This window comes from Tahibacter amnicola (assembly GCF_025398735.1).
In the GTDB taxonomy this organism is placed as follows: domain Bacteria; phylum Pseudomonadota; class Gammaproteobacteria; order Xanthomonadales; family Rhodanobacteraceae; genus Tahibacter; species Tahibacter amnicola.
The window spans coordinates 4,316,787-5,239,532 of sequence record NZ_CP104694.1; the positions used below are offsets into that span (position 1 = coordinate 4,316,787).

Sequence of the window (922,746 nt, forward strand, 5' to 3'; positions counted from 1 at the left end):
CGGCCAATGCGGACGTGCCGTATCTGGTTTCTTCCGGCAGAAATGAAGCGGGGCCCGTCCGGGCCCCGCGGGAATACCGTGCAGCCACGACGGCCATGGCGTGCGCTACTGGCTGATCGGCGGAACGACGACGCCATCGTCGTCGTCATTGTCGTCGTTGCGTCTCTCGAAGTAATAGGCCGTCGGGATCAGGAGGACTGCTGCAACCAGCCATTTCTGGCCATCCGTCAGTGTGGTGGTGGCGTCGCCGGTTGCGGCGTCCGTCTCGCCCAGGGCTTGCCGGAACGAGGTCGGCTTGCCGCCGAACTGCAGGCAATCGGACTTCTCACCGATCGTCACCATCGAATCGCCTGCCAGGGTCTGCTCGCAGCCATCAGCGAACGCGACCAGGGCCTTCGAATCGCTGAGGGTCATGAGGCGGTCGCCAGCAGCGAGAATGGCGCCCTCCTGGGCTGGCGTGAACTCGCTGCCCCTCGACAAGAGTACTTGTCCCTTCACGGCCATGACCGTGGCGACGGCAGGGGCCAGCTGCTGGCCCGTGGCGACCGTGGCGGCCAGCGCCAAGGTCAGTGACAACGCTACTCGATCGAACATGACGTGCTCCCTTTCTGCCTTTGCCATTCGGGGAGTTTTCTGCCGCGAATGGCAGTCTATTGCTGCGTTTCACCTGGCGCAAGCGAACTGACCGAAGCGGGATTTTCCGCCGGAAAACCGGCGTTTTGCCCGGCGTTCCCGAAGTCACCGGCGGTGATGACCCGCAGGTCGTCGAACCATGCGGTGCCGCTGATCTGTCCCTCCGCCGCGATGCGCGCGCGCGTCGCCAACGTCAGTCGCTGTGCCTTGCAGTCGGCGGGAACGTCGACGCCGAACTGGAAAGACTGCCAGCCCGTCGTACCCCGCATCGGTTCGCTGCGTCCCAGGGAGCGCGTCGGCGTTCCGAGGCAGTCGAGTACCCATTCGAGCCCCCGCTCGGATTGCAACGCGTCGAGTCGCACCTGTCCCATCACCGCAAAACGTCCGGGCGGCAGGAGCAGGATCTGGGAAACATGGGTGAACGCCACGCGCTGGTTCGAAAAATGCACCCTTAGCGCGTGACCGGCCCGGTCCCGTTTGTCGGTCACCGTGGCTGACGCACCGGCGAGCGACTGTATCCGCCAGTCAAATCCCGTGTTGGTCGGCGCACGCTCGAAATCGCCGTTGTGAATCGCATTGCCCGGCGCCATCGGTGCAGGCAACGACTGGCGCCACAGGATGTACGCCGGCTCCACCGCCTGGTCGCGTATCAGCCGCTCGACCAACGCAGACAACTCGTCGGACGTCGGTGGAAAAACGGACTTACGCAGCCCTTTCACTACTTCGACCGTAGAAGCGATGACGGACGAATCGCCCTGTGCGCAAGCCAGGAGAAACGCGGTTCGCCAAGGGGGATTGCCCGCCAGCACGTCGACGAAGGCCGCCGGCGCACCCGGTTGCGTCAACCACACCCTCAACGCGGGAAACAACTTCTTCGCCCGCACGGGCGTCAGCCGCAGGATGACGTCGACGTGTTCGAGTGCCGAACGCCACTGGCCGCGCAGCAACGCCGCATCCGCCAACCAGATACGCGCGGGAATATCCGCTGGCAACAAACGGATCGCGCGCTCCAGCTGCGTCTGCGCCACGGCGGTTTCGCCCCGTCGGTGGGCTACTTCGCCAAGGACGCGATACACCCGACCGTCCGCCGGCCTCTGCAGAAGCAGCGCGCGCGCGCGCTGTTCGGCCTGCGGCAGATCCGGCGTGGCGGCGCCCGCGGCCCTCTCGGCCAGACGCAGCTGCGCTCGCGCATTGTCGGGCTGCCACGACAGCGCCAGCGCCGGATCGGCGTGCTCGAACGCGGCGCCCATTCCCATCTGCAGCGATCGCCATCCGATGAGCCCGGCGATGATTGCGACCACGGCCACCCGCAAGACCGCGCGGCCCTGGCGTGCCTCAGCCGCGATGACCACTGACATTGTGCTGCAGCTTGGTTATTCGAAGGTTGCCGCCGGTGCGCCGAAGACCCAGCACGATCGCTCCGGTCACCGGCTTCGCGTTTGCGTCGCGCGCCCCCACGACGGCTTCGTAGCGGCCCCGGCCAATCGCCGAGTCCGCCGCGATTTCCCATTGCATGCCGCTGAGGGTCAGGCGCCGCGGTTCGCTGCGTTCAAACAGGCGGCGATAGTCAGTACGAATGCGCTCGATGCCCCCCTCGTTCGCCTCGACATCTTCGCTGAAGAGAGAAAGGAAATCATCCACATTATCGGATGAGTACAGCTGCTGGAACCGCTCCTGCCAGGCACGCACCTCCGCTTCCGAAAGACGCGACGGAAGCGGGACTTCGCTCGGTAATCCAGCAGGTGGCCCACGATAGCGTGGAGGCCCGGCGCCCGACGACGCGGAACCCGGCATCGCTTGGACTTCAGTGGCACGCGCAAGCGGTTCCGCCACCACCGCCTCGACGGCCGGCCTGGCGGACACCGATTCGTTGCCCGCCCCGACCTGCTGCAGCACTTGCAACGTCGGCGCTCCGGAAAGGGCGATGTCGCTCACCCGGACTGGCAAGGCTTCGACCTCGAGCCCGATGGCCGCGGCAGCCAAGGCGGAGCGCACCGTTGGTACGGCCCGCGGAAGGACCTCGCCAGCAGGTTCTGCGTGTTGCGCAACGGGCACCGAATCCGCCGCAGTGGCAGGCGTCACTCTCGCCTGCCAGCCGTCATCTTTGGCACTCAACCAGATCCACAGTCCAAGGACCGCCACGCAAGTCACCGCACTGGTTCCGATCACTACATTCGGCAGGCGACGCACCCAGCGTCCAGGCAACATCGGCACTGGCCAGCGCTCGGCGTCATGCAGATGCAACGGCGGCAATCCCCCCTGCCAGTGACTGCGTCCTGCAGCAATCCCGGCGACAACGACAGGTCGTAGGCCCTGCGCCGCTGCGGCGTGCGCAGCGAGTTCCAGGCACGTGTCACCCGGTCTGCGAACACGGCATGATCGTTATGCGGGTGCCGATCCGGGTGCAGCCATCGCATCAGCCAGCGGTAGTGTGCTTTGACACACTCGGCGGACGCGTCCGGCGCTACGCCCAGGATCCGGTAACTGTCGGCCTTTTCGTCGAACAGCAATTGCGGCAGGAAAAAGATGGCCGCTTCACGCAGCTGCTGCGCCGGCACGTGCGTGCTGAGCGCGATGGCATTCGCGGTGGCCACATCACCGGCCGCCAGCCGGATCACTTCGATCAGGTTTCCGGGCAGCGCACGATGGCACAGCTGCCGGCCGAGACTCGGCGTGCGGTACACCCCCAGCATCAGATCCAGTGCATCGCTCACGACGGCGCCTGGTCAATGCCGCACAAGGGATTCTGCGGTGGCCTTCTGGGCCAGCTGCCGGGCCGGCGGCGCATTGCCGTAGGCGTAGCCGTAATCGCCGTATCCATAGCCATAACCGTATCCATAGCCGCGTCCGCTGGAACGCGAATCCAGCTTGGTCAGCACGACTCCGAGCAGGCGCGCGCGCGCCGACAGCAGGCGCTTGAGCACGCCCCGGGCGTAACCCAGCCGTGTTCCGCCAGACTCGACCACCAGCACTGTTCCCGCTGCCAGGTTGGAGAGAATGGCCGCGTCGGCGATGCCAAGCACAGGCGGGCCATCGATGATCACCTGGTCGAACGACTCGGCGGCCAATCGCAGCAGCGCGGGCATTTTCGGCCCCGCCAGCAATTCGGCGGGGTTCGGCGGCAGCGGGCCGGAACACAGGCAGGCCAGCCGCTTCTCGTGTGTCGGACGAAGGAACTGCAGCGGACGATTGGCGCCGGACAGGTAGTTGCTCAGCCCCCCTGCATTGCTGATGCCCAGTGCCTTGTGCAGCGACGGGTTGCGCAGGTCCGCATCGATCAGGAGAACGCGTTTTCCCAATTGCGCGAAATGCAAACCCAGTGTCAGCGCGGTCGTGCTCTTGCCCTCACCGGGCGTGGAGCTGGTGACGAACAAGGTGCGCGGAACGCCGGTTTCGGTGGAAAACTGCAAGGCCGTACGCACCGACCGGTAGGATTCGGAGAACGCCGAGCGCGGGTCTTTCACTTCCACCAGCGGCGAACTGCGGCGCACGCGCGGGATCACGCCCAGCACCGCCAGCCCGAACTGGCGCTCGACATCTTCCGGCAGCTTGATGGTGTCATCCAGGTGCTCGAACAACAGCGCCAGCAGTATGCCACCGGCCATCCCGGCGAGGAGCGCGAGCAACAGGTTGCGGGTAAGGCTGGGACTGAAACGGCTGAGCGGAGGGCGCGCGCGATCCACAATGGAAATATTATTGGCGCCGATACCGCCGGCAACGCCGATCTCCTTGTAGCGCTGCAGAAGACCGTCGTAGAGCTGGCGGTTGGTATCGACCTCGCGTTTGATGATGTTGTACTTGATGCTGCGTCCCTGCATGTCCAGCACGGCGGTCTTCAGTTCACCCAGTCGCGCGGTGAGCATCGATTCCTTGCCCTGCGCCGCATCGAACTCGGCCTTGACCGCTCCTTTGACGCGGCCGATTTCGCTGCGCAGCTGGGCGTCGATCTCGTCGATCTGGCCCTTGAGCTGTTCCATGGCCGGATAGCCCGGCTTGTAGATGCGCAGTTTTTCCTGGTATTCGGCGTGCAGTTCCGCACGACGCTGCTTGAGCTGTCCGATCACCGGGCTCGCCAGCACTTCCGGCAGCGATTCGCCACTGGTCTGCAGCGAGCGCCGGAACTTGGCCTCTGCCTCGATGCGCTGCTGCTGTGCCGTGGCCAGGCCCTGGTTGATCACTTCCATTTCCTGCGACGCCAGCGACTGGCGCTCGTCGATGTTGATGATGCCTTCCTGCTGGGCGAATTCGACCAGCTGCTTCTCCGAATCTTCCAGCTTGAGCTTGAGCTGCTGCAGGCGATCTTCCAGGTACGTCTTGGCATAGGCCGACGCGTCAAAGCGGCGGTCGATATTGGAGGCGATGAAGGCGTCTCCGACGGCATTGGCCATCGTTGCGGAGAACTGCGGATCGAGGCTGTTGAAGTGCACGCGGACCAGGCGCGAATTGCGAATCGGTTCGATCAGCAAATGCCCGAGGACAAATTGGGTCAGTGCGTCGCGACCGACAACCTGCGCCGCGTCTTCCGAGGCGACCGCGGGTGTGGAGCGGAACAGGGCGAGCATGCCCGCCAGGACCGACGGCGCAGACATCCGTTGCACCACCGCGTTCTCTCCCAGCGCGTGCTGTTCCACCACACGCTCGGCAAGCGTCCGGCTCTTCAGCAACTCGTACTGGGTCTGGTAGAAGTCGCGATCACCCAGCCCTTCGGCCGGCATCAGGCCATCCCCCTGGATCACCTTGATCGTGTCGCGATCGATCTGCAGGGTCGCCGTGGCGCGGTAGGTTGACGGGGTCATCAGCGTGATCAGCAGCACCACCACGACCGTCGTCGCAAGCACCGACAACACCACCCATTTGCGCTTGAGCAGGATCTGCCAGTAGCTGAGGAGGTTGACCGGATCGTCCGGCGTCACCTCCTGGGCACGCACCTCCAGCAGTCCGTGCGGCGGCCGCAATGCCACGACATTGGAGGCCGCCGGGCGCAGCGCCGGCACGCGCGGTACCGGCGAGTGGCCCTCGGAATGCCCTACCAGGTTGTTGTGATCACTCATGACCGCCCACCTTGGCTGCGTGTCAGAGGCCTTCCGGGCGAGACGCCTAGAATGGCCTGAACAGGGCAAACACGGGCACGGATTCGATGAACCGCCGCAGCGCCGTCTTGCGACCGGATTGCTCGACGACGACGATGTCGTCGCCATAGATCAGGGGGTCTTCCGCCCGCCCGGCGCGGATGGCGGCGATATCGAACACCGCGGCCATCTTCTGCCCGTTCACGACGCGGAAGATCACAACGCCTTGCAGATTGGCCAGTTGGTCCAGCCCCTCGGACATCGCCAGTGACTGCAGCAGCGTGGTCCTGCCAGTCAGGGAATAGATACCCGGCTTGCGCACGGCGCCTTCGACCGTGACGCGCTGGCTGGTGAATTCTTTAATAAATACACTGACCTGCGGGTTCTGGATGTACCCGTCAGCGAGCTTCTTTGCGATATCGCCTTCCAGCTCGCCGATGGTCCTGCCCCCGGCCTGCAGGGTGCCGATAAGGGGCAGCGAGATCTGCCCCTGGGTGTTCACGCGGACCGATCGCGTCAGCTCCGCGACCTGGAACACGTTGATCTCGATCAGGTCGTTCGGACCGATCCGGTATTCGGACGCCGCCTTGAACTCGCCCGATTGACCGATGGCGTCTGGCGGCGGCATGGCGGCGGTGCCGCTCTTTGCGACGGGACGCGCTTCACGCGGCTGCAGGCTCGGCTGTGTGGCGCAGCCAGCGATCAGCATGCTGACGAGCGCAGCAAGCCCGAGTGCACCACGCCACGTTTTCCATTTCGCTGCAAACCCGGATGCGCTCAACGCCATGGCAGCAGCTCCTGGATGCGTCCCCAGGCGGGGACTTTTCGGGCAGGCGACAGTTCGACCGGCATGGCAACCCGATCGGGCAGTTCGTTACGCAACACCGCTCGCGGACGGTCGTTCACCAGCCGGCTCGCCTCAGCCTCGCCGACACGTTGGGCCGCCGCGTCGCGCCCTTCCGCCAGGCAGGGCGGCCGCTTGTCGGGGCTGTGTGCGTCGGTGGCAAGCAGGTGCACCAGCCCTTCGGCAAGCATCCGGTCTGACCAGTAGCGTGGCCGCCGTCCAAAACGCCCGGTCAGCGACCCGGCGGTGAGCTGCATCCACACGCCACGCCGGGCCAACCGTTGCATGACGTCGTAGTGGCTTTCGATCCAGGTCAAGCGCTCGGGATGCGTCAGGATCGGCACGTAACCCGCCGCCGCCAGCTCGAACACCGACGCCTCGAATCGCGGCGGCGCCACGTGATGCGGCGGTTCCAGGAGGAAGTAGCGCGAACGATGCAAGGTCGGCACGGTGCCGGCACGGAGGCGCTCGAGCAGGTCCGGCGCCAGGTGGACATCCGCGCCGACCACCAGCTGCAGTGAGATATGGCGCCTGGCGAACGCGGCGCTCAGCTGCGTGACCGCCCGCTGGATGCCTACCGCCGTGTTTTCATACAGGCCCGGGTAGATATGCGGTGTGCACGCCACCACCCGAATGCCATCCGCTACTGCCTGGGCTGCCATGGCCAATGACACTTTCAGGTTCGCGGCACCGTCATCGATGCCGGGCAGCAGATGGCAATGCAGGTCGATCATCGGAACCCCGTGGGGCGACCGCGTCGCGACGCGTGTTCGGGATCAGGCTCCACTTCGATGGCGCGTGTCACCAGCTGATCCGGCGACCGCAGGATTCGACGCGAAGCGCCAAGCCAGTCGACGACCCGTTCGCGACGTCGTGTCAGCACAAAATGCAGGGCGAGGATGGCCAGGAACACCACCACAAGAATGGCCTGGCCGCCCGTCGTATCGTGCCAGGCCAGGGCAAAGGTGCCGCCGAGCACCGACAGCATCGCCAGGAGGCCGACCATCGCCTGGGTCGAGAAGCCAGCGTCGAGCATCAGGTGATGAATGTGATTCCGGTCGGCGCTGAACGGGGAGCGGCCAAGCGAGCCCCGGCGCGCAAACACCACGACGCAATCGATCAACGGAATGGCAACAAGCCACGGGGCAATGATGCCCACGGCCGACTGGCCCGGCTCGCGGGCCAGGCAGAACGACACCCAGGCAATCGTCAGCCCCAGATAGGCGCTCCCGGAATTGCCGAGGAAGGCACGGGCCCGCGGCTGTCCGCGATGGCGCACATTCAGCGCCAGAAAGCCCACCACGGCGCCAAGCAGGATCAACGCGATCGTCAGCAGCTCGTTGTTGCCGAACGCAGCGGCGATGGCGGCGAAGTAAGCGAGCGCAATCGCCACCTGGCTGGCGGCCAGTCCGTCGGCTCCGTCGATCATGTTGATCGCGTTGATCACGCCGACAGTGGCAAAAACCGTAAACGGCACCGACCAGGCACCCAGCGTCAACAAGTCACCGACGCTTTCGGCGCGTGCGCCACCGATAGCGATGATCAGTGCAGCGAGTACCTGCGCCAATCCACGCACCCACCAGCGCAGGTCGCGCAGATCATCGATCACCCCGACCAGGACGATCAGCGCGGATGCCGCGATGTAGGTCACCACGGCGTCGCTGATCGGCACCGACAATGCCAGGGTCACGCTGGCGCCAGTGAAGATGGCCACGCCGCCGACGACAGGTGTCGGCACAGGGTGATTGTGGCGTCCACACGGAACGTCCACCAGGCCATACCGGTGGGCCAGGGGCAGCAGCGCCAGTGTTCCGCCAAATGCCAGGACACCCGCCGCGATCACGCTTGCGATATTCGTCAGCATCGCGGCTCCCTTGCGTCGGCAGACGCCAGACCGGTGCACAACGTACTCGACCAGACGACAGCCGCCGCGGCGGCCATTTCGCGAATTTCGTGCCAGCCCGGCGATTTAACTCCTCAAGCCGCCCAGGCCGCAACTGCCGCGCCCCTTGCCGCGAGCTGCGCTACTCCAATGCATGGCCTGTGCTCAGCACGTGAAGGGTTGACAGATCAATATGATAGCAACCACCCCGCTCCACGGATGCGCAGTACGCATCTTTAGATAATGGGACAAATTCCGAAGCGGCAACCGGCCGCTGGAGCCTCTTGCGGACTGCGTAATGCGCACCGAACGGTCGAGGCTGCCAGACGCACGACAGGCCGGGACGCACTGCGCCCCGGCCCGTCCCGCTTCACTCAGAGCCGACGGCAGGATTCGCGTTCGACGACACGCGGCGACGACACGGCATCCATGTCGGCTTCACCGCCAATCAGCATGGAAACGGCCTGTCCGGCGATTTCGCACAACGGCGAATGCACCGACGTGAGTGCCGGCGACAGCAGGCGCGAAATGGCGCTGTCGCCGAAACCGACGACCGAGACTTCGCCCGGCACATCGATGCCAAGTGTCCGCGCCGCCTTGAGCACGGCTGCCGCCATTTCGTCGCTGGCGGCGAAAATGGCGCTCGGACGCGATGGATCGCGCAGCAGGCGGGTGGCACCACGCAGCGCCGCGTCGAACCCGTAGTCGGCCGACACCAGATGCTCGTCAGCTACCTGCACGCCGCGCAACCCCAGCCGCTCCAGAAATCCGGCGCTGCGTTCACGGGCCGAGGCCAGGCTTTCCGGGCCGGCGATGAACCCGATCCGCCGATGCCCCAGCGAAACGAGGTAGTCCGCCACTTCGGCAGCGCCCGAGCGATCCTGCGTCAGCATGGCGCTGGACGACGCATCGACCGGTTCCGCCTGAATGCGCACGTGTCGGCATCCCAGCTCCTCGGCGAGCGCGCCGAGCTCCGGCAGGTCCGACAGGGGCGGCGCAAAGATCACACCGTGCGGACGGCGCTGGATAATGAACTGGCGGATGCTGCTGATCGGATCTTCCCGCCGGCTGTCACAGCCGTGCAGCACGGCGGCGAAGGCGCTGCCGCGCAGACCGCTGACCAACCCCTCCTGCAGCAGTGGAATGTCCTGCATTGCATTGGAATCGTATAGAAGGCCGACGAGGAAGGATTTTCCAAAAGCCAGCGCGCGCGCCATCGGGTCGGGCACGTAGCCAATGTCGCGGATCAATGCTTCGACGCGTTCGCGCGTCTGCTGCTGTACCAATTGCGAACGATTGATGACGCGGGATACGGTTTTCTTTGATACGCCGGCCATGCGGGCGATGTCGTTGATGGTGGCGGGCTTGCCGGGACGCCGGCCGGGTGCGATCGATCGGGCGCTGTTGTCGCCGGGGTTGGCGGGTTGATCCATGCTCATGGTTTTCTCCTCGCAGCGTTTCGTGGTATCGGCGTTGGGAGCGCAGCACAGGCAATACCGCCTGGGCACCGTGGCTGCCCGTATGACGGGGCCGGCTGCGGCGCGCGCATCCACAATTATGTTTTTTGCCTGAAGCGTCAAGGTAAATAGCCGTTCGATCGCATATTGATCCGCACAATGGGACCTGCGATCTCCGCTTGCTACAGGCAAGCGGACGTAGCGTCGACATCCCCGGCAGCCGAGCCCGCCACGACCATATACATATTCATCTTATTCTATGTATACCTTATAAATAAAGTCACTCTCGCGACATTTTGCCTCAGGTTGCACCACTCGCACTGGACGGGCGCGTATCGCGCGGAATCGCGGAATCGCGGATGCGCTTCAGCTACCGCGCAAACGCCGACGCGCGAACGCACAGCGGCGCAGGCCGCACAGCGATATTCGCGCTGCGATCACAGAAAGGGTCAGAGCTGGCGGCAATGGCCAGATGGGCGTGCGGGCCCGAGCACCGGCCGCCGAGCGAGCAGGCCGGACCGTCATTACTGCGCCGGGGGGCGCAGCGTCAGGCGAATTACCAGTCGGGCCGGATCTTGTTGCCTTCGTGACGACGGTCCCAGGCGCGCAGTTCGTCACGGATGTGGGCGATGCGCTGCCGCCCGAGGGCATTGCGCTCTTCGTCCAGGACGACGGCATCGAGAAGTTCAGCCAGGCGCTGCGTCGTCGGCAGCATCGTGTCCCAGGCGTCGAGCGCGGGCAACGGACCGGGCAGCGCCATGAAAAAGCTCAATCCCGGCGTCACCAGTTGGTCGATGCGGCTCATGTCGAAGTGGCCGGGCTTGATCATGTTGGCTGCACTGAAGATCGGGCCGGCTTCCGGCTTTCCGTCCACCAGGCGATGAAAGATGCCCATGTCGCCAAATTCCAGCCCGCACTTCTCGGCCGCCACGACCAGATCGCTGCCATGAATGCTATGGCCGGCCCGGGCAGCGACGAACAAAGTGACAATGCGCTCGACCGGTTGGTCCGGACGGGAACCGACCTGGGACCGCGGCGGTGCCGTCAGCGGCGGTGCAGGCCGCGCCGGCGTTGCCTCATCCAGGCCGTCGACGCTATCGCGATCGAACGCGTGCGGAGCGGGTTCCTCCTCGTCCGGATCAATCGCCCGCATGGAGGGCAGGCCGTCGTCCTCGGGGTCAGGCGCCTGCCCCAGGGTGGGCTCGACACGCTCGCCGGCGGATGACCGCACCGAGGTACGTCGTCCCTGGGTGGGACGCGCCGGCGCCCCCAGGAAATAGATCAATCCGAGGATCACCGCGCCCGCAATCGCGATGATGAGACGTAATTCGTTGGGACTGAGTGCCTGCTGTTCCATCGCAATGATTCTCCGTAATGGTCAGCGACAGTCAAATGATCGCCGTGAAGGGAATGATGACCGGCGCGGCTGCGCCCGGCGCAACACCCGCATCGCGGCACAGTCCACTAGGCCGCACCGACCAGTTTCGAGGCCTCGGCGAGGTCCACCTGCACCAGCCGCGAGACGCCCGGCTCGCGCATCGTCACGCCGCACAGCTGGTGCGCCGCCTCCATGGTGGTCTTGTTGTGCGACACGAAGAGGAACTGCACGTGCTCGGACATCTCGTTCACCATGTTGGAGAAACGGCCGACATTGGCCTCATCCAGCGGCGCATCCACCTCGTCGAGCAAGCAGAACGGCGCCGGGTTCAGACGGAAGATCGAGAACACCAGGGCTACCGCCGTCAGCGCCTTCTCACCACCGGACAACAACGAAATCGAGGTCACGCGCTTGCCGGGCGGTCGGGCCATGATGGAAACACCCGTGTCGAGCAGGTCTTCGCCGGTCAGCTCCAGGTAGGCGTGACCGCCGCCGAACAGGCGCGGGAAGAGCTCCTGCAGGCCCGAATTGACCTTGTCGAAGGTTTCCTTGAAACGCTGGCGCGTTTCCCGGTCGATTTTCTTGATCGCGCCTTCCAGGGTTTCCAGCGCGGTTCCCAGGTCAGTCAGCTGCGCGTCGAGGTATGTCTTGCGCTGTGACTGCTCCTCATATTCCTGGATGGCGGCCAGGTTCACCGGCTCCAGGCGACGGATCTTGGCATCCAGCTCCACCAGGTGCTGCTGCCAGTCGCCGGCGTCCGCAGTGGCAGGCAGGCCCGCGAGCACCGCATCCAGTTCCAGGCCGGCTTCGGCAATAGCCTCGGCCAGGTTCTGCGCGCGCAGCTTGAGGCTGTGCTCGGACAGGCGTCGCTCGGAAAGCGCCTCGCGTCGCTGGGTCAGGACGTGCTCGACCCGGTGCCGTTCCTGCTCAAGGCGACGGAATTCCGCGTCGCAATCTTCCAGCGCCCGGCGGGCTTCGACGAGCTGGCGATCGACCAGGAGGCGCTGATTGAGGTAGGTCTGCCGTTCGGCGTCCAGCTCGGTGAGCGGGTCTTCGTCAGCGACCAATTGCGCGGCGATCTCCTCGCGACGCGCGTCCAGCTGCTGCAACTGGCCCTGCATGCGGCCCAGCGCCTGCTCCAGCGACTGGATCGCCGAACGCTTGGATTCGAGCGACAGCGCCAGCTGGTGGGCCTGGTCGCGGGCCTCGCGGGCGTTCATCCGGGCTTCTTCACGCTGTTCCAGCGTACGGCGACGCTGGCTGTCCAGTTCCTGGCGCCGCTGTTCCAGGTCGCCCATGCGGATGACGGCCGCGTCCAGGCGGCCGCGGGCCTCCTTGGCCTGTGCCTCGTCCTCGGCCAGCTTGGCGGACAGCTGGGTGATTTCCCCATCCACCTTTTCCAGGCGGGCCTGGGCGGTTTCCATCTTGCCGCGGTGGCTCTGCAGCTGGCCGGCGATCTCGGCCAGGCGGCGATGGGCCATGTACAGCTCGCGCTGGGCGTCATCGCGCTCGCGCTCGGTCTCAACCTTCGTGGCTTTCAGCTCGTCGATCTGGTCAGCGAGTTCACGTCCCCGCTCATCCAGGCTCTCGATCTGGCCCTGCACGGCCTGGATCTCCCGCTCGCGCGCCAGCACGCCCGCCTGGGCGCCGCCGCGGCGCAGTACCCGTACGAAACCGCTGCCGAACCATTCCCCGCTGCGGGTGATGACGCTTTCGTTCGGCGCCAGCGTCGCCGCCAGCCGTCGCGCATCATCCAGCGAATCTGCCGTATGAATCTGGGCCAGCAAGCCGACGACCGCCGCCGGACCACGGGCGTGCGCGGAGAGCGTGCCACTCACCGCCTCACCGCCGGCCTCCGCCGCGATGAGGACCATGTCGGCTTCGCGCAGGCCGGCGATTTCATCGGCATAGGCGGCCGGCTGGTCCACCAGCACGCCTTCGAGGAATCCGGAAAGGACGGTTTCCACCGCTGTTTCCCAACCGGCATCGACATCCAGCGACTCACCCAGGCGCTTGGCCGAGGACAGGCCTGAGCGATCCAGCCACTGACTGGCCGCGCCCTTTTCCTGCCCCAGCGCAGCGTGCTGCAGGGCCTCCAACGAGGACAACCGGCCGCGCAATGATTGCAGCTGCTGCCGCACGTCATTCTGCGTGGCCTGCGCCTGGCGCTCGCTTTCGAGCACGCGCTCGTAGGCCAGCTTGCGCTCGTCGAGCAGGCCGGTCAGGGTCTCGACGCGTTCCTTGTGGGTTTCCTGCTCATCGCCCAGCGACTCGGCAGCACTGCTGAGCGCGCCGATGTCCGCCGCCCGCTTTTCGTTTTCCAGGGTTTCCAGACGCCGCGAGATATCCAGGCACTGGCGGTCAAGGTAGTCCAGGCGCGTGCGCTCGACTTCCGCCGCCTGCGTGGCCTCGGAACTCGATCGGGAGTAGTCGTCCCAGGCGGCCTGCCATTCGGCCAGCTTCGCCTCGGCGTCACGCAGGACGTCGCCGGTCGTCTCGTCGGCTTCGCGCAGGGCTTCGAGCTTCGGCTCGCCATCGGCCAGGGCCAGGCGGAGCGTTTCGATCTGCTCGTTGTCGGCGGCGATATGGTCGGCCAGTTCCTTGTAGGCGCGGTCGGTTTCTTCGCGACTTTTGTCCAGCCGCTCGCGCAACTGGCGATTGTGTGCAATCTGCTGCTCGACCCGGGCGATATCCGCGCCCACTTTGTACACCTCGCCCTGCACCGCCCCCAGGTGCTCAGTGGCGAGCTGGTGGCGTTCGCGGCTGGCTTCCAGCTGGGCTTCGACCTGGCGCTGGTCAGCGAGAAATTTCTCGATCTCCGTCTCGGCCTGGCGCAACGCCGAGCCCTGCCCTTCCACTTCGTCAGCGATGGCGCGGTAACTGAGCGCCCGCAGCTCTGCTTCTTTCTGCTTCTGCTCGGCCTTCAGCTCCTGCCAGCGCGCGGCGGCCTTGGCCTGGCGATTGAGGTGTTCGAGTTGCTTGTCCACTTCGTCGCGCACGTCACGCACGCGATCGAGATTTTCACGGGTGGACTTGATGCGGCTTTCGGTTTCTTTCCGGCGCTCCTTGTACTTGGAAATGCCGGCTGCCTCTTCCAGGTGATGGCGCAGGGCTTCCGGGTCGGATTCGACGACCTGGGAGATCATGCCTTGCTCGATGATCGAATAGCTGCGCGCCCCCAGGCCGGTTCCGAGGAAGAGGTCCGTGATATCACGCCGGCGGCAGCGGCCGCCGTTGAGCAGGTACTGGGACTGGCCATCGCGGGTGACCACGCGCTTGACCGAGATTTCGTTGAACTTGGCGTATTCGCCGACGATGGTTCCGTCGGAATTGTCGAAGATCAGCTCCACCGACGCCTGACTGACCGGCTTGCGCGCACTCGAGCCGGAGAAAATCACGTCGGTGAGCGAATCGCCGCGCAGGCGGCTGGCCGCACTTTCGCCCATCACCCAGCGGATGGCGTCGATGATGTTGGATTTGCCGCAGCCGTTCGGACCGACGATGCCGGTCATGTTGGTCGGCAGATGCAGCGTGGTCGGATCCACGAACGACTTGAATCCGGCCAGTTTGATCGTAGTCAGGCGCATGGATTTACCGCGGCGGACGCCGTCACGGCACGCACGGGGCTATCGCGAACGAAGGCGGGGAAGAACCCGTGCCGCCGCTCGCGCCCGGCAAGCGGACGGGGCGTACGCCTGGATTGAGGACGTTGCCCATACCCGACCGGGAGGCTCGCATCCCCGCCAGGGGACGCGTCCGGTTCAGGCTCCAGTCCCGTGGCCCGGCCTGGCCGGGCCACGTGGTGCGGCAGTATAGCCGACGGGTCCGCGACGCGCTCAGCCCTGCTTGGCCGCACCTTCGGTGGCGGCCGGCGCGCCCGGGGCGGCCGCCTGGCCGGTCGGATTGGCGCCCTGCGGGTTTTTCAGGTCGAGAATCAGCGATTCGCCGCGCAGTTTCTCCATCCAGGCATCACCCTGCCGGCTAAGCATGATGCGGCGCAGGTCGTTCTTGACCTGGTCGAACGGCGGCGGCGTGTAGGGCTGTACGGCCTCCACGCCCACCAGGTGCCAGCCGAACTGGCTCTTGACCGGAATCTTGGTGGCCTCGCCCGGTTTCAGGCCCTTGAGCGCAGCGACCAGTTCCGGCGCCGGCAGCTGGGACAGGCGCACTGCCTTGAAGCTCTTGCCCTGCTTGGCCTTGGCGCGCCAGGCGTCGTACACCTGCTGGAAAGGCTTGCCGTCGAGGATCTCCTTCGAGGCGGCGAGCGCATCACCCTCGTTGTCGAACATCAGCTGGGTGAAGTCATAGACTTCGGCACCCGACTTGGCCACCTGCTGCTCGTACTCGCCTTTGAGCACATCGTCGGTGACCGGATGCGTCCGCGCGTAGTGGGCCATCATCGCATTGGCCACACCCTGCAGGCGGCTGGCCTCCACTTCGGCCAGGAATTCCGGAGACTTCTCGGCATTCGCCTTCTCTGCGGCCTGGGCGAGAAGGATGTAATCGGAGAGCTCCTTGATCGCCACCTTGCGCTGCTCCGGATTGGAAAGATCCAGGCCGCGCCCATTGGCAACTTGTTGCAAAAGCAATTCCGATACCGGCAACTTGTTGACACTCAGCGCCGGCTCGCCAGCGTTGAAACGCAACAATGACGCCGCGTCGCCGGGTTTTTCAGTCGACGAACAGGCCGACAGCACGGTCATCGCAACGAGGGGAAGCAGTTTGCGCATGGCGGATTCCTCAGGCTTCGTCCGGAGTGCGTGCCTCGATGGACAGCGCATGGATGTCGGTTTGCATCATGTCACCCAGCGCCTCGTAGACGAGACGGTGGCGCGCCAGGGGCGCTTTGCCGGTGAATGCGACGCTGACGATGCGTACCTTGTAGTGCCCTCGCCCATCACGGGCGCCTTCGTGACCGATGTGCTTGTGGCTTTCGTCGATGAGATCGAAGACCTGGGGCTGGAGCGCCGATTCGATGCGTTCACGCATGCGGGACAGGCGATCAGTCACGGAAATACCTTGCGGAAGGGACGAACGGAAACCCTAGCATAGACGCCGGCGGCCACGTAAGGATCGGCATCCGCCCAGGCTTGCGCCGATGAAAGATCCGTGAATTCCGCGACGATCAGGCTGCCGGTGAAACCCGCCGGGCCCGGATCTTCCGCGTCGATCGCCGGAAACGGACCGGCCACCAGCAAGCGACCTTCCTGCTTGAGCTGTTCCAGTCGCGCCAGGTGCGCCGGGCGGGAGGCTTTGCGACCTTCGAGGGAATTCGGCACGTCGTCACCGACGATGACATACCACATGGGAACCGTCCTGTTTGGTGTGGGTGCGCGACGCGGCGAATGTCCCGCTGGAGCTCCGTGCAGACAAAGTCATCGGAACGACAACCCGACGACGCGCGTCACGTCATAGGGAGCGTAATGATAGCCCAAGCATCGACGCGCATTGACGGCGCCGTCCGTCAACGCGCTTGCATGCCGGCGAAAACGGCATAGGCGTCGCCGCCGTCATCAGCACGGTAAATGACGTGTTATTGCGGACCCCTTCGCCTAAAACCACAAACGCCGCGGCAATCACTTGCCGCGGCGTTTGTGCTGCAACTCACATCACGGGGCGGCCAATCAGTCGCGAAGCGGCTGTCCGTCGAACCCATTGGCGAAAATGCTGCGCTCGAGATCGACGTGACCGGCGTTATCGAACGGGACGAGGTCGATTTCATCGCCACCACCCGCGCCGAGGTAGGCGTGGACCGTGGCCGGCGCATCCGTCGTGGAATCGATCACGAACTGGCCGCCAATGGTGATGTAATCGTCCGCGAACATCACCTGCGGCACAGACGACCAGCTGTCCGGCTTGCCCGTGCCGTCGCACAACTCGGGGCGGCTGGAGAAACACTGCCAGCCCGTTGCTGCCAGCCCCGTCACGAAAAACGCCTGGTTCGGGAGCACTGCCGCAGCAGGGCCTTCGTTGCGGAACTCCGCCCGGCATTGCACGGTGTTGCCAACGGCGATGCCCACCTGGTCGCAGACCAGATTGACCTTCAGATTGTTCTCGGCCAGCACCTGCGACTTGAACAGGGCTATTTCGTCGCCGGGCGCCGTTTCGGTGTCATCGGACTGCGCGGTAATCGCCATCTGGACGTGGCGCCGGGCCGTCTGCGGCACCTCCATGCGGATCAGGTAGTCGTCGCCGGTGTTGGACGGCATCTTCTGCGCGATCAGGCACTGGGGATAGGCCTGTGAATCACCGGAGCATCCCACCGTCATGACGGGATTCCAGCCAATGGCGGAAGAAATCGTGCGTACGCGGTGCGCCAGATCCGGTCCACCGTTACGCACCGACACGTAGACGTCGACTTCCGTACCCGCACGCACGACGGGGGGCGCAACGACCTGAATGGCGAGATCGACATCACCGTAGTAGCCCTGTGCCTTGAGCACGCGGGCCCAATCGGGACTCAGGGCCGCAACGCCAGCTCCGGCGAGCGAGCACAGAAACACTGCACGGCGAAGCGCGCTGCTGCGAGCAACCGTCATCGTCAATTCCTTTTTTATTAGACTCGATTCGTTTTCGCTGACACGATCGCCACTAGCAGGGTTGGCAATACCCAGGTGTACTGGCGAAGCAGGGTCAATTCGGTCAACGAGATGATCGCGACGCAAAACAGCGACGCAACGAGCGCGCATTCTAACGGAAACCGCTCGTCGTTCATGAGACGAAAAACACGCGAGAACACCCTACCTGCCAAAAACGCGAATGCCGCAAACCCTGCCACGCCCAGCTCGCAGAGCACTTCCAGGGGCAGGCTGTGCGGCCAGGGTGTGAGGCGCGGATCGACCCATTCGTAGTAGGTGAGCGGATTGGCATCGCGGTAGACCAGCACGAAATTGTGCAGGCCGACGCCCGACGGGTGCGCCAGGAACACCTTCCAGGCCGATTCCCAGAGCTGGGCGCGCGCCTGCATCGAGCGCATGAAAACGACCGAGAGCACGATCGCGGTAACGACCGATACAAAACTCATTGCTGTTGCGCGAACCGACAACCGCCCCTGCCCGCGCTGCACGAAGAGCACCAGCGCCGCAGACATCAGGGCCAACGCGGCCGACGTCCACGAACGCAGCACAACGGCTGACAGCAACGACATTGAAACACCCAGCGTCAACGCGAGCCGCGGGCGCGGCAACGTCACCGCCAACGGCAGTACACATGCCATCCAGGCAACGTCATTGGGTACGACCAGCCACGTCGCACCAGCCAGCTTGATCCATTCGGCTGGACGCGCCTGCGACTCCTGGACAACGACATAGGCAATGGCCGCCATCTGGGTGGCGGCGCAAATCGCAAGCGCGACGGCGAACCAGCGAGCGTTGGCATCACGCCATGGCGTACGCGCCACTAACACCCACAGAACAAAGGCCGACACGGCCGGCACACTCAGGCGAAACGATCGGCCGGGATCAAGGCCAAATGCCGAAACGCCGGCGGCGGTCACGAGCAACGCCAGCAAGGCCCACTCAACCGTCGACAATCGCCTGGCCAGGTCAATCTCGTCACGCCAGACGGCGATACCGCCAGCGAGGACCAGGGCTATCCAGGCCGGTGTGAGCAGGATGTCCAGCCCCTGCAAGGCCAGGAAGGCGGCGACGCCGAGCGTCGCCGCCGTAGGACGGGGCGTCATGCGTCCCCGTTACGCTTCCGGCCGCATATACGGAAACAGCAGCACGTCGCGAATCGAGGGTACATCCGCGAACAGCATCACCAGACGGTCGATACCAACGCCCAGACCACCGGTCGGCGGAAGACCATACTCCAGTGCACGAATGTAATCCGCATCAAAGTGCATGGCCTCGTCGTCGCCGGCATCCTTGGCGTTCACCTGGGCCAGGAAACGGGCGGCCTGGTCTTCCGGATCGTTCAACTCCGAGAAGCCGTTGGCCAGCTCCTTGCCACCGATAAAGAGCTCGAAACGGTCAGTGATGCCCGGATCCGTATCGTTTTCGCGCGCCAGCGGCGACACTTCGGTCGGATACTGGGTGATGAAGGTCGGCTGCACCAGGGTGTTTTCCACTGTCGCCTCGAAGATCTCCAGCAACAGCTTGCCCCAGCCGTAGCCGTCCTTCACGTGAATGCCCAGTCGCGCGCAGTGGCGCGCGAGCGCATCGCGGTCACGCAGCTCGTGTGGCTGGATCTCCGGATTGTGCTGCCGCACGGCCTCTTCCATCGGCCAGCGCTTGAACGGCGCACCGACGTCGATGGCCCGGCCTTCCCAGGTGAGGTCCTTCGTTTCCAGGGTGGCGCGAGCCGTCTCGCGGATCATGTTCTCGGTCAGATCCATGATCTCGTTGTAGGTCGCGTAGGCCTGGTAGAGCTCCAGCATCGTGAATTCGGGATTGTGCCGCGTGGACACACCTTCGTTGCGGAAGTTGCGGTTGATCTCGTAAACACGGTCGAAACCGCCGACGACCAGGCGCTTGAGGTAGAGTTCGGGCGCCACGCGCAGGTAGAGATCGATATCCAGCGCGTTGTGGTGCGTGACGAACGGACGCGCCGTGGCGCCGCCGGGGATCACGTGCATCATCGGCGTTTCCACTTCCATGAAACGGCGCGGCGCAGCTTCCAGCCACTGGCGCATGAAGCCGATCATGGCCGAGCGCAGCTTGAACACACGGCGCGCATCCGGCGTGACGACGAGGTCGACATAGCGCTGGCGATAGCGCTGCTCCACGTCGGCCAGGCCGTGCCACTTGTCCGGAAGCGGACGAAGTGACTTCGTCAACAAACGCAACTTATCCACCTTGACGGACAGCTCACCCGTCCTGGTGCGCGTCAGGACACCCTCCGCCCCGAGGATGTCACCCACGTCCCATCCCTTGAAGGCGTCGTAAGCGTCGTCGCCCAGCGCCGCCTGCTGCAGAAACAGCTGAAGCCGGTCGGTGACATCCTGGATCTGCACGAAGCTGGCCTTGCCCATCTGGCGCTTGGCCAGCATGCGGCCCGCAACGCGGACACGGCGGCCGAGCGCTTCGAACGCTTCGGTCGTCCAGCGTTCCTTGTCGTCGTATTCCTGCTGCAGGTCACCGGCGAACGCGTCCGGCGCGAAGTCGTTCGGAAACGCGATGCCGCCGGTGCGCAGCGCCTTGAGCTTGTCGCGCCGCTCGGCAATCAGCTTGTTCTCGTCCTGCGGAATGGGAGTGTTGTCGTTCATATCGCTGGATACCGCAAAGGGGGAAAGGCCGGATGGGCCAGGAAGGTGGAGGCACCGGCGCCCGTGAGGGGCGCCCGCCCTGATCAGGCGTCCAGACGTTTGGCGCCCGCTTCCAAACCCTGTTTGAGGCTGGCTTCGACGTATTCGTCGAGATCGCCATCAAGCACTTTCTGGGTGTCGGTACGCTCCACGCCCGTGCGCAGGTCCTTGATGCGGGACTGGTCGAGCACGTACGAGCGGATCTGGCTGCCCCAGCCGATGTCCGATTTGGTGGCTTCCAGCGCGTCCTTCTCGGCATTGCGCTTCTGCATTTCCATTTCGTACAGGCGGGCCTTGAGCATCTTCATGGCGCGATCGCGGTTGGCATGCTGCGAACGCTCGGTCTGGCAGGCCACGACCGTATTGGTGGGCACGTGGGTGATACGCACGGCCGATTCGGTCTTGTTCACGTGCTGGCCGCCCGCGCCCGAGGACCGGTAGACGTCGGTCTTCAGGTCAGCCGGATTGATCTCGATATCGATGTCATCGTCCACTTCCGGCGAAACGAAGATCGAGGAAAACGACGTGTGACGGCGGTTGTCCGAGTCAAACGGCGACTTTCGCACCAGGCGGTGCACGCCGATCTCGGTCTTGAGCCAGCCGTAGGCGTAATCGCCCTCGACGCGGAACGTGGCGCTCTTGATGCCGGCGACGTCGCCCGCGGAGACTTCCATCAGTTCCGTCTTCCAACCCTTGTTCTCACACCAGCGCAGGTACATGCGCAGCAGCATTTCGGCCCAGTCCTGCGCCTCGGTGCCACCGGCGCCGGCCTGCACGTCGACGAAAGCGTTGGCGCTGTCCATCTTGCCGGAGAACATGCGCTGGAACTCCAGCTTCTCGACCTGGGCGGAAAGGTTTTCGACGTCCGCCGCGACGGCGTCGACCGTGCCGGCATCGCCCTCGGCCACCGCCAGTTCCAGCAATTCCGCAGCACCGTCGAGGCCTTCGGTCAGGCTCTTGATGCCGACGACGATTTTTTCCAGTTGGGCGCGTTCCTTGCCCAGGTCCTGCGCCCGCTGGGGGTTGTCCCAGACGGTCGGGCTTTCCAGTTCACGACTTACTTCTTCGAGACGTTCACTCTTGGTCTCGTAGTCAAAGATACCCCCTAAGCGACAGCACCCGACCCTTCAGGTCGTCGATGCGCGCGGTGATCTGGTTCGTCTCGATCATGGCGTGGCGTTGTGCGTTGCAAAAGAGGCGCAGGATAGCAGCAACGCGGCGCATGGCAACCACCGGCGGTCACCGTTGCCCACCCGGCGCCAGGTGCACGGAAAGCGGTCCTCAGGCCGCCTCGATGTGCCGGACCAGCAGGCGCAATCGCTCGCGTCCGTTCCAATCGTCAATGCCCAGCTGGAACACGGCACGGATACGCGCCGGCGGAGGCTGGCCGGCATAGCCGCCAAACATCACGGCGTCCAGCGTGGCAGCCTGGCGGGCATGCCGCAGCGAAAGGCGCAGGTGGGTCTGCCCCATCAAGCGCCAGTCAGTGACGGTGAACTCATCGTCGAACAGCGGTTCGGGGAACGTCTGGCCCCAGGGGCCGGCAAAACGCAGCTGGCGGGCCAGGTCGATGTCGTAGTCCTGCGGATGCAATTCGCCGTCGGTGTGAAGCACCGGGTCCAGCAACTCGGGGCCGATGAGGCGGCGGGCGACGGCATCGAAAGCGGCAGCGAATTCGCCCAGCCTGGCGGACGGCAGGCTCAGCCCCGCCGCCATCGCATGGCCGCCGTAGCGCGTCATGAGACCCGGAAAACGGGCATCGACCTCGGCGAGCGCATCGCGCAGATGAAAGCCCGGAATCGACCTGCCCGACGCCTTGAGCTCGTCGCTGTCATCGCCCGCAGGAGCACAGGCGATCACCGGGCGGTGCAGTCGTTCTTTCAACTTCGAGGCGACCAGGCCGACCACGCCGACGTGCCATTCGGGCTGGTGCAGGACAACCCCCACCGGGAACGCCGCGTCGCCGTGCAGGCCGAGAAACCGCCCCACCATCGCTTCGCCCTGCTCCACCATCTGCGCCTGCAGCTCACGCCGCTCCGCGTTGATCGACGTGAGGAGATCGGCCAGCTCGCGCGCACGTCCCGGATCGTCGGTCAGCAGGCACTCGATGCCCAGCGACATGTCTTCCAGCCGTCCGGCCGCATTGATGCGGGGGCCAAGGGCGAAGCCGAGGTCGGTCGCATTGACCGTGGCGGTGCTGCGCTTGCTCGCCTCGACCAGGGCAAGGACCCCGGCCGTCGCCTGCCCGGCGCGGATCCTGCGCAGCCCGGCCTCCACCAGGATGCGATTGTTGTAGTCCAGCGGTACAAGATCGGCCACCGTACCCAGCGCCACCAGGTCCAACAGTGTCGACAAATCGGGTTCGCGCCGATGCTCGCCCTCGAACCAGCCACTCTGTCGCAGGCGCGCACGCAGCGCGAGCAGCACGTAGAAGACCACGCCGACGCCGGCCAGGGCCTTGCTCGGGAAGCCATCGCCAGCCACGTTGGGATTGACGATGGCGTCGGCCGGCGGCAGCGAATCGCCCGGCAGGTGGTGGTCCGTCACGACCACGTCGATGCCGTGGGCCTTGGCAGCGGCGACGCCGGCATGCGCGGCAATGCCGTTGTCGACGGTGACGATCAGGTCCGGCCGCAGCGGCAGGATGGTTTCCACCAGCGCCGGACTCAGCCCGTAGCCATGGGTGAAGCGGTTGGGAACCTGGTAGCTGACCTGGCGCGCGCCCAGCAGGCGCAATCCGCGGATCGCGACCGCCGTTCCGGTGGCGCCGTCAGCGTCGAAGTCACCGACGATGAGGATGTGCTGATGGGTCCGGATGGCCGCGTCCAGCCGTTCGCAGGCCGTCGCCATGCCGCCCAGGCGGTCCGGCGCGATCAGGCGGGCCAGGCGATGCTCGACCTCTTCCGGGCTTTGCACGCCACGCGCCGCGTAGATGCGTCGCAGCACCGGGTGGATGGCGTCCGGCCAGGTCTGCCCGGACGCGACGGCGACACGTCGCTCGATGCGCAGCGCCCTCATGCGGTCAGCGGCTTGATGCGGCGCCAGAAACGCCAGCGATGGCCGGGTTGGAAGGTGTAGCGCTGCCCGCTGGCAAAATGCAGGTGGATCGCCGAAACGCGCTTCGTCGAAAGGACGTCCGCGAGCAACGGTTCCCAGCGCGTGCTCCAGCCCGCGAGCGCATCCGCATCGTCAAGGTCAAGCAGCGGCGTCGGCGTGGCCGACAGGGTTTCCACCGCGGCCTCGCCGCGTCCGGTCGTGCGAACCTGGGCGATGCGCGCCAGTGCGGTGAGGATCGGATCCTCGCAATAAACTGCCGAATGGCGCGTCTTGACCCAATCGGGCAGCACGCCAAATCCCCAGAACCACAGGCTGTTGACCGGCACCTGGCCACGCGCGATGCGCTCGGCGTTGAGCGGATGATTGTGCAGGACGATCTGCACCTCGTTGAGCAGCGCCCGCCAGCGTGCCCCGGCCGGCCCTTCGGGCATGTGCTGGCGCAGGTCGTCGCCCAGCACGCGGCCGGGTTCGGCAAAGACGGGCAACTTCGCATCGGCTGCCGCGCGCAGGTACCAGCGCGACGGGACGGGCGCATCGATGGGAAAACCCGCGTCGCCCAGCAAGGGACGCAAGGGACGCAGCAACTCGGCGCACTCCTCCGCGCTCAGGCCCATGTCACCGCAAGCCATCAGGCGGGCGGTTGCCATGTCGGCGCGCAGGTAGGCGGGATCCGCGCGCAGCCACCCGGCGCCGGCGGCGTCCGGGGCGTCGAGGTAGCGCGTCAGTGCGGCGGTCGGGATGCCTGTCCCGGTGAACTGGAAGTGTTCCCGGATCAGGGCTTCACGACCGGGGGCCGACGGATCGCGGCGGTCGCCACGCGCCACCATCACGGCCAATGCACCGCGTGCGGCATCGCCATGGCGTGCCAGGCGATCCAGCGGTGGCAACAGAAGCGACAACTCGGACATTCCCTGCTCTCCCACGAAGGTGGTACCGCATCGTTTCGCCGACGGCCTCCGGGCGCTGGAACGAAAACGCCGTGCGGTCGTCAGACAGCACGGCGTCGGTGAACCAGCCGTGAGGCCGGATCAATCGTAGCGGACGGCGGTGATCTCGTAGCGCTTGACGCCATTGGGCGCCTGGAACTCGAAGGAATCACCCTGGCTCTTGCCGATCAGGGCACGGGCGATCGGCGAACTGACGGCGATCAGGCGCTGTTTGATGTCGGCCTCGATGTCACCCACGATCTGGTAAGTGACGGCATCGCCGCTGTCTTCGTCTTCCAGCTCGACGGTGGCACCGAACACGATGCGCTGGCCGGCAGTGAGCTTGGCCACGTCGATGACCTCCGCATAGCTGAGGGTCGCTTCCATTTCCTGGATGCGGCCTTCGACGAAGCCCTGCTGTTCACGGGCGGCGTGGTACTCGGCGTTTTCTTTCAGGTCGCCATGGGCGCGGGCCTCGGCAATCGCCTCGATGATGCGCGGGCGCTCGACGGACTTGAGCCGTTCCAGCTCTTCGCGCAAGCGCTCGGCGCCTTTGAGGGTGAGCGGTGGACGCTTCATGCTTTCAATTCCTTGTGTAGCTCTTGCAGGCTGTGCACATTGCCGCCCTCGCGGAAGTCCAGCGAATGCAGCAGCGCGCGCGCGCCGGCGATGGTCGTCGAATAGGTGATACGGTGCTGCAGGGCCTCGCGCCGGATCGGGAACGAGTCGGCGATGGCCTGCTTGCCTTCCGTCGTGTTGACGATGAAAACGATTTCGCCGTTTTTGATCAAGTCCACCACGTGGGGGCGGCCCTCGATGACCTTGTTGACCCGCTCGCAGGCGACGCCCTGCTTCTGCAGCCAGTCACAGGTGCCGCTGGTGGCCACCAGGGAATAGCCGCGCCGGACGAGGTCCTGCGCCACCGGCAGCAGGCGCTGCTTGTCCGGGTCGCGCACCGAGACGAAGGCCTTGCCCGTCGGCGGGGCGGAGATATTGGCTGCCTCGTGGGCGCGCGCAAACGCCGCGCCGAAGGTGCGGCCCACGCCCATCACCTCGCCCGTGGAACGCATTTCCGGCCCCAGGATGGGGTCGACGTTCTGGAATTTGAGGAACGGGAAGATCGCTTCCTTGACCGAGTAGTAGTCGGGAATGACTTCGCGCGTCGCGTCCTGCTCGATCAAGGTCTTGCCGACCATGCAGCGCGCCGCGATCTTGGCCAACGCCACGCCGGTCGCCTTGGACACGAACGGAACGGTGCGCGAAGCGCGCGGGTTCACTTCCAGAATGAAGACGTTGTCGTCCTGGATCGCGAACTGCGTGTTCATCAGGCCCACGACCTTGAGCTCGCGCGCCATCGCGCGCACCTGCTCGCGCAGGCGATCCTGCACGTCGGCCGACAGCGAGTAAGGCGGCAGCGAGCAGGACGAGTCGCCCGAATGCACGCCGGCCTCTTCGATGTGCTCCATGATGCCGCCGATCAGCACGTTGCCCTGGGCGTCGGCGACGATGTCCACATCGACTTCGACCGCGTTGTCGAGGAAGCGATCGAGCAGCACCGGCGAATCGTTCGACACGCGCACGGCTTCGGTGATGTAGCGCTTCAGGTCAGCGTCCGAGTGCACCACTTCCATCGCGCGGCCGCCGAGTACATAGCTCGGGCGCACCACCATCGGATAGCCGATTTCGCGGGCCAGCGCCATGGCTTCGTCAGCCGTGCGCGCGGTGCGGTTCGGAGGCTGGGTCAGCCCGAGCTTCGCCACCATCTGCTGGAAGCGCTCGCGGTCTTCGGCCAGGTCGATGGAGTCCGGCGAGGTGCCGATGATCGGCGCACCGTTGGCTTCCAGCGCGCGCGCCAGCTTGAGCGGCGTCTGGCCGCCATACTGCACGATCACGCCCTTGGGCTTTTCCTTGTCGATGATCTCGAGCACGTCCTCGAGGGTCAACGGCTCGAAGTACAGGCGATCAGAGGTGTCGTAGTCCGTCGACACCGTCTCGGGATTGCAGTTGACCATGATGGTCTCGTAGCCGTCTTCGCGCAGCGCGAGAGCGGCATGGACGCAGCAGTAGTCGAACTCGATCCCCTGGCCGATGCGGTTCGGGCCGCCGCCGAGCACCATGATCTTGTCTTTCGTGGTGGGCGCCGCTTCGCATTCTTCCTCGTAGGTCGAATACAGGTAGGCGGTCGTGGTGGCGAACTCCGCCGCGCAGGAATCGACGCGCTTGTATACCGGGCGCACGCCGAAGGCGCGGCGCAGATGGCGAATGGCGTTCTCGTCGGTACCCAGCAAGGTCGCCATGCGCGCATCGGAGAAGCCCTTGCGCTTGAGCTGGCGCATGCGCGCCGCGTCGATGGCGCCGAGGCCCCGCGCGCTCAGCTCGCCTTCGATCTTGATCAGATCTTCGATTTGCGCAAGGAACCAGCGGTCGATGCGGGTCAGCGCGTAGATCTCTTCCAGGCTCAGGCCGGCGCGGAAACCATCGGCCACGTAGAACACCCGATCGGGACCCGGCTCCTTGAGCTCGCGCTTGAGCGCGGCGACGCCTTCGGCGCTGTCGAGCTGCAGGCGTGTGGGGTTCAGGCCGTCCTTGCCGGTTTCCAGGCCACGCAGGGCTTTCTGCAGCGACTCCTGGAAGCTGCGGCCAATCGCCATGACCTCGCCGACCGACTTCATCTGCGTCGTCAGGCGGGCGTCCGCGGCCGGAAATTTCTCGAACGCAAAGCGCGGGATCTTGGTGACGACGTAGTCGATCGACGGCTCGAAGGAGGCCGGGGTCAGGCCACCGGTAATTTCATTCTTCAGTTCATCGAGCGTGTAGCCCACGGCGAGCTTGGCGGCGACCTTGGCGATCGGAAAGCCCGTGGCCTTGGAGGCGAGCGCCGAGGAACGCGACACGCGCGGGTTCATCTCGATGACGACCACGCGTCCATTTTCGGAATTGACGCCAAACTGCACATTGGAACCACCGGTATCGACGCCGATCTTGCGCAGCACGGCGATCGAGGCATCACGCAGACGCTGGTATTCCTTGTCGGTCAGCGTCTGGGCCGGCGCGACGGTGATCGAGTCACCCGTATGCACACCCATCGGATCGAGATTCTCGATCGAGCAGACGATGATGCAGTTGTCCGCGGCATCGCGGACGACTTCCATCTCGAATTCCTTCCAGCCCAGCACCGATTCCTCGACCAGTACTTCGCCCACCGGCGACAGCTCCAGGCCACGACCGACGATCTCGACGAACTCCTCGCGGTTATAGGCGATGCCGCCACCGGAACCACCCAGCGTGAAGGACGGCCGGATGATGGTCGGAAAGCCGACCTTGGCCTGCGCATCCAGCGCCTGTTCCATGGTGCGCGCGATCTCGGCGCGCGGGCATTCCAGGCCGATGTCCTTCATGGCGTGGCGGAACAGTTCGCGGTCCTCGGCCATGCGGATGGCTTCGCGCGAGGCGCCGATCAGCTGCACCTTGTACTTTTCCAGAATGCCGCGATCGGCAAGGTCCAGCGCGCAGTTGAGCGCCGTCTGGCCACCCATTGTCGGCAGCAGCGCGTCGGGCTTTTCCTTGGCGATGATGCGCTCGACGGTCTGCGGGTTGATCGGCTCGATATAGACGGCGTCGGCTGTTTCCGGGTCCGTCATGATCGTGGCCGGGTTGGAGTTGACCAGGACGACCCGATAGCCCTCCTCCTTGAGCGCCTTGCACGCCTGTGCGCCGGAGTAATCGAATTCGCAGGCCTGGCCGATGACGATCGGCCCAGCGCCGATGATCAGGATCGTTCCGAGGTCAGTTCTTTTTGGCATCGTGGGTTCCTGGTGCAGAGGCCGGCGGCGCCGTGACGATGTTGACGTCCTTCACGGTGCCGCGTGGAATGGAAAGTTGGTAGCCGCCTTCCCGCGCGGAAAGCTGGATATCGAGTCCGGAAGACGCAAAATGCACCAGCTGGCCGCGTCGCGTGGTGCCGTTGGTGGTGCGCACAATGATTTCCTGGCCGATTGCCGCACGCAGGTCCTCATAGGGCACCGTGCGTACGAAGACCTCGCCCATCTTGATGACAGCGGCATCCGGTGGCGCGGCAGCCGGCGCAACAGGTGCCACCGGCGCTGCGACGGACGTTTCCGCGGGTGCGGCCGCTGTGGTGACAGGCGCATCCGCCGTGGCGGCGGCAGCCGTCTCCACGGGAGCGGCCGTCAGCGGGCCGATCGACAGCAATAGCGGTTCGTGGCCGGGAATTTCGACGATGGGGCTCATCAACCCGCGGAACAGCTCGAAGTTGGCGCCCTTGAGCGCCGGAATCGTCAGGCCCTGCTGCGGGCGCGCCCGGATGGTGAGTTCGCCGCCCTTGCTGGCGTAGGTACGATAGCCCGCCTCAAGCGGGGCGTCGGCCTGGAGCCCGCGCCGCGCTAGCCGTGCGCGGATCGCCGCCATGTGCTGCTCGACGTAGCCGGCTTCGTCGATGGCAGCTTCCTTGGCGCAATAGGCGTTGCGGGCAGCGATGAATCCGTCGTCACGGAAGGTCAGCGCCCCGGCGGAAATCGCCGCGGCGGCGATTCCGGCAGGATTGCTGTCCAGGCCGGGTGCCTTCAGGTTCAGCGTGCCGTTCATCGCACCAGCGCCTGGCGTCGCCTGGACGACTTCGATGTCGATGCCGTCGCTGCCGACGCGGCGCATAGTGAGTGAATGGGTAGTGTCGCCGATCGCGAGCCCCATTTCCCGAAGGTCAGCCCGCGACCAGAGGGCACTCTTGCAGCCGTCCGCCTCGAACAAGGTGCCCGAGTAAGTACCGGTCACGCTCTCCTGCACGGCGGCGTCCGGAAGCCCGTCGATGACCAGGTTGCGGAAAGAAAATCCCAGCATCTCGGGAACGGCCTCTTCCGGCCCGAGAATGCTCGTGCGCAGCAACCACATCAGGCCTGGCGTCTGGATCGCCACGCGATCGGTGGAAAAGGTCAGCGGCCCGGTAGGCAGCGGCAGAACGACCTTGACGTTACCGACGCCCACTTCGCCCTTCAGATTGAAGAACGCACGCCCCCGCTCGGCCTGGCCGACGCGACGGACCTGGGCAAACACTTTCTCGACGGCGGCATCCACTCGCCACCAGAACAGGCCGGCCAGTATGGCCAGCGGGAGCCCGATCCGGGTCACGATCCAGAAGATGACGCGACCGATACCGCCTTCCTCTTTCCGTCTGCTGGTGGGTTTGCGTTGCGCCATGGCCATGTACCGTCGGTGATGGGATCAAGCCGGTAAGGGCATCCTGCCGGTGCGACCACCGCCGGACTGGTGGTCAGCGGCGACGGTCACCAGACCGCCGCCGCATAGTGCGATGCCGCGCCGTCCGGGGCGCGTGGAGCTCAGTCGGCGGCGCCAACCGTCGGAGACGCCGGAGCGCTCTCGATGACCACTTCCATTTCTTCCACGGTGTCGCGCGGAATATCCAGCTCCATGCCGCCATCCTTGGCGCTCAGGCGCAGGCGGACGGACGTGCTGGTGCTGCGCACCAGCGTCCCGCTGCGACGGGAACCCAGGGTGGTCTTGACCAGGAGTTCATGACCCACGTGCTGGGGCAATTTCTCGAAGGTGACCGGTTCAAACAGGCGGACACGGCCCTGCTGGGCCTCGGCCTGCGGCGTGCTGGAAAACAGCGCGGCCGCCAGGACCACCCCTGCGCCGAAAACGCGCGAAAGCGAATGCAATTTCATGGAACCTCAGTTAGGCAGCGGCACTCTGGCGCGACTGCATCATGTGGATGAACGGATCGAACATCGCGGCCACGTCCTGTGGTCCGGGGCTTGCTTCCGGATGCCCCTGAAAGCTGTACGCGGGTGCATCGGAAAGGGCGATACCTTGCAGGGATCCGTCAAACAGCGAGCGGTGCGTGGCCCGCACATTGCCCGGCAAGGTGGCTTCGTCAACCGCGAAGCCGTGATTCTGGCTGGAGATCATGACCCGACCGGTGCCCAGGTCAATCACCGGATGGTTCGCGCCATGGTGGCCGAACTTCATCTTGAGGGTTTTCGCGCCGACGGCCAGCCCCAGCAACTGGTGGCCCAGGCAGATGCCGAATGTCGGCAGGCGGGCCTTCACGAATTCGCGGATAGCGGCAATGGCATAGTCGCAGGGTTCCGGATCGCCCGGTCCGTTTGACAGGAAGACGCCGTCTGGCTGCAGCGCGAACACCTCGTTGGCCGGCGTCTGCGCGGGCACTACCGTGATGCGGCAGCCCCGATCGGCCAGCATGCGAAGAATGTTGTGCTTCACGCCGTAGTCGTAGGCGACCACGTGGAAGCGGCCACTGGCCTGCGCAAAGCGCGTTTCGTCGAGGTCGTAGCTGCCTTCGGTCCAGGCATAGGGCTTGGTGGCGCTGACGACCTTGGCCAGGTCCATGCCCTTGAGACCGGGGAAAGCGCGCGCGGCGGCGATGGCTGCTTCGCTGTCAATATCCGCGCCGGCCATGATGCAGCCGTTCTGGGCACCCTTGTCGCGCAGGATGCGCGTGAGGCGGCGCGTATCGATGTCGCTGATCGCGACGATGTTGTTGCGCTTGAGGTAGGCGTCGAGCGTTTCGGTGCTGCGCCAGTTGCTCGCGGCCAGCGGCAGGTCGCGGATGATCAGGCCAGCGGCGGCGATGCTGTCCGATTCAACGTCGACCGGGTTGCACCCGGTGTTGCCGATATGCGGATAGGTCAGCGTGACGATCTGACGCGAATAGGACGGGTCGGTCAGGATTTCCTGGTAGCCGGTAAGCGCGGTGTTGAACACCACTTCGCCGGTGGTCATCCCTTCGGCACCGATCGAAAGCCCGTGGAACAGGCTGCCGTCGGCGAGTGCAAGAAGAGCGGGCATGGACATTCTGTCGCCTTATGCGTTAAGGGCCCGGCACCTGGCCGAATCAGGTGCGACAAAACCCGCGGGCTGGTGGAACCAGTCCGTGGATTCGGGCGAAAAGGGAATCGAGGCGAGGCGCGATTTTAGGGCGAGGTGACGGATGTGTCCACCCGCTTTATGAACATAACCGCACGGATCGCCGGGGTTTTGTCGGGTCTATTCGTCGAGGAGGTCGTGCATGCCGTACATCCCCGGGGCCGCCCGGGCCAATCGTTGCGCGCCAACCAGGGCGCCCTTGGCGAAGATGTCACGATTGTTGGCACGGTGAGTCAGCTCGATCCGCTCGTCTTCGCTGACGAACATCACCGTATGCTCGCCGATGACATCACCGCCACGCAGGGCATGAAAGCCGATCTCCCCGGCCTTGCGACTGCCGCGCCCCACGCGGCCATGCACGGCGGCAGCCTGGAGTGCGACACCCCGCCCGGCCGCGACCGCCTCGCCCAGGGTCAGCGCGGTACCCGATGGCGCATCCACCTTGCGGCGGTGGTGCATCTCGACGATCTCGCAGTCCCAGGTCGGCAGGAGCTGGGCGGCCATGCGCGCGAAGCGCTGCATCAGGGCGATTCCGAGGCTGAAATTCGATGCCCAGAGCACCGGAATATGCTGAGCCGCCCGGTGCAAGGTCACGTGCTGCTGTTCACTCAGTCCGGTGGTGCCGCAGATAAAGGCCACGCGCCGCTCCACGGCCAGGGCGATGGCCGAATCAAACGCGTGCGGGCTGCTGAAATCGATCAGGGCGTCGAGCTGGGTGTCCGGGTCAAGCGAGGCGCGGAAATCGATATCGGCGACGTCGTTGCCGACGAGGGCGCTGATCGGCGTGTCCTCGAGGCTGGATCCGGGCCGCACCAGCGCCGCACTGATCCGGACATCCGACTGGAGGGGCGCTGCGCGCAGGATGGCCTGTCCCATGCGCCCGCCAGCACCGTGAACGGCAACCATGGTGGGCGTCTGGCTGGACAAGGACATAGGGAACTCCCGGGCAGTAGCTGGCAGGCGCGAGGGTGCGCCAAACCGGGGGCCGTTGTCACCTCATAAGACTGTCAGGAGTTCGGTGCAAGCCCCGGATCGGGCTCGCCGCCGACAGTCCGCATGCTTTCAGGAACGTAGCAGGCGTGCGGGAGCCGGCCTGGGAACGGGCCAGCAATCCGCCACAGCGATCAGGACGTCATCCGCTCCCAGAACTGCTTGACGCCGTCGAACCAGGAGCTGGCCCGCGGTGTATGGGCGCCGGGTTCGCAGCCTTCGAACGTTCCCTCAAACTCCTCGAGCAGCTCGCGCTGGCGCTTGGTCAGCTTGACGGGAGTTTCGACGACTACGCGGCAATGCAGGTCGCCCAGGCGACCACTGCGCACGTTTCGCACGCCCTTGCCGCGCAGGCGGAAGAGCTTGCCGGTCTGCGTCTCGGGCGGCAGCGTGATGACGGCCTCGCCATCCAGCGTCGGCACCTTGAGTTCCGAGCCCAGCGCCGCCTGCGAGAAGCGGATCGGCACCTCGCAGTAGAGGTCGTCACCTTCGCGCTGGAAGATGGGATGGTCGCGCACGCGCACTTCCACATACAGGTCACCGGGCTCGGTGCCACTTGGGCCTGCTTCGCCCTGCCCCGTCAGGCGAATGCGGTCGCCGGAATCGACGCCAGCCGGAATCTTCACCTGCAACTTGCGCTCGTCTTCGACGCGGCCTTCGCCACGGCAATCGCGACAGGGGTTGCTGATCGCCTTGCCGGTGCCCGCGCAGTGCGGACACACCTGCTGCACCGAGAAAATACCCTGCTGCATGCGCACGCGGCCATGCCCCCGGCAGGTGTTGCAGGTGGACGTCTTGCCGTCCGCCGATCCGGTGCCGGTACAGGTCTTGCAGCTGACCAGGGTCGGTACTTCGATTTCGCGGTCGATGCCGAAAACGGCTTCTTCCAGGTCGAGCTCAAGCATGTAGCGCAGGTCGGAGCCGCGCCGGGGCGCTGCGCGCCACCGCCACGGCCCATGCCGAAAATGTCCGAGAAAATGTCTCCGAAGATGTCGCCGACATCGCCGTGGAATCCAGCACCACCGCGACCGCCCATGCCGGCCTCGAAGGCGGCGTGGCCGTGCTGGTCGTAGAGCGCGCGCTTCTGCTTGTCGCAGAGCACCTCGTAGGCCTCCTTGGCCTCCTTGAACTTCTCCTGCGCGTCGGCGTCCGGATTACGGTCCGGGTGGTACTTCATCGCCAGGCGGCGAAACGCCTTTTTCAGGTCATCGTCGTTGACGTTGCGTTCGACGCCGAGGACTTCGTAGTAATCGCGCTTGCTCATTTCGAATCAGCCTGGAAATTCACGTGTTCACGAAGCAGCGCAAGCAGAGCGATGTCTTGCTTTCGCAGAAACCAAAAGACAAAGGGAACCGCGGCACGCAGCAATGCATTGACCAAAAGCGTCCCGTGCAAATGTGAAGAGCGCGGTAGTCCTCATCATATCCAACCGCTGAGAAGCGCCCTGCTTCGGCCCTACAACGTCGACCAGGATGCGACGGGATTCCTCCTGCATCGAGGGTTCCCAAGTCTCGCGGCCGACACCTATTGCCATCAGAAGCATTCTCGTCCCCGCGCGCAGTCTTGAGTGCGGTTGCGACGGTTCATGGCGTCAACCCATTCGACGAGCCGTCCGGCCATACGCCCCACCACCTCAGCCAGAATCAAAACGAAAACGGACAGCCATGGCTGTCCGTTTTCGTTGAGCGCATCCCGCGCCTTACTTCTTGTCGTTCACTTCCGTGAACTCGGCATCGACCACATCGTCGTTGCGCGCACCGCCAGCAGCGCCGGCACCGGCCGAAGCCTGCGGGCCCGCACCCGGGGCGTCGCCGCCCGCCGAAGCGGCGGCAAACAGCGCCTGCGCGGTTTCTTCCAGCTTGGTCGTGCGCGATTCGATGGCCGCCTTGTCGTCGCCCTTCATGACCTTTTCCAGGTCCGACAGGGCTTCTTCGATACGGCCGATCTGGTCGGGCACCTTGCCGCCGTGATCCTTGATGGCGCTGCGCGTGGCGTGGACCAGCTGGTCCGCCTTGTTGCGCGTGGCGACCAGTTCATGGAACTTGCGGTCTTCTTCCTTGTTGGCTTCCGCGTCACGGACCATGCGCTGGATTTCGTCATCGGACAGGCCCGAACCGGCCTTGATCTCGATGCGCTGTTCCTTGCCGGTCTTCTTGTCCTTGGCGTGGACGTGCAGGATGCCGTTCGCGTCGATGTCGAAGGCGACTTCGATCTGCGGCATGCCGCGCGGCGCCGCTTCGATACCGGCGAGATCGAACTTGGCCAGCGACTTGTTGAAGCGGGCCTGTTCGCGCTCGCCCTGCAGCACGTGCACGGTCACGGCGGACTGGTTGTCTTCCGCAGTGGAGAACACCTGCGACGCCTTGGTCGGAATGGTGGTGTTCTTCTCGATCAGCTTGGTGAACACGCCACCGAGGGTTTCGATACCCAGCGACAGCGGGGTCACGTCGAGCAGCAGGACGTCCTTGACGGTGCCACCGAGCACACCGCCCTGGATCGCGGCGCCGACGGCGACGGCTTCGTCCGGGTTGACGTCCTTGCGCGGCTCCTTGCCGAAGAAGTCCTTTACGGCTTCCTGCACCTTCGGCATGCGGGTCATACCGCCGACGAGGATGACTTCGGTGATGTCCGATACGCGCAGCGACGCATCGTTGAGCGCGATGCGGCAGGGCTCGATCGTCTTCTTGATCAGGTCATCCACCAGCGCTTCGAGCTTGGCGCGGGTCAGCTTGATGTTCAGGTGCTTCGGACCGGAGGCGTCCGCCGTGACGTACGGCAGGTTCACTTCGGTCTGGTGGCTGGAAGACAGTTCGATCTTGGCGCGCTCGGCAGCATCTTTCAGGCGCTGCAGGGCCAGCGGGTCGTTCTTCAGATCGATGCCCTGGTCCTTCTTGAATTCTTCCACAAGGTAGTCGATGACGCGCTTGTCGAAGTCTTCGCCGCCCAGGAAGGTGTCGCCGTTGGTGGCGAGCACTTCGAACTGCTTCTCGCCGTCGATATCGGCGATTTCGATGATCGAAACGTCGAACGTACCGCCGCCGAGGTCGTACACGGCGATCTTGCGGTCCTTGCCACCGGCCTTGTCCAGGCCGTAGGCCAGGGCGGCCGCGGTGGGCTCGTTGATGATGCGCTTGACTTCAAGGCCCGCGATACGGCCGGCGTCCTTGGTCGCCTGGCGCTGCGAGTCGTTGAAATAGGCCGGCACCGTGATCACGGCTTCGGTCACCGGTTCGCCGAGATAGTCTTCGGCGGTCTTCTTCATCTTCATCAGCACCTTGGCCGAGATTTCCGGCGGTGCCATCTTCTTGCCGTCGGAGGTCGCCACCCAGGCGTCGCCATTCTCATGGGCGACGATGCCGTAGGGCACGAGGTCCAGGTCTTTCTTGACTTCCGCGTCGGTGAACTTGCGGCCGATCAGGCGCTTCACCGCGTAGAAGGTGTTCTTCGGGTTAGTGACGCTCTGCCGCTTGGCCGGCGCACCCACCAGGACTTCACCGTCCTTCGTGAAGGCCACGATCGACGGCGTCGTGCGGTCTCCTTCCGAATTCTCGATCACCCGCGCGGTGGTGCCTTCAATCACCGCTACGCACGAGTTGGTCGTGCCGAGGTCGATGCCGATGATCTTGCCCATTTGTCGCTCTCCTCAAATCTTTCGAAGCCTGTGGCGGCTTCCACTGTCGCGCTATTTAGGGGTGCCTAAGGTCAAATCAAGTGTGCTTACTTGGCCACGGCAACCAGCGCCGGGCGCAACAAACGCTCGTTGAGCACATAACCCTTCTGCATCGTGCTGACCACCGTGCCGGAAGCGTGATCGGGACTATCGATCATGCTCATGGCCTGGTGGAGTTCCGGATTGAACGGCTGTCCGACCGGATCCACCGCTTTCAGGCCATTGGCCTCGACCACCTTGTTCAGGGTCTTGAGGGTCAGGTCCATGCCTTCGCGCAGGGCTGCGCTATCGGCCGTCTCGATGGCCAGGCCCCGCTCCAGGCTGTCGCACACGGGCAACAGGTCAGAAAGCAGACGTTCGTTGGCGAACCTGCGCGCCTGCTCCAGGTCGCGCTGCAGGCGGCGGCGCTGGTTCTCCAGCTCGGCGCGTTCACGCAACAGGACATCACGCATGTCGGCCACGGCAGATTCGGCCTGGGCCAGCTGCTGGCTCAGGGCCTCGATGTCCGCATTGACGGCGGCTTCGGCGTCGGACAAACCACTGTTAGGGCCGTCCGCCCTTGCGGACGCGGTCGGATCGATGTTTTGCATTAAGACTCCGGCGAGTTCGGTCCCGTACCCCACGGGGCGCGGGATGATACGGTTTGGCGAGCGGCCTTGCTATTGGGGCGTGTGCGCCCGGTTCAAGGCACCCGACAAAATCTGTGCCGTAGCCTCCACAACCGGGATCACCCGCTCGTAGGCCATGCGGGTCGGCCCGATCACTCCGAGCACCCCCAGGACCCGCCCGCCGATACCATACGGCGCCGTCACCAGGCTGCAGTTTTCCAGGGCGGCAAACCCGGATTCCTCGCCGATGAACAGCCGCACGCCCTCGGCCCGGGCGCACCGTTCCAGCACGGCCAGCAGGTCGCGCTTGCGCTGGAAGGCTTCGAAGAGGTCACGCAGCCGTTCGAGGTTGGAAAGGTCCTGCACGCCCATCAGATTAGTCTGGCCGGCCACGAAGACATCGGGCTGGGGAGCGGCGTCGAACGCGCGCTGTGCGACATCCACCGCCGCGCTCATCAGGCGGTTGAGCTGGGCACTGGTTTCCTGCATTTCCCGCAGGAGGCGCAGTCGGATCTCGTCCAGGCGCTGCCCGGAAAACTGGGCATTGAGGTAGTTGGCCACCTGCTCCAGCTCCGATGCCGAGTAGGCCCGCTCCAGTTCAATGACCCGGTTCTGCACCTGGCCGTCGGTGAAGACCAGGATGACCAGCGTCCGGCGGGCGTCCAGCGGAACGAAGTCGATGTGGCGGAACGGTACTTCCTGGTGCTGGGGCACCGTCACGACACCGACGAAATGGGTGAGCTGCGACAGCAGCGACGAGGCGCTGTTGAGAAGGTCCGGCGTCGGCGCGACAGCCGACAGCTCGCGGCGCAGCTCCTCCACCTGCGGTTCGCCCAGCGGCCGCAGTTCCAGCAGGCTGTCGACGAAGACGCGGTAGCCCTGGGCTGTCGGCACCCGGCCTGCCGATGCATGCGGCGCGGCGACCAGACCCAGTTCTTCCAGGTCTGACATGACGTTGCGGATCGTCGCCGGACTCACATCCAGCCCGGACGACCGGGCCAGGGTGCGGGAGCCGACGGGCTGGCCGTCAACGACGTACTGGGCGATCAGCGTCCGCAGCAGCTGGCGAGCGCGGGGATCCAGGGGTGGGTCGAACTGGTACGGGACATTGCCCCGGAGGATACACGGCGCGCGGCACTCGGCAAGCCGTCGTCCACCCCGGTAACCCGCGGGGCTGTCTCTCAACCTGCGACAGCATCCTGCTAGAGTTTGTGGTCTGCCGATATCACGGACCCGGGCATGCTGCGTTCCCTGTACGTCAAGGATTTCGCCATCGTCGGCGAGGCCGACATCAGCTTCCAGAACGGATTGACCGTCGTCACCGGCGAAACCGGTGCCGGCAAGTCCCTGATGGTCGACGCACTGCTCCTGTTGTCCGGCACGCGCGCAGACGCCGGCGTCGTGCGCCAGGGCTGCGACCGCGCCGAGCTGGCTGCCGAGTTCGACCTGACGACCACCCCCGCCGCCCAGGCCTGGCTCAAGAGCGAGGACCTGGACGACGACGGCGCCTGCCAGCTGCGCCGCGTCATCCGCGTGGAAGGCAGCTCGCGCGCCTGGATCAACGGCCGTCCGGTCACCCTTGGCCAGCTCGGTACGCTGGCCGAATTCCTGATCGAGATCCATGGCCAGCACGAGCACCAGGCCCTGCTCGACCGTACTCACCAGATGGCTCTGCTGGATGCCTACGGCCAGCACGCCGACGCAACGACAGAAGTGGCCGCGGCGGCGCGGCGTTGGCGCGACATCGGCAAGCAGATCGATGCCATCGCCGGCAGCGGCGACCACTCCGAACGACTGGGGCTACTGGAGCGCCAGCTCGACGAACTGGACCGCCACGCCCTTACGGCGGAGCAGCTGGCGGAGCTCAATGACACCCACAAGCGGCTCGCCAACGCAGGGCAGTTACTGCAGGGCAGCTCAAATGTCGCGGAACTCATTGATGGCGATAGTGAATTCGCCGTTCGGCGGTCGCTGGTGCGGGCCCGCACGGAACTGGCCCGGCTGGCCGAACTGGATCCTTCCCTCGCCGGTGCCGCGGAGCTGATCGAGGCGGCCGAGATTCAGCTGGGCGAGGTCGCCGATTCACTCGGGCGTTACCAGGACAGCCTCGACCTGGATCCGGAACGGCTCGGAGAAGTCGAGTCGCAGCTGTCGAAGTTGCACGAGCTGGCCCGCCGGCATCGCCTGTCGATGGCTGATCTCAAACCACACGCCGAAGCCCTGCGCCATGAAGTGGAGACGCTGCGCAATGCCGGCACTGTGCTCGCCGAGCTGCAGCGCGAACGGCAGGTCGTCCTGGAGCAGTACAAGCGCGCGGCCGCCCTGCTGTCCCGGCTGCGCCGGGAAACGGCCGAGCGTCTCGGACAGGAAGTCAGTGCATTGATGGCGGAACTGGGCATGTCCGGCGGCGTGTTCAGCGTCGACCTGGAACCCCACGGTAAAGATGACCCGGACGCCGCCGGCGCAGAGCGTTGCGAGTTCCTGGTCTGTGCGAACCAGGGCCAGGTGCCGCGCCCTTTAAGAAAGGTCGCGTCCGGCGGCGAGCTGTCCCGGATCAGCCTGGCGATCGAGGTGGCCGCGCTGGGCCTGGACGAGGTCGGCACGATGGTGTTCGATGAAGTCGATTCGGGGATCGGCGGCGCGACGGCCGAGGTCGTCGGCCAGAAGCTGCGCCGCCTGGGCGCCAGCCGACAGGCCCTGTGCGTGACTCACCTGCCGCAGGTCGCCGCCCAGGGGCACCATCATTTCCGCGTCAGCAAGGACAACGACGGCGGCACCACGCTGACGCGGATCGAGGCGCTGGGCGACAAGGCCCGTCGCGAGGAGATCGCACGCATGCTGGGCGGCATCGAGATCACGAAGGAAACGCTGGCTCACGCCCGCCAGATGCTCGATCGCGCCACCAAGTAGTCCCCGCAAACCGCAGCCGCGCAGATACGACAAAGGCGACCGAAGCCGCCTTTGTCGTCCTCACCAGAGGCGATCAGCGCTTTTTCTTGGGGCGCACGTACAGCACCAGGCTGTGTTCTTCCAGCACGTAGCCGTGCTTGTCGGCGATCTCCTTCTGGAGTCGCTCGATCTCCTCGCTGGTGAACTCGATCACCTTGCCCGACTCGATATCGACCATGTGGTCGTGGTGCTTGCCGCGGTCGAGCTCATACACCGCCTGGCCGCCTTCGAAATTGTGCTTGAGCACCAGCCCCGCCGCTTCGAACTGGGTCAGGACGCGGTACACGGTGGCAAGCCCGATGTCGTCCTGGTGCGAAAGCAGTTCGCGATAGATGTCTTCCGCGGTGAGATGCTTGCCGTCGGCATCTTCAAGGATGCCGAGAATACGAACGCGCGGATGCGTGACTTTCAGTCCGACCTTGCGCAAATCCTGCGATTCCATGATGTCTCCTGTTTGCGCCTGCAGCGGGTGAATGGCGCGACACTGCCGATGTCGGCCGGCTCCATTTCGCGACGATTCACCTTGCGCGGGGCCTTTCGCCGCCGGCAAGCTGGAAAATCGTTGCAGATCAAGAGCAAGGGCGCGGGGTGTCGTCCTTGGCTCCCGCGGCGGGACCCGCGCCAGGATGCCAATTCGCGCTGCGCCCTTAGTGTATCATCCGCGCCTTCCATGACTGACCGGATCGTCGCAATGACGCGTTTTGCCCGCCCACTCTTGGCTGTCTGCGTAGCAATTGCCCTCAGTGGCTGCGGCCTGATCTACCGTCCCGACGTCCAGCAAGGCAACCTTCTCACCAAGCAACTGGTGGATCAGCTCAAGCCCGGCATGAGCAAGCGCCAGGTGTCCCTGCTGCTGGGCACGCCTTCGATCACCAGCCCGTTCGAGCGCGATCGCTGGGACTATGTCTCCTCGATCCAGCGCCGCGGCGGCAAGATCGACACCAAGAACCTCACCCTCACCTTCGAGAACGAAGCCCTGGCCCGCATCGAAGGCGACTACTTCCCCGAGAACGCCGAGCAGCTCATCAAGGATGCGAAGAAGTATCGCATCGAGTTCCCGGACGAGAAGCGCCCGGGCCAGGACAAGAAAAAGCGTCGCGGCTGATTCGTCGCCGCCCTGCCCGCACCGCGCCCTACTTCCGGGCGCGCTGCCGGCGTACTTCCTTCGGATTGGCGATCAGTGGCCGGTAGATTTCGACGCGATCGCCATTTCGCAACACGGTTTCGAGCGTCGCCGGGCGATTGAAGACGCCCAGGCGGCTGGCCGCCAGGTCCAACGCTGGCACCAGCGCAGTCACGGCGGATTCGGCTATTGCCTGGGCGACTGTTGCCGGCTCCGCCAGCGACACCGTTCTGCGGAACAGCTGATCCGGTGTCGCGTACACGACTTCGACCTCGATCTGTTCAGCCATAGGCGCGCGTTGCCTCGCGGCAGAATTCATCGACCATGCGATCCGCCAGCCCCTGGAAACCCAGCCGCAGGGCCGAGCCGACGAGCCGCCCGGAATACTCGAAATCCAGCGCCAGCGCGATCTTGCAGCCGATATCGCCCAGCGCGGTGAACGTCCACACCCCTTCGAGTGTCTTGAAGGGCCCGTCAACCAGATGCATGGCGATGCGGTCGGGACGCTCCAGTGTGTTGCGCGTGGTGAAGGCCTGGGTAATTCCCGCGACCCGCACTTCCAGCCGCGCGCTCAGGGCGTTTTCCTCGCGGGCCAGCACCGTGGCAGTGGCGCACCAGGAGAACCGCTTCGGATATGCTTCGACTTCATTGACCAGATCAAACATCTGGCTCGGACTGTAGCGCACCATGGCGCTGCGACGGATCTTGATCACTCGACAGGCTCGATCGCTCCCGGCCGCGGTATTGCCGCCGGCGTTCGTTCCGGAGTGGAACGTCTACGGATTCTAACGAAGATGGCCAAACCCAAGGACAAGAAAGACAAGGATGGCTCGGGAACGATCGCGCTGAACAAGCGCGCCCGGCACGAGTACCACATCGACGAGCGCTACGAAGCCGGCATTGCCCTGGAAGGATGGGAGGTCAAGAGCCTGCGTGCCGGCCGCATCAACTTCGGCGACGCCTACGCCCTGATCAAGGACGGCGAGATCTACCTCTTCGGCGCACAGATCACCCCATTGATTTCCGCCTCCACCCATGTGGTGCCCGAGGATCGGCGTACCCGCAAGCTGCTACTGCATCGCGAGCAGATCGACAAACTCGTCGGTGCGGTGGAGCGCAAGGGCTATACGCTGATTCCCACCGCGCTCTACTGGAAGAGCAACCGGGTCAAGGTGGAAGTGGGCCTGGCGCGCGGCAAGCAGGAACACGACAAGCGCGCGACCGAGAAAGAACGCGACTGGAACCGGGAAAAGCAGCGCGTCATGCGCTCGCACAACCGCGATGCCTAGCCGCCGCGGCCTGATCCGCGCCCGTCGCCAACGCGACGAGCGCCGCCGCCAGGAGGCCCTCGTCCAACAATCGGCGACAGCCACCATTGAAGACGACGGCACCGACCTCATATACTCCCGCGGTGATCAAGAACCCCGGGGGCGATCGGCTTCGACGGGGGCTTCGAAATCACTTGGTGCATGCCGAGGGGGCAGCTTTCCTCGTTAATCCAGCGGCAAAACTCATAGTTGCCAACGACGACAACTACGCTCTGGCCGCTTAAGGCCTAGCCCGGAACCCACTTGTGCCTGTGCTCGTGGATGTACGGTCATCATCACAGGATCGCTGATGCTTGCCGCCTGACGGTCATCGGCTAACTCCAATCGGGCTGGTTGTCCGGTGCGCTTCGCACGCTGTGTTGCCGGAGAACGAGATCAAACAGTGCGCTATGCATGTAGAGCCGGGGACGTAGGGCCTTCGGACGCGGGTTCAATTCCCGCCGCCTCCACCATCTGCAAAACCCGGGTGAAAGCCCGGGTTTCTTTTTGGCCAATGCCTGCGACAGCACTTCGGCGAATCCGCCACCGCACTCAACGCTGCCGTCCTCACTTGCGCACTGTGCCAATCGCATCCGACCTCGTCGTGGCGTCACCGCGCGCGATGGCCATCGACGCGTATCCGCGTCCTATCTAGGCGCCAAAGAGGGGTTTCCGGGAATGCCATTCGCACGACCACGCCACACGCCGACAGCAGCCAGCACGCACGCCAGCAACGCCTATCGATCGATGCCGGCCGGGGCCGCGATCGTACCGGACAGCGCCCCCCTGCTCCACCTAAAGCAAGCGAATGCGCTCGAGCGCCCCCATCATGACCGTATCGTTGTTCCAGCGTCGGAACTCCTGCCTGGCGGCATCCGTGCCATCGATGTAGAAGAAGGTCTCGAGGGCTTCCCTGACGCCAGCATCCGATGTCGATTGGTAGAGCTCGCGCGCCCAGTCCAGGCCGATATCCGGCCAGCCCGGCTCACCCGCCCAAGCCTTGGCCACCAGGCACGCCGCCTCCCGGCACGCTTCACTGCGCGAATGCACATCGCCGGCCCACGTCGACACATTTTCCACAACGCAACGAACCAGGTATTGGCGGACAAATTGCACGATCCGGACATCGGGATACTCCGGATGAATCCGTCGGCTGCGCGGTACGAGGATGTCGTAGACCAGTGCCATCGCCTCCAGGTTTTGCACCGCCAGAAGTTCGTCCAGATCCTCCTGGCTCAACCGATCCACGCCATCCAGCACGACGATCAGTGCTTCGCCGGCGAGACCGCTCGAAAATCGCATCAGGCAGATCCTCCCGGGCGGAACGCCCGACGGACCCGAACATAGTCTCTGAACCGGGCGTGCTCAAACGCATGCGCGCCACCAGGGCTGGCCAGCAGTACGATAGGCCTGCGGCAACTGCCACGGAGGCACCTTGTCATGACGTCCCTGCCCGACACCGTTCGCCTGGAAGCCACCGACGTGACCTTCCTTTCCCTCGGCGACGAAACAGCTTTCTTCACCTGGCTCAAGAGCCTGCCATTCGTCGCCCACGTCGACGGGCACCATAAGCTTCTTCACATCGACATCGCCACTTCGCTTCTTGACGAAGAAGGCCTGCGCGAGCTGCTGGCCCTGTTCCAGCGGTACAGGCTGCCACTAAACCAGTTGGCGGCGCTTGATGCCGACGAATTCGCACTGTGGTTCCGGAACCCGCGCGCCGACTGGTTTCGCGGCGTGTTCGGCAGTGACGCGGCACCGGCGCTTCGGGCAAGATGACTCCGCCACCCCTGTAGCGGTGTTCGCATGGCCACCGACCACGTCGCTCCGGATCTTCCCGCCAAGCTAGGCGACCTCTGTCGCAACCTGGCGACGCTCGCCATTCATCCGGACTTGGCAGTCGCGCACCTCGCCGCTTCTCTCAGCTTTCGATTGACGCTCGCGCTGCACGACATGGCCTTTGGCCCGACCGAATGGGCCGGCGTGCCGGATGAATCCCTGCTGCGCGCCACCGAGGTCGTCAAATCCGCGCTGGGTGTCGTCAGCAAGACGTCGGAATCGCCATCCATGGACGAGATGGTGAACGTTGTGATCGCGGTCGACCAGGTCATCCGGATATTGAGAACATTGGCGTAACGGTGCCGACGCGTCGACCATAGGCAACCGCCACGATCGAGGCGCCAGCGGGCGCTCGGCCGCCCCCACGCCTGGCTGCTGATACGTGATGGACTACGGCAGCGTCGACGGCGCCCTTCCACACGGCCCGGGCATTGCCAATCTGCCGCGTTCTCTAGCCTGAGGGAAAGCGAGCACTCTCCAGGCTTTCTGCACAGCGATGTGACATAGCGTGACCGGGCTGTTCAATAGGGTCGAAATTTACCGGGTTCACAAGATCCCGAGGATGTGCCAAAGCAGCCCTTACGGCGCAGACGCCTGGAAATCCCACCGGTACGGCGTTTCCCGCAGGATCCATGTCCCTCCGGTCTCGCCTTTCGGGCCGATGGAAGTGACCTCGGCCACAGTGAAGCGCAAGCCGCCGTCGATCGGCGTAATGGCTTCGACGAGACTGTCTCCGGCGACCTGGAAGCGGCTTTCCACCGGAAAACTGCCCTGGACGCGCCGCACGAGGTGCCCATTGCTCCGGGAGAACTCCGCCCACGACAGCAGGGCGCGATCGCGCACGTCCGGCGCGTATTGCCAGATCACCGCCAGTACGCCGATGCGATCGCCCAGGTCGTAGAGCCGGATGGGGCGCTCGTGAACACCATAAGGCTGCCCTTCCAACCACGCCATGCGTGTGCGGACATAGGTTCCCTCCGACGTCCATTCGAGGTAACGCTTCCAGGCGGGATGCACGACGCCCTGGTTTCCTGCATCCAGCTCGCTGGCGCCGTCGAGGAACACGTCGAACCCATCCACGGTTGCGGCCTGCGAGCGTTTCTGCCGCTCCTCCACTGCAGCCCGGGTGGTTGGCTGGTGCGCGATGCCGGTTGATGACTCCGCCACCGGGTCGCGTTCGAGTACAGGCACCTCCGCGGGCTCGACAATCGCGACGGACCCTCCCGGCGAACGCGCCTTGGAAGGATCGCCGCGGAACAATCCCTGTTCCATGCGACGCATCTCATCCAGTCGCAGGCAGCCGAAGGGGATGTCGAACGCATCGTGTATGTAGCCGTAGCCGCGCGCGAGTTCGTAGGCCACCTCTCCGGTAGCAGCGTTCTTGACCCGGATGCGCAGGCGATGCTGGGTCATCGGAAGGCCCGAGAGATCCGGCAGCCCTTCCGTCACCGGGTCCACCGTGACGCGATACTCGCTGGTAAGGGACGCGACACGTTCCGCCGCCAGGCATTCGTCCGCGCGCAGACCGAGGTCGATCCAGCTCGCCGGATTGCGCATCGGTCCCGGCGGCGCTGGCGCCCGGTTCGCATATCGCAGACAGGTCGCCTCGCCCGCCTTGCCAATACGAAACCGCACATATTGGCCCGTTCCCGGCGCCTGGGGCGCGATCGATGCGTTGCTCTCGACAAAATCGACGCCGTCACGCAGCATCAACCCCACCGCCCAGTGCGCCGCCGTCGTCGTCAGCGCGTGAGGATCCGCATAGACGGACCTGGCAGTGATCGGCCCCAGGGATGCGGGTACCGGATTGGCCTGGCACCAGGCATCTGTCTCGGCGATTGCCGCCTTGGCCCGCTGCTCGGAATTGCAGCCCTGCAGCACCGCGGATACGGCAAGGGACATGGCAAGCAGGCAACGATGATTCCGGCGGGCGCGATGCATGGTCTCTCCTGGAAGGCAACGGCCCGATGGTACCGGCCGGCAGGTAGGAGTACGAGACGGCGCGCAGAAATTTTCGGCGATGCCAACCGTTTCACACGGATTGAGAGCCCCGGAATTCCGTTGGGGAGACCAACGCTCCTACGTCCAGAATGGGAATCCGCTCAGGTATCTGTATGTCGAGCTCCTGCGCAGCCCTCCGCGCATCGTTGCGCAGTCGACGCCAGTCGTCGCTGGAAAGTACAGCGGCAGCAGAGCAACTTGCCGCGTTCGCATGCGCCATGAAGACATCTAGGCGATGATTGAAATCCATCAACGCAGACGCGTCCGCGTCACCGGGGAAAATGTCCCATAACGCGCCGACGTATGTCTTGAACACACAGGCAACACCGTAAAAATAGTCAGAGCCGATATTGCCGAAGTCTTGATCATCGAAGTAGCAGGGGAACGCCGGAACCGAAACCCGGGAGAGACTGGCAACTTGCTCCTCGCCATCGAAGCAGAACACCATCAATGCGTCAATTGCATTGACATGGGCGGCACTGGTTCTCACGAGAAGCCTTGGTCGAGTTTCGACTGCGGTACCTAACGTTGCCAGACGGCGGATGCTGCCGCAACGCTACGTGCAAGATCCAGCCACCTCTCGCTGTCGCGATGCGGTGCGTGCTGCTGCCACTCCATCGCATATCGACGCCACGCCTGGTGAGACGTGACGTGCGGCCAACTCAGGGGCCGCACGTCAAGCGCGCGACATGTCACGCCACGAAGCAATCACCTATCGCCCACAGATCAACTTGAGCTGATCCACCACACCTCCTCGGCGCACCGCGAATCCCGTCGCCGCCAGTCGCGCCGGGCACTCGATGCGACCGAATTCCGCGCCACCATTTCCGCCGGCGCCACCCAGCAGCGACGACGTATCGGTGACCGTGCTGGCAGACGCCAATGGCGAACAGCGCACGCGCAGGCGGTCGACGAGTGCCCCCGCCCGGCCGGAAATCGCGCTGACGGCCTGGTCGCGGGCACAGGTCAGCCGCGTTGCCGTTCCACCGCTGCCACCGACGACGGTTGCGTTCGACGGTGTTCCGTCCCAACGGCCACCTGCCGTCGTCTTCACGCAACGCGGTGCTATCGCATCGATGACGGCGCCGCTGCGGACGAAAACCCCGGCCATGACTTCACCCCGGCCGCACTTCGTCGTCGTCGCCACGCCGCCATTGCCGCCGACGGCGCGGCTGGTCCACGGTGTATCCACGGTAGCGTCGGCTGGCTTGGTGGTGCAAAGCAACTGCAGTTGATCGATGTAAGCCCCGGCCCGCCCCTTGAAACCCGCGGCCAGTCGCCCTTCGGGGCAACGGACCGGGCCGAACACCGCGCCGAATTCGCCACCGGCGGTATCGGTCGTGCGGCGATCCTCCGGATCGGCCGACGGCGCGCATTCCAGTTGCAGCTGGTCAACAAAGGCACCGGAGCGGCCCCGCATACCGACGACGACACGCCCATCCTGGCAGCGGCGGGCAAATGCCTCGCCGCCGGTCCCGCCAACGCTCGCGGTGCTGCTGTCGCTGCCGTCGGCGAAGGCACAGACAGCCTGCAGCTGGTCGATGAACAGTCCGGCGCGACCGCGCACCCCGACTAGCAGCTGGCCCTGGGGGCAACGCAACTGGAATGGCGATCCACCACTGCCACCAACGGCGATCGTCACGCTGTCGAAATCGGCCAGCGCGCGACGCAGATCCGGGCGCCCGCCGATGCCGGCTCCCACGAGCGCGCCACCGGCGTTGCTCGTTTCCACCAACAGCCGACGCATCTGCTCCGGCGTCAACACGCCATGCCCGCTGGCATTCATCACACCCTGGATCGACAGCACCGCACCCGCCACGATGGGTGAGGCCGACGACGTACCGCCGAATGCCCGGGTATAGAACTGATTGACGTCACTGCCGTTCACGCGGATGTTCACGTCGCTGTCGTCGCCTTCGCGATCGACATGGCCTGCCGCCATCACGCCGCTGCCCCACCCGTTTACATCCACGCGACCGCCGTGATTGCTGAAACAGGCACGCTCCCGGCGCCCACCGACCGTCGCGCCCACGAGGATCGCACCGGAATCCCGGCGTGTCCGGTCGAACCGGTTCTCGTACTCGGCGCGGTCCAGATCCATTTCGCCGTTGCCGGCAGCCTCGACGACGATGATGCCAGCAGCCGTTGCCGTGCTGATGGCGTCAAAACTGTCGGGAAAATATTCCATGGGCACGAACTCGAACTGTCTGCAGTCCTCGCCGTCGCCACGGCACGAACAGGCCGCCCCCACCGGAGGCCCCGGCGAGTGCTGCTCGATCAGGATCACGTCGCCCGGGCGCAACGGCTCGGTTGCGCGGATCACGGCGTCCGCGACGCTGGCGTCGTGGATCGCCGAACCGCCCCCCAGTACCGCCCGCAACGCATTGGGCGAAATCGTGGAGGCGGCACCCCAGCTGGCGTCACTGGCGATGCCCGTTACCCCATGGCCGTCGTCCTTGGCGACCAGCTCGCTGACCACGGATGTGCCATGGTGAGTCTTCAGATCGCCGGCGTTGACGCCGCTGAGGATCTCGTTGAGAAACGGCACGCCGGAGTACCAGAAAGGCTTGGGCAGATCCTCGTGGTCCACGTTCCAGTTGCCTTCGATATCGATGATGCGCATGCCCGCGCCCCGGCCACCGGCCAACTCCCAGGCAGAGACGGCGTCGATACCGCCGTCCGCCGCCGGTCTCAGGTAACCCTGCCCGCTTTCGAAGTCAGGCGTCTGCGGTGGCACGTCGGCATTGCGGGGAAACGGCGGCAGGTAGGCCACCTCCACGAGCGGCGACTGGTTCAGGCGTGTCGCGATGGCCTCGCCCTGCACGGAGGGATCCAGGTAAATCCAGTAGTAACTGTCCAGGCGCGGCATCTGGCGACAGGAGCGCGCCTGCGCCTGCTCGTGCAGTGCCGCAAGGCGGGATGGTGGGTCGGAAAAATAGGGGCGCACGCCGCGCACCGCACGATCGGCCAACAGTCGATTCAATTCGTCGATTTGCATTCCGATCACCCCGGCCATCGGCGAGGACGCTGCAAACGTCGCAGCGCGAGCGCCGTCGCCGCCATAAAGCCGCCCGCCATCCCGGAGCTTCACCACGACGCGGTCCCGGTAGAGCCCTGGCCAGAAACGCACGCGATCGGGCTTTACGTGAGGTGTGCGCGGCCGTGGACACAGCGCCTCGTCGCCAGCGGAAAGTGAGGGAGCAAGTGTCGGGCGGTCCGGAAGCGTTACAAGCCCCGGTCGTGGCTGGGCCGGCAGCAGCCCGGGCGCCAGTAACGCACCCAGCAACAGCCAGCGACGCAGGGTGAATAGAGGAAGGATCATGGCACTCTCGCAGCGTGGGGGCGGCCTATCCGCCGCGGCCGACACTGGTTCAAGGCGCCAGGGAAGTCTTCACGAAGGTCATTCCTGCACAACAGCAAAACCTCACGAAGATCTCACGGGCCCCGGTGACGGCGCCGCCACGCACGGTTAGGCTCATCGGCCATGACTCTCACCGCGTCCGCGACGCCTGCACCGACGGCTGATGCCTACCGCTTCGGCCGCTTCCGGCTGGATCTGCGCCGCCAGCAATTGTTCGTCGACGAACGCGAGGTACCGATCGAGCCCAAGCCCTTCGCCCTGATGGCGGCCCTGGCCGAAGCTGGCGGCACTGTCGTCAGCAAGCCGTCGCTGCATGCGCGGCTATGGCCACGCCAGGCCGTCACCGACGCCGTGCTGACCCAATGCATCCTGCGCGCCCGGCAGGCACTGGGCGACGATGCGCATGAGGTCATCGTGACCGTGCATCGGCAGGGGTACCGCCTGGGCGTTGACGTGACGGCCGAACCAACGCCAGCGCGCGCGGTGCCCGGCGATAGCGCGGACACTGGATCGCCGGCGCGTCGGCATCGACGCCTGTCCACCTTCGCGCTGCTGGGGTGCCTGGCGACGGTGCTGGTGCTCGGCATGGTGGTTCGGCGTCAATCCGCGACCGCGCAACGCCCGTCGGTTGCCGTGATGCCAATCGAGATCCGCAGTGAATCGGAGGAGGACCGACGCATCGCCGAAGGATTGAGCGATGCCCTCCTCATTCGCCTGGCGCAGGAACCGGACCTGCGCGTCCCCGCCAGGACCTCGGTCCGGGTCGCCTCCACGCATCGGGATGACGTCCAGCGGGTCGGCAGGGAGCTGGGCGTCACGCACGTGTTCGATGCGGTGATGTCGCGGACGGCAGAAGGGTTCACGCTGCACGCCAGCCTGGTTCGCAGCGATGACGGATTCCAGTCCTGGGCGCAGACCTTCCCGATTGCGACCGGCGACCTGGCATCGGCCGAGCAACGCATCGCCCAGGCCGTGGCTGGCGCGCTGGATGCACGTGCCGGCACTGCCAGGCCACCGCCGATCGGCACGGACTCCGATGCGGCCTATCGCGCCTTCCTCACCGGACGCAGCTTGCGCCACCACCGCACCGAAGCAGCGCTGCGCTGGTCGATCGAACAGTACGAAACCGCGCTGCGCATCGACCCACGATTCGCGTCGGCGCACGCGGAACTGGCCACCAGCTGGCTGCTGCTCTACGAATACAGCAACCTGTCGCTGACCGATGCGCGCCGGGCGGCGTCGCCGCACATCGACGAAGCGCTGCGACTGGCGCCCGATTCCGCCGACGGGCATGCCGCGCGGGGTCTTCTCGCCCTGGACGAGGGTCGTGCTGTCGACGCCGAGCAATCGCTCCGGCGCGCCGCCTCGCTGGCGCCGCAGGACGCCACGATCCGGATGTGGCTGGGAACATCGCTCAGCTATCAGGGCAAGGTCAGCGAAGCCCTTCACTGGCACCAGCAGGCGCTGGCGCTCGATCCCTTGTCGGCGGTCGCGCATGTCTACGTTGGCGTCGATCATGCGCTGGCGATGCGATCCGACGCCGCGATCCTGTTCCAGAAAGCGATCACCCTCGAACCGCGCCTGCTGGAGGGCCATTGGCAATGGGCTCTGTTCGAACGGTTCCGCGGCGATGCCACGGCCGCACAAGCGCGTCTGGAGGTGGCCCTGCGCGTCGACCCCAGCAGCGAGTACACCCGCGCACTGCTCGCCGACGCCTTGCTCGACCTGGGCCTGCCCGACAAGGCAGCCGAGGCGCTCGGCAACGGCAGCGACGGCAGCCTCGCCATCTGGCTGCGCAGCGCCATCCGGATTGCCCTGGCGCGCGGTGAGTCCGAGCGCGCCCTGGCCTTGTGGCGGTTGTGCCTCGACCGACCTGCGCCACACCCCGACGACCGGTTGCTCGCGGCCGCCGCAGCGGCCGCGCTGGGTGATCGCGCCGGCAGTCTTCGCGCCTTCGAAGCACATGTGGCGGAAAGTGGAAAGAACGATGCGTTCGTGCGCCTGTCGCAGCCGGACCTGGGCATGGCGGATGCGCAGCTCTATCTGGAACTCCTTCGCCAGCAACGCGGCCATGCCGCCGCCGATGCGGCGCAAGCCGCCCTGCGCCAGCGATTGACTGCACTGCGCGATGAAGGCGTGGCACTGCCCGTGCTCACGCGGTTCATGGCTCAGCTCGCTACCGTGACGCGTGCACCTGTGGTGCCGTCCTAGTACTGTCGCGACCGCTTGATGGCAGCATGACCATCAGCATTGCCACCCAACGGGAGAAACGCGCAGACTGCGGCGGGCGTCGGTGCGGCCACGGAACGGCGGCTCCGGCTCACACCACAGGGGAGCACACCATGTCGCGCATGAGCCGGGCGTTAGCTGCGCTGTTCGTGAGTCTGTCGTTTGCGTCGCCGGCCGTGGCCGGAACGGTTTCTGCAGTTTCGCGCAGTGCACCCGACTCGATTTTCCTCGCCGGCAATGGCGCCACGGCCGCATCGCTCCGAACCGCCACGAGCGCGGACGGCACCAAGGTCGTCTTCACCAGCGTCGCCACCAACCTGGTTCCCGGCCAGTTCGACGTCAATGGCCAGGCCGATGGCTTTCTGCTCGATCGCACCACCAACACGATCACCTTGATCACCCACCGCCACGGCTTGCCCACTGTTCCGGGCAACGGCAGCACGATCACCCCCATCATCAATGCGAACGGCACGCGCGTCGCATTCATCAGCACCGCGACCGACCTGCTCGAAGAAGAACTCCCCAGTGACAGCTCGCAACGCCTGTATGTCTACGACATCGCGACGGCAACGCTGACCCTGGTCGACCGGCACCTGAGTGATCCCGAACTCACCGTAGCCTCGTTCTCCGGCACGCCCAGCTTCAGCGCCAACGGAACCTGGCTGGCGTTCGGCTCCAGTGCGACAGATCTGGTCGTCGACCAGGACGATTCGAACAACAGCTTCGATGTATTTTTGTACAACACCAACACCCAGGCGTTGCGCCTGGTCAGCCATACCCCCAATCTCTTTTCAGACACCACGGCAGGCGATGGCGGATCCGGCATTCCCCAGATCAGCGCGGACGGCAACTACATAGCCTACGCCAGCTCCGCCACAAATCTGATATCGGGCCAGAGCGACCCGAACGGCGGTGTCGACATCTTCGTATTCAGCCGCTCCGCCGCCAGCAACAGCGCAACCGCACTGGTCAGTCACAACGCGAGCGGCTTCACCCAGGCCGCCAACGGTGCATCGGACAACCCCACGATTTCCGCGGATGGTTCGACAGTCGCCTTCACCACGCAGGGAACGAATCTCGTCACCGGTGTAAGCGATTCAAACGGCGACAGCGACGTGTATGTCTACGATCGCGTCACGCGCGCCCTCACCCTGGTCAGCCACAACGCCGTCAGCAACACCCAGGCGAGCGTCATGTACTCGGGCAATCCGTCGCTCAGTCCGGATGGGCGCTACGTTCTGCACACCAGCGCATCGGCCGATGTGATTGCCGGCCAGGTGGATGGCTCACGTTCCGACGACCTGTTCGTTTTCGACCGCACCAACAGCAGCCTGACCCTTGTCAGCCACGCCGCGGGCGCACCGACCACCGCTGGCAGCAACGAAAGCAAGCTGGGGTTCTTCAGTGGCGACGGCACACGCATCGTGTTTCACAGTCGTGCCGAGAATCTCGTGGCCGGCCAGGTGGACACCAACGATGACGACGACCCGTTGCTCGGCGACGACGTGTATCTCGCCGAACTGGCCACTCTCTCCTCGGACGCACGCCTGATCAGCCACGTGCCAGGCCAGCCTGCGGTTGCCGGCAAGCGCATGTCCTACCTGCCGTCGGCGAACCTCGATGCCAGTGAGATCTTCTACATCAGCGAATCCGACGAGATGCCGGGCGCTGGAATGGATGCCAACGCCGCGACCGACCTGCTGTTGTGGCGCAGCGCCACGGATGTGTCGGTTCTTCTCACGGCCCACGCCAGCAATGCCGACAATGCAACGATGATGGGCGCCAGCCAGGTGCAGGTCAGTCGCGACGGCAACTGGGTTGCGTTCGTCAGCCGGTCACCGGCCATCGTGGCTGGACAGATCGATACCAATCGCGAGGATGACCTGTTCCTGCTCGATCGCGCCACCGGCCAGGTGCGCCTGGTGAGCCACCTCCCCAACCAAGCCTTGCAGGCCGGCAATCGCGGTGTTGCGCTGACGACCAGCACCAATGTCTCCATGAGCGCGGACGGACGCTGGATCGCGTTCGAAACCAATGCCAGCGATCTGGCCGATGGTGAGCTCGACAACAACCTGCGACCCGACGTCGTGTTGTTCGATCGCGACGCAGCCCCCGGAACCTCGCTGCGGCTGCTCAGCCGCAAGTCCGCCGGCGGCGTGGGCAACGAAGAAGCCACGACACCACGAATTTCCGCCGATGGCAGCGCTGTTGTTTTCCTGAGCCGTTCCACCAACCTGATCGCCGGCGTGATCGACACCAACAGCGTGAGTGATCTCTATCGCTACGTCATCGCGAGCAGCACACTGCAGCTGGTATCGCACACGGCAGCTGCCAGTACCGCGACGGCCAACGGCCAGGCGCGTTCGCCGGCCATCAGCGATGACGGCCGCTACGTGGCGTACCTGGACAGCGCCACCGACCTCGTCACCGGCCAGTCCGACATCAACGGCGCGATGGACATCTTTCTCTACGACGCCCAGAGCGACAGCAGCCGGCTCATCACCCATACGTTCGGCAGCACGACAACGGCCGCTGGCGGGTTCGGCCTTGCCAACCAGGCGCCGGTTATCAGCGCCGCCGGCGATTTCGTCGTCTACGCCAGCGAGGGCACCAATCTCGTCAGCAATTTCCAGAACAATATCGGCTTTCCGATTGGTCTGCAGACGCAGATCTATCGCTGGTCACGCGCCAGCGACACTAATCAGCTCATCAGCAAGCGACCCGACGGAATCGGCAATCCCAGCGGCGATGGCGCAGCCTCCGTACCCTCGGTCAGCAGCGACGGATCGCTCGTGGCCTACACCAGCGCAGCGACGGATCTGATCGACGGACAGCAGGACGACCCGCTCACCGACGATGCCTTTCTCTGGTCGGCCGTATCGGGCACCAATCGCCTGGTCAGTCATCTGGCCGGACAACCGACAACCGCCGCGCAGTCCGTCCGCGAGTCGCCAACGCTGAGCGTTGACGGAAACGTCCTCGTGTACGGCAGTGACAGTGCCAGCGTGGCCTCCGGCGTGAGCCATCCGGATTCACAGCAGCGGTTGTACCTGTATTCACTCGCAGGCGATGTCAGCGTCCTGGTGTCGACACGCCTCAACGACAGCCACCTGGCGCCCCGCACCTATGCCGAACGGGCTGCGCTCGACGCGACCGGCGCATCCATCGTGTTCCTCAGTCCCGCCCCGGACGTCCTGGACTTCGACGGCAATGCCGTCACCGATGCCTTCCTGTTCCGCCGCGGCACCGGCGTTCCGACGCTGACCGCACCCGGTGATCTCACGCTGCCCGAGGACCAGGTCGCCGGCCCGCTCGCCGTGAACGTCTCCGATCCGGACACACCGCAGGGGCAGCTGGCGCTCGTGGCAACCAGCTCGGACACCACCGTCCTGCCCAACGAGAACATCGCGATCTCCGCGCAACTGCAAGGCTACGCACTTACCGCAACACCCGCGACGGAGGCTGCGGGCAGCACCACGATCCAGCTCACGGTGGTGGATCCCGATGGCAATGTGCAGCAGGACAGTTTCGACCTGACCTGGAACGCCGTGAACGATGCCCCGACGATCGACGGCACGAACACTGAGTCCATGAACGAAGACACTGTACTCGGGCCACTGAGCTACACCGTCGGCGATGTCGAATCCGGGCCCGACGATGTCGTGCTCTCCGCCAGTTCGTCCAACACCGGAATCGTTCCGCAAGGTGGCCTCGTCGTGAACGGCACGGGCGCTGACCGCACGCTCACCATCACACCGGCGCAGGACGCTTTCGGCACCGTCACGATTACCCTGACGGCCCAGGATCCGGTCGCCGGTGGTACCAATGGCGTAGCAACGCTGACGCTCACCATCAACCCCGTCAATGATGTTCCCTTCGTGATTGCGCCGGGCAACACGACCGCGCCGGAGAACGGTGCGACTGCCTCGCTGTTCTTTGCCATGTCCGACATCGAAACAACGCCGGCGCAGCTGGTACTGAGTTTCGACTCCACCAACCCGGCCCTGCTTCCGCCGGCCGCCTTCGCCGTGACCGGCAACGGCGCCATCCGCTCGCTGGTCGCCACGCCGCTGCCCAATGCGAGCGGCAGTGCCACGGTGACCATGACGGTAGCCGATCCACAAGGCGCCATGCGCAGCGCCACGTTCGCGATCGACGTACCAGCGGCAACCGTGAACGCCGACCTGCAGGTCACTGTCGGCAACGGCCGCGACTGGGTCACCGTCGATCAGCCGGCCACCTGGACGATACACGTGCACAACGCCGGACCCGATGCCATCACGGGCGCGCGACTGAGGGACCAGATGCCCGCCAATGTCGGCAGCGTGAGCTGGACCTGCCAGCCCTCCGCCGGAGCCAGCTGCGCGCCGGCCAATGGCGCGGCGGCCATTGACCTTTCGCTGGATCTCCAGGCCGGAGCCGATGTGACGCTGCTAGTGACGGCAACGCCAACTGCCGCCGCGACCTCACCGCTGCAATACATGGTTACGGTCAGTCCCGCCCCTGCTACGCACGAAGTGAACCTGTCGGACAACAGCGCCACCGACAGCGATGCGCTGGGCGACTTCGTGTTCCAGGACGGTTTCGACGGACTCGAATAACCGGGGAGGGCGGACGGCGCCTGCGCGTCGTCCGCCCGGGGAAACAATCAGAATTCGCGGCAGGTCCAGCCGAACCGCACGACGACCTTCATTTCCGTATCGACATTGGTCAACGGACGCGACGGCATCTTGGGCGTGATCACCAGCGTGACAGTGTCGTTGGGACCCAGGCCGATCTTGTGCACCGTATCCGAGCACGTCGGCAATGCATTGGACATGTTGCAGGCCAGCAACGTGTCCAGGCCGTTGACATTGAGGAGGATCGTCGTGCCGGTGTAGGTCGCTTCCGTCGAATGCAGCTGCGCGTAGAGCGTGCTCGCTTCGCAGTTGCGGTCTACCCGCAGCCTGGCGTTCACCGGCGACGCCATCGCATCGCTGCGCCCATTGGGCAAGCCATAGCTGTCGGGCGAGCCGAAGTAGGGAGACTCCTGGATCACGCCGGAAAAGACGTGGGTATGGCGATTGTCGAAGCCATTGGCGAACAGGCGGTCGGTCACCTGGGCCTGGGCGGTCGCCGCGAACATCCCGCAGACGGCGACGAACAGGCACCGTCCCCGCACCGACGTAAGGAGCGCGTAAGGTCGGATCGTGGCCATGGCCTACTCCACGCAGCGCCAGGAGAAGGGAATCTTGACCTTGATTTCCGAATCGTCGTTGGTCAGCGGCCGCTGTGGAAGCCCGGGTGAAATCTGCAGGGAGATGCGATCGCCAGCCAGGATCAACACATTGGTGGCGGTATTTGCGCAGCTGCCGCCCGCGGTCGTGCAACTGAGCGCCGTGGGCGTGTCATTTCGGACCAGGGTGACGGTCGCATTGGCGTAGGAAAGATCCGTCGAAGATACGCTCACGCGCAGGTTGTTTGCCGTGCAGGCGATCGGCATGAGCATGGCCGCGCGACTGTTGTCGGTGACCGCATCGCCCTGCCCGTTCGGCGTACCAAAACTCACCGTCACGCCCGGGGTGTAATACGGTGCCTCGTGCACGATGCCTGCGAACAGGTGGCTTTCACCGACGACCGCGAGCGCCGGTGACGCCGCTGCGCCGGCGCAGAGCGCCAGGAAGACGACAAAACAATGACGCCGGGACGTACTACGCATGGCCACCCCCGTGGTTGCTTCGGCATAAGCGTCCCGCGAGGCTAGATCCGCTTGTCCTGCGGGACAAGTGCCGGAGGTCAGCGCCGCGGCGCTGCACTGCAGCACCGCTAGCGGGCTCGACGTCAGCGTGCGACGGCGACGCTGCGTGGAGCGCCGCCGCGACGGCGCTCGTCGAGCTGGCGCTGGCAGTTTTCATTGATCAATTGCAGCTCTGCCAGCAGGGCGTCGATATTGGCGCGTTTCTCACGCAGCTCCTGCATGAGCGCATCGGTACGTGTGACGACGTAGGTCAGCTGCTGCACGCGGCCTTCGCCATGGTCGCCGTAGAGATCGAGATAGTGGCGAATTTCTTCCAGCGGCGAGCCGATTGCCTTGGCACGCAGGATCAACGCCAGCCGCGCGCGGTCACGCCGGCTGTAGATCCGGGTGCCGTTGATACGTCGCGGCGCCAACAGGCCCTTGTCCTCGTAGAACCGCAGCGCGCGCGCGGTGACGTCAAATTCACGGCACAGGTCGGCGATGCCAAACAAGTCGCCATCAACGGTCTCGCGGTGGGTATCCAGGGCTTTCTGCGCCGCGGCAGCCTGGTTCTTGGAAGGGGTTTTCCCCCGGCGGGTCATGGGTGATGGCTCCAGCGCTCGACGGACACGCGGAGCCACCGTAGCAACGGTCGCCGTGACGGTCAAATTTCTGCCGAGTCGGAAAGCAGGTTGACGTTAACGTCAGGCTATGGCCGAATCCGGCAATCCCTACGCCAGCGTCCGGAGCGTACCGCCCATGCTGATTGCCGTGCCAATGTGGAACTGTGCGACAGCACGCCGGGATACGCCATGCACCCGCTGACGTCACATCTGCAGTCCGCCTCGCCCGCCTTCGCCGCCAATGCCGGCCGCATGCAAGCCCTGCTCGATGACGTGCGGGGGCTGGAACTGCGAATCGTCGCCGAGTCCAACAGCCGTCGTGAGAAATTCGAACAGCGCGGCCAGTTGCTGCCGCGCGAGCGCGTCGCGCAACTGCTCGATCCGGGCTCGGACTTCCTCGAACTGTGTACGCTGGCCGGCCTGGGCATGCACGACGACGATGGCCGGAAGTCCGTGCTGGGCGGCGGCATGATCGTCGGTGTTGGCACTGTAGCGGCCAAACGCTGCGTCATCATCGCCAATGACAGCGCTCTCAAGGGCGGAACCATCTCGCCCATGGGTTTGAAGAAGTTCCTTCGCGCGCAGGAAATCGCCGCGCGCTGCCGGCTGCCCCTCGTCTATCTGGTGGAAAGCGGCGGCGCCAACCTCCTGTACCAGAGTGAGATTTTCGTCGACGGCGGCCGCAGCTTTGCCAACCAGGCACGCCTTTCGGCCGCCGGCATCCCGCAGATTGCCGTCGTGCACGGCGCGTCGACGGCCGGCGGCGCCTACCTTCCGGCGCTGTGCGACTACATCGTGCTGGTCCGCGAACGCTCCAGCATCTACCTCGCCGGGCCGCCCCTGGTGAAGGCGGCAATCGGCGAAGAGGCCTCCGAGGAAGAGCTGGGCGGCGCCGAGCTGCATGCCCATCACACCGGCCTGGGCGAGTACCTGTGCGAGGACGATGCGCACGCCATCGCCGTGGCGCGCGATCTGCTCGACAAGCTGCGTTGGCAGGCTGCTGGCGCGACATCCGCCGCAGATCCGCCGCGTTATCCGCCCGAGCAACTGCTGGGCGTCGTACCCGTCGACGACCGGCAGGGGTACGACGTCCGCGAGGTTGTCGCCCGGCTCGTGGATGCGTCGGATTTCCTCGAGTTCAAGGCGGGCTATTCCGCCGACACCCTCTGCGGCCACGCACGCATCCACGGCCATATCGTCGGCCTCATCGGCAACAATGGGCCGATCCAGCCGTCGGGCTCCCTCAAGACCGCGCAGTTCATCCAGCTGTGTGACCAGAGCGGAACGCCACTGGTGTTCCTGCAGAACACGACCGGCTACATGGTCGGCACCGCCGCGGAACGCGACGGCGCCGTGAAGCACGGCGCCAAGATGATCCAGGCTGTCGCCAACGCCCGGGTGCCGAAGCTTACCGTCGTGCTCGGCGGGTCCTTCGGCGCCGGAAACTACGGCATGTGCGGCCGCGGTTTCGATCCGCACTTCATCTTCGCCTGGCCCACGGCCCGGACAGCGGTCATGGGAGGAGCCCAGGCCGCACAGGTGATGGACATCGTCAGCCGCGCGAAGCTGGCCGGCGCCGCGCTCACAGCGGCCGAAGGCGCATTGCGTGCGCAATCCGACGCGCTGCGGCAACGACTCGACCACGAATCCACCGCGCTCTTCGGCACGGCACGCCTGTGGGACGACGGCATCATCGATCCGCGCGATACCCGCCGCGTGCTCGGACTCTGCCTGGACATCCTGGCCGAAGCCGGATCCCGCACGCTACACCCCAACACATTCGGAATCGCCCGTCTTTGAGGAACGCCCATGCGCTTGACGGAGGAACACCGGCAGCTGGCGGACACCGTCGCCCGCTTCGTGGAAAAGGAAATCGACCCCTTCGCGGCCGAGTGGGAAGCCGCAGAAACCTTCCCCGCCCACGCCCTGTTCAAGAAGCTGGGTGACCTGGGCCTGCTCGGAATCAAGTATCCCGGTCAATTCGGCGGATTGGGGCTGGATTTCAGCTATTCGCTGGTGATGGCCGAGCGGCTGGGCGCATGTGCCAGCACCGGCGTCGCCATGGCAATCGGTGTACAGACTGACATGTGCACGCCAGCGCTGGCACGTTTTGGCAGCGATGCCCTGCGCGCGGAATTTCTCGCGCCGGCGATCGCCGGCGAACGCGTGGGTTGCATCGGCGTCACCGAGGCGGGAGGCGGCTCCGACGTCGCCGCGCTGCGCACCACCGCGCGACGCGATGGCGACGACTACGTCATCGACGGTTCCAAGATGTGGATCACCAATGGCATGCAGGCCGACTGGTGCTGCCTGCTGGCCAACACGTCCGAAGGCGCGCCCCACCGCAACAAGACACTGATCATCGTGCCGATGGATGCGCCGGGCGTAAGCCGGCAAAAGCTGCGGAAACTGGGCATGAACGCCTCCGACACCGCCCAGATCTTCTTCGACGGCGTGCGTGTGCCGCGTCGCCACGCCATCGGCGACGAAGGCAACGGCTTTACGCTGCAGATGCTGCAATTTCAGGAAGAACGCCTCTGGGGGGCCGCCAATTCCATCGGCCTGCTCGACAACCTGATCGACCTGACCATCGCCTACACGCGCGAGCGCAAGGCATTCGGGCGTCCCATTCTCGACAACCAGAGCGTTCACTTCCGCCTCGCCGAACTGCGCACCGAAGTGGAAAGCCTGCGTGCCCTCACCTACCGTGCAGTAGAGGCCTACGTGGCCGGTCAGGATGTCACCCGCCTGGCGTCCATGGCAAAGCTCAAAAGTGGACGCCTGTGCCGCGAGGTCGCCGATGGCTGCCTGCAGTACTGGGGCGGAATGGGTTTTGCGTGGGACAACCCCGTGGCACGGGCCTACCGCGATGGCCGCCTGGTATCGATCGGCGGCGGCGCCGACGAAGTCATGCTTGGCATCATCGCCAAGCTCGAAGGCACCCTGCCCAGGCATTGACCGCGCCGGAGACTGAATCGTGCAGACGCTCCTGATTGCCAACCGCGGCGAAATCGCCTGCCGCATTGCCCGCACCGCGCGAGCCATGGGCATCCGCACCGTCGCCGTGTACAGCGATGCCGACGCCGACGCCCTTCACGTTCACGGCGCTGACAGTGCTATCCACATTGGCGGGTCAATGCCGGCGGAGTCCTACCTGAACATCGACGCATTGATCGTCGCCGCACGCCGCTGTGGGGCCGATGCGATCCATCCCGGCTACGGATTTCTTTCCGAGAACGCGGCATTTGCCGCCGCGTGCCGCAATGCCGGCATCACCTTCGTCGGCCCCTCTCCCGAGGCGATTGCCGCGATGGGATCCAAGGCCGCCGCAAAACAACGCGCGGCCACCGCCGGCGTACCCACCGCGCCAGCTAGCTATGGCCCGATGCGCGACGACGCCCAATGGCAGGCCAGCGCCGAAACGCTGGGCTACCCGTTGCTGGTCAAGGCCGTTGCGGGCGGCGGCGGGCGCGGCATGCGCCGGGTCGATCAACCGGAGGCACTGGCCGCGGCATTGGCCAGCGCACGCCGTGAAGCACAGATCGCCTTCGGCGACGACGCGCTGCTGCTGGAAAAACTGATCGAGGACGGACGGCACATCGAAATTCAGATCGTCGCAGATGCACATGGCCACCTGGTGCATCTGGGAGAACGCGACTGCAGTACGCAGCGACGCCGCCAGAAGATCATCGAGGAGGCCCCCTCTCCGGTGCTGTCGGCGGCGCTGCGTGAACGCATGGGCCAGGATGCCATCGCAGTCGCGCGGGCAGTGGGCTACTGCGGCGCCGGCACCGTGGAATTCATCGTCGATCCCCAGATGCGTCACTACTTCCTGGAAATGAACACGCGAATCCAGGTGGAACACCCGGTCACGGAACTGATCACGGGAATCGACCTGGTGGAATGGCAGCTGCGTATCGCCGATGGCGAGCCGCTGCCGCTGGCGCAGGATGCCATCCGCTTCCGCGGCCACGCCATTGAGGCGCGACTGTACGCCGAGGATCCATATGCCGGATTTGCGCCACAGACTGGTCGGATCGCCAGGCTGCGGCCGGACGCCGCCGCCTGCGGCACCACCATCCGCATCGACGCTGGCGTGCGCGAGGGCGACCTCGTCACATCACACTACGACCCGTTGCTGGCCAAGGTCATCGCTCACGGCGCGACGCGCGAGGAAGCCATACGTAAGCTCGCCTGCGCCCTCGAAGACGTCGCCCCGCTGGGGATGTCACACAACGGCGCCTTCCTGCGTGCGCTGGTCGCCGACGATCTCTTCCGGAAGGCTGCGATCACGACAGCCACGCTCGACTCCTGGTCGCCGGAAAGTCATCCGCTGCTGCAGCCACCCGCCGTTCCGTCCGAACTCTGGGCGCTGGCTGCCACCTGTTTTGCACTGGGACAGGGCAACGGGCATCGCCCACCGTCGGTCAGCGCATTCGAATGGCGTGTGGCGACGGAGCGCGACGTGCGCCGACTGGGGCTGCGCCAGGTGGATGCCGATACGGTCGCCGTGACCGACGGTGGCGTCACCACTACCGTGCATCGCGTGGCGCAGACGGCCGACACGGTCATCTACCGGATCGACGGCCTGCAACGTCGCTGCGCCATCGCGATCGACGGCAATGTCGTGCACCTGTCGCACCACGGCGGAAGCCTGCGGTTCGAGCGCCAGCTGCCGCCGTACGTCGATCGAACATCCGCAAAACAGCGCGGCCTGCAGGCGCCGCTGAGCGGCACGGTGGCCCAGGTGCTCGTGCAGCCAGGCGACCGGGTCACGGCCGGCCAACCGCTGGTCTGCGTGGAAGCCATGAAGATGGAAGTGTGGTTGTCGGCCCAGGCCGATGCAACCGTTCGCGCAATCCACACGGCCCAGGGACAGAATGTGGACCGCCACGCACTTCTGGTGGAACTGGAATTCGATACGACGGAGGCATGATGGAAAAGGCCATTCTCACCTGCGCGCTGACCGGCGTACTCACCGATCCGCGCCAGCATCCGGTACCGGTCACGCCCGCGCAGATGGCAGCCGAAGCGCGCGACGCCTACAACGCCGGCGCCGCCGTGATGCATGTCCACGTACGCCGGCAAGAGGAAGGCGCAGGGCACCTGCCCAGCTGGGATCCGGCCGTATGCGCCGACGTCGTTGCGGCGATTCGCAATGCGTGTCCCGACGTCATCATCAACCTGAGCACCGGGGTCGTCGGCAATGACATCTCGGGCCCGGTGTCCTGTATCCGCACGGTGCGGCCGGAAGTGGCCGCGTGCAATGCCGGCACGCTCAACTACCTCAAGATTCGCGACGACGGTCGCTGGGCCTGGCCGCCGATGGTATTCGACAACCCGGTGAGCAAAGTGCAGGCCTATCTCGACGTCATGACCGAATGCGGCGTGCGGCCCGAATTCGAATGCTTCGATGTCGGCATCGTGCGGTCTGTCGCGATGTACATCCGGGCCGGCATGACCAGCAAGGCCGACTACAACTTCGTCATGGGCGTCGCCTCGGGCATGCCGGCGGACGAAGATCTCCTGGCGCTGCTGCTACGCTGGATCGTACCGGGCTCACATTGGCAGACGACATTGATCGGCCGCGCGGAAATCTGGCCGGTACACCAGCGCGCGGCTGAGCTGGGCGGCATGCTGCGTACCGGATTGGAGGACACGTTCTATTTGCCGGACGGATCGCGGGCCTCCGGTAACGGCGCCCTGGTCGAAGCGCTTGCCACCTGTGCCCATTCCGCCGGCCGCGGCATCGCCACGCCAGCCGAGGCACGCAAGATGATGGGATTGTCCCGCGACGAGAACGCGCTACAGACCAGCTAGCGCTCCGCACGTCGGCCCGGAGGAACCTGCGCGGGATCATGCCCAGCCGGGCGCAGCCTTCAACGCGCCTGTCGGCGGTGGATCGCGTCAGCGGATCACCGTAGCAGGCCACTTGCGAACGATTGTCTCGGCGCGGCGGACGAAGGATTCGAACCGTTCTGGCGATACTTTCTCCGCCTCATACAGCGACAACATCGAGAATTCGCACTGCGGCGCACAGGTCTTGAACAACGCCCAGCGCAACACCCGGCGAACCGGTCGCCAGAGGATGAAGCGGTCGATCCATGCGGGGGCACCGAGCGTGGTAATCGCCAGTGCGTGCCTGAGCTGCGTCAGGCCCGGGCGGATGCGTCCCAGGTCGGCCGCGTGGTGGAATGCGGCGCCGGGCGCCCAGACGCGATCGAACCAGCCCTTGAGCATCGCCGGGAAACTGAACCACCAGGTAGGAAATACCAGGACCAGCGCCTCAGCCACCTGGAGGCGCGCGATCTGTGCCTGCACGTCGGCGCTGCGGTATTCACTGCTGTAATAGCTGGCGCGTTCGGACTCGGTCAACGCGGCTGGAAACTGTGCGTCGTAGAGGTTTTCCACCACGACGTTGTGACCGGCTTCCTCCAGCACATCAGTCACCCGTCGCGCGATCGCCCGGCACAGGCTCGATTCCAGTGGATGGCAGATCACCACGAGTGTGCGCATGGCAGCTCCCTGCAGGCTCGGCAATCAAATGCCCGGACTTCCATCGTCTTCCGCACGCGGCGCACCCGGCGCGCACGCGGGGCTGCATCCGTATCAGCGCGCCAGCAACTGCGCGCCCGCACGTTGGCGCGGCGCTGTACGGTTTACCAGAATGGGAATCGTGCAGCAATCTCCCGGCGCACCCAGGGATCAGCGGCGCCGGGCCCCACCAGCGTCGTCCATCGCGTCCACCGAACCGAATCAGCCGACGGCTTCGCCGCCCGTCTGGCGCTCGCGTTCGCGGAAGGCCAGACGGATCTCCTGCCGCAGGTCCTCGTCAGACCATGGCTTCATCAGGTACTTGAAAACCGCCCCGTCATTCACTGCCGAGGAAATCGCACGAATATCCGCGTAGCCCGACAGCACCATCCGCACCGTGTCCGGATAGAGCTGGCGCACGCGGCTCAAAAATTCCGTACCGGTCATATTCGGCATGCGGTAGTCAGAAACGATCACGTCGATCGGCGATCGCGCCAGCAGCGCAAGTGCCTCCGCTGCCGAATTGGCGAGATGGATCTCGTACCCGTCGCGGCGCAGGCAACGGTGCAGGGATTTGAGGATGGCCGGCTCATCGTCGACGAGCAGCAGGGATCGACCGGTAGTTTTTGCGGTCCACAACGCTGTCGGGCGCACCCGCGACGCAATCAGCGCGGGAAATTCCGCTCCACTGACCGGTGCACTGACAAAGTATCCCTGGATGAAATCGCAGTGATTGCGATGCAGGAAGCCCGCCTGCTCGGCGGTTTCAACACCCTCTGCCACCACTTTCAAATGGAGCTGGTGCGCCATGGCGATCACCGCGCGTACGATCGACGCATCGCCCGTATCCGTTGACACATCCGTGACGAACGCGCGATCGATCTTGATCTTGTCGACGGGGAACTGCCGCAGGTACTTGAGGCTGGAATAACCCGTTCCGAAGTCATCCAATGTGAGAGTGACACCGAGCTGGCGCAATCCGAGCAGAACATCGTGAAGCCCGGAATGCCCCTCCATGGTGACCGACTCGGTGAGCTCCAGCTCCAGTGCGGACGCCGGAAGGCTGTGCCGGTGCAGAGCCTGGCTGACTTCCGCGAGCAGGTGCCCGCGATGGAATTCGAGCGCAGACACGTTCACGGCCATCGCCAGGTCGGTATAGCCGGCGCGACGCCACAGGGCCAATTGGGCGCAAGCCTGGTTGAGGGTCCAGCGACCGATATCCGCGATCAGTCCGATCTCTTCCGCCACTTCGATGAAATCCGCCGGCCGTAGCAGCCCACGTGCGGGATGGTGCCAGCGCAGCAGCGCCTCGACCGCGACGATGCGTCCGCTTTCCAGCTGCGCCTGCGGCTGGAACACCAGCTCCAGCTCACTGTTGGCGATGGCGCGGCGCAGGTCGCTCTGCAGGCCGACAAAATGACGCGTCCGCGCATTCAGCGCCTCGTCGAAGAAGCGCATCGAACAACCCGTGGCGTCACGCCCTCCTACCATCGCCGCCTGCGCGTTGCGCAGCAGTTCGTCTGCCAGCGGGCTGTCCTTGGGATACACGGCCATGCCACAGGTGGCGGCCACGGTGATCGGTGAACCATCGACGACCACAGGCACCGCCAGTGCGGACTGAATCGCCGTCGCCTGCGCCAATACATCGTTCGGTCCGTCGATGGGCGCCAGCAGCACGCCGAATTCATCGGCGCCTAGCCGCCCGAGGATTGCGTCGCCACGCAGTGCTGCTTCGATTCGGCGCGCGGCCGCGAGCAGCAGGCGCTCCGCAGACTCGTGTCCCATGCGATCGCGCAATGCCGCGAAGCGGCAGATCTGCAAGTAAATAATGGCCGCCTGACGTCCCAACCGCTCGGCGGACGCCAGTGACTGTTCGATGCGATAGAGAAACAAGTCCCGATTGGGCAGCCGCGTCAGGCGATCGAACTGGGCGAGAAAACTGGCCCGGTCGTCCGAATGCTTGCGACTGATTGCCATACCCAGGAGCGACGAGATCGTCTGCAGATAAGCGACCGACTCGGGCGAGAACGCGCAGGCGGTCCGGCTGTAGGCGCCGAAGACGCCGAGCAGCCCCGCAGGTCCCGTGATCGGCACCAGCACTGCGCTGCGCACACCACCCTGCGCGGCCGACGCCGAACGCATGAAGCGCGTTTCCGTGTCGAAGTCATCGACGATCAGCGACTCGATGCGCACACGGACTTCGTCATCCTGCGTCGCCAGGGCGCGCGTGTCATAGCTTTGTCCGACGGCTGAACTGTCACCACCGCAGGTTGCCGCCAGCCGCAATCCGGATTCGTCACCGGTCAACTCGAAGATCTCGGTGAAATCCGCACTCAAGGCTTCCAGGGCGATCTGGGCGGCCTGCGGCATCAACTCCTGCGGCGACGCAGCCGACAACGCCAGCTGGCCAAACTGCGCGGCGAGATCCTGGCGACGCGCATGCGCCCGAAGCGCGCGCTCGGACTGGCGCCGCTCGGTGACGTCGCGCGCAAAACTGACAATGTAACGCCGGCCTTCGTAATGCAGCCGATGCCGCATGACTTCGACATCAATCAGCGTGCGATCCTTGGTGAGAAGCGCCAGATCCGAGCGGTGCATCTGCGCACTGCCCTGAAATACCGCTTCGTACTTCTCGCGCAGCACATCGGCCGGCTCAATCGCGAAATCGGCCGGTCCGCGCGCCAGCAGGTATTCCCGCGTGCAGTCGAGCATCGCCATGGTCGCGGCGTTGGCATAGACAAACCGCATGCGGTCGACGTCGATAATGCACAACGCTTCGGAACAGACATCCAGCGCCGCATGCAGGCGGTGCAGGTGCATGACCAGATCGCGCTCCGCCGCATCGGCCGCACGCGATCTTGCTTCCTCGAGCCATGCATCCAGACTGAAGGGACGCTCCTGCGTCACGTCAGCCGCCTCTGCTCACGGTGACGGGCATACGGAGGACAAGGTCGTATCGGTGCGCGCGCATCGAGATGATCGAAATCCGGTGGCTGAGACGGTCAATCGCGCAGCGAGCCAGCTGGCTGCAACCATTCGTCGAGCCCGCTGCGGTGTCGACGATGTCATGCGGTCACACCCCGCTGTTTTCGCGTCGATCGGAGAATGCATGAAGGGCGCCACGCCGGGCGCAACAGATTGTAACCTCCAGCCTTCGGATGACCCATGGCATCCGTCGAACCCGTCGTGCGATTTGCCCAGCGGGCAAACCCGTCAAAACGGGATTCAGCACGATGTTTCGCGAGTCGATCCGGCGGCGATTACGGCGATTCCCACAACAAAAAAACCTGCGGCATCCGGCCGCAGGTTTCTGGCTAACTTTCTCGAGGGATGCTGCCCTGCTCAGTACACTTGCGACCAGATGTCGTTGCCGGTGCGGCGGTCCAGCACCTTGCGACGGCCTGCTTCGAAGCGGATGCCATTACGCCGGTCCATATCGACCCGACGCATCGCACTGCGGCGATCGGTAAACGGTTCGTAATGGCAGGTGCAGCTGGAATGACCACAGCCCAGTTCCACCAGACTCGGCGCCGTCGCGGCATTGAACGGTCGATTGCGCAGCAGGGTTGAAGCCGGGCACGTACAGCCGGGCTCGCTACGCAACCAGACCAGTTGCGCCCGAACCGGACGCGAGGCCGCGTTGGCAATCACGCGCGCCGTTGACGGGCTCGGTCGGCGTAGGTGGGAAGCCGGCGCCAGGTCGGACTGGGCTTGGTGGCGGGTCCAGAACACGTAGCCCACCAATCCAACCGCCAGGATCATCAGAGTCATCATCATGGCCGTCCCCTCGCTGGTCGATGGTTACAGACTACAAGCGGAATATGGAGGAACGATGGAGCACGCCACCACCCATCCGATCGCGATGCGCCCGGCGGCAGGCGGCTGCAGCTACTGCCCCTGCGCCATCGCCACGAGCTGGTCCAGCGCCTTGCCCCACCCCTCGTGAAAGCCCATTTCCTCATGCCGGCGGCGGTTGTCGGCGTCGGCGTGCATGGCCAGGACCACGTAGCGTGTCGAGCCTTCCTGGCGTTCCATCGTCACGACCGCCGTGAAGCCGATGCTGTCGCATTCCTTCGGGCCCGCCTGCAGGTGCGGCCGAAACCCGGGAGCGAGGACATTGGTGAAAGTCAGGCGCTTGTTCTCGATCACTTCGAGGTAGCAACCTGCGCTCGGGAAGTCCTGCCCTTCGGGCGAGCGCATGACGGTGCGAAACATGCCGCCCGGGCGCAGATCCAGTTCCGCATCAACGGTAGACCATGGTGCGGGCGTGAACCAGCGCTTGAGCTGGTCGGGCACCGTCCACGCTGCCCAGACGCGTTCTACGGGCACATCGATCGTGCGCTCAAGAACCAGGTCAGTCTCCGGATTCGCGGAAAATGAGATCGGATGACTCATGATGGGTTTTCCTTCTGGCTGAGTAGGAATGCGTCCAGCTGGTCCAGGCGCTGCTCCCACAGCGCCCGTTGCCGGGACATCCATTGCTCGGCGGCCTTCAACCGCCGCGGAACGAGGTGATAGGTGCGGATGCGGCCGGTTTTGTGCGAGCGCACGAGCCCGCAACGCTCCAGCATGCCCATGTGCTGCGCGAACGACGGCAGCGCCATCGAGAACGGCTGAGCCAGTTCCGTGGTGGTGGCAGGCCCGCAGGTAAGCCGCTCGACCACAGCGCGACGCGTCGGGTCGGCCAGCGCCTGGAATACCTGGTCCAGCGGCGATGATTGGTTAGGCATGCGCCTAACTATAGGGCGATGCGATGCTTAGGTCCATACCTTTGTTTCAGCGTGACCACGCGAGCAGCCACGCAGGGGCGCGGCTGCCCTGCGGGAAGCCTATGGCAGGTCCGACTCCGCCATCTTCTTGCGCAGACTCAGCGGCCGCATGTCCGTCCACACCTCGCGGATGTAGGCCAGACATTCCTCCTTCGGGCCGGATTTTCCGGCATCGCGCCAGCCCAGGGGGTTCTCCCGGTCGACTGGCCAGATCGAATATTGCTCTTCGTGATTGACGACGACTTTGTAGATCGTGTCGTCGGTTCTGTCGGCGGACATGCGTAGATCCTTTCAATCGCTGTTGGTGGGGAGGACGGCACCTGAGTGGTACTGCGCATGCAGTTTCGTACACTTTTCCGTTTGTGTCTATGTGAGCGCGCACCGGCGCGCGGTGGCACTGCATTCGCCGTCGACTCGCCTCTCACGTATGCTTGCCCGCTTTCGCCCTGTCCGGTAGGCAGACCGTATGATGATGGCGTGGATCTTCCTCCTGGCTGGCGCCGCAATGCTGTGCATCGGCCTTGCGCTGATGGCACGGACCCGCCGTTTCCTGCGCCGCGCAGAACGCGCCACCGCGACCGTCACTGGTACGACGACCGCCAGCGTGATGCCCGCAGAACCGTCGACCTGTTCCACACTTCGTTTTCGCGCCGCGGATGGCACCGAGCACGCGTGCGAGTCACGTATTGGCGTGCCCGGTGGCGCCTACGCGGAGGGACGGCAGGTCGCGGTGCTCTACGATCCGCAAGACCCCGCCAACGCCGTGGTGGACAGCTGGATCGAATTGCACCTGCCATGGCTGATCTTCACCCTGGTGGGAACCGGACAGTTGCTGGCTGCGATGGCGGTGTTAGTCCTCGCCTGATCGGGCGCTCCCGCACGCGCCGATTTCCGCGACAGCGAGATCGCCCCCTTGGCGGTGACGGAAACCCGGCGCTAAGCCAACGGACATCCGCGCGAGCGCGGTCTGGCCGATGGCGAAGTCGACCAGACTCAAGCGTCCCCTCCGCTCCAACAACACGGCAAGGTTCTTGCTGACTGCGACCTATCGCCCCCAACGAATCGACCTTTGCCGGACATTCACGCCGCCTGCCCCGGAGCAAGGGAATGCCACGGTCATCAGCGAAGGCCGTGGCCGGGGAGCCGTGTGTCCACGGCCGCTGCCTCTCCTTCGCCCAGCACCATGCTGCTACGCCTGACCTGGCTCGTTTGCCTGCTGTCCGGCCTGCTCGTCCCGCTCAGTGCGCAGGCTGTTGAGGAAAGCACCGAACGCGCGCCGCCCGGCCGCTACGTATTCAAAAGCTATGGCGCAGACGAGGGCCTGGCCAATATCGGCGTGCTGCGTCTGTTGCAGGATCGCACCGGTTTCATCTGGGCTGGAACGGAAGACGGTCTCTACCGCTACGATGCCTATCGATTCGACGCATTCGGCCTCAACGAGGGCCTGCCATCGACGTCGATCGACGCCCTGCACGAAGATGCGTCCGGTGTTCTCTGGGTCGGCACGCATGCGGGATTGAGCTATTGGAACGGCCAGTCGTTCACCCCGGTCACACGCCAGCAGGGACTGCCGGACATTGCCGTCACCGGCCTGGCAGACGGGCCGGCTGGCATATGGGCCACGACAGCGCAGGGACCGTTCCGACGCGCCGGCACGACGACGTACGCCGCCGTGGAAGACTGGCCCGGCGGCGAAGCAACGGCAATTCATCGCGGCGCCGTGAGCCAGCAGCTGTGGCTGGGTCACTGGCGCGGCGCAGCGACGGTGCTTTCCTGGAAGGATGGTCGCTGGCAGACCTGGCCAGGGGTTGACGCGCGCGAGCGCATCGACGCCATCGTCGAGGATGGCCAGGGCCGCGTCTGGGCCCGCACGCCCACGCAGCTGTGGCAGCTGCTGCCTGGCGCCAGTCAGTTCGCGCCGTACCAGACACCGGTACCGCTGCAAAGCAGCCGCGGCTATCTCTACCGGGGCCGGCACGGCGAGCTGTGGGTTTCCACCGACCAGGCGCTGATGACGCTCGACGGCGACCGCTGGAGCGTTATCGGCCCCCAACAGGGATTGCCCGGCGCTCCCTGGCCCGTCCTGGAAGACCGCGAGGGATCGATCTGGATCGGCTCTGTTGGCTTGCACCGTCTGCTCGGCCGCGGCGTGTTCCACGCCTACACCACGAGCGAGGGGCTGCCTTACAACGTCGTCTGGAGCATTTTCCGCGACCGCCAGGAGCGTCTATGGGTCGGCACCAGCCATGGATTGGCCGTACTGGAAGGCCAGCGGTTTCAGACCATTGCCGGCACCGAGCCGAATACGATCCGCTCCATCGTGCAGCGCAGCGACGGCATCCTGTATACCGCCGGCGTTCCCGGCAACGAGCTGCTGGTTTACGACCCCGAGCAGAAACGGCTGGAACGCCGCGAGTTGAGCCCTGAAAATCCGATCAAACGCACCTTCCGGCTGCTGCTCGACCGCAATGGCTACCTGTGGGCCAGCACCGACGGCGCCGGCCTGTTCCGCGCCGATACGAAAGATCCGGCCTTGAAATTCGAACCCATTGCCGTGCCGGGCGGCACATCCAGCGAGTACATGAGCGATGTGCGCGAAGACAGCCACGGCCGCATTTGGGTCGCCGGCGAACAGGGACTGGCCATGCTCGAGAACGGCCTCTGGCAACGCTTCACCACGCAGCATGGTCTGCGCCGCGACTACGTCGCCTATGTGCGCCCCTTGCGTGACGGCACCGTGCTGGTGGTGTACTTCGATCCGCTGGGCGTGGCAAAAATCCGCTACGAAAACGGGCAGTTCGCTGTCCTGGAGCATTTCGATTCGGCATCCCGGCATTCGGCGGACAAAGTCTTCCTGGTCGGCGAAGACCGCGAGAACCGCCTGTGGATCGGCGGCGGCAAGGGTATCGACCTGATCAGTCCCAACGGGACGCAGCACTTCGGCGAAACGGACGGTCTGATTGGCGAAGACACGGCCAGTCAATCCTTCCTGGCCGAGGACAACGGCAATATCTGGTTCGGCACCACGAAGGGACTGGCGCGGTTCGACGACACCGCCAACAACGCACTGCCAGATCCCGCGCCGCCGCGCGTCGCCCTGATCCGCGCAAAACTGGGAGAGTCGCAGCCCCCGCTGGATCGACCAGGTGCACAAACCCCCTATTCCGCCAACACCTTCGAAATCCATTTCAGTGCTCTCACCTACCTGGCCGAAGGCAAGCTGCTCTACCGGGAAAGGCTGGTCGGTCGCGAAACCGAAACCAACATTACCGACAGCCGTGATGCGCGCTACTCGGCGTTGCCGCCGGGGCATTACCGGTTCGAGGTTGCCGCGCGCGTGGCGCCCCGCGGTGAATGGGGCCCGATCTCGGCATTCGAATTCGACGTGCTGCCCGCGTGGTGGCAAACCTGGTGGAGCCGTGCGCTGGCCGGACTCCTTCTGACCGGCGCGGCGCTGTTGCTGCTGCGCTGGCGAATGGCGGCCCTGCGGCGCAGGAACCTGCAGCTGGAAGCGCTGGTGGAAGCACGTACCACGGATCTGCGTGACGCAAACACGCAGCTTAGCCAGGTCAACCAGCAGCTCCACGCGGAAGTCCAGGTGCGCCAGGCTGCACAGCAATCCTTGAGCGAACGCAACCAGGAACTGGAAACCCTCAACCAGCGTCTGGTCGGCACCCAGAATCAACTGGTCCAGTCGGAGAAGATGGCTTCGGTGGGCCAGCTGGCAGCGGGTGTCGCCCACGAGATCAACAATCCGATCGGATTCGTGCGCTCTAACCTGAGCAGCCTTAAACGTTACTGGGATGACCTGCAGTCGCTGCTGGACGCCTACCTCTCGCTGGAGCACTCCTCCGACAAGCACAATGCCGCACTCGAACGCGTGCAGCAGACCAAGGCGCGCGTCGAATACGACTACTTGCGCAGCGATACCGACAGCCTTCTGGAGGAAGCGCAGGACGGCGTCAGTCGGGTGCAGAAGATCGTGTCAGACCTGCGTTCCTTCTCACACGTGGATGAAGCCCAGTTCCAGATCGGCGTCGATGTGCATGAAGGACTGGAAAGCACGCTCAACCTGCTCGACTACCAGTTGCGTGAGCGCATCAGCGTCATCAAGGCCTACGGCACTATCCCGCTGATCGAATGCCAGCCGTTCCAGCTCAACCAGGTATTTCTGAGCATTCTGACAAACGCCATACAAGCCATCCCGGCTACCGGGGAGATCACGCTGCGCACGTCGCTGACGGTCGAAGACCGCGTGCGGATCACGATCACGGACACGGGCATCGGCATTCCGCCGGCCAATATCCGGCATGTCTTCGAACCGTTCTTCACCACCAAGCCCGTTGGATCGGGAACGGGCCTGGGATTGTCCGTCGCCTACGGCATCGTGCAGGCCCACGGCGGAACGATCGAGGTGGTGAGCGAACCGGGCAAGGGCAGCGCGTTCACGATCGAGCTGCCACGACGGCATCCATCCGGCCAGCCCCGACCGTCCGCCGATCCGGATCCCACGTGAAGCAACGGTAATCGCCGGCCCCTGGCACGACCTCACGGGTGCGGCGATGCACGCCCCTGCATGGCAGCCTCACGGGAAAATTGCGGCGCCTGCCGCAACCAGGCATGCAATGTGGATTTGTCCAGCGGCCTGCTGACGTAGTAGCCCTGCACGATATCGCATCCGTATTCGACCAGCCGGTCGAGCACCTCCTGCGTCTCCACGCCCTCGGCAACGATGGCGCGGCCCAGTTCGTGGCACAGGTCGATAATTGAACGCACGATGGCGGCATCGTGCGCATTCGCCAGCATTTCATTGGTAAACGAGCGATCGATCTTCAGCTCGGTGAACGGCAGGTGCTTTAGATGCAGCAAGGATGAATAGCCCGTGCCAAAGTCGTCGATGGACACGCCTACGCCGAGATCGCGCAGATGCTGGAAAGTGCGTGTCGCCCGTGCGATATCGCCCAGGATGCCACTCTCCGTGATTTCCACTGTCAGCTGCGAGGGCGCCAAGCCATGTTTGACCAGCGCCGTGGCGATGTCCGGTCCCAGCCGATCGTCGTGCAGATTGTGCGGCGACAGGTTCACCGACACCCCCGCCGCAATACCGGCCTCCTGCCACTCGCGGCAGTCGGCCACTGCCTTGTCCAGCACCCAGCGTGAGATACGGTCGATGGTCTCGGAAGACTCCACCAGCGGCAGGAACTCGTCCGGCAGCAGCCGGCTGCCGTCTGGTCGCTGCCAGCGCAGCAGCGCTTCGACGCGAATCACGCGCCCGGTCGCCAGGTCAATCTCCGGCTGGTAGTGCAGACTCAGGTGTTCGTTGTCGATGGAACCGCGCAGCTCGTTGATCAACTGGATTCGCGCGGGCGAATGCACGTCGTGGCGCGCGTCATAGGTCATCGAACCGCTGCGTGCGGCTTTCGCCGCGTACATGGCAACGTCGGCGCGCCGCATCAGCGTGGTGGCATCGGTGCCATGCTCGGGACAATGCACGATCCCGATACTGGCGCCGACGACCAGCTTGTGTTCCTCGATGAATATCGGCTGCTTGAGGGCCACCAGCAGCTGGCACACGAAGTCGATCACGTGCGACCTGTCGACGACTTCGGTCAGCACGATGGCAAACTCGTCACCGCCCAGCCGGGCAATGGTATCGGTAGCCCCCAGTTGCGCGCGCAGCCGTTCGCCGACCTTCGACAGCAGCACGTCGCCGGTGTAGTGGCCGAAGGTGTCGTTGATTTCCTTGAAACCGTCCAGGTCCAGCAGGAGCAGCGCAAAAGGCGTTCCCTGCCGCCGCATGGCATGAATGCGTTGCTCGATCCGCTCGTGCAGCAGCAGGCGGTTGGGAAGCCCGGTCAGGGCGTCGTGCATGGCCTGGTGCTGCAACTGGTCCAGGTGCAGCTTGCGGTCGCTGATATCGCGCAGAATGGCGATCCAATGCGCCGTTCGACCACCGCTGCGCACCGGCATGAGATGGATTTCCAGCGCGTAGGTGCTGCCATCCGGACGCCTCGCAGTCACCTCGGCTTCAAAGGACACATCGCGGCGCACGCTGTCGTAGAGTGACGCCCAGGTGGCCATGGCGTTGTCGACCAGCACCAGGTGCTCGGGCGGTTGATTGAGCATTTCATCCGCGCAGTAGCCGGTGATGCGGCAGAACCCCTGATTCACGAAGGAGATGCGCAATGCCAGATTCGCGGTCGTCTCCAAGATGACGAACCCTTCCAGGGCGTTCTCGATCGCCGAACCGAGGATCCCCAGCTGCCGGTTCGCCGTTTCCAGTTCCGCCGTACGTTCCTTGACGCGTTGTTCGAGCTGCTCGTTGGCCTTCTTCAGCTCATCCTCCAGGCGCTTGCGCTGGAAGAATTCCGGCACGACGGCCGCCATCGAATGCAAGGCTGCTGACGTCGCGCCGCCGTGCCGCGCCGCATACTCGGCCAGGTGCGCCTCGAGCCGGGAGGGCGGCGCCATGATGAACCGGCAATGGCGACCGCCACTGGCCAGGCACTCCACCTCGGCGGCAGCCAGTGGGAGGCCGAAGCTCTCTTCGCACCAGCCGGAGGAATAGCCGGCATTCATGATGCACACCGGTACATCGCTGCGCTTGCCCTTGGCCAGCCAGGAATGCGACTCGAACGAAAACGGATGGTCGTAAAGCAGGAAGTAGTTCTCATCGGGCGAGGGGCGCGACTCTTCACTGATGTCGACGAATGCCCAGCCGGAGAACGCGAAATGGATCGGACCGGCCGACAAATTGTCGATCGGGTCACTGACGGCCATCTTCTGCTGGAAACTGCGCGCGTCCGCCTTGCCCAGGGCATGGGCGAGGTCGAACAGCAGGTTGTTTGCGACGCTGCGTGCCTCCGCTGTCCCTTTGTCCTGGTACAGCTTCATCACCATTTCAACGAACTCCACCGACAGCGATGCAGCGCGCAGCAGCACATAGCGCTCGCCGGCAATGGCGATAGTGGCGGTGTCTGGCTGTTCGATGCGGTCGGCGAAATACCGGGCGACGTATTCCTGCGCGCGCAGGAAGGGCGTGACGAAGGGAGAAGGCACCTTCACCGTCGTCAGCGCGGCACCGCCTTCGACGCTGCCGATCTGCCGGCGCAGCTGCGCCAGCTCGGTCTCCAGCTCGCGGATGCGCGCCTGCAGCGCGCCGCGCGGGTCTTCCGCGGTGTCCGGGGGCCGGCACCGTCGCCTGGCCGGCCAGATTGCGCATGCTCGTTCATCGAGCGGCCGCGGTGGGAAGGTGGCTAGAGTCTAGACCAGCATATTTTTGCTCGCCACGTGGCCGCATCGGCAGGCAGTGCGACTCAGCGATCGTCTTCCAGGGCCTGTTCCTTGCCGCCGATGCGCACGTTCTCCCCGATGCTGACGTTGTCGCCGATATGCACGCCGGCTGCTTCCGCTTCGGCCTTGTCGTTCCCGGCATCCTGCAGCCCGTAGTAGCTACGCATGAGGCCGGTATCGCCGGCCATCGCCGCGATCGTGACCTTTCGCGACCACCAGTTATGCGCGATCACGTAGTCGTAGTAGCTCAGCCCGTGCTCGGCCAGCACCTCTTTTTCGGCCGCGGCCTGAGCCGCTTCGTCCAGCGAGGGGGCTCCGCGCGCCTGCATCGCTGCAAACAGCGCCCGGCCGGTTTCCAGGGCATAGGGTGGCTCCAGCGTCAGCGGCTGCCCCTTCTCCAGCGAATCGGCGAGGTCGCGCCCGTAGCTGGCCAACTTGCCCTGGCTGGCGCGGAAGAATCCCACGCTGTAGCGCATCGACAGGGCCGGATGCTCCGACATCCGCGCGTTGTAACTGGCGGTGAGCCGTGCCAAGCGGCTTTCGTCGAGTTTGTGGCTGGCCAGCACCTTGGCCTTGCCCTTGTGGCCCGCATGCAGGAGTTCGTTACCCAGCGCCGCATAGGTGTCGAAACTGATGCCGTCTACCGGCATCAGCGCGGCTTCGGAGGGCGTTTGGATATCTGTCTGCAGTGCCTGCGCCAATGCCTTGTCCTTGTCGGCCTTGATCGCCGCAGTGGCATCAGCCAGCGATGACGCGGTGACCAGCGGTGAGACGTCGCGGGCCAGGAGATCTTCCGGTGGCGCCAGCGACGCAATCACCTTCCCCGCCGACTGGTAGCGCTTCGTGCTGGTGGGATGGGTCGACAGGATGCTGGCACCGCGCTTGCCGGACAGCTCACCCAGGCGCTTCTGCAAACGTAGCATGCCCTGCGGGTTGTAGCCGGCCGCCACCATCCAGCGCACGGCCAGCCGGTCCGCCTCCAGTTCCTGATTCCGGCTGAACTTCAACGCGAGCAGCTCACCGGCGACGCCCACGGCCGCACCACTGACGGCACCCGCCAGTTCGCCGCTGTTGCGCCCCACCTTGGCGCCCACCACCGCGCCGAGGATCGCGCCGAACACCCGCACGCCCTGCTGCTTGCGACGGCCGGCACGGATGTGGTCGGCCTTGTGGTGAGCCAGTTCGTGTCCCAATGCGGCGGCGACCGCATCGCGGTCGTCATCCATCGATGCCAGCAAGCCTTCCTGCACGATGACCACCTTGTCCGTGCCCACCTCGGTCGCGAAGGCATTGATATCCGGGTCCGTGGAATAGATCAGACGCGCGTCCACGCCGGCTTCGCGGGCGAGGTCGTCGTAGATGCGCTCCAGCGCCTGCGCCTGGGCGCGCAGGTCGGCCTCCGGCGCCTGTTCGGCCACGGTGTCGACGAGGTAGTAGTCTGCCGCGACAGCCGGTAGCGCCGACGATACGGCCAGCAGCAGGATCAACGCCGGAAACTTCATGGAACGCCCCCTGGGAATCCGTACGGCCACCCGAAGGTACCCGTAGTGCAAATCGTAACGGCCACGGCGGGCCTCCGGGCAATGGATCGCTCCGGCTGCCCCACAATGGCCCCGGCGGCGCCATGCCGCCGGTTCTCTTCCCAGGAACGACAAACCGGGCCCAACGGGAACATCCGGGCCGCAGACGCTTCCCGCACTTGAAACTTCCGGCAACTGCACGCACCCTTACGCGCGCTTCGGAGGAGAGGTCGTGCTGCGCGTCGCCGTAAAAATCCTGCTTGCCCTGCTTCTGGTGCTCAATGGCGTTCCGGCTGCCGCCGCGGGCCACGGCACCGGCGCGCACAGGACGACGGCCCCTACGGCGCACTGCCAGCCTGCGGACGACGTAGCAGAGGCCGCGTCGCTCCACCACGATGCGATGAATCACGCCACCCATCACCCGTCCACAACAGCCGGCGACACGAAAGACCACTCCTGTTGTGCCAAGGGCCAGTGCGCCTGCGACGGACTGCTCTGGCCGGGCCTGCCGTCCCTGGCAGACCTGGATCTGCGCCTTGAGCCCGCGCACGCCGCGCCGATCCACGGCGCCCCGCAACGCGACGATCTGCGTCGTCCAGTGCCCCTGCGACCGCCCATCGGCTGATTGCCGCGCAGCGATCCGTCCCGGATCGCCCGATGCGCCTCAGCGCGAGGCGCCCTTGCGAACCGCAACGCTGGCAGCGGCCTCGTCGGCCGTCTGGCGTTGCTCCGATCGAGCCTGAGCATGAAACGTCTTCTTGCGCGAACGCCTGCGGCGTTCGCCTCGCTTTTCCTTTGTGGCTGCGTCGCCACGGCACCACGCGACGATGCCGCCGTGGAACGCTGGCTGAGCGAGCGTCTGCCAGCCACCTTCCAGTGGGCAGCCACACCCGACGCACGTGGCGCCATCGACGCCCGCGTCGCCGAGTTGACCCGAACACCGCTGACGCCCACCACCGCCTTTTCCGTGGCGCAACTGGCCAGCCCCGAGATCACCCATCACTATGCACAGCTGGGCATTGCGTGGGCGGACGTGATCGAGTCCAGCCGGCTGGAGAACCCGGGCCTTTCGCTGTCGACCCAGAAAGGCGGCGGCATCCGGCGCGTCACCACGGGGATCACGGCGGCGATCGGCGACCTGCTGCTGTTGCCGTCCCGCCGGCAATGGGCCCAGGGCGAATACGAGCGGGCCCAGCAGACCATCGCCAGCGCGCTGCTGAACCTGGCTGCCGACATCGAGGACGCCTGGTATTCCGCGGCGGCCGCCGAACAGGTCGCGCAACTGCGCGAAGCCGTCGCCAAGGCCGCGGGGCTGGGGGCCGAACTGGCTTCCCGGCACCGCCAGGCGGGTACCTTCAGCGCACTCGAATCCAGTCTTGCACAGGCCGAAGCGGCCAGCGCACGCATCGCGGCGACGACAGCGCGGGCCGAAGCCACCCGGCGCCGATTCACCCTCAACGCCAAACTGGGATTGACCGGCACCGCGGCACACCAGTGGAAGTTTGCCTTGCCCCTCGGCCTGCCGGTGGCGGCGGAAGACCCGCCAGACGCCCTGCTCGCACTCGCCACGGATTCTCGCCTGGACCTGGCTGCGGCACGTCGCGAAGTGGCTCTTCTGGCCGATGCGCTACGCCTGGCGAAGCGCTGGCGTCTGCTGGGCAGCGTCGAAATTGGCGTCGAGCAGGAACGCGAAACGGGCAGCGCGCGAATGACGGGCCCGACACTGTCGCTCGCGCTGCCCCTGTTCCACCAGGGCCAGGCAGCCATCGCCCGTGCCGACGCGCAACTGCTGCTGGCCCAGGCCGGGCTTGCCACGCTGGAGCGCCAGATCGACAACGACGTCCGGCAGGGCATCGAACAGGTCGCCGCCATCCGCGGCATCGTCGAGGAGTACCGGAAAACGCTGCTGCCGGAGCGGGAAGCCATCGTGCAGCGCCAGGGCGAGCGGCAGAACTACATGCTGGTGAGCACCTTCGAGCTGCTACTGGCGAAACAGCAGGAGTTCGACGCCTACCAGGGCTATATCGAGTCCGTGCGCGACTATTGGCAGGCACGCACTGCACTGGCGCGGGCCGTCGGCACGCAACTGCCCAGTGCCGCTGAAGCAGCGGCACCGATGATCGACATCGACACCATCGTCACCCCGCCCCAGCCTGAGGGTGGGCATCATCACGGACACGGCAGCACGCCAGCCGCGACGCCCAAGCACGAAGACGCGGTGAAAAAGTCCGCGCAGCCGGAACAGTCCCCGGAACACCACCATCACCACGACCATGCCCCGGCACCGGAGACCACGCCATGACCTCCCGACGTGAATTGCTGCAGTGGATGGGCGCTGCCGGCAGCGCCAGTCTCCTGGCCTCCACCGTGCGACCTGCTACGGCCCAGGTGCAACCGGCGACGGCCCCCGCACGGCCGCATCCACCCGGTGCGTACCGGCCCGTGCGCACGCTCAATGGCTGGACCCTGCCCTATCACCTCAACGAGGGCGTAAAGGAATTTCATCTCGTCGCCGAGGAGATCGTTCACGAGTTCGCCCCCGGATCCCGCGCCGTTTGCTGGGGCTACAACGGCACCACGCCCGGCCCCACGATCGAGGCCGTTGAAGGCGACCGGGTTCGTCTTTTCGTCACAAATCGCCTTAAGGAACCGACATCCGTGCACTGGCACGGCATTGACCTTCCCAACGGCTTCGACGGTGTCAGCGGCCTGAACCAGCCGATGATCCAACCGGGCGAGACCTTTGTGTACGAGTTCACGTTGCGCCAGAACGGCACGCACATGTACCACCCGCATGCCGACGAAACGACGCAGCTCGCCTTCGGCATGATGGGCCTTTTCATCATCCATCCCCGCGACGGCGAAGCGGTACCTGTCGATCGGGACTACGCCTTCCTGCTGCACAACTGGGCGCTGCACCCGGGCACCTACCGGCCCGACCCCAACGTGATGCTCGACTTTGACCTGTGGACTTTCAACTCGAAAGTCTTTCCCGCCATCGAGCACCTGGTGATGCGTACCGGCGAGCGCATGCGCATCCGGATCGGCAATTTGTCGATGTGGAATCATCCGATCCACCTGCACAGCAATCCGTTCTGGGTGACCGGCTCCGACGGCGGACGCTGGCCGCAGTCGCAATGGCGCCGGGAGGTGACCGAACTGGTCGGCGTCGGCCAGATGCGTGACCTGGAGTTCGTGGCCACCGAGCCGGGCGACTGGGCGCTGCACTGCCATATGGCGCACCACACAATGGGCCCCATGGCGCACGACATTCCCAACGTGGTGGGTGTGGACCAGTCCGGCGTGGAAGCCGAGATCCGTCGGATGCTGCCCGGCTTCGCGGCGATGGGCGAGCACGGCATGGCAGAGCATTCGGAACATGTCGCCATGGGGCTGCCAGGCCCTGAAAACACGCTGCCTATGATGGGTGGACGCGGCCAGTTCGGGCCGATCGACATGGGCGGCATGTTCACCGTCGTGAAAGTACGCGACGACCAGGCGCCAGGCGACTATTCCGACCCGGGCTGGTACCGCTATCCCAAGAACGCCATCGCACGACGTGTCAGCGCTGATCCGGATTTCGGACGACCGCACCGCCGCCATCCCTATGGAACGGAAAAGCCGACCGATGCCCTGAAGCCATCAATGCCGGCAAAGCAGGACCATTCCCATCACGGCAGCTGATACGGGGGCCCGCGTCCGCCTTGTGGACGCGGGCCCACCATGCTACGGATCGCGCGGCGCCGACTCATCTCCCGACGGGCCTTTCGCGTCGGCGCGCAATCCCTCGGCCAGGGCATAGAGCGTCGCCCCATCAGCCAGGGTACGGCAGCTCAGCACGCCACACGACACCAGGCGGTCCAGCGTCCGCTTGATCCGGCCGCGTTCGGTCTCGTAGCGCTGTTGCGGAAGCCACCAATCCACAATGCCGTCGAGCGTATCCGCTGCCTGCGGATGGCTGACGACATAACTCACGATAGCGTCGGCAACTTCAGAACGGGTTGACAGGGGCGAGGTGATGGATGTCATGGCGGCCTTCCTCTTCGGGCGGTGTTTTCCGCGAAGGTGCAACCGCCATGCCTGCCTGATGAGGCACGAAATTCCGGAAATAGCGCCATTTCTGCCGGACGCAGGTCAGCCGCGCGGGGAATTGGTGACCCACCTTGCGCGCTGACCGGGACCGGGACGACCCACGGCTCATGCTTCGTGGGTACGGAAACGCTTGCTTTCGATATGGTGCTTCTTGAGCAGCTTGCCCAGTTGGCGACGTTCCGTGCCGGACAGTCGTGCAGCGGCACTGACGTTACCCTCGGTGCGACGCAGCAGGTCAGTCAGGTAACGGCGTTCGAAATGCGCAACCGCCTGGGACTTCGCTGCACTGAACGCAATGCCGCAGTAATTGCAGATATCCATCCATGCAGCATCCACATCGCGCGTCACGGCCGGCGCGGCGACGCCGATATCCTGCAGTTCGACAACCGGCTCTTCGGCATGCAGGTATGCCCGGAAGACGACGTTGTCCAGTTCGCGCACATTACCCGGCCAGGCGTAGCTGGAGAGAACGCCGAGTGCGCGTTCGGACCAGGTCTTGTGATTTCCGCGCAGACGTTGCGCGGCTGCGTCGAGAAAATGCGCCGCCAGCAGGGGGATGTCACTGCGCCGTTCGCGCAGGGGCGGAACGCGGATATGCAGGGAATTGAGCCGATAGAAGAGATCGCGGCGGAATGCTCCCTCGTTGACGCAGGCCTCAAGGTCCGCATTGGTGGCGGCGACGACGCGGACGTCCGCCTTGCACACTTCGGTCCCTCCGACCGGACGGTAATGCGAGTCCTGGAGAAAGCGCAGCAGCGAGACCTGGGCCTTTTGCGAAAGACTATCGACCTCATCGAGAAACAGGGTGCCGCCGCGGGCGCTTTCAATCAGGCCTGGCTGCGATGTCTTGGCGTCGGTGAATGCGCCACGCCGATGTCCGAATAACTCGCTTTCCACCAGCGTGTCCGGCAGTCCGCCGCAATTGATCGGCACGAATGGATGGTGACGCCGTGCACTGCCGTAATGGATTTCCCGGGCGGCCAGTTCCTTGCCGGTACCGGTTTCGCCTTCCAGCAGAACCGGCGCGTCACAGCCGGCAAACCGGCGTAATTGGGACAAGAACGTCTGGAATGCCGGCGACTGACCAATCATCATGAGGTACTCCCACTTTCGTCACGGCCGCCGCGAAAGGCGGCAACGGCGATGCCTGGAACGCCCCCCTGACGGCGACCATCGGCTGCCTGCCAGTTCGGGTCGCCTGCGGCGACGATGCGTGTTCCACAAGGCGTCGTCGTCATCCCCATGGAACGATGCACACTGGCAATACCGAACAGCGAACGCATCGGCGCGGGTTTCCACAACGCGAGCCTTCTGCCTAGCGTCCCGCCCGTCCCCACTCGCTCAGCCGCATGATCCAACGGATCCGGCGCATGTCGTCGAGCGACTCGACCTGGCCGACCAGGGTCGTCCGGATGGGTCCGAAACCGCAAAAGGAAAGAATGTTGCGACGCAGGCTGCGCACGCTGTGTGCGCCGTAGAACCACCGGTAGATCAAGGCCGGCAAGCCCATGGTGACCACGACACGGATCGACCTGCCCCCCAGCTGTCGCCGCCAGGACGTGCCGCCATCGTTGCTCTGGAACGCAAAACCGGGCCGCAGCACCTGCTCCAGAAAGCCCTTCGTCAACGCGGGAAGATCACCCAGCCAGAGCGGGTAGATCAGCAGGACATGGTCGGCCCACTGGATATCGTCCTGCGCCTGGTGCAGCGATTCCGGTACTTTTCCGCTATAGAAATCCAGCTTGCTGCGCAGCAGCGGAAACGCCATGGTCGCCACGTCGATACGTCGCACCGCGTGCCCCCCTCGGCGGCACCACGCGCGTATGCGTCCGCAAGGCCGTGGCAGAAGTGAGCGGCAGTGGAATCGGGATGTCCCTGGATGATCGTGATGCGATGCGCCACGGCAGTACTCGGAAGGAAAGGCAGCACGGATGGCTGGCCGGCCTATCCTGCGTCGGCGACAGCGCCAGCCACTTGATCCGCATCAACCCGGGCCCTGCGGTAGATCAAGCGGATTCGACAGGATCAGCGCACACTATCCCCACCCCCACATCCCGGGAACCCCCTCCGCCACCAATGGATCCCCTCACGCCCGAATCGCTGTACGGACTGCTGAGCGCGCTGGGCGGCGGACTGCTGCTGGGTATCGAGCGCGAGCAGCGTAAGAGTGAAGACGGCAACGCCGCACAGGCCGGCGTGCGCACCTTCGCCGTCGTGGCCCTGACGGGCGCCGTGGCCGCCCTGCTTCACATCTTCGCGGTAGTCGCCGGGAGCCTGGTCATCGGGGCTATTGCGCTTGTCGGCGCGCGGCGCCCACCCGGACAGCAGTCGGTTGAAACCACACACTACGCCTTGCTTGCCACCTACTTCCTCGGCGCACTGGCGATCGGCCATGCGCAGATTGCCGCAGCGTTGTTCGTCATCGTCGCCGCGCTGCTGCAGAGCAAGGACGCCCTGCACCATTTCACGCGGAATGTCCTTTCGGAGCGCGAACTCAACGATATCCTGCTGCTCGCGGCATCAGTGCTGATCGTGCTGCCGCTGCTTCCCGACCGCGTCGTCGATCCGTGGCAGGCGCTCAATCCGCGCCAGATCTGGCTGGTCGCCGTACTCGTCATTGCGATCAATGCCACAGGGCATATCGCGTTGCGGCTGCTGGGCGCTGGCCGCGGACTGGCACTGGTCGGGTTGTTGGCCGGTTTTGTCTCCAGTGCGGCGACCGTGGCGGGCATGGGCCACCGTGCCGCCCGGGAACCGGGAATGCGCGCAGCGGCCATCGCGGCGGCCCTGCTTTCCTGCGTTGCAACGATCACGCAGCTGGCGCTGATTTTCGCCGTGCTGTCGCCGCTTCTGTTGCGGGAACTGGCCTTGCCACTACTCCTGGCCGCTGCCGTCACGCTGGCGACCGCCGGCTACTTCACCTGGAGCGGCCGAGGCTCCCCGCAGGAAGGGCCGCTGCCCGCGCTGGGATCGCACTTCACCCTGGCGCATGCGTTGCTGTTCTCGCTGATTGTCGCCGGGTCACTGCTGTTCTCGTCCTGGCTGCGCAACTGGTTGGGCAGCACCGGCGTGATGGCCACGGCGGCGGCAACTGGCTTCCTGGATGTCCATGCCGCGGCAGTCAGCCTGGCCAACCAGGTCAATGCGAAGGCCCTGGCGGCTGCCGACGCCGGACTCGCACTGGCTGTCGCGTTCACCGCCAACTCGATCATGAAATGCATCGCCGCGCTGGTCGGAGGCATCCGCTATGCACTGCCGGTGATAGCGGGCGTGGTGGCCATCAACATCGCCGTAATCATCGGCGCGTGGTTGTCCTGACCGTGAAGAAGGCCAGACCTTCCTGACATCCCATGACCAACGCCGCCACACCGATTACTGCTGATCTGCGCAGCGCCCTGGACCTGATGACGGAGATTTTCGAAGCAGCTCCGGTCGGTCTCATCGTCGCCGACACACGCGGCATCATCCGGCTGCTCAATCGCGAAGCCGAAAGCCTGTTCGGTTATGCGCGCGATGCGCTGATCGGCGAAGCGGTCGAATGTCTCGTGCCCGATGCCTACCGTGCCGGCCATCAAACCCTGCGTGAAGCCTACGCCGCTGACCCAAAACCACGCCCGATGGGCCGCGATCGCCCGCTCTTCGCACGTCGTCGCGACGGCACGCTCGTACCAGTGGAGATCGCACTCAAGCCGTTGCAGGTCGGCCAGTGGCGTCTCATCCTGAGCGTCATCATGGACGTGACCGTCCGGCGCCGGCTTGAGGACGAAGTCCATCGGGCCCACGATGATCTGGAACAGCGCGTGCTCGACCGGACTGTGGCACTGCGACGGGCCAACGAAGAGAACGTCGCCCTGCTGCACGAGCTGGAGCAGCAGAAGGCGGACCTGGAACTGTTGAGCCGGCAAGATCCCCTGACCGGTCTTGCCAACCGACGCGATTTTGACCAGCAGCTGCAGGTGGAGATCCGTCGCTGCGAGCGCGCCCAGTCCGCTCTGGCGGTAGCGATGCTGGACCTGGACCTTTTCAAGCGGGTCAACGACGAGTTCGGCCACGCCATGGGCGATGTAGTCCTGCGCACAGTGGCGACACTGATCCGTGAGCATTGCCGACCGTTCGACCGCGTGTGCCGCTATGGCGGCGAGGAATTCGCGCTGGCCCTGCCCGATGCCGGCCCGCAGGACGGCATCACCATCTGCGATCGCATCCGCCGTGCCATTGAGTGCTACGACTGGACGTCACTGCAGCCAGGGCTGCGGGTTACGATCAGCGCCGGCGTGTGCGCCTGGCATGCCGGCCTGAGTCCGGCAGAGTTGCTCGCGGGGGCGGATATGCAGCTGTACCGTGCCAAGCGGGCCGGGCGAAACCGGGTCATGCCGGAAAGCTGAGACGGCGTCGATGCGTGTTGAAACACCGGCGACAGCTTGCGCAGCGACGCCTCAAGCCAGGCCCGCAGAACGCCCATCAATGGCGGAACAGAACCGGAACCGGGCTGTTCGCCAGCACGTGACGCGTAGCGCCGCCCAGTACCCACTCGCTGAAACGGCTCCGTCCGTAGGCCCCCATCACCAGCATCTGGGCGCCGCACCGCGCGGATTCGCGCAGTAGCTGGGGACCTGCGTGCTCGCTATCGACGAGGACATCGTGACGGCGCGCGCGACAGCCCGCGTCAGCAAGGTAGCGCACAAGATCAAATGTGTCATCCCACACCGGCGGCTGCGACTGGACGGGATGCGCACTGGCGAGAATGACCACTTCCTGCGCCTGCAAAAGCAGTGGCATAGCCGCGCGGAGGACGCGCACTGATTCGGCGGACCCGTTCCAGGCGACGGCGACGCACCGTGGGACCGGTGCCGTCGCGGCAGCGTCCGGCACAACAATGCAGGGGATGCCACAAGTGAGCAGTACTTCGCCCAGGGCATGCAGTGAGCCTGCGTCCGAGTCCGTCGTGGCGCGTACCACGACGCAGTCGTGCCAGGCCGCGGCACGGGCAATAGAAGCGGAATACGGGCCGGTAATCACCGACCAGCGCGCCGTTCCCACACCGTGGCTGCGTGCCCAGGCAAGAAATGGTACCTCGCCCTCGGCCGCGGCACGCCGTTGCTCCAACAGGTACGCGACGGCCGTGCCGATCGCCGACGGCGTGTTCAGCTCTGGTCCGTCGAGGAAAGGCTGCAGGGCATACAAGCCCGTCAGGCTGCCCGACATCGCTTTTGCCAACCGCGCAGCATATTCCACATGAGGCTGGAGCGGCAGCACTGCCGTCATCGGAACGAGAATGTCGCGCATGCCCGGCTCCTTCAGCGCACGATCAGTACGGGAACCTGGCAACCGCTAAGCACCTTGGTCACCACCGAACCAAGCAGCAAATTGCCGAATACGCCGCGGCCGTGCGAACCCATGACCACGAGGTCGTACTTGCCCTGCGTCGCAGTGCGCGTGATCACGGCGGCGGGGTCGCCGACCACCGCCTTGTGGTCGATGGCGATGCCCGCACGCTTGAAGCTCGTCCGCGCGTAGCGCAGCGCGGCTTCGGCGTTGTCGGCGTGGTAGCGGTCGATATCCTCGCGGCCGAGTGCGTTCGCGACGCGACGCATCAATGGTGGATCCACGTTTAGCACCGTGATGGCAGCTGCGGGATCGTCGCGCCAGTGCGACAGCACATATTTCACGGCCCGCTTGCTGTGCTCGCTACCGTCAACGGCGAGAAGAAGTTTCATGCTCGATACCCTCCAGGGGGTTTTCCAGGATCCGGCAAGATGCCAGCCTACGACGCCAGGATGCCACTGCTTCCAGCGAACCGATTGACACGGATCAACTGTGTGGCTGGTGGAACCCCATCCCGGCAGCTGCCGCCGCTTGATAGACTCGGCGGCAGTCCGCCTGCTATTGCGCCCTATGTCCACAACGGGAACACCATCCGCGGCCTCCGCGCACATTCTGATCGTCGACGACGACGATGAAGTTGTCAGCCTGCTGCAGAGGTATCTGGGTTCGCATGGCTATCGTATCAGCACGGCCAGCGACGGCAACCGCATGCGCCAGATCATCGTGAGCGAGGCGGTCGACCTGATCCTGCTCGATCTGGGCCTGCCCGGCGACGACGGCCTGGACCTGACCCGCGAACTACGCCGCGAGTGGCACGGTGCCGTGATCATTGTCAGCGGCCGGGGCGAATCGGTGGATCGCGTCGTGGGCCTGGAGCTGGGAGCCGACGACTACGTCGCCAAACCCTTCGACCTGCGCGAATTGCTCGCGCGCGTGCGCAGCGTGTTGCGCCGTGCGGCGCCCGCGCGCGTCGCCCTGCCCGAAGCGACCGCGAAATCGGACAGCCGGCTCACCTTCGCCGGCTTCGTCATGGATATGCGTAGCCGTACACTGGCCGGCCCGACCGGCGATATCCCGCTCACCACCGGTGAATTCGATCTGCTTTGCGTGTTCGTCGGGGAACCCGGCCGCGTGCTCTCCCGTGACGATCTGATGAGCCGCCTGCACGGCCGCGAAGCCGGCCCCTACGATCGCGCCATTGACATGCAGATCACGCGCCTGCGACGCAAGATCGAGGTGGACAGCAGCAAACCGGCGCTGCTCAAATCCGTGCGCGGCGCCGGGTACCTCTTCGCCGCCGAGGTGTCGCGCTCCTGATGACCACACCCACCCGCCCCGCCCTGTTCGAAGCCCTCTTCGAAACCGCGCCCGATGCGATGATCGTCGTCGATCGCAACGGCCGCATCGTGCTGGCCAATCCGCAGGCCGAACGGCTGTTCGGCTACGCACCTGGCGAGCTGGACGCGCAACCGATCGAGATTCTCCTGCCGGAATCAGCACGGCAGGCGCATCGCGGTCACCGCGAGCGCTACGCCAGCTCTCCGCGGGTGCGTCCGATGGGCGCCGGCCAGGAACTGATCGGCCTGCGCCGGGATGGCTCGCAGTTTCCGACTGAGATTGCGCTGAGCCCGTTGCTGGTCGACGGCGAGTCGCTGTTTGCCGCGTCCGTACGCGACGTATCGGAAACCCAGCGTGCGCGCCAGGCGCTGATTCGCGCCGGCTACGACGCCTGCGTCGCGCAGATCGGACAGCTGGCCCTGGAGGCCCGCGACAATGCGGCGCTCCTCGACAGCGTGCCCGAACGCGTCTGCCAGGCGCTGAAGGTGAGCGCGGTGGCGATCCTTCTCGTCAATCGCGACCAGGGTGAGTTCGTGGTGCAGGCCGAACATGGCTGGACAGACACGCTGCCGTCCAATCTGAGCGCCGCCGAATTCCAGCCATCCACGGCAACGCCAGCGAGCACTACCGCCCTCTTCGCGCATGCCGGTTACGCCAACGCCGTGTCGGTGCCCTTGTTCGACCGGGGCCAGACAATGGGCACCCTGGTCGCACTGAACCAGGAGCCGCGCGTGTTCGATCGCGACGCCATGCATCTGCTGCAGTCAATTGCCAACCTCATCGCAGCGGCCGTTCAACGCAGCCGCACTGAAGACCAGCTATCCCATGCGCAGCGCCTGGATGCGATCGGCCAGCTCACCGGCGGCGTAGCCCACGATTTCAACAATCTGCTGACGGTGGTATCGGGAAACCTGCAGCTGCTCGAAGCAGAGCTTCCGGAAAATTCTCCCGCGCAGACCACGATCGGCGCCGCGCTGCGCGCGGTTGATCGGGGTTCCGCCCTCACCCGCAAGCTTCTGGCATTTGCCCGTCGCCAGCGCCTCACGCCGCGCTCGCTTGCCCCGCAGGCGCTGCTCGACGAGCTGGGTGTGATGCTGCGACGCACACTCGGCGAGCAGATCGCCGTTCGCATCACCTGCGACGAACGCGTTCCCAACGTGCATGCCGATCCGGCGGAACTCGACGCCGCCCTTGTGAACCTGGCGCTCAACTCGCGCGACGCGATGCCGCGCGGCGGTCGGCTGGATATCAACGTGCGCAAGGTCGCCGTAACCGAGCCCGCGCACGCCGGCGAAGCCATTACGCCAGGTGATTATGTCGTCTTCAGCGTGACCGACACCGGCACCGGCATGACCCCGGAAACGCTGTCGCGCGCGCTAGATCCCTTCTTCACCACAAAGGAGTACGGAAAGGGCAGCGGACTGGGCCTGAGCATGGTCTACGGATTTGCCAAGCAATCCGGCGGACACCTGAGTATCGACAGCCAGCTGGGCTACGGTACCCATGTGGATCTTTACCTGCCGGTCCACCAGGGCGAGGCACGGTCCCAGGCAATCACCAAGCTGCCGATCGAAGGAGGCCGGGAAACCGTTCTCGTGGTGGAGGACGAACCGCTGGTACTCGACGTCGCCGTGGCCTTCCTGCGCAGCCTGGGCTACGACGTCATCGTCGCCACCGACGCCCGCGGTGCGCTGGAACAGCTGGCCAGATCGCCAGCGATCTCGATGCTGTTTTCGGACGTGATTCTCGGCGACGGCATGACCGGCGACGAGTTGGCGCGGACCGCGCGGCAATCGCGTCCAGACCTTCCGGTGCTGCTGACCTCCGGCTATGAGCGCACGCCGCACCGTCCTGACGCCGGTGACACCTTCGATCTGCTACGGAAGCCGTACCGCCGCGAAGAACTCGCCGCGGCGCTGCGCAGGGCACTGGACGGGGCCTGACCCCTCGGATGGCACGCGCAGCTATTCACGCACAGCGCAGGCAGGCATCGGATGGCACGCGCAGCTATTCACGCACAGCGCAGGCAGGCAATGGCACGCAGACGTCGCTCGTCGAGGAGGGTGACGTCGCGCCGTTGCACCTGGATGCACCCGATATCCGACAGGTGGGTGAGGATGCGGCTGACCGTTTCATGCTTGAGGGCCAGGAAACTGGCGATATCCATGCGGCTCATACGCAGCACGTAGCTTTTCGCGCTGTAACCCAGTCCTGCATGGCGCTCGGCCAGGTCCAGCAGGAAGGTTGCGACGCGCTGTTCGGCGTTGAGCGTTCCGAACACCAGCATCCACTGACGATCCCGGCGCATCTCTTCGGCCATGGCTGCTGTCAGCCGTGCCTGCAGTTCCGGCATTTCAGCGCAGGTGCGAAGCATTGCCGGATACGGCAGTTCCCACACTTCGGCCGAGTCCAGCGCAACGGCGTCGCAGACATGCGCGCGCAGGCCAATGGACTCCGCACCCAGCAGTTCGCCGCGCATGCGGAATCCCAATACCTGCTCGCGACCATCTTCGCTGACCTGCGATACCCGCAGGAAGCCAGCGTGCACCAGGTACAGGGCGTCGAACTTCTGCCCGGCACGATAAAGTGACTGGCCAGCCTTGAGACGACGACGCGTCAACGGCAGACGCTGGCGCAACTGTTCAAAATCAAGGCCCTTGTCAAAGCCGACGTCGTTACCCACGAGCGGCCAGACCAGGGCGGCAGATTCGGTCGTCGGAGTGGCAAGGGCGGCGTTCATGGCAAGTCCTGGGTAAGCGTTGGTGTGGGATCAGGCTACCCGTCGGCTCCGCCAGGACGACAACGAAGCTGCAACCGTGCGTAACGGTGTGTAACTGGCCGGCCGGAATTGACCTCGCTCAAGTAGCCCGCACGCGGTTCCGGCAACACTCACGCCATGCAAAGGCTACCCTCGCCCTCCCCCGCGCTGGCCCTTCCGGCCGGTGTTCCGTTCAGCGACCCGGCTTCCGTGGACGCCTGGGATGCGTGGTTTCGTTGGCGTGAAGAGGGACAGCTGCGGGATATCTCGATCGATGCAACCTGGCAGCGCGTTGCCATCGCCTTGTCCAAGGCGGTGCCACCAGACGAGGCGCCGCACTGGGAACAGCGTCTGCGGGCGGCGCTGACCAGTTGGTGTTTTCTGCCGGACGAACGCATTCTCGCCACCGCCGGCACCCGCCGCATCGGCTGGACGCGTGAGCTTAGCGGCGTGATCAATGTCGCGGCCGCCGTGCGCTATCCGCTATCGCCCCGCAGCAACTGGGACGCCGCCGCATATTTCGCCAGCGCGCAAACCGGTCTTTGTGCCCTGCGCTGCGCCGCCGCCCTCGTCAGCGGCCCGTGCGCACCGGTTAGGCTCACACTGGGGGTCGTGGGCTTCGCCGACGCGCTGGCACTGCTGGACATTCCCTATGCATCCGACAGAGCCATCGAACTGGCGCGGCAAGTCCGCGAACACATCCGGCGGGCAGTAGCGAGCACCCGCCACGCGCCGGCTTCCGCCTGCGCCGTTGCCGTTGAGGCCGACGACGGAAACGCGGATTCACCGGGCGTGATCGCCGTCAGCGGTGAACCGTCGCATCCGCGCCTGGCGTTGCTCGCCAACAATCTCACCGACGGCCTGGAACCCCTGAACATCACCGACCAGCAGGTTCGTATCGACGGCAGCCATCGCACCTTGCGCTCCAGCGGCATGGCCCTGGAATTTGCGCGACGTCATTCGGATGCGGCACACGTCAAGCGCCTCATCGAGGGCGCCCAGGCCACCCTCGAAGGGCGTCGGGCGATCTATCTCGCCTTTGGTGCAGATACCTGAGCCAATCGCATCCAGGACGAGCCAAGCTGTGCGATCACGGCACCACCGATAGCCAGCGCCATATCCTTGTGCGCGTCCCAGACATCCCCCTGTGTCCCAAGGTAGGCCTGCCCCAGGTCGCCACCAAAGAGGATCGCCGCGCCCCATTCAATCAACTCGAACACCGCCGAAAGAAATCCGATCATCGCTACCGGCACCAGGAACCGCCAGGCGCCCTGCTGGGGTGAACGCTGATCGACCAGCTCGCCCATGACGGGCGTCAGCAACAAGCCGAACAGGAAGTGCGCCAGCCGGTCAAAATGATTGCGTTCCAGGTCCAGCAGGCCGCTGAGGGTGTGGCCGCTCAGCGCCTGGAACCAGGCGTCGTACGGTACTTTTTCATAGGTGTAGTGCGCACCGGTTTCGTGCAGCACCAGGAACAGGAACAACAGCGAGTAGCTCGCGTTGGAGAACCGGTGCCGGCGATACGTCGCGACCAGGAGCGGTACGCTGATCGCCACCAGCACGTTCTCCAGGATCCAGTCGGAGCGGTACCACGGTTTGATGGCCAGGATGATCCAGTAGGCCAGGAACGCACCCAGCAACCACAACGGGTAGCGCGCCCCGCTGGCGGCAGGTCGAACTGCCGATGGCGGTGACGTAGGCGGGCGGCGCTGGCGCATCGGCATTTCCCGGGTTGACCGCGTGCATGGTGATCGATCACGCTGGCGCCGCCAATGGGTAGGGCACCCTCCTTCGGGAAACGGGATGACAGCCACCTCGCATGCCATCGTCGCGGCAAACCTTCTGGCCCTGCGCGTGTTTGACGTCGCTTACGCCATCGACCTGGCCGTCGCGCAGGCCACATGGCATCGGCGAACCGGTGGAACCGCCGAACGTGCCTGTCTGAGCACGACCCCGGCCAAGGCCCTTGCCTTCGAGGTCGCGCCGCTGCAGCTGGACCTGGGCACTGTCCTGGTGACGCTAGACAATCAATCCTGCCGCGGTGAGGTCACCGCACGCCTGTACGACTTCGGCGTCATCGCCCTCTCGCTGCGCATATCGCTGGAGCATCTGGACTGGCCGGCGTTCGCCAGTCGGCTGGATGCGCTGGACGCCTGTGCCGGCCACGATGCGGGGGCATTCTGGACGCCGCTGCTCGCGCAGGTGCGCGACGCCGTCGCAAGCGCACTCTACAAGCCGTCCACCGAAACGCTCGACGAGGAATACCTGGTCGGCGTCATCCGTCGGCTCGACGTACCACCGGTACACGCCACCGAGCTGCTGACGCAGCCAGTACTGCCGCGCCTGCTGTCGGGCGAGATGCGACCCTTGTCCGCTTCGGCGCAGCGCGAAATGCTGCAAAGGCACTTTTCTTACTTCGATGAGGATCTCGTCATCCTCGGCTGGGACCGCGCCTTCCTGTACGACCCGCACGCGGACAGCGACATTCTCGACGTCCTGGAGGTCGCCAACGCGCAGCTGGTCGAGTTCCGCTACTACGACGCCCTGCTGGACGAGGAGCTGGAACAGATGCACCGGGGCCTGGGCCAGGCCTACCGGCACGCGGCCTTCCCGATCGCGCGGCGCTTCGCCAAGCTCGCCCGCAAGCTGCACACCCTGGTCGCGGAAGTGACGGAACTGACCGGCAAGGTCGATAACGCCCTCAAGGTCACCGAGGATGTGCATCTGGCCCGCGTGTACTCGGCAGCACTGGAGCAATTCCGCGTGCTCAATGTTGCCGCGGCGGTGAACCGCAAACTGGCCACCATCCGCGACACCTACACCGCGCTCTACGACGAAGCCTCGAGCCGACGCGCCGAATGGCTGGAAGTGGCCATCGTCCTGCTTATCCTTATCGAGATCGTGCTGGCCCTCCTTGGCCATTGACGATGGTGGCGCGCAGTTGATCCGCGTCAATCACGGGCGCCCGACTTGCGCGATGCTGGTCCCGAACTCATCGGGAGCACCCACGTGTCCACCCCTTCCCACGCCGATCCGAACCTCCTTCCGCCGACCACGGACATCTCCGCGATGGCGCTGGCCGCCCTGGCATTTCCAGGCAACCAGCCGCATTGGATCGAACAGCTCAAGGATGGGCGCCATGTGCTGATCCGTCCGATACACGCAAAAGACGCCCCACTGGAGCGCCATTTCCTGGAATCACTGTCGCCCGCCACACGCCGGATGCGCTTTCTCGGCCAGGTCGGCCAATTCAGTGAAACGTTTGTCCGCCAACTGTGCGACCTCAACTACGCCACCTCCGCGGCCTTCATCGCGCTCGTGCACGAAAATGGAGAAATCCGCGAAGTCGGCGTTTCCCGTTTCAGCGAGACACCGGATCACGCCGCGTGCGAATGCGCCGTCACGGTTGCGGACGAGTGGCAACGCCACGGGCTTGGCACGATCCTCATGCGCCACCTGATCCAGCAAGCCCGGATCCGCGGAATCCGGACCATGGTGTCCATCGATCTGGCCGACAATGTCGCCATGCAGCACCTGGCCCGGGACCTCGGATTCGAACGCCGGGTCTGCAGCGACGACCACACCCTCGTCACCCACGCGCTGACCCTGTGACCATGCCAGCCAGCCCTATCGCCAGCGAAACGCTGGTCCACCGTTCCCACCTACGGATGCGCTGCGTCGTGTGTGGCGAGCGCGTCATGCCGGACCAGTCCTGGCCGCTTTCCTCACTCCGGCCGGCTTTGCGCCTGTACCTGCACCAAAGCCATCCGTCTTACCGTACCAGTGGCCGCATCTGCGAACGCGACCTGGATCAGCTCCGCCAGGCATACATCCGCGATTCGGTCGCTCGCGAACGCCACGGCAGTTCCCATGCGGGTCACGACATACAGGCAGGCCCGGAACACGTCACGTTCGGCGAACGATTGTCGGACCGTATTGCCGCCTTCGGCGGCAGCTGGACGTTCCTGGCCAGCTTTGGCGGAACGCTGGTAGCGTGGATCTGCATCAACAGCCTGTTACCTGCGGGCAGTGTCTTCGATCCGTTCCCCTTCATTCTTCTCAACCTGGCATTGTCCTGCCTGGCAGCCATACAGGCGCCGATCATCCTCATGAGCCAGAACCGTTCGGCCGCCCGCGACCGCGAGCGCGCCGAACATGACTATCGCGTCAACCTCAAGGCAGAGCTGGAAATTCGCCACCTCCACGAGAAGATTGACCACGTGCTGCATTTGCAGAACGACCGCAGCCGGCGCGTGGAGAGATCCACTGCCGTCGAAGCAGCCTGCGACGAATCCTAGGCGGACGGTGCAAATCGCGCGGATTGATCCTGGTCAACGTGTCACCAGGCGCGCGGCGGCACAGTGGGGTACACGCCTAAGGAGCGCCCCATGTCCAGCTCTTCGATCCCATTTCGCGTCACATTCCTTGGCGCTTCCGGCACCGTGACCGGCTCGAAATACCTTGTCGAAACCCATGGCAAGCGCATCCTGGTCGATTGCGGCCTGTTCCAGGGCTACAAGACGCTGCGCCTGCGCAACTGGTCGCGGTTCCCGGTAGAGCCCGCCTCGATCGACGCCGTGGTGCTCACCCACGCGCACATCGACCATAGCGGATATTTGCCGCGGCTGGCCCGCTCGGGATTTCGCGGCGCGATCTGGGCCACGCCGGCGACGGCGGCCTTGTGCGAGATCCTGTTGACCGATTCGGCGCGCATCCAGGAAGACGATGCGGACTTCGCCAACCGCCGGCACTTCTCCAAGCACAACCCGGCGCTGCCCCTGTACACCGAAGCCGACGCGCGCCGCTGCCTGAAGCAGTTTCGAACCGCATCGTTTGAAGAACCGTTCGAACCGGTGCACGGTGTCCACGCGCAGTTCCACACCCAGGGGCATATCCTCGGCGCCGCGCGCGTCGCGTTGCGGTCACACGGTCGGTCGCTGGTCTTCAGCGGCGATGTGGGCCGGCCGGACGACGACCTCATGGCGCCGCCATCCGATCTGGGCGACGTGGACTGGCTCGTGGTGGAATCCACCTACGGCGATCGCCTGCATCCACAGTTTGATATCGCACAGGAATTAGGCAGTGCCCTGCGCCGCGTTGCCGCGCGCGGCGGGGTCGCTGTCATTCCCGCATTCGCCGTCGGCCGTACGCAGCTGCTGCTGCACCACATCGCCCAGCTCAAGCGCGCCGGCGCGATTCCATCGATACCGGTATATCTGGACAGCCCGATGGCGATCGACGTCACCGGCCTGTTTCACCGATACCGCAAGGAACACCGGCTCTCGCGCGGCGACTGCGAGGCGATGTGCAAGGCCGCCCATTACGTCAATTCAATGGAGGACTCGCGCGCGCTGCACAGCCGGCCGGGCCCCATGGTCATTATTGCCGGCAGCGGCATGGCGACCGGCGGCCGCGTGCTGCACCACCTCACGTCCTACGCGCCACATCCGCGCAACATGATCATTCTCGCCGGCTACCAGGCGGGAGGGACGCGCGGCGCCGCGCTGGCCGCCGGCGCCAGCACACTGCGGATTCACGGCCAGGATGTCGACGTCCGCGCCGAAGTCGTCGCGCTCACCAGCGCCTCGTCCCATGCGGACGCGAACGAACTGATCGCCTGGATGCGCACCGCGTCGCGGGCACCGCGCCATGTCTTCGTCACCCACGGCGAACCGGCAGCTGCCGATGCCTTGCGCTCGCGCATTGCGCATGAACTGGGATGGCCGGCCAGTGTGCCCGAATACCGGGACGAAGTTGAACTGGGCGCGCAAGGACCTGGCGAACAGGCCCCTGCGACGGAGCGTCGCAGCATTCGCCCACCCGCCGCACTGTGATGACGGCGCGACTGCTGCGGAATTGATCGAAATCAAAAGGACCAGTGCGCCGCAACGGCACACTGCTCCGCGATAGCCGAGGATTCCCATGCACACGCCGGACGTCTACAACGACAAAGTCGTACGCCAGTTCATGATCGCCACGCTCGTCTGGGGCGTGGTCGGCATGGCACTGGGCGTTTTCATCGCCGCGCAACTCACGTGGCCGTCACTCAATTTCGATGTCGCCTGGCTGTCCTACGGGCGATTGCGGCCCTTGCACACGAACGCAGTGATTTTCGCCTTCGGTGGATGCGCGTTGTTCGCCACCGCTTATCACGTTGTGCAGCGTACCTGTCATGCACGCCTCTTCAGCGACCGGCTGGCGGCCTTCACGTTCTGGGGCTGGCAGGCCGTCATCGTGCTGGCCGCGATCACGCTGCCGCTGGGGCTGACGCAGGGCAAGGAATACGCCGAACTGATCTGGCCGATCGACGTTCTCATCGCGCTGGTGTGGGTGGCTTACGCCGTCGTCTTCTTCGGCACCATCGCGCGCCGGCGGGTCAAGCACATCTATGTGGCCAACTGGTTCTACGGGGGTTTCATCCTCACCGTCGCCGTGCTGCACATCGTCAACAGCCTGGCGATTCCGGTCAGCTGGACCAAGTCCTATCCGATCTACTCCGGCGCAGTGGATGCGATGGTGCAGTGGTGGTACGGCCACAACGCGGTCGGATTTTTCCTGACCGCCGGCTTCCTCGGCATGATGTACTACTACGTGCCCAAGCAGATCGGGCGTCCGATCTACTCCTACCGTCTGTCGGTGGTGCACTTCTGGGCGCTGATCTCGGTCTACATGTGGGCAGGTCCGCACCATCTGCACTACACCGCCCTGCCCGACTGGGCGCAGTCGCTGGGCATGGTGTTCTCGCTCATTCTCCTGGCCCCCAGCTGGGGCGGCATGATCAACGGCATCATGACGCTCTCGGGCGCCTGGCATAAGCTGCGCGACGACCCCATCGTCAAGTTCCTGATTGTGTCCCTGTCCTTCTACGGCATGGCCACCTTCGAGGGGCCGATGATGTCGATCAAGACCGTCAATGCACTCAGCCACTACACCGACTGGACTATCGGCCACGTACACGCTGGCGCGCTGGGATGGGTCGCCTTCATTTCCATCGGTGCGATCTACGCCATGTATCCGCGCCTGGTCGGCGCCGAGAAGATGTACTCGATCAAGGCGATCGACCTGCACTTCTGGATTTCAACCCTGGGCGTTGTCCTCTACATTGCCGCGATGTGGATTGCCGGCGTCATGCAAGGCCTCATGTGGCGCGCCACCAACACGGATGGCACGCTGACCTACGCCTTCATCGAGTCCGTCCGCCAGACCTGGCCGTACTACGCCACCCGCATGGTCGGCGGCGTGCTCTTCCTCGCCGGCATGCTGGTGATGGTGTGGAACTGCCGCAAAACCTGGACCACCGCGCGTGAAACCCAGCCCGCCCTGCCCGTCGCGGCGGTTCCCATGGCCGTCGCCGCCTGAGGCCCACCATGATTTCGCACGAGAAACTCGAAAAAAACATCACCCTGATGGCGATCCTCATCGCCGTCGCGATCAGCTTCGGCGGCATTGTGGAAATCGTTCCACTGATGTTCGAGGCCCAGGCCATCACCCCGGCACCCGGCGTCAAGCCCTACACCGCCTTACAGCTGGCCGGACGCGACATCTACATTCGCGAAGGCTGCTACGGCTGTCATTCGCAGATGGTGCGCACGCTCGAATCGGAAGTGCAGCGCTATGGCGCCTATTCCGTGGCCGGTGAATCGGTATACGACCGCCCGTTCCAATGGGGCAGCAAGCGCACCGGACCGGACCTGGCCCGGGTGGGTGGCCGCTACTCGGATGACTGGCACCGCGTGCACCTGCTCAACCCGCGCGAAGTGGTGCCGGATTCGAATATGCCGGGCTATCCCTGGCTGACCCAGTCGCTGATCGATCCGGATGACATCGAAGCATCCATGCGGGCGCTGCGCGCGCTGGGAGATCCCTACACCGACGCGGATATCGCGGGCGCCAAGAAGGCGGTGACCGGGGTCGTCGAAATCGAAGCGTTGATCGCCTACCTGCAAGGGCTGGGCGTGAAGTCGAAGGAGTAGAACATGGTCAGCGGCATCATGACTGCGCTGCTATTGGTGATGTTTCTGGGAACCGTCGGCTGGGCCTACAGCCGCCGTCGTGTCAGCGACTACGAAGAGGCAGCCTTGCTGCCACTGCACGACGCGCCGCGGGAGAAGCAGCCATGACGAGCGCCTGGAGCTGGTTTGTCATCGCCGTCACGCTGCTCAACGTGATCGGATTGGCCGTCCTGCTGTTCGCCACGGCGAAGAAGCGCACCGCCGGCGACGAACAGGGCGCCACCACAGGTCACGTGTGGGACGAGAACATCACCGAACTCAATCACCCGTTGCCCCGCTGGTGGCTGGGACTGTTCGTGCTGACGCTGGTGTTCGCACTGGGATACCTGGCGGTTTACCCGGGGTTTGGCAATTTCGCGGGCCTGAAGGGCTGGACGTCGGCGCGTGAAGTCGAAAAGGACCTGGATACCACGCGCGACAAGCTGGAATCGCTCTACGCCCAGTTTCGCAACCGCCCGGTCGATGATCTGGCACGGGATGCGGCGGCGTTGAAAGTGGGCCACAGCATCTTCCTCAACAGCTGCGCGGCATGCCACGGCTCCGATGCACGCGGCGCGGCGGGGTTCCCGAACCTCGCCGACCGCGACTGGCTCTGGGGCGGCAGTGCGGAGGCGGTTCTTCACAGTGTCTCCGACGGCCGCGTCGGCACGATGCCGCCGCTGGCCAGCGCGCTGCCGCCGGACGGCGTCGCGGACGTGGCGCACTACGTGCGATCGCTCTCGGGACTACCGCACGATGGCCGCATGGCGCGGGCGGGCAAGGACGCATTTGAAGGAATCTGCGCGGCATGCCACGGCAAGGACGGCAAAGGCAACATCGCCGTCGGCGCACCCAACCTGACTGACGAGGCGTGGCTGTACGGTTCCAGCCAGGCGGCGATCGAACGCGCGATCCGCCAGGGCCGCAGCGGGCGCATGCCAGCATGGTTGCCGCTGCTGGGCGAGGACCGCGTCCGACTGGTTTCCGCCTGGGTACTGGCGCAGTCGCAGGCGGACAATCCGACGGGCAGCCAGGCCGGCGCCCCGTGACGACCTACCGCGCACCGCCCGGCGCCCTGCGCGCCGATCCCCTCGCCCAGCCGCCCGGAAAGGCCTGGCAGCTTGGCGCTGTGGTCTGGCCGTCGTTCTTCGCGGCAGGTGTCGCTACAACCGTATTTTTTGCCATTGTCGATCCCATCCTGCTCGGCCAGATCACCTGGCCGCAGCTGGCCATTTCGCGCGAGGCGGGTTACACGCTCGGCTTCTTCATGTTCTGGGCCTGTACGTTCTCCGCCTGCAGCTTCACGCGCTTCCTGCTCGCACCGCCGACGCGGAAGAACTCCTCTGCCAAGCAATGAAACCGATCCCGCTCAAGCTCGTCGAACCCCCGTCGCAAGCGCTCTATGTATCGGAGGCCAAGGTCTACCCACGCGAGATCGACGGACGATTCCAACGCCTGCGCACGTTCTGCGTGTTCTGGCTGCTCGGCATGTTCTACCTGTTTCCCTGGCTGAACCTGGGCGGCCGGCAACTCGTTCTGTTTGACCTGCCGGCGCGCAAATTCCATGTATTCGGGCTGACCTTCTGGCCGCAGGACTTCTACCTCCTCGCCCTGCTCCTGATTATCTGCGCCGTCGGGCTGTTCTTCGTAACGGCCCTGGCCGGCCGGATCTGGTGCGGCTACGCCTGTCCGCAGACCGTGTGGACCGAAGTGTTCCTGTGGCTGGAGCGCTGGACAGAAGGCACGCGCAACCAGCGCATGAAGCTGGATGCGGGCCCATGGACGCGCAACAAGGTCCTGCGCAAGTCGGCCAAGCAGTTGCTGTGGGTGAGCTTCGCCCTGTGGACCGGCTTCACCTTCGTCGGATTCTTCACGCCCATTCGTGAACTGGCAGTCCGGGTGGCCACCGTCGACCTGGGTGGCTGGGAGACGTTCTGGATCCTGTTCTACGGATTTGCGACCTACGGCAACGCCGGCTTCCTGCGCGAGCAGGTGTGCAAGTACATGTGTCCCTACGCCCGCTTCCAGGGGGCGATGTTTGACACGCATACGCTGATCGTCAGCTACGACAGCGCCCGCGGCGAACCCCGCGGCGGCCGCCGGCGCGAAGCGGACCTGGCCCAGTTGGGCCTGGGTGACTGCATCGACTGCAACGCGTGTGTGCAGGTATGTCCGACCGGCATCGATATTCGCCAGGGCCTGCAATATGAATGCATCGCCTGTGCTGCCTGCGTCGACGCCTGCGACAGCGTGATGCAGAAGATGGATTACGCGCCTGGCCTTATCCGCTACACCACCGAAAGCGGCCTTGCGGGCGGAAAAGCCCGCATCGTGCGTCCGCGAACCCTGTTCTACGCGGGCCTGCTGGTCGTCCTGGTCAGCGGATTTGCCATTGGCGTCGGGACGCGCACGCCGGTGCTCGCGGAGCTGCTGCACGATCGCAATGCACTGTTCCGCGAAACGGCCAAGGGCATCGAGAACAGCTATACCGTGCGCCTGGTCAACAAGACAGACAAAGACCTGACACTGCGCGTTTCCCTGGTGGACGCCGGCCCATTGCGCCTGTCCGGGTCCGACGTCGTCTCGCTGGCAGCCGCGGAAACCCGGCAATTGCCGCTGACGATTGCCACCGCCGCCGATGCGGTGACGGCCAACCGAAAGATCCACATCCAGTTCGTCGACGACACCGGCCAGACGCTGGCGATCGGACGATCCAACTTTTTCGTTCCCCGTGAACGTCGGGACCGCTGACATGCAAACCCGCTGGTACGAAGTTCCCACCGCCTGGCTCGTCATCGCTGTCCTCGGGGCAACCGTGATCGGATCAGCCTGGCTGATCCACGCAGCGATGGCGCAGCGCGATCGCAACGTCATCGAGCACTCACGCAGCTCGATGCCGCCCGCGCAGAAACCGGAAACGGCGCACTGACGTGCCGGCGACCTGTTTCCACTGCACCGAACCCTGCCCCGACGACGGCATGTTGCTCGCCCGCGTCTGCGGCGTGGAACACCCCGTGTGCTGCATCGGTTGCCGTGCAGCGGCGGAATGGATTGAAGGACTGGGCCTGTCGGACTACTACGCCCTGCGCCAGCAGCCGGCGGACACCGCACTGACGGACACGCCGGACTACAGCGTCTGGGACAACGCGGCATTCGAGCAGCGCTACGTACGGCGCAGCGGCACGGAAGCCGAAGTCTGCGTGCTGGTCGAGGGCCTGCGCTGCGCTGCCTGCACATGGCTGGTCGAACAGGCGCTCGGCGGAATGCGCGGCGTGCGTGACGTTGCGGTGCAGGCCGCAGCCCGTCGCCTCCGGCTGCGCTGGGACACGCAGGAAACCGCGCTGTCGCACATACTGGGCGCTCTCGCCCGGTTGGGCTATCGGCCGCATCCGCTGGACGCATCGGCAATGGGTTCCCTGGTCCGGCGCGAACAACGGGACGCCTTGAAGCGCCTCGTCGTCGCTGCAGTCGGCATGATGCAGGCAATGATGTACGCCGTTGCCCTGTACGCCGGCGTCTTCGAAGGCATGGAAGAACCGGTGCGCGACTTCTTCCGCTGGCTCGGCTTCTTCGTGACGACGCCGGTCGTCGTCTATGCCGCACAGCCCTTCTTTGTCGGCGCCTGGCGCGAACTGGCACAACGCCGTCTCGGCATGGACGTTCCTGTCGGTGCGGCGATCGCCTTGGTGTACATCGCAAGCCTGGTGGAAGCCCTGCGCGGCGGCGACTCGGTGTACTTCGACTCGGCCGCCATGTTCGTGTTCTTCCTGCTGGCCGGCCGGTTTCTCGAAATGCGTGCCCGCCATCGCGCCACAGACCTGGTCGACGCTCTGGCGCGGCTGCAGCCCGCACTGGCCACTGTGCAACGCGCGGACGGCAGCACGCAGGCGATTGGCGTGCACGAGTTGTCGCACGATGACACGGTGATCGTGGCCGCCGGCGACGCGATTCCTGCTGATGGTGAATTGTTGTCGGAGCGTTGCCGTGTGGACGAGTCGCTGCTGTCGGGCGAGTCCGCCGCCCAGACACGCCGCCGCGGCGATCGACTGCTCGCGGGCAGTGTCCTCGTGCAGGGGCCTGCGCTGATCCGCGTCACGCAGTGGGGCGCCGACACAGTGCTTTCGTCGCTGCTGCATCTGGTGATGCAGGCAGGCACGACACGACCGCGCTGGGTCCGCGACGGCGAAGATGCAGCGGCACGATTCGTCGCGTGGATTCTCGCGCTGACCGCGGCTACCGCGCTGGCCTGGCTGAGCGTCGATCCGTCACGGGCGTTTCCGGCCGCCATTGCCGTGCTGGTCGTTGCCTGCCCGTGCGCCTTTGCCCTCGCCGTTCCCGTCGCCCTCACCCGTGCCCTGGCCGTGCTCGCTCGACGCGGGGTTCTCGTGGTCCGGCCCGATGCGTTGCAGCGATTGACGCAGGTGCGCCGCGTGCTGTTCGACAAGACCGGCACGCTCACCAACCCGCAACCGCACATCATTGCCGTCCAGGCCTCACGCGAAACCCCGTCCACGGCATTGGCGTGGGCCACCGCATTGCAGCAGGGCAACCGGCATCCCGTTGCCACCGCGCTGCGCGACGCCAGCGTCGGCCTGAGCATTCCGGTCGCCAATGCACTGGCGACGCTGCCTGGGCAAGGTGTCACCGGCATCGTCGCCGGCCGTGCACTGAAGCTCGGTCGTGCAGACTTCGCCCTGGGCGACCACGCACCCGACGACGATGCACTCGTTCTGGCCGATGACGAAGGCGAGATTGCACGCCTGCGCCTGGGTGAGCGATTGCGCGACGACGCGCAGCGTACCGTGCGCCAGCTGGCACACCGGGCGATCCGCTCGGAGATCGCCAGCGGCGACGCGGCGGAAAAAGTGGAGCACGCAGCATCGATCCTGAACGTGGATCACTGGCAGGCGCGGCTGTCGCCAGCGCAGAAGCTGCAACGGCTGGCGCAGCTGCGCGCCGAAGGCGAATGCGTGGCGATGGTGGGCGACGGCGTGAACGACGCGGCCGTACTGGCAGCAGCGGATGTGGGCGTTGCAATGGCCGGCGCCGCGGACCTTGCCCAGGCCCAAGCCGATATCGTGCTGTCCGGCGGGCGCCTGTCTGGCCTCGTCGACGCCTTCGAAACCGCGGAGCTGACGCGCCGCATCATGCGCCAGAACCTGCGCTGGTCCATGGCCTACAACCTCGGCGCTGTTCCGCTGGCCGCACTGGGACTAGTCCCTCCCTGGCTGGCGGCCATCGGTATGTCGGTCAGCTCGCTTCTGGTCATTCTCAATGCATTGCGCATCCGCGTACCGGCAGCGTCGATCGACGCCGTTGCGGTGACGGCGCGCGAGGTGACGGCATGAATATCCTGCTTGCCCTGATTCCGCTGAGCTTCGTCCTGCTCCTTCTTGCGGTGTGGGCATTCTTCTGGGCCGTCAATCACGCCCAGTTCGACGACCTCGAATCACCGGCGCTGTCGCCGCTGGTCGACGACCGTCCGTCCCGGCCACGCGCCCCCGAATCGCCGCCGTCCACATGATCGATAACGCCATCAGCCTCGGTTCCGCGCTGCTACTGGGATTGGCGGCGAGCGGCCACTGCGCCGTGATGTGCGGCGGTATTGCAGGTGCCCTGTCCCTGGCGATACCGCGTGAGCTCGGTGCGCGCCGGCGCAGCGTGTTGCTGGGCGCCTACCAGCTGGGTCGTATCAGCTCCTATGCACTGGCGGGCGCCAGCATCGGCGGCCTGGGATGGGCGCTGATGCCCTTGCTCGATCACGCCGGGGTTCGCCTGGCATTGCGCGGCGGCGTGGCCCTGCTGCTCATCGCCATCGCCGCTGCGCTACTGCTTGGAAAGCGCGAACCGGGCAGCCGGCTGGGTGGGCGGCTATGGCTGCGCGTCGCGCCGCTCGCACGCCGATTGATGCCGGTTCGCCAGTTTCCGTCGGCACTGCTCTTCGGCGCGATCTGGGGCTGGATGCCCTGCGGATTCGTCTATTCAGTCCTGATCCTGGCCTGGCTGCATTTTGACCCCGTGCAGAGCGCGATGACCATGCTTGCGTTCGGGGTCGGGACGTTGCCCGGCGTCGTCGCGGCACACCTGGGCGCGCCGTGGCTCATGCGCCGGTTTGGAACCGTCGCCGCGCGGCGCGCGACGGGAGTCCTCCTCGTGCTGTTCGCCCTCGTCACGATAGCAGCGCCCCTCGCCGGTACCGGCCACGGCGCCCTGCACGCTCAGACATCCGTCGACTGTTCCGTCGCCCCCTGATCTGCGGACCGAGGCGTCACCCGGAGATCGGGCACGTCCGGGCGACGGCGTTCCAGCTACGCCAGATTCTTGACCATGACGTAGTCGTCCATGACATAACCATTGCCGATGTCGAACACGGCTTCTTCCCGCACGGTAAATCCGGATTTGCGGTAGACCGCGATGGAGTTGGTGTTCTGCTTGTTGACGGTCAGCATGATGCGAGAACAGCCGACATCACGGGCCCGCTGCTCCACATGGCGCAGCATGAAGCCGCCCAGCCCGCGTCCGTGCCAGTCCGGGAGCAAATAGAGCTGCTCCAGCTTGAGCTCATCCGGATCCGCTGTTCGCGCATAGCTGCAATAGCCGACGAGCTCGTCGCCAACCCAGAGCAGCTCCAGCCAGCACTCGGATGAATCGATGTAGCGCTGCAGCTTGTCGGCCGTATAGCGGCCATTGAGCATGTATTCGATCTGTTCGATCGTGATGATGGATATGTAGTGGGCGCGCCAGATCGTCCGCCCCAGCTCACCCAGGGTGTCGAAGTCGGCAACGGTCAGTGCGCACAGGCGGGCATTTTGCGGAGTCAGGTTCATCGTGTCGTTCTTGGCGTTGGAAGAAGTCATCAGTGGATGGGGCGCGGATCGGGTGCCGGCAGCGCGGAGGCCTTCTCGACCCGGCTGCTGATCCGGTGTACGAGGAAGGCCAACCCGGCGCAGGCGGTCATCACCAGAGCCATGCCGTCCGTGCGATCGCTCAATGCACTGGCCCCCGCGGTGGAAACGACGGCGACGGCAAAACGCACCGTACCGAGGGCCGCCGAAGCGGTCGCCGCATTGTCACCCTGGTCCGCCATCGCGCAGGCCGAGCCATTGCTGTGGACAAAGCCCAGGGCGACCAAGTAACCCATGAGGGGTGCGGCTACCGCCCACCACACCGCACCGGCGATGGACATGCCGAGCGTCACCAGCGAACAGGCAACCAGGGCAACCAGACCCCGGCGCAGCAACTGCTCGGGACGATAGTGCCGCAACAAGCGGTGGTTGATCTGTGCCGCAGCCACGAGAGCCAGTGCATTCGCGCCGAACAGCACGGCATAGGCGGTCGGCGACAATCCAAAGTGGCTCATGAACAGCGCCGGCGACGCAGCGATATAGCCGAACATGCCCGCGGACGTCAGCGCCAGGGCCAGGGCCAGCCCGACGAAGCGACGGTCGCGCAGCAAGCGGCCATAGACCTCGATCGCCGGGGACGGCGCCGCCCGTTGTGGCGTCGCGCCAGCCGGTGCCAGCGCTCCGGCCACCATCACCAGTGCGCCCAGCGCGTAGAGTGCCTGGAAACCGAAGATCGCGCGCCAGCCCACGGCTTCCAGGAGGCAGGAGCCGGCCAGCGGCGCCAGCATGGGGGCCAGTCCCATTACCAGGACGAGTCGCGACAACACCTGGGCCGATTCGCGCGGACCGTACCGGTCGCGCACGATGGCCAGCGGCACCACGATGCCGATGCTGCCACCCAGGGCCTGGATGAAGCGCAATGCCATCAGCTGGTGAACCGTCGTCGCCATGGCGCAGGCGATCGAGGCGGCGACATACAGGCCGAGGCCGATGTGAAGCATCCGAAGGCGACCGTGGCGATCCGCCAGCGGCCCGCCGACGAGTGGCCCTAACGCCATGCCGGCGAAGAACGTCGACAAGGTCAGCTTGACGCCGGCGGCGTCCGTGCCCAGCTCAAGGGCGATGGCGGGGAACGCCGGCAGGTACATGTCCACGGTCAGCGGCCCCAGTGCGGCCAGCACGCCCAGCACCAGGATCAACCACGCCGGAGAATCCGGGCTCGCCACCGTATTTCGTGAATGCATAAGGATTCCAGCAGGAGTACGTGCCTGCCAACCATCGCCCGCGGCAAATCGGTTGACACTATCAACCAAGCCTAGCCGGCATGGTTGATAAGGTCAACCAATATAGACCAACGTCGAGTCCCGCCCGTCACCTCAGGCGGACCCGTCGCCCGGCGCCATGCGCGCGTTGAGACGGGTCAGGTAGCTCGCCAACCTGTCCTGCTCCGCCGGGCTCAGGTCGGCAACGAGGTCCGCGGCGAGGCGCCTGCGGTGCCCCTGCACCTTCTTCTGCAACGCGCGCCCGGCGACCGTCAGCGCCAGGCGCTGGCTGCGCCGGTCCGCGTCGTCGGTCTGGCGCGTGAGCAGGCCGCGTTCGGTGAGTGTCTTGATCAGCCGGGCCACTTGCGCCTTGTCGCGACCGCTCTTCTGGGCGATATCCGCCGCGGTGCACCCGGGGTTGCGCGCGACAAAATTCAGCGCGCGCGCTTCCATCGGTGCCAGCCCGTCCTCTTCATCGCGCAGCACCTGGGCGTGGCGCGCCTTGATCGCGTGGAAGAGCGAATGCAGCAATTCCAGCACGTCTTCCGGGGACTGGCTCATCGCGACTCCGTATGACGCCACGATGCCATTGAATCGTGAGCATCGCGCGCCGCGGTGATCCATTCCAGCACAGATTCGACGCTGGCCGCGCGCAGGAGCACCGTGAATGGCGCCTTCCCGCCGTGCCGCAGGCCCACCGCCATCTGGTGGCGCTCGTCGGGTCGGTGCAGTTCAAACTGCCAATGGGCCGGCGTATCGTCGAGCGCGGGGTCAAACCCGATGCCGATGCTGTCGCCGTCAAGTGCAAAGCTGAACTGGTCCAGCGGTATCGACAATCCCATGCCACGCGCCTTGATGTAGCTTTCCTTCAATGTCCAGTACTGGAAGAAGCGATTCTGACGCTCCGACTCCGGCAGTGCGAAAAGCGCCTCTACCTCTGTGGGCGAAAAATGGTGCTCGGCGATGCCGGCAATATCGGTGAGCCGCTCGCACCGCTCGACATCAACACCCGCGTCAACCTCGCGTCCGACCAGGCAGGCCACCAGGCTGCGGGAATTGGACAGGTTGAAGCGCAGGTCGCCGGTGTCATGGATGGCAGCAATCTCCGGCCGCCCGTATTCGTTGGCGACAAACGTCCATTCCGACGGCAGCGTCGCCGCATAGCGCGACAGCACGCCGCGGCATAGCGCTCGCGTCACCAGGTACTCCAGCTTGAGGTAGTCGAACACATACCGGTCATGGCGCTGGCGTTCCTCCGTGCTGAGCAGGGCCAGCGCCGCCGTCCGGAAGGCCGGTGTGTCAAATTCCGCCGACCACGCGTACCACACATGGACCTCATCGGCGGGGAGCGGCTGCAAGCCGGTCCTTTTCGGTACGGCAAAACCCTCGGTCACGTACTCTTCCTGCAGCATGGTCATTGCGGTCGAAGCGGCCAGCCTAGCAGGCTGCGACACGCGGCGCGAGCCGCCGGCGGAGCGCACGGTGGCGGGCGCAACGCCAGGCCGTTCACCCGCCCGGACCTACACTGCTTGCCATGGCACAGCAACGCGGTCGTGCGTACATCGGGATTTCCGGCTGGCGCTACGCGCCCTGGCGGGGCGTCTTCTATCCGCCAGGCCTTGTGCAACGGGAGGAGCTGGCATTTGCCGCCGCCACCTTCTCGACGATCGAAATCAACGGCACGTTCTACAGCCTGCAGCGTCCCGACTACTTCCGCGAATGGCGCCAGCAGACCTCAGCGGCATTCCGGTTTGCGGTCAAGGCCCCGCGTTACATCACGCACATACGCCGGCTCAGGGACATCGAAAAACCGCTCGCGAACTTCTTCGCATCCGGCGTGCTGGCCCTGGACGATCGTCTGGGACCGCTTCTCTGGCAATTTCCGCCGAGTTTTGCTTACGACGAGGCCCGCTTTTCCCGGTTCCTCGATCAATTGCCGCGTACGACGCACGAGGCGCTGGCACTGGCGCGGCGTCGCGAAACGACGCGAATGCGCGGCCGCACCGCCCTGCCCCGCCTGCCCGAACGCCCCCTGCGTCATGCGGTGGAGATCCGGCATGAAAGCTTCCGCTCAGCCGCATTTGCGCAGGCGCTGCGACAGCGGGGCGTCGCGCTCGTTGTTGCCGACACCGCCGGGCGCTGGCCCCTGATCGAAGAAGTCACGGCGGATTTTGTGTACTTGCGCCTGCACGGCGACAAGGCACTGTACGAAAGTGGCTACAGCGCCCAGGCACTCGACTGGTGGGCGACACGCATCGACGCCTGGCGCCTTGGCACTCAACCGGATGACGCCCGACGCATCGACACATCGCCCCTCTCGCGCCGGCCGCGGGACGTCTACTGCTATTTCGACAACGACGTCAAAGTGCACGCGCCGTTCGACGCCTATGACCTGAGCGTGCGGCTCGGCGTCGCTGCGGGCACGCCACCCCGGCGCCAGTCGGACGCGGCCGACGGGGAAACCGCCCGCACCGACTGGCCGTGGCGGCGGACGTCGCACGCCACGCGTCCGCGTGAAGCACGCCGGCCGAAGTCTAGAGGGTGAGCAAGTAAGCGTGCAGGTTCTTCTTCTCCGCGTCCGTCAGCTTCAGCTGTAGCACCAGATTGAAGAATTCCACAGTGTCATCCAGCGTCAGGAGGCGGCCGTCGTGCAGGTACGGGGGCGAGTCCTTGATACCGCGCAGGGTGAAGGTCTTGATCGGGCCATCCGGAATCATCTTCTGTCCGTTGATGACTTCGCCGGTGCGGTAGAACCGCTCCAGCTTCAGGTCATGCATGGCGTTATCGGTGAAGGCCATCACAGGCACATGGCATTCGGCACACCGCGCCTTGCCCAGGAACAATGCCTCGCCGGCCAGCTCGCTCTCACTGGCCTTGGCTTTGTCGAGGCGCCCGGTGGGGTCGAGCTTGGGTGCCGGCGGAAAATCGATGATGTTCTGCATCTGCGCCATCATGGCAACCTGACTGGCACGATCTGGCAGGTGGACACCCTTGCGCTGCGCGCTGACGTGGTCGCCGTTGAAGTAGGCGGTGCGCTGCTCGAACTCGGTGAAATCCTCGATCGACCGCAGTGACCGCTTCGATCCATGCAACTGCTGCGCAAACATGCCGCGCAGACTGACCGTGTCGAGACGGAATCGCGCATTCTGCGGCCGAACGTCCGGTGTAAGGTGGAAGGTGGCGTTGGTGTGGAAGTTCGCGTGACAGTCCAGGCACGTGACGCCAAGACTCTGCTCGGCGCTCTTGCGATCCTCGGTCTGGTTGAATTCCTCCTGAGGGAATGGCGTCAGCAGCAGGCGCAATCCTTCGATCTGCACCGGCGTCAGGACACCGACCACCAGCGGGTAATAGTTCTTGATCGTCAGCAGCTGGCCGCGCGAAATATCACCCAGATCCGGACGCGTCGTGAGGAAGATGGGCGCCGGGAATTCCGGCGTGAAACGCTCCGGCAGGTCAAAGTCGACATCGAACCGGCGCAGGTCACGCTTCTCCTGGCGCAGGATCTCGTCGATCTGCTGCTGCAGGAACACCTGGCCGCCGACCGCATGCTTGACGTGCGGCAAGGGCTTGAAGCCTTCGGGCAACAGTTGCCGGTCGCGGATGGCATCCGGCGTCAGTTGCGAAAGACTATCCCACGTCTGGCCGTCCTTGAGCTTCACGCGGACGCCGCCTTGCACGGCCTTGCGCCCCCCGGACATCATCACCCCGGCGATGGGCCTGTCAGCAAGGTCATAGCGCGCTTCCAGCAAGGCGCGCTGACGCTGCATGACACCGGGCTTGTCGGCCTCGTCCTTGCGCTTGACGGTCTCGAACGGCTGCGTGGGTAGTGGCCGGTACGAATCCGCCGGATCGACCGCAGGCGGCGGTGCGATCACCGGCTCTTCCGCCATTGCCGTTGCAGCCAACAGGCTGATCCATACCGCATGAAAGCGTGTAATTTTCACGATTGCCCCTCCTGGCAGGAAATGCGGATGATTCGACAGGACCTCCACGCATTGGCGCGCTTGCGGCCAGTGCTCACGCTATCGCTGTGCCCACAGAACGGACCGAGGCCCTTTGTTTACTTTGCGGCATGAAGTGTCGCTGCACTGTGTAGCGGCGCTGACGCCCCTTCCCGCCCGGTCCGTTGCGCGCGCCAGCAACGCCACCATTCCTCCAGCGTGGGGGCCAGGCCAAAGAGCGCACTGGCAGCGAGCACGAGAACAGTGACCGGCAATGGCAGCGGTACGGACTTCAGGCGAACGCTCCAGTCCGCAACACGGTGCGCCCCGTCCAACAGGAGCATTGTCAAGGCGATGATCGGCAGCGTCACCAGGAATCCGTGGGCAAGGTGCTCGCCCGCGCTGATGACGCGCCGGACCTGCGTGTAGCGGATGTCCCACCAGGCGGTGACCGTATGCGCAACCACCGCCACCGTACACAACGCGAGCACCAGGCGGTTCACTTCCAGAAAGAGCACCGCGATAACCGGAATACCGATCTGCGCCAACTGCACCACGTGCAACCACGCCTCACCCAGGCCGGACGTGTGGGCGATCGCACTGCGGCGATGAAACAGGTAATCCGCACAACCTGCGATCAACCACAGCGGGAGCACCACACCGAGCAGATAAGTGCGTACCTCAACCACTACCGACGACCTCCGCGGCGGCACTTTCCACCTCCACGGTGTTCACGGCCTCCAGCCCCTTCGCCGCGGGACCGTTGATCACGTGACCGTCGTCTGCCGCAAAGCGCGAACCGTGACAGGGGCAATCCCAGGACTTCTCCGTGCCGTTCCACCGCACGCAACATCCCAGATGCGGGCACCTCGCCGAGTACGCCTTCAGCGCACCGCCGGGCTCCCGGTACAGCGCGAAACGGTGCAGTCCGTGACGCACGACCGCGCCGTCCCCCGGGGCGATCCGGGCCGCGGAGGTGGCATCACCCGACTGCAGCCAGTCGCGGTACTGGGCCGCTACGTTGGCGTTCTCTTCCAGCCACGTACCATTTAGCCGCTTGCGCGAAGGGTCGTAGAGCGACTGCCACGTATGGTGACCCTCCTTGATGAGGCCGGCGATCAGCAGACCCGAGAGCGTGCCATGGGTGAGGCCATTGCCGGAGTCTCCGCTGACGACGTACACGTTTTCGCGGCCGGACTCCTTGCCGATGAACGCCAGCCCGTCCACCGGCTCGATGATCTGCCCGGACCATGCATATTCCACGTTGCTGAATTCTGGACAAAACCCGCTCGTCCAGCGCCGCAAGGCATCGAAGCGCGCCCCTTCCTCCACATCCTGGCCGGTCTTGTGATCCTCGCCGCCGACGATCAGCCAATCCATTTCTGCGTCGGGCTGAATGCGCGCGTAGAAGTACGGGTCGCCCGTGTCCCAGTACAGACCATCGGCGATACTGCCCTTGGGGATCCGACCGGCGATGACCAGGCTGCGGTAGGCTGCCTGCTTGGTGTGAAGGAACACGCGGCGGTCGAACGGCACATTGGTAGCAACGACGACGGCGTTCGCCGTGATCTGCGCGCCGTCGCGCCACTGCACGGCCGGGTTTGCACCATCCTCCACGCCGACGACGTCGCCGCGGACGAACCGCCCGCCCGCCTGCCGGATCACCCGGATCAGGCCGGCGAGGTAGCGGCTGATATCGAAGCGGGCCTGACGGTCAAATCGCAGGACACGACGTCCCTTCAGGAACGCCACCGGTCCGTCGGGCAACAGCTCCACCGTCAGTCCGGCCTCGCGGGCCGCTTTCAGCTCGCGCGCCAGCTCGTCTGCATCGCTGTCCGGCGCGCGGAACAGATAACCCGGCACGCGGGCGAAATCGCAATCAATCGCGTAGCGCGCCACCCACGCCTCGATCTGGTCGATCGCCACCGCATGGCTCTGCGCAGCCAGGCGTGCGCCGTCTCCGCCATGCCAGTGCGCCAGCTGGTGAAAGCGGTCGTCCAATGCACTGGCAAGGTGTGCACTGGTCCGGAGCGTTTCTCCGGAACCGACGCCGTCGCGCTCGACGATCAGCGGAGAACGACCCGACTCCAGCAGGCACAAGGCAACGGAAAGGCCTGCGATTCCACCGCCCACGATGCACACGTCGGCACGGGAAGGTACCTGCGCTTCCCAGATATCGCCCGGATCCGCCCACCGCGACTGCCAGTAGGATTGTGTGTGGTTTTTCATGGTGCACCTCATGACGATCAGCTCGAGCGTTCCATGCAACGGCGTTGGTCAGGGTTTGCGCGCGCGGTAGGGCGAGACGTGGCGGTCCGTGAGCATCGCCGAGACGACCAGCACGGCGCCGAGGCAAAAGGCGCCGACAAACATCACCAGGGCCAACGCCGGGTAGCCCCACAGCCGCGTGCCGGCATCGACCCGCAGCGCCAGCGCGGCGCCGATGATCAGGCCAGCCGTGATGATTCCTGCCGATATGCGATTGGCGATCTTCTGAAGGTTTTCCAGCAATCGCGACTCCTCCAGTCCGGCCAGGCGAACACGGACGCGATTGCGCGCGATGTTCTCCAGGATGGCGCGGGCCTGGCGGGGGAAGTCCTGAAGCAACTCCAGCAGATCGACCGAACGGGTCATCAGTGCGGCGGGGCGAAATGCGCTGCCGACCCGGCCGCGCACCAACGACGCCATATGTCGGCGCACGATGTCACGCACGGCGATTTCCGGATCCAGCAGCCGCGCCACGTTGTCGAGGTTGAGCAGCGTCTTGCCCAGTAGTCCCATTTCCGGTGGTGGCCGCAGGCCGGATTCGATGCCAACCCGGGTCAGCTCGATCAGTAGCTGCCCTTCGCTGATCCCATGCCCTGGCTCCTGCGTCGCATAGCGTCCGATCAGCCGGCCGCAGCGGCGGCGCCAGACGACCTCGTCGAACATCGCCAGACGTTCGCTGATCGACGCACATTCGTCGGCCACCTGGTCGTCGTCGCCTTCTACCGCTGCAAACAGCACTTTCATCAGCGCTGTCCGCATGCGGGGCCCGAGGCGGGCGACCATACCCAGGTCGACCAGAGCAATTCGACCGAAATCATCGATCATCACGTTGCCCGGATGGGGATCCGCGTGCACCAGCCCATGTACAAACACCTGATCCAGATAGCCCCTTATCAGCTCCGTGGCCCGATCGCCCAGCGGCTGGTCGAGGCGGCGCAAGGCGATAGCCTGGGAAACCTTGGCCCCACGAATGCGTTCCATTGTCAGCACGCGCGCCGACGACAGGTCGCCATAGACGCGGGGCACGACCAGATTCCGATGCTCGGACAGATGCGCGGCAAATACGCGCAGGTTCTCCGCTTCCAACCGATAGTCCAGTTCTTCCTTCAGCGTATCGCTCATCTCGGCGATCCACTGCTTGAAGCGGACGCGACGGCCGTGCTCGGTGCAGCGATCCGCTGCGTCAGCCAGATGGGAGAGAATCTTCAGATCCGTCGCGATCTCCTCGGCGATGTGCGGCCGCTGCACCTTCACGGCGACCTCCGTGCCGTCACGCAGTTGCGCCGCGTGCACCTGCGCCAGGGATGCCGCCGCCAGCGGTTCCTCGTCAAAGCGCGAGAACGCCTTGGTCAGGCGCACGCCCAGTTCGCTTTCAACGAGTTGGCGGATCTGCGCAAACGGCACGACGTCCACGTCGTCCTGCAGCTTCTCAAGTGCCAGGCGATAGTCGGGAGGCAGAAGATCCGGGCGCGTCGACAAGGTCTGGCCAATCTTTATGAAAGCCGGCCCGAGCGCCTGCAGGTCCGCGACGAACGCCTCCGCGCCAGGCGCGTCGTGCGTCGCATCCTGGTGTTCACCTATCAAGCCCGCCAGCGCACGGTGCTTGATCACAAAACGCGTCAACCGCGCCGTACGGGACCACGCGCCACCGCGTTCGCCGGCCGTTGACGCATCCATTGCAGTCACGCGCTCATCCATGACAGTCCACCCAGAAGTCGTCCAGAGGAGTTCATCAAGGACCGTGCCATCGCCACCCCCGGCGACAAACCCCGCAGCCGGTCCGCACACAGGGCGTTGTGCCCAGCGCGGCAGAACCCGTCGCGCAAAATTCACGACCGGCCGCGCCCGCTCGCACAAAGCGCCGCTACCGCTAACTGCTCCGCCACAGATCCTGGCACCGAAGACAGAAGAAGGATCGGCGCTGTGTCCTGCCGAGCTTCCCATTCTCCAACTCGGATCCGCAGCGCGGGCAGATACTCCGCGTGTGCACCAGCCAGTGCTTTTTCAGCACGAAAGCTCTTTTCCACGCGAGGAAATCGAAACTGTAGTTGCGTGACTCGCGGACCAGTCGCCCCAGGCGCCGTGCAGGGAGGGCTCCCACCTCCGACAAGGGATGGACGCGGATGCGGAACAGCACTTCGTTCTTGATGATGTTGCCGACCCCGGCGAAGATTTCCTGGTCCAGCAGCGCATCGCATGCAAGCAGGCCGGGGTGTGCACGCAGCTTGCGCAGCGCCAGGCGTGGATCCCACGCATCGGCCATCACATCGCTGCGCCAGTCGTAGACCGAGTCCAGCGGCGCATCGATGTATCGCACGGAACAGGCGTACAGGTTCAGTTCGCCGCGCTTGCCGCGCAGGCTCAGCCGCGGCGTGACACCTTCACGCCGTTCGTCGATCCGGTACGTTCCAAAAAGAAGGAAATGGACGCGCAGGCTGAAGGCCCGGAACTCGACCAGGAAGTGTTTTCCCCAGCTGCGCAATGCAAGGATGCGCTGACCTTCCAGCCGCCCCTTGTCGAGCCGGGTATTCCCCTCGACGGCATCAATGCGCATGCCGACCAGATGCGCGGCCTGCTCCCGGAGGATGACAATGGAAGGCCCTTCCGGCATCAGCCTGTCCCGCGCTACTTCCGTCCCCGCGGCAGCGCATTGCCGTCGCCGTCGTAGGCGGGTGGCACGTAGAGATTCACCGTGCGCAGCATGGCCCTGCCGGTATTGCGGATCTCATGGGAAGTCCCGCGCTCGATCAGCAACAGCGTACCGGGTCGCAGTGCTCGCCGCTTTCCTCCGATGATGGCGATGCCCGAACCATCGACGACGAACAACCATTGGTCCGCGCCGCGATGGCGGTTGTCTGCCCCACCCTCCCCGTCACCGGGCCCGATGACCATTTCCGCCGCCTGCGCGCGCCGATTGCCGAAGACCACCCTGAAACCTTTGCCAAATCGCAGCGTCTTTGCCGGCATGGTGCCTCCCTGCTCGCCAATGTGTAGTGCGCGACTCCAACGCTTCCCTGGCACGCTCCGTGCCAGTCCGACGGCATGAAGCCTGCGAAAAGATCCACAACCGGAGAACCCCGCAATGCCGGTGCACGGCCTGCTATCGCGCAGGGAGTGAATCGCCAGAGCACGACGGTGGCGCGCGGCTGCCGGCTTCTGCGCCAGGCCATTCGCGAAAGACGCCCCGTCACCGCGATGTACGACGGACTGCAACGCAGGATGTGTCCGCATGTTCTGGGCCGCACCGCGGACGGACACTGGCATGTACTGGTGTACCAGTTCGACGGAAGGACGCGTGGCCGCCCCCTCGGTTCGGAAGGATCGCCCGGGAACTGGCGGTGCATCCAGGTAGCCGGCTTGTCCGCGCTGCGTCTGGTCGACGGCGCCTGGCGCAGCGCAGCCAACTACGCCTGGCAGCGCCAGCACTGCGTCCTGGAGGTTGACGTACATGTCTAGAGGAATGGCACGTTTGTTGCCATTTTCTGCGGACAAACCGCTGTGTCGGTTCCCATGAAAGGCCACGGAGCACGCCATGGACGAGGACGAAGATATCCGCGACGGGCAGAACACCGCCGATGCAAGCGTGGATGACGCGTCGGACGATCCGGATCCGACGGACGAGACCGGACGCGCCGCCGTGATGGACCACCTGGATCGTGCGGCAGAAGTACTTCGCCAGCACCCGTTGTGCACGCTTGCGGTTGTCTTCGCCGCCGGGATCCTCCTGGGCAAATGCATCGGCCTTGCCGAGACCCGATCACGCCGCTTTCCGCTGTGGTGAGCAAACGGCGCAGCCGTCACCGTCCTACGCAACGGTTTCCCACTTCTTGTAGGAATTACATCGCACGGAATTCACCCGACAGCCCGACGAGCCCGACATATCCACTCCTATACAGGTGGATCCGGATGGCATGCGACTTGCTCTTCTGAGCCGCGGCCGTTTTTGTGCGGCCGCCTTCTCCATCCCTGAAAGGAGTTCCACATGCAATCACGAAACTACGAGGACAACGGACTCGGCCGCGGCCGCGGCCGCGATGGCGAGTACGAAGGCGGATTCGGCCAAGGTCGCGTGGAAGGTCGCGGACAGCAGTCCGAATACGGCCGTTACGGTGGATACGAACGCGACCGGGAATACGGTCAGGGCGGCCAGGGCGAGGGCCAGCAGGGACCCGGCGGCTACGCCTCCCAGTACGGCCAGAGCCAGGGTGGCCAGTACGGCGGTGGCATCGAGCAGGAGTACCGGCAGGACGATCGCTACGGTATGGGTAGCAGTCGCCAGGAGTACAGTCAGGGTTTCGGTGGACAGTACGGTGGCCAAGGCTACCTGGGCTCGCAGTACGGTCAGGGCGGCCAGCAGAACCAGGGTTACGGCCAGAGCATGGGCGGCCAGTACGGCAGCCAGAGCCATCTGGGTGGGCAGCAGAACCAGGGCTACGGCCAGGGCATGAGTGGGCAGCACGGTCAGAGCCATCTCGGTGGCCAGTATGGCCAGGGCTACAGCCAGGGCACGGGTAGCCAATACGGCGGCCAGAGTCACCTCGGTAGCCACTACAGCCAGGGCGTGGGCGGCCAGTACGGCAGCCAGAGTCATCTCGGTAGCCAGTATGGCCAGGGCTACGGCCAAGGCATGGGCGGCCAGTACGGTGGCCAGTACGGCCAGGGCTATAGCCAGGGCGTGGGCGGTCAGTATGGCAGCCAGAGTCATCTCGGCAGCCAGTATGGCCAGGGCTACGGCCAAGGCATGGGCGGCCAGTACGGTGGCCAGTACGGCCAGGGCTATAGCCAGGGCGTGGGCAGCCAGTACGGCAGCCAGAGTCATCTCGGCAACCAGTATGGCCAGGGCTACGGCCAAAGCATCGGTGGCCAATATGGCGGCCAGAGCCACCTCGGTAACCCGTATGGCCAGGGCTACAGCCAGGGCATGGGTAGCCAGTATGGTCAGGGCATAGGCAGCCAATATGGCGGCCAGAGCCACCTCGGTAACCCGTATGGCCAGGGCTACAGCCAAGGCATGGGTAGCCAGTACGGCCAGGGCATGGGCGGCCAGTACGGCGGCCAGAGCCATCAGGGCAGCCAGTACGGCCAGGGTTATGGCCAGGGAATGAGTGGGCAGTACGGCGGCCAGAGCCAATACGGCAGCCCGTACGGCCAGGGCCTCAGCAGTCAGTACGGCGGGCAGAGCCAGTTCGGCAGCCAGAGCCAGGGTTACGACCAGGACAGCGGCAGCCGCTACGGCCAGGGTGGCCAATCTTCCCGCTACTCTAGTGGTAGCCAGCCGTATGGCAGTGAGCGTGGCGGCGGCAGCTATGGCGGTTCGCAGCGTCTGGGTGCGGGACAGTCCGGATCACGCTGGCAGGGCTCGGGCCGCGGTTCCGGCATGCAGACCGACAGCCACCGGGGGCGCGGGCCCAAGGGCTATACCCGTTCCGATGACCGCATCAAGGACGACATCAACGAACGCCTCACCGACGATGACCGCATTGACGCAAGCAATATCGATATCGAGTGCAGCAACGGCGTGGTGACGATTTCCGGCAGCGTCGACCAGCGCTGGATGAAGCATGTGGTCGAAGACTTGATCGAAGGTTGCAGCGGCGTGAAGGATATCGAGAACAAGCTCACCGTCCGCAATCGCAACGACGAGAGCAGCAGCTCGCGGTTGGGCAGCTCCGATACCAGCTCACGCCTTGGTGGTTCGGCGCCCAGCACCTCCGGGGCCTCCTCCACGACGTCCGCCACCAGCGGCGCGAAGAAACTGCAGTAACGTCTTGCGGGCCGTGGCGCTTTGCGCCACGGCCTTTGCGCGCGACACCGCATCGCGCAGGCCCTGTCAGCGCAATCATCCGAAAAGAAAAAGAAGGACTGGCTCCAGCGGCCCCGTGGCGCGCACTGGAGGCAGTCCTTCAAAGAGACATGCCAAACTGCGGTGAAGCAGACTACCTCAGGCAGGCGTCAAACTCGTTGCGTGTGATGCGCCCATCCGCGTCGCGGTCGCAGTCGGTCATGTTGTTGCCCGAAACCTTGAACTCCTCAAGCGACAGTACGCCGTCCGTATTGGAATCCAGTGTCACGAAACTGTGCGTGCCGCGAACATCCTGGCGGCTGGCCAGCTGCTGGTTCGGCGCGACCGGGTTGCGGCCGGTGGGCGTCGCGCCGGCAATCGGTGGCGTCTGACGGGGATTGGGCGGCGAAACGGCCGGTGGCGGGTTTGAACTCGGCGGCACGGTGCGCGTATCGACCGGATCCTGCCTGGACGGCGGCTGCGCCACGGGCGGCGCCGTCGCGGGATGCTGCGCCGGAGGCGTCTGCTGCGCCATCGCGGTCATGGTCAGTGCAATGCCGGCAAACAGCAGGGACGGCGTAATACGAAGGTACTGCGTCATGAAGTCTGCTCCTCGGCTACCCGTTCGGTTGAAAAGCGTGACGAAACGCCAGGCCGACGGCACGCTTCGCCGGCCTCTCTTCCGTGAGAGGCCGGCCTCTTTCGCATACCACGTCCGTGTGCGGCCAGCGGCCGGGCTTGCGCGGGCGTACGCCAATTGGGGGTGCATCCTGTCAGACACCCGCGCAATCCACTGCGAACTGCGCCGGTTGCCCACATCGCAACAACCATGCCACGAAAAACCGCCTGCATTGGCGTTCGACACCGCAGGGCAATGCATCACCCAGCGGCCATTTTTACAATTTATCGTAAAGTATTCAGCAGCTGCATCGTCGCATCAGGCGGCGCGGTGACCGTGCGCTACCGGCCGGCCCCGCGGCCGGGCACCGACCGGCGTGGCCACATCGACCACATTCACGCGTCCGCTCGTCGCAGGTGCTTCCTCGTCGGCCACGCGGGCTTCCAGCTGGCGTTTCAGGGCTGACATCTCCACGCCCAGGGCTTCCAGATCCAGATCCGTGCGCTCCGCCGCCGGAAAGAGTTCGTGCTCTTCCTCCTGTACGTGGTGCTTGACATACTCCTGCAGCACACTGACTTGCGCGCAAAACATCGGCTCGTTCGGACTGGCGCCGTTGAGCAGGCTGATCAACCCCTTGAGCGTGCCGTGTTCGACTGCCGCCTCGCGAATCAGTTCGGCATCCTCCTTGTCGAGTGCATTGAGCACGCGCGGATAGAACACGGTTTCCTCGACTTCCGCATGTATCACCAGCGCCTGACAGATCTGACTGACCAGTTTGGCGGCGGCGCCGTTGTTCGGTGCCTCCTCCCACTGGCGGAACAGATCTTCGACGAGGCGGTGATCACGCTTGAGCAAATTGACGGCATGAGTTTCGGATTTGCTGGAAAACAGCATGAGCGGCCTCCTGACGGAATTCCACGGACGAAACGCGCCTGGATCACCAGGCGCGATGGAGGAGCGGGGGCAAGAGACAGGCCAACGGAACCGGAACGGAACGTTCGCGTTTCTGGGTGGAATCGCCGGGAGAAATGCATGAATTGCGTCGCCGACAGGGCGAGGTGCATGCGACACGGACGTGCCGACCGTGTTGCGGAACAGCAGCCGGTGGCACTGGGCAAGTTCGCCGCCGGGGCCTTGCGAAGGCCCCGGCGGCGCAGCGACGGCTGCTACTGGAAGCCGTTGGCGAAAATGACGTCGGAAACGGGCGGCACGGTCACGGCATAGTTGCAGGAGGTATTGAACGCCTGCGCGATACCGTTGATCTGCGTGGCGTTGTAACCCAGCGTACCGGCGGCATTGATGATCGCCTGTGCGGTTTGCTTCTGCGTCGAGTTCTCGTTCGTCATGGCGAGCCCGGCCAGGAAGGCCTTGTCCATCGCCTGGCCGCCGATGGCGTCACGGGCGACGATATTGCACGAGGCAAAGTACTGGCCGGCCGTGTGCCCGCTGCCGATATTGTTCGGATAGCTATGGCCGACGTGGTAGTTGGTAATGCGGCCAGGCCAGAACGGATTGTGGCCATCGTAGTTGAACACCCAATGGTAGGCGGCATCGGCGCTGGTCCACTGGTTCGGGAAATCGCGACTGTAGGCCTGCGCAAGGTAGTCGCCGACACCTTCCGACAGGCCTTCGACCTGCGACAGGCCACCGTCGGTGATCCAGTCATGCAGGCCATGGCCCAGCTCGTGGATGATGACGTCGGCGTCCTGTGCATCATCAACACCGCCTTCGCCAAATACAAGCTCGCCCGTGGCACCGTTGTAGTGCGAATTGTCTGCGCCTTCTTCGCCGTGCGGATCAATCTTCACGCCGCCGCTGTACTGGATCGGCATCACCGCAATGCCCAGCGTCAGGTTGACGTAGCGCATGAACGTGTCGACGTGGTAGTACACCATCGTCGCATCAAACGTCATCGCCGAACGCGTGACGCTGAAATTGGTCGATGCCTGCGTCGGGCACGCTGCGTCGGCAGGTGCCTCCCATTCGGTGCACACCGCGTACGGACCCGCCAGGGAGTACTGCCCGCCATTGCTGGTGATGTCGCGCAGCACCACGCTCTGGAGGGCCGCCGTCAATTGCGGCGAGTCGGCATTGTTGTTGTCCGCGTAGCCGGCCGTCGAATAGGACACCTTGGCGAACGAGAGCGGGTCCGGCTTGAAGACGGTCGCCGTACCGTCGACATTGTGTTCGATCGTCTGGGAACGCAGGATGCGTCCGTCTGTCGCATCCACCAGGATTTCCCAGCCGCCCACGCGCGCGTCGACGCTGGTGGCCAGCACGCGCCATACGGGACGGGTGCCGTCCTGGGTCTGGTACAGCATCTGCACGGCATCGCTGTGACGCAGCGGCTTCATCTCCAGGTGGCGCATTGCCGCGGCGATCGCCTCGCTCTGCGCAAGCACGGCACGCGCAGCAACCGTCGCCACACCGCGAACCGAACCGTTGGCCACGTAGACGATGGTTCCGTCATTCTTCGCCGTCACGACGATGCTGCTGCCGTACACCGGCAAACCGTCGACCTGCTGCGTGAACCGCACGATGCCCATGGTGTCAATCGAACGCTCGGCGCGGACGACCAGGCCGGCCAGGTCTGCCTGGTTCAGGCCGAGCTCTGGTCCGCGTGCGGTCAGGTATTCCAAAGCCGCCGCGCGCGGCGTGCGGGCCGTAGCCTTGAAACGCGGCGAGAACACCGTCGCCGGCGTGCCGTCGGTGCGGTAATCACCATCGACGCCAGCCAGAAAGACGGGTTTTTCTTCCACACCACGCGTCAGCGACAGCGCGAGGGTAGAACCCTCCGGGCTGGCTGGCGACAGCGCGAGGGCCACAGGCGCTGCACCGGTTGTCAGGGCAAGGGCAAGCGCTGCGGAGAGTGAACGGACAAGAATAGCCATTGAAAAAGGGAACTCCACTTCAATTTCGATTGCGAACAATCACGACCGAGTCGCGGTGCGAGCACCGCGACACCACTGCATCACGCGTCATTGGCGGGGTCTATGGCGAGCCTCTCCGTGAGGACATGTCCGGTCCTGACGCGTGATCGGGCCGAGCATAGCCCAGCGCGTCCCGCCGTACCGTTGACGATTGTGGAAATTCATATCGCGCAACGCACGCCGGAAGCGGACTCAACCGGCCGCTTCCGCCTGCAGACAGACCGTTCTGCTACTCAGGGCGGAGCAGACGCTCACGTGCCGGTACACACCCATGCAGGGGTGTGGAAAGCCCTCCCTTCACACGGTCGGCGCGGGACACCCCCGATTGCCGTTCCTGGCAGGTGACCACCCCGCCCCCCGGCGCACCGCCCGAACCTCACTCTCCCCGCATTGACGGCGCGATTCCGCCAACCGGTTCCTGGTTTCCCCGCGAACCGCGTCGCGCTCCGCCTCCGGACCGAGCCCGACCGAATGCACTAGAATGGGGGCCATGGGCCAAACCGACTCCGACACGACCGTCCTGCTGGCGCAGTGGAACGACGGCAGCGCCGCCGCAGGCGATGCGCTGCTCAAGCGCTTCTATGACGAATTACGCAAGCTGGCCGCCGCGCAGCTGGGCCGCGAATGGGGCGGCAAGACACTCCAGGCGACCGAGCTGGTGCACGAGGCCTGGTTCCGCCTCTGCGGCGACCAGCAGCCCAGTTTTGCCAATCGCCGGCACTTCTTCGGCAGTGCCGCGCGCGCCATGCGCCAGGCCCTGATCGATCGGGCGCGCGGCCGGCAGGCAGAAAAGCGCGGCGGGTCGGCCGAGAAGATCCAACTCGATGAAATTCTGGAATTGTCCGGAAATCCCGATGTGGACCTTCTCGAACTCGACAATGCCCTGCGCCAGCTGGAGCTTCTGGACGAGCGCCAGGTGCAGATCGTCGAACTGCGCTATTTCCTGGGCTTGTCCATCGAGCAGACGGGCGAAGCGCTCGGCCTGCATCCCAGCACCGTCAACCGCCAATGGGAGAGCGCCCGCGCATGGCTGCTTCGGACCCTCAGTCCCTAGAGGCCGCCCGTCTTCGCCACCGGCGGCTGTGTGAGGCGTTTGACCGGTTGCACACCCTGACGCCCGATCAGCGCGAAGCGGAGCTGGCCGTGGTGGCGCAGGAAGACGCCGGCCTTGCTGCCGAACTGGCCGCCATGCTCCATGCGAGCGAATCCGATGGTTTGCGCCCGCGCGAAACTCCCGTCCCGGTGACGGTCTCGGAAGACCTGGGCACCGAACGGGGTTATCGCATCCTGCGCCAGCTGGGCCACGGCGGCATGGGCCGCGTGCTGCTGGCCGAGCGCTCCGACGGCCGGTTCAGCCGGCAGGTCGCGATCAAGGTGCTCGACAAGTCGCCAGACGATGACGGCTGGCGGCGCCGTTTTGCAGCAGAACGCGAAATCTTGGCGCGCCTGGTACATCCGAACATCGCCCGCTTGCTGGACGCCGGCGAAGACCCGAACGGCGTGCCGTATCTGGTGATGGAGTACGTCGACGGCGTGGCACTCGACCGGTGGATGCAGCAGGCGGCCCCGTCGCTGCCAACCCGGCTGGACGTGTTCGTCCAGATCGCCCAGGCCGTGGCGCACGCACATCAGTCCCTGGTCGCGCATCGCGACCTGAAGCCGGCCAATATCCTGGTTGATCACCAGGGCAAACCGCACCTGCTGGACTTCGGCATCGCCCGCCTGCTTTCGGAACAGAGCGCGACGATGACCGATACGCGAGCGCTGACGCCACGCTATGCCGCGCCGGAACAGGTCGCCGGCGCGCCGGCGACCGTCGCCGTGGATATCTACCAGCTGGGCGTGCTGCTGTTCGAACTGCTGACCGGCAGAACACCGTTTTCCGACCTGTCCGGCCCTGCCCTGCTCGATGCCATCGTCCGGCGCGAACCGCCCACCCCCAGCCATCTGGCCGAGTCCGAGGACAGCGTGCCGTGGGCCCGGCGTCTGCGTGGCGACCTGGATGCCATCGTGGCCAAGGCCATGCGGCGGGAACCGCTGGAGCGCTACCGCAACGTCGATGCCATGATTGACGACGTACAGCGCTGGCGACGCGGACAGCCGGTGCTGGCACGCCAGGGCGGCACGCTGTATCGCACGCGGAAATTCGTCCGTCGCCACTGGCTGGCGCTGGCGACGGTAGGCCTGATTGCCGCCCTGATTGCCGGGTTTGTCTGGCGGCTGCAGCAGGAACTGGCGCGCAGCGAACGCGAGCAGGCAACGGCCAAGCAGGTCACCGAGCTGATGATCGATGTGCTGGGCAGCGTGGACCCGCGTCGGGCCAAGGGCCAGGAACTCACCCTGCGCGAGGCGCTCGACCAGGGCGTCGCCCGGATCCGCGAGCAGAAAGACCTCCCCGACGCCGTACGCGGCCGGCTGCTGCACGCCCTGGGCGGCGTCTATCTGGAACTGAGCCAGTTCGACGTCGCTGGCCAGATGCTTGAGGAGGCCCTGCCCTATCGCAAACGCGCGGGAACACCGACCGACGCGATCAACACGGCCTATTCCCTGGCCGTGCTGCGCCAGCGCCAGGGCCGCCTGGAGGAAGCCGAACGCTGGGTGCGCCACAGCCTGGATCTGGTGGCGGAATTCACGCCCGACGACTACGAGATGGCGGCGGAACTGCACAACGGCCTGGCCATCGTCAGCCGGATGCGGGGCCGCGACGATGTCGCCGCGGTCGAATTCGAGCGCGCTATCGACCTGGTACGGAACAAGGTCACGAACAAGGTAGAAGAGGACCTGGCCCCGCTCCTGCGCAATTTCGCCGAGTTCATCGACGACAGGGGTGATCACGACCGTGCCCGGTCGCTCATCCGGGAAGCCTTTGCCGCCGCCGAGATTGGGTATCCGGGCGAGAACCCCGAACGTGCCCGGCTGCTGCGCGTCGAGGCGCGCAACGCGCTTTACCGCAAGGACGCCACGCTCGCGGCGACACGCGTCGGCGAGGCCTGGGCGATGGCACAGCGCCTGTTTCCGGAAGCCCATGAAGAACGCATTCGCATCGCCGACCTGCATGCGCAGGAACGCTGGTCGGCCGGCGATACCGCCGCAGCCGAGGCCTTGCTGCAGGAAGTACTCGCAAAGGGCCAGATCATCTACCCCGACGGACACCCCCGCCTGATTTCCGCGGCCACACGTCTGGCGGCGCTCTACCTGTTGCGCCAGAACGATGCGAAGGTGCCGGCGCTGCTCGAACTGGCCGAGCGATCGCGGCACATACACGGCGTTTCGTCCGCCGATACCAAGGCGCTGGATCTGCTGCACGCGCTGGTCGATTGCATCAAGCAAGGCTCGGAAGACCGCCACAACGCCGTGGAAATCGCGGTCAGCGCCGTCGTCGGCGACCCGCAATTCCTGGTCTGGCTCAAGCCCGGCTGGCAGGCGGTTGCCCTGCGCTGCGAGCGCAAGCCCTAAAGACCGCCAGAGCACGCCGCGACGGTCCAATTCCTCCGCCGGAAAAAATTTCCGGCGGGTGCGAAAAATTCTTCCCGGTTTGTCGCACGTGTGGACAGGGACAACACACCCTGTACACCACCGGCGAGAAAACCTTCATGAAAATCCTCATCCTGCGTAGCCTTCTTACCGCACTGCCTGTGCTTTCGCCGATGGCGAATGCCCAGACGGTCTACACCGATTCGTTCGACAGCATCGGCGGCTGGCCCGACTCCGACGCCACGGGCGACCTCAGCGCCGTCTACACCGTGGTCGGCGGCGAATACCTGATCAACCCGCTACAGGATCGCCACTACGCCCTGGCGACGGCACCGGCGCGGACCGACTCCACCAACCAGGTGGTCGAAGCCGACGTGCGCCTGGCCGCTTCGCACAGCGATTCCCGTGCGGGCGTGGCCTGCCGCGTGGGCCGCGGGCTGACGTTCTACGCGTTCAACCTGGTCAAGTCCGGCGGCGTGGAAATCGTGCGCGTCGTTGACGGCGATGCGTCGCTGCTGGCCACCGGCCACCTGGGCGTCGACCCCTCCGAAGGCGTGAAACTGCGCGGTGAATGCCGCGGCAGCTCGCTCGTGCTGTCGGTCAATGGCCGCGAACTGGCGCGCACCACGGACGGGTCGCTCGGCGATGGCACTGGCGCCGGCCTGCTCAGCGTGTCGCCGGTGATCGCCGCGACCAATGCCGCCTTCGACAACTTCCGCCTTTCCGACGGCGGCGGCAGCAGCGGCGCGATTTCCCATTCGTCATCGGCGCCGCCGCCACGTTCGAGCGGTCGCCAGCTGGACGGCGGCTCTGGCTCAGGCGATGGCTACTCGGGCGGCATGCCCGTCGTCGACGACATGGCCCTCTACAATGACGCGTTCGGCAAGCCGGGTTCGCGCCAGAGCCTGTTCGATGCCGGCAACCGTCGCGTCTACATCGTGATGGAGCTGGGCAATCGCGCCCGTGCGCAGTTCCGCGCCGAGTGGCGCCGCATTGCGGGTACGGACGAGTCGTACATCATGGACAGCAAGATGGATAACGCCGCCGGCCACTCCCGCGTCTGGATGTACGCGGACCGTTCCTGGCAGCCGGGTCTGTACCGCGTGGACGTCTATGCGGATGGCCGCCTGCTCGACCAGCGCGAATTCTCTGTCACCGACTGATCACACCGTGCCGGTGAGCGATCGGCCAGGGAAGGCCGATCGCTTTTTTCGGAGGTTCTTCACTTATTTCCGCAGATGCCGCCCGACTCGCGTCGGACGGCATCTGCGCTTACTGGAACCCGTTGGCGAAGATGCGGTCACCGCCGGTCGTATCGAGCGAGATCGCCAGGTTGATGGCGCCGCCCGTCGCGTTGGCCGCCGCATTGGCCACGGCAATGACATAGGTCGTACCGGCAGTGACCGGGAAGTCCACCTGGGACGTCGTGACGCCCGCTGCCGCGTCGTTGTTCATGGCCACCGGAACCAGCTGGGCGAGCGAGGTGCCCGTATACACCGCGACGACGCTGTCGAACGCGGTACCGGCCAGACTCACCCGCGCCAGGCCCGCCGAGGGTGCCGTCCAGCGCCACCACACGGAACCGGAACCCGGCAGGCGGGCGTTGTGCGGCGGTTCCAGGTATTCCATCGTCGCGTACAGGTTGGTGCCCGTCGTCGTGACGTTCGCGCCCGACAGGGCGATCCGATTGACGAACGCATCGTTTGCCGGTCCGGCAACGCCGGTGATGGCGCCCTGCGCGCGACCCGGGTAGGCCACTTCGTAATCAATGCCGTCCGCGATATCCACAATGACCGACTCATCCGCCTCGTTGGGCGAGGTGTCCGAGTTGGCCGTCGCGACAATGTCGGCGCTCGCCGCTCCAGCGGGGATATCGACGAACAGCGCCGTGCCAGTGGAGATCTTGTAGTCGTCCGAAGTGTTGGTGGGGTTGCCCGACGTAAAGGCGGTACCGCCCCGCTTGAACCAGACTTTCAGCGGATTGGTCGTTGCGCCGGTGCGCGCCACGCGGAAGACCAGCGTGTCGGTGCCGTTGGGTTGCGCGGTGGTATCCACTGCCGTCACCGACACCACAGGGTGCGCGGTGGCCGTGAAATTCACGTCCGTGCGATCCGCCGTCAGGTTCACCGGATTGGTGAACTGGGCCGCCATGTCCATGCCCTTCTTGCTGGCCTGGAAGGTGATCGAGCCGGACGCCAGCTTGTTGATCTGGAACGTGCCATCGCTGGCCGTATACGCGCCGCGATAGTTGCTGCCCGTCGCGCCATTCCACACGTGCACGCCTTCCACGCCGACACCGCCGACGGTCACGCGTCCGCTGGCGCGAAGCGCCGTCGCCGGCGGGGTGCCGACCGTCACCACGACCGCCGCGCTGGCGGTGCCACCCTTCATGTCGCTGGCTGTTACACGAACGCGATAGTGACCGGCGCTGCTCCACGACTTGGTCGCTGTACGCGCATTGATGCCGCCATAGGTGCCATCGCCCCAATCCCAGGTGTAGGCCAACGAGTCACTGTCCGCGTCCGCCGCCGTTGCCGTGAAGGTGACCGTGGCCCCGGTTGCGGCTGTCGTGGTGTCCGCAACCACGCTCACCGTCGGCGCGCGGTTTCCGGCAAATTCGCCATTGTTCACCTGCAGCGTGATCGTCGCGGGCGTACCGTCCTGCTTGGCCACGGGCGTGACGTGCAGACCCAGCATGCGATCCGAATACGTCCGACCGAGCATCAGCGCACCGTCGCCCACGCCGCCGCCGCTTTGCGGCGTCATGTCGACAAACCAGTTCTCGGTTCCCTGCAAATTGACATGCACCGCGCGATCAAACGCCGGGAACTGCGTGCGATGTTCGAACCAGGCGATGCCGTTGACCGGTTCGGTCGCATCGGCCGCCATCATCCAGTAGCGTTCACGCGGGTAGAACGCAGCGGCGCCCAGCGTGTTCGACAAGGTCGTCACGTCGTGCGACGCAAACCGGTACTCACCCGACCCCCACACGCGCACCAGCTGGCGATTGAACAGCCAGGTCAGTTTTTCCTTGGCACTGGCCGTGAAATGCGCTGTCAGGGCGCCGCCGCTGCCCATGCGATCGAAGATGTTGCCGTACTCGGAATTGGTACCCGGGCCGACCACGTCGTTGCCGGCGGCGATATAGGCATTGGCATGAAACAGGCCGAGGTTATGACCGAACTCGTGCGCCAGCACGCCGGCGCTGTTGGTCTTGAGCCAGATTCCCGTGGCGCCGACGTAGGCCTTGCCGCCGTAGCTGCCCGGGCCATCGCGGAAACGCACCGCGTAGAAATTGAAGTTCGCCGTATTGAACCCGGCGGCCGCCGCCGCGGCGCGGGCGTCGCTCAATATGCCGCCGTCGCCATTGTCGAGGTAGTGTTGCTGCGTGTTGGGTAGCACCAGGATCGGCGTGATGGTCGGCACTACGTCGCTGATCGCGTTGTAGCTGAAGGCACGCGAAAAGTCGCGCAGGCCGCTCATGGTCGCCGCCGCGGTGGCGTCGTCGGGCAGCTGGGAGGCGTCCTGGTCGCTGAAACGGACGCGAATATAGAGAAACGTCTTGGAACCGGTGGTCCAGGACGATGCGACGTCGCCCAGGCGCAGATCGGCATTGCCGGTCCTGGCTTCCTGTTCGGCGATACCCCACTGCTGGACAATCTGCTCGAGTTCGGCCGCGCTGCAGAGCGTTCTGACCTGGTTGCCGGTCACGATGCGCTGGCGCGCAGCCGGTTCGCTGCACGTCCTGGCCGGATCGGCCACCTGGGCCGCGGCCACGGACTCATCCGCTTCCAATACGCGATAAGGCCATTCAGAGATCGCCACGTCACCGTCGATCGCGATGCCATGCACCGGCAGTGCACGCAAGGTAGCCAGCGATTTCCGGCGTCCGTAGGTGAACGGCAGATAGCGCTCCTCGCCCATCACCAGCGCCGGAACGCGTACCGCGCGATGAAACGGCTGCTCGACGCCATCGGCGTCGGCGCGGTGTTCGTGATACATCTCGATGGCGTGCGTGAGCACACCCATGCCGTCGATCGGCTGCTCCAGTTCCGCCTGCACGGTCGCCGGCAACCCGGCACGTACCGATGCCGGCACGGCGTGCTGCAGAGCCTGCGCAGGATCCGTCGTGATCAGCGCATGCAGCGCAACGCGGCGCGATTGCGCGAGCCGTCGACCCTCGGCCAGCGATTCTGCAGATCGCTCAGTGGTCGTGGCGCGCGCGTAGACCTGCGCCCAGTCGTCGAAGGCCCGGATAGCCGCGGTGTCTGCCCCTTGGGCCCCGTGGGCCACGTGGGACACGGCAACAAGCGCGGCGAGGCCGATTCCCCACCGGCGGATAACGCCATTCAAGCGGTGCATGCTGATTCCCCGATTCAGTTCGTCCATCGGCGCCGTTGCTGTGACGGCGCCAGCCCATATAAGGCGACGGATATTGTTTCCGGATTAACCCAACCGATCCCTAATACGCCGCACAAAAATGACATCTGGTTATTTCGCGCGCCCTGGCCGACTGGCCAGGCTGGCGGCCGAGACTGGTTGTCCGGACGTGATCGGCGTAGGCTGGCTCCACCCTGGCTGGACCGACGGGCGGGCCACACACCCTGGGGGACAACGTATGCTCTTGTACGGATTGGGCATTGCAGCCCTGCTGTTCGTCAGTGCCGTGGTCCTCGGCGCGCTTCACCTGCGCGAGAGCCGGCGCCGCGCGCTGGCGGCGATCGCCATGATCACCCTGCCCCAGATCGAATCATTGCGCCGCGAATGCGAAACCGTATTCCGCGACAGATTCGGCAAAACGCTTTCACTGGGCGACTTCGAATCCAGCGCGCTGTTGCTGAGCGAATATCTGGATAATTCCCAATTATTGAAATCCGCTTTTGCACGACCGGATTTCTATTGGTATTTCATATTGCCGGTCGGCGCCTATATCGGCGAACTGGTGCGCACCCACGGCAAGGGCACCTGGCGGACGTCGCGCGGTGGCGGCGTCGAGATGTCGATCGACCTCGACGATGGCCACGCGACGATGTATCCCTTCGAGAAGATCCTCAAGCACTTGCTGATGGGCTCGGCGGGCGATATCTACGCTTACCTGAAGTCCGCCGCGACGATGGAACAGGTCGTCAGCCGGATCGCACCACTGCATGATCCGGCCGGATCACCCTGAAAACGCCCCTCGGCCGTCCCGCGTCGCCCAGCAAGGGCGCTTTCGCCTGAACGCGTGACCCGGCGGAACGTCCGCAGGCGCGGGTGTGCATCACGCCACTGCCGTTCGCCTGCGGCTATGCTGTGCCACTTTGCGCCGGGATGGCGCTGTAAAGCGGTAACCGTGTCGCCACTCTGCCAAGGATACGAGCCATGTCCGACCGACTTCTCCGCGCCCTGCTGCCGGCCGCCCTGGGTGCCGCGCTGGCCGTTCCCGTCCGTGCCGACGAGTCGGTCTTCGTCACCCCGGAGCTGACCGTGACGGCGTCGCCGGCGATCGCGTCACACTGGGCACTGCCTGCCGACGAGAAGGTGATCGATTTCGACATCTGGCCAGACCGTCCCGTCGCCGTCGCCCTCGTTCGCGGCGCAGACGGCGCAGTCGGCGTGCGGGAATGGACGATCGGCACCACGACCGCAAAACTGCTGGTTGCCTTGCCCGGGGACGTGAAACCGGCCAGCCTCACCGTTCATCCGCTGGGCCGGAAGGTATTCCTGACAGCGCGCCGCGGGGAGGAGTCGGTGATCTTGTCGGCCGCCGAGCAGGAGGGCTGGCAATGGAAGACGCTACGCCAGGGCAAACGCGAGCTGCGGCGCCTCCTGGTCGCGCCGCGCCCCTTCGTCACCGGCTACGAAGCCGCCACGAACCAACCGATCCTGCGCTACCGCATCGTCTTTGGCGAGCGCCTGGAGAACGGCAGCTATTCCACCCGATCGATTACCGAAGAAGGTGATCGCGACTACCAGGTCGTCGGCCCGGCTTCCGACTACACCGCCATGCCGGACGTCGACATGGAACCCACGCGCAACGAGGCGGCCTCAGCCCTGCCTTCGGCGTTCCATCCGGCGGGCCACATCCTGCTGTGGCAGGACCCACACGGCTGCTTCCAGCAATTGCCCTACGACAGCATGAACTGGGGTTCACCCAGACCCGTCGCCGGAAAGCCCTGCGGCGGCTCGGTCACCGTCACGCCCAACGGCCTGGGACTGCTGCACTGGAAGAAGGGCACGCCCGGCGTCACGCTGATCACCGGGCATGGACAGGTGAAATCCTCCGTCGCCGCCACGCAGACGTTTACCGGCACGCCGTCGTCCGTTGCCGACGGCAAGGGGCTGGTGGGGCTGGTCGACCAGGGCGGCACCACGGCCATGCACTACGTACCGATTTCGGTGCCGCTGGCGGATGTTGTCAACGCCTGGATGTTCGTGGAAGACCCGACGGACGAAAAGCAGCTGACCGCCAATAACGGGCTGTTTCGTCCGCTCGATCACGAGCAGCTCTACCAGCTGTACGAATCCGAAAACTATGCCTGCGGCGGCTACGAGGCCAGCATCCCGACGCGTCCCTACTTCATCACGACCGATGTCTTCCTGGAGCTCGTCGGCGCCGCGTACGAAGGCATTTTCGTGATGCACGAGCACCAGGCCGCGGTGCCCGCATTCTGGACGTTCGTCGACGCCGCCGCGGCCGACCTCGCGACCCGCCAGCCGGATAGCCCCTGGGCCAAGGCGTTTGCCGCCGTGGCGGCACTGCGCCAGGACGGCACCCGCAACGCCGAGACCCAGCGCATCCGTGCCGCCAACGCGCGCGCGCCGTCGGACGCACTGGAGTCGGACTTCAACTTCGCCGAGCTCACGCCGCGCGGCCACTACACCGGTTCGCCGGAAATGGAAACCTACTTCAAGGGCGTGCGGTATCTCACGCGGATGGCGGCGCTGCGAACGGACTCCGCCGTGCTGTCGTCGGCCTCCGCCGAGGTCAAGACCCGCGCATTGCGCTGGACCGATGCCTATCGCGCCTTCATCGCACCGGGCCGCGCGCCCCTGGCCTGGAGCGCCGGCAGCCGCGCCCTTCCCGCCTACGCACGGCATCCGTTGACACAGCCACAGGTATTCCCGCTTTCCTGGGGCTACGACAACGAGATCCTGCTATCAACGGTGTATCACCCCGACTGGCCCGAGGCGGAACAGATCAAGGGTAAAGACGGGCCACGCCTGCTGCCCTCGGGGCTCGACCTCGCCGCGGCGTTCGGCAGCGAGCGGGCACGCGAACTGTTGCGGGAAGATCTCGGCCGTTATCCGGCCCTGGGTCCCGTCCTGGATAGCGTCGGCCGCCGCGCACCGACAGCCGGGGCCGGCGACAGCCTTTACGATGCCTGGATGCTCCTGCTCGGACGCCAATGGCGCACTGCCGATCTTCCCGGCGCGGCGGAACTGGACCGCACCTTCTGGCAGACCAAGCGGTTGCAGACCGGCCTGGCCTCCTGGGCGACGCTGCGCCACGCCACGGCCCTGGTCAATGAGCTGGTTGCCGCCGAATGCGGCGAGGGTGGTTTCGAAGCCATCGTGCTGCGGCCGCCGCGCGGCTACGTCGAGCCGGATCCGGAGTTCTTCGCAACTGCGGCGCGCCTGTTCGAGCAGATCGACCGTGCCGTCGCCGCACTGGAAAGCGCCCCCGGCGGCAAACCACTGGAAGTCAGCGACAACGGTGTTTTCAGCGGCGTCAATGAAGGTGTGTCGCGTCGCCTGAAGGCCACCGCCGAACAAGCCCGCCTGTTCGAAGCCATAGCCCGCAAGGAACTCAAGGGCGAGCCGCTGACCGATGCGGAGTACGAGGCAATCCTCTACATCGCGCGTATCGCCGAGCACCACCTGCTGATCTTCAAGAGCCTCAACAACAAGGATCTCGCGCTATCGAATCCGGAGCCGATGATGAAGATCGCCGAAGTGGCTGGCGAAGGCCCCTGGCTGATGGCCGCGGTGGGACGGCCGCTGGAGTGGGACCAGGTTGTTCCGTTCTATGGCCGGCGCGAGATCGTGAAGGGAAGCGTCTATTCCTACTATGAGTTTCCGTCCGACACCGTCATGACCGATGCGCAATGGCGCGATCGCGTGGACCAGGCCACGCGACCGGCGTGGATCTCGCGGCACCTGTCGAGCAAGGGGCTGTCATGTCCTGCCGTCGCGCCGTTCTGATCCTCGCGCTGGCACTGGCGAATACCGCACCGGCATTCGCCAACGAGTTGCGCCTGCTGTTTACCGGCGACATCCTGCTGTCGCGCCAGGTGCATGAAGAGTGGCGCCGACGGGGCACCTCGCCCTGGGAGTCGCTGGCGCCGCTCTTCCAGGCGGCAGACTGGGTGGGGGGCAACCTCGAAGGTGCCTTCGGCAACAGCGAGGGCTGCGCCGGCGCAGCCGGTCCCTGTTTTGCCATTGATACGGCGACAGTGCCGCTGGTCGTGCAGGCCGGCTTTGATGTTCTCACCCACGAGAACAACCATTCCGGCGACCTGGGAACTGCGGGCCGCAGGGAAACCATCGCGGCGCTGCATCCGGCCGGCGTGCTGGCGCTGGATTTCGCGCAATCGCCCCGGTTTTTTCAACGCGGCGAAACGACGCTCGCGCTTATTGCCGTTAACACTGTACGCGGCCGCGACGGTCGCACGCAGGCAATACCGTCCGTCGAGCTGGCGCAGAAGTTGCGCCTGGCCCGTTCCGTTGCGAGCGTCGTCGCGGTATCGATTCACTGGGGCCCGGAACTGGTCGACTGGCCCAGCTCCACCCAGCGCGCCCAAGCGGCATGGCTGGTGGACCAGGGCGCCGACGTCATCTTCGGCCACCATCCGCACGTGGTGCAGCCGGCCGAATGCGTCAGCGGCAAGCCGGTGTTCTATTCGCTGGGAAACCACCTGTTCGACCAGAAATACCCGCAGACCAAACTCGGCGCCATTGCCGATTGCCGCGTCCGTGACCACACGCTGCGCTGCGCGGCGCTGGCCACGCGAACCTCACCGGGCAGCACGTACCCGCGGCTGGCGGATATCACGCCTGCGAACACGTTGGCTGACTGCGCCGCGCCCCTGCGCGCCGGGCTCGTCGTCGATGGCGTCGCGATCCGGCCGGAACCGTGGTCCTCTGAGCTGCCGCCCGATGGAATGGCGCTGGAAGGCTGGCGTGACGGAAAACGTCTCTGGCGTTCGCGGCGCCAGCACGTGCTATCCCTCGAGCAGGCCCGGCTGTCCGGCGACAATGCGCCTCCCCTGCTGTTCGCCCTGGAGCGGCACGCGTCGCCGCTGGACATGACCACCGGTGTACGTCCGTACGTGTACGCAGTTGGTCCGCGCGGGCTGATTGCCCGTTGGCGCGGATCCGCTCTGGCCTGGCCGCTGCTCGACGCCGTCACGCAGGCTGGCGACGATCGCAGCATCCTGTGTGCGCTGCATCGTGGCGACTCCTTCATTGCACCGGATCCGACGACGCGACAGACTCGCGTCGCTGCCTACCGCTGGAACGGATTCGGCTTCGCCGGACTGGACCCGGCCGGTACCGATGCCTGTGCGCGCCGCTTCGCCACCGTGCCGACGGGCGATGCCGCGAAGGCATCCCCTTGATGCGGCCGGATTATCCAAAGGCGCGATTTGAGCTATCAAATCATCCCGTATTTTTCATACTCTTTTCCGGTTCCGCGCCGCGCGGCTGCGACGCGCTAACTGCTTACTTTTCTCACCTCCAAGGAGCTTCACCATGAAAGCGTGGATTGGCCGCTGGTTGACCGTTGTCGGCGTACTGCATTCGGCCTTCGCCGTGCTCATCATGAAGCCGGTGTTCCCTACGATCCTGGAACGCGGCGTGATTGATTCGGTAGGCAACGAAGCCCTGATCGGCGCGCCGGTGTGGTTCATGTTGTTCAGCTTCCCGCTCCTGACGACAGGCCTGGCGATCTCCGCACTGGAAAAGTCCCGCGCGGACATTCCCAAGTCGACGGGCTGGCTGCTGCTCCTGATGTGTGCCGTCGGTGCCGCGCTGTTTCCCGCATCGGGTTTCTGGCTCGCCATCCCGGCCGGCATCGCCATCCTGGTGCGCAAGCCCGCGCGCTCGAAGCTATCCATGACCCCCGCCTGAGTTCGCATTGTCGCTGTGAGTCAATGCACGCCGGCTGCCCCGCAGGGCAACCGGCGTGACGACAGAAAGGCAGCACCCGTGAGGCCGTTGCCGGCCACTGCAACCACGTGGCACGCGCCGGTATCTCTTCCCCGGACGTCCTTGGTCACCCGGCTAGCGGTGACCAAGGAAACCACCTCCGCGCCGGATCCCGGCGTGGACCACACGGGAAACTGCCATGCACCGACGCTACCTGCTCGCCTTCCTGCTCCTTCCATCACTGGCCATGGGGGGCGACCCGCTCGTCACGCGCACTCTGGCCGACGGACACCAGCTGACCGACGGACCGCGATCCAGCGCCGCCCTCGAGCAGGAAATCCGCGCCCTGGACGCACAGTTGTTCGACGCGGCCTTCAACCACTGCGATGCGGATCGCACCGCCGCACTGGTTTCCGCCGATTTCGAGTTCTACCACGACAAGTGGGGCCAGACCGCGGCATCCGGACAGGCTTTCATCGATGGCGTCCGCGCCATGTGCGAGCGCCGCCGTACGGGCCAGGACTTCCTCGCGCGACGGGAGCTGATCCCCGGGAGCCTGCGCGTCTACCCCATGAACGATTACGGCGCAATTGAAACCGGATCGCACCGGTTCTACCGCGTCGAAGCGGGCAAGCCCGACGTCCTGACGGAAACCGGGCAGTTCACGCAATTGTGGAAGAAGGAAGCCGGCGCATGGAAGCTGACGCGGGTACTCAGCTTCGATCATGTGCTGGCAAGCCCGTAGAGGATTCCGGCCTTTACCGACCCTGCCGACGAAGCGCGGCGTCGCTGCGTCGGCAGGAAGCACGCAATGCTTCAAGCGTGGCGAAGCCTGATCGTTCAGATCCACGCGCTGTCTGCGCGCAAGACCACACGCTACGCCATACATTTCGCAACGTGTGGTCGCGAAATCGACCGCACGGAAGAGCGGTCGCGGAATCGGCCAGGCCCAATCGCGCGGTACAATCCAATCCTGGGTTGGCGGCACCGCGTGTATCCTGCTTGTGCGTGTCGGCCCTGGAGCGAAAACCTCCTACTGTCGAATCGCAATCGGCCGATTCCCACCGCCCCCGAACAGCGACGTCAGTGTCGTGACGCCAACGCAGACGACGAACAACAGTCCCCACCCGTTGGCCATGCGTCCGGCCGACGGGAATGCGCGCTGGGCCTGGTCCAGCCATTGACCGCCTTCGGTAAGGCCAAAGAACAGCGCGACACCGGCCAGTACCAGCACGGACAACCACAAACCGCCGCGCTCCAGGCGGGATTCGGGCCCCGGGTCCGCCATCGCTGCCCGCTGCGCCACCCGCCGCGCGAAATCCGGGGGGAGTACCGTCACCGGCGGCTGGCTCAGCACCTCAGCCATCAGACGGTAGACCTGCGCCTCGGAATCGACTTCGCCTGCGGGGAGCTTCCACGCCGCCGCCAGCCGCCCGCGCTCCTGCGCCTGCCATTCGCGCTCCCGGCGCGGATCGGAAAAAGAAGGGGTATTCATGCCATCACTCCAAGACGGTTTTCCAGCCACTGGCGCAACTGCAGGCGCGTGCGGAACAGGTGGCTCTTGATCGTGCCCACGGCCATGCCGGTGACCTGGGCAATATCCGGGATGCTGAGTTCTTCCAGGTGATACAAGGTCAGGATCGTGCGTTGCACCGGCGGCAGCGCGTCGATCGCCGCGTGCAGGTGGCCGGCCAGCTCGTGATCGACCAGGGCTGACTCCAGGTCGAAGCCGTCGCTGTGACTGGCCAGCAGATCCCCGTCATCGTCCGCGTCGGCCGATACGACCGGGATGCGCTGCTTCTCCAGGTGCCGCAGGGCCACCATGTAGGCCACCCGGCCGATCCAGGACTTGAGCGCGCAGTCGTAGCGGAACTGGTGCAGGAACTGGTGGACCCGCAGGAACGCCTCCTGGCACAGGTCGCGGGCATCTTCCGGATGCCGAACCAGGCGCAGGATGATGTGCCAGCACAGCCCCTGGTGAGTGGCGACCAGGCGCTCGAAAGCCCCCGGTTTCCGGGCCAGTACGGCTTCGACCAGTTCCTGGTCCGGATTCATTGCGGGCAGCACTCCATGCTCGCAAAGATACGGGGTGTTGCGCGCCGGTTGCAGCCGTTGCAACCGACGCTGCTTCGGCCGTATCCCTATGCCTGTCGCCGTCACTGCCTGCCGCGGAGCCTGCCATGGAACAACGCATCCTGATTCCCATTTTCATGTTTGGCTGCATCACCTACGTGGTCAAGCTCCTGATCGATGCGCGCATGCGTTACCTGCTGCTGCGCATGGCGGCGGCGGAGGACGTGGTCCGTGGCATCGTCGCCAGCGAGCAGGTGCAACGCCGGCACGCCTCGCTGCGCACGGGGATCACGCTGGGAATGGTGGCGTTGGGATTCGCCCTGATCGAGAGCTTCGGCTGGCGCGACGTGACGCCGGGGGTGATTGCGGTGCTGGCCGGCGCCCTGAGCGCGGGCAACCTGATCTACTACCACCTGGCCCGGCGCTGGGCGACGTCCCCGGATGCGTAAGGAAGAATCCAGACCGGCTGGTGCGCCCTATCCCGCAGCCAGTGACCTGAACGCCGCCGAAGCGTCTTACCCGTAGCGACGCGCGTTGCGCCAGCGCCGACGCAGCATCGGCACGACGCCCCAGGCAACGGCCCCGTCCAGTGTCCGGATCGGCAGCAGATTGATCGCCAGTACCAGGAGATTGATCGGGATCCAGACGAAAAACGCCGGACCAATGACCTGCGCCAGCCCGGCTGGCAGGCGCGGCATGACGACCAGCAGCAGGACCGCCGCCACCAGTACGGCCGCCTGGGCCAGTGCCCCGCCCCAGGCCACGAAGATGTGATCTTCCAGGTGACGGGGCTGCTGGAAAATACAGCGTCCGTGAAAACCGACGAGATTGATCTCGATGACGCGCAGTCCTCGCCAGCGCGCCATCAGTGCGTGCCCGGTCTCGTGCGCCAGGATGAGTCCGAAATAGGCCAGCGTTGCGGCGAGCGCTCCGAGGAACCGGCCCGTTGCGGCAAACGCCACGGGAAGCATCAGCAGCACGGACCAGTGCACGACCACAGCGACGCCGCCAAGGCGCAGAATGCGTGTGCCGCGAGCACCAGGACGCATGAAGGATCCGGACTTCCCCAACTGTCAGTGGCGCCATTAGGCCCCAAGGCCCGATGGCCTGGCAATGACAGCGGGGTATTTCGTGACGCGATGTAGCAATCCGGCGCGGCTCGGGCTCACGGCGCGGATTCGAATCCGTCGATGAACAGCGCATCCGTATCGACGATGACGCGCATCACGCCGAAGTCGGCGATCCCGGCAGCAGCGTGTTCGGGCATGTAGCCTGCCACCAGCACACGCCCTTGCGCGTCCATTACGGGCCTGGCGGCGTAAAAAAGGCCGCTGGGTTCGAAGATCACCTGCGCGACGCCATGGGTGCCGAAGGTGTCATCCCGCTCGCCTTCGGCCGTGAAGCGCGCAACAAAGGCGCCGGTCCCGTTGTCCGGTCCCGCGGCGACCCACCGGCCCGCGCGGGTTTTCGCCAGCAGAAGCGCTTCGGCCGGTGCGGGCGCCGTTGCAACTCCAGCCTGGCCGAAGCTCGTATCGACGCTGCCGTCGGCATTCAGGCGCAGCAGTACCAGGCCGAAGGAATCGCTGGTTCCGGCAACCATCGTCCGGCCGTCCGGCAGGGCAACCGCTGCGGTCAGATGCAGTATCTGGGGTCCAAAGACCACGGAGCCGCCATTGCCGAACGAGAGAACCCGCGCACCGCGCGCGTCCACATGCAGTGCCCCGGCGCTGAACGCTTCTGCCGTGTACTCGGTGCCGACGACCGTGATGCCGCCGCCGGCCTCCATGGCGATGGACTGGGCGTGCGCCTGATGGCCCGCGCTTTGCGGCGCGTAGTGAAATTCAGCAAGCCCGCCGTATCCGAATCCCGTGGCGAACAGGCCGTCTGCGGTCATCCGTGCCAGCATCACGCGCCCTTCTGCCAACGCACTGCCGACCGGGCGGTAGAGTGCCTCGCCAGCCAGCAGGACGCGGCCATCGGCGGTCAGGCTGCTGGTCGCGATCGTCGTGGAATCGGCCTGGAACAGGCCGAAATGGGTGCTGCCTGCCGTCCCGAACCCTGTATCCAGCGCACCTGCCGGGGTCAGGCGGATCACGGCGGCATGCCCGAACCGGCCGCCAAAGAATGCATTTCCCGCCACGAGCAGGGAACCATCGGGATACACATTGACGGACGTGGCGCGATCCTCGCTGTGCCCGGTCAGTCCGCTGAGATTGAAGGCAAACGTTCGCCAGCCGTCCTGGTCAGTGGCGAACGCCGGGTCGCGGGCACCGTCGGGCAATAGCCGTGTAATCAGAAACTGTGGATTGGTGTACCCGGCGTGCCTCGTGCCGGATCCGGCGACGCCGATGCGCCCTTGTGCATCCACGGCGATCGCGCGCGGCTCCGCCCAGCCGTCGGGCCAGTCGAATGTCGCCCGCCCCTGGGTACCAAAGGTCGGATCCAGCTCACCATCAGCAGCCCGCGACGGCAATGTGCAGGCCATGCTGATCGCGGCGATCGCGCCGCAATGCGCCAGGTACCGCCAGAAAGCCGTTCGATGCATTGCCGCTTCCCACGATGCTTTGCAGCAGACGTTGCCAGCATAGCGGATGACGACGCTGATCCTGCTGGCAGCACGCGAATCAGCGACTACTGTCCCCGCCCATCGGCAGAACGCCGACCACGACGCCATCCCCCAGTTTCTCCGCGACGGCACTCAGCGGCGGCACCTGGGCCAGCTGGCGCTGCTTGTCCTCTTCGGTGGCGCCTTCGCTGCTCTGGATATGGGCGATGCGTTCCCTGCGCGTGCGGATGGCCACCAGTTCTTCCGGCAGGCGCACGGGGGCGGAAACCGGCACGTCCGCGAGCGTGAGCATCGCGAGGAAGGTGCTGCCGACGCGGGAAGAGCCGCCTTCGATGTAGCGCAGGTCCGTTGCACCGCGCAGGGTCCAGTGGAGATCGAAGGAGTAGACGGTCTTGCGGTCGGCTGACAATTGCGCGAGGAGGCGATTGCCGTGCAGACGGACGGGATAGTCCTTGCGTGACTGGAAATCGTAGATCACCGATTCCAGTCCCGACGCCAGCAAGGCGTAGCGACCATCGCTGCCCAGGGCAAGTGCCCGATAGGAACCATACCGACCCCAATAGCGTGCAGGCACGGTGAATGTGTGGCGCTCGCCGTTGGCGGCAATCCGGGTCAGTTCACCGGTCGGGTCCAGGCCGTTCTCGGTGCCACTTTCGTTGTTGAAGCGCGCCAGCAGGATATCGCCGTTGGGCCAGCAATCCTGCACCCAACCCGACCGCAGTTCTTTCGCGCGGGCCGCCGGCGTGTCCAATGGCGGCGGCGCCGGTAACAACGAAAGGGTGTAGTCGAAACGACGAAACCAGGCGTTGCCGAGAAAGGCCTGGCTGCCGGCGACATGACAGGCCCCGACCATTTCGCCACTATTTTCCACACCCCTGCCAATTACCGTGGAGGGCTCCGAGCGGCGACGCACTTCGCCGTGCACGCGGTCGGATGCGTCGAACATCAGGTAGTCGATGCTGTCTTTTCGCGGCGCATCCGGCCCGGAAACCACATGAGTGGACGTCAGAATCACGTCCGCGCGGGGGTCAGCCGGTATCTCCACTTCCGTGACGCCGGGCAGGAAGCCGATACGCTGGAGATTACCCAGCGCGAAGACGGCCGTTCCACGGTGGTTGTAGGGCGCATCGATCACCACGTAGGCCTTCTGCTGTGCGTGGTCCACGGTCACGGAGTACACCCCGCGGGCTTGCGCCGGAAGGTCCAGCTTCACCGCCTCGCCGGCGATCTGGCTGCCGTCGCCGCTCAGGGGCACTGTCCAGCCATTTTCGAAGACCAGCCGCAACGGCGCTGCCGCTCCGGCCAGTGGCAGTGTGACCAGCGCGAATGCCACTGCACGGATGATTCCTTTGCCTTGCATGCGTCGATTCCTGGTCACTGGCCTGCCGCTGGGCAGGGACGACCGGCGGGATCCGCTACGCGTAGGGCCCATCCCGCACCTCGTGCAGGCGGGCCTCGACTTCCAACGGAGCACGTTCATACCCGAACGTCAGCAGCTGGCGCAAATACACCGGCAGGAACCGGGCGATCGATCCGGCCTCCTCGTACTGGTGAACATGCCGCAATTCATGGGAAAGCAGCCGCATCCCCGCATAACCTTCCCGCAGGAAGATTCCATGGCCCAGCGTCAGCCCGAGGGTGGATGGCCTGAGAAACCCCAGCGCCCGCGCCGCCAGGCGCAATCGCCAACTGTCGGGAGCCGGGATGACGGTGACCACAAGCACGCGCACGCGTTCCGGCTCACGGACCCCCATGCGCCGGGCCACTGCCGTGCCACGCTGCGTCAGGGGCTTGCCATCGCGTGCGATCACGGCGGCCTGCTGTTCGGCCCATTGGATCGCCAGCGCAGCCAGCGAAGGCAGGCGCGCAAGCAGCAGACGTCGCAGCAAGTGACGAATCACGGCTCGTCTCCGCAACGCCGCGCGCTGGCGGCACGCGGCCGGTCAGAAACTCCACAGGACCGTCGTCACCCATTGCCGACGGTCCATCGGCTTGGTCACAGTGCCCATTGCCGGTGAATTTGTCCACAACAGTGACGTGTACAGCGTGACGTCACCCAGCGCATAGCTCAGTCCGGCATTGCCGTAGGCGTAGTCCTGGGCCGGCAGCGGCCGCACGTCCGCGTAACCGGCACCCAGCTCCAGCGACAGTCCGGCAAACAGAGGCTGGTGCCAGGTGGCTTCCGCGTATACCACGGTGCCGCGCCGGTAGAAGCCACGCGGCTTTCCCTTGCCGGCGTGACGACCGGTGTAATCGGTCATGTCGTAGAGGGCCTGGTTCGGCGATACCGCCACGGACATGCGCCATCGATCACGGTAACCCACGGCAGCGACCGCCTCGTCGTAGTGGGAGTAGATCTCCCAACGGTTGCGCGGCGACTCGTAGTGCACCACGCCAAGCTTTGCCGCCCAGTCGTCGCCGAGCCGGAAGCGCCGATCCGCATAGGCCGCAAGCTGGACACCGGCCTTCTGGCCCGGCGGACGCTCGGCGGTTGCGCCCAGGCCAAAGAGCCAGCGCTCGCCGCTGTAGTGCGCGTCCGCCAGCCAGGCCGGAAGCCCGCTGCTCAGGCTGCGGCCGCGCTGGACATTGTCCGTGGCCATTCCGAGACTGCCGCCCCATTGCTGGGCCGTGGCGGGCGCGCACAATCCGGCCAGCAGGGCCAATCCCGAGCCGGCAAGGCGTGCGTTCCGGCGTTGGCTGCCTACCCTGTCCGACCCGACCGTATCCATCACAATCCTTTTGGTATTCAATGTTCTGGTTCGTTCTGACGCAACAGAAGACCGCTACCCCACCCTGGGTGGCGCGCCACCATGACCTGCCGCACGGCGATCCGCAACCTTTTGGCGTGGCACCGGCACTCATCCCCGAAACAACAGGTTCTGCAGTGACGCAATGAAACCGATTTCGGACTTACCTGATGCCCAGTGCCACCCCCAGCGCCCTGACGAGGCGTCCGGCGACGGCGCGGAGCGTGCCCTGCTCACGGCCGTCGCAAATGGCGACCGCGTCGCATTCCAGCGCTTGTACACGCACTACTACACCCGCCTGATCCGCTTCCTGACGCGCCATACCTCGCGCAGGGACCTGCTCGACGAAATCATCAACGACGTGTTCTGGATCGTCTGGCGCAAGGCACCGGAATTCCGGGGCGACTCCAAGGTCGGCACCTGGATCATCGGCATCGCCTACCGGTGCATGCTCAAAACCCTGCGCTTCGAGCCGGCCTCGCGCGAGAGCGCCGAATTCACCGACGACGACATGGACGGCGGCTGCACTGACACGCCCGAAGCCGAGCAGCGCGAACTGCGCGACTGGGTCATGCGGGGCCTGGCCACGCTGCCGCCCGAGCAGCGCATGACACTGGAGCTGGCCTATTACCTCGGCCAATCCTGCGAGGAAATCGCCGCGATCATGAATTGCGCGGTGGGCACCGTGAAAGCCAGGATGTTCCATGCCCGCCTCCGTCTTCGTAACACCCTTCCGGCCATCGGCGGCGACACCGCCGTGCCAGTCCGTTTTCCGGAATCTGCACCATGAGCGTTGAAACTCCTCTCACCCATCCGGAAACCTGGGAACTGATTCCCTGGGTCATCAACGGCACCGCCGACGCCCACGCAAAGGCGCGCGTGGAAGCGCATCTGCGCCACTGCGCCGACTGCCGCGACGAATACGCGCTGCAGTTCCAGCTGCACGCCGGCATGCAGGTACCGCAGGCCGGTGCACCGGATCCGCAGCCGGCCCTGCAGCGTCTGCTCGCCCGCATCGAAGCGGGCAGCGCAGATACAGAACCGGCTTCCGCCGCTCCACACACGGTGGTTGCGAACGGGGAACCTGCCCTCACCGTGACGCGCGGCAGCCGGCGCTGGATCTCGGGCCTGGCTGCGGCGGTGGCGGTGCAGGCGGTGGGCCTGGCATTGCTGGGCACGGCACTCGTCCAGCGTGACGACACCCCCGACACCCGCGCCGGATTCCACACCTTGTCGAGCGCGGCAGTGCCATCGGCCGCACTGGTGCGTTTCGTGCCGGCGCCGGGAATGACAGTCAGCGAGATGCAATCGCTGCTGGCTGAGGTAAAAATGCATATTGTGGAAAGCAGCGAGGAGAGCGCGATCTATGGCCTGGCCCCCCGTCGCGATCCGGCGGCACCTGGCGCCGTCGCAACAACCGACGTTGCCGCAGTGGTGACGCGTCTGCGCGCCCATCCGCAGGTGCTGCTGGCTGAACCCATTGCCGGCAGCCAGATCCGATGAGGCAGGCCGTGACAGCCGCCCGACGCCCTGGTCGCCTCGTCCTCGCGGTGGGACTCTTGCTGACTGCCACGGGCATCTCGGCAAAGCAGGTCCAATGGCCCTCCGGTGAACCCTCAGAAGCGATGATCGTGGTGGCGCTGGCCGACAAACCGGATCCCGCCATGGCCGCCGGGGGGACTCCGCGAGGCTACGGCGCCTTGCCCAGCTACGCAGGAAGCCAGCGCGCGGCATCCGCGTCCGCCCGACTGGCAACCGACTTCCAGCTGCGCGAGGTGTCGGCCTGGACGATCGAACCGCTGCGGCTGCGCTGCATGGTCTACGCACTGGGTGATCCGGCAAAGCGCGACGACATCGTGGCCGCATTGCGCCAGGACCGGCGCGTGAAACTGGTCCAGCCGCTGCAGGAATTCGAAACCTTCGCCAGCCCGTCTCCACAGACGGAACCAGCCTCTGCTGCAGTGCGCCCGCGCTACAACGATCCCTACCTTGGCCTGCAGCACAGCTTCGCGGCGATCGAAGCGGCGGACGCCCAGCGCTGGGCGCGCGGCAAAGGCGTTACCGTCGCCGTGATCGACACCGGCGTGGATCCCCGGCACCCGGACCTGGAAGGTCGCATCGTCGCCTCCAAGGATTTTGTGGCGCAGACGGCATCCCCCGCCGCCACGGACCGCCACGGCACCGAGGTCGCGGGCGTGATCAGCGCCGTTGCGGACAACGAGGTTGGAATCGTCGGCGTCGCGCCCGAAGCACGGCTGTTTTCCTATCGTGCCTGCTGGCCGGTCGCCTCGCAGGCCAGCGCCGCACGCTGCAATTCGTACACATTGGCACTGGCACTGGGTGCGGCCATCCATTCCGACGCGCGTATCATCAACCTGAGCCTGGGCGGGCCGAAAGATCCACTGCTCGAAGAGCTGGTCCGTTACGCGATTGACCATGGCAAGGTGGTGGTCGGCGCGGTGCCGCCATCGCGCAACATGACCGGCTTTCCGGTCGGCATCGACGGCGTGATCGCCGTAGATACCGGCGAGGCCGGTCCTGCCGCACCCGACGTGCTCGCGGCACCCGGCAAAGACATCCTCACCCTCGAACCGGGTGGCCACTTCGATTACGCCTCGGGCAGCTCGCTGTCTGCGGCTCACGTATCAGGGGCCGCCGCACTGCTGCTCTCGCTGCACCCACGGCTGGACGCCGCCCAGTTGCGCCAGCTGTTGCTGCGCAGCCGACGCGATGCGGGCGCTTCCATCGATGTCTGCGCCGCGATGGCCGAGCTGCAGCGGGCGGTGCCCGGCGACCGCAACGTCCCCCAAGGATCCCCTGCCTGTGGACACTCGACGGATGGCTGACCTCACCCGCCGTATTGCCGCACGACTGATTCGCCTTTCCACCCTGCTGCTCTTCGCCTGCGCTACACCCGGCGTAACAGCCCAGACCTTCACCGCCGACGCACGGCCGTGGCTGGCTGCTGCCGGCGCCGCGGGCGGCGATGCGCCGGCCGGCTTCGCCCAGGCGCGCGTGGCGCGCAATCCCGGCGCGGCCCAGGCCGTGCCGATCGGCGAGAAGGCGTGCATTGCCTGCCACCAGCTCGAAAGCGAGCATTTCACCCACACCTTGCACGCCCTCGGCCTGCACGCCGCCGCCAAGGCAGACCCTTCTGTTCCGGTGTGCGAAACCTGCCACGGCCCCGGTTCCGAGCATGCCAAGGCGCCGACGCAGAAAGGCAGCATCATCGGCTTTACGCGCGAGTCCGGCACGCCGATCGCCCTGCAGTCGCAAACCTGCCTCGGCTGTCACTCCGGCGGCGCCCGCGATCATTGGCTCGGGTCGGTCCACCAGCGCAATGACGTAACCTGCAGCGATTGCCACAACCCGATGGCGAACTTCTCCGGCGAGGGACTTCTGGCGAAGAAGTCCGTCAACGAGACCTGCGCGCAATGCCACACGGATGTTCGCGTCCAGTTCGACCGCCGTTCGCACATGCCACTGCCCGAAGGACAGATGAGCTGCGTGGACTGCCACAACCCGCACGGCTCCACCGGCAAGTCGCTGCTCAAGACCGACAGCGTCAACGAGACCTGCTACGAATGCCACGCGGAGAAGCGCGGCCCGTTCCTGTTCGAACACGCCCCCGTGCGGCAGAACTGTCTCAATTGCCATACGCCGCACGGTTCCAACGAACATGCCCTGCTGGTCACCTCGGTGCCCCAGCTGTGCCAGCAGTGTCATTCCGGGCTGGGCCATCCCAATGACCTGCAGACGCCACTGTCGCTGGGTTCCGGAACCCATCCGGACGAACGACTGATGGGGCGCGGCTGCGTCACTTGCCATGCGCAGATCCACGGCTCGAACGCGCCGTCGGGCCCGAAATTTCACGAGTAATCCGGAGCCGACATGCCGAACACGGAATCCCGTATCGCGCTGCCTGCCTCCTACCCGCCGGGCATCGGCCGGTGCGGGGCCTGTCGCGCCGCCGTGCCACTGTTCATGGCGTTCTCGCTTGGCTGGGCGGCCACTGCTTGCGCTGACAGCGGTGCAGGGCTACGCAACGGGCCTCGCGAAGCAGGCGGCGTATCCGCACCAGGCGCCCTTGATCCGCGCGGCACGAGCTGGCTTCACGCCGGACAGCGGCGCAGTCCCGGCGGGCAGTTGTACGAGTGCCCCGCCCCACCGCCTGCCGACGCGGATGCCCCCTGGCTGCACGCCAGCGTCACCATCGGCTACGCCGCCACGGCTGGCGACGAACGCAATGCCCAATGGGGCCGGTTCCGCGGGTGGGACGACGGCGTCGTTGGTCGCGTCGCCGTGCGTGCGCAGGATCCGCTGGACGCCACCTACCTGCAGGCCGATGCCGCCCGGCTGGGAGAAGACGACGCCTATCTGCAGGCGCTATTCGGTCGCGCCGGCAGTTTCAAGGTCAAGGCCATCCTCGAACGCCGCCCCAACCTGCTCAGCCACACTGCGCGTCCGATCTGGAACGGGGTGGGAACCAGCGCACTGACCTTGCCGGAAATCCTGCCCGCTGCAGCAAGCAGTGTCGGTCAGGTCGAGGCAGTGTCATCCGCCACGCCGGCCATCACGCTGGGGGTACGGCGCGAACGGCAGGCGCTGGAGTGGAACAGCTATCTGTCACCACGCTGGAGCCTGTATGCGCAGGTGCGCAACGAGCACCGTAAAGGCGCGCGCCCCTTCGGCGGTCCCTTCTATTACGGATTTGCCTTCCCTGACAACGCCGGCGCGCTCGAATCGGTCAAGCCGATCGACGACGACACCCTGGCGCTCCAGGCCGGTCTCCGCTTCGCCGGCGACGACTGGCGCATGGCGTTTTCCTACGCCGGCTCGTTCTATCGCGACCGCTACCGCGGATTCACGTTCCAGATGCCGTATCCACTGACGCCATTCCTGGCCGGAGCCACATCACCGGGCATTGAACGCGGCCAGTTCGCCAGCGAGCCGGACAACGATCACCACCGCATTGCGGCCACCTTCACGCGCCGCCTTCCATGGAACGGCGAAGCCTCTGTCACCACGGCGCTCGGGCGGATGCACCAGAATGACACGCTGATTGCCCCTGTCGACTGCACCGGCGTATTCGGTGTCGACATCCTCGGCAATGGACAGCCCGGACCCGACAATCCCTATCTGTACAACTGCGCAGACTGGAATTCGCCCGCTTCGCTGTCCCGCCCGCGGGCGGGACTGCAGATCGACACGTCCACCGTCAACGGACGCATTGCGCTGCGCCCTTCCGACAGCTGGAATGTGTATGGCGAATGGCGTTTCCACCGCCAGGACTACCGTGGTGAATACCTTGCCTTCAACCCCCTGACGGGACAGTTCGGCTACATCGCGGAAAACGGCGCCCAGGGCAGCATCCTGCCGGGGCAGGCCGGGTTCTGGGATCCGCTCACGGCCGCCTCGGTCGTGACACGCATCCGCAGCATTCCACTGGACCAGGAAACCACCGAAGCCACGATCGGTGCCGACTGGTACCTGCCGGGTCGAAACACGCTCGGTGCCACCGTGACGGCGCAGCACGATGCGTTCACCCATCGCGAACGGCGCGACCTGGATGACGTGCGCGGAAAACTGACCTGGATCAACCGCACGCTGGACGGCCTCACCCTGCGCGCCAACCTCAGCATCGGCGACCGCTCCGGCGGCGCCTACGACTACGCGCCGCACGCCTATGGCTATTCGACCAGCCTGCCCGGGTTTGTCGTGCCGGATACCGGTATTCCCGCATTGACCGTCGACGCGATGCGCATGTACGACCTGTCCGATCGTCAGCAGCGCAAGGCGGATGTCATGGTGACGCTGGCCACGGGCGCACGCTCGACCGTGAATCTGTCGGTCCGCCACGATGACCAGGACTACGACGCGAGCATCGGACGCCAGGGTTATCGAACCCAAGGCATCACGCTCCAGTGGGAATGGCAGCCCATTGCATCGACGACGCTGTCGGTGCACGCGGGTCATGATCGCTCGCGCCTGGATATCGCCAACATCAACGACCAGGATATCGGCTCCGATCCGACGCTCGGTGGACCCACCTACCCGGAAGCCGGCCGCTGGTGGTCACGCGACCAGCAACGCAACCGGCATGCCGGCGCCACGTTCCGGACACAGTGGCGCGGCGTACATCTGGATGCCGGATGGAACTGGATGCAGTCGCGCGGCGTGACTTCCTATCGCTTCGAGACCGCCGCAGCCCTGGCCTATTTCCCCGACGGAACGCGTGTGCCGGGCAATCAGTTTCCGGCGATGACGTACCAGCGAAATTCACTGTCGATCGGCGTCACGTTTCCGGTGGCCAGCGACTTCACGGTACGGGTGTTCGACACTTACGAACGCGCGCGGATCCAGGACTGGCACTACAGCGGATTCGGTCTGGATCGCATTTTCGGCCGCCGCGTCTACACCGACGGCGGGCCGGAAAGCTATGGCGTCAACTGGTTCGGCGTCACCGCCGAGTACGTCTGGTAAGGGGACGCCGATGAGAATGCCCGTGCACCGTGTTTTTCGATGGCCGATGGGCCTGCTGCTGATGGTTTCGGCCACGGCGTGCGTCGCCGACGATTTCCTGGACCTGCGCGCGGTCAAGCCCGTGCAGGGCGACGCTGCGCGCGGGGAAACGCTCGCGGCCACCTGCGGTGCCTGCCACGGTCCTGGCGGCAACGCCGTGATTCCTACGTTTCCGAAACTCGCCGGCCAGAAGGTCGGATACCTGTACTGGAAACTGGTGCAGTTCAAGCGCGAAGGCCGGCAGGAATCGCCTATGACGGCGCTGGTCAGCCCATTGTCGGATGCCGACATGCGCGATCTCGCCGCCTACTTTGCCAGCAGCAAGTCAGTGGCGCCGACAGCCGCGCCGAAGCCATCTACCGGCGCGACCTTGTTTCGCGACGGCGCCGCCGAGCGCGGTATTCCGCCGTGCCAGGCCTGCCATGGCGACCACGGCGAGGGCATCGATATCGCCGGCGAGCCACAGTACGCCGTGTATCCACGCCTGCAAGGCCAGCAGCCTGCCTATCTCACCCAGCGACTGACCGAGTTCCGCGACGGCAAGCGCCGCTTTACCAGTAGCGAACAGGTCATGAGCGGTGTTGCCAGGTCGCTGAGTGACGAGGACATCCGCGCCGTCTCCGACTGGCTGCCGTACGCGCAGTGACCTAAAGCGGCGGCGCGGGTGCGCCGCCAAGTCATCCCCCCTGAAAACGAGGATTCCATGCTCATTCGTTCGTCTCGCAATTGGCTCGCCGGCGCCGCCCTGCTCCTGCCAATGTCTGGCTTCGCCGCCAATCACACGATCCAGGTCGGCGGTGCCGGCGGCCAGGTCTTCGATCCACCGACGTTGAGCATCGCCGCGGGCGATACGGTCACTTTCTTTAACGCGGGCGGTTTCCACAATGTCCAATCCGATCCCGGCGCTGTCACCAGCTTCCGCTGCGCTGCGGGCTGCGACGGTGCGGGCGGCAACGGCAACCTCAGCTCCGACGCCTGGACCGCCACCGTCACCTTCAACGCGCCGGGCACCGTTGGCTACTACTGTGAAGCACACGGAGCGCCCGGCGAAGGCATGTTCGGATCCATCACCGTGAATGTACCGGTCGATCTGCAGTCATTTGATATCGAGTAGGTAGCGGTTGCATCGCCCCCTGCCGGCGGCTCTGCGCGGCACATTACGAATGTCGACGCAGATTCACCCCGGGTGAACCCTGCGGGTTCGCCCGGGCTACATAGTGCGTAGCGAATGTGTACTTTGCAGCACAAGTCCGGGTGGTCGGCGACGCGCTGGCCCGCGCCCCCAGCCCTTGCGGCGAGCACAGGCACGCCATTTCCAGCTTTACCCAATTTGCTGCCAGACCGGGCACACTCGCCCAGCAACCATTCGGCCCGCACCCGGCACTCACCGTCCGTAGCACCCCAACGGATACCCCACGGAGGAACCTCATGAACCCGCTTATTCGCCGAATCCTTGCCGGCATTGCCCTGCTCACGGCTTCGGCCTGCGCCACGGCTGCCAATCATGCCGTCCGCGTCGGTCCGGGACTGACTTTCAGCCCGGCCAATCTCACGGTCCAGGCCGGCGACACGGTGACGTTCACCAACGCCGGCGGCTTCCACAACGTCGTCGCGGACGACAACTCATTCCGCTGCGCCGCCGGCTGTGACGGCGCGGGCGGCAGTGGCGCGCCCAGTTCCAACGCCTGGTCGGCCACGGTGACCTTCAATACCGCCGGCACCAAGGGCTACTTCTGCGAAGTGCACGGCAGCCCCGGTGTCGGCATGGCCGGCCGGATCGTGGTCGAAGGCGGCGGCAATACCTTCACCATTCCGCCGGGCATCTCCGGCAACTGGTACGACCCCAACCAGAACGGACACGGCTTCCAGTTCGAAATGGTGACACCGACTGTCATGACGGCGTTCTGGTTCACCTTCGACAACAACGGTGCACCGGCCTGGATTTCCGCTGCCGGCACCATCGAAGGCAATCGCGTCGTCATGCAGGCCAATCGCCTGGGCGGCGGGCGCTTCCCGCCGAACTTCAACCCGGCCAACGTGACCACCCTGCCCTGGGGCACCCTGACCTTCACATTCACCAGCTGCACCAGCGGCCGCGTCGACTGGACGTCGACCGATCCGGCCTTCACGCCCAGCGGAAACATGACCCTGACCCGCCTGACCCAGATCAACGGGCTGGCTTGTCCATAACGATGCCACTCCCTGGCGGACGGGGGCGCCATGCTCCCGTCCGCAGAGGACTCACCAGGGCTGCCGTAAACCTTTCTGCCAGGGGAAACCGGATGCCACCCGGGCAGCCCCCTCGGTTACACTGTGGCAAAGCCGACCTGGGACGCCGCGTGGAGTCGGATCAACCACTACGACGTGACCGCCTGAGCATGCGCCTGACGCGCATCGTGCTGCTTTGGACGGTACTGATCGGCCTGGCGCTCGCCCTGATCCAGATCGCGCTCGATGCGCACACGCAGAATGCCGAACTCGACCGTTCGGCCCGCCAGGCCATGCGTGCACTGCAGCACGCGGCCGCCGAGGCCGTCTACGAGATTGACAACGACCTCGCCGCCCAGGTGCTGGATGGCCTGAGCGTCTATCCGGGTGTCTACGCCAGCACGATCGTGATGAAGCCGGACATGGTCCTGGCCAAGCGCGACGGCAGCCCGGTAACCAGCCGCTGGCGCGTAGTCACCGACCTGCTCTTCGATCCGCAGCGCAGCTATCTCGAATCCCTGCCGAACCCGCGCGGTGGTGAGCCGCTGGGTGAAATGCGCATGGACATCGATACCTATGTCGCCGGCCGAATTTTCCTCGAACGATCGCTGATCACCGCCGGCACGGCGCTGCTCTGGTCCGCCCTGGTCGGTCTGGTACTGCTGGCCGTGATCTATCGTTTCCTGACCGCGCCGCTGATGCAGCTGGCGTCGGCACTCGGGCGTGTTTCGGTCGCCAATCCCGAATCCGCGGCGGTGCCGGTGTCACCGCGCCACCAGCGCGACGAACTGGGCCACGTGGCGCGCACCATCAACGGCCTGTTCGACGCCATCCGGGAAAGCCTGGCACGCCGCGCCGAGGCCGAGGCGCGCGCCAGCTACCTGCAACAGTTCGATGACCTGACGGGCCTGGCCAATCGCCAGCTGTTCATGACCCGTCTGACACATGCGATCGCGACCGCTCCGACACGCGGTGAATCCCTCGCCCTGCTGATGCTCGACCTGCGGGCCTTCCGCGACCTGAACCAGTCCCACGGCAGTGCGCTGGGTGACGCGGTGCTGCGGGAAGTGGCGCGGCGCCTGGAATCATTCTGTCGCGGCAGCCTGTTCGTGGCGCGGCTGGTCGACGACAAATTTGCCATGCTGGTGCACGAGGGTGTCACGCGCGACACGGTGCGAGCCCTCGCCAATCGCGTGCTGGACGATCTGGCGCTGCCGATGTCGCTGGGCCACGGTCACTTCGTGCTGACCGCATGGGTCGGCGCGGCGCTTTACCCGGACGACGCGTCGTCTGCCGAGATGTTGCTGCAGAGCGCGGAAGCGGGACTTGAAATGGCCAAGCGCGAAGGCACGGACAGCGTGGGCTTCTACGACGCCATCCGGGACGACGAAACCTCGACCCGCCAGCGCTTGAGCCTCGACCTGCGCCGGCGCGAAGTCATCGACGAGCTGGAACTGGTTTTCGAACCGCTGGTCTCGGCGGGAGACGGTCAGGTAACGGCGCTGGAAGCCCTGCTGCGCTGGCGCCATCCGGAGTACGGACTGCTGCGGCCCGGCAGCTTCATCCGCCTGGCGGAAGAAAACGGAGCGATCCAGGTGATCGGCGACTGGGTGCTGCGGCACGCCTGCGCCAAGGCGGTCGCCTGGCGCCTGACGGTGCGCGACAACCTGCGCATTGCCGTCAATGTATCGGGTGCGCAACTGCGTCACGGCCATCTGGACGCGCGCATCGCCAGTGTCCTGGAAGCCACCGGGCTACCGCCCCAGAACCTCGAGCTGGAAATTACCGAAACCGCCATTGTGGACAACATCAAGATGGCGGCCGCCACGCTGCAGCGCGTCCGCGAGCTGGGGGTGGGTATCGTCATCGATGATTTCGGCACCGGCCATGCATCGCTCGGATACCTCAAGCGGCTGCCAGTAACCAAGCTCAAGATCGACATGAGCTTCGTGCGCGATGTGCTGACCGACGCCAGCGATGCAACCATCGTCCGCGCCATCGTCGGGCTGGGCCACAACCTGGGCCTGGTGGTGGCCGCCGAAGGCGTGGAAACCGCGGCGCAGCGCCGTTTCCTGCAGGACATCGGCTGCGATGTGCTCCAGGGCGGCTTGTTCGGTATTGGTATGCGGGAAACCGAGGCTCTGGCCTATGCCACCCGCTGGGCCGGCTCCACGCGCGAACTGCGGGTCGTACCGCCCCGCTGAAGCCGGCCTAGCGGCCGCCGATGCCGTGCTCGGCGCGTAGGCGAAACAGGGTTCCGTCGGCGGTGATTTCCGCAAGTCCCGCATCGCACCGGGCGCGCAGCTGGGCCATGTCTTCCGCGCGGCGCGACCAGGCGATGTACAGCGGCTTTTCTTCAATGGCCGGAGGCAGCATTTCCAGCACGCCGGGCTGCAGGCCGGTCGAATGCGCCATCAGGTATTCCGCGACGGCGCTGTCGACGAACACGAGGTCGACCCGTCCATACGCCAGCTTGCGCAGGTTCACGACATCGCTGGCGGCTTCCTCCTTGGCGAGGTAGTCGGCAGCGTCAAACGAGGGGTTGTTGAGGTAACCGCGGACGACGCCGAAGCGGTAGGACGTCAGGCTGCGCCAGGCGGCTTCCGGATCCCGGCGCGGATCCGCGCCGTAGGTGATGGCTTCGCCGCGTCGCTTGTACAGGGCGACCGGCCCACCGGGAAACCCGGCGGAAAATTCGAAATCGGCCAGGCGCGAAGCATCGTAGTACTCGGGCATCAGGCCGGCATAGTCACCGCGCACAGCCTGCAACAGCGCCCGCGCCCAGGGCAGGAAATCAATTTCCACGTCGACCGCGTGGCGTGCGCAAGCGGTACGGACCACATCCGCGGCATAGCCCTGGCGCCGCATGTTCTCACCCACATACGGAGCCCACTCAAGGCTGGCCAGCCGGGCGTACAGACGCGTTTCCCGCGGTGCAGGTGCTGCGGCGGTGTCCGGAAGGGTCCCGGCCAGCAGGCCCAGGAACCCTGCTGCCGCTAGTGCAAGACACTGCATTGGACTCGGGCGTCGGCGCATGGGCGTCATGCTAACGCGCGAGCGCCACGGCGCCTATGTTGGCAGACCGCCCCTACGGGCGGGCGCGCGGCCAGACTTGCCAGGTTCCGATCGCGTGGAACAATCCGTAGACGAGACAGATGAGCGAACTCCAGATCGCAAACGCATCGATGGCGTCGGGCTTGATGATGGCGGCCGGTACGAGGATCAGGCCACGCAGGAGATACACCGCGGAAATTCCCACCAGGGCCGTGCGCAACAAGGGAAGGCGCCGCATCAGGCCGGCGCCGGACCAGGCGTAGCAGCCCCAGCTGACCAGCACCGCCGTAATGCCGAGCGTCAGCAGGGCAGGAACCGGCGAACCCTGCTCCGCCATCGTGGCCATGCCTTCGCCCGCCCCGAAAAACCGGTACCACGCGGGGCCGCCAAGAATGCAGCCAACGTGCAGCAACGCAGCGACAAAACTCAGCACGCCGCCGACGACCAGGGCCCTGTTCTTCTTCATACGAATCGTTCCATCGAGTGGTTCAGCGGGTGCACCGTCGCGCCCGCCATTCCCGATGCTATCCCGACGCGCGACAGCCCGTGAACTGACGAATGTCATTCGCGCGTCCATCAGCGGCCGGGTACGCCGGCGCTCAGCTCTCCAAGGTACCCGTTGCCTTTGCCGGCTCGGCGGCGCCGGTGGCCGGCACGCGCAGCGGAAGGTGCATGCGCACGGTGCTCCCCTTGCCCTCGCCCTCGCTGGACACACTCAGCGAGCCGCCGTGAAGAATGGCCGCGGCCTGTGCCGTGGCAAGACCGATTCCCAGGCAACCGCCACCGAATTCCGAGGCACGGCGTTCCACACTCATCGGTTCAGTCACCACCGGCAGCAGTGCCTCGGGAATGCCGACTCCCGAATCGGTAACGGCAATGGTCACGCCGTCGCCCTGCTGGGTGACACGGATGCCGACCGTCCCGCCCGGCGGCGTGAAACGCACTGCGTTGTCGACCAGAGCGCCGAGCGCGCGGGCCAACAAGTGAAAATTACCACTCAAGTAGAAATCGGTTTCAGGCAACTCGACGTTCAGGGTGTGCCCGGCCGACGCGACCAGGCGCGAATGCGAGCCGACGACCGAATCGAGCACCATGCCGAGCTGGACGTCGCGCATCTCGATGTTCCCGCGTAACTGGGCCAGGTCGCTGATCTGCTCCACCAGGCGCAGCAGGTGCGAGATCTGCCGTTCGGCAGTGCCCAGCAGATCGCGCGAGCGGTCATCTTCCAGCGACCGCTTGAGCATCTGCACGGACATCATCAACGGCGAGATGCCATTGCGGATGTCATGCACCAGGCCCGTGAGGAATTTTGTCAGATGCGCCTCGTCCGACGCGAACGTAGGTGGCTTACCCGGCATTGGCACGATCCAGCGAAGACTTCTGGAAACTGCAGATTTGCTCAATATCGGTCAAATCGACGGGTTTGACCAGATGGAAATCAAACCCCGCCAGACGCGACCGCCGCCGGTCCTCATCCTGGCCCCAGCCGGTCAAGGCGACCAGGACGATACCGTCACCGTTAGGCGCGGCGCGCACCATTCCTGCCAGTTCCAGTCCGTTGAGCTTGGGCATGCCCACATCGAGGAAGGCGAGGTCCGGGCCGAACTCGGCCAATGCGTCCATCGCCAGCAGAGGATCATAGATCGTCCGCGTATCGTGCCCGAGCAGGTTGAGCGACAGTGCCAGGGTATCAGCTGCATCGCGGTTGTCGTCGACCACCAGGACGCGACGCTGCGGCACCTCGATCCGCAGTTGCATCGCCGGCACGTTCACCACGGTGGCTGACGGCACTTCGGCCAGCGGCAGGCGAACCTCGAATTGCGAGCCCTGCCCCGCCCCACCACTGCGCGCAGCAACGACGCCGCCGTGCATTTCCACGAGACGTTTGACCAGGGTCAGCCCGATACCCAGGCCACCCTGCGACCGCTCCAGGGATGTATCCACCTGCACGAAAAGATCAAATATGCCGTCGAGCTTCTCGGCAGGAATGCCGATACCGTTATCACAGACCGTCACGACCACCACGCCATTCTCGATGCCGGTGCGAAGCGTGATCGCGCCGCCGGTATCGGTGTACTTGCAGGCATTGCTGAGCAGGTTGCCGAACACCTGGGCCAGGCGCTGGGCATCGCCGTCGACATAGATCGGTGAATCCGGCACCTCGACCGACAGCTGGTGATTCATCGCATCCATCTGCGGCACGACCATTTCGACCGCGGCCGTCAGTGTCGTCGTCAGGTCGATGCGCTCGCGCCGCAGGTCGATCTTGTCGCGCGTGATGCGCGAAACATCGAGCAGGTCATCCACCAGGCGTACCAACTGCCGAAGCTGGCGATCGATCACTTCGGCCGCGTGGCGCGTGGCCGTGGGTTCCGCCCGCGACAGCTGCAACAGGGACAAGGCGTTGCGGATCGGCGCCAGCGGATTGCGTAGCTCGTGCGCCAGGGTGGCCAGGAATTCATCCTTGCGCCGGTCGGTCTCGCGCAGCTTTTCGGTCAGGGACAGCGACGTCTCCTGGGCCCGGCGCCGTTCGGCGACTTCGGCCTCGAGCAACTGGTTCGCCGCATAGAGTTCGGCGTTGGCGGCCGCCAGGGTTTCCGACAGTTGCTGGAATTCCAGCAGGCGCTCGGCCTGCAGCGCCATGTTGGCCTGCGTGAGGCTGGCGTTCTCGCCCGCCAGCGCCTGGTTGAGCGCCTTGAGCTCACGCCGCTTGCGGTAAAGCTCGACCAGTACGGCGATCTTGCTGCGCAGAATGTCGGGGATCACCGGCACCTGGACGTAGTCGATGGCGCCCAGCCGATAGCCCTGCAGCCGATCCAGCTCGTCGATATGCACGCCCGTGACGAAGATGATCGGCGTGCTTTCAAAGCGCGGATGCTGGTGGATCAGCTCCGCCGTTTCGAATCCGTCCATTCCCGGCATGCTGACGTCCAGCACGATCACGCCGAACTCGGCTTCCATCAGGCGCTTGAGCGCCTCCTCGCCCGAACGGGCCGAAACCAGGTTTTCCCCGAGTTCCTCGAGGATGGCTTCGTAAGCCAGCAAGCGGGCGGGCTGGTCATCGACCAGCAGGATGTTGACCTTGTCCTCGTTCACAGTCATCGATTCGTGCTCAACGGTGCAACCACTGGCGTAGCACGGACAGCAGCTGGTCCGTATTCACCGGCTTGGCCAGATAATCGGAGGCGCCCGCCTCCAGGCATTTCTCGCGATCACCCTTCATCGCCTTGGCGGTCAGTGCAACGATCGGCAACGTGCGGAAGCGCGCATCCTCACGGATCGCACGCGTGGTTTCGTAGCCGTCCATCTCCGGCATCATGATGTCCATCAGCACCAGCGAAATGTCGGGCGTGGATTGAATCATGGCAATGGCTTCCTGGCCCGTCGATGCGGTCACGACTTTCATCCCATGCCGTTCCAGCACACTCGAGAGAGCGAAGATGTTGCGCACGTCATCATCTACCACCAGCACGCGCTTGCCGATCAGTACCTCATCCGTGTCGTGCAGGCTTTCGAGCATGCGGCGCTTGGACGGCGGAAGGTCGGCGATCACACGGTGCAGGAACAAGGCTGTTTCGTCCAGCAGGCGTTCGGGCGACTGCACGCCCTTGATGACCACGCTCTTGGCGACCTTCTTCAGCTGCGCGTTCTCCGCATCGGTCAGTTCCTTGCCAGTGAAGACCACGACCGGGATATCCCGCAGACGCGTATCCTTGTGCACTTCGGCAAGGAGATCGAAGCCGGAGATATCCGGCAGGCGCAGGTCCAGCACGATGCAATCAAAGCCAGTGTCGCGCATCGCCGCCAGCGCGTCGGCGCCGCTGCCCACGCTGGTGATCTCCACGTCGTCGTGGGCGATCAATTCCACGATGCTCATGCGCTCGACATCGTTGTCCTCGACCACGAGCAGCCGTTTTGGCCGCGGCGCGACGAAATCCTTGATGCGCTCCAGGGCCGACTTCAGACCTTCGGTCGTCACCGGCTTGTTGATGAAGGAAAACGCGCCGCGCTCCAGGCCTTGCTGGCGCTCATCCTCGATGGTGACCACCTGCACCGGGATGTGGCGCGTGGCCGAATCCTGCTTGAGCCGGCTGAGCACCGTCCAGCCCAGCACATCGGGCAGGAAGATGTCGAGCGAGATCGCCGTCGGCGCATATTTGCGGGCCATCGCGATCGCCTCGGTGCCGCGCATCGCCACCAGGCCCTTGAAGCCGCGTTCGCGCGCCAGGTCGAGCATCACGCGGGCGTAGTGCGGGTCGTCCTCGACGATCAGCAGTACCGGCTCGCCTTCGACCAGGCTGGCGCGATCATCCGGTACCTCCTCCAGCCGCGGCGTCGGCAACGACGGGGCTGGCGAGGCGGCACCCAGGGACTTCTGCCGCTCGCGGTCCGTGACGGTCGGCCCCACGTAATTGAGCGGCAGGTACAGGGTGAACGTGCTGCCGATTCCAACGGCACTCTGCAGGCGGATCTCACCGCCCAGAAGATTGGCCAGCTCGCGACTGATCGCAAGACCCAGGCCGGTGCCACCGTACTTGCGCGAGGTTCCGGCGTCTGCCTGCTGGAAGGCCTCAAAGATGATGCGCTGTTTTTCCGGCGGAATACCGATGCCCGAATCGCTGACCGAGAAGGCGACGACCGTCGGCACGCGGCTGAGCACGGGGTGGTCCGGCGACCAGCCGGACTTGGCCAGGCTGACATCGAACTCGATCGTGCCCTGGTCGGTGAACTTGAAGGCGTTCGAGAGCAGGTTCTTGAGCACCTGCAGCAGGCGCTTGGGGTCGGTGCTGATCGCCGGGCCCAGGGTCGGGTCCACACGCGATACGAAGCTGAGCTTGCGACGCTCCGCTTCGTGGGCGAAGTTGCGATCCACGGTGTCGCGCAACTGGGCGAAGCCCAGCTCCTCGCTCTCGACGGTCACGGTGCCCGATTCGATCTTGGACAAGTCCAGGATGTCGCTGATCAGATTGAGCAGGTCGGTGCCGGCGCCGTGGATGGTGTTGGCGAACTCCACCTGCTTGTTCGTCAGGTTGCCTTCCACATTGTCGGCCAGCTGCTGGCCGAGGATCAGGATGCTGTTGAGCGGCGTGCGCAGCTCGTGCGACATGTTGGCGAGGAATTCGGACTTGTAGCGCGACGTCAGCGCCAGTTCGGCGGCCTTCTCTTCCAGCGCGCGACGGGCCTGCTCGATCTCGCGGTTCTTGCGCTCCACTTCCGCATTCTGCTGCGCCAGCAGCATGGCCTTCAGACCGAGTTCTTCATTGGTCTGCTGCAGCTCCTTCTGCTGCGTCTGCAGTTCGCCGGCCAGCTGCTGCGACTGGGCCAGCAGACCTTCCGTTCGCATGGTGGCTTCAATCGTGTTGAGCACGATGCCGATACTGCCGGTGAGCTGCTCCAGGAACGCCAGGTGCGACGGCGTGAACTCGCCGAGGCTTGCCAGCTCGATCACGGCCTTGACCTGGTCCTCGAACAGCACCGGCAGCACGATCACGCTGCGCGGCACTGCCATCACCAGGCCCGAGACGATACGGATGCTCTCCACGGGCACGTCCGCCAGCAGGAGGCGATGGCGAAGTTCCGCGCACTGGCCGACCAGCCCTTCGCCGATGCGATAGCGACGCGGCTCGGCGCCCGAGGCCTCGTCCGCGTAGCCGGAGATCTGCTGCAGGAAGGGTCCGTGCGAGGTGTTCTCCATGACGTACATCACGCCCTGGTGCGCTTCCACCAGAGGCGCCAGCTCCGACAGCAGCATGCGCGCCACGGTGAAGAGATCGCGCTGGCCCTGCATCATGCCGGAGAACCGGGCCAGGTTGGTCTTGAGCCAGTCCTGCTCGGTATTGCGCTCGGTCGTCGCGCGCAGATTGCCGATCATGGCGTTGATGTTGTCCTTGAGCTCCGCCACCTCGCCGCGGGCATCGACCTGGATCGAACGGGTCAGGTTGCCCTGGGTCACCGCAGTGGCTACCTCGGCGATAGCACGTACCTGGGTGGTGAGGTTGGCCGCCAGGAGGTTGACGTTGGCCGTGAGATCCTTCCAGGTACCTGCCGCGCCCGGCACGTTGGCCTGGCCGCCCAGCCGCCCCTCGACGCCGACCTCGCGCGCCACCGTGGTGACCTGCTCGGCGAAAATCGCCAGCGTGTCGGTCATGCTGTTGATCGTTTCGGCCAGCGCCGCGACTTCGCCCTTGGCTTCCACGGTGAGCTTCTGGCGCAGGTCGCCATTGGCCACGGCGGTCACCACCTTCACGATGCCACGCACCTGGTTGGTGAGGTTGGCGGCCATGACATTGACGTTGTCGGTGAGGTCCTTCCACGTGCCCGCCACGCCGGGCACGGCCGCCTGGCCACCCAGCTTGCCCTCGGTACCTACTTCACGCGCGACGCGAGTCACTTCGGCCGCGAAGCTGTTGAGCTGGTCCACCATGGTGTTGATGGTGTTCTTCAGTTCCAGAATCTCGCCCTTCACGTCCACCGCGATCTTGCGCGAGAGGTCACCGCGCGCCACGGCAGTGGCTACTTCGGCGATGTTGCGCACCTGGCCGGTGAGATTGGATGCCATCGAATTGACGTTGTCGGTCAGATCCTTCCAGGTGCCGGCCACACCCGGCACGATGGCCTGGCCGCCCAGCTTGCCCTCGGTGCCCACCTCGCGTGCGACGCGGGTCACTTCGGCCGCGAAGCCGTTGAGCTGATCGACCATCACGTTGATGGTGTTCTTCAGTTCCAGGATCTCGCCCTTCACGTCCACCGCGATCTTGCGTGACAGGTCACCACGCGCCACCGCCGTGGTCACTTCCGCGATATTGCGCACCTGGGCCGTCAGGTTCGAGGCCATCGAATTGACGTTGTCAGTGAGGTCCTTCCACACGCCTGATACACCCTTGACCTCGGCCTGCCCGCCCAGCTTGCCTTCGGTGCCGACCTCGCGCGCCACGCGCGTGACCTCGGCGGCAAAGCCGTTGAGCTGGTCGACCATCGTGTTGATGGTGTTCTTCAATTCCAGGATTTCGCCCTTCACGTCCACCGCGATCTTGCGTGAGAGGTCGCCGCGCGCCACGGCCGTGGTCACCTCCGCAATGTTGCGTACCTGCACCGTGAGATTGGTGGCCATCGCGTTGACAGAGTCGGTCAGGTCCTTCCAGGTACCCGCCACGCCGGGCACTGTCGCCTGCCCGCCGAGCTTGCCCTCGGTACCGACTTCGCGGGCCACGCGGGTGACTTCCGCCGCAAACCCGTTGAGCTGGTCCACCATGGTGTTGATGGTGTTCTTCAGCTCGAGAATTTCGCCCTGCACGTCAACGGCGATCTTGCGCGACAAATCGCCGCGTGCAACGGCCGTGGTCACTTCCGCGATGTTGCGCACCTGCGCCGTCAGGTTCGAGGCCATCGAATTGACGTTGTCGGTGAGATCTTTCCAGGTTCCACCGACACCTGGCACCTGGGCCTGGCCGCCCAGCTTGCCCTCGGTACCGACTTCACGCGCCACGCGCGTCACTTCGGAGGCGAACGAGCGCAGCTGCTCGATCATCGTGTTGAGCGTTTCTTTCAGTTCCAGGATCTCACCGCGCACGTCGACGGTGATCTTGCGCGACAGGTCGCCGTTGGCAATGGCGGTCGCGACTTCCGCAATGTTGCGCACCTGGCCGGTGAGATTGGAAGCCATGGAATTGACGTTGTCGGTGAGATCCTTCCACACGCCCGACACGCCCTTGACCTGTGCCTGCCCGCCCAGCTTGCCTTCGGTGCCGACTTCGCGCGCCACGCGCGTGACTTCCGCCGCGAAACCGTTGAGCTGGTCCACCATCGTGTTGATGGTGTTTTTCAGCTCCAGGATCTCGCCCTTCACATCCACGGTGATCTTGCGGGAAAGATCGCCGCGTGCCACGGCGGTGGTCACTTCCGCAATGTTGCGAACCTGCGAGGTCAGGTTGGTGGCCATGGCGTTGACCGAGTCGGTCAGGTCCTTCCACGTTCCCGCCACGCCCGGCACGATGGCCTGGCCGCCGAGCTTTCCGTCCGTGCCGACCTCGCGCGCCACGCGCGTGACCTCCGAGGCAAAGCCGCGCAGCTGGTCCACCATCGTATTGATGGCTTCCTTGAGCTGGAGAATTTCGCCGCGCACGTCGACGGTGATCTTGCGCGAAAGATCACCACTGGCCACGGCGATGGTCACCTCGGCAATGTTGCGCACCTGCGCCGTGAGATTGGACGCCATCTGGTTGACCGATTCGGTCAGGTCTTTCCAAACGCCGGAGACGCCCTTGACCTGCGCCTGGCCGCCCAGCTTGCCGGCGGTACCCACTTCGAGCGCGACGCGCGTCACTTCGGAGCTGAATACGCTCATCTGCTCGATCATGGTGTTCACGATCGAGGCCGAGCGCAGGAACTCTCCCTGGAGCGGTCGCCCGTCGACTTCCAGGCCAATCGTCTTGCTCAGGTCGCCGCGCGCTACGGAAGAGATGGCGCGGGTCATGCGCTCGGTCGGCCAGAGGAGATCGTCGATAAGGGTATTGACCGAGCGCTCCATCGCGCCCCAGGCGCCACGCCGGCTGGCGGCAACCACGCGTTCGCGGGTCTGGCCCTGCTTGCCGACCACCTCGCCGACGCGCGCCAGCTCTTCGGCGAGTCGACGGTTGTCGAAGATGATCTCGTTCAGCGTATCGGCGAGTTTTCCGGTCAGCCCTTCCCAATTGCCGGGCATATGCACGGAGAAATCGCCGTCGCGCACCGCCTGCATGACACGGAGCAGTTCCTGCAGTCCGTCGGGCGGTGTCATCGCAGCACCCTTCTTCACGGCCGAGGCCGTCACCGAGCGCGAAGCACGCGTGCCCGTTTTTCCTGGAGCTGTCATCTGAAGCCTCTCCGATCACCCGTACCGTTGTCCTACGATAGTCGCCTGACCTGCCTTTTGCGACTGCTTGCGCGGAGAATTTTCCTCTGGCAGGCGCGTCCATTCCATCTGCACGACGAGACCGGCAGATCGTGCGCGCTGCACGCCGCAAATCCGCGAAAACCCCGCCATTGCGCGCAATGCCGATGGCATGACGGTTGCGTGAAGAAAGGAGGGCTATCGACCCGGCAGGCGCTGCGGCCTGCGTCATTGTGGAGGTCACTATGCAACTGTCTCAGCTTATTCCCATAGTGCTGTTTTCAACGATCGGCCTTGTGCTGGTGTCAGGACCAGCCTGGGGGGATCTTCCACCACCGGTGGACCCGAAGACGCACCCGGTAGATCCGCCGGACTTCCGCCAGCCCCCGATTGCGCCGCCCAATCCGCAGCCGATCTCCAGCGAACAGAAGGAGCAGGCGCGCACGGGCAGCTTTGCCGGGCTTGATACCAATGGCGATGGCACGCTGTCGCGCTCGGAGCTGGCATTCGACGTGGCCAAGGCGAGCCGCTTCGACGCACTGGACGCCGATCGCGACGGCAAGATCAGCGAGCAGGAATGGAAGAAGAATCCCGACGCCACGCGGCGCTAGACACGGAGGTAACCATGCGCATCCACACGTCCAAGGGAGAAACCACGGCGTCCGGTCCCGGCGTGACGCCGGGCGATCCCCAGCCACAGCCGCCCGGCACGCCACCGCCCGCCCCCACCACGACGCCACCGAATCCGCCTCCCGCCGGACCGCCACCCATCACTGCACACGCACCGGTCGGTGCGGAGCCGGATGATGGCCCCAAGGGAGCACACTGATGGCCATGCTGCGGTTGCAGGTCACAGCAACCCAGGCCGAGGCGGCGGCGCTGGCCAAGTGCCTGGAGGCCATTGATGGCATCGAGCATGTGGAGGAAGTGGGCGACCTGATGCCGCACATGGATGACGCCGATTCCAGTTCAGCCGGTCTCCGCAGCGACATGGCTGAAGGCTTCTTCGCCTTCGACGTCGGTGTTCCCGACACGGACGCCGCGGAGAACGTCCGCAACGTGGTCACGCTGGCCGCGCGCGACCTGGGCATTGCCGTGGAATTTGACGATGCGATCTGACGCTGTGCGCAGCGCGGGCCACGTTCCCGCACTCCGCACAGCGCCGGCAAACCCGTCACGCAAGGGGGGCCAGGGATGTCCGCACTGACGCAACCGCTGCCGCAGGTATTGCTCGCGCCACCGGCCCATCCGCAGGCCCAGACGCGATGGGCTGTATTCCTTGATCTGGACGGAACGCTGGTTCCCTTCGCCCCCGCTCCCGACCTGGTTGTCGTGGACGAGGGACTGCGCCAGGCCGTACATGCGCTGCACCAGGCGCTGGGCGGCGCGGTCGCAATCGTGAGCGGACGGCGGCGCGCGGATCTGGTCGCCTATTTCGGCGAAACGGGGTTGCGCTTGATGGGTGAGCACGGGGCGGACGGCGCGGGCCTGCCCGCCGCGGAGATTCCCGCAAACCTGCGATCGGCACTGCATCATTACTGTGCGGCGCATCCGCCGCTGCTGGTGGAGGACAAGGGCGCCACGATCGCCGTGCACTACCGCATCTGCCCCGAGAAGGCCGATGCACTCATTGCACATATGTCAACGCTACGTGAAGAGATGGCGACACACTACGAGTTGCTACGGGGCGACCACGTCTTTGAATTCCGTCCGCGGGGCATCACCAAGGCGGCCGCCATCGCCCGCTGTATGCAGATGGATCCTTTCCGTGACCGCATACCGGTGATGGTCGGCGACGATGTCACGGACGAAGATGCGTTCGCCGAGGTGCAGGTCGGCGGGGGCTTCGGCATTATCGTAGGGCCGCGTCGCCCGACGCTGGCGGAGTTCGCCCTGCCTGACCCGCGCGCCACGCGGCAGTGGCTCGACAACCTCCTGTCGCATTTGCGCGAGCGTGCGGCGTGACCCGGCCGGCGTCGCTCAATCTCGGCGTGATCGGCAACGGCACGATCGCCGCGCTGATCGATGAGCACTCGCGCATCGTCTGGTGTTGTCTGCCTTATATCGATGGCGATCCGGTGTTCTGCTCACTGCTTTCACCGCTTCTTCACGAAGCGGGCTACACCGAGGTGGTGCTCGAAGGCCAGGTCGCCAGCCGCCAGTACTACGAAAAAATACGGCGATCCTGATCACCGAAATGACCGACGCCAACGGGGCCATGGTGGAAGTGCTCGACTTCTCGCCCCGTTACCGGCAGTACGGGCGCTACTACCATCCGGTGATGCTCATGCGGCAACTCCGCCCACTGTGCGGCGAGCCGCGCGTGCGCGTGCGGGTCCGGCCGCTGGTCGAGCACGGTGCCCGCATCCCCGAGCGAACCTGGGGCAGCAATCATCTGCGCTGGCTGCTGGACCAATACGTGCTGCGCCTCACCACGGATATCCCGGTCGACTTCGTGCGTGACGAGATGAGTTTCGTGCTCGACCGCGAAATCAGCCTGGTCTTCGGCCCGGACGAAACGGTTTCGGAGAACGTCGGCCGCCTCCTGCGCGACCATCTGGAACAGACCCGCCAATACTGGCATCACTGGGTGCGCAACCTGTCGGTTCCGTTCGACTGGCAGGACCAGATCATCCGCGCCGCGATCACGCTCAAGCTGTGCCAGTACGAGGGTTCCGGCGCCATCGTGGCGGCGCTCACGACGTCCATTCCCGAATGTCCCGGCAGCGTGCGCAACTGGGACTACCGCTATTGCTGGTTGCGGGACGCGGCGTTTGTCGTGCGCACGCTGAACCGGCTCGGCGCGACGCGCTCGATGGAGGAGTACCTGCGCTTCATCACCAACGTCGCCACGCACGACCACGACCTGCAGCCGCTCTACGGCATCCACTACGAACGCGAGCTGCACGAACGCGTGGGTGAACACCTCAGCGGCTACCGTGGCATGGGCCCGGTGCGGATCGGTAATGCGGCATGGATCCAGCGCCAGCACGATATCTACGGCAGCGTGCTGCTGGCCACCTCGCAGCTCTTCTTCGACCGGCGCATCATCAAGGCCGGTACCGAGGCCACCTTCCGTCGCCTGGTGCCGCTGGGCGAGACGGCATTGGCGCGCTACAACCAACCGGACGCCGGAATCTGGGAATACCGTGGCCGCGCCGAAGTGCACACCTACTCGGCCGTCATGTGCTGGGTCGCCTGCGATCGGCTGGCGCGGATCGCCGGGCACCTGGGCATGACCGAAGCGCATCACCGCTGGCGCAGCGAGGCCGACCGGATGCATCTGGAGATCCTGCGCGCCGCATGGAATCCGGCCCGCAACGCCTTCACCGGTGCATTCGGCAGCGACATGCTCGATGCGAGCGTGCTGCTGCTCAACGACGTGGGATTCGTCCGGGCCGACGACCCGCGCTACGTTGCCACGGTCGAGGCCATCGGTCGCGAACTGGCCGACGGCGACTACGTGTTCCGCTACCGCGCACCGGATGATTTCGGCCATCCGGAGACGGCATTCACGATCTGCACGTACTGGTACATCGACGCACTCGCCGCCATTGGCCGGCGCGAGGAAGCCGAACGCATTTTCCACACAATGCTTTCCCGCCTGAACCCGCTCGGCCTGCTGTCGGAAGACATGGATCCGCGCAGCGGCGAGCAGTGGGGCAACTATCCCCAGACGTACTCCCTTGTCGGCTTTATCCAGGCCGCCATGCGACTGAGCCGACGCTGGGAGGAGGTGACATGACGCGACTGGTGGTGGTTTCCAACCGGGTAGCCTTGCCCAATGAACTCAAGCCGGGCGGCCTTGCCCATGCCATGCGCTCGGCCCTGCGTGAAATCGGCGGTATCTGGTTCGGCTGGAGCGGGCGCACGACATCGCAGACCGCATCGATGGCGCAGATCCAGCGCGAGGGCAATGTCACCTTCGCCACACTGGACCTCGGCAAGCGCGACCACGAGGAGTACTACGCCGGTTTTGCCAATCGCACACTATGGCCACTTTTCCACTTTCGCCCAAGCCTGGTCGACTTCACCCGGCAGACCTGGGCCGCATACCGGCGCGTCAACGCCATCTTCGCCGAGCACCTGGCCCGCTTCATCGAGCCGGACGACCTGGTCTGGATCCACGACTACCACCTGATTCCATTGGCCAGCCTGCTGCGCGAGCGCGGTATTCGGGCCCGGCTCGGTTTTTTCCTGCATACACCTTTTCCACCACCGGAGCTGCTCAACATGCTGCCGGTACACCGCGAACTGTTCGAGGCGCTGGCCGACTATGACCTGGTCGGATTCCACACCGCCGACTACCTTCGCGCATTCCGCGACTACATCCTGCTCGAAGCCCACGGCGAGGTGAACGATACGGGCGTGATCAGCGTACGCGGGGGACGCCGCAGCTTTCGCGCCGGCGTCTTCCCCATCGGGATTGACGTACCCGAGGTCTCCAATCTTGCGGCGGCGGCGCATGCGCATCCAGGCTGCGCGCAGCTGCATGAAAGCCTGCAGGGACGTGCCCTGATGATAGGCGTTGATCGCCTGGACTATTCCAAGGGCCTGCCGGAACGTTTTCGTGCCTTTGGCCGCCTGCTGGAAGAGTATCCCGAGTTCAAGCGGCAGGTGACCTTCCTGCAGATCGCGCCGGTGTCCCGCACGGAAGTGGCCGAATACCGGCAGCTCAAGCGGGAGCTGGAACGCATCGCCGGCGGTATCAACGGACGTTTCGCCGAACCCGACTGGACGCCGGTCCGCTATCTCAACAACGCGTACCCGCACGCGGCACTCACCGGTTATTACCGGCAGGCGCGTGTCGGACTGGTCACACCACTGCGCGACGGCATGAACCTGGTGGCCAAAGAATACGTCGCCAGCCAGGATGGCGATGATCCCGGCGTGCTGGTGTTGTCGCGCTTCGCCGGCGCGGCCCGCCAGATGGGCGGCGCCATCCTGGTCAATCCGCACGACCAGGATGGCATGGTCAACGCCATGCGCGCGGCGATCACCATGCCGCTGGCCGACCGCCGCGCGCGCTGGCGGGAACTGATGGACGGCCTGGAACGCGAGGACATCACCGCCTGGCGTCGCAGCTTCCTCGCAGCCCTGGATGTCACCGCGGAGGCCCGGGATGGACGCCTGGCTGGCCTGGCTGCCTGACGGGCCGCTGTTCCAGCCGCTCGTCCTGCTGCTGGCGGGCGCTGCGGGTGCCGTCGCCTGGCGCCTGGCCGCCGCTGCTGCGCGACGCGTAGCACCGGCGGGCAGCTATTCGCGCGCTGCGATCGAGGCGATGCGCCATCCCGGGCGTGTCCTCGGTCCGATCGTCGGCATGGTCATCGTACGCACGGCGGCAAGCCTGGATCTGCCCGACGCCTCCAGCCGCATGCTCACCGTCACGTTGATCCTCGGGCTGGCCTGGAGCGCGGTGCGCCTGGTACGAAGTTTCGTGGCCTGGGTCATCTTCACGCACCCGCTCAATGTCTCCGACAACCTGTCGGCGCGCCGCATTCACACGCAGACCGAGGTGCTGGCACGGGCCGTGGTCGTGCTGATCGTCGTTCTTACCAGCGCGGCCATCCTCATGACCTTCCCCGGTGCACGCCAGTTTGGTACGAGTCTGCTGGCCTCCGCCGGGGCCGCGGGCCTGGTGATCGGTTTTGCGGCCAAGCCGGTACTGGCGAACCTGATCGCCGGTATTCAGATCGCACTGAGCCAGCCGATCCGCATCGACGATGTGGTCATCGTCGAGAAGGAATGGGGGCGGATCGAGGAAATCGGCGGAACGTATGTCGTGGTGCGGCTCTGGGATGAACGCCGGCTCGTCGTTCCCCTGAACTATTTCCTCGAACATCCGTTCGAGAACTGGACGCGAACCAATTCCTCGCTCCTGGGAACGGCGCAGATCTGGGCGGATTACCGTATAGACGTCCAGTCAGTGCGCGCGGAACTGGAGCGCATCTGCCAGGCCTCGCCCCTATGGGACAGGCGCACCTGCCTGCTGCAGGTAACCGAAGTGAGCGAGTACGCCATTGCCTTGCGCGCCCTGGTCAGCGCCGCCGATTCCGGGCGCAATTTCGACCTCCGCTGTGAGGTTCGGGAGGGTCTGGTGGCCTTTATCAACCGGCACCAGCCCCAGGCCTTGCCGCGCCGGCGCAACGAGCAGATCAGCGTGTCCGCCGCCGATCTGCCGGCCCGCGGCGCAAGCCCGGTGCCCCGCCCGATGACTACCGATGGGCAAATAACTCGCTAGCCGGCCGAAGCTCCTGTACCATCCGCGCCGCTCCACGGTGGCGGATGGGTCTTGGGCCCTGCCGCTTAAACGGGAAGCCGGTGCATATCCCGGCGCTGCCCCCGCAACGGTAAACGAGCAAACGCACGGCATGAGCCACTGGATGTGATCCGGGAAGGCGCCGCGCGGGATCAGGACGATCCACTCGTGAGTCCGGAGACCGGCCTTGGAGCGGTCCGCACGGCGGATCTGGTGGTGCTGCGGAGGGCAGCGCCGCGGCGTGCATCCTGCCCGTTCGCCCTGCGTCCTCCGCAAACCGTGTCTTGTCTTACGAAACCGCGCGGGTGAGCGCGGAGGAACCCATGAAACTGAACCTGCTTTCCGCCGCAGTGATCGCGCTGCTGGCCCTGCCCCATGCTGCCTCCGCCGCCACCGGCGACGAAGAACTCGACGATGTCATCGTCACCGCGACACGCACCGCCGTTACGGTCGACGACACGCTCGCGCCGGTCAATGTGATCACCCGCGCCGACATCGAGCGCCTGCAGGCCCGGTCGCTACAGGATCTGTTGCGCGGCCTGCCCGGCGTGTCGGTTTCCAACAGCGGCGGGCCCGGCAGGAACACCTCCCTGTTCCTGCGCGGCACCGAATCGGATCACGTCCTGGTGCTGATCGACGGCATCAAGGTCGGCTCCGCCACCTCCGGCAATGTGGCCTTCCAGGATCTGCCGGTCGAGCAGATCGAACGCATTGAAATCGTCCGCGGCCCCCGTTCGAGTCTCTACGGTTCCGAGGCGCTCGGCGGCGTCATCCAGATCTTTACCCGGCGCGCCCACGGCGAATTCGCCCCGCACTTCAGTGTGGGCTATGGCTCGGAAAACTCCCGCGAGGCCGCTGCCGGCCTGAGCCTGGCGGGCGACCAGGGCTGGTTCGCCGCCAATGCCGCCTACTCGGACACCGATGGCTTCAACGCCTGCAACGGCAAGCCCTTCCCCGGCGGCGCCGGCTGCTTCACCTATGAACCGGACAACGACGCCTACCGAAATGTCTCCGGCGCGCTGCGCGGCGGCTGGCGCTTCAGCGAGGCAGTCGAGGCGGAAGCCAACATCCTGCGTACGGAAGGCCACAACTACTTTGACGGCACCTTCGTCAACGAAAGCCAGTACCGCCAGCAGGTGATCGGCACCAAGCTCACCGTCACGCCGTCCGAGGCGTTCAAGCTCACTGTCACGGCGGGCCGCAACAATGACGATTCGGACAACCTGCTCAACGGCGTCTTCTCAAGCAAGTTCAATACGCGCCGCGACAGCCTCTCCGTACAGGGCGACATTACCCTGGCCCCGCATCACCTGCTGACCCTGGGTGGCGACCGGGTCGACGACAAGGTCGACAGCACCACCACCTTCGACGAACGCTCGCGCGAGGACATCGGCGTGTTCGCCCAGTACCAGGGCCAGTTCGGGCGCCATGACGTGCAGCTGTCGGCGCGCAATGACGACAACGAGCAATTCGGCAGCCACGCTACCGGCGGTGCTGCCTGGGGCTACGGGCTCACCGAAAATCTGCGCCTGGTGACCAGCTACGGCACGGCCTTCAAGGCACCGACCTTCAACGAACTGTACTACCCGAACTTCGGAAACCCGACGCTGCAGCCGGAAGAATCACGCTCGTTCGAGGTGGGCCTGCGCGGCCAGGCGGGCAACCTGCGCTGGTCGGTCGATGCATTCCATACCCGCGCGGACGAGCTGATCGCCTATGACGCGTCCATTTCCAAGCCGGGCAATGTCGAGGAAGCAACCCTGCGCGGTATCGAAGCCAGCGTGGGCGCGCAGTTCGGCGACTGGTCCATCGACGCCAGCGCCACCGGCCTCGATCCACAGAACGATGCGAACAATAGCTACAAGGGCAACGATCTGCCGCGTCGCGCCCGCGTGTCCGGCCGCGTCGACGTGGATCGCGCCGTCGGCGACTTCCGCTTCGGCCTGACGTTCGCCGGCGAAGGCCGTCGCTACGACGACCTGGCCAATACCCGTAGCCTCGGCGGCTATGGCACGGTTGACCTGCGCGCCGAGTACGCCCTGGCCCCCGACTGGCTGGTCCAGGCCAAGGTGGTCAACATCGCCGACCACGACTACACGACCGCGGCGTTCTACAATCAGCCCGGTCGTAGCCATTTCGTGACGCTGCGCTATCGTCCCGCCCGCTGAGCGGGCGCGGAAACCGCGTCAAACGGGCCGTCACGGCGACGGCCCGGTCCCATCACCCTTTGCCAGGAGATCCCCGATGAAGTTCCTGCCTACCAAGAAGCAATGGCCTGTCCTGATCCTTCTGATGGTGCTGATGCTGGTCACGCGCTATCACCCGTGGGGTGAAGTGCTGCACGTCAAGGACGCCTCCATGGCCGTGTTCTTCGCGGCGGGCTTCTACCTCGGCGGTACCTTCGCGCTGCCGCTCCTGCTGCTCCAGGCGGGTCTCATCGACTATGTCTCGATCACGCAGTCGGGTATCAGCGATTACTGCGTCACCCCGGCCTATTCCATGCTGGTCGTTGCCTACGCGGTGCTGTGGTATGGCGGTCTGCTGTTTTCCCGTTACTACCGCCAGTCCGTGTCGACCCTGCTGCCGCTGGCCGGCGTCGCCCTGGCCAGCAACCTGGTCTCGTTCTGGATCTCCAACGGCTCGTTCTACTGGTTCGGCGGTCGCGTCGGCGAAGCGACGTTCGCCGGCTACATTGAGAACTTCCTCAAGTACATGCCGTGGTTCGTCACGGTGTCGATGCTGTGGATCATCACCATGGCCGCCGCCCACGCCGTCGCCGTGTGGGGCTTCGGCTACCGGTACGAGAGCCCGCGCCAGAACCGCGCCTGATCCGGCATGGAAAGCGACGCACGCGCGCAGCGCCACCGCGAGCGGATGCAGCGCAAGAAAGCCCTCGTGGACGCGGGTATTGCCCGCGCCACGATCGAGCGCGGCATCATCGTGGTGAACACCGGCAACGGCAAAGGCAAGAGTTCCTCGGGCTTCGGCATGGTCGCGCGCGCGCTCGGCCACGGCTTGCACGTCGGTGTCGTGCAGTTCATCAAGGGCAGTTTCTCCACCGGCGAAGAGGCCTTTTTCCGGCGCTTTCCCGGGGAAGTCAGCTACCACGTGATGGGTGAGGGCTTCACCTGGGAAACGCAGGACCGCGAACGCGACATCCGCGCGGCGCAGAAAGCCTGGCAGCTGGCAGCCGACATGCTCAGCGATCCCGAACTCGATCTGGTCCTGCTGGACGAGCTCAATATCGCGCTCAAGTACCAGTACGTCGACGTTGCCGACGTCATCGCGGCGTTGACCAGCCGGCCGCCCAACCAGCACGTTGTCATCACCGGGCGTGCGGCGCCACAGGCACTGGTGGATATCGCCGACACGGTCACCGAGATGCAGGTGGTCAAGCACGCCTTCGCAGCAGGCATCAAGGCGCAGAAGGGAATCGAACTGTAGCGGGCCCGGACACCGGCGCGTGCCGGTGTTGCATCGAGGGAGATCACGGTGGACATCTGGAGCGTGGCCCTGCTGGCGTTTGCGATCGATGCCCTCATCGGTGAACCGCGGCGATGGCACCCACTGGTCGGCTTCGGCCGCTGGGCTCGCGCGCTGGAGGATTGCCTGTACGCCAATCGTCGTCGTCGCGGCCTGGTGGCACTGGGGCTGGCCGTCCTCCCGCCGGTGCTGCTGGTGACCCTGCTCTCATTCATCCCGTCGATGGCGACTCTCGTCAGCGTCCTCGCCTTGTATGCAGCCATCGGCCTGCGCAGCCTGCACGAACACGGGTATGCCGTCGCGCACGCGCTGGAGACCGGTGACCTGGACCAGGCGCGCACCTGCCTGTCGCACATTGTCAGCCGCGACACGGCAGCGCTCGAGCCATCGCAGGTCGCCGCCGGCGCTACGGAATCCGTACTGGAAAACGGCAACGACGCCGTGTTCGGTGCGTTCTTCTGGTTTCTGCTCGCCGGCGCACCCGGCGTCGTCTTTTATCGACTGGTCAACACGCTGGACGCCATGTGGGGCTACCGGAACAGCCGTTACGGTCGCTTCGGCTGGGCCGCGGCGCGCCTGGACGACGTGCTCAACTGGATCCCCGCCCGGCTGACGGCCCTGACTTATGCGGTATGCGGCCGGTATCGCCGTGCCCTGGCGTGCTGGCGCACCCAGGCACCCGCGTGGGACAGCCCCAACGCCGGGCCGGTGATGGCGGCCGGTGCCGGCGCCCTCGGGGTTCGCCTCGGCGGCCCTGCGCCCTACGAAGGGCAGTGGCACGATCGTCCCATGCTGGGCGAGGGCTCGGAACCGGAATCCGGGCACGTGCATGACGCGCTGTCACTGGTGCGGCGCGGCGCCGTCCTGTGGCTGATCCTCGTTTTCCTGGTCGAATGGTCGGGCCTGGCCCACTGGATGCTCCATGCTTGAACACGGTGGCCGCCTGCTGCGCGCAGCCCGCCAATACGGGATCGATGCCACGCAGTGGCTCGACCTCTCGACCGGCATCAATCCTGACGGCTGGCCGGTGCCGGACATCCCCGCCGCGGTGTGGCGGCGTCTGCCGGACGATGACGACCCGCTGGAAACGGTTGCCGCGGCGTACTACGGAGCGCCCCGGGTGCTGGCTGTCGCCGGCTCGCAAGCCGCGATCCAGGCGCTGCCGCGGCTGCGGAGGCGGTCGCGGGTGGGCGTCATCGCGCCCGGCTATGCGGAACACGCGCACGGCTGGAGCCGCGCCGGCCACGATGTGCTGCGTTGTCCGGCACAGGACCTGTTCGAATCCGCGCACCGCTTCGACGTCGTCGTACTGATCCACCCCAACAACCCCGGCGGCGAGACATTCGATCGCAACGCCCTGCTCCACTTGCATCAGACGCTGGCGATGCGCGGTGGATGGCTGGTGGTCGACGAGGCGTTCATGGACATGAGTCCCGACGTCTCGCTGGCGCCCGACACCGATCGCGAAGGCCTGGTAGTGCTTCGATCACCCGGAAAATTCTTCGGGCTGGCCGGTGCCCGCGCGGGATTCGTCGCCGCAACGGCGTTCCTGCTGGCGCAGCTGCGCGTCGAGCTGGGTCCCTGGACCGTTGCTGCGCCGACACGCTGGCTGCTCCGCCAGGCACTGGAGGACAAGGCCTGGCAAGACGCCGCTCGCGACCGGCTCCAGCGTGACGGTGCGCGGCTGACGCAGCTGCTCGGCGAACACGGATTGCCGCCCGACGGCGGCACCGCCCTGTTCCAGTGGATCCGAACACCGTATTCCCGCGAAATCCACGAGCAGCTGGCGCGCATGGGCATCCTCACCCGCTTGTTCGACGAACCGCCCAGCCTGCGTTTCGGACTGCCGGGCGACGACGCCGGATGGCACCGGCTCGGCACCGCGCTCGCACAGCTACCCCAGACGTTGCGGAGTCCCTGCGCATGACCGCGCGTGTCCTGATGGTGCAAGGCACCACCTCCGATGCCGGCAAGAGCACGCTGGTTACCGGCCTGTGCCGCTGGCTGCGCCGCCGCGGCGTCGCCGTCGCGCCGTTCAAGCCGCAGAACATGGCGCTTAATTCGGCTGTCACGGTCGACGGCGGCGAGATCGGTCGCGCCCAGGCGGTGCAGGCACAGGCCGCCGGATTGGCGCCGCACACCGATTTCAATCCGATCCTGCTCAAGCCCACGACCGACATTGGCGCACAGGTGATCGTGCACGGTCGCGCCGTGGCCACGCTGCAGGCACAGGCGTATCACGACTACAAGAGAATCGCACGGGAGGCCGTGCTGGCGTCGCATCAGCGCCTGGTCGAGCGCTATGACGCCGTGATCGTCGAAGGGGCCGGCAGCCCGGCCGAGATCAACCTGCGCGCCAACGACATCGCCAACATGGGCTATGCCGAAATGGTGGACTGTCCGGTGATCCTGATCGCCGACATCGACCGCGGCGGTGTGTTCGCTCATATCGTCGGCACGCTCGCCCTGTTATCCAGCACGGAGCGCGACCGTGTAGTTGGCTTCGTGATCAATCGCTTCCGTGGCGACCTGGCCTTGCTGCAGCCCGGCCTGGACTGGCTGGAACAGGAGACAGGCAAGCCGGTCCTGGGTGTGCTTCCCTACCTGATGGATCTGCATATCGACGCCGAGGATGCCCTGCCCCGCACTGCTACGGGCAGCACCGACGCAGCGCTGCGCGTGGTGATCCCGGCACTGCCGCGCATCAGCAACCACACGGATTTCGATGCACTGCGCCTGCATCCCCAGGTCGCCGTTACCTATGTGGGGCCTGGCCAGCCGGTTCCGCCGGCAGACCTGATCGTTCTGCCCGGTTCCAAGGCGGTGCGCGCCGACCTGCACTGGCTGCGCCAGAACGGCTGGGAGACAGCCCTGCAGCGCCACTTGCGCTACGGCGGGAAAGTCATCGGCATCTGCGGCGGGCTGCAGATGCTCGGCACGCACGTACACGACCCCGATGGTATCGAAGGTCCGGCCGGCAGCACGCCCGGCTTCAGCTGGCTCGACCTCGAAACCGTCCTGGAGCCGGAAAAGCAGCTGCGCAACGTGCGTGGACGGCTGGCACAAAGTGATGCGCCCGTGACAGGCTACGAGATTCACTGCGGCATCAGCACGGGCCCGGCCTTGGCACGGCCGGCGCTGCATCTGGATGCGCGGGGTCCTGACGGCGCGCGCTCGGCGGACGACCAGATTCTCGCCACCTATGTGCATGGCGTCTTCGACTCGCCTCCGGCTTGCCAGGCGATCCTGCGATGGGCCGGATTGTCGCAGCCGCAATCGCTGGACATGGTCGCGCTGCGGGAGCGCGGCATCGACCGCCTGGCCGACGCGGTGCAGGAACACCTCGACATTCCTCGCCTGGAGCGACTGCTCGCCGTGGACGCATCCCCGTGCATACCTTGATCCTCGGCGGCGCACGCTCGGGCAAGAGCCGTCACGCGGAACTGCTGGCGCAGCAATCGGGCGCCGAGGTCCGCTACATCGCCACCTGCGTGCCGGGTGACGCCGAAATGGCCGAACGCGTGGCACACCACCGTGCACGCCGCCCCGCCGAGTGGGCCGTCATCGAGGAACCGATTGCATTGGGTTCGCTGCTGCGCCGCGAGGCGGACACTACGCGCTTCCTGCTCGTGGACTGTCTCACGCTGTGGCTGAGCAACCTCCTGTGCCATCGGGATCCGCACTGTTTTGCGCGCGAACGACAGTCGCTACTCGATGCCCTCTCCACCCTGCCCGGCACGGTCCTGTTCGTCAGCAATGAAGTCGGCCAGGGTATCGTGCCCATGGGGGAACTCAGCCGCCGGTTTGTCGACGAGGCCGGTCGCCTTCACCAGGACATCGCCGCGTGTGTGCCCCGCGTCATCTTCACGATCGCCGGAATTGCCGTGCCGGTGAAGCCACCGCGCTGAACGCTCGTTCCCGATTGATTGCCACGGATTCATCGCCAAGGAGTGACCCATGTCGTTGCAGTGGTTGCAGCAACCCGCCAAGCCCGTCGACATCAGCAGCCGTGACGCCGCAGCGGCACGCCAGGATGACCTCACCAAGCCCCGTGGCGCCCTGGGCGGACTGGAAGCATTGGCGATCCAGCTGGCCGGCCTGCAGGCGCGCCCCTGCCCGGCGATCGATCGCGTGCACATTACGGTGTTTGCCGCCGACCACGGCATCGCGTCCGCAGGCGTTTCGGCCTATCCACAGGTAGTGACCGGCGAAATGGTGCGGAATTTTGCCAGCGGCGGCGCGGCGATCAGCGTGCTGGCGCGCCAGCTGGCCGCTACGCTCGACGTGGTGAACCTGGGAACGGTAAACGACCCCGGCGAGATCGCCGGCGTGCGCCGCGCCATCATCGCTCCCTCCACGGCCAACTTCCTCGACCAGGCCGCCATGTCAGACGACCAGTTGGTCCGCGCGCTGGACGAAGGCGCACAGGCCGTGCGGCGCGCACAGTCGGCCGGCTCGGAACTGTTCATTGGTGGAGAAATGGGTATCGGCAACACGACTGCAGCCACGGCGCTGGCTTGCGTCTTGCTCGAAGCAGGCCCGCCGGAGATCACAGGCGCCGGCACGGGACTTGACGAGGAGGGAGTGCGCCACAAAGCCGAGATCATCGCCCGGGCGGTCGCATTCCATCGCGGGTTTGTCGCCGATCCCCTGGAAGCCCTGCGTCGGCTCGGCGGATTTGAGATTGCAGCACTCGTCGGCAGCTACGTGAGTGCCGCGCAACACGGTATCGTGGTGCTCGTTGATGGATTCATCAGCTCGGTAGCGGCCTTGGCCGCCGTTGCCATCAATCCCGGTTGCCGCGAATGGATGCTCTTTGCCCATCGCTCCGCCGAGCGCGGTCACCAGCGCGTACTCGATGCACTGGCGGCAAATCCCCTGCTCGATCTCGGCATGCGCCTGGGCGAAGGCAGTGGCGCGGCACTGGCCGTGCCCATCGTGCGCCTGGCCTGCGCCCTTGCGCGCGATATGGCCACGTTCTCGCAGGCCGGCGTGAGCAACCGCGACTGAGCACGACGCCGGAGGTGCGTAACGGGCGCACCTCCGGCGCAGTACTTCACCGCGGTTACGGTGACTGGAATCCGTTGCGGAAGATGACATCCGTCGGCGGCAGGCTGGCGGTTTCATCGCGCAGCGCATAGGTACTGCCGCCAAAGGTCACCGTCCAGTTCGACGGCGCCACCATCGGCAGGTAGTACACCCATTCGACTTCCATCGACCCGCCCGGCGGCAATGCACTCCAGCTGGACGACAGCCGCGCGCGGTGGAAGTCGCCCTGCAGGCCGCCGACGTTGCTGCCGGAGTGGCCCGTCTGGTGCACCGCCAGCGTGGCCCCGGACCAGTTGGTCCAGTTTGCCGGCGCCGTCGTGGCCGCGTCGAACTCGAACTGCGCGCCAGCCGGTATCGTCGTCGTAGAATTGTTGACAATCTTCAATTTCGGCGAAATAGGATAATTGCTGTCGCCGATGTCGAACTCGCTGACGGTGATCGTCGCGTCCAGCGTGCCGGCCACGGTGATGGGTTGGGGCACCCGCCGGTTGCCATAGGGCGATGCCGTCTGGAATCGCTGGAAGTAGATGTCGGTGAGCGTGGTTCCGATGAAATACTCGCCCTGCCCGCCGCGGCGGACCGGATGCCAGGCGTAGTCGCCGGCCAGTTCCCAGAACATCACACCGCCGATGCCCTTGTTGACGATGTAATTGGCCTTCGTCGTCGTGGACTCATCGTCTTCCGTCGACAGGAACACGTTCTTCTGGGCGTTCCACAGCCACGGCGACACCAGCGTGGTGTCGTAGTGGCGCGTATAGGTGCCCGTCAGGCGGTCGTCCGGGTCGTTCGTGGGATCCAGCCCGTAGCTGGCGATGTAGCTGGGCAGGATGTTCTGTTGCAGGTTCTTCGCATGCCACAGCGGATTGGAACCTGCCGGCATCTCCTGGCCGTTTTCCAGGTCATGCCAGAGATTGTCGATGCCGACCGCACCCTGGCCGCAGGTCGTAAGGCCCGTCGGGCAGCCGCTGGACTGCAACGCGGTGCCCCACAGTCCGTTCGTGCCGCCGCTGACGTTGCGCCAGCCACGCGTGTAGTAGGGAACGCCGATATTGATACGGCCGGCCGGCATTGCGCCGCGGAAATAGTGATACGCCCAGTCGGTATTGAGATAGCCGATGTTGCCGTACTGCGGCGTGGAATACACATTCCAACGCACCAGCTCGGCATCGCGTCCGTCGTCGTACAGTGCCGCGTTCGGGCCGACGAATTCGTTCCAGGCGCCATGCAGGTCGTAGGACATGATGTTGACGTAGTCCAGGTACTGGGTGACCTGGTAGGTCTCCATGCCACGGAGCAGGTAGCCCGACGCGGGCGCAGCGACTGTCAGAAGATAGTACTTGTTGTCCTGCGCCGAGGCTGCGTCGAGCTTTTCACGCAGTGTCTTCATCAGCGCCACATAACCTTGCATCAACGCCGCGCGACGCGGATTGGCAATGCTCCAGTCGAGCGGATTGCCGGCGTTGTTCATCGACGTGGCGTACTCGTAGTCGATATCGACGCCGTTGAATCCGAAGCGGCGCACGAAGGCCACCGCCGAATCGGCGAATGTGTTGATTGCTGCCTGGTTGACCTGGTTTGACGGCGTCACGGTCATCGTGAAGAAGCCGCCGCTCGGAATACGGGCGCCCGTGGCGTCGAAATAGCCGCCTGTTTCCGCCCAACCACCGACCGACACCAGCGTCTTGACGTTGGGATGGGTCTTCTTGAATTTGTTGAGCAGGTTGAAATGGCCTTTGTACGCGTACTCCGGATCCATCGTTGCACCGGCGACGCCCGGCCATTGCAGACCGGTCGCCGGATTCTGCGGATCCGATTCGTTGCCGATGGAAACGCGGTTGTTTTCATCCACGTGTGCGAAGGCGTAGTTGATATGGGTGATCTTGGTCCACGGAATATCGCTGGCCAGGTAGCGCGGCGCGTTGTTCGCGCCTGTTCGCCAGCTGGTGAAGTAGCCAATGATGCGGCGCGGATGGCCCGCACCCATCTGTTCGCGGCCGTTGGCGTCGTACACCAGGCAATACGGCGTATTCACGCCGGCCGTCTTCTTCATGCCATCGGGACGGCATTGGTCGTGGTTGACCGCCTGGCCGACGGCCAGCGTCGATGACAGGCCAGCAACGAGTGCAATAGCGGCCGCGTACAGCCGCGCGTGCCGTGAGCGAGCAGTGATCATGGTGTTCCCTCAGCGTCCGGTGATGAGTTCGTTCTGGGTCAGGGGATTGCGTGATACGGCGCTACGGCGACTGGAAGCCGTCGCGGAACAGCAGATCGGAAGGCGGCTGCAGCAGAACCGGGGCGTCGTAGTAGTCCTGCACGCGGGAGATCCACCAGTAGTCATCCGTCGGCGGCGAACCGACGCCATCAGTGCTCGCACCGACGCCGGCACCAAAGAGAATCATGCTGACACCCGCATCGCGCGCCTCCTGCATGCGGGAGGGCCAGGTCACCTGGTCTGTTCCAACGACGATGCCGGGGGCAGCGCCCTCATTGCGGCTGAACCACGTCCGCCGTATTCCGCTGACCTGGAAGGTATCGCCCAGGAAGAAACTCGGCGCCGAATCCTCGTACCGCGTGACGGTATTGGAAAGATCCGGGAACGGCGCATTGTTTGCGTACGGATTCGGTAGCAACGAACGATTGATGCGACCCACCGGCAGTTGCCACAACACGACCGGCAAGCCGCTCTGCGCGCGCATGGCGCGAACGAAGGTGAGGTAGTTGAACCAGTGGTCGCTGTGCCAGAACCAGGGCGCCTGCGATGGATCCGTCGCACCGGCAGCCGCATGGCCAACGGCATCCAGGCCGTATTTGTCGATCGAGATGAAATCGGCACCATGGCTGGCTACGCCGGCCTCCACGTAGTAGCGCGTGATGGCAGCCGCCTCGTCGTAGATGAGTGGCCGCCCGGCCACCACGCCGACCGCATCGGTCTTGTGCATCAGGCCGTTGCCCGGCACCGTCGTGGTAAACCCGCCCGGCGGCGAGGCCCACAGGTTGACCTGCCACCCGAACTGCACCTGCGGTGCTGTCTTTGCCACCAGATAGTTGATGGCAGAGACCAGGCCGGTCAGCGTGTTCGGAAACACCGGATCGCTTCCTGCGACGAGGATGCCCGCATCATAGGCCGCATGCGTCGCCGCCTGCAGCGTGGCCGGGCGTTGGCCGGACTGCTGCGCCATGTAACCGATGAAATCAGGCTCGAACAGAAACCCGACCGTATCATCGGGCGATTCTTCGTTGGCGATGCGCAAAGCCAGCGCGAGATTGCGGAAATACGCCGCCATGTACGAAGCGCTTTGCATGTGCGCCAGGTCCAGCGTGTAGTCCTCGCCCGAGTCGGGAATATTGTAAAAAACAAAATAAGGTATAAAACCCAGGCGGCGACTTTCGCGGATGAAGCTGCGCGCGCGACCACCGGGTTCATTGCTCCAGGTATCCCAGCCAGCGAACGACCCACCGTTCAGATAGATGTAGCGCACATCGACGCGACGATTGCGGCGGCCGGCGCCGATGTCCCACCAGAAATCCAGGTCGGCCGGCGTATCCTCGCTGACTGAGCCGATGGCCAGGTGCGGCGGCATTCCCGGTGCCGAAGCGCCCGCGCCAACGGCCACGCCGATCCGGCGCACCGCATTGCCCGCGACCGACTTGAGCAACACCCCTGCCCGCCCGGCAGCAAGTCCACGCAGCTGCAGCGTCGCTCCGTTGACGATGCGCGCGTCAACCACCGACGGGTTGTTGCTGATGACGGTGAACGTCGCCGACGGATCACCGCCGACACTGAGCCCGTGGCTGGTCATCGCACCCGCCGCAACATTCACGCGAATCGCGGAAGCCGGCACGCCTGCCAGGCTGATCGCCGCGGCACCGCCGCTGCCGCCGGCCTCGTCCACGTAGGTCACCGTGCAGGCAGCGCCGTTGAAACGGCAGCCGCTGATGCTGCCGTCCACCAGCTCGCCCGTGCCGCCGAACCCGATGGCCACGGTCGTCCCCGGACCGATGGTGCCGTTCCATGACGCGTTGCCCAGCAGCCAGTCGCCGCCGGAAGCACTCAGGGTCACCGCGTTCCATACGCTGGTCAGCGTCGTACTCGCATGAAACCCCAGCTGCCATTCGGAAACAGCCGCCGCCTGATCGTTGCGCAGGCGGATCTGTCCGTTGTAGCCGCCCGACCAGGACGAAGTGCGTGCCACCGTGACTTCCACGGCGGCGACGGCGCTACAGAAGAGAAAGCAGGCGGCCACGCCGGCCAGGGCGATCCGGCGTGTCATGGCGCCGCCTGGAAACCATTGGCGAAGATGCGGTCGGCGACACCGCCGTGCCCGAGTCCTTCGTGCATCGCATTGAGAATGCGGCCGTTATCCGCGTCAATTTCCCAGGCGAACACACCGGCCAGGTTGCGTGACAGCGCATACTGCGCCTTCGCCCGTGCCGAGCGCGGGCTTTCAAAAGTGACGAGCTTGCCGGCAGAGGCATTCCAGGCCCACGCGGCCTGCGCGCCGGCGTCGTAGCCCACGCTGTAACCGTTGACGCCCGTGCCCGGGTCGCCGCCGGTGTAGGCCGATTCGATCTGGCGGTAGTCGAGCACGCCGGGCTCCCAGGTTCCCGGGTTTATGGGACCGGCGCCCGTGCCCGTGAAGGGATTGCCGCCCTGAACCCCGGTCACGCCGTTCCAGCCGCGGCCGTACATCGCCACGCCCAGCGCAATCTTGCCGGCGGGCACGCCGGCGGCGAGCAGGTTGTCGACCGTCGCGTTGCCGCTGAATCCGCTGACCGGCTCGTTCGGCACGGCATAGAGGCCGGCCTGGTGTCCGAGTACGCCGTTCCAGCCACCGTAGTAGTCGTAGCTCATTGCAAAGACCAGGTCGAGCTTCTGCCCGGCTGTGGCGTAGTCCACCGCGCTGATCTTCGCCGGCGCCGCGCCGACGGCAGCCGTCATGAGGTAGGTGCGGCCGGTCTGCGTACCCAGGGTATCCAGTGCGGCGCGAAGCTCGGTGAGCAGCGCGGAATAGCCCGTCCGGTCCGCTGCGGAGCCCAGCGTCACGTTGGCGCCACCGCCACCGGGATATTCCCAGTCGAGATCGACGCCGTCGAAAAAGGTGTAGGTCTGCAGGAATTGCACAACCGAAGCGATGAAGGTCGCGCGCCGGGCCGGATCGTTTGCCAGGTGGTGGAACGGATCGGAAAGGGTCCAGCCACCGATCGATGGAAGGATCTTCAGCTGCGGACGGGCGGCTTTGAGCCGGATCAGCTGGCCGAAATTGCCGCGGACGGGCGTGTTGAAGGTATCGCCGGGATAGGACATCTCCAGCGCGGCCCAGCGGTCGTGGATCGTGACGGTGTAATCCTGCTGGTCCGCACATTCCTGCACGAGCGCGTTGTAGCCCTGCGGATTAGCCTGCTGCAGCGAGGTATTGGGGCCACAGATGGCGATGAACGCGTAAAGCAGGTGCGTGAGGTTCTGCGACGGAATCTTGCGCACCGGAAACGCGCGGCCGTACACGCCCCACTCCACAAAGTAGGCGCCGACGACCTTGTTGCTGCTGTTTGTGTAGGGCTGGTTGAACTCCTGCAACGGCGAGGGCCAGGTCAGGCCGTCATCGCCGCCACCGGAGCTGCCGCTTCCCACCGTCACCGTACGCGGATCGCTCGCCGTGCATTGCTCGGCCTGCCCCGCGCCATTGCACAGTTCCACCACCAGTGTCTGCGCGCCGGACTGCGTCACCACCAGGCTGCGGTCCCCCGACTGCGCGCTTTGGCCGTTCGGCGTCAACGTTGCGGTGTGGACGACAGTGTTGTTGTGGCGAAGCTTCCAGTGATCGCCGTTGGTTCCCCACCACAGGTCCCAATGCAGGGCGAGCGTGGCCTGGCCGTTGGTCAACGGCACCGACTCGGGCATCCAGGCGATGGTGGGCTTGGCAGGCGCATCGGCGCACGCCGTCGAGGACACAAGCACCGTCGCTCCGGCAAGCAGCAGGCAGGCGGCACGGCGTGGCAGGGCGAGGCGATCAATCGACATGGTGGCTTCCCAGGGGGGCAGGAGAAACAAGGCCGCAGCACGCAGGTACTGGCGCAGCGGAATGGGATCCGGTGGTGGCACGGTCCGGCGCGCGGGCGCAGCGGCGGCGAAGGCGCGGGCCCGGGTTTCGTTCGTGGCGTGCCCGGCGGGCGTGCAGCACCCGTCGGCAAGACCGCTGTCGCTGCGTCATTCCACCCTCCCCGACGGAATCGCTGGACAAACTGGGCTCCCCAGCCCGGCGCGAACCATTAACCGGATCTGACAACGTTGTCAAATACACGTCGGAAATGTCCGATCCGGCGGCCTGTACACACCGCATGGCGTGCTGACCACCGAGACAATTGTCAGATTCCGGCGCAGCGGCAGTATCCAGATCCAAGGCGTGGCTTCAGTGACTGGAGTCACAGGGAATGACAACGTTTCCCGAGGCCATTGCCTGCCAACCACCGGGCGCTGTTCGCGCACGCATATCCGGCCTGCCACGAGTCCGGCGGCCCGGCGTTCAAAGGTGCGTGCCAGACACACCGGGAAATCCGGGACCTGCGGCCGAGTGGCCTAGCGCGGTGAACGTCACGCCTCCATTCGCAAGGACCGGTAGGGGGAAAGCCGTCTGGCCCCGTTGTAGGGCGGACGGCTGTGTAGAAGTGTCACAGGATCATCCACGCAGTCGCATATACCTTAATCTGCCTGTACCACTTGGATTCCGCCCATGGCCAAACGAGCCACTTCGTTCGCGTTGATGCTTACCCCCGCCCGGTTGGCGTTCCGGCGTATCGCTGGCTCTACGACACGGTCAAGCAGCAGATTCTCGACGGCCGCCTGACGCCTGGCGCACGCCTGCCGGGTACACGCGACATCGCCGCCCACTACGGGCTTTCGCGGGGAACCATCGTCAGCGCTTTCGAACAGCTGACGCAGGAGGGCTATCTGGAAGGTAGCGTCGGCTCTGGCACCTACGTCAGCAAGTCGCTGCCGCAGGAGCCGCTCAACGCCGAACGCGCCGGCGATTCGGTGGAGACACTGGCGCAGCGACGAAACCTGTCGCCGTACGCACGACAGGTAAAACCCTTCTTTCATCTCGATCCGCGCGCACCGCGCAGTTTCCGGCCTCACCTGCCGGCGATGGATCTGTTTCCGATCGGGCAGTGGGCGCAGATCGCTGCCCGCCGTATCCGCAGTTACACCGTGACGCAGATGGTCGGCTGCGACGCGATGGGGTATGGGCCACTGCGCGAGGCGATTGCCAACTACCTGCGTACGGCGCGCGGCGTGCGCTGCGAAGCGCACCAGGTTGTCATCGTCTCGGGCACGCAGGAAGCGCTTGACATCATTTCCCGCCTCTACCTCAACGCGAACGATCGCGTGGCGATGGAGGATCCGGGCTATCCCGGCGCAGCACGTGTGTTCGAATCGCACGGCGCGCAGGTCTGTCCGATTCCCGTAGACGAGGACGGCATGGCATTTACGCCCGCCCTTCTGCGCGGTGCCCGCCTGGCCTACGTCACGCCGGCACACCAGTTCCCCACGGGCGTCGCGATGAGCCTTTCGCGGCGACTGGACCTGCTGGAGTGGGCACGTACCAATCACGCGCTGGTTTTCGAGGACGATTACGACAGCGAATACCGCTACAGCGGACGCCCCATCCCTGCCCTGCAGGGACTGGATCGCCACGGCGTCGTCATCCACGCCGCCAGTTTCAGCAAGGTGCTGTTCCCGTCTCTGCGCCTGGGCTACTTCGTCGTACCACCCGACATGGTGGACCAGGTCGCCGCTGCTAAGGGCGTGACGATGCGGCACGCACCACTGCTGGAACAGCTGGTGCTCGCCGAATTCATTGCCGAAGGCCATTTCGCACGGCACATCCGGCGCATGCGTGACGTGTACTCGGAGCGCCTGGGCATCCTGGCCGAAAACGCGCGCTCCCATCTGTCCGGGCTGCTGGACCTTTCCACGATCGAAGCCGGCCTGCAGACGATCGGTTGGCTTCGTCCGGGGCTGGCCGAAGCGGATGCCTGCGCCGCTGCACAGGCCCGCGGCATCGAAGTGACGCCACTGGGACGCTACACGCGTGGCCCGGTGCGCCGGAATGGGCTCATGCTGGGTTTTGCCGCCATTGACGCGAATGAGATCCGCCGCGGCACGATCGAACTGGCAATGGCGCTGGAAGGCGCCCAGCGACGACTGGCCGTCGCCTGATCCCGCCGCGCGGCAGCCGGCACTGGGCCGGCTGCCGCTGACAGCGTTGTTACTGACACATAAACAGCGAGGGTTCGAATCCGTCGAAGAACAGCCTGTCCGGATTGCCGATGCGCACTTCATCCAGGAAGAAACCGGCGAAGGTCACGCCACCGTCGGATGCCAGGCGCCAGCGGATCTTGACGTTCTGGCCGGCGTAGCTCGACAGGTCGACCGTAAACGGCTTGAACACGGCGGTCGCGGTGCCATTGTTCGGATCCGCGTTGGAACCGGCGGTCGAGACACCCGCAAACGCACCGTGCGAGCCGGCGTAGCCGCACGCATTGCCCGTGTTGGTGAAGGTCGTCGGATAACCACCGGCCGGCGGCAGGTCAGACCAGTTCGTGCCACCGTCGGTCGAGATTTCCATCACCGCGCCGTCGTACTGCCATTCCAGGTTGTACTTGGCCTGGAAGCTCAGCTGGGCACCGGCCGGCAGCGTCATCGCCGGTGTTTCGATGCTGGCGCAGACCGCGTCCGGATAACTCTGGCCATCCTTGCCGCTGTGGTAGCTGTAGGTGCTGCCGGCGGCGGCGGTGGTGTTGGTGATCTGCCAGGGCGTCTGCATCGTCATGTACGCGCGCTGGTCGCCCGCCGAATCGTAGAAGGAGTTCGGATCCGGCCCGGTCGCGCCGGTGGGCGTCACCGGAATGGTCCGCGACTGCTGCGGGGTGGTCGTATTGCCCAGGTCGTCCGTTGCGGCGACGCGGTAGTAATACGTCGTGCCGCTGGTGACGGTCGTGTCGTCGTAGGTCAGCACCGAGAGATTGCTGGCTACTGTCGTCGCGCCGGTCATGTACGGATTGGTCGCACGCTGGATCGAGTAGGTCACGCCGGTCGCCAACGGGCAGGTCGCCGAGCCGGCCGGCCAGTCCAGGTCGACCTTGCAGGTCGCGTTGGTGCCCACCGCCGTCAACGTGGTGCCGTCAAACTGCGGCCGCAACGTGCAGGTGTCGGCCGAGACGACGTCCACGCAGCCGGAGATCGCGCCTTCCACGTCACCGCCGACGCCACGCACCTTGTAGGCGTAGCCAGTGCCGCCCTGCGTCTTGTCATCGACCAGCGGTGATGCCGCGCCGGTGGCGACCATGCGGAAGTCGCCGGCGGACGCACTGGCACAGGTACCGTTGGCGCGATACAGCTGGAAGCCCTGCGGCGCCGAACCGGTGAAGCTGACGCCAACGCCACTGGTGTTGTTGCTGGCGATGGCCAGGCCTGTCGGTGCCGCTGGCGCTACCGGATCAGGCAGGGCAAACGCACCGGAAACCGCTACCGCGTAACCCTGGTAGTCCGTTTCCGGACGCCCGTTTCCGGGAACGGCCGTACCCTTCACGCGTACCGTGTAGGAGCCCGCCGCCGGCGCATTCAGGCGTACCTGCTCGACCGTGTTGAGCGCGTCGGCCGTGCCGCCCGTCGTCGAGACGCCCAGGGCGAACACGTTGCCCTTGTAGATCTGCGCGGTCGGACCTTCCACTTCCAGGTCAAGGTTGTTGACAAGGGTCGAGCCGGCGCCCGGCGCACCTTCCGGATCAAACCAGGCCAGGGTGACGCGCAGTTCCGCACCCGCCGCCACGTTGGCGATCGTGTAGGAGTGAACGTCGGTCGTCTTCAGGCCTGCGGCGTTGGGCCGCTCGAACAGGCGCAGCCGGCGCGTGTCGTCGCTGCTGCCTGCCGGCGTGGCGAACCACAGATTGGAATCGAGCCAGGCGCGGCCCCAGCCGTAGTTGTTGTCCGGCCAGGTCGTGGTCGCCAGCGGGTTGGTGCCATTGACCATGACCGCCTTGAGCACGGCGCCGCTCGGATTGAAGGTATCGGCCGCTGTCTTGCTGCCGCGCGGATAGAAACCATCCTGGAAGAACTGGCGCACCAGCGCTGCGCTGCCCGCGATCGCCGGCGTGGCCATCGACGTGCCCGTCTTGGTGGTCACCGCCGCATCCTCGGCCGTGGTGCCGTTGTTGGTATCGGCGGCAGCGGAAACAACCGACACGGCAGGCGCGACGATGTCGGGCTTCAGACGTCCATCCGCAGCGGGACCGCGGCTGGAAGATCCATACATCGAAGTGCTGCCGGCGTGGGCCGTACCGCCCACGGTCAGGGAATTCTTCGCCGTACCGGGCGATCCCAGGGTGGACGCGCCCGGGCCGTCGTTACCCGCAGCCACGACAAACAGGAACTCATCGTGCGTGTTGGTGAAATAGTCCACATCCGCCGCAGTGGAGTCGTAGGCACCGGTATTGCCGCCGCCCCAGCTGTTGGTGTGGATACGCACGGTGGCGTTGTAGGCCTGCTGCAACGTGCCGACCAGATTGTTCAGACCGGTCAGGCTGCTGCCGGAGCCGATGTCCTGAACCAGGATCTGTGCATTGGGCGCATTGCCGTCGGCCAGGTCGTGGCCTGCAGTCGTCGGCGTCGAGGCGGTATAGGTCGCCGTGAAGGTACCGGCAGCGTCGCCCGCCACCGTACCGGCAACGTGAGTGCCATGGCCGCTGGTGTAGTCGTAGGACGTCGCGCCGGGCTGCACCCAATAGCCAAACACCTTGCGCGTGGGGTACTGCGTTCCGGGCGTGGGCAGCGAAGGCGACTCGGCGTCGGTAATCGCCACCACCGGGCCCGAGCCCTTGTCGAGGGTGGTGAACCAGGCTTCGTTACGGTCCAGGCCCGTATCGGCGACGGAAACGATCTGGTTCGTACCGAGGATGCCGTGGGCCCAGATCGGGGTGTTACCGCAGATGGTGCCACTTCCCGGGCAGGTGCCGGTGAAATTGCCCTGCAGCGTGCCGGGATCGCCCGAATTCTTGGTCGTCGGCGCGTTGTAGCGCTCAATCCAGGCGAGGTCGTCAATGGCGGCGGCAATTCCCAGGAACTCATCCAGACGCGACTGCGGCACCATCACGCGTACGCGGTCGCCGTGTTCGAAATTCTCGTTCTGGTTGGTGATCACCGCGGCCGGGAACTGCTTGCCCAGTGCATTGATGACCACGCTCGAAGACGCTTCGCGGAACGTCATCAGCTGCAGCTCGACCAGCGACTCATCCGCCGCTGGCGCGTGAGCCCGGTTGGCGACCCACAGGGCCGGGTCCACCTTCATGCCACGAACCATCGGGCCGGCCCAGCGCACGCCGGGAATGGCACGGATGCCGGCGACGGTCGCGCCATTCAACCGTACCTGGTAGGTGTTGCTCGGCAGGTAGCCGACGATGACGACGCCCAGTTTCTTCAGGCCGTCGCGCACGGGCAATGCCTTGCTGGCATTGAACTGGACGATCACATACTGGGCGCTCGGAATGCTTTCCACACCCGCGCCACTGAAGTCCATCTGCTGGGTCAAGGGGTCGAACGCGCCTGCACGCAGCACGATCAGTCGCGGGTCCTGCACCGCCTCGGCAATGGCCTGCGGCGTCGGCTGACTGGCGTACACCACCGAAAGGGCTTCAGCGGCGGAAAGATCGGCAAGGGCAATACTGAGTGCGGCGGCCAACGCCGACCGTCGAAGCAAGTGCTGCATACGGACGAAACTCCTCAGGGTGGGTGAGGTTCGATCCCTTGAACAGCAATATGCGATCTCCCCAACCGCATACCCGGCCTCCGCCGTCCGGCGACGATATACCATCCGCAGCGTCCGCGTCGCGTCATCATGGGATGGAAGGCGTATGGACGATGTCTGGCGGGTCGCCGGTCGCACACGCCAGAAGGTACACAGGCGGATTCGCTGCACTGCAGCACAGCGGCGCTGGATCCGGCCAGGCAGGCACCACGAATGCGGCGTCTGCATGTCGAGTCGCCGCGCCCGATTGCGTGGCCAAAGCCGCGGCACGCTGCTATCGTCGCCGCTTTTCCGTGCGCCCAGACATGTCTGCCCGCGACTACACCCTTACTGTCCCGGACACCGCCTGCACTGCTGTGGACCTGCTGGCAGCCCGGAGCGGCCTGTCCAGGTCCCGGATCAAGGACGCCATGGCCAAAGGTGCCGTCTGGCTGCGCCGCGGCAGCAAGGAAAAGCGACTGCGCCGCGCCACCGCCCCGCTGATGCGGGGTGACGTGCTGTCACTGCACTACGACGAAAAAGTACTGGCGGCGGTCGCCGCGGATCCGACCCTGCTCGCCGACGAGCGCCAGTACAGCGTCTGGATCAAGCCCGCCGGTGTTCTGGCACAAGGCACGCGAACCGGCGACCACTGCGCGCTGCTGCGCCTGGTCGAAGCAAAACTGGGGCGGGAAACATTCCTGGTGCATCGGCTCGATCGCGAAGCGGCCGGCCTGATGCTGATCGCCCACAACGCGAAAGCCGCCGCCGCCCTTTCGGACTTGTTTGCACGCCGGCAGCTGGAGAAAACCTATCGCGTCGACGTCCGCGGACGACTGCCCGAAACCGGCCAGTTCGACGCGCCGCTCGACGGCAAGCCATCGCGCACGACGTATCACTGCACGCACTATGACGCCGACTCCGATTGCAGTACGGCACTGGTGCAGATCGAATCGGGCCGCAAGCACCAGATCCGCCGCCATTTCGCGGACGCGGGATTCCCGGTCCTTGGCGATCCGCGATATGGCCAGTTCAACAGCGACTCGCGCGGTCTTCGGCTGGCCGCGATCGAGCTGCGCTTCCGCTGCCCGCTGAGCGGACGCGAACGTCACTACCAATGGCGTAGCCAATAGCGTCCGCTGCCGCGTGACACACCCGGCGGACAACGACGGCACGTGCCGCCACACGACGACCCGCAAGCCGCCTCGCGCCCGTCAGTTCTTGTACGCCACGACGCTGGTCACTGGGTGCAGGTGGGCGTCAGCGACTGGCGCTAAGCCCGACGAGGAAAGCAACCCGCGCAAGGATCCGCGCGACACCTTCCGGGAGCCCCCTCCGTCAAATGAATGAAGTGCACGCAGCGTAGTCTCGGCCAGGCCGCCAGCCCAACGACGGATGCCCAAGCAAGTTCCAGGCGCAAGTGGACGACGACGAGCGCCGCCCCGCAGGCTGATCACAACGACATAAATACTCTTTTCCCTTTCTAATTTTGTAACCACCACATAAGACCTGCAACGCCGCGGCAGCTTTACGCGTCCTGTGTCCGGCGCAATACTGGCTCGGTTCACGGCAAAGGCGATTCCCATGCGACTGGCGGTTCTGGCATTGGACGGCGTATTCGACACGGGGCTGGCAACGGTGCTGGACGCCTTCACGACCGCGAACGAACTGGCGCAGATGCATGAAATTCCAGCGCCGGCGCTGTCACTGCAGGTCATCGCCCTGCGCCCCGTCGTGCGCAGCGCGCTCGGCCTCCAGGTGCCGGTAGTTCCGATCGACGCCTGCGAACGACCGGATTGGGTCGTGGTACCCGCCATCGGGTACAAGATGCCCGAAGCCCTGGTCGCCGCGCTGGGCCGCGACGACCTGGTCGAAGCCTACGCGGCGTTGCAACGCTGGTCCGCAGCAGGCGTCCGCGTCGCCGCCGCCTGCATCGGGACCTTCGTTCTCGCCGAAAGTGGCTTGCTCGATGACAAGGAAGCCACGACGACCTGGTGGCTGACGCCCTTGTTCCGGCAGCGCTACCCGCGCGTCCGGCTCGACGCCAAGCGCATGCTCGTGGCCAGCGATGGCGTTCTCACCGCCGGTGCCGCGCTGAGCCACATGGACATGGCGCTGTGGTTGATACGCCAGCACAGCCCTGCCCTCGCCAGCGTGGTCGCCAAATACCTGGTCGTCGACTCGCGCCCCTCGCAGTCGGCCTATGTGATTTCCGACCACCTGGCCCGCGCAAACCCGTTGGTAGAACAGTTCGACCGTTGGGCACGCAACAACCTCGATCGCCCCTTCAACCTGGACGCGGCAGCTGCGGCCCTTGCCACCAGCAAACGCACGCTGGCCCGCCGCCTCGACGATGTGCTGGGCAAGTCGCCTACCGAGTACGTCCAGGATCTGCGGATCGAACGCGCCGTGCACCTGCTCAAGACCAGCAACAGCAGCGTGGACCAGATCGCTGCGCAGGTCGGTTATGCCGATGGCGTCACCCTGCGCACCCTGATGCGCAAGCGGCTGGGAATGGGCATCCGGGAACTGCGCCGTGCCTGATATCCGGCAGGAAGATCCGCACGGCCCGCATCTACTCGCCGGCCAATTCCTTCAACATGACTTCGCGCTCACGGGTGAAATGCTGGCGCCAGGCGTCGGCGGCGACCCCGGGATATTTGAGCGCACCGAAAGCCACCCAGGCGTCACGATAGGCAATCCAGCGACGTTCCGCCTCGCGAATGCCTTCGGGCCTGATGCTGCCCAGGCCCAGGTCGCCGTCATCCGCCTTCGCAGCCTTCATCGCCCTGGCATAGGCCGCATTCAAGTCCGCGTCCGCCTGCTTGAACGACGCCGGCGTGGCGCTGGGCAACTGCCCGTCCTCAAACCGTTCCAGGTTCCCAGCGAAAGCTTCTTCCAGCGACTCACGGGCACCGATGGCGAAAACAGCACGCGCCGTACCGCTCATGTCAACCTCGTTTTCGACGACGGCATCGATGAAAGCCGTTGAAGCAGCCTGCAGCGCAGCAAACGCTTTCCTGTGTCCGGCTGTCCAGCGGGCGATCAGGGTATCGATGCGCTGCTTGCGCTTGTCGCTCGCCTTCACCGCTTCCCGGGCCGCACATTCGCCCATCATGTAGCCGCTGGTGATGTCGTCACAAACGTCGAAGACTTCATGGGGATCAGTGTTGCCGCGCATCGATTCCAGATGACGCAGCCGCCCTTCGGTTTCCGCCGGCGCCGCAGCTTCGATCTCACAGGCGAACTTTTTCGCCAGATCCACGTCGCGGGCCACGCCGTGGCCGTTGGCGTACACCATCATGAGCACCGCGACGCTGCTGAACTCCGCTTGATTGCCTTCCTCACGCTCGATGTACGCGCACAGGCGCGCGCGCTCGTAGTCGGCATCGTCGTAGTACAGCTTCTGCGAATCGCAACCGGAAAGCGACGCTTTCCGTGCCTGCGTTGGCTGGTGTGTTTGCGGTGCAGCCAGCCCGCCCGCCATTACACAATCGGCACTGATTTCCTGTGCGACAGCGGGAGCGGCTGTCGCTGCAACCATCAGGACGAACCGGTCGCGCCACCGTCTGTTGCGCATCACCATCATCACACTCCTGGCGAAAGCGTCAGTGTAGCGATTGGACGCGCGCACGGACAAAGGTCTCGCCGGATCGACGCGCAAAAAAAACCGGGGCCTTTCGGCCCCGGTTGATTTACAGCCACTACTGCGGTCGAAACCGCTCGGGATCAGAACCGCATCAGCCCGCGTCGGCGTGCGACAGATCCCAGGACACCCAGGAGACCGGCAAGGAACGCCAGCATCTGCCACGACAACATCGGCAGTTGCACGGGCACCATTGCACCGAAGCCGGCGAACACGACGACATTATCCGTGCTGGTGGAGGCGGTATTGGCATTGCCAGCACCATCGATAGCGACACCGGCCGCGATCGAGACGATCACTGTACCGTCCTGCGTCATGCCGGAAACAGTGACGGTGTAGACCGTCGGCCCGCCGGTGACGACTGCGGTGGTGGCTCCTGCTGTTCCACCGATCGTGATGTCACTGGAGTCGAAGCCCGTCACCGGCTCACTGAAGGTCACCGTGTAGGTGATCGTCGGCGATACAGCCGGATCGGCCTGACCCACGGCCTGCTCGACGGTCACCGTCGGCGCGGTCACGTCAAAGCCGTTGAACGTCACCGTGTTGTCCGTGCTGGTCGAGGCCTGGCTCAGGTTGGTGCCATCGGTCGCTGCACCGGCGTTGATGCTGGCCGTCACGGTACCGTTGGTGGTCATGCCGGAAACCGTCACGGTGTAGATCGTCGGACCACCGGATACGACCGCTGTCGTTGCACCGGCCGTACCGCCCAGCACGATGTCGCTGCTGTCAAAGCCGGTCACGCTTTCGCTGAAAACGACCGTGAACAGGATCGGCGACGTTGCCGTCGGATCGGCCTGGCCGGCGTCCTGGTCAATTGTGACCGTCGGAATGGTCGCATCGGCGCCGGTAAAGTTGACCGTGTCGTCGGCGCTGGTCGATGCGCTGCTCGGGTTGTTCAGGGCATCCAGTACCGCCCCTGCGTTGACCGAGGCCGTCACGGTACCGTTGGCAGTCATGCCACTGACAGCGACGTTGTAGGTCGTACCCGAACCGGTGACGACAGCGGACGTCGGCAATGCGGTTCCGCCAACCGTGACGTCGGTGGCATCAAAGCCCGTCACCGCTTCGTCGAATATGACGGCGAAATTGATCGGCGAAGTCGCGGTCGGATCAGCCTGCGCGCCATCCTGGTTGAGGGTGACGGCCGGTCCGGTCTTGTCGATATCGTAGACCTGGCCGACGAAGTCGCCGTCATCCACTGATGGCCCGCCGAGTGCTGCAGATCCGGAGACGATGGAGTTGTCGTCGTTCAGGTCGAGTCGCAAGGTGCCCGAGCCAGTACCGGTGTTGACCGTCACCGTGTAGGTGGCGTTGGAACCGGTCACGCCGGTGACCGATGCGCCACTGATGCCGGTGTTGGTCAGCACGAAATCGGTCACATCCACGCCGGTGACCGACGTGTTGAACGTCACGGTGTAATCCACCGTGGTGGCCGACGTCGGTGTTGCATTGACGCGATTGATGGAAAGAACACTCGGACAATCCAGCGTGCAGCCTTCGATCTCGACCCCTTCGCCGGTAAATCCGAGTGCCGGCAGACCCTCGGGCACGATGCCGAGCTTGTAGTAGCCGTTCTGCTGGATGCCCAGGAGGAAGCGAAGGTCAACGGAAGCGCCGTTGGCAATCGGCGTTGCCAGGGTCACGACACCCGCGCTCATGGAACTGTTGAAGCCACCGCCGTTGGGTTGCGACGGCGGCTGTTCCAGGGTGGTGCCTTGCACCGTGACGTTGCTGGTACCCGATCCGCACGGCGGCCGGTCGACCGTGACCACGACTGCAGTGGATGTCCGCGGACGAAGATCGGCAATACCTGACGGCGCCGGGAACGTGGTCAGGTCGATCACGCGGAAACGCAGTCGCGTGAGGTTCTGGCCGGTGTTGTTGACGAAGGTGTAGCGGATGTCCAGTGTTCCAAACGTGGAATTGTTTGGCGGATCACTGGTGAAATCCCGCACGATGTTCGGCGGCGAAGCCTGTGCGACGCAGGTGTCGAGCAGGTTCGCATCCATGTTGCTGCCATTGGTGATCGGACTGGACGAGTTCTCCGGTCCTGGCGCACCCAGGCGCTGCCCCGCCCCGGCACTGGTGCCGTTCGTATCGACGAACACCAGATCTGCCGCGTTGTTGTTCGAATCCACGATCGTGCCTGCGGCCGGGCAGTTGCCGAAGGTCGTGATGCTTCCATCCTTGCCGCATTCGTCGCGGTGGAAGGCGTAGTCGATCGAGAACGGCGTCAGCGCCGGATACCCGGTCGCTTCCTTGTAAAGCGTATTGGCTTCGCTGGTCGAACCGATGGCATCCATGCGGGTCGCCAGCGCGAACTCGCCCGGAACATTCGTTGTGAACAGCGCGATACCGGCGTTATCGGGGATATCCGTGGTGTAGGTCGCGTCACCCGTGGCAGTCGTGCCGTTGCCGGCAGGGTAGGAAGCCAGGGAATAACCAACCGAATTGACGATGAGATAGTGGCCGTGGGCCGGGATGACGGTGCCGTTTGGAATGGTGCCGCGAACGGTTCCGTCCGACGCCGCAATGCCGTAACCCGTGCCCGTTCCCGAAGCGGAGACGGTGTGATCCGCAGCAGTCTCGTTATAGATCTCGATGAATTCGTCGTTGGCGCCGTTGGGGCCGCGGACGCGGAATTCGCTGATGACGAGTGGCGCTGCCAATGCCTGCGCCGATGCAATTGCTGCCAGTACCGCCGCACTCAAACGTAATACACGTTCTACTGCCATCGGTTTCTCTCCCCATGCGGCCAAGCCGCGGTCGTCACCTCAGCAGCACGAGCCAACCCGGTTCGCGCTGGCTCGCCGACTATACGCGCGGTCATCGGCATGGTCTATCCTCTTTCCGGCAGCGGGCGCAGCCAGATCGGTCCACTACTGCAGGGCGAAAAGGCGACGGATTTTTGACACCCTGAACAGGTGGCCGCAGCCGAACAACAGCCAATGTGGACTTTTGATTTTAAGACTTTGTTCTTTTTGTGCTGCAACGACGAACCGCGCGCTTCGCCTCAGCGCGCCGGCACCGGACTTTGGGAATACACTGTCGGGCCTGTCCGGCGGTTACGCCGGCACCACCCCCTGGACTTCCCTGGAAATCGCTTGAAAGTCGAATACATTACCGACCCGTCGGACGCGCAGCTGGCGCGAAGCCTTACAGTCCGCAGTGTCGCCAACGCGACCGGCATCGCGACGAGCAGCGCCATTGCGCAGTTTCTGACGGTCATGCTGTTCTTCATGGCGCTGTTCGCCAACCTGACCGTTATCGCCATCGGAAAGGACAGGACGCGCTCTCACGCCATTGCCGCCGCCAGCCTGGCTCTCGCCGGCACGGTACACCTGGCATGGCGTTATCGATGGCGGCGTCGCTGCGAATCGCTGATGACCGGAATCAGCCAGCGGCCGTCGACGCCTGTCACCATCACCCTGGGCGACGACGGCATTTCGGTGACATCGCCCCTGCGCCATGCGCACTGGCCCTGGACAGGCGTGCGGGGCGTGCGCACGCTTGAGCGTCACACGGCTCTGACCTTCTTCGACTACGAAACCTGTGCCATTCCGGACCGTGCTTTCGCCACGCCAGAGGAAAAGGCGGAATTTTCGGCCCAGGTGCGCCGGCATTTGCCGCTGGCAGCGAACGCCTGACGATCCGCCAGGGTGTATCCCTCAGTTCACGTCCGACCGGCGCAACGCCGAGAGAATCTGGGTCTGATTGTTGTAGAGATCTTTGGGGGTGGTCAATTCGACCCGATCCGCCAATAGCCGGATCACCTCCGCCAGGTACGCCTCGGGGGTATCGTCCTCGGGCGCCCACATCCGTGCGCTGCCGGCCTGGGGCGAGGTGATCCGGTAGGTCACGCTGTCGGTTTCCACCCGGCCCGACGGCACGGCAGCGGCGATGGCGCGGCGATAGCGATCGAGGATCCGCTGCACGGCATCACCATCCATGACGGCCCGCTGGGCGAGCGGTCGGAATGCGGGCGCGACGGCCACCGTCGCGTCGGGATGGCGCATCTGCTGGATTGCCACTTCCGTCCAGTAGGACTTATCCAGCCGTACGCGGATGACCTCGTTGCCGACAAGGCGCAGACCCCATTCCGGCGCATAGGCGGGCAGCACGGTGATCGAAAGGGATGCCGCGCCGGGCGCTGCATCGTTGAGGAGCCGATCGACTCCCTGGTAGTAGGCAGACAGGAAGGTTGAATCGCAAGGTTCCATGGCCATGGCGCGGATGCCTTCGTGACGAGACCCGGGTTCATTGGACTGCCACCGGCAATAGTGCACGAAACCGGGCGGCGCGACGAGTCAGGCCGACAGCCAGTAGCGCGCGAGCGATGATCCATTGACCTTCAGGCCGGCGCGAAGCCTGCCCCCTGCCGACGCGACCGGCTGCCGCTGCGGCAGCCAGCCCGCGCATCGGCCGACGCTTACCGCCGCCAGTCCAGTGCCATCCGGAACCCGAGCGCCGCCAGCACTGACCCCATCACCCAGCGCTGTAGCGACATCCACCGCGGGCGCCCCGCCAGGAACGAGGCTACGGCTCCGGCAGCCAGGATGATCAGCGCGTTCATCGTGACGCTGATGAGAATCTGCACGCCGCCGAGCACCAGCGATTGCGTCAGCACGTTGCCGGCCGCGGGGTCGATGAACTGCGGCAGCAGCGACAGATACAACATGGCCGCTTTGGGATTGAGCAGGTTTGTGAGGAAGCCCATCACGAACAGCCGGCGATCGCTGTCCGGCTCGAGGGTCTGCAGAGCAAAGACAGCGCGACCGCCCGGCTTGAGGGTCTGCCAGGCCAGGTACAGCAGATACGCGGCGCCCGCCAGGCGCAGCGCATCGTAGGCAAAGGGTACGGTCACGAGCAGCGCGGTGATACCGCACACGGTGGCCAGCATGTAGAGAAGGAACGCAGCCGCAACGCCTCCGAGTGACACCAGGCCGGCTTTTCGCCCCTGGCAGATGGAACGCGAGGTCAGGTACATCATGTTCGGCCCGGGCGTCAGCACCATGCCGAAAGCGACCAGCGCGAAACCCGCAACAGCTGTGGATGAGATCATGCGCCTGCCTGCCAGACCGTCGGTAGCTAACCGGTATCAATGCATTGTGTTCGCGCGGGGCAATGGGCACATAGAGCCAATTCGCGCGGAAATCCGGCGCCAATTCCAACGGAAAATCCTGCAGTGGCGCGAATCTCGGGTACAGAGCCCGACACGCGCCCCGAAATAGCGCGGAGCGCCGTCACCCCGGAGCAGGTGCTGGTTGGTCCAGCGCGTAACCGGATGCCGGCTGATTCCCGGAACGAGCATGATCGCCGCGTCGTAGGAATTCTCCGGCCATGCGACCACCGGGCAGTCACATTGCCGCCGAGCCTCACCGCCAGGGGGATCAGCATCGATGCCGTCAGCAGATCAGGCAATGTCCCGGATGGCTGGGAACCAACGACGACACACCCGCAAAGTCCGCATCATCGACGGTATGAACCTGGCGCGTCATCACGGTTCCAAGCGGCTCCACGGTCAGACGTGGCCTGCAGGAATCATCGTTATCACTCGCGGCGATGAGACAGGGCACCTCTCCGGCGAGAAGTCCGCCGGGATCGCACATCGCCCACGCCAATGCCGCGCGGCGGGACCGGCCGCGCCACGACAGCCCGCGATCGCTGTCGCTATCCGGTTCTTCCGCGTGACGGATCAGTACAAGACGATGCTTCATCGCCTTTGCGCCTCGCCCGGCCGAGTCGCTGTCGACGCCCTCCTACCTGTATGCTTTCTCAACAGTAGCATCGCGCGATCGCATCGTCGTGGACGTATTTTCGATCACCTCCAGGATGTACAGCTCGCCTTCGCCGGCCGAACTGCGGTAAGTGATCACCTCCCCCGCACGGCAGCCCAGTAGCATCCAGCACGCCGGCCCCGATGCATCGGGCGGCAAGGTGTCGTCCAACGGCGTACGGCCGAGCGTGAACGAGCGGAGCTGTCCCTGGGCGTCGACGGCCAGTACCGTGCTGAGGGGGCCGGCGCATTTGCCATGCGGCGTTGCCGTCCACTGTGGCGCCACTTCCAGCATGCGTTGTTCAAGCCGTCGTATCTCGCACTCGGCGATGGCGCGCTTGAGTTGGACATAGGGCACACTGCCTACCTGTTCCGCGGTGCGGCGCCGGAGGTCGGCGATCCGGCGGCGCAGCAGCGCCAGCGACTGCGCGGCGCAGGCTGCGGCCCGTTGCAAGGGCAGCACGGGCACGCTCATCGCCGCCACGCCGGCAGATCCTGCATGCTCCGCATCCATTCGGTCCGACAACGTCATCGGCCTGAACATTGCCATAGTTCACCCCTTTGTAGACGACAGATAGCTCAGACGGGCAAGTGCCCCGGACAAAGCGACTGCAACCGGTGTGCCGGATGATCGGCCGGGCAAGCCGCAGCGATGGCGTGGGGTCCAGCGCGGGCATCCGTGCAATTCGCGATGGCTGGCTGAGGCGGCGTTGCGGATTGCGCTGCGCGGCAAGCTCAAGTGCGCCGCGCGGTACGGAATCGGCGATGGCATGCGGCGTGCTGTAAGTCCCGGTATCCCCCGTCAGGTCATCCCATGGACGGCGACGCCGAGACGAGACCGCCACTGCTTCAGCCCGGTAGCACGTGCTGGCGCATCGAAACAGCCGGTCTTGCCGCTTGCCTGATCGACGCACAGTGCTGTTTTCGCGCCATGCGCGAGGCGCTGTGCCAGGCGCGTCGCTCAGTGTTCCTGCTCGGCTGGGACATCGACAGCCGGATGACGCTCACGCCCGAGGACTCCGGCGACGGATTTCCACAGCCGCTGGGGGAATTCTTCGATGCATTGGCGCACGCCAGACCGGACCTGAACATCTACCTGTTGTCGTGGGACTACGCCATGCTATTTGCGATGGAGCGCGAATGGCTTCCGGAATACCGTCTGAACCAGCGCACGCACCGGCGGGTGCACTTTCGCCTCGACAGCGCGCACCCGTTGGGCGCCTCGCACCACCAGAAGGTGCTGGTCATCGACGACGCGCTGGCCTTTGTCGGCGGCCTTGACCTCACGCGTTGCCGCTGGGACACCACCGAACACGCAGTCCATGATGATCGACGACGCGACGCGGCCGGCAAGCGGTACGCGCCCTTTCACGACGTCCATTTCCTGGTCGACGGCAACGCCGCCTGCGCCTTGGGTGAGCTGGCGCGCGAGCGCTGGCGCCGGTGCACCGGCGAAACTCTCGCACAGGCGCAGCCGCACCCCGTCGCATGGCCGCCTTCTGTCACGCCCGACTTCAGGGATGTTCCGGTCGCTATAGCGCGAACCGAGCCGGAATTTCCGCCCTATCCGGCCGTCAACGAAATCCAGCGGTTACTCCAGTCCGCCATTCTCGGTGCGCGTGACAGCGTATTTATCGAGAACCAGTACTTCACCTCCAAGCTGATCGGCGATGCTATTGCCACGCGACTGCAGGAGTCGAACGGACCGGAAATCGTCGTCATCGCGGCACGCGAGCAATGCGGCTGGCTCGAGCAGAACACGATGGGCGTCCTGCGCAGCCGGCTGGACCTGCGTCTGCGCGCCGCCGATTCGGGCGGCCGATATCGCACGTATTGCCCGCAGCTGTGTGAAGAGAGCAGCGTTTGCCTCAACGTGCACAGCAAAGTGCTGATCGTTGACGACACATTCCTCACCATCGGGTCGGCGAATCTCAGCAACCGCTCCCTGTTCCTCGACACGGAATGCAATGTCGCCATTGTCGCCGACGGCGATCGTGCTATTCAGGAAGGCATTCGTGCCATCCGCGATCGGCTTCTTGCCGAGCACCTTGATACCCCCCTGCTGTTGTCCGGGAGCACCTGCCGGGAAGCCGGGGCTTGATCAAGGCGATTGAAGCACTGCGCCGCGACGGTCGGAGTCTGGCTCCCGTTTCCCTGACGGTGCAAGCCGAGGTGGATGCGCTGGTTCCAGGGCATGCGGTAATCGACCCGGAGCGGCCGTTGGATCCGCGTACGCTGGTACAGGATCTCCTCGCGCATGAAGACCGGCGTCCGGTCGCGCGACGGTTGACGCGATGGGTCATCTTCATGGCCTGGGCGGCGGCGTTGCTTGCGCTATGGCTGGCGACGCCATTGCGGGAGTGGATGGACGGCCCTGCCCTGGTTGCATCGGCACGTGGACTGGGGACATCACCCGTCGCACCCTTGCTGGCGGTGTTGATCTTCGTCGCCGGCAGCCTGGTCTTTTTTCCCTTCAACGCCATGGTCGTGCTGAGCGTGATTGCGCTGGGCCCCGTCTCCGGCGCGGGCTGCGCATTGATCGGAGGCCTTTGCGGCGCGAGCGTGACGTATGAAATCGGCCGGCGCATTGGTCGCGACACCTTGCATCATTGGCTCGGTGCGCGATTTCACCACTATTCCCGACGGTTTCGCACACGCGGCCTGTTGGCCATCCTGGCGGTTCGACTGCTGCCAGTGGCGCCATTCACCCTGGTCAATCTTCTGGCTGGTGCCGCCAACGTGCGGCGCGTCGACTTTATCGCCGGCACCCTGTTAGGCATCGTGCCCGGCGTCATACTCGCGGCGCTCGTCGTGGACAGCGCCATCGCGGCACTGCGTGAACCACGCTTCGGCAACTACCTCGTGTTCGTGGTGGCCGCGATCACGCTGGTGGGAGCGACGGTAATGATGCAACGCTGGCTGAGTCGCCGCCTGCGCCGGTCGGAGGGCAGGTAATGCGCGTGGCAACTTACAACATTCACGCTGGCGTCGGCACCGATGGAAGACACGACATCGAGCGCATATGCACCGTGATCGAGGAAATCGGTGCCGACGTCCTTGCATTGCAGGAAGTGGAGCTGCACGACGCCGAACACGGTGCCATCGCCCTGTTGTCGCAGCGCTACTATGAAATTGGTTCGTCGCCGGTCTTCACCAAACGGGGGCACCCCTACGGCAACCTGTTGCTCAGCCGGTTTCCCATCTCACACATCCGTCACTTGTCGCTGTGCGTCATGGGCTGCGAGCCGCGCGGCGCCGTCGACGTGGACCTGGACGCCCCTGGAGGACTGCGGGTCATTGCCACGCATCTGGGCTTGAGCCCGGGCGAGCGGCGTGACCAGGTACGCCGGCTGCTGCGCGCGTGCAAGGAACCGCAGGTCAGCGCGGGCTTGACCGTACTCCTGGGCGACCTGAACGAGTGGCTGATGTGGGGGCGACCGCTGCGGTGGCTGCACCGGCATTTCGGCGAAACGCCGGGATACCGCACATTTCCGACGTTTTATCCGCTGCTCGCGCTGGATCGGATCTGGGTCGCTCCGCGATCCGCCCTTATCGCCTCATGGGTGCACTCAACCCGTACCGCACGCCGTGCGTCGGATCATCTGCCGTTGGTCGCCGATCTCCTGTTGCCCGACCTCACCACAGACGCAGCGCCGGAAGCAGCAGGCCGAAGCAGCAGGCCGCCGTCACGCCTGCGTTGAACCGATTCGTGCGTCATCGTCCGGATGCAGGTGCACGGCCAGCCACAGGGCATCGGCCGAAACCCGTTGCACGGTGTGCGGTGTCGACGCCGGCAGGAACACGTAGTCGCCGACCGTAAGCTCGACCACACGATCGTCGATGAGCAGCGTGGCCTCGCCGCGCAGCAGCACGACCCATTCATCCTGCGTCTGCACGTAGGGGGTTGGCGTGACCACTCCGGAACTGACGATACGTTCGACGACGAGATTGCGATGCCGCAGCAGCACGTCAAATCGTTCGCCCGACCGGGGTGGCAGAGCGTCGCCAAAGAAGTTGCCGGAAGCCTGTTCGCTCATGGATGTCACGCCGTGCACTCACATATCGAAACCATCCGCGAAGATACGCTCATAGGCTTCCGTCGCGCCACGGTCGCAGCGCCCGCCGGACCGGCGCGGCAGCCCATGCGCATCCACCGGCTCGCAGTGCGGTGCGCCGGACGGGAGTGCTGGATCGCCCGTATCGAACGCCGGGCTGGTCACCATCGGCGGCTGGGTATCGATGTCCCCCAGGTACAGGGCCAGCGGCATCAGCTGAGGATTGAGAATATTTGCCGCAGATCCAAACAGATCGCCTGTCGACGGCGATACGTTGCAGGCCGTTCCGATATTGCCGATGAGGTTGTAACCGGCAGAAACCAGGGTGCCAGGCGCGGCGACGCAGTCGGGATTGTTGGCTCCACCGGTTACGACGCTCAGATCCGCATTGCCGGCAAGTATCGAGTTGGACATTTGCACCGACAGCGCGGAAACCAGGGCCCCGTCGCCGGAGCCGTTGAAATCCGCGTCGGTGACAGTCTCGGTGACAGTGACGTTGTTGAGCATCGCCGGCCCGTCAAAGCGCGCGAATCCGCCATCCGTGAAGCTCTCGTTGCCGTTGAAGGTGGCATTGCGCAACGTGGCCGTCGTGGCACCCACGTAACGGATCGCGCCTCCACCTGGCCCTGCCGGGTCTGTTGCGGCATTTGCGTGGAACGTCACACGGTCGATCGAAAGCGCACCTTCCGCGTAGATCGCCCCGCCCGTGGACGCCTCATTGTTGGACAGCATGCTCTGCGACAGCTGCACAGAGGCGCCGGCCCGCACGCGAATCCCGCCTCCTGTTGCGCCGCCACCATCGCGCAATGTAAGGCCGCTCATGATGACCGACACCGTTGTCGCGTTGGCATCACCGATGTCCAGGACACGTTCGTCCCGGTCGCCGCGCAGCGTGGTCGTTTGCGCGTCGTCACCGCGCAGCTCGATGAAGGCGGCGCGCAGGTCAAGGTCACCACCCGCATTGTTGTCTTCGTTGACCGCCACACGAGTGATGCGGTATGTGCCGCTGGGCACGTCAATGCGCGTGTAGGGCGCCGCGAGCCCCCGTCCGCATTCTCCAGGGGCCATTCCCGAGGGCTGTCCCGTGTTTGCTGCCGTGATCGCTTCGCGCAACGAGCAGGCGCCATCGTTGGCAACCACGTCGTCGACCACCGACACCGTTATCGTGGCAGCCCCGACACCGGTCGAAACCAAGGCGGCTGCGAGAATTGCCGTCTGAAACCAATGACACCGATGCATGAGCCCTCCTCGGCACTGCCAGGACGTCGGACGCCGATCACCTTGGCTTCGCGCAGTGTGTTCTACACCTCCCGCCGGAAGAGGATGTGATGCGGATCAATTGATCGCCAGATACCGCACGATCTCCGGAGCAGTCCTGCGAGGTCACCGGCCGTCCGCGGCAATCCTTGCTGTAGTGGCTTTGCCGTGCAGGCGAAACACACCCGTCATCGACGATTCGTACCGTATTGGCCGATAACGAGACTCCCGTCAGGTTCGAGCTGGTCAATGCGCAGGAGTCAATTCGCAACGCGTGTCGCAGACGCTGAGACCGCAGCCTGCGAAACTTGTGATGTGGGTGATCAATCAGCGTTCGCACCGATCTGCACCGACGGTTCGTTAAAGAGACGTTAGGAGATTATTCACCTTACGCGACAAGGGGTCTGTATAATCAGCGTTCTCGGCCGCCGTCTGGACGGCCGAAGCAAGCTCGAAACTTCGAGCATTCTGTGCCGATCGGCACATCGTAACGCCTCCGGACACACCGACTTCGTCGGTTTACTCATGGAAGAGCGACTTCGTTCGCTCCTGTAGCAACGAATGCTGGCGACAGCCATTTCGAAGCTCCCGACTCACGCAGCGGCTCTCCGGTGCGACGGAATCGTGCGCCTTCGCGATGACTCGCCGGCTCATTGGAAAATATACTATGTTTACTTTTATTGATCTAAACCGTAATCCGTCCGTCGGTACGTCGCGTCGTCGTCACTACGCCGGCACCTACCGCTCCCGCGACACCTACAAGCGTCCGGCCCGGTATGCCAAGACCGACCTGACCGACTTCTTCCCCCTCGCCGCCGAAGCGGTCGAACCGACCGAGCCGTCGGCTGCCACCGAGGCGACACAGGCGTAGTTCCACCAATGCGCTTTGGCGCTGAAGCCAGCCAACCGCTCGCAAGCTCGCCTGACTGACGGCGCCAACGCAACAACACACGCCGGCCATCCGAAAGGGTGGCCGGCGTTTTTCATGATGGCGGATGCCCGCCAGACAGGGGACCGGGCCCCGGCAACACCAGTCGTGAATGGGTGATCAGAAGCCCTTCACGGCATAGCGCCGGCCGATTTCTGCTCGTCGGCCAGACGCTTCTCCAGCCGGTCCGCTGCGCCCTCTGCATAGGAACGACAGGCACCGGCAGCATGCAATGCCTCCGGCTCTCCACGGTCCTTGCGCGCGATTCGTTCGAAGAATCCACTCGCTTCTGGATGAGGCGTGATCAACAGGTCACACGGCAGGTTCTTCAGCATTTCCAGCCCCCGACGGAAGTCGGCCACGCGATGGGGATGTGCCGGATCGCCGTAGCGATACGAGGGGGCGCCCATTGCCGTCAGGCTGTCGGCGTAGACCATCTCAAGACACTGTTCCCCTTCGCAGCTTTGCCAGGTCCAGGTGGTGCTACCCGGTGTGTGGCCCGGCGTGGCGTGCGCGGTGAAAGCATTCGGCCCGATCCGGATCGTCTCGCCGTCAGCAACCACGCTGACCGGCGAAACAGCGGGAAACGTCGCGGCCAGGCCGTGCTGGGGATCACTGGCGTCATCACCGCCGGATTTCAGAAGTACGGCGGAATGCGCACTCGCATGGACGACCGCACCGCTATCCCTCACCAGCTTCGCGATACCACCGGCGTGGTCGTGGTGCGCGTGCGAGTTGAGCACAATCCGTACGTCTTCGATCTTGAAGCCCAGCGAGCGGATATTGGCCTCGATCAGGTCCGCATTCTCCGCCATGGGAACGTCGATCAACACATGCCCCTTTGGCGAGGTGATCAGCAGTGCCGTCAGACCCTGCGATCCCACATAGTACGTATCGCCGTGCACCCGGAATGGCTTGTGTGGCTGGCTCCAGGACGGTGGAATCGTATTCTCGGGCGGTGTCGCCGGCGTAGCGCCGGCGAGCACCGCCAGTATGGGCATCATCGTGAGCATATCGACCTCATCAGACTGGGGCCGTGATCATACGCGGCAAGCGACTCGGAAAATGGCGGGGAACCGCCGGCGGAGTGGCATTTGGCGGGCAAGCATCCGGCACATTTCGCGCGCTGCACGCCGGACGCGCTGGCATGCAATCGGCCGGCACACTAGGATCCGCCTGAAGCAGCGGAGGCAGGCGCATGACGACTCATCTGATCGGTCCAGCATCGCCCAACCGGTCCCTGCCGGCCGTCACGGTCGTTCCTGTCCTGCACTACGCCAACGTCAATGAAGCGGCGCGGTGGCTATGCCAGGCATTTGGGTTCGTGGAGCGACTGCGGATCGGGGATCATCGGATCCAGCTGTCCGTAGGGGACGGCGCCGTGGTGGTCGCCAGCCGCCCGGCATCCGCGACGGAAATGCCCACGGCGCATTCAGTCATGGTCCGCGTCATCGACGTCGATGCCCACCTGGCGCATGCCCTGGAGCAGGGTGCGCGCGTCATTGCAGAAGCAAACACGTACCCCTACGGCGAGCGCCAATATACGGCCGTCGATATCGGCGGCCATGTGTGGACGTTCTCCCAGACCGTCGTGGACGCCGATCCCGCCTCCTGGGGCGGCGTCCTGCTGGCAAGCGAGAGCGGGGCCGCCAGCGACAACAGTATCAACGAGCGGAATTGAGGTAGTCCGGATCGGCATAGGCAGCGAAGCGGTAATACTTCGGCCGCCAATCCAGTCGGACATGCAACCAGGCGACGCCAAGCCCGGCGGTGCTGAGCCATAGTGGACGCGGGCCGCATCGCGAAGCGAATGCCGCGGCGACAGCTACCCAGAGTGCCTGCGCAGTCCGCTCGTCCGCCGTGCGCAGAAATCCGGCCAGGTGCGCGTAGTCAACGCCGCGCTGGCGCGGACACGGGGCGATCAAGCAGGCGTCCTTCGCCAGGCTGTCGAACGCGACACAATCCACACCGTGGCGAAACTGGTCCCGGAACGGATGGCTGTCTGCGCAGGTGTTTGCCAGACGCGGGCTGTCGACCATCACACATTCGAACGGTGCGTGCAGCACGTTGGCCGATAGCGCGGGAAGCTCCAGGCACCATGCGGGCCACGGCGTGCCGAGCAACGTGTCAATCCAGTACTGCCGGAATGCCGCGTCCACCGCCCAGCTTTGGATCACCTCGGCAAAGGTCATTGCACGCGACTGTCGAAAGAGGCCACAACCCAGTACCCGCCCCGCGCCCACTGTCGTCGTACGGCTGGTCCACATCCGTCTCTCCCAATCGCGGCAATACGTGGAATGACCTCCGTCATCGCTTGCGGTTCAATCAGCGGCCAACCGTGCCCCTGCCCGTTCGAAGCAGAACAGGGACTCACCTTTGCATCGACCGCCAGACGCTACCCCATCCACCAAAGCAGCAACGTATCCATGCTGTCGCGCACAGGCACGCACGCACGTGTCCGGCAACGACCATCGGAACGGCTCGCCACTCAGGCGAAGCAACCGGTTGACCCAGCGCGATTGCCCCTCGAATCCCACCGCGCCCCGGCATTCCGAGGTCATTGCACTGAACACCAGCATCTGCGCACCGCTTACGTCCGCCACAGACCGCAGCAAGCGCGCAACCGCCTCCGCTGGCAGGTACATCAGGACGGCCTCGGCAATCCAGAGGGTATCGCTCGTGTTACGCAGTACATCAGCAACGTCGGAAAACCCCCGCGCGAGGTCCGCTGGACGCACCTCGATCGGGCTATCCTTGCCGAGCAATCGCCTTCGCGGATGAACCTCATCGGGATGCACCAGCTCGGTCACCTGTACGCCGCATTGATGCAGCGCCACGCCAAGGCCATCGAAACCCGGCGCCAGGATCACCGCACGCGCAAACCCTTTCCGGACAGCCGCCTCGGCCACGCGCCAGATCCACGCCTTCCTCGCCACGTAGTGAGCGGCGATGCCTGGCAGCACCAGGCCTTCCATCCAACCGAGTGTTTGTCGCAGGGCGCGAGTGGCGAGGATGGACGGCGTCACCGCCTCCGCAAAGGCGCGCGTCGCATCCGGCAGCTGCAACGCGCGTCCGGCGCGATCTTCATAGTGAACGCCCAGCGCCACCAGGCGGGCCGTCATGCTCATGGCTCACCCGTTTCCACCCGTGTCGCCGACAACCGGCGAAACCAATCGCTGCAGAACTGGCGGCGCGGATCGATCTCACGCTTGAGCGCCAGAAAGCGCTCCATCTGTGGATATGCGCGACGCACCTGCGTCGCCGACGCGTAGCCGTGGTACGTCAGGTAGTAGCTGCCCCCCAGATCCAGCGCCTCGTCAATCAGGGATCGAAACACATCACGGGCCACTGCGATACCCGCCGGATCGTGTCGCACGTGCAGGTTGAACACGACGCACAGGAAATCCTCGCGCGCCCACGCCAGCAGTGTTTCCCGGTCGGCGCGAATGCGTCGTACCGTCCCATAGATCACATCCGCCCTTCCAGGCCGCAGTACATCCGCTGCGCGTGACAGGAACAGCGGCAGCGCCGGCGCCGGGACGTACAGTTCGGTGATCATCTCTGAGCCGCAGTGGCCCAATGCGCGATCAAGCTCGGCGTGGTATCCGTCGGGATAGATGCCAAACTGATGGTCATCGGAGGCATAGCGCTGGCCATCCGTGCGCTCGTAGAACGCGCAGTAACGCCGGAACGCCTCGCGTTTGTCCACGTGAGCCAGGCGCATCAGTTCGCGCCACAGCGCATCGTTCAGTGCAACGGCCGGCTCAGGCATCAGTGCCTCGTCCGGGAGGGGCCGGTAACACGCGAACACGCCGTGTCGCAGAAACGTTTCGTCCGAAGGATCGATCGAAAACTGGAAGTCGCCATAAAGGCTTCCGCTGGCCACCTCTGCCTCGAATGCTGCGGGCACCAGGTCAACGTCCAGCAGGCGCACGCGCCGTTCGAGTTTGCAGCGACGCGCCAATCGCAACGTCACGGTGTCGACGACACCCAGCAGGCCGTATCCACCGATAGCGGCAGCGAACAGTCCGGGGTACCGGCTGCGATCCACATCCACAGAGGTACCATCGGGAAGTATCAGCCGGAACGCTTCGATGTCCTGCACCAGCGGCGCGAAATCCAGGCCCCGTCCGTGCGCGTTCGCCGAGAGAGAGCCGCCCAATGTGAAGTCGTCAGCGCCACTCTGTTTCTGTCGGATACACCATCCCTGCCCGTCGCCACGACGGCGCATCGTCAACCACTGGTGGAGCGCTGGCCAACGGATGCCGGCTTCCACTTCGATCAGCCCACGCTGCGAATCGTGATCGAGCACACGGGCATGGCGTGTCATGTCCAACAAGCCACCGCCGTCGCAGAACTGCTGGCCACCCATGGCATGTCGTCCGCCTGCGACGGAGACTGTCATTCCAGACCGGCGAAACCGGGCCAGCGAGCGTCGCAGAGCCACCGGTCCAGCGGGACACTCGACCCAGGCTGGACACGACGCATTGAGCGCACTGTGCCGGTCATTGACCAGCAAGCCTTCCGAACGAGCATTCACGGTGATCTCTCCGGCGTTGGGTGAGACCACGATCCGTCGCAGGCGCCGCTGTTTCAACACCTTCTGGCGAAGTATCGTACGATGATACCGATCGTTCGGAGGCACTCATGGACCGCACCGACATTTCGCGCCGCCTGCTGGATGCGCTCAAGCAGGCACTGCGGGCACGCGGGATCACCTACGCACAGGTCGCCAAGGCGCTTGAGCTCTCCGAGCCATCGATCAAGCGGCTGTTTTCCCGCGGCGACTTCAGTCTGGAACGGCTGGGCCGCGTCTGTGCCATGGCGGAACTGGACTTTCTCGACCTGGCCAAGCTCGCGCGGCAACGCAGCGAGCGCACGTCGCAGCTCACGCTCGCGCAGGAACAGGCACTCGCCGACGACGAAACGCTGATGCTGGTATTCCACCTGCTCCTCGCCGGATGGAAATCCGCCGATATCCGCGCGCACTACGGGCTGACCCAGGCACAGACCATCCGCGCGCTGGCCCACCTCGACCGTCTTCGGCTGATCGTTCTTGAGCCGGGGGATCGGGTTCGTCTGGTGGTACCACGCAACGTCGTGTGGCGCCGGCAGGGTCCTGTGCGACGACGCTACGGCGACGCCGCCCTGCGGGAGTTTATCGACTCGTCCTTCGAGGGAACCGACGAAATGCTGTTTCTCGAAACGCGCGAGCTCGGTCCGGCTTCGCGCGTCCTCATCCGGCGCCGGCTTGAACGTCTTTCCCAGGAATTTCTCGAACTGGCCGAACTGGACGCCGGCCTGGCACCGTCGTCGCGTCGCAATGTGGGCCTGGTTCTGGCCATGCGGCCATGGGTATTTTCTCTCGCCCGTTCCCGCCCGGAGAAGGCAGGCTCAGCTACCGGCGGTCACAAACCAGCGCCGCAGCGGCGCTGACTCATGGAACTAACGGGCGGCCAATGTCCGTACCGACGCGCCATTGCAGCAGATCTGACAGCAGGTCCTCTTCACGCGCCGGGGCTGCGACACCTTCCAGTCCCCCGCTCGAACCTGCCACGCGCGCCATGCTCAACTCCTGCAGCCAGGAAACGGCCACGCCCAGCGGTTCCGCAGGATCGGGCTTGCTCAATATCAGACCGAGCATCTCCTTCGCCGGGCTGTACGACTGTCGCGCAGACAGGCGATACAGGCGCATCGCCTCCGAATAGTCAATCGGCACCCCTTCTCCGCGGTGATAGCGGCGGGCCAGTTCGAACTGCGCTACCGGATCAGAAGCAGCCACGCGATCCCGAAGGGCCCGGACGGACTGCGCGGCACGCTCCCGGAACACTGCAACCCGTTCCAGATTCTCCAGTGCCGGTGCATGCCCCTGATCTGCAGCGAGCCGGAACCACAGCTCGGCGGTCGTGAAATGACCTAGGCCCTGGTAGTAGATACCCAGCTCGTTCTGCGCGAAGGGATCCCCCGCTCCGCGCCGGTCTCGACCAGCTGGCGCCAGTCCAGCCCGCGCCGCGACCCGCTGCGCTCCAGCATCGCCTGCATCAACCAGGCACGCACCACACCACTGCCTTGCCCGCCGGAGAATACCGTGCGCGCCGCGTCGGGATTGCGCGGCATGCCGCGCCCTTCCGACGCCAGGTAGCCCCAGGCGACAGCCGCACGCCAATCGCCCTGGTGCCGCGCCTGATCCAGCCAACGGGCTGCCTCCACGTAGCTGCGCGTTACCCGGTCGCCACGGTAGTAGGCCAGCGCGACAGCCAGCATGGCCTCGACATTGCCACCATTGGCCTGTTGAAGCAGCCGGCGAGGAATACCACGCGAACGCACTCCAGGCGCAGCCTCCGCCTCTACCTCGACGATCACCGCAGGCGTCTCCTCTGCATCACGCGGCACCGCCGAAGGTACGATCTCCGCGACCGCAGCCGCAGCGAAGAGGCCCGCCAGCAATACCAGAATCGTGCTCTTCAGCAGCCGCATGGCGTTCCCCTCAGTCAGCGCTTCTTCTGCACTTTCCACTCGATCATCTGGCGCCCCAGGCCGGGAATGACCAGCGCATCAAAGGACTGTGAGATCTTCTCCAGCGTCCAGGATGGCAGCGGGGTCAACGGCGCTGCGCGCAACGGCTCGGGCAAGGATGCGGTGACGTCACGGTCACTTGCCACGCATAGCACTGCCTCCTGCCCGGCCTTGGTCAACTCGATCACAAAGCTCTGTGGATCCGCCGGGTCGGGTACGCGTACCAGCCGCCGGGCGTGGAGAGGCTGCTCCAACTGCCGTGGATTTGGATAGATCTGGGCCACGGTGTTGGCTACGTCGCGGTAGTAGCAATAGACCCAGGAACTGCGATCGACACTGATGCCCAGCTGCAACGTTTCGCCCACGAGGAAGTTCGGGTCGGCGCGCGGCAGGGACAACTTCACGGCAATAGCGGCCGGCGACAGCGTGTCGAGCGGCTGCGCGCCGTTACGCGGCTGCCCAGCCAGCGCCGGGTCCAGTCGGCCTTCTTCATCGATGACGGCGTTGTCCAGCCCCACCGCCGTGAAGTGCCCCTGCCCATCCGTACGAACATAGTTCTTGGCAAGCTCGGCGTAGGTCTGGAAGCCGAGGTCACCGCTGGGTACCAGATCGTGATCGGCCTGGAAGCGCTGGATGGCATCACGCAGCGCCGTGTCGTAATGGGTCGAATCACCACCAGCAAGATATCCACGTCCGTGCAGCGCTTTGCGGAAAAACGCCAGGCGTGCGTCGATATCCATTGCGCGGTACCAGTCGTGCAGCTGGCGCTGGAATTCCGGATGGGCCTGATCCAACGACAGGCACTGCCAGTACGGCAGTTTCGCCCACTTGCCCACCAGCTCCACAAGTCCCAGCTCCACCAGCGTGCGAACCGCTGGTCCCACACCCTGCGAAACATCGTTACCGATGTTGAACTGCACGCCGTTCTTGCGGATGCGGCCGCCCAGGTCCATTCCCGATCCCTGGTTTGCCAGCACGATTTCGTTGGCGGCATCGACGCCCGTCAGTAGCGTCCGTGTGTTGAAATCGCCCAGGTGCAATTCCATGCCGAAGGCGGTGCCGATGAGGTCGCGCGAATAGCCATACTCGTAGTTGGCACCGGCAACTCCGATACCGCGTCGACGGACCAGCACATTCTGGTCCATATAGCTGATTGCGCCAGACACATACAGCTGCGGCTTCGGAACATCGAGCTGCCCGGCGCCAATCAACATTGAGCTCAGGGTCTGCACCGTGTCCTGGCGCAGCGGATCCACTTCGAAGTCGACAAAGCGGAACGCCTCGCTCGTGCGCGACATCGCCGACAGCGCCGTCACGATCATCTCCTTTGTCGCAACGTACACCTTTCCGGAAGCGTCGGGGATGTTCTTGCTCGTGATGATTGTCGTGCCGCGATGACTCTCGCGCAGCAACCCATCCATGCATGCCAGGCTGTCGGTGAATCCGGAAATCGAACGTTCCGCCTGGACAACGGGCCTGTCTTCAACGCCTACGCGCTCAAAGAACGGCACGTCGCGCCGAGGATCAGCCGCCACACAACCGCCCAGCACGGCCACCGCCGCAATCAGCCCTACGACTCTACCCTTCATCACCACCCCACCGCCCCCGACAAGGTCATGCTACTTGCACAGATTGATCACGTTTCCATTCACGACAACAATGCGCTCGTTGCGCGTCTCCGACTGCGGACCGTAGCGCGGCGCCATCGGCCCGCTGGGTGCCTGCGTCGTGCCGACATTGGTCACGCAAACCTTGGCGCCGACCGCCGACGGCACCATGGTGGTGTCCGTAGTTCGCTGTGTGGAGCCGAAGCCCAGCCATCGCTTGGCCTGGACCTGATTGACCGCCGCACGGTCCCACGGGTCAATCTCCTTGCGCGGCGTGACATCATTCTGCTGCGCCTGCGCCACGCGCAAAGACAGCAGCGCTGCAACGGCGACCAACGCCGCGGCCGTGACTATGAGCCGTTTCATGGCATCTCCCGGCAACGGCGGACCCACAAGGCGGGCCCGCCGGCACACGACTGTGCGTCTATCAGTTTCCGTCGTTGGACGACAGGTTCTGCTCGGCCTTGGACATCGGGCCGACGGCGGCGTTGATCACCGCACCCTTGACGTCGGTCGACTGCTTGTTGTCACCGCCAATTTCCACCTTTCCCTTGTTGGACGAAAGGTTCTGGCGGGCCGTGGCGCTCGGACCAACGGCGGCGTTGATCACCGCACCCTGCACTTTCACGCTCTGGTCGTTCTTCCCCTTGATCTTCACTTCAGCATTGGCAGCACCGGCGAAAGCCAGGGCAACGACGGCCACCATTCCAAGCAGATTCTTCGTGTTCATGCACTTTCCCTCTACGTAACGTACGACCCCTGCGAGACTGCGCGGCGTGGGGGCCAGCGCCGCCGCGCCGGTTCAGTCGTCTTCCTCGACTACCGACCCGATATTGATTTCCGACTTGGAACCGCGCCCGTTCGCCTCGTTGACGATGGAACCGGAAACCTGCACTGACTGCGTGTTTCCCGCGGATATCGTGGCGCCTACGACCGAGCCGATGCTGATTTCAGCTTTGCCGCCGTTGTTGGCCTTGTTGACGATGGAACCCTTTACCGTCACCGTCTGGCTGTTGCGGCCACCGATGACGACCGTGTCAGCGCCAGAGACGGCAAAAGGCATGCAGGCGGCCAGCGCCAGCATGGCGATTCGACATTTCATCGATGTCCCCGACAGGTGCGAATTGAAGACGCGAATGGACTGCACGACTCCCCCTTCTGTAACCGGCATCCGGCCAGTCACTCAGTAATTCGCAGGGGCGTCAGTCAAAGTGCCAGCGGGGGTGGCAGAAGGTTGCGGGACTGTGCGCGACGGCGCGTTTCAGCGTCGCGCCAGGGCACAGCCTGCGGCGGATCTGGACGGCCGCGGCGCAACAAATGGCGGAGTTTGTGCTCTTCTGTACTCAATCGCTGCTGTAGCTGCTGCTGGAACCAGAATCCGAAGCACTGCTGCAACCGGAAATCGACGTCGACGAAAAGTCCGACGAGAACACTATGTCATCAGCGCATTGGCCAGATTCGGTCGATGGCTTTGCCACGTCATCATCGCTCCGACCGGCACTACCGGTCATGGCCGCCGAATCGCCGACCGCTGCACCAGGGAAAGGAGCAGACGTGTCTGTGCCCGGGGGAAATAGACGAGGGCCGCATCCTCGACCGTCCCCGCCGCCGACGAAGCCTCCCGCGCGCCAGGACGACGCGCATGAACACCTCTCGGAGTGCCACTGCGGGCACGCCAGCCGAACAGACGCGTGAGGAAATCCCACATGCGGAACTCCCGAATGGATACAAAGGATGCGCCGGCGCACAGGGCGCCAGAGTCAGGATCGTATCACCCGGAAACGACCGCACAGACGCGCCAGAGCGGTCAGACGCGATCAATACGGGCCGCAAAACAGCCGCGGCGCGCGTAGTGCGCGTGCAGGTACGCCACGCGTGCATCAGCGAAGAAGCGGTTGATCAACGTCGGCAGCTGCTCCCCCTCGGTGATATCGGCATCCACCATCCAGTCGTCCTTGTCGTAGGCCCGCAGGGAAATCAGACGCACCTTCATCACTTCCGGCACCTCGCCCACGGCGTCAAACGGGTGCTCCGCCCCTTCCTTGACGTAGATGGCGTGCGATGCGCGATACGGGCTCCGAGCGGGCAAATGCGTGAAATTCAGCAATAGCACTGACTCGCCCGGCTCAAGGTCGCGCAGCTCGATCCGGTCGGGAAACGCCCCCTTGCGGTCGACGGTATAGCGGCGCACGCCCTGTGCGGCCAGCGCCTCGTCGGACAGGCCAAATAGCGCGGAGAACGGTGCGGTTTCCAGGCCGCGGATGCGATACGTCATGGTGGAACTCCGTAGCAAGGTGTATTCGCAGTCTCGCCATTGGAGGCGCTGTCCACCATCCGGATCTTGCGTTGGCCAGCCGCAGGGTCGCCTGTTGCGGATCTCGCGCCGTGACGGCATCGGCCATGGCCATGACGGAACTTTTCTACCGCCCGGAGTGACAGATTGCGCCGGCGCGACCAACGGGCCACGGCCACGCCTGATCACCCTCGAACCCTATTCCCGCGTTCGTCCAGCCAGCCACTCCATCGTCATGGGGAATCCCCGATGAAGCGACTTTCCGTTGTCGCGTTGCTCGCCTGCAGCTTCGCCCTCACTGCCTGCGCCACCACCAGCCACGTCACCTCGCGCCAGCCCGGCGCGGAACTGTCGTTGCGCAACCACCAGGTTGCCCTGCCCTCGTCGCATCGACTCCGGGTAACCAGCTTCGGCAACTACGCATTCAAGGTCGTTGCCGCGGACGGCGAGCCGTTCTATGGCGTGCTCCCGCTGGCCTTCAAGGGCGGCCATCTTGCGGCCGACATCCTGCTGTTTGCACCTGCCGCGTTCTTCAATGTGCGGGGAGCCTACAAGTACTACGAGTTCGACACCGGCAAGGGCATCGTGCGTTTCAGAGACCACCCTTCCGACCCCTGGACTGAATACGCGCCCAAACCCGAAGAAGTCGCGCGTGCGCGGGGTTACTTCGCGTCACGCGCTTTCGGCAAATAGTCCATCGTCACGAACGATCCGTAACGCCACTACGGCATTCAACCACCGTGAAAGGGAGCCGGATTGCCCGGCTCCTTTGTGATTCAGCGATCAGTGGCCGCCGAGGACTGCACAGCTTCTTCGTAGCCGTCGAAGCTCATCGCCGCGCCGGCCCGTCCCTGGGTCAGCGAACGGAGCGCCGTCGTGTACCCGGCGAGACGGGCCAGCGGCGCGCGAACGACGATGCAGGTGCGCAGCCCCTGGTCTGGCCAGTCCCTGTGCCAGGCGAAGCAGGTCTTCCGAGCGCTCCGGATGGATACGCCAGGACAGCACGACAAGCGGCACAGTCCGACGGGGCCTGACCTGAAGATCCCGCTTGATCCGTATCAAGGTCGACCCGGCCAGAGCGGCCTAGGCTGCGGTCATGGAAACCTCGCCCGTCATCCCCACCGATCTCCTGCGCCGCTACGATCGGCCCGGGCCGCGCTATACCTCCTATCCGACAGCGCCACAGTTCAGCCCGGCTTTCGGCGAAGAGCAGCTGCGCCAGGCGGCCACGGCCAGCAATGGCGATCCGATTCCCCGGCGCCTTTCTCTGTATGTCCACGTTCCATTCTGTGCAAGTCCATGCTTCTACTGCGGCTGCAACCGCGTCATCACCCGCGACGTGAAGCGTGCGGAGCCTTACCTGGCCTCCCTTGAGCGCGAGATCGCGCTGACGGCCCCCTTGTTTGATCCAGACCGCGAAGTCATCCAGCTGCATTTTGGTGGTGGCACGCCCAATTTCCTGTCGCCGGGCCAGCTGCGCGCCGTCGTCGGGACCTTGCAACGCCAGTTCCATTTCTCGACCGCAGAAGACCGCGATATCTCCATCGAGCTCGATCCCCGCCACGTCACGCCCGACGAGATCGCGATGCTGGCGGACATCGGATTCAATCGCGCGAGCCTGGGCGTGCAGGATTTCGATCATGACGTCCAGGTCGCCGTCAATCGCATCCAGCGCGTCGATGAGACGCTCGCCATCATCGACGCCTGCCGTCGGAATGGCATGCGGTCGGTCAACGTGGACCTGATCTACGGGTTGCCGCGGCAAACGCCGGAAGGATTCTCGCGCACGCTGGACACCATCATCGCGGCGCGCCCCGGCCGGCTGGCCGTGTACAGCTACGCGCACCTGCCGGCATTGTTCAAGGCGCAGCGGCAGATCGACCCCGCCCAACTGCCATCGCCGGACGAAAAGCTCGGCCTGCTGCAACTGGCGATTTCGCGGCTGACGCACGCAGGTTACGTCTACATCGGCATGGATCATTTCGCCTTGCCGGACGACGAATTGGCACGGGCCCAGACACGCGGCGGATTGCACCGCAATTTCATGGGCTATACGACGCACGCCGACAGCGACCTCATCGGACTGGGCGTCAGCGCGATCAGTCATATCGGAAACACTTTCAGCCAGAATCCCCGCGATATCCCCACGTGGGAAGCCGCGCTGGCCGCGGGACGCCTGCCCGTTGTCCGCGGCATGCGCCTGTCAGAAGATGACCAGCTGCGTGCCGATCTCATCCAGCGGCTGATGTGCCAGGGCGAGATTCCCACCAACGCGCTGGAACGCCGCTACGGAATCGATTTCGACACCTACTTCCGAGCCGCACTGGAGAGTCTGGCACCGCTGGTGGCCGATGGTCTCATCACGCGTCCCGACCGGAATTTTCGCGTTACGCCGCAAGGGCGTCTTCTGCTGCGGTCAATTGCCATGTGTTTTGACCGATACCTCACCGCCACACCGGCGTCGACAGCGCCGACGTTCTCGCGCGCTGTCTGACGCGCATCGGCGTGCCTGGTGGCCTGTAACACTCGAATCGGAAGTGCCTGACTCGTTCTGGCCGCGCTGGACGTGCTTCTCATTCGGGCTGTAGCGCTGCTACAGCCCTCACTCCGAAGCCACGCCCAGCACGACCAGCCCTTCGCCAGTCACTCCCGATTCTTCGGCTGCAGGCCACTGGTCCTTTGTCGCAAATGCGTCGCAACTGACCTGGATCAGTGCCGCCCGTCTCGTCGGAGCGCACGCTGGCACCGAGTAATCGGAGACGATCATGAGCAATGTCCGCAAGTTATGGCTGGGCCTTACGGCCCTGCTGATCGTGTCGTTCTCGGTGCTGCTATGGGCCGGCGGCGAGATCTTCCGCGCTGCGCCGCCCGTACCCGAGAAAGTGGCCGCCGAAGGCGGTGCCGTCATCTATACCCGCGCCGACATCGAGCGAGGCCGTACCGTCTGGCAATCCATGGGTGGCATGCAGCTGGGTTCCATCTGGGGCCACGGCGGCTACGTCGCGCCGGACTGGAGCGCCGACGGCTTGCATCGCGAAGCGCTCGGTGTACTGGAGATCTGGGCGCGTGACAGCGGCGCAGAGAATTACGTATCGCTGTCGACCGAACAGCAGGCCGGGCTCCAGGCGCGACTGGCCGCCATGATGCGCACGAACACCTACGACGCCTCGACCGGCACCATCACGATCACACGCGACCGCGCAGCCGCTGTCGCGGACGTTGCTTCGCACTACATCAGCCTGTTCGGCAATGATCCGGCCACCGCGTCGCTGCGCGAGGCCTATGCCATGAAGGACAACACGGTCGACACGGCCGAACACCGCCGCGATCTTGCGGCGTTTTTCTGGTGGACGGCCTGGGCTGCGACGACCGAGCGCAGCACGACGAGCAAGGTCACCTACACGAACAACTGGCCCGGCGAGCCGCTGGTGAACAACACGCCGCCGGCCTCCTTGTGGGCCTGGTCGGCCTTCAGCGTGCTCTTCCTGATCGCGGGCATTGCCGCACTCGGCTGGCACTACGCTGTATCGCACGACCGCGACGAGGGCACGCACCGGCTGCCCGCCAGCGACCCGTTCGCCACGCTGCGCATTACCCCGTCCATGCGTGCCACGGCCAAGTATTTCTGGGTCGTGCTGGCGTTGTTCCTGGTGCAGATCCTGATGGGCGCCATCACGGCTCATTACCAGGTTGAAGGACAGAATGCCTACGGATTTGCGCTGTCGAACGTGCTGCCCTATTCGCTTTCCCGTACCTGGCACACACAGCTGGCGGTGCTGTGGATTGCGGTAGCCTGGCTCGGTACGGGCCTTTACATCGCACCGGCACTGTCGGGCCACGAGCCACGGTTCCAGCGGCTGGGCGTCAATGTGTTGTTCGGATGTCTGCTGATCATTGTGGTCGGGGCCTTCGCAGGCCAGTGGCTGGCGGTGATGCAGAAGCTCGGCCTTGCCAACAACTTCTGGTTCGGCCACCAGGGCTGGGAATACGCCGACATCGGCCGGTTCTGGCAGTGGTTCCTGTTTGTCGGCCTGCTGCTTTGGCTGGGGCTCGTCGGCCGCGCCCTGTGGCCGGTACTGCACGGCCCGCCGTCGGAATCCAAGGCGGTGGTCGGCCTGATGTTCCTCTCGACGGTGGCGATCGGCCTCTTCTTCGGCGCAGGCCTGATGTGGAACGAACACACGCATATTTCCGAAGTCGAGTACTGGCGCTGGTGGCTGGTGCACCTGTGGGTCGAAGGCTTCTTCGAAGTGTTTGCCACCGCCGTGATGGCGCTGATATTCACGCGCCTCGGCCTGGTCAAGGCCAGTTCCGCCACGGCAGGCGTGTTGTTCGCGACCATCGTGTTCATGGCTGGCGGCGTGCTGGGTACCCTGCACCACCTCTATTTCCTCGGCACGCCAACGGCTGTCGTTGCATTGGGCGCCAGCTTCAGCGCGCTGGAAGTGGTGCCGCTGGCCTACATCGGCTTCGAGGCTTACCACACCTGGAAGATGGGTCGCGCGACGCCGTGGATGGCCCGCTATCGCTGGCCAATTCTCTTCTTCGTCGCAGTCTCGTTCTGGAATCTCGTCGGTGCCGGACTGTTCGGCTTCCTGATCAATCCACCGCTGTCGCTGTACTACATGCAGGGTCTGAACCTCACCCCACTCCACGGGCACACGGCATTGTTCGGCGTCTACGGCATGCTCGGCATCGCACTGATGCTGTTCTGCCTGCGGGGGTTGCGCGGCCAGGTCGAATGGAATACACGCCCACTGCGCATAGCCTTCTGGACGCTCAACATCGGCCTTAGCCTGATGGCACTGCTGACGCTGCTGCCGTTGGGCGTCATGCAACTTCTTGCGGCGATTGACCACGGCTATGTCTACGCCCGTTCGGCCGAATTCATGCAGCGGCCGATCGTGGACCTCCTGGTCTGGATGCGCGTACCGGGTGACACCATTTTCAGCGTTGGTGCCCTGGCGCTATCGTGGTTTGTCTTCCGGCTCTGGGTGAAGCCCCGTCGCATGGCGGCCGGCACACCGGCGCTGCAGGCGGTCAGGAGCTGAGCGCAGGGCCCGCGGCGCGCCTGCGCCGCGGGCCCTGGTGCTGGTACGAAGGACACCCCATGATTGCTTTCTACGCACAGATCAAGTTCGTCCATATCGCAGCGGTCCTGGTCAGCGGACTACTCTTTCTCTTCCGCGGCGTACTGGTCCAGGCTGGACGGGAGCGCCTGGCCATGGCGGCTCCGGTGCGCTATCTGAGCTACACCGTCGATACGGTACTGCTGACCGCCGCGCTGATGCTGGTGACCATCCTGCCTGGTGCGCTGTTCGCGAACGGCTGGCTGTGGGCAAAGATCATCCTGCTGGTGGCGTACATCCTGTTCGGCGCACTCGCACTCAAACGCGCGCAGACGGCTCGCGCCCGACTGCTCAGTTTTGTCGCCGCGCTGGGCGTCTACGGCCTCATGCTGAGCATTGCCCGCGCACACCACCCGCTGGGCGTGCTGCATTGGTTGTTGCAGCAGTAGCGGCGACGCACAGAGAACGCGTTTGCAGGCGGCCACATGCCGCCGTTTTTGCTTCTGCGCCGGCAATTGATGCGAGTCAATCGTTTTCCACAACGCGCCATCACCCGCGTCTGCTATTGACTCAGGTCAACGCGCGCCTGTCCGGCAGGGCCCAGGCTTGTCCCAGACACATTCCAGTTTTTCAGCAGAGGGGATAGCCATGAACCGCCTGATGATTGCCCTGGCCATCGTGCTAGGCCTGCCCTTGGCATTGTCGAGCTGCGACAGCCCGCGCGCCGTTGCTGCGCCCACTACCGCCGACGATACCGGCGGTTCGCTCAAGGGCGATCTGGGTCCGCCGCAAGGTGAACCGGTCAAGGCCATCCTGACCAGTCCACCGGAAGTTCCGCCGCCGACCAACCGCACCAAACCGGCCAAGGTCATCGTCGAACTGGAAGTCGTCGAAAAGGAACTGCCGATCAGCGAGGGAGCGACCTATACCTTCTGGACCTTCGGCGGAACCGTCCCGGGCAGCTTCATTCGCGTGCGCACCGGCGACACCGTCGAATTCCACCTGCGCAACCATCCCAGCTCCAAGATGCCCCACAATATCGACCTGCACGGTGTCACAGGTCCCGGTGGCGGTGCCGCATCGAGTTTCACGGCGCCAGGCCACAGCTCGCAGTTCACCTTCAAGGCTCTCAACCAGGGACTCTACGTCTATCACTGTGCCACCGCTCCGGTCGGCATGCACGTGGCCAACGGCATGTACGGCCTGATCCTGGTCGAACCGCCCGAAGGCCTGCCCCCCGTTGACCGGGAGTATTACGTCATGCAGGGCGACTTCTACACGGTCGGAAAATTCCGTGAGAAGGGTCTTCAGGCGTTTGACATGCAGAAGGCCATCGATGAACACCCGACCTATGTGCTGTTCAATGGATCCGAGACCGCGCTGACCGGCGACCGGGCGATAAAGGCAAAGGTGGGCGAGAAGGTGCGTCTGTACGTGGGCAACGGCGGCCCTAACCTTGTTTCCAGTTTTCACGTGATCGGCGAGATCTTCGACAAGGTGTGGTACGAGGGTGGCACGCGCTTCCAGGAAAACGTCCAGACCACGATCGTGCCGGCCGGCGGCGCAATGATTGCCGAGTTTCACCTGGAAGTACCGGGCAGCTACGTGCTGGTCGACCATTCGATCTTCCGCGCCTTCAACAAGGGTGCGCTCGGCGTGCTGAAGGTCGACGGCCCCGAGAACAAGGCCATCTACTCGGGCAAGGAAGTGGACTCGGTCTACCTCGGCGAGAAGGTGGCGAGTCTCGAGGCGGTGTCCGCCGCAACCGCATCGGCTGCCGCCGGTACGCTCACGGAAAGCGAACAGGTGAAGGCAGGCCAGTCCATCTACACGGGCACCTGTTCGGTTTGTCACAAAGACGACGGTACCGGCATGCCGGGCGTTTTTCCGCCCATTACCAAGTCGGACTATTACTCGGCACTGAGCCCCGAAGAACGCATCAAGGTCATCCTCAATGGCCTCAGCGGCCCAATCAAGGTGAACGGCAAAGACTACAACTCGGTAATGCCCCCGATGAGCCAGTTCACGGATGATGAAATCGCCAACATCCTGACGTACGTGCAGAGTGCGGCGTTCGGAAACGGCGGCGGAAGGGTTACCAAGGAAGATGTCGCGAAGGTCCGTGCCTCGACACCTGCTGCGAAAGGCGCAGCGCACTAGAGCGCGTCACGCAACGCGGGCCTGCGGCGCCGCAATCGAACTCCCACATCGACCGTTCTTTTTGAGCATCGACAATGATCGGCATTGCGCTACTGATGACGTTGCACGCAAGCTTGACCGGAACGCCGGCGGAAAACGACTGGGTCCGGCTGCCGGGCAACCCGGCGTTCGCAACCGTGCTCGACTATGCCGACAGTGGCGGCAAGGCCCGTGTGGCGCCTTTTGAAATGAGCCGGCGGCCCGTGACAAACGCGCAATTCCTGGCGTTTGTCACGGCCAATCCCCGCTGGCGCCGCGGCGCGGTGCCAGCGGTCTTTGCCGAAGCACGTTACCTCGACCACTGGCGCGGGCCGCTGCAACTGGGCAACGATGTACGGCCGCAGCAGCCGGTTACGCGTATCAGCTGGTTTGCCGCCAGAGCGTACTGCGAATGGCAAAGTGCGCGACTGCCCCGGTGGGCGGAGTGGGAATACGCCGCAGCAGCCGATGGATCCCGCAGCGACGCACGCGCCGATCCCGCCTGGCGCGAACGCATCCTTTCCTGGTACGCCAAGCCGTCGACGCACGCGCTGGCTGATGTAGGCACAGGCAGTGCTGACGTCAACGGCATCCATGACCTGCACGGCCTGGTCTGGGAGTGGGTGGACGATTACGCAGCCATGCTTGTCTCATCCGACAATCGCCAGCAGGGCGACAAGGACATTCTCCAGTTCTGCGGTGCCGGCGCCCTCTCCACCAAGGACCGCGAAAACTACGCGGTGCTGATGCGTATCGCCATGCTGTCCGCACTCGAAGCAGATGACACCACCGCCAACCTCGGCTTCCGCTGTGCGCGGGAGATTCCCGGAGCAACGCCATGAAGGCCCTGCGTCGCTGCCTTGCACTGTTCCTGATCGCCACGTCCGCGGGCGCCGCCGAAATCGCGCTGCCTTCCGACTCCATCTATTGGCTGGACGCCACGCTCAGCGACCAATCGGGCGTCACCGCTCCGCTCAGCGCGCGGCGCGGCAAGCCGCAGCTGGTGGCCCTGTTCTACACATCGTGCAAGTTTGTTTGCCCTCTGATCATCGATAGCGCCAAAGGCGTGGAACGCGGCCTCGATCCACGTGAACGCGAGGCGCTCAATGTCTTGCTGGTCAGCCTGGACCCTGCTCGCGACGATACGGCCGCGCTAGCCTCGGTCGCCCGGAAACGCCGGCTCGATCCCGCGCACTGGACCCTGGCCCGGACCGATGACGGTTCCGTGCGCAAGCTCGCGGCACTGCTCGGCGTGCGCTACCGCGCACTCGACGACGGCGAGTTCAACCACACCAGTGCGCTGTATCTGATCGACGCGGAGGGCCGGAAAGTCGCCAGCACCAGCCAGCTCGGTCCTGTTCCCGACCCCGAATTCCTCACCCAGGTGCGCGCCGCCCTCTCGCCGCGTCCTTGATCGCCTACCCATCCAGGAGCTTGTCCATGCGTCGAATTGTCGCCTTTTCCCTATTTGCTGTTGCCGGCATCGCATCTGCGAAGAACTGCACCATCGACCTCAAGGCCGATGACCAGATGAAGTTTGACCAGGCGACCGTCACGGTCGCAGCCAGTTGCCCCACGATCACGATCAAGCTTGCGCACACCGGCAAGCTGGCCGTCACCGCCATGGGTCACAACGTGGCAATTTCGCCCACGGATTCCTACCAGGCTGTCGCACAGGACGGACTCAAGGCCGGTGCGGCCGGCCACTACCTTCCCGCCGGTGACACCCGTGTGCTCGGCTCCACCCCGCTGATCGGCGGTGGCGAAACGATCACGGCAACCTTCCCGGGCAACCGGCTCAAGGCGGGTGGCGACTACACCTTTTACTGCTCTTTTCCAGGCCATTGGAGCCTGATGAAGGGCAAGCTCGTCGTCGAATGACCCTTGCCATCGACCTGCTCCGGAATTGATCACCGTCAATCTGAGGTCCGGCGCTCTGTCCTAGCATGGGCCATGAGCGTCGTATCCCAACGGACAACTCCCTCGCACCGCCAGGCATCGCCGACGACGGCGATGCCATGGCCTTCTGCACCACCTGTGCCTTCGGCGCCGCCTGTACGGCGGAGGGCTACGACAAGAACGCCCTGCGCGAACTGCACTGCCTGGTGGAACACACCGGGATCTACCACGAAGGCGACTACGTCTTCCGCAAGAACACGCCCTTCACCGCCATCTACGCGATGCGCGCCGGCATGGTGAAAACCTGCCTGGTCGACGAACGGGGGCGCGAACACGTGCTCGGCTTCTTCCTGCCGGGCGAGATGATCGGTCTGAACGCGATCTATCCGGAGCGCTACCCCTGCGATGCGATCGCGCTGGATACGGTCACGCTTTGCCAGTTCTCCTTCCCGGCGATGGTCACACTGTCCACGCGCATGCCCACCTTGCAGCAGCAGCTATTCAAGCTCATGAGCAAGGACATCGGCAACGCCTCGCTTCTGGCTGGCGACCACTCCGCCGACGAACGTCTTGCAGCCTTTCTGATCGACCTTGGCGCCCGCTATGCTGCCCGCGGCTTCTCAGCGACGCGGTTCCGCCTCTCGATGTCGCGCACGGATATCGCCAACTACCTGCATCTGGCCGCCGAAACCGTCAGTCGCGTCCTGCGGCGCTTGCAGAATCAGAACCTGATCCATGTTTCCGGACGCGAAGTCGAAATCGTCGATCCGGCCGGCATGAATGCCCTGGCCCGCTGCATACTGCAGCCGTAGTTTCGCCTGACATGCGTCAAGGCGTCGCAGGCACACGCCGGGCAGGATGGATTCACCGACCACGGACACTGCCCATGCCCACCGAGATCGACACCCTGTACGCCTACCTCGGGGCCCTGGAGAACGCCGCCGAGGCCATCGACCAGGCGCGCCGCATCCGGCCCGATATCGGCCTGGATCACGCCATGAGCCAGCTCCGCGCCATGGTCGCGCGGGGCGGCATGGAGATGCAGCGCCTGCTGGAAGCCACCGAAGCAGCCATGCCGTCCGGCGGCTAGCAATGCCAACGAACTAACGACGGCTGCGGAAGAACCGGCGCAACAGGTCGCCCGCTTCGTCGGCAAGCAGTCCGCCCGCCACGGCGACGCGATGATTGTGACGTTCGGAAGTCAGCGTATCGAACACGCTTCCGGCCGCGCCGGTTTTCGGGTCCGTGGCACCGTACACCACGCGGCCGATGCGTGCGTGGATGATCGCCATGGAGCACATCGCGCAGGGTTCCAGGGTCACGTACAGCACCGCACCCGGGAACCGGTAATTCGACACCCGCTGCCCGGCATCGCGCATCGCGATGATTTCCGCGTGGGCGCTGGGGTCATTCAGCGTGATGTTGCGGTTCCATCCCTCGCCGATCACGTCACCGTTGAGCACAAGCACCGCGCCGACGGGGACCTCGCCTTCGGCGGTTTCCGCATGGCGAGCCAGCGCGAGGGCGCGGTGCATGAAGTGAATGTCAGGTTCGGAAAAGACGTCGGTCATGCGGAACAATCATCACTCATTCGCGCTGCGGATGCAGAGGCATCCGCGTCGCAGTTCGAAAAGGAACGGCTGCCAGCGCCGGTGACGCATCCATTTGCACGTCGCTGAGCCAGCGCTGGATCGGGCCAGCCGTGGAAGGATACCGGAAGCCCAGGCCAGCCCGGGAGTTCCAGGCCCATGGACGCAGACGCGCTTTACCGGAAACAGGTCATCTCATTGACTCTGCGCCGCACAGCCGCGCCCGTAGGTTCCCCCGGCGCCGCTGAACGGGGCGATCACGCTTCCCTCGCACGCTCCCTGGCGGCAACGGCAACGAGTTTCACCCTGGCTCCGTAGGGAAGCCCTGCGGCCTGCGCCACGGTCCGGGCGGGACGTTTTCCGGGCTCGAACAGGGACTCGAAGACCACATTGACGTCGGCGATGTCGCGAAGGTCGATCAGGTCGACCTGCACGAAACTGATGTCCTCGCGCGCAAATCCGGCTTCTCGCACGGCCGCGAAAACGTTCTGGAACGCCCGCGCCGTTTCCTCCTTCGTCGTGCCCGCAACGTACCTTCCTTCCTCATCAATGGACAGTTGGCCACTGACGAAGCACAGATTGTCCACGACCACCGCGTGGCTGATAGGAGCGCTCCATCTCGGCAGCCCTTCTCCGCTGGTGATGAATTTTCTCATCGCACGCCCCCGCGCCCTTGGCGCTGTTGTCGACCTTTCATCCACCTTCCTGCAGTACCAGGCGACGCGCCATGCCGGAAGGGATGAGATTTCCGACGTGGCGGCATTGTCGATGATCCGTCACCCAGGTCGCCCAGTCTGCAACACGACGCCGCACTTCACCACCCTCGAACGATGGCTTGTACGCCTGTACCACCGAAGCCGTTCCTACGTTCGTGCTACGCGACGCGTATCAGTACGCGAGCGTTCTCACGAGATCAACGCCATCAGTGAGAACATGCTTTCGGCGTCTGCGCAGCCGACAGCACCCACGCACCACGCGGCTGGAAAGCAACAGTGGAATCGTGGAAAGCACGGCATCCGTTCACTCTTCCCGCATCACTGCGCGTCAACCGCGCCCTGCGCGGCACGTTTGAAGCAATGACATCTGCAGCAATCCGCGCCGGCAAGTGTCACCGCATTACATGGCCGCACCCGCCTGCAAACCCCATCTCTTACTGAGCAGCGACACCAATGGACGCCTTGCAACTGGCCCGCATGGAATTTGCGCTAGCCGCCATTCTCCACATTGTGTTTCCCGTCATCACCATCGGTCTGGCGTGGTTCCTGGTTCTTTTCGAGATCCTGCGACGACGCCATCGTACCGAACACTGGACCGGCCTCTATCGGTTCTGGACACGCATACTGGCTATCAACTTCCTCGCGGGCATCGCGACCGGAATACTGCTGGGTCACCAGTTCGCAACGCTGTTCCGACCGTTCGTCGAATTCGCCGCGCCGGTACTCGACCCCCTACGCACCGCGGAGACACCCCTGCTGGCCGTGGTCGAAGCAGCATGTATTGGCGTCATGCTGATGGACGGACGGCGCGGCGTGCCAGCGTGGCTGCGGGCGGGTGCCACGGTCGTTGTGGCGGTCATGCTCACCAATGCAGGGTATTGGATTCTGTGTGCCAACACCTTCATGCAGCATCCCACCGGTGTTGCGGTTGTTGCCGGAAAACTCGTCCCGGTGGACTGGAACGCGATACTGCTCAATCCCCTGCTGCCAAACCGATTCGCACATGTGGTGCTGGGAGCGCTGTTCACCGCCGCACTTGTCCTGGCAGGCGTGGGCGCGTGGCAGTGGCGCCGCACCGGTAGCGCCAGTGGCCGCCTGAGCGTGAAGGTCTCTCTCCTGGCACTGGCTCTCGTCGTTCCGGCGCAAGTACTGACCGGGCACCTTAGCGGGCTGCACGTCCGTGAGCATCAGCCGGCGAAGTTCGCCGCGATCGAAGCACTGTGGGAAACGCAGCACGGCGCGCCACTGGTGCTCTGGGCCTGGCCCGACCAGGTCCGGCAACGCAATATGGCTGCGCTGGAAATTCCGCGGATCGGCAGCCTGATCTTCACGCATGACTGGAACGGATCAGTCGATGGCCTGGACAAAATTGCACCGCAGAACCGTCCGCCACTGATACCCGTATTCTTCGGCTTTCGGCTGATGGTGCTGATCGGGCTGTGGTGCGCGGGATTGACGTGCTGGGGGGTGTGGCTGCTGTGGCGCGGACGACTGCGCAGCAGCAGCAGATTCTCGAGCGCCCTCATCTATTCCGCGCCTCTGGGCTTCGTCGCGACGATAGCGGGCTGGATCGTCGCCGAATGCGGACGCCAGCCCTGGACCATCGTCGGACTGCTTCGCACAGCTGATGCGGCTACGCCGACGCCCCCTGTCATGTCGCACACCCTGGTCGCTGCCGTGGTGGCGACAGCGATCATCGGGCTCACGGTCTATGGCAACCTTCGCGTACTGCGGAAGACGGAAGCCTGACAGGACCCGCCAGTGATTCGCGATCACGACTGGCAACGCGACCCGGGAAATCAAGCGCCCGCGCGCCCGATGAACACAAAGGAGGAGTGGCACGGATCGTGAAACCCTTCGCGGCACAACGGGTTCACGCCCATCCTCCTCAGGCCCAATTCCGCCGCCTGCCCGGCAGGCGAATGGGCAGCTGCTCACGAGATACACAATGGATCACTGGGAAAAAATCCGTCGCATGGAGACCCACCTGTCTTCCATGGGACTGAAAAGCCTCGACTACGCCCCACCCGCCTACCGGCTGCTCTGGCGCCTGGGCGTCAAGATCACGCCGCCGCTGTTCGCCAGTTTCTGGCATCTGGCGCTGGTTCCCGGCGTTCTGTTCGCATTCGGCTGGGGCACCTTTATGTCGATGCTCGCCGCCTCACGCCAGGTTCCCCCCGTTTCCGGCTGGCGATTCCTGACATTCTGCGTTATCGCCGGCGCGCTGTTTGGCGCCTTTCTGGCGCGCCCCGCGTACCAGAAGATCCGCACCCTCGGGCTTCCGCGCTGGGCGGAGTATCGTGGCGGGCCCGGCAGCTAGCGCCACCATTTACCGAATCCGTCGCGACGCTTCTTCGACGCAGTCTTGCGGTATCCGTACTGCGTCGAAATCGCGCAGACATCGCACTTCCAGTGATCTGTTCCGCGTTGCAACGTGTCTGGCGAACACATCAGCATGCCATCGGCGCGATGAAAACAAGATCGTTCGGCAACAACGGAAAGAGCAGATCCTGCCCCGGACACAGTTCTTGCCCGTCACGCTCGATGTGCAAATCGACCTCGATCGCTCCGAATCGCTCGGTGTCGTGTACGAAGTAGTCGGGGCCTTCGGAAGGGACGATCTTGAACCCTGTTGCGGCGTAGTAGCTGTCAAGCAGTTCCCCGAGCGTTGACGCTGGCAGATCCATTCCCGGCAGTGACTTGCGGAGTACAGCATCGTAGGTGGGCATTCCGAATGGGTAAAACCGGGGCATTCTGATTCCTCGACCCAGAAAGGTGTTGGCAGGCACCTACACTAACCCGGCCACATGCCTATGGCCGGCTGTTGGTCTACTTCGGTGGTGATTGTCGTCGAATCTCGCGCATCAGCGCCGGCCCTGCCACCGCCCCCCTGATGCCGCGCCAAATTGCCAGGGTGTCCAATGAGCCTCATAATCTCCGCATGAATTGCGGAGATAAGACCTATATCTGGCAGGCCGACGATTGGCCCCACTGGCGCTATGACCTGAATGCCCTCGCCGGCCCGCTCAGCCTCGCCAGCAAAGCCCAGGGCCTTCTGCTGGGCCGTCTGGCCGACGCGGGGATGGGACTGCGCGACCTGGCACAGCTTTCCGCCCTGACCGAGGACGCTGTGAAAACCAGCGCGATCGAGGGAGAAATTCTCGATGTCCAGTCGGTCCGGTCGTCGATCGCCCGTCGCCTGGGCGTTAACATCGGCGCACTCGCACCGGTGGACCGCTCGGCCGAGGGTGTCGTCGACATGATCATGGACGCCACGGCGCATTATGACGCTCCCCTGACGGAGCAGCGCCTGTTCGGGTGGCACGCCGCCCTGTTCCCGACCGGGTACAGCGGGATGAGCGCGATCCGGGTTGGCCGGTGGCGCGATGACGGCAATGGACCCATGCAGGTGGTGTCGGGTCCGCATCATCGCCAGAAAGTGCACTTCCAGGCGCCGCCGGCAGATGTGTTAAATGAAGAAATATCGTCTTTCCTTGCCTGGGCAAACAACGACCTGTCGCACCCACCATTGATCAAAGCCGCGCTGGCGCACCTGTGGTTTGTCACACTGCATCCGTTTGACGACGGAAACGGGCGCATCGCGAGGGCCGTGGGTGACCTGTTCCTGGCGCGTAGCGACAGCAGCCCACAGCGGTTCTACAGTCTGTCCGCGCAGATCCAACGGGAACGGAAGGACTACTACGACATACTGGAACGCACCCAGAAAAGGTCGCTCGAGGTGACCCCCTGGCTCATGTGGTTCCTGGCGACATTGCAGCGTTCCATCGATAACGCACATGTCACGCTGGACAGCGTGCTGCGAAAGTCGCGCTTCTGGCAGCAATGGGCCGAAGTTCCCATGAACGCGCGGCAGATCAAAGTGCTCAACCGGCTGCTCGACGGTTTCGAGGGTCGGCTGACGAGCAGCAAATGGGCGTCACTGGCCAAGTGCTCCGCAGATACGGCACTACGGGATATCAACGAGTTGATAGGCGCCGGGGTGTTACGGAAAACTGCGGGGGGCGCAGCACGGCTTACGAAATTTTCTAGCAGAGCGAAGCGGCCTGCGAGTAGACATCTGCTGCTACATTTAGCCAAACGACACATTGCGCAAAGGCCTGAAGTCGTACGACATCCGCCTACGCACAGTTGGCTGCATTGACTCGCGAGAATTGCACCGACACAATCCCCGCGCTGCCCACCTGCTCGGCAGCCCGGGATTGGTCTCCTGGCTCAAAGAGGCGCACCGAGCGCCGTCCATTGATGCAGCGCCTTTGTGCGTTCGCACGACGGATGGGCGCATCCATGGAATTCGTTTCAATGGCGGGCGGCGCTTGGCAGCCGCAAGGCTGGCCGGTCCTCTTTGCCGGTAGACCAACCCTGCGTCGTCCGTCACCGATTCGGGTCCGGTGACGAGGTCACTTCACTCGTCGAGGACATCTCATGTTTCTCAGCAAGGAACGCCCGTTCGCTGCCGGCGAACGTCTGCCTTCGAGCCGTACCCGCCGCCCGTATCCGTTGTCGCGCCGCTACGCGGGCTTGCCCTGCCCTGCCGTTTCCGGGGGAGTCCACTCGCATGAATAAGTTCAGGGATGATGACGGCCCGACCTACGACATGGAGGACGTGATCGCCGCAGCCTATGCGGGGACGTGCTTCATTGTTCCGCGAGCCCCCGGCGCCGCGCGGAAAGAGCGCGAGAAGTCGGAGGCCGGTGTGCGCGCGCTGTCCGGCCTCGTCCGCTGCGTGACGGCGGGCAAGAACCCGCTGCCTCCCGACCTGAAGCGGGACGTCGATGCGCTACTGGCCGCCCTCACGAAACATGTGGAAGCCTGCGCGAAGGTCGAAAGGGGTTCACTGCACTAGCGCAGGAGCGACACGGCCACTGTTTCGGTGCCGTCGTGCCCGGCACCTGACTCGTCTCCCCGCCGGCCGACGACCGGCAAAAGAGTGACAAGCATCGCCGGCACCGCGTCATCATCATCCGCAGCGGCGTCCAGGACGCCGCTGCGGCATGACGCTTATTCCCACTCAATCGTCGCCGGCGGCTTTCCGCTGATGTCGTAGACGACACGGGAAATGCCGCGCAGCTCGTTGATGATGCGGCGCGAAACGGTTTCGAGAAACTCGTACGGCAGCCGCGCCCAATGGGCGGTCATGAAGTCGATGGTTTCGACCGCGCGCAGGGCGATGACCCACTCGTAGGCGCGGCCGTCGCCGACGACGCCGACGGACTTGACCGGAAGGAAGACCGCAAACGCCTGGCTGGTCTTGTCGTAGAGGTTCTGGGCGCGCAGCTCTTCGATGAAGATGTGGTCGGCCCGCTGCAGCAGCTCCACGTACTCGGACTTGACCTCACCAAGGATGCGCACGCCCAGCCCTGGACCAGGGAACGGATGGCGATAGACCATCTCGCGTGGCAGTCCGAGTTCGACACCCATGCGGCGGACTTCATCCTTGAACAGTTCACGCAGCGGTTCGACGAGGCCGAGCTTCATATGCTCGGGCAGGCCACCGACGTTGTGGTGGCTTTTGATGACATGAGCCTTGCCGGTCTTTGATCCGGCCGATTCGATCACGTCGGGGTAGATGGTGCCCTGGGCGAGCCACTTCACGTCGGTGAGCTTGGCCGATTCTTCTTCGAAGATCTCGACGAAGAGCTTGCCGATAATCTTGCGCTTGGCTTCCGGATCCTGCACGCCGGCCAGCGCCGCGTAGTAGCGGTCGGCCGCGTTCACGCGGATGACGTTGACGCCCATGTTCTGGGCCATCGTCGCCATGACCTGGTCGCCCTCGTTCCAGCGGAGCAGGCCCGTATCGACGAAGACGCAGATCAGCTGGTCGCCGATCGCCTTTTCGAGCAGCGCGGCAACGACCGACGAATCAACGCCACCGGAGAGGCCGAGCAGCACCTTGTCGGTACCGACCTGGGCGCGGACGCGCTCGACGGCATCCTCGATGATGTTGGCGGGTGTCCAGAGCGTCTGGCAGGCACAGATGTCGACGACGAAGCGGCGCAGCAGCTCCGCGCCCTGCTTGGTATGAGTGACTTCCGGGTGGAATTGCACGCCGTAGTAGCGACGCGATTCGTCGGCCATGGCGGCAAGGTCGAGCGAATCGGTGGAACCGACCGCCGAGAAACCCGCCGGCAGCCGGGTGACACGATCGCCGTGGGACATCCAGACATCGAGCGCGACGCGATCCGGCGTCGCGGCCACCGGCGTGCCACCCTGATCGCCCATCCAGCTTTCGCCTTCGCCGAACGTCGGCGAGCCCTCGGCATCGTTCACCAGGCCCTTGAACAGGCTGCAGTGAGTCTGCGCGGTGAGGCGGGCATAGCCGAACTCGCGATGGTGTCCGCCTTCCACGCGGCCGCCGAGCTGTTCAGCCATGGTCTGCATGCCATAGCAGATTCCCAGCACCGGCAGGCCGCTATCGAAGACTTCCTTCGGCGCACGCGGGGAATTGGCTTCGGTCACCGACTCGGGGCCGCCGGAGAGAATGATGCCTTTCGGCGCAAACGCGGCGATGTCGGCCGGATTGTGGTCCCACGCCCAGATCTCACAGTAGACGCCGATCTCGCGGATGCGACGGGCGATCAGCTGGGTGTACTGGGCGCCGAAATCCAGGATGAGAATCTTATCGTTGTGAATATTCTGCATGATCGGGGTTTTTCGCTGGACGTTGCTGCTGGAGAGGTTGCCGGGCCTGGCCCTTAAAGCACTTGGGGACCCGCAGGTCCCCAAGTGTGGTGTCAATCAAGACGGTAGTTCGGCGCTTCTTTGGTGATCGTCACGTCGTGCACATGCGACTCGCGCACGCCGGCACTGGTGATGCGCACGAACTGGGGCTTGCGCTGCAGGTCTTCGACCGTTGCGCAGCCAACATAGCCCATCGACGCGCGCAGACCACCAAGCAGCTGGTGCACGATGCTGCGCAGCGGGCCGCGATACGGAACGCGACCTTCGATGCCTTCGGGCACGAGCTTGTCGGCGTCGGCTTCGTCCTGGAAGTAGCGGTCCTTCGAGCCCTTCTGCATCGCACCGAGCGAACCCATGCCACGGTAGCTCTTGTAGGAACGGCCCTGGTACAGCTCGACTTCGCCCGGGGCTTCCTCGGTACCGGCAAACATGCCGCCGATCATGACGGTGGAGGCACCGGCGACCAGCGCCTTGGCGATATCGCCGGAGTAGCGGATGCCGCCGTCGGCGATGAGCGGAACGTCATGCGGGCGCAGGGCTTCGGCCACCATGCTCACCGCGCTGATCTGCGGCACGCCCACACCGGCGACGATGCGCGTGGTGCAGATCGAGCCGGGGCCGACGCCGACCTTGACCGCGTCCACGCCGGCATCGACCAGGGCGAGCGCGGCATCAGCGGTGACGATGTTGCCGCCGATGACCTGCATGTTCGGGAAGTTCTTCTTTACCCAGCGGACGCGATCGAGCACGCCCTGCGAATGACCGTGGGCGGTATCGACGACGATGACGTCGACGCCCGCTTCCACCAGGGCGGCCACGCGGTCTTCCGTATCGCCACCGACGCCGACGGCGGCGCCGACGCGCAGGCGCTCGTGGGAGTCCTTGGCGGCGTTGGGATTGTCGCGGGCTTTCTGGATGTCCTTGACGGTGATGAGGCCGCGCAGGCGGAACTCGTCATCGACCACCAGGACCTTTTCGATACGGTGCTTGTGCAGCAGCGCGAGGACGTCGTCTTCGGAAGCACCTTCCTTCACGGTAACCAGGCGATCCTTGCGGGTCATGATGTGGCGGACCGGATCGTCCGGCTTGCGCTCGAAGCGCAGGTCACGGTTGGTGACGATGCCGACCAGGCCGTTGTCCGCGTCTACCACCGGCACGCCGGAGATGTTGCGTGCACGGACGATCTGCATCACTTCGCGGATCGAGGTTTCCGGATTGACGGTGATCGGGTCGCGGATCACGCCGGCCTCGAACTTCTTCACCAGGCGCACTTCACTGGCCTGGCGCTCGACCGGCATGTTCTTGTGGATGATGCCGATGCCGCCGCTCTGCGCCATGGTGATGGCGAGCCGGGCTTCCGTGACCGTATCCATGGCCGCGGACACCACCGGGATGTTCAGGCGGATCGAGCGGGTCAGTCGCGTGGAGGTGTTGACGTCCTTGGGCAGGACGTTGGAATAGGCGGGAACGAGGGAGACGTCGTCAAACGTCAGGGCTTCGGCAAGGATGCGCATGCGGTTTCGGCCGTCGCAAAAACGGGATTATACGGGAACCCGGCCGCGGCTCAAACTGAAATGCCGAAGGCTCTGGCCGTACAGCGCGGAATGGTACCGCGACGCCCGACCAGGCCGGCCCGTTGCGCCGATCCGCCGCGGAGGAATCCCCCGCGGCCACACGGGTTTATCGCGCCAGCCAGAGCGAGAGCCCTGGCCAGTAGGTGATCACCAGGGTCGCCGCCAGCATGATGAGGAAGAACGGCACGGCGGCGCGAACCAGGGTCATCACGGGCTGGCGGAAGCGCGCGCTGGCGATATAGAGGTTGATGCCCAGCGGCGGCAGGAAGATGCCCAGCTGCAGGTTGGCCAGGAAAATGATGCCCAGGTGTACCGGATCGACCCCATAGCGCAGGGCAACGGGCAACACGAGCGGCACCAGCAGGATGATCGCCGGGAAACCCTCCAGCAGCATTCCGAAGACCAGCAGGAACAGGTTCAGGGCCAAAAGGAACAGGAACGGCTGGCTTTCCGGGATCTGCGTGCGCAGGAACTGGAACAGTTTGTCCGGCACCTCGGCATCGATCAGCCAGTTGGTCAGCGCCAACGAGAAGCCCAGGATCACCAGGATGCCGCCCACCAGCACCATCGCGTGGCGAATCACCCGCGGCAGCTGCCCCAGCGGAATTTCGCGACGAATCAGCACTGTCACCACCAGCACGTACAGCGCCGTGGCCGCGGCTGCCTCGGAAGCCGCCAGCGCGCCGGAATAGATGCCGATCAGCACCACGAACGGCAGCGGGATTTCCCAGGCTGCCGCTTTCACCGCCGCCCACACCTCGCGCACACCGGCACTGGGCGGACGCGGTACCTTGCGCACGTGCCAGGCGCTGTACGCACCGAGCATCACGACCATCAGGAGGCACGGCAGCACACCGGCCTTGAACAGCGCATCGATTGTGACCGGCGGCGTGGTCTGGAACTGCTGCGCGACGACCCCGTAGAGGATCAGCGGCATCGAAGGCACCAGCAGCAGGCCGAGGCTGCCGGAAGCCGTCAGCAGGCCCAGGGTGAAACGCTGTTCGTAGTGCGCCTGGCGCAGCGCCGGATACAGCACCGCCCCGAGCGCGATGATGGTGACGCCCGTGGCGCCCGTAAACGCCGTGAACAGCGTGCACGCAAGAATGGCCACGATAGCGAGCCCACCCGGCATCCAGCCGACCAGGGCGTTGGTCAACCGCACCAGTCGCTGGGGCGTCTGGCTTTCCGCCAGCAGATAGCCGGCGAGCGTGAAAAGCGGAATCGCGATCAGCGCCGGCATGTCGGAGAGGCGGTAGAACTCGACCGCCACCGCGATACCCTCCTGCCCTGCGCTGCTGAAACCCAGCAACGCGATCACGCCGAGCAGCGCGAACAGCGGCGCGCCGAGCGCCGCGAGGATCAACAGCGCCCCCACGATGACCCAGATCATGCGGCCGCTCCCGGTTCTTCACCGTGACGGTCGTGGGGCGGCATGAACGCGCGGATCAGAAAACGGATGGCCATCAGCCCAAAACCGATCGGCAGCACCAGCTCCAGGCCCCAGGCGGGAATTCCCAGGACGCCGGGCGTTCCGCCTTCCTTGTCCAGCTGGACCAGGGCGAGGCTGTGCCAGGTCATTGCGGCGCACAGGCCACCGGCGAAGGCCAGCGCAAGAAAGCGCGCGACGCGGAGCTTCCAGCCGCTGACGAAACGGGCGATGAAATCCAGACCGATGTGCTGGTCTTCGCGCGTGGCGATGACGGCGCCAAGCATGGCGCTCCAGAGCACCAGGGCGCGCAGCAGCGGCTCGGCCCAGGCAAAGCCGCTATCAAACACGTTGCGCAGCAGGATCTGCGCACCGGCCAGGACAACCAGTACGAGCACGAACGCCGTCAGCACCCAGTCTTCGATCAGGTGCACACGCGTCACAAGGCGCCGAAGGCGATCGGTCACGAACAGGGCTCCTGGTTACTGCCTGGCGCGTACGGCCGCCAGCTCGTCATTGAGCACTTTGTACAGCTCGGCCGAAAACGCCTTCTCGCCCTCCAGTTGCCTGGAGGCGTCCTGGCCGACGGTCTGCCAGGTTTTCTGTTCCTCGGCACTGGGCTGATAGATCGTGATGCCCTGCCCCTTCAGCGTTTCCAGTGCGGCCTTGTTGTCTTCGATGCTGACCTTGTCCAGGCGCGCGAAGGCCTTGGCCATTTCATCCTTCACGGCGGCCTGGTCATCCGGCGTCAGCTTGTCGAAGGCTTTCTTGTCGACGGTGAGCACGCCGACGACGTAGCTGACCGGCAGATCGACCACGTGCTTGATCTTGGTGTGCCACTGGAACGCGATGCTGCCGGCCATGGTGTTGGCAGCCGTATCGATCAGGCCGGTCTGAAGGCTGGTGAACACGTCGGCGAGCGGCAGCGAGATCGGCGTCACGCCAGCCGCCTTGAACGCCACTTCGGCGATGTAGTCGCCCTGCGGCACCCACACCTTGGAGGCCTTGAGGTCATCGCGGTTCTTGATCGGCTTCGTGCTCATGATATAGGCGAAACCGCCTCCGGACAGACCCAGCGCGACGAAACCCTTCGGTTCAAAGCCAGCCTTGATCTTTTCGTCCAGCTTGGCGCGGACGGCGTCGACTTCCGCCTGGCTGCGGAAGATGAACGGCAGGCTGTAGATCTGGACATCGGGATTCACGCCGGAGATCTCGCCACCGGTGAAGGCGCCGCCGTGCAGCTGGCCGATCTTGATCTTGCGCAGAACCGTGGCCGGATCGCCCATCACGCCGCCCGGGTAGTACTTGATCTCGACACGGCCTTCCGTGCGCGTCTTGACCGCGTCTGCACCCGCGCGCATTTCGCGCATCCAGGCGGTGCCGTCCGGCGCTACGGTCGCGATCTTGAACACTTCCGCCGCGGATGCGACGCCCGACAGCAGCGCCAGCGCGAGCAGACTCCACCGTCCCATCTTTCGGATCTTCATGATGTGCTCCACGTTCCGGTGCCTGCGAGCGGCACGCGGTTGTCTAGAAATAATCTTTGCCGGTCTGCAGCAGGAGTTTTCCGCGCTCCTGCGCCAGCGTGTTCATCAGCGTGAGCGTGGGCGCCTCGGCCGGCGCGGCGATCACTTCGTTGAGAAGCCGGTCGTGCAGCTCCTGGTCGAACACCAGCCGCGCGTAGTACTGCGCGTAGAGTGTCTTGGCCATGAGGTTCTTGCCGCCGGACATGGCAATGGCTTTCTCGAAATAGGTCTTGCCCAGTTCCGGCTTGCCGCCGAGCGACTCGGGGCGGAGCGAGTGCAGCACCCCCATCACCATGTTCGGTGCACCCGCTTCATAGTCGGGACTGAGCGCCAGAATGCGCTCGAAGATCAGCTGCACCTTGGGAAGATCGGCAATGGCGTTCCAGTCGCCACTGTCCTGCTGGATGCGGCCAGCCCAGGCAGAACCCAGCCCGTACAAAATGTCGATCTCTTTTGCCCCGGCCCTGTTCACCGCCGCCGCGAAGGTTTCATAGGGCTGCGCCAGCACATCGCACAGCGGCTTTGAACGAATGCAGGTGGCGCGCCTGGCGTAATCGAAGGCCTTGAGCGAAAGACGCTTGCCGCGCTCGGGCTCGGTCACGAAACCGCCAGCGTAAGCGCCGTAGAGTTTCGCACCGGCCAGCAGGGTACCGGTATTGTTCGGATCACCCTGTATCAGCGCGTCGAGCAACAGCAGGTACGCGGGCACGCCATCGCGCACCGTGGCGGGATCGTTCTCGTTGAGAATGGCGGTACCGAGATTGTCGGCAAAGCGTTGCGTCGCCTTGTTGACGATCCCGGCGCAGCCGCTCAGGGCGACCGCGGCCAGGCACAGTCCGGCGAACTTCCGTGGGAGCGAAGTCTTCACGTGATTATCGTCCGTCGAAGAAGGTTTCGGCCGCTTCGAGGGTGTTCTCGATCAGCGTCGCCACGGTCATCCGCCCGACACCGCCGGGAACCGGCGTAATCCACGACGCGCGCTCGGCTGCGACATCGAATTCCACGTCGCCCACCAGGGTTCCATCGTCGAGCCGGTTGATGCCGATGTCGACCACGATGGCACCGGGTTTGATCCATTCGCCCTTGACCAGCCCTGGACGTCCGACGGCGACCACGACGATGTCGGCCTGGGCAACGAACCCCGCGAGATCGCGCGTGAATTTGTGGCAGGAGGTGGTGGTGCAGCCCGCCAGGAGCAGCTCGAGCGCCATCGGCCGGCCGACGTGGTTGGAAACGCCGACGATGACGGCATGTTCGCCACGGATTGGTTTGTCGGTGTGGGCCAGCAGGGTCATCACGCCCTTGGGCGTGCATGGGCGCAGGCCACGTTGGCGCAGGACGAGGGAACCCACATTGGCGGCGTGGAAGCCATCCACGTCCTTGCGCGGATCGATGCGATTGATCAGCGCCGTCGCGTCGATATGCGGCGGCAACGGCAGCTGCACCAGGATGCCGTGAACCTTCTCGTCGGCATTGAGTTTGTCGATCAGGGCGTAGAGATCGGTCTGGCTGGTGTCAGCGGGAAGGTCGTAGTCGAACGAGCGGAAGCCGACCTGCTTGCAGGCCTTGCGCTTGTTCTTCACGTAGACGCCGGACGCCGGGTCGCTGCCAACGAGCACGACAGCCAGTCCGGGACGTGATTTGCCGAGGGTGGCCCGTTCGGCGACCCGGGCCTGGATCCGGGCGAGCAATTCGTCGGCGATGCGTTTGCCGTCCAGGATGCGGGCGGTCATGGTCTAGCAAATCCCGTACCGGCCCGCGGCCGATCAGATGAGTGCATACGATGCGCCACGCTTCGAAGACGCCGAAGGGCGGCGGGCAAGGCGCGCATTATCCACGGTCGGACGGGGGGCCTCAAACCGCCCCGACACCTCGACATGGCTGGAGGAATCGTTCGCAGGCGGCTTCGCGGCCTACAATTCCCGCTCTTCTGCCCCCTGGACGATCCCACCGACATGAACACCACTGAACTGGAAGCTGCCGCGTTCCGTCGTCTCCTGGCCCATCTGCGCGAACGCAGTGATGTGCAGAACATCGACCTGATGATCACGGCCGGCTTCTGTCGCAACTGCCTGGCTGACTGGTACCGCGACGCCGCCGCCGAGCGTGGCGCGGACCTGTCCAAGGACCAGGCGCGCGAGCACATCTACGGCATGCCTTTCGGCGAGTGGAAAAGCCGGTACCAGAAAGACGCCACGCCGGAGCAGCTCGCCGCGTTCGAGCGCAGCCAGAAGAAAACGCACGGCTGAGGGACAGCGTGGCGCTTCAGTGCGCCGCGCAGATCTGCTCGATATCGACATAGGGCACGAGCCCGGGTGCGCTGCAGCCGGGACACTGTGGATCGCGCCCCAGGCGCAGCGTCCGGAAGCTGGCTGCCAATGCGTCGTAGCACAGCAGCCGCCCGACCAGGGGATCGCCCCGCCCCAGCAGGAGCTTGATCGCCTCGGTCGCCTGGAGCAGGCCGATGACGCCCGGCAGCACGCCCAGCACGCCCGCCTCCGCGCAATTGGGTGCTTCCGCCGCTGACGGCGGTTCCGGAAATAGACAGCGATAGCACGGCGACGCGGCGTCACGCGGGTCAAACACGCTGACCTGGCCCGTGAAACGGTGCACCGCACCGTAGACCAGCGGCTTGCCCAGGTTCAGGCAAGCGGCATTGAGAAGATAACGGGTCGGGAAATTGTCCGCGCCGTCGATCACGACGTCGGCGTCGGCGAGGACCGACTCCACGTTGCCCGCCAGCAGGCGCTCGTTGACGACGTCCACCTGGATGCGGGGGTTGAGGCCGGTCAGCGTCATTCGCGCCGACTCCGTCTTGAGCATCCCGACACGGGCATCGGCGTGCAGGATCTGGCGCTGGAGATTGGACCGCTCGACGTGGTCGTCATCCACCAGGCACAACCTTCCAACACCGGCCGCGGCAAGGTAGTACGCCGCCGGAGACCCCAGGCCGCCAGCGCCGATCAGCACCACGGTCGACCGGGCCAGCCGCGCCTGCCCTTCGGCGCCGACTTCCGGCAACAGCAGATGGCGCGAATAGCGTTCGGCGCTGTCCGTATCCAGCGCGCTGCGCTCGATCGGCAATGCGCCGGCAAGCCACGCCGCGTAGCCACCCGCGACGGACGCGACAGTGGCGTAGCCGAGCTGGCGCAGGGTGTCGGCCGCAAACAAGGAACGCGTGCCGCTGCCGCACAGCGCGTATATGGGCGTCGCCCGGTCGGGTACCTGCTCGCCGACGCGCAGCTCCAGGAAACCGCGGGAAATACCCAGCGCGCCGCGGGGCATGCCGGCGGAACGTTCGCCGTCGTCACGCACGTCGATCAGCACCGCACCGGACTGCGTGGCCTCCCAGGCCTGGACCGGCGTCACTTCGCGAACGCGCGTCCGCAATTCGGTGAGCAGTTCTTCGCGGCTGGGCATGATCAGCAATTCTCCGGCAGGGGAAGGATCGGGACACAGGACCCTTCCGGCAGGTGTTCGTCGCTTTCAGACAGCACAATCAGGCAGTCGGCTTCGGCGACGCTGCGCAGGACCCCTGAGCCCTGGCGCAAGAACGGCGTCACCCACACGCTGCCGTCGCCACGGCTTTCCCAGCGCGCACGCTGGAATTCGGCACGGCGGTGATTCTTCACGATAGCGCGGGACAACCGCGCGTGCCACGGCCGTGGTGGCGGGCGCCCCGCCAGGGCATCCAGCGCCGGCCGCACCAGGGCGAGGAAGGTGGCCATGCTCGATACCGGATTACCCGGCAGGGCGAATACCAGGGCCTCGCCGACGCTGCCAAAGAGCATCGGCATGCCGGGTTTCATGCGCACTTTCCAGAAATCGACCGTCCCGACCTGCTGCAGCAGGCGTGGCAGGAAATCAGCCTCCCCGGCCGACACGCCGCCCGAGCTGATCACGATATCGGCCTCGGCGGCGGCGTTCCGGAGCGCCACGCGCAGCGCCTCCGGATCGTCGCGGACGTGCTGGTGGCGCAGCACCTGGGCGCCGGCCTGTTCGAGCAGGGCCGACAGGGTGAACTGGTTGGAGTTGTAGATCTGTCCGTGGCCCAGCGGGAATCCGGCGGCGGCGATCTCGTCGCCGGTGGTCAGCACGATGGCTCGCACAGGCTCAACCACCTCGACGTGCGACATCCCGAAGGAGGCCAGCACGCCGAGCCGAGCCGGCGTCAACACCGTGCCGGGTGCGAAGGCCAGATCGCCAACGAGGTAGTCCTCGCCGGCCGGGCGCACATGCGAACCGGCGGTCTCGCCGGCCGCGATCCACACGGTGTCGCCGTCGACGCGCACGTTTTCCTTGATGACGATGGTGTCCGCGCCAGGCGGTACGGGCGCGCCGGTCGTCACCCGGACGCACTCGCCCGGCTCGACGCAAATGGGTGACCCATCACCGGCCAGCCGGGTACCCCGCAGATGCAGGGCCCGTTCGCCCAATCCCGGCAGGTCGCTGCCGCGCACTGCAAATCCGTCCATCGCGGAATTGGCAAAGGGCGGAACCGACAGCGGGGCATGCACCGCAACCGCCAGGATGCGGCCACGCGCCTGCCCCAGCGTCAGTTGCGCAGTACGCGGCGGGCAGCCGCCTGCCCGGCGGAGGATGCGCTCGCGCGCATCGTCGACACTGATGCCCGTGGCGAACCGGGACGTTTCTGTCGATTCGGTGCCCCCCTGCGATGAACTCATCGATTCCCTCCTCCCAACGGTTGGTCGCCGGCGGGGGCGCTGCCGGTTGCGGCGCTGGCCGCAAAGGCGCGCAGCTCTTCCAGCGTATTCAGGTTATGGAATCGGCCAGGCGTATCGGCAAAGGACACTTCCCGGATACCCAGCGCATCCTGCCATTGCCACACGGATCCCGATTGCGCCGGGAGCGCCGCGGCGCGCAGCGCGGGCACGTGGTAGAGCGCGAACAATGGCTGGCGGCGAACGCCGTCAAACGCCACCGTGCCGGCACACCCCGGGACGACGGCGCTCGCCAGGCGCGAAGCCAGGTCGCTGCCGGGACGCGGGCAGTCGACGGGAACGGTGAGCATCCACGGTGTGAGGACTGCGCCAAGAGCGGCGCGAATGCCTTCCAGTGGCCCCGGAAAACCGGCTTGCGCGTCAGCGACGACGGGGCCGAGCTCCGCGTAGCGGTCCAGGTTGCGGTTGGCGACGATCAGCAGCGCCTGGCACTGTGGCCGCAGCGCCTGGGTGACCCAATGCACCAGCGGGCGACCACACAGGTCGACCAGTCCCTTGTCCTGCCCACCGAACCGGCTGCCGGCGCCCCCCGCCAGGATGGCGGCGGTCACTCCGCCCCGGGGCTCGGCTGGCGTCGTCGTCACTGCTTCTTGGCGCGCCGGATCATCCGCTGGCGTTTGCGCTGCTGGCTGTCGGTCAGCTCGTTCTTGCGCCCGGCAAACGGATTTTCGCCGTCGCGGAACTCCAGCCGCAGCGGCGTGCCGACCAGTTTGAAGCGCTTGCGGAAAAAGTTCTCCAGGTAGCGCTTGTAGCTGTCGGCCAGATGTTTGGTGCGTGAGCCATGGATGACCACGGTCGGCGGGTTGGTGCCACCTGGGTGCGCGTAGCGCAACTTGGGCGCATGGCCGCGGACCAGCGGTGGCTGGTACGACTGGTAGGCCGTTTCGAGCGCGCGATTGAGTTCCGAAGAGCTGAATTTCTTGATCGCGGACGCGTAGGCGCGATCGACGGCTTTCATCAGTTCGCGCAGACCCGAGCCATGCTTGGCGGAGATGAAGATGCGCTCGGCCCACTGCACGAAGTCCAGCCGTCGCTCGAGCGAGACTTCGCATTGCTCGCGCTGGTACTTGGTGAGGTTGTCCCATTTGTTGGCGACAACGACCAGGGCACGCGATTCATTGAGGACGTGCCCGATCAGCGTGGCGTCCTGCTCGGACACGCCTTCGGAGGCATCCAGCAGCAGGATCACGACCTGCGCCGCGGCGATCGACTGCAGCGTCTTGATGATGCTGAATTTCTCGATCGCTTCTTCGACGCGGGCGCGGCGACGGACGCCGGCCGTGTCGATCAGTGTGTAACGCTTGCCGTCGCGCTCGATCGGCACGCGGATGGAGTCGCGCGTGGTGCCGGCAATATCGGAAACGACCACCCGGTCTTCACCCAGCAGGCGGTTGACCAGGGTGGACTTGCCCACGTTCGGGCGACCGACGATCGCGACGCGGATGCCCTCTTCCGTCGCGGGGACTTCCTCGGGCGCTTCGTCAGGCAGGTGCGGCTCGATGGCATTCATCAGGCCGTCGACGCCACGACCGTGCGAAGCGGCGAGCGGGACGAGCCGATCCACGCCCAACGCGGCGAAGTCGGCCAGGCTGGCGTGTTCATCGAGGCCATCGGTCTTGTTGACGGCAACGACGAAGGGTTTGCCGCGTTTGCGCAGGTCGCCGAGGATCTCGCGATCCTGCGCCATCAGGCCCGCGCGCGCGTCCGTGACGAAAACGACGATCGTCGCCTCGCCGATGGCCAGTTGCACCTGCCTGGCCATGAGGACATCGATGCCCTCGTCTTCCCCGGAAAGACCGCCGGTATCCACGACCACAAACGGCCGCGAACCGTGATGGCAAATACCGTAGTGACGGTCGCGGGTGAGGCCCGGTTGGTCGGCGACCAGGGCGTCGCGGGTGCGGGTGAGCACATTGAAGAGTGTCGACTTGCCGACATTGGGACGACCGACGAGAGCGACGACGGGCAACATGCGCAGGACCTGTTTCGTGTGGCGCACCGGCGCGATGCGGGTGCCTGCCACGATGGACCGACGGGGCGCTGGAGCGCGGATGTCGGTGAAGAAAACGAAGGGGCCCGACGCGAGCCCCTTCCAGCTACAGAGAAAGGATACCGCGATCTGCCGCGGTATCCGAAGTTGTCAGGCTTGACCCGGATCAGAGCTGGGCGCGATAGGCGCCAAGCTTGCCTTCCACGTCTTCCACGTAGACCACGTCACCGGACACAACGGGGGTTGCCCGGATCGGGTCCTTGGACAGGCGCTCGCGGGCCACTTCGGTGCCATCGGCGATTGCCAGCCAATGGACGAAGCCTTCCAGGTCGCCCACGACCACGTAACCGCCCTGGACCGCCGGGCCGCTGAGCCAGCGATGCTGGAAGGCGTCCTGTTTCCACATCGAGGAACCGCTGGTGCGGTCCAGCGCCCAGACCTGGGATTCTTCGTCCACGGCGTAGACCTGGCTCGCCGATACGTCGACGTTGGTGTAGCTCGACAGCGGGCGATTCCACAACGGACGGCCGTTGGCCGCGCCAAGGGCCACCACCTGGCCATGATTGGCAACGCCGAAGACGACATCCGATTCCACCGCCAGGGTGCCGTCGGCGTCGCTCAGGCGCTCCACTTCACTGCGGCCTTCGCTGGCGGCCAGGGCCTGTTCCCAGACCGGGGCCCCGTCGCTCAGGCGCAACGCCACCACCTTGCCGGCGTCCGTGCCCGAGAGCACGAGGCCGTTGTTGATGACGGGCGCACTGTTGCCGCGCAGGCTCAGGAGCGGAACGGTGGGACGGTCGTAGATCCAGCGCTGCTTGCCATCGGCAACATCAAAGGCGTAGATGCGGCCGTCGTTGCAGCGGACCACGGCAAGGCCGTCGCCGATTGCCGGTGCAGTGATGACTTCGGCCGAAACCCGGGCGCGCCAGCGTTCCTTGCCCGTACTGGCGTCGAGGGCAAGAACGTCGCCGTCCAGTCCGCCGATCACGAGCAGGTCACCGCTAACACCAGGACCACCGGTAAAGCGCAGCTTGAAGTCTTCGTTCCAGAGGGTGCGCCCGGAAGCGGCGTCGATCGCCGTGATCTCGCCGTCGACGCCGGCGGCGTACAGCTTCCCGTCCGCGACAGCCGGACGAATACGCACGCCTGACTTGCCAGCGCCTTTGCCGGTGCCCTTGGTCCACAGCTCGGTCACGCTGAGCGTCGGTGTCAGTTCACGCAACTCCTTCGGAGCGGCGATGTTTTCTTTCTTGGTGGAGCGATCTTTCATCCAGTCGCAGCCACCGAGCAACCCCACGCTGATGGCGAAGGGAAGAATCAACGCGGCTTTCTTCATGAGCTTTTGGTCTCCGTCGCCGATGCAGATGCACCCGGCTGGAGCAGGTCATCACGCTTCATCTCAAGCGTTGCGCGGTTCGGGGCGGTGGCGTCCAGTGCGTCAATCGACGCCTGGTAGGCCGTGCGCGCTTCGTCGCGCTTGCCCAGGGCAACGAGGATATCGCCGCGCAGCTCGGCGATCGCCGCGGCGTAGGCGCCTGCCGGGAGCTTGTCGAGCAGGGCGAGCGCATCCTGGCCCTTGTCCATCGCCACCTTGACCCGGGCCAGTCGCTGGCCGACCAGGGTTTTCATCGCGTCCGAGGATGCTTTGTCCAAGGCGCTCTGGAGCTGGGTTTCCGCTGTGGCGAGATCTTTCTTCGTCACCGCATTGTTCGCTTCACGCAGCAAGGTCAGCACCGCATAGGCAGACTTGCCGAAGTCGCGTTCGATACGACCGGCGGCGGCTTTGGCCATCTCGTCGTTCTTTGCCTCGAGGGCGGTGGTGAACAGACGAAATTCTTCCGCCGCACGCGCCTTGCTGAGCGCCTGGTGGCCCCAGTACTGATGCAGGCCGAAAACCAGCAGCAGGCCCAGGACAATCCCGACCGCGATCGATGCGTAGTTTTCGCGCATCCATTTGCGGACTATTTCGCCTTGTTCGTGTTCGTCGAGTTGGTCGAAAGCCATGTTGCGATATCCGTTCCACGCCCGCCGGATGGCGAGTCAGTTCTAGAAAGTAAATCCGCGTCCGTCGGCGCGAGCCGGAGGCTCCAGGGGATGCCGTGCGGACAGGCCCGGCGGTGCACGCTCGCTGACGAGGGAACACCGCACTTGCCCCCGGCCATCGGCAGGGGCGGCGTAGAGTAACAGGAAGCAGAGGCCGCGGACGCGGGGTACCGGCGGCAGCCGTTTGGTGTTCAGTTATCCGACGTGACTGTCGGCGCCTGGGCAGCGCCGCCCACCAGCTTCAGGTGCGCCACGTTGGAACGGCGGAACGCCGCGAGATCAACGGGCTTTCCGTCCACGACCAGCTCGGCCCCGATCGCATTGCCCAGACGGATACTGACGATCTGGTCGGTGGTATAGGACTTTTCCGTACCCGCTGCCAGCAAACCGTATTCCAGCTTGCGGCCGTCCGCTCCCACCAGCTCAACCCAGCTGGCGTCCTTGAGCTTGAGCTGAACCCGGTGGCTGCCAGCTGGCGCAGCCGGCATCGGCTCGTGCTTTATGGAAGGAACCATCGAGGCCATCAGCGGCGACTCGACGCGCGGCGATGGCTGCGCGGGCGCCGCCGACTCAGCGGCAGGCGGCACGGTATCCACCATCGACGTGGCCGGCGGAGCAGCCTCCGCGGTGCTGGGGGCATCGAGCGGCACAGTCGCACCCGGCGTCGGACCGGGGGTCGTCACAACCGGTTGTTCCACGCGGGCGGGTTTGTCGTCCAGCGGCGCCAGACGCGCAAGGTTCTGCTCGAACCGGCCATGGCTGGCCAGCCACACGGCTGGCGCGACGATCAGGCCGGTCAGCACGACATAGACGGCGGGAACCGAATACCGTTCGTATAGATAGCGAGAGCGCGAGATCCGGCCAGTGGCCACGAGGGCCGGCTGGTTCTGCCCCCGGTCACGCAGCAGGCTGTCGACGTCGGTCGTCGGAACGCCGAGCAGGCGGGCGTAGCTGGCGAGGTAGCCACGCAGGTACACGTCGTGTTCGATGCGCTCGAAATCGCCACGCTCCAGCGTCGCAAGCACGCGCTGCGGCAGGCGCAATTTCAACGCGGCTTCGTCGACGGTCCAGCCGCGGGCTTCACGCGCGGCGCGCAGGCGCGAGCCAAGGCTGGGAGCAACTTCCACCGAGGTGGTCGATGCCGGCATGACGAACAACTCGCGACCGTGGTCGACGTCGCGGGGATCTTCCGGCGAGGCAGGCTCGTTGCTCTGCACATCTACGGCCAGGGACATATCGCTTGCCACATCGTCACTGCGGTTGTCGTCGTGCGGGTTGGCGGTCATCGGCAACGATTCTTCGGCGAGGTCGAGAGGGAGTTGGCTGGCTGGGCCAACTGGGGCTGGTTCAGGGCTCGCGTGCAGTGGGCTTGCTGGCGGATCGTTGGCGGAGGCCGCGGTGCCAGCTTGCTTGGGTTTACTCCGTCGTTTCATGACGGAGTGCTCGATTCGAGTTCTCTGGCCTGGGTCGAATCCGGGAACTCGGTCTTGAGGCGTTTGGTATATTCGTTGGCTTCACGCGTATTTCCCAGTTTCTCCTCGATGTCGCGCCCCAGCAGCAGCGCATCGGGACTGGCCTGCCCCAGCGCATCGAATCGCTGCAGGAAGGCCCGGGCACGCAGGTAGTCATTTTTCTGGAACAGCACGCGCGCCAGCTGGTACAGCGCCTCGGCATTGGTCGGGTTGATCTCCAGCGCCTTGCGGAACTGCTGCTCCGCCGGATCAAGGCGCTCACCCTGGAGGTAGCAGGTTCCTGCGTTGGTGCGCGCGACGTCGGGCGTCTTGTAGAACGGATCGGCCAGCGCCTTTTCGAAGTAGCGCGCCGCGTCATCCAGCTTGCCCGAACGGCACAGAAAGGCGCCGTAGTTGTTGTTCACGGCGCCCAGCTTGGGCGACAACTCGGACGCCCGGCGATAGTGCTGCTCGGCCCGTTTCGGGTCGTTGATGCGCTCGTACAGGACGGCGATCACGGTGTGCGCGTTGGTATTGGACGCATCGTATTCGAGCGCCTTCTGCAGTTTTTCCAACGCGAGTTCGAGCTTGCCCTGTTCCAGGTAGCGCTGGCCGAGGCTGACGTTGACCTCTGCCGCAGCGCGTGCTTTCTCCGCCGACTTGGACCGGGACCCCGCCGCCGACGCATCGACGGCAAGCATGGTCAGGAGGAGCGCCAGGGCGAACTTACGCGGCATCAGCCTGCCCTTTTTCCAGCGAGCGCCGGAATTCGGCCTGGCGGCGCGTGCGGTCGAGCACCTGGCCCTTCAGCTGGCCACAGGCAGCATCGATGTCGTCGCCGCGCGTGCGGCGAACCGTGGTCAGTACCCCAGCGTCGAGCAGGATCTTCTGGAACGAGCGAATGACGGCTTCATCGGAGCGCTCGAAACGCGTGCCGGTGAAGGGATTAAAAGGAATCAGGTTGACCTTGGACGGCACCTTGCGCATCAGCTTGACCAGCTGTCGCGCGTGCTCGGGTTTGTCGTTCACGTCCTTGAGCATGGTGTATTCGAACGTGATCGACGTGCGCGGACGGCGCGCGGCGTAGCGCTGGCAGGACGCCAGCAGCTCGGCAATCGGGTACTTCTTGTTGAGCGGCACCAGCTCGGTGCGCAGCTCGTCATTGGGGGCATGCAGCGACACCGCGAGCGAGACGTCGCTCTCTTCGCTCAGCCGGTCGATCATCGGAACGAGGCCTGCCGTGGACAGCGTGACGCGCTTGTTGGCAAGGCCGAATCCGAGGTCATCGCGCATGACGCTCATGGCGCGCACGACGTTGTCGAAATTGAGCAGCGGCTCACCCATGCCCATCATGACGACATTGGTGAGCTTGCGCTGGTGGTGCGGCACATTGCCCAGGTGCTTGGCGGCAACCCAGACCTGGCCGACGATCTCGGCCGTCGACAGGTTGCGGTTGAAGCCCTGGGTGGCCGTGGAACAGAACTGGCAGTTGAGGCCGCAGCCCACCTGGGAGGAGACGCACAGCGTGCCGCGCGTCGCCTCGGGGATGAAGACGGTCTCGATGGCGTTGCCGCCATCCATGCCGATCAGCCACTTGTGGGTGGCATCGGAGGACTGCTTCTCGAAGAGGGTCTTGGGCGGCACGATGTCGACGGCGGCGCTGAGCTTGTCGCGCAGCGCCTTGCCGACATCGGTCATTCCACCGAAGTCGGTGACATGACGGTGATACATCCATTTCATCACCTGGTCGGCCCGGTAGGGCTTCTCGCCGAGGGACGCAAAGAGTTCTCGCAGTCCCTTGCGATCAAAATCGAACAGGTTGGGTTTCACCGTCGTCACCAGTACATCCCTCAACGCGGGCAGAGCTCAGTGGTGGAGAAGAAGTAGGCGATCTCGACCGCGGCCGTTTCGGCAGCGTCGGAACCGTGCACCGCGTTTGCGTCGATCGAGTCAGCGAAATCGGCGCGGATGGTGCCGGCTTCGGCCTTCTTCGGATCGGTGGCGCCCATCAGGTCGCGGTTCTTGAGAACGGCGTTCTCGCCTTCGAGGGCCTGGATCATCACCGGGCCGGAGATCATGAATTCAACCAGGGCATTGAAGAACGGACGCTCGCGGTGCACCGCGTAGAAGCCCTCGGCTTCCTTGCGCGACAGCTGCTTCATTTTCGCGGCGACGACCTTGAGGCCGGCCTTCTCGAAACGCGAGTAGATCTCGCCGATCACGTTCTTGGCGACGGCATCGGGCTTGATGATGGACAGGGTGCGCTCCAGCGCCATGTCAAATACTCCAAATTGTAAGAAAATCGAATCCCGGCACCGCGCGCGATGGTAGCACCAAACTCACGCAGAAATACGGGGTTAGCGGACAATATCCTTTTGAATTCTAGCTGATCCGGGGCCGGTATGCAGCTATCGGCATAAGCCGGTCCGAACGGGCCTCGGCCGGGACCGGGCCACGGCCGCCGAATGACCGCTCCCGCCCCGGCCAACGGCGGTTCACGCCCTTGTCCGGCAGTCTTGCAGCCCCCCACAGTGCTCGCGTCCGCCGTTTGACCCGGTCGGGTCCGTTTCGTAGCATTCAAACGCTCGTTTTACCTACGATCCGACGCGGACCAGCACCTGGCCGGGCACCAGGCAGCCCCACCGACCGGACAGCAAGGATTTCATGAACACGCAGCATTTCTCCACCAAGGAACGCATCCTCGGCGCCGCCGAGCAGCTGTTCGCCCAGCACGGATTCGCCGGAGCGTCGCTGCGCCAGGTCACCGCCGCAGCCAACGTCAACCTTGCAGCGGTCAATTATCACTTCGGATCGAAAGAAAATCTTATCAACGAAGTGTTCCGGCGACGCCTTGACGAGCTCAACAGCCACCGGATGCACGCGCTGGAACAAGCGGCCCAGCGCCCGGAAGCCGACCTGGAAGACCTCCTCGCCGCGTTCATCCGTCCGGCCCTGGACCTCTCTCTCGACCGCGGTGGCGGTGGCGCTTTCGTCCGCCTGCTGGCCAGGGCCTACGCGGAGCACAACGACGCCCTGCGCAAGTTCCTGTCCGACAACTACGGCTACGTCCTCAAGCGATTCCATTCGGCCTTCGCCCAGCGCCTGCCCAACCTGGACAAGGAAGAGCTGTACTGGCGCCTGGATATCGTCGCCGGCGCATTGACCTACGCCATGGCCGATTTTGGCGTGATCAAGCGCAAGACCGGCGTGACCGAACAGCAGCATCGCGAGCGTGCGGTCGAACACCTGATCCGCTTCGCCGCCGCCGGCCTGCGCGCCCCCTGACCTACCCGCTTCCCGCACCGGAGCTGAGCCGCCGGTGGATGGAAAACCGAGCAATAACTCGGGCGGCCGCGGCCTAGAGTCGTGGCCCGCTTGTCTACCCAATCCCTGCCATCGAGGTCTACATGAGCTTCAAACCGCTACGCATCCGCAAGGCTGCGGTGCTCGGCGCCGGCGTCATGGGCGCACAGATTGCCGCGCACCTGACTAACGCCGATGTCGAAACCGTGTTGTTCGACCTGCCCGCCAAGGAAGGCGACAAGAGCGGTATTGCCCAGAAGGCCATCGCCAACCTCGCCAAGCTTTCCCCCACCCCGCTCGCGGACAAGTCACGCCAGGCCGCGATTGTTCCGGCCAACTACGACGAACACCTGGATCTGCTGCGCGGCTGCGACCTGGTGATCGAGGCGATTGCCGAACGGATGGACTGGAAGCTCGACCTCTACAAGAAGATCGCGCCCTACCTGCCGGAAAACGCGGTCGTCGCCAGCAACACTTCCGGCCTGTCGATCAACGCATTGGCCGAAGCGCTGCCCGAATCGCTGCGCCCCCGTTTCACCGGCGTGCATTTCTTCAACCCGCCGCGCTACATGCACCTGGTCGAGCTGATCCCCAACCGTTCCACGGACAGCGAGATCCTCGCCGGCCTCGAGGCCTTCCTGACCACCACCGTCGGCAAAGGCGTGGTGTATGCCAAGGACACTCCGAACTTCATCGGCAACCGCATCGGCGTGTTTTCCATCCTCGCCACGATGCACCACACCCAGCAGTTCGGCCTGGGCTTCGATGCGGTGGACGCCCTGACCGGCCCCGCCATCGGCCGCCCCAAGAGCGCGACTTACCGCACGGCCGACGTGGTCGGCCTGGACACCATGGCCCATGTCATCAAGACCATGGCCGACACGCTGCCGGAAGACCCCTGGCACCGCTACTTCCAGGCACCGGCATGGCTCTCGGCGCTGATCCAGAAGGGTGCGCTCGGCCAGAAGACCGGCGCCGGCGTGTTCCGCAAGGTCGGCAAGGACATCGTCGTGCTGGACCTTGCCAGGCAGGACTACCGCGCCGCCGACCAGGCTGCGTCCGAGGAAGTCGCCGGCATCCTCGCCATCAAAGACCCGAGCGAGAAATTCGCCAAGCTGCGGGCCAGCGCCGATCCGCAGGCCCAGTTCCTCTGGGCCGTGTTCCGCGACCTGTTCCATTACACCGCGTTCCACCTGGCTGACATCGCCGACACCGCGCGCGACGTCGACTTCGCCATCCGCTGGGGCTATGGCTGGCAGCTGGGCCCGTTCGAAACCTGGCAGGCGGCCGGCTGGCAGCAGGTCGCCCACTGGATCGCCGAAGACATCGCCGCCGGAAAGGCCATGAGCAACGCCCCGCTGCCCGCCTGGGTACTGGACGGTCGCAAAGGCGTCCATGGCAAGGACGGCTCGTTCTCGGCCAGCCAGAACAAGGCCCTGCCGCGTTCGTCGCATCCGGTCTACCAGCGCCAGCATTTCCCGGATCCGATCCTGGGCGAGCAGTTCGAGCAGGGCACCACGGTCTTCGAAAACGATGGCCTGCGCCTGTGGCACCTGGGCGACGACGTCGGCATCGTGTCGTTCAAGACCAAGATGAACACGGTCAACGATTTCGTCCTGGACGGCCTGCAACAGGCCGTGGACGAAGCCGAGCGCCGCTTCAAGGGCCTGGTGCTGTGGCAGAGCAAGGAGCCGTTCTCCGCCGGCGCCGACCTCAAGGGCGCGATGGGCCTGCTCAAGGAAGGCAAGCTCGCTGCGTTTGACGCGATGATCGCCAACTTCCAGGCGACCAGCATGCGCCTGAAGTATTCGCTGGTGCCGGTGGTGGCCGCCATTCGCGGCATGGCCTTTGGCGGCGGCTGCGAATTCCAGATGCACTGCGCCAGGACCGTCGCCGCGCTGGAAAGCTACATCGGCCTGGTCGAAGCCGGCGTGGGCCTGCTGCCGGCCGGCGGCGGCCTCAAGGAGATCGCCGTCCGCTGCGCCCGCCAGAACCCGGCGGATCCGTTCAACGCCATCAAGGGCATGTTCGAGACCGTTGCCATGGGCAAGGTGTCCGGCAGCGCCCTGGAGGCGAAGGAAATGGGCCTGCTGCGTGCGAACGACACGGTCGTGTTCAACACGCACGAAGTGCTCTGGGTGGCCAAGCGCGAGGCTGCCGCCCTCGCCGACACCGGCTACCGCCCGCCGATGCCGGCCCGCCAGGTGCCGGTCTGCGGTGACGTCGGCACGGCCAGCCTCAAGATGATGCTGGTGAACATGCTCGAGGGCCGCTTCATCTCGCCGCACGATTTCGAGATTGGCGCCCGTATCGCCGATACGCTCTGCGGCGGCGTGGTCGAACGCGGTTCCCTGGTGGACGAACAGTGGCTGCTGGACCTGGAGCGCAAGCATTTTGTCGAGCTCGCCCAGATGCCCAAGACCCAGGAACGCATCGTCCACACCCTGACCACCGGCAAGCCGCTGCGCAACTGATAGCGACGAGGAAACCCCAATGACCAAGCAAGTCCAGGATGCCTACATCGTCGCCGCCACCCGCACCCCCGTGGGCAAGGCTCCGCGCGGCGCCTTCCGCAATACCCGTCCCGATGACCTCCTGGCGCACGTGCTGCGCCAGGTCGTCGCCCAGTGCCCGGGCATCGACACCTCGCGCATCGACGACGCCGTGATCGGCTGCGCCATGCCCGAAGCCGAGCAAGGCATGAACGTGGCACGCATCGGCACGCTGCTGGCCGGCCTGCCCAACATCACCGCCGCGGTGACCATCAACCGCTTCTGCTCGTCCGGTGTGCAGGCCATCGCCATGGCGGCCGATCGCATCCGCCTCGGCGAAGCAGATCTGATGCTCGCCGGCGGCACCGAGTCGATGTCGATGGTGCCGATGATGGGCCACAAGATCGCCATGAACCCCGGCGTGTTCCAGGACGAGAACGTCGCGATCGCCTATGGCATGGGCATCACGGCCGAGAAGGTGGCCGAGCAGTGGAAGGTCAGCCGCGACGAGCAGGACGCCTTCGCCCTCGCCTCGCACCAGAAGGCGCTGGCGGCCATCGCCGCCGGCGAATTTAAGTCCGAAATCAGCCCGTACACGCTGGCAGACAACTATCCCGACCTGGCCCGGCGCAATACCGTTTCGGACGCGCGCGTCATCGACACCGACGAAGGCCCGCGCAAGGACACCAGCGCCGAGGGTCTGGCCAAGCTCAAGCCGGTGTTCCGCGCGGGCGGCAGCGTCACCGCCGGCAATTCCTCGCAGATGTCCGACGGCGCCGGGGCCGTGATGCTGGCCAGCGAAAAAGCCGTGAAGGAATTCGGCCTCACCCCGCTGGCGCGCTTTGTCTCCTTCGCCGTTGCCGGTGTGAAGCCGGAAATCATGGGTATCGGCCCGATCGCCGCGATTCCCAAGGCATTGCAGCAGGCCGGCCTTACCAAGGACCAGCTGGACTGGATCGAACTCAACGAAGCGTTCGCGGCGCAGGCACTGGCAGTGATTCGCGACGTGGGCCTTGATCCCTCCAAGGTGAATCCGCTGGGCGGCGCCATCGCCCTGGGCCATCCGCTGGGCGCCACCGGCGCCATCCGCGCGGCGACGCTGGTCCACGGCCTGCGCCGTCGCCAGCAGAAGTACGGCATGGTGACCATGTGCATCGGTACCGGCATGGGCGCGGCGGGCATTTTCGAAGCGCTCTGATTCACCGGAAGCGGCACGGGAAAAGGCGCCTCGCGGCGCCTTTTTCATGCACGTGCGAACGCTCAGCGCTCCGCTGTCTGCGTTTCCGCATCACCGGACAGTGCGCCACCGCTGCGCGGCGCGGCGAGCCTGGCCAGCCAGAGTGGCACCGCCAGCGAAACACCGATCGCAAGCAGTCCCAGCCAGAATGTTCCCGTCAGACGCTGGTTTTCCGTGGCCAGCACCAGCGACGACACGAGCGCAGCGACGGCGATCGACACGTCCTCGACAACCCCCTTGAGCGCCATGAAACCACCCCGCTCGTGCGGCGACGGAACGTTGCTCAGGGCCGCGGCGAGGCTGACATTTCTGGCCGCATTGCCTGCCATGAAAGCCACGAACAGCAGCAGCGGCGGCAATACGGACTCGCCCAGGAAGGCCGAGGCACCCACGACGACCGCCCCGGTTGCGCCCACCACCACGCGCATCGGGCCGATGCGATCCACCAGCCACCCACCCGCCTGCATCACCAGGAACGCCGCGATGCCGCCAACGAGGTAGAGCGTCCCGAGCCGGTCGCGCGGAACGCCCAGGTTCAGCAGAAAGAACGTGGCGAACACGGGCACGATCAGGAACGAGGCAAAGTGACTCAATCCCTGCACCAGGCACGCCAGCCTGACCGGACCACGCCGGAGCAAGGTACCCATCGATACGTCGGGCGAATCTTCGCCGGCGCTGCACGTGTGCGGAAACCACAACGCCATCGCCACGACCAGTACGCCGCCCAGCGCGGCCACGACGGCGAACGGCGCGGCCCAGCCAGCCAGCCGTGACAACTCCAGCATCGCGGGAACACCCACAATCGCGGCGAGCGAGAAACCGGCCATCACGCGCCCCATCGCCGTACCGCGCTGCGCTGGCGGCGTAAGATCCACGACGGCCGCCAGCGCCGCCGCGACCACCGGTCCGCCGAAAAACCCCGTCGCCAATCGCAGTGCAAGCAAAGTGGGTAAATCCTTCGCCGCGATAACGGCGAGCGTACTCAGCGAGAACAGGATCATCCCCCAGAGCATCACCGGCTTGCGCGGCAGACGGTCGATAAAACCCACCGCCAGCGTGCCGGACAGAATCGAGCCCACCATGTACGCCGTCGACGCCCATCCCAGCTGGTCCGGCGGAAACGCCAGTGCGGCGGCCACATCCGGGCCCAGCGGCATCAGCATGAGAAAGTCGAGGATATAGACAAACTTCAGCAGTGCGATCCAGAGGATCGTCCGTGGCAACGGCGGTAGGGTCATCGTGCTTTCCTGGCAGTAGCAGTGGGAGCGCGCGGCGCGGACGACGCTCAGAAGTCGTAGGCGACGCCGAGGCGGATATCGCGGCCCGGCTCAGGCAGGCCGGCAATGTCGCCCCAGCGCGGGTGATAACCGAAGCTTCCCTGGTCGTAGAAATGGCGATCGAAAAGGTTTTTCGCCGTCAGGGTCACGCGCAACGGACCATCAGCCTGTGGATGCCATTGAACGTAGGCATCGTGCACGGCATACCCGGGCTTGGTACGCGCTCCGGCGGGAACGAAATCGAGTTCTTCCACCATGCGGCCCGTCCAGCCGAATGTCAGGCCATGGGACGGCACTGCGTAGTCAACCTGCGCCACCCAGGTATGTCCGGTCGCGTTGCCCAGCAGCAGTGCGCTATCGTCAGCCAAAGGCTCGCCGTTCAATTCGGGCCTGGCGTGCGCCACGCCCAGACTCACTGACAGCGCATCCTGCTGGAACCCGATGCTGGCGTTGTAGCCTTTCACGCGAACATCGCCCAGGTTGTCGCGGACTTCGTCATAGCCAATGTAGTCATCGATGCGCTGGCGGAACACACCCGCCGTCGCGCGCCAACCGTCCCGCTGCCACTGCAGAACGGCCTCGGTATTGCGCGCCTTCTCCGGATCGATGTGCGCCGCGTTGTCCTGATGCTGCTTGAGGAAAGGCTCGACCACGCCCACGCCGCGCAGGGCGCGCGCGTGACTCAGGCGCACCGTCCACTCCGGTGACAACCGCACGCCGATGCTGGCGCCGGGGGAGAACCCGTTGGCGGCAAAGCGTTGCTGCGCGGGGTCGCGGTAGGTGTAACGGTCGTAGCGGGCACCGATGCCGACCAGCCATCGTTCGGCGAAGGTCATGTCATCCTGCAGGTAGGTACCGGCGACGCGCGCGCGGTCATCCGGCAGCATCGCCCCGGAAACATCCGAATAGCCGACATCCTGGCGATAGTCGATGCCATAGGCGATCTGGTGCACGCCGACGGTCGACACGTTGCTCAGATTCACTCCGTGACTGCGCGTGCCGTGGCGCTCGCCGGCCGGCTGGCCGATGTCGAGCCGGACGGCGTTGTCGTTGGCGTAGGCCACGGCGTGAAGATTCAGTAGTGCATTGCCGGGCGCATAGTCGTAGTTGAATGTCGCCGACTCCCGCTGGGTACGCTGGCGCTGGGCCGGGTTGAACGGAGCCGGGCCGAGGTTCGTGCGCTTGTTGCGCAGCCCTTCGTCCTCGTTGCCTTCGACGGCGAGCGCGAAGGCGTGACCGCCCTCCCAGTCGCCGTTGAGCTTGATGAAGGCGTTGCGCGCATCGATCGCGCTGTTGGGAACCGTCTTGCCGTCGCCGCCACGGTAGTCGTCGGCATCCAGGCGGCTGGCGCTGGCCACCAGTCCCAGGTTCTCGCCCAGGTGGCCGTATACCGCCGAGGAAACCTTCCGTCCGTCGCTATTTCCGAAGTAGCTGCCCTTGGCCAGCACGCCGAAGTCGCGGCCCGGGCGCAACAGATCATCCGCTGTCTTGGTGGTGAAACGCAGCGCACCAGCCAGGGCGCCGGGGCCCGCCGTCGCGGCGGCAGTGCCTGCCTCGATTTCCACGCGCTTGAGCAGTTCCGGCTCCACCATCACCTGGCCGGTATGGTGGTAGGCCGACTCCGGCTGGGCGGCGCCGTCGATGGTTACCGTCAGCATGCGTTCGGCGATGCCCCGCACATAGAGCTTCTGCGCCACGGGCAAGCCACCAGCCACGTTGACTTCCGGCGTCTGCTTGAAGAGATCGCGCAGGCTGCTGGCCAGTTCGACGTCGATGCGATTGGGACGCACGACCGTATTGGTATCCGGGCCACGGTCGGCCGTCACGAGCACGGGATCCAGTTTCTCTTCCGCTTCTTCCGACAGCGCGGACGCCGCCATGGCCCCCTGGCTGAGGACGAACGCCACCATCAACGGCAGCGGCCGTTGCCTCAGAAATCCATACGACATTTCACGTTCTCCATCTATTGGCAATGGCACGACTGGCCGGCGAACGGGCAGAAATGGATTCCTTCCGGCCGTCAATCTAATTGCGAATCACTCGCATTTGCGTTAGCGTATTGGCTTGACGCACGGACCGCAAGCATCCCGCGACACGACAGATCTCTCGTCAGTCGCCGCCAGCGCAGCCCCCACCCGTCTCTGGATTGCCAGGAGTGGAACTGTGAACAACCCCGGTTTGTCGCTCGCCCGCGAAAACGCGGCGAGCGAACTCGTATCGCATTGCCGGCACGGCACGTCATTCTTCGCCTCGCCGACGCGCACGTTACTCGCGCAGGGTGCCGACGCCACCTTGCATGCCGTAGCTGACGGCGATCTTTCGGCCCGCGCGGCCACCCTGCTGTCCGCAGTCCGCCGTGACGGCTGGACATCACCGCTGCTGATCGGCGCAGTGCCGTTCCGGCACGACGGCCGCGCGCACCTGATGGTGCCGTCGAGACTGAACGTCGCTGCCGCCATGACAGCGGCACCTGACCGGCACACGTCCGCCACGCCATCGGCACGGGCAAGGCCAGAGGTCATTCGCATGGCCCCCACGCCGGACGGTTATCGCGGCATCGTCGCCGACGCCGTTGCGCACATCCGGGCCCGGCGCATGGAGAAAGTCGTGCTCTCGCGGTCGGTCACGCTCGACGCCGATATCGACGTGCAGTCGCTGGTCGCGCGTCTGGCCCAGCGCAATCCCACCGGATACACCTACAGCATCGACCTGTCGGGCCGCGCCGGCGAGCAGCGCACCCTGGTGGGCGCAAGTCCCGAACTGTTGCTGGCCAAGAATGGAGCAAGTGTCTATTCCAATCCGCTGGCGGGCTCGGTTCCGCGTAGCAGTGATCCGATCGAGGACCAGCGCCGGGCACAGGGTCTGCTGCGTTCGGCCAAGGATCTGCACGAGCACGCCGTTGTCGCGGACGCCGTCGCGGAACGGTTGCGTCCCTATTGCCGGCACCTGGAAGTACCACTGACGCCGAGCGTCGTCGCCACGCCTACGATGTGGCATCTGTCCAGCGAAATCCGCGGCCAATTGCGCGACGCACACATCCCGTCGCTCCACCTGGCGATGGCACTGCATCCCACACCAGCCGTCTGCGGAAACCCGCCCGACTCCGCCCGCGCCTTCATCGACGAGGCGGAAGGGTTCGACCGCGATCTGTTCACTGGACTGGTCGGCTGGTGCAACGCCGAGGGTGACGGTGAGTGGGCCGTGACGATCCGCTGCGCAACCGTACGCCAGGGCGAAGTCACGCTGTACGCCGGCGCGGGCATCGTCGCCGGATCCGACCCGGCGCTGGAACTGGCTGAAACCACCGCAAAACTTCGCACCATGCTCGGTGCGATGCAGCTGGATGCGGTCCTGGACGGCGCCGCATGAACAGCACCCTGTTACCAGGCTTCACGCCCTGGCCGGCGGAACTCGCGGCCCAGTATCGTCGCAACGGCTGCTGGGCCGGCCAGACGCTGTCAGCCGCATTTCGCGAGGCAGCCATGCGCACACCCGATGCCGTCGCCCTGGTCTGCGGCGAGCGGCGGTGGCGCTACGGCGAACTCCAGGCCGACATCGACGCCCTCGCCGGCGGCCTGCACGCGCTCGGCCTGCGCGCGCGCGACCGGATCGTGGTCCAGCTACCGAACATCGCCGAGTTCCTCCTCGTCTGCTTCGCGGCGTTTCGCATCGGCGTCATTCCGGTGATGGCGCTGCCGGCGCACCGGCGTTCGGAAATCCGCCACTTCCTGCAGATCAGCCAGGCCTGTGCCTGGATCGTGGCAGACCAGGACGCCGGGTTCGACTATCGCAACCTGGCGCGCGAGCTCACCCCGCAGACACCGGATCTGCGCCACCTCATCGTCGTCGGCGATGCGCAGGAGTTCATTGCACTGGACTCGCTCTATCGCCCGACCGAACCATTGCCGCAGGAACCGCCCGCCGACGCCGTGGCCCTGCTGCAGATCTCCGGCGGTACCACCGGCCTTCCCAAGCTGATCCCGCGGACGCATGACGACTACCTCTACAGCATCCGCACCGCGAGCGCGATCTGCGACCTCCATCCGGACAGTGTCTATTTGTGCACACTGCCGGCCGCGCACAACTTCCCGATGAGTTCGCCGGGCACATTCGGTGCGCTGTGTGCGGGAAGCCGCGTGGTCATGGCGCGGCGTCCCAGCCCGGACGTGGTGTTTCCGCTCATTGCCCGGGAAGGCGTGAGCATCACGGCTGTGGTTCCGCCCTTGGCCATGGCCTGGCTGGACGCCGCAGCGCGCAATACGCACGACCTCAGCACGCTTGCGCTGCTCCAGGTGGGTGGCGCCAAACTCGGCGAAGAAGTCGCGCGCCGCATCCGACCCGTGCTCGGCTGCCGTCTGCAGCAGGTGTTCGGAATGGCCGAAGGCCTGGTGAACTTCACCCGGCACGACGACAGCGACGATGTCGTCGCGATATCGCAGGGCCGTCCGATGTCGCCGTGGGATGAAGTCCGCATCGTCGATGACGACGACGAGGACGTTCCCGTCGGCCAGACCGGTCACCTGCTGACGCGTGGCCCTTACACCATTCGCGGCTACTACTGCGCCGGCGATCACAATCGCCGCGCCTTCACGCGCGATGGCTTCTACCGGACCGGCGACCTCGTGCGCCAACTGGCGGGCGGTCATCTCGTCGTCGAAGGACGCGCGAAGGACCAGATCAACCGCGGCGGCGACAAGGTGGCCGCCGAGGAAGTCGAGAACCACCTGCTGGCGCATCCGTCGGTGCACGATGCCGCACTGGTCGCCATGCCAGATGCGTTCCTCGGCGAGAAGTCCTGCGCGTTTGTGATCGCGCGGGAAGCGTCTGTGCGCGCCGTGGACTTGCAGCGGTTCCTGCGCAGCCGCGGGCTGGCGGATTACAAGATTCCCGACCGCATCGAATTCGTCGGACAGTTCCCGACGACGGGCGTGGGAAAGGTCAACAAGCGCGAATTGCGCGAGCACATCGCGCGGCGCCTCGGCACGCGCTAACAAGGACATCACCCGTGAGCATTCCCCGAATTGCCGGCTACACCATGCCGGCGTTGCCCTCTGTCACACCCCGCGTGACCTGGCAGCCTGATCCAGCGCGCGCTGTACTGCTGATCCACGACATGCAGCGCTACTTCCTCGATTTCTACGCCGCGGACGCTGAGCCGATCCCCTCACTGCTGGCCGCCATCACCCGACTGCGCGACGCCTGCGATGCCGCCGGCGTGCCCGTGTTCTACTCGCGTCAACCGGGACATCAGACGAGCGAGCAGCGCGGTCTGCTGCAGGACTGGTGGGGCCCCGGCGTTACCGCATTTCCCGATCGCGCCGACATCGTCCACACGCTGGTGCCGCGCCCCGGCGACCACGTGCTGACGAAGTGGCGCTACTCGGCATTTGCGCGGACCGATCTTCGCCAGCAGTTGGACCTGCTCGGCCGCGACCAGATCCTCATTTGCGGCGTCTACGCCCATATCGGCTGCCAGATGACCGCCGCCGACGCCTTCATGCAGGATATCCAGCCATTTCTGGTTGCCGATGCGGTCGCCGACTTTTCCGCTGCCGAGCACCTCCAGGCACTGCAGTGGGTCGCGGCGCGTTGCGGCGTCGTAGTGACAACCGCCCACGTCGAATCCAGTCTGTCAGGCCATCCTTCACTGCCCGCTTCCCTGCATGCCCTGCGCGACGAGATCGCTTCGCTGGCCGACATCCCCGTCGACCAGCTGGAGGCGGATGACAATCCTTTCTATGCCGGACTGGATTCGATTCGCCTGATGGCGTTGATCGAGCGCTGGAACCGCGCCGGTTGCAGCCTCGGATTTGCCGATCTGGTCGAACGTCCGAGCCTGCGTGCCTGGTGGGAGATGCTCGACCGCCAGAAGGCGGCGTGACATGGCGACCGGTACCTCTGGTGCGGATCCGTCCGAATGGCTTCCCCTGTCCGCGGCGCAGCACGGGATCTGGCTGGGCCAGCAGCTTGATCCGGAATCACCGGCCTATTGGGCCGCAGAGGCGGTGCAGCTGAGCGGTGCATTGGACGTCGAACACCTTGTCACCTGCATCGCCGACGTACTGGGCGAATGCGATGCGTTGCACTACCGTTTTCGGGAAGTGAACGGGCACGTGGTGCAGCTTCGCGACGCAACGGCGGCCGTCACGCGACAGGTCGACTTTTCCGATGCGGCGGACCCGCAAGCCGCAGCCGACCACTGGATGGCCCGGCAGGGCCGCGATCCCGTTGACCTGGCCAACGGCCCGCTCTTCGCCAGCACACTGCTGCGGCTGGGGCCGCAACGGCATGCCTGGCATCTGCGTGCCCACCATATCGCGCTCGACGGCCTGGGGTTTCACCGTGTTATCCGGCGCGTAGCGCAGCACTATGGCGGCCGCGTCGCGACAGACACCGCATGGCACCTGGGGCCGGTCATCGCGGAGGACCTGGAATACCAGCAATCCGCCGCACGCCAGCGCGATCGACAGTTCTGGATGAGCGTGCTGCAACACGCGACGCCCGCAGCAACCGTGCGTCCGGCGGCACCATTGGCACCGGATGTACGACGCCTGCGCGCCAAGCTCGACCAGGCCATGGCGCAGCGTTGGCAGGCCGCGTCGCGCGATGCGGGTGTCGACTGGCCCGCCTGGGTGATCGCGGTGATCGCCACGTGGGTCCAACGCGTCAGCGGCATCTCGCACGTCACATTCGGCCTGCCGGTGATGGCGCCGCCCGGGTCACGCGCTGCCAGCGTGCCATGCATGGCGATGAACATCGTGGCCGTGCCGGTGCACATCGATGCCCGCGACACCGTGCACACGCTGGCACGCCAGGTGGCTCAGACCCTGCGTCGCATCCGACCCCACCAGCGCTATCGCTATGAACACCTGAAGAACGATCTCGACGCGGGCCCCGGCAGGCAGCGACTGTTCGGACCGGTGATCAACGTCCTGCCGTTCGCGGATGTTCCCGATTTCGGCGAAATCGCTGCTGTTCCGCAGCCGCTAAATGCGGGCCCGGTCGAGGACATCGCGATCACCGTTGCCATGCATCGGCATGGGCTCCGACTGGATCTGGAGGCCAATCCCCTGGCCTACTCGGACGCTGATCTGTCCGGCCTGCACAGCCATCTGCACGCCCTGTTCGACGACGCGTGCGGAGCGGCAGGACTGGCGGTCGCATCTGATGGCCGCCGGCTTGCCGTGTCGGCCGGAACGACGCCTTTCAGCGCGCCGCCCGTCCTTGACCGGCTGCGCCAGAACGCGGCGCAAACCCCGTCGCACCGCGCGATCGAACAGGCCGGAACGGACAGCATCTCGTATGCCAGCTTGGTCGACCGCGTGCGGAACGTTGCCGGGCATCTGCACACTGTGGGCATCACGAAAGATTCCCTTGTCGCGGTACTGTTGCCCCGGAGCATCGACGCCATCGTCGCGCAACTGGCCGTGTTGTGGGCCGGCGGCGCGTACCTGCCGCTCGATCCCGACGGTCCGCCGGAACGGATCGCGACTGTCCTTTCCGATGCCCGCCCCTCCGTCAGCATCACGTATGTGGCATTCCAGCATCGATGGGCAATGCCAGGGACGCCAATACTCATCGACACATTGCCACCACAGCCGGCGGCAATGCTTCCGGAACCCGTACCCGCCGGCACGGACGCGCTGGCCTACGTCATTTACACCTCCGGCTCGACCGGCAGACCCAACGGCGTCATGGTCGATCGCGGCGCCCTGGACCACTTCGTCGCCGCCGCCGCGGACCGCTACGCCATCCGCAGCGACGACCGCATTCTTCAATTTGCGCCGCTGCAGTTCGATGCGAGCGTGGAAGAGATCTACCTCGCCCTCACCGTCGGCGCGACTCTGGTACTGCGGCCGCCGGACCTGCTGACGTCGCTCGATGCCTTCGGCGAACGCGTGGAGGCGCTCGGCGTCACGGTGCTGGACCTTCCCACCGCGTTCTGGCACGAGTGGGTGGCCGCACTGGACGGCAGGGCGCCACCGGCTTCACTGCGCGGCGTAATCATTGGCGGCGAAGCGGCCCTGCCCGCCCGGGTGAGCCAATGGCGGCGCTTCGCAGGAGCGGTGCGGCTGGTCAACAGCTATGGACCGACCGAGTGCACCGTGGTCTGCACCACGGCGACGCTTACCTTGCCACACCGCGATGAACACGCCGACGCGGTTCCCATAGGCCAGCCGCTTCCGGGCGTGACGCTGGCGGTGGTCGACGACTTCCTCCAGCCCGTGGAGATCGGAGAAGCCGGCGAACTGTGCATCGTCGGCCCGACGCTCGCGCGCGGCTACCACGACCGCGCGACGCCCCAGCGCGAACGCTTCATCACGCTGTGCGCCTTGCCGGGAGCGCCCCGCGCCTATCGGACCGGCGATCGGGTGCGGATGGCTGAGGATGGCACCGTGCACTATCTCTGCCGTCGTGATGATGAGCTCAAGATCAGCGGGCACCGCGTCGATCCGCGCGAGATTGAGGCCGCGCTGGCCGCGATTCCAGGCGTTCACGAAGCGGCCGTCGTCGCGCTGGATACCCGGATCGGCAAGATGCTGCACGCTTTCCTGACCGGCCCTATCCCCCTGGCCACGGCGACGCTGCGCGCCGCGCTGGGACAGTGTCTACTGGATGCGGCAATGCCTTCCGCCTTCCACTGGGAGGAACGGTTGCCGCGCGATGCCAACGGCAAGATCGACCGCCGCACGCTGCGCGCGCTGGCGAGCCGGGCGTCGGAGCCACCGTCGGCCGCCACAGATAGCGGGATCCAAACTCAGGTGCTCGACGCCTGCCGCGCCGCGCTGGGCCACGCGCAATTGGGCATCGACGACGATTTCTTCGCGGCGGGCGGCAGGTCGCTGCACGCGCTGCGCGCCGCGCACGACATCGCGCGACGACTGGCCCTGAAGGTATCTGCCGCCCAGCTCTATCAATTTCCGACACCGCGCCAGCTGGCCCAACACCTGGTCTTGCACGACGGTACGACCGTACCGGGCAACGATCCCCTCGCGCCCCTGCTGACATTGCGCGACGGCAAAGGGGCCGCCTTGTTCTGCATCCACCCGGCTGACGGCCTGGGATGGTGCTACTTCGGATTGTTGCGCCACCTGCCGGACGTCCCCATTCACGCCATCCAGGCGCGTGGACTGAGCGGCGAACTGCCCGGCACCTATGAGGCAATGGTCGAGGATTACGTGCGCCACGTCCGCCACATCCAACCGTCCGGACCGTACCACCTGCTTGGCTGGTCATCCGGCGGCGGCGTCGCGCATGCCGTGGCCTGCCGGTTGCGCGCGCTGGGCGAACCGGTCGCGATGCTGGCCATGCTGGATGCGTATCCCTCGGAAGCATTTCAGAGCCAACGCGCACCGACGCGCCAGGACGCCCTGCTCGCCATGATCGACAACCCCGATGCCACCCTCGTCACGCCCGACGGCACGCCCCTGGACGATACGCAACTGATGGCCCAGGTCCGCGCGGCGGACAGTTCACTCGCCGGATTCGATATCGACCAGCTGCAACGCATGGCCGACGTCGCGCTGCACCACATGCAGCAGTATCGGACAGCACGGCACGAGGTATTCGACGGCGACCTGCTGCACTTTCGCGCCGCACGACGTCCGCCCGGATCGCCCGACTGGGAGCAGTGGCGACCCTACGTGCGCGGCACGATGGCCTGTATCGACGTCGACTGCACGCACCGGGCTATGTGCCAACCGGCATCGCTGACCCGGATCGGCGCGTGCCTGCTCGCATCACTGCGTAACGCTGCCCGTGCCGGGGCAGGAATGGTGTCCGCATGATCGCCCGCGCAATGCCCATCGACTGCGCTGGCGAATTTTCCGGAAAGACCGTATTGATCACCGGCGCGGCGCAGGGGATCGGCGCAGCGGTCGCCACCGCGTTCGCCGCGACCGGTGCGACGCTGTCGCTACTCGATCAGCAGCATGTACCACTGGAGCAGACCGCTCGTCGCCTTCGCGCCGGCGGCACGGTGGTGCTCACCACGGCGCTCGACGTGACACTGCGTACCGACGTTGACGCAGCCGTTTCGGCGACGGAAGCGACGCTGGGTCCGGTCGACATTCTCGTCAACGTCGCCGGTATTCTGCGCACCGGACAGGTGCTGGCGCTCGACACGCAGGACTGGGCGGACAGCTTTTCTGTCAACACGCACGGCGTGTTTCATGTGTGCCAGAGCGTTGGCCGGCGCATGGCGGAGCGCCGCCGCGGCAGCATCGTGACGGTTGGCTCCAATGCCGCGGGCGTACCGCGCATGGGCATGGCGGCCTACGCGGCATCCAAGGCCGCCGCCACGCAATTCATGCGTTGCCTGGCGCTCGAACTCGCGCCGTTCGGCATACGCTGCAACACGGTGTCACCCGGATCCACCGACACCGCGATGCAGCGTGCCCTGTGGACGTCCGGCAGCGACGCGGAACGGGTGATCAAGGGCAGCCCCGAAACGTTCCGCCTGGGCATCCCGCTGGGACGCATTGCCGATCCGCCCGATATCGCAGCGGCCGTCTGCTTCCTGGCGTCGGACCGCGCGCGGCATATCACCATGCACGATCTGCGCGTGGACGGCGGCGCCACTTTCGACGCGTAGAAACGCAAACGGCGCCGGACGAATCCGGCGCCGTCGTCACGCTGCGGGGTTTTACAGGCAGTTCATGTTTCCGGTCCAGCTCACCGAGAACAGGGAGGCCGGCACGAGGGTCTGGTTCCACACCTTCGTGTTGCTGCCATTGCCGCCCAGACGGAAGTCCCGCTGGTGGTTGCTGTTGCCCGAGATGGTGTCGTTGCCATCGTTACCGCACAGGAAATCGCGCGGATCGCTGGAGCTGCTCGACGCGGCAGGGTCGTAGCCATCGACGCGGTCGTTGTCCTTGCCGCCGAAAGCGTAGTTGGTACCCTCGACAGTACGCAGCTGGTCATCGCCCTTCAGGCCGAACGTGAAGTCCGTGTTGTCGCCGGCATTGAGCGTGTCGTTGCCCTCGCCACCGACCGTGACGTCCAGGCCGGACGCACCGTTGATGGTGTCGTTGCCGTCACCGCCGAAGGAGAGATCGCTGTCGTTGTCACCGCGCACGAAGTCATCGCCGGATCCGGCCAAGGTCACGTCGGCTCCGCTGCTACCGACCAGATAGTCATTGCCATCGCCACCCGTGATCAGGTCGATCGCGTCGCCGCCGTCAGCATAGTCGGCGTCGTCCTGGCCAAAGATGAAATCGTTGTTGGGGCCACCGACGATGTAGTCAGTGTCGGTGCCGCCCAGCAACACATTCAGACCGTCGCCGCCGTTGATACGGTCTTTGCCCTTGCCGCCGATCACCAGGTCGCCCTGTTCGTCGCCGTTGAGCACGTCGCAGCCTTCGCCACCGATGATCAGGTCATTGCCCGTGCCGCCGCCCACGATATCCGGGCCGTCCATGCCCAGCAGGAGATCGGCATCCTCATTGCCCTTGATGGCGTCGGCGCCACCGTCACCCGACACGATATCAATGCCCTGGCCGCCGGACATCGTATCGTCGGCGCCGCTGCCGAACATCAGATCCGTCGCGCCGTTTCCTTCCATGTAGTCATTGCCGGCGCCGCCGAACATCAGATCGATCTCGCCATCGCCGAAAAGCATCTCGCGTTCCTGGCTGTTGTCCTGGCCGAGGATGATGTCGGTCGCATCGCCGCCCCGCATGTAGTCGCTGCCCGGGCCACCGAGCAGCAGGTCGAGGCCTTCGTCGCCAAATACGCGGTCTTCGCCGGCATCGGCCAGCACGATGTCGATGCCGGCGTTGCCGTTGATGACGTCGGATTCGGTGCCTCCCTTGATGATGTCGATAACTCCATCGCCACCCTGGATGACGTCGGCGCCGCTGCTGCCGAAAATCAGATCGATTCCATCGTCGCCATAGATCTTGTCGCTGCCGATTCCGCCGAACAGCAGGTCGACCAGGCCGTTGGAACCGTGAATGGTGTCGTCGCCGGCACGGCCGGTAATCAGGTCCATGTCGTCGTCGCCGGTGAGGCTGTCATTGCCGTCCCGGCCGAACAGGAAGTCGATGCCGGTGCCGCCGCTGACAATGTCATTACCGATGCCGCCATCCACGATGTCGGCACCGCCCGCCGCGGAGACCGTGTCATTGCCGCTGCCACCGATCAGGGTGTCGCCCAGAGTCGGAATAGCGCCGAAGCCGGTTGTGCTGCTGCCGGTCATGGCATCGTTGTGATTGCCGCCGCTGAAGAAGCTGCCCAGGTTCACGGACGCCCCCGACACCAGCACGATGCCGCCGGGACCGGCGTTGCTGAGACTGTCGTTGGCATCCTGGCCGAACAGGAAATCCACGCCGTTTTCGCCGACGATCACGTCGCCGCCAGCGGGATGGCCGAACAACAGCGAATCGCCCAGGATCAGGTCCGTATACGCCTGCGCATCGACCGCACCGTCCTCGCCGGTGTCGCCACTGAGCTCGCCACCGAAGAGCCGGTCGTTGCCGCCCTGGCCCACGATCAGATTGCCCAGGTGGAAGGTGACGGCGCCAAGCACGGGCACCGTGTTGCCTGCGCCGCCATGGGCCTCGTCGTCGCCGGCACCCATCAGCGCCACGTCGATGTCATCCCCGAGAAACGCCTTGTCACTGCCCGGGCCAGTGAACACGAAATCCACGCCCGCGTGCGTTTCGACGCAGTCGTTGCCCTTGAAGGTGAACACGATGTTGGGGTTATTGCCTGTGACCACCACGTCCGACCACGGCGTGCCCAGCACGATGCCGACGCTGCCGAGATTGAATTCCAGGTTCCAGGATTCGTTTCCGCAGAACGTGCCGGTGGAGAGCGTTCCCACGCTGCCGTCCTTTTCGGAGACACCGGCGCGCTGTTCCGTACGCGCCGTCGGATCCGCGCTACTGGCATCGATGGATTCGCTGGTGTACTGCGGGCTGGCCCATTCACTGAAATAGCTGCCGTATTCGGACAAGCGCACCAGCCGCGGATTCGTTTCGATGCGGTCTGCCTGGAATTGCAGCCGGCCGACAAGCGTCTCTTCCCACTGCTCGATCGCCGGTTCGGGCGTCGCGACCAGGGCATCCGCCGACGCGGCCAGGCGCGGGTAGGCGCCCCCCTCTTCGCCCAACGGTGCTGCCGGCTCGAACGCCTCCAGTTCAGCCGTACCGAGGCACTTGGCGATCGCCGCTTCGGACGCTACCAGCCCATCTTCCGTCGCGGTGATCGACTGCTCGAGCGCCGGCGTGGAATTTTCGTCGTCCGTATGGCTTTCGAGCTTGGCCTGCAGGGCCGCCAGCGAGGCATCGATACGGCTGCGTTCACCGGCCACGCACTTGCTTACCGACGACTCGAAGCGGCCCAATTGCTGCGCGTTGAACGTGGTGAACTTCGAGACGGCGGCCTGGACGGCGACCAGATCGGTCGACGCCTGTCGAACCAGGCGTTCGCGCACGGTTTCGGCGCCGTTGTACGCGGCCTCCAGGGTATTGCGGCCCGTCGGTGTCTCGCTGATCTGCGTCTCGTAGAAGGCCACGACCTCATTCTGCATGTCGGCCTGGAACAGGTCGCGCTCCTCGGCCTGCATCTGGCTGATCTGGGCAGCACGCTGGTAGATCGCCGTCTGCGCCGACAACACGCCTTGCAAGGTGGCATCGCCCGGCGGCACGGTCACGATGTCGCCGGGAATCGCCACGGCGTAGAGGGGATCGACCGCGCGCTGCGGCAGCGGTAGCGCAATCTTGCCGTCGGCCAGCTCACCCCGGAAGGCGATCCGGTAACGGTCACCGTCCTGGCGGATGTTGTCGGCGAAGAACAATCCCTTTGTCTGTGGGCCCAGCTGGATGACGACGGTCTGGTCCGACAGGGGTTCGATGGCCAGCGAGTTCCTGCGCGCAACCGTTCCGGCGCTTTCATCCACCTCCCAGAAGTGCAGTTGGTTGTTGCGACGGCTGATGTAGACGGCGGCTGTCGCATCGAGGGTGATGCCGGTTTCGTTCAACGGCGTGGCGATCGCTTTCGCCGACTTCGGCGAAGGTGCGCTCGCAACGGGCGGCAGGTTCGCCGCGGACGTCGCCGTCACGCTGGCAATCGCCACGGCCAGGAGGGTCTGGCGCAGGCGCGGGTATCGTGCCGATGGAGTGGAAAACCGCGTTTCGGCAGACGTATGGGAGGTGTGCATGGGTGGCTCTCTCGTAAGTGGGATTTCGCCACACACGAGGAACGGGGTCTGATTCCCGGCATGCGGCCATCGCCATAAGCCGCACACAGGCTCACCGGCGCCAGGAACAAGGCGGGGCGCCGCCGGGCAGTCGGCGGGCGCAAATTGTTGGCAACCCAATGATTTTACAAATGTATTCCGAGGCGTACGGCGCTTAGAAAGCCCCCTTTGTCGTGGGGACGTGCGCGCGCCTTGCTGGCGGCGCTGTCGTCGACAAGCCGCCCGGTGCGCGAAAGGGACAGTCCGGCAACGCGGGCCTCAGCCCTCGCGCCAGGCCTTGTACCAATCCTTTGCCTGGTACCACCAGTAATTCGCCTGCGCCCCGAGGAAACCCATCGGACGGAAGCTAGATACCAGGCCGAACGGAGCGAACGCCTGCCAGGCGGTGTCGTCCTTGGCGATGGCGGCGGCCAGCAGTTCGCCGGCGACGGTGGTCGGCGCGACGCCGTGCCCGCCAAACGCCTGCGCATACCACAGCCCCTTGTCCTTCTGGCCAATCTGCGGCATCTGGTGGCGGGCGTAACTCATCAGACCCGACCAGGCGAAATCCACCCGCACGCCGTCGAGCTGCGGGAAGACCTTGTGCAGGTCGCGCAGCAGCACGTCGCGAACCTGCTCGGGCGACCGGTCAAGCACGGAAATGCGCCCACCCCAGAGCAGGCGAGAATCGGGCAAGGGGCGGTAGTAGTCGAAGGCAAAGCGCGTGTCGTAGATGGCGGCGCGCGTATTGATGGCCTCGCGCAAGCGCACGCCAAGGGGTTCGGTCACCATGACGTAGGTGGCGATCGGCAGGATGGAACGGTCGATACGACGGTCCAGGCCAGCCAGGTAACCGCCGCAGCTCAGGACGACGTGCTCGGCCTGGATCTGGGCCAGTTCCGTCCGCACCAGCCAGCCGTTGCCTGAGCGTTCGATCGAGCGCACGCCGCTGTGTTCGTGAACCGCTACGCCCTGGCCGGCCGCAGCCTGGGCAATGCCGATGGCGTAATTGAGCGGGTGCAGGTGCAGGGCGTTGCGCTCCCACACCCCTTCCGAATAGCGGTCGGTACGCAGCAGTTCGCGCAAGGTCTGGCGGGGCAGCCACTCCCATTGCACGCCGAAGCGTTCGGCCAGGAATCGCTGCCGGTCGCGTAGCACGGCCGGATCACGGAACCAGTTCGCCCAGATCACGCCTTCGTCGACCGCAGCGCAGGGAATCTTGTACTTGGCCACGCGGGAGCGGATCAGCTGCACGCCGCCGACCGTGCTCAGGAATAGCGCCTTGGCGCGCTCGGCGCCGAGGGTGCGCACGAGCGAGTGCTCACCCAGCGAATAGCCGGCAAAGACGAAACCGCCGTTGCGGCCCGAGGCGCCAAATCCCACCGTTTCACGTTCGAGCACGCACACGCCGTCCATGCCACGTTCGGCCAGGCCGAGCGCAGTATTGAGGCCGGCGTACCCTCCCCCGACGATGACGACGCGTTTCTCGTGCCGCCCCTCGATTGGCGCAAATCCGCCATAGGCGGTGGCCGTCGCACGATAGTAGCTCGTCGTTTCCTGCGTCATCGCGATCGTGGATCCTTGCTCAAACCTTCTTCTTCCAGGCCCACCTGGATCCAGCCCAGGTTGAGCCCGATGCGGCGGGCCTGCGGATCGGCCCAGACATAGCTGATGGTCTTGCCCGTGGCGTCTTCGACGATGCCCAGGCGCAACACTTCGGTACCACTTTCGCGGTAGGTCAGGCGCGCCAGCTCCAGCGTGTAGCCGGAGGCCGCACCATCCCGGAACCGCAGCGGCACGCGCCCGCCTTCCGTGTGCAGGCGCAGGTCCCGATTGAGGTGCCAGTCGTTGTTCTCCGGCGAGGCTTTCGCGCCACCGCCGTTGAGCGCATCCCAGCCCGTGAACCAGCGCACGCGCTGCGACAAGGTGGCCGCGTCTACGCCCCGGGCCTGGTCGGCCACGGTCACGACACGCAGGCGGTCGTTGATCAGTTCGAAACGCAACGGCAACAGCGCACCAGCAGCGCCGATTCCGGGCAACAGCGCACTGCAGGCCGTTGGATCGGCCGCGAAAGCCAGCCCGTTGCGTGAAGCCGCCGGTTTCAGCGTGCAGGCCTGCAAGGGTGCCCAGTTCTTGTCATCCACCGCAATGCGGCCCGCGTTCTTGGCCTGGAAAACGGCCTCCGCCTCCGCGGTGAGCGGGCGGTATGGCACGTAGCCGTTCCGCTCGTTGCGCAGCAACAGCCAGCGCCCTTCCTTGACCGGCGAGGTGTCCGGCAGCACCGTGCGCCACAGCAACATGCCCGCGTCGCCCCCCGGATGCGACAGCCAATGGTGAATGGCAGGTGTCGAGGTCGCGACGGGCGGTGCCCTGCCGCCCTCGCTCGCTGACCAGCGCTCGGCGTGATTGTCGTATTCCCCGGCCAACTCCGCCGGCACGCTGCTGGGCGTGACCGCCGATTGCCGTGACGGCAGTGCCTGGCAAGCGGCCAGCCCCAGACTCAGCAGCACCACCAGGACTCGCGAAGAACGTTTGCGCATGCATCCTCCGTTGAAAACCATCACTGCACCCTACACGCGATCCAGGGCCTGCGCGAGATCGGCGATCAGCACGTCCGCCTCTTCCAGGCCGACGGAAAGCCGCACCAGATTCACCGGTACGCGATCCGCACGATGCGCGGCCACCGGCGTGTCCGGCGGGTAGACCGCCGCAACGGGAAACAGGAGCGACTCGTAGCCGCCCCAGGACACCGTCATCAGACAACGCGTGAGCGCGTTGCAGAACCGCTCGACCCCCGCCGTGGTATCGGTGCGGATCGTGAATGAGAACAGGCCGCTGGCCCCCTGCAGCTGGCGCTGCGTCAACGTGAACTGGGGATCGTGCGGGGCATGCGGATACCACAGCCGTTCCACCACGGGATGCGCCTGCAGGAACGCGATGACCCGGGCTGTCGTTTCGGCGATCTGGCGCATGCGCACCGGCAGGGTCCGCAGACCGCGGATCATGAGCCATGCATCGTGCGGCGACATCATCGCGCCCAGTGTCATGTACGGGCCCTTGAAGACATCGCGGATCAAGCCCTTGCTGCCGCAAAGCACCCCGGCGACGACATCACTGTGGCCGTTGAGGTATTTCGTCGCCGAATGGGCGACCAGGTCGATGCCCAGAGCGATCGGCTGCTGGTGCAGCGGCGTGGCATAGCTGTTATCGAGCAACGTACGGATACCCCGGGCGCGCGCCAGCGCGGCGACCGCAGCCAAATCCTGTTGCTCGAACGTCATGGTGTTCGGGCTCTCCAGCACGATCAGGCGCGTCGACGGCGTGATCGCCGCTTCGACCGCCGTTGTGTCCGTCGCATCGACAAACGTGTGGGTGACACCGAACTTCGCCAGCAGCTCGCGCAGCAGAGTCCGCGTCCAGGAATAGGGTTTCTGCACGCAAACGATGTGATCGCCCTGTGCAACCACCGCCACGACGCCAGCGGCGATCGCCGCTGCACCCGAACCGAACAGCAGCGCGTCTTCCGCTCCTTCCAGCGCTGCGACCTTCTTGCGCAGGATTTCAACCGTCGGATTATTGCCGCGCGTGTAGACCGTGCGATCCAGTTCGTCCCGGAAACCCTCGCGCATCGCAGCGACGGTATCAAAGGCAAAAATGGAACTCTGGTAGATTGGCGGAGAAACGGCGCCGCGATGTTTGCCGCGGTCTTCTTCGCCCAGGTGATTGAGGATGTAGCTCAGGTCCATGGGACGCCGTCGGCGATCTCAGATAGGCCATGCAGGTGGGCCTGGTGCACGATGCGCCGGCCGCGCCGGCGCATCGAACAGGCCGTCGAACAATCAGTGTGACGCGACGAAATCGCGGGTCGCCGCGGCCAGCGCCGGATCCTGCAGGGCAAAATGCATCGTCGCCTTCACCAGCCCCAGCTTGTTGCCGCAGTCAAAGCGCTCGCCCTCGAAACGGTAGGCCAGCACGCGTTCCTGCTTGAGCAGGGCGTCGATCGCGTCCGTCAGCTGGATCTCGCCACCGGCGCCGGGCTTGGTGCTCTCCAGCAGCTGGAAGATGCGACCCGGCAACACGTAGCGGCCCACGACGGCCAGGTTGGACGGCGCCTCTTCGGGCTTGGGCTTTTCCACCATCATCCTGATCAGCGCGGCGCGGTCGCTGACCGGTGTTGCATCGACGATGCCGTACTTGTTCGTCTGCTCGCGCGGCACTTCTTCCACGGCAATGACGCCGGAATTTTCGAAGGCAGCCAGCTCGGCCATCTGGCGCAGGGCGCTTGCGCCGCTGTTCCAGATCAGGTCGTCGGGAAGAATCACACCGAACGGCTCATCGCCCACGACTGCCTTGGCGCACAGCACCGCGTGACCCAGGCCCAACGCTTCGGGCTGGGTCACGAAGACGCAGCGCACATTCTTGGGCAGCACATTCTGGACGACGCGCAGCAGCTCCTTCTTGCCCGCCTGCTCCAGCTTCGTCTCCAGCTCGTAGGCCTTGTCGAAGTAGTCCGCGATCGCATGCTTGTAGCGGTTGGTCACGAAGATCAGCGTATCGGCGCCGGCGTCGACGGCCTCGTCGACGGCGTACTGGATCAGCGGACGGTCGAGCACGGGCAGCATTTCCTTGGCCACGACCTTGGTCGCCGGCAGGAAACGCGTGCCCAGGCCAGCGACAGGGAAGACGACCTTGCGAAGGCGTTGCGACATCGGAACTCCTGGAGGTTTCTACTTGTTGCGTGCAAAGGCGACGACGGTCGGTTCGTCCGTCTCACGCCAGGCAAAATCGGGCAGCAGCGACGAAATGCAGCGACGCAGGGCCTCTTCGTCGAAATCGTGTACCGCCTGCGTGGCACGGCCGAACTGCGCGGTCAGCATCTCCCAGCCCATGCTGCGCGGCTGGGCGAGGAAGATCTTGGCATGCGACGTGCTGCGGTAATTTTCCAGCGGATGGAACAGCTCTTCGAAAAGTTTCTCGCCGGGACGCAAGCCCGTGTAGATGATCTGGATGTCACGCCCGGGCACCTTGCCGGTCAGGCGGATCATCTGTTCGGCCAGATCGCGGATGCGGATCGGCTCGCCCATGTCCAGGGCGAAGATCTCGCCGCCCTCGCCCAGCACCTCGGCCTGCAGGATCAACTGGCAGGCTTCGGGAATCGTCATGAAGTAGCGGGTGATTTCCGGGTGCGTCACCGTGACCGGACCGCCAGCACGAATCTGGTCCCGGAACAGCGGCACCACGGACCCGGCCGAATCCAGCACGTTGCCGAATCGCACGGTGATGAAACGCGTGCGCGAGCGGCTCGCCAGGTTCTGGCAATAGATTTCCGCCAGACGCTTGCTGGCACCCATCACACTGGTCGGATTGACGGCCTTGTCGGTGGAGATCAGCACCATGCACTCGACACCATGGCGATCAGCAGCATCGGCCACCGTGCGCGTGGCGAGCGCGTTGTTGCGGACCGCTTCGCGCAATTGCCCTTGCAGCAGCGGGACGTGCTTGTAGGCCGCCGCATGGAACACCACCTGGGGCCGCACGTCGGCGAACAGGCGCTCGCACGTGGCGGCATCACCGGCATTGCCGATGCGCATGTCGAGCAGGAGATCGGGCCAGTTGGCGCGCAGTTCCTGTTCGATCTTGTAGAGGTTGAATTCCGACAGTTCCAGGATCGTCAGCGAACTGGCGCCCAGGCGCGCCACCTGCCGGCACAGCTCCGAACCGATCGAGCCGCCACCACCGGTGACCAGCACGCGCTTGCCGGTCAAGCCGCTGCGGATGGCCGTCCAGTCCAGCGTGACCGGGTCGCGGCCGAGCAGATCTTCGATCGCCACTTCCTTTAATTCGTTGAACTGCGAGCGGCCGGAGACGACGTCGTCCAGACGGGGTACCGTGCGGAAAGGCAGGCCGGTGGACTCGCACAGCTCCACGACCTTGCGCATCAGCGCGTTGGTCGACGACGGCATCGCGATCAACAGCATTCCCGCGGCCACCTCACTGGCAATCTCGGGCAGCTTGTCCAACATGCCCAGCACCGGGATGCCGTGCAATTTGGCGCCACGCAGTTGCGGGTTGTCGTCGACGAAGCCGACGACGCGGTAGCGGTTCTCGCGCTTGAGATCGCGCACCAGCGCTTCGCCGGCACGCCCCGCCCCGATCACCAGCACGCGTTGACTGGGGCTGGTCTGGAAGAGGTCCAACCGGGAGTCCTTCCAGAACCGGTACGCCAGTCGCGGGGCGCCCAGCAGCACGACCAGCGCAGCAGGATAAATCAGGAGTACCGCACGCGGCACCGTTGCCAGGCGGTTATAGAGAAACAGGGTGATGGCGATCAGCAGGGCTCCGCTGATGCCGGCGCGCACGATGTTCCAAAGGTCCGGCAGGCTGGCGAATCGCCAGAGGCCCTTGTAGAGGCCGGTCCACCAGAACACCACGGCCTGGACAGCCAGGACCAGTATGACCTCGGGGCCAAACCAGATGACGGGCTGGGGTTCGGGCAGGAGCGAATAGCGGATGGCGTAGGTCAGGATCCAGGCCATCCAGACCATGGCCAGGTCGTGCAGCACCACCGCCAGGCGCGGATGGATCGCCGCGATGCCGCGACGCAATGCCTCAGCCACGACGAACCTCCGCCAGCAGACGCGACCGGGCGTGCACCCACACCCCGACACCGACGACATACACCGCGGCGGCCGCGACAAGCGCGGTCAATCGGTCTGCACGAGCGGCCAGTACAGCGACAGGGCTGACGACCAATAGATTCCACGCCATGTAATAGCTCACGACCCGGGCATGCGAGCGGTTCTTGCGAACCAGCCACTGGTAGAGATGTTCGCGGTGCGCACTATACCAGCGGCGCCCGCGCCGAAAACGATGAATCAGGGTGCAGCTGGCGTCGATGAGGAACGCCGAGCAGAGAATCAGACCTTCCAGCAGCCAGCGAAGATCCGACGTGGCGGCCGTGAAAAACGTCGCCGCCACGAGGAAGCCGATGGCGCCACTGCCGATATCGCCCATGAACACCCGGGCGCGCGGAAAATTGAATGGCACGAAGGCCATGGTGGCGGCTGCCATGACCCAGGGCGCCACACCCAGCGGATGTGCCAGGCCGAGCCAGGACAGCAGCCCCACCATCGCAAACAGCCAGGCCGCCTGCAGCCCCAGGAGGCCGTTGATGCCGTCCATGAAGTTATGGAAGTTGATCGACCAGACCGTACCGAGCGCGACGACGCCGATCACGCCTACGCCTATCCCCGCCGCGACGCCGTCGACCGCCGGCAACCAGGGCACCAGAGCCCAGCCCAGCAGAAGGCCGACCGGCAACTGCACCGCCAGCCGCGGCAGCGCGCCGAGCGGCCGATGGTCATCCCAGGAGCCAATAAACGCCACGAGGACCAGGCCGGCGCCCCAGGCGACCAGGAGCGACGGCGGCAGGTACGCCGCCAGCGCAATCAGGCCGAACACAAAGACCGCTACCACCAGCCCAAGGCCACCACCCCGTGGCGTGGGGTGCTCATGGGAGCGGCGATGCCCGGGGTGGTCAATGATGTCGCGGTATATCGCGTAGCGGATTGCCGCCTCGGTCACCGCGGCCGACAGCAGCAACGCCAGGAGCGGCGCCCACGGCACCAGCACGGGAATCGTCACTACTCGTTCGCCACGCCGTGAATCGGTCGGACCGAGCCCCAGCTCTTGCAACTCGGGCACTGCCAGTGGTGCGCCTTGGCGCCGAATCCGCAACGGCTGCACCGGTACATGGCCTGGCCTTCGACCAGCTTGCGGGTGAGATCCTGCAGGATGAGCAGGTTTTCGCGCGCCTCGCCGGCGGCCTTGTACAGCGTGGCGTTGATCAGCGCCATCAGGCCGCGCACCGACGGACGCAGGCGCAGTTGTCGCGTCAGGAAATCAATCGCCGCATCCTCGCCGCGCGTACGCGCGTAAAGCTTGGTCAGGGCAAGGACCGGCGAGATGCCCTGGTAGGTTTCGATGATGTGGGCCAGGAACCGCTCGGCGCGCTGCATCTGCTGGCTCTTGGCGTAGGCGTCGAGCAGCGGCGGCAGAATCTCCGGGACAAAGTCGACGTCGTGCTCGGCCACCTGTTCGAAGGCGTTGACGGCGTCTTCGTAACGTTCCTGGTCCGCCAGGACCAGGCCTTCCAGCATGCGCGCGCGCACGTTGCGCGGCTCGCACTCGATCGCCCGCCGGATATGCGCGGCGGCGTCTTCGAAGCGGCGCTGCGCTCTCGCCTCACTGGCCAGCTCGCACCAGAACTGCGCGACCAGCGAGGCCTGGGATTCGCCCGTCATTGTTTCCAGCAGCTGGGCGTGGGCGATGGCCTTGTCCCAATCACGTTCGTGCTGGTAGATCGCAATCAGGTGCTTGAGCGCAGAAGGTGCGTGCGCCTTCATCGCCACAAGATCAGAGAACAGCGTTTCCGCGCGATCCAGGAGGCCGGCACGCATGTAGTCTTCGCCCAGCTCCAGCAGGGCTACCGTCTTCATGGCATCGGTGAGGTCAGGCCGCGCGATCAGATTCTGGTGGACGCGGATCGCCCGGTCGACCTCGCCACGGCGACGGAACAGATTGCCCAGGGCCAGGTGCGTTTCAACCGTGTCGCGATTGACCTCGGCGAGCTGCACGAAGACCTCGATCGCCTTGTCCTGCTGTTCATTCAGAAGGTAGTTCAGGCCCCTGAAATAGCTGGAAGAAAGCGCGTTGACGCGTTCGCCGGAGGTACGCGCGCTGCTGCGGCGCGCCACCCACCATCCGGACATTGCTGCAGCCGGCAGCAGCAGGAACAGAAGGTACAGCGGATTCATGGGTCGATAACCGCTCCGGGTCCAGCGGAGGCCACCGGCTCACGCCGGACGGCCTCGCGCCGCAGGCGGGACAGGCGGCTCTTCAACGGCAGGACAACAGCCAGCCAGACGACTGCGCCGCCGGCGATCCATCCCAGCAGCAACCCGCCCAGCAAGGCCGCTCCCTTGGGCCAGGTGGACTGGAAGAAATAGAAGTCGAGTGCCACGGCGTCACTGTTGAGTGCGCCAAACAGTGCACCCGCGGCGAGGAAGACAAGTAATAGGACTATCCAGACAAAACGCATGGGCCGTGTACCTGCAGGGTCCGGCGACCGGCGCCGCGACGCGGGCTTGGGATCGGGCTCAGGAAGAGGAAGCCGACCCGATCGCGTGATTGACGCGCTCGCGCAATTCCTTGCCTGGCTTGAAGTGCGGGACGTGCTTGCCCGGAAGGGCCACGGCCGCGCCGGTCTTGGGATTGCGTCCCATGCGCGGCGGGCGGAAATGCAGCGAGAAGCTACCAAATCCGCGGATTTCGATGCGCTCGCCGCCAGACAGGGCCTGGCTCATCTGTTCGAGCAGATTTTTGACCGCAAGCTCAACATCGTTGAACGCCAGATGCTTTTGCCGGTCGGCCAGGGCCTCGATCAGCTCGGACTTGGTCATGGGTACTTCGGCTCCGCCGCATAGAGTTCCGTTACAGGACGGGAGCTTAGCGCAAAATTCGGTGTTTCGTTCACGGAACTTATGACGCGCCGCAAAAAAAGCGCCGGCGACCCGAAGGCCGCCGGCGCCGGCGTGACACTTACTTCTTCAGCTGTTCCTTGAGCAACGCGCCGAGCTTGGCGGTGCCGAGGGTGCTGGACTGGTACTCTTCGAGGACCGACTGCAGTTCTTCCTCGTCCTTCGCGCGGATCGAGAGCTGCAGCGTGCGGCCCTTGCGATCCATGCCGATGAACTTGGCTTCGACCTTGTCGCCCACCTTCAGGTGCAGGGTCGCGTCGTCGACGCGTTCCTTGGCGATGTCGTTCGCACGCAGGTAGCCCTCGACGCCGTCACCGAGGTCGATCGTCGCGCCACGCGCGTCGACTTCCTTCACGGTGCCGGTGACGATGCTGCCCTTCGGCGAGCTGGCCATGAACTGGCCGAACGGATCCTGCTCCAGCTGCTTGATACCGAGCGAGATGCGTTCACGCTCCGGATCAACCGCCAGAACCACGGCTTCGACTTCGTCGCCCTTCTTGAACTGGCGGACGAGGTCTTCGCCGGTGGCCTGCCAGGAGATGTCCGACAGGTGGACCAGGCCGTCGATGCCGCCGTCCAGGCCGACAAAGATGCCGAAGTCGGTGATCGACTTGATCTGACCCTTGACCTTGTCGTTCTTCTTGTGGATCGCCGCGAAGGTTTCCCACGGATTGGACTGGGTCTGCTTGATGCCGAGCGAGATACGGCGACGCTCTTCATCCACATCCAGGACCATGACCTGCACTTCGTCGCCCACCTGGACCAGCTTGCCCGGGTTGACGTTCTTGTTGGTCCAGTCCATTTCCGAAACGTGCACCAGGCCTTCCACGCCCGGCTCCAGCTCGACGAAGCAGCCGTAGTCGGTGACGTTGGAGACCTTGCCGAACAGGCGGGTGCCGGTCGGGTAGCGGCGGGCAATGTTGACCCACGGATCTTCGCCCATCTGCTTCAGGCCGAGCGAGACGCGGTTGCGCTCGCGGTCGAACTTCAGCACGCGGACGTCCAGTTCGTCGCCGACGTTGACGACTTCGGACGGGTGACGCACGCGCTTCCACGCCATGTCGGTGATGTGGAGCAGGCCGTCGATGCCGCCCAGGTCCACGAACGCGCCGTAGTCGGTGAGGTTCTTGACGACGCCCTTGATGACGGCGCCTTCCTGCAGACGCTCAAGCAGCTGTTCGCGCTCGGCGCTGAACTCGCTCTCGACGACGGCACGACGGGAAACGACGACGTTGTTGCGCTTGCGGTCGAGCTTGATGATCTTGAACTCGAGTTCCTTGCCCTCGAGGTAGACCGGATCGCGCACCGGGCGCACGTCGACCAGCGAGCCCGGCAGGAACGCGCGGACATCCTTGATGTCGACCGTGAAACCGCCCTTGACCTTGCCGCTGATGCGGCCGGTGACGGTGGCGTTGGCCTTCTGGGCTTCTTCGAGTTCGTCCCACACGAGCGAGCGCTTGGCTTTCTCGCGGGAGAGCATCGTCTCGCCGAATCCGTTCTCCAGCGAGTCGAGGGCAACCTTCACCTCGTCGCCGATGGCCACTTCGAGCTCGCCGCGTTCATTGCGGAATTGCTCGATGGGCACGATGCCCTCCGACTTCAGGCCCGCGTTGACGACGACGACGTCCGACTTGATGTCGACAACGACGCCGGTAACGATGGTGCCCGGCTTGAATTTGATCAGGGCTTCGCTCTGTTCAAACAGTTCGGCAAAACTTTCAGTCATGTTGGGTTCCAGAATGGAAAAAAGCCGTAGCGCGGTACCAGGATTCCCGGCCCCGCCCACTTCGGCTTGCCTGTTGGGGTGCAATCGCACCGTTGAATTCCCCGCTACGCGGGACCTTTCCCTTTTACACAAAGCAAAACGGCGGCACTCAGGCCGGATGGATCAGGCTCAGCACCTTGTCCACCACAGCGTTGACGGGCATGCCGGTCGAGTCGATCAGCACGGCATCGGGTGCCGGCTTCAGCGGTGCCACCGGACGCGCCGCATCGCGGGCGTCGCGCGCTTCGATCTCGCGTAAAAGGGACATAAGTGTAACGGCCAGTCCCTTGTCCTTCAACTGCTTATATCGGCGCCGGGCGCGCTCGTCGGCGCTGGCGGTCAGGAAGACCTTGGTCGCGGCATCCGGGAAGATCACCGTGCCCATGTCGCGGCCATCGGCGACCAGGCCGGGCGCGCGCCGGAAGCTGTGCTGCTTGTCCACCAGCGCCGCGCGCACCGAAGGAATCACCGCAATGGCGGACGCGACAGCACCGACGGTTTCGGTGCGCAATTCGTCGGTGGAGTCGTGGCTATTGACGTAAACCCTTGTTTCACCACCATCTTTTGGATCACGAAAGGTGATCTTGGTGGTTTCGGCGCAGCGCGTCATCGCGTCCGCGTCGGACAAATCCAGACCCGCCATGCTGGCCGCGTAGCCGACCGCCCGGTAGATGGCACCCGAATCGAGCAGGTGCCAGCCCAGCCGCTCGGCGACCAGCCGGGCGATGGTGCCCTTTCCGGAGCCGGAAGGCCCGTCAATCGTCAATACGGGAACCGGCTTGTGGGATGGGCTCATGAGCACGCTTTGGGGCAATTAAACCGCCAGATCTTAGCAGGTTGCGGTCGAGTACCGCAGCGTCCGCCTGCAAAAAAGCGTGCTCAACCGGCAACGGCCGCGGCCTCGCCGACCCGCATGCCGCAACGGGCTGCCAGTTCCAGGAATCCCGGGAACGAGGTCGCCACGTTGGCGCAATCGGCAATCGTGACCGGGCCGCCCGCCACCAGGCCAGCGACTGCAAGGCTCATCGCGCAGCGGTGATCGCCGGCACTGTCGGCGGAACCGGCGTGAAGACGCCCGCCCTCGATGATCGCGCCATCGTCGGTCTCGGTGAGGGCGCACCCCAGGGCGCGCAGTCCCCGCGCCATGACGGCGATACGGTCAGATTCCTTCACCCGCAGCTCCGCCGCCCCGGTCACGCGCGTGGTGCCGCGGGCAGCGGCCGCCGCCACGAACAGTGCCGGAAACTCGTCGATCATGTCGGGCACCAGCGCCACCGGCACGTCGATGCCCCGGAGCGGGCTGTAGCGTACGCGCAGGTCACCGACGGATTCGCCCCCCAGCGTGCGCGGGTTTTCCACCGAAATGGACGCCCCCATCAACCGCAGGGCTTCCAGCAGGCCCGTGCGGCGTGGATTGAGACCGACATCGGTCAGCAGGACGTCCGAGCCCGGCACGATGCTGGCCGCCACCAGGAAGAACGCGGCAGACGAGAAGTCGGCCGGGACCACGACGTCAGTCGCCTGGAGCCGGTGCCCGCCCGAAAGGCGGGCATGCCCTTCGGAAAAGGTGATCGGCCATCCGAAGGCCGCCAGCATGCGCTCGGTGTAGTCGCGCGTAGGATGCGGCTCGATCACCTGCGTTTCGCCGCTGGCGTACAGACCGGCCAGCAACACGGCGGATTTGACCTGCGCGCTGGCGACCGGCAAGGCGTATTCGATGCCCCTCAGGCGCTGCCCGCCGTGGATCCGCAGCGGCGGCAATCCGCCCTCTTCTGCCGAAATCCGAGCGCCCATGCGCGCCAGCGGTTCGATCACACGGCGCATCGGGCGCCGCGACAGGGATTCATCGCCCACCAGCCGGCTGTCAAACGACTGCGCGGACAACAGCCCGGCCAATAGCCGCATTCCCGTGCCGGCATTGCCGCAATCAATGGCACTCGCGGGTGCGCTCAGTCCGTGAAGGCCGACGCCATGCACGATGCGCTCGCTATCCGACGGCCGGTCGATGCGCACACCCATCTGGGAGAACGCACGCGCCGTGGCACGCGTATCTTCGCCCTCGAGAAATCCACGGATGTGCGAAACCCCGTCAGCCAACGCGGCGAACATCACCGCGCGGTGCGAGATGGACTTGTCGCCCGGAACGCGGATCGCGCCCTGCAGCGGGCCCGCCGGTTCGCTAGTCCAGGTCAGCGATGAACCGCTCATGGCAACGCCTCCAGCAGCCGCTCGTTCTCCGACCGGACCCCCACGGTGACACGAAGACAGGTCGGCAGACCGTAGCCCGCCATCGGGCGGACCACCACAGCGTGCTTGAACAGTTCGGCTTCCACGGCGGTCGCGTCGCGCTTGAAATCCACCAGCAGGAAATTGGTCTGCGACGGAAACACCGTCAGCCCGCGGCCGCGCAATTGCGCGGCCAGCCATTCGCGTTCCGTCGCGGTGTGTTCACGGATCTGGCGTGCGTGCGCCTCGTCGGCGAGCGCCGCCTCGGCGCCGACCAGGGCCAGGTGATTGACGTTGAACGACTCGCGCAGCCGTTCAAACACCGCCGCCACTTCGACCGAACTGACAGCGTAGCCCACGCGCAACCCGGCCAGCGCATAGGCCTTGGAAAACGTCCGCGTGACGATGAGATTCGGGTACCGCCCCAGCAGTCGCAAGGCACTGCTGACGCCTTCCACGCCGACATACTCGGCGTAGGCTTCGTCCATCACCACCAGCACGTGCGCCGGAATGCGCGCCATGAAGGCGTCCAGCGCCGCGTCATTGAACCAGGTTCCAGTCGGATTGTTCGGATTGGCGAGGTAAACGATCCGCGTATCGGCACGCACCGCCGCTGCCAACGCGTCCAGATCATGGCCGAGCGGTGCCGTCGGATGGTCGGCCGGCAGCGCCGGCACGCGGACCGGTTGCGCGGCAGCCGCCGCGGTCGCAATCGCGAACACGGCGAAACCATACTGGGAGAACACCACGGACGTGGCCGGATCGGCGAAACACTGGGCGATGAGCATCAGCAGCTCGTGCGAGCCGTTGCCCAGGGTCAGCTGCTCCGGCCGCACGCCGAGCTTCTGCGCGAGCGCGGCCTTCAGCGAGCCGCCCTTGGGATCGGGATAACGGAACACATCGGGCAAGGCCTGGCGGATCGCCTCGGCGACACGCGGACTCGCGCCGAGCGAGGTTTCGTTTGATCCCAGCTCGACCAGCCGCTCGCCGTAGGAGATCCGCAAGGCGGGCAGGTCGTGGCCCGGATCATAGGCGCGCAGGTTCTGCGTTGCCGGATTGGCCAGTTTCACCGCATCGATTCGGACAGGACCGGAATTCATCGCATCAGCACTCATTGCAGGGCCACCGGGTAGGAACCCAACACCTTCACCTGCGCCGCATGTTTGCCCGCCAGTTCCACGGCGCGCACCATGCGTTCGTCCTCGATATGCCCTTCCACTTCGACAAAAAACACATATTCCCATTTACCGGTGCGGGCCGGACGCGACTCGATCTTGGTCATCGAAAGACCCTGCGCCGCAAACGGGGTCAGGAGTTCATACAGCGCACCGGGCTTGTCCTTGACCGACATCAGCAGGGACGTCTTGTCGTGCCCCGACGGCGGAAACACCTCGCGGCCGATCACGAAAAAGCGGGTGGTGTTGTCGGGACGGTCTTCAATCTGGTGCGCCAGTACTTTCAGGCCGTAGATGTGCGCGGCCGTCTCACCGGCGATCGCCGCCGCGTCGTCGGCGTTGCGCGCACGTCGCGCGGCTTCGGCGTTGCTGGAAACGGCGATGCGCTCGGCCTTGGGCAGGTTGGCGCGCAACCAGGCCTTGCACTGCCCCAGCGACTGCGGATGCGAATACACGCGTTCGATCTGGTCGAGGTTGGCGCTGCGCGTGAGCAGGTGCTGGTGCACGCGCAGCTCGATTTCGCCGCAGATCTTCAACGGCGAGGTGACGAACTGATCCAGCGAGGAGTGGACGGTGCCCTCGCTCGAATTCTCGATCGGCACGACGCCGAAATCCGCGTTCCCCGCCGCCACTTCCTGGAACACTTCGTCGATCGTCGCCAGCGGCAGGCCTTTGATCGAGTGCCCGAAATGCTTGAGCACCGCCTGCTGGCTGAAGGTACCCTCCGGGCCGAGGAAGCCGATCTTGAGCGGCTCCTGCTGGGCCAGGCAGGCGGACATGATCTCGCGGAACAAGCGCACCATCTCTTCGTTGGAGAGCGGACCGCCGGCGTTGCGATCGATCACCATCCGCAGCACCTGGGCTTCGCGCTCGGGCCGGTAGTAGTCGACCGCCGCCTTGAGCGGCCCCTTGGCCTTGCCCACCTGCTGTGCCCAGCGTGCACGCTCGGCGATCAGGCGCTGGATATCGCGGTCGATGGCATCGATGCGCTCGCGCGTCTCGGCCAGATTGAGAGGGGCTTTTTCGTCTTCGGGCGCGCTCATGGAACTCTCTGTGTGCGTGGGTCCGATGCCATCAACCGATCACCGGACCACCTCTGAACCCTGTGTTATACGCCAGGAAGCCAGTCGCGCAGTTATGCCATTGCGCGATATTGCGAAGGCTTACGCCGGCGGCGTCGAATCGAACAACTTGCCCGGATTGAACACTCCCGCCGGATCGAGCACACCGCGGATGCCACGCATCAGGGCGATGTCGGCGGCACTGCGCACGGTGTCCAGGTAGGGCTTCTTGACCAGGCCGATGCCGTGTTCGGCGGAGATGCTCCCGCCGTGCTTCTCCAGCACCTCGCACAGCAGCTTGGTCACGCGCTCGCACTCGCTGATGAACTGCGCGTCCGGCATGCCCTCGGGCCGTAGCACGTTGATGTGCAGGTTGCCGTCGCCGATGTGGCCGAACCACACGCAGTCAAAGTGGGGATATTCCCGCGCGAGCAGTTCCTGCATGTCGTGCAGGAAGGCCGGCACCGCACTGATGCGGACCGAGATGTCATTCTTGTAGGGCCGGTGCGGCGCAAGGCTCTCGGTAATGCCTTCGCGCAACCGCCACAGGGCACGCGCCTGTGCCTCACTCTGGCTGATCACGCCGTCGGTGACCCAGCCGTTTTCCAGGCAGCGCTCGAAGACCGCCAGCGCGGCGTCCTGCTGGGCCTGCGAGCCCGCATCAAATTCCGTGATGACATAAAAAGGCGAATCGCTTTCGAAAGGCCGCTGCGCGCCATGACGGGTCACGTGATGCAGCGCGCGGTCGGTGAAGAACTCGAATGCGCTCACGGTGAGCTGTGCACGGCACGTGGCGAACACCTGCATCAGCGCGTCCATTGCGGGCACCGCGAACACCATCACGTTGGAGTCCGGCGGCGGGTCGGTCAGAAGCAGCGTCGCTTCGACGATCAGTCCCAGCGTGCCCTCCGAACCGATCATCAGGTGCCGCAGGTCGTAGCCGCTGGCGTTCTTCACCAGCGCACGGTTCAGGTCCAGCAGCTCGCCGGTGCCGGTCACGACCTTGAGCCCCGCCACCCACTGGCGGGTATTGCCGTAGCGGATCACACGGATACCGCCCGCATTCGTCGCGATGTTGCCACCGATCTGGCACGAGCCGCGCGCCGCGAAATCAACGGGATAGATCAAGCCGTGCTCGCGCGCGGCGTCCTGCACCGCCTGCAGGGTGATGCCGGGCTGCACGGTCAGCGTGCGGTCCACGGGGTTGAACGCGATCACCTGTTTCATGCGGTCGAAACTGACCACCAGTTCGCCGGCCGCCGCCACCGCTCCGCCCGACAGTCCGGTGCGTCCACCGGACGGCACGATGGCAACGCCGCTTTCTGCAGCCCAGCGCACCAGTGCCCGCACTTCTTCGACGGACCCGGGCCAGGCAATCGCCAGAGGTTCCGGTGTCCAGCGACGGGTCCAGTCGCGGCCGAAGTGTTCCCGGTCTCCCGGTTCGGTAGAAAGCTTTAAATCGGGCAGGCGATGCTTCAGTGCGGCAAGCAGGGACGCGTTCATGAAGGCTCCAGCGGCAAGACCTCCGGAGGGTGCCAGCGGCGCCGGGACTCGTCCAGTGTTGCATTGCGGCAAACGGCCGTGAATCTGGCATAGTGCGGGGCCTGTGTCCGAACCTGATGCCGGCGTCGGTGTTGGTCTGTCCCACTTGATGCGGGGGCTCCACGGAAGCCGCGCCGTCTCAGAAGCACCCTAATTTTTTCGATCACGATGGGCCAAGGCAGTGAAAAGAACCTCGTTTCCCAAGCAGGACATCCGCGTGTTGTTGCTCGAAGGCGTCAGCCGCAGTGCGGTCGAGACGTTCCAGAACGCGGGATATTCCCAGATCGAATTTCACGAGAAGTCGCTTCCCGAAGACGAACTCAAGCGCCGTATCGCTGAGGCCCACCTGATCGGCATCCGCTCGCGCACCCAGCTGACGGCAGACGTGCTCGAACAGGCCAAGCGCCTGATCGCCATCGGCTGCTTCTGCATCGGTACCAATCAGGTCGACCTGGCCAGTGCGGCCGGCCACGGCATTCCCGTCTTCAATGCCCCCTACTCCAACACCCGCAGCGTGGCGGAACTGGTGATCGCCGAAGCGATCCTCCTGATGCGCCGCATCCCGGAGAAAAATGCCCAGTGCCATCGCGGCGGCTGGTCGAAGTCCGCACTGGGCAGCTATGAAGTGCGCGACAAGGTGCTGGGTATCGTGGGCTACGGCCATATCGGCACGCAGGTGGGCCTGCTCGCCGAGGCACTCGGCATGCGCGTCATCTACCACGATGTCGAGACCAAGCTGGCCCTGGGCAACGCGCGTCCGTCCGCCAGCCTCAACGAGCTGCTGGAGCGCGCGGACATCGTCACCCTGCACGTGCCCGAAACCACGCAGACGAAATGGATGATCGGCGCCGAGCAGATCGCTCGCATGCGTGCCGGCAGCATTCTGATCAACGCTTCGCGCGGCACCGTTGTGGATATCGACGCCCTTGCGGCCGCGCTGCGTAGCGGGCACATCGCCGGTGCCGCCGTCGACGTGTTCCCGGTGGAACCCAAGGGCAATGACGACGCGTTCACTTCGCCACTGGTGGGAATGGACAACGTCATCCTCACGCCGCACGTCGGCGGCAGCACGCTCGAGGCGCAGGACAACATCGGCATCGAAGTCGCCTCGAAGCTGGTGCGCTACAGCGACAACGGCTCGACGCTATCGGCCGTCAACTTTCCTGAGGCATCGCTGCCCGAACATTCGCAGAGCCGCCGCCTGCTGCACATCCACCGCAACGTGCCCGGCGTGCTGTCGCGCATCAACGACTTGTTCTCGCGCGAGAACGTCAACATCGACGGCCAGTACCTTCAGACCAATCCCACTATCGGCTACGTGGTCATCGACGTGTCGATGCCCGAGGAACGCGCCGCCGAACTCAAGGATGCGCTGGCCACGATTCCCGGAACACTGCGGGCCCGCGTGCTGTATTGAACATCCGTCGCGCAGGCGGCGCGCTGGCGCTCGGCGGCTCGGTGACATTCACCGTCCTCGTCAGCGCGTTGCACCTGCTGCAGCCGGAATATGACGCCCGCTACCAGCTCATGAGCGGGCTGGCGCTGGGGCGGGATGGCTAGGCCATCGCCGCGGCGGCAGCCAGCCCGGACACCACACCCAGCGACGCGTCACCGATCACCAGCGGTACTGCCGGAAACATCGCCGAAATCGTCGACTGGATGGCCGGCGACCGGGACGATCCGCCGGTGAGGAAGATCGAGTCCGGCGTCTCGCCTATAGCCAGCCGGGCGCGATCGAGCACGGCACGCAGGCGGTCCAGGAAGCCGCCGTAGGCCGCATCGTGATGGGCCCGATCGAGGTCCGCCGTGAGCCCGTCTTCGATGAAATCCAGGTCGACCCGGCCGAGGCGTTCGGCGCCCAGATGAATCTTCATCCGCTCCGCTTCGCGATTGAGCTGCGAGGTCGCACCCAGCCGCTGCAGCGCCATCAGCCGGTGACGGAATGGCGCCGGTGTATTGCGATAGTTGTGACTGCGGAATTCCCGCTGCAGCGGCGGGCTCTGCACGCTGGCGGCCTCACGGAAATGGTGCACCGGGATACCCGGCTCGCCGCGACCGAACAAGGGCATGAACGCGTTGAGGCTCATCTCGATATCGATGTCCGTACCGCCCTTGGGCAGGCCCCAGCTACCGAATATGCGCGGAGAGGCGGCGGGCCCGCCTACTTCGGCGTAGGCGATATCCGTCGTACCGCCGCCGACATCGACGATCAGGCTGCGCTCGGGAGTGGCGCGCTGGGTGTGGTAGTGCATGGCGGCCGCTGCCGGCTCTTCGAGGAACGACACCTGCTCGAATCCCGCCGCCTGCGCCGCTTCAGTGAGCATGGACAGCGCCTGCGTCGTGCCTTCCGGCCCCATCGCGCTCTTGAACTCCACGGGACGTCCGAGGATGGCCGCACGCACCGGCACGCCCAGCTGCCGGGTGGCACTGAGGCGGATATGCTCCAGCACATGTGTTGCAATGTGCAGGATGATCTTTTTTGCACCGGGCAGCAGGTTATAGCCGAGCATGGACTTGGGCGATTCCACCAGATGCCCGAAACCGTCCGAGATGTAGGCATCGATGGCATCGTCGCCGAAGATGGCGTCGTTGACCTTCACTGACGCGCTGCGGGAATCACGCACGGAGCGCTCCATCCAGCTGTGGCGCACGGCACGCAGGGCGGCGGCCCGCAGATCCGATTCGGTCCGCTCCGCCGGTTCGGAGATGAGCGCCATGGCCTGGACGCGCCGCTCTGCCGGCAGGGCTTGCGCTTCCGACAACCGTTGTTGCCAGTTGTCGAGCGCACGACGCTGCGCCGCCCGCGCCGAACGGATATGCGATTCGACCTCAGCTTCCAGCGCATCGGTCAGTACGAAGTCGTCGGGATTGGGTACGGCAGCCGGAAAGAACACGGCCGTGCGGAATTGCGCATGGTCGCCGAAACGCACCCCGTGCAGCTTGCCGTCGATGCACGCCGCGGCGGCCGAATAGCTGGTTCCAAAATCGATTCCAATCTGCATGACACGGGCTCGGACATTCGCGGGGCGCGCGAGTGTAGTGGCTGGACCGCCGGCTGTCGCGCCGCCAATCCGGCAATCCCGCGCCGCCCGTCGTTCGGCCCCTGACGGGCAAAGCGTGACTTCCGGAATATTTAATCGCTTATATAATCACTGATACGCTAGTGTGGTGTTCCATTAATACGCTTAACTAATTGCGCGCCCCAGCCGACCGACACTCGCGATGATCTGGTCGGCAGTGCGTCGCCAAGTGAAAGGCTTTGGATCTTGGTTGTGTTGGTGCAGGTATTCGCGAATGGATCGTTCGAGGTCGGCGACGCTCACGTGTGCGCCACGCTTGAGCCAGCGCGTGGTCAACGTGGAGAAGAAGCGCTCCACGAGGTTGAGCCATGAAGCCGATGTCGGGGTGAAGTGCAGGTGGTAGCGCGGACGCTGAGCGAACCAGCTACGCACCGCCTCGGTCTTGTGCGTGCCGTAGTTGTCGAGGATGAGATGGATGTCGAGACCTTTCGGCGCATCGCGGTCGATGGCATTGAGGAACTCGAGAAACTCGGCACTGCGATGGCGGCGCTTGAGGCGGCCAATCACCTTGCCGGTAGCCACATCCAGGGCAGCGAAGAGCGAAGTGGTGCCGTGGCGCTGGTAGTCATGCGTATGCGTTGCCGGCTTGCCGAAAGTCATCGGCAGGCCAGGCTGCGTGCGGTTGAGCGCCTGAATCTGGCTCTTCTCATCCACACACAGCACCAAAGCCCGGTCAGGTGGCGCCAGATACAAACCCACAATGTCACGCACCTTGGCCACGAAGTGCGGATCGGTCGACAGCTTGAAGGTCTTGGTCAGATGTGGCTTCAAGCCGAACGCACGCCAGATCCGATGCACGGAAGTCGCCGATACGCCGCTGGCCTGGCTCATCGAACGCACGCTCCAATGCGTGGCTTTCGTGGGTTTGGCTTTGCGGGTGCGTTCGATCACTGCCTGCACGCACTCATCGTCGACCGAACGCGGACGACCAGGACGCGGGGCATCGGTAAGCCCGGCAAAACGATACGCCGCGTAGCGACGGCGCCACTTCGATACCGTCTGCTCCGAGACAGCGTACTTCTTCGCAATCGCTTCCCCACCAAGCCCATCTGCGCACGCCAGCACGATTCGAATCCGAAGCTTTTCGTCTTCGGGCGCTTTGCGTACTGCCAGCTGCGCCAGCAATTCGCGCCGCTCATCGGCAGAGATCTCGAGCTTGCTGATCGGTCGACCCATGCGCGCCATCTTCGCAGTCTCCGTCGGGGACTACGAGAGATTACTCCTTTGGCCAATTAATTCAATCTATTAACGGAACACCACACTAGCCTCATGAAGCGAACACTCGGCACCCAGTTGCGTCACCTGATCGAGCTCCTCGACGGCGCGGTCGAAGCCTCGTACGCCGAGGCCGGCCTGCGCTATCGCCCCCGATTCACGCCCATCGTGCGCGCGCTGACCCGCTCGGATGCCCTGACGATCGGACAGCTAGCCGCGGAAGCGGGCATCACCCAGCCCGCCGCCACGCAGACGGTGGCCCTGATGCTCAAGGAAGGCCTGGTCGTTGTCGAAACCGCTTCCGGCGATGCGCGGCAGAAGCAGGTCAGCCTGAGTGCGCAGGGGCGCGCCCTGCTTCCGGCGCTCCAGACATGCTGGCAGTCCACCGAACGGGCCGCACGCGGGCTGGAGCACGACATCGGCGTCCCACTGTCCGAACTGATCGAACGCGCGATCCAGGCCCTCGCCGCCAAACCCTTCGCCGATCGGCTACGCGACGCCCGCGCACAGTTGGCTGACGAATCCCTTCCATCCACCCCACCCCACACGGCGGCGCGCACACGTCGCCGCTGACGCTACGCCCAACCCTTTCCACCACGAGGTTATCCATGATCACGTCCCGTGAGTTGCGTTTGCACGCCTTTCGTCTGACGGGCCTGCTGCTTCTGGGCACGGCCACGCTGCCCGCCGCCGCCCAATCGGTTCCCGGCACGCCGGGCCAGGCTGATACACCAATCGATGCCAGCCAATGCCGGCAGGTCGTGGAAAACCTCCGCCGCGAGTTGAACGCGCGCTATGTTTTTCCCGAACGCGCCGCCCAGGCCGACAAGGCATTGCGCAAGGCAACCGCCACCCTGTGTGCACAGAGCAGTTCAGAAAAGCTCGGCCAGGCGCTGACCGAACAGCTCAAGGCCGTCACCAAGGATGGCCACCTTGAGGTGTTCTACAGCGAAGAACCCGTACCGGTGACGTCTCCGGACAGCCAGCCGTCCGCCGAAGAAAGCGCGGCAGAACTGGCCATGATCAAGACGCGCAATTTCGGCATCGAACGCGTCGAGCGCCTGCCGTTCAACATCGGCTTCCTGGATCTGCGCCTGTTCGCCAAGGCGGGCGACGCGGCGCCGTCCATCGCCTCGGCCATGACCCTGCTGGCCCACACCGACGCGCTGATCATCGACCTGCGCTTCAGTGGCGGCGGCGACACCAGCACGGTAGCGGCGTATGCCAGCTATCTGTTCGATGAACGCACCCGGCTCAACGACATCTATTACCGCATAGACAACCGCACCGAACAGATGTGGACTGCGGAATTCGTTGCCGGCCCCCGCTACGGCGCATCACGCCCCGTCTACGTGCTGACGAGCAAGGACACCTTCTCCGCCGCGGAGGATTTCACGTACGCGCTCAAGACGCTCAAGCGGGCCACGATTGTCGGAGAAACCACCGGTGGCGGTGCACATCCAGGCAATATCGTGCGTCTGCACGACCACTTCGCGGCGTTCATTCCGGACGGCCGGTCGATCAGCCCCGTGACGCAGACCAATTGGGAAGGCACCGGGGTTGCGCCCGATCTGGCGGTACCCGCGCCAGATGCCTTCAACAAGGCGCAGATCGCGATACTGGAACACATGCTGGCAGCGGAGAAGAATCCGGCGCGTCACAAGCGTCTGTCTGATCGGATCGCGCTGTTGGCCGGCGAGGCCGGTGCTCGGTAATTCAGCTCCCTGGGGCCGCGTGACAGGAGTCACGCGGCCTTCCGGAGCCCGCAACCTCGTGTAGCTACGGACCAACGCTGGCGTGCAACAGCATATGTTCCCGGTGCACCAGATCAAGGTTCATAGCGCGGGCGATCTGGACCATGTCACTGTCGTCGATCGGCACCAGCCCGAAACGGAACGGATAGGCCCAGTTCTTCTTGCCGGCAGAAAACAGCAGATCTGGCAGCAGCGGTCGAATCGATGCTGGCCGCACGGGCAACCAGTCCACATCCCGCCGGTAGGGCAGAAAACCCGGCGCCATCTCGACGCGATAGGGAGCGGCGTCACGGACGACGCCCAACGCCGTGAACGCCTGCAGCAGGTCGCGCCCACGAAACTGCCGCGTCGGTGAGTAATACACGACATGATCCCCGGCACTCATCCGTCGCAGCGGTCCCGCCTTGCCATGGCACACCTGCATGAACCCACCCGCACGCCCTACGGCCACATGCTCGGCCGACGCCACTGCGATCCAGCTACTCATCGCGCAGCAGCCGCGAACACACGCAGGCGGTGCCCGTCGGGATCAAGCGCCACGAAGGTTCGCCCGAAGTCCATGGATGTCGGCGATTGCACGATGGGCAAGCCCTTGCGCGACCACGCCTCGTGCAGCGCATCGACCGTGGCATCGTCAGCCACAGGAAAAGCCAGTTCGCCATTGCGTCCGGCGCCGCGTGCCGCGGGTTCCACGGTCCGTCGCGACCAAAGGCCAAGCATCAGGTGGGTATTAAGCGGAAACATCGCGAACGTCGGCGAGAACTCGGCGGGCTCGATCGCGAGGAGATCTTCGTAGAACGCCGCGCTGACCAGCGGGTTCCTGACGTAGAGGATCACGAAATGGGGGTTCGACATGGCGGTCTCCTGGGCAGCACAGCGGAACGACGCGGCTGGCCGTTCCGTTCCGGACACTCTAGGAGGTGCCACTGACAGGATCTGTCAGCAGGGTTTCACGCCACTATCCAGAAAACAGCGGCGAAACGCGTTCGCCGCTGTTGTCTTTCGAAAGTCCCGCGCTCAGCCGATCTGTTTCGCCGGTTCTGCCGCCACGGGCTTCTGATAGGTGCCATAGCGCTTCATCTCGCCCAGATCCGTGCGATGGCGGACCAGGTAGTCGAACGTGCCGACAATGCGATGGAACAGGTGGTACTGGTGGTAGCCGAAGTTCTCCACCAGGCAGGCAAACAGCAGCCGCCCCAGCTCCCGGGTGCCCGCAACGCGCATGCGTGTACGTTCCTGCAGCAGCACGGCGGAAATCGACAGGAACGTGCCCAGCAGCACCGCGAAGACCATGAACAGGCCAATTTCGTACCACCCGACCAGCCCCAGCACCAAGGCCAGCACCATGAAGACATAGCTGGCGCCTTCGATCACGCCCGAGAATGCCTCGAACAGCAGGAAGAACGGCATGCCGAAGAGGCCGGTGATGCCATAGCGCGGGTTGAACGCCATCTTGCGGTTCTTGAGCAAGGCCTGCAGCGTGCCGCGTTGCCAGCGATTGCGCTGGGCCGCGAAGACGCTCATGGATTCGGGCACCTCGGTGTAGCAGACCGGGTCCGGAATATAGGCAATCTCCATTTTGGTCTTGACGTCAGGGCCGTAGACGTGCTCATGCAAGCGGACGGTGAATTCGATGTCATCGGTGATCGAGTCGGCATCGCACCCCTTCATGGCCAGGAACACGTCCCGCTTGACCACCATGAATGCGCCGGAGATACACAGCATGCTGCGCAGGCGTGCCAGGCCCAGCCGGGCCCACTGGAAACTGCGCAGGTATTCGACAGTCTGCAACAGGCTGAGGAATGACTGGGGCAATCCGCACCGGATGATATGCCCGTCCTCCACCTCCAGGCCGTTGGCCGGACGCACGATGCCGCCGGCCGCCACCACACGGGAATTGCGAAGGAACGGCCGCACGGCACGCACGAGGGCATCGGTTTCCAGTACGCAGTCCGCATCAATCACGCACAGCATCGGATAGCGCGAGAGATTGGCCGCCGCGTTGATCGCATCGGCGCGCTTGCCGTTCTCCTTGTCGACGACCACGAGATTGGGAAACTCGTACGACTCGTAGACCGCGCGCACCGCTTTCGTGGGCAACGGACGCGGGCCGACCTTGTGGATCTGCCTCAGCCCGAAGTGCTTGATCAGTAGGTCCATCGTGGCGTCGGTGGATCCGTCATTGACGACGATCACCTCGTGCTGCGGATAGCGCAGCGCAAGCGCCCCCTGCACCGTATTCACGATGACCATCTCTTCGTTGTAGGCCGGCACGATCACGCTGAAGGGCATGGTCAGTTGCGACTCGGCAATGCGTTTGAAATCACCGTAGTTGATGCCCAGGTGGTAGCGCCGCAGCTGGGTGGCACCGATCAGGATCAGCAACAGATAGATGCCGTGCAGGCACATGTAGTACCCGAAGATCAGCATCATGATGGCGTGGACGGTCGCGTTCATGACGGCACTCCCGGCTCAAGCCCGATCCAGCCGTGCTCCTCGAGCACCTGCCGGCTGATGTCGCGTGCAAATCCGTCCGAATGCCCGCGCAGGGTGTGCGTGAGGATGTCAGCGCCCTCCTGGCCGAACAGGCATACCGCCTGCGCCGCGTTGAAGCGCACCCACCACGCCGAATCACCCAGGCGCCCGGCCAGGGCCGGCAACGCGGTGCGATCCGCCAGCTTGCCGAGCGATTGCACGGCGGCACTGCGGACCGTCCAGACCGTGTCGTCCAGCAGGCTGCACAAGGGCGAGATCGCGCGAGGATCACCGATATCGCCCAACGCACGCGCCGTGCTCAGCCGCATTTCAGGATCCTGCGCCTTGAGGAAGGGAATGATGAACGGCACGCACTGACGGTCACGCAACATGCCGAGCACGCGAATGGCAACCGTTGTCGCCGCAGGTTCCCGTCGCGCGGTCGATTCCCGTACGAAGTCGCGCAGCGGCGCCAGGCAATAGTTCCCCATTTCCACCAGCACTTCGGTCGCCCGCTGCAGCGGCCATGCTGCCGGCAAGGCCAGCGCACGCAGGATGGGAATCACCGCCTGCCGCGCGCCGACCTGGGCGAGCGACTGGGCCGCGGCCAGGCGCACGTCCAGCATCGCATCGTCGAGCGCGTGGATCAGCAAGGGGACAACCTTCGGCGTACCCAGGTAGGCCATGTGATTGGCCGCCCGCGCACGCTTCATCCAGCTTCGGCTCATCAGCGCCTTGAACTCGCGCCTGTCCAGTCGAAGCTGCTCGAAAAACGTGTACAGGCGCCAGCGTTCTGCCGACTGCAGTTCGCTGGCCACGCTCAGCAGCGCCGCGTGGCCGATGGTGCTGTCGCGCCGCAGCGCGCTCATCACCTGGCGAACGTCCTCCTTGCCGTCCAGGTAAAGCCGGATCTGTTCCATCAGTTCCGTGCGGCGCTTGCGGATCTTTTTCTGCGCACGCTCGGAAAACCAGCGCGACAGCAATGCGCACACCGCCATGACGACAACACAGATGGTGAGCAGAATGACGCCTTCGGCGACCAGGGTGAAGATGTCCATGGTCAATACCTCACGATCAGTCCCACGTTCGCGGTGCTGCGCGAATACAGATGCGAACGCCGTTCGTGTTCGAGGCCGAGGACGATATCCAGGTAGTCCCGGATCGGCCACCGGTACATCACGGCGAGACTATCAGCGCTGCTGAGCAGCACGCTGCCCAGTTCCGGCACTTTCTCCGGATCAGCGCCATGCACATAGGTGAACCGCCACTGCGGCGATGGGTGCCGGCCGACGTCCAGCCGCAACACGTAGGCGTGGTAGTCGCGCGCGTCAAACGCGCGTCCATGAATGTAGCGCGCGGTCAGCGCCACATCATCACCGATCGACCACTGCACGCCGGGCATGTACTGGTCGATATCGCCTTCCGGGAATTCCAGGTGCCTCACATCCATCAGCAGCGCCACCGGCGTGGCGACATTCCAGATGATTCCTGCGCCAAACGCCTCATCCGGCGAAAAGTCAGCGCTGGTGGTGAAGCTGGCATCCGCATGCCATTCGAAACGGGACGTGGCCTGATGCGCCACGGACACGCCGGCACGCGGATCACTCTCGTCGCCACGCTGGGGAACCGCCAGGCGCGCCCCCAGCAACCAGGTGGGCGTGGCGCGCAGATACAGGTCGACGCTCGCTTCACGCCAGTCATCGCGCCCGTCACTGACGTCGCTGAAGCTCAGCATCGGAGCGACGGTCCATCGATGTGAGCTGTCCGCCTCGGCCTGTGCGCAGACGGGTGGGACAAGGACGGCCGCCAGGACGACGGTCAATCCTGTGATCGCGCACCGCTTCCCGTTACCGGGGCGCATGTCAGCGCGCCTCGGCGTGCGCCTGTCGGATGGTGTGTCCGCGACGACGCGCGGGAGTCCGGTAGGCCAGGATCAGGTCGTCCAAGGTCTGCTCCAAAGTCCAGCGGTGACGGTAGCCGGTGAGTTCCCGAAGGCGATCCAACACCGGACGGCGTTGTGGAATGTGCTCGAAATGCTGGCCGTACGCCTGCTCGTAGGGGATGAACGCCATCACCGAGCTGCTCTGCGCACGTTGTATTACCAATTTCGCCAAATCGCAAATGCGGATCTCTTGCGCATTGCCCACGTTGACCACCTTGCCATATGCGGCAGGAGTCGCCGCCAGTGCATCGAGCATGGCGACGGTGTCGCGCACATCGCAGAACGAACGCGTCTGGTTCCCATCACCAAACACGCTTATCGGCGTCCCGGCCAGCGCCTGCTGCACGAAACGCGGCACGACAAATCCGTACAGGCCGCACTGACGCCGCCCGACAGTGTTGAACAGACGCGCCATGACGACCGGTACGCGGTATTTGTCGAAATAGGCGCGCCCCTGCACTTCATTACTGAGCTTGCTCAACGCGTAGTTGAGCAACGGCGCCCCCGGCGTCATCGCCAGCTCGACGTCTTCGCGCAATTCGGTGCGACAGCCCGTTCCGTATACGGAGGAGCTGGAGGGGATCACAACCTGCGGTTTGCGTCGCGCACGCGCGGCGGCGTGCAGCACCCGCTCGGTACCCACGACGTTGACGCGGGTCACCTCCACGGGCTGCTTGAGCACACGGAACATGCCGACGACAGCCGCCATGTGATAGACGCGATCGGCGCGCGCGACGGCCTTGTCCAGCCGCGCCCAGTCGACCACGCAGGCTTTCTGGAATTCAAAACGCGAGTAGTGCTGCAGTGCGGCGACATTGCGCAGATTGCCGGTACTGAGATCGTCGATCGCCAGCACCGTGTCGCCCTGGTTCAAGTGATAGTGCGCAAGATGCGAACCAATAAAGCCCGCCCCGCCCGTAACGAGAACTTTCATGACTGGCCCCCTGTAAGCCAGTAACTGGACACTCACCGTCCTGCAGGCCCTGGTGCGGCGCGACACGACCGTCCCGATCGTGGCCGTTCAGCAGCAGGAACCCCCTTATGCACGCATCGCTATCCAGTACGACGCGGTTGCGCTCCAGCCAGGAGCGCGAGTTTCGGCTGGAGCAAGAATGCGCCGAAACTGTGACGGGCACCACTGTTTTTGTGTGAAGAAGCGGGGTCGCGGCGGAAACGCTTTGTAACAAGCAGGCCGGCAGACCGTTGCCGGGCCTTGCGCATGAGGGGATGTGCGCCGTCAGGCGGCGACGGGGATATCGCGAACCAGGCGAACGGTATCGGCCATTGCGGCCTCCCCCAGGCGGTAGCGGAAGATCTGTGCGTTGGGTACCCAGCCGTCGGCATCCGTGGCCATCGCATTGGCGCGATTGCTGCCGAGCAGGAAATCCAGGGCATTGATGACGACCTGGTGGGTCACCAGCAGGATCCGCTCCTCGCCGGCGCGGGACTGCCACTCCCGCAGGCATTCGCGAACGCGCAGCACGACATCGCAACGACTTTCACCGCCCGGCGGGCAGAAATGAAAACGCCCGATTTCCTTGCGTTGCGCGGCCAGGTGCGGGAAACGGTGCTGGACTCCCAGATCCGTCAGGCGTTCGAGCACGCCGAAGGATTTTGGACGCAGGCGGGCGTCCAGGGAGAAATCCATGCGCACACCCGGCAGCTGGCGAATGATCCCGTCCGCCGTCTCCAGCGCGCGCAGATGCGGCGAGCAGATGATTCGCGTCGGCCGCTCGGAGGCCGGCAACGCCGCAATGGTCCGGCCCAGCGCATCCGCCTGCAGACGACCGTAGCCCGTCAACGGGAACTGGGCGTCGGAAAGGGGCGAATCGATTTCGAGCAGGCCACGCTGCAAGGCATCCGCACGCGCCGCATTGCCGACACTGTGGCCATGACGGCACGCCAGCAGAGCCAATGCGGGTTTTTCGGTTGCCATACTCGCCTCCTGAGCCATTACCGTGCCGGAAATCCGTCGCGGAACGCAGACCGACAGACTGGCTACGCAATTCCGATGCCAACGTGCGGACACACGCTCTCCCGGCGACTTTCTGGCGTGGTGCAGTCGATCGGCGGCGCAACTGGCGGGGAATGAACGCCGTCCAACGGCGTGGCCGGCGTGCATTTTTCGCCATCCGGGCGCAGGCACCGTGCGAGGTGCGGGTCAGGAAATCCCCGATCGCGTTGCGATGGCGCGGCGACGATCACCCACCATCCGGCGTGGCCGCATCATCCGATGCGCGGACGATTGGTCGACAACCAGTAGAGGCCCGTCTTCTGCGCAATCCCCATCAGCTCGTGCAGATGCACGGGCTTGACGATGTAGCTGTTGGCGCCCAGGTCATAGCTCTTGGCGATATCGAACTCTTCCTGCGACGAGGTCATGATCACGACCGGAATCATGCTGGTGGCAGGATCGCCCTTGATGGCGCGCAACACGTCAATGCCGTCGACACGCGGCATTTTCAGGTCCAGCAGCACCATTCGCGGACCAGCGTCCGAGCGGCCGGCGTACCGGCCGCGCCGGAACAGGTAGTCGAGCGCGACGTCGCCGTCCTGCAGCCAGAGCACGCGTCGTGCCTGGTCGCCACTGCGCAGGCCGTGCAGCGTCAGTTCCGCATCGATGGCGCTGTCATCCACGAGCAGAACGTCGATATTTTCGTCGGTGATAGCCATGTCTCGCCTCCTGCTGACAAGTGCGGTTGCCCCTTGGGGCGAAACCGCACGCCTGCTACGCCTCCGGCCGCTCCGCGACCAGCTGCGTCAATCCCAGCTCTCGCACCAGATCGATGAAATCAGCCGCGTTGAGGGGTTTTAGCAGCACGCCGTTGGCGCCGACGACGTCACGCCGGATGTCGTCGCGCTGCTCCTTGTTGGACACCATCACGACCACCGGCAGATCGCGCGTCTCGTCCTGCGTGCGCCACTGCTGCAGGACTTCCAGCCCGTCGATCTTCGGCAGGTGCAGGTCCAGCAGCACGACGTCGGGTCGCGGCGAGCCACTGCCTGAGCAGACCTGCTGCACCAGGTCGAGCGCCTGCTGGCCGTCGCGCGCCACCAGGGTGGTATGTGCGGCGACGCCACGATGACGCAACGCGCGCTGGGTGAGTTCCACGTCGCCCGGGTTGTCTTCCACCAGAAGGATCACCGCCTGTGCATTCATGACGACCTCCCGCGCTCCTCCGGCAAGGTGAAATACAGGGTGGCGCCGCGCCCGATCTCGCCGGTCGCCCAGGTGATTCCGCCATGCCTGTCGATGATGCGTTGAATCGTGGCCAGGCCAATGCCAGTGCCGGGATACTGCGTTTCATCGTGCAGCCGCTGAAACGGACGGAACAGTTTTTCGGCGAATGCCATGTCAAAACCCGCGCCGTTGTCGCGGATGCGGAAAGCCATTCCGTCCGGCAGCCGTTCCGTACCGAAATCGATACGGGCATCGTCCGTGCGCGAGGTGAACTTCCAGGCGTTGCCGAGGAGGTTTTCCAGCACGATGCGCATGAGCCGGCTGTCGGCCTCCACCACGAGCCCGTCTTCGACGTTGACCGTGACCTGGCGGTGGCGCTCCTTGCGTCGCAGCTCATCGGCCACACCGCGCGCCATAGTGGAAAGATCCACGCTTTCACGGCGAAGATCAGTGCGTCCGACCCAGGAAAGCGCGAGCAGGTCGTCGATCAGTTCACCCATCCGCCGCGCCGCATCGCAGACACGCTGCAGATAGCCGCGGCCTTCCTCCTCCAGCCGCCCGCCGTAATCTTCCAGGCAGGCCTGGCTCAGGCCGTCGATGACCCGCAGCGGACCGCGCAGATCGTGCGACACCGAATAGCTGAAGGCTTCCAGTTCACGATTCTTCTGCTCCAGTTCGTCCACCAGCACGGCACGCGCCGCCGCCAGTTCGCGCACCGCGCGCGCTTCGGCGGCAGCGAGCTCATGCTGCAGCAATTCATCACGGATGCGCCGGTTCTCGTCTTCGAACTGCTTGCGCCGCAACTGCGCACGGATGCGCGCCTTGAGAATCTCCACGTCGCTGGACTTGGCGATATAGTCGTCCGCACCCGCCGCCAGCCCCTGCACCATGGCCGTGCGGTCTTCCAGCGCCGTCAGGAGAATCAGCGGCACGTCGCGCACCATGGGCGTTGATTTGATGCGCCGGCAGGTCTCCTCACCGCCCAGCCCGGGCATGATCAGGTCCAGCAGGATGCAATCGACCGACTGCACGGCAAGCAGGTCCAGCGCTTCCTCGCCGGAGTGGGCGAGGATCACTTCGTAGCCCTCCGAACGCAGGGAATCGGCCATTTCGTGCAGGAAGGTCAGACTGTCGTCTACCGCCAGCACTTTCTTGGGTCCCAGCAGGCTCTGTGCACTGTCAATGGTCTGCCGCGTCGACGCGCTGCGGACCACCGCGTCCAGCTTGGCGAGGATGAGATCCAGGTCTTCATCCTTGCGCAGGTACGCATCAGCCCCCGCCTCCAGGGCGCGCAGTTCGGAGACCGGTCCTTCCGATCCGGTCAGCAGGACCGCGGGAACGCTGCGCAGCAGCGTGTCGAGGCGCAGGCGGCGAATGACGGTTGCGCCGTCGATGCCGGGCAGCACGCCATCGACCAGGATGACACCGGGCGGCTGATCGGCCGCGGCGCGCAGGCCTTCCTCGCCGCTGGCTGCAGTGCGTACCGAATAGCCGTTGGCTGTCAGCGCCGTTGCAAGCTCGTGGCGGAACGTGGCGCTGTCATCAATCAGAAGGACATTCGGCCCTTCCGTCGGGTTGCCGTCGCGCGTACGCAGCAACTCACGCACCTTGGCCACGACATAGCCCGAATCGTAGGGTTTTCCCACGTACTCGTCGGCACCCGTGCGCAATCCGCGGATGCGGTCGCGCACTTCCGCCTCGGTCGACAGCATCAGTACCACGGGCGAAGGGGATTCTTCCCGGGCGCGGATCTCACCGAGCAGGGTGATTCCATCGCCATCGGGCAGCACGACATCCAGAATCACGACCGCCGGGCTCTGCCCCGCCAGCACCCGCTGCGCTTCCGCCACGCTGCCGCACGCAATCGGTTGGTAGCCAGCTGCCTCGAACGCATCCACCAGATCCATCCGGACCGTCAGGCTGTCATCGACAATGAGGACGGGTTCGCTCATCGGCGCATCACTCCGGCCACTGCCGGTGGCAGCTGCGCCATCGTCGGACCAATCGCATCCAGCGGCAGCACGCGCTCGGCCGCCCCGAGGCGAATCGCCTCGCGCGGCATGCCGAACACCACCGATGAATCTTCGTCCTGCGCGATCGTGAACCCCCCGCTGCGACGGATATCCAGCAGTCCGCTGGCGCCATCGCGCCCCATGCCGGTGAGCAGGCAGGCAATGGCCGTTGGCCCGAATTCACGGGCCACGGATTCAAACAGCACATCGACCGAAGGCCGACAGGAATGCCGCTCCGGCTCCGCACTGAGGAACAACCGGCCGTCGCGTACACCCAGGTGCAAGTCCGGCGGCGCGATGCAGACACGGCCGATCGCGCCGTCGATGCGATCGCCATCGCGCGCCTGTACGACGGGCCATTCGCTTTGCGTGTCCAGCCATTCGGCAAATGCCGAGCAAAACTGCCCGGCCATGTGCAACACCAGCAGTATCGGAACACCCAGGCTGCACGGCAACGCGCGAAGCACTTTCACGACAGCGCTGGGCCCGCCGGTCGAGGCTCCGATGGCAATCACGCGGTACGCCCCGCGTTCGCCACCTGGCGGCACCATCTGCGGCGCCGGTGACAAATTCTCATAGCTCCGCAGTCGCGGCAGCCGCGCCCGCGGATGCGTGATCGGACGGATGCGCGACACCAGCTTCACAGTGGCGAGGAAGTGTTTCTCCCAGGCCGCGTCCCCCTCGCCGCCCAGCGGCTTGTCCAGGGCTTCCACCGCACCCGCTGCCAGGGCGTCCATCGTCTTGAACACTTCGCCACGATTGAACGAAGCGGAGACGATCAGGATCGGCGTCGGACAATGCGCCATGATGTATTCGGTCGCCGCAAGGCCACTCATCAGCGGCAGAATCATGTCCATCGTGACCACGTCCGGCCGCAGAGCCTGGCACTGGGCGATGGCCGCCTTGCCATCCCCGACCGCGCCGACCACGCTGATCTCGGGATCACCCGCGAGCACCTCGCACAGGTACTGGCGGACTGTCAGCGAGTCCTCGACCACGAGCACGCGGATCGGTTGCGCCGTCACGGCACGATGCTCCCGATGCAGGCCAGCAGTTCGCGCTGGTCGAACTCGTTCTTGGCCAGATGCGCCACGGCGCCGAGTCGGCGTCCCCGTTCGCGATCATCGACCGAAGCCCGCGAGGTGACCAGGATGGCGGGCGTGCGGCTGAGCCGTTCGTCCGCGCGGATGTGTTCCAGGAACCCGAAGCCGTCCATGCCAGGCATCTCGACGTCGACCAGGAACAGTGCGTAGTCCCGGCGTGCCGCCATTTCCAGCGCTTCTTCCGCGGAACTGGCCAGCTCCGCCGCATAGCCGGCCGACAGCAGGATGCTTTCCTCCAACATCCGGGTCGTCAGCGAATCGTCAACGATGAGGATCGGCGCACGGGCGCGCGTCGGTTCGGAAACCAGGCGCCCAGCGCGCACCGCGGCGATCAGACCGTCCGGATCCACTACCAGGCGCGGGCCGTCCTGCACATCCAGGCATGCCCCGGCCACGAATCCGGCCGATTGGCCCGGCGGTGGCAACGGCCGGACCACGATCGTCCCGACACCGACGATGCGATCCACGCCCACGGCAACGGGACCACCCGCGCCACGCACGATCACGGCGGTCCAGGCACGTGCGCGGCGTGCCGTCGCCTCGGGCCGCAGCACGGTTTCGAGGGGAAGAAACGGAATCATCGCTCCTTCCCAGGCCACGCGATCCTCCACACCCGTCCGCGTCAGTTCGTCACTCGCCACACGCACGCCGCATTGCACCGCGTCCAGCGGAAAACACAGGGATTCGCTGCCCACGCTCACGGTCAGGGCGTCGATCGCCGCCAACGACAGCGGCGCGGTGAGAGTCATCGCCGTGCCGCGCTGCGCCGACGAGCTCACCTGCAGCGATCCGCCGAGACGTTCCACGGCGCGGCGCGCCACGTCCAGGCCCACACCGCGCCCGGCGGCATCGGTCACTTTGCCGGCGGTGCTGATACCACTGTGCGTCAACACCCGTTGCAACACGGCCGGATCGTCCAGGTCGCCGATGTCCGCGCCCAGGCCATGCGCCTGGGCAACGCGCCATACCGCATCGCGGTCGACGCCACGGCCGTCGTCGCTGCAGGTCAATGCCAGGCGCCGCCCCCGGCGCTCCAGACGCACGAGAACGTGGCCTTCTTCGGGCTTGCCGCGCCGCACGCGCTCCTCCGGCACCTCGATACCGTGCGCGACGGCGTTGCGGACCAGCTGAATCGCTGCGTCACGCAGTGCATCGAGCACATTGGCGTCGAGGCTGATGTCCCCCCCGCTGGCCTGGAACCGCACGCGCTTTCCTTCCGATAGCGCCACATCCCGGGCGGCCCGCTCTAACGCCGAGAAGGCCGTAGCAGCGGGGACCAGCCGCATGCGTTCCGCCGTTTCGCGCACCTGCGCCAACTCGCGGTCGATGTGTTCGACGTAGTGGGTCATCGTGCGCGCCGCGCTGCCCAGGAGGGAACGGCACTCCTCCGCCAGGCCACCCGTCTGCACCCGATACGCGCGCTGGCCTTCCGCACCGCTATTGGCCGGCGCAGCCAGGCGGATCTGCAGCTGGCTGATCCGTTCCTGGCACTGGGCCACACAGGTCAGTCCGCGACGAAGCCCACCCAGCAGTCCGTACAGCTCGTCGCATCCGTCGAGCAGACCGTCCACTTCGGCCATGTCTGCCCGGACGCTGCGCGTGGCATCAATGAGTACCGGCGTCGATTCGGGCGGGGCCGATTCCGGCACGGGCGTCTGCAGCTGGACGACGCCCTTGGCGATGTCATCGAGCCGACGCAGGAGGACGCTGATCACCTCGGCAGGCACCGGCCCGGTTGAGCCACGCAGCGGCGCCAGGTCATCTTCCAGGGCGTGCGCGTGATCCGCGATCTCGCGTTGCTTCACCACCCGCGCCGCGCCCTTCAGGGTGTGGGCAACGCGCAGCAGGCTTGCCACCGCTTCGGAAACGTTCCGGGACTGCTCGAGCGCGAGTACGCCCTGTCCGAGCCGGTCGAGTAGATCCTTGGCTTCGATACGAAAATACTTGAGCGGATCGCGCGCCATGGCTCACGCCGCCACTTCCGCGCGCACCAGGCCGAGCAACTCCCGCGACAATCCGGCCAGCTGCGAAGCCGTCTGCAGGGTCTGACCAGAGCTGGCTTCGGTTTCCCTGGCCGCCTGTGCCACATCACCGATCGCCAGGTTGACCTGTTCCACGGCCGTCGACTGCTGCTTGGTCGACAGCTCGATCTCACGGGCCGCTTCGGTCGTGGTCACCACCAGCGACACGATGTGCCGGAAAAGATTGGCAACATCGCCGAACTGGTGCGCGCCGACATCGACCGCCTTGGAACCGGTCTCGGTCGCCATCACGGCGGTATTGACTGCGCTCTGAATGTCGTCAATCAAGACGCGGATTTCCTTGGCGGAGCCCGCCACGCGATCGGCCAGCTTGCGGATCTCGTCGGCGACGACGGCGAACCGCCTGCCCGAGTCACCGGCGCCGGCAGCTTCGATGGTGGCGTTGATCGCGAGGATGTTGGTCTGCTCGGCGAGCTCGGAAACGATATCGAGCACCACGCCGATCTGCTGCGAGTTCTTGCCCAGGCCGACCATGTGCGTCACGACCAGGTCGACCTGCCGACGAATGCTCGCAATCGACTCGTGTGCGCGCCCGACCGTCCCCTCTCCGGCTCTTGCCGCTTCCGCCGTCTGCTCGGCGACACCGGCGACCCGCTGCGCACTCGCCGCGATCTGGCGTGATGTCGCCAGCAGCTCGCTGATCGTCGTGGTGATTTCGCTCATCGCCGTCGCCTGTTCCTTGGCGCCGGTCGCCTGCTGGTTGGCAGCGGCCTGCAGTTCGGTGGATGAATTGCGGACATGACCGACCGCGGTTCCGACCTGGCGGCTGAGCGTGCGCGACAATCCGAACGCCACGACGACGGCGAAGGCGATCGCCAGCGCAGACATCGCGCTGACCGACCAGATTGCCGATTCCGCGCGTTCCGAAGAGGCCTTTCGCGCGGATTCCAGACGCATTTCCTCAGCGGCGATAAATGCGTTCATCGCCGCTTTCAATGCGACACGCCGGGGCAATACCTCCCTTTCGAAGGTCTGTGCCACGACATCGAGCGCCTGGTTGTTCTCTTTCGCCGCCACCACGCTTTCAGTGGACTGGCTGTACTCAGCCAGCGTGCGTGAGACCGCCTGGACGAGTTGCTTCTCTTCAGCGGACGCCGCCGCGCGTTCCAGTGCCTGCACGGCGGTCTGCGCGTCCGAAAACGCTTCGCGGTTCTGCTCCAGAAACTGGGTGTCGCGGGTCAACAGGTAGCCTCGGACCGACGCACTCATCTGGTTGGCGTCGCCACGCAGACGCTCGGCATCCGTCAGCAGGCGCGCGTTGACGGCAATCACCTCGTCCTTGCTGGCAACCACGCTGCGGAGCGCGATGATAGCCACGACGCCGACCGCGATGCCGATCAACGCCATCACCAGGAATCCGGCGCCGATCTTCTGACCAAAAGTCCACTGCCTAGCCATCGATGCGATCTCCGAAGGCGGAAACGGAAGGTAAAAGCAGGTCGAGCAATCGCCGCACGCTGACGACCGGGCGCGGCCCGTCGTCGCCGTTCACGGCCATCTCGGTCGCGTGCCTGCCGCCCTGTTCCTGCGTGATCGGCGAGACCGCCGACGCCGGCACGCGGCGATGTCCATCCAGCCGATCAAACGCCAGCCCCAGCACCCGGGGGAGGCGCGATACCACCATCCAGCGTGGCGCGGCACCGCCGCCCTGCCCCAGCAGGAGACCAAGGTCATAGACCGTCACGAGGGTTCCGCGCACGGCAGCCAGGCCCAGCGCTTCGCGCGCGCCGCCGGGCAGGCGCATGAGTGGACGATCGGCGGAAAGATGCGCGATCTCCGACAGCTTGATCGCGTAGGGATCGTCACGCACACGCACGAACAGGAAATCTTCGGTCGCGCGGTCCACGTCACGCCAGGCACGGGCGAACGCGTTGTCGAAGTTCTCGCGCAACGTCGCGACGGATAGATCGTGCATGCTCATGCGGCAGCTCCGGGCAGTGCATCCAGTTCGCTGCGGCACAGCGTGACCAGGGCGTTGCGGTTGAAGCCGCCGCCAAACAAGAGCAGGCGCGTGCCGTCTTCGTGCTGCAGCAATCCGAGTGCACGGGTGAGTTCGCGCCGCGCCGTTTCGCCGTCACGCATCCGGCGCGCGATCAGTCCGCGGTGCAGCCGGGGCATGGCGAACGTCGGGTCGAGATAGGCGGCTACCTCCAGCGACCCACAGGCACGCGACAAGTCGCCCGCCGCTTCGGCGCACAGCGCCAGCACGTAGTGGGCGCCCGCGTTGAGGTCATCCTGTTCCAGCAACCGGGCACTCGCCGCTTCCGCCGCCGGCCACTGCCCCGCATGCGCCAGCAACACTGCCTGCAACAGGCGGACATCGGGATCCGAGCGGGCATCGGGAACCAGGCTGTTGATCAGTTCCAGCGCGTCGGCATAACGCTCCTGACCCAGCATCGCCAACGGCGCAGCCAGCGCCAGTCGCGGCGAAAACGGGGGTGGCGCCGCGGCAGCCGGTATCTCGTCGGTCAATCGCCGTATGCGTTCGCTGGCCTGGCCGATGGCGTCCATCCACGTTTCCGGGGGCTCGGTTGCCGGCGCGATGAATTCCCGGGCCGCATACGGCGACGGGGGCGTTGATTCTGCCTCCCGCTCCCGGCGCTGGTAGTAGAACGTGTCGTGGGTATGGTGCAGATGGAAGTCCTGCGAAAGCCCCCGCAGGGTCTCGGCGTGCCCGAGGAACAGATACCCGCCGGGTGCGAGTGCGCGCGTCAGGCGGGCAATCAGCTCCTGTGCCTGCTCCGGCGAGAAGTACATCAGCACGTTGCGACAGAAGATGACGTCGTACTCGCCGTCGCGCCACAGGTCCGGGTTTTCCGCCACGAGATTGCGCTGATCAAAGCGCACCGCGTTGCGCACGCGGTCATCCAGCACGAACTCGCTACCGTCCTTGCGGAACCAGCGTTGGCGATCGGCTGGCGCCATGGAACGCAGCGCCCACGCTGAATACCGCCCCTGGCGGGCCTTTGCCAGCGAATGCGGATTGATGTCCACGCCCAGGATCGATACCTGCCATTCAGGCTCGGGGACCACCGATTTCACGTGCATTGCCAGCGTGTAGGGCTCTTCGCCACTGGCGCAGCCGGCCGAGAGCAACGACAAGCGGCGTCCGCTGCCGCGCCAATGCATGCGGTCGGGCAGCACCTGACCGACGAACGCCTGGAACTGCTCGACGTGCCGGAAGAAGTACGTCTCCGAGACGGTCAGCTCCTGCGCCAGCGCCAGGGTCTCGTCCCGCGGCGATATTCTTTCCAGCTGGTCGAGGTAGTCCGTGACCGAGCAGCCGGCAGCCCGCGCCCGTCGCTGCAGGACCGCATCCAGCAGCCCCATCTTCGATTCTTCGAACAGAAGGCCCAGGTCGCGTTCGACGATAGCGCGCAGGCGCTGCGCCTCGCCGGGGTCAGCCAGCACCTTCACGCGGGCACCTCGTCCGGCAGGTTCTCCCAGGCGAACTCAGGCACGAGCCGCGATTCGCGCAGCACCCACCACAGCTCGCTGTCCAGGGCGACGATACCGGCGACACGCTCATCGGTGGCATCGCGAAACAGCGCCGGGAGCGCCTGCAACTGTGCCCCCGGCAATCGCCGGACGCCGTCAACGCTCGTCACCGCCAATGCAGCCCGGCGCTCGCCGATCTTGATCGTCACGAGGCGCTGCGGCGGTGTCCAGGCGAGTCCCAGCAGCAAAGCCATATCGACCACGGGAACGGGGCGGTCGCGAATCACCGAGAAGCCGGGGATGGCCGCAGGTGCGCCAGCCACCGGCACGATGGGAAGCGGTCGCAGCGTTTCCTCCACTTGCGACAGCCGCAGGCCGAGCGTTCTGCCGGCCACCGTGCACAGCAACAGGATCTCTTGGCTGGCTTCGCTCACGCACGCCTCCAAGCATTACCCATGCGGTCTGGCGTTCGCCATCGCACCGGACGGCGCTTGGCCGGCTGGCAAGATGGTCCGGAGCTTACCGCGCGTGGCGGGCCCGTCGGACCGAGTCAGAATAGTGAAATACGCTGCAATAGTCTATTTGCAGCACCGCCTGGCCAGGGGACTCCTGCCGCCGCAATGGTTGCGTCCGGCAGGAGTCGGAATGGGCGGATCAACCGTAGCGGCGGGCGAAGTCCTTCATGAAGCACACCAGGGCGTCGACGCTGTCCTGGTTGACCGCGTTGTAGAGCGAGGCGCGCATGCCACCAACCAGCTTGTGCCCTTTGAGGGCGAGCAGGCCAGCCTGCTGCGACTCGCGCAGGAAGGGCGCGTCCAGCTCGGTGGTCGGCAGGGTGAAGGGAATATTCATCCACGAGCGGACAGACACCTCCACCGGATTGCGATAGAAACCGGAACCGTCGATGTAGTCGTATAGCGTCTGCGCCTTGGTGCGGTTGCGCACTTCCATGGCGGCCAGCCCCCCTTGCGCCTTGAGCCATTTGAAGATGAGCCCGGCCAGGTACCAGCCAAATGTGTTGGGAGTGTTGAGCATGGAACTATTGGCGGCATGCTCGGCAAAGCTGAAGATCCTGGGAATATCCTTCGGGCAGCGCGCCAGGAGGTCTTCGCGGATGATCACGACGACCAGGCCGGACGGACCGATGTTCTTCTGTGCACCGGCATAGATCAGGCCGAAGCGGGAGACATCCAGCGGGCGCGAAAGAATCGTGGAGGACATGTCCGCCACCAAGGGCACGTCGCCGACATCGGGAATGTCGTGGAATTCAACGCCCCGGATTGTTTCGTTCGGCGTGTAGTGCACGTAGGCGGCGTTCGGATCCAGGTCCCAGCCGTCGCGGGCCGGTATGCTGGTGTAGTTGGTGCTCTGCGAGCTGGCGCTGACGTGGATCCGGGCGAGCGTCGCGCCCTCACGCACGGCCTTCTCGCTCCAGTCGCCGGTGACCACGTAATCCGCACGCTGGTCGCGACGGGCGATATTCATGGGGATCTGGGCGAATTGCTGCGTCGCGCCGCCCTGCAGAAACAACACCTTGTAATTGGCCGGAATCGCCAGGAGCTCCCGCAGGTCCGCTTCGGCCGCCTCGGCGACGCCGATGAAATCCTTGCCACGGTGGCTGACTTCCATGATGGAGGCCCCGGAACCATCCCATTCCAGGAACTCCGCTTGCGCCTGACGCAATACCGCTTCCGGCAGCGCCGCAGGACCGGCGCTGAAATTATGTCCTCGACTCACGCGAATACTCCCGAATAGTCGGGAAACCATAGCCGCAGAGGTGTCGAGGAGGCAATGGCAATAAGCGGACGGCGTGTGACAATCAACGGATTGAGTGCCTGTGGGCTGGGCGGCGAATCCAGGCTCGGCACGTGCAATTCGTCCGATCGCGGCAATTCCGCTCACACGCAACCCAGGCGGAATGTGTTCCAGCGCCACGCGCCGCTGTGTTTGTCTAACCAGCGCCGATCTGTCCATCGCAATTATTGCTACGCATTCGGCACCGCGCCGACCTTGCTGAACGACCGATATGCAGGGCAATTGCACAGGCCACGCGTAGCCGGGTGTCCGCAGTAACTAACCACCGCTTGGATGTCGCATTTGCGATCACGCGCGGCGCTTGAGTCCCGACCCGGCAGCCAGGGTCAATTCCATTTCCTCGGCCGGCAGCGCCGGGGCATAGAGGAAGCCCTGCGCGGTCGTGCACCCCATCGCCAGGAGCAACTCGGCCTGGGCGCTGGTTTCGACGCCTTCGGCCGTGAGTGACAGGCCGAGGTCCTCGGCAAAACCTGAAATAGTGCGCACGATGGCGCGATGGCGGCGATTGGATTCCATGTCGCGCACAAAGCTGCGATCGATCTTGAGCGCATCGAACGGCGACGAGGCGAAGGAGTCGAGCGACGAATAGCCGGTACCGAAGTCATCGACCACCAGGCTGACACCCAGCGCCTTCACTTCGCGCAGAATGGTTTCTGCCTGCACGCGACCGGCGCGGAACACCGTCTCCGTTACTTCGATGGCCAGCGCCTGGGCGCTGACGCCGGTGCGCTTGAGCACGGTTTCGATGCTGTTTGCAATGTCGCGCTCGGAGAACTGGCGGTCGTCGACATTCACATTGGCGCGAAACAGCGAATAGGCAGGAAACAGATCGCGCCAGCGCTTGAGATAACGACAGGTTTCTTCCAGCACCCACCAGTCGATCGGGACGATCAGGCCGGTTTCCTCGGCGACATCGAGAAATTCCGGCGGCAGGATGATGCCGCGTTCCGGATGGTTCCAGCGCAGCAGCGCTTCGCAGCCGACGATCTGGCCGCTGCGCAGCTCGACCAGGGGCTGGAAATAGACGCGGAACTCCTTGCGCTCGAAGGCCTGGCGCAAATCGGTTTCCAGGCGGAACCGGGCGCGGGCCGCCGCGTGCATGGCCGCATCGAAGACAACATAGGCCGACTTGCCTCGCGCCTTGGCGCGATACATCGCGATATCAGCGTCGCGCAGCACCTGCTCGGGGTTCTGGTAATCCGCGTGGCCGAGCACGATACCCAGGCTCGCGCCGGAATAGATGCGATGGCCGTTCAGATCAAACGGCGTGGCCAGCGCATCGAGCACCTGGCGCGCCAGTTGCTCCGCATTGGCGGCATTCCAGGACCCGGACGGCAGAACCGTGAACTCATCGCCACCATAGCGCGCCAGCACCGAATCCGGCGGCAACAGGCGATTGAGTCGGGCGGCGATCTCCACCAGCAGGCGATCGCCCGCGGCGTGGCCCAGGCTGTCGTTGACCAGCTTGAAGCCGTCCAGATCAAGGAACAAGACGACATAGTCAAACGTGCCCGCGGCATGGGCCTGTTCCAGGCGATGCGCCATCCGGCGTTCGAACAGCAGGCGGTTGGGCAGCTGGGTCAGCAGATCATGCGTGGCGTGGTGTTCCAGCTCCTGTTCGAAGCGGTGCCGCTCGGTGACGTCGCGCAGGGTGCCGCTGTAGTACTCACCGTCTTCCAGGCGGATCGGCCCGGCGCTGACATTGACACGCAGCTCGCGGCCGTCCTTGCAGCGCACGATGGTTTCGTAGTCACGCGGCAACGGCTCGCCGCGGTTCCGCGCGGCAAGGCGCGACTCCACGATCCGCACGCCTTCGGGTGTTCCGAGGTCACGCCAGTGCATGCCGATGAGTTCGCGCTCGTCGTATCCGGTGAGCGTGGCAAACGTCTGGTTGACGTAAATGTAGCGCTCGTCGCGCATGACGTAGACACCCACCTGGCTATGCTCGACCAGCGCACGATAGCGCTCCTCGGAGCGTAGCAGCGCCCGCTCGGCGTCACGCTTGGCGGTAATGTCCTGGACCGATCCTTCCAGGCTGCGGATCACGCCGGACTCATCCCGCACGACGTGCGCATTGAGCGATACCCAGATCAGGCGGCCGTCGCTGCATTTGATCTGCAACTCCAGGTCTTGCAGGCTGCCTTCGGTGAACAGCACATCCAGCAGTGGCTTGCGCTGGGAGGGGTCGGCATACACCTCGGTGATATGCCCGACGCGGCGCACCAGTTCGTCGGCGGACGCATAGTTGAGCATGCGGGCCAGTGCGGGATTGGCCATCAGCACGCGGCCGTCGGGATGGGTCTGGAACAGCCCCACTACCGAGTGCTCGAACAGTTCGCGGAACTTGCGCTCGGCTTCGGCCAATGCGCGCTGGCGCAGGCGCTCATCGGTGATGTCACGCGCCGTGCCAGTGCTGGCAATGTCGCCGTTGAACTCCACCGGATCGGCACGCACTTCCACCAGGCGCCGCGCACCGCTCTTCTGCAGCATCAGGATCTCGTAACCCTGCACTTCGAGCGAGCCGGACTCACGTTCGGCACGGCGACGTTCCTGTGCATCCCGCGACTCGGGCGCTACCAGGGACATATAGTCCGATCCGATCAGGTCCTCGATCGAATAGCCGAGCATCGTCGCCATGGCATGGTTGATAAAGATGATCTTGCCGCGCTGGATCAGGAAGACGCCGTCGCGGCAGTTGTCGACCAGGATGCGATAAAGCTCCTCGGACTGGCGCAGCATTGCCTCGGCGGCGACCTGCTCGGTGATGTCGGTAATCGATCCTTCGAAGAAGAGCGTCTGGCCACCGTCGCTGCGCACGGCGCGCGCGTTCTCGCTGATCCAGATCGTGCTACCGTCGCGCCGGCGGACCTGCGAGCGCACGTTCTCGATCTGGCCCGTTTCCGACAGCGTCTGGTACAGCCGGCAACAGTGGTTCTGGTCGACGTAAACCTGCTTGGTCGGGCGCGGAAACTCGCGCAGCAGGCTTTCCGGAGAGTCGTACCCGAAAATGCGCGCCATCGCCGGGTTCACGTCGATCATGCTGCCTTCGGGCAGGCTTCGGTAGATGCCCTCGGCGGCCGCCAGGAACAGTGACCGATAGCTCTGCACGTCCAGCCGCGCCGGCACCGGCAAGGTATCGAGGCTGGCGTCCCGGGCGATTGCCAACACATACACTTTGCCGTTGTTCTCAAACAGCTCGCATTGGAGCACCGCGCGCAACGCGCGCCCATCACGGGTCTGGAACTGGATGGGTTCGTCGCAGATGCGGTGTTCGCCACGCAGCAGGGCCCAGATCCGGGCGCGCGTGTCCGGTTCCAGCCACAGGCCGATATCCAGCGGGCGTCGGCCGATCATCTCGGCACGGGAATAGCCGAGCATGCGTTCTAGCGCGCCATTGGTGTCGACGATGCAGCCGTCCCCCGCGTCCAGTACCAGCACCAGGCTGGCGGACAGGCGGAACGCTTCGGCTAATTGGATGTCCCCCGGTAACATCACCCAGCATCGACTCGTTTCGGGCCAGTATAGCCACGGCCGCCCATGCCGCCAGCCGGACGGTGAAAGATGTTTGCGGTCCTGCCGGTCCTGTGAGCGACGGAGCGAGCCATGACGAAACGATTCTTCGACACGATACCCGGATCCCTGATCACCCCCGAGCCGATCTATCACGGTCGCCGCGAATGGCTCAAATCGCTGGCGTTGAGCCCGCTACTGATCGCTGGTTGCAAGGCGGAGTCCACCGCCGGTACCCAAGCACCGATCATGCCGGATGCGGCCCCGCTGCAGGCGCGCCGCCCCAGTGCCTGGGACACGCGCGACGAACAGACCAGCTGGCACGACGCCACGCACCATAACAATTTCTACGAATTCGGAACGGGCAAAGGGGATCCGTCCAGACATTCCGCGCGTTTCAAGCCGCGACCGTGGTCGGTCGAGGTCGCCGGACTGGCCGAGGTGACCGGCACGTTCGATCTTGACGACCTGGTCAAGCCCGAGCTGCTGGAGGAGCGGATCTATCGCCTGCGCTGCGTCGAAGCCTGGTCGATGGTGATCCCCTGGGTGGGCGTGCCGCTGGCTGACTGCCTCAAGCGCTTCAAACCGCTGTCGAGCGCGAAGTACGTCGCCTTCACGACCGTCATGCGACCAGCGGAGATGCCTGGGCAGTCCTACCCGGTGCTCGACTGGCCCTATCGCGAAGGCCTGCGCATCGACGAGGCCATGCACCCGCTCACGCTCCTTGCGGTCGGCATGTATGGACGCGTGCTGCCCAACCAGAATGGCGCGCCACTGCGACTGGTGGTGCCGTGGAAGTACGGCTTCAAGAGCATCAAGTCGATCGTGCGGATCGAGTTCGTGGCAGAGCAGCCGGTGACTTCCTGGAATGCCGCCGGGCCCGACGAGTATGGCTTCTATTCCAATGTGAACCCGCAGCTGGATCATCCGCGCTGGAGTCAGCGCACTGAGCGGCGCATCGCCGGCAGCGGCGGCAGCCTGTTCGGCAATCGCATTGAAACCCTGCCCTTCAACGGCTACGGGGAGCACGTGGCCTCGCTGTACACGGACGCCGATGCGAGGAAGTACTTCTGATGTGGCCGAAGGATGCGATCGGCGCCGCCAAGGTCCCGTTCCTTCTTTTGTGCCTGCTGCCGCTGGCAGGGATCGGCTGGGACATCGCACACCAGTCGCTCGGGCCTGATCCCGTTGCACAGCTGGAGCATCGCACGGGCGACTGGGCGTTGCGGCTGCTGCTGGCCACGCTGGCGGTAACGCCGCTGCGGCGCGTCACCGGCTTTGCGCCCCTTCTACGCTTCCGGCGAATGCTGGGCTTGTTTGCCTTCTTCTACGCCACGATGCACCTGGCGACATACCTCATCATAGACCTGGGCGGATTCTGGACCCAACTGTTCGCGGAGATCGTCAAACGCCCGTACATCACGGTTGGCTTCCTCGCCTGGGCGGGGCTGGTGCCGCTGGCATTGACCTCAACGCGCGGCATGATGCGGCGGCTCGGGCGGCGCTGGACGCAGCTGCACCGGCTGGTCTATCCGATTGCACTTCTGGCGGTTCTACACTTTCTCTGGCTGGTGAAATCCGGCCAGAAGATCGCCGTGCGCGAACCGCTGGTGTATCTGGCAATCTTCGCCGTGCTGATGCTGTGGCGCATACCGTGGACCCGGCTGGCTGCGCGCCTGGGACTGCGGGAACCCCCGGCAACCGGGTCGCCCGCCCCGCAGCGACGCTGAAGGAGAGTCACAGACCGAAGAAGAGCAGCAGCGCGATCGCACAGGCAATCAGGGCCGCCGCCGCAATCAGCCACCAGATTTCGTTGCGGCCGTTGCCCGCTGCCGGCTCAGGCGCCGCCGGCTTGCGATTGATCGGCAAATCCACCGCCTGCATCGTCTGTGTGATCGCCGGCGCGGCCGTATCGGAGCGCTCGGTCACTTCGTCGTCGCGCAACGGCAGTCCCGGCGCTTCGAGCAGGAAGCGATTGCGGTCGAAGGCAATCTGATCGCCAGGATGCAGTACGGCATCGCGCACCTGGACGCCGTTGACGAAGGTGCCATTGGAGGAACCCAGGTCGCGCAGGTAGATGCCTTCGCCCGAGTTCTCGATCATGGCGTGCCGGCGCGACATCTCCGGCTCGTCGAGCACCAGGTCACACTCGCTGCCGCGGCCGATGGTCAGGCGCACGCGCACGGGCACGATCCGCCCGAAGTGGCTGCCGGAAACGCCACGTAGTACGACCCGGGGAGGAATGGCGCGGACCCGGGTCTCGGCGCCGCCATCGTTCTTGGCGGCGGGAACAGTGGTACGGATGACGTCGTCGCGATCGGGCTTTAGCATGATCTGCACCGTACCGATGCTGAGAATGTCGCCGAGCCGCAAGATGCCCTTCTCGCGAACCGGCCGGGCGTTGAGGTGCGTCCGGGCGCGCGGGTCCGTGACCGCCAGCGTAAGGCCGCGGTTGTCGACCTCGATCCGGGCGTGGTCAGACGCCACCCCGGGTACCGGCAGGACGATCTGGTTGGTCGTGCCCGAGCCGATGCTGCACACGCCGGGACGCAGCACGTAGTCCACGTGCTCGCCATGGGGAAAGCTCAAGCGTGCGCGAATTTCCATCTGCTGCCCGGTCCACTCCGTCATCAATCGCGGTGGCAATTTACCATGAGCCACGACGCCAATTACCAGCGCGCTTCCACATCCAGCGCGGCACGGTCCGTGTGTTCGCGCAGGCCGTCACGCTGCTCGTGGAATGCGGCCAGCCGCACGCTCCAGTGCGGGGCGATGCCGTAACCCACCCATGGCATCACGCCATGCGCAAAACTGTGGAACCACCAATCGTCTTCGCTGAAGGCCGCCATGACGGCGTCGCGCTGGCTACGCTGGATGGCGTAGCCGAACTCCCAGCCGCCGCGTTCAAAGCGATCGCCCAGCACGACGCTGAACCGGGCGCCGTTGGCATCGTCATCGGCGCCGAGGTTGTGCACGAGGTCCAGACGGGCCTCCAGGGGCCAGTTGCGGAGCGTGGTACGGCCGACCAGCTGCAGGTCCAGCAGCTCGTAGTCGCTGGCCAGCGGACCACCGGCGGGAATGCGACGGTTCGTCCGTGCCAGGCCCTGGCGGGTGAGTTGTTCCAGGTGCGAAAAATCCAGGTAACTGAGGATGACGGCGCCATTGGTCGGCGCCCCTTCGCGCCAGCGCCAGGCCGCCTGCACCGCGGCGATGCGGGTATCGTCGTCGTAGAGGTGCTGTGCCGCGAAGCCACCGACGGTCAGTTGCAGGCGGCTGAAATCCCCCAGGGCAAACGAGTGGTCGACGCTGGCGCCGGCGGGTCGAAGGTCCTGGTCCCAGACCAGCGGCGACAGTTCATAGGGGAATGGCGCCTTGCCCAGGAGCACCGAGGTGTTTTCGCCGGCCTGCCAGCGCAGCCAGAGCTGGTCGAGGTTGCCGCCGTCGCTGCGTTCGTTGTCGTTGTTGCTGCGGTTGTCGCGATTGGCGTCGCTGCCCTGCCCGAGTTCGATCGCCGCACCGAACTGCAGTTCCGGCATCGGCGCATAGGCGGTGCCCAGCCGCAGCCGCCCACGCAACCGCTCGAGCGGGTCGCGCCCGGCTGGCAGGCCATCGACATAGTCCAGGCGTAGCAGCAGATCTCCAAAATAACTCCAGGGTTGGTTCGCTTCCGGTGCTTCGTCCGCCGGCGAAAGCAGGTCACCCTGGGCGACCGCGCCGGTCGACACCAGCAGCAGGCCTGCCAGCCAGCCTTGCCATCGGGATCCAGGCAGCATCATCGTCAGGCCCTCAACTGCGCCAGTGCGGCGGCCAGGTCGGCGGCGCTGCGCGGGCGTTCGGCGACGTTACGCTTGAGGCAGCGCAGGATCACGGCTTCCAGCTCCGGCCGTACTTCCGGCCAGAGCGCGGAGGGTCGGGCGGGTTCCTGCTGCATCTGCGCCATATAGATCTCCATCGTGTTCGAACCGCTGAACGGCAAAGCGCCACAGAACATCTCGGTCATGAGAACGCCGCAGGAATAGATATCCGCACGTTCGTCGACCTCCTCGCCTGCCAGCTGTTCGGGCGCGCAATAGTTGGGCGTACCCAGGAACGTGCCTGGCTGGGTGTGCCCCGGTTGCGCGCGGCGGGCCGGTCGGGCAATGCCGAAATCCATCAGCTTCGCGTTGCCGTTGGCTTCCAGGATCAGATTTTCGGGCTTGATGTCGCGGTGCAATACACCGACTTCGTGCGCCGCAGCAAGGCCGGCCGCCAGCTGGCGCGCGATGCGCAGCCCCGCCGAATAGGGCACGCGCTTGGCTTCCCGCAACAGGAAGCGCAGGGTCATGCCGCGCACGTATTCCATCGAGATGTACGGCATGCCGTTGACTTCGCCGAAATCAAAGGTGCGCAACACGTTGGGATGGGTGATGCGGCGGGCCAGCTTGATCTCGCTCTTGAGCCGGTCGAGCTGCTCCGCATCGAGCAGCGCGCCGGGCTTGAGCATCTTCAGCGCGACCACGTCATCCAGTTCCAGGTCGTGCGCCTTGTAGACCACGCCCATGCCACCGGCACCCAGCACCGACAGCACCCGGTAGCGGCCACCCAAGGTGGTGCCCGCGGCGAGCTCGCCGGTGTCACGCGACACGACGGGGGTTGTTGCACGCGGCGCAGAAGCGCCGCGGACGGCGGAGCGCTGGAGAGTAGCGCCCTCGCCGATATCCGGCTCCGGCAGGCGTCCGAGCACCTCATTATTGACGGCATAAAACGGCTTGCCGCTGAAATTGCCCGTCGCCACCGCCACGCTGTCGGGTCCCAGCGCTCCCTTGACCGACTCGCCGGCATTCTTGCCAGCCAGCAGCTGCCCCGGCGCTGCATCGCACAACAGCCGGTCGATCTGGACCTGCGCCGGGCCGATCAGCTGTTTGCCATGCTCTTCGCTGGCCAGCACCATCGCACCATCCGCCAGGGCGGCGGCGGGTTTGAATTCGCCCTCGCTGAGGATTTCGCGAAACACACGCAGCGCATCAACCAGGCGTGCCTGCCCACTGAAGGCAAGCAACCAGCGGGCGCCCACCAGGGGCCGGCATATTCCCGAGGTCACGGCCGCCATCGCCTCCAGGCGCGACTGAATGCGCTGCTGCATCGACAGCACCGCCTCGGGCGCGGTGGCCGGTGGAAGCGTCAGCAATTCGCGGAATTCCAGCCCGAGCAAGGCATGCATTTCCCGGTGCGGCGGCTGCAGCACCGCCATCGGCCGCGTACGCAACTCGACCACCGCCCCGCCGCCTTCCTGGCCGGGCTCCGGCAGGAAGCGCGCGAGATTGCCGACATAGCCTTCCATGTCGCTCTTCTCGCGCAGGTCCGACAGGAGCGAATCGAAGGCGCGCGCGAGGCGGGCCAGTTCATCCTTGCCCTCGATGCCGATGCGCGTCTGGAAATTCCCCGCCGCGGCCGCCTCGGCGGCACTGGCCATGGCACTGACCGGCCGCAGGATGCCCTTGGAGATGACATAGGACAGCAGCAGCGCCGCGAGCAGGGAGGCCAGGCCCGCTGCCAGGACGCTGTTGAGGATGGAGCGGTAGCTGGCGATGATCTGGTCCGCCGAGGCCAGCACCACGACATTACCCAATGCCGCCTCGCCGGGGGCTGCTGTCGCGGCACTCTTGGCGACCCATTCCTGGTCGCCCAGGTGCAGTGCGACACCGCCCTCGGTCATGGGCTTGAGCCGTTCGGGCGAATTGGCGATCACGTCCTTGAGCTGGGCCGCGGCCGCAGATTCCAGCGAGCTGGCGACCAGGGTCGGCTTCTTGTCGACGGGAATCCAGAAAGCGATCTCGGCGCCGCTGACCTGGGCGACCTTGCGTGCCAGGCTGTCATCGATCGCTGCGGCGAGCAGCAGGAATCCGACCACGTTCTCATCCTGTGCCAGCGGCACGATGGCGCCCTGGTACAGCTTGTTGTTGAAGCGCCAGTAGCCGCTGAACGGACGGGTTTCCTGCAGGGCGGGCGCCACCAGGGCATCCTCGGCCAGGGATTCCCGGAAGGCCTCGTTCTGGTCGGTGCGCGCCAGCACCTCGCCCTTGCCGTCGAGCAGGATGCCCAGGTCAAAGCCGAACTCCTTCTGGCGATCGCCGAGGAGGTCACGCATCGAGGTGGTATCAGGACCGGCATCGCCGCCCAGGCCCGGCAGGGTGCTGGCACTGGTGGCGTCGGCAATGTACTTGACGAAACTGGCGTCGGAGGCGAATACGCGCAGCGACAGTTCCAGTTGCTCCAGGCGGCGCTGTTCGAATTCGCGCTGCACGGCCGCGCTGGTGGTTAGCGCTTTCTCGACGGCCTGCTTGGCCACGCCCTGGCCCTGCACATAGGTCACCACGACGGCGGCCCCGACCGCCAGCACGATCAGCAGCGCGGTAGCCAGGAAGAAGCGCAGCGCCAGCGGCAACGCGAAACCGCGCTGACGACGGGGCAGGTCAGTAACCGCCATCGCTGCTTCGGCCATAGGGTTTTCCGAATTTATTCATATGTGGAGGAATCTTCTTCTGCGACACATCCAGCTTTACCTGCACGGCACCGCCCTGCCCCGCCACCCGTTCGCCGTGCCAGGGCGTGGCACGGTCGAGCCAGACCACCAGGTCGCCCTTGCCGGCGGGCACATCCTTGAGCTTGAAACGTCCCTGGGCGTCAGGTCGAACAAAATGCGGGGTATCGAGCACCAGGATGTGGCCGACCATCGAATGGTGGACGTTGCAGTACACCCGCACGTAGCCGGCGTGGTCGAAGCGCTGGGTCTTGCCCTCGCCCTGGCCGTAGAGACCGATATCGAAGGCGTTGTCTTTCGAGCTGGAGAAGGCGTTGTGGAGAATCGGATCCTGATTGGGAAAGCGCACCTGGCTCCCCACGGTGACCGGCAGGATGCGCGGCACGAACTGCTTTCGCTGGGTGACCATCTCGTAGGGCTGGGTCGATGGAGACATCACCCCGGGATTGGTGGGCCGGAAGTAGACAACCGCCTCGGCGGCCTCCTCCGGGCGTAGCGCCTTGCCATCCAGGTACAGGGTGACCTGGCCTTCGATGGTAGCCGCCCAGGCCACCGACGAAAGCCCAGCCAGGGCCGCACACAGCCATCTCATCGCGCGCACATTGCCTCCTCACCGACCATGGCCCGCCGATGGCTGGCCGTTCCGACTTCCGGCACCACGGCGATCGGCGCGTTTCGCCTACGCTTGGACGGATGCCACCGGATGCAGCGCTGTGGTGGCCACGTGTCCCCCCGGCACGCCTTCTCAGGCATCATAGTGCAAAGCCGCCCGGGCAGGCAGCCCGAAGAACAGATGGAAGAATGGTCCATGCCGAGTATCGACATCCGCCACAAACACAAGAAAGCCACCAAGGAAGCCAAGCAGGCCGTCACCGACGTGGCCCGCGAAATCAGCCAGAAATTTGACCTCACCTATGGATGGGACGGCGACGTGCTCCACTTCGAGCGTTCGGGCGTCAGCGGCAAGATCGCCCTGGAAAAGGGCCTGGTTCACGTGACCGCGGAACTGGGCTTCCTGCTGTCCATGCTCAAACCCACCGTGGAGAAGGAAATCGAGAAACGCCTGGTCGAGCACTTCGGCGCGGCGTGACCCTCCGGCCGGCGCCGTGCCGATTGGCACCGGTCCGGCCCCCGCCCCTCCACTCGTTTGCGGCCGCGCCGGTTGTCCCGTCGCGGTCGCCCGCTACAATCCCTTCGTCACTCGCATCAGGTCGTTTCCATGCTCGTAGTCCAGGCCGCCAGCAAGCCGCGCAAGCGGACCACGCGGGCGCGAATCGGTTTAGCGGTCGCCGGTGGCGGCCCCATTGGCGGCATGTACGAGCTGGGCGCGCTGCGCGCCATCGAAGAGGCAGTCACGGGACTGGACCTGACTGACCTGGATGTCTACGTCGGTGTCAGTTCCGGCGCGTTCCTGGCGGCGGGCCTGGCCAACCTGCTCGACACCGCCGAGATGTGCCGGATCTTCCTCACCGGCCAGTCGGACCAGGCGCGATTCCACCCGGAAGTCTTCGTCCGGCCGGCGATGTTCGAGTACCTGCGTCGCGCCATCCACATGCCACGCATGATTGTCGACTGGGTTGGCGCAGTGGCGCGCAATCCGCTTGAATTCAACGTGTCCGATTCGTTGATGCGCCTGGGCAGCCTGCTGCCGACGGGCCTGTTCGACAACGGAGCGATCGAGTCCTTCCTGCGCGAGATGTTCACTACGCACGGTCGCAGCAACGACTTCCGCGAGCTCCAGCGACGCCTGTATGTCATCGCGGTCGAACTGGACAGCGGTCGCGAGGTGCGTTTCGGTGCGCCCGGCCACGATGACGTCCCGATCTCGGTGGCGATTGAAGCCAGCGCTGCCCTGCCGGGCCTCTACCCGCCGGTGAAGATCGGCTCCAAGTATTACGTCGACGGCGCATTGCAGCGCACCTTGCACGCCAGCGTCGCGCTTGACCAGGGCGCCGACCTGGTCATCGGCATCAATCCGCTGGTGCCCTTCGATGCCGCCCAGGCCCACGCCAGCGGCGCGGCCGCGCCGGGCAGCCTGATCGAAGGTGGCCTTCCCGCGGTGCTGTCGCAGACGTTCCGCACCATGCTGCAGTCGCGCATGCAAGCCAGTGTCTCGCGCTACGCGCGGCACTACGACAGTGCCGATGTGGTGCTGTTCGAGCCGAATGCGGATGACGTGAAAATGTTTTTTACCAACGTTTTCAGCTACGCCAACCGTCAGCAGGTGGCCGAGCATGCCTACCGCTCGACCCTGGCGGACCTGCGAGCCCGCCGCGAGGTGATCGAACCGATTCTGCAGCGCAACGGCCTGGCATTTGACGAGGCCGTGATGTCCGACACCCACCGCACCCTGCACGATGGCCTGGCCCAGCCCCGACCGGCCGGTTCACCGACGACCTCGCGCCTGCGCTATGCACTGGACGAGCTGGATGGGCTGATCGAGAAGGGGCGCGCCGCATCACGCCAGACACGCCCGCAGCGCAGCGAGCCACGCAAACCGGCACGCCGGCGCGCGCGCAAGAAACCGGCGGACGAATCCTGACATGCCGCCGGACGGGCGCCTGCACTACCGGGCGTTCCGATGCGCGAGCATCCGGCGCGCATACCGTTGCGCTTTGCGATCGGCGAGCCGTATAGACGTCCATACGCACACGCGTGTCGTCACCCGCACCGGCACCTCCGCAATGCGTCATAGTGTGATTATTCTAGGCACGGCCCGGAGACTGCCGTCGATCCGGGGTTGTTTTCGTGCGCCCTGACCCTTTCCACGAGGAGCGTCGTATGAGCAAGCCGAAACTCAAGTCGAAGGCCAAGCCGGCCCCCCAGCCCGCGGACAACCTCGGTAAATCCATCATGGAATCGGCCCAGCAGATCTGGCTGGCCGGCCTGGGTGCTTTCGCCAAGGCACAGGAAGAAGGTTCCCGCCTGTTCGAGAACCTGGTCAAGGAAGGCCTCAACCTGGAGAAGAAAACGCGCAAGATTGCCGTCGGCAAGGCCGACGAAGTGCGCGGCGCGGTTGAATCGGGCGTCAGCCAGGTCAAGGAACGCACCCAGGAAACCTGGGACAAGCTGGAAAAGGTCTTCGAAGATCGCGTGTCGCGGGCGCTGGGTCGCCTGGGTGTTCCCGGTCGTCGCGAATTGGCCGAGCTGTCTGCCCGCGTCGAAGAACTCTCGCGCGAGATCCGCAAGCTCAACAGCCGCGGCTCCAGCCCGGCGCCGGCGAAGAAGGCGACACGCAAAGCTTCCAACAGCGCGCGGGCGCGGGCCCCGGGCGCCGAAGTGAATTAAGCACACGCACTGCGCATTCCGCAGATGCCCTCCGGCGTGCGGAATGCACAGGAACTCTGCACTTGTCCAGAGTTTCCTTAAGAAACAAATCTTATTTTTGTACGTCAGGCGAGCCACCTACACTGGGCTGCCGGCGCGATTTCAGGCCCGTCAACCACCAACGACGCCGGGAACCCTCCCCCCGGCTCTGGTTGACGGGCTTTTTTACGACAAGTGTCCGCAATCGCGCCGACGCGCGGCGATGACACCGGACTCGGCACCATTCCTGGTGAAGAATCTGTCGAAGCCGCAGGTCGTGGCCACGATTCAGGCATGACCGCTACACTGGCGACATGACGTCCTCGCCAACGCCATCAACGCCCCCTGCCACGCCCCTGCGGCGCATGGCCGAGCAGGCATTCAGCCGAGCCGCCGGCGCGCCCTTGATCGGCGGCAACCAGGTCGAGCTGCTGATCGACGCGGAAGATCATTTCGAAGCCTGGCTCGCCGCGATTGCGTCCGCGCGCCGCAGTATCTTCCTGGAAAATTACATCATTCGGGACGATCCGGTCGGCCGCCGCCTGCGCGATGCGCTGGCCCGGCGCGCCGCGGCCGGCGTCGCGGTCTTCGTGATGCGCGACTGGCTGGGCTGTCTGGGCCAGGACAGCACCCGCTACTGGGCACCGCTGGTTGAGGCCGGCGGATGCGTGCGCACCTTCAACGCACCGCGATTGAGCAGCCCGGTCGGCTGGATCAGCCGCGACCATCGCAAGCTGCTGGTGATCGACAACACCCTCGGCTTCATCTCCGGCGTCTGCGTCTCTGCCAAGTGGCTGGGAGACGCCAGCTCCGATACGCCGCCCTGGCGCGATACGGGAGTTTCCGTACGAGGGCCCGCAGTTGCCGAGCTCTCGGCCGCTTTTGCCGATCTTTGGGCCAAGGACAACCCGCCCGTGCCCGGTCACTTGCTGGAGCCGGTGCCGGACGTCGCGGGCGACATGGACGTGCGGGTGATCGCCACGGTGCCCAGCACTGCCGGCCTGTTTCGTCTCGATCAGCTCATCGCCGCCATGGCGCGGCGGCGCCTGTGGATTTCGGACGCGTACTTCGTGGGGCTGCCGCCTTACGTGGCGGCCCTGGCGGCCGCGGCACGCGACGGCGTCGACGTGCGCCTGCTGGTTCCCGGCGCCAGTGACATCCCCGTCGTTGCGCGATTGTCGCGGGCCGGGTATCGCCCGCTGCTCGAGGCGGGCATCCGCGTTTTCGAGTGGAATGGCTCGATGATGCACGCCAAGACAGCCGTCGCCGATTCGCTCTGGGCGCGGGTGGGGTCGAGCAACCTCAACATCGCCAGCTGGATGGGCAACTGCGAGATTGACCTGGCGATCGAAGACCGCGCCTTCGCGCAGAAGATGGAAGAGCAATTCGTGCGCGACCTGGAGCAGTCAACGGAAATCGTCCTCAAGCCGGCGCGGCAGGCCAAACGACAGCGGCGGCGCAGGGCGCGCGGGCACGACAGTGGCTCCGGACGCGCCGCCGCAAGCGTGATGCGCCTGGCCCACAGCGTCGGCGCCGCGCTGGGCAACCAGCGGGTGCTCGGGCGCGCCGAGGCTGGCGCCCTGCCCTGGGCCAGCCTGGTGCTATTTGCCTTTTCCATGATTGCCATTCTCTGGCCGCGCGTGGTGGCCTGGCCGCTCGCAGCGACGTTCGGGTTGATCGGGCTGAGCCTTTTTGCGCGTTTCCTCATGACGCGACGTGCGACACAATTGCCGGCTTCCGCCGCCACGCCGGCGCCGCCGACCGTCGCCCCCAAATCATGAGATGTATCGTCATTGACCGCCCCGGGGGCTACGACGCACTGAAACTGGTCGAGAAACCCGACCCGGTGCCCGGTCCGGGTGAGGTCCTGATCGCGGTGAGCGCAGCCGGTGTCAACTACGCCGACGGCATTATCCGCATGGGTCTGTACGAATCAGCCAAGCGGCTGCACGGCTACCCCATCACACCGGGCTTTGAAGTGGCCGGCACCATCGCCGGCGTCGGCCCGGATGTGCACGATTACGCATTAGGTGATCGCGTGATCGCGCTGACCCTGTTCGGCGGCTACACCGACCGCCTCTGCGTCAACACCGATCGCGTCTTTCGCCTGCCCACGCACATGGATTTCGTCCACGGCGCCGCGCTGCCCGCCGTGTTCCTGACAGCCTGGTTCCTGGTCCATGAACTGATCCATCCGCGCCGCGGCGACACCTGGCTCGTTCACTCGGCAGCCGGTGGCGTGGGCAGCGCGCTCGCACAGCTGGGTAATGCGGCCGGCTGCCGCGTCGTCGGCGTCGTGGGCAACACCCACAAGCGCGCTGCCGCCATTGGTGCCGGTTGTGACGCCGTCATCGACAAGTCCATGGAAAACCTGTGGCAACGCGCCCGGGCATTTGCACCGGAGGGGTACCAGGCAGTCTTTGACGCCAACGGCGTGAGCACACTGCGGGCGAGCTACGGACATCTGGCACCCGCCGGCAAGCTGGCCATCTACGGCTTTGCCTCGATGCTGCCGCGCAATGGCCGCATCAACTGGCTGCGCCTGGCCTGGGACTGGCTGCGCACCCCGCGCTTCAATCCCCTGAAGATGACGCAGGACAACCGCAGCGTTGTCGCGGCGAATCTCAGTTTCCTCACCCAGCAGAGCGAGCGCCTGCGCACCGGCATGGAGTGGCTGCTGGCGCGCTTTGAGAATGGCGAGCTGATTGCTCCGCCCGTCTCCACCTTTCCGCTGGGCGCCGCCGCGTCGGCGCAGCGCGCCATCGAATCCGGTTCGACCGTCGGCAAGCTCGTACTGGTGTGTGAAACGCCGCGCGGCGACGCACAGGCCTAGGGCCTGCAACAGGTCTCGACAGGCCCTGCTGGCCAGTCACTGCCAGTTCGAGTGCTACTGGCCGCTAGTGTGGTGTTCCATTAATACGCTTAACTAATTGCGCGCCCCAGCCGACCGACACTCGCGATGATCTGGTCGGCAGTGCGTCGCCAAGTGAAAGGCTTTGGATCTTGGTTGTGTTGGTGCAGGTATTCGCGAATGGATCGTTCGAGGTCGGCGACGCTCACGTGTGCGCCACGCTTGAGCCAGCGCGTGGTCAACGTGGAGAAGAAGCGCTCCACGAGGTTGAGCCATGAAGCCGATGTCGGGGTGAAGTGCAGGTGGTAGCGCGGACGCTGAGCGAACCAGCTACGCACCGCCTCGGTCTTGTGCGTGCCGTAGTTGTCGAGGATGAGATGGATGTCGAGACCTTTCGGCGCATCGCGGTCGATGGCATTGAGGAACTCGAGAAACTCGGCACTGCGATGGCGGCGCTTGAGGCGGCCAATCACCTTGCCGGTAGCCACATCCAGGGCAGCGAAGAGCGAAGTGGTGCCGTGGCGCTGGTAGTCATGCGTATGCGTTGCCGGCTTGCCGAAAGTCATCGGCAGGCCAGGCTGCGTGCGGTTGAGCGCCTGAATCTGGCTCTTCTCATCCACACACAGCACCAAAGCCCGGTCAGGTGGCGCCAGATACAAACCCACAATGTCACGCACCTTGGCCACGAAGTGCGGATCGGTCGACAGCTTGAAGGTCTTGGTCAGATGTGGCTTCAAGCCGAACGCACGCCAGATCCGATGCACGGAAGTCGCCGATACGCCGCTGGCCTGGCTCATCGAACGCACGCTCCAATGCGTGGCTTTCGTGGGTTTGGCTTTGCGGGTGCGTTCGATCACTGCCTGCACGCACTCATCGTCGACCGAACGCGGACGACCAGGACGCGGGGCATCGGTAAGCCCGGCAAAACGATACGCCGCGTAGCGACGGCGCCACTTCGATACCGTCTGCTCCGAGACAGCGTACTTCTTCGCAATCGCTTCCCCACCAAGCCCATCTGCGCACGCCAGCACGATTCGAATCCGAAGCTTTTCGTCTTCGGGCGCTTTGCGTACTGCCAGCTGCGCCAGCAATTCGCGCCGCTCATCGGCAGAGATCTCGAGCTTGCTGATCGGTCGACCCATGCGCGCCATCTTCGCAGTCTCCGTCGGGGACTACGAGAGATTACTCCTTTGGCCAATTAATTCAATCTATTAACGGAACACCACACTAGCAGGCCGTTGAGAAAACCCAATTTCCGCCCAGATCAAGCTGGCCAAGTGTTCGTTCGTGGTGCAGTAGCTGATCGATAGTGTGGGACTTGCGAGCTACGTCGGCGAAGGATTCCACCATCCTTGGATGCCGCCGATGCGGATCAAGTTGTAGGCGGCGAATGTCCAAGTAACCCATGCGCGTACAGCCGGAAGTCCCACGCGAGTCAGCTTTCGAAGTTCACCGATGGTCTTGACCCAACCAAATCCTTGCTCGATCTTCTTTCGAACCCGCTGGCTGATCGCGTATCCCTTGCTTGATGCGGTGCGTCCGTCAACTGCACTTCGACGGTGGCTATTGTTCTGGGCAACGTGAGGCTTGATACCACGCTCCTTCAACGCGGCTACGAAAGCATGAGTGTCATAGGCTTTGTCTGCACCCAATGTGCATCCGGCGCCCAGGAGCATTTCGTCGACCAGCAACAGGCCGCTTTCTCGCTCGGATGTCCCAGTCGCATGGCGTACATCAACTCCCACCAGCAGACCGTTCCGGTTCTCCATCAATGTGCTGGCTTGGTAGCACAGCTTGGCTTCCTTGCCAGCACCTTTGCGCATCAAGCGTGCGTCGGGATCCGTCGTAGATTCGTGTGTTTCGTTACTGCGCTTTTGACCGTGAAAGTTTCCGCTGTCATCGCTACCGTCGCCGTCCTTCGGGCGAAAGCTTTTGTGAGAGGCCCAAGCCTCCAACAGTGTTCCGTCCACCGAAAAGTGCTCGTTACTCACCAGCTGTTTGAGCTGCGCCACCAACACGGTGTGATCGAAAAATCGTTGGGCGATCTCTTCATCGAACAACCGATCTCGATTGAACGAGAAGGTGGAATGGTCCCATACTCGATCGTCGATATTCAGGCCAACAAACCAGCGAAACAGAAGGTTGTAGTCCAGCTGTTCCATCAGCAGTCGCTCGCTGCGTACGCTGTACACGACCTGCAACAGCGATGCACGAAGCAACCGTTCCGGCGGAATGGACGGCCGCCCGATCCTGGCATAACGCGACTCGAATAGTTCGTCCATATTTGCCAAGATTCCGTCAACCAATTCCCGCAACTGACGAATGGGATGATCCGGCGGAACGCGTGCCTCGACCGATACGTAGGAGAACAATCCGAGTTGCTGAACGTCCGGTGTTCGCATGCTGAGTGGCTTCAGTCAATGGCGGAATGCTGCATTTTGCACTGAATGGGGCTTTCTCAACAGCCTGCTAGAGCACCGCCTGGGCGAAGTCGAAGTGGAAATCCACCAGCCAGTCGCACAATACGGCGCCGCTGGCGTAGTGGGCGCCGAGCTTGAGCACTTCGCCGATATCCTGCACGTCGTCAACGCCGCTGGCGATGATGATCTTCCCCATGGACTTGGAGCGCGCGAAGTTGTTGGCAAGTCCGGACCAGGGCGACCCCTTGGCCACCGGCGCTGGACGGTTGAACTGAAGCAACCCGAACGACGTGTGTGACAACCAGCGCTGCGCACGCTCCGAGTCGTCGTCCATGCGCAGGCACAGACGCGAACCGACCCGCTGCAAGGTCTCGATGGCGTTGTCGGACGGTGCGCTATCGAGCAGGTCCAGGACGCTGAATTCCAATGCCACGACGCCGGGCTGCAGATTCTGCGAGCGCAATTCCGTCGCCAGCCAGGGCGCGAAGGAGGAATCGGTCAGCGCTTCGGACGAAAGGCGGAGGAACACACGAAGATCCGGCTTGCCGGCCGCCGCTGCCTGGATGGAACGCAAGGCCAGACGGACCTGACGCCGATCCGCCTGCGTGAGCAGCCCCTGCGACCGCGCCAGCGGCAGGTATTCATCCGCGTCGATGAGAATGGCCTGCGACGTGCGCGGCGGCTTGAGCCGCATGCGGGCGATGTACTGCTCGGTCAGGTTGCCGGTCAACGGGACGAGCGGCTGGTATTCGAGCACTGTCGTCGCCGTATCGGCCGGCGTTCGCAGGATCGCGCGGACCAGACGGACGCGGGGATCTTCGCTGGCAACCGTGGTGTCGCGCAGTTCCAGCAATACGCAGTTGCCGCCCGATGCCTGAGCGGTCAGCGTGCTCTGGCGCAGGCGGCGGATCATCTGTTCCACCCGCGAGATCGTGGTGATGCGTTGCGCGGTCAGCGTAAAGGTCAGGTTGAGTGGATCGTCGGAAGACAGCCACGTTCGCGCGACCAGCCGCTCGCGCGCAGCGGTCAGCGCATCGCGCATCGCCAGTTCGTCTTCCTTCTGTGCAATGGCCAGAAAAGCAAATTCGCCGTAGGCGCACAGTGGACGGGCGAACGGCAGGTCGGAAGCCAGCGCCGCGGCCAGCTGCTGCGACAAGGTGGATACATCCACAAAACTGATCCGTTCGCGCAGGGCCTCGATATCGTCGACGCCGATATACACCAGCGCCGAACACGATTCGCCGGCCTTGTCGATCAGGTTCTGCAATTCCTGCACGAAAACTTCGCGGCCACTCAGGATGCCGCGACGCTCGCCGCGGTTGGAGCCGGTGGATGTGGCCAGCGCACGCGCGCGGCGGACGCGACTGTCCACGCTCATCAGCAGGTGGCGCGGCTTCACCGGCTTGAGGATGAAATCGTCTCCGCCCATGGAAATGGCATCGAATCGGCGATCCAGGTCCTGCTCGCCGGACAGGAACACGATCGGCAGGAAGGCGAATCCCGGCTCCTGGCGGATGCTTTGCGCCACTTCAATACCGTTGCCGTCAGGCAGGTAGAAATCCAGCAGCACCAGGTCGGCATTGAAGGTGCGCAGGGTGGGAATCACGCTGGCGACGTCCGGGCAGACCTTGGTGGAGATGCCCCGGTGGCGCAGGATCGATTCGCAGAATTTGGCCTGGGCCGGGTCGTCCTCGACCACCAGCACGCGATATCCCAGGTTGCGTCGCTGCTCCAGCGCTTCCTCCATGCGCGCGAAAATTGCCACCGGGTCGCGGCTGGAGACGACCGCATCGGCACCGGCGCGCTGGGCGAACAGCATCCGCGCCGCATCCGCCGCTTCGGCCAGCACGATGCAGACAGGCGGTTCACGATGCGCCTCGCGGGTGCGGGCGAGCGCTTCGAGCACGTTGTGCAGCTGCGGTACGTAGCTGTCTTCGACCAGCAGCAAGTCGGGCGTGGCCTCGGCAAAGGCCGACACCATGGCCTCAGGCGCACTGAAGGGGCGCACCACATACCGCTGGGAGCCCAGGTAGGGCGGCAAGCCCTCAATCTCACGTCCCGGCGGACACAGGTAGAACGCCGTGCCGCGGATGTCGGCCACGGGCGCACGCTTGACCGGCCGCGCCACCTCCTTGGCCGGCGGCGGTGCGAGCTGGTCGATCATCGTCGCCATCGCCTGGCGTTGCGCCGCGCTCGGCGTTGCACCGGTGGCTGCAAAGGAGCACAGGAAGACCGTCAGTTCGAGGGCCGGATCCGCGATATCGGCAACGCCGAGATTTTCGGCTTCCTCGGATATGCGTTCGAGCTCTTCATGGAGCAAGCCGGCTCGACCGCTGTCCCAGGATTGCCCCAGGTGCGTGCGCCATTCGCCGACAAATGTGTCGAGGCGCTGGCGCAGGGCGCGTTCTGGCGCGCTCATGCGCCGATTGGTTCCTTCGGCTTCGGCTTCTTTCGTCTGGGCCATTCCGCCACCGCCATGAACACCGTGCGTCCCACTATACCGTTACCGCATGGGCGCCTGACCAGCCGGATCGTGTCGGCGCGTCAATTTTCGGCCGCCCGCGGCGCCGCGGAACCATTGTGGGGGTGCGGACGCGCCCCTACACTGCGTGGCCCGTCCGCCGGACGCCGGTTCCGCCCGCCAGCAATGACCGAAGATCGCCTCGACTACGTCGCCGAGCGGGACGTCCTGACGCCGTCGCTGCTCACCCGCCGTGCCCGCGACCTGCTCGAACGCGGTTTCGGCCTGGTCTGGCTGGAAGGCGAAATCTCCAATCTGTCGCGGCCGTCATCGGGTCATCTGTATTTCAGCCTGAAGGACAGTGGCGCGCAGGTTCGCTGCGCGATGTTCAAGCCCAAGAGCACCTGGCTGAAATTTCGCCCCGTCGACGGCCTGCATGTGGTCGCCCGGGCCCGCGTAAGCCTGTATGAGGCCCGCGGCGAATTCCAGCTGATCGTCGAGAGCCTGGAAGAAGCCGGCGAAGGCGCCCTGCAGCGCGAGTTCGAACGGCTGAAGGCACTCCTGGCTGCCGAAGGACTGTTCGACACGGCGCGCAAACGCCGCCTGCCGGACGTGGTGCGCCACATCGCGGTGGTCACCTCGCCATCCGGCGCGGCGGTTCGCGACGTGCTGAGCGTGCTCGGCCGGCGCTATCCGCTGGCACAGGTCGATATCATTCCGGTTCCCGTGCAAGGCAAGGAAGCGCCGCCGGCCATCGTGGCAGCCCTTGCAGCCCTCAGTCGGCGGGCCATCCACGATGTCGTGCTGGTGACGCGCGGCGGCGGTTCGATCGAAGATCTGTGGGCCTTCAACGACGAAATGGTGGCACGCGCCATCAGCCAGTGCCGCATTCCGGTGGTGTCCGCGATCGGGCACGAAGTGGATTTCACGATTGCCGATTTCGTCGCCGACCTGCGCGCACCAACGCCCTCGGCCGCTGCCGAGCTGCTGGTGCCGGACATCCAGGAGATCAGCCGCTCGCTGCGGGAACGCTTCGAACGCCTGGGCAAGGCGTTGCTGCGACTGCGCCAGGACCTGGCGCAGCGGATCGACCGGCTGTTCTCGCGACTGGAGACGCGCAGCCCTCAGGCGCGCCTGGCGCTGGGTCGAAGCCGGCTCGATGGCCTGCGCCGCCGCATGGATCACGCGCTGGTCCAGCAGCGGCATCACCTGGCACGTGAGCTGGCTGCATTGTCGACGCGCCTGGGTCGCCAGCATCCCCAGCTGCGCCTGGCGCGCGACTCGACGCGCGCGCGCGACGGATTCGAGCTGATGCGGCGCACGCTGGAAACACAACTGGTGCGCCAACGCGCTCGACTGACCGAGCTGGGGCGCACCCTGCATGCGGTCAGTCCGCTCGCGACACTCGGACGCGGCTATGCCATCCTGCTCGACGGCGCAGACGGCCACGTCTTGCGCAGCGTCGGGGATGTGCGCGCGGCACCGACAGTGACAGCGCGCCTGCACGACGGTGCGGTCACGCTGCGGGTGGACGGGCTGGCGCCCTAGTATCCACTTTGCTACAAACTCCGTTCCCCGCAGGCCGTGCCTGCCTCGGCCAAGGAACGGAGAATCGCGTGCTCAAGCCCTCCTACCCGTACTACCTCGCCAGCCGCCCCGTCGCCGCCAACACCGATCTGGCCGTCACCGACAAGTTCACCGGCGAAGTCGCCACGCGGGTCGCCCAGGCCGATGCCGCTGCGATTGACGCCGGAATCACCGCGGCCGTGAATGCCCAGGAGTCCCTCCGCCAGTTTGCGCCATGGCAACGCCAGGCCGTGCTGGAACATTGCGTGAAACGTTTCCGCGAACGCAGCGACGAGCTGGCGATGGCCCTGTGCATCGAGGCCGGCAAGCCCATTCGCGACGCACGCGGCGAGGTCACGCGCCTGATCGACACCTTCCGCGTCGCTGCCGAGGAGTCTGTGCGCATCCAGGGCGAGGTCCTGAATCTGGAAATCTCGGCGCGGGCCAGGGGCTACCGCGGCTTCACGCGGCGCGTGCCGATCGGCCCCTGCTCCTTTATCTCCCCGTTCAACTTCCCGCTCAATCTCGCCGCGCACAAGGTGGCGCCGGCCATCGCCGCCGGCTGTCCGTTCGTGCTCAAGCCCGCCAGCCGCACGCCGATCGGCGCACTGATCATTGGCGAGGTACTGGCCGAGACGGACCTGCCCGCCGGCGCGTTCTCAATCCTGCCGGCACACCGCGACGGCGCCGATCTGTTCACCACCGACGCGCGCCTGAAATTGCTCTCCTTCACCGGTTCGCCCGAAGTGGGCTGGGATCTCAAGGCCCGCGCCGGCAAGAAAAAAGTCGTGCTGGAGCTGGGCGGGAATGCCGCCTGCATCGTCGATGCGGACCAGGCCGACCGCCTGGATTTCGTCGTTGAACGGCTGGTATTCGGCGCCTTCTACCAATCGGGACAAAGCTGCATCAGCGTGCAGCGCATCCTCGTCCACGACACGCTTTACGATGCGCTGCGCGAACGCCTGGCAGCCCGGACCCGCGCACTGGTGATGGGCGACCCCAAGGCCGAAGAGACGTTCATTGGCCCGATGATCGACCGCCGCGAAGCCGAGCGGCTGGAAGGCTGGATCCAGGAAGCGATCCATTCCGGCGCGAAGGTGCTCTGCGGTGGTCGACGCGACGGCGTCATGCTCGAAGCCACGCTGCTGGAGGCGGTCGACGCCACGCAGAAGATCTCGTGTCTGGAGGCGTTCGGCCCCGTGGCCCTGCTGCAACGTTATGGGGATTTCGAAGAAGCCCTGCGCACGGTCAACGATTCCACCTTCGGCCTGCAGGCCGGCGTGTTCACCTACGATATCCGCAAGGCCATGCGTGCCTGGGACATACTGGATGTCGGCGGCGTCGTCATCGGCGATGTCCCCAGCTTCCGCGTCGACAACATGCCCTATGGAGGCGTAAAGGATTCGGGCCTGGGCCGCGAGGGCATCCGTTACGCGATCGAGGACATGACAGAGACACGCCTGCTGGTGATGCGGGACGCCTGACGATATCGCTCCGGCCACCTCGGCACGACCGGCCGCCGCTAGACGACGTTGCCGGCCGCGTGGCCGGACGCCCAGGCCCACTGGAAGTTGTAGCCGCCCAGGTGGCCGGTGACGTCGAGCACTTCGCCGATGAAGTACAAGCCGCGCACACGACGTGATTCCATCGTCGAGGATGACACCTCGTTCGTATCGACGCCGCCGAGCGTCACCTCCGCCGTGCGATAGCCTTCGGTGCCACTGGGAACCATCGGCCAGGCATTGAGCTGGGCACCGATCTGGCGTAACTCGGCCGGCCGGTACTGGCGCATCGGCTTGCTCCCAAGCCAGACGTCGCACAGGCGTTGCGCGAGCCGCTTGGGCAGTGCGTCACCCAGTACGGTGCGCAGCTCGCTGGCCGGTTGCCGCGCCTGGCGGCCGGCAAGGAATTCAGCGGCGTCTTCCGCGGGCAACAGGTCGATCGAAAGGTCTTTGCCGGGCTGCCAGTAGGACGAGATCTGCAGAATGCCGGGACCGCTGATGCCACGGTGCGTGAACAGCAGCTGGTTGCGAAAACGCGCACCGTCGCAGTGCACTTCCACCGGCAGCGACAGTCCGCTCAGGTCCTGGTAGTGATCCAGGTGCTTGCCACTGAGCGTCAGCGGCACCAGCCCGGCGCGCGTGGCAAGCACCGTGTGTCCGAACTGGCGCGCGATTTCGTAGCCGAAGCCGGTGGCGCCCATGCTGGGAATAGACAAGCCACCGGTCGCGACCACCAGCGAAGCGGCCGCATGGGTGCCACGGGTGGTGGCAACGCGGAAGTGGCCCTGCTCCTGGGTGATCCTTTCCACGCTGCAACTGGTTTCGACGGTGACGCCGGCATCGGCGCATTCCTGCAGCAGCATTGCGACGATGCGTTTGGACGAGTCATCGCAGAAAAGCTGGCCAAGCTCCTTCTCGTGGTAGCCGATCCGATGCTGCTCGACCAGGCCGATGAAATGCGTGGGCGTGAACCGCGCCAGCGCCGACTTGCAGAAATGGGGATTGGCCGAAAGGAAGTTTCCAGGGGTGGTGCCGGTATTGGTGAAATTGCAGCGCCCACCGCCGGACATCAATATCTTCTTCCCGCAGCGGTTGGCGTGCTCGACCACCAGGACGCGCCGGCCGCGCAGGCCCGCAACCCGCGCGCACATCAAGCCGGCGGCACCGCCGCCGATGATCACGACATCCCATTCCATCCACTGCACCCGCCCGTTCTGTGCGTTCGACCGGCCTCGCCGGGGCGGCAGTGTAGCGGATGGCTCGCCCGACCATGGTCGAAGTCCGTGGGCAGATGCGCCGCCGCGGACTACCATTGTGGTTTCGCCCGTACCGGAATGGTGTTCCCATGATGCGTGTTGCGTGCCTAGCCTCCCTGATCGCGCTGTCCCTTCCGGGCATCGCGGCCGCCACCGATCCCCTGCGCACAGTGGCGGAACAATCCGGGTTCCAGCGCACCGGCCGCTACGACGAAGTGATCGCCCTGTGCGAACGGTTCGCCAAGACCTTTCCCGAGCACGTCCGCTGCGATGCCTTCGGCAAGACGCCGGAAGGCCGGCCGATGCAGTATCTCGTCGTCAGCCGCAGTGGCGCGATGACGCCCGAAGCGGCTCGCGAGAAGGGCCTGCCTGTGCTGCTGGTGCAGGGCGGCATTCATGCCGGCGAAATCGACGGCAAGGACGCAGGTTTCCAGCTGTTGCGCGAATTGCTCACGGCCAGGAAACCCGATCCGGCACTGGAGAAGCTGGTGCTGGTGTTCATACCCGTGTTCAACGTGGACGGTCACGAGCGCTTTGGCCGCTGGAACCGCATGAACCAGCGCGGCCCGGAAGAAATGGGCTGGCGTACCACGGCGCAGAACTTCAATCTCAACCGCGACTATCTCAAAGCGGAAACGCCCGAGATGCACGCCATGCTGGGGCTGATGGGCCACTGGGATCCGGTGCTCTACGTCGACCTTCACGTCACCGACGGTGCCCAGTTCGAGCACGACATCTCCATCCAGGTCGAACCGGTCCACTCCGGCGACGCGACGCTGCGCGCTGCTGGCCGCGCGCTGCGTGACGACACCGCCGCGGCGCTGGCCAAGCAGGGCTCGCTTCCGCTGACGTTCTACCCCTCTTTCGTCGTCAATGACGACCCCGCCTCGGGTTTTGCCGATACGGTTGCGCCGCCGCGCTTCTCCACCGGATATATGCCGCTGCGCAACCGCTTCGGCCTGCTGGTGGAAACGCATTCCTGGCGTACCTATCCCGAGCGCGTGCGCACGACCCGCAATACCGTCCTGAACCTGATTCACCTGACCGCCGAACGCGGCGCCAGCTGGCGTCAGTTGCAGGCTGGCGCCGACCAGCGGGCAGCGGCGCTCGGTGGCAGCGAGGTGCCGCTCGATTACCACGCAACGGACAAAACCCGCACGATCGATTTCCGCGGCTATGCCTATACGCGCACCCCATCGGAGATCAGTGGCGTGCTGATGACGCGCTACGACGAAACCAAGCCGCAGATCTGGAAGATTCCGTTGCGCGACGAGGTCGTGCCGGGCACCGTCGTCACCGCCCCGAAGGCCGGGTACATCGTGCCACCTGCCCATGCGCGTCTGGTCGGAGAAAAACTGGCGGCGCACGGGGTGCAATTCCAGGTCATCGACACGGCACAGACAAAAGCCCCGGTATCAGTATTCCGGGCGAACAGGGTGAAGTTCAGCAGCGAGCCGAACGAGAGCCATCACCGCGCCACGCTCGAAGGCGCGTGGAAAGCGGAGTCACGCGATATCGCCGCGGGCGCGCTGTTCGTGCCGTTGTCGCAGGCGAAGTCGCGGATCGCGGTGCACCTGCTTGAACCAGTCGCCGGTGACTCGCTCGCGGCCTGGGGCTGGTTCAACGGCAACTTCGAGCAGAAGGAATACATGGAGGAGTACGTCGCCGAGGCGATTGCCCGCGACATGCTCAAGAAAGATGCCGCGCTCGCCGCCGAATTCAATCGCAAGCTGGAAGACCCTGAATTTGCAAAGGACCGGTTCGCACGGCTCAGCTTTTTCGCTCAGCGGCACACGTCCTGGGACGACCAGCTCAACCTGTATCCGGTCTATCGTACCGACGTCGTTCCAGCAGCCGTCGACGCCAACAAGTAGCAGGCAGCGGGCGCGTTCTCCGGGCCCGCCGCCATCAGGCTCCACTACGCATCAGCACCTGGCGTACTTCCAATGGCGTGACTTGCCCTCGGCCAGCCATTCCAGAGTCTGCGCAAGGCGCTTGTCGCGTGTGGCGTCCGTCTTGGCCTCGACCAGCCATTCGATGTACTCGCGACGATGGCTGGGACTGAAGCCGTCGAACGTGGCCCGGGCACGGGCATTTTCCGCCAGGGCCCTGGCCAGTTCCGGGGGAACCTCCAGTGGCGCCTTGGCCGGCCTTTCCTTGGTGACGGCGGAACGCTTCACGCCATTGTCGTTGAGTTTCATCGCCCGCCGGATCAGCGTCGCGAGGACCTTGTCCGAAGGCAGGTCCGAAAGATCGGCCAGGCGCCCGAACTGCCCCATTGCCTTGGTCTCGCTGGGCGTGGTGACGACCTTTTCATCCAGCCAGAACCCGAAGCTGCAGTGCTGCTTGAAGGCCGCCATCCCACAGAGCATGCCCTTGTACTCGAAGTACGGCATGCTCCATTTCAGGGTTTCAAAGACCTCGGGGCAGGTGGCATGAACCACCTCCCGCAGATGTGAAAGCACCGGCTGCGCGAACGCGGCGGATTTGGCGATATACGCATCGATACGCGGATCACGCTGCCCCATGCTGTCCTCACCGTTTGAATGCCAGCCTTCGCTCCGGCTTCTAGCGACGGACGCCGACCCGCGCCGCTTCTGCCGGATGGCGCCGAAGCCAGGCGGCGACATAGGAACAGGCCGGCACGATCACCCAGCCCTCCCTCGCGGCCACCGCCACGGCCTCCGCGGTCAGCGCGGCGGCAATGCCGCGTCCGCCAACTTCCGAGGGAACCCCGGTATGGGTGATCACCATCGAGTCGCCGTTCAACCGGTAGTCCAGGTGGCAGTGATGCCCCTGGACCTGCGCGACAAACATTCCGTTAAGGCGATCGTGTTGGATCGTCAACGCCGTGGCGGAATCATCCATGGTGCCTCCTTCGCCAGTGCCAGGCTACCAGTGGACGCCCCGCATCAGGGCGGCCACGGCGATCTGCTCATTGGTCGGCTGTTCTAGCTCGGGCCGGCCAGCCATGCCCTTGGCCGCGGCAGAGTCCGGGAACAACCGGAACGCGCTGTTCATGATGATCTCGTAGGCGCGCGGCGCCAAGGCATAGAGGATCGAGGCAAACAGCCCCAGCCGCGTGGCGATGCGCACCGGACGTTCGATGATGGCCTGGACGACGAGGTCGGCGGCCTCTTCCGGCGTCAGCGTCGGCACGTGGTCGTACATCTTGGTGGGCGCGATCATCGGCGTCTTCACCAGCGGCATGTTGATGGTGGTGAAGTTGATGCCCAGGTCCGAATACTCGGCCTGCGCGCAGCGCGAGAACGCGTCGAGTGCCGCCTTGGAAGCGACGTAGGCCGAAAAGCGGGGCGCGTTGGTCAGCACGCCAATCGACGAGATATTTATGATGTGGCCCTTGTGCCGCTCGGACATCGTCGGCAGGAAGCCCATGATCAGACGCAGCGCACCGAAGTAATTGAGCTGCATGGTGCGTTCGAAATCGTGGAAGCGGTCGTAGCTGAGCGCGATGGATCGGCGGATCGAGCGCCCGGCGTTGTTGACCAGGATGTCGACCGAGCCGTGTTCCTCGATCACCCGCTGGGTGAAGGCGTCGCAGGAAGCCAGGTCCGACAGGTCGACGACATAGGTGTGGCAGATACCGCCAGCTTCCTCGATCTCTTTCCGGGTCGCGGCCAATTCCTCTTCACCGCGGGCGCAGATCACCACGATCGCGCCGGCGCTGGCCACCTTCTGGGCCACCGCCTTGCCGATGCCCGACGAGCCGCCGGTGACCACGACGACCTTGTTCTTCACCTTTCCGCTCAGGGAGCGGTCGACGAAGAGGTCCGGATCGAGATGGCGCTCCCAGTAGTCCCAGATCCGCCAGGCGTAGTCTTCCAGCTTCGGCAGCTTGATCTTGGAGCCCTTGAGCGCGCGTTCGGTCTCGCGACTGTCAAAGCGCGTGGGGTAGTTGATGAACTTGAGGATGGCCCGCGGGATACCGAAGTCGCGCAGCACCATCTGGGTGAACCGCTTGATCGGCGGCAGGCTGCCCAGCGCGCCCCGGATACTCTGGGGGATGAAGGCAAACATGCGCGCATCCAGGCGCATGGTCATCTGCGGCGCGTGGCCGGCGCGGGCAAAGATATTGAGTACCTCGCCGATGCGGCGCGGCGCCGGGTCGGTGAGGTGGAAGCAATGGCCGTCCAGGCCGGCCTTGTGGGCAATGTGGTCCATCACCGCGGCGACCCAGTCGACCGGCACCAGGTTGGCGCGACCGCCCTCCAGGCCGACGGTTGGCATCCACGGCGGCAAGGTCTGGCGCAGCTTCTTGATCAGGCGGAAGAAATAGTAGGGACCGTCGATCTTGTCCATCTCGCCGGTCTGCGAGTTGCCAATGACGATGCCGGGCCGATAGATGCGCCAGGGACGCTTGCATTCGCGCCGCACGATCCCTTCCGAGTCGTGCTTGGTGCGGAAGTAGGGGTCATCGAGGTCTTCGGCCTCGTCGAACATGTCTTCGCGAAACACCCCGGGATAGAGGCCGGCCGCCGCGATCGAACTGGTGTGATGGAAGCATCCGGCGCGAATCAGCTCCGCCAGGCCAATGGCATTGCGCGTGCCATCGATATTGGCCACCTGCTGGCTTTCGGCATCGGCGGAGAGGTCATACAAAGCGGCAAGATGGAAAAAGTGCTGGACCTTGCCTTCCAGTGTCTTCTGCATCGCCGGCGAGACGCCCAGCTTCGCCTTGGCCAGGTCGCCCGTCACGGCGACCAGGCGCTTGTCATCGGCGCCCAGGTCTTCCTTGAGCTGCTCGAATTTCTCCATCGACCCCTTGCGGACCAGGCAGTAGATGGTGCCCTTCCGCTTGAGCAGGTTGGCGACGAGGTGACGCCCGATGAAGCCGGTTGCGCCGGTGACGAAGTAAGTCATTCGCATCCCCTTGCAAGATCGTGCCAGCAAACGTGGCGTGGCCCGACGGCGCAGTGCCGTGGACGTGAGCGCATAAGATAGACCTGCCCGCGGGGGCATTCCAAGCGCCATTCAAACGTCTGATTGATCGCGTTGACCCTATTGTATGTGCATGATAAAAGCTCGCATTCACAACGCGCGAAGACGCGTCTTCCGATGACCGAGAGCACGCCATGTCCGATCTGAATCTCAAATTCGAAGAAGCGGCCAAAAAGGCGCTTGACCTGCCCGAACGCCCTGACAACGACACACTGCTCAAGCTCTACGCCCTCTACAAGCAAGGTTCTGCCGGCGACGTCTCCGGGCCCAAACCGGGATTTTTCGATTTTGTCGGCACTGCGAAATACGAAGCATGGGCCAAGCTCAAGGGCACCAAGCCCGAAGAGGCGCAGCAGAAGTACATCGATCTCGTCAAGAAGCTCGGCGGTTGATGCAATCCTCCGTAAACCCGCGCGGAGTACGCTGATGGCCCGCCGTACACGCGAACGCATCCTCGAAGTCGCCCTGGTGATGTTCAACTCCCAGGGCGAGCCCAATGTCACTACCAACCATATTGCCGACGAGCTGGAAATCAGCCCGGGCAATCTGTACTACCACTTCCGCAACAAGGACGACATCGTCGAGCAGTTGTTCGCGGCCTACGAAGCGCGCATGGATCAGGCGCTCAAGGTGCCCGAGGAACGCCTGCCCAATCTCGAAGACATCTGGCTGCAGCTCCACATGGTGTTCGAATGCATGTGGGACTACCGCTTCCTCTATCGGGACCTGGTCGACATCCTCTCGCGCAACCGCAAGCTGAAGCTGCACTTCGGGCGCATGCTCAACCGCGCTGCCGTGAGTGCCTCCGAAGTGCTCAAAGGGTTGGCGCAGGCGGGCATCATGCGCGCGACGCAGGATGAAATCCGCGCCAGCGCGGAAAACGTGCTGCTCCTGACGACGTTCTGGCTCAACTTCAATGCCGTACGCAACTCGCGCGCCGATCCGAACCAGGAAGACCTGACCCAGGGCATCTACCAGGTGATGCTGCTGATTGCGCCCTTCCTACGCGACGCCGAGCGCGTCCACCTCAATACGCTGGCCCAGGCTTACCGGCGCTGACACCCCACCTTTTGCAATACCGCGCGGCTTGGCCTATACTCGCGCGTCTTTGTATGCGCAAGCTGTTTCGAGGAGCTATCCCATGAAAGTGCTGAGTTCGTTGAAGTCCGCGAAACAGCGTCACCGCGACTGCAAGGTCGTGCGTCGCCGCGGCAAGGTGTTCGTGATCTGCAAGAGCAATCCGCGCTTCAAGGCGCGTCAGCGCTGAGCGATCCGACATCCGGATTCACGAAAGGCCGCCTCCGGGCGGCCTTTTTATTTGCGCATGGTCCGGGCGCGCACTTTCCCAGGACTCGAACGGCCGTGAGTCGGCGTGAACCGGGTCCCGCTTCGCCCCGCCCTGGCAGCACCGGCACCCGACGCCCCTCGTTCTGCATACCAGAAGCTCAGTGCCTCGAAAAATCTGCCCGCAAGCGTGTGACGGTTCATGGATCCGGCGCTAACCTTCTGTTACAACACGCATTGCCGTGTTCGGCCCCCTGTTGGCCAAGGAGAACGCCATGTCGCACCGTTTTCTGTCCGTTTTCGCAGCCTTCGGCCTGACCGTCGCCGCCCTGGCACCCGCTCAGGCAGATACCCTCCTGATGCAGCGCGCCAAGGAAGAGCACGGCGCCATGCCGGGCCGCGGCTTGTCCATGGCCCAGGTCGAGAGCCGTTTCGGCGCCCCCAAGGCCAAGCTGGACCCGCGCGGCGGCGATTCCGCCAAGCATCCGGTGATCAACCGCTGGGAATATGACGGCTACATCGTCTATTTCGAACGCGACAAGGTCATCGATACCGTCATGAAGAAAGCCAGCCCCACCGAACAGGGCCCAGCGACCCGTCGCTGAGCTATTCCTGCCGCGGCCGCCAACCCGGTCGCGGCGCGCAAGCCCTTGTCGCACAAGGGCTTGGTGTATCCCTCCCGGTCAGCTATGCTGCGCGATTCCGCTTGCGCGGCGCTTGGCGTCCGTCGCCGGCACTGCACAGTGAGTTTGCCGAGAGGGATCTGTCGTTGTGACGTCTTCTTCCGTGTTCCGCCTGCCCGCCGAATGGGAGCCGCAGGCTGCCGTCATCGTGGCGTGGCCTCACGCCGATACCGACTGGGCCGACCGCCTGACCGAGGTTGAAGCGACCTATGTCGCCCTGGTGCAGGCCATCGCCCGCTTCGAGCGCGCCATCGTCTGCGTCGCCGACACGGCCTTGAAGAACCACGCGACGCGCCTGCTGGGCGAGGCTGGTGCGGATCTGCCCCGCATCACCTTCGTCGAACTGGAATACGACGATACCTGGTTGCGCGACTCCGGCCCGATCACCCTGACCAACGCCGAGCGATTCCGGCTGATGGATTTCCGTTTCACCGGCTGGGGCGGCAAATTCGAAGCCAGCCGGGACGATCGCCTGGTCGAAGGGCTCCTGGCGAAGCTGTTCACCGGCAACCACATCGAACACCGCCGGATTGACTGGGCGCTGGAAGGGGGGTATCGAATCGGACGGCGTCGGCACGGTACTGACGACCTGGAAATGCCTCACCCAGCGCCACCCGGAGCAGAGTCGCGAGTCGATGGACGCCATCCTGCGCGACGGCCTGGCCGCGCAACGGATCCTGTGGCTGGATCACGGCTACCTGGAAGGCGACGATACCGACGCCCACATCGATACCCTGGCGCGCTTCGCGCCCAACGACGCCATCGTCTACCAGGCCTGCGACGACGCGGCCGATCCGCATCACCCGGAACTCGCCGCCATGGCGGCCGAACTGGCCGCACTGCGTACCGTCGACGACCGCCCCTACCGGCTGTTTCCCCTGCCCTGGGCGCAGCCCATCCTCGATGAAGGACGCCGGCTGGCGGCCTCCTATGCCAACTACCTGATCGTCAACGGCGCCGTTCTCATTCCGGCCTATGGCGATGCAGCGGACGACCGCGCTGCAGCCGTGATTGCCCAGGCCTACCCGGACCGCACCATCGTCCAGGTGCCGTGCCGCTCGCTGATCTGGCAGAACGGCAGCCTGCATTGCGTGACGATGCAACTACCTAAAGGAGTATTCGCATGAGTGCCGACACCTTGCGTGTGGCCCTTCTGCAGGAGGTCGAACGCGGCAGCCGCGACGCCAATCTCGACGCCATCGAGGCCGGACTGCGCGAAGCCGCAGCCGCCGGTGCGCGCCTGGTCCTGCTGCAGGAGCTGCACAACGGCCCGTACTTCTGCCAGCACGAATGCGTGGATGAATTTGACCGCGCCGAAACCATTCCCGGCCCGAGCACCGATCGCATCGGCGCCCTGGCCGAGGAACTGAAGCTGGTCGTTGTCGCTTCGCTGTTCGAGCGCCGCGCGGCCGGGCTGTATCACAACACGGCCGTCGTGTTCGATCGTTCCCGCGCGATCGCCGGGCGCTATCGGAAAATGCACATTCCGGACGATCCGGCGTTCTACGAGAAATTCTATTTCACCCCCGGCGACCTGGGCTTCGAACCGATTGCCACGTCGGTCGGCAAGCTGGGCGTGCTGGTGTGCTGGGACCAATGGTATCCGGAAGCCGCGCGCCTGATGGCGCTGGCCGGCGCCGAACTGCTGCTCTACCCCACCGCGATCGGCTGGGATCCCGCCGACACCGACGCCGAAAAAGCCCGCCAGCGCGAAGCCTGGGTCACGGTGCAGCGCGGCCACGCTGTGGCCAACGGCCTGCCCCTGCTGTCCTGCAATCGCACCGGCTTCGAGGCCTCGCCCGACCGCGGCAATGGGCTGCAATTCTGGGGAACCAGTTTCGTGGCGGGCGCCCAGGGTGAATTCCTGGGCCAGGCTTCCACGGACCAGCGCGAACTGCTGCTGGTGGATATCGACATGAAGCGCAGCGAACACGTCCGCCGCATCTGGCCCTTCCTGCGCGACCGTCGCATCGACGCCTACGACGACCTGCTGCGTCGCTTCCGCGACTGACCTGCCATGACCACCGAAGATCCCCATCCCGAAGATTTCGGGCCTCCCGATCCTTTGCTCGGCCAGCCGATCCGGCGGCTGACGCTGGGTGATACCGAGTTCACCCTGCTCGGCACGGCGCACGTCTCGCGCGCCAGCGTCGCCGCCGTCGAGGCCCTGATCGAACGCGAGCCGTTCGACGCGGTCGCGGTGGAACTGGACGCCAATCGGCACGCGTCCCTGCGCGACCCGGACCTTTTGCGCAAAATGGATTTGTTCCAGGTTATCCGGCAGGGCAAGGCCGGGCTGGTCGCTGCCAACCTGGCCCTGTCGGCGTTCCAGCGCCGGCTGGCAGAGCAGTACGGCATCGAGCCGGGTGCGGAACTGAAGGCGGCGGTGGATCGCGCTGAAGCCCGTAACATTCCGGTCTGGCTGATCGATCGCGACATCGGCGTGACGCTCAAACGCGCCTACCGCAGCGTCGGATTCTGGGACCGCATGGGTATCATCAGCGGCCTGGGTGCCAGCGTCTTCTCCACCGAGGAGATCGGCGAGCAGGAGATCGAAAAGCTCAAGCGCGGTGACATGCTCGAAAGCGCGTTCAGCGAATTCGCGCGCGAATCCGAACCGCTCTACCGCAGCCTGATCGCCGAACGCGACAGCTACATGGCGGCCAGCCTGCGCGACGAAAATACCCGGACGCCGAAACGCCGCGTGCTGGCGGTGGTCGGCGCGGGCCACCTGGCTGGCCTTGAGAAGGAACTGCAGTCGCAGACGGCGGCGCCAGCGGAGTTACGTACGTCACTTGATGCGGTTCCGCCGGGCTCGCGCTGGCCCAAGTGGCTGGCAGCGGGGATCTTTGTCGCCATCTTCGCGGCCATCGCCTATGCCTTCAGCCGCGATGCCAGTCTGGGCGTCGATGCACTGCGCGACTGGGTACTGTTCACCGGAGGCCTGGCAGGCCTGGGCGCGATGGCCGGCGGCGGGCATCCGCTTTCGGTGCTGGCGGCATTCGTGGCTGCGCCGCTCAAACCGTTCCGCCCCGGCATCCCGCCGGGTGCAGCCAGCGCCGGCGTGGAGATTTTCCTGCGCAAGCCGCGCGTCGCCGACTTCGACACACTGCGCCACGACGTGAGCGAATGGACTGGCTGGTGGAAGAACCGTATCTCCCGCACCCTGCTGGTGTTCCTGCTGACCAACCTGGGAAGCATGGTCGGCGTCTACCTGGCAGGATTCAAAATATTCAAGAGTCTCGCCTGACACCCGAAGTGACCGCGATCCGTCGGTTTTCCCACCGGAACCGGGGGTCCCGCGTCCACTTCGAAACCTGCGACTACCAGGGCCGGATCGCCTCCGGCCCGTTCGTGAGCTGAGGTTCGATCTGCCATGAAACTCGCCCGTTTTCTGTTCAAGCCCCGCTGGCAAAGCAAGGATCCGGCGACCCGCCGCGGCGCCGTCACCGAACTCAACGATCCGGAGCTGATCGCGGCGCTGCCCACGATTGCACGCACGGATGCCGACGCCGGGGTGCGCCTGGCGGCGCTTCGCCGCGTCAACCAGTACGAAGCCTGGCGCGAGCGCTCCACTGCCGATAGCGACAACGGCATCCGCGAGACCGCGCGCACCGCGTACCTGGCCATGCTGATCGGCCGCAGCGACGGCGTGCCGCCGCTGGAACGCCGTGTGGCGGAACTGGACACGCTGTCGCCCGACGAGATCGAGCGCGTCGCCACCGAGGCGGTGGATCGTGATCTTCGCAGTGCAGCGCTGGAACGTGCCACGCGTCCCAGCCTGCTGGCCGCCGTCGCCATCAACGACAACGACCCGAAGCTGCGCCTGGTGGCGCTCTCGCGCATCAACGATCTGGATGCCCTGGCACGTATCGCCGAACGCACGCGCAAGACGGACAAGGTTGTCAGCCGTCTCGCGCGCGAACGCGTGGAAGCCGGCCGCATTGCGGCCGGCGACCTGACCACCATCGAGCTGCGCGCCCGCCAACTGTGTGAACGTATCGAAGCCCTGCTGGCGGTGCCTCGCAGCGAACGCAGCGGCGAACTGGCGTCGCTGGACGAAATCTGGGCCACGGTTGCCGAAACCGCCCCTGCGCAGCTGCGCGAACGCTTCCAGTCCACGCGCAGCTTCCTGCGCTCGGACACTGCCGAAGCCGCCGAACAGCGCGAACGCCTGCGCGATCTCCGCACCCGGCTCGATATCGAACTGGCACGCAAGGAACGCCCGGAAGCCCCCCATCTGGAATCCCTGCTTGCCGAAGCGAATTCGACGGTCGCCGCGACCTCGGCCGACCTGCCGGAACGCGAGCGCGTGGAAACCCTGATCGCCGAGCTGACCCGGCGGTTGGCGGCGCTGGCGGTGGAATTGCCCCCCGCCACGGCGCCAGTGGCAGCTGCTGATCCTGGCACGGCGGCGGAGAATGACATCGCCGCTGTCGAGCACGCCGATCTGGAAGCACTCGCCGCCCAGGCCCGGTTTGACGCCGCCCTGGCCCGCGCGCAGTTGGACAAGGAAAAGCAGCGCGAACAGCACCAGGCGCTGCGGCGCGATCTCGACGCCCTGGTCATCGAACTGGAAACCCTGCTGGAAGCCGGCGACATCAGCGCCGCGCATGCCGTGCACGCCCGCATCGCGACGATGCTCGAGGGCCTTCCGCCCCTGGCCCGCCACGACAAGCGTCTGGCCAATGCCCAGGCGCGCTACGCGGAGCTCAAGCGCTGGCAGCGCTGGTCCAACAACGAGCGCCGCAAGCAGCTGTGTGAACAGGTGGAAGCCCTGGCTGCACAGGGGCTGCATCCGGACGCCGTCGCCACGCGCGTGCGCGAAGCCCGGCAGGAATGGCAGCAGATCGACGCGCTCGAAACCGTGGGTGAAGGAGCGGATGCCGCACGCGCCGCCAATCCGTTCGGCAAGCGTTTCCACGCGCTGTGCAACCAGGCACTCAAGCCCACGCAGGAGTATTTCGAGAAGCGCGATGCGCTGCGCAAGACGCACCAGCAGGACGTCGAAGCCCAGCTGCAGGCGCTCGAAGCGGTTCCCGAGGATGCGGACTGGGCCACGCTCGGACGCCATCGCAAGGACGCTGGCGAAGTCCTGCGTTCGCTCGACAAGGTCGACCCGCGCGCGCGCAAGGAACTGGCACGACGCCTCAAGGACCTCATCGCACGACTCGACGCCCGTCTGGACGCACACGCCGCCGAGGTGGAGGCCGCCAAGCGCAAGCTGATCGCTGAAGCTGAACGCGTCGCCGGCGCAGCCGACCTGGCGGGTGCCGCACGCGAGGTCAAGGAGTTACAGGCTCGCTGGAAAACCATCGGGAACGGCAAGCGGCGCACCGATGAAGCGCAGTGGAAGGCCTTCCGCGCCGCCTGCGACGCGGTGTTCGGCAAGCTCGACGCCGGCCGGCGCGAACGGGCCCAACAGGAAAGCCAGGCCCGCCAGGCAGCCCAGGATCTGGTCGAACGCCTCGAAGCACTGGCGGAGGCGCCGGTCGACATTCAGCGCGCGCAACGCCGCGAACTGGAACAGAGCTGGGCCGATGTGTCCGTGCGCGACCGCGAGCTCGACCGCCGCTGGAATGCCGCGCTGGATACGATCGAGCAGCGCCGCCGTGACGAGGATCGCGTCAGACGACTGGCCCTGTTCACCCGTGCGCTGGATCGGCTCGCGTTGTGCGAGCAGGCCGAGCGTGGCGCTCTCACGGCCGACCAGGCCCTGGAACAGTGGGGTTCGGACGACGGTTTGCCCGAACGCCTCGTCAAGGCGCTGGAGCAACGGCGGTCCGCAGCGGCAGTCGCCGTGGAACGGTCCGCCGACGCCGAGACGACAGAGCACGCCCACGATGTCACCGTCGAGCTGGAATTCCTGGGTGCCGTTGAGACGCCGGAGCACGACCGCAAGCGGCGCATGGACCTGCAGGTGTCACGCCTGTCCAAGCGCATGTCGGGCGGCGACCAGACGAGTCCACGCGACGAACTGCTGGCACTGATCGCACGCTGGGTGGAAATCGGCGCGCTACCGGAGGCGCAGCACCGTGACCTGCAGCCGCGCGTGCGCAAGGCCATCGAAGCGGCGGTTGCCCGCCTTCCCTGATTGCAGAACGTCCCAGGCGCCATCCGTCACGACGGGTGGCGCGGTCACTCGAAACGCCAGCGACTGACGCCTCGCCAGATTGCCGCCTCGTCCGTTTCAGGCCATCTAGCGATGGAAGTTTGCCTGTATTGGCGACCAGTAGCGCGGTCGGTCGAGCCGGCATTGTTCGCGCACATGCAATCCGTCCGCACCGATGCGAAGCCGGATGCAGCCGCTTTCCGCTGTGTTCAGCAGCGCGGCACCACGGCTGACGAACCGCGACACGACATCCGGATGCGGATGACCGAAGCGGTTGTGATACCCGGCTGACACGATACCCAGAACCGGCTGCGCCGCGTCCAGGAACGCGGGACTCGACGAGGTCTTGCTCCCGTGATGCGGCACCACCAGCGCCAGCGGCGAAACCGGATCGTCACGTAAAACGGGCACCAGGCGCTGTTCGACCGGCCGGGTGATATCGCCCGTCAGGAGCACGCGACCGCCGGCAGCCTGGATGAGGATCACGCAGGAGCGATCGTTGTCGGACAGCAGCGGATCACCGCTGCCGCCGTGCAAAGTCCTGAATTGCACGGTGTTCCATGTCCACTCCCGCCCCGCCTCGCAGTGCACGGCACCGGGCAGATCAGCCAGAACCTGCCCGCCCTCGATACGGCGGGGTGCCAGGCCCGCGGCGACGGCGGGCGCACCGCCGGCATGATCATTGTCCGCATGACTGACGACGAGCAGATCCAGGGAGTGCACGCCGCGCGCATGCGCCGCCGGCACCACGGCCGCGCCGCCCATTTCAAAGCCGGACGGGTAGCGCGCACCCGCGTCGTAGACCATCGCGTAGTTGCTCGTCGTGACGAGGACCGCCAGCCCCTGCCCCACGTCCAGCACTTCCACATCCACCTCGCCAGGGCCGGGCCGGTCGGACCGCGGCCACAGCAGGGGCAGCAGCAACAACAGCCCCACCCATTTCATCGGCCAGCCGCGCGGCAACAGCAGCCACGCCGCGCCGGCCATCGCCAGCAGCAGTGCCAGCACCGAGGGCTCGGCAAAATGCCATTGCGCGGCCGGCAGCGTCGCCATGCCCTGGAGCAGCGCACACTGCAGGTCCATGGCCAGTGCCGCCACGCGGAGCACGGCATCGCCCGCCACCGGCGCCACCTGCGCCATCGCGACACCCGCGAGGGTCAGCGGCACGACCACGAAACTGATCCACGGTACCGCGACCAGATTGGCCAGCGGCCCGATCAACGAACTCTGCCCGAAGAACCACACACCCAGCGGCAGCAGCCCCAGGCTTGTCACGGCCTGGGCGAGCACGATTTCGCGCCACCAGGGCTGCCGCCGCTCTCCCAGGCAGAACATCAGCCATGCCACGCCGAGAAACGACAGCCAGAATCCCGCCGACAACACGGCGACAGGATCGATCACCAATATCACCGTCGCTGCGACTGCCAGCGTCTGCGCGGAACTGCTCGACCGCCGCACCCACCGCGCGCCGGCGATCACCGCGATCATGATCAAAGTCCGCAGCGTCGGTAGCCCGAACCCGGCCAGCGCCGTATACAGTGCGGCAAATGCCACTGCAGCCGGGGCTTCCCAGTGGCGGGCCGGGGCTCGCTGCAACAAGGCGGGAAAGCACCACCATACCGCCCGCGCGAGCAGGACGCCGAAGCCGGCCAGCAGGCCTACGTGGAAGCCGGAGATCGCCATCAGATGCGAAGTGCCGGTCGCGCGCAGCACGGTCCAGTCGGCATCGGTGAGCGCGCGCTGATCACCCACGGCCAGCGCGCGCAACCATCGGCTGTGCGGTTCGCCTCCGAGCGAGCGATCAATATGCCGGGCAATGTGGTCGCGCCAGGCATCTATGGCAAAGCGGCCCGGCGCGGCCAGGAAACGGTTGTCCGCGCTTTCGCGCACATAGCCGGTGGCAACGATGCCGGCCTGCAGCGCGTAGCGCTCGAAGTCGAACCCACCGGGATTGCGCAGTCCACGCGGTGGGCGCAACCGTACGACCAGTTGCCAATACGCCCCCGGCGTCACCTCCGGCGGCGAGCCGTGCCAGGACAGCCGTATGCGCCCGGACAACGGCACGGGCTGGCCCTCTGACGCGGCGGTATCGATCCTCAGGTCGAAACGCAGGGCATCCGCGCGGCGATCCGGCAGGTCCACGACACGCCCGGTCACGAGGAGATCCTGGCCTTCCAGTACCGGCGCGAGACGCGCGTGGAGAGCCAGGTCCGCGCGACAGCAGGCCCAGGCCGCGCCTACCAGCACGAGCAACCACGCGTACTGACGAGGCCAGCGCAGGAGGCCACAAACACTGGCAACCAGCAGGCCGATCGACAACACCATCGGCGGTAGCACCGGCAAAGCCTGGACCAGCACCACGCCAGCCAGCAGCGCCAGCGCGGCGGACGGCGTCAGGGCCAATCCGGGGAATCGGTGAGTGGGGTTCTGGCCATCCATGGCCACGGTGCGGCTCCCGGCTAGGTCTTGCGTGTGGCCTCGTAGAGGCGGCCGCTGTGCAGTTCCAGCACGCGGTCCATGCGTCCGGCAAGCCCGCGGTCATGGGTCACCAATATGAAGCTCGTACCGATTTCCCGATTGAGTTCCAGCATCAGCGCATACACCTGCGCTGCGTTCTTCTCATCGAGATTACCGGTCGGTTCGTCACCGAGCACGCAGGCCGGGCGCGTCACCAGTGCCCGCGCCACGGCGCAACGCTGCCGTTCGCCACCGGACATCTCGCCGGGCTTGTGCTGCAGGCGATGGTCCAGACCTACGCGTTCGAGGAGTTCAGACGCCCTGCGTTGGGCTTCGGCTACCGGCGTGCCGCGGATCAGCAGCGGCATGCACACGTTTTCCAGTGCCGTGAATTCCGGCAGCAGGTGGTGGAACTGGTAGATGAAGCCCAATGCGCGGTTGCGCAGCTGGCCTCGCGCGCGGTCGGAGAGCGTCGACATGCGCTGGCCATCGACTTCGACATCACCGCTGGTAGGCGTATCCAGCCCTCCCAGAATGTGCAGCAGCGTGCTCTTGCCCGAACCGGAGGCACCGACAATCGCGAGTGTCTCGCCGCGCGCCAGTTCGAAGCTCAGGCCAGACAACACATCCGTGTTCAGGCCGCCTTCGCGGAACGACTTGCCCACATCGCGCGCCGACAGCACCACGTTGCCGGGTGCGCGGCCCGCGGCTTGCTGCGCCAGATCATGCTTACTCATAACGTAGCGCCGCCGCCGGTTCGGTACGGGCCGCACGCCACGCCGGATATAACGTCGCGAGCAGCGAGAAGACGAAGCCCAGGAGGGCAATCAGGCCGACATCGCTCCATTGCATGTCCGACGGCAGGTCGCTGATGTAGTAGACGTCCGGCGACAGGAACACCAGGCCTGTTTTCGTCTCGATGAACTTGACGATCGCTTCCAGGTTCAACGCGAGCACTACCCCGAGCAGGGTGCCTATGGCGATACCGATGACGCCGACCACCACCCCCTGCACCATGAAGACGCCCATGATCGTGCCGGGTGAAGCACCGAGCGTGCGCAGGATGGCGATATCCGCCTGCTTGTCGGTGACCAGCATCACCAGCGTCGACACCAGGTTGAATGCCGCCACGGCGACGATGAGCGAAAGGATCATGAACATCACGCGCTTCTCCATCGCGATGGCGCGGAAGAAGTTGGCATGGCCCTGCATCCAGTCGCGCACGCGATACAGCCCGCCAAGCTCGGCCGCAAGCTCGCGCGCGACGGTGAAGGCGCGGAACATGTCATCCAGTTTCAGGCGGATACCGTCGGGACCATCGGTCTGGTAGAGGCGCCGCGCATCATCCATGTGCACGATCGCAAGTCCCGAGTCGTATTCCTCCATGCCGATCTCGAACACGCCGACGACGGTGAAGCGCTTGAGTCGCGGCACGGCGCCAACGGGCGTGGCGCGAATCTCCGGTGCGTACACCACCACCTGCTCGCCGACATCGACGCCCAGCTTGTAGGCCAGTTCTCGCCCGAGCACGATGCCAAACCCACCGGGAAACAGGTCTGTCAGCTTGCCGGACTTCATCTTGTTGTGGATTTCCGCCACCTTCGGCTCTTCACCAGGAAGGATGCCGCGGACCAATCCGCCGGCAACGCGCTGCCCCTGCAGCATGGCTTCACGCTCTATGTAGGGGGCTGCGCCCAGCACGTGCGGGTTCTTCTCCGCCTTGGCCAGTGCCGATTCCCAGTCCTTCACGCTGTCGCGCACGCCCTCGATGGTGGCGTGCGACACCATTCCGAGGATGCGTGAACGCAGTTCGTTGTCGAACCCGTTCATCACGGAGATGACGACGATGAGGGCCGTGACCCCCAGCGCGATGCCCGCCATCGACACCAGGGAGATGAAGGAGATGAAGTGATTGCGGCGCTTGGCGCGGGTATAGCGCAGGCCGATGAAGAGTTCTAACGGTCGGAACATCGACGGTGACAATCCTTGAAGGCGCGGCTCTGACCGGAAATCGCGGGCGAGAGTGCCCCACGCCGGCACGCGACGCAAGCGTGCCGCGTCACGGATGCCGCTCAGGTGAGCGGAATTACCCGGCCACGGGCTTCGGTCCCGCCGGACAATCGCACCAGCAGCCGCCGGCGGGATTCCCGGTCGAGGTTGTCTGGCGTCAGGATCACGGTGGCGACGCGGCCGGTGGCCAGGCGCAGTCGCAGGAGGAGGCACATCCCCAGGCGACGCCAGTCGAGCAGGTCGGCGTCGAGGATGAGGCCCTGTTCGGCCATCCAGGCCCAGCTGCCGTCCTCGCGCCAGGCGATTCGCACCGGCGCGCCCCGCGGCTGCGACCAGTGGCGCCACGCGACCAGCACAACGAGGATGCTGGCGATGGCCGCCGCCGGCGCCGGCATGGCACACAGCCAGAGGGATGCGATGGCGAGCAGGCACACGCCCAGCCCGGCGTAGCGGACAGCGTCCGAACCGGCGTAGTCAAACGCGAGGGCGGTCGCGGATTTCACGGATGATGTCGCGCCAGTCAGCGCGGTCGGGCTCGCGACGACCGACCAGCCAGTCCCACAGATCCGGATCCTGCACATCCAGCAGCTCGGCGAAAGCCTGGCGCAACTGGGCATCCACAACGGGGTAGCGAGCGTCCAGCCACCAGCCCACCAGCGCGTCCAGCTCGCGCGTGCCGCGCCGGCAACGCCAGCGCAGCCGTGCCAGTTCGGAAGGTTCGCTCATGGTCACTGTGCCCTTCGCCACGCCGACAGGACGCGGCGTCGCTAACTTCACGCGCCCTGGCGTTCCACCATGAGCTTTTTGATCTCCGCGATGGCCTTGGCCGGGTTGAGACCCTTCGGGCAGGTGCGGGCGCAGTTCATGATGGTGTGGCAGCGATACAGGCGGAACGGGTCTTCCAGGTCGTCCAGGCGCGCGCCGGTGTCTTCGTCACGGCTGTCGACGATCCAGCGGTAAGCCTGCAGCAGCACGGCCGGGCCGAGATAGCGATCGCCGTTCCACCAGTAGCTCGGGCAGGACGTCGAGCAGCACGCGCACAGGATGCATTCGTAGAGACCGTCGAGCTTGGCGCGGTCTTCCTTGGATTGAAGGCGCTCCGAGTCCGGCGGCGGCGCACTCTGGGTGCGGATCCAGGGCTTGATCGACGCGTACTGCGCGTAGAAATGCGTCAGGTCGGGCACCAGGTCTTTCACGACCTGCATATGCGGCAGCGGATAAACCGGCACCTCCTTGCCCCCGCAATCGCCGACGGCCTTGGTGCAGGCCAGCGTATTGGTGCCGTCGATGTTCATGGCGCACGAGCCGCAGATGCCTTCGCGACAGGAACGGCGGAAGGTCAGGGTCGGGTCGATCTCGTTCTTGATCTTGATCAGCGCGTCCAGAACCATCGGGCCGCAACTGGCCATGTCGACGTCGTAGGTGTCCACGCGCGGATTCTGGCCATCATCCGGATTCCAACGGTAGACCTTGAAGGTGCGCACACTTTTGGCACCCGCGGGCGCCGGGAAATGCTTGCCCTTCTGCACCTTGGAGTTCTTCGGAAGGGTGAACTCAGCCATGGCGATTCCTTGAGTTGCTGTCGGCGCTGATCAGGTTGTTCAGCCAGCCGCCACTTAGTACAAAACGCGGAAAAGTGATGAATTGCTCAATCAGCACGCGACCGATGAAATCGGCAGGGCCGTCAAACGGTATCGGCGCCTCAGCCTCGCGCTTGTGACCGACGCCCTGCACGGCAAATGCCGCCACCGCGACCACGACCGAGACGCCAGCCGCCAGCCATTGGCCATGCACCAACGACGTCACCGCCGCGAGCACGCCGGCGATGAAAGCCGGCACGGCCAGCATGTGCAGCACCAGGTTCAACCGATCGCGGTGGTTGCGATCGTAGCCTTGCCACTGCCAGCGGATCAGCCCGCCCTCGCGTGCCATCGCCGATACCTCAGTAGACGCGCGGCTTGGGCGGAACGACGTCGACGTCCTTGGTCAGCGTGTACATGTGCACCGGGCGATAGTCGAAGCCGACCTTCCCCGCCGCATCCACGTTCACCAGGGTGTGCTTCTGCCAGTTCGCATCATCGCGGTCCTGGAAATCCTCGCGCGCATGCGCGCCACGGCTTTCCTTGCGGTTCTCGGCCGAATACATCGTCGCCACCGCCTGGCCCAGCAGGTTCTGCAGTTCCAGCGTTTCGATCAGATCCGAGTTCCACACCAGGGAACGGTCGCTCACGCGCACATCCGCGAAGGAATCGTAGGCCTGGCTGATCTTGGTGCAGCCTTCCTTGAGCGTCTCGCCGGTGCGGAACACGGCGGCGTCCTTCTGCATGATGCGCTGCATGTTCAGGCGGATATCCGCCGTCGGCGAACCACCCTTGGCAAAGCGCAACTTGTCGAAATTCGCCAGCGCGGCATCGCAGGCCGAGGCCGGCAGATCCTTGTGCGGCGTGCCTGGCTTGATGATCTCGGCCGCGCGATTGGCCGCGGCGCGACCGAACACGACGAGGTCGAGCAGCGAGTTGGAGCCGAGGCGGTTGGCCCCGTGCACCGACACGCAGGCCGCCTCGCCAATGGCGAACAGACCCGGCACGACGGCGTCGGGATTGTCACCGACCTTGCGTACCACTTCGCCGTGATAGTTCGTCGGAATGCCACCCATGTTGTAGTGCACCGTCGGCAGCACCGGGATCGGCTGCTTGGCCACGTCGACGCCCGCGAAGATGTGCGCGCTTTCCGCAATACCCGGCAGCTTTTCGTTGATGACCGAAGGCCCCAGATGCATCAGGTTCAGGTGAATATGGTCAGCGCCCGGGCCGACGCCGCGCCCTTCGCGGATTTCGATCGTCATCGCGCGCGAGACGACGTCGCGGGAAGCGAGGTCCTTGGCGTTCGGTGCGTAGCGCTCCATGAAGCGCTCGCCCTTGGAATTGGTGAGGTAACCGCCCTCGCCGCGCACGCCTTCGGTGATCAGGCAGCCCGCGCCGTAGATGCCCGTCGGATGGAACTGCACGAATTCCATGTCCTGCAGCGGCAGGCCGGCACGCAGCACCATGCCGCCGCCATCACCCGTACAGGTATGTGCCGACGTCGCGGAGAAATAGGCACGGCCGTATCCGCCGGTCGCCAGCACCACCGCGTGGGCGCGGAAGAGATGGATCGTGCCCTCGGCCATGTCCAGGGCAATCACGCCGCGGCAGACGCCTTCCGAATCCATGATCAGGTCGAGCGCGAAATACTCGATGTAGAAACGCGCGTCGTGCTTGAGCGACTGCTGATACAGCGTGTGCAGGATCGCATGTCCGGTACGGTCGGCCGCTGCGCAGGTACGCTGCGCGGTCCCCTTGCCGTAGTGCGTGGTCATGCCGCCAAACGGGCGCTGGTAGATCTTGCCGTCCTCGGTGCGCGAGAACGGCACGCCGTAGTGCTCCAGCTCGATCACGGCCGGAATGGCTTCGCGGCACATGTATTCGATCGCGTCCTGGTCGCCCAGCCAGTCCGACCCCTTGATGGTGTCGTAGAAGTGGAAACGCCAGTCGTCCTCACCCATGTTGGCGAGGGCCGCCGACATGCCGCCCTGCGCCGCCACCGTGTGCGAGCGCGTCGGGAATACCTTGGTGATGCACGCGGTGCTCAGGCCCTTGGCGGCCATGCCGAAGGTGGCGCGCAGGCCGGCACCGCCGGCGCCCACCACCACGACGTCGTATTTGTGTTGCTGGATCTTGTAGCTTTCCATCTCGTCAGCTTCCCAGAGCGATGCGGGCCACGGCCAGGATGCTGGCGAGCGCACCAAGCACGGCGAGGAACTTCACGGTGACCTGCGCGGTGATTTCCAGGCCGCGCGTGTGCACGTAGTCTTCGATCACGACCTGCAGGCCCAGCTGGGCGTGCCAGAACACGGCCACCAGGAAGGACACCATCAGCACGGCATTGCAGGGCTGACCGACGAGGGCGCGGGCACTGGCGTAGTCCAGGTGCAGCAGGCGCAGGGCCAGCCAGACAAACCAGATGGACAGCGGCACCAGGGCGAGCGCCGTGATGCGCTGGACGATGAAATGGTGGGTACCGCCACGCGCGGAACCGAGGCCGCGGACGTTCTTGAGCGGCGTGCGAAGGCGTGCGTTCTTCATGCCGCACCTCCGCGCAGGAAGACGCAGGCCCAGACAAGGGCAGTCAGCACCAGCGAACCGATGACGGCCAGCCAGCCGGTACGCACGAACTGCTCGATGCGGTAACCCCAACCGGTGTCTTCGGCGAGATGACGAAGGCCGTTCAGCAGGTGATAGGCCAGTGACCAGGTCCAGCCAAACAGCAGCACCTGCCCGATCAGCGAGCCGGCACAGGCCTGCACCTTGGCGTAGGCCTCGGGGCCGGCCGCCAGACCGCCGAGCAGACACACCAGCAGGATCGTGCCGAATGCGAGGGCGATACCTGCCGCGCGGTGCAGGATCGAGGACACCATCTGGATCTGCCAACGGTAGATCTGGAGGTGCGGTGACAAGGGTCGTGCCGCTTGAGGCATGGTCGCCATCCTTTACGCCAACCGGGTTACCGATCCGACATCCCATCGTTTCCGGCGCAAGCGGCCCTCGGCCGCATGCGTTCAGAAATCGATGCAACGGCCATTCTTTTCCCAGTCACCGTAGCGGGTAGGCTCCGGCCCCTGGCGGCCACCGACCTCACGCGGACGCACGGGGGCGTCCGTCGGCACCGGAGCAGCAGGCTCGGGAGCGACGTGGTCAGGCGGAACTGGCTGGGAAGTGGATTCGGGCATAGGTTTTGAAGCGGCGCGAAGGGTAACGCCCGAGGGGGAACTGACAAGGGATGCGGGCCATTCGAACCGGCGTGGACTACCTGCCTGCTCCACCCATTGCGCGTGTGCATGGGTTTGGACGCAGGGGTTTGCGATACTCGCCTGATTCCCCTGGAGATCGTCACGCCGTGATTGCGTTACCTGCGCCTGAGGTTGTCGAGCTGGCGGGTCCGGACGCGCAGAAATTCGCGCAGGCCCAATTCTGTAACGATGTGCTGGCCCTGGCGCCGGGAAACAGCCAACTCAACGGGTGGCTCACGACACAAGGGCGCGTGCGGCGTCTCTTTCACCTGTATTGCTGGGACGAAAGCCGCTACTGGCTGGTGATGCGCGGCGGCGATGCCGCGTCAATCGTCACGCCCCTGAAAATGTTCGTCTTTCGCCTGAAAGTTCAGGTGGCCGTGGTCAGCGGATGGCGACTGTGGGGATCCGCGGAGGGCGCCGCGCCGGCCGGTGCGGCGTCGATACCGTTGCCCGACGGCCGGTACCTGCACCTGGCCCCGGACTGCACCGATAGTGCGCCACCTGCCAGCGCGCCCGCGGCATGGACCTGCGCGGATATCGAGCACGGCCTGCCCTGGCTGCCGGAGCACGCCATCGAGCAAGTGCTTCCTTCCTGGATGGGTTTCCAGGCGCTGGGAGCCATCAGCCATCGCAAGGGCTGTTACCCGGGGCAGGAAATCGTGGCCCGCCTGCATTTCAAAGGTGGCGCCGACAAACGGGGCCCTGCGGTGGTGCGCGCCAGGCCGGACGTCCTTGCCACTGCCGGCACCCTGCGCGATGCCCAGGGCGGCGAAGCCGGGATCCTTCTGCAGCACGCTCACGAGGGGGGCTCAGCGATCGGCCTGGCCGTGCTGCGCCGCGACGTTGCCCAGTCCGGTGCCGTCGTGTTTGCCGACGGCGGCGCACCCATCGAGGTGCTAGGGCCGCCGAAGTTGCCCGGCACTGCGGCTGAGACCGCCACAACATAAGCCCCATTTACAAGGATTTGCCGCGCGCATCGAAAGTGGCCCTGAAATTGGCTAGCGAAGATTGCGTATAATCAGGCGAATTCAGGGGTATTAGGGGAGATTTGGCATGAGCCAGCGAATTGGCATGGGTCAGCGCCTCATGGGCTTTTGCGCGGCGGCGGTATTGCTGGCCGCCCCGGCTGTCGCGGCGGACTACACCTTCGCCGTCGAGCCGATCTATCCCCCGGAGAAAGCCACCGAGGTCTACCGCCCCCTGGTGGACTATCTCGCGAAGGCGACGGGTGAGCGCTTCACCCTGGTTACACCGAAGAACTACCACTTCTATTGGCGCGATATGCGCCAGAACCAGAAAGTCGACTTCTCGCTCGACGAAGCACACCTGGCCGACTACCGCATCGCCCGGTTCAAGTACCTCCCGCTGGTGCGCACGGCGGAAAACCAGAGCTATACCCTGGTGACCAATGTCGACCTGCAGGATCGCGGCCTGGAGGCCCTGGTCGGCACCAAGATCGTCTGCATGGGCGCGCCCAGCCTGGGCTATGCCCTGCTCCTGGGCTTCTACCCCAACCCGATCCAGCAGCCGGATATCGAGTCCTCCGCCGCCTCGTGGCGCGATGCCGTGGAAGCGGTGTTCGCCGGCGAAGCCCAGGCCGCGATGATTCCGACCTGGCTCAAGGACCAGTACCCCAACCTCACCCCGGTCAAGACCTCCCGCGAGTTTGCAGGCGCTGCGATTTCGGCCAGCGCCACGGTGCCCGAAGACGTCCGCAGCAAGGTGACCCAGGCGCTACTGAAGCTGGACCAGGACCCGAGCCTGAGCAACCTCCTGCTCGAACTGGGCACCTCGAAGTTCGTCCCGGCCAACGTCACGGATTACACCGGTTCCGAGACCATGCTCAAGGATTTCTACGGCTACCAATAAGGTAGTTCGCCCGAGAGGCGGCATCCGCCCGGCCGCCCCTCCAGGCAAAGTGAAAAACGGTAGAAGTTAATATTTTTCCCGTTTTCCACCCAAAATATTGTCTGAACAAGATGTTACGCGACTGTTAACCAGGGTCCAGCCCGGTTTGACAGCTCGTCCCCGGGCCGGTAGGGTGCGCCCCATTCGACCGTTCGGGCGACAATCCCCGAGACGGCAAATCTGCAGACCCACCCGTATCGAACCCCACCCTGTCGGTTCGACGTGGTGACGGTCCGCCGGGCTCTACGCCCAATGGCGACCGCGGTCTATGGACTCCCGGCAGAGCGGGAGAGGTGATCAACCGGCTGTCTTACCTGCCCTGGCCGTTGCCGGGGGCAATCAGGACACAGCCACGCCGCTGGAGTGCGCGGCGCAACCGACATTCTGAATCCCCGATCGATCAGCCCGTGCCGGGCCTATCTGTGGGCGGTTCGGTGTGCACGGAGGTGTGACCATGAAACTGGGCCTGCTGATGTGGATGACGACGCTCATGCCACAGCCCCTCGCCGACCAGACCTGCCTGGCCGCGACGGTATACCTGGAAGCCCGCAGTGAATCCATGCGTGGCCAGATGGCCGTAGCGGAAGTGGGTCTCCGACGCCTGGAGCAGCGTCGCTGGGGTGACAATTTGTGTCAGGTGCTCACGGCACGTGGACAATTCGCCCTTTCCATAACGAGCAAAAATTACCAGATTGACAATGTCGACGCGTGGAATAACGCCTGGTCCGTAGCCAGCGCCGCGCTCAACGTGTGGGCGTTGCCGGAAGACCTGCGCATGCTGGTCGTGCCCGGCGCGAACCACTTTCTGGCCAGCTATGCAAACCAGCCATCCTGGGCCGCCGGACGGCCGCTCATGGTCATCGGCGAGCACCGCTTCTACGCGGTGAACTAGCGTGAATACCGCGCCGGAACTCCGGCGCGGCATATGTCGCAAGATGGATTAACGCAACAAGTACGCTTCTCCATTCCGAACAACCACGCGATCACCGGGCCGCAGCGACTGGCGGTTGTTGCGCATGTTCAGCACGCGATAACCGCCGTTATCCATCGATACCTCGACGTGCCAGTAGGTGCGGTCGCGACGGTGACGCTTCTCGACATTGTGTCCAACCGCACCGCCAGCCAACGCGCCGGCGACGGTCGCTGCCTTGCGTCCGTCGCCCTTGCCAACCTGGTTGCCGATCGCCGCGCCCGCCAGGGCTCCAATCACTGTGCCGCCACCCAGGCGGCGGTCTTCACCGCGCTCGCGATAGGCCTCGCGCACCACGCCGCAGTTGTAGCAACCGCGATGGTTGGCGAAGACGGGAGTGGCGGTACCGAAGATGACGGCGCCGGTCAGCGCCAGCGCGGTGATCCGTGAAAACTGCGTACGCATAAGACCTCCTTGGAGTTCCGCGTCCGGCGATCCATGGGTCCACTGCCGGATGCAGCTCGAGGGTGCTCCCCCGAGGCTGAATCTTCGCGAAGCAGTCCAGCCGAGGCCGCCGGCGAAGGCCGGGTTCATGCTTCAGCCGGCCTCCGGTAGGATCGCTACTTCGCCCCCGCCAGGCTTTCCGATGGATCCACTGTCGAAACACCTTCGCGAACTCGACCCGAAGGGCGCCGCCGACGCCCTGGCCCATCGCGACGACGCCGAAGTTGCCGCCGTACTTGCCGAGCTCAACCCGGGCCAGGCAGTGGAAATCCTGGAAGAATTCGCGCCCAGCCGGCGCGATCGCATCGTCGCGGCCAACGCGGCTGGCGAGCAGTGGCTGGAAGACCGCGCCTGGCCGGAAAACACCGTCGGGCGGTTGATGGAGCGGCCCAATGCCGTGTTCCTTGCAGGCACACGCATCCGCGAGGCGGTGGAGTCACTGCGCGAAGCCGTCAAGAAGACGCTGATCACATATCTCTATGTCGTCGACGCGGACGACCGGCTGGTCGGCGTCGTTGCGTTCCGCGAGCTCCTCTACGCCAACGCCGATGACACGCTCGCCGACGTCATGGTGCCGACCCCGTTCTTCCTGCATCCGGAAACCGATCTGATCGACGCCATGCACGACGTCGTCACGCGGCACTATCCGGTGTACCCGGTGTGTGATGACGCCAATCGCCTGATCGGGGTTGTGCGCGGCTCGGTTCTGTTCGAACAGCAGACCTTCGAGATCAGTGCACAGGCCGGCTCGATGGTCGGTGTGGAGAAAGAGGAACGAACCGCAACGCCCTGGTTGCGCGCGTTGAAGTTCCGGCATCCCTGGCTGCAGCTGAACCTGTTCACGGCCTTTGTCGCCGCGGGCGTCGTCGGCGCGTTCCAGGACACGATCAACCGGATCGTCCTGCTCGCCGTGTTCATTCCGGTACTTTCTGGACAATGCAGCAATACGGGTTGCCAGGCCCTGGCGGTGACCCTGCGCGGCATGACCCTGGGCGAGGTCCGCGCCGGCCAGGCCTTTGCTCTCATGGGCAAGGAAGCCATCCTCGGATTCGCCAACGGTGCGCTCACCGGCCTGCTCGCCGCTGCCGGCATGTATGCCATGGCTGTCGCGCAGCAGCACGGCAATCCCCTGGCGCTGGCGGTCATCACCTTCCTGGCGATGACCTGCAGCTGCGCGATTTCAGGCGTAGCGGGTGCCTGCGTGCCGCTGGCGCTCAAGCGGCTGGGGGCAGATCCGGCCACCGCGTCCAGCATCTTCCTCACCACCGCCACCGATGTGGTGAGCATGAGCCTGTTCCTGGGGCTCGCCGCCTGGTGGATCGTCTGACGGGCGCTACTTCAAGCCGAACCAACGCCGCGGTACCAACAGTTTGAGCGCGCGCTCAAGGCTCTTGCGACGCAAGCCACGCTGGCACAGACCGCGCCAGATCGGACCGAGCCATTCCCTTCGCGGGCGATCGAGAATCGCCTCGCGGGCATCCGCTTCGATTCGATACATCGCGACCACGTCCGCGACGTCTCTGCGCTGCTGTGCCGACAGGCCGGCCGACAGCGTCGCCGCCTTCTCGATATCGCCGGCGATGTCGCGGTACATGCGTATGGTCCGCGTGTAGCGGCGACGGAACTTCTCCGGCGAATCGTCGCTACGCGCAAAGATCCAGTTGCCGAGACTGTCGGGGTTCTGGCGATAGTCGACCAGGGCCATGTCCAGGCAACGGCCGCGTCCCAGCAACATCGCGCGCAGGGTAAGGATGTTGTCCTCGGCGCCGGCCACCAGCGGGCCGAACCGGTCGAACACGTCACGCCGCACGGCGATGGTGGCCCCGAGCAAGGTCACGAGCTTCCCCGCACGGCAGAAGTACTGCAGGTCAAACTCATCCGGCATGTGTCGCACTCCCTTTCGCAGCGGCGCGCCGTTCATGTCGATCTCGTCGACCACGCTGCCGAGGATGGCCAATTGCGGATCCGCATCAAACGCAGCGAGCGCCCGCCCCGCCCGCGTAGGACGCGAGATATCGTCGCCGGCCATGATCACGAAGACACGCCCCCGCGCCATGGCCATCAGCTCGCTCAGGTGGCGGCCGATTCCGCGATTTTCGACGCAGCGACGCACGGTGATCCGGTGCGGCCCCTGGTATCCCTCGACATGGGCGCGCGCTACCTCGAAGGTATCATCAGGGGACGCGTCGTCTGAGATGATGATCTCGCAGGGGACCGTCTGCGCCAGGGCGCCGTCGATCGCGGCGGTGATCGTATCGCGCGCCTTGTAGGCGATCAGCAGCACGCTAACGGCGGGATCAGGCAGGTTCATCGGCGCGAAGTCACCGCTGGTCGCGGTCGGGATGGGGTCGGCAAGTGTACAGGCAGTCGGGTGTATCGAACCGGGCTTGCGGTGCGCCGGTCGCATCCCCAAGACTGCACGCATGGATACCGTCGCCTACCGCCTGGTCGACACGCATTGCCACCTGGACGTTCCGGAGTTCGCGGAAGACCGGCCCGCGGTGATCCGGCGCGCACGCGCCGCCGGCGTCTGCGACCAGGTTATTCCAGCCATCCGCCACGCCGACTGGGACGCGCTGCGCACGCTGTGCGCCAGCGAGCCCGGCCTGCACCCGGCCTACGGTCTGCATCCCTTGCTGCTGGAGGAACACCAGGACGCGCACATCGATGCGCTGTACCGGCAACTGGAGGCCGGCGACGCCGTCGCGGTCGGGGAATGCGGCCTGGACTACTTCGTCGAAGGGCTCGATCCGCAACGCCAGCGCCACTTCTTCGAAGCCCAGCTCGTCGCGGCCCGTGAATCGGATCTTCCGGTCATCGTGCACGCACGCCGGGGGTGGAAGAAGTCACCGCCATGATCAAGCGGGTCGGCCGGCTGCGCGGCGTCGTGCACAGCTATTCCGGCAGCCTGGAACAGGCAGGCCAATTGTGGAAACTGGGATTTATGCTCGGCTTTGGCGGCCCCATCACCTACGAGCGGGCGACCCGGCTGCGTCAGATCGTGGCGACGATGCCGCTGGAATACCTGCTGCTGGAGAGTGACGCCCCCGACCAGCCACTGTCCACGCATCGCGGCGAACGCAATGAACCGGCACGCGTGGCCGAAGTACTCGACGCCGTCGCCCGTCTGCGCAATGAACCGGCGGCGCAGATCGCCGAGGCAACCAGCGCCAACGCTGCACGCCTGTTCGGCATTCAGCCCAGTCAGACGGGTTGACGCGCAGCCAGCACCCGCTCGATCACCTTGCCGGCTGCCACCATGCCAAAGGCTGCCGTCACATGCATCGCGGCCCCCAGTCCGCTGCCACAATCGAGGCGGAACCCCGCGTCCGCGTCGCTCGGGCGTGTGCCGCAGACGGTGCCATCGGCCTGGGGATACCGCACGTTCTCCAGTGAGAAGACAGCCGGAATGCTGAAATAGCGATCGCGGTTGCGCGGAAAGCCGAAATCCTGGCGGAGCTTCTTGCGGATCAGCGACAGCAGCGCATCGTGCTCGGTGCGCGACAGGTCGCGCACCTGGATGCGCGTCGGATCAACGCGCCCGCCGGCGGAACCGACGACGACCAGTGATCGCTTGTTGCGGCGGCACCAGGCGATCATCTCCACCTTGACGCGAAAACTGTCGCAGGCGTCGAGGATGACGTCGTAGTCCCGGTCGAGCAGGTCGGTCAGGTTCGACGGCGTGAGGAACGACGCGATGCGCTCGACCGCGATTGCCGGGTTGATCGCCCTGGCGCGCTGGGCCAGCACATCGACCTTGGCGCGACCAAACTCGCCGTCCAGCGCATGCAGCTGGCGGTTGGTGTTGGAAACGCAGACGTCGTCGGGATCGACCAGCGTCAACCGGCCGACGCCGGATCGCGCCAGCGCCTCCACGGCCCAGGAGCCGACACCGCCGACGCCGATCACCGCCACGTGCGCTCCGGCCAGGCGTTCGACGCTGCCGCGGCCATACAGGCGGTCTACGCCGCCAAATCGGGATGCTTGGATTTCTTCGGACATCCGCCGATTTTACCTTTCGTTTCCGCGGTTTCGCGCCTTTACTGCTGGAACGGCTTATGCTTGGCCGCAACGCCATGAGACTGACGGTCCATCCGCCATCCGTCCACCGCCGCCCGGCCCGAGTCGGCAAGGCCCTGCTATCGGCGTTTTTCGCCCTCGCTGCCCATATCGCGGTGGCCGACATATCCCCGATCGAACGACTGCGGCGCCTGTCGCTGGATGCGCCCAGTCACGCCCTGACCGAGGGCGAACGGCTGCTGGCCTTGCCCGAGGTAAGGGCGGCACCACCGGACCAGCGCGAGATCCTCATGCTGATGGGGCGTGCGTCGATGATGCTGGCCAGCCTGAAACAGACCGAGGCCATTGCCGCCCGGCTGGATGCCCTGGCCGAATCCAGGAATCTTCCGACAGCACATGCCGAGGCCAGCCTGCTGCGGGCGTCGAGCCTGCTGGATCAAGGCAAGTACGAGGAAGGCCTGCGCCTGGGCACAGCAGCAGCCGCGCAGTTGCGCGTCGACGGCGACGCACCGCTGCAACGGCGGGCCATCGTGGACATGTGCGAGTTCCTGATTCTCTCCGAGAACGCAACCCAGGCGCGCAGCTACTGCGAACGCGGCCGCGACGAGGCCGTGACGGCGGGGGATGATTTCAATCTCGCCCGCGCCCTTCATTATCTGGCCGGGCTCGAGCGCGACGCGGAACACAACGAGCAGGCGCTCGCGCTGACCAGCCAGACCCGGGCTCTGTTCGAGAAGCTGGGCATGCCCTCCATGGCTGCCTCGCTCGACGACGAAATCGCCAGCCTGCACCTGGCGGAAGGCAACGCGGCAGAAGCACTGCGCCTGGCGCAGAACGCCCTCGCCTTCGAGCGCGCCGCAGGACGACAGGCGCACGCGGCACTGTCGATGATCACTACGGCGCAGGCGCAGAGCCAGCTGGGTCGTCACGACGAGGCACGCCGCACGATTGCGGACGCCCTGCGCCGGATCCGCTCGGCGCACGCCGCCGCCCTCCTTCCGAGCGCCCTGCTCACCCAGATGGATATCGCCGACGCCGCCGGCGACCGCGATACCGCGTTCGCCGCGGCGAAGGAAGCGCTGCTGCGCCTGGAAGAACAGACCTCGCGCGAAAGCCGGCGCAGCATGGTGGAGCTGGAAGCCAAGTACGCCAACCTGGAAAAACAACGTCTCATCGACACGCTTGAACACGAGAACCATGTGAAAGAACTGGCACTCAGCCGCGCCGAGGCCGACGCGGAACGCAAGGCCGCCGCACTGGAGCGCGAACGCCTGACGCTCTGGCTGATGGCCGCCGTCGCCGTGGGTCTGTTCGCAAGCGTGCTGCTCCTGTTTACGCTCCTGCGGACCCAGCGCGAGCAGTCGCGCCGGTTGCGTCACCTGTCGGAAACCGATCCGCTCACCGGCGCGGCGAACCGGCGCGAGTTCCTGCGCGAGCTGGGCGAGGTTTACGAGCGGGCGCTCAAGAATGGACGGGACGCCAGCCTGCTGCTGATCGACGCCGACCATTTCAAGGCCATCAACGACCGCCACGGACACCAGGTGGGCGACCAGGCCTTGCTGGCCATCGCCACGGCGATTCGCGGCACGATACGCGACGGCGACATGCTCGGCCGGCTGGGCGGCGAAGAGTTCGGCGTGGTCCTGGCGGACGCTGATCACCGGCGGGCGCGCAATCTGGCCGAGGCGATGATCCTTGCCGTCTGCACCGCAACCTTCACGGCCCCCGCCGGGCCGGTGCCGCTGGGCATCAGCGTCGGCGTCGCCAGCATCCGCCCGCACGCGCCGGGCAGCCCCGAGGCCTGGTTCAGCGCGGCCGATCGCGCCCTGTATGCCGCCAAGCACAGCGGTCGGGGGCGCGCGGTGTGCGAGGGTGACCTGCCGGAGGTCGTATCGGCCTAGGCCGCCTCTGCGCCGCCACGCCATCGATTTGCCCACCGGGTTATGCTGTTCATTTTCCGACGGATTGCCCATGCGCTCTGTGATCCTCCTACTGACCGGCCTCCTGGTCGGCGCGCTGGCCACTTTCAGCGCGAGTAACGCGCTGCGCCTGCGGAACGCATGGCCTCGCGGTGTGATGGCTGTGATCCAGCATCATTTTGCCGCGCTTCAGAACGCCCAGCGCGACAAACGATGCACGGCGGACACCCTGCGCCCGCACCTGGACATGCTGGCGGCTATCAGTGCCGACATCGAGCCGGCACATCCGGACGCCGCGCAAACGCCGGACTTCCGCACCCAGGCGCGACGATTTGCCGATACCACGCAGCGCCTGGCCAGCGCGCCCCCTGCAGACTGTCCGGCGCTGGACCGCGAGGTCTCCGCCCTCAAGGACGCCTGCAACGCGTGCCATCGGGATTACCGCTAGCGATACGGCCCAGGAAGCCGTGTCATCGGCACGCTCGACCATCCTGCCCCGTCCCGTGCGGCGCCGACTTCTCCGTCACCCGCGCCGGCACCGCTGGCAGCCGCGTCATTGCTGACTTTCTGCGCGGATCAGGCGTTTCTCCACTCGCCCAATTCCGGTCAATTCCACTAGTATCCGATCGGGCTCCAGCGCATCCGTGGTCGGACTGCGTACCGATGGCCCGCGATGTGCAACATGGACTCCGACGAGGTGCCGGAAAACCGGCACCGCGCGCCGCCGGTGGCGTGGGACCTGCGTCCTGATACCGGTGGCATGCCGCGCATGTTCGGGCGACTCCGCGATGCCATTGCGATCCACGGGGCCAGTAGTCTTCCAGCCTGGGTGCGAATGACCACGACCGAAGCCACCCGATCGAACACGTACCGGGCACCGCGCTGGATGCGCCTTGCCTGGTGGACCACCAAACGCAGCTGGCAGCGTTTTCAGACGGCTGTCTTCACCCGCGCCCGGTATTCCGAGCCCAAGATGCGCTGGATGGGCGCCCTGGGCGTGTTCGGCTTTCCCGCCTACTACCTCGTATGGGCCAAGCTGCTGCCGCAGCCCTACGAAAGCCTCAGCCTGCGCCTGTTCGGCTCGCTACTGTTCCTGCCGCTGATGCTGGTGCGCTACTGGCCGCGTCGCCTCAAGAGCTGGCTACCGCTGTACTGGTACCTGGCCATGACCTTCGCCCTGCCTTTTTTCTTTTCGTACATGTTGTTGCAGAACGGCGCTAACGTGGCTTGGCTGCTTTCGCACCTATGCTCCGTATTTCTCATGGTCATGTTGTTCGATATGACCAGTTTTCTGGTTACCAGTTTTGTAGGCACGGTGGTTGCAGTAATCACGTATCTGCTGGCACCCGCCCATCCCCTGGCCGCCGATGCACTTCTTGCCTATTCGCCGGTTTGGGCGTTCGCGATTCTTTCCGGATCGGTGTTCAGTATTTCGCACAGCATGAGCAACCAGGCCCGCATCGATGCAATAATCGCGGCCACCAACAACATCGCGCACGAACTCCGGACACCACTGGCATCCGTGCGCATTGCGACCCAGGCCGTGCATCGTTTCTTGCCGCTACTCGCCGAATCGCATCGTAAGGCCAGTCTGGCAGGGCTTGCTGTGCCGGATTTGCGCGATTCGCAGCTAGGAAGGCTGAGCAAGGCAATGGATACCATCGGTCGCGAAGTGGAACACGCCAACACCGTCATCGACATGCTCCTGGTCGCGGCTCGGCCCATCGGCGAGCTGCAGATGGAAAAGGTTTCCGCACGCGATTGTCTGGTCGAAGCGATGGAGCGTTATCCCTTCGGATCACAGCACGAGCGCAGCCGCGTATCCGCCGACACCACCGGCGACTTCGAATTCACCGGCTCGCGCCTGCTGGTCGTGCATGTGATCTTCAATCTGATCAAGAACGCCCTCTTCCACACCGGCCGGGCCGGTAAAGGCACCATCACACTGTCCGTCGCCAATGATGCGGAAGGCCGGCGCATCGTCTGCCACGACACAGGACCCGGTATTCCGGCGGATGTGCTGCCCCACATCTTCGAACGGTTCTACTCCAGTGCCACCGATTACAGCACCGGCCTTGGGGTTGGCCTGTCTTTTGTACGTATGGCGCTGGAGCGAATGGGCGCCACCATCACCTGTCGTTCCACGTTTGGAGAATTCACCGAGTTTACTCTTTCATTTCCGCTCATCCTGGAGAGTGAAAGCTGATGATGCCCAACGCCGGTGCAATCCAGCCATTCTTCTTCCCCACCACGACCGTCCTGGTGGACGATCACGAGGAATACCTCGACGTCGTGCCTTTGATGCTCGACCCTGCCCTGCACCTGCGGGCTTTCAGCTCGCCGCGCGCCGCCCTGGCTGCGCTGGGCAGCGCAGGAAGTCGACCGGTCCCCGGGGGTGGCTGGCTGTACCGCTGGAAGGATCGTCCGTCGCAGACGCAGGAACTGGTCGCGCTCGACGTCGACTCGATCCATCGCATCGTCTACGACCCGGAACGCTTCTCCGAAGTCTCGGTGATCGTGGTCGACTACTTCATGCCGGAAATGGACGGCGTGAGCTTCTGCAAGCGGCTCAACAACCCATTGATCGGAAAAATCCTCCTTACCGGTCGTGCCGAAGACTCCGTCGCGATCGAGGCCTTCAACTCGGGGATGATCGATCGCTTCATCCGCAAGAGCGATCCCCAGGCGATGAGCAAGCTCGAAGTCGCCATCCGGGAACTGCAGCAACGCTATTTCGAGCGCGCCGGCGCCTTTGTTGCCGAAACGCTTGCCATGGGACGATTCGGTTTCCTGCGCGACCCGACTTTCCGCGACGTGTTCGACTCCGTCGTCTCCACGTTCCAGCCTGTTGAATCCTATGTCGTGTGCAATCCGACCGGCGTCATGATGCTCGACGCATGGGGTGTGGGTCGATTCTTGCTGGTGCAAACAGATGATGACTTGCGCGAGCAATATGAGATCGCCGAAGACCGCGGAGCACCGGATAGCGTCCTCATGGCGCTGCGGTCCGGAAAATCGCTCCCGTGGTTCTATTCCAGTGGCGGTTTCTACAGCCCGCAGCTGGCCGACCCCGGCTCCAATCTCTTTCCCGCGACCGCCGTGCAAGGCGATCGCTGGTACTACTTCAGCCTTATCGATCATGTCGAACCGTTGCAGCTGGCCAAAGTGAAGTCCTATCGCACGTGGCTTCGCGAACAGGACAGTCAGAGCGGCGCACCGCCTCGCGGCGACGACTGATTCGATCAGCGCACACCTCTCACGATTCAGACCGGTCCATGGCCGGACCGGTCAACCAACCGCGACACACGTGATGTCGCGGGACGCTATGGACTGGCTTTTATTTTTCTTAACTCCCGTGAGAGGTAATAGTCATGAGCGCTTCCTTTGCAACCGTCGTTTCCCAGTCCCTCAGCCAGCTGCGTCAGGCCAAGTCGCCGGAACTGCCCGAGTTTGCCCGTTCGCGCGTCGAGCGTTTCTACACCGACCGCGTGGCCGCGAGCTGGGGTGGCCGACACATCCTGCGTGGCGTCAAGCCGGAAGCTAACGCGTTGATGCTCCAGAGCAACGACTACCTGGCCATCACGCGTCATCCGGAAATCGTCGAAGCACAGCGTCAGGCGTTGTCGACGGCCGGTAACGGCATGATGATGTCGGCGATCTTCATGCAACAGGACGATGAGCCCATCCATGTCCTGGAGCGCGAACTCGCCATGGCAGTGCGTACGGAAGATGCGATCCTGTGTCAGTCCGGTTACGTGGCGAATGTGGGTCTGGTACAGAGCCTGGCCGGCGAACGGACGCCGGTGTACATCGACATGCTGGCGCATACGTCGCTGTGGGAAGGCATCAAGAGCGCGGGCGCCCAGTCGGTTCCTGTGTTTCACAATGATCCGGACTACCTGGAACGCCAGATCCTGCGCCACGGCCCGGGCGTGGTGATGGTGGACTCCGTCTACAGCACCAACGGCAGCGTATGCCCACTTGTTGAATTTGCCGACATTGCCAATCGCCATGGCTGCGTTTTCATCGTCGACGAATCGCACTCGCTGGGAACACACGGACTCAATGGCGAGGGACTGGTGGCCAGCCTTGGCCTCAACGACAGAGTGCACTTCATCACTGCCAGCCTGGCCAAGGCCTACTGCGCCCGCGCCGGCCTGATCGCGTGCAGCCGTCGCTTCAAGCAGTACTTTGGCTTCGAATCGCTGCCGGCGATCTTCTCCTCGGCTCTGTTGCCGCATGAACTGGCGGGCATCGAGGCGGCGCACCACGTGATCGTCAGCGAAGGCTGGCGCCGCGCGCGCCTGCGTCACGTCACCCAGCGCATCCGCCAGGGACTGACGGAGCTGGGCTATCCGATCGGCGAAGGCACGGAACAGATCGTGGCCCTGGAAGTGGGCTCGGAATCGGCGGTGATGCAGGTGCGTGATGCGTTCGAGGCGGAAGGCATTTTCGGCGCCATCTTCTGCGCACCGGCAACGGCGAAGAACCGCGCACTGCTGCGTCTGACGCTGCATGCCGGGCTCACCGACGCCGACGTCCAGCACCTGATCGATGCCGCAGCCCGTATCCGTCATCACGTCAATCTGGAAGACTGGAGTGCCACGCGGCGTGCCCGTCGCGGCCTGACAAAGGAAGCGGCGCCGATCGTCGAAGTGGCCTGATACCGTCCGTTGACGGCAGGAACTGAGTACTTCGGTACTTTGAAAGGGCGGCCTCCGGGCCGCCTTTCCTGTTAGAGAGTGTCGCATTCAGGCGGGAACCGCCTGTCGCCATTCGGCCGGTGCCGGCTCGGCGGACAGGCGCTCCAGATCCACCACTCGATCGGCCAGCGCCAGTGATTCGCGCCGGTGAGCAATCATGATCCGGGTGATACCGAGCTGGCGTATGTGCGCATTGACGCGATGCTCGGTCATCGCATCCAGCGCACTGGTTGCTTCATCCAGGAACAGTAGCCGCGGCTCGGCGTAGAGCGCCCGCGCCAGCAGGACGCGCTGCTGCTGGCCACCGGACAGCGCGCCGCCCATGTCGCCGACGAGCGAATCAAAACGCATCGGCATGGCTTCAATATCGTCGCGAATGCAGGCCAGTTCGGCACAGGCCTGGATGCGCGCGCTGTCGGGTTGCGGATCCTGGAAACAGATGTTGTCGCGCAGGCTGCCGCTGACCAGGTGATCCTCCTGCATGACGGCACCACACAGGGCGCGATAGTCACGCAGCCCGATACGCCGGATGTCCACGCCGTCGAGCAGCACCTCCCCCTCGCCGGGCTGAAGCAGACCCATGATGATCTTGAGCAGCGTGGTCTTGCCCTTGCCGGACTTGCCGGCAAACGCCAGGCACTCGCCGGCGCGGATCTGCAGGTTCACATGGCGGAACAGCCAGGGTTCATTCTCCGAATAGCGGAACCCGACATTACGCAGCGTAATCTCGCCACGCACACGCTCGGCAACCACGCCCTGCCCCTCGCGGTTCGTCTCGGCATCTGCGAACACGATGTCTGCCAAGCGGGACAACTGGACGCTCAGCAGCGTGTATTCCAGCAGCTTGTCCACCAGGCCGTGGCATCCCATCGAGAACTGCTGCCGGTAGGCGAGGAAGGCGATCAACATGCCCACGGTCAGCTGCTGGTTGAGCACAGCCAGCGTGCCGACCCAGATCAGAATGATGTGCTCGAGTCCTGCCAGCACACTGTTGCCAACCTGGTTGACCAGTTGCCAGCGTGTCATGCGGGCATCCGCGTTGACCGCCTCCGACTGCAGCGACTGCCACGCCGCCAGGCGCTCGGATTCCCGGCCGAAGGTCTTGATCGGCAGCATCGCCCGCAGCGATTCCAGGAACTGCGAGTCGCAGCGGGCGCGTTGCACGATGGCATCCATCATGGCGTTGCGCATCGGCCGGAACAGCAGCCAGCGCAGCAGCGAATACAACGCCATCGCACCGATGGCGATCGCCGCCAGCGACGGGCTGTAGAGCAGCATCAGGAGCAGTGTCGTCATTGCCATGACACCGTCCACCAACCCTTCGATCAAGCCACCGGTCAGGGTCTGTCGCACCTGGCCGAGGGCGTTGAAGCGCGACTGCAAATCACCGACGGAGCGCTTCTGAAAAAATTCCAGCGGCAGCGTCAGCAGGTGCCGCAACAGGTTTGCGCCCAATTGGAGATTGAGAGAACTCCCCAGGTACAGCACCGCCCAGCCACGCAGCGCCTCGGCACCGGCCTTGACCAGGGTCAGCACCGCAAATCCGATTCCCATGGCCGTGAGCAGGGCGTGATCCTGTGCCGGCACGACGCGATCGAGCGCCAGCTGCAGGAAATACGGCATCACCAGCGCGAAGACCTGGATCGCCAGGGCAAGACCAATGATCTGCAACGCCGTCCCGCCCAGACCACGTGCGGACGACCATAACTGCCCCAGGCGCAGCTGCACCGATTCGTCGACCGCGACAAAATCGCTGCGCGGCGTGAGTTCCACGGCCACGCCGGTAAAGCTGCGTGACAATTCGTCACGATCGATCCACCGCTCGCCGCGTGCCGGATCGTGGACCTTGACGCCACTTCGTCCAATAGCGACCAAAACGACAAAATGCGACAAATTCCAATGCAGCACAGCCGGCAGCTGCAACCTGGTCACGTCATCCAGATCCACTCGCACCGCACGCGTGTTCATTTTCAGGCGCTCTGCGCCGGCAATCAGTTGCTTTAGCGTCATTCCTTTGACAGTCATGCCGAAACGACCGCGCATCTGGTGCAGGTCGATGCGGTGGCCATGATAACCGGCCACCATCGCCAGGCAAGCCAGCCCGCACTCGGCGACCTCATTCTGCAGGATCACGGGTGTCCTGCGGCCCCAGGGAAATCTCCAACCGATGTTCGACACGCGACCAGGCTCCGACGATATTTTCCACAGGTGGCTTTTGGGAACGGCGACGGGTTTCAGCGCCCGCGCAAGCTGTAGAGTGGTTCAAGGATCCAGTCCAGCAGGCTGGGACGATCGATCACGATATCCGCGCTCAGGCGCATGCCCGCCGTCAATGGCCGCGACTCGCCCAGTGCCGGCATGTGTTGCCGCGCCAGCTGCACGCTAACCGGATACAGCGGCTCCGTACTCGCCAGCCCCGCGTCGAGGAGATCCTCCCCCGTCACTGCCACGCCAGCCACTTCGCGAATGGTGCCTGCCAGGGCGCCGTAGCGCTGGAACGTGAAGGCATCAAGCTTGAGCTGGACGGCTTGTCCCACGCGCAGGAATCCCATCGCCCGCGACGGCAGCAGCAGCCGCGCTTCCAGGGGCACGCTGTCGTCCACCACGACCACCAGCGGCTGGCCGGCTTTCACCGTTTCGCCCGGCGTGACCAGCACCGCCGCGACACGGCCGTTACGTGGCGCACTGACCTGGCTGCCGGCAGCCAGGCGCGCCTGGGTCAGCCGGTCCGTCAGATCGGCACGCTGCTGCAGGAGGCTGTCCCGCTGTTGCGCCGCCTCGGCCGGAAACTGGGCCAGGCGGGTGCGCGCCGTATCGCGTTCGGTGCGGGCTGACTGCAGTTCACGCGCGATCGACAAGGTCTGCACCCGCAGCGCCAGCCCCTGCTCCTGCAGCTCCTGCCATTGCACACGCGACAACACGCCCTTTTCCGCGAGGCTGCGCTGGCGTTCCAGTTTGTCCGCCGCCAGCTGCTGCCGCGACAGTTGCACGTTGTGCTGCTCAGCGGCGCCGGCCAGTGCCCGCTCCCGATCTTCAAGCGTGGCCTCGCGCTGGTGGCGTTCCAGCCGCTGTTGCGCATCGAGCGCGTCGATCTGCGTTTCAAGCCGCTCCAGGCTTTCAGTGAGTTCGTCCACACGGATGTGGTCGACCGCCACGCCCTCGGCATCGCGCCGCTCGGAACGCAGGCTCAGCAAGGATTGACCCGCCGTCACCGCGTCCCCGACGCGCGCCGGCACCTGCGTGACGACGCCTTCTGTCGGCGCACGAAGACGGACCGTTCCCTCCACCGGCATCAGCACCCCTGGCGCTGTCTCCGTACGGGTGAAGCGCGCCGTCGCCGCGAACAGGCCGGCAGCGACCAGCGCCACGCCCAGCGCGGCGCTGAGGAATCGCCCGGTGACAGGCCTGACGACGAGCACCTCGCCCTCCAGTCGACGCTGACGCGCAACCAGTACCTCCTGCCGGAACAATCCCGACGCCGTGGATCCGGTCGAATCCGGCGGCTCGAGCAGCGTAGCGCCACCGCCGCCCGCCTGCGCGGCCGCCGCGAACGCGTCGCGCCAGAACCCTTCCACCCCCGGCGCCAGTCCGACGAAGGCTCCCATCAGCTGTCGAAGGCGCAGCAGAAATGCCACGCGGTCGGTGCACTGCGCAGGGTAACGGCAGAACCAGAACGCCAGTTCGTGGTGCGGCCCCAGCGCTGCCAGCGCCGTAAACTCGCGGCCGCGACGGAGGCTGCCGTCCAAGGCCCTGGTTTCCGGCAACGTAATACGGGATTCGGCCAGGCACCACGGCGGCGTACGCGAGAATGCGCCTCCCTGGCGATTCAGTTCCGCACCCAGCCAGGATTCGTAGCGAAGCCGCTCGGCAGAGGGCACGCCCAGCCAGGGATCTAGCGGAACGATGCCCGTGCGTGCCAGCAGGTCAATCGTCTCGTCCGTTCCAAGCGGAATCTCGAACTCATCGCCGATCATCTCGGCAACGGCGGCGGGTGTCCACAGCGGCGTCTGGAAGTGCAGGTGCAACGGATCATTGCCGCAGAGCAGCTGTAGCAGATAGTTCACCTGCCCCGGGTCCAGGCTTGCCGGCCCGGCGGTCGTCCCTCCCCCCATGCCCTCGATAGCCGATCCTTCAGCGTGCATCGCCGTTCGCATCCGCCCCTCCGCCCGCATCGACCCGCGATGCGTCAACATGTGGTGTTTGTGAAATATCCAAACATATCACGACGACTGGACCAATCCGTCTTCGGATCACCGCCCGGCACTGAGACCGTAATAGCCGTGCAATGGCGTAGACGCGCAGGAACCCACGCAACCCCACCGCCATTTCACACGAAATTTTTGAAGCGTGACACGCTTCACGCTGTATACCTTTTAGCCAACTTCAGAATGCGTCCGCCCGCACCCTCTCGGTCGCGGGCACGACGGAACGGAGCAAGCCCCCGCTTGCTGGAGGAACCGTCGTTCATACGGCGGCCAAAGACCGCCATCAACGCAGTACAAAAAATGGAGAAAGAAAATGCGTGAGTTGAACGAAATTGAAGTCGGCCAGGTGGCCGGTGGCGACGGCGACATCGACATCTGTCCGCCGAACTGGCCGTGGCGCTGGCCGCGTCCGCACCACATCGACCTGACGCGCGTCGTGCAGCCCATCGGCAATATCGCCCAGGGTGGCTTCTCGATCGGCAACTGATCGACGGCTGACCGTCGCGGGGCGGGCGCCCAGACGCCCGCCCCGCACCGGGCCATGAAGATGCTTTTGTACTATGCGGTGGTCATTGCAGCGCACCGCACACCCGCTGGCCAGCGCGCCGCGACGCCCGGCTGGCCGCAAATAAAAAACGCCACGACAAGGCGTGGCGTTCTTGATTCCCCCTGCGAAACCTGTGCCGGTTCGCTCAGAGCGGGCTGACCTCATCGGCCTGCAGGCCCTTCTGGCCCTGCACTACCTTGAAGCTGACCTTCTGGCCTTCTTGCAGGCTCTTGAATCCCGTGCCCTGGATAGCGCGGAAATGGACGAAGACGTCCTGGCCATTCTCACGCGCGATGAAGCCAAACCCCTTGGCGTCGTTGAACCACTTGACGGTACCAACCTCACGATCCGACATGAAACGCTCTCCCAAGCTTCAAACAAGATGGCGATGCCATCGACTTACTGGTTGCATGGCTCAGGCGAAGCGATGGAGCGGACCGCTGGCGGCCGACATCGGGTCAGGCGATAGGACCGTGCAAACACAGCGCGAGCAGTCTACTCAAGCTTTTTAACAAAATCGACAGTGTCCAGTCAGGTTTCGTCAGGATTCGATTTCCGGCGGCCACCGGATACCATGCGCCGATGAATGCTCAACGACAGCCCAGCCAGTCAATCTCCGCCCGCCTGCCCGTGGCCAGTGCCGACGGGCATACCGCCGACCTGCTTGTGTTTCCTGCCAGCCGCCCCGGCCCGGGCCTGCTATGGATTCCGGCACTGGGCGTACCGGCGCGCAAGTACGCGCCCTTCGCCCAGGCCCTGTCCGAACGTGGCGTCAGCGTGGCCCTCCACGAGTGGCGGGGGGCGGACAGCAGCAGCTGGCGCGCCGGCCGGCACTGTGACTGGGGCTATCGCGAACTGCTGGCCGATATCCTGGCTTCCCGCACCGCATTGAACGGCGCGGCCGACGCCACGGGATGGGCCATCGGCGGCCACAGCCTGGGTGCCCAGATCGCTGCTCTGGCCATGGCCATCCATCCAGACGTCTACACGGCTTATGTCATCGCAGGTAGCGGGCAACCCTGGTGGCGCACCTTTCCGGCGTGGCAGCAGCCATTGCTGTTTGCAGTGTTTGGCTGGTTCCGGGGCCTGAGCGCCCTTTGTGGCTATTTCCCGGGTGACCGGGTCGGCTTCGGCGGGCGCGAGGCCCGCAGCGTGATCCGCGACTGGGCCCGCAGCGGCATCAGCGGCAGCTACCGCCCCGACAATGTACCGGTCGACTTCACCCGCTCACTGGCGGCGCTGGAGCACCGGGCCCTCGCGCTACGCTTTGTTCAGGACACGTACGTCCCTTCCCGCTCACTGGACCATTTGCTGGCGTTGATGCCGCGGACGCGGGTCGACCGGCACGAGATCGGGCCGGAGGAATTCGAGCGCCGGCGCGCCGGTCACTTCGACTGGATGCGCGATCCATCGCCGGTAACGCGGCGGATCGCCGAATGGTTGTAGCGGCGTCGACCAGGCCGGGTCGCGCCTCGCCAATTCAAGACCCGGCGCCCGCGCGCAGGCGGGCCGCCGGATCATCATGCGTAGCGATCAGGCGACGACCACCGGAATCTTGCCGATCTTCGCCTGCCATTCGCGCGGCCCCGTCGTGTGGACCGACGTCCCGGCGCTGTCCACCGCAACGGTCACCGGCATGTCACTGACGACGAACTCGTAGATCGCTTCCATGCCCAGGTCTTCAAAGGCCACCACGCGGGCGGCCTTGATCGCCTTGGAAACCAGGTACGCAGCGCCGCCCACTGCCATCAGGTAGATCGCCTTGTTGTCGCGGATCGCCTCGATCGCCGTGGGACCGCGCTCGGACTTTCCGACCATGCCCAGAAGGCCGGTTTGTTCGAGCATCTGGCGGGTGAACTTGTCCATGCGCGTGGCCGTCGTGGGACCCGCCGGCCCGACCACCTCATCACGCACGGGATCTACCGGGCCGACGTAGTAGATGAAGCGATTGGTGAAATCCACCGGCAGGGATTCGCCGCGGTTGAGCATGTCGATCATGCGCTTGTGCGCCGCATCGCGCCCGGTCAGGAGCTTGCCCGACAGCAGCAGCACTTCGCCGGGTTTCCAGCTGGCGACTTCCTCGCGCGTCACGGTGTCGAGATCGACGCGGCGCCCCTTGGAGGCGTCGTAGGTCAAGGTCGGCCAGTCGGCCAGGGACGGCGGCTCCAACGTGACGGGGCCGGAGCCGTCCAGTACGAAATGGGCGTGGCGCGTCGCGGCGCAATTGGGAATGATCGCCACGGGCAGGTTCGCCGCGTGCGTGGGATAGTCGCGAACCTTGACGTCCAGCACCGTGGTCAGGCCACCCAGGCCCTGGGCGCCGATACCCAGCGCGTTCACCTTCTCGTACAGCTCGATGCGCAGCTCCTCGGCCCGGCTGGCGGGGCCACGCGCGATCAGATCCTGGATGTCGATCGGCTCCATCAGCGCTTCCTTGGCCAGAAGCATCGCTTTCTCAGCCGTTCCGCCAATACCGATACCGAGCATGCCCGGCGGACACCAGCCGGCCCCCATGGTCGGGACGGTCTTGAGCACCCAGTCGACGATCGAATCGGACGGGTTGAGCATGGCGAACTTCGACTTCGCCTCGGAACCGCCGCCCTTCGCGGCCACAGTCACGTCGACCGTGTTGCCCGGCACCACGCGCATGTTCACGACGGCGGGGGTGTTGTCCCTGGTGTTGGTGCGCTTGCCGGCGGGATCGGCCAGCACCGAGGCACGCAGCTTGTTGTCCGGGTGGTTGTAGGCCCGTCGCACGCCTTCGTTGACCATATCCTCAACCGACATCGCCGCATTCCAGCGCACGTTCATGCCGATCTCGAGAAACACCGTCACGATGCCGGTGTCCTGGCAGATGGGGCGGTGCCCCTCGGCACACAGGCGGGAATTGATCAGGATCTGCGCGATGGCATCTTTCGCCGCAGGCGACTCTTCGCGCTCGTACGCGGCCGCCAGGTTGCGGATGTAGTCGACCGGATGGTAGTACGAGATGTACTGCAGCGCGTCGGCGACGCTCTGGATGAAGTCTTCTTGCTCGATGGTGGTCACTGGCGCAGGTCTGGCTGGTGGGATGCAGCAGGCCCGTGGCGGGCCCGACGGAGAGGTAAAGCATAGCGCAGCTCCTCCCCTGGCGGCAGCCACCGGTCCCGGCCGCGGTACAACGGCGCGCCGCGGAATCGAAAAAGCTTCTTCCCGACGGCTTCCGGAGCACGACTCTTGCCTGCCCCCGGCCCGCGTCGCCGCGCCTGCCAGGCGGGTCAGATTGGACCCTGCTACTTGCTACAGCACGCCCGTCCGGGCGTTTGCGCATTTGGACGGCTTTGCGTCCGTGCAGCGCTTCGGACCACCCGCCGGCAGTCGGCGACAAATGGTGCGTTGTAAACTAATACCCCGAACGCCCTGTGCCGAAACCGCCTTTTTCGAGGCGTTTTCGCACCAATCCGTGATTTGAATCACACTGCGCTCGTGCATTTCGCGCGCCGTAATTTTGACGGGCCGAAACTGCAATTCGCGCGCCACCACCCCCTCTTTTCACCGCGAAATATTCGGTGCAGCATGGATTCCCGGCGTACACAACGCCGAAAAATAACAAGATCTATCGCGGCCTGTTTTTTCCACCCGAAAACGTTTCACCCGTGAAACTGGAGGCGACCATGGCACAGACACAGAACACCAACGTCAATCGCTTCGGCGGCGTTCTGCGCGATATCGGTTCGGCAATCGGCGACATGTTCGGCGGTGGCAAGCTCGACGCCGACCAGGTCGCATCGATCGAAGTGGAGTTTGGCCTGCTCGGCTACATTGCCGGGGCCGACAGCATCATCACCACGGGCGAGGCGCACGTGGTCAACCAGATCATGGACGAAATGCACCTGTCCACCCGTGCCCGCGACCTGGCCCACGAGGCCTTCACGCGTGGCCGCAAGCGGGAGATCAACGTCGCTCGCGAGCTGCGCCGCCACCTGTCGCTGCATGCGGCAGAATCGGCGGAAACCGAGCACTTGTTCGACGGCCTGTTCCGCGTTGCCTCAGCCGACGGCCGTATCCGCCCGCGGGAAAAAGCCGCGCTCGAACAGATCACGACCGAGCTCGGGCTGCCGCTGTCCCTGCTCAAGGCCCGTTTGACGGCCTGATCCGCCTGCCCTGATGGACGCCGCGCCCGTTGACTCGCGACGGGCACGTGCAAGGCCACCGCTTCGTGAACCTAGGGTGTGGTTGTCGGCGGCGCGACCGACGCGCCCGCGAGCCGTCCCATGAATTGCCGGTAATGGCGCAGTTCCGCGACCGAATCGCGGACGTCCGACAGCGCCGTGTGCGCCGATTCCTTTACAAAGCCCTTGGACACGTCCGGCGCCCAGCGTCGTGCCAGCTCCTTGATGGTGGAAACATCCATATTTCGATAATGGAAAAACCGCTCCAGCCGCGGCATCAGGCGGTACAGGAAACGCCGGTCCTGGCAGATCGAATTGCCGCACATCGGCGACTTGCCCGGCGGCACCCACTGGAGCAGGAAATCCACGGTCAGGGCTTCTGCGACGCCCATTTCGATGGTCGACTCCACCACCTTCTGCCACAGGCCGGACTTGCGGTGCTGATTGCGGTTCCAGTCGTCCATCGCCTCCAGGCGCTCGACCGGATGACGGATCGCGAACTCCGGTCCTTCCGCCAGGACATTGAGTTCCTTGTCGGTGACCAGTGTGGCGATCTCGAGAATGGAATCGTTGTCCGGATCAAGACCCGTCATTTCCAGGTCGATCCAGATCAGATTGTCCTCGGCCACTCGTCCTGTCGCGTTCATCGGTTTCCTTTGGCGTGATGCACGGGTCGCTCCATCCGCAACCGGTGTCGGGTCGCAGCGGTATTTTCGCCCCGAACCGCCTGTGCGGTATCCGGGGGCGGTCCTTCGATGGGGGCCGGACACGCGCTGCCGCACCTGCCGGCCTCGAGAAAGCCGGCAGTGACTGCGCGAACATGCCGCGACGGCGGCCCGGCGTGTCCCGCGGGGTGCGAATAATAGCTCGCCGGGCCAGAGTGCGCAGCGCGGCAAGGCCTTCCGTCGCCACCGCACCCTCCCGGCAACTGCCAAAGACCTGGCATCGGTACCGGGCGCTGGACGCGCGCCGACACCGCAGGAACACCGCAATTTGCGTCGGCAGGGGCCATCCTCAGATTGCAGCGGAAGAGCGCTCCGACTACCCTGGGGCCATCCCCAATACGAGCTCAGGGGTGGGGGAGTGAATCGCGTCTTGTTGCTGGAGCCATCGGCTACGCGTCGGCGTGCCCTGCGTTCCCTATTGATCGCCAAGGGTTTTGAGATTGCCGAGGTCGGTGAATTCGGCCAGGCGCTCGACGTCCTGCACCGCCTGGCCGATTCGGCCACCGGTATCAACGCCCTGGTTTTCGGCTGGCCCGGCATCGCAGACAGCCAGGCCGACGAGCTCCTCGCCCTGCTCCGCCAGGACGAATTCGAGCACCTGTGCGTGGTGCTGCTGGCGGACTCCAACGACGACAACGCTGTCAACTGGCTGATGAAGCGGCCGGGCTCGGCGCTGCTGCTGTGGAGCGACTACAGCGAATGCGGTGATGCCCTGGCCAAGCTGCTGGCGCCGGCGCCATCGGAGCGTCCCCACCTGGAAGTGGGCGGGCAATCGCATCTGCGTGTGCTGTTCGTCGACGATTCGGCCACCGTCCGCATCGCCTTCCGCCGGCTGCTGATGAAGCAGGGCTACCTGGTCGAGACCGCCGAAGATGTCGAGGACGGCTGGCGCAAGGCGCTTGCCTCGCCGTTCGATATTGCCATTGTGGACTATTTCATGCCGGGCGATCCTGGCCCCGTGCTGGTGCGACGCCTCAAGGAAGACCCGCGCACCAGCGGCATCCTGACGGCCACTATCACCGGCACGTATTCCGACCGCGTGATCAATGAATCGCTGGCGGCTGGTGCACTGGAGTGCCTGTTCAAGAGCGAAGCGCGCGAACTGTTCCTGGCGCGCCTGGGCTCCCTCGCCCGCGCCGTACAGGACCGCCAGTCCGTCGATGCGGAACGACGGCGCCTGCAAAGCATCCTCAGCTCGGTCGGTGACGGCGTATACGGGGTTGACCCGCGCGGCAACATCCAGTTCGTCAACCCCGCGGCCCTGGACATCCTGGGCTTTGACGAGGCCGCCGAGCTGATCGGACGCTCCGCCCACGAACTTTTCCACTATGCCTTCGAGGACGGTACGCCGATCCCGCGGGCCAGCTGTTTCCTGTCGCAGGCCTATGCACTGGGCAGCCAGGTGCCCGGCTGGCAATCCACGTTCTGGACCCGCGCGCGCCGCCCCCTGCCGGTGGAATGCACGGTCTATCCGCTCAACCTCGACGGGCGCTGCGAAGGTTCGGTCATCGCCTTCCGCGATATTTCCTCGCGCCGCATGCTCGAGGAGGAACTGCGCTGGCAGGCCAGCCACGATGCGCTCACCAAGCTCAAGAATCGCGCGTGGTTCGAGACCCAGCTGGAACAGGAAATCCTGCGTCTGCGCCGCAGCGACCAGCTCTCGCTGCTGCTGTTCCTTGATCTTGATCGCTTCAAGTACATCAATGACACGGCCGGGCACACCGCGGGCGATCACCTGCTCATCGACATGAGCCGGCGCCTGTCAGGGCGCCTGCGCGGATCGGACCATCTCGCCCGCATGGGCGGCGACGAGTACGCCGTCATCCTGCGCAACGTGAACATGGAGCGCATCACGCAGATTGCCGACGACTTCCGTCGCGCCATCGTCGGCACGCCGTTCGTCTATGGCGGCAAGAGCTACCGCGTCGGCGTCAGCATCGGCGTGGCGGTTCTGGACCAGCAGACGCCCTCGCGCACCGAGGCGATGTCCAACGCGGATATCGCCCTGCACATGGCCAAGCGCCATGGCCGCAACCAGGTGCACGTGTTCTCGCACGATGCCGACCAGCGCACGAAGATGGACCTGGAGCTGGGCTGGTCGGCGCGACTGGAAGAGGCCCTGCGGCTCGACCAGTTCGTGCTGTGCTACCAGCCGGTCCTGCCAATGTCGCAGATCGACTACGAATCCCTGCCCGACCAGCACGGCGCCCTGTGGGCGCGGCACATCCGTCGCAACAGCAGCCAGCGCGTGTTCTACGAAGCCCTCATCCGGCTACGCGAGGCCGATGGCAATCTGGTGGCCCCGGCCGCCTTCCTGCCCGCGGCGGAGCGTTTCAGCCTGGTCGGCGAGGTGGATCGCTGGGTGATCCGCAATGCACTCAAGGCGCTGCGCGAGTTCCAGTCGGCCGAGCCCCCCGTAGGCATCTCCATCAACATCTCCGCACAGTCGGTCAGCCAGCCGGATCTGGCGCGCTACATCACCGATCGCCTGGTCGAATTCGATGTCGATCCGCGCGCCGTGGTGTTCGAGATCACCGAAACCGGAGCACTCAACAATCTCGACGCCGCACGCAATCTCATCACCGAGCTGCGCACCTTCGGCTGCCGGTTCGCGCTGGATGATTTCGGCGTCGGTTTCTCCTCGTTCACGCACCTCAAGCACCTGGACGTGGACATGCTCAAGATCGACGGCTCCTTCACCCAGGGACTGCTGAGCGATCCGGTGGACCTGGCCGTCATCAGCGCCATCACCAGCATCGCGCACTCGGTGGGCAAGCTCACCGTGGCCGAGTATGTCGACCGTCCCGAGATCCTGCGCGCGCTGCGAAACTGCGGCGTGGACTTCGCGCAGGGCTTTTACGTCGGCCGGCCGAAGGCCGGCCTGCGCGCCGCCGGTGGCCAGCTCGAGATCGTCGGCGGCCACGACAATATCGCGGCCGCCGGGTAGCCCGATCAGCGTTGTTCGAAACCGTCGTAGAACAGGCGGTCCGGATCGCCGAAGGCTCGCAGTACTGCGGCGTCGTCCTGGCTTGTGCCCACGCGCAGCGCGTCGCCGGCCGCGAGGATATGGCCCGACGGTTCGACACTCAGCGCGAACGCCTCGTCCGTGAGTTCCGACAGACGGCCGACGGTTCGCCCCTGGCCGTCGCCGAACGCCGGATCGGCAAATCCATTCTCCTGCAGACGCACCACGAAGAAGTCGTTCTGCGGCGCGCCGCTCGCCGACGCCGTCGACGCGTACCCCGCGGCGACGATTTTCCCGTTGCCTTGTAACGCCAGGGCGCGCGGCTCGTCGTAATGGCTGATGGTGCTCAGCTTGACCAGGCTGCGGCCACCGTTGCCAAAGCCCGTGTCCGGCGCGCCGTTGGCCAGGTAGCGCAGGAACGTGAAGCCGCGATCGTTGGCCGTACCGACCACGACGATGCGTCCACTGCTATCAATTCGGGCACCGCGCAACACGGACGCGCCGGTGGTCTGTCCACCCGATGTGACCGAGCTGGTGGTGATGCGTCCGGTACCCGCGAAACTCGTATCCGGCTGACCGTCCCGGGTCAGCCGCGTGATGAAGGCCATGTTGCGGGAGTCGGTGTAACCCACCAGCGTGATACCGTCACCAGCCGGCAGCCGGCCGTCCTGGGTCAGGGCGATGCCAGTGACATAGTCGCTGGTCTGCGGATCCGCCGTGTAGAAGCCCGGCAGGACGATATGGCCGGTACCGCCGCCGAAGCTGGTGTCGCGCTGGCCGTCAGCGGTCAATCGCGCCACGGTTGCGCGGCGGTAACGGAACGACCCCTGCTGCACCAGCGACATGCCCGCGATCACGATCCGACCGTCGCTCTGCACGGCCACGTAACGGCCTTCATCATGAAATGTGGCACCAGCGATATCGACAATGGCGTAGCCGGTCCGCGCAGCGCCCGACGGCTGGCCGAAGCGCGTATCCAGCGCCCCTGACGGCGTGAGCTTGACGAGCCCGAAATCCGAATGCGACGAGGTCGAGATCACGCCCGACACCAGGATGCTGCGATCGGACAGCACGGTCATCGCGTGTGCCTCGTCGGTGCCGCCATCGTGGTCGAAGGCGAAGACACCGGCGGTGCCGAAAGCCGGATCGGTGCGGCCATCCGGAAGGAATCGCGCGACGACGACGTTGGGCGACGAACCATTGCCCGTCGCGTTGGGGCTGATCACGACGCCCGCAGCCAGAAAGCGGCCGTCGGGCAGCGGCGTCACCGCACGCAGCTGGTCACTGGCGCCGAAAAAGTCGGTGATCGCCTTGCCGGCGCTGCCGAAGGCCGGATCCAGCACGCCCGGCGGACCGTTCTGCGCCTGCACCGGCAGCGTTGCGCCGATTGCGCTGCCGATCGCCAGTATCCATTGGCCTAAGTGCAAAGCGGCGCGCCTCTTCGTATGCTTCATGGTGTTTTGTTCCTCAGAGGGAGTGGCAGCGGGCATCACGCCCGTTGCGACGATGCAGACCATTCGGTGACGTCGTCAGGGATGAGGACGAAGTGGCGAGCGAATCCCTGTCATGCCCGATGGGCGCAAGGAGTCTTGGCGTGTCTGATCTCTCTCCCAAAGCGGACCCGACGGGCGCCAACGCTGGCCCCGAACACGAAGTCACCCGGCTCCTGGCTGCCTGGAGCCGCGGCAGCAGTGAGGCCGCCGAGCAATTGACCGAGCTGGTCTACGCGCAGGTGCGCGCGATTGCCGGCAAGCACCTGCGCCAGTTCGACGGCGACGTCACTCTCGCCCCCACGGAACTGGCCAACGAGTTGTTCCTGCGCCTGCTGGGCAAGGACATCGACTGGCGCGACCGGCGTCACTTCTTCGGCGTGATCGTGGCCGCAATGCGCAACCTGCTGATCGATCTGGCACGCGCCCGCGGCAGCGAAAACGCGGCGGCGGCCTGGTACACGTCACGTTGTCCGCGGCGTCGGACGAGCCCGGCGAAAGCAGCGAACCCGAGCAACTCGAGCACGCCCTGCTTGAACTGCGCGAACTCGATGCGCGCAAGTGCGAAGTCATCGAACTGACCTATTTCCTCGGCCTCAAGCGCGAAGAGATCGCCGAAACCATGCAGGTCTCCGTGGCCACGGTCGACCGCGAGCTGCGCTTCGCCCGCGCCTGGCTGAAGGAACGTCTGCAGGCATGAGCGATTCCCGCTGGTTGCGTCTGCAGTGGCTGTTTGACGCGCTGATCGACCTGCCGCCGCACGCGCGCGAGCAGTGGCTCGCCGAACAACCCGACGACGATGGCCTCAAGCGCGAGGCACTGGCACTGGTCGATGCGGACGGGCGCGGCAGCAACGCGATCACCCGCCGGTTCGGCTCGGCCGTCAGCGAGCTGGCCACCTCGCCCGCCCACGGCATGCAGCTGGGGCCCTACCGCCTGCTGCGCGAGATCGGCTCGGGCGGAATGGGCACGGTGTTCCTGGCCGAGCGCGCAGATGCGGAATTTGATCGCCAGGTCGCCATCAAGCTGATTCGCGGCGTGCCCACCCGCGATGCGGCCGAGCGCCTGCGCCGCGAGCGCCAGATCCTGGCGCACCTGGAACATCCGCACATCGCGCGGCTCCTGGACGGAGGCACGACGGCCGAGGGCCAGCCTTACCTGGTGATGGAATACATCGCCGGCGAACCGATCACCCACTGGTGCAGCAGCAACCAGCTGAGCATTTCGTCGCGTCTGGAACTTTTCCGCAAAGTGTGCATGGCGGTTCAGTATGCCCACCAGCGCCTGATCATCCATCGCGATCTGAAACCGGCCAACGTGCTGGTGCGCAAGGACGGCGAGCCAGCCCTGCTCGACTTCGGCATCGCCAAGCTGCTCGACCCTGCCGCAAGCGCCCGCCAGGAACCGACTGCAGCGCAATGGTTCACGCCCACCTACGCCAGTCCCGAGCAGCGCCGCGGCGAAACCGTCAATACCGCCAGCGATGTCTACGCGCTGGGACTGGTTCTGTACGAGGTGCTGTTCGAACAAATTCCCAAGACCGATGCCGACGGCACGTTGGATCTTCGCCAGGCGCGCCAGTCGGCGCAGCCGGTGCCGGCGGAACTGGGACTGGTGATCGCCAAGGCGACGCATCCGGAACCTTCACGGCGCTACGCATCGCCCGAGGCGCTGTCGGAGGACCTGCGACGCTACCTGCGCGGACGCCCTATCCTCGCAGCACCGGACAGCTGGTCTTACCGGACGCGCAAATTCCTCAGCCGGCACCCGGTTGCCATGGCGATGGTCGCAGCGGCCATCGTCTCGGTCAGCGTGGCCACCTGGCGCCTGGCCGCCGAGCGCGACCGCGCGCTGCGGGCGGAGGCGGAGGCCCGGCGCGAATCCGCCACGTCGCGCCATGTCGTCGACTACCTTGTCGCCCTGTTCGAGAACGCATCGCCCGAAAACGCGGGCAATCGCCCGATCTCACCCAAGGAGCTGATCGATCGCGGGCGCCGCGCCGCGGACGAGCGCCTGGCGGATGAGCCAGTGCAACGTGCGCGCCTGCTGGCGGCGTTCGGACGGATCTACACCGAGCTGGGCGACCCGGATGCCGCGGCCAGTTCGTTCCGCGCGGCCGCCCAGATCGAAAAGGACCAGGGCAATCCCGTCCAGCACGCGAAATATCTGCACGATGTCGGCTATGTGCTCAATCTCGCCGAACGCTCCGAGGACGCCGAACCGCTGATGCAGCAGGTGATCGCCGACCTGGAGCGCCACGCCCCGACTGAGTACGCGGAGATCGCCGGCGCCCTCTCCGGGCTCTCGCTCGCGCAGGCGCGCAACGGCGACCCGCTCACCGCGCTCACCACTGCGCGGCGCAGCCGCGAGCTGGCCGACACCCACGGTGTCACGGATCCATTGGTCCTGTCGCGCACCTATACCGCCCTGGCCGAAGCGCATATGCGCGCCAACCAACTGGTCGACGCGGAAGCGGCGGCGACGAAGGCCATGGAAGTACTTCGCACGCATTACCCGGAGGAATCGCCGGAAGCCATCTCGGGGATCGGCTTTCTGACCGAAGTCTACGAACGCCAGGGCCGCCACGCCGACCAGGAACGCGTGCTGCGCAGGATGCTCGCCGTGCGCCTGAAGACCCTCGACCCGGGCAGCGGCTGGGCCGTCACCGTGCGCAACAACCTCGCCAACGCCATCCAGTTGCAAGGGCGGCTGTTCGAGGCGATTGCCCTGCTCAAGGAAAACCTTGGCTACCTGCGCAAGAACGGCCAGCAAGATACGCCCAGCTACGCCATCACGGTCAACAATGTCGCCAGCCTCGCCGAGCAGACCGAAGACTTCGCGACCGCCATCGAACTGTTCCGGGAAGCCTACAACGGCAGCCTGCCCAAGCCCGGCGAAAACGCCTCACCCCGGGTCGCGGTGTTCCGGCAGAACCTGGGTCGCTCGCTGATGCTGGCCGGTCGGCTCGACGAAGCCCTGCCGCTGCTGCAACGGGAAATCGAGGATTCGATGGACACCCGCACGGAGCGTGCCCGCCGCCTGGTCCACCTGGGCGAATGGATGCGCCGCCACGGAAAGTATGCTGAGGCACTACGCTTTGCGGAGCAGGCGGATGCCGCGTTCCGGGAATTCCTGCCGCCAACGCATGCCCGTCTCGGCGCGGTCGCCAAACTGCGCGGCCTGATCCTGCGCGACCAGAACAAACTGCCCGAAGCGACCGAACAGCTGCGCAATGCCGTCGACTACATCGGCAAGGGCATCGGTGAGGAAGCCAACGCCACGCTCGACGCCAAGGTGCAACTGGCCGAACTGCTGCTGGCGCAGGGCAAGCCGGATGAGGCACGATCCCTGGTCAGCGCTATCGCAACACCGATCGAGAACCGTTTCGTGGAAGGATCCCCGTTGAGAAAACAGTTTGCGGCGCTGACCAGCCGGCTCCCGGCCCCATGACGTCGACGCCGAGCTTCTTCTGGCACGACTACGAAACCACCGGCGCCGACCCGCGCCGCGATCGTCCGTCGCAATTTGCCGGCATCCGCACCACGCTGGAGCTGGAGCCCATCGGCGAGCCGGTCGAATTCTTCTGCCAGCCCGCGCCGGACGTGTTGCCGCACCCGCAGGCGGTGCTGATCACCGGTATCACGCCCCAGCAGATGCAGCGCGACGGACTACCCGAGGTACAGTTCGCCGCGCGGGTGCACGAGGAACTGGGCGCTGCCGGCACCTGCGGCGTCGGTTACAACTCCCTGCGCTTCGACGATGAGGTCACGCGTCACCTGCTCTACCGCAATTTCTACGATCCGTATGCGCGCGAGTGGGAAAACGGCAATTCGCGCTGGGACCTGATCGACCTGGCACGCATGTGCTACGCCTTGCGACCCGAAGGCATCCATTGGCCGCAGCGGGACGATGGTTCACCCAGCTTCCGCCTGGAAGACCTGGCCAGCGCCAACCGGCTCGACCAACAGCGGGCGCATGACGCCCTGTCGGACGTCCGCGCCCTGATCGGCCTGGCGCGATTGATCCGCGTACGCCAGCCACGCCTGTTCGACTACTACTTCCAGCTACGGCGCAAGCAGCGCGCCTTCGAATTGCTCGACGTGGCACGGATGGCGCCTGTCATCCATGTCTCGTCGCGCTACCCGGGCACCCGCGGATGCCTGGCCGTGGTAGCGCCCATCGCGGTGCATCCGACCCAGCCCAATGGCGTAATCGTGTACGACCTGTCGGCCGACCCCGCGCCGATGCTGACACTCGATGCCGGGGACATCGCCGATCGGGTGTTCACACCACGGCAGGATCTGCCCGAGGACGTCGAACGCATTCCGCTCAAGCTCGTCCACGCCAATCGCTCACCGGCGCTGGCGCCGCTCACCGTGCTCAACGGCGTGGACACGGCGCGCATCGGACTGGACCTGGACCGGTGCCTGGCACATCTGGAGCAGTTGCGGCCGCATCCTGGTCTTGCGGAGAAACTGCGGCAGGTGTTCGGTGCATCGTCACGCGAGGAAACGCTGCCCGATTGCGAACTCGCGCTGTACTCAGGATTCCTCAGCGACGGCGACCGTCGCCTGTTGCGTGAAGTCCGCCAGACACCGCCTGAACAACTCGGCACGCGCCCATTCCCGTTCCGCGACCGCCGCTGTGCCGACCTGCTGTTCCGTTATCGTGCCCGCAACTGGCCCGAGACCCTTGGTCCCGCCGAACGCGAGCAGTGGTTGGCATTTCAACGCCAACGCCTGCTGGCTCCCACCGACACCGCCTGCCTGGGCCTGGACGCCTTCTTCGCCACCATTCGTCAACTCCGCGGCGAACCCGCCGCCGGCGGCAAGCAACCCCTGCTCGACGCACTGGAGGCCTGGGGTCACGAACGCCGGGCTGCACTCGCCTGAACGAGGGCCTGTCAACACCATGAGCGCCATCTATTTCACCCCCAGGACCTTCAAGTTCCTCGCAGACCTGGCGAGGAACAACAGCCGCGAATGGTTCGCCGACAACAAACCGCGCTTCGAGGAACATGTGCGGGGCCCATTCCTGCAGCTCCTGGCCGACCTGCAGGCGCCGCTGGCGAAGATCAGTCCGCACTATCGGGCCGATACACGCACCCAGGGCGGCTCACTGTTCCGTATCCATCGCGATACCCGCTTCTCCAATGACAAGCGCCCCTACAAGACCTGGGCCGGCGCACGGATCTTCCACGAACGGTGTCGCCAGATCGAAGCGCCGAGCTTCTACATCCACATCCAGCCGGATGGCTGCTTTGTCGGTGGCGGCCAGTGGCATCCGCAACCGGACACGACCAGGAAAATCCGCGACTTCCTGTCCGACAACCCCGCGGCCTGGAAGAAGGCGACGCGCAGCAAGGCGTTCCTGGAGAAACTGGCGCTGGGCGGCGACAGCCTGGTGCGTGTACCGCGCGGCTACGATCCGAATCACGAGCTGATCGAAGACATCAAGCGCAAGGATTTCGTCGCCTCGCGTGCGTTCGACAATACGCTGGCCCAGTCCGCCGAACTCCGGCCGTTTCTGGTGGACTCGTTCAAGACCATCGCGCCGATGATCGACTACCTGTGCGCCGCCGCGGAGCTGGAATTCTGAACACTGCAGCGCATGGCGACGCTGCCGCCGCCATGCACTGATCAAGCATCAGGGCCCTACAGGTGGCGTGTTTCGGCCGGGACGTTGAACCAGTCGTTGTCACGACCATTGAAGTAACGCAGCGGCGCGTTGATCAGTTCCTCCGGGGTTACATCATCCAGGCAGGCGAGATTCACCGAGTAATAGGCGCCACCGATCTCTTCGACATAGCCATGACCGAAGGAATGGATGCCGCAGTGCTTGCAGAAGGTGTGGTGACCGCTGCGCGTGTTGAACTGGTAGTCGCTCAGCGCCTCTTCGCCGCTGAGCAGGCGGAACTGCTCCGGTTTCAGATTGACGCTCCAGCGGCGCATCTTGCCGCAGAGAGAACAATTGCAGCGTCCTGTCCCTGACGAGAGGTCGATATCGGCCTCGTAGCGGACTGCACCGCAATGACAGCTTCCCTTGTAGGTCTTCAAGCTCATGAGGGTTCTCCTTTCTCCACCCGATTGCGCCGCCGCGCGATGGACAGATCGTAGCCGGATATTGCGGACAGGATGTGTCCGCGATTGTGCATTACCATCGGACCGTGCTGAAGACGTCCGCCCGCCTGCTACGCCTTTTGACCCTGCTCCAGGGACGCCGCCACTGGACCAGCGCCGACCTGTGCCATCGCCTCGACGTGGACGCACGCACCGTGCGTCGCGACATCGAGCGACTGCGCGGATTGGGCTATCCGGTGCAGGCCTCCGCGGGCGTCGGGGGTGGCTACCGGCTCGGATCCGGATCGACGTTGCCGCCGATCCTGCTGGAGGATGAGGAAGCGGTTGCCGTCGCCGTCGCGCTGCGGGCGGCGACACACAGCGTGGCCAACCTGGAGGAAACGGCACTCGGCCTGCTGGCCAAGCTCGACCAGATCCTGCCCGCGCGGTTGCGCAAGCGCGCGGGTGATCTGCACACCGTCACCTTGTCGCTCGGCGGCGCATCGAGCGCTCCCCCGGTGGAACGGCTGACCCGGATTGCGGCGGCCTGCCGCGATCACGCCGTTCTCCTGCTGAACTATCGCGATCACGGCGGCAAGCCCAGCAAGCGTCGCGTCCAGCCGCTGCGGCTGGCGAGCGCAGGGCACCGCTGGTACCTCATCGCGTGGGACGAAGACCGCACCGACTGGCGCACGTTTCGGGTCGACCGCATCAGTGCAGTGCGCGACACCGGCCGGAGATTTCTGCCGCAGGCCTTTCCCGGTGACATCGGCGACTACCTGCGCCGCGCGATCACGCAGGCGCCCTTTGCCTACCAGTTGCGCCTGCGCCTGAAAGGCCCGGCACAGGAGTGGGCCTCCAGCCTGCCGGTGTGGTGCGGGGTGCTCGAAGCGGTGGATGTGCGCCACTGCATTCTTCACACGGGAGCCGACTCCGTCGATGCGCTTGCCGCCCGCCTCCTCATGACAGGCGCAACGGTCGAGATTCTCGATGAGCCGGCATTCCTCCCGGCGCTACGGGCTGCCGCCGAACGCCTCTATCAAGCTACCCACGGCGTAGCGCCCGTGCCGGCAGGGAGCGCGCCCCGCCGTCTGCGCAAACCCACGCGCTGACTGGCACGGGCAGGCCCCCTTCTACGAACACCCCTTCATCGCGGTCCGCGGGGATACCGCCGCCGAGGCCGCCAGGTTGATACTTACATTTGAAACGAACGTTTGACTGCCTTCGGACACATTGATACTTTTCGGCGGCCAACGGACATACGGGAGGGTATGTGACGTCGGCAGAGCCTAATTCGCTCCGGCAGCGCCGGTGGCGGCAAGGACGCTTTCCCTGACCCGGCATTGCCGCGGGCTTCATCGCGGCTCGTCCTGTACCAGCCCGAGCCGCATCGGGAGGGGAAATGGTTCGTCTTGCTTTGGCGCTCGCGCTCGCCCTGGGTGCCGCCGCCGTCAACGCCAACACCGGCGTGGCCTTCGTCCACGGGACCGGCAATCATCCCAATGCCACCAGCGACTACTGGAAGCCCGAGATCATCAATTCGGTGCGCCAGGGGCTGCCCAATGGTTCAAAGTACACGGTGATCAACTGCGACTTTTCCCAATACATGTGGGACAGCCGCGCCTCCGGTTGCCTGGCCGGACAGCTGAGCAGCTTCATCAGCGCGCAAGGCATCACGGATCTGGTCGTCATCACCCACTCCAACGGCGGCAATGTGATGCGCTGGATCCTGTCCAATCCAACCTACGACAGCCGCTATCCGGGCATCATTGCGAAGATCCGCTGGGTCAACGCCCTGGCGCCTTCCAGCGCCGGCACGCCGCTGGCCGATGCGGTGATGAACGGCAACGTGTTCGAGCAGTCCGTCGGTTGGCTGGTGGGTTACAAATCCGACGCCGTCCGCCAGCAGCAGACCAGCTGGATGGCGACCTATAACCAGAACAACCTGCTGGGCACTTCCGGGCGCCCCGCCCTGCCCCGCGGCTTCTGGGCGGTGGTCGGTACCGATGTGGATTCCTCACCCTTCGATCCCGACAGCTATTGCGGCGGCTACACGGAGAACGTTGGCCTGGAAACGACGCAGAACTGGCTGGCCAGCTGCTCGGACGGTTTTCTCAATTGCACCAGCCAGTCGGCAGCCGGGAACGTGTGGTTCCGCGACATCGACCGCATGGCCGGCCGCGAACCGCTTTCGCACAACCAGAGCCGGCGCCCCTGCTTCGGCCTGGACGTCATTCTCCGCGACGACATCTGAGGAACCGCCCATGCGATCGACACTGACTTCCCTGGCGGCAGCCCTCGCACTCATCCTGGCCGGCTCCGCCGCGGCCGACACGCTTCAGCTGGCGCCCCCGGGCGCCGGCGACCAGATCGTCAAGGCACTCAGCGCGCGCAAGGACCGGGCACCTGGACCTGCGCTGGAACGCGCGCCCGTCGCGATGTCCTGGGCCCTGGACGGCAAGGAGCCCCTGGCCGCTGTACCCGCTCCCTTCACCGCAGAAAGCCGCGAATACTGGCGCGACGCCGACGAGGCAGCATTGCGGCGCGGTGTCGTGCTGACGACCACATCGCCGCAGGCACTGGTTCGCATCAGCCCGCATGCGGGCAACACCGCGAAACTGCGCCCGGATGAACTCGTGATCCGCGCTGGCGGCCGCCAGTTTGCGGCGGACGAAGCCATCGAACGGCTCGCAGATGCGGAGGCATTGCGCCAGGCGGGCATGGACGTGGCGGAGGGCACGGTGATCCTCAAGCTGGCTGCCATCCTTGGCAAGGGCGAGGTGGAGCTGGCCATCCCTGCCGCACAAGGCAAGTACCTCATCCATGTCTTCGAACCGCAGAGCACGCAGGTGATGCAGCTGCGCGCCGGCCGCGACACGGTTATCGCCGGCACGCCGCTGGAGATCTCGGTGCAGTTGCCCGGCGTGACGACGCGCCGCGTGACGGGCCTGGTGGCGGCGCCGGATGGTCATTCGCAGCCACTGAGCTTCCAGCGCGCCGGCGATGGCAGCTACAAGGCTCGCGTACAACCCGATGCGGCGCATGCCGGCGGCCAGGGGTTGTGGGAAGTGCACGCGTTCGCCGACGGCAGCGCAGGCTCGCTTCGCGTGCAGCGTGACGCACGCACCGCTTTCGCCGTCGCCGCGCCAACGGCGCGGCTGGACGGTACGGTACAGCCGGCGACGGCGCGCGATGGCGGACTGTCCTTGCGAATCGGCGTGGAAGTGGCGCAGGGCAGTCGTTACCAGCTGTCGGGTGTGCTCTATGGCACTGCAAAGGATGGTTCACGCCAGCCGGTTGCCTACGCGCAGTCCGCCGCATGGCTGGAGGCCGGCAAGCGGGGCGTCGACCTGTCATTCGATGCCGCCACGCTCGGACTGTCACCGCCCTACGAGTTGCGCGACCTGCGCCTGTCTGACCAGGCCAACCTGGCTGTCATCGAACGGCGCGAGTTCGGTGTCGGGCTGTAATGCAAGCGGACGCCCGGCCCGCGCGGCCGGGCGTTCCCGCGGCGCGCACCAGGGTCTGAGTTTCCGCCAGCCGCAATTGGCGGTATAAAACAGTCTCGTTCACCGCTGTCGGGTCTGCTCGTCCGGTGCCCTCTCCGCGCGGCCGTAGCACCATGGATTCCGTTCCCAGCGCTCGACTGTCCAGCTTTTATTGCGCCTACTACGCCGCCCTCGGCGCGTTCACGCCGTACTGGAGTCTGTTCCTGCAGAAGCGCGGCCTCGATCCGGCTGCCATCAGCGTGCTGATGAGCCTGTGGTATGGCACGCGTGTCTTCGCCCCCAGCAGCTGGGGATGGCTGGTCGCGCGATCCGACCGACCAGTGTACTGGCTGCGTGCCGGTTGCGTTGCCACGGTCGCGACATTCGCGCTGTTCCTGTGGCCGATGCAGTTCGGGGGCCTGTTCTGGGCCATGTGCCTGTTCTGTTTCGCCTACAACGCCGTCATGCCGCAATTTGAGGCATTGACGCTGTCGCATCTGAAGGAAAAAAGCGAGCGTTACGGCACGATCCGCGTGTGGGGTTCGATCGGTTTCATCGCCACCGTGAGCCTGTTCGGCGTACTGCTCGATCACATTGACGTAGGCCACCTGCCACTGTTGATGCTGCCGCTGTTCGTCGCCCTGGCCGGTACCAGTTTTCTCAATACCTATGGCAGCAGTCACAGCGATACTGCCGACAACGACAACGGATTTCTCGATGCGCTGCGCCGGCGCGAAGTGATCGTCTTTCTCATCGTGGCGCTGCTGCTGCAGATCTCATTTGGACCGCTCTACACCTTCTTCTCGGTATACCTGGACGAACACGGCTACAACGCCTCCGATATCGGCCTGTTCTGGGCGATCGGCGTGGCGGTCGAGATCTCGGTGTTTTTCTTCGGCGCGCGTCTGCTGGCGCGCTGGAACGCACGGCGCCTGGTACTGGCCAGCGCACTGATCGGCGTGGTGCGCTGGAGCCTGACGGCGCTCTTTCCGGATTCAACCACGATCATCCTGCTGGCGCAGACCACGCATGCCATCACCTTCGCCGGCTTTTTCGCCGCATCCATGCAGCTGTTGGCGGAGTACTTTCCCGGCCGCATGAATGGTCATGGCCAGGGGATTTTCTACGGCTTCTCCTCCGGCGTCGGCGGTGTTGCGGGAGCGTTGATATCGGGCCTGGTCTGGAAGGCCTGGGGTGGTCAGGCCACGTTCCTGGTCGGTGCCGGATTTGCAGCGCTGGCCGCCGGCGTGTGGATGCTGCGCGACAGCCGTCCCCGCACCACCAGCCACCGTCACTAGCGCGCTGCGGCCGACTGCTCAGCGCTGACCGTATCCGATCCCACTACGGCCCATTCGCCGTTGGCGAAATCGAAGATCACCCGGTGGCGGCGCAGTGGCGCCAGAGACGACGCAATTCATGCGGACACCAGCCCGGCCCGCGTCATCCGGCATAATCGCCGGCAAAGGGGGTTGGCCTGTCATGGCGAAACCGGCTGCTTTGTTCAGCACGCTGCTGTTCCTGGCGGGATCGGCGATGGCTACCGCCCCCGTGCCGGCGACACGGCCACTGGACCTGGTCGCCCTGGGCGCGCCGACGTTCACCAATTTCACCTCGCGCGACGGCCTGCCCGATTCGGTCATCGTCAGCATCCAGACCGACCGCGATGGTTTCGTCTGGGTCGCCTCGCCCGATGGACTTTCACGCTACGACGGCCGACGGTGGACCACGCTCACCGATCCTGAACTCGCCTCCTCCGCGGTTCATCTACTGCGCGACCACGAAGGCACGCTCTGGGCCGCTTTCCGTGACAACGGCATTGCCCGTTACGATGGCCGACGCTGGGAGGTCGAGAATCGCGGGACAGGTCTGCCATCGCAGCAGATTCGGCGGCTGGTCGACATCCGCAATTCCGATGACAGCTGGACCCTCTGGGCCCTGACCTGGGACCAGGGATTGCTGCGGCGGGAAAACGGCCGCTGGCACGCCGACGCCGGAAATGCACAATTGCCACATGGCGCCGTTATCTCTTTTGCACGCACATCGCACATTGGCGGAACCGAACGGCAGTGGGCCGGCACGGGCAATGACGGTTTATGGTATCGCTCGCCCGGGCAAGCCTGGACGAAATTCCGTCAGGCCGATTTCGATCCAGCGCAGATCGAGTACGTCCTGCAGACCGGCAAGGCAGAGCAGGAGGCCCTGTGGGTCTCGGGTTTCGGCTCCGGCCTGTGGCGACTGAGCCAGGCAGGCCTGCGCAAGTGGTCGCGGGAACTGGGCGATTTCCCCTCCAACGATCTCTACGACATCGCCGAAACCCCGCAGTCGGACGGGGAGTCCACCATCTGGGTGTCGTCGCGGGCCGGCCTGATCCGCATCTACCACGACCAGGTGCAGGTGTTCGACCGGCGCCACGGCCTGCCGTCAAACGTGGTCCGTGAGATTGGGGCGTGGCGCAGTCCCAACGATGACAACGTCCTGTGGCTCGCCACCGAATCCGGGGTGTCACGCACGCTGGTCGGCGCCAATCAGTGGCTCACGGCATCGCTCATGGGCGCGCAGGCAACCGGTGTCTTTGCCCTGCTCGTCGAGCCCGATGGCCGCAACGGCGAACGTCTGTGGGTCGGCGCCAGCGACGACGGACTGGGTCTCTACGAGAACGGCCGGTGGCGCTATTTCACGCAGGCAAACGGTGCATTGCCCGAGTCCACCGTGCGCATGATCCGCTCGGTGCCCGACAAGGACGGAACGCCGGTGCTCTGGATCGGCCTGCGTTTCGGCCACCTGTTGCGCGTCGGCGACGGCCCCACGTTCACGCCGGTCAGCGTTCCCTGGCCACAGCACGTCGGCCAGGCATTGCTCGACCTGCTCACTCGCACTGTGGACGGGCACTACGAGCAATGGTTTGCTACGCGCCAATCCGGCACGTATCGCCTGCGCGACGGTCGATGGACTGCACTGCGGCCGTCGAACGCCGCCGGGCAATGGCGCGTCAACCGGTTGCTGGAACAGATCGATGCCAGCGGCCGTTCGCAATTGTGGGCCATCAGCAACCAGGGGCTGGCGCGCCTGGATGGCGAAACGTGGACCTTGCTCGGTCGCGATGTGGGACTGCCGGATACGGATCTGATCGGCGGACACATCCTGCCTGACGCGCAGCAACGCCCGATCCTCTGGATCGGTACGTCCTACGCCGCCATTGCGCGAGTGGATATTTCCAATCCGGCACATCCGGCAGTACTGCCGGACAATCTGCCTCCGGCACCCGACCAGACCGCCTACAGCGCACTGCCCGACAGCAAAGGCCGGATCTACATCTGCACCAACAACGGCGTACAGCGGCTCACCCCCACTGGCAACGGTTACGCCACGCAGGTATTCACGCGGCGCGACGGGATGGTGCACGATGAGTGCAATACCAACAGCCAGTTCATCGATACCCACGACCGGTTCTGGACCGGCACCCTCGGTGGCGTCACCGTGTTCGACCCGGAACGGGCCACGACGGACCAGGTCGCCAAGCCCCTGAAGCTGATGGACGTGCGCATCGATGGACGATCCATCCGCGCACATCCCGTGCATGTCTCTCCCGCCGCCCGGGACGTGCATATCGAGTATGCCCTGCTGTCCTGGCAGCGCGAGAATGAGTCGCGCTTCCGCACGCAATTGATCGGCTACGAGGACAAGCCCGGCCAATGGACGGCGCAGAATTCGCGCACGTTCAACAGCCTTCCGCCGGGTGACTACCTGCTGCGTATCGAAGCACGCGACTATGCCGGCAATCTCAGCACACCCGTCGCATTGCCCATCACCGTATCCGCGCAATGGTGGCAGCACCCGGTCGCGCGTACGGCCTTCGCGGGCCTCGTGGTGCTGCTGGGCTACGCCGTGATGCGCTGGCGCACGCGCGCGCTGCAAACCCAACGCCGTGACCTGGAACAGCGCGTGGCGGCACGCACGCTGGAACTGCACCAGGCCAATGCGCGCCTGCTGGATCTGTCCTACCGCGATGCACTGACGGGCCTTGCCAACCGGCGGCGCCTGCTGGAGACGCTGGAACAGCAATGGTCAACCGGAAACGATGCCGCATTGTTCACCATGATCTTTGTCGACGTTGATCACTTCAAGGATTACAACGACGAGCACGGCCATCCGGCCGGTGACGAAGCGCTGCGATGCGTCGCTTCCGCACTGCGCGACGGCGCGCCACGCGACGCACTGGTGTCACGCTACGGTGGTGAGGAATTCGCCTGCCTGTTGCCGCAGACGGACATAGCCCAGGGTGTCGCCCTGGCAGAACGTTTCCGCGTGGCCGTGGAAAACTGCGATGTTCCGGTGCCCGGCACGGCCGATACGCGCCGGCTGACCATCAGCGCCGGCGTCGCGTCGCGCCGCATCGGCACAAGCGCCGATGCGCAGCAGCTGTTGCGCGATGCGGATATCGCGCTCTACCACGCCAAGCATGCGGGTCGCAATCGCGTCTGCACCGCAGTCGATGTGCCCTGAGCCGTGGCACGGCGGGGCAACCCGCCGCCGGCCTGCCCGCACTCAGTAGAGAGGACCCGGCAGAGCCGCCTGCCCCGACCGCCCGTCACTGGAGCCCACATCATGCTCAACTATCGTCGATTGTGCGGGTGGTCCGCGTTGGTATTCATGGCAACCCCCGTCCAGTCCGCCAATGTCGAGGTGCGCGTTGGCGGAGGCCAGAACGTCTATGTGCCGGCACGCGTGACGATCACGCTGGGCGACACGGTCACCTTCTACAACGCCGGCGGTCTGCACAATGTCGTTGCCGAGGACGGCTCGTTCCGATGTGCCAACGGCTGTGATCGCGCCGGTGGCAGCGGCACGCCCAGTTCAGCCGCCTGGCGCGCGACCGTGCTGCCCACCGAAGCAGGGACCATCGACTACTACTGCCAGGTTCACGGCATGCCGGTCGGCGGCTACGGCGGCGGTGTGCCGATGCGCGGTTCGATCGTCGTCCAACCGCCGGACACGCCGGTCGTCCTCGACGCCGCCTATTCCGGAAACTGGTACGACCCCGCCCAGAACGGCCATGGCATCCAGCTGGAGTACCTGGGCAACAACGTGGTGACCGCGTTCTGGTTCACCTTCGACAACGCCGGCAACCAGGTATGGCTCAACGGGGCTGGTACGGCGGACGGCCATCGCGTGCAGATCTCCACCGCCCGCGTGATCGGCGGACGCTTCCCGCCGAATTTCAATCCCGCACTGGTGCAAAGCACGAGCTGGGGAACCCTGACATTGACCTTCGCCTCCTGCCAGTCTGCGCGACTGGACTGGACGACGACAGACCCGGCGTTCACACCCAGCGGCTTCATGAATCTGACACGACTGACGCAGGTCAGCGGCACCAGCTGCCCCTGAGGAGACGCAACCGCGCAATGCTCCGTGCCATGCCCGGTGCGTGGTACCGCGAACGCAGGACGGCGCCAACGCGCCGCCCTGCAACAACCCGCTGCTTACCACATGCAATCGACGCGGCAGCCGATAAAGTTGGTCGACGTGCGTGCGCAGGTCACCACGGCCTCGAAGCAGTTGTTCAATCCCATCGTGAAGCCGCCGCCACCGTGGCGCGCCACGTTTCGGCCAAATTCAATGGCATCGTTGCGGTCGTGGAAGCGCCACGTATAAGGAAACTGGTCGAGCTGCGACGGCCAGACGTTGTTGGACGGATCTTCCGCATGATCGTAGACCAGCGATTTCGTGCCCGTGGTGTAGTGCAGGAACACGCAGTTGCCAGCCGGATCGCACACCTTCAGGTCGATGGTTTCGGACGTTCCCTCGAAGGACATTCCCACCGTTCCGCCACTGCTTCCGCCTTCGATGTACACGCCCTTGATGCCCGGCAGGAAATCATGGATTGCGCTGGCCAGATCGCGATTGAGCGCCTGGGTGCCTGCCTGGCTTTTGAGCAGGTCGCGCATGCGCTGCATGAAACGCTGGTACTCCTGGCCACGCGGTGCATCCCAGGCCACGCGGCTGATGTCGAAAGGACGCATGCCGTTGGTGCCTGCGGTGACGCCCACGTCGCCCAGGTCGACGTTGACCCGGCCATGTTCGATGAGGTCCGGGTTCAGGGTGTGGATCTGGTCCAGCAGGCTCCACAGGCGTTGCACATCCGTGTCGACAGGCATGTCGACGGCGATTCGCGTGGCCTTGGCCAGTTCTTCCGGCGTGAGGTCTTCCTGCTTGCCGGCACCATCCAGCATCACCTGGAACTTGCGCACATGGTGGTTGCTGAATCCATAGGTGAACCGGATACCCAGGCCGGGCCGCGAAAGCACCATCTGCCTGGACTGCGCCGGCGTACACCCCTCGCACCGCAGTGCGGGGACTGCCGCTTGTACGTCTCCAGCGATGCCCAGCGCCAATGCGCCGAGCAGTACTGCTCCTGTGACCAGACGAATCAACACGATCATCTCCTTTGAAATCCGACTTCCTGCGCGCCGCATCAGGCGATGCAATGGCGTCAGGGCGCTTCTGGTCCGCCCCCGGGACACCGGCGAGACTATCGAACTTTGCCACAAAAGCAAATATCTAATTGCCTCATATGACACCCTGAAGTTGGCATTGTCGGCGTGCAACCTGACGCCCGGGCCGCTGCTCCACAAGGGCTGCCGGGCACCAACGCAACAACCGCCTCCGCGGCCGGACGCCCCCGCATTGGACAACGGTACGGCGACGTCCTGTCGCGTATTCAGATCCCGAAGAGCGGCTTTCTCAGGCCACCGCAAACGGCCAGGCGATGACGTCACGGATATCGCGCGTGCCCGCCATGCCCATCAGCAACCGTTCGATACCCAGCGCGACACCGGCGCACGCCGGCATGCCCTGATCAAGGGCGGCCAGGAAGGCCTCGTCGATCGGCAATGGCTGCTGCCCCCGCGCCACGCGGCGGCGGTTGTCGTTCTCAAAGCGGCGGCGTTGCTCATCCGCCTCTGTCAACTCGTGGTAACCGTTGGCCAGCTCGTGGCGGCCGAGGTAAAGCTCGAAGCGTTCCGCTACCGGCGGGTCGTCCTGCCGCACGCGCGCCAGCGCGCACTGGCTGGCCGGATAATCGTATACAACGAGAATCTGCCCGTCCGGAAACGTCGGTTCGATCCGATGGGTGATCAGCAGGTCCAGCCAGTCGTCACGCCCCAACCCGTCGCCCTGGATGGCGAATTCCGCCAGCGGCGCCTGCAGCGCCGATTCGCTGGCCGTGAAGGGATCAAGGCCGAGCGCGTCGCGGAACAGCTGGCGGTAGCTGCAGGACCGCCGCACCGTCGCCCTGCCCGCCTGGGCCATGGCCGCGGCGACGAGGTCTGCCGTTTCGTCCATCAGCCGGCGGTGATCCCAGCCCACCCGATACCATTCGAGCATCGTGAATTCGGGATTGTGCCGTCGGCCGGCCTCGCCATTGCGAAACACCCGCCCCAGTTCGTAGCAGTCGCCGATACCGGCCACGAGCAGGCGCTTGAGCGCGTGCTCAGGCGAGGTGCGCAACCAGCGCTCCGCCGCGCCCGCGCTGCGCGGGCCGGTAAAGCGCGTGCAGAAACTCTCGATGTTCGGCTCGGTGTTTCCACCGGCCGAAAGGACCGGCGTCTCGACCTCCAGCACATCGCGCGCGGCAAAAAAGTCGCGGATAAGCCGGTTGAGCGCCGCGCGCCGCTCCAGGGCGGCACGCGTCGGTGGCGGGATCCGCTCGTCCGGAGTGCCACTCACGAGCCGGCGCCGTGATCGGCCAGGAAGGCGACAAGACGTGCCTCGTCCCAGACTTCGATACCCAGCTCCGTCGCTTTTTCCAGTTTGGAACCGGCACCGGGCGCCGCGACGACGAAGCTGGTCTTCTTCGACACGCTGCCCGACACCTTGGCACCCAGTGCCTCCAGTTGTTCCTGCGCCGCCGAACGCTCCATGGATTCGAGCGAGCCGGTCAGCACCACGGTCTTGCCCGCAAGCACGCCGGACGCAGCCTGCTGCGGCGGCGCTTCCGTCCAGTGAATGCCTCCCTCGCGCAGGCGCGCCACCACCTCGCGGTTATGCGGTTCCGCGAAGAACGCCAGGATGTGGCCCGCGACAACCGGCCCGATGTCCGGCACCTGGCGCAGGTCATCCGCGCTGGCATTCATCAGCGCATCCAGGCCGCCAAACCAGCGCACCAGGGTCTTGGCCGTGGATTCACCGACATCGCGGATACCCAGCGCAAACAGAAACCGTTCCAGCGTGGTCGCACGGCTGCGATCAATGGATTCGAGCAGGTTTTCAGCCCATCGGGTCGCCACCTTGCCCTTGCGCACCGTTTCGGGCACATGGCCTTCCCGCTCCTGCGAAAGGCGCCGCAGTTCGGTCAGGTCATCCAGGGTGAGGTAGTACAGGTCAGCGGGGCCGGCCAGCGGGCGGGCAACGCCGTCGCGCCGGATGAAGGGGAGCTCGACCATGTCGTCGATCCACTCCGAGCCCAGTCCTTCGATATCCATCGCACGACGTGCGCCAAAGTGAAACACCGCTTCCTTGCGCTGGGCCGGACAGAACAATCCGCCGCTGCACACCCAGGCGACGCTGTCTTCGTATTCGATGCCCGCCTTGGTCTGGCGCTTGACCTTCTGCACTTTCTCCAGCGCCGATCCGCAGACGGGGCAATGCGTCGGCATGGTCCAGGGCTGCGTGCCTTCGGGGCGGCGCTCGGGCACGATGCGGACGATTTCCGGAATCACGTCACCGGCACGTCGCACGATGACGCTGTCGCCGACGCGCACGTCCAGTCGCGCAATCTGGTCGGCGTTGTGCAACGTGACATTGGTGACGACCACGCCGGCGACTTCGACCGGCACCAGTCGCGCGACCGGCGTTACGGCACCAGTGCGGCCGATCTGCACGTCAATATCCAGCAACTGGGTCATCTGCTCCTGCGCCGGGTACTTGTGCGCAACGGCCCAGCGTGGGGCGCGTGACACAAAGCCCATGGTGCGCTGGCCTTCATAGTCATCCAGCTTGTACACCACGCCGTCAATGTCGTAAGGGAGACTGTCGCGCCGTTCGCCGATACGCCGGTAGTAGCGGATCAGGCCATCGAACCCGTTGGCCGTATCGACTTCCGGACATACCGGAAAGCCCCATTCACGCAGGCGCTGCAGCGACTGACTGTGCGTAGGCTCCAGCGATGCTTCCGCATCCGGCGGCAGGTAAACCGAATAGGCATAAAACGCCAACGGGCGCTTGGCAGTGACGCGTGGGTCCAGCTGCCGCAGCGAGCCGGCGGCGCCGTTGCGCGGATTGGCCAGGGTGCGGTCGCCGCGTTCACGTGCCGCCGCGTTGAAGGCTTCGAATGCGGCGCGCGGCATGAAGACCTCGCCACGCACCTCCAGTACGGGTGGCCAACCGGCCCCACGCAGCGCCAGCGGAATAGACTTGATCGTACGCAGGTTCGCCGTGACGTCCTCGCCCGTCGCGCCATCGCCGCGCGTCGCGCCGCGAACGAACTGGCCATTTTCGTAGCGCAGGCTGATGGCAAGTCCATCCAGCTTGGGTTCTACCGAGAATGCAGGTTGCGTGACGCCGAGCGTGGTTTCAATCCGGCGCACGAAATCGACGATATCCGGAAAACGCTCGCGATCATCCGCCGCATCCACGACTTCGAACGCGTTGGCCAATGAGAGCATGGGGATCTCGTGGCGGACTTTGCCGAAGTCGGCCGAGGCCGCCGCCCCGACACGTTGTGTCGGCGAGTCAGCCGTCACCAGCTCCGGATGCGCCCGCTCCAGTGCCTCGAGCTGACGCATCAGGGCGTCGTAGTCCGCGTCGGGAATCGACGGATCGTCGAGCACGTGGTAGCGGTAGTTGTGCTCGGCGATTTCGGCGCGCAGCGCGATGGCCCGCTGGGCCGCGTCGTGGGTCGGTGTTGTCATACGGTTTCGCGAGGGACAGACGGGGTCGCCAGTGTAGCCCGACTGCCTCGCGGACCGACCCTGCCGGGCGACCTGTTGCAAAGCTCTAACGGACTCGGGAATTCTTGCCGGACCCTACGGAGACCCCTCATGGCGAAGAAAGGCTGGGCCGCGTTTCCCTACCCCGACAAGGCGTTCGACTACGCCGGCGACAAGCTCGCCAAATCCTGGAAAACGCTGCACGCGGGGGATGTGGAACCCTTTCCCGACGAAAAGCACGTCGCCGCCCTCCTCAAGCGCAATCCCAAGCTCGGCAAGGACGTCGCCGCGATAGCGGCGGACCTGCAGGAAGCCTGGCGCGAATTCCACCGCGGCGATTTCGAAGCCGCCTTCGAACGCGGCAAGGGTCTCAAGGCGCTGGGCGCGTCGGTGGCGATCAAGGCCGGCGGCATCCACGCCACCTACCTGCTGGAGGGCGACAAGGAAAAGCTCACCCGCTATGAACTGCTGGCAAAGATGGCCGACGAGGCCATCGCCGCACTGCCCGACGAGGTCAACAGCCACTATCGCCGGGCCTATGCGCTGGGCCGCTACAGCCAGTGCATCTCCATCACCAAGGCGCTGACCCAGGGCCTGGCCGGCAAAGTGAAAGAGTCGCTGGACGCGACGCTCGCGCTGGCACCCAGGCATGCCGAGGCGCAGACGGCGCTGGGCCTCTACCACGCGGAAATCGTGGGCAAGGTCGGTGGCATGCTGGCCAAGCTGACCTACGGCGCCAGCGCCGGCGTAGCCGAAAAACACCTCAAGGAAGCCACCAGGCTCACGCCCGCCTCGCCGATTGCCTGGATCGAATACGGCAACGGACTGATGCTGCTGCACGGCGACGACAAGGAAGACGACGTGGCCGAGGCCTTCGCCAAGGCGGCCAAGCTCAAGCCGCACGATGCAATGGAGGCACTGGACGCGGCCTGGGCCAAGGAACAGCTGGCCTGATCGCTCCGCCGCGTCGCGCCGGATCTTTCACGACCGGCGCGACGTGCCGATAATGCGGACAACCTTCCGGAAAGTCCCCGCATGAGCACCAACAAACCCCGAATGGACAGCCAGCGGCTCGACCGCGTCGTCGCCCAGGCTCGAGCCGATGCCGCCGAACGTGAGCGGGGTTACCGCGAGCGGGCGCTCAAGATGTACCCCTGGGTCTGCGGACGTTGCGCGCGGGAGTTCACCCGCGCCAATCTGCAGGAACTGACGGTCCATCACCGCAACCACAACCACGACGACAACCCACCGGACGGCAGCAACTGGGAGTTGCTGTGCGTGTACTGCCACGACAACGAGCACTCGCGCTACATCGACAACACCGGTTCGGGCGAGGAAGCCGGCCCGGCGCCGGCCACCTCCAATCCCTTCGCCAATCTGCGCGACCTCATGAAGCGCAAGCCGTAGCGGCCTGCGACGCAGCGGGAGCCGCCCGTTGCCGCCACTTCATGCCGAAGAAGGGGCGCAGCAGGTTGAACGGGCGTATCAGGCTCACGTAGATCACCCAGCAGCCGCCCACAGTGCCGGCCAGCACGAGCAGCGGTTCCAGCACGGGACCGAGCTTGAGCGGCGCGAGCCAGTAGCCAATCAGCACGATCAGGCTCTGGTGCAGCACATAGCACGGGAAGATCGCCTCGTTGGCCTTCGGCAGCCAACGGAACGGCCGGTCGAGGCAGGCCTTGCCCCAGCCCAGAATCGCCATCAGCGCCGTCCACAGGTAGGCCGCCCGGATAGTCCGTGCGATCAGCAACACCCCGATCGGCGCATCGTCGTCCAGGCTCAGCACGAACGGCACGTAGATCAGCCCGAGCGTCACGGCAATGGCCAGGGTCCAGCGGCGCAGGCGGACCAGTTCCTCCCACACCGCGCGGTCACGTCCCAGCGCCCAGCCGTAGAGAAACACGGTGAAGTACATGGCGTGCTGGAACCAGTCGTTGAGCAGGTCGTTGGTCGACGGGAAATGCGCCAGCGTGTAGAGATACACCGCGAACGGCAGCATCGGCAGGACGATCAGGCGTGCACCCCGCAGCCCCGCCAGGCGGTCGCGCAGCCAGGTCCCGGCGCGGCTGTCGGAGAACCGCATGAGTGCGCACAGCAGCATCGTGTACACCCACAGGTAGGCCAGATACCACAGGTGGTTCCAGGTGATGCCGTACTCCCAGCCGTCGAAGGCGTCCCTGGGCCAGGGTTGGAACGTCCAGTAGCGCAGCATGAAGTCGAGATAGCCCGGTGCCACCAGCCCGTTGCTGACGCCCTGGCAATAGGCCTGTACCGGCACGACCACGAACATGCCGAAAAGCAGCGGCACGAGCAGCCGGAACGTGCGCGAACCGGCGAAGCCGAGCGCCCGCCCGGCCGGGTTCACCAGGCCGATGGCGATGCCCGACAACAGGAACAGCAGCGCCATACGCCACCGGTTCATGAACAGCATCGGGTACTGCAGCCACTCGCTGATGTAGCTGCTCTTGATGTGCCACTCCCACTCGGCGACGTAGAACATCGCCACGTGGTAGAGGATGAGAAAGGCGAATGCAAAGACGCGCAAGGCGTCTATGTCGTGGCGGCGTTCCATGGACAGCTCCCGGTTGAATCGCCGCCATCGTCACCGCGCCTTGCCCCGGGCACGATCGCCAAGGGATTGATTGACCAGCAAAAGTGACAAACGGAGGATGGCTGGGACGAATCGCCCCCGCGCCTGGCCCCGTCCGCCTAGAATCCGCGCATGACTGATACCGCCCTCCTGCTTGAACGCTACCGTCCGTATCGCCCCTGGGTCGAAGTCGGCTTCTGGGTCTTGCTGGTCACCGTCCATGCCGTGGCGAACAGCATCACGGTGAACATGGACATCCGCCGGGTCGCGCTGGATATCCCTGCTTGGCGGCCGGTCGTCTGGGAGTTCAGCAGCAATGCGGTCATCCTGCTACTCCTGCCGGCCCTGGTCCTGTTCACCCGGCGCTTTCCGGTCGGCCTGGCCAGCTGGCGCCGGTACCTGCCGCTCTATCTGGTGGCCAGTGTCGTCTGGTCAGTGCTCCACGTGGTCGGCATGGTCGGCGTGCGCAAGCTGGCCTACAGCGCCTACGGCAGTGTCTACGATTTCGGTTCCTGGCCGCAGGAGCTGTTCTACGAATACCTCAAGGATGTGCGCAGCTTCGCCTCGATGGTGGCGGTGATCCAGATTTACCGGTTCGTCCTGCTGCGGCTCCAGGGTGAGGCCTCGCTGCTGCAGGAGCCGGATGTGGGGCCGCCCGTCGAATCGATCGATCGCCCGGACCGGTTCCTGGTGCGCAAGCTCGGCAAGGAATTCCTCGTCGCAGCCAACGATATCGAGTGGATCCAGGCGTCGGGCAACTACGTGAACCTGCACGTGCGCGGCCGCGACTATCCCCTGCGAAGCACGATCGGTGGCATCGAGGCGCGGCTGGACCCGCAACGGTTTGCCCGGGTGCATCGCAGCTACATCGTGCACCTGGACCAGGTTTCGATGATTGAGCCGCTCGATACCGGCGATGCGCGCCTGCACCTGAAAAATGGTACTGCCCTTCCCTGCAGCCGGCGCTACCGGACCGGTCTGCGGGAGCGCGTCGGCGCCCCGGTGACCGGCTGACATCCCGGACTCGCCGCGCGGGAAGGAACACGCTAACCTGCGCCAATGAGCCGGGTGCGCTACTTCCAGATGGACGTATTCGCCGATCGTGTAGGGGGTGGCAACCCCCTCGGCGTGGTCATCGGCGCGGACGCCTGGCCCTGCGCCGCCATGCAACGGTTCGCCGCCTGGACAGACCTGGTCGAAACCACCTTCCTGCTGCCGCCAACCTCGCCCCAGGCCAGCTACCGGGTGCGCATTTTTACCCCGCGGCGCGAAATCCCCTTTGCCGGACACCCCACCATCGGCAGCGCGCACGCGGCCATCGAAGCGGGGCTGGTCGAAGAAACGGCGGATGCCCTGGTCCAGGAATGCGGCGCCGGCTTGCTGCCGATCCGCGTCGATCGCTCCGGCACTTCACGCGTCCTTTCGGTAGAAGCCCCGCGTGCACGCGTGCTGGAGCCGGATGCGCTGCATGCCAAGCTGGTGCGCGCCATCCTTGAACACACGCCACTGGGCCGCCTGCCCCCGGCCTTCGTCGAAGGCGGCCGTCGCTGGTGGATTGCCGAATTAAGCGATGAACCTACTTTGCGGAGCTGGAAACCAGATCACGTCGCCATCGGCCGGCTCGCCAAGGCCAGTGACAGCCTCGGCCTGTGCGTGTTCGCCCGCGGCAGCGGTCGCGATTACGACATCGCCGTGCGCGCCTTTCCGGCGGGCGTCGGCATTGTGGAAGACGCCGCATCCGGCGCGGCCAACGGCCTGATCGCCGCCTGGCTGGCGCAATGCGAGCCCAATGGCCCGCTCGCCCGCGGCTACCGCGTCAGCCAGGGCCGCGAAATCGGACGCGACGCGCATATCGGCATCCGGATCGAGGACGACGGCGCAGTCTGGGTCGGCGGTACGACGCATACCGTCATCGACGGCTGGGTGACCTGGCCCCCGGCGCGCGCGGCTACCGCCTGATCGCGCGGCCCTCGCTCAGCCACGCACCTCGAACTGGCTGCGAAACACGGTGTCATCCGATTCCTGTGGCGCGCCGGCCAGGATCCAGTCGTAGATCAAGGCCTGCTCGGCGATCGGAATCGGAATGCGCCCGCGCGGCATGCGCAGGCCCACATCGGGTGTCTGGCAGTTGAGTTTCTCGAACAGCATGCTGTTCAGCGGCTGGCCCGGCACCACCAGGGTGCGGGTCAGATCCTGGTTGCTCGGGACGTCCACGAGGTAATACCAGGAAAGACCGGGATTGAGGTCCAGTCCGGCCTCCGGCGAACCTTCCTGCTCGACATGGCAGTTGGCGCAACGGTTGTCGAAGATGGGCTGGATGTCCATCGCATAGTTCATGTGCTGCCGCAGCGGCACGGTCTGGATAGAGTCGCAACCGGAGGCCAGCGGCTGTCCATCAGCCGTTCCGGGCATCCAGGCGGACGCGGAGCCGGCAAGGCCGAGGCCGCCGAACACCGCGGAAAGAAGCGCACGTCGCATGGCAGTCGTCTTGGGGAATACCGCGCCAGTCTAGTCATCCGGCGCGGCGGGCACAGTGACCGCCTCCGCGTTCGAAGGCCCTGGGCCGACGAACGGCGGCAAGCGAAGCTGGCGCCTCAGCGGGCGGGGCCGGCCGCGCGCAGGGATCGCGCCAGCAGGCCGATACCCCCGAAGAGCATCACCAGCATGAGCAAGGTCTGGAAAAGACTGGTGGGGCGGAAATAGATCTGCAGGTTGGCAATCACGCCGGCAATGACGATGACCAGGCCGCCGATGAGCAGCAGCCAGCCGACCACGGACTTGCCGTTGAAGAACAGCATCGCCACGCCGATGACAAACGGCGCCAGCGACAGGCCGAAGGAGTTGTATCCCCACAGGTTCCAGTGGCCGCCCGACACCACGACCTGGTTCATCAGCAACCAGCCGCCGGCAACCGCCAGCACGAATCCCAGCAGGAATTCACCGATCCCACCGGGCGTACCGCCCGCACCCGACATCGCCACTGGTCTGCTCCCTCTGATCGTGGGTGGAAAAGTACGGTCTGGAACCGGGCAGGTCAAACGTTTTGAGGTGTGGTGCCGCATCCGCGGGCGTCCGTCCAGTCTGGTCTGGGGCGCCCCCCTGTGGTTTGATGCGCAGCTTCACGAAATCGGCGCGGGCATGAGCATGATTGAATCGAAGATCGACACGCGGAGTCCCGAGTTCCAGGCCAACGCCGCGCAGCTGCGCGCCGCGGTCGAGGACCTGCAACACACCATGGCCCGTGTCGCCCTCGGCGGCGGCGAGAAAGCACGCCAGAAACACACCGAACGCGGCAAATTGCTGCCGCGCGAACGCATCCGGGCGCTGCTGGACCCGGGCTCCCCGTTCCTGGAGCTATCTCCGCTGGCCGCGCACGGCATGTACGACGAGCAGGCGCCCTGCGCCGGCGTCATTGCCGGCATCGGCCGCGTGCATGGCCGCGAGGTGGTCGTGGTGGCCAACGATGCCACCGTCAAGGGCGGCACCTATTTCCCGATCACGGTGAAAAAGCACCTGCGGGCCCAGGAAGTGGCGCTGGAGAACCGTCTGCCCTGCGTCTATCTGGTCGACTCCGGCGGCGCCTTCCTGCCCCTGCAGGACGAAGTCTTTCCCGACAAGGAGCACTTCGGCCGCATCTTCTACAACCAGGCCCGCCTGAGCGGGCTGGGCATTCCGCAGATCGCCGTCGTGATGGGCTCGTGCACCGCCGGCGGTGCCTATGTGCCCGCCATGTGCGACGAAACCATCATCGTGAAGGAACAGGGCACGATCTTCCTGGGCGGCCCGCCCCTGGTGAAGGCCGCAACGGGTGAAGTCGTCGATGCCGAGTCGCTGGGCGGCGCGGACGTGCATACGTCCCTGTCGGGCGTGGCCGACCATTTCGCCGAGAATGACCAGCACGCCCTCGCCATCGCGCGCGACGTGGTCAAGCACCTCAACCGCACCAAACCGATGCCGCTGGCGGTGCAACCGCCGGTCGAACCGGCCTACCCTGCCGATGACATCTACGGCATCGTTCCGGCCGATACCCGGCGGCCGTTCGACATCCGCGAAATCATCGCGCGCATCGTCGATGGCTCCGCGCTGCAGGAATTCAAGGCCCGCTACGGCAAGACCCTGGTCTGCGGCTTTGCCCACATCCACGGCTATCCGGTCGGCATCGTGGCGAACAACGGCATTCTGTTCGCCGAGTCGGCGCTCAAGGGGGCGCACTTCATCGAGCTGTGCAACCAGCGCAATATCCCGCTGGTCTTCCTGCAGAACATCACCGGCTTCATGGTCGGCAAGAAGTACGAGAACGCCGGCATCGCCAAGGACGGCGCCAAGATGGTCACGGCCGTCGCCTGCTCGCATGTGCCCAAGTTCACCGTGATCATCGGCGGCAGCTTCGGCGCGGGCAACTATGCCATGTGCGGTCGCGGCTACCAGCCGCGTTTCCTGTGGATGTGGCCGAATGCGCGCATCAGCGTGATGGGTGGGGAGCAGGCCGCCTCGGTGCTGGCGACGGTGCGTCGCGACAGCATGGAAGCGGCCGGGCAGAACTGGAGCACGGAGGAAGAGGACGCGTTCAAAGGGCCGATCCGCGCCCAGTATGAACGCCAGGGCCACCCCTACTATGCCAGTGCGCGGCTTTGGGACGACGGCGTGATCGATCCGGTGGATACACGGCGCGTACTGGGACTTGCGATCTCCGCCAGCCTCAATGCGCCGATCGAGCCACAACGCTTCGGTGTTTTCCGCATGTAGTCTCCGGCAGAACACTGCAGGGAAGCCGCCCCCGGCCACCAGGGGCCCCGCCCGGACGGATCCGGGCATTTTTTCACTTTGCACAAAGTCCATCATGATTGTCGGAATCGATCTTGGCACCACCCATTCGTTGATCGGCGCGTTCGGCGACGAAGGCGCGCGACTGTTTCCCAATGCATTGGGCGATTTCCTGACACCCTCGGTGGTCAGCATCGATGATCGCGGCGAGATCATCATCGGCCAGGCCGCGCGCGAGCGCCTCGTCACGCACCCCCAGGCCAGCGTGGCGGCGTTCAAGCGCTGGATGGGCACGGCGCGCGAAACCACGCTCGGCAACCGGCATTTCCGCCCCGAAGAACTTTCGGCGCTGCTGCTTCGCACCCTCATCGCCGATGCCGAGGCGGCGACCGGCGAGAAGGTGACCGAGGCCGTGATCAGCGTGCCGGCCTATTTCTCCGACGCACAGCGCAAGGCGACGCGCGCCGCCGGCGAGCTGGCCGGCATCCGCGTCGACCGGTTGATCAACGAACCCACCGCCGCCGCACTCGCCTACGGCCTGCAGGAGCGCGCCGAAGGCGGCCGCTTCCTGGTGTTTGATCTGGGCGGCGGCACCTTCGATGTCTCCATCCTGGAACTGTTCGACGGCGTGGTCGAAGTGCACGCCAGCGCCGGCGACAATTTCCTGGGCGGCGAGGATTTCCTCCAGGTGCTCGTGCAGGCTTTCTGTGCCGATCTGGACATCGACCCGGCTGCGCTCTCGCCTCGCGAATCGGGCCAGTTGCGGCACCGGCTGGAACGCGCCAAGCGCGAACTCAGCCAACAGGCCAGCCTGCGCGTGGAGATTGCCCTCGGCGGCAAGGAACACTCCTGGGAGATCACCGAAGAGCGCTTCGTGCGCCTGGCTGACCCGCTGGTGCAGCGCCTGCGCGCGCCACTGGAGCGCGCAATGCGCGACGCGCGCCTGCAACCGCAGGATCTCCAGGAAATCGTGCTGGTCGGCGGCGCTTCGCGCATGCCGCTGGTCGCACGGCTGGTGTCGCGCATGTTCGGCCGCCTGCCACTGCGCCATGTGAACCCGGACCAGGCCATTGCACTAGGAGCGGCGGTCGCCGCAGGCCTGAAGGCACGCGACCACCGTCTCGAGGAAATCATCCTGACAGACGTGTGCCCCTATACGCTGGGTACGCAGGTGTCGCGGCGTGACCACACCGGCGCCCACCAGGCCGGCTTCTTCCATCCCATCATTCACCGCAACAGCACGGTGCCAGTCAGCCGTGAAGACACGTTCTGGCCCGTCAGCGAGAACGCCACACGCCTTGTGATCGACGTCTTCCAGGGCGAAAACCCGATGGTCGACAACAACATCAAGTTGGGCGAGCTGGAAATTCCGCTACCGCCGAACAAGCGCAACGACGAAAACGCCGTCGTCGTGCGGTTCACCTACGACATCAATGGCGCCCTGCAGGTCGAAGCCAAGGTGCGCGCCACCGGGCAGATGCACGAAGTCGTGCTCGAACAAAATCCAGGTCTGCTGACGCCCGCCGAGATCCGCGCCCGCTTCGCCGCCCTGTCGGAAATCAAGATCCATCCGCGCGGCAAGCAGGAAAACATCGCCGTGCTGGCGCGCGCCGAACGGATGTATGAAGAACGCCTGGACGAGCGCGAACGCCTGCAGGAATGGATGGTGCGTTTCCGCGCCATCCTGGAAACCCAGGACGAAAAGTTGATCCGGCAGCACCGCGAAGAACTTGGCAAGGCGCTGGATTACCTGGAGTAGACCGTGCAGTTCCTGCAATTCCTGGGTCTTGATGCCAGCGCCGACGAGCGCACGATCCGGCGCGCCTATGCCGTCCGGCTCAAGCGCACGCGTCCGGATGAAGATCCACAGGGTTTCCAGCGGTTGCACGAGGCCTACCAGGCGGCGCTGCGCTGGTCGCGCGAACGGATGGACGACGTGCCAGACTCCACGGACGACGAGGAGGAAGCAGACGACGCATCCACCTCGCCCGGCGTCGCGCGAATTCCTCACGAAACGCTCCCAGCTGCCAGCGCGCAGCACACCCGACTGGCCCAGTCGACCAGCTCGGGCCCGACGCCGTCGACCTCACCGGCGGACGGCATCGACGTGGACGGGCTTGCCGCGCCGCCACCCGCGCCCGAGGCCGCCGATGAAGCCTCCGGCCGCAGCTTCGACTTCGGCGCCTACTTTGATGACCTGCGGTACCTGGGAAATGCCGGCGACGCGCAGGCGATGGCCGATTGGCTGAACGGCCAGCCGGTACTGTGGTCGCTGCAGGCCAAGGCGGCGATTGGCCAGGTCACCATCCGGGCGATCCGTGAACACGGCGCGCCGATGCCCCGGCAGTGCTACGACGTGCTGCTGCGCTTCTTCGGTTTTGACCAGGTACTGGGAACCCAGGACGCCATGATGCTCAAGTGGCTGGGCGACAACGCGCATGTGCGCTGGTGCCTGACCTCGCCATCGCAGGAACCCATCGTCGCGCTGACCGGCCTTTCGACCTACGCCAACCGTCCGCTGAGCGAGTCCGCCTACCTGCGCGGCCTGCTGGCCCGTCCCTTCACCTGGGCAACGGTGCTCACCGCAGGCCTGCGGCCATTCATGCCCTCGCGCACGCGGCGCTTTCTGCTGGCGCTTGGTGGGGGACTGCAGTATCCCTTGTCGCCGCCACTGGACACACGCCAGATCGGCTTCTGGCTGCGCGCCGGCGATACCGACGAGATGTCACCGCAACGATTGGCCATCGGCGCCTCCCGCGCGGGCCTGCTGACCGTGTGCCTGCTGCTGCTTGCACTGATCTACCCGATCCTCCCGGCAAAGCCGATGGTGGCATTCATCGGTGTCCTGGGCGTCGCGTTCGTGGGCGGATGGGCGGCTCTTGCGCTCTGGTCCGGCGTCACGCAGTGGCAGAACGCGCCCCAGTCTCCGCACGAAACGGGGTGGCAGGCCGCGTTGCGCCTGGCGTTTATTCCGCTGCTGGCCGGCACCGGCGCGCTTGCTACCCATTCGGGAGCGCCCGAGCTGGCGGCGGGCATCCTGGCATTCGGCCTGGCCGTCGCCATCGTCCGGTTCCGACGGCGCGCCGGCTATGGCACCTTCCATCTGTCGGTATGGATGCTGTTCCTGCTAATTCCGCTAGCCCGGGTACTGGCCGGGCTCGGCGCCTTCCTCTACTTCATGGCCGACGCCGGTGCTGCCGTGGTACTGGCGATCTGGGCCGTCGACGCCTGGAAGCACCGCCTGCGCGCACGGACGGCCTGATCGGCGACACACTTTTTGACCGTGTATCCGGCCAACCCCTACCGCTCGGCGGCGGCCATCGTCAACGTGTGCGGCACGTCTCGCCGTAAATGCAGACTGGTGCGTACAGTCTGGCGTTGCCAGTCCGGGGAAAACTCACTATGCCACGTCAATTTCTTGTCGGAATTGCGGCCGTCGTGTGCGCGGCAGCTTTTTCCGCTACCGCCCAGGCTCGAACGTTTTTCCGCTCGGGTTTCGAGTCGCCAACCGATATCCCGGCGACCGACGCACAGGCCGCGCGCTTCCTGACCCAGGCGACCTTCGGTCCGACCACCGCCGACATCGCACGGGTACGCACCGTCGGCCTGAGCCGCTGGATCGACGAACAGTTCAATGTTCCCCCGACCACGGCGCGCTCGTACCTGGAAGCGGTCGATGCCGCGAACGGCACTAGCAATGGCATCGGGCACACCCAGCGCTACGATCGCTGGTTCCACACCGCCGCCTACGGCCAGGACCAGTTGCGCCAGCGCATGGCCTGGGCGCTGTCGCAGATTTTCGTCATTTCCGACCAGAACGGCACGCTCGCCGGCGAACCGCTGTATGTCGCCGAATACTGGGACATGCTCGCCCGCGACGGCTTCGGTTACTACCGCCAGCTGCTCGAAAACGTTACGCTCAACCAGTCGATGGGCAAGTACCTCAGCCACTTCCGCAACAAGAAGGCGAGTGCCACTTCCGAGCCCGACGAGAACTATGCGCGTGAAATCATGCAGCTGTTCTCGATCGGACTGATCGAACGCGACCTGGACTTCTCGCCCATCCTCGACGGCCAGAACCAGCCCGTTCCGACCTACGACCAGAACGTCATCACGCAGTTGGCCAAGCTCTTCACGGGCCTCAATTACGCCAACGCGACCAACATCAACAACGGCTCGAACAGCCTGATGCCGATGACCTGCATCACCGCGGAGCACGACTTCACGGCCAAGACGGTGCTTGGCGGCGTCGTGCTGCCGGCGAATGCCCCCAGCTGCCTGGCTGACATCCGCGCAGGGCTCGACCTCATCGCCGCCCACTCGAACGTCGCGCCGTTTATTTCGCGCCAGCTGATCCAGCGCTTCGTCACCAGCAATCCCTCGCCCGAATACATCGAACGCGTGGCCCAGGTGTTCCTCAACAATGGCGACGGCGAGATCGGTGACCTGCGCGCCGTGCTCAAGGCGATACTGCTCGACAGTGAAGCCCGCAACAACGCACCGCCGGCGAACTTCGGCAAGCTGCGCGAGCCGCTGCTGCGACTGACCGCCATGTGGCGCGCCTGGAATGCGCAGCCGCCGCCGACCACGCAGTTCGGCGAGATCAACATGGGTATTCCCGCCTTCGGTAATTACGACTACGGGCAGAAGCCGCTGTCCGCGCCCACCGTGTTCAACTTCTACGAACCGGACTACCAGCCACCAGGCCCCCTGGCGGAAGCACACCTGTTCGCGCCGGAATTCCAGATCATCAACGAGTCGACCACCTACAGCATCTCCAACAGCCTGGCGCGCTACTCCTTCGAGTCTTACGTCGGCATGAGCTCGCCGCCGGCAGACCGCCCGCTGCTCAACCTCACTGCGCTGGCCGCCATCGCGACGCCGGCGGCCATGGTTGAAGACGCGAACCAGCGCATGATGTACGGGGCGATGTCCGCAAACATGAAGACCGCACTGACGAACATGCTCACCTTCATGAACGGCGCCAACAACCTGGAAAAGGCGCGTTCGCTGGTTCAGCTGATCGCCATGTCGCCCGAATACGCCACGCAACGCTGAGGATTTGCCGCCATGTCCAATGAATCGAAATCGCGCCGGCAATTCCTGAAATACCTCGGCGGCGTGCTGTGCGCCGGCGGCGCCAGCGCCCTGATCCCGCAGCTGCGCCTGATGGGCTCGGCAATGGCCGCCACCAATGGCAACGTGCCGGGTTACCGCGCGCTGGTCTGCGTGTATCTCTCGGGCGGCAATGACTCGTTCAATACGCTGATTCCCTACGACACGACACGACACGCCGCCTATACCACCGCGCGCGGCGGTACCTACAACGCCGGAAACAACGCGGCAGGCCTGGGCATCGCACGTACGGACCTGACCAGTGCCGTCCAGATCACCGACTCGGCGACCGGCGCGCTGTACGCGCTCAACCCGGGCAATGCGAACTACCCGGCGGGCATGAGCGATCTGGCGACCCTGTACCGGCAGAATCGCGTGGCCTTCATCGCGAACGTGGGCACGTTGACGCGCCCCATCACGAAGGCCGAGTACACCTCCACCCCTTCGCTGCGTCCGCCGCAACTGTATTCGCACAGCGACCAGGAAAACCTCTGGCACCTGGCGCGAACGACGAGTCATCACCTGGGCTGGGGCGGACAAGTTGCCGACCGCACCCGCCTGAACAACCTCAATCAGGCCTTGTCGCCGTGCATCTCCCTGGCCGGCTCCAATCGCTTCCAGGTCGGCGACGATACCTTCCCGTACCAGATGGCCAGCTCGGGCGTCACCGCGCTGCGCAACATTTACAATAATTCCAGCAGCACAGGCGGGACCTACGGCCCGCAGCGCGCCGGCGCCCTCGACCTGCTGCTGGCGGACGCCAACCCCTCGCCGTTCACCGCCGAATACGGCCGTACGTTCAAGCGCGCGCGCGAGCTGTACGACCTGCTCAGCACGGCGCTGGCCAGCCCGTCCGGCACCATTTCGACGGCCTTTCCGGCAAACTCCTTCGCCGACCAGCTCAAGATGGTCGCGCGGATGATCAAGCTCTCGCGCGATACCGCCGTCAACGTTCAGCACACGCGCCAGGTCTATTTCGTGCGCATCGGCGGCTTCGACCTGCACGACCGGCTGATGGCCACCGACACCAGTGGCCACGCCTTCCTGCTCAATCGCCTGTCGACCGGCCTTGCCGCGTTCTACACCGCGCTGGGCGAAATCGGCGCGCAGAACGACGTGACCACCTTTACCGCCAGCGAATTCGCCCGCACGCTCAGCTCCAACGGCAACGGTTCCGACCACGCCTGGGGCGGCGTGCAGCTGGTGATGGGCGGCGCCGTCAATGGCGGGCGCCTCTATGGCAGCTATCCGGACCTGGTCAACAACGGCGCGATCAGTTTCAGCCGCGGCCAGATGATTCCGTCCACCAGCGTCGACCAGATGGCCGCAACGCTGGCGCGCTGGATGGGCGTGACCACGACCAACGATCTCAACGCGATTTTCCCGAACCTGCCCAATTTCGCCAGTTCCAACCTCGGCTTCATGGCAGCCTGATCCCTTTTCGCGATTCTTAGCGGCGAGCTGGCAGGCACTTCCGTGCCTGCCATTTTTTTGTCGATCTGATACGTATTCGATAGCACGCCTGGCAACCGCCCGCGCGCCGTTGCCGGGCACGTCAACCACGTCCCTCCTGCCGCGTTGAACGAAGCGGGGTGCATGATGCTCGCCATGCATGCACGCCAGGTCGTTCCACTCTGCCAGCCTGGGGATACCCGCCATGAAACACCACGTGCTCGCCGGATTCACGGCGCTCCTGTGCACCGCCGTCTTATCCACTCCCGTAACCGCCCGGACGATCTTTCGCTCGGGGTTTGAAGCCCCCACAGACATTCCGGCTACCGACGCCCAGGCCGCCCGTTTCCTGACGCAGGCGACATTCGGGCCGACTACTGCCGACATCGCCCGCGTCCGGACGATCGGCTTCAGCCGCTGGATCGACGAACAATTCGCTATCGCACCGACCTCGGCAAGAACCTACATGCAGGCCGTCGATGCCGCCAACGGCAACGACAGCGTCACGCACGAAACCCGCTACGACCGCTGGTTCCACACCGCGGCCTATGGCCCCGACCAGCTGCGCCAGCGCATGGCCTGGGCGCTGTCACAGATCTTCGTCATCTCCGACCAGAACGGCACGCTCAAGAACGAGTCGCTGTATGTTGCCGAATATGCCGACCTGCTGGCGCGCAATGCCTTCGGCTTCTATCGCCCGCTGCTCGAAGAGGTGACCTTCAACCAGTCGATGGGCAAGTACCTGAGCCATTTCCGCAATCGAAAGGCCGGGCCTGGCATCGAGCCGGACGAGAACTATGCACGCGAAATCATGCAGCTGTTCTCGATCGGGCTGGTGGAGCGCGACCTGAACTTCGAGCCGGTGCTCGGCGACGACGGGCTGCCCGTTCCCACCTACGATCAGGAAGTCATCACCAACTTCGCCAAGCTGTTTACCGGCTTCAACTACGCGAACGCGACCAACATCTTCAACGGCTCCAACTCGCTCCAGCCGATGACCTGCATTGCGGCCGAGCACGATTTCAGCGAGAAGAAAGTGCTGGGAGGCATCGTGCTTCCGGCCAATGCCCCCAGCTGCGTCGCCGACGTGCGCGCCGGTCTCGACGTGATCGCCAGCCATCCCAATGTCGCCCCGTTCATCGCGCGCCAGCTGATCCAGCGTTTCGTGACGAGCAACCCGTCGGGCGCCTACATCCGGCGCGTTGCCCGGGTATTCCGCGATAACGGCGACGGCGAGGCCGGCGACCTGCAGGCCGTGATCAAGGCCATCCTGCTTGATCCGGAGGCGCGCAACGACGCGCCGCCGGCGAATTTCGGCAAGCTGCGCGAGCCGCTGCTGCGGCTGACGGCCCTGTGGCGTGCCTGGGATGCGCAACCGCCGCCGACCAGCCCCACAGGCGAGATCGACATGGGCATCAAGTTCAACGCGGTGTATGACTACGCACAGCGCCCCCTGTCGGCACCGACGGTGTTCAATTTCTACGAACCCGATTACCAGCCGCCCGGCGCCATGGCCGGGGCCGGCCTGTATTCGCCGGAACTTCAGATCATCAGCGAATCGACGGCTTACTCAATCTCCAGCAGCCTGTCGAAGTATTCCTTCGATGCCTACGTCGGCATGAACTCGCCGCCGAACAATCGTCCACTGCTCAACCTGACCGCCCTGGCGGCCATGAGCTCGCCGGCCGCCATGGTGGATCACGTCAATCAACGCATGCTGTACGGCGCCATGTCGACAAGCCTTCGCGACAACCTGCTGCAACTGCTCGCCGAAATGGGCAACGCCTCCAGCACTGCCAAGGCACGCGCCCTGGTGCTGATGGTCGCCATCTCTCCCGATTACGCTACGCAACGCTGAGGACGCCGCCATGACTCACGACATCAAGACACGCCGGCAATTCCTCAAGCACCTGGGTGGCCTGCTCTGCGCGGGCGGCGCCAGTGCCTTCATGCCGCAGCTCCAGCTGATAGGCTCGGCGACGGCCGCCACCCGCGCCACGGTGCCCGGCTACCGCGCGCTGGTCTGCGTTTACCTCGCCGGCGGCAATGACGCCTACAACACGCTGATTCCCTACGACACGGCCCGCCACGCGGCCTATGTCAGCGCACGCGGCGGCGTCTATCACCCCAACACCAATCCCCAGGGGTTGGCGATTGCACGCGATGCACTGACCAGTGCCGTGCAGATCACCGACTCGGCGACGGGCGCACCCTACGCACTCAATCCGGGCAATGCGAATTACCCGGCGGCAATGGCGGAACTGGCAAACCTGTTCCGCCAGAACAAACTCGCCTTCATCGCCAATGTCGGTACGCTCACCCGCCGCATCACCAAGGACGAGTACAACGCGCTGCCAGCGCTGCGTCCACCGCAGTTGTATTCGCACAACGACCAGGAAAACCTCTGGCACCTGGGCCGCACGACCAACTACGCCCAGGGCTGGGGCGGCCAGGTCGCCGATCGCGTCAGGCTGGACAATCTCAATCAGCAGCTGTCGCCCTGCATTTCGGTCTATGGCGGCACGAACCGGTTCCAGGTCGGGCTGAACACGTTCCCGTATCACATTGACAGTTCCGGCGTGGTGCCGCTGAGCAACATCTACAACGACCCGGACAACGTCGGCAGCCAGTTCGGCATGCAGCTGGACGGCGCGCTGGACCGCATGCTGGCGCAGTCCTATCCGTCGCCGTTCTCGTCGGAATACGCCGGCACGTTCAAGCGCGCCCGGGCTGTGTATGACCTCCTCTACCCCGCGTTGGCGAGTGCTGCCGGACAGATCACAACAGAGTTTCCGTCCAACGACCTGGGTGAGCAGCTGAAGATGGTGGCACGCATGATCCGGCTCTCGCGCGATACGTCGGTGAACGTGCAGCACAAGCGCCAAATCTACTTTGTGCGCCTTGCCGGTTTTGACATGCACGACAAACTGATGAACGGCGACACGGCCGGTCATGCCTACCTGCTCAACGCGCTCTCCAAGAGCCTCAGCGCGTTCTGGCAGGCGATGAACGAAATCGGGGCGCAGAACGAAGTCACCGCCTTCACCATGAGCGAATTCGCGCGCACGCTCAGTTCCAACGGCAACGGCAGCGACCATGCCTGGGGCGGCGTGCAACTGGTGATGGGTGGCGCAGTCAACGGCGGCCGAATCTACGGCACCTATCCGGAGCTGGTGCTCAACGGGCCGATGAGCCTGAGTCGCGGGCAGATGATTCCGACCACCAGCGTCGACCAGATGGCGGCCACGCTGGCCCGCTGGATGGGCGTGACAGGAACCAATGACCTGCGCACCATCTTCCCCAACCTGATCAATTTCGATACCGACAACCTGGGTTTCATGACCGCCTGATGCACGAAGGGCCGTGGACGAGGTACGTCCACGGCCCTGTTTGCGCTTGTCGTCACGCCGTCCAGATGCGCGCGAAAGCGTCCCGGAAGTTGGTGCCCAGGACTTTCTCGGCAATGCGCGGACTGTAGCCGCGCCTGAGCAGTGCGTCTGTCACGGTCTCCAGTTTGCGCGCACTGTTGAGTTCGGGAATGTAGGGTGGACGATCTTCGCCGGGTGCGGAAATGCCCTTGGCCTTGCGTTCGGCGACAGCGGCCCGGATTCCGGCGATGTCCGCCTCGGTGAGCGCGTCAAACGGCACGTCCGAACCGATGCCAACGTGATCCTCGCCGCACACTTTCAGTGCATGGGCCACGTGGGCGATGTAATCCTCGAGCGAGGGCTGGCGACTTTCCTCCGTCAGGAACGGCAGCATATAGATGCCCATCACACCGCCCTTCTCTGCCATCGCCCGCATCTCGCGGTCGAACTTGTTGCGCGGGTGATCGTGCAGGGCGCGACAACCGCCGTGGGTAATCAGGACGGGCTTGGTCGATGCCGCAATCCCCTGCGCAGTCGACGCGGCGTTAGTGTGACTCAGGTCGACGGCCACGCCCAGGCTGTTCATCCGCTCGATTGCCTGGCGACCCAGCGGCGTGAGGCCCTTCTCGTCACCATCCAGGCAACCGACGGCCAGGGGCGAAGTGCGGTTGTAGCTCAGCTGCATGATGCGCACCCCCATCTGGCGGAACAGATCGATGCGATCGAGCTTGTCCTCCAGCGGCGTGGCCGCTTCGAATGAGAAGATGATGCCCAGCTTGCGTTCGCGACGGGCACGATCGAGGTCTTCGGCGCGCAGGATTTTCAGAAATCGATCCGGATGTGCATCGATCAGCCCCTGTGCAGCGGCAATATCCGCCACGGCGGCTTCGAAGTCGCCGTCGGCATTGCCCAGCGTGGCTTTCACCACAGTGACGCCCGAGGCGGCGATGGCTTTGTTCAAGAGGGCGATGTCGTCGCCCACATAGGCCTGCCCGATGGATGCCAGCGCGTTCGCGTCGACGACGAGCGCATTCCGGTAGAGCGCGGCCGCGGCGGAGGCTTCCGGTGCAGCCACTGACCTGGCCAGGACGGTGGGCGCAGAAGCGGCAAACAGGCCCGCACCAAGGAGCTGCGTGAACTGGCGACGGCTGATCAGGGTAGTCACGGGTGATTCCTTGTACGGGCGGAGAAAGGCGTGGAAACGCGGTTGTGCCGGCTTCCCTATCAGCGATAGACTATCACCGATAGATTCGGAGTCAACCGGATGGCGACCCAACGAAAGACACAGTCCCGAAGCACCACCGCGGCAGCATCCCGGCCGCGCATCGATCGCGAACAGGTCGTCCATGCCGCGCTGCAACTGCTGGGTGAAGGCGGCATAGCGGCACTGAGCACGCGGCAACTGGCGCAGCGGCTGGGCGTCAAATCACCCTCGCTGTACTGGCATTTCCGCGACAAGGATGAGCTGCTCGACCTGGTCGCCGACGCGATCTGTGCCGAGGCCCAGCTGCCCGCCAGCGATCTTTCGTTTCGCCAGCGCCTGGAGCAGATCAGCTGGGAGTACCGCCGCATCCTCCTGCGGTACCGCGATGCCCCGGCGCTGTTTGCGGAGCGCCCACCGACCGGCCCGCATCGTCTGCGCCTCTACGATGCCGCCCTCGGGCCGTTTCTCGACAACGGCTTCTCCGCCACCGAATCAGTAGCGATGGCCGCCTTCTTCCGTAACTACCTGCTCGGCATGATTGCCGAGGAAGCCCGTCAGGCTGCGCTGTCGCGGGCACAGCAACAGCGCCTTCCGCAGGCGCTGGCGGCGCAGCTGAAAATGATTCCCGGCAGCGCGGCGCTCTACCCCAACCTCAGCCGTGTGGCCGGTGAGCTGGTGCGTGTCGACCCGGAAGCGCTTTTCGCCATTGGACTGAAAGTCCAGCTCGACGGCATGGAAGCGCGCATGCGTCGCCGAGGAGCCCGTGGTGCACTGACACGCTAGCGGTGTGCAGCGTTCCGCACACGCGCCGCCAGGGCGTCAAGAAAGGCGTCGGGCAATTGCGACAGCACCGGGATCGTCCAATGGTCGTCCGTCGCGAACGGGCGCACCTTCACCGCATCCTTGTCGGTCATCAGCACAGGCATGCCGGGCTCGAAAACGACGTCGGCAGCCGTGAACGCGTGATGATCGGGAAACGGATGGGCGATGACCGCCATGCCCTGCGCGCGAAGCATGTCAAAGAAGCGCGCCGGATTTCCGATACCGGCGACCGCGTGCACCGTAACTCCGGCGAAGGCCGCCAATGGCTGCCGGCGCACCGGTTCCCGCAACGACACGGCCTCGGATGGCACCAGGTGCAGGGCGATTTCGTCGCCGCGCGGCGCGGCACCGTTGCAGATCACGAAGTCGCATTCGGATGCCCGGCTGGCCGGCTCCCGCAAAGGACCCGCTGGCAGCAGGCGGCCATTGCCGAACCTCCGCACGCCGTCGACGACGCAGATCTCGATGTCGCGCGCCAGCCGGTAGTGCTGCAGCCCATCGTCGGCAATCACGACATCGACGTCGTCCGTTCGCAGGAGATACTCGCCCGCGGCCACACGGTCACGTCCGACAACCACCGGCACGCCCGTGCGCTGGTGAATCAGAAAGGGTTCGTCACCAACGAGGGCCGGCGTCGACCCGGCATCAACGCGCTGCACCGATTCGACCGCGCCACCGTAGCCGCGGCTGATCACGCCGGGCCGCAGACCGCGCGCGCACAAGCCCTCGATCAGGCCGATGGTGACGGGAGTCTTGCCAGTTCCCCCCACACTCACATTGCCGACCACGATGACCGGCACCGGCAATCGCCGCGGCTTGAGCCAACGTCGATAACTCCAGCGTCTCAGTGCGCTAACCTGCGCAAAGAGCGTCTCCAGCAGGCGCCAGGCCAGGGGAACCGGTTGATGGCCATACCACACCGCTTCGCGCCGGGTCGCGTCGCGCACGTCAGCTGCCGATATCGTGGAACTGCATGCGGTGCAGCGCGGCGTAATGGCCGCCACGCGCCAGGAGCTCGGCATGACGACCTGTTTCCAGCACACGGCCCTGGTCCAGCACGACGATCTGGTCAGCATGCTCGATCGTGGACAGGCGATGCGCGATCACCAGCGTCGTGCGCTCGCGCATCAGGCGAGACAATGCGTCCTGGATCAGGCGTTCGGACTCCGAATCGAGCGCACTGGTCGCCTCGTCCAGAATCAGGATCGGCGCGTTCTTGAGGATCGCCCGGGCAATCGCGATGCGCTGGCGCTGGCCGCCGGACAGCAGCGCACCGCCCTCGCCCACGGCGCTGTGGATGCCGTCAGGCAGACGCCGGATGAATTCCAGGGCGTTCGCCGCTTCCGCCGCGGCCACGATTTCCGCCTCGCTCGCATCGCCCAGTGCACCATAGGCGATATTGCGCGCAATGGAATCGTTGAACAAAACCACACTCTGGCCGACCAGCGCGATCTGCCGGCGCAGGCTTTCCAGGGTCCAGTCCTGCAACGGCCGGCCATCGAGCAGGATGCTGCCCGACGTCGGTTCGTAGAATCGTGGAATGAGGCTGACCAGGCTGGACTTGCCGCCACCCGACCGGCCGACGAATGCCGTGACGCTGCCCGCGGGGCAATCCAGGTTGACGCCACGCAGCGCGTCTGTGGCAGCGCCCGGGTAGCGCAGGCCCACGTCCTTGAGCACCAGATCGCCCTGGCACCGCGCCGCGGCGAAGCTGCCCTGGTCCGGTTCCGGTTTCGCGTCGATCAGGCTGAAGATGTCCTGTGCCGCGGCGACGCCGCGCTGCATCATGGCTTGTACGGTGGTCAACCGCTTGAGCGAGGGCAGAATCACCAGCATGGCGGTGATCAGCGACATGAAGGCTCCGGCGCTCATCTGCGCCAGGGTCTCCGGCCGCGTCGCAAAGAAGATCACGCCCGCCAGCGCGGTGGCGGCAACCACCTGCACCAGTGAGGTGGACATGGCGTTGGTGGCGGCGACTTTCAGGTTGAGGCGGCGGTTCTGCTCGTTGATCTCGGCAAAGCGGTCCAGCTCGTAGCGTTTGCCGCCATAGATCTTCACTTCGCGGTGACCGCCCACGACCTCCTCGACGATACCCGTCACCGAGCCGACCGACTGCTGGATCCGATGACTGATGCGGCGATAGCGCCGTCCCACGAACCACACGACCACGGCAATCACCGGCGCCATCATGAACAGGGCGAGCGTCAGGCGCGCACTGTGCCAGAGCATCACGCAGATCATGCCGAACACGGTGAGGCTGTCGAGCACCATGACCTTGACTGCCTCGGTGCTGGCGTGTGCGACCTGTTCGACGGTGAAGCTGGCACGGGAGATCAGCTGGCCCGAGGCTTCCCGGTCAAAAAAGGCCGCAGGCATGTCGAGGTAGCGTCCGAACACTTCCTGGCGCAGGCGATGCACCACGCCGCGGCCGACCCGCGCGACACCGTAGTCTGTCAGCCAGGTGGCGACGCCGCGCACCAGGAAAAGCACGACGATGATGATCGGCATCCAGAAGATGACGTCCGGATCGCGCTTGTCGAACAGCTCGTCCAGCATCGGCCGGATCAGGTACGCAAATGACGCTGCCGCCCCGGCGTCCACCACCATGCCGCCAAGCGCCAGCGATCCGATCGGCCAGTGCCGTGCGGAATACCCCAATAGCCGGCGATACGTGACAGCGGCGGTTGCCGCGGCAGCGGTGCTCACTTTTTCGGCGCGCCCTTGGCAGGATCTGTCGACGGCGTGGTCGCGATCGACATGCGCGTGAAGCCGGTCTGGCCCAGGGCGTCCATCACGGTTACCACCGACTGGTGCGGCGTCCGCGCGTCGGCCCGGATCGTCACCGGGCGCGAGCGGTCGTCGCCGGCAACCTGCTGCAGTGCGTCCTTGAGCGTGTCGACGCTGGCGTTGAGCACTTCGTTGTTATCGATGTAGTAGCGGCCGTCGGCGTCGATCTGGATCGTCAGCGACAGATCCTGGCTGGCCTCGACCGGTTCGCTGGCCTGCGGCAAGGTCACTTTCAACCGCGCCCGCTGTTCGAACGTGGCGGTCAGCACGAAAAACATGAGCAAGGTGAGCATGACGTCGATCAACGGGATCACGTTGATCTCGAACTCGTCCTCGCGGCGCGAAGCACCCAGTCTCATCCGTCAGGCCTCAGCGCACGACGCGCACGTTCGCCGCGGCGCCGGCGGGATCGGTCTGCGCAGCCAGCTCGTCCAGCAGTGCCGTGGCTTCCTTCTCCATCTGCACCACCAGCCCCGCCACGCGGGAACGGAAGAAGCGGTGGAACACGTATGCCGGCACGGCTACGACCAGTCCCAGCGCGGTACACACCAGCGCCTCGCCGATACCGCCCGCCATCTGCTGCGCATCGCCGATACCGTGCACCATGACCGCCAGGAACATGCGGATCAGGCCGATGACCGTGCCCAGCAGGCCCAGCAGCGGCGAAATCAGGGCGATGGTGCCCAGGGTGTTGAGGAAGCGTTCGAGCCGGTGGACCAGGTGGCGCCCGGTATCCTCGATACGCTCCTTGATGATGTCGCGGGGCCGGTTGCGCACGTTCAGCGCGGCGGCGAGCAGCTCGCCCAACGGGGAATTCTTCGCCAGCGTGTCGATATGCGCCGGGTCCAGCTTGCGGGTGCGCGCCCAGGTGCGGACCTGTTCGCCCAGTTCCGGCGGCACGACCGCCTTGTAGCGCAGCGACCAGAACCGCTCCAGGATGATGGCCAGGGCCACCGCAGAACACACCAGGATTGGCGCCAGGGCCCATCCGCCGGCCATCAGAATTTCAAGCACGAGCAATCACTCCGCAGGTAGTGCAAATCGTAAGCAGGGCTGGGACGCGGCCGGACCGCGTCGATCAGGCGGATCATACCAGCGAATCCGGCGCGGCTTGTGCGTTCCATTGCACGCCTTCGCTTGCCGCCGGAGGGCTCGCAGGTCGCTGTCCTCGCGGGCCATCGCGGCCGATTTTGCTGCATTGCAGCGACATCTGGGCGGGTCTTGTCCCGCCTGTACGGGACTTCCGTCCTACGCAGGCCGGCGCCGGAGGCGGTAGGATCGCCGCCCTGGTTTGCCATTCCACAGAGGTCCAAAGGCCATGAATCACCGTCTCGCGCTCGCCCTGGCGCTCGCCCTGGGCCTGTCGGCCCCCGTCTTCGCCACAGAAAAGGCGGGTGCCACCGCCTCCGCCACTGCCTCCGCCATGGCCACCAATCCGTTCGCAAAACCCAGCACGCTGCCCTTCTTCTACCCGGCCTTCGACAAGATCAAGAACGAGCACTTCGCCCCGGCGTTTGAAGCCGGCATGGCCGAGCAGCGCAAGGAAGTCGATGCCATCGCCGATGCGAAGGACGCGCCGACCTTCGACAACACCATCGTCGCCCTGGAGCGTTCCGGCCAGCTGCTCAACCGCGTCAGCGTCGTCTTCTACAACCTCACCGGCGCGAACACCAATGACGAACTGGAGAAAGTCCAGTCCGACATGGCGCCCAAGCTGTCGGCGCACTCCGATGCCATCACCCTCAACAGCAAGCTGTTCGAGCGCATCAACACCCTTCATTCCCAGCGCGACAAACTGGGCCTGGATGCCGAATCCAAGCGCCTGATCGAACGCTATTACACCGATTTCGTGCGCGCCGGCGCCAAGCTCAACGACGCCGACAAGGCCAAGCTCAAGGTCATGAATGCCGAGCTCGCCGCGCTGCAGACGCAGTTCGGCCAGAACCTCCTCAAGGAGAACAACGCCTCCGCGCTCGTGGTCGATTCGAAGGACGAGCTCAAGGGGCTGTCCGCCGACAGCATTGCCGCCGCCGCTGAAGCCGCCAAGCAGCGGAAGCTCGAAGGCAAGTACGTGATCGCCCTGCAGAACACGAGCGGCCAGCCGGCCCTGGCGGAGCTGGAAAACCGCGCCCTGCGCGAAAAGCTGCTGAAGGCGTCGCTCTCGCGCGCCAGCCACGGCGGCGAGTTCGACAACCGCGCCATCCTGGCCAAGGTCTCCAAGCTCCGCGCCGAGCGCGCCGCGCTGCTGGGCTACCCGGATCACGCCACGTACACGCTGGAAGACGAGACCGCGCAGACGGTGAAGGCTGTCAACGACCGCCTCGCGCAGCTCGCCCCGGCCGCCGTCGCCAACGCCAAGAAGGAAGCCGCCGACATGCAGGCGGTGATCGACCGCGAAAAGGGTGGCTTCCAGCTGGCCGCCTGGGATTGGGCGTACTACGCCGAGAAGGTGCGCAAAGAAAAGTTCGACCTCGACGAATCGCAGCTGCGTCCGTACTTCGAGATGGACAACGTCCTCAAGAACGGCGTCTTCTTTGCGGCGAACAAACTGTATGGCCTGAGCTTCAAGGAACGCACCGACCTGCCGGTGTACAACCCGGACGTCCGCGTGTTCGACGTGATGGATGCCGACGGCACCCAGCTGGCGATCTTCCTCGTCGACTGGTATGCCCGCGACAACAAGCGCGGCGGCGCGTGGATGAACGAGTACGTGTCGCAGAACACCTTGTTCGGCACCAAGCCCGTGGTGGCCAATCACCTCAACATTCCCAAGCCGCCCAAGGGCGAGCCGACGCTGATGACCTATGACGAGGTCAACACCGCGTTCCATGAATTCGGCCATGCGCTGCACGGCATGTTCTCGAACGTGAAGTATCCGCGCTTCTCCGGCACCAACGTGCCGCGTGACTTCGTCGAGTACCCCTCGCAGGTCAACGAGATGTGGATGACCTGGCCGGAAGTGCTGAAGAACTACGCCAAGCACTACAAGACGGGCGAGCCGATTCCGCAGGCACTGGTCGACAAGGTCGTCGCGAGCCAGAAGTTCAACCAGGGCTTCACCACGACCGAATACCTGGGCGCCGCGCTGCTCGACCAGGTCTGGCACCAGATCAAGCCGGCCCAGGCTCCCACCGCGGACGGCGTGCTCGCCTTCGAAGCCGAAGCGCTCAAGAAGGCCGGCGTGGACTTCGCCCCGGTGCCGCCGCGTTACCGCAGCGCCTACTTCTCGCACATCATGGGCGGCTATTCGGCCGGCTACTACGCCTACATCTGGAGCGAAGTGCTGGACGCGGACAGCGTCGAGTGGTTCCGTGAGAATGGCGGTCTCAAGCGCGAGAATGGCGACCACTTCCGCAAGACCTTGCTTTCGCAGGGTGGCGCGACGGACGCGATGAAGCTCTTCAAGGACTTCCGCGGCCGCGAACCCGACGTCAAGCCGCTGCTGGTGCGTCGTGGCCTGACCGGCGCCGCCGGCCAGTAAGCGGACAGAACGCGCAAAACAAAGCCCTCCCGGCAACGGGAGGGCTTTTCTGTTTCACGTACCCGCGAACCAGTGCACCTGCCGTCGCAAGACAGTTACCGTCAGGCCCCCGGCGAGCGGTTCGGCACCTTGTCCGAATTGAGCAGCCGCTCGATACGCATGAAAACCTCGGCGCGCGAGAAGGGCTTTTTCATGAAATCGTCAGCGCCGATGCGCTGGGCGTAGAACTGCTCCGTCGCCTGCTCGTTTCCGCTGATCATGATGATCGGAATGTGCTTGGTGCGGGCCTCGCGCCGCAACTGGCGCAGGGCGGCAAAGCCGTTCATGCCGGGCAGCACGATATCCAGGAAGATCAGATCCGGCAGCTCGGCAGTGGCGATCTTGATGCCCTGCTCAGCGTTTTCCGCTTCCAGCGTGACGTAGCCGTTCTGCTGCAAGAGCTTCTTGAGCAGTGCGACGATGGTGGGCGAATCGTCGACGATCAGCACGCGCGTGCCTTCGCGGGCACTCATGCGCGGCTTGTCGCGACGCTCCACCGGCTTCGGCTCGCTGCCGAACCATCGACCCAGAAAATCAAACACTCCCACGTGTCAGCTCCCCACCCAGACCACTCCCTCGCCAAGTGTCGGTGTTCTGACGGCAGCCGGTCAAACCCTGGCTTGCCGGAGTGCCCACTGCGTGGCGCTTCCGGCCGGGAAACCGGGGCGACACGCCGGGTCGGGGGCGCCTTCTAGCCGCCGAACAATCTCGACAGGAAGATGGGCAGTACCCGCGGCTCCATTACCAGCATGAACAGCACGCCGTAGGCCGCGCCCCACAGATGGGCGCCATGATTGATGTTGTCCTGCCCGTGTTTGTCCATGTAGATCGAATAGGCGACGTACAGCACGCCAAAGACGATCGCCGGGATCGGCACGGGAATCAGCAGGAAGTACAGCGATTGCCATGGACTGAGCAGGATGAACGCGAAAAGCACCGCCGAGACCGCCCCGGACGCGCCAAGGCTGACGTAGCCGGCATCGTTCCGGTGCTTGCGGTAGCTTGGAATGATCGAGGCCACGATCGCGCTGGTGTAGAAGATCATCAGGGCATAGGGCCCCAGGTGCGCGGCCAGGAACCGTTCCAGATGCGGGCCGAAGAAGAACAGCGTCAGCATGTTCAACAACAGGTGCAGGAAATCCGCGTGGACCAACCCGTAGGTGAACAGGCGCCAGTATTCGCGTTTTCGGGTGATCGCCGGCGGCCACAGGACGAGCTGCTGTTTCAGCGGTTCACTGGTCAATGCCAGGCCCGAAACGATGACGGTGACAGCCAGGATGATGAACGTACTGCTCACGGAAAGGGCCCTACGCCAGACGAGCACGACAAGCTATGGGCAGATGCGTCGTTCGCAACACCCCCGGAATTCACAACATGGTCCCGCGCACGCCGGCGGACGACCACCCCGCCGGCAACCCTGCTCAGCCCTTGGGCTTGAACAGCGCAGCGTCAATCGTCGACCACAGGCTGATGACCCAGCCCAGAAGGAAGAACCACAGGACGCCAGCCAGCACGAAATGGACAGCTGCCGCCAGCAACCGTCCCTGCAGCAGCTGTCCCAGCCCCGGAATGAAGAAACTGCAAAGCGCGGCAATGACGTTGCCGGCCGATCCCTGTCCCGTACTCATGCGTCGTGTGACCTTCTCGTTTTCGCCTTCTGGATCCGGATGTTGCCGCAGACCGCCATGCCCGCGCCGCCGGTTGATTTCGCGCAACCGCGATACTAGCCTGCCGCCTCTTCAACCTGACTCGCTCAGGCCGTTTCACACTAGGAGGAAGTCGCCGTGTCGTCCATCCGTTGCACACTTGCCCTTGCTGTCGGCCTGGCCGTCGGCCATTCCTGTGCGCAGGCAGCCACTCCGGCTGATGCCGATCGTTTCGTCAACGCCATCAACGCGGAAGTGCGTGACTATTACGCCGAAATCACGGCGGCGCAATGGGTATCGGAAACCTACATCAACGCCGATACGGAACTGCTGGTCTCCAAGGCGAACGAGCGCGCGCTTTCGCGCTTGTCCACCAATGTGGAAAAGGCCAAAGAATACGGCGGCATTCCGGGATTGAGCCCGGCCACGGCACGTTCGATCGGCCTGCTGAAACTGCAGACGCCGATGCCGGCGCCGGCCAATCCGGCCAAGATCGCCGAGCTCACCCAGATCGCGTCGCGCCTCAACGCGGCCTACGGCGCCGGCAAGTCCTGCACGGATGAATCCAGGCCCGAAACCTGCCGCAACCTCGACCAGCTTTCGCGCACCATGGCCGACGACCGCGACTGGGACAAGGACCTCGACGCCTGGCTGTCCTGGCACAACGTGGCCCGCGGCATGCGCAAGGACTACGTGCGCTTCACCGAGCTGGTCAATGAAGGCGCACGCGAAATGGGTTACGGCAACGCCGGCGACATGTGGCGCGCCGCCTATGACATGGACGCCGCCGACTTCCGCAAGGAAACGGACCGCCTGTGGAAACAGGTCAAGCCGCTGTACCAGGAACTGCAGTGCTATGCGCGCACGAAGCTGGACCAGCGCTACCCCGGCAAGATGCCCAAGGACGGCACCATTCCGGCGCACATCACCGGCAACATGTGGGCCCAGGACTGGGTGGCCCTGTATCCCCTGCTCCAGCCCTTCCCCGGCGTGTCCAACCTGGATGTCGACGCGGCACTCAAGAAGGAAGGCTATACGCCGGAGAAAATGACCCGCCGCGCGGAAGACTTCTACACCTCGATCGGCTTCCCGGCACTGCCAGCCTCGTTCTACGAACGCTCGCAGCTCAACCGTCCGCGCGACCGCGATGTCGTCTGCCATGCCAGCGCCTGGGACATGAATCTCACCGGCGATGTGCGCATCAAGATGTGCATCAACATCAACGAGGAAGACTTCCGCACGATCTACCACGAGCTTGGCCACGTCTACTACTACCTGGCCTACAACAACCTGCCCCCGCTCTTCCAGACCGGCGCGCACGACGGTTTTCACGAGGCCATCGGCGACACCATCCAGCTGAGCCTGACGCCGGCCTACCTCAACAAGATCGGGCTTTCCGGTGAATCCCGCGAAAGCAAGGAAGCCGTACTCAATGCGCAGATGAAACAGGCACTGGAGAAAATCGCTTTCCTGCCCTTCGGCAAGCTGATCGACGAATGGCGGTGGGGCGTGTTTGACGGCTCGATCAAGCCGGACAACTACAACACCGCCTGGTGGACGCTGCGCCGCCAGTACCAGGGTGTCGCCCCCGTTGTCCCGCGCAATGAAGGCGACTTCGACCCGGGCGCCAAGTACCACGTGCCCGCCAACACGCCGTACATGCGCTATTTCCTCGCGCACATCCTGCAGTTCCAGTTCCAGCGTTCGCTCTGCCAGGCGGCCGGCCACAAGGGACCGCTGCACGAGTGCTCGATCTACGGCAACAAGGAAGCCGGCGCGCGCTACTGGGCGATGCTGCAAAAGGGAACGAGCCAGAACTGGCAGGCGACCCTCAAGGAACTGACCGGCAAGGGCGAGATGGACGCCAGCGCCATCCTCGACTATTTCGCCCCTCTGCACAGCTGGCTCAAGCAACAGAACAAGGGCCGTCGTTGCGGCTGGGAAGGCGCCTGATAATTCGGTAGGGTGTGCATGCCCTCGTCCGCCGGCCCCGGCCGGCGGACTCGCCCGAAAGCCACGCAGCCAAAGGACTCTGACATGCAACGCTGGATCAAACTTCCCGACGGCCGCTTCATCGACGCGCACAAGATCATGTACATCGGCAAGGTTGAGACCTTCCCGCGCATCGACGAGGACGGCAACGATATGGGACAGGGCTACGCCGTCCATATCGGCACCGACATCCCCCGCGAAAACCTCACCACCGTCATGGGCAGCAAGGAAGAAGTCCTGGGCGTGCTCAAGCAGCTGCTGGGCGGCAACAGCCCCACCGCCTGAATGCCTTCACGCGATTCCGATGCCGGGAGCGATCGCTCCCGCGCGGCGCCGTGCGTTATCCCGCCCGCTCAGGAAGGACGCGGCCGAACGGCCACCTCGGTCAGGTCGAAATGCACATACGTGCCGTCGGGAAGATCCTTGATCTGCGAGGCGATCCAGCCCCGGTAGCCCATGACCTTGCGTGGGTCCGCCACCCAGAGGTTGGCCGTTTCATAGTCTCCGCCCAGAACGAACGGGATCTTCGGGAACAGGCGGCAATCGACGGGCAACGGTCCCTTGTCGGCGATCCACTCCTGCAGAAGACTGGCGCCGGTGTAGTAGTCGTAGTCACCCAGCAGTACGCCGATCATTTCATCCAGAGCATCGGCAATCTTTTCGCGTTCGCCCGTGTCGGCATCGAACGTCCAGAATCCTTCCCCGTCGCACGCGAACTGGTTTCCGAACAGGTCCTGTGCAAAAAAGAACAGGTCGCGCGCGAGTTCGCCGTAGTCGGCGATCCAGCCATCGGCACGATTCCAGGACACCGCGTCCAATCCGCCCGCATCAGCTTCGCCGGGAAGCCATAGCAGCGCGCCGCCAAACGCCGCAAAGCCATTCCTGATCCGCAGCAGGTCTTCCACTTGCCTGACCTGTTTCTGGCCGAGCCGGTAGAACGCGGTCAGATCAGCGGCTCGGTGGCTTGATGGGCCAGAAGCGTACCGAAGCAAGGTGTCGACACGTTTCCGGGTCATGGCGTTACATCGGCCGCGGAACGCCGACATCCGCGGCACGCGCCTGCGCCAGTTCGCGCTTGGCCAGGGCGCGGTAAATCCGCCACCCGGCAAAACCCGTCACCGTCAAGGTGGCTGCGGCCACCGCGAGGTACAGCGCGCTGTGCGAGAAATGGATCACGATCACGCCCGCCAGCACCGCGTTGAATACCAGGCTCACAAAAGACTGCATGGACGACGCCCCGCCCCGGTGCTGCGGAAACCGGTCGAGGAGCAGCAGCGTGATCGTCGGAAACGTCATCGAAATCCCGATCGCATGCACGGCGATGGGCAATACCGTCCAGGGCACGGCCGGTTTCGGCAGCAACAGGCAGGTGACGAGGTTGGCGGCCGATGCGGCCAGCATGATGGCGTAGCCCATCCCCACGGTATGCGCCGCTGACAGGCGTCCGGCCATGCGACTGGACGCGAGCGCGCCGACGAACATGCCACTCACGGCCGGCACGAACAACCAGGCAAATTCCTGCGGCCCCAGCTGGAGCAGGTCCAGGATGAAACGCGGCGCCGAGGCGATGTACACGAACAGCGCGCTGAAATTCCCCGTACTGGCAATCACCAACGGCCAGAAATGCGCGTCGCGGGCCATGCCACTGTAGCCGGCATAGAGCGAGCCCAACGACAGCTCCAGGCGCTTCTCGCGCGGATGCGTCTCCGGCAGCAACAGCATCGAGGCCACCAGCAACACCGCGGCCCAGGCAGCCAGGAAATAGAAGATCAGGCGCCATTGCCCCAATCCCAGCAGCCAGCCACCAATGATGGGCGCCACCGCCGGCGCGATGGTGAACATCATCGAGATGTTCGACATCAGGCGCTGCGCCGACGGCCCTTCGTACAGGTCGCGGATGATCGCCCGTCCGACGATCAGGCCGGATCCGGCGGAAACGCCCTGGATGGCGCGGAAGAACAGCAGGCTCGGCAGCGACCATGCCATGGCGCAACCGATAGAGGCCAGCATGAAGATCGCAACACCCCAGAGGATGACGGGCCGACGACCGCGCGCGTCCGACAGCGGCCCGTGGAACAGCGACACCAGGGCATAGGCCATCAGGTAGACCGACAAGGTCTGCTGGACGGCGAATTCATCCACCTGGAACTGGGCGCGGATGGCCGGAAAGGCCGGGAACATCGTATCGATCGAGAACGGGCCGAACATTGCCAGCCCGGCAAGCAGTGGCGTCAGTCCGCGCCGGATCGTCCTGTTCACATCGCTTCCTGGATCAGCCGGCGGCACCGCAGCAATTCTTGTACTTCTTTCCACTTCCACAACGACACAGGTCGTTGCGGCCCTGCTTGGGTTCGGCGCGCCGCTGCGTCTTGGGCGTCAGGCGGGCCTCCAGCCAGAAATCGTGGGCATCCAGCGCGAAATTAGCCATCTGGTCGATCAATTCGTCGCGCTGTTCCTGCGTTTCCACCTCGCTGCCGGTGGATTCGTCGTCCGGCCCGCAGGCCAGCACCTCGACGGCGCGCCAGTCGTCCTGCCATTCCGGATCGTCCAGCAGCGGCAGCCACAGATCCTGGCGCAGGCCGACGCCACGCAGGTAGCCCAGCGCCCAGTCCTGCCCGTAGGACACCACATCGTCATCGAGCTCGAATTCGGTGATCCAGGGGGAAAATTCGGCTCCGCCCTGGGCGAGCACGCCGGCAATGGCGTTGTAGTGCCGGATGACCAGGCCGATGATGTTGTTTGCCTCGCCTTCATCGGCAAAGAGGCTCGCTGCCTCGTCCGGCAGTTCGCTCCAGACGTGTGGCAACCATTCCGAAGGCAGGATCGCCTCCGGGCCGGAAATAAGCGCGGTGGCGAAGCCATCCAGCATTTCCAGGCTCATTCCGTCACGGACAACAGCGCGCTCGTCCAGGAACCGCATCAGTTGTTCGACTTCATCGTCGGTGAGCGGGGACATCAGGCTGGTGGGCTGATTCATGGACTCTTCCTGAGTGCGCCTGCGACGGGGCGTCGCGGGACAGAAGCACATGATGCCCGAATCCTTCGCGTGGCGCCCGCGACCATGGTCGGATCTGGCGTCGCGGGGCGACCTACAGCCTGGCCAGCGCGGCCTCTGCCTGCTGGACCTGTTCAGACCGGCAGGTTGGCGTGCGCCGCACTTCCTCGATCGCACCCCGCAGCAATCCGAACCCCTCGTCGCGGCCCGGGCCATGAATCAGGCTCAGCCCGAGGCTGATGCGGATCTGCGCGAGCTTGGGGTTGCGCGTGTCGTAGATTTCGTTGGAGATAGCCAGCGACTTGCGGAAATCGCGCTCGGCCTCTTCGTAACGGCCTTGCCGAAGACGCAAGTCGCCGCGGCTGCGCAGAACCGACACATGCACGAACGCATCGCCGACGGGGTCATGCTGCACCGTCGTCTCCGCATCGGCCAGCAGCCGCTCGGCCTCGCCCTCCACGCCCGTCTGCCCCAGCGCCATCGCCAGCAACGCCTGCGTGTTGGCGACCCACAGGTGTTTCACGCCGTACACGCTGATGCGCCCCTCCAGCGCACGTCGCAACCATTCCGCGCCGTCCTCGGGCTTGCCGGCGCAGACCAGCGAGATGCCCAGGTCATGCGCGATGGTCAGCGTGGTCGGATGGCGTTCGCCGTTGCGCTGGCGTGACTTGCGATACGTTTCCATCCCGGTCGCCGCAGCATCGTCGAAGCGCCCCATGCCCAGCTGAACGTTGGCCAGCAGCAATTCCGATTCCAGCGACAACGGGTGGTCCTTGCCCAGGCGCCGGTAGCGCAGCGCAAGCGCCTGCTCGGCGTGGACCAGCGACTCGTCGTTGAGCCCCAGCCGCGCCTCACACAAGCCCAGGCCAGAGAGGATCTCCGATTCAATCTCCTCGTCCTGTCCGCCACCACTGTCGCGCAGCGCGCTGTAGGCATCGCGGCAGCCGCGGAAATTCCCGCGCTGCAGGAGGCTCCAGGCCAGGCGTGCATCGATGCGCTCGATCAGGCCACGGTCACCCAGCGGCACTGCATCGGCGCGCAGCCGCGAGAACAGCAACTCCGCCAGGTTGATGTCACCCGCGTTCTGGGCGACGTCGGCGCGCAGGAAACGCGCTTCGAGTGTCGTGGCGTGGCGCGGTCCGCGCGTGCGGGACAATCGCGGCAGCGCGCGTTCAAGAGTTGCTGCCGCCAGATCAAAGCGACCGAGATTGTTGAGGATGCGCCCCAGCTCCAGATCCAGCGCGCCGGCGACTTCGGGGTGATTGGCGAAACGTCGCTCAACCTTCTCCACCGCGCCTTCGACGACGGTGGAAACCAGCACCGAATCGTTGCCGCCCGACCACGGATCGGCCGCGCTCAACAAGTCGCGGCTGATAAAACGATTGACCGTCTCGGTTACCTCGCGCGCCCGCTCCGCCGCGTCGCGCTGCCCGGCAAGCTTGAAGGCAAAGGCCGCGACCACCGCAACAAAGGCGACCACGACCATCGCGCTCGCCGCAAACGCAAACGGATTTCTGCGGACCATCAGGTGCAGGCGGTGCGGCACCCCGCCATGGCGCGCGGTCACCGGCCGATAGGCGAGAAAACGTTCCAGATCCACCTGCATCCCGGCGACCGTCGTGTAGCGATCGCGCGGATCGTCGGCACAGGCCTTGTCGATGACGGCTTTCAGGTCAGACGGCAGACTACCGGGATCCCGCGGCGGATCCCCTGCGCACAGGACGATTTCGCACAACCGCCCCAGCTGCCAGATGTCCGACGATACGCCCACTTCCCCGCCGGCCAGCTGCTCGGGACTGGCGAAGCCCGGCGAGTAGGCCTTGGGCATCTCCGGATCGTCCAACAGGGCCGCGATCCCGAAATCCAGCAGCTTGGGATCTCCGTCGTTGTCGATCAGCACATTGCTGGGCTTGAGATCCCGGTGAATGAGCAGGCGCCCATGCGCGAACTTCACCGCGTCGAGCACGGCCACCAGCAGCGCGACGCGCGCCCGTACACCCAGCTTGCGGCTGGCCACGTGCTGGTCGACCGGCAGGCCGTCGACATACTCCATCGCGAACCACAGGTGGCCACTGGCCGCACGACCGCCATCCACGAGGCGGGCGATGTGCGGATGCTTCAGATTGGCCAGGATCTGCCGCTCGTGCCGGAAGAGCTCGGCGCCCGTACTGTTCGGGGCAGGATCCGGCAGCCATTTGAGGGCCACCGTCTGTTCGTATTCGCCGTCGGCACGCTCCGCGCTATAGACGATGCCCATCCCGCCGCGAGCGATTTCACGATCAATACGGAAGACGCCGACCAGCGTGCCCGGTTGCAACTCGGTGATGGAAAGGCGATCCCGCAGAAGGGTGCGGAACAACGGTCCGCCGAACAGGCTTCCGGGTTCGAGCAGGCGCATGCGGCCGCTCATCGCCGCCCCCCGCCGATGCCCACGACCCGCAGAAGGAAGGACACCTGGCACCGGCGCCCGAGGCGCTCGTCGTGGTTCGCATTCGCCCAGTGCCGCATGACTCCCCCGGTACTTCCCTATTCCGGCTCGCCGAGCACGATCTTCAGGCGATCGCGCGCGCTCTGCCAGAGCCGCTGCGCCGTGCGTAGCGACAAATTCAATGCTTCCGCCGTTTCCGCGTCGTTGAGACCCGCAAAGACGCGACACTCCACGATGCGCACCAATCGTTCATCCGATTGAGCCAGCTCGCGCAAGGCGTCATCAATGGCCAGCAAGTCTTCCGCTTCGCGGTCCGCCGCAAGATCGACATGCCCGAGTGTCGTGTGCTGCGCGCCGCCGCCGCGCTTTGCGGCGACCCGGTCGCGCGCATGATTGATCAAAAGCTGGCGCATTGCCTGCGCTGCCAGTGCAAAAAAATGTGAACGGTTGGTTACGCCGCCGGCGCCGGCGCGTGCGAGACGCTCGTAGCACTCATGCACCAGCCCGGTTGGACTGAGTGTGTTCGGCCCCGCTGCTGTCATCGCGCCCCGCGCAAGCCGCTTCAAGTCGGCGTACAACAAACCGACGACTTCATCCCATGCGCCGTCATCACCCGAACGCGCCCGCTCCAGCAGAACCGTGATTTCGCTCATCGCCCGCCCCTTGGTCGATGTCGAGTCTAGCGCATGGCGGAAACCGGCACTGTCTCGTGTTGTTAATCCAAGTGCCGCGATAACTGTTGATTTTTTGCGACGCACGTCACGTTGCACTGCACCATCGACGGGCCCGTTGGTCAGCGCAAAACCTAGAAAACTCCGGGGAGGGAGCAAATGTTTTTTCGTTCCATGATGTACGTCGCAGTTGCCGCTGCGGGCCTGACAGCGACGCAACAGGCCGCCGCACTGAACCTGTATGTCGATAATGTTTACATCACACAGGCCACCCAGCGTTATGACCGTTCGGTACAGCTGGTTGCCGATCGCCAGGGATTGCTGCGCGTGTTCGTCCTGGCTGATCAGGCCAATACCGCGCGCCCTGACGTAGTCGTCAAGCTCTATTACGCCAATGCCAGCGGCCAGATCTACCTGGGCAAGACCCTCACGATCAAACCCAACGCCAATATGCGCGGCGTTCTGACGGCGCCGAAGTCGACCGCCACGGAAAACGACTACGTCAACAACTACCAGGTAAAACTGTCGGCGGCCGATATCAAGAAGACCGTTCGCATCTGGGCGGAAGTCGATCCCGCAACGGTTTATACCCAGTCCACCTACGCCGACGATATCTGGCCGCGCAATTCACGCGACGCTAACAACAACGTCATCACCTCGCGGCTCGTGGCCGAAAATGTCTGGAACGTGCCGGACTTCAAGGCCAATTTCGTACCGGTGCGCGTCAACGCCACCGGACGCACGGGCATGTCAGTCGACGCCTCGACCGTTGACACCTTTTTTACGTGGTTGCGCCGCGTGCTGCCGGTCAAAGATCAGCTTTACTACAATGCGCATGCCCCGTACACGACATACAACTACCCCGCCGCGAACTACAACGGCTGGGGCGCCATTCTCAGCGAAATGGGCGCGCTGGCCCGCGCCGAGAACAACGACAAGTGGCACTACTACGGCGTGATCAATCCGGACTACGCCAGCGGCGGCACCGGCATGGCCAATATCGGCGGCTGGGCAGCGCTGGGCATACAGTCCACGTCCACCTCGTGGTTGCAAAACGATAATAATGTCAATTGGCGCAGCGGCACGTTCGCCCACGAGATTGGCCACAACCTGGGGCTCTATCACGCCCCCTGCGGAGGTGCGGCTGGTGCTGACCAGAACTTTCCGTATTCGGGCGGCCGCATCGGCTGGCCGGGCTACGACCTGTACACCGGCAAGATCTATCTGCCGCAGAGCGTCGATGCCACGGGCAATTACTGGACCGACCTCATGGGCTATTGCGGCTATGACTGGATCAGCGATTACCAGTACAAGCGCGCCCTCAGCTGGCGTGACGCCAACGACTGGCCGCGCGCGGCGGGTGCCAAAACCGAAGCGGTGCTGACCGGCGGCGAATCGGTGACCGTCGTCAGCGAAGCGCCGACGACCGTCGCCGCATTTGCCGAGAAACCCGGCGGCGCCGCGCCGCAGAAGCCGACGCAGCGTCCGGGCAAGGTCGAAGACTGCCTGCTGGTGTGGGGGCGCGTCGAAAACGGCCAGATGATTCTTGAGCCCGCCTTCGAAGTCCAGGGCGTGCCGGATACCGACAACGCGTCCGGCTCCTACCGCGTCGTTCTTTCCGACATGAAGGGCAAGACGATCCGCTCTATCGGCTTCAATGCGAACGAAGGTTCCGAAGGCAACGTGGAGCTGTTCTCCCTCCTGGTACCGCGCAGCAGCGTGGCTGGCGGACGCAGCGGCAAGATCGCCCAGATCCGCATCAGCGATCGCAAGGGCAGCGAGCTGGCGACCGATTACTCGCGTACGGCCACCGCCAGCACGTTCAGCCGTGGCACGGCCCCGACGATCACGCGCAAGGCCGGCGAAGGCGTACGCCTGCGCTGGAACGCGGCCAACCATCCCATGGCCATGGTGCGTGATGCGGACACGGGTGAAATCCTGAGTTTTGCGCGTGGTGGCGATTTTGATGTCGCCACCTCCGCCAAGCGTCTGGACGTCCAATTCAGCGACGGCACCAGCGCCGTCTCTCAGCAGGTCGCAGTCGATAGCTTGCAGGTGCAGTAAGCCCTTTGATTGCGCCATCCCCCGTGAAGGGATGGCGCAATCAATCCGGTCGCAGTTCGCACTGAACCGCAGTCCAGAACCAGCCTTCAAATCACGTATTCGATTTTCGTGCGCATTATGTGCGTCGAATAACTTTTTCAGCCGTCTGATTTTTGCAATCTAGGTTTCTGAAAAACGCATTCACGCTCCAGACGCCGTTGCGGGATCAACGGCGTGCCGACGTCGGGGGCGCCGGCGCTCCTAAGGGACGTAGCTCGCTAGCACACACAAGAAACATCGGAGGGAACATGAAATCCAATCACCATAACGCCGCGCTGAAAAGCGTCGGTGCGGGTCTGGCTGTCGCCATTTTTCTGGCCCTGAGCACACCGGCTTCCGCCGGAGGCGTCGTCGACGTTGCAACCAAAAGCCGTGTCGCGGCGGAAGTCGATGCCATGCGCGACAAGAGCCGCGCGTATGAATCGGTGTCGCTGTTCGGCAAGCAGGCGCCGGTCACGGCGGACCGCTCCGCCGCCGAAGGCGTCTTCAGTGGCGCGATCGTCGATCTCGACCTCAACGCCGTTGCCGCCCTCAAGCGCGGCAGCCCGCGCACCCTGACGCTGCGCCTGCCGACGCACGAGCGCGGCATGGTCGAACTGGAACTGATCGCAAATGATATTTTTGCGCCGAATTTCCAGGTGGAAACCAGCAGCGGCAAGTTCGTCGACGTGCCGCGCGGCATGCACTACCGCGGCATCATCAAGGGCGATCCCACCTCGGTCGCCGCGATCAGCATCTTCGACAACGAAGTGACCGGCACCTTCTCCGCCAGTGGTGACGGCAATTACGTCGTGGGCCGCCTGGAAGGCAAGAACAGCACCAACCGCCACATCGTGTATGCCGAGCGCAACCTGAAGGACTTCAAGAACGCGCCCCAGTGCGGCATGGACAAGGTGAAGGGCAGCCAGTTCGAGGACCAGACCACGGAGTCCTTCGCGGACTTCGGCAAGACGCCGGGCACCGACAACACGCTGGCCACCAAGTGCGCCACGCAGTGGCTGGAAGCCGAGTACGACGTGTTCCAGAACAAGGGCTCGGTCGCTGCGGTGACGAGCTACCTGACCGGCGTGTTCAACAATTCCAACACGTTGTATGCGAACGATGGCATCAGCATGAAGCTCGAACGCATCTTCGTGTGGGATACGCCAGATCCGTACAGCGGCAGCAACTCCACGGCGACGCTTTCGTCGTTCCAGAACAGCCGCGCCGGCTCGTTCACCGGCACCATCGCCCAGCTCGTCACCTTCCGCGGTATCGGCGGTGGCGTGGCTGCCGGCTTCACCGGCGTGTGCAATTCCAACCGCAACTACAGCATGGCGGTCAGCGGCATCAACAGCTCGTACAGCAACGTGCCGACCTACTCGTGGACAGTCAACGTCGTGACCCATGAAGCCGGTCACCTGCTCGGCTCGCGGCACACGCATGCCTGCGTGTGGAACGGCAACAGCACGGCGATCGACAGCTGCTCCGGCTTTGTCGAGGGCAACTGCGCGATGCCGGGCAACCCGTCCGATGGCGGCACGATCATGAGCTACTGCCATCTGGCCAATGTCGGCATGAACTTCAACAAGGGCTTCGGCCCGCAGCCGGCAGCGCGCATCTCCAGCGCCATCAACAACGGCTCGTGCCTGTCGTCGACCTGCGGCACCGACACGGGCGCCACGGCGCTGACCAACCACAACCCCAATACCTTCTCGATCGGCCAGGGCACCAAGAAGTACTTCAAGATTGACGTCCCGGCCGGCACGCAGGCGATCGCATTCCGCACCTGGGGCGGCACGGGCGATGCAGACATCTACGTCAAGCAGGGCTCCAACCCGACCACGACGGACAATGTCTGCAAAGGCACTGGCCCGAACTCGACGGAAGTCTGCCGCATCAACAACCCGGCCGCGGGCACCTGGTATGTGATGGTCGATGCCTATTCGGCATTGAGCAACGTCGTGACGGCCGCGAGCTTCGCGGGCGGCTGCTCCGGCACGCTGGAGCTGGGCTACCTCACCGGCACCAACAACCAGAACTACCTGCCACTGTCGTCGGGTTCCTACACCAGCTCCACCAGCGGCACGCACCGCGGCGTGGCGGCCGGGCCCTCCGCCGGCGCTGACTTCGACATGGAACTGCAGAAGCAGAACGGCACGTCCTGGGCCAAGGTGAACACCAGCGGCGGCACCGGCCCGACCACGGCGGAAGATGTCAGCTACAGCGGCACGGCGGGAACCTATCGCTGGCGCCATTACTCCTACAGCGGCGCGGGCGGCTATAGCCTGTGCATCACCAAGCCGAATTGATCGACCTGTTCGGGGCTGGCGTCCGCAGGGAAGCGGACGCTCACACGTGAACCACGAGGGCCAGGGAAACCTGGCCCTTTTTTTGTGCGCGACGATCCGCCGGGACAGACCGTCCGGTGTCGACGGACGGCGCTTGGGTTCGGTTTCCGTGGCGCCATATCGGCTGTCCGCGCCGGATGCCCGGCGTGCCGTTGCAACTCAACAACAAGGAAGGCGATCGTGGACGTACTTCGTATTGCGGCTTTCTCCGACGGCGACACGGGCGGCAATCCCGCCGGCGTCGTGATCGGTCCCCACCTGCCGGACGCCGCCATCATGCAGGCCAAGGCAGCCGAAGTCGGATTCTCGGAAACCGCCTTCGCGGCGCCCGACGCGGACGGCTGGCGCGTGCGCTATTTCTCACCCGAGTCGGAAGTGCCCTTCTGCGGCCACGCCACCATCGCACTGGGTGCCGCACTGGCGTTGCAACAGGGCGACGGGGTGTTCCCGCTGACCCTCAACGCGGCCCGCATTACGGTCGAAGGCCAGCGCCAGGGCGCCACTGTCGCCGCTGCACTGCAGTCGCCGCCGACACACAGCCGCCCCGCCGATGAAGGCACTGTCCGCGAGGCCTTGTCACTGTTCGGCTACAACCGCGAAGACCTCGACCCGCGCATTCCGCCGGCCATAGCCCATGCCGGCGCCAATCACCTGGTACTCACCCTGCGCACCCGCGAAGCGCTACGCCATATGCAGTACGACCTGGCCCGCGGGCGCGATTTCATGAACTCGCTCGGTCTGGTCACCATCACGCTGGCCTATGCGGAAACACCGCAGCGCTTCCACACGCGCAATCCGTTCGCTTCCGGCGGGGTCTACGAGGACCCGGCCACCGGTGCCGCAACCGCGGCCCTGGCGGGGTACCTGCGCGACATCAGCTGGCCGCACGGCGGTGCCATCGACATCGTGCAGGGCGAGGACATGGGCATGCGTTCCCGCCTTCGCGCCGAAATTCCGCCCGAACGCGGCAGTTCCATCCGCGTCTCCGGCACGGCACGCATCATGGCGTCGTAAATCATGACCGTCAGGCGGATTTGGCCACGTCATGGCCAAATTCCGCCATGACGCGATCACGCCCGAGCGCCTTGGCACTGTAGAGCGCCTGGTCAGCGCGGCGCAGGAGATCATCGAACTGCTTGTCGGCGGGCGTCAGCGTGGCTATGCCGATGGACACACAGATCGTCAGATCAGTGCCATTGGCCGGGAAGGGCGCCGAACGCACCGACTGCCGCACCTTCTCGCCGAATGCCAGCACCTGGGTGATGTCGTCGCGCGTGAGCAGCACCACGAATTCCTCACCGCCCTGGCGGCCAGCCAGGTCTTCCGCCTTGCAGCTACGCTCGATGCGCGCGGCGACATGCTTGAGCGCCAGGTCGCCGATGTCATGCCCATAGCGATCATTGATCGTCTTGAAATAGTCGATGTCAACGAGGGCGACGCCGAAGACCTTCCCGTGCTCGCGTGCCTGCGATACGCGCTGGCTGCCGGTCGTCGCGATGATCCGGCGATTCACCAGGCCGGTGAGATAGTCCGTGGTCGCCGCGTGCTCCCACTGGCGCCGGATTCGCTCGGAACACAGCAACAGGTACGCGGTGGTGCCGGTCACCGGCAAGATCGACGCCACCATCGGCGTGATCATGTTCAGCCAGGTGTGGTCGATGATGGAACTACCCGGGCTGGGCGACAGCATGAACAGCACCGCGCGCAGTACCATGAACGCCGCCACGACCGTGAAAATGGCGATCAGCACCCGGCGGCTGACCGCCCGATCAATGCGCGGGGAGATCCGCAGCACCTGGCTGCAATTGAACATGATGACCGCCCACACGATGGCGGCGATCCATAGTCGCGCGGACAGGCTCGGCGTCACCGCCACGAACCACCACATGCCTGGCACGGCAACGACCAGGGGCAGGTAAATCAAAGGCTTGTCGGGCAGTCCATAGAATTGGCGCAAGGCACGCCAATAGCAGGTGATGCCCAGGATCAGGAAGAAGTTGGCCACCGGCAGCAGAAACGCCGGCGGCAGCTGGCGCTGGACCGTCAGCAGGACGCACCCGCCTGCCTGCAACAGCGTGCCGATGCGCCAGCTGACCGCACTGGGCCTCAGGGCCTCCGGCAGATCCCGGTGCAGGATGCCCAGGACGCCGCCGTTAAGCAGCATCATCAGGGCGGCAATGGCAAAGGCAGTCAGCGGATCCACAGGTATCGCCGGGGCAAGGCCACCACCCACCCGGGCGGCAGCGAAACGGCACGACTACGGCGATGGCGTGTCCACGGCATGGGGCAATCCGTCGACTTCCGGCGGGTCTCTCGCGGGCCGGACCGGCGCATTACGCGCGGTTTCCCCCGCCGGCCCAGGATAAAAGCTTGCCCGGCGCCTTTCACTGATCCTGCACACCCTCGGGTAACGCCGACGCAAGAATTCACGGTTCCGCAACGATTTCCGGGGCCCGGCCGGTACGTTTCCGCCCGCCGGGCCGGATGCGGCACAATAGCCGTCCTTGCGCCCGCATGAGGCCGGCGCTGCCTGTGATGCCAACGATGAGCCTGCAAGCCAACTACGAACAGATTCCGCTCAAGGAATACGCCGAACGCGCCTACCTCGATTACTCGATGTATGTCGTGCTCGACCGCGCCCTGCCCTTCGTGGGCGACGGCCTGAAGCCGGTCCAGCGGCGCATCGTGTATGCGATGAGCGAGCTCGGCCTGGACGCCACGTCCAAGCCCAAGAAGTCCGCCCGCACCATCGGTGACGTGATCGGCAAGTTCCATCCCCACGGCGACAGCGCCTGCTACGAGGCACTGGTGCTGATGGCCCAGCCGTTCTCGTACCGGTATCCATTGATCGATGGCCAGGGTAACTTCGGTTCGGCGGACGATCCCAAATCGTTCGCGGCCATGCGCTACACCGAGTCCAAGCTCACGCCAATGGCCGAGCTGCTGCTCGCCGAGATCGCCCAGGGCACGGTGGACTTCACTCCCAATTTCGACGGAACGCTGCAGGAGCCTTCGTGGCTGCCCTCGCGCGTTCCACACGTGCTGCTCAACGGCTCGATGGGCATTGCGGTCGGCATGGCCACCGACATCCCGCCGCACAACCTGCGCGAACTGGCCAGCGCCTGCATCCGGCTGCTCGATGATCCGGATGCCACCGTGCGTGACCTGTGCGAACACGTGCGTGGCCCCGACTACCCCAGCCGCGCGGAAATCATCACGCCGTCGGCCGAGCTCCAGGCCATGTACGAAACCGGCACCGGCAGCGTGCGTTGCCGTGGCGTGTACGCCAAGGAAGACGGCAACGTCGTCATCACGGCCCTGCCTTACCAGGTTTCGCCGTCGAAGATCATCGAGCAGATCGCCAACCAGATGCGGGCCAAGAAATTGCCCATGCTGGAAGACCTGCGCGACGAATCTGACCACGAAAACCCGATCCGGCTGGTGCTCATTCCGCGCTCCAACCGCATCGACGCCGACGAGATGATGCAGCACCTCTTCGCCACGACGGACCTGGAAAAGAGCTACCGCGTCAACCTCAACATCATCGGGCTCAATGGCCGCCCGCAGGTCAAGAATCTCAAGCAGATCCTGACCGAATGGCTGCGCTTCCGCACCGACACGGTGACGCGCCGCCTGAATCATCGCCTGGCCAAGGTCGAGCGCCGCCTGCACCTGCTCGAAGCGCTGCGCATTGCCTATCTCAACCTGGATGAAGTGATCCGCATCGTCCGTACCGAGGACGAGCCCAAGCCCGTCCTGATCAAGCGCTTCAAGCTCAGCGACGAGCAGGCTGACTACATCCTCGAAACCAAATTGCGCCAATTGGCGCGTTTGGAAGAAATGAAGATCAACAACGAGCGCGACCAGCTGGAAGAAGAACGCGCCCGCATCAACGTCATCCTCAATTCCAAGCAACGCCTGAAGACCCTGATCAAGGACGAACTCAAGGAAGACGCCAAGAAATACGGCGACGACCGCCGCTCGCCGATCATCGAGCGCCAGGTCGCCCAGGCGCTGGACGAAGCCGCCCTGGTCGCGAGCGAGCCCACCACCGTCGTGCTGTCGCAGAAAGGCTGGGTACGCGCGGCCAAGGGCCACGATGTGGATCCGACCGGTCTCAACTACCGCGAGGGCGATGCCTGCGAGGCGTTCGCCCGCGGCCGCACGACCCAACAGGTAGCCTTTATCGACTCCACCGGCCGCAGCTATTCCACGCCTGCACACACCCTGCCCTCGGCGCGCGGCAATGGCGAACCTCTTACCGGCCGCTTCGCTCCGCCGGCCGGCGCCCGGTTTGAAGCAGTCGCCATGACCGACCCCGCCACGCGCATCGTGCTGGCCTCGGATTTCGGCTACGGCTTCGTGATCAAGTTCGGCAACCTGCTCGGCAACAAGAAGTCCGGCAAGCAGATCCTCAACATCGACGACAACGCCAAGGTGCTGGTGCCGGGCTACGTCAACGATCCCGCACGCGATCGCATTGTCGTGGCCACCAATGCCGGCCATCTGCTGATGTTCTCCGTGGCCGAACTGCCGGAACTGGAGAACGGCGGCAAGGGCAACAAGCTGATCGAAATCCCCAAGGCCAAGCTCAGCGCCGGCGAACGCGTCGCCGGTATCACCGTCGTCACCGAAGGCTCCGGCGAAGTCACTCTCTACGCCGGCGCCCGCAAGCTCACCCTGCGGTGGGCCGACCTCGTCGAATACGGCGGTAACCGCGCCGGGCGTGGTGGGTTGCTGCCGCGTGGTCTGCAGCGTGTGGAGAGGCTGGAAACGACGGGTTGATAGGCAACATTGTGGAAGGTGACGCAGAGCTTGTGGCACCTTCCCGAACTCTTGGTACAGCGCCATGGGGCTTGATGCCTTTGTCCGTTGCAACTGCATTCCGCGCGACGTGGTCGTCCCGGAACCGTTTCGTCCCTACGCGCATTGGGATGACTACGACGACAAACTAGCTATCGATTGCCTGGCACCTGCCGTCGACCACGCCATGGTGCAAGCGTTCGTCGAATGGCTGGCTACGAAATGTCCGCACGAGGACCGGGATCTCGCTACCGCTGGTTGGAGCTGGGGCGGTGTTGGTGCCTTTCGGGCGGCCTTGCAGCACGTCGGAACAGATCGATTTCCCACACTGGCTACAGAAATTCCTGACACCAACGGCGGCCGGACTGACGCCGCGGCGGCTCGGCGCATACAGGAGGAAATCCGCGCGTTCGAGCAGGTAAAGATCATCTGTGACCGCTATCTATTGGTCGACAGCGACACCCAGGAAGAAATCTGGGAGTCCTCAGGTTCAGCGGGACGAGTCATTCTGGTAACTCCCAGCGCGAACGCCGGCGTCGACCAGAACGGATACTTCGTGACGCGCGACGGCCAGGTAGTCTTTCAGAGCCGGCGCTTCGTACACATTCCCTATCCGGCGTGGCGTATCGACAAGCGCGGACATGCTCTGGTCCGCGACATAGGTACAGGCGTGACGTACCGAAACAGCCCCATCATCCAAAGCCACCCGAAACCCTGGCCAAATGGCCGACTGCAGGACACCAAAGGACGTTTCAATCAACGAACACCCCGCTATGTTCATCTGGAACGTCGGCCTCAGAGCGCAGCAGAGTTCACCTACTTTACGGACGACCTGAAGCGTCTATGCAGCGCCGCCATTGAAACGGGCAATCCCATTCAATGGTGCTGAGACAGCCCGCCCGGATGAACCGGGCAGGTTAACCTGGGCTACGTAAGCAGCACTTCGTATGGCTCGGTCGTGCGGTCACCTGCGGCGCCACATGCCACGCGCGGAATCTTTCGTAGCGTGCGGTCACGAATGCGACCGCGCGGTAGAGCGGTAACGGATCGATAAGGTCAGACTGCGCAGTCACGCGTGCGCGCACCACGCACTGGTGGGACAGTGTGACCAGTGACGCGTGTCTGTCCCAAAAATTCCGGCGATCCGCACTCTGCCGGTTGCGGACCCAGGCGTAGCAATGAGTGAGCACTACCACCGCCACTCCACATCAATCATCGCCGTCCGCCCAAATTCCGTCTGCTTAGCCAGGGCGCCAGCCTCGAACTCCGGGTGGCGCGCATCACCGATGTTTCGCACCGTCAGGGCGGCGGTAAGGTGGTCATTGGGGCGCCATCCCCATCGGACATCCGCGACGGCATAACCCGGGATACGGGGCGCCGGCAATTGGCTGGCCCCACGCAGCGTGATATCCAGCTCGTGGTGTTCACCGAAATTGTGCTGCGAGCGGACCAGTGCCTGGTGCTTCGGGTCATTGCCCAGGTCCGTGGTGCCCTCCGGGTCGCGACCAGGATATTTCTCCCGCAGGTGCTTGCGCAGTTCGACAAAGCCCGCATGGATGCGCCAATCGGGCGTGATCTGCAACGTCGTCCAGGCTTCGAGGCCGTGAGTCGGTCCTTCGTTGTTGTTCGTCACCACGAATCCACCGCCGGGATTGGGTGCGCCGCTGCGTAGGTCGTAGTAGCGATGGCGGAACGCTGTCACCGACACCGTGATTCGATCGCTGATATCACCGCGGTATCCCAGCTCGAAGACATTGGCGATCTCCGATTCGAAGTCCGGCCCTCCGCGGATCAGAAATGGCGGATTACCGGGAAAGAAGAACTCCTTGTCGATGCGCGACGGAGCACGGACGGCGCGCGAGACGGCACCCCAGACCAGATGCGTGCTGGCCGGCTTCCAGGCCATCCGAACCGTTGGCAATACCTCATTCCCGGTGAAGGTGTTCCGGTCGATCTTCAACCCCAGCGTCGTTGTCAGTGCATCCGTCAGCGTCATTTCGTCCTGCACGAACAGATTGCTTCGCCGCAACGTACGCTGGTTGGGCAGGAACGTGGCCAGCAAACCTTTCTGTACCCGGTCGCGTGCCTGCCGATATCCGCCCCCCAGACGATGTGATGCCGATGGAACGGCACGTCATGCTGGAACTCCAGGTCGGCGATCGTCATGCGGTCGTGGAACAGGAGTGGATCGTCACGTTCAATCCGGTCGACATAGCCCTGGACCCGCCAGCGTGCACCCGATGCTGTCTCGCGCGACCAGCGCGCGAGCACATTGGCGCCCGCCACTTCGATCGGTCCCAGGGTTCGCATTTCCGACTGCCCGCGATACACATCGCCCTGCAGGGTCATCTCCGCTTCAGCCCCACGCCAATCGGCACGGAATCCCGCAGCCACGCTGTCCCAGGCATCCGGCTGAGGCGCGTGGCGCGCGTCAGTAGTGTTGTCCAGACGGATGCCCTTTGCATATAGGCGCACATCCACGCCCTTGACCTGGCCGCCATACCGAACGGCAACCGCGCGCTGCGCATTTCCTGCGGCGACGGAGACCATTCCTCCTTGCGTCTGGGCCGCCGGACGCGTGATTACATTGATGACGCCGTTGACCGCGTTGGCGCCCCACAGCGTCGCACCCGGTCCACTGATGACTTCGATCCGCTCGATGTCCTGTAACAGCACTTCCTGCGAATCCCAGAACACACCGGAAAAAAGCGGCGTGTAGACGATGCGCCCGTCAATCAGCACCAGCAGCTTGTTGCCGAGCGAATTGTTGAAGCCGCGCGCGGAAATCGCATAGCTCGCTGCGTTGACGCGGGCGACCTGGAGATTGGGCGCCAGGCGCAAGGCTTCCGGCAGTGTCTTCGCCGACGAACGACGGATGTCCTCGTGCGTAATGACGAAGATGGAAGCGGCCGCGTCCACCAGCCGTTCCGCGCGACGGGATACGGACATCACCTGGATCTGCGTCAGCTCCTCCAGGGACAGGTCCGCCAGCTCGGCAGTCTGGGGAGTCAGGGCACGTGCCGACGGCGCGAGGCCGGCCGCCAGAAGTACAACGCACAGGCAAGCACGCTGCGCCGGGGGGCTGTCGCCTGGAAAGCGAGCAATACGACCACCAATCCGGGCAAGGTCATGCATGACATTCCCCCTAGAGGCCCTGTGTCCATCCCTGGCAATCCAGGCGCGCAGAACATTACGGCTTTGGCGTCATTGGGGATATTCGGTGTGCTATGGAGAAAAAGCAATAAATGAATACAGCAGTTTCCGATAGCGCCTGCTACGGCCCGGCTCGCCAGCATCGCAGCTTCAGCGCCACAGACGCGAGACCCGTATTCCACCAACGCCGGACCCACCTCCGGCCACGGCGGAATCGCGTCGGGTCCGCAACCGTCATCCAGAGAAGAACAACCGCCCACACGGGTAGCAGCACGATTGAAACGGGGATGCCAAGCAACACCCCCAAGCCCCGAACCGTCTTGCGGGCCAGCAACCGCATTCGTGTCACAGGCCGTTTCAGCCACCTGCGAAACTCCGCTGGAAGGGGAACGTGTGGCGAACCGCCCAGCGACTCCAGCGCGATGCACGCCGCCGCGAACAGAATAGGGTCTTCGTCCGCTGGCACTACTAACTGAATTGTCCGCTCGCAGAACGAACAACTGCGGTCGATCAGATCATGGACCTCAGCGTGTGAGTATCCTGAAAAGTTGGCAGCATTCTTCAACAGCGAATTGCGTAGGGCTTCCGCGCAATCGATCGTGACATCGACGTGATTCGGTACAACAAAGTTGAAACGTAATACACCATGCAGGACGTATGACGCTTCTGAATCACTGATAGGCGTAACCGTAACCGGGAGCGCGACGAACTGACGTATCGCAGCCAGGACCTGCGTCATGTCGGGAGGCACGTCCTCGAAGACAAAGTCTCGCCCCGACGAAAGCTGAATCGTCACCAGCGCCCCGTCCGCAAGTACCCACGACCTTCGCGTTCGCGTACAAACGCATAGACATGCCGGGTGACGGAGGCATCGCGCGCCGAAAACATGGCGTGATGCTCGCCCGGGCCACCGCCAAAGCAATGGCAATAAACCCAACCGCAGCGATCAGCCATCGTGTCGACGCTCTGGAACGTGACCCGATCGCCGGAGCCCCTGATTGCACCCGCCAACCGGCTTACACTAACCCTGCCCGAAACGGTCATGAACGCGACGTTCGAAACGCGATCGAAGTTACGCCACAGCTCAAGATAGCTGCTCCGATCAGTCGCCCTGTAGGCGATCAGCACACGTCCATCATTGCCACCGTCACGCCCGAGGATCGCTGGCGCACCCAATCCGGCGGCCGCACTTCGCCACCAGTGGCCCGAGTGCTCGCTCACGGAAATCACCAGCCACGGTGCTATGCCATCTCGCTCAGCGGCCACCAGCGCCGCTTCTCCGTAGGGCACGGATTCGCAGAACTGGGCACCACGCGCGCTCCATTCCAAAGATGTCACGTCGCTATAGGTTGCAATGCGCGATCGACACGATAGCGCCAAGGCATTGAACGCCCCGACATACTTCGGGTGCTTGCTGATCCAGATCGCGGCGGACTGTTGCATCGTGTTGGGATAGTCGGCCACTACCCAACTGTAGCAATTCACCAGTTCCCGCAACGTGTGGTCAAGCTCCCGCTGAAATGCGTTTCCACCGGGTCGAATAGCGAGGTTGCCACCATGCGCGATACCAATGAGGCCCGATTCGGGCAGCGCCCGTGAGAAATGGTCCCGGACTACACGCTCTACTCTCACGGGCATCCCGGATCCGTAGCGAAATGCAGCGCCAGACACTTTCAGCCAGTCATCCATCATCCGCGCGAACGCTTCGTTCTGCTCAAACACGTGGACGGTATAGGGTGTCCCGCTCGACGACAGTTGATCGCGATCATGGGTGCTCCGCGGCGTATCCAGCACCTGTATTGGTTCCGGCGACCGGTCCGGGATGGGCGTATTCCATGCCCTTACATCCTTCCGATGCGTCTGCAGGTACCGCCAGAGCTTTGTCTGCAATTCCACGACTCCGTCACTGGCAAGCCGCCACAGCAACCTGTGATAGGCGCGCTCGTGGCTATTGAACCAGTTCAGCAAGTCGACACCGTCCGGCATCGACAGGCACAAGCCCAACCACCGCCTCACGCGCCACGCGCCAATGACTTCCAACGAGTAGTTTGTCCCGGCGACATGATCCGCGCTCTCTTCGGATGCCAGTCTTTCCAGAAGGGGGAATGGCTCCTCGTCAGCCGGATATTCCAGCACCGCGAGTAGCCGGAGAATGGTTTTCGCATTGCGTTCCGCTTCGGAAATCTGGTCGTAACGCATGCGCGTCAGCCGGAAGTCCGGATGCTCGGACAGCAACACCAGGTCGGCGATCATCGTTCGGTCGTCAGGAAGTACAGTCACTGGACTTGATCACTTATCTCGAGCACATGACATACCAGCGCATCCTGCAGTACGCATCGACACTCGGCGCCCCTGAGACCTTTGGCAGCTCATTTCTTCGGTCCGTCCCGATCACCGGACGCATCGCCAAAAGGGTCCGAGACTCGCTTCCGGAAAGATCGGATCTCAAACAGTGTCGCTATGAGCGCCCACCCCACCCACACTGGCAGCATTACCAGGACATAGGGGATAGTCAGCCAAGCAAGCGCTGCTCTCATTCTCGCTCGGCGTCGCAGAATGCCGACAGTCAGTGTTCCGCTGACGAGACGGCGCGCGCTATGAGGAATCGCGTGACGCGTTGAGCCGCCCAGTGACTCCAGCGCGAGGCAGACGGCAGCCAGTATGGTGGGCTCCTGCCCATTCAACATGCTCAGGCGCACTGTTCGAATGCCGGTCTTGTCGGCGACCTGCTGGTGATACGGGTCCCGGCCAAGGCGGCGGTCGTACACGGCAATTTCCACGCAATTGCTCGGCGTGCAGTCAAAACTTATCTCGCCGTAGAGCGAGTCAGGTTCGAGACAGTGTTCGCGCAGACCTACAGATACACGCAGTCCGGCAATCTGGCTGGCCGTCGCTTCGATCGCCGCCGCGTCCGGTGCAGACCCGGCAAACTGGTACTCGAGGAAACACATTCCCATCATGGCTGGCTCGCCGATGTACGGCCATCAAACGCGTGGAGCGACTCGGCCCTTCGCATGGCCAAGCGGCCGACTCTTCACACAGGCTATGGCGTCCGCCGCACCGGAGCAAGTGAATCGTGATGGCGACGTTGCCGCATGGCCGAATACTCCGACCCTCCTACCAGCAGCGGGTACTCCGCACCGTGTCGCACGGCCGCCAGGATCCGCTACTGTTGGCGGGTCTGTTGTCCGAGAGGCATTTTTCATGTCGCTACTGTATCGATCAACCGCCGCGTCGCTGCTAGCCATCCTGACCGTGGCACACGCTTTCGCAGTCCCCCTTCCCGCCCCGAATCCATCCTCCTCGGTGAATGGCTCGGCACTAGCGAGAACGCCCGGGGCACGCGCTTCGTGTTCCGCGATGACGGCACGGCAACCTGGGTGATCGGTACGCCGTTCGAGATCGGTTTCTCGGCCAGTCCGCATGGGGATGGCCAGATCGCAGTGGATCTGAATGGATTTACGCAGGGGCCGCTGCAAGGAAAGACGTTGTACTGCCTGGCGCAGGTGACACCGGAGACCACGTTGCGCCTGGATTGCGAGCCGGGGAGCACAGCGGATGCGCGTCCGACGGACTACGATCCGAAGCAGACCCAAGAATTCCGCCGACCCTGAGTACTGCACGACATGCCTGTTGCCCTGAGCTCAAAACCTGTCCTGACCCTCGCAGCAGCCCGCCAGATCAGCGACGCCGCGGAGGCCGAAGCACTTCGTAACGAGTGGCATGTATCGATTGCCATTGTCGACGACGCCGGTCGCCTGCTGCATTTCTCACGCATGGACGGCAGCACGAACGCCAGCGTGGACATCGCTATTGCGAAGGCTCAGCACGCGGCGAATTATCGGCGCGACACGCGTTTTCACGAGGACGTGCTGCGCGATGGCGGCCTGCCGCTGCTGCGCCTTCCCGGCACCTTGCCGCTGGAAGGCGGATTGCGGCTGCTTGTCGGCGGGATCGTCGTGGGCGGCATCGGTGTTTCAGGCGTGCAAGCCGTCCAGGACGGACTGATTGCGCAGGCCGGGCTTTCGGTACTGATGTAGCGCCACGGTTACGGGCGGGCATGCGCCCGCCCGTCTGTCGCCACGGGAAGGCGCTATGGTTACTGCAGGTCGATCGTCACTTCCTTGCCCGGCTCGGCCATCTCGAAGCGGGCTTCCTCGAAATACGGACGACGCATGACGTGCGGATTGTTGCTCGAACCATAGCCTTCGGTCGGCATGCCCCACATGTTCTTGTCGAACTTGCCGTTGCCGTTCTCGTCGTGAATGACAGATACCGCGTAAGAACCCGCTTTCAGTCCCGGAAACTTCACGGTGGCGGTCTTCGCATCGGGCGTCAGGCTGGTCTTGGCCACGGGTTCCGCCTTGCGATCCCAGCCGTCCGCCGAATCCACCACCATCACACTGAGTTTGCCCTCCTGGGCGCGGATGGCGGAAATGGTCACGGTGAGGTCTGCCGCAGCCGCCGTGGCCGCGCCAAACAGAAACGCCAGTGCAGAAACGAGTTTCATCGGTGGACTCCTGGGGATGGATCAATCAGTGGCGCACAGTGTGCGCATTCCCCAGGGCTCGCACAGTTGTGGCGGATCACGACTTGCGCGTGATGATTGTCATCCGGGATTTTCCGCCTCTGCGGGTCGTTCTTGTTGGGTTGAACGCCCGGCTCGTTGATAGGTGAGCGCTGATTTCAAAGAGTCGGGCACCAACGCCACGAGCGCGTCGATCAGCGCCAACATCGCGACGTCATGGTTCCGCCTGCCCTTCTGACAGGCGTTCGCATAGATCTGCGCCTGCGTATTGAGCCAATAGACGTCGTGCACATCGACCTCGCCAATACGCAGCAGAGGCGGAATATTGTGGACAAGTTCCAATTCAGGATAGCGATCGATGCGCAGCCGCTGCCACCAGGGCATTGTCTGCACGTTTCGGGCATCCGGCAGCAGCCACCAGAGGATTTCGGTGTAGATCGCCTGCTTTGGCGTTTGAACGGGCGGCACGATCGACGTCATGTGTACGAGACGCCAATCGTTTTCGGCCATGCCAGCCGCCCGGTCTTCTTCATGTACTGGCGATGGATGTGCCGCGACAGGTGCGCACCACACCAGGGACAATGACGAATGCGCATCCGGCTCTCGAACCTGAGGCAGGGCTTCTTTTCGAGATCCTTCAGCGCCTCGACGACGAGCGGATGCGAATGGTCGTGGCGATACCGAAATACCATGCGATAGTGCCGATCTTCGTCGCAATCGTTCAATTCCACCGAAAATCCCTTTTTGCACGCGTAACCCCGATGGATTCTCATGCCCGAACAACAGGGGTCGATCTCGGGAAATTCGGTCGTCTCCATCACGCCCCCTTGCCAGTAGAGGTGCCGTGATGGCGACAGTCCGTTGCGGATTCAAGCCCCGCTCCCCGTCGTCAATCAAACCCATCCTGAAACAGGTACCCCGTATCGATACGACCGACGACGTAGTCTTCTGCAGCCGTTTCGCAGGCGGCATCGACGTGGCCGGCAAGCAGCACGCCGCCGTGCCACGGCGTCAGGGTAGACAGGCGGATCTTCGCGGGATCGGCTGAACACCCGGCTGTCGTCGGTCGATAGACGACAGCGGTGCTGCCGTTGTTGCCAAACGGTGTTTCGATGCGATCTTCCGCCGGCGTGTCGCCGACGTACGCCAGGCTCAGGTGTACTGCGACATCCGGCGTCGTTCCCACGAACGCCGTGGCACCGTGCAGGACGCGCCTGCCGGGAAGCAGCGCCAGATGCTGGCGTCCGTAGTCCACCTGGAGCGGCGTGGGCATACCACTGACCGTGGCATGCGGCATCATCAGGTAGTTGCTGCCGGACGCTCTGCACACCATGAGCACAGGTACGTAGCCATCGGGTTCATGGCGCAGCGCGGCAACCGCCAGCACACCGGGACGTACCAATTGCCCGCCGGAACCAAAGTACGATGCGCTGCCCGCAGGGGGCGTACTGAACGTCGACACCCGCTCCAGCGACGAGCGCTGCAGGCTACCGCAGAAGGGCACGATACGCGACGTGCCGACGATATCGGCATCACCGGCAATCCAGATGCTGCCATCGGGCGCCTCTACGGCTGCGTTGATACTGCGCGTGGCTGCGTCGCTGTCATACAGCTTTCCGGCCAGTAGCGTGCCCGTTGCACTCAGGCGCAGCGCGAAACCGCGATCCCGTTGCGCTGGATAGGCCATCCCGGCGACAAAGACGTTGCCGTCTGACAATACGCTGATCACCATCGGTCGCTCCCGCCGGGCGGCGTAGCCGATGAAGCTGTCCAGGTCGATCGTCACAATGCCGCCCGAGCCGAAGGTGGTGTCCAGGTCTCCGGTCGCGCGGTTCAGGCGCACGATCTGGATCGCCTCTCCGCCGTTGGCATCCGTCGGTACCGTGCGTGCAATGAGCATGCGCCCCTGGTTATCACACGCGCCCGGCGCCATCCGCAGCTTACCGTTTGGTTCAACCGCCGACGCTGCCGGCAGCATGGCGGTGGCCTTGCCGTCGTCGCTGAAGGTCGTGTCGTAATTGCCGTTCTCCAGCAGCCGGATCGTGACGATGCGATGCCCGTCCGAGGCGAGCCCCGCAATCGTCACGCGGCCGTTCGCCTCGACACAGGCCACGGAGGCTTCATCACGTTGACCGCTGCCGTTGACGGACTGAAAACCGTAGTGACGCAGCCCGGCATCGCCAAACCGCGTGTCCAGTGGCCCGTCGTGTGCCAGGACGGCAGCGCTGGAAAGCAGGGCGAACAGTGCGACGGTCAGTTTCATGTCGTAGCGCCAGAAAGCGGAGTCACCCTGCAGTACGCAGGACTCGCCGCTTTTCTCCGGGGAACCAGCAACGCTGGCGAAACTGCAAACGCCGTCACACGTTTTCGACGATGGGCGCCAGCGGCGCCCACTACACCGGTATTGGAGGCACTTTGCGCGCTGCTCCTGCGAATGTGGAAGCCAGGGGATCCTCTTGCCTAGGAATCAGCCATGCTGACCAGCTCTCCTCTCGCACGCCCGTGGTGGACGCTCGCACTGCCGATCGCACTGCTTGTCACTTCTGCGTTCGGAACCGCCCCCGTCCTGGCCGGCATGGACCGGTACGAGGATCCCCTGCTCCTGGAGCCCGACCGGGTCGCGGATCCGGTTTTTCCCGATGGTTTTGAAGCGATACCCGGTTGCAGTGAGTCAGTCAGCGGTGGCGGATGGAGCAACTATCCCGTTGCCACGCAGACCGGCAGTTTCACGGCGCGTTTCAACGCGACGCCCTCCCAGAACGGCATCGACGCGCTGGTCGGTCTTTCCAACGGCGCACAGACCGCGTTCACCGGATTGGCGGCGATTGTTGCATTCGACAGCACCGGCCATATCACGGCACGCAACGGCGGCGTCTATCCGGCATCCACCATCCCCTATTCCGCGGGATCGACGTACTACTTCCGCCTGGATGTTCATGTTTCCACAAAGACCTATTCCGTCTACGTCACATCGCCAGGTGGAAGCGAGCAACTGGTGGGCGCCAATTACGCCTTCCGTACCGAGCAGGCCAACGTTTCCCAGCTGACGAATCGCGCTTCCGTTGTCGCCGGCACAGCGGGGCGCCTGCGGGTGTGCAACTTCACGGTTTCCACGCTGCCTGTGACGCACGTCCAATACGGTTACCTGCCGCCCATCCAATACGTGGGTGGCGGCATGCAGACCTCGCCCGTTCCCGCAGGCCGCATCCACCAGACTGCCTGGGACCAGAGCGGCGGTCCGGACATCGTCGGCGTCTACACGCACGACTACAACGGCTGGAAATCACTGGTGTGGCGTTGGGCGGATACGATGCGTTCCGATGCCATCCGTCCCGTGTCACCTGCGCCCGGAACCACCTATCCGGCCTACCGGTTTGAACTGGCGCCCTGGGACCATGCCTCGCCCGGCACCGCCGGCGACCATCCGCGCGCCGAGTTCTTTTCCGTCGATCCTGCCGAGGACCGGCGCCAACGTGTGCCGCCGCGCGAGAACATCATCCGGCAGGGCGATGAGTACTGGGCCACGTTCGCGCTGTATCTGGCACCGGATTTCCCGCTCAACCACCGCTGGGCCACCCTGGTGCAGCGCAAATTCCAGAACGGCCTGAGCAATCCCAGCCAGTGGTTCAGCGTGAATGCGCACATGAACAAGCTCGACTACCAGTTCCCGCGCGGTATCTCCGGCGATTACAAAGTGGTCGCGAATATCTCGGATGTGCGGGGCCGCTGGATCCAGTTCACCATCCATGAGAAGGCCTCGTCCAATTCAGACGGTCTCTTCGAGGTGTACGTGAATGGGCAGCTGCACGGCCGCAAGACAGGCCCGACGCTGGATCCGGGCGATATCAACTACAACTTCCATCTCGGCTACTACCGCGCCAATGAGCCGGCCAACGGCCAGACCAGCGGCCCCGGCGTCGGCGTGGTGTATGAAACACCGCTGCTGATCTGGCGCGGACCCAATCCCGGCGGTATCGCCACCGTCCCGGCGCTACCCTAGGGATAGCTGCAACGGCGCGGGGTTCCCTGCCTCGCGTCGTTGCTGTTTTCGCCACGCCACGACGGAACGACGACTTACGCCAGCCGCCTGCTGCTAACACTTGTCGAGGCAACGGAACCTGCCAAGCTATCGTGGAGACCTGACAGGACTTCGACGATGGCCCGCTGGTGGAAATGGACGTGGAGCAATGCCTGCTGTCGCCTCGCTGGCGCGGGGGTCATCTTATGGAGCTACTTGTCCGAGGTGTGGGACTGCCAGCATGGCACCTACTACCGCGAAGTCGCGCTCATCGTCGCGGTAGCCTGTACCACCTTGTGGGTAAACCATGTATCGGCCGGCGCGCGGTGGCATGGGCGCTGTCTGAGAACCACGGTATTCGGCGCATTCACCGACATCGGAATAGCGCTCGTACTTGGCGTTTCCGCCTCCCTGCTGGCAAATTCTTTCATGACGGTAAATTGCCCGGGCGCGATGAGCCGCTTCATCCAAGTCCGCCAGGATGCAGAACGAGTACCTCATGCCTGGCCTCACGCGGGCCGGTCGAACGACGCATTGCAACCCCGGGCCGGCTATCTTACGGAGGACGGTTCTTTTCCACTGGTGGCCGACAACGCGCACGGAGTTTTTGTGTGGCAGGCCGACGGGGCCATTATTTTCGCCACTCGAGATCCCTTCGCCATTGCACTCCTTCGGCCAACCGTGGTGAACGGCACATGGTCGTGGACTTGCAGCGGATTTCCACCGCGCTATCTGTATTCATCGTGCCTGCCACTTGTTCATTAGACACGGCTGACAGCATCGGATGCTGCCGTTTCCTCACCGCCAATCCCCGCTCGCCACAAACCCCGCCCAGTAGAACGGATGCGTCGACTCGCCCTGCTCGCGTCGCTGGGCAATGACGGTAAGGCTGGCCTTGGCCATCGCATCGGGTGTTTCCTGCTTGTCTGCCAGGCGCGCCGAGTACAGCGCTTCCATCCACTGCGCGGTGGCCACATCGTCGACTGGCCACAGGCTCATGATCACCGTGCGGGCGCCGGCGAGGCGGAAGGCGCGGCGCAGGCCGAACACGCCCTCGTCGCTGAAGCGCTGGCCCAGTCCTGTGTCACAGGCGGAAAGAACGACCCAGCGCGCGTGATCCATGGACAAGGTGCTGACGTCAGCGCCCAGCAGCAGGCCGTTGTCGCCGGACTCGCCACTCAGCAGCAGGCCGGCCTCGCGCGCGAGCGCCTGGCGCGCCGTGCCGGCCGGGTCGGTGTCGCCGCGACGCAAGCCGACGCCACGTCGACCGGCGATCAACTGCGGTGCGCAGGAGGCGCCCAGTTCGAACGCGTGCGTGGCGAAGTGCACCACATCCGACTGGGGGAGTTCGCGCGCCACCGCCGTCGCGGTGGCGCGTGTGCCGCTGAGCGTTGTCACTTGCGCATAGCCGGCAGCACGGGCAATGCGTGACAGCGCGTTGATCTCACGCTCCGCACCTGGCAGCGGCGCAAATGCGTTGGCCACTTCCGGGCACCCGCTGCGCAGCCGTCCGAGGGACTCCGTGTCTTTCTTGCCCAGGCGCGACACGCCGACCAGAAGCAATCCGTTACGCGATGCCGCAGTCGCCGGCGCCGACAGCGCCAGGTCGTGCTCGGTTTCCAGCAGGTGCACGCGCACACCGCGTTCGAGCAGGAAGCCATCGCCATCGGGCAACGCCGCGAGATTCAGGCGGTGCAGTCCCGCGTCGGGCACGACGAAGACGCGCTGGTTCGCCGTGGCCAGCCGGAGCGGGTCGTAGACGCGCTTGCGCAGGGCAAATCCGGCATCGCGCAATTCCGTGTCCGAGGTCCGTGGTTGCAGCAACGTGCGATACCAGCGGCCAGCAACCGCATCAATGGCGGCAGCCTCACCCAGGTCCAGCAGGACCGGATCCGCCGAATCCCGCGCAACAAAGGCGTATACGTGCGCTTTTCCGCGCACGGATTCGTCTGTCGCGTCAAAGGCGTCGCCGACGGCAAAGGCCACCAGCGCGGCGCCTGCGGGCCGTGCACCGAGCAGCGACTGCACTGGTGGACGCTGCGTCACAGCGAGCGCAGTGCCCAATTGCTCCACCGCTTTGTCAACCTCCACGCGCAGCGCCGACAGCTGTTCCGGCGGCGCACCCGTCCGTAGCGCCAGCGCATAGGCCGACGCGGCCTTTGTCCATTTTTCCCATTTCTCGCGATCGGCCGGCGCCGCCGCCTGACGCGCGGCGGCCAGGCGCGCCGCGCCGATATGCGTGGCAAGACCACGCGCCGCGGCAATCGCCGACCAGGCCGTGATCACGCGCTCGGCATCCCCTTCCCGCGCGGCTGCCAGCATCCGGCCGCTGCACCGCGACAGCGCGCGTTTGAAATCCAGGGACTGGGTTTCGCCCAGCGCGGGCGCGACGCTCGCGACCAGCGCCGTGCGTTGCTGCTCGACGGCCAGTGCCGTCTGGAAGGCGGCAGCCGTATCGCCCTTGCGCGCTTGCGCTTCGGCCAGCTCGCAGCGCCACTCAAGCAGTTGTGGATGGCGCGGACCCACGCTGCTCTGGCGTTGCGCCAATGCGCCTTCCAGCATCTGTTGAGCCGCCACGGCGTCACCACGCTGCAACTTGACCCGCGCCAGGCCGCGCAGGGCCGGCGCCCCCTCGGGATGCTCCGGTCCGAGTTCGGTGGCAACGATGGCCAATGCGCGACGAAACAGGGCTTCTGCTTCGTCGAGCAGGCCGCGCCGCAGCGCAACCTCGCCGCTGTCCGTCAGCGGGGGTACGACACGCACGCTGTTCGGGCCGAACTGCTTTTCGAGCATGCCCAGGTTTTGCGCCAGCGCCACGTTCGCTTCGTCGTAGTGCCCGGTTTCGAAGGCGAGCGTTCCCAGGTTGCCCAGGATGGCGGCGTAGCTGCCGGACGCGACCAGCGCTTCGTCCTTTTCCGCCGCCGCCGCGGACTCGCGGTACAGCTGTAAGGCGATGTCGGGGTTGCCGAGCTGGCGTTCAGCCTCGGCAAGGTGTCCCAGGGTGTAGGCCAGGTCGCGATTGGACGGATTGGCGAGGCCCCGCAGGCGCTCGAGTTCCGGGCGCATCAGGTCGCGCACCGTGGTGAACTCGCCCTGGGAAATCAGCGATTCGCTCAGGATGCCGAGCATGCGCCGGCGATAGCCGTTCTGCGGAATGCCGATCGCCTCGGCCAGTTTCAGGCCTTCACGTGCCGTCGCGGCCGCCGCGTCGATATGGCCCTGGCGATCCTGCGCCATGGCCGAAAAATAGTAGGCACGCAGCCGACGTACCTGCTCCAGGCCGGTGTGCGGTACGCGTACCGCGTCGATCGCCTGCGTCGCCAGCACAGCCGCGTCGTCAAAACCACCTTGCATGGCGGTCAGCTGCGCCGCCGTCGCGAGCACGTAGGCGCGTTCGGCGGGGCTGATTTCACCCTGGCCGTCCTGCAAGGACGCGCGTGCATCGGCCAGCGCCGCATTGGCGGCTTCCATGTTGCGGGCACGCCAGGCGACTTCAGCACGCCAGGCCGCCACCGTAGCGAGCGAGCGTGCCTGGTCGCCGTCGCGTTCACGGCGCGCGGTGGTCAGGGCATCCACCCACGCGGTCCACTCGGCTTCGGTGACGTCCCTGGGGCTTTCCAGCAGCAGGTTGAACAGGGCATCCAATGCCTGCTCGCGGTGCGCGGGATCAGCCAGCGCAGCGGTGGCGATATCGCGTCCCTGGGCGTAGGACTCGGTCAGGTAGGTGGCGTCCACCTGTGCCGCCCAGTCCGGCGGGGTGGCACCCACCGGCATCAGGGCGCCTGCGCCGATCACGATGGCGCACGCCAGGCCGCGGAGGCGTTGCGCGACGCTTCGTCCCTTCCACGTGTCTGGCCGCAGCACCGCCAGAGAGGTGGAAAACATCAACAACGAGGCAGAGAAGAAGTCGCGCAATGTAGTCATTCCACCGGTCGTCCGCGTGAGAGTTCACCCTGCTACGCCGACGCCGACCTCACACAATCAGGATCGTCGGTGCGGAAACACGTATCGAAGACAGCGCACCTGGGCCGACGCATCGTCGCAACCGATACGCCGCAACAGGTCAGCGAGACTTTCCCCCTCGCTCGGCTTGGCCGCCTCCACCGGTACCAGGCGCGATACTCCGCGCGCGACCAGCGCCGACTCCGGGCTGGCGGCGTACTGCCATTGGGCCATACGGGTCTCGATCAACGGCAGGGGCATGGTAGAGGCAATCACGACGAAAGTGTCGCGATCGGCTTCGCTATCCACCTGCCAACTGAGTCCGGTAACGCCGTCGTGGCCGGGCAGTTGCCAGCGCGTACCCGGTGTCAGCGGGTTAGTCGGATTGAGCCCCGGCAAGGGAAACAGGACCGTCGGCTCCGGCGCGCCATCATCGTTGAAGACATAGACCCAGGTCGGCTGGGCGGCGGTCAATTCCAGCCGCAGGCGATCGCCCAGTGCAATCGTCGCACCGTCGTGCAGTTGCTCCCGAGTGCCTTGCGACTGCCGGTAGAACGCCGTATCCACCGCCACGCCCGGGGCCGGTGCGCGCAGCAGCATTGCCGTGGTAAGGGCCAGCACCAGCAACGCTGCTGCGGCAATCCAGTGCGCTGCGTGCGGGCGCCACGGCCGCATGGCCGATTCAATCGCCACCAGCATTGCCAGCACGCCCGGATGGCGCTTGGCCGGCTGGGGCAGCAATGCACGATCAATCGCGCGGGCCAGGGCCCGGGGGATCTCCGGACGCGCCTGGCACAACGGCTTGCGGGCCTGGGTCATGACGCGTTCGCGCAATGCATCCAGGTCGTCCGCCACATAGGGGTAGGTGCCGGTCAGGAGCCGGTAGAGCAGCACGCCCAGCGCGTACTGGTCCGAAGCGGCGCCGGGCTCGTCGCCATCGAGCACTTCCGGGGCCAGGTAATGGCGTGTGCCTGCAATGGTGCTGAAAGAGACATTTCCACTGATTTCCCGTGCACAGCCGAAGTCGGCCAGCACGATGCGGCCGCTGACGTCACGCAGCACATTCTCGGCCTTCACATCCCCATGGCTGAGTCCGTGGCGATGCACCGCGGCCAGTGCGCGGCACAACTGGATGCCAATCTGCGCCACCTCTTCCACTGGCATCGGGCCGTCGGATGCGAGCACTTCGGCGAGCGACTGGCCGCGCACCAGCTCGGTCCAGAGGCCAACGCGGCCGTCCTGCTCGGCGGCGCCGTAGACGCTGACGATATTGGACTGGCGCACCTTCGCCAGCCGGCGCGCCTCGGCCAGGAACTGGTGGGTCAGCGCATCGGAATCGAGCCGGCGCAGCTTGAGTGCGACATCCTGGTCGAGCATGGGATCGTAGGCGCGCCACACTTCGCCGTTGGCGCCCTCGGCCAGCTTTTCCAGGACGTCCAGGCCGGCGAACTGGAATTGCCGGCGCGGCGAGTCGTCGGCGCGATCCGGACGAATCTGCAGGCCGCGGAAGACCTGGGCCAACTGCGACAGTTCGCGCAGTCCGTCCGCGGTTTCGCCGGCCTCGCCGTCGAGCCGGGCAAGGAGTCTCCAGTCCAGCGCGGCATCGTCGGCGATCCCCGCCGCGATGCGTTCTAGGTCGTTTTTGTCGCCTGACATGCCAATCCCCTGCCCGTGCTGGTCGGGCGTCTGCTAAGGAAACGACGGCGAGACGCCCATCAGAACATCCATGCGTCGTCGGGAAGATCGCGCAACACGCGCAGGGGTTCAAGCGCAGCGCGGGGCGGCTGGCTGAGGCCGCCGGGCCTGAAAAAAACAAAGCCCGCACACGGCGGGCCAGTCGTCACGCCAAATTACGGCTGACTGTAAGGTTTCAGCGCTGCCGCCAGCTGGACCAGGGCGCGCGCCACCATGACACGGACCGCATCCGGTGAGCTGCCGACTTCAGCGGCAATCTCCGGGTAGCTCATGCCGAATTCCAGCCGCATGACGATGATGCCCTGCTGACGCTTGGGCAGGCTGGCCAGCGCCGCCTCATAGGCGCGCAGGCGTTCGTGGCCGACCAGTTGCTCGACCGGCGAGGGCAATTCGGTGTCGGCCAGTTCCGGATCGATTTCCGCGGACTCGGGGCGACGCATCAGGCGACGCACTTCGTCGCGTACCTGGTTGAGGAGAATCTGGCGCAGGTAGGCCAGGAAGCTGCCCGGGCCTTCACATTCAAAGTGATCGATCTGCTTGAGCGCCCGCATCAGGGCCAGCTGGACCAGATCTTCGGTTTCGTGCAGGTCGCGGGCGGCGCGCGGAAGGCGGCCGTGGGCCCATTGGCGGAGAAGTGGCAGGAATCGACGCACAAGCGCATCGCGGGCCGGGCGTTCGCCGGCGCGGACACGACGGATGAGGACTTCAGTCGGCTCGGCCACTGGCGTAAGTGTACGCCGAGGCAGCTCCCGCTGAACAAATGGCAGAACCCTTGCCACACTGGAGACAGACATTGCGCCCTCTTCCCGTTCCCGTTGTGGGGCGGCAAGGTACTCGCGGGCCTGGCGCCTGACCAATGAAAGGTATATATCCGGCGATAACCCCAAGTTATAGTGTGCGGAACTTCATGCTGAGGCCGCCAACTGCATGCGACTTCCGCTGTCCTCTCCCCTGCTCGAATCCTTCCTGGTGCTGGCGCGGGAATTGAACTTCTCCCGCGCGGCGGACCTGCTGCATATCACCCAGCCTGCGCTGACCAAGCGCATCCAGAACCTGGAATCCCTGCTAGGGCATGCGCTCCTGATCCGCCACCATAACGGACTGGAGCTGACCGAGTCCGGCCGCATCCTGCAGCGCTACGGCTCCGCGCTGGAGCATCAGGAAACCGAACTGCTGCAAAGCCTCGTGGGCGAGAAGACCGGCCAGCTGGGCGGCTTCTTCCGCATCGTCACCTACTCCTCGGCCCTGCGCTCGGTGGTCCTGCCGGCCATCGGGCACCTGCTGCGTGCGAATCCGAAGCTGTCCTGCCAGGCCTCCAAGGCGGAGGTGGAGGTGCTGCACGACATCCTGATCGACGGCCAGGTCGACTTCTGCGTCTCGCTATCTGAATGCGAACGGGCCGGCATCGAGAACGTGCAGCTGGGCGTCGAACGCGATGTCCTGATTGAATCCTCGCGCTACACGGGCCGGGAGCACTGCTACATCGACCACGACCCGCGCGACAACTTCACCGAGAAGTTCTTCCTGAGCCAGACCGGCAGCACTGTGCCGCGCATGGGACGTGCCTACTTCGACGACATCTACGGGCTGATCGACGCCGTGGCCGAAGGCGTCGGCCGCGCCGTCGTGCCGGTGCACCTGCTCGATCCGTCGATGCCGGTGCGCTTGGTCGAGGGCTTTCGCTGCTACGACGTCCCGGTATTCCTGCACTACCACCGGCAGCCGTACTACACGCGCCTGCAGCAGGCCGTGATCGACACCCTGGTGCAACAGTGTGCACCGCTGCTGCGCACCAACCGGATCGGCGTGAGCGTCGAATCGCCGGTGGAGGACGATGCGTTGGTCGCCGCCCGCCGCCGCAAGCGGCAGCAGCTGCCGCGCTGAGACGGATCGTCGGGCCGCCTGGGCGGTGCGGGTACATTAGATATGTCACGCGAAGGCTCAGCGTGTCGACAGCGCGCGCTCCCGACGCTAGGTACCCGCAACCCCTTGACTCAAGGGGGCTTCCAAAGCCACAAACACGTCGCCTTGTTGCGACATTCCCTCAGCGGCCGCAGGCAATGACGCCTGCGGCTTCCATTCCCGGGTGAGGTTTTGCATGCGGATTCTGCGTCGTCTGCTCCTGGTTGTTGCGATTCTCGGACTGGGCCTCTTTGGCGCGGCCTGGTGGCTGTTGCGCGGCAGCCTGCCGCAGCTGGACGGGGAGATCACCGCGCCGCTAAAGGCAGCGGTCACGGTCGAACGGGATGCACTCGGGTCGGCGACGATCGCTGCTGCCAACCGGTCTGACCTGGCCTGGTCGCTGGGCTATGTGCACGCGCAGGAGCGCTACTTCCAGATGGACCTTTTGCGCCGCGCGGCCGCCGGCGAGCTCTCCGCGCTGCTCGGCGGCGCCCTGCTCGACGTCGATCGCGCGCGACGGCCACACCGTTTCCGCGTGCGCGCCGGTGAGGCACTGGCGGCAATGGCGCCGGAACAGCGGCAACTCATCGACACCTATCGGGATGGGGTCAATGCCGGGCTGGCCGCCCTGTCCGTGCGCCCCTGGGAATATCTGTTGTTGCGCGAAACGCCGGCGCCGTGGCGCAGTGAAGACACGGCACTGGTGATCTACGCCATGTTCTTCGATCTCAACAGCGACGGTGCGAACGAGCGCGAGTTGCACCTGGCGCAGATGAAATCGAGCTTGCCGGAGGCCGTGTTCCGCTTCCTGGTGCAGCCGGGCAGCGAGTGGGACGCCCCGCTACGCGGTGAACCGTTCGCGGCGACGCAGCCGCCGGACGCCAGCGTGCTGGATTTTTCCAACATCGCCGATGGAAAGAACAATGCCGCGCCGACCCTGGCGACACTCGCCCCGGAAGATCTCGGGCACAAACCCGGCAGCAACAATTTCGCCGTCGGCGGCGCGCTGACGACCACTGGCGCGGCGCTCGTGGCCGACGACATGCATCTGACCCTGCGCGTTCCCAACATCTGGTATCGCGCCAACCTGAAGTATCCGGATCCGGCCGACGCCAGCAGAACGATCGAACTGCACGGCGTCTCGCTGCCCGGCACACCGGCGGTACTGGCCGGATCCAACGGCCATATCGCCTGGGGCTACACCAACAGTTACGGTGACTGGACCGACTGGGTGCGCGTCCAGCGTGATCCAGCCAATCCCTCGCGCTATCGCGTGCCAGAGGGCTGGGACACCATCGCCGTCGACGAGGAGGTCATTGCCATCAAGGGCAGCGGCAGCGAAACGGTACGCGTTGAGAACACGCGCTGGGGTCCGATCCTGGCCAAGGACACCGACGGCACGCCGCTGGCACTGGCCTGGACCGCGCATCAACCGCGCGTGCTGAACCTGGAACTGCTAGAACTGGAACGAACCCGCGATGCCGCCAGCGCGCTGGCGCTGGCGCCACGCATGGGCATGCCGGTGCAGAACTTCGTGGTCGGCGACCGCGACGGCCATATCGGGTGGACCCTGACCGGCAACGGCATTCCGCGTCGCAAGGGTTTCGATCCGCAGCTGCCCGCCGACTGGAGCCAGCCGGGCACCGGATGGGTCGGATGGCTGGAACCGACGGAATTCCCGCAGATTCTCGACCCGCCGGAGCACCGCCTGTGGACGGCCAACGCGCGCACGATCGACAGCGACTGGCTCGCCATCGTCGGCGACGGTGGCTACGACCTGGGCGCGCGGTCGCGCCAGATCCGTGACGGACTGCGCGCGCAGAATTCTTTTACACCGGCCGACCTGCTCGCCATCCAGCTGGACAACCGCGCCCTGTTCCTTGAGCGCTGGCGCGAGCTGCTGCAAAAGTCCCTGGAAACCTCGACGCACCCCAAGGCCGCCGCGCTCAAGGCGCAGCTCGCCCGCTGGGATGGTGAAGCCGGGAAAACATCGAGTGCCTACGGGCTGGTCCGCCAGTTCCGCAAGAATGTCATTGCCACCACCCTGGCACCGTTCCAGCTGATGGTGACGCGCCACCACCCGGGTTTCGAGATGCCTTCCGCACAAGGGTACGAAGCGGCAGTGTGGAAATTGCTGGAGGAGCGGCCGCGCCATCTGCTCGACCCGCGCCACGCCGATTGGGACGCCCTGCTGCAGGCCAGCGTAACGCAGCTGGCCGAGGCCCAGGCACAACCGCGCAATGACCCGTCCAAACCCTGGGGCGACAACAACCGCGCTGCCATCCGGCACCCGTTGTCGAGCGCACTGCCCGGCTTTCTGGCACGCCACCTCGACATGCCGATGCAGCCCTTGTCCGGCGACCACAACATGCCGCACGTGCAGACACCGTCATTTGGTGCATCGGAACGGTTCGCGATTTCGCCGGGGCATGAAAAGGACGCGTATCTGATGATGCCGGGCGGTCAGAGCAGCCACCCGTTGTCGCCCTTTCACGGCGCGGGTCACTCGGACTGGGTGGAAGGCCGGCCGACGCCCCTGCTGCCGGGACCGACGCACTATCGCCTCATGCTGACGCCATCGACGTAAGCGCTGTCGGTGACGCAGCAGGCCTGGTTACCGCGGAGTCGCGTCACGAAGGGAACCGGATCCGGTTCCCTCCGTGACAGCCGTGGACGATGGCTTAGTTGGCGGGAGCTTCTTCGAAGTTGTCGGCGAAGATCGCGTCGACAACCGCTACCTGCGGGACCAGCGTTTCGGCGCTGTACGCCGCAGGCTCGCCCTGCTCGGCCACGTGCAGGTCGAAGTTGGCGGCCGTCGGGGCGGAATCAGCTTCGAACGAGAACGTGAACATCGTGCCCCAGTTGAGCGGGTTGAGCACCGGCGGGACCTGCGCGATCGGCGTGGGGTTTTCCGGCGCCGTCCAGGTGATGCGACCGTCGGCCACTTCGGCAGTCCAGTCGTTGGCGGTATCCACGTCACCATCGTCGAAGCGGAGGTTCGTCGCGGTGACGTTTTCCATCAGCGGCAGCGAGAAGGCGTCAAATCCGAAATTGTGGATCACGCGATACCGCTTGGATTCATCCGCATCGTCCGAGTAAGCAGGCGTCCCCTGGGTGAGGCCGCGGGAGTAGTCGAAATTCGCCACCGCGTAGTCGTAGCGCCAGCGGCCATTCGGCAGCGCGGTGACTTTCACGGCCACGCGGGTGTGACCGCCCTCGCCCGCCACTTCCACATTGCGCTGGCTGTCACTGGAGACGCTCGGATCGACCCAGCGGTTGATCGCCGGGCCCAGGCGCAGCGGCGACAGGTTGGCCACATTCCACTGGCTGCCGTAGGTGAACGACACCGGGCGGGTCGCCATGGTGTTGTAGATGTTGATGTCGTCGCGAACGATGTACCAGGACTCGAACAGGTAGGAAGCCGACGGATCGAGCTTGGATTCCTTCACGATCAGGCGCTGGCTGTACGCCGTGTTGCCCGGCGCATCTTCCGCGCCGTCGCAGTTGCGGTCGTAGATGGAGCCGCAGCGTCCCCACAGTGACTTGGACGGGATGATCTCGCTGCGCGGGCCCAGGTCGCCGCTGCTGTCGTTGTTGCCGGTGCCGTAGGTGTCGCCGCAGGACCGGCCCAGCACGTGGCTGCCGTTGGAGCGGTCGCAATCGGCACCGGTATTGACGGTAAGAAAGGCATGCTTCACGCCGGACCGGCCGATCTGCTGGATGCGGCCGTCGCTGTCGATGCGATACAGGTTCCAGATCAGGTAGGGATGCTGGTCGTTGTCGTAGGGCGCCTGGATACCGGTGAATTTCTCGTGCCAGGCGACATCGGCGGTATACAACGCCGCACTCTTGCCGAGTGGGTCGCCGGGGATCGTCTCGGCCGAAGTGCCGTTGTTGACGTTGTTCTTCAGCGTGGACGACGGAGTGAACACGATGTTGCCGTCGGTATTCGTGTTCGGGCCATCGCAGGTGCAGCCGGAGGTGCAGCCGAGCTGGTTGGTGCAGCGTGAATACTGTGCCGAGAAGGTCTGCATGAAGACGTCGGCCTGGTACTGCCCCGTGCCCGGCGCCGGCACGTCCTTGCCCGGCCAGTTGGGATTGCCAGCATCGCGCAGCGTCAGGCGCTGGCCGTCGGCACCGACGACATTCAGATTCATGCGCAGCTGGGCGATTTCCAGATCCGCCAGCGCGCGGTCGCCCAGGCGGGCGGCGAGATCCGGATGAATGCGCAGATCCATCGTGCGGATTTCCAGGCGGGCGCCCTTGTCGGCGAGCTTGTACATCAGGCGATCGAGGTAGAACCAGGTCTTGCCGTCGGCGCCGACCAGGTCCAGCTCCTGCAGGCTGCCCTTGCGCGGACGCAGGCTGGCGTCAACGAGGGAGATCTGGCCATCCGGGAGATTCAGCCGGAAGCCGCCACGCAGCGTCAGGGTGCCGTCGACAAAGTGTTCAAAGTTGTAGCGGTCGACCTTGAACCGGACGCCGCCGAGATCGCGAATGGGTACCGCGATGAATCCCTTGCGATCCGGATCGCTGGTCTGGAAGCCAGCTTCCAGCGTGACGCCGGCATCGCGCAGGAGATCTTCGTTCCAGATGAAACCCAGCTCACCGCCGAATGCAGTCCAGACACCCGTTTCGGGCGAGCTGGCGGGCGGGGTGGTCTGCGCCAGGAGCGGTGCCCATGGCAAAGAAAGCAAAAGTGATAACGCAGCAATCCGTAAACGCGGTGCAAGCATGCGGAAAAACCCCCTTGATAATGCGGTGCAAAAAACCGGGCTCGCCCGGTTCCTCGGGAAATCGACTCTGCAACAACCTGTGCTTCGCGCAACCGCCCTGCGCGTCGGCCCGGTTGACACCGAGAGACGCCGATTGCCACTGCACCAAACTTCACGAAATAACACCGACGCCCGTCACAAAGCAATGGCCGGTCCGGCCACCCGTCGCGCAAAATGGAACGTCTGACAACCTGTTGCGTTTACTCAAAATCGTCCGCAAAAAGCGCGTCAGGCACTCCCGGGGCCGGTCCCGGCACGACGGCGGAATGCGCCACGGGCGTTCCGGCCTGGGCAATGTGCAGGCCCACGCCGGTGTCAGCCGGACCGGTATTGGCGATAAACGAGAAACGGAACAAAACCCCCCAGTCCAGCGAGTGACTGACCGGAGGCGTCATTGGCGGCGGCGAGGGATTGGCCGGCGCACTCCAGCGGACCTCGAAGCTGGCCGCCGTGGAGGTCCAGTCGTTGGCGGGATCGGTGTCGCCATCGGAAAAGCTGATGGCGGTCGGCACCACACCGGCCGGCAGGGAAACCGCAAAGGCGTCGTAGCCGAAGTTGTGAACCACACGCAGGCGCATGGCTGGATCAGCGTCGTCCACATGGCCGGGCGTGCCCGTGGTGACGGCACGGGCAAAATCCAGGTTCATGACAGCGTAGTCGTAGCGCCATTGCCCACCGCCCAGGCTCGTGACCTTCGCGGCAATCCGGCTGCGTCCTTCGGCCGTCGCGATGGCGACATTGCGCAGGTTGGGACCCGCGGCGGACGGATCGACCCAGCGGTTGATGGCCGGCCCGAGCCGGTAATTGGAACCGTTGACGACCGACCAGGGCCCGGGCGGATTCCATTGGAAGAACACCGGCGTCGAACCCATGGTGTTTTCCACGTCCACGTCATCGCGGACGAGGTACCACGACTCCAGGAAGAACAAGGCACCCGCCGTGGCCGCGCCGGAACACTGCGACTCCCTCACCGTCAGCCGGTAGGCTGGGGACGGATTTGATGGCGCGTTGTTCACATTGTCGCAATCCGGATCATCCGTGGCGCCGCAACGCCCCCACAGCACCTGCGCCGGGACAATTTCGCTGCGCGGCGACAGCGCATAGGGGTAGTCATTGTTGCTGACGGAATAGGTGTCGTTGCAGCCCCGGTTGAGAATGTGATTGTCGGTGCCGCCCTCCAGGCAGCCGCTGTTGACCGTGAAGAAGGCGTGCTTGGTGCCGGAGCGGCCGATCTGGTCAATCCGGCCGGCAGCATCGACGCGGTAGAGGTTCCAGATCAGTAGCGGGTGCTGGTCGTTGTCGTAGGGCGCGAAGCTGCCGGAAAACTCCGCGTACCAGGGAATGTCGGCGGCATACAGGGCCTGGCTGGTGCCGTCCGGATCGCCCGATACCGTGGGCAGAAAGGCCCCGTCATTGACGTTGTTGCGCAGGCTTGAGGACGGCGTCACCACGACGGTGCCATCGTTCTCGCCGTCAGGTCCGTCGCAGAGGCCATGGCATTGGCGGTATTGGCCCAGCACGGCCGTCATGAAGACATCCGCCTGGTACACATTGCCGCCCGGCGCCGGCGTTCCCGGCCATTTCGGCTCGCCCGCGGGAACTGCCCAGTCCGACGCGTCGACGCCCTCCACGGCGACGTCCAGCCGAGCATCGGCGACCGACCACCCCGCCACGAAGGGCCGTCCCAGCCGCCGCGCCAGCGCGTCGCTTATCCGCACATCCATCGTGCTGGCACGCAAGCGGCGTCCGGCATCAGTGAGGCCCTGCATAAGATTGTCCACGTAGAACCAGACGATGCCGTCTGCATCCACCAGCATCAGCGACGGCGCACTGGCAGCGCGCGGCCGGATAACGATGTTCGACAGAACCAGCTGCGTATCGGGTAGCGCCAGCACGAGGCTGCCCTGGAAGCGCAGCTCGCCGTCGAGAAAGCCGCTGACCTGCCGCCGCACGACCGTGAACCGAAGGTTACCCCCGTCGGCGAGATCCAAGGCCACGAAGCCTTGCGCATCGGCGACACGCACCGGGCGCGTGCTGATGGCGCGGACGCCCAGCTCCGCCATCAGCTCCCGATTCCATAGCAGCGACACCGTGCCGCCGCGGGCGCTGGCGAGGGTCGCCGGCACGGCCGGGGGATCGGCCCCGGGCGTCGATGCCCACGAGTCAAGCGCAAGCAGGCAGAGCAGGATGAATCCTGCACCTGCCCTGCTTCGCCATCGGATACCCATTGCCGGACATCCACCGCTGACTGACACGCCGCCAGCCTAGCAACGCAGCGACGCAGGCTCAATTCACGTGCCGAGGAATCGGCGCGTGGGTGTCGGCCTCTACCGGCTGGCCGTCGGCGTCGTCGCGGTACCCGTATCGATCAGCTCGGGCGGTGACTTGCCGTAGCTGGGGTTGTTCCAGAGGTTGTACAGGTACTGGCCCCGGGAGACGTCCTGCGGACCGGTGTTGATGGGCGGCCGCGTATAGGGCGTCGTCGAGCACATGGTGTTTTCGGCAGGGATCGCGTTGGCGACCGAGAAATCCCTCAGGAATTCAATGTATTCGCGGCTGGAAGTCTGGTAGTGCAGTTCCGCCGTCGCCGTGAACGGCCCCACCGCGCCAGCGGGCAGGGCGACGGCATACTCGGTCACGTCGTAGTTCACCAGGCGCCCCGGCGATCCCTGGGCCGGGTAGGTGTAACCCACCGGCCGGGTTTCCAGGTCGTTGCCGCCCGAGAAGCCCAGCGGCGGGATGCGGTTGTCCTTGGCGATGCAGTTGTCCAGGACGAAATGGAATTCGCGCGCACCACCGGCATTGCTGTGCTTGCAGGTCTGCGTGGCGTTGTCCCAGATACCGTGGATCGCCTCGTAGACCTTGGTTTGTGCGTCCGTGGTCAAGGTCGCTGTTGCGGGGTCGTAGGCACCTTTCTCGAACACGGTCGCGCCGTTGGTGTCGGCCACCTTTACGTGCAGCCACATCCGGCGCCCTTCCGAGTACCCCGTCGGCAGCTTGTGCCCGCTGAGATTGGTCACCTTGACGCGAAGACCCAGGCTGCCGGCGATGGACGCCGTGGGCGCCACATAGCTGGTGACGGTCGTATCGACCTGCGCACTGGACTGCAACAGGGCGCGGGCCCAGCCGATGGTGCGATCGAAATCCGCGCCGCGATTGAGGCCGGGATACTGCCCCTTGAGGAGGCCGGGTACCCAGGTGTTGCCGCCGACGAACTGGTGCGTGGCCAGATTGCCGGTGCGCGTGCCGGGCGGATCGTAGATACAGGCACGGGCTGCCGCGTCGGTGCTGTTGGGCATGTGGCAATGCTGGCAATTCTGTGCGCGGTGGATCTGCGGCAACTCCGTCGGAGTACCGCCGAAATTGTCGCGGAACAGCAGGTCGGAGAAATCACTCTGCTGCCATTCGCGGTAGGTCCGTTCCAGCGGAAATGCAAGTCCGGTGTCGGTGCCATCGGCCGTACGCAGGGTACGCAGCGGACCGTTGCTGCTGTCGGGGCTGCTGACGTTGTGGCAGATCCCGCAGATTTCGCTCGACTGGTGATACGACGAATAGGCCCACTCGTGCGGCGGCCCTTCGCCATCGGCGTAGGTGTACGGGCCGCGACGGCATGGACCGTCGACACCGCCATTGCAGTTGCTGTCGTCCACCCAGGCATTGCCGTTGTTGGTGTAGCCGGGCTGATTGGCCGGCCCGTTCGGCATCAGGCGATGGCAGAAGTGACACGAAGTGCCGCCGTAGTCATTCCCGGAAAAGTCGGCGTCGTCGTGGTCGCCGAGCAGGAGGCAACCGTTGCCGCCAGAGCGGCCGCCCACGGTGGAGGGCTTCACGCGCCCTTCCAGGAAGGCTCCGGGTGCGTGACAGCGCAAGCAATATTCACCGACATTGGGAAAGCCATTGGCGGCGCCGTCCGCATTGGCAACATCCAGCGCCGCCCAGAACACCGGGTCACGCGTGGCATTGGCCATCATCGAGCCGGGCCAGGTGCCGCCGGGCGTATTGCTGAAATCAGCGGCCTGGGAACCGCGATGGCACCCAATGCAGGTGCCCGAACCGTACAGCTCGTGCGTCAAGGGCGGCTGGGTACCGTTGGGGGTGTAGTCCGTCGTGCCCAGCACTTTCCACCAGGCGCCGATATCGGCGTGGGCCGATCCACACAGCGCCAGGAACATCACCATCGCCATCACTCGATACAGACGCACCCTCGTCCCCCTGCTTGATGCCGCGCGACCGCAGCCGGTCGCCTGCGGTCCTGTGCTGATAAGTACGCCAGCGCACCCATGCGCCGGCATTAATTCCGGTCCCGGCGTTGTCCTGCCCAGCTCCGGGACAATAGCCCCGATGCCGCGTGACGGACAACCGAAGCCGACAACCCGCGTCAATCGGCTGCCGGCCGGTGCCGCACCGGCAACGCGTCCCGGTAGGTTTCTGGCCGTCGACGTGGTGGCTGGACCGGAAGTACCGGCACCAGTGTCGCCACGGCCCAGCGCGCGGCACCGCTACCGACCGTCGCGGTCCCGTCCGTTGGAGGGCGGTCGGATACCAACGTAAAGGACAGGCTCTTACCCCAGTCCAGATCCGCCGTGCTGGTCTGCCAGACCGCCGCGGCCGGCTCACGCGACGCCGACCACTGGCCCGGTTCGCCGGCAACCGGCAGGAATCCCATCGCGCTGATGAAGGCCTGCGGATCCGTGGCGACCGCCAGTCGATCCAACCCCCGCATCGCTGTCACGCGCAGATTGGGCTCGGTGCCTTCGGTGGTTGCGCTCGCGAAATCCAGATTGAACAACACGTAGTCATAGCGATAGCGGCCATCCTGCCGGACAACGCGAACGGCGAGCTCGGCACGACCGAGCGGCGTCAGTATGGGCGAGGTCATCGACCAGCCGTCGGGTGACGCCAGGTTGCGCCAGCGATGCACCATCGCACCGTTGGTGAAATCGGTAACGTCGAATCGCCAGGCATAGGCATGCGGATCAGCGCCCTGCCCCGGTCGCTTCTGCGGACGTACCTCCATCAGGCCCATGGTGTTCCACGGATCGATGTCGTCACGCACGACGTACCAGTACTCGACGAACCAGCGTGCGCCCGGGTGCCTTGCCGGATCGATTTCCGCCTCGCGCACGGCTAGATGCTTGAGCGGGCTGTAGGCATCGTCGGGCACGATCTCGGCATCGCCGCCATCACGCTGGCCATCGCAATTGGCGTCGTACAACGAGCCGCAGCGCCCCCAGCGGGCGGTGAAGGGAATGATCTCGGCACGCGGCGCCAATCCGCGCGAATAATCATTGCTGAAGCCCCCGTAGGTGTCTTCGCATCCCGGATACAGGGCTTCGTCTTCCTGGCAACCGCAGGCGCCGTTGATCGTATGAAACGCATGCTTGGCCGCCGACGCCCCGACCTGCTGCAAGCGCCCATCCGGGCCCAGGCGATACAGGTTCCACACCAGGAAGGGGTGCTGGTCGTTACCATAGGGCGCCGATGGGGGCGAGAATTTCGGATGCCAGGCCACCGTGGCCGTGCCGGTATTGCGCAGGCTCGCATCCGGCGCGAGAACGACCGTGCCGTCGGTACTGTCGGCGGTGCACGGCAACGTATGGCCGCCCTGCCCGTCCGGGCGCCCGCAGCGATACACGTTGACGCCATCCGGTTCGGATTCGTCCCAGTTGGTGGCCAGGCGGATCATCTGCACGTCTGCAAACGCCGTCGAGGATGGCCATACGGCCTGGCAGACGCCGCCGGAGGCACCCGTCGAATCGCGTCGCGCCGGTTCACTTTTCCGGGTTTCCACCTGTGCACCACCGACCAGCTGCCCCGTCAGCTCGGCATTCCCCAGCCGCTTCGCCAGCGCAGGACCGATCCGCAGGTCCAGGTGGCGCAGCGACAGCACATTCCCGGGCCCGAGGAAGTGATGCACGTGGTCGAGGGTGAACCAGGCCTGCCCCGACGCATCGGCCAACTCCAGCGCAGCACGTCCGCCCGGCCGACGGCGAATCTGGAAGCGGCGAAGGTCAAGCGACCCGTCACGCCATTGCAGAACGAACCCGCCCTGGTGGTGAACCTGGCTTTCCTCCAGCGCACTGAACACGCCGCGCTGCTGGCGATAGGCGAACCCGGTCTGCGCATCCACGGCAAAGCGCAGGGTGATGTAATCGCCAGCGTCGGGCGAATGGCGCTGCGCGGGCTCCACGCCGGCAATACGAAGGCCCAGCGGCGTCAGCGCCCCCTGATTGAGCCACAGCGTGGTCTGCCCCCCACGCGAATACCAGACCTGCGGCGCCGCCGACTGAGGTGATGCATCGGTCGCCTCGATTGAACCGGCAAATACCAACGCCACGCCTGTCAGGAAGGCCCGCAGCCCGCAGTTGATCATCCGATTGCGCCCGGAGCCAGCAGTCGCTCGGCGATCCGCAGATACAGCGACGGCAACCGTTCCAGATCCGCCAGGTCGACGTGTTCGTCGAGCTTGTGGATCGTGGCATTTACCGGCCCGACTTCCACCACTTCCGCACCCAGCGGCGCGATGAAGCGGCCGTCGGAGGTGCCACCGCCCGTGCTCGGGTTGGTCTGCAGGCCGCAGACGTCGGCGATGGCCGCCGTCACGGCGCTGCGCAGCGCCCCCTCGCGGGTGAGGAAGGGTTCGCCGGAAAGATCCCAGCGCAGATCAAATCGCAGCTCATGCCCGCGCAGCACGCTCTCCACCGCCGCCTTCAACTCTTCGGCCGTGCTTTCGGTGCAGTAGCGGAAATTGAAGACCGCGTCGAGCGAACCGGGAACGACGTTGTTCGCGCCGGTACCCGAGCCGATGTTGGACACCTGGAAGGAGGTCGGCGGGAATTCGCTGTTGCCCGAGTCCCAGCGTGTCGCTGCCAGCTGCGCCAGGGCGGGCGCGAAGCGGTGGATCGGATTGTCGGCTTTCTCCGGATACGCCACGTGCCCCTGGACGCCATGGACGGTCAGGTAGCCCGAGAGCGAACCGCGGCGGCCGACGCGGATCACGTCGCCGAGCTGCGCGGTCGACGAGGGCTCGCCGACGACACACCAGTGGATGGGCTGGCCGCGATCCCGGAACGTCTGCGCCACCCGGCGGATACCATCTTTCGCCGCACCTTCCTCATCGCTGGTGAGCAGCAGTGCGATGGTACCGGCGTGCTGCGGGTGCGCTGCCACGAACTGCTCCAGGGCCAGCACCATCGCCGCGACAGAACCTTTCATGTCCGCGGCGCCGCGGCCGTAGAGCTTTCCGTCGCGAATCACGGGTACGAAGGGCTCGCTGGCCCACTGCGACGGCGGGCCGCTGGGCACGACATCCGTGTGTCCCAGGAAAGCCAGCACCGGCGCCCCGGTGCCATGCGTGACCCAGATGTTGTCCACTTCGCCAAAACGCAGGTTTTCCACCTGGAAACCCGCCTGCGCCAGGCGCCCGCCGATCAGCTCCTGGCACCCGGCGTCATCCGGCGTCACGGAAGCCCGGCGGATCAGTTCACTGGTTAATTCACGTATTGCTGACATGATGTCCTGCCGCCGCTCCGGCGGGCTGCCCGGAAAGTTACGTCGCCTTGGCGACGAAACGCTGCGCGAATTGCTTGTCGTTGAAACCCACGCTCACTTCGCCCGCGTCCGTCACGACCACCGGCCGGCGCACCAGCGCCGGGTACTCCTTGATCAGAAGCGTCCACTCGGGTGCAGATGCCGGCGACTTGCGTGCTTCCGGCAGGCCGCGCCAGGTGGTGGAGGCCCGGTTCACCAGTTTCTCCCAGCCGCCAACGGCCATGGCCCACTGCTTGAGCGTCTCGGCCGGCACGCGGTGGTCGCGGTAATCGATGAACTCGTGCGCGAGCTGGTGGCGCGACAGCCAGTTGCGCGTCTTTTTACAGGTATCGCATTTTTCCAGACCGTAAACTTTCACGTGAGCTTCCTGGACTATCGGGGAGGCCGGCGTCAATCGCCGCGTAGCAGTTCATTGACCGAGGTCTTGCTGCGCGTCTTCTCGTCGACCTGCTTGACGATCACCGCGCAGTACAGGCTGTGGCTGCCGTCCTTGGCCGGCAGCGCCCCGGAAACCACGACACTGCCCGCCGGCACGCGGCCATAGCTGATCTCGCCCGATTCGCGGTGGAGGATGCGGGTGGACTGGCCGAGGAACACGCCCATGCCGATGACCGAGCCGCGCTCGACGACCACGCCTTCGACCACTTCCGAACGCGCGCCGATGAAGCAGCCATCCTCGATGATGGTCGGGCCAGCCTGGAGCGGTTCCAGCACACCGCCGATACCGGCGCCGCCAGAAAGGTGTACCCCCTTGCCGATCTGCGCACACGATCCGACAGTGGCCCAGGTATCGACCATCGTGCCTTCGCCGACATAGGCACCGATATTGACGAAGCTGGGCATCAGCACGACGTCGCGCCCGATATGGGCGCCGCGACGCACGACCGCGCCCGGAACCGCGCGCGCGCCAAGCTCACGGAAGGCCTTCTCGTCGAATCCTTCGAAGCGCAGCGGTACTTTGTCGTAGTACGGCGCCGGCTGCGCCGGCATCACCTGGTTGGCATTCAGGCGGAACGACAGCAGCACCGCCTTTTTCAACCACTGGTTCACCTGCCAGGTACCGTTGCCATTCGGCTCGGCCACCCGGCGCTCACCGGCTTCCAGCAGCGCCAGCGCGTGTTCCACCGCATCACGGACCGCGGCCGGCGCACCGGCAGGGCTGAGTTCAGCGCGACTTTCCCAGGCCGCGTTGATCGCATTCTCAAGATCTTGCATGAATCTCCTTTGTCACGGTCGGCGCCGGCGGGGCGTTCAGGCGCGCCAGCAAGGCCTGCTGGAGTGCCTGCTCGCTGTCGCGGCTGAGCGGCCGGTTGTTCTGGTCAGTGATCTGGAAGAAGTCTTCCGCGCGCTCGCCGAAGGTGGCGATCCGCGCATCATGCACGCGCACGCGCCGTTCGCGGAAGACTTGCGCGACGACGGCGAGCAGGCCGGGCCGGTCCGAGCAGACCAGGGAAACCTGGGTCCGTTCGGCATTGGCCTCGCTACGAAACTCGATTCGCGCGGGAATATGGAAATGACGCAATGGGCGGGCCATCGAGCGCTTTGCCAGTTGCGGGCGATACGGGTTCTGGCGCAGGGCGCGCCGCAGCGTCTCGGCGACCAGCTCACTGCGTTCGCCGCGATCGATCGCCTCGCCACTTGCGTCGAGCACGAGGAACGTGTCAATGCTCATGCCCGAGCGGCTGCTCAGGATGCGCGCTTCCTGCACCGACAGATGCAGCCGGTCCAGCGCGGCGGTCACGGTGGCAAACAGGCCGTCGCGATCGTCGGCGTAAATGAAGATTTCGCTGCCGCCGCGCAATCCGTCCGCCTGGACCAGCACCAGCGGAAGATCTTCCGCGGCGGCCATCACGATGGCGCGCGTCTGCCAGGCGATCTGCTCGGGTCGATAGCGCAGGAAGGCTTCTTCGGGGAAGTCGTTCCAGACTTCCGTCACCGGCTGCTGGTCAATCCCTTCGGCGGCCAGGATCTCCAGCGCCTGCGCCTGGCAATCGCGGCGCTGCTCATCCGCATGCGGCGGCCGTTCCAGATCGCCACGCAGCACGTAGCGCGCCGCGACGTAGAGATCGGCCAGCAAGCGGTCTTTCCAGGAGTTCCACAATTTCGGACTGGTGCCGGCGATATCGGCACAGGTGAGCAGGTACAGCAGGTCCAGCCGGTCCCATTCGCCCACCTGCGCGGCAAACCGGTGCACCACGTCCGGATCGGTGATGTCCTGGCGCTGTGCGGTGACGCTCATGAGCAGGTGCCAGCGCACCAGCCAGGCGACGATATCGATATCGCCGGGCGACAGGCCCAGGCGCGCGCAGAAGTCGCGCGCCTCGACCTCGCCCAGTTCCGAGTGATCGCCGCCGCGCCCCTTGGCGATGTCGTGGAACAGTGCAGCCAGCAGCAACAGTTCGGGCTTGGCCAGGCGGGAGAACAAATCGCTGGCCAGCGCAAATTCGCGACTGTGCTGCGGCTGCGCGAAACGCGCCACGATGCGCAGCACGCGCAGCGTATGCTCATCCACGGTATAGACGTGGAAAAGATCATATTGCATGCGACCGACGACCTTGCCGAAGGCCGGCAGGTACTGCGCCAGCAGGCCGTGCCGGCTCATTCGCGCCAGTGCTTCGACCGCCGGCGCGCCGCGGCGCAACAGGCGCAGGAACGCCGCGTGGACAGCCGCATCTTCGCGCAGGCTTTCGCCGTGCAGCTCCAGCGCAGCCTGCAGCCGGCACTGCGCATGGGCACGCAGACCGCTCAGCTCCGGGTTGTCGACCAGCACGATGAACACGTCGATGAGGGCGGCCGGGCGCCGCTCGAAAAGATCCGGTTCGCGAATGTCGACGCGATCGCCCATGGCCACGAAGCCGTCGCCAATCGGTTCGGCCTGCAGCAGCACCGGTTCTGCCAGGGCCTCGTCGCAGCGCTGCAGGAATGCGGCGTTGGTGCGCTCGAACACCATGGCCGCGCGATAGTAGGACTGCATGAACTGTTCGACGCCCAGGTTCTGGGCGTGCTCGTCGCGATAGCCCAGCCGACTGGCCAGCTCACGCTGGAAGTCGAACAGCAGGCGTTCTTCGGGACGCCCCGCCAGAAGGTGCAGCGCGTAGCGGGCGCGCCACAGCGTCGCCCGGGCCTCGCCAAGCGCAAGCCATTCGGACTTGCTCAACAGCCCTTTGCGGGCCAGCCCGCGCAGATCGCCGATGCCGAACAGGCGCCGGCCCAGCCAGCCAATCACGTGCAGGCTGCGCAGGCCGCCGGGACCATCCTTGAGGTTGGGTTCGAGGTTGTAGGCCGTGTCGTGGTAACGCGCATGGCGTACGGCCTGCTCTTCGCGCTTGGCCGCGAGGTACTTCGCCGGCGGCCATACTGCAGGATCGCCGAGCATGGCATCCCAGCCCTGGTCGAAGACGGCCGCGCCGGCGATGCGGCGCCCTTCCAGCAGACTCGTATAGACGCTCGCGTCGCTCGCCGCCAGCTCGCGGCACTGGGCCAACGTCCGCACCGCGTGGCCGGGCTTGAGTCCCAGGTCCCACAGGCAGGTGAAAAGGGTTTCCAGTGAGCGCGCCTGCGAGCCCTGCGGTACGGCATCGGTCAGAACCAGGAGATCGGTATCCGATCGCGGGAAGAGCTCGCCGCGCCCGAATCCGCCGACGGCAAACAGAGCCAGTGTTGCCGGTTCGCCGACGATGGCCGTCCAGACGTGGCGCAGCAGTTTTTCGATCGCCTGTGCGCGCGCCGGAACGAGCTCATCCACGCTCGCGCCGTCACGGAAGGCATCCGCCAGCGCGCGATCGGTATCACCCAGCCACTGGCGCAACGCCAGCCGTGCCGACTCGGAAATGCCCGATCGCGGTATCGCCGCGGGCAGCCGCGGCAGGGCGACCACCGGAGCGGTCGCGGTTTCCATGGCTTCAGGCCGCCCTGGGCCAGGGCGTCAGGATCTCGTAGCCGTCGTCGGTCACCGTGACAGTGTGTTCCCACTGGGCCGACAGGGAGTGATCCCGCGTCACGACTGTCCAGCCGTCCGGCATCAGGCGCGTGCCCGGCTTGCCGGCATTGATCATCGGCTCGACCGTGAAGCACATGCCCTTCTCCAGGCGCAGCCCGGTACCCGGCTTGCCGTAGTGAAGCACCTGCGGATCTTCGTGGTAGACGCGGCCGATGCCGTGGCCGCAATACTCACGCACCACCGAGAAACCTGCGCCTTCGGCGTGCTTCTGGATCGCGTGCCCGATGTCCCCCAGAGTAGCGCCGGGCCGGACCTGGGCAATGCCCAGCATCATGGATTCGAACGCCACGGTGCACAGGCGCTGGGCCCGGACATCGGGCTTGCCCACGTAGTACATGCGGCTGGTATCGCCGTGGAAGCCGTCGCGGATGACGGTCACGTCAATATTGATGATGTCGCCATCCTTGAGGATCTTGCGCGCATCGGGAATGCCGTGACAGATCACGTGGTTGACCGACGTGCAGATCGTCTTCGGAAAGCCGCGGTAGCCCAGATTCGCCGGGATCGACTGCTGCACCTTGACGATGTGATCGTGACAGATGCGGTCCAGCTCCTCGGTGCTGACGCCGGGCTTGACGTACTCCCCGATCATTTCGAGCACTTCCGCCGCCAGCGCGCCGGCAATCCGCATTTTCTCGATATCAGCAGGGGTCTTGATCGTTACGGGCATGTGTTCCTCAGGTTCGGCGAACCCTCTATCCGGAGGAAAAGTCTGACGGGAGTGGGGGCGGATGGCAACCCGGCCGGGCCCTGGCCCGCCATGCCGCCCGAGGGCCGCATGGCAGACCGTGCATCGCGGGGCACGGGGGAGCCCGCCGTTCGGGACACCTGCCGCGTGCCGGCTGTCGTGCCGTCGCTGGCGGCCAGCCCACAGCGGGCGCCATCGCAGGCGTGGAAGAAGAGATCGCCGTGATAGAGCACGCTTGGAACCGGATTGTCATACTGGCTGGAGCGGAACGGGTCGAGCGGGAACGGGCCGGGCGCGGCGCCGTCGCAGCGCCACAGCGTCCCGTTCCAGCCGCTGCGGACTGAGGAAAAGTCCGACTGGAGCGGAGGGGAGCAATCCTCCCCGCCGCTCTTTCAGCCAGACCGCATGCTATCCCTCGATGGCTAGTCGGCCTCGAAGCCGTTCCGGAAGATCATCTCGGGCACAGGCTCGACCTTCCAGAGTTCCCGCCCGTGGTAACCGTCGTCGGCCGTAAAGAATGCCGCCGAGTCGGTTTGTCCGATGAGTAGGGGCGACGAGCCAGAGGTACCGGGGTAGATGTCGCGTACCAACGTCGCGTTGTATGCATTTGCTGCGGTAACGCACAGCTCTTCGCCCGTTCGCTGGCTGTGGCACAGGAAAAGGACTGCGCCGTTTTCCAGCACGGCGGAATTGCCCGGTATTGCCTGGAAACCCGTCGGGAGCGTCACCCGATAGGATCCCTTGAAGGTGCCGTCAGTGAGCGTCAGGTTCTGTTCGCACGATTCCGAACAGGCAAATACGAGCGCCTTATTCGCGCCCGCTTCCGCAATCTTCGCGCCGGCCGTGGAAAACTGCTCCACCAGAACAGAACCGACCGCAGTGCCGTCGCTGGACCACAGCTGGCTTGTGGAGCCATGGGAAATGACAAACAGCACCTTGCCGCCCACCGTGGTCAACTGTCCTGTCGTTCCAGATGGAAATTCCAGGATGGTTCTCGTACCAGCGAGGCTACCGTCGGTCGACATGAAGTAGCACGGACCTGACCCGCTACAGACAAGGAAAAAGAGGCGCCCGTTCAATACAGCGCTGGCCACTTGCTCCTGCTGCCACCAGTCAGCTTGCAGAGCGCTGATGCGGAAAGTCCCCGGCGCAGTGGCATCGCTACGCCATATGCCGGAATTGTCACCCACCCCGGCAAAAATTGCCGTCGCATTGACGCGGCCGATTTCGGTCAGCCGGTGATAGTCGCCAAAACGGGGAAATATGACGACCGGCAGGTCCGTTCCACCCGACATGCCGCAAAGGTCAAACGCATAACTTTGCTGGCCACAACGAAACATTGCGTTGCCAGCGCCGGTGGCGTGCAGAACATGACGCGTTGCTGTCCCCTCCCACACCCGTCGTGCAGCCCCCAGCTGCCAGTCCGCGCGATAGATCCGAGACAGATAGGACGAGTTCGTCTCAAACAGCACATCGTTACCATAGGGGACGACGCGGTCGATCCAGTCACCTTCGAACTGGGACCTGGCCAGTGGATAGGTACCTGCCTCGGTACCGTCCGTGCGCCAAAGGTTCGCAGGAGCGAACGAGTTCGATGCATACGGATCGGTGGACTGCACGAACAGAAGCGAATCACCTCTGGCAGCCGCAATCGGCTCGCTCTCGAACAAGACCCCCGCTGCGGTCGAGGGCCAAACGTCATTCAACAACTGCGTCCCCGCGACAGTAAGGTCAGATTGGTATACCTCGACATCGGGGGTCGATTGATTTGGCACACGATGTTTGGCAGCCCCGATGAGCTTGCCGTTCAGCACCGTGCTGTTTCGCGGCAAGAACGGAAAGTCGCTGATGACTGGCTCGGACGACAGTGACTGCGGGTCGACACGCCACAATGTCGTGCCGAGGTGGTAATACACGTGGCTGCCGACAACGATCCCCTCCTCGCCGTGGTTCACCCACGCCGACCCGGTTTCATCCGGCAACACCCTGCGGGTACCCGCCGTCGTGCCGTCCGTAATGAACACGCCGGTCCTCAATATCGAGGCAGCCTGATATGGCGCGAAAAATGCCAGGCGGTTACCGACCGGAAGCATTCCGACGGTGTGGTGACCCAGGTTTAACGGGACGTCCATGACCGCGGTTGTCTGACCCCGTAGCGCATCAGCGAGTACCAGACGGAAACGCCCTTGAGCGCTCTCCGCCACGTAGACCTGGCCGCCAGCGTAAGCCAGGCCGCGCGCGCGGCCGTTCCCCGAATCCGCAATTTGCCGGCTGCCCGCAGCCGTTCCGTCGGTCTTCCACAGGACCCAGCCATTGCCGGCCGATGCCGCCACATAGCAGTGATCGCCTGCCGACGCGACATGGACCATTTCAGGGTGGAAGTTCGCCATGAGTGCCAGATCGGTCTGGGCGACCTGCCCAGGATCGACCCTCGACAGGTGGACGCTTCCGAACTCGTAGGTCACAGTGACAATGGCATCGCCAATCGGACACACACCGTGTTCGGTGAGGAAACTTGCGCCGGGGATCACATGCTTGACGGTCCCCTGCAGTGTGCCATCCGTTGAGTAGGCGGAGTTGCCCATCCGGACAAACACGTGGTTCTGCGTTGTCGCCAGCGGTGCCCGGACATACCAAGGGTCGCCCGCGGACGGCTCGCTTGTCAGTCGTGTCGCCGCGGTTCCATCGGGATTGACGGACCACATCTGCATGCCGTGTATGCCGTTGTTGGCGGCGACAATGATCCGCCCGTTGGTCCCGCCGAATGGCACCGCGGATGACGAGGCGGGCCCGGCTGCGAAGTCGCGTACCAGCCGCAAGCCGGCAGGGCTGCCGTCCGTCGAGTACAACTCGGTGCCGGTTTCAGGCGTTGTCGCCACGAAGTAGGCGCGATCGCCAATGGAAATGAAATGGCCAGGATCGGAGCTGGCCACTCCGGGAGCTGTTTCAATGTCCTTGACGAGACTCGCACGCACGGGCGGCAATGCATCGCTCTCACTGACTGCACCCGCAGCCAGCGCTGTAGCAACAATCACTTTCAAAATCATTGGCATGCCAGATAGTCCCTTCTGAAGAATGCGGTAGCCTTCACCCACGCCGCCATCTCGCGGCACCAACCAGGGATCTGGCCGCGTTTGTCACTTGCTCGAAGGCTGCTGCCGGCTGAGGGATAGAGCACCCATCCCCTTGTCCCGCGCCACTGCAGCAGGCTAGAATCTCATGGATTTGCCGCGCCGCCCATAGGGCCTGGCGGGCCGATCCAAGCCGGTTCCAAGGCCGGCACCACGGCAATCCTGCCGAATCCGCACACGCATCGTCACCGCTTCGGGGTGCTTCGCAAGAAGTCGAACGCGGGGGTGCGTGGAGGTCTCAACCCCGGGCGCATTACCGCTATGCCTGCGCCCACAATTGGAGCAATACCATGCCTCAGGTCACCATGCGCCAGATGCTCGAAGCCGGCGTCCACTTCGGTCACCAGACTCGCTACTGGAACCCGAAGATGTCGCCCTACATCTTCGGCGCGCGCGGCAAGATCCACATCATCAACCTCGAGAAGACCGTTCCGCTGTTCGGCGACGCGATGAACTTCCTCTCGGGCCTGGCCCAAAAGCGCGGCACCATCCTGTTCGTCGGCACGAAGCGTTCGGCCCGTGACGCGGTGAAGGAAGAAGCCGAGCGTTGCGGCATGCCGCACGTCTCCGCCCGCTGGCTGGGTGGCACGCTGACCAACTTCCGCACCGTCAAGCAGTCGGTCGCCCGCCTGAAGGAACTGGAAGCCATGGCCACCGACGGCCGCTTCGACCGCCTGGTCAAGCGCGAAGTCCTCGGCCTCCAGCGCGAAGCGGACAAGCTGCAGACCTCGCTCGGCGGCATCAAGAACATGAACCGCCTGCCGGACGCCCTGTTCGTCATCGACATCGGCCACGAAGACATCGCCATCAAGGAAGCCAAGAAGCTCGGCATTCCGGTCGTGGCGGTGGTCGATACCAACTACGACCCGAGCCTCGTCGACTACGCCATCCCGGGTAACGACGACGCGATCCGCGCCGTGCAGCTGTACGTCCGCGCTGCCGCCGACGCCGTGCTGGAAGGCAAGGCCGCGGCCCCGCAGGTCGCCGTGAGCGAGAAGGACGAATTCGTCGAGCTCGACGCCGAAGGCAACGTCAAGGCTGCCACCAACGACGACGCCCCGCGCGGCCGCAAGCCGGCTCCGCGTAACGCCAAGCCGGGCGCCAAGAAGCCGGGCCAGGGCCCGCGTCGTGGCGGCGGCGGCCGTCCGGCCCCGTCGGCTGAGTAAGACTTAGCACCAGCGTCGTACCGCGCGGCGGCTCCGGCCGCCGCGCATGACCCGGTCACGCCAGTGTCGCGACCGCGTCTGAAGATCCCGATTCCCCGGCGCGACGCCGCGTCGCCCGAATTCAATACCGAGGTATACATGGAAATCACCGCCAGTCTGGTCAAGGAACTGCGCGAGCGCTCCGGCGCCGGCATGATGGAGTGCAAGAAAGCGCTCGCCGAGAACGCCGGCGATATCGAAAAGGCCATGGAATACCTGCGCAAGACGGGCCTGGCCAAGGCCGACAAGAAGGCCGGCCGCGTGGCCGCCGAAGGCCGTATCGTCCTGGCGCAGAACGGCAGCAAGGCCGTGCTGGTCGAGGTCAACTCCGAAACCGACTTCGTCGGCAAGGACGAGAACTTCGTCAAGTTCGCCAATACCGCCGCCGAAGTCGCCCTGTCCAGCGGCTCGGCCGACATCGAAGCCCTGAAGACGGCTGCCTTCCCGGGCGGCGGTTCGGTTGACGAAGCCCGCCAGGCCCTGGTCGCCAAGGTCGGTGAGAACGTCCAGCTGCGCCGCATGGTGCGCGCTGACAGCGCCAACAAGATCGGCGCCTATGTCCATGGCGGCCGCATCGGCGTGCTGGTGGAAGTCAAAGGCGGCTCGGACGAGCTGGCTCGCGGCCTGGCCATGCACGTGGCGGCGATGAACCCGCCCTACGTCTCGGCGGCCCACGTGCCGGCCGACATCGTGGCGAAGGAAAAGGAAATCGAACTGGCCAAGATGACCGACAAGGACAAGGCCAAGCCGGCCGACATCCTGGAAAAGATCATCTCCGGCAAGATCAACAAGATCGTCTCGGAAATGACCCTGACCGGTCAGCCGTACGTGCTGGACACCAACATGACCGTCGAAGCCGCCCTGAAGAAGGAAGGCGCCGAGGTGATCGGCTTCCAGCGCCTGGCCGTCGGCGAGGGCATCGAGAAGGTGGTTGAGGACTACGCTGCCGAAGTCATGAAGCAAGCCGGTCTTGCCTGAGGCGAAAGCCCAGGAAACAAAAAAGCCGCAGACCCCTGCGGCTTTTTTTTGGCCTGATTTCGCTGCCCCCGCACTTGCCGGGGGCGAACTGGCGGAAGCCGCCACCCTCCGGCTTCCGCCGAACGCTCCGCAAAAGACCTCGTATTCCCGGCACCTCGGACGGTGCCAGTCATCGGGCAAGACTGCGCAGGAACCCTCTCCTGCGCCGGGAATCGGGGACGACAACCCGGCAAGTCAGTGCCGGCCGCATCACCCCCTGCGTTACCGCATACATAACCGATAAACTGCACCCGTTTTGCCCGGAGGAACCGCCATGCCCACCGATATCAAATACAAGCGCATCCTCCTCAAGCTGAGCGGCGAGGCCCTGATGGGCGACGCCGACTACGGCATTGATCCGAAAGTACTGACCCGACTGGCGAAGGAAATCATTGAAATCCAGCGTGTCGGCGTCCAGGTCGGCGTCGTCATCGGCGGCGGCAACATCTTCCGCGGCGAAGGCCTGGCCGCGGCCGGCATGGACCGCGTGACCGGCGACAACATGGGCATGCTGGCCACCGTGATGAACGCCCTGGCCATGCAGGACGCCCTGGAAAAACTCGGCGCCTATGCCCGCGTCATGAGCGCGATCAAGATCAACGAAGTCTGCGAGGACTTCATCCGCCGCCGCGCTATCCGCCATCTGGAGAAGGGCCGGATTGCCCTGTTCGCCGCCGGTACCGGCAATCCCTTCTTCACCACCGACTCGGCCGCCGCCCTGCGCGCGATCGAAGTGGGGGCGGATCTGCTGCTCAAGGCGACCAAGGTCGACGGCGTGTACAGCGCCGACCCCAAGAAGGACCCAACGGCCCAGCGCTACGAGAAGCTGAGCTACGGCGAGGTCATCCAGCGCAACCTGCAGGTGATGGACACCACGGCCATCGCCCTGTGCCGGGACAACAAGATCCCGCTGCGCATCTACGACATGGGCGTGGGCGGCAACCTGCTGCGCATCATGAAGGGCGAACCGGTCGGCACCCTGGTCTCGTGAACCAGGCGCGTCGGCCATGCCGGCGCGCTGCTATACTTCCGCCGCTTTGTTCCGGCCAAGGATTTCGCCGCAATGATCAATGACATCAAGAAAGACGCCCAGACCCGCATGGCCAAGAGCGTCGAGTCGCTCAAGCATGACCTTCAGCGCCTGCGTACCGGACGCGCCTCCACCGCCCTGGTCGATCACCTCAAGGTGAACTACTACGGTTCGGACATGCCGCTGTCCCAGGTCGCCACGATCGCCGTCCAGGATGCGCGTTCGCTGACGATCACCCCGTGGGAGAAGAACATGGTGCAGCCGATCGAGAAGGCGATCATGTCCTCCGACCTCGGGCTGAACCCCACCACCGCCGGCACGGTCATCCGCATCAACCTGCCCGCCCTGACCGAGGAGCGCCGCAAGGAGCTCTCCAAGCACGTTCACCACGAAGGCGAAAGCGCGAAGGTCGCCGTCCGCAACGTGCGCCGTGATGCGATGCAGCACGTCAAGGAGCTGCTGAAAGAAAAGAAGGTCACGGAAGACGAAGAACGGAAGGCCGAGGAAGACATCCAGAAGCTCACCGACAAGGCCATCAAAGATGTCGATGCGGTGGTCAAGGCCAAGGAAGACGAACTGATGGCGCTCTGAGCGCCGACGGAGTTCACCCTGGACCCCGTGACCAAAGCGCCCGGCGGCACGCCGGGCGCGCCGGATCCCCGCCTGCCCCGGCACGTCGCCATCGTGATGGACGGCAACGGCCGCTGGGCCAAGCAGCGCCTGCGGCCGCGCAGCTTCGGGCATCACGCCGGCCAGAAGGCCGTGCGCGGCGCGATCGAGTTCTGCCTGCGCCGCGGCATCGAGGCACTCACCCTCTTCGCATTCTCCAGCGAGAACTGGCAGCGTCCAAAGGACGAGGTCGGCGCGCTGATGGAACTGTTCCTCAAGGCGCTCGACCGGGAAGTCGACGAGCTCTGCGGGCATGGCGTGCGCATCCGCTTCATCGGCGAGCTGTCAGCCTTCGCCCCGGCGCTCCAGTCGCGCATGCGTGGCGCTATGGAAAAGACCGCGTCCAACTCGCGCCTTGCCCTCAACATCGCCGTCAACTACGGCGGTCGCTGGGACGTGGCGGAAGCGGCCCGGCAAACCGCCCTGGCCGTGCTCCGGGGCGAACTGTCCGTGGACGCCATCAGCGAACAGCAGATGGCCCCGCATTTCGCCCTCGCCGAGCTGCCGGCCGTGGACCTGTTCATCCGGACGGGCGGCGAACTGCGCGTCAGCAACTTCCTGCTCTGGCAGATCGCCTACGCCGAGCTGTACTTCACGCCGACGCTCTGGCCGGACTTCAACGCCGATGCGTTCACCCGTGCCATCGACGACTATGCCGGCCGGGAACGGCGTTACGGCAAGACCAGCGCCCAGGTTGCCGGCACCTGATGCGCCCGCCCTGCCCCCTCCTCCGCCTCGCGAGTGTCCCGTGCCTCCCAAACTGAAAACACGGACTTTGACCGCCCTGGTACTGGCACCGCTGGCGATCGCGCTGATCCTGCTGGCGCCGACCGCCGTGCTGGCGGTGGTCGCGGCCGGCGCCTTCCTGATGGCGGCGTGGGAATGGACCCGAATGGTCGGCCTGCGCGCCCTGCCGATCCGGGGTGCCGTCATTGGCGCCCACGTCGTCGCGATGGCGGTGCTGTGGTGGTACCGCGACGGCGCGGTCTGGTGGGCCGTCATCGGCGCCGGCGTGGCCTGGTGGCTGGTCGCCACGCTGTGGCTGCGGCGTTTCTCGTTCGCCGTCGCGCCGACGCACGAGAACGCCAGTCTTAAGACTGTCGCCGGCCTGTTTGTCATCGTTCCCGCCTGGTGCGCCTTGCTGCAGCTGCACGCCAGCCCGAACAAGGGGCCGTGGTGGGCGCTCTTTGGTCTCATGCTGGTGTGGGTCGCCGACAGCGGCGCGTATCTGGCCGGCAGTCGCTGGGGCCGGACCAAGCTGGCCCCGCGGATCAGCCCCGGCAAAACCTGGGCCGGTGTCTATGGCGCGATTGCCAGCTCGGCCATCGTCGGGGTGATCGGCGCCTGGTTGCTCGGCACGCGGCATCTGGCGCTGGCCGGCGTGTTCGTCCTGGCGATGGTGACCGTGGTGGCCTCCATCGTCGGCGACCTGTTTGAAAGCCTGATCAAGCGGCACGCCAACGTGAAGGATTCCGGTGATCTCTTCCCGGGTCACGGCGGCATGTTCGACCGGCTGGACAGCGTGTTCGCGGCCCTGCCCGTCTGGGCGGCGGGACTGGCGCTGCTCGCGGCATGAAACAGGTTGCCATCCTCGGAGCCACCGGATCGATCGGCTCCAGCACGCTCGACGTCATCGCCCGCCACCCGGATAAATTCCGGGCCAGTGTCCTGGCGGCCCATCGCAGTACCGAGGCGCTGGCCGACCTGTGCGACCGGTTCCGCCCGGACCTGGCCATCGTCGCCGACCCCGCCTGCGAGGCGGACCTGAAAGCCCATCTCGCGCGGCGCGGGCTGACAACAGCGGTCGCCGCAGGCGAAGCCGCGCTGTCAGACGCCGCCGCCTCGTCGCAGTGCGATACGGTCGTGGCCGCCATCGTCGGCGCGGCCGGCCTGGCCTCTACGCTGGCCGCCGCCCGCGCCGGGAAGCGGCTGCTGCTGGCGAACAAGGAATCCATCGTCATGGCGGGGCCGCTGCTGATGCGCGCACTGCGTGACGGTGGCGGCGATCTCATTCCGATCGATTCGGAACACAACGCTTTGTTCCAGTGCCTGCCGGGCGGCCGGCCCGAACTCTCCGCCGTCGGCGTGCGCAAGCTGACGCTGACGGCCTCCGGCGGGCCGTTCCGTGGCCGCAGCCGCCAGGATCTGGGCGCCATCACGCCCGAGCAGGCCGTCGCCCACCCGAACTGGCGCATGGGCCGCAAGATCTCGGTTGATTCGGCCACCTTGATGAACAAGGGGCTGGAGGTCATCGAAGCTCACTTCCTGTTCGATGCCCCGCCGGAAGCCATCGACGTCGTCGTGCATCCGCAGAGCATCGTGCATTCCCTGGTGGAGTACGTCGACGGATCCGTCCTTGCGCAGCTGGGCAATCCCGATATGCGAACGGCCATCGGCCACGCCCTGGCCTGGCCCGGTCGTGTGGACACGGCCGTCAAACCGCTGGACCTGGTCGCCTTGTCGCGGCTGGAGTTCCTGCCCCCGGACCGCGCCACGTTCCGGTGCCTGGACCTGGCCTATGCCGCCTTGCGTGCGGGCGGCACCGCCCCCACCGTCCTCAACGCCGCCAACGAAATTGCGGTGGCGGCCTTCCTGGACGGACACTTGCCGTTCCTGGCGATCGCGGAGGTCATCGAATCCTGCATGGACGCGCTCGGTACTGAACCGGTCCAAAGTCTCGATCAACTCATTCAGACGGACTTAACCGCCCGTCATACGGCGCGTCATATGATGCGCCGCCTTCACTGCTGAGCCTCCCATGGGCGACTTCTTCGGTTCAATCTGGTGGTTGCTGGTCACTCTGGGCTTGCTCATCACCTTCCATGAGTTCGGGCACTACAGCGTCGCCCGGCTGCTCGGCGTGAAGGTGCTTCGGTTCTCGGTGGGATTCGGCAAACCCATCTGGACCCGCGTCGCCAGGAACGGCACCGAGTTTGTCATCAGCCTGCTGCCGCTGGGCGGCTACGTGAAATTCCTCGATTCGCGCGAAGCGGAAGTCTCCCCGGAAGATGCCGACGGCGATTTCAACAGCAAGGCCGTCTGGAAGCGTGCCGCCATTACGGTCGCAGGCCCGCTGTTCAACCTGATCTTCACCATCGCGGCCCTCTGGGCCATGTTCATCATCGGCAAGGCCGACTACCAGCCGGTCATCGGCAAGGTGGACGGCGTTTCGGCCACCGCCGGATTCGCCGCCGGCGACACCATTACCAAGGTCGGCGTCGAACCCGTCCAGACCCTGACCGACGCCGGCTTCCTGCTGCTCGGACACGCGATGGATCGCGGCGCAGTCGACGTCACGGTCACCGACGCCCAAGGCAAGACGGCAACCCGCCGGCTGGATACCTCCGGCATTCCTCGCGGCATCGAAGAAGTCGAACTGCTGCGCCAGGTGGGCATCACCTGGCGCCCATTCCTGCCGGGTCCGGCGCAGTTCAGCCAGGTCAGCAAGGATTCCCCGGCAGCGGCCGCGGGCTTCAAGGCGGGCGATCGCGTCGTGTCGGTCAATGAGATCCCCATCAGCGACAGTGCGACCTTCGTCGAAACGGTCCAGAAGCTCGCGTCGGCACAGACGCCGCTGAGTGTCGTGGTGCAACGGGGTACGGAGCGCCAGACCCTTACGGTCACTCCGAAGGCCGCCACCAGCGACGAAGGCCCCCGTTGGCAGATCGGCGTCACCCTGGCGGCGCCGCCGCCGGTCGCCCAGGACGCGCTCCTCCGCTATGGCCCGATCGCCGCGCTGGGCGCGGCTTTCCGGGAAACCGCCAGCCTCACCGGCCGGACCCTTGCCATGCTCAAGCGGATGATCGTCGGGTCCGCGTCCCTCAAGAATATTTCCGGGCCGATCAGCATCGCCCAGACCGCCAACGCCTCGGCCCAGCTCGGCGCGGGCTGGTTCCTTTACTTCCTGGCGCTGATCTCTCTGAGCCTGTGCATCATGAACCTGCTGCCCATCCCCATCTTGGACGGCGGTCATCTCGTGTATTACCTTATTGAGTCGGTCAAGGGCAGTCCGGTCAGCGAGCGCATGTTGATCGCCGGCCAATACGCCGGTCTGGTCCTGCTGGCTGCCCTGATGGGACTCGCGTTCTACAACGATATCGTGCGACAGCTGCCGTCCTAGCGACCGCCCGCTGATCCCACGAACCCAAAAAACCGCGGCAGCGCCCGCCGCCATAAAAACCCTGACGGATTGACGATGAAGCGTATCGCCGCCCTGCTCTTGCTTGCCTGCCTTGCTGCCGAGGCCAATGCGTTCGAGGCTTTCGTAGTCTCGGACATCCGGATCGACGGCCTGCAGCGCATCGCACCCGGCACCGTGTTCACCTACCTGCCGATCGAAAAGGGCGACCGCGTCACCAGCGAGGACGGCGAGAAGGCCATCCGGGCCCTGTTCAAGACGGGCTTCTTCAACGACGTCTCGCTCACCCGGCAGGGTGACATCCTCGTCGTCACGGTGAAGGAACGCCCGGCGATCTCCAAGATCACCATCAAGGGCAACAAGGAACTGAAGGAAGAGGAACTGCGCAAGGGTCTCAAGGGCATCGGCCTTGAAGAAGGCGAAACCTTCGACCGCCTCCAGCTCGACCGCGTGCAGCAGGAACTCACCCGCCAGTACCACAACCGCGGCAAGTACAACGTCTCGATCACGCCCAAGGTCACGCCGCTGGATCGCAACCGCGTCGACATCAACATCGTGATCGCCGAAGGCAAGGCCTCGCGCATCAAGCACATCAATGTCGTGGGCAACGCCATCTTCACGGATAAGGAGATCCGCGACGAATTCGAGTCCGACACGTCCAACTGGACGTCCTGGTACTCCAAGGACGACCAGTACTCCCGCGAGAAGCTCTCGGGCGACCTGGAAAAGCTGGCCTCCTACTACCTCGACCGCGGCTACGCCGACTTCAACATCGATTCGACGGAAGTCTCCATCAGCCCGGACAAGCGCAACATCTACGTCAGCGCCAACGTGCACGAAGGCGACTTGTACAAGATTTCCGACATCAAGCTGCTGGGCGAACTGATCCTGCCGGAAGAGTCGCTGCGCAAGCTGCTGCGCATCCAGGCGGGCGAGACCTTCTCCCGCCGCAAGCTGGAGCAGAGCGCGAACGCCATGAGCGCGGTGCTCTCCAACATCGGCTACGCCTTCGCGGAAGTCACCCCGGTTCCCAAGACCGACAAGGAAGGCAAGACGGTCGAGGTCACGTTCTATGTGGACCCGGGCAAGCGCGTCTACGTCAATCGCGTGATGTTCAAGGGCAACACGCGTACGGAAGACGAAGTGCTGCGCCGGGAAATGCGCCAGCTGGAAGGCTCCTGGTACTCGCAGGCCGCGATCGACCGCTCCAAGGTGCGCCTGCAGCGCCTGGGCTTCTTCAAGAAGGTCGAGATCGAGACGCCGAAGGTTGCCGGCACCGAAGACCAGGTCGACATGGTCATCACGGTCGAGGAACAGCCCTCCGGCAGCCTGCTGTTCGGCCTGGGCTATTCGCAGGTCCAGAAGCTCATCGCCAGCGTGGCGGTGTCGCAGAACAACTTCCTGGGAACCGGCGACAAGATCTCCCTCGCCGTGCAGCGCAGCTCGTACATGAACCGGTACGACATCAGCTACGCCCAGCCCTACCTGACCGACAGCAATATCAGCCTGGGCTACAACCTGAGCCTGCGTGAGCTGGACCAGGGCGATGCCAACCTCGCCAACTATCTGAGCGACACGGCCGCCTTCTCCACCTTCGTAGGCGTTCCGATCGGCGAGACCGACGGCGTGCAGTTCCAGCTGGGCTTCAGCAACAACCAGATCACGACCCTGCCGGGCCTGACGCCCAGCTACATCATCCGCTACATCACGGACCTGGATCACCGCACGATCCATACCTGGAACCTGACGGCGTCCTGGGCCCACGACACGCGCAACAAGTACTTCACGCCAACCCGCGGCGGCCTGCAGTCGATCTCCGCCGAAATCGCGCTGCCTGGCTCCACGCTGGAGTACTACAAGCTGTACTACCAGGGTGCCCACTACTTCCCGCTGACCGACAGCCTCACCTTCCTGCTGTCGGGCAACCTCGGCTACGGCGACAGCTACCGCAATGCCATCGGTCGCGAAGATCCCAACGCCCCGGTCAAGGGCCAGCGCGTCGTCCTGAGCGGCCTGCCCTTCTTCGAGAACTTCTATGCCGGCGGCGTGCGCGATGTGCGCGGCTTCGAGGACAACACCCTCGGCCCGTGCGAACGCGTCAGCCAGATCGACTACTGCCAGCCGATCGGCGGTGCCTTCAAGGTACTGGGCTCGGCCGAACTGATCCTGCCGACGCCGTTCGCCAAGAACAGCGACTCGGTGCGCATCTCCGCGTTCCTCGACGTGGGTAACGTCTATCGCACCTTCGGCGATTTCGATGCCGGTGAATTGCGCGCCTCGACGGGCCTTTCGCTGCAATGGCAGGCGCCGGTCGGACCGATCACGGTCAACCTGGCCCGCCCGATCCGCAAGAAGGATGGCGACCGGACGGAAACCATCCAGTTCTCCTTCGGCACGCAGTTCTGACAAGAACTGGCATCATCACGCAACGCCGGAGGCCGCAGCAGCGTCCGGCTTGCAACCCGAAGCGAGGGAGGACGCGTGGGCCAGCACGCAGGCGGACCATGGATACTTGCAGCGGCGCTGGCGCTGCTGCCGGCGCTCGCCTGGGCCCAGGGCGGCAACAAGCTCGGCTACGTCGACATGAAGCGCCTGCTCGACAACGCGCCGCAGGTCCAGGCCGGCCGCGACCGGCTGCAGCAGGAATTCAACGCCCGCGACGCGGCATTGAAAGTCGATGAGGCGCGGCTGGCAGAGCTGAAGAAAGTCTTCGAACGCGACGGCGCCCTGCTGTCGAAGGCCGATGCGGATACGCGCAAGCGCGAGATCGACGCCCTCGAGCGCAGCGTCAGACGCACCCGCGAGGAACTGCGCGCGGAACTGAAGACGCGCAGCGACCAGGAGCTCGACAAGAGCTGGCAGGCGATCAACAACGCCGTCGTCGAATACGCGCGCGAGCAGGGCCTGGACCTGGTCGTCCCCAGCCCCGTGGTCTACGCCGACCCGCGCATCGACATCACCGACCGCGTCCTTGACCGGCTGCGCCGCAACTACCAATCCCATCAGGCCAAACAACCATGAGCGCAACGACCGTCTGGCGCCTGGGCGATATCGCGCAGCGATTCGGCCTGGAGCTCCGCGGCGACGCGGACCTGCCCATCTGTGGCATTGCCACCCTCTCCGCGGCGGGCCCCAACCAGCTGAGCTTTCTGTCCAACCCGCAGTACCGCAACCAGCTGCAGACAACCCGCGCCGCTGCCGTCATCCTGCGGGAGGACGACGCTGCGCTGCGCGAGGGCGCCGCACTCGTGGCGCGCGACCCCTACGTGACCTACGCCAAGGTGGCCGCCCTGTTCGAATCCCTGCCGGCCGCCCTGCCGGGGGTCCACCCCACTGCCGTGGTCGATGCATCCGCACGGGTCCACCCGGATGCGAGTGTCGGCCCGCAGTGCGTCGTCGAGGCCGGCAGCGTGGTCGAGGCCGGCGCGATCCTCGGGCCCGGGTGCATTGTGGGTCCGGATTGCCATGTGGGCGCCCAGTGCCGCCTGACTGCCCGCGTCACGCTGGTCACCCGGGTGCGACTGGGCCGGCGAGTGCTGATTCATCCCGGTGCGGTGATCGGCTCGGACGGCTTCGGCATTGCCTTTGATCGCGACCATTGGGTCAAGGTGCCCCAGCTGGGGGGCGTGACGATCGGCGACGACTGCGAGATCGGCGCGAACTGCACCATTGACCGGGGCGCGCTGGAAGACACCCTGCTCGAGGACGACGTGCGCCTGGACAACCAGATCCAGATCGCCCACAACGTCGTCATCGGTGCACACACGGCCATGGCCGGCTGTTCGGCGGTGGCCGGCAGCGCCCGGATCGGGCGCTACTGTTTGATTGGCGGCGGTGCCGGTATCCTTGGCCACCTCTCGATCGCCGACCGGGTCACGGTTACGGCGATGAGCCTGGTCACCCACTCCATTCACGCCGCCGGCGAATACTCCTCGGGTACGCCCATCCAGGAGAACCGCCAGTGGCGTCGCAATGCTGCACGGTTTCGCCAGCTGGACGAGCTGGCGCGCCGCGTGAAAGCCATCGAAAAGGACGCTAAGCAATGAATGACTCGAACGCCGGCACGATGCTTCCCCTGGACGTGCGACGTATCTTCGACCTGCTGCCGCACCGCTATCCGTTCCTGCTCGTGGACCGCGTCACCGCCTTCGAGCCCGGCAAGCGCCTGACAGCCATCAAGAACGTGACTATCAACGAGCCGTTCTTCCAGGGTCATTTCCCCGGCAACCCCGTCATGCCCGGCGTGCTCATCATCGAGGCGCTGGCCCAGGCATCCGGCGTCCTTGTGCAGCTGTCGGCCCAGGCCGACCCCAATGCCCAGCCGCTGTTCTACCTGGTGAAGGTCGACAAGGCGCGCTTCTCGCGTATCGTTGCTCCCGGTGACCAGCTCGTCCTCCAGGTGGAACAGAAGCGCATGATCCGCAAGATGGGCCAGTTCTGGTGCCAGGCGCTGGTCGACGGCGAAGTCGTCGCCGAAGCGGAAATCCTGTGTGCGGAGCGCAACGACTGATGATTCATCCCACCGCCATCATCGACCCGGCCGCCCGCCTCGGCCAGAATGTCTCCGTCGGCGCGTATTCGATCATCGGCGCCGACGTGGAGATCGGTGACAACACCTGGATCGGTCCCCACGTCATCGTCGAAGGGCCTACGCGCATCGGCCGTGACAACCGTATCTGGCAGTACGCCTCGATCGGCGCCGCGCCGCAGGACAAGAAATTCCATGGCGAGAACGCGGTCCTGGAAATCGGCGATCGCAATGTGATCCGCGAGTTCGTCACGTTCCATCGCGGTACGGAAGATGGCGGCGGCGTTACACGCGTGGGCAACGACAACTGGCTGATGGCCTACGTCCACCTCGCGCACGATTGCATCGTCGGCAACAACACCACGTTTGCCAACGCCGCGTCGCTCGCCGGCCATGTCATCGTGGACGACTGGGTCACGCTCGGCGGATTCACCCTGGTGCACCAGTTCTGCCAGATCGGCGCGCACGCGTTCACGTCGATGGGATCGATCATCAACCGCGATGTGCCCCCCTACGTGACGGTGGCCGGCAGCTTTGCCGAGCCCAAAGGGATCAATGCCGAAGGCCTGCGCCGCCGCGGCTTTGACCCGGACCGCATCCTGTCGATCAAGCGCGCCTACAAGACGCTCTACAAATCCGGACTGCCGCTGGCGGACGCGCGCGAGGAACTGCTGCGCGCCTCCAGCGATGCACCGGACGTGAAGCTGCTGCTCGACTTCATCGAACGCAGCAAGCGCTCGCTCATCCGCTGACCGGCACCTCCGCCGGAGTGCCGCCGGCCCGGACTCGCCCGGGCCGGCGCACCGCGACGGTGCCGCACGCTGCAAGACTGAATCGCTGCCCTCCCTGACGGCGAACCCCGAGTGAATCCGACCGAATCCGCACCCCGTCCCCGACTTTTCGCGCTCGTTGCCGGCGAAGCCTCCGGTGACCTGCTCGGGGCCGACCTGATCCGCGCCCTGCGCGTCCGCTATCCGGACGCCCGCTTCGTGGGCATCGGCGGCGACCAGATGATCGCCGCCGGCCTGGAGGCGTGGTATCCCGCGGAAAAGTTGTCGGTAATGGGCCTGGTGGAGGTGCTCAAGCACCTGGCAGAGCTGCTGCGCATTCGCGCAGATGTTTCCCGGCGCATCCAGGCACTCAAACCCGACGCCTTCATCGGCATCGACGCCCCGGACTTCAACCTCGGGCTGGAAAAGAAACTCAAGACGGCTGGCATCCGCACCGTGCACTACGTCAGTCCGTCGGTCTGGGCCTGGCGCGAAGGGCGCGCGGCGAAGATCGGCCGCAGCGCCGACGTGGTGCTGTGCCTGTTTCCGATGGAACCGCCGATCTACGCGCGGTATCACGTCACCGCACGCTTTGTCGGCCATCCCCTGGCGGACCGTTTTCCGCTGGTGAATGAACACCATGCAGCCCGGCGCACACTCGGTCTTTCCGACGACGCCCCCGTCCTGGCGCTGTTGCCGGGCAGTCGACTGGGGGAGATCGAACGGCTGGGTGCCATCTTCATCGAAGCAGCACGGCGCTGCGCGAAAGCCATTCCCGGCCTGCAGATCGTCGCACCGATGGCGACCGAGGCCTGCCGTGCCCGATTCTCGGCCCTGATGTCCGCAACACCAGATACCGATGACGCGCAGCCGGATACCCCGATCCGGCTGCTGGACGGCAACGCGCATCTGGCCATGCAGGCCGCGGATGTCGTCCTGCTGGCATCCGGCACGGCCGCCCTGGAGGCCATGCTGGCGAAGCGTCCGATGGTGGTGGCCTACAAAGTGGCCGCCTGGACGTATCGGCTCGTCACCTGGTTCAAGCTGATGCGCACGACGCGCTTTTCCCTGCCCAATGTGCTGGCCGGGCGTGAGCTGGTGCCGGAGATCCTGCAGGATGCCTGCACGGCGCCCGCCCTGGCGGACGCGCTGCTGCAGCTGTTTGGCGACGCATCGGCGCGGATGGCACTGCTGGCGGAATTCGAGCGGCTGCACCGCACGCTCCACGGCGCGCCGGGATCGCACGCCGCTGACGTGGTCAGCGCGCTGGTCGAGGGCCGTCCGCTGGACCCACCGTCATCCTCGGACGCCCCCCTGTCTGACAGCCAACGCGCTCCCCTGCCGCCCCATTGACCCTCATCCGGGCCAACGTCACCATGCGCGCCACTTCGCCCTCTCGTGATGGCAATGCCCCTTCTTCCCGTCATTGATCGCCGCAGTTGGTTGTTGCACCTGCTGGCCATCATTGCCTATGGCGCGATGGTGCTTTACGGCCCCCTGGCAGAAGGCACTCCGGAAGAACGCACGTATACGCTGGTCCTGAGCGGCAGCGTGGCACTGCTGGCGGCCTTCACCACGCGACGCTTCGCCTTCAGCCTCATCGCCAGCGCCGGCCTGTTTATCCTCATTCTCACCAGCAGCGTGCTCAAGGTGACCTACCTCACCACGCCCCTGCTCGCGCCCGACCTCGTCTATTTCGCCAATCTCGAAACGCTGGAAGTCTTCGCACGTTATCCCCTGATCCTGATCGCCAGTTTTGCCGGCCTCGTGGCGCTGCCGCTCAGCCTCGGAGGCATCTGGCGGATCGATCGCCCCCGGCTCTTCAGTGGGCTGCGGCGTTGGCCACGCATCGTCGTCCTTTCGCTCGGCGCCGGTCTTTCCGCTGTCGCCCTGTTTGCCACGCTCAATCCGCGCGGGCCCTTCATGCATGTCTACGGCAAAGGCATGTGGGCCGCGATGAACGACAAGAGCTACCTCACCGATTTCTTCATCTCGTTTTATGCCACCCAGATCGAGCCACCCAAGCTCGTCAAGGATGCGGCTTCGCGCCAGGTGTGGAACGAACAGGTGGCCAGCGTCGGCGATCCGCGCCAACGCCCGGACATCGTCGCCGTGCTGCAGGAGAGCACCTTCGACCCCAGCATGCTGGTGGAATGCCGCCTGCCCGTGTGCAAGCGGCGACTGTTCCAGGTCGACAAGCGCACGCGCGCCCACGGGTTGCTGCAGGTGCATACCTGGGGCGGCGGCACCTGGACCAGTGAATTTGCCTTCCTGACCAGCATGGCGCACGTGCTGTTCGGCAACGCAGGGCTCTATGCACCGTTCAACCTGGCGCCACGCGTGGCCTACAGCCTGCCGCGCGCGCTCAAGGAGAACGGCTACCGAACCATCGCGATCTACCCGATGTCCGGCAGCTTTATCAATGCACGCAACGCCTACAATTTCTACGGCTTCGACACCTTTTACGACGGAACGACCTACGGGCTGGGCTGGGATTCCAACGACTTCGACCTCCTGAAAGTCTTCAACCGTATTTACGAAGACGAAAAGCGCGCCCATTCGACGCAGCCGCTTTTCATCTTCATGCTGACCCTGCACCAGCACGGTCCGCACATGACGCCCCTGCGTGACCTGCCCTCCCCCTATAACAAGCCCCTGTTTCCCAAGCGCCTCAATCCCTGGCTCAATCTCAACCTCGGCAATTACCTCGAACGCCTGGAACAATCCGAACAGGCCATGGCCCAGCTGGAACAAAAGCTCTTTGCCAGCGACCGTCGCACCGTGCTCATGCACTTCGGCGATCACCAGCCCTCCTTCGACGGCGCGATCAATGCGCTGGAAAAGAAAGTGCCCAAGGGCGTGAAAGACCCCACCAAGGTCACCTATTACATGCTGAAGTCGAACTTCCCGCTGCGCCGGAAGATCGACTTCCCCGTGCTGGACATCATCTATCTCGGCTCATTGCTGCTGGATGTGGCCGACTTGCGCAAGGACGACTTCTACGAGGCCAGCGCCTTGCTGCGTGACCGCTGCGAAGGCCGCTATTTCGACTGCAAGGAGCCGGCATTGCTTGAGTCGTATCACGACTATGTCTTTGGCACGATCGGCGCCCTGAGGGAATGACGATGACCAAGGCCGCGCGCTCCCGTCTCCATGTCGCCGGTGTCGACGAGGCCGGTCGCGGGCCGCTGGCGGGCCCTGTCCTGGTCGCCGCCGTCATTCTCGACCCGAAAAAGCCGATCGACGGACTGGCCGATTCCAAGCAGCTCACCGAAGCCCGCCGGGAGGCATTGGAGCCACTGATCCGCGAACGCGCGCTGGCGTACAGCATCGTCGAGGTCGACGTCGAGGCCATCGACCGCCTCAACATCTTCCATGCCACGATGCACGGAATGGCGCAGGCTCTCGTGCAGCTGGCGATCGAACCGGCGCTAGCATTGATCGATGGAAACCACCTGCCGAAGAACCTGCGCTGCGACGCACGCGCCGTGGTCGGCGGTGACGCGCTGGAACCGGCCATCAGCGCGGCTTCGATCCTGGCAAAAGTGACGCGCGACCGGCTCATGGTCGCGCTGGACGAACGCCACCCCGGCTATGGCTTCTCCAGTCACAAGGGCTACGGCACGCCCGAGCACCTGGATGCCCTGCGACGTCTTGGCCCATGTCTTGCGCACCGGCGCAGTTTTGCCCCCGTGCAGGCGACTCTGCAGCCGAGCCTGTTCTAACGAAGATTCGGGCACGCCGCCGGATTGAACTCCTGCCGACGTCAACATACCGCCCGCCGAACATTGGCTTTGCCCGCGTTTGACCGCCCACTCCCCTTGATTCAAGGGGGCCCCGAAACACCAAAGCTTGCGGCCTTGTGCAGGGTTTTCCGTAGGGCGGCGGGCCCGCAACCGCAAAGCCTGCGCGACGCATCGTGCCTTTGACGGCGTCAAGCCTTGCCCGCGTCGCGCTGCCGCACTACCCTGCGCCACCGAGCCGTACACCCCATGACCGCACGATTTGTCCATCTGCATGTCCACAGCGAGTATTCGCTGGTGGATTCCACGATCCGCATCTCGTCGCTGGTTTCCGCCTGCGCGAAAGCGGACCTGCCTGCGCTCGCCCTGACCGACCAGGCCAACCTCTTCGCTCTGGTCAAGTTCTACAAGGAATGTGAAAAGGCCGGCGTCAAGCCGATCGCCGGTGCCGACGTGTGGGTCGCCAATCCGGCCGACCGCAACAAGCCGACACGCCTGACCCTGCTGTGCCAGAACCGCACGGGGTACCTCAACCTGTCGCGCCTGGTGTCGCGGGCCTATGTGGAAGGCCAGCACGGCGATTTCGCCCAGATCGACCCGGCCTGGTTCAGCGGACAGACGGAAGGCCTGATCGCCCTCCTGGGGCGTGAAAGCGACCTGGCTCACCTGATTCTCGCCGGTAAGCCGGAAGCGGCCGCAGAACGCTGCGGCTTCTGGCTGGCCCATTTCAACGACCGCCTGTACCTGGAGATCTCGCGCGTCGGCCACGCCAGCGAGGCGGCGTTCAACGAGGGCGCACTGCATGTCGCGGCCCTCGTGGATTGCCCGGTCGTGGCCACCAATGACGTGCGCTTTCTCGAAAAGCAGGATTTCAACGCCCACGAAGCGCGCGTGTGCATCCACCAGGGCCGCGTGCTGGCCGATCCCAAGCGGCCGCGCGACTATACGCCCGAGCAGTACCTCAAGTCGCCCGATGAAATGGCGGCGCTGTTCGCCGATATTCCCGAGGCGCTGCAGAACAGTGTAGAAATCGCAAAACGCTGCAATCTGGAACTATCCTTCGGCACCTACTACCTGCCGGCGTTCCCGGTGCCGCCCGAGCACACGCTCGACACCTTCATCCGCGAACAGGCGCGCCAGGGTCTGGCTGCACGACTGGCCAAGCACGGCCCGGCCGCCGGCCGCACCACCGAGGAGTACGCCGAGCGTCTGGAGGTGGAAGTCGACGTCATCGTCAAGATGGGCTTCCCGGGCTACTTCCTGATCGTCGCCGACTTCATCAACTGGGCCAAGCAGAATGGCATTCCCGTAGGACCAGGGCGCGGATCCGGCGCCGGTTCGCTGGTCGCCTACTGCCTGGGCATCACGGACCTGGATCCACTGCCCTACGACCTGCTGTTCGAGCGATTCCTCAATCCCGAACGCGTCTCCATGCCCGACTTCGACGTCGACTTCTGCATGGACCGTCGCGACGAGGTCATTGACTACGTCGCCCGCGCCTACGGTCGCGACCACGTCAGCCAGATCATCACCTACGGCACCATGGCGGCGAAGGCCGCGGTGCGTGACTGCGGCCGCGTGCTGGGACACCCCTACGGGTTCGTCGACGGTATCGCCAAGCTCATCCCGATGACCCTGGGCATCACGCTCGACGATGCCCTGGGCCGCTCGGACAAGTCCAGGAAAGACAGCTCGCTGAGCTCGTCCGAACTGATCCAGCGTTACCAGGAAGAGGAAGAGGTCAAGGCACTGCTCGACCTCGCCTGCGAACTGGAAGACCTCACGCGAAATGCCGGCAAGCACGCCGGCGGCGTCGTGATCGCGCCGTCGCAGCTGACGGACTTCGCGCCGCTCTACTGTGAAGCCGGGGGCACCGGCGTCGTCACCCAGTTCGACAAGGACGACGTCGAATCGGTGGGCCTGGTGAAGTTCGACTTCCTGGGCCTGCGCACGCTCACCATCATCGACTGGGCGGTGAAGGCCATCAATGCCCGCCGCGCCCGCTCCGGCCTGGAACCCGTCGACATCACGGCCATCCCGATCGATGATGCCGACAGTTACAAGCTGCTGAAGTCCTGCGCCACCACCGCCGTGTTCCAGCTCGAATCGCGCGGCATGAAGGAGCTGATCAAGAAGCTCCAGCCGGACACATTCGAAGACATCATCGCGCTCGTGGCGCTGTTCCGCCCCGGCCCGCTGCAGTCGGGCATGGTGGACGACTTCATCAACCGCAAACACGGGCGTGCCGAAGTCACCTACCCGCATCCCAAGCTCGAACCGGTGCTCAAGCCGACCTACGGCGTCATCGTGTACCAGGAACAGGTGATGCAGATCGCCCAGGTGCTCGCCGGCTATACGCTCGGCGGCGCCGATCTCCTGCGTCGCGCCATGGGCAAGAAGAAGCCCGAGGAGATGGCCAAGGAGCGCGTCAAGTTCGAAGCCGGCTCTGCCGAGAACGGCGTCGATGCGCAGCTGGCGACCTCCATCTTCGACCTGATGGAAAAATTCGCCGAGTACGGTTTCAACAAATCGCACTCGGCCGCCTACGCCCTGGTTTCCTACCAGACCGCCTGGCTCAAGGCGCATTTCCCGGCCGAATTCATGGCCGCGGTGCTGTCCTCGGACATGGACAACACCGACAAGGTGGTGAACTTCCTCGACGAAACACGCGCCATGAACCTGCGCGTGCTGCCGCCCGATGTGAATGCGTCCGCGTACATGTTCGAGGCGCTGGACAATGGCGCCATCCGTTATGGCCTGGGCGCCATCAAGGGCGTCGGCCAGGGGGCCTGCGAGAACATCGTCGCCGAACGCGAGCGCGGCGGAAACTACCGCGACCTGCTCGACTTCTGCCAGCGTGTCGACCTGCAGAAGCTCAACAAACGCGTGCTCGAAGCGCTGATCAACGCCGGCGCACTCGATGCGCTCGCACCGAATCGTGCCTCGCTGATGGCACAGCTGCCCGAAGTAGTGAAGGCGGCCGAACAGCACCTGCGCGACCGCATCGCCGGCCAGAACGACATGTTCGGCGCCTCCAGCCCGGCCGCACCGGTGCTCGACTTGCCGGTGGTGGACGAGTGGCCGCTGGAGCAGCGCCTGTCCGGCGAGCGCGAGACACTCGGGCACTACCTGTCGGGCCATCCCACGGATTCGTGGAAATCACAGCTGCTCCAGCTGGCCACCTGCCCGCTGGGCGAGATCGAACAAAAGTACCAGCCGCCCAAGTTCAAGAAAAAAGACGACGACGAGAACAACCGGTTCCGCCGGGGACCGGATACGCCCTGGACTGTTGCCGGTCAGGTCGTGGGGCTGCGCAAGCGTGGCGATACCATGGCCTTCGTCCAGCTCGAGGACTGGAGCGGCCGCATCGAGGTCAGCTTCTTCCGCGAGGCCTTCGTCGAGTTCAGCCCGCTGCTGACGCGGGACGCGATTCTCGTCGTCGAGGGCGGACTGTCCTTCGACGACTTCTCCAACGCGCATCAGGTGCGCGCACGCAGCGTGCTGACCCTGGAACAGGCCTGCGAGCGTTTCGCGCGGCATGTCCGTCTGCAATTGAACGGTGTCGGCCCGGCATTTGCCGACACGCTGCGCAACACCTTGCTGAGCTACCGTGGCGGCCAGACCCCTGTTCGCCTGGGCTATGCCAACCGCTACGCCAAGGCCGAGCTGGAACTGGGCAGCGAGTGGCGCGTCCGTGCGGGTCCCGACCTCACGCGTGCCCTGACAAAGCTCGACGGCGTGGTGAATGTCGACCTGCAGCTCGCGCGCGCCGTCGTTCCCGGCAACAGCAGCAAGGAATAGTCCGCTGCCGGCATGAGCCCATGCCGGCAGCCTGCTACAACAACCGCAGTATTCTCACCTGTCAGCGCGCGTACATCCGCAGCGCGCGGAGAATCGCATCCGGCCCACCCGCCCAGGAAACGGTCGTATCACCGACGCAGAAGCGCGCTTCCATATTGTTATTGGCGTAGGTATTGAAGCCGCCGTTGATGCCCCTGAAGCTCAACACATAGGCGACGCGGGCATTATCGACAACCGTCCAGCGCAACGCGTCCGGATTGTTCGAGTTGATGCGGAACACGAAGATGTAGTCGATGTCGCTGGCATCGCCATCGTCGCAGATCGTCGGGTGCGTGAGCCACGCCACCGCGTTAGTCAGGGGCCGATCACGCCGATTGTCTTCCTCTACCGTCTGACGCCAGCAGAACGGCGCAGCGTGCGGATCACAGGCGAGAATCGTATTGCCGATCTTCTTGCTGGCATTCGCTGCGGCAGACGTATCTTCCACACCTTCTTCCGCGATCGCCTGCATGGCGGCAATCACTAACTCGTGCTGCTCTGCCGTCAGCTTCGCACCGAACGCGCTGGCCTGTTCGGCGGTGATCCGGTTGTCCACCAGAGCACGGGCAAACGCGATGAGATTCTTTTCAGACAGGGCGCCCGCCGCACCCGCGTCCACGATCAACACCTCTGCCGCAGCGGAATCCACCGCTTTTTCCGGCTGCGCCAGAGCCGATCCCGACGCCAGCACCAGCACAGCCAGAGCGGCCGGGAGTTGCTTCTGGAAAACATTTTTCATACACATCTCCGTTTTTCGAACATTGCCGAACGACACCTTGTCGACGGCGGCGCCGCGCAGATCACGCGGCGTCAGGTCGCAGTACGCAGTCCGGCGCCAGTTTGTCCGCGGAGCGGAATTCGCCCGGAGAATGCGCATTTCCGGCAACCTCACGAATGGCAACCGGCAGCACGGGCTGCCGGTTCGCGTACCTTGCGGAACCTACGACTTAACGGTTGTACAGGCGCAGCTGCCGCATGATCGCTTCCGGGCCGCCGGCCAGGAACACCGTGAAGTCGCCCATGCATACGCGTGCTTCGTTATTGTTGTATCCATGAGAACTGAAACCGTCTGCATCCTGCCGCAACTTCAGGATGCCACCGAGCGCCCAGTCGTCGACGACCTGCCAGCGCAGGCGATCCGGATCCATGGAATTGATGCGGAACATGAAGATGTAGTCGTTGTCGTCGGGATTACCGTCGCAGACGGTCAGGTTCCGGGTCCAACCGACGGCACTGACTCGCGGCCCTCCATTTGAACCGCCCTCTGCCTGAATTCCCTGTTTCCAGCAAGCCGGAGCCGCTGCCGGATCACACGCCATCACCGTATTGCCGACTTTTTCATTGCGCGCACGGTCCGTCAGTTGCGCTTCGAGCGCACCGTCCTTCAGCGCCTGGATTGCCGCGAGCACGTAGTCGCGCTGATCAGCAGAAAGACGACCGATGAACTCATCGGATTGCGCTTCGCTCAACTGATTGCCCAACAACGCCTGCGCAAATTCAATCAGATCCCCCTTGCTCAAGGCCGCAGGGGTAATGCCCGGCTTGAACACCACAATGTTCGAGGGATCAGCCGGACTGGCCACGCCCGGGCCGAACACCACGATGTTCGAACGATCGGCCGGATTGGCGGCAGCGCCGGAACCGGCACCGAAAACGACGATATTCGAGCGGTCCACGGGCGCAGCAGCTTCGGAGCGCCCCGGCCCGAACACCACGATATCCGCGGTCGGGTTCGGGTAGACGGCGGTACCGGATGCACCCGGACCGAATACAACGATGTTTCCGGACGCGTCACGGTTGACCGGCGCCGCGGTGGCGCCCGTCTTGCCGCCGCCGAAGACGACGATATCCGGTGACTGGCCGTCGGACGACGCCGCATGCGCGCCGGCCGACAGCACGAGCACGCTGATCAATGCCGCCAGCGGCTTCTGAATGGCAATCTTCATGGTTCTCTCCGTTGGGTCACACCGCCCGCTGCGCCATTGCAGCCGACGGGGTGGCGCACTGCGCGCGGCACCGGAACGGAGTACGAGAACCCACGGAGAAACTTTCGGTCAGCGACGGAATGTGATCCGCGAGCAGGTGAAACGGGCCGACGGTGACGGCGCGCCGTCACCGTTCGCGTGGGACGCGGGTACGCCGTAACGCCTAGTCGCAGGCCAATCCGTCGATTCGGGTCAAGCGTTCCAGCGTCATGGTTCCTGACGCGGTGAACGCGGGGTCCGTCGATGCCCAGCTCACCGAGCCGTGGTCGCAATCGGTGAAGGTGAAGGTCAAGGTACCCCAGGCGCTAACCGTCACATTGGCCGGATTGAAATTCGGTGGGAACCGCCCGTTCAACGCCCGGTTTACGTTCATGACGACGCGGTTCTGCGTGATCGGTCCCGCAGCACTGATCCAGACCTGGTTGCCGGCGTTATCAAAGGTGAACCAGAAGGCCGTGACGATGCCGCCCGGCAACACTTCCAACTGGAAACCGTGGCCATTCTGGGCCGGGTCGTACCAGTTCCCGGTGATCCCCGGCCGGACTTCAAACGCATTGACGGGTACGCCCGTCACGCTTCCGGACACGATCCGGCGGAACGGGTTGCAATTGAAGCATTCCCCCCGCCGCTGCCGCCGAAGGCGGTCTCAAGATTCAGTGCGACCGTGCCGCCGGCGTTCGTGAGGGCGACATTCGGCGTTACACGCAATTGCCGGAATGATCCCGTGAGGTAAAACACTATCGTGGGCAGCGGATTGCCCAGGCTCGTATCCAGTGCCGCCGAACCGTTGGAGCTGGTGTAGGACAACGCCGGAAAGGCCGCCACGTTTCCACCGGCAACGCTGACATTCCAGCTCGACAGGCTGCCCGTTGATGCATCGAAGACAAACGAACCGCTGACGGTGCCCTCATCATTGAACCGCACGTCGGACAAGGTCCAGCGCACCGGTGCGGCGTGGACCAGCGCACTCATGAAACACACTATGCACACCAGAAAACCCGCAAGACGACGCATGCAGACAGCCCATGTTCCAGTCACGGCACACCTCCGCTCAGTCGGTTTGCGCACCTTAGCGAAGTTGTGCGACCCGTGCGATCACCGTTGGCCACGACAGGCCTGGCAGCAGCCTCATCCGTTCGGAAGTATCGCCGCCCAACGTTGTAGGCTGTGAAAACCGATTGCGCCCCCGATGGCCCCGCCCTCTACTCAAGGAGCTGCTCCGATGCGCCGCACGACCATCCTTGCCACCCTGCTGCTGGGCATGAGCATGTCTGGTGCCGCCGCCGCGCGGCGCTGCGAGATCAACGGAATCGACGTCAATCCCGACAATGGCGCCACCACGGCCGGCAAGACCGGAATCCTCAAGTGCTACCGCGACGATGGAACCCTCTGGCAGGAACGGGAGCTTCGCGACGGCACCCACATCGGGCTCGACCGCACGACACGCGAGGATGGCTCGATCTCGGAGCGGCAGGTCAACGCCAACGGCAATACGGAAGGTGTAGCACGCGAATTCTATCCGGGCGGGCAGATCAAGCAGGAAGGTCGCTATGAAAACGGTTCCAGCATTGGCCTGCTGAAGAACTTCTATCCGGACGGCCGTCCATCGGCGTTGCGGTTCTACGCCAAGGCCGGATCTCAGGCGGCCGCGGCCATTGCCTACAACCGCGACGGTACCCTGCACGACCTGCGCTGTGCGGATCAGTCGGTGATGAGCGAGGACCGCGCCTACTGTGGCTACGGCAAGCCTGCGGAAGTCGATCTCATCGATGCGTCGGGCCGCCGCACGGAACACCGCACCTACCGCGACGGCCAATCGATAGCCGGTGAGAGCTTCGATGCACAGGGGCGCCGCAGGGAGTCATTTGAGCGAACCGGCAAGCGCGTGACCATCCGGAAGTATTTCGAGTCGGGCGAAGTGGCCAGCCAGTCCGTGCGCGAGGACGGTTTCGAGGTGGCCGCGAGCGAGTGGTACATGAATGGCCAGCTCAAGCAGCGGCTGGTGCGCGAGCCCGTGATGGACTCGCCAAAATCGACGGTGGAGCGATTCCGGGACAACGGCGTCCTCCATGTGCGCGAGGAATTTGTCGGCACCCGCAGCACGCGGGAGGAACGGTTCGATGAGAAGGGCGTCCGCGCCGAGGAATACACCTACGACGATGAGGGCCGCCCGACGCGCCACCGCAAGTTTGCCCCGGACGGGGGCGTGACCCTGGAGGAAGCGTTCTACCCCGACGGCTCGCGCAAACTGATCAAGGGGGAAGCCGCGATCGCACAGTAGCTCCCCCGGTCCTGGCAGGTGGCACGGAAAGATCCGCCGCCACCTGCCGAACGGATGGGGCTTGCGGTCATCCGGCGACGGCCGGCGCCATCGGCGTACGCCGCACCGCGACGAACTCCAGCTCGGCCAGCACGCCGACAGCGACCGCCTGCAGAATGACGAAGGCGTAACCGAGCGCGTTCGGCGTCGCCCATCCGGCAACCAGCAGCAATACGCTGTCGACCACCCACAGCGCATTGCCGGCGATGAGGACCATCACACCCGTCCTCGGCGGCACGGGACGACTGAGCAGCCAGCCAATCAGCGCCAGGAACGGGAGCAAGGCAATGCCGGCCGACTGCAGCAGCGTCGCGGGCAACTGGGTAAGGCGGGCAATCGGCGCCGCGTCGAATATCAGCAACGCCGCCATTGCCAGTCCGGCAATGCCGTCGACCCAGAGCACGTAGCGCAGGAAGTTCGGGTGGCGTAGGAAGTTCGTGATCGTCATGGTCGTCTCCTCGTGGAATCTGCGGCACATGCTCGGATTCGGAGGGAATCGGCGCAATTACGTGAGAGGTAATAGGATCGTGACGGCGGCACGGGTTATCGTCCGCACCACTGCCTGTCTGCGATCGTCGGGCGCGCCCCGGAGGTATCGATGTCCCAACCCGCCACTGTTGGACCGCTGCTGCGCGAATGGCGCCAGCGCCGGCACCTGAGCCAGCTTGACCTCGCCTGCAAGGTCGAGATGTCGTCCCGCCACCTCAGCTTTCTGGAAACCGGACGCTCCCTGCCCAGCCGGGCCATGCTGCTACGCCTGTGCGAACACCTGTCCTTGCCGCTGCGCGAACGCAATGCGTTGCTGCTGGCTGCCGGAATGGCGCCGGCGTTTCCGCAGCCGGCGCTGGAGGACCCCGATCTCGCAGCGGCGCGCCAGGCGATGGACCTCGTGCTGGCCGGGCACGAGCCCTATCCGGCACTCGCCGTGGACCGCCACTGGCATCTGATCGCGCATAACCGCGCCGTCGCACCGCTGCTGACGGGTGTTTCCCAGTCGTTGCTCCAGGCGCCCGCCAACGTGCTGCGCCTGAGCCTGCACCCCGAAGGGCTTGCGCCGGCTATTATCAATTTCCACGAGTGGAAGGATCACATCCTCCTGCGCCTGGAGCAGCAGGCAACGGTCACGGCGGATCCCGTCCTGCATGCCCTGCATGCGGAACTGGCCGCCTACCCGGCCCCGGCAGGGGCGTCGCAGGCGGATCACGCAACGGTCGAGCGGCCGGCCATGGTCGTTCCGTTCCGACTGCGCACCGCGCTGGGCGACCTGTCTTTCATCGGCACGACCACCGTCTTTGGCACACCGATGGCGGTGACGCTGGCGGAAGTCGCCATCGAGTCGTTCTTTCCAGCCGATGCGGCCACCAGCAACATCCTGCGGAAGCTGGCGGAAGGCTGAGGCACGCGCGGCTGCACTGCATGGACGATACGTTCCTTATTCCCACCGACCGAGGTCGCCTGTTCGCACGTCATTGGTACGGCGAGAGGAACGACGAAACGCTCGCTCCGGTCGTCCTGTTCCACGACTCGCTGGGATGTGTCGCCCTATGGCGGGACTTTCCCGCGCAGCTCGCGACCGCAACCCGTCGCCGCGTCATTGCCTATGACCGCCTGGGTTTCGGGCAGTCCGATGCCTACCCGGGAATCCTGGATGGCCAGTTCATGGCCCAGGAAGCGCAATACGCGCTGCCGGCGCTTGCACGCCACCTGGGCTTTTCCCGGTTCGTGGCGTTTGGCCACAGCGTCGGCGGTGCGATGGCGACGCATTGCGCGGGCGCCTTTCCTGACCAGTGCGAAGCATTGATTACCGAGTCGACGCAGGCCTTTGTCGAAGACCGCACGGTGGTGGGCATTCTTTCGGCGAAGACATCCTTCGCGAAGGACGGACAGCTCGCACGTCTGGCGAAGTACCACGGCGACAAGGCCGGCTGGGTGCTTCACGCCTGGATCGACACCTGGCTGGCACCGTCATTCGCGTCGTGGCAACTGGATCCGGCATTGGCACTCGTTCAGTGCCACATGCTTGCCATCCATGGCGACGAAGACGAATTTGGCACTACCCGGCACGCCGAACGTATCAGCACGCAGTCCGCAGGGCCTTCGACAGTCTGGCTCATTCCCGGCTGCGGACACGTTCCCCACCGGGAAATGCCGTGGCAGATCGCCAGCGCGGTGGCCCGTTTCCTGGACCGTACGTCGGCCGCAGCGTGAGCGACGCCAGCTGCCGGTCAATGCACGGGTCGTGACACCGGTTCCGGCGCCACCGCCGAAGGCACCGCAGCCGCCAGTCGGGAACCCGGCATCGGGAGCCGCACGACCTCATCGCCTTCCAGAAGTGTTGCCATCGTCACCTCCAGATAACTGTCGCGCCATTTCAGCGTGCCGGTGGTGTCGCGCAACTCCGCGGGGCGCTCATGCAACCGCGACGCGGCATCGCCCGGCTGGCGGCGAAGCCACAACAGGGTCGAGGTCGCCCGCAGCAGAGCGTCCAGGTCCAGCACCCGGCCGTAGTAGCGACTGAAATCCGGCGGGGCGATACCAATGATCACGCAGCCCACGGGATTGAACACCTTTTCGCCGAGGGAACACCCGGCAGGAACCCCTGCCGTCGCCGGTCTGCGCTCGCGCAGGCGTTGCTGGTGTCGCACGTCGCACCACTGGAAATAGGAGGGCGCCATATGCGCGATGACGTGTTGACGGTTCATGAAACGCCTGGCAATCCGTTCGCCCCACGCGGGCGTATCACTGTATACACCGCGTTCGGCATCCAGCACCGCGTCGGACATCATGGCGAATTCAGCGCGGATCTCGTCGCATTGCTCCAGTTCCGCATCCTGCAGCGGTGTGAACGCCGCTCCGCAGGCGGCAGGCATTTCGGCAGTGGTCGGCAACTCCGCCAGCATGTCAGCGAACAGCCTTGCCGACGCGGCAACAAACGCCGTGCCCAGCATGTCCACAATCAGGGCGTCGGTGTCGTCGCGCAGCCGCCGCCACGTCGCTGCGAAGCGGCATACCGCGTCCAGTCCCTCGGCATGGCGTCCCTCGACAAAGTCCAATGCGGCCGCGCTGAGTGCCAGCCGCCGGATTTCGCCTGCCGGGACCAGGGGCAGCGGCGCATCCACCGCCGCCGGCATGGGATTGCGCCACGACGTATAGGTCGCAAGAGCTGCGATACGCGCCAGGTAAGCCGAGTGCGCCTGCAGGGTTTGTCGTGCCGCATCGCGATGCTCGCGCACGAACCCCAGGCATCCGACTTTCCGGTCCCCGCATAAGGAAGCCTTTTCGGCGTCATCGAGTTTCTCCGGCTCCTGGCCCGCCACCCGTGCGCCGCTGAGCGTAATTGCCCGGCCCTGGGTGTGCTCCCGCATCACCTGTGCCACATCCGTGCGGGCCACCGAAAGGGCCTCTGTCGTGTCCACGGCATACTGGATGGTCCACAGGGCCGCATAGGCGTTGCCGGGATCATCCACATTTCCCGGTGTATAGGAGAGCGCCGCGATCTGACGTCGCTGCTCGTCCGTCACCCGCGGAAGCAGTTGCAGCCATTGAACAGCCAGCCATGCAATGAGCAGGACCAGCACCACGGCAGAAAATCGGCGCAGCGGACGCATGGAGATCTCCCGGAAGGCCCCGCGCACACTCTCCCCAACCGACGCTGCACCGTCAATCGGTGCTGTGCCACCATAGGGTGACTGCCCACCGGAGAACCGTCTTGACCATACGCAACGTCAACGAATTCCTCGCCGCCTCGCAGCAGAAGGACGCCAGCCAGGACGCCTTCGAGCTGGAAAGCCCGCACATGCTGGAAGTGAAGCTGAACGGCCGCGTCTGGGCCAAGGCCGGGTCGATGGTCGCGTACCGCGGCGCGGTGAATTTCGTGCGCCAGGGCATGCTGGAGCAGGGCCTGGGAAATCTGCTCAAGAAGGCCGTGTCCGGCGAGGGCACGCGGCTGATGAAGATGGAAGGCCAGGGGCGCGTATATCTGGCGGACCGCGGCAAGAAGATCCTGCTGCTGCGTCTGGCCGGTGAATCGATCGTGGTCAACGGCAATGACGTTCTGGCCTTCGAGGACGGCATCTCGAACGAAATCACGATGATGCGCAAGGTCGCCGGGATGCTCTCCGGTGGCCTGTTCAATATCCGGCTGTCGGGCCGCGGCATCGTCGCGATCAGCTGCCACTACGAGCCGCTGGCGTTGCCGGTGAAGCCCGGCCAGGCGGTATTCACGGATCCGAACTCGACCGTCGCGTGGTCCGGTTCGCTCACCCCTGATGTGGTCGCCAACATTTCCCTGGGCACGCTGATCGGCCGTGGGTCCGGCGAATCCATCCAGCTGAAGTTCTCCGGCACGGGCTGGGTCGTGGTGCAGCCCTACGAGGAAGTCTATATGCAGCGCCAGGGATAGCGCCGGCGTGGCTGGCCGCCGGTCACGGCGGCAGCACGACGATGGTGAACCAGAAGTTCTCGATGTTCTTCACTACCTGGATGAACTGGTCGAAGTCCACCGGCTTAGTGATGAAACAGTTGGCATGAAGGTCGTAGGTTCGCACCAGGTCCTCTTCCGCCCGGGACGTCGTGAGGACCACCACCGGGATGCGCCGCAGTGACGGGTCTGACTTGATCTCTGCCAGCACTTCACGGCCGTCGATGCGCGGAAGATTCAGATCCAGCAGGATCAGGTCGGGGCGCGGCGCTTCCTGGTACGGCGGGCGGCGATACAGGAAATCCAGGGCATGTACGCCGTCGCCGACCACGCTCAGCCGGTTGCAGAAATGGCCCTCGCGCAGGGCCTCGCGCGTCAGGCGCACATCGCCTTCGTTGTCCTCCACCAGCAGGATCTCCACCGGACGGCCATCAAGCGTGGTCATGCCGACTTCTCCTCAACGACAGGTAGGGTGAAACAGAAGCGGGCGCCCTGCCCCAGCTGCGATTCCACCCAGATGCGTCCGCCGGCCCGCTCCACGATCTTCTTGCACAACGCAAGGCCGATGCCAGTGCCCGGATATTCCTGGCGCGAGTGCAGGCGCTGGAAGATCACGAAGATACGCTCGGCATACTGCGGATCAATCCCGATCCCCTGGTCGCGAACACAGAAGCGCCAGCAATCACCGTCACGCTCCGCATCGATGTTCACCGTGGGCGGCTGGTTGCCATGAAATTTGAGCGCATTGCCGACGAGGTTCTGGAACAGTTGTGTCATCTGGCCCGGATCGGCCTTCACCTCCGGCAGGAAGCCGATGTGCACCGACGCCTTCGTCTCCAGCATGCGCGCCGAGAGATTGCGCAAGGCCGCATCCACGCAGGCGGCAGAGCTGGTGATCCTGGCCGGATCACCACGCGAGGTAATTCGCGAATACGTCAGCAGGTCATCGATCAGCTGCTGCATCCGCGTGGCGCCGTCGACCGCAAACCGTATGAAGTCGTCGGCATCCTGGTCGAGCTTTCCGCTGTAACGGCGAGACAGCAGCTGGACGTAGCTGGCGACCATTCGCAGCGGTTCCTGCAGGTCGTGCGATGCCACATAGGCGAACTGCTCCAGATCGGCATTGGACCGTTGCAGCTCCACGCGATGCAGTTCCAGCGCCTGCTGTGCACGCCGGCGTTCGGTGATGTCGCGCACGATGGCCGTGAAGTACATGCCATCGTCGCTCTCCCACGAGGCGATGGAAATCTCGATCGGAAATTCCTCGCCATTGCGGCGAATGCCGTGCCGCTCGATGGTACGGCCGATCACGACGGGCTTTCCGGTGGCCAGGTAGCGGGCCATACCGTGCAGATGCGCCTCATGGTCGCGCGCGGGCATCAGTACGGTGAGTTCCCTTCCCTGCAGATCCGCCGCCGGCCATCCGAAGCACCGTTCTGCCGCCGGATTGATGTACCGGATACGCCCATCGGCCCCGGCAGTGACGATCGCATCATTGGCCGTATCGGCGACGGCCTGGAAAGCGTGCTGGCTGCGCCGGAACTCGGTGGTCATGCGCTCTGCAATCGATAGCGCACGCGAACGTGCACCCGCCAGCAGCCAGGCGATGAGGAACAGCATCAGGCTGCAGGCCAGCCCGGCGCTCAGCACCCACAAGGGCCCCGACGTCTGGTTGGCCAGCATGAACGCCGGTGTCGCCTGCATACTGACGGTCCAGGGATGATTGCCGAAGGTCAGGCGCCGTGTTGTCGACAAGGCACTGCCCTGCAGGTCGCCGACGAGCAAGGTGTCTGCCGCCAGGAGACGCGCGGGATCGACCGCGTCGCCATCGAAGATCTGGACGTGCAGCAGATCGCGCGCATCATCCTGGATCCACTTCATCCAGTCTGATCCCCGCGCAGCGAGATAGGCGACCCCCTCCATGGCCCGCAGATCCTCGTCGCGGCCACCGCCGCGCAGTGCGACAAAGACAGCGAAACCCGGCTCGTTTCCCCCGACCGTCGGAATATCGAGCTTGCCGGTCAGGGCGGCCTCGTCCCGACCCATCGCGTGCGCGATCGCTGCGTCACGCACGGGATCGACAGACAGGTCATATCCCAGCGACTGTTGCTGTACACCGATCGGCTCCACGAACGTCAGCGGGTAGTACTCCGGCCGCTCGCCGGCAGGCCACACGCGAAATGCGGGATTGATGGCCTGCTGTGCCTTCAGGTAGCTGCCCAGTGCCGCCGCGGGTACACGTGGCGCAAATCCGACCGAGGCCGCACCGGGATAGCGCACGCCAAGGTCCAGGCGCTCGATGAAGCGGCGCCATTCGTCCGGCTCCACCCGTTCAGACGCCGCAAACAGGCCCTGCACGCCGTGCAGGATGTCCAGGTAGCTGAGCAGGCGGTCGCGGATCGTATCGGCCATCTGATCCGCTGCAAACTCGAAGGCCTGGCGCTGGCGCGACAGATGCGTGGACACGCTGGCCTGCCACACGAGCAAGGTGGCACCCAGACTGATGGCGAAAACGGCGGCGGCGGCAATTCCACCGACGTGGCCGCTGACGTCGTGGTCGCGACGTTCGACGCGCGCGTTCACCAGCGCCATGATGCCGAGTCCAGCCGCCATCAGACCCACACTGCTGGCGAATGACACGTTTGTCCGGAGCGACCAGCCGACATCCGGCGCGATGCCCATCAGGCGCCCGAACAATCCGGAGAGACCCAAAGCCAGCGCCACGCCAGCGCACAGCATGATCAGCAGTTGCACCCGTGCGCGACGCGAGGGATGCGCCGTCAGGCACAGTGCGGTGGCGGTCCCCGCCAGGCCAATCGCGGCATTGACCGGCAGGCGGGCCAGCCAGGGCAGGCCGCGGCGCAGCACGTCCGACTGGCCGCTCAGCGTCAGTCCCGCGACGATCAATGCGGCCGCCAGTACCGGTACCGACAGCCAGGCTGCACGACGCCCGCCACGGGCTTGCAAAAACAGGGATGCGCCGACCAGGGCGAGGCAGAAGCTGGCGGGCGGCGACGGCACCAGGCCATCCTTGATCGACAATGCAGCCAGCAATCCCAGGATCGCCAGCCCCACGACGACGACCGCGAGCACCTGGGCGAGTCGCGTCGCTGTTTCCCTGCCGGAGAGTGGAACTGCCGCGTCCTGGGCACTCATTCCTGGGCAGCCAGTCGTTGCACAAAGCGCTCGGCGGACTCAGGCTTGCCGATGTAGTACCCCTGCAGACGATTACAGCCCAGTGCGCAAAGCACGGTCAGGTGCCGCTCCGTCTCGACGCCTTCGGCAACCACTTCGATTCCCAGGATATGCGCCATGGCAATGATGGCGCGAACGATGACGGCGTCGCGCGAGTCGGTCGTCGCGTCCGTCACGAAGCTGCGATCGATCTTGATCACGTCGACCGGAAAGGCCTTGAGATAGGACAGCGAACTGAAACCCGTGCCAAAGTCGTCGATCGCGATCGCAACGCCGAGGCTACGCAGTTCGTCCAGGAGTGCCCGCGATTCCGGTCGCTGCATGACGGTTTCCGTCAGTTCCAGTTCGAGGCGATCCGAGCTTAATCCACTTTGCTGCAAAACGGTACGCACCTCCTGCACCAGCCCACCCGATTCGAGCTGCCGGGCGGACACATTGATCGCCACGCTCGGCGGCTTGCCGGTCCTGACGTGCCAGCGGCTGGCCAGCGACGCGGCCCGGTGCATGACCCAGTGGCCGATCATCTGGATCAGGTCGGATTGTTCGGCCAGCGGCAGGAATTTGTCCGGCGACAGCCGGCCGCGCACGGGGTGGTTCCAGCGCACCAGGGCCTCGGCACTGACGACACGCCCCTGGCCGTTGACGATGGGCTGGAAGTCCAGTTCCAGCTCGTCGCGCACGAGCGCGTGCCGCAGCTCCCGCTCCAGCGTCAGGCGCTCCTGCAAGGCCTGGTTGAGATCGGACGAATAGAAATAGAGCGTGTTCAGGCCGAGCTGGCGCGCCTGGTACAACGCCGTCTCTGCGCACTTGAGCAAGGCCGTTGCCTCGTCCGCATCGCCCGGTGACAAGCTCAGTCCGACGTTCGCGCCGAGATAAAATTCGTGTTCGCCCACCCGGTACGGCAGGCGCAGGGCATCCAGGAGCTGCTCGGCCAGCAGCGATGCCTGGCTCACCGCGTCGCGATCGCCGCAGGCCAACGCGAACTCGGCTCCGCCGGTGCACGCCAGCACGGTGCCTTCGGGCATCAGCCGCTGGATCCTTCCCACGGCCGCCTTCAAGGCCAGGTCGCCGACGTCGTGGCCGAAACTCTGATTGACGGCGCCCAATCCGACCAGCGCGATACCCAGGATGGCGACGGCGCTGCCCTGCCGGCGAACCGAAGGCAACAACTGGCGCAGCGTGTCGATAAAGCGACGCCGGTTTGGCAGGCCCGTCACGCTGTCGTGACTGGCCACGAACTCCAGGTGTTCCTGCACCAGCTTGCGTTCGATGGCATAGCGCAGCGCCCGCGCGACGTGATTGCCGTCGCCGCGCCCCTTAACGACGTAGTCCTGCGCCCCGAGCTGGATGGCGCGCAAGGCGGTGCTTTCATCATCGCGCCCGGACAACACCACGATCGGCACGCTCTCGGCCGCCTGCACCAGCATGCGCAAGGTCTGCAGTCCTTGGGAATCGGGCAGTCCAAGGTCGGTCAGTGCCGCCGCATAGCGGGCACGCCCCAGTTCCTCCAGCGCGGCCGAAAGACTGCTGACCCAGTTGAGCTGGTAGCGCGGCTCCACCTCGCGCAGCAGTTCGCGAACCAGGCGTGCGTCGCCGGGTTCGTCCTCCACCAGCAGGACCGGAATGTCGTCGGGATGCGTCGTCGCGCCACTGGGCAGACTGACCACGCTCAGCCAGAAATGCCCGACGCTCTGCATGACGCCGAGGAACTGGTCCACCTCCAGCGGCTTGCGCACGTAGCAGGCTGCATAGGCGTCATAGGCGCGGCGTACATCTGCCTCGTTCGACGACTGGGTGATGACCACCACCGGAATGTGCGCCAGCGCCGGGTCCTGCTTGATGCACTCCAGCAGGTGCAGCCCGTCCATGCCCGGCAGGATCAGGTCGAGAAGGATCAGGTCCGGCAGCGGATGATGCTCGTACGTTTGCTGCCGGTTGAGGATGATCAACGCCTGTTCGGCGGATTCGGCAACGGTGAGGCGATTGAGCAACTTCGCCTGCTTGAGCATTTCGGCAACGAGACGAACATCGCCCGGATTGTCCTCTACGAGGAGAATCTCAATGGGACGCCCAGTGAACTCGATTCCCATGCGCCAGTTCCACCGCGGGATAGGCCGTGCCCGGAGCCGCCACAACGGTACGACGAAATTCGCTCGATGTGTACTGATCTACAACGGAACCGAGCAGCCGGATGCCCGGCGCCCCCATTGTGACAGGGTTGCGCGTTCTGGAAATAGTCCCGGACGCCTGCGGTACGGACTTTGGCAAGTGTGAGCGACGGGTGAAGAAACCGGGCGGGTCTAAACCCGCCCGGGGGCAGCGGTCACATGTTGCGGCGATACTCGCCGCCGACGTCGTACAGGGCGTGGCTGATCTGGCCCAGGGAGTTGTACTTCACCGCCTCCATCAGCGCCTCGAAGATATTGCGACGATCGCGCGCCGTCTGCTGCAGCGCGCCAAGCGCGCCCGCCGTGCTGCCAGCGAAGCGGTTCCGGTTTTCCTGATACCGGCGGACGTTATCGATCTGCTGGCGCTTTTCCTCTTCGGTGGACCGGATGAGCTCGATGGTCGTGGCGATCTCGCCGCCATGGTCACGCGGCAGAAAGGTATTCACGCCGATCAGCGGCAGGCTTCCGTCATGCTTCTTGTGTTCGTAGTACAGGCTTTCTTCCTGGATCTTGGAGCGCTGGTACATGGTGTCCATGGCGCCCAGCACGCCGCCGCGCTCGCTGATCGCCTCGAACTCCTTGTAGACAGCCTCTTCGACGATGTCGGTCAGCGCTTCGATGATGAAGCTGCCCTGCCAGGGGTTTTCGTTGAAATTGAGCCCCAGTTCGCGATTGATGATGAGCTGGATCGCCACCGCGCGGCGCACACTCTCCTCCGTGGGCGTGGTGATCGCTTCATCGTAGGCGTTGGTGTGCAGCGAATTGCAGTTATCGAACAGCGCGTACAGGGCTTGCAGGGTCGTGCGGATATCGTTGAACTGGATTTCCTGCGCATGCAGCGAACGGCCTGAAGTCTGGATGTGGTACTTCATCATCTGGCTGCGCGCGCTGGCGCCATAGCGTTCACGCATTGCACGGGCCCAGATGCGGCGGGCGACGCGGCCGATGACCGTGTATTCCGGATCCATGCCGTTGGAGAAGAAGAACGACAGGTTCGGTGCGAAGTCGTCAATGTGCATCCCGCGCGCCAGGTAGTACTCGACGATCGTGAATCCGTTGGACAGCGTGAACGCCAGCTGGGAAATCGGATTCGCGCCGGCCTCGGCGATGTGGTAGCCGGAAATGGAGACGGAATAGAAATTGCGGACTTTGCGATCGACGAAGAATTGCTGGATATCGCCCATCATGCGCAGGGCGAACTCGGTGGAGAAAATGCAGGTGTTCTGAGCCTGATCTTCCTTGAGGATGTCTGCTTGCACGGTACCGCGCACCGTGGCCAGCGTCTCGGCGCGGATCGCCGCGTAGGTTTCGGCATCGACGACCTGGTCGCCGGTCACGCCCAGCAGGCCCAGGCCAAGCCCGTCATTGCCTTCGGGCATCATGCCCGAATAGCTCGGGCGCTCGCCGTCACGGAACAATTCGCTGATCTTCTCGCGTGCGGCCTCCCAGCGGGCCGTGTCGGCGCGCAGGTATTTTTCCACCTGCTGGTCGATGGCGGTGTTCATGAACATCGCCAGGATGATTGGCGCCGGCCCGTTGATCGTCATCGACACGGAGGTGGAAGCGGCGCACAGGTCGAAGCCGGAATACAGCTTCTTCATGTCGTCTAGCGTCGCAATGGACACGCCGGAGTTGCCGATCTTGCCGTAGATGTCCGGGCGCGGCGCGGGGTCTTCGCCATAGAGGGTGACGGAATCGAAGGCGGTGGACAGGCGTGCCGCCTTCTGGCCCACCGACAGGTAGTGGAATCGGCGATTGGTTCTTTCCGGCGTTCCTTCGCCGGCGAACATGCGGATCGGATCCTCGCCCGTGCGGCGATAGGGGTAGACGCCGCCGGTGTACGGATACTCACCGGGCAGGTTCTCGCGCATCAGGAATTTCAGCAGGTCGCCCCAGTCACGGCAGGTCGGTGCCGCGACTTTCGGGATCTTCTGGTGCGACAGGGATTCGACGTAGTTCTCGACGCGAATGGTCTTGCCGCGCACCTGGTATTCATTGACCTCGTCCGTCACCGAGCGGTAGCGTGCCGGCCACTCGCGCAACAGGGTCACTGCCTCGGCCGACAGCGACTTCACCGCTTCGTTGTAGCGCTGGCGCAGCAGGATGACGGAACGCTCTTCTCCCTCGCGCACGCCGGGCGCGACGTCTTCCGGCGCGTACAGGTCCAGCTCGCGCGGCAGCCTGGGGTCCGCCAGTTCGCGCAGAGCGTGATAGACGCTCTGCGCCTTGGACGCGGCGTCGGCCTGGAGCTCGATATCGGAATTGATGCCACGCCCTTGTTCGGCGATCTCGGCGAGGTACCGCACGCGTTGCCCGGGAATCAGCACGGTGGCGCGGGGCTCCCTGAGGCTCGTGTCGAGGGCCGGTGTCCAGGTTTCCGCAGACAGCTTGAGCTTGTCGCGCAGCAGGCGGCACAGGTTCACGAACATCCAGGATACGCCCGGGTCGTTGAACTGGCTGGCGATCGTGGGGTATACCGGGACATCCTCGTCCTTGAGCTGGAAAGCGACCCGGTTGCGTTTCCACTGCTTGCGCACGTCGCGCAGCGCATCTTCCGCGCCGCGGCGGTCGAACTTGTTCAGCACGACCAGCTCGGCGAAGTCGAGCATGTCGATCTTTTCCAGCTGACTGGCGGCGCCGTAGTCGCTGGTCATCACATAGGTCGGGAAGTCGACCAGGTCGACGATTTCCGAATCGCTCTGGCCGATGCCGGCGGTTTCGACGATCACCATGTCGTAGCCCAGCGATTTCAGGAACGCGATGCAATCCTTGAGGACCGCATTCGTGGCCACGTGCTGGCGGCGCGTTGCCATCGAGCGCATGTACACACGCGGACTGCGCAGCGAATTCATGCGGATGCGGTCACCCAGCAGCGCACCGCCGGAGCGGCGACGCGTCGGGTCGACAGCCAGCACCGCGATCCGCATCGTGGGAAACGCGTGCAGGAACCGCAGCAGCAATTCGTCCACGACGCTGGACTTGCCGGCGCCGCCGGTGCCGGTCACGCCGACCACGGGCACCTTGGCGCCCGCCAGTTGCCATTCCTTGCGCAGGCGCGCCAGCTCGGTTTCGTCGAGCTCGCCCTCTTCGATCGCGCTGAGCACGCGGCCGACGGAGACTTCGTCCTCGACGCTGGGCCGGCCCATCGCCGTATCGCGCGCATCGGCACCGTTGCGGGCACGGCGGATGACATCCTCGATCATCGCCACCAGTCCCATGTGCATGCCGTCGTTGGGGTGGTAGATGCGCTCGACACCGTACTGCTGCAGCTCGGCGATCTCCTCCGGCGTGATCGTCCCGCCGCCGCCACCGAACACACGGATATGCGATGCCCCCCGTTCGCGCAGCATGTCGACCATGTACTTGAAGTACTCGACATGCCCGCCCTGGTACGAGGACAAGGCGATGGCGTCGGCATCTTCCTGCAGCGCGGCGCGAACCACGTCCTCCACCGAGCGGTTGTGACCCAGGTGGATCACCTCGGCGCCCTGCCCCTGGATCAGGCGGCGCATGATGTTGATGGCCGCATCGTGACCATCGAAGAGACTGGCCGCCGTGACGAAGCGAAGGGGACCCTTTTCGGCAGACAGGTCGTGCGCAGGAACCAGCTTGGCAGGAGTGCTCATCGTTTGCCCGAAATCGCTGAGACAGGATGCCCACTATTGTAATGCGCGCGGTGGCGGCGCCTCCGGCGCGCTGTCCGGACAACACGCGCCCCGCAGATCGCTATCATGGGCGCCTTGCCCATCGGAAACTGACCATGGCCCGTCACCGCCTTGCCCCCGCGCTACTCACCTGCCTGATGGCGACCGCCCTGCTTCCCCTGGCTGCTGCCGCGGCCGACCTTCCGCTCAAGAACGGCGATTTCGAACTGCCGGCGGGCGAGAAAGGCGTGCCGGAGTGGCTGACCATCGTGCATGCCGGCCCGCCTTCCTACGTCATGAGCCTCACCAAGGACGAGCCCGGCGCGGGCAAGCAGAGTGCGCGGATCGAACGCACGCACGTCAATGCGTTCGGATCGCTCAAGCAGACCGTCGACGTGCCAGACATGGTCGGCAAGAAAGTCGAGCTCGCCGGGTTGCTGAAAACCCAGGGCGTCGGCGACGCCGGCGCGGTTCTCTCGATGACCTTCCTCGCCGGCTCGCGCATCATCTCGCAGCATCGCACCGAGCTGCGCAAAGGCGATTCCGCCTGGGCCCCGGTCAAAGTGGTCGCCGAGGTGCCGCTGGGCACCAACAAGATCAGTGTCGCGGCGATGCTGATCGACGGGGGCTCGGTGTGGTTTGACAACATCACCCTGCGCACCGTCGAGGGCCCCGCCAAACCGACTGCGCGCGACAAAGTGCGCCCGAACAAGCCGAAGGCGCCGGCCGGCCACCCGCCGAAGACCGCCGTCAACTGAACGCCCCGGGCCCGGGCATCCCCCGGCGCCCTGCCGGCACCGGGGAAAGGTTTCCAAAAGTGCCACCTCCCGGCTACACGCCCCGGCCGGACTGTCGTCCAGCCGGACGCGGGGCTACACTACGCGCCGCCGGCGTCCGCCCCTTCTCGCAGACGCCGACACTTTCGTAATTCTCTCAGTCACTTAGCGCCAGTTCTTGCGTGGTCGCCGGGGAAATCGCGATCGCGGCCATGCAACGCCGGCGTCTCCACACCGGAGTAGCACGTCGATGATTTTCGAAACCCTCGCTCAGACGGGCCACGAGCAGGTCGTTTTCTGCCACAACAAGGACGCAGGCCTGAAGGCCATCATCGCGATTCACAATACCGTGCTGGGCCCTGCGCTCGGCGGTACGCGCATGTGGTCCTACAAGACCGAGCAGGAAGCCCTCAACGACGTGCTGCGTCTCTCCCGCGGCATGACCTACAAGGCCGCGGTGTCCGGCATCAACCTCGGCGGCGGCAAGGCGGTCATCATCGGTGATCCCTCCAAGGACAAGTCCGAAGCCCTGTTCCGCGCCTTCGGCCGCTTCATCAATTCCTTGAACGGCCGCTATATCACGGCTGAAGACGTCGGCATCGACGTCAACGACATGGAATATGTGCTCAAGGAAACCGAGTTCGTCACCGGCGTGCACCAGGTGCACGGCGGCTCGGGAGACCCCTCGCCCTTCACCGCCTTCGGCACGCTGCAGGGTCTGATGGCCGCGCTCAACGTCAAGTTCGGCAACGAAGACGTGGGCAAGTACAGCTATGCCGTCCAGGGCGTGGGCCACGTCGGCATGGAGTTCGTCAAGCTGCTGCGCGAGCAGGGAGCCAAGGTGTGGGTCACCGACATCAACCAGGAAGCGGTGCGCCGCTGCGTGGATGAGTTCGGCTGCGAAGCCGTCGCGCTGGATGAAATCTACGATGTGCCGGCCGACATCTACTCGCCCTGCGCCCTGGGTGGCACGGTCAATGAGAAGACCCTGCCGCGCCTGAAGTGCAAGGTCATCTGCGGCGCAGCCAACAACCAGCTCGCCACCGACGCGATCGGCGACGAAGTGGCGGCGCGCGGCATCCTGTACGCGCCCGACTACGCGGTGAACGCCGGCGGACTGATGAACGTCTCGCTGGAAATCGACGGCTACAACCGCGAACGTGCGATGCGCATGATGCGCACCATCTATTACAACCTGGGCAAGATCTTCCAGATCGCCACCCGCGACGGCATCCCGACCTACAAGGCCGCCGACCGGATGGCCGAAGAGCGCATCACCGCCATCGGCAAGATCCGCCTGCCGCACATGGGCAACCACCAGACCCGCTTCCTCGGCCGCATGCGCGGTCAGTAAGGAATGCCCGAGGCCGGCCGCCCCCCGGGCGGCTGGCCGCAATACGCTGTTGCCGCCCTCGGCGGACGAGGTGGTCATGATCCGTGTCAGTGGTTTTTATCGGTGGCGCGACGGCGCCCGCTTCGATCACGCCGACTACGCGGGCCGTCACATGGCCATGGCGCGCGAGCTGCTGCAGCCGTTCGGGCTCACACGCCTGGAAAGCGATCGGCGCCTGTCAGCCGCGGCGCCCGCGAGCGGCGAGATCGTCGCCGCCAGCCACGCCTATTTCGCCACGGTGGAAGACGCGCAGAATGCGGTCGTGAAGGCCGGCGCTTCGCTCCTGGCTGATGCGGCGAACTACACCGACCTTGTCCCCGAGATCTGCCTTTTCGCGGTCAGCGACCACGCCGACTGACTGCCTGGAGAAACCGCCATGCGCCCGTTCCCCCTTGGTGAAGACCTCGATCTGCTGCGCGAAAGCGTCCGCCAGTTCGCGGAGAAAGAGATCGCCCCGCGCGCCGACCTGATCGATCGCGAAAACGCTTTTCCGTCCGACTTGTGGAAGAAATTCGGCGAAATGGGCCTGCTCGGCGTCACCGTTCCCGGTGAGTACGGCGGCTCGGAAATGGGCTACCTGGCCCACGTTCTGGCCATGGAAGAGATCTCGCGCGCCTCTGGCTCGATCGGTCTTTCCTACGGCGCACATTCCAACCTTTGCGTACAGAACCTGTTCCACAACGGTACCGAGGAACAACGCCGCAAATACCTGCCGGGGCTGTGCTCGGGCGAGCTGGTCGGGGCACTGGCCATGAGCGAACCCGGCGCCGGCTCCGACGTCGTCGGGTCCATGACCTGCCGCGCCGAGCTGAAGGGCGATCGCTGGGTCGCCAACGGCTCCAAGATGTGGATCACCAACGGACCGGATGCCGACGTGCTGCTGGTGTACATGCGCACGGCGCCGCGTCCGGCCGGCAGCCGCTGCATGACGGCCTTCATCGTCGAAAAGGGCATGAAGGGTTTCAGCACGGCCCAGAAGCTCGACAAGCTGGGCATGCGCGGCTCCAATACCTGCGAACTGGTGTTTGAAGACTGTGAGATTCCGGCCGAGAACATCGTAGGCCAGGTCAACGAGGGCGTGCGCGTCCTCATGAGCGGACTGGACACCGAACGCCTGGTCCTTTCCGGCGGCCCGCTGGGCCTGATGCAGGCCGCCATGGACATCACCCTGCCCTACGTGCGCGAACGCAAGCAGTTCAATGCGCCGATCGGCACCTTCGGCATCATGCAGGCCAAGGTGGCCGACATGTACACGGCACTGCAGTCCTCGCGTGCCTATGCCTACATGGTCGCGCAGGACTTCGACCGCGGCGTCAAGTCGCGCATCGACCCGGCCTCCTGTCTGCTCAACGCATCGCAGAACGCCGTCAAGGTGGCGCTCGAAGCGATCCAGGCACTGGGCGGCAACGGCTACATCAACGAGTTCCCGACCGGCCGCATCCTGCGCGACGCCAAGCTGTACGAGATCGGCGCGGGCACCAATGAGATCCGCCGGATGCTGATCGGGCGGGAACTGTTCCACGGCAAGAGCTGACGGCCGCCCGACGCAGGGGGTAGCACGATGGTGTTGCCCCCGCGCAACGTGACGAAGGCGTAGAGACCGCAAGCGATCTTATCCCTGTCCTTGCGCTTCCTGCTCCGGCGAACGGGCGGTACCCGCACTGCGCCGCCCCCCAACCGCTTTGCAAAACCCGCTGACCGGAGCCGCCGATCGGCGCAAGACAGCCGCGTCCGCCTGTGTTGGAATCGTGCGTTTGTTGCAATCGCGCAACCGCCGGCGGCGTAATATCGTGGACATCGCAGGCCCGCCACGAACCTGGCGGGTTCAGGTAGGCATTCAAAGGGCAGATCCGCCCCGTCGTAGCCACTTCCAGACGCGCTGCGAACCGCGACTTACGCGGCCTGCGTCACACGTTTTTGCCATTCTGCCCCCCGCCAAGTGGAGTAGACTGGCCGCGCCAAACGGGGGGAACCGAATGGAAGTCCTCGAGGACCGCCTGGAATTCGCAGAAGAGCCAGTCCGGGCACTCCAGCCCTGGAAAGTGTTGATTGTCGACGACGAACCCGAGGTGCATAACGTCACCCGGCTGGTACTCGGCAATTTCCGCTTTGCGGAACGTCCTCTCCTGCTCATGAGCGCCTATTCCAGCCGGGAAGCGGAAAAACTGCTGGCCCAGCATGAGGATACGGCCGTCGTCCTGCTCGACGTGGTCATGGAGTCGGAGCAGGCAGGACTGGAACTGGTCCGCACCATTCGCGAACAGCTGGGCAATCACTTCGTCCGTATCGTCCTGCGCACCGGCCAGCCCGGCCAGGCGCCGGAGCACGAAGTCATCGCCGCCTACGACATCAACGACTACAAGGAAAAGACCGAGCTGACGGCACAGAAGCTCGCGACCACCTTGTACGCGGCGCTGCGCGCCTATCGCGACATGCGCACGATCGAGGCCAACCGACGCGGGCTGGAACACGTCATCCACGCGTCCACCCAGGTGTTCTCGCATCACCAGCCGCAACAGTTTGCGTCCATCGTGCTCGGGCAGCTGGCGAACCTCGTCGGCGTGGAGAACGGCGCCCTGTGCTGCCGGATCTCGGCCCCCAACGGCGTCATGCCCGATCATTTCAACGTCGCTGCGGCGACGGGCGACTACTCGCGCTATCTGTCGCGTAACGCCGAGGAACGCTTGCCGGGCCACGTCGTCCAATCACTGCGCGCGGCGTTCCAGCAGAAGCACCACGTCTTCGCCGAAGACCACTACGTTCTGCACTTCACCGACAGCCACGACACCGAGGCGCTGCTGTACGTCGGCGAATCGCACCAGCTCGACGAACTCGGTCACCGCCTGATGCAGGTCTTCTGCACCAACGTGGCGATCGCGTTCGAGAACCTGCACCTCAACCAGGAGTTGTTCGAGACGCAACTGGACATGGTCTACCTCCTGGCCGGCGCCGCAGAGACGCGTTCCCAGGAGACCGCCAACCACGTGCGCCGCGTCGGCATCCTCGCCGGCATGCTCGGCCGCCTGCACGGTCTGGACGAAAAAACCTGCGAGTTCCTCACCTACGCCGCACCGCTGCACGATATCGGCAAGATCGGCATTCCCGACGCCATCCTCAACAAACCCGGCCCGCACGACGACGACGAGTCGCGCATCATGCGCAGCCATGCGGAACTGGGGGCGAAACTGCTGTCCGGGTCCAAGCGCACGGTGTTCCAGCTGGCCGGCGAGATCGCCCTCACCCACCACGAAAACTGGGACGGTAGCGGGTATCCGCGCCAGCTGGCCGGCAATGACATACCCATCAGCGGACGCATCACGGCCATTGCCGACGTCTTCGATGCGCTCGGCAGCCGCCGCTGCTACAAGGATCCCTGGCCCGACCACGCGATCCGGCACTTCCTCCTGGAAGAGCGCGCCCGCAAGTTCGATCCGGCCCTGGTCGACCTGATGGTCGCAAACTGGCAGCAGTTCATCGAGCTGCGCAAGCAGTTGCCGGACTGACATCGCGCAATCACGTCACTGTCGTTGCCGATCCGGCGGACCTCGCGTCCCCTAACAACTCGCCAACATCCGCGTCGTTACAATCGCCGGCCCTCTCCAGACCGGGTCTCTGCCGTGGCTTTCCGCATCGCGCACCTGCTACTTTTCGTGTTGCTGTGTACGTCCGCCGTGCTGCCGCTGCAGGCGCAGGAACTGCTATCCGCCGACAAAGCCTTTGCAGACACCTTCCGGCAGGTGCTGGACGAACGGGGTGTCCCGGGCGGCGCGTTCGCCATCGTCCGCGACGGACGGATCGTTCATGCCGCAGGCTACGGCGTGCGTGTGCTCGGTCAGAACGATGCCGTCACGCCGGATACGGTGTTCCGCATCGCCTCGGTATCCAAGACATTCGCCGCGCAGCTCACCGCATTGCTCGTGCGCGAGGGAAAACTCGGCTGGGATGACAGCATCACGCGCTATCTGCCGGACTTCCAGTTCAAGCGCGCGGGGCTGTCGCAGCAGTTGAAACTGCACCATCTGCTGGGGCAGTCCACCGGCATCGTGTCCAATGCCTTCGATAACCTGCTGGACGCGAATGAACCACTGGCCCGGGTACTGCCGCGCTTCCGGGAGCTGGAACCCATCTGTCCGCCCGGGCAGTGCTACACCTACCAGAACATCCTGTTTGCACTGATTGGCACGGCCATCGAAAGCGCCACGCAACGCCACTATGGCGACCTGGTCCGCGAGCGTCTGTTCGTGCCGCTGCACATGGACCACGCGTCCATCGGCAAGGACGGATTCCTTGCCGCCAGCAATCGTGCCTTGCCGCACGTCAAGCGCGGCGGCGTGTGGAAAACCACGCCGATCCAGTCCGGTTACTACGAGGTACTGCCGGCGGCCGGCATCAATGCCAGTGTCACCGATCTGGGCAAATGGCTGATCGCACAGATGGGGCATCAGCCCGAGATCGTTCCGCCGTCCCTGGTCGAGGAACTCACGCGCAAGCGCGTGCGCACACACAAGGATCTCAAGCGCCGCGCCTGGAAGGACATCCTCACCGATGCGCACTACGGTCTGGGTTGGCGCATCTACCAGGTCGGCGACGAAGACATCTACCTGCACAGCGGATGGGTCGAGGGCTATGTCGCGGATATCGCCTATTCGCGACGCCACCGCACGGGCCTGGTCGTCGTGCTCAATGGCGAGACGTCCGGTATCAGCGACATCACGACCGCCTTCTGGCGCCAGGTATTAGGCGTTCCGTCTGCCGCCGCGGCGACGCCGTCGGTGGCGCGGAACACCACCGCACCATCGCGCCCCCCGGCATCGACCGCTGCCCCGCTCGCGGGCTCGCCGTCGGCCAAGGGACGCGGGCGGCAGCCATAGCGGAAACCGAACCCTCGCAGCATCGGATCACGCCGGGGGATTGCTACCCAGTTGCTCCACCAGGAAGTCCACGGCCACGCGCACCTTTGGTATCTGGTAGCGCGTCTGCAGGTACATCAGGTAGATGCCCGCCTCACCGCCACGCCCGATCGCCAGCGGCCGATCGAGGGAAATGTGTACGAGTTCACCGCAACGAAGGGCATCCTTCAACGCCCATTCGGGCAGAAGTACCAGACCGCGCCCGCGGCACGCCATGGCCAGCAGGCTCGCACCGTCATTGCTGATGAACGCCGGTGCGACCGGCACCTCGTGCCATCCGTCCTCATCGCGCCCCTGCCACTTGAGCAACGCATTCGGGCCACGGTACAGCAGGGCATCGTGATCCCGCAGGTCATCGAAGGTCCGGGGCGTGCCGCGCCTGGCCAGGTAATCCGGCGATGCCGCCAGCAGGAACTGGTTCGGATCCAGCCGGCGCGCCACGACGCGCTCCTGCGGCAGACGTCCGCCGCGAATGGCAATGTCGATCTGGTCGCGGCCGAGGTCGACCAGCGCATCACTCAGATGCACGTCCAGCAGGATGCCGGGATAGCGGTCCCCGAATGCCACCAGCGCCGGCATCAGTAAACGGCTGTAGCCGGGCATCGCACTGATGCGCAGCGTTCCGCCCGGTGTGCTCCCATGACGCCCCGCCTGCTCCTCCGCATCGTCCAGCTGCGCAAGCGCGCCGCGTACCTGTTCAAGGTAACGCGCCCCGATCTCCGTCATGCGCACCGTACGGGTTGTCCGGTGCAGCAGCTGCACGCCCAGGTCAGCTTCCAGATCGGCAATACGGCGCGAGATGGATGACGCAGGAACGCCGAATGCCTTCGCCGCACGCGTAAAACTCAGCGTGTCAGCCACTTTGACCAGGTACTGAAGGGCACGCAGCTTGTCCAATGCAGGGCTCCGGCACAACCGACTGTTGCGATTTGGGCAAAAGAATTTGGTCAATGCAATGGATTCTGCGAGGAGTTCCTGTCCATCACCATAGACGCCTCAGCCCCCTTCCACGAAGGCAACCCCATGACAACGCTGATCAAAGCCGAATACGCCGAACGCGGCCCCGTGCCGCATGCCGTCATCCACCCCGTACCGTTCGATCGCCCGGTTCTGGCCAAAGGACAGGCACTGGTGGCGGTGCTGGCGGCACCGATCAATCCCAGCGACGTCCTGATGCTGACAGGCCAGTACGGCATGCTGCCCGCCTTGCCGGCCGTGGGAGGCACCGAGGGCGTCGGCCGGGTGGTCGAACTGGGGCCGGACACCCAGGGACCGGCGCCGGGCCAGACGGTCCTGCTGCCCACGGGCATTGGCACCTGGTCGAGCCACGTCGTGGCGCCGGCCGCCGCGCTGGTACCGCTGCCGAACGAGGCCGATCCCCGGCAACTGGCCATGCTGACCATCAATCCCCCCACCGCCGCGCTCCTGCTCAGCGACTTTGTCGACCTGCAACCCGGCGACTGGGTGATCCAGAACAGTGCCAACTCCGGCGTCGGCAGCTACGTCGTGCAGCTGGCCCGGTTGCGCGGATTGAAAACGGTCAATGTCGTTCGTCGTGAATCCGCGGTCCCCGCGGTCGTATCCCAGGGTGCTGACGTCGTGCTGGTCGACGGCGACGGTCTCGCCGAACGCGTGAAGGCGGCCACTGGCGGCGCGGCGATCACGCTGGGAATCGATGCCGTCGGCGGCGCAGCCACGATGCGCCTGGCGTCTGCACTGGCGGATGGCGCCACCATCGTCAATTACGGTGCCCTGAGCGGCGAAGCGTGCATGCTGTCCCCGCGGGAGCTGGTGTTCCGCGATATCACCCTCAAGGGTTTCTGGCTGGCGCGTTGGTTCCGCACCACACCCGCTCCGAAACAGCGGGCGCTTCTGGGCGAACTGGCCGGACTGATCGCCACCGGCAAGCTCCATACCCCCATCCAGGCAACCTACGACGTGACCCGGATCCAGGAGGCCGTTGCTGCCGCCGCGAGCGGTGAACGGCACGGAAAAATCCTGGTGACGCCACAGCACGACTGACGCTCATCGCACTGCGCGGCGCCGATGACACCAGGGCGCCGCTACCGGTACTGGCCTTGCCGTTTTCGCATCGCCTTGGCGCGCACGTCCGAATTGCCCACCGTCGCCGGTTGACCACCGGCTTGCCGGTAGTCGATCCGCTCCTGCACATAACGGGCAAGCGAAGCGTCCGGGAATTTGCGCCAGGAACGTCCATCCGTACGCGGAACAGTCGGGTCAAACTCCTGGACGTCGCCGGCGGCGCGAAGACCGGCGGAAAGCTTCTCGTGGACACTCTTACGCAGCGCCTGATTGGCCGTCGCCTTGCGCCTGGCAATGGCCTTGCGCGCCGTCGTGCGGCTTTCGGCCACGACATTCCGTCCGTCCCTGACGTAGCTGAGCAGCTTCTTTTCCTGGGGAGTGCGAAACCGTTCTGTCACGAATGCGGAACCCTTTCTGGAAGCGGCATGGGTACTTGCGCACGGTACGCAGCCACGTCTACCGTTTCAGGCCGCCGCGCCCCCACTGTTGACAGACAACATCCATGAGCCTTGAGCGCGCCATCCAGGAAAATGATGCGGCGATGATCCGCGCCTTGCTCGCGGGCGGGTGCGACCCCGACGCGCGCCTTCCTAACGGCGAACTGCCCCTGCAATTGGCCGCTGGCAACTCACAAAACGAGGCCGTGCTGGCCCTGCTCGACGGGGTGCAGATCCAGGACGAGTCGGACAGGATGGCACGGACAACAACCTTTACGCCTACGCCGATACGGAGCTGATCCCGCTGCTCGCCCGTCGGGGAATAAATCCGAACCACCCGCGCGGCAGAAACGCCGTACTGACCTTGGCCTGCAAATTCAACACGGGCGAGGCACTGGCATTGCGTGTCAGCGCATTGCTCGGAGCCGGCGCTGACGCCCGCGCAGACGGGGTGCTGTGGGCGGCGCTCACGGGCGATGGCAAGTCCGTTCCCTTGGCGATTCTCGAGGATTTGCTCGCCGCCGGCGCCGATGCCACCGTCGATTTGCTGACAACCTGGTCTGAATCGCGTCCGAGTGGCGGCGCACTCTACCACGCCCTCTCCGACGGAACTCCGGAACACGCGCGGCGCCTGTGGCGCGCCGGCGCGCCAATGACGGACCCATCCTTATTGTGCAAACTGCAGCGCTGGCCCCCGTCAACGGTGGAAGACCTCGCCCAGGCCATCGCGGCGCAGCTTGAATCTGTTGACGCACGTCAATTTCCCTCGAGCCGCACAGCACTGACCAACGCCTGCCAGAACGAACGCGCGGAGTGGGTCCAGTGGTTGCTCGCGCGCGGCGCCGACCCCAGTCGCGTGGATAGCGCAGGCGAAACGCCTTTGGGCAGCGCCATTCGCGCCGGCGCTATCGAGGTGGTGGAATTGCTGTTGCGCGGCGGCGCAGTTCCCGACGATGCCCGCCTCGACGGCAAGGACGTGCTGACGTGGCTTGGCGGCGGCAAGAGCTGCCAGCCGATGGTCGAACTGCTGCGCGCACACGGTGCCACCCCGGTGCCGAAGCCGCGCAGGAAACCGGCAGCGCGCAAGGCCTCAACGCCCGGCAAGCACCCAACCTCACCCGCTCAAATGTGGGCCGACATTCTCCAGCAACGCGATGCGAAGACACAGATCGCTGACGCCATCACCTTCCTCGAAAGTCACGGCCTCACCTGCCCCTCCGCCGTAAAGCGCGCCGTGGGGTCGGCCGAGGACGTCCGGAGCCTCATTTCCAAAGGACTGCACCTTTCGCCCGGCGACTACCGCAAGGGACTTCACGCGCAGCATCTCCTGCAATTGCTGGCGCCTGCCCGATGCGTGGTCGTCGATACCGAGGCCCTGGAATGTCCCACCGACGCGGAACGGGAAGCGTTTTACCCCGGGCTGCTGCAGCAGTTCGCCGAAGCCGGAAACTGGACGTATACCGACCTTGCTGCGGAATTGCGCGGAGAAACAGCGCAATTGCACTTCGTAGCCTTTGACATCCCACACGCCTGGTCGATCGACATGTCCAGCGCGCACATCGACGGATCCTTCTTTGACTACGTCGACGACCTTCTCGCAGTGCACACACCCGAACAGCGTTGCTGGGCGTGCAGCGACGACTACACCATGACAATCGTCACGGCCCCTGCGTCGCTGGTGGCAATCTGGAATGACGCATGACTGCATCGCGACGCCACCAGTAGCGCCAAGCCAATCGCTACGAGCCAACCACACCCGACTGCCGCGCCTGGCCCACTGCCGGTGACCACTGGATTTCGAAACGTGTGCCCCTGCCGGGCGCCGATTCGCACAGGATCCGTCCACGCAGAATCTGCGTCACCAGGTTGTACACAATGTGCAGCCCAAGGCCACTCCCTCCCTGCCCGCGACGGGTCGTGAAGAAAGGATCGAAGGCGCGCGTGCGTTCCTCGACATCCATGCCACGGCCGTTGTCGGCGATCGTGAGTCCGGCCAGATCGCCCTGTACGCCGATCGTGATCCTGATCTCGCCCGGCCGGTCGGGGACGAACGCATGCTGGATCGCATTCAACACCAGGTTGCTCACAATCTGGTAGACCGCGCCGCCGGATGTGAACACCTTCACCGGACTGGGGCACTCCACCGTGACGCGGTGCGGCGTGACGCGTAGCACCGGACCGATCATCGACAACGTATCGCGCACGGATTGCTCCAGGTCCAGCTCGCGCCATTCATCGGTGGATTGATCCACCGCAGTCTGTTTGAAGCTGCGTACCAGGCGGTCGGCGCGCTGCAGGTTGCGCAGTATCAGCTCCACAGATTCGATGGCCATGCGCTGGTACTGGTCCAGCTCCGAACGCCGCAGCTCGCCGGTCTGCATGCGCGAAGCCAGCTGGCGCGACTGTTCTTCCAGATGCGTCGCCGCGGTCAGGCAGACGCCCAGCGGCGTGTTGATCTCGTGTGCGATGCCCGCGACAAGGCCACCCAGCGACGCCATTTTTTCCGCTTCGACCAGCTGCTGCTGCGCCTCGCGCAGCTGCGCAAGCGTCAGGGTGAGTTCGACATTGGTCTGGCTCAGCGCCGAGGTGCGCGCGGCCACGCGGGACTCCAGCTCGTCGTTGAGGCGGCGCAGCGCTTCTTCGCTCTGCCGGATCGTTGCGGCGACGTAGCGCTCATAGGCCAGCCGCCGGTGGTAGCGCCACAGAACGGCAACCAGCGTGGCGACAGCCATCAATGCGTACAACCCGTAGGCCCAGAGCGAACGCCAGGGCGGCGGCACCAGGCGCACGTCCACGCCGGTTTCGCGCGGCTCACTGCCTTCCCGCCACGCTTGCACCCGGAAGCGATAGGAGCCGTAGGGAACGCCGGTAAACGTCACGCTGCGCTGGTTGGGCAGCACCGGTACCCAGCTGTCGTGCAGGCCGTCGAGGCGATAGCGGAAATACACGCGGCTGGGCTCGCGGAAGTCCAGTGCTGCAAAGCCGAACCCGAACACGCTCTGCTGGTAGTTGAGATTCACGCGCTCCGTATAGGGTAGCGTCTGCTGCAGTGGCGCCTGGTCGTCATCGGGGCTGGGCCGGATGGGCGTGTTGAACAGGAGCAGCTCGTTGACGACGACCGGCCCGATCGACCGCAGCGGCTGCAGCACCCCTGGATCGAAGCGGATCAGCCCCGCCGCGGTCCCGAAGTACATGGTGTTGCCAACGGCCGCGCAGGCGTTGTTGGAGTAACTCGCGCGATCGCGGTTGGCCATCCGGCCGACGATCTCCGGGATGCCAACGGCGCGGTCAAAGCGGATCAAGCCCGTGGAGGTCCCCGCCCAGAGCACGCCGGACGCATCCGCCACGAGGCACGTAATATTGCCGCGCGCCGACCAGGTCGGATGACGCTGATGAATGAAGCTCACACGCCCCTTGCGCGGATCGCGCTCGACCCGGTCCAACCCCGCCGGCGAGCCCAGCCACAACGTGCCCGATGCATCGACATACAGGCTGCGAACGAGGTCATTGGCCGGCCCTTCGTCCGAATGGAGCTTGGCAACGTAGCGCTCCAGCTGGCCGGTCGCCGGATCCAGGCGCGCCACGCCGCCGCCGAAGAGCCCGACCCAGATCGCACCGTCCGGCGTCTGGGCGATATCGATCGCCGTGGACTCGGCAATCTCGAAGGGATCGCCCTCGGCACTGTAGTACCGTTTGAACGCCGTGCACCCCTTGCACAGGCTGACCAGCCCACCGCCGTCAAGCGCTACCCAAAGCGTATCGTCGGCGTCGACGTAGAATCCATTGACGAGATTGCCCGGCAATGATGCGGGATCCTCGGCGATGCTGCGGTAGTGATGAAAGGTGCGGGAACCCGGGTCGAGCCGGTCAAAGCCGCTGGCATCAAACCCCACCCACAAGGTACCGTCCCTGCCGCGCGCGAGCGCAGACACGGCGTCACTGGCCAGACTCCCCGGGTCGGCCGGATCGTGCCTGAAGCGCGCCAGCACCCCTTCCCCGGGACGAAAATGCACCAGTCCGCCCGTCCCCGCCAGGCCGAGCCAGAACGTACCATCGGGTTCGGGCAGTATCGCCCGTACTTCATCCGTCGGCAGACTGGCCTTGTCCATCGCGTGGTGGCGGAAGATCGTGACGGACTCGCTGGTGGGATCGTGCATGCCCAGTCCGTGGCTGGTGCTCCCCAGCCAGATCAGGCCATCGCGGTCCTCGAACATGACATAGCCTTCCATTGGCGGGCTGGCCGGGTCGGCGCGGTCATGGAAAACGTCGACGAACCGGTTCGCAGCGCGGTCGAACCATGCTACGCCCCCGGTAGTGCCCAGCCACAGGTCGCCCGATCGCGTCTCCACGATGCCCATGACTTCGCCGCTCTTGATATCGCCGCGAGGTCCGGTGTGATAGCGCGCCAGAACCTTGCCGTCGAGATTCAGGCGCAGCAGGTCACCCTCGATGAAGACGACCCATACTTCGTCATTGGCATCCAGGATGGCCCACTCGGTGCTACGCTGCACTTCGCCGCGTACGACAGGCAGGAAGGAGGCCAGCTGATCCGATCGGCCGTCCCAGCGCCAGATGGCGTCACCGGCGACAAACAGCATGCCTCCGTCGGGAAGATCGACCATGCGATGGACGCCGCGCATGCCCGTAGGCCTTCCGAACGGCGCATCCGTCGCCACACCGCGCAACCGGTCAAAGCGCTGCACGCCCGCACCGAAGCAGCCAACCCACAGCGTGCCCTGCCGGTCGAAATGCAGCGAGCGCACGTAGTTGTTCGCAAGGCGCGTCGTCGTATCAGCCCGGTACCTGATAAACCGGTCATGCTCGGCGTCGTAGTAGGCAAGGCCGCCACTGGCGGTTCCCAGCCACAGGATGCCTTCGGGTGAGGTGGCCACCACCATCACGACGTTGTCGGGCAAGCTGTGGGGATCGGAGGGATCGTGCTTGTAGACGCGGAAGTCGCGGCCGTCGAATCGATTGAGCCCGTCACGCGTGGCGACCCACAGGTAGCCGTCGCGATCCTGCGCGAGCGATCGCACGCGATTGTGCGAAAGGCCGTCCTCGATCGCATAGTTCTGGAACCGGACGGAATACGGGTCAACCGCACGCGCACTCTGCGCGCACAGCAGCAAGAGCAAACCGTACAACACCCACCGCCCGGCGATCGCGACGCCGCCGTTCACGCCATCGCATGCCCGCGCGCGGGGGATCATCCCGCCTGCCTCTCGCGGGCACGGAACCGGATACGGAAGCGCACCCCCTGTCCCAGCGGGCTGTGACAGACAATGTCCCCCTGGAGCAGCTGGGTAACCAGATTGTGCACAATGTGCATACCAAGACCGGAACCACCCTCGCCGCGACGCGTCGTGAAGAAGGGCTCGAAGACGCGCGCCCGGACGTTATCGCTCATGCCGACCCCGTTGTCCGCGTAGTCGAGCACGATGTGCTCGCCTTCGCGGGTGACGACGATGCGCACCTGGCCGGGCGTGTCCGGCACGAATCCGTGGGTGAGCGAGTTCATCACCAGGTTGCTGATGATCTGGTAGAGCGCACCCGGCGCCGTGTCGCACACCAGCCCGGACGGGCACTCCAGATCCACCTTGTGCGGCGTCTTCTTGAGTGTCGGCCCCAGCATGATCAGCACTTCGTGCAGCGTGGTGGCCAGGTCGACCGTGCGACGTGCCTCGGTGGTCTGGTCGACCGCGACGCGCTTGAAGCTTTTGACCAGTTCGTCGGCACGCTGCAGATTGCGCAGGATGATGTCGCAGCTGGCATTGGCCGTTTCGCGAAAACGCGTGAGCATGCCGGTCTGGACCGGCCCCTGCCCGGTGCGGCCGAACAGCACGCGCAACTCTTCCTGAAGGTGCGAGGCTGCCGTCACGCTGACACCGACCGGTGTATTGATCTCATGGGCGATACCGGCCACCAGACCACCCAGCGAGGCGTATTTCTCCGCCTCGACGAGCTGGCGCTGCGCCGTGGTGAGGTTGCGCAAGGCATCGCGCAACTCCGCTGTCCGGTGTTCGACGCGCGCTTCCAGCGCTTCGTTCATTTCCAGCAGCGCCGCCTCGGCCGCCTTGAGCGGCGAGATGTCGTGCAGCGTGCCGGCAAGCCGCAGCGCACGACCGTCCACATCGCGCGCGGCGACGCGCGCGTGCGCCATCAGCCAGCACCAGTCGCCATAACGGTCACGCAGGCGAAAACTGGCTTCGAAATTTTCGCTATGCCCGCGCAGATGGCGGCTGAGCAGCGCGCGCACCACAGCGCGATCGTCCGGATGCACGAGGCAGCGAAAATCACGCAAGGTGAAGTGCCCGGCAATATGTTCCGGCGGCAGTCGTGGCAAGGGATTCTCGCGCCGCACGCCACCACGCAGCAGGTCCACGTCCCACAACTCGCCGCCACTGCCCCACAGCACCAGCTTGAGCCGCGCTTCGCTCTGCCGGATGGCTTCCTGCACCAGGGCCTTGCGCCGCTGCTGCCCGCGCACCTGCCAGCCGACCAGCGCTCCCAGAGAAGCCATGGTCAGCGCGTAGAGCGTCTTGGCCGGCCACGACAGCCACGGCGGCGGTGAGACGGCGATCTTCACCTGCGCTTCCTTGGGCCCCCAGTCGGCCCCCTGGTTGCGCGCCCTGACCCGGAGCACGTAGTTGCCGGGCACCAGGTGCGTGTAGGTGGCGTTGTGAGCGGCAACGGCTGTTTCAATCCAGTTGCTGTCGAGCGGATCGAGGCGGAACGAGTAGCGCACGCGCGAGGGATCGTTCGCCTCGGGCGCCGAGAAGGCGACAGTGAGCATGCCCTGGCGATGGTTGAGCGTCAGCTGGCCACCCGTCCAGACGGTCTGGGTCAGGGGCGAATCCGGCTGGCGCCAGGCCGGCGCCATCGAACGGTTGTAGATCAGCACATCGGTCAGCAAGGGCTGCGGCGCCGGCGCGGCTTCCAGCCGGGTGGGATCGAACACGTTGGCACCGGCCGCGCCCCCGAACACCATGATGCCGTACGCCGTACGCGTGGTGCCACCGATGTAGTAGCCCGTCGGAAACATGCCTTCCCGGCTGCCGAAATTCAGCACCTCACCGCTCTGCGGATCAAATCGCGACAAACCCGTACCCACCGCCAGCCACAGGCGGCCGTTGACGTCCTCTTCGATCGCATCGACGTTGTCATCCTGCAGGCGTTGCGAATCGGCCGCGACGGCGAATGTGATCGCACCGTCCTTGCCGCGTATCACGCGGTTCAATCCCTTGTCGGTACCGACCCAGATATCGCCACGCCGATCCTCCAGCAGCGACAACGCCGCGTCGCTGCTGATGGTGTCATCCCGATCGGCGCTGGCGCGGAAGTGCTCGAAACGACCGGTACTGCGATCGAGCCGGGCGACGCCGGCGCTGCGCAGCACCAGCCAGAATTCGCCAAGACGGCTTTCCAGCATCGTGCTCACTTCGTTGGCGCCGAGGCTGGTCGGATCAGCCGGATCCGAACGGTAGTGGCGAAACTGCCGGCAACCGGCACACAGCGCATCCAGGCTGCCGCCGCGCGTGCCGATCCACAGCGTGCCGTCCGCAGTTTCCACCAGCTTGCGGATCTGGTTGCTGGCCAGGCTGTGCGGATCGTCCGGATCGTGCAGGAAGCGTTCGAATCGATCGCCACCGAGCCAGCGGTTGAGGCCGCCGCGCCAACTGGCCACCCACAGCGTACCGTCCCGCGTGCGCAGGACAGAGCTGACGAAGTTGTCGCTCAGACTGTCTGGCCGCGCCGGGTCGTGCACGTGACGGGACAGCACGCCCTTGGTCAGGTCGAAGTTGATCAGGCCGCCGTTTTCCAGCACGCCGAACCAAAGCGTGCCGTTGGGATCGGCATAGCTGCTGACGACACCGCCTGCGGGCAAGCCGCGCGGGGCTACGCCGCCGACGAGATTGGCGACGTTCTCCGTACGCGGATCATGGCGGCTCAACCCCGTCGCCCAGGTACCGACCCAGATCACGCCATGGCGGTCCTCGTAGATGGAGGCCACGCGGTTTGAGCCCAGCGATCCCAGTCGCGCCGCGTCGTGTGAATAGCGTTCGGGAATGCGCGCGCCGGGAACCAGTCGCAGCAAACCCGAATTGTCCGTGCCGATCCACAGCACGCCGCGCCGGTCGAACCACAGCGCACGCACCGCATCATCGGGTATGCGATGACCTTCGTCCGGCGCATCCCGGTGGAAGGTTTCGCGCACCGTTCCGTCGCGCGCAAACCGGTGCAAACCGCTGTTGATCGTGGCCACCCACACATCGCCGTCGGGTCCCACGGCCAGCCGGCTGATCTGAAAGTGATCGGTGAACGGCGCGCCCCAGGGGTAGACCTTTCCGTCTTCGCCACAGCGCACGATACCGACGCGCCCGCCCACGAGCAGACCATTTCCGGTACCCAGGTTTGCCACGAAGCGCGGATGCTGCAGGCGCGGATGTCCGTGGCAGCCGCTCAGGCGGAACGCCTGCGCCGATTCGTCATAGCGGAACAAGCCCACATTGTTCACACCCGCCCAGATCGTTCCGTCAATACCTTCGTGCAAGGCATACACCGGCAGCGTTCCCGCGGCCTGGTCGGGCCCCTGCAAGGCAAAATTGTCGAACCGGTCCAGCACCGGATCGTAGCGGCTGACACCTCCCGTACTGGTGGCTACCCACAGACGGCCGTGCCGGTCGTATCGCAGGTCCTCGACGTAGTCGCCCCCCAGCGAGTAACGGTCCGTCCGGTCGTAGCGATAGGTGCGGAAGCGATAGCCGTCAAAACGATTCAGCCCGTCCTGCGTGGCGACCCACAGGAAGCCATCGCGATCCTGCGCCACGGCATTGACGGTGGACTGGGACAAGCCATTGGCCATGCCGATGGTTTCAAACCGCACGCGATCAAGACCAATCGCCGGATCGGCCGCCGGTACCGCGGAAGCCTGCGTCTGCGCGGATGCCACGCGGCAGGCAATGCCATTCCAGCCCGCTACGACCAGCCACGCGGCCGCAGCCAATCCGCAGCAACGCCCGGGGTAGCGCCGTCTAGCCACCATGACGCGCTCCCGGGAAGCGGATCGCCACCAGGATGCCGCGTCCCGGCGCACTGGTCACCCGGATCGTTCCGCCCAGCGCCTGCGTGACCAAGTTGTATACGATGTGCATGCCAAGCCCCGATCCGCCCTGCCCTCGCCGGGTCGTGAAAAACGGATCGAACATGCGTGCACAGGTCGTTTCGTCCATGCCGACGCCATCGTCGCTGTAGTCGATGGCGATCTCGTCGGCCTCGCGTCTGACGTGGATCCGCACCGTACCGGGCTTGTCCACGGTAAAACCATGCAGCAGCGAGTTCATCACGAGGTTGGTGAAGATCTGATACAGGGCCCCGGGAGCGGTTTCGCACACCACTTCCACCGGGCAATCCACCACCACCTTGTGGGGGGTTTTCTTCAGCGTCGGGCCCAGCGTCGTCAGAATTTCATTGATGCACACGCCAAGGCCGATGATGCGGCGATCCTCGTTGGACTGGTCGACCGCTACCTGCTTGAAACTCTTCACCAGGCGATCCGCGCGCTGCAGGTTGCGCAGGATCAGCTCGGCGCTCTCCAGCGCGCTGTGATGGAAACGGTCCAGATCCGAGCGCTTGAGCGTACCGCCGGCGATCTCGCGCGACAGGCGTGTGACCTCTTCGCTCAGATGAGAAGCCGCCGTGACGCCAATCCCCAGCGGTGTATTGATTTCGTGCGCGATACCGGCCACCAGACTACCCAGAGATGCCAGCTTCTCGGCTTCGAGCAGCTGGCGCTGGGTGAGCGTGAGGCGATCAAGCGCGTTGCGCAGCTCGACGTTGGCCGTGCGCAGGTCTGCCGTTCGGCGTTCCACACGCAGTTCCAGCTCTTCGTTGAGCCGGCGCAGTGCTTCCTCGGCATTCTTCAGTGCCGAGATGTCGTGCGTCGTCCCCGCGATGCGGACGGCACGGCCCTCCGCATCCCGCTCGACCACGCGGCCACGGGTGAGCACCCAAACCCAGCGATGGTCGCGATCGTAGGTGCGATAGCTCACGACGAAAGCGTCTGCATCACCCTTCAGATGACGCACCAGGGCGTCGCGGAACAGCGGCAAATCGTCCGGATGGACGAAGGGCGCGTAGGAGTCGAGTGTCTGGTGATCGGCCTCGTGGCTGGCTGCCACGCCCTCCAGGCGGTTTTCCCGGTGCATGACGCCGGTCGGCAGATGCACGTCCCACAGTTCGCCGCCGCTGCCCCACAGGGCCAGCTTGAGCCGCTCCTCACTCTTGCGAAGGAATTCCTGCGCCTGCTCGCGTCGACGCGCAATCTCCGCGCGCCGGCGCCACCAGAGCAACGCAATGACGGCCGCGATTGTCAGGTACCCCGCCCTGGCGGGCCAGCTCAGCCAGGGCGGCGGTTCGGTGCGCAATGACAGTTCCGCCTGCTGCGGCCCCCACGCGCCGCCCGCGTTGCGCGCCCGCACCAGGAAACGGTACCGGCCGGGCGCCAGCGCGGTGTACGTCGCCGTGCGCCGGCTGGCATCCGTCTCGATCCAGTCCTGGTCGTGCGGTTCCAACCGATACGCGTACTGCACGCCGGGTGGATCCGCCGCGGTGGGCACGCCGAAATCGATCGACACCATGGACTGGCGATAACCCAGCGCAATTTCGCCCCCCTTCCACACGGGCTGCACCAGGGGGGATCCCGGATCACGCCAGCGCAGCTTGACTGGCGCGTTGAACAGGCGCAGATCCGTCAGCACCGGTTGCGGTGCCGGGATTTCATCCACTTCCGCCGGATTGAACAGCGTCACGCCGGCCGGGCCGCCAAAGAAGATCCGCCCCTGGCCGTCACGCCCGCCCGCGCCGATGAAATAGCCGTTCTCGAACGCACCGCCGGTACCGCCGATATTGCGGATCGCACCCGTGGAGGGATCGTAGCGGCTGATGCCCACGGTCGTGCTCATCCACAGGCGTCCCCGGGCGTCTTCGGCGAGGTCGCCGATGGCGTCAGCGGCAAGTCCGTCGCGCGTGGTGATGGCCGCGAAACGGATCTTCCCGCCGTCGCGACGCATGCGGTTCAATCCGCCACCTTGTGTACCTATCCATATTTGACCCTGACGATCCTCCAGCAGGGCCGTGATACCCAGCGACGACAGCGAATCCCCTTCGCCAGCGACGGGAACAAAATGCTCGGCGCGGCCCGTGGCCCGGTCGAGGCGATCCAGTCCGTTGCGCCGAAGCCCCACCCAGAACTCACCCGAGCGCGTCTCCAGGACACAGGAAACGCCCAATCCGCCCAGCGAGTCGGGATCGTCGTCGCGGTGCGCGTAGTGGCGGAACTCGGTGCAATCCGGGCACAGCGCATCAAGCCCGCTCGAGGTGGACACCCACAGGGTGCCTGTGCGGTCGAAGTACAGCGTCTGCACGATGTCATCGACCAGCGAGCCCGGCCGCGACTTGTCATGCCGATAGACCTCCAGCTTTTTCTCGCCCGGACGCTGCCGCGCCAGGCCGGCGCCGCTGGTGCCCACCCACAGGGAGCCATCCGGGCCGCGCGCAATCGCGTTGATGAAATTCGCGTTCAGGCTGTCGGGTTTTGTCGGATCGGTGGCGTAGTTCTCGAGCACCCCGCGTTCCGGATGGAAATGACTCAAACCACCGTCCTGCAGGCTGCCGACCCAGTAACTTCCGTCGGCATCGCCATAGATGGCGGAAACACCCGTGCCAGGCAGCGCCTGCGGGCCCGAACCGGGATACCAGTGCTCGAATGCCATGGTGCGCTGGTCGAGCACATTGAGGCCATTACCCCAGGTGCCGATCCAGATCAGTCCGTCCCGGTCCTGGAACAGCGAAAACGCGCGGTTGTGTGAGAGGGAATATTCGCGACCAGGACGATGGCGGAAATTCTCCAGCCGCTGGGTGACCGGGTCGAAGCGCGACAGGCCGTGCAGTTCACTGCCGAACCACAGTTTGCCGTCACGATCGAGCAACAGGCCCCGCGCGCTGCTGGTATCCACTGCCGGGTCACCGTTGCGATCGATCCGTGTATGCGGCTCACCGCGGGCGTTGAATCCATAAATGCCCGAATAGGCCACCACGATCCAGACCGAGTCGTCCGGCCCGACCTGTATCGTCTGCGGCTGACCGTCGAGGGCGACGTCGCCAAAACGCCACTGCTCCATCGCACCGGTTGCCGGATCGCACCGCCACAGTCCTTCTTCCGTACCCAGGATGAGATCCGAACGCCGCGCGCCGATGGTGTAGATCATGCGCAGCGGGCTGCCCGTGCAACGACTGGTTTCAAAGCGCTGGGTCGCCTCGTCGAACCGCTGCAGTCCGCCGTGGAGCGTGGCCACCCAGACGGTTCCCGACGGGTCCTGCGCGATGGCGCCGATTCCGCGCGCAATCAGGCTGCCAGGCACCGTCGGATCGGCGCTCAAACGGGTGAAGCGATCGAGCGTGGGATCGTACAGCCCGATCCCCGAGTTCTGCGTCGCTGCCCAGATGCGGCCACGTGCATCGGCCAGGACGCGCCGCACGTTGTTGTCCGGCAGCGAATAGGGATCACTGCGATCGTGCTTGTAGACGCGGAAGCCATAGCCGTCATACCGGTTCAGGCCATCCTGGGTGCCGGCCCAGACGAAGCCGTCCTTGTCCTGGGTAATGCTCAGCACCGTGGCCTGCGAAAGGCCCTGCTTGACACCCAGGTGACGAAAACGCACCCGCTCGACGCCGTAGTCCTGTGCGTCGCCGGAGCCGGAAAAGCAGATTGCGACCAGCGCGAAAACCGCCCTCATGGCGGTGTGCCACAGCCACGCGGGGCCCGGTTTGCGCATGTGTGCAGGCTACTGCGCTAAGCATCGGGCAGACAAGCCAATTCGCCGCCCGAAAGGTCAATTGCCGCAGCGCAGCAAGCGGCGCATAATCCGGCGACTCAGTATCCGCGGTGTGCGTCCTGGCACCGTTACTTCAGCCATCCAAACGTGGAGAGTTCCATGTCCGATATCGTCATCGTCGGGGCCAAGCGCACCGCGATCGGTTCCTTCCAGGGTCAGTTCACCGGCGTGCCGACTCCCACGCTTGGGGCCGCCGCCATCCGCGCGGCACTGGAACAGTCCGCCGTGCCGGCCGCCGACGTCAGCGAAGTGATCATGGGTTGCGTGCTGCCGGCCAACCTGGGCCAGGCGCCGGCCCGCCAGGCGGCGCTCGCCGCCGGCCTTCCCCCCGCCACCGGCTGCACCACCATCAACAAGGTTTGCGGCTCGGGCATGAAGGCCATCATGCAGGCGCACGACGCCATCCGCGCGGGCTCGGCCGACATCGTCGTCGCCGGCGGCATGGAGTCGATGACCAATGCACCGCACATGATTCCCAACTCCCGCGGCGGCAACCGCTACGGCAATTTCGAAGTCGTCGACCACATGGCCTGGGATGGCCTGACCAATCCCTACGACGGCAAGGCCATGGGCGTGTTCGGCGAACAATGTGCCGACAAGTACGCCTTCACCCGCGAGGACCAGGATGCCTTCGCTTCCGAAACCGTCCGGCGTGCGCTGGCCGCACAGCAGTCCGGTGCGTTTGCGGCGGAAATCGTGCCGGTGAAGGTGGCTTCGCGCAAAGGCGAGGTCGAGATCGCAACCGATGAACAACCGGGCAAATGCGATTTGTCCAAGATTCCCACATTGAAGCCGGCATTCAAGAAGGAGAACGGCACGATCACCGCGGCCAGTTCCTCGAGCATCTCCGACGGCGCAGCGGCCACGGTGCTGATGAGTGCCGAGGAAGCCGCCCGCCGCGGTATCGCTCCGCTGGCCCGCATCGTCGGCCACGCCACCCAGTCGCAGGAGCCGCAGTGGTTCACGACGGCGCCGGTGGGCGCCATCGAAAAGCTCCTGAAGAAAGTGGGCTGGACGGTGGACCAGGTCGACCTGTTCGAAGTGAACGAAGCCTTCGCCGTCGTCGCGATGGCACCGATCAAGGAACTGGGCATCCCGCACGCCAAGCTCAACGTCAACGGCGGTGCCTGTGCGCTGGGTCACCCGATCGGCGCCAGCGGCGCCCGGCTGGTCGTCACCCTCATCCACGCGCTGCGCAATCGTGGTCTCAAGCGCGGTGTCGCGTCGCTGTGCATCGGCGGCGGTGAGGCAACCGCCGTGGCCGTCGAAATCGTCTGACGCCGGCGTGGTGGGTCCGTGAAGCAAAGCCCGGCAATCTGCCGGGCTTTTTTCGTCCATCGCCTGGACCAATGCACCGACCCCATTCGCACCACGTTATGATGGGTGCCATGGAGGCATCGCCCGCTCCCCCGGATCGCACCACCCCGTCCACTCCCCGGCCTATCATGCCGCGGATACGACGCCTTCGTCGCCCGCGCATCCACGCTGCGGCCCCGTCGACCTCCCGCCCTTCGCGCACGATGCAGGTCGCCTTGGCCTTGCTGTTCGTCGCCGTGGCCATGCTGGGCGTGATTGCGGCGCTGTTCGTCGCGACGGGCGTCGTGGTGCTGGTCAACAACGGCGCCTCCGAGTGGCTTGCCGCGGCGGTGCCGGCGACGCTCGCGATGCTGCTGTTCACGGTCGCGGGAAAACTCGCCGCAGGCCTGCTGGGAAATTCCCCGCGTGATCCGCGCCGTTGACCTGCGCCATTGATCCGCGCCATCTCACGTTGCTGCAACCCCTGGAAATTCACCGATGATCACTCGCCTGCCTTCGTGGGTGCTGTCCTGTGCCTGGGTTCTCGCCTTCGCGGCGGGCATCATCAACGTGGTGGGCCTGGGCAGCTTTGAACACGCAGCGGTGACGCACCTGACCGGATCGACCTCCCTCCTGGGCATGGCGGTGGCCGACGCGGACTTCCCGCTGGCCCTGCATCTGCTCCTGGTCATCGGGGCATTTTTCGGCGGCACCGTCCTGAGCGGTTTCATCGTGCAGGACAGCACGCTGCGCCTGGGGCGGCGCTACAGCGTGGTACTTGCCCTGGAGGCCGCCGCCCTGGTCGCGGCCGTCCAGCTCCTGCAGCGCAACGCCATGAGTGGCATCTACCTCGCCGGTGTCGCGTGCGGCCTCCAGAATGCAATGGCGACGACGTTCAGCGGCACGATCATCCGCACCTCTCACGTGACCGGCATGTTCACCGACCTGGGCATCTTTCTCGGCCATTTCGTGCGCGGGGTGCCCGTGGAGCCACGGCGCCTGCGGATCTGCCTGGTCGTCGTCTCCGGATTTTTCTGCGGCGGCCTGGCGGGTGCCGCCGGATTCCGAACCTATGGACCAGCTACCTTGTACGTTCCGGCCGCCATCGCGTTCCTGCTTGCCGTGGCGTATACCGTCTACCGCACCGTCGCGCAGCGCCGCGACGTGTAGCATTGCGGCTGGATTCAACCGCCCCCCAGGAGCAACGATGCGATGGATCAAGGCAATGACACTGGTGCGGTGGGGCGAGTTGCGGTTGGCACACGACACCTGTGCGGTGTGCGACTTTCCGCTCCAGGTGCAGCTGCGCCGCGAGGAAATGGCCGTCCGCTGCCCGCGCTGCGGCGCCAGCGCGGTGACCCAGTCGATCGTCGCGGTGATCCGGCGGGAATGCGCGGACCTCGCACCGCTATCCGTCTACGAGGCATCCTATGCCGGTCCCCTGGTACGGTTCCTGCGCGGCCGCGTGCGGTCGCTGACGCTGAGCGAGTACTTTCCGGACGTCCCCAGCGGAACGCACCAGGACGGCATGCTCTGCCAGGATCTCCAGCGGCTGTCCTTCGACGCCGCACAATTTGACCTGTGCACATCGACCGAGGTCTTCGAGCACGTGGCGGACGACCTGGCCGCCTTCGCCGAGGTGTTCCGCGTCCTGCGTCCGGGTGGGCGCCTGATTTTCACCGTCCCGATCGATCCCGCCGCCGCCACTGTCGAGCGCACGGCGCTACGCGATGGAGAGCGGCGCGAAATCCTGCCGCCGGAATACCACGCCGACCGGTACCGCGGGCAAACGATCTTCTGCTACCGGAACTATGGTGCCGACATCCTCGACCGGCTGCGCACCGCCGGCTTCACCGAGGCGGCGCTGGTCCTTCCCGATCGAAACCTGTTCGGGTTCGGCCGCCCGGTCGTGGTAGCGCGCAAGGCCAATTGACGCGCGCCAGACGGGCTGCGATATCGTCCCGCCCTGACTCAGGCTGCAAGGACTCACACCGTGACCGAACTGCTCTTCCGGGAAGACGCCTACCTGACACACGCCACCGCACGAATCACCGCGGTCGGCGACGGCGTGATCGAGCTGGACCGCACCGTGTTCTACCCCCTGGGCGGCGGTCAGCCGGGCGACCGGGGCTGGCTGGAAACCGAAGGCGGTCAGCGCATCGAGGTGATCGACACGCGCAAGGGCGCCAGCTACGACCGGATCGAGCATCGCCTCGCGCCCGGCGCGCCGGCCCTGCAGGTCGGCCAGGCGGTGAAGCTGGAACTGGACTGGCCGCGCCGCCATCGGCTGATGAAGCTGCACACCGCGCTGCACGTGATGTCCTGCGTGGTCGTGGCGCCAGTGACGGGTGGCAATATCGGCGAAGACCGCGCGCGACTGGATTTCGACATCGACATGAGCCAGCTTGATGCGGCGCACATCGAGCGCGAAACCAACGCCCTCATCGCCCGCGCGGTCACTACGGAAACCATCTGGATCACGGACGAAGAAATGGATTCCCGCCCGGACCTGGTCAAGACGATGAGCGTGCAGCCGCCGCGCGGCGCCGGCCGTGTGCGCCTGCTGCGCATCGAAGGCATCGACCTGCAGCCCTGCGGTGGCACCCACGTGCGCAACATCGGCGAGATCGGCGGCATCCGCGTGCTGCGGATTCGCAACGAGGGCAAACACAACAAACGCGTGGAGATCGCCCTGGCCTGAGGACGCGGGCGGCGGCGCAACGGATGCCGTCACGACGGCCTGACATCCGGCGGTTGCACAGGTCGCGCGGAACCCGTTAGCGTGTCTGCTTTCGATCGATCCGAGACCAGCCATGAGCAACACCGGGACACCGCAACTTACCGTCCGAGCCGTCATATTGGCGATCGTCCTGGCGGTGGTGCTATCGGCCGCCAACGCCTATCTGGGCCTCTTCGCCGGCCTGACGATCGCCACGGCTATCCCGGCCGCGGTCGTCTCGATGGCGGTGCTGCGGGTGCTCGGCGGCGGCACCATTCTGGAAAACAACATTGTGCAGACCGGCGCCTCGGCGGGTTCCTCGATCGCCGCCGGCGTGATCTTCACCATCCCCGCGCTGATCATCCTGGGGTACTGGCAGGACTTCCGCTATTCCTGGGTGCTGGCGATTGCCGGCCTGGGCGGCCTGCTGGGGGTGCTGTTCTCGGTACCGCTGCGCCGCTCGATGATCGTGGAAGAACCGCTGGCCTTCCCGGAAGGCAAGGCCGCCGCCGAAGTGCTCAAGGCCGGCGAGAATCCCGGACCGGGAATCCGCATCCTCGCCCTCGCCGGATCGCTGGGCGCCGTGGTGAAGCTCGCCGCCGAAAGCGGCATGCGCATGATCTCGGACAACGCGGTCGGCAGCGGATTTATCGGCAAATACCTGGCGTACATGGGCACGAACCTGTCGCCGGCCCTGCTGGGCGTGGGCTATATCGTTGGCCTCAATGTCGGCATCGTGGTGGTCTCCGGCAGCCTGCTGTCCTGGAACATTGCCATTCCGCTCTACCACGCCTTCTTCCTGGACACCGACCCGGCCCTGGCCGCACGCATCGCCGATGCGCCGGCCGCCGCCGCGGCGGCGCAGATCTGGTCAGCCAAGATCCGCTACATGGGCGTGGGCGCCATGCTCATCGGCGGCGTGTGGACCCTCTTCACGCTGCGCAACTCGCTGCTGTCGGGCATCAAGAGCGGCTTCGCCGCGGCGCGCAAAGGGTCTTCCGAGTCGGTCGCCGAGACCGAGCGCGACCTGCCGATGAAGTGGATGCTGGTGGCCCTGGTCGTGTTCGTCCTGCCGCTGGCTTTCCTTTACCAGGCCATCGTGCAGCAGTGGACCGTCAGCATCCCGATGACGCTGATCATGATCGTCGCGGGCTTCCTGTTCGTGTCCGTGTCGGGCTACCTCGCAGGCCTGGTCGGCTCCTCCAACAACCCCGTCTCGGGTATCACCATTGCGACGATCCTGTTCGCATCGGCCGTGCTGTTGTTGCTGCTGGGCCGCCAGTCGCCGATCGGCGCGGTCGCCGCGATCATGATCGGCGCGGTGGTGTGCTGCGCCGCCTCCGTGGGCGGCGACAACCTGCAGGATCTCAAGGCCGGCTACATTGTCGGGGCGACGCCCTGGAAGCAGCAGGTCATGCTGGCCATCGGCGCTTTTTCCTGCGCCCTGATCATGGCGCCGGTGCTCAACCTCCTGGCGACTGCCTACGGCATCGGCGCGCCGACGCCCGAACACCCCAACTCGCTGGCTGCACCGCAGGCCACGCTCATGGCGTCCGTTGCCAAGGGTCTTTTCGGCGGTGAACTGCCCTGGAACATGATTGCGATCGGCGCAGGCATTGGCGCCGCCATCATCGCCCTGGACGAGTGGCTCAAGGCCAAGGGCTCGCATTTCCGCGTACCGGTGCTGGGCGCCGCGATTGGCATCTATCTGCCGCTGGAACTGATGGTGCCGATCTTCGTCGGCGGCCTGATCACGCACCTGGTGGAACGCCGCCACAAACTGACCCAGGCGCCGGAGGAAGAGAAAGAGCGCGCACACCGCCCCGGTACGCTGTTCTCCGCCGGCCTGATCACCGGCGAGGCCCTGACCGGCATCATCATCGCCATTCCGATCGTGGTGTCCGGGCGCGCCGACGTCCTTGCCCTGCCGCCTGCATGGCATTTTGGCCAGTGGGTGGGCTTGGCCGTTGTCGCCATCATCGGTGTAATGCTCTACCGCGTCGCCGATCGCATGCGGACACCGGCCGACACCACGCCGAAGTCCTGATCGCGCGGGCCCGGCCGCGGCCGGACGTCAGGGGTGAGTTGCGTCAATCGCGAAACCGGCGCTCGCGCCGGACGTCAGTCTGCCGCATGCGCCCCGCGGCCAGTTCAGTAAAATACGCCGTTTCGCGGCCTCGGGCCGCTTCCGGAATCCAAAACAGGTACAGGTATTTCTATGGGCAGAGGTCCAAGCATCGAAGGTCGCAAGAACGCCGAGGATGCCCGTCGCGCCAAGGTTTTCACCAAGCTGATCCGCGAAATCACCGTCGCCGCACGCAATGGCGCCGATCCGGCAGGCAATCCGCGCCTGCGCATCGCGACGGAAAAAGCCCTTTCCGCCAACATGCCCAAGGACACCATCGAGCGCGCCATTCGTCGCGGCTCGGGTGCCGACGGCGCCGACAATATGCAGGAGCTGCGCTACGAGGGCTACGGCCCCTCGGGCGTTGCAATCCTGATCGACTGCATGACCGACAACCAGCAACGTACGGTTGCGGACGTGCGCCACGCCCTGAACAAGCATGGCGGCAACCTGGGCACCAGCGGCTCGGTCGCGTTCCAGTTTCATCGCACCGGCGAGATCGTCGTCACGACCGCCGATGCCGCGGCCGAGGAAAAGGTGCTGGAAGTCGCCCTCGATGCCGGCGCAGATGACGTCCAGAGTGATGCCGGCCGAAGCGTCGTGCTGTGCGCCCCCGATGCGTTCGAAACCGTCAAGAAGGCCGTTGCCGGCACGGGGCTGCCGCTGGTGAGCGCGGATGTCGTGATGCGCGCGGAAAACCGCGTGAACGTAAACGGTGAAGCCGCCGAAACGCTGCAAGACCTGCTCGACTGGCTCGAAGGCCTGGACGACGTCCAGGAGATCTACCACAACGCCATCCTGCCGGCGGCCTGACTTCGCCGGCAGCCCGGCACCGTCGGGCCTTGCCTACGACTCGCGCCTGCCTTGCGGGCGCAGTGGTCGCGCCGGCTCGGCGGAGTCCCGCTGGCCGGCGAAAGACGACTCCGCGACAGACCCGTCATCCGCGGCAGCAGTGCCCGCCGGGCGCACGACCACGCGCGGCGACTTGATCAGCCGGTCCACCGTACGCATCAGACCCTGGACGTCGGCCCGCGGGGCGCGTCCGGTGCGCAGTTGCAGCAGCAGCTCGGACAACACATTCGTGCCCTGCTCGACCGCTTCGATTACGGACGGGCTGGGGGCGAGCGTCTTGTCGATCAGGCGATCCAGCAGGCGCTCGAACTTGGCATTGAAGTCACCCATGGCCGTTTCTCCGACCATCCGGCTGCTGCCCTTGAGGCTATGGAACGAGCGGCGCATCTGGGTGACCGATGCCTGGTCGAAGGGTTCGTTCTTCCAGGCCGGCAGAAGTTTGCGCAAATTGCGGATCTCGTTCTGCACTTCTTCGACGAAGACGGCACGCACTTCCTGGTCGATATCGTCCTCGGAGAACCCACGCCGGGGGTGGGTTGCCGCGGCCCGGCGTCTTGGCGTTGCACGTACCAGATGACGCTTCCTAGCAGCACCAATACCGCCGCCGTGACGACCAGGTACACCATGAAACGGGCTCCGCACGCACGAGGGATACAAGCAGGGGTTTTACCGGCTGCGTCGCCGGCTGTCCACGGTTTGAACGCGGTCCAGCCCGCAGGACCTGCCGGGCAGCGGTCGGGCCCGGCGTCACAAACTGTTTGGATTGGGCGTGACCCGCTTTACGCTTTCTTAAGCTACCTTGCCCTACATAACCCCAACGCGGACTGCCGTGAGGCGGCCGCTTGACGCGACCTGGTCTACGTAGTAATTCGTAGTTCCACGAGCGACGTGTTCGATGGTCGTTTGCGGCCTGGCATCTAAAGGTTATCTGCCCATGAATCGGAAGCTTCGATTCGCGAGTGTGTTTCTGTCGCTGTTCGGACCTGCGGTATGCAGTGCCTCCACCGTTCCATCCCCGGCAGTACCGGACCAGGCTTCACTCGCCGTCGAGACCGCTTCCGACACGCTTCACCCTCACGAACGCACCCTCGCCCCACTGCTGTCCGTTGCCGTGATCCACAGCGCACAGCTGGCCCGATCGCTGGGCGCCGACCTCCCCCTGCTTGAGGCCTATCGGCTGCTGACACCGGGCGAGAAGCGTTACGCCGCCTTTTCCTCCTATGCCCTGCTCGCCGTGCAGCAGACGCCCGCCAGCACCACGGCGACCACGGGCTGATCAGCCGCGCTCCGTGTGATCGGGGCGCATCACCCGTTCAGCAAATGTGGCCAGGTCTGGCAGCACTTCGGTGTACGGCCAGCGCGCTGACATGCCCGGTTGCCAGGTCAGGTGCACGACGGCCACGCGCCCGCTTCCGTCCACAAATCCATACAGCACGTCATCCGTATCGCAGCGCCGGGCTAACGCGCGCACCGGAACGTCAAAGAGCGCGTGTCCCGGAACGAGTTCGCGCCGCAGTGCTTCCGTCAATGCCGAGCCGTCTTCGACCGGCTCCCAGGGCAAACTCCATTTCATCGTCTAAACGCCTCCTAAAGTGCCACCTCACATGTGACGTTCTGCGCATCCATTGCAATGCGATTTTGCCCACGACAAAGTGCGGCGCACGTCACGCAAATAGTGCTGCAGAACGCGCTTGCGCCAGCAACCTCAGCGCTACCATCAGGTCACGCACACTCGGGCCTTGACCATGTCTCTCCTCCGCTCCCTGGCTTTATCCGCACTACCCCTGCTGGCTGCGTCGGACGCCTGTGCCGACGACACGATCTTCGCCGGCGGTTTCCAGAAGCCCTGGATTTCCGGCTATCACGTCGGCTATCAGCGCGATATGTATCCGATTGCCGAAATTGATTTCTCTACAATGACACACCTGATGGTCGGCCGCGTCACGCCGACCAGCAACGGCGGCGTCACGCGCCACTTCGACATCGACAACACCAATGGCCCGATCTTCGCCCAGCAGGCCTCGAACGCGGCGCACGCCGCAGGCATCAAGGCCGTGCTGATGGTCGGCGGCGCCGGCGAATACAGCAATTGGGTGAGCGCCGCATCGCCGGCGAACCGGGCAAATTTCGTGGCGAACCTGCTCGATGTGATGGACGACCTGGGCTACGACGGCCTGGACCTGGACTGGGAACCCATCCAGACCAGCGACGAACCCAATTTCATCGCGCTGGCACAGGCGCTGCGTACAGCGCGCCCTGACATGATCCTCACGGTACCCGTCGGCTGGATCAACGCCAATTTCGCCGGAACGACCAATCCCTTCTTCGCCTCCATCGCGCCGCTGTTCGATCAGATCAACATCATGAGCTACGACATGGCCGGCGACTGGGGTGGCTGGCAGAGCTGGTTCAGCTCCGCCCTCACTGGCCACGCGGGAAATACGCCCAGTTCGCTGGAGGTCAGCGCCGAATGGTATCGCCGCTCCGGGGTTCCGCGCTCCCGCATCGGCGTCGGAATTCCGTTCTACGGCACCTGCTGGCGCAATGTGAGCGCGCCGCGCCTGTTTGGCGGCACCGTGGTCGCCAGCGACAACGTGATGAGCTACCACAACATCATGCAAAGCTACTACAGCGCGGGCCTGCGCCAGTGGGATACGGCAGCAATGGCTCCGTGGCTGGGCTCGAACGCACCCATCGGACCACAGCAATGCAATTTCATCTCATACGACGACGAGCAGTCGATCGCCGCCAAGGGCGCCTACGTCCGGCGCAACGGGCTGGGCGGAACGATCATCTGGACGATTGCCGAGGGGCACCTGCCGGAACGGCCGGCGGGGCAACGTGATCCGCTGCTGCAGGCGGTCAAGGCCGCGTTCTGAGGCGAGCAACAAAAAACGGCCGGCGCTCCACTGGAGCGCCGGCCGTCACATGTCGTCTTACAGGCCCGTAGCCACCGTCTGCGGTTCGCAGACCTCACCCGATGCCGGCAGCGTGGTGCCTTCCTGCACCTGCTGCGCCTGCAGGAGTTTCTCGGTCAGGCGATCCAGCTTCTGGATCTTGGCCTCCAGGGCCGCAATGCGCTGGTCGCGCTCCACCAGTTCCTGCTGCAATCCCTGCACGGCCGCCAAGGCCACGCCCGAGGTATCCAGCGGTGCGATCCGGTCGTCCCGTTCGCCCAGGCCGAATGCCGCGTGGAAATCCTGTGCCATCGGGCCGATGTGGCGGACGCCTTCATTCTCGGTCTTGAAGTTCCACTCGGTGATGTCGAGCTTGGCGATCTTGTCCAGCAGGGCCTGCCGATCGACCGGGCGGAAATTCTCCTTGGCCGCACGGTCAGAACTTTGCGTCAGCGTACCGGCAATCGTCACATTGCCATTGGTCTGCACGGCCATCGCGATGGTGGCGGAACCGGCCTGGGTAACGCGCAGCTCGGTATCGTGCGCATTGAAGCTCCACTCGTTACCGGTGGTGTTGTTGCGCAGGCGCATCCGGGCAGGACCATTGTTTTCCAGACGGAGCAGGTCGCGCCCGGTCGAGGTGGCATTGGTTTCCACCACCTTGAGCTGGGTGGTGCCGTCGGAACCATTGACGTGGAGCTTTGCGCTGGGCGAGGCCGTGCCGATACCCACCAGGCCGGTCGCATTGATATCCAGCGAGCTGGTCGGCGCGCCCGGACGAATGCGGAACGGCAGCCGGCTGCCACTGGTCAGGTCGCGCACGAAGAAGTTGGCCTCGTTGCCTGCGACGTCCCAGGTCTGCGCCGTGAAACCACTGGCGTTGGTCTGCTCGAACCGCAGGGCCGGCGTATCGCCGGTGGTGACGTGCAGGTCCAGCGACGGTGTGCTGGTCCGGAAGCCCACCTTGCCGTTGTTGCCGACAAAGACGCTGTTGGTCGGCGCACCGCCCGAAACCGTGAAGGGCACGGTCGCCGACGTGATGTCCTCGATCGAGAACTTGTTCGCACCGCCGCTGGCGCTGTCGTTGGCCGTGAGCTGCCAGTCGTTGGTCGCGAAGCCCGCCGAACTCGAGGTGTCTTCAAACTTGATGCGGGTGTTGTTTTCCTTCAGCCGGATCGTGTCGAAGCCGAACGATTCGTTGTTGACGCAATCAAAGCCCACGCAGGTGCTGCCCTGTACGATGAGATCATCGGGAATGACCTGGTCGTTGAGCGACGGCCCTTCGCGCGTACCGTTGTCGTTTCGCGTCTGCGAAGCAGGGCCGCTGATGATGACGCCGTCCTTCACCAGGAACGCGCCCGATTCGGTCAGCACCGGCAACACCCGCAGATCCGCCGGCTCGTCGCCGGTGCGCTTGAAGTCACCGAACGACGGTGTGATTTCGTAGCGGTATTCGCCGTCAGCCGTCGGCTTGAGGGAAATCGCGTCATTCTGCTTGTACACCCGCTGGTGCAGGAAATTGTCGGGACCCACGACGCGCAGCTGGTAGGCCGGTGCCGCCACCTGCGGAACCAGGCGCAATCCGCCGGACATGACGACCGCATCGGCGGCAAACAACGCGCTACTTCCACAGGCGGCGCCAATGGCCAGGACAAGGGAAAGCGTGCGCGGCAAACGGGAAAGATAGGACATGACGGGCTCCATGACGGGGGGTGCCGGACCGGTCCACTGCGCTTGGGCATTACCGGTTCCGGATCATGCAAGCGGTAATCGGTGGCCATTCCTATCGGAGCGGCCATCGCCCTGTTTCAGGCGGCCGACGCGGATGCCGCGCCGGCCGCAGCGGTACTATACATTGCACCATTTCTCACGGCGTGAGACGGCGCGCCACCGATCAGGGTTCATCCGGCAGCACGTAGATTCCCAGCGCGTTGGCGACCGGCCGCGGTGCACCATCACTGGGGCGATTGAGCACGCGCAGCGGCGAAAGCAGCGTGTCGCGTCGCAACAGCGTGGTGCTGCCGCCACCGTCTAGGTTGATCGCCCGGTCGCATCCCCACGGCAACAGCGCATTGGCCAACTCGGGGCCCGTCATGCCGACGCTGGCGGCCTGGCGGCCGTCCACCGTCATCAGCGTGAGGCTGGCACCGTCGGCTGAAATGCAGGCCGCGGTGCGCGGGTGCCGTTGCGCGAACACGCCGTCCAGGGGCGCCACGGATTTTCCGTCCCGCACCAGCCAGGCGTTGCCGGATACCGCCTGGTGCGCCTGCGCCAGTGAAACGCCGGACGCGTCCGTGATGTGCGCACTTCCGTTGCGATCGGTCCACAGTACCGGCCAACCGGCCGGCTGCGGACGGTGATCCGGCCATGCGCGCCCATCGGTCATCGTCAAGCCGATCGAACGCGCGGGCTGGTCCACCACGTAGCCGCTGGCCGGCCACGGCGCGGTTGAGTCGATTGAGAAGAAACTCGCGTTGAACGCCAGATCGACGCCTTCGCGGCTGCCGATCTGGGGTACCGTCGCCAGCCGTGTCTGCCACGGGCCATTGCCATCGGGATCAGCGCCACCGCCGAGCACACGCAGGCCGATCCGTGGGTTCGACAGATCCAACTGCACGACCCACAGCTTCAAAGCCGGGTTCTCACCGACCTGGACGTAGGTCCGGACGCCCTCGCCCAGCCCCACCTGCACCGGCGCACTCGCCGCGGCGGGCTGGTCGGCGCCGGACGGAAAATAGCTCGCGGTGACCGTGGCATCACCGATCGGCGCATCGACGTAGATCGTGCCGCTCTTGCCGCCGCCGGTAGGGGCAAGCCAGATCGGATGCGGCGCGGGGACACCCCCGTCGTTCGCGTAGACGCCCACCCAGTCGCTGCTGGACGTCGGACAATCGGTGAACCAGTTGACGGTGATCCGCTCGCCCGGGCGCAGGTGCGCAGGCGAAGCCGTTGTCGCCGTGGCGCAGCGCTGTGCAGAGACCGACACGGTGTTGCTGCGCGCCGAGCGCGCGTACCCGTCATTGCGGAAGTAGTAGAAGACGTAGTCGCCAGGTTGCCGCGGAGTCGGGAGGCTCCACGCGGCGGCAGGACTGCCCTGCGTATAGCGCCACCAGAGCGATGGCGTGGCTCCAGGCACCTCACCGACCCGATAAAGGCCGATCCAGTCCCGGGAAGTGGCGGGGCAGTCGGTTCGCCAGTCTGCCGTGGTGTTGCCGTGGGCCAATGTGGCGCGGACAGTCGTACTACAGCGTTCCTGGGCGTAGGCCGGGGTGAGCGCAAATCCCGTCAGTGTCGCAGCGGCGCACAGGCGCAGGGCCGCCGCGCGCAAGGGCGCGTTGTGAAGTGTCATTCCGTGATGCTCCGGTAATCGGTTGGGGAAGAGCCGGCCGGAAGCAGGCGCGCCCGTTTCGCCTGCCTGCCCTGACCGGGATCCGGCCGGGGGCGGAACTATGGACACTTATCGCGTCGCTGCCAAGACAACTCCTATACTTCTGCTGCAATCGGAATGTGCGTCGGGGTTCGCGACCGGTGGCATCCCGCCGTCTGCCGCGGCGAGATCCGGTCATGCCTGTCCGATCGCTCCTGTCCGATTACCCCTGGCGGCGCGGCCGACCATGGCTGTAAGGGTGTCACCGTCGTCGCAACAGCCTGCCCACATGGGCCGGCGTTTCATCCCAGCGGATCCAGACCTTGCCAGAGGAACACTCCGTGCTGAACGTCGTCATCGATCTCTCACACCACAACGCCACCGTGGATTTCGCACAGATCGCCGCATCGGGAATCCGCGCCGTATTCCACAAAGCAACACAGGGCACGGGCTACACCGACCCGACCTATGCGCCGCGCAAACCACTGGCGCTGGAGGCGGGCCTGTTATGGGGCGCGTATCATTTCGGCGACGGCAGCGACGCCATCACCCAGGCCACGCATTTCCTTAACGTCGTCAAACCGGGACCGAACGACCTGCTGGTTCTGGACATCGAACAGAACACCAGCGGCACCTCGATGACGCTGGCGCAGGCCGAGCAGTTCGTCACGCAGTTGTTCAAGGCAACTGGCCGCTGGCCAGGCGTCTACGGCGGCTCCTACCTGAAGAATCTGCTGCAGGGCAACGGCAGCTCGGTGCTGGGGAACTGCTGGCTATGGTGGGCCGAGTACGCCGCTGCACCAAAGATCGCGCCGTTGTGGCCGGAGTGGACCCTGTGGCAGTACACCGACGGCTACTCCGGCCCGACACCCCACACCGTCACCGGCGTCGGCAATTGCGACCGTGACCAGTTCGTGGGCGACGAAGCCGCCCTGCTCCGCTTGTGGGGTGCTTCTGGAACAGTGGCGCCAGTTGTGCTTGGCACAACGGTCTAGTGCCTGCCAATTGCGGGCGTTGCATCGCACTCGCAGAATTACCCAGCTGCCGCCCAATCGCGCTGCGCCACGTCTTTCGTAGCGCGTGGTGCCGAATGCGACCGCACGGTGGACCGGTCCTGGATCTGGCGATGCTTGCGCATATTCGCCTGTCGCCTGCACCTGCGGGAGAGAAGAACAAAAAAGGAGCGATCCGTCCCTGGATCGCTCACTCGCCAGAAGTGCGTGGAATGACACCGGGATCCTTTCCACGCCGATATTGCTGCGCGTGGCACGCCGTCCCTGGCGTGCACAACTCCGAACCTGGTCCGGAGTTCCCTGGCGCGAATTACCAGAACTTCTGGCGATAGCTGGCGTACCAGAAACGGCCTGGTACGTCGTAGTCAGCAAAGAAGGAATTGGCGCCAGCGGAGTACGCCACCGGTGCCTGGCGATCAAACGCGTTGCGCACGCCGAGGGTGAATGTGGCTTCCCACGGCGCCTGCCAGGATCCCTGCAAATCGAAGAACGTCACGCTGCCGACGCGGTTCTCCGGGGCCTCCTGCCCCACCCCGGAGCCGTCCAGCTCGACGACGCGAGTGGGGTTCGAACAAAGATCCAGCAGAGCCGGATCGTCCACAACCGACGCCGTGTAGGCGACGTTGCCGCAATCCTCGTCGATGGCGGAGAAGTAGCGTCCCGTAGCCGATGCGGACCATGCTCCGCGGTGCCATTCCAGCGACAGCACCGAACGCGTCCGCCACACCACGCCGTAGTAGCCCCCCGGGGAGCGGTTGTTGCCAACCACGTTGCCCTGCGCCGGCAGCCCGTCGGCGAGCAGCGTCAGGCGGTCCGGCCGACCGATCTCGCCGAAATAGCTGACATAGGACGTATCCCAGCTCATCACGAAGTCGCCAGCGCGCGTCGGCAGGCGGTAGCGCAGGCCCAGGTCGACGCCTTCGGTCTCCAGTCCGCCGGGAATGTTCTGCGCAACGGCACTGACGTAAATGAGACTGCCGTCCTCGGCGCGACGAATGCGGGCGCAGGCGCCGGCGTCACCACGCCGGTAGCAATCTTCGACAACGGATTGCCCGTCGCGCTCGCCGATTGCATCGTGAATCTGCACTTTGTACCAATCAATACTGGCTTCCAGCCCGTCCGCCCATTGCGGCGTGTACATCAGGCCCAGCGAACGATGCGTGGCCGTCTCCGGAGCCAGGTGCGGGTTGCCGCCACTGGTGACATTCGTGGCATTGGACTGCTGCACGTCCACCGGCACACCGGCAGCCGCGCAACGCGCGGCGACGACCGGCGTCGGTTCGTTCTCGGCCGCGCATGGATCTGTCAACCAGGCCACCGAACGGATTTCGCCGGCGAAGAGGTCCAGGATGCTCGGAGCGCGGAAACCCTGCGAGTAGCTGCCGCGCACGAGCACGTCGTCGGTCGGCCGCCAGCGCAGACCCGCCTGGCCCTTGTGGGTGTTGCCGAACGCGGAGTAATCCGAAAGGCGGCCCGCTAGTGTGATGTCGAGCTGACGCGCGAAGGCCGCATCCAGCAGCAGCGGAATCCGCATCTCTACAAACGCCTCGTTCACCGCGTAGCTGCCGCTGGTGGAGGTATACGTACCACCGGTTCCGTTGGCGTTACCGCTTTCGATCAGCGCATCGGGACGGTCGTAGCCACGCTCGTTCCGGTGTTCCAGGCCGACGGCGATGTCCAGGTCTCCGGCGGGCAGTGTCGCCACCGCGCCTTCCGCATGCACGGCCAGGCGTGCCGATTCAGCACGCTTGCGGTTGTGCACCGAACGCGTCACGTACTCCAGCATGGCCGGTGTCATGGCGCCAGGCGGTCCGAAGAGATTCAGCGGAACGCATCCGGCGATCGGTTCGCCCGGCGTACCGCAATGCACAGCACCCGAACCATCGCGATAGGAAGGCCCCAGCGCCAGCAACAGGCGTGAATTATCGATGTAGGGCGAGACGAATTCATCCTGTTGCGCGCGCGTAGCCGTGGCGTCGGCACCCCAGGTAAAGGCGCGCCCCCCCAGATTGAACACGCCGTCGAGCGCCACGTAGCCGCGCGTCGTGTCCACTTCCTGGTTGAAGCGCCGTGCGCCGGCCTCGCTGAAGCGGCGAACGGCGGCGATCACCGGCTCATCGAAGGGGTTGTATACATTGTCTGCCGTAATCACGATCTGGCCTTCGGCGCCATCAAAGTACGGCGCGAACTGCACGGTCGGTTCCGCCAGTTGCTGGGCCGATCGGCGCTCGTTGCGCATCAGTCCCGCACTCAAGGCAAGGTCCGGCGATAGTTCAAGACGCGACTGTACGAACAAGGAGTGTTGTTCCAGCGGCGTCTGGAGGTAATTCTGCGCGACGTAGTTGTAGCGGTCGTTGGCGGAATCGAACGGACGGAAGTCGTCCGGCGAGGTGCCAGGGCGTCCGGGAATGAGCCGCACGAACTGGCCCGCGTCGGCCATCGACTCCGGCAGGAGCCCTGTGAACGGCGTGATGGATGAACCGGCCGCTCCCACCGGCAACCCGTGCACTGGCGTCGCCGAGATGGCGCGGTCACGGGCCAGGATAGGGTCATCCTTGCTGTAGGCCACGCCGGCCGCCACGCTCCAGCCGTCACGCGCCTCGCCCCAGGTCAGGTCGTAGGAACGGCGCAGCCCGTCGCCGTGCGCGTTCTGCGCGATGTAGGCGCCGGCTTCCAGTCCCGCGTAGTCGCGACGCGTCACGATGTTGATGACACCGGCGATCGCATCGGAACCATACAGGGCCGATGCGCCATCCTTGAGCACTTCGACGCGCTCGATCAACACCATCGGTATGGCCGTGAGATCCACGCCGCCATCAAGCGCGGAAACCCAGCGACGGCCGTCGACCAGCACCAGGGTCCGGTTGTCGCCAAGACTGCGCAGATTGACCCGCAATTCACCATTGCCGCCATTATTGATGCCCCGATTGCGGGACTGACCGGCGATCGTGGTCAATTGCAGGATATCGGCGATCTCCGTGAGCCCCGTCCGCTCCAGATCCGCACGCTCCAGGATCAACAGGGGATGCTGCGTCTGCGCATCAATGCGGCGGATATGCGATCCAACGACCGTCACCGTGTCCAGTGAAACAGTCCCCTTGCCCGTTGTGTCGGCGGCTGTTTCTGTTGCATTGGCCGCCAGGGCCGTTGCCGACAACGCCAGTACCGACGAAACACCCCACCCGCCCTCCAGACCCGCCGGCCAGCGGCGGACACGAATTCCCGACATGACTGCTCCCACGGTGGACATCGAAAAGAGGCTGCATCCCCGGGTACGCGTGATACGCCCGTTGCGCACTGCACCGGTGTGGATTGCCCGGGGGAGCGCCGCATGGTATCGATTCAAATCGAACTATGAAAGCCTTCGTACGATAATTGGCGTCATACGAAAAGCATGACATGTCGTGCTGCCCCGCCGGCCCGCAGACCGCTAGAATCACGCGCGGGCGCCGCCAACCTTGCTTGCGGCAGCGCCCCGTGAGGTCGTCGACGAATCAGGGCCCGTCACGCCATTGCGCCACCGCGAATCCGGAAACCCTACGCATGAGCAGCGCCAGCCTTGCCATCGACTATCGCCGACTGAAGGACGCGTTCTTCGAACTGCAATCGATGGAGCCGCAGCAGCGCCCGCCGGCGCTTGCGCGGATGCAGACCACCGATCCGCAGCTGGCCGATGCGCTGCGCGAACTCCTGGCCGCCGACGAGGTGACGGTCCCCGAGCTCGACGAAATCGACAGCGAATCGGCCACGCGAGAATTTCCGCGCTATCGCGTGTTGCGTGAGCTGGGACGCGGCGGCATGGGTCGGGTCTGGCTGGCGCAGCGCAGCGACGGCAGCTACCACCAGCAGGTCGCCATCAAGGAACTGGACCGTTCGCGCTGGTCCACTACGGAAGCCAAGCGTTTCGCGCGCGAGCGGCAGATCCTGGCCGACCTGCAACACCCGAACATCGCGCCACTTGTCGACGGCGGAACTGACAGCGCCGGCAAACCCTTCCTGGTCACCGCCTTCGTCGATGGCCAGCGCATCGACACCTACTGCCGCGAACACGCGCTGCACCTGCGTCGTCGCATCGAGCTGGTGCGTGACGTTGCACTGGCGGTGGCCTACGCCCACCGGAAGCTCATCGTTCACCGCGACGTGAAACCGGCCAACGTGCTCGTCGACAAGGAAGGCCACGCCAAGCTGCTCGACTTCGGCATTGCCACGCTCGTGGGCGATGCGGAGTTGACGACCACCGAGGGCGGCGTACCGCTGACACTGCGCTACGCGGCCCCGGAACAGGTACGCGGCGATCGCGTTGGCGTTGCCTGCGACATCTATGCACTGGGCGTACTGCTGTACGAGGTGATCGCGCAGGAATCGCCTTACCCGGTGAACCAGGGTGCTGCCGCGCTCGCGCAGGCCATCCTGACCGCCGAGCCGATGCCGCTGACACGTGCCATGGTGAAGCAGGGGCGCACGCCGGATCACGACCTGCAGGCGATCTGCGCACGCGCCATGCGCAAGCGCCCGGACGAGCGCTATCCCTCTGCCGAGGATTTCGCCAGCGACCTGCAGCGCTACCTGGACTTCCAACCCATCCAGGCCCGCCAGGGCGAGCATTGGTACGTTCTGCGCAAGAGTCTGCGCCGCTACTGGATGATCATCGCCCTGGGCGCGATGGTCGTCACGTTCGGACTGCTCCACGTCTACCGGCTCGACCAGCAGCTGCAGGCGACCGCACGCGAGCGCGACAAGGCCAGCACGATTTCGGAATTCATGGTGACCCTGTTCCGCGGCGCACCCGATGCGGCGCCCGACCCGGATGCGGTACGGCGCAAGCGCGAACTGGTCGACAACGCGCAACGCCAGATCGCTCTGGCCGACACGAAGCTGTCGGACGACGTCCGCAGCTATCTTTTTTTACGTTCGGAAATGTATACGCTGACCTCGGCGCACCGCAGCAGGCGGAGCAGTCTTTCCGCAAGGCGCTGCGACTCAAGCCGCACAGCGATGACGATTTCTCGCGCGAGTTCATCCAGGTTGAGCTGGCGGTAGCGCTGGCCGCGCAGAACCTGTTGTCGGAAAGCCTCAAGGAGCTCGACGACATCGCCGCGAAATGGCGCGGCGGAAAGGCACCTTCCAGCCAGCTTCGGCTGCGCATGGCCAGCGCCATGTCGCTGGCCGCCGATACGCCCGAGCGGCGACGGACCACCCGCGAGCACCTGCAGGCAGGCATCCTGCAGGCCGACCAGGATGGCAAATCTTCGCCGACACTGGTGATGACAGCCCACCTGAATCTCGCCCAGCTGGCCATGGCCGACGGCGACCTTCCCACGGCACAGCGTCTTTTCGCTCTCGCCCAAACGCGCTGCGACCAGCTGGGCAGCACCTGCGGGGAGGTGCAGGCGGCCATCGGTCGTGGCTTGGCGATGGTGCTGCGGGACCAGGGTCGTCACGCCGAGGCGGCACCGGTCTACGAGCACACGCTGGCCTTCGTCCGCTCGCGCTTCAACGCGACACACCCGTGGATCACCTCGTTGCTGGTCAGCTATGGCATGAACGCCTATCTGGCTGGCGACTACACCCACGCCGAATCGCTACTCACCCAGGCGATCCAGTCGCAGGACCGCAGCAACGACGCGGGTCGCCATGCCAGCCTGCTCAGCTATCACACGCTGGCCCTGATCGGCCTGGAACGCTATGACGAAGCCGAAGCCGAGATCCGGGAAACGCTGAAGGAAAGCGCGCCGCTGGGCAACGAGGTGATGATCTGGGAAGTGGCGATGAGCCATGCGGCGCAGGCCTACATCAACTGCATCCGCCATCCGCAGGCACGCTGGCTGGGCACGCTGGACGAACAGCTGGCGACCCTGGGCAAGGACAAGCAGATCTGGCAGCCGCGCCTGGGTATCGTCCGCGGCTGGATACAGCGCTGCTCGTCATTGGTGCCGGCGGGAAACGCACATCCCTGAGGATGTTCTGAACAAGAACGTGGGCTATTGCGCTCCTGGAGCCCCTGTTCGCCTGCGTGTTCAGGCCTTCCCTAAGGGACATCCGGCGCCGCCGCAGCCGGCAGGTACACTTTTGCAATCGCCGTGGCGATGCGTTCCGGATCACCGCCCGGCACCACGTCCGGACCACCGCCGCCGGCCGCGTTCGTCAGTACGATCACGGTGAGCCCATCGTCCACATACCGCAGCATCGCCGACGTGAAGCCCTGCCATTCACCGGTGTGCCAGACACAGCGCCGGCCGTCAAAAGTGTCGATGAACCAGCCGAAGCCGTAGTGGATGTCCTCGCCGTTGGTGGTCAGCGTGGTGGTCCACATCGTCCGCAAGAGCGATTCGCTCAGCACTTCCCGGGCGTTTAGCCCGCGATCCCATGCGATCAGGTCATCGATCGTCACGTACAGGCTGCCATCGGCCGTCGTGTTGGCGCTGGGCGAGACCCATTCCTGGTTTTTCAGGTCATCGCCCACGAAGCGGTAGCCGGCTGCACGGTGCGGCACGATATCCGCCTCGCTGATGATACGCGCGGTCTTCATGTGCATCGGCGTGAAAATCCGTTCGCGCAGAAATTCCCCGTAGAAGCGGCCTGTCACCTTCGAGATGAGAATGCCGAGCAGTACGTATCCCGGGTTGCTGTACTCGAAACGCTCGCCGGGGGTATGCGGCAACGGCAGTTCGTCAATCAAGCCCTGCAGGGCAGCTTCGCTGAAATCGCCGCGTTCCAGGCGCACAGAACGCGCGTCATCCCAATCGGGCAGCCCACTGGTGTGGGTGAGCAGGTGACGCAGGGTGATGGGCTGCCACCGTTCGCCCAGGTCCGGCAGGTAGTGGCGAACCGATTCACCCAGCGCCAGTTTCCCGTCCTGTACCAGCAGCATCACGGCCGCGGCCGTAAACTGCTTGCCGACCGACCCGCTCTGGAAAACCGTCTCGCGCCGGGTCGGTACCTGGTGTTCCACGTTCGCCAGTCCGTAGGCGCCGACTTTCATCTCGCGCCCCTTGGACAGCACCGCAACGACCACACCCGGAACGCGCTGCCGCGCCATCTCCTGCTGCACGATAGCGTCGACCTGTCGTGATGGCGAGACATCCACCGGTGCAGTCAGGTAAGCACTACTGGCAAGCAAGAGCGATAGCATGGCGTCACGCGAGTGGAAAAGGACCGCCCACTATCGCACACGCCACACCGCAACCACCTGTGCCGTGCGTCATTGCATCAACCACTGCACAGGTGGCGCAGTTCCTGGGCCTTGGCCCGACTCACCGGCAACACCACGCCATCGTGCAGATGGGCGCAGAGCCGTCCGTCCGCGTCACGCCGGAATGCGCGCACGTGATCGAGATTGACGATATGCGTGCGATGGATACGCGCGAACTGTTTTGGGTCAAGACGCTCTTCCAGCCGCTGCAACGACACGTGCACGATATGCTGCGCGCCGTGCACGTGCGCAGCGATGTAGTCGCCGACCGCTTCAAAGTAGCTCACGCCCGCCACCGGGACGGGAAGAATGGCGCGACCGCTGCGCACGAACAGGCGCGTCATCGGGCCCGCCGCATACGCATCCGCCAGACGCCCCATTGCAGATGGCGCCGGCTCTCCGAAGGCAGAACGCGCACGGTCGAGGGCTGCCTGCAAGCGCTCGGGACCAAACGGTTTGAGCAGATAGTCCAGCGCGCCCAGTTCAAATGCGGTGACGGCGTGCTGGCTGTAGGCCGTGGTGAAGATCAGAAACGGTTGGTGCCGGCACCGTGCGATGACGTCAGTTCCCAGCAATCCGGGCATCTGGATATCCAGGAAGGCCAGGTCAGGCCGTTGCGCATCGATCAGCTCGACCGCCGCCAGGCCGTTTGCCGCCTCGCCGACGCAGTGCAACCAGTCCAGCTCCGCCAGCATGTGCCGTAGTCCCTGCCGGGCGATCGGTTCGTCGTCCGCCACGACCACGCGTACACGGCCGGAATCATTCGTCATCCGTGCCGCTCCCGGAACGCTTCTCCAGCAGGGGTATCCGGAGCGTCGCGGCGACCCCACGACCCGGCCCCGGAACGACGACGCAGGCCGCATTCGAACCATACAGCCACGACAGTCGCTGGCGCAGGCGCTGCAGTCCTGTTCCGGCAGATGAACCGGCTTCCGGTAATCCGACACCGTCATCCGTGACGCTGACCCAAAGGTGGTCGTCGCGGCGGTGCGCCGCAATCGTGATCGTGGTCGCAGACAGGTTGGGCGCCGCGCCGTGACGCACTGCGTTCTCAACCAATGTCTGCACCGCAAATGCCGGCAGCTCGCATTCGAGCGCGCGCGGATCAATATCCCGGACAACCACGAGACGCTCGCCAAATCGCAGGCACTCGATCGCCAGGTAGCGGTCGACGAATGCCAGCTCCTCGCGCAGGCACAGCGACTCGCGCTGCTCATCCAATACCGTGCGCAGGATATCGGCCAGTTGCTCGGCTGCGCGCGAAGCCGCACGTGGCTCAACCGGGATGAGCTGCATCACCGTGTGCAGCGCATTGAACAGGAAGTGCGGATGCAACTGGGCGCGGAGTGCCGCCAGTTCGGTGCGCGCAGCCAGCGCCTCTAGCTGCGCGGCACGCGCCGCTGCCCGCACCGCGTAGGCGGCACCGGCGATGATCAGGTACAGCCACACCCCCATGATCAGAAATCGCAGCCATCCCGGCCCGACGATCATCACCAGGCGGTGCTCGATCACGCTGTGCAGCACGCTGTTGAATACGATCCACGCGAATGCGTAGACCAGGGCCGCAACCGCGTGGATCAGCACGAACCGGAGCCGGAAGGGATGCGGCCAGGGCACCCGCGCGGTGAACCCGTAGACCCCATAGCCAAGGGTCGCGGCGGCGACGATCATGCGCGACGCGGCGACCACCGCGTCGGAGGTGGGCCCGCCGTGCGCGGAAACGATCAGGACGGTGAAGAGGGCGCCGATCGGCAGCCATACCACCACCGGCCAGAGCCAGTTGGTCGAGCGGATCATGCCGCACTGTACCTTTTCACCCGCGTGGTCCGCACGCCAGTGGCCAGTGATCGTCAGCGCGAGGCCGTGGTGCTGACGCGTCGCGCCTCCATGGTCAGGGCCGCTTCATCCCAGCTCGCGCCGTTGTCGTAGGAGCGGTCCTGCTGCACGTTGAAGTGATCGGTACCGATGCCAAAAAAGCGCGTTCTGGACTGGTAAGCCTTGCCCTCGCCATCCACACCGGTGCCGGCCACCGTCATGGCGTCCTGCGCCCATACGGCGGTCGCATCGAACGAACGCCCGCGGTAGGCCTCGACACCTGTCAGCGTCCACTGGCTCTGCGCAACCGAATACAGCCGCAGGGTATGCGTCAGGTTCCGTGGATTGCCGGCGCTGTCGACGATGCGAAGCTCATCCTGCACACCGAGACCGTCGAGCGCACGCCACGCTTTCCAGGTACCCACCAGTCGCGGCGTGCCATGGATCATGGCGGCCAGGCCGCCCACCTTGGGCGTGACCTCCACATCCCACTGGCCGATCAGGAAATCAAATTGTCTTGCCGCGGCCGGTGCCGGCGTCACGGCATCCACCTGCTGGGCAAGGGTGGGCATCGGCAGGATCAGGACAGCGCAGAGCAGCAGGGCTAGCGTCTTCACGGTGGTACTCGCAGCGAAGCGGGACCGCAGGATTGCACCGGTTTCCCGGCGAAGCATGCGCATTTCGCCGAATCGCAGCTGGGGCACTGCGAACGGTACCTCCCCGGCAACACCCGAAACAGGATTCGCCGAATGGTCGATCCGCGGGGTCCAATGGTCGCCTGTTGCCTGCACGGCGCGCCTACAGTGCCTCATCGACTGAAGGACCCTGCGCATGCAGCCTCAAGACCGCTTCGAATCGCCCTCGCCCCTGGTCAATCTGCGCGGCGTCTCCAAAACCTACGCGGGCGGCGCGGCGCCGTTTCCGGCGCTGTCGGACGTTGACCTGGAGATCCGGGCCGGCGAGTTCGTCGCCATTGCCGGCCAGTCCGGCAGCGGCAAATCCACCCTGCTGAACCTGATTGCCGGCCTGGACCGTCCAAGCCGTGGCGAAGTGATGGTCGACGGACACGCGGTGCACAGCCTGTCGGAGCGCGCACTGTCGCGCTGGCGCGGCAATCACGTCGGCATTGTCTTCCAGTTTTTCCAATTGATGCCCACCCTCACCGCCGCGGAGAACGTGATGCTGCCGATGGACTTCTGTGGACGCTGGCGCGCATCCGAACGACGCCCGCGCGCCCTGGAACTGCTCCAGCGGCTGGGGGTGGCGGACCAGGCGGACAAGTTTCCGGCGACGCTTTCGGGCGGCCAGCAGCAACGAGTCGCCGTGGCACGGGCGCTGGCCAACGGCCCGCGGCTGCTGCTGGCCGACGAACCGACGGGCAATCTGGATTCGCGCTCGGCGGACGCCCTGCTGGACCTTCTGGCAAGTCTGGTACGCGACGGACTGACCATCGCCATGGTCACGCACGAACCAACGGCCATGGCGCGCGCTTCCCGCGTTGTCCACCTGGCCGATGGACGTCTGGCAGACACCCGGGATACGCGCCATGCTGCCTGATCCGCGCTGGCGCAAGGTGCTACGCGATGCGTTGCACCACAAGGCACGCTCGCTCATCGTTGTAGCCGCGATCGCCGTCGGCCTGGTGGCGGCGAGCACGCTGCTCAATACCTGGGCGATTGTCCGGCGCGCTACCGCCGGGGGCTTCCTCGCCAGTCAGCCGGTCTCAGGGACCGTGGAGGTCGACCGCGCCGACGCCGGCGCGCTGGCATTGGCGCGCGCTACGGCGGGGATAGCGGAAGTGCGGGCGCGACGGGTTGTACGCGCTGCCGTGCGTACCAGCGCCGGCACGCAGGCGGCGCTCCTGTACGCCTATGACGCATTTGATCGCCGCGGCATCGGCCAGCTCGCACCGGACAGCGGCGCCTGGCCGCCCGCCTCCGGCGAGGTGGTGATCGAGCGTTCTGCCCTGGCCTTCTCCGGTGCAACGCTGGGCGAGCCGATGGTCGTCACGGTAGGAAAAGGTGCGCCAGTCAGCCTGCCCGTCACCGGCGTCGTGCGGGATGTCAGCCAGGCACCGGCATGGATGGAACACCTCGTGTACGCCTATGTCACCGCTCAGACACTGGCCCAGCTCGGTGTTCCGGCTGAGTTCAACGAAATCCAGTTTCGCGTCGGCGACGCCGGGGCCGACCGCAGTGCTGTCCGCGCCATCGCCTCAGACCTGCGCAAACGCCTGGAGGCAGCCGGCTATCGCGTCATCACGATCGACGTGCCCGTGCCGGGGCAACACATCCATGCCGCGCAGATGGATTCGCTGCTGATGACACAGGCCGCGTTTGCGGTGTTGAGCCTCATCGTTTGCGCGTTTCTCGTGGTCAACCTGATGGCGAGCCTGCTCGCGGGACAGGCGCACGAAATCGCCGTGATGAAGACCATTGGCGCGCAACCTGCACAGATCGCCCGGCTGTACCTGGTCATGGCCGCGGGGCTGGGCCTGGGCGCGGCGCTTATCGCGCTTCCAGTCGCGGCGCAACTCGGACAACGCTATGCCGCGTTCAAGGGCGAGCTGCTGAATTTTCCCACCAGCGGCTACGCCATACCGCTATGGGTATTCCTGCTGGAGGTCGCCGTCGCCGTCCTGACGCCGGTGCTGGCGGCCGCGGTTCCCGTCGTGCGCCATTGCCGCCGGCCGGTCACCGAGTCGTTGCGCGATGTCGGCATCCGCACCACGCGGGAACGTCCCGGCCGCCGGCGCTGGCTTCCGGGCGGACTGGGCAGGCCAGTGATTCTCGCCGCTGCCAATGCGTTCCGGCGGCGCCAGCGAATGTGGTTGACCGTCGGTGCACTGGCGGCCGGCGGCACGGTGTTCATCGCTGCCGGCAACCTGCGCCAGTCTGTTGTCGACTCGGTCGACGCCGTGTTCGCACGCCAGCGCGAGGCAGTCACCCTGCGCCTGGCACAACCGCACTCATTTGATGCTATCGAATCCGTTGCGGGCGCCGTACCCGGCGCGACAGAAGTCGAAGCCTGGCGACGATTCCGTGCCTACGTCGCGCATCCGGACCTCAGCCTCGGCAACCGATTTCCGCTGCTGGTCGTGCGCGCCGACACGCCGATGATCGCGCCGACGCTTCGCCAGGGGCGCTGGATCGATGAAACGCACCGTACCGGACTGGTCGTCAGCGAGGTACTGCGACGGGACGAACCCGGTCTGGCGGTTGGTGCCACCGTCACGCTGCAGATCGAAGGACAGCACCAGGAGTGGACAGTCGCCGGTATCGTCGATGCCGGTCCCCAGGCGATCGCCTATGCGCCGCGTGCGGCACTGGCAACGCTGCCGGCCGACGCAGGCGCCGCCGTTGTCGCCGTGGCGACGAAACTGCAGGGATCCGGACGGCAACTGGAACTGGTGCGCCAGCTGCGCGAGGCCCTGGGCGAGGCCGGCATGCCGGTCGACAGCAGCGCACTGGCAAGCGAAAACCGACGCAGCGTCGAAGATCACCTGCTCATGGTGGTCAATTTCCTCGGCGCTATGGGGTGGATCATGATCCTCGTCGGCGCCATGGGCCTGGCTTCGACAATGAGCCTGGCCGTCCTGGAGCGCACGCGCGAGATCGGCGTGCTTCGCGCCATTGGCGCGCGGCACCGGGCCATCGTCGCCGTCGTGGTCCTCGAAACCGTGGTGATCGGGGCGCTCGGCTGGCTGGTGTCGGTTCCACTGTCAGTCCCCGTCAGCGTGGCGCTGGCAGAGGCCTTCGGCCGCGCCATGTTCGCCGTACCAGCGCCCATCCTGCCCGAGCTGGACGTCCTCGCACGCTGGCTGGTGCTCACCGTGGCAGTCGCATTCGCAGCCAGCCTTCTGCCCGCCTGGCGCGCCCTGCGCATTCCCGCGGTCAGGGCGCTGAGTTACCAGTAGCGGTCGATCAGCCGCCTTCGAGCTGCTCCCAGCGCGCGTAGGCGGCTTCCAGCTCACCCTGCGTGGCGGAGAGGCGCTGGTTTGCCGCCAGGATGGCGGCGCTGTCCTGGCGAAAGAACGCCGGATCGTTCATGGCGGCCGTCAGCTCCGACACCTGCGATTCGAGTGCCTCGATGCGCGCCGGCAGCGCTTCCAGCTCGCGCTGGTCCTTGTAGCTGAGCTTGCGCCTGGCGGAGGCGGCCGGCGGAGGCGCGACCTCGCGGGCAGGCTCCGGTGCAGCGCTGCGCGGCGTTGCCGCCGGTGCACTGCGACGCACCGGGCGCTGGCGCAGCCAGTCGCTGTAACCGCCCACGTACTCCGCCACGCGCCCCTCGCCTTCGAGCACCAGGGTGCTGGTGACCACGTTGTCGAGAAATGCACGGTCGTGGGAGACAAGCAGCAAGGTGCCCGGGTAGTCGGCCAGGAGGTCTTCGAGCAGCTCCAGTGTCTCGACGTCGAGATCGTTGGTGGGTTCGTCGAGGATCAGGAGATTCGACGCCTTGGCGAAGAGCCTGGCCAGCAGCAGGCGATTGCGTTCGCCGCCCGAGAGCGCCGTGATCGGCGCGCGCGCGCGATCGGGCGTGAACAGGAAATCCTGCAGATAGCCTAGCACGTGCTTGCGCGAGCCATTGAGCTCGATGTATTCGCGGCCCTCGGCGACATTGTCCAGGGCGTTCAGGTCATCGCGCAGCTGCACGCGGTGCTGGTCGAAATAGGCGATTTCCAGGTTCGTGCCCAGCTTTATCTCGCCCGATTGCGGCGCCAGCTGCCCGAGCAACAAGTTGATCAGCGTGGTCTTTCCCGATCCGTTGGGACCGATGATGCCGATGCGATCGCCGCGCAGGATCGTTGTGGAAAAATCCCGGACGATACACTTCTCGCCGTGAGCGAAGCTGACGTCCTTTGCTTCCGCCACGCGCCGGCCGGATTTGCCCGCGTCTGCCACCTCCATGCGCGCGGTGCCGCCCAGTTCGCGCCGCTCGGCACGTTCCACGCGCATCTGCTTCAGACGCCGCACCCGGCCTTCATCGCGCGTACGCCGCGCCTTGATGCCCTGCCGGATCCACACCTCTTCCTGGGCGAGCAGTTTGTCGAAGCGCGCATTTTCCTGCGCTTCGGCGTGCAGGCGCTCTTCGCGGCGACGCAGATAGTTGTCGTAGTCACCCGGCCAGCTGGTCAGCTTGCCGCGGTCGATCTCCACGATGCGGGTCGCCAGTGCGCGCAGGAAGCTGCGGTCGTGGGTGACGAAAACGATGCTGCCGCGAAACTGCCGCAGGAAATCTTCCATCCACGCGATGGCTTCGATATCCAGGTGGTTGGTGGGCTCGTCCAGCAGCAGGATGTCCGGATTCTGCACCAGTGCCTGGGCGAGCAGCACACGGCGTTTCATGCCACCGGAGAGTGCGGAGAACTCGGCCTCTTCCGGCAATTCCAGGCGTTCAAGCACGTCGCTGACCTTGCGGTCCAGGTCCCAGCCGTGGGCGTTTTCGATCCGGCTCTGCACGTCGGCCAGGGCACGCGTATCGCCGCCGGCTTCGAGCGAGTGGCTCAGGTGGTGGTATTCGGCCAGCCACTGCCCCAGTTCCCCAAGACCGGCTGCCACGACGTCAAACACCGACCCGGACGTGGCCTGTGGCACCTCCTGGGCCAACCGCGCAACGCGCACGCCGCCGCTCAGCTGCACGACGCCGTCATCGGGCCGGATCTCTCCGGCAATGAGCTTGAGCAAGGTCGACTTGCCGGCGCCATTTCGCCCGACGATACAGACACGCTCGTTGTCGTCCAGGGCGAACTCCACCTGGTCCAGCAGCAACGGGCCGCCCACGCTGAAATCCACGTTTCTCAAATGTAACAACGGCATCTGCTGCAGGTTCCTTGGATCTCAGGGGGTCGGGCGGCCAGTCAGCAAGCCGCTCCGATCCGCGTCAGCCGCCGCGCAGACGTCGCGTCCACGCAGCCAGGGCCACGAGCTGCTTCTGCACATGCTCGCGCGTGGCGGTATCAGTCAGGTTGCCTTCGGCATCAAACTTGTTTTGCGCCTGTCCGACGAAGACTTCCGGTTTGTTGAGCACATGCATGTCCAGGAACACGGCCACCTGGCGCAGGTGGTACTGGGAACGTGCCGTGCCGAGCAGACCCATGCTGGCCCCCATCAGGGCCATGGGTTTGTCGCGGAACGAATTATCGCTCGTGGGGCGGGAACCCCAGTCGATCGCGTTCTTGAGCACACCGGGGATCGAATAGTTGTACTCGGGCGTCGCGAACAGTACGGCGTCGGCCGCCTGGACCTGCTGCTTGAATCGCTGCACCGCTTCGGGCAACCCGGCGGCTTCGACGTCCCCGTTGTACAGGGGCAGGTCGTCGATCGGGACGACCTCCAGGGTCATTCCCTCCGGCACGACCTGACGCGCCACCTCCAGCAGCGCCCGGTTGTACGAGCCCTTGCGCAGGCTGCCGCAGATACCGACTACTCGAATCTGGCTCATGCCACACCTCCCGTCCTCGGAAGGCCTAGCATAGCCGCAGGGCAACCGGCCCCGCTCGCTGCGGGCGCCCGGAGCCGGGCACCCGGGGCGAGGCGATCAGTGCTGGTGTCCGCCGGCGCCGTGGGCGTGGCGGTGTTCCAGTTCCTCGGCCGAGGCATCGCGCACGTCAGTGACCTCGACGGCGAAGGTCAGGGTCTCCCCGGCCAGGGGGTGGTTCAGGTCGACATCGACTGCCGTCATGCCTACCTTGACGATGGTCACGATCTGGTGGCCGCCGCTCTTGAGCGACAGCACCGTCGTGTCGCCGGCCTTGAGCTTGGCGGCATTCTGGAAGTACTTCTTCGGCACGCGCTGCGTGGCGTCTTCATTGCGCGAGCCATAGGCTTCGTCCGGCTCGACCGTCACCTTGAAGGTGTCGCCTGCCGCGCGGCCTTCCAGCGCCTTTTCCAGCCCCGGAATGATGTTGCCGTGCCCCAGCAGGACGGAGAGCGGGGTCTTGCGGTCGTGGGAATTGTCCAGGACCTCACCCTCGGCATCGGTCAGGGTGTAGTGGAACGTGACGACTTTGTCTTTTTCAGCGTTCATGGCACGCACGGTGGTTTCGAGGCCGCGCATGGTACCGGCCGGCGGCGGTGGCGTCATCAGGGAACCGGGGCGGGTCCCGCCAGGCGGGGCGCCGGCGCCAGCGCCACCCCGTTCCCGGGCCGGTTGCGAGTGGCCTGTAACCGAGGAATCGGGAGTGACTGGCGAAGGGCTGGTCGTGCCGGGCGCCGCTTCGGAGTGACGGCTGTAGCAGCGCTACAGCCCGAATGAAGAGCAATTCCAGCGCGGCCAGAACGAGTCAGTCACTTCCGAATCAAGTGTTACGGACCACTAGATCAGCGCACGCATGACCCAGTCCGCCTGCGGGTCGTCGCCGATCCGAAATTCGCATTCGCCCACACGGACGAACCCCTGCGATTCGTAGAAGCGGATCGCCCGCGGCGACTGCTTCCAGACGGTCAACCACAACGCGTCGAAGCCGCGGTCCCGCGCGACGTGCCGCAGCGCTTCCATCAGAAGCGGGGCCAAACCCTTCCCCTGGTGCGCCGGCAACAGGTAGAACCGGGCCAGCTGGGCGCATGGCGCCAGGGCAACGGGCGGCTTTTCGACAAAATTCAATTGTGCAAAACCCGCAGGTTCCGTACCGGACATCGCCAGCACGGTGTGCCAGTCCGGCGAGGCCAGTTCCCGCGCCTGCGCGTCGGGCCTGTACAGCCGGTCCACATGTGCGGCGACATTTACCGGCGTGCTGCAGGTGGAATAGGCCGCCAGGAAGGTGGCCCGCATCAGATCGGAAAGCGGCGCCGCGTCATCGACGCGGGCGGTGGCGAGAACATAGGGGTTCATGGCGAGGGGCGTTGCGGGATAGTCGATTGGCCGCGCGCCATTCGCCGCCGCATCCGTTCGCGCAGCGCATCGCGCTTGCGCGCCAACGCGGCTCCCCGGGCGCAACGGTCGTCGGCGACCGGAATAGCCTGCGAACGCCGGAACGTGCAGAAATCGACATAGGCGTCGAGAACGTGACGCAGGCGCCGCAGCAGCAGCTCGAGCATGATGGCGTCGTCCAAAAGACCAATCACCGCGATGTCATCGGGAATCAGGTCATCCGGATCGGCGAAATAGATCAGCGTACGCACCACCTCGGTCCGCTCCGGCTGCGGCAGGCCCCATTGGTCGTCCTCGAGCATGAGGATCATGTGCTGCACGGCCACCAGCCGGCGCTGCACATAGCCCGGCGCGCCGCCGATCGGCAGGGCGTTGAGCGCCGATTTGGCGGCGTCCAGCACGTCGCATTCGCTCATGCAATCCGCCAGGCGTTCGGCGCGCGCGAGCGCCGCGCGGAATCGGGCGATATCGTCAGGTTCGAGTTCGAAGGTAATGCGCATAGAATTCCCCGGCGCGCGAGGCTACGCGCTAGCGACGCCAAGGTCAAAACAGGCACCGGGGGGCAGCCGCATCGCCTCTGCGGGCCGCAGCCGCTGACACACTTCCGCGAGGTCATGCATGCGCCATTACCGTCGTTTTTTCCCGATCTGCCTGCTGCTTCCGCTCTCTGCATTCGCCGCCGACTTCCCGGCCTGGCTCGCCGGCCATTGGCGGACCATCGACGGAAAGCGGACCACCGATGAAGTCTGGCTGGCACCAGCGGATGGCCTCATGACCGGCATGTCGCGCAGTTCCGGGGACGGCAAGCCCTTCTTCGAATTCATCCGCATCCACCGGCGCGATGCGGTACTGGTGTACAGCGCCCAACCAGGCGGCGGCAGCCCGACGGACTTCCCGCTCAAATCCGCTGACGCGGACCAGTACACCTTCGAAAACCCGGCACACGACTTTCCGCAACGGATCATCTACCGGCGCGTTGATGCCACGCATGTGACGGCGCGCATCGAGGGCATGATCAAAGGCAAGCCACGCGAGGAGGTATGGCAGTACACCCGGGTCGCGGCGCCAGCGGTTGACTGAAACACCTTACCGCTTTCCACCTGCCACGCACGGCTCGACCGTCTGGCGCAGGGTGCTGGATTGGCCATCGAGCATGGCCTGGGCCTGCAGCGCGGCACCGGCCTTGGGCGGATCGATGCGCAGGTGCAGCCGCTTGGCGCCATCGGCGACCAGCGCCTGCACGAACGCCCTGAGCGGTGCCGCCTTGCGATTGGGCGCCGACAGCGACAGCACGAAACCGTCGCCGTCCACGCCATACCAGCCGCCAATGCTGCTGGTGAGGGTGGCGCCATCCTTGCGTGTGTCGACACGCCAGTGCGCGCTATCGCGCGTTTCACCGATACCCTCGGGCCCTTCGAATTCCGGAAGTGGAAAATCGGTGATCGCGTCCGGCGCGGGAATAATGAGACTCAGGCTCAATGCCCCATCCTTGGCCGAGTGGCAGGCCAGTTCGAACTGCACGGCGCCGGCTTCGCGGTCGCCGACGCTCAAGGTACCTGCAAACCGCGTCTTCGCGAGCTTGCCTTCCTCCGCGGCGTGCGCAACGCCGGTGACCAGCATCAGCGCGACGAGCGCCGCCGAACGGATCGTTGCCATCCCCGCCTCCCTTGCCGGCACCCATTGCCGGAGCCGCTGCGAGGATAGCAGCGCTTTGCGCGGATGCGTCCCCAACTTCCCGCACTGGAACGGTCCCGCACATCGGGTGAATGCTCCAGGCTGTTTTGGTCATGGACACAGGCATGTCACAAAAGGAATGGGAACAACAGGCACAGCAGATCGAAACACTCGTGCCCGCCATCTACACCTGCATTTCAGGGCCGGCCGGCGCGCCGCGCGACTGGGACCGCTTCCGCTTCTTCCACCGCCCCGAGGCGCGCAGCCTGCGCACCGTGGTGCACGGCGACGGGCGCATCGAACCGCAGGTGTTCGGTACCGAGGACTACATCGCCAACGTCACGCCATTCTTCGCGACGAACGACTTCTACGAAATGGAGATCGCCCAACGGATCGAGCGCTTCGGGCAGGTGGCGCACGTGTGGAGCCGCTACGAAGCGCGACCGTCGCCCGATTCACGCATCGTGCTCAAGCGCGGCGCGAATTCGATCCAGCTGTTCCATGACGGCTTTCGCTGGTGGGTGGTGAACACCATCTGGGACAACGAACGTGAAGGGCTTCGGTTCGATCTGTTCTGACTTTTGCGGAGAATGCGCGATGTTCTGAACGACGCGTCAAACCGAAGCCAAGGCGGCAAGCGCCCGTTTCAGAGGCGCCGCGAATGCGCGTGGATCAGTCCGTTCGATGCGTACTCGCGGCGACTGGTGCCAGCGCGCGCAGGCATCGATGGCTGGCGCGAGGGCTTGCGCCAGTGCATCGGTCGGCTCAACCCCTTCTTCCAGGAACAGGGCCTTCACTTCGAACACGCCCTCGCGCCGATGCGCCTTCGCATCGAGGCGGCCGACCAGGCGTCCCCGGTGCAGGATCGGCAGCACGAAGTAGCCGTAGCGTCGTTTCGCTTCCGGTGTGTAGCACTCGATGCGGTAGTCAAACCCGAACCATTCGGACGCGCGGTCGCGATCCCACACGACCGGATCGAACGGCGACAGCAGGCAGGTATGTGTCGCGCGGAGCCGGCCCTCGGCGGCACGCTCCGCCGTTTCGCGGTGACTGGCATGCACAAAGCCAGGCTTCTTCCAGCCCTCCACCTGCACCGGAAAGATGTCTCCGGATTCGAGCAGCGGCGCCAGTTCAGCGTCCGTGATCTGGCGGCCAAGGCGGAAGTAGTCGGCGATCCAGCGCGCGGGTGCCACGCCCAGTGCCTGGATGCTGCGGGCAATCCACACCCGCTTGATAACAGCGGGATCCTGCGGTGATCCGTCGACGGGTTGCTTTGCTTTCTGCAGCACCCGCGCACTGATGTCGTAGACGCGATGGAAGTTGTCGCGCCGGGTGATCATCAGTTCGCCGAGCGCGAAGAGCGTTTCCAGCCAGCGTTTCTCGGCCTTCCATCCCCACCATCCACCGCCCTTGCCTTCCTGGCGCTCGAACTCGGCGGTCTTGACCGCGCCCTTTTCGGCGATCCGCGCCAGCAGCGCGTCGGTTTCCTGCCGGTGCGAGGCGCGCACGCGCTCGGCGATGCGGTTGGCCCAGTGATGGGCGCGCGCCGGGCGGAAGTCGCGGTGCAACGGGTAGTCCGCCATCGCCGCGAAGCAGGCCTCGTGCGCCCATGTCTCAAAGATCTCGCCCGCCGCCAGTGCGTCGTCGAGCCATCCGGGCGGATAGGCACCGAGCCGCGAGAACAGCACCAGGTACGGACTGCGGTTGACGACATGGATGGTATCGATCTGCAGCAGCTGCATGCGCGCGATCGCCTCGACCAGCCGGCCACGGGTAACGCGGCCGCGCGGCGTCGTGAGCAGTCCCTGGGCGGAAAGGTGGAGCAGGCGGGCTTGATGGGACGACAGGATCACGCGGGCAGCCAGGTCCGGGCACAAGTAGCCGAGTGTACGTGGCCCTGCCGGTGCTGCCCATTCGCCCTTGGTGGCGGCTCTTGCCTGACGCGACGAGCACGGCGAACATCCGTGTTTTCCGTTTGCGAAGGCTGCCCATGCCGCTGTCCCGTTTCGCCGCACTCGCCTGGTTGATGCTGTTCGCGTTCGTCGCCTCGGTGCAGGCCGCCGAACCGCCCTATGACCTCAAGGGTCGGCTGGACCTGACCACCCTCCTCGCCCCGCCACCCACCGTCGAATCCCAGGCCGGCAAGGACGACCTGGCCGCCGTGCTGGCGGAGCAGGAACGACGCACGGAGGCGTTGGCGGCCCAGGCCAAGGCCGATGCCGAGGTATCAATCTTCCGTTTTGCCAACGTGATCGGCGAGGGCTTCACGGCCGATCGGCTGCCCAGGACGGCACGCCTGTTCGAACGCCTCGCCAACTCGGTAAGTGCGGTCGTGACGCCAGCCAAGGACCACTGGGCACGGCCGCGCCCTTTCCTCGCTTCCACGCAGGTCCAGCCGACGAGCCGGCCCGAGGGAGCGACCTACCCCAGTGGTCACGGCACCATCGCGCGGATGTACGCGATCGTGCTGGCGGACCTGATCCCCGAAAAACGCGCGGCGATCTTCTCCCGCGGCGATGAATACGCCTGGGGTCGTATCGTCAACGGCGTGCACTATCCCAGCGACGTGAGCGCGGGAGCCATCGCAGGCACCTTGATCGCCGCAGAGCTGCGGCGCGACGCCGGGTTCCGCGAGGACTTCGATGCCGCCAAGGCCGAACTGGCTGAGGCTCTGCGCCCGGCCGAGACGAAGAAGGCCGCTTCGCCGTGATCGGACGGCGTCTGGCCGGGCCAGACGCCGCTCGCCAGGCGCCTGCCTGTTCGACGGCTAGTTGCTGCCGTTATTGACCGGCGGTGCGCCCAGAAGGCTCAGGTAGGTCGTGCCGGCGTGCTGCGTGCCGGCTTCGCTGTACCAGCTCACACCCAGCTCGATGGGGTTGAGCAACGCCGTGCCGGGCCCCGGTTGCGTGTAGTCAGCGCGCTCGAGCTTGAGCACTTCCTCGATCCCGTCGAGCAGGGGGACCAGCTCCCACGGAAAGGACGGACCGCCGGGGAAAGACTGGCGGATCCAGGTGAGGTCCTGCCAGGCGTGCGGCACGATGTCGTTGCTGTTGAAGTAGCGGCTGTTGCCCATTGCGAACTGGGTTTCGAGCCAGCGGGCGAATTCCGCATTGCCCGCCGTGGGGCCGGCGAAGGTCACGGGCCAGAAATCGAGCACGTTCTGGCCCGGCGAGAACTCCTGGTGCAGATAGGCGGCCAGCATGGTCGCGAGCGCACCGCCGAGACTGTGCCCGACGACGGCGGTGAGGAACGGCCGGTCCGCGTTGGCGCGGAAGAATCCGGGCAGGTCCAGGCCGTTGGCGTCCTTGAGCGAGAGCAGGCTGCCCAGGCCATGCAGGGACCCGCGCGACACCTTGGCGCCCTCGGGCGCACCGCCGTAGGGCCAGGGCACATGCCGGAAGACGGACAGATCCTGACGGAACCAGTCGATCCAGAAGGCCTTGGTGCGCGGATTGGTCACCGAGCCGCGGATCGCAATGGCGTACTGGCCGGTGACGCTGTCCTGCGCCACGTAGACCTGGTTGCCCGCGTCCACGCCGTACCAGGCCAGTGACCAGCGCCCCTGGGTCGCCAGGGTCTTGTCAGCCAGGAGGCTGGCGATCATCGACTCGTTGGGCGCATAGGCGATCGATGCCATCGTCATGCCGATCTGGCCGACGACATCCGTGCTATCCGTCGTAAACAGCGCTTTCATGGGCTTCCCCGCGAATGAAGGCTCCGGCGCCGACATGGCGCAGGCGAGCTGGCCGCCGACTATAGCGCAACGGATTTTTTGCACGAATATATTTATTGCTACCACACCCGGCCGGCGGTGCCCCCCGGCCCGGCCCGCCCGGCGGCCCGCCAAGCATTCGGACGCGTCATCGGCGACAATAGGCCACCAAGCAACGAGCCCGCCCATGACGAACGATAACGAAAGCCCGACGCCGGCTCCGCAGACCTTCCGCGACCTTGCCCTGCCCGAAACGGTCCTGCGCGCCCTTGATGACGTGGGCTATGAGTCGCCCTCCCCCATCCAGGCCGCAACCATTCCGCCCCTGCTGGAGGGCCGCGACGTGCTCGGCCAGGCCCAGACCGGCACCGGCAAGACCGCCGCCTTCGCCCTGCCCGTGCTGGCCCGCATTGATCCGGCCCGCCGTACCCCCCAGGCCCTGGTTCTGACCCCCACTCGCGAGCTGGCCATCCAGGTCGCCGAGGCGTTCCAGCGCTATGCGGCTCACCTGCCGCAGTTCCAGATTCTTCCCATCTACGGCGGCCAGGGCTATGGCCCGCAGCTGAGCGCACTGCGCCGGGGCGTGCATGTCGTGGTGGGAACCCCCGGCCGCGTGATCGACCACATGAACCGCGGCACCCTCGACCTTTCCGCGCTGGACTGCCTGGTCCTGGATGAAGCCGACGAAATGCTGCGCATGGGGTTCGTCGACGATGTCGAGGCCGTGCTCGAAAAGACGCCGCCGACCCGCCAGATTGCCCTGTTCTCAGCCACGATGCCGGCGCCGATCCGTCGCATCGCGCAGACGCACCTGAAGGACCCGGTCGAGATCACCATCAAGAGCAAGACCCAGACCGCGGCCAACATCCGCCAGCGCTACTGGGCCGTGAGCGGACTGCACAAGCTCGATGCGCTCACCCGCATCCTGGAGGCCGAGACCTTCGACGCGATGATTATCTTCGCGCGCACCAAGCAGGCCACCGAAGAGCTCGCCGAAAAACTCGCCGCGCGCGGCCTTTCCGCCGCCGCCATCAACGGCGATATCCCGCAGCAGCAGCGCGAGCGCACGATCCAGCGGCTCAAGGATGGGCAGCTCGACATCCTCGTGGCCACCGACGTCGCCGCGCGCGGCCTGGACGTCGAACGCATCAGCCATGTGCTGAACTACGACATTCCCTACGACACCGAAGCCTACGTGCACCGCATCGGCCGCACCGGTCGTGCCGGCCGCAGCGGCGAAGCGATTCTCTTCGTCACTCCGCGCGAGCGCGGCATGCTGAGGGCGATCGAGCGGGCCACGCGCCAACCGATCGAATCGATGGTGCTGCCGACGGTCGAGGCAGTGAACGACCAGCGCATCGTGCGCTTCAAGCAGCGCATCACCGATGCACTGACCGACGAATCGCTCGACCTCTACCGGCAACTGGTCGACAGCTACGAGCGCGAGCACAACGTGCCCGCGAACGAGATCGCGGCGGCGCTGGCGCGTATCGTCCAGGGCGAAACGCCGCTGCTGCTGGACCCGGACCGCAAGCCGCAACGCAGCGAACAGGAAAAGTGGGCAGCCCGGCGCGAGACGAAGGGCGAATGGCAGGAACGCGACGCCCGTGGCAGTCGCGATTCGCGCAGCCCGCGCGAGGGGCGTCCGGAACGACCGCGGCGGGATGAATCCAACGCCAGTTCGCCGCGCCCCGCGCACTTCAACACCGCTCCGGCCGCTGCACCGCGACCGGAGCCTGCCGAGCGTCCCGCCCCGCACACGATCGAGCGCCTGGAAACCACGCCGGCGGCCACGCGTGATCACGTCGACGCGCCGCGCGAACGCCCCTCGGCGGAGCGACCGCCGCGCGAGCGCAGCCGAGCCGAACGTCCGCGCGGTTCGGAAGAAGGCAAGGAGACATTCCGCATCGAGGTCGGCCACGCCCACGGCGTGAAACCGGCCAACATCGTCGGAGCCATTGCCAACGAGGCGGGCCTGGACAGCGCGCATATCGGTCGCATCGACATCCGCGACGACCACAGTTTCGTCGACCTCCCCGAGGGCATGCCCGGCGATGTCTTCAAGCATCTGAAGAAAGTCTGGGTCTCCGGTCAGCAACTGCGCATTACACGTGCATCGGAAGAGCCCGAAGCGCGGGATCGCTTCCCGCGCAAACCGCGCAGCGACCGGCCGACCGACCAGCGCCCCGGCAACAAGGGCTTCGCGCGCGGCGAACGCGGCAAGGCACCACCGAAACGACGCTGACACGGCGAGGTCGTGCGATCAGCACGGCCATAGGGGCACGCCGTGCACCGTGCCATCGCGGCGCCGGCACCAACCGGCGCCGTTTTTCCGCGTGATGCAATGAATCTTGCTGCCATGGGCCACCTCGCGCGCCGCGCGACGTGGCCTGGATCACGCTGGCATGGCTTCTGCGTCGTGGTGGATGTGCTACCACGACGGTGGAGGATGCCATGAGCCTGCGAACACTTCGAATCACGGCAGGGTTGATCGTGTGCCTGCCGGTGATCGCAACCGCCTTACCGACGGTGCCGCCGCTGGACCCGCCGACAGGCGCCGATACGCTCGCGACGTTCGCGCAACTGGACCGCAACCAGGATGGCTACGTCGACAAGACGGAACTGCCGCAGAACCACGAACTGCACCAGCGCTTTGCCCAACTGGACAAGAACTCGGACGGCAAGCTCTCCAATGACGAGTTCGCCAGATTCCGCGACGAGCAGCCCCAGTTGCAGTAAACGCCGGTGGTTGTGAACCACGCCAGGAAGCGTATAAAGGCACTAGCACGAAGACATGCGGCCGCCGGCGTTTCCAGCAAGCCGCCCGCCGGCAACCGCCACGTGCTGCGCCCGCGTCGCGGGCCGTCTTTCGAAGCGTGCGGCTTTCCTGGCGAGGTGACGACGCCGACAACGACATGAATCCTCTTCGAGACCGCGATGCGCGCACACTCGCACGGCACTGGCCTCGACGACATCCAGACGGCCATCGGCCGTCGCCATTCGGAGGTGACCGTCATGAAACATCGTTGGGAGTTCTTCAAGGAACACGATTCCTCGTTCGGCTTGTTCTATCCGCGCAACTACATCGTCGCGGGCTTTGACAACCTCGAACACGCCGAGGAAGCCGAGCGGGTGTTGATCGAAAACGGGTTTGCGCCCGACGAAGTCCGCGCCGCATCCGGCAGTTTCGTAGTGAACCAGCTGGAGACGCAGGACGATGCAGGCTTTCTCGATCGGCTCAAGGCCCAGCTGGCACGCGCCGTTGGCACGGAAGCCGGCTATATCGACGACGACATGAAGTTGGCCAAGCGCGGCGGCGCCTTTGTTTTCATCCACACACCGACCGACGACGATGCACGCCGGGTCACCGACCTGCTGCGTCGCCTGCACCCGGTGTTCGCGCGCCGCTACCTGCCGCTGGCCATTGAACGGCTGATCTACCCGGCGCAATCGGCGCTGTGATCCATCCGCACTTTAGTAAAGGCACTCTGATGTTCTGAAGGCCGGATCGTCCTCCCGCAGGAGCACCACCCGGCCTTCCGGTCTACCCGCCCCACTGCCAAAAGGCGGTAGTTGCCGGCGACGCGCCGCGGTGCGTCGCCGGCGGTCGCAGTCGCACCTTCGCGACCCCACCGGCGGAGCGATTAACGCGCGCGAAGGCGCACTTTGACAGCGCTGCGCGCCTGGACGCCGCTGCGCAAATTCCCGATATCGGCGGCCGGATCCGGGTGCGACGGCGCGCGCTCGGTGCGCGTTTTGCCCGCGCCGGGGCGAGAGATCAGCCGCATTGGCGACACTGTGCACGCGGTGCAACGGTATAAGGACACAACCGCATCTCATGCCACGTTAGTTCAGTGATCGGTCATTTTTATCGCCGTCTTAACCCGGGAAATGGTCTGGTACGCCCCGTCCGGAGCAGCGCTGCGGACAGGAGCCTCTACCTGGCACTGAAAGGAACACACGCATGGGCATGAAGGTCGCCATTGTCGGCGGCGGTGCAGCTGCCGCCTTCGTCATCACAGAACTCCTGGAGCACGGCGTCGGAACGCCGGCCGAGGTGCACTGGTATTCGGGTTTCCGCGGCGGCAGTCGCGGTGTCGCCTATGGCACGCCGGTGGATGAGCACCTGCTCAACGTGCGCGCCACGGCGATGGGCCTGCATTCGGCCGAACCGACCGAATTCCTCGAATTTGCCCGCCAGCACCTGCCGGACGCGCGCGCCGGCGACTTCCTGCCACGCCGCCTCTACGGCGACTATCTCGAGGCGCGCGTCTCGCGTGCGCTCGAGGGCGCGGCGTTCCGCGGCATCCGCGTTTCGCGCCTGCGCACCGAGATCGATCGCATTGCCCGACACCCGGATGGCGGGTACGCGCTGACTGACGCTGCCGGTTCACCGTCACAGGCAGATATCGTGGTCGTCGCCGTGGGTGCCTTGCCGCCGCGCGCCCTGCCCCAAGCCCGGCAGGAGCTGATCGACGCCGGCCGCTATGTGCTCGATCCGTGGCAATGGCTTTCCGGCAATACGCTGCCTTTTGAAAAACTTCGCAAAGTGCTGGTCATCGGTTCCGGGCTCTCGGCCATTGACCTCACGCTCAGCGTCACCGAGCGCTGGCCGCAGACCCGGGTCACCCTGTTCTCGCGACGCGGACGTCTGCCCGCCGCACACACACTGGAAGCGCAGCTGCCCGCCGAGGATATCGAGCAGCTGATCGACGACCTGCGCGAGCGCCCGAACCTGCGCCGCTGGACGGAGCTGGTGCGTCGTCAATGTGACGAATCTGATGACTGGCGCACGGTGATTGACAGCCTCCGCCATGTATCGGCGTCGCTATGGCGGTCGTTGTCGCCCGCCGATCAAGCGCGCTTCGTGCGCCATCTGCGCGGCATCTGGGAGCTGGGCCGCCACCGCATGCCGCCACAGGTGGGCCGGCGCATCGTCGAACTGCAGGCTGATCGCCGCGTGCAGACGCGCGCAGGCAGGATCACGGCGTTTCACGTGGGCCGCGGCAACCGACCGATCCTCGCCTGGACGAAGGGTCCCGACCACGCCACGCCGCACGTTGAGCCCTTCGATCTGGTGCTGCAGGCGACCGGCCTGGAGATGGATGTGCGCAATACGCAGCACGGACTGGTGCGGTCACTGATTGACCAAGGCATCGGTGCCGCCTGCCCGCTCGGACTGGGCCTGTTGACCGACGCGAGCGGACGCGTGAACCGCGAGGAAGCCGTCTGGACGCTCGGCGCGCTGTGCCGGGGCCGCGACTGGGAATCCACTGCGATTCCCGAGATCCGCCAGCAAGCCCGGCGTATCGCCGTGCAGATATTCCAGCAGTGCGCAGCGCATTCTGCACAGTTGGCCGAGGCGCGCCGCACGGCGCCATCCCAGGCGCTGCCTGTCTGGAATCATTGAGCCGGCGCGGGACACCCGCCCGGTGTCCCGCGCCTTTGGCTGGGTCTACGATTTCACGACTCAAACCCGTTGGCGAACAAGCGATCCGTCGGTGTTCCCGCTTCGCGTTCGTAGGCACCGATATCACAGGTGCCGCCGCGGTCTGGGACCGGGTTGTCGAGGCAGCGCGCGCGCAATTCCGGGTCACGGCTGTTGACCGGCACATCAGTGGACGAACAGGCATCAACCAGTGGGCTGCCCGCCTCGGGGCGGTAGTTGCCGATTCCACCAGCAACGAACTCCGCGCCCGTCAGCCCGGAGCGATTGCAGGCGCCCGCCGACGTCACCGTCCATGGCACCGGATCCTTGAACGCGCTGGCGCGCATGACGAAACGGTCACCCGGGGAAGCCGCGTACAGGGACGTCGCCGGCGTCGTCGCGCCGCCCTCCCCAACAAAGACATTGTCTGCAAACGTCGCAAAGTTCATTTCAATATCCCGCGCGGGATCGCCGTTGCGACTGGAAATCGACACGGTCTGGGCACCGGTCTGGTCGAAACCGCGGGCGGTCAGGCGATTGCGCGCGAACAGGACGCTGTTGACACGCAGGAACGGGCCCCAGGTGTTCAGCGCCGGCGAGCCGTAGGCACAGTTGTCACGGAATTCCGTCTGCGAGATGTAGGCGCGCGCGTTGTCCAGGTACACACCGCCGCCATGACCTCGCGTTCCAGGACAGCCATCACCCGCCTGGTTGCCCGCGATACGCGAGCAGTCCGGACCGCTGCACTGCACCGCGTTCGCGTTCGGATAATCGCGCTGGATCTGGATCTGCGCGCCGCCCGAGGCATACAGGCCACCGCCGTACTGGTCGGCGCGATTGTTTTCCAGCCGCAGTTCATAGGCATCAAACAGGGCGCCACTGCCAAAAACGTAGACGCCACCGCCGATGTGGGCATGATTGCCGCTGATCCGCAGGCCCGTCGCATTCTGTGTCACTTCCGGTTCGCCCGAGTTGCCGATGCTCACCTGCCCCTGCTGCACGTGGATACCGCCGCCGAACACCGCGTCGTTGTCGCGAATTTCCACCGCATCGGCACGGACCCGCAACGAGGCGCGTTCGACCTGGATACCGCCGCCCCGGGCACCCGCACCCTGGGTGGCGCGGTTGTGATGAATCACCACACCGCGGTGCAGTTCCAGGATGCCGCCGAAACCCGACGACGGCCCGCCGATGAAGGCGCCACCACCGCCCTGGAAGGCCTCGTTGTGGTCGATCTCCACATCCGCCAGCACCACGCGCAGCGCGCCTTCCGCATCCAGGCCACCACCACGGCCATCATCGCCGCCGTTACCCTGGGTCAGGCGCAAACGCGAAAGATGCACGGTGTGTACGTCCCCCCCACCGGCACCACGGACCTGCACGACCGAGCCCTGGCCGCCGTGCAACTCGGTCACACCGGCCGGCGCGCTGGCCGTGCAGCTGGGCCAGCCGCCGGAAATCTGCACGGACTGATCGGCAATGCGCAGGGCCTGGGCCTCGCGCACGCCGGCCAAAATGCGAATGTCGTCGACACCCGGACCGTTGGCCGCGGCGGCATTGATCGCCGCCTGGATGGAATCATGGGTGCAGCTTCCGTCGTTGCCGACGGTGAACACGGCGGCGCTCGCGCTCAGGAACGGGGCAGCGAGCAACGTTGCGCCAAGCAGGGTATGACAGCGATATCCAGGCATTTCAGAGGCTCCAGGAGGACAATTCCTGGAGCCGAGGACGGCGTGCAGCGGCATACCCTGTCACGCCACGAGGATATTTCTTGCCTTCCGCCAACCGCATCACGCCTGCACCGTGCAGGCGTGCGCGAAAGACGTTCAGGCCGCGGTGGCGGACCAGCGGCGTTGCATCTCTTCCGGCGTCACGACTTCCTTCTGCGTAGCGATCGACCACTTGTGACCGTACGGGTCGACGAGCATGCCGACACGGTCGCCGTAGAACTGGTCCTGCACCGGACGCAGTTCCGTCGCACCGGAGGCCACCGCGCCGGCGAAGAAGGTGTCCACATCCGCCACATACAGGTGCAGGCACACGGGCGTGCCGCCGATCGAGCCGGGACCCAGTGCACCGAAATCCGGGAATTCGTCGGCCAGCATGAAACGCGAATCGCCGATGGCCAGCTCCGCATGGCCGACCTTGCTCGCCGGGTCAGCCAGCCGGAACAGTTCGCGCGCGCCAAAGGCGCGGGTGTAGAAGTCGATAGCGGCCGCTGCGTCACGAACGATGAGATAGGGAGTGAGCGTGTGATAACCCGGTGCCGTGGTACCCATGTTGCGCCTCCGTTAGACTAGGGGAAGATAATTACGTTACGTATCGTTACCAAAATGCCAGACCCCGTCAAGCCCGAACAATCCCCGGAACCGGCGCGACGATCCCGGGGCCGTCCGCGTAACCTGGAAGCGCGCCAGGCCATCCTTGCGGCCGCGCGCGACCTGATGGCTGCCGGCGGTCCAGGGGCGGTGACCATGGAAGCCGTCGCAGCCCGGGCCGGCGTCGGCAAGCCGACGGTGTACCGCTGGTGGCCGGACCGGCACGCCGTCGCCATGGCGGCCCTGATGAGCGAAGTCCCCACGGACAGTGCCGACACCCCGGCACTCTCGCCCGTGGCGGCGCTGCACCAGCATTTGCGCGATGTCGCGGCCGCCTTCGCCACCCCGTCCGGCCGCAATGCGGCGAGCCTCATCGCCGCCGCGGACAGCGCCACCGAGCTGGCCAAAGCCTTCCGCAATCACTTCGTGATGGCGCGTCGGGAGGAAGGCCGCGCCCTGCTCGCCAGCGCGGTTGAGGCTGGCGAACTGCGCGCAGACCTTGACGCCGACATCGCCCTGGACCTCCTGTACGGCCCGGTATTCTTCCGTCTGCTGATGGGGCATGCACCGCTCTCGGCAGCCGCGGTGGACGCGGTCATCGCCAACGTCCTGCGCGGACTGGCGCGCGAAACGGCAACAGCGTGACGACCAGGCGACGTCGGAAAACCGACCTGTGTCACGACGGCCGCGCGCGCTTGGGCTACCCTTGAAACGGTTGCCTCAGTAGATCTTGGAAGTACTGCACCATGCGCTCCACCACGGCACGGGCCTTGCTTGCCAGAAACGCGGCTACAATTCCCTGTTGACTTCTCCCCTGGTCGTGTCGCCATGCTGTACCACTTGCACGAGTTCCAACGCTCCCTGCTGAGCCCCCTGGTCTATTTCGCCGAAGCCGGCGCGAAGATGTGGGGTGCCAAGGGCGGATTGCTGTCGCATGTTCCCGGCGCACCGCGCGTGGCGGCCGGCTACGAGTTGTTCTATCGGCTGGGCAAGGACTACGAAAAACCCGAGTTCGGCATCCGCACGGTGAACGCACACGGGCATGAAGTGCCCATCATTGAATACACCGCGCTGGCCAAGCCCTTCTGCAAATTGATCCGTTTCAAGCGGTTCACGGACGATCCGGCCACCGTGGCTGATCTGAAGGATGATCCCGTCGTGCTGGTGGTGGCGCCGCTGTCCGGCCACCATGCCACGCTCCTTCGTGACACCGTGCGCACACTGCTGCAGGATCACAAAGTATACATTACCGACTGGATCGACGCCCGCATGGTGCCGCGCAGTGAAGGCGCGTTCCACCTGCACGACTACATCGGCTACATCCAGGAATTCATCCGCCACATCGGCGCGAAGAACCTGCACGTGATCTCGGTCTGCCAGCCCACCGTGCCGGTGCTGGCTGCCATCTCGCTGATGGCCTCCAAGGGCGAGACCACCCCTCGTTCGATGACCATGATGGGCGGCCCGATCGATACCCGCCGCAGCCCCACCAAGGTGAACGACCTGGCCACCACCAAACCCCTGGGCTGGTTCGAGTCGACCGTCATCCACGACGTGCCGCCGAACTACCCGGGACATGGCCGGCGGGTTTATCCTGGCTTCCTGCAACACGCGGGATTCATCGCCATGAATCCGGGCCGGCATCTGAGCTCGCACTGGGACTTTTACGAAGATCTGCTCAAGGGCGATCTCGAGGACGCCGAGTCGCACCGCAAGTTCTACGACGAATACAACGCGGTGCTCGACATGCCCGCGGAGTACTACCTCGACACGATCAATACCGTGTTCCAGCAACACCTGCTGCCACGGGGGCTCTGGGACGTCGGCGGACAGCGCGTCCGCCCGTCTGACATCCGCCAGACCGCGCTGTTCACCATCGAAGGGGAACTGGACGACATCTCCGGCCTGGGTCAGACCGAGGCGGCGCACGACCTGTGCACTGGCATCGAACCCCGATCCAGGCAGCACCTGACCGTCAAGGGCGCGGGCCACTACGGCATTTTCAGCGGCGGCCGGTGGCGCCAGGTGGTCTATCCGGAAGTGCGTGATTTCATCCGACAGCACGACATGGCCACCCCGCTCGCGGGCTGACCACGGCCCTGGGAAGGGGGGAAATGAAGGCAAGCATCTCCAATCTGGCCATCCATCCGATGCGCAGCGCCGTTCCGGCGGGCGTGAACGGTCGGCCGGCATCTGGAATTTGTAGTTTCCGCCGCATCTTGGGCAAAATGCGTTTTTGTACTCGACCATACGCCGCTCCGAGAGGCCGGCGTGTGCATCAGCCACCGCACTGGAGCCAGGGCTAGTCGTCACCCGCGCATGAACTGCTTCGCACTCGCCACCGGCCTGACACTCCTGCTGACCGTCGCTTCGGCGCCGGCTCCGTCGGAGTTCCAGCGGCTGGCGCTCGATGCGCCGCAGGAAGCCCTCATCCGCGGGCGCGAAAAGCTGGCCGAGCCGAATCTGGCGCCGGAGCAGCGGCAGTCCATCCTGATCGACATGAGCCGCGCGGCGTCGCAGGTTTCCGAGGTCGAAGTCGAATCCGTCGCCGGTGCGCTGGACGCCCTTGCCGGGGAAACGGCCCTTCCCAGCGCCAGTGCCCTGGCCGGACTGCTCCGCGCCCAGGTGCTGCTCGAGAAGGACCAGGTCAAGCGCGGACTGGAGCTGGCGCATGAATCGGCCGCCCGCCTGCGCGCCCTGGATGATCCCTACTGGCACGCGCTGGCCGATACGGAGGTCTGCGACGCCCTGCTGACCGCCGGCCGGCCCGATGCGGCGCAACCCCATTGCCTGCGCGCCTACCAGGCCTGGCCGGGCCTCAAGCGGGAATACGAGCTGGCGCGGACCGAAAACCTGCTGCAGTGGCAGTACCAGAAAACCGGCGACATCACCCGCGCGATCGAGCTGGCCAAGTCCGCCCGCGCACGACTGGTGGCCCTGGGCACGACCGGCGGCGTCGCGTTGCTGGATGACAACCTCAGCGCCCTCTACCTGGCCAGCGGCAAGCCCCAGCTGGCCCTGGAGTATTCCCGACGCGCCCTCGCCCACGAACTGGCTGCCGGGAAGCTTCAACACACGATCGCCTCACGCCACAACGTGGCCGAGGCGCTCGCAGCTCTGGGCCGCAACGCCGAAGCCCTCGACGAGCTGGAACTGGCCCTGGCCGAAAGCCGCAAGCGCGAACTCGGCCGATTGACCGCCTCGTTACTGGACGCGAAAGCGCGCATCTCCGAACGCGCCGGCCAGCCCACCGTGTCGCTGGCGGCGCTGCGCGAACTGATCGCGCTCAACGCCCGCCTGAGCACCGCGGAAGTCGATCGCGCCGCACTGGAGCTGGAAGCCCACTACGGCAGCCAGGTGCGCGAGCGTGAAATCTTCGAGCTCAAGCAAGAGGCAGAAATGCAAGCGCTGCGGTTGTCCGCGGCGGAGGCCAAGACGGCCCATGAGCAATCCCGTGCCAGCTACTACGCGCTGATTCTGCTGGCCGCCACAGCCATCGGTTTCCTCGGCGTGCTGCTGGTGGTGCTGCGTCTGAATCTTCTCAAGCGGCTGAATGCGGCGCTGACCCAGGCCAACCGCAGCCGTGCCGAGATGCTCGCCATGGCCGCGCACGAGATCCGCAATCCGCTGGCGGCCATCGGCGGGCTGATCGACATGGCATTGCACCGCACGGCAGACCCGCGCGCCCGCGGTCTGCTCGAGACCGCCCGCGCCACGACGGCAGGCCTGGTGCACACGGCGGAGGACTACCTCGATCACTCCCAGCTCGCCCTGGGCCGCGTACAACTGCGCGACCGCGCGTTCGACCTGCCGCAACTGCTGGCCAACGTGATCCGTCTGTTCCAGGCGGAGGTCGCCGGGCGTCCGCTGGGCCTGCGCATGGTCATGTCGCCATCCACGCCGACCTGGGTCAGCGGCGACGCCGAGCGCCTGCAGCAGGTGCTGACCAATCTCCTGGGCAACGCCGTGAAGTTCACCGAGCGCGGCGAGGTGCTGCTCGAAGCGATGCCAGACGTCGACGGCCGCACGCGCTTTGCGATCAGCGATACAGGCCCGGGCATCGCCGAACCGGAACTGCAACGCCTGCTCTGCCCCTTCGAGCGCGGCGCGGTGGTACGCGGCCAGCGCGGTGCGGGCCTGGGCCTTTCCATTGCCAGCCAGCTGGTCGAAAAACTGGGCGGGCGCCTGCAGGTGCAATCGGCGCCCGGCCATGGCAGTCGTTTTGAGTTCGCCATTCCCCTGTCGGTAACGGCCGCCCCGGCCAATGCCGAAGTCCCCCTGACTGCGGAGAACTCCGGCATGCGCGTGCTGCTGGTGGACGACGACAGCGCTATTCGCGAGCTGCTGTCGGCTCAACTCGAATCGCTCAATATCGATCACCGCGTCGCCGCCACCATCGACGACGCCCTGGTCACCTGGCGCGATTTCCAGCCCGATACAGTGCTGATCGACCTGCACCTGGACCGGGAGAACGGCATCGACCTGATCCGTCGCATCCGCGACGAATGTGGTCCGCGGCCGTCACCACGCTGCCTGATCCATAGCGCCTCCCCACCCAGCAGCCAGGGTGACCGGCTGCCGGAAGACTGGGGCATCGAATGGGTAAGAAAGCCGATGCCGCTGGTCGAACTCGGGCGACTCCTCGGCAGCGATGCAACGCCGTCACGCTCGACCGCCGTGCAGGCAGCGACGGCGCGCGAGTCACACGCCATCGCGGGCTGAGCGAGCCGACCCTGCTACCCTCCCGCCCCCCGGATTGCCCTTGGGGCGATCCAGGGGTACAGAGCGCCTTACTTCTGCGCGGCCTTTCCGATCGCCCGTACCGGCAGCGGGACGTTGCACAACTCCACCTTTCCGGCAGGCTTGAGATACCACTCGTCACGACGGTTGCGGCGTGTCTCCACCAGTGCCGTGAAGGTCTCGGTATCGGTGCGCAGGATTTCCAGCTTCGTCCGCTCCGCTTCCGGCACGTCCGCTGCCAACCGCAGTGACTTGATCGGAACGTACTGCTCGGGCTTGTCGTAGAAGCCCAGCGCCGCCGTGCCACGCGGCAGCGCGGACAGCAATTCCATTCCCTGCACGACCCGTCCCACGAGGGTGACATTAAGGTCCAGGTGACGCGGTGCATGGCCGATGGTCACGTACAGCTCGGTGCCGCCACCGCTGTCAGGCGCGTTGTCACGGCCTGCACCGATGGTGCCATAGCAGTGCGCCAGCCAGGTTTGCCCGGCCTCGGGATCACGCGCTACGGGAAAAGTATCGGACCAGCCGACTTCCGGCGCATATACGTCGCCGTCGGGCAGCGGCGTGAACGGCAGCGCCTTGTCGATCGGGCGCGAGAATTCCGCCGGCAGATGCCGCTTGGCCGTGCGGATCGGCTTGGCCTTTTCCTTGTCACCGCCGTTGGGATCACCCCACTGCACCACATAGTTGTCATGCGAACGGATGAACGGAATGCCGTCGAAGTATTTCTCCGCCACCAGCGCCTTGATGTTCGCCACATGCTGCGGCGCGTAGCGGGGCGCCAGCTCGATGACGACGCGGCCGGCGGCGATGTCCAGGTACAGGGTGTTCGCAGGATCCAGCGGGCGCCAGTCGGACGGCTTGGACGCCGCGAGGACATCGGTCATGGTCCTGGGTTTCTCCGGTGGCGCCGGCTCCGCACCTGCCAGCGAGGCCGCCACGGCCAGGCACAGTGCCAGGCCAGGCTGAGTCACGCGGATCACCCGCCACGTCTTTCCATCGACACGGTTCATACGCTGCACCTCGCGGTTGTCGGAAACCCGATTCTAGTCAGCGTTGCACGTCGATGGCGATCGCCGCCGGGCGTCTTGACTGTACCCGCGCGGATGGTGAACACCCGCCCAGGGACAGGCGCCATGAGCGCCATAAAAAACCCGCGCCTTTCGGCGCGGGTTTTCGCGGTACTGCCGTACAGCAGCTGGATCAGAACTTGACCCAGAACCGGGCGAAGTACGATGTCCCGTTCAGGCCGAACTGCACGCTGTCGTAGACGTGGCCGTTGTCGGTTTCGTCCGGGTTCTGGCGGTCCGGGAACGTGTCGAAGATGTTCGCGGCGCCGAGCGTGAGCTTGGTGTTCTCGGTGAAGGCATAGCTCAGGCTGACGTCCGCCGAAGTCTTCGCGCCGTAATTGAGGAACACCGGCGGACCGGAGAACGATCCCAGCGTCTGCGAACCGAAGTGGATGATCTTGAACATCGCATCCCAGGGGCCGACGGCGTAGTCGAAGGTCAGCGTGGCCTTGGTGTTGGGCGCACCGTCCTCGATGAAGCGGCGTTCGCGATCCGACAGGAACGTCTCGGCACCTGCGGGCACGGCCAGCAGCGGCGCGGGCACATTGACGCGACGGATGTCGGTCTTGCCGTGGTTGAGGGCGAAATAGGTCGTGAGCTGGCCATCGCCGACTTCCGTGTTGTGTGCGATGGTCAGGTCGATACCCGTGGTACGCGTATCGACCGCGTTCACGAAGAACGCCGCCGCGCCAACGCCTTCGGCGATCAGCTGGTTACGCAGGTTCTCGGTGATGGCCTCGCTGTCGACGCCGAACTGGCCCGACAGCACGACGCGGTCGTCGATATCGATGCGGTAGCCGTCCAGCGTGAAGGTGAGGTTGTCCAGCGGACTCCAGGTGAAGCCCAGGGTGAAGCTGGTGGCTTCCTCTTCGCGCAGCGGGTCGACACCGGCTTCGTTGGCGATGGCGCTGCCGTTGCGGGCGAGCAGGATATCCAGCGGCTCGCCACCGACGAACTCGGTGTAGGTCGACTGGAAATCACGCTGCTGCAGCGACGGCGCGCGGAAGCCCGTGCTGGCCGAGCCACGCAGCAGGAAGGTATCGGTCGCCTTGAACGAGGACGTCAGCTTTCCGGTCGTGGTGCTGCCGAAGTCGTCGTAGTCTTCGAAGCGCACCGCCGCACCGGTCATGAAGCGGTCGGTCCAGTTGAATTCGAAGTCGGCGTAGGCGGCCCAGCTGGTGCGGCTCGAATCGGTCTCATCGGCCGGCTGGAAGCCCGGATACCCTTGGCTGCCGGCGTTGCCACCGCCCGCGCCGTCGTAGTCATCCCACGACCCGCGCTCACCGGCGAAGATTTCGTACTGCTCGCGGCGGCGCTCCAGGCCGAAGGCCACGTTGGTGCCCGCGAGCACGCTGTCGAGGTAGCGGCTGAAATCGACGTTGGTGGTGTACTGGGTGAACGCGTAGCCGCCGGCATCGAACTTGGTCGGCGACAGGCCCGGACCGCCGAGGATGACATCCTCGTTCGCGATCGATGCGTTCAGCGTGTTGCTGATGTCGTTGAGCAGTTCGTTGTAGCCGTAGGTCTGCGACACGTCGGCGCGCCAGCCGCCGATCTCGCCCCAGACGCCGGCGATAAGGCTGTGGTCGACGAGATCACCGTTGATGTACGGCACGAAGCCGTTCGGATACATCGCCGCCGAATTGCGCGAGGGGATGTCGTCGCTGCCAATGCCGCCGCGTGCGAACGCGGCCGACGAGGCGTAGCGATCCTGGTAGCCGCCGGTGAAATAGAAGTGGGCAACGTCACCCAGCGGAATCTCACCGTTGAGGAACAGGGTGCGGTTGTCCATCTTGGTGTCGCCGATCGTGCGCGGGCTGCCGCGCGGTTCGGAACGATCGGAACGTCCACGCTTGAGGTACTCGCCGGTCAGCGCGATCACGCCGCCGTTGTCGAGCTCGAAGCCACAGTAGGAGGAAGCCAGCGTGTTCTCCCCGTCGCCACGCGAGTACTGGCCAAAGCCCACCACGCCCTCGCAGCCGGCTTCTTTCTTGAGGACGACGTTCACTACGCCGGCGATAGCGTCCGAGCCATACTGGGCGGCCGCGCCGTCGCGCAGGATTTCGATGCGGTCGATCGCCAGCGGCGGGATCGTGTTGAAGTCGGTACCGGTATTGCCGCGGTTGCGCGCACCGAAGATGTTGACGATGGCCGCCTGGTGCTGGCGCTTGTTGTTCAGCAGGACCAGGGTCTGGTCAGAACCCAGACCACGCAGCATGGCCGAGTCGACCAGGTCCGCGTTGTCCGCGCCGGTCTGGCGCGTGGAGTTGAAAGACGGCGCGATGAACTGCAGCGATTGGGCTACGTCGAATTGTGGGCTCTTGGCGGCGACGTCAGCCATGGGCAGCACGTCGACCGGTACCGGCGTCACCGTTTCGGAAGAACGGCCGTAACGGCGTGAACCTACCACCGTGACGGTTTCCAGTTCCGTTTCGCTGCCGGCCTGGTCCTGCGCCTCGGTGCTCACCGCTCCAGCAGCAACGGCGCGCGCCGACGGATCCAGCACTGCTGCGGCACCAAATGCGCCGGCCGCCCACAGCGCCACCCACAATTGCGATTTACCCATGTTCTGTCCTTCCGGGGAAAAAACTTCGGTAGCTTAACGTGAACCGATGAGAACGTCTAAGCAGACCAAAGCGAACAGAACATTTGTCGAATCGGCGCAAAAACACGCGCAAACGGCACTTGCATCGAACTGCCAAAGGCGTGCCGCGCGGCTGATTGCCGCATTTCCCGCGAAAAATCCGGACGCACGTCTCAGTTGGCGTGCTACGTCTTACGCATCGCGATCGATCCGGGATGTCGCCCGCGTATCGGGCATCCACAGATACACTAGCAGCGAAACACCGATGCAGGCCGTGACGTACCAGTAGAAACCCGCCTCGAACCCATGCTGCTTGAACCATAGCGCCAGGAGTTCCGCCGTGCCTCCGAACACGGAGACCGTCACTGCATAGGGAAGCCCCACGCCCAGCGCGCGGATCTCCACGGGAAACAGTTCCGCCTTCACCACCGCGTTGATCGCCGTGTAGCCACTGACGATCACCAGCGCGAGGGTGATCCAGAGGAAGGCGCCGAGGGCATCCACGCTGCTGGCCAGCATCCGGAAAATCGGCACGGTCGCCAGCACGCCCAGTACGCCAAAGGCGATCAGGATCGGCCGGCGCCCGACGCGATCCGACAGCGCGCCCACCACCGGCTGCAGCAGCATGAAGACGAACAGCGTGGCCGCATTGATCGCCGTCGCCGTGTCTTTGCTCATTCCCACGCTCACGACCAGGAACTTCTGCGTGTAGGTCGTGTACGTGTAGAACGCCAGCGTACCGCCCATCGTCAAGCCGACAACAGTCAGCAGTTCGCGCGGATGGGCCAGCAACCGCCGCATCAGGGATCCGGGCTGCGTCGGTGCGCGCTGGAAGGCGGTGGTTTCGTGCATGGTCCGGCGCAGGTACAACGACACCAGCGCCGCCACGGCACCCAGCACGAATGGAATGCGCCAGCCCCAGGCCTGCAGTTGTTCCGGTGTGAGTATCCATTGCTGCAGGACGATCAATACCCCCAGGGCCAGCAGCTGCCCGCTGATCAATGTGACATATTGGAAGCTGGACCAGAATCCACGATGTTCACGCGATGCGACCTCGCTCAGGTAGGTCGCCGAGGTACCGTATTCGCCGCCCACGCTCAGCCCTTGCACCATGCGGGCGAACACCAGCAGCACCGGCGCCAGCACGCCGATCTGCGCGTAACCGGGCGTCACGGCGATGATCAGCGAGCCGAAGCACATCATCAGCACCGAGAGCATCAGCGCCGCCTTGCGGCCGTGGCGATCGGCGTACAGGCCCAGCAGCCAGCCGCCCAGCGGACGCATCAGGAATCCCACGGCAAACACGGCCGCCGCGTTGAGCAGCTGGGCGGTCTGGTCACCCTTGGGGAAGAACACGCTGGCGAAATACAGGGAGAAGGCCGAATAGGCGTACCAGTCATACCACTCGACCAGATTGCCGATCGATCCACTGACGATGGAACGCAGCCGCTGCGGCGTCGTCATGGCGGGTACGGCGGTGGAATCGGCGTCGCTCACGGCACATCCGGCAGCAGGAAGGGGCCGCAAAGCTTGCCCCGGTCGCACGGACCGGGGCAATACATTCTCAACATACGGCGTGGAGGCCGCGCTTTCAGCCCGCCTGTACCAGCAGGTGCTTGGCGAACGCGCCCTGCACCTTGGCCACGCCGCGTGCCAGGTGCAGCATGGCGAACAGCAGGACGATGCCGAGGATCATCTGCAACGGTTGCAGCACCAGCGGAAGATTGAAGACTTCGCCATCGATGTTGAGCAGGCCGATATCCCAGAACAGACTCACAATCGGGTTGAGGAACAAAGACGCCCCGAGTGTGAAACCGACTACTGCCGTCGTGAAGTACACGATACCCAGCGGCATCATCAGCGTCATGTAGAACAGGGTCGTCCAGGTACGGGTATCGGTGAACAGCTGTTTCACGCGCTCTACGAGCGTCAGTCCACGCTGCGCGTAGATCGGCCGGCGCGGCATGCGCTCGCCCAGCATGACTTCGACCAGTCGTCCTTCCACCAGTGAAATCACGCGCACGGTGGCCAGGAACAGCACCGTCAACGGCAGGCCGATCACCAGAATCATCATGCCCAGCGACAGGGAAAGCCCCGTCACCGCCCACGTGAAGTAGAAAATGCCCAGCGGCATAGCCATCAGCATGTAGATCGTCGCCGCCCAGGCGCGCGGGTCCGCCGCTACGCCGAAGAATTTCGCCAGGGCCGAAGTCCGCACCGGCGGTGCCGGCGGCTTGAGCGCGCTCTGCACCACACGTTCCTTGTCACGGTAGATATCGGCCACCTCGTCCGGCGCACCGTAGCTGGAAGCGATGCGTGCCAGCAGTTCCGCTGGCGGCACGTTCGGGTTTTCCGCGAATTCCGAGCGCAGGTGGTCTTCCGCGTCGTAGAGCGCATCCTGGATCAGCGCCGGATCCTCGCTGCGCAGCGCATAGCGCAGCTGTTCCAGGTATTCGTTGATGGTGCGCGGCATCGATTGGCTCATTTCAATTCCCCTAGGACGACATCAACGAAATTGCGTGTGGCAGACCAGGCCACTCCCCATTCCCCCAGCACCGTGCGTCCCAGCTCGGTGATCCGGTAGTAGCGTCGCGGCGGCCCGGCAACCGAGGGCTCGACCTCGCTCGCCAGCAGGCCCGAGGCACAGAGATTGCGAAGCACCGGGTACAGCGCGCTCTGCTTGCCCATCAGAACGCCGTCGGCGGTCTGCTCCAGGCGCTTGGCGATCTGGTAGCCGTACATTGGCTCTGACGCCCCGGCAAGCACGGCCAGCAGCACCAGGGACACCGTACCGGCACTCAGCTCGCGCTCGAATTTCTTGCGATGCGACTCTGTCTCGGTCATTTGCTCACCCCCGTATAGCGTGGAGTGAATGCTATTGTCAGTTTCACACTAGCGAATCCCTCATTAGTCATGGGTGCCATTGGTCATGCCTCCCGGGGCACGGCTCCGGCACCGCCCCGGGGGCCTGCGACCACGCACCGCATCGTGGCCGCGCGCCGTCAACGCTAAGGTGCGGCGCCTTTTGTCGCAGGCTCTCGAATGGATTCGATCCCCCTACCCCTGGCCATCGCGCTGACCCTGGCCACACTGGCTGCCCCCACCACCAGTGCCGAGCCCGTCCCGGTAACCGACGTGCTCGCGACCGTCGATGTCGAGGCCACCGCGGTCGAACGCCGCGAGCAGCGGCTGCGCAAAAGCCGCCACAGCGCCAGCATCGTCGAGCTCGATCGCAAACGCGCAGACCAATCCAACATCGTCGGCAGCGAGGACTACCTGCGCTACGCGCCAAACCTCACGGTGAGGTCTCGCTATATCGGCGACCGCAACGCACTGATCGGCGGCCGCAGCAACACCACGACCAGCGGGTCGCGCTCGCTGGTCTACGTCGACGGCCTGCTGATCTCGGATCTCCTGGGCGCCAGTTTCAACCCGCCGCGCTGGGGCATGGTGTCGCCGGGTGAAATACAGAACTTTGCGATTTTGTACGGTCCGTTCGCCGCGGAACTGCCTGGCAATTCCATGGGTACGACCGTCGAAATCACCACGCGCTACCCACGCGACCTGACCGCGACAGCGGATGTGCAGGCCTTCGGCCAGTATTTTCGCGACGACTACGGCCATGCCGACACCTACCAGGGCCAACGCGCCGCCGCCTCGGCGGGCGCGGGCGACGGAAGGTTCCGCTGGTTTGTCGCGGCCAACGCCCTCGACACGCATGCCCATCCGATGCAATACGCCACGCCGTCGTTGCTGACGACGGATCCGTCGGCGCTGCCCGCAGTCTACGGCGCGCGGCTCGACCAGGACCCACAGGGCCGCAACCGCATCGTGCTCGGCCCCACCGGTATCGAACATACCCGGCAATCCACGGCAAAGGTGAAATTCGCCGCCGACCTGACGGACGATGCCACGCTTGAATTCGTCCTCGGCGGTTGGCACAACGACTACCGGCGCGACGCGGCATCGTTCCTGCGCAACGCGCAGGGACACGTCGTCTACCGCGGTGACTGGCGCCTGCCCGACGGACGCGGCATCCGCATCGGCGACAGTACCTTCTCGCCGCAGCACGGCACGGAACAGCACTACCAGTACGCCGGCTCACTCACCTGGCAGCTGACACCGGCGTGGTCCACGCAGGTTCTGGCCTCTCGCTATCGCGTGGCGGAAAACCGTCTGCGTTCCGCGCTGCGCCCGCCGGATGCAGTCGATCCGATACCCGGCACGATCGCCGATGGCGACGGCACGGGCTGGAGCACGCTGGATATCAAGCTCGCCGGCGACGTGGCCTCACATCACCTGCGCACCGGGTTCCATCTGGATCATTACGCGCTGGACCAGCGCGTCTTCGGCATTGCCGACTGGCGCGAAGGAACTCCGGCGCACCTGCCCACCGATCGCTTCGCCGGCAAAGCCCGCACATACGCCGGCTATGTCCAGGACGAATGGCCGTTCGCACCCGACTGGACTGCGCTGGCCGGCATTCGTTTCGAACACTGGCAGGCCTACCAGGGTGTGCGTGGCAAGACGAACCAGCTGGCCTGGTATCCGCAGCGCCGCGAATCTGCGCTGTCGCCCAAGGCGGCGCTGTCCTGGCAGGCGACCGATTACTGGCGCTGGCGCGCCAGCGTCGGCAAGGCGGTGCGCTTCCCGACGGTTTCCGAACTGTTCCAGGGTTCGCTCAGCGCCAACGCCATCGTCAACGCCGACCCGAACCTCCGTCCGGAACGCAGCTACTCCAAGGAGCTGGCCGCGGAAGGCGTGTTCCGGCAAGGCGACGTGCGCATCACCCTGTTCGAGGACGATATCCGCGACACCCTTCAATCGCAGACGAACCTCACTGTCACGCCGACGGTGACAAACATCCAGAACGTCGAACGGACGCGAAATCGCGGTATCGAGATCGCCGGCCAATGGTCACCCGCGCCGGAACTGGAATTTCAGGCCAGTGCGGCGGTGAACGATGCCAAGGTTCTACGCAACACCAAATACACGCCGGCCGAAGGCAAGCGACCGCTGCGCATTCCGCGGACGCGGGCGAACCTCCTGGCGACCTGGCATGCACGGGATGATCTGTCGCTGACACTGGCGGCACGGCATTCCGGCCGCCAGTGGAATACGCTCGACAACGTCGACTACAACGGCAACACCTTTGGCGCAGCGTCGGCGTTCACCGTGTTCGACGCAAAGGCCACCTGGAAGGTACGCGAGGGCTGGAAGCTTGGCTTCGGTATCGACAACCTCGCTGACAAACGCTACTGGGTATTCCATCCGTATCCGGCACGCACGGTCGTTGCGGAACTGCGTTACGAGGGCGGCACGCAGTGAACGAAGGGACAAGCCCCGGCTGGGCTTGTCCCTTCCCACGTCTAGTCGCCAAATCCGTCTGCAAAGATCACATCTGTCTGCGACGACGTGAAACGCAGCACGCGGTCGCCATCCATCTCCGTCAGGTAGACCTCGCCGGCCTCGTCCTCACCGAAGCCGGTGTACAGAAGATCAGTGCCGTCCTGCCACTGCGTACTGCTCCACGTACCGCCGTTCTGCACGCCGAAATGGATGCGGCCGCTGCAGAAGTCCGCGTAGATGTATGTGCCGGACATGCCGCTGATCGCTCCGCGGTATCGCACGCCACCAGTCACGGAGGCGCAGGGCCCCGCGTTGGCCGTGTGCGTGTAGGTCAGGATCGGCGGCGTGCTGCCGGCGCAGTTGCCACTGGTACCCTCGCACAAGTCCCAGCCGTAGTTCACGCCGCCGGTGCCGGGCGCAGCCATGTCGATCTCTTCCATCTGCGATTCGCCGACATCACCGATGAACATCTGGCCGGTCTGCCGATCAAAGCTGAAGCGGAAGGGATTGCGCAGTCCGTAGGCCCAGATCTCGTCGCAATTGCCGGCAGTTCCAGCGGTACCCGCGTACGGATTGCCAGCCGGAATACCGTAGTTGGCCGAGCCGTTGGCATTGGCCGCGCATAGTTCATTCGTGCCTGCCGCCGTCGTCTGGTTCACATCGATGCGCAGGATCTTGCCCAGCAGGGCACGCGAACGCGTGCTGCCACCGCTGTTGGTGAACGCGGCATCCGCGGGACAGTCACTGTGGTTGGCGTCATTCGCAGCCAGCTGCGACGGCCGCAGAGTCTGGGCGCGGTTGCAGCCGTCGGTGCCGTTGCCGCCGGCACCGTCTCCCAGCGACACATACAGGTAGCCATCCGGCCCGAAGTGCAGATCGCCGCCCTTGTGGTAGTTGGAGTCCTGGTCGATGCGAATTACAACCTGCGCGGTCGCCGTATCCGCGATATTCGGGTTGGCGGCCGACGCGGTGTAGCGCACGACGGCGGTGTCGCCGCTACCGTCGGTGTAGTGCACGTAGAACAGCCGGTTGCTGGCGTAGTTCGGATGGAAGGCCATCGACAGCAGCCCACCTTCGCCACTGATCGAAAGCCCGAACGGAGCGGTTCCACTGAGATTGATGAAGGGGGTGGCCAGCACGGAGCTGGATCCCGCCGGCTTGATCCAGATCTGGCCGTAGCGGCCGGCGATGAACAATCGACCACTGCCATCGCCCGCGTGACGGATCGCGATCGGTGATCCGATTCCGGAGGTGACGACCGGCGTCAACGCCAGGTCACCGGGTGGTGCCGCCATAGCGAATGGCGAAATGGCGCACAGGCCGAACAAAAGACGTGAAATAAGCGAACGCATGCGGTTCTCCGACGGTGATTCAGGCACCTGTTGCCTGCAGCGCGGATCGCTTGGCCGAAGGCTTCCTGCCTGCGTCCTGCAATGCGCAATGGCGACACACCGCTTTTGCGACCCTGCCACCATGAGACGGCGGCCAGTGGTGCGGAGCGACATCGCGCCTGGGTGCCGGCATTGGCGATTATCCGGCACCGGTGAGTCAGGATTCGCAGTCCAGGCTTCCCTCAATAGCCTTCTCGCCAATCGTCAGCCTGGCACTACCGTTGGCGCCGACAAGGCGAAACGATGGCGGCTGTGACGCATCACCGCGGCCGCGAAATGACAGGCTGACACTGCGTTCTCCGCGCGAAAATCGTTCGAGCACCGTATCGGCCCGCTCCAGCGTGAGGCGCCTGCCGCCGATGGACGTTGCACTGAAGACGATTACCGGCTCTGCTTCCTCATCGCCGATGAATTCCAGTTCGTAGTATTCCGCCCCCTGGCTGCCGGAAAACGTACAGAGCGTATGGGAAGCCAGCGCTGGCTGGGCAATCGCCGCCAGCAGAAGAACAGGGCCAAAGCGAAGGCAGGACATGGTCGTCACCGGGAGGGGTCGTCTTCACCGTAACGCACGCGGCGCGGATGCGTGCACACGATCAACCCTCGCCGTCGCCGCCATCCGGCTTGACCGGATGGATCGGCAGGTGAACCGTGAACGCGGCCCCCTGCCCCAGCTCGCTGACGACTTCGATGGTGCCGCCGTGCTTCTGCATGATGCCGTAGGCCACCGACAGGCCCAAGCCCGTGCCCATGCCGACGGGCTTGGTGGTGAAGAAGGGTTCGAAGACCCGTTTCAGATCACGCGCCGCAATTCCCTTGCCCGTGTCCGAGATGCGGATTCGCGCCTCGTGCTCGTCGTGTTCGGTATGGATGGTGATCGTGCCGCGCTGGTCCATCGCCTGGCACGCATTGATCAGCAGGTTCAGGAAGACCTGGTTGATCTGGAATGCGAGGCACTCCACCGGCGGCACCTCGGAATAGTCCCGAACGATATCGGCCTTGTTCCGAAGCTCATGCGCGATGACGTTGAGCGTACTTTCCAGGCATTGGTGGATGTCCACGAATTGCCATTCGACGCTGTCGATGTGGGAGAAATCCCGCAGGTCCTTGACGATGGTTTCCACCCGCGTGACACCGGCCAGCGATTCAGCGAGCAGGCTCGGCGCATCGGCACGGATGAAGTCCAGTTCGACATGGCGCTTGAGCGTGGTGACCTGGCTGAGCTTGGGGTTTTCCGCAGGCAGCTCGGACTCCAGCTGCTGGTACGCCATGAGCACCGAAAGCGTGCGGTCCAGGTACGACTTCAGGCTGCCGAGGTTGGCCCGAACGAACGCGATGGGATTGTTGATCTCGTGCGCCACGCCAGCCGCCAGCAGGCCGACCGAGGCCATCTTCTCCGATTCGATCAGCTGCGTCTGGGTGCCGGCGAGCTTGCGGTTCAGTGAGGCCAGTTCCTGGTTGAGCAGCTCCAGTTCCACGTTGCGCTGCTGTACCGCGCGCTCGGCAAGGAGGCGTTCGTCAATTTCCTGGTGCAGGCGCGTATTGGCGTCATGCAGCGCCAGATTGGCCTCGGCCTGCATTTGATTGGCCTGACTCAGCTCGGCAGTGCGCACTGCAACCAGTTCCTCCAGTTGCTTCTGTCGTCGGCGATACCGCCGCTTCACGGCTTCAGTGCGCATTTTTACCAGCATGACGAGCAACGCCAGGAATCCCAGCACCATCAGCGTCCGGAACCACGCTGTCTGCCACCAGGCGGGCAGGATGTCGAAGGCGACCGTGGCCGGCGTGCCCCATGCGCCGACAGCGGTGCGGGCACGCACTTCAAAAGCGTAGTGTCCTGCGCCCAGGCCGACAAATCGGTCATCCGAATTGTTGGCGGCGTACCAGGTCGAGTCCAGCCCGACCAGCCGCCCCTGCAGCGTGATGCTCTCCTCGTGCCGGTAGGACAGCGCGGCGAACCGCACCTCGAACACCCCTTTGCCGTGCGGAGCACTGGGCGCCTGCGACGGTGAACCCGGATAACTGACGTCGCCCAGGCGGAAGGACAGGATCGCTGCTGCCGGTGGATCGGAAACGGCGTGGTAATCCGCGGCCCGGAAGTGGGCGAGTCCGGTCGATGTTCCGAGCCACACATCGCCGTTTGAATCCGCCAGGAAGGCTTCACTGTTGATGTCGTCACCGGCAAGGCCGTCGTCCGTGGAAAAGTGCACAGCCGCACCTTTCCGGTCGACCCGGTAGACGCCAGCCCCCGTGCCGGCCCAGACGTTTTCCCGCACGTCTTCCGCAATCAGGTAAAACACCTGGCGGTACTGATTGAGGGTGTCAAGGTCGGGCAGCACCTGGAACCGGCCCTGCTCATACCGGGCACGAAACACGCCGCCATTGGCCGCGTAGCTGACCAGGACATCGCCGTTGGCTGTCCCGCGCGCATGGGTGACATGATCGCTGCGCAATCCCTCGCGCGTCGTGATCCGGCGCCACTGCCCCTGTTCCCGCACCGCAAGCCCGTTGGCGCCCGCCGCCCACAGCCGCCCGCGCGTATCTTCGTGGATATCTTCAAATGTTTCGTGCGGATCACCGCCGGGCAGCGGTTCGCGGGCAAAGGTCCAGGTGCCTTCCTGGTAGATTCCGCGCAATAGTCCTTCGCCTTCGGTCGCCACCCACAGCGTTCCGTCGCGATCGATACTGAGGCGGAACGTGCGTCGCCCGGACACCATGCCAGCGTCAGCGCCGATCGTCGTCGCTTGATCCGTGCGCGGATCCCACCGCCGGATATATGGCGGTCCTGTCATCAACAACGAGCCGTCGGCCGCCTGCACCACCGAGCGCACCTGCATGCCCTGGCTGGCAGCAACCATCTTCCAGCGGCCACCTTCGGCACGGGCAAGGCCCTTGTCAGTGCCGGTGTAGAGACGCCCGTCACGATCTCGGAAGATGCTCCAGATCGCATTGCCCGGAAGCCCTTCTTCGATGCCATGGATCCGCCAGGCACCACCGCCCCGGAGCCGGAACAGGCCAATGCCGCCCACCCACACCGAGCCTTCCCTGTCGACCAGCACGACATGGTCCGCCGACGCGGGCAGGCCATGGTGCTGGTCGAGCTTCTGCGTGGTGTCGCCATCGACGCGCAGGGGGCCCTGCTCGGTCGTCACCCACAGGCGCCCCTGCTGGTCGACGTACAGCGCCGCCTTCTGCTGGATCGGCGGAACGGGAAAGGGGCTGGGGCGGAAACCTTCACCGGTGTGCTGCCACAAGGCGGTCAAGGAACGCGCCCAAAGGCGGCCGTTGCCGTCACGCGCCAGGGCATCGATCGGCGAGGCAGTGAAATCGTCCGAGCCCCCCACAGCCGTCCAGGTACCGTCCGCCCACTGAAGGACGTCCGAGCGTGCGCCCGTCCATGTCGCCGCCCAGACTTCGCCCCGCTCGGGCGAGCCCCACAGCGCGGTGACCTGACCTCCCGGCCAGTCGCCTGCGCGCTCGAATTCGCCGCCGGGTGTCCTCCGCCAGGGCCCTTCCGCCGTACCGGCCCACAAATGGCCGCCGGGCCCCACCGCCAAGGCCAGGATGTTCACCCCGGGCAATCCCGGCGCTCGCACAAATCGACCCTCATTGCGAAACGCCAGCCCCCGCGTGGTTGCCACCCACAGAACGCCCTCGGGATCCTCGGCGAGGTGGTTGATCGAGGAATTCGGCAATCCGTCATCGGGCCCGAACACATCGAACCGACGGCCGTCGTACCGCATAAGGCCATTCTCGGTACCGACCCAGAGAAGACCCTGCCGGTCTTGTCGCAGGGCCCAGACCGTGAGGTTGCTCAGCCCCTGGTCCAGGCCATAGGTGCGGAATGCATAGCGGCCGTCCGGCACGTCGGCAGGCGCCGCTGCGAGGCCGAACTCACCGGCCAGAAGGCCGAACGCGAGCAGGAAGCGCCAGACCCGTTGCCAGGCAGAGGTCACCCCGCGGGTACACCGCTGTCGATGCATACGCTGATCGGCCTGTCCGAGTGCGTAAACCTTCTGGGATCGCTACAGCGACGGTGACCATGGTACCTGCGATCGAGGGAGCAATCAGCTGGGGTCATCCGCCGTCACGCCCACGGATCAGGCGGCTTGACCACAGCCGCTCGCCTCACCTGTAACCCACGGGCGCTGCGCGTCTGCCGACCCCGCGGATGGCGGCGGATAAGGTGCTGCGCATGGGGTAGCGATGGCCCCTCGCTATTTGCGCCCGGGCCGGAAGTACCAGCGCAACGCCAGGCCAACGATCGCGGTGCAAACCAACCACAGAACGCTATTGGAAATGACGATGCTGACGGCCTCCTGCTCGGCCGCCGGGAAAAGATTGAGCGATCCCGCCTGCAGGTAACCGGCCAGCGAATACGGGAATCCCATCACGAAGACCACCCGCTTCACCATGACAAGAATGCCCGGCCCTTCCCAGAGCTCCCAATGCCGTGTGGACAGCACAATGGCGAGCATTCCCATCCAACCGAGCAGGCGGCACGTTTCCAGTCCCACGAATGTCCAGAATCGCCACACGGTAAACCTCATTTTTCCCTGCTGCGGAGGGGCAAAGTGTCGTCGGTGCGCCGTTGCCAGGCCGTGGAGCGCGGCAAGCCGCACTCCACGGCCGATCGGGAAACGCGCGGTCTCACGGCGCTGTCGGCGGCGTGATCTGGACGCTGATGTCGTACTCGTAGTCTGTCTGCGTAACGGTGGTGACCGCCCCCATTGGCAAGGTATCGATGCGTTGCAGTGGCCGCTGGCGTGCAACGTCCAGCACCAGTGTGGCATCGCCCTGCCCCGACAATTCCATCACTTTGACCGCCCGGCCTGCGCGAGTGTCAGCGCGCACCGTCTTGATCGCCGCATCCCCGATCGGCGAGACCATGGGCATTGCAGCACTGCCATCGTCATCCGGCAGCGCGGTCCAGGTCGTACCGTCCGTACTGTTCCAGAATTTGGAGCCGCTGCGCAGGAACACGACTTTTGTGCCGCTGCTCTCGATCGTCGTACGGCTGTGGGTGGCGTCTACATACTCGACAACGGTACGCGTCACGTTGCCGTCCACCTGTCCGCCGCGCATTTCCGAGCGGGTTATCACGCGATAGTTCCGCGTCTTCTCCAGCGCCATCCAGGCTTGCTCAAACTCCTGCACCAGTGCGGCGCGCTCGGTGGGATTGACACCGTCACCGGCGTGGCTGGCTTTTGCATCCGCCTGGCTATGGGCTGCCATTCCGGCGAAATCGTTCTCCAGCGTCAGGCCCTTCCGGTCGAACTGGCCCCGACTGTCGCGCGTCGGATCCGTGTTTGGCACCCATTGGTAGGCTGCGGAATAGCTGGGCAGGTCGTCGAACGTAAGGAGGGTGTCCGTGTTTCTCGGCCCCCCTTCCGCACCCAGCTTGCAGGTGACGGGCCCTTGCTCACCCATGTGATGGCAGGTCAGGCTGTCCTTGCCCTTGGGCAGGGTCAATACACCAGCAATCGGCATCGTTGCCAGATCCTTGCCGGAGATCTGGTAGCGGTGACACGGCGCGCCATCGGCATGCCCGAACATCACGCCCATCATCCAGCGCTTGCCGGCTTTGTCGACAATCACCTTGGCGACATCCTGCAGCCCGTCGCCGTCGAAATCACCTTTTGCCTGCCAGGGCGTTTCGCTGCGGGTGTATTTGCGCCATGCGACCCAGCCACTGCTGGTGTAGTCCGCCGCGGTGGCGTCGCGCCAGAGCTCCGATTCGGTGGTCAGCGAGATGCATGCGTCTTTATCCGGATCGGCGAGCATCCGGCCCAGCTTCTGGGCAGCCGTGGGCTCGGCGGCCAGAACAGGCGATGCAAGCAGGCAAAACACGACCAGTGCACGAATGGGATACACGGCAATTCCTCGAAGTGGTCGGGGCATGGTACCCCTCGGGGAGGTAGTAACGCAGTGCGGCGAAGAATTGCCCACGACCGGCGTGCCGTCATAATGCCGGTGGTACTCGCTCGCGGAAACGTCATGCGCGGCATCGCCCTGCAATCCAGTATCGAATTCCCGACCGCGTTCGAACCCCTGCTGGACCAGCTGGGAGGTCGCACGTGGCTGGCACTGCCCCATTCGTTCGATGGCGCGCAGGACTGGGGCGACGATGGCGCCTATGACGAGAATACGGAAACGTTTACGCATGGCCCCGGGTTCGATTTCCCGAACGAGGTGCAGCTTGTCCAGGAACCGCACATCCGCTTCAACGATGCGGCCACGCAGTATGGCTACTGCGCACGGTGTGACCTGTTTCCCAAATACGCCAGCGCTATCAGCAATGACTGGTCCGCCCTCTTCGGCACGCGAAAGCCGGTGCCGGATCCGATGATGTGGCTGCGGGCCTACTATGCATCCGATCACCGCAGCGCCTATCTGCAGGAACACGCCGATTGTGTCATTCAGTGTGTCGACGCCGCCTACTGGGCATTTCATTCCCACGACGAAAACCTCGTGACACGACTCGCTGCCTACTGGGATCGGCGTGGCTGGCCATGGCGCACGCAGGGACTGGCTGACACGCCGCTCTGACTACGGCTATTGCGGGCGGATGTGCCCGTGTTGCTGATCGACCAGCGTCAGGCCAGCACGCGGAAGAGCATCGCCACGAACAAGCCGACCTGGGCGAGCCAGAAGCCGGCCCGCACGAAGACCTGCGGACCACTGATGCCCGACACATGCACCAGCGACTGGCCGACCCGCGCGTACACCACGAAGGGCGCGAGCGCCTGGATGGCATCCAGCCGCCCCATCGCCGCAGCTCCCAGCACGATGGCTGCAAACAGAGGCAGGTTCTCCACGCAATTGGCGTGCGCGTCACTGACACGGCGGATGATGGGAGCATCACCCGTTTCCCGCTCACCGCGGGGCCAGTTCGTAATCGGCGTGCCCGCGAGAAAACGCGTTCCGCGGTAGAGGAAGACAACGATGACGAGGAGCAGTGTCCACGCCACGAAATACAACAGCGCCTGGATGGGAGTCATTGATGGAAACCGTGTCGATTTAACAACTGTGTACTAGGGTACAAACCTACCGCAGCGGCACCGAGCATAGCGCAATTCCAGCCATCGATCGTTCACGCCCGAGTGGCCGGCATGGAAACCGAAATTCCGCTATCGGTGCATTCGAGCGAGGTTCCGTTTCTCAACAGCTTTGAGAGCACTCAGTAGCACGTCGGGCTGACCGGCAGCCCACCCGATCACGCACCGTAGCGACATACGGGCACCAGGAAACAGCACCGCCGGGAACACTCAACCCTGCGCGGCTTTCACACGCAGCTGTTTGTCGTGCAAACGCGATAGCACCAGCTGCGCAACGATGGCTCCCACCAGTGCGCAGGCCATGTCGGCCTGCGTATCCCAGACATCCCCCTGCGTCGCAAGGAAAGCATCTGCCGCTGCACCCCACACCAGCGCGGCCCACCATTCGATGAGCTCGAAAAAGGCACTGAAGCTCAGCGCAGCCGCCACGACCAGATAGAACAGCCAGCCGCCCGGCCGCAACGGCGAGGTACGCAGCAGCAGTTCCCGCGCCAGAATGGCCGGAATGAATCCCTGCGCGAAATGCCCGAGGCGGTCATAGTGATTGCGTCCGAGACCGAAGGCATCACGCGCCCATTCGCCCAGGGGCGTTTCCGCGTAGGTGTAGTGGCCGCCATAGATGAGGATCACAGCGTGAATGGTGAGCAGCCAGCTCAGTAGTCGCGTCAGCGGAAAACGTTTCCATGTCGCAACGACAACGGGCAACCCGACCACGACCCACACGACCTCCATGAACCAGGTCAGGCGGTCTTTCGGTGAAATGCCGGACACGATCAGCGCCAGCAGGACGATGCCAACCAGCACGAGCCGTTCGACGCGCGGAACAGGCGATGCGGACAGAGGAGGATGATTCAACGATGGGGCTCCCGGCAACCGGATGATCGCCGTCATCGACGGCCCACCTGAGATACCGCATCAAGCGCCACGCATCAACCGCGATGCGCAGGAAGGCGGCCTGGGCTGTCGGTACGCATTCATACCCTGCGCAGTTCCACCACGGGCAGAACCGCTGGTCGTGCCGGTACCAGGTGAAGCAGATCAGCGCCAGCAGCTACTCATGGCGCTCGTTGCGCACCGTCCTCGCACCCGCCAGCGGCCTGCGAATGACTGATCGGAAACGGCGCATCTACTCACAAAGCCACGCAAAGGCTTGCGCGGGATACGGCCTTTCCAGGTCTGCGGGTGACTCGGGTTTGGGCTGGCGCGCGGTGACAGCGGCGCCGATACACCGTGCAATCGGCGTGACGTCTTCAATCCGTCGAATCCACTCATTGACGTAACGCTCCACGGCTTCGCCGGAGAGACCGATCTGGATGGCACGGACATCGCTGACAACGTCGAGTTTCCAGTCGCGCTCCGGATCCCATTGCACGCGCACCGGCCTGCTGGCGAGTGCTGCGCGCCACTGCTCACGGGACGCGGTCGATGCGGCTGTGTGGCTAGCAAGCGCGGCGTTGGCCAGGGCCCACTCGAACCCTTCACGGGTGATGTCGATGCCGAGGACCGTTTCCTGCCCGGCTTTCGCGCCGAATCCACAGCGGTACATCATCCAGTTGAACGACGGCTTGATCCAGGTCATTCGCGCCATCTTGAACGGCAGTACGAAGCGCCCTGCTTTCAGGGCCGGCAGCGCGATTTTCGGCGAATAGGCCTGGTAGACGCGAATACAGTCGGCGTCATAAATGGCTCGGATCTGCTTTTGCATGCAACAGTATGCGGCAACCAGCGCACGCGATGATCATCCAATCCAAAAAAAGCCGCCGCGGCGCAAGCCACGGCGGTTTTCTGATGCGGCGGATTTCTGGTGCGGGGCTTACTGCTTGGCCACCTGCTGCTGCGCGGCCACTTCGCGCTGGTACACGATGCGATCCGCGCCGCCATTGCAGGTACCAACGGTCTTGCGCTGGTCTTCCGCATCCTTGGCAACCACTTCCAAGGTGTAGTTCTTCACGCCCTTCGTGTCGAGTTTCAGGGCGATTTCCTGCTTGAGTTCCTCGCACGGCTTCCTGGCGAAGGCGGGAACGGTGGTCATACCGACAACAAGAGCCATCACGATCAGAACGAGTTTCACGGTTTCATCTCCATCGGGGCGGCGGCGCTTCGGCCGCTTCGGGGACGATGTTCCCGGCCGCTGCCGTCACGACCGTGGACGATTCATGGCAAAGTGCTGGCAAATTGTCCCCGGTCGCCTCCCACCATTGCATGAGCTGGTTCGTCTACCTGATCGAATGCCGTGATGGCAGCATCTACACCGGTATCGCGCGGGATGTGGAGGCGCGGTATGCGGCCCACGCCAATGGCAAGGGCGCCCGCTATACCCGTTCGCGGCCGCCACGACGGCTACTGGCCTGCTTCGCCTTTCCCGACCGGTCCAGCGCCCTGCGCGAGGAGTGGCGCATCAAGCAGCTGTCTGCCTCGCAGAAACGCGCCCTCGCCGAACACAGCGAGCCGGCTTAACGGTCATCGGCGCTGTAGGCCCACTTCGCGTCATCATCAGTGACGCCGTTCATGCGCTGGAGATTGCCCAGGCAGCGGCCCAGGAGGTTCTGCAGCTGGGCCAGTTCCCGTTCGGACAAACCATCCTGGATCTCAGCCAGGACCTGGTCGGCCACTTCGCTGGCGCGCACAAACTGCGATACCCCCAGTGGCGTGAGGTAGCTGCGCAGAATGCGGCCGTGCACGGCGTCCTTGTGGCGCTCGATCATGCCGTCGCGCTCGAGGCTGGCCAGGATCTGGTTGATGGTCTGCGGCGTCACCATGGTGGCGCGGGCCAGATCCGCCCCGGACAGGCCAGGAAACGACAGCAGCAGGCATAACGTCGCCCCGTGCGGGAATGACATCGCAATGCCTTCGGCCTTGAGCCGGTTTTCCATGGTCACCCGCATCAAGTGGTTCATCTGCTTGACCATCATGCCGAGGTCCTGCTCGGCCAATGACTGGGCAGCGATCGCCCTGGCGCGCGCCAGCTCCTTTTCGCTCTCGCGAGCGGGCGCGCCCTTGCCGTTACGGCTGGCAACGGTGGCACTTTTACGCGCCGGGGCGCGGTCTTTTGTCGCGGTATTCGAAAGTCGGGGGGTCGGTTTCTTCATTATCAGTTAACTGATAAGTTATCATGCTCCTGATATCTTACCTCAGAAGTCACGTCGACATGCGTAGTATCGTCCGCCCTCTTTCTGTCGCGGCGCTGATCGTCGCCGCACTCGTGCTGTCCGCCTGCGGTCGCAGTGACGCGGAAAAACCGCCGGCAACCGCCGCTGCCAGCCTGAGCGTGTCGCTCGTGCAGCCGCAAAATCGCGCGATCAAGCAGCGGCTCTTGGCCTCCGGTGCCATCGCGGCGCACGAGGAAATGCAGTTGGGCGTCGAGCTCAACGGACTGCGCATCGCGGAAGTCCTGGTGGATATTGGCCAGTCGGTGAAACGCGGCCAGACCTTGCTCAAGCTCGATACACGCACACTCGACAGCGACCTGGCCCAGGCTGAGGCCGCCGTTGCAGAGGCCGAGGCGATGCAGCAGATGGCTGGCAGCAACGCCGAGCGGGCAAAATCGTTGCGGCCGCTGGGTCACATCAGCGCGCGGGATTTCGACGAACTCATCGCCACGTCGCGCCAGGCGGCAGCCCGCGCGGCCTCGGCGAAAGCCCTGCGCGACGCGGCCGCACTGCGGCGCAGCTTCGCCGAGCTGCGCGCACCCGACGACGGCGTGATCTCGCGCCGCAGCGCTGAGCCCGGCCAGGTGGTCAACAGCGGTGCAGAGCTGTTGCGGATGATCCGCGGCGGCCGACTGGAGTGGCGCGGCACACTGCCCGCCGAAGATCTGATCCGCGTACAGGAAGGCACTATCGTGCAGGTCGCAACGCCCGACGGCCGTACCGTCGAAGGTCAGGTGCGCGCAATCGCGGCGGCGCTGGATCCCACCACGCGCACCGGCATGGTCTACGCGCGCCTGGATGATCCGGGCTCGCTGCGCGCGGGAATGTTCGCGCAGGGCGAGCTCCTGCTCGGCGAAACTGCCGCACTGGTCGTGCCGCTCGCTGCCATCGTGCAGCGCGACGGCCACAGTTACGTGTTCACCGTCGACAACGAGCAACGCGCCGTGCGCAAACGCATCGAAACCGGCGCCGTAGACGGTACGGTCGCGGAAGTCCGCTCCGGCATCAGCGCGACGGATGCGGTGATCGGACGCGGCGCCGCCTTCCTGAGCGACGGCGATCGCGTGCGCGTCGTTCCGGCCGGAGCGCAGCCATGAATTTTTCCGCCTGGGCCATACGGCGGCCCTTGCCGTCGGTGCTGCTCTTCCTGCTGCTCTGCGGCGCGGGGTTTATCGGTTTCCGTGCCCTGCCTATCTCGAAATTTCCCGATATCTCGCTGCCGATGGTGACCGTCACGGTCAACCTGCCGGGCGCCGCGCCCAGCCAGATGGAAACGGAGGTCACGCGCAAGATCGAGGATGCCGTGGCCAGCCTTGCCGACATCGACAAGCTGGTGTCCACCGTCAATGAAGGCGTCTCGACGACACGCGTCGAGTTTGAACTCGGCCGTGACCTGGACGAGGCGCTGGATGAAGTCCGCGATGCCGTCACGCGCACGCGGCCGGACCTGCCGACCGACATCGAGGAACCGATTGTTTCCAAGGTGAACATGGCGGGCGGTACGCTGCTCAGTTTCGCCGTGGAATCCGACAAGCACACCGTGGATGAACTGAGCTGGCTGGTCGACGATGCGATCACCAAGGCGCTGTTCGGCGTCCCGGGCGTCGGACAGGTCACGCGCACCGGCGGCGTGGATCGCGAAGTGCGTATCGATCTTCGCCCCGGCGCGCTGGAAGCCCACGGCATCACCGCCGGCGCGGTGTCCCAGCAGCTGGCGCGCATCCAGGTGGAACGCCCGGGCGGCAAGGCGACCTGGGGCGGCGCAGAGCAGGTAGTCCGCACCGTCGGCACGGTGCGCGACGCGGCGGCACTGCGTGAATTCCCGATCGCACTGCCCGACGGGCGGCAGGTGCGCCTGTCGGCCCTGGCCGATATCCGCGACGGCGTGGCCGAACCGCGCCAGACGGCGCTGCTCAACGGCAAGCCGGTCGTCAGCTTTGCCGTCTCCCGCACGCGCGGTTCGAGCGAGGTAGGCGTGGGCGCGGGCGTGCACGAGCGCGTCGCCGCGCTGGCCAGGGAATATCCTTCGCTGCGCTTTACTGAAGTGAACTCTACCGTCGAGGAGGCAGAAAACTCCTATTCGTCGTCGATGACGATGCTCTGGGAAGGCTCGCTGCTCGCCGTGATCGTGGTCTGGCTGTTCCTGCGCGACTGGCGCGCGACCTGGATCTCCGCACTGGCATTGCCGCTGTCGATCATCCCCACGTTCGCCGTCATGCACTGGCTGGACTTCAGCCTCAACATTGTCACCCTGCTCGCCCTCGCGGTCGTGGTAGGCATCCTGGTGGATGACGCCATCGTGGAGGTGGAGAACATCGTCCGGCACCTGGCCATGGGCAAGAAGCCGCGCCAGGCCGCCGAGGACGCCGCCGACGAGATCGGCCTTGCCGTCATCGCCACTTCGCTGACACTTGCAGCCGTGTTCGTGCCGGTCGCCTTCATGCCGGGCATTCCCGGCAAGTTCTTCCGCGAGTTCGGCTGGACGGCGGCCACGGCGGTGATGTTCTCGCTGATGGTGGCGCGCCTGTTGACGCCCATGATGGCGGCCTACCAGCTGAAGCCGCACGCGGAAGCCGAAGGCGATTCACGTCTGATGCGCGGTTACCTGCGCCTGGTCGAGGCCGCCCTGCGGCATCGCGGCCGTACGCTGTGGCTGGCGCTGGGCATCTTCATCGCATCGCTCGCCATCGTGCCGATGATTCCGGCGACCTTCATCCCACCGGCCGACCCGGGGCGCAGCAACGTCAATCTCGAGCTGCCGCCGGGCGCGACGCTCGCCGAAACCACGGCAGTGGCCGAAGCCGCGCGGGCGAAGCTGCACGGCATTCCGGAACTGAAACTGGTCTACACCGCCGTCGGCGGGGTGCTGGACATGGGCGATCCGAGCCAGTCCCTCGTCGGCGACGCACGCAAGGCCATCCTGACGCTCGACTGGGGCAAGGCAACCGATCGCAAACGCAGCCAGAAGGTGCTGGAGCGCGAAGTGCGCGCACGCCTGGCCGACCTGCCCGGCGTCCGCATGAACTTCCTGAGCAGCGAACCGGGAGAATTGCTGCAACTGGTCCTGGCCGGCGACGATCCGCGCGTGCTGGCCGAAGCCTCCCAGGCCTTCGAGCGCGACCTGCGCACACTCAAAGGTATCGGCAGCGTCAGCTCGACGGCGTCACTGTTGCGGCCCGAGATCATCATCACGCCGGATCCCGGCCGTGCAGCCGACCTGGGCGTTGCCACGGCCGACATCGCCGAGGCCGCGCGTATTGCCACCAGCGGCGACTTCCGGCAGCGTCTGGCCAAGCTCAACCTTCCGGAGCGGCAGATCCCCATCCGCGTGAGCTTCGCCAACGCAGATCTGGACCAGCCCGCGCTGTTTTCACTGCTGCGCGTACCCGGCCGGGAAGGTCCGGTGCCGCTGGCATCGGTCGCCACCATTCGACTGGACAGCGGCCCGGCACAGATCGACCGCTTCGGCCGCCAGCGCAACATCACGCTGACGATGGAGCTCAACGGCCGCCCGCTCGGCGACGTGATGGCAGAGATCGACCAGTTGCCCTCGAAGAAGGCACTTCCACCCGGCGTGAAGGTACTCAACACCGGCGATTCGGAAATCTTCGTGGAGCTTTTCCTTGGATTCCTGATGGCGATGGGCACAGGCATCTTCTGCGTCTACGCGGTGCTGCTCCTGCTGTTCAACAACGCGCTGCAACCGATCACCATTCTGGTCGCCGTACCGCTGTGTGCCGGCGGCGCCTTCGGCATGCTGCTGCTGACGAACAACTACCTGTCGCTGCCTGCCCTGATCGGCCTCCTAATGCTGATCGGCATCGCGACGAAGAACTCGATCCTGCTCGTTGACTATGCCGTCATCGCCGAGCAGGACATGGGCATGAGCCAGCACGATGCGCTGGTCGATGCCTGCCGCAAGCGGGCACGTCCGGTGCTGATGACGACGCTCGCCATGGGCGCCGGCATGCTGCCGATTGCAATGGGCTTTGGCGCGGACGCCAGCTTCCGGGCACCGATGGCCATTGCGGTCATCGGCGGACTGATGACGTCCACGCTGCTCAGCCTCGTCGTCATCCCGGCGGCCTACGCGGTGCTGGACGATGTGCGTGAGTGGGTCAAGCACCGCGTGGCGCACCGCGGAAATCCCGCGGCACTGCCGGAACAGTGAGCACCATGCAGGGGAGCGGCAACGCTCCCCTGCCGGAAAACCGCACGATCAGTACGTATCGCCAAAGGCAAAAATCGGCTTGCGTCCTGCCCAGGCGTCGCCGGTGAAATCAGGGAAATCCACGGTGCGGTTGTTGTCGGCGATGCTCATCTCCGACAGCGGGGTGATCGCGCTCCAGGTCACCGCATCGTAGATATCAATCGGCATCGGTGCCTTCGCCTTGAGCGCCTCGACAAAGGCGTGGACGACGAAGAAATCCATGCCGCCATGCCCAGCCCCTTCGGCCTGTGCGGCATAGCGCTTCCACAGCGGATGATCGTTTTTCTCCAGCCAGGGACCGGCCGGTTCCCATTCGTGCGGCTTCGGACTGCGGCCTTCCAGGTACAGGGACTCGTTCACGTCCATCCACAAGCCTTCGGTTCCCTGCACGCGGAAGCCGAGGGAATACGGACGCGGCAGCGAGGTGTCATGGGTGAGCGTGATGGTTTCGCCGCCCGCACAGGCGATCTGCGTGGTAACGACATCGCCCAGCGAGAAGCGGACGGATGCGTTCGGGTGCGCCGCCCCGCCATTCTTCACGATGTAGTTGTGCAGTCCGCGCGCCTTGCTCGCATAGCTGGAAAGACGCAGGAGCCGGTTGCCGCGGTTGATATTGGCCCACATCGCGCACGGACCGATGCCATGGCTCGGGTAGAGCTCGCCATTGCGCCGCACCGAATGCGGCGTGCGCCAGCGCGCTTCCGAGAAGCCTTTCTCGCCGAACTCAACGCCACCGCCATAGGGCTTGCCCGGATCGCCGGAATTGAATTTGACCGCGCGCAGGTCGTGCTGATAGCCGGCCTCCATGTGCACGATCTCGCCGAACATTCCCTGGCGCACCATGTTCAGCACGGCCATCACGTCGCGCCGATAGCAGACGTTTTCGAGCAACATGTAAGGGACATTCGTGCGCTGCTGCGCGCGTAGCACCTGCCAGTGATCATCGAGACTGATTCCTGCCACGACTTCGCAGCCCACGGCCACCTTTGACTGCATCGCCGCGATGGCCTGGGGTGCATGCCACTCCCAGGGCGTGGAGATGATGACCGCGTCCAGGCCCCCCTTGGACAGCAGGGTTTCGTAGGCACGATCGCTGCCGGAATAGACCGCCGGCTTGCGACGCCCCGCCTTGGAAACCATGGCGAGCGCGGCGTCGATTGCAAATGATTCCACGTCGCACAGGGCAGCCACATCAACGTCGTCGCGACGCAGCAGTTCCTTCAGATGCACGCGACCACGCATACCCGTGCCGATCAGGCCGACTCTCAGCCGGCTCTTGTCGGACTTGGCCATTCCCGTGATCGGCAGGGTCACCGCGGCAGCGGCGACGGTCGTCATGAACTCGCGTCTATTCATCGCAATTCCGTCGTTTCTGAAGGTTTTTCGGATGCCGCGATCACACACTGCCGCCGGCCCTGCGGCGTGATTCGTGGCGCATCCGCCTAGAGTAACCACCGTACGCCACGACGCAATACGTCGCACATACACGAAAGAATTGCTGTCAATATGCTTTCGTTTTTACTGCGCCGCCTTGGCCTTCAATTCCGTGCTCAGGTCCTTGCCCAGCCAGTTGTCGAGGCCACGCCGCATGCCATAGATCACCGGCGTCAGCGCAACTGCGGCCAACACCTTGTAGGCGTAGTTCACGCAGCCGACTGCCAGCCACAGACCAATCGGCCATTTCTGTGGCCCGATCACGAACGCGATGTACAGCACGATGAAGCTGTCGAAGAATTGCGAGACCAGTGTGGAACCCGTGGCGCGCAACCAGATGTGCTTGCCGCCAGTCCGGTTTCGAATGGCATGGAAGATCGTGACGTCGATCAACTGGCCGACGAGAAAGGCCGTCACGGAGCCGCCGATCGTCCACAACCCCTGGCCGAAAATCTGTGCGAACGCAGCCTGCATATCGGGAACGCCCTTGTCCGCTCCCACCGTGACCCACCAGGACGCCGGCGCCAGGGCGATGGCCAGGAATGCGAACAGGAAGGCGTAGAGGATCAGAAATACCGCGACCCAGGAAATCATGCGCACGCCGCGGCGACCGAAGTACTCGTTGATCACGTCGGTCATGATGAAGACGACGGGCCAGAGCAAGGTGCCAGCGGTGAAATTGAGCGAGCCCTGCTGGCCGAACAGGTTCCAGTTGAAGGGCGATACACCGAGCGTATCTTCCAGGGCGAAGATCTTCACCCCGATCAGTTCCGCCAGAACGGCGTTGGCGACGAAGAAGCACGACAGAATCAGAAACAATTTTTGCGCGCGATTGGTAAATTCCATAATTCCCCTTTCTGGTTGCACGCGGCGACCGGACCAATGATCTGGGCTAAACGAGTGGCGGGAAACGCACGGCCTCAACCTGCCATCGGTCGGCGTCAGCCTCCAGGATCAATCCGCTGGGTCCGCCGTAGGTGCGCGTGCGCCCGGCGGCACCGGGATTGATCACCCAGGGCAGCACGTTGTCGTCGATGATAATCCGGTGACTGTGTCCGTAGGCGATGGCGCGGGCGGCGGGATAGCGCATCCGCATCCCGGCATGACGGGATTTCGCCGGAAACGTGTCGCCATGGACGATGACGAGCACGCCGCCCGGCAAGGACAATTCGGCGACTTGCGGCAGCTGGTCGAGGATCGATCGCTCCGCACCTGCCCACTTGGCTGGCACGTCGTTATTGCCGCACACCGCGGCGACCCTTGGACAGGCGTTGCGCAAGTCGCCCAGCACAGCGGCGGAGCCGACGTCCCCGGCATGGGCGACCTGGTCGCAGCCGGCCGCCAGCGCCACGATGCGCGGATCAATCAGGCCATGCGTATCGGCAACGATGAGTACGCGCAAGCTCGCTTCCGCCAGTTTCGCTATCGCACCAATAGCGGTGGCGACGCCGTCAAACGGCGTCGCCGTTTCTGCAGATCAGTGATGGGCGCCGCGATACTTCTTCTCGCCGGCGGTGACACGCAGGTCCAGACGGTTTTCCGGCGGCGCCAGCGGGCAGGTCGCGTAGGGCGTGAAGGCGCAAGGCGGGTTGTAGGCCTTGTTGAAGTCCAGCACGATCTTTCCGTCGGCGGGCATGGCCGCGTACAGGAAACGCGCCGCGCCGTAGGTTTCCTTGCCGCTGGTACGATCGGCAAAGATGATGAAGAGCTCCTTGTCGCCAGGCGCTTCCAGCACCGGCAGCAGTTCATACTTCTTGCCGTCGCGCTCAAACGTCGCCTTGCCCGGCACCGGGTATTTCTCGACGGTGCCGAGCACGGTCGGCACCTCGATCTCGCGCGGCGGATTGTAGGCTTCCCACTTCGCCTCGACGCGCCAGTCGGAGGCAATGTCGAAGTAGTCGATGCCCACGAATTTCTTGCGGGTTTCGGCCTCGGTATCCTTCACGCGCAATCCCTTCTTTCCGCCACGATCGATGACGTAGAAGTTGGCGGTCCCGAAGCTGACCTTGGTGGGATTGGCGCTGCCATCGTCGGAAAGCACCGCCTTGGTCTCGGCCGATTCGCCGATCTTGGCCTTGGCGTTGGGATCCAGGGTCAACTCGACCTTGCCGTCGGCCAGCGCGATGCGGCCCAGCTTCGCCGGTCCGACGGCGAGCACGACGTCACTGCCCTTGCTGCTGCCGATGGACTGCTCGCCGTCTTTGAGCCAATGCAGACCCACGAGGCTCAACCAGCCTTCCGGCGCGGTGAGGCGCTCGACGCGCTGTTTGCGCCAGGCCTGCACCTGCTCGGCGTGGCTGGTGCCGCTCTCCACCGCCATAGCGGTCACTTCCACGCCACCGGCCAGCACGCTGGCCAGCAACACCACTCCTGCTTCGATCATGATTGCTCCCTCGTTGACTCGCTAGCGACCGCGCAAGAAGAGGCGGTCAAGTTCGTTGATACCCAGTTGTACCCAGGTCGGACGGCCGTGATTGCATTGCCCGGAACGCTCGGTCGCCTCCATGTCGCGCAGCAGCGCATTCATCTCCGGCACGCTCAGGCGCCGGTTGGCGCGCACTGAACCGTGGCAGGCCATGGTCGCCAGTACGTCGTTTCCGGCTTCCTCGATCCGGCGTGAATTGCCCTGCGCGAGGAGGTCGGCGATCACGTCGCGGATCAGGCGCGAGGCGTCGGCGCCTTCGAGCAGGGTTGGCAGGCGCTTGACGACGACGCTTTGCGGGCCCGTGCGTGCCAGTTCAAAGCCCAGGTCGGCAAAGCGGTCGGCGAAATCTTCCACGCAACTGGCTTCCCGCTCGCTGAGGGCCAGGGCCAACGGCACCAGCATCAGCTGCGACCGTATGCCCTGCCCCGCGCGGGCGGCCTTGAGGCGCTCGTAGGTGATGCGCTCGTGCGCCGCGTGCATGTCCACCAGCACCAGGCCGTGCTGGTTCTCTGCCAGCACGTAGATACCGTGCAGTTGCGCCAGCGCAAAGCCGAGCGGGGGCATCTGGCTATCGTCCGCAGCGCCGCATACCGCGGGCGTCGACGCTTCGACGGAGCGGCCCGTCGCGGGCAATGGCAGGTTCGGTGCGGCGCCCAGCAGCGCGGCGTAGTCGGCCAGGGGTTCGCGCGTGCCCTGCCCCAATCCCAGCGGCGCCTGCCCGCGCCATTGCGTGTACATCGGCGCTGCCGTGGACGCGACGGACTGAGGCACTGCCACCGGCGGCGAGACGCCGGATCCCGCACGCGTCTCGGCCAGGACTTCATTCAAGGTGCGGTAGAGGAAGTCGTGCACCAGGCGTGATTCGCGGAATCGCACCTCATGCTTGGCCGGATGCACGTTCACATCCACGCCCAGCGGATCCAGTTCCAGAAACAGGACGAACGCCGGATGGCGACCATGAAACAGCACATCGGCATAGGCCTGTCGCACGGCGTGCGCGACCACCTTGTCGCGCACCAGGCGGGCATTGACGTAGAAGTACTGCTGGTCGGCCTGCGCCCGCGACGCCGTGGGTAATCCGACCCAGCCCGACAGCCGCATGCCCGCCGCGCTGTGGTCGATGCGCAGGCATTGTTCGATGAATTCCTGGCCAAGAAGATCGGCCACGCGTGCTGGCAGGGCTGCGGCGCTGTCGACCCGGCGCAGCAGTCGCACTGGCTTGTTGTTGTGGCTCAGGCGGAATTCGACTTCCGTGCGCACCAGCGCGAGCGAAGTGATCAGCTCGTCGATGCGGCCAAACTCGGTGCGCTCGGCCCGCATGAACTTGCGCCGGGCGGGCACGTTGTAGAACAGGTCGCGCACTTCGATCGAGGTGCCGACAGGGTGCTGCGCCGGCTTTGGCGGCAGCGGCTTGCCACCGTCCACTTCGATCCGCAGTGCGTGATCCTGCGCCGAGGTCCGCGAGGTCAACGCAAAGCGCGAAATCGAGGCAATGCTCGGCAGCGCCTCGCCGCGGAACCCCATGGTGGCGACGCGTTCCAGGTCGTCGAAACTCGCGATCTTGCTGGTGGCATGCGCCGCTATGGCCAACGGCAGGTCGTCGGCATCAATGCCGCAGCCGTCGTCACGGACACGGATCAGACGGGCGCCGCCCTCCTCGATCTCGATCTCGACGCGCCCGGCACCGGCATCGAGGCTGTTCTCGACCAGTTCCTTGACGACAGAAGCGGGACGCTCGATCACCTCGCCCGCGGCGATCTGGTTGACGAGTTCAATAGGGAGCTGGCGGATGCGCGGCATAGGGAGCGCATCATAGCGGAACCATCCACGGCGGACTGCCGGCCGGGCCACGGGATCGCAGGGACCGACCCGTACGGCCGGGAACGGGACTCAGCCGGACGGAATGCTCAATACATCGCCGACCCGCACCGCGCCATCTTCGGCAATGCGATTGGCGGCCCGCAGGCTGCCCAGGCTCACCCCGTGCTGCACGGCGATGCCGGAAAGGGTCTCCCCACGCGAAACGATATGTTCACCGCCGCGCGCCTTGGCGCCGATGTTGGCCGCAAACCAGGTGCCCGGCAGCGGCGACTGGGTGAAATACCCCTTGATGCCGTCGACAATGGCGCCGGCGAGCTTGGCGCGGTGATCCGGATCGGTCAGCCGCTTTTCTTCCGACGGATTGGTGATGAACGCCGTCTCGACCAGGATGGAAGGCACATCCGGTGAACGCAGCACCACAAAGTTAGCTTTTTCCACATGACCGCGATGGGTCGGCCCGATCTTGCCCAGGGCGCGCAGCACCGTCTGCGCCACCGAGCTGCTGGCTTCCATGGTCGCGCCTTGCGACAGGTCCAGCAGGACGGCAGCGAGGGTGTCGTCCTTGTCGTCGAGCGATACGCCACCGACGAGGTCAGCGCCGTTTTCCTTGGCGGCCAGCCAGCGCGCCGCCTCGCTGGTCGCGCCGCGCGGCGACAGTACCCATACCGAGGCACCGCGGGCACCGCAGGCACCCGGGCAGGCGTCGGCATGAATAGAAACGAAGAGGTCCGCTTTGGCTTCGCGCGCCTTGCCGTAGCGTTCCTTCAACGGAATGAAGTAGTCGCCGTCACGCACCAGGTAAGCCTTCATGCCTGGTTGCGCGTCGACCAGGCGCGCGACTTCGCGCGCCACATTCAGGGTGATGGTTTTCTCGAAGTTGCCGGATGCGCCGACCGCGCCCGGATCATCGCCGCCATGTCCGGCGTCGATCGCCACGATGACCTTGCGGCCTTCGCCGGTCATCACGTCGTCGATGGTCTTGACCACCTCGCGCTTGGTCTGGGTCTTGGGATAGAGATCGACCACCAGGCGATGGCCGAACTTGTCCGCCGGGGGCAGCAGGAAACTTTTCGGGCGTACGCCCTGGGGCAGATCGAACACGACGCGCAGGTCGGACTTGCCCTGCTTGCCCACGCGCATGCTGGTCATCAGGCCCTTGCCGGCGGGCGTGGTGACACCGGAATCAATCGATGCACCCTTGATGTCGAGCACGATGCGATCGGGGTTTTCCAGCTCGAAAAGCTTGTATTCCACCGGGCCGGAGACGTCGAATACTGCACGGGTGGAATCGGGGCTGGCCCATACGCGAAGGGCCTTGATTTCGGCCGCCAGGGAGGCAGCCGGAAGGCTCGCCAGTAAGACGAAAAGGGCTCCCGCTCGGGACATCATGGCCGTACATCCCCACATGGCTGCGGATTCAAGCGCAGCACGTGTCCGATTTCAAGCATTTTCCTTTGCAAAACCGCGGCCTGGGCCGGTTTTCTGGAGGGGCTGCGAGGAACCGCGCTTAAGCGGTGGAGGCGGCGGATGTTACCGGTACCCCATCGACGCCAGCTGCCGCGCACCGTGTTCGGACGCGGCCTCCAGCCTGACGCTGCGCCCCGAACCGGCGTGCCCCAGGTGGAGCACGAGGTCCGCCGCCGGCAAGGAATGGCCGCCCCTCTCGGGCCATTCCACCAGAACCAGGCTGGGCTCCGACTGCAGCTCATCCAGCCCCAGCCATTCCAGTTCGCCGGGGTCCGCAATGCGGTAAAGGTCGAGGTGGTGGATTACCAGTGCGGGCATCCGGTACGACTCGATAAGGCTGTAGGTTGGGCTTTTTACCCGGGCGTCGGGGATGAGCGAACGGATCAGGGCACGGGCGGTAGTGGTCTTGCCAGCCCCCAGGTCCCCGTGCAGGTAGATCACCCCACCGGTGCGCACCGCCTGCGCCAGGGCTTCGGCAAACGCGGCGAGGCCCGGTTCTTCCAGATGCGCAATCGTGATGGCGGAGGCCGGATCGGAAAGCGCGGCACTAGTCATTGGCAAGGCCATTGAGCAATTGACGGAAATGCCCGAACAGATCGCTGGCCAGCAGACCGCGCTGTCCTTCGCGGGCTGCCATGTCTCCGGCCCTGGCATGGACGGCAGACCCAAGGCGCGCGGCCTCGGGGCCGGGCATACCCTGGGCAATCAAGGCCGCGATCACCCCGGTGAGCACATCCCCCATTCCCCCGCTTGCCATGCCCGGGTTGCCCCACGGACAGACCGCGATGGATTCCTCTGCCGCCGTGATCAGCGACCCTGCGCCCTTGAGCACGACGACAGCGTTGAAGCGGTCGGCGATGGCGCGAACGGCCGCGTAGCGATTGGCCTGGATCTCGGTCACCGTCGTGCCTAGCAGACGCGCGGCTTCGCCGGGGTGCGGCGTCAGCACCGCCGGCCCTTCGAAGGTGCGTGGATGCAGGGCCAGCAGATTGAGCGCGTCGGCGTCCAGCACGACCGGCTTGCCCGACTCCAAGGCCCGGTGCCACAGGGAATGCCCCCAGGCGCGGATCCCCAGGCCAGGCCCCAGCGCGATCACGTTCGCGCGCTTGAGCAGGGGATCGAGCTCCTGTTGCCCGGAAACAGCGTTCGCCATCAGCTCCGGGCGCGCGGCAAGCAGTCCCGGCACATGCTCTTCGCGTGTGGCCACGCTGACCAGGCCGGCGCCACAGCGCAGCGCCGCTTCGGCAGCGAGGCGGATCGCGCCCCCCATGCCATGGTCCCCGCCGATGGCCAGAACATGGCCGAACAGTCCTTTGTGCGCGTCCCGCGCCCGCAGCCCGAGCCCGGCGGTGCATTCCGGGCCCATGATGTAGGCGCCCGCGGATTCGGCCTCGAACACGGCCGCCGGCAGGTTCAGGGTCGCCAGCTGACGGGAGCCGCTGACCTCCGGTCCTGCCCCGGTGAACAGGCCGCGCTTCCATCCGATGAAACTGACCGTCGCGGTGGCCGAGACGCAGGCGCCCATGCGGGCGCCGGTGTCGGCCGACAACCCCGAGGGAATATCCAGCGCCAGCACGGGAATGCCGCTGTGGTTGATTCGCTCGACCAGCAGCGCCGCAGCACCTTCCACTGGCCGGGTAAGGCCGATGCCCAGCAGGGCGTCGACGAAAATGTCGGGCGAACCGAGGTTACTTTCCTCGTCGAAGGCGTCGATGATGCCGCCGATCTCGCGAAACGCCTCGCGCGCCTGCGCGGCGTCCGGATCAGCCGGCTCGCCCAGGGCAATCACCGAGACGTTGCGCCCCAGTTCGCGCAGCAGATAGGCCAGCCAGTAACCATCGCCGCCATTCTTGCCGGGCCCGCAGCACACCACGATACGCGAGGCGCCGCCCCATCGTGACAGCACGACCTCCAGCGCCCCCTGCGCCGCCCGTCGCATCAGCTCGGGCCCGCTTACGCCGAGGGCCTCGATCGCATAGGCATCAATCCGGCGCATTTGCCCGGTCGTGTACAGTGCAGCCGTTGGAGATGCGGGGTTCATGGGGCGATTATACTGTCGTGTCTCCCACGCTAACGCGACGTCGTCGCGCCCGTTTCCGATCGTCATGAATCCCGAACAACTCGCCAGCCAGATCAAACACTGGGGCGCCGAACTGGGTTTCCAGCAGGTGGGCATCGCGGGCACGGAACTGGCGACCGACGAATCGCATCTGCTCAACTGGCTCGACGCCGGGCGCCACGGCGAAATGGAATACATGCAGCGCCACGGCACCAAGCGCAGCCGGCCGGCGGAACTGCAACCGGGAACGATCCGGATCGTTTCGGTGCGAATGGATTACATCCCCGAAGGCATAGCCCACGGCTGGGACGTCCTGGGCGATTCGCAACGGGCCTATGTTTCGCGTTATGCGCTGGGGCGCGACTATCACAAGCTGATGCGTAGCCGTCTGCAAAAATTGGCAGACCGGATCAGTGCCGAGGTCGGCGACTTCGGCTACCGGGCCTTTGTCGACTCCGCGCCCGTGCTCGAGCGCGCACTGGCACGCAATGCAGGCCTGGGCTGGATCGGCAAGCACACGTGCCTGATCAATCACCAGGCAGGGTCCTGGTTCTTCCTGGGCGAGCTGTATACCGACCTCCCCCTGCCCGTCGATGAAGCCGCGACAGCCCATTGCGGCACTTGCACACGGTGCATCGATATCTGCCCGACCCAGGCGATCGTCGCCCCCTATCAGGTCGATGCGCGGCGCTGTATTTCGTATCTCACGATCGAACTCCACGACAGCATTCCCGTGGAATTCCGCAAGGCCATGGGAAATCGTATCTATGGCTGCGACGATTGCCAGTTGATCTGCCCCTGGAACAAGTTTTCGCGCCCGACGGAAGAGCCGGATTTCGCGCCACGCCATTCCCTCGACGGTGCCACATTGGTCTCGCTGTTTGGGTGGACCGAAGCGCAGTTCCTGCAGCGCACCGAAGGGTCAGCCATCCGCCGGATCGGCTACGAACGGTGGTTGCGCAATATCGCCGTGGCACTTGGTAACGCGGCGGGAACTGCGGAAATCACGGAGGCGCTGCGCGCCCGCGCCGACCATGCCTCTGCACTGGTCCGTGAACATGTGGCGTGGGCACTGGCCCAACACGAAGCAGCGTGAACGCGCGCCGGCCTGCGCTACGCGTCAGATAGCGTGAATCCGGGTCTTTCGGGTCCAGGCGGCGGCGATCAACCGCGAAGGCCGCGCAAGGTCTCGATCAATCCGCGGGTCGACGCATCAAACGACGACAACGACCCCGACGCCAGCGCAGGGAGGATCGATTTCGCCAGCGTCTTGCCAAGCTCCACGCCCCATTGATCGAAAGCGTTGATATCCCACAACAAGGCCTGGATCAGCACTTTGTGTTCGTACAGCGCGAGCAACGCGCCGAAGCTGCCCGGATCGAGGCTGTCGAGCAGCAGTGTGCTGCTAGGGCGATCGCCGGCAAATGTGCGCTGCGCCGCCAGGGAGTGCCGCGCACTTTCATCGAGCCCGGCTGGCGATTCCGCCAACGCCTGCTCGGCAGTCTTCCCCAGCGCGAATGCAGCCCCCTGTGCCAGCAGGTTCGCCAGCAGCGCCTCGTGATTGGCGCCCAGCGCATGCGCGGGGCGCGCAACGCCGATGAGGTCGAGCGGAACGATATCCGTGCCCTGGTGCAGGGCCTGGAAGAACGCATGCTGCGCGTTCGTGCCGACGCTGCCCCAGACGACGGGCACGGTAGCCTGGCGCAGGTCGCCGCCTTCCGCACTGACGCTCTTGCCCAGGCTCTCCATCTCCAGCTGCTGCAGGAAAGCCGGCAGCTTACCAAGGCCGTCGTGGTACGGAATGACGCCGTGGGCCGGGAATCCCAGCCCATTGCGATTCCATACGCCAATGAGCGCGAGCAGCACCGGCAGGTTGTCGCGCCAGTCGGCGGTGCGGAAATGGTCGTCCATCTGCGCCGCGCCGCGCAGTAGCGCACGGAAATGATCCATGCCGACGGCGAGCGCCAGCACCAGACCGACCGCCGACCACACGGAGTAGCGTCCGCCGACGTAATCCCACATTGGCAGCACACGCTGCGACGGTATGCCGTAGGCGCGTGCCGCATCGACGTTCGCGCTGACCGCCAGGAAATGGCGATTCGCACGCTCCCCGTTGCCTTCGTAGGCGTTGACCAGCCATTCCTTGAGGACTGCCGCGTTGAGCAGGGTTTCCTGCGTCGTGAAGCTTTTGGAGACGAGCAGCACCAAGGTGCGGCGTGGGTCCAGGCTACGCATCAGCGAGGCTGTCCGGTGCCCGTCGACATTGGGAAGAAAGTGGCAACGCACACGCCCGGTGTGGAATGCGGCGAGGGCGTCAACGGCCAGGCGCGGACCGAGGTCCGAGCCCCCGATCCCCAGGTTGATCACGTCGGTGATTCCTTCGGGTAGATCGAAGTCGCCCGGCTCGCTGCGCTCGACCGCATCGACCATATGCGCCATTCGCGCGAGCGTTTCGTCCACTTCGGCGCGCACCGCCGCTGGCGCGAGCGATGGCAATGCGGAATACCCGGCACGCAGTGCCGTGTGCAGCACCGGCCGCTGCTCCGACGCATTGAGCACGTCACCACGGAACATGGCGTCGCGCCGCGCCTGCCAGGCGTGCTGGTCGAGAATGGTGCCCAGGGCCGCGAGCGCAGGCTCGTCCAGCTTCTGGCGCGAGAAATCCAGCAGGATAGGCCCGGCGCGGCGACTGAAGCGCTCGAATCGCTGCTCCTGCTTGAGGAGCTCACGCAGGTGAACCGGGCGCAAGCGCGCCGCTTCGCGCGCCAGGGAGTCGAGCTGTCCTGCTTGCATGGATATCCCTCGTAGAACGGGTTCGCGTCAAACGAGGAATATTACGTGACGGCGCTGCCACGACAGAAGCTCGGCCGTCACGACAATGGTTTGATACCAGTACGACCGTACCAGTCGGTCGCGATCAGGCGGCCTGCTTCGGTATCGAATGATTGGTGTGGGTCAGCGCGTTCTGGCGGTCCACGTAGACGAGTGTCGGCTTGAACTGGGCGAGTTCGGCCTCCGAGTACTGGGCATAGGCGCAAATGATGATCAGATCGCCCGGGCTTGCCAGATGCGCGGCGGCGCCGTTGATGGAAATGACGCCCGACCCCTCTTCGCCGCGGATCGCGTAGGTGACGAAACGCGCGCCGTTATTAATGTTGTAGATGTGGATCTGCTCGTACTCGCGAATGCCGGAGATATCGAGCAGGCGGCCGTCGATGGCGCAGGACCCCTCATAGTGCAATTCGGCGTGGGTGACGCTGGCGCGATGGATCTTTGCCTTGAGCATCTGCAACTGCATGGAACGACTTCCTCTCGGTGGCGGGCCGGATGACAGGCCTGTTGCGTCGGCACAACACGAGAAAGTATAGCAGAGGCCGCCTTGCGCACTGCAACATGAATGGCGCATACGGCAGTGAACGTCGGCGAACGTCGCGCAATCGGCAAGTCACGGGCAAAAAAACCCTCGCTGGATCACAGCGAGGGATGAATCGGAGTGACGATTACCTGAACAATGCGCCCTGCTGCCACCGAGGAACGAAAGTCGTTGCAAAAAACCCAGTGGCTGTGGGGAGATTACCACAGCAATTGCGGAAACGCTACTGGGATGTGACGGGCAACACAATGTCACGATCCTCAAGCGCAAGTCACTGCCGCTACTGGGAAATCGGGGAACCACAAAAGCTGCCTGCCGAAATTTCGACGACGGACAACCGCGCAGACGGCGCAATTGCGCCGATCGGAGGCCCCGGACTACGCTCAGTCGGTGCGGGAAAACAACAGATTGTCGATCAGACGGGTGGCACTCAGGCGCGCTGCGATCAGGGCAACCAGGGTATGGGACGCGCCGGCAACGGGCGGCGAAAGGTCGTCGGCCGCGCGGATAGCCGCATAATCGACGCGGAAGCCAGCAGATTCCAGGGTGATCAGCGCATTCCGTTCCGCCGCATCCGCCGATTGGCCAGCCTGCACGGCGGTGCGCATGGCCTGCAGCGTCTGGTGGATAACGGCTGCGCGTTCCCGCTCTTCGACCGACAAGTACTGGTTGCGCGAGCTCATGGCCAGTCCGTTGGATTCACGCAACGTTGGCCCCGCGACGATCTCGATCGGAAAAGCCAGGTCGGTGACCAGCCGACGGATCGTCAGAAGCTGCTGGTAGTCCTTCTGACCAAACACCGCGACATCCGGCTGCACGAGGTTGAACAGCTTGGCGACAACGGTGGCCACGCCGCGAAAATGCCCCGGCCGGAAAGCGCCTTCCAGCATCTCCGTCACCACCGGCACCTCAACCGCCGCAGCTGCCGCCGCTCCAAACGGGTAGACCTCCTCAACGGCCGGCGCGAAGAGGACATCGCAGCCATGGGCCAGCAACCCCGCCTGGTCCTGCGCCAGCGTGCGCGGATAGCGGGAGAAATCCTCGTTGGGGCCGAACTGGGTCGGATTGACGAACACGCTGACGATCACACGGTCACACTGCGCCCGGGCGAGCTTGACCAGCGAGAAATGACCGTCGTGCAGGTTACCCATGGTGGGCACGAACCCCACGCGCAGCCCTTCCCTGTGCCACTGGCGAACCAGGGCGCGCAACGCCTGCGTTGTATCGACCGTCTGCATGATCAGAAGCTGTGCTCGGGAGCGGGAAATTCACCGTTGCGGACAGCATCGGCATAGGCGCGCAAGGCCGCAGCGATCGAGTCGCGCCCTGCCAGGAAATCACGACTGAAGCGGGGACGCTTGCCGGGCGTGATGCCCAGCAAGTCGTACAGCACCAGCACCTGGCCGTCGCAGTGGACGCCAGCGCCAATGCCGATGGTAGGAATAGCGATCTCGCGGGTGATACGTTCGGCCAGCGCGGCCGGCACGCATTCCAGGACCAGGAGGTCCGCACCGGCCTCGGCGACCAGATGCGACTCGCGAACCAGCTCCTCGGCGCGCTCATCGTCGCGGCCCTGAACCCGGTAACCCCCGAATTTGTGAACTGATTGCGGTGTCAGCCCGAGGTGTGCGCAAACCGGCACGTCGCGCTCGCTCAGGGCCTGGATGATGTCGAGCGCCCAGCCAGCGCCTTCCAACTTCACCATCGCGGCCCTGCCCTCCCCCATCAGCCGCCCCGCACTTTCGAAGGCGCGCTCGCGCGAGGCATAACTCATGAATGGCAGGTCGGCGACGAGCAGTGCGCTGGTCAGCCCGCGCGACACGGCTGCTGTGTGGTAGACCATGTGGTCGAGCGTGACCGGAAGCGTGCTCGACTCGCCCTGCACCACCATGCCCAGCGAATCGCCCACCAGCACCACGTCAACGCCGGCGGCGTCCACCTGGGCGGCGAAACTTGCATCGTACGCCGTTACCGAAACGATCTTCTCACGCGCCTGCTTGCGCGCGTACAGCTGGGGAACGGTTACGGCGGCGCGTGCCGGCGCGGTCGCTGGATTGGCGTACACGCACTGCTCCTACGTCAGAAAGGGCAATTATCCCGGCTGAGACGCACTGCACTCAAGGCACATTGTCCAGACGCCGGCAGCCCGTGGTATCGACCCGGGCCAGCAGGTCCGCAACGCGTCCCAGACCGGGGACCTGCCGGTCAGCCGCCAGTTCCGCCAGGGGCAGCAGCACAAACGCGCGTTCCGCCAGGTGCGGGTGGGGCACGACAAGACCGGGCTCGGAGAGTACGCAGTCACCGTAGAGCAACACATCGAGATCCAGGGCGCGCGGCCCCCAGCGGCCTCCGTCGCGCACGCGACCGGCGGCCTGCTCCACCTTCAGCAGCACCGCGAGCAGATCCGCCGCAGCCAGATCGGTGTCGATCTCCACTACCGTGTTGATGAAATCCGGTTGATCCGATCGCCCCCAGGGCGGCGTCAGATAATGCCCCGCTGCCCGTACGCGCCCATCGCGTGCGAAAGCAGCCAGGCGGATCGCGGCCTCATCGACGATGCGCCGCGAATCCCCGACATTGCTGCCAACGCCAATATAGGCAAGCGTCACGTCGCCTCGGGTGCGTCACCCGATCCACCGCCGGGCGCCTTTTTCCGGCGCCGACGCCGGCGCTTCTTCGGTGCGCCGGCCTTGGGCAAGGCCGCGGCAGGCTGCGCTGCCTGGTTGAGCATCTCGTCGAGCGCGTCCGGTTGCGCCGCATGCGCCTGCCCCCACCACTCCACCAATGGCTTGAGCGAGTTGTCGGCCTGGGCGCGCACGACGAGGAAATCGTATGCGGCACGGAAACGCGGATGCGCGAGCAAACGGAACACGCGCTTCTTCATACGTAGCTCGAAGCGCGGCTGCAGCGACCAGATTTCCTCCATCACCAGCGAGAACCGTCGCGGAATCGCAACCCGCGCCGACTGCTCGGCGATCACCGAGCCACCAGCGTTCGCCCACGCGGCTGCCGGGTCCATGCCCGAGCTGATGCCGCGTTCGACACGCTCGCGCACGGCGCCCCACAACAACACCGCGAACAGGAAAGCCGGCGTGACGGACTTTTCCGCCTTGACCCGCTGGTCAGTGTTCTTGAGTCCCCACTCCACCAGCGCCCGGAACTCGGCGCCATCGCTGTGGCGCAGCGCCGCGGCGGTGGCCGGGAAAACAAAGCCAAGCAGGCCGGACCGGTCCAGCTCCCGGAAACTGGCCTGACCGTGACCGGCCAGAAACAGCTTCAGTGACTCATCAAACAGCCGCGCCGGCGCGGCATCGCACAGCAACTGGCCCAGGTGGGCGAAAGGCTGCTGGGCCGTCTGGTCGATGGAGAAACCCAACTTTGCCGCCAGCCGGACGGCGCGCAGCATCCGCACCGGATCTTCCCGGTAACGCTGGTCCGGATCACCGATCAGATGAAGGACCTTCTTGTCGAGATCCTCCATGCCGCCCACATAGTCGCGGACGCTGAAATCTGCAATGTTGTAATACAGCGCATTGACGCGGAAATCACGACGGATCGCGTCTTCTTCGATCGTGCCGTAGACGTTGTCACGGACGATGCGGCCATCGACCACATGCCGGTCGACATTGCCTTCCTCGCCGGTTCCACGGAACGTCGCCACTTCGACGATTTCCTGCCCGAACACGACGTGCGCCAGGCGGAACCGGCGCCCGATCAGGCGGCAATTGCGGAACAGGCCGCGCACCTGTTCGGGTGTTGCATTCGTCGCGATATCGAAATCTTTGGGGTGTCCGCCCAGCAACAGGTCACGCACGGCACCGCCCACGAGAAAGGCGTCATAGCCCGCCTCGTTCAGGCGATACAGAACACGCAGCGCGCCGTTGCTGATATTTCGCCGCGAGATACCGTGCTGTTCACGCGGAATGACGCGCAACGTCGGCTTCGCCGGCTCAATCACCGGTGTCGGTTCGGCCGTTTTTTCGGGTGTCCGGCGTCTTCCCAGAGGAATTGCCCGACGAATGAATTCCGTTATACTTCGCACGCTTGATCCTCGAAGCGCTCCCTTCGTCTAGTGGCCTAGGACACCGCCCTCTCAAGGCGGGAACACGAGTTCGAACCTCGTAGGGAGCGCCACTTTACTCCCTTTATCCTCTCGCGCAGACCCGATCTCGCATGCCCTTCGTTGTCACCGAAAACTGCATCAAGTGCAAGTACACGGACTGCGTCGAAGTATGTCCGGTGGACTGCTTCCACGCCGGCCCGAACTTCCTCGTGATCGATCCGGAAGAGTGCATTGACTGCACCCTGTGCGAACCGGAATGCCCGGCTAACGCCATCTATCCGGAGGACGACGTCCCCGGCGGTCAGGAGCATTTCATCGCGCTCAATGCCGAGCTGGCGAAGACCTGGCCCGTCCTGACCGAACGGCTCGAACCGCCCGCCGACGCCAAGGAATGGGACGGCAAACCGGGCAAGCTCGCACAGCTCCAACGTTAGTTTACTGCCGAATCCGGGGTGAAGCGGCTCAACCGAGCCGCTCGCGCAACAGCGCTACCACCTTCTGCACCGCCGCACCGTCGCCGCTGACACTGACGCGGCTACCGTCGCCGTCACTGCTGACACCGACACTGACCTTCTGAACCGACGTCTCCACGCGCTTGCGCGTGAACAGACGCTTGAAGAACCCGCCGTCATCGCCCGTCGTCCGGGTGACTTTCACATTCACTTCGTACGTGTGGAGCGACTCGTCCCGCTTGGCGATGTCGCCAAGATTGGCACGTTCCAGGGCCTTGCCAATCCGCTGCCAGGCGCTGTCGACCGTGTCGTTCACGTGCAGGCCGTCGATGCCGACGCTGGTCGAGCCCGCCGCGCGGCGAGCCGCAGTGTCGGAGGCGGCGCCGCCGCGGCCTTCGGGCACGATCAATTCGCTGCTGGTGGCCGGGGTTTCCAGATCCGGCGGCACTTCCAGCGGACGCGCCTCGACGGCTTTGTCCCAATCCGACCGCGACTTGAACAGGTTGCACCCGCCCAGGACCAGCGGAACCAACGCAACGAGCAACACCGAGCGGATCGCGGACTTTGAGTTCACGGAAAGACCTTCATCGAAATTGGAGACAGGCTGCGCGACGCGCACCTCAAACGGCGGCATCTTGCAGGCTTCGAACCAGCTCACGCAAGGGTTCGCGGTGGGGCAGGCTCAGGGAGGTCAACGGGAGACGGACCCGGGCGGTGCCCAGTCCGAGCTCGCCCAGTGCCCATTTCAACGGGATTGGGTTGGATTCCCAGCCCAGCGCATCGAACAGCGCGTCCAGCCGCGCCCCGAACGCCTCGGCCTGGGCGCGATTCCCGCGAACGGCCGCGTCACACATAGCGTGGAACAGTCGCGGTGCCACGTTGTTGGCCACCGAAATCACACCGTCGGCGCCGTCGAGCAGGCTGCGCAAGGCGGTACTGTCGTCGCCGGACAACACGCTGAACCCGTCCGAACGCAGGGCGATCAAGTCGCGCATGCGGGCGGCATCGGCAACGGCTTCCTTGATGCCGACCACACGCGGATCCGGCGCCAGGGCCGCCACGGTCTGTGGCTGCATGTCGCAGGCCGTACGGCCGGGCACGTTATAGAGAATCACCGGCAAGCCACCCAGTTCGGCCACCTGCTCGTAATGGCGCACCAGCCCTTCCTGGGTAGGACGCACATAATAGGGAGTGACGACCAGGGCAGCATTCGCCCCACAGGCTTTTGCACGCTGGGTGGTGGCGACCGTCTTGCGGGTATTGGCACCGCCGGTGCCCGCGATGACGGGAATGCGGCCACGCACCTGGCTAACAGCGAACGTCAGCAGACGCTCGTATTCCGCCTCATCCAGTGCATGCGCTTCACCTGTCGAGCCGGCGACCACGACGGCGGCGGTTCCTCCGGCAATCTGGAACTCGATCAGACGCCCGAAGGCATCCAGGTCGAGCGCGTCGTCCGCGCCAAACGGCGTGGCTAACGCACAGATGCTGCCCGAGAATTTCAAGGTGCGAAGTCCGCTGGCCAAAGAGCGGCGGATGTTACTTGCGGCCCCCTGACGTGGCAAGTATTCTCGGCCCCATGCCGGCGCGGGTCGGCCTAACCTCCAGGCGACGCACGGACCGTGAAGCAAGCAGGTAAATCCGCCCTTACCGAACCCGCCCCCCGCCCGACGGCGAACGAGAATTTCCTACTGATCAGCGCCTTTGCGCCCCAGCCCGAGTCACCGCTGGTGGCCGTGACGCGACGTATTACCGAGTGCGGCTGCAACCTGGTCGATGCACGTGTCTCCACGCTCGGTGCCGACGTTTCCGTGCTGGCGCTGGCGGTCGGGCCCTGGGATGCGATTGCCAAGCTCGAAAATGCGCTGAACAAGCTCGAACGCGGCGAAAACCTGCGCATCATGCATTTCCGTACCGGCCCGAAACCGGTGCAGAACACCCTGCTGCCCTACGTCGTGGAAGTGATCGCGGCTGACCGGCCGGGCATCCTCCACCAGCTGGCGGAGTTCTTTGGCCGCCGCGGCATTACGATCGAACAGCTCCACTCCACCCGGTACCGCGCCATGCAGACCGGCGCGGACATGTTTTCCGCCCAGGTCACCGTCGGGATTCCCGCCACGACCCATATCGCCGCCTTGCGCGATGATTTCCTGGAGTTCTGCGACGGCCTGAATCTTGACGCCATCATGGACCCGATGAAGTTCTAAGCATGCCTGAAGTCGGTTCAAAAGCTCCCTCACTCAAAGGCACCACGGCGGACACGACGCCACTCGCGCTCTCGTCATTCCGCGGACAATGGGTTGTTGTGTACTTCTACCCCAAGGACAACACCCCCGGCTGCACCCGCGAGGCCCAGGATTTCCGCGACCTGAAGCCCGAATTCGCCAAGCGCAACGCCATCGTTATCGGCGTTTCACGCGATTCGGCCAAGAGCCACGCCGGATTCACCACCAAACAGGCGCTCAACTTTCCGCTGGTTGCCGATGCCGACGAAGCCTGGTGCAAGGCCTTCGACGTGATCCATGAGAAGGTGCTCTACGGCAAGCGCTATCTGGGCGTGGTCCGCAGCACCTTCCTGATCGCGCCCGACGGGCGCATTGCGAAGGTCTGGCGCAACGTCAAAGTACCCGGCCACGCGGCCGAGGTGCTCGGAAGCATCCCGCCGGCGTGAGCACGGCGCGCGTTCCCACGATCCGCATTCCGGCTACCGCCGGCGCTCCACTTGTCTGTACCCCGCCCGAGGCGACCCCATGACCCGAGGCAAACGCATCTACGTACTCGATACCAACGTGCTCATGCACGATCCGACATCGCTGTTCCGCTTCGAGGAACACGATGTCTTCATTCCGATGACCGTCCTGGAAGAGCTGGACAACGCCAAGAAAGGTACGTCGGAAGTCTCCCGCAACGCACGCCAGGTCAGCCGCTTCATCAACGAACTGATCGTTCACGGCAACGATCGCAAGATTGAAGAAGGCCTGGACCTCGTCTCGCCGCAAGGCGTCAATCTCAATCGCGGCAAATCCGTCGGGCGGCTCTATTTCCAGACTCGCTCGCCCGAATCCAGCACGACCCGCACCAAGGCTGACAACCAGATCCTCGCCGCCGTCCTGATGTTGCGCGAACAGCATCAACGCGTCCCGGTCGTACTGGTCACCAAGGACATCAATCTTCGTATCAAGGCGTCGATCTACGGCATCACGGCCGAAGACTACGAGAACGACCGCGCGCTCGACGATTTCAGTCTGCTGTATTCCGGCCATACGGAGCTGCCCGAGACGTTCTGGACGCAGCATCAGAAAGACCTGAAGTCCTGGCAGGAACGCAACCACACGCTGTACGAGGTCAAGCTGCGCAAGGACGAGGAATGGTTCCCGCACCAGTGCCTCTATATTCCCGATGGCGACGACACGCTGGAACTGCGCGTGATCGAAGTGCGCGATGGCCGCGCCAAGTTGCGGCTGATGGACGACTACACCGGTTCGCACAATGTCTGGGGCATTACCGCACGCAACCGCGAACAGAACTTCGCGCTCAACCTGCTGATGGATCCCGACGTCGATTTCGTCACCCTCCTCGGCACCGCCGGCACCGGCAAGACACTGCTGGCACTGGCAGCAGGCCTCGCACAAGTCATGGACCAGCAGCGCTATCGCGAAATCATCATGACCCGCGCAACGGTCTCCGTCGGCGAAGACATCGGCTTCCTTCCGGGTACCGAGGAAGAAAAGATGACGCCGTGGATGGGCGCCCTGACCGACAACCTGGAAGTGCTCACCAGCCCCAGCGAAGGTGGTGCCTGGGGACGTGCCGCGACCAATGACCTGCTGGCTTCCCGGATCAAGATCCGCTCGCTCAACTTCATGCGCGGACGTACCTTCCTGAGCCGCTACGTCATCATCGACGAGGCGCAGAATCTCACGCCCAAGCAGATGAAGACGTTGCTCACGCGCGCGGGGCCGGGCACCAAGATGATCTGCCTGGGCAACGTCGAGCAGATCGACACGCCCTACCTCACGGAAACAACCTCCGGCCTGACCTACGCGGTCGACCGCTTCAAGGAATGGCAGCACAGCGCGCATATCACGCTTCGCCGCGGCGAGCGTTCGCGACTGGCTGACTACGCATCCGAGCGGCTGTAACCCACCCCTGCCGGGCGGCGCGGAAAGCGCCGCCCCTCGCCCACGGGCCACCCGCTTCTTCGCTACGCGACGCCGCTAACGCTCACCGATCGATCCCGATCGCGGGCAAGAAAAAGGGGGCATAAAGCCCCCGAACGTAAGCCCATGGTTCGTGGAAGTCGTCAGAAGCGGGTGGTCCACACCGCTTCAAATTCAATTTCGTTGCCGGCCAGCCGATTGCGGGCGGCGTAGTTCGCCGGACCCGCCAGCATGTACTGCGCCGGCGCATAGCTCGCCATGAAGCGCAATTCGCCCGTGTTGCTGGTCGCCAACGCGTAGCTCAGATCAAGACTGTATTCGGAAACCTCACCCAGCAGCTGGTCGAGCAGGTTCGATGTCGGTGCCGGCTGGGTGCGCGTGCTGTAGCGCAGGCCAACTTCGCCGGCATTCCCGCCCAGCCAGGTGAAGCCGGCGCTGTAGACGTCCAGATCATCCCAGGCGAAACGCGGGCTGTTGCCGCTGCCCAATGCCGCCAGGAAACGACGCGGCAGGCCCGGGCTGGTGAAGGCCCGGATCTCGCTGTACATCACGCGCTCGGCCGACAGTTCGACCCGGAGCTGCGGCAGTACGCTGTATTCAAAGCCTACCGATGCCGCGGAGGGGATATCAAAATCACCGGGATCGGCGTAGACGCCACGGTAGCTGCTGAAGGCGTCCATATTGACACGCGACTGGTAGCTGGCTTTCCAGCGCAGGCGGCGCGTCAGCAGATCGCTCATTTCCAGCCGGACGCCGCGTCCATAGGACACTTCACCGGCCGGCGTCGCCGCCAGCGCGGCATCGTTGGTCATTTCGCCGGCACTGAACGTGGCGTTGGCGAAACGCTGATAAGCAAACAACGCGGAAACCGACCAGTGCCCGCTCGTGCCCCAGCCGTGCAGATAGGACGGCGCAACGATGTAGCGGTGCAGGCCCGGACGCACTTCGGGAATCAGGTGCGGTGTACGGTCATCGGACTGCCGCGACGGCACGCCGCTGACCAGACCCGATTGCAGGCTCACGCCAACAGCGGCGTCGTTGCCGACAGCCAGGTAGGCGGAAGCAGTGGAGCGATGGCCCACGAGGTCAAGCAGCGCGGGCGCCTCGACGGCGACCTCCGGCTCTGCCCAGGAGTAGCTGGGCTGGATCGACTGGCGCGCGTATTCGTGCCAGCGGACCATGACCGATTCGCCCGGACTGTAGCTCTCCGCAAAAGCGTACGGGGACACAACGCAGAAAGGGAGCGTCAGGCCAAAACTGATCGCTCCCATCGATTTCCTGAACGCTGCTGTTGCGTTTGCCCGTAGCATGAGCGGTAGTGCGGCTTCCGTGGCTTGTGGTGATTGTCGGCGCGGATTTTGGCAATAACGCAACACCGCGTCAAGCACGCAACACGCCCGGAAACCGAATAGTTCCGGCGTCTTCCGCCGATCGCGGTGATGTCTGCCCCCGACCGTGTTGCTAATCTGCCACACCCCGCTACACTCCGGCACCACACCTTTGCGGCGTACATTGGGTGACCAGGGCGCTCCCCGTGACAGGAATGTCAGCCGGATACCGTACGTAAAGGAATGCTGACCTCCCCCTATCGTCGTTCCCTGTAACGCTCCCCGATGCCTCGAGCCGTCCCGCCCCTCTCCGCCCTGACCATCGCCGGATCCGACAGCGGTGGCGGCGCCGGCATCCAGGCCGACCTGAAGACCTTCGACGCCTTTGGCATCCATGGCCTGTCCGCCATCACCGCCATCACGGCGCAGAACACCCGGGGCGTCACCGCCGTGCACACGGTGCCGCCGTCAAACGTCGTCGCGCAGATCGCGGCGACGCTTTGCGACTTCCAGGTAGGCGCGGTGAAAACCGGAATGCTTGCCCAGTCAAGGATCGTCCGCGCCGTCGCCGGCGAACTGGCGCCGGTGCGCCATCTTCGCTACGTGCTCGACCCGGTCATGATCTCGACGACGGGTGCACGACTCCTCGACGAACGTGCCGTCAGCGCCGTGCGGGATCACCTTTTCCCCCTGGCCACCGTTATCACGCCGAATATCCCGGAGGCAGAAGCACTGACCGGGCGCCGGCTGCGAACCGAGCGCGACATTGAGCGCGCGGCAAAAGAGCTCCTGGCAGCGGGCGCCCACGCCGTGCTACTCAAGGGGGGCACCGCGGTGGAAGCACGGTGGTCGATCGCCTGTACAGTGATGGACAATGCCACACTTTCTCCCATTCGCGTCTGCCGCGCCGCGGCCACGGCACGGGTTGCACGCTCGCCTCAGCCGTCGCAGCGGGACTGGCGCTGGGGTGGAACCTGGTCGAGGCCTGCCGCACGGGCACCGACTACGTGCATGCCGCGCTGGAACGAAGTTACCGGCCCGGGCGCGGTAAGATCGATGTACTCGGCCACCGGGCGGCCGCTGATGTGCCCGCGGGCCGTGCCCGCCGGACGTAACGAATCCATCCTTGGACATTGTATGAACCGTATGCGTTATCTCCCTCTCGCCATGGCTGCCGCCATTCCGTCCCTGGCTTCCGCTGCAGGCGGGCCCACCTTCGAACCCCTCGGCCGCCCAGCCGATGCAGCCCTGCACGCCGACGCCAGTCCGATTCATAAACCGCAAAACAAGATCCTGCCGGCACCGCGAGTGAGTGAAGTACGCCTGGTGCCCGGGCCGGACGGGCAGTTGCGGCAGGTCTGTCGCGACATCCCCAATCCTGCGCTGAACAAGAACAAGGCCGCCAACGCTGACGGGGCCGCCCAATGAACAAGCGCGTCTTCCTTGCGGCCAGCGCGCTCGCGCTGTCAAACGTGGCCCTCGCCGCGCCCACCATCGGCCTGCAGAGCGGACAGTCCGCCAATTTCACCATTCCGGCGGGCAATTTTTCGACCACGTACTACATCGATGTCACGGCCAGCACCGAGCAGCTGGCCATCGACCTGGACAACGTGGGCGCCGGCGACACCGACGTGATGCTGCGCTATGGCCAGCCGTTCGCCGACAGCACGGCCGCAGGCGCCGCGCCGGATTACGACCTGTTCCTGCAGTACGCGCATTACCGCGGCGTCAGCCAGGGGGCGGATGAATCGCTGATCGTGCAGAAATCCAGCACGATTCCGCTGCGCGCGGGCCGCTGGTACCTCGCCGTCATCAACGGCGCCAACAGCGCGCAGAACGTGCGCCTGACCGCAACGCTCCGCGCCACGGTTCCCACCCGCGGCCTGGAATTCGAATTCGACCGCGCCGGCCCGGATTGCGACATCGCGCCCTGGAACGACACGACGCCCGTTACTGCGGTCGACGGCAACCCCGGCACCACCCGCGGCGAACAGCGCCGCAATGCCCTGATGCGCGCCGGCGAACTGCTGTCGCAACAGCTGCAGTCGCCCTCCGCCGTACGCGTGCGCGCCTGCTGGGAAGCCCAGGGCGGCAGCCCGGAGGAAGGCGCCACCATCGCCTATGCCGGCCCGACAAACTTCATCTTCGACAGCACGGACTTTCCCTCGCCCTGGCTGCCCGACAAGTACACCTGGTACGCCATCAGCGAAGTGGTCCGCCTTTCCGGTACCACGCAATGCGGTGCCGTGGGCGGCGCGTGCGGCGATCCCGAGATCAGGGCCGTGTTCAACACGGACCTCGATCCGCCGAACAACGTGCTGAACGCACCGTTCTATTACGGCTACACCGGCGCCAGCAAGCCGCAGCGTTCGATCGACTTCATCTCCACATCGATGCACGAACTGATTCACGGCCTGGGTTTTGTCGGCCTGGTCAATGTCGACGACGCCGACGGTGCTATCGGAGAACGCGCCAGCACACAGTCCGGCGTGGAATACGACGACATCTTCGACAAGCAGCTGGTCTACGTGAATACGGCCGACCGCACCTACGCGCCGTTCCTCAGCAATAGCGTCACCGACGCGCAACGTGCCGCGGCACTCGTGTCGCAGGACGGCCTGCGTTGGGCTGGCGCCGAAGCCGTCGCCTCGGAAGCGAATGCCAATCGCAACCAGGCCGCACCCGACAGCTTCCCGCTGATGTTTGCTCCCTGCGAGCGCGATGCCGTTTCAGATCCCTGTGCCACCACGCCGGGCTCGACGCTGTCGCACACGGTGCAGGCGGGCGACCTGATGAATGCCTATGACAGCGGCGAGTCCAACCGCTCGATGGGTCTGGCGCTGCCGATGCTGCACGCGCTGGGTTGGTCGTACGTCGCGGCACCGGCCCGTACGTATACGGCGCCGATCAGCGGCAACTGGTTCGATCGCACGCGTAACGGCCATGGCATCGACTTCCAGCTCTTCTCGCGCGATGCGGTGAACGGCGATCTCTACTTCGTCGTCTTCTACACCTTCGATAGCAATGGCGCGCCGGAGTGGTACATCGGCCTGGGCCGACTGGTCGACGGCGTTTTCATCGGTGCCAAGGAAAGCCACGGCATCTCGCTGCAGCGCCTGGTCTACAACGCCAGCACGCACAGCAGCCAGCTCGACACCAGCTCGGCCGGCCACATGGTCATCGACTTCAACCAGGCCGCCAGCTCCCCGTCGTGCCGCACGCCAGACCGCAGCGGACTGCCGCGCCTGGGCGTGATGAGCTGGACGATCCGCAACGAATCGGCCAAGTGGTGTATCGAGCCCGTCGTGCAGCCGGAAGCGCACACCACTCCGGACTTCGCCGGCCACTGGTATGGCGGCACCGCCGATCCCGGCTGGGGCATGGAGGTCGTCACGATCAAGAACGGCACTGCGCAACCCACGCTCGTCGCCATTCTCTATTACCCCGACTCCCGCGGTTTCTCGCGCTGGGCGATCGCCTCGGGCAACGTCAATCTCGCCAACACCGGCACGATGACGCTGACCGAGGTCACCAACGGTTACTGCCGCACGTGCACGCCGCCCGCCACACCCACGCAGACCCGCAACGTCGGCACGATCCAGTTCCAGCTCACCGCGCCGACACGGACGGATCCACCCGATGGCGCCAACCGCGTGACCATCAACATCAATATCCCGGGCACAGCCCAGTTCGCGCGCACCAACGTGCCGCTGACCCTGCTCTCGGCACCACCGGGACTGTAAAAGCCAAAGGCCGGCGCAACGAAGGTTGCGCCGGCCTTTTCAGTTGTATCCGCGTCGCGCCCCGCGCACCCTACTCCGCAAGGGCAGTCTCGCAGACGCTGTCGTCATCGCACACGGCAGGTCGGGCCTGCGGTTTCGTCTCGCGCGTACGAATCTCTTCCAGCGTGTTCCGGATCATCGCCCGGAGATCGCCCAACGCACGCGCTTCCGCGAGCGATAAGTACGTGCACGCAACGTCCCGTAGATCCGAAAACTCCTGCGCCAGGACGCCGATCAGGTCCACGTAGTGCCACGCGTTGTCCGGATCCAGTTCCAGGCCGGACAGGAACTGCCAGGCACAGCCCCGCAACTCCGCCAGGCATTGTGCGCGCGAGCCGGCAACACCTTCTGCCGGTTCGCCAATGGCCAGCTGCGCCATCAGCTGCAGGCAGTACGGTCGCGCAACCGACGATGCCTTCCACCAGGCCGCGGCGAGATACCGCATCACGCTGATACCAACGGGATGACAGATCCCATCCGAGGCCGCCGCACCTTCGAGAAACCAGAATCGATGCATGGCAGTGTCGGCATCGCCCGCACAAACCAGGGCGGCCACGTCGTCCGCCGTCAGACGGTGGCCGTCTGCACCGGGAAGCGCCCAGTCCAACGCCACATGGATCCAGGGATGCTGGTAGCTGTCACCGTGTGCGGGTGACGGTACTGCCGAACGGCTGATCATAGGTCACGTACTGCCGCCTCGCGTGCGGACACAATGGCGCCATTGTCACTGCGGTGCGAAGTCCCTTCCAGCACGATTTCCAGGATTTCGGCGGACCATTTTGCCAAAATCTGGACAAAGCCCGCTGTTCCCCGAACATCCTGGCCGGGGATGATGTATAGCGCCAACCGGCTGTCACCGCTCGACCGGACGTAAAGCCGCATTCGACGTGCGCTCACGCCCGCGCAAGCCGGTCGAGAACACCCCAATATCGCTCAATCAGCGGCGCCAGCGCCTGCTGGTCAAGCGCGGCTGCCGGTTCACACCCCACGATATCGCACGGCCCACGCAGTTCGATCGCTCGCACTGTTCGACACCGCAGACGCCAGCATATGCAGCGATTTCACGCCCGGCGGACTGATCGGATCATCCGCGCGGAGAAAATGGGCGGTCAGCGTTTCGTGGATTGCCGTCAGATCGGCAGTGGTCAGCATACGGACAGACATTCGCAACGTTCGCAGACGGCGACATCGTGAGAATGTAACGGCATTCCAAAACGCACCCGGCGATCGAGCCACGTCGCGCCGGCCCGCGCCACTCGCCGCAAAGCGAGTGGCGCGGGTTCAGCACAGCACCTTACTCGGACATCCCCAGCGCACCGACGGCAACCGTCTTCCAGGCGCCCCACACGCCGTTGGTATAGACCCGCGTGTAGAGCATGCGGCCATCGCCCGAAAGGACGTCGAACTTGGCCTCGCCATTGGGCGTCTTGCCCTGGCTGATGCTCTTGATCGGCGGCGCGCTGGGCAGACCGAGGCCCGAAGCGTAGCCCGTCGTCCACGGCGTCCATACCGTGCTACCTGGCGTCGAATAGCGGTAGTAGATCGTGTTGCCATCGTCAGCCAGCAGCATCTGCTTGATCTTGTTGCCGATAGCGGGATCCGGTCCCGTCTGGTCAAAACTGCGGATCCGCTGCAGATTCGGGATGCCCAGGCTGGCGACGGACGTGTCGACCTGCGGGCCCCATGCACCATTGACATAGGTGCGCGAACGGATCGTCTTACCATCACGCGTCACGAAGAACTGTTTCGGCTTGAGACCCGTATCCGGCCCCTGACTGAAGGAGCGAATCGCTTCCAGCCCGATCGCCGCCGACGTCGGGAAACTGCGCCAGGGCTTCCAGCCGTTGTCATACACACGCTCGATCATCGTGCGTCCGTCCGAGGAGATCGCCAACTGCTTGGTGAACGGCGTTTCCACGTCCGGATTCGACTGGTCGAAGGTACTGATGTCGGTCACCGCACCGCACGTTCCCACCGGCGGCAGCGGGTCCCCTACGCGACGTGCCACATCCGGCCAGGCTCGCGATACATTCGTCGGGCTTGCCGCATAGAGGCCCTTCACCATGCAGCGCACCTTGTCCAGGGTGCCGACGGCGATATAGGTCTCGGACTCGATCAGAGCGGGTTCGTTTCCGCCCCAGCTGCGGGTGACGGTCAGCTTCGACGTGTTCTCGGCCGGTGATCCCCCATGATGCCCGGAGAAGTCGAACATATGCCCGCGGTACTGGAAGTCGCCTCCCCGTGACTCATAGGGCGACCACATGGCAATGGCATTCAGTCCATTGGCGTCGGAGAAAATGAGCACGGTGTTCGCGTGCTCCTCCGCCGGGTGATCCGGATGCGTGGGATAGCTGTGAATCTTCTGGTATTCCCAGGTTTCGCCCGTGCCGGGATCCATTCGGAAATGCCGCGTGAAGTTTTCCTGCAGGTAGATCGTCGGCAGCTCCGCATAGGCCAGCGGATAATCCGCCGCCAACTGCATATGCGCCATGTACCGGATCACCTGTGGATACCCCGGCACACCGACCTGGATTTCCTTGCGGAAAATCTCCGGCGACACGATCTTGTCGGTGCAGTATTGCCAGGGATACGGCAGCGGTCGGGCGCGTGTCAGCCAATACGCGGGACTGGTACTCGTCGCCCAGCTGGCCGGGCCAACCTGGTACGAATTGAGCACCGACGACGACGTCGGACCAGTGCCATCGAAGTCACTGCCCGCCTCCGTTGGCATCAGGCATTCCGGGCCCGGATCCAGCGACACCGCCATCTGCAGGCCGCGCCCGTGATCAAAAGCGTCAATAAACTCCGTACCGTTGTAGTACAGGTGCTCAATCGCACCCGCAAAACGATCCGATGCAACCAAGGTCAGAACACCATTGCCAAACTGCGCATCGCCACGCCCAAGACCCGCCGCACCGAAGTCACCACTGGGCGACAACAGCTCAGGATCGACAGCCGACTCCGCAGCATGGGCCACGCTAGACGCAGACAAGCAAGCGAGGATTCCGGCAGCCAGCGTGCGAGCGCGGCCAATCCCGGTATTCAGGGTAAACATTGCATTACTCCAAAAGGCCTCAAGTGGAGGCAATTGGCAGTACGCAACAAGTTGGCGGATTCTCCGCGCCGCACCGCCGGACGATGAACGGATGTTCATCGACGGTCGCCGGCGCACTACAGCACCGGCTGCGCCCAGGCGGTGGCGGGGCATGACTCGAACACTGGACCGATCGGAGCGAATCGCTTCCAGCCCGATCGCCGCCGACGCCGGGAAACTGCGCCAGGGCTTCCAGCCGTTGTCATACACACGCTCGATCATCGTGCGTCCGTCCGAGGAGATCGCCAACTGCTTAGTGAACGGCGTTTCCACGTCCGGATTCGACTGGTCGAAGGTACTGATGTCGGTCACCGCACCGCACGTTCCCCGCTGCAAGGTTGTGCTTCACCAGCAAAGCGATGGCGTCGGATCTCGGTAAGCGATCCATAAACCCTGAACTTGCCCCGGTTTCCCGGACACCGGCCTAAGAGTTCCTAACAAAACGCCGCGTAGTCTACAATGCGTCAGCCACAAAGAGTTGAGTGCTGACGGATGAGTAAGCTTGAGATCAAGGACGATCTGTGGGACGTGATTCGGCGGCTACTTCCGCCGGAGCCAGATCGCCCGAAAGGTGGTCGGCCAAGAGTGCCGGATCGTGCTGCCATCAACGGCATCGTGTTTGTCCTGAGGACGGGGATTCCATGGGAGCATTTGCCGCTCCGGCTAGGCTATGGATCCGGCATGACCTGCTGGCGACGGCTGCGAGACTGGCAGCAGAGCGGTGTTTGGGATCGATTGCACAAGGAACTGTTGCGGCGGTTGCGTAGCTACGATCAGATCGACATGTCGCGAGTGAGTGTGGATGCAGCGAGTGTTCCTTCCCCCCGGGCGGGGAGGAAACCGGTCCAAATCCTACCGATCGAGGAAAGTTGGGGTGCAAAAGGCACGTTGCGGTCGATGCCAGGGGCACGCCGCTCTCGTTCCTCATCAGCGGCGCGAACACGCACGACAGCAAGTGCTTCGAAGCCGTAGTCAATGCGTTACCTGCGGTTGGTGGTCTTCGAGGGCGTCCTCGGCGATGGCCAGACAAGGTTCATGCTGACAAGGGATACGACTACGAACATTGCCGACACGCGTTACGGCACCGTGGAATCGTCCAGCGTATCGCTCGGCGAGGCGTCGAATCTAGCCAGCGACTGGGCAAGCATCGTTGGGTCGTCGAAAGAACGTTTGCTTGGCTCAACCGATTCAAACGCCTTCGCATCCGGTATGAGCGCCGCCCTGAAATCTATCTGGCCTTCGGATTGCTCGCTTGCTCATTGATCTGCTGGCGTGCGATTGAACGGTTTTGTTAGGCACTCTAAGCGACTTCCGGAAGCTCGTACTGTTCTGGACTGACGTAGCCCAGGGTGGAGTCAGAGCTGGCTCCGCAATTTCGGACAGCAGCTTAAGTGGGAATCTGCTCCAATGACGAGGCGCCGAGGCGCCCAGAAAGGAGCAATCGATGAAACGTACCCGCCGGAAGCACTCGGCAGAGTTCAAAGCCAAGGTGGCGCTGGCGACCTTGAAGGGGGACCGGACGCTGCCCGAGTTGGCCAAGCGATTTGACGTCCACCCGAATCAGATCACGCAGTGGAAGGCGCAGCTGCTGGAGAAGGCCGCAGAGGCCTTTGGCGGCTCGCAGGAGCGAGAACCCACACCAACCGTGGATGTGAAGGCCCTGCAAGCCAAGATCGGCCAGCTGACGATGGAGAACGATTTTTTGGCCGTCGCGCTCGGTCGTCTGGACGATGCGAGCGCCAAGCGATGATCGATCGCGATCATGTCCTGCCGGTGAGCCGACAGGCGGAAATACTGGACCTATCGCGATCGAGCGTGTACTACCTGCCGCGATCGACGTCGCCTGCCGACCTGGTGTTGATGCGCCGGATCGATGAGCTTCACTTGGAGCACCCGTTCGCCGGTGCGCGCATGCTGCGTGATCTGCTGCGGCAAGAGGGTCATGTCGCGGGACGACGGCACATTGCCACGCTGATGCGCAAGATGGGCATAGCAGCGCTCTACCAGGCTCCCCGTACGAGCACGGCCAATCCGGCACATCGAATCTATCCATATTTGCTGCGCGCATTGAGGGTTGATCGTCCCAATCAGGTCTGGTCGACGGACATCAGCTACATTCCAATGGCAAAGGGATTTATATACCTTTGTGCAGTAATTGACTGGTACACGCGCCGGGTCTTGGCGTGGCGATTGTCCAACACGATGACGACTGACTTCTGCATCGATGCGCTGCAGGAAGCGCTTGATCTACACGGCAAGCCGGAGATCTTCAACACAGACCAGGGAAGCCAGTTCACCAGCGAATCCTTCACCGGTCTGTTACAGCAAAACGGCATCCAGATCAGCATGGACGGCAAAGGCGCATGGCGTGACAACGTCTTCGTCGAGCGACTCTGGCGAACGGTCAAATATGAAGAGGTATACTTACATGCCTACGAATCGATCGCCCAGGCAACGCAGCGTTTGACCCGATACTTCACGTTCTATAATCAACGCCGACCGCACAGTGCTCTTGACGGACGCACGCCGGACGACGCCTACTTCACTGCGCTGCCGCAAAAGAAGGCCGCGTAACTCCGCAGACTCTCACTTAACAACGACGGGAAGTTGTCCTAACAAGCGGAGCCACCTCTGTCGTCGAATTCGATGGCGAATACCGCCGGATCAACTATCGTCTCCACCACCATCGCACGACCGTTGAGGGAACATCACGAAGTGCCATATCCCTTTCCTCCGGATACTGCCACTGGCGCCGGTGAAAGCTGTCGATGCCGCCTTTACTTAGCGGTTTGACTCAATGAAGCAACCGGTGATCTGCCAGGATTCTCAAAGAGCGATGCCTGATACGTTGTGGCAATTGTGGCGAATTCATCAATAGCGTCAGGGGATCGACAAACTGAGAGCTGAACATCCCTTCTTCAATACGCCGTAATCCGAGGTCAATCCAATAGGGCGACTCACTCTGCAGGCCAGAAACAATAGCTGTCTCGAACGGCAGGCTGGTGATCAGCTCTCTACCTGCATCTTCGCCAGCACTGATCCGAAGCTGATCGCAAACGCCAGCGTAACTGCGCTCGAGCAGTATTAGCCACGCAGTAGACGGCACGCCGGCGGTACACGTCAAGCTACTTGTCGCCTGCTTTGATCAATTGACCAACTTATCCGGATTGAGCGTCACGGCCCCCGTGGGCGACCAGTCGCGAACACCGCGAGACCATCGACGCGGATTCTGTGCTCGCGCCGATTCGTACAGGTGGTGACGGGCACGCAAGATGGCATGGTCCTCGCCACGATGACGTTGGGCTGGCGTAACGAACTGAATGCCGCTATGCCGATGCTCGCCGTTGTACCAATGGACGAAGTCAGCTGCCCACCGACGAGCGGCCTGGATGTCGCCAAATCCTTCCGGCGGATATCCGGAGCGGTACTTGGCGGTTCGGAACAGTGACTCGGCGTACGCGTTGTCGTTGCTCACGCGCGGACGTGAGTACGAAGGCGCGATGCCAAGCCATTGCAGCATGGCCAGCACTGTCGTTGCCTTCAGGCTGGCACCATTGTCGCCATGCAGGACGGGTTTGTTCAGTGCCGTGTGCACGCCTTCGGCCAGCGCGACGCGTTTAGCCAGGTGGGCGGCGTGCTCACCGGATTCGACCTGCTGAACCTCATGACCGACGATATGCCGGCTGTAGATGTCCAGGATGAGGTAGAGATAGAACCATTGGCCTTTCACGCGTGACGGCAACCAGGTCACGTCCCAGCACCAGACTTGGCCAGGCGCGGTGGCAATATGGGTTGTCGGCTCTTTGCGCCGTTCTGGCGCTTTCGCGCGACCGCGGTGTGTGGTCTGCTGGTTATGGCGCAAAACGCGATGAAAACTCGATTCGCTGGCGACATAGCGGCCCTCGTCAGCCAGTCGCGGGACGATCTGCGCCGGCGGCAAGGCGGCAAATCGTGGTTCGTTGGCGATCTCCAGAATCGCTGCACGCTCTTGCGACGTCAGTGCATGTGCCGGCACAGGCCGCACGGCCATCGGGCGACGGTCACCGGTCTCCAACCCACCGTCGCGGCGCCATCGCTGCAGCGTGCGAATGTCGATCCCGGCCAGCGAACACGCCACGCTCAGGCGGGCACCGCTACAGTGCGCCTCATCAATGGCTTCTACCATCCAACGGCGATCTTCCATCGCGATCATTCGTCCGCGTCCTTGGGGAAGATCGCCTCGAGTTTTTTTGACAGAACCAGCAGTGCTGCCGTCTCCGCCAACGCTTTCTCCTTGCGACGAAGCTCGCGCTCCAGCTCCTTCACCTGACGCCGCTCCGACGGCACCTGCTGTGCAGCGTCCGGCCGCTCCAGGGCTCCTGTCGCGGCAGCACGCCACTGCGCCAATTCGCTCGGAAACAGCCCTTGCGACCGGCACCACGCGTTCTTCTCTTCCTCGCTCATTGCCGCCGTCGTCAGCAATGCCGCAAAGCGCGCTCCGGCTGTCCAACCGCCGTTCTTCTGGCCACTGGCCAGCGCCTCTGCGCGCCACCGCTCCAACGTATCCGCCGAGATGCCGATCTCGCGCGACACCACATTCACGTCCGCACTTTCCGGCGGCAGCAATCGCGCTACCGCCCGGTCCCTAAACGCCTTTCCGTATCGAGCCACGTTCTTGTCCTTCGCCCCAGGGGTACGATTCTATCGGGGCGACAAGTAGTCTGACGTAAGGGGCCGGCATCAAGGACGCGAAGACTTGTTCGCGCAATAGAAACCCACTTGCCGTCGCGCGTTATTCCGATGTCCGGTCCAACGTCTGGCGGCCGAATCAGCCTGGCGAACTGATCGCTTCTACCTTCTTCCAACTCAAGAACCTCCCACAGTTCGAAAGGTAAGCGCTCAAGGGCCTGCTCGATGCTCATTCCCGCTCCTAATGGCACTTCATATGGGGATGTCTGAACCGCCCCGGCTTTCCCGGAGGCTCCAACTCTTGAGAGGATGGAGCCATGAATGCGGATTTCACCCTAAGCCGGGCCACAGTTTCACACCATGCCGGGCCACCATTTCACGTGATGCCGGGCCGAGGTTTCACGGCATACCGGGCCGGTCTTTCGTAGCCGGGCTGGTGGAGTAAAGCAGCTCCGGGACAACCCGCTACCGTCACGACTTTCCCGGATGAGGAGAGACGACGGTGGCGCAAGGCCAATGTGCATCCGGATTACCACATCGACGGCGCCGCTGCCGGCGCAACCGATCCAGAAGAGCATCGCCAGTCCCGCCACTGTGGCAAGCGCACCAGGACCTGTCGGTACACATACATCTCGAACCTCCGGTTGCTCATCGCCGCCTCCCCGACAAATGGCCGGAAGGCTCCCGAAACCGAACCTAAGCCTCCGCCCCCGCTGCCACCGCCCGCGGGGAGTTTGGCAGACGCAGACGCACCATTGTTATCAACTACGTAGGACGTTGACATACCATACGCCGCGCCAACTCGCGCCATGTGGTTCTCGCGCGGATCGGAAATGTGGTCAGCGCCTGTATCGCTACCCATTTTGGAGCACTCATACCCCGTAGGATCCGTCCCACTCAACGGATTGTTGAGGATATAGCTATACGGATTGAGGCTCTGCGAGTTCGCCGGGAACTAAATGAACGGATCCACCAACAGGAAGCGGCCCAGGTTGTAGTCGTAGGCACGTCCATTCATGTGGATGATGTCGGCGGCGCCGATGTGCTCGTGACCGGTGAAGCCATTGTGCGTGGTCGGTTCGAGCAGGGTCTGCCCCTCATCCATCCCGGTGCGCTGGCTGAAATCGCGATTGCGCGCCTTTCCGAAGATGTCGAAGGAGAGCTGAGTGCCACGGGTGCCGTCGGAGAAGCGGCCGGATTTGTCGAGCATGCCCAGCGGTGAACCGAGGCGATCGGTCGTCCGGTACTGCACGGTGTAGGTGTGTGCAGCGGCCTGTTGCGGCGTCATCAGGACGACCGGCTCAACCGCGGTTGGCACCATTTGCCTACTCGGAGTCTCAAACCGTCATGTGTCAGGGTTGATAGTCTTCAAACTCCCACTGCCCGATTCGAGCTACTTTCTGAGCAACCGCTTTCCAATCCCCACCGATGCATCGCTCGCAGTAGCGACGTATTTCACGTTCAATCGTAACCGTTAACTACCGGACGTACTTGCCACCTTCCCGCTGCAGCGTGTAGAGGATGGATCGAAGCGGGGCGTCAGCGAAGTGCTGTTTCCAAAGTCTGGGCGTGAGCTCATGAACGCGTGAAGCGGGATGTTGGCCGACGCGCTGTAGGACGTCGACGAGGTAGGTGTAAGGATCGATGCCGTGTAGCTGGCAGGTAACGATCAGGCTCTGCACGATGCCGACGTGCTTGGCGCCCAGCTCTGTCCAACAGAAGAGCCAATTGCGGCGTCCCATGGGGATGGGCCGCAAGCTGCGTTCGAGATGATTGGTGTCGATCGGTACATCGGGATCGGTCAGGTAGACCGACAGCGCGACACGCCGTTCCCAGGCATAACTGAGTGCCTTGGTGAAGGGATTGCTGGGTAATAGGTCTGGTCGTCGTCGTTGTTGTTCGACCCAGTCAAAGAACCACTCGATCCGGGGTTTGCTGTGCGTGGCGCGGAAGTTCTGTTTGTCTTCGGCGGCAAGATTTCGATCGCGTATGTCTTGCTCGATTTCGTAGAGCGCGCCGATCAGCTCCAGCGCTTGTGCGGTGCCCTCGGGGTCGCTGCTCTGCGCGTCAAAGAACTCACGACGGCAGTGCGCCCAGCATTGGGCATGCGTGACGCCGGTTTGCTGCGCGTAGCGCGCATAGGCGGCGTAGCCGTCGGACACCAGCACGGCGTTGTCGCGCTGATGCAGACCCAGCGTTTGGGCGACCACGGTGTGCGCTCGTGTAGTGGCGAATGGGAAGCACACCTCGTCCTTGTCGCCGTATACCGGCCAGAAGTAGCCGGTTTTCATCTTGCCCTTGCCGGCCTGTCCGGCCTTGATCGGCGTCTCGTCCATCGCGATCACGCGACTGTCGCGGATCGAGGTCAGCTGCGCCTCATAGATCGGATACAGCAACGCACAGATCTGCTGACTGAGCTGGTTGAGCCAAGGGCGGCTCACGGTAATGCCGGCATCGCCCAGTTGCTGGTGTTGGCGATAGAACGGCAGGTGGTAGCGGAATTTGTTGACCAAGAGGCCCGCGCAAAAGCTCACATCGGCGCGGCTGCCCTCGAGCACGCCGGAAGGCGCGGGCGCGCACAACAGTTCACCCGTATCGCGTTGCTTGTACACCGGCCGCACGTATTTGATCACCACAAAGCTGGCCGGCTGCTGCGCCACCCGGAAGCTCTCTTTGTCGCCGATGTGCTCATACGCATCCGGCGCGAGCGCATCCATCCGCGGTGTGGTGACGACCACCGTATACATCGGTACACGTGATTCGTCGAAGAACGGTACGCTCTCGCTCTGCGCCGCATCGGTACGCGGTTTGCTCCGAACATGGGCAGGCACAACCTGTGACGACGCCGGCAATGACGCAATCTTTGCCGGATCGATCAGCATCGCATCAAGCGCCATCTGCGCCGGGTTGTCGATCAAACGGCGCTCACTTTTCTGGCCAAATATCTGGCGCTTGAGCCAGTCCAATTCGTTCGCCAGCGTGTCGATCCGATTCGTCAGTGTGCCAGCCAGATCGACCACCTGCTGCGGGCTCATTTGAGCCGCTTCAGACAGTGTCAATGTCGCTGCTGGCGAAGGACGTTTCATGGTCATAGCGTACGCGATTGTGTACACGATGTATCGGCATTCCCGCGCTGCAAAACGTAGCGTTTGCGCCTAGACGTATTCGCTACATCGATCCCTTCAAGCAACAGCTTCAACGCCGTCCAGTCCATCTCGCGCGATCGCACCTTGCGCCAATCACGGATGAAACAACCGCGCTCCAACCGCTTGCTCCACACGCACCAACCGCTGCGGTCGAAGTACAGCACTTTCGTCTGCGTACCACGCCGGTTCACGAAGACGAACAGCTGTCCGCTCAGCGGATCACAGCGCAGATCGGAACGCACCAAAGCGCTCAATCCGTCGAACGACTTGCGCATGTCCGCCGGATGGCCATACAGCTGCACGCGGATCTGGCCTTCCGGAAAGAACATCAGCCGCGCACCACGTGAATCACCAGGCCACCGCCCAGATCCAGCCGGATCTCCGTGCGAAGACTCGCTCCCGAAATCGGCGACGATGCGGCACTGGCACCTACCACACCCAAATCCACGAAAGGCGACTTACGCGATGAAGCCGCCGGCGCCAAACGCGAATCGACCAGCAAGCCACGCCACCGATACACACTGGCCGCACTGATCCCTTCGCGCTCGCAGAACGCCGCGACCGAAAGATCGCTGCGCTCCAATCGCGACAACACCTCTCGCCACTGCGATTCGCTGCGTCGAATCCGAATACCTGCCGCCTTGCTCGCCATACCTCATCTCCACTCGTCTCGACACCCGTCGTGTCGGCGCCCATTTTCGGGGCTTCGCGCGAGAGGGGAAGGACGCCGGGGAGTTAAGGAAGGTCTGAACAAGTCCGACCCGATTGTGTTGAGATAGTACCCTCCCACACAAAGGCACGCGCATGGACCAGATGAGCTTCGGCGACTCCGAGTATGCGAGCAAGCGCAAACGGACCCGCCGCGAGGTGTTTCTGGCAGAGATGGAGCAGGTTATTCCCTGGACGATCCTGCTGAACTTGATCGAGCCGGTGTATCCGAAGGCTGGCAATGGGCGGCGACCGTATCCGCTGAAGGTGATGCTGAAGATTCATCTGATGCAGAACTGGTTCGGGCTGAGCGACCCGGCGATGGAAGAAGCGCTGTACGAGATCGCGTCGATGCGCCAGTTCGCGAGCCTATCGTTGACGAAGCCGATCCCGGACGAGACGACGATTCTCAATTTCCGGAGGTTGCTGGAAACCTACGAGCTGGGTGCCGATATTCTGGCTCGAGTGAACGGCTATCTGTCGCGCAAAGGGCTGATGCTCAAGCGCGGAACGATGGTGGACGCCACGATCATCGCAGCACCGAGCTCGACGAAGAACGCCGGAGGTGAACCGGAGATGCATCAGACGAAGAAGGGGAATGAGTGGTTCTTCGGCATGAAGGCGCACATTGGCGTGGATGTCGACTCCGGACTGGTGCACACGGTGACGACAACCGCAGCGAACGAAGCGGATGTGAATGAAGCGGAGTATCTGCTGCACGGCAAGGAAAGCGTGGTCTATGCCGATGCCGGTTACACGGGCGCGGACAAGCATTCGTCGCGCCGAGGATTGGACTGGCAGATTGCTCGTCGACGCAGCAGCGTGAAGGCAATGCCGGAAGGACGCCAGAAGCGTGCGATCGAGAAAGCGGAGAAGCGCAAGGCGAGTATTCGCGCGCGCGTGGAGCACCCGTTCCGTGTCGTGAAGCGTCAGTTCGGCTACGTGAAGGTGCGCTTCAAGGGACTGGCGAAGAACACGGCGCAGATCCTGACGCTGTTCGCGCTATCGAATCTGTGGATGGCGCGAAAGCGATTGCTGGCGATGACGGGCGAGTTGCGTCCGAAGGTGGCATAGCGCGTTAAAAAGGCTGCTATTTGCAGCCTTTGCAAAGCAATCTCGTTCGCTCTGAACCGATTTTCATCACCACCGGCATGCGACCGAGTCTTCAGACAAGCAGTTTTCGAGGCTTGTTCAGACTTTCCTTAACGCTTACGTTCAATCAACGCAAAATCAAATTCCAGCACAATGAGCATATGTCGACCCCATACAGCCCGCTCTGCGCTGTATTGGTGCTTTATCCAGTCAGGCGTACAAACCAGAACATCAAATGACTCGGCAGCCTCCTCGCCCTCCGGGCCAACCAGGAGCCGAACAGAAAGCGCGAAGTTGCTCGGATCACCAGGCCAATAGTCCTGGAGCGGGACTTCGGTCTCAATTGAATAGATCTCTTTCAGAATTGCTCTCATGGCACGATATTCAGGTGACCGTCGCCAACAACTTTCGGCAGACCTCGGACCATCTCAAGCCTCTCAAAGTTTGCTTGCACGCCTGTAGTGGCAAAGGGGCTACGCTTCGGTGAAGGTGGACGCAATGTCCTCAATCCGTCGCTGCTAACCAGCGTCTTTCCATCGCTCGCCAGCCGGTAGTTCGGACCCCAGGCCCTTCCGAGCCGATCAGGATCCCTGGCTCTCGCGGTGCCAGCTCACCCCGAGGCTCATCAGCCAGCTGATGATACTCGTCATCAGCGTCGTCAATCGTCCACCCGCCTTGCAGCAGACCCTCCCTCTCGGCCAGCGACACCGCTGCAAGGCTGTACTTCACCAGCAAAGCGATGGCGTCGGATCTCAGGGCTTTCAGAGCCCATTCCTCGCGCTCGCGAAGCGGCCCTTAGCTTACCCGCCATCCGGGCTGCCGTGCGGCAGTGCCAAACACGCCTGAACAGCGTACCGTCCGGCCCCGCCACATTCCCCAGCCTGATCCACTGATCGATGCTTGCCGCTCAATTTTCAGGAGCGGCAAGCATGCGATTGACAAAAGCGGAGTTCTGGCAGCGTTACGCCGACGGCTGGCGATCGAGCGGTCTGACGCAGGAGCAGTACGGCTAGAAGCACGGGATTAACGCGCTGACGCTAGCGCAATGGAGTCACGCACTCAAACGCAAGTCCTCGCGCAAGGCGGCGAAGCGCCAGCCAGCTCGCTACACGCGTCAATCAAAAGCCTCTCGACTTCGCCACAGGACTCATCGATCCCTCTGCCACTTCGCAATGAGTCGAGGAGATCCGTCGTAGCACGCCCCAGTTCTCGCTCGGAATTTTCCAGCTTTGCCCGGGCCCGGGCCGAAATGGGCGTGGACCAAACGCCTGCGACTCCTGCCGCTACCTCTACAAACGCAGAAAAAAAAACGGCGCCATCGGCGCCGTGTTTTTTCTATTGCTGCCGTTACCGATCAGGCACGCAGCGCGTCGATCAGTGCATCGGCAAAACTGTCGGTCGTTCCGGTGCCACCCAGATCAGGCGTGACGCGGTCTTTCTTCGCGACAACCGTACGGATGGCCGTTCGGACGCGCTGGGCCTGTTCTTCCAGGCCGATGTGGCCGAGCATCTGGCAGGCGGCGAGAAGCAGTGCGCAGGGGTTGGCGATACCCTTGCCGGCGATGTCGGGAGCAGAGCCGTGGACAGCTTCGAAGATGGCAGCTTCGGTGCCGATATTCGCGCCGGGGGCGAGGCCCAGGCCGCCGACGAGACCGGCGCACAGGTCGGAGAGGATGTCACCGAAAAGATTGGTGGTGACGATGACGTCGAACTGGTGCGGATTCATCACCAGCTGCATGCAGCAGTTGTCGACGATCATTTCGTTGCACTGGATTTCCGGGAACTGCGCAGCCACTTCGCGCGCCACCTTCAGGAACAGGCCCGAGGTGGTCTTCATGATGTTGGCCTTGTGCACCACCGTCACTTTCTTGCGACCCTGGCGGCGGGCCAGCTCGAAGGCGTAGCGCACGATGCGCTCGGAACCGCGGCGGGTGACCTTGATCTGCGACAGGGCGGTGTCGCCGTCTTCGGAGAGCACCTGGCCATCGGACCCGTAGGCGCCTTCGGTGTTCTCGCGCACGGTGATCAGGTCGATGTCTTCGTAGCGCGCCTTGGTGCCGGGGATGGTGATGGCCGGGCGTACGTTCGCGTACAGGTCAAAACGCTTGCGCAGCTCGACGTTGAGCGACGAGAATCCCCCTCCGATCGGCGTGGTCAGCGGCCCCTTGAGGGCCACGCGATGGCGGGCGATGGCTTCCATCGTCGCCTTCGGCAACAGTTCACCCTGCTGCTCCTGGGCAATCAGGCCGGCTTCGACGAATTCGTAGCTGAGTCCAGCCTTGAGTTCGTCCAGCACGCGCAGCGTTGCGTTCATGATCTCCGGGCCGATTCCGTCGCCACGGATGACGGCAATTGTCTTGCTCATTGGGGAACTCCAGACTGCCGAAACTTGCCCATAAGGCAGGAAACTTAGCATTATCGGTCATATAGCCCAGCCCCCACAACCGCAGGCCGATGCGACTTTGGTACCCACAGCAGGCGTTTCCCCTTGGCTTCCGGCTGCTTCTGCTGCTGGCCGCCCCGCTGTGTGCGGCGACCGCGTCCGGCATTGAGCCGGTGTTGTCACCTAACAGCCGAAGCCCGGAGATCCTGATCGAAGCGGTGGATGGCGGCGCCAATGGCCCGCAGTTGCGTCTCAAGGGCATGTGGCCGACACCCTGCCTGCCCAGCCTCCGCGACGTGTCCCTCGAAGGACCGGAGCTGAGTATCCGGCTCCAGTCGCGCAAACGGCTGTGCACGCAGATGCCCATGCCGTTCGAGCTGACGGTTGATCCCGTCGCCGCCCTGGGGCAGAGCCTGGCACCGGGCGCCTATCACGTGAGCGTGCTGGCGGCGAACTACCCGCAGACGACGGACGAGTTGCGCGCATTCCGGATTGTCCAGCTCGGCACCTCGTCGGTCGTCGCCAATCCGGGCCCAGGTTTCTGGTGGCCGGAATCGGCTGGCACCGGCAGCGACGTCGCCGGCATGAGCTTCGCCGTAGAAGTGCAAGGCAACACCGTCGCCGTGTCGCTGCTGGGCTATGCGCCCAGCGGTGACCAGGCGTGGTATTTCGGCACCGGGACGCTCAATGGCACCAGCGCCGAGATCGACCTGGTGGCCACGCGCGGCGGCAGTCCGGTGCTGGCCTACGGCGAGGGCAAGCCGAGGCCAGCCGACTCGCTGGTCATGCACCTGGAGTTCGTGAGCAATGCCCGCGCCAGCGTGTGGCTGGGGCAGTACGTCGACGGCGAGCACCAGCCGCGCCTGGATCTGCGGCCGCTGTCGCTGGTCCATCTGCCCTTCACGACCGGCACCGAGGCGACCAGTTGGCAGGGTGAATGGATCCTTCTGGGCGCGCAACCGGGCAATCCACGGTCGGCCGAGCGGGTGACGTTGCAGGTGTCCGGCATGCGGGATGCGCTGCAGTTCCGCCTGATCGGCGACCACGGGCTGGTACTGCAATGCCGGCGCGACCAGCGCTCGCCACAGCTGCCGCCGGTGGCGTGCCGATTGATGGACGCGACGGGCGTCCTCGTCGCCGATTTCGATTCCGTCGGCGTCAACCGGCTGGATGGTCGCAACGCGACCGACACCGCCGTCCAGCTGATCCGCATCGATCGTCGCTGACCCTCGCACAACGCCGCGTCCAGGCGCGACGTTGCCAGTCCTGCGCGGGATCAGTCCTGAGTCGCCGCCGTCTCGCCGCCGCCTTCGAGCTGGTCCAGGAAATCCACCGCACGACGCAGGTGGGGAATCACGATCGAACCGCCTACCACCAGCCCGACGCTGAACACTTCGAAGAATTCATCGCGGTTTACGCCAGCTTCCCGGCACTGCGCCACGTGGTAGCTGATGCAATCGTCGCAGCGCAGCACCATCGATGCGACCAGACCCAGCATCTCCTTGGTCTTCAGGTCGAGAGCACCTTCCTTGTAGGTCTGTGTATCCAGTGCGAAGAAGCGGCGTACGACCTGGTTGTCCTGCGCCAGGATGCGCTCGTTCATCCGTTTGCGGAATTCGGTGAATTGCTTGACGCGGTCATCCGTCACGAGGTTTCTCCGACAATTTCGGCGAGCTTGCCGCTGCGATCGGCGGCAACGAGGTCGTCGTAGCCGCCGACGTGGGTTCCGTTGATGAAAATCTGCGGCACTGTCCGTCGCCCTGCCGCGCGCGTGAGCATTTCGTCGCGCCGCGCCGGATCGGTGTCGATGCGCATTTCTTCGTAACTGAGTCCCTTCATCTTCAGGACGTTCTTCGCTGCCACGCAATACGGGCAGATCGCTGTCGTATATATTTCAACTTTTACCATTACCTGGTGCTCCCATATGCCATCTCGCCATACCTAGGCCCCGCGCCGCGAACGCAGCAACCGACGCGGCACCGGCGTCGAGCGAAACCGTCGCTAAACAGGCCCACGCCGGGCGTGGCCCGGGAACCTGGGGTGAGTTAAGGTGTCGCACTGCCATCCGAACTGCCCGTGTTCCCATGTCTCCACGCTATTGGCTCGCCTTCCTTCTGGCCTTCGGCTCTACCGTGGCCTCGTCCCGGGAAAATGGGGTCCGATTGCCCGACATCGGAAGTTCGGCCGCGGAAATTCTCTCACCGCAGCAGGAACGCGCCTATGGCGCCAGCATGCTGCATGAGCTCCGGTCGATGGATCTTGTCCTCGATGATCCTCTTCTTTCAAGCTATATCAATGACTTGGGATTCCGTCTGGTGGCCCACAGCGACAAGCCCGACCACGGCTACACCTTTTTCGTGGTGCGCGATGGCGCGATCAATGCGTTTGCCGCTCCCGGCGGCTTCATCGGTGTGAATGCCGGCCTGATCACCACGGCCACGACGGAAAGCGAAGTGGCCGCCGTACTGGCGCACGAAATCGCCCACGTCACCCAGAACCACCTGCTGCGCGCGTTTGAAGATTCCCAGAAGACCTCCCTGCCGATCGCGCTGGCAATCCTGGGGGCTTTGATCGCCTCCCAGGGCAGCAGCGGCGACGCGGCCCAGGCCGCCATCGTCACGGGCACGTCGCTGATGCAGCAGCGCCAGATCAATTTCACGCGCAAGGATGAAATCGAGGCCGATCGCGTCGGCATCCAGACGCTGGCCCGCTCGCAGTTCGACCCGGACGCCATGGCCAGCTTCTTTGCCCGTATGGAACGCACCCTGCGCCCGGGCGGTGGCGGCCATATTCCCGATCTGCTGCGCACGCATCCGGTCAACACCGATCGCATCAGCGACGCCAAGGCGCGCGCGGCCTCGATGGCCAGCGAGGAGATTGCGGCAGTCGCAACACCGCGGCTGTCCGGCCTGCCCAGCCTGAACGGGCCGGCCGATGACGATACCCTGACGCCCCTGGCGCCCGGTCCGAAACGCCGCGCAGCGGACGCCGCCGAGCGGCATGCGTACTTCCTGATCCTGCGCGAACGCGCCCGCGTCCTGGCTTCGGACCAGCCGACGGCACTGGCGGCCTATTACGCCACCAACCGCAAAGACCAGGCCGATTTCGACACCGTCGCGAATCGCTACGGCCACGCATTGGCCCTGCTCCGTGCGGGCCAGCCAGGTGAGGCGCGCGCCATCCTGACCGGGCTCGTGGCGGGCCATTCCAGCGTCCTGCCGTTCCAGCTGGCCCTGGCACAGGCCGAGGCCCGGACCGGCGATCGCACCGATGCGCTCAACCGCTACGAGCGCCTGCTGGCCAATTCGCCGGACAACGCGACAATCAACCTGTCGTTCGCACAGACCCTGATTGAGGACGGCAAAGTCGCCAGCGCCCGGCGCGCCCAGGATCTGCTGCGCCCGATGATGGCGGAAGAAATCGACGATCCTGAGATCTATCGCGTCTTCGCCAGAGCGTCGGAACTTTCCGGCGACAAGATCCGCGCCGCCGAGGCCTACGCCGATGTCGCCCTGCTGAACGGGCGGCTGGAAGACGCGCTCAACCAGCTCAAGGCGCTGTCGACCCGGCGCGACCTCGACTATTACCAGCGCTCCCGGATCGAGGCACGTATCACGGAAGTGACACCCTACGTGCTCGAACTGCGCCGCCGGGGGATCAAACCGCAGGATCAAGGGCGCCTGGCGCCCGCTTTTTCCTGCGAAGACACCTCGACTTGCGCCGCCATGTCATCCCGGCGTAACAATCCTGCATTGCAATAATGCGGCTGTAACGAAAGCGTCGCGCCGCGGCGCAACCGGCCCGCAACCGTGCAGAAACGCATACTGATCGTCGAAGACGAAACCGCCATCCGCGACATGGTCGCCTTCGCCCTGCGCAAGGCGGGTATGGACCCGATCCATGCCGCCGACGCGCGAATTGCCCAGTCCGCCATCGCCGAACGCGTGCCGGACATGATTCTCCTGGACTGGATGCTTCCCGGCATGAGCGGCCTGGAGTATGCCCGGCGCCTGCGCAAGGAAGACCTCACGCGCGAAGTCCCCATCATCATGCTGACCGCACGCGGCGAGGAAACCGACCGCGTGAACGGCCTGGACGCCGGCGTCGACGATTATGTCGTCAAGCCGTTTTCGGCACGCGAGCTGATCGCCCGGATCAAGGCGGTCATGCGCCGCACCCACGGCGACGAGGGCGACGGCGTCGTCGAGCAGGGTGGCCTGCGGATCGACGGCGCGGCCCATCGCGTCTACGCCGGCGACCAGACCGTACAGATCGGTCCGACGGAATACCGGCTTCTGCATTTCTTCATGACACATCCGGAGCGCGTCTATTCGCGCAGCCAGCTGCTTGACCAGGTGTGGGGTGGCAGTGTCTATGTCGAAGAGCGGACGGTCGACGTCCATATCCGTCGCCTGCGCAAGACGCTCGAACCCTACAAGCTGGAAAACCTGGTGCAGACGGTGCGCGGCGCCGGCTATCGTTTCTCGGTGACGCCCTGAATCGCCTGCCGCCCGCATGAATGCCGCTAGCCGGACGCCACCGCTCCTCACGCGAGCCCCCACGAATGGATCACCGTCATGACGGGCGCATTCGACCGCGCGTGGCAGATCAGCCTGTGGCGCATCGCATGCCTGTTTGTCGTGGCTCTGGTCATCGGCATCCTGCTTGACGCCATTGGCCTGACGCTCTTCGCCGCCAGTGTCGCCGTGCTCGCCTACGGTCTGTGGCGCATGCGCCAGCTGTACCGCTGGCTCGCCGGCCGGTCGCGACGCGCCCCGGTCGATGACGATGGCATCTGGGGCGCGACCTATCGCCTGCTGGCACGACGGCAACGTTCCGAGATCGCGCGCAAACGCCGCCTGCTGCGCCTGCTGCGCGCCTTCCGTACCACGGCCGCTGCCCTGCCCGACGCCACGGTTGTTCTCGCCGACGATGGCGCCATCCTGTGGTTCAACACGGCGGCCACGCGCCTGCTCGGGCTGAGCTATCCACACGATGTGGGCGGTCATTTCTCGAATCTGGTCCGCTCCCCGCGCGTCACGGCGTGGCTGGACACCGACGGTAGCGAGAACCTGCTGGACATCCCCGCGCCCACGGACGATGCGATCCGCCTGGGGCTGCGCCTGATACCGTATGCCGAAGGCCAGCGGCTGCTGGTCGCCCGGGATATGTCGAAATTGATGCAACTGGAGCAGGTCCGTCGCGATTTCGTGGCCAACGTGTCGCACGAACTGCGCACGCCGTTGACCGTGGTGCACGGCTACCTGGATCTGATCGAACCCGACCAGTTGCCGGAACTCGAGCCGATCCTGGCCGAACTGCGCGGCCAATCGCGCCGGATGACGCAGATCGTGGAAGACCTGCTCACGCTGTCGCGGCTGGAGGCGCAGGACAGCCTGCCGCAGGAACGCGTGGCCATGGGCGCGATGCTGCGCACTCTCAAGCGCGAAGCCGATGCATTGAGCCAGGGGCGCCACACCGTGACGGTCGAGTCGTCGACAGATGTCGACGTGCTGGGCTCGACCAAGGAGCTGCACAGCGCCTTTTCAAATCTCGTCACCAATGCCGTGCGCTATACGCCGGCCGGTGGTCAGATCCGCATTCAGTGGCTGGCGCGCGGGCACGAGCCTGTATTTGCGGTCAGTGACACCGGCCAGGGAATCGCGCCGGCTCACCTGCCGCGTATCACGGAACGCTTCTACCGCGTATCCACGAGCCGATCGCGCGACAGCGGCGGAACGGGGCTCGGGCTTTCCATCGTCAAGCACGTTCTCCAGCTGCACCAGGCCCGGTTGACCATCGACAGCGAAGTGGGCGTGGGCAGTACGTTCTCTTGCGTATTTGGCGTCGAACGTGCGCTAGAGCCGGCCGCTATCGGCGACGAAGCATGAAACCGCGCGGCATCATCGGAATGTGGCGGCGCATCGCGCTCGGCGTTCTGATGACCGCTGCGGCAGCAGCCCCCGGTGCGGCGCCAGTCAACCTGGTAAGCGTCGGCTCGGACACCTTGGGCGACCTGATGCTGGCCTGGGTGGACGCCTTCCAGGCAGCGAATCCGCAGGTGCGGATCCAGATCCAGACGCCGGGTTCAGCCGGTGCACCAACGGCGCTTGCCGTCGGCTCAGCCGAGCTCGGCCCGATGAGCCGAGCGATGACGGAAGCCGAAGAAGCGAGCTATCGCCGCTATCGTGGACACGCCCCCGGCCGCATCCAGATCGGCCTGGACGCAATCGCCATATTCGTGCATCCGGATAACCCGATCGGTTCGCTGTCGTTGCAGGATGTGGACGCGGTGTGGTCGCAGACACGGCGATGTGGACGCGGCTCGCCCATTGCCGCGTGGAGCGATCTGGCAGTCGCCGCGCCAGCGCTGATCAATCGTCCGATTCTGCGGATCGGGCGCAATACGGCATCCGGCACCTTTGAGTTCTTCCGGGATGTAGCGCTCTGTGAAGGGGTTTATCGGGATGATGTGGTCCAGCTTGCCGGAGCCGGTGCGATCGTCGCGGCGGTGGCGCAGCAGCCGCACGCCATCGGACATGCTGGCGTCGGCCACGTCAACGCTTTGGTAAAGGTGTTGCCGCTGCGCGACGGCAAAAATGTTGTTGCGCCCACGCCCGAGAATATCGAAAACGGTCGCTACCCACTGGCGCGGCCGCTCTATATCTATTTCAATCGGGGAACGGACGGTCGCCCTTCCGAGGCCTCCCTGCGGTTTTTGCAATACGTCTTGAGCGGGCCGGCGCAGACTCTGCTGGAACACCAGGGGTTCGTCGCGCTTTCGGCCCAAGCTCTCGCCGAACAAAAGGAGCTTGTCCAATGACACTTCTCAACGCGGCGATGACGCGCGACCTGAAGGATCCGTCGCTTTACCTCAATCGCGAGCTGGCGCAGCTGGAGTTCAACTTCCGCGTGCTGGCGCAGGCCTATGACGAGCGCGTACCGCTGCTTGAACGCCTGCGTTTCCTGTGCATTTCCAACACCAACCTCGACGAGTTCTTCGAAGTTCGGGTGGCTGTGCTGCGGCAGCAGCTGGCATTGGGCACGCCGATGCCCGGTCCCGACGGCCTGGGCCCGACCGAGGTGCTCTCGCGCATCCGTTCGCGCGCGCTGGAGCTGGTCCGCGCCCAGTACGCCTTCTGGAACGACACCCTGCTGCCGGCGCTGGGCATCGAAGGCATCCGCTTCGTCACGCGCGATCGCTGGACAGTCAAGCAGAAACGCTGGCTGCAGGGCTATTTCCAGAACGAGATCCTGCCGGTGCTCTCGCCGCTGGGACTGGATCCGGCGCACCCGTTCCCGCGCATCCTCAACAAGAGCCTCAACCTTGCCGTCGTGCTCAAGGGCAAGGACGCCTTCGGGCGCGAAGGGCACATGGCGCTGGTGCGTGCGCCTCGCTCGCTGCCGCGCATCATCCGGCTCCCCGCGGAAGTCGCCGAGTCGCCCTACGATTTCGTGTTCCTGGCCGGCATCCTGCAACAGTTCATCGACGAGATGTTTCCGGGCATGCGCGTGGAGGGTTCGTACCAGTTCCGCGTGACGCGCAACAGCGAGCTGGTCGTCGACGAAGACGAAGTGGAGAACCTCGCCGCGGCCTTGTCGGACGAGCTGGCCGGCCGCGGTTATGCACATCCGGTACGCCTGGAAGTGGCCGAATCCTGCCCGAAGGCCATCACCGACATGCTGATGGCGAACTTCCAGCTGACCGACCAGGATATCTACCGCTGCGCCGGCCCGGTCAACATTAACCGCATCATTGCCATCTACGACCAGGTCGACCGGGCAGACCTGAAATTCCCGAAATTCACGCCGCGCGTGGCGCCGGCCTTCGTGGGCACGCCGGCGGTCCTGGATGCCGTGCGCGAGCAGGACGTGCTGCTGCACCATCCGTTCGAATCCTTCGGCGCGGTGATCGAACTGGTGCGCCAGGCCAGCCAGGATCCGGACGTACTGGCCATCAAGCAGACGCTGTACCGCGTCGGCGACCATTCGCCGCTGGTGAGCCATCTGGTCGATGCCGCGCGCAATGGCAAGGACGTCACCGTCGTGGTGGAACTGCGTGCGCGCTTTGACGAAGAGGCCAATATTCGCTTGGCGAACCGGTTGCAGGAGGCCGGCGTGCAGGTCGTGTATGGCGTCGTCGGCTACAAGACCCACGCCAAGATGCTGCTGATCGTACGCCGCGAGGAAGGTAAACTTCGCCGCTATGTACACCTTTCTACTGGCAACTATCACCAGATGACGTCCAAGGTCTACACCGATTTCGGCCTGATGACCGCCGACCCGGATATCGGCGAAGACGTCCACAAGATGTTCCAGCAGTTGTCAGGCCTGGGCACCGTGATCAAGCTCAAGCGTCTGATGCAGTCGCCCTTCACCCTGCACAAGGGTCTGCTCACCAAGATCGAGCGTGAGATCGCTCATGCTCGCGCGGGAAAACCGGCACGCATCATCGCGAAAATGAACGCACTCAACGAAGCAGGCGTGATCGAACAGCTCTACGCCGCCTCGTGTGCAGGCGTGCAGATCGACCTGATCGTGCGCGGCGCCTGCGCGTTGCGGCCACAATTGCCCGGTGTTTCGGAAAACATCCGCGTGCGCTCGGTGGTCGGCCGGTTCCTCGAACACAGTCGCGTGTACTGGTTTGCCAATGACGGCCAGCCGGAGATCTTCTGCGCCAGCGCCGACTGGATGGAACGCAATCTGCTGCGACGGATCGAAACCTGCTTTCCAATTCTCGACAGCGTGCTGGCCCAGCGGGTGTACGACGAGGCGCTGGCCAATTTCCTGGCCGACAACACCCAGGCCTGGGTGCTCCAGCCCGATGGCACCTATACGCAGTTGCATCCCCAGGACGAGATGCCGCACGCGGCCCAGCTGGCCTTGGTGGCCAAGCTCAGCATGTAGGACAGCCGCGGCGCAGACGGCGTCGCGTCGTGGCAAAATTCCGCCGCCCTATCCACCCGCGAGGTTTGCCGTGCCCCAAGGCCAGAAACCCATTCAGGACGGCGAATTGCTGGCCGCGGTCGACCTGGGCTCCAACAGCTATCACATGGTGGTCGCGCGCTATCAGCACGGCGAGCTGCGTGTCATCGACCGGTTGCGGGACAGCGTGCGTATGGCCGCAGGCCTCAGCCTGGACGGCAGCCTCGATGCCGAGCGCCGCGATCGGGCGCTGGCCTGCCTGGCCCGCTTCGGACAACGTTTGCGCACCCTGCCGTCCAGCCGGGTACGCGCCGTTGCAACCAATACGGTGCGCCGCCTGAGCGCCCCGCACGCGTTCCTGCTTCCCGCCGAAACGGCGCTGGGCCATCCGATCGAAGTGGTTTCCGGCCGCGAGGAAGCGCGCCTGATCTACCTGGGTGTAGCCCACGGCCTGCCGGAATCGCGCGAACGACGCCTATGCATCGATATCGGCGGCGGCAGTACGGAATTCATCATTGGTGCCGGACTCGATCCGATCGAGCGCGAAAGTCTGCAGATGGGCTGCGTGGCCAGCACCCTGCGTTTCTTCGGCGACGGCAAGCTCACGGCCAAGCGCTGGCGCCAGGCCCAGACCGAGATCGGCGTCGAGCTGCAGCAGTTCGCCGCCGACTACCGCAGCCGCGGCTGGGGAGAAACGATCGGGTCGTCCGGAACGATTCGCGCCATCGGCAACCTGATCCAGGCCAATGGTTGGAGCGATAGCTTCATCACGGCAGAAAGCCTGGCCCGTCTGCGCGACGCCATTTTGGCGGCGGGTTCGATCGAGAAGATCCGGTTACCGGGCTTGTCGGAGGAGCGCCAGGCCGTGCTGGCCGGCGGTGTCGCCATCCTTGAGGCAGCCTTTGCAGCCCTGCGCCTGGATCGCATGCAGGTGTGCGAAACCGCCATGCGCGAAGGCCTGCTCTACGACATGATCGGCCGCGCCGAGCAGCGCGACCCCCGCACCGCCAGCATCGAAAGCCTTGTGCGCCGCTACGACGTGGACCGCAGCCACGCGCTGCGCGTCGAGGCCACTGCGCACGCGCTGTTCGATCAGATCGCCGACGCCTGGGATCTGGACGCCGAAGCCCTCGACTGGCTGCTGTGGGCCGCCCGCATGCACGAGATTGGCCTTGCCATTGCCCACAGCCAGCACCACATGCACGGCGCCTACCTGGTGAAGCATGCCGACCTCGCCGGCTTTACACGGCAGGAGCAGGAGCTGCTCTCCACCGTGCTGCGCTGCCATCGGCGCAAGCCGGACCAGGATCTGCTCAACGCCCTGCCCGACCGGCAGCGGCGCGCCGCGACGCGTGTGACCGCGCTGTTGCGCCTGGCGGTCTTGCTCCAGCGCGCGCGCAGCGCCGACCCCATGCCGCCGCTGTCGCTACGCTGGGACGAGCGCACGCTGGAATTGAAGCTGCCCCGCGCCTGGCTGGAACAGCATCCCCTGACGGTGGCCGACCTGGACCAGGAGCGCGACTACATGAAGGAGCTGGGCTTCAAGCTGCAGTTGCGGGCAAGCGATCGCGCCGACAGCCCGAGTTTTGCGCACTGACGAAGGCCTGAACCAGGCTGCCGGATTGAATTCCGGCCGACGCCAACCGTCGCCCCCACCACCCCGCCAGGCGCTGGCTCATACAAGGCTCGCGGCCTTCCCGACCAACGCTGCGGCATCACTGCGCCGACGAATCCTTAATCCTTGCCGCGCCGCAGCCACGCGACCTGGCACACAGCACACCCGGAAGCGTCCGGCGCCGGTATCATTACCGTTCCAACCCCCTCTCAAGGAGATGTCCGTGCTGAAGCGTCATCTGCTCGCTTTTGCCCTGCTGGCACCGTTTGCCGTTGCCGCGCAAACCGATACCAAGCCCGCAGCCAAGCCGGCCGAGCAAAAACCGGCAGCGGTTGCGACCAAGCCCGCCGAAGGCGCCGCCCCGGCTGCCCCGGCGACGAAGCCTGCGAACCAGACGGTCGTCCTGCATACCTCGATGGGCGACATCACCATCGAGCTGTTCCCGGACAAGGCGCCCAAGTCGGTCGAGAACTTCCTGCAGTACACCAAGGAAGGCTTCTACAACGGCACCATCTTCCACCGCGTGATCAACGGCTTCATGGTCCAGGGCGGCGGCTTCACCAAGGATCTCACCCAGAAGCGCACGCGCCCGCCGATTCATAACGAAGCCAACAATGGCCTGAGCAATCTGCGCGGAACCGTCGCCATGGCGCGCACCGGCGACCCGCACTCGGCCACCGCCCAGTTCTTCATCAACGTCGTCGACAACAAGCGCCTGGATTATGTCAGCGACCAGAGCGGCATGACCTACGGCTACTGCGTATTCGGCAAGGTCGTGGCCGGCATGGACGTGGTCGACAAGATCAAGGCCGTGGAAACCGGTCCGCAGGGACCGCTCCCCGGTGACGTTCCGAAGACGGCCATCACCATCGACAAGGCCGAAGTGGTCAACTGACCCTTGTCTGACTGGCGCGGCTGCGGCCCACGGCCGCGCCGCGCCAGCGACGCAATACGCGGCAGTCGGGCCCCGCTGCCATCGCAGGAAACGTCGGGTGGCCGCCGTGCCCGGCACGAAGCGGAACGCCAGACTGTCACGCTTGGACCCCATCCACAGGCCCCTTGATGCCGACGCATTTCATTTCCGACCTGCACCTGCAGGATTCGCGACCGGATCTGACCGAAATCTTCTTTCGTTACCTGCGGGGACCTGCCCGTGACAGCGAAGGCCTCTACATCCTCGGCGATCTCTTCGAAACCTGGGTTGGCGACGACGACGATGCGCCGCTGGCGCAGGATGCGCGCGGTCATCTGCGCGAGCTGACGGCGACCGGTGTCCCGTGCTGGTTCATGCACGGAAATCGCGATTTCCTCGTTGGCAAAACCTTCTCGGAGGCCACCGGCGTCCAGGTGCTGGACGACCCTACGGTCGTCAACCTCTACAACCAACCGACCTTGCTGCTCCACGGCGATTCGCTGTGTACCGACGACCAGCCCTACCAGGCAATACGCTCCCAGTTACGTAGCGCCGTCTGGCAGGCGCAGTTTCTGGCGCAGCCGCTGCCGGCGCGTCGTGCCTTCGCCGAAGCCGCCCGGGCAAAGAGCCGCGAGCACACGGCCATGGCGGGCGAAGCCATCATGGACGTTACCGAATCTGCCGTTTGCGACGTCGCTCAGGCGCATGGCATCCGCCGCATCATTCACGGTCATACCCATCGGCCGGCGCAGCACTGGCATGACGCGACCAACGGGCGTGTCGAGCGATGGGTGATCGCGGACTGGCGCGATACGGGGGAAGTGTTGCTGGTATCCGCCGACGGCATAAGCCGCCAGGTACTGCGCTAGCCGGTCGGGAACGCCGGAGCTTTACGGTGAGAATCTGCCTGCCCGGCCGTGCGCCAGGCAGGCACGCGCGCGAGAAGCGTTACTTCGCCACGACCTTGGCCGGTTCGCCAAGCTTTTCCTTCTTGCCCGTGTGGTGAATGGCACCGATGTAGTACCAGTACGTCTGCCCACTCACCGCGGAGTTGTCGCGCCACGCGTAGGACGATCCGCTCCCGTCCACCGACACCTTACGAATGATGTCGGCGTTCACACGGCTGAAAGGTCCGCTTTCCTGTGATGCACGGTAGATTCCGTAGCCGTAGATGCTGGACTCGTTGGCCACTTCCCAGCGCAGCAGAGGTCCCGTTCCAGCCTGGTCCGGCGGCACATTGGCGGTAGCAACTGCCTTCTTGACCTGATCGGTGAATTTCCCACCCGCGGTGGCTGCGGACTGCCCGCCGGCAGGAAGTGCGCCGGAAGTTGCTGAAGCCTTGGAGGCTTTGGCCATCTCCTCTTCCATGCTGACCACCTTGGTTTCCTTGCGTATCGCAAGCCCCCAGGCATCGATGGGAAGGGTCCGCTTCTTCCCGGGAAGCTCCACCAGCACGCGTCCCCGGATGCTACCGAGCGGCTGGTCGTCGGAAATGTGCAGTTTCACGTTCTGGCAGCTCGGCTTGGCCGGTACACAGGGCACCGCGGCAGCTGAACCGACGAGGCCGTCCAGCGTCAGCTTGCCGATCTTCAGTTCAGCGCCGGTGCGGTCATCCAGCCGAATCAGGAATTCATTGCGGTTGCCGCGGCGCACGAGCTCCAGCGTATACGGATTGGCCGCCGGGACCACATCACCGCGGACGTCCGCCTTGAGCCGAAATGCCAGCGACTTCTGGTGCGGCGAATCAATGGCCAGCTTGACCCAGTCTTCGTGCAGTCCCCACTCGGTATCCGACTTGATCTGCACGCTCACGCGCTTGCCGTTCTCGTGAATGGATACGGACGCGTAGTTCGGCGCCTCGACGACCTTGAGCAGCCGGAAGTCCGGCACGTCGCTGCTGCTGAATTCGAGCGCGCGGGATTCGCGATTTTCCACGGCCAGGTCGACGACGCCCGCATCGAGCACAGGCTTGACCTGGTCGATGATGGAAACCACAAACCCTTTCGCCTGCGCGACGCGGATGTCACCGCCAGCGGACGTACGGAAATTCACGTAGTGCTGGATATTGCCCACATCAACGGACGTATCCAGATCGAGCTTGACCTGCGAGGTAGCGCCTGGAGCCAGCTCCATCGACTCCTCTGTCGCCCGATCCCCCTTGAAAACCGGTTGAATGTCGGAAATGCGGACCGGTTTGTCCGTCGTGTTGGCGAACTCCAGATAGCAGGAGGCGGGCTGCCCCTGGTACACCTCACCGAACTCACAGGGGGTCACCTGGATGCCGTCCGACGGCGTGCCCGCGGCGGCTGCCGGCAACAGGGCGGAAAGAATGAAAGCGTGCATGACACTCCAGCTGCTAGTTCCGGAAGACGGGCTCTTCCGACCGTGAAAATTCGGAGATGTTCCTACCCAGTGGAACATCGGAAACAGAGATCGGCGCAAGCCGAGTCTTCAGAGCCGGCGCAGCGCAGGCCGGGCCTGCGGATCTGCAGCCCGTGCACAGGGTCGGCCTCATCGATCGCGAAATAAGACCCCACACGGAGCGCCGCAACCTTCCGCGTGAACATCCTGCCGATGAACGCAGATCGTGCTGGTACGCGTGCAGATTTTGCAGAGCGCAAAAAGAACCCACCGCAAGCGGTGGGTTCCGGAACTACCGAAGATGGTCGACGAATTACTCGACCGAGAACTTCTGCAGCGCAACCGGCAGACGGCCGCCGGCATCCAGCGAGAAGGTGCCGCAGCTGCCCGTGCCCGGGCTGGACGTCACGACGAGGTAGTACAGACCGTTGCCGGTCGGAACAGCCATCGTTTCGTTCGCGCCGGCGCCATTGTTGGCAGCGACGTCCGTACAGGTCGCACCACCACCGCACGAGCCGCTCATCAGCAGCATGGCCGGATCCCACGCCGGCGTGCTGGTGCTCAGCGTGAACGTCGTGGCCGTACGCGTACCGTCAATGTTGAACGAGAACACGACGTCGTTTTCCGGCGAATTGAACGAGCCGCACAGCGTGCCGAGCTGGTTCGCGCCAGCGCAGCCATCGACGCCGTTGATCACGTGGTTGGTACCACCGACGAGCGGAATGATGCTCGGGGAGGCGCAGGACTGGGCGTGGGCGGCGCCCATACCCAGTGTCAGGAGACCGGCGGCGAGCAGAAACGCATTCTTCTTCATATAGTTACTCCGACTCTACGAAAAATTACGGACCGATGAAGGTCGAACGGCGCGAATCGAACTCGTCAAAAGCGATGTCGCGACCGGCCTGGGTGGTGCGGAACGGCGGGGTCGAGTCAGCCAAGCCCAGCAGAGCGGTGTCGATGCCAACCCAGCCGCTGTTGTTCACGTTGATCGTGCCCGTCGGCGTACCGGCGGTGGCGTTGTTCACCCACACGTTGACCTTGCCGGTACCGGCGCCACCGATGACGACTTCCGTTTCGATGGTGTTTTCGCCGGCCGCGAGCGGCGCGGTGAACGGCAGGCTGACATAGCCGTTGGCCGGGTCATTGGTGGCCGCGACGACCGAAACGGTGCCGTTGGCGCCGCCCGGAATCAGCGAGATGCGGAGAACCTGCAGGGAACCACCGGCGGCCGGGAAGGCCGTGTTGGAGTTCGCCGTGAAGAGCTGGGTCTTCTGCAGACCGCTCAGGCCGGTGATGGCGCTGGCGTTGATCTTGAAGCGCGAACGGTAACGTCCTTCAGCGGTCGGGGAGTCGTCACGCGCGATCGCGCTGGCCAGGGCGCCGGCGCCGGCGTTGTAGCGGAAGTTGACCTTGCAGCCCGTGCCGCCGAGGCCCGGCGCATTGATCGAGAAGGCGCCACCACCGATGACCTGCGAGCCGCTCCAGGCGCCCGTCGGCTGAACGAAGGAAGCAGCGCACTGCGCGAAAGCCGAACCGGCGTACATGCTCGCCAGACCCAACACAGCCGCGGACAGCGCTTTGATCTTAACGTTGGCAATCATTGAAAAATCTCCAGGTTGGATCGGGCGAGGGCCTTGCCCCCTTCCCACATGGTTTCATGCGACCCGACAGTTTTGCAGTTTAGATACCTCAACCAAACGCCGTCAATGGTTTAGCGGCAATTCTTGAAGTAGATCTCAAAACTCGTCGGTTCGCTTCCGTGCTCCGTGGGGGAACACTCGGAAGCTAGTAACGCAGCCTGAGGTCGGGAGCGGACACGCCGGCCGGAATTATTTTTGCCGACTCCGTCACGCTCGCCACTTCCTTCGCCGGGCACCCATCCCGTGCCGGGCGATTTCGATCTGCGCACGTACTAACGCATAAGCGTATCACCAATTCTGTAAAAGCATCGTGACGGTCACGACCGACAGGCCGACCGATCGCAACACAATGGTCCGGCTTGTGATTTTGCGCGTTGACGACGCTTCGCGCCGGTTGTGACAATCGGATTTTTCCAGCCTTGCGACTCCTTGTGCCAATTCCGACGGTCCGCAACAAACGCTGTCTCGCGGTAATGCCCGCGCGAAACGAACAGGCCACCGTGGCGGCCGTGGTGTGCGGCGTCCGGAATGCGCTGGGTTGCGACGTCGTGGTGGTCAACGATGCGAGTACCGACGCGACCGCCGCGCAAGCCGCCGAGGCAGGCGCCCTCGTGCTGACGCTCCCCTTCCAGCTTGGCGCCTGGGGGGCGGCCCAGGCCGGCATGCGCTTCGCGCTGCGCAATGGCTATCACAGTGTCATCACCCTGGATGCCGATGGGCAACATCACCCGGAGCAGCTCCCCATCCTTTTTGAAGCGCATGCATCAGGCAATGCGGACGTCACCATCGGCACCTGCCCGGGCCGCCTGAGCGGCGCCAAGCGCATCGCCTGGGCCTATTTCCGGCTGATCACCGGCCTGCACGTCACGGATTTCACTTCCGGCCTGCGCATCTACGGCCGGCGCGCCATCCGCGTGCTGGCTTCGCGCGAGGCCAGCCTGATCGACTACCAGGACATCGGCGTCCTGATCCTGCTGCGAAGGAAAGCGCTGGTGATCCAGGAAACCCCCACGGTCATGTCGCCGCGCCGGGACGGCGGCTCGCGGATCTTTTCCTCGTGGCTGACGGTGGCCCGCTACATGATTGCGACCACAGTGCTCAGCATCGCCCGGGTCGGTGCCCGCGGACCGATCCGTCAACGCGCCACGGAGGCGACGTCGTGAGCGCCCAGATCACCGCCGCCATCATCGGCCTGCTGCTGGCCGGCAGCATTCTTTATCTGGTCCGCCGCGACCACCTGCACGGCCCCTACGCGCTCTGGTGGCTGGTTGTTGCCGCGGCCACCCTGGTAATCAGCTTCGTGCCGAGGACCATCGACTGGCTGGCGCACCTGACCGGCATCGCCTACCCGCCCGTGCTCCCGATCATCATCGGGCTCTCTCTCATTCTGCTGCGCATGCTCCAGCTCGACATCGAGCGGTCACGACAGGAGCGCCAGCTTCGACGCCTCAACCAGAAGCTGGCCATCCTCGAGGAAGAACTGATCACCCTGCACCGCCGCCTGGAGGATCGCCAGCGCCCGGGCGGATCCGCCGCCGCGGAGTGACGCGCCGACTGATGCGCGTTCTGCATATCGGCAAGTTCTACCCGCCTGTCCCCGGCGGTATCGAATCGTTCACCGCCGAACTGGCCCGCGCCCAGCGGGACGCAGGCATGACGGTACAGGCCCTCGTCCACGCGCCACCGGGCACGTTCCGCACGCGCGCACGTGTGCACGAGGGAATCCCGGTAGAGGAGACAGCCTGCTGGGGACAACTCTTCTACGCACCGGTGAGTCCGACGTTTCCGGTCGTCATGGCCCGGGTGGTGCGGGAATTCCAGCCGGACCTGCTGCATATTCATGTACCGAACACGTCCGGATTTTTCGTGCCCCTGGTGCCGGGCGTGCGCCGGCTTCCCCGGGTGATCCACTGGCACGCGGATATCCCCCTGGACGGCGGAAGCCGCGCCCTGCGCCTGGCCTACCCGCTCTACCAGCCCTGGGAACGCCAGCTGCTGGCTGGCGCCGATGCGGTGATTGCCACTTCCTCCGCCTACGCCGACGCGAGTGCAGCGCTGACTCCCTGGCGCAAGAAGGTAACCATCATTCCACTGTGCCTGGCCGAGCGGGCGGTAACGCCGCCCGCCGCCCCCTCCGCGCTGGCCGGCAGGAAAATTCCGGCTGCTGAGCGTGGGACGCCTTTCACATTACAAAGGACACGAGGTACTGCTCGACGCGTTGCGCGAAGTGCCCGACGCTGCGCTGGTCCTGGTGGGCACGGGAGAACGCGAGAACAACCTGCGCACGCGCGTGGCGGAGCTGGGCCTGCAGGACCGGGTGACGCTGACCGGCTATCTCGACGACGACGCGCTCGCGCGGGCTTATGCCGACGCCGACCTCTTCTGCCTGCCGTCCCTGGACCGTGCCGAGGCCTTCGGCATGGTGCTGCTGGAAGCCATGCGCGCCGGCCTTCCGACCGTGGCCAGCGCGATACCGGGTTCGGGCGTCGGGTTTGTCGTCGAACAGGAATCCACGGGACTGCTGGTTCCTCCGAGCGACCCACCAGCGCTCGCTGCCGCGATACGCCGGGTCGCCGCTGATCCCGCGCTGGCCCGGCAATGGGGCAGCAACGCCCGGGAGCGCTGGCGTACGCAATTTACGCCGCAGGCGGTGGCGCAGCAGACGCAGGCCGTGTATCGCCGGGTGCTGGCGCGGTGAAAACGTCGCGCAGCAACAGGACGCCCAGCGACACCGCCACTGGCACCAACTGCAGGAACAGCCGGTTCACCGCCGTATTGCTCTGCGCCCACTTGCCGGCCGGCGTGAGCAGGAAAAGCCCAAGGACGGCCACAACCGCCCCCGCGAGATAGAGCGCTGTCCATGCGACGGCCGGCCGCTCAGACAGGGCGCGCCATCGCACGACAACGACACCCAGCAGCGCCGCCCACAGCAGGTGCCAGTTTTCCTGCAAGAACAAGCCCGACAGCACGGCACGCAATGCCGCCAGGCGTTCGACATCCGGATGACTACCAGCCTCGCCGCTGAGGATGCTGCGCAAGGTTGCCAGCCAGGGGACTTCGACCAGCAAAGACACGGCGACCGCCGCCGCCACCATCAGGACGACACTGGCCATCCCGAACCAGCGCATTCGCGGAGGGACCGCCGCCAGCGCCATCGTGGCCGCAAAGCCCAGCGCCCATACGGCACCTTCAAATTTCAGCATCGGCAGCAACACCAGTAGCCCGATAGCCAGAATCAACTGGCCGCGGTCCCGGTGTTCCATCCATCGCTGCCAGGCCAGCACCGAGCACCCCAGCAAGGCCGCCAGCGGAAGGTCGGCGTAGCCGGCCAGCGCAGCGTGTGTATCCAGCAGGGGCAATGACCCCAGCACATACGTCGCAACACCAATTGCCACCGGCGGGACACCCAGCGCGCGCCACTGCCCCGCAAAGGCCAGCAGCAGGCCAAGCCACCATACTGGCCACAAGGTTCCGACCGCGGCCTCATTCCAGGCGCCCGCGAGCCCGGCCAGACTGAACTCGATGCGGCTGAGCAGTTCGGGGTAGCGCCAGGATTGCGAGCTGCGCAGCGAGCCCTCGGCGTCGTTCCACCAGGCCTCGGGGCCGACATATGCCGCACTCTGGCCCGTGACAAACCAGGTCTTGGCCTTGGGCGCCCACGCCTGCCATGCGTCCCAGGGAAACTGCGGGCGCAGCCAGGCTTCATCGATGATGAGGATGAAGCGCAGCGCCAGCAGCCCCACCAGACACCAGGCCCACCACGGCATTCGCCAGTCTGTCTGCGGAATGGCCGGTGCTCCCTGGCGCCATCGCCAGGCAGCGACGCCCCCGGCAGCAAGCAGGGCAATGCCCAGGCCCCAACCCAACAAACCGGGCAGTTGCGCACCCGTCGCGTCCGGCACCAGGGCAATTGCGATGCCGCAGGCGAGAACACCCAGCAGGGGGGCATGCCCCGCCACCGACAGCCAGTCGCCGTGTCGAGGACGCCCCGTGATGCCGATGTACACCGCGGCGCCCAACGCGATCAGCGCCACCCAGCCCAGCAGCAAACCGGTCGTCATGACGATTCACCCAGGAAATAGAGGCGCAGCGGCGCCTGGTCCAGAATCGTCTGTGCGGGAAGTTCCCGGCCGTCCTTGAAGCGGAGCATGCCGGTCTTCGCGTCGAATGCGGGGTCGTCCAATGAATAGAGCAACAGGTACAGGTTGCGGCGCTGCGCGGCCTGGCCGTAGCCATGCAGGTTCACCGGCACCGCATTGGCGGGCATAAGGTGATAGATCAGGCGGATTCGCGAATAGTCGGCATTGGTGTCGACCAGGAGCCGCGCCTGGGGCAGCCGGTCACCAAAGTAGTCACGCACAGCGTCGGCAGCCGCGACCAGGGCCGTGTCAGGCGGAAGTCGCTGCCGATCTTTCCAGGCCTGGCCCGCATAGATCTGGCGTGTGCCGCGATGGCGATCCGCGAGGCTCCACAGCCAGCGAAGATCCAGCAGCACCCACGCCAGCGCCACCGCCAGCAACACACTGGCCTGCCAGCGGGCGCGCGACCAGCCACTTCCTACGCCGAGCACCAGCACCGAACCCAGTGCACCCAGCGCCATCATCGCCGCGAAAGAACCAGCCCGGGGTGGTCCACCATCAGGCCCCAGTGCGCTGATTGACATCAGCGCCCAGGCCCGTGGGGCAAACCATTCGGTCAATGCCGCCGAGAGCCCGCCACTGACGGAGGGCGTGGAGACGCGAAGCGCGCGAATTCGGAAGGGACGGAATGCATTGCCGGGCGGGGATGACTGGGCGGGGTACGCCGCCAGGCCAACTTCGGTAATCAAGCCGCGCCATTGCGGCGCCACCGAAAGGCGAACGGTGCCCCTGCCCCAGCGCGGGCTCGCCAACGGCAGCGTCCGCACATCGCCGGGCGAATCGGCCCGGCGGAACAGGAAAACCAGTTCCATCGCCGGCGGGAAGTCGTCGATGCGATAGGAAAGCTCCGTCATCTCCTGCGCTTCGATGGCGTCGACGCGGCGCACGACGACAACACTGCCGTCATCCGCCGGCTCCGTGATCGACAGGGCGCCGTCGTCATCCCGGGTCCGCCCGGCGACCGGATCGAAACCGGATCCGGCAAATACCTCTGACTCGCGCGGGACTGGGCGCTGCAGTGGTGATACCCCCGCGAAGCTCAACACCAGCACCAGCCAAAGGACGACGAGGAGGACAACCCGGAGAGCGCGGCGCATCAGGCGACCAGCGTGTCGAGGCGGGCCATTTCCTCGACGCTGAACCCCGCCGCTAGGCGCGCCGTCCGGTTGAAGGGGCCGCGTACGACGCCGCGGCAATGCGTTCGCAACAGGGTATCGAAGGTTTCAGCGGGATCAATGCCCGCGCGTTGGCAACACCATTCAAACCAGCGCGAACCAGCGGCCACGTGGGCCACTTCTTCGGCCAGGATTATGTCGAGGATGGCGACCGTCCGTGTATCGCCGGTGGATTGCAGACGGGCCATCATTCCCGGCGTGACATCCAACCCACGCGCTTCGAGCACGCGCGGCACGAGCGCCATGCGATTGAGACAGGAGTCCGCTGTCTTCTTGGCCATTTCCCAAAGTCCATTGTGGGCAGGAAAGTCACCGTAGCGGTGGCCCAGTTCCGCCAGCCGCTCCTCCAGCATCGCAAAATGCCGCGCCTCGTCGGCCGCGACGCTCACCCAGTCGGCGTAGAAACCGGCAGGCATGTCGCGGAAGCGATAGACGGCATCCCAGGCCAGGTTTACCGCATTGAACTCAATATGGGCAACCGCGTGCACCAGGGCAGCGCGTCCCTCATCCGTGCCCAGGCCCCGCTGCGCCAGGTTGCGCGGGGCTACCAGGATCGGTTGCTCCGGCCGGCCGGGTTCGTCGATGGGCGTTACGGGGTCATTGCCGGTCGGCTGCAACCGGCCTTCCGCAAACGCCGTCGCCGCTTCACGGGTCAGGCGCATTTTTTCGGCGGGCTCGCGCGCGGCGAGGCAGCCTGCCGCTGCGCGAAAGAGATCAGTTTCGAACGAATCGGGCATGCGGCAGGCGGTCTGGGCAATAGTGCAGTCCGATTATGCCCGCAGCGCACGCAGCGCGCGTTAGCGACGTGTCGACAGAATGCTTTGCCGCAGCGGAGGGAAGCGCCCTCCCCGCGCCGGAACGCGGAGAGGGTCACGCGCTCACATCAGGAAGCGCGACGCAGGTTCTTGGCTTCGTCCGAGCGGGCGAACTCCAGCTCGCGCAGGTAGTCCGCCTGCACGCCGGTGACATACTCGCCGGAGAAGCACGACGTATCGAACTTCTGCAGGGCTTCGTTACCTTCGCTGACAGAGGCGATCAGGTCGTCCAGGTCCTGGTAGACGAGCCAGTCGGCGCCGAGCAGCGCCGAGATTTCCTCCTCGCTGCGATTGTGCGCGATCAGTTCCGCCGCGGCGGGCATGTCGATGCCGTAGACGTTCGGGTAGCGGACAGGCGGCGCAGCGGAGGCGAAATACACTTTGCGCGCACCGGCTTCGCGGGCCATCTGGATGATCTGCTTGGAGGTCGTGCCGCGCACGATGGAGTCATCCACCAGCAGCACCGTCTTGTTGCGGAACTCCAGATCGATCGCGTTCAACTTGCGGCGCACCGATTTCACGCGCTCGCTCTGCCCCGGCATGATGAAGGTCCGGCCGATATAGCGGTTCTTGACGAAGCCTTCGCGCATGGGAATACCGAGCTCGCTGGCGAGCGAGCTGGCCGCCGTGCGGGCCGTGTCGGGAATCGGAATGATCGCGTCGATACCATGGTCAGGCTTCAGGCGCTGGATCTTTGCGGCGAGGCGTTCGCCCATGCGCAGCCGCGCCTTGTACACCGAGACGTCTTCGATCATCGAATCCGGTCGCGCCAGGTAGACGTATTCGAAGATGCACGGTGTGTGGGTATAGCCTTCGGCACAACGACGGCTGTGCAGGGAACCGTCGAACCCGAGCAGGACAGCCTCGCCCGGCTCCACATCGCGCAGGCGACGGAAGCCTAGGATATCGAGCGCTACGGATTCCGATGCAACGGCGTACTCCTTGCCGTCCGCAGTTTCACGCTCACCGAGCACCAGCGGGCGGATACCGTGCGGATCGCGAAACGCGAGGATGCCGTATCCCAGCACCAGGGCAACCACGGCGTAGCCGCCGCGTGAACGCTCGTGCACGCCGGCGACGGCCTTGAACAGATGATCCGGCGAAAGCGCCATGCGTTCCTGGATCTGCAGCTCGTGTGCCAGCACGTTGAGCAGCACTTCGGAATCCGAATCCGTGTTGATATGGCGGCGGTCGCCCTCGAAGAGCTCGTTGCTGATCGCCTCGGCGTTGACCAGGTTGCCGTTGTGGGCGAGCGCGATACCGTAGGGCGAGTTCACGTAGAAGGGCTGCGACTCACCCACGTCGTCCGAACCCGCCGTCGGATAACGACAGTGTCCGATGCCGGCGCGACCGCGAAGCTTGAGCATGTCATCGCGCTGGAACACATCACGCACCAGCCCGCGAGCCTTGTGCAGGCGCAGCCGCGCGCCGTCGACCGTTGCGATGCCGGCGGCATCCTGGCCGCGATGCTGCAGGACGGTCAGTCCGTCATACAGCGCCGAGGCAACCTCGGACTTTCCGACAATTCCAATAATTCCGCACATGGCACATTACCGCTAAGTGGAAGATTTAGTTGTTGCAGGTGGCGCCGGCGGCGCCACCGGCGGCGGGTCGGATGCCGGTGGCGCAGCCGGTTTCGGCAAGCCTGCCGGCAGGTTCAGCATGCCCTTGAAATCGACGTACTTGCTGACAGCCTCCGGCAGCCGTGCTGACAGCCATTCGGCACCGCCCTGGAAACTGGGCATCAGCCGGGACTCGCGCCACCACGCATCGCGCGGGAACGGCGTGAACCCCAGCATCAGGACCGCCAGCGTCACCACCAGCACGCCCCGGGCCAATCCAAACATCATGCCGAGCAGGCGGTCTGTTCCGCTCAATCCGCTGCCGGATACAAGCTTGCGAACGATGAAGGAGAGGATGGCGCCGACGACCAGCACGCCGAAGAAGCACAGACCATACGCCAGCAGGAGGCGCGCGGACGGGACGTCGATAGCCGTGAACTGCCGCGACAGCGGCTCGCCGAACATCCAGGCCACCCAGAAGGAGGCTGCCCAGCACACCAGCGCCATCACTTCGGAGACCAGCCCACGCCAAAGACCGACGACGACCGAAAGGCCGAGGACGCCGAGGATGGTGTAGTCCGCCCAGTTCATGGCTCGTCGGCGCCTAGGGAACCGTCACGATCATGCCGGCGATGGTCAGTTTTTGTTTGACGGCGTCGCGCAATTTCTCCGTATTGCCGCGGTCAGCCTCGGGCCCCACCCGCACGCGCCAGAGTTTCTCGGCGCCCTGCCCGGTGGTATCGACATAGCTGGAAAAGCCGGCGCCCTTGACCCGCGCCAGCAGCTTGTTGGCCTCTTCCGGGGACTTGAAAGCCCCCAGCTGCACCGCCCAGCCACCGGCACGATTGGCGGGCAATGCGGCAGCCGGGGCGTCCGCCTTCGGCGTGGCTGCGATCTCGACGACACTGCCTTTGAACTTGGCGTCGGCCTGCTGCAGTTTCAGACGTGCCGACTCTGCGGTGGCACGGTCTTCAAAGGGGCCCAGCCGCACGCGTGTCGCCGGCTTGCCGTCGACATCCGCGGTTTCCGTGTAGGCGCTGATACCCTGCTTGCGCGCAGCTCCCACCAGGGCGTCGGCGTTCGCATTGCTGGTGAACACGCCCAGGTGTACCGCAAACCGGCCGTGGGCCGTGGCGGTCGGCAGAACGCGTTCCACCGGCGGCTTGACCGGTGCCACCGGCGGTGGCGTACGAGGGTCTGTCTTGGCCTGCGTCGGCGGAGGCTGGTCGTACGGCACCTCGACGCGTGGGTTCTTGTCGGCTTCGACGGTGGTGACCTTGTCGGTATTCGACGACGGGGCGACGGGTGGGACCGCGGCCGGCGCCGGTGTGGGAATCGTGGCCTTGCCGCCGTCGGCCGGCACCACGCGCGTCTGGAACTCGCGCTCGGGCGCCGGAGGAATAGCCAGATTCTCGGTGACTGTATCCTGCTTGGGCGGCGAGCCGGACAAGAACATCGGGACAAAAATGATCGCGAGCACGATCAATACAGCGGCGCCGATCAGGCGCTGTTTGAGCTGGGAATCCATCGGCGAGGGGCCTCCAGGGACTTCGGGATTATACGCGGCCTAACCTTGCACCTTCACCCGTGAATCCGACCCGGCTGCCGGCGAATGACGCGCCGCCCAGCGCAACGCATCGGCCGCGACAAAGAATGAACCGAAGGCCACGACCCGTGCACCATCGCGCAACACCGGCGCCACAGCATCCAGGGCTGCCTCCACGGTGGCGTGCACCGCGATTCCGGCGTACGGCAGCCGGGCAGCGACCGCGTTGGCCAAGGTCAACGCCGTACGGCCACGATCGCTGACCGAATCCAGGCCGGACAGGTGCCAATGGACAAACCGATCAGCCAGTGGCCGGACGATACCCGCGATGTCCTTGTCCGCCAGCGCACTGAAAACTGCCATCGTCGGCCGGGACGGCTCCTGCGCCAGCCATTCGGCCAGGACGCCGGCGGCCTGGGGGTTGTGGGCGACGTCGATCACCAGCTCGCCGTCACCTACCCGCACGCGTTGCAACCGCCCCGCCACCTGTGCGGCCGCCACGCCCTTGATGATGGCATCGGGCAGGACTGGCATCCGCGACTGCAGCGCATCAACCAGGGCCACCGCTCCGGCAATGTTCTGCGGCTGGCACGGCGCGGCCAGCGCGGGCGGCGGAATCCGGTAGCGGGACGATCCACCGGTCCAATGCCAGCCATCGGCGGCCGGGGTCATCTGGAAGTCAACGCCGGCACGGTGGACCCGTGCTCCTGCCTCGGCCAGCGCCCGGAGCAGGCCGTCTGGTGGATGCGCCTCACTGACGACCGCAATCCGGTCCCGGCGCGCCACACCGGCTTTCTCGCGACCGATCGTGTCGCGGTCATTGCCCAGCCAATCCTGGTGATCCAGCGCAATCGTCGTGACCGCGACCGCATCTGCATCCACGATGTTGACGGCATCCAGACGTCCGCCGAGGCCCACCTCAAGTACGGCGACATCCAGCCCCGCCTGCGCGAAGAGCCACAGTGCGGCCAGCGTGCCGAATTCGAAATAGGTCAGCGGAATCGTTTCGCGCGCCTGCTCGATCTGGTCGAAGGCGGCAATGAGTGATGCGTCGGCGGCGTCCGCGCCATCGACGCGGACGCGCTCGTTGTAGCGCAACAGGTGCGGTGAGGTGTATGCACCTACCCGGTAGCCGGCGGCTGTCCAGATCGCTTCAAGCAGGGCGACGGTCGAACCTTTGCCGTTGGTTCCGGCCACCGTGACGACGGTTGCGGCCGGACGCGGCGCGCCCATGCGGCGCCAGACCTCGCTGGCACGGGCCAGGCCGAGATCGACGCCGAGCGCATGCACCTTCTGCTGGTAATCCAGCCATTCCTGCAGCGAATACGGCACGGCGTCCCCGGTGGATCAGGCGGCAACCCGCGGCTGGCGCATCAGCAGCGCGAGGATGTCGGCCAGTTTGTCGCGGATCTCGCGGCGGTCGACGATGGCGTCGACGGCACCGTGCTCGAGCAGGAATTCCGACCGCTGGAAGCCTTCGGGCAGAGTTTCGCGGACTGTCTGCTCAATCACGCGCGGGCCGGCAAAGCCGATCAGCGCCTTGGGTTCGGCAATGTTGAGGTCACCGAGCATGCCCAGGCTGGCGGAGACGCCGCCGGTCGTCGGGTGCGTCAGCACCGACACATACGGGATGCCCGCCGAACGGAGCCGGGCCAGGGCGGCCGACGTCTTGGCCATCTGCATCAGGGACAGCAGGCCTTCCTGCATCCGGGCGCCACCGGTGGCGGACCAGCACACCAGCGGTACGCGGTCGGCCAGTGCGCGCTCGGCGGCGCGGGTGAACTTCTCGCCAACCACCGACCCCATCGAGCCGCCCATATAGGTGAACTCGAAAGCCACGCCCACCAGCGGGCGGCCCTTGAGCTGGCCGCGCATGGCGATCAGGGCATCTTTCTCGCCGGTCTGCTTCTGTGCGGCGACGATGCGGTCCTTGTAGCGCTTGGAATCCTTGAACTTCAGCGTATCGACGGGCTCGAGGTCGGCAAACAGCTCCTCGGTGGTGCCATCGTCGAAGAAGGCGTTGAGCCGCTTGCGCGCCAGGATCGCGTGGTGATGACCGCACTGCGGGCACACTTCCAGATTGCGTTCCAGCTCGGGACGGTAGAGGACAGCCGCACAACCATCGCACTTTTCCCACAACCCTTCGGGCACCTTGCCTTTGCTCGTGCCCTGGGTACGGATGCGCGACGGCATCAATTTCGAAAGCCAGCTCATAGCATCGATTCTCCGTGTCGGCGCGGTCCACGCGACCATCGCCCGTTGCGACCCGAAGGGATCGCGCCAGCAGGCAGCGACCCCAATCCGACACCCATTCTACCTGGGTCCGGTCCGCTCAGGCGGCGTCGGCGCCCTCGACCGCATCGAGGGCGGTCCGGATCGGCGCCAGGAACTCGGTCGCGCGCCGGCAGGCCTCGACCGCCGATTCGCTGCCGGCAATCGTTTCCACCAGGGCGCTGCCGATCACCACGGCGTCTGCAAACTGCGCGATCGCCGCCGCCGAGGCCGCATCCTTCACGCCAAAGCCGACAGCGACCGGGGTACGGGCACGGGTGCGGATCGCGGCCACCTTCTCGCGCACCGCCTCGGTGCTCAGTCGTGCCGCCCCGGTAATGCCCGCAAAGGAGACGTAGTACAGGAAGCCCTGCGCCGTGTTGCAGATTGACTCCAGGCGCGCCGCATCGGTCGTGGGCGCCGCCAGGAAAATCTGGTTCAGCCCGGCATCGCGCAGAGGGGCGGCGGTGTCGAGCTCTTCCACCGGGCAATCCACCAGCAGCACGCCATCGACTCCGGCCTGGCGGGCGTCGCGGGCAAAACGCTCGAAGCCGTATATCTCGATCGGATTGAGGTATCCCATCAGGACAATCGGCGTGGCCGCGTCAGAGCGACGGAATTCAGCCACCCATTCGAGGATGCGGCGCAGGCCCACACCCTTCGCAAGAGCGCGCTCATTAGCGTGCTGGATCACCGGGCCATCGGCCATCGGGTCGGAGAACGGCACGCCCAGTTCGATGAGGTCGGCGCCCGCGGCGACCAGCGCATGCATCAGCGCCACGGTCGCATCAGGCAGTGGGTCGCCGCCGGTCACGAACGGAATGAGTCCGCGACGGCGCGCGGCGGCCAGTTCGGCAAAACGTTGATCAATTCGGTTCATCGGCGCGCGTACATCCGCTGAAGAGACAAGTGTGTCAGCGCCGGCCCCGGGCTTCCACCGGCGCCGACCTGGGGGTCAAAGCGTGAGGCCTTCGCGGCGGGCAATAGTATGAACGTCCTTGTCACCACGCCCGGACAGGTTCACCAGCACCAACTGGTCACGCGGCAGTTCGCGCGCCAGCTTGATGCCCTGGGCAATGGCGTGGCTCGATTCGAGCGCAGCCAGGATGCCCTCGGTGCGGGCCAGCTCGTGGAACGCAGCCAGTGCCTCGTCGTCGGTGATACCCAGGTACTTCGCCCGGCCCGTATCCTTGAGATAGGCATGCTCCGGACCGACGCCGGGATAATCCAGCCCGGCCGACACGGAGTGCGTCTCGATGATCTGGCCGTCGTCGTCGCTGATGACATAGGTGCGATTGCCATGCAGCACTCCAGGCCGCCCCGCGGCCAGCGATGCGGCGTGCCGGCCGGTTTCGATGCCCTCGCCCGCCGCTTCCGCGCCGTACATCGCAACGTCAGCATCGTTGAGGAAGGCGTGGAACAACCCGATCGCGTTCGAGCCGCCACCGACGCACGCCACCAGGGCATGGGGCAACCGGCCGTATTGCTCCAGCATCTGGGCGCGCGCCTCGCGGCCAACCACGGCGTTGAAGTCGCGCACCATCATCGGATACGGATGCGGGCCAGCCACCGTTCCGATCATGTAGAAGGTGTCGTCGACATTGGTGACCCAGTCGCGCAGCGCCTCGTTCAGGGCGTCCTTCAACGTCTTCGAACCCGATTGCACCGGCACCACTTCCGCGCCCAGGAGCTTCATGCGGAAAACGTTGATCGCCTGGCGCTCCACATCGACCGCGCCCATGTACACGACGCACTGGATGCCCAGCCGCGCACACACCGTGGCGCTGGCCACGCCGTGCTGGCCGGCGCCGGTCTCGGCGATGATGCGACGCTTGCCCATGCGCTTGGCGACGAGGGCCTGGCCGATCGTGTTGTTGATCTTGTGTGCGCCGGTGTGGTTGAGGTCTTCGCGCTTGAGCAGGATCTGGGCACCACCGACCTTCTGCGACAGCCGTTCCGCGTGATAGATCGGGCTCGGCCGGCCGACGTAGTGTTTGAGGTCGTGGTCAAACTCGGCGATGAATTGCGGATCCTGGCGCAACCGCAGGTAGGCCTCGGTCAGCTCCGCCAGCGGCGCCATCAGGGTTTCGGCGACGAACAATCCGCCGTATCTGCCGAATCGGCCGTGAGCATCGGGCAGTTGGTGGAAATCAATGGGCGGGTTGGTCATTCGATGCTCCGGCCTGGTACAGCGCTTGCGCAAATTGTTTCATTCGAGAGACGTCCTTGATGCCCGGCGACGCTTCAATGCCGCTGGAGACATCGACGGCATAGGGTCGCGCGACACGCACGGCCTGCTCGACATTTCCCGCGTGCAGGCCACCGGCAAGGATCAGCGGCCTGGCCACATCGCGCGGCATGCGTTTCCAATCGAAAGCTTCACCGGTTCCGCCCTGCCCGCCGACGGCATGGCTATCGAGCAGGAAACCGGCTGCCTGCGGGTGTTCGCGCACGTAGGCCGCGACATCCACGACGCTGGCCATGGGCACCGCCTTGAGATAGCGCCGGCCGAATTGCGTGCAAAAGTCAGCCGTCTCGCCGCCATGGAATTGCAACAGATCCGGCGCCAGGCGCGAAATGACTTCTTCAATCCATGCGGGTTCGTCGTCCATCACCAGGGCAACGACATCGACGAACGGCGCAACACCCGCACGCAGCGAGGCTGCCAGATCCAGTTCGACAAATCGCTTGCTCCGGCGCGTGAGGACGAAGCCAATCGCGTCCACGCCCAGCGTCATCGCGGCATCGACATCCTCTCGCCGCGTGAGACCGCAGAACTTCATCCGGACGCGGTTCACAGGCATACCTCCGCCGGCAACCCGAACTCGTCCGGATAAAGCGGACGCAGGAAGGTCAGGCCACAGGCTGGCGCCGTCGGGCCCGCCAGGGCGCGATCACGCCCCCTGAGGACCTCCCCGACCCATTCCGGCGGCCTCTCGCCCAAACCTACCGGCAGCAGACTGCCGATGATGTTGCGCACCATGTGATGCAGAAACGCGTTGGCCTGGATCTCGAAATGAATACGGTCATCGTCGCGCTCAATCTGCAGGGCGTGAATCGTGCGCACCGGATTGGGCGCCTGGCAGGCAACCGTGCGGAAGGCGTTGAAATCGTGCTCGCCAATCAGGTGCTGCGCGCCCGCCTGCATTCGCTCCACATCCAGCGGCAGCCGCTCCCAGGCGACGAAGCGTGCGTCGAGCGCGGGGCGGATCGGACGATTGAGCAGCGTGTAGCGATAACGTCGGGCGCGGGCGGAAAAACGCGCGTGGAATGCATCGGGCACGTGCCGCAGCCATCGGACGGCGACTTCGGTCGGCAGTCGGGAGTTCGTACCCAGGATCCAGCCGCGATCCTGGCGCTGCACGTCGGTGTCGAAATGAACCACCTGGCAGCGCCCGTGGACGCCTGCGTCGGTGCGGCCAGCGCACGTTACTTCGATCGGCGTATTCGCCACGAAAGACAGGGCCTCTTCCAACACGCCCTGGACAGTTCGCCCCGTTCCCAGCCGTTGCCAGCCAAGGAAATCCGTTCCGTCGTACTCAACACCAAGGGCGATACGCAAGGGAGCTCCGAAAAGTGGACACCGGGACGGGCGTTTCCGGCCAGGCCGTTCGCGCCAGCCGGTCATTGTAGCCCCAGTCCGACACACGGGACGAAACGGGGTTGGACCGGCCGTGAGCCCGACGCAAGCGCCAGGGGAAAGGCAAGCAGCCGGCAAGCCGGCTACATCTTCGGAAAAGCAAAGGGCCGGCAAGCCGGCTACATCTCCGGAAAAGCAAAGGGCCGGCAAGCCGGCCCTTTTGTTGGGGTACCACTCTCCCGGACGGGAATCAGCGGATTTCGGCGAGCAGTTTGCGCGCTTCGCTCTTCTGTGACTCCGAGCCCTCGGCCATGACCTCCTCCAGCATCGACTTGGCGCCGTCCGGATCGCCCATGTCGAGATAGGCCTTGGCGAGGTCCAGCTTGGTGCCGATCGCGTCGTCCGCGGCGATCAGATCGTCGTCGATGCGCGACGGCGGTGCCGTCTCGACCGGCGCGGCGCGGGTGGGTTCCGAGATCCGCGTGTCGAAATCCATCGGCGGCAGGTCGAGGGCAAAATCGTCCTCCCGCGATACGACCGGCGAAGCAACCGGCGCGGCCGACATCGGCGCCACGGGCGACGGCGGTGCGATAGTGCGGTCAGTCAGGTCAAAGTCGAAGTTGTCGTCTTCGATCGGACGCGGCGCCGGCGGAGGCGCACCCTTGCCGAAGTCGCTGACGTCGTCGAAACCGTCAAAGCGCATCGGCTCGGGCTCGTGCATCGCGCCGAAGGCCGGCGGTGGCGCACTCGGCGCCATCGCCTGCTGGTCCGGTGCGAACAACGGGTTATGCGGCGCAAGCTCGCGGCCCATGCTCTTGACCTGCTGCCACTCCGGCATATCCGTGTCGTAGATATGCGCGTACATGGCCTGCGCAGCCGCTTCGAACTTATCCGCATCGCCCTGCGCGTAGTACAGGCTGGTGAGCTCCAGATGCGCGCCAGTGTCGTCCGGGTACTGCGCCAGACGGTCGAGCAATGCATGCTCTTCGTCGTGCTGCGCGGCCAACGCCTCGTTCATGCCGCCGGTGGTGACCGGAACCGGCTTCGGACGACGCAGGATCTTCATCGCGGCAAAGCCAACGACACCCAGCAGCAGCGCACCACCAATTCCGAGCAGCCAGGTCTGGCGGTACCAGGGCTCAGCCACGGGCAGCGGCTGCACCTTGGCCGGTGTGGACGGCTTGGCAGGCGTGGTCGTGCTGGTGGCCGGCTTGGGCGGCGTGGTCGCCGCAGTCGTCGACGGCGTGGTCGTCGCCGGGGTTGTCGCAGACGGCGTCGTGGTTGCCGGCGTTGTTGCGGACGGCGTGGTCGCCGACGGAGTCGTCGTGGCGGTGGAAGGCGTCGTCGTCGACGGGGTCGTCGCGGAAGGCAGCGTCGAAGTCGTCGACGGCGCCGTGGTGGAAGGCGTGGTCGTCGACGGCGTCGTGGCAGTCGTCGTCGACGGGGTCTTCGACGGTTCGCCCGAGGCGCTGCCCCAGATATCTTCCTTGGTGAATTCAGGCTGCTTGGGCGCGGTCACGGTCGTCGTCGTCGACGCCGTTGAAGGCGTCGTCGTGGACGGCGTGGTCGTCGACGGTGCAGTTGTCGTTGTGGCGGTCGACGGTGTCGTAGTGGACGGTGTCGTCGCCGCTGGCGTCGTGGTGGTGGTCGCAGACGGCGTTGCGCTGGACTTGGACTGCAGCTCCTTCAGCTTCTTCTGCAGGTCCGCCAGTTCGCTGTCCTTGATAGCCAGCAGCTTGTCGTTCTTGGTCTTGAGGTCTTCCAGCTCACGGACCCGCGACTTGAGCTCGGAAGCTTCCTGCTCACGGCTGGCCAGTGCTTCCTTCGTGCGCGCCAGTTCGGCGCGCGTGGTGGAGTCGCCGGTTCCGCCGGCACCCGGCTTGTCGGCAGCGACCGCGGTGTCCTTGGCCGCCTTGGGCGGAACCAGTTCCAGGCGATCCGAAGCCGGCTTGGATGGTTTGCTGGCCGTCGACGTCGAAGCCGCACTGGTCGCCGCTGCCGGCGTGGACCCGCTGTCGGCGACGAGGGTGGGCGAACTGGCCGCACCACCGCGCGCCGCTTCGTTCTGGCTGCGGACTTCGGCCGCGGCGGCCGCGGCATTACCGACGGCCTTCATTTCTTCCGCGCTCGGCACGCGCAGGATGGCGCCGCGCTTGAGCGAGTTGATGTTGTCTTTGTAGAAGGCGTTGGGGTTGTTGCGCAGCAGCGACAGCATGACCTGGTTGAGGGTCACGCTCTCGTCCGGCCGCGTCGCCGCCGCCACTTCCCACAGCGTTTCACCCGCGGCCACCGGGCCATATTCACCCGGAGCAGCCGTCGTCGCAGCTGGCTTGGATGGCGCGGACGGGGGCGGCGCCGCCACCGTGGCGGGTGCTTCAACGGACTTCGGCGGCTTGGACGGCTTTGCCGACTTGGACGGCAACGCCTGCGTGGCGGCCGAAGAAGCGGAGTCCTTGAGCGGGGCGGTGGTCGCCTTGGAGCCCTTGACGGCGGGAGCCATCGTGGGCGGATCCAGCAGCACGGTGTACTCGCGCAGCAGCTTGCCCTTGGCCCAGTTCACTTCGATCAGGAAGTCGAGGAAAGGATCGCGGACCGCCTCGGAGGTCGTCACGCGGATCACGGCGTTGCCCTTGGCGCCCGTCGCGACGGTGAATTCCAGCGGTACGACGATGCGGGAGCGGGAAAGTCCGACGCGTTCGAAATCGGCGGCGGCAGCCAGCGCGACACTGAGACTGGCGGTTTCATCCGGACCACCAGTAACCGGAATCTCGGCAACCAGGGGCTCGTTCAAACCCGACTTGACCTGGATCATTCCCAGGCCCAGCGCAAGCGCGTTGGTACTTCCCAGCGCAAGCGCGACGGCCAGCGTTAATTTCTTTGATCCATTCATGAGGTCAGCCCCCCGGTGGCAGCGGCCTGTGGCCTGATATTCGATCCGTTAAAACTCCGCTATCCATCGACCACCACTCGTGTGAAGGCCGATCCCCTTTCGGCGCCCAAGCTTCCGAAAGATCATTTGACCAATCAGCCACTTGCGTGACTGATGGCCACGCCCGGCATCCTGCCGGACGGCGACTGGACGGCGGATTTAGCCGCCGTTCAATCTCGAAAATGCCTTATAACACAATCGTAACTATAGATCACAGATACGATTTCACCAATAGCTCAGCAACCTGCACCGCGTTCAACGCGGCCCCTTTTCGGATGTTGTCGGAAACAATCCAGAGATTGAGGCCACGGGGATGGGAAATATCCTCGCGGATCCGGCCGACGAAGACGGGATCCTGGCCGGCAGCGTGAGTGACCGGTGTTGGATAGCCGCCGGGCTTGCGCTCGTCGACCACCACGATGCCGGGCGCGCTTTCTAACAGTTTGCGAGCCTCATCCGCTGTGATCTTGTCGCGGGTTTCGATATGTACCGCCTCGGAGTGGCCGTAAAACACCGGCACGCGCACGGCGGTGGGATTCACCTCGATAGACGCGTCACCCAGGATTTTGCGCGTCTCCCACACCATTTTCATCTCTTCTTTGGTGTAGCCGTTCTCCTGGAACGCATCGATCTGGGGAATCAGGTTAAACGCTATCTGGTTCGGGAACTTCGTGGGGGTAAATTCTTGAAAATTCAGGATGGCGGCGGTTTGCTTGCCCAGCTCCTCCATGCCCGAGCGCCCCGCCCCGGACACCGACTGGTAGGTCGCGACATTGATCCGGGTGATGCCGGCCGCGCGATGCAGCGGCGCCAGCGCGACCAGCATCTGCATCGTCGAACAGTTGGGGTTGGCAATGATGCCGCGGCGGGTATAGCCGGCGATGTCGTCCGGATTGACCTCGCTGACGACCAGCGGGATGTCGTCCTGGTAGCGGAACTCGGACGTGTTGTCGATCACCACCGCGCCCGCCGCGGCGGCGCGGGGGGCATGCTCGCGGCTGACACTGCCGCCGGCGGAGAAAAAGGCGATATCCACGCCGTCGAAATCGTACTGGGCCAGATCGCGCACCAGCACTTTCTGGTTACCGAACTCGACGTGGCTGCCGGCCGAACGTTCACTCGCCAGGGGCACGAATTCACTGATCGGGAACTGGCGCTCCTTGAGGATGCTGATCAACGTCTCACCCACGGCGCCGGTCGCGCCCACCATGGCCACCTTGAACTTGCGATCCGCGGAATTTGCAGACATTTATAATTCTCCAGTTTGATACACGAAGGGTGCGCCAGCGCGCCGCGTCGACGCGCGGAGCTGCTTATTTGACGGTTTTACCCGGAATTTTCGGCAGAATTTCGCCGACATCGCCGCACTGGGCGCGATGACGCAGCGCCTGGTCCATCAGGACCAGCGCCATCATGGCCTCGGCGATCGGCGTGGCACGGATGCCCACGCAGGGATCGTGGCGACCCTTGGTCACCACCTCGACCGGCTCGCCGCGGACATTCACGCTGCGGCCGGGAATCAGGATGCTGGAGGTCGGCTTGAGCACGATCGAGGCGATCACTGCCTGGCCCGTGGAAATTCCGCCCAGGATGCCGCCCGCATGATTGGACAGGAAGCCCTCGGGAGTCATCTCGTCGCGGTGTTCGCTGCCGCGCTGCTCCACCGCAGCGAAGCCGTCGCCGATCTCCACGCCCTTGACCGCATTGATGCTCATCAGTGCCGCAGCCAGTTCGCCGTCGAGCTTGCCGTAGATCGGCTCGCCCCAGCCGGGTGGCACGTTATCGGCCACGACCGTGACGCGGGCGCCGATGGAATCGCCGGACTTGCGCAGCTTGTCCATGAACGATTCGAGCTCGGCCACCATGGCGGCGTCCGGCCAGAAAAAGGGATTCTCTTCAACCGCCGCCCAGTCAAACGTACGCGGCTGGTGCGGACCCAGTGCCGCGAGGTAGCCGCGCACCGTGATACCAGACTTTTCCGCCAGCCAGCGCTTGGCGATCACACCGGCCGCCACGCGCATCGTCGTCTCGCGCGCCGAAGAGCGTCCGCCGCCGCGGGGGTCGCGCAGGCCGTATTTCTGCCAGTAGGTGTAGTCGGCGTGCCCGGGACGGAACCGCTCGGCGATCTCGGCGTAGTCCTTGGATCGCTGGTCGGTGTTGCGGATCAGCAGGGCGATCGGCGTGCCCGTCGTACGCCCTTCGAACACGCCGGAAAGGATTTCCACCTCATCCGCTTCGCGCCGCTGCGAGGTATGGCGGCTCTTGCCGGTCGCACGACGGTCAAGGTCTGCGCGGAAGTCCTCCGGTGCAATGGCCAGACCCGGCGGGCATCCATCCACGACGCACCCGATCGCCGGACCATGGCTTTCGCCGAAGGTCGTGACGGTGAGTAGCTTGCCGAAGGAATTGCTGGACACGTCGGAAGACCTTTGCTGGCTGATGATCGCGATCGGACAGGGGGCACCCATTCTTTCGGTGCGACCCCGTTCCGCCAAATAACGATTTCGCGAGGCGTGACAGGCCCCGATGATCGTTGCCGCCGATCAGCCTCGCGCGGCTGCCGCCGCACGGATCGCCGCAGCATGCTCGACCAGATCCCGCCGCTCGATGGAAAACACCCCCATCGCGCCGACGTTGAACTCGATCCAGGTAAACGGCACGGCCGGCAGAAGCGTGGCAAGCGCCTTCTCGCTCTCACCCACTTCCACGATCAACAGCCCTTCTTCGCTCAGATGGTCGGGGGCATCGCGCAGGATTTTGAGCGCGAAGTCCAGACCGTCGTGACCGGCCTTCAAGCCTAGCGCCGGCTCGTGGCTATATTCGGGCGGAAGGTCGGCATATTCCTGCTCGGTCACATACGGCGGATTGGAGACGATCAGGTCGTAGACTTCGCCATCAAGGCCATCGAAGAGATTGGACTTGATCGCCCGCACGCGGTCTTCGACATTCTGGAATCGAATATTGGCGTTGGCCAGTTCGAGCGCGGCATCGCTGATATCGACCAGGTCCACCTGCCAGTTCGGCTGATGCGAGGCCATCGCAATGCCGATGCAGCCAGACCCCGTGCACAGGTCGAGCGCCCGCTCGACCACGCGCTCATCCAGCCACGGGCTGAAACCCGACTGGATCAGCTCGGCAATCGGCGAACGCGGCACCAGCACGCGCTCGTCGACCTTGAAGAGCAAGCCCGCGAACCACGCTTCGCCGGTGAGGTAGGCCACCGGCTTGCGCTCGGCGACACGGCGCTCGATCAGTTCCAGCACCCGGCGTTTCTCATCGGCGACCAGTTTTGCGTGGCCGTAGTTGGGCGACAGGTCATGCGGCAGGTGCAGGACATGCAGCACCAGGTGCGTCGCCTCGTCCAGGGCGTTGTCGTAACTGTGTCCGAACGTCAGGCCCGCGCCGGCAAAGCGGCTCGCCCCGTAACGGATGAAGTCGACGATGGTGGAAAGTTCGTTGGTCATGGCGCCAGGTTGCGACGAAGGGTCGCAGAGTATAAGGGCCACGGCGTGCGATGGTCGCCAGGCGGCGCCGCGACGGGCCTTCCGGGCGACCGGAGCCAGCGCATGCCACAAGGACCCAGGCACCGGCCCAACCCGACATTGCCTATAATCCGGCGGATGCCCATCCGAAAAAATGCAGGCCGCGCCCTCCCGACGGCCGCCATCCTCATCGCCGCCTTTGCGGGCGGACTTGGCCTTTGGCTCGGTGCCCGGGTGTTCAATCCCCCGGCCCCGGTGATGACAGCCCTGACAGCCTATCCGGCACCGCGCGACATTGCGGAATTTTCGCTGACGCGCGCGTCGGGCCAACTGCTGACCCGGAACGATTTCAAGGGTCACTGGAGCCTGGTTTTCTTCGGCTTCACGCACTGCCCGGATATCTGCCCCGGCACACTGGGCACCCTGAAGCAGGTCCATGCGGGCCTGAAGGCCGCCCAGGTCGGCGACCGGGTCTCCGTCTATTTCATATCGGTCGATCCTCAGCGTGACACGCCCGAGGTGCTGGGCAAGTACACCGGTTTCTTCAGCCCGGACTTCATCGCCGCAACCGGCAACGACGAAGAACTGACCCGCCTGATCCGCTCACTGGGCCTGCTCTATGCCCGTCCGGACAACGGCAAGGGCGGGTATGACGTCGAGCATTCCGGCCGCATCGCCACACTCAACCCCCAGGGCCAGCTGGTCGGCGTATTTACCCCGCCGTTCGATGTCGCGGCCATCACGGCCGACCTCCAGGCCCTCGCGAAGACTCCGTGACATGACCTTCTCCCTCCTCCTGCAGTACATCCTTCCGCATCAGCTGCTGACCCGCATCGTCTACTGGGCGACGCGGCGGCAATGGCGCCCCTGGAAGAATTTCCTGATCGGACAGATCGTGCGGCGGTTCCAGGTGGACCTGGCCGAGGCCCAGGTCACCGATATCCAGCAGTTCGAACACTTCAATGCGTTCTTCACCCGCCTGCTGAAGCCGGGCGCCCGCACGGCGCCGGCGGATCCCGCCGCGATCGCCTGCCCGGCCGACGGTCGCATCAGCCAGATGGGGCCTATCGAAGACGGGCGCATCTTCCAGGCGAAAGGACAGCACTACACCGCCGCCGAGCTTCTGGCCTCGGAAGCGGACGCTGCGCCCTATCGGGACGGCAGTTTCATCACGGTCTACCTGTCGCCGCGCGACTACCACCGCGTGCACATGCCCCTGGCCGGACGCCTGGTCGAGACGGTCCACGTCCCCGGCCGGCTTTTCAGCGTGGCGCCGGCACCTGTCCGTGCCATTCCACGCCTGTTCGCCCGCAACGAACGCCTGGTATGCCATTTCGAGGGAGAGCACGGCCCGTTTGTCGTGGTGATGGTCGGTGCGATGCTCGTCAGCAGCGTCAGCACCGTCTGGTCCGGCCTGGAGATCCCGCCGTATGCGCGCCAGGTCACGCGCAAGTCGTGGCGCGACAAGAACATCCGCCTGGGCCGTTTCGACGAGATGGCCCGCTTCAACATGGGCTCGACGGCAATTGTCCTGCTGCCGAAGAGTGGCGGGCGCCTGGAAGGGTCGCTCCTGGCCGAACAGGCTGTCCGCGTCGGCCAGTCCATCGGTACGACCGCGCCCTAGGAGGCCCGGCGCCGCGGGACACCTGCCCCCCAAACCGCGCCGCCGCCCCCTCCGGCGGCGCGTAGCCACGCCCCACTGCAGGACTTCCAACACAGATACGCGCCCGTCTGGACCCCGTGAGACATCGGCTGCGTAACCGGTCGTAACCCCACGCAGTGACCGGGATTGTCATAATGTGACGTAATAGGCTAACCTCTCACCTCTCGCCGGATACGCTTCCGGACAAGAGGTTCCGTATACTTTTGGGAGAACGCGTGATGCAGCAATTGATCTGGCGACTGGTCGCGGCGAAGCGCGCCTACCAGCTGCAACGCGAGTACAAGGAAATCGAGAAGATGATGGGCGGCCTGAATACGACGGCCCGTCAGCAGCTCGCCACCTTGACCATGAAAGAGTTCGCGGCAGCTGCGAAATCTGAATTTCCCCATCTGTACGGAACGCCGCCGGACCAGCGGTATTCGCCCTGGGGCAGTGGTACCGAGATCGGTCTGTCCCGGGCTCGCTCGGACAACCTCCAGGTGCGGGTCCGCGGTATCGCGCTGTGGCTGACGGTTGCCTACCACGAAACCCGCGGCACCAGCCTGCCAGCCCTCGACGCGGTGCATCGTTCGCTCCTGCGTTCGCTGCGTTTCCTGCGGGAATCGGTGCCGGCGGCAACCGCCGAGGCCTGGTTTTCCGGCGAGCAGGCCGCCTGAGGATTCCGCCCTACGCTGAGACCCCGGCTTCAGCGGGGCCTTGACGAAACAGCGCGCCAACCGGCGCGCTGTTTTTGTTTGGGCAGCTTCACGGATCAGAATCCGGCGTCCCCGCCCGGGCTCGCACTCGTCGCGAACCGCGGCCGGATGACGATGTGGCTCAGCCGGAGCACGCCGCCGGCAGGCGCAGCGTCTGCCCGGGCTTGATCGGATACGTCGGTGCGCGCAACCGGTTCAGTTGCGCGATGTCGCGCACTTCCGCGCAGGGATGTTTGCGCGCGATCGCCGCCAGCGTGTCGCCCTTGCGCACCGTATAGCTGCGCGGTCCGCCGACGCTGCGCCGTGAGGCACCCGATGTGCGACTGACGGCAACCTGCGGCGCCGACGCCGCGTGCAGTTCCGCCGCCAGCGTCTGCCACGGACCTGCGGCGCAGGTTCTGGGGTAGGCCGCTTCGAGCACCGCGGGAACCTCAAGGCGCGTACCCACCGGCAGGGCTTCCTGCGGTTCGAAGGAAGGATTGAGATTGCGCAACGGTCGAAACCACCCATCCCGGTTGCCCGCCTCGTTGCCAAAACAGATCGACAGCTCCGACAGCGACATCGCCCGGTCGAGCGTGATCGAGCCGGGACGCCCGTCCACACGTGGAAATGTCATGTTGTACCGTTCCGGATGCATGAACAACCACGCGGCTGCCAGCACCATGGGAACGTAGTCGCGTGTCTCCGGCGGCAATGCGGCATACACCTGCGGATCCCAGAACCGCGCCCTGCCACCGCCAGCCAGCCTCGCCATGCGCCCCTCGCCGCCGTTGTAGGCGGCCAGCACCAGCTCCAGATCGTTGTTGAAGATCCGCAGTTGTTCGTTGAGGTAGGCGGCGTTGGCCCGTGCCGAGAGCATCGGATCGAACCGCTGGTCGAAACCGTCCACCGTGGCCAGGCCAAAGCGCAGGCCGGTGGCGTACATGAACTGCAGCGGGCCGCTGGCGCCGGAGCGCGATACCGCATGCACCTTGCCGCCGGACTCCTTGGCGAGGAATCCGAACAGCAAGGCCTCCGGCAGGCCGGCTTTCTGGTATTCGGGCCACATGCGATAACGCATGTACTGGTAGCTCACATAGGCCTGCACGAGATTGGGCCGGTACTGGGTCAGCCATTCCTCGAGCGCCGCCTTGACCGGGCCATTCAGCGCGATGATGTCAGCCAGCGGCTTGCCCTTGAGCAGCGTGATCGAGCGCCCCGCCTCGGGCAGGTCGGTCAGGACGGGCGAGCCCTCACCGGCCACGAGCTCGCCGTCGCCATCCGCGGGATTGGTCGCCGGTTCCGCCGCGTTGGCGGGTGCCACCGGCGCATCCCGTCGCAGCAGGCCGTCGAAGGCCGACAGAAAGCGCTCCTCTTCGCACCCGGGTGTCGAATGACATTGCAGCGCGGCGGCACGCAGGTCATCCAGGGCGGCGTTGCCCTCCTTCGCCGCGCGCTCGGCCTCGCCGGATGCGGCCAGTTCCACGCCCTGCTCGTACCGCTTCACCGACGACTCCAGGCGGCCATACAGCGCATTGACCGCCGATTCGTCCACGATCGCCGCCGCCTTGCCCTTGGCCACCCCCTTGCTCGTCGCCCCCGTGCAGCCGCCGACCAGGACCAATACCGCCACCGCAGCCGCACAGCGCAACGAAATCATGACTTTCCCCGCAGGAGCTCGAACGGGGCGAAAGTTACAGGGGCCGCCCGGCCAGCACAACTCGCGACACCCCCGGGCGCCTTACAATGCAACACCGTTCCTCGACGAGAGCGCCGCCGTGTCGGACATCCTGGTTGCCAAGAGCGATACCGAGGTTCTGCTCAAGAGTCGCTATGCCAATCGCCATGGACTGATTGCCGGAGCCACAGGCACCGGCAAGTCCGTCACCCTGATGCGCCTGGCGGAAGAATTCTCACGTCGCGGCGTGCCCGTATTCCTCGCCGACGTCAAAGGCGACCTGGCCGGCCTGTCGCAACCGGGCGGAGGAAACGAGAAAGTCGCGGCGCGTGTGACGCAGCTGGGTGTTCCCTGGCAGGCCGCCGCCAACCCCGTCGTGTTCTGGGACATCTATGGCCAGCTGGGCCACCCGGTGCGCACGACGGTCTCGGAGATGGGCCCGCACCTCCTGGGCCGGCTGATGGAAGTAAGCGACACGCAGGCTGGCGTGCTCGACATCGTCTTCAAGCTGGCTGACGACGAAGGCCTCCTTCTGCTTGACCTGAAAGATCTCCGGGCGCTGCTGAATTTCGTCGCCGAGAACACGAAAGCCATTTCGCAGAAATATGGACTTGTATCATCGCAATCGGTCGCCGCGATCCAGCGCGCGCTGCTGTCGCTGGAACAGGCCGGCGGCGAGCAATTCTTCGGCGAACCGGCGCTCGACCTGGCCGACCTGCTGCGCCAGGACCTCTCCGGCCACGGCATCATCAACGTCCTGGCAGCCGACAAGCTGATCCTCAAACCCAAGCTCTATTCCACCTTCCTGCTGTGGATCCTTTCGGAACTGTTCGAGCGCCTGCCGGAAGTGGGCGACCTGGACCGCCCGAAACTCGTCTTCTTCTTCGACGAGGCCCACCTGTTGTTCGACGATGCGCCGCCGGCACTGCGCCAGCGCGTCGAGCAGGTCGTGCGCCTGATCCGCTCCAAGGGCGTGGGCATCTATTTCTGCTCGCAGAATCCGGACGACGTGCCCGAAGACATCCTCGGCCAGCTCGGCAATCGCGTGCAGCACGCCCTGCGTGCATTCACCCCGCGCGACCAGAAGTCGGTCAAGGCGGCGGCCGAGACATTTCCACCCAACCCGGCGATCAACGTCACCCAGGCCATCACGCAGCTGGCAGTCGGCGAGGCGCTGGTGTCGACGCTGCAGGACGGCGGCGTTCCCCTTCCGGTGCAAAGGGCATTCATCGTCCCGCCGGGTTCGCGCATCGGGCCAGTCAGCGATGAAGAACGCCACCAGGCGAAGCTGCGCTCGCCGGTGGGCCTGAAATACGACACGGCCGTCGATCGGGATTCGGCATTCGAAATACTGCAGGCCCGGGCGGACCAGGCGGCTGCGTCGGAGCAGGCCGATCCTCCGGAGCCACCGCGCAAGCGCAACGGCGGCGCGACGCGTACCGAACCGACGGAAGAGGCCGCGGCACCGGGATGGGGCGACGCCATCCGCGACGCGATTTTCGGCACCCGGCGCCGGCAGGGAATGATCGAGGCCACGGCCAAATCCGCCATGCGCACCGTCGGCAACCAGCTGGGACGGCAGATTCTGCGGGGAATCCTCGGATCCATCACCGGTGGACGCCGCTAGGCGCACCCGCACACCGTCCGGGCAGGCCAGAACGCCATCCATGCGCCTGCGTCGCCGCATTTGGCCTGTTTCGTGCTACTACGCTGTCACTTTTCGGTGACCTGTTCCGGGGGAGCAGACCGTTCGCGTCGCTGACATTCACCATCTGAATCGATTCACCATCCGTGCGCAGGCGCCGCAAGGCGGCTGATCATCACTCACGACTCTAGAACCAGGGCCATGCAAAACCAACCCATCCAGCCGTTCTGGGACCGCATCCCGGAAACGTTCAAATACCCCATGCACCCGACGGTGCTCTACCCGCTGATCGTGCTCTCGGTGGCGAATCTCCTGACCCTGCTGCCCGGAAAGATCGGCCGCATGTTCTGGTTCCTGATCATCGCGGGCATCTACAAAATCGCCTTCGAAATCCTGCGGGCAACGGCCGATGGCCACATGGAACCAACGGAGGGTGGTCTGGACGTACCCGATTCTTCGGGCCGTTACGCGATCGGCATGCAGGTGGTGCTCATCGGCATCTGCGTCGCTGCGTTTGTCTTCGGCGGACCGTGGATTGGCCTGTTCACGACCTTGGTCGTCGTGTTCGCCATGCCCGGCATCGCGATGTCCTACGCGATGGACGAGAACTTCGTCCACGCCATCAATCCGGCAACGTGGCTGCAGATCATGGCGCGCGCGCCGGGCGGCTACTTCGCCGCGTTCGGCGTCATGCTCGGCATCTTTTTCGCCAGCAACGTGCTGCAGGGCTATCTGATGGCGTTCCTGCCCATCCTGCTGCTGGTGCCGGTGCTCTTCTTCGTGAGCAATTACGCCCTCTTCGCAGTGTTCCACCTGATGGGCTATCTCATCTACCAATACCACGAGGATTTCGGTTACGAGCCCAAGCGCCCCGAGCCGCTGCTGCGTCGCGCAAACACCGATCCGGACCAGGCGATCCTCGACGAGGCCGGCCAGCAGGAAAGCGAAGGGCGGCCGGAAGCCGCTGTCGAGATCCTGCGCGACCACATCCGCGCACGCGGCGGCACCGATGCGGTACACCAGAACTATCGCCGTCTCATTCGTGCCAAGGGCGACCAGGCTGAACTGCTGCGCCACGGCAAGGAGTGGCTTGCCATCCAGCTGGCGCAGGACCGTGAAAAGGGCGCCGTCGAGCTGGTGCGCGAGCTGATGGAACTCAGCCCCGACTTCACTCCTGCAGACGCCGAGTCCACCACCCGCCTGGCGCGTCGCGCCGCCGCGCTGGGCCATAGCCAGCTGGCGCTGCGCCTGCTCAACGGCTATGGCAAGCGTTTCCCCAAGAGCGCCGACATTCCCGAGAACTATCTGCTGGCGGCGAAAATCCTGAGCGAACGTCTCGGCAAAGATGCCGAAGCCCGTGCATTGCTGACCCAGCTCAAGCGCGCCTATCCGGAGCACCCGCTCGCACCGGAAATCGACAAGATGCTGGGACTGCTCGACAGTATCGCCGCGCGCGCGCCTGCCAAGGCGTGAGACACCGGCTGCGCGTCGGTGATCGGCGCGCAACCGCTACGTTGCTGGCTCCGGCAGGCGAGCCAGCAGCGGATGGTCCGCGCCGTAGCGCGCAACCAGAGCCTGGCGCGCGGCAACGAGTGCGGGGCTGGATTGCGCACCGGATGGAAGCCCGCACAGCGCGACAAAATAGGCACCCAGCAGCAGGTCCGGATGCGTCGGCGTGACCTGTCCCGCCCAGTCAGCCTGTGCGCGCCCGACCTGGGCACATCCCTCCGCCTGCTTTCCGAGGCGTAGCAACGCCAGTCCTGTTGCCATGCGCGTCTCCGCCACTTCAACATGGCGATCGCCCAGTTTCTTCGCCTGCAACGGAAGGATTCCCTGCAGTTCCGCCAGCGCTGAGGGCGCGTCGTCGCCACCGAGAGCATTCCACTGCGCCAGCCGCGTGCGGCTCGTCCAGACGAAGGGGTGATCCGCTGACAGTGCCTTCGTTCCATCGGCAATCGTCTGGCGATAAAGCGCCAGGGCCTCGTCGATAGCGCCACGCGCCAGCCGCACGGCGGCCAGGTTTCGCAACGTCGCCAGCGTACTGGCGTGACCTTCGCCCTGGACCTTGCGCTGCACCGCCAAAGCCTGGCGCATGGCTGTTTCCGCAGCCTCAAAGCGACCGCGGGAATAGTCGTTGTAGCCGCGATTGGCCAGGGTCAGGGCCGTGCCGGGATGCTCATCCCCGTGCAATTTGCGGCGCAACGCAAGCGCTTCGGCAAACAGGCTGTCCGCGCCGTCGAAGTCACCGCGCCGGTTGAGAAGACCGGCCAGATTTCCCACCGCGGCTGCAACCAGCGGGTGCTCGTCGCCGACCGCAGCGCGCAGCGGTGGCAAGGCGTCGCGCATCAGGCGCTCCGCCCCTTCGATATCCGATTGGTCCAGGCGCAACAAAGCGAGGTTGTTGAGGCTGCGCGCCTCCGCCCAGCGATCCGCACCACCAGCACGGTAAATCGCCAGCGCGTGACCGAACGCTTCTTCCGCGCGACGCGGATCGCCCGCGTCGCGGTGCCAGTTGGCCAGCGCATTGTAAGACTCGGCCATTTCCGACGAACCCGCCAAATTGGCGCGGGAGTAGTCCGCGAGCGATTGTTCGAGCGGGCCACGCGCGCCGGCCAGGTCACCCTGCCGCAGGCGGACCAACCCGAGGCGGTAGTGGATACGCCCCTGCAGCGCCGCGTCGGCATCCGGAGCCGCCTGCACCAGTTGCGCCGCCTGCTCGGCCAATTCACGGGCCGGAACCAGCTGGCCTTGGTCCAGCCGTAACGCCGCCAGGTGTCCCAGTGTGTCGATATGCTGCACTGAGCCAGGCGCCTGCGCGGACTGCGCCTCTGCCGACTGCGAGAGCAACGATTCGGCAGGCGCATAAAGACCCAGCTGATGAAACGCCGAACCCACCGTTGCCTGCATGGCGGCGCGCGTCGCGGCAGGCAGCTGCGTATCGGTGTCGAGGCGCCGGGCGCCGCGATCAAGCACCTCGCGCACGGTGATCGTCTCGCCACGCGAACGCGTGGGATCCGCCTGGCGAAACAGCTCCAGCAGGAATTGCGTGACGCGTTCGGCTTTGTCCCGTTCGATGCGCGTACGTTCCAGCTGCACCGACAAGGCAACCAGGCCGCCGACGAGCAACGCCACGAACGCCCCGGCCGTTGCCACTGCCAGACGATTGCGTCGTATAAATGTACGCGTCCTATACCAGGCACTGCCCGAATGCGCCTGGACAGGCCTTCCCTGCAGATACCGCTCCAGGTCGTCCGCGAGCGCCGCGGCAGAGGGGTAACGGTCCTGCGGTTGCTTGCGCAGGCACTTGAGCAGGATCGCGTCGATGTCACCGCGCAGATCACGGGAGAGCACACGAAAACCGGCACCGGACTCCGTCGCGTCGGCCAACGCGGTCCCAGCGACGGCACTTGGCCGCATCGGCGCCGTCTCGCATACCGCCCTTGCCAGTCCCTGCGCGCTGCGCACCGCCACGCCATAGGGCGACACGCCCGTCACCAGCTCGTAAAGCACGACACCCAGCGAGTAGATGTCCGCCGCCGTCGTCACCGGTTGCGCGGCCAGTTGTTCCGGGCTGGCGTAGCGCGGCGTCATCAATTGCGCGCCGTCGCGCGTCTGGGCCTGCGTGATGTCGTTGACGCCGGCCTCGTCCAGCAGCTTGGCGATGCCGAAGTCGAGCAGGCGCGGTTCGCCCTGCGGATCGACCAGGATATTGGCCGGCTTGAGGTCGCGGTGCACGATGAGATTCTGGTGCGCCACCTGCACCGCGCGACATACCTTGACAAAGACACCGACCCGCTCGCGTGTGCCGAGCCGCTGCCGCGTGCACCACTGGTCGATCGGCGCACCTTCGACGTATTCCATGACCAGGAACGGCACCCCGTCGCCGCGGGTTCCGCCGTCGAGCAAACGCGCGATATTCGGATGGACCAGTCGCGCCAGGAACTGCCGTTCCGCCCGGAAACGCGCCATGTGTTCGCGATTGAGCGCCGCATGCGTGGCGAACTTGATCGCCACGCGCTGGCAAAACCCGGCTTCGATGCGCTCGGCCAGATACACCATCCCCATCCCGCCACTGCCCAGCTCGGCCAGCATCCGGTAGCGGCTCTCTCCGGCGACCTCGTCCCCGGCTGCCGTCGTGCGCAACGTGACCGGCGGTGCCAGGAATTCATCGGCTGCGCCGTCGGTGAAATCCTGCGCCAGCAGACTCATCACTTCCCCGACCAACGCCGCATCACCCTGCGCAGCTTCGCTGACCCAGGCCGCGCGTTGCGGTGTCGGCAATTCCCGCGCCTGCTGAAACAGCGTTTTGGCCCGGGCGTACTGCTGCGCCGGATTCATGCGGCCAGTTCGCGCTTGAGCCACGCCCGCGCCATCGCCCATTCGCGATTGACAGCGGACGGATGCAGGCCGGACACCTTTGCCGTGTCCTCGATGGAAAGACCGACGAAATAGCGCAGTTCCACCAGTTGCACGAGCTGGGCATCCAGGAGGGCCAGCTTTTCCAGCGCGGCGTCGAGCGCGAGCAGGTCCACGGAATCGCCGACGGGCACCTGCAAGGCTTCATCCAGGTCAAGCAGCAGCTCGCCGCTGCCGCGCTTGTCCGCACCGCGCCGGCGCGCATAGTCCACCAGGATCTGACGCATCGCCCGCGCCGCTACGCCAAAGAAGTGGGCACGGTTGTCCCAGCTGGCGTCATGCCCGAGGAGTTTGAGCAAGGCCTCGTTGACCAGGGCAGTCGCCTGCAACGTCAAGGCCCGGCCACTTTCGGCCAGCAGCCCCGAGGCCATGTGACGCAACTCCGAGTACACCAGGGCCAGGGCGCGATCCCGCGACCGCGGGTCGTTCTGACCCCAGTCGGCCAGCAATTGCGTCAGTTCGCTCCGATCGGCACTGCTCGCGGTCATCGTCGCGGGTCACCGTTTGCCAGTAGCGGGCGACCGGCCCGTGACCAGAGCCTACCCCGGGGGCCGAAAGCGCCACAACCCACAGGCCGCAAGTGCCGGCTGCAAGCAACTGTGTCACTGCGGGCGGTGACAAAACGGGGGCCGGAAGAACCTTGGAGAATATCCGCCGATTGTGCGTATGACCGGTAAATCCCTTTGATTTCCCGTGCCGCGGGCGATCAAGCCGATCCAGCCGGAGCCCCTGATGCGCGCCACAACCACCCTTTTGTCCGCCACTCTCCCCGTACCCCGCACCATGCTGCGCGGATGGCGTCGCTGCCTGGCCATTGCCAGTGTCCTGCTCACGCTCGGAAGTGCCGCCTCGAACGCCGGAGCCACCGTCACCCTGCCGCAGGCCCTGGGCCCCGCTGCCGGCACGCTGGCGTTCGAACCCAATCACGGGCAGAGCGCCGAGCCGGTGGATTACCTCGTACGCGGGCTGGGCTACAGTCTGTTCCTCGCCGATGGCGACGCCACCTTCGTCTTCGCCAAAAACACGGATCGGGTAGACAGCTGCCAGCTGCGATTGCGCTTTGACGGCAGTCGCCGCAATGCCGTCGCGCAGGGCGAATCGCTCCAGGCCGGCCGCAGCAACTACCTCAGCCTGGATGACTCACGCCCGGCGATCCGCGACGTGCAGCGTTTCGGACGCGTGCGCTATTCCGGTCTCTATCCCGGCATCGACCTGGTCTACTACGGCAACCAGGGTGAACTCGAGTACGACCTCGAACTGGCCCCCGGCACCGATCACATACCCACGCTGGCGCTGGAAGGTGCAACCGATGTGCGCCTGGCCGAAAACGGCGACCTCGATATCGAAGTCTGTGGCCGGCATGTGGCGTTCCGTGCTCCCGTGGCCTTCCAGGACATCGACGGCCAACGCCAACGCGTTGCCGCGCGCTACACGGTGCTGCCGGACCACCGCGCCACCTTTGCGCTCGGTGCCTACGACCGCAGCCGGCCGCTGGTGATCGACCCGGTGTTCGCCTATTCCAGCTGCCTTTCGGGTTCCGGCGACGAGTACGCCTTTGACCTGGCGCTGGGCGCTGGCGGCGAAACGTATGTCGTGGGGTACACGATGTCAGCCAATTTCCCCACCCGCGGACCGATCCACGGGCACGGCGGCGGGGCCGAGGCCTTCGTCACCAAGCTCAATGCCGCCGGCACGGACATCCTCTATTCCACCTTCATCGGTGGAAACGCCGAATCACAGATCGCCTACGGCGTCGCGGTGAATGGTGCGGGGGAGGTCTTCATCTCCGGTGCGACCGACGTTCCGCCATCGTTCTCCCAGGCGTTCCTGATCAAGCTCAATGCAGCCGGCAACGGTGTCGCATTTTCCAGTGTGTTCGGCGGAAGCTCCTACGATGGCGCCTCCGAAGTCGCGCTGGACAGCGCGGGCAATCCCGTTGTCGTCGGGTATACCTGGTCATCGGATTTTCCGGTGCTCAACGCACTGCAAGGCAGCGCCGGCGGTGGTGGCGATGCGTTTGTGCGCCGTTACTCATCGACAGGAACGCTGCTCAGCTCCACCTACCTGGGCGGCGCCAACGAGCAGCGCGCCAACAGTGTGGCGGTCGGACCGGGCGATGCGATCTACATCGCGGGCCGTACCGACGTCAGCGACGCGTCCGGCGATGCCTTCGCCGCCCGCCTGAACGCTGCCGCCAGCAGCATCACCTACAGCAAGCGCTTCGGCGGCACGGGAACCGATATCGCCGAAGACATCGTCGTCGACGGAGGCAGCCGCGCGCACATCGTCGGCCGCACCAATGCGGCGAACTTTCCGACCGTCAATGCCGTCCAGCCCAGCCATGGTGGCGGCTATGACGGCTTCCTGGCGGTCCTGGACAGCGCCGGCAACACGCTTTCGTCGAGCTATCTTGGAAGTAGCAATGACGAGCTCGTCGAAGGCGTCGCGCTGGGTCCGGGTGGCGAAGTCTACGTCACCGGCAGCAGGCCCGGAACCGGCGGCGAAGGCGACGTGTTCCTGCTCAAGCTCGGCGCCAACTTCATCTCGGTGGTGTTCTCCACTTTCATTCCCACCGGTTGGGGCGACGCCGGTACCGCTGTTCGCGTGGATGGCAGCGGTGCCGCCTACATTGTCGGCTACACGCGCGCCGGCCAGTATTTCGCCACCACGCCGGGCGCTTTCCAGTCCTGTCCAAACGGATCGACCGACGTCATCGCCCTGAAAATCATCGACGGCCAGGCGCAGCTTTCCATCAGCGACACCAGCGTGGTGGAGGGCAACAGCGGCTCTACGAGCGCATCGTTCACCGTCTCACTCAGCGCGCCGGCGCTGACGACGACGACATTCTCGTACGCCACCGCCAATGGCAGCGCCACCGCGCCAGGGGACTACACGGCCGCCAGCCAGTCCGGCGTGGCCATTCCGGCTGGCAGCACCAGCGTGACGATCACGGTGCCGGTGGCCGGCGATACGCTCGACGAGCCCGACGAGACCTTCTCGGTCTCGATTTCCAATGTCGTCGGTGCTGCGGTTGCCGACGGCACTGCCGTAGCAGCGATCACAGATGACGATGCGGCACCCGGTGTGTCCATCAGCGACTGCAGCCTCACCGAAGGCACCGGCGGTACGGCATCCTGCATCTTCACGGTGGCGCTCACTGCGCCATCGGCGCACACGGTCAGCGTCAACTACACCAGCGCAGACAGCAGCGCTATCGCGTCGGCCGACTACACCCCCGTCAGCGGCACTCTGACGTTTTCGCCGAGCCAAACCAGCCAAACGATCGCGGTATCCGTTGTGGGCGATGGCATGGACGAGAACGACGAGTCGTTCACCGTCACGCTTTCCGGCGCCCTCAATGCCTCGCCGGGCGACAGCCAGGGCGTCGGCACCATCGCCGACGACGACGCGCCCCCCACGGTCAGCATCGGCTCCTGCACGACAGCCGAAGGTACCGGAGGCAATGCGCTGTGTGTGATGACAGTGTCGCTGACAGCGCCATCGGGCCTGCCGATCAACGTGAACTACGCTGCCACTGATGGCTCCGCCACCGCGTCGACGGACTACGTGGCCGGTTCGGGAACGCTGAGCTTCTCGCCGGGTGAATTCAACAAGACCCTGTCCTACGTCATCATCACCGACGGACTGGACGAGCCGGATGAAACCTTCATCGTCACGCTGTCGGGCCCGTCCAACGTCGTTCTCGGCACCGCGCAGGCGACCGGCACCATCAGTGACGACGACCCCACGCCCACACTCACGGTCAGCGGTTGCAGCGTGGCCGAGGGTCATAGCGGCAGCGCGGCCTGCACCTTCACCATCGGCCTCAACGTCCCATCGGGGCTTACGGTGACCACAAACTACACGACAGCCGACGGCACGGCGACGGCGGCGGTCGACTACGTGGCGGCGTCCGGAACCATCACGTTCTCACCGACCGAAACCAGCAAGACGGTGACGATCTCCGTGGTCGGCGACACGCTCAATGAAGCCAGCGAGTCCTTCACGCTGAACCTCTCCGGCACGACCAACACGACGAACACGAGCGCATCCGCCACTGGCACCATCGTCAACGACGACACGGCCAACGGGCAATTGCGCATGACCGAATGTACCGCCGACATCTCGGAGCTTGTGCCGCAGATCCAGCTGACGGTCGAACGTGTGAACGGATCCGGCGGACCGGTCAGCGTGAACTACAGCACCTCGAACGGCACCGCCACGGCCGGAGCGGATTACACCGCCGCCAGCGGCACGCTGAACTGGCCAGCTGGCGACGTCGGCGCGCGCACCATCACCATTTCACTGATCAACAATGTCGCAGTGGAGAATCGCGAATTCTTCAACGTCGCACTCAGCACCCCCGGTGGCGGTGCGAGCCTGCTCACGCCCACCACGACGCGCGTATGGATCATGGATCATCCGGACCAGTTGTTCGACGACGGATTCGGCGGCGTTTCGCCCTGCCCGTAGCAGGTGATCGACGCGGCTGCCGGTCGTGTCAGTGCCCTGTCCCGCGCGTTCGCCGAAGACGAGGCAGGGCAGGCCGTCCGCCCCGCCAGTCGCGTGGTCGACGCCAGGTTGACACATTGCCAAGGACGGCGCGCCAGGCCCGCGGCATGCTGGTGCCTGCATTCTCCAACAGGTGTCCATCATGCTCAAACAGGTTGTCAGCGCGATCGGCCTGCTGCTTTTGACAGCAACCGTCCACGCCGCCGTATTCAAATGCACCGACGCCAACGGACACGTCGAGTTTCGCGACAAGCCCTGCACGCCGGGCAATGGGGGCGAGATCACTGTCGAAGGCGTTCCACCGGCGCGCCAGCCTGGTGCTGACCTGTCCGGCCGGTCCGATGACGAGGCATCAACCGGATCAGGCGCCGGTACCTCCCCCAGCAGCAGCCAGCTGACGGGCAAGTGGTGCGAATACGCCGTGTCGATGACCCGGGACGGCGAAAAGGACACCTCGGCCCCTGCGACCTGGACCTTTGGCAACGACTCCGCGGAATACGCCTACAAAGGTGCGGCGGGTGGCATGAAGGGCAAGCTGATTCGCAACGGCGCGCAGTTTGCTGTCGACAATCCCCTGATCGGTGGTCCGGACAAGTGGTGGACCCTGGTCTCATTCGCCTCAGGATCGGCGATATTGCGCGGCCCCTTCGGTGGCTTCTACCACCTGCGCCCCAACAGCTGCCCCTGATCGACCAACAGCGCCGCCCGCGCGAATGCAACAAGCCGTACGCAATGGTTCTCAAGCGAATCGAGGCCGGCATATAGTCGCCTGACGTGCCGGCACGGCGCGATTCAGGGGGCAACATGACGGTAGCAGCGATGGAACCGACGAGCTCGGCATCGGCGACGACGTCGGACGAATGGCTGGCGCAACTCAAGATCTTGCTGGCGCCGGCAGCCGGCCCGGACGGCCGCATCGCGAATGTCTCTCTCGACGAGATCGCGCAGTACGTCGCCATCGGCGAGCCGTCCAACCTTCCGGCACGGCTGGCCGGGGACGCGGCGCTGACCGAATGCCTGCTGGCCAGGCCCCACTACACGGGTAGCCAGCGCAGTCTGTTCGAACCGTTGTACGAGAATGCCGCCGCCATCGCACCGGCCGCGTTTGCCCGCTGGGGCAAACTGGTCGAAGCGGCAATCACCGACAAACGGACGTGGGCGAGTGCCTTGCCGGTTCCTGCAGGCGCGCGATGGGCGGAAGCGATCCTGTTTCACCTCATGCGCGACTGGGCGCGGAACTGGGCACAGTGCGTGCCGGTGTCCAGACGTTTCACCGCGCAGATCCTGGAAAAGGCCCTTGCCGCCGACGGCCACGACCCGGCCACGCTGCTCGTGGCCGCAATGGCAACGCCCCTGGGTCACCACCACTACACGGCGCACCGTTCGTCATCGGTGGGGGCACTGATTGACTTCGGTGATGCGCTGCAACGTTACGCCGAACAGGTACGCCCGCATCTGCTGCCATCGGATGTGGCGCAGCGCGTTCACCTGCTCGAGCTGCTGTCTCCGCTCAAGGCCGAGTATCTGAAACCGTTCGCCGCCGCCATTGCCGAGCTGGCGAGCGCATCCAGCAAGCAAGTGAACAGCCTCGCGCAACCGCTGGCCTGGCGCGTCCTCGACGAAGCGCTGCCCACGCTAAAGGACATCGCACGCACCGGCAAGCCCGAGCAACGGCTGCAGGCGCTCCAGTTCCTCGACGACATCGGCCGCCGGCGCAACGACGACGCGCTGCGCGCCTTCGCGCGCGACACCGCCCGGGCGGACAAAGCCGGCTCGGTGCAGGAGCTCTACCAGCAATGGGAAGCACGCGATGCGGCCCACCAGCACGGCAATGCCAACGAATACACCTTGCCTGTCCTGGATTGGCGCGTGGCGATCACGCCCGCGGTCGAGGACCTGCTTGCACAGTTCTGGCGCGAAACCGACGAGGCGATCGTCCAGTACAAGGAACGCTTTCCCGGCTCGGCCGGCAACGCGGCCCCGGTTGCCGACCAACTGCGCGAACCGCTGCGCGAGTACCTCGCTTCCGCCGAGATACTGCCGCCGCATTTTTATCCGATTCATCAAACCGCCGCCGGAAAAGCCGGCGACGCAATGCTGCGCGCTGCGGTCCATGAGGGCGCATCACCGATCCTGTTGCTGAAGATCGGCCGCTTCTTCGGCGTCCTCATCAATCCGATGGGATGGCTGTGCTATCAGACCACCAGCGCGATCGAGCAACACCGGAAGAGGACGGGCCGACCCGGCATGCTCGAATACGGTGTCGCGCTGACGGCCATGGGCGTTGAAACCGGAAAGCTGCTCCATGCATTCGGTCACGTACGCGAACGCCTGCGCCCGGGCGATCGCAGCGCGGAAGATCTCTGGCCGTTCTACGCACACTACCTCAACCATGTCGTCCACCGGCTCAAGTGGCAGGTGCAGAATTCGCCGACAGCCGACCACAGCAGCCAGTTCCGCGCACTCGGACTGTTGCCCCAGGTTCCGCCTGATCTCGTGGCCTGGCTGCTGGAGCTGGCCCTGACCGGACCGAAAGCGCAGCGCGGACCAGCGCGCGAGGTACTGAACCGGCATCCGCAACGCGACCAGCACATCATTGCCGCCCTCGGCGACGGCAAGGCGGACGCCCGCGCCGCCGCCGCGCAATGGGTGCGCGAACTCGCACTGGATGCGGCCGTACCGGCATTGGAAAAGGCAGCGAAGGCCGAGAAACAGGAAGCGGTCAAGGGCGCCATGCTGGAGACCCTGCTTGCACTCGGCCGAAGCATCGAGCCGTTCGTCGATCGGAAAGCACTGGCCAAGGAAGCGGAAAAAGCCTGGAGCAAGGGCGCCGGCAAGGATCTGGAATGGTTCCAGTGGGATGCCCTGCCCGCCGTGAACTGGGCAGATACGGCACAGCCCGTTGATCCGGCCCTGATCCGCGGGATGGTGGTCCAAGCCGTCAAGCAGAAGACACCAGAGCCGCATGCGCTGCTTCGCCAGTACTGTGCCCTTTTCGACGCACGCGGCCGCGAAGCGCTGGGCCAGCACCTCCTGGAAGCCTGGATCGAGGAGGACACACGCCCGATCAGCGTGGAGTCCGCCCGGAGAGGCGCGCGCGACAGCGCGCTGCACACCTTCCGCTTCATGAAGCAATATCCGCAGTACTACACGGACAGCCCCCTGAAGGAGTACACAGAGGAACAGTTATACGAACTCGCTCTGCCGAAATACCTCAAGCAGCCCGTCGGAACCGCCATCGCCAGCAAGGGCATTCTCGCCCTCGCCGCCGCCTGCGCCGGAGAGCGCGCGGTAGCGACGGTCGCCCGGTACCTGAAGGACTACTACGGAACGCGCGCGGCGCACTGCAAGGCGCTGGTCGCCATGCTCGCCTGGATTCCACATCCCGCCGCCGTCCAGCAGCTCCTGGCCGTCGGCAACCGCTTCCGCACCAAGGGCATCCAGGAGGAAGCCGCACGCCAGGTTGAGCTCATGGCCGAGCGCAAGGGCTGGACCGTGGCCGAACTGGCCGACCGTACCATTCCCGCGGCGGGCTTCGATGAAACGGGAACACTGACGCTGAGCTACGGCGACCGCGAATTCATCGCCCGCCTGCAACCAGACTTCACGATCACGCTGCAGGACGCCACTGGCAAGAAGCTCAGCGCCCTCCCCGACCCGCGCAAGGACGACGACGAAGCCATCGCCAAGGAATCGAAGAAAGCCTTCACGGACGCCAAGAAGGCGATCAAGACGATTCTCGCCCAGCAGACCGATCGTCTCTACGAGGCGCTCTGCACGCAACGCGAATGGCGCTACGAGGACTGGGACCAGTATCTGCTGCAACACCCGATCGCGCGCTATCTCGTGCGGCGCCTGGTGTGGGCGGTCGTCGAGAAGGGTGAGTCTAAAGCCACGTTCCGGCCGCTCGAAGATGGAACCCTGACGGATGCCGATGACAACGCCGTCACCATCGCCCGCGACGCCCTGATTCGCATCGCCCACGAATTCACCTTGCCGGCGGACGTGGCGCAGCAGTGGCAGCAGCACCTGGGCGACTACAAGATCGTTCCTCTGTTCACGTTGTTCGGGCGAGGTGTCTACCGTCTGCCGCCCGAGCAGGCCGGGCAACAGGAACTCAAGGAATTCGAGGGCTACACCATGCCCAACTTCACGCTGCGCAGCCGCATGCAGAAGCTGGGCTATTCGCGCACCAACCAGGGTGAAAGCTGGTTCTCGTCCTACCAGAAGGTATTCCGGCCGCTGCGCATCACCGCGCTCATCGAGTTCTCCGGCAGCCAGATGCCGGAGGAAAACAAGACCGTCGCACTGATCCACCTGACCTTCACCCGGGACGAAGGCGACTATCACGAACACCTGACACTGGGGGAAGTTCCCGGCGTGCTGCTCTCCGAGTGCTACCAGGATCTGCGCCAGCTGGCCGCCGACAGCAAGGGCTTCGACGCGCAGTGGGCGGAAAAATGCCGGATGTGAGCGGGCCAATCCAATGACAATCCATCCCACCGTACTGCGCGCACCGGCGGAAGTCGTCTACGCCGGCGAATTGGCGCAGCTGGCCGAGAAGGACGAAGGACCACGCCCCGCCGGCTGGCGCCTGTCGCCGCGCAGCGTGCGTCGCTTCGTGGTCGGCGACGACTCGCTGGGTATCCGGCGCAAGTACTACGGCGACGATGCCCTGGTCGATCGCTGCATCGTCACGCTGATGAGCAACCGCGGTCTGCTGCTCGTCGGCGAACCGGGCACGGCCAAGTCGATGCTGTCGGAACTGTTCGCCGCGGCCATCAGCGGCGACTCGACCTGCACTCTCCAGGGCACGGCCGGCACGACGGAAGACCAGGTGAAATATGCCTGGAACTACGCCCTGCTCCTGGCCGAAGGCCCTTCGCCCAGGGCCCTGGTGCGCGGACCGGTGTTCGAGGCCATGAAAAACGGCCAATTGTGCCGTTTTGAAGAAATCACCCGGGTGCAGCCGGAGATCCAGGACAGCCTGATCAGCCTGCTGTCCGACAAGGTGCTCCACATCCCGGAACTCGCGGGCGATGCGGCCGTTCTTTACGCCCGGCCGGGCTTCAACATCCTGGCGACGGCGAATATCCGCGACCGCGGCGTGCACGAGATGTCCAGCGCGCTCAAACGCCGTTTCAATTTCGAGACCGTGCGGCCGGTCAGTGACCGCCACCTGGAGGCACGGCTCGTGCGCGAGCAGACCGAAGCCCTGCTGCGCCACGCCGAGGTCGATGTCGCGCTGGACGAGGATGTCGTCGACATTCTCATCACGGCCTTCCACGACCTGCGCGATGGCGCCACCGCCGATGGCATCCGGATCGAGCGTCCGACGGCGGTGATGTCTTCCGCCGAAGCCGTTGCCGTCGGCTACGCGGCCTGCCTCGACGCCCATTTCCTGGGTGACGGGCACGTATCCGGCGCCCATGTCGCACGACAGCTCATCGGTACGGTGCTCAAGGACAATCCCGACGACGGCAAGAAGCTGCGCCACTACTTCGATGTAGTGGTCAAGCCGCGCGCGCAGCAGCATGCCGCATGGCGCCCGATGTGGGACGCGCGCCGGGAGCTGGACCGCTGAGCGGGAGCCACCTGACCGACGCCGGGCTGCTGCGCCGGCACGCGGCATCGCTGGTGAGCGATGCGCTGGTCATCTTTCCCGTTCGACACCACAGCCCCGCCTGTGCCTGGCAGTTGCGCCAGCTCCTTGCGCGCATCCGCCCCGCGTCGATTCTGATCGAGGGCCCCGCGTCGTTCACATCACTGATTCCGCTCCTGGCTCATCCCGCCGCGAGGATGCCGCTGGCGGTCTACACCTACGCTGTTTTCGCCGCGACCACCACGCGACCAGAGCAGCGCCATGCAGCCTATTACCCGTTCTGTGACTACTCGCCCGAGCTGGTCGCGCTGCGGCACGGGCACGCCCACGCCATACCGACCCGCTTCATCGACCTGGATCTGGCCGACACGGCCGCGGAAACCTCCCCGCCCGATCGGACCGACAACGTATCGCTACTCGATGAGCAGCATTTCAGTCATAGCCGGCGCCTGCAGATCCTGGCCAGCCGCCTGGGCTGCCGCGACCAGGAAGCGCTCTGGGAACACTGGTTTGAAGTACCGGCCAGCCGGTTGCCGCTGGATGAACACATCGCGCGCCTGGTCACTTACTGCGAACTGGCACGCGCGGACCACACCGCAGCGGACCTGGCAGCCGATGGAACGCTGCCGCGCGAGGCCGCCATGGCATGGCAAATCCGCCAGGCGCTCGACAACAGAACCCCTGGCGACGGGCCGGTGGTCGCCATCGTCGGCGGCTTCCACGCCCTCGCCCTCCAGCGCGCGGCGGCGCACGCCGTCGCGCCGCCTCAGCCGCGCGCCAACGCCAGCGAGCACGCCAGCAGCTTGATCCGCTACAGCGATGAGCGGCTCGACCGGCTCAATGGCTACGCCTCCGGCATGACCTCACCGGCCTGGCACCAGGCGAACTGGGAACGCTTGTTGCGTCTGGAGCGTACGAGTCTGGCCACAGCAACGCGTGCACGCCGCGATGCGACACTGGCCATGCTCTCGGACATTGCCCAGCAACTGCGCGACCGCCATGCCATCGCCATTGCACTGCCGACACTGGCCACTGCGTACCAGCACTGTCTGGGTCTGGCGCGGTTGCGCGGTCGCACGGCCCCCATCCGCGACGATCTGGTCGACGCCGTCACGAGCTGTTTCGTGAAGGGCGAGATGTCGGTCGAAGGCGCGACGGTCACCGCCGTGACACGGCGGATACTCGGCGGATCGACGATCGGCGTCGTTCCTCCCGGTGCGCCCGTGCCGCCGCTGGTGACCGATGTCCTTCAGCGCCTGCGGCGCCAGCGGATGAAGATCGACGATGCGGCACGCCACCGCGCCTGCCTCGACATCTACCGTCGTGCCGACCATCGGGAAACCAGCCGCCTGCTCCATTGCCTGGATTTTCTGGAAATCCCCTTCGCCATCCGCACAGGCGGACCGGATTTCGTTCTCGGACACTCGCTCGAGCGCCTGCAGGAACACTGGCAGTACACGTTCACGCCAGCCACCGAAAGCAGCCTCGTGGAGGTTTCCTCGCTCGGCGCTACGCTTTCGGTTGCAGCGGAGAGTCAGTTCACGCGGCGCCTTTCCGCAGGGGACGGACAGGGTCAAATGTCCAGCGCGGCCACTGCGGCGCGCCTGCTGACGCAGTCCTGCGTCCTCGGCCTGCACGACCACGTCCCCGCCGTGGCGCAACGCCTTCAGGCCGCCATCAGCGCTGACCTGGACTTCCGTTCCGTTACCGACGCGGCCAACGCCATGCAGGTCCTGGCCCTGGCGCGGGAGCCGCTGCAGGCGCGGCGGCTGGATTTCCTGCCCGGACTGCTCAGAAGCGCCTACGAGCGCGCCCTGTTCCTGGGCCAGGAATTACCCGGCGCTGCGGCCGAACTGCACCGCCAGGTCGAAGCGCTGGCACGCTGGCGCGAAATCCTGGCCGGACACCTGGGCAGGCAACTCGACGCGGCGCTGTACTGGGCATTGCTGGCGCGGCTGGAATCCGGCCATCCTGCCGCGATGATCCGCGGCGGCGCCACCGGGCTGCGCTACAGTGGTGGACATCTCGATGCAACGGACATGGCCCGACAGATCGAAGGTCATCTGCATGGCGGCATACCATCCGCCGATGCGGTGGCGTTCGTGCGCGGTCTGTTGTCGACCGCCCGCGAGGCGGCCTGGCAGAAGGAGGAGTTCGTCCGTGCGCTCGATGCAGCGATGGCCCACTGGGACGAATCGACCTTCATCGACGCGCTGCCCGAGCTGCGCCTGGCCTTCGCCACCATGACGCCGCGCGAGACGGACCGGGTTGCCGGGGCCGTGGTGCAGTGGACCGGCAACGCACCGCTCGGGATCTTGTACGAACGGCAGGTCACCGAATCGCAACGGGACGCGCACATGCGCGTCAGTCGCGCACTCCGCGACATCCTGGCCGCTGACGGCCTGTCCGAATGGGGTGGCGCATGACGACGCACGCGCGCTGGCGCCTGGTGCTGGGTAAATTCGCCGAACGCCAGTTGGGCGGACTCGATGCGAATGCGCGCCGACAGGACGAGGCGCTGGAATTTCTCTACGGCCGCGAGTACGAAGGCCGTGGGCTGCGCAAGCAAGCCGCACCCGGCACGCTCGATCCGAGCGCATTGGTGGCGGTGACCTGGCTCCAGCGCCTGCGCGAACTGTTTCCCGGATCCACCGCGGAGACCATCGAGAAGCACGCACTGGACCGCTACGGGTTGACCGAACTGGTCACCGATGCGAAAACACTGCAGCGACTCGAACCCAACCAGGCATTGCTCCGCACCTTGCTGGGCCTGCGCCGGCACCTGGATGGCGAAGTGCTGGCGGTCGCGCGCCAGATCATCCGCCAGGTGACCGAGGAAATCCGCCGGCGCCTGGAGCCGGAGGTGCGCCGGGTGCTGTCCGGGCGGCTCAACCGGCAACGGCATTCGCCGCTGGCCGCGACGCAGAACTTCGACGTACGCGGCACGATCCGCCATAACCTCAAGCATTTCGATCGCGAACGCGGGCAACTGGTCGTCGATCGGCTCAGATTCTTCGAACGTCACCAGCGCCACCTTCCGTGGGACATCATCCTCTGCGTCGACCAGAGCGGCAGCATGGCCGATTCGGTGATCCACAGCGCCGTCATGGCCGGCATCCTCTGCAAACTGCCCGCCTTGCGCGTCCGGATCGTGCTGTTCGACACCAGCATCGTGGACCTCACCGACCAGGTCGACGACCCGGTCGAAGTACTGCTCGGCGTACAACTGGGCGGCGGCACCGACATTGCCCAGGCCGTGCGCTATTGTGCACAACGCATTGACAACCCTCATCGGAGCATTTTCGTTCTGATCAGTGACTTCTGCGAAGGCGGGCCACCCGGCAATCTGGTGCAGGCTATTACCGCGCTGGCGGAATCGCGCGTGCGCATGCTTGGGCTGGCCTCCCTCGACGACACCAGTGAACCGGTATACGACCGCCAGATGGCCGAACGCCTGGCCGCCTGCGGAATGACGATCGCCGCGCTGACTCCGCAACGATTTGCCCAGTGGCTGGTATCGGTGATCTCGTGACCGCGCGCACCGTGCTCCGGGGTCTGTTGCCGCGCTTTGACGACGCCGCCTTCGAGGCGCTGGCCAATCGCGGCCTGCTCCGACGGGCGCGCAAAGATCTGGAGAGCTTGCCGATCGCGCTGGCAGATGAGTCAGACGCACGGGTTGTCGTACGCGTCGGCGACCAGCACATCCAGTTCGACGAACGCGGACCCGCGCAGGCCTGCTGCGACTGCCCTGCTCCCGGCGTCTGTCAGCACATCCTCACCGCGACGCTATGGCTGCAGGCGCAGGACCTGGCTGACGCAGGTGCCTCGGAACTCCCGCCCGGCGGCGGCGATCCGACCGCAGCATTGCGTTCGCAGCTGCTGGAAATGACCTCGGATGACTTCATCCGCTACGTCGGAAAGAGCAACTACCGCTGGGCCTGGCAGTACGTGCAAGACCTGGACCTGGGTACCGACGTCACCCTCGGCGGCAGTTTGCACCTGCAGATCCGGCTTGCCCGTCCACGCGTCACGTTCCGCTACATGGGCGGCGGAATCGATGCGCTGATGGCCGACCTCGCCTTGCCGGGCATCGAGAAGTACCGCGTCGCCGCGGTCATCGCCTTTCAGCACCTGCAGGGCCGGTTCGTGGCGCCTCTGCCGGCACCGCGCAGCGCGACCGTCGCGGACGCCGCGAACGCGTCCCGCGGATCCGTGCTGGAATCGGTCATTGCGCTGCTCGGCGAATCTGTGGAACTTGGCCTGTCGCACCTGTCAGTGGCCGTGCAATCGCGCTTCTTCGGCGCAGCGGTCAATGCCCAGGGCGCAGGCTTGTATCGCCTCGCCCGCCAGTTGCGACGCATCGCCGACCATGTCGAACAGTTGATCGGCCACACCGCCAGCGCAGACGAACAGGTACTGTTCGACGAAATGACCCTGGCAGCGGGCCTGGCTACGTCGACATGCGGGGCGCTACGCCACGGCACTGCGACGCCCGCCCTGCTGGGCGTGGCGCGGAGCCGCTACGAGGCCGCTGGCGAGTGGGAAGTCTGGGGACTTGGCGCCCTGCCCTGGCGCAGCGGATCGGGTTTCCTGGGATTGACCGTGTTGTTCTGGTCGCCCGGCGACAGCGCATTTGTCAGTTGCACCCTGGCCCGCCCGGACACCCTGGGCGGCTTCCATCCGCTGCTGGCATACCGCGCGCCAGGCCCCTGGAACGGCCTGGCATCGCCGGCGCAAGCGACCGGACGACGCCTGCGCCTTTCCGGTGCGCATCTCAACGCCGCCGGACGCCTGTCCTCCTCGGAACGCACGTCCGCCGAAGTTCGCACGCATGCAGACGCAACGTGGGTGCAGGCGCTGGCGCCGGTGACCGACTGGTCCGCGCTGACAGCGCGCTACGTCGCCGAAGGTGCCAGCCTGCTGGACGAAACCGACCCCTTGCGTGACTGGGTCGCGCTGGCGCCCCATTCGGCCGGGCCGCCGCATTTCGACGCCCATCGCCAGGTGGTGTGCTGGCCCCTGGTGGATGCCCGGTCAAACGTCCTGGTCGCGGAGATTCCCTTCAGTCCGCTTGCCGGAGCGGCGATGGATGCCCTTGAGCGCATCGGTGGAGCCGGCCTGCCACCGGAGGGCGTAGTGATCGCGCGACTTCGCCGCACCGGATCGGACGTCATCGCCGAACCGGTCAGCCTGATCGACCCGGCTAATCTGGCAAACCCGGTGAACGCGCTGTATTTCAGCGAATCGGCCACCACGCCCGCACCGGAGCAGCCGCTCCCGCCCCCCGCCAACCGCTCGTGCACCGGAGCTGCCGCACGCCCTGCGGGAATTTCGCCACTGGCTGCTTGCCCAGGCCGAACGGGGATTGGGTGAGCGCCGGACGATCACCGCCGGCGCGGAACTGGATCAGCACCTGACGGCCTTGGCAGGCATCGGCCTTGACGCATGGCCGACAAGACCCACGGACGTGCCCTGCGAAGGAGCCCTTCTGCTTCGCTGCAACTACGTCTGGCTGCAGTGCCAGCGTCTGCTGGAGTCCAGCGCGGCGACCGGGCAGGAGGCGCTGCGTTGCGGACCGCTCAATTCGTGGTGAAGCTCTCACCACAACCGCATTCGCCGGTCACATTCGGGTTGTCGAACACGAACTGGGCGTTGAGGCCGCTTTTCTGGAAATCGATCGCGGTGCCGTCGACGAACGGCAAACTCTTGGGATCGATAACGATCTTGATGCCATCTTCGTCGTACACGCGGTCATCCGGCGCGATCTGGTCGGCAAGGTCGACCGTATAGCTGTAGCCGGAGCAACCGGTTTTCTTCACGCCGAAACGCACGCCGACGGCCTGAGCGTTCCGGGCGAGGAACTCTTGCATGCGCGCCCGCGCAGCGGGGGTGAGGGAGATAGCCATGGTCTGATTCTAGCAGTGGCGCCGGCTGGTGCCAGCCTGACCCTGCCAAATGCGGCCGCCCCCCGCCGATTCAACCGCTGGACGCGCTGCCGCGACCGCCGATGAACCCGGGTCGTGGCAGTTCCGCTATCATCCCGCGCTTTACAGGTGCTCGTTCAGCGCCCCAGTTTGCGGAGTGGAACCATGTCGGCAGTCAGCATCAAGGAGGCCCTGTCGGGCCGCCGTCCCGAAGGCAGCGAAGTCACCGTCAAAGGATGGGTTCGCACCCGCCGCGACTCAAAAGCCGGCCTTTCCTTTGTCAATCTCAGCGATGGCTCCTGCTTCGACGCGATCCAGATCGTCGTGCCCAACACCCTGGCCAACTACGATTCGGACGTGCTCAGGCTTACCGCCGGCTGCGCCGTGATCGCCACGGGCACCCTCGTCCCTTCGCAGGGCAAGGGCCAGAACTTCGAAATGCAGGCCAGCGCCATCGAGGTCACCGGCTTCGTCGACGATCCGGAAACCTATCCGATCCAACCCAAGCCCCATTCGATGGAGTTCCTGCGCGAAGTGGCCCACCTGCGCCCGCGTACCAATGTCTTCGGTGCCATCACGCGGGTACGTCATTCCCTCGCCCAGGCGGTCCACCGCTTCTTCCACGAAAACGGCTTCTACTGGGTCAACACGCCCATCATCACCACGAGCGACGCCGAGGGCGCGGGCCAGATGTTCCGCGTCTCCACGCTGGATATGGCCAATCTGCCGCGCACCGAAAAGGGCGCCGTGGATTTTGACAAGGACTTCTTCGCCAAGGACGCCTTCCTCACCGTCTCCGGCCAGCTCAACGTCGAGGCGTACTGCCTGGCGCTGTCAAAGGTCTACACCTTCGGTCCGACGTTCCGCGCCGAGAACTCCAACACCTCGCGCCATCTGGCGGAGTTCTGGATGATCGAGCCGGAAATTGCGTTCGCTGACCTGGCCGCCGATGCCGATCTCGCCGAAGCCCTGCTCAAGTACGTGTTCAAGGCAGTGCTCGAGGAGCGCGCCGACGACATGGCCTTCTTCGTCGATCGCGTGGAAAAGACCGCCATTTCCCGTCTGGAACATTTCATCAACTCGCCGTTCGAACGCATCGACTACACCGATGCGGTGAAGATCCTCCAGAACTCCGGCAAATCCTTCGATTTCCCCGTGGAATGGGGGGTTGACCTGCAAACCGAACACGAACGCTTCCTGGTCGAGCAGCACGTCGGGCGCCCGGCCGTCGTGATGAACTATCCGGAACAGATCAAGGCGTTCTACATGCGTATGAACGACGACGGCAGGACCGTCGCCGCGATGGACATCCTGGCGCCCGGCATCGGCGAAATCGTCGGCGGCTCGCAGCGCGAAGAACGCCTGGAACTGCTCGATGCACGCATGGCCAAGATGGGCATCGATGCGGCCCACTACCAGTGGTACCGCGACCTGCGCCGCTACGGCACCGTGCCGCATGCCGGCTTTGGACTGGGTTTTGAGCGGCTGGTGGTCTACACCTGCGGCCTGGCCAATATCCGCGACGCGATTCCCTACCCGCGCGTCCCCGGTCACGCGGAATTCTGAGGCGACCATGCTATTCCTGATGCTGGTCGCGCTGGCAGTGGCGGTGGCGGGCGCCACTGCCTACCTGATGTCCTGGCCGCTGGTTGCCACGCAGTTGCGCGACCGGCACCCGGCGCAGCGCCCCCTGGTGGGCGTCACGCCGTTCTCGCCGGGCGGCTTTGTCTGGTTCCTGCGTTTTGCCTGGCGCCGGCTGGGCGACAAGGATCTGAGCTTCCTCGCCTTTCCCGCCAGCGTGGCCGCCTGGGGCATTGCCGTCGGCAGCGCGCTGACCATCCTGACCTACCTGCTGCGCAAAAGTGGAATTGTCGTATGACCAACGAATTGCCTGAGACGGAGAGCCCCGCCCCCGCGCATTCCTACTGGTGGTGCGCCGGTTTCGGCGACACGCTGATCTGGGCGCGCCTGGACGTCCACGAAAGCGGAGTGGCCGAAGTCTTCGGCGCGACGGGCGAATACCTGCGGTACGACGACGAGACTGCCGCGCGCATGGCCCTGCTCGACGCCGAATTCCGCGAATTCGACGGGCTCGACGAAGAAGATGCCGCCGTGATGGGCTTCGACCTGGACACGATGGAACCACCGCGCGCCGACAGCGACGATGAACTGCTGCCGCGCATGGTGCACAAGATCGCCCGCGGCCTCGGCTGACACTTTCCTCTTCACGCAAGGAGCCCCATGAATCTCGATCTCACCGGCAAGCACGCCCTGGTGTGCGGAGGTTCCCAGGGAATCGGCCGCGCCGCAGCGACGGAACTGGCCCAGCTGGGCGCCAATGTCACCTTGCTGGCGCGCAGCGCCGACACACTCCAGGCGCTGGTCGGCCAGCTCCCGCGCACGCATGCCGCCCAGAGCCACGCGTACATCGCGGTCGACATGGCAGACCTTGCCGCACTGCGTGCGAAAGTCGAGGCCACCGCGACTGCTGCGCCGATCCAGATCCTGGTCAACAACACCGGCGGTCCGCCGGGCGGCCTGGCCCACGGCGCCGACGCCGCCGCCTTTCTTGATGCCTTCCACCAGCACCTGCTCGCCAACCAGACCCTGGTGCAGGCCGTTCTGCCGGGAATGCGCGCCGCCGCCTACGGCCGCATCATCAACGTGATTTCCACGTCGGTGAAAGAGCCCATCAAGAACCTGGGCGTTTCCAATACCATTCGCGGCGCCGTCGCCAGCTGGTCAAAGACGCTCGCATCGGAACTGGGCCCGCACGGCATCACGGTGAACAACGTGCTGCCCGGCTATACGCGGACGCAACGCCTGGAACAGATCATCGGCGAACGCGTGAAGGTTTCCGGCAAGAGCGCCACCGAAATCGAACAGGCGATGCTCGCAAGCGTGCCGGCCGGCCGCTTCGCGCAACCGGAGGAAGTCGCCGCGGCCATCGCATTCCTGGCCTCGCCCGCCGCCGGCTACATCAATGGCATCAATGTCCCCGTCGACGGCGGTCGCACCTTGTCACTGTAGCCGCACTGCGCCGGTTTGCACCACGGGCCGGCGTGTGCAGAAAACCCCGACTGACCGCTCGGCAATGCCGGTCTGACTCTGCAACGGGCTAAGCTTTCGGTATGAGCGAACTGCAGCTGCTGAACCTGATAGACGGTCAATTGCGCGAACCGCTTGGCGGTGAATACCTGGAGGTCTTTGAACCCGCGACAGGGACGGCCTATGCCCGTTGCCCGCGTTCGGGCGCCGCTGACGTCGAGCAGGCGGCCGCCGCTGCCCGCGCGGCCGCGCCGCAATGGGCGGCCATGCCCGCCGGCAAGCGCGCCGAGTGCATGGAGCGCCTGGCCGCGCTGATTGAAGCGCGTGCCGAAGCGTTTGCGCAGGCCGAATCGCGCGACACGGGCAAGCCGCTCGCCCTGGCAGCCAGCGTGGATATCCCGCGCGCAGTCAGCAATCTCCGCTTCTTTGCAGCCGCCATCACCCAGTGGTCGAGCGAAGCGCACGCGATGGAGGACAGGGCGCTCAACTACACCTTGCGGCAGCCGCTCGGCGTGGTCGGATGCATCAGTCCCTGGAACCTGCCGCTGTATTTGTTCACCTGGAAGATCGCGCCGGCCCTGGCCGCGGGCAACACCGTCATCGCCAAGCCGTCCGAAGTGACGCCCGTCACCGCTGCCCTGCTCGCACAGGCAAGCATTGAAGCCGGTTTTCCGCCTGGCGTCCTCAACATCGTGCACGGCGACGGCAGCAGTGCCGGCCAGGCGATCGTCGATGCCAGCGCGGTAAAGGCGATTTCGTTCACCGGCTCCACCCGCGTTGGCGCCGCCATTGCTGCCAGCGCAGCGCCGCGCTTCAAGAAAACATCGCTGGAACTGGGCGGCAAGAACGCCACCCTGGTCTTTGCCGACTGGGACGACAGCGACGCCAACCTGTCGACGCTGATCCGCTCCGCCTTCTCGAACCAGGGGCAGATCTGCCTGTGCGGATCGCGCATCCTGGTGGAACGGTCCATCTACGCTGCATTCCGCGAACGCTTCGTTGCCCGCGCAGCCGCACTGCGGGTCGGCGACCCGACGCAGCCCGATACCGACCTCGGTGCCGTCGTTTCGCAGGTGCACCACGAGAAGATCCTCGGCAGCATCGCCCTGGCCCGCGAAGAAGGCGGGACTGTCCTGACGGGCGGCCACGCCGTCACCGTTCCCGGTCGCTGCGAGAAGGGCTGGTTCGTGGCTCCGACGGTGATCGAAGGGCTGGGCCCGGCCTGCCGCACCAACCAGGAAGAAATCTTCGGCCCCGTCGTCACGCTCCAGCCCTTCGACACCGACGAAGAAGCCGTTTCCCTGGCCAATGCGACCAGCTATGGCCTCGCCGCCTCGGTATGGACGCGCGACCTGGCGCGGGCCCATCGCGTCGCAGCGCAGCTGGAAAGCGGCATCGTCTGGATCAACTGCTGGATGCTGCGCGACCTGCGTACCCCCTTCGGCGGTGTGAAGAACTCCGGCGTCGGCCGCGAAGGCGGCACCGAGGCGCTGCGCTTCTTCACCGAAGCCAAGAACGTTTGTATACAACTGTAGGCATCGTCGCATTTCGCGGGCGATATCACTCCTTCTGCAGAACCGGAACCGATGACTGATCTCAACGAACTGCTGGAACGAAATCGCAACTGGGCTGAGCGCGTGCGCACGCAAGACCCGGGCTTCTTCAAACGTCTGTCGCGGCAGCAGGCTCCCAAGTACCTGTGGATCGGCTGCTCCGACAGCCGCGTTCCGGCCAACCAGATCATGGACATGCAGCCGGGCGAAGTATTCGTACACCGCAATGTTGCCAACGTCGTGGTGCACACGGATCTGAACTGCCTGAGCACGATCCAGTTCGCCGTGGACATGCTCAAGGTCGAGCACATCATGGTGGTCGGCCATTACGGATGCAGCGGCGTGCACGCCAGCCTGTCCGGCCTGCGCGTGGGCCTGGCTGACAACTGGCTGCGCCATGTCGGCGACGTGGCCCAGAAACATTCGGGGCTGCTGACCGGCATCGAACTGGACTCGCTGCGCCACGCCCGCCTGTGCGAGCTCAACGTGATCGAGCAGGTACTTAACGTCTGCCAGACGACCATCGTGGAAGACGCCTGGGCGCGCGGCCAGCAGCTGTCCGTGCACGGCTGGATCTATGGCCTCCTGGATGGACGAATTACGGACCTGGGGATTACCGTAGCAGCACGCGACGAAGTGCCCGACGTCTATGCCCGCAGTGTGCAGCGACTGCACCAGGGTCTCAAACACGGGCTCTGACCAAACAAAGGCGGCGCGCATCAGCCACGGCGGAGGTTTCCATGACGCATACGCTACCGGGAATCCTGTTTGCGCTCGCGCTCGGCACGGGCGCCGCCACGGCAGCGCCCCAGCCGGGCACATCGTCCAGCAAATCGGAAGAATGGCGGGCGCAACAACGCGCCGCCGTGGAGAAATCGGAAAATCTCCTCGGCCAGGCGGAAAAACAGAAAGGCCTGCTGGCCCAGTACACCTTGCTGCGCGGCGCCTACAACGCGGACGAGAGCGCCCATTTCCGGTTGATTTTCAGCCAGTACGTGAGCTGGTACGAAAGCTTCATCGGCGCCTATGACGAGGCCCGTACGACGTTTTCCATCCGCCAGCCCGCCGCCGACGACGATGCAGCCTCGCCCTTCGAGGACGCGTCGCTGCACGCCGAGGATGCCGTCGAAGCAATCACGCGCCTGTCGGAGGGCCGCAAGGCCGTCTTCTTCAACGAGGCGCACAACGCGCCGGTCACGCGCGTTCTCACCGTGCAGATGCTCGAAAAGCTGCGCAAACAAGGCTTCAATACATTCGCCGCCGAAACCCTCTATCCGGGCGATACCACGCTCGGCGAGCGCGGCTACCCCATCGCGGACAGCGGCTTCTACACGCGCGAACCGATCTATGCCGAGATGGTCCGCACCGCACTGAAGCTGGGGTATCGCGTCGTCTCCTACGAATCCGAATCCCAGAAGGGTGGCAACGAACGGGAACGCGAACAGGCGCAAAATCTGTACAACGCCAGCTTCAAGCAGGATCCGAAAACGCGCCTGGTCGTCAATGCCGGTTATGCGCACATCCAGGAGTCGGGGAAGTACCTGGGGGGTGAATCGATGGCGCAACATTTCGCGCGCATCGCCCGGATCGATCCCCTGACCATCGAACAGACCATGCTGATCGAGCACGATACCGCCAGCAAGGATCACCCCTATTTCCGCACCTATGCGGCAAGCAGCCGGCGATCGGTGGCAACGGTCTTCATGACCTCGAAGAACAAGGCCTGGACACTCAAGCCCGATCTCTACGATGTCAGCGTCTTCCTGCCGGTGACTGATCACGAGCGCGACCGTCCGACATGGCTGGCACTGGGCGGGCTGCGCACGTCGTACCAGGTCGGCGCGGAACTGTGCCGCGGACAGCTTCCCTGCCTGCTGGAAGCCCGCTACATCGAAGAGGACAGCGATGCCGTTCCTGCCGACCGGCTCGTCGTATCGCGCCTGCAGCAGGTCAGCCATCTCTACCTGCGCCCCGGACGCTATCGCCTGAGTAGCAGCAATCTCGACAACGAAACCATTGCCAGCGTCAACATCACCGTTACGGCCGACGGAAAGAATCCATGACCAGCATCATCCAGACCGAGCTCGCTCCGCAGCCCGTGGGCGCCTATCCGCATGCACGCCGTGTCGGCGAGCTGCTGTTCCTGTCCGGCGTCGGACCGCGCAAACCAACGACGAACGAAATTCCCGGCAATGTATACGATGACGACGGCCGCCTGGTCGCCTACGACATCGAAGCCCAGTGCCGCCAGGTATTCGCCAATGTACGCACCATCCTGGAAGCCTCCGGCGCCGCCTGGGAAGACCTGGTCGACGTCACCGTCTTCCTGACCGACATGTCACGCGACTTCAAGACCTACAACCGCCTGTACGCCGAGCACTTCCCGGGCGCGAACCAGCCATGCCGCACCACGCTGGGCATCAGCGCGTTGCCGACGGCGATCGCCATCGAACTCAAGTGCATCGCCGCCCTGGGCGGCCGTTGATCCTGCCCCCAAGGCACTCGCCCATGACCCTACCCCTGCCCCTGAATTTCCAGCACTGGATCGACGAACACCGCCACCTGCTGAAGCCGCCGGTTGGCAACAAGTGCATTTATGACGGCGACTTCATCGTCATGGTGGTCGGTGGACCGAATGTACGCAGCGATTACCACTACGACGAAGGCCCGGAATTCTTCTACCAGCTGGAGGGCAGCATGGTGCTGCGTATCCAGGAAGGCGGGCAGCCGCGTGACATTCCGATCAACGCCGGCGAGATCTTCTACCTGCCGCCCCGCGTGCCGCATTCCCCCCAGCGCAGCGCGAATTCCGTCGGCCTGGTGATCGAACGCAAGCGTCTACCGGGCGAGCGCGACGGTCTGATGTGGTACTGCGATGCGTGCAACCACAAACTGCACGAAGAGTTCTTTGTCCTGGGCAACGTCGAGACCGATTTTCCGCCCGTGTTCGAGCGCTACTACCGCTCCCTGGAGGCGCGAACCTGCAAGGCCTGCGGGCACGTCAATCCGGCTCCGGCCAGATACGCCTGATCAACGCCCGACTCGCCTGCAAGCCCGCAACCCGGCCACATGCCAGCCTCGCGCTGGCCGCTATCGGCCAGTCGCGACCCGCCCCAATCCTGGCTACACTCGGCGCTTATGCTCAAGATCGATACGCACGCCCACATATTGCCGCGCGATTGGCCCAATCTGGCCGAGAAATACGGCGACGACCGCTTCCCGGTGATCATCCACACCGATGGACGCCATCGCATCTACAAAGATGGGAAGTTCTTCCGCGAAATCTGGCCCAATACCTGGGATCCTGCGCTGCGTATCGCCGACTACGCGAAATTCGGCGTGCAAGCGCAGGTGATCTCCACGGTGCCTGTGCTGTTTTCCTATTGGGCCAAGCCGCACCAGGCTCTGGAACTGCACCGGCACCTCAATGACCACACCGCCGAGATCTGCCGCCAGCATCCGCGTCACTACGCCGGCATCGGTACCGTCCCTCTCCAATCGCCGCACCTGGCCATCCAGGAAATGCAGCGCTGCGTGGAGCAGTTGGGCCTCAGCGGTGTGCAGATCGGCTCGCATATCGAGAACTGGAATCTCGACGCGCCGGAGCTCTTCCCGTTCTTCGAGGCGGCCTCGGACCTGGGTGCCGCCATCCTCGTGCATCCCTGGGACATGATGGGACGCGAGACAATGCCCAAGTACTGGCTGCCGTGGCTGGTAGGCATGCCCGCCGAACAGTCGCGCGCGGCCTGCAGCCTGATTTTTGGCGGCGTCCTCGAGCGACTGCCAGACCTGCGCGTCTGCCTGGCGCACGGCGGTGGTTCGTTTCCCTACACTATCGGACGCATCGAGCACGGCTTCCGTATGCGACCGGACCTGGTCGCGACCGACAATGCGCGCAACCCGCGCGAGTATTTCAGCCGGCTCTTCTTCGATTCCTGCGTGCACGACCCGCAGGCTCTGCGCTATCTCATCGACGTTGTCGGTGCAGACCGCGTGATGCTCGGCACCGACTACCCCTTCCCGCTCGGCGAGCAGGAACCCGGCAGCGGCATCGCCGCGCTGAACCTGGACGAATCGCGCAGCGGCCGTCTCTATCACGGCACCGCCCTGGAATGGTTGGGGCTGCCGACATCCCGATTCGCCTGACGGAGGCCACCATGAAGCGCTCTTTTCGCACACTCCTCGCCGCCACGACGTTTCTGGCGACCCTCGCCCAGGCCAACGCCGGGAACGGCAACTTCGCCCTCAACGGCGGCCTGATCAATTTCACCGCGCCGTCGGAATGGCCGGTCATCATGCAGATGAGCGAGGGTAATCCGCAGGTGATCGCGTTCCAGGTGAAAGACCCCGCCGATACCGGCACCGGCGAGGCCTCGCGCGTGAGTGTGACCACGCGCAAGATCGACGACGCGCAGGCCTTCCAGCAGTTCGTCAATACATCGCTGGAGAAAGCGCGCCAGACGCCCGGGTACGAACACCAGACCAAGAGCGACAGCAACACGCTGCGCTACACCGGCCTCAACGCCAAGACAAAATACGCTTATCGCGAAAACTACTTCTATAAAAACGGTGTCGCCGTGCAGCTGCGCTGCGTGCACCCGCTACTGAAGGAGACGACGTCGGCCTGGCTCAACGCGTTTGAGCAAGGCTGCGACCAGATCGCCACGTCGCTGCAGAAGTAAGCCATGAACTACCCGCAGGACTTCCGTGCCGATGAGTCCTGGGCCCTCGCCCAGGATGCCGCTGATCCGCTGTGCACCTTCCGCAGCGAGTTCCACATTCCCCGTCACGGTGACGAGGAACAGGTCTACCTGTGTGGCAACTCCCTCGGCCTGCAGCCGCGCGCCACGCGACAGGCTTTGCTCGACGAGCTGGACGACTGGCAGTCACTCGCCGTCGAGGCACACTTCCGCGGCCGCCATCCGTGGATGCCCTATCACAGTTTCGTCCGCGATCACCTGGCGGAACTCGTCGGCGCGCAGCCGGGCGAAGTCGTCGCCATGAATTCGCTCAGCGCAAACCTGCACCTGATGATGGTGAGCTTCTACCGCCCCACCGCGGAACGCCACGCCATCCTGGTCGAGAAACGCGCCTTTCCCTCTGACCGCTACGCGGTCGAGTCGCAAATCCGCTTCCATGGGTTCGACCCGGCAACCGCGCTGATCGAACTGGAGGCGGATGAACCCAACGGCACGATCTCCGACGCCGCACTCGCCCGGGCCATCGAGGAACACGGCAACCGCATCGCCCTCGTCCTCTGGCCCGGCGTCCAGTACCTCACCGGGCAGGTATTCGATCTCAAGGGCATCACTGCGCTTGCGCACCGCAAGGGATGCGTCGTCGGATTCGACCTGGCTCATGCGGTGGGCAACGTACCCGTCGACCTCCACGACAGCGGCTGCGACTTCGCCGTCTGGTGCCACTACAAGTACGTCAATTCCGGTCCAGGCGCCGTTGCCGGCTGCTTCGTGCACGAACGTCACGCGCGGACCGACCGGCCGCGGTTTGCCGGCTGGTGGGGGCATGACCAGAGCCTGCGTTTTCGCATGGAACCGGAATTCATCCCTACACCCGGCGCAGACGGCTGGCAGCTCTCCAATCCGCCGATCCTTGCGCTTGCACCGGTGCGCGTTTCGCTCGAGATCTTTCACCGCGCCGGTATGGGTCGCCTCCGCGACAAGTCAAAGGCGATGACAGCCGGGCTCGCCCACCTGATTGAGCGTGAGGTGGACAACGTCCTGGATATCCTCACGCCGTCCGAACCCGGGCGCCGAGGCAGCCAGCTCAGCCTGCGCGTCAAGGGAGACAGGAATGCCGGGCGTTCCCTGTTCGACCATCTCGCCGCCCAGGGAATCATCGGCGACTGGCGCGAGCCAAATGTCATCCGCGTGGCGCCGACGGCGCTTTACAACCGTTACATGGACGCCGTGCGGTTTGTGCGCGCCGTAAAAGACTGGTCGCAACGCTGACCCAGCCGCGTCGGTTCCCCTCCAAAGCCCAGGCCCCGTGCCTGGGCTTTGCCGTTCCTGCGGCCGGCCCTTTGTAACGAACTGGCACGAGTTGCCCACCCCATGTACGCCTAGTATTCGCCTGTCACCAGTACGCACGGCGGCCATGAGCATCCACAGCAACCTGCGCGAAACCGTGATTTCCCTGTCAGACGGCTCGCAGCTGTTGATCACCCTGGACCGGCGTGAAGACTACTATGCGGCCATTCGCGACACGTCGCTGAGTTACGCCTGGCTGCTACCGCCCGATGGTGGACCGCGCCGGGACCTGCTGGGGGTGCTTTCCAACAGTCTGGTGCCTGATCGGGCGAAGTCGCGCCATGCGCGCGAACTCGCCGCTGCGCAACGCCACGCCGCCCGGAATCGTAGCGGCCGCGAAAAACAGCGCTGCCTGGACAATGCCACCCGCCATGACTGGGAAGCCGGCCAGTACGCCATGTTCTCCCGCGGCATGCCCCATGCCGTCGCCGAGCTCGCGCCAGGCGTCCTGATCGCGGGATTTGACTGGGGTCGACCGAACGCCCGCTTTCGCTGCATCGACATCCTGCGGGAACAGGCGCTCTTCGACATTGACGGCCCTGAACTGGACCGCCTTTTCGGCAATATTCGCTACTTCCGGCGCAGCGCGGAGGAGCGGAGCTTGCTCGATTCCGTGCGTCAACAGCATCCGGAACTGAGAGCGCACCTACCGCCCAGTGGCGGGATGCTACCCAGCCGCACCTATCTCGTCACAGCCCACCGCGAATACGCGCTATTTCTTCTGGGCGGCCTGGGGCTGGTGCTGACCTGCTGGTCCGAGGGCCGTTTGAAACCGTTGCACGCGCTGCAGCTCGGGCACTACTACCGGCACCGCAGCGCGGTGTTCTGTCGCAATCAGCTGATCGCGCTCGGCTGCCGGCACACCGACCGGCACGCATCCCTGCACGTCATTGATCCAGTGAGCGGCGAAACCCGGCATTCGATCGCGTTCGAACCCTCGTGGATACCGGATTCCGTCGTCGGTTGCGATGCAACCGGCATGATCGCCCTGTCAGGCTCCGGCGGCCGGGTGCGGCTGCTTGAACTGGATACATTGGCCACCCGCGACCTCGCCGCCTGCCGCGGGCTCGGCAAGGAATACTCCGCAGACCTGGCGCTATCTCCCGATGGACGCTGGTTGCTGGCAACCGCCCACCTGGGTGTCATGACATTGACGGATCTGCGAGACCTGCGCTCCGTCGAGCTGCCGCTGCCCGAGGCAGAGCGGCGTGAACCGGCGGACTACTCGACATTTCCGACACCGCTGATTCGGATTGCTGGCTATTACCTCGATAGCACGCAGGTTGGTCATCTGCACAGTGGCCACATTCACGTCCAATCCATCGATTCGCTGGCATTCCGGCCCGGCGCGCCAGACGTACCGCTCCCCCCACTCAAAGCGCCTCACGATGCAGTCAACCACGCCCTGACACTCGGGTTTTCCGCGCTTGCCGACTGTTTACGCCGCTGGGTACGCCAGCCGTGCCAACTCAGTGTGAAAGCCGTTCACGACGAAATTCCCGAACTGGGCACTACCCGCGTCGGCGGCTACCCGGACCTGCCCATCGGTACGCGCTGGCCGCGCCACAACGGCAGGCCGATGCAGTGCCTGGCCCAGATCGATCTTTCCGACCTGCCGGGCACACTCGCGGCCAGCGGGTTCCCTGCTACCGGCTTGCTGACCTTCTTTATCGCATTGGAACCCGATCTCCCGACGGCGCGGTTCCACGACCCGGACCAGTCCCCTGGCAACGTGCGCGTGCTCTACACCCCCGAGGGCACGCCCCTCGAGCGCATCCGCTCCACCTGGGATCGAGGAACACCGGCGGCCGATATCGTGATGCCAAGCTGCGCCGCCCGCTTCGCCACACTGCCGATCGACCTTCCCGCCATCGACAGCGCCCGCGTACGGCAGGCCCGGCTCTCCCCCGGCGAGCGCGACCTGTATGCCGAACTGCTCGAACACCTCCACGCCGTCGCGCCCGGGCATCGCTATCACTTCATCGGCGGCAACGCACGTCTCATCCAGTGCGGCGATCCCGCCGACGAAGCCGAACGCATCGTTCGCGGTATCGACCGCTACCAGCTCCAGATCGACGATCCCGCGCTCGCCGCCGACGTTCTGCGCGCCAGCACGGACTGGGTGCAGCTGGCTCAATTTGACAGCTGCAGCGAAGCCGGCTGGGAATGGGGCGATGGCGGCGTCCTGCATTGGATGATCCGCGAAGACGATCTGCGCCACGGTTGCTTCGATCGCGTCATCATGACGTTTGAATGCCATTGACGCATCGCGTACCGTCTCCGCCTGCAGCGCAGAGCGACAGCAAGGCAGAAACCACCATGGAGAAGGTCGACCTCTTCACCGCAGGCATCCTGGCCCGCGAAAACGGCCACTTCGACGAAGCCCTGCACCTGTTCCGGACAGGCGCAGCCGAGGGCAACACCGATTGCATGAGCGCCCTGGCCCTGATGTACGACACAGGCTGCGGCGTCATCCGCGACGTACGCCAGTCGATTTACTGGGACATCATGGCCATACGCCGCGGATCCACGCTCTCGCTGTTCAACCTCGCCGTCAGCTTCCGCAGCCTCGGCAGGATTCGACAGACGCGTCGCTACTTTGAACGGAGCCTGGCCAAAGGCGAAAGCGAAGCAGCCCTTGAACTGGCGAAGCTCTATAGCGTGAGCGACAAAGAATCCGCAACAGTCGCCCGGTACTTGAAAATCGTCCTGGATGCCCCTGCGCACACGACCTCCCAACAATGCCGCGAAGAGGCAGAGCGGATGCTGCGCGCGTTGGAGGCCTGAGAAGCAACCCGGCATCCCGGTCGCCCCCAATCCAGGCCAACCACGATTCGGAAAATTCCGACACCCCGCTTCGACGCTGTCGACTGCTGCCGTGCTCATCCAGGAATGCCATTCGAGCAGCCATTCCAGGACAACCACAAATCGGAATATTCCGAGGCAGCAGCCGCTACACCTAACTCCCGATGAGCACAAACCCGTTTGCATGCCGCGTTCACTTGCCTGGCGCCGCATCTACCTGGCCACCAGCATTCGCCCACAGGAGAACAAAGCCCGGACACGACACGCCAAGGCCCGGCCTACGTGTGGCCGTTTGAACTGCACACCGATCAGTCACTCCGAACTGCAGATCCTCGCCGACTCGCAGAGTCTTCGGGGACGATGACCGCCTCCCTTCAACCAACGCTGCCCCAGTTCCCGCGCCTTTTCCTCAAGCGCCCGCAGGGATCCCACTGCGCGCCAGTAGCGGGATTGGATCGTGAATACTTCCGCGCACCACGCATCCGGTGTCACTTGGATCACGCGCAACACCTTGGGCGGCCCTCCCGTCCCTGCACCTGACCTGTCAGGGCTGCGGGAGTGACGGGTCCATTCGACCAGCCGAACATACTCCTGCGCGCTCAACGAGAATGTGCGATCAGCCACCCCCGCAACGGGCCGAAGCACGTCAGCGCTATCGATCTGCTGCAAACGACGGCGAATCGAGGTATGCCTGGAGGAAGCCAGGTTCTCCGCTATCCCTGCCCGGATTGGATTCAGGTCGACATACGCCATGCACGCCAGCACTGCTGCATCATCCAGCAAGGCCTGACAGTAGTAGCGCCCCTCCCAGAAACGCCCGCGGCAGGCGTCTTCCCGATTCGCGCGACGCGCAATAGGCTCGTTGAGGCATCGCATGAACCACGGCAGCGAGCACAGACGCTCGCGATAGCGCGCGACCAGATCGGCATTCGACGCGATCTGGGCAGCACGTAGGGCGCAGGCGACTTCGTCGACGCGGTTGTCGCGGCGAACCGGGCAAAGCGCCAACCACCGCCGGGCCACCTCCTCCGGCGACCACGAAATCGCCACAGCGGGAGCAACGTGTGCGACCACGTGGACGTGATTGCTCATCACCGCATAGGCATGCACGCCGATGGCGAAGATCTGCGCCAGCTCGTACAGGCGGTCTTCAATCCATTGCTTGCGGTGATCAAAAGACCGTTCGGAAAATCGATCTTTCCCGCAAAGAAATGCCTGACGGACGCACCGGGAGATGCAGTGATAGTCACCGGCCACGCCGGGCGGAACCATGTGATGTCTGGGGGCGCTCATATCCCCACATTGCCGCACGGACCAATTACGTGAATCAGCAAAATTCTGGCAACGGGCTCGGAATTCTCCGAATCGTGGTTGGCCCGGACGGGATCTGGAACACAGGGTGTCCTCGTCAGGCCCGGCCGCAGCGAGCCCCCGTGCGAAACGACACGTGCAACACAACGCCGGCCAACGCGACCGCCCGGTGTGAAACAACGCCGAGCAGTACACGTCCCAGCACGGTCCTCGCCAGCAGCCCTCTTACCAGTGGCGAAACGAGGGAAGATCGGGAGACACCAAGTGAAGCGGATCGCATTTTTCCTCCAGGACTGATCGGAGCCGCCTTGCTCGCGGCTGCAGAAGACACATCGCACTTCCACAGGACGGAATGCGGGGGCGACAACTGTCAGCGGAAGACTGGTGACAATTCACGGGTCCGGGGATGCGATGACGCTGCTGTCGGATTGCCCCGGTTTGTGCAGCTGGGGATCGGAATCGCCATCGTCAATGCGTCGTGTGCACTGCCCCGCGGATTGAAGGGCATACCTGTTCCGTCATTGCCGTCACTGCGCTACCACGCGTTCCACCTCAAGCGCGCGCCCCGCCAAGCTACGGCACGACAGCTTGTGCAGGATCTCCTCCATCACGCCAACGACTGGAAGCGTTCCTGAGTGACTCCACTCACTTCAAGCCGGCGTGGGCCCCGTCGCGTGCCGAGCCGCGGCCGCCAGCCACCACGATGAGCCCGGTAGATAATTTCCAATCTTCCAATTGCCTTACACTACAGTTTGCTCGCCATGCTCCATCGCATGGCGGCAAGTCGCCCGAGACATGAGCCCGCCATGTCGACCGCTTCCTGAAGCGGTCGCAAGACCGGGGCTTCCAGGGTTGAATCCGGCACCAGCCCTGTGACGGGCCCTGTTTGCACGTCCAGCCGGCCCGTTCGCCTGCAAGGAGCCGCATCATGAACCTGTTCACGTACGTGCCACGGCCGCTCGCTCTCGCACTGGGCATCGCCATCTCCGCAACCTGCCTGACAGCGACGGCCGCGCAGACCATCTACGATCCAGACGGCATCCGTTTTCTTCCCGCGATGGCAGCGCCCGCTTATCAGCTCCGGGTCACAGGTCCCGGCGGATTCCGCTACGAGCAGGTCTTTGCCGGTGGCGAGACGATACGGGCCCAACCGGTCGCGTCCGGTTGGGCCGACGGGCAGTACCTGTATGAACTTTTCCCCTTTCCGGGTGCGCCTGCGCGTGTCCGGGAGAATGGCAGCACTTCCGCGAACGAATCTATGTCGCCGGAAAGCGGGGGATTCATCGTGCACGGTGGCACGGTTCTGGCGGACGTTCCGATCGCCGGCACCAGCAATCGTGAGCACAGCGCGCGCGACCAGGTGATCGCCGACGATCTTATCGTGCAAGGTCGGGTCTGTGCCGGGCAAAACTGCACGAACGGCGAGCCTTTCGGCGCGTCGACGCTGCTGCTCAAGGCCGATGACACACGGATCACGTTCGACGACACGTCAACTGCACCGGGCGCCGCGGCCAATGACTGGCAACTGTCGGCCAACGAAAGCACCAACCCGGGCCTGAGCAAGTTTTACCTCGAGGACCTGACCGGCGCGACTATTCCATTCTCGGTCATGTCCGGCGCGCCGACGAACAGCCTGTTCATCAGCGCGGCTGGTGATATCGGCGTGCGTACCAGCACCCCCTTTCTGGATCTGCACTTGTTCAGCACCGAATCGCCGGGAGTCCGACTGGAACAGGTATCCGGGTTCGGCAACCAGACCTGGGACATGGCCGGCAATGAGGCCAACTTTTTCGTCCGTGACGTCACCGGCGGCAATCGGCTGCCGTTCCGCATTCGTCCGGGTGCGGGAACCAGCTCCCTGGACATCAGTGGATCCGGCTACGTCGGCTTGAATACCGCGGCGCCATCCGCGCGACTGCATGTCGACAGCAGCGACGGCACCTCCCAGGTGAAAGTCACTGACACCAGCGCCTCCACTGGCCCGCGCGACCTTTTGCGCCTGGAGAACAATGGGCCGACACGTTTGCGCATGCGCAATACGGCAACGGGCAGCGAATGGAGCTTCAACGCACACGATACCGATTTGCGCATCACGCCGGCAGGCGCGGCGGTCGTGGCTCTCACGCTGCAACCCGGAGGCAACCTGATTATCGCCGGCACGCTGACGCAGCTGTCGGACCGCAATGCCAAGGAGAACTTCCGCCCCCTCGACCACAAAGCGCTGCTGGCGAAGATCGCCGAACTTCCGATCAGCGAATGGAACTTCAAGCACGAGGGCAAGACGGTGCGCCACGTCGGACCTATGGCGCAGGATTTCCGCGCGGCGTTCGGCCTGGGGGATGATGACACCCACATCGCGCCCCTGGACACCTCGGGCATCGCGCTGGCGGCCGTGCAGGGCCTGCAGCAGGAACTCGCCGCACGCGACCGGGCCCTGGCGGAACGCGACCGCCGTATCGCCGATCTGGAGGCACAGGTGGCCCGAATCGAACGCATCACGCAGCAACTGGTCCGCCTGCAGGAACCGGCCGACACGCACGAGCAACATGCCGTCGTGGCACCATCTGTCACAGCTGGCCTGGCCGGCAGGACTCCGTAGACGTCCGTCTTGCGCGCCACGCCGGAAGCGTGGCGCGCTACCGGCTTACGAGATAGCGCCCAGCCACGGCGAAGGCAATAGCATGCCCTGGCCCGTCGGAATTGCCCCCGCCAATCCATCGGAATACCCCGAATCATGGCAGGCACGATTCGACAGGCACCCTGCCGGCGTCTGCCCTGAGGCGCGCGCCGCCCGATCAATGCCAGGCCGGGCATCAGAAACTTCCGAATCATGGCAGGCACAATGCGCGCCTCCGGTCACGAGGTGGAAAAGCGGACGCCTGCGGCCTGTCGGAATTTGCCCTGCCACTTCATCGGAAAACCCCGAATGATGGCAGGCGCGATCTCTGCGCTGGGAGCACCTGGTCCATTCCGAAGTCGTGATCCCTCCCCATGGCAACCTGCGTATGTGACGACAACCATCCACGGAGTCGTCCCATGCGCTCGTTTCTGCAAGCCGCCGCCCTGGCCTCCGCCGTCCTTTGCGGATCTGCGTACGCCGCCGATGGCGAGCTCGACCCCACTTTCGGAACGGATGCCGAGTTTCCCGGCTACGGGTTCTACCTCAATCCCAACGGCGCGCCGGACAACACCCTTGATACCGTCGGCGCCATCGTCAAGCGGCCGGACGGCAAGATCTGGGTGATCGGACGCATGAAAGCACCGGGCGCCTATCGGTTGAGCCTGTACCTGGTCCGTGAGAACGGCTATCCGGAAACCGGGTTTGGCGATCTGGGCCTGCGGACTGTCGTAGCTCCGTGCACCGATTTCACAGTTGGCGATGCCACACTCGACGCCCAGGGTCGGCTCGTGGTCGCTATCGACCGCTGTAGCGATTTCATGGTGTATCGCTTCCTGCCCAACGGCGACCTCGATACGGATCTTGCCGGCAGCGGTGTCCTGACGGTGCCGTTCAACCAGGGTGGTGATAACCAGGACGTCAGCCAACGAGTTGCCACCACGCCGGAAGGCAACATCATCGTGGCCGGGTCGGTCACCACCGCATCGGTCAACCAATTGGGCATCGCGCATTTCACGGCGACGGGGCAGCCTGTACCCGGTTTCGGCAACGGCGGAAAAGTGCAGATGCCATTTGAGTGGCAGGTATCGGAAATCTTCGGCGTCCATGGACTTGGACGAATGGCCGACGGACGCATCGTCGTCGCCGGCACGCTTTCAGAGACCTCCCAGGCCGTGTCCGACAAGAAGCAATTCGTCGTGCGACTACTGGCAAACGGCAACGTGGACCCGTCCTACGGGAACGTGTCGCCTGGCATCTCGAAGATCAATCTGAAATCGCCGCTGGGTGTTACGCAGTCACCGCGGACATTCGGCGCCATGGTCGAACCCAACGGATCGGTCATCCACGTCGGGTCCATTCTCTCCAGCCAGGTCAGCTCCAGCACCGACATGTTCGTTCTGCGCTGGCGACCGGACGGACAGCTGGACACCACGATCGGCGCGCACGGGGTTCGACAGTACGCACTGGACTTCGCCGGCCCCAATCCGTCGAACCCCGATCACAACGGCGAAGGTGCCGATCGGATCGTGCGCCAGGCCAACGGCCAGTACGTCATCGTCGGCGGCAGCGTCATCGGGGACTACTACGCAACAGCCGTCCTGCGCGTAAATCGCGATTTCAGCGTTGATACCCGGTTCGGCAATGGTGGAAAGATCCAGCACCTGGTGCAGGTCTCCACCAACGGTCAGCACGGGCAAGGTGCCAGCGCAGTGATGCTTCAGCCGGGCCGTATCACGGTCGGCGGGTCGGCATTCACCGGCTTCAACGGCCGCGTACAGATGATGTTCGGCATGCAGCACGACGAAGTGTTTGCAGACCCGTTTGACTGATGCGTTACGCTCGCACGGTGTATCGCCATCACATCAGTCTGGCAGAACGGTCTCTCCCGCTGTCCCTGAGGACCCGGAAGGGATGCGGCGTGCCGCAGTGAAAGCGATTCAGTATCTTGAACTTTTTTCTTTTGCCGCCTGGAAGTAGCAGCATTTTCGAGCGCCGCAGCGCCGAAATCCGTCCAATTCGATCGGCATGGCGAATGCTTGCGTTGCAAGGGCGACCGTTCCGTCGCGAGCAGCCTGCCGACCCCTCCCCTCCCCCATCGGCGCGCTGCTTCGGCCAGCGCTGCCTCCGGCAGCGCTGGCCCCCTTTCTGATACCGGAACGACTCTGGTGTCACACTACGGCTGGCAGAGCGAAATGATCTCGACGCTATCGACGAACGTATGCGCTGTAATCGCCGCTGGCGGTTGGCGCACGCTCCAGGAATCCACGGCAATGCCGCCGGAAATGTTCTGCAGCACCGCTGTCGGGTCGTCGAAGCTCGTTTGCCATCCCACCGGCTCAGTGCCTGCTGATGGCCAAAGTCTGGCTCTCAGCCGGGTGCTGGCGCTGTTCAATTGCAGCACCTGGAAACGAACACGGTACTCCACGCCCGAGGCCATTGCCGGGTTCGGAGCCGGTGCATGCGCCAGTTCAATTTCGGTGCCGTTCTCTTCCTTCCAGACACTCACACCAGGCGCATTGCGGAAGCTGCCTTCGGTAAAGACCGCGTAACCGCGTCCATTGGTCTGCGTCAGGTATCCGCCGTTCTGACGCACGTAGAAGCCGACACCTTGCGTGGCGATGTCTTCCATGCGCAGGGCAAACCGCAGCTCGACGTTTCGCGTATCGACCGGCGCGTACATTCGCGCCAGGGAGTAGTTGGTTGGGTGAGGTCGAAGGCGCGCAGCCGACTGCTGGACGTCAGCCGTCTCGACGTTGCCGATGGCCGTCCAGGGCGACGGCCAGGCACTGCCATTGGCACCGGAGAAGGGTTCGCTGTAAATGAGCCGGCCGCAATCGGCCTCAAAGCCATCGAGAAGCAGTATGTCTACCGGCTCGGCATTCGCAGCCGGCAGGGCGATGAGGACGGCAACCCACCGCAGGAACCGGACGCCCGAAACGACCCGCATCGCTTCCTCTCCAGGCCGGCACGCCGGCATAGGTCCGGCGCCATTGTACGGCGAAGCGGCATTGCGGGGGCGCGAACATCGACCCCGGCCTTCCGGACGAAACCTCGGAATTTTCCGAATCCTGGTTGGCCCGATCCGTTGAACACTGGTTAGAACGCACGGGCGTTGTGCGCGACTGGCAGCGAACGGTGATTGATTCGCGTCTTGCCGGACACGCACTTGGCGGCCGACCTTCGCCAATTCGGCGAATCGCGAACAGCAGCACTCATCCGGTGTCGAGTCACCCCAGCCAGGCATGGCATCATCGAAGCAACGCCCGAAACCAAGAGTGCGGCATCATGCCCTTTGACCTCAGCCTCTCCTATCCGCAATGGCAAGGTTCCGGCCGCAGCGAAAATCTCCCGCGCGGCGCGGAGGCGGCGGCAGCCGTCTGCGCCAGATACGCGCCGCTTGCGCGCGTGCCGCTGGCCGGTGCGGGCAGCGACGCCCATGGTATCCGTCGCTGGGATGCGTTGTTCACCCAGTTCCGCAGTGCCCAGGACATTCTTCGACGCTCGGGCGCCACGCGGATTCTTACTGCGGGTGGCGACTGCGCCGTCGATATCGCTGTCATCGACTACTTGAAGAGCGTGCATGCAGACTTGCAGGTGATCTGGATCGACGCTCACCTGGATGCCAATACCCCCGCCACATCCCCCAGCGGTAACCTCCACGGCATGCCCGTCAGTGTCATCCTGGGGCACGCTCCCGAACCCCTGCGCCCCCTCCTGGGGGAACCGGTCGACCCCACCCGTTTTCACTACTTCGGAATCCGCGTGGGCGATGAAGGTGATTGGGCACTGCAGCGGGAACGCGATTTGAAAGTGCTGGACCCGGATGCAGCGATCAGCGGACCGGTTCACATCCATTTCGATCTGGACGTGCTCGATCCCCACGAATTTCCGTATCTGGCCTACACCGACGGAACGCTTGCCGTCGACGCTGCGATCGCCCTGGTCTCACGCATCGCGCGTCAGGCTGACATCGTTGGTCTGACGATAACGGAATTCGCTCCCGCCGACGCGGATGCTGCGCGCGAGGGCAGCCGTGTCATCGCACAGATCTGCGACGCCGCAACAGCATATGACGATGGATCAAGGAGGCCGTGACTTGCGGCATCCGACAAAGACCGCCACGCCGCAGATGATAGACGCCGTCCCAGGCCCGCACGATCGACCATCATGGATGAGAACGCCGCAGGAACGCCGGAGCCCGGATCCATCGCCCCCCCGATGGCGACGTGGCCTGATCCGTACAGCAGTCGCGATTTGCACATTGTTGATCCTTGGAGTGTCTCCCCGCTCAGGTGCAACGGCAACCGACCTGCCCGCGCTCATCGGCCAGGCATTGCGCGAAGAGGGCATTACCGGCGCCGTCTGGGCTGTCGTTCATCCAGAGGGCTATACATCGGGTGCCGCTGGACTGAGCAATGCCGTAACGAACACGCCAATGACCGAAGACCAGCGTGTACAGGTCGGATCCGTCGGCAAGGTCGTACTCGCCATTGGCATACTTCGGCTCGTAACAGAAGAACACCTGTCGCTGGAGACGCCTGTCGCCGAGATACTGCCCCAGGTCGCTCTCGACAATCCCTGGAACGCTTCCGATCCCGTCCGCGTCAAGCATCTGCTGGCGCATACCGCCGGCCTTGAGCACAGCCGCTTCTGGCAGGTATTCAGCTTGTCGCCAAAGCCCGACACACCGCTCGTCGCGGCGGTGACCGGCGATCCGACGCTGCGCCACGTCCAGACCCGACCGGGCAGCCGCTACGCCTATTCGAACATCGGCTACGCGCTGCTGGGCATGGTCATCGAGTCCGTCACCCAGCAGCGCTATGAAGCATTTCTCGACGAGCAGGTGCTCAAGCCACTTGGCATGGACAGCAGCACGTTCCACTTTGTTACCCAATCCGGACCACATGCCGATACCCGCCTGGCCATGGGCCATTTCGAGAACGGCGCCGCACAACCGGCCATCCCGACCTACCTGCGTGCCGCCGGGCAATTCACCACGACGGCCGCCGATATGGCCCGGTTTTCGCAATTTCTCCTGGGACATGGTGCGATCGACGGCAGGCCCTTTGTCGCTCCCGATCTCATGGCTGCACTGGGCGAACCGCGGGACACCGATGCTGCATTGGCGGGACTGCCGATCGGCCACGGACTCGCCCTCGTCGGCCGTGACCGACACGGCGCCTATGGCTGGTGCCACCCGGGAACGACATACGGATTCGTCGCCATGCTGTGTGTCTTCCGGGATTCCGGCAAGGCATTTTTCATCGGCACGAATACCGACAGCGAAACCGCCGACTACGATCGCCTGAACCGTTTGCTGATCGGCGCACTGGGGCCGGCGCCGTTACCAGAAGCTGCAACGGCGGCGGCGCCCACCGACGTCCAGCTGTGGGAGGGGCTGTACGTGGCGACACCGAAGGCGATGTCGCGACTCGCGTGGATCGATGACGCGCTCAATGCCGTGCGGGTTCGATGGGACGGGCGTCAGCTTCACATCCAGCCCATGCAGTCAAAGACACGCATCCTTGATCCGGTTGGCGGCTACCGATTCCGGGCGCCCGGTCGATCCGGCGCCTCCCATGTCCTGCTGCTCTCCCCCGAGGGCACGCCACAGTTCAGCGACGGATTGCGTACCTACGAGCGCGTGCCGCTGCTGTACATCGCGGCGCGCTGGCTGAGCATGGCAGCGGGACTGCTGGGGCTGTGCGGCATCGTGGTCACCGGCGTCGCCAGGGCACTGATGCGCCGCCTGCGGCGAAGCGACCCCTCGTTCCTGCCACTCTTGGGCACCCTCTCCCTGCTGATACCAGTGCCCCTGTTCGCCGCCCAGTCCTTCCTTCAGCTGGGCGATCCAACGGCAGCCAGCCTGGCCCTGGCGACCGTGACCGCAGCGTTGCCGGTGTGCCTGTCGCTGGGTCTCGTCGCTCAGCTGCGCCAGGGTATTCGCGGCACGTATCCGATTTTCAACACCCTGGCGATTGTCGCAGCGCTGCAATGGTTCGCCTGGCTCACCGTCGAAGGGCTGGTCCCGTTCCGACTGTGGCTGTGAATTCGAATACACGATCGCAGCTCGCACGCACGTCACCGCGCCAGAATTTTCCGGCAGCGACATCGGAATGATCCAAAACGTGGCAGGCACGAAGTACGCACGAGATACGCGCAATCGAGCATGGCTCTCGGAAAACACCAGGTAGCGACGTCGGAGTAATCCGAACCGTGGCTGGCACGAAGTGCACCCCTTCGCAATCGAGCATGGCTCTCGGAAAACACCGGGCAGCGACGTCGGAATATTCCGAACCGTGGCTGGCACGAAGTGCAGGCACGAAGTACGCACGAGATACGCGCAATCGAGCATGGCTCTCGGAAAACACCGGGCAGCGACGTCGGAGTAATCCGAACCGTGGCTGGCACGAAGTGCACGGCACCGGTGGTTCGACAAACCCGGATGCCCGAGGCGGGCATCCGGGAACATCGCCCGATACGGTTGACGGGCAGCATGAACGCACGTTACTCCACGCGCGTCGTCTCCAGCGCCGTATCGTTTGATGAATTGGCGTCGTACTGGTTTCCGGATACCTGCAGGCTCAGTGACGCCATTCCAGGCTCACGGGGCGCCCAGACGCGAATCTGCAACGGTTCCGCGCTAGCGCCCGGAAGGACGGTACCGGTGTAGGTGCAACGCACATCCGAAGTGACGGTGCAATTCCAGTTGCCGCCGATGGTGTCGAGGACATTGGCGTCCAGCGACGGTACCGCGGCCAGGGTCACGCCCGTGGCGACCCCCACGCCAATCAAGGCAGATGCAGGGTAGCCGTTCGACACCGCCACGGTGTAGGTGATCAGCTCCCTGCCGGCGACCACATCGGCGTCGTCCGTCGCCTGCACATCCAGGTCCACCGACTCGCTGCCGGCATAGCGCCTGCTGTTGATATCGCTGTTCCAACTGGTGGTCTCCGCGGAATTCCAGGCGATCGTGAGGTCACCGTCCGCATCGCTGGCGATTGCCGGGTCGATTGTCGGGTACTTCTTCGTCGCCGACGACGCCGTCGTCAACGCGGTGCCGCCGGACGAGAAATGGCGGTAGTAAAGACGATCGATGCCGCCTTCACTTTGCGCCCAGGTTGCGGTGAAGTGGCCGGTGGTCCGTGCCATGGTGACGGCCGCGGGGCGCGAGGCCACCGATCCCGAGGACGAGATCGCGAACTCCTTTCCGGCAAGGCCGCCGGTCGGCGCAATGCGCTGGCCACAGATGCGATAAGCCGATTGCCAGATGACAACCGCATTGCCGTTGGCGTCCATTGCCACATCCGGATTGAACTGGTGGTCAGTGGTCGTCCGATTCACGCGAAGCGTGGAACCCGAGGCCAGGCCACCGGCCGTGTAGCGTTGCAGGTAGATGTCCCGGGCTGTCGGCGTTGACGAGGTGCTCCTGTCCTCGGCCCACACCACGGTGAACTGGCCGGCGTCATCGATAGCGACGCGCGGCGTACCGTCGATGGTTTCCGAGCTTGCCACCACGAACTCCGTGCCCACTGGCAGGCCAGTCGGTGAGAACCGACGTCCGCGGATCTCGACATCCGCGCCGATGGCGTTACGCGAAATCCACACCACGACGTGGTCTCCCGCGTTGTTTCGCGCAATTTGCGGCGAAAGGGCCAGGAAGCGCGCCGGTCCGTCGACGCGGACATCGGGCCCCAGCGGCAGGCCGTCGTGATTGAACAGGCGCAAGTAGACGTGCGGCTCGCTTACTGCCCTGCCTTCGAAAACCACCGAGATGTTGCCAGCGAAATCCATCGCTACGTCCACTCCGCGACTGCCACGGATCGTCGTTGTGTTGATCACGAATTCGTCGGAACGGGGCAATGCCGCCGCATCCAGACGCCTGCCAATGATTTGCGTCGTCGCGGATCCGACGGGCGTGCTGTACCACACGCCGACCGTGTCACCGTCGGCGTCCATCGCGAGCGCCACTCCGTGCTGGCTGCCGTATTCCGTCGTGTTGAAGCGAAACTCGTCGCCAACAGGAGAGGTGACTGTTTCCACCGCGGCCGCCGTCAGCGGCACCACATTCAGCACGCTGACGCCGATGGCGACAAGCGTATTGCGATATCGCGCCATCCACCCTGCGGAATGCCGATTCATCGCGAGCTCCTTCTTCGTAGGGAGCCCAGATCGTAGCGGCATGTCGTCGCAACCCACGCGACGTGGACGCCGGCCGTCGGCGCCAGGCGACCGTTAGCCGACACGTCGCGATGCCCCGGCGTTTCCCGCGCTGAAGGATGGCGAGCCCGCGTGGCGCATCAGGGCGTCTGCGCGCTTTCCGGCCACCGCAAATACTGCGGTACACCGTCGGCGATATCGTAGTAATCGCCCTTGTCCCCGACGAAGATGTGCATGCCCAGATGCGTATTCGTCGGCGATTCAAGTGCGCCCATCGCGACGCCAATGCGATCCCGCCCGGCTCGATCCCAGAGTAGCGCCGATCCGCACGTCGAACAGAAACCCCGCCGAACCTGGGACGATGACTGGTACCAGGTGAGTTTGTCCGCGCCGTGGATAACCAGGTCGCCGCGAAGTACGTCCGTGGACACCCAGTAGTGTCCTGACTGCTTGCGGCACTGGGAACAGTGACAGGCATCCGGCGCGTGCAACGGCGCCGCAATATCGAAGCGCACCGCGCCACACAGGCAAGAACCTCGATGCATGGATCAATTCCTTCAGCGTCGAAAAGTGGCATGCTCTTCCGGCAACCTGCGCCAACGCAAGCGCCGGATCAGACAGCAGCGTCGCAGAACCAGTGCAAAGGATGCACGCGTACGGGCTTATCGCGTTGCCAGGTCCTTCCGGCACGCAATGAGCTGAGGCACCACGCATACCATGCAATCGACGCTCAACGAGCGCCCCGGACGCCGGCATGACGACTGACCGACGCGCGCCGTCCCAGGACGGCGTTTTCGACGGAGCACCGGTCGCCTACCGGGTCATCGCCCCCTCTGGCGCGACCTCAGCCGCAAGACAACCCAGCCCTTCCAATGACGCCGCGATCGCCTCGTCGACCGGCGTGTGCGGCTCGTACCCGAGCACTGCCTTGAGGCGGTCGTTCGACATTCGCAGTGGCTCGCTCCACAAGTAGCGAAGTTCGCGCATCTCCCGGAACGTCGCGACAAAGGGGGAAGCAAGGTTCACCAGCCACCACGGAAATGCGCGCAGGGCCGGTGCATTGCCGGTACGCCGGGATACGACCCGGCGGATGGCCTGGGCCATTTTGGTGCCGTCGTCGTCCCAGTGGCCTTCCATGTGGAATACGGCAAAAGGCACCAGCGATTCACGTTTTTCCAGCAGGCTTACCATCGTGCGCGCTACATCGGGCAGGTACGCCCATTGGTGGCCGACACCTGCAGTGCCGGGCAGATTGATCGTCTTCACCGCCTGGCCAGGCTTGATCATTCCCTGCGAAAACCAGCTGTTGCCTGGCTTCGGGCCGAAGAAGTCACCGGCACGCACGACGATCGCGCGAGCCCCCTGCGTTGTCGCAGCCTGCAGCCGCTGCTCCAGTGCGACGCGAATGGCGCCCTTGCGGGTCGTGGGTTGCTGAGGCGAGTCTTCATGTAGCGTTGGAAATGCACTTGGCCCGAAGTTGTAGACCGTGCCCGGCAGCACGATGGTGGCGCGCTGGGCCTTCGCGGCGGCAATGGTGTTGTCCAGCATCGGCAGCACCAGTTCCGCCCAGCGGCGATAGCCCGGCGGATTCACCGCATGCACGATGACCAGGCAGCCCTCCGCAGCGGCCATGACGTCCTCACGATTCATCGCGTCGCCGCCAATCCAGAGGATGCCATCACGCGGTTCGCCCGCAGCCGGCGCGCCACGCGTCAGGGCGCGCACGTCCCAACCCGCACCGCGCAGCTGCCGCGCCACTTCGCCGCCGACGCCGCCGGTGGCTCCCAGGACCAAAGCCGTCTTTTCCTCACGCATAGCGAACTCCCGTTGGTGTGGAGCCAGTGTGCGGACTTCCGCCCCCCAATGGAAATTGACGAACACCCTATTTCCGCTATACAAAAACGAATGATCATGGAACCGAGCTGGGAGCTCTACCGCTCGTACCTGGCCGTACTGCAGGAGGGTTCGCTGTCCGCGGCCGCTCGCGCCCTGGGCCTGACCCAGCCCACGCTCGGACGTCACATCCAGAGCCTGGAAGACACCCTGGGCTTCAGCCTGTTCACGCGGTCGCAGCAGGGCCTGCAACCCACGCCAGCGGCGCTGGAGCTCAGGCCGCATGCGCAAGCGATGCATCATGCCGCTGCCGCTCTCCGGCGCGCTGCGGAGGGCCAGGGCGCCATGCAAGGGACCGTGCGCATCAGCGCCAGCGAGGTCGTCGGCGTGGAAGTGCTGCCGCCCATCGTTACCGGGCTGCGTTCCGCGCACCCCCACCTGACGATCGAGCTCGCACTGAGCAATCGCGTCCACGACCTGCTCCTGCGCGAGGCCGACATCGCCGTCCGCATGGCACGCCCCGCGCAGGATGCGCTGGTGGCACAGCGCGCTGGCGACGTGGAGCTGGGCTTGTTTGCCCACGCGAAGTACTTGCGCAAGCACGGCACGCCCAAGGCACTTTCCGAGCTGGCGAAACACTCGCTGATCGGATTCGACGAGGAGACCCCGTTCCTTCGCGCAGCGCGCAAATCCCTGCCTACGTGGCGCCGTGACGCCTTCGCGCTGCGCGTCGACAGTGACCTGGCGCAGCTCGCACTGATCCGCGCCGGTGCCGGCATCGGCGTCTGCCAGGTCATGGTGGCGCGACGTACCCCCGAGCTGGTGCGGCTGCTGCCGGAGTCATTCACGCTGGCACTGGAAACCTGGGTGACGATGCACGAAGACCTGCGCCACAGCGTGCGCTGCAAACAGACCTTCGACGCCTTGTACCAAGGCCTGCAACGGCATCTGTCAGCGTCGTCTGCGCTGTGATCAGCCAGGGTTTGTGATTCAATTCCTTCTTTCCGGAACATCTTCCCATGCGCGGCGACACTGACTTTCACGTCTCACCTTCGCCGTCGAGATGGCATTCGACCTGGCCTCGGGCACGCCCCGCGCCTGGCGGCGAACAGAACCATCGCTGCCCCTCACCAGAAACCCATGTCCGTAGCAGGAACGACACCCCGTGACCGAAAAGAAGACACCCCTTCCCCGCATGCAGTTGCTCGATACCGCCGCTATTCCCGGTGACGGCGGCGAATTGCGTTTTTTCCAGGAAGGCCAGCACTTCTCGATCAAGATCGCCGGCGGGGGCGACCTCATGTCGACGCGGATGCATGGATCCGAAGACCGCCTGGCCGAAATCGCCTGCGAGCGGATCGCGATGCGGCCTCGCGCCCGGGTACTGATCGGCGGCCTGGGCATGGGGTTTACCCTGGCGGCTGCCTTGCGCAGCCTGAATTCAGACGCCGAAGTGGTCGTCGCCGAGCTGGTGCCGGCAGTGGTGCGTTGGAATCGCGGCCCACTGGGAGAACATGCCGGAAATCCCTTGAACGACCCTCGCGCGCGGGTTTGCGAGCAGGACGTGGCGCTGCTGCTGAAGAACCAGCGCGCGGAGTACGACGCGGTGATGCTCGACGTCGACAACGGCCCCGAGGGCCTCACGCACCCGCGCAATGCCTGGCTCTACGGCATGAGTGGCCTGGGTGCCATCCGGCAGGCGCTGCGTCCCCGGGGCATTCTGGCGGTGTGGTCAGCCGGATCAGACCCGCGATTTACCGAACGCCTTCGCCGCGCCGAGTTTGCCGTGGAAGAAGTACCGGTTCGGGCCCATGGCAAGAAGGGGCTGCGCCACCGCATCTGGGTGGCACAGCGTGATTGAACGGCTTGCTCCGCGCCCGCATCACCTTGCCGGCTCGCCATCGCAGAACTGCGGTGAGTCCGGCGTTCCGCTCCACCAGGCGCGCGCAAATTCCTCCGGCGACGGTGCGCGGCCCCGTGCCTGCGCGGCCTGTTTGTAGCGCTGCCAATTGGTCTGGACGGAAAGATAGGGGTTCGGCGACCAATCGGTGATTCGTTCCATCGATGTGACTCCGCGGTTTGCGCCACATGGCGCCGGGGAATCGCATAGCAACAGCCGGACCAACCTGCCGCCCCCGCAAACCAGCGCCACTGCGCAATCAATAGCGGCAGCACTGGCCGCACTCTGCACGACCGTGCCGCGGCGGCCGCGCAATACGCCGGAGCGTAGGGATAGCCCTGCCTGGAATCGTCGTTTGAGGTAACACCGCATTGCATTGACCGCCCCGCCGCGGCGGGATCCGGTCCCTGGTCGGTCGAACGCCCCCGTATGTCGCAAATCCGGCCCCGAATCCGTCAATCGCTGCAGAATTGCCTGTTTTTTTCTGTGGAGTACCCGCATGTTCCGTCACCTGCCGCTCGCTGTTGCTGCCGTGTCTGCCGCCGCGCCAGTCTCCGCAGCGATCTACTCGGTCGGCCCGTCGGGCACGCCCGGCAGTTGCACCCACACCACGATCCAGGCCGCAGTCAACGCCGCTGCAGCCAACCCGGGGCCCGACGAGATCTTCGTTTCCACCAACGGCGTGAACGGCTACGCAAACCAGGCCATCACCATCGTCAACCAGCCGCTGACCCTGATCGGCGGCTTCAGCGACTGCTTTCCACTCGCCCCGACCGGCATGACCCGCCTGAACGGCAGCGGCGGTGCGGCAGCACCGGTCATCTTCATCCAGAGCACTGGCGACAACACTGTCGATGTGCAACTGGAGCGGTTCGAAATTCTCAACGGTGACAACACCACCGGTTTCACCTACGGCGGCGGGATTTCGATCCAGGCACGCGGCCAGGTTTCGGCCACGCATCTGCGCGTGGCGGGCAATCGCGCCTACTACGGCGCAGGCATCGCGGTCGTGGGTGACCTGGGCGAGCAGGCCACGCGGTTGACCATCGGCGATCACGTGCTCGTGGAAGACAACCTCACCGCCGGCACCAATGGTGGCGGCTCGGGCGGCGGCATCTACGTCAACAGCGCCGCATTGCGCCTGGGCGGGGTCAACACCGTGGTCCGCCGCAACAGCGCCTCGAGCGGCGGCGGCGTGGCCATCGGCGGCAACTCGCCTACCCAGCGCAGCAGCCTGGTGCTGCAATCCGGTGGCGAGGGAGCAGACCGCGTGATCGCGAACAACACGGCGAGTTACGCCGGCGGCGGCCTGCTCGTTGGCGCCTATTCAACTGCCACACTGTTCACGACGGACCCGGCGCGCCCGGTGAGCATTTCCGGCAATAGCGCCGATTACGGCGGTGGTATCTGGGCCTACGGGCCCGAAACGCAGGTGACGATGTGGGAAGGCCGCCTGCACGACAACACGGCGCGCCAGGCGGGGGGCGGCATCACGGCCGACCGCGGTGCCGAAGTGGCGTTCTACCCGCTCTCTGCCGGCAACGCACCGCAGGGCGCCGTGGCCTGTACCGCATCGGCCTATTGCAATCGCCTGACCGATAACCGCGCCGGCGATTCCTTTGCCTGGCTGGGTGCCGTCGCGCTGATGAAAAACAGCGAGGCCACGGTCGAGACGAAACTGATCCTGCATTCGACGGTGATTGCCGGGAACGTCGGCTACACGCTGTTTGCGGACGGTTGCGATGCCCCGCCCACGCCGTGCGGCCTGCCTTCGTCGATCCGCATCACCAATTCGCTGATTGCGCCCAATTTTGATGCCGAGAGCCTGCTTGGCGTGTACCAGGGCGGCACTTTGTTCCGTTGTGACCTTTGCACCATCGCCAGCAATGGCGTCAACGGCGACGATCCGTTCATCGAGAGCAGCAGCCGCGTTGAATTGAGCCGCAGCATCCTTTGGCAACCCGGCCGCGACATCATCGGTGGTTCCTTCACACCACAGGTGCAAGCCCAGTCGCTGCTGCTTCATGACGCCAGCGATTTTGCCGGCCAGAGCCATGTGCGCGTCGGCGACCCGCACTTCATCGCCCAAGGCGCTGGCGACTTCCGGCTCGCCATTACCTCTCCTGCGCTGGATTCAGCCAGTGCCGCGGCCGCACCGGCCTTCGACCTCGACGGGCATTTGCGCAACGTCGACCAGCCCGGCCTCACCAATCAGCAGGGGCCGCTGGACCTGGGCGCATTCGAACGCCACAACGACACGGACCTGATCTTCCGCAACAGCTTCGAGTAATCATGCAGGATCAGCGTAAGGAGACAGTCTTGCGGCAGCCTCCTTACGCTGTGCGTCATTGGCGGTGCGCGGTGCTCTGCGCCGCAAGCGCCCCATTGCCCACGGCGGCGCGGCCAACGGCGATGTTGTTGTCCAGGCGAACTTCGGCGCCCATATAGGTGAACAGGCCTGCCATCGCCAGCATCGACGAAGGTGCGATCGACGCGTCGATCACCTGCCCCGCCGTGAGCGTCACGATATAGCGCACATGCACCTGGTGAAACGGCGCGACGGACATGCGCTCGTACAGGTTGCCGTTCACGGTGGGCGCCGATCCGCAGCTCGTCGCCGCCGGCGCCACCTTGCAGTAGCGCGCCGAGTCGAACACCGAACCGTCGTAGCCCGCGCTGATGACATAGGGCAACGTCGCCATGGGTGACATCGGCGGAATGTCCAGGTCCACGAAATAGGTGTAGGTGAACCCGTTGGCGGCGTCCGGCAACGCTACCACGGTGGCAGTCACCGTGGCGTCTGGCGTCTCCTCGAACGGCGCCACCAACAGGTAGGCCGTGTGCCTGCGCGTGCTGTCGCTACGCAGTCCATAGCACACGAGCCCGTCGTCGCCGATCACGCGGAACTCCGGCACGAACTCAAGGGACCGCAGCCCCGCCACCGGAATCTGCCGGCCCTGCCCATCCAGCGGGCCGAACCGGAAGCTTCCGCCGCGCGGTCCGACCCCGGGCCACTGCACGTCCAGCTTCTGCGCGCCGGCCTGTGCGACATCGTCGACCTTGGCGCAGATCGCCGGACCCTGCGTGGAGAATGTCGCGACACCGTCCGTATAGCTCCAGTCCGTCGCGACCACGTGATCTTCGTCCGCGATCACAAGCGGCAGCGCGACGCCGGCGACGGCGGACGCCGGTAGCGACAGCAAAGCGGCGCAGGCCGCTGCACAGCTGGCAATTTTCATGTCCGTTTCCTCCCTTCAATCGATCACAGTGAACACCGGCAACCCGTACAATGCGGCTGTGCCGGAAACGGAACAGCCGCATCGAACAGCCCGCGGGCACGTGCGGACTCAGTTGCCCGGCCGGCCCCTGTCGCGATGCGTCTTCATGCTGAATCGACAGGTGAAATCAGGACAAAGCGGCACTCCCGGTGTATCGACGTTGGCAAATACGAAATTCATGTAGTACCGCGCACCGGGTTCGAGCTGGCAGGCGTATTGCGGTGCCGAATTGTTCCGCAGCGCCAGGAAAAGCATTTCCGAGTTGGGCGACAAATTGCCGCGACACGTTGACGAGATCTCCGGATCCTTGAACACGCCCGGACAACGCGAAATCGCGATACCAATCGGCTGCGGCGCCGGATTGAAGTTGCCGACGGGCGGCTGCCAACGGGTTTCAAACGTCGCCAGGGAGAAGAGGAAATTCGGCTGCAGGCCCGTCGTCGGCACGGTGAACTCAAAGGCAAAATACTCGTTTGCTCCAAGCGCGATATTCACCTGGGATCCCAGCGGAGGCTCGGGGAATTCGTGCGCCACGCCAGTGCCCGGAAGGTAGCCGAAGATGGTCTTGTAGTAGCGCGCGTCCGCCGTGCTGGCGCCGAAGTTCGAGTGGATCACGCTGGCAGTGAGCGCACGCGTGGCGACCTGTGGCGTCGGGCACTGGCCATCGGGCGTGGTCACGCTGACCGTTGCCGGCGTCGGGCTGGAAACCGCCGCCACATTAGCCTTGTAGCACTTCACGGCGAACTGGTGTTCGCCGGTGCCCGTCGCCGTCAAGGTCTTGGCCACACTGGCACACGCGCCCCCCGTGCATACCTGGGTCGTGTTGCTGACCGGTTGCCAGCCGGCCACCGAGGAATTGGGCGGAATCACCGACCCTTCCGACGTACAGTAATCCGGGCTGCCCGTGGTGGTGAATTGCACCGTAAACGGCGTATTCTGCTGAACGGAATTGGGGCCTGTCACCGGCGAAACCGTGATTCCACCGCCCGTCTGCCCACCCGGGCAATCGCCACTAAACGGTGACGGCACATCCGTCACCATCACCAGATGGCCCGCATTCGGCCCCTCGGTGACCAACTTGACGGCCGGCGCAGACGCACTGGTGATGGTGCAACGCTTGGTGCCGTTGGCATAGACCACATCCAGCTGCGTGTCGGCCGCAGAGATACCGGCCATGGACACGAATGCGCCTATCCCTACGAAAATGGTGCGCAGAACATTCAGCATCTTGGTTTCCTTGTTCACGGATGGCGCAATCGCGGTCATGCGAGGAAGCTGTTCCCTTCCTCGCGCTATCCACTCGTACAACGTTTCCCGGCGGAGACGCCCTACCGGGTCAACTGACGCGCGCGGCAGCACGTGCCGCGAGAGGGCAGCCCGATACTTAACGAGACGCAGCGATAGTGGTTGACGCGTGGACGAACAAAATGCGCGATGCCCCCTCGGAACCCGGGAGCTTGGTTTGCTTGCTCTCGAACTGAGTAGCGCAACGGATCGCACGGTTGCAGCGTGCACTATCCGACATTGGCGGAGGGCCGCCGGGAATCCGCGCAGCATGGATCCCCGTACGAACACTAACCGGACTGCTGCTCCGCTTCCTCGCGAAATGCACCCCTATCTGGCGACGCGCAGGCGCGTGAAGACCTTCAGCGGTGCGAAAGAAGACGATAGGTCAACGGCACGCACCTTGCGTGCGCTATTCGACAAAGGGCGGCCAGCGACACCGCGAGCGACACTTTTGTGCTCGCGGCCGCACGCAACCTGGTCACTCCTCGTCATCCACACACTCCAACAAGGACATCAGTTCAGCCAACGCTTCCCAGGTCGGATCCTCCCGCTGCTTGAACAGGTGAGGCTCCGGCGCGAAGGTGTCCAGCAGCGGCTGCAGCGTTGCCAGAAAGACGGCCGGGTCGGCCGCGAAGTAGCGCCAGCTGCGACGGCCGTTGCCGGTCAGGCATGCGGCCTGGATACCAATCCCGGTTGCTTCGATGGCCGATTCCAGCGCGTCCTCGAACGCGCTCATGCGCTGGATATCCTTCTGGCGGGGCATCCCGTCCTTCTTGGCGGGATAAGGCCATCGCAGAATCATCAGCATCGGGTGCTTCGACCGGATTCGTTGCGCGGGAATCCGCGTGCGGAAACGAAAGACGGTATCAAGATCGTCACCGTCGAATGCCGAGCGGACAACCGCCCAGTTATCGGAAATCGACTCATTCATCGCCACATCCTTCTCCGAAGGGGGTTTCGGTACGCGGGGCCGAGCCGCCCGAACCTGTACCGGATCGGATGCGGAAGGCGCCCGGTCCAGGGATTGGCCCGCCAACGGTATTCGGGTGGCGCCGCGCTGGCAATTGCCGCGTGTCGGTTTCCACCTGCCTCTCAGGGCCAGCGCCTCCCACGCAACGTGCGCGAATCGCTTGCAGGCACCGCAGTCGAAGCACCTCGAGCGCCTGCTGCACCGAACCTGGCCGCCTCGATTCGGCGGGGGATGAGGTTCCCCTCGCCATGCCTGATAATGCGCGCCCCATCGAGCCCGCCTGCCCATGTCCATCATCCTGACCGACTTCGCCCGAGCGCGCCTGTTTCCGAAGGAAGCACGGCGCAATACCATCCAGGACTGCACACCCGAACAGTTCGAGCACCACCTCAACAGTGTGACGCCACTCGCAGTGCTCGACGGTTATGCCCCGTTCTGCAAGCTGCATGTGCATCGCAACTGGACCTCCACGCGCTGCCTCGCCGCACCGATTACCGACGAGAACCGGCATCTGCTGCGCTCGGACTACGAAGCCCGTACCAAAGACGAACTGCCGGTGCTGGTCCGCTGGTTTGAAGGTCTTGAGCCGCCAGTCGCCAGCTTCCTCATCGTCATCCTCTACAGCCGCGAGCAACTGGCGAAAGAAGGCACCGTAACAACCGCTGAGTGGGGCATCGTGGGCTGCATGTACACCGCAGAGCCGGTTGAAACACCGATGGCGCCGATCACCATGATGCGCAACGCGCTGGGTGTGGAAGAAGGCGGCTCCGGCGTGCCGCTGGATCGCGACGCATACCAACGCAGCGTGGCCTTCTGGCAGACACACGCGAACTGGCGCGGTTAGTACACACCGGCGCCGGGCTTTCGCCGACGCCGCGCGAGTCGCGCCGACCTCTCGTCGGCGCCAGCACGCTCCCGGAACGGTGCCCCAGGTCCGCGCGCTGGGCACAACCGTGTCGGCGCTGCTGTTCGTACACAGTCCACCCGCGGTGGCCGAGGCAGCTGCGAGCCGTGCGGAAATCATCGCCCAGTACGTCAAGGCGAAGTCGGTCCCGGATCGATAGGTGGATGCACCGGATGAGCGCATTGTGAGACGAGCACCTCATTTCGTTAGTGCCGCGCTGTCGCGCTGATCATGTTCGATACCCTGTTCCGGTCGTATCGACCACGCGGCTTCGCCATCGGCGCTCTCCCCCCTGAAACCCGGTGGCGAAGCACGCGTTCCCGGACGCCGCGCCCCGATCCGCCGCAGCGGACGACGGCGTGACCCTGCCCCCCATCCTTGGTTAAGCTCATCGGGCACTTCCGAGAGCGACCCCCTCCATGGCCCGACAAACCTCCGCACGTGTGTCCGTGCCCCCTGCCGTCCAACGCCCGCCTGCGGAAATCCTGCATGGCGACGAACTGGCGGAGCTGATCCAGAGTGACCGCGATCCGAAACCGCCGGGTTGGCAGCTGAGTTTGCGCGCGGTGCGACGGTTCATCACCGGGGATAGCGCAACCGGGCGGCCGGCCAAGCTGATGGTTCCGCTCAGCCTGGTCGATCGCGCCATGGTGACCCTGGCCAGCGGGCGCGGACTCCTGCTCGTGGGCGAGCCGGGTACTGCCAAATCGCTGCTGAGCGAATTGTTGGCAGCCGCGATATCCGGCACCAGCGTGCTGACCGTACAGGGCGGTGCCTCCACCACCGAGGACCAGATCAAGTACGGCTGGAACTACGCCCTGCTGCTCAACGAAGGCCCCAGTCCGCGCGCCCTGGTGCCGGGGCCGATTCTCACGGCAATGCGCGAAGGCCGCATCGCGCGCTTCGAGGAAATCACGCGCTGTCCCGCCGAAGTGCAGGACAGCCTGCTGTCGATTCTTTCCGAGCGGGTGCTGATGGTTCCCGAGCTGGCCGGCGACGAGGGTGTGATCTATGCCAACGCGGGCTTCAACCTGATCGCAACAGCCAACACCCGCGACCGCGGCGTGAATGAAATGAGCGCCGCACTGAAGCGGCGTTTTGCGTTTGAGACCGTGTTTCCGATCAGCAGTCTCGACGATGAACTCGCCCTGGTCACGCGCGAGGCGCAACGGCTCCTGCGCCAGTCGGGCGTGAGCCTGACGCCGCCGGATGATGTGATCGAAGTGCTGGTATCCAGCTTCCGTGAACTGCGTGCCGGGCTGGACGCCGACGGCGGCGGCATGGAGCGGCTATCCACCGTGCTCTCGACCGCCGAAGCCGTCAGCGTGGCGCATGCGGTGGGCCTGCGCGGCTACTACCTGCGCGGCGACGCGGGCGACCCGGGTGACATCGTCGAGGCGCTGCTGGGCACCGCGGTGAAGGACAACGCCGATGACCTGAAGAAGCTGCGACGCTACCTCGAACAGAAGGTGAGCAAGCGCGCCGGTACGGCGTGGCGCGCATTCTACGAGGCCCGCCACCGCCTGCCCTCGGCGTGAACGCCTCTGTCGAGATCATTGGCGTCCGCCACCACAGCCCCGCCTGCGCGCGGCTGGTGGCGGCGCGCCTGCGCGACTGGCGCCCGGACCGGGTGCTGATCGAAGGCCCCAGTGATTTCAACGACCGTATCGAGGAACTGCAGCGTCCGGGACACGTCGCGCCCGTCGCTATTTTCAGCTATTACAGTGATAGCGAGCACACGCACCACTGCTATGCGCCCTTCAGCGACTACGCGCCGGAATGGATCGCCCTGCGCGTGGCCCCGGAAATCGGTGCGAAGGTTCAATTCATCGACCTGCCCTACTGGCACGAAGGCTCCCGCGGACGTGCGCAGGTGGTCGGCGATGCGGATGCCGCGCGGCGCCATCGGGCCCGCGAACGCGCGCTGGCGCAGCGCCTGGGCCTGGATGATGGCGATGCGCTGTGGGATCACCTGTTCGAGCAGGCGCTGCCCACCGACCAGCTCGCGGCAAGGCTGGCCACCTACTTTGACGAGCTGCGCGCCGGTGAGCTCGGCGACGCCAGCGATCGCGCGCGCGAAACCTACATGGCGCACTGCATCGCGCATGCACGGGCCGAGGGCGGCCGCGTCCTGGTCGTCTGCGGCGGTTGGCATCGACCGGCGTTGCTGCGGCTGGCAGAGTCTGCCACGGCCGGTCCGGCGGATCTGCACCTGGCCGTACCGCCGTCGATCCAGCGCCAGGGCAGTTTCCTGATCCCCTACAGTGATCGCCGCCTGGAAGCGCTCGGCGGCTACGGCGCCGGCGTGCAATCGCCGGCCTATTACCGTTGGCTTTATGAACACGGCGCGGAAGGCGCGGCCGAGCGCGCGCTTCGCGCCGTCGTCAGCCGTCTGCGCGCCGGCAGGCAGAGCGTGTCGACGGCGGGCCTCGTGGCCGCCACGACGCGCATGCACCTGCTCGCCCACCTGCGCGGTCACGCACAACCGTTGCGCGTGGACGTCCTTGACGGATTGCTCGATGCCATGAGCAGCGAAGCGCTCAGCGCGCCACCGCCGTGGCAGTCGCGTGGCGTACTGTCGATGCAGGACGATCCCGTGCTACGCGAAGCGTTGCTGGCGCTGACCGGCGACACGGTCGGCCGTCTGGCACCCGGAACGCCGCTGCCGCCGCTGGTGGCTGATGTGAACGAACTGCTGGAACGCCATGCGCTGGCCGGTGAGGGCACCCTGCAGCTGGATCGCCAGCGCGACGCCCACCGCCCGCGCCTGGAAACCTTGTGGCGACTGCGCGTCCTGCGCATCCCCGGCTTTGACTACCGCGGCAGCAGCGCGCCGCAGGCGGCGCGGCAGCTGGGCGCCGACCAGTATCCTTGTGAGGAATGGCATCTGCGCCCCGGCGATACGCGACACGTCGCCCTGGTTGAAGCCGGTGCCTACGGCCCGACGTTGCAGGCGGCGGCGCTTCGGCGCCTGCGCGAGTCCGTCGCCGACGCCGCCCAGATCGATGACCTCGCCGAGCTGTACGTAACAGCGCTTCGCGCCGGCTACGACGACTTCGGCGCAAGCGTCCTGCCCGATCTGCACGCCGCCGTGCTCCACTGTACCGAACATGGCCCCCTGGGACGCGCAGGCCTGCGCCTCTTCGGGCTGCTGCGAAATCGGCTCGGTCCGTCCGACAGCGGCGTCCTGCTGCTGCCGGCGCTGGATGCCATCGTGAACCGTGTCCTTTGGTTACTGGAAGGTTTGTCCGCACCGAACCAGCCGGCCAGTACCGATGATGTCGTGGCGCTGCAGCTGGTCGATCGTGTGCTCGGTGACGATGCCGCCGGCGGCATCGTCACCGGCAGCCTGCTCGATACACTCCATCGCCTGGGTGGCAACGCCGACCTTCCGCCCTCCGCGCGCGGCGCCACCTTCGGTGTGCTGTGGCGCCATGCGCCGGTCGACGCCGTTGAAACACCGCTACTGGCGGCCGTGAAAGCCTATGCACACGGCGAACCGCTGGGTGATTTCCTGTTCGGCCTGTTCGCACTCGCGCGCACCGAGTGCGCCCGCTCCAGCCAGCTGCTCGGTGTACTCGACGGCGTTGTCAGCGCAATGACCGAACAGGAGTTCCTGGTCGCCGCACCGGCATTGCGCCAGGCCTTTCACTACTTCCCGCCACGCGAGCGCGCGCAGATCGGCATGCAGGTCGCACAGCGGCATCGCGAGGGCGACCACGTCGACTCCGACTGGATGCGCCTGCCCTGCTCGATCGACGACCTGCGCCGCAGCGCGCGCCTGCTCGCCTCAATCGAACGCTTGCGAACACGGTTCGGCCTATGACCACCATCACGCTCACACCGCTGGAACGCTGGCGTCTGCTGCTGGGCGAGAGCGCCGAGCGCACGCTCGGGGGCAGTGGCCTCAGCGTAACGGTGCAGTCCATGGACCGCGCGCTGGAGTGGCTGTATGGCCGCGATACACAGGGCGATGATCGGGACGTGATGAGCCGGGAGCGTTCCGCTGACCTTGGCGCCAGCGCGCTGGCTGTGCCCGAATGGATCAACCAGGTGCACAGCCTGTTTCCCCGGGAAACGATCGAGCGCCTGGAACGTGATGCGGTTGAGCACTACAAGATCAACGAACTCGTCACCAGTCCTGAAGTGCTCAAGCGCGTGCAACCCAGCCAGGCCCTGCTCGAAGCGGTGATGCGCACCAGGCACCTGATGAATCCCCAGGTGCTGGCAATGGCGCGCGACCTCGTTGCGGCCGTGGTTCGGCAACTGATCGAAGCCCTCGCGGTGGAGCTGCAACAGGCTTTCAGCGGCGTACGCAATCGCCGGCAGCACACCCGTTTTGCGAATGCACGGAACTTCGACGCCGCGGCGACCTTGCGCGCCAACCTCAAGCACTACGACATTCGCCAACGCCGGCTGGTGATCGAACGGGCTCTCTTCAACCGGCGCAGCACGCGGCACCTGGAGCGCTGGCAGATCATCCTGGTGGTCGACCAGAGCGGCAGCATGCTGCCCAGCGTGATCCACTCGGCGGTTACGGCGGCATGCCTGAGCGGACTGCCGGGCATCGACACGCACCTGCTCGCTTTCGATACGGAAGTGGTCGACCTGACCGACGAACGTAACGATCCAGTGGAGCTGCTGATGAAGGTGCAGCTGGGCGGCGGCACCGATATCCAGAAAGCCATGCGCTACGCCGCAGAACGCATCGATGCGCCGCGACGCGCCATCGTGGTGCTGATCAGCGACTTCTACGAAGGCGCCTCGCCGCACCTGTTGCCGCGCATCGTGCGAGAACTGTGCGCGCAGGGGACGCGCGTACTGGGCCTGGCTGCACTGGACCAGGAAGCCGTTCCCGCCTATGACCGCGAAATGGCAGCGACGCTGGTTGCCGCCGGTGCCGAGATCGGTGCCATGACGCCCGGGCAGCTGGCGCGCTGGCTGGCCGAGAAACTCAAAGGTGGACGGGCCGGCTGAGATGACTGCTGCCTTGCGCGCCGACTTGCTCAAGCTGACCCCCGAAGCCTTGGCGCAGCTGGCCAACCTCGGCCTGGTCAAGCGCGCGCAGCGCGAGCTGGCCGCCGGCTATGTGCCGCAATTGACGCATGCGGACGACGGCACCGTCTCGGCCATCTTTCCCGACCAGGTTCAGACCGCCTTTCCGCCCGGTGCCGGACTGAAGGAAGCACGCTGCAGTTGCGGCGCAACGCTTTGCCGTCACCGCATCGCGACGGTGCTGCACTATGCGGCCACGAGCGCCGATGAAGCACCGGCGGCAGCACCCGCCGAGGCGCGTTTTGCTGACCTCGACGAACAACAGATCCGCGACCAGACAACCGCCTCCCTGTGGGCGGCCGTCGAGCGCGAGGCACGCAGCGGAATCCGCATCGACGTCGAACGCAGTCACAGCGCGGACCGGCGCAGCGTGGTCTACACCGCGCGTCTGCCGCACGCCACGGCGCGCTTCTACGCGGGTGCGGATCTGGCGTTCGCGCGCTGCGACTGCACCGCTCAGCAACGCTGCGAACATATCGCTCTGGGTGCGTTGGCCCTCAAGCGCGCCGGAGACATCGGCGACGTGCGCCTGACCATCGAGCTGGGCGATCGTCGCGACGGCGACCACAAGGGTACTGCCTTCGCGTTCTGCGTGGAGCCCTACCGACATCTCGTCCGCGTACTGCTGGCGCAAGGGCTTGCGAACGGCGCTGCCGACAGTCCGCACACGGCGCAGGCGCTGAACGATGCGCTGCAGGCCAGCCGCAACATCGATGCCACCTGGCTGACCCTGTGCCTGGAAGCCATCGAGCAATGGCTCGATCACTATCACCGGCGTAGCGCCCGGTTTTCCTATGGCGAGGGCGTCCAGTTGCTGCGCGAGCTGAGTCTGCGCGTGGCTGTCGCGCAGGCGGGTACGGCCGAGCTTTCGCCGCGCGCCGTGCTTGGCATGGGCGAAGCCATGGAAACGGCAATGGATCGCCTCGGCCTGATTTCGCTGGGTATGCGCCTGGAAGGCGATGGTGCCGACCGTTGCGCCACGCTTGCTGTCGTTGACTGTGACACACAAACCCTGCTCTGCCTGCAGAAAACCTGGCAACGCAAGACGGATGACGGCACCAGCGAGCTCGCGCAGCTGGACCAGCAGCGCGTCGCCGGCAGCCTGCGCCTGGGCAAGCTGGCACAGGGCACCCTGGTGACCACCACCGCCCGGCGTCGCGCCAACGGCGAACTCAAGCTCGGGCAAAGTTTCGCCGGCAAGGCTTCCGTCACGCCGCACACTGGCGACTGGTCGGCGTTGCGCCCGCCGCTCCTGATCGAATCGCAGAAGGATTTCCTGCGCCAGGAAACGCACGCGCCACCCCGCGATCTGCTGGCGCGCAGCGCCCTGCCCGGCTTCCACGTGTTGCGTCTGGCACGGGTGATGACGCTGGGGTTTGATCCGGCGCAACAACGCCTGCACGCCATCGTACTGGACCCCGGCGGTTCGCCCTGGCATCTGGTACGCGACTACGCCGCCACCACACCGGGAGCCTTCGACGCCATTGCACGGGCACTGCGCGACGTCGCGGCGTCGCCCCGGCCTGCCTATGCCGCCGGCCCCGTACGGCGCCATGCAGAGGGCCTGACGCTGGAGCCCTGGGCGCTGAGTGTGGGGCGCCTCGTCGTTCCTGACGCGACTGCACCGGATGGCACACTTGCCGAAGTTCCGCTTATCAATGTGCCGACCGCTGGCCAGGATCCGCTTCGCCAGTTCCTCGCGGCAATCGATGAGTGCCTGTGCGAAGTGTTGCGCGATGGATTGCGCCGTCACAGCGGGGCCTCCGAACGACTCGGTGAACTGCTCCGGCGCTGTCGCGACCTGGGTCTGGCCGGCACGGGTGAGCGCGGTGCCGGCGCACTGCTGCAACAGTTGTCGACGCACTGGCACGCCAGCCGCCAGGGTGAACGCGACAGCGTCTTCGCTGCGGCGACAGCCTTTGGGGATCTTGTTCAATGGACCGCGCTGGCACGCCACGCGGCCGCTTCCATCGATCTGGACGTTTCTGAGGGGAAAATGACCATGCAGCGCTTTGAGCTGGTAGAAGGAACCGCATCGAAGTTCTGGGAAATCAGCCGGGACGGCTGCACCTACACGGTGCGCTTCGGACGCATCGGCACCAACGGGCAGACGCAGAGCAAGACAGCGCCCACCGAAGCCAAGGCACAGGCTGAAGTGGACAAGTTGATCAAAGAAAAAACCGGCAAAGGGTACTCATCCGTCGCGGTGGCTGCCGGCGCCCGGCTGGACGCTGTGGCGGTAAAACCGGCCAGGCCGGCCGCCGCTCCTGCTGCCCCCGCGCAAGCACCGGCCGAAGGCGCGCCCGCCACGCTCGCATCCACGACGGAACCAGTCGCCGATCCATCGCCACCGGCTCCCACCGGCGCGCCAGTGCACCCGGGATCGATTCCCATGCCCAGCGGGCAGTTCCAGTTCACGCCGGCGATGCGGAAGCTGCTGCCGGTGCAGCGCGGATTCGATGCGCCCGCCCAGCCACAAACGCCGCAGGACACACTGTGGGGCCGTCTGCCGAACTTCGTCGGCGCAGACCAACAGCGCGCGCACGCCGCTATCAGCACGGCCGGCTTGAGCCAGCTCGCCAAACAGTTTCCGATCGCGGAAATCTTCACGGCGAGCAGCCTGAGCACCCCCGATGCCGCACGCTGGGAAGCGGCGATGCAGCTGGCGACGGCACTGCAAAGCGCCATATACGGCGGCAACATCATGATGGCCCTGCTGGAACTGTGTGTCGTACTCCATGGTGCCGAATTCGCGGTGGGTACGTATCTGGCAGCCATGGCGCCGGCACCCTCCGGCCGCCTGTACAGCTGGGTCGGGCCCGTACCGGGCGTCGAGATCCTCCATGAGGCGTTGGCACGTTGCACCGACGAGGAATATGCCCGGGCGAAAGCGGCACTGCCCGCCCAGCCGCGCAGCCAGCGCGAGCAATTCGCGCGCGGCGTGGTATTTCATACCGAACCCGACCTCGTCGCCGATGCCATCGCCGTGGCGAACACCAGCGACGCCTATGCCTTCGAGGCAGTCACCGGTTTGTCACGCGCGCAGCTCACCCTTGATCAGGCCGCATCCGTGGTCAAATCGACGCTCTGGCGCGACCACACCGGCGCACCGATCCTGGCAGTCAATCTTGCGCGTCTGCACGGGGCTGCGTCGCTGCCACTGGCGATGCGACTGTATGAGCACCAGATGGATTCCGGCACGCGCGCACGGTTTGCCGACATCGTGCGTGCGTTTGACAGCCCTGACGCTTTCGCCGCGCTGCTCATGCATTTCGAGCGAAAGGAGGCCCGTGTTCAGATCGACGAGTTTGCGAAGGCGTGGCCCTTCGCAGCCATGCAGGCAGCGGCCGCGCTGGTCGCGCGCAGTCGCGACAAGGACGTTGAAGCCTGGCTGACACGCATGCTCAGCGCACACGCCCCGCTGGTCGATGCCCTGAGCGCGTCGCTGGACGGTGCCGCGGCCAACGTGGTCACGCGACTGTGCAGCAAGCTGACCGACCTGGAAGATGCGCCGCTCGACGCGCTACCGGATGTGTTGCGCGACCCACCCTGGCTTAAACCCGTGCGCAAGGTCCAGCGACCCGAGCTGCCCGAGCGGCCGATGCCGGAACCGCGCATGCAATGGCCACCGGGCGTGCAGGCGAAGTGGCGGACCTATTTCGACCCCAACGACGCCGAGAGCCAGATGCGCGGGACATCCCTGTCCCGGGGCCAGATGGCGCTGAAACGGCTGGTCATTCCCGGTGCATTGTGGGAGCCGCTGCTTACGGGCGAGATTCGCGATCTCACACCACACCTGGAAGCCATCGACGCGCTTTGGCAAAGCACGGAGTCCTACCGGCGCTATCGCGACGCCGGCGAGCTCCAGTCGCTGCCCGATGCGACGCGGCAACTGCTGTGGAACAACCTGCCGGGTTTCGAAACGACTAGCTGGGGCCTTGAGTATTCGGTCTGCGCGATCGTCGCTGTGGATGAACTGTCCGGCTTGCCGGGGCTTCTGCGCAGCCTTGAAGCACGACTGGATACGGGATTGATGGCGGCGCTGCCGGTGGGGGCCGCACCGATCGCGCCCTTTGCCGTGCTGGGCCTGTCACGCAAAAAGGCTCGTCCACACGCGATGGCCTGGTTGCGCGCACATACGACGCTCGCGTCCACTGCGCTCCTGGCGCAGGCAGCCAGCGGTCAGAAGAAGGCGGTCGAGCAGGCGGAGGCCGGCCTGCGCTGGCTTGCAGCGAACACAGACATGGCGCAGGTACGGGAAGGCGCCCGTCATTTCGGCGACGCCGGCGAAGCCCTGCTCGATGCCATCCTTTCCGTCGATCCGCTCTCGATTCTGCCGCAGAAGCCGCGCCCCCTGCCCGCCTTCTTCCTACCAGGCGGTCTGGCCCGTCCCCGCTTGCATGACGGCCGCGCGGTGCCCGTGCAGGCGCTGGGCGCGCTGGCCACCCTGCTCCAGGTTTCCGTGCTGGATGAAGCGCATGCCGGCATCGATATCGTCAAGCAGTTCTGCACGCCTGCCTCGCTGGACGATTTCGCCTGGGACCTGTTCCAGGCCTGGAACCAGAGTGGCGCACCGAGCAAGGAGAGCTGGGCCTTCACCGCTATCGGACACCTCGGCGGCGATGCCTGTGTACGCCAGCTCACGCCCTTGATCCGCGCCTGGCCCGGTGAATCTCAGCATGCGCGTGCCGTGACCGGGCTCGACATCCTCAGCCGCATCGGCAGCGACCTGGCGCTGATGAACCTCAATGGCATCGCACAGAAAGCCAAGTTCAAGGGCCTGCAGGACCGCGCCAAGGAGAAAATCCAGGCAATCGCGGAAGCACGCGAGCTCACGACCGAGGAGCTGGGCGATCGTCTCGTGCCCGACCTCGACCTCGATGCCGACGGAACGCTACGGCTGGATTTCGGTCCGCGGCAATTCACGGTCGGCTTCGACGAACAGCTGCGCCCCTTTGCCAAGGACGCCAGCGGCGCCCGGCTCAAGGATCTCCCCAAGCCACTCAAGACCGACGATGCTTCGCTCGCCCAGGCCGCCAGCGATCGCTGGAAGCTGCTCAAGAAGGACATGAAGACCATTGCCAGCAACCAGATCCAGCGTCTGGAGCTGGCCATGTGCAGCAGCCGCACGTTCGAATTCGGCGTCTTCCAGCGCTTTTTCGTGCAGCATCCGTTGCAGCGCCACCTGACGCAGCGCCTGCTGTGGGGCGTGAAACGCGCCGATGGCAGCGTGCAGGGTTTTCGCGTTGCCGAGGACCTCAGCTTCGCCGACCGCGACGATCTCACGCTGTCCATCGCCGAAGACGCAATCATCGTGCTGCCGCACGTTCTTACGCTGTCAGCCGAGGAGCAGGCCGCATTCGGCCAGATCTTTGCCGACTACGAGATTCTGCAGCCTTTCATGCAACTGGGCCGCGAAGTGCTGGCGCTGGACGATGACGAAATTGATCGGAGCGAATCGCAACGATTCAAGGGCAAGCGGGTCGCCATCGGCAGCGTCTACGGCCTGCAGCACCGCGGCTGGCGCAACGGCAGCCCGCAGGACAGCGGCTGGATCAGCTGGTTCGAAAAATCCCTGCCGGGCGGCCTGGAAGTGCAGATCGAGCTTGACCCCGGCACGATCGTCGGCGATATCAACTACAACCCGAAGCAGACGCTCGGCGCACTCACGCTGCGTGTTGCCAATACCTGGGACGAAAAGGGCAAGCGGCCGTTTTCCGCGCTCGATCCAGTTTCACGGTCGGAACTGTTGCGGGATATCGACCGATTGACGGTGCTGGTGGATTGACGCGCCTTCCGGGCGGCGGATCGCGTGGCCAGACCAGGCCGACCGCCCTGCCGCCCCTTCGTACGGTCGCCTGGGCGACCTCACGCCACTCCCGTTCTGTAGCACGAACAGCGCCTACCATGTGATACATCTTTCGTAGCGCGCGGTCACCACCGGCGACCGCGCGAGCGCATCCGTCCTCGAAAACAGTGTTCAGTTCACCTTCCCACCCGACGCTGCCTCCACCACCGTCGGCGCGTCCACGAACGGTGTGATGCCAAACTTCGGGTACACCTCGGCCGGGTAGTAGAACACGCCATCCTTCACCACCACCGCGATGCGCTTGATGGCCTTCAGGTCCTGCGTCGGATCACCGGGAACCAGGAAAAAGCTCGCGAGCTTCCCCTTGGTGATGGAACCACGACGCTGGTCTTCGCCCAGATATCGTGCCGTCTCCAGCGTTGCCCGCTTCAAGATCTGCGGCGCAGACATGCCGGCCTTCTGGTACAGCTCCAGCTCCCGGTGGTAGCTGAAGGAGCCGCCGGTATCCGTGCCGAAGACAATGAAGACTCCGCGTTCGTGCAGCTGCTTCACCACCGCGACCAGCTTGTCGAAAGCCGAGCGATAGGCTTCGTCGTCCCCCTTCGCCGACACGTCCACCCAGCCCTTCATCATGTCGCGACGGGTGCCGATCGGCAGGTGTTCAATGTAGTCCACCGCGCCCGGAGGCACCTGTCCGTCGCGATTGTGGGTCAGGGCTTCGTGGATGCCGAGCGTCGGATCGATGGCCTTGTTCCCCTTGGCCATCAAGCCGATGGTGTGCTGCACCTTGTCACTTGCCAGGTCCAGCGCGGGCAATCGCTTGAGCGCCGTAAGACGGAACAGGGTACGGGTATCTTCCTCCGGTCCGATCACCCAGCCCAGTGCGAACTGATTGATGTGGGTCAGCTCGTCGTAACCGGCCTCGATCATCTTGTCTGCCGTCGTGAATGCCGGTACATGGCCGGACACGCGCATTCCCAGCGTGTGCGCCTCCGCGACGACTGCCGGCACCCACTCCGGCTTCATGCTGTTGTAGACCTTCACCTGCCAGAAGCCCCGCGCCGCATACCAGCGCACCGCGTCGATCGCCTTTTCCTGGCTGTCGACGACAAATCCATGATTGGAGTTGTACGGGCTGCGCCCCTCGATGAAACCCGAGCGCACGACATGCGGTCCCGCAATCTCGCCCGCCTCGATGCGCCGGATCAGTGTTTCAAGAACGGCGTTGTCGTTCCCCATGTCACGCATCGTCGTCACACCGGCGAGCAGGTTCAGCAGCGCGCCTTCCTGACTCACGTGCGCATGCATCTCGTGCATGCCGGGCACCAAAGTTCCTCCAGCGCCATCGATGGTGGTTTCGCCGGGCGACGCAGGGCTGTCGATCGGCACCACCGCGGCGATCTCGCGGCCGTGGACCACTACCGATACCGGTTCGGTCAAGGCGCCCGTGTGTGCGTCGAACACGCGCACGTTGCGAATCCGCACCGGTCCGTCGTACCGGTGCGCCACCTCGCGCTGGAGGTCCACGTAGCGTTCGGTCGCCCAATCCGCCGCCAGCTGGCGCAGACGCACCTCTTCCGCTTCGTAACCCGCGCGCACGACGATCATTCCCGGCGACACCACTGCAAACAAGGCACCGTCGCCATCCACCAGCAGCGTTTCCGGCGTCATCTCGATACCGGAGAGATCGTATCGCGTCACCTCGCGCGGACCGGCCTTGCCCTGTACGGTCAGCGTGGGCCCCCTCGTCAGCTGCAAGGTCCCGCCTGGCAGTGCCGGCATGCGCATGTCCTGCCGCTTGAGCAGTGCGCGCAGATAGATCTGGTTCGACCACGGGCTTCCACTCTGCGCGACATACACCGCCGGTTCCTTGGGTCTGGACTTGCCGGGGCCCGTCGAGTCACGCCAGCTCGCCTGCGCCCCGCTGCGGGCAAAACGCTCATCGACCTTGCTGCCGAAGGTGGTGCTGCCGGTGATGGTCCACTCCGTCGGCAGGCCCTCCTTGTCAAAGGTGATGTGCTCGGCAATCGTCGGCCCGCGGCCGTTGTTCTTGATGTTGAAGTCGACGACAGCCTTGCGATCGTCAAGCGCGACCTTGACGTGCCCCACGTTGTTGCCGCCAGCGATGACGGTGTACTGGAGATTTTCGGCGGCAATGCCGCCCAGCGGCAGACTGGCGACAAGCGCGACGGCAAGAAGGCGGAACATCGGCACACCTCGCGGGATGGGAGTTCCCCAGAGTGACCAAAGCGGCACCCGCTGCGCAAGAGGCCGTCGTCACGTGGGCGCACACGGCCTGGCGATTGCCCCGCTCGTTGCGTCGACCGGCACGACCAATGGCATATGCGGATTGCCGTCCATGCAGGCCTTCTTGCCCGACACGCCCGGCCCCGGAGAACGTCGCGATGCGCCTTTCCCTCGCCCTTCTGCTTGCCTGCCTGGCACCCGCGCTGGCCGCCACAGCCTCGACCGACCGTTCGCGCCGGCTGACCCAGATTATCAACGGGTATCCCGCCGCGTCTCCCGACGGAAGGCAGGTCGTCTTCCAGTCAAACCGGACCGGACGCTACGAATTGTACGTAATGAATGTCGACGGCACCGGCGTACGCCAGCTCACCGATCTGGCCGGCGACAATGTCACGCCAGATTGGTCGCCGGACGGCAGGCGCATCGTTTTCGCCGCCACCCGTGACAATGCCTCGGACGTCTTCATCGTTGATGTCGACGGCAAGAACCTCAAACGCCTGACCCACTCGCCCGGCGATGACGAGCACCCGCACTGGACAGCCGACGGCACCCGCATCGTCTTCGACTCCGCGCGCACCACGCCCGACCCTTCTGCCGCCTGGGAAACCCAGTGGCATGAAGTGTTCAGCATGCGCCCCGACGGCACCGACGCAAAAGCGCATACGCAACATCGCGCATTGTGTACCTATGCGTCGCTATCGCCCGACGGCAGGCGCCTGGTCTATCGCAAAGCAGTACCGGGCCCCGCGTTTCGCTGGGATCTGAGCCCGAGCGAGCGCAATTCCGAAATCGTTGTCGCCGATGCCGACGGCAGCAACGAGATAAATGTTTCCCGCAACGCCGCCTTCGATGGATGGCCACGCTGGTCGCCCGACGGCCGCCGCATCGTGTTTGCCTCGAACCGCGCAGGACCCGCGGGCGTCGGGCAGATCTACGTCGTCGACGCCGACGGCTCCAACCTGCGACAGGTCAGCAAGGGCCCCTGGTCGCATGCGCAGCCGGCGTGGGCGGCCGATGGCAAGCGCGTGTATGCGTACCAGGTGCAGGAGGATGAACAGGGAGAGTTCGGTAATGTGGTGGAGTGGGTGGTTGAGCCGTAGCCCCTGCATTTGCCACACAGCGTCGCAAGGCGGATTCACGGCCATTTCATGGGTAAATCGCGAACCCCTGTGCCGGGTGCAAAAAAGCCTGCGGCCGTCACCCGTTGCTAACCGGATCTTTACCTCCACCAAACGATTGCGACGTCGTGTCCATCATCGGACTGACGTCGCAGCGCGCTCACATAGTAGCGCCCGCAGCGCCGACGCACTGAACTGGCTTGTACAAGATGCACATGAGTGCAATTTGTGCGTAGCAGATTGGACGGACTCCCCCTGACGCCCAGCAACACCGCTATTGGATGCGTGGCATACATCTTGGATTGCATCAGGTGTTGCCGGAATGCGGCAGCATTTTTCTTATTCTGTTCAGGAGAACACCATGCCTACCGAGAAGAACCAGGGCGGAAATCAGCAGGGCAGCGGACGCGGGTTTGCGTCCATGGATGAAGACAAACAGCGCGAAATCGCCAGCGAAGGCGGCAAGGCCGCACACGAGAAGGGCACAGCGCACAAGTTCACTTCGGAAGAAGCGCGCGAAGCCGGCCGCAAGGGCGGCGAGGCCCGTGCGGAGAACAGCGGCTCGCGCAGCGAAGCAAGCGGCCGGTCGCAGGATGAGAAATCCGGCAGCGGACAGAAGGGCGGCCAGGGCGGCGGTCAAGGCGGTCAAGGCGGCCAGGGCGGCGGTCAAGGCGGCCAGGGCGGTGGCGGCAGCGGCGGCGGTCGCTCCGGCGGTGGTGGATCGCGTTAACTGAACCTGCGCAGGGAAGCGCGATGTCATGAATAATCAGGCGGGCTGGGCCAGGGAAGGCCCCCGTCCTTTTCCTGATTCACTGCATTACGAAACGACAGAAGCGGCGGATCTGAGTCAACGCAGTCGCGGCGCCCTATGCGGGCCCGGAACGGTCGTCGCGCGGTACCGCCACGCCATCCGGCGTCGACCTTCTGCGTGTGCGGACCAGCATCCGACACCACTCTCTTCGAACCGCATGCAAACACGACGCGTGCGGCAAGCAATGCATCCACCGAGGCGACTGTGGCCTGTTGCGCGTACATCGGCTGATGCTACGTTCTGCGCACCAGCCGCGGTGACCACACCGCCCCCGGTGCGATCACTTCACGCCACGGCAACACGTGCGGAACCACGCGCGCGTAGTATCGATCAGAAACCGGAGCGCATGCTTGCCACAGATCGAAGTCAACCCGGTGTACTCCATCCTGATAGACCTGGGTGATACCCTGGTTATCCGCATCGAGAAGTCGCGCCAGGTTCTTGCGCTTTCCGTGCAGGACGGCGAAGAATTGGGCGAGCGGGATGTCTACGTGCGCCGCGCCACCGACATTGAAACCCTGCACGTGGGCATCGACACCGACCACAGCATGGTCCGCTGGACGTTTAACGCTTCACAGGCATCCAGCTCCGCGGCCGCGCTTGCGCTGGCTCTGCTTCTGCTGACCGGGCATTCAGCACCCACGCCCGACGCGGCCATCACGCAACGGATGCATTAGAGCCCCTTCCAAGGAGGCAGCCGATGGATGGCACGGAGACGACCAGGGATGCGCTCGTGGTAGGCGGAGGGCCCGCGGGTCTGACGGCAGGGATCTACCTGCGCCGTTTCCACCGGTCCTGCATGGTGATCGACGCGGGCGAAAGTCGCGCCCGCTGGATTCCCGAGAGCAACAATTGCCCCGGCTTTCCCGACGGTATCCGCGGGACACGTTTGCTGGAACGAATGCGCGCGCAGGCCGGCACGGTGGGCGTTCCCATCGAGCGCGACCGGGTCGTGCAGATCGCCGCCGGAGACTCCACGTTCGCCGTGCAGACGCTCGGTGGGCAACGGTGGACGGCCCGCGCGATCGTGATGGCCACCGGCATCACCGACCAGCTTCCGCCATACCCGTGGGTGGAAAAAGCCATTGCGACGCACGCGCTGCGGCTTTGCGCCATCTGCGATGCCTACGAGGTCACGGACGCGCATATCGGCGTGCACGGACCGTTCGAAGACATACTGTCCCATGCGCAGTTCCTGAGTACCTTTTCGTCCCGCATTACGCTGTTACCCACCGATGACGGCGATGAAGATACACAGCGCACGGCACGGAAAATCGGCCTGCAGGTCCTTCCTCCCGGCGAGCTTACGTTCGACGGCAAGCACATCAGCCATCGGAACGGGCACGGCTCGCGCGAAGCGTTCGACACGGTGTACGCCTATTTCGGCGCCAGCTCTGCCGCCGAGCTGGTTGTTCCCCTGGGGGTCCGCCAGAACAAGAAGCGGGAACTCGAAGTCGACCGCCACCAGATGACTGCCGTGCAGGGCATCTATGCGGTAGGCGACATTGTCGGCGGGCTCAATCAGATCGCCGTTGCGGTTGGCCAGGCAGCGGTTGCCGCGTGCGCCATCCACGACCGGTTACCAGACAATCCCCGCGCACCGCCTGCGGCGCAGGGCCGGGCACGCAGCGCATGACTGCCGCATTGTCCGGCACTGGCTGCTGATGCTGATCGGCATCGCCGTAGCCACGCGGGCATGGCGCTAGCGCCAGCGGCGCTGGTTTCTGGTCGCCGCACCAGGTTGTCATCGGAATAGTTCTTGCGGCCGCTGGCGCGCTTTGCGCCACAACGACGATTCGCGTGCGCATGTGACCTGTCCACACAGATCCGGACCGTAGTACCTCGTCGCCGAGCACCTCGGAGGCGCAGTGGTCGCCCGTTCGCTGCCGTCCCGGATTTTCCCCGCGAAAATTCACGAGGGAATTCTCGTACTCCCCTTTGCCTTGCGTGAAGGTCCTTGGGAGTCTGATCCATGAAGAAGAGCATGTTGGCCCGATGTCTCGCCGCGACACTGGCGCTGGCCAGTTCAATTACCGCGGGTGCGGCGGGCACCGAGGGCCAGACCAGTCGTGCACCCGAGCGGGAGAGCACACTGTGGCGCTTCGGCGCTGAAAAGAACGTCGCAACCTCTGCCGTTCCAGGCGACGCAGTGTTCGGCAACGCGTTCATGACGCTGCGCACCGAGGGAAATCACGGCGCCGCCATCACCGCATTATGGGTACGAAATACGCAGTATATCGATCAGGACGGCCGCGGCCGCCTGATGCAGATGGCCGTTTTCCTGGGCGGCAATGGGGAGTGCGTCAACCCCACCGAGGCCGGCTCTGACTTGCCAAAGGACATCGGAACCCAGTCAACACTGCTCTTCGCCCAACTGGACGGAAGTACCTTTCGCTCCGCCGTGCATCCCGCGTACTGGTATTTCGACCCGGACTTGACACCAGATCCGCCGGCCAATCCCCCACCCCCTTGCCCAGTCGATGTACCGCCTTCCCGCGTGTCGCAGGATCTGATGGAAAAGACGGTTGAGATTGGCGTGGAAGGTGATGATCGCCTGGGCCGCCACGTGGGCCGCTACACGATGCAGGAGGAAATTTTTGAACGGTACTACGCCGAGATGCCGACGACGTATCTGAACCAGAATTTCTGGAAACTCACGCGGTTCGATCCTGTCACCAGGGAATCGCGCGTGTACCCGGCGTTCGATTCCGAGCACGATCCGGGCGGCCCGGCCTCCGAGAGCAATGTCCCGGCAATTCTCTCGACGTGTGATGGGAAGCACGCCTATGGCATGTGGTCACCATTTGAAGCCGAAGGCGGCGATTTTGCCTACCGCGTGCACATGTTCGATTTCTCGGAACATGGCTGGTCGAACTCCGCGAAGTTGAGCGTCACCCGCGGCTGGGGCTCGGGCGGCCCCAACCCACTCGAAGTAACTACCTATTTCACCGCAGGCACGATCGACGAAGTCAAAGCCTCGCTGGCGCGCATCTATTCCATGTATCCAACCGACGTCCCACGCCAATGGCCGCCCACGGGCGTCATTCCGCCCGGCACGGAGCCGACAGTTTCGTGTGACATCCTTGGTATTCCGACAGGCACCGCCATTGATCTTCGTGCATTCGATATCACCAGCGCCGATATCTCCACCGGCAACAAGGCAAGATTGTCTGCCCTGAGCAACAACGGCACCGTGCTGAATCAGAAGTGGCAGATCGACACCCGCTGGGGCGAGTGGACATCGGATCGCGTGACCGACCTCCTGGGTCTTCCGTCCATCCGCTCCTTCAGCCACGGTCCGGACCCGGCCGGCATTCCGACAGAGTGGGCGTTGGACAGCACCGGTACAGCCCTGTTCTCCCGCAAATACACGGCCAGCACGTACAGCTGGAGCACATGGAAAGCAACAACCGTTTCCGGCCTGGGTATCAGTGGCGTCCACACCATCCGCAGCTTCGACCACGAAGGACCAGACGCCGCGCTCGGGGCGCGCCACCGCCAGACCGTCGTATCCAACGACGGTCGCACGATCTACTTTCGCATCACTACAAACAATGTCTGGGGACCTTGGCACAGCGTTCTGGTCAGCGCGCAAGGCATTCCCGGATTGACCGCAGTCCGCAGCTTCAGCATGGGTGTCACCCCATCCGGGCTGGTGCGCCAGGACATGCTCTCCAACGACGGCCGCCTTGTATACTTCCGTGTATACCATGGCACCGCATGGGGCCCGTGGAACACGACGGTCGTGGCAGATTTGAAGGTACCGGACTACCTCTAGTGGCGGCGCTTGGCGATGCGGCACCCGCGTCGCCTGTTCCCCGCCCTGCTCGCGATCCGATCGTGCCGTCTTCTGCCAAATAGCGGCGCGGCGCCCGGACCCGCCACGTACCAGGACCAGGGATGCGTGCGCTGACGTTGAACGTGCGCATCCCGCTCCAGCAACGAAATTCAACAATACACAGCCACATATCAGCGGCATCAACGGTGGCGTACACATCCGTAGTAGCTTCGCCATTCGCATCCCTATCGAATCCACGCCATCGCCAGCAAGCCGGTCTGAAGTGCCTGTGGGCGACTTCAACGGCGCCGGGAAAAGTGACCAATTCCAACAACGCGCCCGTCTTTCACACTGGCCCGTCCAAGCTCAAGTCAACCCGACTTTCCCCCGAACTCGCTCTGCTTGTCGTCTTGAGGTGGATACCTTGGACGTACCAGTCAGCAAAGGACCCGCTCAGCGCTCGGAATTTTCTGATTCATGGTTGTCCAGGAATCGTTGGAGGAATCGTTCGCTTGTCGTCTTGAGGTGGATACCTTGGACGTGCCAGTCAGCAAAGGACCCGCTCAGCGCTCGGAATTTTCCGATTCATGGTTGTCCAGGAATCGTTCGCAGGAATCGGGAATTGCCCGGACTCGGCGTGCCTGGATCAATTATTTTGAGTGATCGTTCAATACCCGGCAGCCGCACCTACCCTGCGATCGACCGACTGGCCATTCCGTCACGCAAGAACGGCCAGGATTAGCACCGTTCGTCGCCGATATCCGGCATCCGGGAAGCACTATTTCGCTGCTCTGCCAGCGAAGCTGACGCGCGTCATTCATGACGTTCGCCGTCGATCCATCCGAATGCTCCGCTGGGGCGCTCGAATCCATCTCCTGAGCTGCGCGTCGTTACGGCAGTGGTAGTGTCGCGCCGCCGATGGACCACTGGACAGCAAGATGAGCGCGTATCGATGGATTATGGCGTGGGTATTTGGGCTGTGTGTCCAGACCGCCGGCGCGCAAGCGCCGCCGTCCGCCTTCGTGACGGACTTCGTCTACGGATCGCAGTACGGCTTCACCAGCATCGTGTTCGATCATGCCGGCCGTCTGCTGGTTGCCGAGAAGCGCGGGCGCGTCGTCCTCCTGGCGCCTAACGGCAGCGGTGGTTTTGTCACGCCGGCAACAACATTTGCCGATCTGCTGTCATCCGTCGACGCATCTGCGGAGTGCGGCTTACTGGGGCTTGCGCTGGATCCGGACTACGCCAACACCCGTTATGTTTACTTTTTCTATTCGACACCGACCGACCAGCGACTCACGCGCGCGACAGTAAATGCGACCTACACCGCGGTCGTACCGGGCTCGGAAATCGTCCTGCTTTCGGGTCTTCCGCGCGAGTCGAACGCGCACAAGGCGGGTGATATCCAGTTCAGGCCGGGCGATCCCACCTCCATCTACATCAGCCTTGGCGATGATGGGCGACGCGAACGCTCGCAGGATCTCACCTTCTACAACGGCAAGATGTTGCGCGTCGATGCTGCGACCGGCCGCGGCCTTGCCGACAACCCCTACTACGACGGCGACCCGCTGTCGGTTCGCTCGCGCATCTGGGCCATCGGATTTCGGAACCCCTTCCGCTTCACGTTTCATCCGACGGGCGGGCCTGCCAATGTGATGTACTCGTCGGAGAATGGGGATGCGACGGATCGCCTGTCCTTCGTGCGCCGCGGATCGAACGGTGCGTGGGGGCCCGGTGGCGACAGCGGTGGTTTTCTCAATCCTCCGGATGCCAACCATCGCGTGCTCACGACGCTCAATCCCGCCGTGGTCGGCGTGGCCATCAGCCCGAGCGGCCCCTTCGGCACCAACGTGATCTATTGGGCACAGTGGCAGCGCAACATACGACGCTACCAGTTGAGTGGCGCCAATCTTGATACGGCGACAGCGCTGGACGGCGGCGCCAATTTCAAAAGCGGCACCGCCATGACTATCGACCTGGAGTTCGGTCCCGATGGCCACCTCTATGGCACGTGGACGGGCGGTGGCAACGATGCCGGCGACCTGCATCGCATCCGGTATGTGGGAAGCCCACCGCCGGTGGCGGCGTTCGCGACCACGCCCAGCCCGCCCTCCGGCCAAGCGCCGCTGGCAGTGCAGTTCACCGATCAATCGACCGCGCCCGGCAGCAGCATCAGCAGCCGGCAATGGACCTTCGGTGACGGTGCGCAGTCAACGGCAACCAATCCGTCGCACACCTACACGCAAGCCGGTGATTACACCGCGACGCTCACCGTGACCAATGCGGTCGGCCAGCAATCGAGCACGACGCGTGCAGTGCGCGCGACACGAGCGGTGCAACTGCAGATTACGGGCACCGTGCGCGATGGCCGCTCGCTGGCTGCGCCTGGCCTCGCCGCGCCGACGGAGCTGCGAGTCTATCTCGCCAATGGTGTCACGCCGCTGGCAGTAAGCGGCGGCGCCGGCCCCGATGGCAACATCATCGCCATACCGGCAGGCGGGGCGATCAATGTCACGGCAAACGTTTCGCTTCCCGGCGACGCGTTGGTGCTCAGTGCAGGCGAACCAACGGGCGACGGCGTACAACCGGCGCGACGCGGCTATCCGATCCCGGCCGGTGCCGGCCCCCACCCCATTAGCGCACATTTCCATTTGTCGGACACACAGGTCGCCGGGCGTGTACGGGATACACGCGGCACACCGCTTGCGGTGGATGTCGGTGTGCGGCGCGGCGCATCAGCGTACGCCGTCGCCGGTGGCCGAGACTTTCTTCCAGGCCACGGCCACCCTGCCAGCGGTGTGAACCACCGTGTGACGAGCGACGGCCTGGGCTGGTATCACCTGCCCCTGCGTGCGGCAGACGCCGGAACCCCGTTTACGGTGGACGTCGTGGCGGACACCGGCTACGCCACGCACGCCCGCATCACGGCGACGCGCACCATCTCCGCTGGCACGCTGGAAATGCTGGACCTGACACCCGGCCTGTGGTCCGGTGGGCAGGCGTGCGACGAACTCAGCGCCATCCCGGCGACGCCGGCCGTGAACTACGCGACGGCCATCCAGCCGATCTGGAACGCCGCCTGTATCGGATGTCACGCACCGGCAGCTACCAACAGCGGAGGCCTGGATCTGACCGGTGCCGGCAGCCAGGCAGCACTGGTGGGCGTGGGAAGCAGCGGCGCGCCGGGCGTTCCGCGCGTCAGTAGCGGACAACCACTGCGCAGCTACCTGATGGAGAAGATCAACTGCGCAAACCCGCAGTCGGGCACACGCATGCGTCCCACCGACGCGATGAGTCTGGCCAACCAGGCGTTGATTCGCGACTGGATCAGCCAGCTGCCGCCGCAGCAGGATGGGATATTCAGCGACGGATTTGAGCCGTGAACATCAGGTAGCGGCGCCGGACGATCGCGTCGGGCTTGAGCGTGGCCGTCGGCGACCACGTCTCACCGTTGCGCTGGAAGACAAAACCGCTTCCGTCCACTCCGTCGCGCGGTGCGCCGACAAACAGGCGATCGCCGGATATCGCGATCGATCCGCCGAAGTGATCCGCCTCAACGCCGTCGGTCACGAACCGGGCTTCCTTCACCCATTGGGTACGGTTGTGGCGATAGAGATTGACGGCACCGGTAATGTTCTTGCCTACCTTGGTGCGGAAGTACTTGTCGCCGGCAGCGGCCTGAGCCGTCCGGCGCCAGCCGCGCCGTAGGGTATTCCTGCTGTTTTCCCGTTGTGCATTTCATTGTATTCCCGATGCACACAGGAGAACCGCGGTGAACAGGTATGCCTTTGGATGTCTCGCGCTTTGCGGTTTGCTATTGCTGCCAACCCTGCCGGCTCAAGCCAAGGGAGTCCCCGGTCTGGCGTGTTTGCGAACGGTGGACGAGACCTACGACAGCCTGGATCGGCTCGCCCGCGACAACCCCACTCTGATTACCGGAATCAATCTGGGGCCGGGCTTCGAGCGGTCGCGCAACCCCTACCTGGGGTATGCCATGCGGGCGTGGAAACTGACGAACACGGCGACGGACGCAACGACGCCGGGTAAACCGGATATCGTCATTGTGGGTGGCCTGCGCCCCGACGCTCCCAGCCCCCCCGAATCCATTACGCGATTTGGTGAGTGGCTGGTCGGCCGCTACGGTGCTGACGCCGACGCCACCTGGCTGCTGGACAATTTCCGTTTTCACCTGATTCCCCTGGGAAATCCGGACGGCCGCAAACACCTCGACCTGGGCTTTTCCAGAGCCAAGAACACCAACTTCCTCGTCTCAGACGGCCAATGCCAATCACTGAACGTTGGTGTCAGCGTGGATCACAACTTTGCCTACACGTGGGACACACCCCGTTTTAGCGAGGTGTGCGACCACCTCTTCAAGGGACACAGCCCGACCTCCGAGCCAGAGACAAACCGGTTGTTCGGCTATGTCGTCGGTGTACCCAATATTTTTGGATATCAGGACGGAGTGCTTTCCGACCGGCGAAACGACAACCGATCGAATGCAGCACCGGCCGACTACAAAGGCCTGTTTATCGAGATGACCAGCTCCAACAGAACGACAACGTCGTGGCCGTGGAGCAATTCGACGGATCCAGCGCCCAATGGGAACGCATTGCGAACGCTGGCGCGCAGGGTGTCCTGGCATACCAGCGGATCGCCGGAACAGCTTTATGTCACATCGCCAGTGGAGTCGGAGACAGGTCATCTATTTGATACCGTCTACGGCCACCTCGGTGCACCTTCACTGCGTTTGACGTGGAATGAAATCCTGGCACCGGATTGCGCTGTCTTTGAAAGAACGATCTGGCCAGAATCGCTGGCTACGCTACGCTACGCGGCGCGAACCGCCGCCGCTCCGTACCTGTTGGCGTCGGGACCAAACACGCTCTTCACCGAGGCGACACCGGCTGTGGTGCCTTTGGGCACACCTGTGACGATCACCGCCACGATTGATGACAGCCACTTCAATCAGAGGCTCGGTGCAGAACCCTTTCAGCCGATTAGGGCGGCATTGGCCTATGTCGATGGAACGCCGTGGCACAGTACCGGCGCGCCCATCAGCCTTGTGCCAGCGGATGGCGTATTCGATTCGCCGAGCGAAGTCGTGAGGGGCACCATCAATACACTTGACCTGGCAGTGGGTGTTCACTCAATCACGGTGCAGGGAATCGACAGCTCCGGCCGTGCCGGCACGCCCCGGTCCACGCAGTTCCGGATCACCATCCCGGGAAACCAGCCGCCCGCCGTGAATTTTCGGACGCAGCAGATTGGCACCAGCGTCAGTTTCGTGGATGAATCCAGCGATACCGACGGCGTCGTAATGACGCGTCTCTGGGACTTCGGCGACGGCACGAAATCGGGCGCCACGCATCCATCGCATACCTATCCGCGTAGCGGCACCTATCGGGTCACGCTGACCGCCTTTGACAACCGCAGCGCTAGCCGCACGATCGAACGCGATATCACCGTTGCCGACGTGACCCCTGCTTATCTGTTTCCCGGTAGCGTGTCGATTCCCGCTGTCGCTGCCGGTTCACACTACCTAGCAATGATTTACGTACCAGCCGGCGCGAGAGACCTGACGATTCGCACTACAGGTGGCACTGGCGACGCCGATCTCCTGGTCCGCTACGGCGCCCCGCCTACACAACGAATGCACGACTGCGCTTCTGCAACTCTTGGCAGCACCGAGAGCTGCGCGGTCGCAGTTCCCTATGCCGGGAGCTACTACATTCTTGTCCCCGCCAACTCGGCCATCAGCGGCACTCAGCTCTCGACCAACTTCACCCTGGCTGCGCCCTTTGTGGAAAACAACAACTGGCAATCGATCGAAGACCTGCGGACCACCGAAAGCACGGTGTATCTGCCGAACTTCGCGGGCAAGGCCCCCGACAAGGTCTACGTGCAGGTCGACATCCAGCACACCTATGTAGGCGACCTTGCAATCGACCTGATTGCGCCCGACGGCCGCCAATACAGTCTTTGGCGGAATGAAGGCGGCGATACGGAGGACTTGCGCCGCTTGTTCACGGTCGATGCATCGGCGTCAGGCGGTATGGGTTTCTGGGCCCTCCGTGTGAAGGACAAGTACGCCGGCGACGTCGGTCGTTTGACATCGTGGTCGCTCCGGTTCTAGAACTCCGGGCAAAACTACCAGTCCAACCCGTCCCGGGGCTTGTCCCCGGGACGGGTTGGTGACTACGGCGTCAACGGACAGACCGACTCGTCCACCGTACCCGCGATGAGGAGCGGATGGATCGCATTGGCAGCGGCGGTCTGGGTCTGGCTGGCGGCGCCAGCAGCCAGGCTGAGGAAAAGCGACGGGCAGTTGCCGCCCGGCGTGTAGCTGGTGATGGACACAGTGGGAGTGGCAAGAGATGCCGTGTACGCGCCGTAATTGCCATCGGGTGTCAGGGTGTACTGCAGCGCGTACGAGGTCGCGATGTTGGTCAGGGTCATCGTGCACGACTGCGGCCCGGCCCCCATGTTGTAGGTGATCGGCACGGTCAAGGTGTCAACTGTGCCGGTGGCGTTGACGGCGCCGGTGCCGAAGTCACCCGTCGGCGTCGCGGCATGAAGTGTCACGGGACAGCCAATGGTGCCGCCCGGACAGTTGGGCGAGCCGCAGACGGTATAGGGAAACGGCGACGTCCCCGATTGCGCGCTGACGCAACCCTGGGTGCCTTCGATCGAGTTACGGACGAGTGTGAGGAAGCTCGACTTCGTTATTGCCGTCGTCCAACAGGCCGAAAAGCTGTTATGGAACATCAGTTCGCCGGCGTGAGCGACGGTAAAGCCCAGGAACAAACCAACAGACACGGAGAGACGGGCCGTGAGGCACCGCCGGGATTTCGCGATCGTCATGTGACCCCCTGAGTACGGCCCCGCTCATCCGGCGGGGACCGGCGGAGGTGTCAGCAAGAAGCTTGCCGTCGACCCGATTGAAAGATTTACACGGCAAAGTGCAATGTCGCTGTGGATTAGGTAGCGGGAAGCCGTCAAAAATCCGTCGCCACGCGGTACCACCCGAAGGTGATCGTCCCCTCAGGGCGGACCAAATACCCACCGGGCCACGCTATGTCGCCCGTAGCAACAACGCTGTCACCAAGGGCGCGTCCATCCGCCGTGTCACGATAGCGGTTACCGGACGTTTGACGGGCAACTCATCGGTCCGGTGGCGCGCCAGAGGGGGCGCGTCGCGGTGAACTGCCCCTGCAACGGGGCTGCGAGCACAATGTTCGGACGCGACGTCGCATCCGGCGCGGCGGCAAAGTCGATGGACCAGGTGCCGACGCGCACCGCCGTCGGCGCCACGTAGCGGCACGTCGGGCACGCACCGCGGACCTGCTGCAGGTCAAACCCCTTCGTACCGCCGGCGTGGTCGGACGAGCCGATCACCCAGCGCGGCACGTGGTCGGCATCATAAAAGTAGCCGCCCAGCACCGTGGTGGCACCCAGGTCGAGGACGTTGATACCCCACCCTGCATCCACCGGTGAGAACCAATGGCCGCTGACCGGCGCGCCCGACAGGCCTAGCGGCGAACAACCCGACGCAGCTGCCAATACGTACCGATTGCTGCCGGCCTTCTCGTTGATCGACCAGCTGAAGACCATCTCGTTGTCGCGCAGCGGATCCCGCGTCATCGCGAAGCGCCCGACAGCACGCGTCCCGTACTGCGTGCTGTAGATCTCTCCGCCCGCCGTGTCGCTGAGCTCCGAGGTACCCGCCAACGCATACCAGGTGGGAAGCCCCGCATCATCGAAGGTGTAAAAGAACGCAGCAAGGCGGCCGTTCACATAGTCGAGGAAGAGCCCATCGCCCGACCGCTGCGGATTGAAGTAGTTGCCCTCGGCCAGTCCAAGCCCGCCGCGCGGCGGCGCATTGAGCCCATCAGCCAGCACCGCCCGCACACGCAAGGTCACCGGCCGCGTGCTGAGATTGACGGGCGTAATGAACCACCGCCCCCGCGCTGCTGCGGACTGGCAGCTTTCGCATGCGGAACGCCAGGACCAGCTGCCCGGCTGACCGGTTCCCCGGCGCATCACAGCGTCGACACGATCGCGCGGCGGAGCTTTCACCGCCGTGGAGTCGACGCCCGATACGGGCAGCTCGACGCGCGAAATGTACACATCCACGTTTTCCAGCGAATCAACGCCGATCGCCACGGCGGAATAGCCCGGATTGTCGACGTAGAGCTTTTCATGCGCCTGGCCGGGCGCCAGCGCGAGAGTCATTGAGTTCGCCCCGGGATCAGCCGTGGGCTTGAGCGCAGTCGGCTGGTCGACCGCCGTGACCGGTGCAAACGTCAATTCCACAGGCGCGATGAACATCGACGTGGGCGAGAACGTCGGATCCGTCAGAAGCAGGCCCGCGAAATCGGTGTGCGAGCCGATTTCGTCCGGTCGAGCCGTATAGCGGAACGTTGCCGTGAAGGGGATGTCGGAGCTGATGCGCTCGGGCACCTCGACGATCAGGGAGTCGCCGTAGTCATCTTCCGCAATGACCTGGCCATTGCGCAGGGTGAAGTCGGCGCCGGCGAACGTCGTACGTACCGAAACCGCGTCCGAGCCGGGCGTGTTCTCCATGCGCGTCAGCACCCAGGCCGACCGCGACGGAAAGGCACGCAGGTCGAGACGGCATCGCGCCCGCGATCCAGCACTGCGCGCACGGCACAGCACTTCATTGGCACTGGGCAGTCCATCACCGTTGCGATCGACGCCGACCGTCACGCTCCAGCGCGCCGTGGCCACGGTGGATTCTGCAGTAACTTCGGCAAACCAGGCCTGCTCGCCACTGGCGGCTGTCAGGGGGCGCAGGAAATAGCCAGTGGCTGCCAGGGGCAGATCGTAGAGATCTGCCGGCGTCGGGTCTTCACGCAGTGAATAGCTCTCGGCCTGCTCTGCCATCACACGCCAGGGCTGTGCAATGACTTGCTCGATCGTCCGCTCGGTGCGCAACGTGGCCGTGGTGATGCCCGAGGGCATGCCGACGAATCCCTGGACCAAGGTGCCCAGGTAGATCGGGTAGTACGCGGATTCCGCGCCGGCCGAATGTGCGACTGCAAGACTTGCAGCGAGCACAACGGCAGCCGAATGATGTATCCCTCGAAGAACGCCCACCCACAGTCTCCCGATTCCGACGCCAGCACGGCTGCACACGCGAAACGGGCATCGTACGCAGCAGCGCGGGCGCTTGCAAAGGCAGCCCGGGGATGCGCTGCAGGGATCAGAGGCAGTTCACGGTATCGGTCGCACGTGCCGTGTCTCTCGACAACCGATATCCGCCGCGCAGTGGGGCGACCAGCTGAATATCTGCCTGGGACTGCGCCTGCGCTCCAGAGGTGAAGGTCATTCGCCACTGCCCTGCCGTTGCGGAGGTCGGTGGCACGTAGGGGCAGGTCGGGCACGCGCCGATCAACTGCAACATGGTGAAAGACTTGGTGGCACCAGGGTCGGTGGATGAGCCGATCGTCCAGCGTGGGCGAAGCCCCGAGTCCTGAAAGAAGGCACCCAGTACCGTCGTATCACCCATGCCCAGGATGTTCATGCCCGAGCCGATGTCCGTTGGCGCAAACCAGTGCCCGGAGATGGGCAGATTCGCAGTGCCAATCCGCGCACAACCGCTGCGCGCGCCCAGCACCAACCGATTGGATCCGGCCTTTCCTTCAATTTTCCAGCTGAAGATCAGAGTGTCGACATCCGGCGACTGCGAAGGATTGATGAGGGAGAACCGGCCGACCACCTGCACGCCAAGGCGTTGCGCGAGTATGCGACCTGACCACAGGCCGATCATCGGCGAATCTCCGGACAGGACATACCAAACCGGCGCACCCTCATCGTCAAAGGTATACAAATAACCAATATCCCTTCCTGCCGCCGTATCAATGAACAATCCTTCACCGGGGCGCTGCGGGTTGTAGTAGTTGCCGGGCGCTGCCTTCAGCCCGATCTGCGGCAGAAAATCAGTACCGAAGTACATGGCCGTTTGCAGACTCAGCGTGACCGGACGGCCGGAACGGTTCACCGGCGTGATGAACCATCGCCCTTTTCCCATTGGCACGCGGGATGCGCAGTGCTGCCAGGCACACAGGTGCGTGGAGTTCGGGCCGGTGGTCGGCGTGGACATCCCCTCGCGCAGCACCGCGAGGCTCTGGTCGCGCGGTGGTGCTCGCACCAGGGTCGAGTCGACATGGCTGGGAGGCAGGTCGACCCGGGAAATGTACACGTCCACGCCATCGAGTGTATCGGCAGCGATGTCCATTACATCGAAGTGGGGATTGTCGATATACAGGCGGTCGTGCGCTTGCCCGGGATGCAGGATCACCTGGATGGGATCGGTCCAGTGGATGGCGTGTCCCGGCGAGATCGCATAGGGCTGTGCGGCCTGCGTGATCGGCGCAAATCGGAAGGCCAGCGGAATGACCGTTGCCGAGGCGACGGAATAACGTCCGTCGGTGAGTATGATTCCACCCAGCGGAATGTCGGGTACGGCATTGACCATCGGCGCGTAGCGGAACTCCGCCGCAAACGTCTGGCCTGCCTGCAGCGGCGCCGGCACCTTGACCGTGATGTCGGGCGAGTACGCTTCGGTCGGATGAAGCTCGCCACCGCCGGTGGCGAAGCGCGCGCCATGGAGCACGGTATTCAGATTCAGCGGCTCCCCGGTATGCCGTTCCAGTTGCGACACCACCCACATGGACCGGCTGGTATCGGCACGAAGGTCCAGTACGCAGGTGGCATTCTGCACCGACCGCGCTGCGCTGCAGATCGTTTCGTCCGCAGATGGCAAGCCATCACCGTTGCGGTCGATGCCGACATGGAGCCGGGCCCGGGTGTCGCTGTTGGCGCTGCCCAACAGCTGCAACGACACGACGGCAAACCACAGCTGCGAGCCGTTCGGATCGGTGAGCGGCTGCACTGTGTGGTGCACGCCGCCAGCCGCCAGGTCGAATGGATTGGCCGGCGTCGGGTCTGCCGGGACGGTGGCCTCTTCTACGCTGAGGTAACGCGCCTGCCAGAACTGCGCCCGGGCATCCGCGTAGGATTGTGGCGTGGCGAGGGGCGCCATGGTCGTGCCCGCAGGAAGGGCCAGGGTCACCGTGGGACGATTGGCCAGGCTTGCGGGGTGGTGGTGGATTTCCGCCGTTGCGCTGCCACTCGGGCCAAGCGCGAGAAGGCCAGGCAATGGCGCCAGTATCGGCAGGAAGCGACGAGCGGTCACGATACGTTCTCCGGCAGCGGCGCTGCGATCGGGCTGGGCGGTGGGTACGAAGAGGGTGTGTGGTCGTGCATCACAGGCAATGCAGGTCCCGGGTGCCACGACCAATGTCGACCGGCGTGACAACTTGGCCCTGCAGCGGCGCTGCCAAATGGACAGCGGGCCGCGACCGGGCGGAAGAGGCCGAATGGAATTCGACGCCATCGAGCGTGTCGACGGAAACGCTCATCTCGTTCTGGCTGGGATTGTCGACATACAGGCGTTCCTGTGCCTGTCCGGGCGCCAGCGTCACCATCACCGGTTCGTTGGGGCTGAATTTGTAGGGCGAAATGGCGACAGGCTGCGTGCTGGACGCAGCGTGCACGGGCTGCAGCGCAATCGGTACCAGGGTTGCCGATGCGGCCGTTGCGTCTACCGCGGTGAACAGCAGACCGGCAAATTCGCCGTAGGTGTCGACCGGAGGACGCGCACCATGGATCAGTGTGGCGACGAACGGCGAATTGGCGTCGACCGTTTCCGGCGTGGCGACGGCCAGGCTTCCCGCTATGGAATCGATAGCCCTGATCTTTCCATTCGACAGATCAAAGCGCGCCACGTCCAGCGTGGTTTCCAGCGTCGACGCCACCGGCGACGTCGGTGCCTGCGTGATCACCCACAGGCCATCAGTGCCGTGGTCGCGCACATCCAGGCGGCAGCGTGCCTGGCCGGCCGTATTTCGCGCTGTGCACCGCAACTCGTCAGCCGATGGCTGGCCGTCGCGATCGAGATCCAGGCCGACAATGACGGCAAAACGATCCTGCTCACTGGTTCCGCGCGGCGCCACGACGGACACCTCCGCATAGCCCGTCCGCGTGCCGCTACTGTCGGCCAAGGGGTGCAGGAAGAACCCTTCACCCCCCGCACCGATATCAAAGGCGTTGCCGGGCGTAGGGTCGGCCGGCAAGCTGTAGGACCGCGTCACGGCGCGATTCATGCGGAACGCGGTCGCCACGGGATGATCGAGGGCATGAGCGACACGTGTCGTGAGCGTGGTACTCCCCGCCGGCACGGCCAGTGGGACAGTGGCAAGCGTGCCCAGCGATTCAGGCCAGTAGCGCGTTTCCGCGTGGGCGTTGCCCATGTCGGCGAAGGTCAGCAGGATGGACGCGGCGACGGACGTGCCATAGGGAATCCAGCGATGGCTCATGGGGTATCTCAGCGGATGTCGCTGAGATAGACGGTGCCTCGCGCGGATACCCGACGCCACGCGACCTTATTCGCTCTCTGCGGACATATCCGCTGTACCACTGCCGCGCCATGAACTGCCTTACCGACAGCTCAGCATGTTGGTTGCACGTTCCACCGCCTGTGGGCGGGAGAACCCGCCACGCAAGGGCGCAACGAACTGGACAGAGGGCCGCGACAGCCCCTCCGCGGGTGAAGCGAAGTCGACGGTCCATTCGCCGATGGGTGTCACTGTCGGGCTGGAATAGACGCAGGAAGGACACGCGCCGAGCACCTGCTGCATCGCAAACGACTTGACGCTGCCGGGATCCACGGACGTGCCGATCGCCCAGCGCGGCCTGCCCTCCGCATCGTAGAAGTAGGCACCCAGGACGGTCGCGTCACCCACGCCCTGGACGTTCATTCCCCATCCCGGATTTCCGGGCGCATACCAATGGCCAGACAACGGCGCCGCCAGGCTGTCGAGCGGCGCGCAAGCACTGCGCGCGGCGAGCACCAGGCGATTGCTGCCTGCCTTTCCGCGGATGTTCCAGCTGAAGATCAGATGGTTCGGCATCGCCAGGTCAGCCACCATGACGAAGCGGCCAGCGGCGCGCGTTCCCCGATCCTGTTCATACAGGGTACCGGTCCAGACGTACCCGATCGGGGAAGTACCTGCCATGGAGTACCAGACCGGCCTTCCATCTTCGCCAAATGTATAGAACACGCCGATCGCATCATTGTGAACCGCATCGACAAACACACCGTCGCCCTGGCGCTGCGGATTGAAGTAGTTGCCGGACACGGCGCGAAAGTTCCGTGGCGGATTCTCGTCGGCCATGCGGCTGATCGCCACCTTGATACGCACGGTCATCGGGCGATTCGTCTTGTTGACCGGCATGATGAAGTAGCGACCGGGCAGAAGCCGCCGGCTGTGCGAACAGAATGCACAGATCATCAGCGCGTTGTCGCCCATGACGGTGGTCACCAGCGTTCCCTGGCGCAGCACGGCGATCTCGGGAATGGTGTCCGACCAGTGCTGCGGCGTCGAGTCCACCCGGCTTTCCGCAAACGGCTGGTAGGCGACATGCACATCCACGCCCAGCAGGTGGTCGGCCTTCACCAGCAATTCCGACCCGTTGGGATTGTCGACGTACAGGCCCGTGCGACGTTCGCCCGGCTGCAACAGGACCGTCGTCCACGGCCTGCCCCAGTGCGTTTCATACGGCGTCAGCGAATACGCCTGACCAGACTGCACGACCTCCGTGAAGCTGAAACGCAGAGGAACGGCGATGGCGCCTGCGCCGGCGGAATCCGAAATCAGGAGGCCACCCAGCGGTACACCGGCCGGGTCGGTTGCCAGAGCCCTGTGATGAATCTGCGCCGCGAAAGACGTGCCCGTCGTGACGGTTTCGGGCAAAGCCACCTCAAGGCTGTCCGGAAAGGGCGACAAGGCAATCGTCTTGCCGGCATTGACCGAGAAACGCGCACCGGTGATCCGCGTCTGCAGGAAGACGTCGTCGATCACACCATCTTCGCGTCGCGTCAGAATCCACAGCGATTCCGCCACCAGGCCACGCAGGTCGACGTGACACCGCGCCTCACCGCGCCGATTCACCGCCCGGCACAGCAGCTCGTCCCAGGAGGCATGTCCATCGCGATTGCGATCGATACCCACCGTCAGACTGACCGGCGATGCGGGCGTACCGTCCGCAGCATCAAGCACCACGATGTCGGCGAACCACAGCTGCCGACCATCCGCATCGGTCAGCGGCATCTGAGTAAACGATGTACCACCGCCTTCCACGTCGAATTCATCGTGCGGCGTGGCGTCGGGCGCGAGCGTCGATGCACGCGTCAGCAGATGTTCCGCCTGCCACACCGTCGCGCGAGGATGCGCCAGGCTGGCGTCCACCACGAGAGAAACGGATGTCGTGCCGGTCGGCATCGCCACCAGCGCTTCGGGCAGCCGCCCCATCGCAGCGGGATAGTAGGCCGTCTGCGCCATCGCGACAGAGCCAGTAGCCGCCAGCAAAAGCGTAGCCGTCATCCAGCGCACGCAAATTGTCCCGAATGGCAGGGCCACACCGCACTCCTTGATTCGTCCTTGTGGTGACGTCGGCGCGGGTGGCCCCTGATATCCGCGACGCGTCGCTGGCTCGCCCGCCGCTGTCCGTCACAGCGACAGGCGCGCAATGGAAGCTACTGGCAAGCCACTGGCGAGGTCGCGCGAACGACCGCCTGCTGCTGTGCGAATTGCCCCGACAGCGGGGCCACGAAGGTGATCGACGGGCGTGACCGGGCGTCGGTGGCAGACGCGAAATCGACCCCCCATTGCCCCACCGGCGTCACTGTCGGCGCGACGTAGGCACAGGTCGGGCACGCACCGGTCACTTGGTGCAGCGCAAACGTCTTGGTGCTGCCCGCGTCATTGGAGGTGCCGATCGCCCAGCGCGGTTTGCGCGCCGCGTCGTAGAAATACGCGCCGAGCACCGTGGTGTCGCCCAGACCCTGCACGTTCATGCCCCAGCCGGGACTGTCAGGCGCGTACCAGTGGCCGGAGACCTGCGCCGGCACGCCATTGACGCCTGCACAACCACTGCGCGCAGCGAGAACCAGTCGATTGCTGCCCGACGTGTCGCCGATGCTCCAGCTGAAGACAAGCTCGTCCTTGAGCGCATCCTTCACCATGCTGAAACGACCAACGGCGCGCGTACCGTTGGCCTGGTCGTAGATCGTTCCCTGCCACACGAAGCGTAGCGGGGATGTACCAGAAAGCGAGTACCAGGTCGGCAGGCCCGCTTCGTCGAAGGTATAGAACACGCCGTTGGGTGTTCCATCCACCGTGTCGATGAAGACACCGTCGCCCGAACGCAGGGGGTTGTAGTAGTTGCCCGACGGCACGCCCAGTCCGGTGCCTGGATCGGCGCCGAGCGTACGACGCAGGGACACCCCCAGGCGGACCATCACTGGTCGATCACTGGTGTTGACCGGCGTAATGAAATAGCGCCCCGCTCCCACGCCACGGCTGATCTCGCAATGGACCGAGCAGATCGACGTGGAGTTCGGCCCGCCGTCGCTGCTGCTCATGCCTTTGCGCAGCACGGTGACGAGGTGATCGCCCGTCGGCGCCTGGATCCGGGTGGAATCAACCGCGCTCTGCGGCAGCAGGTCACGCCAGACATGGACGTCGACACCTTCAAGCGTACTGGCCTGGACGACGAGGTAATCCTGGTCGGAATTGTCGACATAGAGCTGCGGATGCGATTCCCCCGGCTGCAGCGTGACGGCCGTTTGCGCCGTCAGCAGCTGCGGCAGCAGGCGACCCGCCGCCATCGCGAACGGACGACCGACCGGCGCGACCTCCTCGATGGAGAAATTCATCGGCACCACCTGTGCGGTGGCGGAGGATTGGCTTTGGTCGGTGATCAGCACGCCGCCGAAGCGCGTTTCCGGGTACTGGCCGAGCCGGGAATAGTGGTGGAAGGTGGCCGAAAAGGGGGTATGGGCGGTGATCGCGTCGGGCAGCACAACCCGTGTGTCCGCCGGTAGGGTGGCCATGGCACGCACCACGCCGCCAGAGCTGGCAAAACGCGCGGTGCGGGCTGTCATCACCAGCGGGAAGGTGCTTTGCGTGTGCGAGTGCAGCCGGGTCAGGATGTTGAGGTTCCTGGCGGGAAAGGCACGCAGATCAACCCGGCAGTGGGCCGTGATGCCGGTGTTGCGTGCATGGCAGAGCACCTCGTCGCCGGTGATGCGGTTGTCGCCGTTCTTGTCGACGACGACCAGAACCTCAAAGCGCGTTTCAGGATCGGGCAGTGCCCCGCCCTGCAGATAGACATCGGCAAACCAGTGCTGCGCTCCGCCCGGCTCGGTCAGTGCCCAGCCGACGATACGCGATCCACCGGCGTTACCCAGGTCCAACGGATTGTCGGGCGTGGGATCGATGGGCAGGTTGTAGGTTTCGGAGAGTTTCTCCTCCATGCGCCACATCTCGGCCCGGGGCCGGCTGATGCTGTGCGTGCTTTGAAGGACAGTCCCTGCAGCACCGGCCGGATACGGAATGCGCGCAGTTGGCATGTCGGCCAGCGATGCGGGGTAATGCACGGTCTCGGCCGTGGCGACGGCCGCCGCCAGCGAAAGCACAAGGGGGCTGAGAGCCCGCGCTGCGCGCCGGAACGGAAGGTATGGCTGCACGGAAGCACTCCCTGAGTCGAAGAACGTCGACAGCGCGGGGCGTGACAGGCCAAGATCGGCGTCTTGGCCATCGGTGTGCGCTGCCGAGGCTGCGTATCGTAAAACATCGCATGACGGAAGGGCCGGGCTAGCTTCGGATTTCCCGCCGTCCCCCATCGAAGGACACGACCGAGCATGTCAAGAAAAGCGATCACGATCGTCGGGGCCGGGCTGGTCGGCTCCCTGCTGGCCACCCTGCTGGCCCAGCGCGGGTTTGCGGTCACCGTGCACGAGCGGCGGCCCGATCCGCGCAAGGCCGGTTTTGTCGGCGGCCGGTCGATCAACCTGGCGCTGGCCGAGCGCGGCTGGCACGGCCTGCGAGTCGCCGGACTGACCGAGGCGATGCGCCCCATCGCGGTGATGATGCGCGGCCGCATGGTGCATGACGTCCACGGCAACACTAATCTGCAACGCTACGGGCGCGACGACAGCGAGGTGATCTGGTCGGTCAACCGCGGCCAGTTGAACATGACCCTGCTGTCGGCCGCCGAGGCCGCTGGCGCAAAGATCCACTTCGACCAGCGACTCACAACGGTAGATTGGGACAATTCCCGCGCCGTGTTCAGCGACGAGGCCGGCCTGTCGCACACGTCGACAGACTGGACCACGCTGATCGGCGCGGACGGCGCCGGCTCTGCGCTGCGCCAGGCCATGGCCGCACGCACCGACCTGGGCGAACGCTTCGAACCGCTGGGACACGCCTACAAGGAACTGGAGATCCCACCCCTGGCAGACCTGCCCGCCGCTACGCTGCCCGAAGCACTGCGCCAGGCCCGGGCACGCGGCGATCGCTTCGCGATCGAGCCCAACGCCCTGCACATCTGGCCGCGGGGCGGCTACATGTGCATTGCCCTGCCGAATGCCGAGGGCAGCTTCACCGTGACGCTGTTCCTGCCGACCGCCGGCAATCCGGGTTTCGACCAGCTCACCTCGCGCGACGCGGTACGCGCGTTTTTCGAGCGCGAATTCGCCGACGCGGTACCGCTGATGCCAGGCTATCTGGACGATTTCGCCAGCAATCCCACCGGGATGCTCGGAACGCTCTACCTGGACCGCTGGCACCTGGACGGCCGTGCGGTGCTGCTGGGCGATGCCGCGCACGCGATCGTGCCGTTCCACGGCCAGGGCATGAATTGCGGCTTCGAAGATGCCGTGGAACTGGCGGACCTGATCTCCGCCGATTTCTCCGATCCCGCCGCGGTGTTCGCGCAATTCCAGGCGCGTCGCAAGCCCAATGCCGACGCCATCGCCGCGATGGCGCTGGACAACTACATCGAGATGCGCGACCGCGTCGACGATGCCGACTACCTGCTGATGCGTGCGCTGGAACGCGCGCTGGCCGCGCGGCATCCGGGACGCTTCGTCCCACGCTACTGGATGGTGACCTTCTCGCGCCTGCCCTATGCCGTGGCGCACGCCCGCGGCGACATCCAGGCGCAGCTGCTGCGCACACTCACCGCCGGCAGACACTCGCTGGACGAGATCGACCTGACCCAGGCAGATGCGGCCGTGGAACAGGCGCTCGCGCCGCTGCCGGCCTGAGCGATGATCGATCCGGTCCTGCTGGCGGCATACCGTGCCACAGACTACGACGTGCGCCTGCCAGGCGGGCAGCGATGCCGACTGAAAGTCGACCAGGCGCCGCCGGAACCCTTTCGGCGCTGGCTGGGCGATGCCGGCTTTGCCTTCATCACCGCGCACAACCCCGGGTCGGTGCCGCTACCGGCGATGCAGAACCGCCTGCACCAGCACGCGCTGCTGGCAGACCTGCGCCAGGCCGGCGCCCGCGTGCTCGCGGGCGTCGGGCGCCTGGCGACGATGGGCTGGCGGGAACCGTCACTGGTCGCCGCCGGCCTGACACTGGAACATATCGACGGGCTAGCCCGCCGCTACGGCCAGAACGCGGTCGTCACAGGTCACGCGGACCTGCCCCTCCAGCTGCGCCTCTACACGGATCCGACCGGTCCGTAGGGCGATCACGCATGGCGCAACCGGCCCGCTCCGGGTAGGATTGCGCGCCCCATGAGTCCCGCCGACACGACCGACACCGCGCCCCTGCTGGAGGCCCGCGGCCTGACCTTCCTGCGCAACGACGAGCCGATCTTCGGTCCGTTGAACTTCGCCCTGCACGCGGGCGAGGTGGTGTTGATGGAGGGCGACAACGGCAGCGGCAAGACGACCCTGCTCAAGGTGCTTTCGGGCCTGCTGCCGCCCTCCGAGGGCGAGGTGCTGCTCAACGGCGCGCCGCTGACCCTGGCCAGGCTGTCGCACCAGGTCGCCCTGCTGGGTCATCTGCTGGGGCTCAAACTGGAATTGTCGCCTTTGCAGAATCTGCGGTTCGCGATGGGGATCGGCGGCCTGCGCGCCGGCATCTCCGCGCACCAGGCGCTGGCGAGCGTCAATCTGGAAGGCTACGAGGACGTCCCCGTCCGGCAGCTGTCCGCGGGCCAGCGCAAGCGCGTGGCACTGGCGCGGTTGCTGCTCGTGCCGGCGGCCCTGTGGCTGCTGGACGAGCCCTACGCCAATCTCGACCGGGACGGCATCGCCCTGGTCAACCGCCTGCTCGAGGTGCACGCCCACCGCGGCGGCGCCGCCCTGATCACCTCGCACGGCGCCTATGCCTATACCTCCGGCACGCCGCGCCGCCTTCCGCTGAAGGTGACCGCATGAGTTTCGGTTCAACCCAGGCGGCCTGCCGCGCGCTGATCGTGCGCGACCTCACCCTGGTCTGGCGTCGCCGCGGCGATGCGCTCAACCCGGTACTTTTCGCCCTGATGGTGCTCGTGTTGTTCCCCTTCGCACTGGGCCCCGAGCCCCAGGTGCTGGGGCGAATTGCCGCAGGCACCATCCTGGTCGCCGTGCTCCTGGCCGGCCTGCTGTCGATGGATGCCCTGTTCCGCAGTGACCTGGAAGACGGCTCGCTGGAGCAGCTGGTGATGTCGCCGCACCCGCTCTCGCTGCTGCTGGCCTGCAAGATCGCGGTGCATTGGCTGACGACAGCCTTGCCACTGGTCCTTGCCAGCCCCCTCCTGGGCGAGCTGATGAACCTGCCCGGCCCGGTGCGCCCGGTGCTGATAGCAGTACTGGCACTGTCCACGCCGCTCTTGAGCCTGATCGGTGCCGTGTGTGTCGCGCTGACGGTCGGCATGCGGCGGTCTGGTATGCTCTTGGCTCTGTTGGTGTTGCCGTTGTATGTGCCGGTGTTGATTTTCGCCGCGGGTGCGTGCAACGCCGCTGCCAATGGCCTGCCGATCGCCGCGCCGATGCTGTGGCTCGGGGCCGGACTGGCGCTCAGCGTCGTGGTCGCGCCACTGGCCTGCGCATCGGCACTGAAGATTTCGCTGAGCTGAGGCGGCGGGAACCCGGCCTCGCCCGGCAGGTCCATCGGCCAGCAAAAGCACGACTCCGCCCGGATGGCAGCGGGTACATGGCCTCCGCAGGCCTGTACCGGCACTTACCGGGGTTTTTCCGCCACTTTCGCGACGGACGCATGAATCCCCTAGCGCTCTGGTTCCACAAAATGGGTTCGCCACCCACCTTCTACCGTCTGGCCGGGCGGTTCCTGCCCTGGCTGTGGGGCATCGCGCTCATCAGCGGCGCAGTCGGGCTGTACGGCGGGCTGGTTCTGGCCCCGTCGGATTACCAGCAGGGCGACGCCTTCCGCATCATCTTCATCCACGTGCCAACGGCCTGGATGAGCCTTTTCGTCTATGCCTTCATGGCAGTGAACGGATTTATCGCCCTGGTCTGGCGCATCAAGCTGTCGGAAACCCTGGCGATGGCGTCCGCCCCCATCGGCGCCGCGTTCACCGCGATCTGCCTGGCCACCGGATCGATCTGGGGCCGTCCGATGTGGGGCACCTGGTGGACCTGGGACGCCCGCCTGACCTCCGAGCTCGTCCTGCTCTTCCTGTACCTGGGCGTGATCGGCCTGTATCACGCGATCGAAGACCGCCGCCAGGCGGCGCGCGCCGCGGCGTTCCTCGCGCTGGTCGGCGTTGTCAATCTTCCCATCGTCCACTTTTCCGTGAACTGGTGGAATACCCTGCACCAGGGTTCCACGGTGAAGCTGTTCGGCCCGTCGCTGATCGATCCACGCATGCTGTGGCCCCTGCTGACGATGGCCGTGGCGACCAAGTTCTCGTTTGCCGCCAGCCTGCTGTCGCGGGCGCGGGTCGATCTGCTGGAACTGGAAGCCGGTAAGGACTGGGCACGCGAAGTCGCCCTTGCCGAGGAGCGCACACCGTGAGCGAATTTCTTGCCATGGGTGGTTACGGCGGCTATGTGTGGTCTGCCTACGCCATCTTCTTCGTGGTGCTGGCCGCCGATGCGCTGGCACCGCAGTTGCGCCGCAAACGCGTACTGCGCGACCTGCGCGGCCGCCTCAAACGTCAACAATCCCGCGGAGGCGAAAGCCAGTGACTCCGACGCGTCAACGCCGCCTGATCATGGTCGGCCTGGTCCTGCTTGCGGTCGGCGTGGCCACCGCACTGGTGGTCACGGCCATGAGCCAGAACCTCACCTATCTGTACACGCCGGTGGAAGTGAAATCCGGCAAGGTGCCGGCGCAGGCGCGGTTCCGCCTGGGCGGCATGGTCAAGGCCGGCTCGATTGAGCGCGACCCCAATTCGCTGAAGGTCAATTTCCTCGTCACCGACGGCGATGCGGACATGCTGGTGGAATACAACAACATCCTGCCCGATCTCTTCCGCGAAAAGCAGTCGGTGATCGCCACCGGCCAGATGCAGGGTGACCGCTTCCTCGCCACCGAGGTGCTGGCCAAACACGACGAGAAATACGTGCCACGCGACGTGCAGGAGGCCATGGCCAAGGCACACAGCAAGCACGACGTGCCCGCCCCGGACGCCGCCAAGCCCGCCAGCAACTGAATCTGCCCGGGAACGCACCCAGTCCCGATGCCCTGCCCTTTCACCGCGAGCCGCGACCATGCTGCCTGAACTCGGCCAATTCGCCCTGATCCTTGCCCTGCTGCTCGCCGCCGTGCAGGCCGTGCTGCCTTTGTGGGGCGCCGGGAGCAATCACGCGGCGCTGATCGCGACGGCGCGCCCGGCGGCCGCGGGCCAGGCCATCTTCGTCCTGACAGCCTTCGTCATCCTCACGGTGGCCTTCGTCACCCAGGATTTCTCCGTCGCCTATGTCGCGCAGAATTCCAATTCGCAGCTGCCCTGGTACTACCGTTTCTCCGCGGTGTGGGGTGCACACGAAGGCTCGCTGCTGCTGTGGATCCTCATCCTCAATGCCTGGACCGTCGCCGTCGCGGCGCTCAGCCACAAGCTGCCCGACCGCTTCATGGCACGTGTGATCGGCGTGCTGGGTTTCGTCAGCTTCGGTTTCCTGCTCTTCACCATCGCGACCTCGAACCCGTTCCTGCGCCACCTGCCGGCGCTGGCCGAAGGCAATGACCTCAATCCGCTGTTGCAGGATTTCGGACTGATCGTCCACCCGCCGATGCTCTATACCGGCTACGTCGGGTTCTCGGTCGCCTTTGCCTTCGCCATCGCCACCCTGCTGGAAGGTCGTCTCGATGCGGCTGCTGTGCGCTGGGCCCGGCCGTGGACCAACGCTGCCTGGGGCTTTCTCACCCTCGGCATCGCCCTGGGCAGCTGGTGGGCTTACTACGAGCTTGGCTGGGGCGGCTGGTGGTTCTGGGATCCGGTCGAGAATGCCTCGTTCATGCCCTGGCTGGTCGGCACGGCGCTGATCCATTCGCAGGCTGTCACCGAAAAACGTGGCTCCTTCCGCGCCTGGACGATGCTCCTGGCGATCCTGGCCTTCTCGCTCTCGCTGCTGGGTACCTTCCTGGTGCGATCGGGCGTATTGACGTCGGTGCATTCCTTCGCGAGCGATCCGGAGCGCGGCATGTTCATCCTGGCTTTCCTCGCGGTGGTCGTCGGCGGGTCGCTGCTGATCTTCGCCATTCGCGCACCGGCCATCGCCGGCGGCGAGCCTTTCCGCGCGGCCAGCCGCGAGACGGCACTGCTGGTCAACAATCTGTTCCTCACCGTCGCCTGCGCCACGATCCTGCTGGCGACGCTGTTCCCGATCATCTGCGAGGCCTTCGGCATCCAGAAGATCTCGATCGGCACGCCGTACTACAGCTTCCTGTTCTCGCTGCTGATGGCTCCCATCGTGCTGCTCCTGCCATTCGGGCCCTTTCTGCGCTGGCGCGAGTCGCGCCTGGGAGAAGTGCTGCGGTCTCTGGCGCCGGCCTTGGCGTGCGCGCTGATCGGCGCGGGCCTGGCCTGGCTGGTGGCGCGCGACCTGCCGGCGAAAGCGCTGCTCGGTACTGCGGTATCGCTGTGGGTAGGCGTGGGTATCGCGCTGTACACACTGCGCCGCTGGACCACCGTTCCCGCCGGCCGCCGCTACACGCCGGAAATGCTCGGCATGATCGTGGCGCACTTCGGCATCGCCGTGTTCCTCGCGGGCGTGCTGGTCACCGAGGCCACGGGGGTTGAAAAAGACCTGCGCTTCGCACCCAACCAGAGCGTCACCGTCAACGGGCTGGATTTCCGCTTCGAAGGCGTCGAGCGCGTGCAGGGCCCCAACTGGCGTGCCGATTCCGGCCGCGTCGTGGTCAGCCGCGACGGCAAGACGATCGCCACGCTGGAGCCGCAGAAGCGCCAGTACCCGCGCGGCCAGGTGCAGACCGAATCGGCGATCGATCCAGGCTTCACGCGCGATCTTTACGTCGCCCTGGGCGAGCCGCTGGGCACTGACGGCGCCTGGTCGCTGCGCGTGTACGTCAAGCCGTTCGTGCGCTGGATCTGGCTGGGTGCCCTGCTGATGATGCTGGGCGGATTCATCGCCGCCTGCGACCGACGCTTCCGCGTCCTGCCCGACAAGACGTCCGACGTGGCGACGCCCGAGCCGAAACCTGCGCCCGTCGTGGCCGCGGAGGCTGGCGCATGATGACGCGCGTGCTGCCGCTGGTCGGCTTCGTCCTGCTGGTGCTGCTGCTGGCCTTCGGTCTGTCCTGGAACCGGTCCCATGACCAGCGCGAAGTAGCCTCGCCCCTGATTGGGAAGACCGCCCCCACCTTCTCGCTGCCGGTGCTGAACACGCCGGACCAGCGCTTCGGTACGGCGGAGCTGGCGGGCCAGCCCTACCTCCTCAACGTGTTCGGCAGCTGGTGCCCGAGCTGCGTCGACGAACACCCGGTGCTCAATCGCTACGCGAAGCAGCTGGGCGTCAAGCTGGTGGGTTTCAACTGGAAGGACGCGCCGGGGGATGCCAACGCCTGGCTGGCGAAGTTCGGCAACCCGTACGAGGTGATCGTCGTGGACCAGGAAGGACGCACGGCCATCGATTTCGGCGTGTACGGCGCGCCCGAGACGTTTCTGGTCGACGCGCAGGGTGTGATTCGCCTCAAGCGCGTGGGCGCCATCACCCCGGACTACGTCGAGCGCACGCTCAAGCCGGCTATCGCCGCCCTCAAGAGAACCACCCCATGACCCCCTTGCGCACCTTGCTTCGGCGCATCGTCATCGCTGTCGTGCTCTGCCTGCCCTCGCTCGCCGCCGCCCAGCCGCTGGAGTTCAAGGACGCCGCCGAGGAAAAGCGTTTCCAGGCGCTGACGCGCGAACTGCGCTGCCTGGTCTGCCAGAACCAGAGCCTGGCCGATTCGGATGCCGGCCTGGCCAACGACCTGCGTCGCGAGGTGTTCGAGCAGATGCGCTCGGGCAAGAACGACGAAGACATCAAGAAATACCTGGTGGCGCGCTATTCGGAGTTCGTGCTGTACGACCCGCCGCTGTCGCGCTCGACCGTGCTGTTGTGGTTTGGACCCGCCGTCATGGTGGTGATCGGCGGCATCGTCGTCGCGCTGGCCGTCCGCCGGCGCAAGGCAGCTACCGCAACAGGCCCCGCCACGGCGGCGCCGGGTGAGGAGGAAGACTGGTGAGTCCTGTGTTTTTCCTGGTGGCTGCGCTGATGGTGATCGTCGCGCTGGCCTTCGTGACCGTGCCGTTGCTCAGACGCGGCCATTCCAGTGCCGCCGCCACCGACGACGCTGCGAAAGTCCAGGCGCTGGACAGCGCCCGCGCGGCAGGCATCCTGACCGACGAGGAATACGCGTCAAAACGCGCCGCGCTGGCGCAGAACGCACCGGGGCCCGTGGCTGCCCGGTCACGCCTGGCGGTGGGCACTGCGGCGACGGTCGCCGTGCTCCTGCCGATGATCGCGATGGGCCTGTACGTCTGGCACGGGTCGCCGGATGCACTCGATCCGGCCAATCTGCAGGCCAGAAAACCCGCGACGCCGGCCGATATGGACCAGGCCATCGCCGGCCTTGAAGCCAAGCTCAAGCAGAATCCCGAGGACGTGGAAGGCTGGCTGCTGCTGGGCCGCGCCTACAAATCCATGGAACGCTTTGGCCCGGCACGTGACGCACTCAAGCAGGCCTACGACCGTGCCGGCAACGATGTCGACGTGCAGGTCGACTACGCCGAAGCGCTGGCGCTGGCCAGTGACAGCCGTCGTATTGAAGGCCAATCGCGGCAGCTGCTGGAACGTGCCCTCGAAGCGCATCCGCAACACCAGCGCGCCATGTGGCTGCTGGGTATTGCCGACTACCAGCAGGGTCGCTACGCCGAGGCGGCGACACGCTGGGAAGCCCTCGCCACGCAGATCGATCCCTCAGCACCGGCGCACGAATCCATCCTCGCCCAGATCGCCGACGCGCGGCAGCGGGCGGGCATGCCCGCTGCTGCAGAATCGGCCGGCACGCCTGCTGTCGTCGACGCAAAATCCCCCGCCGCGCCGGCGGCCGCAGATACCGGCGGCCCGCGCATCCAGGTGGAAGTTGACCTTGACCCCAAACTCAAGGACCAGGCAGTGGCCGGTTCCACGGTGTTCGTCTTCGCACGCGCCGCCAATGGGCCGCCAATGCCGTTGGCCGTCCAACGCCTGGCGCTGACCGACCTTCCGGCGAAAGTCACGCTCACCGAAAGCATGAGCATGATGCCCAGCATGAAGCTGTCCCAGTTTCCGCAGGTCGTCGTGGGCGCGCGCATTTCGCGCAGTGGCAATGCGATCCCGCAGGCCGGCGATCTGCAGACCCTGTCGGAACCGATCGCCGTTTCTGCGGGAAAACCGGTTCGGCTGCTGATCGACCAGGTCGTTGCGGAGAAGCGCTAGACGCGGATGCTGGTGACCAGCGAAAGCGCCGTGCTTCGCTCGCGCTCGGTGGAGATGTCACCGCAGAAATAGGCCACCGCCTCGTCGACGTCGTCGGTCGTCAGCGAGGCGCACCGGTCGGCGATGGCCGTTGCGCGCGTCCAGAGCTCGACGGCGCTGGCCAGCGCGCTTTCGGCCAGGAATTCGCCAGCGGCTCGCACCAGGGCACTGTATTCCTCGTAGGCCACCGCCGACTCAAAAATCACACGGGCACAGCGAAAAGCCCCGTTGAGCGTGAGCGTGACCGACCATTGTTCGAGCCGCCCCCGATCGCGCAGTACCACCAGGCAGGCGCAGTAACTTTGCATGCGACTAACCCGCGGACGGTCAGGCCAGGCCGATCCGGGCCGGTACAGCGGCGGCAGCCGCAGCGGTCCACGCCGGCGCCAGTGCCGGCCGGATGCGATCCGGGCGCGTGAAAACGACAGACAATCCAGGATCTCCGCAGCGTGCCTGATGGAAAAGTATCGGCAAGCCGCGGACAGGGCGAGTCAACAAACGTCACGAAACCGGCACGTTTGTGGAGATCACACCCGGGTGGGGCCGCCACGCGATGGCCCGGCCGGCGGCCAGCCCGCCTCCCGGGCTGCAACGATGGCCCGGACGGGGCGCAGGGCGCCTCTTCACGACGCATCGCTACATCGTTGGTAGCTAACTCGTGCCCGCGTCCTTACGACGGACGCATCGTCATCTCCTGCACGAGGAAGTCACCCGCCAGCGCAGCAGGTGAGATCGGATGAATCTCGAACATGCCGTCGGATCGCTGGGGATGCAGCACGATGCCGAAATCCCACCGCTCGCCGTCGGCCACGCGGATCAGTTCCGGCAGCTTGTACTGGGGCATGCCGTAGACACGCCAGTGCTCCGGATCCGGCAAGGCCTGCCGGTAGGCTTCCGCGTAGTTGCGCGACAGGAAAAAGATCACCCGCGCGGAATTGCCCGGCGGCAGTGTGTAGAGCTTGCCTGTACTTTCGATATCGCTGTCGTCGGCCAGCTCGCCGATGCACCAGAACGGCTCAGCCATACAATGGGCTTCGGGCATCCAGCCTGCATTCCAGCGCGAAGCGAGCAACCGCCCCAGGTTTTCCAGCTCCTGGGCCGGCAGGATCATCACGCCCAGACGATCGGCCGCGCGGCGCGCGCCAGCCTCAAAGCCCACAGTGGATACGCACACCCCCAGGAGATCATCACCCACCGCGCGGATCCCCACCTGCAGACCCTCGATATCGGCCTCTTCCACCGGCCGCGTATCGACCACGGCAAAGCCGACCCGGTGCCGGACACCCGACTGGTAGAACTCGCAGAACACGGCAAACCGTTGCACGCCGTCGGCGCCGATCCGGAATGCGGCATCGCGGCAAACCTGCACGGAATCAACGGAAAGGTTCAGAAGCGCCTCGTAGAGGCGGGGGGTGACATCGTCACCGCGGTACTGGCTGTTCATGGCAGACCCCGAAGCGCGTGGCTGGGCACGGATACTGCATCGGCGGGGATGGCCCGTCACTGCCATTATAGTCCTGCCCCGCGCGCCTGACATACGGCCACGTCAGGATGACGAACGGCGGCGCCGCGAGGTACTGCCGGCAGTGAAAGCGATCCATATTCCCGTTGTATTTTTTTACACACCAATTTCTTGCGCTCCGCGAAGTTCCATACAAGCGGAATTCGCAACTCCGCAACATCGTCGGTTGCCGCGAAAGTAGTCGGGTGTATACTCCAGGCTGCAAAACGTTTCATTCCGTACAGGGGGCGCCGCTTCGTACCGGCGACGCCAGGCTGCGCACCTACTGTTGGTGGCCCTATGGCTAGCACGAAGCGCGGTTCTGAGGCGGCGGCGTCCCGGATTGCCGGTGCTACCGGCGTCGGCCGTGATGCCCATCTGGCGCATCTTTCCGCCCGGCAGTGCAGCGGGCTCGACCATCCTGCCAGTGCCGATTCCGCGTTCGCCGATATTTCCTGCGACCACGAGCCGCCAGCCGTTCACCATCCCCGGGAGCGCTGACCATGGCCGGCGGCGCAGGCCGCGGCCCGGGACGGCATGACGCCAGCGCACAGCGGCCCCTGCAGTGGCCTGCTACAGGCGCACCATCGTCATCAAGCGCCGAATCGCTACGAATTCAGCAGCACATTCCGTTGCCGGACGATACGCGCCTGCGTGCACTGGCAACGCTGTCGTCGGACTGGTACTGGGAACAAGACGCACAACTGCGTTTCACCGCCTTTTCGGGAGTCGGCCCGGATAACGAAGGCAGCCCGGGATGGCTACGCGGTGCAACGCTCGCGGACGTCCTCGCCACCGCGGTGGATGGTGAAATGGCCGAACGTGTCCGCAAAGCTGTTGCCGCCCGCCAGCCGTTCAGCGACCTGCTGGTCATGCGCACGACGGCCTCCGGCCAGACGTGCTGGTTCGAACTCAGCGGCACGCCGCTGGTGACGCCCGAGGCGGATTTTCAGGGCTATTGCGGCCTGGTCAGGAATGTCAGCGACCGCCGGCGCGCAGAACTGACGATCACCCGCTACGCCCGCCAGCAGCAACTCATCGCGGCATTCGGACAGCGCGCGCTCTCCACGCTGGATATCGCCCACGTCATGGACTTTGCGGCGGACGTCATCGCCGAAGGCCTGGAAGTGGAATTCTCGGAAGTGGTCTATCTGGCCGAAGACCAGCGCTCGCTGTACCTGCGCGCGGGATTCGGCTGGGAAAGCGGATGGCGCGGCAGCCGAATCGGAGACCTGGAACAGGAAAGTTCCCAGCACCGCCATGTCATGACGGCGATCCTGCCGGTGGTGATCGAGGACTACGCCCAGGAGACGCGTTTCATCCCGGCGGCACGCCTGCTGGAACACGGTGTGGGCTCCGGCGTGCTGGTACCCATCGTGGGGCGCGCGGGCGCGTGCGGCATGCTCGGCGCCTACCGGCGCAATGTCGGCGCATTCTCCGCTGACTGCATCAACTTCCTCATGAGCGTCAGCAACATGCTGGAAACGGCTATCGAGCGCCACCATTCGGAACAGCGGCTGCTGTACTTCTCCCAGTTCGACCCAGTGACGCGCCTGCCCAACCGGCACCTTTTTCGCGACCGCGCTGACCAGGCAGTGACGATGGCGATCCGCAGCGGCTGGAGCGGCGCGCTGGTCTGCGTGAACTGCGACCAGATCCGCGCGCTCAGCCAGATTCTCAGCGACGATACCGCCGACGACCTGCTGGTCTATATTGCGCAACGGCTATCCGGCCTGCAGGGCGTGACCACAGTGGCGCGCCTGGGCGGTGATCACTTCGGTCTGCTGTTGCCGCAGATGCGGGCGCGCGACGACGCTGAGCGCCTTGGCGACGCGATCTTCGATGCGATGCGCCAGCCGTTCTCGCTGGAACAGCACGACATATACCTGGAAATCAGCGCCGGCATGACCGTTTTTCCCGACGACGGCACGGATTTCGACACACTGATGCGGCAGGCCTGCGCCGCGATGTACCGGGCCCACGAGTCCCACGCCAATGGCGTGTGCTACTACACCGAGGGTATGAACAACCGGGTGCTCGAGCGATTGACCCTGGAACGTGACCTCCGAATGGCGCTATCGCGCGATGAATTTTCCCTGTATTTCCAGCCGCAGTTCTCGAGCGTGGAAAACCGCATCGTCGGCGCCGAGGCGCTGCTGCGCTGGCAGCATCCACAGCGCGGGTTGCTGCGTCCTCCGGAATTCATCAGCGTCGCCGAGGAAACCGGCCTGATCGTGCCGCTCGGCGAATGGATCATCGGCGCCGCCTGCGCCGAGGCGGCGCGCTGGCGGCGCGACGGACACGGCGCCATCGCCGTTGCCGTCAACGTCTCACCGGCGGAAGTGCGCCGCGGCGGCATTCCTGCGGTGGTCCGCGCCGCGCTGGACCGTTCCGGTCTTCCCGCTCACCTGCTCGAACTGGAATTGACCGAGACGTTGATGATCGACAGCAGCGAGTCGGTGCTGTCCGTCATGCGTGAACTCAAGAACATGGGCGTCAAAGTGGCGCTGGACGATTTCGGCACCGGCTACTCGAGCCTGAGCTACCTGCGGCGCTTTCCCGTCGACACGGTGAAGATCGACCAGTCGTTCGTGCACACAGTGGTCACGCAGGCCGAGGATGCCTCCATTGTGCGGTCGGTCATCGCCATGGCGCACGAGCTGGGAGTGGAGGTCATTGCCGAAGGCGTGGAGACTCCCGAGCAGGCCGCCTTCCTGCGCCGCCATCACTGCGACGTGCTGCAGGGATACCTGCTTGGCGAGCCCATGGTGGCGGACGCATTCCGTCATCAGCTCGACCAGCCGGTGCATCCGTTGCTGCAGCATTTTCCGCATGAACCCACGCACGCCCTGCTGGTCGTCGATGACGAGGAATTTGTCTGCAATGCGCTCAAGCGCCTGCTGCGGCGCGAGGGCTACACGATCTACACCGCCTTGAGCGCCCAGGAAGGGCTTGCCATCCTGGCGAGCACGCCGATTGCCGTCGTGCTGTGCGACCAGCGCATGCCCGGCATGAGCGGCATTGAATTCCTCGCCCGTATCCGCGTCATGTATCCCGACGCGTTGCGCATCGTGCTGACCGGTTACACCGACCTGGACACCGTCTCCGCCGCCGTCAACCAGGGGGCAATCTACAAGTTCCTGACCAAGCCGTGGATCGACGCGGCCCTTAAGGAGGATATCAGCGAGGCGTTCCAGGAATACCGGCGGCGGCGACCCGTCCCTACCGGGATGCTGCGTTCCCACCCGGGTGACGAAGACCTTCCACCGCTGCCGATGGCGTGAGGCGTACCCCCTCGCCCACGCACAGCCCCGTGAAGCACAGACGACCGATGAGTTCATCGTGACGGACTGAACCGTCCTGCTACCAATCGAGAAGCGCGGCGGAGATCGTGCAATCCGCGATCCGTCCCGGCCATATCCGTGCGCCGGTCACAGCGAAAGCTCCCGGAAAGCGCGCCACTCCCGGTACCGCTCCTGGCATGGACATTGCGCCTGCTATACACCAACCCAGCGGCCACGGAGGCCCGATGGACACGGACCAGCCCCCTTTTCTCCACATTACCGCCTGGTAACGAATGCGCATCACCTTCGGATGCGACCGCTTTCCCGTTCGGTTGGCCGCTGCGCCCGCGTTATTCCGATCATTCCCTGAAAGCGGCGCACGCCGACCTGCCTGACTTCACGGAAAACCACCATGCCCGTTTCGACGATGGACCGCCCTCTCCCGCTGCAACCACCGACGTGGCTGTCGACCATCGGTGAACTTCGCTGCCTCTTCGATCTGGCTTCGCGCGCCTGGCCCACCGCGCGCCCCGTCCGTTGCGGCCGTGGCGAGCCGGTCCTGGTGATTCCCGGCTTCGGCACCGGCGACAGCGCCACCTGCCTGTTGCGCCATCGCCTGCGCCAGGCGGGTTACACCGTCTACCGCTGGCGGTTGGGCCTCAATGCGGGGCCTCGGGGCGAGGCCATGCACCACCTGTCGGCGCGCATCCGCCAGATCGCCCGCCACAGCGGCAGGCCGGTGCATCTGGTGGGTTGGTCCCTGGGCGGACTGATGGCCCGGGTCGTGGCCGCGCGCCTGCCGCGCCAGGTACACCGCGTCATCGCCCTGGGCTCGCCGCTCACGGCGGATCCGCGGTCCAGCCGTCTGTCGGGATTGCTGTCCCTGGTCTGCGGGAAGCACGCGGACGATCGCGAGGTACGCGCCATGGTCCGTCGCAGCGCGCGCGTGCCGGTGATCTCCATTTTCAGCCGCAGCGACGGCGTGGTCGCCTGGGAAGCCAGCGCGCAGGCGCCCGGCGATTGCATCGCACACTGCGTCGAGGGCTCACACCTGGGTCTGGTGATCAATCCCCGCGTGCATGACCTCGTGGCCCAGGCATTGGCCCACGCCGCGCCAGCTCACTGAGTCTTTTCGATATTCCGTCGCAGCACGATATCGCGCCTGACCTGCCATGAACCGGTTTCATCGCGCGTCGGCGTGACCAGGCCGGAACCGCCGCGCCCCTGGTCGGACGAGCGCCGGACCTGAGGCGGCAGCAGCGGGTCGTCGGTGAAATGGATATCGTCGATATAGTAGGTCGCCACGTCCGGTTCAATGATATGCATGTGGATATGCGCAGGAACGCCGCGGCCCGGATACGCCGCCGGTCGGATGCTGCTGAATTCGTAGCGTCCTTGTCCGTCCGTGCGCGCCCATCCGCGTAGACGGCCGTGACGGCTTTCGCCGGACGGGTATACCCCGCTCGCATCGGTATGGTAGCCGTAGACGATGATTCCCGCTGCCGGCGTTTCGCCGTCCGCCGCGTAGACCGTGCCGCGTATCGTCAGCGGCTCGCCCTTTTCACCTTCCGGCGCAATGCGGGCGGTGGACGATGTCGCCGCCGGCTGGCCGCGAAAGACTTCCTCGCAGCCGTCGCAGGGCCCGCCGATGACCGGCTCGGCCGCCAGTGTCGGCGGCACCATGGAGGCTATCGTGATGGCCAGAAGCCACGGCGCCACTATCCAGCGCCTCCGGAATTTCATTCGCATCGCACATCCTCTGCTGGTGGAATTGCACGATCTTCCCATGAAACCACCCCGTCACCAGGAGCGGGCACAACCGAACGCAACGATTCACGACGGTCTAACTGCACCTGTGCTGTGGTAAACACCCGTCGCACCGGAGGACGCCATGGACTCGCATGCCGATGCCGTAAAGACCCTCGCCCGTCTGATCAAGGACGTGAAGATCGCAATGCTGACCACCGTATCGCCCGAAGGGAAACTGATCAGTCGCCCGCTGGGTACGCAGGAGGTCGCTTTCGACGGCGACCTGTGGTTCATCATCCATGCCGGCAGCGCCAAGGTGGCCGAAATCGCCGCCAATCCGCACGTCTGCGTCGCCTATGCGGACATTTCCGGCAACACCTATGTGTCGGTCTCCGGACGCGCCAGTGTCATCGACGATCGCCAGCGGGTGGAGAAGTACTGGTCACCGGTCATGAAGCCCTTCTTTCCCCAAGGCAAGGACGATCCGGAGATCCGCCTGCTGCGGGTCGAAGTGGACAGTGCAGAATACTGGGATGGTCCCGGCACGCTCGTCGGCAAGGCGCTGTACCTGGCAGTCGCCGCGCTCAAGAAAGACCCGACTGTCATGAGCCACCACGACACCGTCGACCTGTCGCGCCGCCACTGACGTGCGCACGGAATGACGGCCCGCGCGACCGACCTCGTCATTCACACACCGGCCGGCCTCTATTGCCCGGCCGGTGATTTCCACATCGATCCCTGGCAACCCGTGCCGCGCGCCGTCATCACCCACGGCCACGGCGATCACGCACGGCCCGGCATGGGGCAGTACCTCGTCGCGAGCGCCGGCAAGGGCGTCCTCCAATGGCGCCTGGGCGACCAGGACTTCCGCGTGGCGGACTACGCTGAAGCCCTCACGCTGGGCGCGACGCGCGTGAGCTTTCATCCGGCCGGGCATGTGCTCGGGTCGAGCCAGGTGCGCATCGAATGCAATGGAGAAGTCTGGGTCATTTCCGGCGACTACAAGCGCCAGGCGGACCCGACTTGCGAGCCCTTCGAAGTCGTGCGCTGCGACACCTTCATCACCGAGGCGACATTTGCGCTGCCCGTTTACCGCTGGCCCGATACACCGGCGGTTGCGCACGACATTCTCCAGTGGCGCGATGCCTGCGCGGCCGAGGGCGAAGCGGCGATACTGTTCTGCTATGCACTGGGCAAGGCGCAGCGCATCCTGGCGGAACTGGCCGCATTGACGGATCAGCCCGCCCTGGTGCACGGCGCCATTGCAGCCGGTGTTGCGGTGTACCAGCAGGCAGGTATTCCGATGCTCGCGACGCTGCCGGTTTCCGATGCCACGCCCGCCGGCGGGTTCGGCGGCCAGCTGGTCCTGGCACCGCCCGCCGCGGCCGGCAGCGCGTGGATGCGACGCTTCCGGCGTGCGCAGACTGCCTTCGCCTCGGGCTGGATGCGCCTTCGCGGCAATCGCCGCCGGCGCAACGTCGATCGCGGCTTCATCGTGTCGGATCACGCGGACTGGCCGTCCTTGCTACACACAGTGGAGCAGACCGGCGCACGCCGGATCATCGCCACGCACGGTGCGAGCGATTCCCTCGTGCGTTTCCTGCGCGAAAGTGGCCACACCGCCGAAACGCTGCGCACGGACTTCGGCGGCGAGGACTGATGCGCCGCTTCGCCGACCTCTACCGCCGCCTCGACCAGAGCACCGCGACCTCCGACAAGCGCGCCGCACTGCAGGACTATTTCCGCGACGCGCCGCCCGTCGACGCCGCATGGGCCTTGTGGCTGCTGGCGGGTGGAAAGATTGGCGGTGCATCGGCGCGCATTGCCGGCTCCCGGGAACTGGTGGAGTGGATCGCGCAGGCCAGCGGAACGCCCCTGTGGCTGGTCGCCGAATGCCTGGATCATGTGGGTGACCAGGCCGAAACGCTGACCCTGCTGCTGGATGATCCTGCAACCACGGATGAGGCCCCGCTGCACGTGTGGATCGAGGATCGCCTGCTGGCCGTCGCGGGCCTGGATCCGGAATCGCGCCGGGAACGCATCGTCTCCGCCTGGAAGTCACTGGGCTACGACCAGCGCCTGGTCTTCACCAAGCTCCTGACCGGCGCGCTTCGCGTGGGTGTATCGCAACGACTGGTGCAGCAGGCACTGGCGGCGATGAGCGGCGTGGACATTGCGCTGATCGCCCAGCGCATGCTGGGAAGCTGGCAGCCCGGCCCGGCCTTCTTTGCCGGCTTGCTGTCGCCGGAAACGACCGCCGCCGATCGCTCGCAGCCCTACCCGTTCTTCCTGGCATCGCCTATGGATGGTGATCCGGAAACGTTGGGCCCCATCAACGACTGGCTGCTCGAATGGAAATGGGATGGCATCCGCCTGCAGCTGATCCGGCGCGGCGCCGACCTTGCGCTGTGGTCACGCGGCGAAGAACGGCTGGATGGGCGCTTTCCCGAAATCGAAGCGGCAGCGGCGAAGCTGCCGCGCGACGCGGTGCTCGACGGTGAATTGCTCGCCTGGCGCCCCGGCGATGCCCAGCCCTTGCCGTTCACAGCCCTGCAGACCCGCATCCAGCGCCGCAAACCCGGCCCGCGGGTGCTCGCCGAGGCACCGGCACGCGTGATCGTCTACGACCTGCTGGAGCTGCACGGCGAGGATTGGCGGGCACGCCCGCTGCAGGAACGTCGCAACGCCCTGGCATTGCTCCTCGCACAAGCGGCGGAACCGCGCCTTTCGCTTTCGGCCGAAGTACCGGCTGACAACTGGCGCGAGGCCGCCACGCGACGCGACAGCGCACGCGAACACCGCGTGGAAGGCCTGATGCTCAAGCGGCGCAGCTCGGCCTACCAGGTCGGCCGGCGTCGCGGCGACTGGTGGAAGTGGAAGGTGGATCCGTTCCATATCGACGCCGTGCTGCTCTACGCGCAGGCCGGATCGGGCCGGCGCAGCACGCTTCTGACGGACTACACCTTCGGCCTGTGGCAGGGCGATGTGCTGGTGCCGGTCGCCAAGGCCTATTCCGGGCTTTCCGACGCCGAGATTCTTGAACTGGACAAATGGATTCGTACGCACACCGTCGAGCGCTTTGGCCCGGTGCGGTCCGTCGTACCCACGCATGTGTTCGAACTGGGCTTTGAAGCCGTGAACCGTTCCACCCGCCACAAATCCGGCGTCGCGGTGCGATTTCCGCGCATCCTGCGCTGGCGCCACGACAAACGCCCTGCCGACGCGGACCAACTAGGGACACTGGCCGCCATGGCCGCGGGCACAACCGCCGAGCCTGCTTGACAAGCATCCTGTTTCACACATCCACTTCGCACCACTTTGCGTCTTCACACCACCTGCGCACCCATCCGTGCAGCATGGCGTATTCGTGTGCCGGCGCAGCCCGACAGGGGATGACGGGCGATCAGGCGCTTTCGGTTCCATTGCACAAGGAGGATTCATATGGAAGGCATGCACAGGCTTGCGCGGGCAATCGCGCTGTTGACGCTCCCGCTCGCTGCAACCGCCGCGCTGGCCGCCAATGAAAGGGGCAATCCGGGTGCGTCGGTTTCCGGAACAAAGACGGTGGCCGGTTCGTTCAACACCGGCGGCACCGTGACCTACACTGTCATCCTCAACAATGCCGCCACCGGCGCGCAGCCGGATAATCCCGGCAACGAGTTCACCGATGTGCTGCCTGCCGGGCTCACCCTCGACAGCGCCGTGGCCACCTCGGGTACCGCATCCGCCACTGTCGCCACCAACACCGTGACCTGGAACGGCACGATTGCCCCGCTCGGCGGCCAGGTGACCCTCACGATCTCCGCCACCGTCAACGCCGGTGCCGGCACGATGATCAGCAACCAGGGCACGATCAGTTTCGACGGCGACGGCAACGGCACGAACGAGTCGAGCACGGTGACCGACGACCCGAACGTCGGCGGCGCCACGGACGCGACGGTGTTCACCTCCACGCCGGTATCCCTGCAGTCGTTCTACGTCGACTGACCGCGCGATGCGACCGCCATGCGGGGCGGTCGCTGCTCAGTGCAGCGCGGGCACCAGACCGTCACGCACCGCGATGACGGCCGCTTCGGTGCGATCGTGGGCGTCGAGCTTTTCCAGGATGTGCTGCAGGTGGAACTTCACCGTGCTGACCGACACCAGCATGGCCTTGGCGATCTGGTGATTGCGCAAGCCTGCCACCACATGGCGCAGCACGTCCAGCTCACGCGGCGTCAGGAAGGTCGCCGCACTGATCCGGCGCACCCGCTCCTGAAGACGCGGTTCCACGGCACGCAGTCCATGATGTACGCGGCGAATCGCGGTCATCAGTTCCTGCGCACCCGCCGCCTTGACCAGGTAGCCGCGCGCGCCGGCCGCCAGTGCCCGCTCAACATCGGCGCGCGCATCAAAGGAGGACAGCACGATGCAACGTGCCTGGGCATCCAGTTCACGCACTGCGCGAATCACCTCCGGCCCATCCATGCCCGGCAGGCGCAGATCGACCAGCAGGATGTCTGGCCGGTGCCTGCGGTAGGCCTCCACCGCGGCATTGCCATCGGCTGCCTCCGCCACGACCTGAAATTCCTCCTGCTGCTCCAGCACGGTGCGCAGGCCCTCGCGCACCACCATGTGATCATCCACTAGCATCAGACGGATCGGTGTCATCGTTCTCCCCCATCAAAGCGGCACTTCGGCAGTGATGCAGGTGCCCCTGCCTGGCTGGCTCTGGATCTGCAGCCGTCCGCCCACTGCCGTCATCCGTTCGCGCATGCCCGACAGCCCCATCCCGGAACCGCCAGCGACACGCGCCGTATCAAATCCACACCCATCGTCGCGCACGACCAGGCGCAGTCCCGGCTCGTCAAACGCAACCAGTACATCAATTTCCGTCGCACGTCCGTGGCGTACCGCATTGGTGGCCGCCTCCTGGGCAACCCGGCAGAGCGCATGGCGCGCATCACCATCCAGCGGCACGGAAAGTCCTCGCTGCCGGATGCGTAGCACCGTCTCGGTGTTATCGGCGAAGGGCCGCAAGGTCCGCGCGATGCCCTCGGCCAGCGCCTCGTCGTCTGCTGCGGTTTCGCGCAGCTCGCGGATGGTCTGGCGCGTCTGTGCCATGCACTGGCGCGCCAGCTCCGCAGCGCGATCGATGTAGCGGCGGACCGGCGTTGCATCCGATGCCGGCCCCAGCACATGGCAGGCCGCGTCCAGCTGGAACAACAAGCCGGTCATCAGTTGCGCCTGGTGATCATGCAGTTCCATGCCGAGGCGAACCGGCACCCGCACCAGGTGGTCGCGAAACAACTTGAGCGCCACCTGGGTTCGCACGCGACGGCGCACCACCAGATGGCTGAAAGGCTTTCGGATCACATCAACCGCACCCGCTTCAAACGCGGCCAGCTCGCTTTCTTCATCGTCACGCGCCGTGATGAAGATCACCGGTATGGCGCGCGTGGTCGCATCCGCCTTCAGCCGATGACACACCTCGATGCCGTCGAGCCCAGGCATGACCACGTCGAGCAGAACCAGGTCAGGCGGTTGTGCCGCCACGCTGGCCAGCGCCGAGGCGCCATCCGTCACGGCAACGATGCGGTAGTCCGTGCCCAGAAATGCCGTAAGCGTATCGATCGTCGATGGCGAGTCATCGACGACAAGAATCAAAGGACGCGCCGTACGGCCGCCCGAAGGTGTGTTGCTGACTTCCATCGCTGCCCGAATGTCCCAGCCGCGGACCGCGACGCGTCCGCACCCGGGGGACAGTACCATTCCAGGCCACGCCAGCCCGGAGCCACTGGACCGGTTTCCCCGCCAACGGCAGCGTGCAGCCGATAATCGTCGATTGCGGCCACGCGATTGCCGGTATGCGCAGAGGTCCCCGTTTCAAACCGTGACATGCGCCAGGATTTGCGCCAGGGCCGCTTCGAACTCCTCCTGGGCGGCGGCAATGGTCTCCCGCTCGCTCGCTGCCAGCGCGTGTTCCAGCGCGACGCAGGCATCCACCAGGCGTAACGCCGAGAGGTTTCCGGCCACGCCCTTGACGCCATGGGCGCGCTTGAGCGCCGTTGCGTAGTCACCCTCGGCAATCGCCGCGCGAATCGCAGCCGATGCACTGCCGACCTCCTCCGGAAACCGTCGTAGCAAACGGCGCAGCAACGCACCGTCCTGGCCCAGGCGCCGCAGCGCCAGCGTCATGTCGACGCCGGGTATCGCCTCTTGCGAATCCGGCGATGCGGCAGCGGCATCGTGCCGCGGACAGTCATCCCTCACCCGAGCGACCACCTGAACGAGTGTTTCCGGATCAATCGGCTTGGGCAGGAAGTCGCAAAAACCCGCCTGGCGACATCGCGCCTTGTAATCGTCGGTCGCGTGCGCGGTGCAGGCCACCAGCGGCAACTGCGGAAACCGCGCCCGGAAAGCCGCCGCAACGCAGAAGCCATCCGCATCGGGCAGTTCGATATCCAGCAGCACGACATCCAGTTGTGTTGACGCCGCTATCGCCAGCGCTTCGGCCTGTGTCGATGCCAGGTAGGGTGTTGCCTGCCGCTGTTGCAGCATCTGGGCAATCACGGCCTGGTTCAGCGGGTTGTCTTCGACCACCAGCACGCGGCGATCGCGCAGTTCGTCCCCGGTCGACGGCACGGGCAGTGGCGGTGCGCGGCGAACAGGTTCACTCAGCGCCGGCTGTGGCGACAGCGCCAGTGTCACCTGCACCTCGAACACGCTGCCGGCGCCCGGCATGCTGTGCACGTGGATCATGCCGCCCATCTGCGCCACCAGGCGCTGGCAGATGCTCAAACCCAGGCCCGTGCCACCGACGCGCCGCGAGGTGGAACTGTCGACCTGCACGAACGGCTGGAACAGTCGTTCACGCTCGGACAGCGCAATGCCGATGCCGCTGTCCTCCACGCGCAGGCGCAGATGACAGTGTTCCGGCCTGGCCTGGTCGCCGACGCGGGAAACCACCACACGCACGTAGCCCCTATCCGTGAAACGCAAGGCGTTGGATACCAGGTTGGCCAGGACCTGGCGCAACCGCAGCGGATCGCCACGCAACCACGCCGGAACGTCCGCAGCGATCTCGACGCGCCACTCCAGCCGCTTGCGCTCCGCTTCGACCTGGAATACGGCACGCAGCTCATCGAGCAGGGCATACAGGTCAAACGGGATGGATTCGACGACGATGACCCCCGACTCCAGGCGCGAATAGTCCAGGATGCCATTGAGCACATCGAGCAGGTGCCGGCCCGCCAGCGTGATCCGTCCCAGGTGCGCGGCGACTTCCGGCGGTGCGCCGCCGCTCATGCCCAGTTGCGCACTGCCGAGGATGGCATTGAGCGGCGTGCGCACCTCGTGACTCATGGTGGCGAGGAAATCGCTCTTGGCGCGCGCGGCAACCTCGGCTTTTTCCTTCGCTGTTTCCAGCTCGCCCAGCGCCGTCGCCAACGCCTGCGTCCGCTCGCTCACGCGACGCTCGAGCACCGCGGTCATGCGTCGCAGGCGACGCAGCCGCCAACGCAGAATGCCCCACGCCAGCAGGGCCAGGCCGGCGCCATAGGCCGTCCAGGCCCACCAGCGTCTATACCACGCGGGAATGATCTCGAAGGAAATCGTTGCTGGCGCACTCCAGGGCCCGAGATCGCCGGCACGTGCGGCGACTTCAAACCGGTATTGCCCGGGCAGCAACGCGGTGTAACGTGCGTGCGGCTCGGTGGTGATGGTGTAGCCCTCATCCAGGCCGACCAGCCGCTCGCGGTAGGCGATACGGCCTTCGTTCGTGAAGCTATTGGCGGTGTAGCGCACCTGCAACGTGTTCGCGGTATGCGGAAAACGCATGGTCGACTGCGAGCCGGCCGGAACCACCTCCGCCCCTAGCCGCGTCTCCATGATCACCACGTCCGGCGGCGAAGACTGGGAGCGCCGCTCATAGGCTGCCGCATCAAAACGCACCAGACCGGTCGTCGTTCCCATCCACACATCACCGCCCGGTTCGGCCAGCATCGCCATGCTGACGATATCCTCACCCACCATGCCGTCCGCGGCACCGAAGTGCACAGCGCCATCGCTGCCGACGCGATCGACACCGCGGCCGCTGCCCAGCCAGAGATTTCCGGCAGCATCCTCGGTCATCGCGTAGACACGGTCTGCTGTATTAGTGCTGGCGCGATCATAGTGGCGCTGCACCTCCAGCCGGCCTTCGCTGTAGCGCGCCCGGGCGACGCCGAACGGCTCGAAATAGGCCACCAGCAGGGCGCCGTCGCGCGTGGACTCCACATAAGCCACGAAATCGCGACGCAGCCCATGGGCTCGTCCAAAACGCTGCCATTTCCCTTTATCCAGAACGGCCAGCCCATATTGGCCGGCCACCCACAGTCGTCCCTGCGCGTCCTCGTGGATCCCGCTGACGAACTCGGTAGCATTGCCGCCAGGCAGCGCGACCGGCTCGAAAGCAAGACTTCCACTCCCCAGTGCCGCCCGGTAAAGCCCGTTGCCCCAGGTACCAGCCCACAGCGTGCCGTCCCGGCTGATCTGCAGCCGCAGGGTGCGTTTGGCCGGGTTGGTGCGATCTAGCGGAAAGCGGGCCAATGCCCCGGTGTCCGGCCGATAGGTGACGATGTCATTGCCCGGCAAGCCCGCGAAATACAGCGTGCCGTCCGCGCTCTCGGCGATGCTGCGCACTGTCGTGCCCGCCGTGCCCTCCACGCGCGTAAATGCCGTTTCACCGGCCCGCGCCAAACCATTCTCCGTACCGATCCACAATTGCCCGCGGTGGTCGCGGAATACGCACCAGACGACCTCGCCGGGCAGCTCGCGCTCGCTGGTGTAGGCATGGAAGACGCCACGACCCAGCCGCCGGTGCAAACCGACCGCACCGACCCAGAGCGATCCGTCACGATCTTCCAGCAGGGGACGCGTCGTACTGGTCGGGCTTTGCAGCACCTGCCACTGGCCACCGTCCCAATGCAGCAGCTCGCTATCGGACGACAGCCACAGCCCGCCTTCGCGGTCCGCATGCAGGTAGCCCCGCGTCGATCGGATAGGCACCGGCGTGGCCACCGTTTCAACCTGTTCCTGCGCCGCATCCAGGCGCAGCAATGCGTGCGCGGTCCGCAACCACCAGCGCCCTGTTCCATCTTCCACAATGGCATCGATGCGTTCGTCCGCCTCGGCGGCGGGCAGCGCCAGCTGGCGCCACGTGTCGCCGTGCCAGCGCCATAGTGTCGCCGTTCCCGTCCATTGACCCACGAAAAGACCGCTGCCGTCGCGCGATGCGGCTACGGCGGTGGCCTGTCCGCCCGGCCAGCTGCGAACCGGCCGTACACCGTCCTGGCTGCCGATATACAACCCCTGGTTCGTCGCGGCGGCGATTCCGGCGCTGGTGGCAGCCAGGTCGGAGACCGCCACATCCCCGGCGGCGCCAGCCAGGCTGGCGGCCACGAAGTGCTCCCCTTCCAGCCACAGCAACCCGGCCTGCGTGCCGGCCCACAGCGTGCCGGCGCTATCTTCCACCAAGGCATCCACCGCGGTGGGCAACAGGCCCTGGGCGGCGCCGAATCCGTCGAAACGGTGTCCGTCATAGCGGTAGAGGCCGTCGCTGGTCGCCACCCAGATAAAGCCCTGGCGATCCTGCAGCAGTTGCCGGACGCTGGTCGCACCAAGCCCCTGCAGCGGCCCGTAGCTGCGAAACAGCGCGTGCCCGGGCGGAGCAACGGTGGTGGCGGCGATCCGCGCCTGCGCAGGCAGCAGGAATACGGCCAGCAGGGCAACTGCGGCCCAAAGCCCACCGGCGATGCCGGTTCCGCGTCGCGCGCAAGTGCGTGGCTGCGCCATTCCCCACCTTCCTGGCCGGAATGTCGGCCAGTGGCCGCATCGTGACCGCAGCGCAGACCCCGTGCAAGACCGCAGATACGAAAAAAACGGCGCCGTCCAGACCACGGACGGCGCCTCCCGTACCCGCCGCGATCAGCGGAAACCGGCCACCGTGTTGCGTGTGTTATTGAGGACGCGGTGATTGTCGCTGCGCGTCGCCGTGCCCATCGGCTTGCCGTTGTAGGTCCTGTTCGGGTTCGACCAGAAGTTCAGGCGGCGGCAGTGATCGTCACAATCGTAGGCCATGATCGTGCGCCAATTGCCCGCAGGATCACGGTAGCCATGACCGTAGGAATACGGCGTGTTCGACGAATCCGTGCCCGGATCGTGACGGGCAGACTGCAAGTGGCCGATCTCGTGCGCGAACGAGTAGTAGCCCGTGGCGCAGTCCCAATGCGCCACCGCAAAGGCGGTTCGTGCCGTCGCGCCAATCGCCGCCGCTTTGCCACACGATTCGTCATTGTTGATCAGCAGCACACCCACGTCCGCATCGTATTCGTTGCGCAGGCCGTGGATGCTGTCCATGTAGTCGTCGTCGGTGTCGCGGTAGCGGTTGAGATCCGTCCCGAAACTGCCGGATTCGCGGTAGCTCACGCGCGAGCGCGCCGCCAGCTGCAGGCGGATCTGCACGTCGCTGTTGATGTACCCCTGGTTAGCCTCGGCAATGGCCAGGTTGATCAGGCCCGGCACGTCGGCCACACGATTGCTCACGCCGGTGGTGTAGTTGACCATCACGCGGATAGTGGTGATGTCCTGCGTCGCCCGCGACGTGGTATCCGACTCGGGCGGTGGCGCCGCTTCGGCTAGGAGCTGCTTGTAGTCTTCCGCGGGATGATCCGGCGGCGAGCGAGACTCATCCACTTCCACGATCACGTGGCGGCCATCGAACAGCGGCCGCACTTTGTACAATTGTCCCTGCACTCGAATATTGCCGGTGAGCTTGTCGCCGTTTCGCACGAGCATGACCGAGTTCAACGGGTCGTCCGGAATCTCGCGGGCATTGAACGGGCGCCGCTGGGTGGGATCCGGAATGATGCCCTGCCACACCAGCGCACCATCGTCTGTCTTGTAGGCCTTGGTCTGCAGTGCTGTCAGGCCGACCTTGCCGGCGAGATTGAGATTGATCGGCAACGATTGAGCCGACGCATCGACAGCCTCGGCACGCGCCGTCACCACATCCATGGCTTGCGATGCGGCATGCCGCGCCAGTGACGCATAGGCCGGATCGCTACTCGCCGCGCGGTAGGCCAACGGCGCCGGCGAAAACAAAGGATAGTCGGCAGCGGTCGCACTGCCTGCGGCAAACACGCCCAGGCCCGCCACGCCCCAAAGAAAGGACCGTTTCATAGGGTAACTCCTGTCAGCGCGGCGTACGCAGAGAGGCTGGCGAAAGTCTCGTACGCCGCGCGCTGGTGGCGCCAACCTCCCTCCCCGTTCGTCGCCGGCGTGTACGATGCGCTATGGAAAACCTAGCGCGCTTCGTGCAACCCGGCCTGGTGCGACACTAGTGCCGGCCGTACGCGCGCACCCTGGCCAGATGGACAGGGACCGGGAAGAACAGACAGGTTTCGTGACTGGCCTCACGCTCGGCGGTGCGGCGCGGCGGCCAGGTGCAAGTCACTGGACAGGGCGCACGGCCACCAGCAGGCCGGTTGAGCGGATCGCGCGTCATACAAGCAAGGGGCGCGGTTCATGTAGACGCCGGGCGGGCCCTGCCGAAGGCGCCAAGAGACGGTGGGCCTCGACGGCACTCACATTCGGGAGACTACGACAGTGCCCGGCCCATCCATTACGGAAGGGCCGGTGCACCGTCCACTGCGATCACGCTGATGCCAGCGAACTGAGCCGACGCTGCACTTCCCGCTTGCCCAGATCGCGCACCGCCGCCAACGCGGCCAGCTGTTCGGCGCGCGGTTTCACCTTGCCGTTTTCCCAGTTGTAGATCGTCTGGCTGCTTACACCCACCAGCTTTGCCAGGGCCGCCTGCGAAACACCCAGGCGTTTGCGCAATGGCGCCATTCCCTTCGCCATGAACCGAAGCGAACGAACTTCGTTGCCATCGCCATCTGCCAGCAAAGCGGGAGCCTGCAGGCTGGCCTTGCGCCCGGTCGTACGAACCAGCTGTTTCTGCAACGCCGCGACCTGCTGCTTGAGCGCCGCGATTTCCTTGCGCTGCGCTGCGGCCGTCTTCTTCAGCGGTTCCATCTGCCCGCGAAGTTCCCTTCTGCTCAGTCGGCCAATTTCATTCTTCAGCAACGCACCAAGATTCGCCATTGTGTTCTCCGATAACTCATTTTGTAGATCGTGTCTGCTTCGCGCTATCCGAGTCAATGGATTTCACCGATCAAACGTGTAGCGCGACCATGCCACGGGTGCTAACCAGGCCACTTTGTGACAACACCTTACGTCTAAACGAGGCCACTATGAGCAGAACGCATATGCCCAGGCGTCGTCACTTGCGGCAAGTGGTCGCATACCGCAGCGAAAGTGCGACGAAGTTCCTATTTTGACAGGCGACCGTGAACGTTTCGTCAGGGGTGAATACGAGAAACGGCAGCATTTCATTCCATATCGACCGAAAGGGCTCCGCCAACTGGCCATTGCACTGGCCTCGCATCGCCTGGACCTCTGTGCCACCGCGAAACCGCCAGGCCGCGTTGTCCAAACGCGCCACATCGGCGCTCTGTGCGGTGCACGCGCCGATGCACCGATGATGATCTCGCCGCAATCGCCGCTCTTTCTCTCTCTGCCGCACCTGCTACGTCCCGGCAATCGCGCAGCAACGCGCGAAGCCCATTTCCGTTGACCGCAGCGCTTCAAATCACAGCGGCGGGCAGCGACAACCGCTACCTCCTCGCAAAGGAGGCGGATCAAGTGCCTCCCACCGGCCGGATCTCAGCCAGGCCGCGTCGCACCCTCTGCCCGGGCTATGCGGGCGCGAAAAAAGGAAGGGCAAACCCAGCAAACCATGTAGAGCAAACAATGTCACCCATAAATCAGCAAACCATGCCACCCACAAATCAGAAAATTCCCAAGTGTAACAAACCATGTCACCCACAAATCAGAAAACTCCGACAAGCAAACCTTGCCGCCCACGATTCAGAAAATTCCGACGCCACGGCGGGCGCTGGTCCGATTTCGTAGCCCACGACATCGTGAAATAGTGTCCCGATGAGCGCCCCACGTCACCAAATGGTTCCACCCGGCGAAGCCGGGAATTTCCACTGCATCTCCCGGTGCGTTCGCCGGGCATTCCTCTGCGGCGAAGACACCTGCACTGGACAGTCGTTCGATCATCGCAAGCAATGGATCGAAGACAGGCTGTACGAGCTGGCGACCATCTTTGCGATTGGCGTCTACGCCTATGCGGTGATGAGCAATCACGTGCACGTCGTTGCCACTGTCGACCCACACCTTGCCGAAACCTGGTCGGCTGACGAGGTTGCTGCGCGGTGGCTGCGACTATGTCCCGTACGATCCGGCAATGAGATCGATCCGGTGGCATCAGCGCTCAAGGCCAGCCATATTGCCGCTGATCCAGCGAGGGTTGCGATCTATCGCGAGCGGCTCGCTTCCTTGCCGTGGTTCATGCGCTGCTTGAATGAACCGATTGCGCGACGCGCCAATCGGGAAGATGCGTGCACCGGGCGATTCTGGGAGGGACGATATCGCTGCCAAGCCCTGCTTGACGAGGCTGCGCTGCTCGCCTGCATGGCCTATGTCGACCTCAATCCGATCCGCGCGGGCATCGCGTCGGATCTTCCCACGTCGGCGCACACCTCGATCCGTCGGCGCTTGCAACACATCGAAGGCGCCACGCTTCTCCGGCCAATTGCGGGTGCTGCGGGTAATACCTTGTCCGTTTCTACCGCCGAATACGTGCAACTGGTGGAATGGACGGGGCGACAACGTCGACCGGACAAGCACCGCTCACTGGTTGGTGGTCCGCCAGCGGTACTTCGATCTATCGGCATGACCGCCGCGTCCTGGCGGGCAGAGGTGTTTACGATAGAAACGCGCTACTGGCGAGCCGTGGGGTCCATTCAGGCATTGATCGACAAGGCACGGGATCTCGGCCAGCGCTGGCTGAAAGGCGGAGGATTGAAACGGCGATGTGGACTGCCTGCGCCATCAACGGCAGCCTCCTAGTTCCGCCTTTCAACTCGCCTGCCCCTCGTCGCCACCGACCGGCGTCGGTGCCGCAATGTCACCAACCATATCCGGCACCGAGACGCCCGCCCCCGGCAGCCTTACCCAGGCCGGATCACCGGGCTGAACCAAGGCCATCCTCGCCCAGTGCACCACCAGGGAACTGCCCGGCCCGGACGACATCTGCATGACGAATGACGCCGCGTCGCCGTCGGTAGCAACGGTGCCGGTGCCCACAGTGGTCGACAGCGCCGAACGGACAAAAGTGATATGAACCCGTCCTTCGGGCGTGATGCTGGCATAGAACGTCGAGTCGTTCTTGCCGGAGGCGTCCGGTGTCTCGCCCATGGGGGTCAGCAAGGTGCTGGCAACACCCCAGAAGTACCCGTCCCGGTATCCGGTGATATGCCATACCGTCTGATCCACAACCCATGCAAACGTGGACTCCGATTGCGTCTGCAGCGCCAGCATGTCCGGTGCCGGACAGTACCAGAATGTGTTCCGAAGCCAGGACCAGTCCTGTCGTGTGGCATGCGTCATGATGGAGTCTCCTGCCGTCGCTGATGTGGAACTCATCTTTTCTGACAAGCAGTTAGAGATCGTAAGGTTTTCGTAAGGCGCCGAAGTCACGATGTAGCGCACGGTCAGCCAGGACATCCACGAGGACACCCCCATGGTCTCTCCCGCCACCGCACCAGGCCGCCTTCAGATCGACAGCGACATCGCCCCGACGACGCACGGAGCGCCACCGGCTTGGCCGGTAACGCCTTTGGGCCCCGTTGAATATCCCGCCCGCGGATACGTCGCTCTCAACAGCCATCTGATCCGAAAGCTGCGCCAAAGCCGGCTGATGAGCCAGCAGGACATGGCCCACGACTGCGGTCGATGCAATGTCCGCGTGTCAATCGCCACCATTAAACGGGCCGAGTCGGGTCGCGTGGTGCGCTTCCGCATCGCCCGGGAGCTCGCGCGATACTTTGGCACTCCTGTATCGCATCTGCTTGCCACACCGTTACCGTCCGACGCCCGGTTCTGGCCGCCAACGCTGAAAAGCGATTGCTGAGGATCGCGTGCCGCGCACATTGACCAGCGCCCTGTGAGCACGCCCAGGCCTCCGCAGCAGCCCACGGAATAGGGCCAGCCCCGACTGGCCCTTTCCCGAATCACCAGTTTCCAGAGCGCGCAGGCTCAATTCACGGGCATCAAGCCCAGCATCCAGGAGAAGTCCTGTGATGTCGAGCCGGGTGTTACCGGTGTGCAGTTGCCCGTCTGGCCGGTGTTGCAGGCATAGCCGATACTGGGCCACCCCTTCGGTTGCGCTGGCGGGCCGCCAAAATTGTTCTCAGGTGATTGCTGCTCGCCATCAAAATAGGCGTATTTGTGGCAAGTAATACAGGATGCCTGCCCCGGAGGCACCTGTGCGTTGAATTCCACGAACGAGTTGCCCAGCGGAATGGGTTTTCCCGCAGCATCGACGAATTTGGTCTGGACGCCCGTGAGGTAGTAGTTGTTGAACGCCTTGTTGAGGTTCGCCGACGCCATCAGCGCCTTCAATTGCGGGCTTTGCGGTACGGTTTTTCCCTTTCCGTAGGGCGTTGTCGACGTCGTGCCCCACGGATCGAAGCAGGTGTCATACAGTGCCGGATCGCAACGATTTGGATTGGTGACGTTGCTGGCAGGCTCAAACGTCGCCCACAGCCAATCGGGAAATACCTTCGACGATATGTGTACGCCGACCAGCGCATAGCACTTTCCGTTGATGGTTTCCGTGTAGAGCGAGTTGGTGGGATCAGGACACTGGAACGTCGGGTTGCTGTAGGAATCCGGACTGACCCAGTCCGCCTTGATCTCGACGGCGCTCGTGGGGAAAGTCACAGCGTTGGAGCGCGTACTTCCGTAGGTTTTCTGGCCGTTGAGCGTTGTCAGTCCATTCGAAACGATGAAATCCTTTTCGCTGGCATTGACAAATACCTCCTCGCAGAATGTCGCCCCCTTCTTGACGTTGGCCGGTACCGGATAGTCTCCGACTTTTCCGGTCGCCATGGCGCCGCACTCAACCCCAAATTGCAAGGTGTCCGTCTTCTTGGCATCGCTGCCGCCACTCTGACGGAGCGCGCTACCGTGCAGAAAGCGTGCCTTGGTCGCCCCGGCCACCACCGTCGGACAGCCGGCCATCTGCGGATTCAGCTGGCACTGTTCGGTCCAGGTTTCAAAATTCAGCGATCCGTTGACCGGCCGCATGGCGTCCACGAACAAGCCCCAGGCGAACTGCGCTTCACTGACCGGGTCGCCGGCGACCGGCGCGGCGATCTTCTCCGACTTGTCAGTTCCACCCGCAACAGCCGACGCCACCAACAGCACACTCACAACAGCTGGCAACAACGCTCGCTTGCTCATCGTGGTTTCCCCGGAAATGGCGACGACGCGGAACGCCCGTCACCGGATAGAAATCCCCCAACCCACCAATGCCGCTAATTACACATCACACCACGACACTGTCAAGTTTCATACTTTTTCATCGTAGCGCGCGTTTTTCATTACGCAACAATTAGTTAGATTTGGCGACGCGAGCAATCCAAAGAGAACCGACAGATCGTCGACGCCAGCGCACCCAAAGTGATACCAAGATGATCCCGGTACCAACGGTGGTCGAGGGGACCTAGAACAGCCCGGGAATGGGCTGAGCGGAAGATTCCCCGAGTACGAATCCGGAAGGCCTCGGAATATTCTGATTCGTGGGTGGCCTGAATTCGTGTGAATTCGTGGTGTGAAGGCGCCCGCCCAGGCGCAGATCCGCCCGGAACGCCGCCCGCCAGCCACGCAGACGACGGACCGCTACGCCCCCTCCGCCTTCCTCAGCGCAATCACAAAACCAGTAATTGCCGTCAGCAGAATCAGGCAGTTCGTCACCACGAACAGTGTGCTATCGACCATGGCGCTGTAGATGATGAAGCCGATCGAGGCAGCCATCTGCCCGAAAAACAGCCAGCGCGCCCCCCGCGAACGGTCCGGACAGCGCCAATGCAGGACGACCTGGCGGCCCAGGGTGATGATGAGGATCAGGGTACTGGTGCACCCGATGAGGTCTGCCGCATTCACGCAGCAACCTCTCGCGGGGCCGGCTCGGTGATCCACCGCCAGCGACGCGCGTGAGCAACGGCGTACACCGCTTCAGCCGCTACCAGAAACACCAGGGCCGAATAGAACGCCCACACCAGCCACACCACCAATGCGCTCGCCGGCCCGAACGCTGCGCCTGGTTGTGCCTTGGTCAGATACGCAACGACGGCCAATCGACCGAGCTGGAACAGAACGGCTGTCAGTACCGCGCCCCGTACGGCGGTTATCCACGGCACGCGGCGATCCGGCAACCACCGGTAGAGTGCCGCAAACAGTGCAATGTACATCACGCTACCGACGAGCCAGCTGATCACAGGCGCCCAGGTCTCCGGCAGACGAATGAGCCCGAGCAGCACCTCGAACCCCATCGAGACCACCGTCAAGAACACCAGCGCCAGCAGGATTCCCGCCGAAAGCAGGCGACGCCGCAGAAACCCCCACACGCCCTGGCCGCTCTTCGCTTCAATCTCCCAGACCCGGTTGAGTGCCTGCTGCAATTGCCCGAACACGGCAGAGGCACCGATCACCAGCAGGATCGCACTGCTCCAGCCCGCAATATGCCGCCAGTCGGGCTGCCGATTGGCGCCTTCGACGATCGCCCGCAGCAGCTTCTCGCTGTCGCTGCCGACCAGCCCCGAGAACGCCGCGATAAACGCCTGCTGGCTGTCTCGATGCAGCGCCCCGAGTATTGCCAGGATCAGCAGCACCAGCGGCGCCAGCGACAACGTCGCGCTGTAGGCGATCGCGCCCGCCTGCGTGAGGACGTCGTCGTCGATGATGTCTGAAAAGAACTGTTTGATCGCGGAAAGCTGGCCCGTCATGTGGGGTTCCCTCCCCTGTCCTGACGTTGTTCGGGCAAATGCGATGCCAATCGCGTTCCTTCTTACGATCAGCAGGACACCCGTCGCCATCGTGCAGGCTGCGCGCCTGCGGGGCGCCATCATGCGGAACGCCGAAGCTCCCCCTGCAATCGCGCAGTCGGCTATCACGGGCGCTGTGCAAGACCGGCGGGCTGGGCAGCACCTGTACGGATTGCGTGGGCGAGGTTTCTTCTCCGTAGGCGTGCACGGCTAGCACGCAATGTTCAGCAGATAGCACGGACCGCATGTTGCCCCGCGGACTTCTGGCTCATCAGGCGGCTCCAACGATCCAGCGGCGTGCCGCGCGGCAAAGCGCATGGCGACACAGACCGCGTCGACCGGTTGCTATGCTAGGCACTGAGAATGTCGATGCTCAACGGGACAGGTATGCTCGGCTATAGAAGACTGGTAGGGACTTTTGAGCTCGAACCCATCCAACCATGTTTCGGCGACAGCCTGAGGTTTCGGGTGGAAGTATTTGGCCAGAACGGCGGATACACAGTCAGACTAGCTCGGTGGGAGTCGATTCGAGCACAGCCTTCATTTCCGTCCAACGCCGATGTGGCGGCAATTGGTACTTCCGACTTCGAAGTATTGGTATCAGACGATTCGATCGATCTGTCAGGTGTTGACGAACCGTCAATCGAGGAAGCGCTTAGCAAAACGATCGAGGTCTTGAGAGCACAGTTGTTACACGCCTGACGCGCTGCGTGGAAAATCCGCTCTCGGAAACTTCCGAAAGGTGGTTGGCCCGGACTACCCGGGCCCGAGCTACGCCGCTACCTGTCGGCTACCGCCGCGGCGCGCTCGCGGGCGCCCACGATCGCGCCCACGGCATGCTCCTCAAGCCAGCCCCCACGCTCTCGGAATTTTCCGAAAGGTGGTTGGCCCGGACTACCTCCGCCGCGACGCGCTCGCGGGCGCCCACGATCGCGCCCACGGCGTGCTCCTCAAGCCAGCCCCCCACGCTCTCGGAATTTTCCGAAAGGTGGTTGGCCCGGACTACCTTCCTTCAACACGTAGGACCAGCTGATCGTGCCGACGCAATCCTGAGCGAATCGCGCCGGCGGCACATCAACGGCTTTCCCCCTGCAGCCTGGCGCGAACCGCGTCCTCGAATTCCTTGCCAAGGGTTCTGGCCGAGTCCGGATCCCCGGACTCCAGCAAGCCCTCACGCAAGGCCGCAACAAGTACGCTGGCCGGTCCGGCGGCCACCTTCGCGGTCTGGTCCTGCGTCTCCAGCATCAGCAAACGCCAATCGCTGCCGCGATCACGCAGCACCGCATTGAGCAGCTTCAGGACCGCGTCCACGTCAAACCAGTCGCCTAAGTTCTGCGCCTCGATCGCCCAACGCTTGCCGTCGGCGTAGGCGCGCAACTGATAAGGCTCCTCATCGGCCTCATAGTCCTTAGGCGCGATTTCCTCAAATGCCACGCCATCGAGCGCCGAACCCGTGATACCCGCCAACTGGGCCAGCAGTACGTCATGCCGGTTCGGAAAGGTTCCCGTTTCGGCATCGAACCACTCGCCCAGCCCCGCGTGCTCCAGCAGTGCGCCTGGCGAGGGGGTGTAATCTTCATCGAAGCGTGACCAGTCCACCGCATCCAGGCCAGGAAAGCCCACGCTTTTGAGCTTGTCGACCGTGCTGGCCACCTCAGGCCGCACCGCCTTCTTGGCCGATGGCGCCGACGCTTCATCCTGCGCCCGCTTGTACCGCCGCAGACGCACGGATTCGGGCTTTTCCATGATGGTTACGGTGACGCCGTCCTCGCTGCTCATTGCTTTAGCTGTCCTGTCGATTGCGCGGTCCTTGACCGCAGAGCTGGTGGATTCCGTCGCCGGCGGCGCCGGCGACCTGTCTTGCGTACAGCCGGCCAGGAGGATGGCGACGGCCAGAACCAGGGGAGTCCGCATCGGGGGAAATTGAGTGGAGATGCAGGCGATGTTATGCGGCGCCCCGCCGCCGCACCAGGACGATCCGTCAAGTGGGCGTCAAGCGGGTTCGGGCGCGCGCAGCGCCGCCATCCTCGCGAGACAATTGCCGGATGCCCGCCACACCGCCCGCCCCCCGTCGACTCGCCGTCATCGGCGGCGGTTCTGCGGGCCTCCAGGCCGTCGAAGTCACGAGCCAGGCCGGTTCGATTCCGATGCCGTGCACGAATGGGCGCGAACTTTCAGCGAGGGACTCGGGACATCCACGAATCCGGGGATTCGGGACATCCACGAATCGGAATCGTCCGACCAATCGCCACCCAGGGGCGGAACGCGCCTTCGCGGTTCCGCCCCTGGGCCTCAGAACGCGCGTCCCACTGCGACACCAAACACCAAGGGATCGATGCTTACCGTACCAACGTCGGCCCCGTTTACCCGGGCGTCACTGTCGATGTCGATCCAGCGCGCATCAACGCTGATGCGCCAGGCGTCATCCAGTTTGAAGTCAATGCCCACATGCGCTGCCGCGCCAATGGAGTTATCGAGTGACAGCCGCGCGCCACTGAGTGCACCCGTCGTGCGCTCGCCGAAGATGTAGGTGTAGTTAAGGCCAACGCCCACAAAGGGTGAAACCCGGCCTTCCGCGTTGAAGTGGTATTGGATACCGACCACGGGCGGCAGATGCTTGACCGTCGCTGCCTTGACGCCATTGAGCTTCACCTCGTGCTTGAAAGGCAGAGCCGCCAGGACTTCGACGCTCCAGTTCGGTGTCCAGAAATATTCCCCCGTTACGGTCGGCCGGACGTTCGCACCGATATCGACGCCAAGCGTTCCACCGGCAAGCCGGCCGTTGCCGGACGTCGGATCGACGCTGTGCGCGCCGATCTTGAACAGCCAGTTCTCGGCGCGCGCATCCAGTGTCGCACCGCCAGCCAAGACACCAAGCAAGAGAGGAATGATGGATTGGATCTTCACAGTAGGGTCTTCCTGTTGAATGGACTGCCCTATCGTGTGGCCTGTAAGCCGGCCCCGATTTGATTTTAATCAACAAGCCAGTGGACGCGGGGATTCCGCACACCTGTCAATCGGCTGTTTCCTGGAATGCAACCGATAGGACGGCGAAAAGTGGGTGTCCAGAACCTTTCAGGTGTCCAGAACCTTGCGCGGGAAACGGAAAATCCGCGCGCATCCCGGGCCAGGAAGGAAGCCAGGGATGCACGCGGAAAGAAGCTGCGCAGGTCAGGTGAAAATCCATTGCCGTGGCCACGGCGCTGGGCCGGTCAAACCGGTCGTCGCGACGCCCCGATGAAGATCACCACACTCGTCAGCGTGGCGAAGCTCCATTGCCCTATCGCGAGAGGGCAGCCCCCCGAGGCGTACACGATCGGCCATTTCCATGGCAGGCAAACGTCACCGGAAACACCGTCATTGGCCGCTCCGGAACGGCCAACGGCGTTTCCTGTGCTGTTTGCGCACCACGGTGGACTGCAAGCAGACTACGCTTCGATGCTGCCGGCGTTGCGACGTCCCGCGGCATAGTCGGCATGACTCTCCAACACTGATACCGCATCGGCGAAATCCGCGAAGTGCGCCACCAGCTTGCCGAAGTCATGGACGACGTCCGACTCGGTCGACTCATCACGGTTCGCGAGAAGGCGAAGCACGTGGGCGAGCGTCCGTAAGCTGGCCAGGGCGCCATCGCGGCAGTAGCGTGACGCGGCGATCAGTCGCGGAAGGTCGGGCTTCTCGCCATAGGGCGATGCCAGGAGATCGTGGATGCTGTAAGCGGGAGGCGATTCATCAGACGACGCATCGTCGTCACGCAAAACGGACTTCTTCGTCATTGCGGCCTCCGAAAAGCGAGGCTCGGAAGCGACCACCTGCATCTGCGCGAAGCAAGACGCAGGTGGCGGGTACAACTCGACGGCAAACGTTCGCGAAGCGCGAACGGGCGTTCCATGCGGAGAGACATTGCGTGTCCTCGACGAGTGTGGAGTAACCCGTCACCGGACCCGAAACGGTGACGGACGACGCATGGTTGGCATACCGGTCTACAGGCCGGCCAGCCTTACGGCTGCCATGCGCCGCCCGCCATTGAAACCGGAATGGTATCAACAGGGCGCCCAGCCGACGACTGGGCGCAAAAAAGCGCCAACATCGTCGGATGGGCGCTTGGGGGTGGCGCCTGTAGAGCCAGGATGCCAATCCTGGGCTGCCGATTTGGCGGCAGCGGGGCAATTCTTGCGAATGCAGTGCAGCGACGTCAATCCATGTGGACGCAGAAAATCCGGTCGGTGAAGTACGGACTACGTGGTGAGCGGTCTTCTCGCATCGCCTGGGCGCCACGCGTTTCAACGCTGATCGCACACGCCACCGCATCGTCACCAACGACGAATCCGCCGTCTAGAACAATTTGTCCCCAATCTCACTTTTTCCCGCGAAGACACCCGACGCCGACATCGCCACACTCCCGCCCCCGAGGGAACTCGGGATCTATTTCCACATGGAGTTGTTGCAGTGAGCCAGAACCTGCTGTCGTTGAATTTCACCCCCGAACAGCTTTCCGCCATCGACACCGCCCTCAGCACGCTGGAAACAGCGCTCGCCGACCTGGTTTCGCTGGACGGCGACGAACGCAAGACCCTCGCGCGCATGGGCGCCAAGTCCGAATCGTTCTGCCGCCAGACGTTGATGGTGTTCGAACAGAACCCGCAGATCGCCCCACCCAGCCTCAACGTGCCCGAAGCCCGCGCCGACCTCCTCGCCTTCGACGCCCTGCGCCCCCGCGTCGCCCGCCTGCAACGCCTCACCGAACGCGGCGAAGACTCCCTCGCCGCCCTCGGCAGCGACGTCATGAGCTGGGCCCTCGAGGGCTACGCCCAGCTGAAGGTATCCGGCAAGAACAAAGGTCTGGAAGGCCTGCGATCAGAGCTCTCGGCGCGCTTCCGCAAGTCGGCCCGCGCGGTCACCGAGGCGGATCCCGCCTGATCTGAAGCCGTGAACGCCGCTCGAAGCGGCAATCGATTCGGAAAATCCGGCGCCGATGCCGCTCAAGGGGACTCCGTAGCCCCATAGGGCGGCGCCGGTGCCGGTCCGACGGGCAGCCGTGCCGGTCAAAGCGGCAGCACATGCCGGCAAATGTGGCGGCGTTGCCGCTTGAACCGGGGACGATGCCGCGAAAAGCGACGGTGGCCGCGCTTCTAGCGCCACAGTGTGGCGCGGAAAGCGGGAGTGGCGGCGGTTGATGTGGGGTGGGTGCGGCTGCACGCGGCACTTGCGGGCGCTGCTCAGGTCCCCGCCTGTGAAAGCGGCTCCCACTAGGAAATTTCCGAAGAGTGGTTGGCCCGGAATACTCAGTTGGCCCGGAATACTCATCTCACAAGTCTACGAGACGATGATGGAATCCGGAACGTATCGGGAATTCGATGGGCACCTGGTCCTGTCGGTTGCGGGGCGGCAAGGGCGAACCGATGGAGCGCTCTGGGTGTGTAGTCAACTGCATCTTGCATACCCGCTTCAGGTAAGTGCTTGATTCCGGTGGTGGAAAAACCTCCGGAAATGCGGCGGTGTGGTTTTTTCCAGCGAGTTATCACAGACTGAAAGCCCAGCAACGGCGCGGGAAACTGGGAACTTCGGCCCCGGAAATTGCCACATTTTGTATACCGGAATGGGTATTTTCCGGAGCGAAAAAGTGTACGATTCAGCGATCCCAGGATAGCCAGTTGGGGCCCGGGTTCAGGGGATTTGGACGACCGGAGAAAACCTCCGGAATCCCCGGAAAAAACCCTCGCGCGCGAAGAGAAGGGGTAAACCCTCCTCTCTTGGAGAGAGAGGGGTTTTCCCTTCGTTCTCTGGCGGGCACCCATTGAGAGAGCGACCGATTGCAGCGGTCAACTCAGGACCTAGCGAAATGAGTATCCAAGATCTTCCCGAGGAACTCCGCACGAAAGACATCTTCCACCACATAGACATGGGGTTCGTGAATAGGCGGCTGTGTATGACCGCGCTCGGAAGGGAGGGCAGAGAGTATTACGCGGAGCATGCGTCGCCGGGTGATGATCACTTTTCAAGACTGCACAATGATCATTTGCTTGTGACGATGCTGGAAGATCATTGCGAGTACTACAGCGCACCTACTCTACTGGAGGCGCTGGAGAGTGGCGGGGCACGGACGGTATTTCGAAGCACGGAGAAACTCACTGCGTGCCCGGAAATCTACGATGCAATGCACGTCGAACACGCTGTCGAGTTGCCGCTCGATTACGGTATGCCTGTCGTAATTTCGTACCATACGAACCACGTGGTAAGCGACACCGGGAGAATGACGCTGGCAGAGGGGAGTCGGAAGAATTACGTGCAATCGATCATTGGATTGCTACATAAGGAACCGGACCGCTATCGCATCGAGCCAATGGTGATTGGCGCTCCATGGTTAGATCACCCGCGCAATGGGGAAGACAATGGCGCGCTGATGTTTTTCGGGCGCGATCATGGGGAAGTTCTTCCGGAAGACATTGAGCAGTTCTCTGCACTGAAAGACGTAGCTGTCGCTGGCGTCGATGAGTGGCAGGAAGTGATGTCAAGAATGCCGGAGAAGGCTGTTAAAGAAGCAATCGCTTCTTTGCTACTTGAACCATCAAAAAAGGACTGGGGTGGTGAGTCAGACGATCACTTCTCTGGAAATGTCGTTGTCGGCAAACGTCGGCGAACGGCCGCTTTTCTGCTGAAAGGGCCGACCAATTTTCGTGAGATGACGCTGGAGATGATGGGCAAACGGGCCGATCAGCTTGTTCGGTTGACCAAGACTGATGCGGAAATCTATGTCGTCCAGCACTCGCATCTGATCGGTGATGCGGTTCGAACGACTCTTCGCGCGCTGTCCATCCAGCCCGGTGGAACTAAGAAAAAGTACTGCCTAATTGATGGGCTCGCCACATATCGCCTTCTGAAGGCGTATGGAAAACTCGACGTTTTCGCAGATGTCGCCGGAATCTGAATTACTGAATTACGACTTTGGACGTCAAATGCCAAGCTCGCTGGACGAAATGATTGCATCCCTCGACAAGGGCTGGGCTACGTTGATCGCGGCTAGCCTCGCCGCTCTCGTGTCGATAGTGACCCTCATAGTTACGGCAGTTGTTGCACGATCCCAAGCGCGGCTCAACGCGCGCCTGACGGACGCGACAAACGTTAGCAAGGAGGCTCGCGAGTACAAGCTGAAGCAGCTGACCAGTTTCTACGATCCGGTTTACACGCTTCTTGCTGCGAACAAGCAGATTTTTGAGAGACTTGGACCGAAATCGTCAGCCCGCCTCGATCAGCAGTTCAACGACGAGGAAACCGCCGAGGTCTGGCAAAAGCTCTCAGTTGAAGTTGTCGTTCCGAACAACAGTAGGATTTGTGAAATAATTCACACAAGCCTTCACTACTTGGCTGATGCGGGAGATGAAGACCTCTATCTAGGGTTCCTGACGCACGCTCATGCATACAAAGTGTTCAAGCAAGGAGCCTATGAGGCTTATCGCTTGTTTCAATTCCCCGCCGGATTCTTCGAAGCAGTCGAGCGAGGTCGGGCCAATCTGCGCGACAGCTTGGCAGCAAGCTACCGGCAGTCGCTGTAGAGGAGGCAGCAATGGCATTGTTCGATTCACTGCTTAACTACAAGACGCGGGGGCGCATCAGGTCCTTCGACATGCATGCCAAAAAGAAGGCCACGATCTACTTAGTGAACTCAAGGTCCTTCGTTGTATTTATGTCAGACGACTACATCATTGGTGAAGCGGAGATTCATGAGGCGGCTGCTGATCCAAAGGCCGACGTAGTTGTATACAACACTTGGGATACGATGGGCGAGGGAGCACGCAAGGAAGCAAAACGGCTTGGAATTGACGTCTGTACGTTTGGTGGATTCGGTCGCCGCCTAGATGAAATCAACGCCGCAACCTGAGGCTGTATTTGGATGGCTTGAGAGGCATCTGAGCGCTGAATTTAGTCTCCGCATCTACGTGTATGGATCGTTCTTGCGCGAACCTGAAGTTGCGGCTGACGTAGACGTGTTGGTGATATATCCGCGCGGAAGAACATCAGAAGCCGCATCCTGTCGCAGCGCGCTTGAGCGGGCCTTCAGCTACTCATTCGATCTTCGCCTACATGCAATTTTTCTCTCCGAAGAGGAGTGCGAAGAGGATGCAGGGTTCATTGTCGCGCTGCTCAAGTACGCAAGGTGTTTGCGCTGAGTGCGTGAGTCTACGATCGAGTAGCTGCCACTGCCCGAGTCTAACCTTTGCTTGCTAGCATAAGTGTGCCCCGGTTTCCCGGACGCTTGTAAGCGCTCCACCACCCCCACCTATCTCTGTCACCCAACTCCGTGATCAGATCACTTGGCGTAACGCGCCACGGTAGTAACTTGACACCCGCATTTTCGGGGCTCTCCGACTAAGGGGCGTCGTCCAACCACCAGACTTCGTCATTCGGATATTTGGAAGTTGTATGCATCCACTCCCCGTCATTAGGAGTTTGGCATGCGTGACACAACACCGGCGCTGCCCCACCTGAGGCTCGGAATGAGTCAAACGCAGCAGTGTGGCATTGAGGACAGCTCGGTAGCAACGACAAAAACTTCATCGTCGATTCCCTATACCACTCCTTGTAGTCACCGTCGCGCTCAGCGTCGTACGCCTGCATCAATACCGGCGACCGTCTAGAATCAAACCAAACCAACGCATCACATTTACCACAGCGCGCGCCCGCAGTATCGGAGTGCAACGCCGGGAAGTACGTAAGATTGTGGGCTCGACAGTTCCTGCAACGAAATTCGTATCGTTCAACACGCGCTACTGCAAGAGGAACCCTTTTGTAATGGCTCATCGCTGGGAGTCCGGCACGTCGAATATCGGAGTCATTTCAAAATCCTGATGCTTACCGTCAAAGATGACGATGTTGGCGCTTCCGGGCGCTTGCACACTCGGGTAGCGAATTGCGGAGTACCCGTCACTAAGCGCCCTGTTACCCACAGACTGAGGATAGCCATACTCCTTGTAGTCCGGACCAGTCGCGTGGCGCCCGATTTCCTTCATATCCACGCCGTAGGCTTTGGCAATATCCGGATTTGTGAGATCAAGAACGTTACCTCCTTCCAATCGCCCTGCGAACAAGTTCTTGCCTTGAGTGTTTTGGCGCACTTCGCCAAACGCAGCACTTGCATGCCCCGCAAAGTACGCATCCCCGCCTGTCGAGCGCGCAGCTGGGTTCGAAAACCTGTACTTGTTCCTTGGATTGCTAGCCATGAGCGGGTAGTGTGGATCATAGAACCGGTACACAGTCGTATCTACCGTTTGGCCAAGAGTTGATGCTGATCGCCCAGCACTCAGGTCATCGCCGCGGAAATCATTTTCCGCGTTCATCGCCAAGCGCTGCTCCCACGTCGGCGGCTCAACCTTTCGCAATGGCACTCCTACCGGAGCACCCGAACCACCTTCCGCAACTCGTAGCGCACTTGTCGACCCACGCACGCCGGCGACAGCGCTTGCAGCCACTCCCGCAGCCTCGGCGACAATCCCCGCCAGTTCCGTACCTGCCTCACCTTCTCCGACGTAGTCGCCGTTATCGCCGGCAATTACCGTCTTCGCTGCGCTTTCGCCGATGCGCGTTCCCAGCCCCTTGAAGTACCACTTCGCAACGCCAGGCACACCACCGTCCAGCATGGCGTGACGAACTTCGTCATTCATCGCTTCCAGCTGCTGCCAGCGCGCTGCCATGCGCGCCTGCGCGGACGGATCATCAGAGCCGTAATCCGACAACACGCTCCGCACGCTACGTATTGGTGCAGTGAGGCCTAATGCAACACCAGTAGTGCGGCCTGCAGTCTTGTCGGTATTCGCCAGCTTACGAAGCACACGCTCGCGTTCTTCGTCGCTTTCGGCATTGGCGTACGACATGCGCCAACTGCAACCCGGACAACGCCCCGTCGGATCCGTGTACACCGTCGGATTCGCATAGGCATACAAATACCGATGCAACGACGGCGGCTCCATATCCTTACCCGCTTCAGGATCCTCCGTGGTGAACCGCGCTGTCGCCGGATCCATGTACCGCGCCTTGGCGTAGTACAACCCTGACTCGCTGTCTTTGACGTATCCGGTAAAGCCGACCGGCTGCTCGTCCGTACTGATCAACTCCGCCCGCGCACCCTCGCGATTGGGCGTCGTCACCTGCCCGTTCGTGCCTTGTTGGCCTCGGATTTCACCGAAGGCATCCCACGACGTCCGCGCACTGACCGCCCCTTCCTTCGTGAGCAGCGCAATCGGACTCTTCAAGGCATCCAGCAGGTAATACCGCAGCGTCTCCTGCGCCCCCACCGTGGTTTCGCCCAGCAACTGCTCCGCACTGTAGTGATACCGCCGCGTCGGATTGCCGATCGCGTTGGTTTCGGTCAGCAGGCTCTGCTGGTCGTAGTGGTAGCGCGTGGTCTGGGTGCCGTTGCTCTTCTCCTGGCGCAGGCCCTGGCTGTCGTAGCGGAAGCTCAGGTCAGGTGAACCCGTCTGCTCCAGGACGACCATCCGGTCGCGCGCGTCGTAGTGGTACGAGCGCGCGATAGTTCCGCTGCCCTGCCATTTCAGGTTGCCGTTGTCGTCGTAGTTCTGGGTGACGGCGATGCCCGCTGTCGGGTCGGTGCGGCTGGTGAGCTGGTCGCGGTCGTCGAAGACATTGGTGGAGTCACTGATGATCGCGTTGTTGACCTTCACCACTTCCTTGACCCGGTTGCCGACTTCGTCGAGCTCGTAGGTCGTCAGGCGCGGTGTGGTGCCCTGCTCTTCGATCTCCTTGAGGCGGTCGGCATCGTCGTAGCGGTAGATCGTGACTTCGTCGGCCATCGTCAGGTGGCCGTTCGATTCCTTCTGCTCGATGCGGTTGCCGTTGAAGTCGTAGCGGTAGCCGTATCGGGCGATCGCGGCGTTGGCCTTGCTGTGCGTGACCGATTCGATACGGCCGGCCGGGTCGTACTTCGTGACGCTGGTACTGCCGTCCGGGCGCGTGACCGTGTCGAGCAGGCCGCTCAGGGTATGCGACTGGCCGGTCGTTCCCTGGCCGGGGATCGCGATCGCCGTGTTGCGGTTGAGCTCGTCGAAGGTCCAGACCGTTGCCTGGCCTTCGTGGTCGATCAGGTGCGTGCGGTTGCCGACGGCGTCGTAGCGGTACTCGTGGTGGCGGCCGTTGGTGTCGACGTATTCGAGTCGGTCAAACGGGTCGTACTTGCGCGTTTCCGTCGTGGTCGTCGTGCCGGTCGTTTCGGTGATAGTCCGCGGATTGCCGTTGCCGTCGTAGGTGTAGGCCGTCTTGCTCACCTCGCCGGCCGGTGCGTCGACGTACTGCGTTTCCACCAGGCGATTGAGCGCATCGGGCACGTGGATCATCGTGCGCTGGTTCGGCGTGATCGTCTGCGTCTTGTTGTTGTCGCCGTCGTACTTCCACGTCCACGCGGCGTTGTCCGGGTAGATCTTTCCCGTCAGCCGGTTGCGGGCGTCGTAGGCGAAGGTCGTCGTGTGGGTGCGGGCGTCGATGATCTTCGTGCGGTTGTCCGACGCGTCGTACTTGAACGTCGTCGTCGCACGGTTCGGGTCGATGACGTACTGCAGGCGTCCCGCATCGTCGTAGCGGTACTCCCAGGTGTACGCCTCGCCCTTGGGACGCTGCATCGTGCGGCGATGTCCCATGCCGTCGTAGGTGTAGCGCGTGGTTTCTCCCGCCAGCGTCACCGTCTCCAGGAACCGGCGCTTCGTGTACGTCGAGGTCGTGGTGCGGTAGTCCGCGTCCGTGACCGTCTCCACGTCGTTCATCGGCGTGTAGGTCCACGAACGCCTGGCGCCCAGCGGACGCTGCTCGCTGGTACGACGATTGGCCTTGTCGTAGATCGACGTCGTCAACCGGTTGAGCGCGTCACGGTGCTCTTCGACATTGCCTTCCTCGTCGAGCAGCAGCGTTTCGAGAATCCGGTTGTCGCGTGCACGGCCCACCACGCGATTCTCGCGGTCGTAGCGCGTCACACTCAGGATCCCGCGGCGATCCTGGTGGGTCAGGACATTGCCTTCCGTGTCGTGGGTCCAGATCTGGGTCAGGCGCTCACCGGTGGGCAACGGTGGATCGTGCTGCTCGTAGCGCTGGTTCAGGGCGTTGACGAAGTAGTCCGTTGTCTGGCCGCGGGCGTTGGTCTCGTGGATCACGTTGCCGACCGCGTCGTACGCCGTCGATGTTTCGGCCACAACGCCATCCACCGCCGGATACCGCGTGCCGACGCGCCGGCCCACCGTGTCGTAGGTGTGGGTCGTGACGTACGAACGCGGGTCCGTATCGGTGGCGACCTCATCGCCCAGCGTGTACGTGTACTGGCGGATTCGGGCGAGCCCGTCGGCCGTCGGCAAGGTCTGTTTCTCCAGCCGGTTCAGGTCGTCATAGCTGTTGATCGTGGTGCGGCCATCCGCATCCTGCTGCGTCCACACCATGCCGTCCGCGTAGTAGGTGTACGTCTCCAGGACGCCCTGTGCATCGCGCGCCTCCTTCAGGCGGCCACGCGCGTCGTACTCGCGGACGATCTCCCGCCCGTTGGCCCATTTCTCCGACGTACGCAGGCCGCCCAGGTCGTAGCCGTAGCTCGTCTTCTGGCCGGCTTCCGGGCCGATCGTGTCCGTCAGGTTGTTGCGGGCGTCGTAGACATAGGTCGTGACGTGGCCACGCGCGTCGATGCGCGAGGTGACGTTGGTGCCATCGTCGTAGCCCAGGAAGCGATGGCCCCCTTCCGCATCGATGGTCTGTGTCAGGCGGCCGCCGTCGTCGTAGATCCACTCGCGCTTCTGCGCACCGGAACCACCGATGTTGTTGCGCGTCTCCGTGCGCTTGCGATCGGCACCGTCGTAGGTATACGTCGTGACCTTGCCCAGCGGCTCTGTCACCGATTCCAGGCGATCCCGCGCATCGAAGATGCGCACCGTCTGGCGCTGCAGCGCGTCTACGCTCCGTTCGGCATTGCCATTGCCATCGAACCGGGTGACCGTCTCCAGCCACTGCACGCCGCCGGGGGTCTGCAGCGCGCGACGCACATGCGTGCGGGCGTAGTTGGCATCCTCGTACTTGTACTCCGTGGTGCGCGGTTCCTCGCCCGGCGCCGACACCGTTTCCTGCGTGACATGACCGAGTGCGTCATGTTCGTAGTGGGTGTGGCGACCTTCCGGTTCGTTCTTGTCGGTGAGACGGTTGACCGCGTCGTAGAGGTAATGCGTCTCATGACCGGCGTAGTCCGTCGACAGCGTCATATTGCCGTTGTCGTCGTATTCGAAGCGCCGCTCGCCATCGATCACGCGTTCGAACAGCACCCGGCCGAAGGCGTCTTCGTCGTAGATCGTCAGGTAGTTGCGCGTGTTCTTCACGCGACGCTGGCGTTGCGCATCCAGATAGGTCGTCGACTCGGTGGCCACGCCAGCGGTAATCGCGGGATAGGTCGTCACCAGGACGCGATCGCGCGCGTCGTAGGTCCACGACGTGGCGTGGCCATTGCCGTCGACTTCCTTCACCTTGCGCCCGCGAACGTCGAACGTGGTTTCGGCCGTGTTGCCGTTCGGATCGCGCACCGTGCGCGGAAAGCCGTTGTCGTCGTAGGTCAGGTGCCACACCTTGCCGTTGCCATCGATGCGGCGCTCCGGTTCGCGCCCCGCACCGTAGACTTCGGTCTCGGTGATACCTCCACGCTCGACCGTCAGACGCACACCGCGGTTGGAGTAGGTGTAGCTCGTCACCAGGGCACGCGCGTCCACGTAGTCTCTGACGCGGTCTTTGACGGTGCCGCCAAATTGCTCCGGCGGCCAGTAGCGCCATTCGCGGACCAGCGTGCCGTTGGCGTGGCTGATGGTTTCCTTGGTCTTGTTGCCGAAATCGTCGTAGCGGTATTCCGTCGTCGTCTGCAACGCATCGGTGACGATCGCCGGCTGGCGATGCTCCATGTTCCACTCGGTCTGCGTCGTACCGGCCGCATCGACGACGCGCTCCGCGGCGCCACGCACGTTCATGAAGTACTGCGTTTCCGCATTGCGCGGATCGGTCACGGTGGTCTTGACGGCTTCCAGGCCGCGCACACCCTCGTACTTGAACCCGGTGACCTTGGTGTTGTCGTCAATCTTGATGACACGCTGGGCCGGGAGGTACTGGATCTGCGTGCCCGTAGCGCCAGCGAAGACGCCGGACCAACCCATCTCGTAGAAGTATTTGCGCTCCGTGACCGCGATCTCATCTCTCACGCCGGTCAATCGCTGGCCGAAGACGTAATAGCCGGCCTGGCCCGATGGTGTCGAGATCAGCGTTCCGCCGAAATCCTGGTAGTCGTAGCCGGTGACCCGGCGCCCCTTTCCGGTGCCGTCCTGGAGCACCACGCGCTTGAGGTTGGCGAGGTCGTCGTACTCGTAGGAAGCGCGCAGTCCGTCCGGGCCGGTTGCGCTCGATACCACGGTATACAGATCAACAATGGTGATGCCCGCGAACTGGCGGTCGACACGCTTGACGGCGTAGTTGAGGAAGATACTGCGCTGGCCGTCGGTGATGCGGCGAACACGAGGCTGCCCTTGGTTCATCTCCCACTCGAAACTGACGGAATATCCCTTGGCGTCGGTGATTTTCGTCAGGCGCGGACCGCGCGTATCGGCCTGGTCGTAGCGGTAGTGCGTGCCATCCTTCGACCAGAAATCATAGGCATCGCCGGAGCCCTTCAGGGTGCCGTGATAGCCGTGCAGCGCGCGATAGGTGTCATTGCCCATCGGCGCAAAACGCTGGCCCTGGCCGCCCTGCCCCAGCACGATGCGTTCGCCGCATTCGCTGGTGATGACCTGGCCTTCCATCTCCACGTTCCAGCCGCGGCCGAAGAAGCCCGGCTTGTTGCCGCTGTGGCTGGCGTAGGTGCGAACCAGCGACGGCCCGACACCGGGGCTGCGCAGCACGATATCCGCTTCCGTGACGACCGCCTCGCCCGAGTGCACATCCACGCCCTTCACGAAAGAATGAGCCAGCGGCAGCGGTTCGTGCGTGTTGGCGCGATTGCTGGCAATGCCGTGGTAGGTCTCGACATCGCCACCGGCGGTCTCGGCGCGCAGCGTGTAGCGGAAATCCCCGAGCGAAAGACGCGCGGGATCGATCAGGACATCGTGCAGGCCTTCGTCCAGCGTGACGTCCTGCAACGCCTGCCAGGCGACTTGCCCACTCGCGTTGCCGGCACCGTCGAGCTGTTCGAACGACAGCGACACCTTGGCCGGCTGGGAGAGCACGTAGCCGAAGCGCACGCCGATCACGCAGGCCGTTCCGGTCGACACTTCCAGGTCCTGGTTCATGTCCAGGGTTTTGGGGAAGCGGTTCTGCAGCAGGGCAATGATCGCGAAGGGATCGGACGCCGCCGTGCTTGCCGCCTTCGGCGCAGCGGGCGTGGTGTTCACCTCGCCGGAGATCATGCCGTAGCCGGCGACGATAGTGCGACCGAACCGGATCGTGGTTTCCGCGGACTGCATCCGGAACGGCGTGCCGTCGTTGAGCACGGTACGGACGGAGTAGCGATGGTTGGGTTCAAAGATCCGGCCACGTGGCGTGCGATAGCCGAACAGCCGACCACCGATCGGCGCACCGGCAGCCGAAAGGGGCTCGCCGTCCTTGAGCAGCTCGATGCGGATGGGCGAGGCGTAGTAACCGTCCGGCAGGAAGTTGGCGGTGAAGGTGAGCGGTGCATCGCTGGCATTGAACGGCGTCAGCGCGATGGGATTCGGATTGACCTGCGGTGCGGCCGGATCGACCGACCAGCCGTGGACGATTTCGCCATTGGGGCCGGTGGCACGGCCGCGCGCGGGAAGCTCAAGGGCTTCCTCACCGTTGGAGAACGTCACATCGCCATAGATCGGCCCAGGCTGCGGACCGGCGCGCAGATCGAACAGGTAGGTACCAGGGCCGACTGCGTGGAAGTTTTCACCGCTGCCATTGGTCAGGTTGAAGCGGACGGTGGCATTGACCAGCGGCTTCCAGGTCGTCACGCCGTTTTCGATGCGGCGACGGAACAGGTCGGTGCGTACCGGAACGGGAATGAGCTCGCCCGGTCGCGCGGCATCGAGAATCGTCGACGTATCGCCCAGCAGGAAGCTGTAACCGTTGAACGGCAGGTAGTTCCAGGCAACGGCCACAGTGCCACCGTCACTGCAACCGAACGCGTCGTCGGCGGTGGCCAGCGAGAGCGAATTGCTTGCGCCCGCCGCCGCCAGGGCGACGTTCACCCGTGCGCCCAGCACGTTCGGCGGAACCACATTGAATGCGGCACCCCCCGGACGCGACAGCATCGTGATCGCGGGCAAGGTGCAGGCATTGCCTGTCAGCGTCAGCACACCGGGTGGGCATACTTCCGGCGTCTCGCTGGCGAACAGCGTGGCGTCGATCTTCTGGCCGTCTTCCGTCAGGCAGTAGTTGGTGAACGTCGTGGTCGCGCTGATCGACAGCGGCACATTGGAGATCGGATTGTCGAAACGGTCGACAACACGGGCGCGGAAGTTCAGATACCCGAGGCTCGGCGCAAGGCGACGCGTGGTCGAACCGTCATACTTCACCGCAGCGGGGGCGGCTGGATTGCTGTACGCACGGTAGGGTTCACCCGACACGAGCGTACCGACGTGCGCGGCCGCCGAGACCTCGACTTCGTTGTAGCCCTGCCACTGGGGAAAGGCCATGGCCGGTTCCTGCTTATAGCGCCCGATGTCGCTGATGCGCTCGCCCACCTTCAACTTGACGGCGACGCGACCAGCGACATCGGTACGGGCCACGATCATTGCCACATCGGTCGCATCGGCGTTGGTGAGCTTGCCGCCACCGGAAGTGACGCGGAACGTGACCGCGGCATTCTTGACCGGCCGGCCATCGATATCGAGCACCAGGGCGGTCAGGTCACGCGCGAGCGGCTGCCCCGCCTCGGCCTCCTGGGACTGCGCCGCTGACGAAATCGACAGTACGGCACCAGCGTTGTGGTTCAGATTGGGGCCACCACTATAGGGATTGCCCAGCAGGTAGGCCAGGTCTTCGACAAACCACAACTCGGGCGGCAGTGCCGTCGCGCCACCGGCCAGGCCACCGGAGATGAAATAGCCCGCTTCGCCCGTCGACAGGCTGCGAACGCGCCAGACACTGCCCGTCCATGCCTTGTAGGTGACGGGCTGGCGCGGCACGTCGACCACGTAGCCGCGCGACAGCCAGGCCTGGATCGCGGCGATGACGGCCGGCGGGTGATTGAGCATCGCCGTACCGGTGGCCGCGGTCACCGTTTCGACGGTCTGGCCGGCCGCGCGGGCGAGCACAAGGCCCTTGTCCGCGGAGATGCTGTCGACATGCCACATGTCCTCGAACTGGTGATGTTCGAGCCACGAGCCGTGCAACGCCGACAACGCCATCCAGTCGGATTCCGCCGTCGCCGAATTGATGTGCGCGAAGGGCTCGACCGGATGCAGCGCGGCATCGAGCGCGACGCCGCGCCACTCCATGCGATCGACGATACCTGCCACACGATCGACGCGGTATTGGCTGATCAACAACGCCGCCGTTGGAAACGGCCGTACAACGCCCACGCCGATGAGGCGTGCCAGGTCGTTGTCGGCCTTCGTCCACGTCGACAGATATTCCTTGCCGGCACTTCCCAGGATGCGTGCAGCGGGGAATTCGCTGTCACCCGCAACAAAGGCGTTGGTGGCCTCAAAGTCGTAGTTCTCGCGTCCGACGTTCAGGGCAAGGCTGGCCAGCCCTCCCGCCGTCAGCACCTGCGACATCTCCGTTGTACCCGCAGGCCCGGATACGGTGATGTCGATGCGGTGGGACTGGCCCACATCCAGCGCGCCGCTGCCCAGCGCACGGCTGCTTCCCTGGATCATCAGTGCCGGACGCACCTGGTAGAGCGCCGGCGGCGTTGACGCCATGCCACCGTAGCTGTCGGTAATGCGGCCGTCGTCGATGCTCGCCGGCTGGTAGGTGATCGAGACGCGACGGTGAACCAGGTCGGCAACCGGCTGCGTCGTATCCAGCACGATGGGGGAATCCGCCGTCTCGCCCGCGCGCAGCACGATGCGGACACGCTGCCGCAACGCATCAGGTAGCGTCGCGAATTCGCCGGTTGCGGCGACCGTCAGCGCGGGCAAGCTGGCTGGCAGCAGCTCCAGCGGCGGCGCATCCACCGCCTGCTGCGCCAGCTGTTCGTCGTAGACACGTGGCGGCGTCTGCACCGCGAGGAAATCCGATACCTGCTGTCGCAGCGTGTCGAAGGGCGAACGCGTCCGCGACTGCTGCAGATAGGCATCCATGAAACCGCGTACATCAATCTGCGCTGCTGCCAGCGCCATTCTGGCGCGTGTGAAACGGGTCGGCTTGAGTGCCGGCGCCAGGGGAATCCATGTCTTTCCTGACATGTCGACCGTCGTACCGCGATAGGCCGAATACGGCACATAGGCCGATACGTAGACCTGCTCGATGCGGTAGCCGGTGATGCGCGCGTTGTAGACGGGCGAATTGGCGATGCCGGCCGCTGTCAGCGCCTGCCCGACCTTGTCTTCACGCACCCCGAGGGACGCGGCGAGGTCTTCGACGGGCCATTCCAGCACACCCTTCACGTAGCGCGCCGGCGCGCTGCTGGCACGCAGCAGTGCAATCAGCAGGCTGGCCTGGTCGACGTCGTTGCCGGCGCCACTGGTGAGCGTTCCGACGGCCCCCTTGCGCGCACCGGCATACCACTCGGTGCGGATCTGGCCGCGCACGAAGTCGTGGATGCGGGTGTAGTCGTAGTCCAGGGATGCCGCTTTCGCCAGGATTTCCTTGCCCAGTGGCGTATCGCTGGTCGATGCCAGGTCGTCTGCTGTCGGCGTGATTTCCTCGTCGGCGTTGGCGTAGCTGGGGCGGATGACGGGCGTCAGCGCGGGTTCGCGCGGCGCCAGTCGCGGCCGGTGCGTCGGCAGCTGCGCGCCGTAGATCGGCGCGTCGCGGTGATCGGATGCCAGCAGTGCTTCGACTTCGGCGAACACGGCGTCCGGCAGGGCGCGCGACGCGGACAACTGCGTCGACAGCGTCGCTACGGCCTGGTCGAGCCGCTGGACGTAGGCATGGATGGCTGCGCTGCGTTCGCGCAACCGCTCCGTGGCGACCGCCGGCAACCGGCGTGACGACACGTCGTGCGCCAGCGCGTCCATGCGGGCCTGCACGAGCAGGCCCGTTGCTCTTACCTGCCCGATGGCATCGCCGAGGGATGCATGGCGCTTGCCGGCCTCGTTCGGCGAACCGCCGCGACGTGCAGCGTCGATGCGCTGGCGAAGCTGCGACAGCGCCGACGCATATTCGCCCACGGCCGTGCGTTCGGCGGTGTCCGGTCGATCACCGCCTGGCGTTGCCTGCGCTTTCGCCTGGGCGATCAGGGCGCGGGCATCCTCGCCATTGAGCAAGGCACGAACGATGGGAGACTCTGCCGCATCGACGGCCGGTTCGTCGGTTTGAGCCAGGGCGACGACGGATAGCGACAATGCCGCCGCGATGAAGGCCCGGCGCCACGTGTGCGCCAGCCGGAGACGCGTCGATTTCAACACGGTGCGCGCGATCATGGCCGGGCTCCCGTCTGGACGACCGGCCCGACGGCAAGGCCGTGGTTTTGCGCGGCGATCATGTGCAGCAACTCACCCTCGTAACGGATTTTCGGCATCGCATGCGGTGTTGATCCCGGTTCGATCCACGGTTCAAAGTTGTCGCAGAAGATCCGGTCGAACTCGAAGTCGCTCCAGAACAACCGGTCCGGCGGCCAACCGCAGGTGGTGACGATGGACGTCGGCCCCTTGACCAGGCTCACCCACTGCTGGATGCCGTCCGCATCGCGCAGCAGGGCGAAGATTTCCACTTCGTAGCGTCCCGGCGTGGCGGTGGGTGTCGCGTAGTTGCTCCGCCGCGGCACTTCGCCATTGGGTGGGAAGTCCAGGTGGAAGCTGTCTGTCGCGACGGGCTGGTCGGTCCCTTCGGGAATCAGTGCGACGCGAATCGGAATCTGCACCAGCGCATCGGGCCCCAGGTTGCGTACGATGTAGTCGACCACCAGCGCGTGAGGACGCATCGTCGTCGGCGGCAAGGTCACGAACCAGGCCGACAGCTGCTGCCCCATCGAAGGCACGTAGATCACCGATACCGACACTTCCGGACCAGTGTTCTGCGCCCGGTCGGTCGCCTGGGCACGAATCACGTTGGCACCCGACTGCAGCGGCACGGCGCCGACGCGGAACGCGCCGTCACTGCCGGCCGTGACCTCGGCCTGGAAGTCCGCGACGCGTATACGCACCGTCGCGAGCGGTTCGGTCGATCCCACCACTTCCGTGGACGCGGTCGTCAGCAGGGCATTGGGCAACGGCTGCGTGATCGTGACCGTGGGTGCGTCGCGATCGATCGTGAACGTGGCACTGTAGTCGGCTTCGTTCCCGGCGGCGTCCACGGCGTGGACGCGCAGCGTGTAGCTGCCGCTGCTGGTAATGGCCGTTGCCGACACGTAGGGCTGGTCGTTCAGCGTGATGGTCGTCGAACCCGGGTGCGGATCTTCCACGGTGACCAGCGCCGTGACAGGCTGGTTGACGAGATCGCCGTCGCGTACGCCGGTCACACGGATCGTCGGCGGTACCGAATCCACGACAAAGGTGACCGGCTGCGATTCTGCCGTGTTGTCTGCGGCGTCTTTCGCACGGAGCCGCAGCACGTGCTCGCCATCGGCGAGGCTGAGCGGCACGCTCTGGAACAGGTCACTTCCGCCCGGCGTCATTGCGATGGCGCCGGTGCCTTCCAGGATGGCTTCGACGGTCACGGGCGTGCTGTGCGCGTCGGAGGCTTGCCCGCGCAGTGTCACCGGCGGCCGTGTCACCGCGCCGCTGGCGGGAGCTGTCACGGTCACAAGAGGCGCCGTGAGGTCGACCAGCGAGACCGGCTGCGTATCCAGCACAGACCATTCGCCGTTGCGCTTCGCCTCGAAGATCAGGCTGAGGCCGCCGATGGGCCACGCCGCGGTTTCGACACTGAGCGCCTCGCTGAGCGCCGACCCGATGGCGATATCGCGAACGAACGCCTGCTCGGCAAGCAACGTGGCGCCCGACAGTACGCGAATGCGCAGTTCCTGCGCGGACAACGCCGACGTACCGGTGTTTTGTACGCGCCAGGTCACGCCCAGGGCAGCACCATGAGCCACCGACGCCGCGGAGGGCTGCAAGGTGCCGGTCAAGCCGGGACCACTGGCGTTCTCGTAGCGCACCGTCACGGTCGACGGCCCGCCGAGGTTTCCAGCCGCATCGCGCGCCGTGGCGACGACGGCGTTGCTACCTTCCACCAGCGGCACGTTGGCGAAAAGTGCCTGGCCATCGGCCGCAGCAACCGCGGATGCCGTGAAGGTGCCCACCTGCAGCGCGACCATCGCGCCACTTTCGGACGCGATGCGCACATCCACCGCGCTCATGGAAAGCGTGGCGCCGTTCTGCGGCTGCAGGATGGAAACCGGCGGTGCCGTGCGGTCGATCGCGAAATGCACGCTGCGCTGGCTGCTGTTCACTGCCCTGTCTTTCGCGAGCACCGAGAGGATGTGCGCGCCCTCGCCGTCCACCGGCGTGCCGGAGACGTAGGGCGAACCATCCAGGCGGATATCGGACGATTCGAGATGGGTATCTGTCACGATGACAGACGGTGACACGGCGTGGTTGACGAGATCGCCCTCAGCGATGCCGTTGACCTGGATCTGTGGCGGGTGCGCATCGACCGTGAACAAGGTTCCCGCAGAATAGCGATCGTTGCCCCAGGTATCGCGGGCCATCAGCACAAGGCGGTGCGTGCCGTCGGACAGGTCGGTCACGGTCTGCACGTAATCGCCCGACGCACCCGCGCTGAGCGGCAGCCACGGACCATCGTCCATCGAATACGCCGTCATCTCGATGCCCGAATGCTCATCGACGATCCGGGCTCTGATCGTGACGTTCGCGGGATTGAGGCTGTTCGGAAGCGGCTGTGCCACGGTAATGGATGGCGGCATTGCGTCAACGACCGCGAAGCCTTGTCGTGCCAGCACGCGCCATTGCCCGGCGGGATCACCCGACAGCCGCGCTTCCAGCACCATCAGGTGCTGGGTCAGGTTCAACGGCGTGGCCGACAGGGAAACCATGCCCCATTGCGTCGCGCCGACGCCCAGGTCCATGGTCACGGCGTGCTCGACGACGGCAGGCTGGTCCAGTGTCTCGTACACACGGACGCGGGCCTGCGTCGCGTTGGCCGCTGCCATGCCGCGGTTGCCGACCATGAAGGTCAGCGCGGCATCCTGGCCGATCGCAACGGTAGCTGTTGGCGTCATCCGCAGTTGCCCGACCAGCAGCGCAGCCGCGGTCGGTACGCTCAGCGTCACGCTGCTTTCGGTGCTCTGCCGATAACCGGGAGCCTCCAGCACCAGGCGAATGGCGTAGATGCCTGCAGGCTGGCCCTGCGTGTTCCAGCCCTCATCGATGCGCAGGGAATAGCCCGGCAATACCGTACCCAGCGGACGCGGACTGGCCCACACCTCGACACCATCCGGCGCTTGCACGGACAGTCGCAAGGTGGCACCGCTCAGCGGCGCATTGCCGTCACTGAAGGTGACATCGCCGCTGATACGGGCCGTCTGTCCTACCGTGAGGTTGGGCTCGTCGGCGCTCACTGCCATCTGCAGGTGACGCACCGCTTCAATCGAAAACGCGGCGGTGCGCTCGGCAACGAGACGGCCGTCGGATGCGTACAGCCGCGCGCGGATGCGGTAGTCACCGGCAAACACGCCGGTCGCATTCCAGTTCACAGCGGACACCCAGCGTGCGCCCGCACCGAGTGCGTTGAGCGGGGAATCACCGAGACTGGCAACGCTGTCTCCGTTCGCGGCGATGATGTCGGTGCGCGCATAGCCGTCGAACCGACCAGAGACATTGATCACCGTGACCTCGCCCGTGACGGCCGCGTTGGGGGCAAACACCGTGCGGGATGCAGTGACCGCCAGCAGCGGCGCGCCGTCGGTCGACGATGCAATCTGATTTTCAGCAACGTTGTTGGCCTCGTCGCTTTCCGTAACCACGCGCTCGCTGTCGGCAGTCACTCGAACACGATAGAGCCCGTTCTGGTCGAGACTGCCCAGATTCGTGCTGACGGACTGTCGATTACCGGCAGCAATGGCCGGCACGGGCACAGTGAGTGTCCTGACGGCCGGTGCGCCGTCCGGCGCGAACAGGGCCACCTGCAGCGTGCTGGCGGGCGCATCACTGACACCCCCATTGCGGACAGACACGATGACCGTGGCGTTCTCGCCCGGGCGCACCGCTGACGGCACGAAGACGATATCAGGGGCCGCTACACTCAAATCAGCGAAGCTTCCTGCCGTGCGCACAATCGCGACAGGCGCGGAGGGTGCGCTGGCATTGCCCGACGCATCAGTTGCGGTAAGGGTCACGGTGTTGGTGCCGACCACCAGCGCCACACCCGGCAGACAGAACTGACCAGGTGGCGTAACGACCAGCACGTCGTTGCGATCGCGCAGCAGCAACCGGCCTGCTGCGCTCCAGCCAAGCATCTGGATGCCTCCGGCAAATTCGGAGGAAGCCACCTGCTGACGCGTCAACGACGCCCATCGCAGGCCATCCGGTCCGACGAGGGCAACGGTTGCACCATCCGGCGACATCGCCAGCGTCCCCTCCCAGGTCGGGAAGGCGGTAACGAGCGAATCAGCGCCGCTCTCCGCCACGTGGTGGCGAAGTGCCGTGGTCGTGTCGGAATCGTGGTGCGCATAGACGAAGGCGCGCCCGTCAGGCAGCCACGCGGCGCCTCCCATGCCTTGAGCCGGCACCAGACGTGCCACGCGGGCAAGGCCCACATTCACCAGCACCAACGCGCCATCGGTGCGCGCCATGAGCGCAAATCGCGCGTCCGCCGAGAATAGCGGCGCCGATGGCGATAGCTCGTCCGGATTGACGCCCTCAACCAGGCGCGGTTGGCCTGTCGCACCGAGGTAAAGCCATGCACCGTGACGATTCGCACCGAAGGTCGAGGTGTTGGTACCCAGTGCCAGTCGCACGCCTTCGTCGGCGCTGACGGCGAACGCGGTGACGCCAGTCATCTCGGGCATCAACAGTGAGGGTGCCTTGCCGGGCTCTTCCCGCATCAGCTGCTGGCTGGACGGATCGATGTAGTACAGCACGCGTGAACGCTCGTTCCAGCGCAGGTGCTGACCTGCGCCAGCGCCGACGTCCGCTTGCCCCGTGTCGACATTCAACAGCAGCGTTCGGCTTGCGTCGGCAAGGGCGAGCGTTACACCGTCGGGGGCAACGGCAGCCTCTGCGCCAAAGGTGATGTCAGTCAGACGCCTCACGCTCATGGACGCCGCAGCCGTTGTGGTCAGCGGTGAGGCACCGCCCGGCACACGCTGGATGGTGCTGCCGGCTTCCGCCATGCCACACGCGGTGACGGAAGCGTCCGGCAGGGTCGCCGGATGGTGTGGGGTTGCGGGCCATGTGAGCAGCGGCGCATCAGGCGCCTGGCGGTCGCGCGGAACACCGCTGACCGGCGCGCTCTGCCCACTGGCATTGCCCGCAGCGTCCAGCGCTTCCAGGGTGTAGAAGTAGGTCACGCCATTCGTGAGCCCGTTATCCAGGTAGTGGGTCGAGGTGACTTCGCCCACCTGCACGAAGGGACCACCCACATTCAGCGACCGGCGCACGCGGTAGCGCACCGATGGCGCGCCCTCGCCCGGTTGCCAGCTGACGTGCAGTGACGCGCCCGCCGCCGGCGCGGACACGGTGACGTTCGTCGGCACACCGGGGCCGATGCCTTCTACCGTCAGTGTGACGGTGTTGGACGGCAGGCTGGCGTTGTCGAATGCGTCGTAGGCGATCACCTGGTAGGCGTGCGATCCGAGCCGCAGTCCGCCATCGAAGTGGCGCCGTTCCGATGCGGCGTCGATATCGGCAATGGGCTGACCATTGCGGAGCAGAACGTATCGCGCAGTATCCGGCGACGGGCTCGCCGTCCAGGTCAGTGTCGCGGTGGTCCCGGTGAGACTACCCGCCAGTACGACCGGCTCGGGTGCAACGGCGTCACCGACGTCCACCGAAGCCGGGGCCGAATGCGGGCTTTCAAAGCCGTAGTCGTTCACCGCGGTAGCGGTCAATTCGTAGTGACCATCAATCAACGTATCGACAAACGGGCTGTGCGCGATCAGCGGACGCTCCGACACGGCAATGTCAGCCAGCTCAAATGTCTGCGTGCCGAAACGCGCGGCTCCGTGGATCTGAATGCGTAGCGCATCTGTCCGGTAAGGCTGGTCCAGTGAGATCAATCCGACGGGTTCCGTACCGCGGGATCTTGCCACAGGTACCCACATGCCCCCTTCGACGACACGCGCGAACACGTCGACGTTACCCGCCCCCGTAGCGTCGCTTAGCCAGTCCAGCGACAGCGCGGTCACCAGGTGCGGCGCGGACCACGTCAGCTCGATCGCAGGATCGTCAAATTGCGGTGTCGACGCGAACTCCTGTACGACACGCCATGCTGTGGCTGTATCGCCATCGACGGCCGCCGCAGCGTCGTCGCCCGCCGGCGAATCCACGCTATCGGGCGCGGCGAGCGTCTGATCCGGCGGCAGCGGCTGGCCGCGACGGAACAGGCGATAGCCAAGGATGTTGGGCTCGACATTGGGATTCCAGCTCGTCGTGACGCTGTGACCCGCTACGGTCGCGGCAAGACCCGTCGGCGCCGACGGCGCGGTGACCTTGTCCACGCGCACGGTGAACGGGCGGCTGCGATGGCCCTCGGCGTCCGTCACCGTAAACGTCCATCTCACCGGGCCGGCAACCAGCGGCTGCGCAGCGAGTGTTATGGCACGGTCAGACGTCGTTGCAAACGCCGGCAGATCGATGCTGCCACCGGCATCCTGTCGCGTGACAGCAACACTTCCCGGTCGACCGCTGACGCCCGCCAGATCCGTGGTCGTCGCCACCGTCGGCGTATAGGGCTGCTCGATATGCAGGCTGAACACCGCCGCAGAGGCGTTGTTCGACGGCGCGGATTCATTGTCCGCACCATCGACCGCAACAACGCGATACAGGTATACGCGATCATCCAGACCGCTTTGCGTCATGCGCACATCCGTGACCGGCGAGACGGTGACGCGCTGCCAGCCGTCATCCAGGCGATACACGTGATAGCCCACGACATCGGCAGCGGGCGATGCCTGCCATTGCAGATTGACCGTGCCGCCATCAGCCCGTGCGGTGAGCGCGAGCGGTGCTTCCGGTGGCGTGCGATCGACGTAGCGCACCGTGACGACGGGAGGTGCTGGATCAACCGCACCGGCGGTATCACGCGCAACCGCGCGCAGCTGGTAGGTGGCGAAGGCCATCGCGCCGGGCGTCCAGGTGGTGCGGTACGGCGTTTCAGTCAGCGTGCTGCCGAATTCATTCCATGCCGCTTCGCCCTGCTTTCGCCAATAGAAGCGGACTTCGGATATGTCGCGATCGGTGCTGGTCGCCAGCACACGGATGGAGTGCTCAAATTCGGTATCCGCGACGGGCTCTTCGATCACCAGGTCCGGCGGACCATCGTTACCCATGTCCAGCTCGGCGGGCGCCGACGGTGCGGAGATATTGCCGGCCTTGTCGATGGCGAGCACGACATACGCGTGCTGGCCGTCACCGAGATCCCGATCCAGGAATGCAGCCGTCGGGATCGCAACCGCACGCAAATCCGCAGGAACGGCCCCGTCGACGGTGACGAGGTCGCCGTCCCGATAAAGCAGGTAGCCCAGCAGGTCCGGTTCGTTGTTGGGCGCCCAGCACACGCGTGCATCGCTGCCGCTGCCGGCAAGGCTGGCGCAGACAGCGCCGCCAGTGGAGGCACGCACAGCGACCAGATCACGCGGCGGAGCGGGTGGCTCGTTGTCCACCACGACGACCTGCTCGGTACTGGCTTCATTGCCGCTATCGTCGTCGGCCTTCAACCGCAGGCGCACGCGGGTTTCCAGCGGGAATACGGTTGTATCCCACTCCGCGAGAACGCCTGCCTGGATCGGCGTCGTGGCGCTGCGCAAGGTGACGGCAGCCGATGGCGGGTCGATCGGCTCGGCCGTCAGCTGGTAGGCATGGAAGTCGCCTGTGCTGTAGGCCGTGCCGGCGACTCTCACCACACCGCGGATACGCTCTTCCGATGCGGGCGCTATCAGCGACACCTCCGGTGGCGAGTAATCGACGACCAGGCTGACGCTGTTGCTGGCATCGCTTTCATTGCCGGCACGGTCGATGGCGACGACGTGGTATTGCGGGCGTCCTTGCGGCGCACCGGCATCCACGTAGTGTGTCGACGGAACAGGCTGCGGGGTGATGCGTACACCACCGCGGTAGACGTGATACCCCGCCAGATCGGCGACAGACGTGGCGCGCCAATCAAGCACGACGTCGCGACGGTTATCCACGCGACCGACCAGCTCCAGTGGTGTTGGCGGCGCAGACGCATCCCGATGGATGCGAACGGTGTCGCTGCTAATCAATCCGGCGCGATCGCTTACGGTCAGGCGCAGCTGGTAGTCGCCATCCGGTTGCAGCAGTTGCACGCTGGCCAGTTGCGCCGCATCCACGGGCTGCTCGCCGCGGTGGATGTCGGACCACTGTTCCGGTGTCTGCCCGACGGGCGCAACGCTCAGACGGTACTCGGCGAAATGCGCATCCGTCGCGCTCCCGGTCGCAACCAGCGGGTCGCTGACGTAGGCATCGTTGGCCGGTGCAGTGACTCGCGCGACAGGGGGTGCGATCAACGATCACGGTGCGGACGTCTTCCGCCGCGTTTCCGGCGGCATCCTCGGCCTTCAAGCGCAATTGATAGGTGCCATCGGGAACCGCCGGGGTCCACGCGATAATCTCGGCATCCGTCAGCGCGCTGGTGCCCTGCGCAAGGTTTGCCCACGTGTCGCTGCCTTCTGTAGCAATAGCCAGCGTATACGCCGCAAGATTCGGATCCTGCACCGAGCCTTTGATGGCGTTGGACGATGCGGCCTGCATGATCTCGCCATCGGCCGGTGCCGACAGGATGACGGTAGGTGGCGTCGCATCGAGGTGATAGGTGGCATCCTGTTCCGACTGGTTGCCGGCCGCATCACGTACACGCAGGCGCAGTGCGTAGCTGCCTTCTGGCGCGTCGGGCGGAATCGTCAGGGTGATCGCGCCAGCGACCGTGCCCTGGCTGGACGCGATGGGTTCGCCGCCCGACAACGGAACGATGTCGGCCTGGTAATCCTGGAAATGGGCATCGGCCACCGAGAACTGCATGGCGCCGCCAGCGCGGATGAACGGCGTCGCCGGCTGAAGTCCAGTAATCGTCGGCTTGGTGGTATCGACGATGACGGGCACCGAAGCCTCTTCCGGAGACACGGTATTTGTCGGGTCTGATGCCAATACGCGAACGGTGTATTCGCCGTCCGGCGCAGCGGTGGTGCCGACCAGCCCGTTCCACACGTAGGCCGTTTGCCCAGCGGAGACGGATCCGGTGTGTACGGTCGCCACTACCTGCCCGCTCGCGTTCTCGACGCGGACGACGCCATCTGCATCGCGAAGCATCGACAGATTCAAGCGCGTGACGTCGCGAACGCCGTCGCCGTTGGGCGAGAACAGGGTCGGCTCTGCGGAGAATGCACCGATCAATTTTGCCGGTTCGCCCAGAACGATCGCACGCCGGGCTTCGGCCGCGTTGCCGATCGCGTCCTTCGCCTGCAGCACGAATTCGACGGGGCCGGTCTCTTGCCCGCGTGACCATGCGAACATCGACTGCGTACTGTGGATGACATTCGTATTCGAGGTCAGTTGGGCCAGATTGTTCGGTGCCGCCGCGGACGCCACAGACAGCACCCAGCGTTCGAGCAAGGAATCCTGCACATCCCCGCGAATGTCGACGATGGCCGAGAGCACGATGTCACCGGCTTCCGGTTCTGCGAAGCCCACTGTCGGCGGTGTGGTCTTGACCATGACGGGATAGCGCAGCTCGCGCTCATTGCCGCAGTCGTCCTTCGCCTCGATCAGGATTTCGTATTCGCCATCGGCAACGAGGTCCCCGTTGACGCGACCGTCCCACACCACATCGATTGATTCGCCAGCAACGCTGACATCCAGTGTTCGAAGAACGGTGTCAATGCGAAGCACCTTCGCTTCGACCGTGACGGGTTCCGTCGCACGCAGGTGAATATCCGACTGGGCGAAGTTGGGATATCCCGAATGCGTGATCGCGCGGATCAGCTGCCCCTGGTGGGTCACAAGATTGCCCGACGCCATTCGCTCGACCAGCTTGACAGTGTTGTCAACTTCCACATGTGCCATCTCGCACACCGGACCGCCCGAGTAGCCCACCGTTTTCAGGCGCACAGCGGCGAGGCCGCTGATGTTGCGGGGAACCGGCATGCTGCTTTGAACCACCGTGGACGACTGTGTCAGCGGGATATAGCAGTCGCCGACACAGCGATAGCCGCCATCGAGCTTCGTCCAGGCGCTGGGGCTCACGCCGTTGCCGATGGAGACTTCGTACTCTTGCCGGCTGGCGGCTTGAATACCGGCGCGAAACGGGATGCCTGAGTTGGCGCAGAGTTTCGTGCCAGCTACGGGGTATTGGAGGTTGATCGTGGGCGGCGTCTTCTCAATCTGGACGTGCGTGCGGCGGAGTGTCTGCCAGACCTCATCAGACTTACCTTCAAGGACGACTTCCATCTGCCCTTCTGGCCAGCCGGTGGTATCCAGCATTGGGAAATGAACGTCGCCCAGCACGCCGATCATCCGCGTGTATTGGTCAGGCGAGGTCTCCCATTGGCCGGTACTCAGGTTCAGATAGCGCCAGCGCACGGTGTGCGGCCACGGCATTGGATTGACGACGATCCAATCGTCTACAAAAAGGTCCTCAACCTGGCTCACCTCGAGAACCAGTCGCGCCTTGTCGGTCGGCACGCCGTCGCAGCCATCGTGAACTACTGCCTCCTGCTTCAGAGAGAACCTGAACAGCGGTTCATCAACCTCACGGCAGAATGTTGGTTCGCTGACAACGCGCTCCCCGTCCGCGTCGAATCCTTCCACCCGGAACATGTCCGCGCCTGGCGGGAAGAACTCAAGCAGGCCGTCCCGCACAAAAGTGGGCTCCTTGCTCTGAATCGGACCGTTGTCGGACCAATGCCGCAGCACGGGAGACCGCAACACCCCTGGAACAAATTCATGGACACGGACGAATGGATTTTTAGGGGGTGCGCTCGGGTCTTCACCTGGGCAATACGGCTTGTCAATCCCCCCGACGTATACAACGACCTGATTGGAGTGATGGATCTCTCCCGTCTCCGTCTCGCCACGAAGTCTCAGATGGTAGTAGTAGCCGCGTTCCAGCGATGTCGGTATCGCTACGGCGAAGGAAGGCGAGTTGAAGCAACGCTTGACGCTCGCCCGGCAATCTACTTCCGATATTGTTGCCTCGCCCAGATCTGTCCACTGCGTAGCTTCGCGCGGCGCCATCTGGATGGAAATCCGGCGCATCGGCCCTGCTGCATTGACAGCGACCAGAAACTGATCCGTCGTGCCAGAATCAAATTTGAGCGCCTTATGTGGGCCATCGACAACGACGGGTACGTCGCCGTCACCATGATCATAGACGTGCCGTAGCCGCCGCGTCGTCTCGTTGTAGAAGAGCGACAAGATCAGCCGCTCACGCGGCTTTTGCGCAACCGCAACGGAGCGATTGCCCGCCACATCGGTCGTCGTCATGCGGAACGTGTGTGTTCTCGCCAGTTCCGTGTCTCCGAAATGGAGCGCCGTCGTTCCGGAGGAGCTGTATTCGCCGTACCCGTGTTCCGTTGTTGTGGAAAATCCGTCAGCGCTGCTTTCCACCACGTACTGAACACGTTCCTCATCCGCGCTGAACGTCAGTTCGGCCGCGTGTGGCTTTTCGTCTGTCGGAACGACGATGCCTTTGAAGGTCGCTTTCGCTCCGGGCGCGACGGTGTCCACCACCACGGCGAATGCAAACCCTTCAACTGTCAGCCAGTAAGTCCCGTCGGGCACGATGGCACCATTCTGTCCCTCACCTCCCCATGTAACCGTCTGAGTGCCCACATCACCAGGGCCGTAGTTCCGCTCGGTCCGGTAGACCTCGCCCTGTCCACCCTTCACTGTGACGACCATACTCGTTGGCCGCCGAACGGTGAATCGAACCGTGACGCTCTCTTTGACGCCATCGCCATTCGGCGAGATGTAGCGTTCGTTGGCAGAGGCGCGGGTGATCGCGGGCGAAGCAGCGGCCGAGGTCACCGTCGTGGAGGCGGCGCGGCGGTTGCCAGCGCGATCGAACACGGTCAGTCGTACGACATAGGCGCCGGGATCGGGCGGTACCCAGCTCAGAAATACGTCATCGATGACTTCGGTGGCGCTGGGATCGGTAATCGCGTACCACACGTTCGGGGCGCCGACGTGCGCGTATTCCAGCTCGTAGCGCTGGAAGTTGCGATCAGCGGCTGTGCCCGACAGCTCAATCGCAGCGCCCGTAGACCGCGCGCGAATACCGGCAGCCGTGTTCATGCGGGTAGTGAAGACCTGGCCACCGGACAGCGCTGAAGTCTGGTCAGCGGAGACCTCGTTAATCCCACTTCCCTCTCGCCAACGCGCTGCGGTCACGCCACCACCGGCGTATTGCACGCGGCCGTCGGCAAGCAACCGTGCGCCGTCGTTCATGGTCAGCACCGGCCAGTACTCTGGCCACTCGCGGCCGACGTCCGCGAAAGCGGGGTAACGATCCTGGTCGGCTGGCAGTTCCAGCGGCCAACCGGTGCCTTGCCATTCGGTGCGGATCTGCGTGTCTTCGAGCCCGGTGGTAAAGAACTCGGTGGCGCCCTGCTTGTAGAGCGGTTCGGCGAAACCGTCATGAACGATCCATTCCGAGACGGTCAGATGAATCTGGCGCCGGAGCGGATCGTAGAAGGTCATATCACCATTCAGCCAGATGGTGTTGACGACGGTGGCCAGACCATCGTACCTGGCTTCGGCAAACAGGTAATGGTGCGGGCTGCCAGGCTCTTGCACGTAATCGCCGACACGGGCAAACGGCGGCAACTCCGCTTGTGCCATGGCGACACCCTCCGGCGAATAGTGAGTCAGGCGACGTGTCTGCGCGTCCAGCACGAGCAAGACGTTTCCGCGCTCAAACCAGTCAAACGCGACCTCAGCGCGGCCAGGCTCCTGCGGCTGATTCGGGCGATCGACAATCGTCCGTTGCTGCGATGTACGCAGGTCCACGATCCGGATGAAGGTGCGGCCATTCTTGATTTCACGAACGGCCACGTGGCTGCGTCCAGCGTCAAGCAGCGTGTGTGGCGGCGTTTCCGCGCCCGACTCTACCGGTCGCGCCAGCGGCACCACGGGCTCGGCCGGGTCGCGTGGGATGAAGTCCGTGAACAGCTGGTGTTCCTTCACCAGAATGCCGTGGGGTGTGAATTGTGGAACCCCCGGCGGCAGCATTCGGAACGACCGGAACTGATTGGTGCGGAAGTCGAAGATTTCTGCGGGACGCCCCATAGCTCCCACGACCAGCTCATTGTTATCGAAGAAACCAGCCGCCCCGTATCCCGCGCCGGCGATAGCGCTGATTTCGTCGGAACCCAGCGCGTTGGCCGAATAGACGCCACCACCGTTCTCCAGCGTGAATACCAGACGAGTACCGTCGGGACTGAGAACGAACGACTGCACACGCGCCGGAAGCTGGTTGCCCCGGACCGGGCTCATTACCGTTTCCCGCACACCCGAGTGCCGGTGGACACGGTAGATGCCACTGGCGACCGAAGAACCCAACGGCGAATTGGTGTACCCAAACAGGTAGTTCGCCGATTCGCCGGCGGGGCCGGGAAGGAGGTTGTACAGGTTCACGATGAAAGCATGCGCATAGCGCGTTTCGACCGCCTCCAGAACGGAACTGCGATCGGTATCGACCACAACCGTGGCCCGGGCCAGCTCGGCCCGCTGCGCATCGCGGACGATCAGGAAATAGTCACCATCGGGCACCGTTCCGCCAAGATCGTGTTCGCCACGCCACACCAGCTGGCCACGGCCATCGCCAGTGGTCGTGATCGGTGGGAATTGACGCACTACGACACCGCTACGGGATTCCGCCGTGACGAAGACCTCGCGGCTGCCTGTTACACGAAATACCGCTGCCGTCTCATCGCGGATGCCATCGCCATTCGGTGAAATGTAGCGCTCACTCGTATAGAAATTCGAATTCTGCGTATCGAACGGCAGAGTGGCGGTGTTGTTCTCCTTGGTGACCTCGCGCACGGTGCCCGCGGGATCGACAACCACGGTCACCGCACCGGTGTTCTCATTCGGTGTCCATTCCCACTGCAGCTCGACGGTGCCGTGCGCGGGAATGGTGCTGACGGGTTTATCGGCAATCACCGCGCCGCTCGCATCACCCTGGATCAGGCGCACGAGGATATTCGAGGCATCCTGCCCGCCGAGGTTACGCACACTGATGCGCGTGAGCGCGGGTTGCCCCGGCACGGGCAGCGCCGGCACAAGCGTGATTCCCGCGGCATTGACGGCAAGATCTGGCAAGGGACGAACCGCCAGCGACTTGACCGTGAAGTTGTTGCCCTCGTCGATTTCATCAATGACGTGATCGGCGTCGGCCACGACATAGAGAGCCTGCTCTGTGTTCAGCGGGTAATCGGCATTGGTCAAGGTGACGAGCAGTTCCGCCCCCTCACCAATGCCCTGCAGCGTGGTGCGTGCCAGCAAGGCACCGCCGGCGTCCGGCGATTGCGCGTAGAGCGCTACGGTGAACGGTGCGGTGATGGCGGAGCCGGCGTTACGCAGCTGCACGGACGCAGTGAGTGGCGCGCCTTGCTGCGCCGGCGTTGGATTGAATGCCAGGCTGGTGCCGACGAGGAACAGGTCAGGGCCGGTCGGCGGCGTAACGGTGAAATCCAGTGTTGCCGCGTTGTTGGTTTCATCGGATTCAGCCACGGTATTGGCCGAATCAACCGTCACCGCCAACGACGCAGGTCCTGCCTGCTGCGTTCGCCAGGTCAGCCGGCGCTGCACCGAACCACCCGGTGCAATCTCGATGTAGCTCTCGCCGATTGCGTACGTCGTACCGTTCTGGACGACTTGCGCGCGGAACTGCGTGCGTGGCGCAGCAAAGGTGCCGCGGTTGTGCGCCGTTACGAGGAAGACGACTTCCTGGCCCACGATTGCCGGGCCGTCGATGGTGAGATCCGCGGGACTGACAGCCAGATCAATCGTCGAGACGGGCGCGACGATCAAGGGCGCGTTGTTGTTGTCTTCGCGGGCTTCGGACAGACGATTTTCAGGATCAGCGAGTACGCGCAAGCGCGCCTGGCTGGCATCGGTCATGGTGAATTGCAGCGTCACCGTGGCCGTGCCGCGTGCGGGGAGATCCACCGTTTTCTCGTCCAGCCGCTGCGGCTGCGCATAGTCGGTCTGCAACCGGACAGGCACTGCCGTGACGGGCGTATTGCCGATGTTTCGCACCACGATGGTGACGGTGACGTCCTGCGGAAACTGGTCGACTGCAGCGGGATTCGCCGTGATGTCCGATGCGTAGACCGCTACATCCGGACCTTCCGGATTCGCCTGGAACGTCACGCTGCGCGAGGCGGTGTTGTTGGCCTCCGAGACTTCCTGCACCGTGTTGGCAGGATCGAGCACCAGCCAGATGGCATGCGTGCCGCTCAATCCATCGGTGGCCCAGTCGCCCACGATGCGTTGCTGCGAACCGCCTTGCAGGCGCGGAATCGGTACGGTACCGATCAGCGTGCCGCCGGCCGCGGGGTCGCCATCAAACCACCTTGCCTCGGTGATCTCGGAGACCCGGCCCTTGTTCGTGACAATAGCTTCCAGGCGCACCCGCTCTCCCACGGAGGGGGCCGCCGGTGTCGCGGTTATTTCGCCGGCAACGGCCAGATCGGGCCGCTCCAGGCCGACCATGGCCGAGATAGTGGTTGCGGTCAGGTAGACACTGCCCCAGCTCCCATCGGCCTGCTGCCACGTACGAACCCGGTCGCGCACGGCGCGGCCTGTTTCCTCTTCCACCGGCACCCGCCCGATCAGGGCGTAGAGCTCGATCGTGTCACGGAAAGACGGCGTGACGTCGCCCGCGACACCCGCGGCATCAACCCGTGAACCCAGCCAGGCAGCGGCGCGGGTCAGCGCAAGATCAGCAGGTTCACGATGGCGAGCCAGCAGCCGGGCGGCACGGAGCGTGGGCAGAAGGCGTCCTCGCCCGCCGTTCACCACTCCGAAGCTGCCATCGGCATTCTGCGTGGCATCCAGCGTGCCCAGGACTCGCCGGACGGCGTCCGGGTCGCGGCCGTACTGCGTGAGGGCCTCGGCCACCATGGTCGAATCGAGCGTACTGGCGGCGAAGGATCTGTTGAGTCCCCAGCCGCCACCTGCACCGGGCTGCGCCTGGACGGACTGCAGATCGTCCGTTCCCACCAACGTGGCGGCACGCGCGAGGCGGCTGTCGTGCGTGGTGAGCGACTGGGTCTGCAGCCAATAGCGCGCTTTGGGTAGACCGGAAAACGCAGGGTCGAGCACTTCGAGCGCGGCGATAGCCGCGGCCGTGTCACGGACCGCGGTGGTCGGCCGGTCAGCCCACTCACCCGACTCATGCTGTTGGCGCTTGAGCCATTCGACGGCCTCGGCCAGGCCCGGCGGAATTTCCGCAGGTGGATCCACCGGCAAGGTATACGGCCGCCCGATGCGATCCGTGGGACGTGCGCTGTTGAAGATGCGCAACTGCGCACGGCCGTCGGTCATCTGCGCAAAGTGCTGCTGCATTCGCGTTCGCAGCAGTTCCAGCTGGGCCAGCAGCTGCGAGGGAATGGACTCGCCCCGACGCTTGAGCAACACGATGGCGGCGCGGAATTCGCGCTGCGATGCCTGCACGTCGGGCGAGCGCGGCCCTGCCGCAGCAACAATCTGGTCAATGGATACGGATTCCGTCTGCGCAGCCGTTATCGCGCCCAGGACGGGCAGGCCGGTCGCGACGCCTTCGGCATTGCGCAGCAGCGCCATCGGCGGCACTTCGGACGCCGCCGCAAACCCCGCGAGGTAGAGATCCAGCGGGCTGTAGCGGTGGTTCACGTCGGTGGCGACGTATTTTCCGTCGTCGCGGCGCGTCCAGTCGCTGCCGTACATGACCGAGGCGTCGCTATCGAGGAAGTAGCTCCAGTGATTGCCGTCGCGGCCGAGGAGATCATTGCTGTTGCTTCCGTTGGCCTGGCGGAACGGCACCGCCGCGACCCACCGGTGCATCACTTCGTGCGCCAGTACGTTCAGTGTCGACGGATAGCGCACGTCCGACGGGTTCAGCGCGTAGCGGCCAGTGGCCGCCATGTCGATGTAACCCTGCAGGCGCTGCGGGCTGCCGAATGCCGCGCCGTTATCCACCGGCGGAATGCCAATACCCGTCACATCGTTGCGGATGGCCGAGTAGAACGCTGTCGCGGGGCCGGTATCGAACTCGAACGTGGTAAAGACGATGAGGAAATCAACATCGTCCGGGTGTCTGGTGTAGTAGGTGTGGGCGACGTCGATGCGCGGCGAGGTCAGCGGGCGGGCGTACTCGCCGTCGAGCTCGATCACGGTGATGTTTCCGACATCCGCCATCGGGCGAATCTGGACCTGCGCAGCCGACGCGGCCGTCTGAAGCCGCAGATCGACATCGTTCACCAGTTCGGTCGTTGCAGCGGAAGCGACGGCCATTGCCCCCGACGCAAACACCGCTGCCAGGGCACGCCACACCATTTTGAGATTCGACATGGAAGTTTCTTTGGACAGGATGGACGCGACGCTCAGCGTTGCGTCCGAAGCTTCGGGGTACGGGTGGGCTGCACGACCGTCGGGACCTGCCCGGTCGCGTTCTTGCCCAGGGATTCGGCCAACTGGTGGAAATCGATGCGTTCGCCGAGGCGTACGGACACGGTGTATTCCTCGCCGTGGTAGCGCTGGTCCCAGCGGAACACGGCTTGATCGCCCGAGACGCGTTGCAGACGCCAGGCCGCGTCGACGGTGCCGTCGTCAACGCGCAATCGAAGCGGTTTCTGGCCAGGGCGGCTCAGTACGACAGCCTGGATGTCCGAAGCTGCCGCTGCCAGTGTCCATGGCTCGGCGCTGGCCAAACCGCACAATGCCCATCCGGCGGCGACAAAAACCCACCGGAAGCCCGTGACGGGCTTCTTCGACGTTACCAGCATCCCCCAACTCCTAGCGCGCTCGAACGCGGCGCTGCACCCGCGGACGAAAGCCCTCAGCAATGACCGTATTCACGGCGCCGGCGTCATCCCCGTAGACGACAGCGCTTCCCCAGGATGAAAAGGCTAGCAAACTCGATGCCCGCCAACGATGGCGAATATGCGCGCGCCTGCAGCCGGGTCACTGCTAATCGTTTGTTCTGCAAGGAAAGTGACACCCGGCAACGCAGCGGGCGTGTGACAAAAAGTCATAGCGGTTGCAACACGTGGCGAGCGGCGAGACGCGGATTTGCCGACCGGTACGGCAAAGAAGACGTACGACACCGGCACGCTGAACACGATGCCGCGTTTTCCAGTTACGTTCTTTGTAGCAAACTGACAACACGCGTCGACAGGCATCGCGCGTCACACGAAGGGAATTGCATGGCGGATGCTGACGTACGGAAACGCAGCGAGGAGAACTGAAATGGTGCCGGTGGAGGGACTCGAACCCACACTCTGTCGCCAGAAACGGATTTTGAGTCCGCCGCGTCTACCAATTCCGCCACACCGGCACGGTGCATGTCGGGCGCGAATGCGCCGACGAAAGGCAGGCCGCACAGTATACGGGTTGTGGGCGATTGCGCAATCCCGCGGGGCGGGCCAGACGGAGGCCAAGCGCCTCCCGGATGGCCGGGAGGCACGGGGAATCAGTGGGTCAGGTCGAGCGAGAGCTTGCGCTCGTCGCGCTCGTACCAGCAGTCGGCCAGGGGCTTGAAGACGCTGCAGCAGGTCATCGGGCCGCGGTAGATGTGCAGGGAGACGGCGACGTCGTCGTCGCTGGGGTTCTGGATGGTGTGGTATTCGTGGGGCGGGATCAGGCTGCCGGCCGAGCCGGCACCGGCGATCATGGTGCCACGGGATTCGAACCGGTAGCGTTCGGAATCGCGGCCGGTGAGCTCGTAGGGGGTGATTTCGAGGGATCCGTGCCAGACGCCCTCGACGCACCACATGCCGGCGTGGTCATGGATCGGGGTGCCCTGCCCCGGGCCCCAGGTCATGGCAATGACGCAGTAGCCGTGTTCTTCGCTGACGTAGAGCTCGCGCCGGGCGTAGTGGTCGCCCACGGGCTCGAAGACGCAGTCGGGCAGGCGCACCTCCGGGTCGCGGATCAGCTTGCACAGGGTGTGGCGCAGCTGGTCGGTGATTTCAGTGGGGCAGTCGCGACAGATGGCGCGGTCGAGGGCGTCGACCAGGCGGCGGGCGCCTGGGAAATCCAGCGTGAGCATTGGAGCGTCCGAGTAGGGCTTTCGTGGCGCGGAGTTTACAGCCGCGCCAGGAAGTGCGCGATGGCTGCGCCAAAACGGGTGATATCGACCAGGAAGGCGTCGTGCCCCTGGGGGCTGTCCAGGGCCACGAATTCGACCTCGGCGCCCCCGGCGCGCAGACCGGTGGCGATCTCCTCCTGCTGGCTCAGGGGGAACAGGATGTCGGTCTCGACCCCGATCACCAGGGCGCGCTGCAGGGCAATGCGGCTGAGGCCCTGCGCGACGCTGCCGTCGCCGTACTCGCCGACATCGAACCAGTCGCTGGCACGAGACAAATACAAATAGCTATTTGGATCAAAGTTACGCACGAATCGGCGCGCATGGCCGACCAGGTACGACTCGATCTGGAATTCCGCACCAAAGGGTTCTTCGTCGCGCTGGTCGGATTCCAGGCGGATACGCGCGAACCGGCCCACCCACTCCATGGCCGAGCGATAGGTGATCACGCCGAGCTTTCGCGCGATCGACATGCCGGCCTCGGGATACTGCTCTTCCGTGTAGTGGCCGTTGTTCCAGTTCGGATCCAGGCGAATGGCTTCGCGCTGCAGCGAGCGGATGGCAATGGCAAACGGCTGCGCCTGCGGCGCGGTGGAGATACTGATATGACTGCGCGCACTGCCCGGATGCAGCGCCAGATACGCCAGCGCCGTCATACCGCCCATGGAATTGCCCAGAAGACAGGCCAGGCGCTCAATGCCCAGGCCTTTGACGAGCGCGTGGCCGGCATTGGCGGCGTCTTCGAGAGTCAGTTCGGGAAATTCCAGCCGATACGGTTCGCCGGTGGCGGGGTTGATCGATGCCGCTCCGGTCGAGCCTTTGCAGCTGCCGAGCGTATTGACGCAGATGACGAACCAGCGGCGCGTATCGATGTAGCGCCCGGGGCCGAGCATGTCTTCCCACCAGCCGGCGCTCGGGTCTTCGGCGTTGGACGCCGCGTGCGCGCTGGGCGAAAGGCCGGTGAAGATCAGAATCGCGTTGTCGCGCGCGGCATTGAGTTCACCCCAGGTTTCATACGCCACGCGGGCGCCGTGCAGCACGCCACCGCGTTTCATGGGGAACGGGGAAGGAAGGTCGAAATACTGGCGGGCGTCGCCCATTGGCACACACGGGATCTGGCGGCAAGTCGAAGGCGCGACTGTAAACTCCCGGCCACACCAAATCCAAGGCTTGCCGGGCCTATCCATAGGAAATTCATGCAGGGCAATTCGCGCATCGTCGACAGCGCCCAGTCCGGGCCACATCCAAGGCTGGCGGAAATCGTGCGGCGTCATTGGGAAAGCCCGTTCCGGCGTCCCGTTGCCGACCACGGCCAACGGGCGTTTGACGCGCTCGCGGCGCGCCTGGCCAGCGATGACCGTCCGCGCGTGCTCGATTCGGGCTGCGGCACTGGCGCCAGCACGCTGGAACTGGCCGCGCAGCACCCCGACACGCTGATCATCGGCGTGGACAAATCCGCCGCACGGCTGGAAACGGGGAACGCCATTCCCGCCACGCGGGAAACCCGTCTAACGCCATTCTCGTGCGTTGTGATCTTGTGGATTTCTGGACACTGGCCGCACGCGCCGGCTGGCGATTCCATTGCCAGTATTTTCTCTATCCGAATCCCTGGCCGAAGCCCGAACAGGTACAGCGTCGCTGGCATGCGCATCCGATCCTGCCGGCCATCCTGGCCTGTTCGCGCCGTACGGTGCTGCGCACGAACTGGGCCATCTATGCGCAGGAGTGGGCGCAAACACTGCAGCAGCTGGGATGGGAGACGAACCTGCATACGATTGCGTGCACGTCACCTGATGAAGCACTGACACCCTTCGAACAGAAGTACGCGCTTTCCGGCCATACGTTGTGGCAGGTGGCCGGCACGCGCAGGCCAGGCGAAGCCGCGGCAGGTGGAGATCACGCACCGTGACGCCCCTGGTCAGCGACTGGTTCGGCCCCGCCTTCGAACAGTTGCATCCGCTGCTGCAACAGTTGCATCGGCAGGGTGGTGAGCTGTCGGGAACGGTCGACATCCGTCTTGGCAGCGGCGTGGCGGGCGTTCTGGGCCGAAGGATCGCGCGTCGGCTGGGGATTCCGCCGCACGCCGGGCGCTGCGCCATGCGCGTGCACATTTATCACGACGCCGGCGCCCTGCACTGGGACCGCCGATTCGGCGATGGCGCAGCCTGGATGTGTTCGACGTTCTCGCCCACCGGGAATTGGCCGGACGGCTGCTGGATCGAGCAGACTGGGCCGGTCCGGCTGGCGCTGGGTGTGCAAATTGAAAACGGCGGCTGGCGTTGGAAGCTACGTCGTGCCTGGCTGGCAGGTATTCCACTGCCGCGATGGGTGCTGCCCCGTTCGCGCGCAGGCAAATGCATCGAAGACGGGCGCTACCGCTTCGACGTGACATTCGCGGTGCCGATCATCGGCGACGTACTTTCCTACGGCGGCCTGCTGGACGCCGCCCCCTTCCCTTCCACCGGTGTTGACAGGCCCTGATGGCCTTCCACCGGCCCGCAACGAAGCCGGTGGGATGCCTGGACGTTGTGCGTCACTCGCGCTCGAGGCGCCGCGCCCAGTTCTTGGACCAGGTGCCCAGGGGCACCAGCAGGCCGTAGAGCGCAGTGCCCGGACGCGTCAGCCGGTAGCCCTGCTCGGAGTGCTCGACGATGCCGGCGCCACGCAATTCGGCGAGGCGACGGTTGAGCACGGTGGGAGAAACGTTTTCGCAACGGGCCTGCAGCTCACGGAACGTGGCCGGGCCTTGTTCGAGATTCCAGATGATGCCCATTGTCCAATGGCGGCCCAGGAGGTCGAACAGGGCCATGACGGGCGTACCGGAACGTGAGCCGCGGACCGGCTCGCCTGGTCTTGGGAACGACATAGGGCACCTCGCTACCTATGGGGTAGCGAACTGTATCGCTACCTGTTGAGCGGCACAATAGTGCGTGAATTCGCCCCCGGTGACTGCCAGACGGGCGCTACGCACCGTTCGTAGACAGCAGTACACAAACCGCGCGGGAACTCATGTTCCCTTTCGCTAAGAGTTGCACACCTTCGTGCGCCGGTAAAGCGTCGCCGCCGTACCGGCACCCGGTTTGCAACCCTGCCATTCCGACAGGGTTGCAAGCACACTTACACACCCAGCATCGGCAGCTTCAGGCCCTGCTCGCGAGCGCACTGCTGCGCAATCTCGTAGCCGGCATCGGCATGCCGCATCACCCCCGTGCCAGGATCGTTCCACAGCACGCGGGCCAGCCGTTTGTCAGCTGCCTCGCTGCCGTCGCAGACGATCACCACGCCCGAGTGCTGACTGTATCCCATTCCGACGCCGCCGCCATGGTGCAGCGACACCCAGGTGGCACCGCCGGCCGTATTGAGTAGCGCATTGAGGAGCGGCCAGTCGGAAACCGCGTCGCTGCCGTCCTTCATGGCCTCGGTTTCCCGGTTCGGGCTGGCTACGGAACCGGAGTCCAGGTGATCGCGGCCGATGACCACCGGCGCCTTGAGCTCACCGTTGCGCACCATCTCGTTGAAGGCCAGCGCGAGGCGATGGCGCTGTCCCAGCCCGACCCAGCAGATGCGCGCCGGCAGGCCCTGGAAGCTGATGCGCTTGCCGGCCATGTCGAGCCAGTTGTGCAGGTGCGGGTCGTCCGGGATCAGCTCTTTTACCTTTTGATCGGTTTTATAGATATCTTCCGGATCGCCCGACAACGCCACCCAGCGGAACGGACCGATGCCGCGGCAGAACAGCGGGCGCACGAAGGCCGGCACGAAACCGGGGAAGGCGAAGGCGTCTTCGCAGCCTTCATCCTTTGCCATCTGGCGGATGTTGTTGCCGTAATCGAACGTCGGCACGCCCATGCGGTGGAACGCGAGCATGGCGTCGACATGGACACGCATGGATTTCTTGGCCGCATCGCGGGTGCCGGCCGGGTCGGACTTCTTGCGTTCCAGCCACTCTTCGACCGTCCACCCCAGCGGGAGGTAACCGTTAACCGGGTCGTGCGCGCTGGTCTGGTCGGTCACTGCATCGGGCCGCACGCCACGGCGGACCATTTCCGGTAGCACATCGGCCGCATTACCCAGGAGGGCGATCGAGCGGGCTTCCCCGGCGGCGGTGTAGCGGGCGATGCGGGCCAGGGCGTCGTCGAGGTCGGTGGCCTGTTCGTCGACGTAGCGGGTCTTTAGGCGGAAATCGATGCGGCTCTGCTGGCATTCGATCGTCAGCGAGCAGGCGCCGGCCAGCGAGGCGGCGAGCGGCTGGGCGCCGCCCATGCCGCCAAGGCCGGCGGTGAGGATCCAGCGCCCACGCAGGCTGCCCTGGTAATGCTGGCGGCCCATTTCCACGAAGGTTTCGTAGGTGCCCTGCACGATGCCCTGGCTGCCGATGTAGATCCACGAACCGGCCGTCATCTGGCCGTACATCATCAGGCCCTTGCGATCCAGCTCGTTGAAGTGTTCCCAGGTGGACCAGGCCGGCACCAGGTTGGAATTGGCCAGGAGTACGCGCGGAGCGTCCGGATGGGTGGGGAAGACGCCGACCGGCTTGCCCGACTGGATCAGCAGCGTTTCATCGTCGTTGAGCTCGCGCAGGCTGCGCAGGATGGCGTCAAAGCATTCCCAGTTGCGCGCGGCGCGGCCGATGCCGCCGTAGACCACCAGCTCGGCCGGGTTCTCGGCCACTTCCGGATCGAGGTTGTTCTGAAGCATGCGGAAGGCGGCTTCCGACAGCCAGCTCTTGCAGGAAAGGGTATTCCCGCGCGGGGCACGGACGACGCGGGTGGTATCGATGCGGGTCGGGGCAGTCATGGCCATCTCCGGAAAAGAGGCGGCGATTATAGGCCGGGCGTGCTGCCGACCGGGCAGCACCGTGCTAGCGCATTGTAACGGCGCTGTCGAGAAGGATCACCTCGGCGTGACGCCGTGGTGAGTCACTGCGCCCTCTTCGTGACGGGCGCTCGACAAGACGCTTTGGCATACTCCCGCCATGCCCAGTAACGCCTTCGCCCTCCGGCGCGCCTGCCGCGTCCTTGCCCTGCTTTGTCTTGCGCTCGGCCTCGCGGCGTGCGGCAGCCAACCCGTCCGCCGTGCATCTGCCCCGGCCGATCCCCTGCTACTGATTTCAATCGACGGCTTCCGCGCCGACTACCTCGACCGCGGCGTCACCCCGCACCTGTCCGCCCTGGCGGCGACGGGAGTGCGCGCGGAAGGGCTGCGCCCTTCGTTTCCCTCCCTGACCTTTCCGAATCACTACACCCTGGTGACCGGTCTCTACCCGGATCATCACGGCATTGTCCACAATGTCATTGACGATGCCGCCAACGGCCGGCACTTCGTCTACAACAATGCCAGGACCACCGCCGATCCCGCCTGGTGGGGTGGCGAACCGATCTGGGTGGGCGCGGAGCGCCAGGGAATCCGCAGCGCCACGATGTTCTGGCCGGGATCAGACGTCGCCATCGCTGGCGTGCGTCCGAGCTTCTGGCGTCCCTTCAGTCGTTCGGTGACGCCGGACGAGCGCGTCGATGCGGTGCTGGAATGGCTTTCCCTGCCCGAAGATCAGCGGCCGCGGTTCATCACCTTGTATTTCGAGCAGGTCGACCGGGCCGGCCATGATGTCGGACCCGATTCACCCGACCTGGGCCAGGCGCTCCGCCAGATCGACGCGGCGATCGGGCGCCTGTTCGACGAGCTGGACCGGCGCGGCCTGCGTGGGCGCCTCAATACCGTGGTCGTGTCCGACCACGGCCAGGCCCCGTCCAGTCCGCAGCAAGTGATGACCATCGATGACGAGATCGACATCAACCGGATCGAACCGGTGACGGTGGGCGTGGTCGCCGGTTTCCGTCCGCGGCCAGGTCAGCAGCACTATGCGGACAGCACCCTGCTGGCGCCGCACCCGCACCGCCAGTGCTGGCGCAAGTCCGAAATTCCCACCCGCCTGCACTACGGGCGTAACGAACGGATTCCGCCGATCGTGTGCGTGGCCGCCGAAGGCTGGGTGTTCGCCACGCGCGCCTGGGAAGACCGGCATGCCGCGGGGCACTCCCGCGGCGAGCACGGCTACGACCCGGCCCTGCCGTCGATGCGCGCCCTGTTTCTGGCCCAGGGACCGGCGTTCAAGGCACGCCAGGTCATTCCGGTGTTCGACAACATCGACGTGTATCCGCTACTCACCCATCTGCTCAAGATGCAGCCGGCCCGCCACGACGGAACGCTGGCAACGCTGGCCGGTATCCTGCGCGAACCGCCGCGCTGAGGCGGCGGCGCGGCCCCGTCAATCCTGCAGGCGGCGGATCGTTTCCGCGTAGCGCTGCTCGATGAGGTCGCGGTCGCGGTGACGGCCGTCGCGCACGCACCAGCGCCCGGCGACCATCACGTCGCGCACCAGATTGCGATTCCCCGAGAAGACCAGCGTATCGATCACCTGGTGCTTGGGGCGACCCGCGAACTGCGGCGCGGCATCATCGAGAACCAGCAGGTCGGCGCGGTGTCCGGCGGCCGGTGCCGCACCGGCTTCGATCGCGCCGATCGGCACGCCGCTGGCCCGCGCACCGCCGAACAAGGCGTCGCCCCAGAGGGTTTCGCCGACGCTGTCGCTGGATTCGGAAACAGCGATATTTCGGCGACGCGCGACGAGACGCTGGCCGTATTCCAGCCAGCGCAGCTCTTCGATGGGGGAAACGGAAATATGGCTGTCGGAGCCCACGCCCAGGACACCACCGGCATCCAGGTAGCCGCGCAACGGGAACACGCCGTCGCCGAGGTTGGCCTCGGTGGTCGGGCACAGGCCCGCCACCGCGCCGCTTTCGGCCAGTCGACGCACTTCGGCGTCATCCAGGTGAGTGGCGTGCACCAGGGTCCAGCGGGCATCCACCGGCGCATTGTCGAGCAACCACTGCACCGGGCGGGCGCCGCGCACGGCGAGGCAATCGTCGACTTCCGCCGTCTGCTCGGCGATGTGGATGTGTATCGGGGCATCGTCCACCAGCCCGCTTTCCAGCACGGCGCGCAGCGACTCCGGCGGCACCGCCCGCAGCGAGTGGAGCGCGACGCCGACACGCAAAGTGTCATTTTCCCCTTTGCGCAGGATAGCAATGAGATCCAGGTAAGCGTCGGTGGCGTGGGCAAAGCGTCGCTGGCGCTCGCTCAGGGCGCGCCCATCGAATCCACCGGTCTGGTAGAGCGTTGGCAGCAGGGTGAGGCCGATGCCGGTCTGCTCCGCCGCCTCGATGAGGGCGCGCGACATGGCGGCCGGATCATCGTAGCGCCCGCCGTCCGGACGATGATGCAAATAGTGGAATTCACACACCTGTGTAAATCCGGCTTCGAGCATTTCCATGTACAGCTGGGCGGCGATGGCACGCAGGTCGTCCGGCTGCACACGGCCGGCGAAGGCGTACATGGTTTCGCGCCAGGTCCAGAAACTGTCGGCCGGATCCGTCTGGCGTTCGGCCTGGCCGGCCATGGCGCGCTGGAACGCATGCGAGTGCAGGTTCGGCATGCCGGGCACGACCCAGCGCCCCAGGCGCGCGGCGGTCCCGTCGCCGGAATGGGCCACCGTCGCGAAGACGCCGTCGCGGATGGTCAGGTCGATACTCGATTCCCAACCGTGGGGCATCCATACGTGATCGGCACGCAGCACACTCATCGCATCCTCCTGGGTGATCTGACTGCGGTGGACGATCTGCGCCCTGTCCCGCAAACTGGCGCGCATGGTGGCGCCTTGCGGACCGCACGCCAAGCCCCACCGTCCCTACGCTACCCTCTGCGCCCGCGCCGATACGGATTCTGGACAAGCCCACATGGACAAACCCTGGGACCATCTGCTGATCGACTGCCACCTGGCCACCCTCACGGACAACGGCAATGCCTACGGCGCCATCGAGAACGGCGCGCTGGCCTGGAAAGACGGTGTTCTGACCTTCGCCGGCCGCGTGCAGGATCTCCCGGGCATGCCGGTGGAACTGGCAGATACGGTCGAATCACTCGATGACGCCTGGGTCAGCCCCGGCCTCATCGATTGCCACACCCACCTGGTGTTCGGTGGTGATCGCGCCGCCGAATTCGAGCAGCGCCTCAATGGCGTGAGCTACGAGACAATTGCCCGCTCCGGCGGCGGCATCGTCTCTACCGTGCTACACACGCGCACCGCCAGCGAGGACGCGCTGCTTGCCCAATCGCTGCCGCGCGCCCGCGCCCTGGTTGCCGAGGGTGTCAGCACGATCGAGATCAAATCCGGCTACGGGCTGGACCTTGATTCCGAATCGAAGATGCTGCGCGTGGCGCGCCGCATCGGTGAAGATCTGGGCATCGGTGTTTCCACGACGTTTCTCGGCGCGCACGCCGTGCCACCGGAGTTCGCCGGGCGCCAGTCGGACTACGTCGATGAAGTCTGCATCCACATGATGCCGGCGATTGCGGCGAACGGCCTGGCCGATGCCGTGGACGCGTTCTGCGAGAAGATCGGCTTCACCGACAGCGAGACGCGCCGGGTTTTCGAAACCGCGCGGGGCCTGGGTCTGCCGGTAAAGCTGCATGCCGACCAGCTGAGCGACCTCGGCGGCGTGGCCCTGGCGAGCGAGTTCTCGGCGCTGTCCGCGGACCACCTGGAATACACCAGCGTGCAGGGCGTGCGTGCGATGGCGGCCAGCGGCATGGTCGCCGTGCTGCTGCCCGGCGCCTTCTACGCACTGCGCGAAACCCGGTTGCCACCGATCGAGCTGCTGCGCGAACACGGCGTGCCAATGGCGGTGGCCACCGACCTCAATCCCGGAACCTCTCCGCTGCTGTCGCTTCGGCTGGCCATGAACATGGCCTGCACCCTTTTCCGCCTGACGCCCGAAGAGGCGGTTCGCGGGGCCACGGTTCACGCCGCCCGGGCCTTGCGCCTGAACGACCGTGGCGCGCTGGCCACGGGCCTTCGCGCGGACGTGGCGGTATGGGGCATCCGGCACCCGGCCGAACTGTGTTACTGGATGGGCGGCAACCCCTGCCGCGCGCTTTACGCCGGTGGCCGCCGTATCTGCTGATCTGCCGGCGGTCCCTTAAACAAAAACCCCTGCCGGAGCAGGGGTTTCGTGATTCCAGCCAGAGCGTGGAAGCGGGCGAATCAGGCCGCCGGCTTCTTCGCCGCCGGCTTCTTGGCGACCGCCGGGGCTGCAGCCTTCTTCGCGGCGGACTTCGTGCTCACGGCCTTGGACGCACCGGTCGTCTTGATCGAATGCGGACGGACGTTGCCGTAGCTGCCCGAATAGGTCTTGCCCTTACGCGTCTTCTTGTCGCCTTTGCCCATCTCGAATCACTCCAGAAATATCATGCGAATGGTCGCGTAGCTTACCAGCGCCGGCGCCCTGCGCAAACCGGCCGGTCCGGCCGGCTGCCCGGGGGCACTTCAATGGGCGTGATGGCAGCCGGTCGGGGGACGCGGCGTGGCCGGCTCGCATTTGGGTTCGCTGCAGACGATTCCGTCAAGCTGCACCGTCACGTGCTCGATCCGGAAATGCTCGCGCAGGGCGCGTCCGACGGCCAGGATCGCCTCGTCGGGCGCGGTGCCGTCATTCAGTCGTGCGTGCAGCGTGGCCACGCGCACTCCGCCCGCCAGCTGCCAGACGTGAACGTGATGGACCTCGCGCACGCCGGATACCTCGGCTTCGAGCACCTGTACCAGCGTGTCGACGCGGACATCTTCCGGCACGCCCTCGAGCAGGATGTGCGCCGAGCGCTTGAGCAGACGGACCGCGCTGAACAGGATCAGGGCCGCAACGAAGATCGAAATCGCGGGGTCGGCCCACAGCCATCCCATGTAACGCACCACCAGCGCCGCCGACACCGCACCGACCGAGCCGAGCAGGTCGCCGATGACATGCAGCCGCGCACCGGCGGTGTTGAGATCGTCGTGGTCGTGATGGCCCAGTGCCTGCAGCACGAGCACGTTGACGCACAAGCCCGCCACGGCGACCGCCAGCATCATTCCCGAAAGAATCGGCGCCGGGGAAAGGAACCGCATGACGGCTTCGACGACGATCCAGAGCACCAGCACCAGCTGCGAGACCGCATTCGTGTAGCCCACCAGCACTTCCAGCCGGGCGTAGCCGAAGCTGCGCCGCGAATCGGCCGGACGCCGTGCAAAGCGGGCACCCAGCCAGGCGAACAGCAGCGCCAGCGCATCGACCAGCATGTGGCCGGCATCCGCCAGCAGGGCGAGCGAACCGGATAGCCACCCACCGACCGCTTCCGCAAACAGGGTGATGGTGGTCAGGCCGAAGGCCAGCAGCAGGCGACGGATGCGCTTGTCGTCACCGGCGTAGGGCGCCAGGTGCGCGCGATGCTCGTCATCGAGCTCGGCATGGCTGTGACCGTGAGTATCCCCGGCATGGTCATCACCGCTGGAACCCGCGTGGTCGTGGCCATGGGAGTGATCGTGGCCATCGCCATGGTCATGGCCGCAACCGGAATGGGCCGGGGGCAACGGACGAAAATGGGTGAACGGAGAACTCATCGGACCGCTGTCTTCACATGGACCGCCGCCATGCTAGGCAGCCGCGGCGCGGTTACACAATCACCCGTGGCGGCACAGCTCGGTGTGCACATGGGTCAGGCGCAGGTTGAGCACGTGTGCCAGCGCCACCAGGGTTCCACCGGCGCTCACCAGCACGGCGTGCACACCGGCATAGCTGTCGAAGTCGACCAGGACGCCGGTCAGCAGCAGCGCGATGCCCGGCACCAGCAAACCGAACCCCAGCGCACGGCCATGACGGCGATAGCCCAGGTAGAGCGTCACCGTCGCCAGCACGCAGGCGAAGGTGACGAAGCCACGCTCAATGCCGTGATCGGCCAGGAAACCCAGGCCGATGGCGGGCAGCAAGGCGATCACGAACGGCAGCAGCGCACAGTGGACCGCGCACAGGAACGAAGCCGTCGCCCCGAAACGATCAGCGAAACGGGCCAGCCGATGGGATGCGGCGTCGGCCGGTGGCGGAGTGTTTTCAGCGTTCACGCGGGAATGGGACGGGCGCATCGGATGGGCTTGTGCGGCGCACAGCATGACTTTCGGCAGACCGTAGCGGGGAGATTTTGATACAGTATAACATATCTTATTGAGATCGATGGTTGGAGTCACCGATGAAGCGTTCGTTGCTCGCACTGGCCATGGCGGCCTCCTTCAGCAGCGCCCTGCAGGCCGAAACCGCCGCGGATGCCGCGACAGACAAACCACCGCGCGACCACGCGGCGCACCAGCTCGACGCCGTGCAGGTCACTGCCATGCCGATCCAGCAGGATGCGGAAACCGTGATTGCTCCGGTCAGCGTGCTCAGTGGGGCTGAGCTGGACGATGCCAAGGCCGCCACGCTCGGCGAGACGGTGGCCAGGGAAGCCGGTGTGCAGACCACGTTTTTCGGGGCCGGCGTCGGCCGGCCGGTGATCCGCGGCATGGAAGGCGCGCGCGTCGGCGTGCTGAGCAACGGGTCCGGCTCGGGCGATGTCTCCACCGTGTCGCAGGATCACGCCGTCGCGATCGATCCGTTCCTTGCGGACCAGATCGAGATCCTCAAGGGCCCCGCCACCTTGCTGTACGGCTCGGGCGCCATCGGCGGCGCCGTCAACGTGGTGGACGGCCGGATTGCGGAACGCCTCCCGGAACGCGCCGTTTCCGGCCGCGCCGAACTGCGCGGCAACAGCAATACAAATGAGCGCAGCGGCATGGCGCGTCTGGACGTCACCGCTGGTGACTTCGTCCTGCATGCCGACGGCGTCCATCGCGAAACGGACGACTATGACGGCCCTGACGGTACCGTCCCCAACAGCGCGCTGACGACCAAGGCGGGTTCATTCGGCGCGTCGTGGATTGGCACCCACGGATTTATCGGCGTGTCGGTATCGCGTTTCCTCAACCGGTACGGCAACCCGGCCGAGCCGGGCGACCCGGCCACGGGCGAACCAGGCGTCACACTCGACCTGGATCAGACGCGGCATGACTTGCGCGCCGCCTGGCACCTGGACGAATCGCCGCTGGAGTCGGTGCGCGTGGACTTTGGCCATACCGATTACAGCCACACCGAATTTGAAGGCGATGAAGTCGGAACCGTGTTTCTCAACACCGCGAACGAAGGGCGCGTTGAGCTGATCCAGCGCGAACTCGACGGCTGGCGCGGCGCCTTCGGCGCGCAGTTCCTGCGCCGCGATTTCCAGGCAATCGGCGAAGAGGCGTTCGTACCGCATACGTTGACGCGCAGCTTCGGGCTCTTCGCGCTGCAGCAACGCGAATGGTCACGCCTGAAGGTCGACTTCGGCGCCCGCGCGGAAAAATACAAGACCGATCCGCAGGGCCCGCTGCAGCGCGAGTTTTCACCGGTCAGCTTTTCCGCCGGCCTGGCCTTCGAGATCTCCGAGCCCTGGCACGTGCAGCTCAACCTCGATCGTGCGCAACGTGCGCCGGCCGAGGAAGAGCTCTTCGCCAACGGCCCCCACGTCGCCACCGACTCCTTCGAGATCGGCCTGCCCGATGCGCGCAAGGAAACCTCCTCGCAGGTGGAGCTGGGGCTGCACTACCACAGCGATTTTGTATCCGCGAAGGTATCGGGCTACATCAATCGCTTCGACGACTTCATCTACCTCGCCAATACCGGCGAGGTCGAAGATGAGCTGCCGGTGCGCCAGTGGTCGCAGGACGATGCACGATTCCGCGGCGTGGAAGCGGATGCGACCTTCGAGCTCGGCGAGGCCGCGGGAGGTCATTACGACTGGCGCGTCTGGGGTGACCTGGTACGAGCGCGCCTGGACGACGGCACGCCGCTTCCGCGTATCGCGCCCGCGCGCCTGGGAACCGAACTGAAGTGGTCGGCCGACGCATGGCGGGCCTCGCTGGGCATCGTGCGCTATCGGAAGCAGGACCGCACCGCGCCGCTGGAAACGCCGACGGACGGCTTCACCCTGGTCAACGCGCACGTCAGCTACACGTTGGAAACGGGCGACACGACGAGCTGGGAGATCTTTGCCGACGGCACGAACCTGGGCAACCAGGAAGCGCGCCTGTCCACCTCCTACATCAAGGACGCTGTGCCGCTGCCCGGCCGCGCCATTTCCTTCGGGGTGCGCGCGTTCTTCTGACACGGGTATCCGAACCGTTTGCCATTCCGGGCTCCCTCCCCTCCGCGGAGTGCCGGATGACTCAGGGCGCTCGTCCGGGCGCCCTTTTTTTACGCTGTTGCCGATGCCTGGCGCCACCGGAGCACGCATGGCCTGGTAGGCCAGCATTGCGTCCGCACGGGAATGCGCAAGGTCCACGATGGGCGCGGGATAGTCCGCACGGTTTCCCGCCAGCCAGGGCTGGTGAATGTGCGACACGGGCAGGCCGGCCAGTTCCGGTACCCAGCGACGCACGTACGCGCCCTCGGGATCGAAACGCTCTCCCTGGGCCACGGGATTGAAGATGCGGAAATACGGCGCGGCGTCGGCACCAGTGCCGGCGGTCCATTGCCAGCCCTGCGTGTTGTTGGCGAGATCCGCGTCGACCAGGGTGTCCCAGAACCAGCGCGCGCCGTGCAACCAGTGGTAACGCAGGTTCTTGGTGAGAAAGCTGGCCACCAGCATGCGCACGCGGTTGTGCATCCATCCGGTGTGCCGCAGCTGGCGCATACCAGCGTCGATGATGGGATAGCCGGTGAATCCTCGCTGCCACGCTTTCAATAGCGACGGGTCCGGTACAGCCCAGTCGAAGTGATCGAACTGGCGGTTGAGGTTGGCCGAGGCGGTGTCCGGGAAGTGGAACAGCAGATAGCGGGAGAACTCCCGCCACCCGAGTTCGCGGACAAAGCTCTCGACATCCTCCGCGCGCGGAGACGCTGTTTCCAGCCGCGCCATCTGCAGCGCCCAGACCACCTGCGCCGGCGCTATTTCACCAAAATGCAGATGTGGCGAAAGCGCCGATGTACCGCGCTCCGCCGGATGATCGCGATGGGCCTGGTAGCCCGCGACAGGGCCTGCCACGAAACAGGCCAGGGCACGCTGTGCGCCGGTCTCGCCGGGCGACCAGGTCGTGCGCAGGCCCTGGTCCCAGGCTACCCGCGGCATCAGGCGCAGCTGGTCGAGGGCGAGTCCGGCGTGGTGGGGCATTCCCGGTATCCGCTGCGGCGCGACCCAGGGGGCACGCGGCTGGACCAACGGCCGCGCCTTGCGCCAGTACGGCGTGAACACGCGGTACGGCTCGCCCTGCCCGTTATGAAGCTCCCAGGGCTCGTTCAGCAGCGCGCCATTGAAACTGCGCACGTCAATGCCGTCCTGCGCGAGCGCCTGCTTGATGCGCGTGTCGCGCGCGACGGCCGCCGGTTCGTACAACCGGTTCCAGTAGACGGCCACGGCCGAGGTCGCCTTGATCTGCTCCCGCAGCGCGCGCAGGCTGGCGCCGCGGGCGAGCACCAGGGGCGCGCCGCGGCGCGCCAGGTCCTCTCCCAACGCCGCCAACGATCCGTGCAGCCACCAGCGACTCGCCGCCCCCGGCGCCCAGTCACCCTCCTCGCCAGGCGCGTGGATATACACGGGCACGACACGGGTATGCCACGACAACGCCCATTCGAGCGCCGGATTGGCGTTGACGCGAAGATCGCGCCGGAACCAGACGATAGCCGTGCTCACGCGGACTCTTTCCGTTCAGGGCCTGGCGAACCTTAACCCAGTTCACACCGGCGGCGTCGATCGGTGCACAGCCCGGAAATTCTGCCCGGCAATTGCCCGACGACGCCCGCGGCCGGCCACGGGTCATTCGTATACTCGCCGCGCCCCCACCCACCAGGTGCTCTCGTATGTACCGCGCGGCCCGAGCGTTTGCCCCACGCTCCCTGTCGATTCTCACCCTGCTTGCTGCCACTGTCCTCACGCTCGGTGGATGCGGTTCACCGCCGTCGGCACCGCCCGCGCCAGCGGTCTCCACCGGAACCACCAGCGTCGCTGAGACCCGGCCGGCAACACCATCGGAATTCACGGTTGCGTCGGCCCATGCCAAGCCCTACAACGGCCAGCTGGCGATCGTGCTGGAATTCTCCCAGCCGCTGGCCGGCGCCCTGGCTTTCGATCAGCTGATCAGCGTCAAGGACGCCAAGGGCGGCGTTGTCAGCGGCGCCTGGTCGCTGGATGAGGACGGCACCACGCTGCGCTTTCCGTACGTCAAGGCCAACGAAACCTACTCGGTGACCTTTACCGGCGAGATCGCCGCCGCCGGCGGCAGCACCCTGCCGGCGAACTTCCGCCGCGACATATTCACCGGACCGCTGGAACCGGCGGTCGCCTTCGCATCACAGGGTCACGTATTGCCGGCACGCGATACACGCGGCCTGCCGCTGGTGTCGGTCAATGTGCGCGAAGTCGACGTGGAGTTCTTCCGCGTCCGCGAGAAGGAACTGAGCCAGTTCTTCGCCTCTTTCCAGGGCAATGGGCGCCGCTACGACTACCAGCTGGACTCGGACTACCACTACAGCGGCCGCACGCCGCTCACCGCTATCGCCGACTCGGTCTACGCCAATCGCTTCACGGTGTCAGGCAAGGAGAACGAACGCGCGGTCACCTACCTGCCGATCCAGGATCTTCCGGAACTGAGCGTGCCGGGCGTGTATTTCGCCGTGCTCAAGCGCGCGGGGCGCTTCAAGGACGCCTGGGAGACCTGCTACTTCTTTGTGAGCGATATCGGCTTGCACACGCGTGTCTACAAGGAGCAACTGTTCGTTCACACCGCCTCGCTCAAAAGCGGCGTCGCGACCTCTGGCGTCGACATTGACATCCTCGACAAGAAGGGCGAGACCATCGTCAGCGCCAGGACTGACGACGACGGCAATGCGCTGATTCCGTACAAGCTCGACGCCAGCCACGTGGTGGTCGCGCGCCACGGACGCGACATTTCCCTGCTGCCGATGAACCAACCGGCGCTGGATCTTTCCGACTTCGTCGTCGCCGGCCGCAAGCAGACCTGGTTCGACGTGTTCGCCTGGTCCGGTCGCGACCTGTATCGCCCGGGCGAAACCTTGCGGCTGTCGGCACTGCTGCGCGACTTCGACGGCAAGCCGATTGATCCGCAGCCCTTGTTCCTGACGCTCAAGCAACCGGATGGCAAGACCTGGGCGCAGGCCAGGCTCGAGCCACGGGACCTGGGACTGGTGGAATGGTCATACGAGCTGCCCGCGGATGTACCGACGGGCCGCTGGCAGGTGGAATTCCGCGTCGACCCGGCGGCCAAGGAAGCCAGCCAGGCCATCACCTTCCGCGTGGAGGAATTCCTGCCCGAACGCCTGAAACTGGCCCTGGATTCCACCGCGGCGCGGCTGCGTCCCGGCGAGGCTTTGCCGCTGTCCGTCGAAGGCGACTATCTCTACGGCGCGCCGGCCAGTGGCAATCGATTCACGGCCCGGCTGACGCTGGCCAACGAGACCCATCCCGTGGAGAAGCTCAAGGATTATCACTTCGGCGATCCCACGCTGGAGCTGCCCAAGGGCGCCAAGGATGTGATCGACCAGGCACTGGACAACGACGGCAAGCTCACCGCCAGCGTACCCCTGGCGGCCGCCGCGCTGCCAGCGGCGCCGATCAGCGCCATCATTTCAGGCAGCGTCTACGAAAGTGGCGGACGCACCGTCACGCGCACGCTCAAACGCACGCAATGGCCGGCCGACACGCTGGTCGGCGTGCATCCCTTGTTCGACCTGAAGGACGGCGCGCCCGCCAACGGCAGCGCCGGCTTCCAGATCGTGCGCAGCGATGCGGAAGGACAGCTCGCCGCCGGCACCGTCAAGGTGACGCTGGTTCGCGAAGAGCGCGACTATCACTGGAACTACGATCGCGACAGCGGCTGGCGATTTGATTTCACGCGCCACTACATGGCCGGCGACACCCGCGAAGTGACGCTGGACGCCGGACAGGCCGGCAAGATCGAGTTCCCGGTGACCTGGGGCAACTACCGCCTCGAAGTGCTCGATCCCGCCACGGGACTGACCATGCGGTTCCCGTTCGTTGCCGGCTGGAGCTACGACAACGACAACGCCGGCAAGGAGGCACGTCCGGACAAGGTCAAGCTGGCACTGGACAAATCGCAGTACCGCGCCGGCGATACGCTCAAGGTCACCGTCACACCGCCCCAGGGAGCAACGGGCATCCTGCTGGTGGAAAGTGACCGCCTGCTGCTGGCCAGGACGATCCAGGTGAAAGATCGCGCCGAGTTCGAACTGCCGGTCACAGCGGACTGGGAACGTCACGACGTCTACATCAGCACCATTCTCCTGCGCGGCGGCTCGGCCAGTTCGAAGGTGACACCGGCGCGCGCGGTGGGCGTGGTGCACGTGCCGATGGACCGCGGCGATCGCAAGGTGGCGGTAACGGTCACCGCACCCGAATCGATGAAGCCCGAGACGGACATGGCCGTCACGGTCAAGGCGCCGGCCCTGGCAGGACAGAAGGCCTACGTCACGGTCAGCGCCGTGGACGTGGGCATTCTCAACATCACCCAGTTTCCGCTGCCGGACGCAACAGCGTGGTTCTTCGGCCAGCGCCGTCTTGGTGTGGACGCCTACGACCTCTACGGCCGCGTCATCGAAAGTTTCGAGGGCAGCACTGCACGCCTGCGTTACGGCGGCGACCTGTTGCTGTCGGCCCTGCCGCAGGCGCGCCGCCCGACCGCAAAAGTGAAAACCGTCGATTTGTATTCCGGCCCGGTGCAGCTCGATGCCCAGGGTACCGCAGAGGTCACGCTCGCCGTACCGGATTTCAACGGCACGCTGCGCGTCGCCACGCTGGTGTTCGGCGCCGACCGGTACGGCAACGCCCAGGCGGAGACGATCGTGCGCGCACCGTTGGTGGCGGAAGTCTCGTCGCCGCGCGCGCTCGCACCGGGCGACAAGGCCGTACTGACCCTGGATGTCACCAATTTCTCGGGTATCGCGCAGGATGTCGACTTGCGCGTCGAAGCTACCGCGCCGCTGCGTGTCGACAATGGCCGTCGTGCGATCCGACTCGACGACGGCGCGAAATCAACCGCGCAGTTCCCGCTGTCGGCCGGTGAAGGCAACGGCATCGGCCATTTCCGGCTGGTGGCGAAAGCGGGCGACATCCGTATCGAGCGAGACTATGAAATCGCGATCCGTCCGGCCTGGCCGTCGGTGGTGCTGTCCACGCCGCGGGCGCTGGAAACGGCCACTCCCATCTCGCTCGGAGAAGGCAGCTACGCAGGCCTGATGCCCAGCACGGTGGCAGCCAGCATCAGCGTCAGCCGCCTGCCACCCCTGCCGTTTGCCAGCGCCATGCGCCACCTGCTGGACTATGCCTACGGCTGTATCGAGCAGACGACGAGCAAGGCGTATGGCCTGCTTGCGCTGGACGAGGCACACGCGAAGATCCTCGGCCTCGCACCGGTGCCGGAAGCGGCCCGTCGCGACCGTATCGCCAGGGCCATCAGCCGCATTTCGTCCATGCAGATTCCCTCGGGGCACTTCTCCATGTGGGGCGGTGACAGTCACGTCAACGAGATGCTGACGCCCTACGTCACGGAGTTCCTGCTCGACGCGCGCGACAGTGGTTTTGCGGTGCCGGAGGAGATGCTGCAACGCTCCCTCAAGCGCCTCAATGACGATCTGCTTTCCGGCGGGCATCCCTACTATTCCTATGATCATCCCGATCACCTGCGGTTCGCCGACCAGGCCTGGTCCGCCTACGTGCTCGCCCGGGTACAACGGGCGCCGCTGGGCACATTACGCACGCTGTTCGACAACGAACGCCAGAAATCCATTACCGCCCTGCCGCTGGTGCACCTGGGCATAGCGCTGACGCTGCAAGGCGACAAGGTCCGCGGCGAAAAGGCCATCGCCGAGGCTTTTGCCAAGAAAGTGGAACGGCCAGCCTGGCTCGGTGACTACGGTTCCGACCTGCGCGATACCGCGCTGATGGTGGCATTGCTGCACCAGTTCGACCTGGCAACTCCGGAACACGCTGCGCGCGTTGTCCAGCTGGGCCGCGAGCTGGTGGCCCGACGCCAGGAGAAGACGGACAAGCACGCCGCCCGCATCTGGCTGAGCACCCAGGACCAGGTTGCCATCGCCCGTCTCGGCAAGCAGCTCGTCGCCGGCAACACCGCCGCGATCGAAGGCAAGCTCGTCATCGGCGGCACGACGACGCCACTCGTCTCACCGGCCTTGTGGACGCGCACCTTCACGCCGGCAGAGATCGCCTCTGGCGTGCGCATCGAACCGGCCGGCGAGGGGCCGTTCTATGTCTCCGAGGACGTCGCCGGCATTCCCAACCAGGCGCCACCGCCCGATGAGAACGCCGTCTTCATCCGCCGTCGCTGGTACACCCTTGATGGCGCCGAATGGAAAGGCACCTCGCTCAAGGAAGGCGAAGGACTGATCGTCGGCATCCAGCTGGAAGCACGCCAGGCAATGAAAGACGCCCTGCTGGTCGATTTGCTGCCGGCCGGCCTGGAACTGGAGAATTTCAATCTCACCGACTCCAGGCAGTGGGCCGACGTCGTGGTCAACGGCGTGCAGGTGGCCGAACGGGCGTATGCCGCCGACGTGACGCACGAGGAATTCCGCGACGACCGCTATGTCGCTGCGCTCAGCCTTCAGAAGGGCCAGAAGGCGAACGTGTTCTACCTCGTCCGCGCGGTGTCGCCGGGCACCTTTGTCGTTCCGCCGACATCGGTGGAAGACATGTACCGCCCGCAACTGCGCGCGATCGGTGAAAGCGTTCCGGCGACCATCGAGGTACGCGAGCCGTGAGCCATCCGGTCCGGCAACGACGCGCCGCGGCGATGCGCCGATGGGCGCGTCGCATGGTGGCGTGCACAGCCGGCGTCCTGCTGCTGGCCGTGGTGCTGGACCGGGTATTTCCCCTGCCCTTGCCGGATCCGACCACCGGCAGCACCGTGGTGCTGGCGCGCGACGGCACGCCGTTGCGCGCCTTTCCGGACGAGAGCGGCCTCTGGCGCTATCCGGTCACGCCGGAGGACGTTTCGCCGCTCTACCTGGATGCCTTGCTCACCTACGAGGACCGCTGGTTCCATCACCACCCGGGCGTGAACCCGGGATCGATGCTGCGGGCGGTGGGCCAGGCAATCTGGCACCGGCGCACGATTTCCGGCGGCTCGACGCTGTCGATGCAGGTGGCACGGATTCTCGAGCCGCATTCGCGCACGCCGTGGGGGAAAGTGCACCAGATGCTGCGCGCCCTGCAATTGGAGGCCCACCTGGACAAACGCCAGATCCTGGGCCTGTACCTGACCTACGCGCCGTTTGGCGGGACCATCCAGGGTGTGGAAGCGGCCTCCTGGGCCTACCTGGGAAAGTCGGCACGGCACCTGAGTCATGCGGAAGCGGCCCTGCTTGCCGTGCTGCCGCAATCGCCCAGCCGCCTGCGTCCCGACCGCCATGCCGCGCGCGCCCAGGTCGCCCGTGACAAGGTGCTGCGGCGCATGGCAACGCTCGGACGCTGGAGCGAAGCCGTCACGCGCGACGCCATGCTGGAAAATGTCGCTGCTCGCGCCCTGGAGCCTCCGATGCAGGCGGCGCTGCTCGCCGAACGCCTGGCGCAGGCAGCGCCGCAACGCCGCGTCATTGCCACGACCATCGATCGCGAATTGCAGGCGGCGATGGAGACGCGGGTGAGCACCTACCTGGGCCGACTACCGGAACGCACCTCGGCCGCCGTGCTGGTCGTGGATAATTCCACGTTGGAAACCCTGGCTTATGTCGGGTCCGGCGCGTTCGGCGACCCGACGCGGCTGGGTCACGTGGACATGATCCAGGCCGTGCGGTCGCCCGGATCCACGCTCAAGCCTTTCCTCTACGCGCTGGCCATCGAAGACGGCCTGATTCACTCCGAGAGCCTGTTGATCGACGCGCCGCAGGCCTTCGGGGATTACCGCCCCGGCAATTTCGACCTGGCGTTCAACGGCCCGGTGGCTGCCGCCGACGCGCTGCGCCTGTCGCTGAACGTGCCCGCAGTCGACCTGCTGGATCGCGTCGGTCCAAGCCGGTTTGCGGCGCGCCTGTCGCATGCCGGGGCGAATCTCCAGTTTCCCCGTGGTGCTGATCCGAACCTTGCGCTGATCCTGGGCGGAACCGGCACCCGCCTGGAAGATCTGGTGGGCGCCTACGCTGCGTTCAACCGCCGCGGCCTGGCCGGGGCAGTGCGCTACACAATAGATACGCCGCTCGTCGAACGACGCCTGATGGACGAAGGCGCCGCGTGGATCGTGCGCGACATCCTCGAAGCCAACGGTCAGCCGGGCGTTCAGCGGGAAACCTTCGACCCGGGCCGGCGCGCACGCATGGCCTGGAAAACCGGCACCAGCTTCGGCTACCGCGATGCATGGGCGATCGGTTCCACCCGGGCCTACACGGTTGGCGTATGGATCGGACGTCCCGACGGCACGCCCATGCCCGGCCAGTACGGCGCTATCACGGCCCTTCCGCTGCTGCTCCAGGCGAATGACAGCCTGCCGCGTCGCGCCGCGGATGCAACGCCGCCCGTGCCGCCGCCGAACGTGGCGCAGGTCGACATCTGCTGGCCGCTGGGCCTGCCGCTGGACCCGGCCAGGCCGCAGCTGTGCCACAAGAAGCGCACCGCCTGGATCCTCGACGGCGCGACGCCGCCCACGCTGCCGGAACGCGACGCCGCGCAGTGGTCATCCCCGCTGCTGAACGTGCGGGTCGATGCGCGGACCAACCAGCGCCTGACGGGCGATTGCCGCGCGCCCCGGGAGACACTGCGAGCGATTGCGCGCTGGCCCGCACTGGCACAGCCGTGGCTCGATGCGGATCTGCGTCGCCGTTCGTCCCTGCCACCGCGACGTGCCGGTTGCGTCGACGACGGTCTCGAACAGACGCTCAGCCTACGTATCGACGGGGTTCGCGATGGCGCCACGCTGATGCGCGCACCGGGCAGTGCAACCGCACCGCGGCTCGCCCTGCGTGCCCTGGGTGTGCAGGGACGGGTGCGCTGGCTGGTGGACGGACGGCTGGCCGCCGACCTGGATTCGGCCAAACCCTTTGAGCACGAATACACCGCGAGCGGCGAACACACGGTGACGGCGCTCGCCGCCGGCGGCAGCTACGCCCGCGTGGACTTTCTGGTCAGCCAGTAGCGATCACCGCAACGGGCGTGGCGGTGCCAGCGGCATGACGGCGACGTCCTGGGCAGGTACCGACGTCGTCGGGCAGGCGCCACAACGGCTGCATCCGCCCGAGCTGCCGCAGGCGCCGCCCACTGCCGCGGGAATCGCCTGGCGCAGGCCGTGGCCGGCGCGGCGCACGACGGCCAGCGACGACCGCTCCAGCGGCCGGCTCAGCATCGCCAGCAACCGTCCAAACACGGATGGTGCCAGCCGGCGCAGCGTCGAGACCGCGCTGACGCCAACCACCACGGCGATGATGACGTATTGCACCATCAGGCCAGTCTCGCTCATGTCAGTGCCCGGGTGATCTGGAAAGTCAGGAACGCGGCGAAATAGGCCAGCGCGAAAAGATAGCCCGCGGCAAGCCAGACGTTGCGCCAGGAATTGGTTTCGCGCCGGATCGTCGCCAGGGTGGACAGGCACTGCGGCGCAAACACATACCACGCCAGCAGGGACAGTGCCGTGGCCAGCGACCACTGCGTCGCAATCACCGGCCCCAGCTGCTGGGCAATCGTGTCATCAGTACCGGACATCGCGTACACCGTGCCGAGTGCCGACACCGCCACCTCGCGCGCGGCCAGGCCGGGGATCAGCGCAATGCAGATCTGCCAGTTGAATCCGATCGGTGCGAACACGTATTCCAGGGCGCGGCCGATGCGGCCGGCCAGGCTGTAGTCGATGGCAGGCCCCGTCGCCCCTTCGGGCGGCGCGGGGAAAGTCGACAGGAACCACAGCAATACGGTAAGCGCCAGGATGATCGTTCCCACGCGCTTGACGAAGATCCCGGTGCGCTCCCACAAACCCAGCAGCAGGTCGCGCGGATGCGGCAACCGGTAGGACGGCAGTTCCATGATCAGCGCGTGCTCGCTGCGATCGCGACGCAGTCGCTTCATCACCCAGGCCACGGCCAGCGCACCGGCGATGCCCGCCACATAGAGCGCGAACAGCACCACGCCCTGCAGGTTGAAGATGCCCCACACCGTGCGCTGGGGAATGAACGCGGCGATCAGCAAGGTATAGACCGGAAGGCGCGCCGAGCAGGTCATCAGCGGCGCCACCAGGATGGTGGTCAGGCGGTCACGCGGGTCCTGGATACTGCGGGTGGCCATGATGCCGGGAATGGCGCAGGCAAAACTCGACAGCAGCGGGATGAAGGAACGGCCACTCAATCCCACCTTGAACATCAGGCGGTCGAGCAGGAAGGCGGCGCGCGGCAGATAGCCGGATTCTTCCAACGCGAGGATGAAAAAGAACAGGATCAGGATCTGGGGCAGGAACACGAGTACCGCGCCCAGTCCGGCGAACAGGCCGTCGTTGATCAGGCTGTGCAAAGGCCCTTGCGGCAGCGCTGAAGACGACCAGGCACCCAGCGCCTTGATGCCCCCTTCGATGCCTTCCATGAGCGGCTCGGCCCAGGAAAAAACACTCTGGAAGATCAGGAACATCAGCACGGCCAGGATCATCAGCCCCCAGGCGGGATGCAGCACGACGCGGTCGATCGCGTCATCGAACACAGCGGTTCGCCGCGGCATCGTCACCGCCTGCGACAGCAGCTGGCGGACCTGGGCGTGCGGATCACCTGCCGCTGCCTCGCCAGGTGCGGGTGCGGAAACATCCAGGTCCAGCCGCTCGATCAACGGACGCGCGCCACCGCGGCGCACGGCGACCGTTTCGATCACCGGCACGCCCAGCTCGCGCTCGAGTGCCGCGACGTCAATCCGGATACCTCGACGCTGCGCCGCATCGACCATGTTGAGCGCCACTACCATCGGCAGGCCCAGGGCGCGCACTTCGAGCACGAACCGCAGATGCAGGCGCAGGTTGGTCGCATCAGCGACGCAGACCAGGAGATCCGGGCGCGATTCACCCGGGAAGACGCCCAGGCAGATGTCGCGGGTGATGGCTTCGTCGGGGCTGGTGGCGTCCAGGCTGTAGGTGCCCGGCAGGTCGAGCAGCTCGACGCTGCGGCCCGACGGCGCCACGTAACGGCCCTGCTTGCGCTCGACCGTCACGCCGGCGTAGTTGGCGACCTTCTGGCGGCTGCCGGTCAGGAGATTGAACAGCGCGGTCTTGCCGCAGTTGGGATTGCCGACCAGTGCGATACGCAAGGCTGTCATGGGATCACACCGCCGCGGGAGCCAGGAAGACACGGGCGGCCTCGGTCAGCCGCAACGCGAAACGGGTGAATCCGACCTGCACCAGCAGCGGGTCGCCACCGACCGGGCCGCGCGCCACCAGGCGCACTTCCTCGCCGGCCACGAAGCCCAGGTCGCGCAGGCGCCGCGCGATCGGATCGGCCGGCGAAGCATCCTCGACATGCCGCACAGTGGCGCTGGCACCAAGACTGAGTTCCGACAGGCGCACGGTCGATCCGGCCTTAAATAAGAATGGTTCTCGATTATATCCGCATTTGAGGCTGGAAAGCGGTGGTGCGCGGCATTGCGCCCTTGCCGGAGCGTCGGCCGGCGCTTCAGCCACCGGCGAGCCACGGCACGGGCGACGCGCTGGCGTCTTGCCTCCACCCGCCGCGCGGCCGCAGTTATCATGCGGGTTTGCCGGAGGTTCCTGATGAGCCCATCCATTGTCGTCAGCCGGCGCGGCCACGTGGCGGAAATCCGCCTGGCGCGTCCCGCCGTCCACAACGCCTTTGACGAACACCTGATCGCCCAGCTCACCGAGGCCCTGGCCGCCGTCGACGGGGATCCGGAAATCCGCATCGTGGTTCTGACGGGCGAAGGCGCGTCGTTCTCCGCCGGCGCCGACCTGCAATGGATGCGTTCCATGGCCGGCGCCGACGAGGCGGAGAATCGCGCCGACTCGCAGCGCCTGGCCGCGCTGATGCGCACGCTGAACTACCTGTCCAAGCCGACCATCGCGCGGGTCAACGGCGCCGCCTACGGCGGCGGCGTCGGCCTGATCGCCTGCTGCGACATCGCGGTCGGTGTGGAAGGGGCCAAGTTCTCGCTGTCGGAAGTGAAACTGGGCCTGGTACCCGCCGTCATCTCACCCTATGTCGTGGCGGCCATCGGCGCCCGTCAGGCACGGCGCTGGTTCGTCACCGGCGAGGTGTTTGACGCCGCGCAGGCGCAGCGTCTGGGCCTGCTGCATGAAGTGGTCAAGCCCGAGGCCCTGGATGAAGCCGTTGACCGCCTGGTTCACTGGCTGGGCAAGGGCGGTCCGCGCGCCCAGGCGGAAGCCAAGGCGCTGGCCCTGCGCATCGGCGGGATGCAGTCGGAAGAACAGCAGGCCACCGATCTGGAAAATGCCGCGCTGATCGCGCGGCTGCGCGTATCCGCCGAAGGCCAGCATGGTCTTTCGGCGTTTTTGGAAAAACGGGCCCCGGACTGGGCCAAGGAGAACTGACATGCTCGACCACATTGGTTTCAAGGTTGCCGACTTTGCAAAGAGCCGCGCGTTCTACACCCGCGTGCTGGCCACGCTCGGCTACGGCGAAGTGCTGGATGTCACGCCGGAGATGACCGGCACGGATACACACCATCTGGGCTATGGCAAGGATGGCAACCCGACGTTCTGGATCAGCACCGGCAATACGCCGCCGACCGGCCTGCACGTCGCCTTCGTCGCGCCGAACCGCGCCGCCATCGACGCCTTCCATCGTGAAGCGCTCGCCGCCGGCGCCACCGACAACGGTGGTCCGGGACTGCGCCCGCACTATCACCCGACCTACTACGCCGCCTTTGTTCTGGATCCGGATGGCGTGAACATCGAAGCCGTCTGCCACGCGCCAGAATAAGCGGACAAGTGGCCAGCGCACCGCCGCCGCCGCGCGGCGGCCTCCATGGATCAGCAGGAAGGCGAATAATGCAGGGTTTGTTCAAAAAGGTACTGATCGCCAATCGCGGCGAGATCGCCTGCCGGGTCATCCGCACGTGTCGCCGGCTGGGCATCGGCACCGTGGCCGTCTATTCCGAAGCGGATGCGACGGCGCAGCATGTCCGCCAGGCCGACGAGGCCTGGCCGATCGGCGGAAGCCGCCCGGCGGAATCGTATCTGTGCGGCGACAAGATCCTCGCGGTCGCCAAGGCCAGCGGTGCGCAGGCCATCCATCCGGGCTACGGTTTTCTATCCGAGAACGCCGATTTTGCCGAAGCGGTGGAAGCCGCCGGGCTGACCTTCATCGGCCCCAGCGGCGCATCCATGCGCAAGATGGGGTCCAAGGCCGGCGCGAAGATCCTGATGCAGCAGCATGGTGTTCCGGTCGTCCCCGGCTATACGGGCGAGGACCAGGACCCGGCCCTGCTGGCGCGCGAGGCCGAACGCATCGGCTTTCCGCTCATGATCAAGGCCGCGCACGGTGGCGGCGGCAAAGGCATGCGCATCGTGCGCCATGCGGGCGAGTTCGCCGCGAACCTGGAATCCTGCCAGCGCGAAGCGCGCAACGCCTTCGGCCGCGACCGCGTCCTGCTGGAGCGCTATGTGGAGAAACCGCGCCACATCGAATTCCAGGTTTTCGGCGACCGCAGCGGCAATATCATCCATTTGAACGAGCGCGAATGCTCGGCGCAGCGCCGCTACCAGAAAGTGCTGGAAGAAGCGCCCTCGCCCTTCGTCACGCCCGAGCTGCGGACACGCATGGGTGATGCCGCGATCGCGGCGGCCCGGGCAATCGACTACGCCAACGCCGGTACTGTCGAGTTCATCGTGGGACAAGGCGGCGATTTCTACTTCATGGAAATCAATACGCGCCTGCAGGTCGAGCACCCGGTCACCGAGCTGACCCTGAATCTTGATCTGGTCGAACTGCAGCTGCGCGTGGCCGCCGGCGAACCGCTGCCGGCCTCGCTGATCCGCAACAAGTCGGTACCGGCGGATGGTCACGCCATCGAACTGCGCCTGTACGCGGAAGATCCCTCGCAGAATTTCCTGCCCGGCTCGGGCCGCCTGACCCGCCTACGCCTGCCCGAGCCCTCGCGTCACGTGCGCATCGACGGCGGCGTGATCGAAGGCGACACGGTCACGATCTTCTACGATCCGATGATCGCCAAGCTGATCGTCTGGGACCGCACGCGCGCCGACGCGCTGCAGCGCATGCGCGAAGCGCTGGCATCGACGCAGATCACGGGGCCCAAGTCCAACGTGGAATTCCTCGAACGCCTGGTCCGGCATCCGGCCGTCACGGACGGCACCATCGATACGGGCTACCTGGACCGGCATCTGGACGAATTTCTGCCTCAACCGGGCGCGACGGATGCGCGCCTGCTGGCCGCCGCCGCGTCAATCGTGCTGCTGGACCAGGAGCGCAAGGCCACGGCCACACCGGGCGCAGCCGCGGACCCGCACTCCCCCTGGAACAGCGCCGATGGCTGGCGCCTGGGGCATCCGGGCAAGCGCGTGGTGGTGCTGGTCTGCGCCGGCGAAACCATTGAAATCGCTGCTCACGGCGCGGCTGGCCGCTACACTTTTGATATCGGCAGCACACGCCTGGAAGTACGCCATGCGCATTGGCAGGAATCGGCCTTCAGTGCCGAGATCGACGGCGCCGCGCAGCGCCTGCATGCCACGGCGGATGCGAACCAGGTCGTCCTGCACGACGGCACGACGCGCCACAGCTTCGAGCGCGTCCAGGCCTTCGCCTACACCGCCACGGGCGGCGGCGGCGGAGACCGGGTGGCCGCGCCGATGCCCGGCCGCATCGTGCTGACCAAGGTCAACGCGGGGGATGCGGTCATCGAAGGCCAGGAACTGATCATCATGGAAGCGATGAAGATGGAGATCGCCCTGCGCGCACCACGGGCCGGCGTGATTGCCGCCCTGCAGGCGCAGGCCGGTGATTTCGTCGATGCAGACGCCATATTGGTCCGACTGGAGGCTCAATGAACAGCTCACTCCGCCGACTGTCCGGCTCTGGCGCGCACTGGCTGGCCGCCTGCGCCGTCGCCGCGCTGGTGCTGACGGGTTGCAGCGAAACCCGTTTCGAAGCCCCCCTGGGCGACAACATCGAAAGCTGCGACACCCGCTGGAAAGGCCTGTGGGTGCCCGACGAGGAGCCCTCGCCCGACGGCAGTGACAACCAGGATATCAGCGCGTTCTACGTCGACCACGAGTGCCGTTTCCACGTGCTGGAACAGGCTGAACGGGGCGGGCCGCTCAAGCAGCTGCACGTGCCGGTCAACTATGTGCACGATCGCGGCAACGATTATCTCGTGGTCTCCGACGCGCAGCTCAAGGGCCTGGTCAACCTGCCCGCGCCGCATGGCATCAAGCCCACGCCGGAGAAATCCTTCTTCTTCGCCCAGTACAAGGTGCGTGGACAAACCCTGGAACTGTTCGACGTCGACAGCGAACGTGTCGCCAAGTTGATCATCGACGCCCGCTTCGAAGGCACGATCAACAAGACCGGCACCGACCTGCACGTCTACGTGCGCGGCAACCGCCAGCAGATGCTGGAAATCGTGCGCAACCACGCCATCTTCTCGACCAAGCCACTGGCGCTGCGCCGCAGTGAGCAGAGTGTCGAGGCCTTCGAGAAATCCATCCTGGCGCGCCAGCGCGGAGGACGCCGATGAGCGCGATGCCGCGGGCTGTGCGGATCGTCGAGGTAGGCCCGCGCGACGGCCTGCAGAACGAGAAAGCGATTGTTCCGGCCGCCACCAAGATCGAACTGATCAACCGGCTGTCGGATACGGGCCTGGTATCGATCGAAGCCACCAGCTTCGTCAGCCCCAAGTGGGTGCCCCAGCTGGCAGATGCGGCGGAGGTCTATTCGTCGATCCAGCGGCGTCCCGGCGTCAGCTATCCCGTACTGGTGCCCAACCTGCAGGGCTACGAGCGTGCCCGCGCCGTGTGCGTGGAGGAAGTCGCTGTCTTTGCCGCCGCGTCGGAAGCGTTCAGCCAGCGCAATATCAATGCCAGCATCGACGAATCGATCGAGCGCTTCCTGCCGGTGCTGGAACGTTCGCGCGAAGATCACGTCAAGGTGCGCGGCTACGTCTCCACCGTACTGGGCTGTCCCTACCAGGGCGAGGTGCCGATCGCCGATGTGGTACGTGTTGCCCGGCGGCTGTACGAAGCCGGCTGTTACGAGATCTCGCTGGGCGACACCATCGGCATGGGTACGCCGGTGAAGGCGCGCCAGATGCTGGCCGCCGTGGCTGACGTGGTACCGATCGATGCATTGGCCGTGCATTTCCACGATACCCGCGGGCAGGCGCTGGCGAACATCCTGGCCTGCCTGGAGCTGGGCGTGAGCGTGGTCGACGCGGCAGTCTCGGGGACGGGCGGCTGCCCCTATGCGAAGGGTGCTACGGGCAACGTGGCGAGCGAGGACGTCGTCTACATGCTGCATGGCATGGACATCGCCACGGGCGTTGATCTCGACCGGCTGATCGCCACCGGACGCTGGTTGAGCGAACAGCTCGGCCGGGAAACCAACAGCAAGGTTGCCCGCGCCGCTGCCTGAGGCCAGTGGCCGGTCCCACGCGGGTGCCGGCGCACTTCGGCCGCAGCCCTTGCGCGCCGGGCACCGCCGGCCGGTCAAAAACGGTGCCATGCCGCCTGGCGCCCGACGCCAGCGCGGAATGCCAGTGCTATGCTGGTTCCGCACACGTTCCAAGGGGCCTTGGGGGCGCGGATGCGGTTGGAGTCGTTCTTGAATCACGGCGATCAGCCACGTACGTCAGATTCGGCTGCGGATACCGCCGCGGCCGATGCACTGGTGGCTGCGCTGGACGAGATCATCGCCCGCGGCGGCGCCGACGGCCCCCTGCTGCAGACGCTCGCGCTGGCGCGTTCCACCTTGCAAGAACTGGAACACTCCACCGACAGCGTGGCCGCGCGGTATCGCAGCCTGATCAACGCCGTGCCGGATGCGGTGACGCTGCACGACGAGGAAGGCCGCATCATCGACGCCAACGAGGCCGCCTGCCGTATCTACGGTCATTCGCTGGAACAGTTGCGCCAGATGACGGTGTACGACCTGAATCCGGACCTGCCGTCCGGTCGCATGCGCGAGGTGCTCAGCAACTTCCTGCCGGGCCACACGGTCACCGTCGAAACCACCAACCAGCGTGCCGACGGCACGCGTTTTCCGGTCGAAGTGCATTCGAACGTCTATATCGACGGCGAGGCCCGCCGGATCGTGGCAGTGGCACGCGACATCACGCACCGGCGCGAGGCCGACAAGGAATTGCGCGCCTCCGAGGCGCGTTACCGGGCCCTGCTGCAGGCCGTGGACAAAGGGGTGATGGTGCAGGACGCGCACGGCACCATCCTGTCGGTCAATCCGGCCGGCTGCCGGCTGCTCGGGCTGACCGAGACCGAGCTGACGCGGAGCGAGCCGCAGATGCTGCGGGACTGGCGCTTCGAGGATGAACGCGGCCAGCCCTTGCCGTTTCCCGAATTGCCGGCGATGCGCGCACTGCGCCTGGGCACTGCCATCGAGAGCACCCTGGTCGGCGTATGGCTGCCGCACCTGCGCCTGTATCGCTGGTTCAACATCAGTACCGTGCCACAGTTCCTGCCCGGCTGCGAAGAACCGTTCCAGGTGATCTCCACCTACAGCGACGTCACCGCGCTCAAGCGCGCCAGCGAGCTCTTCGACAAGACCCAGGCCCTGGCCAGTATCGGCGGCTGGGAGTACGACCCGGGCGAAGAACAGCTGTTCTGGACCGAGGAGATGTACCGCATCCACGACCTGCCCAATGGCAGCACGGTCAGCGTGACGCGGGCTTTGAGCTTCTTCAGTGACGATGACCGCACACGCATGCAGCAGGCCATGGCGGCCGCGAAATCCGGCCAGCCATTCGACCTGGAACTACCGATGACCAGCGCCATCGGCCGGCGTCGCTGGGTGCGCATCCAGGGGGCGCCGCTGTTCCGTCACGGCCAGATCCACGGCGTGGGCGGAACCCTGCAGGACATCACCGACCGCAAGCTCAATGAAGAAGAGCTCAAACGCCAGGCACGCACCGATGTCCTCACGGGATTGGCCAACCGCGGATGCCTGATCGGCGAGATCGAGAAGGCCATCGCCGCGGCGCGCCCTTATCGCGGGCCGTCCGTGCTGTATGTGGACCTGGACCGGTTCAAGGTCGTCAACGACATGCTCGGCCATGCTGCCGGCGACGTGCTGCTGACGGCCGCGGCCGAACGCCTGCGCTCGATCGCCGCCGACCAGGCCTTTGCGGCACGTTTTGCCGGTGACGCCTTCGTACTGCTGCTGCCCAGCCTGGACGATACCGGCGTCGCGCAACGCCTGGCCGAACGGGTCACGACCGCGTTCACCGAACCGTTCCGGCACGCGGACGAGGAGCTGGTGGTGACCGTGTCCGTGGGAATCGCGCGCTATCCGGAAGATGGCACCACGGCGCAGCAGCTGATCAATCATGCCGACGCCGCGGTGCACGAAGCCAAGCGCCGCGGACGCAACACCTGGCAGATGTTCAACCCCGTCCTGGCGCGCAACCTGTCCGACCGGCTGCTGATCGAATCACAGCTGCGCCGCGCGCTGGAGAACGGCGAGTTCCACCTGGAATATCAACCCACGATCGAGCTGGCGACCAACCGTATCGTTGCGGCCGAAGCCCTGCTGCGATGGAACAATCGCCATCTCGGGCGGATCGGACCCGCCGCGTTCATTCCCCACGCGGAGAATTCCGGCGACATCGTACCCATCGGCGCCTGGGTGATCCGCGAGGCCTGCCGGCAACTGCGCGCCTGGCGCAATGCCGGCCTGCCGGTGCTGCGCATCGCAACCAATGTGTCCTACCGCCAGTTTCTCAACGAAAGTCTCGCTGAAACCGTCCGCGCAGCACTCAATGAATTCGATATCGCCGGCGCCAGCCTTGAGCTGGAGATGACCGAACGCGTGCTGATCGACGACATCCCCGACACCCAGGACACCCTCGCCGCCCTGCGCGGCTTCGGCGTGTGCCTGACCATCGACGATTTCGGCGAAGGCTATTCGGCCCTCAACTACCTGCGTCGACTGCCGATCGACGGCATCAAGATCAGCCATACCTTCATGCAGGGCATTCCGACCCACCGCGCCGATTCGGCGATCTGCGATGCCATCATCCGCATCGCCCAGGGACTGGGGCTGTCAGTGACTGCCGAGGGCGTCGAAAACGAAGACCAGCAGCGCTTTCTGGTGGATCGGGGCACCCCGCTGGCACAGGGTCACCTGTTCAGTCAGCCGCTGCCGGCGGCGGCATTCGCCGAATTCTTCACCCAATGGAATACGCGCCGGCCCGAGCGCTGACTGCACCGCGCATCGGCTGCACCGGCAGCCCCAGCCAGCGGCGCAGCTGCTACCATCCCGGCGGACCTTCGAGAGGATCTGCGCGTGCCGGCCCGACTTGCTCCTGATCAATCCCGCGGTTTCCTGGTCGCCATCGGCATCTGGGCAGGACTGGACAAAGAACAGCGCGTGGCGCGACGTCTGCTGGCGATCTGCTCGCAGCGCGCCCAGGTGACCCTGGTGCTGGCGGGAGAACTGGATTCGCACGGCCTGGACGAACTGGAAAGCAACCTGCTGGCGTTGGGTGCCGGTGGAGTACGCCGCTTGCACCTGACCTCCCGCGCTGATGCCGAACGCCCGGAAACGGTCACCGCGATCGAAAGTTCTGACCTGATCGTGCTGGCCACCATCCATCCGCTCAAGCTCACCACCCTCATCGGCGGCACCACGCTGGCCAAACTGCTCCGGCGCCGCAACGCCGACGGCATTGCCATCGCCGGCATGGGACCCGGCGCCGCCGCCATCACCGAACACATGCTCGCCGGTGGCGATCCCGGCATCACCCCACGCATCGGTGGCGTCACACTGGCGCCGGGACTGGGCCTGACCAACCGCGTGGTCATCGACCAGGGCGGCGCCGCCAGCGACCGCATCGGCCGCCTGCTCGGCGCCCTGGCGCTCAATCCCTTCGCGCTGGGCCTGGGCCTGGACGCCGACACCGCGGCCGTGATCGGGCCGGACAACGTGATGGAAGTGGTCGGTCACGGCGGGGTCACGCTGGTGGATCCACGGGATGTCGGGCCGTCCAATATCACCGAGGCCGGCCCCCAGGCGCCGATCTCGATCACCAACCTGCGCCTGCACGTGCTGGTCCATGGCACGCGCTACGACCTGGATTTCCGCCGTCCGTTGTAACGCCCGGCGGCTGGCTCCTTCCCAACCCCGACCGATGCCCGCACGCCGGGCTCCGCGACACTGCCCGCATGAACGAACCCGCTTTCCACATTCGCCCCATCGAACTGCGCGACAATCCGGCGATGGCGCGCATCATCCGCCAGGTCATGCCTGAGTTCGGCGCGGATGGCCCCGGCTTCGCGATCAACGATGCGGAGGTTGACACCATGGCCCAGGCCTACGCGATTCCCGGTGCGGCCTATTTCGTCGTCGAACGCGACGGCGAGGTGCTCGGCGGTGGCGGCGTCGCGGCACTGATCGGCGGCGATGCGGACGTTTGTGAACTACGCAAAATGTATTTTCTTCCCGCACTGCGCGGCCTGGGCGCCGGCAAGGCGCTGATCAACCAGTGCCTCGACGCTGCGCGGACGCTGGGGTACCGGCGCTGCTATCTGGAAACCCTCACCGGCATGGACGCGGCGCAGTCGCTATACCGCGCCATGGGGTTCGCGCAGATCTGCGCGCCGATGGGCGGCACCGGCCATTTCAGCTGCGACCGGTTCTTCCTGCGCGACCTGTAGCGGCAGGAAGACCCCTACGGCATCGCAGCCCGCCGACCGGCTACAATGGCGGTTTTCGCAGCCCGCCCGGGCTGCGCCGTCTCGGGAGGACTCCATGGAACTCAATCAGATCAAGGCCGTCGTCACTGGCGGCGTGTCGGGCCTGGGCCTGGCGGTAGCGCGCTACCTGGTCGCCAACGGGGCCAAGGTGGCCCTGCTCGACGTCAACGATGAGAAGGGCGCCGCCGCGGTGGCGGAGCTGGGCGACGCCGCCCGCTATTTCCGCACCGATGTCACCAGCGAAGCGGACGTGACCGCCAATCTCAAGGCCGCGCAGGCCGGCCTGGGCGGCCTCAACGCGGCGATCAGCTGCGCGGGCATCCTGGGCGCTGGACGCGTGCTGGGCAAGGAAGGCCCGATGGCGCTCGATACCTTCTCGCGCACCGTGATGGTGAATCTGGTCGGGTCGTTCAACGTCGCCAAGAGTGCGGCGGATCTCATGCAGCACAACGCCCCGGGCGAAGACGGCGAACGTGGCGTCATCGTCAATACCGCCTCGATCGCCGCCTTCGAAGGCCAGGTCGGTCAGGCCGCGTATTCGGCCTCCAAGGGCGGCGTCGTCGCCATGACCCTGCCCATGGCGCGCGAGTTCGCCCGCATCGGCGTCCGCGTCATGACCGTGGCGCCGGGCGTCTTCCACACGCCGATGGTCGACGGCATGCCGGAAAACGTATACCAGTCGCTTTGCGCACAGGTGCCCTACCCGTCACGCCTGGGCAAACCGGAGGAGTTCGCCGCGACGGTAGGCTTCATCCTGCAGAACCGCTACCTCAACGGCGAGACAATTCGCGTCGACGGCGCCGTGCGCCTGCAGCCGCGCTGATTACCACCCCTCAACTCTTCGCATCCCATGAAAGCATCCGAAGTCAAACGCGGCAACGTCGTCGAGCACGAAGGCAAGGTCTACCAGATCCGCGATATCGACCGCAGTTCACCGCAGGGTCGTGGCGGCAACGTGACCTTCCGCTTCACCATGTACAGCGTGCCCGGCGGCCAGAAACTCGATCTGTCACTGCGCGCGGAAGACGACCTGAAGGAAGTCGACCTGTCGCGCCGCCAGGCCACCTACTCCTACCGCGAAGGCGATACCTTCGTCTTCATGGACGTGGAGGACTACACCCAGTACATGCTCGATGCCGCCACGATCGGCGATGCCGCGGGCTTCATCGTTGATGGCATGGAAACCTGCTACGTGCAGCTGATCGACGACCAGCCGGTTGCCGTGCAGCTGCCGGCAACGGTGACGTTGACGGTGGTCGACACCGCCCCGGAAATGAAGGGAGCGACGGCCACCAAGCGGCCGAAGCCGGCAAAGCTGGAAACCGGCATCGAGATCCAGGTGCCCGAATACGTCACCAACGGTTCGCGCATCCTGGTGAGCACGGTAACCGGCGAATACAGCGGTCGCGAGTAAGCGATCGTCCGCATGCTGCGAAGTTTGCGAAACGGCCGCCGCGTGCGGCCGTTTCGCTGCACACCGAACAAACGTTCAATTGGCGGAATGGCGGCCCAGCCACTTGGTGGCCATCCGGCGCAATGAAGTGTCCGCCTGCGTGTCATCCGCGATGGCACGAATGTCGCGCCAGGCAAGGTCCAGCGATTCCTCGCTCACGGCGAACGATTCGGACCCGCTGCACCGCACCACGTACCGCATGTCGTAGTGCCAATGGCCAGGTGTGTCGCCGCGATCGGGAATCCAGTGGCGGTCCAGGTCAAACAGCTCCGGATCGGCGGAAAGGTGCTGCAGGCCGGATTCTTCCTCCGCCTCGCGCAGGGCGACATTCGCGAGGTCGACATCCCCGTCGGCGTGACCGCCCAGCTGCAGCCAGCGGCCGAGCTTGCGGTGGTGCGTCAGAAGTACGCGTTCACCGTCGGCGCTGACCAGCCACGCGGAACCGGTCAGATGGCCCGTTTCCAGCTCGCGCCGCGCCGCGTCGGGGCATTCGCGCATGAACCGGGCGAATATTTCGGCCGATTGCGCCTCGTCGGGGTAGCGTTGCGCATAGACACGCACGGCATCGAGCCATTGTTCCTGCCATGGCGCCAGTTGGCGATTCTCATCGATCCTTGTTTCCATACTCATCGCCGCTTGCTGGCCTACGGAGGGTCGCGTATTTTAGCGCGGCTTTACCGCGGCCGTTTCAGCCGCGAACACACGACCAGGCCTCGCATCGTGGCAACCGCTTCAGAACGGCGCCAGGTTTCAGTGCTCACTCCGGGAGGGGAAAGAATGATTTTCTGGCGCGTAAAACCGCTCGACCAGATTCTGGAAAATGCGGAAAAGAAGAGCCTCAAGCGGCAGCTGGGCCCTGTACAGCTCACGCTGCTGGGCATCGGCGCGATCATCGGTACCGGCATCTTCGTGCTGACGGCCGAGGCGGCGCAGAAAGCAGGTCCCGGCATGATGGTCGCGTTTGTGATCGCCGCCATCGTCTGCGCGCTCGCGGCACTGGCATACGCGGAACTGGCGTCGATGGTGCCCGTGTCCGGTTCCGCATATACCTATACCTACGCCGTGCTGGGTGAAGCACTAGCCTGGATCGTAGGCTGGGCACTCATCCTTGAATATGCCGTCGCCGCGGGCGCCGTCGCCGTTGGCTGGTCCGGCTACGTCAACGGGCTATTGATCAGTGCCGACATGGCGCTGCCGGAATTCCTCCGCACCGGTCCGTTCGACGGCGGTGGGTTCAATCTTCTGGCGTTCGTCGTCTCCCTGGTCATCACCGGCCTGCTGGTCGTGGGTACGTCCAAGAGTGCGTGGGTCAATGCTGTCCTGGTCACGATCAAGATCGTCGCACTTTGCGCATTCGTCTACGTCGCCGTTCCTGCAGCCCAGTCGCCGAATTTCGAGCCATTCCTGCCAACCGGCTGGGGCAGTCCCATGGGTGGTGTAGGCGTGCTGGGCGCCGCAGCGTCGATCTTCTTCGCCTATGTCGGATTCGATGCGGTTTCCACTGCGGCTGAAGAAACCAAGAATCCGAACCGCAACATCCCGATTGGACTGATCGGTTCGCTCGGCGTCTGCACCATCTTCTATCTGCTGGTCGGCTACGGCGCAGTGGGAGCGGATGGTGCGCAGCCCGTGTTCGATTCGGCTGGCAAGCTGCTGGAGCCAGGCTCCGATGCTCTGAGCAAGGCTTGCGAAGGTTCCAACGCACTGGTTTGCAGCAAGGAGCCGCTGGCCCACGTGCTGCGCATGCTCGGCTTCGAGAAGCTCGGCAACCTGATCGGCATGGCCGCCAGCCTTGCCCTGCCATCGGTCATCCTGATGATGATCTACGGCCAGACCCGCATCTTCTTCGTCATGTCGCGCGACGGCCTGCTGCCGGCGAGTTTCTCTAAGGTGCATCCGAAGTTCCACACGCCGCACATCATCACGATCGTCACCGGTATCGCCGTCTCGCTGTTTGCGGCGATGTTCCCGGTCGGCATCCTGGCCGACGTGTCAAACTCCGGCACCCTGTTCGCATTCGTCATGGTCGCGGTGGGCGTGCTAATCCTTCGCAAGACGCAGCCGGATCGTCCGCGTCCGTTCCGCACGCCGATGGCGTGGGTGATCTGCCCACTAGCCATCCTTGGCTGCATCCTGCTGTTCGTGAACCTGTCGATGAAGACGCTCATCGTATTCGCGGTGTGGGCGGTAATCGGCTTGGTGTTCTACTACGTCTATGGCAAGCACCACAGTCACTTGGCCCGTTCGGATCAGTCCGGCGGTGCGGTGGCCCAGCCCGCCAGCACCCGCTGATCTCTGCAAATAGCTGTTGATTCAACTACTTGGCCCCGCCTGAGCAAGTCCTTTGCTCAGCGGGGCCAAGCTTTTTTGAAACCGCCTTCCCACTCAACGACTTAGAAGCCGCCCTCGCACTGGACTGGCAGAATGCCGTGAGATGTCCACTCTTTCACGATGGGCCATCATGCGTCTCTAAGCACCTGAATCCGTTTGTATTACACGCCCGGCCCCACAAGTAATCCACGGCTTATCAACAGCCCCTTGTTAGCCCGCCGGAATCCGGTCGGTTATGATCAAGGTCCGCGGGAATTTTCACTTGGCAGTGGGCCCCTCGGAATGCGGCTCGGGTGCGTCCAGACGGGTTAGCTCCTCGGTCTGGGCGCATCCGGGCGGCGATCTCTTGCCCTTCCGCGTATCCCCTCGTGATTGCTACCGCCCTCGATGGCGGTTTTTTCATGTCCGCGGACAGCGTCCGGTTGCCGCCGGGGAGTGCGCGCTCCTCCGCTCAACGCATTGAAAACACAGGACTTCTGCGGATTACCCAGGGCAGAACGCGGAGCCGGACACGCCGTTGACGCCGCCCGGTTGCGTGAACGTCTATCCAGGGATCCTGGCGCGGGCGGCTAGGCAGGCCGTGGCCGGCCTGCCTCCATCGGGAATTCAGGAAGGGCACCGCTGACCGGTGCCGGGAAGCACCTGCTAGGGCTTGGCGGCGTAGGCCGAGCACCACCCCTTCGCGTTGACGGACTTGCCAGGGAACAGCGTGCACGGCGCCCGTGCGGCGGTGCCCTGGTAGAAGTTGCAGTTGAGGCAGACCTGGTTGGCCTTGTGCTGCGGAAATTTGGCGGCATCCACTTTCGTGGCATCGTCCTTGTAGCCCAGCGCCGACGCGGTCGGATCGCTTTCGCTCAATGGCGGCAACTCGTCGGCCGCCGCCTGGCCGGCAATCGCGGCCGCGGCGACGCCGACGGCGAGCTGGAGAAACTGGCGCCGCGCTGTGGAAGAGCATGGCTGAGACATCGGTTCACCTCCGTCTTGGCTGTTGAATGGCATGTTGGTGATCGCCCTGGGGCATGCGATCACGGCCGGGCGATCGTACTCCAGGACAGTCGCGAGCCCGCGTCCGGAAGCGGGTCCCGCCGCGCGACGCATTGCCGCACGGCACGCTGCGCCGCCACTCGTCCCGCCTCGCTGACGACGACCTTAGTGCCGTGGACGATGGGTTATAGTTGCGCCCCGTTTTCCCTCACCACGTTGATGCCAGAACCGATGATTCCGGACCAGGAACGCCTGGCGGCCTGTGCGCGCGACATCGCCGACGCCGGCCGCGACCTGGGTGCGCGCGGCTGGACGCCCGCCACCAGCAGCAATTTCTCCATGCGCTACGACGCCGACCACGTGGCCGTGACGATTTCCGGCCGCGACAAGGGGCGCCTGGGCCTGGACGACATCATGCTGGTCGACCTGAAGGGCGCGGCCGTCGCCACCCAGGCCAGGCCATCGGCGGAAACCCTGCTGCATGTGCAGATGTACCGGCGCGACCCGACCATCGGCGCGGTCCTGCACACGCATTCGCTGAACCAGACCGTGGCATCGCGGCTGTACGCCGGCACGGGGCTTATCCGGTTTTCCGGCTTCGAGCTGCAGAAAGCAATCACCGGCTATACCACGCACGAAAGCGAGCTGGACCTTCCCGTCTTTCCCAACACGCAGGACATGCCCGAGCTGGTCGAACGCGTCGACGCGTGGCTCGACAGCGGCAAGCCGCTGCACGGGTACTTGATAGATGGCCATGGCATCTACACCTGGGGCCGAACCATGGCGGAAGCGAAACGGCACCTGGAAGCCTTCGAATTCCTGCTGGCCGCCGACCTGGAACTACGGAGACTGAGCCGATGAGCCAACTGCGCGTCTTTCACGAAAACGCCCCGAATACCATTCTCGTCCAGACCAGCGACCCGGCGGAAATCAGCCGGCGCCTGGGCGAAGTCGGTGTGCGTTTCGAGCAGTGGCAGGCCGGTGCGCCAATCAAGCCCGGCGACGCCCCTGAAACTGTCATCGCCGCCTATCGTGGCGATATCGACCGCCTGATGCGCGACGAAGGTTACCAGGCCGTCGACGTGATCAGCCTCAACGCCGATCACCCGGACAAAGCCACGCTGCGCCAGAAGTTCCTCAACGAGCACACGCATTCGGAGGACGAAGTCCGCTTTTTCGTCGCCGGCCGCGGACTGTTCACCTTGCATATTTCAGAACACGTATACGAAGTGCTGTGCGAGGGCGGCGATCTGATCGGCGTTCCCGACAACACCCGGCACTGGTTCGACATGAGTGAACAACCCTCCTTCGTTGCCATCCGCCTTTTCACCAACCCGGCAGGCTGGGTCGCCAACTTCACCGGCGACGACATCGCCAGCCGTTTTCCACGGCTGACCCCATGATTCGCGCAATCGTCACGGATATCGAAGGCACCACCAGCTCGATCAGCTTCGTCAAGGACGTGCTGTTTCCCTACGCCGCCGAGCACCTGCCGGCGTTCGTGGCAAGTCATGGCGACAAACCCGACGTGAAAACCTGGCTTGACGCCACCGCTCGCGACGCCGGGCTGGATCCGGCTGACCGCGGCGCGATCGTTGCGACGCTGCTCGCCTGGATCAGGGAAGACCGCAAGGCAACGCCGCTCAAGGCACTGCAGGGAATGATCTGGGCCGACGGTTACGAAAGCGGCGCCTACCGCGCCCATATGTACCCCGAAGTGGCGAAGCAGCTGCGCGACTGGAAGGCGAGCGGCCTGCCGCTGTACGTCTATTCCTCCGGATCCGTAGCCGCGCAGAAACTGTTTTTCCGCTACAGCGAAGCCGGCGACCTCACGCCGCTGTTCGACGGCTACTTCGACACGGAGATCGGCGGCAAGCGCGAGGCTGGTTCCTATGCCCGCATCGCCGAGGCGATCGGCGTCGAGGCAAAGGCCATACTGTTCCTCTCCGACATTGCCGAGGAACTGGACGCTGCCCGCGCCGCTGGCCTGCAGACAACCTGGCTGTGCCGGCCGCCGCTGGAATGCCCGCCGAATCCGGCGCACGCCTGTGTCGATCGCTTCGACGCGATCATGGTATAGAGAACCACTGATTTCTTATCCATCGGTCGGCCCCGGCAGAATGTCATCGCGCGATCTGGTCCGCCTCCTGCTGACACTATTGATGGGTGTCCTGGTCGGGCTTGCTATCGGTAACCGTACCGGGGACCGCGCCACCCCGGCAGTGCGAACGCCAGCGCCACTGCCGGTTCCACCCCCGGCACCAGAGCTCGCGGGGCCACCGGCGCTGGAGAACCCACTCAGCTGGCTGCGCCAGCACATCTTCTCCGGCGATGAAGCCCCCCACTACGGCCCGGACTACAGCGCCGAGGCCGTCATGTACAACCAGCACAATCTGATGCACGAGGCGCTCGCCGCCCTGGCGCCGCAGGTACCGGGCAAGACCGATCTCTACCTCATTGCTTTCGGCGGTGACGGCAGCGAGAACGTATTCCGCAACGAAGTGGAATATGTGGACAAACTATTCACCCGGCGATTTGCGGCGAAGGGCCGCGTGCTGGCGCTGCAGAACAGCCGGAGCACGCTCGACTCCCGCCCGCTCGCGACCTATTCCAATCTCCAGATCGCCCTGGATGGACTGTCCACCGTCATGGATCCTGACGAGGACATCCTCGCCGTATTCATGACTTCCCACGGCAGCGAGGACCATGTCCTCTACGTGGGCATGGATGACCTCCCACTCGACCAGATCGGTGACACGGACCTGGCCCACCTGCTGGGCGAATACCCGTTCCGATGGAAAGTCGTGATCGTGTCCGCCTGCTATTCCGGTGGATTCGTCTCACCGCTCAAGAACGCCACCACGATGGTGATCACCGCATCGCGGGCGGACCGTCCGTCGTTCGGTTGTGGAACCGGTTCCGATATCACCTATTTCGGCAGAGCCTTCTTCGTGGAAGGCCTGAATCAGGCCGACACGTTCCGCGGCGCCTTCCAGATTGCCCAGCGCCTGGTGGCCGACTGGGAGAAAGCGGACGGTGAGGAACCGTCGGAACCGCAAATGGCCAGTACACCGCTGATCGAGGCCAAGCTCAAGGAATGGCGCGCAGGCTTTGTCACCGGCGAAACCGTGCCGTTTGCGCCGGCAGATGCCGGATCATCCAAGCCTGCCGCTCAGGCGAGCGCGATTTCCGCAAAGTAGTAGCCGTCGCGCCGGACGCTTCCGTCCATGCGCACAGGGAGCGGTTGCCGCAGGCACGGCCCGTCCGTCACGAAGGTGTGGTATTCGCCATTCTCGCCGCACAGATCGATTTGCGCGTCGCGGAAGCGCGCCAGCACATCGGCATCGATCTCCCGCCCCAGGAGTGCGGGATCGAGTTTTCCTTCCTGCACCGCAACGATCCGCGTGCGGAAGCCTGCGTCCAGGAATTCCGCCATCAGGGTTTCGCGCGGTTCCTCCCACAGCGGGTGCAGGCACTCGATTCCCACCGCGTCGCACACTTTCCGGCACCACACGCGGTGCGCTTCCAGATCAATATCGCCGAACACCGCGGCGGTGACGCCTTGCTGGTCGCGCAGGTCGCGCAATGCCGCGAGAAAATTCTGTTCGTACGCCTTGATGTCTGTCGCAATATGGATGCGGGGAATGCCGAGCGAAGCCGTCTGCGCGTCCAGCACCTCGGGCCGCAGGCCATGGGAACGGCTGCGGCTGCCGTCGTCCACGAACGTGGTGATCAACGCCACCGGAGGGCCGTGTTCTCGCCAGACACGCCAGAGCGCCAGCGCGGAATCCTTGCCGCCGCTCCAGGAGACGACGTATTTCTTCGTGACATCTTTCATGGAGGAGTCGACTCATCCGGGCCAGTTTCCGAGTATCCGATGCCCGGCAGGCGGCGTCCAGTCACACAAATACACTTATCCACTAACGGCAAGGCAATCAGTCCGCGCACTCGATCCGGTTGCGCCCCATCGCCTTGGCCCGGTAGAGCGCGCGATCGGCGCGCTCGACAAATCCGCCGATGAGATCTGTCTCGCTCGGCATCAGGCTGTTGATACCAATGCTGAGTGTCAGCACGCTGCTGTGGGCGGAGTGCCCGTGCGCCACCGCCAGCTCGGCCACGGCCCGCTGCAAGTGTTCGGCCACGCGGATGGCATCGTCGATGCCGGTTTCCGGCAGCAACACCGCGAACTCCTCGCCACCGTAGCGGGCGACCAGGTCCTCGCCGCGACTGAGCCCTTCGGAAAGCGCGCCCGCCAGGCGTCGCAGGGCATCATCCCCGGCGAGGTGGCCGTTGCCGTCGTTGAACGACTTGAACTCGTCCACGTCAATCAGCAGCAGGCTCAGTGGCCGGTTGTGGCGCAGCGCGCGGTGCCACTCGGCGTGTAGCGCCTTGTCGAAACGGCGCCGGTTGGCGATGCCGGTCAGGCCATCCAGGTTGGACAGTTTCTCCAGCTGTCCATTGGCCAGCAGCAGCTGGTGATTGGCCTGCGCCAGCGCCGCGGATTTCTCCTGCACCAGGCGATTGATCTCGCGCAGGCGTTCGTTGGTGCTGGCCAGGTGGATCGCGCCGGCAACCTGTTCCGCCAGCGCGCTCAGCATCTGCCGGTTGGCATCGTTGAAGGAATCCACATTGGATGTCTCCAGGTTGAGCAGTCCAATGAACCGGCCATGGTGGCGCACCGGCAGCACGAATTCCGATACGACCGATGGATTGCCCAGCACGTAGTCGGGATCTTCCGCCACATCCGGCACGTAGATCGCCTGGCCGGTACGGAAGGCGCGCCCGATCACGCCCAGGTTGGACGGCCAGTCGCCACCACTGCGCCCCTGGAAGACAGAAGCACCCGCATGCGAATTCAGGCGCAGCCGTTCGCCCGCGTCATCGACCAGCATCATGGCACTGGTTTCCAGCGCGAAGCGGTCGCGGAAGAAGTGCACGATGCGATGCAGCGTCTCGTTCAGGCCTTCAGCCTCGCTGGCCGCGCGAGACAGTTCGCTCAGCATGCCCAGAAATTCCACCCGGCGGCGCTGCTCGTCGTTCAGCCGCGAAGCGGCAAGAATGCCCGCCACCTGTTCGGCAATTGTGATCAGAAGGTCGATGCTGTCAGCAAACGCATGGGTGCGCGCGGATTCGGCATTGAGCGCGCCCATCACCTCGCTGTTGTAGCGGATGGCCACGCACAGCTCCGAGCGCGTTCCCGGCATGGTTTCGACATAGTTCGGATGCTCGGCGACGTCAGCCACGTAAATGCGCTGCCCGGTCGCCGCCACTTCGCCCACGACGCCACTGCCCAGTTCACGGCTGTAACCAACGTGGATGACAGTGGGCAGGTCGCTCGCCATCGCCTCGCAACGGAAGCGCCCAGCCTGCGCGTCGATTGAAACGCAGGCCACGAACTCACACCCCATGTGCTGCTTGAGCAGCACCACAATCTGCTGCAGTTTCTGCCGCAACGGGCTGGTCTCTGTCGCGATGCGGGCGACACGGTGGATCAGCGCGAGTTGACGCTCGTGTCTGGCACGTGTCGAGAGCGTCGGGTCAGTCTCGGGCATGGGGTCCGGCCGCGCATTTTCCAAAGCCAGTCTAGAGCCAGACCGGCGTGCAGGAAAGGCTGCTTCTAGGGCTGGGCCGGCGCCATCGCCGGACGATGCCGCCGCGCCAGTTCCGCCACCGCGTCTGCCAGCGACAGGCCGCGTGCACGCAACAGCACGATGGTGTGGAAGAGCAGATCCGCCACTTCGCCGGTCAGGGCCGCATCATCCTGGGCGACACCGGCGAGTGCGGACTCCACCCCCTCCTCGCCCACTTTCTGCGCGATCCGCCGGATGCCTCCCTCGAACAGTTGCGTGGTGTAGCTGCCGGATGGACGCTCCTTTTCCCGCGCCTGGACCAGCGCATCGAGCTCGGCCAGAAAGGCGTAGGGGCTGCCCTGCCCTTCGCCAAAGCAACTGTCGGTGCCCCGGTGGCAGGTGGGGCCGTGCGGTCGCGCCTGGATCAGGATGGAATCGGCGTCGCAGTCCACCTCGATGGCTTCGACGGTCAACCAATGTCCCGACGACTCCCCCTTGGTCCAGAGCCGCTGCTTGCTGCGGCTGAAAAACGTGACGCGGCCGGATTCCACGGTCGCGGCATAGGCCTGGGCGTTCATCCAGCCCTGCATCAGGACGCGGCCGCTGCGCCAGTCCTGCACGACGGCCGGGAGCAGACCGTCGCCCTTGGCCCAGTCGAGGCTGTCTGGCAGCGGCGTCATGGACGCACCGCCACGCCGCGCGCGCGCAGGAACGTCTTCAGGGCCGGGATGGGGATGTCGCCCGAATGGAAAACGCTAGCCGCCAAGGCCGCGTCGACATCTGCCTGGCCGAAGGCGTCGGCGAAGTGTTGCGGCGCGCCGGCGCCGCCGGAGGCGACCAGCGGGACGGTGCAGCGCTGGCGTGCGGCCTGCAGCTGCACCACGTCATAGCCGTTGCGGACGCCGTCGCTGCCCATGCAGTTGAGCACGATCTCACCGGCGCCGCGATCAATCGCCTCGTCGATCCAGTCCAGCGTGGCGCACGGCAAGGCCCGCGTCTTCTCCGGATCGCCCGTGTACTGGCGCACCCGCCATTGGCCATCGGCATCACGCAAGCTGTCGACACCGACGACGACGCACTGCACACCGAAGGCGTCGGCCAGCTCGTTGATCAGCGCCGGTCGCTCCAGTGCCGGGGAGTTGACCGATACTTTGTCCGCGCCGGCGTGGAGGATCTCGCGCGCGTCGTCGACGCTGCGAATGCCCCCGGCGACGCAAAACGGAATGTCGATCACACGGGCGACGCGCTCGATCCAGTCGCGGTCGACGCGGCGCGACTCCGGGCTGGCGGTGATGTCGTAGAAGACGAGCTCATCGGCGCCTTCATCGCGATAACGCAGCGCGAGCTCCTCGATGTCGCCCATGACCACGTGGTCGCGAAACTTCACGCCTTTGACGACCTTGCCATCCTTGACGTCAAGACAGGGAATGATACGGCGCGTCAGCATGCGAGCGCGTCCGCCAGGGTCAGCTCGCCTTCCAGCAGGCTGCGCCCCAGCACAACACCCGCCGCGCCGGCCGCCCGTACGTCGCGAATGTCCGCCACCCCACGTACACCGCCGGAGGCCTGCACCCGCAGTTGCGGCACCAGCCGGGCCAGGTGGGTATACAAGGCAATATTGGGACCGGCCATCATGCCATCGCGGGCAATGTCCGTGCACAGCAGATGGACCGCACCTGCGGCGGCATACCGCGGCGCCAGGTCATCGAGCGTGGCCGATTCGGCCTGGGTCCAACCCGCGCTGGGAAGGCGCCAGACGTCACCCTCCTGGCGAGTGTCCAGGGCAATACAGAGTTTCTCCGGTCCGTGCCGCTCGAGCCAGCGGCACACCCGTTCCGGATCGCGAATGGCGATGCTGCCGACCACCACGCGGGAAACACCGGCGTCGAGCAGGCGTTCCACGTCGTCGTCAGTGCGCACGCCGCCGCCGGCCTGCACTGACAGCGCGCTGCCGGCCAGCTCCGAAATCAGGCGCAGGTTGGCCAGGTTGCCGTCGCGTGCACCGTCGAGGTCGACCACATGCAACCAGGACGCGCCGGCCGTTGCGTACTGGCGGGCCAGCACCAGGGGTTCGATGCGGTAGCTGGTCTGCTGTGAATAGTCGCCCTGGCGCAGTCGCACCACGTTGCCGCCGCGCAGGTCAATGGCTGGAAGAATGGTGAAGTTCACAGGCGCAGGAAGTTGTTGAGGAGTCGGGCACCCACGGCGGCCGAGCGTTCCGGATGGAACTGCATGCCGCAGTAGTTCTC

Annotated in this window: 741 protein-coding genes, 3 tRNA genes, 1 other RNA gene, 12 pseudogenes and 1 riboswitch (2 of these 758 running past the window's edge); of the genes and pseudogenes, 356 read left to right on the forward strand and 401 right to left on the reverse strand. The window is 65.1% G+C overall.

Going from position 1 to position 922,746, the window contains the following annotated elements; translation table 11 throughout:
* From N4264_RS16740 to hrcA, 31 genes and pseudogenes are all read right to left on the reverse strand, one after another.
* Position 1, reverse strand: a 1-nt sliver of a protein-coding gene (locus N4264_RS16740) for an O-antigen ligase family protein (protein WP_261697645.1). It extends 1,367 nt beyond the left edge of the window; a 1-nt sliver of its 1,368-nt coding sequence is all that appears in the window; only part of the start codon is in view: it crosses the left edge, with 1 base visible at position 1; its stop codon lies off the left edge, out of view.
* A 104-nt stretch (positions 2 to 105) separates the two neighbouring features.
* Positions 106 to 594, reverse strand: coding sequence for a FecR family protein (locus N4264_RS16745; protein ID WP_261693380.1), 489 nt, complete (start codon positions 592 to 594; stop codon positions 106 to 108).
* A 56-nt stretch (positions 595 to 650) separates the two neighbouring features.
* Complete coding sequence (locus N4264_RS16750) at positions 651 to 1,991, reverse strand: tetratricopeptide repeat protein (RefSeq protein ID WP_261693381.1); 1,341 nt, start codon at positions 1,989 to 1,991, stop codon at positions 651 to 653.
* Positions 1,969 to 2,823, reverse strand: coding sequence for a hypothetical protein (locus N4264_RS16755; protein WP_261693382.1), 855 nt, complete (start codon positions 2,821 to 2,823; stop codon positions 1,969 to 1,971). Before N4264_RS16755 ends, N4264_RS16750 begins: the two co-directional genes overlap by 23 nt.
* Entirely contained in the window at positions 2,802 to 3,347 is a 546-nt protein-coding gene (locus N4264_RS16760) for a J domain-containing protein (RefSeq protein WP_261693383.1), read from the reverse strand. Before N4264_RS16760 ends, N4264_RS16755 begins: the two co-directional genes overlap by 22 nt.
* Before the next feature lie 12 nt (positions 3,348 to 3,359).
* Entirely contained in the window at positions 3,360 to 5,684 is a 2,325-nt protein-coding gene (locus tag N4264_RS16765; protein ID WP_261693384.1) for a GumC family protein, read from the reverse strand.
* A 46-nt stretch (positions 5,685 to 5,730) separates the two neighbouring features.
* Positions 5,731 to 6,489 (reverse strand): polysaccharide biosynthesis/export family protein, encoded by a 759-nt coding sequence (locus N4264_RS16770; RefSeq protein WP_261693385.1) that lies wholly within the window; start codon positions 6,487 to 6,489, stop codon positions 5,731 to 5,733.
* Positions 6,480 to 7,280: a tyrosine-protein phosphatase gene (locus N4264_RS16775; protein WP_261693386.1), complete on the reverse strand. Its 801-nt coding sequence runs from the start codon at positions 7,278 to 7,280 to the stop codon at positions 6,480 to 6,482. The genes N4264_RS16770 and N4264_RS16775 overlap by 10 nt, the downstream gene beginning before the upstream one ends.
* On the reverse strand, positions 7,277 to 8,410 hold the full coding sequence (locus N4264_RS16780; protein WP_261693387.1) for an MraY family glycosyltransferase: 1,134 nt from the start codon (positions 8,408 to 8,410) through the stop codon (positions 7,277 to 7,279). Before N4264_RS16780 ends, N4264_RS16775 begins: the two co-directional genes overlap by 4 nt.
* A gap of 392 nt (positions 8,411 to 8,802) precedes the next feature.
* On the reverse strand, positions 8,803 to 9,867 hold the full coding sequence (locus N4264_RS16785; RefSeq protein ID WP_261693388.1) for a LacI family DNA-binding transcriptional regulator: 1,065 nt from the start codon (positions 9,865 to 9,867) through the stop codon (positions 8,803 to 8,805).
* A 574-nt stretch (positions 9,868 to 10,441) separates the two neighbouring features.
* The gene (gene zipA, locus N4264_RS16790; RefSeq protein WP_261693389.1) at positions 10,442 to 11,242 is read right to left on the reverse strand and encodes a cell division protein ZipA; all 801 of its coding nucleotides are present in this window, start codon (positions 11,240 to 11,242) and stop codon (positions 10,442 to 10,444) included.
* 107 nt (positions 11,243 to 11,349) lie between these two features.
* Positions 11,350 to 14,850, reverse strand: coding sequence for a chromosome segregation protein SMC (gene smc, locus N4264_RS16795; protein ID WP_261693390.1), 3,501 nt, complete (start codon positions 14,848 to 14,850; stop codon positions 11,350 to 11,352).
* Positions 14,851 to 15,099: 249 nt separating this feature from the next.
* On the reverse strand, positions 15,100 to 15,993 hold the full coding sequence (locus N4264_RS16800; RefSeq protein WP_261693391.1) for a peptidylprolyl isomerase: 894 nt from the start codon (positions 15,991 to 15,993) through the stop codon (positions 15,100 to 15,102).
* Positions 15,994 to 16,003: 10 nt separating this feature from the next.
* Positions 16,004 to 16,252, reverse strand: coding sequence for a BolA family protein (locus N4264_RS16805; protein ID WP_261697646.1), 249 nt, complete (start codon positions 16,250 to 16,252; stop codon positions 16,004 to 16,006).
* A gap of 17 nt (positions 16,253 to 16,269) precedes the next feature.
* On the reverse strand, positions 16,270 to 16,569 hold the full coding sequence (locus N4264_RS16810; protein ID WP_261693392.1) for a YciI family protein: 300 nt from the start codon (positions 16,567 to 16,569) through the stop codon (positions 16,270 to 16,272).
* 318 nt (positions 16,570 to 16,887) lie between these two features.
* Entirely contained in the window at positions 16,888 to 17,802 is a 915-nt protein-coding gene (locus tag N4264_RS16815) for a hypothetical protein (protein ID WP_261693393.1), read from the reverse strand.
* Between the two features lie 17 nt (positions 17,803 to 17,819).
* Positions 17,820 to 18,944: an O-antigen ligase family protein gene (locus tag N4264_RS16820; RefSeq protein ID WP_261693394.1), complete on the reverse strand. Its 1,125-nt coding sequence runs from the start codon at positions 18,942 to 18,944 to the stop codon at positions 17,820 to 17,822.
* A 9-nt stretch (positions 18,945 to 18,953) separates the two neighbouring features.
* Positions 18,954 to 20,471, reverse strand: a complete 1,518-nt coding sequence (gene lysS / locus N4264_RS16825; protein ID WP_261693395.1) for a lysine--tRNA ligase — start codon at positions 20,469 to 20,471, stop codon at positions 18,954 to 18,956.
* An 83-nt stretch (positions 20,472 to 20,554) separates the two neighbouring features.
* A protein-coding gene (gene prfB, locus N4264_RS16830; RefSeq protein ID WP_261697647.1) for a peptide chain release factor 2 occupies positions 20,555 to 21,680 on the reverse strand; the annotation gives its coding sequence in 2 pieces (ribosomal slippage) (positions 20,555 to 21,604 and positions 21,606 to 21,680; 1,125 coding nt in all).
* A gap of 111 nt (positions 21,681 to 21,791) precedes the next feature.
* Complete coding sequence (recJ, locus tag N4264_RS16835) at positions 21,792 to 23,528, reverse strand: single-stranded-DNA-specific exonuclease RecJ (protein WP_261693396.1); 1,737 nt, start codon at positions 23,526 to 23,528, stop codon at positions 21,792 to 21,794.
* Positions 23,525 to 24,475: a phosphoglycerate mutase gene (locus tag N4264_RS16840; RefSeq protein ID WP_261693397.1), complete on the reverse strand. Its 951-nt coding sequence runs from the start codon at positions 24,473 to 24,475 to the stop codon at positions 23,525 to 23,527. The genes recJ and N4264_RS16840 overlap by 4 nt, the downstream gene beginning before the upstream one ends.
* A 120-nt stretch (positions 24,476 to 24,595) precedes the next feature.
* Complete coding sequence (gene greA / locus N4264_RS16845; RefSeq protein WP_261693398.1) at positions 24,596 to 25,072, reverse strand: transcription elongation factor GreA; 477 nt, start codon at positions 25,070 to 25,072, stop codon at positions 24,596 to 24,598.
* Positions 25,069 to 28,296 carry a carbamoyl-phosphate synthase large subunit gene (gene carB, locus N4264_RS16850; protein ID WP_261693399.1) on the reverse strand — a complete coding sequence of 1,076 codons (3,228 nt, stop codon included), beginning with the start codon at positions 28,294 to 28,296 and terminating at the stop codon, positions 25,069 to 25,071. The genes greA and carB overlap by 4 nt, the downstream gene beginning before the upstream one ends.
* Complete coding sequence (locus tag N4264_RS16855; protein ID WP_261693400.1) at positions 28,280 to 29,707, reverse strand: aq_1923 C-terminal domain; 1,428 nt, start codon at positions 29,705 to 29,707, stop codon at positions 28,280 to 28,282. The genes carB and N4264_RS16855 overlap by 17 nt, the downstream gene beginning before the upstream one ends.
* Before the next feature lie 140 nt (positions 29,708 to 29,847).
* Positions 29,848 to 30,195, reverse strand: a complete 348-nt coding sequence (locus N4264_RS16860; RefSeq protein WP_261693401.1) for a hypothetical protein — start codon at positions 30,193 to 30,195, stop codon at positions 29,848 to 29,850.
* A 10-nt stretch (positions 30,196 to 30,205) separates the two neighbouring features.
* Entirely contained in the window at positions 30,206 to 31,345 is a 1,140-nt protein-coding gene (gene carA, locus N4264_RS16865; RefSeq protein WP_261693402.1) for a glutamine-hydrolyzing carbamoyl-phosphate synthase small subunit, read from the reverse strand.
* A gap of 192 nt (positions 31,346 to 31,537) precedes the next feature.
* Positions 31,538 to 32,350 (reverse strand): 4-hydroxy-tetrahydrodipicolinate reductase, encoded by an 813-nt coding sequence (gene dapB / locus N4264_RS16870; RefSeq protein ID WP_261693403.1) that lies wholly within the window; start codon positions 32,348 to 32,350, stop codon positions 31,538 to 31,540.
* A gap of 191 nt (positions 32,351 to 32,541) precedes the next feature.
* A pseudogene (gene dnaJ / locus N4264_RS16875) lies at positions 32,542 to 33,671 on the reverse strand (molecular chaperone DnaJ).
* 435 nt (positions 33,672 to 34,106) lie between these two features.
* Positions 34,107 to 36,038 (reverse strand): molecular chaperone DnaK, encoded by a 1,932-nt coding sequence (gene dnaK / locus N4264_RS16880; RefSeq protein ID WP_261693404.1) that lies wholly within the window; start codon positions 36,036 to 36,038, stop codon positions 34,107 to 34,109.
* Positions 36,039 to 36,124: 86 nt separating this feature from the next.
* Complete coding sequence (grpE, locus tag N4264_RS16885) at positions 36,125 to 36,667, reverse strand: nucleotide exchange factor GrpE (protein ID WP_261693405.1); 543 nt, start codon at positions 36,665 to 36,667, stop codon at positions 36,125 to 36,127.
* Between the two features lie 69 nt (positions 36,668 to 36,736).
* The gene (hrcA, locus tag N4264_RS16890; RefSeq protein ID WP_425508350.1) at positions 36,737 to 37,807 is read right to left on the reverse strand and encodes a heat-inducible transcriptional repressor HrcA; all 1,071 of its coding nucleotides are present in this window, start codon (positions 37,805 to 37,807) and stop codon (positions 36,737 to 36,739) included.
* A 117-nt stretch (positions 37,808 to 37,924) separates the two neighbouring features.
* Between hrcA and recN the strand changes: the two genes are divergently transcribed.
* Positions 37,925 to 39,595, forward strand: a complete 1,671-nt coding sequence (gene recN, locus N4264_RS16895) for a DNA repair protein RecN (protein WP_261693406.1) — start codon at positions 37,925 to 37,927, stop codon at positions 39,593 to 39,595.
* 73 nt (positions 39,596 to 39,668) lie between these two features.
* Here recN and fur read toward each other — a convergent pair whose 3' ends face one another.
* Entirely contained in the window at positions 39,669 to 40,076 is a 408-nt protein-coding gene (gene fur, locus N4264_RS16900) for a ferric iron uptake transcriptional regulator (RefSeq protein ID WP_261693407.1), read from the reverse strand.
* 249 nt (positions 40,077 to 40,325) lie between these two features.
* On the opposite strand from fur, the gene N4264_RS16905 reads away from it, so the two are divergent.
* Complete coding sequence (locus tag N4264_RS16905) at positions 40,326 to 40,739, forward strand: outer membrane protein assembly factor BamE (protein ID WP_261693408.1); 414 nt, start codon at positions 40,326 to 40,328, stop codon at positions 40,737 to 40,739.
* Between the two features lie 28 nt (positions 40,740 to 40,767).
* Here the strand turns inward: N4264_RS16905 and N4264_RS16910 are convergent, their stop codons facing one another.
* Together N4264_RS16910 and N4264_RS16915 are read right to left on the reverse strand one after the other, a co-directional pair.
* The gene (locus tag N4264_RS16910; protein WP_261693409.1) at positions 40,768 to 41,046 is read right to left on the reverse strand and encodes an RnfH family protein; all 279 of its coding nucleotides are present in this window, start codon (positions 41,044 to 41,046) and stop codon (positions 40,768 to 40,770) included.
* Entirely contained in the window at positions 41,039 to 41,470 is a 432-nt protein-coding gene (locus N4264_RS16915; protein ID WP_261693410.1) for a type II toxin-antitoxin system RatA family toxin, read from the reverse strand. Before N4264_RS16915 ends, N4264_RS16910 begins: the two co-directional genes overlap by 8 nt.
* An 81-nt stretch (positions 41,471 to 41,551) precedes the next feature.
* Between N4264_RS16915 and smpB the strand changes: the two genes are divergently transcribed.
* Complete coding sequence (gene smpB, locus N4264_RS16920; protein WP_261693411.1) at positions 41,552 to 42,046, forward strand: SsrA-binding protein SmpB; 495 nt, start codon at positions 41,552 to 41,554, stop codon at positions 42,044 to 42,046.
* 137 nt (positions 42,047 to 42,183) lie between these two features.
* Positions 42,184 to 42,537, forward strand: a transfer-messenger RNA (tmRNA) gene (gene ssrA, locus N4264_RS16925).
* Positions 42,538 to 42,859: 322 nt separating this feature from the next.
* Here the strand turns inward: ssrA and N4264_RS16930 are convergent.
* A complete protein-coding gene (locus tag N4264_RS16930) occupies positions 42,860 to 43,366 on the reverse strand; it encodes a hypothetical protein (RefSeq protein ID WP_261693412.1) in 507 nt (168 codons plus the stop codon).
* 138 nt (positions 43,367 to 43,504) lie between these two features.
* Between N4264_RS16930 and N4264_RS16935 the strand changes: the two genes are divergently transcribed.
* Positions 43,505 to 43,843, forward strand: a complete 339-nt coding sequence (locus tag N4264_RS16935; protein WP_261693413.1) for a hypothetical protein — start codon at positions 43,505 to 43,507, stop codon at positions 43,841 to 43,843.
* Between the two features lie 27 nt (positions 43,844 to 43,870).
* Positions 43,871 to 44,200: a hypothetical protein gene (locus N4264_RS16940; RefSeq protein ID WP_261693414.1), complete on the forward strand. Its 330-nt coding sequence runs from the start codon at positions 43,871 to 43,873 to the stop codon at positions 44,198 to 44,200.
* A 282-nt stretch (positions 44,201 to 44,482) separates the two neighbouring features.
* On the opposite strand, the gene N4264_RS16945 is transcribed toward N4264_RS16940, so the two are convergent.
* The 3 genes from N4264_RS16945 to N4264_RS16955 all read right to left on the reverse strand — a co-directional run bounded on the left by N4264_RS16945 (position 44,483) and on the right by N4264_RS16955 (position 49,226).
* Positions 44,483 to 45,844, reverse strand: coding sequence for a hypothetical protein (locus tag N4264_RS16945; protein WP_261693415.1), 1,362 nt, complete (start codon positions 45,842 to 45,844; stop codon positions 44,483 to 44,485).
* A gap of 91 nt (positions 45,845 to 45,935) precedes the next feature.
* A complete protein-coding gene (locus tag N4264_RS16950) occupies positions 45,936 to 46,394 on the reverse strand; it encodes a hypothetical protein (RefSeq protein WP_261693416.1) in 459 nt (152 codons plus the stop codon).
* Between the two features lie 222 nt (positions 46,395 to 46,616).
* Entirely contained in the window at positions 46,617 to 49,226 is a 2,610-nt protein-coding gene (locus N4264_RS16955; RefSeq protein ID WP_261693417.1) for a S8 family serine peptidase, read from the reverse strand.
* Positions 49,227 to 49,388: 162 nt separating this feature from the next.
* Here N4264_RS16955 and N4264_RS16960 point away from each other — a divergent pair, with 162 nt between their 5' ends.
* Together N4264_RS16960 and N4264_RS16965 are read left to right on the forward strand one after the other, a co-directional pair.
* Positions 49,389 to 51,476 carry a winged helix-turn-helix domain-containing tetratricopeptide repeat protein gene (locus tag N4264_RS16960; RefSeq protein ID WP_261693418.1) on the forward strand — a complete coding sequence of 696 codons (2,088 nt, stop codon included), beginning with the start codon at positions 49,389 to 49,391 and terminating at the stop codon, positions 51,474 to 51,476.
* Positions 51,477 to 51,607: 131 nt separating this feature from the next.
* Entirely contained in the window at positions 51,608 to 56,095 is a 4,488-nt protein-coding gene (locus N4264_RS16965) for an Ig-like domain-containing protein (protein ID WP_261693419.1), read from the forward strand.
* Between the two features lie 47 nt (positions 56,096 to 56,142).
* Here N4264_RS16965 and N4264_RS16970 read toward each other — a convergent pair whose 3' ends face one another.
* The 3 genes from N4264_RS16970 to N4264_RS16980 form a co-directional block, all read right to left on the reverse strand.
* Complete coding sequence (locus tag N4264_RS16970; RefSeq protein WP_261693420.1) at positions 56,143 to 56,691, reverse strand: hypothetical protein; 549 nt, start codon at positions 56,689 to 56,691, stop codon at positions 56,143 to 56,145.
* 3 nt (positions 56,692 to 56,694) lie between these two features.
* Positions 56,695 to 57,192, reverse strand: coding sequence for a hypothetical protein (locus tag N4264_RS16975; RefSeq protein ID WP_261693421.1), 498 nt, complete (start codon positions 57,190 to 57,192; stop codon positions 56,695 to 56,697).
* 122 nt (positions 57,193 to 57,314) lie between these two features.
* Positions 57,315 to 57,812 carry a MerR family transcriptional regulator gene (locus N4264_RS16980; protein WP_261693422.1) on the reverse strand — a complete coding sequence of 166 codons (498 nt, stop codon included), beginning with the start codon at positions 57,810 to 57,812 and terminating at the stop codon, positions 57,315 to 57,317.
* Between the two features lie 210 nt (positions 57,813 to 58,022).
* Between N4264_RS16980 and N4264_RS16985 the strand changes: the two genes are divergently transcribed.
* Genes N4264_RS16985 through N4264_RS17000 form a run of 4 tightly spaced genes read left to right on the forward strand, consistent with a single transcriptional unit; the run spans position 58,023 to position 63,653 of the window.
* On the forward strand, positions 58,023 to 59,633 hold the full coding sequence (locus tag N4264_RS16985; protein ID WP_261693423.1) for an acyl-CoA carboxylase subunit beta: 1,611 nt from the start codon (positions 58,023 to 58,025) through the stop codon (positions 59,631 to 59,633).
* A gap of 9 nt (positions 59,634 to 59,642) precedes the next feature.
* Positions 59,643 to 60,791 (forward strand): acyl-CoA dehydrogenase family protein, encoded by a 1,149-nt coding sequence (locus N4264_RS16990; RefSeq protein WP_261693424.1) that lies wholly within the window; start codon positions 59,643 to 59,645, stop codon positions 60,789 to 60,791.
* Between the two features lie 19 nt (positions 60,792 to 60,810).
* Positions 60,811 to 62,769, forward strand: coding sequence for an acetyl/propionyl/methylcrotonyl-CoA carboxylase subunit alpha (locus tag N4264_RS16995; protein ID WP_261693425.1), 1,959 nt, complete (start codon positions 60,811 to 60,813; stop codon positions 62,767 to 62,769).
* On the forward strand, positions 62,769 to 63,653 hold the full coding sequence (locus tag N4264_RS17000) for a beta-keto acid cleavage family enzyme (RefSeq protein ID WP_261693426.1): 885 nt from the start codon (positions 62,769 to 62,771) through the stop codon (positions 63,651 to 63,653). Before N4264_RS16995 ends, N4264_RS17000 begins: the two co-directional genes overlap by 1 nt.
* 87 nt (positions 63,654 to 63,740) lie before the next feature.
* Here the strand turns inward: N4264_RS17000 and N4264_RS17005 are convergent, their stop codons facing one another.
* The 6 genes from N4264_RS17005 to N4264_RS17030 form a co-directional block, all read right to left on the reverse strand.
* On the reverse strand, positions 63,741 to 64,349 hold the full coding sequence (locus N4264_RS17005) for an NAD(P)H-dependent oxidoreductase (protein ID WP_261693427.1): 609 nt from the start codon (positions 64,347 to 64,349) through the stop codon (positions 63,741 to 63,743).
* 240 nt (positions 64,350 to 64,589) lie between these two features.
* Positions 64,590 to 67,274 carry an EAL domain-containing protein gene (locus N4264_RS17010; protein ID WP_261693428.1) on the reverse strand — a complete coding sequence of 895 codons (2,685 nt, stop codon included), beginning with the start codon at positions 67,272 to 67,274 and terminating at the stop codon, positions 64,590 to 64,592.
* Positions 67,275 to 67,709: 435 nt separating this feature from the next.
* Positions 67,710 to 68,144, reverse strand: a complete 435-nt coding sequence (locus N4264_RS17015; RefSeq protein ID WP_261693429.1) for a hypothetical protein — start codon at positions 68,142 to 68,144, stop codon at positions 67,710 to 67,712.
* A gap of 111 nt (positions 68,145 to 68,255) precedes the next feature.
* Positions 68,256 to 68,762, reverse strand: a complete 507-nt coding sequence (locus N4264_RS17020; RefSeq protein WP_261693430.1) for an SRPBCC family protein — start codon at positions 68,760 to 68,762, stop codon at positions 68,256 to 68,258.
* Positions 68,759 to 69,097: an ArsR/SmtB family transcription factor gene (locus tag N4264_RS17025; protein WP_261693431.1), complete on the reverse strand. Its 339-nt coding sequence runs from the start codon at positions 69,095 to 69,097 to the stop codon at positions 68,759 to 68,761. The genes N4264_RS17020 and N4264_RS17025 overlap by 4 nt, the downstream gene beginning before the upstream one ends.
* Before the next feature lie 99 nt (positions 69,098 to 69,196).
* Positions 69,197 to 69,415: an MbtH family protein gene (locus N4264_RS17030; protein WP_261693432.1), complete on the reverse strand. Its 219-nt coding sequence runs from the start codon at positions 69,413 to 69,415 to the stop codon at positions 69,197 to 69,199.
* Between the two features lie 187 nt (positions 69,416 to 69,602).
* On the opposite strand from N4264_RS17030, the gene N4264_RS17035 reads away from it, so the two are divergent.
* Both N4264_RS17035 and N4264_RS17040 read left to right on the forward strand, forming a co-directional pair.
* Positions 69,603 to 70,001 carry a DUF3592 domain-containing protein gene (locus tag N4264_RS17035; RefSeq protein ID WP_261693433.1) on the forward strand — a complete coding sequence of 133 codons (399 nt, stop codon included), beginning with the start codon at positions 69,603 to 69,605 and terminating at the stop codon, positions 69,999 to 70,001.
* A gap of 282 nt (positions 70,002 to 70,283) precedes the next feature.
* A complete protein-coding gene (locus N4264_RS17040) occupies positions 70,284 to 73,652 on the forward strand; it encodes a two-component regulator propeller domain-containing protein (protein ID WP_261693434.1) in 3,369 nt (1,122 codons plus the stop codon).
* 32 nt (positions 73,653 to 73,684) lie between these two features.
* Here N4264_RS17040 and N4264_RS17045 read toward each other — a convergent pair whose 3' ends face one another.
* Together N4264_RS17045 and N4264_RS17050 are read right to left on the reverse strand one after the other, a co-directional pair.
* Positions 73,685 to 76,201: an EAL domain-containing protein gene (locus N4264_RS17045; RefSeq protein ID WP_261693435.1), complete on the reverse strand. Its 2,517-nt coding sequence runs from the start codon at positions 76,199 to 76,201 to the stop codon at positions 73,685 to 73,687.
* Between the two features lie 251 nt (positions 76,202 to 76,452).
* Positions 76,453 to 77,931 carry a M48 family metalloprotease gene (locus tag N4264_RS17050; protein ID WP_261693436.1) on the reverse strand — a complete coding sequence of 493 codons (1,479 nt, stop codon included), beginning with the start codon at positions 77,929 to 77,931 and terminating at the stop codon, positions 76,453 to 76,455.
* A gap of 250 nt (positions 77,932 to 78,181) precedes the next feature.
* Between N4264_RS17050 and N4264_RS17055 the strand changes: the two genes are divergently transcribed.
* The 3 genes from N4264_RS17055 (at position 78,182) to N4264_RS17065 (ending at position 81,633) form a co-directional block, all read left to right on the forward strand.
* Complete coding sequence (locus tag N4264_RS17055; RefSeq protein WP_261693437.1) at positions 78,182 to 78,574, forward strand: CopL family metal-binding regulatory protein; 393 nt, start codon at positions 78,182 to 78,184, stop codon at positions 78,572 to 78,574.
* Positions 78,575 to 78,694: 120 nt separating this feature from the next.
* A complete protein-coding gene (locus tag N4264_RS17060; protein ID WP_261693438.1) occupies positions 78,695 to 80,251 on the forward strand; it encodes a TolC family protein in 1,557 nt (518 codons plus the stop codon).
* On the forward strand, positions 80,248 to 81,633 hold the full coding sequence (locus N4264_RS17065; RefSeq protein WP_261693439.1) for a multicopper oxidase family protein: 1,386 nt from the start codon (positions 80,248 to 80,250) through the stop codon (positions 81,631 to 81,633). The genes N4264_RS17060 and N4264_RS17065 overlap by 4 nt, the downstream gene beginning before the upstream one ends.
* Before the next feature lie 42 nt (positions 81,634 to 81,675).
* On the opposite strand, the gene N4264_RS17070 is transcribed toward N4264_RS17065, so the two are convergent.
* The 3 genes from N4264_RS17070 to N4264_RS17080 form a co-directional block, all read right to left on the reverse strand.
* Positions 81,676 to 81,978, reverse strand: coding sequence for a hypothetical protein (locus N4264_RS17070; RefSeq protein ID WP_261693440.1), 303 nt, complete (start codon positions 81,976 to 81,978; stop codon positions 81,676 to 81,678).
* Between the two features lie 168 nt (positions 81,979 to 82,146).
* Positions 82,147 to 83,136: a sigma-54 interaction domain-containing protein gene (locus N4264_RS17075; RefSeq protein WP_261693441.1), complete on the reverse strand. Its 990-nt coding sequence runs from the start codon at positions 83,134 to 83,136 to the stop codon at positions 82,147 to 82,149.
* Between the two features lie 220 nt (positions 83,137 to 83,356).
* Positions 83,357 to 83,833 (reverse strand): NAD(P)H-dependent oxidoreductase, encoded by a 477-nt coding sequence (locus tag N4264_RS17080; protein ID WP_261693442.1) that lies wholly within the window; start codon positions 83,831 to 83,833, stop codon positions 83,357 to 83,359.
* A 284-nt stretch (positions 83,834 to 84,117) separates the two neighbouring features.
* Between N4264_RS17080 and N4264_RS17085 the strand changes: the two genes are divergently transcribed.
* Both N4264_RS17085 and N4264_RS17090 read left to right on the forward strand, forming a co-directional pair.
* Complete coding sequence (locus tag N4264_RS17085) at positions 84,118 to 85,359, forward strand: MgtC/SapB family protein (RefSeq protein ID WP_261693443.1); 1,242 nt, start codon at positions 84,118 to 84,120, stop codon at positions 85,357 to 85,359.
* A 32-nt stretch (positions 85,360 to 85,391) separates the two neighbouring features.
* Positions 85,392 to 86,426 carry a sensor domain-containing diguanylate cyclase gene (locus N4264_RS17090; protein WP_261693444.1) on the forward strand — a complete coding sequence of 345 codons (1,035 nt, stop codon included), beginning with the start codon at positions 85,392 to 85,394 and terminating at the stop codon, positions 86,424 to 86,426.
* A 76-nt stretch (positions 86,427 to 86,502) separates the two neighbouring features.
* On the opposite strand, the gene N4264_RS17095 is transcribed toward N4264_RS17090, so the two are convergent.
* Positions 86,503 to 87,327, reverse strand: coding sequence for a universal stress protein (locus N4264_RS17095; protein WP_261693445.1), 825 nt, complete (start codon positions 87,325 to 87,327; stop codon positions 86,503 to 86,505).
* A gap of 11 nt (positions 87,328 to 87,338) precedes the next feature.
* A complete protein-coding gene (locus tag N4264_RS17100; protein ID WP_261693446.1) occupies positions 87,339 to 87,758 on the reverse strand; it encodes a universal stress protein in 420 nt (139 codons plus the stop codon).
* A gap of 178 nt (positions 87,759 to 87,936) precedes the next feature.
* Here N4264_RS17100 and N4264_RS17105 point away from each other — a divergent pair, with 178 nt between their 5' ends.
* Both N4264_RS17105 and N4264_RS17110 read left to right on the forward strand, forming a co-directional pair.
* Positions 87,937 to 88,683, forward strand: coding sequence for a response regulator (locus tag N4264_RS17105; protein WP_261693447.1), 747 nt, complete (start codon positions 87,937 to 87,939; stop codon positions 88,681 to 88,683).
* Positions 88,683 to 90,647 carry a PAS domain S-box protein gene (locus tag N4264_RS17110; RefSeq protein ID WP_261693448.1) on the forward strand — a complete coding sequence of 655 codons (1,965 nt, stop codon included), beginning with the start codon at positions 88,683 to 88,685 and terminating at the stop codon, positions 90,645 to 90,647. Before N4264_RS17105 ends, N4264_RS17110 begins: the two co-directional genes overlap by 1 nt.
* Before the next feature lie 68 nt (positions 90,648 to 90,715).
* Here the strand turns inward: N4264_RS17110 and N4264_RS17115 are convergent, their stop codons facing one another.
* Positions 90,716 to 91,444 carry a Crp/Fnr family transcriptional regulator gene (locus N4264_RS17115; RefSeq protein ID WP_261693449.1) on the reverse strand — a complete coding sequence of 243 codons (729 nt, stop codon included), beginning with the start codon at positions 91,442 to 91,444 and terminating at the stop codon, positions 90,716 to 90,718.
* Between the two features lie 156 nt (positions 91,445 to 91,600).
* Here N4264_RS17115 and N4264_RS17120 point away from each other — a divergent pair, with 156 nt between their 5' ends.
* The gene (locus N4264_RS17120; protein ID WP_261693450.1) at positions 91,601 to 92,518 is read left to right on the forward strand and encodes a hypothetical protein; all 918 of its coding nucleotides are present in this window, start codon (positions 91,601 to 91,603) and stop codon (positions 92,516 to 92,518) included.
* On the opposite strand, the gene N4264_RS17125 is transcribed toward N4264_RS17120, so the two are convergent.
* On the reverse strand, positions 92,491 to 93,180 hold the full coding sequence (locus tag N4264_RS17125) for a DUF2238 domain-containing protein (protein ID WP_261693451.1): 690 nt from the start codon (positions 93,178 to 93,180) through the stop codon (positions 92,491 to 92,493). The genes N4264_RS17120 and N4264_RS17125 overlap by 28 nt on opposite strands.
* Positions 93,181 to 93,265: 85 nt before the next feature.
* Between N4264_RS17125 and N4264_RS17130 the strand changes: the two genes are divergently transcribed.
* The 14 genes from N4264_RS17130 (at position 93,266) to N4264_RS17195 (ending at position 105,705) form a co-directional block, all read left to right on the forward strand.
* Positions 93,266 to 94,387, forward strand: coding sequence for a hypothetical protein (locus N4264_RS17130; RefSeq protein ID WP_261693452.1), 1,122 nt, complete (start codon positions 93,266 to 93,268; stop codon positions 94,385 to 94,387).
* A gap of 84 nt (positions 94,388 to 94,471) precedes the next feature.
* Positions 94,472 to 95,074 carry a GNAT family N-acetyltransferase gene (locus N4264_RS17135; protein ID WP_261693453.1) on the forward strand — a complete coding sequence of 201 codons (603 nt, stop codon included), beginning with the start codon at positions 94,472 to 94,474 and terminating at the stop codon, positions 95,072 to 95,074.
* A 2-nt stretch (positions 95,075 to 95,076) separates the two neighbouring features.
* Positions 95,077 to 95,760: a DUF1003 domain-containing protein gene (locus tag N4264_RS17140; RefSeq protein ID WP_261693454.1), complete on the forward strand. Its 684-nt coding sequence runs from the start codon at positions 95,077 to 95,079 to the stop codon at positions 95,758 to 95,760.
* A 90-nt stretch (positions 95,761 to 95,850) separates the two neighbouring features.
* On the forward strand, positions 95,851 to 97,296 hold the full coding sequence (locus N4264_RS17145) for an MBL fold metallo-hydrolase RNA specificity domain-containing protein (protein ID WP_261693455.1): 1,446 nt from the start codon (positions 95,851 to 95,853) through the stop codon (positions 97,294 to 97,296).
* An 88-nt stretch (positions 97,297 to 97,384) separates the two neighbouring features.
* A complete protein-coding gene (gene ccoN / locus N4264_RS17150; protein ID WP_261693456.1) occupies positions 97,385 to 98,821 on the forward strand; it encodes a cytochrome-c oxidase, cbb3-type subunit I in 1,437 nt (478 codons plus the stop codon).
* An 8-nt stretch (positions 98,822 to 98,829) separates the two neighbouring features.
* On the forward strand, positions 98,830 to 99,435 hold the full coding sequence (ccoO, locus tag N4264_RS17155; RefSeq protein WP_261693457.1) for a cytochrome-c oxidase, cbb3-type subunit II: 606 nt from the start codon (positions 98,830 to 98,832) through the stop codon (positions 99,433 to 99,435).
* A gap of 3 nt (positions 99,436 to 99,438) precedes the next feature.
* Positions 99,439 to 99,582, forward strand: a complete 144-nt coding sequence (locus N4264_RS17160; protein WP_261693458.1) for a cbb3-type cytochrome oxidase subunit 3 — start codon at positions 99,439 to 99,441, stop codon at positions 99,580 to 99,582.
* Positions 99,579 to 100,502, forward strand: coding sequence for a cytochrome-c oxidase, cbb3-type subunit III (gene ccoP / locus N4264_RS17165; protein WP_261693459.1), 924 nt, complete (start codon positions 99,579 to 99,581; stop codon positions 100,500 to 100,502). Before N4264_RS17160 ends, ccoP begins: the two co-directional genes overlap by 4 nt.
* Positions 100,499 to 100,810: a hypothetical protein gene (locus N4264_RS17170; protein WP_425508282.1), complete on the forward strand. Its 312-nt coding sequence runs from the start codon at positions 100,499 to 100,501 to the stop codon at positions 100,808 to 100,810. Before ccoP ends, N4264_RS17170 begins: the two co-directional genes overlap by 4 nt.
* On the forward strand, positions 100,807 to 102,204 hold the full coding sequence (gene ccoG / locus N4264_RS17175; RefSeq protein WP_261693460.1) for a cytochrome c oxidase accessory protein CcoG: 1,398 nt from the start codon (positions 100,807 to 100,809) through the stop codon (positions 102,202 to 102,204). The genes N4264_RS17170 and ccoG overlap by 4 nt, the downstream gene beginning before the upstream one ends.
* Position 102,205: 1 nt before the next feature.
* The gene (locus N4264_RS17180) at positions 102,206 to 102,382 is read left to right on the forward strand and encodes a hypothetical protein (protein ID WP_261693461.1); all 177 of its coding nucleotides are present in this window, start codon (positions 102,206 to 102,208) and stop codon (positions 102,380 to 102,382) included.
* A gap of 1 nt (position 102,383) precedes the next feature.
* Positions 102,384 to 104,801, forward strand: a complete 2,418-nt coding sequence (locus N4264_RS17185; RefSeq protein WP_261693462.1) for a heavy metal translocating P-type ATPase — start codon at positions 102,384 to 102,386, stop codon at positions 104,799 to 104,801.
* Positions 104,798 to 104,977 carry a cbb3-type cytochrome oxidase assembly protein CcoS gene (ccoS, locus tag N4264_RS17190; protein ID WP_261693463.1) on the forward strand — a complete coding sequence of 60 codons (180 nt, stop codon included), beginning with the start codon at positions 104,798 to 104,800 and terminating at the stop codon, positions 104,975 to 104,977. Before N4264_RS17185 ends, ccoS begins: the two co-directional genes overlap by 4 nt.
* The gene (locus N4264_RS17195) at positions 104,974 to 105,705 is read left to right on the forward strand and encodes a sulfite exporter TauE/SafE family protein (RefSeq protein WP_261693464.1); all 732 of its coding nucleotides are present in this window, start codon (positions 104,974 to 104,976) and stop codon (positions 105,703 to 105,705) included. The genes ccoS and N4264_RS17195 overlap by 4 nt, the downstream gene beginning before the upstream one ends.
* Positions 105,706 to 105,761: 56 nt before the next feature.
* Here the strand turns inward: N4264_RS17195 and N4264_RS17200 are convergent, their stop codons facing one another.
* The 4 genes from N4264_RS17200 to N4264_RS17215 form a co-directional block, all read right to left on the reverse strand.
* Entirely contained in the window at positions 105,762 to 106,310 is a 549-nt protein-coding gene (locus N4264_RS17200) for a GNAT family N-acetyltransferase (RefSeq protein ID WP_261693465.1), read from the reverse strand.
* A complete protein-coding gene (locus tag N4264_RS17205) occupies positions 106,310 to 107,542 on the reverse strand; it encodes a multidrug effflux MFS transporter (RefSeq protein WP_261693466.1) in 1,233 nt (410 codons plus the stop codon). The genes N4264_RS17200 and N4264_RS17205 overlap by 1 nt, the downstream gene beginning before the upstream one ends.
* 132 nt (positions 107,543 to 107,674) lie before the next feature.
* A complete protein-coding gene (locus N4264_RS17210; protein WP_261693467.1) occupies positions 107,675 to 108,121 on the reverse strand; it encodes a MarR family winged helix-turn-helix transcriptional regulator in 447 nt (148 codons plus the stop codon).
* A complete protein-coding gene (locus tag N4264_RS17215; protein WP_282563016.1) occupies positions 108,118 to 108,978 on the reverse strand; it encodes a 4'-phosphopantetheinyl transferase family protein in 861 nt (286 codons plus the stop codon). Before N4264_RS17215 ends, N4264_RS17210 begins: the two co-directional genes overlap by 4 nt.
* Before the next feature lie 116 nt (positions 108,979 to 109,094).
* On the opposite strand from N4264_RS17215, the gene N4264_RS17220 reads away from it, so the two are divergent.
* Positions 109,095 to 110,105, forward strand: coding sequence for a DUF72 domain-containing protein (locus N4264_RS17220; RefSeq protein ID WP_261693468.1), 1,011 nt, complete (start codon positions 109,095 to 109,097; stop codon positions 110,103 to 110,105).
* Here the strand turns inward: N4264_RS17220 and N4264_RS17225 are convergent.
* The 6 genes from N4264_RS17225 to N4264_RS17250 form a co-directional block, all read right to left on the reverse strand.
* A complete protein-coding gene (locus N4264_RS17225; protein WP_261693469.1) occupies positions 110,095 to 111,504 on the reverse strand; it encodes a hypothetical protein in 1,410 nt (469 codons plus the stop codon). The two genes, N4264_RS17220 and N4264_RS17225, sit on opposite strands and share 11 nt — an antisense overlap.
* 116 nt (positions 111,505 to 111,620) lie before the next feature.
* On the reverse strand, positions 111,621 to 112,190 hold the full coding sequence (locus N4264_RS17230) for a hypothetical protein (protein WP_261693470.1): 570 nt from the start codon (positions 112,188 to 112,190) through the stop codon (positions 111,621 to 111,623).
* A complete protein-coding gene (locus tag N4264_RS17235; protein WP_261693471.1) occupies positions 112,183 to 113,730 on the reverse strand; it encodes an FAD-dependent oxidoreductase in 1,548 nt (515 codons plus the stop codon). Before N4264_RS17235 ends, N4264_RS17230 begins: the two co-directional genes overlap by 8 nt.
* Before the next feature lie 48 nt (positions 113,731 to 113,778).
* Complete coding sequence (locus N4264_RS17240) at positions 113,779 to 115,467, reverse strand: ABC1 kinase family protein (protein WP_261693472.1); 1,689 nt, start codon at positions 115,465 to 115,467, stop codon at positions 113,779 to 113,781.
* A 172-nt stretch (positions 115,468 to 115,639) separates the two neighbouring features.
* Positions 115,640 to 116,380 (reverse strand): DNA-formamidopyrimidine glycosylase family protein, encoded by a 741-nt coding sequence (locus N4264_RS17245; protein ID WP_261693473.1) that lies wholly within the window; start codon positions 116,378 to 116,380, stop codon positions 115,640 to 115,642.
* A 14-nt stretch (positions 116,381 to 116,394) separates the two neighbouring features.
* The gene (locus N4264_RS17250; RefSeq protein ID WP_261693474.1) at positions 116,395 to 116,736 is read right to left on the reverse strand and encodes a cupin domain-containing protein; all 342 of its coding nucleotides are present in this window, start codon (positions 116,734 to 116,736) and stop codon (positions 116,395 to 116,397) included.
* A gap of 147 nt (positions 116,737 to 116,883) precedes the next feature.
* On the opposite strand from N4264_RS17250, the gene N4264_RS17255 reads away from it, so the two are divergent.
* The 3 genes from N4264_RS17255 (at position 116,884) to N4264_RS17265 (ending at position 119,533) form a co-directional block, all read left to right on the forward strand.
* Entirely contained in the window at positions 116,884 to 117,225 is a 342-nt protein-coding gene (locus tag N4264_RS17255) for a hypothetical protein (RefSeq protein WP_261693475.1), read from the forward strand.
* 76 nt (positions 117,226 to 117,301) lie between these two features.
* Entirely contained in the window at positions 117,302 to 117,550 is a 249-nt protein-coding gene (locus N4264_RS17260) for a hypothetical protein (protein ID WP_261693476.1), read from the forward strand.
* Positions 117,551 to 117,751: 201 nt separating this feature from the next.
* Complete coding sequence (locus N4264_RS17265; RefSeq protein ID WP_261693477.1) at positions 117,752 to 119,533, forward strand: BON domain-containing protein; 1,782 nt, start codon at positions 117,752 to 117,754, stop codon at positions 119,531 to 119,533.
* Between the two features lie 172 nt (positions 119,534 to 119,705).
* On the opposite strand, the gene N4264_RS17270 is transcribed toward N4264_RS17265, so the two are convergent.
* The 3 genes from N4264_RS17270 to N4264_RS17280 all read right to left on the reverse strand — a co-directional run bounded on the left by N4264_RS17270 (position 119,706) and on the right by N4264_RS17280 (position 123,061).
* Positions 119,706 to 120,152: an EF-hand domain-containing protein gene (locus tag N4264_RS17270; protein WP_261693478.1), complete on the reverse strand. Its 447-nt coding sequence runs from the start codon at positions 120,150 to 120,152 to the stop codon at positions 119,706 to 119,708.
* 336 nt (positions 120,153 to 120,488) lie between these two features.
* Positions 120,489 to 121,064 carry a hemerythrin domain-containing protein gene (locus N4264_RS17275; protein ID WP_261693479.1) on the reverse strand — a complete coding sequence of 192 codons (576 nt, stop codon included), beginning with the start codon at positions 121,062 to 121,064 and terminating at the stop codon, positions 120,489 to 120,491.
* Positions 121,065 to 121,336: 272 nt separating this feature from the next.
* Positions 121,337 to 123,061: a hypothetical protein gene (locus tag N4264_RS17280; RefSeq protein ID WP_261693480.1), complete on the reverse strand. Its 1,725-nt coding sequence runs from the start codon at positions 123,059 to 123,061 to the stop codon at positions 121,337 to 121,339.
* 529 nt (positions 123,062 to 123,590) lie between these two features.
* Between N4264_RS17280 and N4264_RS17285 the strand changes: the two genes are divergently transcribed.
* From N4264_RS17285 to N4264_RS17295, 3 genes are all read left to right on the forward strand, one after another.
* Positions 123,591 to 124,154: an ECF-type sigma factor gene (locus tag N4264_RS17285; RefSeq protein ID WP_261693481.1), complete on the forward strand. Its 564-nt coding sequence runs from the start codon at positions 123,591 to 123,593 to the stop codon at positions 124,152 to 124,154.
* Positions 124,127 to 126,556, forward strand: a complete 2,430-nt coding sequence (locus tag N4264_RS17290) for a serine/threonine-protein kinase (RefSeq protein WP_261693482.1) — start codon at positions 124,127 to 124,129, stop codon at positions 126,554 to 126,556. Before N4264_RS17285 ends, N4264_RS17290 begins: the two co-directional genes overlap by 28 nt.
* A 137-nt stretch (positions 126,557 to 126,693) precedes the next feature.
* The gene (locus tag N4264_RS17295; RefSeq protein ID WP_261693483.1) at positions 126,694 to 127,737 is read left to right on the forward strand and encodes a hypothetical protein; all 1,044 of its coding nucleotides are present in this window, start codon (positions 126,694 to 126,696) and stop codon (positions 127,735 to 127,737) included.
* 109 nt (positions 127,738 to 127,846) lie between these two features.
* Here the strand turns inward: N4264_RS17295 and N4264_RS17300 are convergent, their stop codons facing one another.
* Positions 127,847 to 130,936: a PKD domain-containing protein gene (locus N4264_RS17300; protein ID WP_261693484.1), complete on the reverse strand. Its 3,090-nt coding sequence runs from the start codon at positions 130,934 to 130,936 to the stop codon at positions 127,847 to 127,849.
* A gap of 118 nt (positions 130,937 to 131,054) precedes the next feature.
* On the opposite strand from N4264_RS17300, the gene N4264_RS17305 reads away from it, so the two are divergent.
* The 5 genes from N4264_RS17305 to N4264_RS17325 all read left to right on the forward strand — a co-directional run bounded on the left by N4264_RS17305 (position 131,055) and on the right by N4264_RS17325 (position 137,447).
* A complete protein-coding gene (locus tag N4264_RS17305) occupies positions 131,055 to 131,744 on the forward strand; it encodes a hypothetical protein (RefSeq protein ID WP_261693485.1) in 690 nt (229 codons plus the stop codon).
* A 191-nt stretch (positions 131,745 to 131,935) separates the two neighbouring features.
* Positions 131,936 to 134,758, forward strand: a complete 2,823-nt coding sequence (locus tag N4264_RS17310) for a DUF3160 domain-containing protein (RefSeq protein ID WP_261693486.1) — start codon at positions 131,936 to 131,938, stop codon at positions 134,756 to 134,758.
* Positions 134,734 to 136,173: a CapA family protein gene (locus tag N4264_RS17315; RefSeq protein WP_261693487.1), complete on the forward strand. Its 1,440-nt coding sequence runs from the start codon at positions 134,734 to 134,736 to the stop codon at positions 136,171 to 136,173. Before N4264_RS17310 ends, N4264_RS17315 begins: the two co-directional genes overlap by 25 nt.
* A gap of 133 nt (positions 136,174 to 136,306) precedes the next feature.
* Entirely contained in the window at positions 136,307 to 136,684 is a 378-nt protein-coding gene (locus N4264_RS17320; protein ID WP_261693488.1) for a DUF6463 family protein, read from the forward strand.
* A gap of 217 nt (positions 136,685 to 136,901) precedes the next feature.
* Positions 136,902 to 137,447 carry a nuclear transport factor 2 family protein gene (locus N4264_RS17325; RefSeq protein ID WP_261693489.1) on the forward strand — a complete coding sequence of 182 codons (546 nt, stop codon included), beginning with the start codon at positions 136,902 to 136,904 and terminating at the stop codon, positions 137,445 to 137,447.
* A gap of 288 nt (positions 137,448 to 137,735) precedes the next feature.
* Here the strand turns inward: N4264_RS17325 and N4264_RS17330 are convergent, their stop codons facing one another.
* Together N4264_RS17330 and N4264_RS17335 are read right to left on the reverse strand one after the other, a co-directional pair.
* Complete coding sequence (locus N4264_RS17330; RefSeq protein ID WP_261693490.1) at positions 137,736 to 138,197, reverse strand: hypothetical protein; 462 nt, start codon at positions 138,195 to 138,197, stop codon at positions 137,736 to 137,738.
* Positions 138,194 to 138,757 (reverse strand): RNA polymerase sigma factor, encoded by a 564-nt coding sequence (locus N4264_RS17335; RefSeq protein WP_261693491.1) that lies wholly within the window; start codon positions 138,755 to 138,757, stop codon positions 138,194 to 138,196. Before N4264_RS17335 ends, N4264_RS17330 begins: the two co-directional genes overlap by 4 nt.
* A 125-nt stretch (positions 138,758 to 138,882) precedes the next feature.
* Here N4264_RS17335 and N4264_RS17340 point away from each other — a divergent pair, with 125 nt between their 5' ends.
* A complete protein-coding gene (locus tag N4264_RS17340) occupies positions 138,883 to 139,224 on the forward strand; it encodes a hypothetical protein (protein WP_261693492.1) in 342 nt (113 codons plus the stop codon).
* A 66-nt stretch (positions 139,225 to 139,290) separates the two neighbouring features.
* Here N4264_RS17340 and N4264_RS17345 read toward each other — a convergent pair whose 3' ends face one another.
* The 5 genes from N4264_RS17345 to N4264_RS17365 form a co-directional block, all read right to left on the reverse strand.
* Positions 139,291 to 139,824, reverse strand: a complete 534-nt coding sequence (locus N4264_RS17345) for a zinc metalloprotease (RefSeq protein WP_261693493.1) — start codon at positions 139,822 to 139,824, stop codon at positions 139,291 to 139,293.
* Between the two features lie 116 nt (positions 139,825 to 139,940).
* Complete coding sequence (locus N4264_RS17350; protein ID WP_261693494.1) at positions 139,941 to 141,320, reverse strand: delta-60 repeat-containing protein; 1,380 nt, start codon at positions 141,318 to 141,320, stop codon at positions 139,941 to 139,943.
* A 79-nt stretch (positions 141,321 to 141,399) separates the two neighbouring features.
* The gene (locus N4264_RS17355) at positions 141,400 to 142,701 is read right to left on the reverse strand and encodes a hypothetical protein (RefSeq protein WP_261693495.1); all 1,302 of its coding nucleotides are present in this window, start codon (positions 142,699 to 142,701) and stop codon (positions 141,400 to 141,402) included.
* 55 nt (positions 142,702 to 142,756) lie between these two features.
* Positions 142,757 to 143,242: a DUF4157 domain-containing protein gene (locus N4264_RS17360; RefSeq protein ID WP_261693496.1), complete on the reverse strand. Its 486-nt coding sequence runs from the start codon at positions 143,240 to 143,242 to the stop codon at positions 142,757 to 142,759.
* 42 nt (positions 143,243 to 143,284) lie between these two features.
* Positions 143,285 to 144,070, reverse strand: coding sequence for a hypothetical protein (locus N4264_RS17365; RefSeq protein WP_261693497.1), 786 nt, complete (start codon positions 144,068 to 144,070; stop codon positions 143,285 to 143,287).
* A gap of 163 nt (positions 144,071 to 144,233) precedes the next feature.
* Here N4264_RS17365 and N4264_RS17370 point away from each other — a divergent pair, with 163 nt between their 5' ends.
* The 9 genes from N4264_RS17370 to N4264_RS17410 all read left to right on the forward strand — a co-directional run bounded on the left by N4264_RS17370 (position 144,234) and on the right by N4264_RS17410 (position 155,022).
* Positions 144,234 to 144,878, forward strand: a complete 645-nt coding sequence (locus tag N4264_RS17370) for an RNA polymerase sigma factor (protein ID WP_261693498.1) — start codon at positions 144,234 to 144,236, stop codon at positions 144,876 to 144,878.
* On the forward strand, positions 144,875 to 145,591 hold the full coding sequence (locus N4264_RS17375) for a zf-HC2 domain-containing protein (RefSeq protein ID WP_261693499.1): 717 nt from the start codon (positions 144,875 to 144,877) through the stop codon (positions 145,589 to 145,591). Before N4264_RS17370 ends, N4264_RS17375 begins: the two co-directional genes overlap by 4 nt.
* An 8-nt stretch (positions 145,592 to 145,599) precedes the next feature.
* Positions 145,600 to 146,934 (forward strand): S8 family peptidase, encoded by a 1,335-nt coding sequence (locus N4264_RS17380; protein WP_261693500.1) that lies wholly within the window; start codon positions 145,600 to 145,602, stop codon positions 146,932 to 146,934.
* The gene (locus tag N4264_RS17385) at positions 146,927 to 147,967 is read left to right on the forward strand and encodes a DmsE family decaheme c-type cytochrome (RefSeq protein ID WP_261693501.1); all 1,041 of its coding nucleotides are present in this window, start codon (positions 146,927 to 146,929) and stop codon (positions 147,965 to 147,967) included. The genes N4264_RS17380 and N4264_RS17385 overlap by 8 nt, the downstream gene beginning before the upstream one ends.
* Before the next feature lie 12 nt (positions 147,968 to 147,979).
* Positions 147,980 to 150,571 carry an MtrB/PioB family outer membrane beta-barrel protein gene (locus N4264_RS17390; RefSeq protein WP_261693502.1) on the forward strand — a complete coding sequence of 864 codons (2,592 nt, stop codon included), beginning with the start codon at positions 147,980 to 147,982 and terminating at the stop codon, positions 150,569 to 150,571.
* A 10-nt stretch (positions 150,572 to 150,581) separates the two neighbouring features.
* Positions 150,582 to 151,256 (forward strand): c-type cytochrome, encoded by a 675-nt coding sequence (locus tag N4264_RS17395; protein ID WP_261693503.1) that lies wholly within the window; start codon positions 150,582 to 150,584, stop codon positions 151,254 to 151,256.
* Positions 151,257 to 151,313: 57 nt separating this feature from the next.
* Positions 151,314 to 151,724: a plastocyanin/azurin family copper-binding protein gene (locus tag N4264_RS17400; protein WP_261693504.1), complete on the forward strand. Its 411-nt coding sequence runs from the start codon at positions 151,314 to 151,316 to the stop codon at positions 151,722 to 151,724.
* Between the two features lie 314 nt (positions 151,725 to 152,038).
* Entirely contained in the window at positions 152,039 to 152,800 is a 762-nt protein-coding gene (locus tag N4264_RS17405) for a cupredoxin domain-containing protein (protein WP_261693505.1), read from the forward strand.
* Between the two features lie 188 nt (positions 152,801 to 152,988).
* A complete protein-coding gene (locus tag N4264_RS17410) occupies positions 152,989 to 155,022 on the forward strand; it encodes a putative bifunctional diguanylate cyclase/phosphodiesterase (protein ID WP_261693506.1) in 2,034 nt (677 codons plus the stop codon).
* 7 nt (positions 155,023 to 155,029) lie between these two features.
* On the opposite strand, the gene N4264_RS17415 is transcribed toward N4264_RS17410, so the two are convergent.
* The 5 genes from N4264_RS17415 to N4264_RS17435 form a co-directional block, all read right to left on the reverse strand.
* Positions 155,030 to 155,833, reverse strand: coding sequence for a substrate-binding periplasmic protein (locus tag N4264_RS17415; RefSeq protein ID WP_261693507.1), 804 nt, complete (start codon positions 155,831 to 155,833; stop codon positions 155,030 to 155,032).
* 73 nt (positions 155,834 to 155,906) lie between these two features.
* Positions 155,907 to 156,338 (reverse strand): hypothetical protein, encoded by a 432-nt coding sequence (locus N4264_RS17420; protein WP_261693508.1) that lies wholly within the window; start codon positions 156,336 to 156,338, stop codon positions 155,907 to 155,909.
* 133 nt (positions 156,339 to 156,471) lie between these two features.
* Positions 156,472 to 157,230: a sensor histidine kinase gene (locus N4264_RS17425; protein WP_261693509.1), complete on the reverse strand. Its 759-nt coding sequence runs from the start codon at positions 157,228 to 157,230 to the stop codon at positions 156,472 to 156,474.
* The gene (locus N4264_RS17430; protein WP_261693510.1) at positions 157,220 to 158,974 is read right to left on the reverse strand and encodes a response regulator; all 1,755 of its coding nucleotides are present in this window, start codon (positions 158,972 to 158,974) and stop codon (positions 157,220 to 157,222) included. The genes N4264_RS17425 and N4264_RS17430 overlap by 11 nt, the downstream gene beginning before the upstream one ends.
* Before the next feature lie 10 nt (positions 158,975 to 158,984).
* Positions 158,985 to 164,723 (reverse strand): HAMP domain-containing protein, encoded by a 5,739-nt coding sequence (locus N4264_RS17435; protein WP_261693511.1) that lies wholly within the window; start codon positions 164,721 to 164,723, stop codon positions 158,985 to 158,987.
* Positions 164,724 to 164,986: 263 nt separating this feature from the next.
* Between N4264_RS17435 and N4264_RS17440 the strand changes: the two genes are divergently transcribed.
* From N4264_RS17440 to cobT, 15 genes and pseudogenes are all read left to right on the forward strand, one after another.
* Complete coding sequence (locus N4264_RS17440; protein WP_261693512.1) at positions 164,987 to 165,352, forward strand: EF-hand domain-containing protein; 366 nt, start codon at positions 164,987 to 164,989, stop codon at positions 165,350 to 165,352.
* Between the two features lie 14 nt (positions 165,353 to 165,366).
* On the forward strand, positions 165,367 to 165,570 hold the full coding sequence (locus N4264_RS17445; RefSeq protein WP_261693513.1) for a hypothetical protein: 204 nt from the start codon (positions 165,367 to 165,369) through the stop codon (positions 165,568 to 165,570).
* 5 nt (positions 165,571 to 165,575) lie between these two features.
* Positions 165,576 to 165,860, forward strand: coding sequence for a hypothetical protein (locus N4264_RS17450; RefSeq protein ID WP_425508351.1), 285 nt, complete (start codon positions 165,576 to 165,578; stop codon positions 165,858 to 165,860).
* A gap of 75 nt (positions 165,861 to 165,935) precedes the next feature.
* Complete coding sequence (gene otsB, locus N4264_RS17455; protein ID WP_261693515.1) at positions 165,936 to 166,706, forward strand: trehalose-phosphatase; 771 nt, start codon at positions 165,936 to 165,938, stop codon at positions 166,704 to 166,706.
* Positions 166,703 to 168,486: pseudogene (locus tag N4264_RS17460) on the forward strand (glycoside hydrolase family 15 protein). The gene otsB and the pseudogene N4264_RS17460 overlap by 4 nt, the downstream one beginning before the upstream one ends.
* Entirely contained in the window at positions 168,483 to 169,892 is a 1,410-nt protein-coding gene (gene otsA / locus N4264_RS17465; protein WP_261693516.1) for an alpha,alpha-trehalose-phosphate synthase (UDP-forming), read from the forward strand. The pseudogene N4264_RS17460 and the gene otsA overlap by 4 nt, the downstream one beginning before the upstream one ends.
* Positions 169,864 to 170,982, forward strand: a complete 1,119-nt coding sequence (locus N4264_RS17470) for a mechanosensitive ion channel family protein (RefSeq protein WP_261693517.1) — start codon at positions 169,864 to 169,866, stop codon at positions 170,980 to 170,982. The genes otsA and N4264_RS17470 overlap by 29 nt, the downstream gene beginning before the upstream one ends.
* Before the next feature lie 18 nt (positions 170,983 to 171,000).
* A riboswitch (cobalamin riboswitch) is annotated at positions 171,001 to 171,204 on the forward strand.
* A 119-nt stretch (positions 171,205 to 171,323) separates the two neighbouring features.
* Positions 171,324 to 173,168 (forward strand): TonB-dependent vitamin B12 receptor, encoded by a 1,845-nt coding sequence (gene btuB, locus N4264_RS17475; RefSeq protein WP_261693518.1) that lies wholly within the window; start codon positions 171,324 to 171,326, stop codon positions 173,166 to 173,168.
* 76 nt (positions 173,169 to 173,244) lie between these two features.
* Entirely contained in the window at positions 173,245 to 173,829 is a 585-nt protein-coding gene (locus tag N4264_RS17480; protein ID WP_261693519.1) for a hypothetical protein, read from the forward strand.
* Positions 173,830 to 173,835: 6 nt separating this feature from the next.
* Entirely contained in the window at positions 173,836 to 174,444 is a 609-nt protein-coding gene (gene cobO / locus N4264_RS17485) for a cob(I)yrinic acid a,c-diamide adenosyltransferase (protein ID WP_261693520.1), read from the forward strand.
* Positions 174,445 to 174,498: 54 nt separating this feature from the next.
* On the forward strand, positions 174,499 to 175,413 hold the full coding sequence (gene cbiB / locus N4264_RS17490; RefSeq protein WP_261697651.1) for an adenosylcobinamide-phosphate synthase CbiB: 915 nt from the start codon (positions 174,499 to 174,501) through the stop codon (positions 175,411 to 175,413).
* On the forward strand, positions 175,406 to 176,410 hold the full coding sequence (gene cobD, locus N4264_RS17495; RefSeq protein WP_261693521.1) for a threonine-phosphate decarboxylase CobD: 1,005 nt from the start codon (positions 175,406 to 175,408) through the stop codon (positions 176,408 to 176,410). Before cbiB ends, cobD begins: the two co-directional genes overlap by 8 nt.
* Positions 176,407 to 177,885 carry a cobyric acid synthase gene (locus tag N4264_RS17500; protein ID WP_261693522.1) on the forward strand — a complete coding sequence of 493 codons (1,479 nt, stop codon included), beginning with the start codon at positions 176,407 to 176,409 and terminating at the stop codon, positions 177,883 to 177,885. The genes cobD and N4264_RS17500 overlap by 4 nt, the downstream gene beginning before the upstream one ends.
* Positions 177,873 to 178,391, forward strand: a complete 519-nt coding sequence (cobU, locus tag N4264_RS17505; protein ID WP_261693523.1) for a bifunctional adenosylcobinamide kinase/adenosylcobinamide-phosphate guanylyltransferase — start codon at positions 177,873 to 177,875, stop codon at positions 178,389 to 178,391. The genes N4264_RS17500 and cobU overlap by 13 nt, the downstream gene beginning before the upstream one ends.
* Before the next feature lie 49 nt (positions 178,392 to 178,440).
* On the forward strand, positions 178,441 to 179,493 hold the full coding sequence (gene cobT / locus N4264_RS17510) for a nicotinate-nucleotide--dimethylbenzimidazole phosphoribosyltransferase (RefSeq protein ID WP_261693524.1): 1,053 nt from the start codon (positions 178,441 to 178,443) through the stop codon (positions 179,491 to 179,493).
* Between the two features lie 55 nt (positions 179,494 to 179,548).
* On the opposite strand, the gene N4264_RS17515 is transcribed toward cobT, so the two are convergent.
* From N4264_RS17515 to N4264_RS25900, 4 genes and pseudogenes are all read right to left on the reverse strand, one after another.
* Positions 179,549 to 181,705 (reverse strand): glycosyl hydrolase family 18 protein, encoded by a 2,157-nt coding sequence (locus N4264_RS17515; protein WP_261693525.1) that lies wholly within the window; start codon positions 181,703 to 181,705, stop codon positions 179,549 to 179,551.
* 61 nt (positions 181,706 to 181,766) lie between these two features.
* Complete coding sequence (locus N4264_RS17520; RefSeq protein ID WP_261693526.1) at positions 181,767 to 183,803, reverse strand: cellulose binding domain-containing protein; 2,037 nt, start codon at positions 183,801 to 183,803, stop codon at positions 181,767 to 181,769.
* The gene (locus tag N4264_RS17525) at positions 183,800 to 185,014 is read right to left on the reverse strand and encodes a glycoside hydrolase family 18 protein (protein WP_425508352.1); all 1,215 of its coding nucleotides are present in this window, start codon (positions 185,012 to 185,014) and stop codon (positions 183,800 to 183,802) included. The genes N4264_RS17520 and N4264_RS17525 overlap by 4 nt, the downstream gene beginning before the upstream one ends.
* Positions 185,015 to 185,089: 75 nt before the next feature.
* Positions 185,090 to 185,551: pseudogene (locus N4264_RS25900) on the reverse strand (chitinase N-terminal domain-containing protein); the annotation flags it as partial.
* A gap of 696 nt (positions 185,552 to 186,247) precedes the next feature.
* Between N4264_RS25900 and pdxR the strand changes: the two are divergent.
* Positions 186,248 to 187,747 (forward strand): MocR-like pyridoxine biosynthesis transcription factor PdxR, encoded by a 1,500-nt coding sequence (gene pdxR, locus N4264_RS17530; RefSeq protein ID WP_261693528.1) that lies wholly within the window; start codon positions 186,248 to 186,250, stop codon positions 187,745 to 187,747.
* Between the two features lie 49 nt (positions 187,748 to 187,796).
* Here pdxR and N4264_RS17535 read toward each other — a convergent pair whose 3' ends face one another.
* Complete coding sequence (locus N4264_RS17535; protein WP_261693529.1) at positions 187,797 to 191,291, reverse strand: S8 family serine peptidase; 3,495 nt, start codon at positions 191,289 to 191,291, stop codon at positions 187,797 to 187,799.
* 449 nt (positions 191,292 to 191,740) lie between these two features.
* Here N4264_RS17535 and N4264_RS17540 point away from each other — a divergent pair, with 449 nt between their 5' ends.
* Positions 191,741 to 192,442, forward strand: a complete 702-nt coding sequence (locus N4264_RS17540) for a pseudouridine synthase (protein ID WP_261693530.1) — start codon at positions 191,741 to 191,743, stop codon at positions 192,440 to 192,442.
* 451 nt (positions 192,443 to 192,893) lie between these two features.
* A complete protein-coding gene (locus tag N4264_RS17545) occupies positions 192,894 to 193,853 on the forward strand; it encodes a GlxA family transcriptional regulator (protein ID WP_261693531.1) in 960 nt (319 codons plus the stop codon).
* Positions 193,854 to 193,884: 31 nt separating this feature from the next.
* On the opposite strand, the gene N4264_RS17550 is transcribed toward N4264_RS17545, so the two are convergent.
* Both N4264_RS17550 and N4264_RS17555 read right to left on the reverse strand, forming a co-directional pair.
* A complete protein-coding gene (locus N4264_RS17550) occupies positions 193,885 to 195,120 on the reverse strand; it encodes a lysozyme inhibitor LprI family protein (protein ID WP_261693532.1) in 1,236 nt (411 codons plus the stop codon).
* Positions 195,039 to 197,690 (reverse strand): beta strand repeat-containing protein, encoded by a 2,652-nt coding sequence (locus tag N4264_RS17555; protein WP_261693533.1) that lies wholly within the window; start codon positions 197,688 to 197,690, stop codon positions 195,039 to 195,041. The genes N4264_RS17550 and N4264_RS17555 overlap by 82 nt, the downstream gene beginning before the upstream one ends.
* Positions 197,691 to 198,059: 369 nt before the next feature.
* Between N4264_RS17555 and N4264_RS17560 the strand changes: the two genes are divergently transcribed.
* Entirely contained in the window at positions 198,060 to 198,602 is a 543-nt protein-coding gene (locus tag N4264_RS17560) for a YcxB family protein (RefSeq protein WP_261693534.1), read from the forward strand.
* Between the two features lie 21 nt (positions 198,603 to 198,623).
* Here the strand turns inward: N4264_RS17560 and N4264_RS17565 are convergent, their stop codons facing one another.
* The 4 genes from N4264_RS17565 to N4264_RS17580 all read right to left on the reverse strand — a co-directional run bounded on the left by N4264_RS17565 (position 198,624) and on the right by N4264_RS17580 (position 201,281).
* A complete protein-coding gene (locus N4264_RS17565) occupies positions 198,624 to 199,181 on the reverse strand; it encodes a hypothetical protein (RefSeq protein WP_261693535.1) in 558 nt (185 codons plus the stop codon).
* A gap of 203 nt (positions 199,182 to 199,384) precedes the next feature.
* Positions 199,385 to 200,017: a LysE family translocator gene (locus N4264_RS17570; RefSeq protein WP_261693536.1), complete on the reverse strand. Its 633-nt coding sequence runs from the start codon at positions 200,015 to 200,017 to the stop codon at positions 199,385 to 199,387.
* A gap of 343 nt (positions 200,018 to 200,360) precedes the next feature.
* Positions 200,361 to 200,672, reverse strand: coding sequence for a hypothetical protein (locus N4264_RS17575; protein ID WP_261693537.1), 312 nt, complete (start codon positions 200,670 to 200,672; stop codon positions 200,361 to 200,363).
* 42 nt (positions 200,673 to 200,714) lie between these two features.
* Positions 200,715 to 201,281: a hypothetical protein gene (locus tag N4264_RS17580; protein ID WP_261693538.1), complete on the reverse strand. Its 567-nt coding sequence runs from the start codon at positions 201,279 to 201,281 to the stop codon at positions 200,715 to 200,717.
* Between the two features lie 264 nt (positions 201,282 to 201,545).
* Here N4264_RS17580 and N4264_RS17585 point away from each other — a divergent pair, with 264 nt between their 5' ends.
* Genes N4264_RS17585 through N4264_RS17595 form a run of 3 tightly spaced genes read left to right on the forward strand, consistent with a single transcriptional unit; the run spans position 201,546 to position 204,432 of the window.
* Positions 201,546 to 202,832: a phospholipase D-like domain-containing protein gene (locus tag N4264_RS17585; protein WP_261693539.1), complete on the forward strand. Its 1,287-nt coding sequence runs from the start codon at positions 201,546 to 201,548 to the stop codon at positions 202,830 to 202,832.
* Positions 202,829 to 203,686: a TVP38/TMEM64 family protein gene (locus N4264_RS17590; protein WP_261693540.1), complete on the forward strand. Its 858-nt coding sequence runs from the start codon at positions 202,829 to 202,831 to the stop codon at positions 203,684 to 203,686. Before N4264_RS17585 ends, N4264_RS17590 begins: the two co-directional genes overlap by 4 nt.
* A complete protein-coding gene (locus tag N4264_RS17595; RefSeq protein WP_261693541.1) occupies positions 203,686 to 204,432 on the forward strand; it encodes an endonuclease/exonuclease/phosphatase family protein in 747 nt (248 codons plus the stop codon). The genes N4264_RS17590 and N4264_RS17595 overlap by 1 nt, the downstream gene beginning before the upstream one ends.
* On the opposite strand, the gene N4264_RS17600 is transcribed toward N4264_RS17595, so the two are convergent.
* Both N4264_RS17600 and N4264_RS17605 read right to left on the reverse strand, forming a co-directional pair.
* Positions 204,418 to 204,768 carry a cupin domain-containing protein gene (locus N4264_RS17600; protein WP_261693542.1) on the reverse strand — a complete coding sequence of 117 codons (351 nt, stop codon included), beginning with the start codon at positions 204,766 to 204,768 and terminating at the stop codon, positions 204,418 to 204,420. The genes N4264_RS17595 and N4264_RS17600 overlap by 15 nt on opposite strands.
* 18 nt (positions 204,769 to 204,786) lie before the next feature.
* Positions 204,787 to 206,025 (reverse strand): CSLREA domain-containing protein, encoded by a 1,239-nt coding sequence (locus N4264_RS17605; protein WP_261693543.1) that lies wholly within the window; start codon positions 206,023 to 206,025, stop codon positions 204,787 to 204,789.
* A gap of 685 nt (positions 206,026 to 206,710) precedes the next feature.
* Between N4264_RS17605 and N4264_RS17610 the strand changes: the two genes are divergently transcribed.
* On the forward strand, positions 206,711 to 206,914 hold the full coding sequence (locus N4264_RS17610) for a hypothetical protein (protein WP_261693544.1): 204 nt from the start codon (positions 206,711 to 206,713) through the stop codon (positions 206,912 to 206,914).
* Between the two features lie 188 nt (positions 206,915 to 207,102).
* On the opposite strand, the gene bla is transcribed toward N4264_RS17610, so the two are convergent.
* Positions 207,103 to 207,984: a subclass B3 metallo-beta-lactamase gene (gene bla, locus N4264_RS17615; RefSeq protein WP_261693545.1), complete on the reverse strand. Its 882-nt coding sequence runs from the start codon at positions 207,982 to 207,984 to the stop codon at positions 207,103 to 207,105.
* 185 nt (positions 207,985 to 208,169) lie between these two features.
* Here bla and N4264_RS17620 point away from each other — a divergent pair, with 185 nt between their 5' ends.
* Positions 208,170 to 208,652 (forward strand): VOC family protein, encoded by a 483-nt coding sequence (locus N4264_RS17620; protein WP_261693546.1) that lies wholly within the window; start codon positions 208,170 to 208,172, stop codon positions 208,650 to 208,652.
* Here the strand turns inward: N4264_RS17620 and N4264_RS17625 are convergent.
* Genes N4264_RS17625 through N4264_RS17635 form a run of 3 tightly spaced genes read right to left on the reverse strand, consistent with a single transcriptional unit; the run spans position 208,636 to position 211,511 of the window.
* Positions 208,636 to 209,238, reverse strand: a complete 603-nt coding sequence (locus N4264_RS17625; RefSeq protein WP_261693547.1) for a DUF6940 family protein — start codon at positions 209,236 to 209,238, stop codon at positions 208,636 to 208,638. The two genes, N4264_RS17620 and N4264_RS17625, sit on opposite strands and share 17 nt — an antisense overlap.
* Before the next feature lie 54 nt (positions 209,239 to 209,292).
* Complete coding sequence (locus N4264_RS17630; protein ID WP_261693548.1) at positions 209,293 to 210,099, reverse strand: class I SAM-dependent methyltransferase; 807 nt, start codon at positions 210,097 to 210,099, stop codon at positions 209,293 to 209,295.
* Positions 210,096 to 211,511 (reverse strand): FAD-binding protein, encoded by a 1,416-nt coding sequence (locus N4264_RS17635; RefSeq protein WP_261693549.1) that lies wholly within the window; start codon positions 211,509 to 211,511, stop codon positions 210,096 to 210,098. Before N4264_RS17635 ends, N4264_RS17630 begins: the two co-directional genes overlap by 4 nt.
* A 107-nt stretch (positions 211,512 to 211,618) precedes the next feature.
* On the opposite strand from N4264_RS17635, the gene N4264_RS17640 reads away from it, so the two are divergent.
* A complete protein-coding gene (locus N4264_RS17640; protein ID WP_261693550.1) occupies positions 211,619 to 212,407 on the forward strand; it encodes a helix-turn-helix domain-containing protein in 789 nt (262 codons plus the stop codon).
* 1 nt (position 212,408) lies between these two features.
* On the opposite strand, the gene N4264_RS17645 is transcribed toward N4264_RS17640, so the two are convergent.
* The 7 genes from N4264_RS17645 to N4264_RS17675 form a co-directional block, all read right to left on the reverse strand.
* Positions 212,409 to 212,753: a tetratricopeptide repeat protein gene (locus tag N4264_RS17645; RefSeq protein WP_261693551.1), complete on the reverse strand. Its 345-nt coding sequence runs from the start codon at positions 212,751 to 212,753 to the stop codon at positions 212,409 to 212,411.
* A gap of 134 nt (positions 212,754 to 212,887) precedes the next feature.
* On the reverse strand, positions 212,888 to 213,448 hold the full coding sequence (locus N4264_RS17650) for a tetratricopeptide repeat protein (protein ID WP_261693552.1): 561 nt from the start codon (positions 213,446 to 213,448) through the stop codon (positions 212,888 to 212,890).
* Between the two features lie 14 nt (positions 213,449 to 213,462).
* Positions 213,463 to 215,076 carry a DUF4384 domain-containing protein gene (locus N4264_RS17655; RefSeq protein ID WP_261693553.1) on the reverse strand — a complete coding sequence of 538 codons (1,614 nt, stop codon included), beginning with the start codon at positions 215,074 to 215,076 and terminating at the stop codon, positions 213,463 to 213,465.
* A 30-nt stretch (positions 215,077 to 215,106) separates the two neighbouring features.
* A complete protein-coding gene (locus N4264_RS17660) occupies positions 215,107 to 215,460 on the reverse strand; it encodes a hypothetical protein (protein WP_261693554.1) in 354 nt (117 codons plus the stop codon).
* Positions 215,461 to 215,521: 61 nt separating this feature from the next.
* On the reverse strand, positions 215,522 to 215,824 hold the full coding sequence (locus N4264_RS17665; protein ID WP_261693555.1) for a hypothetical protein: 303 nt from the start codon (positions 215,822 to 215,824) through the stop codon (positions 215,522 to 215,524).
* 72 nt (positions 215,825 to 215,896) lie between these two features.
* Positions 215,897 to 216,196 (reverse strand): hypothetical protein, encoded by a 300-nt coding sequence (locus N4264_RS17670; RefSeq protein WP_261693556.1) that lies wholly within the window; start codon positions 216,194 to 216,196, stop codon positions 215,897 to 215,899.
* A gap of 705 nt (positions 216,197 to 216,901) precedes the next feature.
* Entirely contained in the window at positions 216,902 to 217,369 is a 468-nt protein-coding gene (locus N4264_RS17675) for a DUF1203 domain-containing protein (protein ID WP_261693557.1), read from the reverse strand.
* Positions 217,370 to 217,636: 267 nt separating this feature from the next.
* Between N4264_RS17675 and N4264_RS17680 the strand changes: the two genes are divergently transcribed.
* Positions 217,637 to 218,080 (forward strand): hypothetical protein, encoded by a 444-nt coding sequence (locus tag N4264_RS17680; RefSeq protein ID WP_261693558.1) that lies wholly within the window; start codon positions 217,637 to 217,639, stop codon positions 218,078 to 218,080.
* 83 nt (positions 218,081 to 218,163) lie between these two features.
* Here the strand turns inward: N4264_RS17680 and N4264_RS17685 are convergent, their stop codons facing one another.
* Entirely contained in the window at positions 218,164 to 218,397 is a 234-nt protein-coding gene (locus N4264_RS17685) for a hypothetical protein (protein ID WP_425508283.1), read from the reverse strand.
* 86 nt (positions 218,398 to 218,483) lie between these two features.
* On the opposite strand from N4264_RS17685, the gene hemN reads away from it, so the two are divergent.
* On the forward strand, positions 218,484 to 219,881 hold the full coding sequence (hemN, locus tag N4264_RS17690) for an oxygen-independent coproporphyrinogen III oxidase (RefSeq protein WP_261693559.1): 1,398 nt from the start codon (positions 218,484 to 218,486) through the stop codon (positions 219,879 to 219,881).
* Positions 219,882 to 219,989: 108 nt separating this feature from the next.
* On the opposite strand, the gene N4264_RS17695 is transcribed toward hemN, so the two are convergent.
* A complete protein-coding gene (locus N4264_RS17695; RefSeq protein ID WP_261693560.1) occupies positions 219,990 to 220,154 on the reverse strand; it encodes a hypothetical protein in 165 nt (54 codons plus the stop codon).
* Between N4264_RS17695 and N4264_RS17700 the strand changes: the two genes are divergently transcribed.
* The 8 genes from N4264_RS17700 to N4264_RS17735 all read left to right on the forward strand — a co-directional run bounded on the left by N4264_RS17700 (position 220,153) and on the right by N4264_RS17735 (position 227,623).
* On the forward strand, positions 220,153 to 222,438 hold the full coding sequence (locus N4264_RS17700; protein WP_261693561.1) for a nitric-oxide reductase large subunit: 2,286 nt from the start codon (positions 220,153 to 220,155) through the stop codon (positions 222,436 to 222,438). The genes N4264_RS17695 and N4264_RS17700 overlap by 2 nt on opposite strands.
* Positions 222,439 to 222,497: 59 nt before the next feature.
* On the forward strand, positions 222,498 to 222,905 hold the full coding sequence (locus N4264_RS17705) for a SirB2 family protein (protein ID WP_261693562.1): 408 nt from the start codon (positions 222,498 to 222,500) through the stop codon (positions 222,903 to 222,905).
* A 199-nt stretch (positions 222,906 to 223,104) separates the two neighbouring features.
* Complete coding sequence (gene nirK, locus N4264_RS17710; protein ID WP_261693563.1) at positions 223,105 to 224,616, forward strand: copper-containing nitrite reductase; 1,512 nt, start codon at positions 223,105 to 223,107, stop codon at positions 224,614 to 224,616.
* A gap of 95 nt (positions 224,617 to 224,711) precedes the next feature.
* Complete coding sequence (locus N4264_RS17715) at positions 224,712 to 225,476, forward strand: formylglycine-generating enzyme family protein (protein ID WP_261693564.1); 765 nt, start codon at positions 224,712 to 224,714, stop codon at positions 225,474 to 225,476.
* Positions 225,473 to 226,048: an SCO family protein gene (locus N4264_RS17720; protein ID WP_261693565.1), complete on the forward strand. Its 576-nt coding sequence runs from the start codon at positions 225,473 to 225,475 to the stop codon at positions 226,046 to 226,048. Before N4264_RS17715 ends, N4264_RS17720 begins: the two co-directional genes overlap by 4 nt.
* A gap of 26 nt (positions 226,049 to 226,074) precedes the next feature.
* Positions 226,075 to 226,515 carry an azurin gene (azu, locus tag N4264_RS17725; RefSeq protein WP_261693566.1) on the forward strand — a complete coding sequence of 147 codons (441 nt, stop codon included), beginning with the start codon at positions 226,075 to 226,077 and terminating at the stop codon, positions 226,513 to 226,515.
* Positions 226,516 to 226,580: 65 nt separating this feature from the next.
* Positions 226,581 to 227,345 (forward strand): helix-turn-helix domain-containing protein, encoded by a 765-nt coding sequence (locus N4264_RS17730; RefSeq protein WP_261693567.1) that lies wholly within the window; start codon positions 226,581 to 226,583, stop codon positions 227,343 to 227,345.
* Positions 227,346 to 227,419: 74 nt separating this feature from the next.
* Positions 227,420 to 227,623 (forward strand): hypothetical protein, encoded by a 204-nt coding sequence (locus tag N4264_RS17735; protein ID WP_261693568.1) that lies wholly within the window; start codon positions 227,420 to 227,422, stop codon positions 227,621 to 227,623.
* 13 nt (positions 227,624 to 227,636) lie between these two features.
* Here N4264_RS17735 and tadA read toward each other — a convergent pair whose 3' ends face one another.
* Complete coding sequence (tadA, locus tag N4264_RS17740; RefSeq protein ID WP_261693569.1) at positions 227,637 to 228,104, reverse strand: tRNA adenosine(34) deaminase TadA; 468 nt, start codon at positions 228,102 to 228,104, stop codon at positions 227,637 to 227,639.
* A 275-nt stretch (positions 228,105 to 228,379) separates the two neighbouring features.
* On the reverse strand, positions 228,380 to 228,778 hold the full coding sequence (locus tag N4264_RS17745) for a RidA family protein (RefSeq protein ID WP_261693570.1): 399 nt from the start codon (positions 228,776 to 228,778) through the stop codon (positions 228,380 to 228,382).
* A gap of 513 nt (positions 228,779 to 229,291) precedes the next feature.
* Here N4264_RS17745 and N4264_RS17750 point away from each other — a divergent pair.
* Both N4264_RS17750 and N4264_RS17755 read left to right on the forward strand, forming a co-directional pair.
* Positions 229,292 to 230,587: a cytochrome ubiquinol oxidase subunit I gene (locus N4264_RS17750; protein WP_261693571.1), complete on the forward strand. Its 1,296-nt coding sequence runs from the start codon at positions 229,292 to 229,294 to the stop codon at positions 230,585 to 230,587.
* A 199-nt stretch (positions 230,588 to 230,786) separates the two neighbouring features.
* Positions 230,787 to 231,158, forward strand: a complete 372-nt coding sequence (locus N4264_RS17755; RefSeq protein ID WP_261693572.1) for a DUF6404 family protein — start codon at positions 230,787 to 230,789, stop codon at positions 231,156 to 231,158.
* A 130-nt stretch (positions 231,159 to 231,288) separates the two neighbouring features.
* Here the strand turns inward: N4264_RS17755 and N4264_RS17760 are convergent, their stop codons facing one another.
* The gene (locus tag N4264_RS17760) at positions 231,289 to 231,567 is read right to left on the reverse strand and encodes a hypothetical protein (RefSeq protein ID WP_261693573.1); all 279 of its coding nucleotides are present in this window, start codon (positions 231,565 to 231,567) and stop codon (positions 231,289 to 231,291) included.
* A 212-nt stretch (positions 231,568 to 231,779) separates the two neighbouring features.
* Between N4264_RS17760 and N4264_RS17765 the strand changes: the two genes are divergently transcribed.
* A complete protein-coding gene (locus N4264_RS17765; RefSeq protein ID WP_261693574.1) occupies positions 231,780 to 233,000 on the forward strand; it encodes a Fic family protein in 1,221 nt (406 codons plus the stop codon).
* 414 nt (positions 233,001 to 233,414) lie between these two features.
* Positions 233,415 to 233,702 (forward strand): hypothetical protein, encoded by a 288-nt coding sequence (locus N4264_RS17770; protein WP_261693575.1) that lies wholly within the window; start codon positions 233,415 to 233,417, stop codon positions 233,700 to 233,702.
* Positions 233,703 to 233,857: 155 nt separating this feature from the next.
* On the opposite strand, the gene guaA is transcribed toward N4264_RS17770, so the two are convergent.
* The 7 genes from guaA to folD form a co-directional block, all read right to left on the reverse strand.
* Positions 233,858 to 235,498: a glutamine-hydrolyzing GMP synthase gene (guaA, locus tag N4264_RS17775; RefSeq protein WP_261693576.1), complete on the reverse strand. Its 1,641-nt coding sequence runs from the start codon at positions 235,496 to 235,498 to the stop codon at positions 233,858 to 233,860.
* A gap of 92 nt (positions 235,499 to 235,590) precedes the next feature.
* Complete coding sequence (gene guaB, locus N4264_RS17780; protein ID WP_261693577.1) at positions 235,591 to 237,051, reverse strand: IMP dehydrogenase; 1,461 nt, start codon at positions 237,049 to 237,051, stop codon at positions 235,591 to 235,593.
* A gap of 166 nt (positions 237,052 to 237,217) precedes the next feature.
* A complete protein-coding gene (locus N4264_RS17785) occupies positions 237,218 to 238,501 on the reverse strand; it encodes a TRAP transporter large permease (protein ID WP_261693578.1) in 1,284 nt (427 codons plus the stop codon).
* A complete protein-coding gene (locus N4264_RS17790) occupies positions 238,498 to 239,004 on the reverse strand; it encodes a TRAP transporter small permease (RefSeq protein WP_261693579.1) in 507 nt (168 codons plus the stop codon). Before N4264_RS17790 ends, N4264_RS17785 begins: the two co-directional genes overlap by 4 nt.
* A 15-nt stretch (positions 239,005 to 239,019) precedes the next feature.
* On the reverse strand, positions 239,020 to 240,024 hold the full coding sequence (locus N4264_RS17795) for a TRAP transporter substrate-binding protein (RefSeq protein ID WP_261693580.1): 1,005 nt from the start codon (positions 240,022 to 240,024) through the stop codon (positions 239,020 to 239,022).
* 43 nt (positions 240,025 to 240,067) lie between these two features.
* The gene (locus N4264_RS17800; protein ID WP_261693581.1) at positions 240,068 to 240,931 is read right to left on the reverse strand and encodes a TRAP transporter TatT component family protein; all 864 of its coding nucleotides are present in this window, start codon (positions 240,929 to 240,931) and stop codon (positions 240,068 to 240,070) included.
* A 4-nt stretch (positions 240,932 to 240,935) separates the two neighbouring features.
* Positions 240,936 to 241,796 carry a bifunctional methylenetetrahydrofolate dehydrogenase/methenyltetrahydrofolate cyclohydrolase FolD gene (gene folD / locus N4264_RS17805; protein WP_261693582.1) on the reverse strand — a complete coding sequence of 287 codons (861 nt, stop codon included), beginning with the start codon at positions 241,794 to 241,796 and terminating at the stop codon, positions 240,936 to 240,938.
* Positions 241,797 to 242,018: 222 nt separating this feature from the next.
* Between folD and N4264_RS17810 the strand changes: the two genes are divergently transcribed.
* Positions 242,019 to 242,312, forward strand: a complete 294-nt coding sequence (locus N4264_RS17810) for a DUF1244 domain-containing protein (RefSeq protein WP_261693583.1) — start codon at positions 242,019 to 242,021, stop codon at positions 242,310 to 242,312.
* A 16-nt stretch (positions 242,313 to 242,328) separates the two neighbouring features.
* On the opposite strand, the gene moeB is transcribed toward N4264_RS17810, so the two are convergent.
* From moeB to ndk, 10 genes are all read right to left on the reverse strand, one after another.
* Entirely contained in the window at positions 242,329 to 243,483 is a 1,155-nt protein-coding gene (moeB, locus tag N4264_RS17815; protein ID WP_261693584.1) for a molybdopterin-synthase adenylyltransferase MoeB, read from the reverse strand.
* A gap of 2 nt (positions 243,484 to 243,485) precedes the next feature.
* Positions 243,486 to 244,748 (reverse strand): molybdopterin molybdotransferase MoeA, encoded by a 1,263-nt coding sequence (locus tag N4264_RS17820; RefSeq protein WP_261693585.1) that lies wholly within the window; start codon positions 244,746 to 244,748, stop codon positions 243,486 to 243,488.
* A complete protein-coding gene (gene mobA, locus N4264_RS17825; protein ID WP_261693586.1) occupies positions 244,745 to 245,356 on the reverse strand; it encodes a molybdenum cofactor guanylyltransferase MobA in 612 nt (203 codons plus the stop codon). The genes N4264_RS17820 and mobA overlap by 4 nt, the downstream gene beginning before the upstream one ends.
* Before the next feature lie 29 nt (positions 245,357 to 245,385).
* Positions 245,386 to 246,777 (reverse strand): ribosome biogenesis GTPase Der, encoded by a 1,392-nt coding sequence (gene der / locus N4264_RS17830; protein ID WP_261693587.1) that lies wholly within the window; start codon positions 246,775 to 246,777, stop codon positions 245,386 to 245,388.
* 184 nt (positions 246,778 to 246,961) lie between these two features.
* Complete coding sequence (gene bamB, locus N4264_RS17835) at positions 246,962 to 248,131, reverse strand: outer membrane protein assembly factor BamB (protein WP_261693588.1); 1,170 nt, start codon at positions 248,129 to 248,131, stop codon at positions 246,962 to 246,964.
* Positions 248,128 to 248,799 carry a YfgM family protein gene (locus tag N4264_RS17840; protein ID WP_261693589.1) on the reverse strand — a complete coding sequence of 224 codons (672 nt, stop codon included), beginning with the start codon at positions 248,797 to 248,799 and terminating at the stop codon, positions 248,128 to 248,130. Before N4264_RS17840 ends, bamB begins: the two co-directional genes overlap by 4 nt.
* A 230-nt stretch (positions 248,800 to 249,029) precedes the next feature.
* Positions 249,030 to 250,124 carry a helix-turn-helix domain-containing protein gene (locus N4264_RS17845; RefSeq protein ID WP_261693590.1) on the reverse strand — a complete coding sequence of 365 codons (1,095 nt, stop codon included), beginning with the start codon at positions 250,122 to 250,124 and terminating at the stop codon, positions 249,030 to 249,032.
* Positions 250,125 to 250,267: 143 nt separating this feature from the next.
* On the reverse strand, positions 250,268 to 251,026 hold the full coding sequence (gene pilW, locus N4264_RS17850) for a type IV pilus biogenesis/stability protein PilW (RefSeq protein WP_261693591.1): 759 nt from the start codon (positions 251,024 to 251,026) through the stop codon (positions 250,268 to 250,270).
* A complete protein-coding gene (gene rlmN, locus N4264_RS17855; protein ID WP_261697652.1) occupies positions 251,016 to 252,152 on the reverse strand; it encodes a dual-specificity RNA methyltransferase RlmN in 1,137 nt (378 codons plus the stop codon). Before rlmN ends, pilW begins: the two co-directional genes overlap by 11 nt.
* Complete coding sequence (ndk, locus tag N4264_RS17860) at positions 252,140 to 252,565, reverse strand: nucleoside-diphosphate kinase (RefSeq protein WP_261693592.1); 426 nt, start codon at positions 252,563 to 252,565, stop codon at positions 252,140 to 252,142. The genes rlmN and ndk overlap by 13 nt, the downstream gene beginning before the upstream one ends.
* Before the next feature lie 388 nt (positions 252,566 to 252,953).
* On the opposite strand from ndk, the gene N4264_RS17865 reads away from it, so the two are divergent.
* The 3 genes from N4264_RS17865 to N4264_RS17875 all read left to right on the forward strand — a co-directional run bounded on the left by N4264_RS17865 (position 252,954) and on the right by N4264_RS17875 (position 257,282).
* Positions 252,954 to 253,574, forward strand: coding sequence for a TetR/AcrR family transcriptional regulator (locus N4264_RS17865; protein ID WP_261693593.1), 621 nt, complete (start codon positions 252,954 to 252,956; stop codon positions 253,572 to 253,574).
* Positions 253,575 to 253,696: 122 nt separating this feature from the next.
* Complete coding sequence (locus N4264_RS17870; RefSeq protein WP_261693594.1) at positions 253,697 to 256,066, forward strand: 3-hydroxyacyl-CoA dehydrogenase/enoyl-CoA hydratase family protein; 2,370 nt, start codon at positions 253,697 to 253,699, stop codon at positions 256,064 to 256,066.
* A 19-nt stretch (positions 256,067 to 256,085) separates the two neighbouring features.
* Positions 256,086 to 257,282, forward strand: a complete 1,197-nt coding sequence (locus N4264_RS17875; protein WP_261693595.1) for an acetyl-CoA C-acyltransferase — start codon at positions 256,086 to 256,088, stop codon at positions 257,280 to 257,282.
* 62 nt (positions 257,283 to 257,344) lie between these two features.
* On the opposite strand, the gene N4264_RS17880 is transcribed toward N4264_RS17875, so the two are convergent.
* Positions 257,345 to 258,559, reverse strand: a complete 1,215-nt coding sequence (locus N4264_RS17880) for an MFS transporter (RefSeq protein WP_261693596.1) — start codon at positions 258,557 to 258,559, stop codon at positions 257,345 to 257,347.
* 47 nt (positions 258,560 to 258,606) lie between these two features.
* Positions 258,607 to 260,547, reverse strand: coding sequence for a TonB-dependent receptor domain-containing protein (locus N4264_RS17885; protein WP_261693597.1), 1,941 nt, complete (start codon positions 260,545 to 260,547; stop codon positions 258,607 to 258,609).
* A gap of 214 nt (positions 260,548 to 260,761) precedes the next feature.
* Between N4264_RS17885 and N4264_RS17890 the strand changes: the two genes are divergently transcribed.
* From N4264_RS17890 to N4264_RS17910, 5 genes are read left to right on the forward strand one after another with little or no spacing between them, the layout of a single operon-like run.
* On the forward strand, positions 260,762 to 261,967 hold the full coding sequence (locus N4264_RS17890) for an isochorismate synthase (protein WP_261693598.1): 1,206 nt from the start codon (positions 260,762 to 260,764) through the stop codon (positions 261,965 to 261,967).
* Positions 261,964 to 263,589, forward strand: coding sequence for a (2,3-dihydroxybenzoyl)adenylate synthase (locus tag N4264_RS17895; protein WP_261693599.1), 1,626 nt, complete (start codon positions 261,964 to 261,966; stop codon positions 263,587 to 263,589). Before N4264_RS17890 ends, N4264_RS17895 begins: the two co-directional genes overlap by 4 nt.
* 14 nt (positions 263,590 to 263,603) lie before the next feature.
* A complete protein-coding gene (locus tag N4264_RS17900) occupies positions 263,604 to 264,479 on the forward strand; it encodes an isochorismatase family protein (RefSeq protein WP_261693600.1) in 876 nt (291 codons plus the stop codon).
* 1 nt (position 264,480) lies between these two features.
* Positions 264,481 to 268,386, forward strand: coding sequence for a non-ribosomal peptide synthetase (locus N4264_RS17905; protein WP_261693601.1), 3,906 nt, complete (start codon positions 264,481 to 264,483; stop codon positions 268,384 to 268,386).
* Positions 268,383 to 269,192 (forward strand): 2,3-dihydro-2,3-dihydroxybenzoate dehydrogenase, encoded by an 810-nt coding sequence (locus N4264_RS17910; RefSeq protein WP_261693602.1) that lies wholly within the window; start codon positions 268,383 to 268,385, stop codon positions 269,190 to 269,192. The genes N4264_RS17905 and N4264_RS17910 overlap by 4 nt, the downstream gene beginning before the upstream one ends.
* Before the next feature lie 51 nt (positions 269,193 to 269,243).
* Here the strand turns inward: N4264_RS17910 and N4264_RS17915 are convergent, their stop codons facing one another.
* The 16 genes from N4264_RS17915 to N4264_RS17990 form a co-directional block, all read right to left on the reverse strand.
* Positions 269,244 to 272,762: a hypothetical protein gene (locus tag N4264_RS17915; RefSeq protein WP_261693603.1), complete on the reverse strand. Its 3,519-nt coding sequence runs from the start codon at positions 272,760 to 272,762 to the stop codon at positions 269,244 to 269,246.
* A 297-nt stretch (positions 272,763 to 273,059) separates the two neighbouring features.
* On the reverse strand, positions 273,060 to 274,346 hold the full coding sequence (locus tag N4264_RS17920) for an NAD(P)/FAD-dependent oxidoreductase (RefSeq protein WP_261693604.1): 1,287 nt from the start codon (positions 274,344 to 274,346) through the stop codon (positions 273,060 to 273,062).
* Entirely contained in the window at positions 274,343 to 275,320 is a 978-nt protein-coding gene (locus N4264_RS17925; RefSeq protein WP_261693605.1) for a hypothetical protein, read from the reverse strand. Before N4264_RS17925 ends, N4264_RS17920 begins: the two co-directional genes overlap by 4 nt.
* 30 nt (positions 275,321 to 275,350) lie before the next feature.
* Entirely contained in the window at positions 275,351 to 276,526 is a 1,176-nt protein-coding gene (locus tag N4264_RS17930; RefSeq protein WP_261693606.1) for an aminotransferase class V-fold PLP-dependent enzyme, read from the reverse strand.
* A gap of 93 nt (positions 276,527 to 276,619) precedes the next feature.
* Positions 276,620 to 277,489, reverse strand: a complete 870-nt coding sequence (gene galU / locus N4264_RS17935; protein WP_261693607.1) for a UTP--glucose-1-phosphate uridylyltransferase GalU — start codon at positions 277,487 to 277,489, stop codon at positions 276,620 to 276,622.
* Between the two features lie 18 nt (positions 277,490 to 277,507).
* A complete protein-coding gene (locus tag N4264_RS17940) occupies positions 277,508 to 279,325 on the reverse strand; it encodes a nucleoside-diphosphate sugar epimerase/dehydratase (protein WP_261697653.1) in 1,818 nt (605 codons plus the stop codon).
* 64 nt (positions 279,326 to 279,389) lie between these two features.
* A complete protein-coding gene (locus N4264_RS17945; protein ID WP_261693608.1) occupies positions 279,390 to 280,424 on the reverse strand; it encodes an MraY family glycosyltransferase in 1,035 nt (344 codons plus the stop codon).
* A complete protein-coding gene (gene lapB / locus N4264_RS17950; protein WP_261693609.1) occupies positions 280,424 to 281,596 on the reverse strand; it encodes a lipopolysaccharide assembly protein LapB in 1,173 nt (390 codons plus the stop codon). The genes N4264_RS17945 and lapB overlap by 1 nt, the downstream gene beginning before the upstream one ends.
* Positions 281,593 to 281,880 (reverse strand): lipopolysaccharide assembly protein LapA domain-containing protein, encoded by a 288-nt coding sequence (locus tag N4264_RS17955; RefSeq protein WP_261693610.1) that lies wholly within the window; start codon positions 281,878 to 281,880, stop codon positions 281,593 to 281,595. Before N4264_RS17955 ends, lapB begins: the two co-directional genes overlap by 4 nt.
* Before the next feature lie 58 nt (positions 281,881 to 281,938).
* On the reverse strand, positions 281,939 to 282,241 hold the full coding sequence (locus N4264_RS17960) for an integration host factor subunit beta (protein WP_261693611.1): 303 nt from the start codon (positions 282,239 to 282,241) through the stop codon (positions 281,939 to 281,941).
* 139 nt (positions 282,242 to 282,380) lie between these two features.
* On the reverse strand, positions 282,381 to 284,045 hold the full coding sequence (gene rpsA, locus N4264_RS17965) for a 30S ribosomal protein S1 (protein WP_261693612.1): 1,665 nt from the start codon (positions 284,043 to 284,045) through the stop codon (positions 282,381 to 282,383).
* Between the two features lie 148 nt (positions 284,046 to 284,193).
* The gene (cmk, locus tag N4264_RS17970; protein ID WP_261693613.1) at positions 284,194 to 284,880 is read right to left on the reverse strand and encodes a (d)CMP kinase; all 687 of its coding nucleotides are present in this window, start codon (positions 284,878 to 284,880) and stop codon (positions 284,194 to 284,196) included.
* 83 nt (positions 284,881 to 284,963) lie between these two features.
* A complete protein-coding gene (gene aroA, locus N4264_RS17975) occupies positions 284,964 to 286,292 on the reverse strand; it encodes a 3-phosphoshikimate 1-carboxyvinyltransferase (RefSeq protein ID WP_261693614.1) in 1,329 nt (442 codons plus the stop codon).
* On the reverse strand, positions 286,289 to 287,425 hold the full coding sequence (gene hisC / locus N4264_RS17980; protein ID WP_261693615.1) for a histidinol-phosphate transaminase: 1,137 nt from the start codon (positions 287,423 to 287,425) through the stop codon (positions 286,289 to 286,291). The genes aroA and hisC overlap by 4 nt, the downstream gene beginning before the upstream one ends.
* A complete protein-coding gene (gene pheA, locus N4264_RS17985) occupies positions 287,422 to 288,528 on the reverse strand; it encodes a prephenate dehydratase (protein ID WP_261693616.1) in 1,107 nt (368 codons plus the stop codon). The genes hisC and pheA overlap by 4 nt, the downstream gene beginning before the upstream one ends.
* Positions 288,529 to 288,648: 120 nt before the next feature.
* Positions 288,649 to 290,049 carry a D-2-hydroxyglutarate dehydrogenase gene (locus tag N4264_RS17990; protein WP_261693617.1) on the reverse strand — a complete coding sequence of 467 codons (1,401 nt, stop codon included), beginning with the start codon at positions 290,047 to 290,049 and terminating at the stop codon, positions 288,649 to 288,651.
* Between the two features lie 220 nt (positions 290,050 to 290,269).
* Here N4264_RS17990 and serA point away from each other — a divergent pair, with 220 nt between their 5' ends.
* Positions 290,270 to 291,505 carry a phosphoglycerate dehydrogenase gene (serA, locus tag N4264_RS17995; RefSeq protein ID WP_261693618.1) on the forward strand — a complete coding sequence of 412 codons (1,236 nt, stop codon included), beginning with the start codon at positions 290,270 to 290,272 and terminating at the stop codon, positions 291,503 to 291,505.
* Complete coding sequence (locus N4264_RS18000; RefSeq protein WP_261693619.1) at positions 291,502 to 291,648, forward strand: hypothetical protein; 147 nt, start codon at positions 291,502 to 291,504, stop codon at positions 291,646 to 291,648. Before serA ends, N4264_RS18000 begins: the two co-directional genes overlap by 4 nt.
* On the opposite strand, the gene N4264_RS18005 is transcribed toward N4264_RS18000, so the two are convergent.
* Positions 291,645 to 293,090 carry an Hsp70 family protein gene (locus N4264_RS18005; RefSeq protein ID WP_261693620.1) on the reverse strand — a complete coding sequence of 482 codons (1,446 nt, stop codon included), beginning with the start codon at positions 293,088 to 293,090 and terminating at the stop codon, positions 291,645 to 291,647. The genes N4264_RS18000 and N4264_RS18005 overlap by 4 nt on opposite strands.
* A gap of 183 nt (positions 293,091 to 293,273) precedes the next feature.
* Positions 293,274 to 294,344: an IS630 family transposase gene (locus tag N4264_RS18010; RefSeq protein ID WP_261692906.1), complete on the reverse strand. Its 1,071-nt coding sequence runs from the start codon at positions 294,342 to 294,344 to the stop codon at positions 293,274 to 293,276.
* A 93-nt stretch (positions 294,345 to 294,437) separates the two neighbouring features.
* On the opposite strand from N4264_RS18010, the gene N4264_RS18015 reads away from it, so the two are divergent.
* Complete coding sequence (locus tag N4264_RS18015) at positions 294,438 to 294,956, forward strand: MarR family winged helix-turn-helix transcriptional regulator (protein ID WP_261693621.1); 519 nt, start codon at positions 294,438 to 294,440, stop codon at positions 294,954 to 294,956.
* Positions 294,957 to 294,991: 35 nt separating this feature from the next.
* Positions 294,992 to 296,098, forward strand: a complete 1,107-nt coding sequence (locus N4264_RS18020) for a S41 family peptidase (RefSeq protein WP_261693622.1) — start codon at positions 294,992 to 294,994, stop codon at positions 296,096 to 296,098.
* A 64-nt stretch (positions 296,099 to 296,162) separates the two neighbouring features.
* Here N4264_RS18020 and N4264_RS18025 read toward each other — a convergent pair whose 3' ends face one another.
* From N4264_RS18025 to N4264_RS18110, 18 genes are all read right to left on the reverse strand, one after another.
* The gene (locus N4264_RS18025) at positions 296,163 to 296,624 is read right to left on the reverse strand and encodes an EVE domain-containing protein (protein WP_261693623.1); all 462 of its coding nucleotides are present in this window, start codon (positions 296,622 to 296,624) and stop codon (positions 296,163 to 296,165) included.
* Entirely contained in the window at positions 296,621 to 296,992 is a 372-nt protein-coding gene (locus N4264_RS18030; protein ID WP_261693624.1) for a VOC family protein, read from the reverse strand. Before N4264_RS18030 ends, N4264_RS18025 begins: the two co-directional genes overlap by 4 nt.
* Positions 296,993 to 297,154: 162 nt before the next feature.
* Positions 297,155 to 298,594: a glycosyltransferase family 2 protein gene (locus tag N4264_RS18035; RefSeq protein ID WP_261693625.1), complete on the reverse strand. Its 1,440-nt coding sequence runs from the start codon at positions 298,592 to 298,594 to the stop codon at positions 297,155 to 297,157.
* Positions 298,591 to 299,670, reverse strand: a complete 1,080-nt coding sequence (locus tag N4264_RS18040; RefSeq protein ID WP_261693626.1) for a HEAT repeat domain-containing protein — start codon at positions 299,668 to 299,670, stop codon at positions 298,591 to 298,593. The genes N4264_RS18035 and N4264_RS18040 overlap by 4 nt, the downstream gene beginning before the upstream one ends.
* Positions 299,671 to 299,672: 2 nt before the next feature.
* Positions 299,673 to 300,473, reverse strand: a complete 801-nt coding sequence (locus tag N4264_RS18045) for a YaiO family outer membrane beta-barrel protein (RefSeq protein ID WP_261693627.1) — start codon at positions 300,471 to 300,473, stop codon at positions 299,673 to 299,675.
* A 1-nt stretch (position 300,474) separates the two neighbouring features.
* On the reverse strand, positions 300,475 to 301,488 hold the full coding sequence (locus N4264_RS18050) for an NAD-dependent epimerase/dehydratase family protein (RefSeq protein ID WP_261693628.1): 1,014 nt from the start codon (positions 301,486 to 301,488) through the stop codon (positions 300,475 to 300,477).
* A 303-nt stretch (positions 301,489 to 301,791) separates the two neighbouring features.
* Positions 301,792 to 302,490: a histidine phosphatase family protein gene (locus tag N4264_RS18055; protein ID WP_261693629.1), complete on the reverse strand. Its 699-nt coding sequence runs from the start codon at positions 302,488 to 302,490 to the stop codon at positions 301,792 to 301,794.
* Between the two features lie 290 nt (positions 302,491 to 302,780).
* Positions 302,781 to 303,227 (reverse strand): response regulator, encoded by a 447-nt coding sequence (locus N4264_RS18060; protein ID WP_261693630.1) that lies wholly within the window; start codon positions 303,225 to 303,227, stop codon positions 302,781 to 302,783.
* Positions 303,228 to 303,282: 55 nt separating this feature from the next.
* Positions 303,283 to 303,714 carry a response regulator gene (locus N4264_RS18065; RefSeq protein WP_261693631.1) on the reverse strand — a complete coding sequence of 144 codons (432 nt, stop codon included), beginning with the start codon at positions 303,712 to 303,714 and terminating at the stop codon, positions 303,283 to 303,285.
* On the reverse strand, positions 303,711 to 305,687 hold the full coding sequence (locus tag N4264_RS18070) for a response regulator (protein ID WP_261693632.1): 1,977 nt from the start codon (positions 305,685 to 305,687) through the stop codon (positions 303,711 to 303,713). The genes N4264_RS18065 and N4264_RS18070 overlap by 4 nt, the downstream gene beginning before the upstream one ends.
* Positions 305,684 to 306,772, reverse strand: a complete 1,089-nt coding sequence (gene cheB / locus N4264_RS18075; protein ID WP_261693633.1) for a chemotaxis-specific protein-glutamate methyltransferase CheB — start codon at positions 306,770 to 306,772, stop codon at positions 305,684 to 305,686. Before cheB ends, N4264_RS18070 begins: the two co-directional genes overlap by 4 nt.
* Positions 306,769 to 308,814, reverse strand: a complete 2,046-nt coding sequence (locus N4264_RS18080) for a hybrid sensor histidine kinase/response regulator (protein WP_261693634.1) — start codon at positions 308,812 to 308,814, stop codon at positions 306,769 to 306,771. The genes cheB and N4264_RS18080 overlap by 4 nt, the downstream gene beginning before the upstream one ends.
* Before the next feature lie 3 nt (positions 308,815 to 308,817).
* Complete coding sequence (locus N4264_RS18085; RefSeq protein WP_261693635.1) at positions 308,818 to 310,290, reverse strand: HAMP domain-containing methyl-accepting chemotaxis protein; 1,473 nt, start codon at positions 310,288 to 310,290, stop codon at positions 308,818 to 308,820.
* Positions 310,283 to 310,813, reverse strand: coding sequence for a chemotaxis protein CheW (locus N4264_RS18090; RefSeq protein ID WP_261693636.1), 531 nt, complete (start codon positions 310,811 to 310,813; stop codon positions 310,283 to 310,285). The genes N4264_RS18085 and N4264_RS18090 overlap by 8 nt, the downstream gene beginning before the upstream one ends.
* Positions 310,810 to 312,309, reverse strand: a complete 1,500-nt coding sequence (locus tag N4264_RS18095) for a CheR family methyltransferase (RefSeq protein ID WP_261693637.1) — start codon at positions 312,307 to 312,309, stop codon at positions 310,810 to 310,812. Before N4264_RS18095 ends, N4264_RS18090 begins: the two co-directional genes overlap by 4 nt.
* Entirely contained in the window at positions 312,306 to 312,764 is a 459-nt protein-coding gene (locus tag N4264_RS18100; RefSeq protein WP_261693638.1) for a chemotaxis protein CheW, read from the reverse strand. The genes N4264_RS18095 and N4264_RS18100 overlap by 4 nt, the downstream gene beginning before the upstream one ends.
* A gap of 220 nt (positions 312,765 to 312,984) precedes the next feature.
* Positions 312,985 to 314,067 carry a 3-phosphoserine/phosphohydroxythreonine transaminase gene (serC, locus tag N4264_RS18105; protein ID WP_261693639.1) on the reverse strand — a complete coding sequence of 361 codons (1,083 nt, stop codon included), beginning with the start codon at positions 314,065 to 314,067 and terminating at the stop codon, positions 312,985 to 312,987.
* A 366-nt stretch (positions 314,068 to 314,433) separates the two neighbouring features.
* Entirely contained in the window at positions 314,434 to 317,637 is a 3,204-nt protein-coding gene (locus tag N4264_RS18110; RefSeq protein WP_261697654.1) for a PAS domain S-box protein, read from the reverse strand.
* 111 nt (positions 317,638 to 317,748) lie between these two features.
* On the opposite strand from N4264_RS18110, the gene msrP reads away from it, so the two are divergent.
* Together msrP and N4264_RS18120 are read left to right on the forward strand one after the other, a co-directional pair.
* Positions 317,749 to 318,729 (forward strand): protein-methionine-sulfoxide reductase catalytic subunit MsrP, encoded by a 981-nt coding sequence (gene msrP / locus N4264_RS18115; RefSeq protein ID WP_261693640.1) that lies wholly within the window; start codon positions 317,749 to 317,751, stop codon positions 318,727 to 318,729.
* Positions 318,729 to 319,385: a protein-methionine-sulfoxide reductase heme-binding subunit MsrQ gene (locus N4264_RS18120; RefSeq protein ID WP_261693641.1), complete on the forward strand. Its 657-nt coding sequence runs from the start codon at positions 318,729 to 318,731 to the stop codon at positions 319,383 to 319,385. Before msrP ends, N4264_RS18120 begins: the two co-directional genes overlap by 1 nt.
* 7 nt (positions 319,386 to 319,392) lie before the next feature.
* On the opposite strand, the gene N4264_RS18125 is transcribed toward N4264_RS18120, so the two are convergent.
* Genes N4264_RS18125 through N4264_RS18140 form a run of 4 tightly spaced genes read right to left on the reverse strand, consistent with a single transcriptional unit; the run spans position 319,393 to position 324,776 of the window.
* Positions 319,393 to 320,286: an FHA domain-containing protein gene (locus N4264_RS18125; protein WP_261693642.1), complete on the reverse strand. Its 894-nt coding sequence runs from the start codon at positions 320,284 to 320,286 to the stop codon at positions 319,393 to 319,395.
* Positions 320,287 to 320,324: 38 nt separating this feature from the next.
* A complete protein-coding gene (locus tag N4264_RS18130; RefSeq protein WP_261693643.1) occupies positions 320,325 to 321,431 on the reverse strand; it encodes a putative porin in 1,107 nt (368 codons plus the stop codon).
* A 2-nt stretch (positions 321,432 to 321,433) separates the two neighbouring features.
* Positions 321,434 to 324,136 (reverse strand): serine/threonine-protein kinase, encoded by a 2,703-nt coding sequence (locus N4264_RS18135; protein WP_261693644.1) that lies wholly within the window; start codon positions 324,134 to 324,136, stop codon positions 321,434 to 321,436.
* Positions 324,108 to 324,776: a cupredoxin domain-containing protein gene (locus N4264_RS18140; protein WP_261693645.1), complete on the reverse strand. Its 669-nt coding sequence runs from the start codon at positions 324,774 to 324,776 to the stop codon at positions 324,108 to 324,110. Before N4264_RS18140 ends, N4264_RS18135 begins: the two co-directional genes overlap by 29 nt.
* 207 nt (positions 324,777 to 324,983) lie before the next feature.
* On the opposite strand from N4264_RS18140, the gene N4264_RS18145 reads away from it, so the two are divergent.
* From N4264_RS18145 to N4264_RS18165, 5 genes are all read left to right on the forward strand, one after another.
* On the forward strand, positions 324,984 to 325,265 hold the full coding sequence (locus tag N4264_RS18145) for a polyhydroxyalkanoic acid system family protein (RefSeq protein WP_261693646.1): 282 nt from the start codon (positions 324,984 to 324,986) through the stop codon (positions 325,263 to 325,265).
* A gap of 129 nt (positions 325,266 to 325,394) precedes the next feature.
* Positions 325,395 to 326,717: a patatin-like phospholipase family protein gene (locus tag N4264_RS18150; protein WP_261693647.1), complete on the forward strand. Its 1,323-nt coding sequence runs from the start codon at positions 325,395 to 325,397 to the stop codon at positions 326,715 to 326,717.
* Positions 326,718 to 326,956: 239 nt separating this feature from the next.
* Positions 326,957 to 327,463, forward strand: a complete 507-nt coding sequence (locus N4264_RS18155; protein ID WP_261693648.1) for a phasin family protein — start codon at positions 326,957 to 326,959, stop codon at positions 327,461 to 327,463.
* 332 nt (positions 327,464 to 327,795) lie between these two features.
* Positions 327,796 to 329,262, forward strand: a complete 1,467-nt coding sequence (locus N4264_RS18160; protein WP_261693649.1) for a phospholipase D-like domain-containing protein — start codon at positions 327,796 to 327,798, stop codon at positions 329,260 to 329,262.
* Positions 329,259 to 330,314: a zinc-binding dehydrogenase gene (locus tag N4264_RS18165; protein ID WP_261693650.1), complete on the forward strand. Its 1,056-nt coding sequence runs from the start codon at positions 329,259 to 329,261 to the stop codon at positions 330,312 to 330,314. The genes N4264_RS18160 and N4264_RS18165 overlap by 4 nt, the downstream gene beginning before the upstream one ends.
* An 89-nt stretch (positions 330,315 to 330,403) precedes the next feature.
* Here N4264_RS18165 and N4264_RS18170 read toward each other — a convergent pair whose 3' ends face one another.
* From N4264_RS18170 to N4264_RS18180, 3 genes are all read right to left on the reverse strand, one after another.
* Positions 330,404 to 331,474: an IS630 family transposase gene (locus N4264_RS18170; protein ID WP_261692906.1), complete on the reverse strand. Its 1,071-nt coding sequence runs from the start codon at positions 331,472 to 331,474 to the stop codon at positions 330,404 to 330,406.
* A 183-nt stretch (positions 331,475 to 331,657) separates the two neighbouring features.
* On the reverse strand, positions 331,658 to 332,734 hold the full coding sequence (locus N4264_RS18175; RefSeq protein WP_261692907.1) for an IS5 family transposase: 1,077 nt from the start codon (positions 332,732 to 332,734) through the stop codon (positions 331,658 to 331,660).
* A gap of 67 nt (positions 332,735 to 332,801) precedes the next feature.
* Positions 332,802 to 335,171 (reverse strand): response regulator, encoded by a 2,370-nt coding sequence (locus tag N4264_RS18180; RefSeq protein WP_261693651.1) that lies wholly within the window; start codon positions 335,169 to 335,171, stop codon positions 332,802 to 332,804.
* A 228-nt stretch (positions 335,172 to 335,399) separates the two neighbouring features.
* Here N4264_RS18180 and xseA point away from each other — a divergent pair, with 228 nt between their 5' ends.
* Positions 335,400 to 336,761 carry an exodeoxyribonuclease VII large subunit gene (gene xseA / locus N4264_RS18185; RefSeq protein ID WP_261693652.1) on the forward strand — a complete coding sequence of 454 codons (1,362 nt, stop codon included), beginning with the start codon at positions 335,400 to 335,402 and terminating at the stop codon, positions 336,759 to 336,761.
* Between the two features lie 68 nt (positions 336,762 to 336,829).
* Positions 336,830 to 338,263, forward strand: a complete 1,434-nt coding sequence (locus N4264_RS18190) for an aldehyde dehydrogenase family protein (protein ID WP_261693653.1) — start codon at positions 336,830 to 336,832, stop codon at positions 338,261 to 338,263.
* Between the two features lie 38 nt (positions 338,264 to 338,301).
* On the opposite strand, the gene N4264_RS18195 is transcribed toward N4264_RS18190, so the two are convergent.
* Positions 338,302 to 339,477, reverse strand: a complete 1,176-nt coding sequence (locus N4264_RS18195; RefSeq protein ID WP_261693654.1) for a BaiN/RdsA family NAD(P)/FAD-dependent oxidoreductase — start codon at positions 339,475 to 339,477, stop codon at positions 338,302 to 338,304.
* 149 nt (positions 339,478 to 339,626) lie between these two features.
* Between N4264_RS18195 and N4264_RS18200 the strand changes: the two genes are divergently transcribed.
* Entirely contained in the window at positions 339,627 to 341,411 is a 1,785-nt protein-coding gene (locus tag N4264_RS18200; RefSeq protein ID WP_261693655.1) for a M14 family metallopeptidase, read from the forward strand.
* 51 nt (positions 341,412 to 341,462) lie between these two features.
* Here the strand turns inward: N4264_RS18200 and N4264_RS18205 are convergent, their stop codons facing one another.
* Genes N4264_RS18205 through N4264_RS18215 form a run of 3 tightly spaced genes read right to left on the reverse strand, consistent with a single transcriptional unit; the run spans position 341,463 to position 344,529 of the window.
* A complete protein-coding gene (locus N4264_RS18205) occupies positions 341,463 to 342,065 on the reverse strand; it encodes a YdeI/OmpD-associated family protein (RefSeq protein WP_261693656.1) in 603 nt (200 codons plus the stop codon).
* Between the two features lie 40 nt (positions 342,066 to 342,105).
* Positions 342,106 to 342,405, reverse strand: coding sequence for a GNAT family N-acetyltransferase (locus N4264_RS18210; protein WP_261693657.1), 300 nt, complete (start codon positions 342,403 to 342,405; stop codon positions 342,106 to 342,108).
* A gap of 24 nt (positions 342,406 to 342,429) precedes the next feature.
* Complete coding sequence (locus tag N4264_RS18215) at positions 342,430 to 344,529, reverse strand: SDR family oxidoreductase (RefSeq protein ID WP_261693658.1); 2,100 nt, start codon at positions 344,527 to 344,529, stop codon at positions 342,430 to 342,432.
* 101 nt (positions 344,530 to 344,630) lie between these two features.
* Here N4264_RS18215 and N4264_RS18220 point away from each other — a divergent pair, with 101 nt between their 5' ends.
* The 8 genes and pseudogenes from N4264_RS18220 (at position 344,631) to N4264_RS18255 (ending at position 352,557) form a co-directional block, all read left to right on the forward strand.
* On the forward strand, positions 344,631 to 344,888 hold the full coding sequence (locus N4264_RS18220) for an acyl-CoA-binding protein (RefSeq protein WP_261693659.1): 258 nt from the start codon (positions 344,631 to 344,633) through the stop codon (positions 344,886 to 344,888).
* A gap of 34 nt (positions 344,889 to 344,922) precedes the next feature.
* On the forward strand, positions 344,923 to 345,555 hold the full coding sequence (locus N4264_RS18225; RefSeq protein ID WP_261693660.1) for a TetR/AcrR family transcriptional regulator: 633 nt from the start codon (positions 344,923 to 344,925) through the stop codon (positions 345,553 to 345,555).
* Positions 345,556 to 345,637: 82 nt separating this feature from the next.
* Positions 345,638 to 345,763: a type B 50S ribosomal protein L36 gene (ykgO, locus tag N4264_RS18230; RefSeq protein WP_008215056.1), complete on the forward strand. Its 126-nt coding sequence runs from the start codon at positions 345,638 to 345,640 to the stop codon at positions 345,761 to 345,763.
* Between the two features lie 292 nt (positions 345,764 to 346,055).
* On the forward strand, positions 346,056 to 346,385 hold the full coding sequence (locus N4264_RS18235; protein WP_261693661.1) for a hypothetical protein: 330 nt from the start codon (positions 346,056 to 346,058) through the stop codon (positions 346,383 to 346,385).
* A gap of 166 nt (positions 346,386 to 346,551) precedes the next feature.
* A pseudogene (locus N4264_RS18240) lies at positions 346,552 to 347,590 on the forward strand (agmatine deiminase family protein).
* Positions 347,587 to 348,474, forward strand: coding sequence for a carbon-nitrogen hydrolase (locus tag N4264_RS18245; RefSeq protein WP_261693662.1), 888 nt, complete (start codon positions 347,587 to 347,589; stop codon positions 348,472 to 348,474). Before N4264_RS18240 ends, N4264_RS18245 begins: the two are co-directional and overlap by 4 nt.
* Before the next feature lie 6 nt (positions 348,475 to 348,480).
* Positions 348,481 to 349,713 (forward strand): TraB/GumN family protein, encoded by a 1,233-nt coding sequence (locus N4264_RS18250; protein WP_261693663.1) that lies wholly within the window; start codon positions 348,481 to 348,483, stop codon positions 349,711 to 349,713.
* Positions 349,714 to 349,839: 126 nt separating this feature from the next.
* Positions 349,840 to 352,557 (forward strand): DUF349 domain-containing protein, encoded by a 2,718-nt coding sequence (locus N4264_RS18255; protein WP_261693664.1) that lies wholly within the window; start codon positions 349,840 to 349,842, stop codon positions 352,555 to 352,557.
* A 105-nt stretch (positions 352,558 to 352,662) separates the two neighbouring features.
* Here N4264_RS18255 and N4264_RS18260 read toward each other — a convergent pair whose 3' ends face one another.
* From N4264_RS18260 to N4264_RS18310, 11 genes are all read right to left on the reverse strand, one after another.
* Positions 352,663 to 355,014, reverse strand: coding sequence for a DNA internalization-related competence protein ComEC/Rec2 (locus N4264_RS18260; protein WP_261697655.1), 2,352 nt, complete (start codon positions 355,012 to 355,014; stop codon positions 352,663 to 352,665).
* 20 nt (positions 355,015 to 355,034) lie between these two features.
* A complete protein-coding gene (lolD, locus tag N4264_RS18265; protein WP_261693665.1) occupies positions 355,035 to 355,769 on the reverse strand; it encodes a lipoprotein-releasing ABC transporter ATP-binding protein LolD in 735 nt (244 codons plus the stop codon).
* On the reverse strand, positions 355,762 to 357,003 hold the full coding sequence (locus N4264_RS18270) for a lipoprotein-releasing ABC transporter permease subunit (RefSeq protein WP_261693666.1): 1,242 nt from the start codon (positions 357,001 to 357,003) through the stop codon (positions 355,762 to 355,764). The genes lolD and N4264_RS18270 overlap by 8 nt, the downstream gene beginning before the upstream one ends.
* A 101-nt stretch (positions 357,004 to 357,104) precedes the next feature.
* A complete protein-coding gene (locus N4264_RS18275) occupies positions 357,105 to 357,545 on the reverse strand; it encodes a protein YgfX (protein WP_261693667.1) in 441 nt (146 codons plus the stop codon).
* A complete protein-coding gene (locus tag N4264_RS18280; protein WP_261693668.1) occupies positions 357,517 to 357,768 on the reverse strand; it encodes an FAD assembly factor SdhE in 252 nt (83 codons plus the stop codon). Before N4264_RS18280 ends, N4264_RS18275 begins: the two co-directional genes overlap by 29 nt.
* A gap of 47 nt (positions 357,769 to 357,815) precedes the next feature.
* Positions 357,816 to 358,604 (reverse strand): succinate dehydrogenase iron-sulfur subunit, encoded by a 789-nt coding sequence (locus tag N4264_RS18285; RefSeq protein ID WP_261693669.1) that lies wholly within the window; start codon positions 358,602 to 358,604, stop codon positions 357,816 to 357,818.
* Positions 358,597 to 358,974, reverse strand: coding sequence for an Mpo1-like protein (locus N4264_RS18290; RefSeq protein ID WP_261693670.1), 378 nt, complete (start codon positions 358,972 to 358,974; stop codon positions 358,597 to 358,599). Before N4264_RS18290 ends, N4264_RS18285 begins: the two co-directional genes overlap by 8 nt.
* A 10-nt stretch (positions 358,975 to 358,984) precedes the next feature.
* Entirely contained in the window at positions 358,985 to 360,772 is a 1,788-nt protein-coding gene (gene sdhA / locus N4264_RS18295) for a succinate dehydrogenase flavoprotein subunit (protein WP_261693671.1), read from the reverse strand.
* A gap of 4 nt (positions 360,773 to 360,776) precedes the next feature.
* On the reverse strand, positions 360,777 to 361,166 hold the full coding sequence (sdhD, locus tag N4264_RS18300; protein ID WP_261693672.1) for a succinate dehydrogenase, hydrophobic membrane anchor protein: 390 nt from the start codon (positions 361,164 to 361,166) through the stop codon (positions 360,777 to 360,779).
* Positions 361,163 to 361,558, reverse strand: coding sequence for a succinate dehydrogenase, cytochrome b556 subunit (gene sdhC, locus N4264_RS18305; protein ID WP_261693673.1), 396 nt, complete (start codon positions 361,556 to 361,558; stop codon positions 361,163 to 361,165). Before sdhC ends, sdhD begins: the two co-directional genes overlap by 4 nt.
* An 81-nt stretch (positions 361,559 to 361,639) precedes the next feature.
* Positions 361,640 to 361,810 carry a DUF1674 domain-containing protein gene (locus N4264_RS18310; protein WP_261693674.1) on the reverse strand — a complete coding sequence of 57 codons (171 nt, stop codon included), beginning with the start codon at positions 361,808 to 361,810 and terminating at the stop codon, positions 361,640 to 361,642.
* Between the two features lie 167 nt (positions 361,811 to 361,977).
* On the opposite strand from N4264_RS18310, the gene ygfZ reads away from it, so the two are divergent.
* The 3 genes from ygfZ (at position 361,978) to N4264_RS18325 (ending at position 364,673) form a co-directional block, all read left to right on the forward strand.
* Positions 361,978 to 362,820 carry a CAF17-like 4Fe-4S cluster assembly/insertion protein YgfZ gene (gene ygfZ, locus N4264_RS18315; protein WP_261693675.1) on the forward strand — a complete coding sequence of 281 codons (843 nt, stop codon included), beginning with the start codon at positions 361,978 to 361,980 and terminating at the stop codon, positions 362,818 to 362,820.
* A 106-nt stretch (positions 362,821 to 362,926) separates the two neighbouring features.
* Complete coding sequence (locus tag N4264_RS18320; RefSeq protein WP_261693676.1) at positions 362,927 to 363,742, forward strand: phosphate/phosphite/phosphonate ABC transporter substrate-binding protein; 816 nt, start codon at positions 362,927 to 362,929, stop codon at positions 363,740 to 363,742.
* A 493-nt stretch (positions 363,743 to 364,235) separates the two neighbouring features.
* A complete protein-coding gene (locus N4264_RS18325) occupies positions 364,236 to 364,673 on the forward strand; it encodes a cell wall hydrolase (protein WP_261693677.1) in 438 nt (145 codons plus the stop codon).
* Positions 364,674 to 364,721: 48 nt separating this feature from the next.
* Here N4264_RS18325 and N4264_RS18330 read toward each other — a convergent pair whose 3' ends face one another.
* A complete protein-coding gene (locus tag N4264_RS18330) occupies positions 364,722 to 365,156 on the reverse strand; it encodes a glycine zipper 2TM domain-containing protein (RefSeq protein ID WP_261693678.1) in 435 nt (144 codons plus the stop codon).
* Between the two features lie 181 nt (positions 365,157 to 365,337).
* Here N4264_RS18330 and N4264_RS18335 point away from each other — a divergent pair, with 181 nt between their 5' ends.
* Entirely contained in the window at positions 365,338 to 366,522 is a 1,185-nt protein-coding gene (locus N4264_RS18335; protein ID WP_261693679.1) for a magnesium transporter, read from the forward strand.
* 6 nt (positions 366,523 to 366,528) lie between these two features.
* Here the strand turns inward: N4264_RS18335 and N4264_RS18340 are convergent, their stop codons facing one another.
* A complete protein-coding gene (locus tag N4264_RS18340) occupies positions 366,529 to 367,620 on the reverse strand; it encodes a glycosyltransferase family 2 protein (RefSeq protein WP_261693680.1) in 1,092 nt (363 codons plus the stop codon).
* Here N4264_RS18340 and N4264_RS18345 point away from each other — a divergent pair.
* Positions 367,619 to 368,412 (forward strand): annotated as a pseudogene (locus N4264_RS18345) (TatD family hydrolase). The gene N4264_RS18340 and the pseudogene N4264_RS18345 sit on opposite strands and share 2 nt — an antisense overlap.
* Here the strand turns inward: N4264_RS18345 and N4264_RS18350 are convergent.
* Positions 368,400 to 369,197 (reverse strand): tRNA threonylcarbamoyladenosine dehydratase, encoded by a 798-nt coding sequence (locus N4264_RS18350; protein WP_261693681.1) that lies wholly within the window; start codon positions 369,195 to 369,197, stop codon positions 368,400 to 368,402. The pseudogene N4264_RS18345 and the gene N4264_RS18350 sit on opposite strands and share 13 nt — an antisense overlap.
* Positions 369,198 to 369,271: 74 nt before the next feature.
* On the opposite strand from N4264_RS18350, the gene N4264_RS18355 reads away from it, so the two are divergent.
* From N4264_RS18355 to cqsA, 5 genes are all read left to right on the forward strand, one after another.
* On the forward strand, positions 369,272 to 371,116 hold the full coding sequence (locus N4264_RS18355) for a GGDEF domain-containing protein (protein ID WP_261693682.1): 1,845 nt from the start codon (positions 369,272 to 369,274) through the stop codon (positions 371,114 to 371,116).
* A 70-nt stretch (positions 371,117 to 371,186) separates the two neighbouring features.
* Positions 371,187 to 371,582 (forward strand): cytochrome c, encoded by a 396-nt coding sequence (locus tag N4264_RS18360; RefSeq protein ID WP_261693683.1) that lies wholly within the window; start codon positions 371,187 to 371,189, stop codon positions 371,580 to 371,582.
* A 234-nt stretch (positions 371,583 to 371,816) separates the two neighbouring features.
* Positions 371,817 to 373,340 (forward strand): sensor histidine kinase, encoded by a 1,524-nt coding sequence (locus N4264_RS18365; RefSeq protein ID WP_261693684.1) that lies wholly within the window; start codon positions 371,817 to 371,819, stop codon positions 373,338 to 373,340.
* The gene (locus N4264_RS18370) at positions 373,340 to 374,371 is read left to right on the forward strand and encodes a response regulator (RefSeq protein ID WP_261693685.1); all 1,032 of its coding nucleotides are present in this window, start codon (positions 373,340 to 373,342) and stop codon (positions 374,369 to 374,371) included. Before N4264_RS18365 ends, N4264_RS18370 begins: the two co-directional genes overlap by 1 nt.
* 134 nt (positions 374,372 to 374,505) lie before the next feature.
* Entirely contained in the window at positions 374,506 to 375,798 is a 1,293-nt protein-coding gene (gene cqsA, locus N4264_RS18375) for an alpha-hydroxyketone-type quorum-sensing autoinducer synthase (RefSeq protein ID WP_261693686.1), read from the forward strand.
* A gap of 87 nt (positions 375,799 to 375,885) precedes the next feature.
* On the opposite strand, the gene N4264_RS18380 is transcribed toward cqsA, so the two are convergent.
* Both N4264_RS18380 and N4264_RS18385 read right to left on the reverse strand, forming a co-directional pair.
* Positions 375,886 to 377,970, reverse strand: a complete 2,085-nt coding sequence (locus N4264_RS18380; protein WP_261693687.1) for a peptidase domain-containing ABC transporter — start codon at positions 377,968 to 377,970, stop codon at positions 375,886 to 375,888.
* Positions 377,971 to 378,071: 101 nt separating this feature from the next.
* Complete coding sequence (locus N4264_RS18385) at positions 378,072 to 379,979, reverse strand: HlyD family secretion protein (RefSeq protein WP_261693688.1); 1,908 nt, start codon at positions 379,977 to 379,979, stop codon at positions 378,072 to 378,074.
* A gap of 376 nt (positions 379,980 to 380,355) precedes the next feature.
* On the opposite strand from N4264_RS18385, the gene N4264_RS18390 reads away from it, so the two are divergent.
* Complete coding sequence (locus N4264_RS18390) at positions 380,356 to 380,529, forward strand: hypothetical protein (protein ID WP_261693689.1); 174 nt, start codon at positions 380,356 to 380,358, stop codon at positions 380,527 to 380,529.
* Positions 380,530 to 380,734: 205 nt separating this feature from the next.
* Here N4264_RS18390 and N4264_RS18395 read toward each other — a convergent pair whose 3' ends face one another.
* The gene (locus tag N4264_RS18395) at positions 380,735 to 380,944 is read right to left on the reverse strand and encodes a cold-shock protein (protein WP_261693690.1); all 210 of its coding nucleotides are present in this window, start codon (positions 380,942 to 380,944) and stop codon (positions 380,735 to 380,737) included.
* A 227-nt stretch (positions 380,945 to 381,171) separates the two neighbouring features.
* On the opposite strand from N4264_RS18395, the gene N4264_RS18400 reads away from it, so the two are divergent.
* On the forward strand, positions 381,172 to 382,035 hold the full coding sequence (locus N4264_RS18400) for an alpha/beta hydrolase family protein (protein WP_261693691.1): 864 nt from the start codon (positions 381,172 to 381,174) through the stop codon (positions 382,033 to 382,035).
* 87 nt (positions 382,036 to 382,122) lie between these two features.
* Here N4264_RS18400 and N4264_RS18405 read toward each other — a convergent pair whose 3' ends face one another.
* Positions 382,123 to 383,637 (reverse strand): fumarate hydratase, encoded by a 1,515-nt coding sequence (locus tag N4264_RS18405; RefSeq protein ID WP_261693692.1) that lies wholly within the window; start codon positions 383,635 to 383,637, stop codon positions 382,123 to 382,125.
* A 605-nt stretch (positions 383,638 to 384,242) separates the two neighbouring features.
* Here N4264_RS18405 and N4264_RS18410 point away from each other — a divergent pair.
* On the forward strand, positions 384,243 to 384,722 hold the full coding sequence (locus N4264_RS18410; RefSeq protein ID WP_261693693.1) for a TerB family tellurite resistance protein: 480 nt from the start codon (positions 384,243 to 384,245) through the stop codon (positions 384,720 to 384,722).
* Between the two features lie 71 nt (positions 384,723 to 384,793).
* Here N4264_RS18410 and orn read toward each other — a convergent pair whose 3' ends face one another.
* Positions 384,794 to 385,387, reverse strand: a complete 594-nt coding sequence (orn, locus tag N4264_RS18415; protein ID WP_261693694.1) for an oligoribonuclease — start codon at positions 385,385 to 385,387, stop codon at positions 384,794 to 384,796.
* 436 nt (positions 385,388 to 385,823) lie between these two features.
* On the opposite strand from orn, the gene N4264_RS18420 reads away from it, so the two are divergent.
* Positions 385,824 to 388,412, forward strand: a complete 2,589-nt coding sequence (locus tag N4264_RS18420) for a two-component system response regulator (protein WP_261693695.1) — start codon at positions 385,824 to 385,826, stop codon at positions 388,410 to 388,412.
* A gap of 5 nt (positions 388,413 to 388,417) precedes the next feature.
* On the opposite strand, the gene N4264_RS18425 is transcribed toward N4264_RS18420, so the two are convergent.
* A complete protein-coding gene (locus N4264_RS18425) occupies positions 388,418 to 389,884 on the reverse strand; it encodes a delta-60 repeat-containing protein (RefSeq protein ID WP_261693696.1) in 1,467 nt (488 codons plus the stop codon).
* Positions 389,885 to 390,003: 119 nt separating this feature from the next.
* Between N4264_RS18425 and N4264_RS18430 the strand changes: the two are divergent.
* From N4264_RS18430 to N4264_RS18445, 4 genes and pseudogenes are all read left to right on the forward strand, one after another.
* A pseudogene (locus N4264_RS18430) lies at positions 390,004 to 390,620 on the forward strand (ECF-type sigma factor).
* Complete coding sequence (locus N4264_RS18435) at positions 390,617 to 393,370, forward strand: serine/threonine-protein kinase (RefSeq protein ID WP_261693698.1); 2,754 nt, start codon at positions 390,617 to 390,619, stop codon at positions 393,368 to 393,370. The pseudogene N4264_RS18430 and the gene N4264_RS18435 overlap by 4 nt, the downstream one beginning before the upstream one ends.
* Complete coding sequence (gene sbcB / locus N4264_RS18440; RefSeq protein ID WP_261693699.1) at positions 393,367 to 394,812, forward strand: exodeoxyribonuclease I; 1,446 nt, start codon at positions 393,367 to 393,369, stop codon at positions 394,810 to 394,812. The genes N4264_RS18435 and sbcB overlap by 4 nt, the downstream gene beginning before the upstream one ends.
* Positions 394,813 to 394,831: 19 nt before the next feature.
* Positions 394,832 to 395,518 (forward strand): DUF2461 domain-containing protein, encoded by a 687-nt coding sequence (locus N4264_RS18445; RefSeq protein ID WP_261693700.1) that lies wholly within the window; start codon positions 394,832 to 394,834, stop codon positions 395,516 to 395,518.
* 56 nt (positions 395,519 to 395,574) lie between these two features.
* Here the strand turns inward: N4264_RS18445 and N4264_RS18450 are convergent, their stop codons facing one another.
* A complete protein-coding gene (locus tag N4264_RS18450) occupies positions 395,575 to 395,982 on the reverse strand; it encodes a GFA family protein (protein ID WP_261693701.1) in 408 nt (135 codons plus the stop codon).
* A 104-nt stretch (positions 395,983 to 396,086) separates the two neighbouring features.
* Here N4264_RS18450 and N4264_RS18455 point away from each other — a divergent pair, with 104 nt between their 5' ends.
* The 6 genes from N4264_RS18455 to N4264_RS18480 all read left to right on the forward strand — a co-directional run bounded on the left by N4264_RS18455 (position 396,087) and on the right by N4264_RS18480 (position 404,852).
* Entirely contained in the window at positions 396,087 to 397,091 is a 1,005-nt protein-coding gene (locus N4264_RS18455; protein WP_261693702.1) for a helix-turn-helix transcriptional regulator, read from the forward strand.
* 290 nt (positions 397,092 to 397,381) lie between these two features.
* On the forward strand, positions 397,382 to 398,233 hold the full coding sequence (locus tag N4264_RS18460) for a hypothetical protein (RefSeq protein ID WP_261693703.1): 852 nt from the start codon (positions 397,382 to 397,384) through the stop codon (positions 398,231 to 398,233).
* Between the two features lie 10 nt (positions 398,234 to 398,243).
* Entirely contained in the window at positions 398,244 to 399,449 is a 1,206-nt protein-coding gene (locus N4264_RS18465; protein WP_261693704.1) for a DUF4785 domain-containing protein, read from the forward strand.
* 152 nt (positions 399,450 to 399,601) lie between these two features.
* Positions 399,602 to 400,765, forward strand: coding sequence for an MFS transporter (locus N4264_RS18470; protein WP_261693705.1), 1,164 nt, complete (start codon positions 399,602 to 399,604; stop codon positions 400,763 to 400,765).
* 181 nt (positions 400,766 to 400,946) lie between these two features.
* Positions 400,947 to 403,970 (forward strand): diguanylate cyclase domain-containing protein, encoded by a 3,024-nt coding sequence (locus tag N4264_RS18475; RefSeq protein ID WP_261693706.1) that lies wholly within the window; start codon positions 400,947 to 400,949, stop codon positions 403,968 to 403,970.
* A gap of 102 nt (positions 403,971 to 404,072) precedes the next feature.
* Positions 404,073 to 404,852, forward strand: coding sequence for a cupredoxin domain-containing protein (locus N4264_RS18480; protein WP_261693707.1), 780 nt, complete (start codon positions 404,073 to 404,075; stop codon positions 404,850 to 404,852).
* A gap of 95 nt (positions 404,853 to 404,947) precedes the next feature.
* Here N4264_RS18480 and N4264_RS18485 read toward each other — a convergent pair whose 3' ends face one another.
* The 3 genes from N4264_RS18485 to ligA all read right to left on the reverse strand — a co-directional run bounded on the left by N4264_RS18485 (position 404,948) and on the right by ligA (position 409,375).
* Positions 404,948 to 405,901, reverse strand: a complete 954-nt coding sequence (locus N4264_RS18485; protein ID WP_261693708.1) for a hypothetical protein — start codon at positions 405,899 to 405,901, stop codon at positions 404,948 to 404,950.
* Between the two features lie 307 nt (positions 405,902 to 406,208).
* Positions 406,209 to 407,192, reverse strand: coding sequence for an EF-P lysine aminoacylase EpmA (gene epmA, locus N4264_RS18490; protein ID WP_425508284.1), 984 nt, complete (start codon positions 407,190 to 407,192; stop codon positions 406,209 to 406,211).
* Positions 407,189 to 409,375 carry an NAD-dependent DNA ligase LigA gene (gene ligA / locus N4264_RS18495; RefSeq protein ID WP_261693709.1) on the reverse strand — a complete coding sequence of 729 codons (2,187 nt, stop codon included), beginning with the start codon at positions 409,373 to 409,375 and terminating at the stop codon, positions 407,189 to 407,191. The genes epmA and ligA overlap by 4 nt, the downstream gene beginning before the upstream one ends.
* A 129-nt stretch (positions 409,376 to 409,504) precedes the next feature.
* On the opposite strand from ligA, the gene N4264_RS18500 reads away from it, so the two are divergent.
* A complete protein-coding gene (locus tag N4264_RS18500; RefSeq protein WP_261693710.1) occupies positions 409,505 to 410,347 on the forward strand; it encodes a tetratricopeptide repeat protein in 843 nt (280 codons plus the stop codon).
* Between the two features lie 81 nt (positions 410,348 to 410,428).
* Positions 410,429 to 410,800, forward strand: a complete 372-nt coding sequence (locus N4264_RS18505; protein ID WP_261693711.1) for a YajD family HNH nuclease — start codon at positions 410,429 to 410,431, stop codon at positions 410,798 to 410,800.
* On the opposite strand, the gene N4264_RS18510 is transcribed toward N4264_RS18505, so the two are convergent.
* On the reverse strand, positions 410,781 to 411,965 hold the full coding sequence (locus N4264_RS18510; RefSeq protein WP_261693712.1) for an acyltransferase family protein: 1,185 nt from the start codon (positions 411,963 to 411,965) through the stop codon (positions 410,781 to 410,783). The two genes, N4264_RS18505 and N4264_RS18510, sit on opposite strands and share 20 nt — an antisense overlap.
* A 150-nt stretch (positions 411,966 to 412,115) precedes the next feature.
* Between N4264_RS18510 and N4264_RS18515 the strand changes: the two genes are divergently transcribed.
* Both N4264_RS18515 and N4264_RS18520 read left to right on the forward strand, forming a co-directional pair.
* The gene (locus tag N4264_RS18515) at positions 412,116 to 412,997 is read left to right on the forward strand and encodes a LytTR family DNA-binding domain-containing protein (RefSeq protein ID WP_261693713.1); all 882 of its coding nucleotides are present in this window, start codon (positions 412,116 to 412,118) and stop codon (positions 412,995 to 412,997) included.
* 45 nt (positions 412,998 to 413,042) lie between these two features.
* Positions 413,043 to 413,942, forward strand: coding sequence for a PhzF family protein (locus tag N4264_RS18520; protein ID WP_261693714.1), 900 nt, complete (start codon positions 413,043 to 413,045; stop codon positions 413,940 to 413,942).
* Between the two features lie 15 nt (positions 413,943 to 413,957).
* On the opposite strand, the gene N4264_RS18525 is transcribed toward N4264_RS18520, so the two are convergent.
* Complete coding sequence (locus N4264_RS18525; RefSeq protein WP_261693715.1) at positions 413,958 to 414,461, reverse strand: hypothetical protein; 504 nt, start codon at positions 414,459 to 414,461, stop codon at positions 413,958 to 413,960.
* A 116-nt stretch (positions 414,462 to 414,577) separates the two neighbouring features.
* A complete protein-coding gene (locus tag N4264_RS18530; RefSeq protein WP_261693716.1) occupies positions 414,578 to 414,964 on the reverse strand; it encodes a hypothetical protein in 387 nt (128 codons plus the stop codon).
* 157 nt (positions 414,965 to 415,121) lie between these two features.
* On the opposite strand from N4264_RS18530, the gene N4264_RS18535 reads away from it, so the two are divergent.
* The 7 genes from N4264_RS18535 (at position 415,122) to N4264_RS18565 (ending at position 426,664) form a co-directional block, all read left to right on the forward strand.
* On the forward strand, positions 415,122 to 416,729 hold the full coding sequence (locus N4264_RS18535; protein ID WP_261693717.1) for a carboxyl transferase domain-containing protein: 1,608 nt from the start codon (positions 415,122 to 415,124) through the stop codon (positions 416,727 to 416,729).
* A 94-nt stretch (positions 416,730 to 416,823) separates the two neighbouring features.
* Entirely contained in the window at positions 416,824 to 418,506 is a 1,683-nt protein-coding gene (locus tag N4264_RS18540; protein WP_261693718.1) for a molecular chaperone HscC, read from the forward strand.
* Positions 418,507 to 418,509: 3 nt separating this feature from the next.
* Positions 418,510 to 420,009 (forward strand): J domain-containing protein, encoded by a 1,500-nt coding sequence (locus N4264_RS18545; protein ID WP_261693719.1) that lies wholly within the window; start codon positions 418,510 to 418,512, stop codon positions 420,007 to 420,009.
* 140 nt (positions 420,010 to 420,149) lie between these two features.
* A complete protein-coding gene (locus N4264_RS18550; RefSeq protein WP_261693720.1) occupies positions 420,150 to 421,805 on the forward strand; it encodes a DUF1800 domain-containing protein in 1,656 nt (551 codons plus the stop codon).
* Positions 421,806 to 421,817: 12 nt separating this feature from the next.
* Positions 421,818 to 423,296, forward strand: a complete 1,479-nt coding sequence (locus tag N4264_RS18555) for a DUF1501 domain-containing protein (protein ID WP_261693721.1) — start codon at positions 421,818 to 421,820, stop codon at positions 423,294 to 423,296.
* A 223-nt stretch (positions 423,297 to 423,519) separates the two neighbouring features.
* Positions 423,520 to 425,172 carry a DUF1800 domain-containing protein gene (locus N4264_RS18560; RefSeq protein WP_261693722.1) on the forward strand — a complete coding sequence of 551 codons (1,653 nt, stop codon included), beginning with the start codon at positions 423,520 to 423,522 and terminating at the stop codon, positions 425,170 to 425,172.
* Between the two features lie 10 nt (positions 425,173 to 425,182).
* A complete protein-coding gene (locus tag N4264_RS18565; protein ID WP_261693723.1) occupies positions 425,183 to 426,664 on the forward strand; it encodes a DUF1501 domain-containing protein in 1,482 nt (493 codons plus the stop codon).
* A gap of 52 nt (positions 426,665 to 426,716) precedes the next feature.
* Here N4264_RS18565 and N4264_RS18570 read toward each other — a convergent pair whose 3' ends face one another.
* The gene (locus N4264_RS18570) at positions 426,717 to 427,847 is read right to left on the reverse strand and encodes a dipeptidase (RefSeq protein ID WP_261693724.1); all 1,131 of its coding nucleotides are present in this window, start codon (positions 427,845 to 427,847) and stop codon (positions 426,717 to 426,719) included.
* Positions 427,848 to 427,946: 99 nt separating this feature from the next.
* Here N4264_RS18570 and N4264_RS18575 point away from each other — a divergent pair, with 99 nt between their 5' ends.
* A complete protein-coding gene (locus N4264_RS18575; protein WP_261693725.1) occupies positions 427,947 to 428,669 on the forward strand; it encodes a TetR/AcrR family transcriptional regulator C-terminal domain-containing protein in 723 nt (240 codons plus the stop codon).
* On the opposite strand, the gene lpxK is transcribed toward N4264_RS18575, so the two are convergent.
* From lpxK to N4264_RS18595, 4 genes are read right to left on the reverse strand one after another with little or no spacing between them, the layout of a single operon-like run.
* Positions 428,666 to 429,730 carry a tetraacyldisaccharide 4'-kinase gene (lpxK, locus tag N4264_RS18580; protein WP_261693726.1) on the reverse strand — a complete coding sequence of 355 codons (1,065 nt, stop codon included), beginning with the start codon at positions 429,728 to 429,730 and terminating at the stop codon, positions 428,666 to 428,668. The genes N4264_RS18575 and lpxK overlap by 4 nt on opposite strands.
* Positions 429,657 to 431,414: a lipid A export permease/ATP-binding protein MsbA gene (msbA, locus tag N4264_RS18585; RefSeq protein ID WP_261693727.1), complete on the reverse strand. Its 1,758-nt coding sequence runs from the start codon at positions 431,412 to 431,414 to the stop codon at positions 429,657 to 429,659. Before msbA ends, lpxK begins: the two co-directional genes overlap by 74 nt.
* Positions 431,411 to 431,854 carry an ExbD/TolR family protein gene (locus N4264_RS18590; protein WP_261693728.1) on the reverse strand — a complete coding sequence of 148 codons (444 nt, stop codon included), beginning with the start codon at positions 431,852 to 431,854 and terminating at the stop codon, positions 431,411 to 431,413. Before N4264_RS18590 ends, msbA begins: the two co-directional genes overlap by 4 nt.
* Before the next feature lie 10 nt (positions 431,855 to 431,864).
* The gene (locus N4264_RS18595; RefSeq protein WP_261693729.1) at positions 431,865 to 432,509 is read right to left on the reverse strand and encodes a MotA/TolQ/ExbB proton channel family protein; all 645 of its coding nucleotides are present in this window, start codon (positions 432,507 to 432,509) and stop codon (positions 431,865 to 431,867) included.
* A gap of 304 nt (positions 432,510 to 432,813) precedes the next feature.
* Between N4264_RS18595 and N4264_RS18600 the strand changes: the two genes are divergently transcribed.
* On the forward strand, positions 432,814 to 434,976 hold the full coding sequence (locus N4264_RS18600) for a M3 family metallopeptidase (RefSeq protein WP_261693730.1): 2,163 nt from the start codon (positions 432,814 to 432,816) through the stop codon (positions 434,974 to 434,976).
* 101 nt (positions 434,977 to 435,077) lie between these two features.
* On the opposite strand, the gene N4264_RS18605 is transcribed toward N4264_RS18600, so the two are convergent.
* The 3 genes from N4264_RS18605 to N4264_RS18615 form a co-directional block, all read right to left on the reverse strand.
* On the reverse strand, positions 435,078 to 435,563 hold the full coding sequence (locus N4264_RS18605; RefSeq protein ID WP_261693731.1) for a response regulator: 486 nt from the start codon (positions 435,561 to 435,563) through the stop codon (positions 435,078 to 435,080).
* Positions 435,564 to 435,706: 143 nt separating this feature from the next.
* Positions 435,707 to 436,312, reverse strand: a complete 606-nt coding sequence (locus N4264_RS18610; RefSeq protein ID WP_261693732.1) for a rhomboid family intramembrane serine protease — start codon at positions 436,310 to 436,312, stop codon at positions 435,707 to 435,709.
* A 124-nt stretch (positions 436,313 to 436,436) separates the two neighbouring features.
* A complete protein-coding gene (locus N4264_RS18615; protein WP_261693733.1) occupies positions 436,437 to 436,643 on the reverse strand; it encodes a hypothetical protein in 207 nt (68 codons plus the stop codon).
* A 156-nt stretch (positions 436,644 to 436,799) separates the two neighbouring features.
* Between N4264_RS18615 and N4264_RS18620 the strand changes: the two genes are divergently transcribed.
* Positions 436,800 to 438,614, forward strand: coding sequence for a M2 family metallopeptidase (locus N4264_RS18620; protein WP_425508285.1), 1,815 nt, complete (start codon positions 436,800 to 436,802; stop codon positions 438,612 to 438,614).
* Between the two features lie 84 nt (positions 438,615 to 438,698).
* A complete protein-coding gene (locus N4264_RS18625) occupies positions 438,699 to 438,938 on the forward strand; it encodes a hypothetical protein (RefSeq protein ID WP_261693734.1) in 240 nt (79 codons plus the stop codon).
* Positions 438,939 to 439,006: 68 nt separating this feature from the next.
* On the opposite strand, the gene N4264_RS18630 is transcribed toward N4264_RS18625, so the two are convergent.
* The 5 genes from N4264_RS18630 to N4264_RS18650 form a co-directional block, all read right to left on the reverse strand.
* Positions 439,007 to 439,669 (reverse strand): hypothetical protein, encoded by a 663-nt coding sequence (locus tag N4264_RS18630; protein WP_261693735.1) that lies wholly within the window; start codon positions 439,667 to 439,669, stop codon positions 439,007 to 439,009.
* Positions 439,670 to 439,673: 4 nt separating this feature from the next.
* Positions 439,674 to 440,912 (reverse strand): multidrug effflux MFS transporter, encoded by a 1,239-nt coding sequence (locus N4264_RS18635; protein ID WP_261693736.1) that lies wholly within the window; start codon positions 440,910 to 440,912, stop codon positions 439,674 to 439,676.
* Between the two features lie 13 nt (positions 440,913 to 440,925).
* Positions 440,926 to 441,630 (reverse strand): UPF0149 family protein, encoded by a 705-nt coding sequence (locus N4264_RS18640; RefSeq protein WP_261693737.1) that lies wholly within the window; start codon positions 441,628 to 441,630, stop codon positions 440,926 to 440,928.
* A 112-nt stretch (positions 441,631 to 441,742) separates the two neighbouring features.
* The gene (locus tag N4264_RS18645; protein ID WP_261693738.1) at positions 441,743 to 444,058 is read right to left on the reverse strand and encodes a serine/threonine-protein kinase; all 2,316 of its coding nucleotides are present in this window, start codon (positions 444,056 to 444,058) and stop codon (positions 441,743 to 441,745) included.
* A 116-nt stretch (positions 444,059 to 444,174) separates the two neighbouring features.
* Positions 444,175 to 444,834: an ECF-type sigma factor gene (locus tag N4264_RS18650; protein ID WP_261693739.1), complete on the reverse strand. Its 660-nt coding sequence runs from the start codon at positions 444,832 to 444,834 to the stop codon at positions 444,175 to 444,177.
* 72 nt (positions 444,835 to 444,906) lie between these two features.
* On the opposite strand from N4264_RS18650, the gene N4264_RS18655 reads away from it, so the two are divergent.
* From N4264_RS18655 to N4264_RS18665, 3 genes are all read left to right on the forward strand, one after another.
* Entirely contained in the window at positions 444,907 to 446,811 is a 1,905-nt protein-coding gene (locus tag N4264_RS18655; RefSeq protein WP_261693740.1) for a zinc-dependent metalloprotease family protein, read from the forward strand.
* 287 nt (positions 446,812 to 447,098) lie between these two features.
* Positions 447,099 to 449,141 (forward strand): M12 family metallo-peptidase, encoded by a 2,043-nt coding sequence (locus N4264_RS18660; protein WP_261693741.1) that lies wholly within the window; start codon positions 447,099 to 447,101, stop codon positions 449,139 to 449,141.
* A gap of 219 nt (positions 449,142 to 449,360) precedes the next feature.
* Positions 449,361 to 450,194 (forward strand): PhzF family protein, encoded by an 834-nt coding sequence (locus N4264_RS18665; protein ID WP_261693742.1) that lies wholly within the window; start codon positions 449,361 to 449,363, stop codon positions 450,192 to 450,194.
* Positions 450,195 to 450,204: 10 nt separating this feature from the next.
* On the opposite strand, the gene N4264_RS18670 is transcribed toward N4264_RS18665, so the two are convergent.
* Positions 450,205 to 451,383 carry a GGDEF domain-containing protein gene (locus N4264_RS18670; RefSeq protein ID WP_261693743.1) on the reverse strand — a complete coding sequence of 393 codons (1,179 nt, stop codon included), beginning with the start codon at positions 451,381 to 451,383 and terminating at the stop codon, positions 450,205 to 450,207.
* A gap of 341 nt (positions 451,384 to 451,724) precedes the next feature.
* Between N4264_RS18670 and parC the strand changes: the two genes are divergently transcribed.
* Both parC and N4264_RS18680 read left to right on the forward strand, forming a co-directional pair.
* Positions 451,725 to 453,965 carry a DNA topoisomerase IV subunit A gene (parC, locus tag N4264_RS18675; RefSeq protein WP_261693744.1) on the forward strand — a complete coding sequence of 747 codons (2,241 nt, stop codon included), beginning with the start codon at positions 451,725 to 451,727 and terminating at the stop codon, positions 453,963 to 453,965.
* A 64-nt stretch (positions 453,966 to 454,029) separates the two neighbouring features.
* Complete coding sequence (locus N4264_RS18680) at positions 454,030 to 454,872, forward strand: hypothetical protein (protein ID WP_261693745.1); 843 nt, start codon at positions 454,030 to 454,032, stop codon at positions 454,870 to 454,872.
* 300 nt (positions 454,873 to 455,172) lie between these two features.
* On the opposite strand, the gene N4264_RS18685 is transcribed toward N4264_RS18680, so the two are convergent.
* The 5 genes from N4264_RS18685 to N4264_RS18705 form a co-directional block, all read right to left on the reverse strand.
* Positions 455,173 to 456,045: a TonB-dependent receptor plug domain-containing protein gene (locus tag N4264_RS18685; RefSeq protein ID WP_261693746.1), complete on the reverse strand. Its 873-nt coding sequence runs from the start codon at positions 456,043 to 456,045 to the stop codon at positions 455,173 to 455,175.
* The gene (locus N4264_RS18690; protein ID WP_261693747.1) at positions 455,976 to 457,118 is read right to left on the reverse strand and encodes a TonB-dependent receptor plug domain-containing protein; all 1,143 of its coding nucleotides are present in this window, start codon (positions 457,116 to 457,118) and stop codon (positions 455,976 to 455,978) included. Before N4264_RS18690 ends, N4264_RS18685 begins: the two co-directional genes overlap by 70 nt.
* Before the next feature lie 139 nt (positions 457,119 to 457,257).
* Entirely contained in the window at positions 457,258 to 457,932 is a 675-nt protein-coding gene (locus N4264_RS18695) for a hypothetical protein (RefSeq protein ID WP_261693748.1), read from the reverse strand.
* Positions 457,929 to 459,389 (reverse strand): hypothetical protein, encoded by a 1,461-nt coding sequence (locus N4264_RS18700; RefSeq protein ID WP_261693749.1) that lies wholly within the window; start codon positions 459,387 to 459,389, stop codon positions 457,929 to 457,931. The genes N4264_RS18695 and N4264_RS18700 overlap by 4 nt, the downstream gene beginning before the upstream one ends.
* A 116-nt stretch (positions 459,390 to 459,505) precedes the next feature.
* Positions 459,506 to 460,096 (reverse strand): hypothetical protein, encoded by a 591-nt coding sequence (locus N4264_RS18705; RefSeq protein ID WP_261693750.1) that lies wholly within the window; start codon positions 460,094 to 460,096, stop codon positions 459,506 to 459,508.
* A gap of 390 nt (positions 460,097 to 460,486) precedes the next feature.
* On the opposite strand from N4264_RS18705, the gene N4264_RS18710 reads away from it, so the two are divergent.
* Both N4264_RS18710 and N4264_RS18715 read left to right on the forward strand, forming a co-directional pair.
* Complete coding sequence (locus tag N4264_RS18710; protein ID WP_261693751.1) at positions 460,487 to 460,750, forward strand: hypothetical protein; 264 nt, start codon at positions 460,487 to 460,489, stop codon at positions 460,748 to 460,750.
* Positions 460,751 to 460,762: 12 nt separating this feature from the next.
* On the forward strand, positions 460,763 to 461,176 hold the full coding sequence (locus N4264_RS18715) for a GlcG/HbpS family heme-binding protein (protein ID WP_261693752.1): 414 nt from the start codon (positions 460,763 to 460,765) through the stop codon (positions 461,174 to 461,176).
* A gap of 59 nt (positions 461,177 to 461,235) precedes the next feature.
* Here the strand turns inward: N4264_RS18715 and N4264_RS18720 are convergent, their stop codons facing one another.
* The 4 genes from N4264_RS18720 to N4264_RS18735 all read right to left on the reverse strand — a co-directional run bounded on the left by N4264_RS18720 (position 461,236) and on the right by N4264_RS18735 (position 463,927).
* Positions 461,236 to 461,646, reverse strand: a complete 411-nt coding sequence (locus N4264_RS18720; RefSeq protein WP_261693753.1) for a DUF2141 domain-containing protein — start codon at positions 461,644 to 461,646, stop codon at positions 461,236 to 461,238.
* Between the two features lie 99 nt (positions 461,647 to 461,745).
* Entirely contained in the window at positions 461,746 to 462,174 is a 429-nt protein-coding gene (locus N4264_RS18725) for a hypothetical protein (protein WP_261693754.1), read from the reverse strand.
* On the reverse strand, positions 462,141 to 462,482 hold the full coding sequence (locus tag N4264_RS18730) for a hypothetical protein (protein WP_261693755.1): 342 nt from the start codon (positions 462,480 to 462,482) through the stop codon (positions 462,141 to 462,143). Before N4264_RS18730 ends, N4264_RS18725 begins: the two co-directional genes overlap by 34 nt.
* A gap of 71 nt (positions 462,483 to 462,553) precedes the next feature.
* Positions 462,554 to 463,927, reverse strand: coding sequence for an NHL repeat-containing protein (locus N4264_RS18735; RefSeq protein WP_261693756.1), 1,374 nt, complete (start codon positions 463,925 to 463,927; stop codon positions 462,554 to 462,556).
* Between the two features lie 210 nt (positions 463,928 to 464,137).
* Here N4264_RS18735 and N4264_RS18740 point away from each other — a divergent pair, with 210 nt between their 5' ends.
* Positions 464,138 to 465,664, forward strand: a complete 1,527-nt coding sequence (locus tag N4264_RS18740; protein WP_261693757.1) for a heparin lyase I family protein — start codon at positions 464,138 to 464,140, stop codon at positions 465,662 to 465,664.
* A gap of 156 nt (positions 465,665 to 465,820) precedes the next feature.
* A complete protein-coding gene (locus N4264_RS18745; RefSeq protein WP_261693758.1) occupies positions 465,821 to 466,447 on the forward strand; it encodes a hypothetical protein in 627 nt (208 codons plus the stop codon).
* 33 nt (positions 466,448 to 466,480) lie between these two features.
* Here N4264_RS18745 and N4264_RS18750 read toward each other — a convergent pair whose 3' ends face one another.
* From N4264_RS18750 to N4264_RS18760, 3 genes are all read right to left on the reverse strand, one after another.
* Positions 466,481 to 469,606, reverse strand: a complete 3,126-nt coding sequence (locus N4264_RS18750; protein WP_261693759.1) for a CHAT domain-containing protein — start codon at positions 469,604 to 469,606, stop codon at positions 466,481 to 466,483.
* A 57-nt stretch (positions 469,607 to 469,663) separates the two neighbouring features.
* On the reverse strand, positions 469,664 to 471,280 hold the full coding sequence (locus tag N4264_RS18755) for a serine/threonine-protein kinase (RefSeq protein WP_261693760.1): 1,617 nt from the start codon (positions 471,278 to 471,280) through the stop codon (positions 469,664 to 469,666).
* A 194-nt stretch (positions 471,281 to 471,474) separates the two neighbouring features.
* Complete coding sequence (locus N4264_RS18760; protein WP_261693761.1) at positions 471,475 to 472,041, reverse strand: RNA polymerase sigma factor; 567 nt, start codon at positions 472,039 to 472,041, stop codon at positions 471,475 to 471,477.
* 205 nt (positions 472,042 to 472,246) lie between these two features.
* Here N4264_RS18760 and N4264_RS18765 point away from each other — a divergent pair, with 205 nt between their 5' ends.
* Together N4264_RS18765 and N4264_RS18770 are read left to right on the forward strand one after the other, a co-directional pair.
* Positions 472,247 to 473,203, forward strand: a complete 957-nt coding sequence (locus tag N4264_RS18765; protein WP_261693762.1) for a LysR family transcriptional regulator — start codon at positions 472,247 to 472,249, stop codon at positions 473,201 to 473,203.
* Positions 473,204 to 473,417: 214 nt separating this feature from the next.
* Positions 473,418 to 475,808, forward strand: a complete 2,391-nt coding sequence (locus tag N4264_RS18770; protein WP_261693763.1) for a penicillin acylase family protein — start codon at positions 473,418 to 473,420, stop codon at positions 475,806 to 475,808.
* 94 nt (positions 475,809 to 475,902) lie between these two features.
* Here the strand turns inward: N4264_RS18770 and N4264_RS18775 are convergent, their stop codons facing one another.
* From N4264_RS18775 to N4264_RS18820, 10 genes are all read right to left on the reverse strand, one after another.
* On the reverse strand, positions 475,903 to 477,957 hold the full coding sequence (locus tag N4264_RS18775; protein WP_261693764.1) for a hypothetical protein: 2,055 nt from the start codon (positions 477,955 to 477,957) through the stop codon (positions 475,903 to 475,905).
* Between the two features lie 239 nt (positions 477,958 to 478,196).
* Complete coding sequence (locus N4264_RS18780) at positions 478,197 to 480,122, reverse strand: hypothetical protein (protein WP_261693765.1); 1,926 nt, start codon at positions 480,120 to 480,122, stop codon at positions 478,197 to 478,199.
* A gap of 201 nt (positions 480,123 to 480,323) precedes the next feature.
* Positions 480,324 to 482,198 carry a hypothetical protein gene (locus tag N4264_RS18785; protein WP_261693766.1) on the reverse strand — a complete coding sequence of 625 codons (1,875 nt, stop codon included), beginning with the start codon at positions 482,196 to 482,198 and terminating at the stop codon, positions 480,324 to 480,326.
* Between the two features lie 176 nt (positions 482,199 to 482,374).
* A complete protein-coding gene (locus N4264_RS18790) occupies positions 482,375 to 484,369 on the reverse strand; it encodes a hypothetical protein (RefSeq protein WP_261693767.1) in 1,995 nt (664 codons plus the stop codon).
* Positions 484,366 to 485,508 (reverse strand): succinyl-diaminopimelate desuccinylase, encoded by a 1,143-nt coding sequence (gene dapE, locus N4264_RS18795; protein ID WP_261693768.1) that lies wholly within the window; start codon positions 485,506 to 485,508, stop codon positions 484,366 to 484,368. Before dapE ends, N4264_RS18790 begins: the two co-directional genes overlap by 4 nt.
* A 37-nt stretch (positions 485,509 to 485,545) precedes the next feature.
* Positions 485,546 to 485,905, reverse strand: a complete 360-nt coding sequence (locus N4264_RS18800; protein ID WP_261693769.1) for a Spx/MgsR family RNA polymerase-binding regulatory protein — start codon at positions 485,903 to 485,905, stop codon at positions 485,546 to 485,548.
* A 32-nt stretch (positions 485,906 to 485,937) separates the two neighbouring features.
* A complete protein-coding gene (gene dapD, locus N4264_RS18805) occupies positions 485,938 to 486,762 on the reverse strand; it encodes a 2,3,4,5-tetrahydropyridine-2,6-dicarboxylate N-succinyltransferase (RefSeq protein ID WP_261693770.1) in 825 nt (274 codons plus the stop codon).
* The gene (glnD, locus tag N4264_RS18810; protein ID WP_261693771.1) at positions 486,749 to 489,445 is read right to left on the reverse strand and encodes a [protein-PII] uridylyltransferase; all 2,697 of its coding nucleotides are present in this window, start codon (positions 489,443 to 489,445) and stop codon (positions 486,749 to 486,751) included. Before glnD ends, dapD begins: the two co-directional genes overlap by 14 nt.
* Before the next feature lie 4 nt (positions 489,446 to 489,449).
* The gene (gene map, locus N4264_RS18815) at positions 489,450 to 490,217 is read right to left on the reverse strand and encodes a type I methionyl aminopeptidase (RefSeq protein ID WP_261693772.1); all 768 of its coding nucleotides are present in this window, start codon (positions 490,215 to 490,217) and stop codon (positions 489,450 to 489,452) included.
* Positions 490,218 to 490,657: 440 nt separating this feature from the next.
* A complete protein-coding gene (locus N4264_RS18820) occupies positions 490,658 to 493,330 on the reverse strand; it encodes a hypothetical protein (RefSeq protein WP_261693773.1) in 2,673 nt (890 codons plus the stop codon).
* 326 nt (positions 493,331 to 493,656) lie between these two features.
* On the opposite strand from N4264_RS18820, the gene rpsB reads away from it, so the two are divergent.
* The 17 genes from rpsB to dnaE all read left to right on the forward strand — a co-directional run bounded on the left by rpsB (position 493,657) and on the right by dnaE (position 514,267).
* A complete protein-coding gene (gene rpsB, locus N4264_RS18825) occupies positions 493,657 to 494,532 on the forward strand; it encodes a 30S ribosomal protein S2 (RefSeq protein WP_261693774.1) in 876 nt (291 codons plus the stop codon).
* A gap of 138 nt (positions 494,533 to 494,670) precedes the next feature.
* Positions 494,671 to 495,549 (forward strand): translation elongation factor Ts, encoded by an 879-nt coding sequence (gene tsf / locus N4264_RS18830; RefSeq protein ID WP_261697658.1) that lies wholly within the window; start codon positions 494,671 to 494,673, stop codon positions 495,547 to 495,549.
* Positions 495,550 to 495,862: 313 nt separating this feature from the next.
* The gene (gene pyrH / locus N4264_RS18835) at positions 495,863 to 496,579 is read left to right on the forward strand and encodes a UMP kinase (RefSeq protein WP_261693775.1); all 717 of its coding nucleotides are present in this window, start codon (positions 495,863 to 495,865) and stop codon (positions 496,577 to 496,579) included.
* A 72-nt stretch (positions 496,580 to 496,651) separates the two neighbouring features.
* Complete coding sequence (gene frr / locus N4264_RS18840; RefSeq protein WP_261693776.1) at positions 496,652 to 497,209, forward strand: ribosome recycling factor; 558 nt, start codon at positions 496,652 to 496,654, stop codon at positions 497,207 to 497,209.
* A gap of 27 nt (positions 497,210 to 497,236) precedes the next feature.
* Positions 497,237 to 497,995: a polyprenyl diphosphate synthase gene (gene uppS / locus N4264_RS18845; RefSeq protein ID WP_261693777.1), complete on the forward strand. Its 759-nt coding sequence runs from the start codon at positions 497,237 to 497,239 to the stop codon at positions 497,993 to 497,995.
* Positions 497,996 to 498,035: 40 nt separating this feature from the next.
* Positions 498,036 to 498,863: a phosphatidate cytidylyltransferase gene (locus N4264_RS18850; RefSeq protein WP_261693778.1), complete on the forward strand. Its 828-nt coding sequence runs from the start codon at positions 498,036 to 498,038 to the stop codon at positions 498,861 to 498,863.
* Positions 498,860 to 500,038, forward strand: a complete 1,179-nt coding sequence (locus N4264_RS18855; RefSeq protein ID WP_261693779.1) for a 1-deoxy-D-xylulose-5-phosphate reductoisomerase — start codon at positions 498,860 to 498,862, stop codon at positions 500,036 to 500,038. Before N4264_RS18850 ends, N4264_RS18855 begins: the two co-directional genes overlap by 4 nt.
* Before the next feature lie 7 nt (positions 500,039 to 500,045).
* Entirely contained in the window at positions 500,046 to 501,407 is a 1,362-nt protein-coding gene (rseP, locus tag N4264_RS18860) for an RIP metalloprotease RseP (protein ID WP_261693780.1), read from the forward strand.
* Positions 501,408 to 501,482: 75 nt separating this feature from the next.
* The gene (bamA, locus tag N4264_RS18865; RefSeq protein ID WP_261693781.1) at positions 501,483 to 503,831 is read left to right on the forward strand and encodes an outer membrane protein assembly factor BamA; all 2,349 of its coding nucleotides are present in this window, start codon (positions 501,483 to 501,485) and stop codon (positions 503,829 to 503,831) included.
* A 75-nt stretch (positions 503,832 to 503,906) separates the two neighbouring features.
* Positions 503,907 to 504,446 carry an OmpH/Skp family outer membrane protein gene (locus tag N4264_RS18870; protein WP_261693782.1) on the forward strand — a complete coding sequence of 180 codons (540 nt, stop codon included), beginning with the start codon at positions 503,907 to 503,909 and terminating at the stop codon, positions 504,444 to 504,446.
* Complete coding sequence (gene lpxD / locus N4264_RS18875; protein WP_261693783.1) at positions 504,443 to 505,471, forward strand: UDP-3-O-(3-hydroxymyristoyl)glucosamine N-acyltransferase; 1,029 nt, start codon at positions 504,443 to 504,445, stop codon at positions 505,469 to 505,471. The genes N4264_RS18870 and lpxD overlap by 4 nt, the downstream gene beginning before the upstream one ends.
* Positions 505,468 to 505,935, forward strand: a complete 468-nt coding sequence (gene fabZ, locus N4264_RS18880; protein WP_261693784.1) for a 3-hydroxyacyl-ACP dehydratase FabZ — start codon at positions 505,468 to 505,470, stop codon at positions 505,933 to 505,935. The genes lpxD and fabZ overlap by 4 nt, the downstream gene beginning before the upstream one ends.
* On the forward strand, positions 505,935 to 506,705 hold the full coding sequence (gene lpxA / locus N4264_RS18885) for an acyl-ACP--UDP-N-acetylglucosamine O-acyltransferase (RefSeq protein WP_261693785.1): 771 nt from the start codon (positions 505,935 to 505,937) through the stop codon (positions 506,703 to 506,705). Before fabZ ends, lpxA begins: the two co-directional genes overlap by 1 nt.
* Before the next feature lie 111 nt (positions 506,706 to 506,816).
* Positions 506,817 to 508,076 (forward strand): lipid-A-disaccharide synthase, encoded by a 1,260-nt coding sequence (gene lpxB / locus N4264_RS18890; protein ID WP_261693786.1) that lies wholly within the window; start codon positions 506,817 to 506,819, stop codon positions 508,074 to 508,076.
* A gap of 48 nt (positions 508,077 to 508,124) precedes the next feature.
* Entirely contained in the window at positions 508,125 to 509,846 is a 1,722-nt protein-coding gene (locus tag N4264_RS18895) for an LTA synthase family protein (protein ID WP_261693787.1), read from the forward strand.
* On the forward strand, positions 509,843 to 510,448 hold the full coding sequence (gene rnhB, locus N4264_RS18900; protein WP_425508286.1) for a ribonuclease HII: 606 nt from the start codon (positions 509,843 to 509,845) through the stop codon (positions 510,446 to 510,448). The genes N4264_RS18895 and rnhB overlap by 4 nt, the downstream gene beginning before the upstream one ends.
* 267 nt (positions 510,449 to 510,715) lie before the next feature.
* Positions 510,716 to 514,267: a DNA polymerase III subunit alpha gene (dnaE, locus tag N4264_RS18905; RefSeq protein ID WP_261693789.1), complete on the forward strand. Its 3,552-nt coding sequence runs from the start codon at positions 510,716 to 510,718 to the stop codon at positions 514,265 to 514,267.
* Positions 514,268 to 514,328: 61 nt separating this feature from the next.
* Here the strand turns inward: dnaE and N4264_RS18910 are convergent, their stop codons facing one another.
* The 4 genes from N4264_RS18910 to N4264_RS18925 all read right to left on the reverse strand — a co-directional run bounded on the left by N4264_RS18910 (position 514,329) and on the right by N4264_RS18925 (position 517,263).
* Positions 514,329 to 515,183 (reverse strand): hypothetical protein, encoded by an 855-nt coding sequence (locus tag N4264_RS18910; protein WP_261693790.1) that lies wholly within the window; start codon positions 515,181 to 515,183, stop codon positions 514,329 to 514,331.
* A gap of 70 nt (positions 515,184 to 515,253) precedes the next feature.
* On the reverse strand, positions 515,254 to 516,252 hold the full coding sequence (locus N4264_RS18915; protein WP_261693791.1) for a hypothetical protein: 999 nt from the start codon (positions 516,250 to 516,252) through the stop codon (positions 515,254 to 515,256).
* A 202-nt stretch (positions 516,253 to 516,454) separates the two neighbouring features.
* A complete protein-coding gene (locus tag N4264_RS18920) occupies positions 516,455 to 516,865 on the reverse strand; it encodes a hypothetical protein (protein WP_261693792.1) in 411 nt (136 codons plus the stop codon).
* Complete coding sequence (locus N4264_RS18925) at positions 516,862 to 517,263, reverse strand: hypothetical protein (protein WP_261693793.1); 402 nt, start codon at positions 517,261 to 517,263, stop codon at positions 516,862 to 516,864. Before N4264_RS18925 ends, N4264_RS18920 begins: the two co-directional genes overlap by 4 nt.
* 250 nt (positions 517,264 to 517,513) lie before the next feature.
* On the opposite strand from N4264_RS18925, the gene N4264_RS18930 reads away from it, so the two are divergent.
* Positions 517,514 to 518,572, forward strand: a complete 1,059-nt coding sequence (locus N4264_RS18930; protein ID WP_261693794.1) for a toxin-antitoxin system YwqK family antitoxin — start codon at positions 517,514 to 517,516, stop codon at positions 518,570 to 518,572.
* A gap of 67 nt (positions 518,573 to 518,639) precedes the next feature.
* Here the strand turns inward: N4264_RS18930 and N4264_RS18935 are convergent, their stop codons facing one another.
* A complete protein-coding gene (locus tag N4264_RS18935) occupies positions 518,640 to 519,059 on the reverse strand; it encodes a hypothetical protein (protein ID WP_261693795.1) in 420 nt (139 codons plus the stop codon).
* A 150-nt stretch (positions 519,060 to 519,209) separates the two neighbouring features.
* On the opposite strand from N4264_RS18935, the gene N4264_RS18940 reads away from it, so the two are divergent.
* Both N4264_RS18940 and N4264_RS18945 read left to right on the forward strand, forming a co-directional pair.
* The gene (locus N4264_RS18940) at positions 519,210 to 520,007 is read left to right on the forward strand and encodes a helix-turn-helix domain-containing protein (RefSeq protein WP_261693796.1); all 798 of its coding nucleotides are present in this window, start codon (positions 519,210 to 519,212) and stop codon (positions 520,005 to 520,007) included.
* A 20-nt stretch (positions 520,008 to 520,027) separates the two neighbouring features.
* Positions 520,028 to 520,819 carry an alpha/beta fold hydrolase gene (locus tag N4264_RS18945; protein WP_261693797.1) on the forward strand — a complete coding sequence of 264 codons (792 nt, stop codon included), beginning with the start codon at positions 520,028 to 520,030 and terminating at the stop codon, positions 520,817 to 520,819.
* 17 nt (positions 520,820 to 520,836) lie between these two features.
* Here the strand turns inward: N4264_RS18945 and N4264_RS18950 are convergent, their stop codons facing one another.
* The gene (locus tag N4264_RS18950; protein ID WP_261693798.1) at positions 520,837 to 522,219 is read right to left on the reverse strand and encodes a hypothetical protein; all 1,383 of its coding nucleotides are present in this window, start codon (positions 522,217 to 522,219) and stop codon (positions 520,837 to 520,839) included.
* A gap of 101 nt (positions 522,220 to 522,320) precedes the next feature.
* On the opposite strand from N4264_RS18950, the gene N4264_RS18955 reads away from it, so the two are divergent.
* Positions 522,321 to 523,013, forward strand: a complete 693-nt coding sequence (locus tag N4264_RS18955) for an AIM24 family protein (protein ID WP_261693799.1) — start codon at positions 522,321 to 522,323, stop codon at positions 523,011 to 523,013.
* 22 nt (positions 523,014 to 523,035) lie between these two features.
* Here N4264_RS18955 and N4264_RS18960 read toward each other — a convergent pair whose 3' ends face one another.
* The 4 genes from N4264_RS18960 to N4264_RS18975 form a co-directional block, all read right to left on the reverse strand.
* Complete coding sequence (locus N4264_RS18960) at positions 523,036 to 523,476, reverse strand: response regulator (protein ID WP_261693800.1); 441 nt, start codon at positions 523,474 to 523,476, stop codon at positions 523,036 to 523,038.
* On the reverse strand, positions 523,473 to 526,187 hold the full coding sequence (locus N4264_RS18965; RefSeq protein ID WP_261693801.1) for a CHASE domain-containing protein: 2,715 nt from the start codon (positions 526,185 to 526,187) through the stop codon (positions 523,473 to 523,475). Before N4264_RS18965 ends, N4264_RS18960 begins: the two co-directional genes overlap by 4 nt.
* A complete protein-coding gene (locus tag N4264_RS18970) occupies positions 526,184 to 528,316 on the reverse strand; it encodes a putative bifunctional diguanylate cyclase/phosphodiesterase (protein WP_261693802.1) in 2,133 nt (710 codons plus the stop codon). The genes N4264_RS18965 and N4264_RS18970 overlap by 4 nt, the downstream gene beginning before the upstream one ends.
* 233 nt (positions 528,317 to 528,549) lie before the next feature.
* Positions 528,550 to 532,020 carry a methylmalonyl-CoA mutase family protein gene (locus tag N4264_RS18975; RefSeq protein ID WP_261693803.1) on the reverse strand — a complete coding sequence of 1,157 codons (3,471 nt, stop codon included), beginning with the start codon at positions 532,018 to 532,020 and terminating at the stop codon, positions 528,550 to 528,552.
* A 41-nt stretch (positions 532,021 to 532,061) separates the two neighbouring features.
* Here N4264_RS18975 and N4264_RS18980 point away from each other — a divergent pair, with 41 nt between their 5' ends.
* The 6 genes from N4264_RS18980 (at position 532,062) to N4264_RS19005 (ending at position 539,078) form a co-directional block, all read left to right on the forward strand.
* Positions 532,062 to 532,796 carry a hypothetical protein gene (locus N4264_RS18980; RefSeq protein ID WP_261693804.1) on the forward strand — a complete coding sequence of 245 codons (735 nt, stop codon included), beginning with the start codon at positions 532,062 to 532,064 and terminating at the stop codon, positions 532,794 to 532,796.
* 268 nt (positions 532,797 to 533,064) lie between these two features.
* Positions 533,065 to 534,168: a Glu/Leu/Phe/Val dehydrogenase dimerization domain-containing protein gene (locus N4264_RS18985; protein ID WP_261693805.1), complete on the forward strand. Its 1,104-nt coding sequence runs from the start codon at positions 533,065 to 533,067 to the stop codon at positions 534,166 to 534,168.
* Positions 534,169 to 534,244: 76 nt separating this feature from the next.
* Entirely contained in the window at positions 534,245 to 534,565 is a 321-nt protein-coding gene (locus N4264_RS18990) for an EthD family reductase (RefSeq protein ID WP_261693806.1), read from the forward strand.
* A gap of 18 nt (positions 534,566 to 534,583) precedes the next feature.
* Positions 534,584 to 535,741 carry an isovaleryl-CoA dehydrogenase gene (locus tag N4264_RS18995; RefSeq protein WP_261693807.1) on the forward strand — a complete coding sequence of 386 codons (1,158 nt, stop codon included), beginning with the start codon at positions 534,584 to 534,586 and terminating at the stop codon, positions 535,739 to 535,741.
* Positions 535,742 to 536,183: 442 nt separating this feature from the next.
* On the forward strand, positions 536,184 to 537,710 hold the full coding sequence (locus tag N4264_RS19000; protein ID WP_261693808.1) for a DUF3369 domain-containing protein: 1,527 nt from the start codon (positions 536,184 to 536,186) through the stop codon (positions 537,708 to 537,710).
* A gap of 114 nt (positions 537,711 to 537,824) precedes the next feature.
* Positions 537,825 to 539,078: a serine hydrolase domain-containing protein gene (locus N4264_RS19005; protein WP_261693809.1), complete on the forward strand. Its 1,254-nt coding sequence runs from the start codon at positions 537,825 to 537,827 to the stop codon at positions 539,076 to 539,078.
* 27 nt (positions 539,079 to 539,105) lie between these two features.
* Here N4264_RS19005 and N4264_RS19010 read toward each other — a convergent pair whose 3' ends face one another.
* Complete coding sequence (locus N4264_RS19010; protein WP_261693810.1) at positions 539,106 to 540,014, reverse strand: LysR family transcriptional regulator; 909 nt, start codon at positions 540,012 to 540,014, stop codon at positions 539,106 to 539,108.
* A gap of 126 nt (positions 540,015 to 540,140) precedes the next feature.
* Here N4264_RS19010 and N4264_RS19015 point away from each other — a divergent pair, with 126 nt between their 5' ends.
* Positions 540,141 to 541,139, forward strand: coding sequence for a zinc-dependent alcohol dehydrogenase family protein (locus N4264_RS19015; RefSeq protein WP_261693811.1), 999 nt, complete (start codon positions 540,141 to 540,143; stop codon positions 541,137 to 541,139).
* A gap of 41 nt (positions 541,140 to 541,180) precedes the next feature.
* On the opposite strand, the gene N4264_RS19020 is transcribed toward N4264_RS19015, so the two are convergent.
* Positions 541,181 to 541,558, reverse strand: a complete 378-nt coding sequence (locus N4264_RS19020) for a hypothetical protein (RefSeq protein ID WP_261693812.1) — start codon at positions 541,556 to 541,558, stop codon at positions 541,181 to 541,183.
* A 104-nt stretch (positions 541,559 to 541,662) separates the two neighbouring features.
* Between N4264_RS19020 and N4264_RS19025 the strand changes: the two genes are divergently transcribed.
* Together N4264_RS19025 and N4264_RS19030 are read left to right on the forward strand one after the other, a co-directional pair.
* Complete coding sequence (locus N4264_RS19025) at positions 541,663 to 541,896, forward strand: ankyrin repeat domain-containing protein (protein ID WP_261693813.1); 234 nt, start codon at positions 541,663 to 541,665, stop codon at positions 541,894 to 541,896.
* A 65-nt stretch (positions 541,897 to 541,961) separates the two neighbouring features.
* Positions 541,962 to 543,299, forward strand: coding sequence for an ankyrin repeat domain-containing protein (locus tag N4264_RS19030; RefSeq protein ID WP_261693814.1), 1,338 nt, complete (start codon positions 541,962 to 541,964; stop codon positions 543,297 to 543,299).
* 37 nt (positions 543,300 to 543,336) lie between these two features.
* Here the strand turns inward: N4264_RS19030 and N4264_RS19035 are convergent, their stop codons facing one another.
* From N4264_RS19035 to N4264_RS19045, 3 genes are read right to left on the reverse strand one after another with little or no spacing between them, the layout of a single operon-like run.
* Positions 543,337 to 546,807: a two-component regulator propeller domain-containing protein gene (locus N4264_RS19035; RefSeq protein WP_261693815.1), complete on the reverse strand. Its 3,471-nt coding sequence runs from the start codon at positions 546,805 to 546,807 to the stop codon at positions 543,337 to 543,339.
* A complete protein-coding gene (locus tag N4264_RS19040; protein WP_261693816.1) occupies positions 546,804 to 550,640 on the reverse strand; it encodes a two-component regulator propeller domain-containing protein in 3,837 nt (1,278 codons plus the stop codon). Before N4264_RS19040 ends, N4264_RS19035 begins: the two co-directional genes overlap by 4 nt.
* Complete coding sequence (locus N4264_RS19045; RefSeq protein ID WP_261693817.1) at positions 550,630 to 554,391, reverse strand: two-component regulator propeller domain-containing protein; 3,762 nt, start codon at positions 554,389 to 554,391, stop codon at positions 550,630 to 550,632. Before N4264_RS19045 ends, N4264_RS19040 begins: the two co-directional genes overlap by 11 nt.
* A 198-nt stretch (positions 554,392 to 554,589) precedes the next feature.
* On the opposite strand from N4264_RS19045, the gene N4264_RS19050 reads away from it, so the two are divergent.
* The 7 genes from N4264_RS19050 to N4264_RS19080 all read left to right on the forward strand — a co-directional run bounded on the left by N4264_RS19050 (position 554,590) and on the right by N4264_RS19080 (position 561,443).
* Positions 554,590 to 555,768: an acetyl-CoA C-acyltransferase gene (locus tag N4264_RS19050; protein ID WP_261693818.1), complete on the forward strand. Its 1,179-nt coding sequence runs from the start codon at positions 554,590 to 554,592 to the stop codon at positions 555,766 to 555,768.
* Between the two features lie 242 nt (positions 555,769 to 556,010).
* Positions 556,011 to 556,229, forward strand: coding sequence for a hypothetical protein (locus N4264_RS19055; RefSeq protein WP_261693819.1), 219 nt, complete (start codon positions 556,011 to 556,013; stop codon positions 556,227 to 556,229).
* Between the two features lie 55 nt (positions 556,230 to 556,284).
* The gene (locus tag N4264_RS19060; protein ID WP_261693820.1) at positions 556,285 to 556,956 is read left to right on the forward strand and encodes a YoaK family protein; all 672 of its coding nucleotides are present in this window, start codon (positions 556,285 to 556,287) and stop codon (positions 556,954 to 556,956) included.
* Between the two features lie 37 nt (positions 556,957 to 556,993).
* A complete protein-coding gene (locus N4264_RS19065; protein WP_261693821.1) occupies positions 556,994 to 557,719 on the forward strand; it encodes a class I SAM-dependent methyltransferase in 726 nt (241 codons plus the stop codon).
* Positions 557,720 to 557,779: 60 nt separating this feature from the next.
* Complete coding sequence (locus tag N4264_RS19070; RefSeq protein ID WP_261693822.1) at positions 557,780 to 558,487, forward strand: alanyl-tRNA editing protein; 708 nt, start codon at positions 557,780 to 557,782, stop codon at positions 558,485 to 558,487.
* 112 nt (positions 558,488 to 558,599) lie between these two features.
* A complete protein-coding gene (locus N4264_RS19075; RefSeq protein WP_261693823.1) occupies positions 558,600 to 560,552 on the forward strand; it encodes an OPT family oligopeptide transporter in 1,953 nt (650 codons plus the stop codon).
* A 171-nt stretch (positions 560,553 to 560,723) separates the two neighbouring features.
* Positions 560,724 to 561,443: a YebC/PmpR family DNA-binding transcriptional regulator gene (locus tag N4264_RS19080; RefSeq protein WP_261693824.1), complete on the forward strand. Its 720-nt coding sequence runs from the start codon at positions 560,724 to 560,726 to the stop codon at positions 561,441 to 561,443.
* 33 nt (positions 561,444 to 561,476) lie between these two features.
* On the opposite strand, the gene N4264_RS19085 is transcribed toward N4264_RS19080, so the two are convergent.
* Positions 561,477 to 561,974 carry an Hpt domain-containing protein gene (locus N4264_RS19085; RefSeq protein ID WP_261693825.1) on the reverse strand — a complete coding sequence of 166 codons (498 nt, stop codon included), beginning with the start codon at positions 561,972 to 561,974 and terminating at the stop codon, positions 561,477 to 561,479.
* Positions 561,975 to 562,416: 442 nt separating this feature from the next.
* Between N4264_RS19085 and N4264_RS19090 the strand changes: the two genes are divergently transcribed.
* Positions 562,417 to 562,758 (forward strand): hypothetical protein, encoded by a 342-nt coding sequence (locus tag N4264_RS19090; RefSeq protein ID WP_261693826.1) that lies wholly within the window; start codon positions 562,417 to 562,419, stop codon positions 562,756 to 562,758.
* On the opposite strand, the gene N4264_RS19095 is transcribed toward N4264_RS19090, so the two are convergent.
* Complete coding sequence (locus N4264_RS19095; protein WP_261693827.1) at positions 562,759 to 563,055, reverse strand: hypothetical protein; 297 nt, start codon at positions 563,053 to 563,055, stop codon at positions 562,759 to 562,761.
* A 172-nt stretch (positions 563,056 to 563,227) separates the two neighbouring features.
* Between N4264_RS19095 and N4264_RS19100 the strand changes: the two genes are divergently transcribed.
* Entirely contained in the window at positions 563,228 to 564,361 is a 1,134-nt protein-coding gene (locus N4264_RS19100) for a glycoside hydrolase family 18 protein (protein ID WP_261693828.1), read from the forward strand.
* Positions 564,362 to 564,418: 57 nt separating this feature from the next.
* On the opposite strand, the gene N4264_RS19105 is transcribed toward N4264_RS19100, so the two are convergent.
* Positions 564,419 to 566,071 carry a tail fiber domain-containing protein gene (locus N4264_RS19105; protein ID WP_261693829.1) on the reverse strand — a complete coding sequence of 551 codons (1,653 nt, stop codon included), beginning with the start codon at positions 566,069 to 566,071 and terminating at the stop codon, positions 564,419 to 564,421.
* Positions 566,072 to 566,273: 202 nt separating this feature from the next.
* A complete protein-coding gene (locus N4264_RS19110) occupies positions 566,274 to 567,728 on the reverse strand; it encodes a phosphodiester glycosidase family protein (protein WP_261693830.1) in 1,455 nt (484 codons plus the stop codon).
* Positions 567,729 to 568,087: 359 nt separating this feature from the next.
* Here N4264_RS19110 and N4264_RS19115 point away from each other — a divergent pair, with 359 nt between their 5' ends.
* Positions 568,088 to 568,741, forward strand: a complete 654-nt coding sequence (locus N4264_RS19115) for a glycoside hydrolase family 25 protein (protein WP_261693831.1) — start codon at positions 568,088 to 568,090, stop codon at positions 568,739 to 568,741.
* A 328-nt stretch (positions 568,742 to 569,069) separates the two neighbouring features.
* Here N4264_RS19115 and N4264_RS19120 read toward each other — a convergent pair whose 3' ends face one another.
* Positions 569,070 to 571,988 carry a TonB-dependent receptor domain-containing protein gene (locus tag N4264_RS19120; protein WP_261693832.1) on the reverse strand — a complete coding sequence of 973 codons (2,919 nt, stop codon included), beginning with the start codon at positions 571,986 to 571,988 and terminating at the stop codon, positions 569,070 to 569,072.
* Between the two features lie 416 nt (positions 571,989 to 572,404).
* Here N4264_RS19120 and N4264_RS25905 point away from each other — a divergent pair.
* From N4264_RS25905 to N4264_RS19130, 3 genes and pseudogenes are all read left to right on the forward strand, one after another.
* Positions 572,405 to 573,277 (forward strand): annotated as a pseudogene (locus N4264_RS25905) (serine/threonine-protein kinase); the annotation flags it as partial.
* 86 nt (positions 573,278 to 573,363) lie between these two features.
* Positions 573,364 to 573,708: pseudogene (locus N4264_RS25910) on the forward strand (hypothetical protein); the annotation flags it as partial.
* A gap of 111 nt (positions 573,709 to 573,819) precedes the next feature.
* Complete coding sequence (locus N4264_RS19130; protein ID WP_261693834.1) at positions 573,820 to 574,716, forward strand: tetratricopeptide repeat protein; 897 nt, start codon at positions 573,820 to 573,822, stop codon at positions 574,714 to 574,716.
* A gap of 71 nt (positions 574,717 to 574,787) precedes the next feature.
* Here N4264_RS19130 and N4264_RS19135 read toward each other — a convergent pair whose 3' ends face one another.
* From N4264_RS19135 to N4264_RS19150, 4 genes are all read right to left on the reverse strand, one after another.
* A complete protein-coding gene (locus N4264_RS19135) occupies positions 574,788 to 575,891 on the reverse strand; it encodes a serine hydrolase domain-containing protein (RefSeq protein ID WP_261693835.1) in 1,104 nt (367 codons plus the stop codon).
* 77 nt (positions 575,892 to 575,968) lie between these two features.
* Positions 575,969 to 576,721, reverse strand: coding sequence for a LytR/AlgR family response regulator transcription factor (locus N4264_RS19140; RefSeq protein WP_261693836.1), 753 nt, complete (start codon positions 576,719 to 576,721; stop codon positions 575,969 to 575,971).
* Positions 576,711 to 577,748, reverse strand: a complete 1,038-nt coding sequence (locus tag N4264_RS19145) for a sensor histidine kinase (protein ID WP_261693837.1) — start codon at positions 577,746 to 577,748, stop codon at positions 576,711 to 576,713. Before N4264_RS19145 ends, N4264_RS19140 begins: the two co-directional genes overlap by 11 nt.
* A 53-nt stretch (positions 577,749 to 577,801) precedes the next feature.
* Positions 577,802 to 578,383, reverse strand: coding sequence for a hypothetical protein (locus tag N4264_RS19150; RefSeq protein ID WP_261693838.1), 582 nt, complete (start codon positions 578,381 to 578,383; stop codon positions 577,802 to 577,804).
* Between the two features lie 214 nt (positions 578,384 to 578,597).
* On the opposite strand from N4264_RS19150, the gene N4264_RS19155 reads away from it, so the two are divergent.
* Together N4264_RS19155 and N4264_RS19160 are read left to right on the forward strand one after the other, a co-directional pair.
* Positions 578,598 to 579,323 (forward strand): ABC transporter ATP-binding protein, encoded by a 726-nt coding sequence (locus N4264_RS19155; protein ID WP_261693839.1) that lies wholly within the window; start codon positions 578,598 to 578,600, stop codon positions 579,321 to 579,323.
* Positions 579,313 to 581,682, forward strand: coding sequence for an ABC transporter permease (locus N4264_RS19160; RefSeq protein WP_261693840.1), 2,370 nt, complete (start codon positions 579,313 to 579,315; stop codon positions 581,680 to 581,682). Before N4264_RS19155 ends, N4264_RS19160 begins: the two co-directional genes overlap by 11 nt.
* A 7-nt stretch (positions 581,683 to 581,689) precedes the next feature.
* Here N4264_RS19160 and N4264_RS19165 read toward each other — a convergent pair whose 3' ends face one another.
* From N4264_RS19165 to N4264_RS19185, 5 genes are all read right to left on the reverse strand, one after another.
* The gene (locus tag N4264_RS19165; RefSeq protein ID WP_261693841.1) at positions 581,690 to 583,582 is read right to left on the reverse strand and encodes an ATP-binding cassette domain-containing protein; all 1,893 of its coding nucleotides are present in this window, start codon (positions 583,580 to 583,582) and stop codon (positions 581,690 to 581,692) included.
* 64 nt (positions 583,583 to 583,646) lie between these two features.
* Positions 583,647 to 584,207 (reverse strand): NADPH-dependent FMN reductase, encoded by a 561-nt coding sequence (locus N4264_RS19170; RefSeq protein ID WP_261693842.1) that lies wholly within the window; start codon positions 584,205 to 584,207, stop codon positions 583,647 to 583,649.
* Positions 584,208 to 584,303: 96 nt separating this feature from the next.
* The gene (locus tag N4264_RS19175) at positions 584,304 to 584,792 is read right to left on the reverse strand and encodes an FKBP-type peptidyl-prolyl cis-trans isomerase (RefSeq protein WP_261693843.1); all 489 of its coding nucleotides are present in this window, start codon (positions 584,790 to 584,792) and stop codon (positions 584,304 to 584,306) included.
* A 288-nt stretch (positions 584,793 to 585,080) separates the two neighbouring features.
* Entirely contained in the window at positions 585,081 to 585,596 is a 516-nt protein-coding gene (locus tag N4264_RS19180; RefSeq protein WP_261693844.1) for a GNAT family N-acetyltransferase, read from the reverse strand.
* Positions 585,593 to 586,135: a DUF1232 domain-containing protein gene (locus tag N4264_RS19185; protein WP_261693845.1), complete on the reverse strand. Its 543-nt coding sequence runs from the start codon at positions 586,133 to 586,135 to the stop codon at positions 585,593 to 585,595. The genes N4264_RS19180 and N4264_RS19185 overlap by 4 nt, the downstream gene beginning before the upstream one ends.
* Positions 586,136 to 586,253: 118 nt before the next feature.
* Here N4264_RS19185 and N4264_RS19190 point away from each other — a divergent pair, with 118 nt between their 5' ends.
* On the forward strand, positions 586,254 to 586,715 hold the full coding sequence (locus N4264_RS19190; protein WP_261693846.1) for a DUF6265 family protein: 462 nt from the start codon (positions 586,254 to 586,256) through the stop codon (positions 586,713 to 586,715).
* Between the two features lie 6 nt (positions 586,716 to 586,721).
* On the opposite strand, the gene N4264_RS19195 is transcribed toward N4264_RS19190, so the two are convergent.
* Entirely contained in the window at positions 586,722 to 587,291 is a 570-nt protein-coding gene (locus N4264_RS19195) for a hypothetical protein (protein ID WP_261693847.1), read from the reverse strand.
* Between the two features lie 143 nt (positions 587,292 to 587,434).
* Here N4264_RS19195 and N4264_RS19200 point away from each other — a divergent pair, with 143 nt between their 5' ends.
* The gene (locus tag N4264_RS19200; RefSeq protein WP_261693848.1) at positions 587,435 to 587,887 is read left to right on the forward strand and encodes a hypothetical protein; all 453 of its coding nucleotides are present in this window, start codon (positions 587,435 to 587,437) and stop codon (positions 587,885 to 587,887) included.
* A 36-nt stretch (positions 587,888 to 587,923) separates the two neighbouring features.
* Here N4264_RS19200 and N4264_RS19205 read toward each other — a convergent pair whose 3' ends face one another.
* Positions 587,924 to 589,162: a winged helix-turn-helix domain-containing protein gene (locus N4264_RS19205; protein ID WP_343231966.1), complete on the reverse strand. Its 1,239-nt coding sequence runs from the start codon at positions 589,160 to 589,162 to the stop codon at positions 587,924 to 587,926.
* Positions 589,163 to 589,299: 137 nt separating this feature from the next.
* Between N4264_RS19205 and N4264_RS19210 the strand changes: the two genes are divergently transcribed.
* Positions 589,300 to 590,019, forward strand: coding sequence for an acid phosphatase (locus N4264_RS19210; RefSeq protein ID WP_261693849.1), 720 nt, complete (start codon positions 589,300 to 589,302; stop codon positions 590,017 to 590,019).
* Between the two features lie 57 nt (positions 590,020 to 590,076).
* Here the strand turns inward: N4264_RS19210 and N4264_RS19215 are convergent, their stop codons facing one another.
* Positions 590,077 to 591,003 (reverse strand): lipase family protein, encoded by a 927-nt coding sequence (locus tag N4264_RS19215; RefSeq protein ID WP_261693850.1) that lies wholly within the window; start codon positions 591,001 to 591,003, stop codon positions 590,077 to 590,079.
* A 205-nt stretch (positions 591,004 to 591,208) separates the two neighbouring features.
* Between N4264_RS19215 and N4264_RS19220 the strand changes: the two genes are divergently transcribed.
* The 4 genes from N4264_RS19220 to N4264_RS19235 all read left to right on the forward strand — a co-directional run bounded on the left by N4264_RS19220 (position 591,209) and on the right by N4264_RS19235 (position 596,431).
* Positions 591,209 to 593,266, forward strand: a complete 2,058-nt coding sequence (locus N4264_RS19220) for a DEAD/DEAH box helicase (protein WP_261693851.1) — start codon at positions 591,209 to 591,211, stop codon at positions 593,264 to 593,266.
* Positions 593,267 to 593,475: 209 nt separating this feature from the next.
* A complete protein-coding gene (locus N4264_RS19225; protein ID WP_261693852.1) occupies positions 593,476 to 593,760 on the forward strand; it encodes an EF-hand domain-containing protein in 285 nt (94 codons plus the stop codon).
* A 198-nt stretch (positions 593,761 to 593,958) separates the two neighbouring features.
* Positions 593,959 to 594,483, forward strand: coding sequence for a hypothetical protein (locus N4264_RS19230; RefSeq protein WP_261693853.1), 525 nt, complete (start codon positions 593,959 to 593,961; stop codon positions 594,481 to 594,483).
* A 502-nt stretch (positions 594,484 to 594,985) separates the two neighbouring features.
* Positions 594,986 to 596,431: an FAD/NAD(P)-binding protein gene (locus N4264_RS19235; RefSeq protein WP_261693854.1), complete on the forward strand. Its 1,446-nt coding sequence runs from the start codon at positions 594,986 to 594,988 to the stop codon at positions 596,429 to 596,431.
* 53 nt (positions 596,432 to 596,484) lie between these two features.
* Here the strand turns inward: N4264_RS19235 and N4264_RS19240 are convergent, their stop codons facing one another.
* Positions 596,485 to 598,140 carry a hypothetical protein gene (locus tag N4264_RS19240; RefSeq protein ID WP_261693855.1) on the reverse strand — a complete coding sequence of 552 codons (1,656 nt, stop codon included), beginning with the start codon at positions 598,138 to 598,140 and terminating at the stop codon, positions 596,485 to 596,487.
* Positions 598,141 to 598,275: 135 nt separating this feature from the next.
* Positions 598,276 to 598,728, reverse strand: a complete 453-nt coding sequence (locus N4264_RS19245; protein WP_261693856.1) for a VOC family protein — start codon at positions 598,726 to 598,728, stop codon at positions 598,276 to 598,278.
* 54 nt (positions 598,729 to 598,782) lie between these two features.
* On the opposite strand from N4264_RS19245, the gene N4264_RS19250 reads away from it, so the two are divergent.
* The 3 genes from N4264_RS19250 to N4264_RS19260 all read left to right on the forward strand — a co-directional run bounded on the left by N4264_RS19250 (position 598,783) and on the right by N4264_RS19260 (position 603,489).
* A complete protein-coding gene (locus tag N4264_RS19250) occupies positions 598,783 to 599,412 on the forward strand; it encodes a TetR/AcrR family transcriptional regulator (protein ID WP_261693857.1) in 630 nt (209 codons plus the stop codon).
* A 183-nt stretch (positions 599,413 to 599,595) separates the two neighbouring features.
* Complete coding sequence (locus N4264_RS19255; RefSeq protein WP_261693858.1) at positions 599,596 to 600,858, forward strand: polyhydroxyalkanoate depolymerase; 1,263 nt, start codon at positions 599,596 to 599,598, stop codon at positions 600,856 to 600,858.
* A 228-nt stretch (positions 600,859 to 601,086) separates the two neighbouring features.
* Positions 601,087 to 603,489 (forward strand): ATP-binding response regulator, encoded by a 2,403-nt coding sequence (locus N4264_RS19260; RefSeq protein ID WP_261693859.1) that lies wholly within the window; start codon positions 601,087 to 601,089, stop codon positions 603,487 to 603,489.
* 68 nt (positions 603,490 to 603,557) lie between these two features.
* On the opposite strand, the gene N4264_RS19265 is transcribed toward N4264_RS19260, so the two are convergent.
* From N4264_RS19265 to N4264_RS19285, 5 genes are all read right to left on the reverse strand, one after another.
* Positions 603,558 to 604,523 (reverse strand): peptidylprolyl isomerase, encoded by a 966-nt coding sequence (locus tag N4264_RS19265; RefSeq protein ID WP_261693860.1) that lies wholly within the window; start codon positions 604,521 to 604,523, stop codon positions 603,558 to 603,560.
* A gap of 190 nt (positions 604,524 to 604,713) precedes the next feature.
* Positions 604,714 to 607,146 (reverse strand): TonB-dependent receptor plug domain-containing protein, encoded by a 2,433-nt coding sequence (locus tag N4264_RS19270; RefSeq protein ID WP_261693861.1) that lies wholly within the window; start codon positions 607,144 to 607,146, stop codon positions 604,714 to 604,716.
* Positions 607,147 to 607,356: 210 nt separating this feature from the next.
* On the reverse strand, positions 607,357 to 608,661 hold the full coding sequence (locus tag N4264_RS19275; protein ID WP_261693862.1) for an MFS transporter: 1,305 nt from the start codon (positions 608,659 to 608,661) through the stop codon (positions 607,357 to 607,359).
* A 94-nt stretch (positions 608,662 to 608,755) separates the two neighbouring features.
* A complete protein-coding gene (locus N4264_RS19280) occupies positions 608,756 to 609,649 on the reverse strand; it encodes a sensor domain-containing protein (RefSeq protein WP_261693863.1) in 894 nt (297 codons plus the stop codon).
* Positions 609,646 to 610,008: a PadR family transcriptional regulator gene (locus tag N4264_RS19285; protein WP_261693864.1), complete on the reverse strand. Its 363-nt coding sequence runs from the start codon at positions 610,006 to 610,008 to the stop codon at positions 609,646 to 609,648. The genes N4264_RS19280 and N4264_RS19285 overlap by 4 nt, the downstream gene beginning before the upstream one ends.
* 198 nt (positions 610,009 to 610,206) lie before the next feature.
* Here N4264_RS19285 and N4264_RS19290 point away from each other — a divergent pair, with 198 nt between their 5' ends.
* The gene (locus tag N4264_RS19290; RefSeq protein WP_261693865.1) at positions 610,207 to 612,492 is read left to right on the forward strand and encodes a TonB-dependent receptor; all 2,286 of its coding nucleotides are present in this window, start codon (positions 610,207 to 610,209) and stop codon (positions 612,490 to 612,492) included.
* A gap of 41 nt (positions 612,493 to 612,533) precedes the next feature.
* Here N4264_RS19290 and N4264_RS19295 read toward each other — a convergent pair whose 3' ends face one another.
* From N4264_RS19295 to N4264_RS19315, 5 genes are all read right to left on the reverse strand, one after another.
* Positions 612,534 to 613,865 (reverse strand): PQQ-dependent sugar dehydrogenase, encoded by a 1,332-nt coding sequence (locus N4264_RS19295; RefSeq protein ID WP_261693866.1) that lies wholly within the window; start codon positions 613,863 to 613,865, stop codon positions 612,534 to 612,536.
* A gap of 196 nt (positions 613,866 to 614,061) precedes the next feature.
* The gene (locus N4264_RS19300; RefSeq protein WP_261693867.1) at positions 614,062 to 614,436 is read right to left on the reverse strand and encodes a hypothetical protein; all 375 of its coding nucleotides are present in this window, start codon (positions 614,434 to 614,436) and stop codon (positions 614,062 to 614,064) included.
* A 61-nt stretch (positions 614,437 to 614,497) separates the two neighbouring features.
* Positions 614,498 to 617,857 carry a two-component regulator propeller domain-containing protein gene (locus tag N4264_RS19305; RefSeq protein ID WP_261693868.1) on the reverse strand — a complete coding sequence of 1,120 codons (3,360 nt, stop codon included), beginning with the start codon at positions 617,855 to 617,857 and terminating at the stop codon, positions 614,498 to 614,500.
* 261 nt (positions 617,858 to 618,118) lie between these two features.
* Positions 618,119 to 618,451, reverse strand: a complete 333-nt coding sequence (locus N4264_RS19310) for a hypothetical protein (protein WP_261693869.1) — start codon at positions 618,449 to 618,451, stop codon at positions 618,119 to 618,121.
* A gap of 100 nt (positions 618,452 to 618,551) precedes the next feature.
* Positions 618,552 to 619,775, reverse strand: a complete 1,224-nt coding sequence (locus N4264_RS19315; RefSeq protein WP_261693870.1) for a hypothetical protein — start codon at positions 619,773 to 619,775, stop codon at positions 618,552 to 618,554.
* Positions 619,776 to 619,898: 123 nt separating this feature from the next.
* Between N4264_RS19315 and N4264_RS19320 the strand changes: the two genes are divergently transcribed.
* On the forward strand, positions 619,899 to 620,450 hold the full coding sequence (locus N4264_RS19320; protein ID WP_261693871.1) for a hypothetical protein: 552 nt from the start codon (positions 619,899 to 619,901) through the stop codon (positions 620,448 to 620,450).
* A gap of 47 nt (positions 620,451 to 620,497) precedes the next feature.
* Here the strand turns inward: N4264_RS19320 and N4264_RS19325 are convergent, their stop codons facing one another.
* The 4 genes from N4264_RS19325 to N4264_RS19340 all read right to left on the reverse strand — a co-directional run bounded on the left by N4264_RS19325 (position 620,498) and on the right by N4264_RS19340 (position 623,030).
* A complete protein-coding gene (locus tag N4264_RS19325; protein WP_261693872.1) occupies positions 620,498 to 620,902 on the reverse strand; it encodes an MAPEG family protein in 405 nt (134 codons plus the stop codon).
* Positions 620,903 to 621,169: 267 nt separating this feature from the next.
* Positions 621,170 to 621,814, reverse strand: coding sequence for a DUF2238 domain-containing protein (locus N4264_RS19330; RefSeq protein WP_261693873.1), 645 nt, complete (start codon positions 621,812 to 621,814; stop codon positions 621,170 to 621,172).
* Between the two features lie 271 nt (positions 621,815 to 622,085).
* On the reverse strand, positions 622,086 to 622,664 hold the full coding sequence (locus N4264_RS19335; RefSeq protein ID WP_261693874.1) for a DUF4291 domain-containing protein: 579 nt from the start codon (positions 622,662 to 622,664) through the stop codon (positions 622,086 to 622,088).
* Positions 622,665 to 622,772: 108 nt separating this feature from the next.
* Entirely contained in the window at positions 622,773 to 623,030 is a 258-nt protein-coding gene (locus N4264_RS19340; RefSeq protein WP_261693875.1) for a DUF1161 domain-containing protein, read from the reverse strand.
* Between the two features lie 131 nt (positions 623,031 to 623,161).
* Between N4264_RS19340 and N4264_RS19345 the strand changes: the two genes are divergently transcribed.
* A complete protein-coding gene (locus N4264_RS19345) occupies positions 623,162 to 623,416 on the forward strand; it encodes a GIY-YIG nuclease family protein (RefSeq protein ID WP_261693876.1) in 255 nt (84 codons plus the stop codon).
* On the opposite strand, the gene N4264_RS19350 is transcribed toward N4264_RS19345, so the two are convergent.
* Positions 623,413 to 624,048, reverse strand: coding sequence for a MarR family winged helix-turn-helix transcriptional regulator (locus N4264_RS19350; RefSeq protein ID WP_261693877.1), 636 nt, complete (start codon positions 624,046 to 624,048; stop codon positions 623,413 to 623,415). The genes N4264_RS19345 and N4264_RS19350 overlap by 4 nt on opposite strands.
* Before the next feature lie 59 nt (positions 624,049 to 624,107).
* Between N4264_RS19350 and N4264_RS19355 the strand changes: the two genes are divergently transcribed.
* On the forward strand, positions 624,108 to 625,205 hold the full coding sequence (locus tag N4264_RS19355; RefSeq protein WP_261693878.1) for an efflux RND transporter periplasmic adaptor subunit: 1,098 nt from the start codon (positions 624,108 to 624,110) through the stop codon (positions 625,203 to 625,205).
* The gene (locus N4264_RS19360; protein ID WP_261693879.1) at positions 625,202 to 628,279 is read left to right on the forward strand and encodes an efflux RND transporter permease subunit; all 3,078 of its coding nucleotides are present in this window, start codon (positions 625,202 to 625,204) and stop codon (positions 628,277 to 628,279) included. Before N4264_RS19355 ends, N4264_RS19360 begins: the two co-directional genes overlap by 4 nt.
* 48 nt (positions 628,280 to 628,327) lie before the next feature.
* Here N4264_RS19360 and N4264_RS19365 read toward each other — a convergent pair whose 3' ends face one another.
* The 8 genes from N4264_RS19365 to N4264_RS19400 form a co-directional block, all read right to left on the reverse strand.
* A complete protein-coding gene (locus N4264_RS19365) occupies positions 628,328 to 629,674 on the reverse strand; it encodes a Gfo/Idh/MocA family protein (RefSeq protein WP_261693880.1) in 1,347 nt (448 codons plus the stop codon).
* A gap of 162 nt (positions 629,675 to 629,836) precedes the next feature.
* Positions 629,837 to 630,598 carry a queuosine precursor transporter gene (locus N4264_RS19370; RefSeq protein ID WP_261693881.1) on the reverse strand — a complete coding sequence of 254 codons (762 nt, stop codon included), beginning with the start codon at positions 630,596 to 630,598 and terminating at the stop codon, positions 629,837 to 629,839.
* 46 nt (positions 630,599 to 630,644) lie between these two features.
* A complete protein-coding gene (locus N4264_RS19375; protein WP_261693882.1) occupies positions 630,645 to 631,154 on the reverse strand; it encodes a metallophosphoesterase family protein in 510 nt (169 codons plus the stop codon).
* A 75-nt stretch (positions 631,155 to 631,229) separates the two neighbouring features.
* Positions 631,230 to 632,135 carry a DUF1684 domain-containing protein gene (locus N4264_RS19380; RefSeq protein ID WP_261693883.1) on the reverse strand — a complete coding sequence of 302 codons (906 nt, stop codon included), beginning with the start codon at positions 632,133 to 632,135 and terminating at the stop codon, positions 631,230 to 631,232.
* A 21-nt stretch (positions 632,136 to 632,156) separates the two neighbouring features.
* Positions 632,157 to 633,977 carry a DNA mismatch repair endonuclease MutL gene (gene mutL / locus N4264_RS19385; RefSeq protein WP_261693884.1) on the reverse strand — a complete coding sequence of 607 codons (1,821 nt, stop codon included), beginning with the start codon at positions 633,975 to 633,977 and terminating at the stop codon, positions 632,157 to 632,159.
* 90 nt (positions 633,978 to 634,067) lie between these two features.
* Positions 634,068 to 635,387, reverse strand: a complete 1,320-nt coding sequence (locus N4264_RS19390) for an N-acetylmuramoyl-L-alanine amidase (protein WP_261693885.1) — start codon at positions 635,385 to 635,387, stop codon at positions 634,068 to 634,070.
* A 141-nt stretch (positions 635,388 to 635,528) separates the two neighbouring features.
* Positions 635,529 to 636,020, reverse strand: a complete 492-nt coding sequence (gene tsaE / locus N4264_RS19395) for a tRNA (adenosine(37)-N6)-threonylcarbamoyltransferase complex ATPase subunit type 1 TsaE (protein WP_261693886.1) — start codon at positions 636,018 to 636,020, stop codon at positions 635,529 to 635,531.
* Entirely contained in the window at positions 636,013 to 637,506 is a 1,494-nt protein-coding gene (locus N4264_RS19400; RefSeq protein ID WP_261693887.1) for an NAD(P)H-hydrate dehydratase, read from the reverse strand. Before N4264_RS19400 ends, tsaE begins: the two co-directional genes overlap by 8 nt.
* A gap of 64 nt (positions 637,507 to 637,570) precedes the next feature.
* Between N4264_RS19400 and queG the strand changes: the two genes are divergently transcribed.
* On the forward strand, positions 637,571 to 638,620 hold the full coding sequence (gene queG / locus N4264_RS19405; RefSeq protein WP_261697660.1) for a tRNA epoxyqueuosine(34) reductase QueG: 1,050 nt from the start codon (positions 637,571 to 637,573) through the stop codon (positions 638,618 to 638,620).
* A gap of 68 nt (positions 638,621 to 638,688) precedes the next feature.
* Here queG and pgi read toward each other — a convergent pair whose 3' ends face one another.
* From pgi to pcnB, 6 genes are all read right to left on the reverse strand, one after another.
* Complete coding sequence (gene pgi, locus N4264_RS19410) at positions 638,689 to 640,317, reverse strand: glucose-6-phosphate isomerase (protein WP_261693888.1); 1,629 nt, start codon at positions 640,315 to 640,317, stop codon at positions 638,689 to 638,691.
* A 124-nt stretch (positions 640,318 to 640,441) separates the two neighbouring features.
* A complete protein-coding gene (panD, locus tag N4264_RS19415) occupies positions 640,442 to 640,822 on the reverse strand; it encodes an aspartate 1-decarboxylase (protein ID WP_261693889.1) in 381 nt (126 codons plus the stop codon).
* A 458-nt stretch (positions 640,823 to 641,280) separates the two neighbouring features.
* On the reverse strand, positions 641,281 to 642,135 hold the full coding sequence (panC, locus tag N4264_RS19420) for a pantoate--beta-alanine ligase (protein ID WP_261693890.1): 855 nt from the start codon (positions 642,133 to 642,135) through the stop codon (positions 641,281 to 641,283).
* A gap of 2 nt (positions 642,136 to 642,137) precedes the next feature.
* A complete protein-coding gene (gene panB / locus N4264_RS19425) occupies positions 642,138 to 642,962 on the reverse strand; it encodes a 3-methyl-2-oxobutanoate hydroxymethyltransferase (RefSeq protein WP_261693891.1) in 825 nt (274 codons plus the stop codon).
* 52 nt (positions 642,963 to 643,014) lie between these two features.
* Positions 643,015 to 643,506 carry a 2-amino-4-hydroxy-6-hydroxymethyldihydropteridine diphosphokinase gene (gene folK / locus N4264_RS19430; RefSeq protein ID WP_261693892.1) on the reverse strand — a complete coding sequence of 164 codons (492 nt, stop codon included), beginning with the start codon at positions 643,504 to 643,506 and terminating at the stop codon, positions 643,015 to 643,017.
* Positions 643,503 to 644,855, reverse strand: a complete 1,353-nt coding sequence (pcnB, locus tag N4264_RS19435; protein WP_261693893.1) for a polynucleotide adenylyltransferase PcnB — start codon at positions 644,853 to 644,855, stop codon at positions 643,503 to 643,505. The genes folK and pcnB overlap by 4 nt, the downstream gene beginning before the upstream one ends.
* A gap of 100 nt (positions 644,856 to 644,955) precedes the next feature.
* Here pcnB and N4264_RS19440 point away from each other — a divergent pair.
* Both N4264_RS19440 and fdxA read left to right on the forward strand, forming a co-directional pair.
* A tRNA-Glu gene (locus N4264_RS19440) sits at positions 644,956 to 645,031 on the forward strand.
* A 39-nt stretch (positions 645,032 to 645,070) separates the two neighbouring features.
* The gene (gene fdxA / locus N4264_RS19445; RefSeq protein ID WP_261693894.1) at positions 645,071 to 645,394 is read left to right on the forward strand and encodes a ferredoxin FdxA; all 324 of its coding nucleotides are present in this window, start codon (positions 645,071 to 645,073) and stop codon (positions 645,392 to 645,394) included.
* Between the two features lie 28 nt (positions 645,395 to 645,422).
* Here the strand turns inward: fdxA and N4264_RS19450 are convergent, their stop codons facing one another.
* Positions 645,423 to 646,070, reverse strand: a complete 648-nt coding sequence (locus tag N4264_RS19450) for a hypothetical protein (RefSeq protein WP_261693895.1) — start codon at positions 646,068 to 646,070, stop codon at positions 645,423 to 645,425.
* Positions 646,033 to 646,917, reverse strand: a complete 885-nt coding sequence (gene dapA / locus N4264_RS19455) for a 4-hydroxy-tetrahydrodipicolinate synthase (RefSeq protein ID WP_261693896.1) — start codon at positions 646,915 to 646,917, stop codon at positions 646,033 to 646,035. Before dapA ends, N4264_RS19450 begins: the two co-directional genes overlap by 38 nt.
* A gap of 117 nt (positions 646,918 to 647,034) precedes the next feature.
* Between dapA and N4264_RS19460 the strand changes: the two genes are divergently transcribed.
* From N4264_RS19460 to N4264_RS19470, 3 genes are all read left to right on the forward strand, one after another.
* A complete protein-coding gene (locus N4264_RS19460) occupies positions 647,035 to 647,619 on the forward strand; it encodes a glycine cleavage system transcriptional repressor (RefSeq protein ID WP_261693897.1) in 585 nt (194 codons plus the stop codon).
* 2 nt (positions 647,620 to 647,621) lie between these two features.
* On the forward strand, positions 647,622 to 648,083 hold the full coding sequence (locus N4264_RS19465; RefSeq protein WP_261693898.1) for a peroxiredoxin: 462 nt from the start codon (positions 647,622 to 647,624) through the stop codon (positions 648,081 to 648,083).
* Between the two features lie 79 nt (positions 648,084 to 648,162).
* The gene (locus tag N4264_RS19470) at positions 648,163 to 649,554 is read left to right on the forward strand and encodes a PhoH family protein (RefSeq protein ID WP_261693899.1); all 1,392 of its coding nucleotides are present in this window, start codon (positions 648,163 to 648,165) and stop codon (positions 649,552 to 649,554) included.
* A gap of 161 nt (positions 649,555 to 649,715) precedes the next feature.
* Here N4264_RS19470 and N4264_RS19475 read toward each other — a convergent pair whose 3' ends face one another.
* On the reverse strand, positions 649,716 to 650,753 hold the full coding sequence (locus N4264_RS19475; protein WP_261693900.1) for a hypothetical protein: 1,038 nt from the start codon (positions 650,751 to 650,753) through the stop codon (positions 649,716 to 649,718).
* Positions 650,754 to 651,185: 432 nt separating this feature from the next.
* Here N4264_RS19475 and thiD point away from each other — a divergent pair.
* The 3 genes and pseudogenes from thiD (at position 651,186) to N4264_RS19490 (ending at position 654,643) form a co-directional block, all read left to right on the forward strand.
* Positions 651,186 to 652,015: pseudogene (thiD, locus tag N4264_RS19480) on the forward strand (bifunctional hydroxymethylpyrimidine kinase/phosphomethylpyrimidine kinase).
* A gap of 52 nt (positions 652,016 to 652,067) precedes the next feature.
* Positions 652,068 to 652,328 carry a hypothetical protein gene (locus N4264_RS19485; RefSeq protein ID WP_261693901.1) on the forward strand — a complete coding sequence of 87 codons (261 nt, stop codon included), beginning with the start codon at positions 652,068 to 652,070 and terminating at the stop codon, positions 652,326 to 652,328.
* Positions 652,325 to 654,643, forward strand: a complete 2,319-nt coding sequence (locus tag N4264_RS19490; protein ID WP_261693902.1) for a hypothetical protein — start codon at positions 652,325 to 652,327, stop codon at positions 654,641 to 654,643. Before N4264_RS19485 ends, N4264_RS19490 begins: the two co-directional genes overlap by 4 nt.
* 70 nt (positions 654,644 to 654,713) lie before the next feature.
* Here N4264_RS19490 and N4264_RS19495 read toward each other — a convergent pair whose 3' ends face one another.
* The 3 genes from N4264_RS19495 to N4264_RS19505 all read right to left on the reverse strand — a co-directional run bounded on the left by N4264_RS19495 (position 654,714) and on the right by N4264_RS19505 (position 657,737).
* Positions 654,714 to 655,361 carry a hypothetical protein gene (locus tag N4264_RS19495; RefSeq protein WP_261693903.1) on the reverse strand — a complete coding sequence of 216 codons (648 nt, stop codon included), beginning with the start codon at positions 655,359 to 655,361 and terminating at the stop codon, positions 654,714 to 654,716.
* 299 nt (positions 655,362 to 655,660) lie between these two features.
* Positions 655,661 to 655,834: a hypothetical protein gene (locus N4264_RS19500; protein ID WP_261693904.1), complete on the reverse strand. Its 174-nt coding sequence runs from the start codon at positions 655,832 to 655,834 to the stop codon at positions 655,661 to 655,663.
* Positions 655,835 to 655,976: 142 nt separating this feature from the next.
* Positions 655,977 to 657,737: a hypothetical protein gene (locus tag N4264_RS19505; RefSeq protein ID WP_261693905.1), complete on the reverse strand. Its 1,761-nt coding sequence runs from the start codon at positions 657,735 to 657,737 to the stop codon at positions 655,977 to 655,979.
* 151 nt (positions 657,738 to 657,888) lie between these two features.
* Between N4264_RS19505 and N4264_RS19510 the strand changes: the two genes are divergently transcribed.
* The 3 genes from N4264_RS19510 (at position 657,889) to N4264_RS19520 (ending at position 660,350) form a co-directional block, all read left to right on the forward strand.
* On the forward strand, positions 657,889 to 658,155 hold the full coding sequence (locus N4264_RS19510; protein ID WP_261693906.1) for a hypothetical protein: 267 nt from the start codon (positions 657,889 to 657,891) through the stop codon (positions 658,153 to 658,155).
* Between the two features lie 113 nt (positions 658,156 to 658,268).
* A protein-coding gene (locus N4264_RS19515; protein ID WP_261692958.1) for an IS5 family transposase occupies positions 658,269 to 659,071 on the forward strand; the annotation gives its coding sequence in 2 pieces (ribosomal slippage) (positions 658,269 to 658,596 and positions 658,596 to 659,071; 804 coding nt in all).
* A 149-nt stretch (positions 659,072 to 659,220) separates the two neighbouring features.
* Positions 659,221 to 660,350 (forward strand): IS3 family transposase gene (locus N4264_RS19520; protein WP_261693907.1). Its coding sequence is split into 2 segments (ribosomal slippage): positions 659,221 to 659,482 and positions 659,482 to 660,350, totalling 1,131 coding nucleotides; the frame shifts between segments, so codons are not numbered across the junction.
* Positions 660,351 to 660,570: 220 nt separating this feature from the next.
* On the opposite strand, the gene N4264_RS19525 is transcribed toward N4264_RS19520, so the two are convergent.
* The 7 genes from N4264_RS19525 to tnpA all read right to left on the reverse strand — a co-directional run bounded on the left by N4264_RS19525 (position 660,571) and on the right by tnpA (position 666,242).
* Complete coding sequence (locus N4264_RS19525; protein WP_261693908.1) at positions 660,571 to 660,900, reverse strand: hypothetical protein; 330 nt, start codon at positions 660,898 to 660,900, stop codon at positions 660,571 to 660,573.
* Between the two features lie 21 nt (positions 660,901 to 660,921).
* Positions 660,922 to 662,426, reverse strand: a protein-coding gene (locus N4264_RS19530) for an IS3 family transposase (protein ID WP_261693909.1) whose coding sequence is annotated in 2 segments (ribosomal slippage) — positions 660,922 to 662,000 and positions 662,000 to 662,426 — 1,506 coding nt in all. Because the reading frame shifts where the segments join, the coding sequence is not laid out codon by codon here.
* A 973-nt stretch (positions 662,427 to 663,399) separates the two neighbouring features.
* On the reverse strand, positions 663,400 to 663,732 hold the full coding sequence (locus tag N4264_RS19535; RefSeq protein WP_261693910.1) for an RHS repeat-associated core domain-containing protein: 333 nt from the start codon (positions 663,730 to 663,732) through the stop codon (positions 663,400 to 663,402).
* A 64-nt stretch (positions 663,733 to 663,796) separates the two neighbouring features.
* Positions 663,797 to 663,910: an Imm8 family immunity protein gene (locus N4264_RS25915; protein ID WP_425508353.1), complete on the reverse strand. Its 114-nt coding sequence runs from the start codon at positions 663,908 to 663,910 to the stop codon at positions 663,797 to 663,799.
* A 12-nt stretch (positions 663,911 to 663,922) separates the two neighbouring features.
* Positions 663,923 to 665,530 carry an IS66 family transposase gene (gene tnpC / locus N4264_RS19540; RefSeq protein ID WP_261692848.1) on the reverse strand — a complete coding sequence of 536 codons (1,608 nt, stop codon included), beginning with the start codon at positions 665,528 to 665,530 and terminating at the stop codon, positions 663,923 to 663,925.
* Between the two features lie 2 nt (positions 665,531 to 665,532).
* Positions 665,533 to 665,919: an IS66 family insertion sequence element accessory protein TnpB gene (tnpB, locus tag N4264_RS19545; protein WP_261692849.1), complete on the reverse strand. Its 387-nt coding sequence runs from the start codon at positions 665,917 to 665,919 to the stop codon at positions 665,533 to 665,535.
* Positions 665,919 to 666,242, reverse strand: a complete 324-nt coding sequence (gene tnpA / locus N4264_RS19550) for an IS66 family insertion sequence element accessory protein TnpA (RefSeq protein WP_261692850.1) — start codon at positions 666,240 to 666,242, stop codon at positions 665,919 to 665,921. Before tnpA ends, tnpB begins: the two co-directional genes overlap by 1 nt.
* Before the next feature lie 152 nt (positions 666,243 to 666,394).
* Here tnpA and N4264_RS19555 point away from each other — a divergent pair, with 152 nt between their 5' ends.
* The gene (locus N4264_RS19555) at positions 666,395 to 667,372 is read left to right on the forward strand and encodes an IS5 family transposase (protein WP_261693911.1); all 978 of its coding nucleotides are present in this window, start codon (positions 666,395 to 666,397) and stop codon (positions 667,370 to 667,372) included.
* Positions 667,373 to 667,500: 128 nt separating this feature from the next.
* Here the strand turns inward: N4264_RS19555 and N4264_RS19560 are convergent, their stop codons facing one another.
* Both N4264_RS19560 and N4264_RS19565 read right to left on the reverse strand, forming a co-directional pair.
* Entirely contained in the window at positions 667,501 to 667,764 is a 264-nt protein-coding gene (locus N4264_RS19560) for an Imm8 family immunity protein (protein ID WP_261693912.1), read from the reverse strand.
* Between the two features lie 980 nt (positions 667,765 to 668,744).
* Positions 668,745 to 669,755: an isocitrate dehydrogenase gene (locus N4264_RS19565; RefSeq protein WP_261693913.1), complete on the reverse strand. Its 1,011-nt coding sequence runs from the start codon at positions 669,753 to 669,755 to the stop codon at positions 668,745 to 668,747.
* Positions 669,756 to 669,844: 89 nt separating this feature from the next.
* On the opposite strand from N4264_RS19565, the gene N4264_RS19570 reads away from it, so the two are divergent.
* Positions 669,845 to 670,999, forward strand: coding sequence for a hypothetical protein (locus N4264_RS19570; RefSeq protein WP_261693914.1), 1,155 nt, complete (start codon positions 669,845 to 669,847; stop codon positions 670,997 to 670,999).
* A gap of 50 nt (positions 671,000 to 671,049) precedes the next feature.
* Here N4264_RS19570 and N4264_RS19575 read toward each other — a convergent pair whose 3' ends face one another.
* Positions 671,050 to 671,376 (reverse strand): carboxymuconolactone decarboxylase family protein, encoded by a 327-nt coding sequence (locus N4264_RS19575; protein WP_261697661.1) that lies wholly within the window; start codon positions 671,374 to 671,376, stop codon positions 671,050 to 671,052.
* 41 nt (positions 671,377 to 671,417) lie between these two features.
* A complete protein-coding gene (gene grxC, locus N4264_RS19580) occupies positions 671,418 to 671,681 on the reverse strand; it encodes a glutaredoxin 3 (protein ID WP_261693915.1) in 264 nt (87 codons plus the stop codon).
* 176 nt (positions 671,682 to 671,857) lie between these two features.
* Between grxC and N4264_RS19585 the strand changes: the two genes are divergently transcribed.
* The 8 genes from N4264_RS19585 to N4264_RS19620 all read left to right on the forward strand — a co-directional run bounded on the left by N4264_RS19585 (position 671,858) and on the right by N4264_RS19620 (position 682,095).
* Complete coding sequence (locus tag N4264_RS19585; protein WP_261693916.1) at positions 671,858 to 673,534, forward strand: M48 family metalloprotease; 1,677 nt, start codon at positions 671,858 to 671,860, stop codon at positions 673,532 to 673,534.
* Between the two features lie 48 nt (positions 673,535 to 673,582).
* A complete protein-coding gene (gene phoB, locus N4264_RS19590) occupies positions 673,583 to 674,272 on the forward strand; it encodes a phosphate regulon transcriptional regulator PhoB (RefSeq protein WP_261693917.1) in 690 nt (229 codons plus the stop codon).
* A 78-nt stretch (positions 674,273 to 674,350) separates the two neighbouring features.
* Positions 674,351 to 675,664 (forward strand): phosphate regulon sensor histidine kinase PhoR, encoded by a 1,314-nt coding sequence (gene phoR / locus N4264_RS19595; protein WP_261693918.1) that lies wholly within the window; start codon positions 674,351 to 674,353, stop codon positions 675,662 to 675,664.
* On the forward strand, positions 675,661 to 676,596 hold the full coding sequence (locus tag N4264_RS19600) for a phosphate ABC transporter substrate-binding protein (protein ID WP_261693919.1): 936 nt from the start codon (positions 675,661 to 675,663) through the stop codon (positions 676,594 to 676,596). The genes phoR and N4264_RS19600 overlap by 4 nt, the downstream gene beginning before the upstream one ends.
* Complete coding sequence (gene ppk1 / locus N4264_RS19605) at positions 676,593 to 678,680, forward strand: polyphosphate kinase 1 (RefSeq protein WP_261693920.1); 2,088 nt, start codon at positions 676,593 to 676,595, stop codon at positions 678,678 to 678,680. Before N4264_RS19600 ends, ppk1 begins: the two co-directional genes overlap by 4 nt.
* A gap of 70 nt (positions 678,681 to 678,750) precedes the next feature.
* Entirely contained in the window at positions 678,751 to 680,295 is a 1,545-nt protein-coding gene (ppx, locus tag N4264_RS19610) for an exopolyphosphatase (RefSeq protein WP_261693921.1), read from the forward strand.
* A gap of 241 nt (positions 680,296 to 680,536) precedes the next feature.
* Complete coding sequence (locus tag N4264_RS19615; RefSeq protein WP_262973363.1) at positions 680,537 to 681,208, forward strand: peptidylprolyl isomerase; 672 nt, start codon at positions 680,537 to 680,539, stop codon at positions 681,206 to 681,208.
* A gap of 167 nt (positions 681,209 to 681,375) precedes the next feature.
* Complete coding sequence (locus N4264_RS19620; RefSeq protein ID WP_261693922.1) at positions 681,376 to 682,095, forward strand: UDP-2,3-diacylglucosamine diphosphatase; 720 nt, start codon at positions 681,376 to 681,378, stop codon at positions 682,093 to 682,095.
* Positions 682,096 to 682,174: 79 nt separating this feature from the next.
* Here the strand turns inward: N4264_RS19620 and N4264_RS19625 are convergent, their stop codons facing one another.
* From N4264_RS19625 to N4264_RS19635, 3 genes are all read right to left on the reverse strand, one after another.
* Positions 682,175 to 683,647: a DUF1573 domain-containing protein gene (locus N4264_RS19625; protein WP_261693923.1), complete on the reverse strand. Its 1,473-nt coding sequence runs from the start codon at positions 683,645 to 683,647 to the stop codon at positions 682,175 to 682,177.
* Positions 683,648 to 683,900: 253 nt separating this feature from the next.
* Positions 683,901 to 684,401 carry a hypothetical protein gene (locus tag N4264_RS19630; protein ID WP_261693924.1) on the reverse strand — a complete coding sequence of 167 codons (501 nt, stop codon included), beginning with the start codon at positions 684,399 to 684,401 and terminating at the stop codon, positions 683,901 to 683,903.
* A 25-nt stretch (positions 684,402 to 684,426) separates the two neighbouring features.
* Positions 684,427 to 685,188 (reverse strand): hypothetical protein, encoded by a 762-nt coding sequence (locus N4264_RS19635; RefSeq protein ID WP_261693925.1) that lies wholly within the window; start codon positions 685,186 to 685,188, stop codon positions 684,427 to 684,429.
* Positions 685,189 to 685,700: 512 nt separating this feature from the next.
* Here N4264_RS19635 and N4264_RS19640 point away from each other — a divergent pair.
* From N4264_RS19640 to N4264_RS19650, 4 genes and pseudogenes are all read left to right on the forward strand, one after another.
* A complete protein-coding gene (locus N4264_RS19640; RefSeq protein WP_261693926.1) occupies positions 685,701 to 686,390 on the forward strand; it encodes a glycosyltransferase family 2 protein in 690 nt (229 codons plus the stop codon).
* On the forward strand, positions 686,387 to 686,773 hold the full coding sequence (locus N4264_RS19645) for a DUF2304 domain-containing protein (protein ID WP_261693927.1): 387 nt from the start codon (positions 686,387 to 686,389) through the stop codon (positions 686,771 to 686,773). Before N4264_RS19640 ends, N4264_RS19645 begins: the two co-directional genes overlap by 4 nt.
* Before the next feature lie 11 nt (positions 686,774 to 686,784).
* Positions 686,785 to 687,309 (forward strand): annotated as a pseudogene (locus N4264_RS25920) (glycosyltransferase); the annotation flags it as partial.
* Positions 687,310 to 687,376: 67 nt separating this feature from the next.
* Positions 687,377 to 687,925: pseudogene (locus N4264_RS19650) on the forward strand (glycosyltransferase); the annotation flags it as partial.
* On the opposite strand, the gene N4264_RS19655 reads toward N4264_RS19650, so the two are convergent.
* From N4264_RS19655 to prmB, 16 genes are all read right to left on the reverse strand, one after another.
* On the reverse strand, positions 687,864 to 689,288 hold the full coding sequence (locus N4264_RS19655; protein ID WP_261693928.1) for a hypothetical protein: 1,425 nt from the start codon (positions 689,286 to 689,288) through the stop codon (positions 687,864 to 687,866). The pseudogene N4264_RS19650 and the gene N4264_RS19655 overlap by 62 nt on opposite strands.
* A complete protein-coding gene (locus tag N4264_RS19660; RefSeq protein WP_261693929.1) occupies positions 689,285 to 690,463 on the reverse strand; it encodes a hypothetical protein in 1,179 nt (392 codons plus the stop codon). Before N4264_RS19660 ends, N4264_RS19655 begins: the two co-directional genes overlap by 4 nt.
* Positions 690,463 to 691,278 carry a ferritin-like domain-containing protein gene (locus tag N4264_RS19665; RefSeq protein WP_261693930.1) on the reverse strand — a complete coding sequence of 272 codons (816 nt, stop codon included), beginning with the start codon at positions 691,276 to 691,278 and terminating at the stop codon, positions 690,463 to 690,465. The genes N4264_RS19660 and N4264_RS19665 overlap by 1 nt, the downstream gene beginning before the upstream one ends.
* Before the next feature lie 146 nt (positions 691,279 to 691,424).
* Positions 691,425 to 692,900 (reverse strand): amidophosphoribosyltransferase, encoded by a 1,476-nt coding sequence (purF, locus tag N4264_RS19670; RefSeq protein WP_261693931.1) that lies wholly within the window; start codon positions 692,898 to 692,900, stop codon positions 691,425 to 691,427.
* A 12-nt stretch (positions 692,901 to 692,912) separates the two neighbouring features.
* Positions 692,913 to 693,509 (reverse strand): CvpA family protein, encoded by a 597-nt coding sequence (locus N4264_RS19675; protein ID WP_261693932.1) that lies wholly within the window; start codon positions 693,507 to 693,509, stop codon positions 692,913 to 692,915.
* A gap of 13 nt (positions 693,510 to 693,522) precedes the next feature.
* Entirely contained in the window at positions 693,523 to 694,446 is a 924-nt protein-coding gene (locus N4264_RS19680) for an SPOR domain-containing protein (protein ID WP_261693933.1), read from the reverse strand.
* A 39-nt stretch (positions 694,447 to 694,485) separates the two neighbouring features.
* Positions 694,486 to 695,796: a bifunctional tetrahydrofolate synthase/dihydrofolate synthase gene (gene folC, locus N4264_RS19685; protein ID WP_261693934.1), complete on the reverse strand. Its 1,311-nt coding sequence runs from the start codon at positions 695,794 to 695,796 to the stop codon at positions 694,486 to 694,488.
* A gap of 15 nt (positions 695,797 to 695,811) precedes the next feature.
* The gene (gene accD / locus N4264_RS19690; protein ID WP_261693935.1) at positions 695,812 to 696,678 is read right to left on the reverse strand and encodes an acetyl-CoA carboxylase, carboxyltransferase subunit beta; all 867 of its coding nucleotides are present in this window, start codon (positions 696,676 to 696,678) and stop codon (positions 695,812 to 695,814) included.
* 118 nt (positions 696,679 to 696,796) lie between these two features.
* Positions 696,797 to 697,615 (reverse strand): tryptophan synthase subunit alpha, encoded by an 819-nt coding sequence (gene trpA, locus N4264_RS19695; protein WP_261693936.1) that lies wholly within the window; start codon positions 697,613 to 697,615, stop codon positions 696,797 to 696,799.
* A 75-nt stretch (positions 697,616 to 697,690) separates the two neighbouring features.
* Positions 697,691 to 698,905: a tryptophan synthase subunit beta gene (gene trpB / locus N4264_RS19700; RefSeq protein WP_261693937.1), complete on the reverse strand. Its 1,215-nt coding sequence runs from the start codon at positions 698,903 to 698,905 to the stop codon at positions 697,691 to 697,693.
* The gene (locus N4264_RS19705) at positions 698,886 to 699,518 is read right to left on the reverse strand and encodes a phosphoribosylanthranilate isomerase (RefSeq protein WP_261697663.1); all 633 of its coding nucleotides are present in this window, start codon (positions 699,516 to 699,518) and stop codon (positions 698,886 to 698,888) included. The genes trpB and N4264_RS19705 overlap by 20 nt, the downstream gene beginning before the upstream one ends.
* 11 nt (positions 699,519 to 699,529) lie before the next feature.
* Positions 699,530 to 700,297: a tRNA pseudouridine(38-40) synthase TruA gene (truA, locus tag N4264_RS19710; protein WP_261693938.1), complete on the reverse strand. Its 768-nt coding sequence runs from the start codon at positions 700,295 to 700,297 to the stop codon at positions 699,530 to 699,532.
* A gap of 268 nt (positions 700,298 to 700,565) precedes the next feature.
* The gene (locus N4264_RS25665; RefSeq protein WP_282563019.1) at positions 700,566 to 703,205 is read right to left on the reverse strand and encodes a motility hub landmark protein FimV; all 2,640 of its coding nucleotides are present in this window, start codon (positions 703,203 to 703,205) and stop codon (positions 700,566 to 700,568) included.
* A gap of 250 nt (positions 703,206 to 703,455) precedes the next feature.
* Positions 703,456 to 704,493 carry an aspartate-semialdehyde dehydrogenase gene (locus tag N4264_RS19725; RefSeq protein ID WP_261693939.1) on the reverse strand — a complete coding sequence of 346 codons (1,038 nt, stop codon included), beginning with the start codon at positions 704,491 to 704,493 and terminating at the stop codon, positions 703,456 to 703,458.
* A gap of 64 nt (positions 704,494 to 704,557) precedes the next feature.
* Positions 704,558 to 705,661, reverse strand: coding sequence for a chorismate synthase (gene aroC / locus N4264_RS19730; protein ID WP_261693940.1), 1,104 nt, complete (start codon positions 705,659 to 705,661; stop codon positions 704,558 to 704,560).
* Positions 705,662 to 705,787: 126 nt separating this feature from the next.
* Positions 705,788 to 706,708: a 50S ribosomal protein L3 N(5)-glutamine methyltransferase gene (gene prmB, locus N4264_RS19735; protein ID WP_261693941.1), complete on the reverse strand. Its 921-nt coding sequence runs from the start codon at positions 706,706 to 706,708 to the stop codon at positions 705,788 to 705,790.
* A gap of 102 nt (positions 706,709 to 706,810) precedes the next feature.
* On the opposite strand from prmB, the gene N4264_RS19740 reads away from it, so the two are divergent.
* The 3 genes from N4264_RS19740 to N4264_RS19750 all read left to right on the forward strand — a co-directional run bounded on the left by N4264_RS19740 (position 706,811) and on the right by N4264_RS19750 (position 709,045).
* A complete protein-coding gene (locus N4264_RS19740; RefSeq protein WP_261693942.1) occupies positions 706,811 to 707,503 on the forward strand; it encodes an SCO family protein in 693 nt (230 codons plus the stop codon).
* 1 nt (position 707,504) lies between these two features.
* The gene (gene asd, locus N4264_RS19745; RefSeq protein ID WP_261693943.1) at positions 707,505 to 708,350 is read left to right on the forward strand and encodes an archaetidylserine decarboxylase; all 846 of its coding nucleotides are present in this window, start codon (positions 707,505 to 707,507) and stop codon (positions 708,348 to 708,350) included.
* A gap of 257 nt (positions 708,351 to 708,607) precedes the next feature.
* A complete protein-coding gene (locus N4264_RS19750; protein ID WP_261693944.1) occupies positions 708,608 to 709,045 on the forward strand; it encodes a hypothetical protein in 438 nt (145 codons plus the stop codon).
* Between the two features lie 160 nt (positions 709,046 to 709,205).
* Here the strand turns inward: N4264_RS19750 and N4264_RS19755 are convergent, their stop codons facing one another.
* Complete coding sequence (locus tag N4264_RS19755) at positions 709,206 to 710,723, reverse strand: transglycosylase SLT domain-containing protein (RefSeq protein ID WP_261693945.1); 1,518 nt, start codon at positions 710,721 to 710,723, stop codon at positions 709,206 to 709,208.
* Between the two features lie 118 nt (positions 710,724 to 710,841).
* On the opposite strand from N4264_RS19755, the gene N4264_RS19760 reads away from it, so the two are divergent.
* Both N4264_RS19760 and N4264_RS19765 read left to right on the forward strand, forming a co-directional pair.
* Positions 710,842 to 712,368: a helicase HerA-like domain-containing protein gene (locus tag N4264_RS19760; RefSeq protein ID WP_261693946.1), complete on the forward strand. Its 1,527-nt coding sequence runs from the start codon at positions 710,842 to 710,844 to the stop codon at positions 712,366 to 712,368.
* Positions 712,369 to 712,587: 219 nt separating this feature from the next.
* Positions 712,588 to 713,859, forward strand: coding sequence for a tetratricopeptide repeat protein (locus N4264_RS19765; RefSeq protein ID WP_261693947.1), 1,272 nt, complete (start codon positions 712,588 to 712,590; stop codon positions 713,857 to 713,859).
* A 36-nt stretch (positions 713,860 to 713,895) separates the two neighbouring features.
* On the opposite strand, the gene N4264_RS19770 is transcribed toward N4264_RS19765, so the two are convergent.
* Entirely contained in the window at positions 713,896 to 716,724 is a 2,829-nt protein-coding gene (locus N4264_RS19770) for a protein kinase domain-containing protein (protein WP_261693948.1), read from the reverse strand.
* Positions 716,721 to 717,290: an ECF-type sigma factor gene (locus tag N4264_RS19775; protein WP_261693949.1), complete on the reverse strand. Its 570-nt coding sequence runs from the start codon at positions 717,288 to 717,290 to the stop codon at positions 716,721 to 716,723. Before N4264_RS19775 ends, N4264_RS19770 begins: the two co-directional genes overlap by 4 nt.
* Positions 717,291 to 717,534: 244 nt before the next feature.
* Here N4264_RS19775 and N4264_RS19780 point away from each other — a divergent pair, with 244 nt between their 5' ends.
* The 8 genes from N4264_RS19780 to N4264_RS19815 all read left to right on the forward strand — a co-directional run bounded on the left by N4264_RS19780 (position 717,535) and on the right by N4264_RS19815 (position 732,509).
* Complete coding sequence (locus N4264_RS19780) at positions 717,535 to 721,275, forward strand: Calx-beta domain-containing protein (protein ID WP_261693950.1); 3,741 nt, start codon at positions 717,535 to 717,537, stop codon at positions 721,273 to 721,275.
* Positions 721,276 to 721,456: 181 nt separating this feature from the next.
* Complete coding sequence (locus tag N4264_RS19785) at positions 721,457 to 722,002, forward strand: DUF4124 domain-containing protein (RefSeq protein ID WP_261693951.1); 546 nt, start codon at positions 721,457 to 721,459, stop codon at positions 722,000 to 722,002.
* A gap of 131 nt (positions 722,003 to 722,133) precedes the next feature.
* Positions 722,134 to 725,787 (forward strand): DUF4132 domain-containing protein, encoded by a 3,654-nt coding sequence (locus N4264_RS19790; protein ID WP_261693952.1) that lies wholly within the window; start codon positions 722,134 to 722,136, stop codon positions 725,785 to 725,787.
* Between the two features lie 13 nt (positions 725,788 to 725,800).
* Positions 725,801 to 726,898, forward strand: a complete 1,098-nt coding sequence (locus N4264_RS19795) for an ATP-binding protein (RefSeq protein WP_261693953.1) — start codon at positions 725,801 to 725,803, stop codon at positions 726,896 to 726,898.
* Complete coding sequence (locus tag N4264_RS19800) at positions 726,856 to 729,342, forward strand: DUF5682 family protein (protein ID WP_261693954.1); 2,487 nt, start codon at positions 726,856 to 726,858, stop codon at positions 729,340 to 729,342. Before N4264_RS19795 ends, N4264_RS19800 begins: the two co-directional genes overlap by 43 nt.
* Positions 729,339 to 730,448 carry a VWA domain-containing protein gene (locus N4264_RS19805; protein WP_261693955.1) on the forward strand — a complete coding sequence of 370 codons (1,110 nt, stop codon included), beginning with the start codon at positions 729,339 to 729,341 and terminating at the stop codon, positions 730,446 to 730,448. Before N4264_RS19800 ends, N4264_RS19805 begins: the two co-directional genes overlap by 4 nt.
* The gene (locus N4264_RS19810) at positions 730,445 to 732,289 is read left to right on the forward strand and encodes a YehQ C-terminal OB-fold domain-containing protein (RefSeq protein WP_261693956.1); all 1,845 of its coding nucleotides are present in this window, start codon (positions 730,445 to 730,447) and stop codon (positions 732,287 to 732,289) included. The genes N4264_RS19805 and N4264_RS19810 overlap by 4 nt, the downstream gene beginning before the upstream one ends.
* Positions 732,282 to 732,509 (forward strand): hypothetical protein, encoded by a 228-nt coding sequence (locus tag N4264_RS19815; RefSeq protein ID WP_261693957.1) that lies wholly within the window; start codon positions 732,282 to 732,284, stop codon positions 732,507 to 732,509. Before N4264_RS19810 ends, N4264_RS19815 begins: the two co-directional genes overlap by 8 nt.
* On the opposite strand, the gene N4264_RS19820 is transcribed toward N4264_RS19815, so the two are convergent.
* The gene (locus tag N4264_RS19820) at positions 732,496 to 732,822 is read right to left on the reverse strand and encodes a HesB/IscA family protein (RefSeq protein ID WP_261693958.1); all 327 of its coding nucleotides are present in this window, start codon (positions 732,820 to 732,822) and stop codon (positions 732,496 to 732,498) included. The two genes, N4264_RS19815 and N4264_RS19820, sit on opposite strands and share 14 nt — an antisense overlap.
* 183 nt (positions 732,823 to 733,005) lie before the next feature.
* Here N4264_RS19820 and asnS point away from each other — a divergent pair, with 183 nt between their 5' ends.
* From asnS to N4264_RS19890, 14 genes are all read left to right on the forward strand, one after another.
* Positions 733,006 to 734,406 (forward strand): asparagine--tRNA ligase, encoded by a 1,401-nt coding sequence (gene asnS, locus N4264_RS19825; protein ID WP_261693959.1) that lies wholly within the window; start codon positions 733,006 to 733,008, stop codon positions 734,404 to 734,406.
* A gap of 7 nt (positions 734,407 to 734,413) precedes the next feature.
* Positions 734,414 to 734,719, forward strand: a complete 306-nt coding sequence (locus N4264_RS19830; RefSeq protein WP_261693960.1) for a hypothetical protein — start codon at positions 734,414 to 734,416, stop codon at positions 734,717 to 734,719.
* Positions 734,716 to 735,054 carry a hypothetical protein gene (locus tag N4264_RS19835; RefSeq protein ID WP_261693961.1) on the forward strand — a complete coding sequence of 113 codons (339 nt, stop codon included), beginning with the start codon at positions 734,716 to 734,718 and terminating at the stop codon, positions 735,052 to 735,054. Before N4264_RS19830 ends, N4264_RS19835 begins: the two co-directional genes overlap by 4 nt.
* A 27-nt stretch (positions 735,055 to 735,081) precedes the next feature.
* Positions 735,082 to 735,870: an SDR family oxidoreductase gene (locus N4264_RS19840; RefSeq protein ID WP_261693962.1), complete on the forward strand. Its 789-nt coding sequence runs from the start codon at positions 735,082 to 735,084 to the stop codon at positions 735,868 to 735,870.
* A gap of 101 nt (positions 735,871 to 735,971) precedes the next feature.
* On the forward strand, positions 735,972 to 737,423 hold the full coding sequence (locus tag N4264_RS19845; RefSeq protein WP_261693963.1) for an aldehyde dehydrogenase: 1,452 nt from the start codon (positions 735,972 to 735,974) through the stop codon (positions 737,421 to 737,423).
* A 51-nt stretch (positions 737,424 to 737,474) separates the two neighbouring features.
* Entirely contained in the window at positions 737,475 to 738,140 is a 666-nt protein-coding gene (gene can / locus N4264_RS19850) for a carbonate dehydratase (protein WP_261693964.1), read from the forward strand.
* A 41-nt stretch (positions 738,141 to 738,181) separates the two neighbouring features.
* Positions 738,182 to 739,504 (forward strand): hypothetical protein, encoded by a 1,323-nt coding sequence (locus tag N4264_RS19855; protein ID WP_261693965.1) that lies wholly within the window; start codon positions 738,182 to 738,184, stop codon positions 739,502 to 739,504.
* Entirely contained in the window at positions 739,501 to 739,926 is a 426-nt protein-coding gene (locus N4264_RS19860; protein ID WP_261693966.1) for a RidA family protein, read from the forward strand. Before N4264_RS19855 ends, N4264_RS19860 begins: the two co-directional genes overlap by 4 nt.
* A 23-nt stretch (positions 739,927 to 739,949) precedes the next feature.
* Entirely contained in the window at positions 739,950 to 740,471 is a 522-nt protein-coding gene (locus N4264_RS19865; RefSeq protein ID WP_261693967.1) for a 3-hydroxyanthranilate 3,4-dioxygenase, read from the forward strand.
* Positions 740,472 to 740,579: 108 nt separating this feature from the next.
* Positions 740,580 to 741,587, forward strand: a complete 1,008-nt coding sequence (locus tag N4264_RS19870; protein ID WP_261693968.1) for an amidohydrolase family protein — start codon at positions 740,580 to 740,582, stop codon at positions 741,585 to 741,587.
* A gap of 11 nt (positions 741,588 to 741,598) precedes the next feature.
* Positions 741,599 to 742,123: a hypothetical protein gene (locus tag N4264_RS19875; protein WP_261693969.1), complete on the forward strand. Its 525-nt coding sequence runs from the start codon at positions 741,599 to 741,601 to the stop codon at positions 742,121 to 742,123.
* 3 nt (positions 742,124 to 742,126) lie between these two features.
* Positions 742,127 to 743,410 (forward strand): kynureninase, encoded by a 1,284-nt coding sequence (gene kynU / locus N4264_RS19880; protein WP_261693970.1) that lies wholly within the window; start codon positions 742,127 to 742,129, stop codon positions 743,408 to 743,410.
* Positions 743,411 to 743,555: 145 nt separating this feature from the next.
* Positions 743,556 to 745,751 (forward strand): YwqG family protein, encoded by a 2,196-nt coding sequence (locus tag N4264_RS19885; protein ID WP_261693971.1) that lies wholly within the window; start codon positions 743,556 to 743,558, stop codon positions 745,749 to 745,751.
* A 56-nt stretch (positions 745,752 to 745,807) separates the two neighbouring features.
* Positions 745,808 to 746,275 carry a tetratricopeptide repeat protein gene (locus N4264_RS19890; protein ID WP_261693972.1) on the forward strand — a complete coding sequence of 156 codons (468 nt, stop codon included), beginning with the start codon at positions 745,808 to 745,810 and terminating at the stop codon, positions 746,273 to 746,275.
* A gap of 330 nt (positions 746,276 to 746,605) precedes the next feature.
* Here the strand turns inward: N4264_RS19890 and N4264_RS19895 are convergent, their stop codons facing one another.
* Entirely contained in the window at positions 746,606 to 747,550 is a 945-nt protein-coding gene (locus N4264_RS19895) for a transposase (protein ID WP_261693973.1), read from the reverse strand.
* 982 nt (positions 747,551 to 748,532) lie between these two features.
* On the opposite strand from N4264_RS19895, the gene N4264_RS19900 reads away from it, so the two are divergent.
* Positions 748,533 to 750,203 carry a tail fiber domain-containing protein gene (locus N4264_RS19900; protein WP_261693974.1) on the forward strand — a complete coding sequence of 557 codons (1,671 nt, stop codon included), beginning with the start codon at positions 748,533 to 748,535 and terminating at the stop codon, positions 750,201 to 750,203.
* Here N4264_RS19900 and N4264_RS19905 read toward each other — a convergent pair.
* Positions 750,179 to 750,270 (reverse strand) — tRNA-Gly (locus tag N4264_RS19905). The genes N4264_RS19900 and N4264_RS19905 overlap by 25 nt on opposite strands.
* A 370-nt stretch (positions 750,271 to 750,640) precedes the next feature.
* Between N4264_RS19905 and N4264_RS19910 the strand changes: the two genes are divergently transcribed.
* Positions 750,641 to 752,053 (forward strand): delta-60 repeat-containing protein, encoded by a 1,413-nt coding sequence (locus N4264_RS19910; protein ID WP_261693975.1) that lies wholly within the window; start codon positions 750,641 to 750,643, stop codon positions 752,051 to 752,053.
* Between the two features lie 344 nt (positions 752,054 to 752,397).
* Here the strand turns inward: N4264_RS19910 and N4264_RS19915 are convergent, their stop codons facing one another.
* The gene (locus N4264_RS19915; RefSeq protein ID WP_261693976.1) at positions 752,398 to 753,171 is read right to left on the reverse strand and encodes a hypothetical protein; all 774 of its coding nucleotides are present in this window, start codon (positions 753,169 to 753,171) and stop codon (positions 752,398 to 752,400) included.
* Positions 753,172 to 753,509: 338 nt separating this feature from the next.
* Between N4264_RS19915 and N4264_RS19920 the strand changes: the two genes are divergently transcribed.
* Together N4264_RS19920 and N4264_RS19925 are read left to right on the forward strand one after the other, a co-directional pair.
* On the forward strand, positions 753,510 to 754,319 hold the full coding sequence (locus N4264_RS19920) for an arginase family protein (protein ID WP_261693977.1): 810 nt from the start codon (positions 753,510 to 753,512) through the stop codon (positions 754,317 to 754,319).
* A gap of 181 nt (positions 754,320 to 754,500) precedes the next feature.
* Positions 754,501 to 756,273, forward strand: coding sequence for a serine hydrolase domain-containing protein (locus N4264_RS19925; protein ID WP_261693978.1), 1,773 nt, complete (start codon positions 754,501 to 754,503; stop codon positions 756,271 to 756,273).
* Positions 756,274 to 756,731: 458 nt separating this feature from the next.
* Here the strand turns inward: N4264_RS19925 and N4264_RS19930 are convergent, their stop codons facing one another.
* From N4264_RS19930 to N4264_RS19940, 3 genes are all read right to left on the reverse strand, one after another.
* Positions 756,732 to 758,366: a hypothetical protein gene (locus tag N4264_RS19930; RefSeq protein WP_261693979.1), complete on the reverse strand. Its 1,635-nt coding sequence runs from the start codon at positions 758,364 to 758,366 to the stop codon at positions 756,732 to 756,734.
* 158 nt (positions 758,367 to 758,524) lie between these two features.
* Entirely contained in the window at positions 758,525 to 758,929 is a 405-nt protein-coding gene (locus tag N4264_RS19935) for a GFA family protein (protein ID WP_261693980.1), read from the reverse strand.
* Positions 758,930 to 759,197: 268 nt separating this feature from the next.
* Positions 759,198 to 760,199 (reverse strand): NAD-dependent epimerase/dehydratase family protein, encoded by a 1,002-nt coding sequence (locus tag N4264_RS19940; RefSeq protein ID WP_261693981.1) that lies wholly within the window; start codon positions 760,197 to 760,199, stop codon positions 759,198 to 759,200.
* 96 nt (positions 760,200 to 760,295) lie between these two features.
* Between N4264_RS19940 and N4264_RS19945 the strand changes: the two genes are divergently transcribed.
* Together N4264_RS19945 and N4264_RS19950 are read left to right on the forward strand one after the other, a co-directional pair.
* The gene (locus N4264_RS19945) at positions 760,296 to 761,189 is read left to right on the forward strand and encodes a LysR family transcriptional regulator (RefSeq protein ID WP_261693982.1); all 894 of its coding nucleotides are present in this window, start codon (positions 760,296 to 760,298) and stop codon (positions 761,187 to 761,189) included.
* Positions 761,190 to 761,382: 193 nt separating this feature from the next.
* Positions 761,383 to 762,078: a spermidine synthase gene (locus tag N4264_RS19950; protein WP_261693983.1), complete on the forward strand. Its 696-nt coding sequence runs from the start codon at positions 761,383 to 761,385 to the stop codon at positions 762,076 to 762,078.
* Between the two features lie 21 nt (positions 762,079 to 762,099).
* Here N4264_RS19950 and N4264_RS19955 read toward each other — a convergent pair whose 3' ends face one another.
* A complete protein-coding gene (locus N4264_RS19955; RefSeq protein WP_261693984.1) occupies positions 762,100 to 762,279 on the reverse strand; it encodes a hypothetical protein in 180 nt (59 codons plus the stop codon).
* A 337-nt stretch (positions 762,280 to 762,616) separates the two neighbouring features.
* Here N4264_RS19955 and N4264_RS19960 point away from each other — a divergent pair, with 337 nt between their 5' ends.
* Positions 762,617 to 764,407 carry a hypothetical protein gene (locus N4264_RS19960; RefSeq protein ID WP_261693985.1) on the forward strand — a complete coding sequence of 597 codons (1,791 nt, stop codon included), beginning with the start codon at positions 762,617 to 762,619 and terminating at the stop codon, positions 764,405 to 764,407.
* A gap of 55 nt (positions 764,408 to 764,462) precedes the next feature.
* Here the strand turns inward: N4264_RS19960 and N4264_RS19965 are convergent, their stop codons facing one another.
* The 3 genes from N4264_RS19965 to N4264_RS19975 all read right to left on the reverse strand — a co-directional run bounded on the left by N4264_RS19965 (position 764,463) and on the right by N4264_RS19975 (position 767,613).
* Entirely contained in the window at positions 764,463 to 765,356 is an 894-nt protein-coding gene (locus tag N4264_RS19965) for a hypothetical protein (RefSeq protein WP_261693986.1), read from the reverse strand.
* Between the two features lie 108 nt (positions 765,357 to 765,464).
* Positions 765,465 to 766,622, reverse strand: coding sequence for a hypothetical protein (locus N4264_RS19970; RefSeq protein ID WP_261693987.1), 1,158 nt, complete (start codon positions 766,620 to 766,622; stop codon positions 765,465 to 765,467).
* 538 nt (positions 766,623 to 767,160) lie between these two features.
* Positions 767,161 to 767,613, reverse strand: coding sequence for a DUF695 domain-containing protein (locus tag N4264_RS19975; RefSeq protein ID WP_261697664.1), 453 nt, complete (start codon positions 767,611 to 767,613; stop codon positions 767,161 to 767,163).
* A 325-nt stretch (positions 767,614 to 767,938) separates the two neighbouring features.
* Here N4264_RS19975 and N4264_RS19980 point away from each other — a divergent pair, with 325 nt between their 5' ends.
* The 5 genes from N4264_RS19980 (at position 767,939) to N4264_RS20000 (ending at position 779,399) form a co-directional block, all read left to right on the forward strand.
* Positions 767,939 to 768,496 carry a DUF3228 family protein gene (locus N4264_RS19980; protein ID WP_261693988.1) on the forward strand — a complete coding sequence of 186 codons (558 nt, stop codon included), beginning with the start codon at positions 767,939 to 767,941 and terminating at the stop codon, positions 768,494 to 768,496.
* A gap of 509 nt (positions 768,497 to 769,005) precedes the next feature.
* The gene (locus N4264_RS19985; RefSeq protein WP_261693989.1) at positions 769,006 to 770,094 is read left to right on the forward strand and encodes an ATP-binding protein; all 1,089 of its coding nucleotides are present in this window, start codon (positions 769,006 to 769,008) and stop codon (positions 770,092 to 770,094) included.
* The gene (locus tag N4264_RS19990) at positions 770,091 to 772,382 is read left to right on the forward strand and encodes a DUF5682 family protein (protein ID WP_261693990.1); all 2,292 of its coding nucleotides are present in this window, start codon (positions 770,091 to 770,093) and stop codon (positions 772,380 to 772,382) included. Before N4264_RS19985 ends, N4264_RS19990 begins: the two co-directional genes overlap by 4 nt.
* On the forward strand, positions 772,379 to 773,533 hold the full coding sequence (locus N4264_RS19995) for a VWA domain-containing protein (RefSeq protein ID WP_261693991.1): 1,155 nt from the start codon (positions 772,379 to 772,381) through the stop codon (positions 773,531 to 773,533). Before N4264_RS19990 ends, N4264_RS19995 begins: the two co-directional genes overlap by 4 nt.
* 1 nt (position 773,534) lies before the next feature.
* Positions 773,535 to 779,399 carry a YehQ family protein gene (locus tag N4264_RS20000; protein ID WP_261693992.1) on the forward strand — a complete coding sequence of 1,955 codons (5,865 nt, stop codon included), beginning with the start codon at positions 773,535 to 773,537 and terminating at the stop codon, positions 779,397 to 779,399.
* Between the two features lie 192 nt (positions 779,400 to 779,591).
* Here the strand turns inward: N4264_RS20000 and N4264_RS20005 are convergent, their stop codons facing one another.
* Complete coding sequence (locus N4264_RS20005) at positions 779,592 to 781,628, reverse strand: amidohydrolase family protein (RefSeq protein ID WP_261693993.1); 2,037 nt, start codon at positions 781,626 to 781,628, stop codon at positions 779,592 to 779,594.
* Between the two features lie 197 nt (positions 781,629 to 781,825).
* Here N4264_RS20005 and N4264_RS20010 point away from each other — a divergent pair, with 197 nt between their 5' ends.
* The 6 genes from N4264_RS20010 to N4264_RS20035 all read left to right on the forward strand — a co-directional run bounded on the left by N4264_RS20010 (position 781,826) and on the right by N4264_RS20035 (position 790,757).
* Complete coding sequence (locus tag N4264_RS20010; RefSeq protein WP_261693994.1) at positions 781,826 to 782,767, forward strand: beta-propeller domain-containing protein; 942 nt, start codon at positions 781,826 to 781,828, stop codon at positions 782,765 to 782,767.
* A 379-nt stretch (positions 782,768 to 783,146) separates the two neighbouring features.
* Complete coding sequence (locus N4264_RS20015) at positions 783,147 to 783,515, forward strand: KGG domain-containing protein (protein ID WP_261693995.1); 369 nt, start codon at positions 783,147 to 783,149, stop codon at positions 783,513 to 783,515.
* 431 nt (positions 783,516 to 783,946) lie between these two features.
* A complete protein-coding gene (locus N4264_RS20020) occupies positions 783,947 to 784,273 on the forward strand; it encodes a hypothetical protein (RefSeq protein WP_261693996.1) in 327 nt (108 codons plus the stop codon).
* 23 nt (positions 784,274 to 784,296) lie between these two features.
* Positions 784,297 to 785,232, forward strand: a complete 936-nt coding sequence (locus N4264_RS20025) for an NAD(P)/FAD-dependent oxidoreductase (protein ID WP_261693997.1) — start codon at positions 784,297 to 784,299, stop codon at positions 785,230 to 785,232.
* Positions 785,233 to 785,568: 336 nt separating this feature from the next.
* Positions 785,569 to 787,374 (forward strand): hypothetical protein, encoded by a 1,806-nt coding sequence (locus N4264_RS20030; protein WP_261693998.1) that lies wholly within the window; start codon positions 785,569 to 785,571, stop codon positions 787,372 to 787,374.
* 938 nt (positions 787,375 to 788,312) lie between these two features.
* Positions 788,313 to 790,757, forward strand: coding sequence for a PQQ-dependent sugar dehydrogenase (locus N4264_RS20035; protein ID WP_261693999.1), 2,445 nt, complete (start codon positions 788,313 to 788,315; stop codon positions 790,755 to 790,757).
* Here N4264_RS20035 and N4264_RS20040 read toward each other — a convergent pair.
* Positions 790,735 to 790,962, reverse strand: coding sequence for an FG-GAP repeat protein (locus N4264_RS20040; RefSeq protein ID WP_261694000.1), 228 nt, complete (start codon positions 790,960 to 790,962; stop codon positions 790,735 to 790,737). The genes N4264_RS20035 and N4264_RS20040 overlap by 23 nt on opposite strands.
* Positions 790,963 to 791,146: 184 nt before the next feature.
* On the opposite strand from N4264_RS20040, the gene N4264_RS20045 reads away from it, so the two are divergent.
* Entirely contained in the window at positions 791,147 to 793,510 is a 2,364-nt protein-coding gene (locus N4264_RS20045) for a M14 family zinc carboxypeptidase (RefSeq protein ID WP_261694001.1), read from the forward strand.
* 62 nt (positions 793,511 to 793,572) lie between these two features.
* Here the strand turns inward: N4264_RS20045 and N4264_RS20050 are convergent, their stop codons facing one another.
* The 6 genes from N4264_RS20050 to N4264_RS20075 form a co-directional block, all read right to left on the reverse strand.
* Positions 793,573 to 794,193, reverse strand: a complete 621-nt coding sequence (locus N4264_RS20050; protein WP_261694002.1) for a hypothetical protein — start codon at positions 794,191 to 794,193, stop codon at positions 793,573 to 793,575.
* Positions 794,194 to 794,514: 321 nt separating this feature from the next.
* Positions 794,515 to 796,455, reverse strand: a complete 1,941-nt coding sequence (locus N4264_RS20055; RefSeq protein WP_261694003.1) for a hypothetical protein — start codon at positions 796,453 to 796,455, stop codon at positions 794,515 to 794,517.
* 145 nt (positions 796,456 to 796,600) lie between these two features.
* On the reverse strand, positions 796,601 to 798,595 hold the full coding sequence (locus tag N4264_RS20060) for a hypothetical protein (RefSeq protein ID WP_261694004.1): 1,995 nt from the start codon (positions 798,593 to 798,595) through the stop codon (positions 796,601 to 796,603).
* A 70-nt stretch (positions 798,596 to 798,665) separates the two neighbouring features.
* Positions 798,666 to 799,778, reverse strand: coding sequence for a hypothetical protein (locus N4264_RS20065; RefSeq protein ID WP_261694005.1), 1,113 nt, complete (start codon positions 799,776 to 799,778; stop codon positions 798,666 to 798,668).
* Between the two features lie 120 nt (positions 799,779 to 799,898).
* Complete coding sequence (locus tag N4264_RS20070; protein ID WP_261694006.1) at positions 799,899 to 801,845, reverse strand: hypothetical protein; 1,947 nt, start codon at positions 801,843 to 801,845, stop codon at positions 799,899 to 799,901.
* Positions 801,846 to 801,997: 152 nt separating this feature from the next.
* Positions 801,998 to 803,992, reverse strand: coding sequence for a hypothetical protein (locus N4264_RS20075; protein WP_261694007.1), 1,995 nt, complete (start codon positions 803,990 to 803,992; stop codon positions 801,998 to 802,000).
* 174 nt (positions 803,993 to 804,166) lie between these two features.
* Between N4264_RS20075 and N4264_RS20080 the strand changes: the two genes are divergently transcribed.
* From N4264_RS20080 to ccmI, 11 genes are all read left to right on the forward strand, one after another.
* The gene (locus tag N4264_RS20080; RefSeq protein ID WP_261694008.1) at positions 804,167 to 805,573 is read left to right on the forward strand and encodes an FAD-dependent oxidoreductase; all 1,407 of its coding nucleotides are present in this window, start codon (positions 804,167 to 804,169) and stop codon (positions 805,571 to 805,573) included.
* Between the two features lie 3 nt (positions 805,574 to 805,576).
* On the forward strand, positions 805,577 to 806,002 hold the full coding sequence (locus N4264_RS20085) for a DUF3293 domain-containing protein (protein WP_261694009.1): 426 nt from the start codon (positions 805,577 to 805,579) through the stop codon (positions 806,000 to 806,002).
* A gap of 51 nt (positions 806,003 to 806,053) precedes the next feature.
* The gene (gene ccmA, locus N4264_RS20090) at positions 806,054 to 806,701 is read left to right on the forward strand and encodes a heme ABC exporter ATP-binding protein CcmA (protein WP_261694010.1); all 648 of its coding nucleotides are present in this window, start codon (positions 806,054 to 806,056) and stop codon (positions 806,699 to 806,701) included.
* The gene (ccmB, locus tag N4264_RS20095; protein WP_261694011.1) at positions 806,698 to 807,381 is read left to right on the forward strand and encodes a heme exporter protein CcmB; all 684 of its coding nucleotides are present in this window, start codon (positions 806,698 to 806,700) and stop codon (positions 807,379 to 807,381) included. The genes ccmA and ccmB overlap by 4 nt, the downstream gene beginning before the upstream one ends.
* Positions 807,382 to 807,521: 140 nt before the next feature.
* Positions 807,522 to 808,280: a heme ABC transporter permease gene (locus N4264_RS20100; RefSeq protein WP_261694012.1), complete on the forward strand. Its 759-nt coding sequence runs from the start codon at positions 807,522 to 807,524 to the stop codon at positions 808,278 to 808,280.
* Positions 808,277 to 808,453, forward strand: coding sequence for a heme exporter protein CcmD (gene ccmD, locus N4264_RS20105; RefSeq protein WP_261694013.1), 177 nt, complete (start codon positions 808,277 to 808,279; stop codon positions 808,451 to 808,453). The genes N4264_RS20100 and ccmD overlap by 4 nt, the downstream gene beginning before the upstream one ends.
* Positions 808,450 to 808,920, forward strand: a complete 471-nt coding sequence (gene ccmE, locus N4264_RS20110) for a cytochrome c maturation protein CcmE (protein ID WP_261694014.1) — start codon at positions 808,450 to 808,452, stop codon at positions 808,918 to 808,920. The genes ccmD and ccmE overlap by 4 nt, the downstream gene beginning before the upstream one ends.
* A gap of 58 nt (positions 808,921 to 808,978) precedes the next feature.
* Positions 808,979 to 810,964, forward strand: coding sequence for a heme lyase CcmF/NrfE family subunit (locus N4264_RS20115; protein ID WP_261694015.1), 1,986 nt, complete (start codon positions 808,979 to 808,981; stop codon positions 810,962 to 810,964).
* Entirely contained in the window at positions 810,964 to 811,506 is a 543-nt protein-coding gene (locus tag N4264_RS20120) for a DsbE family thiol:disulfide interchange protein (RefSeq protein ID WP_261697665.1), read from the forward strand. Before N4264_RS20115 ends, N4264_RS20120 begins: the two co-directional genes overlap by 1 nt.
* Entirely contained in the window at positions 811,503 to 811,955 is a 453-nt protein-coding gene (locus N4264_RS20125) for a cytochrome c-type biogenesis protein (RefSeq protein ID WP_261694016.1), read from the forward strand. The genes N4264_RS20120 and N4264_RS20125 overlap by 4 nt, the downstream gene beginning before the upstream one ends.
* Positions 811,952 to 813,190: a c-type cytochrome biogenesis protein CcmI gene (gene ccmI, locus N4264_RS20130; RefSeq protein ID WP_261694017.1), complete on the forward strand. Its 1,239-nt coding sequence runs from the start codon at positions 811,952 to 811,954 to the stop codon at positions 813,188 to 813,190. Before N4264_RS20125 ends, ccmI begins: the two co-directional genes overlap by 4 nt.
* Here the strand turns inward: ccmI and N4264_RS20135 are convergent.
* Together N4264_RS20135 and N4264_RS20140 are read right to left on the reverse strand one after the other, a co-directional pair.
* On the reverse strand, positions 813,187 to 813,537 hold the full coding sequence (locus N4264_RS20135; protein ID WP_261694018.1) for a hypothetical protein: 351 nt from the start codon (positions 813,535 to 813,537) through the stop codon (positions 813,187 to 813,189). The genes ccmI and N4264_RS20135 overlap by 4 nt on opposite strands.
* A gap of 362 nt (positions 813,538 to 813,899) precedes the next feature.
* Complete coding sequence (locus N4264_RS20140) at positions 813,900 to 814,673, reverse strand: hypothetical protein (RefSeq protein ID WP_261694019.1); 774 nt, start codon at positions 814,671 to 814,673, stop codon at positions 813,900 to 813,902.
* A gap of 689 nt (positions 814,674 to 815,362) precedes the next feature.
* Between N4264_RS20140 and N4264_RS20145 the strand changes: the two genes are divergently transcribed.
* Both N4264_RS20145 and N4264_RS20150 read left to right on the forward strand, forming a co-directional pair.
* Positions 815,363 to 818,014, forward strand: coding sequence for an EAL domain-containing protein (locus tag N4264_RS20145; RefSeq protein ID WP_261694020.1), 2,652 nt, complete (start codon positions 815,363 to 815,365; stop codon positions 818,012 to 818,014).
* 427 nt (positions 818,015 to 818,441) lie between these two features.
* Entirely contained in the window at positions 818,442 to 819,140 is a 699-nt protein-coding gene (locus N4264_RS20150; RefSeq protein WP_261694021.1) for an esterase/lipase family protein, read from the forward strand.
* On the opposite strand, the gene N4264_RS20155 is transcribed toward N4264_RS20150, so the two are convergent.
* A complete protein-coding gene (locus N4264_RS20155; RefSeq protein WP_261694022.1) occupies positions 819,134 to 819,733 on the reverse strand; it encodes a dioxygenase family protein in 600 nt (199 codons plus the stop codon). The genes N4264_RS20150 and N4264_RS20155 overlap by 7 nt on opposite strands.
* Before the next feature lie 172 nt (positions 819,734 to 819,905).
* Between N4264_RS20155 and N4264_RS20160 the strand changes: the two genes are divergently transcribed.
* The 4 genes from N4264_RS20160 (at position 819,906) to N4264_RS20175 (ending at position 823,750) form a co-directional block, all read left to right on the forward strand.
* Complete coding sequence (locus tag N4264_RS20160) at positions 819,906 to 820,409, forward strand: pyridoxamine 5'-phosphate oxidase family protein (RefSeq protein ID WP_261694023.1); 504 nt, start codon at positions 819,906 to 819,908, stop codon at positions 820,407 to 820,409.
* A 12-nt stretch (positions 820,410 to 820,421) separates the two neighbouring features.
* Entirely contained in the window at positions 820,422 to 821,423 is a 1,002-nt protein-coding gene (locus tag N4264_RS20165; RefSeq protein ID WP_261694024.1) for a ligase-associated DNA damage response exonuclease, read from the forward strand.
* Positions 821,423 to 823,045, forward strand: a complete 1,623-nt coding sequence (locus tag N4264_RS20170; RefSeq protein ID WP_261694025.1) for an ATP-dependent DNA ligase — start codon at positions 821,423 to 821,425, stop codon at positions 823,043 to 823,045. Before N4264_RS20165 ends, N4264_RS20170 begins: the two co-directional genes overlap by 1 nt.
* A gap of 159 nt (positions 823,046 to 823,204) precedes the next feature.
* A complete protein-coding gene (locus tag N4264_RS20175; RefSeq protein ID WP_261694026.1) occupies positions 823,205 to 823,750 on the forward strand; it encodes an isopeptide-forming domain-containing fimbrial protein in 546 nt (181 codons plus the stop codon).
* A 36-nt stretch (positions 823,751 to 823,786) separates the two neighbouring features.
* Here N4264_RS20175 and N4264_RS20180 read toward each other — a convergent pair whose 3' ends face one another.
* The 5 genes from N4264_RS20180 to N4264_RS20200 form a co-directional block, all read right to left on the reverse strand.
* Entirely contained in the window at positions 823,787 to 824,413 is a 627-nt protein-coding gene (locus N4264_RS20180; RefSeq protein ID WP_261694027.1) for a response regulator, read from the reverse strand.
* Positions 824,414 to 824,425: 12 nt separating this feature from the next.
* Entirely contained in the window at positions 824,426 to 825,454 is a 1,029-nt protein-coding gene (locus N4264_RS20185; RefSeq protein WP_261694028.1) for an ATP-binding response regulator, read from the reverse strand.
* Between the two features lie 174 nt (positions 825,455 to 825,628).
* Positions 825,629 to 829,576, reverse strand: coding sequence for a hybrid sensor histidine kinase/response regulator (locus N4264_RS20190; RefSeq protein ID WP_261694029.1), 3,948 nt, complete (start codon positions 829,574 to 829,576; stop codon positions 825,629 to 825,631).
* Positions 829,577 to 829,708: 132 nt separating this feature from the next.
* Complete coding sequence (locus N4264_RS20195; protein ID WP_261694030.1) at positions 829,709 to 830,962, reverse strand: M12 family metallo-peptidase; 1,254 nt, start codon at positions 830,960 to 830,962, stop codon at positions 829,709 to 829,711.
* A gap of 474 nt (positions 830,963 to 831,436) precedes the next feature.
* Positions 831,437 to 831,889, reverse strand: coding sequence for a helix-turn-helix transcriptional regulator (locus tag N4264_RS20200; RefSeq protein ID WP_261694031.1), 453 nt, complete (start codon positions 831,887 to 831,889; stop codon positions 831,437 to 831,439).
* A gap of 1,110 nt (positions 831,890 to 832,999) precedes the next feature.
* Between N4264_RS20200 and N4264_RS20205 the strand changes: the two genes are divergently transcribed.
* Positions 833,000 to 833,764, forward strand: a complete 765-nt coding sequence (locus tag N4264_RS20205; protein WP_261694032.1) for a hypothetical protein — start codon at positions 833,000 to 833,002, stop codon at positions 833,762 to 833,764.
* A gap of 9 nt (positions 833,765 to 833,773) precedes the next feature.
* Here N4264_RS20205 and N4264_RS20210 read toward each other — a convergent pair whose 3' ends face one another.
* Positions 833,774 to 834,421 (reverse strand): hypothetical protein, encoded by a 648-nt coding sequence (locus N4264_RS20210; RefSeq protein ID WP_261694033.1) that lies wholly within the window; start codon positions 834,419 to 834,421, stop codon positions 833,774 to 833,776.
* Positions 834,422 to 834,437: 16 nt separating this feature from the next.
* Here N4264_RS20210 and N4264_RS20215 point away from each other — a divergent pair, with 16 nt between their 5' ends.
* Complete coding sequence (locus N4264_RS20215) at positions 834,438 to 834,827, forward strand: helix-turn-helix transcriptional regulator (RefSeq protein WP_261694034.1); 390 nt, start codon at positions 834,438 to 834,440, stop codon at positions 834,825 to 834,827.
* A 125-nt stretch (positions 834,828 to 834,952) separates the two neighbouring features.
* Here the strand turns inward: N4264_RS20215 and N4264_RS20220 are convergent, their stop codons facing one another.
* From N4264_RS20220 to N4264_RS20230, 3 genes are all read right to left on the reverse strand, one after another.
* Positions 834,953 to 836,161 (reverse strand): hypothetical protein, encoded by a 1,209-nt coding sequence (locus tag N4264_RS20220; RefSeq protein WP_261694035.1) that lies wholly within the window; start codon positions 836,159 to 836,161, stop codon positions 834,953 to 834,955.
* Positions 836,162 to 836,599: 438 nt separating this feature from the next.
* The gene (locus tag N4264_RS20225) at positions 836,600 to 836,863 is read right to left on the reverse strand and encodes a hypothetical protein (protein ID WP_261694036.1); all 264 of its coding nucleotides are present in this window, start codon (positions 836,861 to 836,863) and stop codon (positions 836,600 to 836,602) included.
* Complete coding sequence (locus N4264_RS20230) at positions 836,860 to 837,795, reverse strand: YihY/virulence factor BrkB family protein (RefSeq protein WP_261694037.1); 936 nt, start codon at positions 837,793 to 837,795, stop codon at positions 836,860 to 836,862. The genes N4264_RS20225 and N4264_RS20230 overlap by 4 nt, the downstream gene beginning before the upstream one ends.
* Positions 837,796 to 838,107: 312 nt before the next feature.
* Between N4264_RS20230 and N4264_RS20235 the strand changes: the two genes are divergently transcribed.
* Entirely contained in the window at positions 838,108 to 838,446 is a 339-nt protein-coding gene (locus N4264_RS20235) for a hypothetical protein (protein WP_261694038.1), read from the forward strand.
* Positions 838,447 to 838,818: 372 nt separating this feature from the next.
* Here the strand turns inward: N4264_RS20235 and N4264_RS20240 are convergent, their stop codons facing one another.
* The 3 genes from N4264_RS20240 to N4264_RS20250 form a co-directional block, all read right to left on the reverse strand.
* The gene (locus tag N4264_RS20240) at positions 838,819 to 839,658 is read right to left on the reverse strand and encodes a hypothetical protein (protein WP_261694039.1); all 840 of its coding nucleotides are present in this window, start codon (positions 839,656 to 839,658) and stop codon (positions 838,819 to 838,821) included.
* Between the two features lie 378 nt (positions 839,659 to 840,036).
* Entirely contained in the window at positions 840,037 to 840,645 is a 609-nt protein-coding gene (locus N4264_RS20245) for an OmpW/AlkL family protein (protein WP_425508354.1), read from the reverse strand.
* A 527-nt stretch (positions 840,646 to 841,172) separates the two neighbouring features.
* Positions 841,173 to 841,520: a hypothetical protein gene (locus tag N4264_RS20250; RefSeq protein ID WP_261694041.1), complete on the reverse strand. Its 348-nt coding sequence runs from the start codon at positions 841,518 to 841,520 to the stop codon at positions 841,173 to 841,175.
* Between the two features lie 673 nt (positions 841,521 to 842,193).
* Between N4264_RS20250 and N4264_RS20255 the strand changes: the two genes are divergently transcribed.
* The 4 genes from N4264_RS20255 (at position 842,194) to N4264_RS20270 (ending at position 845,623) form a co-directional block, all read left to right on the forward strand.
* Entirely contained in the window at positions 842,194 to 842,664 is a 471-nt protein-coding gene (locus tag N4264_RS20255) for a hypothetical protein (RefSeq protein WP_261694042.1), read from the forward strand.
* Between the two features lie 922 nt (positions 842,665 to 843,586).
* Positions 843,587 to 844,672: a hypothetical protein gene (locus N4264_RS20260; RefSeq protein ID WP_261694043.1), complete on the forward strand. Its 1,086-nt coding sequence runs from the start codon at positions 843,587 to 843,589 to the stop codon at positions 844,670 to 844,672.
* Positions 844,632 to 845,297 carry a hypothetical protein gene (locus N4264_RS20265; protein WP_261694044.1) on the forward strand — a complete coding sequence of 222 codons (666 nt, stop codon included), beginning with the start codon at positions 844,632 to 844,634 and terminating at the stop codon, positions 845,295 to 845,297. The genes N4264_RS20260 and N4264_RS20265 overlap by 41 nt, the downstream gene beginning before the upstream one ends.
* An 11-nt stretch (positions 845,298 to 845,308) precedes the next feature.
* On the forward strand, positions 845,309 to 845,623 hold the full coding sequence (locus N4264_RS20270) for a hypothetical protein (RefSeq protein WP_261694045.1): 315 nt from the start codon (positions 845,309 to 845,311) through the stop codon (positions 845,621 to 845,623).
* A 916-nt stretch (positions 845,624 to 846,539) separates the two neighbouring features.
* On the opposite strand, the gene N4264_RS20275 is transcribed toward N4264_RS20270, so the two are convergent.
* From N4264_RS20275 to metX, 7 genes are all read right to left on the reverse strand, one after another.
* A complete protein-coding gene (locus N4264_RS20275) occupies positions 846,540 to 857,309 on the reverse strand; it encodes an RHS repeat-associated core domain-containing protein (protein WP_261694046.1) in 10,770 nt (3,589 codons plus the stop codon).
* Positions 857,306 to 864,337, reverse strand: a complete 7,032-nt coding sequence (locus N4264_RS25700; protein WP_343232010.1) for a CARDB domain-containing protein — start codon at positions 864,335 to 864,337, stop codon at positions 857,306 to 857,308. The genes N4264_RS20275 and N4264_RS25700 overlap by 4 nt, the downstream gene beginning before the upstream one ends.
* A 925-nt stretch (positions 864,338 to 865,262) precedes the next feature.
* The gene (locus tag N4264_RS20285) at positions 865,263 to 874,577 is read right to left on the reverse strand and encodes a CARDB domain-containing protein (protein ID WP_261694047.1); all 9,315 of its coding nucleotides are present in this window, start codon (positions 874,575 to 874,577) and stop codon (positions 865,263 to 865,265) included.
* A gap of 32 nt (positions 874,578 to 874,609) precedes the next feature.
* Positions 874,610 to 875,011 (reverse strand): hypothetical protein, encoded by a 402-nt coding sequence (locus tag N4264_RS20290; protein WP_261694048.1) that lies wholly within the window; start codon positions 875,009 to 875,011, stop codon positions 874,610 to 874,612.
* 464 nt (positions 875,012 to 875,475) lie between these two features.
* Positions 875,476 to 875,562: transfer RNA gene (locus N4264_RS20295), tRNA-Leu, on the reverse strand.
* Positions 875,563 to 875,697: 135 nt separating this feature from the next.
* Complete coding sequence (locus N4264_RS20300) at positions 875,698 to 876,276, reverse strand: cysteine dioxygenase family protein (protein WP_261694049.1); 579 nt, start codon at positions 876,274 to 876,276, stop codon at positions 875,698 to 875,700.
* 35 nt (positions 876,277 to 876,311) lie between these two features.
* Positions 876,312 to 877,412, reverse strand: a complete 1,101-nt coding sequence (gene metX / locus N4264_RS20305) for a homoserine O-acetyltransferase MetX (RefSeq protein WP_261694050.1) — start codon at positions 877,410 to 877,412, stop codon at positions 876,312 to 876,314.
* A gap of 422 nt (positions 877,413 to 877,834) precedes the next feature.
* Between metX and N4264_RS20310 the strand changes: the two genes are divergently transcribed.
* The gene (locus tag N4264_RS20310) at positions 877,835 to 878,221 is read left to right on the forward strand and encodes a class I SAM-dependent methyltransferase (RefSeq protein WP_261694051.1); all 387 of its coding nucleotides are present in this window, start codon (positions 877,835 to 877,837) and stop codon (positions 878,219 to 878,221) included.
* Between the two features lie 41 nt (positions 878,222 to 878,262).
* Positions 878,263 to 878,793, forward strand: coding sequence for a DUF4166 domain-containing protein (locus N4264_RS20315; protein WP_261694052.1), 531 nt, complete (start codon positions 878,263 to 878,265; stop codon positions 878,791 to 878,793).
* Positions 878,794 to 878,845: 52 nt separating this feature from the next.
* On the opposite strand, the gene N4264_RS20320 is transcribed toward N4264_RS20315, so the two are convergent.
* Both N4264_RS20320 and hutU read right to left on the reverse strand, forming a co-directional pair.
* Complete coding sequence (locus tag N4264_RS20320) at positions 878,846 to 879,121, reverse strand: winged helix-turn-helix transcriptional regulator (RefSeq protein WP_261694053.1); 276 nt, start codon at positions 879,119 to 879,121, stop codon at positions 878,846 to 878,848.
* Positions 879,122 to 879,429: 308 nt separating this feature from the next.
* Entirely contained in the window at positions 879,430 to 881,106 is a 1,677-nt protein-coding gene (gene hutU / locus N4264_RS20325; protein ID WP_261697667.1) for a urocanate hydratase, read from the reverse strand.
* Between the two features lie 178 nt (positions 881,107 to 881,284).
* Between hutU and N4264_RS20330 the strand changes: the two genes are divergently transcribed.
* Complete coding sequence (locus N4264_RS20330) at positions 881,285 to 882,556, forward strand: alkaline phosphatase family protein (RefSeq protein ID WP_261694054.1); 1,272 nt, start codon at positions 881,285 to 881,287, stop codon at positions 882,554 to 882,556.
* A gap of 18 nt (positions 882,557 to 882,574) precedes the next feature.
* On the opposite strand, the gene N4264_RS20335 is transcribed toward N4264_RS20330, so the two are convergent.
* Entirely contained in the window at positions 882,575 to 883,948 is a 1,374-nt protein-coding gene (locus N4264_RS20335; protein ID WP_261694055.1) for a formimidoylglutamate deiminase, read from the reverse strand.
* 154 nt (positions 883,949 to 884,102) lie between these two features.
* Here N4264_RS20335 and hutI point away from each other — a divergent pair, with 154 nt between their 5' ends.
* Positions 884,103 to 885,329 (forward strand): imidazolonepropionase, encoded by a 1,227-nt coding sequence (gene hutI, locus N4264_RS20340; protein WP_261694056.1) that lies wholly within the window; start codon positions 884,103 to 884,105, stop codon positions 885,327 to 885,329.
* An 80-nt stretch (positions 885,330 to 885,409) separates the two neighbouring features.
* On the opposite strand, the gene N4264_RS20345 is transcribed toward hutI, so the two are convergent.
* The 3 genes from N4264_RS20345 to N4264_RS20355 form a co-directional block, all read right to left on the reverse strand.
* Positions 885,410 to 885,592, reverse strand: a complete 183-nt coding sequence (locus tag N4264_RS20345) for a 30S ribosomal protein THX (protein ID WP_261694057.1) — start codon at positions 885,590 to 885,592, stop codon at positions 885,410 to 885,412.
* 99 nt (positions 885,593 to 885,691) lie between these two features.
* Positions 885,692 to 886,798: a cation diffusion facilitator family transporter gene (locus N4264_RS20350; protein ID WP_261694058.1), complete on the reverse strand. Its 1,107-nt coding sequence runs from the start codon at positions 886,796 to 886,798 to the stop codon at positions 885,692 to 885,694.
* Positions 886,799 to 886,858: 60 nt separating this feature from the next.
* Positions 886,859 to 887,317, reverse strand: a complete 459-nt coding sequence (locus tag N4264_RS20355; protein ID WP_261694059.1) for a MerC domain-containing protein — start codon at positions 887,315 to 887,317, stop codon at positions 886,859 to 886,861.
* Positions 887,318 to 887,421: 104 nt separating this feature from the next.
* Here N4264_RS20355 and N4264_RS20360 point away from each other — a divergent pair, with 104 nt between their 5' ends.
* A complete protein-coding gene (locus N4264_RS20360; RefSeq protein WP_261694060.1) occupies positions 887,422 to 889,407 on the forward strand; it encodes a TonB-dependent receptor in 1,986 nt (661 codons plus the stop codon).
* 144 nt (positions 889,408 to 889,551) lie between these two features.
* Here N4264_RS20360 and N4264_RS20365 read toward each other — a convergent pair.
* Positions 889,552 to 890,931, reverse strand: a pseudogene (locus N4264_RS20365) (cryptochrome/photolyase family protein); the annotation flags it as partial.
* A gap of 167 nt (positions 890,932 to 891,098) precedes the next feature.
* Between N4264_RS20365 and N4264_RS20370 the strand changes: the two are divergent.
* Both N4264_RS20370 and pbpC read left to right on the forward strand, forming a co-directional pair.
* Positions 891,099 to 896,051: an alpha-2-macroglobulin family protein gene (locus N4264_RS20370; protein WP_261694061.1), complete on the forward strand. Its 4,953-nt coding sequence runs from the start codon at positions 891,099 to 891,101 to the stop codon at positions 896,049 to 896,051.
* Between the two features lie 32 nt (positions 896,052 to 896,083).
* Positions 896,084 to 898,417 (forward strand): penicillin-binding protein 1C, encoded by a 2,334-nt coding sequence (pbpC, locus tag N4264_RS20375; protein WP_261697668.1) that lies wholly within the window; start codon positions 896,084 to 896,086, stop codon positions 898,415 to 898,417.
* Between the two features lie 3 nt (positions 898,418 to 898,420).
* Here the strand turns inward: pbpC and N4264_RS20380 are convergent, their stop codons facing one another.
* From N4264_RS20380 to N4264_RS20390, 3 genes are read right to left on the reverse strand one after another with little or no spacing between them, the layout of a single operon-like run.
* Positions 898,421 to 898,738 carry a DUF6587 family protein gene (locus tag N4264_RS20380; RefSeq protein WP_261694062.1) on the reverse strand — a complete coding sequence of 106 codons (318 nt, stop codon included), beginning with the start codon at positions 898,736 to 898,738 and terminating at the stop codon, positions 898,421 to 898,423.
* Complete coding sequence (feoB, locus tag N4264_RS20385) at positions 898,735 to 900,564, reverse strand: ferrous iron transport protein B (protein WP_261694063.1); 1,830 nt, start codon at positions 900,562 to 900,564, stop codon at positions 898,735 to 898,737. The genes N4264_RS20380 and feoB overlap by 4 nt, the downstream gene beginning before the upstream one ends.
* Positions 900,565 to 900,568: 4 nt before the next feature.
* Positions 900,569 to 900,811, reverse strand: a complete 243-nt coding sequence (locus N4264_RS20390; RefSeq protein WP_261694064.1) for a FeoA family protein — start codon at positions 900,809 to 900,811, stop codon at positions 900,569 to 900,571.
* Between the two features lie 204 nt (positions 900,812 to 901,015).
* Here N4264_RS20390 and N4264_RS20395 point away from each other — a divergent pair, with 204 nt between their 5' ends.
* The 10 genes from N4264_RS20395 (at position 901,016) to efpL (ending at position 911,573) form a co-directional block, all read left to right on the forward strand.
* A complete protein-coding gene (locus N4264_RS20395; RefSeq protein WP_261694065.1) occupies positions 901,016 to 901,810 on the forward strand; it encodes an enoyl-CoA hydratase/isomerase family protein in 795 nt (264 codons plus the stop codon).
* Between the two features lies 1 nt (position 901,811).
* A complete protein-coding gene (locus N4264_RS20400; RefSeq protein ID WP_261694066.1) occupies positions 901,812 to 902,201 on the forward strand; it encodes a VOC family protein in 390 nt (129 codons plus the stop codon).
* 77 nt (positions 902,202 to 902,278) lie between these two features.
* Positions 902,279 to 904,285 carry an acetyl-CoA carboxylase biotin carboxylase subunit gene (locus N4264_RS20405; RefSeq protein WP_261697669.1) on the forward strand — a complete coding sequence of 669 codons (2,007 nt, stop codon included), beginning with the start codon at positions 902,279 to 902,281 and terminating at the stop codon, positions 904,283 to 904,285.
* Positions 904,282 to 904,974 (forward strand): hypothetical protein, encoded by a 693-nt coding sequence (locus N4264_RS20410; protein WP_261694067.1) that lies wholly within the window; start codon positions 904,282 to 904,284, stop codon positions 904,972 to 904,974. Before N4264_RS20405 ends, N4264_RS20410 begins: the two co-directional genes overlap by 4 nt.
* Before the next feature lie 5 nt (positions 904,975 to 904,979).
* A complete protein-coding gene (locus N4264_RS20415) occupies positions 904,980 to 905,867 on the forward strand; it encodes a hydroxymethylglutaryl-CoA lyase (protein WP_261697670.1) in 888 nt (295 codons plus the stop codon).
* A 189-nt stretch (positions 905,868 to 906,056) separates the two neighbouring features.
* Positions 906,057 to 908,666, forward strand: a complete 2,610-nt coding sequence (locus N4264_RS20420) for an EAL domain-containing protein (RefSeq protein ID WP_261694068.1) — start codon at positions 906,057 to 906,059, stop codon at positions 908,664 to 908,666.
* Between the two features lie 84 nt (positions 908,667 to 908,750).
* The gene (locus N4264_RS20425; RefSeq protein WP_261694069.1) at positions 908,751 to 909,560 is read left to right on the forward strand and encodes a cyanophycinase; all 810 of its coding nucleotides are present in this window, start codon (positions 908,751 to 908,753) and stop codon (positions 909,558 to 909,560) included.
* Positions 909,561 to 909,628: 68 nt separating this feature from the next.
* Positions 909,629 to 910,120, forward strand: a complete 492-nt coding sequence (locus tag N4264_RS20430; RefSeq protein WP_261694070.1) for a GNAT family N-acetyltransferase — start codon at positions 909,629 to 909,631, stop codon at positions 910,118 to 910,120.
* 94 nt (positions 910,121 to 910,214) lie between these two features.
* Positions 910,215 to 910,982 (forward strand): SDR family NAD(P)-dependent oxidoreductase, encoded by a 768-nt coding sequence (locus tag N4264_RS20435; RefSeq protein ID WP_261694071.1) that lies wholly within the window; start codon positions 910,215 to 910,217, stop codon positions 910,980 to 910,982.
* A gap of 27 nt (positions 910,983 to 911,009) precedes the next feature.
* Positions 911,010 to 911,573 (forward strand): elongation factor P-like protein EfpL, encoded by a 564-nt coding sequence (gene efpL, locus N4264_RS20440; RefSeq protein WP_261694072.1) that lies wholly within the window; start codon positions 911,010 to 911,012, stop codon positions 911,571 to 911,573.
* 75 nt (positions 911,574 to 911,648) lie between these two features.
* Here efpL and N4264_RS20445 read toward each other — a convergent pair whose 3' ends face one another.
* Entirely contained in the window at positions 911,649 to 912,110 is a 462-nt protein-coding gene (locus tag N4264_RS20445; protein ID WP_261697671.1) for an NUDIX hydrolase, read from the reverse strand.
* A 279-nt stretch (positions 912,111 to 912,389) separates the two neighbouring features.
* Here N4264_RS20445 and N4264_RS20450 point away from each other — a divergent pair, with 279 nt between their 5' ends.
* Positions 912,390 to 913,904, forward strand: coding sequence for an amino acid permease (locus N4264_RS20450; protein WP_261697672.1), 1,515 nt, complete (start codon positions 912,390 to 912,392; stop codon positions 913,902 to 913,904).
* A gap of 684 nt (positions 913,905 to 914,588) precedes the next feature.
* Here N4264_RS20450 and N4264_RS20455 read toward each other — a convergent pair.
* Positions 914,589 to 914,909: a high-potential iron-sulfur protein gene (locus tag N4264_RS20455; RefSeq protein ID WP_261694073.1), complete on the reverse strand. Its 321-nt coding sequence runs from the start codon at positions 914,907 to 914,909 to the stop codon at positions 914,589 to 914,591.
* Between the two features lie 237 nt (positions 914,910 to 915,146).
* Here N4264_RS20455 and N4264_RS20460 point away from each other — a divergent pair, with 237 nt between their 5' ends.
* Genes N4264_RS20460 through N4264_RS20475 form a run of 4 tightly spaced genes read left to right on the forward strand, consistent with a single transcriptional unit; the run spans position 915,147 to position 918,127 of the window.
* The gene (locus tag N4264_RS20460; RefSeq protein WP_261694074.1) at positions 915,147 to 915,788 is read left to right on the forward strand and encodes a methylthioribulose 1-phosphate dehydratase; all 642 of its coding nucleotides are present in this window, start codon (positions 915,147 to 915,149) and stop codon (positions 915,786 to 915,788) included.
* Entirely contained in the window at positions 915,785 to 916,330 is a 546-nt protein-coding gene (locus tag N4264_RS20465; RefSeq protein ID WP_261694075.1) for a 1,2-dihydroxy-3-keto-5-methylthiopentene dioxygenase, read from the forward strand. The genes N4264_RS20460 and N4264_RS20465 overlap by 4 nt, the downstream gene beginning before the upstream one ends.
* Entirely contained in the window at positions 916,327 to 917,007 is a 681-nt protein-coding gene (gene mtnC, locus N4264_RS20470) for an acireductone synthase (protein ID WP_261694076.1), read from the forward strand. The genes N4264_RS20465 and mtnC overlap by 4 nt, the downstream gene beginning before the upstream one ends.
* A 40-nt stretch (positions 917,008 to 917,047) precedes the next feature.
* Positions 917,048 to 918,127: a C13 family peptidase gene (locus N4264_RS20475; protein WP_261694077.1), complete on the forward strand. Its 1,080-nt coding sequence runs from the start codon at positions 917,048 to 917,050 to the stop codon at positions 918,125 to 918,127.
* Here the strand turns inward: N4264_RS20475 and N4264_RS20480 are convergent.
* The 6 genes from N4264_RS20480 to hisH all read right to left on the reverse strand — a co-directional run.
* Positions 918,100 to 918,765: a Dph6-related ATP pyrophosphatase gene (locus tag N4264_RS20480; protein WP_261694078.1), complete on the reverse strand. Its 666-nt coding sequence runs from the start codon at positions 918,763 to 918,765 to the stop codon at positions 918,100 to 918,102. The two genes, N4264_RS20475 and N4264_RS20480, sit on opposite strands and share 28 nt — an antisense overlap.
* A 97-nt stretch (positions 918,766 to 918,862) precedes the next feature.
* The gene (locus N4264_RS20485; protein WP_261694079.1) at positions 918,863 to 920,479 is read right to left on the reverse strand and encodes a diguanylate cyclase; all 1,617 of its coding nucleotides are present in this window, start codon (positions 920,477 to 920,479) and stop codon (positions 918,863 to 918,865) included.
* A gap of 65 nt (positions 920,480 to 920,544) precedes the next feature.
* Positions 920,545 to 921,177 carry a bifunctional phosphoribosyl-AMP cyclohydrolase/phosphoribosyl-ATP diphosphatase HisIE gene (hisIE, locus tag N4264_RS20490; protein ID WP_261694080.1) on the reverse strand — a complete coding sequence of 211 codons (633 nt, stop codon included), beginning with the start codon at positions 921,175 to 921,177 and terminating at the stop codon, positions 920,545 to 920,547.
* Positions 921,174 to 921,944 carry an imidazole glycerol phosphate synthase subunit HisF gene (hisF, locus tag N4264_RS20495; protein ID WP_261694081.1) on the reverse strand — a complete coding sequence of 257 codons (771 nt, stop codon included), beginning with the start codon at positions 921,942 to 921,944 and terminating at the stop codon, positions 921,174 to 921,176. The genes hisIE and hisF overlap by 4 nt, the downstream gene beginning before the upstream one ends.
* Positions 921,938 to 922,666: a 1-(5-phosphoribosyl)-5-[(5-phosphoribosylamino)methylideneamino]imidazole-4-carboxamide isomerase gene (locus N4264_RS20500; RefSeq protein ID WP_261694082.1), complete on the reverse strand. Its 729-nt coding sequence runs from the start codon at positions 922,664 to 922,666 to the stop codon at positions 921,938 to 921,940. Before N4264_RS20500 ends, hisF begins: the two co-directional genes overlap by 7 nt.
* Positions 922,663 to 922,746: the final stretch of an imidazole glycerol phosphate synthase subunit HisH gene (gene hisH / locus N4264_RS20505; RefSeq protein ID WP_261694083.1), read on the reverse strand. 513 nt of this gene lie beyond the right edge of the window; 84 of the gene's 597 nt are visible here — the last part of the coding sequence; the start codon falls outside the window, past its right edge — the gene reads right to left on this strand; the stop codon is at positions 922,663 to 922,665. Before hisH ends, N4264_RS20500 begins: the two co-directional genes overlap by 4 nt.

Coding starts and splice junctions, on each gene's coding strand:
- N4264_RS16745 (WP_261693380.1), bottom strand. CDS start 594: ATGTTCGATCGAGTAGCGTTGTCACTGACCTTGGCGCTGGCCGCCACG.
- N4264_RS16750 (WP_261693381.1), bottom strand. CDS start 1,991: ATGTCAGTGGTCATCGCGGCTGAGGCACGCCAGGGCCGCGCGGTCTTG.
- N4264_RS16765 (WP_261693384.1), bottom strand. CDS start 5,684: ATGAGTGATCACAACAACCTGGTAGGGCATTCCGAGGGCCACTCGCCG.
- N4264_RS16770 (WP_261693385.1), bottom strand. CDS start 6,489: ATGGCGTTGAGCGCATCCGGGTTTGCAGCGAAATGGAAAACGTGGCGT.
- N4264_RS16775 (WP_261693386.1), bottom strand. CDS start 7,280: ATGATCGACCTGCATTGCCATCTGCTGCCCGGCATCGATGACGGTGCC.
- N4264_RS16780 (WP_261693387.1), bottom strand. CDS start 8,410: ATGCTGACGAATATCGCAAGCGTGATCGCGGCGGGTGTCCTGGCATTT.
- N4264_RS16785 (WP_261693388.1), bottom strand. CDS start 9,867: ATGAGCATGGATCAACCCGCCAACCCCGGCGACAACAGCGCCCGATCG.
- zipA (WP_261693389.1), bottom strand. CDS start 11,242: ATGGAACAGCAGGCACTCAGTCCCAACGAATTACGTCTCATCATCGCG.
- smc (WP_261693390.1), bottom strand. CDS start 14,850: ATGCGCCTGACTACGATCAAACTGGCCGGATTCAAGTCGTTCGTGGAT.
- N4264_RS16800 (WP_261693391.1), bottom strand. CDS start 15,993: ATGCGCAAACTGCTTCCCCTCGTTGCGATGACCGTGCTGTCGGCCTGT.
- N4264_RS16805 (WP_261697646.1), bottom strand. CDS start 16,252: ATGCGTGAACGCATCGAATCGGCGCTCCAGCCCCAGGTCTTCGATCTC.
- N4264_RS16810 (WP_261693392.1), bottom strand. CDS start 16,569: ATGTGGTATGTCATCGTCGGTGACGACGTGCCGAATTCCCTCGAAGGT.
- N4264_RS16815 (WP_261693393.1), bottom strand. CDS start 17,802: ATGACGGTTGCTCGCAGCAGCGCGCTTCGCCGTGCAGTGTTTCTGTGC.
- N4264_RS16820 (WP_261693394.1), bottom strand. CDS start 18,944: ATGACGCCCCGTCCTACGGCGGCGACGCTCGGCGTCGCCGCCTTCCTG.
- lysS (WP_261693395.1), bottom strand. CDS start 20,471: ATGAACGACAACACTCCCATTCCGCAGGACGAGAACAAGCTGATTGCC.
- recJ (WP_261693396.1), bottom strand. CDS start 23,528: ATGAGGGCGCTGCGCATCGAGCGACGTGTCGCCGTCGCGTCCGGGCAG.
- N4264_RS16840 (WP_261693397.1), bottom strand. CDS start 24,475: ATGTCCGAGTTGTCGCTTCTGTTGCCACCGCTGGATCGCCTGGCACGC.
- greA (WP_261693398.1), bottom strand. CDS start 25,072: ATGAAGCGTCCACCGCTCACCCTCAAAGGCGCCGAGCGCTTGCGCGAA.
- carB (WP_261693399.1), bottom strand. CDS start 28,296: ATGCCAAAAAGAACTGACCTCGGAACGATCCTGATCATCGGCGCTGGG.
- N4264_RS16855 (WP_261693400.1), bottom strand. CDS start 29,707: ATGGCGCAACGCAAACCCACCAGCAGACGGAAAGAGGAAGGCGGTATC.
- N4264_RS16860 (WP_261693401.1), bottom strand. CDS start 30,195: ATGAAATTGCATTCGCTTTCGCGCGTTTTCGGCGCAGGGGTGGTCCTG.
- carA (WP_261693402.1), bottom strand. CDS start 31,345: ATGTCCATGCCCGCTCTTCTTGCACTCGCCGACGGCAGCCTGTTCCAC.
- dapB (WP_261693403.1), bottom strand. CDS start 32,350: ATGTCCTTGTCCAGCCAGACGCCCACCATGGTTGCCGTTCACGGTGCT.
- dnaK (WP_261693404.1), bottom strand. CDS start 36,038: ATGGGCAAGATCATCGGCATCGACCTCGGCACGACCAACTCGTGCGTA.
- grpE (WP_261693405.1), bottom strand. CDS start 36,667: ATGCAAAACATCGATCCGACCGCGTCCGCAAGGGCGGACGGCCCTAAC.
- recN (WP_261693406.1), top strand. CDS start 37,925: ATGCTGCGTTCCCTGTACGTCAAGGATTTCGCCATCGTCGGCGAGGCC.
- fur (WP_261693407.1), bottom strand. CDS start 40,076: ATGGAATCGCAGGATTTGCGCAAGGTCGGACTGAAAGTCACGCATCCG.
- N4264_RS16905 (WP_261693408.1), top strand. CDS start 40,326: ATGACGCGTTTTGCCCGCCCACTCTTGGCTGTCTGCGTAGCAATTGCC.
- N4264_RS16910 (WP_261693409.1), bottom strand. CDS start 41,046: ATGGCTGAACAGATCGAGGTCGAAGTCGTGTACGCGACACCGGATCAG.
- smpB (WP_261693411.1), top strand. CDS start 41,552: ATGGCCAAACCCAAGGACAAGAAAGACAAGGATGGCTCGGGAACGATC.
- N4264_RS16930 (WP_261693412.1), bottom strand. CDS start 43,366: ATGCGATTTTCGAGCGGTCTCGCCGGCGAAGCACTGATCGTCGTGCTG.
- N4264_RS16935 (WP_261693413.1), top strand. CDS start 43,505: ATGACGTCCCTGCCCGACACCGTTCGCCTGGAAGCCACCGACGTGACC.
- N4264_RS16940 (WP_261693414.1), top strand. CDS start 43,871: ATGGCCACCGACCACGTCGCTCCGGATCTTCCCGCCAAGCTAGGCGAC.
- N4264_RS16945 (WP_261693415.1), bottom strand. CDS start 45,844: ATGCATCGCGCCCGCCGGAATCATCGTTGCCTGCTTGCCATGTCCCTT.
- N4264_RS16955 (WP_261693417.1), bottom strand. CDS start 49,226: ATGATCCTTCCTCTATTCACCCTGCGTCGCTGGCTGTTGCTGGGTGCG.
- N4264_RS16960 (WP_261693418.1), top strand. CDS start 49,389: ATGACTCTCACCGCGTCCGCGACGCCTGCACCGACGGCTGATGCCTAC.
- N4264_RS16965 (WP_261693419.1), top strand. CDS start 51,608: ATGTCGCGCATGAGCCGGGCGTTAGCTGCGCTGTTCGTGAGTCTGTCG.
- N4264_RS16970 (WP_261693420.1), bottom strand. CDS start 56,691: ATGGCCACGATCCGACCTTACGCGCTCCTTACGTCGGTGCGGGGACGG.
- N4264_RS16975 (WP_261693421.1), bottom strand. CDS start 57,192: ATGCGTAGTACGTCCCGGCGTCATTGTTTTGTCGTCTTCCTGGCGCTC.
- N4264_RS16980 (WP_261693422.1), bottom strand. CDS start 57,812: ATGACCCGCCGGGGGAAAACCCCTTCCAAGAACCAGGCTGCCGCGGCG.
- N4264_RS16985 (WP_261693423.1), top strand. CDS start 58,023: ATGCACCCGCTGACGTCACATCTGCAGTCCGCCTCGCCCGCCTTCGCC.
- N4264_RS16990 (WP_261693424.1), top strand. CDS start 59,643: ATGCGCTTGACGGAGGAACACCGGCAGCTGGCGGACACCGTCGCCCGC.
- N4264_RS17000 (WP_261693426.1), top strand. CDS start 62,769: ATGGAAAAGGCCATTCTCACCTGCGCGCTGACCGGCGTACTCACCGAT.
- N4264_RS17005 (WP_261693427.1), bottom strand. CDS start 64,349: ATGCGCACACTCGTGGTGATCTGCCATCCACTGGAATCGAGCCTGTGC.
- N4264_RS17015 (WP_261693429.1), bottom strand. CDS start 68,144: ATGATGATGACTCTGATGATCCTGGCGGTTGGATTGGTGGGCTACGTG.
- N4264_RS17020 (WP_261693430.1), bottom strand. CDS start 68,762: ATGAGTCATCCGATCTCATTTTCCGCGAATCCGGAGACTGACCTGGTT.
- N4264_RS17025 (WP_261693431.1), bottom strand. CDS start 69,097: ATGCCTAACCAATCATCGCCGCTGGACCAGGTATTCCAGGCGCTGGCC.
- N4264_RS17030 (WP_261693432.1), bottom strand. CDS start 69,415: ATGTCCGCCGACAGAACCGACGACACGATCTACAAAGTCGTCGTCAAT.
- N4264_RS17035 (WP_261693433.1), top strand. CDS start 69,603: ATGATGATGGCGTGGATCTTCCTCCTGGCTGGCGCCGCAATGCTGTGC.
- N4264_RS17050 (WP_261693436.1), bottom strand. CDS start 77,931: ATGAAGTTTCCGGCGTTGATCCTGCTGCTGGCCGTATCGTCGGCGCTA.
- N4264_RS17060 (WP_261693438.1), top strand. CDS start 78,695: ATGAAACGTCTTCTTGCGCGAACGCCTGCGGCGTTCGCCTCGCTTTTC.
- N4264_RS17065 (WP_261693439.1), top strand. CDS start 80,248: ATGACCTCCCGACGTGAATTGCTGCAGTGGATGGGCGCTGCCGGCAGC.
- N4264_RS17070 (WP_261693440.1), bottom strand. CDS start 81,978: ATGACATCCATCACCTCGCCCCTGTCAACCCGTTCTGAAGTTGCCGAC.
- N4264_RS17075 (WP_261693441.1), bottom strand. CDS start 83,136: ATGATGATTGGTCAGTCGCCGGCATTCCAGACGTTCTTGTCCCAATTA.
- N4264_RS17085 (WP_261693443.1), top strand. CDS start 84,118: ATGGATCCCCTCACGCCCGAATCGCTGTACGGACTGCTGAGCGCGCTG.
- N4264_RS17090 (WP_261693444.1), top strand. CDS start 85,392: ATGACCAACGCCGCCACACCGATTACTGCTGATCTGCGCAGCGCCCTG.
- N4264_RS17095 (WP_261693445.1), bottom strand. CDS start 87,327: ATGCGCGACATTCTCGTTCCGATGACGGCAGTGCTGCCGCTCCAGCCT.
- N4264_RS17100 (WP_261693446.1), bottom strand. CDS start 87,758: ATGAAACTTCTTCTCGCCGTTGACGGTAGCGAGCACAGCAAGCGGGCC.
- N4264_RS17105 (WP_261693447.1), top strand. CDS start 87,937: ATGTCCACAACGGGAACACCATCCGCGGCCTCCGCGCACATTCTGATC.
- N4264_RS17110 (WP_261693448.1), top strand. CDS start 88,683: ATGACCACACCCACCCGCCCCGCCCTGTTCGAAGCCCTCTTCGAAACC.
- N4264_RS17115 (WP_261693449.1), bottom strand. CDS start 91,444: ATGAACGCCGCCCTTGCCACTCCGACGACCGAATCTGCCGCCCTGGTC.
- N4264_RS17120 (WP_261693450.1), top strand. CDS start 91,601: ATGCAAAGGCTACCCTCGCCCTCCCCCGCGCTGGCCCTTCCGGCCGGT.
- N4264_RS17125 (WP_261693451.1), bottom strand. CDS start 93,180: ATGCGCCAGCGCCGCCCGCCTACGTCACCGCCATCGGCAGTTCGACCT.
- N4264_RS17130 (WP_261693452.1), top strand. CDS start 93,266: ATGACAGCCACCTCGCATGCCATCGTCGCGGCAAACCTTCTGGCCCTG.
- N4264_RS17140 (WP_261693454.1), top strand. CDS start 95,077: ATGCCAGCCAGCCCTATCGCCAGCGAAACGCTGGTCCACCGTTCCCAC.
- N4264_RS17145 (WP_261693455.1), top strand. CDS start 95,851: ATGTCCAGCTCTTCGATCCCATTTCGCGTCACATTCCTTGGCGCTTCC.
- ccoN (WP_261693456.1), top strand. CDS start 97,385: ATGCACACGCCGGACGTCTACAACGACAAAGTCGTACGCCAGTTCATG.
- ccoO (WP_261693457.1), top strand. CDS start 98,830: ATGATTTCGCACGAGAAACTCGAAAAAAACATCACCCTGATGGCGATC.
- N4264_RS17160 (WP_261693458.1), top strand. CDS start 99,439: ATGGTCAGCGGCATCATGACTGCGCTGCTATTGGTGATGTTTCTGGGA.
- ccoP (WP_261693459.1), top strand. CDS start 99,579: ATGACGAGCGCCTGGAGCTGGTTTGTCATCGCCGTCACGCTGCTCAAC.
- ccoG (WP_261693460.1), top strand. CDS start 100,807: ATGAAACCGATCCCGCTCAAGCTCGTCGAACCCCCGTCGCAAGCGCTC.
- N4264_RS17180 (WP_261693461.1), top strand. CDS start 102,206: ATGCAAACCCGCTGGTACGAAGTTCCCACCGCCTGGCTCGTCATCGCT.
- ccoS (WP_261693463.1), top strand. CDS start 104,798: ATGAATATCCTGCTTGCCCTGATTCCGCTGAGCTTCGTCCTGCTCCTT.
- N4264_RS17195 (WP_261693464.1), top strand. CDS start 104,974: ATGATCGATAACGCCATCAGCCTCGGTTCCGCGCTGCTACTGGGATTG.
- N4264_RS17200 (WP_261693465.1), bottom strand. CDS start 106,310: ATGACTTCTTCCAACGCCAAGAACGACACGATGAACCTGACTCCGCAA.
- N4264_RS17205 (WP_261693466.1), bottom strand. CDS start 107,542: ATGCATTCACGAAATACGGTGGCGAGCCCGGATTCTCCGGCGTGGTTG.
- N4264_RS17210 (WP_261693467.1), bottom strand. CDS start 108,121: ATGAGCCAGTCCCCGGAAGACGTGCTGGAATTGCTGCATTCGCTCTTC.
- N4264_RS17215 (WP_282563016.1), bottom strand. CDS start 108,978: ATGACCATGCTGCAGGAAGAGTACGTGACCGAGGGTTTTGCCGTACCG.
- N4264_RS17220 (WP_261693468.1), top strand. CDS start 109,095: ATGGCACAGCAACGCGGTCGTGCGTACATCGGGATTTCCGGCTGGCGC.
- N4264_RS17235 (WP_261693471.1), bottom strand. CDS start 113,730: ATGAAAAACCACACACAATCCTACTGGCAGTCGCGGTGGGCGGATCCG.
- N4264_RS17240 (WP_261693472.1), bottom strand. CDS start 115,467: ATGGATGAGCGCGTGACTGCAATGGATGCGTCAACGGCCGGCGAACGC.
- N4264_RS17245 (WP_261693473.1), bottom strand. CDS start 116,380: ATGCCGGAAGGGCCTTCCATTGTCATCCTCCGGGAGCAGGCCGCGCAT.
- N4264_RS17250 (WP_261693474.1), bottom strand. CDS start 116,736: ATGCCGGCAAAGACGCTGCGATTTGGCAAAGGTTTCAGGGTGGTCTTC.
- N4264_RS17260 (WP_261693476.1), top strand. CDS start 117,302: ATGGACGAGGACGAAGATATCCGCGACGGGCAGAACACCGCCGATGCA.
- N4264_RS17265 (WP_261693477.1), top strand. CDS start 117,752: ATGCAATCACGAAACTACGAGGACAACGGACTCGGCCGCGGCCGCGGC.
- N4264_RS17270 (WP_261693478.1), bottom strand. CDS start 120,152: ATGACGCAGTACCTTCGTATTACGCCGTCCCTGCTGTTTGCCGGCATT.
- N4264_RS17275 (WP_261693479.1), bottom strand. CDS start 121,064: ATGCTGTTTTCCAGCAAATCCGAAACTCATGCCGTCAATTTGCTCAAG.
- N4264_RS17280 (WP_261693480.1), bottom strand. CDS start 123,061: ATGGCTATTCTTGTCCGTTCACTCTCCGCAGCGCTTGCCCTTGCCCTG.
- N4264_RS17285 (WP_261693481.1), top strand. CDS start 123,591: ATGGGCCAAACCGACTCCGACACGACCGTCCTGCTGGCGCAGTGGAAC.
- N4264_RS17290 (WP_261693482.1), top strand. CDS start 124,127: ATGGCTGCTTCGGACCCTCAGTCCCTAGAGGCCGCCCGTCTTCGCCAC.
- N4264_RS17295 (WP_261693483.1), top strand. CDS start 126,694: ATGAAAATCCTCATCCTGCGTAGCCTTCTTACCGCACTGCCTGTGCTT.
- N4264_RS17300 (WP_261693484.1), bottom strand. CDS start 130,936: ATGCACCGCTTGAATGGCGTTATCCGCCGGTGGGGAATCGGCCTCGCC.
- N4264_RS17305 (WP_261693485.1), top strand. CDS start 131,055: ATGACATCTGGTTATTTCGCGCGCCCTGGCCGACTGGCCAGGCTGGCG.
- N4264_RS17310 (WP_261693486.1), top strand. CDS start 131,936: ATGTCCGACCGACTTCTCCGCGCCCTGCTGCCGGCCGCCCTGGGTGCC.
- N4264_RS17315 (WP_261693487.1), top strand. CDS start 134,734: ATGTCCTGCCGTCGCGCCGTTCTGATCCTCGCGCTGGCACTGGCGAAT.
- N4264_RS17320 (WP_261693488.1), top strand. CDS start 136,307: ATGAAAGCGTGGATTGGCCGCTGGTTGACCGTTGTCGGCGTACTGCAT.
- N4264_RS17325 (WP_261693489.1), top strand. CDS start 136,902: ATGCACCGACGCTACCTGCTCGCCTTCCTGCTCCTTCCATCACTGGCC.
- N4264_RS17330 (WP_261693490.1), bottom strand. CDS start 138,197: ATGAATACCCCTTCTTTTTCCGATCCGCGCCGGGAGCGCGAATGGCAG.
- N4264_RS17335 (WP_261693491.1), bottom strand. CDS start 138,757: ATGAATCCGGACCAGGAACTGGTCGAAGCCGTACTGGCCCGGAAACCG.
- N4264_RS17340 (WP_261693492.1), top strand. CDS start 138,883: ATGGAACAACGCATCCTGATTCCCATTTTCATGTTTGGCTGCATCACC.
- N4264_RS17345 (WP_261693493.1), bottom strand. CDS start 139,824: ATGCGTCCTGGTGCTCGCGGCACACGCATTCTGCGCCTTGGCGGCGTC.
- N4264_RS17350 (WP_261693494.1), bottom strand. CDS start 141,320: ATGCATCGAACGGCTTTCTGGCGGTACCTGGCGCATTGCGGCGCGATC.
- N4264_RS17355 (WP_261693495.1), bottom strand. CDS start 142,701: ATGCAAGGCAAAGGAATCATCCGTGCAGTGGCATTCGCGCTGGTCACA.
- N4264_RS17365 (WP_261693497.1), bottom strand. CDS start 144,070: ATGGATACGGTCGGGTCGGACAGGGTAGGCAGCCAACGCCGGAACGCA.
- N4264_RS17370 (WP_261693498.1), top strand. CDS start 144,234: ATGAAACCGATTTCGGACTTACCTGATGCCCAGTGCCACCCCCAGCGC.
- N4264_RS17375 (WP_261693499.1), top strand. CDS start 144,875: ATGAGCGTTGAAACTCCTCTCACCCATCCGGAAACCTGGGAACTGATT.
- N4264_RS17385 (WP_261693501.1), top strand. CDS start 146,927: ATGGCTGACCTCACCCGCCGTATTGCCGCACGACTGATTCGCCTTTCC.
- N4264_RS17390 (WP_261693502.1), top strand. CDS start 147,980: ATGCCGAACACGGAATCCCGTATCGCGCTGCCTGCCTCCTACCCGCCG.
- N4264_RS17395 (WP_261693503.1), top strand. CDS start 150,582: ATGAGAATGCCCGTGCACCGTGTTTTTCGATGGCCGATGGGCCTGCTG.
- N4264_RS17400 (WP_261693504.1), top strand. CDS start 151,314: ATGCTCATTCGTTCGTCTCGCAATTGGCTCGCCGGCGCCGCCCTGCTC.
- N4264_RS17405 (WP_261693505.1), top strand. CDS start 152,039: ATGAACCCGCTTATTCGCCGAATCCTTGCCGGCATTGCCCTGCTCACG.
- N4264_RS17410 (WP_261693506.1), top strand. CDS start 152,989: ATGCGCCTGACGCGCATCGTGCTGCTTTGGACGGTACTGATCGGCCTG.
- N4264_RS17415 (WP_261693507.1), bottom strand. CDS start 155,833: ATGCAGTGTCTTGCACTAGCGGCAGCAGGGTTCCTGGGCCTGCTGGCC.
- N4264_RS17420 (WP_261693508.1), bottom strand. CDS start 156,338: ATGAAGAAGAACAGGGCCCTGGTCGTCGGCGGCGTGCTGAGTTTTGTC.
- N4264_RS17425 (WP_261693509.1), bottom strand. CDS start 157,230: ATGCCGGGTAAGCCACCTACGTTCGCGTCGGACGAGGCGCATCTGACA.
- N4264_RS17430 (WP_261693510.1), bottom strand. CDS start 158,974: ATGACTGTGAACGAGGACAAGGTCAACATCCTGCTGGTCGATGACCAG.
- N4264_RS17435 (WP_261693511.1), bottom strand. CDS start 164,723: ATGACAGCTCCAGGAAAAACGGGCACGCGTGCTTCGCGCTCGGTGACG.
- N4264_RS17440 (WP_261693512.1), top strand. CDS start 164,987: ATGCAACTGTCTCAGCTTATTCCCATAGTGCTGTTTTCAACGATCGGC.
- N4264_RS17445 (WP_261693513.1), top strand. CDS start 165,367: ATGCGCATCCACACGTCCAAGGGAGAAACCACGGCGTCCGGTCCCGGC.
- N4264_RS17450 (WP_425508351.1), top strand. CDS start 165,576: ATGCTGCGGTTGCAGGTCACAGCAACCCAGGCCGAGGCGGCGGCGCTG.
- otsB (WP_261693515.1), top strand. CDS start 165,936: ATGTCCGCACTGACGCAACCGCTGCCGCAGGTATTGCTCGCGCCACCG.
- otsA (WP_261693516.1), top strand. CDS start 168,483: ATGACGCGACTGGTGGTGGTTTCCAACCGGGTAGCCTTGCCCAATGAA.
- N4264_RS17470 (WP_261693517.1), top strand. CDS start 169,864: ATGGACGCCTGGCTGGCCTGGCTGCCTGACGGGCCGCTGTTCCAGCCG.
- btuB (WP_261693518.1), top strand. CDS start 171,324: ATGAAACTGAACCTGCTTTCCGCCGCAGTGATCGCGCTGCTGGCCCTG.
- N4264_RS17480 (WP_261693519.1), top strand. CDS start 173,245: ATGAAGTTCCTGCCTACCAAGAAGCAATGGCCTGTCCTGATCCTTCTG.
- cobO (WP_261693520.1), top strand. CDS start 173,836: ATGGAAAGCGACGCACGCGCGCAGCGCCACCGCGAGCGGATGCAGCGC.
- cobD (WP_261693521.1), top strand. CDS start 175,406: ATGCTTGAACACGGTGGCCGCCTGCTGCGCGCAGCCCGCCAATACGGG.
- N4264_RS17500 (WP_261693522.1), top strand. CDS start 176,407: ATGACCGCGCGTGTCCTGATGGTGCAAGGCACCACCTCCGATGCCGGC.
- cobT (WP_261693524.1), top strand. CDS start 178,441: ATGTCGTTGCAGTGGTTGCAGCAACCCGCCAAGCCCGTCGACATCAGC.
- N4264_RS17515 (WP_261693525.1), bottom strand. CDS start 181,705: ATGATCACTGCTCGCTCACGGCACGCGCGGCTGTACGCGGCCGCTATT.
- N4264_RS17520 (WP_261693526.1), bottom strand. CDS start 183,803: ATGACACGCCGGATCGCCCTGGCCGGCGTGGCCGCCTGCTTTCTCTTC.
- N4264_RS17535 (WP_261693529.1), bottom strand. CDS start 191,291: ATGCAGCACTTGCTTCGACGGTCGGCGTTGGCCGCCGCACTCAGTATT.
- N4264_RS17540 (WP_261693530.1), top strand. CDS start 191,741: ATGGCCAAAGGTGCCGTCTGGCTGCGCCGCGGCAGCAAGGAAAAGCGA.
- N4264_RS17545 (WP_261693531.1), top strand. CDS start 192,894: ATGCGACTGGCGGTTCTGGCATTGGACGGCGTATTCGACACGGGGCTG.
- N4264_RS17555 (WP_261693533.1), bottom strand. CDS start 197,690: ATGGCAGTAGAACGTGTATTACGTTTGAGTGCGGCGGTACTGGCAGCA.
- N4264_RS17565 (WP_261693535.1), bottom strand. CDS start 199,181: ATGGCCATGGAACCTTGCGATTCAACCTTCCTGTCTGCCTACTACCAG.
- N4264_RS17570 (WP_261693536.1), bottom strand. CDS start 200,017: ATGATCTCATCCACAGCTGTTGCGGGTTTCGCGCTGGTCGCTTTCGGC.
- N4264_RS17575 (WP_261693537.1), bottom strand. CDS start 200,672: ATGAAGCATCGTCTTGTACTGATCCGTCACGCGGAAGAACCGGATAGC.
- N4264_RS17580 (WP_261693538.1), bottom strand. CDS start 201,281: ATGGCAATGTTCAGGCCGATGACGTTGTCGGACCGAATGGATGCGGAG.
- N4264_RS17585 (WP_261693539.1), top strand. CDS start 201,546: ATGGACGGCGACGCCGAGACGAGACCGCCACTGCTTCAGCCCGGTAGC.
- N4264_RS17595 (WP_261693541.1), top strand. CDS start 203,686: ATGCGCGTGGCAACTTACAACATTCACGCTGGCGTCGGCACCGATGGA.
- N4264_RS17600 (WP_261693542.1), bottom strand. CDS start 204,768: ATGAGCGAACAGGCTTCCGGCAACTTCTTTGGCGACGCTCTGCCACCC.
- N4264_RS17605 (WP_261693543.1), bottom strand. CDS start 206,025: ATGCATCGGTGTCATTGGTTTCAGACGGCAATTCTCGCAGCCGCCTTG.
- N4264_RS17610 (WP_261693544.1), top strand. CDS start 206,711: ATGTTTACTTTTATTGATCTAAACCGTAATCCGTCCGTCGGTACGTCG.
- bla (WP_261693545.1), bottom strand. CDS start 207,984: ATGCTCACGATGATGCCCATACTGGCGGTGCTCGCCGGCGCTACGCCG.
- N4264_RS17620 (WP_261693546.1), top strand. CDS start 208,170: ATGACGACTCATCTGATCGGTCCAGCATCGCCCAACCGGTCCCTGCCG.
- N4264_RS17625 (WP_261693547.1), bottom strand. CDS start 209,238: ATGTGGACCAGCCGTACGACGACAGTGGGCGCGGGGCGGGTACTGGGT.
- N4264_RS17630 (WP_261693548.1), bottom strand. CDS start 210,099: ATGAGCATGACGGCCCGCCTGGTGGCGCTGGGCGTTCACTATGAAGAT.
- N4264_RS17640 (WP_261693550.1), top strand. CDS start 211,619: ATGGACCGCACCGACATTTCGCGCCGCCTGCTGGATGCGCTCAAGCAG.
- N4264_RS17650 (WP_261693552.1), bottom strand. CDS start 213,448: ATGCGGCTGCTGAAGAGCACGATTCTGGTATTGCTGGCGGGCCTCTTC.
- N4264_RS17655 (WP_261693553.1), bottom strand. CDS start 215,076: ATGAAGGGTAGAGTCGTAGGGCTGATTGCGGCGGTGGCCGTGCTGGGC.
- N4264_RS17660 (WP_261693554.1), bottom strand. CDS start 215,460: ATGAAACGGCTCATAGTCACGGCCGCGGCGTTGGTCGCCGTTGCAGCG.
- N4264_RS17665 (WP_261693555.1), bottom strand. CDS start 215,824: ATGAACACGAAGAATCTGCTTGGAATGGTGGCCGTCGTTGCCCTGGCT.
- N4264_RS17670 (WP_261693556.1), bottom strand. CDS start 216,196: ATGAAATGTCGAATCGCCATGCTGGCGCTGGCCGCCTGCATGCCTTTT.
- N4264_RS17675 (WP_261693557.1), bottom strand. CDS start 217,369: ATGACGTATCGCATCCGCGGCCTGGAAACCGCACCGTTCTCCGCGCTA.
- N4264_RS17680 (WP_261693558.1), top strand. CDS start 217,637: ATGAAGCGACTTTCCGTTGTCGCGTTGCTCGCCTGCAGCTTCGCCCTC.
- hemN (WP_261693559.1), top strand. CDS start 218,484: ATGGAAACCTCGCCCGTCATCCCCACCGATCTCCTGCGCCGCTACGAT.
- N4264_RS17700 (WP_261693561.1), top strand. CDS start 220,153: ATGAGCAATGTCCGCAAGTTATGGCTGGGCCTTACGGCCCTGCTGATC.
- N4264_RS17695 (WP_261693560.1), bottom strand. CDS start 220,154: ATGATCGTCTCCGATTACTCGGTGCCAGCGTGCGCTCCGACGAGACGG.
- N4264_RS17705 (WP_261693562.1), top strand. CDS start 222,498: ATGATTGCTTTCTACGCACAGATCAAGTTCGTCCATATCGCAGCGGTC.
- nirK (WP_261693563.1), top strand. CDS start 223,105: ATGAACCGCCTGATGATTGCCCTGGCCATCGTGCTAGGCCTGCCCTTG.
- N4264_RS17715 (WP_261693564.1), top strand. CDS start 224,712: ATGACGTTGCACGCAAGCTTGACCGGAACGCCGGCGGAAAACGACTGG.
- N4264_RS17720 (WP_261693565.1), top strand. CDS start 225,473: ATGAAGGCCCTGCGTCGCTGCCTTGCACTGTTCCTGATCGCCACGTCC.
- azu (WP_261693566.1), top strand. CDS start 226,075: ATGCGTCGAATTGTCGCCTTTTCCCTATTTGCTGTTGCCGGCATCGCA.
- N4264_RS17730 (WP_261693567.1), top strand. CDS start 226,581: ATGGGCCATGAGCGTCGTATCCCAACGGACAACTCCCTCGCACCGCCA.
- N4264_RS17735 (WP_261693568.1), top strand. CDS start 227,420: ATGCCCACCGAGATCGACACCCTGTACGCCTACCTCGGGGCCCTGGAG.
- tadA (WP_261693569.1), bottom strand. CDS start 228,104: ATGACCGACGTCTTTTCCGAACCTGACATTCACTTCATGCACCGCGCC.
- N4264_RS17745 (WP_261693570.1), bottom strand. CDS start 228,778: ATGAGAAAATTCATCACCAGCGGAGAAGGGCTGCCGAGATGGAGCGCT.
- N4264_RS17750 (WP_261693571.1), top strand. CDS start 229,292: ATGGACGCCTTGCAACTGGCCCGCATGGAATTTGCGCTAGCCGCCATT.
- N4264_RS17755 (WP_261693572.1), top strand. CDS start 230,787: ATGGATCACTGGGAAAAAATCCGTCGCATGGAGACCCACCTGTCTTCC.
- N4264_RS17760 (WP_261693573.1), bottom strand. CDS start 231,567: ATGCCCACCTACGATGCTGTACTCCGCAAGTCACTGCCGGGAATGGAT.
- N4264_RS17765 (WP_261693574.1), top strand. CDS start 231,780: ATGAATTGCGGAGATAAGACCTATATCTGGCAGGCCGACGATTGGCCC.
- N4264_RS17770 (WP_261693575.1), top strand. CDS start 233,415: ATGAATAAGTTCAGGGATGATGACGGCCCGACCTACGACATGGAGGAC.
- guaA (WP_261693576.1), bottom strand. CDS start 235,498: ATGCAGAATATTCACAACGATAAGATTCTCATCCTGGATTTCGGCGCC.
- guaB (WP_261693577.1), bottom strand. CDS start 237,051: ATGCGCATCCTTGCCGAAGCCCTGACGTTTGACGACGTCTCCCTCGTT.
- N4264_RS17785 (WP_261693578.1), bottom strand. CDS start 238,501: ATGATCTGGGTCATCGTGGGGGCGCTGTTGATCCTCGCGGCGCTCGGC.
- N4264_RS17795 (WP_261693580.1), bottom strand. CDS start 240,024: ATGAAGATCCGAAAGATGGGACGGTGGAGTCTGCTCGCGCTGGCGCTG.
- folD (WP_261693582.1), bottom strand. CDS start 241,796: ATGACCGCCCGCATCCTGGACGGCAAACGCATCGCCGACGAATTGCTC.
- N4264_RS17810 (WP_261693583.1), top strand. CDS start 242,019: ATGAACACCACTGAACTGGAAGCTGCCGCGTTCCGTCGTCTCCTGGCC.
- moeB (WP_261693584.1), bottom strand. CDS start 243,483: ATGCCCAGCCGCGAAGAACTGCTCACCGAATTGCGGACGCGCGTTCGC.
- N4264_RS17820 (WP_261693585.1), bottom strand. CDS start 244,748: ATGAGTTCATCGCAGGGGGGCACCGAATCGACAGAAACGTCCCGGTTC.
- der (WP_261693587.1), bottom strand. CDS start 246,777: ATGTTGCCCGTCGTCGCTCTCGTCGGTCGTCCCAATGTCGGCAAGTCG.
- bamB (WP_261693588.1), bottom strand. CDS start 248,131: ATGAAGAAAGCCGCGTTGATTCTTCCCTTCGCCATCAGCGTGGGGTTG.
- N4264_RS17840 (WP_261693589.1), bottom strand. CDS start 248,799: ATGGCTTTCGACCAACTCGACGAACACGAACAAGGCGAAATAGTCCGC.
- N4264_RS17845 (WP_261693590.1), bottom strand. CDS start 250,124: ATGACCGCCAACCCGCACGACGACAACCGCAGTGACGATGTGGCAAGC.
- pilW (WP_261693591.1), bottom strand. CDS start 251,026: ATGCCGCGTAAGTTCGCCCTGGCGCTCCTCCTGACCATGCTTGCCGTC.
- ndk (WP_261693592.1), bottom strand. CDS start 252,565: ATGGCGCTGGAGCGCACCCTGTCCATCATCAAGCCCGATGCCGTCGCC.
- N4264_RS17865 (WP_261693593.1), top strand. CDS start 252,954: ATGAACACGCAGCATTTCTCCACCAAGGAACGCATCCTCGGCGCCGCC.
- N4264_RS17870 (WP_261693594.1), top strand. CDS start 253,697: ATGAGCTTCAAACCGCTACGCATCCGCAAGGCTGCGGTGCTCGGCGCC.
- N4264_RS17875 (WP_261693595.1), top strand. CDS start 256,086: ATGACCAAGCAAGTCCAGGATGCCTACATCGTCGCCGCCACCCGCACC.
- N4264_RS17880 (WP_261693596.1), bottom strand. CDS start 258,559: ATGACCCTACCGCCGTTGCCACGGACGATCCTCTGGATCGCACTGCTG.
- N4264_RS17885 (WP_261693597.1), bottom strand. CDS start 260,547: ATGTCGTATGGATTTCTGAGGCAACGGCCGCTGCCGTTGATGGTGGCG.
- N4264_RS17895 (WP_261693599.1), top strand. CDS start 261,964: ATGAACAGCACCCTGTTACCAGGCTTCACGCCCTGGCCGGCGGAACTC.
- N4264_RS17905 (WP_261693601.1), top strand. CDS start 264,481: ATGGCGACCGGTACCTCTGGTGCGGATCCGTCCGAATGGCTTCCCCTG.
- N4264_RS17910 (WP_261693602.1), top strand. CDS start 268,383: ATGATCGCCCGCGCAATGCCCATCGACTGCGCTGGCGAATTTTCCGGA.
- N4264_RS17915 (WP_261693603.1), bottom strand. CDS start 272,762: ATGCACACCTCCCATACGTCTGCCGAAACGCGGTTTTCCACTCCATCG.
- N4264_RS17920 (WP_261693604.1), bottom strand. CDS start 274,346: ATGACGCAGGAAACGACGAGCTACTATCGTGCGACGGCCACCGCCTAT.
- N4264_RS17925 (WP_261693605.1), bottom strand. CDS start 275,320: ATGCGCAAACGTTCTTCGCGAGTCCTGGTGGTGCTGCTGAGTCTGGGG.
- N4264_RS17930 (WP_261693606.1), bottom strand. CDS start 276,526: ATGGACCTGAGCTACATCCTCAATCACCTGGGCGAAGAAGACCGCGGC.
- galU (WP_261693607.1), bottom strand. CDS start 277,489: ATGTCGCAACGCCTTCGCAAGGTCGTCTTCCCTGTCGCTGGCCTGGGC.
- N4264_RS17940 (WP_261697653.1), bottom strand. CDS start 279,325: ATGGTCTGGATGGCCTGGATCCTGACCTACGCCATCCGCTATTCGCTC.
- lapB (WP_261693609.1), bottom strand. CDS start 281,596: ATGAATCCGCTGTACCTTCTGTTCCTGCTGCTGCCGGCTGCAGCAATG.
- N4264_RS17955 (WP_261693610.1), bottom strand. CDS start 281,880: ATGCGTTTTGTCTGGATAGTCCTATTACTTGTCTTCCTCGCCGCGGGT.
- N4264_RS17960 (WP_261693611.1), bottom strand. CDS start 282,241: ATGACCAAGTCCGAGCTGATCGAGGCCCTGGCCGACCGGCAAAAGCAT.
- rpsA (WP_261693612.1), bottom strand. CDS start 284,045: ATGACTGAAAGTTTTGCCGAACTGTTTGAACAGAGCGAAGCCCTGATC.
- cmk (WP_261693613.1), bottom strand. CDS start 284,880: ATGAGCCCATCCCACAAGCCGGTTCCCGTATTGACGATTGACGGGCCT.
- aroA (WP_261693614.1), bottom strand. CDS start 286,292: ATGAGCGGTTCATCGCTGACCTGGACTAGCGAACCGGCGGGCCCGCTG.
- hisC (WP_261693615.1), bottom strand. CDS start 287,425: ATGAGTGCTGATGCGATGAATTCCGGTCCTGTCCGAATCGATGCGGTG.
- pheA (WP_261693616.1), bottom strand. CDS start 288,528: ATGAGCGCGCCCGAAGACGAAAAAGCCCCTCTCAATCTGGCCGAGACG.
- N4264_RS17990 (WP_261693617.1), bottom strand. CDS start 290,049: ATGAACGCGTCCCTGCTTGCCGCACTGAAGCATCGCCTGCCCGATTTA.
- N4264_RS18005 (WP_261693620.1), bottom strand. CDS start 293,090: ATGCAGATTGGAATCGATTTTGGAACCAGCTATTCGGCCGCCGCGGCG.
- N4264_RS18010 (WP_261692906.1), bottom strand. CDS start 294,344: ATGGGTCGACCGATCAGCAAGCTCGAGATCTCTGCCGATGAGCGGCGC.
- N4264_RS18015 (WP_261693621.1), top strand. CDS start 294,438: ATGAAGCGAACACTCGGCACCCAGTTGCGTCACCTGATCGAGCTCCTC.
- N4264_RS18020 (WP_261693622.1), top strand. CDS start 294,992: ATGATCACGTCCCGTGAGTTGCGTTTGCACGCCTTTCGTCTGACGGGC.
- N4264_RS18025 (WP_261693623.1), bottom strand. CDS start 296,624: ATGAGTAGCTGGATCGCAGTGGCGTCGGCCGAGCATGTGGCCGTAGGG.
- N4264_RS18030 (WP_261693624.1), bottom strand. CDS start 296,992: ATGTCGAACCCCCATTTCGTGATCCTCTACGTCAGGAACCCGCTGGTC.
- N4264_RS18035 (WP_261693625.1), bottom strand. CDS start 298,594: ATGAACGCGACCGTCCACGCCATCATGATGCTGATCTTCGGGTACTAC.
- N4264_RS18040 (WP_261693626.1), bottom strand. CDS start 299,670: ATGGACATCTTCACCCTGGTCGCCGAAGGCGTCATTCTGCTCACCATC.
- N4264_RS18045 (WP_261693627.1), bottom strand. CDS start 300,473: ATGCGCCCCGGTAACGGGAAGCGGTGCGCGATCACAGGATTGACCGTC.
- N4264_RS18050 (WP_261693628.1), bottom strand. CDS start 301,488: ATGAAAGTTCTCGTTACGGGCGGGGCGGGCTTTATTGGTTCGCATCTT.
- N4264_RS18055 (WP_261693629.1), bottom strand. CDS start 302,490: ATGGCAACCGAAAAACCCGCATTGGCTCTGCTGGCGTGCCGTCATGGC.
- N4264_RS18060 (WP_261693630.1), bottom strand. CDS start 303,227: ATGGCTATCACCGACGAAAATATCGACGTTCTGCTCGTGGATGACAGC.
- N4264_RS18065 (WP_261693631.1), bottom strand. CDS start 303,714: ATGAATGCACAGGCGGTGATCCTTCTGGTGGAAGACAACCCGGGCGAC.
- N4264_RS18070 (WP_261693632.1), bottom strand. CDS start 305,687: ATGAGCGAACCCGTCCTCATTGTCGATGACAGCCTGACGGTCCGGATG.
- N4264_RS18080 (WP_261693634.1), bottom strand. CDS start 308,814: ATGGCGCGCGATCCGCTCAAGTATTTTCGTATCGAAGCCAAGGATCTA.
- N4264_RS18085 (WP_261693635.1), bottom strand. CDS start 310,290: ATGGCTAGGCAGTGGACTTTTGGTCAGAAGATCGGCGCCGGATTCCTG.
- N4264_RS18090 (WP_261693636.1), bottom strand. CDS start 310,813: ATGAGCATGCACGATCTATCCGTCGCGACGTTGCGCGAGAACTTCGAC.
- N4264_RS18110 (WP_261697654.1), bottom strand. CDS start 317,637: ATGTTACCGGGGGACATCCAATTAGCCGAAGCGTTCCGCCTGTCCGCC.
- msrP (WP_261693640.1), top strand. CDS start 317,749: ATGACGAAACGATTCTTCGACACGATACCCGGATCCCTGATCACCCCC.
- N4264_RS18120 (WP_261693641.1), top strand. CDS start 318,729: ATGTGGCCGAAGGATGCGATCGGCGCCGCCAAGGTCCCGTTCCTTCTT.
- N4264_RS18125 (WP_261693642.1), bottom strand. CDS start 320,286: ATGACGGAGTGGACCGGGCAGCAGATGGAAATTCGCGCACGCTTGAGC.
- N4264_RS18130 (WP_261693643.1), bottom strand. CDS start 321,431: ATGATGCTGCCTGGATCCCGATGGCAAGGCTGGCTGGCAGGCCTGCTG.
- N4264_RS18135 (WP_261693644.1), bottom strand. CDS start 324,136: ATGGCCGAAGCAGCGATGGCGGTTACTGACCTGCCCCGTCGTCAGCGC.
- N4264_RS18145 (WP_261693646.1), top strand. CDS start 324,984: ATGCCGAGTATCGACATCCGCCACAAACACAAGAAAGCCACCAAGGAA.
- N4264_RS18150 (WP_261693647.1), top strand. CDS start 325,395: ATGCTCGTAGTCCAGGCCGCCAGCAAGCCGCGCAAGCGGACCACGCGG.
- N4264_RS18155 (WP_261693648.1), top strand. CDS start 326,957: ATGAGCAAGCCGAAACTCAAGTCGAAGGCCAAGCCGGCCCCCCAGCCC.
- N4264_RS18160 (WP_261693649.1), top strand. CDS start 327,796: ATGACGTCCTCGCCAACGCCATCAACGCCCCCTGCCACGCCCCTGCGG.
- N4264_RS18165 (WP_261693650.1), top strand. CDS start 329,259: ATGAGATGTATCGTCATTGACCGCCCCGGGGGCTACGACGCACTGAAA.
- N4264_RS18170 (WP_261692906.1), bottom strand. CDS start 331,474: ATGGGTCGACCGATCAGCAAGCTCGAGATCTCTGCCGATGAGCGGCGC.
- N4264_RS18175 (WP_261692907.1), bottom strand. CDS start 332,734: ATGCGAACACCGGACGTTCAGCAACTCGGATTGTTCTCCTACGTATCG.
- N4264_RS18180 (WP_261693651.1), bottom strand. CDS start 335,171: ATGAGCGCGCCAGAACGCGCCCTGCGCCAGCGCCTCGACACATTTGTC.
- xseA (WP_261693652.1), top strand. CDS start 335,400: ATGACCGAAGATCGCCTCGACTACGTCGCCGAGCGGGACGTCCTGACG.
- N4264_RS18195 (WP_261693654.1), bottom strand. CDS start 339,477: ATGGAATGGGATGTCGTGATCATCGGCGGCGGTGCCGCCGGCTTGATG.
- N4264_RS18200 (WP_261693655.1), top strand. CDS start 339,627: ATGATGCGTGTTGCGTGCCTAGCCTCCCTGATCGCGCTGTCCCTTCCG.
- N4264_RS18205 (WP_261693656.1), bottom strand. CDS start 342,065: ATGGGGCAGCGTGATCCGCGTATCGATGCGTATATCGCCAAATCCGCC.
- N4264_RS18210 (WP_261693657.1), bottom strand. CDS start 342,405: ATGGATGATTCCGCCACGGCGTTGACGATCCAACACGATCGCCTTAAC.
- N4264_RS18215 (WP_261693658.1), bottom strand. CDS start 344,529: ATGGCGCTTGGAATGCCCCCGCGGGCAGGTCTATCTTATGCGCTCACG.
- N4264_RS18220 (WP_261693659.1), top strand. CDS start 344,631: ATGTCCGATCTGAATCTCAAATTCGAAGAAGCGGCCAAAAAGGCGCTT.
- N4264_RS18225 (WP_261693660.1), top strand. CDS start 344,923: ATGGCCCGCCGTACACGCGAACGCATCCTCGAAGTCGCCCTGGTGATG.
- ykgO (WP_008215056.1), top strand. CDS start 345,638: ATGAAAGTGCTGAGTTCGTTGAAGTCCGCGAAACAGCGTCACCGCGAC.
- N4264_RS18235 (WP_261693661.1), top strand. CDS start 346,056: ATGTCGCACCGTTTTCTGTCCGTTTTCGCAGCCTTCGGCCTGACCGTC.
- N4264_RS18245 (WP_261693662.1), top strand. CDS start 347,587: ATGAGTGCCGACACCTTGCGTGTGGCCCTTCTGCAGGAGGTCGAACGC.
- N4264_RS18250 (WP_261693663.1), top strand. CDS start 348,481: ATGACCACCGAAGATCCCCATCCCGAAGATTTCGGGCCTCCCGATCCT.
- N4264_RS18255 (WP_261693664.1), top strand. CDS start 349,840: ATGAAACTCGCCCGTTTTCTGTTCAAGCCCCGCTGGCAAAGCAAGGAT.
- N4264_RS18260 (WP_261697655.1), bottom strand. CDS start 355,014: ATGGATGGCCAGAACCCCACTCACCGATTCCCCGGATTGGCCCTGACG.
- lolD (WP_261693665.1), bottom strand. CDS start 355,769: ATGAGTAAGCATGATCTGGCGCAGCAAGCCGCGGGCCGCGCACCCGGC.
- N4264_RS18270 (WP_261693666.1), bottom strand. CDS start 357,003: ATGTTCCGACCGTTAGAACTCTTCATCGGCCTGCGCTATACCCGCGCC.
- N4264_RS18280 (WP_261693668.1), bottom strand. CDS start 357,768: ATGAGCGAACCTTCCGAACTGGCACGGCTGCGCTGGCGTTGCCGGCGC.
- N4264_RS18285 (WP_261693669.1), bottom strand. CDS start 358,604: ATGGCTGAGTTCACCCTTCCGAAGAACTCCAAGGTGCAGAAGGGCAAG.
- N4264_RS18290 (WP_261693670.1), bottom strand. CDS start 358,974: ATGGCACGCGAGGGCGGGCTGATCCGCTGGCAGTGGCAAGGCTACGAT.
- sdhA (WP_261693671.1), bottom strand. CDS start 360,772: ATGGAAAGCTACAAGATCCAGCAACACAAATACGACGTCGTGGTGGTG.
- sdhD (WP_261693672.1), bottom strand. CDS start 361,166: ATGAAGAACGCACGCCTTCGCACGCCGCTCAAGAACGTCCGCGGCCTC.
- sdhC (WP_261693673.1), bottom strand. CDS start 361,558: ATGCCTCAAGCGGCACGACCCTTGTCACCGCACCTCCAGATCTACCGT.
- N4264_RS18310 (WP_261693674.1), bottom strand. CDS start 361,810: ATGCCCGAATCCACTTCCCAGCCAGTTCCGCCTGACCACGTCGCTCCC.
- N4264_RS18320 (WP_261693676.1), top strand. CDS start 362,927: ATGAGCCAGCGAATTGGCATGGGTCAGCGCCTCATGGGCTTTTGCGCG.
- N4264_RS18325 (WP_261693677.1), top strand. CDS start 364,236: ATGAAACTGGGCCTGCTGATGTGGATGACGACGCTCATGCCACAGCCC.
- N4264_RS18330 (WP_261693678.1), bottom strand. CDS start 365,156: ATGCGTACGCAGTTTTCACGGATCACCGCGCTGGCGCTGACCGGCGCC.
- N4264_RS18335 (WP_261693679.1), top strand. CDS start 365,338: ATGGATCCACTGTCGAAACACCTTCGCGAACTCGACCCGAAGGGCGCC.
- N4264_RS18340 (WP_261693680.1), bottom strand. CDS start 367,620: ATGCGTGCAGTCTTGGGGATGCGACCGGCGCACCGCAAGCCCGGTTCG.
- N4264_RS18350 (WP_261693681.1), bottom strand. CDS start 369,197: ATGTCCGAAGAAATCCAAGCATCCCGATTTGGCGGCGTAGACCGCCTG.
- N4264_RS18355 (WP_261693682.1), top strand. CDS start 369,272: ATGAGACTGACGGTCCATCCGCCATCCGTCCACCGCCGCCCGGCCCGA.
- N4264_RS18360 (WP_261693683.1), top strand. CDS start 371,187: ATGCGCTCTGTGATCCTCCTACTGACCGGCCTCCTGGTCGGCGCGCTG.
- N4264_RS18365 (WP_261693684.1), top strand. CDS start 371,817: ATGGACTCCGACGAGGTGCCGGAAAACCGGCACCGCGCGCCGCCGGTG.
- N4264_RS18370 (WP_261693685.1), top strand. CDS start 373,340: ATGATGCCCAACGCCGGTGCAATCCAGCCATTCTTCTTCCCCACCACG.
- cqsA (WP_261693686.1), top strand. CDS start 374,506: ATGAGCGCTTCCTTTGCAACCGTCGTTTCCCAGTCCCTCAGCCAGCTG.
- N4264_RS18385 (WP_261693688.1), bottom strand. CDS start 379,979: ATGCACGCTGAAGGATCGGCTATCGAGGGCATGGGGGGAGGGACGACC.
- N4264_RS18390 (WP_261693689.1), top strand. CDS start 380,356: ATGCGTGAGTTGAACGAAATTGAAGTCGGCCAGGTGGCCGGTGGCGAC.
- N4264_RS18395 (WP_261693690.1), bottom strand. CDS start 380,944: ATGTCGGATCGTGAGGTTGGTACCGTCAAGTGGTTCAACGACGCCAAG.
- N4264_RS18400 (WP_261693691.1), top strand. CDS start 381,172: ATGAATGCTCAACGACAGCCCAGCCAGTCAATCTCCGCCCGCCTGCCC.
- N4264_RS18410 (WP_261693693.1), top strand. CDS start 384,243: ATGGCACAGACACAGAACACCAACGTCAATCGCTTCGGCGGCGTTCTG.
- orn (WP_261693694.1), bottom strand. CDS start 385,387: ATGAACGCGACAGGACGAGTGGCCGAGGACAATCTGATCTGGATCGAC.
- N4264_RS18425 (WP_261693696.1), bottom strand. CDS start 389,884: ATGAAGCATACGAAGAGGCGCGCCGCTTTGCACTTAGGCCAATGGATA.
- N4264_RS18435 (WP_261693698.1), top strand. CDS start 390,617: ATGAGCGATTCCCGCTGGTTGCGTCTGCAGTGGCTGTTTGACGCGCTG.
- sbcB (WP_261693699.1), top strand. CDS start 393,367: ATGACGTCGACGCCGAGCTTCTTCTGGCACGACTACGAAACCACCGGC.
- N4264_RS18445 (WP_261693700.1), top strand. CDS start 394,832: ATGAGCGCCATCTATTTCACCCCCAGGACCTTCAAGTTCCTCGCAGAC.
- N4264_RS18450 (WP_261693701.1), bottom strand. CDS start 395,982: ATGAGCTTGAAGACCTACAAGGGAAGCTGTCATTGCGGTGCAGTCCGC.
- N4264_RS18460 (WP_261693703.1), top strand. CDS start 397,382: ATGGTTCGTCTTGCTTTGGCGCTCGCGCTCGCCCTGGGTGCCGCCGCC.
- N4264_RS18465 (WP_261693704.1), top strand. CDS start 398,244: ATGCGATCGACACTGACTTCCCTGGCGGCAGCCCTCGCACTCATCCTG.
- N4264_RS18470 (WP_261693705.1), top strand. CDS start 399,602: ATGGATTCCGTTCCCAGCGCTCGACTGTCCAGCTTTTATTGCGCCTAC.
- N4264_RS18475 (WP_261693706.1), top strand. CDS start 400,947: ATGGCGAAACCGGCTGCTTTGTTCAGCACGCTGCTGTTCCTGGCGGGA.
- N4264_RS18480 (WP_261693707.1), top strand. CDS start 404,073: ATGCTCAACTATCGTCGATTGTGCGGGTGGTCCGCGTTGGTATTCATG.
- ligA (WP_261693709.1), bottom strand. CDS start 409,375: ATGACAACACCGACCCACGACGCGGCCCAGCGGGCCATCGCGCTGCGC.
- N4264_RS18500 (WP_261693710.1), top strand. CDS start 409,505: ATGGCGAAGAAAGGCTGGGCCGCGTTTCCCTACCCCGACAAGGCGTTC.
- N4264_RS18505 (WP_261693711.1), top strand. CDS start 410,429: ATGAGCACCAACAAACCCCGAATGGACAGCCAGCGGCTCGACCGCGTC.
- N4264_RS18510 (WP_261693712.1), bottom strand. CDS start 411,965: ATGGAACGCCGCCACGACATAGACGCCTTGCGCGTCTTTGCATTCGCC.
- N4264_RS18515 (WP_261693713.1), top strand. CDS start 412,116: ATGACTGATACCGCCCTCCTGCTTGAACGCTACCGTCCGTATCGCCCC.
- N4264_RS18520 (WP_261693714.1), top strand. CDS start 413,043: ATGAGCCGGGTGCGCTACTTCCAGATGGACGTATTCGCCGATCGTGTA.
- N4264_RS18525 (WP_261693715.1), bottom strand. CDS start 414,461: ATGCGACGTGCGCTTCTTTCCGCGGTGTTCGGCGGCCTCGGCCTTGCC.
- N4264_RS18535 (WP_261693717.1), top strand. CDS start 415,122: ATGAGCATGATTGAATCGAAGATCGACACGCGGAGTCCCGAGTTCCAG.
- N4264_RS18540 (WP_261693718.1), top strand. CDS start 416,824: ATGATTGTCGGAATCGATCTTGGCACCACCCATTCGTTGATCGGCGCG.
- N4264_RS18550 (WP_261693720.1), top strand. CDS start 420,150: ATGCCACGTCAATTTCTTGTCGGAATTGCGGCCGTCGTGTGCGCGGCA.
- N4264_RS18555 (WP_261693721.1), top strand. CDS start 421,818: ATGTCCAATGAATCGAAATCGCGCCGGCAATTCCTGAAATACCTCGGC.
- N4264_RS18560 (WP_261693722.1), top strand. CDS start 423,520: ATGAAACACCACGTGCTCGCCGGATTCACGGCGCTCCTGTGCACCGCC.
- N4264_RS18565 (WP_261693723.1), top strand. CDS start 425,183: ATGACTCACGACATCAAGACACGCCGGCAATTCCTCAAGCACCTGGGT.
- N4264_RS18575 (WP_261693725.1), top strand. CDS start 427,947: ATGGCGACCCAACGAAAGACACAGTCCCGAAGCACCACCGCGGCAGCA.
- lpxK (WP_261693726.1), bottom strand. CDS start 429,730: ATGCCGAGCTCCTGGCGCGTGGCGGCCATTACGCCGCGCTGCACCGCA.
- N4264_RS18590 (WP_261693728.1), bottom strand. CDS start 431,854: ATGAGACTGGGTGCTTCGCGCCGCGAGGACGAGTTCGAGATCAACGTG.
- N4264_RS18600 (WP_261693730.1), top strand. CDS start 432,814: ATGAATCACCGTCTCGCGCTCGCCCTGGCGCTCGCCCTGGGCCTGTCG.
- N4264_RS18615 (WP_261693733.1), bottom strand. CDS start 436,643: ATGAGTACGGGACAGGGATCGGCCGGCAACGTCATTGCCGCGCTTTGC.
- N4264_RS18625 (WP_261693734.1), top strand. CDS start 438,699: ATGCAACGCTGGATCAAACTTCCCGACGGCCGCTTCATCGACGCGCAC.
- N4264_RS18630 (WP_261693735.1), bottom strand. CDS start 439,669: ATGACCCGGAAACGTGTCGACACCTTGCTTCGGTACGCTTCTGGCCCA.
- N4264_RS18640 (WP_261693737.1), bottom strand. CDS start 441,630: ATGAATCAGCCCACCAGCCTGATGTCCCCGCTCACCGACGATGAAGTC.
- N4264_RS18645 (WP_261693738.1), bottom strand. CDS start 444,058: ATGAGCGGCCGCATGCGCCTGCTCGAACCCGGAAGCCTGTTCGGCGGA.
- N4264_RS18655 (WP_261693740.1), top strand. CDS start 444,907: ATGTTTTTTCGTTCCATGATGTACGTCGCAGTTGCCGCTGCGGGCCTG.
- N4264_RS18660 (WP_261693741.1), top strand. CDS start 447,099: ATGAAATCCAATCACCATAACGCCGCGCTGAAAAGCGTCGGTGCGGGT.
- parC (WP_261693744.1), top strand. CDS start 451,725: ATGAGCCTGCAAGCCAACTACGAACAGATTCCGCTCAAGGAATACGCC.
- N4264_RS18680 (WP_261693745.1), top strand. CDS start 454,030: ATGGGGCTTGATGCCTTTGTCCGTTGCAACTGCATTCCGCGCGACGTG.
- N4264_RS18690 (WP_261693747.1), bottom strand. CDS start 457,118: ATGCATGACCTTGCCCGGATTGGTGGTCGTATTGCTCGCTTTCCAGGC.
- N4264_RS18700 (WP_261693749.1), bottom strand. CDS start 459,389: ATGATCGCCGACCTGGTGTTGCTGTCCGAGCATCCGGACTTCCGGCTG.
- N4264_RS18705 (WP_261693750.1), bottom strand. CDS start 460,096: ATGATGGGAATGTGTTTCCTCGAGTACCAGTTTGCCGGGTCTGCACCG.
- N4264_RS18715 (WP_261693752.1), top strand. CDS start 460,763: ATGCCTGTTGCCCTGAGCTCAAAACCTGTCCTGACCCTCGCAGCAGCC.
- N4264_RS18720 (WP_261693753.1), bottom strand. CDS start 461,646: ATGAAACTCGTTTCTGCACTGGCGTTTCTGTTTGGCGCGGCCACGGCG.
- N4264_RS18725 (WP_261693754.1), bottom strand. CDS start 462,174: ATGGCCGAAAACGATTGGCGTCTCGTACACATGACGTCGATCGTGCCG.
- N4264_RS18730 (WP_261693755.1), bottom strand. CDS start 462,482: ATGGAGACGACCGAATTTCCCGAGATCGACCCCTGTTGTTCGGGCATG.
- N4264_RS18735 (WP_261693756.1), bottom strand. CDS start 463,927: ATGAAACTGACCGTCGCACTGTTCGCCCTGCTTTCCAGCGCTGCCGTC.
- N4264_RS18740 (WP_261693757.1), top strand. CDS start 464,138: ATGCTGACCAGCTCTCCTCTCGCACGCCCGTGGTGGACGCTCGCACTG.
- N4264_RS18745 (WP_261693758.1), top strand. CDS start 465,821: ATGGCCCGCTGGTGGAAATGGACGTGGAGCAATGCCTGCTGTCGCCTC.
- N4264_RS18750 (WP_261693759.1), bottom strand. CDS start 469,606: ATGACTACATTGCGCGACTTCTTCTCTGCCTCGTTGTTGATGTTTTCC.
- N4264_RS18755 (WP_261693760.1), bottom strand. CDS start 471,280: ATGTCAGGCGACAAAAACGACCTAGAACGCATCGCGGCGGGGATCGCC.
- N4264_RS18765 (WP_261693762.1), top strand. CDS start 472,247: ATGCGACTTCCGCTGTCCTCTCCCCTGCTCGAATCCTTCCTGGTGCTG.
- N4264_RS18770 (WP_261693763.1), top strand. CDS start 473,418: ATGCGGATTCTGCGTCGTCTGCTCCTGGTTGTTGCGATTCTCGGACTG.
- N4264_RS18775 (WP_261693764.1), bottom strand. CDS start 477,957: ATGCTTGCACCGCGTTTACGGATTGCTGCGTTATCACTTTTGCTTTCT.
- N4264_RS18790 (WP_261693767.1), bottom strand. CDS start 484,369: ATGATCAACTGCGGGCTGCGGGCCTTCCTGACAGGCGTGGCGTTGGTA.
- dapE (WP_261693768.1), bottom strand. CDS start 485,508: ATGTCAGCAATACGTGAATTAACCAGTGAACTGATCCGCCGGGCTTCC.
- dapD (WP_261693770.1), bottom strand. CDS start 486,762: ATGCAAGATCTTGAGAATGCGATCAACGCGGCCTGGGAAAGTCGCGCT.
- glnD (WP_261693771.1), bottom strand. CDS start 489,445: ATGGAAACCGCGACCGCTCCGGTGGTCGCCCTGCCGCGGCTGCCCGCG.
- map (WP_261693772.1), bottom strand. CDS start 490,217: ATGCCCGTAACGATCAAGACCCCTGCTGATATCGAGAAAATGCGGATT.
- rpsB (WP_261693774.1), top strand. CDS start 493,657: ATGCCTCAGGTCACCATGCGCCAGATGCTCGAAGCCGGCGTCCACTTC.
- tsf (WP_261697658.1), top strand. CDS start 494,671: ATGGAAATCACCGCCAGTCTGGTCAAGGAACTGCGCGAGCGCTCCGGC.
- pyrH (WP_261693775.1), top strand. CDS start 495,863: ATGCCCACCGATATCAAATACAAGCGCATCCTCCTCAAGCTGAGCGGC.
- frr (WP_261693776.1), top strand. CDS start 496,652: ATGATCAATGACATCAAGAAAGACGCCCAGACCCGCATGGCCAAGAGC.
- N4264_RS18855 (WP_261693779.1), top strand. CDS start 498,860: ATGAAACAGGTTGCCATCCTCGGAGCCACCGGATCGATCGGCTCCAGC.
- rseP (WP_261693780.1), top strand. CDS start 500,046: ATGGGCGACTTCTTCGGTTCAATCTGGTGGTTGCTGGTCACTCTGGGC.
- bamA (WP_261693781.1), top strand. CDS start 501,483: ATGAAGCGTATCGCCGCCCTGCTCTTGCTTGCCTGCCTTGCTGCCGAG.
- lpxD (WP_261693783.1), top strand. CDS start 504,443: ATGAGCGCAACGACCGTCTGGCGCCTGGGCGATATCGCGCAGCGATTC.
- fabZ (WP_261693784.1), top strand. CDS start 505,468: ATGAATGACTCGAACGCCGGCACGATGCTTCCCCTGGACGTGCGACGT.
- lpxA (WP_261693785.1), top strand. CDS start 505,935: ATGATTCATCCCACCGCCATCATCGACCCGGCCGCCCGCCTCGGCCAG.
- N4264_RS18895 (WP_261693787.1), top strand. CDS start 508,125: ATGGCAATGCCCCTTCTTCCCGTCATTGATCGCCGCAGTTGGTTGTTG.
- rnhB (WP_425508286.1), top strand. CDS start 509,843: ATGACGATGACCAAGGCCGCGCGCTCCCGTCTCCATGTCGCCGGTGTC.
- dnaE (WP_261693789.1), top strand. CDS start 510,716: ATGACCGCACGATTTGTCCATCTGCATGTCCACAGCGAGTATTCGCTG.
- N4264_RS18910 (WP_261693790.1), bottom strand. CDS start 515,183: ATGCGCATTCTCCGGGCGAATTCCGCTCCGCGGACAAACTGGCGCCGG.
- N4264_RS18915 (WP_261693791.1), bottom strand. CDS start 516,252: ATGAAGATTGCCATTCAGAAGCCGCTGGCGGCATTGATCAGCGTGCTC.
- N4264_RS18925 (WP_261693793.1), bottom strand. CDS start 517,263: ATGAGTGCGCTGGTCCACGCCGCACCGGTGCGCTGGACCTTGTCCGAC.
- N4264_RS18930 (WP_261693794.1), top strand. CDS start 517,514: ATGCGCCGCACGACCATCCTTGCCACCCTGCTGCTGGGCATGAGCATG.
- N4264_RS18935 (WP_261693795.1), bottom strand. CDS start 519,059: ATGACGATCACGAACTTCCTACGCCACCCGAACTTCCTGCGCTACGTG.
- N4264_RS18940 (WP_261693796.1), top strand. CDS start 519,210: ATGTCCCAACCCGCCACTGTTGGACCGCTGCTGCGCGAATGGCGCCAG.
- N4264_RS18945 (WP_261693797.1), top strand. CDS start 520,028: ATGGACGATACGTTCCTTATTCCCACCGACCGAGGTCGCCTGTTCGCA.
- N4264_RS18950 (WP_261693798.1), bottom strand. CDS start 522,219: ATGCGTCCGCTGCGCCGATTTTCTGCCGTGGTGCTGGTCCTGCTCATT.
- N4264_RS18960 (WP_261693800.1), bottom strand. CDS start 523,476: ATGACCACGCTTGATGGCCGTCCGGTGGAGATCCTGCTGGTGGAGGAC.
- N4264_RS18965 (WP_261693801.1), bottom strand. CDS start 526,187: ATGAGTGCCCAGGACGCGGCAGTTCCACTCTCCGGCAGGGAAACAGCG.
- N4264_RS18970 (WP_261693802.1), bottom strand. CDS start 528,316: ATGGGAATCGAGTTCACTGGGCGTCCCATTGAGATTCTCCTCGTAGAG.
- N4264_RS18975 (WP_261693803.1), bottom strand. CDS start 532,020: ATGAGCACTCCTGCCAAGCTGGTTCCTGCGCACGACCTGTCTGCCGAA.
- N4264_RS18980 (WP_261693804.1), top strand. CDS start 532,062: ATGCGCGCGGTGGCGGCGCCTCCGGCGCGCTGTCCGGACAACACGCGC.
- N4264_RS18985 (WP_261693805.1), top strand. CDS start 533,065: ATGATTTTCGAAACCCTCGCTCAGACGGGCCACGAGCAGGTCGTTTTC.
- N4264_RS18990 (WP_261693806.1), top strand. CDS start 534,245: ATGATCCGTGTCAGTGGTTTTTATCGGTGGCGCGACGGCGCCCGCTTC.
- N4264_RS18995 (WP_261693807.1), top strand. CDS start 534,584: ATGCGCCCGTTCCCCCTTGGTGAAGACCTCGATCTGCTGCGCGAAAGC.
- N4264_RS19000 (WP_261693808.1), top strand. CDS start 536,184: ATGGAAGTCCTCGAGGACCGCCTGGAATTCGCAGAAGAGCCAGTCCGG.
- N4264_RS19015 (WP_261693811.1), top strand. CDS start 540,141: ATGACAACGCTGATCAAAGCCGAATACGCCGAACGCGGCCCCGTGCCG.
- N4264_RS19025 (WP_261693813.1), top strand. CDS start 541,663: ATGAGCCTTGAGCGCGCCATCCAGGAAAATGATGCGGCGATGATCCGC.
- N4264_RS19035 (WP_261693815.1), bottom strand. CDS start 546,807: ATGATCCCCCGCGCGCGGGCATGCGATGGCGTGAACGGCGGCGTCGCG.
- N4264_RS19040 (WP_261693816.1), bottom strand. CDS start 550,640: ATGGTGGCTAGACGGCGCTACCCCGGGCGTTGCTGCGGATTGGCTGCG.
- N4264_RS19045 (WP_261693817.1), bottom strand. CDS start 554,391: ATGAGGGCGGTTTTCGCGCTGGTCGCAATCTGCTTTTCCGGCTCCGGC.
- N4264_RS19050 (WP_261693818.1), top strand. CDS start 554,590: ATGTCCGATATCGTCATCGTCGGGGCCAAGCGCACCGCGATCGGTTCC.
- N4264_RS19055 (WP_261693819.1), top strand. CDS start 556,011: ATGCAGGTCGCCTTGGCCTTGCTGTTCGTCGCCGTGGCCATGCTGGGC.
- N4264_RS19060 (WP_261693820.1), top strand. CDS start 556,285: ATGATCACTCGCCTGCCTTCGTGGGTGCTGTCCTGTGCCTGGGTTCTC.
- N4264_RS19065 (WP_261693821.1), top strand. CDS start 556,994: ATGCGATGGATCAAGGCAATGACACTGGTGCGGTGGGGCGAGTTGCGG.
- N4264_RS19075 (WP_261693823.1), top strand. CDS start 558,600: ATGAGCAACACCGGGACACCGCAACTTACCGTCCGAGCCGTCATATTG.
- N4264_RS19080 (WP_261693824.1), top strand. CDS start 560,724: ATGGGCAGAGGTCCAAGCATCGAAGGTCGCAAGAACGCCGAGGATGCC.
- N4264_RS19090 (WP_261693826.1), top strand. CDS start 562,417: ATGAATCGGAAGCTTCGATTCGCGAGTGTGTTTCTGTCGCTGTTCGGA.
- N4264_RS19095 (WP_261693827.1), bottom strand. CDS start 563,055: ATGAAATGGAGTTTGCCCTGGGAGCCGGTCGAAGACGGCTCGGCATTG.
- N4264_RS19100 (WP_261693828.1), top strand. CDS start 563,228: ATGTCTCTCCTCCGCTCCCTGGCTTTATCCGCACTACCCCTGCTGGCT.
- N4264_RS19105 (WP_261693829.1), bottom strand. CDS start 566,071: ATGTCCTATCTTTCCCGTTTGCCGCGCACGCTTTCCCTTGTCCTGGCC.
- N4264_RS19110 (WP_261693830.1), bottom strand. CDS start 567,728: ATGACACTTCACAACGCGCCCTTGCGCGCGGCGGCCCTGCGCCTGTGC.
- N4264_RS19120 (WP_261693832.1), bottom strand. CDS start 571,988: ATGTCGGGAATTCGTGTCCGCCGCTGGCCGGCGGGTCTGGAGGGCGGG.
- N4264_RS19135 (WP_261693835.1), bottom strand. CDS start 575,891: ATGCTATCGCTCTTGCTTGCCAGTAGTGCTTACCTGACTGCACCGGTG.
- N4264_RS19140 (WP_261693836.1), bottom strand. CDS start 576,721: ATGACGAATGATTCCGGCCGTGTACGCGTGGTCGTGGCGGACGACGAA.
- N4264_RS19145 (WP_261693837.1), bottom strand. CDS start 577,748: ATGATCCGCTCGACCAACTGGCTCTGGCCGGTGGTGGTATGGCTGCCG.
- N4264_RS19155 (WP_261693839.1), top strand. CDS start 578,598: ATGCAGCCTCAAGACCGCTTCGAATCGCCCTCGCCCCTGGTCAATCTG.
- N4264_RS19160 (WP_261693840.1), top strand. CDS start 579,313: ATGCTGCCTGATCCGCGCTGGCGCAAGGTGCTACGCGATGCGTTGCAC.
- N4264_RS19165 (WP_261693841.1), bottom strand. CDS start 583,582: ATGCCGTTGTTACATTTGAGAAACGTGGATTTCAGCGTGGGCGGCCCG.
- N4264_RS19170 (WP_261693842.1), bottom strand. CDS start 584,207: ATGAGCCAGATTCGAGTAGTCGGTATCTGCGGCAGCCTGCGCAAGGGC.
- N4264_RS19175 (WP_261693843.1), bottom strand. CDS start 584,792: ATGAACGCTGAAAAAGACAAAGTCGTCACGTTCCACTACACCCTGACC.
- N4264_RS19180 (WP_261693844.1), bottom strand. CDS start 585,596: ATGAACCCCTATGTTCTCGCCACCGCCCGCGTCGATGACGCGGCGCCG.
- N4264_RS19185 (WP_261693845.1), bottom strand. CDS start 586,135: ATGCGCATTACCTTCGAACTCGAACCTGACGATATCGCCCGATTCCGC.
- N4264_RS19190 (WP_261693846.1), top strand. CDS start 586,254: ATGCGCCATTACCGTCGTTTTTTCCCGATCTGCCTGCTGCTTCCGCTC.
- N4264_RS19195 (WP_261693847.1), bottom strand. CDS start 587,291: ATGGCAACGATCCGTTCGGCGGCGCTCGTCGCGCTGATGCTGGTCACC.
- N4264_RS19200 (WP_261693848.1), top strand. CDS start 587,435: ATGTCACAAAAGGAATGGGAACAACAGGCACAGCAGATCGAAACACTC.
- N4264_RS19210 (WP_261693849.1), top strand. CDS start 589,300: ATGCCGCTGTCCCGTTTCGCCGCACTCGCCTGGTTGATGCTGTTCGCG.
- N4264_RS19215 (WP_261693850.1), bottom strand. CDS start 591,003: ATGAAAGCGCTGTTTACGACGGATAGCACGGATGTCGTCGGCCAGATC.
- N4264_RS19220 (WP_261693851.1), top strand. CDS start 591,209: ATGACGAACGATAACGAAAGCCCGACGCCGGCTCCGCAGACCTTCCGC.
- N4264_RS19225 (WP_261693852.1), top strand. CDS start 593,476: ATGAGCCTGCGAACACTTCGAATCACGGCAGGGTTGATCGTGTGCCTG.
- N4264_RS19230 (WP_261693853.1), top strand. CDS start 593,959: ATGCGCGCACACTCGCACGGCACTGGCCTCGACGACATCCAGACGGCC.
- N4264_RS19235 (WP_261693854.1), top strand. CDS start 594,986: ATGGGCATGAAGGTCGCCATTGTCGGCGGCGGTGCAGCTGCCGCCTTC.
- N4264_RS19240 (WP_261693855.1), bottom strand. CDS start 598,140: ATGCCTGGATATCGCTGTCATACCCTGCTTGGCGCAACGTTGCTCGCT.
- N4264_RS19245 (WP_261693856.1), bottom strand. CDS start 598,728: ATGGGTACCACGGCACCGGGTTATCACACGCTCACTCCCTATCTCATC.
- N4264_RS19250 (WP_261693857.1), top strand. CDS start 598,783: ATGCCAGACCCCGTCAAGCCCGAACAATCCCCGGAACCGGCGCGACGA.
- N4264_RS19255 (WP_261693858.1), top strand. CDS start 599,596: ATGCTGTACCACTTGCACGAGTTCCAACGCTCCCTGCTGAGCCCCCTG.
- N4264_RS19260 (WP_261693859.1), top strand. CDS start 601,087: ATGAACTGCTTCGCACTCGCCACCGGCCTGACACTCCTGCTGACCGTC.
- N4264_RS19265 (WP_261693860.1), bottom strand. CDS start 604,523: ATGAACCGTGTCGATGGAAAGACGTGGCGGGTGATCCGCGTGACTCAG.
- N4264_RS19270 (WP_261693861.1), bottom strand. CDS start 607,146: ATGGGTAAATCGCAATTGTGGGTGGCGCTGTGGGCGGCCGGCGCATTT.
- N4264_RS19280 (WP_261693863.1), bottom strand. CDS start 609,649: ATGAGCCAATCGATGCCGCGCACCATCAACGAATACCTGGAACAGCTG.
- N4264_RS19285 (WP_261693864.1), bottom strand. CDS start 610,008: ATGACCGAGACAGAGTCGCATCGCAAGAAATTCGAGCGCGAGCTGAGT.
- N4264_RS19290 (WP_261693865.1), top strand. CDS start 610,207: ATGGATTCGATCCCCCTACCCCTGGCCATCGCGCTGACCCTGGCCACA.
- N4264_RS19295 (WP_261693866.1), bottom strand. CDS start 613,865: ATGCGTTCGCTTATTTCACGTCTTTTGTTCGGCCTGTGCGCCATTTCG.
- N4264_RS19300 (WP_261693867.1), bottom strand. CDS start 614,436: ATGTCCTGCCTTCGCTTTGGCCCTGTTCTTCTGCTGGCGGCGATTGCC.
- N4264_RS19310 (WP_261693869.1), bottom strand. CDS start 618,451: ATGAGGTTTACCGTGTGGCGATTCTGGACATTCGTGGGACTGGAAACG.
- N4264_RS19320 (WP_261693871.1), top strand. CDS start 619,899: ATGCGCGGCATCGCCCTGCAATCCAGTATCGAATTCCCGACCGCGTTC.
- N4264_RS19325 (WP_261693872.1), bottom strand. CDS start 620,902: ATGACTCCCATCCAGGCGCTGTTGTATTTCGTGGCGTGGACACTGCTC.
- N4264_RS19335 (WP_261693874.1), bottom strand. CDS start 622,664: ATGCAAAAGCAGATCCGAGCCATTTATGACGCCGACTGTATTCGCGTC.
- N4264_RS19345 (WP_261693876.1), top strand. CDS start 623,162: ATGAGCTGGTTCGTCTACCTGATCGAATGCCGTGATGGCAGCATCTAC.
- N4264_RS19350 (WP_261693877.1), bottom strand. CDS start 624,048: ATGAAGAAACCGACCCCCCGACTTTCGAATACCGCGACAAAAGACCGC.
- N4264_RS19355 (WP_261693878.1), top strand. CDS start 624,108: ATGCGTAGTATCGTCCGCCCTCTTTCTGTCGCGGCGCTGATCGTCGCC.
- N4264_RS19360 (WP_261693879.1), top strand. CDS start 625,202: ATGAATTTTTCCGCCTGGGCCATACGGCGGCCCTTGCCGTCGGTGCTG.
- N4264_RS19365 (WP_261693880.1), bottom strand. CDS start 629,674: ATGAATAGACGCGAGTTCATGACGACCGTCGCCGCTGCCGCGGTGACC.
- N4264_RS19370 (WP_261693881.1), bottom strand. CDS start 630,598: ATGGAATTTACCAATCGCGCGCAAAAATTGTTTCTGATTCTGTCGTGC.
- N4264_RS19380 (WP_261693883.1), bottom strand. CDS start 632,135: ATGATCGAAGCAGGAGTGGTGTTGCTGGCCAGCGTGCTGGCCGGTGGC.
- mutL (WP_261693884.1), bottom strand. CDS start 633,977: ATGCCGCGCATCCGCCAGCTCCCTATTGAACTCGTCAACCAGATCGCC.
- N4264_RS19390 (WP_261693885.1), bottom strand. CDS start 635,387: ATGATGTCCCGAGCGGGAGCCCTTTTCGTCTTACTGGCGAGCCTTCCG.
- tsaE (WP_261693886.1), bottom strand. CDS start 636,020: ATGACTAGTGCCGCGCTTTCCGATCCGGCCTCCGCCATCACGATTGCG.
- N4264_RS19400 (WP_261693887.1), bottom strand. CDS start 637,506: ATGAACCCCGCATCTCCAACGGCTGCACTGTACACGACCGGGCAAATG.
- queG (WP_261697660.1), top strand. CDS start 637,571: ATGAATCCCGAACAACTCGCCAGCCAGATCAAACACTGGGGCGCCGAA.
- pgi (WP_261693888.1), bottom strand. CDS start 640,317: ATGCAAGCAGGACAGCTCGACTCCCTGGCGCGCGAAGCGGCGCGCTTG.
- panD (WP_261693889.1), bottom strand. CDS start 640,822: ATGCAGTTGCAGATGCTCAAGGCAAAGATCCATCGCGCCAGCGTCACC.
- panC (WP_261693890.1), bottom strand. CDS start 642,135: ATGCAGACGGTCGATACAACGCAGGCGTTGCGCGCCCTGGTTCGCCAG.
- fdxA (WP_261693894.1), top strand. CDS start 645,071: ATGCCCTTCGTTGTCACCGAAAACTGCATCAAGTGCAAGTACACGGAC.
- N4264_RS19465 (WP_261693898.1), top strand. CDS start 647,622: ATGCCTGAAGTCGGTTCAAAAGCTCCCTCACTCAAAGGCACCACGGCG.
- N4264_RS19470 (WP_261693899.1), top strand. CDS start 648,163: ATGACCCGAGGCAAACGCATCTACGTACTCGATACCAACGTGCTCATG.
- N4264_RS19475 (WP_261693900.1), bottom strand. CDS start 650,753: ATGGTCCGCTGGCACGAATACGCGCGCCAGTCGATCCAGCCCAGCTAC.
- N4264_RS19485 (WP_261693901.1), top strand. CDS start 652,068: ATGGCTGCCGCCATTCCGTCCCTGGCTTCCGCTGCAGGCGGGCCCACC.
- N4264_RS19490 (WP_261693902.1), top strand. CDS start 652,325: ATGAACAAGCGCGTCTTCCTTGCGGCCAGCGCGCTCGCGCTGTCAAAC.
- N4264_RS19495 (WP_261693903.1), bottom strand. CDS start 655,361: ATGATCAGCCGTTCGGCAGTACCGTCACCCGCACACGGTGACAGCTAC.
- N4264_RS19500 (WP_261693904.1), bottom strand. CDS start 655,834: ATGCTGACCACTGCCGATCTGACGGCAATCCACGAAACGCTGACCGCC.
- N4264_RS19505 (WP_261693905.1), bottom strand. CDS start 657,737: ATGTTTACCCTGAATACCGGGATTGGCCGCGCTCGCACGCTGGCTGCC.
- N4264_RS19510 (WP_261693906.1), top strand. CDS start 657,889: ATGACTCGAACACTGGACCGATCGGAGCGAATCGCTTCCAGCCCGATC.
- N4264_RS19535 (WP_261693910.1), bottom strand. CDS start 663,732: ATGACGCCGCAACAGGCCGCTGCACACACCTACACCGTGCAGTACCGG.
- tnpC (WP_261692848.1), bottom strand. CDS start 665,530: ATGAAACGTCCTTCGCCAGCAGCGACATTGACACTGTCTGAAGCGGCT.
- tnpB (WP_261692849.1), bottom strand. CDS start 665,919: ATGTTCTTTCCGGAAGGCCAGATCCGCGTGCAGCTGTATGGCCATCCG.
- tnpA (WP_261692850.1), bottom strand. CDS start 666,242: ATGGCGAGCAAGGCGGCAGGTATTCGGATTCGACGCAGCGAATCGCAG.
- N4264_RS19555 (WP_261693911.1), top strand. CDS start 666,395: ATGGACCAGATGAGCTTCGGCGACTCCGAGTATGCGAGCAAGCGCAAA.
- N4264_RS19560 (WP_261693912.1), bottom strand. CDS start 667,764: ATGAGAGCAATTCTGAAAGAGATCTATTCAATTGAGACCGAAGTCCCG.
- N4264_RS19565 (WP_261693913.1), bottom strand. CDS start 669,755: ATGAGCAAGACAATTGCCGTCATCCGTGGCGACGGAATCGGCCCGGAG.
- N4264_RS19570 (WP_261693914.1), top strand. CDS start 669,845: ATGCGACTTTGGTACCCACAGCAGGCGTTTCCCCTTGGCTTCCGGCTG.
- N4264_RS19575 (WP_261697661.1), bottom strand. CDS start 671,376: ATGAACGAGCGCATCCTGGCGCAGGACAACCAGGTCGTACGCCGCTTC.
- grxC (WP_261693915.1), bottom strand. CDS start 671,681: ATGGTAAAAGTTGAAATATATACGACAGCGATCTGCCCGTATTGCGTG.
- N4264_RS19585 (WP_261693916.1), top strand. CDS start 671,858: ATGTCTCCACGCTATTGGCTCGCCTTCCTTCTGGCCTTCGGCTCTACC.
- phoR (WP_261693918.1), top strand. CDS start 674,351: ATGACGGGCGCATTCGACCGCGCGTGGCAGATCAGCCTGTGGCGCATC.
- N4264_RS19600 (WP_261693919.1), top strand. CDS start 675,661: ATGAAACCGCGCGGCATCATCGGAATGTGGCGGCGCATCGCGCTCGGC.
- ppk1 (WP_261693920.1), top strand. CDS start 676,593: ATGACACTTCTCAACGCGGCGATGACGCGCGACCTGAAGGATCCGTCG.
- N4264_RS19620 (WP_261693922.1), top strand. CDS start 681,376: ATGCCGACGCATTTCATTTCCGACCTGCACCTGCAGGATTCGCGACCG.
- N4264_RS19625 (WP_261693923.1), bottom strand. CDS start 683,647: ATGTTCCACTGGGTAGGAACATCTCCGAATTTTCACGGTCGGAAGAGC.
- N4264_RS19630 (WP_261693924.1), bottom strand. CDS start 684,401: ATGAAGAAGAATGCGTTTCTGCTCGCCGCCGGTCTCCTGACACTGGGT.
- N4264_RS19635 (WP_261693925.1), bottom strand. CDS start 685,188: ATGATTGCCAACGTTAAGATCAAAGCGCTGTCCGCGGCTGTGTTGGGT.
- N4264_RS19640 (WP_261693926.1), top strand. CDS start 685,701: ATGCCCGCGCGAAACGAACAGGCCACCGTGGCGGCCGTGGTGTGCGGC.
- N4264_RS19655 (WP_261693928.1), bottom strand. CDS start 689,288: ATGACGACCGGTTTGCTGCTGGGCTGGGTGGCGCTGATCGCGTTGGGC.
- N4264_RS19660 (WP_261693929.1), bottom strand. CDS start 690,463: ATGCGCCGCGCTCTCCGGGTTGTCCTCCTCGTCGTCCTTTGGCTGGTG.
- N4264_RS19665 (WP_261693930.1), bottom strand. CDS start 691,278: ATGCCCGATTCGTTCGAAACTGATCTCTTTCGCGCAGCGGCAGGCTGC.
- purF (WP_261693931.1), bottom strand. CDS start 692,900: ATGTGCGGAATTATTGGAATTGTCGGAAAGTCCGAGGTTGCCTCGGCG.
- N4264_RS19675 (WP_261693932.1), bottom strand. CDS start 693,509: ATGAACTGGGCGGACTACACCATCCTCGGCGTCCTCGGCCTTTCGGTC.
- N4264_RS19680 (WP_261693933.1), bottom strand. CDS start 694,446: ATGGATTCCCAGCTCAAACAGCGCCTGATCGGCGCCGCTGTATTGATC.
- accD (WP_261693935.1), bottom strand. CDS start 696,678: ATGAGCTGGCTTTCGAAATTGATGCCGTCGCGCATCCGTACCCAGGGC.
- trpA (WP_261693936.1), bottom strand. CDS start 697,615: ATGAACCGAATTGATCAACGTTTTGCCGAACTGGCCGCCGCGCGCCGT.
- trpB (WP_261693937.1), bottom strand. CDS start 698,905: ATGACCAACCCGCCCATTGATTTCCACCAACTGCCCGATGCTCACGGC.
- N4264_RS19705 (WP_261697663.1), bottom strand. CDS start 699,518: ATGAAGTTCTGCGGTCTCACGCGGCGAGAGGATGTCGATGCCGCGATG.
- N4264_RS25665 (WP_282563019.1), bottom strand. CDS start 703,205: ATGAATGGATCAAAGAAATTAACGCTGGCCGTCGCGCTTGCGCTGGGA.
- N4264_RS19725 (WP_261693939.1), bottom strand. CDS start 704,493: ATGTCTGCAAATTCCGCGGATCGCAAGTTCAAGGTGGCCATGGTGGGC.
- prmB (WP_261693941.1), bottom strand. CDS start 706,708: ATGACCAACGAACTTTCCACCATCGTCGACTTCATCCGTTACGGGGCG.
- N4264_RS19740 (WP_261693942.1), top strand. CDS start 706,811: ATGCCACAAGGACCCAGGCACCGGCCCAACCCGACATTGCCTATAATC.
- asd (WP_261693943.1), top strand. CDS start 707,505: ATGACCTTCTCCCTCCTCCTGCAGTACATCCTTCCGCATCAGCTGCTG.
- N4264_RS19750 (WP_261693944.1), top strand. CDS start 708,608: ATGCAGCAATTGATCTGGCGACTGGTCGCGGCGAAGCGCGCCTACCAG.
- N4264_RS19755 (WP_261693945.1), bottom strand. CDS start 710,723: ATGATTTCGTTGCGCTGTGCGGCTGCGGTGGCGGTATTGGTCCTGGTC.
- N4264_RS19765 (WP_261693947.1), top strand. CDS start 712,588: ATGCAAAACCAACCCATCCAGCCGTTCTGGGACCGCATCCCGGAAACG.
- N4264_RS19770 (WP_261693948.1), bottom strand. CDS start 716,724: ATGAATCCGGCGCAGCAGTACGCCCGGGCCAAAACGCTGTTTCAGCAG.
- N4264_RS19775 (WP_261693949.1), bottom strand. CDS start 717,290: ATGACCGCGAGCAGTGCCGATCGGAGCGAACTGACGCAATTGCTGGCC.
- N4264_RS19780 (WP_261693950.1), top strand. CDS start 717,535: ATGCGCGCCACAACCACCCTTTTGTCCGCCACTCTCCCCGTACCCCGC.
- N4264_RS19785 (WP_261693951.1), top strand. CDS start 721,457: ATGCTCAAACAGGTTGTCAGCGCGATCGGCCTGCTGCTTTTGACAGCA.
- N4264_RS19790 (WP_261693952.1), top strand. CDS start 722,134: ATGGAACCGACGAGCTCGGCATCGGCGACGACGTCGGACGAATGGCTG.
- N4264_RS19795 (WP_261693953.1), top strand. CDS start 725,801: ATGACAATCCATCCCACCGTACTGCGCGCACCGGCGGAAGTCGTCTAC.
- N4264_RS19800 (WP_261693954.1), top strand. CDS start 726,856: ATGGCGCCCGATGTGGGACGCGCGCCGGGAGCTGGACCGCTGAGCGGG.
- N4264_RS19805 (WP_261693955.1), top strand. CDS start 729,339: ATGACGACGCACGCGCGCTGGCGCCTGGTGCTGGGTAAATTCGCCGAA.
- N4264_RS19820 (WP_261693958.1), bottom strand. CDS start 732,822: ATGGCTATCTCCCTCACCCCCGCTGCGCGGGCGCGCATGCAAGAGTTC.
- asnS (WP_261693959.1), top strand. CDS start 733,006: ATGTCGGCAGTCAGCATCAAGGAGGCCCTGTCGGGCCGCCGTCCCGAA.
- N4264_RS19830 (WP_261693960.1), top strand. CDS start 734,414: ATGCTATTCCTGATGCTGGTCGCGCTGGCAGTGGCGGTGGCGGGCGCC.
- N4264_RS19835 (WP_261693961.1), top strand. CDS start 734,716: ATGACCAACGAATTGCCTGAGACGGAGAGCCCCGCCCCCGCGCATTCC.
- N4264_RS19840 (WP_261693962.1), top strand. CDS start 735,082: ATGAATCTCGATCTCACCGGCAAGCACGCCCTGGTGTGCGGAGGTTCC.
- N4264_RS19845 (WP_261693963.1), top strand. CDS start 735,972: ATGAGCGAACTGCAGCTGCTGAACCTGATAGACGGTCAATTGCGCGAA.
- can (WP_261693964.1), top strand. CDS start 737,475: ATGACTGATCTCAACGAACTGCTGGAACGAAATCGCAACTGGGCTGAG.
- N4264_RS19855 (WP_261693965.1), top strand. CDS start 738,182: ATGACGCATACGCTACCGGGAATCCTGTTTGCGCTCGCGCTCGGCACG.
- N4264_RS19860 (WP_261693966.1), top strand. CDS start 739,501: ATGACCAGCATCATCCAGACCGAGCTCGCTCCGCAGCCCGTGGGCGCC.
- N4264_RS19865 (WP_261693967.1), top strand. CDS start 739,950: ATGACCCTACCCCTGCCCCTGAATTTCCAGCACTGGATCGACGAACAC.
- N4264_RS19870 (WP_261693968.1), top strand. CDS start 740,580: ATGCTCAAGATCGATACGCACGCCCACATATTGCCGCGCGATTGGCCC.
- N4264_RS19875 (WP_261693969.1), top strand. CDS start 741,599: ATGAAGCGCTCTTTTCGCACACTCCTCGCCGCCACGACGTTTCTGGCG.
- kynU (WP_261693970.1), top strand. CDS start 742,127: ATGAACTACCCGCAGGACTTCCGTGCCGATGAGTCCTGGGCCCTCGCC.
- N4264_RS19885 (WP_261693971.1), top strand. CDS start 743,556: ATGAGCATCCACAGCAACCTGCGCGAAACCGTGATTTCCCTGTCAGAC.
- N4264_RS19890 (WP_261693972.1), top strand. CDS start 745,808: ATGGAGAAGGTCGACCTCTTCACCGCAGGCATCCTGGCCCGCGAAAAC.
- N4264_RS19900 (WP_261693974.1), top strand. CDS start 748,533: ATGAACCTGTTCACGTACGTGCCACGGCCGCTCGCTCTCGCACTGGGC.
- N4264_RS19910 (WP_261693975.1), top strand. CDS start 750,641: ATGCGCTCGTTTCTGCAAGCCGCCGCCCTGGCCTCCGCCGTCCTTTGC.
- N4264_RS19915 (WP_261693976.1), bottom strand. CDS start 753,171: ATGCGGGTCGTTTCGGGCGTCCGGTTCCTGCGGTGGGTTGCCGTCCTC.
- N4264_RS19920 (WP_261693977.1), top strand. CDS start 753,510: ATGCCCTTTGACCTCAGCCTCTCCTATCCGCAATGGCAAGGTTCCGGC.
- N4264_RS19930 (WP_261693979.1), bottom strand. CDS start 758,366: ATGAATCGGCATTCCGCAGGGTGGATGGCGCGATATCGCAATACGCTT.
- N4264_RS19935 (WP_261693980.1), bottom strand. CDS start 758,929: ATGCATCGAGGTTCTTGCCTGTGTGGCGCGGTGCGCTTCGATATTGCG.
- N4264_RS19940 (WP_261693981.1), bottom strand. CDS start 760,199: ATGCGTGAGGAAAAGACGGCTTTGGTCCTGGGAGCCACCGGCGGCGTC.
- N4264_RS19945 (WP_261693982.1), top strand. CDS start 760,296: ATGGAACCGAGCTGGGAGCTCTACCGCTCGTACCTGGCCGTACTGCAG.
- N4264_RS19955 (WP_261693984.1), bottom strand. CDS start 762,279: ATGGAACGAATCACCGATTGGTCGCCGAACCCCTATCTTTCCGTCCAG.
- N4264_RS19960 (WP_261693985.1), top strand. CDS start 762,617: ATGTTCCGTCACCTGCCGCTCGCTGTTGCTGCCGTGTCTGCCGCCGCG.
- N4264_RS19965 (WP_261693986.1), bottom strand. CDS start 765,356: ATGAAAATTGCCAGCTGTGCAGCGGCCTGCGCCGCTTTGCTGTCGCTA.
- N4264_RS19970 (WP_261693987.1), bottom strand. CDS start 766,622: ATGCTGAATGTTCTGCGCACCATTTTCGTAGGGATAGGCGCATTCGTG.
- N4264_RS19975 (WP_261697664.1), bottom strand. CDS start 767,613: ATGAATGAGTCGATTTCCGATAACTGGGCGGTTGTCCGCTCGGCATTC.
- N4264_RS19980 (WP_261693988.1), top strand. CDS start 767,939: ATGTCCATCATCCTGACCGACTTCGCCCGAGCGCGCCTGTTTCCGAAG.
- N4264_RS19995 (WP_261693991.1), top strand. CDS start 772,379: ATGACCACCATCACGCTCACACCGCTGGAACGCTGGCGTCTGCTGCTG.
- N4264_RS20000 (WP_261693992.1), top strand. CDS start 773,535: ATGACTGCTGCCTTGCGCGCCGACTTGCTCAAGCTGACCCCCGAAGCC.
- N4264_RS20005 (WP_261693993.1), bottom strand. CDS start 781,628: ATGTTCCGCCTTCTTGCCGTCGCGCTTGTCGCCAGTCTGCCGCTGGGC.
- N4264_RS20010 (WP_261693994.1), top strand. CDS start 781,826: ATGCGCCTTTCCCTCGCCCTTCTGCTTGCCTGCCTGGCACCCGCGCTG.
- N4264_RS20015 (WP_261693995.1), top strand. CDS start 783,147: ATGCCTACCGAGAAGAACCAGGGCGGAAATCAGCAGGGCAGCGGACGC.
- N4264_RS20025 (WP_261693997.1), top strand. CDS start 784,297: ATGGATGGCACGGAGACGACCAGGGATGCGCTCGTGGTAGGCGGAGGG.
- N4264_RS20030 (WP_261693998.1), top strand. CDS start 785,569: ATGAAGAAGAGCATGTTGGCCCGATGTCTCGCCGCGACACTGGCGCTG.
- N4264_RS20035 (WP_261693999.1), top strand. CDS start 788,313: ATGAGCGCGTATCGATGGATTATGGCGTGGGTATTTGGGCTGTGTGTC.
- N4264_RS20065 (WP_261694005.1), bottom strand. CDS start 799,778: ATGAGCCATCGCTGGATTCCCTATGGCACGTCCGTCGCCGCGTCCATC.
- N4264_RS20070 (WP_261694006.1), bottom strand. CDS start 801,845: ATGACGGCTACGCTTTTGCTGGCGGCTACTGGCTCTGTCGCGATGGCG.
- N4264_RS20080 (WP_261694008.1), top strand. CDS start 804,167: ATGTCAAGAAAAGCGATCACGATCGTCGGGGCCGGGCTGGTCGGCTCC.
- N4264_RS20085 (WP_261694009.1), top strand. CDS start 805,577: ATGATCGATCCGGTCCTGCTGGCGGCATACCGTGCCACAGACTACGAC.
- ccmA (WP_261694010.1), top strand. CDS start 806,054: ATGAGTCCCGCCGACACGACCGACACCGCGCCCCTGCTGGAGGCCCGC.
- ccmB (WP_261694011.1), top strand. CDS start 806,698: ATGAGTTTCGGTTCAACCCAGGCGGCCTGCCGCGCGCTGATCGTGCGC.
- N4264_RS20100 (WP_261694012.1), top strand. CDS start 807,522: ATGAATCCCCTAGCGCTCTGGTTCCACAAAATGGGTTCGCCACCCACC.
- N4264_RS20115 (WP_261694015.1), top strand. CDS start 808,979: ATGCTGCCTGAACTCGGCCAATTCGCCCTGATCCTTGCCCTGCTGCTC.
- N4264_RS20120 (WP_261697665.1), top strand. CDS start 810,964: ATGACGCGCGTGCTGCCGCTGGTCGGCTTCGTCCTGCTGGTGCTGCTG.
- N4264_RS20125 (WP_261694016.1), top strand. CDS start 811,503: ATGACCCCCTTGCGCACCTTGCTTCGGCGCATCGTCATCGCTGTCGTG.
- N4264_RS20135 (WP_261694018.1), bottom strand. CDS start 813,537: ATGCAAAGTTACTGCGCCTGCCTGGTGGTACTGCGCGATCGGGGGCGG.
- N4264_RS20140 (WP_261694019.1), bottom strand. CDS start 814,673: ATGAACAGCCAGTACCGCGGTGACGATGTCACCCCCCGCCTCTACGAG.
- N4264_RS20150 (WP_261694021.1), top strand. CDS start 818,442: ATGGACCGCCCTCTCCCGCTGCAACCACCGACGTGGCTGTCGACCATC.
- N4264_RS20160 (WP_261694023.1), top strand. CDS start 819,906: ATGGACTCGCATGCCGATGCCGTAAAGACCCTCGCCCGTCTGATCAAG.
- N4264_RS20165 (WP_261694024.1), top strand. CDS start 820,422: ATGACGGCCCGCGCGACCGACCTCGTCATTCACACACCGGCCGGCCTC.
- N4264_RS20170 (WP_261694025.1), top strand. CDS start 821,423: ATGCGCCGCTTCGCCGACCTCTACCGCCGCCTCGACCAGAGCACCGCG.
- N4264_RS20175 (WP_261694026.1), top strand. CDS start 823,205: ATGGAAGGCATGCACAGGCTTGCGCGGGCAATCGCGCTGTTGACGCTC.
- N4264_RS20180 (WP_261694027.1), bottom strand. CDS start 824,413: ATGACACCGATCCGTCTGATGCTAGTGGATGATCACATGGTGGTGCGC.
- N4264_RS20185 (WP_261694028.1), bottom strand. CDS start 825,454: ATGGAAGTCAGCAACACACCTTCGGGCGGCCGTACGGCGCGTCCTTTG.
- N4264_RS20190 (WP_261694029.1), bottom strand. CDS start 829,576: ATGGCGCAGCCACGCACTTGCGCGCGACGCGGAACCGGCATCGCCGGT.
- N4264_RS20195 (WP_261694030.1), bottom strand. CDS start 830,962: ATGAAACGGTCCTTTCTTTGGGGCGTGGCGGGCCTGGGCGTGTTTGCC.
- N4264_RS20200 (WP_261694031.1), bottom strand. CDS start 831,889: ATGGCGAATCTTGGTGCGTTGCTGAAGAATGAAATTGGCCGACTGAGC.
- N4264_RS20210 (WP_261694033.1), bottom strand. CDS start 834,421: ATGTCCTGGCTGACCGTGCGCTACATCGTGACTTCGGCGCCTTACGAA.
- N4264_RS20215 (WP_261694034.1), top strand. CDS start 834,438: ATGGTCTCTCCCGCCACCGCACCAGGCCGCCTTCAGATCGACAGCGAC.
- N4264_RS20220 (WP_261694035.1), bottom strand. CDS start 836,161: ATGAGCAAGCGAGCGTTGTTGCCAGCTGTTGTGAGTGTGCTGTTGGTG.
- N4264_RS20230 (WP_261694037.1), bottom strand. CDS start 837,795: ATGGCGACGGGTGTCCTGCTGATCGTAAGAAGGAACGCGATTGGCATC.
- N4264_RS20235 (WP_261694038.1), top strand. CDS start 838,108: ATGTCGATGCTCAACGGGACAGGTATGCTCGGCTATAGAAGACTGGTA.
- N4264_RS20240 (WP_261694039.1), bottom strand. CDS start 839,658: ATGCGGACTCCCCTGGTTCTGGCCGTCGCCATCCTCCTGGCCGGCTGT.
- N4264_RS20250 (WP_261694041.1), bottom strand. CDS start 841,520: ATGACGAAGAAGTCCGTTTTGCGTGACGACGATGCGTCGTCTGATGAA.
- N4264_RS20260 (WP_261694043.1), top strand. CDS start 843,587: ATGAGTATCCAAGATCTTCCCGAGGAACTCCGCACGAAAGACATCTTC.
- N4264_RS20265 (WP_261694044.1), top strand. CDS start 844,632: ATGGAAAACTCGACGTTTTCGCAGATGTCGCCGGAATCTGAATTACTG.
- N4264_RS20270 (WP_261694045.1), top strand. CDS start 845,309: ATGGCATTGTTCGATTCACTGCTTAACTACAAGACGCGGGGGCGCATC.
- N4264_RS20275 (WP_261694046.1), bottom strand. CDS start 857,309: ATGATCGCGCGCACCGTGTTGAAATCGACGCGTCTCCGGCTGGCGCAC.
- N4264_RS25700 (WP_343232010.1), bottom strand. CDS start 864,337: ATGGGTAACGATGGTCCGCCGGACCTGGTGATCGAAGAGCCCGTCGCG.
- N4264_RS20285 (WP_261694047.1), bottom strand. CDS start 874,577: ATGTCGAATCTCAAAATGGTGTGGCGTGCCCTGGCAGCGGTGTTTGCG.
- N4264_RS20290 (WP_261694048.1), bottom strand. CDS start 875,011: ATGCTGGTAACGTCGAAGAAGCCCGTCACGGGCTTCCGGTGGGTTTTT.
- N4264_RS20300 (WP_261694049.1), bottom strand. CDS start 876,276: ATGCTCACGCTGGATTTCCCAGGCGCCCGCCGCCTGGTCGACGCCCTC.
- metX (WP_261694050.1), bottom strand. CDS start 877,412: ATGGGCGACGCCCGCCAGTATTTCGACCTTCCTTCCCCGTTCCCCATG.
- N4264_RS20320 (WP_261694053.1), bottom strand. CDS start 879,121: ATGGCCCTGTTCGACCTCCTGGGCCGCCATTGGACAATGGGCATCATC.
- hutU (WP_261697667.1), bottom strand. CDS start 881,106: ATGACTGCCCCGACCCGCATCGATACCACCCGCGTCGTCCGTGCCCCG.
- N4264_RS20330 (WP_261694054.1), top strand. CDS start 881,285: ATGCCCAGTAACGCCTTCGCCCTCCGGCGCGCCTGCCGCGTCCTTGCC.
- N4264_RS20335 (WP_261694055.1), bottom strand. CDS start 883,948: ATGAGTGTGCTGCGTGCCGATCACGTATGGATGCCCCACGGTTGGGAA.
- hutI (WP_261694056.1), top strand. CDS start 884,103: ATGGACAAACCCTGGGACCATCTGCTGATCGACTGCCACCTGGCCACC.
- N4264_RS20345 (WP_261694057.1), bottom strand. CDS start 885,592: ATGGGCAAAGGCGACAAGAAGACGCGTAAGGGCAAGACCTATTCGGGC.
- N4264_RS20350 (WP_261694058.1), bottom strand. CDS start 886,798: ATGAGTTCTCCGTTCACCCATTTTCGTCCGTTGCCCCCGGCCCATTCC.
- N4264_RS20355 (WP_261694059.1), bottom strand. CDS start 887,317: ATGCGCCCGTCCCATTCCCGCGTGAACGCTGAAAACACTCCGCCACCG.
- N4264_RS20360 (WP_261694060.1), top strand. CDS start 887,422: ATGAAGCGTTCGTTGCTCGCACTGGCCATGGCGGCCTCCTTCAGCAGC.
- N4264_RS20370 (WP_261694061.1), top strand. CDS start 891,099: ATGTACCGCGCGGCCCGAGCGTTTGCCCCACGCTCCCTGTCGATTCTC.
- pbpC (WP_261697668.1), top strand. CDS start 896,084: ATGCGCCGATGGGCGCGTCGCATGGTGGCGTGCACAGCCGGCGTCCTG.
- N4264_RS20380 (WP_261694062.1), bottom strand. CDS start 898,738: ATGAGCGAGACTGGCCTGATGGTGCAATACGTCATCATCGCCGTGGTG.
- feoB (WP_261694063.1), bottom strand. CDS start 900,564: ATGACAGCCTTGCGTATCGCACTGGTCGGCAATCCCAACTGCGGCAAG.
- N4264_RS20395 (WP_261694065.1), top strand. CDS start 901,016: ATGAGCCCATCCATTGTCGTCAGCCGGCGCGGCCACGTGGCGGAAATC.
- N4264_RS20400 (WP_261694066.1), top strand. CDS start 901,812: ATGCTCGACCACATTGGTTTCAAGGTTGCCGACTTTGCAAAGAGCCGC.
- N4264_RS20410 (WP_261694067.1), top strand. CDS start 904,282: ATGAACAGCTCACTCCGCCGACTGTCCGGCTCTGGCGCGCACTGGCTG.
- N4264_RS20415 (WP_261697670.1), top strand. CDS start 904,980: ATGCCGCGGGCTGTGCGGATCGTCGAGGTAGGCCCGCGCGACGGCCTG.
- N4264_RS20430 (WP_261694070.1), top strand. CDS start 909,629: ATGAACGAACCCGCTTTCCACATTCGCCCCATCGAACTGCGCGACAAT.
- N4264_RS20435 (WP_261694071.1), top strand. CDS start 910,215: ATGGAACTCAATCAGATCAAGGCCGTCGTCACTGGCGGCGTGTCGGGC.
- efpL (WP_261694072.1), top strand. CDS start 911,010: ATGAAAGCATCCGAAGTCAAACGCGGCAACGTCGTCGAGCACGAAGGC.
- N4264_RS20445 (WP_261697671.1), bottom strand. CDS start 912,110: ATGCGCGAATGCCCCGACGCGGCGCGGCGCGAGCTGGAAACGGGCCAT.
- N4264_RS20450 (WP_261697672.1), top strand. CDS start 912,390: ATGATTTTCTGGCGCGTAAAACCGCTCGACCAGATTCTGGAAAATGCG.
- N4264_RS20455 (WP_261694073.1), bottom strand. CDS start 914,909: ATGTCTCAGCCATGCTCTTCCACAGCGCGGCGCCAGTTTCTCCAGCTC.
- N4264_RS20460 (WP_261694074.1), top strand. CDS start 915,147: ATGCCAGAACCGATGATTCCGGACCAGGAACGCCTGGCGGCCTGTGCG.
- N4264_RS20465 (WP_261694075.1), top strand. CDS start 915,785: ATGAGCCAACTGCGCGTCTTTCACGAAAACGCCCCGAATACCATTCTC.
- mtnC (WP_261694076.1), top strand. CDS start 916,327: ATGATTCGCGCAATCGTCACGGATATCGAAGGCACCACCAGCTCGATC.
- N4264_RS20475 (WP_261694077.1), top strand. CDS start 917,048: ATGTCATCGCGCGATCTGGTCCGCCTCCTGCTGACACTATTGATGGGT.
- N4264_RS20480 (WP_261694078.1), bottom strand. CDS start 918,765: ATGAAAGATGTCACGAAGAAATACGTCGTCTCCTGGAGCGGCGGCAAG.
- N4264_RS20485 (WP_261694079.1), bottom strand. CDS start 920,479: ATGCCCGAGACTGACCCGACGCTCTCGACACGTGCCAGACACGAGCGT.
- hisIE (WP_261694080.1), bottom strand. CDS start 921,177: ATGACGCCGCTGCCAGACAGCCTCGACTGGGCCAAGGGCGACGGTCTG.
- hisF (WP_261694081.1), bottom strand. CDS start 921,944: ATGCTGACGCGCCGTATCATTCCCTGTCTTGACGTCAAGGATGGCAAG.